This is a genomic window from Pseudomonas oryzihabitans, from assembly GCF_024652905.1.
In the GTDB taxonomy this organism is placed as follows: domain Bacteria; phylum Pseudomonadota; class Gammaproteobacteria; order Pseudomonadales; family Pseudomonadaceae; genus Chryseomonas; species Chryseomonas benzopyrenica.
Map to the genome: position 1 here is coordinate 2,546,838 of NZ_CP102428.1, position 720,663 is coordinate 3,267,500.

At 65.8% G+C, this 720,663-nt stretch carries 632 protein-coding genes, 10 tRNA genes, 8 rRNA genes, 1 other RNA gene, 6 pseudogenes and 1 riboswitch (1 of these 658 cut by a window edge); of the genes and pseudogenes, 282 read left to right on the forward strand and 375 right to left on the reverse strand.

Annotated features, from left to right (window positions below; genetic code table 11):
• The 3 genes from ybeY to lnt all read left to right on the forward strand — a co-directional run.
• Window positions 1-391 carry the 3' portion of an rRNA maturation RNase YbeY gene (ybeY, locus tag NRG74_RS11830; RefSeq protein WP_017642497.1) on the forward strand. 65 nt of this gene lie to the left of the window's left edge, so the window shows 391 of its 456 coding nt (coding positions 66-456); the start codon falls outside the window, past its left edge; the stop codon is at window positions 389-391.
• 7 nt (window positions 392-398) lie between these two features.
• The gene (locus NRG74_RS11835) at window positions 399-1,235 is read left to right on the forward strand and encodes an HlyC/CorC family transporter (RefSeq protein WP_017642498.1); all 837 of its coding nucleotides are present in this window, start codon (window positions 399-401) and stop codon (window positions 1,233-1,235) included.
• Window positions 1,236-1,506: 271 nt separating this feature from the next.
• Window positions 1,507-3,054 carry an apolipoprotein N-acyltransferase gene (lnt, locus tag NRG74_RS11840; RefSeq protein WP_257703990.1) on the forward strand — a complete coding sequence of 516 codons (1,548 nt, stop codon included), beginning with the start codon at window positions 1,507-1,509 and terminating at the stop codon, window positions 3,052-3,054.
• Here the strand turns inward: lnt and NRG74_RS11845 are convergent.
• Both NRG74_RS11845 and NRG74_RS11850 read right to left on the reverse strand, forming a co-directional pair.
• A complete protein-coding gene (locus NRG74_RS11845; protein WP_184291655.1) occupies window positions 3,045-3,806 on the reverse strand; it encodes a YdcF family protein in 762 nt (253 codons plus the stop codon). The two genes, lnt and NRG74_RS11845, sit on opposite strands and share 10 nt — an antisense overlap.
• A 41-nt stretch (window positions 3,807-3,847) precedes the next feature.
• The gene (locus NRG74_RS11850; protein ID WP_257703993.1) at window positions 3,848-4,171 is read right to left on the reverse strand and encodes a hypothetical protein; all 324 of its coding nucleotides are present in this window, start codon (window positions 4,169-4,171) and stop codon (window positions 3,848-3,850) included.
• Between the two features lie 177 nt (window positions 4,172-4,348).
• On the opposite strand from NRG74_RS11850, the gene leuS reads away from it, so the two are divergent.
• The 5 genes from leuS to NRG74_RS11875 all read left to right on the forward strand — a co-directional run bounded on the left by leuS (window position 4,349) and on the right by NRG74_RS11875 (window position 10,396).
• A complete protein-coding gene (gene leuS / locus NRG74_RS11855; protein ID WP_257703995.1) occupies window positions 4,349-7,012 on the forward strand; it encodes a leucine--tRNA ligase in 2,664 nt (887 codons plus the stop codon).
• Window positions 7,013-7,037: 25 nt separating this feature from the next.
• On the forward strand, window positions 7,038-7,652 hold the full coding sequence (lptE, locus tag NRG74_RS11860; RefSeq protein WP_017642503.1) for an LPS-assembly lipoprotein LptE: 615 nt from the start codon (window positions 7,038-7,040) through the stop codon (window positions 7,650-7,652).
• 48 nt (window positions 7,653-7,700) lie between these two features.
• Window positions 7,701-8,738 (forward strand): DNA polymerase III subunit delta, encoded by a 1,038-nt coding sequence (holA, locus tag NRG74_RS11865; protein ID WP_257703998.1) that lies wholly within the window; start codon window positions 7,701-7,703, stop codon window positions 8,736-8,738.
• Between the two features lie 89 nt (window positions 8,739-8,827).
• A complete protein-coding gene (arfA, locus tag NRG74_RS11870) occupies window positions 8,828-8,989 on the forward strand; it encodes an alternative ribosome rescue factor ArfA (RefSeq protein WP_007159657.1) in 162 nt (53 codons plus the stop codon).
• Window positions 8,990-9,073: 84 nt separating this feature from the next.
• Window positions 9,074-10,396 (forward strand): lytic murein transglycosylase, encoded by a 1,323-nt coding sequence (locus tag NRG74_RS11875; protein WP_257704000.1) that lies wholly within the window; start codon window positions 9,074-9,076, stop codon window positions 10,394-10,396.
• 45 nt (window positions 10,397-10,441) lie between these two features.
• Here the strand turns inward: NRG74_RS11875 and NRG74_RS11880 are convergent, their stop codons facing one another.
• Complete coding sequence (locus tag NRG74_RS11880) at window positions 10,442-11,341, reverse strand: LysR family transcriptional regulator (protein WP_257704001.1); 900 nt, start codon at window positions 11,339-11,341, stop codon at window positions 10,442-10,444.
• 103 nt (window positions 11,342-11,444) lie between these two features.
• Here NRG74_RS11880 and NRG74_RS11885 point away from each other — a divergent pair, with 103 nt between their 5' ends.
• Together NRG74_RS11885 and pgm are read left to right on the forward strand one after the other, a co-directional pair.
• Window positions 11,445-12,194, forward strand: coding sequence for a sulfite exporter TauE/SafE family protein (locus tag NRG74_RS11885; protein WP_093250562.1), 750 nt, complete (start codon window positions 11,445-11,447; stop codon window positions 12,192-12,194).
• Between the two features lie 162 nt (window positions 12,195-12,356).
• On the forward strand, window positions 12,357-14,021 hold the full coding sequence (pgm, locus tag NRG74_RS11890) for a phosphoglucomutase (alpha-D-glucose-1,6-bisphosphate-dependent) (RefSeq protein ID WP_257704004.1): 1,665 nt from the start codon (window positions 12,357-12,359) through the stop codon (window positions 14,019-14,021).
• Window positions 14,022-14,144: 123 nt separating this feature from the next.
• On the opposite strand, the gene lipA is transcribed toward pgm, so the two are convergent.
• The 12 genes from lipA to NRG74_RS11950 form a co-directional block, all read right to left on the reverse strand.
• Window positions 14,145-15,143, reverse strand: coding sequence for a lipoyl synthase (lipA, locus tag NRG74_RS11895; protein ID WP_017642509.1), 999 nt, complete (start codon window positions 15,141-15,143; stop codon window positions 14,145-14,147).
• 1 nt (window position 15,144) lies between these two features.
• Window positions 15,145-15,801 (reverse strand): lipoyl(octanoyl) transferase LipB, encoded by a 657-nt coding sequence (gene lipB, locus NRG74_RS11900; RefSeq protein WP_257704007.1) that lies wholly within the window; start codon window positions 15,799-15,801, stop codon window positions 15,145-15,147.
• Window positions 15,801-16,076: a DUF493 domain-containing protein gene (locus tag NRG74_RS11905; RefSeq protein ID WP_017642511.1), complete on the reverse strand. Its 276-nt coding sequence runs from the start codon at window positions 16,074-16,076 to the stop codon at window positions 15,801-15,803. Before NRG74_RS11905 ends, lipB begins: the two co-directional genes overlap by 1 nt.
• A 73-nt stretch (window positions 16,077-16,149) precedes the next feature.
• Window positions 16,150-17,310: a D-alanyl-D-alanine carboxypeptidase family protein gene (locus tag NRG74_RS11910; protein ID WP_026084012.1), complete on the reverse strand. Its 1,161-nt coding sequence runs from the start codon at window positions 17,308-17,310 to the stop codon at window positions 16,150-16,152.
• Window positions 17,311-17,436: 126 nt separating this feature from the next.
• Window positions 17,437-18,426 (reverse strand): septal ring lytic transglycosylase RlpA family protein, encoded by a 990-nt coding sequence (locus NRG74_RS11915; protein WP_064307939.1) that lies wholly within the window; start codon window positions 18,424-18,426, stop codon window positions 17,437-17,439.
• Window positions 18,426-19,430, reverse strand: a complete 1,005-nt coding sequence (mltB, locus tag NRG74_RS11920; RefSeq protein ID WP_093250577.1) for a lytic murein transglycosylase B — start codon at window positions 19,428-19,430, stop codon at window positions 18,426-18,428. Before mltB ends, NRG74_RS11915 begins: the two co-directional genes overlap by 1 nt.
• A gap of 39 nt (window positions 19,431-19,469) precedes the next feature.
• Entirely contained in the window at window positions 19,470-20,573 is a 1,104-nt protein-coding gene (rodA, locus tag NRG74_RS11925; protein WP_085984320.1) for a rod shape-determining protein RodA, read from the reverse strand.
• A 44-nt stretch (window positions 20,574-20,617) separates the two neighbouring features.
• Complete coding sequence (gene mrdA / locus NRG74_RS11930) at window positions 20,618-22,525, reverse strand: penicillin-binding protein 2 (protein ID WP_257704009.1); 1,908 nt, start codon at window positions 22,523-22,525, stop codon at window positions 20,618-20,620.
• A 12-nt stretch (window positions 22,526-22,537) separates the two neighbouring features.
• Window positions 22,538-23,005, reverse strand: coding sequence for a 23S rRNA (pseudouridine(1915)-N(3))-methyltransferase RlmH (gene rlmH / locus NRG74_RS11935; protein ID WP_007159668.1), 468 nt, complete (start codon window positions 23,003-23,005; stop codon window positions 22,538-22,540).
• Window positions 23,006-23,010: 5 nt separating this feature from the next.
• On the reverse strand, window positions 23,011-23,361 hold the full coding sequence (gene rsfS / locus NRG74_RS11940; RefSeq protein ID WP_017642516.1) for a ribosome silencing factor: 351 nt from the start codon (window positions 23,359-23,361) through the stop codon (window positions 23,011-23,013).
• 10 nt (window positions 23,362-23,371) lie between these two features.
• Window positions 23,372-24,034, reverse strand: a complete 663-nt coding sequence (gene nadD, locus NRG74_RS11945) for a nicotinate-nucleotide adenylyltransferase (protein ID WP_017642517.1) — start codon at window positions 24,032-24,034, stop codon at window positions 23,372-23,374.
• Entirely contained in the window at window positions 24,034-25,299 is a 1,266-nt protein-coding gene (locus tag NRG74_RS11950; RefSeq protein WP_257704018.1) for a glutamate-5-semialdehyde dehydrogenase, read from the reverse strand. The genes nadD and NRG74_RS11950 overlap by 1 nt, the downstream gene beginning before the upstream one ends.
• 251 nt (window positions 25,300-25,550) lie before the next feature.
• Between NRG74_RS11950 and NRG74_RS11955 the strand changes: the two genes are divergently transcribed.
• The 11 genes from NRG74_RS11955 to NRG74_RS12005 all read left to right on the forward strand — a co-directional run bounded on the left by NRG74_RS11955 (window position 25,551) and on the right by NRG74_RS12005 (window position 46,169).
• Window positions 25,551-28,568 carry a cellulose biosynthesis protein BcsC gene (locus NRG74_RS11955; RefSeq protein ID WP_257704020.1) on the forward strand — a complete coding sequence of 1,006 codons (3,018 nt, stop codon included), beginning with the start codon at window positions 25,551-25,553 and terminating at the stop codon, window positions 28,566-28,568.
• Window positions 28,569-28,931: 363 nt separating this feature from the next.
• A complete protein-coding gene (locus tag NRG74_RS11960; RefSeq protein WP_257704021.1) occupies window positions 28,932-29,981 on the forward strand; it encodes a cellulose synthase operon protein YhjQ/BcsQ in 1,050 nt (349 codons plus the stop codon).
• 2 nt (window positions 29,982-29,983) lie between these two features.
• The gene (gene bcsA / locus NRG74_RS11965) at window positions 29,984-32,182 is read left to right on the forward strand and encodes a UDP-forming cellulose synthase catalytic subunit (protein WP_257704023.1); all 2,199 of its coding nucleotides are present in this window, start codon (window positions 29,984-29,986) and stop codon (window positions 32,180-32,182) included.
• Window positions 32,179-34,413, forward strand: a complete 2,235-nt coding sequence (gene bcsB / locus NRG74_RS11970; RefSeq protein WP_257704025.1) for a cellulose biosynthesis cyclic di-GMP-binding regulatory protein BcsB — start codon at window positions 32,179-32,181, stop codon at window positions 34,411-34,413. The genes bcsA and bcsB overlap by 4 nt, the downstream gene beginning before the upstream one ends.
• Before the next feature lie 3 nt (window positions 34,414-34,416).
• Window positions 34,417-38,199, forward strand: a complete 3,783-nt coding sequence (locus NRG74_RS11975) for a cellulose biosynthesis protein BcsC (RefSeq protein WP_257704027.1) — start codon at window positions 34,417-34,419, stop codon at window positions 38,197-38,199.
• 14 nt (window positions 38,200-38,213) lie between these two features.
• The gene (locus tag NRG74_RS11980) at window positions 38,214-38,879 is read left to right on the forward strand and encodes a cell division protein FtsQ (RefSeq protein ID WP_017642524.1); all 666 of its coding nucleotides are present in this window, start codon (window positions 38,214-38,216) and stop codon (window positions 38,877-38,879) included.
• 35 nt (window positions 38,880-38,914) lie between these two features.
• Complete coding sequence (locus NRG74_RS11985) at window positions 38,915-39,526, forward strand: alginate O-acetyltransferase AlgF (protein WP_257706589.1); 612 nt, start codon at window positions 38,915-38,917, stop codon at window positions 39,524-39,526.
• 13 nt (window positions 39,527-39,539) lie between these two features.
• Window positions 39,540-40,955, forward strand: a complete 1,416-nt coding sequence (locus tag NRG74_RS11990) for an MBOAT family O-acyltransferase (protein ID WP_184291670.1) — start codon at window positions 39,540-39,542, stop codon at window positions 40,953-40,955.
• 10 nt (window positions 40,956-40,965) lie between these two features.
• The gene (locus NRG74_RS11995) at window positions 40,966-42,111 is read left to right on the forward strand and encodes an alginate O-acetyltransferase AlgX-related protein (RefSeq protein WP_064307947.1); all 1,146 of its coding nucleotides are present in this window, start codon (window positions 40,966-40,968) and stop codon (window positions 42,109-42,111) included.
• Window positions 42,112-42,172: 61 nt separating this feature from the next.
• A complete protein-coding gene (locus NRG74_RS12000; RefSeq protein WP_257704033.1) occupies window positions 42,173-43,501 on the forward strand; it encodes a bifunctional DedA family/phosphatase PAP2 family protein in 1,329 nt (442 codons plus the stop codon).
• A gap of 100 nt (window positions 43,502-43,601) precedes the next feature.
• Window positions 43,602-46,169, forward strand: a complete 2,568-nt coding sequence (locus NRG74_RS12005; protein ID WP_257704035.1) for an ATP-binding protein — start codon at window positions 43,602-43,604, stop codon at window positions 46,167-46,169.
• Window positions 46,170-46,199: 30 nt separating this feature from the next.
• Here the strand turns inward: NRG74_RS12005 and bfr are convergent, their stop codons facing one another.
• The 6 genes from bfr to NRG74_RS12035 form a co-directional block, all read right to left on the reverse strand.
• A complete protein-coding gene (gene bfr, locus NRG74_RS12010) occupies window positions 46,200-46,697 on the reverse strand; it encodes a bacterioferritin (protein WP_007159675.1) in 498 nt (165 codons plus the stop codon).
• A gap of 120 nt (window positions 46,698-46,817) precedes the next feature.
• The gene (locus NRG74_RS12015; RefSeq protein WP_017642530.1) at window positions 46,818-47,708 is read right to left on the reverse strand and encodes a PA4780 family RIO1-like protein kinase; all 891 of its coding nucleotides are present in this window, start codon (window positions 47,706-47,708) and stop codon (window positions 46,818-46,820) included.
• A 149-nt stretch (window positions 47,709-47,857) separates the two neighbouring features.
• The gene (locus NRG74_RS12020; protein ID WP_257704039.1) at window positions 47,858-48,790 is read right to left on the reverse strand and encodes a biotin-dependent carboxyltransferase family protein; all 933 of its coding nucleotides are present in this window, start codon (window positions 48,788-48,790) and stop codon (window positions 47,858-47,860) included.
• Window positions 48,787-49,464, reverse strand: a complete 678-nt coding sequence (gene pxpB, locus NRG74_RS12025; RefSeq protein WP_257704041.1) for a 5-oxoprolinase subunit PxpB — start codon at window positions 49,462-49,464, stop codon at window positions 48,787-48,789. The genes NRG74_RS12020 and pxpB overlap by 4 nt, the downstream gene beginning before the upstream one ends.
• Window positions 49,461-50,207, reverse strand: coding sequence for a 5-oxoprolinase subunit PxpA (locus tag NRG74_RS12030; RefSeq protein ID WP_257704043.1), 747 nt, complete (start codon window positions 50,205-50,207; stop codon window positions 49,461-49,463). The genes pxpB and NRG74_RS12030 overlap by 4 nt, the downstream gene beginning before the upstream one ends.
• A 105-nt stretch (window positions 50,208-50,312) precedes the next feature.
• Window positions 50,313-51,233 (reverse strand): LysR family transcriptional regulator, encoded by a 921-nt coding sequence (locus NRG74_RS12035; protein ID WP_017642534.1) that lies wholly within the window; start codon window positions 51,231-51,233, stop codon window positions 50,313-50,315.
• Window positions 51,234-51,505: 272 nt separating this feature from the next.
• On the opposite strand from NRG74_RS12035, the gene NRG74_RS12040 reads away from it, so the two are divergent.
• The 7 genes from NRG74_RS12040 (at window position 51,506) to NRG74_RS12070 (ending at window position 57,434) form a co-directional block, all read left to right on the forward strand.
• On the forward strand, window positions 51,506-52,213 hold the full coding sequence (locus NRG74_RS12040; protein WP_017642535.1) for a DUF969 domain-containing protein: 708 nt from the start codon (window positions 51,506-51,508) through the stop codon (window positions 52,211-52,213).
• Window positions 52,210-53,160, forward strand: a complete 951-nt coding sequence (locus NRG74_RS12045) for a DUF979 domain-containing protein (RefSeq protein ID WP_257704046.1) — start codon at window positions 52,210-52,212, stop codon at window positions 53,158-53,160. Before NRG74_RS12040 ends, NRG74_RS12045 begins: the two co-directional genes overlap by 4 nt.
• A gap of 8 nt (window positions 53,161-53,168) precedes the next feature.
• Window positions 53,169-53,807 carry a pyroglutamyl-peptidase I gene (gene pcp, locus NRG74_RS12050; protein ID WP_257704047.1) on the forward strand — a complete coding sequence of 213 codons (639 nt, stop codon included), beginning with the start codon at window positions 53,169-53,171 and terminating at the stop codon, window positions 53,805-53,807.
• Window positions 53,808-53,886: 79 nt separating this feature from the next.
• A complete protein-coding gene (locus NRG74_RS12055) occupies window positions 53,887-55,239 on the forward strand; it encodes an MATE family efflux transporter (protein WP_064307955.1) in 1,353 nt (450 codons plus the stop codon).
• Window positions 55,240-55,303: 64 nt separating this feature from the next.
• The gene (locus tag NRG74_RS12060; RefSeq protein WP_007159685.1) at window positions 55,304-55,441 is read left to right on the forward strand and encodes a hypothetical protein; all 138 of its coding nucleotides are present in this window, start codon (window positions 55,304-55,306) and stop codon (window positions 55,439-55,441) included.
• Window positions 55,442-55,561: 120 nt separating this feature from the next.
• On the forward strand, window positions 55,562-56,107 hold the full coding sequence (locus NRG74_RS12065; protein ID WP_184291688.1) for a hypothetical protein: 546 nt from the start codon (window positions 55,562-55,564) through the stop codon (window positions 56,105-56,107).
• A 286-nt stretch (window positions 56,108-56,393) separates the two neighbouring features.
• Window positions 56,394-57,434 carry an acyltransferase family protein gene (locus NRG74_RS12070; protein ID WP_257704051.1) on the forward strand — a complete coding sequence of 347 codons (1,041 nt, stop codon included), beginning with the start codon at window positions 56,394-56,396 and terminating at the stop codon, window positions 57,432-57,434.
• Window positions 57,435-57,586: 152 nt separating this feature from the next.
• Here the strand turns inward: NRG74_RS12070 and NRG74_RS12075 are convergent, their stop codons facing one another.
• From NRG74_RS12075 to queA, 6 genes are all read right to left on the reverse strand, one after another.
• A complete protein-coding gene (locus tag NRG74_RS12075) occupies window positions 57,587-58,114 on the reverse strand; it encodes a glycine zipper 2TM domain-containing protein (RefSeq protein ID WP_017642541.1) in 528 nt (175 codons plus the stop codon).
• 59 nt (window positions 58,115-58,173) lie between these two features.
• A complete protein-coding gene (secF, locus tag NRG74_RS12080; protein WP_017642542.1) occupies window positions 58,174-59,079 on the reverse strand; it encodes a protein translocase subunit SecF in 906 nt (301 codons plus the stop codon).
• 10 nt (window positions 59,080-59,089) lie between these two features.
• Window positions 59,090-60,958, reverse strand: a complete 1,869-nt coding sequence (gene secD, locus NRG74_RS12085; RefSeq protein ID WP_017642543.1) for a protein translocase subunit SecD — start codon at window positions 60,956-60,958, stop codon at window positions 59,090-59,092.
• Window positions 60,959-61,022: 64 nt separating this feature from the next.
• The gene (gene yajC / locus NRG74_RS12090; protein WP_007162951.1) at window positions 61,023-61,367 is read right to left on the reverse strand and encodes a preprotein translocase subunit YajC; all 345 of its coding nucleotides are present in this window, start codon (window positions 61,365-61,367) and stop codon (window positions 61,023-61,025) included.
• Window positions 61,368-61,514: 147 nt separating this feature from the next.
• A complete protein-coding gene (gene tgt / locus NRG74_RS12095) occupies window positions 61,515-62,633 on the reverse strand; it encodes a tRNA guanosine(34) transglycosylase Tgt (protein ID WP_051226203.1) in 1,119 nt (372 codons plus the stop codon).
• 10 nt (window positions 62,634-62,643) lie between these two features.
• Window positions 62,644-63,687: a tRNA preQ1(34) S-adenosylmethionine ribosyltransferase-isomerase QueA gene (gene queA, locus NRG74_RS12100; RefSeq protein ID WP_257704058.1), complete on the reverse strand. Its 1,044-nt coding sequence runs from the start codon at window positions 63,685-63,687 to the stop codon at window positions 62,644-62,646.
• Between the two features lie 106 nt (window positions 63,688-63,793).
• Between queA and NRG74_RS12105 the strand changes: the two genes are divergently transcribed.
• A tRNA-Leu gene (locus NRG74_RS12105) sits at window positions 63,794-63,878 on the forward strand.
• Window positions 63,879-63,987: 109 nt separating this feature from the next.
• Here the strand turns inward: NRG74_RS12105 and NRG74_RS12110 are convergent.
• Window positions 63,988-64,317, reverse strand: coding sequence for a DHCW motif cupin fold protein (locus tag NRG74_RS12110; protein ID WP_017642546.1), 330 nt, complete (start codon window positions 64,315-64,317; stop codon window positions 63,988-63,990).
• A gap of 198 nt (window positions 64,318-64,515) precedes the next feature.
• On the opposite strand from NRG74_RS12110, the gene NRG74_RS12115 reads away from it, so the two are divergent.
• The 3 genes from NRG74_RS12115 (at window position 64,516) to NRG74_RS12125 (ending at window position 65,610) form a co-directional block, all read left to right on the forward strand.
• Window positions 64,516-64,686, forward strand: coding sequence for a hypothetical protein (locus tag NRG74_RS12115; protein ID WP_017642547.1), 171 nt, complete (start codon window positions 64,516-64,518; stop codon window positions 64,684-64,686).
• A gap of 35 nt (window positions 64,687-64,721) precedes the next feature.
• Window positions 64,722-65,189, forward strand: a complete 468-nt coding sequence (locus NRG74_RS12120) for a hypothetical protein (RefSeq protein WP_257704062.1) — start codon at window positions 64,722-64,724, stop codon at window positions 65,187-65,189.
• A 100-nt stretch (window positions 65,190-65,289) separates the two neighbouring features.
• Window positions 65,290-65,610, forward strand: a complete 321-nt coding sequence (locus NRG74_RS12125; protein WP_017642549.1) for a hypothetical protein — start codon at window positions 65,290-65,292, stop codon at window positions 65,608-65,610.
• Window positions 65,611-65,629: 19 nt separating this feature from the next.
• Here NRG74_RS12125 and lptG read toward each other — a convergent pair whose 3' ends face one another.
• Together lptG and lptF are read right to left on the reverse strand one after the other, a co-directional pair.
• A complete protein-coding gene (lptG, locus tag NRG74_RS12130; RefSeq protein WP_017642550.1) occupies window positions 65,630-66,691 on the reverse strand; it encodes an LPS export ABC transporter permease LptG in 1,062 nt (353 codons plus the stop codon).
• Window positions 66,688-67,800, reverse strand: a complete 1,113-nt coding sequence (gene lptF, locus NRG74_RS12135; RefSeq protein WP_257704065.1) for an LPS export ABC transporter permease LptF — start codon at window positions 67,798-67,800, stop codon at window positions 66,688-66,690. Before lptF ends, lptG begins: the two co-directional genes overlap by 4 nt.
• Window positions 67,801-67,971: 171 nt before the next feature.
• Between lptF and NRG74_RS12140 the strand changes: the two genes are divergently transcribed.
• The 5 genes from NRG74_RS12140 to NRG74_RS12160 all read left to right on the forward strand — a co-directional run bounded on the left by NRG74_RS12140 (window position 67,972) and on the right by NRG74_RS12160 (window position 73,605).
• Window positions 67,972-69,471 (forward strand): leucyl aminopeptidase, encoded by a 1,500-nt coding sequence (locus NRG74_RS12140; protein ID WP_257704067.1) that lies wholly within the window; start codon window positions 67,972-67,974, stop codon window positions 69,469-69,471.
• A 70-nt stretch (window positions 69,472-69,541) separates the two neighbouring features.
• A complete protein-coding gene (locus tag NRG74_RS12145; RefSeq protein ID WP_059313854.1) occupies window positions 69,542-69,970 on the forward strand; it encodes a DNA polymerase III subunit chi in 429 nt (142 codons plus the stop codon).
• 5 nt (window positions 69,971-69,975) lie between these two features.
• Window positions 69,976-70,338, forward strand: a complete 363-nt coding sequence (locus NRG74_RS12150; protein WP_059313853.1) for a hypothetical protein — start codon at window positions 69,976-69,978, stop codon at window positions 70,336-70,338.
• An 85-nt stretch (window positions 70,339-70,423) separates the two neighbouring features.
• A complete protein-coding gene (locus NRG74_RS12155; protein WP_257704073.1) occupies window positions 70,424-73,255 on the forward strand; it encodes a valine--tRNA ligase in 2,832 nt (943 codons plus the stop codon).
• 53 nt (window positions 73,256-73,308) lie between these two features.
• Window positions 73,309-73,605: a winged helix-turn-helix domain-containing protein gene (locus tag NRG74_RS12160; protein WP_017642556.1), complete on the forward strand. Its 297-nt coding sequence runs from the start codon at window positions 73,309-73,311 to the stop codon at window positions 73,603-73,605.
• Window positions 73,606-73,608: 3 nt separating this feature from the next.
• On the opposite strand, the gene NRG74_RS12165 is transcribed toward NRG74_RS12160, so the two are convergent.
• Together NRG74_RS12165 and purL are read right to left on the reverse strand one after the other, a co-directional pair.
• Window positions 73,609-73,923, reverse strand: a complete 315-nt coding sequence (locus NRG74_RS12165) for an NIF3 1 (protein WP_017642557.1) — start codon at window positions 73,921-73,923, stop codon at window positions 73,609-73,611.
• Between the two features lie 102 nt (window positions 73,924-74,025).
• Window positions 74,026-77,925 carry a phosphoribosylformylglycinamidine synthase gene (gene purL, locus NRG74_RS12170; RefSeq protein ID WP_257704075.1) on the reverse strand — a complete coding sequence of 1,300 codons (3,900 nt, stop codon included), beginning with the start codon at window positions 77,923-77,925 and terminating at the stop codon, window positions 74,026-74,028.
• Window positions 77,926-78,241: 316 nt separating this feature from the next.
• On the opposite strand from purL, the gene mltF reads away from it, so the two are divergent.
• Window positions 78,242-79,726, forward strand: a complete 1,485-nt coding sequence (mltF, locus tag NRG74_RS12175) for a membrane-bound lytic murein transglycosylase MltF (RefSeq protein ID WP_017642559.1) — start codon at window positions 78,242-78,244, stop codon at window positions 79,724-79,726.
• A gap of 348 nt (window positions 79,727-80,074) precedes the next feature.
• On the opposite strand, the gene tcdA is transcribed toward mltF, so the two are convergent.
• Window positions 80,075-80,860 (reverse strand): tRNA cyclic N6-threonylcarbamoyladenosine(37) synthase TcdA, encoded by a 786-nt coding sequence (tcdA, locus tag NRG74_RS12180; protein WP_257704078.1) that lies wholly within the window; start codon window positions 80,858-80,860, stop codon window positions 80,075-80,077.
• A gap of 138 nt (window positions 80,861-80,998) precedes the next feature.
• On the reverse strand, window positions 80,999-82,738 hold the full coding sequence (gene ltrA, locus NRG74_RS12185) for a group II intron reverse transcriptase/maturase (protein ID WP_145152957.1): 1,740 nt from the start codon (window positions 82,736-82,738) through the stop codon (window positions 80,999-81,001).
• 1,133 nt (window positions 82,739-83,871) lie between these two features.
• Here ltrA and dapE point away from each other — a divergent pair.
• The 3 genes from dapE to NRG74_RS12200 are packed head-to-tail and all read left to right on the forward strand — an operon-like array spanning window position 83,872 to window position 86,212.
• Window positions 83,872-85,014, forward strand: coding sequence for a succinyl-diaminopimelate desuccinylase (gene dapE / locus NRG74_RS12190; RefSeq protein WP_017641148.1), 1,143 nt, complete (start codon window positions 83,872-83,874; stop codon window positions 85,012-85,014).
• Window positions 85,011-85,823 (forward strand): putative RNA methyltransferase, encoded by an 813-nt coding sequence (locus NRG74_RS12195; protein ID WP_257704080.1) that lies wholly within the window; start codon window positions 85,011-85,013, stop codon window positions 85,821-85,823. The genes dapE and NRG74_RS12195 overlap by 4 nt, the downstream gene beginning before the upstream one ends.
• A gap of 5 nt (window positions 85,824-85,828) precedes the next feature.
• Window positions 85,829-86,212: a hypothetical protein gene (locus NRG74_RS12200; protein ID WP_257704082.1), complete on the forward strand. Its 384-nt coding sequence runs from the start codon at window positions 85,829-85,831 to the stop codon at window positions 86,210-86,212.
• Between the two features lie 184 nt (window positions 86,213-86,396).
• Here NRG74_RS12200 and NRG74_RS12205 read toward each other — a convergent pair whose 3' ends face one another.
• Window positions 86,397-86,609 carry a cold-shock protein gene (locus NRG74_RS12205; protein WP_017641736.1) on the reverse strand — a complete coding sequence of 71 codons (213 nt, stop codon included), beginning with the start codon at window positions 86,607-86,609 and terminating at the stop codon, window positions 86,397-86,399.
• A 370-nt stretch (window positions 86,610-86,979) separates the two neighbouring features.
• Here NRG74_RS12205 and plsB point away from each other — a divergent pair, with 370 nt between their 5' ends.
• The 3 genes from plsB to NRG74_RS12220 all read left to right on the forward strand — a co-directional run bounded on the left by plsB (window position 86,980) and on the right by NRG74_RS12220 (window position 90,690).
• Window positions 86,980-89,490, forward strand: a complete 2,511-nt coding sequence (gene plsB / locus NRG74_RS12210) for a glycerol-3-phosphate 1-O-acyltransferase PlsB (protein WP_257704087.1) — start codon at window positions 86,980-86,982, stop codon at window positions 89,488-89,490.
• Window positions 89,491-89,538: 48 nt separating this feature from the next.
• The gene (locus NRG74_RS12215; RefSeq protein ID WP_017641735.1) at window positions 89,539-90,021 is read left to right on the forward strand and encodes a YbaY family lipoprotein; all 483 of its coding nucleotides are present in this window, start codon (window positions 89,539-89,541) and stop codon (window positions 90,019-90,021) included.
• Between the two features lie 108 nt (window positions 90,022-90,129).
• Window positions 90,130-90,690, forward strand: coding sequence for a GNAT family N-acetyltransferase (locus NRG74_RS12220; protein WP_064307969.1), 561 nt, complete (start codon window positions 90,130-90,132; stop codon window positions 90,688-90,690).
• A gap of 54 nt (window positions 90,691-90,744) precedes the next feature.
• Here NRG74_RS12220 and NRG74_RS12225 read toward each other — a convergent pair whose 3' ends face one another.
• Window positions 90,745-91,269 (reverse strand): MarR family winged helix-turn-helix transcriptional regulator, encoded by a 525-nt coding sequence (locus NRG74_RS12225; RefSeq protein ID WP_160923612.1) that lies wholly within the window; start codon window positions 91,267-91,269, stop codon window positions 90,745-90,747.
• A 92-nt stretch (window positions 91,270-91,361) separates the two neighbouring features.
• On the opposite strand from NRG74_RS12225, the gene NRG74_RS12230 reads away from it, so the two are divergent.
• From NRG74_RS12230 to NRG74_RS12240, 3 genes are all read left to right on the forward strand, one after another.
• Window positions 91,362-92,276 (forward strand): DMT family transporter, encoded by a 915-nt coding sequence (locus NRG74_RS12230; RefSeq protein WP_017641732.1) that lies wholly within the window; start codon window positions 91,362-91,364, stop codon window positions 92,274-92,276.
• 70 nt (window positions 92,277-92,346) lie between these two features.
• The gene (locus tag NRG74_RS12235) at window positions 92,347-93,072 is read left to right on the forward strand and encodes an AraC family transcriptional regulator (RefSeq protein WP_257704091.1); all 726 of its coding nucleotides are present in this window, start codon (window positions 92,347-92,349) and stop codon (window positions 93,070-93,072) included.
• 77 nt (window positions 93,073-93,149) lie between these two features.
• Complete coding sequence (locus NRG74_RS12240) at window positions 93,150-94,100, forward strand: DMT family transporter (RefSeq protein WP_257704093.1); 951 nt, start codon at window positions 93,150-93,152, stop codon at window positions 94,098-94,100.
• Between the two features lie 10 nt (window positions 94,101-94,110).
• On the opposite strand, the gene NRG74_RS12245 is transcribed toward NRG74_RS12240, so the two are convergent.
• The 5 genes from NRG74_RS12245 to NRG74_RS12265 form a co-directional block, all read right to left on the reverse strand.
• Complete coding sequence (locus NRG74_RS12245) at window positions 94,111-95,400, reverse strand: Nramp family divalent metal transporter (protein WP_257704094.1); 1,290 nt, start codon at window positions 95,398-95,400, stop codon at window positions 94,111-94,113.
• Window positions 95,401-95,496: 96 nt separating this feature from the next.
• Window positions 95,497-96,192, reverse strand: coding sequence for a uracil-DNA glycosylase (ung, locus tag NRG74_RS12250; RefSeq protein WP_257706590.1), 696 nt, complete (start codon window positions 96,190-96,192; stop codon window positions 95,497-95,499).
• 64 nt (window positions 96,193-96,256) lie between these two features.
• Window positions 96,257-96,556, reverse strand: a complete 300-nt coding sequence (locus NRG74_RS12255) for a hypothetical protein (protein WP_257704096.1) — start codon at window positions 96,554-96,556, stop codon at window positions 96,257-96,259.
• 107 nt (window positions 96,557-96,663) lie between these two features.
• Window positions 96,664-97,092, reverse strand: coding sequence for an NUDIX hydrolase (locus NRG74_RS12260; protein WP_257704098.1), 429 nt, complete (start codon window positions 97,090-97,092; stop codon window positions 96,664-96,666).
• Between the two features lie 50 nt (window positions 97,093-97,142).
• Window positions 97,143-98,264 carry a glycerophosphodiester phosphodiesterase gene (locus tag NRG74_RS12265; protein ID WP_257704100.1) on the reverse strand — a complete coding sequence of 374 codons (1,122 nt, stop codon included), beginning with the start codon at window positions 98,262-98,264 and terminating at the stop codon, window positions 97,143-97,145.
• Window positions 98,265-98,558: 294 nt separating this feature from the next.
• Here NRG74_RS12265 and NRG74_RS12270 point away from each other — a divergent pair, with 294 nt between their 5' ends.
• From NRG74_RS12270 to NRG74_RS12310, 9 genes are all read left to right on the forward strand, one after another.
• Window positions 98,559-98,774 (forward strand): cysteine-rich CWC family protein, encoded by a 216-nt coding sequence (locus NRG74_RS12270; RefSeq protein WP_257704101.1) that lies wholly within the window; start codon window positions 98,559-98,561, stop codon window positions 98,772-98,774.
• Entirely contained in the window at window positions 98,774-99,478 is a 705-nt protein-coding gene (locus tag NRG74_RS12275) for a pseudouridine synthase (RefSeq protein ID WP_257704102.1), read from the forward strand. The genes NRG74_RS12270 and NRG74_RS12275 overlap by 1 nt, the downstream gene beginning before the upstream one ends.
• Window positions 99,479-99,539: 61 nt before the next feature.
• A complete protein-coding gene (locus NRG74_RS12280; protein WP_257704103.1) occupies window positions 99,540-100,511 on the forward strand; it encodes an aldo/keto reductase in 972 nt (323 codons plus the stop codon).
• A gap of 69 nt (window positions 100,512-100,580) precedes the next feature.
• A complete protein-coding gene (gene rlmF / locus NRG74_RS12285; protein ID WP_257704104.1) occupies window positions 100,581-101,507 on the forward strand; it encodes a 23S rRNA (adenine(1618)-N(6))-methyltransferase RlmF in 927 nt (308 codons plus the stop codon).
• Between the two features lie 605 nt (window positions 101,508-102,112).
• Window positions 102,113-103,750, forward strand: coding sequence for a malate dehydrogenase (quinone) (gene mqo / locus NRG74_RS12290; RefSeq protein WP_017641720.1), 1,638 nt, complete (start codon window positions 102,113-102,115; stop codon window positions 103,748-103,750).
• 269 nt (window positions 103,751-104,019) lie between these two features.
• Window positions 104,020-106,659, forward strand: a complete 2,640-nt coding sequence (locus NRG74_RS12295) for an MGH1-like glycoside hydrolase domain-containing protein (protein WP_017641719.1) — start codon at window positions 104,020-104,022, stop codon at window positions 106,657-106,659.
• Window positions 106,660-106,942: 283 nt separating this feature from the next.
• Window positions 106,943-108,358, forward strand: a complete 1,416-nt coding sequence (locus tag NRG74_RS12300) for a GGDEF domain-containing protein (RefSeq protein WP_184291736.1) — start codon at window positions 106,943-106,945, stop codon at window positions 108,356-108,358.
• Between the two features lie 708 nt (window positions 108,359-109,066).
• Entirely contained in the window at window positions 109,067-110,878 is a 1,812-nt protein-coding gene (locus NRG74_RS12305) for an ABC transporter ATP-binding protein (protein WP_257704109.1), read from the forward strand.
• Window positions 110,879-110,942: 64 nt separating this feature from the next.
• Window positions 110,943-111,095: a hypothetical protein gene (locus NRG74_RS12310; protein WP_257704111.1), complete on the forward strand. Its 153-nt coding sequence runs from the start codon at window positions 110,943-110,945 to the stop codon at window positions 111,093-111,095.
• Window positions 111,096-111,410: 315 nt separating this feature from the next.
• Here NRG74_RS12310 and treA read toward each other — a convergent pair whose 3' ends face one another.
• The 3 genes from treA to NRG74_RS12325 form a co-directional block, all read right to left on the reverse strand.
• The gene (gene treA / locus NRG74_RS12315; protein ID WP_257704112.1) at window positions 111,411-113,054 is read right to left on the reverse strand and encodes an alpha,alpha-trehalase TreA; all 1,644 of its coding nucleotides are present in this window, start codon (window positions 113,052-113,054) and stop codon (window positions 111,411-111,413) included.
• A 99-nt stretch (window positions 113,055-113,153) separates the two neighbouring features.
• The gene (locus tag NRG74_RS12320; protein ID WP_017640956.1) at window positions 113,154-115,067 is read right to left on the reverse strand and encodes a hybrid sensor histidine kinase/response regulator; all 1,914 of its coding nucleotides are present in this window, start codon (window positions 115,065-115,067) and stop codon (window positions 113,154-113,156) included.
• A 125-nt stretch (window positions 115,068-115,192) separates the two neighbouring features.
• Window positions 115,193-118,618 carry an AAA family ATPase gene (locus NRG74_RS12325; RefSeq protein WP_257704115.1) on the reverse strand — a complete coding sequence of 1,142 codons (3,426 nt, stop codon included), beginning with the start codon at window positions 118,616-118,618 and terminating at the stop codon, window positions 115,193-115,195.
• 172 nt (window positions 118,619-118,790) lie between these two features.
• On the opposite strand from NRG74_RS12325, the gene NRG74_RS12330 reads away from it, so the two are divergent.
• The gene (locus NRG74_RS12330) at window positions 118,791-118,928 is read left to right on the forward strand and encodes a hypothetical protein (RefSeq protein WP_257704117.1); all 138 of its coding nucleotides are present in this window, start codon (window positions 118,791-118,793) and stop codon (window positions 118,926-118,928) included.
• Window positions 118,929-118,970: 42 nt separating this feature from the next.
• On the opposite strand, the gene NRG74_RS12335 is transcribed toward NRG74_RS12330, so the two are convergent.
• The 5 genes from NRG74_RS12335 to NRG74_RS12355 all read right to left on the reverse strand — a co-directional run bounded on the left by NRG74_RS12335 (window position 118,971) and on the right by NRG74_RS12355 (window position 124,699).
• Window positions 118,971-120,146 (reverse strand): zinc-dependent alcohol dehydrogenase, encoded by a 1,176-nt coding sequence (locus NRG74_RS12335; protein WP_064308622.1) that lies wholly within the window; start codon window positions 120,144-120,146, stop codon window positions 118,971-118,973.
• Window positions 120,146-120,985 carry an SRPBCC family protein gene (locus NRG74_RS12340; protein WP_093250794.1) on the reverse strand — a complete coding sequence of 280 codons (840 nt, stop codon included), beginning with the start codon at window positions 120,983-120,985 and terminating at the stop codon, window positions 120,146-120,148. The genes NRG74_RS12335 and NRG74_RS12340 overlap by 1 nt, the downstream gene beginning before the upstream one ends.
• Before the next feature lie 100 nt (window positions 120,986-121,085).
• Window positions 121,086-122,291 carry an exonuclease subunit SbcD gene (gene sbcD, locus NRG74_RS12345; protein WP_257706591.1) on the reverse strand — a complete coding sequence of 402 codons (1,206 nt, stop codon included), beginning with the start codon at window positions 122,289-122,291 and terminating at the stop codon, window positions 121,086-121,088.
• A 182-nt stretch (window positions 122,292-122,473) separates the two neighbouring features.
• Complete coding sequence (locus NRG74_RS12350) at window positions 122,474-123,664, reverse strand: MFS transporter (RefSeq protein WP_257704122.1); 1,191 nt, start codon at window positions 123,662-123,664, stop codon at window positions 122,474-122,476.
• A gap of 174 nt (window positions 123,665-123,838) precedes the next feature.
• Complete coding sequence (locus NRG74_RS12355; RefSeq protein ID WP_257704124.1) at window positions 123,839-124,699, reverse strand: LysR family transcriptional regulator; 861 nt, start codon at window positions 124,697-124,699, stop codon at window positions 123,839-123,841.
• Window positions 124,700-124,796: 97 nt separating this feature from the next.
• On the opposite strand from NRG74_RS12355, the gene NRG74_RS12360 reads away from it, so the two are divergent.
• On the forward strand, window positions 124,797-125,696 hold the full coding sequence (locus tag NRG74_RS12360) for a DMT family transporter (RefSeq protein ID WP_257704126.1): 900 nt from the start codon (window positions 124,797-124,799) through the stop codon (window positions 125,694-125,696).
• A 73-nt stretch (window positions 125,697-125,769) separates the two neighbouring features.
• On the opposite strand, the gene NRG74_RS12365 is transcribed toward NRG74_RS12360, so the two are convergent.
• From NRG74_RS12365 to NRG74_RS12385, 5 genes are all read right to left on the reverse strand, one after another.
• On the reverse strand, window positions 125,770-125,925 hold the full coding sequence (locus NRG74_RS12365) for a hypothetical protein (RefSeq protein WP_085984310.1): 156 nt from the start codon (window positions 125,923-125,925) through the stop codon (window positions 125,770-125,772).
• 186 nt (window positions 125,926-126,111) lie between these two features.
• Window positions 126,112-127,125, reverse strand: coding sequence for a GlxA family transcriptional regulator (locus NRG74_RS12370; protein ID WP_093250807.1), 1,014 nt, complete (start codon window positions 127,123-127,125; stop codon window positions 126,112-126,114).
• 141 nt (window positions 127,126-127,266) lie between these two features.
• Window positions 127,267-128,502, reverse strand: a complete 1,236-nt coding sequence (locus NRG74_RS12375; protein ID WP_160923593.1) for an aromatic ring-hydroxylating oxygenase subunit alpha — start codon at window positions 128,500-128,502, stop codon at window positions 127,267-127,269.
• A gap of 221 nt (window positions 128,503-128,723) precedes the next feature.
• Window positions 128,724-130,067, reverse strand: a complete 1,344-nt coding sequence (locus tag NRG74_RS12380) for an MmgE/PrpD family protein (protein ID WP_257704129.1) — start codon at window positions 130,065-130,067, stop codon at window positions 128,724-128,726.
• A 108-nt stretch (window positions 130,068-130,175) separates the two neighbouring features.
• Window positions 130,176-131,141 carry a LysR substrate-binding domain-containing protein gene (locus NRG74_RS12385; protein ID WP_257704131.1) on the reverse strand — a complete coding sequence of 322 codons (966 nt, stop codon included), beginning with the start codon at window positions 131,139-131,141 and terminating at the stop codon, window positions 130,176-130,178.
• Between the two features lie 342 nt (window positions 131,142-131,483).
• Between NRG74_RS12385 and NRG74_RS12390 the strand changes: the two genes are divergently transcribed.
• The 10 genes from NRG74_RS12390 to NRG74_RS12435 all read left to right on the forward strand — a co-directional run bounded on the left by NRG74_RS12390 (window position 131,484) and on the right by NRG74_RS12435 (window position 143,023).
• Complete coding sequence (locus NRG74_RS12390; RefSeq protein WP_184291758.1) at window positions 131,484-132,518, forward strand: quaternary amine ABC transporter ATP-binding protein; 1,035 nt, start codon at window positions 131,484-131,486, stop codon at window positions 132,516-132,518.
• 50 nt (window positions 132,519-132,568) lie between these two features.
• Window positions 132,569-133,525 carry a glycine betaine/L-proline ABC transporter permease ProW gene (proW, locus tag NRG74_RS12395; protein ID WP_257704134.1) on the forward strand — a complete coding sequence of 319 codons (957 nt, stop codon included), beginning with the start codon at window positions 132,569-132,571 and terminating at the stop codon, window positions 133,523-133,525.
• 48 nt (window positions 133,526-133,573) lie between these two features.
• Complete coding sequence (gene proX / locus NRG74_RS12400) at window positions 133,574-134,599, forward strand: glycine betaine/L-proline ABC transporter substrate-binding protein ProX (RefSeq protein ID WP_257704136.1); 1,026 nt, start codon at window positions 133,574-133,576, stop codon at window positions 134,597-134,599.
• Window positions 134,600-134,804: 205 nt separating this feature from the next.
• Window positions 134,805-136,121, forward strand: coding sequence for an NAD(P)/FAD-dependent oxidoreductase (locus NRG74_RS12405; protein WP_257704138.1), 1,317 nt, complete (start codon window positions 134,805-134,807; stop codon window positions 136,119-136,121).
• Between the two features lie 49 nt (window positions 136,122-136,170).
• Window positions 136,171-137,073: a dihydrodipicolinate synthase family protein gene (locus NRG74_RS12410; protein ID WP_257704140.1), complete on the forward strand. Its 903-nt coding sequence runs from the start codon at window positions 136,171-136,173 to the stop codon at window positions 137,071-137,073.
• A 2-nt stretch (window positions 137,074-137,075) separates the two neighbouring features.
• Window positions 137,076-138,566: an aldehyde dehydrogenase gene (locus tag NRG74_RS12415; protein WP_257704142.1), complete on the forward strand. Its 1,491-nt coding sequence runs from the start codon at window positions 137,076-137,078 to the stop codon at window positions 138,564-138,566.
• Between the two features lie 348 nt (window positions 138,567-138,914).
• Entirely contained in the window at window positions 138,915-140,369 is a 1,455-nt protein-coding gene (locus tag NRG74_RS12420) for an amino acid permease (RefSeq protein ID WP_208694227.1), read from the forward strand.
• Between the two features lie 86 nt (window positions 140,370-140,455).
• Window positions 140,456-141,334, forward strand: a complete 879-nt coding sequence (locus NRG74_RS12425; protein ID WP_160923584.1) for a GntR family transcriptional regulator — start codon at window positions 140,456-140,458, stop codon at window positions 141,332-141,334.
• A 79-nt stretch (window positions 141,335-141,413) separates the two neighbouring features.
• The gene (yejK, locus tag NRG74_RS12430; protein WP_017640943.1) at window positions 141,414-142,421 is read left to right on the forward strand and encodes a nucleoid-associated protein YejK; all 1,008 of its coding nucleotides are present in this window, start codon (window positions 141,414-141,416) and stop codon (window positions 142,419-142,421) included.
• Between the two features lie 164 nt (window positions 142,422-142,585).
• Entirely contained in the window at window positions 142,586-143,023 is a 438-nt protein-coding gene (locus NRG74_RS12435) for a hypothetical protein (RefSeq protein ID WP_017640942.1), read from the forward strand.
• A 313-nt stretch (window positions 143,024-143,336) separates the two neighbouring features.
• Here NRG74_RS12435 and NRG74_RS12440 read toward each other — a convergent pair whose 3' ends face one another.
• On the reverse strand, window positions 143,337-144,242 hold the full coding sequence (locus tag NRG74_RS12440; protein ID WP_257704148.1) for a hypothetical protein: 906 nt from the start codon (window positions 144,240-144,242) through the stop codon (window positions 143,337-143,339).
• Window positions 144,243-144,364: 122 nt separating this feature from the next.
• Window positions 144,365-144,880 (reverse strand): dihydrofolate reductase, encoded by a 516-nt coding sequence (locus NRG74_RS12445; protein WP_184291777.1) that lies wholly within the window; start codon window positions 144,878-144,880, stop codon window positions 144,365-144,367.
• 81 nt (window positions 144,881-144,961) lie between these two features.
• Here NRG74_RS12445 and NRG74_RS12450 point away from each other — a divergent pair, with 81 nt between their 5' ends.
• Both NRG74_RS12450 and NRG74_RS12455 read left to right on the forward strand, forming a co-directional pair.
• Window positions 144,962-146,350, forward strand: coding sequence for a DUF2868 domain-containing protein (locus tag NRG74_RS12450; protein WP_184291779.1), 1,389 nt, complete (start codon window positions 144,962-144,964; stop codon window positions 146,348-146,350).
• Window positions 146,347-147,723, forward strand: a complete 1,377-nt coding sequence (locus NRG74_RS12455) for a GTPase/DUF3482 domain-containing protein (RefSeq protein ID WP_184291781.1) — start codon at window positions 146,347-146,349, stop codon at window positions 147,721-147,723. The genes NRG74_RS12450 and NRG74_RS12455 overlap by 4 nt, the downstream gene beginning before the upstream one ends.
• Here the strand turns inward: NRG74_RS12455 and NRG74_RS12460 are convergent.
• From NRG74_RS12460 to NRG74_RS12475, 4 genes are all read right to left on the reverse strand, one after another.
• The gene (locus NRG74_RS12460) at window positions 147,720-148,613 is read right to left on the reverse strand and encodes a proline iminopeptidase-family hydrolase (RefSeq protein WP_184291783.1); all 894 of its coding nucleotides are present in this window, start codon (window positions 148,611-148,613) and stop codon (window positions 147,720-147,722) included. The two genes, NRG74_RS12455 and NRG74_RS12460, sit on opposite strands and share 4 nt — an antisense overlap.
• Window positions 148,614-149,322: 709 nt before the next feature.
• Window positions 149,323-149,484 carry a DUF2474 domain-containing protein gene (locus NRG74_RS12465; protein WP_017640936.1) on the reverse strand — a complete coding sequence of 54 codons (162 nt, stop codon included), beginning with the start codon at window positions 149,482-149,484 and terminating at the stop codon, window positions 149,323-149,325.
• Window positions 149,484-150,506 carry a cytochrome d ubiquinol oxidase subunit II gene (gene cydB / locus NRG74_RS12470; RefSeq protein ID WP_017640935.1) on the reverse strand — a complete coding sequence of 341 codons (1,023 nt, stop codon included), beginning with the start codon at window positions 150,504-150,506 and terminating at the stop codon, window positions 149,484-149,486. The genes NRG74_RS12465 and cydB overlap by 1 nt, the downstream gene beginning before the upstream one ends.
• A complete protein-coding gene (locus NRG74_RS12475; RefSeq protein WP_017640934.1) occupies window positions 150,503-151,948 on the reverse strand; it encodes a cytochrome ubiquinol oxidase subunit I in 1,446 nt (481 codons plus the stop codon). The genes cydB and NRG74_RS12475 overlap by 4 nt, the downstream gene beginning before the upstream one ends.
• A gap of 478 nt (window positions 151,949-152,426) precedes the next feature.
• Here NRG74_RS12475 and NRG74_RS12480 point away from each other — a divergent pair, with 478 nt between their 5' ends.
• From NRG74_RS12480 to NRG74_RS12495, 5 genes and pseudogenes are all read left to right on the forward strand, one after another.
• Window positions 152,427-153,656, forward strand: coding sequence for an MFS transporter (locus tag NRG74_RS12480; RefSeq protein WP_184291787.1), 1,230 nt, complete (start codon window positions 152,427-152,429; stop codon window positions 153,654-153,656).
• Between the two features lie 192 nt (window positions 153,657-153,848).
• Window positions 153,849-154,256: pseudogene (locus tag NRG74_RS24645) on the forward strand (methyl-accepting chemotaxis protein); the annotation flags it as partial.
• A gap of 441 nt (window positions 154,257-154,697) precedes the next feature.
• Entirely contained in the window at window positions 154,698-155,432 is a 735-nt protein-coding gene (locus NRG74_RS24650; RefSeq protein ID WP_437181190.1) for a methyl-accepting chemotaxis protein, read from the forward strand.
• An 85-nt stretch (window positions 155,433-155,517) separates the two neighbouring features.
• The gene (locus NRG74_RS12490) at window positions 155,518-156,321 is read left to right on the forward strand and encodes a glucose 1-dehydrogenase (protein ID WP_184291789.1); all 804 of its coding nucleotides are present in this window, start codon (window positions 155,518-155,520) and stop codon (window positions 156,319-156,321) included.
• Window positions 156,314-158,143 (forward strand): glycoside hydrolase family 15 protein, encoded by a 1,830-nt coding sequence (locus NRG74_RS12495; RefSeq protein WP_257704164.1) that lies wholly within the window; start codon window positions 156,314-156,316, stop codon window positions 158,141-158,143. The genes NRG74_RS12490 and NRG74_RS12495 overlap by 8 nt, the downstream gene beginning before the upstream one ends.
• Before the next feature lie 388 nt (window positions 158,144-158,531).
• Here NRG74_RS12495 and NRG74_RS12500 read toward each other — a convergent pair whose 3' ends face one another.
• Entirely contained in the window at window positions 158,532-158,870 is a 339-nt protein-coding gene (locus NRG74_RS12500; protein WP_017640929.1) for a response regulator, read from the reverse strand.
• Between the two features lie 314 nt (window positions 158,871-159,184).
• Between NRG74_RS12500 and betT the strand changes: the two genes are divergently transcribed.
• Together betT and NRG74_RS12510 are read left to right on the forward strand one after the other, a co-directional pair.
• Window positions 159,185-161,149, forward strand: a complete 1,965-nt coding sequence (betT, locus tag NRG74_RS12505; RefSeq protein WP_085984311.1) for a choline BCCT transporter BetT — start codon at window positions 159,185-159,187, stop codon at window positions 161,147-161,149.
• Between the two features lie 128 nt (window positions 161,150-161,277).
• A complete protein-coding gene (locus NRG74_RS12510) occupies window positions 161,278-162,348 on the forward strand; it encodes an AbrB family transcriptional regulator (RefSeq protein WP_017640927.1) in 1,071 nt (356 codons plus the stop codon).
• Between the two features lie 21 nt (window positions 162,349-162,369).
• On the opposite strand, the gene NRG74_RS12515 is transcribed toward NRG74_RS12510, so the two are convergent.
• Window positions 162,370-162,630 (reverse strand): hypothetical protein, encoded by a 261-nt coding sequence (locus NRG74_RS12515; RefSeq protein WP_007162574.1) that lies wholly within the window; start codon window positions 162,628-162,630, stop codon window positions 162,370-162,372.
• 204 nt (window positions 162,631-162,834) lie between these two features.
• On the opposite strand from NRG74_RS12515, the gene NRG74_RS12520 reads away from it, so the two are divergent.
• Window positions 162,835-164,394, forward strand: coding sequence for a GGDEF domain-containing protein (locus NRG74_RS12520; RefSeq protein ID WP_068383709.1), 1,560 nt, complete (start codon window positions 162,835-162,837; stop codon window positions 164,392-164,394).
• On the opposite strand, the gene NRG74_RS12525 is transcribed toward NRG74_RS12520, so the two are convergent.
• Window positions 164,391-165,410: a GGDEF domain-containing protein gene (locus NRG74_RS12525; RefSeq protein WP_064308582.1), complete on the reverse strand. Its 1,020-nt coding sequence runs from the start codon at window positions 165,408-165,410 to the stop codon at window positions 164,391-164,393. The genes NRG74_RS12520 and NRG74_RS12525 overlap by 4 nt on opposite strands.
• A gap of 341 nt (window positions 165,411-165,751) precedes the next feature.
• On the opposite strand from NRG74_RS12525, the gene NRG74_RS12530 reads away from it, so the two are divergent.
• Complete coding sequence (locus tag NRG74_RS12530; protein ID WP_197480265.1) at window positions 165,752-166,564, forward strand: HDOD domain-containing protein; 813 nt, start codon at window positions 165,752-165,754, stop codon at window positions 166,562-166,564.
• Window positions 166,565-166,688: 124 nt separating this feature from the next.
• Window positions 166,689-166,961, forward strand: a complete 273-nt coding sequence (locus NRG74_RS12535) for a hypothetical protein (RefSeq protein WP_007162578.1) — start codon at window positions 166,689-166,691, stop codon at window positions 166,959-166,961.
• 55 nt (window positions 166,962-167,016) lie between these two features.
• Here NRG74_RS12535 and NRG74_RS12540 read toward each other — a convergent pair whose 3' ends face one another.
• Window positions 167,017-167,271: a hypothetical protein gene (locus NRG74_RS12540; RefSeq protein WP_173148316.1), complete on the reverse strand. Its 255-nt coding sequence runs from the start codon at window positions 167,269-167,271 to the stop codon at window positions 167,017-167,019.
• A 152-nt stretch (window positions 167,272-167,423) separates the two neighbouring features.
• Between NRG74_RS12540 and NRG74_RS12545 the strand changes: the two genes are divergently transcribed.
• Complete coding sequence (locus NRG74_RS12545; protein ID WP_064308585.1) at window positions 167,424-168,191, forward strand: hypothetical protein; 768 nt, start codon at window positions 167,424-167,426, stop codon at window positions 168,189-168,191.
• Between the two features lie 4 nt (window positions 168,192-168,195).
• Here the strand turns inward: NRG74_RS12545 and NRG74_RS12550 are convergent, their stop codons facing one another.
• On the reverse strand, window positions 168,196-168,969 hold the full coding sequence (locus tag NRG74_RS12550; RefSeq protein WP_257704179.1) for an SIR2 family NAD-dependent protein deacylase: 774 nt from the start codon (window positions 168,967-168,969) through the stop codon (window positions 168,196-168,198).
• Between the two features lie 196 nt (window positions 168,970-169,165).
• On the opposite strand from NRG74_RS12550, the gene NRG74_RS12555 reads away from it, so the two are divergent.
• Window positions 169,166-171,094 carry an AAA family ATPase gene (locus NRG74_RS12555; RefSeq protein ID WP_017640919.1) on the forward strand — a complete coding sequence of 643 codons (1,929 nt, stop codon included), beginning with the start codon at window positions 169,166-169,168 and terminating at the stop codon, window positions 171,092-171,094.
• A gap of 72 nt (window positions 171,095-171,166) precedes the next feature.
• Here NRG74_RS12555 and NRG74_RS12560 read toward each other — a convergent pair whose 3' ends face one another.
• Complete coding sequence (locus tag NRG74_RS12560) at window positions 171,167-172,465, reverse strand: flavohemoglobin expression-modulating QEGLA motif protein (protein ID WP_064308587.1); 1,299 nt, start codon at window positions 172,463-172,465, stop codon at window positions 171,167-171,169.
• A gap of 90 nt (window positions 172,466-172,555) precedes the next feature.
• Window positions 172,556-172,981: a VOC family protein gene (locus NRG74_RS12565; protein ID WP_017640917.1), complete on the reverse strand. Its 426-nt coding sequence runs from the start codon at window positions 172,979-172,981 to the stop codon at window positions 172,556-172,558.
• A 138-nt stretch (window positions 172,982-173,119) separates the two neighbouring features.
• Here NRG74_RS12565 and NRG74_RS12570 point away from each other — a divergent pair, with 138 nt between their 5' ends.
• Window positions 173,120-174,004 (forward strand): LysR family transcriptional regulator, encoded by an 885-nt coding sequence (locus NRG74_RS12570; RefSeq protein ID WP_257704185.1) that lies wholly within the window; start codon window positions 173,120-173,122, stop codon window positions 174,002-174,004.
• Here NRG74_RS12570 and NRG74_RS12575 read toward each other — a convergent pair.
• Window positions 173,972-175,582, reverse strand: a complete 1,611-nt coding sequence (locus NRG74_RS12575; RefSeq protein WP_257704187.1) for an inorganic phosphate transporter — start codon at window positions 175,580-175,582, stop codon at window positions 173,972-173,974. The genes NRG74_RS12570 and NRG74_RS12575 overlap by 33 nt on opposite strands.
• Window positions 175,583-175,735: 153 nt before the next feature.
• Between NRG74_RS12575 and NRG74_RS12580 the strand changes: the two genes are divergently transcribed.
• The gene (locus tag NRG74_RS12580) at window positions 175,736-176,380 is read left to right on the forward strand and encodes a hypothetical protein (RefSeq protein WP_257704189.1); all 645 of its coding nucleotides are present in this window, start codon (window positions 175,736-175,738) and stop codon (window positions 176,378-176,380) included.
• Here NRG74_RS12580 and zapE read toward each other — a convergent pair.
• The 3 genes from zapE to NRG74_RS12595 all read right to left on the reverse strand — a co-directional run bounded on the left by zapE (window position 176,377) and on the right by NRG74_RS12595 (window position 179,139).
• Complete coding sequence (zapE, locus tag NRG74_RS12585) at window positions 176,377-177,426, reverse strand: cell division protein ZapE (protein WP_257704191.1); 1,050 nt, start codon at window positions 177,424-177,426, stop codon at window positions 176,377-176,379. The genes NRG74_RS12580 and zapE overlap by 4 nt on opposite strands.
• A gap of 85 nt (window positions 177,427-177,511) precedes the next feature.
• A complete protein-coding gene (locus NRG74_RS12590) occupies window positions 177,512-177,898 on the reverse strand; it encodes an MAPEG family protein (protein WP_017638759.1) in 387 nt (128 codons plus the stop codon).
• Between the two features lie 68 nt (window positions 177,899-177,966).
• Window positions 177,967-179,139, reverse strand: coding sequence for a multidrug effflux MFS transporter (locus tag NRG74_RS12595; RefSeq protein WP_257704195.1), 1,173 nt, complete (start codon window positions 179,137-179,139; stop codon window positions 177,967-177,969).
• A 112-nt stretch (window positions 179,140-179,251) separates the two neighbouring features.
• Between NRG74_RS12595 and NRG74_RS12600 the strand changes: the two genes are divergently transcribed.
• On the forward strand, window positions 179,252-179,881 hold the full coding sequence (locus NRG74_RS12600; RefSeq protein ID WP_160923564.1) for a TetR family transcriptional regulator: 630 nt from the start codon (window positions 179,252-179,254) through the stop codon (window positions 179,879-179,881).
• Here the strand turns inward: NRG74_RS12600 and NRG74_RS12605 are convergent.
• The gene (locus tag NRG74_RS12605) at window positions 179,863-180,057 is read right to left on the reverse strand and encodes a cation transporter (protein ID WP_093250889.1); all 195 of its coding nucleotides are present in this window, start codon (window positions 180,055-180,057) and stop codon (window positions 179,863-179,865) included. The two genes, NRG74_RS12600 and NRG74_RS12605, sit on opposite strands and share 19 nt — an antisense overlap.
• Window positions 180,058-180,168: 111 nt before the next feature.
• On the opposite strand from NRG74_RS12605, the gene NRG74_RS12610 reads away from it, so the two are divergent.
• The 4 genes from NRG74_RS12610 to NRG74_RS12625 all read left to right on the forward strand — a co-directional run bounded on the left by NRG74_RS12610 (window position 180,169) and on the right by NRG74_RS12625 (window position 184,684).
• Window positions 180,169-182,553, forward strand: coding sequence for a heavy metal translocating P-type ATPase (locus NRG74_RS12610; RefSeq protein ID WP_257704200.1), 2,385 nt, complete (start codon window positions 180,169-180,171; stop codon window positions 182,551-182,553).
• On the forward strand, window positions 182,550-182,936 hold the full coding sequence (gene cueR, locus NRG74_RS12615; protein ID WP_017638754.1) for a Cu(I)-responsive transcriptional regulator: 387 nt from the start codon (window positions 182,550-182,552) through the stop codon (window positions 182,934-182,936). Before NRG74_RS12610 ends, cueR begins: the two co-directional genes overlap by 4 nt.
• 247 nt (window positions 182,937-183,183) lie before the next feature.
• A complete protein-coding gene (locus NRG74_RS12620; RefSeq protein ID WP_017638753.1) occupies window positions 183,184-183,423 on the forward strand; it encodes a hypothetical protein in 240 nt (79 codons plus the stop codon).
• A gap of 67 nt (window positions 183,424-183,490) precedes the next feature.
• Entirely contained in the window at window positions 183,491-184,684 is a 1,194-nt protein-coding gene (locus NRG74_RS12625; RefSeq protein ID WP_064308918.1) for a class I SAM-dependent rRNA methyltransferase, read from the forward strand.
• 328 nt (window positions 184,685-185,012) lie between these two features.
• Here the strand turns inward: NRG74_RS12625 and NRG74_RS12630 are convergent, their stop codons facing one another.
• The 9 genes from NRG74_RS12630 to NRG74_RS12670 all read right to left on the reverse strand — a co-directional run bounded on the left by NRG74_RS12630 (window position 185,013) and on the right by NRG74_RS12670 (window position 192,220).
• Complete coding sequence (locus NRG74_RS12630; protein ID WP_257704206.1) at window positions 185,013-185,414, reverse strand: Rho termination factor N-terminal domain-containing protein; 402 nt, start codon at window positions 185,412-185,414, stop codon at window positions 185,013-185,015.
• Window positions 185,415-185,570: 156 nt separating this feature from the next.
• On the reverse strand, window positions 185,571-185,792 hold the full coding sequence (locus NRG74_RS12635; protein ID WP_257704208.1) for a YgdI/YgdR family lipoprotein: 222 nt from the start codon (window positions 185,790-185,792) through the stop codon (window positions 185,571-185,573).
• Complete coding sequence (locus NRG74_RS12640) at window positions 185,789-186,025, reverse strand: hypothetical protein (protein ID WP_017638749.1); 237 nt, start codon at window positions 186,023-186,025, stop codon at window positions 185,789-185,791. The genes NRG74_RS12635 and NRG74_RS12640 overlap by 4 nt, the downstream gene beginning before the upstream one ends.
• 138 nt (window positions 186,026-186,163) lie before the next feature.
• On the reverse strand, window positions 186,164-188,212 hold the full coding sequence (locus NRG74_RS12645) for an AsmA family protein (protein WP_257704210.1): 2,049 nt from the start codon (window positions 188,210-188,212) through the stop codon (window positions 186,164-186,166).
• 67 nt (window positions 188,213-188,279) lie between these two features.
• Window positions 188,280-189,413: an MFS transporter gene (locus tag NRG74_RS12650; RefSeq protein ID WP_064308915.1), complete on the reverse strand. Its 1,134-nt coding sequence runs from the start codon at window positions 189,411-189,413 to the stop codon at window positions 188,280-188,282.
• Between the two features lie 20 nt (window positions 189,414-189,433).
• Window positions 189,434-190,216, reverse strand: coding sequence for a DeoR/GlpR family DNA-binding transcription regulator (locus tag NRG74_RS12655; protein ID WP_064308914.1), 783 nt, complete (start codon window positions 190,214-190,216; stop codon window positions 189,434-189,436).
• Window positions 190,217-190,272: 56 nt separating this feature from the next.
• A complete protein-coding gene (locus NRG74_RS12660) occupies window positions 190,273-191,163 on the reverse strand; it encodes an EamA family transporter (RefSeq protein ID WP_257704214.1) in 891 nt (296 codons plus the stop codon).
• A gap of 143 nt (window positions 191,164-191,306) precedes the next feature.
• The gene (locus tag NRG74_RS12665) at window positions 191,307-191,705 is read right to left on the reverse strand and encodes a DUF3140 domain-containing protein (RefSeq protein WP_017638744.1); all 399 of its coding nucleotides are present in this window, start codon (window positions 191,703-191,705) and stop codon (window positions 191,307-191,309) included.
• The gene (locus NRG74_RS12670) at window positions 191,702-192,220 is read right to left on the reverse strand and encodes a hypothetical protein (RefSeq protein ID WP_064308912.1); all 519 of its coding nucleotides are present in this window, start codon (window positions 192,218-192,220) and stop codon (window positions 191,702-191,704) included. Before NRG74_RS12670 ends, NRG74_RS12665 begins: the two co-directional genes overlap by 4 nt.
• Window positions 192,221-192,343: 123 nt before the next feature.
• On the opposite strand from NRG74_RS12670, the gene NRG74_RS12675 reads away from it, so the two are divergent.
• Together NRG74_RS12675 and NRG74_RS12680 are read left to right on the forward strand one after the other, a co-directional pair.
• Window positions 192,344-193,279 (forward strand): alpha/beta hydrolase, encoded by a 936-nt coding sequence (locus tag NRG74_RS12675; RefSeq protein ID WP_064308911.1) that lies wholly within the window; start codon window positions 192,344-192,346, stop codon window positions 193,277-193,279.
• A 120-nt stretch (window positions 193,280-193,399) separates the two neighbouring features.
• Complete coding sequence (locus tag NRG74_RS12680; protein WP_257704217.1) at window positions 193,400-193,867, forward strand: hypothetical protein; 468 nt, start codon at window positions 193,400-193,402, stop codon at window positions 193,865-193,867.
• A gap of 45 nt (window positions 193,868-193,912) precedes the next feature.
• Here NRG74_RS12680 and NRG74_RS12685 read toward each other — a convergent pair whose 3' ends face one another.
• The 20 genes from NRG74_RS12685 to rpoE form a co-directional block, all read right to left on the reverse strand.
• Complete coding sequence (locus tag NRG74_RS12685; RefSeq protein WP_064308909.1) at window positions 193,913-195,202, reverse strand: MFS transporter; 1,290 nt, start codon at window positions 195,200-195,202, stop codon at window positions 193,913-193,915.
• Window positions 195,203-195,301: 99 nt separating this feature from the next.
• A complete protein-coding gene (locus tag NRG74_RS12690; RefSeq protein ID WP_017638740.1) occupies window positions 195,302-195,760 on the reverse strand; it encodes a DUF3301 domain-containing protein in 459 nt (152 codons plus the stop codon).
• A 28-nt stretch (window positions 195,761-195,788) separates the two neighbouring features.
• A complete protein-coding gene (locus NRG74_RS12695) occupies window positions 195,789-195,968 on the reverse strand; it encodes a hypothetical protein (RefSeq protein ID WP_017638739.1) in 180 nt (59 codons plus the stop codon).
• On the reverse strand, window positions 195,965-196,717 hold the full coding sequence (locus NRG74_RS12700; RefSeq protein WP_160923554.1) for a type III pantothenate kinase: 753 nt from the start codon (window positions 196,715-196,717) through the stop codon (window positions 195,965-195,967). The genes NRG74_RS12695 and NRG74_RS12700 overlap by 4 nt, the downstream gene beginning before the upstream one ends.
• On the reverse strand, window positions 196,707-197,654 hold the full coding sequence (gene birA / locus NRG74_RS12705) for a bifunctional biotin--[acetyl-CoA-carboxylase] ligase/biotin operon repressor BirA (protein WP_068383691.1): 948 nt from the start codon (window positions 197,652-197,654) through the stop codon (window positions 196,707-196,709). Before birA ends, NRG74_RS12700 begins: the two co-directional genes overlap by 11 nt.
• Before the next feature lie 83 nt (window positions 197,655-197,737).
• Window positions 197,738-197,853, reverse strand: a 5S ribosomal RNA gene (rrf, locus tag NRG74_RS12710).
• Window positions 197,854-198,011: 158 nt separating this feature from the next.
• A 23S ribosomal RNA gene (locus NRG74_RS12715) occupies window positions 198,012-200,904 on the reverse strand.
• A gap of 292 nt (window positions 200,905-201,196) precedes the next feature.
• Window positions 201,197-201,272: transfer RNA gene (locus NRG74_RS12720), tRNA-Ala, on the reverse strand.
• Window positions 201,273-201,278: 6 nt separating this feature from the next.
• Window positions 201,279-201,355 (reverse strand) — tRNA-Ile (locus tag NRG74_RS12725).
• 96 nt (window positions 201,356-201,451) lie between these two features.
• A 16S ribosomal RNA gene (locus tag NRG74_RS12730) occupies window positions 201,452-202,988 on the reverse strand.
• The 16S, 23S and 5S rRNA genes sit together here with 2 tRNA genes alongside, the layout of an rRNA operon.
• 494 nt (window positions 202,989-203,482) lie before the next feature.
• The gene (gene pdxJ / locus NRG74_RS12735; protein WP_257704225.1) at window positions 203,483-204,223 is read right to left on the reverse strand and encodes a pyridoxine 5'-phosphate synthase; all 741 of its coding nucleotides are present in this window, start codon (window positions 204,221-204,223) and stop codon (window positions 203,483-203,485) included.
• A 3-nt stretch (window positions 204,224-204,226) separates the two neighbouring features.
• Entirely contained in the window at window positions 204,227-204,910 is a 684-nt protein-coding gene (recO, locus tag NRG74_RS12740) for a DNA repair protein RecO (RefSeq protein WP_027603059.1), read from the reverse strand.
• Window positions 204,911-204,912: 2 nt separating this feature from the next.
• Window positions 204,913-205,818, reverse strand: a complete 906-nt coding sequence (era, locus tag NRG74_RS12745; RefSeq protein ID WP_017640152.1) for a GTPase Era — start codon at window positions 205,816-205,818, stop codon at window positions 204,913-204,915.
• On the reverse strand, window positions 205,811-206,500 hold the full coding sequence (gene rnc / locus NRG74_RS12750; protein ID WP_064307342.1) for a ribonuclease III: 690 nt from the start codon (window positions 206,498-206,500) through the stop codon (window positions 205,811-205,813). The genes era and rnc overlap by 8 nt, the downstream gene beginning before the upstream one ends.
• Window positions 206,497-206,892, reverse strand: a complete 396-nt coding sequence (locus NRG74_RS12755) for a DUF4845 domain-containing protein (RefSeq protein WP_017640150.1) — start codon at window positions 206,890-206,892, stop codon at window positions 206,497-206,499. The genes rnc and NRG74_RS12755 overlap by 4 nt, the downstream gene beginning before the upstream one ends.
• Complete coding sequence (lepB, locus tag NRG74_RS12760; protein WP_257704230.1) at window positions 206,889-207,743, reverse strand: signal peptidase I; 855 nt, start codon at window positions 207,741-207,743, stop codon at window positions 206,889-206,891. The genes NRG74_RS12755 and lepB overlap by 4 nt, the downstream gene beginning before the upstream one ends.
• 5 nt (window positions 207,744-207,748) lie before the next feature.
• On the reverse strand, window positions 207,749-209,548 hold the full coding sequence (gene lepA / locus NRG74_RS12765; protein WP_017640148.1) for a translation elongation factor 4: 1,800 nt from the start codon (window positions 209,546-209,548) through the stop codon (window positions 207,749-207,751).
• Between the two features lie 147 nt (window positions 209,549-209,695).
• On the reverse strand, window positions 209,696-211,120 hold the full coding sequence (locus NRG74_RS12770) for a DegQ family serine endoprotease (RefSeq protein ID WP_026083737.1): 1,425 nt from the start codon (window positions 211,118-211,120) through the stop codon (window positions 209,696-209,698).
• 222 nt (window positions 211,121-211,342) lie between these two features.
• Window positions 211,343-211,870 (reverse strand): sigma-E factor negative regulatory protein, encoded by a 528-nt coding sequence (locus tag NRG74_RS12775; RefSeq protein WP_017640146.1) that lies wholly within the window; start codon window positions 211,868-211,870, stop codon window positions 211,343-211,345.
• A 33-nt stretch (window positions 211,871-211,903) separates the two neighbouring features.
• Entirely contained in the window at window positions 211,904-212,485 is a 582-nt protein-coding gene (rpoE, locus tag NRG74_RS12780) for an RNA polymerase sigma factor RpoE (RefSeq protein ID WP_026083736.1), read from the reverse strand.
• Between the two features lie 331 nt (window positions 212,486-212,816).
• Between rpoE and nadB the strand changes: the two genes are divergently transcribed.
• A complete protein-coding gene (gene nadB / locus NRG74_RS12785; protein ID WP_017640143.1) occupies window positions 212,817-214,442 on the forward strand; it encodes an L-aspartate oxidase in 1,626 nt (541 codons plus the stop codon).
• Here the strand turns inward: nadB and NRG74_RS12790 are convergent.
• Window positions 214,399-214,851 carry a protein YgfX gene (locus NRG74_RS12790; RefSeq protein ID WP_257704235.1) on the reverse strand — a complete coding sequence of 151 codons (453 nt, stop codon included), beginning with the start codon at window positions 214,849-214,851 and terminating at the stop codon, window positions 214,399-214,401. The two genes, nadB and NRG74_RS12790, sit on opposite strands and share 44 nt — an antisense overlap.
• On the reverse strand, window positions 214,835-215,092 hold the full coding sequence (locus NRG74_RS12795; RefSeq protein WP_017640141.1) for a succinate dehydrogenase assembly factor 2: 258 nt from the start codon (window positions 215,090-215,092) through the stop codon (window positions 214,835-214,837). Before NRG74_RS12795 ends, NRG74_RS12790 begins: the two co-directional genes overlap by 17 nt.
• Before the next feature lie 122 nt (window positions 215,093-215,214).
• Between NRG74_RS12795 and ygfZ the strand changes: the two genes are divergently transcribed.
• Both ygfZ and NRG74_RS12805 read left to right on the forward strand, forming a co-directional pair.
• Window positions 215,215-216,132 (forward strand): CAF17-like 4Fe-4S cluster assembly/insertion protein YgfZ, encoded by a 918-nt coding sequence (ygfZ, locus tag NRG74_RS12800; RefSeq protein WP_257704240.1) that lies wholly within the window; start codon window positions 215,215-215,217, stop codon window positions 216,130-216,132.
• Window positions 216,133-216,172: 40 nt separating this feature from the next.
• The gene (locus NRG74_RS12805; RefSeq protein WP_184292298.1) at window positions 216,173-217,003 is read left to right on the forward strand and encodes an HDOD domain-containing protein; all 831 of its coding nucleotides are present in this window, start codon (window positions 216,173-216,175) and stop codon (window positions 217,001-217,003) included.
• A 175-nt stretch (window positions 217,004-217,178) separates the two neighbouring features.
• Here the strand turns inward: NRG74_RS12805 and NRG74_RS12810 are convergent, their stop codons facing one another.
• Window positions 217,179-218,582 carry a sensor histidine kinase gene (locus NRG74_RS12810; RefSeq protein ID WP_068383080.1) on the reverse strand — a complete coding sequence of 468 codons (1,404 nt, stop codon included), beginning with the start codon at window positions 218,580-218,582 and terminating at the stop codon, window positions 217,179-217,181.
• The gene (locus NRG74_RS12815; protein ID WP_017640137.1) at window positions 218,575-219,246 is read right to left on the reverse strand and encodes a response regulator; all 672 of its coding nucleotides are present in this window, start codon (window positions 219,244-219,246) and stop codon (window positions 218,575-218,577) included. Before NRG74_RS12815 ends, NRG74_RS12810 begins: the two co-directional genes overlap by 8 nt.
• A gap of 330 nt (window positions 219,247-219,576) precedes the next feature.
• Here NRG74_RS12815 and NRG74_RS12820 point away from each other — a divergent pair, with 330 nt between their 5' ends.
• The 3 genes from NRG74_RS12820 to NRG74_RS12830 are packed head-to-tail and all read left to right on the forward strand — an operon-like array spanning window position 219,577 to window position 222,575.
• The gene (locus NRG74_RS12820) at window positions 219,577-220,557 is read left to right on the forward strand and encodes a Bug family tripartite tricarboxylate transporter substrate binding protein (RefSeq protein WP_257704246.1); all 981 of its coding nucleotides are present in this window, start codon (window positions 219,577-219,579) and stop codon (window positions 220,555-220,557) included.
• A 49-nt stretch (window positions 220,558-220,606) separates the two neighbouring features.
• A complete protein-coding gene (locus NRG74_RS12825) occupies window positions 220,607-221,065 on the forward strand; it encodes a tripartite tricarboxylate transporter TctB family protein (RefSeq protein ID WP_017640135.1) in 459 nt (152 codons plus the stop codon).
• A 1-nt stretch (window position 221,066) separates the two neighbouring features.
• On the forward strand, window positions 221,067-222,575 hold the full coding sequence (locus NRG74_RS12830) for a tripartite tricarboxylate transporter permease (protein WP_257704248.1): 1,509 nt from the start codon (window positions 221,067-221,069) through the stop codon (window positions 222,573-222,575).
• A 55-nt stretch (window positions 222,576-222,630) separates the two neighbouring features.
• Here the strand turns inward: NRG74_RS12830 and NRG74_RS12835 are convergent, their stop codons facing one another.
• The 7 genes from NRG74_RS12835 to ppc all read right to left on the reverse strand — a co-directional run bounded on the left by NRG74_RS12835 (window position 222,631) and on the right by ppc (window position 229,904).
• Window positions 222,631-223,413 (reverse strand): class I SAM-dependent methyltransferase, encoded by a 783-nt coding sequence (locus NRG74_RS12835; protein WP_257704250.1) that lies wholly within the window; start codon window positions 223,411-223,413, stop codon window positions 222,631-222,633.
• A 31-nt stretch (window positions 223,414-223,444) separates the two neighbouring features.
• Window positions 223,445-224,146 (reverse strand): extensin-like domain-containing protein, encoded by a 702-nt coding sequence (locus NRG74_RS12840; protein WP_160924619.1) that lies wholly within the window; start codon window positions 224,144-224,146, stop codon window positions 223,445-223,447.
• 107 nt (window positions 224,147-224,253) lie between these two features.
• Window positions 224,254-225,111 (reverse strand): DUF72 domain-containing protein, encoded by an 858-nt coding sequence (locus NRG74_RS12845; RefSeq protein ID WP_173150130.1) that lies wholly within the window; start codon window positions 225,109-225,111, stop codon window positions 224,254-224,256.
• Window positions 225,111-225,470: a hypothetical protein gene (locus NRG74_RS12850; protein ID WP_064307350.1), complete on the reverse strand. Its 360-nt coding sequence runs from the start codon at window positions 225,468-225,470 to the stop codon at window positions 225,111-225,113. Before NRG74_RS12850 ends, NRG74_RS12845 begins: the two co-directional genes overlap by 1 nt.
• 137 nt (window positions 225,471-225,607) lie before the next feature.
• On the reverse strand, window positions 225,608-226,291 hold the full coding sequence (gene tsaB, locus NRG74_RS12855) for a tRNA (adenosine(37)-N6)-threonylcarbamoyltransferase complex dimerization subunit type 1 TsaB (RefSeq protein ID WP_017640129.1): 684 nt from the start codon (window positions 226,289-226,291) through the stop codon (window positions 225,608-225,610).
• A gap of 138 nt (window positions 226,292-226,429) precedes the next feature.
• Entirely contained in the window at window positions 226,430-227,077 is a 648-nt protein-coding gene (adk, locus tag NRG74_RS12860; RefSeq protein WP_017640128.1) for an adenylate kinase, read from the reverse strand.
• A gap of 190 nt (window positions 227,078-227,267) precedes the next feature.
• Complete coding sequence (gene ppc / locus NRG74_RS12865; RefSeq protein WP_257704259.1) at window positions 227,268-229,904, reverse strand: phosphoenolpyruvate carboxylase; 2,637 nt, start codon at window positions 229,902-229,904, stop codon at window positions 227,268-227,270.
• A 163-nt stretch (window positions 229,905-230,067) separates the two neighbouring features.
• Between ppc and NRG74_RS12870 the strand changes: the two genes are divergently transcribed.
• The 3 genes from NRG74_RS12870 to NRG74_RS12880 all read left to right on the forward strand — a co-directional run bounded on the left by NRG74_RS12870 (window position 230,068) and on the right by NRG74_RS12880 (window position 231,921).
• Window positions 230,068-230,403 carry a hypothetical protein gene (locus NRG74_RS12870; protein WP_017640126.1) on the forward strand — a complete coding sequence of 112 codons (336 nt, stop codon included), beginning with the start codon at window positions 230,068-230,070 and terminating at the stop codon, window positions 230,401-230,403.
• A gap of 267 nt (window positions 230,404-230,670) precedes the next feature.
• On the forward strand, window positions 230,671-231,102 hold the full coding sequence (locus NRG74_RS12875; protein ID WP_017640125.1) for a DUF4398 domain-containing protein: 432 nt from the start codon (window positions 230,671-230,673) through the stop codon (window positions 231,100-231,102).
• Window positions 231,103-231,147: 45 nt separating this feature from the next.
• Entirely contained in the window at window positions 231,148-231,921 is a 774-nt protein-coding gene (locus NRG74_RS12880) for an OmpA family protein (protein ID WP_017640124.1), read from the forward strand.
• A 58-nt stretch (window positions 231,922-231,979) separates the two neighbouring features.
• Here NRG74_RS12880 and NRG74_RS12885 read toward each other — a convergent pair whose 3' ends face one another.
• From NRG74_RS12885 to msbA, 5 genes are all read right to left on the reverse strand, one after another.
• Entirely contained in the window at window positions 231,980-233,470 is a 1,491-nt protein-coding gene (locus NRG74_RS12885; RefSeq protein ID WP_257704263.1) for a DUF853 domain-containing protein, read from the reverse strand.
• A gap of 49 nt (window positions 233,471-233,519) precedes the next feature.
• The gene (hldE, locus tag NRG74_RS12890; RefSeq protein WP_257704265.1) at window positions 233,520-234,947 is read right to left on the reverse strand and encodes a bifunctional D-glycero-beta-D-manno-heptose-7-phosphate kinase/D-glycero-beta-D-manno-heptose 1-phosphate adenylyltransferase HldE; all 1,428 of its coding nucleotides are present in this window, start codon (window positions 234,945-234,947) and stop codon (window positions 233,520-233,522) included.
• 90 nt (window positions 234,948-235,037) lie between these two features.
• Window positions 235,038-236,453, reverse strand: coding sequence for a PIG-L deacetylase family protein (locus NRG74_RS12895; RefSeq protein ID WP_257704267.1), 1,416 nt, complete (start codon window positions 236,451-236,453; stop codon window positions 235,038-235,040).
• A 1-nt stretch (window position 236,454) separates the two neighbouring features.
• Entirely contained in the window at window positions 236,455-237,351 is an 897-nt protein-coding gene (locus NRG74_RS12900) for an antimicrobial resistance protein Mig-14 (protein ID WP_257704269.1), read from the reverse strand.
• Complete coding sequence (gene msbA, locus NRG74_RS12905; RefSeq protein ID WP_064307356.1) at window positions 237,341-239,155, reverse strand: lipid A export permease/ATP-binding protein MsbA; 1,815 nt, start codon at window positions 239,153-239,155, stop codon at window positions 237,341-237,343. The genes NRG74_RS12900 and msbA overlap by 11 nt, the downstream gene beginning before the upstream one ends.
• Before the next feature lie 104 nt (window positions 239,156-239,259).
• Between msbA and NRG74_RS12910 the strand changes: the two genes are divergently transcribed.
• Entirely contained in the window at window positions 239,260-239,856 is a 597-nt protein-coding gene (locus NRG74_RS12910; RefSeq protein ID WP_257704274.1) for a serine acetyltransferase, read from the forward strand.
• On the opposite strand, the gene NRG74_RS12915 is transcribed toward NRG74_RS12910, so the two are convergent.
• On the reverse strand, window positions 239,831-240,670 hold the full coding sequence (locus NRG74_RS12915) for a hypothetical protein (RefSeq protein WP_231357067.1): 840 nt from the start codon (window positions 240,668-240,670) through the stop codon (window positions 239,831-239,833). The two genes, NRG74_RS12910 and NRG74_RS12915, sit on opposite strands and share 26 nt — an antisense overlap.
• 22 nt (window positions 240,671-240,692) lie before the next feature.
• Window positions 240,693-241,742, reverse strand: coding sequence for a hypothetical protein (locus NRG74_RS12920; protein WP_257704278.1), 1,050 nt, complete (start codon window positions 241,740-241,742; stop codon window positions 240,693-240,695).
• A gap of 117 nt (window positions 241,743-241,859) precedes the next feature.
• Between NRG74_RS12920 and NRG74_RS12925 the strand changes: the two genes are divergently transcribed.
• Entirely contained in the window at window positions 241,860-242,501 is a 642-nt protein-coding gene (locus tag NRG74_RS12925) for a lipopolysaccharide kinase InaA family protein (protein WP_184292276.1), read from the forward strand.
• Window position 242,502: 1 nt separating this feature from the next.
• On the opposite strand, the gene NRG74_RS12930 is transcribed toward NRG74_RS12925, so the two are convergent.
• From NRG74_RS12930 to glnE, 13 genes are all read right to left on the reverse strand, one after another.
• Window positions 242,503-243,675, reverse strand: coding sequence for an O-antigen ligase family protein (locus NRG74_RS12930; RefSeq protein ID WP_257704281.1), 1,173 nt, complete (start codon window positions 243,673-243,675; stop codon window positions 242,503-242,505).
• 5 nt (window positions 243,676-243,680) lie between these two features.
• Window positions 243,681-244,442 (reverse strand): glycosyltransferase family 2 protein, encoded by a 762-nt coding sequence (locus tag NRG74_RS12935; protein ID WP_257704283.1) that lies wholly within the window; start codon window positions 244,440-244,442, stop codon window positions 243,681-243,683.
• A 50-nt stretch (window positions 244,443-244,492) separates the two neighbouring features.
• Window positions 244,493-245,452 carry a glycosyltransferase gene (locus NRG74_RS12940; protein WP_064307361.1) on the reverse strand — a complete coding sequence of 320 codons (960 nt, stop codon included), beginning with the start codon at window positions 245,450-245,452 and terminating at the stop codon, window positions 244,493-244,495.
• Window positions 245,449-246,582, reverse strand: coding sequence for a glycosyltransferase (locus NRG74_RS12945; RefSeq protein WP_257704287.1), 1,134 nt, complete (start codon window positions 246,580-246,582; stop codon window positions 245,449-245,451). The genes NRG74_RS12940 and NRG74_RS12945 overlap by 4 nt, the downstream gene beginning before the upstream one ends.
• Complete coding sequence (locus NRG74_RS12950) at window positions 246,579-248,321, reverse strand: carbamoyltransferase family protein (RefSeq protein ID WP_257704289.1); 1,743 nt, start codon at window positions 248,319-248,321, stop codon at window positions 246,579-246,581. The genes NRG74_RS12945 and NRG74_RS12950 overlap by 4 nt, the downstream gene beginning before the upstream one ends.
• 186 nt (window positions 248,322-248,507) lie before the next feature.
• On the reverse strand, window positions 248,508-249,929 hold the full coding sequence (locus tag NRG74_RS12955; protein WP_257704291.1) for a lipopolysaccharide kinase InaA family protein: 1,422 nt from the start codon (window positions 249,927-249,929) through the stop codon (window positions 248,508-248,510).
• Complete coding sequence (locus NRG74_RS12960; protein ID WP_257704293.1) at window positions 249,926-250,681, reverse strand: lipopolysaccharide kinase InaA family protein; 756 nt, start codon at window positions 250,679-250,681, stop codon at window positions 249,926-249,928. The genes NRG74_RS12955 and NRG74_RS12960 overlap by 4 nt, the downstream gene beginning before the upstream one ends.
• Window positions 250,678-251,409 (reverse strand): lipopolysaccharide kinase InaA family protein, encoded by a 732-nt coding sequence (locus NRG74_RS12965; RefSeq protein ID WP_017640107.1) that lies wholly within the window; start codon window positions 251,407-251,409, stop codon window positions 250,678-250,680. Before NRG74_RS12965 ends, NRG74_RS12960 begins: the two co-directional genes overlap by 4 nt.
• The gene (gene rfaP, locus NRG74_RS12970) at window positions 251,409-252,215 is read right to left on the reverse strand and encodes a lipopolysaccharide core heptose(I) kinase RfaP (protein WP_017640106.1); all 807 of its coding nucleotides are present in this window, start codon (window positions 252,213-252,215) and stop codon (window positions 251,409-251,411) included. The genes NRG74_RS12965 and rfaP overlap by 1 nt, the downstream gene beginning before the upstream one ends.
• Entirely contained in the window at window positions 252,212-253,330 is a 1,119-nt protein-coding gene (locus NRG74_RS12975; protein WP_257704296.1) for a glycosyltransferase family 4 protein, read from the reverse strand. The genes rfaP and NRG74_RS12975 overlap by 4 nt, the downstream gene beginning before the upstream one ends.
• Window positions 253,327-254,334 carry a lipopolysaccharide heptosyltransferase I gene (gene waaC, locus NRG74_RS12980; RefSeq protein ID WP_257704298.1) on the reverse strand — a complete coding sequence of 336 codons (1,008 nt, stop codon included), beginning with the start codon at window positions 254,332-254,334 and terminating at the stop codon, window positions 253,327-253,329. Before waaC ends, NRG74_RS12975 begins: the two co-directional genes overlap by 4 nt.
• The gene (gene waaF, locus NRG74_RS12985) at window positions 254,335-255,369 is read right to left on the reverse strand and encodes a lipopolysaccharide heptosyltransferase II (RefSeq protein ID WP_017640103.1); all 1,035 of its coding nucleotides are present in this window, start codon (window positions 255,367-255,369) and stop codon (window positions 254,335-254,337) included.
• Between the two features lie 113 nt (window positions 255,370-255,482).
• Window positions 255,483-258,443: a bifunctional [glutamate--ammonia ligase]-adenylyl-L-tyrosine phosphorylase/[glutamate--ammonia-ligase] adenylyltransferase gene (gene glnE, locus NRG74_RS12990; protein ID WP_257704301.1), complete on the reverse strand. Its 2,961-nt coding sequence runs from the start codon at window positions 258,441-258,443 to the stop codon at window positions 255,483-255,485.
• 329 nt (window positions 258,444-258,772) lie between these two features.
• Here glnE and aceE point away from each other — a divergent pair, with 329 nt between their 5' ends.
• The 4 genes from aceE to msrA all read left to right on the forward strand — a co-directional run bounded on the left by aceE (window position 258,773) and on the right by msrA (window position 267,059).
• Window positions 258,773-261,415, forward strand: coding sequence for a pyruvate dehydrogenase (acetyl-transferring), homodimeric type (gene aceE / locus NRG74_RS12995; RefSeq protein ID WP_257704303.1), 2,643 nt, complete (start codon window positions 258,773-258,775; stop codon window positions 261,413-261,415).
• A gap of 28 nt (window positions 261,416-261,443) precedes the next feature.
• Window positions 261,444-263,432, forward strand: coding sequence for a dihydrolipoyllysine-residue acetyltransferase (gene aceF / locus NRG74_RS13000; protein WP_257704305.1), 1,989 nt, complete (start codon window positions 261,444-261,446; stop codon window positions 263,430-263,432).
• A gap of 279 nt (window positions 263,433-263,711) precedes the next feature.
• On the forward strand, window positions 263,712-266,318 hold the full coding sequence (locus NRG74_RS13005; RefSeq protein ID WP_160924543.1) for a putative bifunctional diguanylate cyclase/phosphodiesterase: 2,607 nt from the start codon (window positions 263,712-263,714) through the stop codon (window positions 266,316-266,318).
• A gap of 81 nt (window positions 266,319-266,399) precedes the next feature.
• Complete coding sequence (msrA, locus tag NRG74_RS13010; RefSeq protein ID WP_064307373.1) at window positions 266,400-267,059, forward strand: peptide-methionine (S)-S-oxide reductase MsrA; 660 nt, start codon at window positions 266,400-266,402, stop codon at window positions 267,057-267,059.
• Between the two features lie 123 nt (window positions 267,060-267,182).
• Here msrA and NRG74_RS13015 read toward each other — a convergent pair whose 3' ends face one another.
• Complete coding sequence (locus NRG74_RS13015) at window positions 267,183-268,019, reverse strand: 23S rRNA (adenine(2030)-N(6))-methyltransferase RlmJ (protein ID WP_257704309.1); 837 nt, start codon at window positions 268,017-268,019, stop codon at window positions 267,183-267,185.
• Between the two features lie 129 nt (window positions 268,020-268,148).
• Between NRG74_RS13015 and NRG74_RS13020 the strand changes: the two genes are divergently transcribed.
• From NRG74_RS13020 to selO, 3 genes are all read left to right on the forward strand, one after another.
• A complete protein-coding gene (locus NRG74_RS13020) occupies window positions 268,149-269,888 on the forward strand; it encodes a potassium/proton antiporter (RefSeq protein ID WP_017640096.1) in 1,740 nt (579 codons plus the stop codon).
• A 98-nt stretch (window positions 269,889-269,986) separates the two neighbouring features.
• Window positions 269,987-273,331, forward strand: a complete 3,345-nt coding sequence (mscK, locus tag NRG74_RS13025; RefSeq protein ID WP_064307374.1) for a mechanosensitive channel MscK — start codon at window positions 269,987-269,989, stop codon at window positions 273,329-273,331.
• 31 nt (window positions 273,332-273,362) lie between these two features.
• Window positions 273,363-274,823 carry a protein adenylyltransferase SelO gene (selO, locus tag NRG74_RS13030; protein WP_257704313.1) on the forward strand — a complete coding sequence of 487 codons (1,461 nt, stop codon included), beginning with the start codon at window positions 273,363-273,365 and terminating at the stop codon, window positions 274,821-274,823.
• A 27-nt stretch (window positions 274,824-274,850) separates the two neighbouring features.
• On the opposite strand, the gene pncB is transcribed toward selO, so the two are convergent.
• From pncB to NRG74_RS13080, 10 genes are all read right to left on the reverse strand, one after another.
• Window positions 274,851-276,053: a nicotinate phosphoribosyltransferase gene (pncB, locus tag NRG74_RS13035; RefSeq protein ID WP_257704315.1), complete on the reverse strand. Its 1,203-nt coding sequence runs from the start codon at window positions 276,051-276,053 to the stop codon at window positions 274,851-274,853.
• An 81-nt stretch (window positions 276,054-276,134) separates the two neighbouring features.
• Window positions 276,135-276,326, reverse strand: coding sequence for a hypothetical protein (locus tag NRG74_RS13040; protein ID WP_257704317.1), 192 nt, complete (start codon window positions 276,324-276,326; stop codon window positions 276,135-276,137).
• A 23-nt stretch (window positions 276,327-276,349) separates the two neighbouring features.
• Entirely contained in the window at window positions 276,350-277,048 is a 699-nt protein-coding gene (locus tag NRG74_RS13045) for a lipopolysaccharide kinase InaA family protein (protein ID WP_017640091.1), read from the reverse strand.
• 27 nt (window positions 277,049-277,075) lie between these two features.
• Window positions 277,076-277,762, reverse strand: a complete 687-nt coding sequence (locus tag NRG74_RS13050; protein WP_093253914.1) for a class I SAM-dependent methyltransferase — start codon at window positions 277,760-277,762, stop codon at window positions 277,076-277,078.
• A gap of 91 nt (window positions 277,763-277,853) precedes the next feature.
• Window positions 277,854-279,143 (reverse strand): sensor histidine kinase, encoded by a 1,290-nt coding sequence (locus tag NRG74_RS13055; protein ID WP_068383039.1) that lies wholly within the window; start codon window positions 279,141-279,143, stop codon window positions 277,854-277,856.
• Window positions 279,144-279,145: 2 nt separating this feature from the next.
• Entirely contained in the window at window positions 279,146-279,820 is a 675-nt protein-coding gene (locus NRG74_RS13060) for a response regulator transcription factor (RefSeq protein WP_017640088.1), read from the reverse strand.
• A gap of 176 nt (window positions 279,821-279,996) precedes the next feature.
• A complete protein-coding gene (gene groL, locus NRG74_RS13065) occupies window positions 279,997-281,637 on the reverse strand; it encodes a chaperonin GroEL (protein WP_017640087.1) in 1,641 nt (546 codons plus the stop codon).
• 39 nt (window positions 281,638-281,676) lie between these two features.
• Window positions 281,677-281,970 (reverse strand): co-chaperone GroES, encoded by a 294-nt coding sequence (locus NRG74_RS13070; RefSeq protein ID WP_007161933.1) that lies wholly within the window; start codon window positions 281,968-281,970, stop codon window positions 281,677-281,679.
• Between the two features lie 189 nt (window positions 281,971-282,159).
• Window positions 282,160-282,618 carry an FxsA family protein gene (locus NRG74_RS13075; RefSeq protein ID WP_017640085.1) on the reverse strand — a complete coding sequence of 153 codons (459 nt, stop codon included), beginning with the start codon at window positions 282,616-282,618 and terminating at the stop codon, window positions 282,160-282,162.
• A 151-nt stretch (window positions 282,619-282,769) separates the two neighbouring features.
• Window positions 282,770-283,777, reverse strand: a complete 1,008-nt coding sequence (locus tag NRG74_RS13080) for a DUF481 domain-containing protein (protein WP_257704328.1) — start codon at window positions 283,775-283,777, stop codon at window positions 282,770-282,772.
• Window positions 283,778-284,013: 236 nt separating this feature from the next.
• Here NRG74_RS13080 and NRG74_RS13085 point away from each other — a divergent pair, with 236 nt between their 5' ends.
• Together NRG74_RS13085 and NRG74_RS13090 are read left to right on the forward strand one after the other, a co-directional pair.
• Window positions 284,014-284,352 carry an MGMT family protein gene (locus NRG74_RS13085; protein ID WP_257704330.1) on the forward strand — a complete coding sequence of 113 codons (339 nt, stop codon included), beginning with the start codon at window positions 284,014-284,016 and terminating at the stop codon, window positions 284,350-284,352.
• Between the two features lie 28 nt (window positions 284,353-284,380).
• Window positions 284,381-286,102 (forward strand): AmpG family muropeptide MFS transporter, encoded by a 1,722-nt coding sequence (locus NRG74_RS13090; protein ID WP_017640082.1) that lies wholly within the window; start codon window positions 284,381-284,383, stop codon window positions 286,100-286,102.
• Window positions 286,103-286,129: 27 nt separating this feature from the next.
• On the opposite strand, the gene NRG74_RS13095 is transcribed toward NRG74_RS13090, so the two are convergent.
• Together NRG74_RS13095 and NRG74_RS13100 are read right to left on the reverse strand one after the other, a co-directional pair.
• A complete protein-coding gene (locus NRG74_RS13095; protein ID WP_017640081.1) occupies window positions 286,130-287,002 on the reverse strand; it encodes a mechanosensitive ion channel family protein in 873 nt (290 codons plus the stop codon).
• Window positions 287,003-287,099: 97 nt separating this feature from the next.
• Complete coding sequence (locus tag NRG74_RS13100; protein WP_017640080.1) at window positions 287,100-287,579, reverse strand: YajQ family cyclic di-GMP-binding protein; 480 nt, start codon at window positions 287,577-287,579, stop codon at window positions 287,100-287,102.
• Between the two features lie 123 nt (window positions 287,580-287,702).
• Between NRG74_RS13100 and NRG74_RS13105 the strand changes: the two genes are divergently transcribed.
• From NRG74_RS13105 to NRG74_RS13120, 4 genes are read left to right on the forward strand one after another with little or no spacing between them, the layout of a single operon-like run.
• Window positions 287,703-288,617 (forward strand): putative 2-dehydropantoate 2-reductase, encoded by a 915-nt coding sequence (locus tag NRG74_RS13105; protein WP_257704332.1) that lies wholly within the window; start codon window positions 287,703-287,705, stop codon window positions 288,615-288,617.
• Between the two features lie 43 nt (window positions 288,618-288,660).
• Window positions 288,661-290,682, forward strand: a complete 2,022-nt coding sequence (locus tag NRG74_RS13110; RefSeq protein WP_257704334.1) for a sensor histidine kinase — start codon at window positions 288,661-288,663, stop codon at window positions 290,680-290,682.
• A gap of 21 nt (window positions 290,683-290,703) precedes the next feature.
• Complete coding sequence (locus NRG74_RS13115; protein ID WP_257704336.1) at window positions 290,704-291,264, forward strand: cob(I)yrinic acid a,c-diamide adenosyltransferase; 561 nt, start codon at window positions 290,704-290,706, stop codon at window positions 291,262-291,264.
• Window positions 291,261-292,325, forward strand: a complete 1,065-nt coding sequence (locus NRG74_RS13120; protein WP_257704338.1) for an ion transporter — start codon at window positions 291,261-291,263, stop codon at window positions 292,323-292,325. The genes NRG74_RS13115 and NRG74_RS13120 overlap by 4 nt, the downstream gene beginning before the upstream one ends.
• Here the strand turns inward: NRG74_RS13120 and NRG74_RS13125 are convergent.
• Entirely contained in the window at window positions 292,306-293,151 is an 846-nt protein-coding gene (locus NRG74_RS13125) for a hypothetical protein (protein WP_017640075.1), read from the reverse strand. The genes NRG74_RS13120 and NRG74_RS13125 overlap by 20 nt on opposite strands.
• Window positions 293,152-293,402: 251 nt before the next feature.
• Here NRG74_RS13125 and NRG74_RS13130 point away from each other — a divergent pair, with 251 nt between their 5' ends.
• Window positions 293,403-293,699, forward strand: a complete 297-nt coding sequence (locus NRG74_RS13130; protein ID WP_064307385.1) for a hypothetical protein — start codon at window positions 293,403-293,405, stop codon at window positions 293,697-293,699.
• Here NRG74_RS13130 and NRG74_RS13135 read toward each other — a convergent pair.
• Together NRG74_RS13135 and NRG74_RS13140 are read right to left on the reverse strand one after the other, a co-directional pair.
• A complete protein-coding gene (locus NRG74_RS13135; protein ID WP_257704341.1) occupies window positions 293,675-294,619 on the reverse strand; it encodes an NAD-dependent epimerase/dehydratase family protein in 945 nt (314 codons plus the stop codon). The genes NRG74_RS13130 and NRG74_RS13135 overlap by 25 nt on opposite strands.
• Window positions 294,620-294,700: 81 nt before the next feature.
• A complete protein-coding gene (locus NRG74_RS13140; protein ID WP_257704342.1) occupies window positions 294,701-295,588 on the reverse strand; it encodes a LysR family transcriptional regulator ArgP in 888 nt (295 codons plus the stop codon).
• 99 nt (window positions 295,589-295,687) lie between these two features.
• Between NRG74_RS13140 and NRG74_RS13145 the strand changes: the two genes are divergently transcribed.
• Both NRG74_RS13145 and NRG74_RS13150 read left to right on the forward strand, forming a co-directional pair.
• Complete coding sequence (locus tag NRG74_RS13145; protein WP_257706592.1) at window positions 295,688-296,287, forward strand: LysE/ArgO family amino acid transporter; 600 nt, start codon at window positions 295,688-295,690, stop codon at window positions 296,285-296,287.
• Between the two features lie 62 nt (window positions 296,288-296,349).
• The gene (locus NRG74_RS13150; RefSeq protein ID WP_257704343.1) at window positions 296,350-297,315 is read left to right on the forward strand and encodes a hypothetical protein; all 966 of its coding nucleotides are present in this window, start codon (window positions 296,350-296,352) and stop codon (window positions 297,313-297,315) included.
• Window positions 297,316-297,324: 9 nt separating this feature from the next.
• Here the strand turns inward: NRG74_RS13150 and NRG74_RS13155 are convergent, their stop codons facing one another.
• Window positions 297,325-297,939: a pseudouridine synthase gene (locus NRG74_RS13155; RefSeq protein ID WP_257704345.1), complete on the reverse strand. Its 615-nt coding sequence runs from the start codon at window positions 297,937-297,939 to the stop codon at window positions 297,325-297,327.
• 57 nt (window positions 297,940-297,996) lie between these two features.
• Between NRG74_RS13155 and NRG74_RS13160 the strand changes: the two genes are divergently transcribed.
• On the forward strand, window positions 297,997-299,028 hold the full coding sequence (locus NRG74_RS13160) for an MBL fold metallo-hydrolase (RefSeq protein WP_257704347.1): 1,032 nt from the start codon (window positions 297,997-297,999) through the stop codon (window positions 299,026-299,028).
• 2 nt (window positions 299,029-299,030) lie between these two features.
• Here the strand turns inward: NRG74_RS13160 and NRG74_RS13165 are convergent, their stop codons facing one another.
• The 4 genes from NRG74_RS13165 to NRG74_RS13180 form a co-directional block, all read right to left on the reverse strand.
• A complete protein-coding gene (locus tag NRG74_RS13165; protein ID WP_257704349.1) occupies window positions 299,031-299,492 on the reverse strand; it encodes a hypothetical protein in 462 nt (153 codons plus the stop codon).
• On the reverse strand, window positions 299,489-300,118 hold the full coding sequence (locus tag NRG74_RS13170) for a SatD family protein (protein WP_257704351.1): 630 nt from the start codon (window positions 300,116-300,118) through the stop codon (window positions 299,489-299,491). Before NRG74_RS13170 ends, NRG74_RS13165 begins: the two co-directional genes overlap by 4 nt.
• Window positions 300,119-300,327: 209 nt before the next feature.
• A complete protein-coding gene (locus tag NRG74_RS13175; RefSeq protein WP_017640065.1) occupies window positions 300,328-300,663 on the reverse strand; it encodes a protealysin inhibitor emfourin in 336 nt (111 codons plus the stop codon).
• A gap of 12 nt (window positions 300,664-300,675) precedes the next feature.
• Window positions 300,676-301,737 carry a M4 family metallopeptidase gene (locus tag NRG74_RS13180; RefSeq protein WP_257704355.1) on the reverse strand — a complete coding sequence of 354 codons (1,062 nt, stop codon included), beginning with the start codon at window positions 301,735-301,737 and terminating at the stop codon, window positions 300,676-300,678.
• A 134-nt stretch (window positions 301,738-301,871) separates the two neighbouring features.
• Between NRG74_RS13180 and NRG74_RS13185 the strand changes: the two genes are divergently transcribed.
• Window positions 301,872-301,945: transfer RNA gene (locus NRG74_RS13185), tRNA-Gly, on the forward strand.
• A gap of 102 nt (window positions 301,946-302,047) precedes the next feature.
• Here the strand turns inward: NRG74_RS13185 and NRG74_RS13190 are convergent.
• Together NRG74_RS13190 and NRG74_RS24430 are read right to left on the reverse strand one after the other, a co-directional pair.
• Window positions 302,048-303,829, reverse strand: a pseudogene (locus NRG74_RS13190) (ATP-binding protein); the annotation flags it as partial.
• 36 nt (window positions 303,830-303,865) lie between these two features.
• Window positions 303,866-304,429 (reverse strand): annotated as a pseudogene (locus tag NRG74_RS24430) (hypothetical protein); the annotation flags it as partial.
• A gap of 46 nt (window positions 304,430-304,475) precedes the next feature.
• Here NRG74_RS24430 and cycA point away from each other — a divergent pair.
• Window positions 304,476-305,855, forward strand: a complete 1,380-nt coding sequence (gene cycA, locus NRG74_RS13200) for a D-serine/D-alanine/glycine transporter (protein ID WP_257704357.1) — start codon at window positions 304,476-304,478, stop codon at window positions 305,853-305,855.
• A 15-nt stretch (window positions 305,856-305,870) separates the two neighbouring features.
• Here the strand turns inward: cycA and NRG74_RS13205 are convergent, their stop codons facing one another.
• The 3 genes from NRG74_RS13205 to NRG74_RS13215 form a co-directional block, all read right to left on the reverse strand.
• Complete coding sequence (locus NRG74_RS13205; RefSeq protein ID WP_257704359.1) at window positions 305,871-307,142, reverse strand: Y-family DNA polymerase; 1,272 nt, start codon at window positions 307,140-307,142, stop codon at window positions 305,871-305,873.
• Window positions 307,135-307,566, reverse strand: coding sequence for a LexA family protein (locus NRG74_RS13210; protein WP_093253961.1), 432 nt, complete (start codon window positions 307,564-307,566; stop codon window positions 307,135-307,137). The genes NRG74_RS13205 and NRG74_RS13210 overlap by 8 nt, the downstream gene beginning before the upstream one ends.
• 96 nt (window positions 307,567-307,662) lie before the next feature.
• Window positions 307,663-309,681, reverse strand: a complete 2,019-nt coding sequence (locus NRG74_RS13215; RefSeq protein WP_257704363.1) for a methyl-accepting chemotaxis protein — start codon at window positions 309,679-309,681, stop codon at window positions 307,663-307,665.
• A 176-nt stretch (window positions 309,682-309,857) separates the two neighbouring features.
• Here NRG74_RS13215 and NRG74_RS13220 point away from each other — a divergent pair, with 176 nt between their 5' ends.
• The 8 genes from NRG74_RS13220 (at window position 309,858) to NRG74_RS13255 (ending at window position 316,931) form a co-directional block, all read left to right on the forward strand.
• The gene (locus NRG74_RS13220) at window positions 309,858-311,318 is read left to right on the forward strand and encodes an N-acyl-D-amino-acid deacylase family protein (RefSeq protein WP_257704365.1); all 1,461 of its coding nucleotides are present in this window, start codon (window positions 309,858-309,860) and stop codon (window positions 311,316-311,318) included.
• A 268-nt stretch (window positions 311,319-311,586) separates the two neighbouring features.
• Window positions 311,587-312,366: a transporter substrate-binding domain-containing protein gene (locus NRG74_RS13225; protein WP_223855486.1), complete on the forward strand. Its 780-nt coding sequence runs from the start codon at window positions 311,587-311,589 to the stop codon at window positions 312,364-312,366.
• Between the two features lie 48 nt (window positions 312,367-312,414).
• A complete protein-coding gene (locus tag NRG74_RS13230; RefSeq protein WP_064307400.1) occupies window positions 312,415-313,077 on the forward strand; it encodes an amino acid ABC transporter permease in 663 nt (220 codons plus the stop codon).
• Window positions 313,078-313,087: 10 nt separating this feature from the next.
• Window positions 313,088-313,750 (forward strand): amino acid ABC transporter permease, encoded by a 663-nt coding sequence (locus NRG74_RS13235; protein ID WP_160924018.1) that lies wholly within the window; start codon window positions 313,088-313,090, stop codon window positions 313,748-313,750.
• Window positions 313,747-314,523: an amino acid ABC transporter ATP-binding protein gene (locus NRG74_RS13240; protein WP_257704369.1), complete on the forward strand. Its 777-nt coding sequence runs from the start codon at window positions 313,747-313,749 to the stop codon at window positions 314,521-314,523. Before NRG74_RS13235 ends, NRG74_RS13240 begins: the two co-directional genes overlap by 4 nt.
• 28 nt (window positions 314,524-314,551) lie before the next feature.
• On the forward strand, window positions 314,552-314,938 hold the full coding sequence (locus tag NRG74_RS13245; RefSeq protein WP_059313667.1) for a RidA family protein: 387 nt from the start codon (window positions 314,552-314,554) through the stop codon (window positions 314,936-314,938).
• 14 nt (window positions 314,939-314,952) lie between these two features.
• The gene (locus NRG74_RS13250) at window positions 314,953-315,726 is read left to right on the forward strand and encodes an IclR family transcriptional regulator (RefSeq protein ID WP_068382996.1); all 774 of its coding nucleotides are present in this window, start codon (window positions 314,953-314,955) and stop codon (window positions 315,724-315,726) included.
• Entirely contained in the window at window positions 315,723-316,931 is a 1,209-nt protein-coding gene (locus NRG74_RS13255) for an amino acid deaminase (RefSeq protein WP_257704372.1), read from the forward strand. Before NRG74_RS13250 ends, NRG74_RS13255 begins: the two co-directional genes overlap by 4 nt.
• Before the next feature lie 4 nt (window positions 316,932-316,935).
• On the opposite strand, the gene NRG74_RS13260 is transcribed toward NRG74_RS13255, so the two are convergent.
• Both NRG74_RS13260 and hrpB read right to left on the reverse strand, forming a co-directional pair.
• Window positions 316,936-317,364, reverse strand: a complete 429-nt coding sequence (locus NRG74_RS13260) for a pyridoxamine 5'-phosphate oxidase family protein (RefSeq protein WP_068382992.1) — start codon at window positions 317,362-317,364, stop codon at window positions 316,936-316,938.
• Window positions 317,365-317,483: 119 nt separating this feature from the next.
• Window positions 317,484-319,988 carry an ATP-dependent helicase HrpB gene (hrpB, locus tag NRG74_RS13265; RefSeq protein ID WP_257704376.1) on the reverse strand — a complete coding sequence of 835 codons (2,505 nt, stop codon included), beginning with the start codon at window positions 319,986-319,988 and terminating at the stop codon, window positions 317,484-317,486.
• Between the two features lie 102 nt (window positions 319,989-320,090).
• Between hrpB and NRG74_RS13270 the strand changes: the two genes are divergently transcribed.
• The 5 genes from NRG74_RS13270 to NRG74_RS13290 all read left to right on the forward strand — a co-directional run bounded on the left by NRG74_RS13270 (window position 320,091) and on the right by NRG74_RS13290 (window position 324,150).
• The gene (locus tag NRG74_RS13270; protein WP_017639149.1) at window positions 320,091-320,516 is read left to right on the forward strand and encodes a hypothetical protein; all 426 of its coding nucleotides are present in this window, start codon (window positions 320,091-320,093) and stop codon (window positions 320,514-320,516) included.
• Window positions 320,516-321,430, forward strand: a complete 915-nt coding sequence (locus NRG74_RS13275; RefSeq protein WP_184292183.1) for a cation diffusion facilitator family transporter — start codon at window positions 320,516-320,518, stop codon at window positions 321,428-321,430. The genes NRG74_RS13270 and NRG74_RS13275 overlap by 1 nt, the downstream gene beginning before the upstream one ends.
• A 79-nt stretch (window positions 321,431-321,509) precedes the next feature.
• Entirely contained in the window at window positions 321,510-323,039 is a 1,530-nt protein-coding gene (locus tag NRG74_RS13280) for an apoptosis inducing factor family protein (RefSeq protein ID WP_257704383.1), read from the forward strand.
• A gap of 9 nt (window positions 323,040-323,048) precedes the next feature.
• Window positions 323,049-323,519: a metallophosphoesterase family protein gene (locus NRG74_RS13285; protein ID WP_257704385.1), complete on the forward strand. Its 471-nt coding sequence runs from the start codon at window positions 323,049-323,051 to the stop codon at window positions 323,517-323,519.
• 10 nt (window positions 323,520-323,529) lie between these two features.
• Entirely contained in the window at window positions 323,530-324,150 is a 621-nt protein-coding gene (locus tag NRG74_RS13290; protein ID WP_257704387.1) for a flavin reductase family protein, read from the forward strand.
• Between the two features lie 59 nt (window positions 324,151-324,209).
• Here the strand turns inward: NRG74_RS13290 and NRG74_RS13295 are convergent, their stop codons facing one another.
• The 7 genes from NRG74_RS13295 to NRG74_RS13325 all read right to left on the reverse strand — a co-directional run bounded on the left by NRG74_RS13295 (window position 324,210) and on the right by NRG74_RS13325 (window position 330,621).
• Complete coding sequence (locus tag NRG74_RS13295) at window positions 324,210-325,148, reverse strand: glutathione S-transferase family protein (protein WP_257704389.1); 939 nt, start codon at window positions 325,146-325,148, stop codon at window positions 324,210-324,212.
• A complete protein-coding gene (locus tag NRG74_RS13300; RefSeq protein WP_184292161.1) occupies window positions 325,136-325,456 on the reverse strand; it encodes a GIY-YIG nuclease family protein in 321 nt (106 codons plus the stop codon). The genes NRG74_RS13295 and NRG74_RS13300 overlap by 13 nt, the downstream gene beginning before the upstream one ends.
• A 2-nt stretch (window positions 325,457-325,458) precedes the next feature.
• Complete coding sequence (pcsA, locus tag NRG74_RS13305; protein WP_085982652.1) at window positions 325,459-326,151, reverse strand: phosphatidylcholine synthase; 693 nt, start codon at window positions 326,149-326,151, stop codon at window positions 325,459-325,461.
• A gap of 265 nt (window positions 326,152-326,416) precedes the next feature.
• A complete protein-coding gene (locus NRG74_RS13310; protein ID WP_017639134.1) occupies window positions 326,417-327,184 on the reverse strand; it encodes an amino acid ABC transporter ATP-binding protein in 768 nt (255 codons plus the stop codon).
• 10 nt (window positions 327,185-327,194) lie between these two features.
• Window positions 327,195-328,295 carry an amino acid ABC transporter permease gene (locus NRG74_RS13315; protein WP_257704393.1) on the reverse strand — a complete coding sequence of 367 codons (1,101 nt, stop codon included), beginning with the start codon at window positions 328,293-328,295 and terminating at the stop codon, window positions 327,195-327,197.
• Between the two features lie 9 nt (window positions 328,296-328,304).
• Complete coding sequence (locus NRG74_RS13320; protein WP_017639132.1) at window positions 328,305-329,492, reverse strand: amino acid ABC transporter permease; 1,188 nt, start codon at window positions 329,490-329,492, stop codon at window positions 328,305-328,307.
• 100 nt (window positions 329,493-329,592) lie between these two features.
• Window positions 329,593-330,621 carry an amino acid ABC transporter substrate-binding protein gene (locus NRG74_RS13325; RefSeq protein WP_017639131.1) on the reverse strand — a complete coding sequence of 343 codons (1,029 nt, stop codon included), beginning with the start codon at window positions 330,619-330,621 and terminating at the stop codon, window positions 329,593-329,595.
• A 383-nt stretch (window positions 330,622-331,004) separates the two neighbouring features.
• Here NRG74_RS13325 and NRG74_RS13330 point away from each other — a divergent pair, with 383 nt between their 5' ends.
• From NRG74_RS13330 to rhlB, 3 genes are all read left to right on the forward strand, one after another.
• On the forward strand, window positions 331,005-331,649 hold the full coding sequence (locus NRG74_RS13330) for an alpha/beta hydrolase (protein ID WP_064309356.1): 645 nt from the start codon (window positions 331,005-331,007) through the stop codon (window positions 331,647-331,649).
• Between the two features lie 199 nt (window positions 331,650-331,848).
• The gene (locus NRG74_RS13335; protein WP_064309355.1) at window positions 331,849-332,799 is read left to right on the forward strand and encodes a GGDEF domain-containing protein; all 951 of its coding nucleotides are present in this window, start codon (window positions 331,849-331,851) and stop codon (window positions 332,797-332,799) included.
• Window positions 332,800-332,894: 95 nt separating this feature from the next.
• Entirely contained in the window at window positions 332,895-334,388 is a 1,494-nt protein-coding gene (gene rhlB, locus NRG74_RS13340) for an ATP-dependent RNA helicase RhlB (RefSeq protein WP_257704401.1), read from the forward strand.
• Window positions 334,389-334,640: 252 nt separating this feature from the next.
• Here the strand turns inward: rhlB and moaE are convergent, their stop codons facing one another.
• The 4 genes from moaE to NRG74_RS13360 form a co-directional block, all read right to left on the reverse strand.
• A complete protein-coding gene (moaE, locus tag NRG74_RS13345; protein ID WP_064309232.1) occupies window positions 334,641-335,093 on the reverse strand; it encodes a molybdopterin synthase catalytic subunit MoaE in 453 nt (150 codons plus the stop codon).
• Between the two features lie 2 nt (window positions 335,094-335,095).
• Window positions 335,096-335,347, reverse strand: coding sequence for a MoaD/ThiS family protein (locus NRG74_RS13350; RefSeq protein WP_017639126.1), 252 nt, complete (start codon window positions 335,345-335,347; stop codon window positions 335,096-335,098).
• A complete protein-coding gene (moaC, locus tag NRG74_RS13355) occupies window positions 335,344-335,823 on the reverse strand; it encodes a cyclic pyranopterin monophosphate synthase MoaC (RefSeq protein WP_184292155.1) in 480 nt (159 codons plus the stop codon). The genes NRG74_RS13350 and moaC overlap by 4 nt, the downstream gene beginning before the upstream one ends.
• 230 nt (window positions 335,824-336,053) lie before the next feature.
• On the reverse strand, window positions 336,054-337,445 hold the full coding sequence (locus NRG74_RS13360; RefSeq protein ID WP_017639124.1) for a PhoH family protein: 1,392 nt from the start codon (window positions 337,443-337,445) through the stop codon (window positions 336,054-336,056).
• Between the two features lie 354 nt (window positions 337,446-337,799).
• On the opposite strand from NRG74_RS13360, the gene yaaA reads away from it, so the two are divergent.
• From yaaA to NRG74_RS13385, 5 genes are all read left to right on the forward strand, one after another.
• Window positions 337,800-338,579, forward strand: coding sequence for a peroxide stress protein YaaA (yaaA, locus tag NRG74_RS13365; RefSeq protein WP_257704408.1), 780 nt, complete (start codon window positions 337,800-337,802; stop codon window positions 338,577-338,579).
• Between the two features lie 398 nt (window positions 338,580-338,977).
• Window positions 338,978-340,438 (forward strand): mannose-1-phosphate guanylyltransferase/mannose-6-phosphate isomerase, encoded by a 1,461-nt coding sequence (locus tag NRG74_RS13370; RefSeq protein WP_187981188.1) that lies wholly within the window; start codon window positions 338,978-338,980, stop codon window positions 340,436-340,438.
• A gap of 117 nt (window positions 340,439-340,555) precedes the next feature.
• A complete protein-coding gene (locus tag NRG74_RS13375; RefSeq protein ID WP_257704411.1) occupies window positions 340,556-341,419 on the forward strand; it encodes a TIGR01459 family HAD-type hydrolase in 864 nt (287 codons plus the stop codon).
• Between the two features lie 25 nt (window positions 341,420-341,444).
• Window positions 341,445-342,419, forward strand: coding sequence for a 2-hydroxyacid dehydrogenase (locus tag NRG74_RS13380; protein WP_257704413.1), 975 nt, complete (start codon window positions 341,445-341,447; stop codon window positions 342,417-342,419).
• A 230-nt stretch (window positions 342,420-342,649) separates the two neighbouring features.
• Window positions 342,650-344,170: a fumarate hydratase gene (locus NRG74_RS13385; RefSeq protein WP_257704414.1), complete on the forward strand. Its 1,521-nt coding sequence runs from the start codon at window positions 342,650-342,652 to the stop codon at window positions 344,168-344,170.
• 46 nt (window positions 344,171-344,216) lie between these two features.
• Here NRG74_RS13385 and NRG74_RS13390 read toward each other — a convergent pair whose 3' ends face one another.
• Window positions 344,217-345,101, reverse strand: coding sequence for a carbon-nitrogen hydrolase family protein (locus NRG74_RS13390; protein WP_257704415.1), 885 nt, complete (start codon window positions 345,099-345,101; stop codon window positions 344,217-344,219).
• Window positions 345,098-345,685, reverse strand: a complete 588-nt coding sequence (locus NRG74_RS13395; RefSeq protein ID WP_257704417.1) for a GNAT family N-acetyltransferase — start codon at window positions 345,683-345,685, stop codon at window positions 345,098-345,100. Before NRG74_RS13395 ends, NRG74_RS13390 begins: the two co-directional genes overlap by 4 nt.
• A gap of 105 nt (window positions 345,686-345,790) precedes the next feature.
• Here NRG74_RS13395 and NRG74_RS13400 point away from each other — a divergent pair, with 105 nt between their 5' ends.
• On the forward strand, window positions 345,791-346,192 hold the full coding sequence (locus NRG74_RS13400; RefSeq protein WP_017639115.1) for a ketosteroid isomerase-related protein: 402 nt from the start codon (window positions 345,791-345,793) through the stop codon (window positions 346,190-346,192).
• Window positions 346,193-346,266: 74 nt separating this feature from the next.
• Window positions 346,267-346,635 (forward strand): putative quinol monooxygenase, encoded by a 369-nt coding sequence (locus NRG74_RS13405; protein WP_257704420.1) that lies wholly within the window; start codon window positions 346,267-346,269, stop codon window positions 346,633-346,635.
• Here the strand turns inward: NRG74_RS13405 and NRG74_RS13410 are convergent.
• From NRG74_RS13410 to NRG74_RS13425, 4 genes and pseudogenes are all read right to left on the reverse strand, one after another.
• Window positions 346,610-347,860, reverse strand: a complete 1,251-nt coding sequence (locus tag NRG74_RS13410; protein WP_017639113.1) for an acyltransferase family protein — start codon at window positions 347,858-347,860, stop codon at window positions 346,610-346,612. The two genes, NRG74_RS13405 and NRG74_RS13410, sit on opposite strands and share 26 nt — an antisense overlap.
• 149 nt (window positions 347,861-348,009) lie before the next feature.
• Entirely contained in the window at window positions 348,010-349,164 is a 1,155-nt protein-coding gene (locus NRG74_RS13415; protein WP_257704423.1) for a phospholipase D-like domain-containing protein, read from the reverse strand.
• Between the two features lie 158 nt (window positions 349,165-349,322).
• On the reverse strand, window positions 349,323-351,461 hold the full coding sequence (locus tag NRG74_RS13420; protein WP_173150037.1) for a putative bifunctional diguanylate cyclase/phosphodiesterase: 2,139 nt from the start codon (window positions 351,459-351,461) through the stop codon (window positions 349,323-349,325).
• Between the two features lie 250 nt (window positions 351,462-351,711).
• Window positions 351,712-352,457: pseudogene (locus NRG74_RS13425) on the reverse strand (OmpA family protein).
• Between the two features lie 167 nt (window positions 352,458-352,624).
• On the opposite strand from NRG74_RS13425, the gene NRG74_RS13430 reads away from it, so the two are divergent.
• Genes NRG74_RS13430 through NRG74_RS13440 form a run of 3 tightly spaced genes read left to right on the forward strand, consistent with a single transcriptional unit; the run spans window position 352,625 to window position 355,160 of the window.
• A complete protein-coding gene (locus tag NRG74_RS13430) occupies window positions 352,625-352,915 on the forward strand; it encodes an ArsR/SmtB family transcription factor (protein WP_068382959.1) in 291 nt (96 codons plus the stop codon).
• A 16-nt stretch (window positions 352,916-352,931) separates the two neighbouring features.
• The gene (locus NRG74_RS13435; RefSeq protein WP_017639108.1) at window positions 352,932-354,095 is read left to right on the forward strand and encodes an MFS transporter; all 1,164 of its coding nucleotides are present in this window, start codon (window positions 352,932-352,934) and stop codon (window positions 354,093-354,095) included.
• Between the two features lie 15 nt (window positions 354,096-354,110).
• Window positions 354,111-355,160, forward strand: a complete 1,050-nt coding sequence (locus NRG74_RS13440) for an alkene reductase (protein ID WP_257704428.1) — start codon at window positions 354,111-354,113, stop codon at window positions 355,158-355,160.
• Window positions 355,161-355,517: 357 nt separating this feature from the next.
• On the opposite strand, the gene NRG74_RS13445 is transcribed toward NRG74_RS13440, so the two are convergent.
• From NRG74_RS13445 to secA, 4 genes are all read right to left on the reverse strand, one after another.
• Window positions 355,518-356,465, reverse strand: coding sequence for a Nudix family hydrolase (locus NRG74_RS13445; protein ID WP_257704430.1), 948 nt, complete (start codon window positions 356,463-356,465; stop codon window positions 355,518-355,520).
• Window positions 356,462-357,100 (reverse strand): glutathione S-transferase family protein, encoded by a 639-nt coding sequence (locus NRG74_RS13450; RefSeq protein WP_257704432.1) that lies wholly within the window; start codon window positions 357,098-357,100, stop codon window positions 356,462-356,464. The genes NRG74_RS13445 and NRG74_RS13450 overlap by 4 nt, the downstream gene beginning before the upstream one ends.
• Window positions 357,101-357,182: 82 nt before the next feature.
• On the reverse strand, window positions 357,183-358,400 hold the full coding sequence (gene argJ / locus NRG74_RS13455; RefSeq protein WP_160924040.1) for a bifunctional glutamate N-acetyltransferase/amino-acid acetyltransferase ArgJ: 1,218 nt from the start codon (window positions 358,398-358,400) through the stop codon (window positions 357,183-357,185).
• 187 nt (window positions 358,401-358,587) lie between these two features.
• Window positions 358,588-361,329: a preprotein translocase subunit SecA gene (gene secA, locus NRG74_RS13460; protein ID WP_231356968.1), complete on the reverse strand. Its 2,742-nt coding sequence runs from the start codon at window positions 361,327-361,329 to the stop codon at window positions 358,588-358,590.
• A gap of 234 nt (window positions 361,330-361,563) precedes the next feature.
• Between secA and NRG74_RS13465 the strand changes: the two genes are divergently transcribed.
• Window positions 361,564-362,022: a DciA family protein gene (locus NRG74_RS13465; RefSeq protein ID WP_017639102.1), complete on the forward strand. Its 459-nt coding sequence runs from the start codon at window positions 361,564-361,566 to the stop codon at window positions 362,020-362,022.
• Window positions 362,023-362,025: 3 nt separating this feature from the next.
• On the opposite strand, the gene yjiA is transcribed toward NRG74_RS13465, so the two are convergent.
• The 3 genes from yjiA to NRG74_RS13480 all read right to left on the reverse strand — a co-directional run bounded on the left by yjiA (window position 362,026) and on the right by NRG74_RS13480 (window position 365,493).
• Window positions 362,026-363,018: a GTPase gene (gene yjiA / locus NRG74_RS13470; RefSeq protein WP_184292134.1), complete on the reverse strand. Its 993-nt coding sequence runs from the start codon at window positions 363,016-363,018 to the stop codon at window positions 362,026-362,028.
• Between the two features lie 201 nt (window positions 363,019-363,219).
• On the reverse strand, window positions 363,220-363,423 hold the full coding sequence (locus NRG74_RS13475) for a YbdD/YjiX family protein (protein WP_007162682.1): 204 nt from the start codon (window positions 363,421-363,423) through the stop codon (window positions 363,220-363,222).
• Between the two features lie 12 nt (window positions 363,424-363,435).
• Window positions 363,436-365,493, reverse strand: a complete 2,058-nt coding sequence (locus NRG74_RS13480; RefSeq protein WP_026083612.1) for a carbon starvation CstA family protein — start codon at window positions 365,491-365,493, stop codon at window positions 363,436-363,438.
• Window positions 365,494-365,658: 165 nt separating this feature from the next.
• Here NRG74_RS13480 and NRG74_RS13485 point away from each other — a divergent pair, with 165 nt between their 5' ends.
• The 3 genes from NRG74_RS13485 to NRG74_RS13495 all read left to right on the forward strand — a co-directional run bounded on the left by NRG74_RS13485 (window position 365,659) and on the right by NRG74_RS13495 (window position 368,179).
• Entirely contained in the window at window positions 365,659-367,032 is a 1,374-nt protein-coding gene (locus NRG74_RS13485) for a cache domain-containing protein (RefSeq protein WP_017639099.1), read from the forward strand.
• On the forward strand, window positions 367,029-367,667 hold the full coding sequence (locus tag NRG74_RS13490; RefSeq protein ID WP_064307514.1) for a response regulator: 639 nt from the start codon (window positions 367,029-367,031) through the stop codon (window positions 367,665-367,667). Before NRG74_RS13485 ends, NRG74_RS13490 begins: the two co-directional genes overlap by 4 nt.
• Before the next feature lie 146 nt (window positions 367,668-367,813).
• The gene (locus NRG74_RS13495) at window positions 367,814-368,179 is read left to right on the forward strand and encodes a PilZ domain-containing protein (RefSeq protein WP_064307513.1); all 366 of its coding nucleotides are present in this window, start codon (window positions 367,814-367,816) and stop codon (window positions 368,177-368,179) included.
• Between the two features lie 266 nt (window positions 368,180-368,445).
• Here NRG74_RS13495 and NRG74_RS13500 read toward each other — a convergent pair whose 3' ends face one another.
• The 5 genes from NRG74_RS13500 to NRG74_RS13520 form a co-directional block, all read right to left on the reverse strand.
• Entirely contained in the window at window positions 368,446-369,156 is a 711-nt protein-coding gene (locus tag NRG74_RS13500) for a copper resistance protein B (protein WP_017639096.1), read from the reverse strand.
• A gap of 86 nt (window positions 369,157-369,242) precedes the next feature.
• On the reverse strand, window positions 369,243-370,604 hold the full coding sequence (gene radA / locus NRG74_RS13505; RefSeq protein WP_017639095.1) for a DNA repair protein RadA: 1,362 nt from the start codon (window positions 370,602-370,604) through the stop codon (window positions 369,243-369,245).
• 115 nt (window positions 370,605-370,719) lie between these two features.
• Window positions 370,720-370,989: a hypothetical protein gene (locus NRG74_RS13510; RefSeq protein ID WP_017639094.1), complete on the reverse strand. Its 270-nt coding sequence runs from the start codon at window positions 370,987-370,989 to the stop codon at window positions 370,720-370,722.
• A gap of 150 nt (window positions 370,990-371,139) precedes the next feature.
• Window positions 371,140-371,349 (reverse strand): hypothetical protein, encoded by a 210-nt coding sequence (locus NRG74_RS13515; RefSeq protein WP_017639093.1) that lies wholly within the window; start codon window positions 371,347-371,349, stop codon window positions 371,140-371,142.
• A 95-nt stretch (window positions 371,350-371,444) separates the two neighbouring features.
• On the reverse strand, window positions 371,445-371,684 hold the full coding sequence (locus NRG74_RS13520; protein WP_007162691.1) for a YdcH family protein: 240 nt from the start codon (window positions 371,682-371,684) through the stop codon (window positions 371,445-371,447).
• Window positions 371,685-371,909: 225 nt separating this feature from the next.
• On the opposite strand from NRG74_RS13520, the gene mscL reads away from it, so the two are divergent.
• Window positions 371,910-372,359 carry a large-conductance mechanosensitive channel protein MscL gene (gene mscL / locus NRG74_RS13525; RefSeq protein ID WP_017639092.1) on the forward strand — a complete coding sequence of 150 codons (450 nt, stop codon included), beginning with the start codon at window positions 371,910-371,912 and terminating at the stop codon, window positions 372,357-372,359.
• Window positions 372,360-372,381: 22 nt separating this feature from the next.
• On the opposite strand, the gene NRG74_RS13530 is transcribed toward mscL, so the two are convergent.
• Together NRG74_RS13530 and NRG74_RS13535 are read right to left on the reverse strand one after the other, a co-directional pair.
• Window positions 372,382-373,935 carry a TerC family protein gene (locus tag NRG74_RS13530; protein WP_017639091.1) on the reverse strand — a complete coding sequence of 518 codons (1,554 nt, stop codon included), beginning with the start codon at window positions 373,933-373,935 and terminating at the stop codon, window positions 372,382-372,384.
• A 233-nt stretch (window positions 373,936-374,168) separates the two neighbouring features.
• Window positions 374,169-374,945 carry a ferredoxin--NADP reductase gene (locus tag NRG74_RS13535; protein WP_257704451.1) on the reverse strand — a complete coding sequence of 259 codons (777 nt, stop codon included), beginning with the start codon at window positions 374,943-374,945 and terminating at the stop codon, window positions 374,169-374,171.
• A gap of 72 nt (window positions 374,946-375,017) precedes the next feature.
• Here NRG74_RS13535 and NRG74_RS13540 point away from each other — a divergent pair, with 72 nt between their 5' ends.
• The 3 genes from NRG74_RS13540 (at window position 375,018) to NRG74_RS13550 (ending at window position 378,587) form a co-directional block, all read left to right on the forward strand.
• Window positions 375,018-376,148, forward strand: a complete 1,131-nt coding sequence (locus NRG74_RS13540; protein WP_257704453.1) for a methyltransferase — start codon at window positions 375,018-375,020, stop codon at window positions 376,146-376,148.
• Between the two features lie 28 nt (window positions 376,149-376,176).
• Window positions 376,177-377,616, forward strand: a complete 1,440-nt coding sequence (gene cls, locus NRG74_RS13545) for a cardiolipin synthase (protein WP_017639088.1) — start codon at window positions 376,177-376,179, stop codon at window positions 377,614-377,616.
• An 86-nt stretch (window positions 377,617-377,702) separates the two neighbouring features.
• On the forward strand, window positions 377,703-378,587 hold the full coding sequence (locus tag NRG74_RS13550) for a hypothetical protein (RefSeq protein ID WP_257704455.1): 885 nt from the start codon (window positions 377,703-377,705) through the stop codon (window positions 378,585-378,587).
• Here NRG74_RS13550 and glsB read toward each other — a convergent pair.
• The 3 genes from glsB to NRG74_RS13565 all read right to left on the reverse strand — a co-directional run bounded on the left by glsB (window position 378,584) and on the right by NRG74_RS13565 (window position 381,587).
• Window positions 378,584-379,498, reverse strand: coding sequence for a glutaminase B (gene glsB, locus NRG74_RS13555; RefSeq protein ID WP_437181191.1), 915 nt, complete (start codon window positions 379,496-379,498; stop codon window positions 378,584-378,586). The genes NRG74_RS13550 and glsB overlap by 4 nt on opposite strands.
• 76 nt (window positions 379,499-379,574) lie before the next feature.
• Window positions 379,575-380,891 (reverse strand): ATP-binding protein, encoded by a 1,317-nt coding sequence (locus tag NRG74_RS13560; protein WP_257704459.1) that lies wholly within the window; start codon window positions 380,889-380,891, stop codon window positions 379,575-379,577.
• Complete coding sequence (locus NRG74_RS13565) at window positions 380,892-381,587, reverse strand: response regulator (RefSeq protein WP_437181151.1); 696 nt, start codon at window positions 381,585-381,587, stop codon at window positions 380,892-380,894.
• Between the two features lie 150 nt (window positions 381,588-381,737).
• Between NRG74_RS13565 and NRG74_RS13570 the strand changes: the two genes are divergently transcribed.
• Window positions 381,738-382,889, forward strand: a complete 1,152-nt coding sequence (locus NRG74_RS13570) for an efflux RND transporter periplasmic adaptor subunit (protein WP_257704461.1) — start codon at window positions 381,738-381,740, stop codon at window positions 382,887-382,889.
• The gene (locus NRG74_RS13575; RefSeq protein ID WP_257704463.1) at window positions 382,889-385,999 is read left to right on the forward strand and encodes a multidrug efflux RND transporter permease subunit; all 3,111 of its coding nucleotides are present in this window, start codon (window positions 382,889-382,891) and stop codon (window positions 385,997-385,999) included. The genes NRG74_RS13570 and NRG74_RS13575 overlap by 1 nt, the downstream gene beginning before the upstream one ends.
• Window positions 386,000-386,092: 93 nt before the next feature.
• Here NRG74_RS13575 and NRG74_RS13580 read toward each other — a convergent pair whose 3' ends face one another.
• From NRG74_RS13580 to NRG74_RS13615, 8 genes are all read right to left on the reverse strand, one after another.
• The gene (locus tag NRG74_RS13580; protein ID WP_257706633.1) at window positions 386,093-387,778 is read right to left on the reverse strand and encodes a J domain-containing protein; all 1,686 of its coding nucleotides are present in this window, start codon (window positions 387,776-387,778) and stop codon (window positions 386,093-386,095) included.
• A gap of 9 nt (window positions 387,779-387,787) precedes the next feature.
• Window positions 387,788-389,479, reverse strand: coding sequence for a molecular chaperone HscC (locus NRG74_RS13585; RefSeq protein WP_257704465.1), 1,692 nt, complete (start codon window positions 389,477-389,479; stop codon window positions 387,788-387,790).
• A gap of 214 nt (window positions 389,480-389,693) precedes the next feature.
• On the reverse strand, window positions 389,694-391,085 hold the full coding sequence (locus tag NRG74_RS13590) for an MFS transporter (RefSeq protein WP_184292107.1): 1,392 nt from the start codon (window positions 391,083-391,085) through the stop codon (window positions 389,694-389,696).
• 77 nt (window positions 391,086-391,162) lie between these two features.
• On the reverse strand, window positions 391,163-392,089 hold the full coding sequence (locus NRG74_RS13595; RefSeq protein ID WP_184292105.1) for a hydroxymethylglutaryl-CoA lyase: 927 nt from the start codon (window positions 392,087-392,089) through the stop codon (window positions 391,163-391,165).
• On the reverse strand, window positions 392,086-393,276 hold the full coding sequence (locus tag NRG74_RS13600) for a CaiB/BaiF CoA transferase family protein (RefSeq protein ID WP_257704468.1): 1,191 nt from the start codon (window positions 393,274-393,276) through the stop codon (window positions 392,086-392,088). The genes NRG74_RS13595 and NRG74_RS13600 overlap by 4 nt, the downstream gene beginning before the upstream one ends.
• A gap of 108 nt (window positions 393,277-393,384) precedes the next feature.
• Window positions 393,385-394,290: a LysR family transcriptional regulator gene (locus tag NRG74_RS13605; RefSeq protein ID WP_184292101.1), complete on the reverse strand. Its 906-nt coding sequence runs from the start codon at window positions 394,288-394,290 to the stop codon at window positions 393,385-393,387.
• 72 nt (window positions 394,291-394,362) lie between these two features.
• Complete coding sequence (locus NRG74_RS13610; protein ID WP_160924054.1) at window positions 394,363-394,833, reverse strand: DUF1348 family protein; 471 nt, start codon at window positions 394,831-394,833, stop codon at window positions 394,363-394,365.
• An 89-nt stretch (window positions 394,834-394,922) separates the two neighbouring features.
• On the reverse strand, window positions 394,923-395,687 hold the full coding sequence (locus NRG74_RS13615) for a LuxR family transcriptional regulator (protein WP_068382936.1): 765 nt from the start codon (window positions 395,685-395,687) through the stop codon (window positions 394,923-394,925).
• 155 nt (window positions 395,688-395,842) lie between these two features.
• On the opposite strand from NRG74_RS13615, the gene NRG74_RS13620 reads away from it, so the two are divergent.
• Window positions 395,843-397,225, forward strand: coding sequence for an APC family permease (locus NRG74_RS13620; protein ID WP_257704472.1), 1,383 nt, complete (start codon window positions 395,843-395,845; stop codon window positions 397,223-397,225).
• 26 nt (window positions 397,226-397,251) lie between these two features.
• A complete protein-coding gene (locus NRG74_RS13625; RefSeq protein WP_257704474.1) occupies window positions 397,252-398,184 on the forward strand; it encodes an acetamidase/formamidase family protein in 933 nt (310 codons plus the stop codon).
• On the opposite strand, the gene NRG74_RS13630 is transcribed toward NRG74_RS13625, so the two are convergent.
• Window positions 398,157-399,053 carry a DMT family transporter gene (locus NRG74_RS13630; RefSeq protein ID WP_257704476.1) on the reverse strand — a complete coding sequence of 299 codons (897 nt, stop codon included), beginning with the start codon at window positions 399,051-399,053 and terminating at the stop codon, window positions 398,157-398,159. The genes NRG74_RS13625 and NRG74_RS13630 overlap by 28 nt on opposite strands.
• A gap of 137 nt (window positions 399,054-399,190) precedes the next feature.
• Here NRG74_RS13630 and NRG74_RS13635 point away from each other — a divergent pair, with 137 nt between their 5' ends.
• Window positions 399,191-400,117, forward strand: coding sequence for a LysR family transcriptional regulator (locus NRG74_RS13635; RefSeq protein ID WP_160924061.1), 927 nt, complete (start codon window positions 399,191-399,193; stop codon window positions 400,115-400,117).
• Here NRG74_RS13635 and modC read toward each other — a convergent pair.
• The 4 genes from modC to ettA all read right to left on the reverse strand — a co-directional run bounded on the left by modC (window position 400,109) and on the right by ettA (window position 404,405).
• Window positions 400,109-401,185, reverse strand: coding sequence for a molybdenum ABC transporter ATP-binding protein (modC, locus tag NRG74_RS13640; RefSeq protein ID WP_160924063.1), 1,077 nt, complete (start codon window positions 401,183-401,185; stop codon window positions 400,109-400,111). The two genes, NRG74_RS13635 and modC, sit on opposite strands and share 9 nt — an antisense overlap.
• Complete coding sequence (gene modB / locus NRG74_RS13645; RefSeq protein WP_160924064.1) at window positions 401,182-401,859, reverse strand: molybdate ABC transporter permease subunit; 678 nt, start codon at window positions 401,857-401,859, stop codon at window positions 401,182-401,184. Before modB ends, modC begins: the two co-directional genes overlap by 4 nt.
• A 4-nt stretch (window positions 401,860-401,863) precedes the next feature.
• A complete protein-coding gene (gene modA / locus NRG74_RS13650) occupies window positions 401,864-402,616 on the reverse strand; it encodes a molybdate ABC transporter substrate-binding protein (RefSeq protein WP_257704481.1) in 753 nt (250 codons plus the stop codon).
• 124 nt (window positions 402,617-402,740) lie between these two features.
• The gene (gene ettA, locus NRG74_RS13655; protein ID WP_017639072.1) at window positions 402,741-404,405 is read right to left on the reverse strand and encodes an energy-dependent translational throttle protein EttA; all 1,665 of its coding nucleotides are present in this window, start codon (window positions 404,403-404,405) and stop codon (window positions 402,741-402,743) included.
• A gap of 211 nt (window positions 404,406-404,616) precedes the next feature.
• Here ettA and NRG74_RS13660 point away from each other — a divergent pair, with 211 nt between their 5' ends.
• Together NRG74_RS13660 and glyA are read left to right on the forward strand one after the other, a co-directional pair.
• A complete protein-coding gene (locus NRG74_RS13660) occupies window positions 404,617-408,810 on the forward strand; it encodes an EAL domain-containing protein (RefSeq protein ID WP_307773949.1) in 4,194 nt (1,397 codons plus the stop codon).
• A gap of 123 nt (window positions 408,811-408,933) precedes the next feature.
• A complete protein-coding gene (gene glyA / locus NRG74_RS13665) occupies window positions 408,934-410,187 on the forward strand; it encodes a serine hydroxymethyltransferase (RefSeq protein ID WP_257704484.1) in 1,254 nt (417 codons plus the stop codon).
• A gap of 208 nt (window positions 410,188-410,395) precedes the next feature.
• Here glyA and trxB read toward each other — a convergent pair whose 3' ends face one another.
• The gene (gene trxB / locus NRG74_RS13670; RefSeq protein ID WP_068382920.1) at window positions 410,396-411,370 is read right to left on the reverse strand and encodes a thioredoxin-disulfide reductase; all 975 of its coding nucleotides are present in this window, start codon (window positions 411,368-411,370) and stop codon (window positions 410,396-410,398) included.
• A 297-nt stretch (window positions 411,371-411,667) separates the two neighbouring features.
• On the opposite strand from trxB, the gene cysZ reads away from it, so the two are divergent.
• Window positions 411,668-412,420 (forward strand): sulfate transporter CysZ, encoded by a 753-nt coding sequence (cysZ, locus tag NRG74_RS13675; protein WP_257704487.1) that lies wholly within the window; start codon window positions 411,668-411,670, stop codon window positions 412,418-412,420.
• A 483-nt stretch (window positions 412,421-412,903) separates the two neighbouring features.
• Here the strand turns inward: cysZ and NRG74_RS13680 are convergent, their stop codons facing one another.
• Window positions 412,904-413,389, reverse strand: a complete 486-nt coding sequence (locus NRG74_RS13680) for an FKBP-type peptidyl-prolyl cis-trans isomerase (protein WP_017639847.1) — start codon at window positions 413,387-413,389, stop codon at window positions 412,904-412,906.
• A 225-nt stretch (window positions 413,390-413,614) separates the two neighbouring features.
• Here NRG74_RS13680 and NRG74_RS13685 point away from each other — a divergent pair, with 225 nt between their 5' ends.
• Window positions 413,615-414,343, forward strand: a complete 729-nt coding sequence (locus tag NRG74_RS13685) for a GNAT family N-acetyltransferase (RefSeq protein ID WP_160924067.1) — start codon at window positions 413,615-413,617, stop codon at window positions 414,341-414,343.
• Complete coding sequence (locus NRG74_RS13690) at window positions 414,340-415,137, forward strand: lysophospholipid acyltransferase family protein (RefSeq protein ID WP_257704492.1); 798 nt, start codon at window positions 414,340-414,342, stop codon at window positions 415,135-415,137. Before NRG74_RS13685 ends, NRG74_RS13690 begins: the two co-directional genes overlap by 4 nt.
• On the opposite strand, the gene NRG74_RS13695 is transcribed toward NRG74_RS13690, so the two are convergent.
• The gene (locus NRG74_RS13695; protein ID WP_257704494.1) at window positions 415,080-415,667 is read right to left on the reverse strand and encodes an ACP phosphodiesterase; all 588 of its coding nucleotides are present in this window, start codon (window positions 415,665-415,667) and stop codon (window positions 415,080-415,082) included. The genes NRG74_RS13690 and NRG74_RS13695 overlap by 58 nt on opposite strands.
• A 94-nt stretch (window positions 415,668-415,761) precedes the next feature.
• Between NRG74_RS13695 and NRG74_RS13700 the strand changes: the two genes are divergently transcribed.
• Both NRG74_RS13700 and NRG74_RS13705 read left to right on the forward strand, forming a co-directional pair.
• On the forward strand, window positions 415,762-416,721 hold the full coding sequence (locus NRG74_RS13700; protein ID WP_257704496.1) for a 2-hydroxyacid dehydrogenase: 960 nt from the start codon (window positions 415,762-415,764) through the stop codon (window positions 416,719-416,721).
• A gap of 29 nt (window positions 416,722-416,750) precedes the next feature.
• The gene (locus NRG74_RS13705) at window positions 416,751-417,752 is read left to right on the forward strand and encodes a class I SAM-dependent methyltransferase (protein WP_257704498.1); all 1,002 of its coding nucleotides are present in this window, start codon (window positions 416,751-416,753) and stop codon (window positions 417,750-417,752) included.
• Window positions 417,753-417,941: 189 nt separating this feature from the next.
• Here NRG74_RS13705 and NRG74_RS13710 read toward each other — a convergent pair whose 3' ends face one another.
• Window positions 417,942-418,763: a M48 family metallopeptidase gene (locus tag NRG74_RS13710; protein ID WP_017639853.1), complete on the reverse strand. Its 822-nt coding sequence runs from the start codon at window positions 418,761-418,763 to the stop codon at window positions 417,942-417,944.
• A gap of 142 nt (window positions 418,764-418,905) precedes the next feature.
• Between NRG74_RS13710 and NRG74_RS13715 the strand changes: the two genes are divergently transcribed.
• The 3 genes and pseudogenes from NRG74_RS13715 (at window position 418,906) to NRG74_RS24660 (ending at window position 423,292) form a co-directional block, all read left to right on the forward strand.
• A complete protein-coding gene (locus tag NRG74_RS13715) occupies window positions 418,906-421,035 on the forward strand; it encodes a methyl-accepting chemotaxis protein (protein ID WP_257704500.1) in 2,130 nt (709 codons plus the stop codon).
• 1,294 nt (window positions 421,036-422,329) lie between these two features.
• Window positions 422,330-422,386, forward strand: a pseudogene (locus tag NRG74_RS24655) (hypothetical protein); the annotation flags it as partial.
• Between the two features lie 201 nt (window positions 422,387-422,587).
• Window positions 422,588-423,292, forward strand: coding sequence for a methyl-accepting chemotaxis protein (locus NRG74_RS24660; protein ID WP_437181192.1), 705 nt, complete (start codon window positions 422,588-422,590; stop codon window positions 423,290-423,292).
• 4 nt (window positions 423,293-423,296) lie between these two features.
• Here NRG74_RS24660 and NRG74_RS13725 read toward each other — a convergent pair whose 3' ends face one another.
• The 3 genes from NRG74_RS13725 to NRG74_RS13735 are packed head-to-tail and all read right to left on the reverse strand — an operon-like array spanning window position 423,297 to window position 424,366.
• Window positions 423,297-423,914: an SOS response-associated peptidase gene (locus NRG74_RS13725; protein WP_068382902.1), complete on the reverse strand. Its 618-nt coding sequence runs from the start codon at window positions 423,912-423,914 to the stop codon at window positions 423,297-423,299.
• A gap of 9 nt (window positions 423,915-423,923) precedes the next feature.
• The gene (locus NRG74_RS13730) at window positions 423,924-424,184 is read right to left on the reverse strand and encodes a putative signal transducing protein (protein WP_017639857.1); all 261 of its coding nucleotides are present in this window, start codon (window positions 424,182-424,184) and stop codon (window positions 423,924-423,926) included.
• Window positions 424,184-424,366, reverse strand: coding sequence for a CPXCG motif-containing cysteine-rich protein (locus NRG74_RS13735; protein ID WP_017639858.1), 183 nt, complete (start codon window positions 424,364-424,366; stop codon window positions 424,184-424,186). Before NRG74_RS13735 ends, NRG74_RS13730 begins: the two co-directional genes overlap by 1 nt.
• A gap of 107 nt (window positions 424,367-424,473) precedes the next feature.
• Here NRG74_RS13735 and NRG74_RS13740 point away from each other — a divergent pair, with 107 nt between their 5' ends.
• Window positions 424,474-425,634 (forward strand): 1-acyl-sn-glycerol-3-phosphate acyltransferase, encoded by a 1,161-nt coding sequence (locus NRG74_RS13740; RefSeq protein WP_064307489.1) that lies wholly within the window; start codon window positions 424,474-424,476, stop codon window positions 425,632-425,634.
• 60 nt (window positions 425,635-425,694) lie between these two features.
• Here the strand turns inward: NRG74_RS13740 and NRG74_RS13745 are convergent, their stop codons facing one another.
• From NRG74_RS13745 to NRG74_RS13775, 7 genes are all read right to left on the reverse strand, one after another.
• Complete coding sequence (locus tag NRG74_RS13745; protein ID WP_007161696.1) at window positions 425,695-426,282, reverse strand: YajG family lipoprotein; 588 nt, start codon at window positions 426,280-426,282, stop codon at window positions 425,695-425,697.
• 117 nt (window positions 426,283-426,399) lie between these two features.
• Window positions 426,400-427,902 carry an AdeC/AdeK/OprM family multidrug efflux complex outer membrane factor gene (adeC, locus tag NRG74_RS13750; RefSeq protein ID WP_257704506.1) on the reverse strand — a complete coding sequence of 501 codons (1,503 nt, stop codon included), beginning with the start codon at window positions 427,900-427,902 and terminating at the stop codon, window positions 426,400-426,402.
• Between the two features lies 1 nt (window position 427,903).
• Window positions 427,904-431,041, reverse strand: a complete 3,138-nt coding sequence (locus NRG74_RS13755) for an efflux RND transporter permease subunit (protein ID WP_257704508.1) — start codon at window positions 431,039-431,041, stop codon at window positions 427,904-427,906.
• A 12-nt stretch (window positions 431,042-431,053) separates the two neighbouring features.
• Window positions 431,054-432,247 (reverse strand): efflux RND transporter periplasmic adaptor subunit, encoded by a 1,194-nt coding sequence (locus NRG74_RS13760; protein ID WP_160924077.1) that lies wholly within the window; start codon window positions 432,245-432,247, stop codon window positions 431,054-431,056.
• A 345-nt stretch (window positions 432,248-432,592) separates the two neighbouring features.
• Entirely contained in the window at window positions 432,593-433,171 is a 579-nt protein-coding gene (locus NRG74_RS13765; RefSeq protein ID WP_017640964.1) for a YceI family protein, read from the reverse strand.
• Between the two features lie 35 nt (window positions 433,172-433,206).
• Window positions 433,207-433,761 (reverse strand): cytochrome b, encoded by a 555-nt coding sequence (locus tag NRG74_RS13770; RefSeq protein WP_064307485.1) that lies wholly within the window; start codon window positions 433,759-433,761, stop codon window positions 433,207-433,209.
• A 172-nt stretch (window positions 433,762-433,933) separates the two neighbouring features.
• Window positions 433,934-435,511 carry an FAD-dependent oxidoreductase gene (locus NRG74_RS13775; RefSeq protein WP_437181152.1) on the reverse strand — a complete coding sequence of 526 codons (1,578 nt, stop codon included), beginning with the start codon at window positions 435,509-435,511 and terminating at the stop codon, window positions 433,934-433,936.
• Between the two features lie 173 nt (window positions 435,512-435,684).
• Between NRG74_RS13775 and NRG74_RS13780 the strand changes: the two genes are divergently transcribed.
• The 3 genes from NRG74_RS13780 (at window position 435,685) to NRG74_RS13790 (ending at window position 438,554) form a co-directional block, all read left to right on the forward strand.
• Entirely contained in the window at window positions 435,685-437,085 is a 1,401-nt protein-coding gene (locus NRG74_RS13780; protein ID WP_257704512.1) for an adenosylmethionine--8-amino-7-oxononanoate transaminase, read from the forward strand.
• A gap of 13 nt (window positions 437,086-437,098) precedes the next feature.
• Window positions 437,099-437,818, forward strand: coding sequence for a 16S rRNA (uracil(1498)-N(3))-methyltransferase (locus NRG74_RS13785; RefSeq protein ID WP_184292050.1), 720 nt, complete (start codon window positions 437,099-437,101; stop codon window positions 437,816-437,818).
• 76 nt (window positions 437,819-437,894) lie between these two features.
• Window positions 437,895-438,554, forward strand: a complete 660-nt coding sequence (locus NRG74_RS13790) for an HAD-IA family hydrolase (protein WP_017640969.1) — start codon at window positions 437,895-437,897, stop codon at window positions 438,552-438,554.
• Here NRG74_RS13790 and NRG74_RS13795 read toward each other — a convergent pair.
• The 8 genes from NRG74_RS13795 to pilG form a co-directional block, all read right to left on the reverse strand.
• Window positions 438,551-439,018 (reverse strand): chemotaxis protein CheW, encoded by a 468-nt coding sequence (locus NRG74_RS13795; RefSeq protein ID WP_017640970.1) that lies wholly within the window; start codon window positions 439,016-439,018, stop codon window positions 438,551-438,553. The genes NRG74_RS13790 and NRG74_RS13795 overlap by 4 nt on opposite strands.
• A gap of 11 nt (window positions 439,019-439,029) precedes the next feature.
• Entirely contained in the window at window positions 439,030-440,049 is a 1,020-nt protein-coding gene (locus NRG74_RS13800) for a chemotaxis protein CheB (RefSeq protein WP_068382885.1), read from the reverse strand.
• Window positions 440,042-447,190, reverse strand: coding sequence for an Hpt domain-containing protein (locus tag NRG74_RS24435; protein ID WP_307773950.1), 7,149 nt, complete (start codon window positions 447,188-447,190; stop codon window positions 440,042-440,044). Before NRG74_RS24435 ends, NRG74_RS13800 begins: the two co-directional genes overlap by 8 nt.
• An 11-nt stretch (window positions 447,191-447,201) precedes the next feature.
• Complete coding sequence (locus NRG74_RS13820; protein WP_017640973.1) at window positions 447,202-448,050, reverse strand: CheR family methyltransferase; 849 nt, start codon at window positions 448,048-448,050, stop codon at window positions 447,202-447,204.
• Between the two features lie 61 nt (window positions 448,051-448,111).
• The gene (locus NRG74_RS13825) at window positions 448,112-450,142 is read right to left on the reverse strand and encodes a methyl-accepting chemotaxis protein (protein WP_017640974.1); all 2,031 of its coding nucleotides are present in this window, start codon (window positions 450,140-450,142) and stop codon (window positions 448,112-448,114) included.
• 161 nt (window positions 450,143-450,303) lie between these two features.
• Complete coding sequence (locus NRG74_RS13830) at window positions 450,304-450,840, reverse strand: chemotaxis protein CheW (RefSeq protein ID WP_017640975.1); 537 nt, start codon at window positions 450,838-450,840, stop codon at window positions 450,304-450,306.
• 49 nt (window positions 450,841-450,889) lie between these two features.
• Window positions 450,890-451,255 (reverse strand): twitching motility response regulator PilH, encoded by a 366-nt coding sequence (gene pilH / locus NRG74_RS13835; RefSeq protein WP_007161680.1) that lies wholly within the window; start codon window positions 451,253-451,255, stop codon window positions 450,890-450,892.
• A 40-nt stretch (window positions 451,256-451,295) separates the two neighbouring features.
• On the reverse strand, window positions 451,296-451,703 hold the full coding sequence (gene pilG, locus NRG74_RS13840) for a twitching motility response regulator PilG (RefSeq protein ID WP_007161679.1): 408 nt from the start codon (window positions 451,701-451,703) through the stop codon (window positions 451,296-451,298).
• A 220-nt stretch (window positions 451,704-451,923) separates the two neighbouring features.
• On the opposite strand from pilG, the gene gshB reads away from it, so the two are divergent.
• From gshB to NRG74_RS13875, 7 genes are all read left to right on the forward strand, one after another.
• Complete coding sequence (gshB, locus tag NRG74_RS13845) at window positions 451,924-452,874, forward strand: glutathione synthase (protein ID WP_064307478.1); 951 nt, start codon at window positions 451,924-451,926, stop codon at window positions 452,872-452,874.
• Between the two features lie 103 nt (window positions 452,875-452,977).
• Window positions 452,978-453,856, forward strand: coding sequence for an energy transducer TonB (locus tag NRG74_RS13850; RefSeq protein WP_026083833.1), 879 nt, complete (start codon window positions 452,978-452,980; stop codon window positions 453,854-453,856).
• A gap of 55 nt (window positions 453,857-453,911) precedes the next feature.
• The gene (locus NRG74_RS13855; protein ID WP_184292044.1) at window positions 453,912-454,481 is read left to right on the forward strand and encodes a YqgE/AlgH family protein; all 570 of its coding nucleotides are present in this window, start codon (window positions 453,912-453,914) and stop codon (window positions 454,479-454,481) included.
• The gene (gene ruvX / locus NRG74_RS13860) at window positions 454,478-454,930 is read left to right on the forward strand and encodes a Holliday junction resolvase RuvX (protein WP_007161675.1); all 453 of its coding nucleotides are present in this window, start codon (window positions 454,478-454,480) and stop codon (window positions 454,928-454,930) included. The genes NRG74_RS13855 and ruvX overlap by 4 nt, the downstream gene beginning before the upstream one ends.
• Before the next feature lie 2 nt (window positions 454,931-454,932).
• A complete protein-coding gene (gene pyrR / locus NRG74_RS13865) occupies window positions 454,933-455,442 on the forward strand; it encodes a bifunctional pyr operon transcriptional regulator/uracil phosphoribosyltransferase PyrR (RefSeq protein WP_184292042.1) in 510 nt (169 codons plus the stop codon).
• A gap of 15 nt (window positions 455,443-455,457) precedes the next feature.
• A complete protein-coding gene (locus NRG74_RS13870) occupies window positions 455,458-456,456 on the forward strand; it encodes an aspartate carbamoyltransferase catalytic subunit (RefSeq protein ID WP_017640980.1) in 999 nt (332 codons plus the stop codon).
• Window positions 456,453-457,730: a dihydroorotase gene (locus NRG74_RS13875; RefSeq protein ID WP_017640981.1), complete on the forward strand. Its 1,278-nt coding sequence runs from the start codon at window positions 456,453-456,455 to the stop codon at window positions 457,728-457,730. Before NRG74_RS13870 ends, NRG74_RS13875 begins: the two co-directional genes overlap by 4 nt.
• 62 nt (window positions 457,731-457,792) lie before the next feature.
• Here the strand turns inward: NRG74_RS13875 and NRG74_RS13880 are convergent, their stop codons facing one another.
• Complete coding sequence (locus tag NRG74_RS13880) at window positions 457,793-458,197, reverse strand: NINE protein (RefSeq protein ID WP_017640982.1); 405 nt, start codon at window positions 458,195-458,197, stop codon at window positions 457,793-457,795.
• Window positions 458,198-458,631: 434 nt separating this feature from the next.
• Between NRG74_RS13880 and NRG74_RS13885 the strand changes: the two genes are divergently transcribed.
• The 3 genes from NRG74_RS13885 (at window position 458,632) to NRG74_RS13895 (ending at window position 461,982) form a co-directional block, all read left to right on the forward strand.
• A complete protein-coding gene (locus NRG74_RS13885; RefSeq protein WP_017640983.1) occupies window positions 458,632-459,189 on the forward strand; it encodes a C40 family peptidase in 558 nt (185 codons plus the stop codon).
• A gap of 132 nt (window positions 459,190-459,321) precedes the next feature.
• The gene (locus tag NRG74_RS13890) at window positions 459,322-460,533 is read left to right on the forward strand and encodes a putative DNA modification/repair radical SAM protein (RefSeq protein WP_017640984.1); all 1,212 of its coding nucleotides are present in this window, start codon (window positions 459,322-459,324) and stop codon (window positions 460,531-460,533) included.
• Window positions 460,534-461,982, forward strand: a complete 1,449-nt coding sequence (locus NRG74_RS13895; protein ID WP_257704532.1) for a UdgX family uracil-DNA binding protein — start codon at window positions 460,534-460,536, stop codon at window positions 461,980-461,982.
• On the opposite strand, the gene NRG74_RS13900 is transcribed toward NRG74_RS13895, so the two are convergent.
• Both NRG74_RS13900 and pilT read right to left on the reverse strand, forming a co-directional pair.
• Window positions 461,979-463,121 (reverse strand): PilT/PilU family type 4a pilus ATPase, encoded by a 1,143-nt coding sequence (locus NRG74_RS13900; RefSeq protein ID WP_017640986.1) that lies wholly within the window; start codon window positions 463,119-463,121, stop codon window positions 461,979-461,981. The two genes, NRG74_RS13895 and NRG74_RS13900, sit on opposite strands and share 4 nt — an antisense overlap.
• Window positions 463,121-464,155 (reverse strand): type IV pilus twitching motility protein PilT, encoded by a 1,035-nt coding sequence (gene pilT / locus NRG74_RS13905; RefSeq protein WP_007161666.1) that lies wholly within the window; start codon window positions 464,153-464,155, stop codon window positions 463,121-463,123. The genes NRG74_RS13900 and pilT overlap by 1 nt, the downstream gene beginning before the upstream one ends.
• Window positions 464,156-464,281: 126 nt before the next feature.
• Here pilT and NRG74_RS13910 point away from each other — a divergent pair, with 126 nt between their 5' ends.
• The 9 genes from NRG74_RS13910 to NRG74_RS13950 all read left to right on the forward strand — a co-directional run bounded on the left by NRG74_RS13910 (window position 464,282) and on the right by NRG74_RS13950 (window position 472,523).
• Window positions 464,282-464,977 carry a YggS family pyridoxal phosphate-dependent enzyme gene (locus tag NRG74_RS13910; RefSeq protein WP_257704535.1) on the forward strand — a complete coding sequence of 232 codons (696 nt, stop codon included), beginning with the start codon at window positions 464,282-464,284 and terminating at the stop codon, window positions 464,975-464,977.
• Between the two features lie 9 nt (window positions 464,978-464,986).
• Window positions 464,987-465,805 carry a pyrroline-5-carboxylate reductase gene (gene proC / locus NRG74_RS13915; RefSeq protein WP_257704537.1) on the forward strand — a complete coding sequence of 273 codons (819 nt, stop codon included), beginning with the start codon at window positions 464,987-464,989 and terminating at the stop codon, window positions 465,803-465,805.
• A gap of 9 nt (window positions 465,806-465,814) precedes the next feature.
• Window positions 465,815-466,408, forward strand: coding sequence for a YggT family protein (locus NRG74_RS13920; RefSeq protein ID WP_064309244.1), 594 nt, complete (start codon window positions 465,815-465,817; stop codon window positions 466,406-466,408).
• 117 nt (window positions 466,409-466,525) lie between these two features.
• On the forward strand, window positions 466,526-468,484 hold the full coding sequence (locus NRG74_RS13925; RefSeq protein ID WP_257704539.1) for a dynamin family protein: 1,959 nt from the start codon (window positions 466,526-466,528) through the stop codon (window positions 468,482-468,484).
• A gap of 107 nt (window positions 468,485-468,591) precedes the next feature.
• Window positions 468,592-469,731 (forward strand): homoserine O-succinyltransferase MetX, encoded by a 1,140-nt coding sequence (gene metX, locus NRG74_RS13930; RefSeq protein ID WP_007161661.1) that lies wholly within the window; start codon window positions 468,592-468,594, stop codon window positions 469,729-469,731.
• Between the two features lie 5 nt (window positions 469,732-469,736).
• A complete protein-coding gene (gene metW, locus NRG74_RS13935) occupies window positions 469,737-470,357 on the forward strand; it encodes a methionine biosynthesis protein MetW (protein WP_133861462.1) in 621 nt (206 codons plus the stop codon).
• An 83-nt stretch (window positions 470,358-470,440) separates the two neighbouring features.
• Window positions 470,441-471,034, forward strand: coding sequence for an RdgB/HAM1 family non-canonical purine NTP pyrophosphatase (gene rdgB / locus NRG74_RS13940; protein ID WP_184292031.1), 594 nt, complete (start codon window positions 470,441-470,443; stop codon window positions 471,032-471,034).
• Window positions 471,031-472,182 carry a radical SAM family heme chaperone HemW gene (gene hemW, locus NRG74_RS13945; RefSeq protein ID WP_257704545.1) on the forward strand — a complete coding sequence of 384 codons (1,152 nt, stop codon included), beginning with the start codon at window positions 471,031-471,033 and terminating at the stop codon, window positions 472,180-472,182. The genes rdgB and hemW overlap by 4 nt, the downstream gene beginning before the upstream one ends.
• 14 nt (window positions 472,183-472,196) lie before the next feature.
• Window positions 472,197-472,523 (forward strand): DUF3392 domain-containing protein, encoded by a 327-nt coding sequence (locus NRG74_RS13950; RefSeq protein ID WP_257704547.1) that lies wholly within the window; start codon window positions 472,197-472,199, stop codon window positions 472,521-472,523.
• Here NRG74_RS13950 and NRG74_RS13955 read toward each other — a convergent pair.
• The 5 genes from NRG74_RS13955 to NRG74_RS13975 all read right to left on the reverse strand — a co-directional run bounded on the left by NRG74_RS13955 (window position 472,520) and on the right by NRG74_RS13975 (window position 476,683).
• Entirely contained in the window at window positions 472,520-474,262 is a 1,743-nt protein-coding gene (locus tag NRG74_RS13955; RefSeq protein ID WP_160924092.1) for a putative bifunctional diguanylate cyclase/phosphodiesterase, read from the reverse strand. The two genes, NRG74_RS13950 and NRG74_RS13955, sit on opposite strands and share 4 nt — an antisense overlap.
• 169 nt (window positions 474,263-474,431) lie before the next feature.
• Window positions 474,432-475,142, reverse strand: a complete 711-nt coding sequence (trmB, locus tag NRG74_RS13960) for a tRNA (guanosine(46)-N7)-methyltransferase TrmB (RefSeq protein ID WP_257704550.1) — start codon at window positions 475,140-475,142, stop codon at window positions 474,432-474,434.
• A gap of 67 nt (window positions 475,143-475,209) precedes the next feature.
• Window positions 475,210-475,992 carry a thiazole synthase gene (locus NRG74_RS13965; protein ID WP_064309250.1) on the reverse strand — a complete coding sequence of 261 codons (783 nt, stop codon included), beginning with the start codon at window positions 475,990-475,992 and terminating at the stop codon, window positions 475,210-475,212.
• Window positions 475,993-476,011: 19 nt separating this feature from the next.
• A complete protein-coding gene (thiS, locus tag NRG74_RS13970; protein WP_017640999.1) occupies window positions 476,012-476,212 on the reverse strand; it encodes a sulfur carrier protein ThiS in 201 nt (66 codons plus the stop codon).
• 93 nt (window positions 476,213-476,305) lie between these two features.
• Complete coding sequence (locus tag NRG74_RS13975; RefSeq protein ID WP_064309251.1) at window positions 476,306-476,683, reverse strand: DUF423 domain-containing protein; 378 nt, start codon at window positions 476,681-476,683, stop codon at window positions 476,306-476,308.
• Window positions 476,684-476,751: 68 nt separating this feature from the next.
• On the opposite strand from NRG74_RS13975, the gene mtgA reads away from it, so the two are divergent.
• Window positions 476,752-477,453, forward strand: a complete 702-nt coding sequence (gene mtgA / locus NRG74_RS13980; protein ID WP_017641001.1) for a monofunctional biosynthetic peptidoglycan transglycosylase — start codon at window positions 476,752-476,754, stop codon at window positions 477,451-477,453.
• 194 nt (window positions 477,454-477,647) lie between these two features.
• Here mtgA and rpoH read toward each other — a convergent pair whose 3' ends face one another.
• From rpoH to ftsY, 4 genes are all read right to left on the reverse strand, one after another.
• Complete coding sequence (gene rpoH, locus NRG74_RS13985; protein ID WP_026083834.1) at window positions 477,648-478,502, reverse strand: RNA polymerase sigma factor RpoH; 855 nt, start codon at window positions 478,500-478,502, stop codon at window positions 477,648-477,650.
• A gap of 161 nt (window positions 478,503-478,663) precedes the next feature.
• Window positions 478,664-479,674, reverse strand: a complete 1,011-nt coding sequence (gene ftsX, locus NRG74_RS13990; RefSeq protein WP_257704557.1) for a permease-like cell division protein FtsX — start codon at window positions 479,672-479,674, stop codon at window positions 478,664-478,666.
• Window positions 479,671-480,345 carry a cell division ATP-binding protein FtsE gene (ftsE, locus tag NRG74_RS13995; protein ID WP_007161647.1) on the reverse strand — a complete coding sequence of 225 codons (675 nt, stop codon included), beginning with the start codon at window positions 480,343-480,345 and terminating at the stop codon, window positions 479,671-479,673. The genes ftsX and ftsE overlap by 4 nt, the downstream gene beginning before the upstream one ends.
• Entirely contained in the window at window positions 480,342-481,820 is a 1,479-nt protein-coding gene (gene ftsY, locus NRG74_RS14000) for a signal recognition particle-docking protein FtsY (protein ID WP_257704560.1), read from the reverse strand. Before ftsY ends, ftsE begins: the two co-directional genes overlap by 4 nt.
• 202 nt (window positions 481,821-482,022) lie before the next feature.
• On the opposite strand from ftsY, the gene NRG74_RS14005 reads away from it, so the two are divergent.
• The 6 genes from NRG74_RS14005 (at window position 482,023) to NRG74_RS14030 (ending at window position 487,328) form a co-directional block, all read left to right on the forward strand.
• Window positions 482,023-483,384 carry a M16 family metallopeptidase gene (locus tag NRG74_RS14005; RefSeq protein WP_257704562.1) on the forward strand — a complete coding sequence of 454 codons (1,362 nt, stop codon included), beginning with the start codon at window positions 482,023-482,025 and terminating at the stop codon, window positions 483,382-483,384.
• Window positions 483,381-484,820: a M16 family metallopeptidase gene (locus tag NRG74_RS14010; RefSeq protein WP_257704564.1), complete on the forward strand. Its 1,440-nt coding sequence runs from the start codon at window positions 483,381-483,383 to the stop codon at window positions 484,818-484,820. Before NRG74_RS14005 ends, NRG74_RS14010 begins: the two co-directional genes overlap by 4 nt.
• 1 nt (window position 484,821) lies before the next feature.
• On the forward strand, window positions 484,822-485,391 hold the full coding sequence (rsmD, locus tag NRG74_RS14015; protein WP_257704566.1) for a 16S rRNA (guanine(966)-N(2))-methyltransferase RsmD: 570 nt from the start codon (window positions 484,822-484,824) through the stop codon (window positions 485,389-485,391).
• Window positions 485,388-486,392, forward strand: coding sequence for a hydrolase (locus NRG74_RS14020; protein ID WP_257704568.1), 1,005 nt, complete (start codon window positions 485,388-485,390; stop codon window positions 486,390-486,392). Before rsmD ends, NRG74_RS14020 begins: the two co-directional genes overlap by 4 nt.
• 99 nt (window positions 486,393-486,491) lie before the next feature.
• Window positions 486,492-486,977 (forward strand): pantetheine-phosphate adenylyltransferase, encoded by a 486-nt coding sequence (gene coaD / locus NRG74_RS14025; RefSeq protein WP_007161641.1) that lies wholly within the window; start codon window positions 486,492-486,494, stop codon window positions 486,975-486,977.
• 99 nt (window positions 486,978-487,076) lie between these two features.
• Window positions 487,077-487,328, forward strand: a complete 252-nt coding sequence (locus tag NRG74_RS14030; RefSeq protein WP_017641009.1) for a YfhL family 4Fe-4S dicluster ferredoxin — start codon at window positions 487,077-487,079, stop codon at window positions 487,326-487,328.
• A 10-nt stretch (window positions 487,329-487,338) separates the two neighbouring features.
• Here the strand turns inward: NRG74_RS14030 and NRG74_RS14035 are convergent, their stop codons facing one another.
• The 19 genes from NRG74_RS14035 to NRG74_RS14125 form a co-directional block, all read right to left on the reverse strand.
• A complete protein-coding gene (locus tag NRG74_RS14035) occupies window positions 487,339-487,695 on the reverse strand; it encodes a hypothetical protein (protein ID WP_017641010.1) in 357 nt (118 codons plus the stop codon).
• 85 nt (window positions 487,696-487,780) lie between these two features.
• Window positions 487,781-488,593: a prolipoprotein diacylglyceryl transferase gene (gene lgt, locus NRG74_RS14040; protein WP_017641011.1), complete on the reverse strand. Its 813-nt coding sequence runs from the start codon at window positions 488,591-488,593 to the stop codon at window positions 487,781-487,783.
• Between the two features lie 19 nt (window positions 488,594-488,612).
• Entirely contained in the window at window positions 488,613-489,395 is a 783-nt protein-coding gene (locus NRG74_RS14045) for a sulfite exporter TauE/SafE family protein (RefSeq protein WP_257706597.1), read from the reverse strand.
• Between the two features lie 76 nt (window positions 489,396-489,471).
• Entirely contained in the window at window positions 489,472-491,751 is a 2,280-nt protein-coding gene (gene ptsP, locus NRG74_RS14050; RefSeq protein WP_160924102.1) for a phosphoenolpyruvate--protein phosphotransferase, read from the reverse strand.
• A 111-nt stretch (window positions 491,752-491,862) separates the two neighbouring features.
• A complete protein-coding gene (locus NRG74_RS14055) occupies window positions 491,863-492,336 on the reverse strand; it encodes an RNA pyrophosphohydrolase (protein ID WP_007161635.1) in 474 nt (157 codons plus the stop codon).
• Window positions 492,337-492,527: 191 nt separating this feature from the next.
• On the reverse strand, window positions 492,528-494,051 hold the full coding sequence (locus NRG74_RS14060; protein ID WP_257704578.1) for an MFS transporter: 1,524 nt from the start codon (window positions 494,049-494,051) through the stop codon (window positions 492,528-492,530).
• 111 nt (window positions 494,052-494,162) lie between these two features.
• Window positions 494,163-495,176 (reverse strand): Ldh family oxidoreductase, encoded by a 1,014-nt coding sequence (locus NRG74_RS14065; protein WP_017641016.1) that lies wholly within the window; start codon window positions 495,174-495,176, stop codon window positions 494,163-494,165.
• A gap of 92 nt (window positions 495,177-495,268) precedes the next feature.
• Entirely contained in the window at window positions 495,269-496,336 is a 1,068-nt protein-coding gene (hemE, locus tag NRG74_RS14070; protein ID WP_184292003.1) for a uroporphyrinogen decarboxylase, read from the reverse strand.
• 96 nt (window positions 496,337-496,432) lie between these two features.
• Window positions 496,433-496,873: a cyanase gene (gene cynS / locus NRG74_RS14075; RefSeq protein ID WP_160924104.1), complete on the reverse strand. Its 441-nt coding sequence runs from the start codon at window positions 496,871-496,873 to the stop codon at window positions 496,433-496,435.
• A gap of 189 nt (window positions 496,874-497,062) precedes the next feature.
• Window positions 497,063-498,481 (reverse strand): FAD-dependent oxidoreductase, encoded by a 1,419-nt coding sequence (locus tag NRG74_RS14080; RefSeq protein ID WP_064309265.1) that lies wholly within the window; start codon window positions 498,479-498,481, stop codon window positions 497,063-497,065.
• 90 nt (window positions 498,482-498,571) lie between these two features.
• Window positions 498,572-503,020, reverse strand: a complete 4,449-nt coding sequence (gene gltB, locus NRG74_RS14085) for a glutamate synthase large subunit (protein ID WP_257704586.1) — start codon at window positions 503,018-503,020, stop codon at window positions 498,572-498,574.
• 216 nt (window positions 503,021-503,236) lie between these two features.
• On the reverse strand, window positions 503,237-504,829 hold the full coding sequence (locus tag NRG74_RS14090) for an AAA family ATPase (RefSeq protein ID WP_257704588.1): 1,593 nt from the start codon (window positions 504,827-504,829) through the stop codon (window positions 503,237-503,239).
• An 18-nt stretch (window positions 504,830-504,847) separates the two neighbouring features.
• Complete coding sequence (gene aroB / locus NRG74_RS14095; RefSeq protein WP_257704590.1) at window positions 504,848-505,942, reverse strand: 3-dehydroquinate synthase; 1,095 nt, start codon at window positions 505,940-505,942, stop codon at window positions 504,848-504,850.
• A 52-nt stretch (window positions 505,943-505,994) separates the two neighbouring features.
• Window positions 505,995-506,513: a shikimate kinase AroK gene (gene aroK / locus NRG74_RS14100; RefSeq protein WP_026083835.1), complete on the reverse strand. Its 519-nt coding sequence runs from the start codon at window positions 506,511-506,513 to the stop codon at window positions 505,995-505,997.
• A gap of 5 nt (window positions 506,514-506,518) precedes the next feature.
• Window positions 506,519-508,768, reverse strand: coding sequence for a type IV pilus secretin PilQ (gene pilQ, locus NRG74_RS14105; protein WP_257704593.1), 2,250 nt, complete (start codon window positions 508,766-508,768; stop codon window positions 506,519-506,521).
• Entirely contained in the window at window positions 508,768-509,286 is a 519-nt protein-coding gene (locus tag NRG74_RS14110; RefSeq protein ID WP_026083837.1) for a pilus assembly protein PilP, read from the reverse strand. Before NRG74_RS14110 ends, pilQ begins: the two co-directional genes overlap by 1 nt.
• Window positions 509,283-509,936, reverse strand: a complete 654-nt coding sequence (pilO, locus tag NRG74_RS14115; RefSeq protein WP_017641025.1) for a type 4a pilus biogenesis protein PilO — start codon at window positions 509,934-509,936, stop codon at window positions 509,283-509,285. The genes NRG74_RS14110 and pilO overlap by 4 nt, the downstream gene beginning before the upstream one ends.
• Window positions 509,933-510,520 (reverse strand): PilN domain-containing protein, encoded by a 588-nt coding sequence (locus tag NRG74_RS14120; protein WP_017641026.1) that lies wholly within the window; start codon window positions 510,518-510,520, stop codon window positions 509,933-509,935. Before NRG74_RS14120 ends, pilO begins: the two co-directional genes overlap by 4 nt.
• Entirely contained in the window at window positions 510,521-511,585 is a 1,065-nt protein-coding gene (locus NRG74_RS14125) for a pilus assembly protein PilM (protein WP_026083838.1), read from the reverse strand.
• 167 nt (window positions 511,586-511,752) lie between these two features.
• On the opposite strand from NRG74_RS14125, the gene NRG74_RS14130 reads away from it, so the two are divergent.
• On the forward strand, window positions 511,753-514,173 hold the full coding sequence (locus NRG74_RS14130) for a penicillin-binding protein 1A (RefSeq protein WP_017641028.1): 2,421 nt from the start codon (window positions 511,753-511,755) through the stop codon (window positions 514,171-514,173).
• 53 nt (window positions 514,174-514,226) lie between these two features.
• On the opposite strand, the gene NRG74_RS14135 is transcribed toward NRG74_RS14130, so the two are convergent.
• The 3 genes from NRG74_RS14135 to rpmE form a co-directional block, all read right to left on the reverse strand.
• Complete coding sequence (locus NRG74_RS14135) at window positions 514,227-515,495, reverse strand: malic enzyme-like NAD(P)-binding protein (protein ID WP_017641029.1); 1,269 nt, start codon at window positions 515,493-515,495, stop codon at window positions 514,227-514,229.
• 112 nt (window positions 515,496-515,607) lie between these two features.
• Window positions 515,608-516,291 carry a thermonuclease family protein gene (locus tag NRG74_RS14140; RefSeq protein WP_257704600.1) on the reverse strand — a complete coding sequence of 228 codons (684 nt, stop codon included), beginning with the start codon at window positions 516,289-516,291 and terminating at the stop codon, window positions 515,608-515,610.
• A gap of 143 nt (window positions 516,292-516,434) precedes the next feature.
• Complete coding sequence (gene rpmE / locus NRG74_RS14145) at window positions 516,435-516,650, reverse strand: 50S ribosomal protein L31 (RefSeq protein ID WP_007161618.1); 216 nt, start codon at window positions 516,648-516,650, stop codon at window positions 516,435-516,437.
• 157 nt (window positions 516,651-516,807) lie between these two features.
• Here rpmE and NRG74_RS14150 point away from each other — a divergent pair, with 157 nt between their 5' ends.
• From NRG74_RS14150 to NRG74_RS14175, 6 genes are all read left to right on the forward strand, one after another.
• Complete coding sequence (locus NRG74_RS14150; protein ID WP_257704603.1) at window positions 516,808-519,021, forward strand: primosomal protein N'; 2,214 nt, start codon at window positions 516,808-516,810, stop codon at window positions 519,019-519,021.
• Between the two features lie 239 nt (window positions 519,022-519,260).
• Window positions 519,261-521,018 carry an arginine--tRNA ligase gene (gene argS, locus NRG74_RS14155; protein WP_068385134.1) on the forward strand — a complete coding sequence of 586 codons (1,758 nt, stop codon included), beginning with the start codon at window positions 519,261-519,263 and terminating at the stop codon, window positions 521,016-521,018.
• A gap of 15 nt (window positions 521,019-521,033) precedes the next feature.
• Entirely contained in the window at window positions 521,034-521,768 is a 735-nt protein-coding gene (locus NRG74_RS14160) for an SPOR domain-containing protein (protein WP_257706598.1), read from the forward strand.
• Between the two features lie 274 nt (window positions 521,769-522,042).
• Window positions 522,043-522,576 (forward strand): ATP-dependent protease subunit HslV, encoded by a 534-nt coding sequence (hslV, locus tag NRG74_RS14165; protein ID WP_017641034.1) that lies wholly within the window; start codon window positions 522,043-522,045, stop codon window positions 522,574-522,576.
• Between the two features lie 19 nt (window positions 522,577-522,595).
• Window positions 522,596-523,945 (forward strand): ATP-dependent protease ATPase subunit HslU, encoded by a 1,350-nt coding sequence (gene hslU / locus NRG74_RS14170; protein ID WP_064309272.1) that lies wholly within the window; start codon window positions 522,596-522,598, stop codon window positions 523,943-523,945.
• A 228-nt stretch (window positions 523,946-524,173) separates the two neighbouring features.
• On the forward strand, window positions 524,174-524,545 hold the full coding sequence (locus NRG74_RS14175; RefSeq protein ID WP_257704608.1) for a DUF971 domain-containing protein: 372 nt from the start codon (window positions 524,174-524,176) through the stop codon (window positions 524,543-524,545).
• Between the two features lie 7 nt (window positions 524,546-524,552).
• On the opposite strand, the gene NRG74_RS14180 is transcribed toward NRG74_RS14175, so the two are convergent.
• Window positions 524,553-524,831 carry a polyhydroxyalkanoic acid system family protein gene (locus NRG74_RS14180; protein WP_017641037.1) on the reverse strand — a complete coding sequence of 93 codons (279 nt, stop codon included), beginning with the start codon at window positions 524,829-524,831 and terminating at the stop codon, window positions 524,553-524,555.
• A 151-nt stretch (window positions 524,832-524,982) separates the two neighbouring features.
• Here NRG74_RS14180 and ubiE point away from each other — a divergent pair, with 151 nt between their 5' ends.
• The 9 genes from ubiE (at window position 524,983) to NRG74_RS14225 (ending at window position 531,148) form a co-directional block, all read left to right on the forward strand.
• Complete coding sequence (gene ubiE / locus NRG74_RS14185; RefSeq protein ID WP_017641038.1) at window positions 524,983-525,753, forward strand: bifunctional demethylmenaquinone methyltransferase/2-methoxy-6-polyprenyl-1,4-benzoquinol methylase UbiE; 771 nt, start codon at window positions 524,983-524,985, stop codon at window positions 525,751-525,753.
• The gene (locus NRG74_RS14190; RefSeq protein WP_093254224.1) at window positions 525,753-526,388 is read left to right on the forward strand and encodes a ubiquinone biosynthesis accessory factor UbiJ; all 636 of its coding nucleotides are present in this window, start codon (window positions 525,753-525,755) and stop codon (window positions 526,386-526,388) included. The genes ubiE and NRG74_RS14190 overlap by 1 nt, the downstream gene beginning before the upstream one ends.
• Window positions 526,385-527,983, forward strand: a complete 1,599-nt coding sequence (ubiB, locus tag NRG74_RS14195) for a ubiquinone biosynthesis regulatory protein kinase UbiB (RefSeq protein WP_017641040.1) — start codon at window positions 526,385-526,387, stop codon at window positions 527,981-527,983. Before NRG74_RS14190 ends, ubiB begins: the two co-directional genes overlap by 4 nt.
• 277 nt (window positions 527,984-528,260) lie before the next feature.
• On the forward strand, window positions 528,261-528,662 hold the full coding sequence (hisI, locus tag NRG74_RS14200) for a phosphoribosyl-AMP cyclohydrolase (protein ID WP_257704615.1): 402 nt from the start codon (window positions 528,261-528,263) through the stop codon (window positions 528,660-528,662).
• Window positions 528,655-528,987 (forward strand): phosphoribosyl-ATP diphosphatase, encoded by a 333-nt coding sequence (locus NRG74_RS14205; RefSeq protein WP_007161606.1) that lies wholly within the window; start codon window positions 528,655-528,657, stop codon window positions 528,985-528,987. The genes hisI and NRG74_RS14205 overlap by 8 nt, the downstream gene beginning before the upstream one ends.
• A gap of 27 nt (window positions 528,988-529,014) precedes the next feature.
• Window positions 529,015-529,281, forward strand: a complete 267-nt coding sequence (locus tag NRG74_RS14210; RefSeq protein ID WP_093254234.1) for a twin-arginine translocase TatA/TatE family subunit — start codon at window positions 529,015-529,017, stop codon at window positions 529,279-529,281.
• A 9-nt stretch (window positions 529,282-529,290) separates the two neighbouring features.
• Window positions 529,291-529,647, forward strand: coding sequence for a Sec-independent protein translocase protein TatB (tatB, locus tag NRG74_RS14215; RefSeq protein ID WP_093254239.1), 357 nt, complete (start codon window positions 529,291-529,293; stop codon window positions 529,645-529,647).
• Entirely contained in the window at window positions 529,644-530,441 is a 798-nt protein-coding gene (gene tatC, locus NRG74_RS14220; protein WP_093254243.1) for a twin-arginine translocase subunit TatC, read from the forward strand. Before tatB ends, tatC begins: the two co-directional genes overlap by 4 nt.
• Window positions 530,438-531,148 (forward strand): 16S rRNA (uracil(1498)-N(3))-methyltransferase, encoded by a 711-nt coding sequence (locus NRG74_RS14225; protein ID WP_064309275.1) that lies wholly within the window; start codon window positions 530,438-530,440, stop codon window positions 531,146-531,148. The genes tatC and NRG74_RS14225 overlap by 4 nt, the downstream gene beginning before the upstream one ends.
• A 70-nt stretch (window positions 531,149-531,218) precedes the next feature.
• Here NRG74_RS14225 and mdoH read toward each other — a convergent pair whose 3' ends face one another.
• The 4 genes from mdoH to pip form a co-directional block, all read right to left on the reverse strand.
• Window positions 531,219-533,816: a glucans biosynthesis glucosyltransferase MdoH gene (mdoH, locus tag NRG74_RS14230; protein ID WP_064309276.1), complete on the reverse strand. Its 2,598-nt coding sequence runs from the start codon at window positions 533,814-533,816 to the stop codon at window positions 531,219-531,221.
• Entirely contained in the window at window positions 533,809-535,329 is a 1,521-nt protein-coding gene (locus tag NRG74_RS14235; RefSeq protein ID WP_437181193.1) for a glucan biosynthesis protein G, read from the reverse strand. Before NRG74_RS14235 ends, mdoH begins: the two co-directional genes overlap by 8 nt.
• Window positions 535,330-535,542: 213 nt before the next feature.
• Window positions 535,543-535,980: a D-aminoacyl-tRNA deacylase gene (gene dtd / locus NRG74_RS14240; protein ID WP_068384956.1), complete on the reverse strand. Its 438-nt coding sequence runs from the start codon at window positions 535,978-535,980 to the stop codon at window positions 535,543-535,545.
• Window positions 535,977-536,942 carry a prolyl aminopeptidase gene (pip, locus tag NRG74_RS14245; protein ID WP_068384959.1) on the reverse strand — a complete coding sequence of 322 codons (966 nt, stop codon included), beginning with the start codon at window positions 536,940-536,942 and terminating at the stop codon, window positions 535,977-535,979. Before pip ends, dtd begins: the two co-directional genes overlap by 4 nt.
• Window positions 536,943-537,073: 131 nt before the next feature.
• On the opposite strand from pip, the gene NRG74_RS14250 reads away from it, so the two are divergent.
• Complete coding sequence (locus NRG74_RS14250; protein ID WP_257704627.1) at window positions 537,074-537,877, forward strand: hypothetical protein; 804 nt, start codon at window positions 537,074-537,076, stop codon at window positions 537,875-537,877.
• A gap of 17 nt (window positions 537,878-537,894) precedes the next feature.
• On the opposite strand, the gene NRG74_RS14255 is transcribed toward NRG74_RS14250, so the two are convergent.
• The 7 genes from NRG74_RS14255 to NRG74_RS14285 all read right to left on the reverse strand — a co-directional run bounded on the left by NRG74_RS14255 (window position 537,895) and on the right by NRG74_RS14285 (window position 543,482).
• On the reverse strand, window positions 537,895-538,389 hold the full coding sequence (locus tag NRG74_RS14255) for a YbhB/YbcL family Raf kinase inhibitor-like protein (protein WP_082731540.1): 495 nt from the start codon (window positions 538,387-538,389) through the stop codon (window positions 537,895-537,897).
• Between the two features lie 16 nt (window positions 538,390-538,405).
• Window positions 538,406-538,969 (reverse strand): lipocalin family protein, encoded by a 564-nt coding sequence (locus NRG74_RS14260; protein ID WP_068384968.1) that lies wholly within the window; start codon window positions 538,967-538,969, stop codon window positions 538,406-538,408.
• Complete coding sequence (locus NRG74_RS14265; protein ID WP_257704631.1) at window positions 538,966-539,220, reverse strand: outer membrane protein assembly factor BamE; 255 nt, start codon at window positions 539,218-539,220, stop codon at window positions 538,966-538,968. Before NRG74_RS14265 ends, NRG74_RS14260 begins: the two co-directional genes overlap by 4 nt.
• A gap of 206 nt (window positions 539,221-539,426) precedes the next feature.
• A complete protein-coding gene (gene speA / locus NRG74_RS14270) occupies window positions 539,427-541,340 on the reverse strand; it encodes an arginine decarboxylase (RefSeq protein ID WP_007161593.1) in 1,914 nt (637 codons plus the stop codon).
• A gap of 86 nt (window positions 541,341-541,426) precedes the next feature.
• Entirely contained in the window at window positions 541,427-541,771 is a 345-nt protein-coding gene (locus NRG74_RS14275; RefSeq protein WP_017641051.1) for a translation initiation factor Sui1, read from the reverse strand.
• Between the two features lie 143 nt (window positions 541,772-541,914).
• Window positions 541,915-542,466, reverse strand: coding sequence for an NUDIX hydrolase (locus tag NRG74_RS14280; RefSeq protein ID WP_017641052.1), 552 nt, complete (start codon window positions 542,464-542,466; stop codon window positions 541,915-541,917).
• Complete coding sequence (locus NRG74_RS14285; protein WP_064309283.1) at window positions 542,466-543,482, reverse strand: DUF2333 family protein; 1,017 nt, start codon at window positions 543,480-543,482, stop codon at window positions 542,466-542,468. The genes NRG74_RS14280 and NRG74_RS14285 overlap by 1 nt, the downstream gene beginning before the upstream one ends.
• Before the next feature lie 268 nt (window positions 543,483-543,750).
• Between NRG74_RS14285 and NRG74_RS14290 the strand changes: the two genes are divergently transcribed.
• From NRG74_RS14290 to NRG74_RS14345, 12 genes are all read left to right on the forward strand, one after another.
• The gene (locus NRG74_RS14290) at window positions 543,751-545,370 is read left to right on the forward strand and encodes a response regulator (protein ID WP_068384974.1); all 1,620 of its coding nucleotides are present in this window, start codon (window positions 543,751-543,753) and stop codon (window positions 545,368-545,370) included.
• 56 nt (window positions 545,371-545,426) lie between these two features.
• Window positions 545,427-547,190, forward strand: a complete 1,764-nt coding sequence (dsbD, locus tag NRG74_RS14295) for a protein-disulfide reductase DsbD (protein ID WP_257704632.1) — start codon at window positions 545,427-545,429, stop codon at window positions 547,188-547,190.
• Between the two features lie 116 nt (window positions 547,191-547,306).
• Window positions 547,307-547,753 (forward strand): type II 3-dehydroquinate dehydratase, encoded by a 447-nt coding sequence (gene aroQ / locus NRG74_RS14300; protein WP_017641056.1) that lies wholly within the window; start codon window positions 547,307-547,309, stop codon window positions 547,751-547,753.
• Window positions 547,754-547,806: 53 nt separating this feature from the next.
• Window positions 547,807-548,268, forward strand: a complete 462-nt coding sequence (gene accB, locus NRG74_RS14305; RefSeq protein ID WP_017641057.1) for an acetyl-CoA carboxylase biotin carboxyl carrier protein — start codon at window positions 547,807-547,809, stop codon at window positions 548,266-548,268.
• A 16-nt stretch (window positions 548,269-548,284) separates the two neighbouring features.
• Window positions 548,285-549,631: an acetyl-CoA carboxylase biotin carboxylase subunit gene (gene accC / locus NRG74_RS14310; RefSeq protein ID WP_064309286.1), complete on the forward strand. Its 1,347-nt coding sequence runs from the start codon at window positions 548,285-548,287 to the stop codon at window positions 549,629-549,631.
• Window positions 549,632-549,841: 210 nt separating this feature from the next.
• Window positions 549,842-550,717 (forward strand): 50S ribosomal protein L11 methyltransferase, encoded by an 876-nt coding sequence (prmA, locus tag NRG74_RS14315; RefSeq protein WP_017641059.1) that lies wholly within the window; start codon window positions 549,842-549,844, stop codon window positions 550,715-550,717.
• 110 nt (window positions 550,718-550,827) lie between these two features.
• Entirely contained in the window at window positions 550,828-552,258 is a 1,431-nt protein-coding gene (locus NRG74_RS14320; RefSeq protein ID WP_257704633.1) for a DUF3426 domain-containing protein, read from the forward strand.
• Between the two features lie 155 nt (window positions 552,259-552,413).
• Window positions 552,414-553,406 (forward strand): tRNA dihydrouridine synthase DusB, encoded by a 993-nt coding sequence (gene dusB / locus NRG74_RS14325; RefSeq protein WP_257704634.1) that lies wholly within the window; start codon window positions 552,414-552,416, stop codon window positions 553,404-553,406.
• Window positions 553,403-553,720, forward strand: a complete 318-nt coding sequence (gene fis, locus NRG74_RS14330) for a DNA-binding transcriptional regulator Fis (protein ID WP_026083845.1) — start codon at window positions 553,403-553,405, stop codon at window positions 553,718-553,720. The genes dusB and fis overlap by 4 nt, the downstream gene beginning before the upstream one ends.
• A 66-nt stretch (window positions 553,721-553,786) precedes the next feature.
• Window positions 553,787-555,379 (forward strand): bifunctional phosphoribosylaminoimidazolecarboxamide formyltransferase/IMP cyclohydrolase, encoded by a 1,593-nt coding sequence (purH, locus tag NRG74_RS14335; protein ID WP_231356879.1) that lies wholly within the window; start codon window positions 553,787-553,789, stop codon window positions 555,377-555,379.
• Window positions 555,380-555,469: 90 nt separating this feature from the next.
• Entirely contained in the window at window positions 555,470-556,753 is a 1,284-nt protein-coding gene (gene purD, locus NRG74_RS14340; protein WP_257704635.1) for a phosphoribosylamine--glycine ligase, read from the forward strand.
• Window positions 556,754-556,847: 94 nt separating this feature from the next.
• Complete coding sequence (locus NRG74_RS14345; RefSeq protein ID WP_257704636.1) at window positions 556,848-559,622, forward strand: hybrid sensor histidine kinase/response regulator; 2,775 nt, start codon at window positions 556,848-556,850, stop codon at window positions 559,620-559,622.
• Here the strand turns inward: NRG74_RS14345 and NRG74_RS14350 are convergent.
• Window positions 559,606-560,001 carry an acyl-CoA thioesterase gene (locus NRG74_RS14350; protein ID WP_017641065.1) on the reverse strand — a complete coding sequence of 132 codons (396 nt, stop codon included), beginning with the start codon at window positions 559,999-560,001 and terminating at the stop codon, window positions 559,606-559,608. The genes NRG74_RS14345 and NRG74_RS14350 overlap by 17 nt on opposite strands.
• Window positions 560,002-560,152: 151 nt before the next feature.
• A riboswitch (S-adenosyl-L-homocysteine riboswitch) is annotated at window positions 560,153-560,294 on the forward strand.
• A gap of 22 nt (window positions 560,295-560,316) precedes the next feature.
• Here NRG74_RS14350 and ahcY point away from each other — a divergent pair.
• The 3 genes from ahcY to NRG74_RS14365 all read left to right on the forward strand — a co-directional run bounded on the left by ahcY (window position 560,317) and on the right by NRG74_RS14365 (window position 564,674).
• Window positions 560,317-561,723: an adenosylhomocysteinase gene (gene ahcY / locus NRG74_RS14355; RefSeq protein WP_017641066.1), complete on the forward strand. Its 1,407-nt coding sequence runs from the start codon at window positions 560,317-560,319 to the stop codon at window positions 561,721-561,723.
• A 52-nt stretch (window positions 561,724-561,775) separates the two neighbouring features.
• Window positions 561,776-562,612: a methylenetetrahydrofolate reductase [NAD(P)H] gene (gene metF / locus NRG74_RS14360; RefSeq protein ID WP_017641067.1), complete on the forward strand. Its 837-nt coding sequence runs from the start codon at window positions 561,776-561,778 to the stop codon at window positions 562,610-562,612.
• A 184-nt stretch (window positions 562,613-562,796) separates the two neighbouring features.
• Window positions 562,797-564,674: a DEAD/DEAH box helicase gene (locus NRG74_RS14365; protein WP_017641068.1), complete on the forward strand. Its 1,878-nt coding sequence runs from the start codon at window positions 562,797-562,799 to the stop codon at window positions 564,672-564,674.
• A gap of 78 nt (window positions 564,675-564,752) precedes the next feature.
• Here NRG74_RS14365 and NRG74_RS14370 read toward each other — a convergent pair whose 3' ends face one another.
• From NRG74_RS14370 to NRG74_RS14380, 3 genes are all read right to left on the reverse strand, one after another.
• Window positions 564,753-565,040 carry a PA4642 family protein gene (locus NRG74_RS14370; RefSeq protein ID WP_017641069.1) on the reverse strand — a complete coding sequence of 96 codons (288 nt, stop codon included), beginning with the start codon at window positions 565,038-565,040 and terminating at the stop codon, window positions 564,753-564,755.
• 116 nt (window positions 565,041-565,156) lie between these two features.
• Entirely contained in the window at window positions 565,157-565,627 is a 471-nt protein-coding gene (locus tag NRG74_RS14375; RefSeq protein WP_173150299.1) for a WbuC family cupin fold metalloprotein, read from the reverse strand.
• Window positions 565,624-566,178, reverse strand: a complete 555-nt coding sequence (locus tag NRG74_RS14380) for a hypoxanthine-guanine phosphoribosyltransferase (protein ID WP_017641071.1) — start codon at window positions 566,176-566,178, stop codon at window positions 565,624-565,626. The genes NRG74_RS14375 and NRG74_RS14380 overlap by 4 nt, the downstream gene beginning before the upstream one ends.
• Before the next feature lie 255 nt (window positions 566,179-566,433).
• On the opposite strand from NRG74_RS14380, the gene upp reads away from it, so the two are divergent.
• Window positions 566,434-567,072, forward strand: coding sequence for a uracil phosphoribosyltransferase (upp, locus tag NRG74_RS14385; RefSeq protein ID WP_017641072.1), 639 nt, complete (start codon window positions 566,434-566,436; stop codon window positions 567,070-567,072).
• Between the two features lie 50 nt (window positions 567,073-567,122).
• Entirely contained in the window at window positions 567,123-568,340 is a 1,218-nt protein-coding gene (locus tag NRG74_RS14390) for a uracil-xanthine permease family protein (RefSeq protein WP_231357085.1), read from the forward strand.
• Between the two features lie 19 nt (window positions 568,341-568,359).
• Here NRG74_RS14390 and NRG74_RS14395 read toward each other — a convergent pair whose 3' ends face one another.
• Both NRG74_RS14395 and NRG74_RS14400 read right to left on the reverse strand, forming a co-directional pair.
• A complete protein-coding gene (locus tag NRG74_RS14395; protein ID WP_257704637.1) occupies window positions 568,360-569,415 on the reverse strand; it encodes a ferrochelatase in 1,056 nt (351 codons plus the stop codon).
• Window positions 569,412-570,320, reverse strand: a complete 909-nt coding sequence (locus tag NRG74_RS14400) for a TIGR01777 family oxidoreductase (protein WP_068385000.1) — start codon at window positions 570,318-570,320, stop codon at window positions 569,412-569,414. Before NRG74_RS14400 ends, NRG74_RS14395 begins: the two co-directional genes overlap by 4 nt.
• Before the next feature lie 176 nt (window positions 570,321-570,496).
• On the opposite strand from NRG74_RS14400, the gene NRG74_RS14405 reads away from it, so the two are divergent.
• From NRG74_RS14405 to NRG74_RS14420, 4 genes are all read left to right on the forward strand, one after another.
• Window positions 570,497-571,483 carry an NAD(P)/FAD-dependent oxidoreductase gene (locus tag NRG74_RS14405; RefSeq protein WP_068385003.1) on the forward strand — a complete coding sequence of 329 codons (987 nt, stop codon included), beginning with the start codon at window positions 570,497-570,499 and terminating at the stop codon, window positions 571,481-571,483.
• A 125-nt stretch (window positions 571,484-571,608) separates the two neighbouring features.
• Window positions 571,609-572,580, forward strand: a complete 972-nt coding sequence (locus NRG74_RS14410) for a YbgA family protein (protein ID WP_257704638.1) — start codon at window positions 571,609-571,611, stop codon at window positions 572,578-572,580.
• A 10-nt stretch (window positions 572,581-572,590) separates the two neighbouring features.
• Window positions 572,591-573,514: a MerR family transcriptional regulator gene (locus NRG74_RS14415; RefSeq protein ID WP_064309298.1), complete on the forward strand. Its 924-nt coding sequence runs from the start codon at window positions 572,591-572,593 to the stop codon at window positions 573,512-573,514.
• Window positions 573,511-574,932 (forward strand): cryptochrome/photolyase family protein, encoded by a 1,422-nt coding sequence (locus NRG74_RS14420; protein ID WP_257704639.1) that lies wholly within the window; start codon window positions 573,511-573,513, stop codon window positions 574,930-574,932. The genes NRG74_RS14415 and NRG74_RS14420 overlap by 4 nt, the downstream gene beginning before the upstream one ends.
• A gap of 28 nt (window positions 574,933-574,960) precedes the next feature.
• Here the strand turns inward: NRG74_RS14420 and NRG74_RS14425 are convergent, their stop codons facing one another.
• From NRG74_RS14425 to hemA, 6 genes are all read right to left on the reverse strand, one after another.
• Window positions 574,961-575,488 carry an acyloxyacyl hydrolase gene (locus NRG74_RS14425; RefSeq protein ID WP_017641080.1) on the reverse strand — a complete coding sequence of 176 codons (528 nt, stop codon included), beginning with the start codon at window positions 575,486-575,488 and terminating at the stop codon, window positions 574,961-574,963.
• Window positions 575,489-575,640: 152 nt separating this feature from the next.
• The gene (murI, locus tag NRG74_RS14430; RefSeq protein WP_017641081.1) at window positions 575,641-576,432 is read right to left on the reverse strand and encodes a glutamate racemase; all 792 of its coding nucleotides are present in this window, start codon (window positions 576,430-576,432) and stop codon (window positions 575,641-575,643) included.
• Window positions 576,425-577,180, reverse strand: coding sequence for a molybdopterin-synthase adenylyltransferase MoeB (locus NRG74_RS14435; protein ID WP_257704640.1), 756 nt, complete (start codon window positions 577,178-577,180; stop codon window positions 576,425-576,427). The genes murI and NRG74_RS14435 overlap by 8 nt, the downstream gene beginning before the upstream one ends.
• Complete coding sequence (prmC, locus tag NRG74_RS14440; protein ID WP_017641083.1) at window positions 577,174-578,004, reverse strand: peptide chain release factor N(5)-glutamine methyltransferase; 831 nt, start codon at window positions 578,002-578,004, stop codon at window positions 577,174-577,176. Before prmC ends, NRG74_RS14435 begins: the two co-directional genes overlap by 7 nt.
• Window positions 578,005-578,007: 3 nt before the next feature.
• Entirely contained in the window at window positions 578,008-579,090 is a 1,083-nt protein-coding gene (prfA, locus tag NRG74_RS14445) for a peptide chain release factor 1 (RefSeq protein WP_017641084.1), read from the reverse strand.
• Entirely contained in the window at window positions 579,087-580,355 is a 1,269-nt protein-coding gene (gene hemA, locus NRG74_RS14450; protein ID WP_017641085.1) for a glutamyl-tRNA reductase, read from the reverse strand. Before hemA ends, prfA begins: the two co-directional genes overlap by 4 nt.
• A gap of 244 nt (window positions 580,356-580,599) precedes the next feature.
• Here hemA and NRG74_RS14455 point away from each other — a divergent pair, with 244 nt between their 5' ends.
• From NRG74_RS14455 to NRG74_RS14495, 9 genes are all read left to right on the forward strand, one after another.
• On the forward strand, window positions 580,600-582,324 hold the full coding sequence (locus tag NRG74_RS14455) for a tetratricopeptide repeat protein (protein ID WP_257704641.1): 1,725 nt from the start codon (window positions 580,600-580,602) through the stop codon (window positions 582,322-582,324).
• Entirely contained in the window at window positions 582,321-582,941 is a 621-nt protein-coding gene (lolB, locus tag NRG74_RS14460) for a lipoprotein insertase outer membrane protein LolB (RefSeq protein ID WP_133861552.1), read from the forward strand. The genes NRG74_RS14455 and lolB overlap by 4 nt, the downstream gene beginning before the upstream one ends.
• Window positions 582,938-583,798 (forward strand): 4-(cytidine 5'-diphospho)-2-C-methyl-D-erythritol kinase, encoded by an 861-nt coding sequence (gene ispE, locus NRG74_RS14465; protein ID WP_081594587.1) that lies wholly within the window; start codon window positions 582,938-582,940, stop codon window positions 583,796-583,798. Before lolB ends, ispE begins: the two co-directional genes overlap by 4 nt.
• A gap of 25 nt (window positions 583,799-583,823) precedes the next feature.
• A tRNA-Gln gene (locus tag NRG74_RS14470) sits at window positions 583,824-583,898 on the forward strand.
• A gap of 41 nt (window positions 583,899-583,939) precedes the next feature.
• A complete protein-coding gene (locus NRG74_RS14475; protein WP_017641089.1) occupies window positions 583,940-584,881 on the forward strand; it encodes a ribose-phosphate pyrophosphokinase in 942 nt (313 codons plus the stop codon).
• 122 nt (window positions 584,882-585,003) lie between these two features.
• Complete coding sequence (locus NRG74_RS14480; RefSeq protein WP_017641090.1) at window positions 585,004-585,627, forward strand: 50S ribosomal protein L25/general stress protein Ctc; 624 nt, start codon at window positions 585,004-585,006, stop codon at window positions 585,625-585,627.
• Window positions 585,628-585,661: 34 nt separating this feature from the next.
• The gene (gene pth / locus NRG74_RS14485) at window positions 585,662-586,246 is read left to right on the forward strand and encodes an aminoacyl-tRNA hydrolase (protein ID WP_017641091.1); all 585 of its coding nucleotides are present in this window, start codon (window positions 585,662-585,664) and stop codon (window positions 586,244-586,246) included.
• Between the two features lie 42 nt (window positions 586,247-586,288).
• A complete protein-coding gene (gene ychF, locus NRG74_RS14490) occupies window positions 586,289-587,389 on the forward strand; it encodes a redox-regulated ATPase YchF (RefSeq protein ID WP_257704642.1) in 1,101 nt (366 codons plus the stop codon).
• A 172-nt stretch (window positions 587,390-587,561) separates the two neighbouring features.
• Window positions 587,562-588,473, forward strand: coding sequence for a LysR family transcriptional regulator (locus NRG74_RS14495; RefSeq protein ID WP_064309314.1), 912 nt, complete (start codon window positions 587,562-587,564; stop codon window positions 588,471-588,473).
• Here the strand turns inward: NRG74_RS14495 and NRG74_RS14500 are convergent.
• Both NRG74_RS14500 and NRG74_RS14505 read right to left on the reverse strand, forming a co-directional pair.
• Complete coding sequence (locus NRG74_RS14500) at window positions 588,446-588,805, reverse strand: hypothetical protein (RefSeq protein WP_017641100.1); 360 nt, start codon at window positions 588,803-588,805, stop codon at window positions 588,446-588,448. The genes NRG74_RS14495 and NRG74_RS14500 overlap by 28 nt on opposite strands.
• A 105-nt stretch (window positions 588,806-588,910) precedes the next feature.
• Window positions 588,911-590,098: an MFS transporter gene (locus tag NRG74_RS14505; protein WP_257704643.1), complete on the reverse strand. Its 1,188-nt coding sequence runs from the start codon at window positions 590,096-590,098 to the stop codon at window positions 588,911-588,913.
• A 102-nt stretch (window positions 590,099-590,200) separates the two neighbouring features.
• On the opposite strand from NRG74_RS14505, the gene NRG74_RS14510 reads away from it, so the two are divergent.
• Window positions 590,201-591,076 (forward strand): LysR family transcriptional regulator, encoded by an 876-nt coding sequence (locus tag NRG74_RS14510; protein WP_257704644.1) that lies wholly within the window; start codon window positions 590,201-590,203, stop codon window positions 591,074-591,076.
• A 497-nt stretch (window positions 591,077-591,573) separates the two neighbouring features.
• Here NRG74_RS14510 and NRG74_RS14515 read toward each other — a convergent pair whose 3' ends face one another.
• From NRG74_RS14515 to NRG74_RS14550, 8 genes are all read right to left on the reverse strand, one after another.
• Window positions 591,574-591,942 carry a hypothetical protein gene (locus NRG74_RS14515; protein WP_068385040.1) on the reverse strand — a complete coding sequence of 123 codons (369 nt, stop codon included), beginning with the start codon at window positions 591,940-591,942 and terminating at the stop codon, window positions 591,574-591,576.
• A 105-nt stretch (window positions 591,943-592,047) separates the two neighbouring features.
• Window positions 592,048-592,956: a LysR family transcriptional regulator gene (locus NRG74_RS14520; protein WP_160924133.1), complete on the reverse strand. Its 909-nt coding sequence runs from the start codon at window positions 592,954-592,956 to the stop codon at window positions 592,048-592,050.
• 68 nt (window positions 592,957-593,024) lie between these two features.
• Window positions 593,025-593,648, reverse strand: coding sequence for an isochorismate family cysteine hydrolase YcaC (ycaC, locus tag NRG74_RS14525; protein WP_017641105.1), 624 nt, complete (start codon window positions 593,646-593,648; stop codon window positions 593,025-593,027).
• A 48-nt stretch (window positions 593,649-593,696) separates the two neighbouring features.
• On the reverse strand, window positions 593,697-595,292 hold the full coding sequence (locus NRG74_RS14530) for an MFS transporter (RefSeq protein ID WP_257704645.1): 1,596 nt from the start codon (window positions 595,290-595,292) through the stop codon (window positions 593,697-593,699).
• Window positions 595,293-595,303: 11 nt separating this feature from the next.
• A complete protein-coding gene (locus NRG74_RS14535; protein ID WP_177323665.1) occupies window positions 595,304-597,145 on the reverse strand; it encodes an amidohydrolase in 1,842 nt (613 codons plus the stop codon).
• 165 nt (window positions 597,146-597,310) lie between these two features.
• On the reverse strand, window positions 597,311-598,129 hold the full coding sequence (locus tag NRG74_RS14540; protein WP_068385046.1) for an alpha/beta fold hydrolase: 819 nt from the start codon (window positions 598,127-598,129) through the stop codon (window positions 597,311-597,313).
• The gene (locus NRG74_RS14545) at window positions 598,126-598,755 is read right to left on the reverse strand and encodes an antibiotic biosynthesis monooxygenase (RefSeq protein WP_064309323.1); all 630 of its coding nucleotides are present in this window, start codon (window positions 598,753-598,755) and stop codon (window positions 598,126-598,128) included. Before NRG74_RS14545 ends, NRG74_RS14540 begins: the two co-directional genes overlap by 4 nt.
• A complete protein-coding gene (locus NRG74_RS14550; RefSeq protein ID WP_017641110.1) occupies window positions 598,752-599,177 on the reverse strand; it encodes a DoxX family protein in 426 nt (141 codons plus the stop codon). Before NRG74_RS14550 ends, NRG74_RS14545 begins: the two co-directional genes overlap by 4 nt.
• A 286-nt stretch (window positions 599,178-599,463) precedes the next feature.
• Between NRG74_RS14550 and NRG74_RS14555 the strand changes: the two genes are divergently transcribed.
• Complete coding sequence (locus NRG74_RS14555; RefSeq protein ID WP_257704646.1) at window positions 599,464-599,871, forward strand: DoxX family protein; 408 nt, start codon at window positions 599,464-599,466, stop codon at window positions 599,869-599,871.
• Window positions 599,872-599,907: 36 nt separating this feature from the next.
• Here the strand turns inward: NRG74_RS14555 and NRG74_RS14560 are convergent, their stop codons facing one another.
• Complete coding sequence (locus tag NRG74_RS14560) at window positions 599,908-600,828, reverse strand: LysR family transcriptional regulator (RefSeq protein WP_068385054.1); 921 nt, start codon at window positions 600,826-600,828, stop codon at window positions 599,908-599,910.
• Window positions 600,829-600,925: 97 nt separating this feature from the next.
• Between NRG74_RS14560 and NRG74_RS14565 the strand changes: the two genes are divergently transcribed.
• The 4 genes from NRG74_RS14565 (at window position 600,926) to NRG74_RS14580 (ending at window position 604,261) form a co-directional block, all read left to right on the forward strand.
• On the forward strand, window positions 600,926-602,149 hold the full coding sequence (locus tag NRG74_RS14565) for an MFS transporter (RefSeq protein ID WP_184291928.1): 1,224 nt from the start codon (window positions 600,926-600,928) through the stop codon (window positions 602,147-602,149).
• Window positions 602,150-602,311: 162 nt separating this feature from the next.
• Window positions 602,312-603,034: a pirin family protein gene (locus NRG74_RS14570; RefSeq protein WP_017641114.1), complete on the forward strand. Its 723-nt coding sequence runs from the start codon at window positions 602,312-602,314 to the stop codon at window positions 603,032-603,034.
• Window positions 603,035-603,114: 80 nt separating this feature from the next.
• Complete coding sequence (locus tag NRG74_RS14575) at window positions 603,115-603,705, forward strand: DedA family protein (protein WP_017641115.1); 591 nt, start codon at window positions 603,115-603,117, stop codon at window positions 603,703-603,705.
• A 115-nt stretch (window positions 603,706-603,820) separates the two neighbouring features.
• Window positions 603,821-604,261, forward strand: coding sequence for a helix-turn-helix domain-containing protein (locus tag NRG74_RS14580; protein WP_026083850.1), 441 nt, complete (start codon window positions 603,821-603,823; stop codon window positions 604,259-604,261).
• Between the two features lie 669 nt (window positions 604,262-604,930).
• On the opposite strand, the pseudogene NRG74_RS24475 reads toward NRG74_RS14580, so the two are convergent.
• The 22 genes and pseudogenes from NRG74_RS24475 to NRG74_RS14690 all read right to left on the reverse strand — a co-directional run.
• Window positions 604,931-605,575, reverse strand: a pseudogene (locus tag NRG74_RS24475) (winged helix-turn-helix domain-containing protein); the annotation flags it as partial.
• A 181-nt stretch (window positions 605,576-605,756) separates the two neighbouring features.
• Complete coding sequence (locus NRG74_RS14590) at window positions 605,757-606,710, reverse strand: GlxA family transcriptional regulator (protein ID WP_257704648.1); 954 nt, start codon at window positions 606,708-606,710, stop codon at window positions 605,757-605,759.
• A gap of 218 nt (window positions 606,711-606,928) precedes the next feature.
• Window positions 606,929-608,047: a metallophosphoesterase gene (locus NRG74_RS14595; protein WP_257704649.1), complete on the reverse strand. Its 1,119-nt coding sequence runs from the start codon at window positions 608,045-608,047 to the stop codon at window positions 606,929-606,931.
• Window positions 608,048-608,145: 98 nt separating this feature from the next.
• Window positions 608,146-609,438 (reverse strand): NTP/NDP exchange transporter, encoded by a 1,293-nt coding sequence (locus NRG74_RS14600; protein ID WP_257704650.1) that lies wholly within the window; start codon window positions 609,436-609,438, stop codon window positions 608,146-608,148.
• Window positions 609,439-610,356 (reverse strand): aldo/keto reductase, encoded by a 918-nt coding sequence (locus tag NRG74_RS14605; RefSeq protein WP_257704651.1) that lies wholly within the window; start codon window positions 610,354-610,356, stop codon window positions 609,439-609,441.
• Between the two features lie 300 nt (window positions 610,357-610,656).
• A complete protein-coding gene (gene uvsE / locus NRG74_RS14610; protein WP_257704652.1) occupies window positions 610,657-611,712 on the reverse strand; it encodes a UV DNA damage repair endonuclease UvsE in 1,056 nt (351 codons plus the stop codon).
• Between the two features lie 292 nt (window positions 611,713-612,004).
• A complete protein-coding gene (locus NRG74_RS14615) occupies window positions 612,005-613,273 on the reverse strand; it encodes a DUF445 domain-containing protein (RefSeq protein WP_257704653.1) in 1,269 nt (422 codons plus the stop codon).
• A 49-nt stretch (window positions 613,274-613,322) separates the two neighbouring features.
• On the reverse strand, window positions 613,323-614,432 hold the full coding sequence (locus tag NRG74_RS14620) for a Gfo/Idh/MocA family protein (RefSeq protein WP_257704654.1): 1,110 nt from the start codon (window positions 614,430-614,432) through the stop codon (window positions 613,323-613,325).
• Between the two features lie 173 nt (window positions 614,433-614,605).
• Window positions 614,606-615,631: an ABC transporter permease gene (locus NRG74_RS14625; RefSeq protein WP_007161522.1), complete on the reverse strand. Its 1,026-nt coding sequence runs from the start codon at window positions 615,629-615,631 to the stop codon at window positions 614,606-614,608.
• A gap of 61 nt (window positions 615,632-615,692) precedes the next feature.
• Window positions 615,693-617,246 (reverse strand): sugar ABC transporter ATP-binding protein, encoded by a 1,554-nt coding sequence (locus NRG74_RS14630; protein ID WP_064309334.1) that lies wholly within the window; start codon window positions 617,244-617,246, stop codon window positions 615,693-615,695.
• Between the two features lie 47 nt (window positions 617,247-617,293).
• Window positions 617,294-618,238: a sugar ABC transporter substrate-binding protein gene (locus NRG74_RS14635; RefSeq protein WP_257704655.1), complete on the reverse strand. Its 945-nt coding sequence runs from the start codon at window positions 618,236-618,238 to the stop codon at window positions 617,294-617,296.
• A gap of 148 nt (window positions 618,239-618,386) precedes the next feature.
• On the reverse strand, window positions 618,387-619,613 hold the full coding sequence (locus tag NRG74_RS14640) for a maltoporin (protein ID WP_437181194.1): 1,227 nt from the start codon (window positions 619,611-619,613) through the stop codon (window positions 618,387-618,389).
• Between the two features lie 190 nt (window positions 619,614-619,803).
• Window positions 619,804-620,739, reverse strand: coding sequence for a sugar ABC transporter substrate-binding protein (locus NRG74_RS14645; protein WP_257704656.1), 936 nt, complete (start codon window positions 620,737-620,739; stop codon window positions 619,804-619,806).
• 133 nt (window positions 620,740-620,872) lie between these two features.
• Window positions 620,873-621,043 carry a hypothetical protein gene (locus NRG74_RS14650; protein WP_156522377.1) on the reverse strand — a complete coding sequence of 57 codons (171 nt, stop codon included), beginning with the start codon at window positions 621,041-621,043 and terminating at the stop codon, window positions 620,873-620,875.
• Window positions 621,044-621,211: 168 nt separating this feature from the next.
• On the reverse strand, window positions 621,212-622,276 hold the full coding sequence (locus tag NRG74_RS14655) for a Gfo/Idh/MocA family protein (RefSeq protein ID WP_257704657.1): 1,065 nt from the start codon (window positions 622,274-622,276) through the stop codon (window positions 621,212-621,214).
• 65 nt (window positions 622,277-622,341) lie between these two features.
• Window positions 622,342-623,352 (reverse strand): Gfo/Idh/MocA family protein, encoded by a 1,011-nt coding sequence (locus tag NRG74_RS14660; protein WP_064309337.1) that lies wholly within the window; start codon window positions 623,350-623,352, stop codon window positions 622,342-622,344.
• Window positions 623,353-623,409: 57 nt separating this feature from the next.
• Window positions 623,410-625,347 (reverse strand): 3D-(3,5/4)-trihydroxycyclohexane-1,2-dione acylhydrolase (decyclizing), encoded by a 1,938-nt coding sequence (gene iolD, locus NRG74_RS14665; RefSeq protein WP_184291906.1) that lies wholly within the window; start codon window positions 625,345-625,347, stop codon window positions 623,410-623,412.
• A gap of 54 nt (window positions 625,348-625,401) precedes the next feature.
• The gene (locus tag NRG74_RS14670) at window positions 625,402-626,241 is read right to left on the reverse strand and encodes a TIM barrel protein (protein WP_184291904.1); all 840 of its coding nucleotides are present in this window, start codon (window positions 626,239-626,241) and stop codon (window positions 625,402-625,404) included.
• Between the two features lie 34 nt (window positions 626,242-626,275).
• The gene (locus tag NRG74_RS14675) at window positions 626,276-627,775 is read right to left on the reverse strand and encodes a CoA-acylating methylmalonate-semialdehyde dehydrogenase (protein ID WP_257704658.1); all 1,500 of its coding nucleotides are present in this window, start codon (window positions 627,773-627,775) and stop codon (window positions 626,276-626,278) included.
• Between the two features lie 48 nt (window positions 627,776-627,823).
• Window positions 627,824-628,639: a 5-deoxy-glucuronate isomerase gene (gene iolB, locus NRG74_RS14680; protein ID WP_093254363.1), complete on the reverse strand. Its 816-nt coding sequence runs from the start codon at window positions 628,637-628,639 to the stop codon at window positions 627,824-627,826.
• Between the two features lie 12 nt (window positions 628,640-628,651).
• On the reverse strand, window positions 628,652-629,554 hold the full coding sequence (gene iolE, locus NRG74_RS14685; RefSeq protein WP_257704659.1) for a myo-inosose-2 dehydratase: 903 nt from the start codon (window positions 629,552-629,554) through the stop codon (window positions 628,652-628,654).
• Between the two features lie 25 nt (window positions 629,555-629,579).
• Complete coding sequence (locus NRG74_RS14690; RefSeq protein WP_257704660.1) at window positions 629,580-631,517, reverse strand: bifunctional 5-dehydro-2-deoxygluconokinase/5-dehydro-2-deoxyphosphogluconate aldolase; 1,938 nt, start codon at window positions 631,515-631,517, stop codon at window positions 629,580-629,582.
• Window positions 631,518-631,749: 232 nt separating this feature from the next.
• Here NRG74_RS14690 and NRG74_RS14695 point away from each other — a divergent pair, with 232 nt between their 5' ends.
• The 4 genes from NRG74_RS14695 to NRG74_RS14710 all read left to right on the forward strand — a co-directional run bounded on the left by NRG74_RS14695 (window position 631,750) and on the right by NRG74_RS14710 (window position 635,506).
• On the forward strand, window positions 631,750-632,664 hold the full coding sequence (locus NRG74_RS14695; RefSeq protein WP_007161507.1) for a MurR/RpiR family transcriptional regulator: 915 nt from the start codon (window positions 631,750-631,752) through the stop codon (window positions 632,662-632,664).
• Between the two features lie 302 nt (window positions 632,665-632,966).
• Window positions 632,967-634,376, forward strand: a complete 1,410-nt coding sequence (locus NRG74_RS14700; RefSeq protein WP_064309344.1) for a sugar porter family MFS transporter — start codon at window positions 632,967-632,969, stop codon at window positions 634,374-634,376.
• 51 nt (window positions 634,377-634,427) lie between these two features.
• Window positions 634,428-635,333: a sugar phosphate isomerase/epimerase family protein gene (locus NRG74_RS14705; protein ID WP_064309345.1), complete on the forward strand. Its 906-nt coding sequence runs from the start codon at window positions 634,428-634,430 to the stop codon at window positions 635,331-635,333.
• Between the two features lie 96 nt (window positions 635,334-635,429).
• Window positions 635,430-635,506 (forward strand) — tRNA-Met (locus NRG74_RS14710).
• A gap of 186 nt (window positions 635,507-635,692) precedes the next feature.
• On the opposite strand, the gene otsA is transcribed toward NRG74_RS14710, so the two are convergent.
• Both otsA and otsB read right to left on the reverse strand, forming a co-directional pair.
• Window positions 635,693-637,141: an alpha,alpha-trehalose-phosphate synthase (UDP-forming) gene (otsA, locus tag NRG74_RS14715; protein ID WP_068385111.1), complete on the reverse strand. Its 1,449-nt coding sequence runs from the start codon at window positions 637,139-637,141 to the stop codon at window positions 635,693-635,695.
• A gap of 1 nt (window position 637,142) precedes the next feature.
• Window positions 637,143-637,901 (reverse strand): trehalose-phosphatase, encoded by a 759-nt coding sequence (gene otsB / locus NRG74_RS14720; RefSeq protein WP_257704661.1) that lies wholly within the window; start codon window positions 637,899-637,901, stop codon window positions 637,143-637,145.
• Between the two features lie 127 nt (window positions 637,902-638,028).
• On the opposite strand from otsB, the gene NRG74_RS14725 reads away from it, so the two are divergent.
• Window positions 638,029-638,562 (forward strand): hypothetical protein, encoded by a 534-nt coding sequence (locus NRG74_RS14725; RefSeq protein ID WP_068385117.1) that lies wholly within the window; start codon window positions 638,029-638,031, stop codon window positions 638,560-638,562.
• A 13-nt stretch (window positions 638,563-638,575) separates the two neighbouring features.
• On the opposite strand, the gene rimI is transcribed toward NRG74_RS14725, so the two are convergent.
• Together rimI and NRG74_RS14735 are read right to left on the reverse strand one after the other, a co-directional pair.
• Entirely contained in the window at window positions 638,576-639,028 is a 453-nt protein-coding gene (gene rimI, locus NRG74_RS14730; RefSeq protein ID WP_017641143.1) for a ribosomal protein S18-alanine N-acetyltransferase, read from the reverse strand.
• Window positions 639,025-639,855, reverse strand: a complete 831-nt coding sequence (locus NRG74_RS14735) for an energy transducer TonB (RefSeq protein WP_257704662.1) — start codon at window positions 639,853-639,855, stop codon at window positions 639,025-639,027. Before NRG74_RS14735 ends, rimI begins: the two co-directional genes overlap by 4 nt.
• A 161-nt stretch (window positions 639,856-640,016) precedes the next feature.
• Here NRG74_RS14735 and mksB point away from each other — a divergent pair, with 161 nt between their 5' ends.
• From mksB to mksF, 3 genes are read left to right on the forward strand one after another with little or no spacing between them, the layout of a single operon-like run.
• The gene (mksB, locus tag NRG74_RS14740) at window positions 640,017-641,279 is read left to right on the forward strand and encodes an Mks condensin complex protein MksB (protein ID WP_257704663.1); all 1,263 of its coding nucleotides are present in this window, start codon (window positions 640,017-640,019) and stop codon (window positions 641,277-641,279) included.
• Window positions 641,269-641,931, forward strand: a complete 663-nt coding sequence (gene mksE, locus NRG74_RS14745; RefSeq protein WP_257704664.1) for an Mks condensin complex protein MksE — start codon at window positions 641,269-641,271, stop codon at window positions 641,929-641,931. The genes mksB and mksE overlap by 11 nt, the downstream gene beginning before the upstream one ends.
• Entirely contained in the window at window positions 641,928-644,729 is a 2,802-nt protein-coding gene (gene mksF / locus NRG74_RS14750; protein ID WP_257704665.1) for an Mks condensin complex protein MksF, read from the forward strand. The genes mksE and mksF overlap by 4 nt, the downstream gene beginning before the upstream one ends.
• 450 nt (window positions 644,730-645,179) lie before the next feature.
• Here mksF and rrf (NRG74_RS14755) read toward each other — a convergent pair.
• The 6 genes from rrf (NRG74_RS14755) to tyrS all read right to left on the reverse strand — a co-directional run bounded on the left by rrf (NRG74_RS14755) (window position 645,180) and on the right by tyrS (window position 652,138).
• Window positions 645,180-645,295: ribosomal RNA gene (rrf, locus tag NRG74_RS14755) — 5S ribosomal RNA — on the reverse strand.
• Window positions 645,296-645,455: 160 nt separating this feature from the next.
• Window positions 645,456-648,348: ribosomal RNA gene (locus NRG74_RS14760) — 23S ribosomal RNA — on the reverse strand.
• Window positions 648,349-648,640: 292 nt separating this feature from the next.
• A tRNA-Ala gene (locus tag NRG74_RS14765) sits at window positions 648,641-648,716 on the reverse strand.
• A 6-nt stretch (window positions 648,717-648,722) separates the two neighbouring features.
• Window positions 648,723-648,799 (reverse strand) — tRNA-Ile (locus NRG74_RS14770).
• A gap of 96 nt (window positions 648,800-648,895) precedes the next feature.
• Window positions 648,896-650,432, reverse strand: a 16S ribosomal RNA gene (locus NRG74_RS14775).
• A 506-nt stretch (window positions 650,433-650,938) separates the two neighbouring features.
• Window positions 650,939-652,138: a tyrosine--tRNA ligase gene (gene tyrS / locus NRG74_RS14780; protein ID WP_257704666.1), complete on the reverse strand. Its 1,200-nt coding sequence runs from the start codon at window positions 652,136-652,138 to the stop codon at window positions 650,939-650,941.
• Between the two features lie 168 nt (window positions 652,139-652,306).
• Here tyrS and NRG74_RS14790 point away from each other — a divergent pair, with 168 nt between their 5' ends.
• Together NRG74_RS14790 and NRG74_RS14795 are read left to right on the forward strand one after the other, a co-directional pair.
• On the forward strand, window positions 652,307-653,746 hold the full coding sequence (locus NRG74_RS14790; protein ID WP_367576067.1) for an OapA family protein: 1,440 nt from the start codon (window positions 652,307-652,309) through the stop codon (window positions 653,744-653,746).
• A gap of 1 nt (window position 653,747) precedes the next feature.
• Window positions 653,748-654,833, forward strand: a complete 1,086-nt coding sequence (locus tag NRG74_RS14795) for an anhydro-N-acetylmuramic acid kinase (RefSeq protein ID WP_257704668.1) — start codon at window positions 653,748-653,750, stop codon at window positions 654,831-654,833.
• Window positions 654,834-654,850: 17 nt separating this feature from the next.
• Here the strand turns inward: NRG74_RS14795 and erpA are convergent, their stop codons facing one another.
• Complete coding sequence (erpA, locus tag NRG74_RS14800) at window positions 654,851-655,201, reverse strand: iron-sulfur cluster insertion protein ErpA (protein WP_007162616.1); 351 nt, start codon at window positions 655,199-655,201, stop codon at window positions 654,851-654,853.
• Between the two features lie 174 nt (window positions 655,202-655,375).
• Here erpA and hemJ point away from each other — a divergent pair, with 174 nt between their 5' ends.
• The 4 genes from hemJ (at window position 655,376) to coq7 (ending at window position 657,748) form a co-directional block, all read left to right on the forward strand.
• Complete coding sequence (gene hemJ / locus NRG74_RS14805; RefSeq protein WP_017642983.1) at window positions 655,376-655,801, forward strand: protoporphyrinogen oxidase HemJ; 426 nt, start codon at window positions 655,376-655,378, stop codon at window positions 655,799-655,801.
• Between the two features lie 47 nt (window positions 655,802-655,848).
• Entirely contained in the window at window positions 655,849-656,637 is a 789-nt protein-coding gene (locus NRG74_RS14810; RefSeq protein WP_017642984.1) for an SDR family NAD(P)-dependent oxidoreductase, read from the forward strand.
• Window positions 656,638-656,718: 81 nt separating this feature from the next.
• Window positions 656,719-657,060, forward strand: coding sequence for a histidine triad nucleotide-binding protein (locus NRG74_RS14815; protein WP_017642985.1), 342 nt, complete (start codon window positions 656,719-656,721; stop codon window positions 657,058-657,060).
• 40 nt (window positions 657,061-657,100) lie between these two features.
• Window positions 657,101-657,748 carry a 2-polyprenyl-3-methyl-6-methoxy-1,4-benzoquinone monooxygenase gene (gene coq7 / locus NRG74_RS14820; RefSeq protein ID WP_257704669.1) on the forward strand — a complete coding sequence of 216 codons (648 nt, stop codon included), beginning with the start codon at window positions 657,101-657,103 and terminating at the stop codon, window positions 657,746-657,748.
• A gap of 59 nt (window positions 657,749-657,807) precedes the next feature.
• Here the strand turns inward: coq7 and pcaG are convergent, their stop codons facing one another.
• From pcaG to pcaQ, 3 genes are all read right to left on the reverse strand, one after another.
• Window positions 657,808-658,419 carry a protocatechuate 3,4-dioxygenase subunit alpha gene (pcaG, locus tag NRG74_RS14825; RefSeq protein WP_257704670.1) on the reverse strand — a complete coding sequence of 204 codons (612 nt, stop codon included), beginning with the start codon at window positions 658,417-658,419 and terminating at the stop codon, window positions 657,808-657,810.
• Window positions 658,420-658,429: 10 nt separating this feature from the next.
• Window positions 658,430-659,155, reverse strand: a complete 726-nt coding sequence (gene pcaH / locus NRG74_RS14830) for a protocatechuate 3,4-dioxygenase subunit beta (protein WP_257704671.1) — start codon at window positions 659,153-659,155, stop codon at window positions 658,430-658,432.
• A 100-nt stretch (window positions 659,156-659,255) separates the two neighbouring features.
• Complete coding sequence (gene pcaQ / locus NRG74_RS14835) at window positions 659,256-660,179, reverse strand: pca operon transcription factor PcaQ (RefSeq protein WP_257704672.1); 924 nt, start codon at window positions 660,177-660,179, stop codon at window positions 659,256-659,258.
• A 116-nt stretch (window positions 660,180-660,295) separates the two neighbouring features.
• On the opposite strand from pcaQ, the gene NRG74_RS14840 reads away from it, so the two are divergent.
• From NRG74_RS14840 to NRG74_RS14860, 5 genes are all read left to right on the forward strand, one after another.
• Window positions 660,296-660,988 (forward strand): TetR family transcriptional regulator, encoded by a 693-nt coding sequence (locus NRG74_RS14840; protein WP_187980450.1) that lies wholly within the window; start codon window positions 660,296-660,298, stop codon window positions 660,986-660,988.
• Window positions 660,989-661,085: 97 nt separating this feature from the next.
• Window positions 661,086-661,586: an urease accessory protein UreE gene (gene ureE, locus NRG74_RS14845; protein ID WP_257704673.1), complete on the forward strand. Its 501-nt coding sequence runs from the start codon at window positions 661,086-661,088 to the stop codon at window positions 661,584-661,586.
• A complete protein-coding gene (locus NRG74_RS14850; protein ID WP_160924612.1) occupies window positions 661,583-662,254 on the forward strand; it encodes an urease accessory protein UreF in 672 nt (223 codons plus the stop codon). Before ureE ends, NRG74_RS14850 begins: the two co-directional genes overlap by 4 nt.
• A gap of 11 nt (window positions 662,255-662,265) precedes the next feature.
• On the forward strand, window positions 662,266-662,880 hold the full coding sequence (gene ureG, locus NRG74_RS14855; protein WP_007162627.1) for an urease accessory protein UreG: 615 nt from the start codon (window positions 662,266-662,268) through the stop codon (window positions 662,878-662,880).
• A 30-nt stretch (window positions 662,881-662,910) separates the two neighbouring features.
• On the forward strand, window positions 662,911-663,483 hold the full coding sequence (locus NRG74_RS14860; protein WP_257704674.1) for a HupE/UreJ family protein: 573 nt from the start codon (window positions 662,911-662,913) through the stop codon (window positions 663,481-663,483).
• A 147-nt stretch (window positions 663,484-663,630) separates the two neighbouring features.
• On the opposite strand, the gene NRG74_RS14865 is transcribed toward NRG74_RS14860, so the two are convergent.
• Both NRG74_RS14865 and NRG74_RS14870 read right to left on the reverse strand, forming a co-directional pair.
• Complete coding sequence (locus tag NRG74_RS14865) at window positions 663,631-664,887, reverse strand: metallophosphoesterase (protein WP_257704675.1); 1,257 nt, start codon at window positions 664,885-664,887, stop codon at window positions 663,631-663,633.
• 10 nt (window positions 664,888-664,897) lie between these two features.
• Window positions 664,898-666,526, reverse strand: a complete 1,629-nt coding sequence (locus NRG74_RS14870) for an ArnT family glycosyltransferase (RefSeq protein WP_257704676.1) — start codon at window positions 666,524-666,526, stop codon at window positions 664,898-664,900.
• Between the two features lie 258 nt (window positions 666,527-666,784).
• Here NRG74_RS14870 and NRG74_RS14875 point away from each other — a divergent pair, with 258 nt between their 5' ends.
• From NRG74_RS14875 to NRG74_RS14885, 3 genes are all read left to right on the forward strand, one after another.
• Window positions 666,785-667,312: a DUF3455 domain-containing protein gene (locus NRG74_RS14875; protein WP_173148552.1), complete on the forward strand. Its 528-nt coding sequence runs from the start codon at window positions 666,785-666,787 to the stop codon at window positions 667,310-667,312.
• An 85-nt stretch (window positions 667,313-667,397) separates the two neighbouring features.
• A complete protein-coding gene (locus NRG74_RS14880) occupies window positions 667,398-667,925 on the forward strand; it encodes a sigma-70 family RNA polymerase sigma factor (protein WP_257704677.1) in 528 nt (175 codons plus the stop codon).
• Entirely contained in the window at window positions 667,922-668,632 is a 711-nt protein-coding gene (locus NRG74_RS14885; protein ID WP_257704678.1) for an anti-sigma factor, read from the forward strand. The genes NRG74_RS14880 and NRG74_RS14885 overlap by 4 nt, the downstream gene beginning before the upstream one ends.
• 56 nt (window positions 668,633-668,688) lie before the next feature.
• Here NRG74_RS14885 and NRG74_RS14890 read toward each other — a convergent pair whose 3' ends face one another.
• From NRG74_RS14890 to amaB, 9 genes are all read right to left on the reverse strand, one after another.
• Complete coding sequence (locus NRG74_RS14890; protein ID WP_184292326.1) at window positions 668,689-669,447, reverse strand: SDR family oxidoreductase; 759 nt, start codon at window positions 669,445-669,447, stop codon at window positions 668,689-668,691.
• Window positions 669,448-669,697: 250 nt separating this feature from the next.
• Window positions 669,698-671,419, reverse strand: a complete 1,722-nt coding sequence (gene lhpI / locus NRG74_RS14895) for a cis-3-hydroxy-L-proline dehydratase (RefSeq protein ID WP_257704679.1) — start codon at window positions 671,417-671,419, stop codon at window positions 669,698-669,700.
• 2 nt (window positions 671,420-671,421) lie between these two features.
• A complete protein-coding gene (locus NRG74_RS14900) occupies window positions 671,422-672,138 on the reverse strand; it encodes an ABC transporter ATP-binding protein (RefSeq protein ID WP_184292328.1) in 717 nt (238 codons plus the stop codon).
• Entirely contained in the window at window positions 672,135-673,010 is an 876-nt protein-coding gene (locus NRG74_RS14905; RefSeq protein WP_017640612.1) for an ABC transporter ATP-binding protein, read from the reverse strand. Before NRG74_RS14905 ends, NRG74_RS14900 begins: the two co-directional genes overlap by 4 nt.
• On the reverse strand, window positions 673,007-674,287 hold the full coding sequence (livM, locus tag NRG74_RS14910; RefSeq protein WP_017640613.1) for a high-affinity branched-chain amino acid ABC transporter permease LivM: 1,281 nt from the start codon (window positions 674,285-674,287) through the stop codon (window positions 673,007-673,009). The genes NRG74_RS14905 and livM overlap by 4 nt, the downstream gene beginning before the upstream one ends.
• 4 nt (window positions 674,288-674,291) lie before the next feature.
• Window positions 674,292-675,206 (reverse strand): ABC transporter permease subunit, encoded by a 915-nt coding sequence (locus NRG74_RS14915; protein ID WP_017640614.1) that lies wholly within the window; start codon window positions 675,204-675,206, stop codon window positions 674,292-674,294.
• A 96-nt stretch (window positions 675,207-675,302) separates the two neighbouring features.
• Window positions 675,303-676,424, reverse strand: a complete 1,122-nt coding sequence (locus tag NRG74_RS14920; RefSeq protein ID WP_017640615.1) for a branched-chain amino acid ABC transporter substrate-binding protein — start codon at window positions 676,422-676,424, stop codon at window positions 675,303-675,305.
• Between the two features lie 483 nt (window positions 676,425-676,907).
• Complete coding sequence (gene amaA / locus NRG74_RS14925) at window positions 676,908-678,185, reverse strand: L-pipecolate oxidase (RefSeq protein WP_257704680.1); 1,278 nt, start codon at window positions 678,183-678,185, stop codon at window positions 676,908-676,910.
• 24 nt (window positions 678,186-678,209) lie between these two features.
• On the reverse strand, window positions 678,210-679,700 hold the full coding sequence (gene amaB / locus NRG74_RS14930) for an L-piperidine-6-carboxylate dehydrogenase (RefSeq protein ID WP_064308129.1): 1,491 nt from the start codon (window positions 679,698-679,700) through the stop codon (window positions 678,210-678,212).
• A 113-nt stretch (window positions 679,701-679,813) separates the two neighbouring features.
• Here amaB and NRG74_RS14935 point away from each other — a divergent pair, with 113 nt between their 5' ends.
• Window positions 679,814-680,698, forward strand: a complete 885-nt coding sequence (locus NRG74_RS14935) for a LysR substrate-binding domain-containing protein (protein WP_007162643.1) — start codon at window positions 679,814-679,816, stop codon at window positions 680,696-680,698.
• Window positions 680,699-680,971: 273 nt separating this feature from the next.
• Here NRG74_RS14935 and pnp read toward each other — a convergent pair whose 3' ends face one another.
• The 14 genes from pnp to ftsH all read right to left on the reverse strand — a co-directional run bounded on the left by pnp (window position 680,972) and on the right by ftsH (window position 695,330).
• The gene (pnp, locus tag NRG74_RS14940; protein WP_017640618.1) at window positions 680,972-683,074 is read right to left on the reverse strand and encodes a polyribonucleotide nucleotidyltransferase; all 2,103 of its coding nucleotides are present in this window, start codon (window positions 683,072-683,074) and stop codon (window positions 680,972-680,974) included.
• A gap of 174 nt (window positions 683,075-683,248) precedes the next feature.
• Window positions 683,249-683,518, reverse strand: coding sequence for a 30S ribosomal protein S15 (rpsO, locus tag NRG74_RS14945; RefSeq protein ID WP_007162645.1), 270 nt, complete (start codon window positions 683,516-683,518; stop codon window positions 683,249-683,251).
• A gap of 93 nt (window positions 683,519-683,611) precedes the next feature.
• The gene (truB, locus tag NRG74_RS14950; RefSeq protein WP_064308128.1) at window positions 683,612-684,526 is read right to left on the reverse strand and encodes a tRNA pseudouridine(55) synthase TruB; all 915 of its coding nucleotides are present in this window, start codon (window positions 684,524-684,526) and stop codon (window positions 683,612-683,614) included.
• A 2-nt stretch (window positions 684,527-684,528) separates the two neighbouring features.
• A complete protein-coding gene (gene rbfA / locus NRG74_RS14955) occupies window positions 684,529-684,912 on the reverse strand; it encodes a 30S ribosome-binding factor RbfA (protein WP_007162647.1) in 384 nt (127 codons plus the stop codon).
• Between the two features lie 132 nt (window positions 684,913-685,044).
• Window positions 685,045-687,600, reverse strand: a complete 2,556-nt coding sequence (gene infB, locus NRG74_RS14960; RefSeq protein WP_017640620.1) for a translation initiation factor IF-2 — start codon at window positions 687,598-687,600, stop codon at window positions 685,045-685,047.
• Between the two features lie 26 nt (window positions 687,601-687,626).
• Window positions 687,627-689,099: a transcription termination factor NusA gene (gene nusA, locus NRG74_RS14965; RefSeq protein ID WP_017640621.1), complete on the reverse strand. Its 1,473-nt coding sequence runs from the start codon at window positions 689,097-689,099 to the stop codon at window positions 687,627-687,629.
• Window positions 689,100-689,148: 49 nt separating this feature from the next.
• Window positions 689,149-689,607, reverse strand: a complete 459-nt coding sequence (rimP, locus tag NRG74_RS14970) for a ribosome maturation factor RimP (protein WP_007162650.1) — start codon at window positions 689,605-689,607, stop codon at window positions 689,149-689,151.
• Between the two features lie 127 nt (window positions 689,608-689,734).
• Window positions 689,735-689,811 (reverse strand) — tRNA-Met (locus NRG74_RS14975).
• Window positions 689,812-689,898: 87 nt separating this feature from the next.
• A tRNA-Leu gene (locus NRG74_RS14980) sits at window positions 689,899-689,984 on the reverse strand.
• Between the two features lie 16 nt (window positions 689,985-690,000).
• Window positions 690,001-690,381 carry a preprotein translocase subunit SecG gene (gene secG / locus NRG74_RS14985; protein WP_017640623.1) on the reverse strand — a complete coding sequence of 127 codons (381 nt, stop codon included), beginning with the start codon at window positions 690,379-690,381 and terminating at the stop codon, window positions 690,001-690,003.
• Window positions 690,381-691,139, reverse strand: coding sequence for a triose-phosphate isomerase (gene tpiA / locus NRG74_RS14990; RefSeq protein ID WP_064308127.1), 759 nt, complete (start codon window positions 691,137-691,139; stop codon window positions 690,381-690,383). Before tpiA ends, secG begins: the two co-directional genes overlap by 1 nt.
• A 66-nt stretch (window positions 691,140-691,205) precedes the next feature.
• Window positions 691,206-692,543, reverse strand: coding sequence for a phosphoglucosamine mutase (gene glmM, locus NRG74_RS14995; RefSeq protein WP_064308126.1), 1,338 nt, complete (start codon window positions 692,541-692,543; stop codon window positions 691,206-691,208).
• Window positions 692,543-693,406 carry a dihydropteroate synthase gene (gene folP / locus NRG74_RS15000; RefSeq protein WP_257704681.1) on the reverse strand — a complete coding sequence of 288 codons (864 nt, stop codon included), beginning with the start codon at window positions 693,404-693,406 and terminating at the stop codon, window positions 692,543-692,545. Before folP ends, glmM begins: the two co-directional genes overlap by 1 nt.
• A 7-nt stretch (window positions 693,407-693,413) precedes the next feature.
• Complete coding sequence (gene ftsH, locus NRG74_RS15005; protein WP_017640627.1) at window positions 693,414-695,330, reverse strand: ATP-dependent zinc metalloprotease FtsH; 1,917 nt, start codon at window positions 695,328-695,330, stop codon at window positions 693,414-693,416.
• A 620-nt stretch (window positions 695,331-695,950) separates the two neighbouring features.
• On the opposite strand from ftsH, the gene yhbY reads away from it, so the two are divergent.
• Complete coding sequence (gene yhbY, locus NRG74_RS15010; protein ID WP_184292338.1) at window positions 695,951-696,262, forward strand: ribosome assembly RNA-binding protein YhbY; 312 nt, start codon at window positions 695,951-695,953, stop codon at window positions 696,260-696,262.
• Here yhbY and NRG74_RS15015 read toward each other — a convergent pair.
• From NRG74_RS15015 to grpE, 9 genes are all read right to left on the reverse strand, one after another.
• A complete protein-coding gene (locus NRG74_RS15015) occupies window positions 696,250-696,651 on the reverse strand; it encodes a hypothetical protein (RefSeq protein WP_231893058.1) in 402 nt (133 codons plus the stop codon). The two genes, yhbY and NRG74_RS15015, sit on opposite strands and share 13 nt — an antisense overlap.
• A 28-nt stretch (window positions 696,652-696,679) precedes the next feature.
• A complete protein-coding gene (gene greA, locus NRG74_RS15020) occupies window positions 696,680-697,156 on the reverse strand; it encodes a transcription elongation factor GreA (protein WP_017640630.1) in 477 nt (158 codons plus the stop codon).
• Window positions 697,153-700,374, reverse strand: a complete 3,222-nt coding sequence (carB, locus tag NRG74_RS15025) for a carbamoyl-phosphate synthase large subunit (protein WP_093257093.1) — start codon at window positions 700,372-700,374, stop codon at window positions 697,153-697,155. Before carB ends, greA begins: the two co-directional genes overlap by 4 nt.
• Window positions 700,375-700,395: 21 nt before the next feature.
• Entirely contained in the window at window positions 700,396-701,052 is a 657-nt protein-coding gene (leuE, locus tag NRG74_RS15030) for a leucine efflux protein LeuE (RefSeq protein WP_007162660.1), read from the reverse strand.
• 21 nt (window positions 701,053-701,073) lie between these two features.
• Window positions 701,074-702,210 carry a glutamine-hydrolyzing carbamoyl-phosphate synthase small subunit gene (carA, locus tag NRG74_RS15035; protein ID WP_017640632.1) on the reverse strand — a complete coding sequence of 379 codons (1,137 nt, stop codon included), beginning with the start codon at window positions 702,208-702,210 and terminating at the stop codon, window positions 701,074-701,076.
• A 176-nt stretch (window positions 702,211-702,386) separates the two neighbouring features.
• Window positions 702,387-703,193 carry a 4-hydroxy-tetrahydrodipicolinate reductase gene (gene dapB / locus NRG74_RS15040; RefSeq protein WP_026083794.1) on the reverse strand — a complete coding sequence of 269 codons (807 nt, stop codon included), beginning with the start codon at window positions 703,191-703,193 and terminating at the stop codon, window positions 702,387-702,389.
• 54 nt (window positions 703,194-703,247) lie between these two features.
• On the reverse strand, window positions 703,248-704,381 hold the full coding sequence (gene dnaJ / locus NRG74_RS15045; RefSeq protein WP_007162663.1) for a molecular chaperone DnaJ: 1,134 nt from the start codon (window positions 704,379-704,381) through the stop codon (window positions 703,248-703,250).
• 113 nt (window positions 704,382-704,494) lie between these two features.
• A complete protein-coding gene (gene dnaK / locus NRG74_RS15050) occupies window positions 704,495-706,423 on the reverse strand; it encodes a molecular chaperone DnaK (protein WP_017640634.1) in 1,929 nt (642 codons plus the stop codon).
• A gap of 93 nt (window positions 706,424-706,516) precedes the next feature.
• The gene (gene grpE, locus NRG74_RS15055) at window positions 706,517-707,083 is read right to left on the reverse strand and encodes a nucleotide exchange factor GrpE (RefSeq protein WP_017640635.1); all 567 of its coding nucleotides are present in this window, start codon (window positions 707,081-707,083) and stop codon (window positions 706,517-706,519) included.
• A gap of 167 nt (window positions 707,084-707,250) precedes the next feature.
• Between grpE and recN the strand changes: the two genes are divergently transcribed.
• Window positions 707,251-708,918 (forward strand): DNA repair protein RecN, encoded by a 1,668-nt coding sequence (gene recN / locus NRG74_RS15060; RefSeq protein WP_017640636.1) that lies wholly within the window; start codon window positions 707,251-707,253, stop codon window positions 708,916-708,918.
• Window positions 708,919-708,981: 63 nt separating this feature from the next.
• Here recN and fur read toward each other — a convergent pair whose 3' ends face one another.
• Window positions 708,982-709,386, reverse strand: coding sequence for a ferric iron uptake transcriptional regulator (gene fur, locus NRG74_RS15065; protein WP_007162667.1), 405 nt, complete (start codon window positions 709,384-709,386; stop codon window positions 708,982-708,984).
• Between the two features lie 94 nt (window positions 709,387-709,480).
• On the opposite strand from fur, the gene NRG74_RS15070 reads away from it, so the two are divergent.
• Window positions 709,481-710,017: an outer membrane protein assembly factor BamE gene (locus NRG74_RS15070; RefSeq protein ID WP_017640637.1), complete on the forward strand. Its 537-nt coding sequence runs from the start codon at window positions 709,481-709,483 to the stop codon at window positions 710,015-710,017.
• A 7-nt stretch (window positions 710,018-710,024) separates the two neighbouring features.
• Here the strand turns inward: NRG74_RS15070 and NRG74_RS15075 are convergent, their stop codons facing one another.
• Both NRG74_RS15075 and NRG74_RS15080 read right to left on the reverse strand, forming a co-directional pair.
• A complete protein-coding gene (locus tag NRG74_RS15075; RefSeq protein WP_257704682.1) occupies window positions 710,025-710,330 on the reverse strand; it encodes an RnfH family protein in 306 nt (101 codons plus the stop codon).
• Window positions 710,323-710,757 (reverse strand): type II toxin-antitoxin system RatA family toxin, encoded by a 435-nt coding sequence (locus NRG74_RS15080; RefSeq protein WP_017640639.1) that lies wholly within the window; start codon window positions 710,755-710,757, stop codon window positions 710,323-710,325. Before NRG74_RS15080 ends, NRG74_RS15075 begins: the two co-directional genes overlap by 8 nt.
• Before the next feature lie 172 nt (window positions 710,758-710,929).
• Here NRG74_RS15080 and smpB point away from each other — a divergent pair, with 172 nt between their 5' ends.
• Both smpB and ssrA read left to right on the forward strand, forming a co-directional pair.
• Entirely contained in the window at window positions 710,930-711,406 is a 477-nt protein-coding gene (smpB, locus tag NRG74_RS15085; protein WP_007162671.1) for an SsrA-binding protein SmpB, read from the forward strand.
• An 81-nt stretch (window positions 711,407-711,487) separates the two neighbouring features.
• Window positions 711,488-711,840, forward strand: a transfer-messenger RNA (tmRNA) gene (gene ssrA / locus NRG74_RS15090).
• A gap of 45 nt (window positions 711,841-711,885) precedes the next feature.
• Here ssrA and ssb read toward each other — a convergent pair.
• Both ssb and NRG74_RS15100 read right to left on the reverse strand, forming a co-directional pair.
• Window positions 711,886-712,455 carry a single-stranded DNA-binding protein gene (gene ssb / locus NRG74_RS15095; RefSeq protein WP_231357456.1) on the reverse strand — a complete coding sequence of 190 codons (570 nt, stop codon included), beginning with the start codon at window positions 712,453-712,455 and terminating at the stop codon, window positions 711,886-711,888.
• A gap of 25 nt (window positions 712,456-712,480) precedes the next feature.
• Window positions 712,481-713,869 (reverse strand): MFS transporter, encoded by a 1,389-nt coding sequence (locus NRG74_RS15100; RefSeq protein WP_173148522.1) that lies wholly within the window; start codon window positions 713,867-713,869, stop codon window positions 712,481-712,483.
• Window positions 713,870-714,138: 269 nt separating this feature from the next.
• On the opposite strand from NRG74_RS15100, the gene uvrA reads away from it, so the two are divergent.
• On the forward strand, window positions 714,139-716,973 hold the full coding sequence (gene uvrA / locus NRG74_RS15105; protein ID WP_026083795.1) for an excinuclease ABC subunit UvrA: 2,835 nt from the start codon (window positions 714,139-714,141) through the stop codon (window positions 716,971-716,973).
• A gap of 496 nt (window positions 716,974-717,469) precedes the next feature.
• Here uvrA and rrf (NRG74_RS15110) read toward each other — a convergent pair.
• Both rrf (NRG74_RS15110) and NRG74_RS15115 read right to left on the reverse strand, forming a co-directional pair.
• Window positions 717,470-717,585: ribosomal RNA gene (gene rrf, locus NRG74_RS15110) — 5S ribosomal RNA — on the reverse strand.
• 159 nt (window positions 717,586-717,744) lie between these two features.
• Window positions 717,745-720,637: ribosomal RNA gene (locus NRG74_RS15115) — 23S ribosomal RNA — on the reverse strand.
• Window positions 720,638-720,663 lie beyond the last annotated feature (26 nt).

A 720,663-nucleotide genomic window follows, 5' to 3' on the forward strand; every position in this document is an offset into this window, starting at 1 on the left:
ACGCCGCTGGTGTGAACTGGCCCTGCGCGCCCGCCAGGGCGACTCGGAACTCACCATCCGCCTGGTGGACGAAGACGAAGGCCGCGAGCTGAATCGCACCTGGCGACACAAGGACTACGCCACCAACGTGCTGTCCTTTCCGGCCGACGTGCCGGACGAATTCCTCGATATCCCCCTGCTCGGCGACCTGGTGATCTGCGCCCCCGTGGTGGCCCGCGAGGCCGCCGAGCAAGGCAAGCCCGCCAAGGCGCACTGGGCGCACCTGGTCATCCACGGCTGCCTGCACCTGCTCGGCTACGATCATCTGGAAGATGACGAAGCCGAGGAGATGGAAGACCTGGAACGCCAATTGCTCGCTGAACTGGGCTACCCCGATCCCTACGGTGAATGACACACACATGAACGAAGATCGATCAGGCACTGGGCATCGTTCCTGGCTGGAACGCATCGTCCAGGCCTTTGCCCATGAACCCAAGAGCCGCCAGGAACTGCTGGAACTGCTGCGCGAAGCGCACGAGAACAAGGTGCTCGACAGCGAGGTGCTGTCCATCGTCGAAGGCGCCATCTCGGTGGCCGACCTGCAGGTGCGCGACATCATGGTGCCGCGCTCGCAGATCATCAGCATTCGCGCCCAGCAGACGCCCGCCGAATTCCTGCCGGCGGTGATCGAGGCGGCCCACTCGCGCTATCCGGTGATCGGCGATGGCCCCGACGACGTGCTCGGCCTGCTGCTGGCCAAGGACCTGCTGCCGCTGCTGCTGGACCCTGCACGGGTCTTCGACTTCAAGACGGCGCTGCGCCCGGCCACCTTCGTACCCGAGTCCAAGCGGCTCAACGTACTCCTGCGCGAATTCCGTTCCACCCACAGCCACATGGCCATCGTGGTGGACGAATACGGCGGCGTCGCCGGCCTGGTGACCATCGAGGACGTGCTAGAGCAGATCGTCGGCGAGATCGAGGACGAGCACGACGTGGAGGAAGAGAGCTTCATCAAGTCGCTGCCCAATGGCGACTTCGTGGTCAAGGCGCTCACCCCCATCGAGACGCTCAACGAGATTCTGGAAACCCGCTTCGCCGACACCGAGGCCGACACGGCCGGCGGCCTGGTGATGAATCGCCTGGGCCACCTGCCCAAGCGCAACGAGGAAACGGTGATCGATGACTTCCGCTTCCGCGTGCTCAACGCCGACGGCCGCCGCATCCACCTGCTGCGCGTGACCCCGGTCAACCGCTAGCACGGCCCAGGCAATGCCCATCGCACGCCCTCCTACGGACCGCCGTAGGTTGGGTTGAGCGCAGCGAAGCCCAACAGGCCTTGCCTCGACTGCACGACTGTTGGGCTTCGACGATAGAGTCGTCCTAGCCCAACCGACGGATCGCCATGGCCGCGATAGCCTTCCATCCCCTCCCCAACTGCGACCTGGCTCGCTCTCCCTCAAGCGCCTTTGGCACTGACTCGCGCTGGCGAGTAAGCTTGCGCAGCCTCGATCGGACCAAGGATTTTCGATGCGCTGGATCTCTCAACCCGGCTGGAAGGGCAACCTTCTGGCGCTCTTCGCCGGTGCCCTCACGCCCCTGGCGCTGGCCCCCTTCAATATCTGGCCGCTGGCGCTGCTGTCCGCCGGTCTCTTCTACCTGGGCCTCAAGGGGCTCGGTGCCTGGCGCGCCCTGCTGCGCGGCTGGTGCTACGGCTTCGGCGCCTTTCTCGCCGGCACCAGCTGGATCTACGTCAGCATCCACACCTACGGGGCCGCGCCGGTGCCCCTGGCGCTCTTTCTCACCGTGGGTTTCTGTGCCGGCATCGCGCTGTTCTTCGCCCTGCCCGCCGGCCTGTGGGCGCTGTGCCTGAGACGCAACCAGGCACCCCTGGGCGACGCCCTCACCTTCGCCGGCCTGTGGTTCGCCCTGGAGCTGTTTCGCAGCTGGGCGCTGACCGGCTTTCCCTGGCTGCTGCTGGGCTACAGCCAGCTCAGCGGTCCCCTGCAGGGTCTGGCGCCCCTGGGCGGCGTCTGGCTGATCTCGGCCGTGCTGGCCTTTACCGCGGCGCTGCTGGTCAACGCCCCGCGGCTGATCCTGCGACCGGTGGCCTTGATCGCGGCCCTGGTGCTGGTGGCCCTGCCCTGGGTGGCCGGCGATGTCTTCCAGGGCCAGGTATGGACGCAACCGGCCGGCGCGCCGCTCAAAGTCGCCGGGGTCCAGGGCAACATCGCCCAGGAACTCAAGTGGAATCCCGACCACGCCCGCGCCACCCTGGCGCTCTATCGCGACCGTACCGCCGAGCAGACCGACGCCGACCTGGTGGTCTGGCCGGAAAACGCCATTCCCGTGCTGCGCGAATACGTCAGTGACTTCCTCGCCGCCGAAGGCGCCCAGGTGGCGGCCCATGGCGGCGCCCTGGTGACCGGCCTGCCCGCCCGGGAACGCGACGCCGACGGCGATTCGCGCTACTTCAACAGCATCACCGCGGTCGGCAACGGCTCGGGTACCTACTACAAGCAGAAGCTGGTGCCCTTCGGCGAATACGTGCCGCTGCAGGAATACCTGCGCGGCCTGATAGGCTTCTTCGACCTGCCCATGTCCGACTTCGTCCGCGGCCCCGAGCAGCAGGAGCCACTACTGGTGAAGGGCTATCGCGTGGCGCCCTACATCTGCTACGAGGTGGTCTATCCGGAATTCGTCGCCAGCATGGCGGCCCAGAGTCAGTTGCTGCTCACCATCAGCAACGACACCTGGTTCGGCAAGTCCATCGGTCCGCAGCAGCACCTGCAGATGGCGCAGATGCGCGCCCTGGAAAGCGGTCGCTGGCTGGTGCGGGTCACCAACGACGGTATCACCGCCCTGGTCGACCCCTTCGGTCGCATCAGCCGGCAGATCCCGGCCTTCGAGGTCGGCGTGCTGCAGGGCACCGTGGTGCCCATGGATGGCCTGACCCCCTATCTGCACTACCGCCTCTGGCCGCTGGGGATCTTTTCCGCCCTGGTGCTGCTCTGGGGCCTGCTGCTGCGTCGGCAGGATCGTCCCGAAGAGGCACCGCTGGTGGTGACTCAGCGATAGGCGAGCGGATAGAGCAGCAGCCCGGCGGCCTCGTTGAGCAACTGGGCGGTCTGCTCGACCGCCTTGGCTTCCGGCAGCCAGCCACCGAAGGGCCGTGCGTTGGGAATACCGATGAAGCCCATGGGCGCGGCCACCACCTGGAAGCCCTGGCGCTCGAAGCACCAGCGCGAACGGGCCATGTGATAGGCCTGGGTCACCAGTACCACCCGCTTCACCCCGGCCTCACGCAGCAGCGGCGCACTGAGGGTGGCGTTCTCCCAGGTGGTGCGGCTGGCACCTTCCTGCCAGCGCACCGGCACCCCCAGGTCACGCTCCATCACCTCGGTCATCAGTGCCGCCTCGCTCAGCGGGCGGTCATTGGGCGAGCCTCCGGTGATCAGCACCGGCAGGCCGCTGGCCTTGGCCAGCCGCGCCGCATAGCGCAATCGCTCCACCGCCAGGTGACTGGCGGCATCGCCGGCCCAGCCCGGATCGTCCACCTCGCGCCCGGCGCCCAGCACCACGATGGCATCGGCCTGCTGCGCAAGCGTCGCCCAGCGCGCTTCGGGCAGGGCGGCGTCGCGCTCCAGCAGGCGACCGCCGGTTTCCACCACCACCGGCAGGGTACTGGCCCAGAGCCCCAGCAGACCGCCCAGGAAGCAGGCCAGGCCCAAACGGGGATAGCGACGACGCAACCACCACCCCAGCAACAGGAGCAACAGCAGGCCGCCCGGTGGCAGCAGCAGTTGCTTGAAAAAATAACGCAGGCCCATGGTCCCTCCGGTCGGTGGCGACCTCCAGGTCGCGGCGACACTCAGTGTAGGGGAGCGCGGACCCGGGCAGAAGGACTCTCGACCAGGACCTGCCGCCCCTGGCAATGACTGCAAAAGGATCCCGCCGGCTGTACCCGCCCGCAGCCCAGGCAGCAGGCCATGGCCGCCTCCGTCGCCTGGTGACGTTCCAGCCAGCGCCTGATCAGAGCGTACTCGGCCGGACTCAGGCCCTGCACCTCGACCTCCCCATCGGTGCTGTCATAGAGACGCTCCTGGGTAGCCGCCTCATCCAGCGCCAGCGCCAGGCGCCGTTGCAGGCGCACGTCGACGGGCAGCTTGTCGGACTCGCGTCGAAACTTTCCCATGATGGCGATCATCCTCCCGGGTAATTGAACGGACGTTTGATCAGCCTAGTACGGCCCTTCCAACCCTGCCTCCCCCGGAGTGCGAAACAAGCGACAGCCCGGGACATTTCCCCGCGCTCGGGGGGTCATGTATGCTTGGCGGCTCGATCAAACGCCTCTGCAGCCCTCGACACGCCCATGCACGAACACTATCAGCCCCGCGAAATAGAAGCCGCCGCCCAGTCCTTCTGGGACCAGAATCTGTCCTTCAAGGCCACCATGCGTCCGGGCCAGGAGAAGTTCTACTGCCTGTCGATGTTCCCCTACCCCAGCGGCAAGCTGCACATGGGGCACGTGCGCAACTACACCATCGGCGACGTCATCGCCCGCTACCAGCGGATGCTGGGCAAGAACGTCCTGCAGCCCATGGGCTGGGACGCCTTCGGCATGCCCGCCGAAAACGCTGCCATGAAGAACGGCGTGGCCCCGGCCAAGTGGACCTACGAGAACATCGCCTACATGAAGTCCCAGCTGCAGAGCCTGGGTCTGGCGATCGACTGGTCCCGTGAGGTCACCACCTGCAAGCCCGACTACTATCGCTGGGAGCAGTGGCTGTTCACCCAGCTGTTCGAGAAGGGCATCATCTACCGCAAGAACGGCACGGTGAACTGGGACCCGGTGGACCAGACCGTACTGGCCAACGAGCAGGTCATCGACGGCCGCGGCTGGCGCAGCGGTGCGCTGATCGAGAAGCGCGAGATCCCCATGTACTACTTCCGCATCACCGACTATGCGGAAGAGCTGCTGACCTCCCTCGACGGCCTGCCCGGCTGGCCCGAGCAGGTCAAGACCATGCAGCGCAACTGGATCGGCAAGTCCCGCGGCATGGAGGTGCAGTTCCCCTATGACCAGGAGAGCATCGGCGCCGAAGGCACCCTGAAGGTCTTCACCACCCGTCCCGACACCCTGCTCGGCGCCACCTATGTCGCCGTGGCCGCCGAACACCCGCTGGCCACCCAGGCCGCCCAGGGCAATGCCCAGCTGCAGGACTTCATCGACGAGTGCAAGCGCGGCGGCGTCGCCGAAGCCGACATCGCCACCCAGGAGAAGAAGGGCCTGGACACCGGCCTGTTCGTCCGCCATCCGCTGACCGACGCCCGCCTGCCGGTGTGGGTCGCCAACTATGTGCTGATGCACTATGGCGACGGCGCGGTCATGGCCGTGCCCGGTCACGACGAGCGTGACTTCGAATTCGCCAACAAGTACCAGTTGCCCATCGTCCAGGTGGTGGATACCGCCGAGGCCACCCGCGTGCTGGCCAATCCGGACGACTACAGCCCCGCGGAATACGAGCGCTACCAGTTCGACCCGGTGCAGTGGAAGGACTGGTACGGCAGCAAGGAAGGCTTCCTGATCAATTCCGGCGCCTACGACAACCTGAGCTACGACGCCGCCTTCGACGCCATCGGCGCCGATCTGCAGGCCAAGGGCCTGGGTCAGCCGCGCACCCAGTTCCGCCTGCGCGACTGGGGCATCAGCCGCCAGCGCTACTGGGGCTGCCCGATCCCGATCATCCACGGCGAAGATGGCATCGACATCCCGGTGCCGGCCGACCTGCTGCCGGTGGTGCTGCCCGAAGACGTGGTGCCGGACGGCGCCGGCTCGCCCCTGGCGCGCATGCCCGAGTTCTATGAGACCGCCGATCCGCGCAACGGCCAGCCGGCCCGGCGTGAAACCGACACCATGGATACCTTCGTCGAAAGCTCCTGGTATTTCGCCCGCTATGCCTCGCCGAACTTCACCGGCGGCATGCTGGACAAGGAAGAAGCCAACTACTGGCTGCCCGTCGACCAGTACATCGGCGGCATCGAGCACGCCATCCTGCACCTGCTTTATTCGCGCTTCTTCCACAAGCTGATGCGCGACCAGGGCCTGATCGATTCCGACGAGCCCTTCGAGAATCTGCTGACCCAGGGCATGGTGGTGGCCGAGACCTACTACCGCACCCTGCCCAACGGCAGCAAGGACTGGTTCAACCCGGCCGATGTCGAGGTGGAGCGCGATGCCAAGGCCAAGGTGATCGGCGCGCGCCTGAAGAGCGACGGCCAGCCGGTGGAAATCGGCGGCGTCGAGAAGATGTCCAAGTCGAAGAACAACGGCGTCGATCCCCAGGCGATGATCGACCAGTACGGTGCCGATACCTGCCGGCTGTTCATGATGTTCGCCTCGCCGCCGGACATGAGTCTGGAATGGTCCGATTCCGGCGTCGAGGGCGCCAGCCGCTTCCTGCGCCGCGTCTGGCGTCTAGCCCAGGCCCACGTCACCCAGGGCCTGCCGAGCGCCGACGCCCTTGGCGAGCTGTCGCCGGCCCAGAAGGAGGTGCGCCGCGCCATCCACCTGGCCATCCGCCAGGCCAGCCAGGATATCGGTCAGCATCACAAGTTCAACACCGCCATCGCCGCGGTCATGACCCTGATGAATGTGCTGGAAAAGGCTGCCCAGGACAGCGACACCGATCGCCGTCTGCTGCAGGAAGGCCTGGAGGCCGTCACCCTGCTGCTGGCCCCCATCACCCCGCACATCGCCCACGGTCTCTGGCAGCAGCTGGGCCACAGCGATGCGGTCATCGACGCCCGCTGGCCGCAGGTGGACGAAAGCGCCCTGGTGCAGGACAGTCTGCAGATCGTCATCCAGGTGAACGGCAAGCTGCGCGGCCAGATCGAAGTACCGGCCGATGCCAGCCGCGAGGCCATCGAGGCCGCCGCCCGCGCCAACGAGAACGTGGCACGCTTCACCGAGGGCCTGACCATCCGCAAGGTCGTCGTGGTCCCGGGTAAACTGGTCAACATCGTCGCCAACTAAGACACGCGAACGGAGCAGACAACAGATGAAGAAACGGATTCTCCCCGGCCTTGCGGTAGTCGGCCTGGCGACCCTGCTGACCGCCTGCGGCTTCCAGCTGCGTGGCACCGGCGAAACCCGCCTGACCGTGAACGAGCTGAACCTGACGGCGCGCGACGCCTATGGCCAGACCGTCAAGGACGTACGCGACATGCTCGAGGACGCCCATGTGCGGATCACCTCGGGCGCGCCCTACACCCTGGATCTGGGTGGCGAAGCCCAGAGCGAGCGCACCGCCAGCTACACCAGCGGCGCCCGCAGTGCCGAGGTCGAGCTGACCACCCGTCAGCCCTACACCATCATCGGCAAGAACCAGGCGGTGCTGGTCAGCGACTATCTGGAAACCCAGCGCTACTACGTGACCGACCAGAACAACATCGTCGGTTCCGAACAGCAGAAGGACCAGCTGCGTCGCGAAATGCGTCGCGAACTGGTGCAGCAGCTGGCCGCCCGCCTGCAGGCCCTGACGCCGGAGCGCCTGGACAAGCTGCAGCGCGACGCCGATGCCCGCGCCGCCGCCAAGGCCGAAGCCGACCGCCGCGCCCGCGAGTCCGCCCCGCCGCAGCAGTCGCCGATCGACATCCCCACCCCCGCGCGCTAAGCGCCGCAGCCGGAGCCGCAAGGCTCCGGTTTGCCCTTCCGGTTCAGCATGAAACTCAACGCCAATCAGCTGGGCAAGCAGCTCCAGGGCTCGCTGGCCGCCGTCTATGCCGTCAGTGGCGATGAGCCCCTGCTCTGCCAGGAAGCCAGCGATGCCATCCGCGGCGCGGCCCGTGCTCAGGGCTTCGACGAGCGCGAGGTCTTCGACGTCGATGCCGGCTTCGACTGGGGTCGTCTCTACGAGGCCGGCGCCAGCCTCTCGCTGTTCGCCCAGAAGCGCATCCTCGAATTGCGCCTGCCCACCGGCAAGCCTGGCGACAAGGGCTCCGCTGCCTTGCTCGACTACCTCGCCCGCCCGGCCGAGGACACCCTGTTGCTGATCAGCCTGCCGCGCCTCGACGCTGCCGCCCAGAAGACCAAGTGGGCCAAGGCCCTGCTGGAGCACCCGCAGGCGCAATTCGTGCAGATCTGGCCGGTGGAACTGGCGCAGTTGCCGCAGTGGATCAACCAGCGCCTGTCGCGCCTGGGGTTGGCCGCCACGCCCGAAGCGGTCGAACTGATCGCCGAACGGGTGGAAGGCAACCTGCTGGCCGCCGCCCAGGAGATCGAAAAGCTCCGCCTGCTCATCGAAGGCTCACAGGTGGGCGCCGAGACCGTACGTGCCTCGGTGGCTGACAGTGCCCGCTACGACGTCTTCGGCCTGCTGGATGCCGCCCTGGCCGGCGATGCGGAGCACGCCCTGCGCATCCTCGAAGGCCTGCGTGGCGAAGGCGTGGAGGCGGCCGTGGTGCTCTGGGCCCTGGCCCGGGAATTGCGACTGCTGGCCAACCTGGCCCATCTTCAAGAAAGCGGTACGCCCCTGGATCGCGCCTTCACCCAGGTCAAGCCGCCGGTGTGGGACAAGCGACGCCCCCTGGTCAGTCGGGCCCTGCAGCGCCAGGGCGCCCGCCGCCTGGAAGCCCTGCTGCGCGAGGCCCAGGTCGCCGACGAACAGATCAAGGGCCAGGCGCCCGGCGAGGTCTGGCTGACGCTGGCCAGCCTCGCCCTGACGCTCGCCGGCAAGCGACTGGCCCTGCCCAGGTCCTAGCGCTGGCCGGCGCTTGTAATGGCCGGCCCTTGCAATAGACTGGCGTGCCCCCATCAAGGGGGAGTCCCCACCCCTCGGAGCACGCACTCATGGCCAAGAAATACAGCCGCGGCCCCAACAAGGCCAAGGTCCTCGTCAGCGATCCCCGTTATCGCGCCCGCCAGGAAAAGCCCGCCAAGGGCAAAGGCAGCTACCGCCGCGAAGCCTTCTCGTTGCAAGACGAGAAGGCTTCGGTCTTTCTGGCCGCCTGAAAGCCGCGCTCAGACGCCTGACAGACGTCAGGACCCGGGCCGTGCTAAGGTGAGCCTTCCTGCCTAGACGTCCGGTGGAGACAGATGCAATTCGGGAAAACCCGCGGATTCAAGACCGGCGGCCTCCTCGCCGGAACCCTGGTCACCCTGCTGACCGCCGCCCTGGCCGCCTGCGCCCAGACCCAGACGACGCCCACCGCGGCGCCCTCTTCACCCGCCTCGTCCAAACCCGCACCCGTGGCCAATGCCCCCGCCTCGGCGGCCGAGGCCCTGCCGCAACCGGATGAGAGCTTCGAGCAATGGCGCAGTCGCTTTCGTACCCTGGCCCTGGGCCGGGGCATCTCGGCCGCTACCTTCGACCAGGCCTTTGCCGGCGTGCAACCCGATCCGGCGGTGATCGCCGCCGATCGCAGCCAGCCGGAATTCACCAAGCCGGTCTGGGAGTACCTGGAATCCGCCGTCTCGCCCCTGCGGGTGCGCAACGGCAAGAGCCTGCTGATCCAGCAGGCCGGGCTGCTGGCCTCCCTGGAAGCCCGCTACGGCATCGAGCCCGCGCGCCTGGTGGCCTTCTGGGGCATGGAAAGCAACTACGGCAACAACATGGGCAACAAGGGCGTCATCCGCTCTCTGGCTACCCTCGCCTATGAAGGTCGCCGCCCGGACTTCGCCCAGGACCAGCTCATCGCCGCCCTCGGCATCCTGCAGCACGGCGACGTCACCGCCGACCGCATGATCGGCTCCTGGGCCGGCGCCATGGGCCAGACCCAGTTCATTCCCACCACCTACGACCAGTACGCGGTGGACTTCGACGGCGACGGTCGCCGCGACATCTGGGGCTCCACCGCCGACGCCCTGGCCTCCACCGCCAACTACCTCAAGGCCTCCGGCTGGCAGGACGGCAAGCCCTGGGGCTACGAGGTCCGGGTCCCGGCCAACTTCGACTACAGCCTGGCCGACATGGGCGTGCGCAAGAGCCTGGCCGAGTGGAACGCCCTAGGCATCCAGGGCCTCGGCCTGCCGCAACCGGCCGCCCAGCCCAGCGACAGCGCCTCGCTGCTGCTGCCCGCCGGCCATCGCGGTCCGGCCTTCCTGGTGTTCAACAACTTCCGCACCATCCTCAGGTACAACAACTCCAGCTCCTATGCCCTGGGTGTGGCGCTGCTCTCGGAGCGCTATCGCGACGCCGGCCAGATCGCCGGCAGCTGGCCCACCGATGACCTGTCGTTGAGCCGCAGCGAGCGGGTCGAACTGCAGCAGCGCCTGGCCGCCCTGGGGCTGGACCCGGGCAGTGCCGACGGCATCATCGGCGCCAACACCCGCAAGGCCATCCGCGCCTACCAGCAATCCCAGGGCTGGCCCGCCGACGGCTATCCCAATCACCAGCTGCTGGAAAAACTGCGCGGCTGAGGCCTTCGACGACCCGTACCTCAGGCAGGGGCGGGTCGTCGAGCGTCAGGCGTAGCGCGCCTCTCCCACCAGCACCGCCAGCAGGGCCGTTGCCGCTGGCGACAGTTCGGCGAAATCCCGACAGCCCACCACCAGCTCCCGACGCGCCCAGGCATCGCTCAGCGGATGGCTGGCCAATACCCATCGTTTTTCCGCCTGGACCAGACTCGCCGCGGGCAGGATGGCCACGCCCAGGCCCCGGGCGACCAGGGCACAGGCCTGGGCCGGACTCGGCACCCGGATACGGATCGCCAGCTCCCGCCCCCACTGCGCCGCCTGGGTTTCCACATGCAGCTGCAAGGCATTGCCACGCGACAGACCGACGAAGGGCTGTTCGAGCAACCGCGCGAACTCGATCGCCTCACCCGCGGCCAGCGGTACGCGTCCCGGTGCTGCGACCAGCACCAGGGGATCCGCCCGGAAGGGCCGGACGTGCAGCCCTTCCACCTCCGGCGCCGCGACGAAGATGCCCAGGTCGGCACGGCCTTCGCGGAGCGCCGGTACGATGCGCGAACTCGGCAATTCCTCGACCTCCACATCCACCCTGGGCTGCGCCTGGAGGAAAACCGCCAGGGGCTCATCGAGGTGCTCCATCAGCGCGGCGCCATTCGCCAACAGTCGCACCCGCGTGCGGCTGTTGGCCACCGCGCCGGCAAGATCCTGGGCCATCTCGTCCAACCGCAGCAGGATCGCCCGGGCATGGCGCTCCAGGGTCAGGCCGGCCGGTGTGGGACGCACGCCACGCGCATGACGAACCAGGAGCGGCGTGCCCAGGCTGTCTTCCAGGGCCTTGATGCGGGCACTGGCCGAGGGCAACGCCAGGTGGCTCCGCTCGGCGCCCAGGGTGATGCTGCGCGCTTCCACGACATGGAGGAACAGCCGCAGATCGAGCAGGTCGTAGCGCATCGCCTCAAAGCCTCTGTATGGACCTTAGGCAGCCTTCGCCAATCCCGGCTTCTCACCCAGGGTCCTGGAGCCCATGGTAACGCCTCCACCCGAGGAGACGACCATGACCCTGCTGCTCTGTACCCTGATCTTCGTGCTGGCGGGACTGACCAAGGGTGTGCTCGGCCTGGGCCTGCCCACCGTCGCCATGAGTCTGCTGGCGCTGCTGATGACCCCGGCCGAAGCCGCTGCCCTGCTGTTGATCCCGTCCCTGCTCACCAATATATGGCAATTCTGCGCCGGCCCCGCGCCCTGGCAGAGCGTCAAACGCCTGTTGCCGCTGCAACTGGCACTGGTGCCGGGCACCCTGCTCAGCATCCCGCTGCTGACCGGGAGCGATAGCGCCGGACTCGCCGCCGCGCTCGGTGCGGTGCTGGTCGCCTATGGCCTGATCGGCTGGACCGGCTGGCGGCTGCCCGTGCCGGGCCGCCACGAGGGCAAGATCGCGCCCCTGGTGGGCTTCGTCACCGGTCTGATCACCGGCATGACCGGGGTCTTCGTGCTGCCGGCGGTGCCCTACCTGCAAAGCCTGGCCCTGGACAAGGAACGGCTGATCGAGGCCTTGGGCCTGACCTTCACCGTGGCCTCCCTGGCGCTGCTGATCGGCCTCTGGTGGCAGGACGCGCTGGCCATAGAACGCCTGGGCGCCTCCAGCCTGCTGCTGCTGCCGGCCCTCCTGGGCATGTGGGTGGGCCAGCGCGTGCGTCAGGGACTCGACGAGCAGTTGTTCCGCCGGCTGTTCTTTGGGGGGTTGCTGCTGTTGGGTGCCTACGCCGTCCTGCATTATCTGCTGCGCCTGGGCTATCTTGGCTGAGCCCGTCATCACAGTGCAGCCTGGCCCAGCCGGTGTAGGCTGCACCTTCGGCGGGCGTCACGGTCTATGGGCGTAGCTGAACGGTCGCCGCACAGCGGTTAGCCTTCAGACCCGGCCCCGTGCCCGACCGTTGCCCTTTTCCGACGTATACAGGACGCTTTCATGACGCTCGCTCCCAATGCAGGACGCCTCCCAGACGAGAACACCCTGACCCATCTGCCGCGCCTGGTGGCACGCTACTACAGCGATCGCCCCGACCCCAGCGATCCGGGTCAGCAGGTGGCCTTCGGCACCTCCGGGCACCGTGGTTCCTCGCTCAAGGGCAGCTTCAACGAGTGGCACATCCTCGCCATCACCCAAGCCATTTGCGAATACCGCCAGGCTCAGGGCGTCGACGGTCCGCTGTTCATGGGCATGGACACCCATGCGCTGTCCGAGCCGGCCTTCATCTCCGCCCTGGAAGTCCTGGCCGCCAACGGCGTGGACGTCCGTATCGACGCCGGCTGCGCCGAGACCAACGGCGAACCGGGTTACACCCCCACCCCGGCGCTATCCAACGCCATCCTCGAATACAACGCCGGCCGCAGCTCGGGCCTGGCCGATGGCATCGTCATCACCCCGTCGCACAACCCGCCGGCCGATGGCGGTTTCAAGTACAACCCCACCAATGGCGGCCCGGCCGATACCAACGTCACCAAATGGATTCAGGACCGTGCCAATGCCCTGCTGGCGAACGGTCTGGAAGGTGTCCAGCGCATGGATTACCGCCAGGCGCTCAAGGCTGCCACTACCCAGAGATTCGACTTCCTCGACCGCTATGTCAGCGGGCTGGGCCAGGTCATCGACCTGGACGCCATCCGTGGCTCCGGCCTGACCTTTGGCGTCGACCCCCTCGGCGGCGCCGGGGTGCACTACTGGCCGCGCATCGCCGAGCGCTATGGCCTGCCGCTGGAAGTGCTGTCGACCCGTGTCGATCAGACCTTCCGCTTCATGCGCCTGGACTGGGACGGCAAGATCCGCATGGACTGCAGCTCGCCCCACGCCATGGCCGGCCTGATCGAGAACAAGGACAGATTCGACGTCTCCTTCGCCTGCGACACCGATCACGACCGCCACGGCATCGTCGCCCGCTCGGTGGGCCTGCTCAATCCCAACCACTACCTGGCGGTGGCCATCGAATACCTCTTCACCCATCGTCCGCAGTGGAGCCAGCAGGCCGGCATCGGCAAGACCCTGGTGTCTTCCTCGATGATCGACCGCGTGGCTCAGGGCATTGGCCGCCAGGTGGTGGAAGTGCCGGTGGGCTTCAAGTGGTTCGTCGATGGCCTGCTGGACGGCAGCCTGGGCTTCGGTGGCGAGGAGTCCGCCGGCGCGTCCTTCCTGCGCAAGGCCGGCGGCGCCTGGTCCACCGACAAGGACGGCCTCATCCTCGGCCTGCTGGCCGCGGAGATCACCGCCGTGACCGGCAAGGACCCGGGCGAGCGCTACCAGGCGCTGACCGAACGCTTCGGCGCCCCGGTCTACCAGCGCATCGACGCCGCCGCCGACCGCGAGCAGAAGGCTCGTCTCGGCAAGCTGTCCGCCGCCCAGGTCACCGCCAAGGAGCTGGCCGGCCAGCCGATCACCGCCATCCTTACCGAGGCGCCCGGCAACGGCGCCGCCATCGGTGGCCTCAAGGTAGTCACCGAGAACGGCTGGTTCGCCGCCCGTCCTTCGGGTACCGAGGACGTCTACAAGATCTACGCGGAAAGCTTCGAGGGCGAAGCCCACCTGGGCCGTATCCAGGAAGAAGCTAAGGCACTGGTGGATGGTGTGCTGCGCGGCTGATAACGCGCGCCCTCACCCCGACCCTCTCCCAAAGGGAGAGGGGGCTAGAAGCGGTGAGGTGTTCATCTCCGCAATAGAAAAAGGGCAGCCACTGGGCTGCCCTTTTCCATGACGACGCCAGGATCAGTTGATCTTGGTGCCGTGGGCCTGCTGGTCGGCGTGGTAGGACGAGCGCACCAGCGGACCGGACGCGACATTCTTGAAGCCCATCTTGGCGCCCTCCTCGGCATACCAGGCGAAGGTATCCGGGTGGACGAAGCGCTGCACCGGCAGGTGGTTGCGCGAGGGCTGCAGGTACTGGCCGAGGGTCAGCATGTCGATCTCGTGCTCGCGCATGCGCTGCATGACCTCGATGACTTCCTCGTCGGTCTCGCCCAGCCCCAGCATCAGGCCGGACTTGGTCGGCACGTGGGGCACGCGCTTCTTGAAGTTCTGCAGCAGGTCCAGCGACCACTCGAAGTCCGAACCCGGACGCGCGGCCTTGTACAGGCGCGGCACGGTCTCCAGGTTGTGGTTGAAGACATCCGGCGGCTCCTGCTCGGTGATCGCCAGGGCAACGTCCATGCGGCCGCGGTAGTCGGGCACCAGGGTCTCCAGCTGAATGCCGGGGGTCAGCTTGCGGATCTCGCGCAGGCAGTCGACGAAGTGCTGGGCACCGCCGTCGCGCAGGTCGTCGCGGTCCACCGAGGTGATCACCACGTACTTGAGGCCCAGGTCAGCGATGGCCACAGCCAGGTTCTTCGGCTCGTCCACGTCCAGCGGCTTCGGCCGGCCGTGGCCGACGTCGCAGAAGGGGCAGCGCCGGGTGCAGATGTCACCCATGATCATGAAGGTGGCGGTGCCGCCGGAGAAGCACTCGCCCAGGTTGGGGCAGGAGGCCTCTTCGCAGACGCTGTGCAGCTTGTGCTTGCGCAGCAGCTGCTTGATGCGCTCGACCTCGGGGGTGACCGGGATGCGTACGCGGATCCAGTCCGGCTTGCGCGGCAGCTCCTCGGTGGGAATGATCTTTACCGGGATGCGTGCGACCTTTTCGGCACCGCGCAGCTTGACGCCGGCTTCCACCTTGTTGGGGCGGGCGGGCGGGGTAAGGGTCTGGACGCTGTCTTGTACTGTAGTGGTCATGTCAATCCGATTCCAGGGTGATCGGTTCGGGGTAGCCCAGGCGCAGACTCAGGTGACGCACCAGAGACTCGCGGACCTCGTCGAAAGCTAGTGGCCCGGTCACCAGATCGCGGAGCTGGGTCATGGCCAGGCCGGCATAACCGCAGGGGTTGATCCGGCGGAAGGGCGCCAGATCCATGTCAACGTTGAGCGCCAGTCCATGGAAGGAACGCCCATTGCGGATGCGCAGCCCCAGGGAGGCGATCTTGGCGCCATCCACATAGACACCCGGCGCATCGGCCCGGGCCGCGGCCTGCACACCCCAATCGGCGAGCAGCGCGATCAGGCTGTCTTCCATGGCGCTGACCAATTCTCGCACGCCCAGGCGCTTGCGGCGAACATCCAGCAGCACATAGGCGATGAGCTGACCGGGTCCATGGTACGTGACCTGGCCGCCGCGATCGACCTGCACCACCGGAATGTCGCCCACGGCGAGCAGGTGCTCGGGCTTGCCGGCCTGCCCCTGGGTGAAGACCGCAGGGTGCTGCAGCAGCCAGAGTTCGTCGGGGGTGGCCGGGCCGCGCTCGTCGGTGAAGCGACGCATGGCGTCCAGGGTCGCCGCGTAGGGCCGCAGGCCCCAGCGGCGCACGCCCAGGCTGGCCGGGGCGGGAGCGTTCATCAGATCACCATGTGCACGCGGCCGGTGGCGCGCAGATCCTGGTGGATGGCCTGCAACTGGTCCACGCCGGTGGCGGTGATGAGCACCTGCACCGAGAGGAAGCGGCCGTTGCGGCTGTCACGGCTCACCAGGGTGCCGCGATCCAGATCCGGCGCATGGCGCTGGACGATGTCGAGCACCAGCTCGGCGAAATCGGCACCGGCATCGCCGATCACCTTGATGGGATAGCGCGGGCAGGGAAATTCGATCTTGGGGGGTTGAACGTCTTCGGTCATGCGGACTTCCAGGCCGACCACTGTCGGCAGGGGGTGAAAGGCCCGCGAGCGCGGGCCTTTCCAGGACAACGGATCAGTTGAACAATCCGTAGAAGAACAGGCGAATGCTATCCCACAGGCGACGGAAGAGGCCACCCTCCTCGACCGGCTGCAAGGCGACCAGGTCGGCGGTGTGCACCACCTTGTCATCCAGCTTCACCTCGACCTTGCCGATCACCTGGCCCTGGGCGATGGGAGCGGTCAGCTGCGGATTAAGCACCATCTCGGCATGCAGCTTCTTGGCCTGGCCACGCGGCAGGGTCATGGTCAGGTCGTTGGCCAGACCGGCCTGGACCTCACGAGCGTCGCCTTTCCAGACCGGCGCCTTGGCCAGCTCGGTGCCCTTCTTGTAGAAGGACTGGGTCTCGAAGAAGCGGAAGCCGTAGGTCAGCAGCTTCTGGGTCTCGGCGGCACGGGCCTGTTCGCTGTTGGTGCCGAACACCACGGCGACCAGGCGCATGCCATCGCGAACGGCCGAGGCCACCAGGCAGTAGCCGGCTTCGTCGGTGTGGCCGGTCTTCAGGCCGTCGACGGTCTTGTCGCGCCACAGCAGCAGGTTGCGGTTGGGCTGCTTGATGTTGTTCCAGAAGAATTCCTTCTGGGAGTAGATGGCGTAGTGCTGGGCATCGGCGTTGATGATGGCGCGCGCCAGGATGGCCATGTCATGGGCCGAGGAATAGTGGTTCGGATCCGGCAGGCCGGTGGCGTCCATGAAGTGGGTGTTCTGCATGCCCAGCTTCTGCGCGGTGGTGTTCATCATGTCGGCGAAGGCGTCTTCGCTGCCGGCGATGTGCTCGGCCAGGGCGACGCTGGCGTCGTTGCCGGACTGGATGATGATGCCGTGCAGCAGGTCACCGACCGACACCTGGGTGCCAACCTTGATGAACATCCGTGAACCGCCGGTACGCCAGGCGTGCTCGCTGACGGTGACCATGTCCGATTCCTTGATGCGACCCCGGTTAATTTCCAGGGTGGCGATGTAGGCGGTCATCAGCTTGGTCAGGCTGGCCGGCGGCAGGCGCTGGTCGGAGTTGGATTCGGTGAGCACGGCGCCGCTGTTGGCGTCCATGAGAATCCAGGCCTTGGCGGCCAGCTGGGGCGCCGCTGGGACCATGGTCTCGGCCGCCCAGACGGCCGGGACACAGGCGATCGTTACTAGGAGGAGCAGGCGTCGAGCGAGTTTTGCGATTGTCATCCGAATCTCTGAAAGGTTGGGGTATGGCAGGAGCAGCGGACCCAGACCGCACGGTCCACGTCGATCCCCGCGAGGGGGATCACGACGGCCGGGGCCGGCGACTGGGCGTCATGAAGCATCCCTGCTTCAATCCGGTTGCACGAGAGACGCCTGACCCAAGCGGGCCACGCGTACGCTGTTCTGGAGCTGGGGGACCTCAGCCGGCTGGACCGGTCCGAGGCGGACCCGATGCAAGGTCTGCTGGTTGCGCACCGTCGAACTGATGAACACCGGGGCACCGGTCAGGTCGCTGAGCTTGTCCTTGAGCAATTCCGCAGCGTCCGGATTGGCGAAGGCCGCCACCTGCAGATAGAGCCCAGCGGCTGGGGCAGAAACGTTTTTTTTTGCGTCGACGGCCGCGGGCGTCACCGGCTCGGCGTGCTGGTTGACCGGTGGCGTATAGGTCTCGATGGCGCCGAAGGTCTGGGTCTCGGTGGTCTTCTGGGCCACCGGCGCCTGGCGCGGCTGGGCCAGCACCATGGGCACCGCCTGACCGCGCTGGGCCCAGTACTGCTGCGGATCGATGCCTTCGACGCTGACCCGGGCGGTGCCGATCTCGGCATAGCCGAGCTTCTTGGCGGCGGCGAAGGACAGGTCGATGACCCGATCGGAATAGAAAGGTCCGCGGTCGTTGACGCGCAGGATGACGCTGCGGCCGTTGTCCAGATTGGTGACCCGCACGTAGCTGGGCAGCGGCAGGGTCTTGTGCGCCGCGGTCATGCCGTAGAGGTCGTAGGTCTCGCCGTTGGCGGTGGCCTGGCCGTGGAACTTGGTGCCGTACCAGGAGGCGGTGCCGGTCACGCGGTAGTTGCGCGAGTCGGTCAGCGGGAAATAGGTCTTGCCCAGCACGGTGTAGGGATTGTTCTTCAGCGGCCCGTTGTAGGGCATGGGCACGGCGTCGGGAATGCGGCTGACGTCCACGTCCCACCAGGGCGCACCGTCACGGTGCGGACGCAGGTAGCCACCCGGCCCGGCCACACCCTTGCTGGTCGGCTTGGGCGCCTGGCTGGAACAGCTCACCAGCAACAGGCCGAGACCCAGGCAGCCGGCCAGGCGCGCCAGGGCAGTCAGACGCATCACGGCTTGACGCCCTCGGCGGCATGGCGCTCGGCGATGGCGTTCGCCAGATCGGTCACCGCCATGGCGTACATGACGCTGCGGTTGTATCGGGTAATGGCGTAGAAATTGGGCAGGCCCATCCAGTACTCCGGTCCCTTGTCTCCGTCGAGGCGGAACGAGGTTACACGCAAATCGTCACGCAGGGCAGGGTCTTGAGCGTTCCAGCCCAGGGCACGCAGCTCGGCGACGCTCTTGACCGGCTCGATCCCGGCCACCACGCCCTCCTCCACCCGCTCGCCGCTGACCTGGGCGCGAATGGCGGTCGGCCCGCGGCCGGACCAGCCGTGGCGCTTGAAGTAGTTGGCCACGCTGCCGATGGCGTCGGTGGGATCGGACCAGATGTTGATGTGGCCGTCGCCATCGAAGTCCACCGCATAGGCGCGGAAGCTGCCCGGCATGAATTGCGGCAGGCCCATGGCCCCGGCATAGGAACCGGTCAGGCTGAGCGGATCGACCTGCTGCTCGCGGGCGAGCAGCAGGAATTCACGCAGCTGGCTGCGGAAGAAGGGCGCGCGCGGCGGATAGTCGAAGGCCAGGGTCGAGAGCGCATCCAGCACCCGGTAGTTGCCGGTATTGCGACCGTAGAAGGTTTCCACGCCGATGATGGCGACGATGAACTGGGCCGGCACGTCGTATTCGCGCTCGGCGCGGGCCAGCGCCTCTTCGTGGGTCTTCCAGAAGTCGACACCCTGGGCGATGCGCCGATCGGTGATGAAGATGGGGCGGTATTCGCTCCAGGGCTTGACCCGCTCGGCCGGTCGCGAGATGGCGTCGAGGATGGCCTGCTTGCGCTCGACTTCGCCGAACAGCGCCTGCAACTGTTCCGGGGCGAAGCCATAGCTCTGACTCATCTCGGCGATGAAGTCGCGCGTCAGCGGTGCCGTGTCGTAGTCACCCGCGACGACACCGGTCGTCACGCCCATCGCCGTGGCGAGCCCGAGGCTCTGCAAGCAGCGACGCATCCATCCCATTGTCGGCATCTAACCCTTCTTTGTTGCGTGTTAAACCTGGGCGATCCACTTGCGGTGCGTGTGGATCGACATCAAAACTCCGAACCCGGTGAGCAAGGTGACCACCGAGGTGCCGCCATAACTGATGAATGGCAGCGGGACACCCACCACGGGCAGGAGGCCGCTGACCATGCCGATGTTGACGAAGACATAGACGAAGAAGGTCATGGTCACGCCGCCGGCGAGCAATTTGCCGAACAACGTCTGGGCCTGCACGGTGATGGTCAGGCCGCGACCGATGAGCAGCAGATAGAGCACCAGCAGCAGGCAGACACCGACCATGCCGAACTCTTCGCCGAGTACGGCAATGATAAAGTCCGTGTGACTTTCCGGCAAAAAATCCAGATGAGACTGGGTACCCAGCAGCCAGCCCTTGCCGAACACCCCGCCCGAGCCGATGGCGGCCTTGGACTGGATGATGTTCCAGCCGGCGCCCAGCGGATCCATTTCCGGATCGAGGAAGGTCAGCACGCGGCGTTTCTGGTAGTCGTGCAGCACGAAGAACCACATGGCCACCGCCAAGGGCACCGCGGCGCTCACCGCGCCGATCAGCCAGCGCCACTGCAGGCCGCCGACGAACAGCACGAAGCCACCCGAGGCCAGCACCAGCATGGCGGTACCGAGGTCGGGCTGATCGAGGATCAGCACGAAGGGCACCACCACCAGCGACAGGCTGATCAGGCTGTGCTTGAAGTTCGGCGGCAGACTGCGCTTGGACAGGTACCAGGCCATCATCATGGGCATCAAGAGCTTCATGAATTCCGACGGCTGGAAGCGGATGACCCCGGGAATGTTGATCCAGCGGGTCGCGCCCATGGCGTTGTGGCCCATGACGTCCACCACCACCAGCAAGGCCACGCCGACCACATAGCCCAGGGGTACCCAGCGCGCCATGAAGCGCGGTTCGAGCTGGGCGACGACGGCCATGGCCACCAGGCCGAGGCCAAAGGAGCTGGCCTGCTTGAACAGCAGGTCGAGATTGCGCCCGCCCGCGGAATAGAGGACGAACAGCCCGGTCGCCCCCAGCATCAGCAGCAGGATCAGCAGCGGCCCGTCGATGTGCAGGCGCTGCAGCAGGGTGGCGCGCCGCTTCATCACGTCCCCTTCGGGAATGGTGCGATCGAAGTTGGGAGCGAGACTCATGGCTGCACCTTGGTCGCGGCGGCGGTGGCTCCGGCGGTGGTCGGCTTGGCGTACTCGGCCTTGAGATGGCCCTGGTCATCGAGCAGCCAGGCGTCGAGCACCTGACGCACCACCGGGGCGGCCACGCCGCTGCCCGACTCGCCGTTCTCGACCATCACCGCCACGGCGATCTGCGGATTGTCGGCCGGGGCGAAGGCGACGAACAGGGCGTGGTCGCGATGCCGCTCCTTGAGCGCCGCCGAGTTGTACTTTTCGTTCTGGCGAATGGCGACCACCTGGGCGGTACCGCTCTTGCCGGCGATGCGGTACTGGGCACCGACGTTGATCTTGTGCGCGGTACCGCGGGCATTCTGCACCACCATTTCCATGCCGTGGATGGCGCGATCCCAATAGCTGGGATCCTTGAGCTCGATGTCGGGCATGGGATTGCTGTCCACCGGCGGCTGGCCGTCGAGGCTCTTGGCCAGGTGTGGGCGGATCCACTTGCCATGGTTGGCGATCAGGGTGGTGACCTGGGCCAGCTGCAGCGGCGTGGTCTGCATGTAGCCCTGACCGATACCGAGGATCAGCGTTTCGCCGGGGAACCAGGCCTGACGGCGGGTGGCACGCTTCCACTGGCGCGAGGGCATCAGGCCCGGTGCCTCTTCGAACATGTCCAGGGCGACCTTTTGCCCGAGGCCGAACTTGCCCATGTACTCGGAAAGCCGATCGATGCCGATCTTGTGCGCAAGATCGTAGAAATAGGTGTCGTTGGATCTCATCAGCGCCATGTCCAGATCCACGTAGCCGTCGCCGCCGTGGTTCCAGTTACGGTACTTGTGATCGTAGTTGGGCAACTCGTAGTAGCCCGGATCGAAGACCCGCGCCTGGGGCGTGGTGGCGCCGCTGTCGAGACCGGCGATGGCCACCGCCGGCTTGATGGTCGAGCCCGGCGGATAGAGCCCGCGCAGCACCCGGTTGTAGAGCGGGCGATCAATGGAGTCGCGTAGCTCGGAATATTCCTTGAAGCTGATCCCGGTGACGAAGGGATTGGGGTCGTAGCTCGGTTGGCTGACCATGGCCAATACCTCGCCGGTCCTGGGCTGGATGGCGACGATGGCGCCACGGCGCCCACCCAGGGCGGCTTCGGCGGCGGCCTGCAGGCGCGAATCGATGGTCAGGACGATGTCCTTGCCCGGCTTGGGGTCGGTGCGATTGAGCACCCGCAGCACCCGGCCGCGGGCGTTGGTCTCCACCTCTTCGTAGCCCACTTCGCCGTGTAGCTCGGGCTCGTAGAAGCGCTCCACGCCGGTCTTGCCGATGTGGTGGGTGCCGCTGTAGTTGACCGGATCCAGGCGCTTGAGCTCCTGTTCGTTGATCCGCCCGACATAACCCACCGAATGGGCGAAATGCTCGCCCATGGGATAGTGACGCACCAGTTGCGCCGTCACCTCGACCCCGGGCAGGCGGAACTGGTTGACGGCGATCTTGGCGATCTGCTCCTCGGTCAGCTCGAACAGTACCGGCACCGGCTCGAAGGGACGGCGGCCCTGTTTCATGCGCTTCTCGAACAGCTCGCGGTCTTCCTCGGTCAGGCCCAGGACCTGCACCAGAGTATCGAGGGTCTGTCGCCAGTTGTCGGCCCGCTCGCGGGTGATGGTCAGGCTGAAGCTGGGACGGTTGTCGGCGACGATGATGCCGTTGCGGTCGTAGATCAGGCCCCGGGTGGGCGGGATCGGCTGGACATGGACCCGGTTGTTTTCCGACAGGGTCGAATGGTAGTCGTGCTGGATGACCTGCAGGTAGTACATGCGCGCCACCAGTACGCAGGCGAGCGCGAGAAAGATGACCGCCCCGATCGTCACGCGGGCGCGGACGAGCTGGGCGTCTTTCTCGTGGTCCTTGAGGCGTATGGGTTGCGACATCGCAGGTACGGACTACTTGTGATACGGATGGCCGGCCAATACGGTCCAGGCGCGATAGAGCTGCTCACCGACGAGGATGCGCACCAGCGGATGCGGCAGGGTCAGCGGCGAGAGCGACCAGCGCTGTTCACTGCGGGCCTGCACCTCGGGCGCGAGGCCCTCGGGGCCGCCGACCATGAGGTTGACGGTCCGGGCCTCCAGGCGCCACTGCTGGAGTGTTTCAGCCAGTTGCTCGGTGCTCCAGGGCTTGCCGGTGACCTCCAGGGTCACCACGCGCTCGCCCGGCTGCACCTTGGCCAGCATGGCCTCACCCTCCTGGCGGATCAGCCGGGCGACGTCGGCGTTCTTGCCGCGGGTCTGCAGTGGGATCTCGACGAGTTCCAGCGGCAGTTCCGGCGGTAGACGCTTGACGTACTCGTGCCAGCCCTCCTCGACCCAGCGCGGCATGCGCGAGCCGACGGCGATGAGACGCAGGCGCACCGGACTTATTCGCCTTGGGCGGCGCGGCTCTGCTCGGCACCGCGCCAGAGGCGCTCGAGGTCATAGAACTCGCGGGTGGTCGGCAGCATCACGTGGACGACCACGTCGCCCAGGTCCAGCAGCGCCCATTCGCCGCCTTCCAGGCCTTCGCTGCCCAGCGGACGCACGCCCTGCTGCTTGACCTTTTCCAGCACGTTGTCGGCCAGCGACTTGACGTGGCGGCTGGAGGTGCCGCTGGCGATGACCATGATGTCGGTCACGCTGGTCTTTTCCCGCACGTCCAGGGAGATGATGTCCTGGGCCTTCATGTCTTCCAGGGCGGCGATGGCCACCTGGACGAGTTGTTCGCTTTGCATGGTGTAGCTCTTACCTCGGTTCGGAGGACGCCGGATAGAGGCCGTGCGTCCGGATATAGTCAAGCACGGCATCGGGCACCAGGAAGCGGATGGACTTCCCGGTAGCCAAGAGGCCGCGGATCTGGGTGGCGGACACCGCGAGCGGGTTCTGCCAGATAAAGGTGATCTGCCCGCCCGGCCCCTTCAGGGCCTGGGGATCGGGCTGACTGCGCGCCGCCAGGAAATCACGCAATTCCTGGCAGGGCTCGCTGTCGGCGTCGGGTCGTTGCAGGACCAGGATGTGGCACAGCTCCAGCAACTCGCGCCAGCGGTGCCAGCCAGGCAGGCCGCAAAAGGCATCCCAGCCCAGCATGAGCAACAGCTGCACCTCATCGCCGAGTTCGGCGCGCAGGCTTTCCAGGGTCTCTATGGTATAGGAGTGGCGCGTCCGGCGCAGTTCCCGGTCATCGACCACCAGGGTCGCGACGTCGGCCACCGCCAGGCGCACCATCGCCAGGCGATCCTCGGCGGAGACGCTGGGCGCCTCGCGATGGGGCGGCCGGGCGCTGGGAATCAGCCGTAGCTCGTCCAGCGCCAGGGCTTCGGCCACCTCCAGCGCCGCGCGCAGGTGGCCGATGTGCACGGGATCGAAGGTACCGCCGAACAAGCCGATGCGGGTGGGCAGGCTGCTCATCAGCTGCGGACGTGACCGTCGCCGAAGACCACGTATTTCTCGCTGGTCAGCCCTTCCAGGCCCACCGGTCCGCGGGCGTGCAGCTTGTCGGTGGAGATGCCGATCTCGGCGCCCAGGCCGTATTCGAAGCCGTCGGCGAAACGCGTGGAGGCATTGACCATCACCGACGCCGAATCGACCTCGGTAAGGAAGCGCCGGGCATCGCTGAAGTTCTCGGTGACGATGGCATCGGTGTGCTGCGAGCCATAGGCATTGATGTGCTCGATGGCTGCGTCGAGGCCATCCACCACGCGGATGGACAGGATCGGGGCGTTGTACTCGGTGCGCCAGTCCTCTTCGCTGGCCAGCAGGACGTCGGTGCCGAGCAGCGCTCGGGTCCGCTCGCAGCCGCGCAGCTCCACCTGCTTGTCGCGATAGAGGGCGGCCAGGGGCGGCAACACCCGCTCGGCGATGGCCGCATGAACCAGCAGCGTCTCCATGGTATTGCAGGGTGCATAGCGCTGGGTCTTGGCGTTGTCGGCGATGCGGATCGCCTTGTCCAGATCGGCGGCGCGGTCGATATAGACGTGGCAGATGCCGTCCAGGTGCTTGATCACCGGTACCCGGGCATCGCGGCTGATGCGTTCAATCAGGCTCTTGCCACCACGCGGCACGATGACGTCCACGTATTCGGGCATGGTGATCAGCGCACCCACGGCGGCGCGGTCGGTGGTCTCCACCACCTGCACCAGTTCGGCCGGCAACTCGGCTTCAGCCAGGCCCGCCTGGATGCAGGCGGCGATGGCCTGGTTGGAATGAATGGCCTCGGAGCCGCCACGCAGGATGGTGGCGTTGCCGGACTTGAGGCAGAGGCTGGCGGCATCGATGGTCACATTGGGGCGCGACTCGTAGATGATGCCGATGACGCCCAGCGGCACGCGCATCTTGCCCAGTTGGATTCCCGAGGGCACGTATCTCATGTCGCGGATTTCGCCGATGGGATCGGGCAGGGTCGCCACCTGACGCAGACCTTCGATCATATCGTCGATGCGCTGGGGCGTCAGCGCCAGGCGATCCAGCATGGCCGGTTCCAGACCATTGTCGCGCGCGGCGGCCAGGTCCTGCTCATTGGCAGCAGTCAGCTCGGCACGGCGAGCGTCCAGCGCGGCGGCTGCCGCGAGCAAGGCGCGGTTCTTCTGGGCGGTGCTCGCCCGGGCGGCGACCCGCGACGCGGCACGGGCAGCCTGGCCAAGACGGGTCATGTAGGCGGAGACGGACTCGGTCATGGTCGGCGGCCTGCGAAAGACGGTGGGAAAGCCGCAGAGTATAGCGTCGCCGGGCCCTGCGCGGCCAGCGCCGAGGGGCTTGGCCATGGCATTCGCCTGCGCGATTTGGTTGACTCGCCACGGCCTGTCGGGAATCATCCGCGGCTGTATTTGCCGTTCAGCTTGCGTTCAGCTATTCCCTAATAGCCGAAATCGTTCCAGCTCTGCGCCAGGTGCTGCAGCGACGCCTACCAGCCTTCATGGAAAGAACCATGCCCAAGCACCTCACCTTGTCCCTTGGTCTGCTCGCCCTGCTGATCCATGCCGACGCGACCTGGGCCGCCACTGCCGACGCCGCGCCGACCGCGGCCGCCGTCCAGGCGCTGGAAGCCCAGCTGAAGAAGACGCCCCAGGATCCGGATGCCCTGGGCAAGCTGGGCAGTGCCCGGCTGGCGCAGCAGCGCTGGACCGATGCCGAGCAGTTGCTGACCCAGGCCGTGCAGAAAGGCGGTAAGACCTGGCAGCCGGCGCTGGACGAGGCGCGCTACCACCACCTGCTGGAACGCGCCCATGCGGCCGAGAACAAGCGCGAGCTGGACCAGGCGCGGGATCTCAGCGTCGAAGCCATCCGGCTGAAGCCCGAAGCGGTCGAGGCGCAGCTGTTCCTCGCCGGCATCCAGAGCCAGAAGCGCCAATGGGAACTGGCCGAGGCCACCTACCGCCAGGTGCTGATGCGCGAGCCGGCCAACGTCGACGCCTACTATGGGCGCATCGCCGCGCTCAACGAGCTGGGCCGCACCGAAGAAGCCCTGCAACTCACCAAGAATCTGCAGCCCAGCGCCAAGAATCAGGTCAAGGGCCTGGATCGCCTGCGCGCCGGCCAGGCCATGCAGGAGGCCGAAGCCGCCGAGGCGCGGGGCGATCTGCAGGGCGCCTCGCGCCTGCTGGAACAGGCCCGCAAGGAAGCCCCGGAAGATCCCTGGCTGCGCCTGGCCCAGGCCCGCCTGGAGGTCCGTCAGGGCCGGCCGCGCGCCGCCCGCGATCTGGTGGACAGCCTGGTCAAGGATGGCGCCCAGCGCCCCGAGGTGCTCTATGCCAGCGCCCTGCTGTCCAACGAGCTGGGTGAATACCCGCGCGCCATGCAGACCCTGATGCGCATTCCCCAGGCGCAGCGTTCGCCGGATATGAACGCCCTGGCCGCGCGCATCACCTTCAACGAACAACTGGCCGAGACCGTGGCCCTGGCCAAGCAGGGTCGCCGCGAGGAAGCGCGCAGCCTGATGCAGCGCCTGGAAGCCCGCGCCGGGCGCAATCCGGATCTGATCGGCGATCTGGCCGAGGCCTTCGCCACCGCTGGCGATCCCGAACACGGTCTGGCCCTGCTCAAGCCGATGATCTCCGGCGATACCCGCCCGGCGCCCGCCATGCAGCTGCACTACGCCAGCATTCAGCTACAGCTGAACCAGGACCAGACCGTGGGCAACGTCCTGCGCGACCTGCAGGGCGTGGTACTCGACAGTGGCGAGAAGCAACAGTACGACGACCTCCTCGCCCGCTATCGCATCCGCCAGGCCGATCGCCTCACCGATCAGGGCAAGCTGGCCGCCGCCTACGACACCCTGGCCCCGGCGCTCAAGGCCCGTCCCGACGACAAGGCCGCCCAGGCCGCCCTGGCGCGCATGTACCTGGCCAGTGGCGACACCCAGAAGGCCCGCCAGCTCTATCGCGACGTGCTCAGCGACCAGCCCAAGGACGCCGAACTCTACCTGGGCGCCGCCGAGATCGCCGCCAAGTCCCAGGACAGCGTCACCGCCCGCCAGTATCTGGATCAGGCGGTCAAGCTCGGCCAGAGCGATCCCCAGGTGCTGCGCCGCGCCGCCCTGCTCTATCGCGACATCGGCATGGCCGGTACCGCGACCGGCCTGCTGGAGCAGGTGGTGCAGGTGGAGCGCAAGGATCGCGAATCCGCGGCCCGCGCCGCCGGTGCCAGCGACAATCCCTTCGCCACCCTGCCCGGGCAGACCCGCAGCGATGACGCCCTGGCCGCCGTTCCGGCCGCCGCGGGTGGCAACGCCGGCGGCGCCGACTACGCCTGGAGCGATCCGCTGCAGGCGCAGAAGGCTGCCAACAACCCCTTCAACGACCTGTCCGTGGTGCCCACCAGCAGCCTGTCGAGCAGCCTGGCCACCGAGCAGATACTCGGCCAGTTGCAGCGCGAGCGCAGCATCCGCATCACCCAGGGTCTGAGCGTACGCAGCTACGATCCCAGCGGCAGTTCGCGTCAGACCACCGTCAGCGCGCCGCTGGAGATCTCCTTCCCCGCCGGCGACCAGCGCCTGGCCGTGCGTGTCACCCCGACGCGAATCAACGACAGCAGCAGCGAGGGCAGCCAGAAGGAAAACGGCGTGGCGGCATCCATCGCCGTGGAAGACGCCGGGCGCGGCCTCAAGGGCGATATCGGCGTCTCGCCGGTGGGCCTGAGATACAGCACCGTGGTCGGCGGCGCGACCCTGGAACGCCCGCTGAGCAGCCTCAGCGAGAACCTGCTCTATGCCCTGAGCGTGTCGCGGCGTTCGGTGACCGACTCCCTGACCTCCTACGGCGGCATCCGCGATCCGCGCACCGGCCAGGAGTGGGGCGGCGTCACCGCCAATGGCGGCTTGGCGCGACTGAGATACGACGACGGGCGCTACGGTTCCTACATCTACGGCGCGGCCCATCGCCTGACCGGCCATGACGTCAAGAACAACGACCGCTTCGAGATCGGCACCGGCGTCTACTACTATCTGCGCAATGGCCCGGACAGCCTGTTCACCGTGGGCCTTTCGGCCACCGCGATCGGCTACGACAACAACCAGAATCACCTGACCTACGGCCATGGCGGCTACTTCAGTCCACAGCGCTACTTCGCCATCGGCGTACCCCTGGTGTGGGCGCAGCGCGGCGATCTCTGGGCCTATCAGGTGCAGGGCATGCTGGGCGTGCAGACCATTCGCCAGGACGCTGCGGATCGCTATCCCGACGACGCCGCCCTGCAGGCGGCCGCGGAAGCCGCCGGTGAAGGCCAATACGGCAGCAAGAGCAAGACCGGCGTGGCCTACAGCCTCTCGGCCAACGGCGAATACCGCCTCAGCGGACAATTCGCCCTGGGCGGTCGTCTGGGCATGGACAATGCCCAGGACGAGCGCGACGTCAACGGCAACCTCTATCTGCGCTACTTCTTCGAGGAGCAGGAAGGTCGACCGCAACTCTCGCGGCCGCAGCCCTACCGTTCGCGCAACGAGGAATAAGCACAAAGGCCCGCACCCGCGGGCCTTTTTCTTACCCTGCGGCATCCTCCCTTCGCCGCCGAAACGACCGCTCATCCCCACATTCGTCGTCGCTTCGACCGCCCCATCCCCAGGCCGCGCCTTTCGTCCGAACCGCACCAGACATGGCGTTGACCAGGCGTCGAGGTCATCCAACCATTGCCGCAAGACAGGGGCGAATAGCGCAACTATCCGTTCGCTCCGCTGCAATGCCCGCATACGCATTTTCAATTGGTGCGTCACGAATCCCGCGTGACAGTATTCGCAAAAATGACGCCTGGTGGCTTTTAGCCATTAATCTGACGTCAAGCATCTGCCCAGCCCCTCAACCTCCCGGAATCAGCCATGGTCCGTTCGCTGGATATTGCCAATCTGTTCCGCTCCTTCGGCGGTGATCCCCAGCGCTACCAGGAATTCGAGGCGCCCGAAGCGGAGTTGCATGAGGCGGTCTCAACGGCTGCGCCGCTGCCGTCCCCACGCGCATCGGTCGAAGCGGTCAGCGCGCTTGCCGAGCCTGCCGTTCAGGTCGAGCCAGGCGAGTTGCCGCCGCTGTCGCGGGAGCTGGCGCAGCTGCACAGCAGCCGCCAGGCCAGCCAGGCGGTCGCTGCGCTGGATGAGGCGCTGAGTCGCTCGCGACCGGCACTGGCCGGTCCGGTGCTGGCACTGACCTCGGCCCGGGGCGGGACCGGCAAGACGGTCATCGCCGCAGGCCTGGCCCAGGCACTGAGCCGCAGCAGCCAGGCGGTGCTGCTGGTGGAGCTGGACAGTCAGAACGTGCTGTCTTCGCTGTTGCTGCAGGAAGCCTCGTCCACCACCGGCTCGATCAGGGCCCCGCTCTCCGCCTGCCTGGCGGTGGACGATCGCCTGCGCCTGGTGCCCTTCGGCGCCCCCGACGACCTGGATCTGCAGGCTTTGGAACGGGCGCTGGCCACCGACACCCAGTGGCTGACGCGGCGCCTGCAGGCACTCGACGTCCCGGCCGACACCCTGGTGATCCTCGATTGCCCCACGGGCTCGACGCCCTTGACTCGCCAGGCGCTGGCCCTGGCCACCCGGGTCCTCGGGGTGACGACCGCGGATGCGACCGGCTATGCCAGTCTGCCGCGCCTCGAACGCCAGTGGCAGCACTGCACTGGCCAGGTCCATCCGCTGCACCTGCTCAATCGGGTCGATCCCGCACGTCCCCTGAGCCAGGACATCGCTGCCATCGTGGCGCACTCCTGGGGCGACCGCCTCCTCGGCGTACTGCCGGAAAGTCCTGACCTGGAGCAGGCACTGGCCTTGGGCCAGGGGTTGGCCAGCGTCCAGGACGCCTGGGCGCACGGCCTCGCCGAGCTGGGCCGGGAATTGCTCGGCGAGCTGCGACCAGCCTTGCGTTACGCGGCGCCTTCCTAGCCATGAGCGTTCTCGACCGCCTGGACCAGATTCGCCAGCGCCGCGCAGCGCGCAGTGCCGACGTCCCACCCGCAGCGCCGGTAGCGCCGGCCTGGCTGCAGCTGCTCGCCTGGACGGCCGCCGCGCTGCTGGGCGCCCTGCTGGTGAGCGTACCCCTGGCGCTGGAAGAGCAGGCGCTGTTCGCCGTCGGCTGCTTCGTCGCGGCCCTGCTGCTGCGCCGGCTGCCCGGGCGGCTGCCGGTGATCGCGCTGATCCTCTTGTCGCTGCTGGCGTCGCTGCGCTACCTCTACTGGCGCCTGACCAGCACCCTGGGCTTCGAGACGCCGCTGGAAATGGTGCTCGGCTACGGGCTGGTGGCCGCCGAGCTCTATGCCCTGGCGGTGCTGGTGTTCGGCTATCTGCAGACCATCTGGCCGCTGCGCCGCACACCGGTGCCGCTGCCGGCCGATCCGGCCGCCTGGCCCACCGTGGACGTCTTCATCCCCACCTACAACGAAGCCCTGAGCATCGTGAAGCTATCGATCCTGGCGGCCCAGGCCATCGACTGGCCGCGCGACAAGCTGCGGGTGCACGTGCTCGACGATGGCCGCCGCGAGGACTTCCGCCACTTCTGCGCGACCGCTGGCGTCTCCTATTTGGTGCGCGAGAACAACGAGCATGCCAAGGCCGGCAATCTCAACGCGGCGCTCAAGGTGACCGATGGCGAGTACATCGCCATCTTCGATGCCGACCACGTGCCGACGCGCTCCTTCCTGCAGGTCTGCCTGGGCTGGTTCCTCAAGGATCCGCAGCTGGCCATGCTGCAGACGCCGCACTTCTTCTTTTCCCCGGATCCCTTCGAGAAGAACCTCAAGACCTTTCGCACCGTGCCCAACGAGGGCGAGCTGTTCTATGGGCTGGTGCAGGACGGCAACGACCTGTGGAACGCCACCTTCTTCTGCGGCTCCTGCGCGGTAATCCGGCGCACCATGCTGGAAGAGGTCGGCGGCGTGGCCACCGAGACGGTGACCGAAGACGCCCACACCGCGCTCAAGCTCAATCGGCTCGGTTACAACACCGCTTACCTGGGCATTCCCCAGGCCGCCGGTCTGGCCACCGAAAGCCTGTCGCGCCATATCGCCCAGCGCATCCGCTGGGCACGCGGCATGGCGCAGATCTTTCGCATGGACAATCCGCTGCTGGGCAAGGGCCTCGCCCTCGGCCAGCGGCTCTGCTACCTCAACGCCATGCTGCACTTCTTCTATGGTCTGCCGCGCCTGGTGTTCCTCACCGCGCCACTGGCCTATCTGCTGTTCAGCGCGCAGATCTTTCACGCCTCGGCACTGCTGATCACCTGCTATGTGCTGCCCCACGTGCTGCATTCCAACCTGACCAACTCGCGCATCCAGGGCGAATTCCGCCACTCCTTCTGGAACGAGGTCTACGAGACGGTGCTGGCCTGGTACATCCTCAGGCCCACGCTGCTGGCGCTGATCAACCCGCGGCTGGGCAAGTTCAACGTCACCGACAAGGGCGGCATCATCGCCCGCGACTACTTCGACTGGGAGCTGGCACGGCCCTACATCGTGCTGCTGGCGCTCAATCTGCTCGGTTTGGGGGTGGGCATCGGCCGGCTGTTCCTCGGCGATCCCGAAGCGGTGACCACGGTGGCCATCAATCTGGTCTGGACCCTCTACAACCTGGTGATCGCCAGTGCCGCGGTGGCCGTGGCGAGCGAGACGCGCCAGGTACGCGCCGAACCGCGGGTGGCCGCCGCCCTGCCGGCCGGACTCGTCCTCGCCGATGGCAGCCGCCTGGCGTGCACTACCCTGGACTTCTCCCAGAGCGGCGTTGGCCTGCAGCTACCCGAGGGTGTGCAGGTGCCCGAGGGCAGCGCGGTCGAGGTGGAACTCAGCCGCGACGGTCGCAGCCGCCGCTTCCCGGCCACCGTGGCCTTCAGCCGCGCCGGCGCGGTGGGCACCCGCTTCGCCGAGCTCAGCGTCACCGAACAGCGTGAGCTGGTGCGCATGACCTTTTCCCGCGCCGATCTCTGGGCCGAGGCCTGGGGCAATCATCGCCCGGATTCCCTGCTGGGCTCGCTGCGCGAGGTCAGTCTGATCGGCCTGCGCGGCATCGCCGATCTCAATCGCAACGTCTGGCGCCTGAGCCGACCTTCCCGGCGCACGGCGCCCTCCTCTTCCGCCTCCCTGGACCGCCCATGACCGTGTCGCTTCGTCTCGCCCCGCTCCTGCTCGCCACCCTGGGTGCCGCACCCGCCATCACCCTGGCCCAGAGCGCACCCCCGGTGGCCGTGGCCATGGCCGGCAGCGGCTACGACAACAGCTTCAAGCAGCTCGGCGCGGTCTATCCCTTCAATCTGCGCGGCATCGACAGTCGCGACGGGGTCAGCTTCGATATCCGTGCCGACGAGATCGTCAGCGCCGCCAAGGTGACGTTGAACTACACCTATTCCCCGGCGCTGCTGCCGGAATTGTCCCAGCTCAATGTACTGGTCAACGACGAGGTCGCCGCCAGCATTCCGCTGCCCAAGGAGACCGCCGGCACGCCCCAGACCCGGGTGGTGGATATCCCGCCGCGGCTGATCACCGAGTTCAACCGGCTGAGCATCCAGCTGATCGGCCACTACACCATGCAGTGCGAAGACCCGCTGCACTCCAGTCTTTGGGCCAAGGTGAGCAACGGCAGCCGCCTGGACATCCAGGTCAACCGCCTGGACCTGGCGCCGGATCTGGCGCGCCTGCCGCAGCCGTTCTTTGATCGCCGCGATGCCCGCCCGCTGGAGCTGCCCTTCGTCATCGCCGGAGCGGCGGACAACGGCACCCTGGAGGCCGCCGGCACCCTGTCGTCCTGGTTCAGCGCTCTGGCCAGCTATCGCGGCGCCCGCTTTCCCAGCAGCCAGAGCGCCTTGCCGGCCAAGGGCAATGCGGTGGTGCTGGTCACCAGCGAAGAGCGCGCCAAGACCCTGGGCCTGAGTCTGCCGGCACCGACGGCGGCGCGGGTCGACATCCTGGTCAACCCCTTCGATCCCCAGGGCCAGCTACTGGTGATCTCCGGGCGCGATGCCAACGAACTCAAGCGCGCCGCGAGCGCCGTGGCCCTGGGTCACCAGACCCTGTCCGGCCAGGGCATGACCATCGAGACCCTGCAGGCGCTGCAACCGCGCAAGCCCTACGATGCGCCCAACTGGCTGCCCAGCGACCGACCGGTGCGTCTGGGCGAGCTGGCGACGCCCAAGGAGCTCGCCGTCTCCGGCTACGCGCCGGGAACGGTGACCGTGCCGCTGCGACTGCCGCCGGACCTGTTCCTCTGGCGCAACCAGGGGTTGCCGCTGCACCTCAGATACCGCTACACCCCGCAGCCGGTGGCGACCAATTCCTCGCTGCTGGTGAGCTTCAACGACCGCTTCGTGCAGTCCATCCCCCTGCCGTCCCAGGAGCACCTGGACCAGGGCTTGCTGGGTCTGATCAAGGACGAGGAATTGCCCCGCGAGGCCGAGGTGCGGCTGCCGCTGGATGGGGAGGCACTGCAGGCCCGCCTGCAATTCCGCTTCATGTACGACTACCTCAAGCAGGGTGAATGCCGCGACGTCATCATCGACAACATGCGCGGCACCCTGGAACCGGACTCGACCCTGGATCTGTCCGGCTATCGGCACTTCATCGCCCTGCCCAACCTGGGCGTGTTCAAGGACAGCGGCTTTCCCTTCACCCGCCTGGCGGATCTGAGCGAAACCGCGGTGATCCTGCCCGATGCGCCCAGCGCGGCGGAGATCGACAGCTACCTGAACGTGCTCGGCCGCTTCGGCAGTTCCACCGGCTATCCCGCCACCGCGGTCACCGTGGCCCGCGCGGGCGAGGTCGAGGGTCTGGCCGACAAGGACCTGCTGCTGATCGCCAGCGGCGCCGACCAGCCGCTGCTGCAACGCTGGGCCGCCCAGTTGCCGGCCGGCTTCGCCGGCAACAGCCAGCGCTTCGAGGTTTCCGACCTGGCGTTCAAGGTGCGCCAGTGGTTCAGCAGTGACAACGCGGCCAGCCTGGCGCGCAGCCGCGCGGCCCTGAGTGCCAGTGGCGGTGCCGGCACGGCCTTCGTCGCCGGCTTCGAATCGCCGCTCAGGAGCGGTCGCAGCGTGGTGGCCCTGGTCGCCGCCCGCCCCGAAGGTCTGGCCGACATCAGCCGCGCCCTCACCACCCGGGAAGACTATGCCCAGGGGCTGCAGGGCAGCCTGGCCATGGTGCGTGGCCAGCAGGTGCAGAGCCTGGTGGCCGACGAGACCTATCACGTCGGTAGCCTGGGGCCGCTGCTCTATGTCCGCTGGCAACTGGCTCGCCACCCGCTGTTGATGCTGGGCTTGAGCGCCCTGGGCGTGGCCTTGCTGGCCGGCCTGCTCTATGCGGCGCTGCGTGCCCGTGCCCGTCAACGGCTGGAGCGCTAGACCATGATCCGCACGCCACTGTTGGCTACCCTGCTGACCGGTCTCCTGCTGCCGCCGCTGGCCCTGGCGGCCGGCACGCCCGAAGCGCTGCTCATCGAGCAGGGGCATTTCTGGCAGGCACGCAAGAACGCGCCCCGCGCCCAGGAGACCTGGAACAAGCTGCTCGAACTGGATGCGCAGCAGCCCGAGGCGCTCTACGGCCTGGGCCTGATCGAGGTACAGGCTGACCGGCTGTCGGCGGCCCAGGCCTATCTGCGCCGCCTGCAGGCGCTCAAGCCCCTGCCCCAGCAGGCCTTGCAACTGGAACAGGACATCGCCCTGGCCAGTGGCGACAATCCGCAGCGCCTGGTGGATGCCCGCCAGTTGGTCAGCGAAGAAAAGCCCGTGCCGGCCCTGGCGCTCTATCGCCAGCTGTTTGGTGGTCGACTGCCCCAGGGCGATCTGGCGCGGGAGTACTACGACATCCTCGCCTATACCCCCAATGGCTGGCAGGAAGCGGGTCCAGGCATCGAGCGCCTGCGCAAGCTGCAACCTGCCGACCCGGCGCTGATGCTGATCCAGGCCAAGCACCTGGCGCGTTTTCCGGCCAGTCGCAGCCGTGGCATCCAGGCCCTGGCCGATCTCAGCACGCGTAAGGACATCGGCGGCGAGGCCGCTGAGTACTGGCGCCAGGCCCTGGTCTGGAGCGGTCCGCCCGGTCCGGCCGAGGTGCCGCTGTTCGAGGCCTATCTACGCCAGCATCCCGACGACGCCGAGTTGCGCGCCCAGCTGGAAAAGGGCCGTGCCCTGAATCGCAGCGGCGGTCTGGATCCGCAACTGGCCCGCGGCATCGAGGCCTTGCGCCGCAATGAGCTGGGCGCTGCCGAAGAGGCCTTCCAGGCACGGCTCAAGACGGCACCTAACGACGCCAACGCCCTGGGCGGACTGGGCATCGTCCGCCAGCGCCAGGAGCGCTTCAGCGACGCCGAGGACCTCTTGAGCCGCGCCAGCCGCCAACCGGGCGGGGCGCGCTGGCAGGCACCCCTCGCCGAGGTGCGCTACTGGGCGCTGCTCGCCCAGGCCCGTCAGGCCCAGCAGAGCAACGACTTCACTACCGCCCGTGCCCGCGTGGAGCAGGCGCTGCGGCTGGACGCCAAGCGTCCGGAAGCGCCGCTAGCCCTGGCTGGGCTGCAGGCCCAGACCGGGCAGCTGGACGCCGCCGAGGCCGGTTATCGGCGGATCCTGCAGCAGGATCCGCGCAATCTCGAAGCCCGCCGCGGCCTGATTGACCTGCTGGCCGAGAGCGACCGTCCGGCCGAGGCCCTGCGCCTGATCGACACCCTGACCCCGGCCGAGCGCGCCAAGCTCGGCAATCTGGATCGGCTCAAGGCCACCCAGGCCCTGCAGGAAGCCAAGCTGGCCGAAGGTCGTGGCGATCTTCAGGGCGCCCGGCGCGCCCTGGAAGACGCTCGCCGCGCCGATCCGGACGACGTCTGGACGCTGCTCGCCCTGGCGCGCCTGCAACTGCGCCAGGGCCAGGCCCAGGCGGCCCGCCAGACCCTGGACAGTGGCCTGGCCAAGGATCCCCAACGCCCCGAGGCGCTCTATGTCCGCGCCCTGTTCGCCCTGGAGCAGCAGGATCCCGCGGCGGCGCGCGAGCTGCTCGGGCGCATCCCGTCGGCCCAGCGCACTCCGGCCATGAACGGCCTGGCCGCCGATCTCGACTTCGATGCCAGGGTAAGCGCCGCTCGCGACCTGGCCCGCCGCGGCCAGCAGCAGGCCGCACGCCGCCAGCTGGCGGCCCTGGAGCCGCAGGCCGGCGAGCGCGCCGCGGCCCTGGGTGGTCTGGCAGCGGCCTATGCCGAGGCTGGCGATCCCGAACGCGGTCTGCGCCTGCTGCGCGATGTCCTGGCCCGCGAACGCACGCCCGATCCCGCCCTGCGCCTGCAATATGGCGAGGTGCTGCTGCGCAGTGGCGCCGACGACGAGGTCAACGCCCTGCTGCACGACCTCCAGGGGCAGCGCCTGAGCGCCGCGCACCGTCAGGGCTATGAAGACCTGCTCTATCGCTATCGGGTGCGCCAGGCCGACCAGCTGCGCGAGCGCGGCGATCTGGTCACCGCCTACGACACCCTCGCGCCGGCCCTGGCCCAGCGCCCGGACGATGACCTGGCCAATGCCGCCCTGGCGCGGCTGTACCTGGCCAATGGCGAGGCCGACAAGGCGCTGCGCCTCTATGAGCCCCTGTTGCACCGCGCGCCCGACAATCCCCGGCTGCAACTGGGCGCGGCCGATGCCGCCGTGCGCGCCCGGGACAGCGCCTATGCCGAACGCGCCCTCGAACGTGCCGTCACCCTGGGCGCCGATGACGTGGCGGTGCTGACCGAGGCCGCGCGTCTCTATCGCGCCCTGGGCCGCGATGGCCGGGCCACCGAACTGCTGCGCCAGGTGGTCGCGGTGGAGCGCCGCGACGCCGAGACCGCGCGGCCCCTGGCCAGCGCGCCGGCCAATCCCTTCGGCACGCGGCGCGGCAGCGCCACCCTGGCCAGCCAGGCCATTCCGCCCACCGCCGAGCAGTTGCTGGCGGCGGCCAAGGCTGCGCCCCTGGCGGACGCGCCCGCCGCCCCGCAGGACAGCGCCGCCGAACGCGCCCTCGACGACCTGCTGCAGACGCGCAGCGCGCGGATCACCCAGGGCCTGACCGTGCGCAGCAACGATAACGAGCGCGGCCTGGGCAAGCTCACCGACGTGGAAGCGCCACTGGAGATCGACTTCCCGCTGGGCGACGTGCGCCTGGCCGTGCGGGTGACCCCGGTCAGCCTGAACGCTGGCAGCGTCGGCCGCGATGCCCGCAGTCGCTTCGGGGGCGGTCCGGCCGCCACCCAGGCCGCGCCGGAGGGTTCACCGGGCAGCCAGAGCGACAGCGGCGTGGGCCTTGCGGTGGCCTACAGCGATCCGCAGCTCGGCCTCAAGGCCGACGCCGGCACCACGCCACTGGGCTTTCGCTATTCGACGCCAGTGGGTGGGGTGAGCCTGGACCGGCCGCTGACCGATAACAGCCGCTATACCCTCTCGGCCTCGCGCCGCGCGGTGATCGACAGCCTGACCTCCTTCGCCGGCAGCGAGGACGCCCGTACCGGCCAGCAATGGGGCGGCGTGACCGCCAATGGCGTACGCGGCCAGCTCGGCTACGACGACCGCCAGTTCGGTGCCTATGCCTATGCCTCCTGGTACCGGCTGCTGGGCAATCATGTCGTCGACAACAGCCGCACCGAATTGGGCACCGGGCTGTACCGCTATCTGATCAACAGCGAAGACAGCCGCCTGACGCTGGGCCTGTCCCTCACCGGCATCGCCTACGACAACAACCAGGCCTTCTTCACCTATGGCCATGGCGGCTACTTCAGTCCGCAGCGCTTCTATGCCCTGGGCGTGCCCCTGACCTGGTCGCAGCGTACCGATCGCTGGACCTGGCAGCTGCGCGGCGCGGTAGGCGTGCAGCGCATCGTGCAGGACGGCGCCGATTTCTATCCGGCCGACGCCCGGCTGCAGGCCGCGGCGAGCCAGGCGCTCGGCGCCCCGGCGGTCTATGGCGGCCAGAGCAAGACCAGTATCGGCTACAGCCTCCTTGGCGCCACCGAGTACCAGCTCGGGCGCCAGCTGTTCGTTGGCGGCAACCTCGGCGTCGACAACGGCCGCGATTTCCAACAGCTCAATGGCGGCCTCTATCTGCGCTATACGCTGGATCCCCAGGACCGCGCACTCACCTTGCCGGTCAGTCCCTATCGTTCCCCCTACGACAACTGATTCACGGAGTTCCCATGGCAGCCAGCCTTCTCACCGGCCTTACCATTCTCATGATCGGCGACAGCCACCTGGCCACCCCCGACTACCTGATCGGCGCCCTGCAGGACAGCCTGGTGCAGCAAGGCGCCAAGGTGCACACCCTGGGTATCTGCGGCACCAACGCCGGCGACTGGCTCAAGGTCACCCCCGGCACCTGCGGCGGCGCCGAGCGGCGCAACGGCGACAAGGCCGTGGTGCTCGGCGGCAAGGCCGCCACCCAGCCGATCAACGAACTCATCGCCGCCGACAAGCCCGACCTGGTGCTGATCGTCATGGGCGACACCATGGCCAGCTACACCAACCCCAGCTTTCCCAAGACCTGGGTCTGGCAGCAGACCACCAGCCTGACCAAGGCCATCGCCGCCACCAAGACCCACTGCGCCTGGGTCGGCCCGACCTGGGGCACCGAGGGCGGCAAATACGGCAAGACCTTCGACCGGGTCAAGCTGATGTCCGGCTTCCTCGCCAGCAACGTCGCACCCTGCAGCTACATCGACTCTCTGAGCTTCGCCAAGCCCGGTCAGTGGGCCACCATCGACGGCCAGCACCTCACCGGCCCGGGCTACAAGTCCTGGAGTTCGGCCATCGTCGACGCCCTGAACAAGCTGCCCGCCGACAAACTTAAGGGAGCCGCCCAGTGAAGGCCCTGCTGCTGCTCGGCCTGCTAGTGAGCGGGATGGCCCAGGCCGAGGTGTCCCTCTATCCCACCGGCCCCAGCGAAGACTCGGCTTTCCTCAGATTCGTCAACGCCGGCAGCGAGCCGCTGGCGCTACAGGCCTCCGGCTCCGCCGCACGGCTGCAACTGGAAGCCGCCAAGCCGGTCTCCGACTACCTGACGGTGCCGGCGACCAAGGCCATCCAGGGCGAACTGGTCCAGGGCGCGGCCAAGGCCCCGCTGGAGCTGACCGTGGCCGCCGGTGAATTCGCCACCCTGGTGGTCCTGCCCGGCAGCCCGCTGGTGCAGCGCCTGGTGCGCGAGCAACCCGACGACTTCAACGCCCTCAAAGCCTCGCTGGCTTTCTACAGCCTGGATCCGCAGTGCGCGAACCCGGGGCTGCAGGCGGCCGGCCGCAATGCCGAGATCTTCAAGAACGTCGCTGACGGCACCCTCCAGCGCCGCAGCCTCAACGCCGTGGCGCTCAAGGTGCAGCTGACCTGCGCCGGCCAGGCCACCGGTGACGCCCTGGACCTGGGCGAACTCAAGGCCGGCGAGCGCTACAGCGTGCTGCTGCTGCCCGGCGCCGCGGGTCCGCGGTTGCTCGCCACCCAGGACGCTATCGCCCACTAAGGACAGCCGCTCGATGGTCTTCGCCTCGCTGGAATTCCTCACCCTCTTCCTGCCGCTGTTCCTGCTGGTCTACGCCCTGGCGCGGCCCGGCGGGCGCAACGGGGTGCTGCTGGTGGGCAGCTGGCTGTTCTATGGCTGGCTGAGTCCGCTGTTCCTGCTGCTGCACATGGCCCTGGCCTTGCTGGCCTGGGTCGGCGGGCTACTGGTGGATCGCGCGCGCGAAGGCTCAAGGACCCGGCTACGGCTGCTCGCCGGGCTGATCGTGCTCAACCTGGCGGTGCTCTGCTGGTACAAGTACGCCAACATCGTCGCTGCCACCTGGAGTCAGGTGCTGGTGAGCGCCGGCGCCCTGCCGCTGGACTGGCAGAAGGTGGCCTTGCCGGCCGGGCTGTCCTTTATCGTGCTGCAGGCCATCTCCTACCTGGTGGATGTCCACCGCCACGTGGTGCCGGTGGAGCGCAGCTTCGTCAACTACGCCACCTACATCTCCATGTTCGGCCACTCCATCGCCGGGCCGATCATCCGCTACGACTGGGTGCGGCGCGAACTCAACCAGCGCTGGTTCACTCGTGAGAATTTCGCCCTCGGCGCGCGCCGTTTCATGATCGGCCTGTGCATGAAGGTGCTGGTGGCCGACACCTTGTCGCCGCTGGTGGATGTGGCCTTCCACCTCGATCAGCCGTCCTTCGTCGACGCCTGGATCGGCTGCCTGGCCTATTCGCTGCAGCTGTTCTTCGACTTCGCCGGCTACAGCGCCATGGCCATCGGCCTGGGCCTGATGCTGGGTTTCCACTTCCCGGAAAACTTCAACCGACCCTATCTCGCCCGCAGCATCCAGGACTTCTGGCGGCGCTGGCACCTGTCGCTGTCCAGCTGGCTGCGCGACTATCTCTACATCTCCCTGGGCGGCAATCGCGGCGGTCGCTGGCGCACCTATCGCAATCTCTTCCTGACCATGGCCATCGCCGGCCTCTGGCACGGCGGCGACAGCTGGAACTACCTGCTCTGGGGCATGCTGCACGGCCTGGCGCTGTGCCTGGATCGCCTCTGGGACGAACTCGGTGGCCGCCCGCTGCCGCGTCCCCTGGCCCACGGCCTGACCCTGCTGTTCGTGGCCCTGGCCTGGACACTGTTCCGCGCGCCGGACTTCGCCACGGCGCTGTCGATGTACGCCGGTCAGTTCGGCCTGCACGGCTTCGCCCTGGGCGATGCCCTGGCCGTGACCCTGAGACCCGTGCACGGCCTGGCTGCCGCCCTGGGTGTGGCCTGCGTCCTCGCCCCGCTGTGGCAGGCGCGCATCGAGGCGCGTCTGCCTGGCAGCGCCCTGCTGCGCGGTGTCGGTGCCTTTTGGCCGATAGCCGGCTTCCTGCTCTGCTTCGCGCTGATCGCCAGCCGCGAAGCCGTGCCCTTCCTCTACTTCCAGTTCTGAGGCCGCCGTCATGAGCGCTCCCGCCCTGCCGCCCTCGCCCGCCCCGCAGCCGCCCAGTGTCACCAGCACACGCCTGGCGCCCCTGGCGGGAATCGTCTTCGCGCTGTTCCTGGCACTTGGCCTGGCGTCCTGCGCCTGGGCGCTGCTGAGCGAGCGCCTGTCGCTCTGGCCGGAGCGGGTGGATCGCCACGCCCTGCTCGAAGGCGAGCTCACCCACCATATCGCCAAGGAGCTGGCCAAGGCGCCGCTGCCGGAAGCGGCTGCCCGCCTGGAACGGGGCGCCAGCTGGCTGCTGCTGGGCGATACCGGTCCGCGGGTACGTCAGGGCTGCCCTGGCTGGCTGTTTCTCGCCGAAGAACTCGACGTCCCGCGCCAGGCGGCCGCCAATGCCCGGGCCCGCGCCCAGACGGTGATCGAGCTGCGTCAGCAACTAGCTGCCCGGCACATCCAGCTGCTGGTCACCGTGGTGCCGGACAAGAGCCGCATCGCCGCCGACCAGCTGTGCAGCCTGCACCGACCGGCCGCCTTCGCCAGCCGCGTCGCCGACTGGACGCGGCTGCTCAGCGCCGCCCAGGTGCCGGTGCTCGACCTCACCGCGGCACTCGCGCCCCTGGGCAGCGCCGCCTTCCTGCGCACCGACACCCACTGGAACGAGACCGGTGCCGAGACCGCGGCCCGCGCCCTGGCCACCCATATCCAGGCGCTGCCCTTCCACGCCACTCCGGCGCGGGCCTTCAGTCGTACGCACCTGGCGCCAGCGCCGCGGCCCGGTGACCTGGTGCGCCTGGCCGGCCTGGACTGGCTACCGCCGCGCCTGCAACCCGCACCCGAGGTCCTGCGGCTGACCCAGGTCGACAGCCGCGCCGCGGCCGGCGCCAGCGATGATCTGTTCGGCGACGGCGACCTGCCCAATGTCGCGGTGATCGGCACCTCCTTCTCGCGCAATTCCAATTTTCTGCCCTTCCTGGAACAGGCCCTGGGGGCCAGCGTCGGGCGCTTCGCCAAGGACGGCGGGCATTTCGCCGGCGCGGCGCGGGACTACTTCGACAGCCCTGCCTTCCGACAAACCCCGCCACAGTTATTGGTCTGGGAAATTCCCGAGCGCGATTTACAATCTCCCCGCCCCGAGGCGTTGCGTCTCGATCCGCGTCCTTGAGGCAACCAAGGCTTTCCCCATGGGTCTGAGGACGCAGCCCTTAGCCCCAGGAAGCCTTTCGATGACGGAACTGTTCGCCGGCCTGACCCAGTGGATCACCCATCACAATGAGTGGCTCGGCGTTGCCATCTTCGTCGTAGCCTTTCTCGAATGCCTGGCCTTGGCCGGTCTGGTGGTGCCCGGCACGGTGGTGCTGTTCGCCATTTCCATCGCCGCCGGCAACGGCGCCATGAGTCTCTTCGACACCCTGCTGCTGGGCTTCCTGGGTGGCATCCTCGGCGATGCCGTATCGTATTTTCTCGGCCGCCATTTCCACGAACGCATTCGCCGCCTGCCGGTCCTGCGTACCCATCCCGAATGGATCAGCCGCGCGGAAGACTTCATCCACAAGTACGGCGTTGCCAGCCTGCTGGTCGGCCGCTTCATCGGCCCCTTGCGGCCCCTGTTGCCGCTGATCGCCGGCATGCTCGACATGCCCGTGGTGAAGTTCGCCGCCGTCAGTCTGGTGGCCGCGACTGGCTGGTCGATCGCGGCTCTGGGCCCAGGCTGGGTGGCCGGGGCGGCCTTGCGCCTGCCGCTGCCCGAGGGCTTCTGGTATCAGGCGGGCCTCGTGACGGGCGGCACTGTGCTGCTGGCGACCGTCATCGCCCACGGCGCCTGGCGCGAGCGGGCCGGCACCACCCTGCTCAGCGGTGCGCTCTGCCTGGTCGGTCTGCTGGCCCTGCTGTTCGGCTGGCATCACCTGCGCGCCTTCGACGAGGGCCTGATGGCGCTGGTCCAGGAGCATCGCGAAGGCTGGCTCAACCTGGTCGCCGTGGTCATTACCCGCATGGGCGATTTCCGCACCCAGCTGATCCTCGCCGCGGTGCTGATTCTGGTGCTGGCCGCCTTCCGCCAGTGGCGGCCGCTGCTGTTCGCCCTGGGCACCACCCTGGGCACCGCCCTGGCCAATGGCCAACTGAAGAACCTGCTGGCCCGTGCCCGACCCGACGTGCTGGCCGAGCCGCTCACCACCTACAGTCTGCCCAGCGGCCACAGTTCGGCCTCCTTTGCCTTCTTCTTGACCCTGGGCATCCTGGTCGGCCGCCGCTACGGGCCACGCGGGCGCCTCGCCTGGCTGGTGATCGCGGCCCTGCCGGCCGCGCTCATCGCCCTCAGTCGCGTTTATCTGGGCGTGCACTGGCCGACCGACATCCTGGCCGGCGCTCTGCTCGCCGGGGGCTTCTGCGGCCTTAGCCTGGCGCTGTTGCAAAAGACCGGCGGCAATCGCCTGGAACCCGTTCCGACCCGGACCTGGTGGGTACTGTTGCCGCTGATCCTGCTGATCCTGGCTTTCGCCGCGGGCTGGGCCTTGCCGGAGGCCATCGAACGTTACGCGCCCCGCCTGTAGCGCCACCCCGAACTAAAAAAACCTGTCGCGGTCATGCAGTTCTGGTGCAATTGTGGTCTGAACGCCTGGAACGGCAGCAGTGGCTGGGGAGAGGTGATCGATGGCAGCGCAGATTGCCGACTGGAACGAATTGGACTTTCTCGCCGGCGGCGGCGAAATGGGTGCCCGGTTGCGTACCCACGACTGGTCGGAATCCCCTCTGGGCACGCCGTCGCAGTGGCCGCAATCACTGCGCTCCGCACTCAGCATCTGCCTGAATTCCAGCTTTCCCACCGCCATCTACTGGGGGCCGGACCTGCTGCTGCTCTACAACGACGCCTGGGCGCCGATCCCCGCCGAGCGGCATCCCTGGGCCCTGGGCCGTCCGGCGCAGGAGGTCTGGCAGGACATCTGGCCGGTGGTGGGGCCGCAATTCGAGCAGGTCCTGAGCACCGGCCAGGGCTTTTCCGTCTTCGACCAGTTGCTGCCGATGGTGCGTCAGGGCGTGGTCACCGAGACCTACTGGAACTACAGCTTCACGCCGATCCGCGGTGAAGGCGGCGAGGTCGCCGGATTGTTCAACCAGGGGCACGAGACCACCCAACGCATCCTCGACGAACGCCGGCGCGCCGCCGATGCCGCGCGCCAGCGGCGGATGTTCGAACAGGCGCCGGGCTTCGTCGCCATCGTCCGCGGCCCGGACCACGTCTTCGACTTCGTCAACGTCGCCTTCAGCCGACTGTTCGATGGTCGGCCCCGCGAAGGTCTCACGGTACGCGAAGTCTTTCCCGAGCTGCAGAATCAGGGTTACTTCGAGTGGCTCGAACAGGTCTATCGCAGCGGTCGCCGCTTCGTCGCCGAACACCAGCCGATGCGACTGGAAACGGCGGGTGAACCGATCCGGACCCTGTACCTGGATTTCATCTATGAACCCCTGACCGACGAAACCGGCCAGGTAATCGGCATCTTCTGCCAGGGGCAGGACGTCACCGAAGCCCATCTGGCACGGGCCGCCCTGGAGGCCAGCGAGCGCCGCTTTCGCACCGCCCTGGAAATCGAGACGGTGGGGGCGCTGTGCTTCGACGCCGAGGGCCGGTTGATCGATGCCAACGACGCCTTCCTGCGCATGAGCGGGCATGACCACGAGGATCTGGTGGCCGGTCGCATCGCCTGGCCCGCGCCGACGTTGCGATGCGCCGACGACCAGCTGCCGCCCGACGAGCGCAGCTATCGGCGACGCGACGGCTCGACTGGCTGGGCCCTGGTGGCGGCCAAGCGCCTGCCCGACGGCAGTGCCTTCGAATTCCTCGTCGACATCAGCGACCGCAAGCAGGCCGAGGCCGAGTTGCGCGAGGAAACCCGTACCCTGGAAGCCCTCAAGCGCATCGACACGGAGGTGGCCAGCCAGCTGGATCTGGCGCACCTGGTGCAGACCGTGACCGATGCCGGCGTGGAGCTGACCGGAGCGGACTTCGGCGCCTATTTCAATCCACAGCCCGAAGCGCGTGGCGGGCGCCTACAGCGCTTCACCCTGTCCGGCGTCGAGCGGGGTGTTTTCGAGCAGTTCGGCGAGTCCGGCGCCACCGCGCTGTTCGCCACCACCCTGGACAGCGCGGGCGTGGTCCGGAGCGACGACCTGGCGAGCGATCCCCGGCTTGGCCAGGCCCTGGCGACTCCCGGCAGAACGGCGGGCCGCTTGCCCCTGCGCAGCTATCTGGCCGTCTCGGTGGTAGCCCGCAGCGGGGCGGTGCTGGGCGGACTGGGCTTCGGCCATCCCGAGCCGAGGCGCTTCAACGCCCGCCACGAACGGCTGATGGTCGCCCTGGCCGCCCGTGCGGCCATTGCCATCGAACAGGCCCAGTTGTTCCAGGCGGTGCGGACCGCCAACGAGACCCTCGAACAGCGGGTGATCGAGCGCACCGCCGAGTTGACCCAGGCCCAGCAGGCCCTACACCAGGCGCAGAAGATGGAAGCCATAGGCCAATTGACTGGCGGCATCGCCCATGACTTCAACAACCTGCTGGCCGGCATCATCGGCAGCCTGGAGCTGATCGAGCGCCGCCTGCAGCAGAATCGTACCGACCAGCTCGACCGGCTGCTCGGTGGCGCCCAGGCCTATGCCGCGCGCGCGGCCTCCCTGACCCAGCGGTTGCTGGCCTTTTCCCGGCGGCAGACGCTGGAACCCAAGCCCACCGACGTCAACGAGCTGATGCTGGCCATGGAGGAGCTGATCCGTCGCAGCGTCGGTCCGGCGATCGAGGTCCAGGCCGAGCCGGCGGAGCCGCTCTGGCCGACGGTGATCGATGCGGTCCAGCTGGAAAGCGCCCTGCTCAATCTGGCAATCAACGCCCGCGATGCCATGCCCCAGGGAGGCCAGTTGCGGTTGTCCACGGCCAATCTGCCCGAGGATGCGCCGGAGCGACCGCACGACCTGCCCGCCGGCGACTATGTGAGGGTCAAGGTGAGCGATACCGGGACCGGCATCGCGTCGGAGATAGTGGAGCGGATCTTCGATCCCTTCTTCACCACCAAGCCGCCAGGCCAGGGCACCGGCCTGGGACTGTCGATGGTGCACGGCTTCGTGCACCAGTCGGGCGGTCAGATCCAGGTGGACACCACACCTGGCGCGGGCACCTGCATCTCGCTCTATCTGCCACGGGCGCCGGAGGGCGACGCCCGCACGTCCTGAGCGACGCTTGGCAGCGCCGCTCCGCCGAGTTTAGAGGCCGGCGCCGTGGGGCGTGGTGCCGCCCTTCATCTGGGATTGCAGGTAGTTCTGCAAGCCGATCTTGTCGATCAGGCCCAGCTGCTGCTCCAGCCAGTAGGCGTGGTCTTCCTCGGTGTCTTCCAGCTGCACGACCAGAATCTCGCGGGTGACGAAATCCTTGTGCTGGTTGCACAGAGCCACGCCCTGGGCCAGGGCTTCGCGCACCTCGTACTCCAGCGCGAGGTCCGCACGCAGCATCTCCGGCACGGTCTGGCCCACGGTGATGGCGTTGGGCCGCATGTCCGGCGTGCCTTCGAGGAACAGGATGCGGCGCAGCAGGGCATCGGCGTGCTGGGTTTCCTCTTCCATCTCGTGGCCAATCCGCTCGTACAGGCGCATCAGGCCCCAGTCCTCGTACATCCGCGAATGGATGAAGTACTGGTCGCGCGCCGCCAGCTCGCCACGCAGCAGCTGGTTGAGGTAGTTGATGACGTCCGGATGGCCTTGCATGAAAAGAGTCCTGTGCTGTTCAGTGCCCAGTTTAGCGCGCCGGCGCCAGGGAAGCGCCGTTCATCGCCCGACCACTGGGGCCGTTCGTCTCATCGCAGCGCTAATCGTTCTGCTTCACGCTCAGCTTAACCACGGTGGTGGCGGCTCCTCGCGCACGCTGGGTTCATCCTGTTCACGGCGCGCCGCCTGGCGGCGTTCCTCGTCACGCCGCGCCGCCTCGATCTCGCGCATCACCGCATGGACGTCGGCCTGGTCTTCACGCTCGGCGAACTCGCCGGTCAGCCGGGTATTGGCGAACAACTCGCCCTTCTCGAACAGGGCCCACATCTCCGGCGCATAGCGGGTGGTGCGCAATTCCGGGGCGAAGCGACCGAAGTACAGCGCCATGTTCTCCACGTCCCGCGCCAGCAGGCGGAAGGCGTGGTTGTTGCCAGCCGCGTCCACCGCCTGGGGCAGATCGATGATCACCGGGCCGTCCTCGGCCAGCAGCACGTTGAATTCGGAAAGGTCGCCGTGGACCAGGCCGGCGCAGAGCATGCGCACGATCTGGCCGATCATCAGCTCGTGATAGCGCAGCGCTTCCTCGGCGGTGAGGGTCACGTCGTTGAGCCGCGGCGCGGCCTCGCCATTGCCGTCGGTGACCAGGTCCATCAGCAGCACGCCATCGAGGAAGTCATGGGGCTTGGGTACCCGCACCCCGGCGTCGGCCAGGCGATAGAGCGCCGTCACCTCGGCGTTCTGCCAGTTGTCCTCGCGCTCGCGACGACCGAACTTGGAGCCCTTGGCCATGGCGCGATTTTCCCGGCTGCCACGCACCTTGCGCCCCTCCTGGTATTCGGCAGCCTGGCGGAAGCTGCGCTTGTCGGCCTCCTTGTAGACCTTGGCGCAGCGTACCTGGCTGCCGCAGCGCACTACGTAGACCGCCGCCTCCTTGCCACTCATCAGGGGCCGTATCACCTCATCGACCAAGCCGTCCTCGATCAGCGGCTCGATGCGTTTGGGAGTTTTCATCGCCGGTTCCAGCTCCTTCTTGTCGGTCGTCACAGGGGACGTGTGAGGCAAGTTTCAAGCCAGACGCCGAGAAAGGGAAGTCGGCATCGCCCCTGAGCGTGCGACTCATCGAAGCGGACAAGATTCCTCGGCCGTGACCGGCTGCGCCTTCAACTGGAGAAAAACGCGAGAAAACGGCGCCATTCGTCCTGGGCGACGGCCAGTTCCACCGGGGCGAAACGCACCTCGTGGTGGGCTGGGCACTGGGCCAGGCGCGCCAGGTCCAGGGGATGGATGAAGCCCAGCAGCGGATAGCCGCCCATGGTCTGGCGATCGGCCATGAGCACGATGGGCTGGCCATCGGGCGGCACCTGGATGGCACCGGTCACCACCCCCAGCGACCACTGGCGGCGTGGTGGCACCAGGGGCACGTCCCCGGCCAGGCGGATGCCCATGCGGTCGGATTGCGGGCTGATGCGCCAGGGCTGGTCGCAGAGCGCCTGCTGCGCCGTCGGACCGAAGGCCTCGGCGTCGCCGCCAAAGATCACCCTCAGGGTTGGCACCTCGCGATAGTCCGGGACGAAACGCGCCGCCGGTCCGCACCTGTGGGCATGCAACACGGTCACCGTCGCGCAGCCCAGCCGCTGTCCGGCCGTCAGGGCAGCGCCCTGGCCCTCCAGCCCGCCCAGACCTTCGCGCCGGTTGCTGGCCACGCTGCCCAGGGTCCCCGGCGCCTGGAAGCCACCGCCGGCCGCAGCCAGGTAGGCACGCTGCCCGGCCTGGGCGAATCCCAGGCGTAGGCGCATGCCGGCTTTTACCGGAAAGCACGACCAGGGCGGCAGGGACTCGCCATCCAGCCGGGCGTCCAGCGGCGCGCCGGTCAGGGCCAGCCAGGTGTCGGTCTTGATCTCGAATTCGGCGCCGCCCAGGGCGATCTCCAGCAGCGGCGCCGTCATCGGGTTAGCCACCAGGCGATTGGCCCAGCGTGCGGCATGGCCGTCCATGGGGCCCGAGGGCGCCACGCCCAGGTGCTGCCAGCCCTGGCGGCCGAGATCCTGCAGCAGGGTCAGGGGACCGGGCTTGCTGACCAGCAGACCGCTCATGGCTGACCTCCCTGGGCACGAAAGGCGGCTTCGTCGACCGGCACGAAGCGCACTCGATCGCCAGGCGCCAGCAGGCACGGCGGCTCGGCCCGGGCATCGAAGACCGTCCACAGGCAGCGGCCGATGAGATTCCAGCCCCCTGGCGAGGCCTGGGGATAGACCGCGGTCTGGCGTTCGGCGATGGCCAGACTGCCGGCGGGGACGCTAGTGCGCGGCGTGCTGCGCCGCGGCAGCGCCAGGCACTCGTCCAGCTCGCCGAGAAAGGCGAAACCGGGCATGAAGCCGATGGCGCCTACCTGATAGTCACGACCACAGTGCCGGGCGATGACCTCGGCCTCGCTCAGGCCACAGCGCTCGGCCACCTCGGCCAGATCGGGTCCGGCATAGAGCGTCGGCACCTCGTGCAGACGCCCGCCCTCGCCCGCCTGCGCGGCACCTGGCCAATCGGCCAGCAGGGGTTCGAGGCCGGCCTGCAGCTCGGCCAGGGTCAGTTGCCGAGGATCGTAGTGCACTAGCAGGCTGGTCCAGCCCGCCACCAGATCGGTCACCGCCGCGCCGAAGCGCTGGCGAATCCGCTCGCCCAGGCGGGCGATGCGCGAAGGCAGTTCGGCATCGGGGTGCTCGGCCAGTTCGAGCAGCAGCGCCGCGACGCCAAAGGGCTTGCAGGCGATCATAGGGCGTCCAGCGCCGCGCGCAGCCGGCGCAGCACTGCCAGGGATTCGGCATTGTCGCCATGCACGCAGAGGCTGTCGGCCTGCAGGCGCATGGGCTGGCCATCGAAGCCGGGAAAGTCTTCGCCCCGGGCGATGGCGACGGCCTGGGCCAGGATGCGCTCGGGGTCATGGTGAACGGCGCCAACCTGGCCACGCGGGGCCAGGGAGCCGTCGGCCAGATAGGCGCGATCGGCGAAGGCTTCCAGCAGCAACGGCACCCCGGCGGCTTCGGCCAGCCGGCGCTCGCGGTCATTGTCGGCCTTGGCCAGCACCATCAGCGGCAGTCCCTGGCGATAGCGGGCGCAGGCGGAGAGCGCGGCGGTCAGCAGGGCATCGTCCTTGACCAGGGCGTTGTAGAGGGCGCCATGGGGCTTCACGTATTCGACGCGCACGCCTGCGGCGCGGCAGAAGGCGTCCAGGGCGCCGATCTGGTAAAGGATCATGGCCTCCACTTCGGCCGGGGTGCAGGCCATGGGCCGCCGACCGAAACCCACCAGGTCGGGATAGGCCGGATGGGCGCCGATCTGCACGTCATTGGCCACCGCCAGGGTCACGGCGCGCTGCATGGTCAGGGGATCGGCGGCGTGGAAGCCGCAGGCCAGATTGGCCTGGTCGACCAGGGGAATGGCATGGGTATCGTCGCCCATGGACCAGGCACCGTAGCTTTCACCGGAATCGCAATTGAGCAGCAGGCGAGCGGGCATGACAGGATCCTCTGAGGAAGTAGCTCGAGTGTCGGAAAGCCGGGGCGCCGCTGTCCAACAAAAGATTCCGGGCGCTGGCGATAAGATACCGTTGAAACACCCGGGCTAGACCAGCACCGGCAGGGCACGCTCCGGGCCCAGGCGCGTACACCAGTCGGCCACCACCGTCTGGCTCAGGGCCACCACCGCCTCGCTCAGCGCCAGGCCGGCACCGCCGTGCCAGCTGGCCTGGACATCGAAGGGCGGCGGTCCGGCCAGCGGCAAGGGCATCAGGCTGCCGCGGGCCAATTCTTCGATCACCAGGGCCGGCGGCAAGGCACCGATGCCGAAGCCCTCGCCCATCAGCTTGATGATGGCCGCCACCGAGTTGATGCAGCAGACCCGCGGTTCGGCGATGCCCTCGCGCTGCAAGAGGCCGAGGATGTCCTGGTGCGGCCGCGAATGGCGGGAAAAGGTGATCAGCCGCTCGCCGGCCAACTCGGCCAGGTTGGCGTAAGGCCGCGCCAGGTGGCTGTCGCTCGCCACTAGCCAGCGCACCGGATAGCTGGCCAGGTGCAGGTTGCGAATGCCTTCGGCGCGCAGCAGATCGGTCTGGAAGATCAGGTCGAGCTGTCCCCGCGCCAGTTGCTCGGCCAGATTCAGCGCGGTGTCGGCGGTCAGCTCCAGCTCGATGGCCGGATAGCTCTGGGTGACCGCGGCGATCAACTGATCCAGCCAACTGTGGATCACGGTATCCATCACGCCGATGCGCAGGCGGCCCTCCAGGGTCTGACCATGACCCAGGGCCTCGTGCAGTTCACGCTGGGTGGCCAGCATCCGCTCGGCGTAGCCCAGCACCCGATGCCCCTCAGCGGTCAGACTCACGCCGCGGGAGTCGCGCAGGAACAGTTGCACACCCAGCTCGCTTTCCAGCACGGCGATGCGGCTGGAGATGGCGGCCTGGGTGGTGGAGAGCTTTTCCGCCGTCAGGCGGAAACTGCCCAGGCGGGCGACCCAGACGAAGGTATCGAGAAAGCGCAGATTCATGGGGACCTCGACAAGTCTATCCCGTCACTTTACCCCCACCAGCAGGCTTGTCTGCCCCGCTTTTCCCTATCGGCGGCGAACAGTTTTATTTGCTGGACGCCAGCTCCACCGACGGCAAAAGATGCCAGCCGGCGCCATACCAAATGACGTCCGACAACAATAACGAGCCGTGCCACGGGCACGGCCTGGATCAGCCGAAGCCGCCTGCGGCTTCCTACCGTCCGCCGCACCGTCTGCCCGGAGCGCGGTGGACCCGCTGGAGACATCCACCCATGCAAACCACCGTCAACCTCTGGCCGCTGCTGGGCGTGCTGGTCATCGTGGTCGGCTTCGTGCTGAGATTCAATCCGCTGCTGGTGGTCGCCCTGGCCGCCGTGGCCACTGGGATCGCCGCCCAGTTCAGCCCCGAGGCGCTACTCGCCGCCATCGGCACCGGCTTCATCAAGGCGCGCGCCCTGCCGCTGATCATCCTGCTGCCGCTGGCGGTGATCGGCCTGCTCGAACGCCACGGCCTGCGCCTGCATGCGCAGAACTGGATCGCCCGCTTTCGCAACGCCACCGTCGGCCGCCTGCTGATCTTCTACTTGTTCGTCCGCGAGACCACCGCGGCCTTGGGGCTGACCAGCCTCGGCGGCCATCCGCAGATGGTCCGGCCGCTGCTGGCGCCCATGGCCGAAGGCACCGCGGAGAAACTCCATGGCCGCCTGCCCGAGGCCCTGCGCCAGCGGTTGCTGGCCTTCTGCGCCGCCACCGATAACGTCGGGCTGTTCTTTGGCGAGGACATCTTCGTCGCCTTTGGCGCCATCGCCCTGATGCACACCTTCCTGCTGGGCGCCGGCCTCGATGTCGAACCCCTGCACATCGCTCTCTGGGGCATTCCCACGGCCCTCTGCGCCTTTTTCATCCATGCCCTGCGCCTGCACCGCTTCGACCGCCAGCTCTATCGCGAGCTGACCGCGCGCAAGGAGGTGCAACCATGATCCTGTCGATCCAGTATCTGTTCTGGCTGGCTGGCGCCATCCTGGCGCTGACCGCGGTCATGACCCTGGCCGATCGTCACCACCCCAAGCGCTGGACCAGCGGCCTATTCTGGGGCCTGTTCAGCCTGGTCTTCCTGACCGGCGATCGCCTGCCGCCGGCCTGGGTCGGCGCCGGAGTGCTGCTGATGGCCGTGCTGGCCGGTTGCGGCGCAGTGGGCAGTGGTCACCACGTGACTCGCCCTGAACGCGAGACCCGCGCCAGCGCCGGCCGCCTGGGCAATCGCCTGTTCATTCCGGCACTGGCGATTCCCGTGGTGACGGTGATCGGCAGCGTGCTGCTCAAGGATGTGCAGATCGCCGGCCTGCCGCTGCTCGATCCCAAGAACGTCACCTTCGTCTCCCTGGGCCTGGGCGCCCTGGTGGCCCTGGCGCTGGCCTGCTGGCTGACCCGGGACACCCCGATCCAGGCCATGCGCGAATCACGCCGCCTGACCGATGCCCTGGGCTGGTCGCTGGTGTTGCCCCAGGCCCTGGCCATGCTCGGCCTGGTCTTCACCGATGCCGGCGTCGGCAAGGCGGTGGCGCACCTGGCCACCGCCTACGTGGCCCTCGACCTGCGCCTGGTGGCGGTGGTGGTCTATGTGGTGGGCATGGCCGCCTTCACCGTCATCATGGGCAACGGCTTCGCCGCCTTCCCGGTAATGACCGGCGGCATCGGCGTGCCGGTGCTGGTGGGTGTCTATCATGCCGATCCGGCGGTGATGGCTGCCATCGGCATGTTCTCCGGCTACTGTGGCACCCTGATGACGCCCATGGCGGCCAACTTCAACATCGTCCCGGCGGCCCTGCTGGAACTGGACGACAAGAACGCCGTGATCAAGGCCCAGGTCCCCACCGCCCTGGCGGTGCTGGCTTGCAACGTGGTGCTGCTCTATCTGCTGATGTGAGGTATCCCATGACCCTGCTGCTCACCGGCTTCGCGCCCTTTGGTGGCGAAGAGCTCAACCCTTCCTGGGAGGCCGTGCGCCGACTCGACGGCGAACGCCTCGGCGATCTACCCGTGGTCACGGCGCAGTTGCCGACCGAATTCGGCGCCGCCCTTCGGGTGCTGGACGAGTTGCTCGACCGCCATCGCCCCACCCTGGTGGTAGCGGTCGGCCAGGCCGGCGGGCGGACCGAGCTGTCGCTGGAACGCATCGCCATCAACGTCGACGATGCCCGCATCCCCGACAATGGCGGACGTCAGCCCATCGACGAGCCGGTGGTGCCCGGCGGCCCCGCGGCCTACTTCAGCACCCTGCCGATCAAGGCCATGGTCCATGCCCTGCGCGCCGCCGGCTTTCCAGCGGCGGTGTCCCAGACCGCCGGTACCTTCGTCTGCAACCACGTCTTCTACGGCCTGCAGCATCGCCTGCAGGGCACCGGGGTACGCGGCGGCTTCATCCATATTCCTTATCTGCCGGCCCAGGCCGCCAACCAGCCCGGGGCGCCGTCCATGGCCCTGGAGACCCTGGTCGCCGGCCTGCGCCTGGCGCTGACCTGCGCGGCGACCACCCAGGCGGACCTGCGCGAAGGCGGCGGCCAACTGGACTGACACCCGCAGGCGCGGCGGCGGAGGACCATCCGGGCTGGCTGGCCTACAATGCCCCCTCCGCCGCCGCTGCGATTAGCCCATGTCCACCCTGCTTGCCGACTGGCGTCATCCCCTGCTGCACCGCCGCGTCTGGGCGCTGGCCGCGCCCATGATCCTGTCCAATCTCAGCGTGCCGCTGGTGACCCTGGTCGATAGCGCCATCGCCGGTCACCTGCCGCAAGCCCGCCAGCTCGCCGCGGTGGCCATGGGCGGCGCCTTCTACACCGCCCTGCTTGGCATCCTCGCCTTCCTGCGCATGGGCACCACCGGCTTCGCCGCCCAGGCAAGTGGGCGCCGTGATGGTGCCGCCCTGCGCCAGATCCTCTTGCAAGCCGGTCTGCTGGGCCTCGGGTTGTCGCTGGTCCTGCTGCTGATGGCCAGCCTGGCGCTGGAGCCGCTGCTCGCCTGGCTCGGCCTGGATCCCGCCTTCGCCGAGCTGGCCGCGCGCTTCCTGCACCTGCGCCTGCTCGGCCTGCCTGCGGCGCTGCTCAGCTACGCGCTGATCGGCTGGCTGCTCGGCACCCAGGATGCACGCACGCCGCTGGTGCTGCTGCTCACCACCAATGCCCTGAACCTGCTGCTGGTGACCGCTTTCGTGCTCGGCCTGGGCGCCGGGGTGCAGGGCATCGCCCTGGCCTCGGTCCTGGCGGAATGGAGCGGCATGCTGCTCGGCCTCGGGCTGGTGTTGCGCCGTCTGCGGTTGTGGCCGGGACGGATCGATCGCCAGGCGCTGCGCCAGCTCGCCAGCTGGCGCCCGCTGCTGGCGGTCAATCGCGACATCTTCATCCGCTCCCTGGCGCTGCAGGCGGTGTTCCTGCTGTTCGCCGCCCAGGGCGCCCAGCTGGGCGAGACCACGGTGGCGGTCAACGCCCTGCTGCTCAATGGCCTGCTGGTCACCGCCTTCGCCCTCGACGGCCTCGCCCATGCGGTGGAGGCCCTGGCCGGTCATGCCCTCGGCGCTCGCGAGGGCGCCACCCTGCGCCGGGTGCTGGTAATCGCCGGCGGCTGGTCGTTGCTGGCCAGCCTGGTGTTCGCCGTCGCCTTCGCCCTGGGCGGCGATCTGTTCGTCGCCCTGCAGAGCGACATCGCCGCGGTGCGCCAGGAGGCCCATGCCTACCTGCCCTATCTTGCGCTGCTGCCCTTGATCGCCATGGTCAGCTACCTGCTGGACGGCCTCTTCATCGGCGCCACCCGCGCCCGCGAGATGCGCAACTCGATGCTCCTCGCCCTGCTGCTGGCACTGCCCCTCGGCGGGTTGCTGCGCGGCCTCGGCAATCACGGCCTGTGGCTGGCCTTTCTGACCTTCATGGCGTTGCGCGGCCTGATCTCCGCCCTGCTCGCCTGGCGCCTGGCCCGGCGCGAAGGCTGGCTCGACGACCACGCCAGCGCCTGATCCTGCGGAACCGCCGGGTCGGCGCTCCCCTCAAAGTCGAACATCCCCTGCCGAGAGCGCTGCCATGAGCGAAGACACCCGCGATCAGGAACCCCTGGACACCCCCGCCGACGGCGACGACGTCCCCGAGCACCAGAAGCCGGAAAACCTGGAGAAGCTCAAGGATTACGGCAAGGATCAGATTCCGCCCGGCATCGCCTGACGCCAACCCTGAACCCCTCGACAAAAGCCGTCGACAGCGGTGGCAAAGCCCCGGCGGAGCTTCTAGCATCCGTCGGGTTGAGTGGGCCCCAGGGCCTTCGTGAAGGGAATCCAGATCACCATGACCGTCAGGTCCTACCTGTCGCCTTTCCTTGCGCCCTTATTGGCGCTGCTGGTGCTGTTCCCGGCGCCGGCCCAAGCCGTGGATGGCTATGCGGGCATCGCCTTCGGCACTGACCAGAAAACCTTTCTGGCGAAAAAGCTCTGCACCTTCCAGCCGCGCAAGATCGACGTGGTCGGCGTCGAGTATTTCGAATGCAACGACCTCGCCTTCGCCGGTGAAAAAGTCGAGGCCGGTGCCTTCTTCATCGATGGTCGCTTCCTGCGGCTGTCCATCGTCACGCCCCTGGCCCAGTCCTTTCTGATCGCCGAAGGCCTCACCCAGAAGTATGGCAAGCCCTCCTCCCAGTCATCGGCCGCCGCCTTCGAACGCCTGAACCAGGATGACGACGCCCAGGCCTATCTGGCCTTCGATCACGACACCGTGGTCTACAAGTTCAGCGCCCAGGCGGCACGTCGGAAACAGGTCCTGCTGATCTACACCTCGCCACGTTACGAACCCCTGCTCAAGGAGCGGCAGTTGCAGTTCGTCAAAGACTCGCTTTAAACATCCGGTTACAGCTCGTCGGACAGTTGTCCCTCAGGCGGCCAAAGTGTCGCCCCGTTCACGCCTGGCCGGAAACAAGCCATGAACAATGGCAGATAGCCATGGTCAGAACGCGGGCAAGGAGCCCCTTCCTGTAACCGGCTACTTACGGACGTCGTTCCTTCGGGAGTCCTACCATGACCGAACCTGTCGCGATGCGCGCTCTGGCGCCGCAGCGTTCCTGCTTTCGTTTGCCCCCAGCGCTTGGCTTCAGCGGCACAGGTTCTCCTTTGAAAAGGATCATTCAATGAACACTCGCAATCTCTGGGTCGACTATGCGAAAGCCATTGGCATCGTGCTGGTCGTCTATGGCCATGTCGTCCGCGGCCTGCTCAACGCCGGCATCCTGCAGGACGCCGAATTCCACGGCCTGGTGGACAGCGTCATCTACAGCTTCCACATGCCGCTGTTCTTCTTTCTTTCCGGCCTGTTCTTCTACAGCTCCTTCGTCAAGCGCGGCACCGGCGGCCTGTTGGTGAACAAGATCGACACCATCGTCTATCCCTTCCTGGTCTGGTCACTGTTGCAGGGCTCGGTGGAGGCGCTGATGTCGCGCTACACCAATGGCGGCGTCAGCTTCAGCGAAGTCCTGACGGTCTGGGAGCCACGCCAGCAGTTCTGGTTCCTCTATGCCCTGTTCCTGGTGTTCTGCCTGGCCATGCTCGCCTATCGCTGGGCCAAGCCGCTGGCCTTCTTTGCCGTGTTCGCCTTTGGCGCCCTGGTCTATCTGTTCCAGAACGCCGGCCCGGAAGACTTCTTCTTCACCTTCACCGCGCAGAACTTCGTGTTCTTCGCCTTCGGCGTCTGGTTCAACAACTTCAAGCAGGCCATCGAGGAACAGGCCGGCCGGGTGATGCTGGGCTCGGGTCTGCTGTTCGTGGTGCTGGAATACTGGTTCCACGGCCTGCTGGGCCTGGTCTATACCGATCGTGGCCTGGCCACCCTGGTCCTGGCGCTGAACGGCATCGTCTTCGTCAGCGCCACCTGCATGGTGCTGGCGCAACGGCCGCTGCAGTGGGTGCTGACCCTGGGGGCGCTGTCCATGCCCATTTATGTGATGCACGTGCTGAGTGGCAGCGGTGCGCGCATCGTCCTGAGCAAGGGCCTGCACATCAACGACGGCCTGCTGCACATCGTCGCCGGTTGCGCCTTCGGCATCCTGGTGCCCGTGGCCATCGCCAAGCTGATGGAAGCCCGTGGCATCAACGGTCTGTTCGAGGCGCCGGCGTGGATCTCCGCCCGGCGGTGGCTTCGGCCCAAAGCTGAAACCCCCCGCCCCGCCGTCTGAGTGACGGCTCCGGCCAGGGCGCCCTGCGCCTCTGGCCAGCGTGGAAGAGCGTTTCGATCAGCACGAAACCCCCATGAAAAACCCGCTACCAGTCACCTGGTAGCGGGTTTTTTCATCGGCTGAAGCCCTGGGGCTTCAGCGGTCAAGGCGGATCATTGGCTGGCCAGCACCTGGCCGTTCTTCACTTCCAGTTGCTTGCCCGGCTCGTGGTCCATGCGGACCTGGCCGATCTTGCCATCCAGCAGATACTTGACGTCATAGCCGACCACCTGGTCCTTGCTGTCGGTAACCGTGTTGCAGCGGGTCTGGGTGGTGGTGTAGGTGTCGCGGTTCTGCATGTATTCCTGACCCTTGTTGCCGGCGTAACCACCGCCCACGGCACCGGCGATGGTCGCCAGGGTCTTGCCGCTGCCGTTGCCGACCTGGTTGCCCAGCAGACCGCCGACGACCGCGCCTACGGCGGTCCCGGCGATCTGGTGTTGGTCCTGAACAGGTCGCCGATGAGTCACCGCGACCTCCTTGCAGACCTCGCGCGGGGTCTTGACCGTTTCCTTGACCGGCTGGACGGCGACGACCTCGGCGTACTGAGGCCCGCGGTCGACGAAACTGTACGCCACGGCGCCACCTGCGGTGGCGACGATGGCTCCCAGAACCGTACCTACGAGCATCGACTTGTTCACTACAACCTCCTGACTACTCTGTCATAGCGGGCACCTGGCCCTTTGCCATGCCTGGGACATCAGGGACGCTCGTCGAGTTCCTTGGCCTGCGGCGGAATCAGGTCCTCGCTCTTCAGATCCAGCCAGATCAGCACAACGTTGGCGATATAGATCGACGAGTAGGTACCGGCCATCACGCCGATGAACAGCGCCAGCGAGAAGCCGAACAGGTTGTCGCCACCAAAGATCAGCAGGGCTCCCACGGCGAGCAGGGTCGAGATCGAGGTCGCCAGGGTCCGTAGCAGGGTCTGGGTGGTCGAGACGTTGATGTTCTCGATCAGGTCGGCCTTGCGCAGCACCCGGAAGTTCTCCCGCACCCGGTCGAACACCACGATGGTGTCGTTGAGCGAGTAACCGATGATCGCCAGGACCGCCGCCAGCACCGTCAGGTCGAAGGTGATCTGGAAGAACGACAGCAGCCCCAGGGTCACCACCACGTCGTGCACCAGCGACAGGATGGCGCCCACGGCGAACTTCCACTGGAAGCGGAAGGCCACGTAGACCAGCACGCTGCCCAGGGCCAGCAACATGCCCAGGCCGCCCTGGTCACGCAGCTCCTCGCCCACCTGCGGGCCGACGAACTCGGTACGGGTCAGGGAGAAGTTCTCGGTGCTCGCCTGCTGCAGCGCGCCGGTCACCTTCTGGCCCAGTTGGGGATCGTCACCGGGCATCCGTACCAGCACGTCGGTGGTGGCGCCGAAGCTCTGCACCACGGCGTCTTCGAAGCCGGCGCCCTGCAATTCCTGACGGATCTTGCCGAGGTCGGCCGGCTGCTCGTAGCGCAGCTCGATCAGGGTGCCGCCGGTGAAGTCCAGGCCGAAGTTCAGCCCCTTATAGAACCAGCTGAACAGCGCCAGTACGGTCAGGAGCGCGGTGATGGCGAACGCGATATTGCGTACGCCCATGAAGTTGATGGTCTTTTTCATGGCCGCGTCCTCAAATCCACAGCTTCTTGACGTTCCGGCCGCCATAAATCAGGTTGACCATGGCACGGGTCACGAAGATGGCGGTGAACAGGGAGGTGAAGATACCCAGCGACATGGTCACGGCGAAGCCCTTGACCGGCCCGGTGCCCATGGCGAACAGGATGGCGCCCACCAGCAGGGTCGTCAGGTTGGAGTCCAGGATCGCCGTGAAGGCCCGATTGAAACCTTCGTGAATGGCGCGCTGGATCGGCATGCCGTTGGCGATCTCTTCACGGATCCGCGAGAAGATCAACACGTTGGCGTCCACCGCCTGACCCATGGTCAGCACGATACCGGCGATACCCGGCAGCGTCAGGGTGGCATGCAGGATGGACATCAGCGCCATCAGCAGCACCATGTTGAACGCCAGGGCGATGGTCGCCAGCACCCCGAAGAAGCGGTAGATGGCGATCAGGAACAGCGAGACGAAGACCATGCCCCACAGCGAGGCATCGATGCCCTTCTCGATGTTGTCGGCGCCCAGGCTCGGGCCGAGGGTGCGTTCTTCGGCGAAGTACATGGGTGCGGCCAGGCCACCGGCACGCAGCAGCAGCGCCAGTTCCGAGGCCTCGCCCGAGCCATTCAGGCCGGTGATGCGGAAGCTGTTGCCCAGGGCCGACTGGATGGTCGCCAGGCTGATGATGCGCCGCTCTTCCTCGAAGCCGGGCACCGCCACTTCCTTCTGCACGCCGTCCACGGTCTGGGTGGTGTAGCGGGTGACCGGGCGCTGCTCGATGAACACCACGGCCATGCTGCGGCCGACGTTGGTGCGGGTGGCACGGTTGATCAGATCGCCACCGTGGCCATCCAGGCGGATGTTGACCTGGGGCCGGCCGTTCTCGTCGAAGCTGGCCGAGGCGTCGGTGACCTGGTCACCGGTGATGATGACGTTACGCTCCAGCGGTACCGCCGGACGCCCGGGCTCGCGGAATTCGAAGCTCTCGGTGGAGGCCCGCGGGGTGTCCGCGGTGGCGGCCAGGCGGAATTCCAGGTTGGCGGTCTTGCCGAGGATGCGCTTGGCTTCGGCGGTGTCCTGCACACCCGGTAGCTCGACCACGATGCGGTCGGCGCCCTGGCGCTGCACCAGCGGCTCGGCCACACCCAGTTCGTTGACCCGGTTGCGTACCGTGGTCAGGTTCTGGGTGACGGCATAGTTGCGGATCTCCCGCAGCTTGGCCTCGGTCAGCTGCAGACGCAGCACCTGCAGGTCGCCACGGGTATCGGTGGTCAGCTCGAAATCGGTGTAGTTCTTGCGGATCAGGCTCTGGGCCTGCTGCAGGTCGGCGGCATCGGTGAAGCCAAGCTGCAGGGCGCCGTTCTGGTCGGGCATGCTGCGATAGCGCACCTTCTCGCGGCGCAGCAGGGTCTTGACCTCGTTGTCATAGACCTTCAGGCGCGCATCCACGGCCTTGTCCATGTCCACCGCCAGCAGGAAGTGCACACCGCCGGAGAGATCCAGACCCAGCTTCATGGGGCTGGCGCCCAGCTTGCGCAGCCACTGCGGGGTGGTGGGCGCCAGGTTCAGGGCCACCACGAAGTCGTCGCCCAGGGTACGGCGGACCACTTCCTGGGCCGGCAGTTGATCATCGGCGCGCATCAGGCGGATCAGCACCCGGCTGCCGTTCTCATTGAGATCGCTGGACTTCACCGCCAGATGAGCCTCGGCCAGGGCCGCGTTGACACGCTGCACCTCGGCGGGGGTCACCGTGCGTTCGGTGCTGGAAGCGCTGATCTGCAGGGCCGGATCGTCGGGGTACAGATTAGGAACCGAATAGATGGCGCCCACGACCAGTACGGCCAGGATCAGCAGGTACTTCCAGAGGGGATATTTGTTGAGCATGACACCGCCCGAGATAAAGGCGGGGCGCCTTGCGCGCCCCGGTGTTAGCTAGATTAAGGAAGGCTCAGAGGGCCTTCAGGGTGCCCTTCGGCAGAGTCGCGGCGATGGCGCCCTTCTGGAACTTGAGTTCGACGTTGTCGGACACTTCCAGCACCACGAACTCGTCGGTGACCTTGTTGATGCGACCGGCGATGCCACCGGTAGTCACCACTTCGTCACCCTTCTGCAGGCCGCCGATCAGGTTCTTGTGGTCCTTGGTGCGCTTGGCCTGGGGACGCCAGATCAGGAAATAGAAGATCACCACGAAGCCGATCAGGAAGATGAACTGAATGTATTCACCTCCCGGTGCGGCGTTGGCGGCCGGCGCGGCAGCTTCCTGGGCCTGGGCCGTGGAAATCAGAAAACTCATTGCACTACTCCTTGCAGAGTTGGATGACGGAAAAAGAAGAGATGCCGGGGGTCGCTCGCCACCGGTTCGACCGCTGCAGAACCCCGGTCACGCACCCGGCGAAGGACGCGCGAGCGCCGTTTCGCCTGGACGATCGGACAGGGGCTTTCAGCGGTCGAGCGGCGGCGTAGGCAGGCCGCGCCGAGCATAGAAGGCGTCCACAAAGTCGGCCAATTTACCCTCTTGGATAGCCTGGCGCAAACCGGCCATCACCCGCTGGTAATACCGCAGGTTGTGGATCGTATTCAGCATACTCCCCAGCATTTCCCCGCATTTATCCAGATGGTGCAGATAGGCCCGGGAGAAATGTTTGCAGGTGTAACAGTCGCAGGTTGGATCCAGCGGCGTCTCGTCGTGACGATGCACGGCGTTGCGCAACTTGAGCACGCCGGTGTCGATGAACAGATGGCCGTTGCGCGCGTTGCGGGTGGGCATCACGCAGTCGAACATGTCGACGCCACGGCGCACGCCTTCCACCAGGTCTTCCGGCTTGCCCACGCCCATCAGGTAGCGCGGCTTGTCCGCCGGCAGGTGCGGCGGCAGGAAATCCAGCACGCGAATCATCTCTTCCTTGGGCTCGCCTACCGACAGGCCGCCGATGGCGTAGCCGTCGAAGCCGATGCCTTCCAGGCCCTCCAGGGACCTCAGGCGCAACTCCTCGTGCATGCCGCCCTGGACGATGCCGAACAGCGCCGAGGGGTTGTCGCCATGGGCTTCCCGGGAGCGCTTGGCCCAGCGCAGCGACAGCTCCATGGAGCGGCGCGCGGTGTCGAAGTCCGCCGGATAGGGGGTGCACTCGTCGAAGATCATCACGATGTCCGAGCCCAGGGCGCGTTGCACCGCCATGGATTCCTCGGGGCCCATGAACACCTTGGCGCCGTCCACCGGCGAGGCGAAGTAGACGCCCTCTTCCTTGATCTTGCGCAGCGCGCCCAGGCTGAACACCTGGAAGCCGCCGGAATCGGTGAGGATCGGCCCCTGCCACTGCATGAAGTCGTGCAGGTCGCCGTGGCGCTGGATCACCTCGGTCCCGGGCCGCAGCCAGAGGTGGAAGGTGTTGCCCAGGATGATCTGGGCGCCGATGTCGGCGACGCTGTCGGGCAGCATGCCCTTGACCGTGCCGTAGGTACCGACCGGCATGAAGGCCGGGGTCTCGACCACGCCGCGGGGAAAGGTCAGGCGGCCGCGACGGGCCTTGCCCTCGGTGGCCAGCAATTCGAAATTCATGAAACTCATATCAGCTCTCCGGGCCTTGGGCCCCGGGATTGCGGGTGATGAACATGGCGTCGCCATAACTGAAGAAGCGATAGCCCTCGGCCACGGCCGTCGCATAGGCGGCCATGGTCTCGCGGTAACCGGCAAAGGCCGACACCAGCATCAGCAGGGTCGATTCGGGCAGGTGGAAGTTGGTCACCAGCGCATCGACGACATGGAAGGGGCGACCGGGATAGAGAAAGATATCCGTCTCGCCGGCGAAGGCCTTGAGCTGGCCATCACGGGCGGCGCTTTCCAGCGAACGCACGCTGGTGGTACCGACGGCGATCACCCGACCGCCACGGGCGCGGCAGGCGGCCACGGCATCCACGACGGCCTGGTCGACCTGCAGCCACTCGCGGTGCATGTGGTGGTCTTCGATGCGCTCGACCCGCACCGGCTGGAAGGTGCCGGCGCCGACGTGCAGGGTGACGAAGGCGGTCGCCACGCCCTTGGCGCGGATGGCCTCCAGCAGCGGCTCGTCGAAGTGCAGTCCGGCGGTGGGCGCGGCCACAGCGCCGGCATTGCGCGCATAGACGGTCTGGTAGCGCTCGCGATCCTCGGCCTCGTCGGGCCGGTCGATATAGGGCGGCAACGGCATATGACCGACCCGCTCCAGCAGCGGCAGCACGGGCTCGGCGAATTTCAGTTCGAACAGCGCCTCGTGGCGCGCCACCATCTCGGCCTCGGCACCGCCGTCAATGAGGATGCGGCTGCCTGGTTTGGGCGATTTGCTGGACCGCACATGGGCCAGCACCCGCTCCTCGTCCAGCACCCGCTCCACCAGGATCTCCAGCTTGCCGCCACTGGCCTTCTGGCCGAACAGCCGCGCGGGTATCACCCGGGTGTCGTTGAACACCATCAGGTCGCCCGGCTGCAGATAGCCCAGCAGATCGGCGAAGTGGCGATGGCTCAGCTCACCGCTGGGGCCGTCGAGCACCAGCAATCGACTGCCGCGGCGCTCGGCCAGCGGATGACGGGCGATGAGGGGTTCGGGAAGGTCGAAATGGAAGTCGGCGACGTGCATGGCAGGTAGATCTCGAAAGGCCGCACAGCTTACCGGAAGCGGCCTTTTTCACCAACGCACTTTGGATTGACCGGACCTGCCTGCATCCCTATACTCCGCCGCCATTGCCCCGGTGGCGGAACCGGTAGACGCGGCGGATTCAAAATCCGTTTCCGAAAGGAGTGGGAGTTCGAGTCTCCCCCGGGGCACCAAGTTGGTACCTTCCAGGCCTCCCCCGTGTTGCCTGGAAGCCGAAGAAACCGCCCCTCGAGGCGGTTTTTTTGTGCCTGGTGCGCCCTGGTCGCGGCGTCGATACGAGCCTCAATCCACGACGAATAACCTAGCCCCAGTCGCGGTCGAGGATCTGTGAGCCTCTGCATTGTCGGCCACCTGGTAACTCATGCCGGCGGTCAAGGTGAAGACGCGACCATCGGCCAGCTCGGTATCCAGCCGACCATCCAGGCAAAGTAGAATATGTCCCTTGCTGCACCAGTGATCGGCAAGATAACCCTCACTGTACTCGACCATGCGGACCCGTATTGCACCAAACTGGCAGGTACGCCAAAGCGCTGAGCCGCTCGCTCCCGCATGGACTACAGGTTCGATTTTCGACCAGTCAGTGGTACCGAATGGAATGTCGCTCAGTTGCATGACGGCCTCTACCTAGGTCAGGAAGGGTATGTTAGCCCGGCAGCAAGACGGTCAAGGGATACAGATTGGATGAATTTTCAAGGTATGCAGCCTTGCGCTAATTGCGGTTTTTGTACCTTTGCGAATACGGCGACCCCCATCCATCAGGCACGTTCTTGATCACCACACTCCCGCTTTCATCGTAGGAAAGGATGCCTTTTGAAATGGATATTGCTTGGCCTCGCGTTACTGCTGACCGGCTGCAACCACTACAGCTCGGCCGACTCCGTCTGCGAACCCAGCCCACTGAGCGGTGAGGACTGCAAGAAGTCGCAACCGGTCGGTAACTACCTGATGGACAAGTATCGGGAATGGCAGCGTTACCAATAGGCTGGTGCCCGCACAAGGCTTGCCGAGACCGGAAGATGCGCCTGAGCCCTTCCCTGCTACTCGTCCTGCTGCTGACCCTGGGTGGCTGCGCCGTGCAGCGACCCACCCAGCCAGCGAGTGCGGGTGTCGACCTGAATCACTCGCCCAGCTGGACGTTGCAGGCCCGGTTGCACAGCGCCCTCTATGGCTGCGAGTTGCTGGTGCTGCATGGCAACAACGCCCGCTTGGCGGGCGAACAAGGGCGGCTGGCGGACTTTCGTCAGCGGCTGAGCAGTTGCCAGACCCAGGCCGCTGCCGAAGAGAAGTCTGCTACGGACCAATTACCCGCCGGCCAGGATTGGCGGCTGCGCAATGCGCAGAAAGCCTACTTGGCCATCTGGCAGGGCTATCTGGCGGGGCTAACCATCGATCATCCAGCCGACTTGCAGCAGAAGCAGTCTTATCTTAAGGCGCGATCAGCGCTGCTCGACGTGGCGACAGGAGCACCCGGACATCCGCGCTGAGCCCCGGAAACGATCGGATAGCCAGCTGACCACCGGCAGCTGAAACGCAAGGGCAAAGCGTGCAATAGTAAGACATCGATACGGACGCGAGATCTTGCACATGGAAACGCTCTCCCCCCTCTCTCAGGTGGCGGTCAAGGACCTGGAAACGGCCCAGACCCCCGCCCGCTTCTCCACCGCTTTCATCGAGCGCCTGCTCTCGCGTTGCGAGACGCGCATGGACGAGATGGACGCCTGCCCCGACATGAGCGCTGATCTACGCCTGATCCACATGCAGAACGTCGATCTGCTGGTGCGTACCGTGGTGGGCGAATGCCGCCATCGGGATCAGATCCGCCGCGTGCAGCGCATCCTGAGCTTCTGCGAAGCCCACGCCGGCTGGCTGCAGCCGCAACCGGTCGTGAGCAAGGGCGCCGCCTAGCGGACGGCGCCGCCGGGCCCTAGCCGGCCCGGCGCAGCAACAGGATCCCAGCCACGGCGCAGAGCAGCGCCGGTGCCAGCACGGCCAGCAGCGGCGAGAAGCCGAACACCAGGCTGGACGGTCCCAGCAGGTCCTGGAAGATGCGCAGGGCGAAGCCGATGATCACCCCGGTGAAGATCCGCTGGCCCAGGGTCACCGAGCGCAGCGGGCCGAAGATGAAGGAGATCGCCATCAGCACCAGAGCGGCGGTCACCAGCGGCTGGAAGATCTTCGACCAGAACGCCAGCCAGTAGCTCTTGTTGCTCAGGCCCTGATCGGCCAGGTAGTGGATGTACCACCACAGCCCGGAGATCGACAGCGCATCCGGCTCCATGATCACGGTATCGAGCACCTGCGGGGTCAGCTCGACGTTCCAGATCACCTTGGGCTCCTGACGCACACTGGTCTGGCGATTGCCGAAGTCGGTGATGCTGACGTTTTCCAGCTCCCAGTGATCTCCACGATAGATACCGCGTTGGGCGAAGCTGGATTGCAGCAGATGGCGATTGTCGTCGAATTCGTAGCGCGTCACGCCCAGCAGCAGGCCATTGGGCTGCACGGCGTTGACGTGGGTGTACTCGTGGCCCTGGCGATGCCAGAGGCCATGACGCGAACTCTGCGCCTTGCCGGCGCTCTGCGCCAGGGCACGACCGCTCTGCGCCAGGTTCTCCGACCAGGGCGCCACGTACTCGCCGACCAGGATGCCGGCGATGAGCAGCACGAACATCGGCTTCATCACCGCCCAGACGATGCGCCCCAAGGAGACCCCAGCGGCACGCATCACGATCAGCTCGCTGCTGCTGGCCAGGGTGCCCAGGCCGATCAGGCAGCCAATCAGCGCCGCCATGGGCAGCATCTCGTAGGCTCGCCGCGGCGAGGTGAGCAGGACGAACTTGAGCGCCTCGGCGACGCCGTAGTTGTCGTCGAAGTCGCCGAGCTGGTCGATGAAGGCGAACAGCAGGGCTAGACCAACGATCACACCCAGCACCGCGAGGATGCTGACGAAGACGGTGCGCCCTATGTACCAATCGAGCTTGTTCATGCCGCTACCTCCGGCTTGCGACCGCGCAGACGCGCCTTGAGCGGTTCCCAGAAGGCCAGCAGCAGCCCCAGCACCAGGAACAGCAGGTGCACGCCCCACAGACCGATGGCCGGCGGCAGGCGGCCTTTATCCAGGGCGCCGCGGGCGGCGATCAGCAGCGACAGGTAGGCCATGTACAGCAGGATCGCCGGCAGCAGCTTGAGGAAGCGGCCCTGACGCGGATTGACCTTGGCCAAGGGCACGGCGATGAGAGTCACGACGAACACCAGGATCGGCAGCGACAGCCGCCATTGCAGCTCGCCGCGATACTGCAGCTCGTTGCTGCGCATGAGTTCACCAGTGGTGACGGCGTCACGCTCGCTGATGTCCTCGCTGACGGCGGGCTTGGGCAGCAAGACGCCATAGGTGTCGTACTGCACGGCGCGATAGTCGGCCTGGCCCGGCACGCCGTCGTAGCGGAAGCCGTTCTGCAGGATCAGGTAGCGACTGCCGTCCGGGTGGATTTCCTGCCGGCCGGTGTCGGCCACCAGCACGCCCACGCCGCGGTCCTTGCCGCCGGCGGTGGAGGTGTTGCGCTCGGAAATGAAGACGCCGCCCAGCTGGCTGCGATCCGCCGACAGGCGCTCGGTGTAGGTGACCCGCGAATTGTCCCGCAGCGACTGGAAGCGGCCCGGTTCGAGGGTGTCGAACTCGGTCATGGCATCCTGCTGATTGAGGATGGTGGTGACCTTCTGCACGCCCAGGGGTGCCAGCGACAGGCTCAGCCAGGCGACCACCAGGGCCACCACCGCGGCCGGCGCCATGCTGTAGGCCAGCAGGCGGCGCGGACTCATGCCGGTGGCGGTGAGCACGGTCATCTCGCTGTCCAGGTACAGCCGACCATAGGCCAGCAGGAAGCCGAGAAAGAGGCCCAGCGGCAGGATCAGCTGCAGGAAGCCGGGGATGCGGTAGGCCATGATGAGCAGGAGCACGCCCGGATCCAGCAGGCCCTGGGCCGCCTGGGCCAGGTACTTGATGAAGCGGCCGCTCATGATGATCACCAGCAGCACGGCACTGACCGCACCGAGGGTGGTGAGAACTTCTCGAGACAGATAGCGGAAGACGATCAAACAGGATTCTCCAGGGTTGTCAGGCTCTGGCGCGAACGCTCACACTAGCTCGGCTGCATGGCTTGCGTTGCAAGGCCCACCCGTTGAAGGCCGATCGCCGGGAAAGGCCCTGGCGAAAGCCCCGCATTATATCCTGCGAACTCATGTGTTTGTCTTGGGGAGCTTCTCCTAATGGAATTCGTCGTCAAAAACGCTCGTCCGGAAACCCTGAAAACCGCCACGCTGGTCGTGGCCGTCGGTGAAGGCGGTGCGCTCGACGCAGCGGCCAGCGCCGTGGACGCTGCCACCTCCGGCGCCCTGAGCGCAGCGGTCAAGCGCGGCGACATCGCCGGCAAGGCCGGCCAGACCCTGCTGCTCACCAATCTGCCCGGCCTCAAGGCCGAACGCGTGCTGCTCGTCGGTAGCGGCGCCAGCGAAGGGCTTTCCGACCGTCAGTACCGCAAGCTGGCCAGCGGCGCCCTGGGCGTGCTCAAGAGCCTGGGTGGCAGCGACGCCGCCATCGCCCTCGGCGATGTGCCGGTCAAGAATCGCGATGGTTATGCCCGCCTGCGCCTGCTGGCCGAGACCCTGGCCGATGGCGACTACGTCTTCGATCGCTTCAAGAGCAAGAAGGCCGAGCCGCGGCCGCTGAAGAAGCTGACCCTGGTCACCACCAAGGCCTCCCAGCCGGAAGCCGAACGCGCCCTGGCCCATGCCCTGGCGATCACCCACGGCACCGCCTATGCCAAGGACTTCGGCAACCTGCCGCCAAACGTCTGCAACCCGGTCTATGTAGCCGATCAGGCCAAGGCCCTGGGCAAGCAGTTCAAGGACGCCGGGCTCTCCGTCGAGGTGCTCGACGAGAAGAAGATGCGCGAACTGGGCATGGGCTCCTTCCTCGCCGTGGCCCAGGGCAGCGCTCAGCCGCCGCGCCTGGTGGTGCTGCAGTACCGGGGCGGCGCCAAGAACGTCCAGCCCTACACCCTGGTCGGCAAGGGCATCACCTTCGACACCGGCGGCATCAGCATCAAGCCGAGCGCCGGCATGGACGAGATGAAGTACGACATGTGCGGCGCCGCCAGCGTTCTGGGCACCTTCCGCGCCCTCATGGAGCTCAAGCCGGCGATCAACGTGGTGGGCCTCCTGGCCCTGGCCGAGAACATGCCGAGCGGCACCGCCACCCGTCCGGGTGACATCGTCACCAGCATGAGCGGCCAGACCATCGAGATCCTCAACACCGACGCCGAAGGCCGCTTGGTGCTGTGCGACACCCTCACCTACGCCGAGCGTTTCCAGCCCAAGGCGGTGATCGACATCGCCACCCTCACCGGCGCCTGCATCACCGCCCTGGGTTCGCTGGTCTCGGGCCTGATGGGCAACGACGATGCCCTGATCGACCAGGTCAAGCAGGCCGGCGATCGCGCCGACGACCGCGTCTGGCAACTGCCGCTGCACGACGAGTACCAGGAGCAGCTGGACAGCCCCTTCGCCGACATGGCCAACATCGGCGGTCCCAAGGCCGGCACCATCACCGCGGGCTGCTTCCTGGCGCGCTATGCCAAGGCCTATCCCTGGGCCCACCTGGACGTGGCCGGTACCGCCTGGATCAGTGGCGGCAAGGACAAGGCCGCCACCGGTCGCCCGGTACCGCTGCTGGTGCAGTATCTGCTCGACCGCACCGCCGAGGCTTAAGCCTCTACCCAAGGCCGCGGCGCTCCTACGTCGCGGCCTTGCCGTTTTCCTCTTCTCCGCGTGATCCTCCATGACCCGTGTCGATTTCTATGTCCTGCCCTCCACCGATCCCGCGGCGCGGCTGGCCTTTGCCTGCAGGCTGGTGGACAAGGCCTGGAAGCAGGGCATGCCGGTCTATGTGCATTGCGCCGACACCGAGCAGCGTCAGCGCCTGGACGAACAGCTATGGGCCTTCCGTCCCGACAGCTTCATTCCCCACGACTTGGCGGAAACCGCCAGTGACAGTCCGGTGGTGCTCGGCCTGACCACGCCCGCCGAGCAGACGGGCGAACTGCTGATCAACCTGACCCTGGCCCCACCGCCCTGCCATGCGGGTTTCGCCCGGATCGCCGAGGTGGTCGTCGAGGCCCCCGACGTGCGCCAGGCGATGCGCGAAGGTTTTCGCTTCTACCGCAAGCTTGGCTATGCTCTACAGGACCATCAGTTGTCGCGTGTCTGATATCCATGACCAGCACCAAGCCTCCCGCGCACGTCCTGCAAGACCTCGAAGCCATCCGCCAGGTGCTCGACAAGAGCCGTAACACGGTCCAGCCGAGCAGCGCCGACGGTATCCCCATCCTGTCCGATGTCATCGCCCCCAGCGCCGAGCGGCTCAAGGCCATTCCGCCGCTGCTCGACCAGATCGTGCCGGAGTCCATCGAAGACGTGACGCCCAGCGCGCCGCGCGAAGACCTGGCCCACGTCCGCCTGCGCCAGGAGGCACCGGCCATCCTGCAGGAACTGCTCGACGAGCAGCTGCCGCGCCTGGAAGCCGAACTGCAGCGCCGCCTGGCACAACGCCTGGAAGAACTCCTGCAACGCTCCTGAGCCGACGGGCAAGGCGCCCTGCCGTCGGCGGGCTGGAGTCGCTATACTCGGAGGCTTTCCTCTTCCAGCGACAAAAGCCCCCTCCATGGACAAGACCTACCAGCCGCACGCCATCGAAACCTCCTGGTACCAGACCTGGGAACGCCAGGGCTACTTCGCGCCCCAGGGGTCGGGCGAGCCCTACACCATCATGATCCCGCCGCCGAACGTGACCGGCAGCCTGCACATGGGCCATGGCTTCAACAACGCCATCATGGATGCCCTGATCCGCTTCCGCCGCATGCAGGGTCGCAACACCCTCTGGCAGCCGGGCACCGACCACGCCGGCATCGCCACCCAGATGCTGGTGGAGCGCCGCATCGGTGCCGAGGGCCTGTCGCGCCATGACCTGGGCCGGGAAAAATTCCTGGAAAAGGTCTGGGAATGGAAGAACGAATCGGGTGGCAACATCAGCCGGCAGATCCGCCGCCTGGGCTCCTCGGTGGACTGGTCGCGCGAGCGCTTCACCATGGACGACGGCCTCTCCGAGGCGGTCAAGGAAGCCTTCGTACGCCTGCACGAGGACGGTCTGATCTATCGCGGCAAGCGCCTGGTCAACTGGGACACCAAGCTGCACACCGCCATTTCCGACCTGGAAGTGGAAAGCCATGACGAGAAGGGCCACCTCTGGCACCTGCGCTATCCCCTGGCGGACGGCGCCCGCACCACCGAGGGCATGGATCACCTGGTGGTCGCTACCACCCGCCCCGAGACCCTGCTGGGCGATGCTGCCGTGGCCGTGCATCCGGAAGATCCGCGCTACAAGGATCTGATCGGCCAGTACGTCGAACTGCCCCTGGTGGGCCGCCGCATCCCCATCGTCGGCGACGACTACTGCGACCCCGAATTCGGCACCGGCTGCGTCAAGATCACCCCGGCCCACGATTTCAACGATTATGAAGTCGGCAAGCGCCACAACCTGCCGCTGATCAACGTCTTCGACGCCGACGCGGCCATCCTGCCCGGCGCTCAGGTTTTCAACTTGGACGGCAGCGTCAACGGCATGTTCGACGCCACCCTGCCCGAGGCCTACGCCGGCCTGGACCGTTTCGAGGCGCGCAAGCGCATCGTCGCCGACCTGGACGCCGCCGGCCGCCTGGAGAAGATCGAGGACCACGCCCTCAAGGTGCCCAAGGGCGACCGTTCCGGCACCGTGATCGAGCCCTGGCTGACCGACCAGTGGTACGTCTCCACCAAGCCCCTGGCCGAGAAAGCCATCGGCGTGGTCGAGAGCGGCGAGGTGCAGTTCGTGCCCAAGCAATACGAGAACATGTACTTCAGCTGGATGCGCGACATCCAGGACTGGTGCATCAGCCGCCAGCTCTGGTGGGGCCACCGCATTCCCGCCTGGTACGACCAGGCCGGCAACGTCTATGTCGGCCGTGACGAAGCCGAGGTACGCGCCAAGCACAACCTCGGTGACATCGCCCTGCGCCAGGACGATGACGTCCTAGATACCTGGTTCAGCTCCGGTCTCTGGACCTTCTCCACCCTGGGCTGGCCCGAGCAGACCGATGCGCTGAAGACCTTCCATCCCACCGACGTGCTGGTCACCGGCTTCGACATCATCTTCTTCTGGGTCGCCCGGATGATCATGCTGTCCACCCACCTGACCGGGCAGATCCCCTTCAAGACCGTCTACGTCCACGGCCTGGTCCGCGATGGCCAGGGCCAGAAGATGTCCAAGTCCAAGGGCAACGTGCTCGATCCGCTGGACATCGTCGACGGCATCGACCTGGAGACCCTGCTGCAGAAGCGCACCAGTGGCCTGATGCAGCCCAAGCTGGCCGAGAAGATCGCCAAGCAGACCCGCGCCGAATTCCCGGATGGCATCGCCAGCTACGGCACCGACGCCCTGAGATTCACCTTCTGCTCCCTGGCCACCACCGGCCGCGACGTCAAGTTCGACATGGGTCGCGTCGAGGGCTATCGCAACTTCTGCAACAAACTGTGGAACGCGGCGAACTTCGTCATGGAGAACGTCGAAGGCCAGGACACCGGCGTCAATGACGAACCCGTGGAGCTCTCCTCGGTGGATCGCTGGATCATCTCCCAGCTGCAGCGCACCGAGGCCGAGGTGACCCGTCAGCTCGACGCCTTCCGCTTCGACCTGGCTACCCAGGCCCTCTACGAATTCGTCTGGGACGAGTACTGCGCCTGGTACCTGGAACTGGTCAAGCCTGTGCTGTGGGACGAGAACGCCTCCATCGAGCGTCAGCGCGGCACCCGCCGCACCTTGGCGCGGGTGCTGGAAGTGGTACTGCGCCTGGCGCATCCCTTCATGCCCTTCATCACCGAGGAAATCTGGCAGCGCCTCAAGGCGCCGGCCGGTGTCCAGGGCGAGACCCTGATGCTGCAACCCTGGCCGGTGGCCAACGAGGCACGCATCGATGCTGCCGCCGAAAGCGACATCGAGTGGGTCAAGGCGCTGATGCTGGGCGTGCGGCAGATCCGCGGCGAGATGAAGATCTCCATGGCCAAGCGCATCGACATCATCGTCGCCAACGCCAGTGCCGAGGACCAGCGCCGCCTGGCCGACTTCGAGCCGCTGCTGAACAAGCTGGCCAAGTTGGAATCGGTCCGCGTGCTGGCCGCCGGCGAGGAAGCGCCGATGTCCGCCACCACCCTGGTGGGCGAGATGGAAGTGCTGGTGCCCATGGCCGGGCTGATCGACAAGGACGCGGAACTGGCGCGCCTGGACAAGGAGATCGGCCGCCTGGAAGGCGAGGTCAAGCGCGTCGGCGGCAAGCTGGGCAACGAAGGCTTCGTCGCCAAGGCGCCTGCCGAAGTGCTGGAGAAGGAGCGTGCCAAACTGGCAGAAGCCGAACAGGCCCTGGCCAAGATGGTGGACCAGCGGCAGCGCATCGCTACCCTCTGATGCCCCTGAAGCCCACCCTCGCGGTGGGCTTTTTATTGCCTAGGACGATTCTCATGGATGTGAGCAAGACCAAGACCAGTTTCTATCGCCGGCTCTATGTGGCCTGGCTGGTGGCCAGCGGCACCGCCACCAGCGTGCCCGCGCTGATGGCCGCCACCGGCATGCCGCGGCGTACGGCCCAGGACACCCTGCTGGCGCTGGCCGATCTGGATATCGACTGTCAGTTCGTGCAGGGCGACGGCGCGCGCAACAACGCGGGCGGCTACGAGGTCCGCGATTGGGGCGCGGTGGATCCGCGCTGGGTCGAGCGTGAGCTTGCACGGATCAAGACCGTTCTCGGCTATCCCTGACGGCTAGAAATCCAGCACCTGCACCACGTCGTAGGCCGGCGTTTCATAGGGATGCGCCTCCTTGAGCGCCGCCACGGCCTGGCGGGCGACCTGCTCATCGGCCAGTACCAGCTCCACTCGCCATTCCGTTAGCTGTTCGAGACTGCCCTGCTCGCCCAGGTGCGGCTGGCTGCCCGCCAGTGGACGGAATTGACCGAGGCCCTGGACCTGCCAGCAGCAACTGTCATAGAGCCCGATGCGGCCACCGCCCACAGCAAAGATCGCCTGCTTGACGGCATCGAGGTGCGAGTCGGGGACGTAGAAACACAGCTTGAACATCGAGGACTCCGGAGACGCTGGACGGTCCCTTTAGCTTAAACCCTTCCCAGAAAGACGAAACCCGCGCCGAGGCGCGGGTTTCGTCAGACGCGAGCCGAGGACTCAGTCCACCCAGACCCGCGCATTGCGGAACAGGCGCATCCAGCCGCCGTCCTCGCCCTGCCAGTCGGCCGGGATCCAGGAGTTCTGTACGGCGCGGAAGCAGCGCTCGGGGTGCGGCATCATCAGCAGCACGCGACCGTCCTGGCTGGACAGACCGGTGATGCCCAGCGGCGAGCCGTTGGGGTTGGCCGGATAGGTCTCGGTGACCTTGCTGTGACCGTCGACATAGCGCAGCGCCACGGTGCCGGAGACGTCAGCGGCGACCAGCGCCTGCTGGTTCGGGTATTCGGCGAAGCCTTCGCCATGGGCGATGGCGATGGGCAGCCGCGACCCGGCCATGCTAGCGAGGAACAGCGAGGGCGAATCCTGCACCTGGACCATGGCCACCCGCGCCTCGAACTGCTCGGAGCGGTTGCGCACGAAGCGCGGCCAGAATTCGCTGCCGGGCACCAGCTCGCGCAGGTTGGCGACCATCTGGCAGCCGTTGCACACGCCGAGGGTAAAGGTATCGGTGCGCTCGAAGAACTGCTGGAAGCCGTCGCGGGCCCGGGCGTTGAACAGGATGGACTTGGCCCAACCACCGCCGGCGCCGAGGACGTCACCATAGGAGAAGCCGCCACAGGCCACCACGCCCTTGAAGTCCGCCAGGTCGATGCGACCGGAGAGGATGTCGCTCATGTGCACGTCGATGGCGGCGAAGCCGGCGCGATCGAAGGCCGCGCCCATCTCCACCTGACCGTTGACGCCCTGCTCGCGCAGGATGGCGACCTGGGGCCGCACGCCCTTCTTGATGTAGGGGGCGCAGATGTCCTCGTTGGGATCATAAGCCAGCTTGGCCGACAGACCCGGATGATCCTCTTCCAGCAGGGCATCGAATTCCTGCTGGGCGCAGTCGGCATTGTCGCGCAGGCGCTGGATCTGGAAGCTGGTCTCGCTCCAGACGCGCTGCAGCATGCGCCGCTCGGCCCGGTAGAGATGCTCGTCGTGGTAGTGGATGTTGATCTCGTAGCCGTTGACCGGGTTGCCGATCACCGCCACGCAGTCTTCCAGACCGGCCGCGCTGAACTGGGCCAGCACCTCGTGGGTGAAGTCCTGGGGCACCTGGATGACGGCGCCCAGCTCTTCGGCGAACAGCGCGCGGGTCAGTTCGTCACGGTCGGCGGCCAGGGCGTCCAGGCGCAAGGCCAGGCCGCAGTGACCGGCGAAGGCCATTTCCACCAGGGTGGTGATGAGGCCGCCGTCGGAACGGTCGTGGTAGGCCAGCAGCAGGCCGTCCTGGTTGAGGCCCTGGATCACCGCGAAGAAGGCCTTGAGGTCTTCGGCTTCGTCGACGTCGGGAGCCTGCTGGCCGAGCTTGCCGTGGGTCTGGGCAAGGATGGAGCCGCCCAGGCGATTCTGGCCGCGGCCGAGATCGATCAGGATCAGGTCGGTCTGGCCCTTGTCCAGGCGCAGCTGGGGGGTCAGGGTGCGGCGGATGTCCTGCACCGGGGCGAAACCGGTGATCACCAGGGACAGCGGCGCGGTGACGCTCTTGTCTTCGCCACCGTCCTGCCAGCGGGTCTTCATGGACATGGAGTCCTTGCCGACCGGGATGGTGATGCCCAGCTGCGGGCACAGCTCCATGCCCACCGCCTTGACGGTTTCATAGAGGCGCGCATCTTCGCCCGGGTGGCCGGCGGCGGCCATCCAGTTGGCGGAGAGCTTGATGTCGCCGAGCTTGTCGATGCGCGCTGCGGCCAGGTTGGTGATGGTCTCGCCGATGGCCATGCGGCCGGAAGCGGGCGCGTCGAGCAGCGCCAGCGGGGTGCGCTCGCCCATGGCCATGGCTTCGCCGGTGTGGACGTCGAAGCTGGTGGCGGTCACGGCGCAGTCGGCCACCGGGACCTGCCAGGGACCGACCATCTGGTCACGGGCGACCAGGCCGGTGATGGTGCGGTCGCCGATGGTGATCAGGAAGCTCTTGCTGGCCACGGCCGGGTGGCGCAGGACGCGCTCCACCGACTCGGTCAGGTCCAGGCCGGCGCCGTCGAAGGCGTCGCCCAGTTCGGCTTCCCGGGTGGCGCTGCGGTGCATGCGCGGCGGCTTGCCGAGCAGGACGTCCAGCGGCATGTCCACGGCGTTGTTGCCGAAGTGGCTGTCGGCCACGGTCAGCTGGCGCTCCTCGGTGGCTTCGCCGACCACGGCGAAGGGGCAGCGCTCGCGTTCGCAGATGGCCTTGAAGGTCTCGAAGTTCTCGGCGTCCACGGAGAGCACGTAGCGCTCCTGGGACTCGTTGCACCAGATCTCCAGCGGACTCATGCCCGGCTCGTCGTTCGGCACGTTGCGCAGTTCGAAGCGGCCGCCGCGACCGGCATCGTTGACCAGTTCGGGGAAGGCGTTGGACAGGCCGCCCGCGCCTACGTCATGGATGAAGGTGATGGGGTTGTTTTCGCCCAGCTGCCAGCAGCGGTCGATGACCTCCTGACAGCGGCGCTCCATTTCCGGGTTCTCGCGCTGCACCGAGGCGAAATCCAGGTCGGCGGAGCTGGCACCGGTGGACATGGACGAGGCGGCGCCGCCGCCCAGACCGATCAGCATGGCCGGACCACCGAGCACGATGAGCTTGCCGCCCACCGAGATGTCGCCCTTCTGCACGTGGTCGGCGCGGATGTTGCCCAGGCCGCCGGCGAGCATGATCGGCTTGTGGTAGCCGCGCACCTCGGGACCACGGGGGGTCTCGACCTGCTGCTCGAAGGTGCGGAAGTAGCCGGCCAGGGCCGGGCGACCGAATTCGTTGTTGAAGGCGGCGCCACCCAGCGGGCCCTCGATCATGATGTCCAGCGGGGTGACGATGCGCTCGGGCTTGCCGTAGGGCTGCTCCCAGGGCTGCGCGAAACCGGGGATGTTCAGGTTGGAGACGGTGAAGCCGGTCAGGCCGGCCTTGGGCTTGGAGCCGCGGCCGGTGGCGCCTTCGTCGCGGATCTCGCCGCCGGAGCCGGTGGAGGCGCCGGGGAAGGGGGCGATGGCCGTCGGGTGGTTGTGGGTCTCCACCTTCATCAGGATGTGCACGGGCTGGCTGTGCGCGCCGTACTCACGGGACTCGGCGTCGGGATAGAAGCGGCCGGCGGTGAAGCCTTCCATGACCGCGGCGTTGTCCTTGTAGGCGGACAGCACGCCAGCGCGGTTCATCTCGTAGGTGTTCTTGATCATGCCGAACAGCGACTTCTCCTGGCTTTCGCCGTCGATGTCCCAGCTGGCATTGAAGATCTTGTGCCGGCAGTGCTCGGAGTTGGCCTGGGCGAACATCATGAGTTCGATGTCATGGGGATTGCGCCCCAGGGCGGTGAAGCTCTTGACCAGGTAGTCGATCTCGTCCTCGGCCAGGGCCAGGCCCAGCTCGAGGTTGGCCTGCTCCAGCGCGGCGTGACCACCGCCGAGCACGTCCACCGCGGTGAGCGGCTTGGGCGCGGCATGGCTGAAGATGTCGGCGGCGGCGTCCAGGGTCGGCAGCACGCGCTGGGTCATGCGGTCATGCAGGGCCGCGGCCAGCTGCGCGTGGGCAACGCCGTCCAGCTCGCCGGCGACGTAGTAGGCCACGCCGCGCTCCAGACGCTCGATCTGCGCCAGGCCACAGTTGTGGGCGATGTCGGTGGCCTTGCTCGACCAGGGCGAGATGGTGCCCAGGCGCGGGACGATGAGGAACAGCGCGCCTTGGGGTTCTTGCTGGGGGACGCTGGGGCCGTATTGCAGCAGTCGGCCGAGGATGCCCTCTTCCTCCGCGCTCAGGGTGCCGGCGACTTCGGCGAAATGAACGAACTCGGCATAGAGCCCGGAGACACCGGGAACCAGGCGAGTCAGCTGGTCGAGAAGTTTGCCGTGACGGAACGAAGAAAGAGCGGGAGCGCCGCGCAGGATCAGCATCGGGGACAGCCTCGGGGCCAAGTCACTTTGGGGCCGTGCATTCTAGCCTAAAGGCGCGCCGGGGACACCTTCCGGCGACGAGGGTTCATGCAGCCTTACAACCATCATTGTATGTATAAAATGGGCGCTGGGCCACTTCTCGCGTATACTGCCCGCCGTTACGGCCTGCCGCGCCCCATGGACGCGGCTCCCCATTGGGCTCAGGATAGAGCCTTTGGCCGGACCGGTGGCGCGGAGCGTCCCGACCATAACGAGTGCCCGGAGGGGCCGACCGATGAGGCGCGTCAGCAAGGCGCCAGTGCCGTTTTGATGCCGTATGGCCGAGCTAGCCCATTTGAATAGAGCCTTCAAGCGATTCGCCTGGCTTACCCTGCCCTTCCTCGCCTTGCTCATGAGCTGCGGGGAGGCCGACGTGCCTGCGCCGCCCAAGCCTACCGCGCTGGAGCAGGTGCAGCAGGCGGGAGTCCTGCGCGTGGTGACGCGCAACAGTCCGGCGACCTATTTCCAGGACCGCAACGGCGAGACCGGCTTCGAATACGAATTGGTCAAGGGCTTCGCCGAATCGCTCAAGGTACGCCTGGAAATCAGCACCGCCGACAACCTCGACGACCTCTTCAATCGCCTGACCGCGCCGGACGGGCCGGTGATCGCCGCGGCCGGCCTCACGCCTTCGATCAATCGCCAGAATCTGAAGTTTTCCCGCAGCTATCTGGACGTGGTGCCCCAGGTCATCTATCGCAACGGCACCGTCCGCCCCAGCACGCCCAAGGACATGGTCGGCAAGCGCATCCTGGTGCTCAAGGGCAGCAGCCAGGCCCAGCAACTAAAGGCGCTGCAGGCCCAGGTGTCGGGGCTGGCCTTCGACGAATCCGATCAGGTGGAGGTCAGCGACCTGCTGCGCATGGTCGACGAGGGCCAGATCGACCTGACCCTGGTGGATTCCAACGAACTGGCCATGAACCAGGTCTATTTCCCCAATGTGCGGGTTGCCTTCGACCTGGGCGATAACCAGGGCCAGGCCTGGGCGCTGCAGCCCGGTGAGGACAACAGCCTGCTCGACGCGGTCAACGCCTACCTGGACAAGGTCCGCCGCGACGGCACCCTGCAGCAGCTCAAGGAGCGCTACTACGGCCACGTCGACGTGCTTGGTTACGTCGGTGCCTACACCTTCGCCCAGCACCTGCAGGAACGCCTGCCCAAGTACGAGAAGCACTTCCGCAAGGTGGCGCAGAAACACCAGTTGGACTGGCGCCTGCTGGCCGCCATGGGCTACCAGGAATCGCTGTGGACGCCGGACGCCACCTCCAAGACCGGTGTACGCGGACTGATGATGCTGACCAACAACACCGCCCAGGCCATGGGGGTATCCAATCGCCTGGATCCCGAGCAGAGCATCACCGGCGGCGCCAAGTACTTCGACCAGATCCGTGACGAGCTGCCCGACAGCATCAACGAACCGGATCGCACCTGGTTCGCCCTGGCCACCTACAACATCGGCATCGCCCACATCCTCGACGCCCGCCGTCTGGCCGAATCCCAGGGCCTGGACCCGGATCGCTGGCTGGACGTGAAGAAGATGTTGCCGCGCCTGGCGCAGAAGCAGTGGTACAGCAAGACCCGCTACGGTTACGCCCGTGGTGGTGAGACGGTGCAGTTCGTGCAGAACGTGCGCCGTTATTACGACATCCTCACCTGGACCACCCAGCCGCAGATGGAAGGCCAGCAACTGGCCAAGACCGGCCTGCACGTCCCCGCCATCGCCGACGACCGTCCCGTCCGGGAAACGCCCCAGGATATGTGAGGCACGGCACCTCAGGACGTAGGTTGGGCTGAGACGGCTCCATCGCCGAAGCCCAACATTGCGGGCTCGACCTGGGCACCGTTGGGCTTCGCTGCGCTCAACCCAGCCTACCGAAGCGTCCCATCATCAGGACGTAGGTTGGGCTGAGACGGCTCCATCGTCGAAGCCCAACATTGCGGACTCGACCTGGGCACCGTTGGGCTTCGCTGCGCTCAACCCAACCTACCAAAGCGCCCCATCACCAGGACGTAGGTTGGGCTGAGACGGCTCCATCGTCGAAGCCCAACATTGCGGGCTCGACCTGGGCAGCGTTGGGCTTCGCTGCGCTCAACTCAACCTACGAGAGTGTTAGCCCTTGGGCTTCTGGATCAACTTGTCCACCGCCCGGGCGGCGGCGACCATGCCGAAGGTGGCGGTGACCATCATCACCGCGCCGAAGCCGCCAGCGCAGTCCAGGCGCACGCCTTCGCCGACGAAACTCTTCTGCTGGCAAACGCTGCCGTCCGGCTTGGGATAGCGCAGCTGCTCGGTGGAAAAGACGCAGGGCACGCTGTAGTGGCGGCTGGGATTGCGCGAGAAGCCGTAGTCGCGGCGCAGCAGCGAACGCACCCGCGAGGCCAGGGGGTCGTTGTAGGTGCGATTGAGGTCCACCACCTGGATCTGGGTGGGGTCGATCTGGCCGCCCGCACCGCCAGTGGTGACGATGGCGATCTTGCGTCTCTTGCACCAGGCGATCAACGCCGCCTTGGAGGCCACGCTGTCGATGCAGTCCAGCACCAGATCGAGCTCCTCGGTGATGTAGTCGGCCATGGTCTCGCGGGTAACGAAGTCCGCCACCGCCTTGACCGTGCAGGCCGGGTTGACGGCCTGGATGCGCTCGGCCATCACCGTGACCTTGGGTCGCCCCACCTGGCCGTCCAGGGCGTGCACCTGGCGATTGGTGTTGCTGACGCAAACGTCGTCCAGATCGAACAGGCTGATGCGACCGACGCCGCTACGGGCCAGGGCCTCGGCGGCCCAGGAACCCACTCCGCCGATGCCGACCACGGCGACGTGACTGGCGGCCAGGCGCTCGACGGCCTCCTGCCCATAGAGCCGGGCGATCCCGCCGAAGCGTTGTTCATCGAACGTCATGAAGGCTTTCCAGTCGGGTAGCCCTGGATCATTATCTGATCCAGAGCCCCCTAAGAACCGTGCGGGCGACTTTCACCGCACACGGCTCAAGCTTACGAAAAACCAGCCAATAGCTGGCCGGCAACTGTGACTACGATCTTAACACTTAAGACCGCTGTATCGCAGGGTTACCTTATGCCGCCGGCTATGAACCAGCGAGTGGCAGCTTGGGTGAAGAAGTGTACGGTTGTTCAAAGTGTCTGGACCGCCGTCCACCCGTCTGATGACATGGTGATCGTCCCATCCAGTCTCTTTAGTGATTGCGTGACCACACAGCGCGCATTTTCCTTGCTGTCGTCGGAAAAGATAAAGTATTTGTCTTCGATAACGCAGCTTGTGCTGCATCCGTTTGACCCTTAACTTCTCCCACTCCTGCTCGCGCTCCACATCATAGGGTTGGTACTCAACCGCTAGGTGCATGTGCCGCACAATCTCCGTATCCGCCAATCTGTAAAGCTGACGGAGCTTCTGCTCTCCTTTACTACTCTTATGAAGGGATGCAAACACCCAGTTCCGCGTGCCGATTGCATGAAAGTATTTGTTTTCACACCATGCGGCCAGTTTTCTTGGATGTCTGCGTTTCGCCCACCGCTTCAATAGCCAGTGAATGTCGCTATCTAGCTTATTGAAGGTCTTCTTTGCCACCACTGGAGAGTGATAGTTAGCCCACCCTTTCAGTACCGGATTTAGGCGTCCGATTAACTCTCCCTGAGTTAGTGCACCACTGCTCCTCACTATCTCTTTCACCTTACGATAGAATGCAGAAACATTCTTTCTTGCCGGTTTTATAAATAGCTTGGCACGCTTATATGGCGACCTCGGCACATACTTCCTAAAGTTCCACCCTAAAAAGTCAAAGCCTTTGTAGATGTGAGTGATATGAGTTTTCTCAGAGGACAGCTTGACCCCTCGTGCTGACAGGAATAGCTCGACCCATGGTTGGACTTCGTCACGCAACAGCTCGTTACTATCCGCTGTGATGACGAAATCATCCGCATACCTAACCACATGCACCTTTAGCTTCTCCGCCCTTTTCTTCCCAAACTTGGAAATCAAGTACGTTCGAAGCTGAGACTCCAACCCATTTAGTGTGGCGTTGGCCAAGCAGGGCGAGATGATCCCACCTTGTGGCGTTCCGGCCTCCGTAGCCTTGAAGTGTCGCCGGTCGATTACCCCGGCCTTCAACCACAGCCGCAGCACCTTCTTGTCCATAGGGACGTTCTGGCACAGCCACTCGTGATTGATGTTGTCGAAGAACCCCTTGATATCTCCTTCCAATATCCACTGGGCACAGGTCCGCTGTGAGAGTAGGTTGAAGAGTTCGGCCATTGCATCAGTCGTTGATCGGTCAGGCCTAAAGCCATAACTTTTCGGATCGCTGCTGCTTTCGATAACCGGCTCAAGGGCGGCTAAGTAGAGCGCTTGCATGGCCCGATCAAACATCGTCGGTATGCCTAGTGGACGCTTTTCCTTCTTTCCTGGCTTCGGTATCCACACCCGCCGAAGCGGTTTGGGCCGATAGCCTCGTTTCTCCGATAGACGCTTCGCGGCGTAGAGCTTGGCTGGGGGCGTCCCCCAGGTTTCTCCATCGACGCCCGGAGTCTTGCGACCCCGGTTTTCAGTCACCCGTCTTACAGCCAAACAGCGACCATAAAACGAATGGGTCAGTAACCGTTGTAGACGTTTAACCCTACGCCAGTCACTAGCCTTTGTTGCCTGCGCAATCTTCAACTGCGTTTTCCGAACGGAGATTTGGATCTTGGCCCAATCGAGATCGTGCCAGCCCTTCACACCGTCAGGAGACGCAGACGAAACCGGTGTTGCTGGTTGCGTATTCATACAGTCCTCCTCAGGTCAGTAACCTTCGGGACGGACTTCTCCCCCTAGGGGTTGAAGTCACCCCTAGGGTCGTTTCGCTGGAAATCAGCACTAGATCATGCGCCCGTAAACCAGGTGCACGTCAGCCAGGGTTGCCCCTGTCGATAATGTTTCAATCGATATGCCGCCCATTACAGACAGCCATTCGCTTTTTGCACCCTCCCATTCCCCACACCCAACAGCTTTCCTTGCGGATTGCCTGCCTTCCGATGTTGCTGGTTAGGCGGGTGGTCGGGATTGCCACGTTCCCCGATGTGCATCGATTCCCCGGTTAGGTTCCGTCTTTCCCCCGGCAGTCATAGTGGTACCGCGTCGCCTCTTTTGACGGCGAGCGCCGAACTGCGGTGCCGTTTTTGGCTAAGGCCTATTAATTGCCGTAGGCCCGTTACTGTTTACGGAGGGTCAAACGACGATTCACTTTCGTTAACCGTACGGGTTAGGTCACTAGCCCCTTGCCCCCGTGCAATTCGGGAGCTGCACGTGGCTGTTACCAGCCATCGCACCCCCATTTGGGGTAGGACGTTGTCGATCGGGCTTCACACCCCAGGGTTGGCCCCCGACGCATGCCGATGTAGTGAACTGGCAGGTACATGCCAGGCTCGGTGCCCCCTATGCCAGCGAGGTTGAGCAATGCACAACGGAGCGGTTGCTCAGTGCTTGGACGAGATACCCTAGCGTCTCACGACGTTGGCATAGGCCAAATGAGACCAAGGCATCCCAGTGATGGATTGACCCCTTGCGGGATCGATCACCCACAGGGAGTCTTGTTACATTTAGATACAATTCCACTAATGGAAATTGCTCTCTGTTACGTCCGATTGATCAATTTATAGCCGGAAACGGCCAAAATTGAGACGTACTAACCCTGACGAGCAGGGATCGTAATGTCCCCACAGGTGGGTCAAAGCAGACGCGGCAGGACCGGCTCTCGTGCTTCTTCAGGCTTTAAACCCTTGTAAAACAAGGGGTTAGGTGCCAAGGCAAGCTACCAACCAAGCACAACACGAGCATTCGTGTCGCACCAAAAGCCACAGTATAGGTTTTCCTTTACCATACCGCTCCCCCTGAACCCTAGCCGCCTCCCGGGACCCGCCATGACCACCGCTCTTACCCCCACTCTGGAACTCGCCTGCGACCTCATCGGCCGGGCCTCGGTCACGCCGTTGGACGAAGGCTGCCAGGCGCTGATGATGCAGCGCCTGGAGCGCCTGGGCTTCGCCCTGGAACCGCTGCGCTTCGAGGAGGTGGACAACTTCTGGGCGCGCCGTGGCGGCGAAGGTCCGGTGCTGTGCTTCGCCGGCCACACCGACGTGGTGCCCACCGGCCCGCTGGAGGCCTGGCAGCAGGCGCCCTTCAATGCCCACGTGGATGCCGATGGCATGCTGCGTGGCCGCGGCGCCGCCGACATGAAGGGCAGTCTGGCGAGCATGATCATCGCCGTGGAGCGCTTCGTCGCCGACCACCCGGACCATCGCGGCGCCATCGCCTTCCTCATCACCAGCGACGAGGAAGGCCCCGCCCTGCATGGCACCCGTGCCGTGGTCGAGCGCCTGCGCGAGCGCGGCGAGCGGCTGGACTGGTGCATCGTCGGTGAACCCTCCAGCACCCGGCTGTTGGGCGATGTGGTCAAGAACGGTCGCCGCGGCTCGCTCAATGGCCGCCTGACCGTGCGCGGCAAGCAGGGCCACGTGGCCTATCCGCACCTGGCGCGCAATCCCATCCACCTGGCGGCCCAGGCCCTGGCGGATCTCGCCGCCGAGCAATGGGACGACGGCAACGCCTTCTTCCCGCCCACCAGCTTCCAGATTTCCAACCTCAATTCCGGCACCGGTGCCGGCAACGTGGTGCCGGGCGAGCTGCAGGCACTGTTCAACTTCCGCTTCTCCACCGAATCCACCGTGGAAGGCCTGCAGGCCCGGGTCGAGGCCATCCTCGATCGCCACGGCCTGGACTGGCACATCGACTGGTCGCTGTCCGGCCTACCCTTCCTCACCGAGCCGGGCGACCTGCTCGACGCCGTCGCGGCCAGCGTGGAGGCGGTCACCGGCTATCGCCCCGAAGCCTCCACCAGCGGCGGTACCTCGGACGGCCGCTTCATCGCCACCCTGGGCGCCCAGGTGGTGGAACTGGGTCCGGTCAACGCCACCATCCACCAGGTGGACGAGCACGTCCTGGCCAGCGACCTGGATCTGCTGACCGAGGTCTACTACGGCACCCTGGTGCGGTTGCTGGCATGAAGCTGATCTGTCCGCTCTGCCAGGCCCCGCTGGCCGAACTCGAGGGTGGCGTCGGTTGCGCCACCGGCCATAGATTCGACCGCGCCCGCCAGGGCTACCTGAACCTCCTGCCGGTGCAGCACAAGAAGAGCCTGGATCCGGGTGACAACGCCGCGATGGTCGAGGCCCGCCGGCGCTTTCTCGATGCCGGTCACTATGCGCCCCTGGCCGAGCGCCTGGCGCAGCTAGCCGCCGAACGCGCACCTCAGCGCTGGATCGACGTGGGCTGTGGCGAAGGCTTCTATACCGCGCGCCTGGCCCAGGCCCTGCCCGCAGCCGACGGCTATGCGCTGGACATCTCCCGTGAGGCGGTGCGCCGCGCCTGCCGACGTACCCCGGCGCTGACCTGGCTGGTGGCGAGCATGGCGCGTCTGCCGCTGCCGGACGCCAGTTGCCAGCTGCTGGCCAGTGTCTTCAGCCCCATCGACTGGGCCGAAGCCCTGCGCGTGCTGGCACCGGGCGGCGGAATCCTGCGCCTGGGTCCGGCCAGCGCCCACCTGCTGGAGTTGCGCCAGCGGCTCTATGACGAGGTGCGCGACTATGCCGAAGACAAGCACTTGCAGGATCTGCCGCCAGGTCTGGAACTGGCCCACAGCGAAGGGCTCGAATTCGTGCTGCCGCTGACCGAGCGCCAGACCCGCGAAGACCTGCTGGCCATGACGCCCCACGGTTGGCGGGTCAACGCCGAGCGTCGCGAGCGGGTTCTCGCCGAGCCCTTCGAGGTGCGGGTGGCAGTACGTTACGATTGGATCGTCAAATCCGGAGCCTAAGCCCCATGCGCCAGCCCGATATCGAAATCTACCTAAAGGACGTCGACCAGGACGCCGTCTCGGCCTGGCTCGAACAGGTGTTCGCCATGCCTTGCGCCTGGCAGGTGCGTGGGCAGACCTTCAAGTGCACCCTGCGCTATGGTGGCGAGCCCATTCCAGTCACCTGGCTGCCGAAGGCGGTGGGCAAGTGGCACAGCCTGCTGCTGGAAAGCGATGTCTCGCCCTGGGTGGACGACCTGGCCTGTGCCCGCGACGCCCAGGCGGCCCTGCAGGTGCAGGTACGCTGCGCCCCGAGTGGCTGGAGCGAGGAAGAAGAGGAAGAAACCGCCGATCGCTGGCTGAAGGTGACGGACGAGGGCGTCGAGGAAATCGTCTGGCGCACCGAGTGAACCGAAGGCGCGAGGAGCTTTGCGCTCCTCGCGAAGCGGGCTCAGAGCCTGTTCAAAGGCTCGCGAGCTAGAGACAAACAAGGCGAAAATGGCTGAGGAAGCAGAGTTTACGAGTGGTAAATGAGCATTCCGAAGCCATTTTCAACGCCGTTTGGCCGACGCGCAGCAGACTTTGAATAGGCTCTTACAGCCGGGCGACGTCTTCGGCCTGCAGACCCTTCTGGCCTTCTATCACCGAGAACTCCACCTGCTGGCCTTCGACTAGGGAGCGGTGGCCTTCACCGCGAATGGCGCGGTAGTGAACGAACACGTCTGCGCCGCCCTCGCGTTGAATGAATCCATATCCCTTGGCGTCATTGAACCACTTGACGGTCCCGGTTTCGCGTTGCTCACCCATCACATTTCTCCGAAGCTTTTCTGGATTTCCTATCCCCGCTCGCCACAGCCTGTGGCGACCGGGTCGCTTTGTTGTATCGGTACAGATCGCGCATCAGACCGGTCGCCAGGCTGGCCCGTATCCGACCATCGGCAACACGTTGCCGAAATCTTATGAAGCAGGGCTTTTCCGGCAAAAGCAACGTTCTTTACGCACAGTGCCATCACGGCTGGAAGCCACGCCAGCGCCGGATTGTCGACGATTTGAATGGCATTTTTTCGACACGCGGGACAAGGCGCCGACTGCCGGGTCGAAGTCAGAACAACACGGGTGGTTTTACGCCCGCCAGGCCATCCGGCACACTGCCGCCCCGTCCACCCGGTAGCCCTCCATGACCCGTTCGCCGCTGCGCCTGCTGGCCTTCTCGCTGCTCAAGCGCCTGCTCTATCTCTGGGTTCGCTCCGAGACCACCCAGGCGGCCAGCCTGCTCAGCCGCATCGATCCCGCCAAACCAGTGCTCTATGTACTGCCCGAGGCCTCGCTGAGCGATCTGGCGGTGCTCGACCGGGAATGCCGCAAGGCCGGCCTGCCACGACCGCTACGCCCGCTGGTGCTGGGGAGCAAGACCGAACCACTGGCCTACTTCAACGCCACCGGCAAGGCGAACTGGCGCGGGCGCCCCGCCCGGCGCTCGGTACCTCCTACTCTGCGCCGGGTGGTGACCGCAGTGACCGAGCAGCAGCTGGAAGACGTCCAGCTGGTACCGGTCAGCGTCTTCTGGGGCCAGTCGCCGGATCGCGAGACCAGTCCCTGGAAGCTGCTCTGGGCGGACAACTGGGTGGTGACCGGACGGCTGCGCAAGCTGGCGCGCATCCTGGTGCTGGGCCGGCTGACCCGGGTGCAGTTCTCCAAGCCGCTGTCGCTGGGCGAACTGGCCAGCCAGCGCCCCGATCCACAGCGCCTGGAACGTCTGGTGATGCGGCGGTTGCGCATCCACTTCCGCAACGTGCGCCAGGCGGTGATCGGCCCGGACCTGTCGCACCGACGCACCCTGCTGCGCGGCCTGCTGCGGGCGCCCCAGGTACGGGCGACCATCGCCCACGAAATCGCCCAGCGCAAGGCCACCCCCGGACGCATCGAAGACGAGGCGGCGCACTATGCGCGGGAGATCGCCTCGGACTTCTCCTATCCGGTGGTGCGCTGCCTGGACGTGGGTCTGCGCTGGTTCTGGAACAGCATCTACGATGGCGTCACGGTCAGCCACATCGAGCGGATCCAGGAGATGGCGCCCGGTCACACCGTGGTCTACGTGCCCTGCCATCGCAGCCACATCGACTACCTGCTGCTGTCCTACCTGCTGTTCCAGAACGGCCTGACGCCGCCGCACATCGCCGCCGGCATCAACCTGGACATGCCGGTGGTGGGCAATATCCTGCGCCGTGGCGGGGCCTTCTTCATGAGGCGCAGCTTCAAGGGCAACGCCCTCTATGCCGCGGTGTTCAACGAATACCTGCACAGTCTGTTCAGCCGCGGCTTCTCCACCGAATACTTCGTCGAGGGCGGCCGTTCGCGTACCGGACGCACCCTGCAGCCGCGCACCGGCATGCTGGCCATGACCCTGCGTAGCTTCCTGCGCGACTCCCGGCGGCCCATCGTCTTCGTGCCGGTGTACATCGGCTACGAGAAGGTCTTCGAGGGCCGCACCTACCTGGGTGAATTGCGCGGCGCGGCGAAAAAGAAGGAATCCATCTTCGACCTGGTCAAGGTGTTTGGCGCCCTGCGCCAGCGCTTCGGCCGGGTCTGGGTCAACTTCGGCGAACCCATTCCGCTGCAGGGCTTTCTCGATGCCCGCCGTCCGGGCTGGCGCGACGAACCCCTCGACGAAGACCTGAAGCCTGCCTGGTTCAATTCGGTCACCCACGAACTGGGCGAGCGGGTGGTACGCCGCATCAATGCCGCGGCGGCCGTCACCCCGGTCAACCTGGTGGCCCTGGCGCTGCTCTCGACCCATCGCCAGGCCCTCGACGAAGGCGCTCTGGTACGCGCCATCGACCTCTATCTGGATCTGCTGAAGCGGGTGCCCTACTCCACCAGCGTCACCCTGCCCGAGGGCGACGGCCAGGCGATCATCGAGGAGGTGCGCGCCCTGGGTTTCCTCTCCGAGCAGCAGGACGCCCTGGGGCGCATCCTCTACCTGGACGAGCAGAACGCGGTGCTGATGACCTACTACCGCAACAACGTCCTGCACCTCTTCGCCATCCCGGCGCTGATCGCCAGCTTCTTCCAGAACACCGGGCGCATGACCCGTGAGCTGATCCATAGATTCGCCCTGGCGCTCTATCCCTATCTGCAGGCCGAGCTGTTCATCCACTGGGAGCGCGAGGAGCTGCCCCTGGTGCTGGACGGCTGGCTAGAGGCCATGGTGGAGCGCGGCCTGCTGCGTATCGAGGACGACGTCTTCGTGCGCGCCGCGCCCAGCTCGCGGCAATTCGTCCGCCTCACCCTGCTGGCGCGGGCCATCCTGCAGACCCTGCAGCGCTACTACATGACCACCGCGCTGATCCTCAACCACGGCCAGAACAGCCTGACCGCGCCGCAGCTGGAAGAACTCTGCACGGTGATGGCCCAGCGGCTGTCGGTGCTGCACGGCCTCAATGCGCCGGAATTCTTCGACAAGTCGCTGTTCCGCCATTTCATCCAGACGCTGCTGGCCGAGGGGGTGCTGCGCAAGGCCGACGACGGCACCCTGGGCCACCATGAATTGCTCGGCGAGTTGGCCGAGGGTGCCGGCAAGCGGGTGTTGCCGGCGGAGATTCGCCTGTCGATCCGCCAGGTGGCCCTGGACCGCCCCGATGCCCCGGACCTGCCGGATCCGGAAACACCCGTTGTCGCCGGCAACTAAGCCGGCGTCCGTGGGTCACAGCAGTCGATTTCAGTCCAGGATCTAGCCATGAAAAGAATCGCCGCCCTGCTCGCCACCTCGCTGCTGCTCAGCGCCTGTAGCGGGCTGCGCCCCGGCCCCGCGACACCACCGCCGCCGAGCGGCCAGCCGTTGCCGCCCACCGAGCAGCCGCAGACCACCACCCCTGGCGTACCCACCCAGCCAAGCATGACCAGTCTCAGCGGTCAGGCCACCTTTACCGCCAACGAGCCAGTGCCGCCTACCGCCAAGCTCACCGTCAGCCTCTACAGCGCCAGCGCCGGCGACACCCCTGCCGGTCGGCTGGCCCAGCGCACCCTGTTCGTCAAGCAGCAGGGCCAGGTGCCCTTCCGCCTCGACTACGCCCCAGCCAAGGTCAAGAACGGCGAGCGCTACCTGCTCAGCGGCCGCATCCTGCTGGGCGGTCGCCCACTGTACCTGACCCAGGAGCCGGTAGTGGTGGACCTGAACAGCGGTGGCGAGGTGGAGTTGCCGTTGCAGCCGGTGCGTTGAGGTCCAGCCACTCTTGATGTCCATTTCGTAACAGCAGCTGTCCGCTGACTGGTTAAGCGATAGCGATAAGGCAAGGTCCGGGTTCCATGATCGCTCAGGAACCCGCTCTTGGACTTTGCCCAACTAACGCTCACGACACCCCGACTTTCGATCAGGCCTTTCCAACCGTCTGACCTTGAGACCTATGCGTCCTACCACAGCAAGCCGGGTGTCTACCGGTATCTTTATAGCGAACCCCCTACCCCAGCGGCGCTCGTCGAGCGTTTCCGCGATCTGCAGCAGCCCCGCTTCGAGACGACGGGCGACGAGTTAAGGTTGGCCGTCGTGAGGAAGGCTGATGGCAGGGTCTTGGGCGAGGTGTTGCTCAAGCTGGCAAGCGTGGACGCACGGCAAGCTGAGGTCGGCTACATCTTCGATCCTGAACAGGCAGGCCAGGGCTACGCCACCGAGGCCGTTGCGCGATTACTCACCTTCGGTTTCGCGGAGCTAGGCCTGCACCGCATTTTCGCTCGCCTGGACGTGCTCAATCAGGGCTCGATAGGCGTGGTGGAACGCCTGGGCTTGCGCCGGGAAGCCCACTTCGTCGAGAACGACCGCTTCGCCGGAATGTGGGGGGACGAGTACGTCTACGCGGTGCTGGCGCAAGAATGGCCGGTAGCGCAGACCTAATAACCCTTGGCTGACGCGCGGCAGCCTTCGAACACGCGCTTGCCGTAACGCCGACTAGGCTTCTCTGGCAGCCAAGTGCTCGACCTCGGCTGCTACCGGACAACTCGAGCCACAGGCAGACTCATCGCAGAAGCGGCAGAGATGATCGGCCTGCTGCGCGCCGGTCGTCAGCGCGGCCAGTATGGCTGCCAAGGCCTGCTGCAAGGCGTCCCGCTGGGTCTGGGGTACGGCATCCAGTGCCCGCGTCAATACCGCCGTTCGCGCCGCGATCAGCCGCTCACGTTGTACCTCGCCCGCCGAAGTCAGGCTGGCCTGGACTTCACGGCGATCCTGCCCAGGTTGGCGACTGACCAGGCCCGCACCGACCAGGGCATCGAGCGTCCGCACCATGACCGAATGGCTGAGACCGGCAATGGCCGCCAGCTCACGGATCGTCAGGCCGGGATACTGAGCCAGGGCATTGAGCACGGTACAGCCGGCGCTGCTGACGCCACTCGCCTGCTGTAAAGCCTGGGTCTGGGCATCGGCCACGGCCAGAGCGCAGGCCCCCAAGAGATTTTCCAGTTGCGCTTCGTTCATGGCTTTAATATATGTGTTCTGCATACATTTAAAACACGTCACTATTCATTAGCTTCATCCCCATGACTTCTCAGAATGCGAGCCTAGCTTAAATGACAGCCACCCAAGCGATCCCCTTCAAACGCGACCGCAGTCTGGCGACGCTAGCCATGATAGGTTCGGCAGCCTGCTGGGGCCTGGCCACCGTCGCCAGCCGCGACCTGCTGGAACAGGTGCCCGCCGCGACCCTGCTGCCGATCCAATTGCTAGCCAGTCTGCTCTTTCTGGCTATTCTCGCATCGCGCGAGAGCCGCCGGCCGGCATCGTGGCCGCTCTTGCTGCGTACCGCCTGGCCAGGCGTGCTCGAACCAGGGCTGGCTTATGGGATAGGGCTCGCCGGTCTCTCCCTGACCAGCGCCGGCCATGCCGCGGTGATAGGTTCGGCCGAACCCATGTTCATCGTCCTGCTGGGCTGGCTACTACTGGGGCAACGTCCTCGGCGACGCCTGCTCGCTTGTCTGCTGAGCACCGTGATCGGTTTGTCGCTGATCGGCCTCTGCGGTAGCGAGACCGGGAATTCGGCAACCTCGCTCCGGGGCGATCTGCTGATCGTGCTGGGGACGCTGTTCGCCGCCGGCTACGTCATCGCTTCGTCGCGCTTGGCAAATCTCTATCCACCCGCCAGCCTGGCCTTGGTGCAACAAGGCGCTGGACTGTTGTTCATCCTGACGCTGCAAGGGGTCATCGTCGCCGCGGGGTTCGCCACCCCCCGCTGGGATGCCCTGGACAAGGCAGTGATCGCCGAGGCGGCGCTGTCCGGGGTTCTACAATACGCCCTGCCCTTTTGGCTCTACCTCCTGGGCTTGCGCCACCTGAGCGCCGCCAGCGCCGGTCTCTATCTCGCCCTCATTCCGGTATTCGGCCTGGTCGCCGCCTTTCTCTGGCTGGACGAACGACCGACGATGGGCATGCTTCTCGGCGCCGCCCTCATCCTGGCGTCCATCGCGGTCGCGAGGCGATATACCTGACTCCCCTGCTACGCCTCGTTCTGGGTTCCGTGCGAAGATCCTGGCTCTTACCCTTCTCCCAAGGTGACTCGTGACGCCACGCCTCGCCATCAAGAGCTATGAGGGCGAACATCGGCCCCATGCCCATGCCTTCGCCCAGTTGGTGCTGCCCATTCAGGGCGGGATGCAGCTGGAGCTGGAAGGTCGAGGCGAGACGCGACTGCATACCGGTCTCGCGGCCCTGGTGGCGCCTGACTGCGGTCATGCGCAGCTGTCCGCGCCGGACAGCCGCTTCCTGGTGATCGACTGCGCCACCGACTGGCTACCGGCCCGGACGCTGGATCAGGCGCTGCGCCAACCCGGCCTGCCGATTCCACCGGCGGCACGGCAGCTGATCACCTTTGCCGAACTGACTCCAGCGGCAGCCCTCACCCAGCACGCCAGCGAACTCACGCGCCTGCTCCTGCACTCCCTTACCGTCACAGTCCCGGCCTCGGCCTTCGAGCTCTTGCTGGCACGGGTAGAGGCCCAGCCTGCGGGTGACTGGACCAATGCGGCCATGGCCAATCTGGCCGGGGTCGGCCTGAGTCGCCTGCACCTGCTTTTCCACGAGCGCTTCGGCCAGACACCCCAGGCCTGGCTGACCGATCTGCGGCTGCGTCAGGCCCAGCGCTGGCTGGAAGACAGCCGCCTGCCCATCGTCGAGATCGCCCTGCGCGTCGGCTTTTCCGATCAGGCCGCCCTCACCAGGGCCATGACCCGTCGCCAGGGCATCAGCCCCGCCGCCTGGCGGCGCAGCCAGCGCACGCCTGGGTAAAAAACGCCGGAGCCTCGCGCAAGACCCACCCCTCAGGCTATCGCCAGACTGCTGCCGAAACAGCGAAGGCGAGTGACATGAGCGAACGACGGGTATCGGCAACGGGAATTGGCTATGGGGTCGCGGCAGGCCTGTGCTGGGGCGTGATCTTTCTCGCCCCGGCGCTGGTGCCCGATCTCGGCGGCGCCCAGTTCGCCGTGCTGCGCTTTCTCTGTTACGGCGGGGTCTCGCTGGTGTTGCTCCTGCCACGCTGGCACAGGCTGCGCGCACAACTCACCCGTAGCGATGGGAGACGGCTGTTCTGGCTGAGCCTGATCGGCAACCTGGGCTACTACGCCCTGGTAGGCGCCGGGGTGCAGCAGGCCGGCATCGCCGCGACCACCCTGATCGTCGGCCTGATTCCGCTGCTGGTAGCCCTGGCCGGGCACGCAGACACCGGGGCCGTGGGTGTCGATCGCCTATGGCCATCAATGGCCTGCGCCCTGCTCGGGGTGGGGCTGATCAGCTACGAGGCGCTGACCGTCACGGCCCTGGGCGCCCAACCGGCCCTGGGTTTGCTCTGCGCCTGCGGCGCCCTGCTGGCCTGGAGTTGGTTCGCGGTAGCCAATACCCGTCACCTGACCGTGACTGCCATCGGCAGCCACGACTGGGCCCTGCTGCTGGGCGGAGTGACCGGCCTCCAGGCGCTGCTGGCCGCGCCCTTCCTGCTGGGGCCGGAACTGCTGGTACGGGCACCCCAGGACTGGGTGCAGCCGCTGGTGGTAGCCGCCGGCGTGGCGCTGCTCGCCTCGGTGGTCGGTGGCTTCTGCTGGAACCAGGCCAGTCGCCGCCTGCCGCTGACCCTGAGCGGCCAGGCCATCGTCATCGAAACGCTGTCTTCGCTGCTCTACGGCTTTCTCTGGCAGTGGCGGTTGCCGACGCTGCTGGAAGCCCTGGCCATCGGCCTGCTGATCGTGGGGGTGGTCTGGTGCCTGAGGTGCCACCAGCAGCCTGTCCCGACCAGCGCGCCAGCCGGGTCGGCCTGCTAGCGGCGCAGCCCTAGAACAATCGGGCTATCTCGTTCAGGCTGAGCACGATGAACAGCGCCGCGGCCAGCCCCAGCAGGCCGTTGGACAGCCAGCCCGAACGCCATTCCTTGGGCACCCGCTTGGAGTTGAGCAGCCAGATCAGCGTCAGGGCCAGGAACGGCATGAAGAAGGCGCCAAAGGCCCCGTAGGCGATGATCAGGCCAAAGGGGCGGCCGAGCAGCAGCAACACCATCGGCGGGAAGGTCAGCCAGAGCACATAGAAACGGAAGGCCGGGGTCTTCTCCAGATCACCCCGGTCGCCGGTGCCACCGGTGGCCTGGCGGACGAAGTCGGCGAACAGCAGGGACACGCCGTGCCACACCCCCAGGATCGAGGAGAAGGTGGTCGCCGCGAAGCCGATCAGGAAGACGGTGGAGACCACCGGGCCGAAGCGCTGCTCCAGCACCTCGTCCAGGTCGAGCAGGCCGCGATCGCCGCTGGAAAGGGTGATCTGCGCGGTATAGAGCAACTCGGCGCCGACGATGAGCATGGCGATGACGAAGATGCCGGTGGCGATGTAGGCCACCTGGTTGTCCAGGCGCATCACGCCCATCCAGGCCGGAGTCCGCCAACCCTTGGCGTTCACCCAGTAGCCATAGGCGGCCATGGTGATGGTGCCACCGACGCCGCCGATGAGGCCCAGGGTGTAGATCGCCGAGCCTTCGGGGATGGTCGGCACCAGGCCGGTGACGGCATGGCCGAGGTTGGGCATGACCAGGATGGCCAGCCCCACCACCACCACGAACATCACGCCGATGAAGAACTTCATCGCCGCCTCGAACACCGCATAGCGATTGAGCAGCACGAAGACCGCGCCGGCGATGCCCGACAGGGCGCCCCAGGCCCAGAACGGCAGCACGTCCGGGAACAGCGCGGCCAGCGGCAAGGCCGTGGCGCTCATGGCGGTGCCGCCATAGACGAAGCCCCAGAGCACGATGTAGATGCCGAAGTACCAGTAGGTCCAGATGCCCAGGGAGCGCCAGCCTTCGAGCATGGTCGAGCCGGTGGCCAGGTGGTAGCGCGCGGAGCCTTCGGCCAGGGCGATCTTGACGATGCAGCCCACCACCGCGGCCCAGAGCAGGGCATAGCCGAAGCGCGAGCCGGCGATGAGGGTGGCGACCAGATCGCCGGCGCCGACCCCGGTCACCGCGACCACGATGCCCGGGCCCACCAGTTTCCAGCGCGCCAGGGTACCGCGGGGCGGTTGCGACAGATCGGCCGCCGAGGGGGTGGGCGCGACCTTGTTGTTGTTTTCGGTCATGGGCTCTCTCCGGTGTGGGACGTGCCTCGACTGTCCCGGATGACCGGTCAGTCAACAAGCGCCGGAGGATTACAAGGTGTAAACGCCTGAACCGCTCTAGGACAGTGGCGGCAGCGCCCAGTCGATGGGGGTGAGGCCGGCGTTGCGCAGGAATTCGTTGGTGCGGCCGAAATGGCCGTTGCCGATGAAGCCGCGGTGGGCCGACAGCGGCGAGGGATGCGCCGACTTGAGGATCAGGTGCTTCTGGGGGTCGATAAGCGTCTGTTTGCTCTGGGCATGGCTGCCCCAGAGCAGGAACACCAGATTCTCGCGCTCGGCGCTGACCACCTCGATGATACGGTCGGTGAAGCGCTGCCAGCCGGCCTTGGCGTGGGAACCGGCGTTGGCCTGCTCCACCGTCAGCGAGGTGTTGAGCAGCAGGACGCCCTGCTCGGCCCAGTGCTGCAGATAGCCGTGGTTGGGAATGGGCAGGTTCAGGTCGCGCTTGAGTTCCTTGAAGATGTTCTGCAACGACGGTGGTGCCGGCACGCCAGGCTGCACCGAAAAGCTCAGGCCGTGGGCCTGGCCCGGCCCGTGATAGGGATCCTGCCCGAGGATGACCACCCGGACCCGATCCAAAGGGGTGGTATTGAGAGCATTGAAGATCAGCGGACCGGGCGGATAGATGACCTTGCCCGCTGCCTTCTCGCGTCGGAGGAATTCGCTCAGCTGGCGCATGTAGGGCTGCTCGAATTCGTCGCGTAGCGCGGCTTTCCATTGGGGGTCGAGCTTGATGCGATCGTCGTCCACGATTCGAGGCTTCCTGGTAAAGACAAGGGCAGCACCCTAGGAAAGCTGGCTGCCCCTGTCAAACCCGCTACCAGCGCGGACCATAGCGCGGGCCCCAGCCGGGCGGACCATAACCCGGACGCGGCCCCCAGCCTGGCGGTCCCCAACCGGGACCCGGCCCCCAGTGAGGCGATGGCGGCGGGGCCGGTCGATAGTAGTAGCCGTAGCCATAGGGCCGCACGATGACCGCGGGCGGCGGATAGGCCGGCGTGCCGTAGAAGACCGCCGCAGGGGGTGCCGGACGGCTGTAATAGCGCGGGGACGTGTCGTAGACGGTGCAGCCGGTGAGGGTCAGGGCACAGAGCGACGCCAAGAGAAGATGGCGCATGAGAGATCTCCAGGACGGCCCGGATGAGCCTGGAGAAAGTCTAAGCTGCGCCTGCTGCTCACGCTTGCTTATCGTGCGTTCATTCAGCCGGGATTAAGAGACGTCGGTCAGCGCTCGTCCTGTTCGCTCAAGTAGTCCCGCAGTCGCTCCTGCAGATGGGGTATACCCTGGGGATGGGCGAGGAAGTCGGCGAGACTCATCAGTTGCCAGTGCTGCCCTTCGTCGCCAAAGCGAATGGCAGCGATCTCGGCCGGGTGCAGTTCTCCGGCGAACAGCCAGCTGGGCAGGTAGCCGGGCTGGCGCGGTGGATAACAGCGACCCCAGGTCAGACGAGCTTCATCCAAGACCAGGCCGAATTCCTCGTCCAGCTCGCGCAAGGCGCAACGCTCCGGGGTCTCGCCGTCTTCGCGACCACCTCCGGGCAGGTCCCAGAGGGCCGGCCAGGGGATGTCGGGCTTGTCGTCGCGCTGATAGACCAGGATCTGGTCAGCGCAGAGCAGCGCCAGCTTGGCGCCGTTGAAGGCATGGCGGGACATGCTGAACTTCCAGTGATGACGGGGAGACCGCCAGGCCTCCCCGCCGGGCCTCAATAACCCAACTGCTTGAGCAGGGCGCCAGGTGCCTGCTTGGCCGGCCGCTCATAGAACTTCAGCAGTTCGACGCTGCGGTTGGTGAAGAAGCCATCCACACCACGCGGCGCCAGGCGAGCGAAGTCCACCGCCGAATCCACGGTATAGGCGTGCACCAGCAGGCCGCGCTCGTGGGCCACGTCGTTCATCCAGGGCTTCACCAGGTCCGCGTAGCTCTGGTCGCCACCCTCCTCCAGTGCCGCCGACGGACCGATGCCGACGGCGCCATGGGCCTTGGCCCATTCGACCCAGGCGGTGAAGTCACCCTCGGAACGTACCTGCTGCTTGGCGTAGTAGGCCGCCTTGCTGGCCTCGCCCGACTCGGCATAGGTCGGCCCGGGCTTGGCCGGGATGTAGTCGTCGCCCAGCCACAGCAGCAGGATCTTCGGCGTATTGGGCATCTCCTTTTGCAGCAGCTCCAGGCTGCCTTTCTCGAAGGTCTGCAGGATCACCCGCCCGGGCATGGCGGCGACACCGGTGGCACCGGCCTTGGGCTGACCGAGCCAGCCGCGCTGGGTCAGCTTGGCCTTGAGATCGCGCTCGATGCCGGGAAACAGTTTGGGCTGCTTGGTCTCGATGTAGAGGCCCGGCTTGTTGCGCCCGCCCTCGGCGATATCGATGACCTCGTCGAGGGTGAGGATCTTGAGTCCGGCGAACTTGGCTCGGGCGCGGTCGGGATGGGCCTGGTTGAACCAGCTGCCGGCATCCAGCGACTTGAGCTCGGCCAGGGTGAACTGGCTGACCGGCGCCTTGGCGCGCTCGGGAAAGCGCTTGGCGACATCGGTGGTGCGTTCCAGGGTGTCGTCGTGCAGGGCGATGAGCTGGCCGTCCTTGGTGCGCTGCAGATCGAGCTCCAGGTAGTCGGCACCCAGCTCTCGTGCCACCAGATAGGCCGGGGCGGTGGATTCCGGCGCATCGAAGGAGGCGCCGCGATGGGCGATCACCGCCGGCCAGGGAATGCCGGCCTGGCGGGCCAGGGTCTGGCCGACGTCGGCTTCGGTGGCCAGGGCCAGCTGGCTGACCAGCAGGGTTCCGGGTATGAGGGTACGGATCAGGGTGCGCAAGGCGTTTATTGTCATGGGGTCCTCGGGTGGTCCGACGGGTAGCGCTGAGACTGCTGGAGATCGCACGCCCCTTGCAGGTTCGGCTGCGGCTCCACGGAAACAGCTGCAGAAGCCTAGCTCAAGGTGAGCGGATAGGTCGGTCGATCAAGGACGACAGCCTGTCGTCGATCCCCTACACCGCCCCCTGAACAGCCTTCAGGTGGCAGACTGCACCCCGGATGTGACATTGGGCAGACACCCGGGGCAGCAGACGTTATCCAGGTCGCAATTTCCGGTACTCTGCCGCCCGCTTCGCCTGACGAGATCACCATGGCTGCATCACCCATCCCCTGCGATCCCACCCGCTGCCCGCTGTGCGGCAAGGCCAATAGCTGCGCCCTCGCCGCCGGTGGCGAGATCCACGATTGCTGGTGCCTGCAGACGCCGGTCGATCCAGCGGCCTTGACGCGCCTGCCCGAGGACGAGCGCAACCAGCGCTGCCTGTGCCCGGCCTGCGCGGCGGGTATTGCGCGCGAATCCCACTGATGCGCCTGGACCGTTGGCTGGGCAACAGACCCGAACTGGGTCGCCAACTGGCCCGCCGTCTGCTCGCCGAAGGCCGGGTGCGGGTCAATGGCGCCACCACCCAGCAGGCCGAGCAGGAGGTGTTCACCTTCGATCGCATCGAGGCCGACGAACGCCTGCTGCAGGACGGTCCCGGCGGTCGCTACCTGATGCTGCACAAGCCACGCGGCTGCGTGAGCGCCACCGTCGACGCCCGCCATGCCACGGTGCTGGACTGCCTGGCAGCGGACCAGCGCGCCGACCTGCACCTGGCCGGCCGGCTGGACTTCAACACCACCGGCCTGCTGCTGCTCACCAACGACGGCCAGTGGTCGCGCGGCCTCAGTCATCCCCGCCACAAGCAGACCAAGCGCTACCGGGTCACCGCCGCCGAGGTCATCCCACTGCAGCTGGTGACCGCCTTCGCCGAAGGACTCTATTTCGCCTACGAAGACCTCACCACCCAGCCCGCCCAGCTGGAGCTGCTGGATGAGCACAGCGCCTACCTGACCCTGGTCGAGGGCCGCTATCACCAAGTCAAGCGCATGTTCGGTCGCTTCGGCATTGAGGTCATCGCCCTGCACCGCGATCGCATCGGCACGCTGCCCCTGGATCCGGCGCTGGCGGAGGGCGCCTATCGCTCGCTCACCGCTGCCGAGGTGGCCGTGCTACGTCCGGCGGATTAGGGGAACAGGACCTCGGGAGTACCGGTCGGGATGCAGACACGCACCCTCCCGGAGACCTTTCATGCGTATCGACATCCCCTCCCTCGGTTTCGGCGGCGCCCCTCTGGGCAACATGTTCCGCGAGGTAGGCGACGCCGACGCCCGGGCGACCCTCGAAGCCGCCTGGGATGCTGGCATCCGCCTCTATGACACCTCGCCGCACTATGGCGCCGGCCTGTCCGAGCGCCGCTTCGCCGAGGTGCTGGCCGACAAACCGCGCGATGACTTCGTCCTCTGCAGCAAGGTCGGTCGCCTGCTGGAACCGGCTGACCAGCCGGAAAACGCCCCGCCGTTCGTCAACGAACTGCCCTTCAAGCGGGTGCTCGACTATTCCGCCGAGGGTGCCCGCCGCTCCATCGAAGCCAGCCTGGAACGCCTCAAGACCGACCGCCTCGACCTGGTCTGGATTCACGATCTCTCGGAAGACCAGCACGGTCCGGCCTGGCGCGACTACTTCGCCCAGGCCATGCAGGGGGCGGCCAAGGCCCTCACCGAGATGCGCGAGGAAGGCCTGATCCTGGGCTGGGGCCTGGGCGTCAACCTGGTGGAACCCTGCCGGCTGGCGCTGGAGCAAAGCGATCCCGACGCCTTCCTGCTGGCCGGTCGCTATTCGCTGCTGGACCACCGCGAAGCCCTGGACACCCTCTTCCCCGAATGCGAACGCCGCGGCGTGGGCATCGTGGTGGGCGGGCCCTTCAACTCCGGCTTGCTGGCCGGCGGCAAGCACTACAACTATGCCGAAGCCGAGCCCGCGTTGCGCCGCAAGGTCGAATTGATCGAAGGCGTCTGCCAGGATCACGGGGTGGATATCCGCGCCGCGGCCCTGCAGTTCTGCCTGGCCCATCCCAACGTGGCCGCCACCATCCCCGGCAGCAGCACCCCGGCGCGGGCCCGGCAGAACGCTGAACTGCTGCGGGCGCCTATCCCCGCTGCCTTCTGGCGCAACCTGCGTGAGATCGGGGTATTGCCGGAAGATGCACCGACGCCAGCGTGAGGCCCTTTGCGTGAGTCAAGGGGGCGGCTGTGCTAGGCTCGCCGCCCCCTTTCGATCCTGTCCACCGCCATGACTTCGCCCCGCCGCCCCCTGCCTGGCCGCCCCGCGCCTCTGCATCCGCGCAATCGCCACCAGGGCAGCTATGACTTTCCGGCCCTGATGCGGACGAGCCCAGCGCTCAGGCCCTTCGTAGCACCGACGCCGCGGGGCAATCTGTCCATCGATTTCACCGATCCCCAGGCGGTTCGGGCGCTCAATCGGGCCTTGCTGGCGCTGTACCATGGCGTGCGGGACTGGGACATCCCCGCCGATTTCCTCTGCCCACCGATTCCCGGTCGGGCGGATTACCTGCATCATCTGGCCGATCTGCTGGCCGAGGGCACGGGTGGCCGGATTCCCCGTGGCGCGACGACGCGGCTGCTGGACGTAGGCACCGGCGCCAATGGCGTCTACCCGCTGATCGGTTTCAAGGAGTATGGCTGGCACTTCGTGGGCAGCGACATCGCCCCAGCGGCCCTGGACGCTTTCGGCCGCACCCTGGCCGCCAATCCGGATTGCGCCGCCGCCATCGAATTGCGCCACCAGCCGGATCCCCAGGCGATCTTCGCCGGCATCCTGCAACCCGGGGAGCGCTACGCCGCCACCCTGTGCAATCCGCCCTTCCACGCCAGCCCCGACGATGCCGTGCGCGGCAGCACGCGCAAATGGAAGAATCTGGGCAAGACCACTGGTAAGCAGGTTCCCCTGCTCAACTTCGGCGGCCAGGCGGCCGAACTCTGGTGCCCCGGCGGCGAGGCAGCCTTTATCGAACGGATGATTCGCGAGAGCCGCGCCTTCGCCAAGCAGGTCGGCTGGTTCACCTGTCTGGTGTCAAAGGTCAGCAACCTGCCGCTGCTACAGGCGGCGCTGCGCCGCGAGCAAGCCAGCGAGATCCGTGTCGTGGCCATGGCCCAGGGCCAGAAGCAGAGTCGCTTTCTCGCCTGGCGTTTCGGCTAGGTGCTGTACGAAAAATGCCCGCGCGGCGATGTTTCGTTGAAAAAGGCGTGGATCGCCAGCCCTACCTAGCCCTCGTCTGACCTTAGCTCGTCGACCTTTCGTACAGCACCTGGTCGATCTTTCCACCCCTTGCTTACCGCTACGGACGACGACCCTTCGGCGGCTTTCTGGCCGGTTTCGTCGGTACCGCCGGCTATTCGCGGAGTGGCCCCGGCACCGCTGCGGTTCGCCCGCCGAGGCATCTGGCGGGACTTTGACCCAGGTCGCAAGAGATTAGACCAAAGGATAATAGGCAAAGCCTATGAATTACGGGCTAGGCATCCCCGACCCTTCTCATTAAAATGTCCAGCAACAAAAACGCATGCGCACGTAGCCGCGCCCGAGACCTCTGTCTCCGGTCAGCCGCTGCCAAGGCCGCGCATTGCGTTTTTGCTCCGACTCCTCCGGTGACGCACAAGAGAGGGGCGGTGGAGGGACAAGAACCTGCCCTTGCGTGTTTCCGGCTGCATTCTGCCTTGCCCACTGCACATCTACCCATGTGCCATGGTGCCGCACCGCACCGAAACTCGATAAGCAGACCCCGCTTCTATCGATTGAGAGACCATATGCTGAAGAAAATGACTGGCGCGCTGCTCGGCGTAGCTATCGCCTCCGCCCTGGGCACCGCACAGGCCGAAGACATCAAGAAGGTCGACGTCCTGCTGATCGGCGGCGGCATCATGAGCTCCACCCTGGGCATCTGGCTGAACGAGCTGGAACCGAACTGGACCATGGAAATGGTCGAGCGCCTGGACAAGGTCGCCGACGAGAGCTCCAACGGCTGGAACAACGCTGGTACCGGCCACTCCGCCCTGGCCGAGCTGAACTACACCCCGGAAGACAAGGACGGCAAGGTCACCATCGCCAAGGCCATCGAGATCAACGAAGCCTTCCAGATCTCCCGTCAATTCTGGTCCTGGCAGGTCAAGAACGGCGTCCTCAAGGATCCGAAGAGCTTCATCAACAGCACCCCGCACATGAGCTTCGTCTGGGGTGACGAGAACATCGCCTTCCTGAAGAAGCGCTACGAAGCGCTCAAGGCCAGCCCGCTGTTCTCCGGTATGCAGTACTCGGAAGATCCCGCGCAGATCAAGCAGTGGGTTCCGCTGATGATGGAAGGCCGCGATCCCAAGCAGAAGATCGCCGCTACCTGGAGTCCGCTGGGCACCGACGTCAACTTCGGCGAGATCACCCGCCAGTTCGCCGCCAACCTGCAGTCCAAGCCGAACTTCAAGCTGAACCTGTCCAGCGAAGTCGAGAACATCACCCGCAATGCCGATGGCAGCTGGCGCGTGGAGTACAAGAACCTCAAGGACGGCAAGAAGACCGAGACCGACGCCAAGTTCGTCTTCATCGGCGCCGGCGGCGGTGCCCTGCACCTGCTGCAGAAGTCGGGCATCCCCGAGGCCAACGACTACGCCGGCTTCCCGGTGGGTGGCTCCTTCCTGGTCACCGACAATCCCGAGATCGCCCAGCAGCACCTGGCCAAGGCCTATGGCAAGGCCTCGGTGGGCGCACCGCCGATGTCGGTTCCGCACCTGGACACCCGCATGCTCGATGGCAAGCGCGTGATCCTGTTCGGGCCCTTCGCCACCTTCTCCACCAAGTTCCTCAAGCAGGGCTCCTACCTGGACCTGCTGACCAGCACCAACACCCACAACGCCTGGCCGATGGTGCGTGTGGGCGTGGCCGAGTACCCGCTGGTGGAATACCTCGCCGGTCAGCTGATGCTGTCGGATGACGACCGCATGGCCGCCCTGCGCGAGTACTTCCCCAACGCCAAGAAGGAAGACTGGCGCCTGTGGCAAGCCGGTCAGCGCGTGCAGATCATCAAGCGCGACGCCGACAAGGGTGGCGTGCTGAAGCTGGGCACCGAGATCGTCGCGGCCAAGGACGGCAGCCTCGCCGGCCTGCTGGGCGCCTCCCCAGGTGCCTCGACCGCCGCGCCCATCATGCTGAGCGTGCTGGAGAAGGTGTTCAAGGACAAGGTCGCGACCCCGGAGTGGCAAGCCAAGCTGCACCAGATCGTGCCCAGCTACGGCACCAAGCTCAACGGCGATCCCGAGCGCGTGCAGCAGGAGTGGAACTACACCGCCGAAGTGCTGCAACTGGCCACCCCGCCGGTCGCCACCGGCAGCCAGAACGCCAAGGCCACCGTCAGCGCTCCGCGCGCCGACAAGGCCGCCAACGACATGGCGCTGTAAATCGCCGTCAGGCCCGCTGTGCAAGCAGCGGGCTCACCGCGATAAGCAAAGGCCCCACCCCGATCCGGCGTGGGGCTTTTTTTCGCCCCTGCATTGACCGTGATAGAGCCCTTGCGCCCAGCCAGGCCCTGTGACAAAAACCGCAATGGCGTGAATTTTTTCCCGCCAGACAGGCACTAAAACAGCAGCGATACGCCGAGGCAGCTCATTGCACGCCACAATGCTGATCTATCCTCGAGCCTTAACCGTTACCTGAATCTGGAGACACGATGACGGCACATCCCGCCCCGGGCATCCTGCATACCCGAGAAGGCCAGCGCCTGGCTGATACCGATGCCGCCGCCTGGCGGCAGTGGGGGCCCTACCTGAGCGAGCGCCAGTGGGCCACGGTCCGTGAAGACTACAGCGCCGATGGCGACGCCTGGCGCTACTTTCCCCATGACCATGCGCGCAGCCGCGCCTATCGCTGGGGCGAAGACGGCCTCGCCGGTTTCTGCGACAAGGCTCAGCAATGGTGCCTGGGCATCGCCCTGTGGAACGAGCGCGATCCCTTCCTCAAGGAACGCCTGTTCGGCCTGACCAACGCCGAGGGCAACCATGGTGAAGACGTCAAGGAGCTGTACTTCTACCTGGACGGGGTGCCGAGTCACGCCTACCAGAAGATGCTCTACAAGTATCCCCACGCCGCCTTTCCCTATGCCCAGCTCACCGAGGAAAACGCCCGGCGTGGCCTGAACGATCGTGAGTACGAGATCCTCGATACTGGCGTCTTCGCCGAAGATCGCTATTTCGACGTCACCGTCGAATACGCCAAGCACACCCCCGACGACATCCTCATGCGGGTCACCGTGGAAAACCGCGGGGCCGAGCGCGCCAGCCTGCGGGTGCTGCCGCAGATCTGGTCGCGCAACACCTGGGCCTGGACCGGCACCCCGCCGCGCTCCATGCTTAGCCTGGAAGGCGACCAGGTCCGCGCCAGCTATTTCGACCGGCCCGACCTGGTGGTGAGCGCCTGGGGCCCCCGCGAAGTCGAGTGGCTGTTCTGCAACAACGAAACCAATCTGCCCCGCCTCACCGGTGAGCCGGCCGAAGGCCCCTTCAAGGACGGCATCAACGACTACGTGGTGCGCGGTGCCCGCGAGGCGATCCGCCGCGACTTCGGCAGCAAGGCGGCCGCCCATTTCGCCGTGGAGCTGGAGGGTGGCGCCAAGACCGTGGTCTATCTGCGCCTGGCGCCCACCAACGCTCTGTCGGTGGATGCCGACGCCGTCTTTGCCGAGCGCATCGCCGAAGCCGATGCCTTCTATGCCGCTCTGCAGGAAAAGATCGCCGAGCCCGATGCGCGCCTGGTGCAGCGCCAGGCCCTGGCCGGCCTGCTCTGGTCCAAGCAACTCTACTACTTCGAGGTCAATCGCTGGCTCGATGGCGACCCGGCCCAGCCGACGCCACCCGCCCAGCGCCAGCGCATCCGCAACGGTCACTGGCGCCACCTGCTCAATTTCGACATCGTCTCCATGCCGGATAAATGGGAGTACCCCTGGTACGCCTCCTGGGACCTGGCCTTCCAAGCGGTCGCCTATGCGCTGATCGATCCCGGTTTCGCCAAGCAGCAGCTGCTGCTCCTGGTGAAAGACAGATTCATGCACCCCAACGGCCAGTTGCCGGCCTACGAGTGGAATTTCGAGGACGCCAATCCGCCGGTGCACGCCTGGGCCACCTGGCACGTCTACCTGCAGGACAAGTCCCTGACCGGCGTGGGCGATCGGGTCTTTCTCGAACGGGTCTTCCACAAGCTGCTGCTGAACTTCTCCTGGTGGATCAACCGCAAGGACACCGAGGGTCGCAACATCTTCCAGGGCGGCTTCCTCGGCCTGGACAACATCGCCCTCTTCGACCGCTCGGCACCCCTGCCGGAGGGCTATCACCTGGATCAGGCCGACGGTACCGCCTGGATGGCCGCCTATGCCCTGGACTTGATGCGCATCGCCCTGGAGCTGGCCAAGGAAAATCCGGTGTACGTGGATCTGGGGGTCAAGTTCTTCGAGCACTTCCTGCACATCGCCGGCGCCATCAACCACAGCGATGATCGCGAAGACGGCCTCTGGGACGAACAGGACGAATTCTTCTACGACGTCCTGCACAAGGCCGATGGCAGCGCCGAGCCGCTGCGCCTGAGGTCCATCGTCGGCCTCATCCCGCTGTTCGCGGTGCAGGTGCTGGAACAGCGCGAGCATGAAGGCCTGCCCGGCCTGGGCGGACGGCTACGCGGCTTCCTGCGCCAGCGTCCGGACCTCGCGCGACTGGTCTCGCGCTGGACCGAACCCGGCCAGGGCAATAGATTCCTGCTCTCGCTGCTGCGTGGCCATCGCACCAAGCTGTTGCTCAAGCGCATGCTGGATGACCAGGAATTCCTCTCCGAATACGGCATCCGCTCGCTGTCCAAGGCCCACGAGCAGCAGCCCTTCGAGATGCGCCAGGCCGACGGCAACCTGCTCAGTGCGCGCTACCAGCCGGCGGAATCGGATTCGCGCCTCTATGGCGGCAACTCCAACTGGCGCGGGCCGCTGTGGATGCCGATCAACTACATGCTCATCGAGTCGCTGCACGAATTCCACCGCTACTACGCCGACAGCTTCTCGGTGGAATACCCCAGCGGTTCCGGTTACCTGGCCAATCTGGAAGAGGTCGCCGACGGCCTCAGCCAGCGCCTGACCCGGCTGTTCCTCAAGGACGCCGACGGCAAGCGCCCGAGCATGGTCGACTATCCGCAATTGCAGAACGATCCGCGCAGTCGCGACCTGGTGCTGTTCCACGAGTACTTCCATGGCGAAAATGGCCGTGGACTCGGGGCCTCGCACCAGACCGGTTGGAGTGCCCTGGTGGCACTGCTGCTGCAACCCCGGCGCTAGCCCGAGCACGCCACGGTGCCGGCCCCGGCCGGCACCGTGGCAGACTGCAACAAGGCGGCAGTTTTCCTCGGCCGCCCTGGATACTATGCTCTAGTGCGGTGTTTAAGAAGTTCGCGCAAGAAAGGGCGAGTGATTTTTGTTCTTGGGCAAGGCGCCGCGACGAGTCATGGCAGGGCTATGGCGAGGCGTGGTAACGCCGTCCAAGGAGCAAAAGCACCGCCAACATTGTGCAGTTAACTTCTGAAACACCACACTAGCCAGAGACCCGCCTTCGCGAGCCCGCATGACTCTCCCCGATGACGTCCAGCGTCTCCACGCCTTGAGCGAATTGCAGATTCTCGATAGCGGAGCCGAAGCCGCCTATGAGGACATCGTCGCGCTGGCCTGCCAGCTGACCCGGGCGCCCGTGGCCTTCATTACCCTGGCCGATCGGCACCGACTCTGGTTCAAGGCCTGCCAGGGCGTGACGATGAGCGAGATGCCGGTCGACGCCTCTCTCTGCCACCTGGCGATCCGCACCCCTCGTCAGCCCTTTCTGGTGGAAGACCTGCAAGAAGATCCACGGGTCGCGCACCTCAGATCGGCCCCCGGCCTGGAACGGATGCGTGCCTACCTGGGCATTCCCCTGCTCGATGGGCGCGGGATCGCCCTCGGCACTCTCTGCGTGATGGACGATCGCGTCCGCCGCTTCGAGGCCGTCCAGGTGGAAAATCTGCAACGCCTGGCCCGGCAGGTCACGAGGCTGCTGCAGCAGCGCGACACCCTGCGCCAGCTGGAAGAGCTGGACATCAACTTTTCCGCCTTCATGAACAACGGGCCCTTCATCGCCTATATCAAGGACCGCGACTGGCGCTATGCCTATGTCAACGAACCCTTCCTGCAGCAACTGGAGCTGACCCGCGACGAGGTCCTCGGCCAGGACGACTTCAGCATCTGGCCAGAGGCGGCGCCACGCTTTCGCCAGGTCGACGAGCAGGTGATGAACGAACTCAAGCCGAGCCGACTCGTCGAGCGCATGACTGTCCACGACGGTAGGCGCATCTTCTGGCAGTCCTACAAGTTTCCCCTGGTCACCCGGCAGGGCATCGCCCTGGCCGGATTGTCGGTGGATGTCACCGAGCACATAGAGCAGCAACACATGCTGGAGGCCTCTCAGCGCCAGCTGCTGGACATGATGCAGGCCGCCGAACAGCGCAGCGTCACCGACGCCCTGACCGGCCTGTACAACAGACGCGCCTTCGACCTGCGGTTGGCGGAGCATCTGCGACGTGCCGAAGACCAGGGCACGCCGCTGTCCATGCTGCTGATCGACGTCGATCACTTCAAGGCCTATAACGACGCCTTTGGCCACCAGGCTGGCGACACCGCCTTGCAGACCGTTGGCCAGTTGCTGCTGCAGAGCTGTCGCGACAATGACGCCTGCTTTCGCTACGGCGGCGAGGAATTCGCCATCCTGCTGTCAGGTGCCGATCTCACCGCGGCCCACCTGGTGGCCGAACGCTGTCGCGCTGCGGTCGCCAACCATGCCTGGTCGCGGCGCCCCATCACCCTGAGCGTAGGTCTGGCTACCCACAGGGCCGGGATGGATGCCTACACCCTCACCGAAGGCGCTGATCGAGCGCTCTATGCGGCCAAGGGCGCTGGCCGCAACCGCATCGCCGCCGAGTCCGGCCCCGTCTCGCCGCCCAGCCAGGAATGACGCCCAACAAAAAACCCGCCGAAGCGGGTTTTTTGTTGCGACCATCCCAACGTCCTGTCAGGCGCCATCCTGGCCTGGTCTTCATCCGTGAACTCAGGGCTGCGCATCCTGCGCGGCTGATGGGTGTAGATTACGCAGCCCCCGCGGATGGCAACATGGCCAGGTGACACCAGGGCGTGTAAGCCTTTTGCCATAGCCCGCCAGGTCCGCCCGCCAACCAGAAATCGCGCCCAACAAAAAACCCGCCGAAGCGGGTTCTTTGTTGCGACCATCCCAACGTCCTGTCAGGCGCCATCCTGGCCTGGTCTTCATCCGTGACCTCAGGGCTGCGCATCCTGCGCGGCTGATGGGTGTAGATTACGCGGCCCACGGCAGTGGCGACATGGCCAGGTGACACCAGGGCGTGTAAGCCTTTTGCCATAGCCCGCCAGGTCCGCCTGCCAACCAGAAATCGCGCCCAACAAAAAACCCGCCGAAGCGGGTTCTTTGTTGCGACCATCCCAACGTCCTGTCAGGCGCCATCCTGGCCTGGTCTTCGTCCGTGACCTCAGGGCTGCGCATCCTGCGCGGCTGATGGGTGTAGATTACGCATCCCACGGTGGTGGCGACATGGCCAGGTGACACCAGGACGTGTAAGCCTTTTGCCATAGCCTGGGGAACACGACGACCGCTGCCCCACCTAATGCTGACCCCTGCCGAAGACCCACCATGGCCCTCTCCACCTCCTTCGCTATCGTGCAACAGCAGATGCGCCGTGCTGCCGGCCTGGTCTGGAGCACCTCTCCCGCACTGATGATCGGCCTGTTCCTGGCGACCCTGGTCGCCGGCCTGCTGCCGGCCCTGGCCGCCTGGCTGGGACAGCGTATCGTCGATGCCGTGGTAGCGGCCATGCGGCTGCATGCCGAGCAGGGCCAGGCACCACTGTGGCCGGTACTGAAATTCGTGCTGGCCGAAGCCGGGGTGCTGGCCGCCCTGGCGGGCGCCCAGCGCCTGCTGTCGGTGCAGCAATCGCTGCTGCGGGTGCGCTTGGGGCAGACCGTGAATCTGCTGATCCTGGAAAAGGCCCAGACCCTGTCGCTGGCGCAATTCGAGGACGCGGATTTCTACGACAAACTGGTGCGGGCCCGGCGCGAGGCCTCCATCCGGCCCCTGGCGCTGGTGACCAAGTCCCTGACCCTGTTGCAGAACCTCATCTCCCTGGTCAGCTTCGCCGTGCTGCTGGTGCATTTCTCGCCTTGGGCCCTGCTGCTCCTGGTGGTGGGCGCCCTGCCGGTGTTTCTGGCCGAGGCGCGCTTTTCCGGCGATGCCTTTCGCCTGTTCAGCCGGCGTGCGCCCGAGACCCGCCGCCAGACCTATCTGGAAACCCTGCTCTCCCACGAGGCCTACATCAAGGAGGTCAAGCTGTTCGGCCTGGCGCCGCTGCTGCTGGAGCGCTATCGCACCACCTTCACCAAGCTCTATGCCGAGGACCGCCGCCTGACCCTGAGGCGTGACGGCTGGGGGTTCGTCTTTGGCCTGCTGGGCACCCTCGCCTTCTATGCCGCCTATGCCTGGGTGGTGCTCGATACCGTGCGCGGTCGCCTGAGCCTGGGCCAGATGACCCTCTATCTCACCCTGTTCCGCCAGGGTCAGGCGGCGGTCAGCGCCAGCCTGACGGCCCTGGGCGGGCTCTACGAAGACAGCCTCTACCTGAGCAATCTCTACGACTATCTGGGCCAGCCGACCAGTGCCGAGGGCGGCAGTCTCACCCTGGGCAGCCAGCCTGGCGATGGCCTGAGATTCGAAGGGGTCGGCTTCACCTATTCGGGTGCGACCGCGCCGACGCTCAAGGACATCAGCTTTCACCTGGCGCCGGGCCAGAGCCTGGCCCTGGTGGGCGCCAACGGCTCGGGCAAGACCACCCTGATCAAGCTGCTGACCCGCCTGCACAGCCCGACGCGTGGCCGTATCCTGCTCGATGGCAGCGATCTGCAGGAGTGGCAGCCGGCGGCGCTGCACAGACGCATCGGCGTCATCTTCCAGGACTTCATCCGCTACCAGCTCACCGCCGGCGAGAACCTGGGGGTCGGCGATACCGCGGCCTTCCACGACGAGACGCGCTGGCGCAAGGCGGCCGAGCAGGGCCTGGCCGACGAGGTCATCGCCGGCTTGCGCGAAGGTTACGCGACCCAGTTGGGGCGGTGGTTCCTGGGCGGTCAGGAGCTGTCCGGTGGGCAGTGGCAAAAGATCGCCCTGTCGCGCGCCTACATGCGCGAAGACGCCGACATCCTGGTGCTGGACGAACCCACCGCCGCCCTGGACGCCGCGGCCGAGGCGGTGATCTTCGAGCGCTTTCGGGCCCAGGCGCAGCAACGCATGACCCTGCTGATCTCGCACCGTTTCTCCAGCGTGCGCAACGCCGATCAGATCCTGGTGCTGGAAGACGGAGAGATCCGCGAGCGTGGCGATCACGAGGAGTTGCTGGCCAGCGGCGGCCGCTATGCCCAGCTGTTCGATCTGCAGGCCCGGGGTTATCGCTGATCGCCGGTGGCGAACTTCGCGCAGGGCGCTCTGCCCAACCTTAACAACCACTCGCGGAGGCCGCATGAACGATCAGATCAAGGAAAACCCCGACGACCTGGACATCGATCCGGACATCGCGCCCGATCCCGAAGAGCCCGTGGGCGAGAATCCGGATGACAAGCCGGTCGAGGAACGCCTGCCGCAGAAGAATCCGCGCGATCCGGAGTACAGCTGATGAACGCCATCCTGCCGCTGCCCGAGGATGAAGACCCGGAAGGGCTGCATCCGGCGGAGCTGCCGGCCGACGAAGACGATGCGCCGCCGGTGGATCCGCTGTGACGGGGCAGGCGTAGGGTTTGCCCTCACCCCAGCCCTCTCCCGGAGGGAAAGGGGGAATGGTGGCCCGTAGGTTGGGTTGAGCGCAGCGAAGCCCAACGCTTTCCGGGCCGGCACAGGTTTGTTGGGCTTCGACGATGGAGCCGTCTCAGCCCAACCTACGGATATTCCGCATCATGAAAAAGGTCCGCCATGGCGGACCTTTTCTTTGGCCTTATTTCGGGCCGGGTTGCGGTTGGTAGAGTTCGAGCAACTTGAGCGTGACGCCGTTGGTCCAGCCGAAGCCGTCCTGCAGCTCGTACTCGCCGCCGCCACCGCCCTGGCCACCAGTGAGGTCGTATTTTTCCACCAGCTTCTGCTCCCGGGCGTAGAGATTCTGCACCTGGGTCAGGAAGCGGGTGCCGATGTCCGCCGCCAGCTTGTCCTGCTGATAGCGGCGCAGGCCATCCACGGCCACCCACTGCAGCGGTGCCCAGCCATTGGGCTCATCCCATTGCTGGCCGGTCTTGACCGTGGTGGTGGCGATGCCGCCCGGACGCAGCAGCTGGTTGGCCACGGTCGCGGCGGTCTGGTCGGCGCTGCTCTGGCTGGCCGCACCCACGAATAGCGGGAACAGCGTCGCCGCGGTGACCTTGTCGGTGCGGCGCTTGGCCTGCCAGTCGAAGTCGGTGTAGTAGCCGGCGGGATTCCACAGGTAGCGATCGATGGCCTGCTGGCGGGTCTTGGCCTTCTGGCTGTAGGCCTGGACGCAACTGGCCTCGCCGGTCTTTTCGCAGGCCTTGGCGATGGTCTGTTCCAGGTGATAGAGCAGGCTGTTCAGATCCACCGGGGCGATGGCGGTGGTGCGGATGGTCGCCAGGGTCTTGCCATCGCCGAGCCAGCGCGAGGAAAAGTCCCAGCCACTTTCGGCGCCCGCGCGCAGGTCTCGATAGACCTCGCCGGCCGGTCGACCCTTGGCCTGGGCGGCGGTGGCCAGATCTTCCATATAGGACTCCTGGCGCGGGGTATCGCGGGCGTCCCAGTAGCGATTGAGCAGGGTGCCGTCGGCCAGCTTGACCACATGGGCGTTGGCCTGGCCTGCCTGCAGCCCTTCGGCGCCGGCCATCCAGTAGGCGTATTCCTTCTGCAGCTGCGGGAGATAGCGACGATAGGCGGAATCGCCTTCCAGGTTGGCCTGCAGGTCGACCATGTAGGCGAAGAACGGCGGCTGCGAGCGACTCAGGTAGTAGCTGCGATTGCCGTTGGGGATGTGGCCGTAGACGTCGATCTCATGGGCGAAGTTGTCCACCATGTCGCGGACCAGGTCGGTGCGCCCATCCTTGGCCAGGCCCAGCATGGTGAAGTAGGAATCCCAGTAGTACACCTCACGGAAGCGACCGCCCGGTACCACATAGGGCTTGGGCAGCGGCAACAGGCTGCTGTAGGCCGGGACCTGTTCGTAATGGCGGGTCAGTACCGGCCAGAGATCCTTGACGTGGGTGGGCAGGTCGGCGCCCGCCTTGGGTGGCTCGGCCTTGATCGGAGCGGATTCTTCGAAGTTGGCGCTGACGAAGGCCTTGAGATCGAAGCCCGGCTTGTCGCGCTGAGCCAGGTAGTCCTGGCGGATGTCGGCCGGATTGCGCTTGGGCAGGGCATCGACGAAATGCTTCTGGTCGGTGAACAGCTTGCCCTGCTGCACCGCGGCGAACAGCTCGGGATAGGCCTGGTCCGGCGGCACGGCGCGGGCGTTGCTGGCGTCACGCCAACTCCAGGTCGGGGTTTCCGGCTTGCTGCCCTCATGGGCGCAGGCGGCGAGAAAGGCGATGGACAGGGACAGGACGAGCATCCGCGCGGGTGGCGCAGGTGGCAGGCGTTTCATGAAGCGCTCCTTTTCTTGTCGACACGACAGCAGCCGCAACAGACGTTGCGACACGAAAGGATCGACCCTGAAGCGCCGCGACAGTTCGCCGCGACGGGCTCAGCTACCCGGGCGCAGACGCCTCACGCTGCGCGCTAGTTCCTCCAGGCCGAAGGGCTTGCCGATGAGTTCGACGCCCTCCTCGGCCAGCTCCGGCAAGGACGCGGGATCGGCCTGGCCGGACAGATAGAGCACCGGCAGTCCGGGGCTGGTGGCCCTGGCCTGCTCGGCCAGTTGCCGGCCATCCAGCCCGGAGAGGCCGAGACTGGTCACCAGCAGATCGATGCGCAGGGTGCCCGAGGCGATGAGGGCAACCGCGGTGGCGCTGTCGGCCACCGCCAGCGGGGTGTAGCCCAGTTCCGCCAGCACCTCGCCGATGATGACGCGGACCTCGCGCTCTTCCTCGACGATCAGCGCGCAGTCACCGGAGACTTCCGGCAGCACCGGGCCTTCGGCTTCGCTGGGGGTAGGCTGCACCTCGGGCTGGGCCAGCAACCGCGGCAGATAGAGACTGATGCAGGTGCCCTCGCCCACCACCGAGTGGATTTCCACCTGGCCACCGGATTGGCGGACGAAACCATAGATCATCGACAGGCCGAGACCGGTGCCGCGACCGCTGGGCTTGGTGGTGAAGAAGGGCTCGCAGGCACGCTTGAGGGTATCGGCGTCCATGCCGGTGCCGGTATCGCAAACCTGGATACGGACGAAATCACCGGCCACCGTCTCGATCGGCAAGCCGATGCTGAGGGGGCCGCTGACGTTTTCTACCCGGATGCTCAGGTTGCCGCCTTCGGGCATAGCATCGCGGGCGTTGATGGCCAGGTTGAGGATGGCGTTTTCCAACTGGTGCGGATCGCAATGCAGCAGCCACAGGTCGGCGTCCAGCTGGACGTCCTTGCGGATCTTCTTACCCAGGCTGTGGCGCAGCAACTCGTGCATGCCCTGCACCAGCTGACCGGCATCCACCGGGCGCGGTTCGAGCACCTGACGGCGGGCGAAGGCCAGCAGGCGCTGGGTCAGGGCAGCGGCGTTCTCGGCCGAGCGGGTAGCGGTGTCCAGATAGCGCTCCAGCTCCTGGATGCGTCCCTGCTGCACCCGCCGACGCATCAGGTCGAGCGAGCCGACGATGCCGGTCAGCAGGTTGTTGAAGTCGTGGGCGATGCCGCCGGTGAGTTGGCCGATGGCTTCCATCTTCTGCGCCTGGCGCAGTTCCTCTTCCAGGGCCACCAGCTCCTGGCTGCGCACCTCGATGCGTTCTTCAAGGTTGCGGTTGAGTTCGTCCAGGGCCTCGCGGGCCCGCACGGTTTCGCTGACGTCGCGAGAGATGGAGAGGAATTTCAGGGGGGTGCCGTCATCGCCCAGGATCGGCGTGACCACCACGTCCCACCAGCGCCGGGTGCCCTTGGCGGTGGGTGCGAGCCCGGTGAAGCGCCCAATGCCGCCGTGGCGCGCTGCCTCGATCGCGGCCAGCACCTCGTGACGCTGCCCCTCGGGCCAGAGTTCGGCCCAGAGGCGCCCCTGGAAGGGAATGAAGTCATCGATCTCCATGACCATCAGGCCGCCCGGATTCATGTATTCCAGGCGCCCTTCCAGATCAATCAGCTTGATGCAGTCGACGCTGCAGACCATGACGCTGCGCTTGAAGGCCTCGCCCTGCCAGAGTTCCGCCTCATGGCGGCGCTGCGCGGTGACGTCCAGCAATACGCCGCCGGCCTCGCGCCGCTGGAACTGCAGGCAGCGCAACTGGCCATCGGCACCCTGGTGCCAGGCCTCCCAGACCTGCCCTGGCGCGGGCAGCAGTCCCTCGGGCGGCGTACTGCGACTCTGCAGGCCGCTCAGCACCTCGGCGGGTGGAAGGCCCCGGGCCAGCGCCTCGGCATCCCGTTCCAGCATGGCCGCACAGGCGGCATCCGCACGCCATTCGGCGCGGCTGGGATCGTATTCGAACAGGCCGACGGCAAGGAACTGGGACATGGTAGGTAGTGGCCGATGAAGGAAAGAGATGTCATTGCGCTAGCAGACACGGAAAACCTGTCTAAGTTAACAGTTTCGGCGTTTCGCTTCGCGCTGGCCTTCGACCACTGCTCCAGAAAAATTACTCACTCGGTCGCGTTTTTCTCCACGGCATAGCGCCGCTCCAGGCCGCTGTGACCCAGACCGACGCCCTTGCGCACCTTGAGCTGCACCGGAATGCGTTCCTTGAGCGCCTCCACGTGGCTGATGATGCCGATGGTCTTGCCGCTGGCATTGAGCTGGTCGAGGGCATCCAGGGCGACCTCCAGGGTTTCGCCATCGAGGGTGCCAAAGCCCTCGTCGAGAAACAGCGAATCGATGCCGGTGCGCTGACTGACCAGATCCGACAGGGCCAGCGCTAGAGCCAGACTCACCAGGAAGCTCTCGCCACCGGACAGGGTACGGATGTCGCGCAGGGCATCGGCCTGCCAGGTGTCGAGGATCTGCAGTTCCAGTTCCGCCGCCTGGCGCCGGATCAGCCGATAGCGGCCGTGCAGACGCATGAGCTGACCATTGGCCAGGTGCACCAGGTGATCCAGGGTCAGGCCCTGGGCGAACTTGCGGAATTTGGCGCCGTCGGCCGAGCCGATCAGGCCGTTGAGGTGCTGCCAGAGATCGTGATCGCGCTCCTGGGCGGCGATCTCGCCGAGCAGGGCCTGCAGGCCGTCCCGGCGCCGTTCGTCTTCGCGCAGGGCGGCGTTGACCTCGCCCTGGCGCTGGCCCAGCGCACGCAATTCGGCACTGGCGGCGGCCAGTTCGGCATCCAGCTCGGCGGCGCTGCGCTCGGTCTGCGGCGCGGCGTTCAAGGTTGCCAGGCGTTCCTGCGCCGCACCGGACAGGGCGCGAGCCTCGGTCAGGGCGGTCTCCAGGCGGCTGCGCTCCGCGGTCAGGGCGCTGTGCTCGCCATCGTCCAGTTGCGCAGCGCGCCAGGCGTCGGCATCGGCGAAGGCACTGGCGGCCAGGGCAACCTGCCAGCGCTCGTCGGCCTCGCGGGCCTGGCGTGTCTCACCCGCCAGCCGCTCGTGCAGCGCCTGGCGGGTCCCCTGCAGCGCCGCCCCCTGCTCGCGGCAGTCTTCCCAGGTCGCGGTGGCCTCAACGAGGACGGCGGCGGCGTCTTGCGGCGCTACCGTGGCAGGCGCGACCTCGCCAGCGCGCTGGCGCCAGGTCGCCACCAGCGGGGCAAGCGTGGCCAGGCGCTGGGCGCTGTCCTTCAAGCGCTGCTGCAACGCCTGCGCTCGTTGGCAATCGGCCTGCCAGACTCGCCATTCCTGGTCGCGCTGGGCCAGCCATTCCGCCGCGCGCCGGGGTACCTCATGGCCCCAGCCGGCCAGCTCCTCGCCCAGTCGACGCTCGGCACTGGTCTGTTGCGCCTGGGCTTCGCGCTGCTCGTCGGCCCCCTCGGCCAGCGCCTGGCGTGCCCGCTCCCAGGCCGCCTCGGCCAGGGCCAGGCGCTGTTCGGCATCGGCCTGCTGGCGCGCCAGGCGCAGGGCCTCCTGGCGACTTTCCTCGCCCTGCTGGCGCAGACCATCCAGGGTGGCGAGCACCTGCTGGATACGCGCCAGTTCCTGATCCTGACGACGGCGCAATTCAGCCACCGCGCCGGGCGCCTCGGGATCGGCGCCCAGGGCCGTGCAACGCTGGCGCCAGAGTTCGCCCAACTGTTCCAGTTGTTGACTGGCCTCGGTCTGCTGCTCGTTGGCCTGATCGAGTTGCGCCTTGAGCGCGGCCAGGGCCTCGCTGAGTTCCTTGCCCTCCTGGGTCAGGCGCTCCAGCTCGGCCTTGGCGTCCTGCAAGGCGGCCTGGGTGGCGGAGACGTCCAGAGCGGCATAGTCGGCCACCGCAGGATGCTCGCGAGAGCCGCACAGCGGACAGGGTTCGTCGGGCTGCAATGCAGCGCGCTGGGCTTCCAGGCTGCGGATGACCCGCTCCTGTTCGAGCAGCTTCTCGCGCTCGCGCACCTGCTGGGCCACTTCGCGGTAGCGTCCGCGCAGGGCATCCAGGCGCACCTGATGATCGCCATGCTGGCGCTGGCGCTCGCCCTGGCTGCGGGCCAGGCGCTCCAGCTGCGTCTGCAGCTGGCGCCGACGCTCGACCAACTGATCCAGCTGGTCCACCTCGTTGACCCGGCCCAGCGCAGCCTGCCAGAGGGCGCGCCAGGCCTTTTCGTCGCGCCCGTCCAGCGCCGCCTGCCAGCGTTCGGTCTGGGCCTGCTCCGCCGCCTGGGCCTGGGCGGCTTGCTCGCGGGCGCGGGTCAGCGCCCCCTGCTGGGCCTCGCGCTCCTCGGCCAGCAACTGCAGCTGGCGGGTCTGCTCCTGCTGGCGGCGGGTCAGGCGGGTCAGGGCCTCGGCTCTTTCGTCGCGTAGCGCCAGTTGGCTGCGCCAATCGCCCAGGCGTTCGCCGAGTTCGGCATGGCGGCTACGTTCGGCCAGGCTCTCGGTCAGGTGTTGCTGCTCCTCAAGCGTACGTGCCTGCTCCGCTTCGGCTTGGCGCAGCTGTTCGCCACTGGCGCCCAGGGCCTGGGCCAGGGCAGCGTCGCGGCGATTGACCAGGGTCTGGATGCGTTGATCGAGCTGTTCCAGCTCTTCCCGGCTGCGCTGTTCGCGGGTCTGGGCCTCGCGCCAGGACTGTTCGATGGGCAGCAATCGCGCCGCCGGTTCGGCCGCCGCCAATCGCTGGCGCTGCGGCTCGGCGGCCTCCCAGGCCCGCTGCGCCGCGGCCAGGCGCGCCTCGGCCTGCTGCCTGCCCGCCAGCGCCTGCTCCAGGGCGGTCAGCCACTGGCGTTGGGCCTGCCAGGTCTTGAGGTCGGCGCCCAGCCGTTCTTCGCGCTGCGTCAGACCGAGACCCTCGGCGGCCAGCGCCTGACGGCGTTCGTCGTCCAGCACCTCGACTCCCGCGACACGCTGGCGCAGGCCGTCCAGCACGCCCTTGGCCTCCCGTGCCCGCTCGTATACCCGCTGGGAGATCTGGCCGTACACGGCGGTCCCGGTCAGCTCTTCCAGCAGTTCGGCGCGCTGGCTGGCACTGGCCTCCAGGAAGGCGGCGAAGCCGCCCTGGGCCAGCAGCATGGAGCGGGTGAAGCGCTCGAAGTCGAGGCCGGTGAGTTCTTCGGTGAGCCTGAGCTTGTCACCGGTCTTTTCGGCGAGGATGGTCCCATCGAGACGGGCCAGCTCCACCTTGGGTGGCTGCAGGGCGCCATCGGCCCGATCCCGCGCGCGCCTCTGACTCCAGAAGGCCCGGTAGCGCTCGCCACGCACGGCGAATTCCACCTCGGCGAGGCAGTCGCCGGTATGGCGGGTCATGAGTTCGTTGCTCTCCCCGCCCACCTTGCTCATGCGTGGGGTGCGGTGATAGAGCGCCAGGCAGATGGCGTCCAGCAGGGTGGTCTTGCCCGCCCCGGTCGGTCCGGTGATGGCGAACAGGCCACTGCTGGCGAAGGGTTCGGCGGTGAAGTCGATCTTCCACTCACCCTTGAGGGAATTGAGGTTCTTCAGACGCAGGGTGAGGATCTTCATCAGGCTTTTCCAGGACGACTCGGCGAACCGCCGATTCTGGCATTGTTGGACGCGCGCGCCCATGCCAACCGACCATTCGACCTATGGTCATGCCCGCTGCTGAACTTGCCTCCCGCTCCGTTCTCAACAGAAAGGTACCGCCTTGCAACAACGTTTCCCGGGAGGATCCGTCGTGCGCTCACCTCTGTCTCCCTTCGATTTTCTTGGCATGCCGCTGCTGATCGGCCTGGGCATCCTGGCACTGGTCAGTTGCGGTGGTGATAACAAGACCGCTGCGCTCTGGCAGCCGCTGACAACCTGGCTGGTCTAGCGGATAAAAAGCCCGACGATCCTGGGATCGCCGGGCGGCCCCTCAAGGCATGAACACCGCCCTCATGCAGTTCTTGTCCTTGGACTTGAACAGCTCGTAGCCATAGGGCGACTCTTCCAGGCTCATCGGATGGGTGAGCAGGTAAGACGGATCCAGCTCGCCCTTCTGGATGTGCTCGAACAGCCGCTCCACATAGCGCTGCCCCGGCTGCTGACCCGATCTCAGGGTCAAGGCCTTGTTGACGATGGCACCCATGGGAAACTTGTCGATCAAGCCGCCATAGACCCCGATCACCGACACCGTACCGCCCTTGCGACAGGCGCGGATGGCCTGGCGCAACGCCGACCCGCGCTCGGTGTGCAGGCGCAGCATCTGCTTGGTCTTGTCGTAGGCGTAATCCAACTGGGTGCCATGGGCCTCCATGCCGACACAATCGATGCAACGATCGGGGCCGCGCCCGCCAGTCAGTTCCAGCAAGGCTTCATGGATGTTGGTGGTCTCGTAGTCGAGGACGATGGCACCGGCCTTCTCGGCCGCCAGCTGCAGGCGATCGCTGAAGCGATCGATGGCGATGACCCGCTCGGCGCCCAGCAGATAAGCGCTGCGAATGGCCATCTGGCCAACGCCACCACAACCCCAGACCGCCACGGTATCACCGGGCTGGATGTCGGCGATGTCGGCGGCGTAGTAGCCGGTGGGCACGGCATCGGACACGAACACCGCCTGGGCATCGCTGACGCCGTCGGGCACCTTGAACAGGTTGACGTCGGCATAGGGCACCCGCACGTAGGTCGCGTGACTGCCGGCATAGCCGCCGAAAGCGTGGCTGTAGCCAAAGATGCCGGAACAGGGCTGCCCGTAGGCCAGTTCGGTCATTTCAGGCTTGGGATTACTGTTGTCGCAGCAGTTGTAATCCTCGCGCTGGCAGTGCTCGCAGTCCCCACAGCCGATGATGGAGACGGTCACCACCCGATCCCCCACGGCCAGGCCCTGGTTGCGCAGGCTGCTGCCCAGCTCGACGATCTCGCCGAGGAATTCGTGGCCGATGATGTCGCCGGGTTTCATCGCCGGGACATAGCCACCCAGCAGGTGCAGGTCCGAGCCACACACCGAGGACATGATGATGCGCACGATGGCATCGCGCGGATTGAGGATCTCCGGATCCGGGACGGTTTCCACCTGTAGACGGTTGGGGGCTTGCCAGGTCAGGGCACGCATCAGTTCGCCCTCCCCGGAGTGCCGAGGCCCGCGTCGATGTCAGCCGAGGGTTCATCGGCCGGGCGAGTCACCGGCGGATGGGGCGGCGCCAGCGGGCGACCGCTACGCGAGACCTCGGGGGTGGCGATCTCGCCGGTCTCCAGTTGCTGCTTGAGGCGGCGCAGGCCGAGGTTGACCGCCTTGCCGGTGAAGCGGCTGATGCCTTCGGTGACGGCATGACCGAGCAGGCCGGCCGGGGCTTCGCAGGCCAGCACGACCTGCACCAGGGTGCCACGGCCCTGGGGGGCGTCACTGAAGGTCAGGCTGGCCTTGTGCGCCATGAAGGTGCCGGGCACGGTGCTCCACAGCAGGAACTCGTTCTCGCGGCGCTCGCTCTGCTCCAGGGTCCAGCTCAGGGTGCGTCCCAGGGGACCGGAGGCATGCCAGTGGCTGTCGCCATCAGCGCCCAGCTCGATGCGATCGACGAACGGCAGCAGTTCGCGCAGGTGCTGCAGATCGGCGCAGTAGGCGAACACCTCTTCACGCGGCTTGGCGATGGTGACGCTGCGCTGGATGGCGGTGGGATTGCGCCAGCCCCAGCGTTCGCCCAAGGCCTGCTCGAAGGGCGACGGCTGCAGTGCGGCCTTGAGCTCGCAGCGCTGGCGTACCCCGCGGCTGAGGGCCATGGCGCCCAGCGCCATCTTCACGCAGCCGGCCAGACCACCGCGGCGCAGGCCGCCAAGGATCAGCAGACCGCCGCCGAGCAGGGAAACCACCCGTTCGGTACCCTGGACGTTGGGGACCTGGTTGTCGGAACGCTCATGGCGCGTGGCGGCGAGGGGTTGGGAAAGGTCGTGCATGGGGTCTCCTCCGGTATGGGCTACATAGAGAGGGTGACCCCAGCGCGTGGGACGTTGTTCCGAAGGCGAAAAGCGGTCCGATGGACGCGTTTCGTTGCGATCAGGCGGGCAACTCGCCGAGAACCTCGCGGTAAAGCCCTTCCAGGCGGGTGCGCAGCTCGTCGTCCAGGGTCTCTTCGGCCAGGCGCTGGCTGAAGACGTCCAGGGGACTGAGTTCTTCCAGCGTTTCGCGCTGGGTGCCCTGCAGGGTGGGCGCCATCGCGCTGCGTGCGCGCCTGACGCGCAGTACCTCCAGCGGCAACTCGGCGACCAGGGCGGAGATGCGTGGCTGCAGATCGGCCAGGTAGTCGTCTCCGGTCACCACCACCTCGGCCCACACCGGGCACTCGGGACGGCCATCGGCAGCGGCCTCGATCAGCGCCGCACCCAGGGTATCGAGGCTGCCCTGCACCACGGCCAGGGGCTGGAAACAGGGCACCGCCACGGGCGTCACCCGCTCCAGGACGGTACCGAACTCCACCAGCAGAACCTGCTTAGCGCGCTCTTCGTCGAAACTCAGGCACAGTGGCGAGCCGCTGTAGCGCACCTGCTCCAGGCCGCCGACGCGCTGGGGTCGATGGATATGGCCGAGGGCGATATAGTCCGCCGGCGGAAAGGCGCTGGTGGGAAAGGCGTCGAGGCTGCCGACGTAGATCTCCCGCACCGACTCGCTAGTGCTGGCGCCCACGGTGGTCAGGTGGCCGGTGGCGATGATCGGCAGGGTCATGCCCAGCTCGGCGCGGCGCGCCTCCGCCAGACCATGCAATTCGGCATAGTGCCCCTGGATGGCCTGTTGCAGCGCCTGGCGCTTTTCAGCGGCGCTTTGCCCGGCCTGGCTCTGCACCACGTCCCGCGGGCGGACGAAGGGAATGCCACAGAGCAGCGCGCCGATCTCGCCATCGCGGCGGCGCAACTCCAGCAACTGATCGGCCGGCGTCTCGCTGACGCAGGGGATCACCCGGGTGTCCAGGCAGGCCAGCAACTCGCGGGACTCGGCCAGCACCGCGGCGGAATCATGGTTGCCGCCCAGCACCACCAGGCTGGCACCGGTACCACGCAGGGCGACGATGAAACCGTTGTACAGCTCGCGGGCATAGCTCGGCGGCGTGGCGGTATCGAAGATATCTCCCGCCACCAGCACCACGTCCACCCCCTGCTCCTCCACCTGGGTGACCAGCCAGGCGAGAAAGGCGCGATGCTCGGCCTCGCGGGTGCGCCCGAGAAAGTGCTGCCCCAGGTGCCAGTCGGAGGTGTGCAGCAGGCGCAGGCCGCCTTGAGCGGTGGCCTTGCGGGCGCGCCTGGGCTTGGATTTTTCCTCGAGGACAGCGGCGGGCAGATCGAACAGCGGGAGGTTTTCCATGGGTATCGGCGGTCAGAGCGGCAAAGAGGCGCAGTATCCTCCTCCTGCTGCACCGAGGGAAATCCGTGCCGGTACGCACGGCCGAGCGGTCACTCCGCGCAGGGCCGTGCCGCGATTGCCGCATCCCTTTGCAAGCCCAGGGGAAGCAGACTCAGCAGCCCCAGCAGCGCCATCCCCAGGCCGACCCACAGCGGCGCGCGCAGGCCCTGACCGGCATCGATGGCCGCGCCACCGGCCCAGGCGCCTACCGCCAGGCCCGCGGTGATCACCGAGGTGTGCAGGGTATTGACCAGGGGGCCTGGCGTGGCCGCGGCCATGACCCGAGCGACCATGGCCGGGTTGAGCGCCACCCCGGTCAGGCCGATCAGGGTCAGGGCCAGGAGGCTGGGCGCGGCGCTGTCAGCGCAGCCGACGAACAGGGCGAAGCCCAGCGCCAGCACCGCCAGGCCGACGCCCTGTACCCTCAGGGTATGGCGATCGGCCAGCCGGCCCACCAGCAGATTGCCCAGCACATTGGCGAGGCCATAGCCCATCAGCAACCAGGGAATGGTGGTGGGCGCGAAACCCGTCACCTGGATGAGGATGGGCGAGAAGTAGCTGAAGCCGGCGAAGGTCGCACCGATGATCAGGCCGCTGGTGAGGTAGGCCGCCCAGAGCCGGGCACTGACCAGGGTATCCAGTTCTCCGCGCAACTGTCCGGCCGCGCGCGCCGGTGAGCGGGGCACGCACAGACCGACCAGCAGGGTGCAGCAGGCCGCCAGCAGGGCGACCGCCCAGAAGCTGGCGCGCCAGCCGGCCTGTTGCTCGATCAATACCGTACCCGGCACGCCAAACACCGGAGCCAGCATGAGGCCGGACAGGATCAGCGAGGCGGCCCGACCGCGACGATCCGGCGTGACCAGGTTGGCGCCCAGGGTCAGGCACAGCCCTATGCTGGCGGAGCTGGCGACGCCCATGAGCACCCTGCCTGCTGCCATCACCAGATAACTGGCCGCCAGCGCGGCCACCACGGCGCCCACCAGATAGAGCGACAGCAGCCATAGCAGCGCCGACTTTTCCGCCAGGCGCAGGGCCAGCAACAGCAGGGTCAGGGGTGGGCCGCCCAAGGCCATGCCCAGGGCATACCAGGAGATCAGATAGCCGATCTGGCCAATGGAGACGCCGAGATCAGCGGCCAATGTCGGCATCATGCCGGCGACCATGAATTCGGCGGTGGTCAGCGCGAAGATGGTGAGGGCCAGCAGATAGATGAGACGGGGGATGGCGGGTGGGGCATTCATGACAGGCGGAGGATTCCAGAAAAGCGGACAGGAGCGGCTGTAGCGGGCCGGACGGGCGGACTGATCCCGCGTGTCTCGGGGGTGGGGCTGGGTGCGATCGGTGCCAGGGTTGGCGCACCAAGGGCGGCACCTTAGTGGCTGCGCCGCCGTCCGGTCAAACATGGGGCCGCCGGGCTAGATCCGGAAATCCTCGGCGATCAGCCCGGCCAGAGAGGCGCAGGCGGGGCTGCGTTCGCCCGGTGGCGAGGCCAACCGCAGTTCGTGCACCGGCAGTTGTACAAAGCCCTCCTCCGGCGCCAATTCGCGCATCGGCGGGGTCATGCGCGCCCGGTCGGTGATGGCCACGGCCTGGCCCAGTTCGACCGCCGCCTCCAGCGCCGACGAGGCGGCGCTGGTCACCACCGCGTGCCAGCGCCGGCCCTGGCGGATCAGCAGATCAATGCCCAACTCGCGATAGCTGCAGCCTTCGCCGTGCAGGGCCAGAGGCACGCTGGCGTCCGGGCTCAGTTGCAGACCGGGACCGGCGACCCACACCGGCTGGGTATGGCCGAACAGCTGGCCATCCGCCCGGTCGGTGCGCGGCGGCCCCACCAGCAGCGCCAGGTCTAGCAGCCCTTGGCCAAGCCAGCGGCGGAGCTGGCCGCTATTGCCGGTAAGCACTTCGAGAACGATGCCAGGATGCTCGCCCTGCAGGCGCGGGAAGACAGCCTTGAGCAGGCGCGCGGCATAGTCCTCGGCCACACCTAGGCGCACCTCGCCCACCACCGGCTGCCCCGTGAGACCGGCGAGGATGCGGTCGTGGGCCTGCAGCAGCTCGGCGGTCTCCAGCAGTACGCGACGTCCGAGCGGGGTCAGGGTCACGGCCTGGTTGTCGCGTTCGAACAACCGGCCGCCGGTCTGCTCTTCCAGCCGGCGGATCTGGCTGCTCACCGCCGAGGGGCTGCGGTTGAGCTGCAGCGAGGCGGCGCGAAACTGCCCCAGCCGGACGATGGTATGGAAGGTGCGCAGGACGTCGATATCGAGGGAAGCAGGCATGATGCACCTTTATCGAAGAATAGCTGCATGTAATGTCGTTTGATTGTATTACCACCCCGGTCCAGGCTCAAGGCATCCCGTCACCTGGAGTCCGGTCATGTCCCTTAAGCTGTCTTCTGCGTTGTTGCGTCAATTCGCCCTGGTGCTGTGCTGGAGCGCCGGTTTCGTCGGTTATCGCTATGCAGCGGACCAGGCCCCTACCCTGCTGGTGACCTTCTGGCGCCTGCTGCTGGCCGCCCTGCTGTTGCTGCCGTTCGCCTGGACCGAGGTGCGGCGATTACCCCTGAAGATCATTGGCCAGCAGGCGAGTATTGGCGTCCTGGCCTTCGCCGGAGTGGTAGGGCCGGCGGCCAAGGCCATCGAATTGGGTGTCTCACCTGGGTTGGCGGCGCTGCTCTCGGATCTGTCGCCGCTGCTGGTGGCCCTGGGCTGCTGCCTGCTGCCGGGCCAGCGTACCAACGGACGTCAGTGGCTCGGCCTGGGACTGGGCCTGACCGGGGTCCTGCTCGCGACCGGCGCCGGACTGGGGCTGGGCGTGGCGCCTGCCTGGGCCTATGCCCTGCCCCTGGGCAGCGCCCTGGCCCTGGCGCTGGCGACCCTGGTGCAGAGTCGCCTGCCGCCCAGTCGCCTGGCCCTGCGGACCCAGCTGTTCATCCAGCTCGCAGCCAGTAGCCTGGTGATGCTGGGAGTGGCCGGAGTGGAAGGCCCGCTGACTCCACCGCTGACCCTTGGCTTCGCCCTGGCGGTTCTGTGGCTGCTGATCCCGACCCTGCTCGGCTTCGGCCTCTACTGGCTGTGCCTGCGCCAGGGCAGCCCCCAGGCGGTGAGTGGCGCCCTCTATCTCAGCCCGCCGGTGGCGCTGCTGTGGGCCTGGGCCTGCTTCGACGAACCTCTGGCCCCGGGCATGCTGCTCGGCCTGCTGTTCGCCCTGGCGGGGCTGCTGTGCCTGAATGCGGCGGAGCGGAGCGGCCGCCTGGAGCCGGCGCTGGGCAGATGAGGGTCTCCAGAACGCGATGCTGACGGCTGTCAGCATCGTCATGCGCCTCGTTCGATACGAGGCGCGCCCATGCTCACTCCTTTTCGTCAGCCTGCTCGTCGTGATCCTTGAGCGCAGGCTTCTTACCTGGTTGCGGCGCGTGCTCGGCATCGGGGGCGATGTCCTCACCATGATGCTTTTTTTCTTGCTGCACTTTCTTGTCGTGAGCGACGTTGCGTGGATCGGTCATGGGATTTCCTTGGCTTGGTAGGTCGTTCGGATCCCCATCGACGCATCATGCGGGCAGTGTTGCACCGGGGGTGATGTTTCGAGCGGGACGGCGCGCAGCCGTTCCAGCGCACCGACGAAACACTCTGAAGTAGGCCATGCAGGCGTTTTCTCGACGGTTGTCATTGCCTGGCGGCGTACCGGCAGGCTAGTACTTCAACCGCCGCTCCTTGGACGGCGGATAGCCGAAGTAGGCCGAGTATCTCTTGCTGAAGTGGGTGACCGAGGTGAAGCCGCAGGCCACCGCCACCTCCAGCACCGACAGGGTGGAATGCTGCAGCAGGCGCCGCCCTTCGGTGATGCGCAACTCCAGGTAGTAGCGCATGGGCGCGGTGTCGAGCTGCTCGCGGAACAGCCGCTCGACCTGGCGCCGCGAGCGGCCGGCGTAGTCGCACAGTTGCTCGATGGTCAGGGGCTCCTCGATGTTGGCCTCCATCAGGGTCACCACCTCGCGCAGCGGCGGGGTCATCTGCACCTTGAGCGTCGGATTGACCTGGCGGAAGCGCGATTCCTCGAAGGCCAGGATATTGACCAGGCCATCGGCCAGAGCGCTGCCGCACTGGGCGCCGATCCATTCGAGAAAGAGGTGGAAGGCGCCGCTGGGGCTGGCGGCGGTAAGGCGGTCACGATCCAGCACATGGCTTTCCGCCGAGGTCTTGCAACCACGCACCCGCTCGCTGAAGGCGCCGCGGTGCTCGGGATGGATGGCGCAGCGATAGCCGTCCAGTACCCCGGCCTGACCCAGTTGCCAGGCGCCATTCCACAGGCCGCACAGGGTGACCTGCTGCTTGGCGGCGCGCAGCAGCAGCGCCTTGAGCCGCGGATCCAGCTCCAGCGGTGTCCGCAGCCCGCCGCAGACCACCAGCAGGTCGAAGCGGGCCTGCTCCACGGCGCGGTAGTCGCCATCCGGACGGATGACGATGCCGAGGTCGCTGAGCACCTCGGCGCCGGTCGGGCTGTAGGTCTGGGTGGCGAAGGTCCCGGCGGCCAGCAGGTTGGCGGTCACCAGGGTATCCAGCGCCTGGGTGAAGGACGGCAGGGAGAAGTGATCGAGCAGGATGAAGCCGACCAGCCGGGAAAACTCCGGTCGCGGCCGCGTCGACTGCAACTGCAGGTAGTTCTTGCCCTGGATACCGCTACCAAAGGTTCTTGAATCGATCACGCTTTGCTGCCTTCTCCGACCTTGGGCTCATGCTAGCCGAAAGCTGCGTTCTCGCCTGGCGAGAGAACCGCCACCAACCTTGTCGCAAGCGACCTGCTCCGTGCGCCCATCGCGTTGTGGACGGGCACCCGACTGGCGCAATCAGCCTACCGATTTCAGCGGGATCGGCCCCCGCAACCGTTCCAGCATGGTCGCGCAGTACCAGTCGTCGAACTGGCAGACGCCGTTCTCGGCGACTTCCGAGTAAGGGCCGGGCTCGTAGGACGGCGAATTCACCCCGGCCTGGGTGCCTTCCACCAGCCGGCGATCCTGGTCGTTGGTGGCGATCCAGACCTTGGTCAGGCGCTCCAGGTCATAGTCCACCCCTTCCACGGCGGACTCGGGCACCAGCCACTTGGTGGTCACCAGGGTTTCGTTGGGGCCGAGTGGCAACACGCGGAAACTCAGGGCGTGGTCGCCGAGGAAGTGGTTCCAGGTGGAGGGGTAGTTGAAGTACAGCAATGCGCCGATGTCCGGCTCGCCACTCTGGTCCAGGCGCCCGGCCACGGCTGGCTTGCCGTCCAGGGTGTAGCTCACCGCACCGGCCGACAGTGGGATGCGGGTCATGCGGAAGCGGCCATGAATGTCCATCACCAGCTTGCTCGGCATCCCGGCGCGCTCGCAGCGGGCCCAATGGGCGGCCAGCTCGGGATCGTCCTCGCTACCGACGCCGGCCACCGAGAGGTTCTCGACGAAGGAGTTCATCAACTCAGGATGAGTGCCGTCGCAGTGGTAGCACTCGCGGTTGTTCTCGAATACCAGCTTCCAGTTGCCGCGCTCGATCAGGTCGGACGTGAAGGCGACCTTGCAGTGGTCGAGGAAGTGCGGCGCGATGAAGGGTTTGACCGCCGCGCGGAAGGATTCGAAGTCCGGCGCCTTGGCCGCGACGCAGACATAAATGAAGCTTTCCACCACCTCGACATGTACCGGCTTGAGGCCGTATTGGGTCTTGTCGAAATCGGCACCCATGTTGCCGGCGAACAGCAGGTTGCCGTCCAGCTCGTAGGTCCACTTGTGATAGGGGCAGACCAGTTTGGCCGCTTTGCCCCGCTCGTGCTCGCAGACCTTGGCGCCGCGATGGCGACAGGCGTTGTGGAAGGCGCGCACCTGGCCGTCCTTGCTGCGCACCACCGCCACTGGATAGTCGCCGATCTGCAGGGTGAAGTACTGGCCGGGCTTGGCAATCTCGAAGGTGTGACCGGCGAAGACCCAATCGCGGTGCCAGAGCTGTTCGAGATCCTGGCGATAGACATCGGGATCGCTGTACAGCTCGCGGGGCAGCGAGTGCCGGGGTTGGCGTTGCGCGATCAGGTCGATGACGGCTTGCGTGGGGGTCATGGTCAGGTGTCCTCAAAAGTCAGGTCGAGAGCGGAGTCGGTTGGGCTGTTGTTGTTCTTGGACGGCGCAGCGACGCTCGAAACGCAAGGGCGGTCGTCGCGGACTGGCAGGCGACGAGGCAGGCCTGAGGTGGCTTCGGGGATACGCTGATGGTCGCAGCCTAGGCCGCGGCCCGCCCCCGTCACAAACGACATTTCGGGCGGGCAAAGCATGCGCTGGGGTTATCGATCCCAGGGGATGAACAGCGGCGCCAAGGCCTCGATGGCCAGGGGCGAATGCTCCAGTTCCAGCACGGCACGCTTCAGCTCGGCACGGGCGCCGGCAGCGAGGTTCTGCCCGGCGAACAGCTCGAACTTGGCCTCGATATCGGCCAGGGTCAGCGGTTGCTGCGGATCGCCCAGGGCCGCGGTGATGGGTGAGGTGAAGACTTCGCCATTGCTCAGGCGCACGGTCACCCGCGAGAGGATCTCCTCCGGGAAGCGCGCCGACAGGTCCGCCGCTTCGACGATCTCGATCCGTGCGCTCACCGCGAGGATGTCCGGCGCGTCGATCGCCGCCCCGGTGACCTCTTGCGGTCCGACCCGACCTCGGGCGATCAGCGCCGCCAGCGGGAAGGCCAGGGCGTACTGGGCCTCGTCAGCGTTAGCCGGGCGCTGCCCCTGCAGGCAACTGGACTCCTGGAAGGTCTCCACCCGCACGCTGGCCACCGACTCAGCGCAGAGCTGCGGATGCTCGGCGCGCAGCCGGGTCATGGCGGTGAGCGCCGGCTGCGCCCAGCGACACACGGGCCAGGGCTTGAAGTACTGGGCATCGATCTCCCAGCGGTGGCCCAGGTCGCGCCAGAAAGGACTGGCGGACTCGGCTTCGAGGGTTTCCGCCGGCGCCCCGGTGACGCCCTCGCGGGCCAGCAGCAGGGCATTGAGGCCGTTATAGGCGCCGGCGCCATGGGCATCGCGCAGCATGGTGGGATGCTCGATCAGCCGCATCATCGGGCAACGAGCCGCGAAGTATTCGGCGATCCCCAGGGCATGGCGAAAGGTGGTCTCGTCCAGCCCCAGCAGGCGGGCTCCGCCACAGACCACGCCAAGGCCGGAGAAGCCACCGGAGGCATGGTAGGTCGGCGAGGTGGCCATCAGGGCGACGCCCGCGCGCAGACCGGTCTCGTAGCCGAGGCACAGGGCTTCGAGCAGCTCGCGGCCACTGATCGTCCGCCCCTGGGCGTGCAGGGCGTCGGCCAGGGCCAGCAGCGCTGGGACCACGGTGGCGCCGGCATGGCCCTTGGAGGTGAAGTGGCCTTCGTGGGCGTCCAGGCTGTCGGCGGTGAAACCGCCCGCCCAGCCCGCGCCCAGCAGATTCACCGGGGTGCCATCGAAGGGCAACCGGGCAAGGAACTCGCCGCCGGGATAGTGCTTGCGCGCATAGCCATAGAGGGTCTGGCTGGTAGCGTTGGAGACCGCCCCGGCCATGGTGCCGAGGATGTCCAGCAGGCTCTTCTGCAGGATCGCCCGGGTAGGGGCGGGTACCTGGTCGAGGGAGAAGGCTTGGCAAAAGGCGTATAGCGACATTCGCGGGCTCCTTGTTGTTGTCTGCCGAAGTCGGCCGTCAACAGACAATGAGTCAGGGTCACGCCGCAGCTCCAACGACCTTTTCGCCGGGAAAAGGATAACCGCAGGTCAGGCAGGCGCTCGCCCGAGGCGACCGAGCAGCCACTGCTGGAAGCGCCGCACCGCCTCGCTGTCTTCCGCGTCCTCACGGATCGACAGGTAGTGGCGGCTGTTGCGCAGCACCACCTGCTCCTGGATCGGTCGCACCAGCTGGCCCTGCTCCAGCAGCGCCGCCACCAGGTGATTCCAGCCCAGGCTGATGCCCTGGTGGGTCAGCACCATGCCGATGATCAGGTTGTAGTCGTTGGCATTGAACAGCGGCGGACTGTCCGCCGGACGCTCGTCCAGATCGACCCCCTGGAAGGCCAGCCACACCCCCCAGTCGACGTGCTCGGCCACCTGGGAGCGACCATAGGGACTGAGGTTGAGCAGGGCCGCGTCACGAACCCCTTCGAGGGTACTGATCTGCGGATGGCGTTCGAGATACAGCTGCGAGCACACGGGATAGATGATGTCGTGGAACAGCGCCGTACTGCGATAGCCATCACGCACCTTGGGCATCTTGGTGATGAAGACGTCCGGCTGCACCCCGGGCTCCATGGCCAGGAAGTTCTGGGTGGTGACCAGATTCAGTTCGATCTCGGGATGGCTGGCGAAGAAGTCCGGCAGATGCTGGGACAGCCACAGCGCCGAGAAGGCCGGCGAGCAGCACAGGGTCAGCATGTGCCTGGCGGTCTGGTTGCTGCGGATGCGCTCGGCGGCTTGGGCGATGTTGACGAAGGATAACTGGGCCGCATCGAAGAACAGCTCGCCCGCCGGAGTCAAGGCCACCGCCCGCCCGACCCGGCTGAACAGCTGGGCACCGAGATAGCCCTCCAGCTCGCGGATCTGCCGGCTGATCGCCGCCTGGGACACGCACAGCGCCTCGGCGGCCCGGGTGAAGCTTGCGTACTTGGCCGCCGCGACAAAAGCCTTCACCGCGCGCAACGACGGCATCTTCAGCAGCAGCGTATCGGGATCGACGGGTTTGGACATCGTGACTCTCGATGAGCGGAAAAAGAGCTGGCAGCCATTATTGGCCGCGACCACCCGACCTTAGAGCCCCTGGAGACAGCCGGCATATCTCACGGCGACACCCCTGACGCGCTCAGCGAAATCATAACGTGACGTTATCAAATCGCGGCTGGAAATGTTGTTGGATTTGCCCGGGGTCAGCTTATAGATTTGCTGAAAAGCCCCGTTCCGAGGGCCACAAGAACAACAAGAAGGGACCGCCGTCGTGAAGACAGACACCCATTACCTCTGCCCAGCATCTCTCATCAATCAGAACTGCACAGCGGTGGTGACTGCCTGTGCTGGGCGCGAAGGAGGCATGGCATGACCCGCTCCGACGAAATCATCTCGGTCCGCAACATCTACAAGGTGTTCGGCTCCCAGGCGGATACCGCCATGGCACTGGTCAGGGCGGGGGCTTCCAAGGCGGAGGTGTTCGAGCAGACCGGTCAGGTCATCGGCGTCTTCGATGCCAGCTTCTCGGTCATGCGCGGCGAGATCTTCGTGATCATGGGCCTCTCCGGCTCGGGCAAGTCCACCATGGTGCGACTGTTCAATCGCCTCATCGAGCCCACCGCCGGCGCCATCTTTCTCAACGGTCGGGAAATCACCGGGCTAAACGACAAGGACCTGCTGCAGGTACGACGCAAGGACATGGGCATGGTGTTCCAGTCCTTCGCCCTGATGCCGCATATGACGGTGCTGGAGAACGTCGGCTTCGGTCTGCAGATCAGCGGCGTCGCCGAGAAGGAGCGCAACAGCCGCTCCATCACCGCGCTGCGCCAGGTGGGCTTGGCCGGCCAGGAATACTGCTATCCGCACCAGCTCTCCGGCGGCATGCAGCAACGCGTGGGCCTGGCCCGGGCGCTGGCCAACGATCCGGCCATCCTGCTGATGGACGAAGCCTTCTCGGCCCTCGATCCGCTGATCCGCCACGAGATGCAGGGCGAGCTGATCAAGCTGCAGCAGCAGCAGGACCGCACTATCATTTTCATCTCCCACGACATCGAGGAAGCGGTCCGTATCGGCCACCGCATCGCCATCATGGAAGGCGGCCGCGTCGTGCAAATCGGCACCCCGCGCGAGTTGCTGTGCAATCCGGCCAACGACTACGTGCGCACCTTCTTCAATGGCTTCGATTCCAGCCGCATCCTCAAGGCGGGCGACATCGCCCAGCGCGATGCGCAGATCGTCTATATGCCCGGTCGCGAAACCCCGATCACGGCGGACACGCCGATCAAGGACATCTTCGGCACCGTGGCCCGGGCCAGCGCGCCGGTACCGGTCGTGGACGCCGCCGGCGCCTATCAGGGCTGCATCTCCCAGGGTCGCCTGCTGAGCTATCTCGGCGGCCACTGATCGCTGTTTTCCTTTGTTGAGGGCGCGCAGGCGCGCCGGAGGCCCCGCTCATGTCCGATTTCAGCATTCTCGATCCCTTCAAGACGATCACCGTTCCGGTGGGCTCCTGGGTGGAAGCCGCGTTGCGCTATCTGGTGCACAACTTCCGCGAGGTGTTCCGCTCCATCCGCTGGCCGGTGGACCAGGTCCTGGACGGCATTCAGGCCGCGCTGATGTCGGTGCCACCGACCGTGTTCATCCTGCTGGCCGCCCTGCTCGGCTGGCAGATCGGTGGTCGCCGCATCGGCATCCTGACCCTGGCCATGCTCACCGCCCTGGGGCTGATCGGCGTGTGGAACGATGCCATGGTCACCCTCGCCCTGGTGCTCACCTCCCTAGTGTTCTGCGCGGTGATCGGCATCCCGCTGGGCATCCTCAGCGCCCGCAGCAATCGCCTGGAAATGTGCATCCGCCCACTGCTGGACGCCATGCAGACGCTGCCGGCCTTCGTCTACCTGGTGCCGGTGGTGATGCTGTTCGGCATCGGCAACGTGCCGGGGGTCATCGTCACCATCATCTTCTCGCTGGCACCGCTGGTGCGCCTGACCAATCTGGGCATCCGCCAGGTGCCGGAAGACAAGATCGAGGCCGCCCGTGCCTTCGGCTGCACGCCCTGGCAGATGCTGGTCAAGGTTCAGCTGCCGCTGGCGGCGCCGACCATCATGGCCGGGGTCAACCAGACCCTGATGCTGGCGCTGTCGATGGTGGTGGTGGCCTCGATGATCTCGGTCGGCGGCCTCGGTCTCATGGTTCTCAGCGGCATCGGTCGCCTGGACATGGGGCTGGCCAGCGTCGGCGGTATCGGCCTGGTGCTGCTGGCGATCTTCCTCGACCGCTTCACCCAGGCCATGGGCGAGCGCAGCGCCCACCAGGCCACCGGCCAACGCTGGTACCACAGCGGCCCGGTCGGTCTGCTGGTGCGCCTGGTCGGCAAGAAGAAAGCGCTGCCGCAGCCGGTTACCCCTTGAACGTGCCTTTCACCTAAAAAAACCAACACTCACAGCGACAGGTGATTCATGAATCTATCCGCATGCAAGAAAGCGCTCCTGACCGGCGTTGCCGCCTCCTTCCTGGGTCTGGCCCTGAGCGGCGCAGTCCATGCCGCTAGCGCCGACCAACCCGGCGCCGGGGTGAAAGTCACGCCGATCTTCCCCACCATCGCCGAAGAACGCTTTCGCGGCGAGATCGCCATCGCCGGCCTCAAGGCGCTGGGCTATGACGTCAAGGCCCCCAAGGAGACCGACTACCCGGCGCTGTTCCTGGCGCTGTCCTACGGCGACGCCGACTTCACCGTGCACATGTGGGAACACATGCACCAGGCCTTCTATGACAAGGCCGGCGGCGACGACACCATGGTCAAGGCCGGTAACGTGATGCCAGGCGTGCTGCAGGGCTTCATGATCGATAAGAAGACGGCCGACCAGTACCACATCAAGGACATCTCGGACTTCAAGAAGCCGGAAATCGCCAAGCTGTTCGACAGCAATGGCGACGGCAAGGCCGACCTTACCGGCTGCAACCCCGGCTGGGGCTGCGAGGTGATCGTCGAGCACCAGCTCAAGGCCTATGGCCTGAACGACACCGTCACCGACAACCGCGGCTCCTATTTCGCGTTGATGGCCGACACCATCCAGCGCTACAAGGACGGCAAGCCGATCTTCTACTACACCTGGGTGCCGCAGTGGATCTCCAGCGTGCTGGTGGAAGGCCGGGACGTTGTCTGGCTACCAGTGCCCTTCACCTCGCTGCCCGACGGCAAGAACGACGTGAACACCACCTTCGAGGGCAAGAACCTGGGCGCTCCCATCGACAACGTCGTGGCGGTGATCAACAAGGACTTCGCCAGGAAGAACCCCGCCGCGGTCAAGTTCCTCTCGGAGCTGAAGATCGCCACCGCCGACGAAAGCGCCCAGAACCTCAAGATGCAGAACGGCGAGAAATCGCTGGACGACATCAAGCGTCAGGCCGCCGAGTGGATCAAGGCGCACCAAGCCGAGTGGGACGGCTGGCTGGCGGACGCCCGCGCCGCTGGGCAGAAGTGATCGCCTAGACGGCGCCAGCGCGCTGTGACCGGGCAGTAGTCGGGCACAGCGCCACCACGACGTACCGGACCGCCGGGCCTGAACGGCCTGAGCCCGCGGCCCGGTTCTGAACGACCTCAAGCGACATCCTGCCTCCTCGGGAGGCGGGCAAGCCCTGTGCGCCTCGCGTTCAGGCCAGACGCTTCACCAGAGACGGTTGCGCACCATGAAAGTCCAAGCCCTGCCCGCCGACGACAACACCTGTGGCTGGTACCACACCAGTGCCCCGCGCACGCCCCGCCCCAGCCATCGCGGTCACAGCGAAGCGCCCTGGGTGGTGGTCGGTGCCGGCTTCACCGGTCTCGCCGCCGCACGGCAACTGGCGTTGAATTTCCCGGATGACGAGGTGATCCTGGTGGAGGCGCAGGAGGTCGGCCTGGGGCCGGCCGGGCGCAATGCCGGCTTCGCCATCGACCTGCCCCATGACATCGGCGCCGAGGACTACATCGGCGACATCGGCATCGCCCGCACCGTGCTCAAGCTGAACCTGAGCGGCCAGGCCTATCTGCGCCAGCAGGTGGAGCGCTACGGCATCGATTGCCAACTCAAGGCCTGCGGCAAGTATCAGGCCGCTGTCGAGGAACGCGGCCTAGCAGTGCTCGACGCCTACCGGCGCGGCCTGGACAAGCTCGACCAGCCCTACCAGATGATCGAACGCGAGACCCTGCCCGAGCACCTGGGCACGGACTTCTATCAGCGGGCGCTCTATACCCCTGGCGCGGTGCTGATCCAGCCCAGCGCCCTGGTCAAGGGTTTGGCCGAGAATCTACCGGCCAACGTCACGCTCGTCGAGCGCACGCCGATCCTGGACGTGGACTACGGTCCGCGCCCCGAGCTGCGGCATGCCGCTGGCCGTATCACCGCCGGCAAACTGGTGCTGGCCAACAATTCCTTCGGCCAGCACTTCGGCTTCCTGCAGGGGCGCATGCTGCCGATCTTCACCTACGGCAGTCTCACGCGGCCGTTGACGCCCGACGAGCAGGCGCTGCTGGGCGGCAGGCCCTACTGGGGCGCCATCCCTGCTGACCCTTTCGGCACCACGGTGCGCCGTACCCCCGATCAGCGCCTGCTGATCCGCAACAGCTTCAGCTTCAACCCCGACGGGCGCAGCAATCCCAAGCATCTGCAGCGAGTGCTGCAGCGGCACCAGGCCTCCTTCGCCCGCCGCTTCCCGATGCTGCCGCAGGTGACCTTCGACTACACCTGGGGCGGCGCCCTGGCCATGACCCGCAACCACAACGGCTTCTTCGGCCAGCTGGCGCCCAACGTCTATGGCGCCCTGGGCTGCAATGGCCTGGGCGTCACCCGCGGCACCGCCACCGGCAAGCTGCTGGCCGACTGGCTGGCCGGCGAACGCGACGAACTCATCGATTTCCTGCTCGCCGCGCCCGGCCCCAACGCCAACCCGCCGCAGCCGTTCCTCTCGGCCGGCGTCAATTTCAACCTCTTGTGGGGACAGTACCGCGCCGGCTGCGAAAGCTGACGGCCACTCCCTCCCCGCTGACATCCGTGCAACCTCTGGAGGCTCCACCATGAACTTCGACGGCATCTACACCCCGGCCATCACCCCGCTCAAGGCGGACGGCGCCATCGACCAGGCCGGCTTCGCCCAGGTCCTGGAATACCTGATCGAAGCCAAGGTGCACGGCATCGTGGTCGGCGGCTCCACCGGCGAGTACTACGCCCACAGCGGCGAAGAGCGCCTGGCGTTGATCGCCCAGGCCTGCGACGTGATCGGCGGGCGCCTGCCGCTGGTGATCGGTACCGGCGCCATCCGTACCGAGGATTCGGTGGTGTTCGCCCAAGCCGCGCGTGAGCACGGCGCCGACGCCATCCTGGTCGGCACCCCGCCCTATGCCCTGCCGACCCAGCAGGAGATCGCCGAACACGTGCTGACGGTGGATCGCGCCGCCGACCTGCCGATCATGCTCTACAACTATCCGGGGCGGATGAACGTGGCCATGGGCGAGGACTTCTTCACCGCCATCGCCGGCTGCCGCAACGTCCAGTCGATCAAGGAAAGCAGCGGCGACATGGCCGCCCTGCACCGCCATGCGGTCAAGCGTCCGGACCTGAAGCTCTCCTGCGGCTGGGACGACCAGGCCCTGGAATTCTTCGCCTGGGGCGCGCGCAGCTGGGTCTGCGCCGGCTCCAACTTCGTGCCGCGCGAGCACGTGGCGCTCTACGAGGCCTGCGTGCTGGAGCAGGACTTCGCCAAGGGGCGCCGGATCATGGCGGCCATGCTGCCGCTGATGGATTACCTCGAAGGCGGCAAGTTCGTGCAGTCGATCAAGTACGGCTGCGAACTGGCCGGCCTGCCCAACGGCGGCGTCCGCGCGCCGCTCAAGGGCATGAGCGAAGCCGAACAGGCCGAACTGGCGCAGGTGATCGCCGCGCTGAAGAACAACGTCGCCCGTATCGTCCAAGGAGCCTGACCATGACCGATCTCTTGAGCAAAGCCGCCTACGCCGACCTCGCCGCCACCGTCGAGCTACGCACCCAGGCCTTCATCGATGGCGCCTTCGTCGCCGCCCAGAGCGGTCAGACCTTCGTCACCAGCAACCCCGCCACCGGGGTCGAGCTGGCGCGGGTGGCGGCCTGTGGCGCCGCCGACGTCGATCTTGCCGTGGCTGCCGCCAAGACCGCCTTCGAGGACGGTCGCTGGAGCGGTCTGCCCCCCTCCGCGCGCAAGGTCGTGCTGCAGAAATTCGCCGCCCTGCTGGAAGAACACGCTCATGAACTGGCGGTGGTGGAGAGTCTCGACAGCGGCAAGCCGGTGCGCGAGTGCCAGACCATCGATGTGCCCGAGACCATCAACACCCTGCGCTGGCACGCCGAGCTGATCGACAAGATCTACGACGCCACCGCCCCCACCGGCGCCGGTGCCCTGGCCATGGTGGTCCGCGAGCCCATCGGCGTGGTGGGTCTGGTACTGCCGTGGAACTTCCCGCTGCTGATGCTGGCCTGGAAGATCGGCCCGTCGCTGGCCGCCGGCTGCTCCATCGTGGTCAAGCCGGCCAAGGAGACCACCCTGAGTGCCCTGCGGGTGGCCGAGCTGGCCCATCAGGCCGGGGTGCCGGCCGGGGTCTTCAACGTGGTGCCCGGCGGTGGCAAGGAAGCCGGCGAGCCCATCGGTCGGCATCCGGACATCGCCGCGGTCAGCTTTACCGGCTCCACCGACACCGGTCGGCTGTTCCTCAAGTACGCCGCCGAATCCAATCTCAAGCGCATCGTCCTGGAACTGGGCGGCAAGAATCCCGCCGTGGTGATGAACGACGTCGAGGATCTCGACCAGGTCGCCCAGCACGTGGTCAACGGCGCCTTCTGGAACATGGGCGAGAACTGCTCGGCCACCTCCCGCCTGATCGTCCATCGCGAGGTCAAGGACGCCCTGCTGGAGCGGATACAGGTGCACCTGCAGGACTGGCAACTCGGCGATCCACTGGATCCGGAGAATCGCCTGGGCTCCCTGGTCAGCAAGGCGCACTTCGACAAGGTGCGTTCCTACCTGGAACACGCCCGCGAGCAGCAGCTCAAGCTGGTGACCGGCGGCGCGACCCGCGACGGCGTCTACGTCGAGCCGACCATCGTCGATGACGTGGACCGTGACAGCCGCCTGTTCCGCGAGGAGATCTTCGGCCCGGTACTGAGCGTGACCCCCTTCGACGACATCGACGAAGCCCTGGAGCTGGCCAACGACACCGCCTACGGGCTGGCCGCCTCGGCCTACACCGGCAACCTGCGCCACGCCATCAAGCTGGCCCGTGGCATCCGTGCCGGCATCGTCACCGTCAACTGCTTCGGCGAGGGCGATGCCTCCACCCCCTTCGGCGGCTACAAGGAGTCGGGCTTCGGCGGGCGCGACAAGTCGCTGTGGGCCCACGACCAGTACACCGAGATCAAGACCATCTGGATCGACGCGTCTTGATCTCGAGCTAAAGACGCTACCCGGTCCGCTGCCGCAGCGTAGCGGACCGTCCTCCCCTGGCTGACCAGGTGGCGGCGGTCCGCCGCTCGCTGCGGCGCTGATCTCGCTGGCTAGCGCTTGCCCTGTGCCGCCTACCCGTAGCCAGACGGACGTGCTGGCTTCCTCGCCCGGCCGCGCACCGACGACCGCCATCCCACCTGGCGCCCTTAGCCTGCTAAGCTTCGCCGCTTTTTTGCCGCCTGCCCGCGCAGGTGGCGGCAGGCGATGCGTGCACCGCCCTGCGATCCATGACCGAGAATGGCCGCCAGAGCCAACGTCCGGCCCCTTCAACTGCCAGCTGGAAATTCCATGTCCACCGCCTCTCCGAGTCTGCAGCGCCGGCTCAAGCCCCGCCACCTCAACATGATCGCCATCGGCGGCTCCATCGGCACCGGCCTGTTCGTCGCCTCCGGCGCCACCGTGGCCACCGCTGGCCCGGGCGGCGCCCTGGCGGCCTATGCGCTGATCGGCCTGATGGTCTACTTCCTCATGACCAGCCTCGGCGAAATGGCCGCCTACCAGCCGGTGTCGGGCTCCTTTTCCATCTACGGCAGTCGCTTCGTCGAGGACGGCTTCGGCTTCGCCCTGGGCTGGAACTACTGGTACAACTGGGCGGTGACCATCGCCGCCGAACTGGTGGCGGCGCAGCTGGTAATGGGCTTCTGGTTTCCCGAGGTACCGGGGCTGATCTGGAGCGCGCTGTTTCTCGCGCTGATGTTCCTGCTCAATGCGGTGTCGGTGCGCGGCTTCGGCGAGAGCGAATTCTGGTTCGCGCTGATCAAGGTGGCCACCGTGGTGGTCTTCATCGGCCTGGGCCTGGCCGCCATTCTCGGCATCTTCAGCGGCATCGAGCCGCCGGGCCTGTCCGTGTTCACCCAGGGCGAGGCGCCCTTCGTCGGCGGCCTGCAGGCCATGGTCGGGGTGGCCATGATCGCCGGCTTTTCCTTCCAGGGCACCGAGCTGATCGGCATCGCCGCCGGTGAATCGGAGAATCCGCGCAAGAATGTACCCATCGCCATCCGCCAGGTGTTCTGGCGCATCCTGATGTTCTATGTGCTGGCGATCTTCGTTATCGGCATGCTGATTCCCTACACCGATCCGCGCCTCTTGCAGAACGATGCCACCGACGTTTCCGTCTCGCCGTTCACCCTGCTGTTCGAGCGCGCCGGCCTGGCCTTCGCCGCCAGCCTGATGAACGCGGTGATCCTCTCGGCGGTGCTCTCCGCCGGCACCTCGGGCATGTACGCCTCGACCCGGATGCTGCACAGCCTGGCCGAACAGGGCAAGGCGCCGCGCCTGTTCGCCCGCGTTTCGCGCAATGGCGTGCCGCGCAATGCCCTGCTGGCCACCACCGCGGTGGGCGCCCTGTGCTTCTTTACCTCGCTGGTGGGCGACAAGGCCCTCTATGGCTGGCTGCTCAACACCTCGGGCATGTGCGGCTTCATCGCCTGGCTGGGCATCGCCGTCTCCCACTATCGCTTCCGCCAGGGCTACCTGGCCCAGGGTCGCCGCCTGGAAGACCTGCCTTACCGCGCCAAGCTGTTCCCCTTCGGGCCGCTGCTGGCCTTCGCCCTCTGCCTGGTGATCACCCTGGGGCAGAACTATGCCGCCCTGTTCGGGCCGCACGGCGTCGACTGGCTGGGCCTGGCCGCCACCTACATCAGCCTGCCGCTGTTTCTCGCCGTCTGGCTGGGCTACCGCTTCAAGCATCGGAGCCGCCTGGTGAAGCTCAAGGACATGGACGTCAGTCCGAGCGGGGACTGAGCGACCGCCAGCGGGACCTGCCGGCTGCGCCCGGTGGGTCCCGTGCTAGCATCCCGGATCTTTCCGATCGACTCGCCAGCGCTGCCATGGGCACCACCCTCGCCTCCCAACTGATTCCCGACATCCTCACCTACATCGCCTCGCACCAGCTGGCGGTCGGCACCCGGCTGCCCGAGCGCGCCCTGGCCGAGCGGCTGCGGGTGTCGCGCTCGCCGGTGCGCAGCGCCCTGCAGCAGATGGCCGACCAGTCCCTGCTGGCGCGCCATCCCGAAGGCGGCTTCGCCGTGGCCGCCGCGGCCCTGGACGCCACGCCCCAGGCGCGCGAAGAGGTGTCCGCCAGCGAACGCCTGTACCTGACCATCGCCCGCGACCGGATCGAGGGCGAATTGCCGCTGAAGGTCACGGAAAACGAGCTGATCCGCCGCTACCAGGTCACCCGTGGGCAACTGGCCGATATCCTCAGGCGCATCGTCCAGGAAGGCTGGGCCGAGCGCCTGCCGGGCTATGGCTGGAGTTTCGTCGAAGGTCTCACCTCGCCCGATGCCTATGCCCAGAGCTATGCCTTCCGCCTGCTGATCGAACCGGCCGGCATCCGCGACGCCGACTTCACCCTGGATGCCGGAGAATTGCGCCGCTGCCGCGACGAGCAGGCGCTGCTGGCCGCAGGCCGGGTGTTCGAGGCCTCGCCCGCGGAAATCTTCGACGCCAACACCCGCCTGCACGAGACCATCGCCCGCTGCTCGGGCAATGCCTTCATCCTTGATGCGCTGCGCCGGCTCAATCGCCTGCGCCGCTTGATCGAGTACCAGAAGTCGGTGGATCGCCAGCAGGCCCAGCGCCGCTGCCAGGAACATCTGCAGCTGATCGATCTGCTGCTGGAGGGCCGCCGCGAAGAGGCCGCGACCTTCATGACCCGCCACCTGGGCAACGCGCTGCAGGAAAAGCAGGCCACGGCGGCGCGCTGAGCCTGCGGCGCCCAGGGCCTGCCCGCCAGGGCGCGGGGGCGTTAGACTGGCGGACTTTTCTCCGTTACCCGAGGCCGTCATGCCGATCCGTCACGCCATCGTCCATCTGATCGACAAGAAGCCCGACGGCCAGCCCGCGACCCTGCACGCGCGGGACGCCGAACTGGCCGACTCCCAGGCCATCGAGAATCTGCTGGCCGATCTCAACGACAGCTACAACGCCAAGCCCAACAAGGCCTGGGGCCTGTTCCACGAGGAATCCGGCGCCTATCCCTTGAGCGGCTGGCTCCATGCCTACCTGGAAGGCGAGCAGGACTTCGTCGCCTTCAGTCGCCAGGCGGTGGAGCATCTCAAGGGCCTGATGGAGAGCAGCAACCTCTCCACCGGCGGCCATGTGCTGTTCGCCCAGTACCAGCAGGGCATGACCGACTACCTGAGCATCGCCCTGCTGCACCACAGCGAGGGGGTGACCGTCACCGAGAGCCTGGAGGTGGCCCCCGCCAAGCACCTGGACCTGGGCCAGCTGCACCTGGCGGCGCGCATCAACCTCTCGGAATGGCGCAACAACAAGCAGTCGCGCCAGTACATCTCCTTCATTCGCGGCAAGGGTGGCAAGAAGGTCTCGGACTACTTCCGCGACTTCATCGGCTGCCAGGAAGGCGTCGACGCCAAAGGCGAGACCCGCACCCTGCTCAAGGCCTTCAGCGACTACGTGGAAAGCGAGGACCTGCCCGAAGAAGCCGCCAAGGAAAAGACCGATACCCTGGTGGACTACGCCAGCAGCCAGGCCAAGCGCGGCGAACCCATGGCCCTGGACGCCCTTTCCGAGCTGATGGACGACCAGGCCCCGCGCGCCTTCTACGACTACATCCGCAACAAGGATTACGGCCTGGCGCCGGAGATCCCGGCGGACAAGCGCACCCTCAATCAATTCCGCCGCTTCACCGGTCGCGCCGAAGGCCTGTCGATCAGCTTCGAAGCGCACCTGCTGGGTTCGCGCATCGAATACGACGAAGGCCAGGATCTGCTGATCATTCGCGAGGTGCCGACCCAGCTCAAGGACCAGCTCAAGCGGCGTAATGACTAGCCTGAGCGCAGCGAGCACGGTCATCCGCGAATGACCGTCGAGCCTCCTGGACACCTGGGGTTGCAAACGCGATCACCGATCGGGCGCCCCCGGCTGGACAGTGGCCGGCCAAAGGGGGCACAAGATGTCCCTTCTTTTCCTTATCTGCCGAAAAAGTCGAAACCATGAGCCAGTACCCCTTCGAACGCCGCATCGTCATCACCCTGCAATCGAACAATGAACTGACGCTCGACGCCGCCCTCGACCAGGCCGTGTCGCGCATCAAGCAGGGTGAGACCCACGGTGGCGACGAAGGCCTGGCCACCGCCTACAGCTTCCATGTGGACACCGTGGCCGAAGGCCCCTCCGGCCCGGTGGACCTCGGCGAATACCTGGGCCGCCCGGCGACCAAGGCCGAGCAGAGCGTGGTGGACGCCGGCGTGGTCCCGCGCTTCCGCCTGGGCCAGACGGTGGCCGTGCAGGTCGGCAATGGCGAACCCAAGCCCAGCAGCATCCAGGAAGTGCGCCTCTTTCCCCAGGTGGAAGGCCCCTGCTGGTTGTACCTGGTGGAAGAGCGCGTCCATCGCGACTACCTGCCGGCGAAGAAACTGCGGGCGATCTGAGGCCAGCTTGGCGTTGGGCTTCGCTGCGCTCAGCGCCAACCTACCGCGCCGTAGGTTGGGTTGAGACGGCTCCATCGTCGAAGTCCAATGGGCAACCCGGATGCCACGATGTTGGGCTTCGCTGCGCTCAGCGCCAACCTACCGACTCGCAGGTTGGGTTGAGACGGTTTCATCGTCGAAGCCCAATGGGCAGACCTGAGCGCCACGATGTTGGGCTTCGCTGCGCTCAGCGCCAACCTACTGCGCCGTAGGTTGGGCTGAGACGGCTTCATCGTCGAAGCCCAACAAGCAGGCCCTAGCCCAACAGCCCCACTCAACCGAACGCGGCGATCTGCCGATAGAGCGACAGCGCCGGAGCAACTGTCGTGCCGGTCATCTGGGTGAGGATACTGCCATCCAGCGCGGTGTTTGCCCCTGCGCCCTGTTCGTCCGCCGGCAGCACCGTCCACTGGGGTGCACCATCGGCACCGGTGCTGACGTTGAAGGTCGGCGCCGACAACTGGGCGGTTTCCTGAGCGGCAGCGGTCGCCACGCCGCCGGGACTCAGGCCGTCGATGAGCTGGCTGCTCAACTGATTGGGTTGCCAATCCGGCATACCGGGATTCAGCGTACCGAGGATACCGGCGTCTTCCGTGGCGGCGGGAGCCCAGTTCCAGGACGCGGCACCCTGCTCCTGCGGGGAGAGCCCGGAGAAGGCCACGTTGGCCGCATCGGTGCCACGCTGCGCGCCTTCGAAATAGGCGAGCTGACGCTCAGCCGAAGTGAAGGTGCCCGAATCGTCGCTGGCGATACGCGTCAGGCTGTCGCTGTCCAGGTTGGCGAAAGGATCCTGGGTGGAGGCGTCGGCATAGCGACTGTCGTCATGGTAATAGCTCACCAACAGGTGATTGACCGCCTGCTTCGCCAACTGGATACGGTCGGGACTGGCCCCCTCGGGCATCTCGCCGAGCACGGCGGCGTCGGTGCCCTGGCTGCGGATCTGCTGCTGGAGGATCTGCATGAAACCGTCGAGATCGCTGTTACCGTTCGACTGGCCCGGCAACAGCCTGGCAATGAGCTGGGCGGCGGGCGACAGGTCCACCGCGACATCGGTGCCGGCTGGGGTTCCCCCCGCGCTGGCGGAGTCGGCGGCGGGTGCACTCTGATTGCCGGTAGCGCTCGGATTGGCAGGCTGAGTCCCTGCCATTGCCGTCGAAGTCTGGCTGTCGATCGCCCTCATGGTCGTGCCCTCCGGCCGCCCAGGCGGCCTGCCTCAGCGTCTTTATGCCACACCCGTCTTAGGTTTTACTTAAGGTCGGAACAATGACCAGAGCTAGGCGGGAAGGCTGCAGGCGACCGCCCCTAGGCCCGGCGCTCCCAGACCTCGCAGGCATAGGCTGGACGATCGTCCTCGGCCGCATGCTCCTGCCGCGAGACAAGCTGCCAGTCGCTCTCCTGCCATGGGGGAAAGAAGACATCGCCTTGCGGCGCCAGGGCAACTCGGGTCAGGTAGAGGCGCTGCGCCTGGGGCAGGGCGTCGGCGAACAGCTGGGCGCCGCCGATCAGCATGATCTCGCCTGCCTGGTGCTCAAGGGCCCAGGCCTCGGCGCGCTCGACCGCAGCGGCCAGCGAAGTCCGCACCTCGGCACCTTCGGCCACCAGATCAGTCTGACGGGAGACCACCAGATTCAGCCGACCCGGCAACGGGCGGCCCAGGGAATCCCAGGTCTTGCGACCCATGACCAGCGGCTTGCCGAGGGTCACGGCCTTGAAATATTTGAGCTCCGCCGGCAGGTGCCAGGGGAGACGATTGTCGATGCCGATGACGCCGTTGTCGGCCACGGCGACGATCAGGCTCAGGGGAAGAGAGGTTTTCATGGTGACAGAGCATAACAGAGGCGTTAACAGCCGGGGCGCCAGGGACTATCCTCGGCGTTTTTGCCGCAAGGGCACCGACGCGTGACCGCAACCCCCTCCCCCGCCTTCGAAGACCTCTGGCTGACCGAAGCCCTGCGCCTGACCGAGGAAGACAGCGGCCCGCTGGAAGACGCCGAAGCCAATCGCCAGGCGCGGGCGGCCGGCGGCGCCTTCGAGACACGCCTGGTGACCCGTGCCCGGCTGCTCGGCCAGCGCGATGGCCTGCTGGCCGCGCGGCGTCGCTGGTGCCAGGGTGCGGTGCTGGCCGCCTGGCTGCTGGGCATCGTGGCGCTGTTCTGCGGCGCTGGCCTCGCCGCTGGCGCCCTGGGTGACGGCAGTCGTCCGGTCAATGTGTTCTGGGCGCTGGGCAGCCTGCTCGGCCTCAATCTGCTCAGCCTGCTGGTCTGGGCCCTTGGTCTGCTGGGCGGTGGACGGCAACTGGCCTCACCGCTGGCGCGACTCTGGTTGTGGCTCTCCGGCCGTCTGGCGCGGGATGCCCGAGCCCTGCACCTGGGGCCGGCACTGGTCGGGCTGCTCGGTCGCGCGCGGCTGCTGCCCTGGGCCCTGGGCGGCCTGGTGCACGGTCTCTGGCTGCTGATCCTCGGCAGTGCCCTGGCGACCCTGCTGGCACTACTCTCCGGGCGCAGCTATCTGTTCGTCTGGGAGACCACCCTGCTTGGCAGCGACACCTTCGTGCTGCTGACCCAGGTGCTGGGCGCCCTGCCCCAGCTGCTGGGTTTTCCCCTGCCCGATCCGGCCAGCATCGCCGCCAGCGGCGATGCGGCCAGCCCCCTGGCCGCCGCACGCCAAGCCTGGGCTGGCTGGCTGCTCGGGGTGGTGCTGGTCTATGGCCTGCTGCCACGCCTGCTGCTGACCCTGCTCTGCCTGTGGCGCTGGCAGCGCGGCCGCCAGCGGCTGCGCCTGGACGTGGAACGCCCTGGCTACCTGCACCTGCGTGAACGCCTGCTGCCCACCAGCGAACGCCTGGGCGTGAACGACGCCGCCCCCGCGCACCTGCCCCAGCAGGACGCCAGTGGCCTCGCCCGCACCGGCGACGAGGCGCTGCTGGTGGGTCTCGAACTCACCGACCACACCTGGCCGCCACCGCTGCCCGAGGGCGTGCGTGACGCCGGCGTCCTCGACGACGGCCAGGGCCGCCGTCATCTGCTCGAACAGCTGACCCGCTATCCGGCGCGCCGCCTGCTGATCGCCTGCGATCCCCGCCGCTCGCCGGATCGCGGTACCCTGACGCTGTTGGCGGAATTGTCGCGCTGCGCCACCGCGACCCGCGTCTGGCTATTGCCCGCGCCCCTGGGTGGCAAGCTCGATCCGGTTCGCCTGGACGACTGGCGCCAGGCACTGGACGCCCTGCGTCTGGCACACTGCGAGGGCGATCTCGAAGAACTGGCCTGGCTGGAGACGAATCCATGAGCGGCCCCCTGCGCCTGGCGCTGGTCGGCCATACCAATGTCGGCAAGACCTCGCTACTGCGCACCTTGACCCGCGACGTCGACTTCGGCGAGGTCTCCCATCGCCCCAGCACCACGCGCCACGTCGAGGGTGCACGCCTGTCGGTGGATGGCGAGGCGCTGCTGGAGCTCTACGACACGCCCGGCCTGGAAGACGCCATCGCCCTGCGCGACTACCTGGAGCAGCTGGAAAGACCCGGCGAACGCCTGGACGCCGCCACCCTGCTCGACCGTTTTCTCGACAGCGTCGAAGCCCGCCAACGCTTCGAGCAGGAAGCCAAGGTGATCCGCCAGCTGCGCGCCTCCGACGCCGGTCTCTATGTCATCGACGCCCGCGAGCCGGTGCTGGCCAAGTACCGCGACGAACTGGCGGTGCTGGCCGGCTGCGGGCGCCCGCTGGTGCCGGTGCTCAACTTCGTCGCCGCCGACGGCCACCGCGCCGACGACTGGCGCGCCACCCTGGCCCGCCTCGGCCTGCACGCCCTGGTGCGCTTCGACAGCGTCGCGCCACCGGCGGATGGCGAGGCGCGTCTCTACGAAAGCCTGGCGACCCTGCTGGAAAGTGGCCGCCCGGCCTTGCAACGGCTGATCGCCGACCATGCCGAACAGGCCCGCCGTCGCCATCAGCAGGGCGTGCGGCTGATCGCCGAATTGCTGGTGGATGCCGCCGCTGCCCGGCGCAGCGTGGCGCCCGGCGAAGCCGAGGTGAGCAACGCGACCGCCGACTTGCGCGACGCCCTGCGTAGCCGCGAACAACGCTGCGTGGAAGAACTCCTGCGGCTGTTCGGCTTTCGCCCGGGCGATGCCCATGCCAGCGACCTGCCGCTGCTGGACGGCCGCTGGGGCGACGATCTGTTCAATCCGGAAACCCTGCGCCTGCTGGGCATCCGCCTGGGCGGCGGGGTGGCGGCCGGGGCGGCGGCCGGGGTCGGCCTCGACCTGCTCGCCGGCGGCCTGACCCTGGGCGCTGCCACGGTACTGGGCGCTCTGGCTGGCGGCCTGGCACAGACCGGCGGCCACTATGGCCGACGGCTGTTCGGCAAGCTGCGTGGCGGGCGGGAGCTGTCCATCGACGATGCCGTGCTGCGGCTGCTGGCGCTACGGCAGCGTCAGCTATTGGCGGCGCTGGAAACCCGCGGCCACGCCGCCCAGGGCGCCATCGAGGTGGCCGCGCCTGACGAGCAGCGCTGGCGCGAGGGCAAGCTGCCCGCCGCCGTGCAGGTAGCCCGGGCCCACCCGGAATGGTCGGCGCTCAATCCGCGTCCGCGCCTGCAGGCCGACGACCGCCAGACCCGCATCGACGAGATCGCCGCGGCCCTCGACGCCGAGGCCTAGCGGCCTTCCACTTCGGCGAGAAAGATCGCCACGGTGGCCATGCAGGCTTCGCGTTCTTCCACGTGGGGCATGTGGCTGGAATTCTCGAAGATGCGCCAGCGCACGTCCGGGATGAGTCGATCGAAGGGCTCCACGCAGGCCGGCGTCGCTTCGTCATGGCGCCCAGAAATCAGCAGCGTCGGCACCTGGATCCGCGCCAGCCGCTCGATCACGCTCCAATCCCGCAGCCTGCCGATCACATGGAACTCGGTGGGGCCGTTCATGGCGTGATAGACGGTGGGATCGGCGTCGATGGCGGCGAAGGTCCGCGCCACCTCGGCCGGCAGCGGCTGCACCCGGCAGACATGGCGGGCATAGAAGACCTGGCTGGCGGCGCGGTACTCCGGCGAGTCGGTCGTGCCGGCGGCCTCGTGTCGCGCCAGGGTGGCCTGCACCTCGAGCGGCAATTCGGCCCGCAGCCCTGTTGCAGCCGCGCGCCAGAGTGCCATCGACGCAGGTGAATTGGCGATGATCAGCCCCCGCAGTCCTTCAGGCTGACGCACCCCGTGCTCGGCAGCCAGCATTCCGCCCCAGGATTGGCCGAGCAGCGCGTACTGGCCGATACCCAGGTGGCGCAGGAGGTTGTTCAGCTCGTCGAGAAACAGCTCCACCGTCCAGAATCCCGGATCGATGCCGCGCAGGTGGGTGGAACGGCCATTGCCCAGCTGGTCGTAATGCACCACCGGCCAGCCGTGCTCGGCCAGGTCCTTGAAGCTGTCGACATAGTCATGGGTGCAACCGGGACCGCCGTGGGCCACCACCAGCGGCAACCGTCCACTGGCCAAGTCGCCGGTGACCCGGTACCAGGTCTGATGGCCTTGGAAATCGGCGTAGCCTTCTTGAACCTGCATGGATGCCTTCCTCGTCTGGATGGGAACGGGGTCAGGCTAGCGGGTAGGTGGGCGGGGGATAACTGGGAAAAGTTGTAGGTTTGGGGAGTTTGGCTGATTCGCGGAACCAGTGGATTCCCTGTGCTGATGGTCCCTGTACGCCGGATGCCTCCTCCACGCTAGAACGCCCCCTCTCCCGCTTGCGGGGGAGGGCTGGGGTGGGGGGCTCTCGCCAAGCTGATTCTCGGTGTATTAGGAAGCTTCTTATTCCGCCCCCGCCGGGCGGGTCACTTTTGCCAGACGCGGCAAAAGTAACCAAAAACGCTTGCCCTGGTCATCCGGCCCGGCGCTACGTGCCGCGTTCCCTCGCTCCGCCGTCCTTCCGGCGGGCCGGGGCCGAGGGCCAGGACGGCCCTTCGGCCCCGGCCCGCTGGAGCGGCGCTGACGTGAGGGCATCCTGCGCAAGGCGCAGGACCGGCCAATCGGGGCAAGCGTTTTTGGTTACTTTTTTGGCGACTGCAAAAAGTAACCCGCCCGGCGAGGGCGGAACAAAAGCCTACCGAGCACACCGCAAATCAGCTTGGCGACCAAGCTAACCGCCCCCACCCCAACCCTCCCCTGCAAGCAGGAGAGGGGGTAATCCGGTGTGCGGGATAGGTTTCCTACGCAAGTACAGGCTCCTGCGTAGGGTGGATGACGGCGCAGCCTCATCCACCAACACACGGAAGGGTCAGTGCGACTTGAGCCCCGCCGCCGTCAGCACTAGGCGCAGCACCCAGGCCACAACGCCCAGCGCCACCAGGCTGCAGGCCCAGATGCCGGCCATCCAGGCCAGCCGCTGCCAGAGCGGCTTGTTGTCCGCCGGATTGGGTTCGCGCGAGCGGCCGACCATCAGTGGTAGCCCTCCCCCGCGCGTACCTTGCCGCGGAACACGTAGTAGCCCCAGAAGGTGTACATCAGGGTGATAGGGATGATGAACAGGGTGCCGATGAGCAGGAACAGCTGGCTCTGCGGCGGCGACGAGGCCTCCCAGATGGAAACGCCCGGCGGGATGATGTTCGGCCAGAGGCTGATGCCCAGGCCGCTGTAGCCGAGGAAGATCAGCGCCAGGGTCAGCAGGAAGGGCGCATGGTGCGAATCCTCGCGCAGGATGGCGCGCAGCAGGGCCAGGGTCACCACGCCCACCAGGATCGGTACCGGCAGGAACCAGACCAGATTGGGCATGCTGAACCAGCGGGCGGAGATGGCCGCCTGGCTCAGCGGGGTCCAGATGCTCACCACCGCGGTGAAGGCCAGCAGCAGGAACAGCAGCGGCTTGGTCAGGCGGCGCATGGTGGCCTGCAGCGGCCCCTCGGTCTTCATGATCAGCCAGGTGCTGCCCAGCAGCGCATAGGCGGCGATGACGCCCAGGCCGCAGAACATCGAGAAGGGCGTCAGCCAGTCCAGCGGACCGCCGACATACTGGCGATTCTCCACCGGGAAGCCTTCGATGAAGGCGCCCAGGGCCACGCCCTGGCAGAAGCTGGCCAGCAGCGAGCCGAAGATGAAGGACTTGTCCCACAGGGCTTCCTTGCCTTCCTGGACCTTGAAGCGGAATTCGAAGGCCACGCCGCGGAAGATCAGGCCGATCAGCATGAAGATCAGCGGCAGGTACAGCGCCGGCAGGATCACCGAGTAGGCCAGCGGGAAGGCGCCATAGAGCCCCGCCCCGCCGAGCACCAGCCAGGTCTCGTTGCCGTCCCAGATGGGCGCCACGGTGTTCATCATGACGTCGCGATCTTCCTTGCCCTTGACGAAGGGGAAGAGGATGCCGATGCCCAGGTCGAAGCCGTCCATGACCACGTACATCATGAGACCGAAGATGATGATGATCGCCCAGATCAGCGGGAGGTCGATGCCAGGGATGCCGTTCATGTGCGGTCTCCGGTCAGCTGGTCATTGGGATTGTCTTCTTCCAGGCCGCCATCGGCGCCGGACAGCGGACGCTTGGGATGACGATCGGTGCCCGGGCCGCCGGAGGTGGGCAGGTCGCCTTCACCGGTGTGCGGACCCTTGCCGATCATGCGCAGGGCATAGAGGGTGCCGATGCCGAACACGGCGAAGTAGACCACCACGAAGGCCACCAGGGTGATGCTCAACTGGGTGACGCTGTGGTTGGATACCCCGTCCTTGGTGCGCAACAGGCCGTAGACGATCCACGGCTGGCGGCCCACCTCGGTGGTGAACCAGCCGGCCAGCAGGGCGATGAGGCCGACCGGGCCCATGCAGGTGACCAGGCGCAGGAAGCCGCGGGTCTCGTACAGCTTGCCGCGCCAGCGCAGCCAGGCGCTCCACAGACCGGCAGCGATCATCAGCATGCCCAGGGCGACCATGATGCGGAACGACCAGAACACCACATAGGCCGGCGGCCGGTCTTCCTTGGGGAAGTCCTTGAGCGCCGGGATCGGCTCGGTGAGGCTGTGCTTGAGGATCAGGCTGCCGAGCACCGGGATCTCCAGCTTGAAGCGGGTTTCCTCGCGCTCCATGTCCGGCCAGCCGAACAGGATCAGCGGAGTCGCTTCGCCCGGAGGATTCTCCCAGTGGCCCTCCATCGCGGCGATCTTGGCCGGCTGGTGCTCCAGGGTGTTGAGGCCATGGGCGTCGCCAACGAACGCCTGGATGGGCGCTACCAGCAGCGCCATCCACATGGCCATGGAGAACATCTTGCGCACCGCCGGGTTGTCGTTGCCGCGCAGCAGGTGCCAAGCCGCCGAGGCGCCGACCAGGAAGGCCACCGACAGGTAGGCGGCGATGGTCATGTGCGCCCAGCGGAAGGGGAACGACGGGTTGAAGATCACCGCCAGCCAGTCCACCGGGACGATGCGACCATCGACGATCTCGTAGCCACTCGGGGTGTGCATCCAGCTGTTGGACGACAGGATCCAGAAGGTTGACATCAGGGTGCCGATGGCGACCATGACCGTCGAGAAGAAGTGCAGGCCGCGGCCCACGCGATTCCAGCCGAACAGCATGACGCCGAGGAAGCCGGCTTCGATGAAGAAGGCGGTGAGCACCTCGTAGGTCAGCAGCGGACCGGTCACGGCGCCGGCATAGTCGGCGAAACCGCTCCAGTTGGTGCCGAACTCATAGGCCATCACCAGACCGGACACCACGCCCATGCCGAAGAAGATCGCGAAGATCTTTAGCCAGAAGTGATACAGATCCTTGTAGACGTGGTTGTCGGTCTTCAGCCAGAGCCCTTCGAGCACGGCGAGAAAGCTCGCGGTACCGATGGACAGCGCCGGGAAGACGATGTGGAAGGACACGGTGAAGGCGAACTGGATCCGGGCGAGATCCAGGGCTTCGAGGCCGAACATAGCTATTCCTCTCAGGCACGCCGGCTGTCGAGGGCAGCCGGTCGAGATGACGCTGACCGAGGTTCGAACCTCCGGCGTCGCCTGGGGTTCTAGCGGGACGCTAAAAAGGCGGCGCCGCTGCTAGCCCAAAGGACCAGGTCGGAAGCTGACGTGGATCAACGTCAGGCTTTAGAATAGTCCTCCTGGATACATTTGCTTACGTGGTTCGATGTCGCATCGGGCAGGCTGTCGCACCCCAAGGACGGTGTTTCGGCAGTCACCTACTCCATTGGACGGCGCTTTTTGCTTCTGGACGTCGTGGCCACGCCTCGCCATACCTCTGCCATGCCGCGTCGTCGCGCCTGGCCCCATGGACGCGCCGAACCGCAAGAATCACTCGCCACCCCTCAAGTGAACTGCTGAACCACCACGGCAAGTTGTCTGACGATTAGCCTTGAGGTGGCCTAAGATGCCGCCTCTGTCCCCGCGAGTCCCTGCCATGTCCGGCGATACCCTGCAGTTGCGTCACCATCGTCCCTTCGTCGCCTTCTGGTTCGCCCGCATCTGCACCGCCGGCAGCTTCCAGATGCTTACCGTGGCCATCGGCTGGCACCTCTATTCCCTGACCGGCAACGTGCTCGACCTCGGCCTGGTGGGGCTGGTGGAGTTCCTGCCGCGGGTGCTGTTCATGCTGCACACCGGCCATGTCGCCGATCGCTACGACCGCCGCCGGGTGGCGGCCCTCTGCCAGACCGGCCAGGGGCTGATCGCCCTGGTGCTGCTGGTGGGCAGCCTGAATCAGGCGGTCACCCGCGAGCTGATCTTCATCCTGGCCTTCTGCCTGGGCACCGCGCGCGCCTTCGAGCAGCCCACCACCCAGGCGCTGCTGCCCAACATCGTGCCGCCTTCGATCTTTCCGCGCGCCATCGCCGCCGCGGCCTCGGCCATGCAGGGCGCCACCATCATCGCCCCGGCGCTGGGCGGCCTGCTCTATGCCCTGGGCGCCGCCTGGGTCTACGGCCCGGCCGTGGTGCTCTATGGCATCGCCATCCTGCTGGTCACGAGTCTGCCGGCGCGGCAGACGCCCAGCCAGAAGGAAAAGCCGACCCTGGAAAACCTGCTGGCCGGCATCCGCTTCATCAGGAGTCGCCCGGACGTGCTCGGCGCCATTTCCCTGGATCTGTTCGCCGTGCTCCTGGGCGGCGCCACCGCTCTGCTGCCGGTGTTCGCCGCCGACATCCTGCTCACCGGACCCTGGGGCCTGGGCCTGCTGCGCTCGGCACCGGCCGTGGGCGCCCTGGGCATGTCCTTTCTGCTCGCCTATGTCAGTCTCAATCGCCACGTGGGTCGCATCATGTTCGGCTCGGTGGCGCTGTTCGGCGTCGCCACCATCGCCTTCGGCCTGTCCACCTCGCTATGGTTCTCGCTGGGTACCCTGGTGGTTCTCGGCGCCGCCGACATGGTCAGCGTGGTGATCCGCAGCTCCTTCGTGCAGCTGGAAACCCCGGATGCCATGCGCGGCCGGGTCAGTGCGGTCAACGGCCTGTTCATCGGTGCCTCCAACCAGCTCGGCGAATTCGAATCGGGGGTCACCGCGCACTTCTTCGGCACGGTGCCGGCGGTGGTGCTGGGTGGCGTCGGCACTCTGGTGATCACCGGGGTCTGGATGAAGCTGTTCCCGGGCCTGGCCAGGCGCGACCGGCTGATGGAGCCGCGCCAGGACGGTTGAATCCAGTCCTGTCACCCGAATTGCCACTCATACCCAGGGGATGACCGCTCGCTCCGGAATAACCTTATCGCGCAAACCTTTGTCGCAAAATGTGATCCATGTCACATCCTTTCAAGCGTTGAGGTCTGCATGCGTACCCCTCTTTCCATGGCCGCCCGCCTGGGCCTGGGCTTCGGCCTGATCCTGGTGCTGATGCTGCTGATCACCCTGGTGGGCGTTCAGCGCGTCGGCGTCATCGACGACACCCTGACCGCTGTCAGCCAGGGCGCCAGCGTCAAGCAGCGCTATGCCATCAACTTCCGCGGCAGCGTGCACGACCGCGCCATCGCCATTCGCGATACGGTGCTGATCCACGACGCCGCGCCCCTGGCCAATCGCCTGGCCGACATCGACCGACTCAAGGCCTTCTATCGCCAGTCCGCCGAGCCCATGGATCAGCTGTTCGTCAGCCAGGGCGCCACCGCCGAGGAACAGCGCCTGCTGGCGGCCATCAAGGACATCGAAGGCACCGCCCTGCCCCTGACCGACCGCCTGCTGCAACTGCGCCAGACCGGTGATCTGGAAGGCGCCCGGGTGTTCCTGCTGGAGCGCGTCTCGCCGGCCTATGTCGAGTGGCTCAAGCGCATCAATGCGCTCATCGATCACGAGGAGGCCATCGCCAGCGGTCATCTGACCGAGGTGCGCGGCATCGCCGGCGGCTTCCGCTGGCTGATGCTGGTGACCTGTGCCCTCGCCTTGCTGCTGAGCGTGGCCGTTTCCGTCCTGATCATCCGTCAGATGGGGGCGACCCTGGGCGGCGAACCCCACGCCGTGGCCGCCGCCATCCGCCGGCTGGCCGAGGGCCGGCTGGACGAGCGCCCTGCCACCCGTCACCCGGACAGCGTCATGGGCACCCTGGGCAGCGCCACCGCACACCTGGGCGAGACCATCGTCCAGGTGCGCCATACCGCCAGCTCGGTCGCCACGGCGGCGGCCCAGCTGCAAGGCACCGCCCAGACCAACCAGCGCCACACCGATGTGCAGTCCAACCAGGCCCAGCACATGGCCGCGGCGGTCACCGAGCTGGCCGCCACCATTGGCGAGGTCGCCGGCTACGCAGCCCAGGCCGCCCAGGCCACCGGCAATGCCAGCGCCCAGGTGGACACCGGCAATCAGTTGGTGACCCGTTCCGGCCAGGCCATCGGCCAGCTGGTGCAGGCGCTGGAGCAGGCCAGCGTCACCGTGCAACAGGTATCCAGCGACAGCGCCAGCATCGAGAACATCGTCGCCGTCATCAACGGCATCGCCGAGCAGACCAATCTGCTGGCGCTGAATGCCGCCATCGAGGCCGCTCGCGCCGGTGAGCAGGGCCGTGGCTTCGCCGTGGTCGCCGACGAGGTGCGCAACCTGGCCACCCGCACCCAGGAATCGACCCGCGAGATCCGCGCCATGATCGCCACCCTGCAGGAAGGCGCCGGGCGGGCTTCGGCGCAGATGGAAGAGAGCCGCAGCCAGGCCCACGAGACCGCCGCGCTGACCCAGCGCGCCGTCGCTGCCCTGGCGGCCATCCAGGCGGACGTCGGCTCGGTGAACGCCATGAATGCGCAGATCGCCACCGCCGCGGCCCAGCAGACCGCCGTGGCCGAAGAGGTCAACGAGAACATCAACCGCATCCATGCCGCCACCCTGGAAACCGCCAGCGGTTCGCAGCAGATCGCCGGCGCCAGTCGCCAGCTGGCGGAACTGGCCGAGGATCTGGAGCGGCGCATGAGCCTGTTCCGCACGGCCTCGGCCTGAACATCCGGCAACGTCTGCGGGCTGAACCTAGACGCGAGCGTGGCGGTCAGCAGTCAGACACCTTTTCCCGCGCAGGAGTCTGGACATGCAGCTTTCCCTCAACGGCCAGGTCGCCCTGGTCACCGGCGGCAGTTCCGGGATCGGTGCCGCCGTCGCCGAAGCCCTGGCCAAGGCCGGTGCCGCCGTCGCCATCAACTACCACTCCAGCGCCGAACCGGCCGAGGAATTGGCCAAGCGCATCCAGGACGCCGGTGGTCGTGCCATCGCCGTGGGCGGTGACGTCGGCGACGAGGCCGCGGTCCAGGCGCTGTTCGACCGCACCCTGGAAGCCTTCGGCCGCCTGGACATCCTGGTCGCCAACTCCGGCCTGCAGAAGGATGCGGCCGTGGCCGACATGTCGCTCAAGGACTGGAACACGGTGATCAACACCAATCTCACCGGGCAGTTCCTTTGCGCCCGGGCGGCGATCCGCCAGTTCCGCCAGCAGGGCCGCGACGAAAGCATCTCCCGCGCCCTGGGCAAGATCATCCACATGAGCTCGGTCCACGAGGTCATCCCCTGGGCCGGCCACGTCAACTACGCCGCCTCCAAGGGCGGGGTCAACCTGCTGATGCGCAGCCTGGCTCAGGAAGTGGCCGCCGAAGGCATCCGCGTCAACAGCATCGCCCCGGGCGCCATCGCCACCGCCATCAACGAAGAGGTGACCGGTGACGAGGCCAAGGCACGCGAACTGCTCAAGCTGATCCCCTACAAGCGCGTCGGCCATGTCGACGATGTGGGCAACGTGGCGGTCTTTCTCGCCAGCGACCTGGCCGACTACATCGTCGGCACCACCCTGTTCGTCGACGGCGGCATGTGCCTCTATCCGGGATTCGAAGACAATGGCTGATTCCTCCTCCGTGCACGCCCGCCGCAGTATCGGCGCCCACGGTGTCATCGGCGACCTGCGCACCTGTGCCCTGGTCGCCACCGACGGCACCATCGACCACTTCTGCTGGCCGAATCTGGACAGCCCCTCGGTATTCGCCGCCCTGCTCGATTCGGAAAAGGCCGGCTACTTCAGCCTGGCCCCGGTCTGGGAAGACGCCCGCGAGCAGCAGCTCTACCTACCCGATACCAACATCCTGCAGACCCGCTGGCTGTCGGCGGACGGCGTCGCCGAGGTCACCGACCTGATGCCGGTGTGCAGCAGCGAGGACACCAAGCCGCGCATCGTCCGCCGCGTGCAGGTGGTGGCCGGACGCTGCCGCTTCCGCCTGGTCTGCGCCCCGGCCCACGACTATGCTCGCGCCGAGACCCGCGCGCGCCTGGTGGAGGGCGGCGCGCTGTTCGAGGCCCAAGGCCAGCCAACCCTGCGCCTGGCCTCGAGCGTCACCCTGCAGGTGGACGGCAACGCCGCCCTGGCCGAATTCGAACTGGAGCAGGGGCAGCAGCTGGATTTCGTCTTTGGCTGCAAGGAAGACGACAAGGTCGTCGCCGGCCAGAGCGATCTCTGCTTCGAGGACACCCTCTCCTACTGGACCTCCTGGGCGGCCAAGAGTCACTACCAGGGCCGCTGGCGCGAGATGGTCACCCGCTCGGCCCTCGCGCTGAAGCTACTGACCTCCTGCAAGCACGGTTCCATCGCCGCGGCCGCCACCTTCAGCCTGCCCGAAGCCCTGGGCGGTGAGCGCAACTGGGACTATCGCGCCTCCTGGATCCGCGACGCCTCCTTTACCGTCTACGCCTTCATGCGCCTGGGCTACACCCAGGAAGCCAAGGATTTCACCCACTGGGTTGGCCAGTGCGTGGAAAACAGCCACAACGCCCCGGAAAAGCTGCAGATCATGTATCGCCTGGACGGCGGCCTGGACCTGCCCGAGGAAACCCTCGACCACCTGGCGGGCTATGCCAATTCGAGTCCGGTGCGCATCGGCAACGAGGCCTACCAGCAGATTCAGCTGGACATCTATGGCGAGCTGATGGACGCCATCTACCTGTCCAACAAGTATGGCGAAGCCATCTCCCACCATGGCTGGAAGGACGTGGTGCGGATGATCGACCACGTCTGCGAGAACTGGAACCAACCCGATGCCGGTATCTGGGAGATGCGCGGCGATCCCGAGCACTTCCTGCATTCACGGCTGATGTGCTGGGTGGCCATCGACCGCGCCATGCGGCTGTCGGTCAAGCGTTCGCTGCCGATGCCCTATGAACGCTGGTACGCCGCGCGCGCCGCCATCCAGGAAGACATCTGGGACAACTTCTGGAACGCCGAACTGGGGCACTTCACCTCGACCCGCCACGGCAGGAGCCTGGACGCCGCCCTGCTGCTGATGCCCCTGGTGCGCTTCGTCAGCGCCACCGATCCCATGTGGCTGTCCACCCTGGACGCCATCAAGACCAACCTGGCCTATGACGGCATGATCCGTCGCTACAACCCGGCCGATACGCCGGCGGACAACCTCAAGGGCGAAGAAGGTGCCTTCGTCGCCTGCTCCTTCTGGTACGTCGAATGCCTGGCCCGCGCCGGTCGTGTCGACGAAGCCCACCTGGAGTTCGAAAAACTGCTGGGCTATGCCAACCCCCTGGGCCTCTACGCCGAGGAACTGGACAAGCGCGGCTACCCGCTGGGCAACCTGCCCCAGGCCCTGTCACACCTGGCCCTGATCAGCACCGCCTTCTTCCTGGATCGCAAGCTGAGCGGCAAGGATCCGCAATGGCAGCCGTAGGGTGAGTCGATGCGGCCGCCCCTGCGGGTGCAGCCCGATAGCTGATCGCGATCCTGCTGGAGCGGATAAAGCCAGAAACCCACTCGGGCAGCCCCCTCTTCCCCTGGGAGAGGGTTGGGGTAAGGGCACAGCGCGGTACGTAGCTACTGTGGAAAAGGCTGCGCCGTTTTCCACGCTACGGTGCCAAACGAAGGTAGCCAAACGCCTGCCCGGGCAGCCCCCTCTCCCCCTGGGAGAGGGTTGGGGTGAGGGGCCGCAGCCGCAAGGTTACCCTTGAGTAATTCAGGGTTTAGACCGAGCCGCCTGCATAGCTGCAATCGCGGCCATGGGCCGCTCCTACCGGTCAACTTCGAGCAGTGATGGTGATGCCGCTGGGAAGCCAGCCTCCTCACGCCACCCGACTCTGCCCCAGCGCCTCGTTGACGCAATTGGCCATGTCATCGATATGCCAGGGTTTGGGCATGAAGCGGGTACGACCGGCGCCGCGGGGTACGGTCAGACGGTCGCCGGAGGTGAGGATCACCGGGATATGCGGCCAACGCTGGGAGACCAACTGGGCCAAGGCCTCGCCGTCCAGCCGTCCCGGCATGCGCACATCGGTAAAGAGGATATCGATGCGGGCACCGGTCTGTTCCAGATAGCTCAAGGCCGCATCGGCGGTCGATACGGCCACCACCTGCAGATCTACCAGGGACTCCAGCGCCTCGGTGGCCAACTCCCGCAGCAACGGCTCGTCCTCTACCAGCAACAGTAGTGGGCGAGAGGAGCCGAGTGGAGAAGATGCTTGAGTCATAACTTACAGACTTTGCCAAGGGGTCACGGTTCTGACCATTCGGCCTGCGCTCGACCAAAGTCGACCACCGGCATAAGCAAGGCTTCTAGACGGCAACTTTCAGCGCTTCGCTGACTCGAAGCGTTCACCTCAGGGGTCTCCTGTGGTATTCTTTTTTAATCGAACGATCAATAAAAAAAGAATTCTTTCCCTTTGGCAGTTCGCAAGGAGTCCCCATGAGTGCGACGCCCTCATCCGGCACCGTAAAGCTGAATCCCCCCGCCTTCTATTGCGCGGCTGCAGTGATCCTGCTGTTTTCCCTGGCCGTCATCGGCCGTCCCGAGCAGGCCGGCGCCTGGCTGTTGCAGGCCCAGACCTGGGCCGCCAACACGGTTGGCTGGTACTACCTGCTGGCCATGTCGCTCTATCTGGTGTTCGTGGTGGTCACCGCCCTGTCCGGCTACGGCAAGATCAAGCTCGGTGCCGACCACGACCAACCCGAGTTCAGCTACCTGTCCTGGGCCGGCATGCTGTTCGCCGCGGGCATCAGCATCACCCTGTTCTTCTTCTGCGTCTCCGAACCCCTGACCCACTTCGCCCAGCCCCCCGCCGGCGAAGGGGGTAATCCGGCGGCGGCACGCCAGGCCATGCAGATCCTCTTCCTGCACTGGGGCCTGCATGGCTGGGGGGTCTTCGCCCTGGTGGCCATGGCGCTGGCCTACTTCGCCTATCGCCACAACCTGCCGCTGGCCCTGCGTTCGGCGCTCTATCCGCTGATCGGCAAGCGCATCAACGGTCCCATCGGCCATGCCGTGGACGCCTTCGGCATCATCGCCACCATCTTCGGCCTCGGCGCCGACCTGGGTTTCGGCGTGCTGCACCTCAATGCCGGACTGGACTACCTGTTCGGCATCAGCCACAGCCACTGGGTGCAACTGATCCTCATCGTGCTGATGATGGGCGCGGCCATCGCCGTGGCTGTGTCCGGCGTCGACAAGGGCGTGCGCATCATGTCCGACATCAACATGGTGCTGGCCGTCGCCCTGTTGCTGTTCGTGCTGTTCGCCGGTCCGACCCAGCACCTGCTCAACACCTTGATCCAGAACATCGGTGACTACCTCTCGGCCTTGCCAGGCAAGAGCTTCGACCTCTACGCCTATGACGAGCCCTCCGACTGGCTCGGTGGCTGGACGGTGTTCTACTGGGCCTGGTGGATCGCCTGGGCGCCCTTCGTCGGGCTGTTCATCGCCCGTATCTCCCGCGGTCGCACCATTCGCGAATTCGTCTTTGGCGTCTTGTTCATCCCCCTGGGCTTCACCCTGGCCTGGCTGTCGATCTTCGGCAACAGCGCCCTGGAACTGGTGCTTGGCCAGGGCATGACCGGTCTGGCACAGACCGCCCTCACCGATCCGGCCATGGCCTTCTACCAGGTGCTGGAAACCTATCCGGCCAGCCGCGCGGTGATCAGCGTCGCCGTGCTGGTGAGTTTCGTCTTCTTCGTCACCTCGGCCGACTCGGGCACCGTGGTGCTGTCCACCCTGTCGTCCAAGGGCGGTGAAGCCAACGAAGACGGTCCCAAGTGGTTGCGGGTGTTCTGGGGCGCGGCCGTGGCCCTGGTCACCGGCGGGCTGCTGTTCGCTGGCAGCATGGATGCGCTGAAATCGGCGGTGGTGCTGACCTCGCTGCCCTTCTCGGTGGTGGTACTGCTGATGATGTGGGGCCTGCACAAGGCGCTGCACCTGGAATCCCAGCGCCAGCGCGCGCGGCTGCACTCCCTGGCGCCGGTGGCGACCAACGGCAAGGCACGGCACGGCGGCTGGCGCCAGCGGCTGTCCCAGGCGGTGTACTTCCCCTCGCGGGACGAGGTCTATCGCTTCATGGACAGCACCGTGCGTCCGGCCATGGAAGAGATGGTCGAGGTCTCGCGGGAGAAAGGTCTGGTGGTGGAGACCCAGTTCGACGCCACCAACGCCAACCTGCAACTCATCATCGGCCACGGCGAAGAGCATCCCTTCATCTACCAGGTGATCATGCAGGGCTATTTCACCCCCTCCTTCGCCCGCGCCGGCATCGGTGGCCTGCACCTGAAGAATCGTCGCTACTACCGCGCCGAGGTGCATCTCACCGAGGGCAGCCAGGACTACGACCTGGTGGGCTACAACCGCGAGCAGATCCTCAACGACATGCTCGACCAGTACGAACGCCACCTGCAGTTCCTGCACCTGGTGCGTTAACCAGTGGTTTTTTCAATGACTGAAAGGCCATTGAAAGCCATAAAGGTCGTATAATCGCCCGAGGGTCGGCCCCGTGCCGGCCCCGGGGTCGGTACGCCTCGCCGGTCCCCCGCCGTTCGGAGACCGCTTTGCCCACCCCACCTGCACCCTCGCCCTATCCTCCCCTGCTGCAATGGCTGGCCCTGATCCTCTGCTCCGCCCTGGTCGGGGGCGGACTCAGCTGGCTGCAGGTGCCCGCGGCCCTCTTTCTCGGCCCCATGCTGGTGGCCATCGCCTTCGGCGTCTGCGGCGCCACCATCCGTCTGCCCCGTCGGCTGTTCCAGACTGGCCAGGGCGTGGTGGGCTGCCTGATCGCCCACGCCATGACCGCGGCGGTCCTGCTCACCGTTGCCGAGCACTGGCCGGTGATGCTGCTGGCCACCGCCCTGACCGTGCTGCTCAGCCTGCTCACTGGCGCCCTGCTGGTGCGCTTCGGCGGCCTGCCTGGCAGCACCGCCGCCTGGGGCACCACGCCCGGCGCGGCCGCCGCCATGGTGGCCATGGCCGAGGAGTACGGCGCCGATCCACGGATCGTCGCCACCATGCAATACGTGCGGGTGGTCTGCGTGGTGCTGATCAGTGCCCTGGTCGGCCGGCTGCTGGGGGCCGAGGGCAGCGGCACTGGTCATCAGGCCGCGGTGGTCAGCCTGGACGGCCATTTCGCCTTCAATCTCATGCTGACCCTGGCAGTGGCCCTGGCCGGCAGCTGGCTGGGCGGCCGCTTGTTTCCCGCCGGCGCCCTGCTGCTGCCCATCGCCCTGGGTACGCTCCTGCAACTCAATGGCTGGCTGGACATCACCCTGCCCCATCTGCTGCTCGCGGTGGCCTATGGCGCCATGGGTTGCTATGTCGGCCTGAGATTCGATCGGGCCACGGTCGCCTATGTCTGGCGCGCCCTGCCCAAGATGATCTTTGCCTCGCTGCTGCTGATCGCCCTCTGCGCCCTGTCGGCGCTGCTGATGGCGAAGCTGATGCACGTGGACTTTCTTACCGCCTACCTGGCGACCAGCCCGGGCGGACTGGATTCCATGGCCATCATCGCCGTGGATGCCCATGCCGATGTCGGCCTGGTACTGGCCATGCAGGCGTTGCGCCTGATCGGAGTGGTGCTGACCGGACCGCTACTGGCCCGGCAACTGGTCAAGCTGGCCCGCACCTGACGGAGGATGCGGGCGGCGCGCTCAGGCCGAGCGGCGGCGCTCGACCTGGGCGGTGATGTTGTAGCCCTCGGCGGCATGGCCGCGGACCACTACCCGTGCATCCGGATAGAAGCCCTTGAGGCGTTGTTCGAAGAGAAAGTAGATCTCCGCACCAACCCGGATCTCCGCGGGATCGGTCAGGGTCAGGGAGAAATTGCGTACGGGATCGGCAGCATGCTGCGACTCGTTCTCCTCGATGCGCTGCATGGCGTCTTCGACGATCTGTTCGGCGATCTGCGACATCTGTGACCTCCTGGTCGGGCATTGACAGGGCGCCGTCCCAGCGACGGCCGTATCGCTAATGACCACGGGCGCGCCACGACGATTCGTTCTCTCTGCAAGATTCCGACGAAACTGTAGACTTGTCTGACTTTTATCCCCGTGTAGTGGCGTGAATCGGCCGGCTAGCGGTCTCCTGCACACCGAGGACGAGGAAGCAGCCCCGCCATGGTCGACGCTGACGATACCCCCCTCCCGCCGCGTAATCCGGCCACCCAGCGCCGGGCGCTGTGGCTGCTCGTCTGCGCGGTCGCGGTGATCCTGGCGCTGGAATCCTGGCAGGTGTGGCGCAATTACCAGAACGCCTTCGCCAGTGCGCGCAGCGATGTCGGCAACATTGCCCTGGCGGCGGCCCAACATGCCGATGACGCCATCAAGGAAGCGGATTCGCTGCTGGTCAGTATCCGTGACCGTCTGGAGGATCAACCCCTCGATCAACTGGACCGTCCCCGGGTGCATCGCCTGCTGGCGCGCCAGGCCGCCCTGTTGCCGCAACTGCACGGGCTGTTCATCTATGATCGCGACGGCGGCTGGCGGGTGACCGACAAGAGCAGCGATCCGCCCCGGGCCAGCAACGCCGATCGCGAGTACTTCCAGTTTCACCGCCAGCACGCCGCCGATGTGCTGCACGTCGGCACGGTGATCGAGAGTCGCAGCACCCAGGAGCTGATCATTCCGGTATCACGCCGCCTGGAGGACCGCGACGGTCGCTTTGCTGGCGTGCTGCTCGCCACCATCCGCCTGCAGTACTTCGTCGACTACTACGAGCGGTTCAAGCTGGATGCCCGGGGTGCCATCACCCTGGCGCAGGATGACGGTACCCTGATGGTCCGCCGTCCCTATGTACCCGCGCACGTCGGTACCCCGCTCGCCAGCAGCGAGCTGTTTCGCCAGTACGTGACCCAGGCGCCCAACGGTACCGCCCTGGTGCGGGCCATGATCGACGGCCGTGAACGCCTCTATGCCTTCCAGCATCTGGAAGGCTATCCCCTGGTGGCCCTGGCCGGTATCTCCAGGAGCGATATCCTCGCCAGCTGGCGCCAGGACATGCTGAGATCGGTGACGGTGGTCGGCCTCATCATCGTCGGCATGCTGATCTTCGGCTTCAGCCTGCTGCGCGAGATCCGCGCCGGCGAACGCAGCGCGGCGGCCCTGCGTCTGGCCCACGACGAGCTGCACCTGCTGACCCTCAAGGACAGCCTGACCGGGCTGGGCAATCGTCGCCAGTTCGACAACCTGCTGCCGGTGGAGCTGGCCCGGGCGCAGCGCAACGCTCAGTCGCTCAGCCTGCTGATGATCGACATCGATCACTTCAAGGCCTACAACGACCACTATGGCCATCCAGCGGGCGATCGCTGCCTGCAGGCCGTGGCCGGCGTGGTGGCCTCGGCGGCGCGACGCCCGGGCGATCTGGCGGCACGCTACGGCGGCGAGGAGATGGTCCTGCTGCTGCCCAATTGCGACGAGATCGGCGCCCAGCGGGTAGCCGCCACGGTCCAGGAACGCCTGCAGGTGCTGGAGGTGGCCCATGCCACCAGTCCTTTCGGCCGCATCACCGTCAGCCTTGGCATCGCCGTCCAGCCGCCTGGTCAATCGCCACCGCCGCAGCCCGCCGACCTGCTGGCCAGCGCCGATGCCGCCCTCTATCGCGCCAAGCACCTGGGCCGCAATCGCACCCATCCACCGCCGGAGACGGACGCCCTCCAGGACCGGTCAGGCCTGCCTTAGCCGCAGATCATGCCGCCGCGATAGTGCACCCGGTCCTTGCCCGCGCGCTTGGCCTGGTAGAGCTCGCTGTCGGCCTGCTTGAGCAGGTCCGAGGGCTGGTAACCCGGCGCGAATCGCGCCACGCCCGCACTGAAGGAAAAGCAGGTGCCGGTGCGGGTGTTGCTGCGGATGTCGTCCAGCAGCGCCTGCAGCCGCTGCGCCAGGTGGCGCTCGTCGTCGGGCTTGAGCAGTACCCCGAATTCCTCGCCGCCCAGGCGTCCGAAATGGCCGTCGGGGAAATGCCGGCCAAGGATCAGCGCGGTTTCCTTGAGCACCTGGTCGCCCACGTCGTGGCCGAATCTGTCGTTGATCCGCTTGAAGTCATCGATGTCGAGCATGACGAAATACCAGGACGGGGAGCCCTCACGGCAGACCTGCTCCGCGTCCAGCATCAGCGCACGGCGGTTGCTGATCCCGGTGAGGGCATCGGTTTCCGCCTGCAGGCGATAGCGCTCCTTGAGCTCTAGGGTGGTGGCGACGATACGCACGAAGGTGGCGTTGAGCAGCAGCCCCAGCGCCAGGCTGGCGCCCAGCATCACCGCGAACAGCGGCAGGGCCGCCGCCGTGACGGTGTCCAGCTCGCCATAGAAGAGCAGCAGCCAGACCGCACCGGCGGCGATGCCGTAATCGAGCACATGGGAAAAGAGAATGGTCGAGCCGAGGATGATGACGATGGCCGTGGGGATCATCCAGGCATGGCCAGCCTCGCCCATGCCGAGGATCTGAAAGCGGAAGGCCAGGGCCTCGAACAGCACGAACACCAGGGCGAACAGGCGCCAGATGGCAAAGCGGCGCGCAGTGGTCATCGCCAGGCAAGAGCCGATCATGCCGGCAAAGGCCAGCCAGCCCCACACCGGCACCCCGGCGGTCAGAAAGGGGTTGATCAGCACGCTGATCAACCAGCCCAGGATGCCGGTGCTCTGCGCCAGCACATTGGGCAACTGCAGCATCTGGCGGATATGAGTCTGATAAGTCATTGCACAACTCGAACGCCAAATTTAGTGGCCAACCGATATCACCGGATGCTATCCCATTCGTGGCCCGTCGTCGGCGGGAAGCGGACTCAAGCAAGACAATAGACGTCTGAACAGCGCACTGCTGGTGACAAGACCGCATAGGACCACGCCTGCGAGCAGACTGACCAAACGGACGGCGGCGAAATGACGCCATCGGTCAGCTCACTCTGCGGACCGGCGCGCCCGTCCCGCTAAGCTCTTCGCTTCGGGAGTTTCGACTAGGCTTGGCAGTGCCCAGGCCGTCGTTCATGCTTCCAAGGCTTTATCAGCTTCCACTACCGGTATAGAACAAACCAGGCGCCATCATGGAAATCGATGCTCTGTTCGATCACCTGCATACCCTTCCCAGCATTCCCAAGGTGGCTCAGGAGCTGATCCAGCAATTCGACGATCCGGACAGCAGTATCGAGGACGTGGCCCGCAATCTGGCCCTGGATCCGGTGCTGTCGGCCAAGGTCCTGCGCCTGGCCAATTCGGTGCGCTTTCGTGGCGTCCGTCCCTCCACCAGCATCGAAGGCGCGGCCATCCGTCTGGGTTTCGACGCTCTGCGCACCCTGGTGCTGGCCTCGGCAGTGACCGCGGCCTTCCGCCACAATCCCAGCTTCGATCCGCGGGATTTCTGGCAGCACAGTTTCGATGTGGCCAGCATCTGCCGCGTTCTCGCCCGCCAGGCCGGCGCCGATCCCGAGACCGCCTTTACCTGCGGCATGCTGCACAGCATCGGCGAGTTGCTGATCAAGACGGCGGCGCCCGACATCGCCGCGCGCATCGACGCCGAGCAACGCGCGCCGGTGCCGGCCGACCAGGCCATCGGCTTCGGCTACCCCGAGGTGGGCGCGGAGCTGGCCCGCCGCTGGCAACTGCCGGTGGTGATCCAGCATGCCATCGCCTACCAGCTGCATCCCCAGGATGCACCCGAGGATTCCACCCAGGCGCGGATGGTCGCTCAGGCCCGGCTGGTGTCCTTTGTCCTGCGCCGCCATGGCGGTATCAATGACCAGGCCAAGGCCGCCCTGGCCAATCCCCTGCTGGAAGGCGTGGATCTGGATCACCTGCTGGGCGAGTTGCCCGAGGTCATAGAGGCGGACAAGGCCTTTGGTACCCTGATCAACTGACCGGCTGTCCCGTGCGCAGGCAAGGCCACCGCCTGCATCACAAATCTGCCAGTCGGTCATGGCGAAAATCGAACGGGCACCGCAAGAATCGGTCGAAGCGTTATAGCTGACAGGAGTGATTGCGATGGCCGAGCCGCTGAAGTTCACGGATGCGAACACCATTATCAAGGGCGCTTTTCAACCGATGCTGTGCGCCATGACCGCTCAGGATCCCGCGACCTTCAACGTCGAGGTCTATGCACCCAACGGCACGGCCCTCTTGCAACGACGCATCGCCCGGGTCGATCTGCTCGACAACTCCCTGCTGGAAGCCTTCATCTGCGACAGCCGCGCCCGTATCGAGCGGGCGACCCATGAGCGACTCGACTGGCAGGTGCGTTACACCCGCGCCTCCTGAGGTCGCATCGAGCGGTCGAACAAAGGCGCCCCGCGAGGCGCCTTTCGTTTGTCCATCAATCGTTGAGCACGCGCTTCTGCTGACTGCCCTGGGCCTTGGTGGCAGGCGTCTTGTCGGCCTTCTTCTGAGTGGAAGGCTTGGCGCTGGACGTGTCGTCGGCGCTGTCTCTGTTGCTGGTGTTGGAGCTGCCTGGCGCGCCGATGCCGTTGCCGGTCACTCCGGCGTCGTTGCTGCTGCTGGCGGCCAGACTGGGACCGGCCACCAGGGCCAGGGTAGCGCTCAGGGCGAGGATCAGCGGGGTCTTGCGCATCTTGGTGTCCTCCGGCCGCGAAAGGAAGGGTGTCGCGGGCTGCACCCTGCCTGATTAGGCCAAAGGCCAGGCCAAGCGTTCCCACCTTCCTATAGACTAACGGCCATCCCGCCGCGCCTCGAAAGGTCCGGCCGTCGTATTCAGGAGTTGCCGTGAAGCACCGTTACCTCATCGTCGATTGCACCGCGCTCGATAGCCCTGCGCTGTTCGACTATCTGGCCGAGGCGCCGCAGCACCGCGTCATCGTCTCCGGCGGCACGGCCGAGCAACTGTTCGCGGCGGAGCTCTGGCCGCGCCTGCGCGAGCGCCTGGCGCCCCATGCCGAACGCTTCTTCTTCGCCGACTCCAGCGGCCCGCTGCTGCAGGCCGAACTGGAGGGCCGCAAGCCCGGTCTGCTGGATCGCGAGTTGACCCTGGCCTTCAAGCAGGCGGTGACCGCCGATGCCGAGGATGATCGCGTCCTGACCCGTATCCGCCGCGAACTGCTCGATACCGATGACGACTACCAGGCCAATCGCCGCATCTTCCTCAACAGCCTGCTGGGCCAGATGCGCCGCGCCCTGCCGGCAGGGGCGGTGACCGCCGGCAACTGGCAGGACGCCGTCCGCCAGGCCATCGCCGCGGCCCAGCAGGGGCTGGCCAAGGGCTTCGCGCCGGGTCTGGCCGATGCGCCCTTCAAGGTCTTCCTCAAGGCCTATCCGCTGGCCGCACGCTATGTCGCCCAGCTCGCCGTGCTGCTGATCACCGCCGGGCGCCAGGACAACGACGTCCTCATCGATCGCTTCGTCGCCCAGGATCCGGCCCTGGTCGCCACTCTGTTCGATGGCCTGCTCACCGAAGACGACGACCAGCGCCAGGCCTACACCGCGCTCAAACGCACCCTGGATGCCCTGGGGACCGGCGGTCAGGCGTTGCACTAGGTCTCTAGAGACGCTCCAACAGCGCCGGCAGGATCACCCCGGCGGCGCCCAGCAGTTGCCAGTCGCCACTGAAATCCGCTGCCGGCTGCGGATCGATGCGCACCACCGTGGCGCCCTGCTGGCGCGCCACTTCCGGCAGACTGGCCGCCGGCTGCACCAGTCCCGAAGTGCCGACCACCAGGCAGAGGTCGCAACGCTCGGCCAGCGCCCAGGCGTTGGCCAGGGCCGCCTCGGGCAGGGACTCGCCAAACCAGACCACCCCAGGCCGGGCCAGACCGCCACAGTAGGCACAACGTGGTGGCGCCACGAGCTGATCCTCGGCTTCCGGTAACGCCGGCGCTGCCAAGGGCCGCGCGCATTCGAAGCAGCGCGGCGCATGCAGGCTGCCGTGCAGATGAATCACGTCGCCACTGCCGGCGCGCTCGTGCAGGTCGTCGACATTCTGGGTGACCAGGCCCAGCCGCCCGTGCCGGCTACCCCAGTCCGCCAGGGCGCGATGCGCGGGATTGGGCTGAGCCCCCAGCACTTGGGCACGGCGCCACTCGTACCAGCTCCAGACCCGGACCGGGTCCTCGACGAAGGCTGCGGCCGTCGCCAGTTGCGCCGGATCGAAGCGCGCCCACAAGCCGGTCAGGGCTTCGCGAAAGGTGGCGATACCGCTTTCCGCCGACACGCCGGCACCGGTCAGCACCAGCACCTCGTCGGCCTGGCGCAGGCGATCGAGCAGTACCGGCGGTAAGGCGGCGAGGCCGTCTCGGCAATCGATGGGATCGGGCATGAAGGCGTTGGCTCCTGACATCTGCGGCAAAACAACAGGGTCTTGCGGACCGCGGAAAAGGGCGAAAGTGTGACGATACTCGACGGATGGTGAGTCCACTCATCGTTTTCCAGGGAACTGAGGTTCAACCCTGGCGCTACAGGCCGATAATCCGGGAGTCCGCGTCCGATGTCGCTCCTACCCCAACGGTATGTGAATGAAGAAGTCCGTCGTTTCCAAGTATCCGCGCCTGCTGATCGCCGGCGTTCTCGCCCTCGTCACCCTGGTCAGCCTGGCCTGCTGGTGGTGGCTCAAGCCTTCCACTCCGGCTCCGACCGCCACGGCCATGCTCGCCAGTGTGCAGCAGGCCCCCGAACACTGGACCCAGGAGCCCCGCGATTTCTCCGTGCTGCTGGCCGATCTGCGCGCCGGCGTCATCAGTGGCGCCGTGATCGGTGACCGTACCCTCTACGTCGACACCACCCGCGGCGAGCACTACGCGGTGACCGATAATGGCGGTCGCCTGACCGACCGGTTGCTGGCCGATTACGCCACCCAGGCCGAGCCGCTGTTTCCGATCGCCACCTGGAGCGAGTCCGGCCAGCGCCACCCCTGGCTGGATGCCCTGCTGTTCAACCTGCCGGGCTATCTGCTCCTGCTGTTGCTGGCCGTGCCCCTGGCGCTGCGCTTCGCCAGCCCCTTCAAGCTGCACCGCAAGGGCACCGGCATCTCCTTCAAGGATGTGGTCGGCGCCGCCGAAGCCAAGCGCGCCCTGGAAGACGTCACCACCTGTCTGCGCAATCCCAAGGCCTTCGCCGCCCTGGGTGCCCGTCCGCCCAAGGGCGTGCTGCTGACCGGCGAACCCGGCACCGGCAAGACCCAGCTGGCCAAGGCCCTGGCCACCGAGTGCAACGCCCACTTCATTCAGGTGACCGGCAGTGATTTCTCCTCGATGTTCTTCGGCGTAGGCATCCAGAAGGTCAAGTCGCTGTTCCGCACCGCGCGCAAGAAGGCGCCCTGCATCATCTTCATCGACGAGATCGACGGCATCGGCCGCCGCGCCGAGCAGTCGCGCTCCAGCGATGCCGAAGCCAACCGCATCATCAACCAGTTCCTTACCGAGCTGGACGGCTTCGATGGCACCAGCGGCGTACTGGTCCTGGGCGCCACCAACTTCGCCGACTCCCTGGATCCGGCGCTGCGCCGCGAAGGCCGCTTCGACCGCACCATCGCCGTGCCGTTGCCGAGCCTGGAAGACCGTCGCGCGCTGTTCGAACTCTATGCCGGCAAGCTGCCCTGCCAGGGCGAACTGGATCTGGCCGCCCTCTCCCGCGGCACCGTGGGCCTGACCCCGGCGGCCATCGCCTACATCAGCAACCACGCCGCCCTGTTGGCCGCCCGCGAGAACGCCAGCGCCGTGACCATGGCCCACTTCGTCGAGGCCATCGAGACCTGCCGCATCGGCGAGCAACCGGTCGGTGTCACCCCGCTGGGTTCGGCCGAGCGTACCCGCATCGCCGTGCACGAAGCCGGTCATGCCTTGGTCGCCGCCGTGCTCAATGTCGGTCGGGTGGAAAAGGTCACCCTGCTGCCCCGTGGCCAGGCCCTGGGCGTGACCTTGATCACCCCCACCGAAGACAAGCGCCTGCACCTGAAATCGGAACTCGAAGGTCGCATTCAGATGCTGCTGGCCGGTCGCTGCGCCGAGCAGCTGTACTTCAACGAGGTCTCCTCGGGTGCCGCCCAGGATCTGCAGGAAGCCTCCAAGCTGGCGCTGTCCATGGTCGCCTCCCTGGGCATGGGCCCGAGCGGCTCGCTGCTCAGCCTGCAGGCCCTGCGCGACGCTGGCATCGACTTCGACGCCGCGCCCAGCATCGCCGCTGCCGACCAGTTGCTGCACAGCCTGGATCATCGCTGCCTGGCGCTGATCACCGAACTCAAGCCGGCGCTGGACGACATCACCGACCAGTTGCTGCGCGACGAGACCATTCCCGGCAGCGCCGTGGCCGAAGCCATCGCCCGCGCCAGCGGCCTGGAAGCCTGCGGCGCCCTCAACCGTGCCCTGGCCTTCGTGCCGGAACGTTCGACTGACCCGCGCGCGGGTGACGGCGAACGCAGCATCGCGGCGGCCTTCAAGGGCGAGTGATACCCGCGACGCCTTGAAACGCAAAAGCCCCGGTCCGCCGGGGCTTTTTCATGTCAGCGCCTGAACAGGCTCCTAGAGGATATTGGCGTAATCCGCCTCGATCCGATCCAGGCTCAGGTGGTTGAGGAAGTTGGAGAAACACATCCAGGCCGCCAGGGCGTTGAGGTCCTGAAATTGCGCCGGCAGGTACTTGGGTGGTACCACCACGCCCTCGTCCACCAGCTGGCGCAGGATGCGCATGTCCTCCAGGGTGGTCTTGCCGCAGAACAGCAGCGGGATCTGTTCCAGCTTGCCCTTGCGCACCGCCAGCTGGATGTAGTTGTAGATCAGGATGAAGCCCTTGAGATAGGACAGGTCCTTGGTGAAGGGCAGCCCGGTCGGCGTCGAGCCGCGAAACACCCGGCTGGCGTTCTGGTAGCCCGACTCCAGGTCGTAGCCCTGCTCCTGGAAGAAGCGGAAGACCTCGAGGAAATCGGCGCCGTCCTCGGCCAGGTGGATGGCGCGGGTGCGATTGGTCAGCTTGCGCAGGCGGGTCGGATAGGAGGCGAAGGCGATCACCTCCATGAGGATCGCCAGGCCTTCCTGGGTCACGGTGGACGACGGCGGGCCCTTGGCCAGGAAGGTGCAGATCGGCTGGTTCTGGCCATTGAGGGTGGTGCCGACGTGCACCAGGCCCTCGTGGACCTCCAGGGCGCGCACGTCACGCTCGTTGAACAGGGCGTCGGCGCGCACCTTGATGTAGTCGGCGCCCGCCGCGGCGTCGGCGACGATACCGTCGGACTCGAACACCCGGATGGTGCCTTCCGTCTCGCCAAAGACCCGATTCAGCCGTTCCTGCAGGATGGGCACGGCGTCCTTGGCGGTCAGGGTCTTGGGCTCGTCTTCCAGGGCGCCGCGATGGGCGATGTTGTCCAGGTAGCTGGACATCATCATGCCCAGGTCGGCCAGGGTCGGATCGCCGGCATGAAAGGCGTCCGAGGCGGCGCCATAGAGCTCCTGGGAAATCAGCCCGAAGTCCGGGGTGCCGCGCGCCTGCAGCATGCGGATCACCATGCGGTACTCGCGGCACATGCGCCTCATGATCTGGCCGACCGGATTGAACTGGCCGAGCTGGCGGGTGACCTCCCGCTCGATGCTCTGGAATTCGCCCTTGAGCGCATCGGCGTCGAAGCCCAACGGGCGCCCTTCGTAGAAGGCGCGATCCACCGCCGGCAGGCGCTTGCCCTTGCCGTCCAGGAAGCCCTGGCGCACCCCGTCGTCCCACTTCACCGCATCGAGGATGCGGATCGGCGCCTGGGCCGCGACGATGCGATCGGACAGCTGGCGGATGGTCTGGTGATAGGGATCGAGAAAGGGCTGGCGGGCATTCATGACGGCGACCGGGCGACGGGCAAGACCTCAAGGATGGCCGTTGCCGTGTCTTTTGCCTAGGTTTCGTGACGGCAGACCGGCCGAGCCGCGCTATTTGGCGAACAGCTGGCTCATGTCCTTGAAGGCCTTGAACTCCAGGGCGTTGCCGCAGGGGTCGAAGAGAAACATGGTGGCCTGCTCGCCGACCTGGCCCTGGAAGCGGATATAGGGCTCGATGACGAATTGGGTCTCGCGGGCGCGCAGACGGTCGGCCAGGGCTTCCCACTCGTCCCAGCCGAGCACGATACCGAAGTGCGGCACCGGCACGTTGTGGCCGTCCACGGCGTTGGTGTGAGCCTCGTCCTGGGACGCGGTCTTGGGGTGCTCGTGGATCACCAGCTGGTGGCCATAGAAGTCGAAGTCGACCCAGTGGTCGCTGGAGCGGCCTTCGGCGAGGCCGAAGACATCCCCGTAGAAGTGCCGGGCGGCGGCCAGGTCGTAGACGGGGATGGCGAGATGGAAGGGCGACAAGGCCATGCTGGGAAATCCTGCTGAGGGGGAATGCAGCCATTCTCACCCCAGGTTTTCCTGTGCATAAAGCGTATTTTACTGCCCCCGAGCGACAAAAATTTTGTGGCTCGCTACAGTGGCCTCTCCTGACTTCAGGCCACCAGCATGCTTCGCGAACTCAAGACCCTGCTCGCCGTAGCCCGCCATGGCAGTTTCGCCGCGGCCGGTCTGCACGTGGGCCTCACGCCCTCGGCGGTGAGCGCCCAGATCCGCACCCTGGAACAGAATCTGGGCGTGGACCTGTTCGACCGCAATGGCCGCAGCGCCCTGCTCAATGCCGCGGGACGCCGCGCCCTGCCGCTGGCCGAAGAGATCCTCGCCACCTATGCGCGCATGGCGGGCGCGGGGGACGAGATCCAGGGCGAGTTGCGCATCGGCGCCATCGCCAGCGTCCAGACCGGCCTGCTGCCCGGCACCCTGGTACAGCTGCGCCAGCAGGCGCCACGCCTGGAACCGCGGCTGGTGCCGGGCGTATCCCTGGCGCTGCTCAGCCAGGTGGACGCCGGCGAGCTGGACCTGGCCATCCTCATCCGCCCGCCCTTCGAGCTGCCCAAGGAGTTGCACGCCACCACCTTGTTGCAGGAACCCTTCGTGCTGATCGTCCCACCAGGGCTGACAGGTGACTATCCCCGGCTGTTGCTGGAGACCCAGCCCTTCATTCGCTACGACCGCCACTCCTTCGGCGGGCGCCGGGTCAGCGCCTTTCTACGCGAGCAGCGCCTGACGGTGCGCCAGGTGCTCGAGCTCGACGAACTCGACGCCATCGTCAAGATGGTGGAGCACGGCCTGGGGGTGGCCCTGGTGCCCTGCGCCGGCCTCTGGCTGGAGCATGCGCGGGTGCGCCGGCTATCGCTCGGCGCCCTCACCTTCCATCGCGAACTGCAGGTCATCACTCGCCACGCCGGACGGGATCTGCCGGCGGTGGCGCTGTTTCGCCAGTGCCTGACCGAGGCCGTGTCAGAACAGCTGCACCAGCAACCAGTAGAGTGAAGCGGACAGCGCCATGGCCACCGGCAGAGTGAGCACCCAGGCCAGCGCCAGGTTGCGCACCGTGGCCCACTGCAATCCGGAACCGTTGGCGGCCATGGTCCCGGCCACGCCCGAAGAGAGCACATGGGTGGTGGAGACCGGCAGGCCGAAGGCGTCCGCCGCGCCGATGGTGCCCATGGCCACCAGCTCGGCCGAGGCGCCCTGGGCATAGGTCAGGTGGGTCTTGCCGATGCGCTCGCCGACGGTGATGACGATGCGCCGCCAGCCGACCAGGGTCCCCAGGCCCAGGGCGATGGCCACCGCCACCTTGACCCACAGCGGGATGAAACGGGTGGCCTGGTCGATCTGCCGCTTGAATTCCTTGAGATCCTCCTGCGCCTTGGGCGCCAGCCCCGGCAGGTGCTCCTTTTCCAGCAGGCGGATGGATTCCGACGCCAGGTACATGGCGTTGCGCACGTTGGGCATGCTCTGCGCCGGCACGTTGTTGAGGGCGCCGTACTGGCGCACCTCGCGGGCGATGTCGTCGGTGATGGCCGCCAGCGCCGGCAGCACCTCCGGATTGCTCTGCCGCTTGCGCACGAATTCCAGCAGCACCCCATGGGGATCGGCCGGTGCGGCCTGGGGCGCCGCCTGGCGCAGGCCGCTGGCGGTGACCTCGGCGACGGCGGCGAAGGCTGGCGTGGCCGTGGCCGGCACGGCTCGGTTGAGCGCATAGGCGGTCGGCAGGGCGCCGACCAGGATCAGCATGATCAGGCCCATGCCCTTCTGGCCATCGTTGGAACCATGGGCGAAGGATACCCCGGTGCAGGTCAGTATCAGCAGGCCGCGGATCCACGGCGGCGGCGGCTCGGCGCTCTTCGGCTCCTGGTAGAGCGTCTGGTCGCGCACGATCCGCTTGAGCAGCACCAGCAGCAGCGCGGCGCAGGCGAAGCCGATCAGCGGCGAGAACAGCAGCGCATAGCCGACCTTGGCCACCTGGCCCCAGTCCACCCCACTGCTGCCATCCATCCCGCCCAGCCAGGCATGCATCAGACCGACCCCGATGATGGAGCCGATCAGGGTATGGGAGGACGACGCCGGCAAGCCCAGCCACCAGGTACCGAGATTCCAGATGATGGCGGCGATCAGCAGGGCGAAGATCATGGCGAAGCCCTTGCCCGCGCCCATTTCCACCACCAGGTCCACCGGCAGCAGGGCGATGACGCTGAAGGCCACCGCACCGCTGGAGAACAGCACCCCGAGGAAGTTGCAGAAGCCGGACCAGAGCACCGCCGCATTGGGCGGCAGCGAATGGGTGTAGATCACCGTGGCCACGGCATTGGCGGTGTCGTGGAAACCATTGACGAATTCGAAACCGAGGGCGATCACCAGCGCCAGCGTCAGCCCGGCGAAGGGCAGCCAGGTGGTGGGCGACGACTGGGCATCGCTGACATCGTTATGGATACCGCCGAGGGTCACGGCCAGACCGGTCAGCAGCAGCACGATGAACAGCACGATCCGCAGCGGACCGGGCTTGCGCGAACTGTGCAGGGGATGGGACAGCGGCGACAGGGAGGCGGCTGGACTGGACGAAGGCATGGGGCGAACTCCGACACGGGATCTGGCTACCCTGCGCCGGCCACATGACGCTTTTACGTCAGCCAAGTAGCCAGACGACGGATGACCGTCACCTGCTTTTTTCCACCTCGACCTCGGCCTGCTAGGCTGGGCCTTTGCCCAAGGATCGCGTCTATGCCTCCCCGCCTGCTGCTCTGCCCTCTCCTGCTGTTGTCCCTGGCCACCGGTGCCCTGGCCGCCACGGAGCGGGCGCCACGCAGCTGCGCCCAGGACATCGGGCAAAAGCCGGCCCAGGCCCTGGCCACCAGCTGCCGGGCGCTCTCCCCCGCCACGCGACCGCCCTGCAACGCCGCCAACAGCTGTGCCCTGATAGAGGACGAGATCGCCCGCAGCTGCGCCCTGTTCGGCGATGGCGAGGCGGCCAAGGAACCCGGCTGCGGTCCACTGCCCAGCAGCGCCGAGGCCGCGGCGGCCGTGGTCCAGCGTTACTACCGGGCGCTGGATGCGCGGGACTACGGCACCGCCTGGCAGCTATGGGGAGATGACGGCCAACCCGGCAACAGTTACGAGAAATTCCGCCAGGGCTATGCCCGGACCCGCAGCGTGCAGGTGACCCTAGGTCAGCCCGGTCCGGTCGAGGGCGCGGCCGGCTCGAGCTATGTCAGTATCCCGGTGACGGTAAAGGCACGTCTCACCGACGGCACCCGCCAGACCTTCAGCGGCAGCTATCAGCTGCGCCGGCTCAACGACGTCGACGGCGCCTCGGCCGAGCAGCGCCGTTGGCATCTGGCCAGTGCGAAGCTACGGCAACAGCACTAACCGGGGCCGATCTGCCGCAGCTGTGACAGCCGACTACGCGTCCGCGACATGTCGGCGATCTCGCTGTCGGCCAGGGTCGCGTCGAGCGGCGCGGCGCTGACCAGGAACAGCGCCAGGCGACGGTCATAGAGCACATCCACCAGGTTGATGAAGCGCTGTCGCGCGGCGGGGCTGGCGTCGCGCAGCGGCGGCACCGCATCGAGTAGCCAGCGCTGCCAGCTTTCGCTCAGGGTCAGGTAGTCGAGGACTGCCGTGGGGCCTTCGCAGAGGTCGGCGAAGCTGAAGTGCAGCAGCCCCCCCGCGGCGCTGATGGCGGGCAGGCTGCGATGGCCTACCGGCACCTCGATCCTGGTCTGCGCCAATGGCGGCAGCGTCAGCCGACTACGCTGCTCCGGGCTACCCGGCCAGAGATAGGCGCCAACGCCGAAGGGATCGGGCTCGGCAGGGCTGGCGCCGCGATAGTCCTGGGGACCGGCCACCGAGAGGATGTCCATGCGCGTCTCGATCAACCGGATCGCCGGCAGGAAGCGCTCGTGGTAGAGCGGATTGGGCAGCAACCCCTCCGGCGGATAGTTGGAGGTGGTAATCAGCACCACACCGCGGCTGAACAAGGCCTTGAACAGCCGGGTGATGAGCATGGCATCGCCGATGTCATGCACATGGAATTCATCGAAACAGAGCAGCCGGCAGCCAGCGAGCAAGTCGTCCAGGCTGGCGGCCAGGGCATCGCCCCCCGGCGGTTGGCGAAACATCCGCTCGTGCAGCTCGCGAAAGAAGGCATGGAAGTGCACCCGTCGCTTCTCGGCGAATGGCAGGGCGGCGAAGAAGCCGTCCAGTAGGAAGCTCTTGCCACGCCCCACCGGCCCCCAGAGATAGAGGCTGCGCGGCGTCTGGCGGCGAAACAGGCGCGGGCGCAGGAGTTCGTCGGCCAAGACAGCGAAGCGCTCGATGGCGGCCTGTTGAGCGCTATCGAGAGTGTACCCACGGGCTTGGGCCAGATCGGCGAAATGCTCCAGCACCTGCTGGGCGGGCGAAGCGGAAGTCATGGCGGCTGGCCAGGAAAGATAGGCCGCTAATGAAGCCGGAGCCGACGCCGCCGGTCAAGACCGATGACGTCGGCTCACCGCAGGTTCAGGCTGCGGCGATGAACAGGCACAGGCAGCAGAAGAAACCACCGGCCCAGGCCAGGGAACGGCGGGTGGCGTGGTCGCGGATATACAGCCAGGTGTAGGCGATGCGGCTGAGCAGGAAGAGGAAGGCCCAGAAGTTGATGGTGCCCTGGTCGGCGCCACCGGTGACGTGGGCGACGATCACTGCCGCGGCGAACAGCGGATTGATCTCGAAGGCGTTCTGCTGAGCGGCATTGGCCCGGGCCCGGGCGCCTTCCAGCTTGCCGAGGAAGCTGCGCGGATCCCGATTGTCCTCGGGCGTGAAGCCGCTGCCCTTGAACTTGGCGTAATAGGCCGCGCCATAGGGCACGAGGTAGACGAGGAAGATGCACCAGTAGGCGAAGGTCATGTCGGCGTCCCTGGAAGTGTGAGGGTTCGCCTATCTGACCTGCCTGGCCGGGAAAAATCCACTCCGCTTCAGGTGGGTGCGGATCTATGGGTCCAACGGGCCATCAGCGCGGTCGCCACCGCACAGAGCGCCAGCACCGCGCACATGGGCACCACGGTGCCGTTGTGCAGCGCGCCCACGCTGCTGGAGGCCAGCGCCGCCAGGACGAACTGCAGACTGCCCATCAGCGCCGAGGCACTGCCGGCATTGGCGCCCTGCCCTGCCAGGGCGCAGGCCGAGGCGTTGGGCACGATGCCACCGAGCAGGGCGATGGCGCAGAACAACGGGATCATCAGCACCGGCAGCGCCTTGGGCTGGAAGGCACCCACCAGCAGCAGGACCAGCCCCGCCGCGGCATAGGCCACCACCGCGCGACGCAACCAGAAGGCCGGTCCCTGGCGGACCACCAGGCGAGCATTGAGCTGCCCCAGCAGGATGAAGCCGGCGGCGTTGAGGCCGAAGACCCAGCCATAGTGCTCAGGCGCGACGCCATAGAGTTCGATCAGCACGAAGGGCGAGCCGGAGATGTAGGCGAACATGCCGGCCATGGCGATACCGCCGGTGAGGGTGTGGCCGATGAAGGTGCGATCACGCAGCAGCCGCAGGTAGTTGCGCAAGGCCCCCCGCAGCGGCGGCCGCGGATGGTGCGCCGGCAAGGACTCGGGCAACCAGAGCGCCACGGCGGTGCCGCAGGCGGCGGCGAACAGCGCCAGGCTGACGAAGATCGCCTGCCAGCCAAAGGTGCTGAGCAGGAGGCTGCCGGCGAAGGGCGCGATGATGGGGGCGATCCCGGTCACCAGCATGATCTGCGAGAAGGCCCGCGCCGCGGCCATGGGCTCGCAGAGATCCCGCACCACGGCTCGCGCGATCACCATGCCGGCGCAACCGCCCAGGGCCTGGACGAAGCGCGCGGCGATCAGCCAGGGCAGACTCGGCGCCAGGGCGCAGCCCAGCGACGCCAGGCAGAACAGGCCGATGCCGATCAGCAGCGGCAGGCGGCGACCGAAGCGGTCCGCCAGGGGGCCATAGAACAGCTGACCGCTGGCCAGACCGGCGAAATACACCGCCAGACTCAGCTGCACGTGTTCGATGTCGGTGGCGAACGACCTGGCCAGCGACGGGAAGCTGGGCAGGTACATGTCGATGGCGAAGGGAGCGAAGGCCGAGAGGGCCCCGAGAATCAACAATAAGCGAAAAGTCATGAAGCCTGATCCGATGGAAGCGGAAGTGTCGCGCAGTTACATACAATCATGTTTGTAAAAGCGCCGAGGCGCGCTAGACTGCGTGGCAGACCCACTGCCAGTCAGATCGCCCATGCGTCGTACGAAAGAAGAAGCCGAACAGACCCGCCAAGCCATTCTCGATGCGGCGGAAGCCCTGTTCCTGACCAATGGCGTGGCGCGTACCAGCTTGGAAATGATCGCCCGCGAATGCGGCGTCACCCGGGGTGCAGTGTACTGGCATTTCCAGAACAAGGCCCACCTGTTCCACGAAATGCTTAGCCAGATAAGGATCCCCGCCGACGAACTGAGCGAGCGCCTGCGCGTCGACGGCGAGGAAGATAGCCTGCAACGGCTGTTCAAACTATGCATCGAAGGCATGGCGAAGTTCACCCAGCCTGGCCGCGAGCAGCGGGTGATGACGATCATGCTGCACCGCTGCGAATTCACCGAAGAGCTGCGCGAGGCCGAAGAACGCGATCTGCAGTTCCTGCGGCAGTTCATTCGCATTACCGACGCCCTCTTCACCGCCCAGGCGCACCGCCTGCAGCCGGGCGTGACGCCGCAACTGGCCAGTCGGATGCTGCACAGCCTGTTTCTCGGCACCCTCTCCGATCTGCTGCGCGACGAACAGACCTTCGCCCCGCTGCTGGCCGCCGATCAGGTGTTCACCACCTTCTTCCGCGCCATCGTGCGCGACTGGACTCAGTCGACGACGGTATAGCCCGCCTGCTCGATGGCCGCGCGGAAGGGCGCAGCCACTGCGGCGCTGTCGATGCGCACCTCGCCCGCCTGCAGATCCACCTCGACCCGCGCCCGGGCATCGACCTTGAGGACCGCCGCCTCGACCGCGCTCACGCAGTGGGCGCAACTCATTCCGACTACCTTGATGACATGCATGGTCTGCTCCTGTCTGTCTTGACCTCTTTCTCCTGACGCCAGCGCCAGGACCGGGTTCCAGTGTTGACCTTGACCCGAGGTCAAGGTCAACACTGAGCTCAGGAGGTGCCCATGCACGAATTCGAACTCTCCATCAGTGGCATGACCTGCGCGGCCTGCGCCGGGCGGGTCGAGCGTGCCCTGCAGAAGGTCCCAGCCGTCAGTGCGGCCGGCGTCAACCTGGCCAGCGAAAAGGCTCGCGTCAGCGCGCCAATCGACGCGGCACCGGCGCTGGCCGAGGCGGTCAGCGCGGCTGGCTACCAGGTGGCCGAGGCCGAGCATGACCTGGCGCTGTCCGGCATGAGCTGCGCCAACTGCGCCGGGCGGATCGAAAAGGTCTTGCGTACGGTGCCCGGGGTGCTGACCGCCGAGGTCAATCTGGCCAGCGAAAGAGCCCGGGTGAAGACCCTGGCCGCGGTCGAGACGCAGGCCCTGATCGTCGCGGTAGAAGCGGCGGGTTACGGCGCCGAGGATCGCCTGGCCGAAGACGACCGCCCTGCCCCGGTACGTCAGGGCCTGCGCTGGGAACGCCTGGAGCTGGCCTTGGCGCTGCTCTTGGCCGCGCCGCTGATCTTGCCCATGCTGCTGACGCCCTTCGGCTGGCACCTGATGCCGCCCGCCTGGCTGCAATTTCTGCTGGCGACACCGGTGCAATTCCTCATCGGCGCGCGCTTCTATCGTGGCGCCTGGCATGCCCTGCGCGCCCGCAGTGGCAACATGGACGTGCTGGTCGCCCTGGGCACCAGTGCCGCCTACTGCTTAAGTCTCTATCTCTGGCTGGTCAAGGGCAGCCCCCATCTCTACTTCGAGACGGCGGCCATGGTCATCGCCCTGGTGCGCTTGGGCAAATATCTGGAGACCCGTGCCAAGCGCCGTACTGGCGCGGCCTTGCGCGCTCTGGAAGCTCTGCGCCCCGAAAGCACCCGCCGCCTGGATGCCGACGGCAACGAAGAGGAGGTCGCCCTCAACCGGCTGCGCCTGGGCGATCGCCTGCAGCTTCGTCCGGGTGAACGCATCCCCGCCGATGGCCGCATCCTGCAAGGCGAAAGCCAGGTGGATGAAGCCCTGCTCACCGGCGAGAGCCGCCCGGTCGCCAAGGGCCCCGGCGACGAGGTGGTGGGTGGCGCCATCAATGGCGAGGGCAATCTGCAGGTCGAGGTCACCGCCCTGGGTGGCGAGACGGTGCTGGCCGGCATCATCCGCCTGGTGGAAGACGCCCAGGCCACCAAGGCGCCCATCCAGCAACTGGTGGATCGCATCAGCCGGGTGTTCGTCCCCGTGGTGGTGACCCTGGCGCTGGTCACCCTGCTCGGCTGGCTGCTGGCCGGTCACGCTCTGGAGCCCAGCCTGCTCGCCGCCGTCGCCGTGTTGGTCATCGCCTGCCCCTGCGCCCTGGGTCTAGCGACGCCAGCCGCGCTGATGGCCGGCACCGGAGTGGCGGCGCGTCACGGCATCCTGATCAAGGACGCCGAAACCCTGGAGCGCGCTCAGGGCATCACCACCGTGGTCTTCGACAAGACCGGCACCCTGACCGCCGGCCAGTTGCGCCTACGCCACCTGGCCACGGCGCCTGGCATCGAGGAAGCCGAGTTGCTGAGTCTGGCCGGCAGCCTGCAACGCGGCAGCGAACACCCCCTGGCCGCAGCGGTGCTTTTAGCCTGTCGTGACCGTGACCTGGACACCCCGCCCGCCCAGGACGTCCGCGCCCTCCCCGGCCGCGGCCTCCAGGGCAGTTGGCAAGGACGGCCGCTGTTGCTGGGCAATGCCCGCCTGCTGGCCGAACGGCAGCTGGACGCCGGCCCCCTGGCCGACGCCGCTCGCGCCTGGGAAGACCAGGGACTGACCCTGTCCTGGCTGCTGGAAACCGGCGCCCAACCGCGGGTGCTGGGCCTGCTGGCCTTTGGCGATGAGATCCGTCCGGGTGCCGCCGCGGCCATCGCCCAGCTGCGCCATGACGGTATCGACAGCTGGCTGCTGACCGGTGACAACCGCGGCAGCGCCCGCCAGGTGGCCGCGGCGCTGGGCATCGCGCAGTGGGAGGCTGAGGTACTGCCCGCCGACAAGGCCACGGTGGTCGCCCGTCTGCAAGCGACCCAGGGCGGCGTCGCCATGGTCGGCGACGGCCTCAATGACGCCCCCGCTCTGGCCGCCGCTGAACTGGGCATCGCCATGGGCTCGGGCACCGCCGCCGCGCGCCATGCCGCCGGCATCACCCTCCTGCAGGAGGATCCACGCCAGGTGGTGGCGGCCTTGGACATCGCCCGGCGTACCCAGCGCAAGATCCGCCAGAATCTGTTCTGGGCCTTCGTCTACAATGTCATCGGCCTGCCGCTCGCGGCCTTTGGCCTGCTCGACCCGGTCTATGCCGGCGCCGCCATGGCCTTTTCCAGCGTCAGTGTCCTGGCCAATGCCCTACTGCTCGGCCGCTGGCGCCCGTCTGGAGATCTCTTGTCATGAACATCGGCCAGGCCGCCAAGGCCAGCGGGCTCACCGCCAAGATGCTGCGCTACTACGAGCGCATCGGTCTCCTGGCGCCTGCCGGGCGTACCGACAGCGGCTATCGCCAGTACGGCGCCGAAGATCTGCGGGTGCTGGCTTTCGTCCGCCGCTCGCGGGAACTGGGCTTCAGCCTGGAGGAGATCCGCCAGTTGCTCAGTCTCTGGCAGGATCGCCAGCGTGCCAGTGCCGACGTCAAGGCGCTGGCCAAGCGGCACATCGCCGAGCTGGACCTCAAGATAGCCGAACTGACCCGCCTGCGCAGCACCCTGGGCGAACTGGTCTCCTGCTGCCATGGCGACGCCAGCCCTGACTGCCCGATCCTCGATACCCTCGGCGGCTGAGGACCTGTTCACGATCTCGCGAGCTAGAACCAAACAAGGCCTAGGCGGCCCCACGAAAATGCCTGAGGAAGCGGATCGGACCCGCGCTCGGGTTTACAAGTGGTAAATGAGCATTCTGACGGGGCTGGCCTTCTAGGGCGTTTTCAACGCCGTTTGGCCGACGCGCAGCAGATCGTGACCAGGTTCTGACGCAACCGCGGCCGCCTGGCGGAGTCCATCGCTTATCCCCTGCTGCCGAGGTACCCCCATGCAGACCCTGCACCGTTACCAGATCCGCTATCGCCTCAATGGCGAGCCCCTCACCCACGAGCTGGAGAGTTTCGAGCCGGTCACCGAGGAGGAAGCCGTGCTGCAGTTGCTGATCAAGCATGTCGAAGAACCCCAGGTGGTGGTCGATGCGCCTTGGGAACGCCATGCCCAGCCGAGCATCGCCCGTCGTGCCCAGGAGGCCGGACTGAGCGATATCGAGGTCAGCCAGCGGGACTGACGGCCGGCCCAGGCAGGTGGCTTTGCGCTATAATTCCGCGCTTTTGCCCCCTTCGTTGGAGTGATTCATGACCCTGCCTCGCCTGCGCCTCAAAGCCAATGCCGACCGCCGTCTGCGCGCCGGGCACCTCTGGGTGTACAGCAACGAGGTGGACGTGGTCGCCACCCCGCTCACTGCCTTCGAACCGGGCGACCAGGCCATCCTGGAAACCACCAGCGGCAAGCCGCTGGGCCTGGTGGCGCTGTCGCCCAACAACCTGATCTGCGCCCGCCTGTTCTCCCGCGATACCGGCTACCCGCTGGACAAGTCGCTGCTGGTGCATCGCTTCAAGGTCGCCCTGAGCCTGCGCGAGCGGTTGTTCGGCAGCCACTGCTATCGCCTGGTCTATGGCGATGCGGATTTCCTGCCCGGCCTGGTGGTGGATCGCTTCAACGATATCCTGGTGGTGCAGATCGCCTCGGCGACCATGGAGCGCCAGCGCGAGGCCATCCTCGCCGCCCTGCTGCAGGTGTTCAAGCCCCAGGGCGTGCTGTGGAAGAACGATGGCAGCGCCCGCACGGCCGAGGGTCTTTCCAGCTACGTGGAAGTGGCCTACGGCGAGGTACCGGACTGGGTAGCGCTGGAAGAGAACGGCGTGCGCTTCGAAGCGCCGGTCCGCGAAGGCCAGAAGACCGGCTGGTTCTATGACCACCGCCTGAACCGTGCGCGCCTGGCGCCCTATGTCGAAGGCAAGCGGGTGCTCGACCTGTTCAGCTACATCGGCGGCTGGGGCGTGCAGGCCGCGGCCTTCGGTGCCAGCGAAGTCATGTGCGTGGACGCCTCGGGCTTTGCCCTCGACGGCGTGGAACGCAACGCCACCCTCAACGGCCTGGCGGAAAAGCTGGTGTGCGTCGAGGGCGATGTCTTCGAAGCGCTCAAGGAACTCAAGGCCGGTGAAGAGAAATTCGACGTCATCGTCGCCGACCCGCCAGCCTTCATCAAGAAGCGCAAGGACCTGAAGAACGGCGAGGCCGCCTACCGTCGCCTCAACGAACAGGCCATGCGCCTGTTGAACAAGGACGGCATCCTGGTCAGCGCCTCCTGCTCCATGCACCTGCCCGAAGACGACCTGCAGAACATCCTGCTCGGCAGCGCCCGCCATCTGGATCGCAACCTGCAGATCCTCGAACGCGGTGCCCAGGGCCCGGATCACCCGGTGCACCCGGCCATCCCGGAAACCCGCTATATCAAGAGCCTCACCTGCCGTCTGCTACCCAGCTAAACGCCAGGCAAAGAAGCAGCCGATCACGGCCGTTCCTACAGTCAGAGCATCGTAGGAGCAACGTCTTATCGCGGCCATGGGCCGCTCCTACGGTGGCGCCCGTGTGACGCTCGTGTTTGTAGGAGCGGCCCATGGCCGCGATAGCAGGTCTAAAGCCAGATCCAAGTGTCACCCGTTACTGCCCTATCCATCACCAAGCGCTTTTCTATCGCGCCGAGCGCCGGGTTCTCATGCCCGCCAGCTAAGAAAAAACGCCTCGTCTCCTTGAAGAGAACGTGGCGTTGTTTGGCTTCCAGCGTGGTATGGCTCTTTTGTGCGCGTCGGAATATCAGCTCAAGGCACGAATCAACTCGTCCTTCTTCATTCGCGACCGACCGCGAATGTTCTGCTCGGCCGCCTTCTTCACCAGTTCATCGCGAGTCAGGTCACTGAGCGAGGTACTGCCAGTGCGCGAACGCCGCGCCGAGGCGCGACCGCTGTTGGGCGACTGGCCTTGCTTGGTCGCCACCGCCCGCCGGGCGGAATCCTTGCGGTCCGCGCTTTTGGCAGTGCCGCTCTTAGCCTTGCCGGAACCCGCCTTCTCGCCACCGCCGGACTGCTTGTTCACCGTCGCCCAGGCCCGCGCTTCGGCTTCATCCTTGGAAACGCCCTTTTTCTCGTAGCTCTCCTCGATGTGCTCGGCCTTACGTTCCTGTTTGTCGCTGTACTTGGATTTGTCGCCGCGGGGCATGGCAGTCTCCTGGGAAGGACCTGTTTGAAAAGTCGCCGAGCGAAGGTCAGGCAAGGCAAAAATCAGCGAGGAAGCGGAGTTTACGAGTGGTAAATGAGCATTCCGAGCTGATTTTTAACACCGCATGACCAAGCGCAGGTACTTTTCAGACAGGGCCTAGTCTTCCGCCTTGATGGTGGCTACATCGGCTGCCTTCACCCGCACGTGACGACCCGCCACATCGGTGAATTCATAGAAACCGTCGGCCGTCTTGGTGTTGGGACGATCTTCGGTGATGTACTGGGTACCGTCCTGCAGGGTCACTACCGTCTCGGTGGAACAGGCCGCCAGCCCCGTCAGGGTCAGGGCCAGCAACCCACCGCTCAGCAGACGCTTCATGGGGCTTCCGGTGCGACGCGATGGATGGACACATCGTGCAGCGCCACCAGCGCCTGACCGGACTCGATGTCGGCCAGGTGGAAGCGCTCGTCGTTGATCGCATCCAGGTGCCGGCAGGCCAGGTCACGGACCACGTCGGTGATGGGCACGTCCAGATTGCTGATACGGTCGGTATAGCTTTCGCCCAGTAGTTTGTAGTGGATTTCGTAGTGGCTATCGGTGTCGTCACGCATGAGGGATCTCCGCGAAAAGGCTGCCCGACTCGGGGTATTTCTATAGAGCCTGGGCAACCAGAGCGGTTCTTTTCCACCCGTCAGACGCCGCCGAACGGTCGTCTGTCAAGTCGCACGAACCAGCTCTAGCGCAGGAGTTCAACGCCCTGTGCGCATCTGTTGCAACAACGCACTGCACTGGGCGCCCTGCTCGTTGCTGGGCGCCACCAGCGCCAGCAGACCGGCCGCCGGCGCCGCGAAGGTGGCGAGCAGCGCCGCTGCCGCACCACGGGCCGCCAGGGGCAGTGCCTTCACCCCCGGCGCGGGATTCTTCAGGGTGCCGCGCACATAGAGCGGTGAGCGCAGCGAGAAGATGCGCAAGCCCTTGCTGTGGGGATCGACGGTCAGATCCAGTCGTTCGCTCGCCAGGTTGATGGTGCCGGTGATGTTGATCAGGGCGTTCTCGGTATCGAGCACGAAGACCTGGGGCTGCACCAGGCCCTTCTTGAAGTCGAGATCGGCGACCGCGCAATTGATCTCCACCTCGTCATCGCCGAACAACCGGTCGACCAGGTAGTTGCCGACATTGAGTCCGGCCAGTTCCATCAGGCTGCGGCTGATGCGGCCATCGTTCATCAATAGCTTGAGTTCGCCGTTGCTGGTGCCGAGCAGCGCCGCCACCGAATTGCCAGTGCCGCTCAGGGTGGCATCGCCATTGAGCTCGCCCATGCTGCGCTTCATGGTCTCCACGGTAGGGAATAGCTGGTTCAGCTTGACCCGGCGCACGTGCAGATCGACCCGCCCTTGCAGCGGCGTCTTGTCGCCTTCCAGGCGCACTGTGGTGTTCAGATCGCCACCGGCCACGCCGAAGCGCAGGGGGTCGAGCAGGAGTACCCCATCGGTCAGGCGGACATGGGTATTCAGATCGGTGATCGGCAGCTGCGCGTTCTGCACGATGCGCTTGCCGGTGAAGCGCACGTCGGCATCCATGGCGCGCCAGCGCTCGGTGCGGAATTCGGAGACCGGCAGTGCCTTGTCCGCCGGCTGCTGGTTGGTCTCGCCCTTGGCCGCCTGTTGCTCCTTGGTATCGGCGCCGATCAGCGGCGCCAGGTCCTCGAACAGCAACTGATCGGAGCGCAGGGTGCCACTGAGCTTGGGACGCGGCTTGCCGCCGGTGAACAGCACCTCGCCGTGCAGATCGCTCTTGCCGACCCGGCCGTTGAAGTCTTCATAGCTGAAGCGCGCGCCCGCCGGATCGTTGAGCTTGACCGTGAGATGACCATCGGTGGCGTAGGGCGCCGTCTCCGGCAGGGTGACCCCGGTCAGCGGATAGAGCTGCGCCAGACTCTTGCCTTCCAGTACCAGGTGCAGATCCAGGGCGCCCAGGCGTCGCGGATCGGTCAGGGTGCCAAAGACCTGGATGCGGGTCTCGCCAGCCCGCGCATCGAGCTGGATGGGGAAAGGTACATCGGCGTCCTGTAGGGCCAGCAGTCCGCCGATCTGGCCCCGGCCACTGACCGGGACCTGCTTGTAGCTGCCGTCCACCGCCAGGGCGAACTGGAAGGGCTGGGTCTGCTTGACGTGGGAGCGCTGGCGCGAAGTGCCCTGCTTGCCGACCAGATCGGCGTAGGCGATGGGGGCATCCAGGGAGGTGATCCGCGCCCTTAGCCGGGTGGCGGTCTGGGCATCGTCGAAGCCGACCTGGCCGGCGTCGAAGCCGATGGTGCCGATATCCACGGTCCAGGCCGAGGGTTCGGCCTTGGGATCCTTCTCGGCGGTCTCGAAGGTCCAGCTGTTGCGGCCATCGGCCAGCCGCTGGGCATTGACCACCGGCCCGCTGAGGTCGATGCGCGGGATATAGATCTGCTTGGCCAGCAGTGCCAGCGGGGAGATCCGCAGTTGCACCCGGTCGAGGTGGACGAAGGTCTTTTCCTTGGCCCAGTCCGGGTTGCCCAGGGTCAGGTCCTCGGCGGCGATGTGCGGCCAGGGAATCCAGGCGCGCCAGCCGCCCTGATCCGGCTCGCGATGCCAGACCACGCCCAGGTTGCCCTCGATGGCGAAGGGCCGATGCAAGGCGCTCGACACCTGCTCGTTGATGGTCGGCTTGAGCCGATTCCAGTCGAAGGTGGCAAGGATCACCACCACCAGCACGAACAGCAGCAGGATGATTCCCAGCAGCCAGGCGAGGATCTTGCGTGGGCGCGTCATGGCCGCCTCCTTGGATTTCCGTTCCCTCTTGGGTCTGCTCAGCGCAGCGGGGTTCCCTGAATAGACGTCATGCCTTGCGCTGGCGTAGCGCCAGCAGCGCCACCGCCACCCCGATCAGGGTCAACAACAGCAGACTGCCACGCAGTCCCACCTGCCCCGCCACGGCACCGATCAGCGGCGGACCGAGCAGGAACCCGAGATAACCGGCGGTGGCGGTCATGGCGATGCCCGCAGCCGGCGTCTCGGCCACCTGGCCGGCGGCGCTGAAGGCCGCGGGCACCACATTGGACAGGCCCAGGCCGACCAGCGCGAAGCCGAGGATCGCCGTCCAGGGCGCCGGCAGGATTACCGCCAGGGCCAGCCCCAGGGTCGCCAGCAGGGCCCCGCCAACGATCACCTGGGGGCCGCCGAAGCGAGCGCGGATGCCGTCGCCGAACAGCCGCCCCACCAGCATGGTCAGCGAAAAGGCCGCATAGCCCAGGGTCGCCACCACCGGACTCGCGCCGCCCACCTGGCCCAGGTAGACGGCGCTCCAGTCGGTCATGGCCCCTTCCAGCATCAGACAGCCCATGGCGATCAACCCCAGCGCCAGTACGCGTCGATTCGGCAGCCGCAGGGCATGGCTCACCGGGCTGCGATCGCCTTCGTCCAGGGCCAGGGCGGCGGGCAAGGCCAGCACCAGCGCCACCAGGGCAGCGGCTAGCAACACCACCAGCGCCGAGGCGCCCAGGTGCAGCACCAGTGCCCCCAGGCCGGCACCGAGAAATCCGCCCAGGCTGAAGGCGGCATGGAAGGACGACATCAGCGGGCCGTTCCAGCGGCTTTCGACATCGCTGGCATGGGCATTCATGGCCACGTCGATCAGGCCATTGCTGGCACCGAGCAGCAGCGCGCAAGGCAGCAGCCAGCCCAGCGACGGCGCCACCCCAGGCCAGATCAGCACCAGCACGAAGGCCAGGATGCTCAGCCGGGTGAGGCGTCCGGTACCGCCCAGGCGCGGCACCAGCACCCCGGCGAAGGGCATGGTCAGCAGGGCGCCCAGGGCGACCGCCAGCAGCACCAGACTCAGCTGGCCGTCGCCCAGCGCCAGATCGCGCTTGAGTTCGGGAATGGCGGCCGCCCAGCCACCGATCCCGCAACCATTGGCGAGAAAGACGGTAAAGGTGGCGCGGCGTTGGCGACGCAGTACGGCAGAGGTCATGGGAATCCTTGGGCGAGAGATCAGCGGTCGCTAGCGAGCGAATGCAGGTGCAGGCCGGCATCGCGATAGGGCTGCAGGCGCTCCTCGCTCAACCCCGGCTCCAACACCAGATGGTTCAGCTGATCGAGCCGGAGCACGTGATAGAAGGCCACGCTGTCGAGCTTTTCGGCGGTCACCGCGACGGCGACCTGGGCGCTCTGTTCGGCCACGGCCGCCTTGAACTCGGCCTCCTCCAGGTCGAAGCCGGTCACCCCGGTTTCCACCGCCAGGGCGCAGGTCCCGAGAAAGGCCAGGTCGGCGCGCACGCCACGCAGGTCACGCAGGGCCCGGGCGCCCAGGCAGGCGCCGGACTGCGGCGCAGCCAGGCCGCCGATCATCAGCACCCGGATGCCCGGGCGCTGCAGCAGCGCCGTGGCGATCACCGGCGCATTGGTGGCCACGGTCAGGTCAAGATCCGTGGGCAGCGCCTGGGCGATGGCCAGGTTGGTCGAGCCGGCATCCAGCAGCAGCAATTGCCCCCGCTGTACCAGCCTGGCCGCGGCGTGGCCCAGCGCCTGCTTGGCCGTCTCGTCCTGGCTGATCCGCGCCGGCAGTGCCTGCGGCGGTGTCAGCAGCGAGAGCGCCCCACCGTACACCCGGCGGCACAGGCCCTGGCGGGCCAGTTCACGCAGGTCGCGACGTACGCTGTCTTCGGAAATGCCCCAGGTGGCGGCCAGTTCGGCCGACAGGACCCGGCCCTGCTCACGCAACAGGGCCAGGATCGCGGCCTGGCGTTCTTCGGGGAGGTGGATGGATGCAGTCATGCTGATACTCCAGGAGGATCAGCAGATCATGCACAATCATTTATAAACGTGCAACATCATGCAGAGGCTGAGGCCTTGTCCCGCGTATCCAGCCAGCGACCGCCAAAGACATTGATCAACAGGCCGAACATGACAGCCAGGCCACCTACCGCTTGTTGGATGGTCATCTGCTCCCCCAGCAGCACCGCGGCGGAAGTCAGCCCCACCACCGGCACCAACAGCGAAAAGGGCGCCACCTGGCCCGCCGGATAGCGCGACAGCAGCCGGCTCCAGATGCCGTAGCCGACCAGGGTAGCGATAAAGGCCAGGTAGACGATGGCAAAGACCGAGCCGCCCGACAGCGACGTCAGCGCCGTGGCGATCTGTTCCGGGCCTTCCAGCAGCAACGACAGGATGAAGAAGGGGATGGGCGGAATCAGGCTGCCCCAGACCACCAGGCCGAGCATGTCCACCTTGCCGATCTTCTTGGTGACGATATTGCCCAGGCCCCACATGGCCGCCGCCGCCAGGGTCAGCAGAAAACCGGCCAGGGTCATGGTGACGCCATGCTCGGTACCGATCAGCAACAGCCCCAAGGCCGCCACCAGCAGCCCGACCAGACTCGCCCGCCGTACCTTCTCACCCAGGAAGGTCGCGGCGAAGGCCAGGGTAAAGAAGGCCTGGGCCTGCAATACCAGCGAGGCCAACCCCGCTGGCATCCCCACGTACATGGCCGAGAACAGGAAGGCGAACTGACCGAGCGAGATGGTCAGGCCGTACGCCAGTAGCAGCTGCCAGGACACCTGGGGCCGCCGTACGAAGAGAATGGCGGGAAAGGCCGCCAGACAGAATCTCAGGGTGCCCAGCAGCATGGGTGGCACGCCATGCAGGCCGAGCTTGATGACGACGAAATTCACCCCCCAGGCCAGGATGACGACCAATGCCAGCAACAGATCCCGGGGTGCCATTCACAACTCCTTGAAGGATTTCAGATAGATAGGCGGCTACCCTACTCCTTTGCGTCCGCGCTGCGGCGTCACAGTTGCCCACAAATTCGGCCAGTCACTCCCTAGCAACGAAAAACCGCAGCCTGGGCTGCGGTTCGTCGGGATCAGGCACTGCGCTTGTCGCGCAAGGGATCATGGCCCCAGTTCATCAGCGACTTGCGCCAGCGCGAGTCTTCGATATCGCCCTCCGGTCGCTGCTTGAGATGGCGATGCACATAGCCGATGACCTTGCGCATGGCCTGGTAGTCATCGTCTTCCAGCTCGGCCTGGCGCTTGCCCTTGAGCTCCAGGATGCGCTCACCCATGGCATGGCCGACCGCCTTGCCATCGTTGGCGGCCGTGACCTTCTTGCCGCCCTTGGTCATGCCCACACCCTTGCTGGTATCACCGCTGAGCCATTTGCGCAGCTGGCTGGGGGTCATGTTGACCACCTGCTTGAATTCGCTGCGAACCTCTTTCCTGTCGTCTTTCTTGTCGTCGTTGGAAGCCTTCTTGGTGCTCATTTTTCACCTGCCTTTTGCAACGCCTTCACCAGTTCGTCTTTCTTCATGCGCGACCGGCCCCGCACCTCGCGACGCGCGGCACGCTTCATCAATTCGTCCTTGGTCAGACCGGCCAGGCCCGACTCACGCGCGGTCGCCGTCTTGCGCGCCACATCCGCCGGCTGTTTGGAATGCTGCTTGCCGCGGCGGGTGTCGCGACGCTTCTTGGCGGTGGTGCGCTGGTACTCTTCCTTGCTCAGGGAATCCCGGGCCTTTTCCGGCAGATAGCGTTCGCCGGTCTCTTCGGATTTCTTGCCGGAGCGGGTGTCCCACTTCTCGTCGGTCCACTGTTGCAGATGATTGTCCTTGCCCTTGCCGCCCTGGTATTCACCACCGCGCTTCTGGTACTCCTGGGACGCCAGTTGCGCCTTGCGCGCCGACCATTGGCCGGGCTTGCCGCCCTTGTCGCCCTCGGTAATCTCTTTCTTCACCTTTTCCCAGAGTTCGGGATCGCTCTTCTTGGCCGTAGCACTCATGGCTCACCTCAGGTGTGGGGTCACTGCAGTCGCTGTCTCTAGGATGACTGTCCAACCGAAACGGGGGTTCGCGCCAGGCGACGAACGCCCCTACCCTGCGTCTTCCGGTATCCAGAGAAACCCATGCCCCTTGCCACCCTGCTCCGCCGTCGCCTGATCCCGCTGCTCTTCGTCACCCTGCTGGTGGGTGTCGGGGTCCCCTATGGCTGCTCGGAACTGGCCTACCGCGAACGTCAATGGGTGTTCAGCATCGAGCCCGGCAATGCCAGCTGGTTCACCGGGGTGCCGGAAGGCGTCCGCCAGTTCAATCTGCCGGTCCCGGACGGTCTGACCGGCACCGACTACCTGCATGCCTGGTGGTGGCCCGCCCGGCGCCCGGACGCCCCCACCCTGCTCTATCTGCACGGCACCCGCTGGAATCTCACCGCCCAGGTCCGGCGCATCGCCACCCTGCGACAACTGGGTTACTCGGTGCTGGCCATCGACTATCGCGGCTTTGGCGAAAGTCCTGGCGACGTTCCCTCCGAACGCAGCGTCTACCAGGACGCCCGGGTCGCCTGGAAGCACCTGCAGAGCCTGCAGCCCGATCCGCGCAAGAGATACCTCTATGGCCATTCCCTGGGTGGCGCCGTGGCGGTGGATCTGGCCTGGCGCATCGCCCGCGACGGGGATCCCACGGGCGACTATCCCGCCGCGGCCGGTCTGATCATCGAATCCACCTTCACCACCCTGGCCGATGCCGCCTCGGCGGTGGTCGACACCCGCTTTCCCCTGCGCTGGCTGATGACGGAGAAATTCGATTCCCTGGACAAGATCCCGGAGATCCATATCCCGGTGCTCATCGTTCACGGCAGCGACGACCGCTATGTGCCGCCCCGCTTCAGCGAGGCCCTCTATGCCGCCGCGCAACCCCCCAAGCGGCTGCTGTTGATCCCGGGCGGCACCCATTCCAACAGCATGGTGATAGGCACACGTGCCTATGCCGCCGCTCTGCGCGAGCTGTTCGGTGGCACGCACCTGAGCGAAGCGGAAAAGCAGGAATCATCGACGGGAGGCTAGAGGTTTTTTGAAAGGCATCGACGGCGCTGATAGTCACTATCTCGCCAGTCTATTTTTTTCGAGCGGTCCTGCTCGGGATACTGAACTCACTCCAGCACAGTTTCCCCAGAGGACACCATCATGAACCTGCGTATCGCCTTCGGTTTCGCCCTGACCGCCCTGGCCCTGAACACCTTCGCCCAGGACTTCTCCTTCACCCCCACCAGCCCTGCCACCCAGATCGCCGAGGAATCCAGCCAGCGTCCGCTAGGCCATCTGATCAAGCAACAGCAGCAACGTCTGCAGGAACGCACCCTGGCCGAAGAATCCAGCCTGCGTCCGCTGGGTGAAGTCATCAAGCAGCAGCAACGCCAACTGCAGGACCGCCGGATCGCCGAAGAGTCCAGTCTGCGTCCCCTGGGCCAGGTGATCGAAGACCAACAACAGCGTCTCGGTGGCGACGAAGTGGCCGAAGAAAGCGGTCAGCGTCCCGTGAGTCGACTGATCGAGCATCAGCAGCATCGTCTGCAGGAGGGCGCCCTGGCCGAAAACGGCTCGGCCCAGACCCTGGACCGCCTGATCAAGCCCGGCCAGACCCGTCAGGCCTAAGCGCTACCCGCTCCTTCCTGCCTGGCCTCGCGCCGGGCTCGCCTATCAGGTCTTCTCGCTACCCGGTCCGATGCTGGCGGGGGCCTCCACCACCATTTCCTGCGGCACCTCGTCGATACGCGGATCCAGCGCCGCTGCCATCGGACTGACGGAATCCGGCATGGCCACATGATGCAGCGGTGCCGCGTCCAGCCGGTGCTCGCCACTGACGAACCGGGGCTGCACGAAGACGATCAGGATCAGCGCATAGGCCGAGGTCAGCACATAGAAGGTGCCCGGGCCGAAATGCTCCATGGCCGCGCCGGCCAGCAGCGGCCCGATGCAGGCACCGACGCCATAGGTGGTCAGCAGCATCGCCGACAGTTCCACCCGCCGCTCGGGCTCGACGTGGTCGTTGGCAAAGGCGGTCGCCAGCGGATAGAGGGTGAACAGCAGCATGCCCGAGACGAAGCCCGCAGCCAGCAACCAGGGATAGGGCAAGGTGATCAGTCCCCACAGCGGTACCGCCGCCAGGCACAGCAGCACCGCATTGGCGCGGATCAGCTTGCAGCGGTCGAGTCGATCCGACAGCCAGCCCAGCGGCCACTGGGCGCAGAAGCCCGCCACGATGCACAGCCCGACATAGAAGCTCGATTGCGCCGTATCCAGGCCACTGCGACTGGCGAACACCGGTGCCAGGCCATAGAAGCCCCCCACCAGCAGGCCTGCGGTAAAGATGGTCACCAATGACTGGGGCACCCGCTGCCAGAAGAAGCGGATCTCCAGCGGCGCCGCCACCAGCTTGGCCGGGTGCACCCGCCGCGTCATCGCCAGAGGAATCAGGCAAGAGGCGAAGCAGATGGCCACCAGCAACAGCGGCTTGTAGTCGAGTTGTGGATGCCAGGCCAGCAGCGCCTGGCCGATCACCAGCCCCAGGTCCACCGCCACCATGTAGCCGGCGAACACCTTGCCGCGCTGGTGATTCTCCGCCTGCTCGTTGAGCCAGCTCTCGATCACCATGTACTGATTCATCATCACCACGCCCATGATGAATCTCAGCGCGATCCAGACGTTCAGGTCGTCGATCAGGGCGTGAATGAGCACGGTAACGGTGGCCGCACCGGCGCAGGCCACATAGGAACGGATATGGCCGACGCTAGCGATCAGCCGATGGCCGAACTTGCCGCCGCACACCAGCCCGAAATAGTAGGCCGCCATCAGGGCGCCGGTCCAGAAATCCCCTGCCCCCTGCTCAGTCAGTCGCAGACCGATATAGGTGGTGAACAGACCGGAGCCGGCCAACATCAGGAGGGTGGCGAAATAGAGCGCAGGAAAGGTAACGAGAGGGCTGAACATCAGGGATCACATGAAAAGAAGCAGAAAGCCAGAACGGATCAGCCGGAACTGATCGTCAGACTACGGAAGGAAAAAAATATCAGGAGATAGTGCCGGGGATCACTCCGGCTCCTGGCGCCTGTTGGTCTCGGTACGCTGGCGCTGTCGCCATTGATCCAGATAGACCACCTGGCCGTGCTCGGGCTTGGCCTGATAGGCAGGGGCCGAAGCCACCACCGAATCCGCCGCCGGGCGTTCGACCTCGGGCACCACGAAAGGCGCGAACTCGACCTTGGCCAGCGTCTTGCCGAACAGGGCCAGAGAGGCGTCGAGTCGCTCCTCTCCCGTCACGGTGAATTCGAAGGAGAACAACCGCGCCAGGCGCTTGCGGCCCTTGGCATCGGCCAGCCAGCGAAAACGGGAAAAGGCCACGGCGCCATCGAGCAGCGTGACCTTGCGGCGACGACACTCCTGCTCGGCTAGCACCAGTGCCTGCTCGCGAATGCCGTGGGCGTGCCAGAACCACAGACCAATGCCGACTGCGCCCAGCAACAGGCAGAGATTACCTAGCGTCAGCATCTTCGCTCCTCATCGAAGGGTACCGCCGTCACTGACGCCGTGCAGCGTCACCAGATGCCGTCTCGTTCAACAGACGAATGTTTTCACGCTCGCCTTTGTACAGCGTCAGAGGGGCGATTTCCTTACCTAGCAAAGGCACCTGCTGTTGATGCCATATGTAGTAGAAAACGTTCAGTACCACCAATAGCAGAAACAACCAACGCATCATTCGTTCTCGAGCGGACACGCCAAAGCCAATCCAGCAAACACCATATCGGGCACGATCCGCGCGCCCGGAACGACATGTTTGACCAGTTCCGCGTCACCCCCGGTCAGAAACACCTCGCAGCCTTCGGCGAACATCTCCTGAGCCAGTTCGTACTGGGTGCGGACAAAGCCCTTGAGCATGTACAGACACCCACGCTCCACGGCCTCGATGGTCGTACGTCCCGGCGCCTCGTAGCGTTCACCACTGGCCCAATGTGGATCGTAGCGGATCCGACGGGTATGGGTCTGCAGTTCCCGACGCATCAACGGAATCCCCGGACAGATGAACCCGCCCTGATGCTCACCCTGGGCGTCGACCAGATCGGCCGTCACCGCAGTGCCCAGATCCAGGACCACGCAGGCCTTGCCCTCGGCCAGTTGCACCGCGGCCAGGATCACCAACCAGCGATCCATGCCCAGACGCTGGTGATCCCGATAGCCATTGCGCACACCATTCCACACCTCTACCGGCACGGCCTGGTGACAGGGGATGGCGAAGGTCGCCGTCAACCGCTCCTTGAGCTGCTGGGTCTCTTCGTCGCTGCGCACGCTGACCAGCCGACAGGCCGCCAGGGTGGGAGTATCCGGCTGGGACAGGGCCGCGATCAGGGCGTCGTCGCTGTCGACGATGCCGGTGTCGACCACTTCGGCTCCCGCGGCGAGCAGTCGCCACTTGATCAGGCTGTTACCGCAATCGAGTTCAAGAATCATGATCTAGGCTCAGGCTCAATTCGCCACCGCTGAATGCCTGTGTCTGCCCGTCTACGCGCATGAGGATAGCCCCATCTTCGGCAACTCCTGCCACTGTGCCCTGAATACAGCGAACCCCCGAAGACAGGGTTACCGCTCGACCTTGCCAGCCATGATAACGCTCCCACTCGCCGCGCAGGGCGGCAAATCCGGATTGGCGGTGAATCTGCCACAGGCTGTCGATCTCCCGCAGCAGCAGACTGGCGACCTGGTTGCGATCCTGCAGACCGCCCAGGACCTCGGCCATGGAAATCCATGGCTGATCGATGTCGTTGGCCATGCGCATGTTGACGTTGATACCGATGCCGATGATGGCCTGGCAGACGTCCTGCGGATCACCCGACAATTCGATGAGGATACCGGCCAGCTTGCGACCACGAACCAGGACGTCGTTGGGCCACTTCAGCCAGGCATCCTCCACTCCCAGCTGTTGCAGGGTACGGATCACCGCCAGGCCCATGGTCAGGCTCAAGGCCTGCAGCTTCTGGATCCCGCCCTGGCTGGAGACCACGGCGGTGAGATAGAGATTCTTGCCATAGGGACTGACCCAGGCGCGGCCACGCCGGCCACGTCCGGCCTGCTGATGCTCGGCCAGCAAGGCGAACGGCGTTTGCTGCTGTTGTTGCAGACGGCGTTGTGCCTCGGCATTGGTGGAGTCGATGGAAGCCAGGACCGCTACCGGCCAACCACCCTCCCCCGCGATCCGTTCGGCATCGAGCAGCGACAGGGGCTCTTCCAGGCGGTAACCCCGCCCCGGAACCTTGAACACCTCGACGCCCAGGTCATCTTCCAGCGTCTTCAGCCGCTTCCAGATGGCACTCCTGGAGACGCCCAGGGCCTCACCAAGCTCGACGCCGGAATGAAATTTTCCATCACTCAGCAATTTCAGCAACGGCATCCTCGAACTCCGTTCGACTTTCTTCCGCCCCAAAGACAACACCCCCGCCAGAGTGAACTGAGCGGGGGTGCTGGGTGTTAGGCGCTTGACGATGACCTACTCTCACATGGGGAAACCCCACACTACCATCGGCGATGCATCGTTTCACTTCTGAGTTCGGGAAGGGATCAGGTGGTTCCAATGCTCTATGTTCGTCAAGCAATTCGGTTGGCTGGCCAGGCGGTGGAGCTTACCTGGCTGGCCCAATTGGGTCGGTGATCGAAGTAGACAACTCGTCTTGGGTCTTGCGAACCCACGCGCCGTTTTCGGCGTCGTCTTCCTCACGCTCTGACTGCGGTCAGATTGTTTGGGTGTTATATGGTCAAGCCTCACGGGCAATTAGTATCGGTTAGCTCAACGCCTCACAGCGCTTACACACCCGACCTATCAACGTCGTAGTCTTCGACGGCCCTTCAGGAAGCTCAAGGCTCCAGTGAGATCTCATCTTGAGGCAAGTTTCCCGCTTAGATGCTTTCAGCGGTTATCTCTTCCGAACATAGCTACCCGGCAATGCCACTGGCGTGACAACCGGAACACCAGAGGTTCGTCCACTCCGGTCCTCTCGTACTAGGAGCAGCCCCTCTCAAATCTCAAACGTCCACGGCAGATAGGGACCGAACTGTCTCACGACGTTCTAAACCCAGCTCGCGTACCACTTTAAATGGCGAACAGCCATACCCTTGGGACCGGCTTCAGCCCCAGGATGTGATGAGCCGACATCGAGGTGCCAAACACCGCCGTCGATATGAACTCTTGGGCGGTATCAGCCTGTTATCCCCGGAGTACCTTTTATCCGTTGAGCGATGGCCCTTCCATACAGAACCACCGGATCACTAAGACCTACTTTCGTACCTGCTCGACGTGTCTGTCTCGCAGTCAAGCGCGCTTTTGCCTTTATACTCTACGACCGATTTCCGACCGGTCTGAGCGCACCTTCGTACTCCTCCGTTACTCTTTAGGAGGAGACCGCCCCAGTCAAACTGCCCACCATACACTGTCCTCGATCCGGATAACGGACCAGAGTTAGAACCTCAAGGTTGCCAGGGTGGTATTTCAAGGATGGCTCCACGCAGACTGGCGTCCACGCTTCAAAGCCTCCCACCTATCCTACACAAGCAAGCTCAAAGTCCAGTGCAAAGCTACAGTAAAGGTTCACGGGGTCTTTCCGTCTAGCCGCGGATACACTGCATCTTCACAGCGATTTCAATTTCACTGAGTCTCGGGTGGAGACAGCGCCGCCATCGTTACGCCATTCGTGCAGGTCGGAACTTACCCGACAAGGAATTTCGCTACCTTAGGACCGTTATAGTTACGGCCGCCGTTTACCGGGGCTTCGATCAAGAGCTTCGCTTGCGCTAACCCCATCAATTAACCTTCCGGCACCGGGCAGGCGTCACACCCTATACGTCCACTTTCGTGTTTGCAGAGTGCTGTGTTTTTAATAAACAGTCGCAGCGGCCTGGTATCTTCGACCGGCATGAGCTTACGGGGTAAACCCTTCACCCTCACCGGCGCACCTTCTCCCGAAGTTACGGTGCCATTTTGCCTAGTTCCTTCACCCGAGTTCTCTCAAGCGCCTTGGTATTCTCTACCCGACCACCTGTGTCGGTTTGGGGTACGGTTCCTAGTTACCTGAAGCTTAGAGGCTTTTCCTGGAAGCATGGCATCAACCACTTCTCCTTCTAAAAGAAGGATCGTCATCAGCTCTCGGCCTTAACTGTCCGGATTTACCTAAACAGTCAGCCTACCACCTTAAACTTGGACAACCAACGCCAAGCTGGCCTAGCCTTCTCCGTCCCCCCATCGCAGTAACTAGAAGTACGGGAATATTAACCCGTTTCCCATCGACTACGCCTTTCAGCCTCGCCTTAGGGACCGACTCACCCTGCGTCGATTAACGTTGCGCAGGAACCCTTGGTCTTTCGGCGTGCGAGTTTTTCACTCGCATTGTCGTTACTCATGTCAGCATTCGCACTTCTGATACCTCCAGCAAGCTTCTCAACTCACCTTCACAGGCTTACAGAACGCTCCTCTACCGCATCACCAAAGGTGATACCCGTAGCTTCGGTGCCTGGTTTGAGCCCCGTTACATCTTCCGCGCAGGCCGACTCGACTAGTGAGCTATTACGCTTTCTTTAAAGGGTGGCTGCTTCTAAGCCAACCTCCTAGCTGTCTAAGCCTTCCCACATCGTTTACCACTTAACCAGGACTTTGGGACCTTAGCTGACGGTCTGGGTTGTTTCCCTTTTCACGACGGACGTTAGCACCCGCCGTGTGTCTCCCATGCTCGGCACTTCTGGGTATTCGGAGTTTGCATCGGTTTGGTAAGTCGGGATGACCCCCTAGCCGAAACAGTGCTCTACCCCCCAGAGTGATACATGAGGCGCTACCTAAATAGCTTTCGAGGAGAACCAGCTATCTCCGAGCTTGATTAGCCTTTCACTCCGATCCACAAGTCATCCCCTGCCTTTTCAACGGAAGTGGGTTCGGTCCTCCAGTCAGTGTTACCTAACCTTCAACCTGCTCATGGATAGATCGCCCGGTTTCGGGTCTATTCCCAGCGACTAAACGCCCTATTAAGACTCGCTTTCGCTACGCCTCCCCTATTCGGTTAAGCTCGCCACTGAAAATAAGTCGCTGACCCATTATACAAAAGGTACGCAGTCACCTAACAAAGTAGGCTCCCACTGCTTGTACGCATACGGTTTCAGGTTCTATTTCACTCCCCTCTCCGGGGTTCTTTTCGCCTTTCCCTCACGGTACTGGTTCACTATCGGTCAGTCAGGAGTATTTAGCCTTGGAGGATGGTCCCCCCATATTCAGACAGGGTTTCTCGTGCCCCGTCCTACTCGATTTCATTGATAAGAGCGTTTCGCGTACAGGGCTATCACCCACTATGGCCGCACTTTCCAGAGCGTTCCGCTACTCTCAAATCAACTTAAGGGCTGGTCCCCGTTCGCTCGCCACTACTAAGGGAATCTCGGTTGATTTCTTTTCCTCAGGGTACTTAGATGTTTCAGTTCCCCTGGTTCGCCTCTTAACCCTATGGATTCAGGTTAAGATACCTAGCTTATGCTAGGTGGGTTCCCCCATTCAGAGATCTCCGGGTCACAGGTCATTTGCCACCTCACCGAAGCTTATCGCAGGCTATCACGTCTTTCATCGCCTCTGACTGCCAAGGCATCCACCGTATGCGCTTCTTCACTTGACCATATAACCCCAAGCAATCTCGCTGACGTCCAAGGACGCTACCGATCTGCAGGGCGCTAGATGAGTGAAGACGACATTTCGCCGAAAACTTGCGCTTGAGTTCGCAAGATTTTACCTTGACGACACTAACTGCCAGTGAAAACAGTTAATGCAGTCTACTTCTATCACTTTCCCAATTTTTTAAAGAACAGTTCTGATCAAAGACCAGACATCAACGTTTCACTTCCCATTATGCAGGGTAGTAAACGCTCATGTCTGAGCTTTCAAGCAATCGCGTTAGCGGTAGGTGGAGATGGTGGAGCCAAGGAGGATCGAACTCCTGACCTCCTGCGTGCAAGGCAGGCGCTCTCCCAGCTGAGCTATGGCCCCATCGATTGGTGGGTCTGGGCAGATTCGAACTGCCGACCTCACCCTTATCAGGGGTGCGCTCTAACCAACTGAGCTACAGACCCAATCGTCTTACCTTGAGTCTAACTAACTCAATTGCTCTTCTATCAGTGAATCAAGCAATTCGTGTGGGTGCTTGCCAGCAAGCTGACATCTTCGATTAAGGAGGTGATCCAGCCGCAGGTTCCCCTACGGCTACCTTGTTACGACTTCACCCCAGTCATGAATCACTCCGTGGTAACCGTCCTCCCGAAGGTTAGACTAGCTACTTCTGGAGCAACCCACTCCCATGGTGTGACGGGCGGTGTGTACAAGGCCCGGGAACGTATTCACCGTGACGTTCTGATTCACGATTACTAGCGATTCCGACTTCACGCAGTCGAGTTGCAGACTGCGATCCGGACTACGATCGGTTTTATGGGATTAGCTCCACCTCGCGGCTTGGCAACCCTTTGTACCGACCATTGTAGCACGTGTGTAGCCCTGGCCGTAAGGGCCATGATGACTTGACGTCATCCCCACCTTCCTCCGGTTTGTCACCGGCAGTCTCCTTAGAGTGCCCACCATAACGTGCTGGTAACTAAGGACAAGGGTTGCGCTCGTTACGGGACTTAACCCAACATCTCACGACACGAGCTGACGACAGCCATGCAGCACCTGTGTCTGAGTTCCCGAAGGCACCAATCCATCTCTGGAAAGTTCTCAGCATGTCAAGGCCAGGTAAGGTTCTTCGCGTTGCTTCGAATTAAACCACATGCTCCACCGCTTGTGCGGGCCCCCGTCAATTCATTTGAGTTTTAACCTTGCGGCCGTACTCCCCAGGCGGTCAACTTAATGCGTTAGCTGCGCCACTAAGATCTCAAGGATCCCAACGGCTAGTTGACATCGTTTACGGCGTGGACTACCAGGGTATCTAATCCTGTTTGCTCCCCACGCTTTCGCACCTCAGTGTCAGTGTCAGTCCAGGTAGTCGCCTTCGCCACTGGTGTTCCTTCCAATATCTACGCATTTCACCGCTACACTGGAAATTCCACTACCCTCTACCGCACTCTAGCCAGACAGTTTTGGATGCAGTTCCCAGGTTGAGCCCGGGGATTTCACATCCAACTTATCAAGCCACCTACGCGCGCTTTACGCCCAGTAATTCCGATTAACGCTTGCACCCTTCGTATTACCGCGGCTGCTGGCACGAAGTTAGCCGGTGCTTATTCTGTCGGTAACGTCAAAACTCACAGGTATTCGCTGTAAGCCCTTCCTCCCAACTTAAAGTGCTTTACGACCCGAGGGCCTTCTTCACACACGCGGCATGGCTGGATCAGGCTTTCGCCCATTGTCCAATATTCCCCACTGCTGCCTCCCGTAGGAGTCTGGACCGTGTCTCAGTTCCAGTGTGACTGATCATCCTCTCAGACCAGTTACGGATCGTCGCCTTGGTAGGCCTTTACCCTACCAACTAGCTAATCCGACCTAGGCTCATCTAATAGCGTGAGGTCCGAAGATCCCCCACTTTCTCCCGTAGGACGTATGCGGTATTAGCGTTCCTTTCGAAACGTTGTCCCCCACTACTAGGCAGATTCCTAGGCATTACTCACCCGTCCGCCGCTGAATCGAAGAGCAAGCTCCTCTCATCCGCTCGACTTGCATGTGTTAGGCCTGCCGCCAGCGTTCAATCTGAGCCATGATCAAACTCTTCAGTTAAGTAGACTGATCGGGTTTTGAGAAAACCCTAAACTTGGCTCAGCAATCGCAAAAAACTCATGAATTCACGAGTTACTTGTGTTGCTGATAATCTTGCGACATCAGACTTATCTCACAAGCACCCACACGAATTGCTTGATTCAACTTGTTAAAGAGCAGTTGGTTGCGACCGTGTCGCTAACCGAGGCGCGCATTCTACGCTAGCCTCACATCCTGTCAAGCGTTGATTTGAACTTTTTCGTTTCAACTCAACCACTTGCGCTTGCCTGACCGGTCTAACCAATCTCGGCAGCGGGAGGCGAATTCTACAGCATCCCAAGACGCCGTCAACCCCCTCCACTTCATTTCGTCATCACCCGGAGGTGAGAGTCAAACGGCGAAGAATCCGTGGACCCCTCGCCCGACTCAGACCTAAGTGCTTGATTTTCAAGCCGCTTCAGCGTCTGCGCCGGAAGTGGGGCGCATTATAGGGGAGTTTCAGAGCAGGTCAACGGTTATTTTACGACTGAGTTGCAGCGGATCAATTCGGCCATGTCCCTGACCGCCTGCTTGAAGCCGACGAAGACCGCCTGGGCGACGATGGCATGGCCAATGTTCAGCTCGTTGATACCTGGCAGCGCCGCGATGGGCTGGACATTGTGATAGTGCAGGCCATGACCGGCATTGACCACCAGCCCGAGGCCGGTGGCAAATTCCACCGCCCTGGTTAGGCGCTGCAGCTCATGGGCCTGCGCTTCCTGGGTCTCGGCTTCGGCATAGCGACCGGTGTGCAACTCGATCACCGGAGCACCGCTGTCCTTGGCCGCCTGGATCTGCTGCAGATCGGGATCTATAAAGAGGGACACTTCCGAAGCGGGCAGTGCGGCGATGGCGTCACGGATGCGCTGGACCTGCCCCACTACATCCAGGCCACCTTCGGTGGTCAGTTCTTCCCGGCGTTCAGGCACCAGGCAGACGTGCTCGGGACGGATCTCGCGAGCGAATGCCAGCATTTCAGCCGTCAGGGCCACTTCGAGATTCATGCGGGTCTGCAGGAGGTCACGCAGCAGGCGGACATCCCGCTCCTGGATATGGCGACGGTCCTCGCGCAGGTGCAGGGTGATGCCATCCGCCCCTGCCTCCTCGGCGTCCAGCGCCGCCTTAACCGGATCGGGATAGCGGGTACCCCGGGCCTGGCGCAGGGTGGCGACATGATCGATGTTGACGCCCAACAGAACACGACTGAACTCTTTCATGGCTTATTCACTTGGCTTGGCGAACAATTCGCGACTCATCAGGGGTTTGCTGCCCAGGTGCGGCGCCAGGGCCTGGCGCATCAGGCGCTTGGCAGCGCGGACTACAGTGGGATCGTCCCACTCGCCACGCTCCAGTGCCAGGATTTCCGCGCCAGCCAGACAGCCCGGGCGAACCTCGTCGACGGCTTCGAAGCCCTGGTCGGGAATGAAGCGATAGAGGCGCTGGGCGTCGATGGCCTGGCCATCCAGTGCCAGCGACAGCGAGAAGCCGTAGCCCAGCAGGTCGAGCAGGCGCCATTCGAAGGTACGCAGCAGGGGCTCGACCGGCCGCCCCTGGGCAAGAGCGGCCAGGGTCAGGCCATAGAGGTCGAAGAGCGCGGGATAGGGATCTTCGGCGGGCAGTAGCCGGACCAGCAGCTCATTCAGATAGAAGCCGCTGAACAGTGCCTGCCCCTGGAGCAGATAAGGCGGCGCCAGGGCCGCCACCTTTTGCAGATTCTTCAACTCCCCTCGCCCACTGAGCTGAGCCTCGAGGGGAATGAAGGGCCTGGCCAGACTTCCGGAGCGGGAGCGGGCCGCGCGCAACACCGTGCGGACCCGGCCGAAGGCGCCGAACACATCCACCAGCGCACTACTTTCCCGATAGGGGCGCGCATGCAGGACGAACAGCGGCTCGGACGCCTGCATCGCTAGAGGTCGGAGTAACCCAGAGAGCGCAGGGCGCGCTCGTCATCGGACCAGCCGCCTTTGACCTTGACCCAGAGATTGAGCATGACCTTGGCGTCGAACAGGGTTTCCATGTCCTGGCGGGCTTCCTGGCCGATGCGCTTGATGCGCTCGCCAGCCTGACCGATGAGGATCTTCTTCTGGCCATCGCGCTCGACCAAGATCAGGCCATGGATGTGCAACACTCCGTTCTCGTACTTGAATTCCTCGATCTCGACGGCGACCTGATAGGGCAATTCCGCCCCCAACTGACGCATGATCTTTTCGCGAATCAACTCGGCCGCCAGGAAGCGACTGGATCTGTCGGTGATCTGGTCTTCGGGGAAGAAGTGGTCGCCTTCCGGCAGGCGCTCGGCCACCAGCTCTTCAAGGGCATCGAGATTGTGGCCGTGCTGGGCGGAAACCGGAATGAGCGTCGCTTCCGGCAGTTGCTCCTGCAGCCATTGCAGGTGCGGCAGCATGTCAGCCTTGTCTTCCAAGCGATCCATCTTGTTGACGGCGAGCAGCACCGGGCACTTCACGAAGCGGACCCGCTCCAGCACCATCTGGTCTTCGTCGGTCCAGCGGGTACGGTCGACCACGAACACCACAACATCCACATCGCGCAGGGCGGTGACGGCCGTCTTGTTCATGAAGCGGTTGAGCGCCTTCTGATTTTCCTTGTGCAGACCAGGGGTATCCACATAGATGGTCTGCACCTCACCCTCGGTCTTGATGCCGAGCATGTTGTGCCGGGTCGTCTGCGGCTTGCGCGAGGTGATGGCCAGCTTCTGCCCGAGGATATGGTTGAGCAGCGTGGACTTGCCGACGTTGGGGCGACCCACGATGGCTACGTAGCCGCAGCGCGATGCCTTCAGCTCATCATTCATGACCATTCTCCACGCCCAGGGCGATCAAGGCCGCCGAGGCAGCTATCTGTTCGGCGATGCGGCGACTGACGCCCTGCCCCGTCGTTTTCTCATTGAGCATGGCGATCTCGCATTCGACGAAGAAGACCCGGCAATGGGGCTCTCCTTCGATGGCGACCACCTCGTAGCGTGGCAGGTCGCAGGCGCGTGCCTGGAGGAACTCCTGCAGCCGGGTCTTGGGATCCTTGTTGGTATCCACCGGCGTCAACTCGCGTAGTTGCGGCCCGAGCCAGGCCATGACCCGATCCTTGGCGGCGTCCATGCCGGCATCCAGATAGATGCCGCCAATCAGAGCTTCCATGGCATCGGCGAGGATGGATTCGCGGCGAAAGCCACCGCTCTTGAGTTCACCGGAGCCCAGGCGTAGGTAATCACCCAGTTCGAAACTGCGAGCCAGCAGCGCCAGGGTCTCGCCCTTCACCAGCTTGGCCCGCAGGCGGGACAGCTGACCTTCGCGGGCCTGGGGGAAGTGATCGTAGAGGGCTTCGCCGATGATGAAGTTGAGGATGGCGTCGCCGAGAAATTCCAGGCGTTCGTTGTTGCGACCGGCAAAGCTGCGGTGCGTGAGGGCGAGCAGCATCAGGTCCGGGTCCTTGAAGGTATAACCCAGCCGACGCTCGAGGCGATCTAGAGATAAAGTCACGGGAGATTTATACGGAAATCACGATTGAAACGAACGACCAGATCGATGTTGCGGATCAGGTGTTCACGTTTTTCATAGTCGAGGTGGATCTGCAGGTGATTGCCTTCGGCTTCGACGCGCATGGCCTTTTGCAGATCGAGATCACGGATGTCGTTTACCTGCATCCCCTTCCCCACATAGCTGTAGACGTCGGACACGCTGCGAATCTGGTTATCGGGATTGTCGCCGATGGATTCGATGACCTTGGTCAGAGCATTGTAGTCCAGGTAATGGGGCGCGAGTTTCATGGCCGTACTGGCCAGGAAAGCGATGATGCAGAGTGCGAGCAGACCACCGAGAAACGACAGCCCCTGCTGACGCGACGGACGACCAGGCACTCTGCGTTCATTCATCTGATGATACCTACGCGAGACAGGGTGGGCATGCTCTGCAGCTTGGGCTCCGGCCAGCTCAGCCAGACGGCGAAGGCCTTGCCGACGATGTTGCGGTCGGGAACCATGCCGAGCAGGTCACGGGGAATGCTGGGATCGTCCCAGTAGCGACTGTCGTTGGAGTTGTCGCGGTTGTCACCCATCATGAAGTAGTGACCGGCAGGCACCTTCCACTCGTGGTCGGGTTCCATGCGGTAGCGGGTCATCTCTTCGCGAATCAGGTGCTCGGCCTTGCCCAGTTGCTCCTTGAACAGCTTGACGCTGCCCAGCGAACCCGGCTCGTCGCCTACCAGCTTCTCGCTGACGCGCTGGCCGTTAACGTACAGCTGCTTGTCGCTGGTGTAGCGGATGGTATCCCCCGGCACCCCGATGACGCGCTTGATGTAGTTGACGCTGGGATCGCTGGGATAGCGGAACACCATGACGTCACCACGCTGGGGATCGCCGATCGGGATGACCTTGAGATCGATCACCGGCAGGCGAATGCCATAGGCGAATTTGTTCACCAGGATGAAATCGCCCACTTCCAGGGTCGGCTTCATGGAGCCCGACGGAATCTGGAAGGGCTCAACCAGGAACGACCTCAGGATCAGCACGATGGCGAGGACGGGAAAGAAGGACTTTCCGTACTCGACCAGCGCCGGCTCCTTGTTCAACTGCTCCAGTACCGCCGGATCGGGCTCGCTGACCTGCTGCCCGTAGGTCTGGATCGCCTTGCGACGACGCGGTGCGAGCACCAGCAGGTCGATGAGGGCCAGGGCGCCGCAGACGGCGACCGCGAGAACCAGCAACAGAGGGAAGTTCAAAGACATGGGCTTCAGCTATCCACCTTGAGCACGGCCAGGAAGGCCTCCTGAGGAATCTCCACGCTACCGACCTGCTTCATGCGCTTCTTGCCCGCCTTCTGCTTTTCCAGCAGCTTGCGCTTACGGGAGACGTCACCGCCGTAGCACTTGGCCAGAACGTTCTTGCGCAGCGCCTTGACGGTGGTACGGGCGACGATCTGACCGCCAATCGCCGCCTGGATCGCCACGTCGAACATCTGCCTGGGAATCAATTCCTTCATCTTCTCGGTCAGGGCGCGACCCTTGTAGTGCGCCTTGTCACGATGGACGATCAGGGCCAGGGCGTCGACCTTCTCGCCGTTGATGAGGACATCGAGCTTGACCAGGCTGGCGGCTTCGAAGCGATCGAAGCTGTAGTCCAGCGAGGCATAGCCACGGCTCACCGACTTGAGGCGGTCGAAGAAGTCCAGCACCACCTCGTTCATCGGCAGGTCGTAGCTGACCTGCACCTGGCTGCTGAGGAACTGCATGTCGCGCTGGACGCCACGCTTCTCGATGCACAGGGTGATGACGTTGCCCAGGTGCTCCTGGGGCACCAGGATATTGGCGCGGACGATGGGCTCGCGCATCTCGGCGACGGAGGCCAGGTCCGGCAGCTTCGACGGGTTGTCGACATAGATGGTGCTGCCATCCTTGAGCACCACCTCGAAGACCACGGTCGGCGCGGTGGTGATGAGGTCGAGATCGTATTCGCGTTCCAGGCGCTCCTGGATGATCTCCATGTGCAGCATGCCGAGGAAGCCGATGCGGAAGCCGAAGCCGAGGGCCTCGGAGCTTTCCGGCTCGTATTGCAGGGCCGCGTCGTTGAGGGTGAGCTTCTGCAGCGCTTCGCGGAAGTCCTCGAAGTCATCGGAGCTGACCGGGAACAGACCGGCGTAGACCTGCGGCTTGACCCGCTGGAAGCCCGGCAGCATGGCCACGTCGGGGGTGGCACTGAGGGTCAGGGTATCGCCGACCGGGGCACCGAGAATTTCCTTGATGCCGGCGATGATGAAGCCCACTTCACCGGCCTTCAGATCGGGCATTTCGGTGTGCTTGGGCGAGAAGACGCCGACGCTGTCGACCTGGTGCACCTTGCCGGTGGACTTGACCAGGATCTTGTCGCCCTTCTTGACCCGCCCGTGCTTGACGCGCACCAGCGAGACGACGCCCAGGTAGTTGTCGAACCAGGAATCGATGATCAGCGCCTGCAGGGGCGCGTCGATTTCCCCTTCGGGCGGCGGGATGACCTTGACCAGTTGCTCCAGCACCTCGGGTACGCCCATGCCGCTCTTGGCGCTGCAGGGCACGGCGTCGGTGGCGTCGATGCCGATGATGTGCTCGATCTCGGCCTTGACCTTGTCCGGCTCGGCCTGGGGCAGGTCCATCTTGTTCAGCACCGGCATGACCTCGAGGCCCTGCTCAATGGCGGTGTAGCAGTTGGCGACCGACTGGGCTTCCACGCCCTGGCCCGCATCCACCACCAGCAGCGCGCCTTCGCAGGCGGCCAGCGAACGGCTGACTTCGTAGGTGAAGTCGACGTGGCCGGGGGTATCGATGAAGTTGAGCTGGTAGGTCTTGCCGTCCTGAGCCTTGTAGTACAGCGTGACGCTGTGGGCCTTGATGGTGATGCCGCGCTCGCGCTCGAGATCCATGGAATCCAGGACCTGGGCCTCCATTTCTCGGTCGCTCAAACCACCACAGATCTGGATGAACCGATCCGCAAGCGTCGACTTGCCGTGATCGATGTGGGCGATGATGGAGAAATTGCGGATATGGCTCAGATCACTCACGAATCAGCACTCGAATAGCCAGCAGCGGAACATCCGCCGGGAAAATAGCGGGGGAGTTTACCTGAATGCGGCAAACAAGGGGACTCGCGCCGTTCGAGCGGACAAAAAGAAGGGGCAGTCACCTGCCCCCACTCCCCTACCCGGTCCTTACTTGCCTGGCAGCTTGAAGGTGATGAAGCTGGCGCGGCCCTCGCGCACCACGCGCATCGAGATGGAGCGACCCGCCGGCAGTGCCGAGGTGATCTTCTCGAAGGCCGTGGCGGATTCGATGGGCTGGTTGTTCAGATGGGTGATGACATCGCCCGGACGCAGACCGATGGCCGCGGCGGGACCGTCGCCACTGAGCTTGTTAATGACCACACCGCTCTGGATATCCATGGTCTTCTTCTGCTCGGCGGTCAGGTTGGCCACGGCGATCCCCAGGCGATTGCTGGCCCGATCGGAACCGCGTTCGCCACCGGACGTGGCCTGGTCGTCCTTGGGCATGTCGCCCACGGTGACGCTGAGGTTCTGCCGCTTGCCTTCGCGGATGACCTCCATGTCGGCCTTGGCGCCCGGCTTGAGGTTGCCGATCAGGTGCGGCAGGTCGGCGGATTCCTCGATCTTCTGGCCGTTGACCGAGAGGATGACGTCGCCGACCTTGATGCCGCTCTTGGCTGCCGGGCCGTCGTCCAGAATCTGGGCGACCAGGGCACCGGCCGGACGATCCAGGCCGAAGGACTCGGCGAGATCCTTGTCCACTTCCTGGATGACCACACCGAGCCAGCCACGGCTGACCTTGCCTTCGGTCTTCAGCTGATTGGCCACGTTCATGGCCACGTCGATCGGGATGGCGAAGGACAGCCCCATGAAGCCACCGGAGCGGGTGAAGATCTGCGAGTTGATCCCGACCACCTCACCCTTGAGGTTGAACAGCGGGCCACCGGAGTTGCCCGGATTGATGGCAACGTCGGTCTGGATGAAGGGCACGTAGCTTTCGTTGGGTAGGCTACGGCCCTTGGCGCTGACGATACCGGCGGTGACCGAATGATCGAAGCCGAAGGGCGAGCCGATGGCCAATACCCATTCGCCGACCTTCAATTGATCGGAGCTGCCCAGCTTGAGGGTGGGCAGATCTTTGGCATCGATCTTCAGCAAGGCCACGTCGGTACGGGGATCCGCGCCGATCAGCTTGGCCGTGTGATCGCTGCGATCGGAGAGACGCACCAGGATCTCGTCGGCATCGGCGACCACGTGGTTATTGGTCAGGATGTAGCCATCGGCAGAGATGATGAAGCCGGAACCCAGCGACTGGGCCTGCTCCTGCTTGCCACGGGGACTGCGCGGCATTTGCGGAATGCTGCGCTCGAAGAATTCACGGATGCCCGGCGGCAGACCTTCCAGGTCCGGCATGGTCATGGCGCCAGCGCCGCGACCTTCGGGAATTTTCTGTCGGGTGCTGATATTGACGACCGCGGGAGACGCTGCCTCGACCAGGCCGGTGAAATCCGGCAGATCGGCCCGAGCCATGGCCGTCAGTCCCATCAGCCAGAGCCCCATCAGGGCCGCCGTGTAATGCTTTAGATTGCGCATGCGCATGCAGCTCCACTCTATCCAATGACTTGAACACATCGCTGGCGACCAGCCCTTCCCGGATGGGAGGCATAGTCAGTGACGACTGGCAGCAGAAATAGCACGCCCTTGCTGAACGATAGCTTTCGAAGCTTTTTTGCGACCTGGTCGAAAATCCTTCAGGCAAAAAAAGGGCACCTGAAGCTTAACTCCAGGCGCCCTTTCTGCGGTGAGACCAGCGAATCAACGCTGGGCAGGAACATCCTGCTTTTCACCAACCGCCGGCTGATCAGCCTTGGCTTCGGCGTTGGCCTTAGTGCTTTCTTCGCTGAAGCTGGCCAGTACGGCCGGGCTACGCGCAGGTTGCGGCACGGTCAGCTGGCTCGGCGCCTGCTGGGCCAGACCCTGGGTAGAGACGTCAGACTGATTGTACATCCGCACACCCGCCAGTACGGCGAAGGTCACGGACGCGGCAACCGCGACACGACCCAGGCTCGACCAGCGACCCTTGCTGACCTGAGCAGCGACGGGCGCTGCCGGGGCTGCGGCGACCTCATCACGCTCCAGCGTGGTGGTAACGCCCTTGGCGATGTCCAGATTCGGCATCATGGGCTCGCCGCGAATCACGGCGCTGACCATGGCATAGCGCGACCAGGTGGCGCGCAATTCCGGGTCCTTGCTGACCTCGGCGATGACACGCCGGGTTTCGAATTCGTCCGCTTCGTTATCCATAACAGCGGACAGGGATTCCAGCAGGGCTTCACGACTCATACGTATTACCTCTCTAAAAGCTGTCGCCGCTGTCTATGCATCACGCAGTAGGGGCTGCAATGCTTTGTCTATCGCTTCCCGAGCTCGGAAAATCCGAGACCGGACCGTTCCAACCGGACACTGCATGACATTCGCAATGTCTTCGTAGCTGAGGCCTTCGAACTCACGAAGGGTCAGCGCGGTACGCAGATCTTCCGGGAGTTGCTGGATGGTACGGTGCACGGTGGCCTCGATCTCATCCCGCAAGAGGGACCGCTCTGGGGACTCGATATCCTTTAGAGCATGGTCGCCTTCATAAAATTCCGCATCTTCGGCACTAACGTCGCTGTCCGGTGGACGACGACCCCGGGCAACCAGATGGTTTTTCGCCGTGTTGATGGCGATGCGATAAAGCCAGGTGTAGAAAGCGCTATCACCGCGGAAGTTCCCGAGCGCGCGATAGGCCTTGATAAAAGCCTCCTGAGCGACGTCCTGGGCTTCCTGGGTATCGTGGACGAAACGCACGATCAGACCGAGGATCTTGTGCTGATACTTGAGCACCAGCAGGTCGAAGGCACGCTTGTCACCACGCTGGACGCGCTCGACAAGTTGTTGATCCTGCTCCTGGGTGGGCAGGGCTTGCTTGCTGTCCTTGGCTTGCAGCTCTTTATCGTCCTTGCTTTCACTATCGACGCGCGCTGCTAGACTGGGCTGTTGCACGAAAGTTCTCCCCTCCACAGCAGTTGATGAGCGAGCACTGAGATGGCTGCTGATCGCTCCTGGGTGTCACTGATTTAGCTTTGGCAGATGGCTCATTCTCGTCTGGGCATTCCCGCCGCACGGATGAGCAATTATCTGTACATAGACCCTACTCCACACCCGCGAGTTCCCTGCTCGATGCCGCGCGATGGCTATGCCGTCAGCCGCCTTGTTCCTATACTCGCCGTCTCGGTGAGAAGGAAACGTTATGGCGCGTCATCTGGAATTCGATGTCCTGGTAATCGGCAGCGGCGCCGCGGGCCTGACGCTCGCGCTCAATCTGCCGGCGACGCTGTCGATCGCGGTCTTGAGCAAAGGCGAATTGGCGCAGGGCTCGACCTATTGGGCCCAGGGTGGCGTCGCCGCCGTGCTGGACGAGGGCGATACCGTCGAGGCGCACGTGCAGGATACCCTAATCGCGGGCGCCGGACTGTGTGACGAAGGGGCCGTGCGCTTCACCGTCGAGCACAGTCGCGAGGCCATGCAGTGGCTGATCGACCAGGGCGTGCCCTTCACTCGCGAACAGGACACCGGCAAGGGCGGCCTGGGCTTTCACCTGACCCGTGAAGGCGGCCACAGCCACCGACGCATCATTCACGCCGCCGATGCTACCGGCATGGCCATCTTCGACACCCTGCTGCGCATCGCCGAAGGCCGCCCCAACATCCAGCTGCTCAGCCAGCGCGTGGCGGTGGATCTGATCACCACGGAAAAGCTCGGCCGGCCGGGCGCCCGTTGTCTGGGCGCCTATGTGCTCGACCGGACCAGCGATCAGGTGGACACCCTGCACGCACGCTTCACGGTGCTGGCCACCGGCGGGGCCAGCAAGGCCTACCTCTATAGCACCAACCAGGACAGCGCCAGCGGCGACGGTATCGCCATGGCCTGGCGCGCCGGCTGCTCGGTGGCCAACCTGGAATTCAACCAGTTCCATCCCACCTGCCTCTATCACCCCCATGCGCGGAGCTTTCTGATCACCGAAGCCCTGCGTGGCGAGGGCGCGGTATTGCGCCTGCCCGATGGCGAACGCTTCATGCCGCGCTTCGATCCCCGCGCCGATCTGGCACCGCGGGACGTGGTGGCCCGCGCCATCGACCACGAGATGAAGCGCCTGGGCGTCGACTGCGTCTTCCTCGATATCAGCCACAAGCCGGCGGACTTCGTGCAGGAGCACTTTCCCACGGTCCATCGGCGCTGCCTGGAGCTGGGCATCGACATTACCCGCGATCCGATCCCGGTGGTACCGGCGGCGCACTACACCTGTGGCGGCGTGCGGGTCGATGCGCATGGGCGCACGGATCTCGCCGGCCTCTACGCCATCGGCGAGACCAGTTGCACCGGTCTGCATGGGGCCAATCGCATGGCCAGCAATTCGTTGCTGGAGTGCTTCGTCTATGCCCGCTCGGCGGCGCTGGACATCCAGGCGCAGGAGGCCGAGATCGTCATGCCGCGCGACCTGCCCGACTGGGATGCCAGCCAGGTGACGGACTCGGACGAGGACGTGGTCATCGCCCACAACTGGGACGAACTGCGGCGCTTCATGTGGGACTACGTCGGCATCGTGCGCACCACCAAGCGCCTGGTGCGCGCCCGCCATCGCATCCGGCTGCTGATGGACGAGATCGACGAGTTCTATAGCAACTATAGAGTCAGTCGCGACCTGATTGAATTGCGCAACCTGGCGCAGGTGGCGGAGCTGATCATCGAGAGCGCCCTTGCCCGCCAGGAAAGTCGCGGCCTGCATTTCACCCTGGACTATCCGCAGCTCGCCAGCGACGCCGCCCGGGACACTATTCTGGTGCCGCGAACCGGCGCGGGGCGAAGCGAAGCCTGACCCGCAGGCGGCGATGGGCGTCCGCGGTCAGGCTGTCACGAGCGATGCAGAGACTGCGAGTGAGTCTTTCGCCAGACAGGCGATAGCGCAGGACCACCAGCAGCGGCAATGCCAGGCTGTCCGGGCATAATTGCACCGCCTGCCAGCCACTGGCCGGCGACCAGAGCTGCCACCCCTCGGCGCCATGCCGTAGCCGCCGCGGAACCTCGGGATAGCGCTGCTGGAGCTGCCGCTGGCGCACACGCTGCCAGGACCAGAGCACCAGCAGCGTCAGGAGAGCCTTGAGCGTCCAGGGAATGGCCGTCAGCCAGGGGCTGATCCCTGCAGCGAACGCCGCTACGGCATGCAGCCGCAGGAGGCCCGCCGAGGCGCTCCAGCGGCATTCGAAGGGCTCAAGCCGGCTGGACACGGTCCAGGATCATGCGCACGATGATCTGCAGGTCGGCGTCTTCCGGTTCGCCGCGCTGCATGAACCAGTGGAACATGTCCTGATCCTCGCACTCGAGCAGCTTGCGATAGCGCGCCTGGTCTTCGCCAGTCAGGGAGGAATAGACCTCCTTGACGAAGGGCACCAACAACACATCCAGCTCCAGCATGCCGCGGCGGCTGTGCCAGTACAATCTATTGAGTTCGGTAGCTTCGGTACTCATGGGGACTCCTGCGACAATCGGCGCAGTATAAGCCTGAAGCGCCCCATCGCGCAGTGCGCCTGACATTCACCCTGGGCGCGCCTATGATGAGCGGCTTCACTCGACACGGAGCTGCAGCCGCAATGGCCAACTCGCCGTATTTCTGCCGCTTGACCCACGAAGGCGTCCTGGCCATCCGCGGGGTCGATGCGACCAAGTTTCTCCAGGGGCAGCTGACCTGCAACCTCAATTATCTCGCTGACGACCAGGCCGGTCTGGGCGGTCGCTGCACGCCCAAGGGCCGTCTGGTCTCCAGCTTCCGCATCGTCAAGCAGGCCGACGGCTATCTGTTGGCGATGGCCGCGGAACTGGTCGAGCCACTGCTGACCGATCTGAAGAAATATGCGGTCTTCTCCAAGTCGACGCTCGCGGATGAAAGCGCCCAATGGCAACGCCTCGGGCTCTCGGCTGCGGGCTTCGCCAGTGCCTATCCCGACATCGCGCTGGGTGACCAGGCCAATGCCGTGGTTACTCTCGAGGGCGGCTTCGCCGTGCGCCTGGAGGACGGCCGCGTCGAAGTCTGGCGGGCGGCGGACGCAGGCGTGCCCGCGCTGCCGGAAGTCGGGCTGGAGGCCTGGCTGCTGGCGCAGGTGCGGGCCGGCGTGGGCCAGCTGTTCGGCGCGACCCGCGAGCTGTTCGTCCCGCAGATGATCAATCTGCAGGCCCTGGATGGCGTGAGCTTTCGCAAGGGCTGCTATACCGGCCAGGAGATCGTCGCGCGCATGCAGTACCTGGGCAAGCTCAAGCGGCGTCTCTATCGCCTGGCCGGCAGCGACCAGCCCCCTGCCGTGGGCACCGAGCTGTTCTCGCCAGTCCATGGCAGCAGCGTGGGCGAGGTGGTACTGGCCGCGCCAAGCGCCGAGGGTTGCGAGTTCCTGGCCGTGCTGCAGGGCGATGCCGTGGCGGATGGGCGCATCGCCCTGGGCAGCTCGGACGGGCCAAACTGCCGTTTACTCGATTTGCCCTACTCTCTCGACAGCGATCGTGAAATAAAGCGCTGAAGGTTGGGATCGCCTTTTCCGCTCCTCACACAGGTATGTCATGACTCCTCTTGCTGAAAAAGTTGTTCAGGATCTTCTCCATGCGATAGACACGGACCGCGTGGTGCTGCCCACCCTTCCCGAGGTGGCCCTGAAGGTCAGAGAAGCGGCCGAAGACCCCAACGTGGGCGTCGCCGAGCTGAGTCGGGTGATCGCCATGGACGCGGCCCTGACGGCGCGCCTGATCAAGGTGGTCAACAGCCCGCTGCTGCGCACCAGCAAGGAGATCACCGACCTGCAGATGGCGGTCGGACGCCTGGGCATCAACTACACGGCGAATCTGGCCACGGGTCTGGCCATGCAGCAGATGTTCCAGGCCACCAGCGACGCCGTGGATCGCAAGATGCGCGAGGTCTGGAGTCAGGGCACCGAGATCGCCGCCATCAGCCATGCGCTGTGCAAGAGGTACACCCGCCTGATGGCCGACCGCGCCCTGCTCGCCGGCCTGGTGCACCAGATCGGCGTGCTGCCGATCCTGACCTATGCCGAAGAGCAGGAAGAACTGCTGGCCAACGCCATCACCCTCGATCAGGTGACCGCGCGCATCCATCCGCAGATCGGCGAACGCATCCTCAAGGTCTGGGATTTCCCGGCCGACATCGCCTGCGTGCCCCGCGAATACCTGGCGCTGGAGCGTCAGCCCGCCGCGGCCGACTATGCCGATATCGTGCAGGTCGCCTCGCAGCTGCACGCGCAGCGTCAGGGTCAGCAGGAGAGCTCGGTCCAGACGCTGCCCGCCGGCATCCGCCTGGGGCTGAACAATCAGCCGGACCCCGCTCAGGATCCGGCCTTCTGGGACGCGGTGGAACAGTCGCGCACCCTGCTCGGCTGAGCCTAGGCCTGTCTGAAAAGTCGCCGAGCGAAGGTCAGGCAAGGCAAAAATCCGTGAGGAAGCGGACCGGGCTCGCGAACGAGTTTACGAGTGGTAAATGAGCATTCCGGCCGGGCTGGCGATCCAGCGAATTTTTAACGCAGCATGGCTAAGCACAGGCACTTTTAGACAAGGCCTAGGCTTCCTCGGCGGGAAATTCGACCCTTACCCGTAGCCCGCCGAGCGCGCCGTCCAGCAACTGGATACGGGCGCGGTGGGCGGCGCAGATCTCACCGACGATGGCCAGCCCCAGGCCGGCACCACCGGACTGGGGATCCAGGCGCTGAAAGCGCTCGAAGACCTTGGCCCGCGCGCTGGCGGGAATGCCGGGACCGTCATCCTCGACCTCCAGCACCGCCGGGGCCAACACCCGCACCACGATGTTGCCACCTGACTGGCTGTGGGCCAGGGCGTTTTCCACCAGATTGCAGAGCAGCTCGTTGAGCAGCGTCGGCTCGCCGATCACCGGCGCCTTGGCGAACGGCTCGAAGGCCAGGGCGACGCCCTTGGCATGGGCCAGCGGGGCCAGCGCCATGGCCAGCTCCCTGGCCAGCTCGCTGAGCTCCAGGCGCTCGGCGCCCCCTTCGGCGATGGCTTGGGCACCACTCTCGATCCGTGCCAGCGACAGCAGCTGATTGGCCAGGCGCGCCAGGCGATCGGTGCTGGTGCGGGTTTCTTCCAGGGTGGCGTACCAGGCCTGGGGTTCGCGTTCGCGCAAGCCCAGTTCGACCCGCGCCTTGATCGCTGCCAGCGGGGTGCGCAACTCATGGGCGGCGTTGGCGATGAAGTCGGCCTGGCGCTCGAACAGTCGGCGCAGACGCAGGGTGAAGCCTTCCAGGGCATGCACCAGCGGCAGCAGTTCCTGGGGCGCGCGCACCTCGGGCAAGGGCCGCAGATCGTCCACCCCGCGTTCTTCCACGGCCTGGCGCAGGCGCTCCAGGGGACGCAGAGCGGCGCCGACCGCCATCCATACCAGCAGGATGGCACCCAGCCCCATCAGCCCCAGGCGGATCAGGGTGTCGGTGAGCAGGCTGCGGGCCACCTCTTCGCGGGCTTCGGCGGTCTCGGCGACACGAATCTCGGCCATGCCGGTGAGATCCGGCTGGCTGACCGGCTGGGCCAGGCTGACCACCCGCACGTCCTTGCCGCGATAGGTGCTGTTGTAGAAGCGCGCCAGGGCCGGATAGTCGCGGGTCAGGGCTGCGTCCGGTGGAGGTGGCGGGATCTCCTCGTAGCCGGAAATCAGTCGGCCACGGGTGTCCAGCACCTGGTAGAAGATGCGTCCGACGTTGTCGTAGGCGAAGTTGTCCAGGGCGATGTAGGGCACATCGGCACGCAGGGTGCCGTTGCTGGCGGACAGGCCCGCGGCGATGGTACGGGCCGAGGCCAGCAGCGTCCGATCATAGGCCACGTCGGCCAGGCGCCGGCCATTGAGATAGGCGGCCAGGCTGCTGACCGCCAGGATCACCGCGAGCAGGATGACCATGCGCAGCAACAGGCGGCCACGCAGGCTGCCAGCGGCCTTCGCCACGTCAGCCATGCTGCTCTTCCAGCAGATAGCCCAGGCCGCGGAAGGTGACGATGCGTACCGCGCCGGCCTCCAGCTTCTTGCGCAGGCGATGCACATAGATCTCGATGGCTTCGGGACTGGCTTCCTCGTCCAGGCCGAAGACTTGCGAGGCGAGCTGCTCCTTGCTCATGACCCGGCCGGGGCGGGCGATGAGTGCAGCCAGTACGGCGTGCTCGCGGGAGGTGAGCGACAGTGCTTCCTCCGCCAAGGTGAAGCGCGAGGTATTGAGGTCGTAGATCAGTGGACCGCAGCGTTGCTGGCGATCCCCGCCCAGCACGCTGCGGCGCAGCAGGGCCTTGACCCGGGCTTCCAATTCGGTGAGCTCGAAGGGCTTGGCCAGGTAGTCGTCGGCACCGAGATTGAGGCCCTGCACCCGATCCTTGACCTCGCCGCGGGCGGTCAGCATCAGCACCGGCAGGCGATCACCGCGCTCGCGCAGGCGCGCCAGGACCTCGAAGCCGTCCATGCGCGGCAGGCCGACATCGAGGATAGCCAGGGCATAGCTCTCACTCTGCAGGGCCAGATCCGCGGCTACGCCATCGTTGAGCAGATCGACGTTGAGCCCGGCATTCTTGAGCGCCTGGGCGACGCTTTCGGCCAGTGGCGGATGATCTTCGACCAATAGGATGCGCACGCTGACAGCTCCCGCTCAAAAGATTCGAGTTTACCGGATACCGGCCAGCTGGCCTGTAGCCGGAACCGCACTATTGCTGCCTTTCACGATTGAAAGGCTGTTGAAAGCTTGGCGGTCTAGAGTGAAAAGTAGCGGTCCCAGAACCGCATGATGCTTGCCCAAGCGCCACCCCTGGTTGGCCAACAACAATAACAAGCGGAACGACATCCATGCTCGCCCTCGCGCAGCTCCACGTGCTCACCCTTCTCTTCTGTGAACGATCGCCGCCCTGGCGAGCCTGAGCCGTGTCCGCCTGTCAGCTTCTGAAATAACAACAAAAGGAAGACGTCGATGAGCACCACCTTGCGCAACCTCACCCTGACCCTGGCCGCCTCCGTGCTGCTGTCCGCCCAGGCCGTGGCCGAACCCAAGCGTCCCGAATGCATCGCCCCGGCCTCCCCGGGTGGTGGCTTCGACCTGACCTGCAAGCTGGCCCAGAGTGGCCTGGTGGAAGCCAAGTTGCTGGACAAGCCCATGCGCGTGACCTACATGCCCGGCGGGGTAGGCGCGGTGGCCTACAACACCGTGGTGGCTCAGCGTCCGGCCGATGGCGACACCATCGTCGCCTTCTCCAGCGGTTCGCTGCTGAACCTGGCCCAGGGCAAGTTCGGTCGTTTCGACGAGAAGGCCGTACGCTGGCTGGCGGCGGTGGGGGCCAGCTATGGCGCCATCGCGGTCAAGGCCGATTCGCCCTACAAGACCCTGGGTGATCTGGTCGAGGCGCTGAAGAAGGACCCGAGCAAGGTGGTGATCGGCTCCGGCGGTACCGTGGGCAGCCAGGACTGGATGCAGACGGCCCTGATCGCCAAGGCCGCCGGTATCAATCCCAAGGAACTGCGCTACGTGGCCCTGGAAGGCGGCGGCGAGATCGCCACCGCGCTGCTGGGCGGCCACATCCAGGTCGGCAGCACCGACATCTCCGACTCCATGCCCCATGTCGAGGCCGGCAACATGCGCCTCCTGGCGGTCTTCGCCGAGCAGCGTTTCGACGAGCCGGCGATGAAGGACATCCCCACCGCGCGTGAGCAGGGCTACGACATCGTCTGGCCCGTGGTCCGCGGCTTCTATGTCGGCCCGAAGGTCACCGACGACCAGTACAACTGGTGGAAAGCCAGCTTCGACAAGCTGCTGGCGTCCGACGACTTCGCCAAGCTGCGTGATCAGCGCGAACTCTTCCCCTTCGCCATGACCGGTGCCGAACTGGATGCCTATGTGCAGAAGGAAGTCGCGCGCTACCGCGGCATGGCCAAGGAATTCGGCCTGATCCAGTAACAGAGCCCCCGCCCCTGGCGCCCCTCCGGGCGCCTTCGAGGATGTCGACATGATCTTCCAACGCGCCTTCATGGCGGTCTGGCTGGTGGCCGGACTCGTCATGCTGTTCATCGCCCGGGATTACCAGGCGCCCTTCTCCTACGAGCCGGTCGGTCCGCGGGCCTATCCGATGCTGATGTTCGGGCTGATGAGCCTGGGCCTGGCCTATCTGATCATTCGTCCCACACCGATCGGCGACGGCGAGGACCAGAAGCCGCTGGATGCTTCCTCGCTGCGCAAGGTGGTGGCCTGCTGCGTCATCCTGCTGGGCTATGCCCTGACCTTCCAGCCGCTGGGCTTCCCCTTGAGCGCCTTCCTGACCGCCACCCTGTGCGGCCTGCTCTATGGTGGCCGCCTGATGCCCTGCGCCCTGGTCAGCCTGCTGCTCTCGGTAAGTCTCTATGTGCTGTTCGACCGGGTGATGGAAGTCCCCCTACCCCTTGGCGTGCTGGAATTCCTGGAAGGCTGACATGGAAACCTTGAATTTTCTGATGCAGGGCTTCGGCGTCGCCATGACGCCGACCAACCTGATCGTGGCGCTGATCGGCACCCTGATCGGCACCGTGGTGGGTCTGTTGCCGGGTCTCGGGCCGATCAACGGCATCGCCCTCCTGATCCCGGTGGCCTTCGCCCTGGGCCTGCCGCCGGAAACCTCGCTGATCCTGCTGGCGGCGGTCTATCTGGGCTGCGAATACGGCGGCCGGATCTCTTCGATCCTGCTGAACATCCCCGGCGAAGCCGCGACCATGATGACCTGTCTGGACGGCTATCCGCTGGCACGCCAGGGCATGGCGGGCGTGGCCCTGTCGCTGTCGGCCTGGAGCTCCTTCATCGGCGCCTTCATCGCCACCTGCGGCATGGTGCTGTTCTCGCCGCTGCTGGCCAAGTGGGCGATCGCCTTCGGTCCCGCGGAATACTTCGCGCTGATGGCCCTGGCCATTCTCAGCCTCTCCGGCATGGCCGCCGAAAAGCCGGTCAAGACCCTGGTCGCCGCGCTGTTCGGCCTGGCCATCGCCTCCGTGGGCATCGACGCCAACAGCGGCGTCTATCGCTTCACCTTCGACAACGTGCACCTGGCCGACGGCATCGACTTCGTGATCCTGGTACTGGGCCTGTTCTCGGTGAGCGAGCTGCTCCTGCTGCTGGAACAGACCCACCACGGGCAGGTGGCAGTCAAGGCTACCGGACGCATGCTGTTCAACGTGCGCGAAGCGCGCAGCGTGCTCATGGTCAACCTGCGCAGCTCGGTGAGCGGCTTCATCATCGGCGTGTTGCCAGGCGCCGGCGCGACCCTGGCCAGTGCCCTGGCCTACACCACCGAGAAGCGCATGGCCGGTGCCGATGGCAAGTTCGGCAAGGGTGACCTGCGTGGCCTGGCCGCACCGGAAACCGCCATCGGCGCGGCGGTGTGCGGCAACATGATTCCCATGCTGACCCTGGGCATCCCCGGCTCGGGTACCACCGCGGTAATGATCGGCGCCCTGACCCTGTACAACATCACCCCCGGCCCGTTGCTGTTCCAGAACGAGCCGAATCTGGTGTGGGGCCTGATCGCCTCGCTGTTCATCGCCAACGTGATGCTGCTGATCCTCAACGTGCCCATGGTGAAAATGTTCACCAAGATCCTCGATGTACCGAACTGGTCGCTGGCCCCGGCCATCGCCATCATCACCGGCATCGGCGTCTACGCGGTGCACGCCACCACCTTCGACCTGGTGTTGATGGTCTGCGTGGGCATCTTCGGCTACATCATGCGCAAGCTGGACTTCCCGCTCTCACCGCTGCTGCTGGGCTTCATCCTCGGCGAGCTGATGGAGACGAGTCTGAGACGCGCACTGTCGATCTCCAACGGCGAAGTGGGCATCCTCTGGCAGAGCGGCATCAGCCAGGCCATCTGGATCGTCTGCATCCTGATGGTGGCCCTGCCCTTCTACCGTGCCTGGCGCAAGCGTCGCGCGCCCAAGGCCGCGACCGTCTGAGGTCGGCGACACCCGCGCCCGCGGCCGGAGTCCTTCCGCCCGCGGGCTTTTTCATTCAGGAAGATTTGAAGCTCTTCTTCGGATAGATGTCATAGCGGCTGGACTTGCCCTCCAGCACATAGCCCGGTTTCACCCCTTCGATGACCGGTGCCTTGCGCGGGCGCTTGACCACCACCCGGTGACTGGCGCGGGCCAGGGCGGCGGCGAGCAAGGCCGGGGCATCCAGGTCGTCGCCCACCAGCGGGCGGAACAGGCGCATTTCCTTCTTCACCAAGGCGCTCTTGTCGCGATGGGGGAACATGGGATCCAGATAGATCACCTCGGGCGCCTCGCCCTCCCCGCCCTGCAGGTAGGTGGTGGAATCGGCCTGTACCAGGGTCATCAGGGCAACGATGCCGGCCGCCTCGGGGTCCCGCGCCGCGCGGGCCAGGCCGTCTTCGAGCAGGGCGGCGATCAGCGGCTGGCGCTCCAGCAGCGTCACCGGGCAACCCAGGGTGGCCAGCACGAAGGCGTCGCGGCCCAGACCCGCGGTGGCATCGAGGATACGCGGGCGCACACCCGGCCCGACCCCGACCGCCTTGGCGATCATCTGGCCGGCGCCGCCGCCGAACTTGCGTCTATGGGCCGCTGCGCCCTCGACGAAATCCACCCGCACCGGACCCGGCGCCTCCGGGCCGCGCTGGACCAGTTGCAGGCCTTGAGCGCCGAACTGCAGGGCGAACTCTTCGGTGGTGGCGGTACCCAGGGGCAGGCCCAGGCGCTCGGCCCAGGCAGCGGCAGCCTCCGTGTAAGCGGGTTCCAGGGCTTCGACGATAAGCGCGGGGCGGGCGGTGGACATGGGCGACTCGCTGGCGAAAAGACCGTGCATTCTACCGGCAGACGCGAAAGCCACCCATGTCGACATGGAAATGATCGCGGTGCGCCGCGTTGTAGTCCGGTCCCAGGGTGGTATTGAAGGAGCGGCAGGCCCCGTCGCGTACCAGCCGCAGAAAGCGCTGGGCCTGGGGATCGCCCTTCCAGTCCCGCGCCACGCTGATGCGCCGACCGTCGGCCAGGCGCAGCCCGGCGATGTCCAGCGCATTGGCGGTGGCGTGCTGACTGCGCCGGCCGCTGGCGCGACCGTAGATGTTGCGGCAGGCGAAGCTGCCATAGTGCTCCACCTCGGCGACCCGCTGGCCATAGACGGCTTCGGCGGCCGGTTGCAGGGCCTGGCGTTCGAACAGCGCGAAACTCACCGCCAGCGGACAGCTGGCGACGAAGCTGCCGTTGAGGCGCACCCCTTCCCCCCGCTGGATGCGTACCGCCCGCTCCAGCGGGCAGTCGGCCGAACCGGGATTGCCGCGCAATTCGCGAAAGCTGAGCGCCGAGGTGGCCAGGGACGCCGCGCAATAGTCGGCATCGGCCTGCAGACGCCAGAGCTTGAGCCGGGTGACGGCATTGGCGGGTGCCTGGATATCCAGTGGCGCCCAGGGGTTATAGGCCGGCGGGATGCGCAGCCAGCCCTGGTCGAAGGCGGTGTGCAGACCGCTGTAGAGCAGGATGACGAGACCGAGCAGGTGTCTGGCTTTCATGCGGCGCGCCGAAGAGGATTCGCAAGGCGAAGTCTTCATCAGACCGGAGCGGCCAGCGGGAATGCCGGCGAAAACGTCGCCAAACGTATCGCGGCGGACGCCAGGGGCTAGAGCAGGCCGAGTTGCTCGGTGTCGGCGGTGCTCAACTCGGGCAACGCCGGCAGGCCGGGCAGGCGTTCGCGCAGCTGGGCATGGAATCTCAGGGCCAGTTCGGGCGCCTGGCGATTGTCCGGGGTGTGCAGGAAGACATAGGGCACCTTGCCCCCTTCGATCCAATCGGCCACCCGGGTCACCCACTTGGCCAGGTAGTAGTCGTTCGCCGCCAGCTCCAGGCGACCGATGAAGCGCACCTGGGGATGCTCGCTGAAAGCCAGGGCACGGGCCGGTACCCGCGGCTTCTTGGCCTGGGCCAGGCGCACGGCCGGCTCACTCGGATCGGCGCTGAACAGGGCCGCGGAATCCAGGCCGACGCGTTCCACACCCAGCTCCATGAGCAGGCGATTGAGCGCGCGCTCGGTTTCGCCCTTGTCGAAAAAGGCCAGGTGCCTGACCTCCACGGCCAGGGCACAACGCGGCGCCATGGCCGAAAGAAAGACCTTCAGCTCATTGAGCCGATCCGGACCGAAGCCCGCAGGCAGTTGCAGCCACAGCGGACTGGCCCGTTCGCCCAGGGGCGCCAGCAATTCCAGAAAGGTGCGGGCGCTGGAGAGTTGCACCCGCAGATCCTCGGCATGACTGATGTCCCGGGGAAACTTGGCGCAGAAGCGAAAGCCGGCCGGCATCAATTCGGCCCAACGGCGAATGGTGTCCGCCGAGGGCCAGGCATAGAAGGTGGTGTTGCCCTCCACGGCGTTGAACACCTGGGCATAACGCGACAGGAAGTCACCCGGGCGCAGGCCGTGGTAGAGGCTTTCGCGCCAGGCGTTGTCGTTCCAGGAGGGACAGCCGAGAAAGTACGGCAGCATCAGGCGTAGAGATCGAGGCCCACGACGCTGGAGGAGCCATCCGGCTCGGCGCCGAGGGCGGCGGTGCTGCCGTAGCTGGCCAGCGCCTGTTGCGCACGCGCGGTGAGCTGACTGGCGAAGCGCCCTTCGCGTTCGCTGAGCACCAGACCATTGCCACCGCCGTTGCCGGTATCGGTCGCCGCGGCCGCCTCGACGCGGCGCACCGGCTCGAGCTTGGGCTGAGCGTTGTTGGCCGCCTCGCGGGCGATGGCGTTTTGACGGGCGGCCTCGTCCTGCGCCACCTCGCGTACGGGCGTGACCGCGCGCGAGGAACGATTCAGGGGGTAAGCAGAGGAGGAATAGCCGCTGTCAATGCGCATGGCAGGTCCCGAACGGATGGCACTACTCTAAGTAGGGTCGAAAGCTATGACAATCAAGGGCCGGACGCCCGTCGCGACCGGCGGACGAGCGGCATATGCAGCTTGGACGTCAGACTATTACGCCGGGTTTCCTGACGTCAGACCGACTGCTTGGGAGTGGCGACCCGATCACGCAGATAGACGGGTTGCGCCGCTTCGGATTCGGCCGACACGGCTTCGCCGCGCTGCCAGGCCGAGGCCGCCAGCACCGCCAGATCCTGCGCATGGGGCAACAGGCTGGCATCGCTCTCGACCAGCGGCACGGCCATGCGGCCGGCATAGCCCCAGCCGGTGCCGGCCCCGAACCAGTCACCGGTGGCAGCCTCCGGCAGGGCGATGGCCTCGGGTGCCAGCACGGCTTCCGCCCCCGCCAGCACCATGGCTGCCCCGTCCAGGCGATAGCAGCCCCAGTAGACCTCATCCATGCGCGCATCGATGGCAGCGGCCACCTGGGTCACACCCCGCTCGCGCCAGGCGCGCTGGGCGATGATGGCCAGATTCGATACCGGCAGCACCGGCCGGTCCAGCCCGAAGGCCAGGCCCTGCACCACGCCGATGGCGATGCGCACGCCGGTAAAGGCGCCAGGGCCACGACCGAAGGCGATGGCGTCCACCTGCGCCAGACTCAGATCGGTCTCGGCCAGCAGCTCCTGCACCATGGGCAGCACCCGCTGGGCATGCAGGCGCGGCGCGATCTCGTAGCGATGGATGATCTCGTCGCCCAGATGCAAGGCGACCGAGCAGGCTTCGGTGGCGGTGTCGAGGGCGAGCAGGATGGACATGGGGTAGATCCGCAACTAGGGAAAAGGGCTGCGCATTCTAGAGGAAGACGGGTCGCGAGGGGACCCGCCCATCGATCGTGACGCCAGGACGGCGCCGCGACCGGACCGCCTGCAGGCACAGGCGGTCGTTACCGGCTTTTAGCTCAGGGCCTGCAGCACCTTGGCGGTGATGGCGTCCACCGAACCCACGCCCTCGATGCGGCTGCACTTCGGCGTGCCCTGGGCGGCGCCCAGCTTCTGGTAGAAGTCCACCAGCGGCTTGGTCTGGGAATGATAGAGGTCCAGACGCTTGCGAATGGTGGCTTCGCGGTCGTCTTCGCGCTGTACCAGCGGCTCGCCGGTCAGGTCGTCGGTGTCGGCGACCTTCGGCGGATTGTGCTCGATGTGATAGACGCGCCCCGAACCCGGGTGCACGCGACGACCGGACAGGCGCTGGACGATTTCTTCGTCATCGACGGCGATTTCCAGCACGTGGTCGATCTTGACGCCGGCGGCTTCGAGGGCTTCGGCCTGGGGAATGGTGCGCGGGAAGCCGTCGAACAAGAAACCCTTGGCGCAGTCGGCGTCGAGGATACGCTCGCTGATCAGGGCGATGATGATCTCGTCGGAGACCAGGCCACCGTTGTCCATGATGTCCTTGACCTGCAGGCCCAGGGGCGTGCCAGCCTTGACCGCGGCCCGCAGCATGTCGCCGGTGGAAACCTGCGGAATGCCGAATTTCTCAGTGATGAACCGGGCCTGAGTACCTTTGCCGGCACCGGGCGCTCCCAGCAGGATTACGCGCATCTGTTGCTCCTTAGAATGGTCTCGGACTGGCAGCCCGCGCAGGGCGCTGTCGCGATGATTGTTGTCGACGACACGAGACGGCCAAAGGGACCAACCATACACAGCGCCCCCTGGCCGCACAAGTTACCAAGCGTCGCAGGTGCCGGGCCTGTCCAGACGACCCCGGGCACCGGCAAAAGCGACAGCCTGCTCAACCGGTATTGCGCAGTCCTGCGGCGATACCGGCCACGCTCACCAGCAGGGCCTGATCGAGCGCCGCCGGCTGGCTTTCGCCCGCCGCCCGCGCCCGGGCCAGCAACTCGATCTGCAAGAGGTGCAGCGGATCGAGATAGGTGTTGCGCACGGCGATGAATACCAGGGTTTCCGGATGGTGTTCGAGCAATTCCCCCTGCCCGGTCAGCCGCAATACCGCCACGCCGGCCTGGCGCAGCCGCTCGCGCAGCTGGCTGCCCAGCACCTGCAGATCGGCCTCCACCAGGCGCTGGTCATAGAGCCGCGCCAGTTCGGCTTCGGCCTTGGCCAGCACCATCTCCAGCATGTCGATGCGGGTCTGGAAGAACGGCCAGCCTTCGCGCATCTCGCGCAGCAACGGCGATTCGCCACGGCGTTCGGCCTCGTCCAGCGCCTTCTCCCAGCCGAGCCAGGCGGGCAGCATCAGCCGGGTCTGGGTCCAGGCGAAGATCCAGGGGATGGCCCTGAGGCTTTCCACGCCGCCTTCGCGGCGCTTGGCCGGGCGACTGCCCAAGGGCAGCCGGCCCAGCTCCTGCTCCGGAGTGGCCTGGCGGAAATAGCTGACGAAATGCGGATCCTCGCGCACCACGCCGCGATAGGCCTGCAGGCTGTCGCGGGCCAGGCGATCCATCTGCTCGCGCCAGGCCGGTTCCGGCGCCGGCGGCGGCAACAGGGTGGCCTCCAGCACGGCGCCCAGGTACAGCGTCAGATTCTGCTCGGCGATGGCCGGCTGGCCGAACTTGAAGCGGATCATCTCGCCCTGTTCGGTGGTACGGAAGCGCCCGGCCACCGAGCCCGGCGGTTGCGAGAGGATGGCCGCATGGGCCGGACCGCCGCCACGCCCCACGGTGCCACCGCGGCCATGGAACAGCAGCAACTCCACGCCACGGCTGGCGCAGATGTCCACCAGGGCTTCCTGGGCGCGGTACTGGGCCCAGGCCGCCGTCAGGGTGCCGGCATCCTTGGCCGAATCGGAATAGCCGATCATGACCTCCTGGGGACCGGCCAGACGCGCCCGGTAGTCGGGCAGATCGAGCAGACTGGCGATGGCGCTACCAGCCTGATCCAGGTCGTCGAGGGTCTCGAACAGCGGCACCACGCGCATCGGCTGGCGCACCCCGCATTCGCGCAGCAGCAGCTGCACGGCGAGGACGTCGGATGCGGCACCGGCCATGGAGATGACATAGGAGCCCAGGGCATCGGCCGGCGAGGCGGCGATGACGCGGCAGGTGGCGAGCACCTCCTGGGTGTCGGCCTCCAGCTCGGCGTCCAGCGGCAGCAAGGGACGCCGGCTGCCGAGTTCGCCACGCAGAAATTCCAGACGCTGCGCCTCGCTCCAGGCGGCATAGTCGCCCAGGTCCAGGTAGCGGCAGATGTCGGCCAGGGCCGCGGCATGGCGGGCGGCGTCCTGGCGGATGTCCAGACGGACCAGATAGAGGCCGAAGGTACGGGCCCGGCGCAGGGTGTCGAGCAGGGAGCCGTCGGCGATGACGCCCAGACCGCAGTGCTGCAGGGAGTCGTAACACAGCTGCAGCGGGGCGATCAGCTCGGCGTTGTCGCTGAGAATATGCCGGGCGCCGGCGTGGGGATCGGTGATGGCATGGGCCGCCCAGCTGCGGGTGATCTGCAGCCGCTCGCGCAGCACCTTGAGCACCTTGCGATAGGGTTCGGGATGATCGCCGGCCTGCTCGCGCAGGGCCGGACTCGCCGCCTGCATGGACAGCTCCGCTGCCAGCCGGTCGACGTCGCGCAGGTAGAGATCGGCGGCCATCCAGCGGGCCAGCAGCAGCACCTCGCGGCTGATGGCGGCGGTGACATTGGGGTTGCCGTCGCGGTCGCCGCCCATCCAGGACGAGAAGCGTACCGGCGCCGCCGTCAGCGGCAAGCGCTGGCCGGTACGCTCCTGCAGGCAGTCGTCCAGCTTGCGCAGCAGGCTGGGGATCGCCTGCCAGAGCGAATTCTCGATCACCGCGAAGCCCCACTTGGCTTCGTCCACCGGCGTCGGGCGCTGGCGGCGGATCTCCTCGGTATGCCAGGCCTCGGCGATCAGCCGGCGCAGCCGGGCCTCGATGGCAGCCACCTCGGCGGAAGTCAGGTCGCGATGATCGAGGGCCGCCAATTGAGCGCTGATCTCGTCGTATTTCTGGATCAGGGTGCGCCGCGAAACCTCGGTGGGGTGGGCGGTCAGCACCAGATCGATGTCCAGCGCCGCGACCCGCTCGGCCAGCTCCTGGCCGGAGTGACCGGCCGCGGCCAGGCGCTCCAGCAACTCCGGCAGCACCTGCTGCTCGAAGGGTGGCGGCTCGTCTTCGGTGCGCCGTCTGACCCGGTGATACTCCTCGGCGATATTGGCCAGGTTGAGGAAATGGCTGAAGGCTCGCGCCACCGGCAGCAGTTCGTCTTCGGCCAGGGTATCCAGGGTGTCGCCCAGCTGGCGGGCACCCTCCGCGGAGCCGCCACGGGCGGCCTTGGCGCCCTTGCGGATCCGCTCGATCTTGTCGAGAAAGGCCGCGCCATGCTGGTCGGCAATGGTCTGCCCCAGGAGCTCACCCAGCAACCGCACCTGCTCGCGCAGGCGAATATCGATTTCCACCATCTCGTGCTCCTCGAAAGTACCGGTTCGGACCTCACGGCAACCGCTGCGGTCTAGCGCAGAGGACAGCACCCTAGTGACGCGGTTGCAAGCTCCGGTCGTTGCAGGGTGCCCAGCCGCGTCCGACCTGAATATCCGACCTTTGCCTAAGCCACGGGAGATACCCATGAAGATTCGCGAACTCGCTCACCAATGGGAGCAGCAGGCCACCACCTCCGGCACCACCCGCAGCTACCGCCTCGACTTGGAAGTCGAGACCGCGGCCCGTCTCGAGGCCCTCTGCGAACTCTATCCCCAGCGCACGCCCGAAGCTTTGCTCAGCGAGTTGCTGGCGGCCGCCTTCGAAGAGCTGGAAGCCAGCTTTCCCTATGTGCAGGGCGAGGAAGTGGTGGCCACCGATGAACTCGGCGACCCCCTCTACGCCGATGCCGGCACGACGCCACGCTTTCTGGAACTGGCGCGCAAGCACCTGCATCGACTGCAGTCCGACACGGCGGATTAACCGCCGACCTGCAGCTTTACCTACGCCGCTACCGCTCTGCCAAGCACCTCCACGCCACGGCAAAATTCGATAGCCAGTGAACATTTTTGTCGGATGAGCGGTCACAGAGTCAGACCGCAGCGCTGGACGAGGGCTGGTTGTCAGCACCCGCCACGGACCTCTCGGGGTCGCGCCGGGCTTGTTTCCACATGCGGCTTTCCATGACCAGGCGCCCGCCCTGCCCGTGCCGGCGGCGCGCTTTTCGGATCAACAACGGAGCTTGAATCCATGAAGAGTGCCACTGCCCAAAAGTCCCTTTCCAAAGCCTGCACCCTGAAACTGGCAGCCCTTGCCCTGGGCAGCTCACTGTTGCTGGCCGGTTGTGCCGGCAATCCGCCGACCGCGCAGATGGCCGTGACCCAGTCCGCCGTCAACGAGGCCGTGAGCTCCGGTGGCAACCAGTTCGCGCCCATCGAGACCAAGTCGGCCCAGGACAAGTGGACCCAGGCCCAGACCGCCCTCTCCAACGAGAAGTACGAAGAAGCCAAGCAACTGGCCGAGCAGGCCGAGTGGGATGCCCGCCTGGCCACCCGCAAGACCCAGGCCGCCAAGGCCGACGCCGCGCTCAAGGATGCCCAGAACAGCATCCAGCAGATCCGTGAGGAAGGTCAGATCAACCTGCAGCTCCAGCAGAACCTGCAGAAGAAGGTCCAGCAGTAAGCGACCGCCCCTTTCCTCCCTTCACGAACTCAAAGGACGACCATCATGCGTAAACACATTCTGATCCCTGCCGTGTCGCTGCTCAGCCTGGCCCTGGCCGCCTGCTCCACGCCGCCCAACCCCAACCTGGAACAGGCCAAATCCGACTATTCCGCACTGGAGTCCCAGCCCCAGGCTGCCCAGCTGGCCGCCCTGGAGACCAAGGATGCCGGTGCCTGGCTGCAGAAGGCCGAAAAGGCCTACAAGGACGGTGAAAACGAGAAGACCGTCGACCAGCTGGCCTACCTGACCAACCAGCGCATCCAGACGGCCATGCAGACCATCAAGCTGCGCATGACCGAAGCCCAGATGCAGAACGTCGACGCCGAGCGCACCCAGGCCCGCCTGGACGCCCGTACCGCCCAGCTCAAGCAACTGCAGGACGCCCTGCAGGCCAAGCAGACCGAGCGTGGCACCGTGGTGACCTTTGGCAACGTGCTGTTCGACTTCAACAAGGCCGAACTCAAGCCCCAGGGCTACGCCAATGCCCAGAAGCTGGCCGATTACCTGAAGCAGAATCCCGAGCGCAAGGTGATCGTCGAGGGTTACACCGACAGCGTCGGCAGCGACTCCTACAACCAGCAGCTGTCCGAGCGTCGCGCCCAGGCCATCCAGACCGCCCTGGTCAGTGCCGGTGTCGAGCCGAGCCGCATCCAGACCCGTGGCTATGGCAAGGCCTTCCCGGTGGCCAGCAACAGCAATGCCTCCGATCGCGCCCTGAACCGTCGCGTGGAAGTGACCATCTCCAACGACGCCAATCCCGTCGCCCCGCGCATGTAATGGCGGCGTGAAAGCAAAAGACCCCGCCAGGCGGGGTCTTTTTTTGCCTGCTAATCGGCTAGCGGCGCTTGCCGCCCAGCAAGGAGCCGAGCAGCCCACGCACCAACTGCCGCCCAAGCTGATTGGCCGCCTGGCGCGCCGCGCTCCTGAGCGCATTTCCCGCGAGTTCGCCCACCAGATCGCTAAGGGCACCGCCCTGCTCGGCCTTGGTCTGTGCCGCTGCCGGCGCCTCCGCCGGTACCCGCTCGGCCTGACGCTCCCGCAGGATCTCGTAGGCCGATTCGCGATCCACGGCCCTGTCATAGCGACCCGCCTGGGGCGACTGGCGGATCAGCGTCTGACGCTCGGCTTCGCTCAAGGGACCGACCCGGGATTGCGGCGGGGCGATGGCCACGCGCTGGACCATCGCCGGCGTCCCCTTGTCTTCCAGGCTGCCTACCAGGGCCTCGCCGATGCCCAGTTCGGTCAGCACCTCCAGGCTGTCGAACGCCGGATTGGGTCGGAAGCCGTCGGCCACCGCGCGCAAGGCCTTCTGCTCCCGCGCCGTGAAGGCGCGTAGGCCATGCTGGATGCGCAAGCCCAGCTGGGCGAGAACGGCATCCGGCAGGTCGCTGGGCGACTGGGTGACGAAATAGACGCCGACGCCCTTGGAACGGATCAGCCGTACCACCTGTTCCAGACGCTCGCGCAGGGCCTTGGGGGTGTCGCCAAACAGCAGATGGGCCTCGTCGAAGAACAGCGCCAGCACCGGCTTATCGGCATCGCCGCGCTCGGGCAGTTGCTCGAACAACTCGGCCAGCAGCCAGATCAGAAAGGTGGCATAGACCTTGGGCGCCTCGTGCACCAGGCGGCTGGCGTCGAGCAGGTGGATGCGGCCACGGCCATCGGGCTCGGGGCGCAGCACCTCTTCCAGCTGCAACGCCGGCTCGCCGAAGAAGGCCTCGGCGCCCTGCTGCTCTAGGGTCGCCAGCCGGCGCAGCAGCGCCTGGGCCGAGGCGCCGGTGAACAGGGCACGGTCTTCGCCAAGGATCTCGGGCTGTTCGCGCAGGTGATTGAGAACCGCCTTGAGGTCCTTGAGGTCGAGCAGCAGCAGGCCTTCGCGATCGGCCACGGTGAAGGCAGCGTGCAAGGCGGCCTGCTGGCTGTCGGTCAGCTCCAGCAGACTGCCCAGCAGCAGCGGCCCCATCTCGCTCAGGGTGGTGCGCAGCGGATGACCGCGCTGGCCGTCGACGTCCCAGAGGGTGACCGGATAGGCGCGGGACAGATGCGGCAGGCCCTGGGTGGCGATACGCTCGGCCAGCTTGCCCTGGGGCGCGCCGGCCGCGCCAAGGCCGCAGAGATCGCCCTTGATGTCGGTGGCGAAGACGGCGACGCCAGCGTCGCTGAAGGCCTCGGCGAGACGCTGCAGGGTCACGGTCTTGCCGGTGCCCGTGGCGCCGGCGATCAGGCCGTGGCGGTTGGCCAGCTTGAGGGGGTGGCCAAGGGGGTGGCCAGCGTTCTGGTCAGCTGAAACGGCGGTACCCAGGATCAGCAGGGGCGTCGAGGACATGGCGCAGCTCCGTAGCGGTTCTACGCCAGCTTAACCCGAGCGTCCGCGCTCAGGTACGGTTGCGAATGCGCTCGACGATGGCGGTGGTGGAGCTATTTTCCACCAGGCCGAGGATGCGTACCTCGCCACCATAGGCCTGCACGATCTGGGCGCCGACCACCTCTTCCACGCTCTTGTAGTCGCCGCCCTTGACCAGCACATCCGGGCGCACCTGTTCCAGCAGGCGCTCCGGGGTGTTCTCGCTGAAGGGAATGACCCAGTCCACCGCGCCGAGTCCGGCCAGCACCGCCATGCGCCGGTCGACGCTGTTGATCGGTCGCCCCGGGCCCTTGAGGCGGGTCACCGAGGCATCGTCGTTGACCGCCACGATCAGCCGATCGCCCTGGGCCCGCGCCTGCTCCAGATAGGTCACATGGCCAGCGTGGAGGATGTCGAAGCAGCCGTTGGTGAAGACGATCTTCTCGCCATGGGCGCGGGCGTCCTCGATGGCCAGTTGCAGCTGTTCCAGGGTCAGGACGCCGCGCTCCGAGCCTTCCGAGCGCTGCACCGCGCGCCGCAGCTCGGGGGCACTGATGGCGGCGGTGCCCAGCTTGCCGACCACGATGCCGGCGGCCAGATTGGCCAGGCCCACGGCCTGGGGCAGGTCCTCGCCAGCGGCCAGGGCGGCGGCCAGGGTGGAGATCACGGTGTCGCCCGCGCCAGTGACATCGAACACCTCGCGGGCCCTAGCCGGCAGGTGCAGGGCCGCCTGGCCGGGACGCAGCAGGGTCATGCCGTGCTCGCCGCGGGTCACCAGCAGGGCGCCCAGGTCCAGGCGCGCCATCAACTCGCTGCCCTTGGCCACCAGTTCGGCATCGTCGGCGCAGACGCCGACGATGGCTTCGAATTCGGAGAGATTCGGCGTGATCAGGCTGGCGCCGCGATAGATGGAGAAGTCCTTGCCCTTGGGATCGGCCAGCACCGGGATGTTGCGCGCCTTGGCCAACTGGATGAGGGCCTGGTGGTTCTTCAGCGCGCCCTTGCCGTAGTCGGACAGCACCAGCACCTTGACCCCGGCCAGCATGGCGGCGGTGTCCGAGGCCAGCGCCTGGGCATCGGTGTCGAAGGGCTCTTCGAAGTCGACGCGGATCAGCTGCTGATGGCGACTCATGATGCGCAGCTTGACGATGGTCGGCTGCTGGGCGATGCGCTGAAAGCGCACCTGCACATGGGCGGCTCTCAGGCTGTCGGTGAGGGCATCGGCGGCTTCGTCCTGGCCGGTGACGCCGACCAGATAGGCCGGTGCGCCCAGGGCGGCGATATTGAGGGCGACGTTGGCCGCGCCACCGGGACGATCCTCGTGCTGGTCGACGCGCACCACGGGCACCGGCGCCTCGGGGGAAATCCGCGAGGTGGTGCCGTGCCAGTAGCGGTCGAGCATCACGTCGCCGACCACCAGGACCGGCGCGAGATCGAAGCGAGGCATGGTCAGCTTCATAGGGACAGGCTCCAAAGCGCGAAAATGGCGGCGATCATAGCATAGGGGCCAAGGCGCCCCGGAAGCGCCTGCCGGCGGGAGACGCCGGGGTCAGGGCTCGTCGCGGCGGCTTATCCAGAACAGCTCGTGACGGCGCACGGCCTTGCGGAAGAACTCGTCTTCGCCGGTGCGCGGCCAGCGGCGTCCGGCCAGCAGCCACTGGATGGCGCGGCGCAGGCGTTTCTTCGCCGGCAGCGGCACCAGCAGGTCGTGCTGCATACCCAGGGCCATGGCCTTGTCCAGCCGCCGCTCGGGCGTCAGCAACGGACTCCAGGGTACCAGGGGCGTGGGCGTTTCGATGGCCGGCGGCAGGGCGATGCCGCCCTCGGCCGGGCCCATGGGCCAGCGGTCGTTGTCGTGCAGGTGGTTGGCGTAGAGCAACTCGAGCTCGGGCTGCCACTGACTGAGGGTCAGGGCCTCGCGCAGGGCCTGGGCGCTGGCCACGTGATCGGCATGGGGATCGATCTGCGGATGCGGCAACAACACCACCTCGGGGCGAAAGTGCTCCAGCAGCGCCACCAGGTCGGCGACCAGATTACGCCAGGTGGGGGCGCCGTCGACATCGCCGGGCAGCTGCAAGAGATTGTGGCGGCGGGCACTGCGCACATCGCTGTCGCCGGACTCGCGTGAGCCGAAGGCCTCCGCCGGCGCCTGGCGCATGGCCGGCAGCTGCAGGCAGTAGTAGCCCAGCTGCACGCAACGCGCCGGCGGTACCCCGCCCCACAGCGGCGTGACCAGACTGTCCCAGGTACGCAGTCGGCCCTTGAGCCGGGCCGCGGCCTGGCGGTCGAGGCCCAGGCGCTGGTAGTGCTCGGCCTCGATCTCGCCCTGAGTCAGGGTGACGATGCTGGCTTCCCGTGCCTGGCTGTAGAGCCCGAAGGCGGCCAGCTCGGCATCGTCGGCATGGGGCGCGATGACCATGACCCTTTTTTCCCGGAAATCCGGCTGGGCGAAGACGTGCAGGCGCAACTCGCCCTGCAGCCGACAGAAGCGTGTCCAGAGGTGCAGCTCGCCACGGCGCAGGGCCTCGGCATAGCCGCTGAGATTGACATAGCGCCGCCCGGCGACGCCGCGCTCGAAGTCCTGGCGATCGCTATCGTCGCCCGCCCGCAGCCGCACCTGGGGATCCAACAGTCGGCCGAGCCAGCCGGCACGCAGGCGGCATTCCAGGAACAGCGTCAGCTCGCCCGGCGGTAATTCCACCGCGGCCAGGCGACCGTGCTGCAGATGCAGGCCCAGCACCAGGGTGTCGGTGGGGAACTGGTAGCTGTAGTTGTCACGCGGCGAATAGAAGAGATGGTCGGCGAACCAGGCCTCGTGGCCGAGCCAGACCAGCAGCGCCAGCAGCGGCGCGCTCCACCAGGGCCCCAGCGCCAGGCAGCCGAGCAGCACGACGGCGATGACCGCCAGGGCCAACCGCTTGTGCCGGCGGTGACGTTTGAGCAGGGCTTGTTTGCGGGCGGTCATCTCAGCTCTCGAAGACGGTGACGCGATGGCACCAGCGGTCCTTGTAGTCGCGATCGGCGCGGCCGAAGGAATAGCGCAAGGCCTTGCCGAGGGCGCGGGCATCCTGCCAGGCGGCCTGGGTGTTCAGATAGGTGAGGACGCTGCCGGGACTCAGGTCGCTGGCAGCGGGATCGACACCGCCATTGACGTATTCGACGCTGATCCATTCGGGCGCCTCCACCCGATAGAGCACCTGGATGGCCACCGGGCGCTCGCCGAGCATCAGTAGCGAACCGGTCATGAACTCCCGCAGCAAGGCGAACACCTCGGCCAGGCGCTCCTTACCCGGGACCTCGAAGCCCCAGCGCGCCTCGAACAGCTCGGCATAGATCCGTGCCTGCTCGGTGCTGTCCAGCTCGGCCATGGGTACAGCACGACCGCCAGCATCTTCGAAGAGCCGCTGCTCGCGACGCTGGTTGTAGCGGAACTTCTTCGACCAGGCTTCCGGCTCGCGGAGCATGGCCAGTTCCTCGCTCTGCCGGCGCAGACCGGCGAAACGCTCGTCGCACAGGGGCGACAGATAGCGGGCGCGCTGGCGCAGGGGTGCGGCGGTACCGGCCGCGGCCGGCAGGATGATCTCGGCATTGCCCAGGTCGAACAGGGCGCGCTGGCGGCGCTTCTTCAGCACGCTGCGCGAGAGCGCCAGTTCACGCCCCCAGCAGGGTACCGCGGCCTGCAGACCGTCCGCGCCGGGCCAGCCCAGGTAGCGCACCGGAATGCCGGCCAGTTCGGCCAGACGCGCGACGATCTCGGGGTGAGTCGCGACGCTGCCGCCATGGCGCTGCCAGGTGGCGGCATAGTCGGCCGCGGAGATCGTCGTCCAGCCGCGTTCGCGCCAGAAACGGAAGCTATTCAGCATGGGACGTGGGCGCCACGGGAGCGACTTCCTCGAATTGCTTGGCGTGCAGGCGCGCATAGTAGCCGTTCAGCGCCAGCAGCTCGCCATGGCTGCCACGCTCGACGATGCGGCCATGGTCCATCACCAGGATCAGGTCGGCCTTCTCGATGGTGGAGAGGCGATGGGCAATCACCAGGGTGGTGCGCCCCTGCATGACCCGGTCCAGTGCCGCCTGGATATGGCGCTCGGATTCGGTGTCCAGCGCCGAGGTGGCTTCGTCGAGGATCAGCAGCGGCGCGTTCTTAAGCAGCGCCCGGGCGATGGCCAGGCGCTGGCGTTGACCGCCGGAGAGCAGCACGCCGTTCTCGCCGACCTGGGTGTCGTACTGCTGCGGCAGGCGCTGGATGAATTCGTCGGCATAGGCCGCTTCGGCCGCCGCCTTGACCTGCTCCATGGGCGCCCCGGCCAGATCGCCATAGGCGATGTTGTTGGTGACGCTGTCGTTGAACAGGGTGACGTGTTGGGTCACCAGGGCGATGTGCCGGCGCAGGTTGTGCAAGCGATAGTCCTGGATCTCCAAGCCGTCGAGGAGGATCTCGCCCTCTTCGTGCTGGTAGAAGCGCGGAATGAGATTGGCCAGGGTCGACTTGCCGCTGCCCGAGCGACCCACCAGGGCCACCATCTGGCCGGGCTCGGCGACGAAGTCGATGCCTTCCAGTACGGGCTTGTCGGTGCCCGGGTAACGGAAGGTCAGGTTGCGTACCTCCAGCCGACCCTGGACGCGCTCGCGTTCTTCACGGCCGTCGTCGCGCTCGGCGGGCTCGTCGAGTTGTTCGAAGATGCTTTCCGCACCGGCCACGCCGCGCTGGATGGTGGAGCTGACTTCGGAAAGCTGGCGGATCGGCTTGGGCAAGAGGCCGGCCATGGTGATGTAGGCCACCAGGTCGCCGGCGGAGGCTTCGCCGCGCAGCCAGAGCACCAGGAACATCAGCACCGCCATGGCCGAATAGATGACCAGCTGCAGCATGGGCGTATAGACCGCGCCGGTCTTGGTCATGGTCAGCTGCTTGTCGGTGTTGGCGGTGCTGGAATCGAGGAAGCGCTGCTGCTCGTAGGTTTCGCCGCCAAAGCTGCGCACCACCCGATAGCCCTGGATGGCCTCGGAGGTGATGTGGGTGACGTCGCCCATGGCCGACTGGATCTTGCTGCTCTGCTTGCGGAACTTGCGACTGGCGCTGGTCACCATCAGGGCGATCAGCGGCAGGATGGCCACCATCACCAGGGTCAGCTTCCAGTTCATCCACAGCAGCGAGGCGAACAGGAAGATCACGGTCATGCCCTCGCGGATCACCACCTTGATCGCCTCGGTGGCGGCGCCGGTCACCATGGTGACGTTGAAGGTGATACGCGAGATCAGGTGGCCCGAATTGTTGGCGTCGAAATAGCGATTGGGCAGGCGCAGCATGTGGTTGAACAGCGCCACGCGCAGGTCGTGCACCAGGCCGAGGGAGACCCGCGCCAGGAAGTAGTTGCCGAGAAAGGAACCGACGCCCTGCCAGGCGGCGATGAGGATGATCATCAGCGGCACCGCCTGCACCAGGTGCAGACCACCGACGATGGGCCAGCCCGGGAACATGGAGGCGTTGGGGTTGTTCAGGCCATCGACGAAGTACTTGAGGATGCCCGCCAGCATCGGCTGGGTGGAGGCGAAGATCAGAAAGCCGACGATACTCAGGGCGAACATGCCGATGTAGGGCCGCACGTAGCCGAGCAGGCGGAAATAGATCTTCAGACTGGAGGTCTGCGCAGGGGAGTCTTGGCTCATGGTCTCGTCGTGACGCAAAAGCGCCATGTTAACACGCACCCGCCGCTGACCCAGCCAGGGGATTTTCCGCTAGGCTGGCCCTCCCCCGCCACGGAACACCTAGCATGCCGCCGCTGATCGCCACCTTCGCCGAACTCAAGGATTACTGGCGCCTGGAGGTGCTGGACGCACCCGGCAAGCCCTTGCGACTCAAGCGTCTGCTCCGGCGCGTCACTGCGGGAGAGAGTCCGAGCTTTCTGTTCTGGTATCGCCTGGCGCAATTCCTCTACTGCCGCCCGCGTGGCCTGCTCAACTATCGCAAGCTGGCCGAGCGGATCAATCGCCGGCTGATCCGCCGGCACAACATCGAGATCCTGCTGGGCGCCCGTATCGGGCCCGGGCTGCGCCTGCCTCATCGCATGGGCATCTGCGTGTCGAATCTGGCGGTGATCGGGCGTAACGTGATGATCCGTCAGCACACCACCATCGGCATCAAGAGCGACGATCCGGCGCAACTCGTCGGTATCTTCATCGGCGACAACGTCAGCCTCGGCGCCCACGTCTGCATCGTCGGCGACCACCTGACCATCGGCGACAACGTGGTGGTCGGGGCCGGCGCCCTGGTGATGCGCGACATCCCCGCCGACAGCCTCTACTACAGCCGCCACGAGGCGGTGATCTGGCCGCTGCCGGGCGCTACGCCCGGGGATGCCGCCCGCTGAGGATGGTCCGCAGCATCCGCGGCAGCACGCCATACAGATAGAGACGATTGCCTAGCAGCTGCCGCCCCAGGTAGCGCAGCACCTTGCCGCGGGAAGCGCCCTTGTAGTGCAGACGCAGCAGCAGGGCGACATAGAATTTCTCGATGTCGCGAAAGCGCCGCTGGGCCGGGGTTTCCGCTTCCAGTTCGGACAGCGAATGGTCGAGGATGCCCGCGCAGAGCAGCTCGACTGACTCTTCCCGGGCCAGCGCCTGGACGCGCAGGAAAAAGGAGACATCGACGCCATAGAGGGCGAAGCGCTCGTCGAAGACATCGCCGTGGCGGGCCGCGATACGCGCGGCCAGGCCCTGCGTCAGGCACAGGCCCGAACTGATGGTCACGGTGGCCTGGGGATCCAGAGGTCCTTCGGTGGTCACCACCGCCTTGTACTGGTGGGGATAGCGGATGGCGCCGGCCCCCAGCACCAGGGGGACCAGCAACTCGGCCTCCTGGCCGAGCGCCTGCAGATAGCGCCCGTCCACCACGGTGTCCTGGTCGAAGATCACCAGGCGCTCCGCGCCCTGCCGCAACGCCAGATTGTAGACCCGACTCAGGGGTGGATTGCCGACGTCCTCCCGGATGAGCACCTCCGCCCAGCCCGGCGCGGCCAGCAGGCGCTGCCGCTCGGCGTCTTCCAAAGGCCGAGGACCGTTGTTCCAGACCAGCAGGGCACTGTCGGCCGGCAGGCTGGCCGGGGGCTGGGCCAGCAGACTGTCGAGGGTGGCCGACTCCCCGGGGCGCAAGCCATAGAGGACGACGAGAAAGAGCGTTCGCATGGGGTTTCCTGAAGAGGGCGGCCTAGCCGCGCACTCGCTTGCGCAGGTAGTCGAGGGCCGCGCTGGCTTCGTCGGCCAGGTGCGGACGCGGTAGGTCGTTAGGCCAGATGCCTTCGGCGAAGGCCTGGCGGTCGCCGCCGCCCAGACGTTCGCTCAGGGCCCGCTCCCACCAGACGTGGCGACAGGCGCGGGCGTAGCTGTCCTGGGTCGCCAGGCAGCCATAGAGCAGCTTGCGTCCCAGGCTCGCGCGCTGTTTGTCCAGTCCGGCCAATTGCCACTTCACCCGCAGCCGCGTCCAGACATCGGGCAGCGGCTTGGTCAAGGGCACCTCTTGCCAGCTGCTCTGCAGCGTTGGGGAATAGTCTTCGCCATAGCGTTCGAAGAAGTGCGCCAGCATGAAGTGCAGAAAGCGCTTTTCCGCATAGTAGTGGCGAATGGATCCCCGGGCCTCGCTGATGGCCAAATCCGCCAGGCTGAACGACAGGGCGATCTGCTCCAGGGTGTGGACCTCCTCGTCGTGGCCATGCCAGTCATCGATCAGGGCAATGGCCCGCTCGACTCGCGGCAGATGCGTCCGGGCCAGACCGCAGACCCCGCTGTTGTAGAGTCGGGTGTCCTCCGCTGGCTCTTGTCCGCGCGCGGCCAGGGCAGCGGCGAAACGGGCGAACTCCGGGCGGCTGCGGGCCTTGCGCCACGGCCACTCCTCGACATCCATGACTCCGCGCTGGTCATTGATTCCGTCGAACAGGGGAGCCAGGGGCGCCTGGACCACGGTGTCGCTGTCCAGAAACAGGGTCTTGCCGGCCCGCGGCAGCGCCCAGGCGATGGCGCAGGCCTTGCTGCGGTGCAGATAGCCGTGCTGCCCCTGCCAGGCCTTGAGTGTCGCCCCCTCGATGGCCAGCACTTCCACCGGCCAGCCGCGATAGTCCTGTGGCCGGTCGGTCAGGATACGGATGGCGATGTCCTGCTGCTGCCGCCAATGCAGCACGCTCAGCAGGCTGAACTTCAGCTCCTGCCGATAGGCCTGAGCACCGCCATAGACGAAGTACAGGAGTTGACGTGTTGGGCGCATGTAAGAGTGCCGGCAAAAAGTCGATTCTAACAACAAGCGGCAGGATAGGGCGTAAGGGTCACTTCACAGCCTGCCACCTTCGGGTAACATGCTCGCCCTGACGTTGACGGGTCCTGCATGAAGCCTCTCGAACATTCGCGCTATCTCGAACTGCGCGACGCCGCCCAGGTAGTGGAAGCCGACCACCACGGCGACAAGGTCCTGCGCCTCACCGATGGCAGCTACCTCAAGCTGTTCCGCCGCAAACGGCTGCTGACCTCGGCCGCTCTGTTTCCCTATGCCCAGCGCTTCGCCGACAACGCCCGCCAACTGGCCGAGCGCGGCATTCCCTGTCCGCGGGTGCTGGAGGTCTATCGCGCCGCCTCGCTGCAGCGCGATCTGGTGCACTACAGCCCGCTGCCGGGCGCCACCCTGCGCCAGCTACGGACCTCGAGCGAGGCCGCGGCGCTGCGCCCCGCCCTGGGTCGCTTCATCGCCGAATTGCACGACAGTGGCGTCTACTTCCGCTCGCTGCACCTGGGCAACGTGGTGCTGACGCCAGAAGGCGAACTGGGCCTGATCGACATCGCCGATCTGCGCTGTCATGCGCGGCGTCTGCCGCTGCGCCTGCGGGTGCGCAACTTCCATCACCTGCTGCGCTACGGCGAAGACCGCGACTGGCTGTTCGAACCCGGTCGCGAACCCTTCCTCAGGGCCTATGCCGAAGCCTGCCGCCAGCCCCTGGACTGGCGCGAACTCGACCGGCAGCTGCAGGACTAGATCAGGACTGGACCGGCACCGCCTGTCCCAGCGCCAGCTTGCGCCGGCGCTGCACCTCGGCGCCGACGATCATCGCCGCGGGCAACAGCACCAGCGGCCACAACTCGTCCGGATTGCCGATCAGCTTGGCGCCGTCGAAATTGAGCATCAGCAGCGCCACGGCCAGATAGAGACCCCAGGGATCTCGCTGGCGCAGAGCCGCGCCCAGGCTGGCCAGCATCAGCACGCCGAAGATCAGCAGCGACACCAGGCCGGTATAGATGCCGAAGGACACGAAGATGTTGTGCGGGTGCTGGATGGCCTCGGTGCCGTGCAGCAGGTCATGGCTCTGATAGCCCAGGCCGCAGCCCAGCCACCAGCCGCAGGACTCCCAGTCCTTGATCATGAAGTGGAACAGCTCGATGCGTCCGGAATCCGCCCGGCCCCAGAAGGCGACGAACCAGGCTTCGGTATGCACCACCTGCACCACTCCGGCGATCAGGGCACTGACCAGGACCACCAGCGCCAGGGTGCGCAGCGGAAAGCGCGGAAAGGCGAAGAGCACGCCGAGGGCGGCCAGGAAGCCGATGCCCACCAGGCCGGTACGGGTCTGCAGGGCGAAGGAGATGCCGACGATGCTGACCACCACCGCCGCCAGCAACTCGATCCAGCGCCGCTCGCGGATCCAGGTGGGCGCGGCCAGGCCGCCCAGGCAGACCATCCAGATGCTCACATAGATGGGATTGGAGATGCGTCCCGGCAAATGGATGACCCGCTGGCCGACCGCATAGTGGCCGGTGAGCCAGAACACCAGGCTGGAGCCCACGGCATAGGCGCAGACGACCCAGAACGCCAGGCGCACGAAGCCGGGGCGGCGGAAGAAATCGCCATCCACCAGGCAGGCCACGGTCAGCACGAACAGCAGCACATAGAGAATATGCTTGAAGAACTGTCCCTCTTCGGCCCGCACTCCCGGCACGATGAACCAGGCGAGAAACACCAGCCAGAGCAGCAGCAGCGGCGAGCGCCAGTCGATCAAGCGCGGCCGCAGGACGAAGAGGATCAGCGCCGGCAGGGCGATCGCCGCATAGTAGTAGCTGTTGATCAGCTTGGCCGTGGGGATGCACAGGTAGGCGGCCATGAACACCAACACCGCCAGGGTGAAATAGCGGCTCTGCTGCAGGCGATCGAGCAAGGGTGTCACCACAACAGGGCTCCCAGGAGTGCACCGACCAGGAAGGCCAGTGCCAGTTTGATGCGTTCCATCCGCCGACGCTTCTGCTTGTCGTTGCGGTCCTTGCCGCTGATCACGTGCTGGCCGAAGCCGGTGTGCAGCACGGCATCGTTTTCCAGGATCAGCGCATGGCGCTGGGCGTCGGCATAGCGTCGGGACAGCTCCTTCTCGCCGCTCAAGTCGCCATAGGGGGCGTGCAGCAGGTAGTCGGCGCGCCGGCGCAGACCGGGATTGAAGGAAAAGCCCTGCCATTCGGGCTTGTGCGAGCCGACTTCATGGAAGGCGATGCCGGCATGCACCTGCCGCGGCTTGAGATAGACGTAGGGGCTGTGGATCGCCAGGTCATGGGCATGGCTGCGCAGCCAGACCTGCAGCGCCTGGGGATCGGCCTCCAGCAGCGCCTGGGAATCCTCGATGAAGCCGGGGCGATAGAAGGCCCAGTCATCCTCGCAGTGGAAGATCCAGCTGGTCTCGACCCGGGCATAGGCGGCGTCGACACTGCGCATCTGGCCAAGCTTGGGATTGTTGACGATGAACTCGGTGTGTTCGCGCCAATGGGCGGGGATGCAGTCCCGTACCGCCTCGTCACCGGAGTCCTCGGTGATGAAGACGCGGCGGATGGGCGCGGTGTTGAATTCGTCGAAGGTCGCCAGCGTCTGCCGCAGCAGGTCGAAGCGCCCGCAACTGGTGACGACCACGGAGATGTCGCTGTCGGCGGAAAACTGCACGTTCTACCCTTTCTGCCAGTTGAGTCGAAAGCCGGACCTCGGGCAGCGCATCAGCGTCCCAGCCTGCCGAGCAGGCGGTGCAGGAACCCCGGAGCGACTGCCGGTCGCAGCGCTGGGGTTATAGCCGAAACGATGCGCTCACCCAAGTGGCCGAAAGCGAAAGAGTGACGCGCCAGGGCCTCTCCAGCCCTGGCGATGGCCGCGGCGTGCGCCGGGTCCCCGCGCAGCCGGGCGAGTTTCTCGCGCAACTCGTCCAGCGAGCGATAGAGCACCACGTTGACGCCATCCGCAAAACCCAGGGCGCGGTTCTCCTCTTCACCCTGATCGAAGGTGAAGAGCACGCAGCCGCAGGCCATGGCCTCGAAGTTCTTGATCATGTATTCGCCCATGCCGACATCGGCGCCGACGAAGTAGCGGATGCGGTTGAGGGTATGCAGGTATTCGTCGCCCGAGCGGGTCTTGGTGATCAGCAGCGGCTCGACCTTGGCCAGGTCTTCCAGCAATTGCTTGCGCCCGCTGTAGGCCACGCTGCCGAGGCTGCCGACGAAGCCCAGTTCGATGTCGCGCTCGACACCCAGGTCGCGCAGGCGGCTGTCGTCATAGCCCTTGGGCACGAAGTGGGCGTCCACCCCCTCCTCCTGCAGCCGCCGCGCCACGCCGGCGCCGGAGACCAGCACCCGGACGTGGGGCATGGCCTGGTAGTAGCGACTGAACTTGCCGGTGTACTTGCAGGGGATGAAATTCTGGTAGGCGTCGTGTTCCAGCTCCACCAGATTGGGCAGGCTGCGGATGAACGAGACCTGCCTGAGCTGCTTCTTGAATCTCAGGAACAGCAGGATGCGGTCGTATTGCTCGGGCTGGGGCACGGCGCGGCGGAAATAGGCGCGCAGATCGGCCTGTTCCTCGTCGCTCAGCCAGCGCAGGTCGCAATCGCAGTGGGCGGCGATGCTGGCATAGAAGTGGTCCAGCAGGATGCGTTGCTCCTTCTGGACCAGGAACAGGACTTTCACGGCGCCGGGGCCTTGAAGGCGGCGACCATCGGCAGGCGCCAGAAGTCACGGCGCACGGCCGCGTCGGAGAAGCGTTCGGCCAGGCGCTCGCGCATGTGCTGCACGCAGGCGCGTCGCTGGCTCGGTGCCAGCCGACCCAGGTGCTGCAGCCCCTGGCCGAGGGCTTCGGCATCGCCCAGGGGAAAGAGGAAGCCGACGCCTTCGACGATCTCCCGGGCGCCGCCGCAGGAGGTGGCGATCAGCGGCACGCCGGCGGCCATGGCTTCCAGCAGGACCATGCCGAAGGGCTCGTGATCGGAACTCAGGGCAAAGACGTCGAAGGCCTTGAAGTAGCGCCGGGCGCCTTCCACCTGGCCGAGGAACAGTACCCGGTCGGCGATGGCCAGTTCGCGGGCCAGGTCCTTGAGGTCGTCTTCCAGGCGGCCCTTGCCGAGAATCGCCAGCAGGGCATTGGCCGGTAGATTCGGCAAGGCGGCGGCGAAGCCGCGCAACAGAGTGGCCTGGTCCTTGTCCGGATGCAGGCGGCCGACGTTGCCGACGATCCAGGCCTCCTGGGGCAGCTTGAGCTCGGCGCGGGCCTGATCGGCCGGCAGCAGCTCGCGCTCCACCGCCTCGACATCCAGGCGGTTGTAGAGGGTCTCGATACGCTCGGCCGGCCAGTCCTTGAGGCGCTGGCGGATCTCGTCGCGCACCGCATCGGAGACTGCCAGGAGCGTCAGGCGCCTGCTCATCAGCTTGGCGAACAGCCGCCGACCGACTCGGTCGTAGTCGCCGAAGGCGTGGTGCACGCCGATCACCGGCAGATTGGTGGCCAGGCAGGCGATCCAGATCGGCTTGAATCTATGGGCGATGACGAAGCGGATGCCCCGCGAGCGGACGATCTCGCGCAGCGCCTGGATGGCGCCGAGCTTGAGGCCGCGCACGTCGCGCGAGGAATACTCCAGGAACAGCACCTCGTCGCTGCCGCAGCCGGCCGCTACCTCGGCATCGGCGGTGCCGGTGAGAAAGACCGTGGTGACGCGATAGCCGCTGCCCGCGAAGAGGCTGGCGGTCTGGCGGGCGCAGTCGAGGAAGGGACCGTCGTAGCCGTGACAGAACTGCAGCACCCGCGGTTCGGCGGAACGCGTCATAGGCCTGCCCCCTCCTTGACCACCAGGATGTCTTCCATGATCAGGTACTGCAGATCCGAGCCGAAGAACATGTTCAGGGCATCGGTGGGCGAGCAGACCATGGGTTCGCCGCGGCGGTTGAGCGAGGTGTTGAGGGAGACGCCGTTGCCGGTGAGCTTTTCCAGCTCGACCATGAGGTCGTACCAGCGCGGATTGTGCCGACGCTCCAGCACCTGGGCGCGGGAGGTACCGTCCTCGTGGACCACCTCGGGCACCCGGTTCTTCCACTCCTCGTTGACCTCGAAGGTAAAGGTCATGAAGGGCGAAGGATGATCGACCTTGAGCATCTGCGGCGCCACGGTATCGAGCATGGACGGGCAGAACGGCCGCCAGCGCTCGCGGAACTTGATCTGGGCGTTGATGCGGTCGGCCACGCCCGGCACGCTGGGGCAGCCGATGATGGAGCGACCGCCCAGGGCGCGCGGACCGAATTCCAGGCGACCCTGGAACCAGGCCACCGGATTGCCGGCCACCATGATCTCGGCGATGCGCTGGGGCATGTTGTCGATTCGCTCCCACTTGGGCGCGTTGGGATGGCGGGCGCAGGCGGCGATGACGTCTTCGTTGCTGTAGCCGGGGCCGAGATAGACGTGTTCCATCTTCTCCACCGGCACGCCACGGGCGTGGGAGACATAGGCGGCGGCGCCAACGGCGGTACCGGCATCGCCCGAGGCGGGCTGGACGAACAGTTCCTTGACCTCGGGTCGAGCGATGATCTTCTGGTTGAGCTTGACGTTGAGCGCGCAGCCGCCGGCAAAGGCGAGCTTGCCGGTCTGGCGGATAATGTCGCCCAGGTAGTAGTCCATCATCTCCAGCGCCAGGCGTTCGAACAGTGCCTGCATGCTGGCGGCGTAGTGGATGTAGGGATCGTCGGCGATGTCGCCTTCCCGCTTGGGTCCCAGCCACTCGATCAGCTTGGGCGAGAAGTAGTAGCCCTTGCCCTTTTCCTTGTAGCGACGGAAGCCGATGACGTTGGCGTAGTCGGTGTTGATGATCAGCTCGCCGTTCTCGAATTTCGCCAGGCGCGAGAAATCGTACTTGCTGGCATCGCCATAGGGCGCCATGCCCATGACCTTGAATTCGCCATCGAGCATCTCGAAGCCGAGGAATTCGGTGAGGGCGCCATAGAGGCCACCCAGGGAATCCGGGTCGTAGAACTCCTTGATCTTGTGGATCTTGCCGTTCTCGCCGTAGCCGAAGAAGGTGGTGGCGTACTCGCCCTTGCCATCGATGCCGAGGATCGCGGTCTTCTCGCTGAAACCCGAGCAGTGATAGGCACTGGAGGCGTGGGCCAGGTGGTGCTCGACGGCTTCGAGCTTGACCCTCTTCAGATCGAAGCCGAGCTGTACCAGGCACCACTCGATGCGCTTCTGGTAGCGGTGGTAGCGGCGATTGCCGAACAGGATGGCGTCCAGGGCGCGATCCGGGGCGTAGGCGTAGCGCTTGGCGTAGTGCCAGCGGGCTTCGCCGAAGAGACTGATGGGCGCATAGGGGATGGCCACCACGTCGACATCGGCGGGGGTGATCCCGGCCTGCTCCAGGCAGAACTTGGCCGACTCGTAGGGCATGCGATTCTTGGCATGCTTGTCGCGCACGAAGCGTTCTTCTTCCACCGCGGCGATCAGCTTGCCGTCGATATAGAGCGCGGCGGAGGGATCGTGGCTGAGGGCGCCGGACAGGCCAAGGACGGTCAGGGACACAGGTAAAGCCTCTGTACAGGGCGAAGCCAGGGGAGTTCGCCGGGGTTTCGCGAGGCCGCTGCAGGCCCGCCTCGCCTCAAAAACGGCGAATTATAGCCGTTCAGGCAGGCCACGGGTAATGGCCGCACGCCGGAGCGGGGCCTAGCGCACGGCGATTCAGCCCCGGTACAGATGGCGGGTCGGCGATCAGGCCGGCGGCAGGCGCTCGTCGAGCAGGCGATGCAGGGCGCTGTCGGCCGGCCAGTTGCGCAATAGCCGGGCGCGGTCGCGGGCATAGGCGCTGGCATAGGCGCGGTCGCTGGCATGGGCCTGGAAGGCGTCGAGGTCGATCACCAGCCAGCGACCTTCATGCCAGATCAGGTTGGTGCCCTTGAAGTCGCCATGGCCGAGGCGCTCGCGACGCAGGGCTTCCACCAGCGCCAGCAGGGCCTCCAGCTCGGCCGCCGGCGGCGCGGCATCCACATAGGGCGCGAAGCGCTCCAGCAGATTGGGCCCGTCGACGAAGGGCGTCACCAGATAGGCCCGCCCGCGCAGGCCGAGAAAGCGGCGCTCACGCACGGCCAGGGGCTCGGGGGTGGGAATACCAAGGAAGCGCAGCCGGTGCCCTTCGCGCCAGCTGTGCCAGGCCCGGCTCGGCCGCCAGAAACGCGTCAGCCAGTGGCCGAAGCCCTTGATGTTGTATCGCTTGAGCACCAGGTCCTGACCCTGCCACTGCAGCCGGGCCACGGTGGCGGCGCCGCCGTCCTTGAAGGTCGGCAGACCGGCCAGGGCCGCATCGGGATCGGCCAGCAGGCCTTCCAGGCGATTCAGCCAGGTGCGCCGCACGGCGATCAGGCCAAAGGCGCTGCGGGTGACGGCGAACAGGGTGCACTCTCGGCCGCTCTTCTTGAGGTAGTCGGCCAGGCGCCAGCGACGAATCTCGGCGGTGCGCGCCAGCAGGGCCTCCAGGCGCAGGGCGTGTTCGGCATTGACCAGCAGGTAGTGGATCAGCAGCTCTTCCAGCTGGGCATCCAGGGTGGCGGGCAGCTGGGCGAAGAACACCGCCAGATTCTCCTGCACCCGGGCCTGGGACAGCGGCTGGCCGACGGTCTCGGCCTGGATGTCCGCCGCGTCTATGACCAGGGCGGCGCCGTCCTTGACCAGCAGGTTGTCCAGGTGCAGATCGGCCTGCCAGAGGCCCTGGGCGTGCAACCGCGCCAGGGTGGCGAGGGCCGCGCCGAGCAGGTCGTTCTGCGCGGGAGACAGGGGCGGCTCGCCAGCGATCCGCTGCCAGAGGTGCTCGACGCTGGGCGCCGCCTCGATGAAGTCGAACAGCAACCAGGCGCCCTGCCCGCTCGCCTCGCCGCTGTCCAGCAGCGCGGGGGTCGCCGCCGCGGCTGCCGCCAGCAGGCGACAGCCCTCACGCTCGCGGGCGAATTGCCGACTCGCGCGCTCGCCGACTAGTAGCTTGGCCAGCACTCGCCGGCCCTGCCAGCGGGCCTCGCCGACATAGCGCTGACCGGGCAGCACCCTGAGCAGCGACAGCAGTTCCAACTCGCCACTGGGCAGTTCGATACGCAACGGCAGGGTCAGCGCACGACCGGCCTTGGTCAGTTGCTCCAGGGTCATGCCTTGCGCTCCTTGTGGCGGCGACGCCCGGCCAGACGCTGGCTCCAGTCACGCACGGCGGCGCTGTCCAGCGGCTGGTCCAGATAGCTCGCCAGCAGGCGGGCGATGTCCTGCTCGCGCCATTGCGGCGCGCGGCGCAGCAGGGGTTCGAGATCGCGCAGGCGATCACGCCGGCCGAACAGCAGCGGCCGGGTCTTTTCCAGATCGATCAGCCGCGCGATCAGGCCTTCGCCCTGACGCTGCAGGAACAGATGCTTGGGATAGAAGCAGCCGTGCACCTGGCCGGCACCGTGCAGCTGGCGCGCCAGTTCGCCGACGGCGACCAGCACCGCCTGGCGCTCCTCGGGGGCCAGGTGCGTCCAGACACGCAGCCAGCTGTCGAGGTCGCGCCAGTCATCCAGCGCCCGGGTCAGCAGGATGGCACGCCAGCCCTGGTCATCGCGGCGCTCGCCGTAATAGGCCAGCTCCAGCGCCGGGATGCCGCGCTCGGCGTAGCAGCGGATATTGCGACTCTCGCGGGCGAAGGTCGGCTCGCCCAGCGGGCGGGCCAGGGTGCGGGTCAGGTAGTCGCGCTGGCGCTTGAGGTAGTAGCCATGACCGTTAACGTCAAGGCGAAACACCTGGCTGAAGCCGCCACGCCCCTGGTTGGGTTCGTCCACCGCGGTCAGCTCCAGCGCCCACAGCGCCGCGAAGCTGTCCAGGCCCTGGCCGGCCAGCACGGCCCGATCCTCGGCCGCCCATACCTCGTTCATTCACGCCCCTTGAAATAGTCCAGCACCTCGCGGATGCGCCCCTTGTCGTTGTCGCTGAGGCGCGCGCGACCGCGGTATTGCAGATAGAACCGGAGGCGTTGGGTGCGTGACAGCTGGTACTTGGCCACCTTGTCCAGGCAGGCCAGATCCTTGACGATGCGCCAGCGCAACCAGTGGCCGACCCAGAAGGCGCCAGCCGGGCAGTCGATGAGATAGAGCACGCCCTGGCCATCCACCAGCAGGTTGCGCCACTTGAGATCGTTGTGGACGAAATGGTGATCGTGCAGGGTACGGGTCGCCGCGGCCAGCTGACGACTGACCTTGTCCACCCACACCCGGTCGCGCAGCCGCGGATCCTCGCGCCTGGCCAGTTCGGCGAGATCCAGGGTATCGGGAATCTCGCGGGTGATCATGGCGCCGCGGGTGAACCCTCGGGGCGAGCGCTCCATCCCCCAGGCCACCACCGGCGCGGTGGCAATGCCCCACTTGGCGAAACGCTTGAGATTCTGCCATTCGGCCTTGACCCGCGGCCGCCCGACATAGCGCCGCAGTCCCTTGCCGGCGCCGTGGTAGCGCTTGACGTAGTAGCGGATGCCGTCGCGCTCGATGCGTACCACTTCCGACAGCGGATCGCTGGTCAGGCGTTCGCCGGTCAGGGCGAACACCGCGTCCAGCGTCGCGAATTCGGGCAGGTGGGCGACGCTGGAATCGATGCGCCAGTCAGCCATCAGAGCCGGTCCCCGTAGCGTTCCTTGCGCTCCAGCAAGGCGGCGGCCTTGCGTTCCAGCCGCGCCAGCAGCGGCGCCTCGTCGCGCAGGATCTCGCGCAGCGGCCGCTGGAAGTAGCCCTGTAGGAAGCGCAGGAAGTCACGTCGCGTCAGGCCGATGCCCAGGGCGGAGAAATACAGCCCGGCCAGGTCCTTGTCGCGCCAGCGCCGGGGCACCTGGGCGCGGCACTGGGCGCGGTGCAGGTCGATCAGCCAGAGCTGCAGATTGGCCACGGTGACCGGCTGGGCGGTGTCGAGCAGGAAATGGCAGATGTAGCAGTCGCGATGGTTGACACCGGCCCGGTGCATGGCCCCGGTCATGCGCGCCACCTCGGCGATCAGCGCCCGCTTGAGCAGGGGCTCGGGGGGCTGGCGGATCCACTCGAGACTGAAGTCTTCGAGGCTGACGGTGGGGGCCAGCTCCTCGGTAATGATGAAGGAATGCTGGGTCGCCGGATTGGCGCCGCGCTCGCCAAAGGCCACCGCGGTCATGGTCGGCACGCCGACCTGGTGCAGGCGCTCGATGGCCTGCCATTCCTGGCGCGCACCTAGCACCGGCTGCTTGGCCTGCAGCAGATTCTTGGCGATCTCGCCCCAGCCGATGCCGCGGTGGATCTTGACGAAATAACCCCGCCCGGCCACCTCGGTGCGCAGGGTACGGCGCCCGTCCAGTTCGCGATAGACCTGGCCCTGCAGGGCCTCCACGGCGACGAAGGGATCCTGGCCGGCCCAGAGGCTGGCGAAGGGCTCACGCAATTCCAGGGTCATGCCACCCCCAGGATGACATCGGCGGCGCGCTCGGGCAGCGAATAGAGATCGGCGCTGTCGGCGAAGGCCAGGCCGTTGCGGCCCTGCACCGCGCGGCGCTCGGGATCGGCCAGCAGCTCGGCCAGCATCCGGTCCAGGGTCTCCTGGACGAAGGGCGACGGCACCACCGCGCCGGCGCGGGCCTCGTCGATGTAGTGGGCATAGCCGCAGACGTCGGTGACCAGCACCGGCAGCCCGGCGACCAGCGCCTCCAGCAGCACGGTACCGGTGTTCTCGTTATAGGCCGGATGGATCAAGAGATCGGCGCCGAGCAGGAAGCGCGGGATGTCGCTGCGGCCCTTGAGGATCTGGACGCGATCGCTCACGCCCAGGGCCTTGGCCTGCAGCAGGAAGGGCTTGGGATCGTCCTGGCCGATGGCGAAGAGTCGAGTGCGGCGGCGCAGTTCCTTGGGCAAGGACGCCAAGGCCCGCAGGCTGCGATCCAGGCCCTTGGTCTTGAAGCCGGAGCCGATCTGCACCAGCAGCAGCTCGCCCTCCTCCAGCCCGAATTCGCGACGGAAGTCGGCGCGGATCTCGGCGGCATTGGCCGGCGCACGGCGATCGGCGGCGATGCCCGGCGGCAAGAGGTGGAAGCGCGGTGCAGGCGTCCCATAGTGCTTGACGAACAACGGCTGCTGCACCTCGGAGATCATCAGGATCTCGGTCGACGACTCGGGGGCGAACACCGCGCGTTCGTATTCGGCGAAATGGCGATAGCGGCCCCACTGGCGATAGAGCGGATTGCGCAGGGTCTGGGCCTTGTCCTCGAAGCAGGGATCGGCGGCGTAATAGACGTCCAGCCCCGGCATCTTGTTGAAGCCGATCACCCGGTCCACCGGATCGCGGGCGAGATCGGCCTGCAGCCAGGCGTGGAATTTCTCGTTGCGGCGGTGATTGAACAGGGCGCTGATCCTGGCCACCCGCACGTCGAAGCCCTCCGGCACCGGGCCTTCCCAGATCAGGGTGTAGACGCGAATGGCATGGCCGCGGCTCTGGCACTCCTGGGTGATGCGCAGGAAGTCCCGCTGCAGGCCGCCAAAGGGAAAGTACTTGTAGAGCACGAAAGCCAGGGTCATGCGGGGAGGTCTTCCAACAGCAGGGTTTCCAGTTCCAGTTCGACCCGCTCCGGGGTCAGGGCGGCCAGACTGGCCGCGGGCTGATCGCGCGGCTCGTCGGTGCCATCCAGGCCCACGGCACTCAGGTGCACCTGGGCGCGGCCATAGGCACCGACCTTCTTCGGACTGGTCGGGCCATAGAGCGAGACGGTGGGCACGTCCAGGGCGGCCGCCAGATGACCCAGCCCGGTATCCACCGCCACGCAGGCGCGGGCGCCGGCCAGCACCTTGGCCACCCCGGCGAGATTCAGGCGCGGCAGCACCTGGACGCCGTCGAGGCCGTCGGCGATGCGCTCGGCACGGGCATGTTCCGCCTCGTTGCCCCACAGCAGTCGCACCGGCCAGTCCAGTTGGCTCATGCGCTCGGCCAATTCGCGCCAGTGCGCTTCGGGCCAGTGCTTGCTGACCCAGGTGGTGCCGTGCAGGAACACCACATAGGGCGTCTCGTTGGGGCCGGCCAGACGTTGCCGATCCAGGCCGTAATCACCCACGCCCGCCGGCAGCGGATAGTCCAGGGCCTGGGCGAACAGCTGGCGGATCCGCTCCAGGGCGTGCTGCCCCTTGGCGACGTGATAGCGCTCTTCATAGAAGCGGCTGGCCAGGGGCTCGCGCGCGGAATTGCGGTCGAGACCGGCGACCGGCGCCTCGGCGTAACGGGTCAGCCAGGCGCTCTTGAGCAGGCCCTGGGCATCGATCACCCGGTCATAGCGCTGCTCGCGCACGCGACTCTTGAATTCGCCCCACTCGCCACTGGCCCAGGCGGAAAAGGGCTGTTTGCGCCAGCGGCGCAGGGCCACCGGAATCACCTGACTCACGGCCGGGTGCCAGGCGGGAATCTCGGCGAAGCCCTCCTCCACCACCCAGTCGAAGCAGATGCCGGGGATGGCCCGGGCCGCATCGGTCAGCGCCGGCAGGGTATGGATGACATCGCCGAGGGAGGAGGTCTTGATCAGCAGCACGCGCATCTAGCCCACCTCGATCGGATCGGCGACCAGGCGGCCGAGCGCCTCCTGCACCAGGCTCGGCTGCAAGAGGCGCAGGCAATCGTAATGGCCGAAGCGGCAGGTTCGGTCGAAGCAGGGACTGCACTCCAGCCCCAGGCGCACCACCTCGACCTGGCTGGCCAGCGGCGGCGTGAAGCCCGGCGAGGTGGAGCCATAGACCGCCACCAGCGGGCGATCCAGGGCAGCGGCCACATGCATCAGGCCGGAATCGTTGCTGATCACTGCACTGGCGCAGGAGAGCAGGTCGATGGCCTCGGCCAGGGAGGTACGCCCGGCGAGGTTGTAGACATCCTCTTCGAAGCCGGGGGTGACCCATTCGCGGATTTCCTCGCCACCCGGAGCATCCTTCTGCGAACCGAACAGCCAGACCTGCCAGCCCTGGCGCAGCCGGGCATCGGCCACGGCGGCATAGTGCTCGGCCGGCCAGCGCTTGGCCTCGCCGAACTCGGCGCCCGGGCAGAGCGCCAGCACCGGCCGGTCCAGACTCAGCCCGAAGCGCTCCAGGGCCGTGTCGCGGCTGGCCGGATCGATGACCAGGCGCGGTTCGGGATAGGGCTTGGGCAACTCGGCGCCTGGTGGGTAAGCCAGCGCCATGAAGCGCTCGATCATCAGCGGATAGCGGGCCTTGTCCAGGGTGCGGATGTCGTTGAGCAGGCCGAATCTCATCTCGCCGCGCCAGCCGGTACGCTTGGGGATGCCGGCGAAATAGGGCACCAGCGCCGACTTCAGCGAGTTGGGCAAGAGGATCGCCTGGTCATAGCGACCGCGCAGCTGCTGGCCGATGCGCCGGCGGGTGGCCAGTTCGAAGGCGCCGTGGCCGAGGGGAAAGCTCAGGGCTTCGCGCACCTCGGGCATGCGCTCGAGCAGCGGGCGACTCCACTCGGGGGCGAGGACGTCGATCTGGCAGTCGGGGTGCTGGCGCTTGAGACAGACGAAGAGGGTCTGCGCCATCACCATGTCGCCGACCCAACTGGGTCCGATGATCAGAATATTCATGCTGGAAGGCGATCGGCACCTAGCGGGTGGCCGACTCCCACTCCCTCAGGCCCGGCCTGATCGAAAGCTCGCGCACGGACATCGACATCTTGCCTCTCCTTACTGATGGCGGCCTAAAAGGTGGCCGGATTGCCGGACGGCGTGTCCAGCCCCAGGCCGTGCCAGATACGGCGCACTTCGTCGCGCTCGGCGAGAAAGCCGTCGGCCGGTACCTTGCCCGGCTGCTTCTGCAGGACCAGGCGGTGCAGCGCGGCGCGGTAGGCCTTATAGGCTTCGCGCAGGGCAATGGCGTCCGTGGCCGGTACCAGACCAGCCGCTTCGAGGGATTCCAGGATGCGGATGTTGTCGGGAAAACGCAGCAATTCGGGATGCTGCCACGACCAGGCCAGAACGGCATATTGGACCATAAATTCGATATCGACGATACCGCCGGCATCCTGCTTGAGGTCGAACAGCTGCTCCGGCCGGCGCGCGTTCGGCCCCAGTCCGCCGGCGGTCACCGCGGTGCCGAGGTTGTCGAGCATCTTGTCGCGCATGCCGGCCACGTCGGCCTGCAGGGTCGCCAGCTCCCGCTGCCGACCGAGGATGCGCGCCCGCACCTCGTCGAAGCGTTCTCCTAGACGTGGACAACCCGCCACCACCCGCGCCCGCACCAGCGCCTGGTGCTCCCAGGTCCAGGCCTCGCTCTGCTGGTAGCGCTCGAAGGCCTCCAGCGAACTCACCAGCAGCCCCGCCGCGCCGGACGGCCGCAGGCGCATGTCCACCTCGTAGAGGGTGCCCACCGGGGTGGTGGTGGTGAGCAGATGGATGATGCGCTGGCCGAGGCGATTGAAGAACTGGGCGCCATCCATGGGCTTGGCGCCATCGGTCTCGGCCAGGGGATCGGCGTCGTGGATGAACACCAGGTCGAGGTCCGAGCCGTGGCCCAGCTCGATGCCGCCGACCTTGCCGTAGCCGACAACGATGAAGTCCGGCTGGCAGGGCGAGCCGTCGCGCCGCTGCGGCGTGCCATGGCGCTGCACCAGCTGGCGCCAGGCCAGGCCGAAGACCTCTTCGAGGATCACCTCGGCCAGCCAGGTCAGGTAGTCGCTGACCTTCATCAGCGGCAGGCTGCCGGCGATCTCCGCCGCCGCCACCCGCAGGCTGTGGGCGCGCTTGAAGTGGCGCAGCACGTCCATCTGCTGCTCCAGGTCCTCTTCGGGCAGGCGCATCAGACGTTCGCGCAATTCGGCAGCCAACTCAGGCTTCTGCGGCGGATGGTAGAGCCGACCCTCGTTGAGCAATTCGTCGAGCAACGCTGGATAGCGGGCGATCTGCTCGGCCACCCAGGCACTGGCCCCGCAGAGTTCCAGCAGCCGCGCCAGGGCCGGCGGATTCTCGCTGAGCAGGACCAGGTAGGCGGAACGTCGCGCCACCGCCTCCACCAGTGGCAGCACCCGCTCCAGGGCGCGATCGGGTTGCTCGTCGGCACTGACCGCATCCAGCAGCCGCGGCATGAAGGCATCCAGGCGTTCGCGACCGGCGCGCTGCATGGCGCGCACCTGGCCACTGGCACGCAGGTTGGCCAGCAGTTCCAGCGCCTGCTCCGGCGCCTGGAAGCCCGCCTCGCGCAGTCGCGCCAGGGACTCCTCGGGGTCGAGCAGGTCTTCCCACAGCGGCAGCCAGCTGTCTTCCAGCTCGGCGCTCTGGGTCTCCTCTTCGGGATCGGCGATGGTCTGCTGGAAATGCCAGTCGATGCGGCTGCGCCAGCCGTCGAGCGCCGCGCTGAATTCATCCCAGTCGGCATAGCCCATGAGGAAGGCCACCCGCGCCCGCCCCTGGGGATCCACCGGCAGGGTCTGGGTCTGCTGGTCGGCGATGGCCTGCAGCCCATGCTCGACATAGCGCAGGAAGCAGTAGCCCTCGCGGAGTTCCGCTTCGGCCGCGGCCGGCAGATAGTCGCGCTCGCGCAGACTGGTCAGCACCTTGAGCAGCGGTCGCTGTTGCAGCGCCGGATCACGCCCGCCGTGGATCAGCTGGTAGGCCTGAGCGATGAACTCCACCTCGCGGATGCCGCCCGCGCCCAGCTTGACGTTGTCGGTCATGCCACGTCGGCGCACCTCCTGGCGGATCAGCTGCTTCATGCTGCGCAGGGCTTCGATGGCGGAGAAATCCAGATAGCGCCGATAGACGAAGGGTCGCAGCAGGGTCAGCAGCTCGGCGCCGCTGGCCTGGTCGCCGCCGACCACCCGTGCCTTGATCATGGCGTAGCGTTCCCAGTCGCGGCCCTGGTCCTGGTAATAGAGCTCCATGGCGGCAAAGCTCAGCACCAGGGCACCGGCGCTGCCATAGGGCCGCAGGCGCATGTCGACGCGAAAGACGAAGCCCTCCACCGTGGTGGCGTCCAGCGCCTTGATCAGGCGTTGTCCGAGGCGGGTGAAGAATTCCTGGTTGTCCTGCTCGCGCCGCGCGCCGCGGGTCTCCCCGGCCTCGCCATAGGCGAAGATCAGGTCGATGTCGGAGGACAGATTGAGCTCCCCCGCGCCCAGCTTGCCCATGCCCAGCACCACCAGCTGCTGCGGCTGACCGCTGTGACGACCGGTCGGCACGCCGAACTGGCTGCACTGCTGGGCGTACAACCAGGCGCAGGCCTGGTCGATGCAGGCATCGGCCAGCTCACTGAGGTCGCGGCAGGTCTCCACCAGATCGGCGCGGCGGGTCAGGTCGCGCCAGACGATGCGCACCTGCTGCAACATGCGGAACCGCCGCAACCGGCGCCCCAGCTCGGCCTCGTCCGGGCAATCGACGAGCGCCTCGCGCAACCGCTGCGCCATCTCGCTCGGTGCCAGTGACAGCTCCAGATCGCCACTGTCGACCAATGCCAGGCAGGGCTCGGGCAGGCGGCAGAACTGCTCGACGACGAAGTCACTGAGAGCGGCCACCCGCCGCCAGTCGGCACGCTGCGCCGCGGACCAGTCTGCCTGGCGGGCGGCGGCCGCGGGCAGCGTGGCCAGGGCGTCGGCAAGGCGCCGGTCGGCGAGCTCGGCACATGCGACAAGAGTCGGAGGCAGATCGGGACGAAGGAGGGGTATCATGGGCAGTCCTGCGCAGGGACGGTCGAACCCCACCACCCTGCCGCGAACCCCATGCCAGGGACATTCCGACGGACCACCTGGTCCGAGCGGGAACCGTTTTCACGTCCGCGGTTCGGAGTTCGCGAGCCCATGAGCAGCGCGTTCGACAAACGTCGAATTGTTTTTTATCGCATTACAGCTCGGAGCTGAAACGGATTTGAATTTGTAGTAAAACTACACGCCGATCGGAACCGTCCGGTCATAAATCCAAGAATTTTCGCTGCCCCCAAGAGGCCGGCGGCGACCCTGAGGCGACCGATTTTGGAAGCCTTTCCGCCCTGGAGCAAGCCATGCAAGATCTCGATCCCGTCGAAACCCAGGAATGGCTGGACGCCCTGGAGTCCGTCCTCGACCACGAAGGCGAGGAGCGCGTTCATTATCTGATGACCCGCATGGGCGAACTGGCTACCCGCAGTGGTACCCAGCTGCCCTACTCCATCAATACCCCCTATCGCAACACCATTCCAGTGACCAAGGAAGCCCATATGCCGGGCGACCTGTTCATGGAGCGGCGTATCCGCTCGCTGGTCCGCTGGAACGCCCTGGCGATGGTCATGCGCGCCAACCTCAAGGATCCGGATCTGGGTGGCCACATCTCCACCTTTGCCTCCAGTGCCACCCTCTATGACATCGGCTTCAACTATTTCTGGAAGGCGCCCAACGAAGAGCACGGCGGCGACCTGATCTACTATCAGGGCCATGCCTCGCCCGGCGTCTACGCCCGTGCCTTCCTGGAAGGCCGCCTCTCCGAAGACCAGATGAACAACTTCCGTCAGGAAGTGGACGGCAAGGGGCTGTCGAGCTACCCGCACCCGCACCTGATGCCCGACTTCTGGCAGTTCCCGACCGTTTCCATGGGTCTGGGTCCGATCACTGCGATCTACCAGGCCCGCTTCATGAAGTACCTGGAGAACCGCGGCTACATCCCCGCCGGCAAGCAGAAGGTCTGGTGCTTCATCGGCGACGGCGAGTGCGACGAGCCGGAAACCCTGGGTGCCATCTCCCTGGCCGGCCGCGAGAACCTCGACAACCTGATCTTCGTCATCAACTGCAACCTGCAGCGCCTCGACGGCCCGGTACGGGGCAACGGCAAGATCGTTCAGGAACTGGAAGGCATCTTCCGCGGCGCCGACTGGAACGTCACCAAGGTCCTCTGGGGCCGCATGTGGGATCCGCTGTTCGCCCGCGACACCGAAGGTCGCATGCAGCAACGCATGGACGCCGTGGTCGATGGTGAATACCAGAACTACAAGGCCAAGGACGGTGCCTATGTGCGCAAGCACTTCTTCGGCGCCAATCCCGAGCTGCTCAAGATGGTCGAGGACCTGTCCGACGACGAGATCTGGAAGCTCAACCGTGGCGGTCACGACCCCTACAAGGTCTATGCGGCCTACCACCAGGCGGTCAACCACAAGGGCCAGCCCACCGTCATCCTGGCCAAGACCATCAAGGGCTACGGCACCGGTGCGGGCGAAGCCAAGAACACCGCGCACAACACCAAGAAGGTCGATGTGGAGTCGCTGAAGAAATTCCGCGATCGCTTCGACATCCCGCTGAACGATTCCCAGCTCAGCGAGCTGCCCTTCTATCGTCCGGCCGACGACAGCGCCGAGATGAAGTACCTGATGGGCCGCCGCGAGTCCCTGGGTGGTCACCTGCCCCAGCGTCGCGCCCGCAGCATCAGCATCCCCACCCCGCCCCTGGAAACCCTGAAGGCGGTGCTGGACGGCTCCGGTGATCGCGAGATCTCCACCACCATGGCCTTCGGCCGCATCCTGTCGCAACTGGTCAAGGACAAGGACCTGGGCAAGCGCATCGTGCCCATCCTCGCCGACGAGGCCCGTACCTTCGGCATGGAAGGCATGTTCCGCCAGTTGGGCATCTACTCGCCCCATGGCCAGCTCTATGAGCCGGTCGATCGCGACCAGGTGATGTACTACCGCGAAGAGAAGGACGGCCAGATCCTCCAGGAAGGCCTCAACGAAGCGGGCGCCATGTCCTCCTTCATCGCCGCCGGCACCGCCTACAGCAACTACAACCAGCCCATGCTGCCGGTCTACATCTTCTATTCGATGTTCGGCTTCCAGCGCATCGGCGACCTGGCCTGGGCGGCGGGCGATGCCCAGACCCGCGGCTTCCTGCTGGGCGGCACCTCCGGCCGTACCACCCTCAACGGCGAAGGCCTGCAGCACGAGGACGGTCACAGCCACATCCTGGCCGGCACCATCCCCAACTGCCGCAGCTACGATCCCACCTATGCCTACGAGCTGGCAGTGATCATGCGCGAAGGCATCCATCAGATGATGGAACTGCAGCAGAGCGTCTTCTACTACATCACCGTGATGAACGAGAACTACCAGCAGCCGGCCATGCCCGCAGGTGTCGAAGACGGCATCATCAAGGGCATGTACCTGCTGGAAGAAGAGCAGGGCGACTTCAAGCACCGCGTCCAGCTGCTGGGCTCGGGCACCATCCTCAACGAGGTCCGCGCTGCCGCTGGCCTGCTGCGCGAGATGGGCGTCGGCGCCGACATCTGGAGCGTCACCAGCTTCAACGAATTGCGCCGTGAAGGCCTGGCCGTGGATCGCTGGAACCGCCTGCACCCGCTGGAAGAGCGCCGCCTGACCTATGTCGAGCAGTGCCTGGGCGAGCGCCAGGGTCCGGTCATCGCCTCCACCGACTACATGAAGCTGTTCGCCGACCAGATCCGCCAGTGGGTCCCCACCGAATTCCAGGTGCTGGGTACCGACGGCTTCGGTCGCAGCGACAGCCGCAAGAAGCTGCGTGATCACTTCGAGGTCGACCGTCGCTGGGTCGCCGTCGCCGCTCTGCAGGCGCTGGCCAACCAAGGCAAGCTGGAACGCAAGGTCGTGGCCGATGCCATCACCAAGTTCGGCATCGACACCGAGAAGCGCAATCCCCTGGATTGCTGATGCGGCACACGGATAAGAGGAAACAACTGTGAGCGAGACCATCCGCGTACCCGACATCGGCAGTGGCGACGGCGAAGTCATCGAGCTGCTGGTGAAGGTCGGCGATACCGTCGAGGCCGAACAGAGCCTGGTGGTGCTGGAGTCCGACAAGGCCAGCATGGAGATTCCGGCCCCCAAGGCCGGCAAGATCGCCGCCCTGCACATCAAGGTCGGCGACACCCTCAAGACCGGTGATCTGCTGATCGACCTGGAAGGCGAGGACGCCGCCACCGGCAGCGAACCCGCCGCCGAACCCAAGGCCGAGTCCAAGCAGACCCAGGTCGAGGAAAGCGAAACCCCGACGCCAGCCGGCGACGAGGACGCTTCGGCGTCCGCCGGCGAAGGCGAGTCCCAGGAAATTCACGTTCCGGACATCGGCTCCAGCGGCAAGGCCAGCATCATCGAGGTGGCGGTCAAGCCCGGCGACACCATCGCCGCCGAGCAGACGCTGATCACCCTGGAATCCGACAAGGCCAGCATGGAAATCCCCTCCCCCGCCGCGGGCGTGGTGGAGAGCGTTTCCGTCAAGGTCGGCGACGAAGTGGGCACCGGCGATCTGATCCTGGTGCTCAAGGGCGCCGCCAATGCCAAGCCGAGCAAGAGCGTCGAATCCAAGGCCGGCGACAAGCCCGCCAAGGAAGCCGCCGAGCCCGAGCTGCACGAAGAAGCCGCTGCCGAGCCGGCCGGTGAGTCGGTCGAGGAGATCAAGGTCCCCGACATCGGCTCCACCGGCAGTGCCAACGTCATCGAGGTGCTTGTCAAGGCCGGTGACCAGGTCAAGGCCGAGCAGTCGCTGATCGTGCTGGAGTCCGACAAGGCCAGCATGGAAATCCCGGCGCCCAAGGCGGGCGTGGTGGAAAGTGTCGCCATCAAGGTCAATGACCAGGCCAAGACCGGCGATCTGATCCTGACCCTGAAGGTGGCCGGTGCCGCGCCCAAGCAGGCGGCCAAGCCGGCTGCCGGCAACACCGCCGCCAGCGCGCCGTCTGCCGAGAAGAAAGCCGAGGCTCCGGCCAAGGCTGCCGCCCCGGCCAGCGCACCCGCCGCCGGCAAGGGCAAGAAGGTCCATGCCGGCCCGGCCGTGCGCATGGTCGCCCGTGAGTTCGGCGTCGACCTGGGCGAGGTCACCCCGACCGGTCCCAAGGGCCGCATCCTCAAGGAAGACGTCCAGGCCTACGTCAAGGATCAGCTGCAGAAGAGCAAGGCGGCTCCGGCCGCGGCTGCAGGGGCCACCGGTGGCGCCGGCATTCCGCCGATCCCCACCGTGGACTTCAGCAAGTTCGGCGAGATCGAAGAGGTGCCGATGACGCGCCTCATGCAGGTCGGCGCCAACAACCTGCATCGCAGCTGGCTGAACGTGCCCCACGTGACCCAGTTCGACCAGTCCGACGTGACCGATCTGGAAGCCTTCCGGGTAGGCCAGAAAGCCGTTGCGGAAAAGGCCGGCGTCAAGTTGACCATCCTGCCGTTCCTGCTCAAGGCCTGCGCCCATGTGCTCAAGGAACTGCCGGACTTCAACGCCTCCCTGGCCCCCAGCGGCAAGGCGGTGATCCGCAAGAAGTACGTGCATATCGGCTTCGCCGTGGACACCCCGGACGGCCTGCTGGTCCCGGTCATCCGCAACGTCGACCAGAAGAGCCTCCTGCAACTCGCCGCCGAAGCCGCCCAGCTGGCGGAAAAGGCGCGGACCAAGAAGCTCAGCGGTGACGACATGCAGGGCGCCTGCTTCACCATTTCCAGCCTGGGTCACATCGGCGGTACCGGCTTCACGCCGATCGTCAATGCCCCGGAAGTGGCGATCCTCGGCGTGTCCAAGGCCAGCATGCAGCCGGTCTGGGACGGCAAGGCCTTCCAGCCGCGCCTGATGCTGCCGCTGTCGCTGTCCTACGATCACCGCGTGATCAACGGGGCGGCTGCCGCGCGCTTCACCAAGCGCCTGGGCGATCTGCTGACGGAAATCCGCAGCCTGCTGCTGTAAACGCCACAGGACGGTAATGGCTTCCCGCTACCGTCTTCTGGTGTAGCAAGAACCCCGCTCATGCGGGGTTTTTGCTGCCAGATCAACCGAAAGATCCAGGAAAAAGGTAGGATGAGCGCCCTGAGCGTCGCCCCTTGCATGCCCTGGGCCCTATCGGGCAACCTTGACAGCTATCCCAGAGCGCTGGCGAGACGGAGAGGAAGAAGGATTAATGATTTGTCTGTCCTTTCCGATAACCCTAGGACATTTTTCCGTCTTCACAAGGACGCGGACCCTCGCATGAGTATTCACTCCGATGCTGCCGATGCCGCGGTAGCCGATCAGGCGGGCGCGCTCAGCGCTCCTGCCCGATTGGGCTTGCTGCGCTTCGAGCGTCTGAATGAAGCCTCCTGGGCGATGCTCTATCTCGACTCCCGTTGTGAGGCCAGCCTCGGCCTGCCCGCCCAGGCGCTGTGTTCGCTCATCGATGCCCCCTATGCCAGCCTGATGGAGCCCAGCGTCCGTCATCGCCTGCACGAGGATATCCAGCTGCAACTCGCCGAGCATGGCAGCTATCAGGTGCGTTACCTGTTCCACTCCACCACGGCCCCCTGCCAGGTCGTCGAGGTGGGCGAGAGCCTGCAGCGTCATGGTCGCCCCCTGCTACGCGGCTATCTGCTGCGGGTGATGAACGACGATGCCCTGGCCGGCGAATGGGAAGCCCACAACCTGGCCCTGCGGTCGACCCTGGCGCTCCTGCAGGAAAGCCAGGACCACAGCCAGCAACGGCTGGGGATGGCCCAGGCGCGGCAGACCCTGCTGCTCGAATTGTCCCGGCTGGCCCTGAGACAGACGCCGGTCGACGACGAACTGGTGCAGCTGCTGCGTGCCCAGGGCCCGGCCGCTTTTGCCGTGGATGAGCTCAGCCTGTGGCGCTACGAAGGCAATGGCCTCGTCACCCTGTGCAAGGAAGAGCGCCTGCCCACGCTGTGCAGCGACCACCGCCGCCGGTTGCGTGAGCAGGGCGTGATCGAAGACGCCAGCCAGGTGCTGCACCCTTCCCATACCGGGGGCGGAACGGCCCTGGACGTGGCGCTGCTGCACGAGAATCAGCTGATCGGCCTGCTCTGCCTGAGACGGGACCGGCCAGCTACCTGGGAGGCCGAGGACGTCGCCTTCGCCCGCAGCCTGGCGGAATGTCTGGCTGCCCTGCTCCAGCAGCCGGAGCGCTTGCCGAAGGTCGCCCACCCCCTCACCCGGGTGATGGAAGCCAGCAACGATGCCTTCCTGCTGCTGGATGCCGGCGGTCGCCTGGAGCACGCCACCGACAGCTTCGCCCGCATCACCGGCTATCCCATCGCCAAGCTGCAGGGCCTGCACGTCGAATCCCTGCCGGCCCTGGAGAACTGGAGCGAGCTGCTCTACGAAGCCTGGCAGCACCTGGCGCACCAGGACAGCTGGCAGGGCGAATTGCGGTGCTATCGCCGCGACGGCGAGACCTACTGGGGCCAGCTGTCACTGTCCAAGATCCAGCAGCCCAACGGCGACCTGCAGGGCTATCTGGGTATCTTCCAGGACACCAGCAAGACCCGCTTCGCCCAGCAGCACAACGACGAGATGGTGTTTCGCGACAGCCTTACCGGGCTGGCCAACCGCAGCCACTTCATCGCCCGCCTGGAAGAGCGCCTGGAGCAGTCCAATCCGAGCAGCGAGCACTCGCTGCTGCTGGTGGACGTCGACAACTTCAAGAGAGTCAACGACAGCCTGGGTCATCGCATCGGCGACCAGCTGCTGGTGGGCCTGGCCCGGCGCCTGCGCAGCGCCCTGGGCAAGGGCGCGCTGATCGCGCGCATCGCCAGCAACGAATTCGCCGTGCTGCTCGACGGCATGGATGCGGTGTCCGCCACCAGCCTGGCTCGCGACACCCTGGTAGCCCTGGATCCGCCGCTCTACGTGGAAGGCCACCCGACCCTGATCAGTTGCTCCATCGGTCTGACCACCGCCAGGCCGCACGAAACCGATCCGCAGACCCTGATCAAGCACGCCGGCCTCGCCCTGCACAGGGCCAAGGCCACCGGCGGCCATCAGGTCCAGGTGTTCACCGAGGCGCTGATCGCCGAGGCCAGCAACAAGCTGTTCGTGCAGAACAACCTGCGCCGCGCCCTGGAGCAGAACGAATTGCTGGTGCATTACCAGCCCAAGGTCTGCCTGAAGCGCGCCAAGCTGCTTGGCCTGGAAGCCCTGATCCGCTGGCAGCATCCGGAAAAGGGCATGATCCGCCCGGACCAGTTCATCAGCATCGCCGAGGAAACCGGGCTCATCGTGCCCATCGGCAAATGGATCATCCGCGAGGTCTGTCGCCAGCTGCACCGTCTCGACGCCGCCGGCTTCGACGACCTGCAGATCGCCATCAACCTGTCGCCCAAGCAGTTCACCGATCCCGACCTGGTGCAGTCCTTCGTCACCATCCTCGACGAGGAAGGCATCGCGCCCAAAAGGCTGGAGCTGGAACTGACCGAAAGCCTGCTGCTGGATGCCACCGACGCTACCCGCAACACCCTCGAAGCCCTCAAGCGGCTGGGCATGAGCCTGGCGATGGACGACTTCGGCACCGGTTATTCGTCGCTCAGCTACTTGAAAAAATTCCCCATCGACATCATCAAGATCGACAGGAGTTTCATCAAGGACATCCCGGACAACCAGGACGACATGGAAATCACCTCCGCGGTGATCGCCATGGCCCACAACCTGCGGCTGCAGGTGGTTGCCGAGGGCATCGAGACGACCGAACAGCTGGCTTTCCTGCGCCATCATCGTTGCGATATCGGCCAGGGCTATCTGTTCGACAAGCCCATCCCGGCCGACCAGCTCGACGCCGCCCTGGCGCGTTACCTGCCGACGCGCTGACCCGCCGAGCGGACTCGACCCCGCTGCAGCGATTTTGCGTACACTGAGCTTTTCGCCTGGCCCTTTCCCACGAGGTATCCCATGGTCCTGCGTTCCGAAATCCTGACCAAGAAGACCCACCTGCCCGCCGCCGAGCAGGCGCTGCCCGGCCGCGAGACGGCCATGGCCGTACCCGCCGCCCACTACGTCAACGGCAATCCGTTGCAAGGCCCCTTCCCCGCCGGGCTGCAGAGTCTGGTGCTGGGCATGGGCTGCTTCTGGGGCGTCGAGCGGCGTTTCTGGCAACAACCGGGTGTCTGGACCACCGCCGCCGGTTACGCGGGCGGCCATACCCCCAACCCGACCTACGAAGAGGTGTGCTCCGGCCTGACCGGTCATACCGAGGTGGTGCTGGTGGTGTTCGATCCGGCCCAGACCTCGCTGGAGGCGCTGCTGAAGATCTTCTGGGAAGCCCACGACCCGACCCAGGGCATGCGCCAGGGCAATGATGTCGGTACCCAGTATCGCTCGGCGCTGTATTACAGCGACGACAGCCAGCGCGAGGCCTTCGAAGCCAGCCAGGCCGCCTTCCAGGCTCAATTGGCCGAGGCCGGTTATGGCGAGATCACCACCGAGATCGCTCCTTTGCCGCCCTTCTACTACGCCGAGGCCTATCACCAGCAGTACCTGGCGAAGAATCCCAACGGCTATTGCGGCCTGGCCGGTACCGGCGTGTGCTTGCCGCCCAGTCTGGCGGTCTGATCGCACTTCGCTCGGCTTACCTGGGGATCGTTGGGCTTCGGCGATAGAACTGCCTCAGCCCAACCTACGCCAAGCTGCTCGTAGGTTGGGTTGAGCGCAGCGAAGCCCAACGTTGCCCCTCCCTTATTCCGCGATCAGCCACTCCAGCCGCCAGCTGCCTTCGCCCTGGGCCAGATGCTCGGCCAGCCAGGGCAGCAATTCGCGTAGTTCTTCCTCCAATCCCCACGGCGGATTGACGATGGCCAGTCCCGAGCCATTGAGCCGGGTGGGGTCGTCCGCCGCGCGGATCAGCAATTCGACGTTGAGCAGCTTGGGCGCGCCGCTGGCCTGCAGACCGGCATGGAAGCGCCTGAGCTGGCGGCGATCCTTGATCGGATACCAGAGGGCGATCACCGTCTGGCGCATCCGGCCGATGGCCTCGGTGACCGCCTTGACGCAACGCTCCAACTCATCAGCCTTTTCGAAGGGCGGATCGATCAGCAGTAGCGCCCGGCGCTCGGGCACCGGCAGCAGCGCCCGCGGCAGCAGCCAGCCGTCCTTCTGGTGCACCGCCACCCGGCGATCACCGGCCATGTTTTCCTTGAGCAGGCGACCATCCTCGGGGTGCAATTCGTTCAGCAGCAGCCGATCCTGGGGCCTCAAGGCCTCGCGCATCAACTCGGGCGAGCCGGGATAGTAGCGCAGCGCGCCATCGGGATTGAGCGCCGCCACCGCCTCGCGATAGCCAACAAAGGCCGTCGGTGCGGCGTCCAGCGCCCACAGCCGACCGATCCCTTCGCGCCATTCGTCGGTACGACTGGCCTGGTCGCCGGCCAGGTCATAGCGACCCACCCCGGAATGGCTGTCCAGATAGGCGAAGGGTGCCTCCTTGCGCGCCAGCAGCGCGGCCAGGCGCAACAGGGTGGCGTGCTTGAAGACATCGGCGTGATTGCCGGCATGGAAGGCGTGTCGGTAATTCATGGGATACTCCAGCGTCAGCCCTACAGTGTACCGCCTTCCTCGGGCGCCAGCGGCGTCGCGCTTTGACACCCTGGCCGTGCAGCGGGTTAAATCCCCAGGTTCTTCATTTCTTTGCCCCAGGAGTCACGCTTGGACGCCGTCACCATCAACAGCTTGTTCTTGATCGGTGCGGTGCTGATCGGCCTGTCGATTCTGGTCAGTTCGATTTCCTCGCGGGTCGGCATCCCGATCCTGGTGATCTTCCTGGTGGTCGGCATGTTCGCCGGCGTCGACGGCCCCGGTCACATCGCCTTCGACAACTATCCGATGGCCTACCTGGTGGGCAACTTGGCGCTGGCGGTGATCCTGCTCGACGGCGGCATGCGCACCCGGGTATCGAGCTTCCGCGTGGCGCTCTGGCCGGCGCTGTCGCTGGCGACGGTGGGGGTGATGATCACCACTGGCCTGACCGGCTTGGCTGCGGCCTGGCTGTTCGATCTCAGCCTGCTGCAGGGCCTGCTGATCGGCGCCATCGTCGGCTCCACCGATGCCGCGGCGGTGTTTTCCCTGCTCGGAGGGCGCGGCCTCAACGAACGGGTCACCGCCAGCCTGGAGATCGAATCCGGCAGCAACGACCCCATGGCGGTGTTTCTCACCGTGACCCTGATCGAGATGCTCGCCAGCGGCGAGAGCGGCTTCAGCTGGAGCCTGCTCGGTCATTTCGTCAGCGAATTCGCCATCGGCGGGGTGATCGGCCTGGGCGGTGGCTGGCTGCTGCTGCAGCTGATCAACCGCATCCACCTCGCCGACGGCCTCTATCCGCTGCTGGCCATCAGCGGTGGTCTGCTGATCTTCGCCCTGACCAACGCCGCCCATGGCAGTGGCATCCTCGCGGTCTACCTGGCCGGTCTGCTGATGGGTAATCTGCCGATCCGCAGCCGCCATGGCATGCTGCACATGCTCGACGGCATGGCCTGGCTGGCGCAGATCGGCATGTTCCTGGTGCTGGGCCTGCTGGTGGAGCCGCACAACCTGCTGCCCATCGCCCTGCCCGCCCTGGGCCTGGCGCTGTGGATGATCCTGGTCGCCCGCCCGCTGTCGGTGGCCATCGGCCTCTTGCCCTTCCGCGCCTTCCATGACCGGGAAAAGGCCTTTATCGCCTGGGTCGGGCTGCGTGGCGCGGTCCCCATCATCCTCGCGGTGTTCCCGATGATGGCCGGACTGCCCCAGGCCCAGCTGTTCTTCAACGTGGCCTTCTTCATCGTGCTGGTGTCGCTGCTGGTGCAGGGCTCCAGCCTGCCGCTGGCCGCCAAGTTGCTCAAGGTGACGGTGCCACCGGAGCCGGCGCCCTTCTCCCGCGCCGGCCTGCAGGTCCATCCGACCAGCGAGTGGGAGTTGTTCATCTATCGCCTGGGCGCCGAGAAATGGTGCATCGGCGCCGCCCTGCGCGAGTTGAAGATGCCCGAGGGCACCCGCATCGCCGCGCTGTTCCGCGGCGAGACCCTGCTGCACCCCTCCGGCAGTACCACCCTGGAAGCCGGTGACATCCTCTGCGTGGTCGGCCATGAGCACGACCTACCCGCCCTGGGCCGCCTGTTCAGCCAGGCGCCGCAGCAGACCCAGAGATTCTTCGGCGACTTCGTCCTGGAAGCCGATGCCGAACTCAGCGCGGTGGCCGCGCTGTACGGCCTGCAACTGGGCGAAGTGGACGGCAACCAGCGTCTCGGCAGCTTCATCACCCACCAGATCGGCGGCGAACCCATCGTCGGCGACCTGGTGGAGTGGAACGGCCTGGTCTGGATCGTCGCGGCCATCGAGAACAAGCGCGTGCGCAAGGTCGGCGTGAAGTTTCCCGAAGGCAGCAGCAGCGGACCTGCGCTCTTTCTTTAACGGTGGATGAACGGGGTTCGCGGCTTGAGGGCCGCCGCCTTGCACCCCAGGCAGCCTGGCTTTAACCTCGCGCCTTTCCACTGCCCGACGCCTGCCGCATGCACCGCCTGTCCGCTCTGCTTCGCGCCGCCGCCCTCTGCGGCTGCCTGTTCACCCTTCCCGCCGTGGCTCAGGATTCCGGGCCGCCCGACGCGCAGCAGGTCCAGCAGAATCTGAGCGCCCTGGCCGATCGCAAGCTGCCCGCCGCCGAGCAGAGCGCCGCCCAGGAGAGCCTGCAGCAGACCCTCAAGCTGCTCGACCAGCGCGACCAGTACGTCAAGCAGCTGGCCGATCTGCGCCAGCAGCTGGCCCAGGCACCGCAGCAGACCAAGGACGCCCAGCGACAACTGGCCCGCCTGCGCGCCGAGCCGATCAAGCCGGCCGAACAGCGCTATGCCGGCGCGACTCCTCAGGCCCTGGAGCAGCGGCTGAGCGAGACCAGTCTGGCGCTGAACAGCGTGCAGGACGATCTGAACGCCGCCAACAGCCTGGTGATCAATGCCCAGACCCGCCCCGAGCGCGCCCAGGTGGACATCGCCAATTTGCAGACGCGCCTGCAGCAGATCGCCGATCTGCTCAAGAGTGGACGCGAGAACGCCAAGGCGTTGACCGCCGAGCGGCGCGGTCAGCTGCTGGCGGAGCAGGCGGCGGCGGGCGCGCAAATCCAGCTGCTGCGCCAGGAGCTGGCGGGCAACAGCGTACTGCAGGATCTCGGCGCCATTCGCCGGGAGCTGTTCACCGAGCAGGTGAAGCGTTACGAGCAGGAGACCCTGGACCTGCAGACGCTGATCAGCGGCAAGCGACGCCAGCAGTCGGAAAAGACCCTGGCCGAAGCCTCGCGGGAGTCCGAAAAGACTGCCGGGGACGATGTGCTGTCCCAGGAGACCGGGCTCAATCTGCAACTGTCCGACTACCTGCTGCGCGCCACCGATCGACTCAACGATCTCAATCGCCGCAATCTGGAGTCCCGCCAGCAGCTGGATCAGCTCAAGCAGACCAGCGAGAACATGGAACAGCAGATCGGCGTGCTCAAGGGCAGCGTGCTGCTGTCCAAGCTGCTCTACCAGCAGCGTGCCGCGCTACCTTCGGTCAAGGTCAACAAGGATCTCACCGACGACATCGCCGATCTGCGCCTCTATCAGTTCGAGCTCAACCAGCAGCGCGCCCAGATCGCCAATCCGGATGCCTACGTCAGCAATCTGCTGGCCCAGCAGCCGCCGGAAAAGACCACGCCGCAGTTACGCCAGCAGTTGCTCGACCTGCTCAAGACCCGCAGCGAATTGCAGGAGCGCCTCAACACCGAGCTCAATGCCCTGCTCAGCGAGTCCATCGACCTGCAACTCAACCAGCGTCAGTTGCAGACCACCATCAGCAGCCTGCGCGGCACCCTCGACGAGCAGATGTTCTGGATTCCCAGCAACAAGCCGCTGGACTGGAACTGGGTCAAGACCGCACCCCGCAAGCTGATGCAGCAACTGCGCGACGTGCCCTGGGGCTCCAGCCTGCATGAACTCTATGTCGGCCTGGCCGAGCGCCCGCTGCTGCTGCTGCCGCTGGTCCTGGCCTTCGCTACCCTGATCTGGCAGCGACCCCGCATCCATGCCCAGGTCAGCAAGCTCAACCAGGATATCGGTCACTACCAGCGCGACAGTCAGCTGCACACGCCGCAGGCCGTACTGCTCACCATTCTCCTCGGCCTGCCGGCGAGTCTGGTGCTCTGGCTGGGCGGCGTGGCCCTCGAAGGGGACGAACGTGGCGTCAACGCCGCCATTGGTGCGGCGCTGCTGGAAATGGCAGCCGGCTGGTTGGTGTTCTACACGGTGTATCGCCTGCTGGCCTCCGGCGGCGTCGCCGAGACCCACTTCCGCTGGGCCCGGCCCCAGGCGCAGTCCCTGCGCCGGCTGGTCAGACGCGTGGGCCTGCTGGCCCTGGCACTGATGGCGGTGGTGGCCATCGCCGAACGTCAGCTGGCCGGTCTGGCCGACGATGTCCTGGGCATTCTCATCGTCCTGATCGCCTATGCCAGCCTGGCCTGGATGCTGGGTCGCTCCCTGCTCAATGCCACCGCCCGCGAGCGCCTGCCGTTCTTCCGCCTGTTGCTCGGCCTGATGATCACCGCCATTCCAGCCGTGCTGTTCTTCGCCGTGCTCTTTGGCTATTACTACACCGCGCTCAAGCTCACCGATCGCCTGGTGGACACCCTCTATGTGCTGATGGCCTGGATCATCCTCGAAGCCACCCTGGCCCGTGGCCTGAGCGTGGCCGCACGGCGCCTGGCCTACCAGCGCGCCATCCAGAAGCGCCAGGCGCAGCAGGAAGACGCCGAGGGCGTGGAGGTGGTGCAGGAGCCGACCCTGGACATGGAGCAGGTCAACCAGCAGTCCTCGCGGCTGTTGCGCCTGACCCTGCTGCTGGCCTTCCTCGGTGTGCTCTATCTGGTCTGGGCCGACGTGGTAGCGGTGTTCTCCTACCTGGACAACGTCACCCTCTACCAATACACCAGCGGCACCGGCGCCGCCGCCACCCAGGTGCCCCTGACGCTGCGGGTGTTCATCATCGCCCTGGTGATCGCCGGTCTCACCGTCGCCCTGGCGCGCAACCTGCCCGGCCTGCTGGAAGTCCTGGTGCTGTCGCGCCTGAATCTGGCCCAGGGCAGCGCCTACGCCACCACCACCCTGCTCTCCTACGTCATCGTCGGCTTCGGCACCGTGACCACCCTGGCGACCCTGGGGGTGAGCTGGGACAAGCTGCAGTGGCTGGCCACCGCCCTCTCGGTCGGTCTGGGTTTCGGTCTGCAGGAGATCTTCGGTAACTTCATCTCCGGTCTGATCATCCTCTTCGAGCGCCCGGTGCGCGTCGGCGATCTCATCACCATCGGCAACGTGACCGGCACGGTAAACAAGATCCGCATCCGCGCCACCCATATCACCGACGCCGACCGCAAGTCGGTGGTGGTGCCGAACAAGACCTTCGTCACCAGCCAGCTGATCAACTGGACGCTGACCGACACCGTCACCCGTATCGTGCTGACCTTCGGCATCAATCGCGGCAGCGATCTGGCCGAGGCCCAGCGGTTGATGATGCAGGCGGTCAAGGAAAATCCGCGGGTGCTGCATGACCCCGAGCCCTCGCTGCACATCACCCACTATGGCGCCAGCACCCTGGACCACGAATTGCGCATCTATGTGCGCGAACTGGGCGATCGCAGCGCCGCCACCGATGAGCTGATCCGCCGGGTCGACCAGTTGCTGCGCGATGCCGGTATCAACCTGCTGTCCACGCCGCAGATGGAGATCACCTTGAAGAATCGCCACGGTGCGGAGAAACAACTGGGCAAAAAGCCTCTCCTACCTGAAGGGGATGCCCAGCAGGAAGCCGAGGATCCCAAGCCATCCAAGGCCTGACGGCCCCCTGCGCGGATATCTCGGGACACCCATGAAACAGCTGCTCGATCTGACGTTCGACAACAGATTCGCCCGCCTGGGCGACGACTTCTCCACCCGCATCGACCCCCGGCCGCTGGACGATCCACGGCTGGTGGTCGCCTCGCCCGCCGCCCTGGCGCTGTTGGACCTGGATCCGGCGGTGGCCGAGACCCCCGAATTCACCCAGGTGTTCGCCGGGGCCCAGCTCTGGGATAGCGCCGAGCCCAGGGCCATGATCTATTCCGGCCACCAGTTCGGCTCCTACAACCCGCGCCTGGGCGATGGCCGCGGCCTGCTGTTGGGCGAGGTGGTCAACGACCGCGGTGAGCACTGGGATCTGCACCTCAAGGGCGCCGGTCTCACGCCCTTCTCGCGCATGGGCGACGGCCGCGCCGTGCTGCGCTCCTCCATCCGTGAATTCCTCGCCTCCGAGGCCTTGCACGCCCTGGGTATCCCGACCACCCGGGCGCTGTGCGTGATCGGCTCCGCCACCCAGGTGGTGCGCGAGCGGTTGGAAACCGGCGCCACCCTGCTGCGCATGGCCCCCAGCCATGTGCGCTTCGGTCACTTCGAGTACTTCTACTACACCCGCCAGCACCAGTTGCTGGAGCAACTGGGCGAGCATGTGTTGGCCGCGCACTTCCCCGAACTGCTAGCCACCCCCGAGCCCTGGGCAGCGCTGTTCCGCGAGGTAGTGGAACGCAACGCCCGGCTGATCGCCCACTGGCAGGCCTATGGTTTCTGCCATGGGGTGATGAACACCGACAACTTCTCGATCCTGGGCCTCACCTTCGACTTCGGCCCCTTCGCCTTCCTCGACGACTTCGACGCCCAGTTCATCTGCAACCATTCCGATCACACCGGGCGCTACTCCTACAGCAACCAGGTGCCCATCGCCCACTGGAACCTGGCGGCCCTGGCCCAGGCGCTGACACCCAAGGTGGCGGTCGAGACGCTGCAGGAGAGCATCGCCCTCTTCCTGCCGCTGTATCAGGCGCACTACCTCGACCTGATGCGCCGCCGCCTGGGCCTGCAGGAGGCGCGAGACGAAGATCAGGAGCTGGTCGAGCGCCTGCTGGCCCTGATGCAGCAGGGCGGCGTGGACTATCACCTGTTCTTCCGCCACCTGGGCGAAGACCAGCCTGCCGCCGCCCTCGCCCGGGTGCGCGAAGACTTCATCGACCTGCGTGGCTTCGACGACTGGAGCCAGGCCTATCGTGCGCGCCTGGAGGCCGAAGGCGGTACGGCAGCCGACCGCACCGCACGCATGAACGCGGTCAATCCGCTGTATGTGCTGCGCAATTACCTGGCCCAGCAGGCCATCGAACAGGCCGAAGCAGGCGACTACAGCGAAGTGCGCCTGCTGCACGAGGTACTGTCACGCCCCTTCGAGGCCCAACCGGGGCGCGAACGCTTCGCCCAGCGGCCGCCGGACTGGGGCAAGCACCTGGAGATCAGCTGCTCGTCTTGAAGTCCGGCTCCGACCAGGCGCCGGACTTCAGGCGCCGTTGACCTGGAAGACGTGCCGCAGATAGTGCAGGAAGTCCGGTTCGCCGCCCTGGGCCTTGCCCGGGGCGTCGGAGATCTTGGCCACCGGCTGGCCATTGCAGCGACTCATCTTGAGCACCATGTTCATCGGCTGCACCCCCGGGATGTCACAGGTGAAATGGGTGCCGATGCCAAAGCTCACGTTGATCCGCTCGCGCAGGGCGCGAAACAGCGCGAGGGCCTTTTCCAGATTGAGCGAATCGGAAAACACCAGGGTCTTGGTCAGGGGGTCGATGCCCAGCTGCTGGTAGTGGGCGATGGCCTTTTCCGCCCACTGCAGGGGATCACCGCTGTCATGGCGCAGGCCGTCGAACAGCTTGGCGAAGTAGAGATCGAAATCGCGCAGAAAGGCGTCCATGGTGATGGTATCGGTCAGGGCGATGCCGAGCTGACCGCGATACTCGCGCACCCAGCAGTCGAGGGCGGCGATCTGGCTGTCGATCAACCGTGGCCCCAGTTGCTGGTGCGCCATCAACCACTCGTGGGCCATGGTGCCCAGGGGCGCCACACCCAGCTTCCACGCCAGGTGGACATTGCTGGTACCGACAAAGCGACCGGGAAAGTCGTCCCTCAGGCTGCGCACCACCATCTCCTGCACACCATAGGAAAAACGCCGCCGGGTACCGAAGTCGGCCATCTTGAATTCGGCCAACTCGTCGGCGCCCGCTTCCCGTGCCAGCCAGTCGAACTTGCGATAGAGCTGATCGCGTGCCAGCTGCAGGGGTAGGTCGGCATGGCGCTGGCGATTGCGCACCTCGCTGATCAGCGCCAGGATCGGTACCTCGAACAGGATCAGGTGCAGCCAGGGACCCTTCAGGGTCAGGGTGAAGCGCCCGTCCTCCTCGCCAAGGAACACATAGGAGGGATTGAAACGAAACAGCCGCAGAAAGCGGATAAAGTCGGGTGTGATGAAGGGAATGCGTTCGAGAAAGTCCAGCTGGCGATCACTGATGGCGACATCGGCCAGGTCATCGATCTCGGCCTGGATGGCCGCGTGATAGGGCCGCAGGTCTTCGTCGTTGCGGCAGCGAAAGGCCCACTCGACTTCCGCATTGGGATAGTTGTGCAGGACGGCCTGCATCATGGTGAGCTTGTAGAAGTCGGTGTCCAGCAGGCTCTGCACGGCCTGCTCGGAAAAACTATCGGCCATCATCGGCGGGGCTCGGCAGCTAGAAGTCAGACGACAGGATGCCGAACTTGCCGGGGAAGCGAAAGGCGCTTGACCGTCCGGGGCCTAACGATTGTGGGTCTGGGTCATGCCGAAGAGGAATAGCAGCAGGTCCTGGCTACCCGTGCTGGAGGTGTTCAGGGTGCGCGCCACGGGGGTCTGGCAGTAGTCCAGGCCTTCGCTACCGACGACCACGGCCGCCGGTCTTAGCCAGCTCGCATAGGCCAGCGTGGTGACCCCGCAAAAAGCCGCGATCAACAAACCTCGAGTAATTTGTGAAGTCATGGCTCCAACCCTCTGATCTTCCGTCCCAACGCCTGTTGGTAAACGTAGAGCAGAGTTCGCCATTGCGCAGCGTTCCACGACGAATGGCGGCGTAATTGCAGCATATCCCGACGGGCGGCCGTGTCTATAGCCATTCGTTGGCGACATTTCTCCAGATCGAGCAAGGCGATGGAGAATTGCTTGCCCTCCGGCCCCATGCGCTCGGCGACGAAGATATGTTTGGGATAGAGGCAGCCATGCTGCCAGCGGTGACGGTGCATGCGCGCCAGCACCTCGCCCAGAGTGGTCAGGAAGCGCTCGTGCTCGGCTTCGCTGAGCGCCTGGCCACCGCCTTCGGCGTACCAGTGATCGAGATCCTGATAGCCTTCCAGGGCGGCGCTCACCAGCAACGCGCGCCAACCACCCTGGGCTTGCTGGGCATCGCAGAAGAGCAACTCGGGAACCTGGATACCCAGGTCGCGAAAGGCGATCAGCGCATCCCGCTCACGCAAGGCGGTGGGCCGCCCCAGGGGATGACGCAAACTACGATAGAGATGACCGACCTGACGCTTGACGTAGGCCAGGGTCCCGTCGGGAAGCTGCAGGCGCTGGACACCGCTCTCGCCGCCCCGACGGACATTGGGCGCTTCCACCCAGTCGCCTGCGGTGTTCCACCAGCGATCGAAACGCTCTTCGCCCTGCGTCACGGCTCCCATCGGCTGCCTCTCTTATTCTAGATAGCTTCAATTGGCCTTGCGCAGGACATAGACCCGCCACATGGCATAGCCCGGCAAAAAATCCAGGGCTCGGTCGACCACGAAGCCGGCCTGAGCGACTTCCGCCTCGAACTGGCTGCGCTCGACGATGAATCGGTTCTGGTAACCGCCGCGGTCGCGGCCTTCGGCCTGGCGCCGACGTTCCAGTGCCTGGCGACGCCAGGCCTTGAAGTTGCCATCCACCCACAGCGACAGGATGACGCTGTCACGGGTCACCCGATGGAACTCCTGCAGCAGCGCCAGACGGTCCGCCGCTTCGCCCACGTGGTGAAACAAACGCATACAGAAAATACAATCTACAGAATTGTCGGACAAGTCGATAGCGAAAGCCGACGTCTGCAGCGTTTTGACCCGGGCCACGACCTCGGCGGGCTGCTGCGCACGGGCGGTGGCCAGCATGTTTTCCGAGTAATCGGCACCGATGATCAGACGATTGCGCTTCTCCGCCAGCAGCGGCCAGAAACGACCGGCACCACTGGGCAGATCCAGCACCAGGTTGGGCTGGCCGGCGATACTCAGGGCCTGCCGCGCCAGTTGCTGGTCGCGCCAGTTGGACAGGCGCCGGGCCAGACCGTCCTGGTGCTTCAGGTAATACTGGCGGGCGTGGTCGGCGTCGTACTTTTGCGAAAAGGGCAGGTCGATGGGCGCTTTCACGGAGGCGGCTCCTGAGGGAGTGGAGAAGTGCCGCTACCCTATCCAGGCCGCTGTCAAACCCCGGTCAAGTCGTTGTGAAAATTCTGTAACGCTAGTCGGCTACCCTCTCGCTGCCAAGAGCGATATCGAAGCGGCACCCCCCTGCCGCGCTGTCGCCCAGGGTCACGCTCCAGCCCTGCAGCTGACAGATCCGCCGGACCAGCGACAGGCCCAGCCCCAGTCCCTCGCCACGGCCCTCGGCGCCACGGACAAAGGGCTGGAACATCGCCTCACGCTGCTCTTCGGGAATGCCAACGCCACTGTCTTCCACCACGAAACCCGCAGCGCCGACCTGCAGGCTGATGTAGCCGCGTTCGGTGTAGTGCAGGGCATTGCGCAACAGATTGCTCATCACCGACCGCAAAAATGGCTCGTGCCAGAGCAAGCGCTCGGCCTCCGGCGCCACGCTCAGGCGCCATTGCAGCCCCTTGGCCTCCACCGCCGCCTGCCATTCCTGCGTCTGGCGCCGAGCCACCTCGGCCAGGGTGGCACGGGGTGCCTGGGTATCGCTGTCGCCCTGGTTGCGCGCCAGGGCCAGAAAGGTCTGCACCAGTTCCTGCATCTCCCGCGCCGCGCGCGTCATGCGCTCCAATGGGCCCTTCGCCCGAGGTGGCAGATCCGGCGTGGCCTCCAGCAATTCGCAGGACGAATTGATCACCATCAGCGGCGTGCGCAATTCATGACTGACGTCGCTGGTGAACAGCCGCTCGCGCGCCAGGGCGGCACGCAGGCGATTCAGGGCATCGTCGAAGGCGCCGGCCAGTTCGCCGACCTCGTCCTTGGCATAGTCCGGCGCCAGGGGCGGGGTCACATCGAGAATCTGGTCACGCCGCCGTACCTGGCGCGCCAGCCGCACCACCGGCGCGATCACCCGCCGTGCCAGGGCCCATCCCAGCAGCCAGGCCAGGGCCACGCTGATCAGGAACCCGATCAGCACCACCTTGTAGAGCAACCGCTCGCGCGCCTCGAAATCGCTCTGGTTCTGCAACAGGACGAAATGGTTGCCCTCCAGCTCGGCGACGTAGGCATAGAAGTACTGCTGGTCCTCCTCCACCTCGCTGAAGCCCGCCGGCAGATCGCGCAGGTGCGCGGGCAACTGCGCCACCTCGGCGAGGGGCACGAAATACAGACGCATGTCGGGATCCAGCACCGGCTGGCCACCGCGTCTCATGTCGCGCTGGACCATGCGCTCCAGTTCGTTGTGCAGATCGGTGGAGATCAAGCGCTCCTCGACGGTGTGCACCACCGCGACGATACCCAGGGAAAAGACGCCACCCACCAGAAAGGTCATCAGCACGAAGGCGATGACGATCCGCCGCGACAGGCTCAGGTGATATTCCATGGCTAATCCTGCTCGACCAACTTGTAGCCCACCCCATGGATGGTGCGCAGCAGCGGCTGCGCGAAGGGCTTATCGATCACCTGGCGCAACTGGTGGACGTGGCTGCGCAGGCTGTCGCTGTCGGGGTAGTCCTCGCCCCACACCGCCTCCTCCAGTACCTCGCGACGCACCACATGGGGCGACTTCTGCATCAGCAGGGCAAGGATCTTGAGACCGATGGGATTGAGCTTGAGCGACTTGCCGGCACGACTCACCTCCAGGGTGTCCAGGTCGTAGCTGAGATCGGCGACCTGCAGCTGGCGACGCCCGCCCCCTTTGGTCCGGCGCATCACCGCCTCGACGCGCGCGGCCAATTCCGACAGGGCGAAGGGTTTGACCAGGTAGTCGTCGGCGCCGGAGCGGAAGCCTTCCAGACGGTCATCGAGCTGATCGCGGGCGGTGAGCATGATCACCGGGGTGTCGCGGCGGGCATCCTGGCGCAGCCGCTGGCAGAGGGTGTAGCCGTCGATGCCGGGCAGCATGATGTCGAGGATGAGCAGATCGTAGTGCTCGGTCGCGGCGAGGTGCAGCCCCGACAGGCCATCCTGGGCGCAATCCACGCTGTAGCCCTTGAGACTAAGGTAGTCCAGCAGGTTGCTGAGGATGTCTTTGTTGTCTTCCACCACCAGGATACGCATGTCGCTGACCTCGTTGGCGAGCCACCCGGGGCCCGCACGCTTGCTGTTCGGCACAGAGCCTAACCGCGTCCGCCGGGCGCGACCAGCACCAGGCGGGTCGGAGACCGGCCATAAAAAAACCCCGGTGTCCGCGAGGAGCACCGGGGTTGGGCTCGGCCCGGGGGCCGGAGCGGTTCTTACATCATGCCGCCCATGCCACCCATGCCGCCCATGTCGGGCATGGCCGGGGCTGCGTCGTCTTTCGGCAGCTCAGCCACGATGGCTTCGGTGGTGATCAGCAGACCGGCGATGGAGGAAGCGGCCTGCAGCGCGCTGCGGGTCACCTTGGCCGGGTCGATGATGCCGAATTCCAGCATGTCGCCGTATTCGCCAGTGGCGGCGTTGTAGCCGTAGTTGCCGCTGCCCTGCTTGACCTTGTCCAGCACGACGGAGGCTTCGTCACCGGCGTTGGTCACGATCTGGCGCAGGGGAGCTTCAACAGCGCGACGCAGGATGTTGATACCGGCGTTCTGCTCTTCGTTGATGCCTTTCAGATCCTTCAGCGCGTCCAGGGCACGGACCAGAGCGACACCGCCGCCAGGCACCACGCCTTCTTCCACGGCAGCGCGGGTAGCGTGCAGGGCGTCTTCGACGCGGGCTTTCTTCTCTTTCATCTCGACTTCGGTGGCAGCGCCAACCTTGATCACTGCAACACCGCCGGCCAGCTTGGCCAGACGCTCTTGCAGCTTCTCTTTGTCGTAGTCGGAAGAGGTTTCTTCGACCTGGGCACGGATCTGCTTGATACGGGCCTGGATGTCGACTTCCACGCCAGCGCCGTCGATGACGGTGGTGTTTTCCTTGTTCAGGACCACACGCTTGGCTTGACCCAGGTGCTCCAGGGTGGTGCTTTCCAGGCTCAGGCCGACTTCTTCGGAGATGACGGTACCGCCGGTCAGGATGGCGATGTCCTGCAGCATGGCCTTGCGACGATCACCGAAGCCCGGAGCCTTGACGGCTGCGACCTTGACGATACCGCGCATGTTGTTGACCACCAGAGTGGCCAGGGCTTCGCCTTCGACGTCTTCGGCGACGATCAGCAGCGGACGACCGGCCTTGGCAACGGATTCCAGCACCGGCAGCAGTTCGCGGATGTTGGAGATCTTCTTGTCGACCAGCAGCAGCAGCGGGCTGTCCAGCTCGGCCGACATGGTGTCGGGCTTGTTGATGAAGTAGGGCGACAGGTAGCCACGGTCGAACTGCATGCCTTCGACGACGGACAGTTCGTTTTCCAGGCCCGAGCCTTCTTCGACGGTGATGACGCCTTCTTTACCAACCTTCTCCATGGCTTCGGCGATGATGTTGCCGATGCTGTCGTCGGAGTTGGCGGAGATGGTGCCTACCTGGGCGATGGCCTTGCTGTCGGCGCAGGGCTTGGACAGGTTCTTCAGCTCGGCGACGACGGCGGCGGTGGCCTTGTCGATGCCGCGCTTCAGGTCCATCGGGTTCAGGCCGGCGGCCACGGACTTGAGGCCTTCGGTGACGATGGCCTGAGCCAGCACGGTGGCGGTGGTGGTGCCGTCACCGGCCGCGTCGTTGGCCTTGGAGGCCACGTCTTTCACCAGCTGGGCGCCGATGTTCTCGATGCGATCCTTGAGCTCGATCTCCTTGGCGACGGACACGCCGTCCTTGGTGATCAGGGGAGCACCGAAGCTGCGCTCCAGCACCACGTTACGGCCTTTCGGGCCCAGGGTAGCCTTGACGGCGTCGGCCAGGGTGTTGACACCGGTCAGCAGCTTCTTGCGCGCGGAGTCACCGAATTTGACGTCTTTTGCAGCCATGTTCTGTTTCCTCTAAGAAATTCGAAAAGTGAGCGGGGATCAGCCTTCGATGACGGCCAGGATTTCGGACTCAGCCATCACCAGCAGTTCTTCGCCATCGACCTTGATGGCGTTGCTGCCGGAATAGGGACCGAAAACCACCTTGTCACCCACTTTCACCGCCGGAGCACGGACGTCGCCGTTGTCCAGTACGCGTCCAGTGCCTACGGCAACCACTTCACCGCGATTCGGCTTTTCGGCAGCCGAGCCCGGCAGCACGATGCCGCCAGCGGATTTGGTCTCTTCTTCGCTGCGACGAATCACAACGCGATCATGCAGAGGACGAAGCGCCATTGTCGTATCTCCCAAAGTTCTAAGTGTTTCCAGCGCCGATGACTGCATCGGCAGTTTGTTTTTACCGGCTGCGCCGGGTGCGCCCCGTGCATGACAGGACGCGAAACCTGCTCGCCTTGCGGCGACAACCTTGCGGTGTCCGCTACATGAGGTTGTCGCCAGGCATTTCAAGGGCGACGGGCAAAATTTTTAGCGCTTTTGCTCGTCGCGGTGCACCACTTCACCCTCGATCACCTCGGGACGATGAGGTGCGCCCTGCCCAGGGCCCGGTTGGTAGCCCTGGGCACCGGGATTGCGCCGGGTCACCCGACCGATCACCGCGCCCAGCAGGGCCTTGCGGGTCACCGGCAAGAGGCAGATGAGCGCCAGGCCGTCACTGATGAAGCCCGGAAAGATCAGCAGGGCGCCGGCGATCGCCAGGGTCAGCCCCTGGATGACTTCCTGCTCGGGCATCTGCCCCTGAGCCAGGCGCATGCGGATGCGCCAGAGGGTGGTGAAGCCGGCGACGCGCAGCAGGGCGACGCCGACCAGAAAGCTCAGCAGCAGCAGGGCGAAGGTGGCGAGCACGCCGATTTCGCTGCCGATCTTGATGAGTACGGCCAGTTCCACAAAGGGGAACAGCAAGAAGAGTAAGGCGGTCACGCGCATCTCAGGTCCTTCACGGTGGAAACCGATTGAAAGACAGGAGATGGAGGCGGCCGAGCCGATTTCAAGGTGGCTGCCCGGCACCGGCTGGAAACGCGAAGGCCGCGAAAATCGCGGCCTTGACGGGTTGGCGGGCGCCTAGGGAAACATCGGGTTACCAGGAAACGCCGACACCGGCGGTGTACTCGGTCTGGTTGACGTTGCCCTCGGCTCCGCTGGTCAGTTCCTTGGACGCCTTGAGGTTCAGCGACGCCCAGTTGGTCACCTTATATCTCAGGCCGACATCGCCATCGAAGGTGAGATTGGCGGTGTTGTCCAGCGGCCGGCCCAGTTCACCCGTGGTGAAGAACTGGATGGTCTGTCCATACAGATAGCGGTTGTAGTCCCACTTCATGCTCGCCGAGAGGAACTGGTCGGAGCCACCGTCCGCGTACTGGTAGCGGTTGTGGTTGAGCAGGCCGGTAAGGGAGAAAGAGCCCAGCTCGTTGTCCCAGAACTGGTAACCGGGGCCGGTACCCAGGGTGCGCTGCTTGGCCAGGTCCTGGATCCAGTCGCGCTTGTATTCGGCGCGGCCCTGCCAGAAGAATTTCTCGTCGAAGAAGCGATCCAGGGCGTACTGCAGGCCGTACTTGCTGGTCGAAACCACGTCGTCGGTCTTGTAGCGGTCGTAGCTGCCGTTGGCGTTGTGCCGCCACATGCCGTGCCGGGCCTGGGTCTTGAAATCGATATCGTATTTTTCGCTGTCCTGGGACGAGCTGATGTAGTCCAGGCCGGCATCGATGTTGCCTTTCCAGGCGAAGTCGCGCAGGAAGGGCCGCGGCGGCACGATCTGGGTGATGCTCGCCAGGGGCACGGTCTGCTGGCCGTCGGTGGTGCTGACCACTACCTGGCCATCCTCGGCCGGCTTGAGGCTTTCCACCGGGAAATCGGGTTCGTACTTGCCGCGCTGGACGATCACGGGCTTGTCACGCTGCAAGGTCTTGATCTTGTCCCACGACAGGGGAATGTTGCCGCCGTATTCGGTCTGCAGGAGCAGCTTCTTGCTGTCGAGCAACTTGATGGTTCCGGTCAGACGATCGCCGTTCTTGAGCCAGACGGTGTCGGCATGGGCGAAGGAGGCGAGTGACAACAGCGCGAGCGAGGAGAGGAGTCGAAAACGCATGGGCACCAGGACACCTTTGGGTGGACTTGGGTGGAAAGGTAACGAAACGAGAGGGCGCGATTATCCGGGTGCCAGAGGCCCGCGCAACCATTCCTGGGTAAAACTTAGGCAAGTTTCCGGAAATACTGCCCAAAGGTCGGACATCTTGGGAGAATGTGACAGCTCAACACGTTTCAGCACCACCGTAACCAAACTTTTCGGCACACTGGCACTCTCTCCCCGAGCAGCAGGGCGTCATGAGCGCATCTCTTCCCCACGAACCCCGTCGCCAGGCCGTGTTTCTGGCGCTGGCCGCCATTCCCGCGGGGCGGGTGGTCAGCTATGGCCAGTTGGCGGAACTCGCCGGTCTGGGCCGCGGGGCACGCTGGGTGGGCTGGGTACTGGGGCGCTTGCCGGAGGGCAGCGCCCTGCCCTGGCATCGGGTGATCGCCGCGGATGGTCGGCCGAGCCTACCCCCTGACAGCCCCTCTGGCCGGGAGCAACGCGAACGATTGCGGGCCGAGGGTGTGCCGCTGCACGAGGACCGGGTGGACATGCGTCGGTACCGGTGGAATCCAGCTGAGAGTGTCGAGTAGAGTGCGCGTTTTTTCCGAGCCCAAGGGCATGTTTGCACGTTTCTGGCGAGAAGCCGTCACCACCTACAAATCCAAGGCCTGCCTGGCCCTGCTGCTGCTGGGTTTCGCTGCGGGGCTGCCGGCCATGCTGGTGTTTTCCACCCTGTCGGTGTGGCTGCGCGAAGCGGGCGTGAGTCGCGAGACCATTGGCTACGCCAGCTGGATCGGCCTGGCCTATGCCTTCAAGTGGGTCTGGTCGCCCATGCTGGACCTCTGGAAGCTGCCCCTGATCGGCAAGCTCGGCCGCCGACGCTCCTGGCTGGTGCTGTCGCAGATCCTGGTGGGCCTGGGCCTGATCGGCATGGCGCTGTGCAATCCGCAGCAGCACCTGGAGCAGTTGATCGCCCTGGCGGTGCTGGTGGCCTTCGCCTCGGCCACCCAGGACATCGCCGTGGACGCCTATCGCCTGGAGATCGCCGACGATGATCGCCAGGCCGCCCTCGCCGCCTGCTACATGACCGGCTATCGCATCGCCGCCCTGCTGGCCAGCGCTGGCGCGCTGTTTCTCGCCGAGGAGCTGGGCTCGTCCAAGCTCGACTACAGCCAGAGCGCCTGGGCCACCACCTACATGCTGTTCGCCCTGCTGGTGCTGCCGGGCCTGGTGACCAGCGTGCTGATTCGCGAACCCGAGCCGGTGGCGCCCATGGCCATGGCGGAATCGCGCTTCGGCTTCAATCACCAGTTGGTGGCGGTCGCCCTGCTGCTGGTGATGCTGATCTCCATCCCCGCCGCCATCAATGCCGCCATCGCCCAGGCCTGGCCGCGCGCCTTGCTCTACAGCCTGTTCATCGTCGGTTGCCTGTCGCCCTGGGGCCGTTATTGCTCCAAGCCGCTGAGCGACCTCATGCGGCGCATGCGCGAACCTCTGCGACTGCGCGACGCGGCCAATGCCGAGGAGCTGCCGCGCTTCGACTTCGTCCACCAGATGGTCTCGGTGATCCTGCTGATCGTGCTGATCGTGGCCGCTACCGGCGGCCTGTCGGCCCTGGCCGGCGGCTACTGGCCGCGCGGTCTGATGTACGGCCTGATCGTCTGGCTGTGCCTGACCGCGCCCGGGCGTCGGCTGATGGCACCGGTGCTCACGCCCATCACCGAATTCATCCAGCGCTACCAGTGGCAGGCGCTGCTGCTGCTCGGCCTGATCTCCACCTATCGGCTCTCCGATACGGTCATGGGGGTGATGGCCAGCGTCTTCTATATCGACGTGGGCTACAGCAAGGAAACCATCGCCGGGGTCAGCAAGATCTTCGGGGTGTTCATGACCCTGTTCGGCGCGGGCCTGGGCGGCGTGCTGATCACCCGGGTGGGGATCCTGCCGATCCTCTTCCTCGGCGGCGCCGCCTCGGCGCTGACCAACCTGCTGTTCGTGGTGATCGCCTCCACCGGCGCCAACGTGCCGCTGCTGATCGCCACCATCTGCGCCGACAACGTCAGTGGCGGCATGGCCACCTCGGCCTTTGTCGCCTATCTGTCGAGCCTGACCAACCTCAGATTCTCGGCCACCCAGTACGCCATGCTCAGCTCGCTGATGCTGCTGTTGCCACGCCTGCTGGGTGGCTATTCGGGCGCCATGGTGGAGCACGTCGGCTACAGCTCGTTCTTCTCGCTGACCGCGCTGATGGGGGTGCCGACGCTGCTGCTGATCGCCGTGCTCTGGCTGCGCCAGCGGCGGACCGCGGTGCCGAGCGGTTCCTCCAGCGGCGGTCACTGAGGCGGCCGGCGGCCGCCCCATCCCGCTTCAGGCTTCGCCGCGCGCCGCGGCCGCGGCGCGTTCGTCGCCCTTGTCGTCGAGCACCTTGACCACCCGGCTGGGCAGCGCGATGTCGATGCCCTCGGCACGCAGCCGATCGCGGATCTGCTCGTTGAAGGTGAACTGGGTGCCCCAGAAGTCACTGTTGGCGGTCCAGCAGCGCAGCGACACGGTGATGAAGGTGTCGCCCAGCCCGGCCACCACGATGGCGGGCGGCGGCGTTTCCAGCACCCGCGGATCCTTGGCCATATCGGCCAGCACCTGCTTGGCCTTCTGCAGATCGGCATCGTAGCCGACCTTGACGTCGAAGACGATCTGCCGGGTCGGCTGGCGCGACTGGTTGGTGATGATGCCGTTGGACAGGTTGCCGTTGGGCACGGTGATGGTGCGGTTGTCGCCGGTACGCAGCACGGTGTGGAAGATCTGGATCGAATCCACGGTGCCCTGCACGCCCTGGGCCTCGATGTAGTCGCCGATCTTGAACGGCCGGAACAGCAGGATCAGCACCCCGCCGGCGAAGTTGGCCAGGCTGCCCTGCAGCGACAGGCCGATGGCCAGGCTGGCCGCGCCGAGAGCGGCGACGAAGGAGGTGGTGGCGATGCCGATCATGGAGGCGACGCTGATCACCAGCATGACCTTCAAACCGATGTTGACCAGGGTCACCACGAAGGTTTCCAGGGCCTGGTCCATGTGCCGTGCGGTGAACAGCGCGGCCAGGCGCCCGGTCAGGCGGTTGATGACCCACCAGCCGATCCACAGGGTGATCAGGGCCAGCACCACGTTGCCGCAATACTGCAGAATGACCGGTAGCCAGGCCATGAAGGCCGTCAGCAGGTGATCGGTCTGGGCACTCAAATCCATCGTCTACCTCTCCACGCACAAGAAAAAGTCGGGCGCGACCTGAATGGCGGCGCCCTATCTGCGACGGACGGTAGACCGAGAGGTTCCGAAGACGGGCTCAGTCGCGGAAGTTGTCGAACTGCAGCGGCATGCCCAGGGATTGGCCGCGCAGCAGGGCGATGACCTCCTGCAATTCGTCGCGCTTCTTGCCGGTGACGCGCACCTGCTCGCCCTGGATGGCGGCCTGGACCTTGATCTTGCTGTCCTTGATCAGGGCGACGATCTTCTTCGCCAGCTCCTTGTCGATGCCCTCGCGCAGGGTGGTTTCCTGTTTCACGGTCTTGCCGGAGGCGTAGGCATCCTTGACCTCCAGGCACTGGACGTCGATCTTGCGCTTGGCCAGGTTGACCTTGAGGATCTCCAGCATCTGTTCGAGCTGGAAATCGGCATCGGCGGTCAGGGTGACGGTAAGGTCCTTGGCCTCGAAGCTGCCCTTGCCGCGTAGGTCGTACCGGCGCTCGAGCTCCTTCATGGCGTTGTCCACGGCGTTGGTGACTTCGTGCTTGTCCAGCTCCGATACGACGTCGAAGGAAGGCATGGATTTTCTCCTCGGTTGCGATGGGGCAGCCTTGACGCTGCAGCCTGACCGACCATTATAACGACTGGCCCTCTTCCTCAGGAATCCGACCATGCGCAAGGAATCGACACTGGAGTCACAGCTGTGAGCTGGCACGTACTGGGCGCCGGCAGTCTCGGCGGACTCTGGGCGGCGCGGTTGTTTCGCGGGGGCGAGCCGGTCCGGCTGATCCTGCGCGATCGCACGCGCCTGGCGCAGTACCGCGCGGGTGGCGGACTGCGCCTCAGCGAAGGCGACACCACCAGCCTCTATCCGCTGCCCGCCGAGACGCCCGAAGCCGGCAATCCGATCCGCCGACTGATCCTGGCCTGCAAGAGCTACGACGCCGAAGAGGCCATCGCCAGCGTCGCCGCGCGCCTGGAGCCGGAAGCCGAGATCCTGCTGCTGCAGAACGGCCTGGGGAGCCAGGACGCGGTGGCCGCCCGGGTACCGCGAGCGCGCTGCCTGAGAGCCAGCACCACCGAGGGCGCCTATCGCGAGACCGACTTCCATGTGGTGGCGGCCGGTGCCGGCCAGATCTGGATCGGCGACCAGCTCGGCAGCCATAACCCGCCGGCCTGGCTGAATACCCTCACCGAGCTGGGCTTTCCGGTGCGCTGGACCGACGACATCGACGCCCGGCTATGGCGCAAGCTGGCGATCAACTGCGCCATCAATCCGTTGACCGTGCTGCATGGCTGCCGCAACGGCGAACTGCGCCGGCATCTGCCGGAGGTGGCGGCGCTCTGCGCCGAACTCACCGCCCTGCTGGAAGCCATGGGACTCGCCCCGGCGGCCCAGGGACTGCAGCAGGAGGTCGAGGCGGTGATCGCCGCCACCGCCCACAACCGCTCCTCGATGCTGCAGGACGTGGAGCGCGGCCAGCGTACCGAGGTGAGTTACCTGCTCGGCCATGCCCTGCCGATCGCCGGACGGCTGCACCTCGCGGTGCCGCACCTGACCGAGCTGCAGCAGCGCCTGCAGACCCGGCTCGCGGAGCGCGGATTGCCCGAGGACTAGCTGCGGGCTACCCTGCCCGCTTCCCTGTTGCCACGGCTGCGCCATGATCCTCGCCAAACGCCTGAAGAATCTCCCGGTCGGCCGCAAGTTGCTGGCCGCCCTGCTGGTGATGATGGTCGCGGTGCTGGTGGTGGCCAATGTGACCTTTATCAGCGCCGCCTACTGGATCTCCCAGGAAAGCGTGGCGCCCCAGGCGCTGCAGACCCTGGGCCGGCTGTTCGCCAGTCCGGTGCTCAGCCGTGAGGTGCTGGCCTCGCCAGCGGCGGCCGAGGTGCAGTTGCGGCAACTGGACGGCTATGCGCCGCTGCGCCTGGCGGCGGTCTACAACAGCCAGGGTCAGCGCCTGGCCGAGTTGCACAACGGCGATCGGCTGCAGGTGCCGGCGCGCTTCGAAGAGCTGCAGACCTGGCGCCTGCGGGAATTCCGCACCAACCTGCTGGTGGAGCTGCCGCGCCCCGAGGGCGCGCCCGGACACCTGCTGCTGGTGGCCAGCAGCGAGCTGCCAGGGGCCTTCTATCGCGGTACCCTGACCGCCAGCCTGGCGATCCTGACCTTCAGCATCCTGCTCTGGCTGGTGGTGGCCCGGCAGATCAAGCGACTCATCACCCTGCCGATCCGCGAATTGGAAGAACTCTCGCGCCAGGTGACCCGCGAGGAAAACTATTCGCTACGCGCCAGCAAGGGTAGCGAGGACGAGCTGGGCCGTCTGGCGGAGTCCCTCAACACCATGCTCGGCCGCATCCAGGGTCGCGAGCAACAGCTCAAGCGCGCTCGCGACGATGCCCAGTACGCAGTGCTGCAGGCCCAGAGTCTGGCCGAGGAAACCCGCCGCTCCAACCGCAAGCTGGAACTGGAGGTACAGGTCCGCGGCAAGATCGAGAAGAAACTCACCGGCTTCCAGAACTACCTCAACAGCATCATCGACTCCATGCCCTCGGCGCTGATCGCGGTGGACGAGCAGTTCTACGTCACCCAGTGGAACCAGGAAGCCACCCACCTCTCCGGCACCCAGCTGGACGAAGCCCTGAACCAGCCGGTGTTTCTCGCCTTTCCCTCGCTCAAGCCCTTCCTGCCGCAACTGAGTCGCACCGCCGAATTGCTGCGGGTGGAAAAGGTGGAGCGGGTGACCTGGGCGCTGACCGACACCCCGCGTCACTACACCCTGACCTTCTACCCGCTGATGGGTGGCGCCGGGCGCGGCGTGGTGATCCGTATCGACGACATCACCCAGCGCCTGAACATGGAAGAGATGATGGTGCAGTCGGAAAAGATGCTCTCGGTGGGTGGCCTGGCGGCCGGCATGGCCCACGAGATCAACAATCCCCTGGGCGCCATCCTGCACAATGTGCAGAACATCCGCCGGCGCCTGTCGCCGGAGTTGCCGAAGAATCTCGAGCAGGCGGCCGAATCCGGCGTCGAGCTCAATGCGGTGAATTGCTACCTGGAGAGTCGGCAGATCCCGCGCCTGCTGGACGGCATCCACCAGGCCGGCAGTCGCGCGGCCAAGATCGTCAGCCACATGCTCGCCTTCAGCCGCCGCAGCAATCGCAAGATGGAAGCCAGCGAGCTGCCGCCGCTGATCGACCAGGCCATCGAGATCGCCGGCAACGACTTCGACCTGGCCGAGGGCTTCGACTTCCGCACCCTGTCGATCCTCCGCGAATTCGACCCGGCGCTGGGACCGGTGCCGGTGATCGCCAACGAGCTGGAACAGGTGCTGCTCAATCTGCTCAAGAACGCCGCCCAGGCCATCCATCTGCGCGACGACGAGGAAGAAGGCGAATACGGTCGCATCACCTTGCGCACCAAGCTACGCGGCGGCTGGGCGGAGATCCAGGTGGAAGACAATGGCATCGGCATCCCCGAAGACATCTGCAAGCGCATCTTCGAGCCCTTCTTCACCACCAAGGAGGTGGGCCAGGGCACCGGCCTGGGCCTGTCGGTGTCGTACTTCATCATCACCAATAACCACAAGGGGCAGATGGAGGTGCACTCCACGCCCGGTGTAGGGACCTGCTTCACCCTGCGCCTGCCCCTCGTCCAGGCCGATTTCGAATCCGTCTAGGACCCAGCCAGGAGCCACGCCATGGGTTTTCGCCTCACCGAGATCTACACCCGCCAGGGCGACGCCGGCGATACCGGGCTCGCCGACGGCAGCCGGGTGCCCAAGGACCATCCGCGCATCGAGGCCATCGGTGCGGTGGACGAACTCAACAGCGCCCTGGGCCTGTTGCTCGCCGAGCTGGCGGAGGACCCTCGCCTGGCCGAGGTGAGCGAGGCCCTGGCGCCCTGCCAGCACCGGTTGTTCGACCTCGGCGGCGAACTGGCCATGCCCAGCTATCGCGCCCTGCAGCCGGTGGAGATCCAACGCCTGGAAGGCGCCATCGATCGCTGGAACGCCGAGCTGGGGCCGCTGGAGAATTTCATCCTGCCCGGCGGTTCCCGCGTCGTGGCCCAGGCCCATGTCTGCCGCACCCTGGCCCGTAGCGCCGAGCGGCGCTGCCGCAGCCTGCATGCGGTGGAACCCCTGGAAGGCCAGAGCCTGCCCTATCTCAATCGCCTGTCCGACCTGCTGTTCGTCGCCGCCCGCATCGTCGCCCGGCGCCAGGGGGTGAGCGAGGTGCTCTGGCAGGCCGCGCGGCCATGAGCGCGCCGGTCGCGCCCGCCGCGCCACCGCCGCGCCGCCACGAGGGCCTGCTGGCGCTCTGGGACGGCCTGATCCTGATCCTGGTCTGCGTGAACCTGGCGCTGATCCTGTTCGACAGCCTCTATGCCCTGGGGCCGCTCAACCAGGCCCTGGCCGCCGTGCTGCCCGGCTTCCACGCCTTCTATGGCGAACGCATCCACGCCCACTTCACCCGCATCGACCTGGTGTTCGTCGCCTTCTTCATCGCCGACGTACTGCTGGGCTGGCTGGTGGCGGTGGTCGAGCGCCGCCATGCGCGCTGGTACCACTATCCCTTCATCCACTGGTACGACGTGCTCGGCTGCATCCCCCTGGGCGGCTTCCGGCTGCTGCGGGCGCTGCGCATCATCTCGCTGCTCCTGCGCCTGCAACGCCTGGGACTGATCGACATGCGCGGCTGGCGGCCCTATCGGCTGTTCAACCACTACTACCAGCTGCTCATGGAGGACCTGTCGGATCGGGTGATGATCAAGATCTGCGGTGAACTGCAGGACGAGCTGAATACCCGCGACGACTTCTCCCAGAGCGTGATCGACCGCGTCATCCGCCCGCGCAAGCAGCGGCTGATCGACGGCATGGCGCTGCGCATCCAGGCGATGGTGGAACAGGGCTACAGCCAGAATCGCGCCACCCTGGAACGGCTGGTCGGCGACGTGGTGCAACGTGCCCTGGACGAGAACCCCGACCTGGCCCGCCTCAAGCGACTGCCCATGGGCGAGCGCCTGGCCGACACCCTGGACGGGGTGCTCACCGATATCGTCAACGGCCTGGTACGGGAGGCGGCGGCCAGTCTGCGCACCCGCGACTTCCGCGCCCTGGCCAGTCGCCTGGCCGATCACGGCTTCGATCAGAGTCTGCCCAGCGGCGCCCAGGACAATGCCCTGGACGAGGTGCTGGTGGAGATCCTCGAAGTGTTCAAGCAGAAGGTCCTGCAGCGCCGGCTCGATCAGCTCGACGGCGAGCTCTGGCCGCAGGAATGGCAGCGCAGCGAGATCGATCCGATCAACGCGCCCCGGCGCTGATCTGCTGCTGCAGATTCTGCACCTGGGTCTGCAGGGTGGTGATGTTGCGGGTGGTCTGCAGGCGGAAGGCGTCGAATTCCTTGCTGTCCGGTCCGACCGGGCGGGCGTCCAGCTCGCTGCGCAGCACCAGCAGGTCCTGCTGCATCTCGCCCAGGGCCTGACTCTGGGCACTGGGTTTCTTCAAGGCGGCGATGTCCGCCTGCAGCGCCTTGTTCTGCGCGGTCAGGCTGGCGACCTGCTCGGCCAGGCTACCGGTCTGCGCCAGGCCATTCTTCAGCGCCGCCTGTTCCTCGGCCAGGGCCTTCAGCCGGGTGTCCACCTCGCCACTGCCGGTCTGCAGCGCGCTGGAAAGATTCTGCAGGCGATTGTCCTGGGCCTGCTGGTTGTCGCTCACCCCCTGCTGCTGACGCGTGAGTTCGGCGACCTTGGTCTGCAGCGTCTTGACCTGCAGCAGCAAGGCCTCGCGGCTGGTGGTGCCGGAGGATTCGCTTTCCACCAGCTTGCCGGAGATGTCACGCAGCCGGCCTTGGGCATCCTCGCTGATGCGCGCGAAGTTCTCCTGGGTGGCCACCACCTGCTCCTGCATCAGCACCAGTTGCTGGTGACTCCACCAGGCGACGCCGGCCAGGGCCAGGGTCAGAGCGGCGATCAGCACCCACAGCGGCGCCGTGGAGGGGCCGCGCCGGACCGGGCGGGCATGAACGGCGGCAGGCTCGTGATAGACCTCGTCGGCCTCGACCGGCCGGCGACCAACGGGGCGACGGTCATCGCGCTCCGGTGTCAGGCTCGGGACGTTGTCCATTTCATCGAGAAGATCGTTGCGCATGGCAGACCTGTGAGCAGAGGCGAAAAGACGGAATGGCGGCCAGTATAACGGTCGTCACGGCCGACGCGGGGCAGTCGGCCGAGGCTTTCGTTGCGGGATCGTGCACCGAAACGCAGTCTGCGTCGACATCACTGCGCCATCACGACGCAGAATCAGCCGCGGTAGCCCTACCAAGCCCGCTGTTCCTGGCGCCAGCGCTCCTGGTACGTGATTTGCGTCACGACCAACCTCAAGCCAAACGGGAGGTGAGCATGGAATACAACAAGGCGTTCTTCGATTGCCTCGGCGCACTGCGTCGTCGACTGCGGCAGGAGCAAGGCATGGTGATTCGCTTCGACGAAGCCGAGGCGGTTCCGCGAATGCTGGCGGCCAGCCAGGCCTCGGACGATCCTGAGACCCGTGAACTCGGCGAGCGCCTGGCGAGGCTGAGCGGCTTGGTGCCGGTGGTGACCCCTCTGCCGTCCATGGCGGAGATGGCAGGCTCGACCTATGTCAGCCAGGAATTTCTCGCGGCCACTCGCCGCTACACCGGCCCGCTGCGCGGCTGACGCCGAGTTGGACGATATTCCTCCAATGCTGTCCAGGAGGCGGCCTGCGGACGAAAGCCGAAGGCCTCCTGGGCGGCGCGGATGTCGAGGGTGAAGGGACTGTCGAGCAAGTCGGGCCAGCGAGCTTCCTGGCGCAGGGTACGCAGCCGCGCATAGAGCGCGCGTGGACTCAGGGTCTTCGCCTCGGTCACCGCAGGCAGCTCGAAGCGCCGCAGCAGGAAGTTGACCGCATCCCAGCACACCAGCGGCTGGCCGTCGCTGAGGTTGAACACCTTGCCACTAGCCGCCGCCGGCTGCTCCAGCAGCAGCGTCACCAGCGCCTGGCGCAGATTGCCGGCACTGGTGAAGTCCCAGCGATTGAGGCCGTTGCCGCGGCGCCCCAGTTGCTTGGCCTTGGCCTGCTCCAGCAGCCCGCGCGCCCAGTCGCGATCGGCCAGGCCGAGCACCTGGGCCGGCCGCAACACCGTGACCTGAGGGCCGAATTCACCGGCGGCCAGGGCCAGGCGCTCCAGTTGCAGACGGCGCTGGGCCTCACGGCCCTTGGGCTTGGCCGGCACCTGGTCTTCCTTGAGCGCCTCGCCACCCCGTTCATAGACACGGGCGGACGACACATAGACGAATTGCGCGACCTGCTGCTGCAGGGCGGCTTCGATCAGCACCTGCCCGTGGTCCAGATCGGCCGCGCTCGGCACGCCGGCCACGTCGGTGCAGTGGGCGATGGCGTCGATGTCGTCGCACAGCGCCAGCACCTGCGCGGGCTGGTCGAGCAAGGCGGGATGATAATCGGCGCCACGCTCGACCAGGGCATCCAGGGTCGCACCGGGACGGCCGTGCACCCGCACCAGTTGGCCGCGGTCGAGCAGATCGCAGGCCAGGCCCGCACCGAGCGCCTCGCTGGCGCCCGTGATCAAGATACGCATGTCGCTGGGATTCCCGAAGCTATCCACGGTCGCCCGCGGCGACCCATCGGCCAGTGTAACCAAAGCTTTCGACAGCCGCCGCTAGTCGCGCACCAGCCACTGACCGGCAACCTGTTCAAGGTGCCGGGTCAGGGCCTGCAAGGCGGCGCCACCGTTGCGCCAGCGGTGCCAGAACAGGGGGACGTCCACCCAGTGACCGGGCGCCAGATCCACCAGCTCGCCGCGCGCCTGGGCGGCCGCGCTCTGGATATCTGGCAGGAGCCCCCAGCCGATACCGCCCAGGGTCATCTGCAGGAAGCCCTCGGCGGAAGGACAGAGGTGGTAGTCGAAGGGCTGGGTGACGCCGAGCTGCTCCAGATAGCGATGCTGTAAGCGGTCATCCGGGCCGAAGACGATGGCGGGCGCCCGCGCCAGGGCCTGGGGATCCGGCAACCCGGCCAGTTGCCGCGTGCGGAATTCCGGGCTGGCCAGGGCCCGGTAGCGCATGGCACCCAGGGCACTGACCCGCGCCCCGGCCAATGGCTGGCCGTTGGCGCAGAGACAGGCGGCCACTTCGCCGGCGCGCATGCGCCTGAGCACCACGTCCTGATCCTGCACCACCAGATCCAGCAGTACGCCCTGCGCCCTGACCCAGGGACCGACCGCCAGCGGCCACCAGTTGGCCAGGCTGTCGGCATTGAGGGCGATGCGCAGTCGCTGTGGCGCCTCCTCGGCCAACCCCGGCACCGCGCTGCCCAGATCGGCCTCCAGCAGCCGCACCTGCTGGATATGGCGCAGCAGGCGCAGACCCGGCGCCGTCGGCTGGGGCGGCGTTTCCCGCACCAGCACCGCCTGGCCGACCCGGGCTTCGAGCAGCTTGATGCGCTGGGACACCGCCGATTGCGACAGGCCCAGCCGGCGCGCCGCCCGCTCGAAGCCGCCCTCTTCCACCACCACCGCCAGGGCTTCCAGCAACTTGTAGTCGATCATCGATTCAGCTAATGCTGCATTAGGAATATTGGTTTTTCTTATACACCCGGACCCGGCAAGGTGGCAGCCATTCCCGGACAACAAGGCGACACCCTTGCAATGAACAGCTACTTCACCGGCCTCTTGACCATGGCCAGTCTCATCATGGCGCTGGGCGCGCAAAACACCTATCTGCTGGCCCAGGGGCTGCGCCGCGAGCACCATCTGGCCATTGCCGCCTTCTGCCTGACCTGCGATGTCATCCTGGTGGCCGCTGGCGTGCTGGGGCTGGCCGCGCTGATCCAGCACAGCCCGCTATTGGTGGTCATCCTGCGCTGGGGCGGCGCGGCCTTTCTGTTCTGGTACGGCGCCCAGGCGCTACGCCGGGCCTGGCGGCCGGCGGCCATCGACAAGCTGGAGACCACGAGTCCGCGCAGCCGGCGCCAGGCGCTGCTCGCCGCGGCCGGCGTCTCCCTGCTCAATCCCCATGTCTATCTGGACACGGTGCTGCTGGTGGGCTCCCTGGGCAGCCAGCAGGCCGCGCCCCTGGCCTATGTGTTCGGCGCCGCCACCGCCTCCATGCTGTGGTTCTTCGGACTCGCCCTGGGCGCGGCCTGGGCCGCGCCCTACCTGGCCCGTCCGGGGGTGTGGCGACTGATCGATCTGCTGGTGGCTGGGGTGATGTTTGCCGTCGCGGTGCAATTGCTGGTCTCGACCTGAGGCTGGCCTTCGCCCGGCGAGCGCCCTAAGCTGCGGCTCTGCGTTTCCTGTCGAGAGTCCCTATGCCCTTCGCCCGCTCGCTCCGTAGTCAGAGCCTGCTCCTGTTTGGCGGCAGTCTACTGCTGATGCTGCTGATCGCCCTGGCCGGCTTCGGCCTGCTCTCCCGCGAGCTGCACCGCTACCAGCACCTGATCGAAGGGCCGCTGGAGCGGCTGGTGGAGATCGACGACACCCACCTGACCTTCAAGATCCAGGTGCAGGAGTGGAAGAACTTTCTCCTGCGCGGTGGCGATGCCGCGACCGCCGAACGCTACTGGCAGGCCTTTCTGACCCGCGAAGCAGAGGTCGACCAGCGCCTGCAACAGCTGGCCACCCGCGTCGACCCCGAACTGCAACCGCGGCTCCAGGCGCTGCGCGCCCAGCACGGGCGTCTGGGCGAGCGCTATCGCGCCGGCCATGCCGCCTATCTGGCTCATGACCGCGATCCGCGCCGCGGCGATGCCGAGGTTCGGGGTATCGACCGGGAGACCGCCGAGGGCTTCGCCACCCTGGTCGACGACCTGCATGGACACACCGCCGCGCAGATCGCCGCCATCCGCGCCGAGGCCCAGCGCGACATCCTGCTCGCCGGCCTGGCCCTGCTGCTCTGTGGCGGCGGCCTGCTGTTCCTCGGGGTACGGCTGGTGGAGCGTCGACTGGTGGATCCACTGGTGGCCTGCGCCCGGCAACTGGGTCTGCTGGCCCGCGGACGTTTCGGCGAACGGCTGCCCAGCGGGCGCGATGACGAACTGGGCCGCCTGACCCTCAGCACCAATCTCCTGCGCGAGGCCGCCGTGCAGCACACCCACGACCTGCGCCACCAGGCCAACGAAGTCGGCGCCCTCAGCGCCCTGCTGGCCAGTCAGTTGCTGACCGAACCAGGTCAGCCAGCGCGCGACATCGATCCGCAGGTACTCAAGGACGTCAGCCGCCGCCTCGCCGACATCGCCGGTGATCTGCAGGAGGCCGCCAGCCAGCGGCAGGATTGAGCGGCGGCGCTAGAGCTGCGCCGGTACCTCGCGCCATTGGCCCGGCGCCAGGTCGTCCAGCGTCCAGGGGCCGATGCGTACGCGCACCAGGCGCAGCGTCGGCAAGCCCACCGCGGCGGTCATGCGCCGCACCTGGCGATTGCGCCCCTCACGGATGGTCAGCTCGATCCAGGCGGTCGGCACGCTCTTGCGAAAGCGCACCGGCGGATCGCGCTCCCAGAGCACCGGCGGCTCGGCCAGCAGGCGCGCTTCGGCCGGCAGCGTGGGGCCGTCATTGAGTTCGACCCCCTGGCGCAGGCACTGCAATTGCGCTTCGCTGGGCGTGCCTTCCACCTGGGCCCAGTAGGTCTTGGGCAGCTTGTGCCGGGGATCGGCGATGCGCGCCTGCAACTGGCCATCGTTGGTCAGCAGGAGCAGGCCTTCGCTGTCGCGATCCAGACGACCGGCGGGATAGACCCCTGGCACCGCGACGAAGGCCTTCAGGGTCGCGCGGCCGTCAGCGTCGGCGAATTGGGTGAGCACATCGAAGGGCTTGTTGAGCAGCAGCAGCCGCGGCGTGACCGGCGGCGCCTTTGCCTGGCGACGGGGACGCTGACCGGGGGTGGAACGGGTATTTCGCGACATGGGGATCGACGGCGGTTAGGGTAATCTGAATGGCCCAGTCTATTCGTCCGAGGTCCCATGCGCATCTTTCGTCCGCTGTGGCTGATCCACCTGCTCACCCTGGCCGGCTGCGCTTCGTCCGCCTACGAGGGTCCGCGCTCCGATCACTTCGACGGCGCGCGCTTCCACAACCTGGCGCCACGCGAGGACAAGAGTCTCTGGACGCTGCTGAAATGGCAGTTCACCCGCACCCGTCCCGAGTGGACCTGGCAGGACGGCCCAGCCGTGCCGACACGGCCGGCGACGCGGGTCGAGGGCGGTGAGTTGCGGGTGACCTTCGTCAACCACGCCACCCTGCTGATCCAGCACCAGGGCCTCAACATCCTCGCCGATCCGGTGTGGTCGGCGCGGGTCAGTCCCTTCAGCTTCATCGGGCCCCGGCGCCATCACGCGCCCGGCGTGGCCCTGGACGACCTGCCGCCGCTGGATCTGATCTTTGTCAGCCACAGTCACTACGATCATATGGATCTGGCGACCCTGAGGCGCCTGGCCGAGCGCGCGCCCCTGACGCCGGTGGTGACGCCCTTGGGCAATGCCGAGCTGATCCGCCGCGAGACCGGCTTCGTCACGGTCAGCGAACTGGACTGGTGGCAGAGTCTGCCGCTCAAGGACGGCATACGCCTGCACCTGGTGCCGGGCCAGCACTGGTCGGCGCGCAGTCGCCTCGACACCAATCGCCGGCTGTGGGGTGGCTTCGTGCTGGAAGCGCCGACCGGGCCGGTCTATTTCGCTGGCGATACCGGCTGGGGCCCGCACTTCGCGCTGATCCGCGAACGCCTCGGCGCACCGCGCTTCGCCGCGCTGCCCATTGGCGCCTATGAACCCCGCTGGTTCATGCAGGACAGCCACCTCAACCCGGACGATGCCGTACGCGCCCATCAGGCGCTGGGCGCTGCCAGCAGTCTGGGCATCCACTTCGGCACCTTTCCACTGAGCGACGAAGGTCAGTTCGCCCCGCCCCGCGATCTGGCTCATGCCCGGACACTGCATGGGCTGGCGGACGAGGCATTCAGGACGCTGGCGCCGGGCGAGGTCTGGTCGGTGCCCTGAGGTCAGCCGCCGACCTTTGCTGTTTCGATCAAAGGCGGTAGAGAGGAAGCGCTGAGCCAATCCATGAGGGTGGCTCTCATACCGATTCCCCAATGCTGGTCATAGAGCATCCAGGGCCCGGTGACCACGATGGCCCAGAGAATGCTGAACAGCGAACCGACCAGAAAGTATTCGGCAAAGTCCCGCTGATCCAGCTCCTTGAAGCGAGCGACGGTCTTGAGCGCTATCACCGCCGCGAGGATTTCCCAGCTGTTGCTCAGCAGTCCCGCAGCCAACACCAGGCGCTCGAGCCAACCGATGAGGCGTCCCGCGGAAAAGGCGCCATCGGCGGATGAGTCTGACACCCCTGGTCGTCGCATGCGGATGAGCATCCTGCGACACAGGGCATTGCCGAGCTCGGTCAACAGGACCAAGGCCAAGAGCGTATAGGCCAGTGCATGCAATCCTTGCAGCAACCCGTTCACTGTTCAGCCTCCCTGCGATCCAGCTCTGTCAGTACCTCCAGCACGGCGTTCCACTGTTGGCTATAGGCGTCAAAGTGACCGGAGGTACGTACCTTGTAGATGCTATGGACCGATACCTGACGCTGCTCTGCTAGCTCCGCTGGCGACTGTCCATTCAAGAGTGCCGCGATATCGCTCAACTGACGTTGCGTCCAACCCTTCTCGATAACCGTCAAGCCAACCCCTAGCGCATCGAGGGCGATCTCCAGCAGTGGCTCCTGTGGCAGCGAGAAACCATAGCGGCAGAGCGCACGCTTTTCATTGAGCTTGTGCCGACTGCGGCTAAGGCCCGGCCCCATCATGTTCCAGGCCTGTTGCGGATTCACCGCCGTTTCTATCCGGGCCAGCCCCAGGACGAAGCGGCAGTCGATATCGCGCTGCAGGAGATCCAGCCTGATGTCACGCAACAGCCGAGCGCCGGCATTCAAGGAGGTCACCAGACCCTGAAATTCGTCTCCAAGGGTGATGGTCAGCGGTGACGCCAGGACGTCGGCATAACGCCTGTTGTGCTGCACTACCGCTTCATTGAAGGCCTTGTATAACTGCGCAATATCGGCGGCGTGCTCGCTGTGCACCAAGTCGCCCATTACCACTGCGAGCGTTCTGGCGGTTTTTACCTGCTTTGGGGTCATTTTCGTGATGTAACTAAAAAAGGGTCAACAAGCGCTTTTTACCCAAAAATGGTATGACTCGCCTAGTGCTAGCTATCACCAGTAGCCAGCAGGCAAGAGACAAAGGCAGCCAGAGCTTTTGAGGACACCCTCAACGCCTCGCCGCTTCCGCCCGTTGATTCTGGTTACTCCACCAGCCCCTTGTCCCAGAGCCGCACCAGTTCGCTGGGCGCCCGGTCCTCGGGGATCAGCAGGGTCAACTCGTCTTCCTGCTCGGCGGGTTGCGGGCGAAAGCGCAGCTCCACCTTGAAATAGCGTTGATCGCCGCGCCCGACCTGGGTCGGTTCGCCGGATTCCGGCAGACAGCGTTCCAACACCGAGCAGATGCGCCCGCGCTGGGCGCTATCGTATTGGCCGAATTCGATCTCCCGCGGTTTGCTCAGCGCATGCAAGGGCGCGAAGCCGCCCTGGCGCGAGAGCCGTACCACGGTGTCCTTGCCCAGCGGGGGAAGTTCGCGCATTGCCCTGTTCCTCTAGCTAAGGGTGACGCCAACGCCGGCCCAGGCTTCCTCGACGGCGCGAACCTCGGCCGACTCGGCACCGAAGCGGCGACCGGCATTGGAGACGGTCAAGCGGGCGAAGGCGGCGAAATCCGCATCGTTGGCCAGGCGGCTGTCGCAGAGGGTGTCGTACCAGATCGGCCCGGCCTTTTCCCAGGCATGACCACCCAGAGCCAGCGCCGCCAGGTAGAAGGCCCGATTGGGAATACCCGAGTTGAGGTGGACGCCGCCGTTGTCTTCGCGGGTCTCGATGTAGTCGTGCATATGCCCGGGCTGGGGATCCTTGCCCAGGGTCGGATCGTCGTAGGCGGTGCCCGGCTCGGCCATGGACCTGAGGCCTTTGCCCTTGATGCGGTCGGTGAGCAGCCCGGCGCCAATTATCCAGTCCGCCTCGGCGGCGGTCTGCTTGAGTTCATACTGCTTGACCAGGATGCCGAAGACATCGGACACCGACTCGTTGAGCGCACCGGACTGGTTGAAGTACACCAGCCCCGCCTCGCTCTCGGTGACGCCATGCACCAATTCATGAGCGATGACGTCCAGGGCGATGGTGAAACGGTTGAAGATCTCGCCGTCACCGTCGCCGAATACCATCTGCTCACCGTTCCAGAAGGCGTTCTGGTACTCCTGGCCATAGTGGACGGTGCCGGCGAGCGGCAGGCCCTGGCCATCGATGGAGTTGCGGCCGAAGACCTCGTTGAAGAATTTGAAGGTGGCGCCCAGGTAATCATAGGCCTCGTCCACCGCTACGTCGCTCAGCGGCGGCTGCCCCTCCTGGCGCACCAGCCGCCCGGGCAGCTGCATGGCATTGCCGGCATCGAAGATGCTGCGCTGCGGACTGGCATCATCGGTGCGCGGCAGAGCCCCAACCGGGGCCTGGCGTACTCCGGGCCGACCCGGATTGTGCAGCAGACTCTGGACATGACTCAGGGTGGTCAGGGCGTAGGAACGCTGGTGTTCGTCGCCATGATCGATGATGCGGCCAAGAATGTAGGGGGGAATCACCCCCTGGATGGTGCCCGGGTTACGAGACATGCGCGCCCTCCTCCTCTGGGGGACAAAGGTCCCCGATCACCGCAGCGTGCGGTCCTGCTGATTGGACCACGAAACGACCAGACGACTCCCGCCTCTTCACCCGGAGGCAGGCTTCTGGTACAAAGGCACCCCACGCGGGCGTCGTATAATGGCATTACCTGAGCTTCCCAAGCTCATGACGAGGGTTCGATTCCCTTCGCCCGCTCCAGATCCAGACGGCCTCCAATCAGTCCTTGCGGACCAGCTGATTGGGGGCCGTTGCGTTTCCGGCTCTCATTTCCGTGCGGTTCAGACTGGACGACATGGGGGCTTACCCTACGTCCACCAACCCCTTCACCCGCTGCGCCAGGGCCTCCACCGCGAAGGGCTTGGTGAGGATCGCCATGCCGGGCTCCAGGTGGCCATCGCTGAGCAGTGAGGTTTCGGCGAAGCCGGTGATGAACAGGACCTTGAGCGCCGGGCGGTGGACGCGGGCGGCGTCGGCCAGTTGGCGGCCGTTCATGCCGCCGGGCAGGCCGACGTCGGTCACCAGCAGGTCGATACGGGCATCGGAGTGCAGCACTTCCAGGCCGCCGGCGCCGTCGGCGGCCTCGATGATGACGTAGCCCAGCTCGCGCAGCAGATCGGTCACCAGCATGCGCACCGTGGGTTCGTCGTCGACCACCAGCACCGTGGCATTGGCGCCTTCCAGCGGACAGGGTCGACCATCCGCCAGAGGCGTCTCGCCTGGCTGCTCTACCGGCCGCAGTGGCAGGTAAAGGCAGACGGTGGTGCCCTCCTCCGGCGTCGAGCGCAGCCGCAGCTGGCCGCCGGACTGGCGGGCGAAGCCATAGATCATCGACAACCCCAGGCCCGTGCCCTGGCCCATGGGCTTGGTGGTGAAGAAAGGCTCGAAGGCCTTGGCGGCGACCTCCGCTGTCATGCCGCTGCCGGTATCGGTCACGCTCAGGTGCAGATAGCGTCCAGGTGGCAGCTCGAAATCGCGGGTATCTCCGTCACCAAGAATGCGATAGCTGGCGGCGATGAGGATGCGCCCACCGTTGGGCATGGCATCGCGGGCGTTGATGCACAGATTGAGCAGGGCATTCTCCAGCTGGGACTGGTCCACCAACAGCGGCTGGTCGTCCGGCAGACTGGTGAACTGCACCTGGATGGCGGGCCCCACGGTGCGCTGCACCAGATCGAGCATGCCGCCTACCAGCTGGTTGACCACCGTGGCCTCCGGGGCCAGGGTCTGGCGGCGGGCGAAGGCCAGCAGGCGATGGGTCAGGGCGGCGGCGCGCTTGGCGCTGCCCTGGGCGGCCAGCAGGTATTTTTCCAGCTCGGTGAAGCGCCCCTGGCCGATGCGCAGGTCCATGAGGTCGAGGCTGCCGGAGATTCCGGCGAGCAGGTTGTTGAAGTCGTGGGCCAGGCCGCCGGTGAGCTGGCCGACCGCTTCCATCTTTTGCGACTGGCGCAGGGCTTCTTCCGAGCGGCGGAGGTCTGCGGTGCGCTCTTCGACGCGCTGCTCCAGGGTGGCGGTCAAGTCGCGCAGCTCCGCCAGGGCACGGTCACGCTCGTCGGCCAGGGCCCGGCGGGCGTCCACGTCCAGCAGCACGCCGGGAAAGCGCAGCGGGGTGCCGTCCGCTGCCAGCTCGACATGGCCGTTGGCCTCCAGCCAGTAGTAGCGACCGTCCCTGCGGCGCACCCGGTACTGGTGGGCATAGCGCCCGCCGCGTCCGAGCACGTCGGCGATGGCCGCGGCCAGGCCCGCCTGGTCGTCCGGATGCACGTTGGCGACCACCTGCGCCAGGCTCAGCCCATCACGGCCCAGCGCCGGGTCCAGGCCGAAGTGGCTGGCGAAGGCTTCGTCGACGGTGAATCTGTCGGTGGGTAGATCCCAGTACCAGGTGCCGATGATGGCACCGGCGGCCAGGGCCAGCTGCACCCGTTCGGCCGCCGCCAGCACGCTGCTCTTCGCAGCGCGGGCGCTGTCGCGTTCGTCGATGCGCGCTGAGAGCTCCTGTTCGAGGGTCAGGTTGTGTCGGCGCAGCGCGGCTTCGGCGATGTCGCGCTGGCGATGGGCCTGGACGCTGGCGGTGGTCTCGGTGGTGATGTTGAGCATGCCGACGATGCGCTCGCCGTCACGCAGCGGACTATAGGAAAAGCTCCAGTAGGTGTCCTCGGGATAGCCGTTGCGGGTCATCACGAAGTGCTTGTCGACGAAGTGCAGCGCCTCGCCGGCGCGTGCCCGGTCGATCAGCGGGGCGATCTCGTCCCACAGCTCCACCCAGACCTCGTGGATCGGCTGCCCCAGTGCCGCGGGATGCCGCGCACCGAGAAAGGGGGCGTAGGCGTGGTTGTAGATCAGCGTCTGCTCGGCGCCCCAGGTGGCGCACATGGCAAAGGGTGAGGCCATCAGCAGATCGTAGGTGGTCCGTAGCGCGACGGGCCAGCCAGCACGGCCACCCAGCGGCGTGGATTCCCAGGCGAAGGTTTCTAGGTAGGACAAGGAACGACTCACTGGCAGAGGCACTGAGGGATCTCGTGGCCGTCCGGACCCTCTGCAAGGCGTCCGGATGCCCATGATAGGCAGGTACGGGAGTCCCTGCCAGAGTTCCAGGTGACCGACGGCGCAGCCCTGCCCATCGATGGTCGGGCCGGCCCTGCGGCATGCTGTCCCGGTGAAACGACTGGCACCGGCGACGTGCATCTCTTACCGTGTGGCCCCCGCTGTCGCTGTCAGGTATCCGCTCGTCATGTCCGCGTCTTCCACCCCGCCCGAGGGGCTGCAACGCAGCCTGTCCAATCGCCATCTGCAACTGATCGCCATCGGCGGCGCCATCGGCACCGGCCTGTTCATGGGCTCGGGCAAGACCATCGCCCTGGCCGGTCCCTCGATCCTGCTGGTCTATCTGATCATCGGCAGCGCGCTGTTCTTTGTCATGCGCGCCCTGGGCGAACTGCTGCTGTCGGATCTGGAGTACAAGTCCTTCATCGACTTCTGCACCGACCTGCTCGGGCCCTGGGCCGGCTTCTTCTGCGGTTGGACCTACTGGTTCTGCTGGATAGTCACCGCCATCGCCGATGTCATCGCCATCGCCGCCTATGCCCAGTTCTGGTTTCCCAGCCTCGCGCCCTGGATCCCGGCGCTGCTCTGCGTGCTGCTCCTGCTGGGCCTCAACCTGGTCACGGTGCGACTCTTCGGCGAAATGGAATTCTGGTTCGCGCTGATCAAGATCGTCGCCATCTGCGCCCTGATCGTCACCGGCTTCGGCCTGGTGCTCTGGGGTTTCCAGTCGCCCTCGGGCAACGTGGCGAGCCTGAGCAATCTGTGGAACGACGGCGGCTTCTTCCCAATGGGCCTGGGCGGCTTCTTCGCCGGTTTCCAGATCGCCGTGTTCGCCTTCGTCGGCATCGAGCTGGTAGGCACCACCGCCGCCGAGACCGCCGATCCCCGGCGCAACCTGCCCCGCGCCATCAACTCCATTCCGGTGCGCATCCTGGTGTTCTATGTGTTGGCGCTGGTGGTGATCATGGCGGTGACGCCCTGGCGCCAGGTGGTGCCGGACAAGAGTCCCTTCGTCGAACTCTTCGTGCTGGCCGGCGTGCCCATGGCCGCCAGCCTGATCAACTTCGTGGTGCTGACCTCGGCCACCTCCTCGGCCAATAGCGGCATCTTCTCCACCAGCCGCATGCTCTATGGCCTGGCCCGCGAAGGCCATGCGCCCCGCGGCCTCACCCAACTTTCGCGGGCGGCGGTACCGGCGCGCGGACTGGTGCTGTCCTGCCTGTGCCTGCTGCTGGGCACGGTGCTGATCTACCTGATCCCCAACCTGGTTACCGCCTTCACCCTGGTCACCACCCTGGCGGCGGTGCTGTTCATGTTCGTCTGGTCGCTGATCCTGCTGTCCTGGTTGGCCTATAGACGCAACCGCCCGGAACGCCATGCCGCCTCGGCCTTTCGCCTGCCCGGCGGGCGCTGGGTGTGCTACGGGGTGCTGGCCTTCTTCGCCGCGGTGCTGGTCTTGCTGACCCTGCAGGACGACACCCGCCAGGCGCTGCTGGCCAGTCCGCTGTGGTTCCTGCTGCTGGGGGTGGGCTACTGGTGGCGCGGGCGGACGCTACGCGGCGGCTAGCCAGGTACTGGTCGCTCAGCCCACCGTCCAGAGTTCATCGAGCCGGGTGGTGTAGCGCGGGCTGAGCAGGTCGCGGCGCATCTGCCAGGCGGGATCCCGGGGAATCCGGGCTGGACGCAGGGTTTCGCGACCGAACTTGCCGTTGATGGCGTCCAGCGTTGCCATCAGCCGGGTAGCGGCCGGATCCGGTGCGGAAGCGAAGAGATCCGCGGCCACCTCGCTACGGCCGTAGAGATCGAGCAGCAACACCTCGGCCTTGGCATAGCCGAAACCGTCGCGAAAGATCTCGCGCAGGCCGGACTGGGCATAATCGTTGAGCACCCGGGTGTCGTCGCTGGGCACCGGCAGATTGAGCAGGGCGGCATTGGCATAGCGGCCCTCGTCCGCGCCATGCATCCCGGTCTGGATGCTGACCCTCAGGGTGCGACAGAGCGACCCCTGGGCGCGCAGCTTTTCCGCGGCGCGGGCGGTGTAGCTGGCCACCGCCTCGGCCAAGGCGCCGAACTGGTACTGGCGACGGCCGAACATGCGGCTGCTGCAAATGGTCTGCCGCGGCGCCTCCAGTTCTTCGAGACCCAGACAGGCCAGCCCGCGCAATTCCCGGGCGGTCTTCTCCAGCACCACGCTGTAGCGCTGGCGCAGTGACCAGGCATCCTGCGCGGCCAGCTCCCAGGCAGTGGTGACGCCCTCGCCCCGCAGGCGCGCGGCCAGGCGCCGGCCGACACCCCAGACGTCTTCGATCGGCGAGTGTTTCAGCACCCAGTCATGCACCACCGGATCGCGCAGATCCAGCACGCCACCGGTGCGCTCCGGCCAGCGCTTGGCGGCGGCATTGGCCAGCTTGGCCAGGGTCTTGGTACCGGCGATGCCGACGCTGACCGGGATGCCCGTCCACTTCTGCACCCTGGCCTGCAGGCGATGACCGAGGGCGTCCAGGGGTTCGGGCAGGCCAGCCAGATCGGCGAATACCTCGTCGATGCTGTAACGCTCCAGGCGCGGCACCAGAGTCCCCAGGGTGCGCATCACCCGGTCGCTGAGGTCGCCATAGAGCGCATAATTGGAACTGAAGGCCGCGACCTCGCCACGCCGGGCCAGCTCGCGCACCTGAAACCAGGGCGCCGCCATGGCGATGCCCAGGCGTTTGGCCTCGGTCGAGCGGGCGATCACGCAGCCGTCGTTGTTCGATAACACCACCACCGGGCGCCCGGCGAGATCGGGGCGGAAGACTCGCTCGCAACTGCAATAGAAGACATTGCAGTCGATCAGCGCCAACACCGACTCAGCCATGGCCAAAGCGCCTCAGGCTGTGGGTGGCCACGCCCCAGACTTCGAAGTCATCGCGCTCGCCGATGACCAGGGGTGCATAGGCAGGGTTTTCCGCCAGCAGGACGAAATGGGCGCCTTGCCGACCGAGGCGCTTGAGGGTGGGCTCGCGGTCGCGCACCGCCACCACGATATCGCCGACCCGCGCCGGACGGGCGCGGTCAACGATCACCAGATCGCCAGGAAAGATGCCCACCCCGGTCATGCTGTCGCCACTGACCTGGATGACGTAGGTATGAGGAGCGCGCAGGTCGACCAGTTCGTCCAGCGAAACCTGGCGCTCCAGATGATCCTGGGCCGGCGAAGGAAAGCCGCACGGCAGGCGAAAATCATAGAGCGGCAGCTGGGTGGCGGACGACGCCAGACAACCCAGGACGGTAACGGACATGACAAGGCGCTCCTGCGGATAACTGTGTATTTATACAGTTATCCGCAGCTGCCGTGTTGTAAAGTCCGACCTAACTCTCGCCGATGAGCGGCGCCCTCAGGCGCTGAGGCGGAAGCGCGAGACGATACCGCGCAGATCCTGGGACAGACCGGCGAGACGCTCGGCGGTACCAGCATCGGACTCGATTCCGCTCAGTACCTGCAGGGTACTGGCACGGATGCCGGTGGTGTTGCGGTTGATGTCCTCAGATACTGCGGCCTGCTGCTCCGCAGCGCTGGCGATCTGCACATTGACGTCGACGATGCGCCCCACGGCGGAGCCGATGCTGGTCAGGCTGACGCTGGCCTGCTCGGCGGCCGCGACACCGGTCAGGGCGTGGCTACGACTGCCCTGCATCTGGCCGACGGCTTCGGCGGTAGCGCCCTGCAATTGCTCGATGATGCGGCGAATCTCCTCGGTGGAGGTCTGGGTACGGGAGGCCAGGGTGCGGACCTCGTCGGCCACCACGGCGAAACCGCGCCCTTGCTCGCCGGCCCGGGCGGCCTCGATGGCAGCGTTGAGGGCCAGCAGATTGGTCTGCTCGGCGATGGTACGGATCACCGCGATGACCCCGCCGATGGCCTGGCTGTGACTCTCCAGGGCGGCGACCTTGGTGGCGCTGAGATCCACCTCGGCGGCCAGGGCTTCGATGGCCTGTTGGGTCTGCTGCATCACCCGGGCGCCGTCGCGGGTGGCCTGATCGGCCTGCTGGGCAGCCGCGACAGCGCCTTCGGTGTTGTTGGCGACGTCCGCCACGCTGGCGGTCATCTCGGTGATGGCCGTGGCCACCTGGTCGGTCTCGCCCTGTTGCGCCTGCATGGTCGAGCGTGCCTGACCGATGGAGCCGGCCAGGGCACCGGATGCCTGGGCGACTGCCTGGGAAGCCTGATCGACCTCGCGCAGCGAGCGACCGAAAGCCTCCAGCATCTCATCCAGGCTACGACCGATGTCGGCGATCTCGTCACGCCCGGACAAGGCGGCCCGGCGGCTCAGATCGCCCCGGGCAGCGGCGGCGGTCACCTCGACCAGCTCGGCGATCCCCAGGCGCAGGGCCTGGTAGATGCCGGCGAAGGTGTAGCTCAGCAGCAGCAAGGCCCCCAGGATCATGCCCAGCATCATATTGCGCAGCGCGGTCTCATGGGCCAGACGCTCGGCCAGCATCTGGGACAGAAGACCCTGGGCCTCTTCCAGAACCTTATAGTAGCGGGCGACCACGGCATTGCCCTGGGCACCCAGAGCGCGCCCGGCAACTACACCCTCCCCGCTCATGGCGGTCAGCATGCCCTGGCGGAAGTTGGCATAGTCGTCCGCCGCGAGCGCCAGAGAGCTCTTGAGGCGTTGCGCCAACTCAGGGGCCTGGCGCGCCAGCAGCCGCAAACCCTGCTCCAGTTCGTCGGCGGTCTGCCGCTCCTGGCGCACCAGGGTACGCGCCACATTGAGGGTGGCCGGATCGAAGTTGTTGGTAGCGCTCAGGCCGCTCGCGAGGCCGCGCAGCTGGCCGATGAGATTGATCTCCCGCGGCAGTCGCAGCGAAGTGATATCGATGAGAAAGAGGCTAGTGTAGTCGGCATCCAGCGCCAGGCCCGAGGTGGCCGAGACGTAATAGAAGAAGTTGAGGGTCTTGGTCAGCTGCTCATTCCAGCCTTCGAACACCTCCAGGGAGTTGCCTGAGGTGCCCTGCAGCAGCCGTTCGGCTCCCAGCCGCAGCTGGCTGACGCGATCGCCAGTTTCCAGCTTACCGCCGAGTTCACGATCCAGCTGCCCCAGGTCGTCATAGGCCTTGAGCAGGTTGTCGCGATTGTTCTGCCAATCCTGCTGCGCCGAGGTGTCGCCATCCTGGACACGCTTGGTCAGGGCACGCTGCAACATGCTCAGTCGGGCGACCGGGGTCAGCTGCGTCAGATAGCGTTGACCGTCGATCTCCTGGGTCAGGCTCACGCGCTGCTCCTGGATATCCTGATAGAGGTAGACGCTGAGAAACAGAAGCGGCACCAGAACGATGGTGGCGAGGCAGGCGAACTTGGCGGGAAACCTCAGGCGATTCATTATCGTTACAGCAGGGGTCAGCAGATTCATGGCTAGCTCGGGCGGCGGCGAAAGGGGTCATTAGGGCTGTACCGCCCCATTTGTGACGTAATAGACAAAAATTCTTGTAACAGTTTCGTCTCTATCGAGTTGTCGCTTCGCTTCCTTGGCTATTTGCCACTCGGCGGTCGAAAGCCGCCCCTCAACGGTCTTCGGATAGCTCTAGCATGCACGACTTATTGATTCGCAATGCCTTGGTGCTGGACGGCCACGACCGTCCGGGCAGGCCGCTCGATGTCGCTATCGCAGCCGGACGTATCCAGAAGCTGGGCGACCTGGCCACTGAACCAGCCCGAGAGGTCCGCGACGGCAGCGGCCTGGTGCTGGCGCCTGGCTTCATCGACGTTCACACCCATGACGACACCATGGTCATCCGCCGCCCCGAGCAGTTGCCCAAGCTCAGCCAGGGAGTCACTACCGTGGTGGTGGGCAACTGCGGCATCAGCGCCGCCCCGGTGCGGCTACGTGGCGAGCCGCCGGACCCGCTGAATCTGCTCGGCCCGGCCATGGCCTTCGTCTATCCCACCTTCGCCGCCTACCGCACCGCCGTGGAACGGGCGCAGCCCGGCGTCAACGTGGCTGCCCTGGTCGGCCACACGGCGTTGCGCAGCAACCACCTGGACGATCTCCAGCGTGCCGCCACTCCGGCCGAAATCGCCGCCATGCGCCTTGAATTGCGTGAAAGCCTGGCGGCTGGCGCCCTGGGGCTCTCCAGCGGGCTGGCCTATGCCTCCGCCGTAGGGGCGCCGACCTCAGAAGTAGCCGAATTGGCCGCGGAGCTGGACGCCGTGGGCGGACTCTATGCCACTCACCTGCGCAGCGAATTCGCCGCGGTGCACGAGGCCTTGGACGAAGCCCTGGACATCGGCCGCCAGGCCCGGGCACCGGTGGTGGTCTCCCACTTCAAGTGCGCCGGGGTGGACAACTGGGGCCGTGCGCCGGAACTGCTGGGCGCCCTGGCCGAGGCCGCGCAGACCCAACGGGTCGGCTGCGACTGCTATCCCTATGCCGCCAGCTCCTCCACCCTGGATCTCAAGCAAGTCACCGACCGGCACCGCATCACCATCACCTGGTCCACCCCGCATCCCGAGTGCGGCGGCCGCGACCTGGCCGCCATCGCCGCCGACTGGGGCCTGGACCTGCAGGAAGCCGCCCGTCGCCTGCAACCAGCGGGTGCCGTCTACTACGGCATGAGCGAGGCCGATGTGCGGCTGATCCTGGCCCATCCGCTGAGCATGATCGGCTCCGACGGCCTGCCCGAGGATCCCTTCCCCCATCCGCGCCTCTGGGGCGCCTTCCCGCGGGTGCTCGGCCATTTCAGCCGTGACCTCGGTCTCTTCCCCCTGCACACCGCCGTGCACAAGATGACCGGCCTGTCCGCCGCGCGCTTCGGCCTCAAGGATCGCGGCCTGATCGAACCAGGCGCCCATGCCGACCTGGTGCTGTTCGATCCTGCCCGTATTCGCGATGTGGCCGATTTCAGCGAGCCACAGCGCCCCGCCGAAGGCATCCACGCCGTCTGGGTGAATGGCCGTCTGGCCTATGCGCCGGGCCAAAGCATCGACGAGCGCCATGGCCGCTTCCTGCCCCGTGCCGGGGACCTGCGGCAAACCTTCCCACGCGGCTGATCGAACGCTACCGGGTAACGTCCCGACCTGGTGCGCCGCCGTTACCTTCCGCCACTTCCCGGTGCCACCCAAGGCACCGGGAGCCGCTTCTTTGCCCGTCGTTCAAGCCAAGCCATTGATTTGCAAAGCCGTCGAAAAAGCTGGCACAGTCGCTGCAATCTATTCCGTTGTTACGAACCTACTTCCGCTATAACGGAAACGGAGAGACGCTATGACAGGCAAGACGAAGGGGTGGAAAGCGCTGGGGCTGCTGATTGGTCTGGTCGCCATGACCGGCGCCCAGGCGGCCAAGCTGGATGACGTGCTCAAGCGCGGCCATCTGGTGGTGGGTACCGGCAGCACCAACGCTCCCTGGCACTTCCAAGGCGCCGACGGCAAGTTGCAGGGCTTCGATATCGATATCTCCAAGGTCATCGCCAAGGGCCTGTTCAACGATCCAGAAAAGGTCGAGTTCGTCGTGCAGGGCTCGGATGCGCGCATCCCCAACCTGCTCACCGACAAGGTCGACATCAGCTGCCAGTTCATCACCGTGACCGCCAGCCGCGCTCAGCAGGTGGCCTTCACCCTGCCCTACTACCGTGAAGGCGTGGCCCTGCTCCTGCCGGCCAACAGCCGCTATCAGCAGATCGACGACCTCAAGGCGGCCAAGGGCGACCTGACCGTGGCCGTGCTGCAGAACGTCTATGCCGAGGAACTGGTGCACCAGGCACTGCCCGGCGCCAAGGTCGACCAGTACGACAGCGTCGACCTGCTCTACCAGGCCCTGGGTACGGGCCGTGCCGACGCCGTGGCCACCGACCAGTCCTCGGTCAAGTACCTGATGACCCAGAATCCCGGTCGCTACCGCTCGCCCGACTATGCCTGGAGCCCCCAGACCTACGCCTGCGCGGTCAAGCGCGGCGACCAGGACTGGCTGAACTTCGTCAACACCGCCCTGCACGAGGCCATGACCGGTGTGGAATTCCCCACCTACCAGGCCTCCTTCAAGAAGTGGTTCGGCGTCGAGTTGCCGTCCCCGGCGATCGGCTTCCCCGTCGAGTTCAAGTGATCCTGGCCCCGGCGCGGCCTGTCCGCGCCCTCTAGGTAGACGTCGAGCATGAACTACACCCTCAACTTCGCCCCCGTGTGGCAGAACCTGGACCACCTGCTGGCCGGGCTCGCCCTTGGCCTGCAGTTGGCCCTGGTCGGCATCGCCATCGGCTGCCTGATCGGCCTGGCCACCGCCTTCGCCCTGCTCTCGCCGGTGCGGGCACTGCGCTGGCTGGCGGCGGGCTACGTCACCCTGGTGCGCAACACCCCAATCCTGGTGCTGATCCTGTTGCTGTACTTCGCCCTGCCCAGCGTCGGTATCCGCCTGGACAAGCTCAGCTCCTTTCTCATCACCCTGGCGCTCTATGCCGGCGCCTACCTGGCCGAGGTGTTTCGCGGCGGCCTCATGGCCATTCCCAAGGGCCAGCGCGAGGCGGGCCTGGCCATCGGCCTGCGCGAATGGCAGATCAAGGCCTACGTCATCATTCCGGTGATGCTGCGCAACGTCCTGCCATCGCTTTCCAACAGCTTCATCTCCTTGTTCAAGGACACCTCCCTGGCGGCGGCCATCGCCGTGCCGGAGCTGACCTACCAGGCACGCAAGATCAACCTGGAAAGCTACCGGGTCATCGAGACCTGGCTGGTGACCAGCCTCCTCTACATCCTCACCTGCTACGTCATCGCCCTGCTGCTGCGCCAGCTGGAACGGCGGCTTAGCCTGACCCGCTAGGAGCCGTATCGTGTACGAAGCCCCCTCCTGGTTCCTGGAATTGTGGAACGCCCGCCAGACCCTGGCCGCCGGTTTCGCCACCACCCTGGCCTGCTCGGTACTGGCGGTGCTCGGCGGCACCCTGCTGGGTACCCTCGGCGGCCTGGCGCTGACCTATGGCCGCTGGCCGCTGCGCCTGCCGTTCCGCCTCTACTCCGACCTGATCCGCGGCACCCCGGTGTTCGTGCTGGTGCTGGCCTGCTACTACATGGCGCCGGCGCTGGGCCTGCGACCCACGCCCTTCCAGGCCGGCACCGCGGCGCTGCTGCTGTTCTGCGGCTCCCACGTGGCGGAGATCGTCCGCGGCGCCCTGCAGGCCATTCCCCGTGGCCAGCACGAGGCGGCCAAAGCCATCGGCCTGACCTTCGCCCAGAGTCTCAAGGAGGTGCTCCTGCCCCAGGCGCTGCGCCAGATCCTGCCGACCTGGGTCAACGCCTCCACCGAAATCGTCAAGGCCTCCACCCTGCTCTCGGTGATCGGCGTGGCCGAGTTGCTGCTGAGCAGCCAGCAGGTCATCGCCCGCACCTTCATGACCCTGCAGTTCTATCTGTTCGCCGGGCTGCTGTTCTTTCTCATCAACTTCGCCATCGAGCGGCTCGGCCGCTACCTGGAAAAACGGGTGACCCTGCCATGACCGACCTCAACGCTCCCCTGCTCAGCATCGACGGCCTGCACAAGAGCTTTGGCACCGTGGAGGTGCTCAAGGGCATCGATCTCAGCCTCTACCGTGGCGACGTGGTGACCCTGATCGGCTCCAGTGGCTCGGGCAAGACTACCCTGCTGCGCTGCGTCAACCTGCTGGAAGACTTCCAGGGTGGCAGCATCCAGCTGGCCGGCGAGGCCATCGGCTACCGCGAAGACGGCGGCCGCCGCCAGCGCCTGCCGGAGCGCGAGGTCGCCCGCCAGCGTTCGCTCACCGGGATGGCCTTCCAGCAGTTCAATCTGTTTCCCCACCTCACCGCCCTGGAAAACGTCACCCTTGGCCTGCGCAAGGTCAAGAAGCTGGGCAAGGACGAAGCCATAGCCATCGGCGAGCAGTGGCTGCGCCGGGTCGGACTGATCGAGCGCCGCGATTACCATCCCGGCCAGCTCTCCGGCGGTCAGCAGCAGCGCGTGGCCATCGCCCGCGCCATCGCCATGAATCCCAGTCTGATGCTGTTCGACGAACCCACCTCGGCGCTGGACCCGGAGCTGGTCGGCGAGGTGCTGGCGGTGATCAAGGACCTGGCCCAGGATGGCATGACCATGCTGCTGGTGACCCACGAGATGAGATTCGCCCACGAGGTGTCGGATCGCATCGTCTTCATGAGCCAGGGTCGCATCGAAGAGCAGGGTCCGCCCCGCGAACTCTTCGAGCGGCCGCGCTCCACCCGTCTCGCCGATTTCCTCGGCCGGACCTCTTTTTGAATCCCATCCCCGCTACAGGAGCACCCTTATGAGCATCATCCGTTACGGCGCCGGCGAACGAGGCGCAGGTGGCCAACCCCTGCCCTTCGCCCGCGCGGTGGAAGCCGATGGCTGGCTGCACGTCTCTGGCCAGGTGGCCATGGAGAATGGCGAGATCATCGACGGCGGCATCGTCGCCCAGACCCACAAGACCATGCAGAATCTGATCGCCATCCTCAATGAAGCCGGCTACGGTCTGGAGCACGTGGTGCGCGCTGGCGTCTGGCTGGACGATCCGCGTGACTTCTGGAGCTTCAACAAGGTGTTCGCCGAATACTTCGCCGGCAACGCGCCGGCGCGCGCCTGCGTGCAGTCCTCCATGATGGTGGACTGCAAGGTCGAGATCGACTGCATCGCCTACAAACCCAAGGCCTGAGACAAATCGCACAGATGACCGAACCTACCCGCCAGAGAGCCCGCGGCCTGGACCGCGCCTTCGACATCCTCGATCACCTCAAGCGGGTGGGTCGGCCGCTGCGCCCCAACGAGATCGCCGCAGGCCTGGGCATTCCCAAGTCCACCGTCTACGACTTGGTCGGCCTCTTGCTGGAGCGGCACATGCTCGATGCCGTGGGCCGCGACGGCCAGGTCTACCTGGGCCGCGAGCTGTACTTTCTCGGTCAGGCGCACCTGCGCCACTTCGACCTGGCCCGCGAGGCCGGGCTGCTGCTGGACGACATCGTCGCCCAGACCCGCGAGACCGCCCAGCTGTGCCAGCTCAACGGCCGCAAGTACACCGTCTCGCTGATGAAGGAAGGCGCTCGCGCCTTTCGCATCTCCTCCAACGTCGGCGAGGACGCGCCCATTCCCTGGACCGCCTCCGGCCGGTTGCTGCTCGGTCACCTGAGCGATGCCGAGATCCTCGCCCTGATCGATCCGGACGACTTCATCCTGCCCGACGGCAGCCGCCTGCCCCCGGCGACCTTTATCGCCGAGATCCGCAGCGCCTGCGCCGAAGGCTTCTTTTCCTTCGACAGCATCGCCGACACCTATACCCATTGTTTCGCCGCTCCGGTGCAGGATGCCAGCGGCCTGAACATCGCCACCCTGTGCATCGTCGCGCCCCGCGCCGATGCACAGGCCCACCATGCCGAGTACCGCCAGGTGCTGGTCGACAGCGCTCGCCGCCTGTCCCAGCGCCTGGGCGGCCAGGAGAATCCATGACCGCTCTACATGCCCCCGAGAAAGGCGCCGCCAGTCCTGGTGCCAGCCTGCTCAGCGACATCGCCCTGCCCGCCCTGGTCATCCACCAGGACGCACTCGACCACAACATCGCCTGGATGCAGGCCTTCGCCAGCGAGCGCGGTGCCGAGCTGGCGCCCCACGGCAAGACCAGCATGGCGCCGGCGCTGTTCCAGCGACAACTGGCCGCGGGCGCCTGGGGCATGACCCTGGCCACCACGGTGCAGACTCGCGCCGCCCAGGCCCACGGCGTGCGTCGGGTACTGATGGCCAATCAGCTGGTGGGAGCGCCGAACATGGCGCTGATCGCCGAACTGCTCACCGCCGATCCAGACTTCGACTTCCATTGCCTGGTGGATCATCCCGACCAGGTCAGCGCTCTGGGTGCATTCTTTGGCGCACGCGGCCTGGCGCTGCAGGTGATGATCGAATACGGCGTGCCTGGTGGGCGTTGCGGTTGCCGCAGCGAAGCCGAGGTGCGTGAACTGGCCCGCGCCATCGCCGGACAACCGGCGCTGCGGCTGACCGGCATCGAAGGTTACGAGGGCGTGATTCACGGCGCCGAGGCAGTGACCGACATCCGCGCCTTCGCCGATTCCCTGGTGCGTTTGGCCGAGGAGTTGCGTGGCCAGGGAGCCTTCGCCCTCGACCGGCCCGTCGTCACCGCTTCGGGCTCGGCCTGGTACGACCTGATCGCCTCTGCCTTCGACCAGTTGGAAGTGCGCGAGCGCTTTCTCGCCGTCATGCGTCCCGGCAGCTATGTGGTCCATGACCACGGGATCTATTGCGATGCCCAGTGTGGCGTCCTGGCCCGCACCGGTCTCGACGAGGGCCTGCAACCGGCGCTGGAAGTCTGGGCCCACGTGCAATCCATGCCCGAACCCGGTTTCGCCATCCTCGCCCTGGGCAAGCGCGACATTGCCCACGATGCCGGCCTGCCACTGCCACTACGCCGCTATCGACCGGGTCAGGCCGCCAGCGAAGCCGTCGATGTCAGCGACTGTACCGTCACCGCCATCATGGACCAGCACGCCTTCATGGTCGTGGCCCCGGGGACCGCGCTGGCCATCGGCGACATCATCGCCCTGGGTACTTCCCATCCCTGCCTGACCTTCGACAAGTGGCGCCAGGGCTGCATCGTCGACGAGGGGCTGCAGGTGGTCGAGACCTTCGCGACCTGCTTCTGAGGCGCTAGGGACGCAGCTCGCCCTCTTCCTCGCCATCCCAGTAGCGGATGCGCTCGGCATGCACCTTGATGAGGATCATGCCGGGCGTGTCGGTACCCTGGGGAAACCAGCGATTCAGATTCTTGGTCCAGTGGGCCTCGAACTGCGCCTTGTCACGGATCAGTTCGGCGCGGCCCTCGATGCCGATGAAGATACCGGGCTTGCCCAGCAGGCTCTTGCCCTCGCTGAAGCTAAGGCCCACCGCCGGATCCTGTTCGATGTCGCGGATCTTGGCCGAGTCGTCATAGGCGTAGAACCAGGAATCGCCGTCGTACTCGACGTCGCCGTTGTTGCTCATCGGCCGGCTGGTCAGGCGTCCGGTGCCGGTGGTCAGCATGCAGAAATCCAGATCGCTCATCGCTTTGGACAGGTCGTGCAGGGTCTTGTCGGCCATGGGTATCGCTCCGGTAGGGGGCAGGCAGTGCCCGTCTGAATTCAGACCCGGAGCTGCTGCCGCTTGGTTCCGACGCGCAGCCGCCGACCCGGCTTTTCAGACAGACTGCGCTGCCGACTTCAGGTCCCCCTGGGCTTGGCCCGCGCCGTCGGTTCGGCGATCAGCGGATCGTCCGGCCAGTAGTGCTTGGGATAGCGACCCTTGAGATCCTTCTTCACCTCGCCATAGGTATTGGCCCAGAAGCTGGCTAAGTCTTGGGTGACTTGCACCGGACGCCGCGCCGGGGAAAGCAGGTGCAGCTTGACCGCCAGGCGCCCACCGGCGACGCGCGGGGTATCGGCCAGGCCGAACAGCTCCTGCAACCGCACCGCCAGCACCGGCGGGTGCTCACTGTAGTCCAGGCGGATGTTGGAGCCGGAGGGTACCGCCAGGGTACGCGGGGCCAGCTCGTCCAGCTGCCGCGGCAGCGGCCAGGGCAGTAGCCCCTGGAGCATGTCTGCCAGATCCAGATTGGCGAAGTGGGCCAGGCGGGTGACGCGGTCCAGGTAGGGCAGCAGCCAGTCTTCCAGGTTGGCCAGCAGGGCCGCGTCGCTGACGTCCGGCCAGTCGCTCGCCTGCTTCTGCTGCAGATCCAGCTGGCGCAGCAAGGTCAGCCGCGCCTGCCACTGGCGTAACTCCGGTGTCCAGGGCAGCAACTCCAGGCCCTTGCGCCGCACCAATCCCAACAGCGCGCGGCTGCGGGCCGCGGCGTCCAGGTTCTTCAGCGGTTCGCGACTCAGCACCAGCTGGCCGACCCGTCGCTGGCGCTCGGCGCGCAGGACGCCTTCGCGCTCGTCCCAGTCCAATTCATCGTGGCTCACGACCTGCTCGGCCAGCGGCCCCTCGAACAATGCCGGATCCAGTTCGGCGGCCAGGTAGATGCGCTCCTCGCGCTGCCCCTGGCGACTGCCCAGGTCGGCCACCACCAGCCAGGGCGATTTCATCAGCCCGTCTGGCTCGCCAAAGCTGGCGGCCCGACCATTGGCCAGGCGATAGTCCTGGCCGCCGGCCTTGCGCTGCTGGGCGATGCGATCCGGATAGGCGCAGGCCAGCAGGGCGCCGGTCCAGCGCGGGTGCTCGGGATCGTCCACTGGCCGCTCGGCCTGGCCACGCAGCAGGCCACGGTACTGACGGACCAGCTGGCGAATGCGCGCCACCCCGCCGCGCGGGCCGCGCCCCTCACCGGCCAGGAGCAGCAGACGGGTATGCAGGTCGGCGCCCTGCCCCGGGGCCAGGTCGCGCTCGCCCAGCAGCGCAGCGATCGCGCAGGCGCGCTCGGCCAGGCCCCAGGCCTGACCACGCAACAGTAGGTGCGCGAGTCGGGGATGGGCCGGTAGGCCGCTCATGGCCTGCCCGTGGCTGGTGAGCACACCCTGAGCGTCCAGGGCACCCAGGCGCATCAGCAGGTCGCGGGCCTGGGCCAGGGCGGCGGCGGGCGGCGCATCGAGCCAGGCCAGCTCCTCGGCGCTCATGCCCCAGCGCGCCAGTTGCAGGGCCAGCCCGGCCAGATCGGCCTGGAGGATCTCGGCGTTGTCGTAGGCCGGCAACTGCTGGTGCAGCTCTTCCGACCAGAGGCGATAGCAGACGCCCGGCTCCAGGCGACCGGCGCGGCCCTGGCGCTGGGTGGCCGAGGCGCGGGAGATACGGCGGGTGGTCAGGCGGGTCATGCCGCTGCCGGGATCGAAGGCCGGCACCCGCGCCAGGCCCGCGTCCACCACCACCCGCACCCCTTCGATGGTCAGGCTGGTCTCGGCGATATTGGTGGCCAGCACCACCTTGCGGCTGCCGGCCGGCGCCGGCTCGATGGCGGCGCGCTGGGCCGCCAGCTCCAGCTCGCCATGCAGCGGACAGAGCAACACCCCGGCAGGCAGCTGCTCCGTCAGGCGCTCGGCGGTGCGCCGGATCTCCGCCTGCCCGGGCAGGAATACCAGCAGGCTGCCAGTTTCCTCGTCCAATGCCTGCAACACTGTGGCGGCCACCCGCGCTTCCAGGCGCTCGTCCTGGCCGAGCGGTCGACTCCAGCGGGTCGTGACCGGAAACATCCGGCCTTCGCTGCGCACCACCGGCGCCTCGCCGAGCAAGGCAGCGAGACGCTCGCCTTCCAGGGTGGCGGACATCACCAGCACCTTGAGCGGCGTATCGCGCAGCAGTTCGCGCCCGCTCAGGGTCAGCGCCAGGGCCAGATCGGCGTCCAGGCTGCGCTCGTGGAATTCATCGAAGATCACCAGGCCGACACCGTCCAGCGCCGGATCGTCCTGCAGCCGGCGGGTAAGGATGCCCTCGGTGACCACCTCGATGCGGGTGCGCGGACCTACCCGGCTCTCCAGGCGGATGCGATAGCCCACCGTCTCGCCGACGCCTTCGCCCAGCTCCGCGGCCAGGCGCTCGGCCGCGGCGCGCGCTGCCAGCCGGCGCGGCTCCAGCAGCAGGATGCGCTGACCGGCCAGCCAGGGTTCGTCCAGCAGCGCCAGGGGCACCCGGGTGGTCTTGCCGGCGCCGGGCGGCGCTTCCAGCACGCAGTCATCGCGGTGGGCGAGGGCCTGGCGCAGCTCGGGCAGGACAACATCGATGGGCAAGGGCGTCATGGGGCTCGGCCGGTGGTCTCAACGGGGCGGGCAGTATAAAGCGTCTCGCCCGCCGTGATTCCGGCCGCTATAGTGGCGTCCTCATCCAACCGGAGGTTGTCTATGTCGATGCGTACCCGCGCGGTGTGTGGCGTCCTCGCCGCCGCCCTGTTCACCCAGCTGACCGCTTGCGGCTCGCTGTTCTATCCCGAGCGCCGCGGCCAGATCACCGGCAGTGGCCGGATCGATCCGGGCATCGTCGCCCTCGATGCCATCGGCCTGCTGTTCTACATCATTCCCGGCCTGATCGCCTTTGGCGTGGACTTCGCCACCGGCGCCATCTACCTGCCCGACAACAAGCGCGCCGAGGTCGATCCGAGCGAGCTGAACAAGGCGGTGAACCCGGACGGCAGCGTTGATCGCGCGCGCCTCAAGGCCATCATCCAGCAGGCTACCGGTCACAACCTGCCGCTGGACGATCCGCGCCTGCTGCAGCGCAGCGGCAGCAACGAGCAGCTCGCCAGCCTGGGTCTCGCGCCGCGCGCCTGATGAGCGACCCACACCGCACCGAGCGGCTCCTGCGTCGCGCCACCGCCGCCTCGGTAGCGGTGGCGACGACGCTGATCCTGGCCAAGGCCGTGGCCTGGTGGTTCAGCGGCTCGGTCAGTCTGCTCGCCGGCCTGACCGATTCGCTGCTCGATGGCCTGGCCTCGGTGTTCAACCTGCTGGCGGTGCACTACGCCCTCAAGCCCGCGGACGACGACCACCGCTACGGTCATGGCAAGGCCGAATCCCTGGCCGGCATCGCCCAGGCGGTGTTCATCGGCGTCAGCGCCGTACTCATCGCCTGGCAGGCCATCGGTCGCCTGCAGCAACCCGAGCCCCTTGGCGCCCATGCCCTGGGTATCGTCGTCACCCTGTTTTCCCTGGTCCTGACCGCCGTGCTGGTGGCCTACCAGCAACACGTCATCCGTCTCACCGATTCCACGGTGGTCCGCGCCGACGCTCTGCACTATCGCTCCGACCTGCTGCTCAACGTCGGCATCCTGATCGCCCTGGCGCTGACCGGCTTCGGCTGGTACTGGCTGGATCCGCTGTTCGGCCTGGCCATCGCCCTCTACATCCTCTGGAGCGCCTATGGCATCGCCCGTGACTCCTTCGGCGTGCTGATGGACCAGGAACTGCCCGCCGACATCAGCGAGCACATGCTGCAGCTGGCCTGCCAGGTACCCGGTGTGATCGGTGCCCATGACTTGCGTACCCGTCTCTCCGGCAATCACTGGTTCGTGCAACTGCACCTGGAGCTGCCGGGGCAGATGAGCCTGTCCCGCGCTCATGTGCTGTGCGACGAAGTGGAAGCGGCCATCCGCGCCGAGTACCCCCAGGCCGAGGTGCTGGTCCACGCCGATCCGCTGGATGCGCCCGACGTGCCCCATCGTCATCCGCTGCCGCCCGCCACCTGAGCGGAACCCGGCACCGTTGCGCTCCCTCGAATCTGCATAGCCTGATTTGAGAGCGTCCCAGACGGCGCCGGAGCCCACCATGAAAACCCTGCACCCGGTCGCGCGCCTCGCCGACCTGCGCGAAGACCGTGGCACCGCGGTCAAGATCGAAGACATCGAAATCCTGCTACTGCGCGTCGGCGACCAGGTGCGGGCCTTCCAGGCCCACTGTCCCCATGCCGGTGCCCCGCTGGCCGAGGGCGCCGTCTGCCAGGGGCGGCTGGTCTGTCCCTGGCACAAGGCGAGCTTTGCCGTCGACGATGGCAGCCTATGCGAACCGCCGGCGCTGGACGCCCTGCAGCGCTATCCGGTGGAGGTGCGCGATGGTGAGGTGCTGGTCGGTACCCAGCCACTGCCCTCACAAGCGGCCGAAACCCAAAGTGACGAGCGCCTGCTCGTCGTCGTTGGCGCCGGCGCCGCAGGCACGGCCGCCGCCGCTGCCCTGCGTGAGTTCGGCTTTGGCGGTCGCCTCTTGCTGGTCGGCCAGGAACCGGGCGAGCCCTATGATCGGACCGCCCTGTCCAAATTCGTCCTCCAGGGCGACAAGGCCCCCGACGAAGCGCCGCCGCTGCGCGAGGCCGACTTCTTCCGTCAGCAGCACATCGAACGCCTGCACGCCGAGGTGACTCGCCTGGATCCCCAGACCCGCCAGCTGGAACTCGCCAACGGCCAGACCCTGACCTACGACGGCTGTGTTCTCGCCACCGGTGGTGAACCCAGGCCGCTTGACGTTCCCGGCGCCGACCTCAAGGGCATCCAACTGTTGCGGACCCGCGCTGACGCGGCCGCCATCCTGGCCGACTTGCCCGCCGAGGGCCGCGCGGTGATCGTCGGTGCCAGCTTCATCGGCCTGGAAGCCGCCTCCGCCTTGCGCAAGCAGGGCCTGGCGGTGGACGTGGTCTCCCCCGCCTCCCTACCCTTCGTCAAGCAGATGGGCGAGACCCTGGGCCAGCACTTCAAGACCCTGCACGAGGCCAATGGCGTCATCTTCCACGCGCCCAGCGAGGTGATCGGCTTCGAAGGCGAGGGTCAGGTCCGCCAGGTCAGGCTCAAGGACGGTACCCGCCTACCCGCCGACCTAGTACTGGTGGGTACCGGTATCGCCCCGGCGACTGCCTTCCTCGTCAACCTGCCCCTGGCCGACGACGGCAGCGTCCCGGTCGACGGCCAGCTCAGGGCCGCCGAGGGTCTCTACGCCGTCGGCGATCTGGCCACCTTCCCCTATGCCGGCCGGCCGACCCGGATCGAGCACTGGCGCCTGGCTCAGCAGCACGGCCGCCTGGCAGCACGTAATCTGCTCGGCGAGGCCGAGGCCTATGCCGACGTCCCCTTCTTCTGGACCCTGCACCACGGCAAGCGTTACGAATACCTCGGCCACCCCCGCCAGTGGGATGACATGCACCTCGACGGCAGCCTGGGTGATCAGACCTTCGTCGCCCTGTTGCTGGCCGAGGATCTGGTAGTGGGTGTAGTCGCCTGCCAACGAGAGCGTGCCACCGCCATCCTGTCCCAGCGTCTGCGCCAGCCGCTGGGACGCGCCGAGGCCCTGGACATCGTCCAGGCCAACTGAGGAGCTGCCATGGCCAATCCCTATCGCATCGGCCTGATCGCCGACACCCATGGTCTGCTTCGGCCGCAGGCTCTGGAGGCCCTGGCCGGCAGCGATTTCATCCTGCACGCTGGCGACATCGGCAAGCCGGAGATCCTCGACGCCCTGCGCGAGCTGGCACCTCTGGCCGTGGTCCGGGGCAACAACGACGACGTGCCCTGGGCCGATGACATCCCCGAGCGCGTCACTCTGACTTTGGCCGGGGTCAACGTCCATATGCTGCACATCCTGCCGGAGCTCGACCTGGAGACCGCCGGCGCCGCAGTGCGCGTGGTGGTCAGCGGGCACTCGCACAAGCCGCTGATCGAAACGCGTGATGGCGTACTCTACGTCAACCCCGGCAGCGCCGGCCCACGGCGCTTTCGGTTGCCAATCAGCGTCGGCCGCCTGACCCTGGACGCCGGCCAGATCCAGGCCGAGATCCTGGAACTCACTTCCTGAAGGAACCCCGATGAGCATCGACTACTACTCCTACGAACCCGCCCAGGGCCATGGCCTGCCCCACGATCCCTTCAACGCCATCGTCGCGCCGCGCCCCATTGGCTGGATCTCTTCGCAAAGCGAAGCCGGCATCCTCAACCTGGCGCCCTACAGCTTCTTCAACGCCTTCAACTACAAGCCGCCGCTGATCGGCTTTTCCAGCCAGGGCTACAAGGACAGCGTGGCCAATATCGAGCGCACCGGTGAATTCGTCTGGAATCTGGCCACCCGCGAACTGGCCGAGGAGATGAACGCCAGCAGCGCCATGGTCGGGCCGGAGGTGGACGAATTCGCCCTGGCCGGCCTCGAGCCCGCACCCTCCACCCTCGTCAAGGTGCCACGGGTCGCTCGGGCCCAGGTGGCCTTCGAATGCAAGTTGAGCCAGATCGTACGGCTCAAGACCGCTGCCGGTGACGACCTGGACCAATGGCTGGTACTGGGCGAGGTGGTCGCCGCCCATATCGACAAGCGCCTGCTCAAGGATGGCATCTACCAGACCGCGGCCGCTCGTCCCATCGTGCGGGGCGGTGGCCCGGCCGACTATTTCGAGATCACCGAGGCCGCGCTGTTCCGCATGCGCCGTCCGGACTGACCGGCTCGCTCCGGAATGCAAAACGGCGCCCTTGGGCGCCGTTGTTGTTCTCGCGAGGGCTAATTCGCCGCACTGACGCGGAAATTCAGGCGCGGGAAATGCACCTGGATGGCCCCCAGCTGCTCATCGTGGCGACGGATCACCAGGGCTTCGCTATCGGCATGGACCAGCTCACCCACCACGGGATCCACGCCATAGTCGGTCGCCGCCACGCTCACTCGCTCGCCCCAGGCAAAGCCCTCCACGGCCAGCGCCTGGTCACGCGGCAAGGCCACCGGCTCCGCCGTCCTGGCGATCTCCAGCGCCTCGGCGGCACCGAGATCCTCGTGGGTACCGTGGCCGAAACCCAGCACTCGGGCGAACCAGGCGGCGATCTCGGGGCGCTCGTCGATCAAGGGCGCCAGCTGCGGCGTGCTCTTGAGGAACCAGAAATTGTGAGCCAGGGCGATGTCGGCCACCGAGGGCGCGCCGAAGAGGAATTCACCGGAGGCACGCTGGAGCTGGATCTCCAACCGGGTCAGCAGGGTCGGCAACTGCTGCCGGGCCTGCTCGGGGCTGAGGCGGTTCAGGCTGCCGCCGCTGAACAGCGCCTTGCGGTCATCCAGAAAGGCCTGGGCCTGCTCCGGCGGCAGGCTGGCCAGGCGCGGCCCCATGATCTCCGGCTGGAACATCAGCGCCACGGCGTGCTGGAACAGCACCGAGTCCGCCCAGCCGGCAAAGGCGGCCACGACCGCCTCCTGGCCTTCCGGGAACAACGCCGGCACGGCCTTTTCCGCCTCCAGGCGGCGAGCGATCAGGGCCGTGTCGCAATAGACGTCCGCGCCCACCTGCAGCACCGGCGTCCTGCGATATCCACCGGTGAGGGTCACCAACTCGGGCTTGGGCAGCATCCGCGGAATGATCACCGAACGCCAGGCCAGCCCCTTGAAGCCCAGCAGCAGGCGCGCCTTCTCGGCGAAGGGCGATTGCCAGTAGTGATGCAGAATCAGCTCGGACATGACAGCACTCCTGAATCAGCCTCGGACAGGGTGCCGGACAGGGCCAGCACCAGGGATTCCTTGGCTCGTTTGGGTAGCTTCTTGATCTGGATTTCGCGGCGCAGGGCGGCCGACTTGTCGCCGCAGGCTTCCACATAGACCAGCGCCTGGGCCGGGCTGGAGGCGAAGAAGCGGGCACCGCGGCCACTGCGGTGCTGGGCAAAACGGCGCTCGGGATCATCGCTGATGCCGCAATAGAGCGCCTGATTCTCGGCACGCACTAGGTAGACATACCAGGTGCGCGCGGGTGGCAGGGGGACGTCGCTCACCGTCAGGCGAACCACTCCCGGGCGGTACGCCAGACGCACACGCCGACGAAGTAGATGCCGCTGGCGAACCAGAGCACCATCAGCCACAGCGGCTTGTCGGGATGCACGAACACCATCATGGCACTGCTGAGCAGCCAGATGGAGGTCACGGTGATGTTCACCGCCATCAGCTGGCGCACGCGGAAGGGATGCAGGAACTTGACCCGGGTCAGAGTCAGAGCGGCCAGTACCAGCACCACCGCCATGCTGAACCAGGGCGCCAGGTCCAGCACGTAGAAATACAGCGCCACCACGTTCCAGGCCGCGGGAAAACCGACGAAATAGTTGTCGGCGCTCTTCATGTTCACATTGCAGAAACAGAACAGCGACGACAATAGGATGATGCCCACCGCCACCAGCTCGAAGTGCGGCGGCAAGGGGACGAAGCGATAGATGAAGATGGCTGGAATGAACACGTAGGTCAGGTAGTCGACCACCAGGTCCAGCGCCGAACCGTCGAAGTGGGGCAGTACCCGCTTGACCTCGAACTTGCGCGCCAGGGTGCCGTCGAGCCCGTCGACGAGCAGGGCGATGCCGAGCCACATCAGGCAACCCTTGGGTTGACCGTCGACCAAAGCGAGCAGCGCCAGAAGCGCGAGGATCACACCACTGGAGGTCACCGCATGGGCGCCCCAGGCCTTGGCTTTTGTCAGCATGAGCGGATGGGAAATGGAGTTCACGGGCGTCTCTCTATGATGACGGCTTCGACTGCCCGGCGCACCGCTCGTTCTAGCGATGCGCTGCGAAATCGACAATGAAGCCGGTGAACGGCAAGGCGGACCTTGACCGCCGACCCCGGAAACCGGGCGCCAAACATCGAGGATACCGCGCCTTGAGGTCCTTTGCCCGCCTTCCCGCCGAACGCCCGTGATTGGGTTCGCAGGTAGACCGGGGCGGATGGGTGTCCACCCCGGTCGCGTCTCAGTGCAGGATCTGCCCGAGGAACAGGCGCGTACGCTCATTCTGCGGGTTGTCGAAGAACTGGTCCGGAGCGGCCTGCTCGACGATTTCACCCTTGTCCATGAAGATCACCCGGTTGGCCACAGTGCGGGCAAAGCCCATCTCGTGAGTCACGCAGAGCATGGTCATGCCGTCCTGGGCCAGACCGATCATGGTGTCCAGCACCTCCTTCACCATCTCCGGGTCGAGCGCCGAGGTCGGCTCATCGAACAGCATGATGCGCGGCTGCATGCACAGCGCCCGGGCGATGGCCACGCGCTGCTGCTGGCCACCGGACAGCTGGCCCGGAAACTTGTGGGCCTGCTCGGGAATGCGCACCCGCTGCAGGTAGTGCATGGCGATCTCTTCGGCCTGCTTCTTCGGCAGCTTGCGCACCCACATGGGCGCCAGGGTGCAGTTCTGCAGCACGGTCAGGTGCGGGAAGAGGTTGAAGTGCTGGAAAACCATGCCGACTTCGCTGCGAATGGTCTCGATCTGCTTGAGATCGTTGGTCAGCTCGGTGCCGTCGACGATGATCTGGCCCTTCTGGTGCTCTTCCAGGCGATTGATGCAGCGGATGGTGGTGGACTTGCCCGAGCCGGACGGTCCGCACAGCACGATGCGCTCGCCCTGGGTGACGGTCAGGTTGATGTCCTTGAGCACGTGGAACTGGCCGTACCACTTGTTCACGTCCTTGAGCTGGATCATGACCTTGCTGCTGTCGACCGGCTGCTTGTTGCTTACGTTCATCTGTTGACTCCTAACGCTTGTGGCCGGTGTTCAGCTTGCGCTCCAGACGGGCGGAGTAGCTGGACATGGCGAAACAGAAAATCCAGAAGACCAGGGCGGCGAACACATAGCCTTCGGTGGACAGACCAGGCCAGGCCGGGTCGGAGGTGGCGCGCTTGATGCTGTTGAGCAGGTCGAACAGGCCGATGATGACCACCAGGCTCGAATCCTTGAACAGCGCGATGAAGGTGTTGACGATGCCTGGGATCACCAGCTTGAGCGCCTGCGGCAGGATCACCAGGCCGGTGGTCCGCCAGTAGCCCAGCCCCATGGCCGCAGCGGCTTCGTACTGGCCCTTGGGAATGGCCTGCATGCCACCCCGCACCACCTCGGCGATATAGGCCGCCTCGAAGATGATCACCATGACGATGGCGCGCAACAGCTTGTCGAGGTTCATGCCATCGGGCAGGAACAGCGGCAGCATCACCGACGACAGGAACAGCACCGTGATCAACGGGATACCCCGCCAGAACTCGATCATGGTCACGCAGATGACCTTGATCGCCGGCAGCTTGGAGCGCCGTCCCAGGGCCAGCAGAATGCCCAGCGGCAAGGCGCCGACGATACCCACGGCGGCGATCACCACGGTCAGCATCAGGCCGCCCCACTCGGTGGTGGGCACCACGCGCAGACCGAAACCGCCATACAGCAGCCAGAAGGCCACCAGCGGATAGATCACCAGCAGGGCCAGACCGTAACGGGCCTTGTGCTTGAAACTGTCGAGGAACAGCGGGATGGCGCCGATCACGGCGATCACCACGGTCAGATCCACACGCCAGCGCTGATCGCCGGGGTAGAAGCCGTACATGAACTGCCCGAAGCGCTCCTTGATGAACACCCAGCAGGCGCCACCCGGGGCGCAATCGGCACGGGTGCTGCCGCTCCAGGTGGCATTGATGAAGGCCCAGTTCACCACCGGCGGCACGATCAGCCAGACGAGGTAGAGACCGAACAGCGTCAGCAGGGTATTGCCGATGCTGGAAAACAGATTGCCTCGAATCCAGGCCAGGGCACCGACGCTGGAAGGCGGCGGCGGCAGGTCCGGTTTGAAGGTATGGGTCTGGTTACTCATACGCGCTCCTTAACGCTCGATCAGCGCGATGCGCTTGTTGTACCAGTTCATCAGGATACTGATGCTGATGCTGATGGCCAGGTAGACGCTCATGGTGATGGCCATGGTCTCGATGGCCTGGCCGGTCTGGTTCAGGACGGTGCCGGCGAACAGCGCCACCATCTCCGGATAGCCCACCGCGGCGCCCAGCGAGGAGTTCTTCATCAGGTTCAGATACTGGTTGGTCAGTGGCGGAATGATCACCCGCAAGGCCTGGGGAATGATCACCAGCCGCAAGGTCAGGCCCGGACGCAGCCCCAGGGAGCTGGCCGCCTCGGTCTGACCGTGGCTGACCGCCTGGATACCACCGCGCACCGTCTCGCCGATGAAGGCCGCGGTATAGACCGACAGGGCCAATGCCAGGGAGACCAGCTCGGGGATGATCACCCAGCCGCCGCGCAGGTTGAAGCCCTGCAATTCCGGTACTTCCCAGTGCAACGGCCTGCCGAAGACCAGGGCCGCCAGCAGAGGGATCCCGATCAGCAGCGCCAGCACGGTCCACAGCACCGGAAAGCGCTGGCCGGTGGCATGCCGCCGTTTGCGCGCCCAGCGCACCACCACCACGCTGGCGACGATGGCGATCAGCAGCGCGATCAGACCGGGCAAAAAGCCGGCATCGGCGATCGGCGCTGGCATGTACAGGCCGCGGTTGTTGACGAAGAAGGCATCGCCCAGGGTCAGGCTCTGGCGCGGACCCGGCAGCGGCGCGAGCACGGCGAAATAGACGAAGAAGATCAGCAGCAGCGGCGGAATGTTGCGGAAGGTCTCGATATAGACCGTGGCGACCTTGCGCAGCAGCCAGTTGTTCGACAACCGCGCCACACCCACGCTGAAGCCGATGATGGTCGCCAGGAAGATGCCGATGACCGACACCAGCAGGGTGTTGAGCAGACCGACCAGGAAGACGCGCCCGTAGGTATCGCCTTCGCTGTACGGAATCAGGTGCTGGGGAATGCCGAAGCCGGCGGTGTTGTTGAGAAAGCCGAAGCCGGAGGTGATGCCCCGGTTGGCGAGGTTGGTCTGGGTGTTGTCGAACAGGAACCAGCCGAAGGCCACCACGGCGACCACGGCCACGATCTGGAACAGCCAGGAGCGTACCTGCGGGTCGGTGAGCAGCGACCCACGGACCGGTGCGGACGGTTTGCTAACGTTTTGCATCTACTTGGAGCCTCATTAAATTCTCGCCCCACAGCGCGGTCAGCGCTGCAGGGCGAGAATCTGCACATCCGGAAGGTGTTCGGCGACTAAGGCGCCGAGATCAACGGACCGGCGGGGCGTACTGCAGACCGCCTGCATTCCACAGGGCGTTGAGGCCACGCTTGATCTTCAGGTCGCTGCCCATGCCGACGTTGCGCTCGAAGACTTCGCCGTAGTTGCCCACCTGCTTGACGATCTTCACCGCCCAGTCCTTCGGCAGCTTCAGATCCTTGCCGAATTCGCCATCGGCGCCGAGCAGACGACGCACGTCAGGGTTCTTGGAGTCCTTGGCCTGGGCTTCGACGTTGGCAGAGGTCAGACCCAGCTCTTCGGCGTTGACCATGGCGAACAGCGACCACTTGACCACGGTCAGCCAGTCTTCGTCGCCACGCCGCACGGCCGGTGCCAGCGGCTCCTTGGAGATCACCTCGGGCAGCACGACGTAGTCGTCGGGCTTGGACAGCTTGTTGCGCTGGGCGTACAGCTGCGACTGGTCGGAGGTCAGGACGTCGCAACGACCGGCTTCCAGCGACTTGGCGCTCTCGTCCGAGGTGCTGTAGGTGATGGGGGTGAACTTCATGCCGTTGGAACGGAAGTAGTCGGCCAGGTTGAGTTCGGTGGTGGTACCGGCCTGGATGCACACGGTGGCGCCGTCCAGTTCCTTAGCGCTCTTCACACCCAGCTTATTGCTCACCAGGAAGCCCTGGCCGTCATAGTAGGTGACGCCGGCGAAGATCAGACCCATGCCGCCATCGCGGGAGCTGGTCCAGGTGGTGTTGCGCGACAGCACGTCGATCTCGCCGGATTGCAGCGCGGTGAAACGCTCCTTGGCGGTCAGGGGAGTGAAGCGAACCTTGGTGGAGTCACCGAAGACCGCAGCGGCCACGGCGCGGCAGACGTCGACGTCGATGCCCTTGTAGTCACCCTTGGAGTCGGTGAAGGAGAAGCCCGGCAGGCCATCGCTGACGCCGCATTGCACGAAACCTTTGTTCTTCACCGCATCCAGGGTAGCGCCTGCGTGAGCCATGCCGGACAGGCCAAGAGCAGCGGCGGTGGTCAGAATTGCCAGGGTAGACTTCACCATCTTCATCGATAAGCTCCACTTTGTTTATGAATTACGTTCCAGTCGCACGGCAGCACGATGTCTCTCGCCTGATTGCCGTGGAACCCGCCCACCCGATCCCTGGGCGTCCTTCATCAAGGGAAGAAGGAGACGCACTGGAAGGCATGACGAAGCAGTGAGTCAGTGTTACCTGTTAGTGCACTACCTGGCCGCAGCCTAGATGAGGCAATTTGCGGACCAGTGAATGCGACAGAAGCTCACTTGGCTCAAACCCGGCAATCGCGAGACTTCGAGCAAAAAGCCGGACAACTAAATTACGAAAATGCGACACGCATTTTGTGCACCATCTGTTACCACACCCATTTTTAGTGGCACCAAACTGGAGCAAAGCCTTGGAAAATTCGCCTCTTGTGCTGGAATCGCCCAGCGGAACCGCCGATAGCTGCGTCATTTGGTTGCATGGCCTGGGAGCCACCCAGCATGACTTCGAACCCGTTGCCGAATTGTTGCAGCGCACCCTGACCACAACCCGCTTCGTCCTGCCTCAGGCACCGACCCAGGCGGTCACCATCAATGGTGGCTGGGCCATGCCCTCCTGGTACGACATCCTGGCCATGAATCCGGCCCGGGCCATCGACCGCGCTCAGCTGGATGCATCGGCCGCCACGGTGCAGGCGCTGATCGAGACCCAGCAGGACCAGGGCATTCCTGCCGAACGCATCGTGCTGGCCGGCTTCTCCCAGGGAGGCGCCGTGGTCTTGCATACCGCCTACAACACCGCCTGCCCTACCCTGGGTGGCGTCATGGCGCTATCGACCTATGCGCCCAGCTTCGAAGACGCCCAGGTCAACCGCGGTGGTGCCACCCCGGTGCTGTGCCTGCATGGCGACCAGGATGACGTGGTACCCCTGGCCCTGGGGCGCGCTGCCTACGAAGCGCTGGTGGCCGCCGGCGTGGAAGCGCTCTGGCACAGCTATCCCATGCGCCACGAGGTCATTCCCGCGGAAATCCAGGATATTCAGGGCTGGCTGCTGGCACGTCTCGGCGGAAAATAAAGACCGAATCGCCGAGCCGTTGCGTTTTTGGAAACCGGTCGACAGTTTGCGGAATCCGGGCACGAATGGAGGCCCGGACAGGGCCAAGCGAACGAACTTTGAGGTACCCATCCGGTCCAGTAGGGGTGCCTGAAGGTCGTGATGTGCATGGAGCAGCTATGGCCCGAGTTTTCCTTTCAGCCCCCGGGGTGATCCTTTGATGGCTGCCCCCTTGTCGGCCTGGCTGGCCGAAGTACCGGTCGCTTCCCTGAAGGACCTGCGCCTGTTCAAGGGCGTGGAGACCTACCTGCTGGAAGCCCTGATCGCCCGCTCGGCCACCCGCAGTCTGGTCGCCGGTGAGTGCCTGCTCTCGCCCGCCATGATCAACCAGTACATGTACCTCATCCTGGAAGGTCGCCTGCGAGTCCACCTGGGCTCGCCGGAAAATCCGCCCATCTATCTGCTCGGCCCAGGCGAATGCTCGGGCGAGATCAGCTTCATGGACAGCGAGCGGCCCAGCGCCCACGTCATCGCCGAAGCCGACACCCAGGTGCTCTGCCTGCATCGCGACCTGGTGCTGGAGCTGATCGAGCGTTCTTCCAAGGCCATGCACAACCTGCTCGGCATCCTCTGTGAGCGGATGCGCCGTGGCAACCAGCTCATCGTCGACACCGAACGCAACGCCAATGTCGATACGCTGACCGGCCTGTTCAATCGGCGGCGCCTCGAGCAGCTGTTCGAGCGCGAGAGCACTCGTTGCGCCTTCAATCGGCAGCCCCTGAGCCTGCTGATGCTGGATGTCGATCACTTCAAGCGCTACAACGACACCCATGGTCATCTGGCGGGCGACTATGCCCTGTGCCTGGTCGCCAATACCCTGCGCGACCAGTTGAGACCCAAGGACAGCATGGCGCGCTATGGGGGCGAGGAGTTCGTCATCCTGTTGCCGGAAATCGATCGCGACGAGGCGATCGCCATTGCCGAGCGCCTGCGCCAGAGCCTGGCGGAGATCAAGGATTTCTATTCACCCTGCGGCAAGCTGCCGGGCGTCACCGTGTCCATTGGACTGGCGCAGATGCGCAAGGCCGATTCCCTGGACGAACTGGTCGGGCGCGCGGACAAGTCGCTCTATCAGGCCAAGGATGCCGGGCGCAATCGGATCAGCGGCTGAGCGGATTGCGCTTGCGTTCGGCAGGTAGTTGTTGCCGGGCACGTAGGTTGCTTTACACTGCGGTCTCATTCCGCTTTCGATGATCGAGACCCTCCGTGCTCAAGGCACTCAAAAAATTTCTGGGCAAGGATCAAGAGGTCGCTCAGCCGACCCCCTCCCCTGCGCCCCAAGCTACCCCCAGCGCCGCTCCTGAAGCCCCCTCCTCTCCTGCCCCGATCGCGCCCGAGCCCCAGGCCGAGCGTGCGCCGCGCAAACCGCGTACCCCAGGCGAAACCCGCAGCCAGGAATCCCGCCCCCAGGAGCCGCGCGCCCAGGTGGAAAAATCCGCCAAGCCACGTCGCGAACGCAGCCCGCGCAAGCCCAAGCCGATCGACACCTGGAAACTGGAAGACTTCGCCGTCGAGCCCCAGGAAGGCAAGACGCGCTTCCACGACTTCAAGCTGGATCCGCGGCTGATGCACGGCATCCACGACCTCGGCTTTCCCTACTGCACGCCGATCCAGGCGCAGGTGCTGGGTTTCACCCTCAAGGGCAAGGACGCCATCGGCCGCGCCCAGACCGGCACGGGCAAGACCGCGGCCTTCCTGATCTCGACGATCACCCAGCTGTTGACCACCCCGCCGCCCAAGGAAAGGTACATGGGCGAGCCGCGAGCGCTGATCATCGCGCCGACCCGCGAGCTGGTGGTGCAGATCGCCAACGACGCTCTGGATCTGGCCAAGTACACCGGCCTGAACGTCATGAGCTTTGTCGGCGGCATGGACTTCGACAAGCAGCTCAAGCAGCTCGAAGCGCGCTATTGCGACATCCTGGTCGCCACCCCGGGCCGTCTGCTGGACTTCAACCAGCGCGGCGAGGTGCATCTGGACATGGTCGAGGTCATGGTGCTGGACGAGGCCGACCGCATGCTGGACATGGGCTTCATTCCCCAGGTTCGCCAGATCATCCGCCAGACGCCGCCCAAGAGCGAACGCCAGACCCTGCTGTTCTCCGCCACCTTCACCGACGACGTGATGAACCTGGCGCGGCAGTGGACCACCGATCCGGCCATCGTCGAGATCGAGCCGGAAAACGTGGCCAGCGACACCGTCGAGCAGCACGTCTATGCCGTGTCCTCCAGCGACAAGTATCGCCTGCTCTACAATCTGGTCGCCCAGAACAACTGGGAGCGGGTGATGGTGTTCGCCAACCGTCGCGACGAGGTGCGCCGCATCGAAGAACGCCTGACCAAGGACGGCATCAGCGCCGCCCAGATGTCCGGCGATGTGCCCCAGCACAAGCGCATCAAGACCCTGGAAGGCTTCCGCGCCGGCAAGATCCGCGTGCTGGTGGCCACCGACGTGGCCGGTCGCGGCATTCACGTCGACGGCATCAGCCACGTGATCAACTTCACCCTACCGGAAGACCCGGACGACTACGTGCACCGCATCGGTCGTACCGGTCGTGCCGGCGCCAGCGGTACCTCCATCAGCTTCGCCGGTGAGGACGACGCCTTCGCCCTGCCGCCCATCGAAACCCTGCTGGGGCGCAAGATCGGTTGCGAGATGCCGCCAGCCGAGTTGCTCAAGCCGGTCCCGCGGCAGCGCTGAGTAGCGCTGCCCCACCACGGCTCCTACGGGCCGCGGTAGGTTGGGCTGAGCGCAGCGAAGCCCAACATTGCCTCGAGGGCCGCCACTGTTGGGCTTCGACGATGGAACCGTCTCAACCCAACCTACGGTCTATCATGGCCATGACTGCGATAAGACAGTCGCTCCTACAAGATAGGTCGTAGAGTGGATGACGGCGCAGCCTCATCCACCAACAGCCGGAGCACTACGTGGAAAACGCTGTGCGGTTTTCCCCTACGTCGTCCAACGCCCCGCGGCGTCTTGGTCGCTGGCACGCCCATCCACCCAGCGCGGGCCCTCGGATGTGTCCTCCTTCTTCCAGAAGGGTGCGCGGGTCTTGAGATAGTCCATCACGAAATTGCAGGCCTCGAAGGCCGCCTGGCGATGGGCGCTGGCGGTACCGACGAAGACGATGGGTTCGCCCGGCTCCAGGCGACCGATGCGATGCAGGATATCGACGTTAAGCAGCGGCCAGCGCTGATTCGCCTCTTCGACGATGCGCGCCAGGGCCTTCTCGGTCATGCCGGGAAAGTGCTCGAGGAACAGCCCGCCGACGTCGCGCCCAGCGTTGAAGTCCCGTACATAACCGACGAAACCCACCACGGCACCGATGCCGGTGTTGGCGGCATGCAGGGCATTGAGCTCCTGGCCAGGATCGAAAGCCGCAGCCTGTACACGAATGGCCATGCCTAGCCTCCGGTCACGGTGGGAAAGAAGGCGACTTCGTCGCCATCGCGCAGCGGCTCGGCCAGCCCGCAGAGTTCTTCATTGCGGGCGCACATGAGACCGCGCTCGCCCAGAGTCTCGGTCCAGATTCCACCGCGCTGGACCAGGTGCTCGCGCAGGTCGCCAACGGTGGCCAGATCAGGCTCCCAGGCCAGACTGTCCTCGGCGAGACCCAACACCTCGCGATAGCGGGCGAAGAATTGCACGCGGATCATGCCGGCTGCTCCTCGGCGCGGAAGTGGCCACTCTTGCCGCCGTTCTTTTCCAGCAGGCGTACCGCCTCGATGGTCATGCCCCGATCGACCGCCTTGCACATGTCGTAAAGGGTCAGGGCCGCGACACTGGCTGCGGTCAGGGCCTCCATCTCCACCCCGGTCTGCCCGGACAGCTTGCAGGTGGCGGTGATCCGCACCGCATCGGGCGCTTCCGCGGCCAGCTGGACCTTGACGCCGGTCAGCATCAGCGGATGGCAGAGCGGGATGAGATCGGCGGTCTTCTTGGCTGCCTGGATGCCGGCGACACGGGCCACGGCGAAGACATCGCCCTTGGGGTGGCCGCCGCTCTGGATCAGGTCGAGGGTTTCCGGACGCATGCGCACCCGGGCTTCGGCGGTGGCTTCACGGAAGGTCACCTGCTTGTCGGTGACATCGACCATGTTGGCACGGCCTTGGGAATCGAGATGGGTCAGCACGGCATGACTCCTGGAAAGGACCTGCCATTGTAGACCTGCGGCTAGGGATTTGATCCCCGCCCGTGACCAGACGGGGATCGTGGGCTGTGTCTAAAAAAGTGCCTGCGCTCGGTCATGCTGCGTTAAAAATCCGTTCGGAATGCTCATTTACCACTCGTAAACTCCGCTTCCTCACGGATTTTTGCCTTGCTTGACCTTCGCTCGGCTACTTTTCAGACAAGCCCTAGCACTTACAGATGGGACTCTGCGTATTCGGCGAGGATGGACCGGGGTACGCCCTGCAGGGTGATGTGCACTCCGTGGTTGAAGCCCTTGAAGCGCTCGGACAGGTAGGTGAGACCCGAGCTGGTGGCGGAAAGGTAAGGCGTATCGATCTGCGCCAGGTTGCCCAGACAGATCACCTTGGAGCCGCTACCGGCGCGGGTGATGATGGTCTTCATCTGGTGTGGCGTGAGGTTCTGGCATTCGTCGATGAGGATCAGACTCTGCTGGAAGCTGCGACCGCGGATGTAGTTCAGCGATTTGAACTGCAACGGCACCTTGCTGAGGATGTAGTCCACGCTGCCGTGGGGGTTGTGGTCGTCCATGTGCAGGGCTTCGAGGTTGTCGGTGATGGCGCCCAACCAGGGCTCCATCTTCTCGGCCTCGGTCCCGGGCAGGAAGCCGATGTCCTCGTCCAGGCCCTGGACGCTGCGGGTGGCGATGATCCGCCGGTATCTCTTGGTGACCATGGTCTGCTCGATGGCCGCGGCCAGCGCCAGGATGGTCTTGCCCGAACCCGCCGCACCGGTCAGGTTGACCAGGTGGATATCCGGCTCCAGCAGGGCGAACAGCGCCAGCGCCTGGTAGATGTCCCGCGGCTTCAGTCCCCAGGCTTCCTGGTGCATCAGGGGCTCCTGGTGCATGTCGAGCAGGATCACCTCGCCGTCACGCACCGCCTTGACCCAGCCGACGAAGCCCTGCTCGTCGAGCACGAAGTCATTGACGTTGAACGGCGGCATTTCGGCCGACAGCTGCACCCGGTGCCAGACCCGGCCCAGCTCCTGCCGGCTTTCCACCTTGCTCACGTTGTCCCAGAAGGACCCCGGCAGGTTGTGATAACCCTGGGACAGCAGGGAGACATCATCGAGCAACTGGTCGGTCTGGTAGTCCTCGGCGGCGATGCCGCAACCACGCGCCTTGAGGCGCATGTTGATGTCCTTGGTGACCAGCACCACCCGCTCCTGGGGATGCTGGGTGCGCAATTCAACGAGCTGGTTGATGATGCGGTTGTCGTTGATGTCGTCGGGCAGGCAGGCCATGGGCCCGGCGCGACGCCCCATGAGAATGGACAGCCGCCCCTTGGCCTCGCCCTTGCCGCGGGGGATGGGCACGCCCCGCTCGACGTCCTCGGGCGAGGATTCGGCCAGGACACTGTCGATCAGGCGGATCGCCTGCCGGCATTCGGCGGCAACGTTGTGCTTGCCGGTCTTGAGCTTGTCGAGTTCCTCCAGGACCGTCATGGGGATGGCGACGTGATGCTCCTCGAAATTGAGCAGCGCGTTGGGATCGTGGATCAGTACGTTGGTGTCGAGCACATAGAGGGTGGGCTGGGTGGGGCGGGAACGTCCGTGATCATCCATACTCGGTCACCTCGTAGAAACGCTTGACTCGCAAGCCTGTCGACGGAGCGCCAGAACGACGCTCCGCGGCGAAAGGTGCCGTCGCTCCAGCAACGGGTTCACGGACCGGCCAACATGAGGGCACGGGACCCGAGAGATGCGACGGACACTTCGGTAATAACGCAAAAGACCTGAGGCACAAAAGCTTTTTTTGGCCGCGTCCAATTTTTTTCACGGACCTGTCGATGTTGCCGCCCGACCCGGCAACCTCGCCCCGAGACCGTGGTCAATACCTATCGACTCCATCGGCAAGGCCCACTGGAGCCGAGCGGCGGAGACTTCTAGAATGGCGCCTCGCCCAGAGGAGCCAAGCCGATGCTGATGGTGATTTCCCCCGCCAAGACGCTGGACTACAGCACACCGCCCAGCACGTCCCGCCATACCCTGCCGCAATACCTGGAGCACTCCCGCGAACTGATCGACGGACTTCGCCAGCTCGCGCCGGCAGAGGTCGCCGCGCTCATGGGGGTGTCCGACAAGATCGCCACCCTCAATGTCGCCCGCTTCGGCAGCTGGACCCCGGACTTCACGCCGGAGAATGCCAAGCAGGCGCTGCTGGCGTTCAAGGGTGATGTCTACACCGGCCTTGCCGCCGAGGACTTCCAGGAAGACGACTTCGATTTCGCCCAGCGGCACCTGCGCATGCTGTCCGGACTCTATGGCCTGCTGCGCCCGCTGGACCTGATGCAGCCCTATCGGCTGGAAATGGGCACCAAGTTCGCCAATGCACGCGGCAAGGACCTCTATGCCTTCTGGGGCGAGCGTATCAGCGACTGGCTCAAGGCGGATCTCGCGGCCCAGGGGGACGACGTCCTGCTTAATCTGGCCTCGAACGAATATTTCAGCGCGGTGCGCCGGGCGCGCCTGCAGGCCCGCGTCGTGGATGTGGAATTTCGCGATCTCAAGAATGGCGACTACAAGATCATCAGCTTCTACGCCAAGAAGGCGCGCGGCCTGATGGCGCGGCACGTGATCAAGCAGCGCGTCTCCACGGTGGACGAGTTGCGCGAGTTCGGTGACCAGGGCTATCGCTACTCGACCGAGTGCTCCTCGGCCGACACGCTGGTGTTCCTGCGCGATACACCGCCGGATTAGCCGGGCGAATCGACGGATGGCACAATTGCCCGCACGCTGGGCCACCGAACTGGCTAGAGGGTCACATTCGACGCCTGCCATCCGTGAAAGACTGTCATCTCCCTCCAATAAAAAAGGTTTCAGCCCCGTAGCGGAGAGGTTTCAGGCGACAAAAGTTGCCGGACATCTCAAAATCGCTGCCTTTCCGGAAAAAGGAAATTTTGCTGAGAACCACTTTCGTTTGATTCTGTCTTTGTCTGGTCCTTGCCCTAGGCCATGATGGCCAATGGCAATCAGTCCGCACGTTCAATTTGTACCGGTCGACGCTTCGGCCGGTTGATCTTTTCGAAGCATGGACGCTTCGTCCCGACCTCAGGGACAGCGGCCACAAATCAGCAGACGCTGAAGGAGTAACGCCCATGATTCCCGTCATCCTGTCCGGTGGTAGCGGCTCGCGACTCTGGCCCCTCTCGCGCAAGCTCTACCCCAAGCAGTTCCTGGCCCTGACCAGCGAACAGACCATGTTCCAGGAGACCATCAATCGCCTGGGCTGCGAGGGCAGCATCGATTGCCCCATCATCGTCTGCAACGCCGAACACCGTTACCTGGTGGAAGAGCAGCTCAAGGCCGTCGAGTGCAAGCCGCAGGCGCTGATCATGGAGCCCTTCGGTCGCAACACCGCGCCGGCCGTGGCCATCGCTGCCATGCAACTGGTCGCTGACGGCAAGGACGACCTGATGCTCGTGCTGCCCGCCGATCACGTGATCGAGGACGAAGCCGAATTCAAGGCCGCCCTGCAACAAGCCGCCGCCGCCGCCGAGCGTGGCGAGATGGTGCTGTTCGGCATTCCGGCCACCGCGCCCGAGACCGGTTACGGCTACATCAAGACCGGCTCCAACGACGGTCTGCCCCAGGGCGTGTCCCGCGTCGAGCGCTTCGTCGAGAAGCCCGATGCCGTCACCGCCACCGAGTACGTGGCCTCCGGCGACTACTGCTGGAACAGCGGCATCTTCCTGTTCCGCGCCAGCCGTTTCCTGGAAGAGCTGAAGAAGCACGACACCGACATCTATGACACCTGCCTGCTGGCGCTGGAGCGCAGCAGCATCGACGGCATCAACATCAGCATCGATGCCGCTACCTTCGCCGTCTGCCCGGACAATTCCATCGACTACGCCGTGATGGAAAAGACCACCCGCGCCTGCGTGGTGCCCATGAGCGCCGGCTGGAACGATGTCGGTTCCTGGTCCGCGCTGTGGGACGTCCATGCCAAGGACAACAACGGCAACGTCATCAAGGGCGACGTCGTGCTGCATGACAGCCGTAACTGCCTGGTGCACGGCAACGGCAAGCTGGTGACCCTGGTCGGTCTGGAAAACGTGGTCGTGGTGGAAACCAAGGACGCGGTCATGATCGCCCACAAGGACAAGGTCCAGGACGTCAAGAAGCTGGTCAATGCCCTCGAGAAGCAGAATCGCAACGAGGTCAAGGCGCACCAGGAAGTCTTCCGTCCCTGGGGTTCCTACGACTCCATCGACATGGGCCAGCGTTTCCAGGTCAAGCGCATCACCGTCAAGCCGGGCGCTCAGCTGTCGCTGCAGATGCACCACCACCGTGCCGAACACTGGATCGTGGTCTCCGGTACCGCCGAGGTCACCTGTGACGACAAGGTCTTCCTGCTGACCGAAAACCAGTCCACCTACCTGCCGATGACCTCCGTGCACCGCCTGGCCAACCCCGGCAAGGTACCGCTGGAGCTGATCGAAGTGCAGTCCGGTGGCTACCTGGGCGAAGACGACATCGTCCGCTTCGAAGACATCTACGGCCGCGTCGACACCCAGGCCCTGGAAGTTGCCAAGGCCGGCAAGGCGCCCACGCGCTAAGCACTGCCAACAGGCACCAAACAGACACCGGCTCAGGCCGGTGTCTGTGTTTTCGGCAGCCGCTCGGCAAAACGGGTTAGGCTTGTCGTTTCCCCTTTTCGCCATCGGATCCGCCGCATGACCGCTCCCACCCTGCTCCGCCTCGCTCAACTGGACGAGGCGCTGGCCGCCTATGACGGCTTCATCCTCGACCTCTGGGGCGTGCTGATCGACGGCTACGAGACCTTTCCCGGTGCTCGCGCCTGGCTGGAGCGTCGCGCCGCCGAGGGCAAGCCGGTGTGGTTCCTCAGCAATGCCTCCCGCGATGCAGACGGCATGGTCGAAGAGCTGGGCAAGCTGGGCGTGTCGCGCGACCTCTTCGCCGGCATCACCACCTCGGGCCAGCTGGCCATCGACGCCTTTCAACAAGACCCTAAATTTCGCACTGGTGGCATCTACCTCTCCGGTCCTGGCACCGGCCAGGTCGGCTGGCCCGCGGAGATCCGCGAGCGCTTCGTCGAGGATATCGACCAGGCCGCCATCATCCTCGGCGTCGGCAGCTTTCCGGAAGACGAGCTGGAGACCCGCTTCGCGCCCTTGGCGACTGCCCTGGACAAGCCTTTTCTCTGCGCCAACCCGGATCGCAACGTGGTGTCCGGGGGTCTACCCTTCTATGCGGCCGGCAAGCTGGCCGATCGTTTCGCCGCCCTGGGTGGCACGGTCACCTGGTATGGCAAGCCCGATCCCTATGCCTTCCATTGCGCGGCAGGGGCGCTGGCCGAACGGGGTGCCAGGCACCTGCTGTTCGTCGGCGACTCCCTGGTGACCGATGTGCCCGGTGCAGTGGCGGCAGGTATCGACTGCCTCTGGCTGGCCACAACTGGCATCCACCGCGAGGCGCTTGGGCTGGGCTTCAACCAGGAGCCGACCCGCGAGGGTCTCGAGCCGCTGCTCAGGCAACATCCCGAGCGCCCGCGCTTCGCCGCGGCCGGTCTGGCCTAATCCTTTTCCGTACGCCGAGGTATCGATGAGCAAGAAGCACGTAATGGTCTTCAACCGCCTGCCCGAAGAACTGGTGGAGCGTCTGCGCCAGCACTTCACGGTCGAGGTGATCCCCTTCAGTGCCAACATCGACCTCTTCGCCGCCTCCGCGGCCAAGGCCCAAGGCCTGATCGGCGCCAGTCGCAAGCTCGGCGAGCAGGAACTGGAGATGGCCACCACCCTGGAAGCCATCGCCAGCGTTTCGGTCGGCTACGACAGCTATGACGTGGACTACCTGACCGAGCGCGGCATCCTGCTCACCAACACCCCTGACGTATTGACCGACACCACCGCCGACCTGGGCTTCACCCTGCTGATGAGCGCCGCCCGGCGGGTGCCGGAGCTGGACGCCTTCGTCAAGGCCGGCCTCTGGCGCAAGGGCATCGGCGAAGAGCATTTCGGCACCGACATCCATGGCCGCACCCTGGGCATCGTCGGGGCCGGTCGCATCGGCGCCGCCATCGCCAAGCGTGGCCACTTCGGCTTCGACATGCCGATCCTCTACACCGCCAACAGTGCCAAGCCCGAGCTGGAAGAGCAGATGGGTGCCCAGCGCCGCGAGCTGGACGAGCTGCTCAGGGAAGCCGACTTCGTCTGCCTGGTGGTGCCCCTGTCGGCCGCTACCGAAGGACTCATAGGGGCACGCGAGTTGGGCCTGATGAAGTCCAGCGCCATCCTGATCAACCTGGCGCGCGGCCCGGTCATCGACGAGGCGGCGCTGATCGAGGCGCTGCGCAGTGGCCAGATCCGTGGCGCGGGCCTGGACGTCTATACCCGCGAACCGCTGGAGGCCTCGCCGCTGTTCGAGCTGCCCAACGTGGTGACCCTGCCGCACATCGGCTCGGCCACCCACGAGACCCGCTACGCCATGGCCGAACGCGCGGTGAACAACCTGATCGCTGCCCTCGAAGGCAAGCAGCCGACCGATCTGGTCAATCCCGCCGCCCTGGACCACCGCTAGGCGCTGATCGCCCACCGCCAGCCCAGGCGGCGTGCCGTCCGGCCGCTTAAAGGCTATACTGCCGCGCCGCTCTCGGGTCGGCCGCCCTGGCCGGGTGGGCCTCTCTCAGTGTGTCAGGCCACCCCTCCGATCGGGCCCCTTCGCGGCCCGGTCCGTGCGACCCGAATTGCGCGCCCGTCTCGCCACCGCCCGTGGTCGAGACGCAAGAAACCGCCAAGAGGAGCGCGTACATGACCGTGATCAAGCAGGATGACCTGATCCAGAGCGTTGCCGACGCCCTGCAGTTCATCTCCTATTACCACCCCGTCGATTTCATCCAGGCCATGCACGAGGCCTATCTGCGCGAAGAATCCGCCGCCGCGCGCGACTCCATCGCCCAGATCCTGATCAACTCGCGGATGTGCGCCACCGGCCATCGGCCGATCTGCCAGGACACCGGCATCGTCACCGTCTTCGCCAAGGTCGGCATGGACGTGCGTTGGGACGGCGCCACCCTGAGCCTGGACGAGATGATCAACGAGGGCGTCCGTCGCGCCTACAACCTGCCGGAAAACGTCCTGCGCGCCTCGATCCTGGCCGACCCGGCCGGTGCCCGCAAGAACACCAAGGACAACACCCCGGCGGTGATCCACTACCAGATCATTTCCGGTAACACCGTGGAGATCGACGTCGCGGCCAAGGGCGGCGGCTCCGAGAACAAGTCGAAGATGGCCATGCTCAACCCGTCCGACTCCATCGTCGACTGGGTGCTCAAGACCGTGCCGACCATGGGCGCCGGCTGGTGCCCGCCGGGCATGCTGGGCATCGGCATCGGCGGCACCGCCGAGAAGGCCGCGGTGCTGGCCAAGGAATCGCTGATGGACGAGATCGACATCCATGAGCTCAAGGCCCGCGGCCCGCAGAATCGCCTGGAAGAGTTGCGCCTGGAGATCTTCGACAAGGTCAACCAGCTGGGCATCGGCGCCCAGGGCCTGGGCGGCCTGACCACGGTGCTGGACGTCAAGATCAAGGATTACCCGACCCACGCCGCCTCCCTGCCGGTGTGCATGATCCCCAACTGCGCCGCCACCCGTCACGCCCACTTCGTGCTCGACGGCTCCGGCCCCGCCAGCCTGGAGGCACCGCCGCTGGACGCCTATCCGGAAATCGTCTGGGAAGCCGGTCCGAGTGCCCGTCGCGTCGACCTCGACACCCTGACCCCGGAAGAGGTGCAGAGCTGGCAGCCCGGCGAGACCGTGCTGCTCAACGGCAAGATGCTCACCGGACGCGATGCCGCCCACAAGCGCATGGTCGACATGCTCAACAAGGGCGAGCCCCTGCCGGTGGACCTCAAGGGCCGCTTCATCTACTACGTCGGTCCAGTCGATCCGGTGGGCGACGAGGTGGTCGGCCCGGCCGGTCCCACCACGGCGACCCGCATGGACAAGTTCACCCGTCAGATCCTCGACCAGACCGGCCTGCTGGGCATGATCGGCAAGTCCGAGCGCGGTCCCATCGCCATCGAGGCGATCAAGGACCACAAGGCGGTCTACCTGATGGCCGTGGGCGGCGCCGCCTACCTGGTGGCCCAGGCCATCAAGGGCGCCCAGGTGCTGGCCTTCCCGGAACTGGGGATGGAAGCCATCTATGAGTTCGAGGTGAAGGACATGCCGGTGACCGTAGCCGTGGACACCCGTGGCGAATCGGTGCACATCACCGGTCCGCAGCTGTGGCAGAAGAAGATCGCCGACAGCCTCGCCGTCGAGATCTAGGTTCCGCCCCACGAAAAAGCCCAGCCCAGTGCTGGGCTTTTCTCGTTCAGCGCCTGGGTTCCAGCACTTGCCACTGCTCCGGCCAGTCGCGACGTATGAACACCTGGCCATGGGTCCGCACCTGCCGCACCTCGTCCAGATCGAGGTCGGCATAGAGCCACTGGCTGACGTCTGGACAGAGTTCTGCGCTCTGGGCGATCACGCCGTCCGCGGGCATGCCACGATCCGGCGGGACGAAGAGGCCGGCCCGACCGACATTTTCGTCCAATGCCGGCGACCAGGGCGCCAAACCTACCGTCGGCGACTGCAAGACGGCGACCTGGCTCTCCAGCGCCCGGGCCTGGGCACCGATCCGTACTCGGTGAAAGCCGGCGACGGTATCGGTGCAACTCGGCACCAGAATCAGGTCCGCGCCCGCTTCGGCTAGGTGGCGGGCCAGCAGCGGGAATTCGCTGTCGTAGCAGATCAGGATGCCAAGACGCCCGAGGGCCGTATCGAATACTCGCAAGCCTTCGCGGCCGCTGGAGATGTTCCACTCTTCCCGCTCGAAGCGGGTCATCATCAGCTTGTCCTGATGGCCCAGGCAGCCCTCGGGACCGAACAGCCAGGCGCGATTGCGGTATTGGCCGTCGCTATCGAGGACGGGAAGCGAACCGGGCAATAGGTACAGCCGCAGCCGGCGCGCCAGGCTTTCACAGAGGTCGCGCCAAGCCGGAATCAGTGGCTGGATGCCGGCAATGGAGCCCTGCAGATCGCTGCGCTCGTCGGGAGGCAGCTGGCCGCTGAGCACCAGGCCGGCGTATTCGGGCAGCAGCAGGAGTTGGCTACCCCTGGCGGCAGCGGCCTCGCAGAGTTCTGTGAGGTGCGCGGCATAGGCGTCCCAGGTCTCCAGCAATTCGATGGCGTATTGGCAGGCGGCCAGGCGGATCATGGCAACTCCTTGAGCCAGAAGGTCATGGGTTTGGGCGATTCGGCCATCTCGTCGAGATCCTGCCAGAAGTAGTGGGTCAGCAATTTCGGATGCTCGACGAAGCCCTCGCCATGCCAGAGGCCGTGCAGAGGTCGATAACCTACTGGACGGCGCGGATGGTCATCCGGGCGCTGCACGGCGCAGAAGGCGCACCAGGTGAAGCGCCCCAATTGCCGGGCCCGCGCCTCGCGCTCGGCAAAGAAGCGCCGGCCGAATCCCTGGCCCCGATAGGCCGGCAGCAAGAGGGATTCACCGAAGTAGTAGATCCGTTCCACCGGCCAGCCCTGGGCGCGGAAGGGCTGCTGGAACTCCGCGGTCTCGTCCGCCAGCGGCAAGGCGGTCGCGGCACCCACCACCCGCCCGGCATCGCGAACCAACATGCAAAGGCTGTCCGGCGCCTCCGCATAGGTCTGCAGATAGCGGGACTCGTAGTCCAGAGTGCCGTCGTAGAGATAGGGAAACTCGCGAAAGACCGCGATGCGCAATTCGGCGAGTTCGGGAATCAGCGGGGTGATGGCAGCGCCGTGGAGGAGTTGGATGTCCATGGACTCTTCTGGTTAAGCAGGAGACGTGAATGGCTATGTCGGCCTCGTAGCGGCACCCTACCATGTGCGGGCAAAGCCATTTTTTCGTCCACGACAGGAACCGCCATGACCACGACCGACCTCATCGACGCCTATTACGCCGCCTTCAATGCCGGCGACATGGACATCTTTCTGGAGTTGCTCACCGAGGATGTGGTCCACGACATCAACCAGGGCGAGCGTCAGGTGGGCAAGGCCGCCTTCGCGGCCTTCATGGCGCACATGAATCGCTGCTATCGCGAACGCCTGACCGACCTGGTCGTCATGGCCGAACCCAGCGGGCGCCGCGCCGCCGCCGAATTCGTCATCCACGGCGAGTACCTGGCTAGCGACGAAGGCCTGCCACCGGCCAGCGGCCAGACCTATCGCCTGCCGGTAGGGGCCTTCTTCGAGATCCGCGACGGCAAGGTGGCGCGGGTGACCAACTACTACAACCTCAACGACTGGATAGCCCAGGTCGGCGGCTGACGTCCGTCAGTTGACGGGAGCGCCGTCCCGTCGGCAGGGGTCGCATGGAAACCACCCCTGACCCAGGAGTTTCCATGCCCACCCTTCCCAGCGATTCCGTCTGCAGCCTGGCCCCCGTCTTCGCCATCCAGCCCGATCAGGTCGAGGCCTTCAAGCGCCTGGGCGAGGCCATGCTGCAGCGCACCCAGAGCGAACCCGGCTGCCTCTACTACGGTTTCTGCTACGACGGCGCCACAGCGCGTTGCCGCGAGGGCTACCGCGATGCCCAGGCGCTGCTGGCCCACCTGGACAACGTCGGCGATCTGCTGGAACAGGCCCAGGCCATCGCCACCCTGGAGCGCTTCGAGGTATTCGGCGCGGCCGATCAGCTGAAGCAGCTACGCGAGCCGCTGGCGGCGCTGAACGCCCGCTTCTTCGTCATGGCCGCAGGCTTCCGCCGCTAGCCTGGGGTGGCTTCTGCGGCGGCGCCAGACGCGGCAGCAGCACCTTGAGAATGCGCTTGCGGGTCGGCACCACCAGCCGCTCCTGGAACAGCACGCAGAGCACCACCACCGCCAGCAGGAACAGCCAATACCATTCGATGGAATTGGTATAGGCCCCGGCGGCGGCGATGCAGACCTCGCGATTACCGCTGAGACAGGCTTTAAGATCGCCGCCGATCAACTGCTCCAGGGTCATGTAGATGCCCGACAGGGGCACGTGCAGGGCGAACATCGACAGCGAGGCCGCGCCCAGCCGCGGTGACCAGTGACGGATGCGCTCACTGGCCGGCTCCTGAGCCAGCGCGGCCAGGTAGACCAGGATCAGTTGCGACGGCAGGAACAGGCCGTTATGGAACAGGAAGTACCAGAACTTGGGCCCATGGGTGAACAGTGCCGTACCCAGGGCGAAGCTCAGGACCAGGTAGCTCGCCAAGAGCACCCGCTGCCGCTCCGACGGTGCCCAGCCTCGCTCGTACTGGCGGCGAAAGATGGCATACAGCAGGATGCCGGCGAGAAACTCCGGCAAACGGAACAAGGGCACCCGCTGCAGGAGGCCGGTGAAAGGCATGCCGTAGTTCTGGTTGGCGATCACCAGCAGCGGCGGGATCAGATAGAGCGCCCAGACCAGCAGCAACAGCTGCCAGGGACGTTCGCTGGTCATCAGCCGCGGTGCCAGCTTGGGAAAGGTCAGATAGAAGAAGAACAGCGCCGAGATCGACCAGAGCGGCGCATTGAAGGTGAGATAGTAGGGATTCCAGGCCTGCAGCATGAACAGTTGCAGCACGGCGTTGAAGGCCAGCTCCACGTTGGTCATGAAGTGCTGGAACAGCTCGGGATTGGTCCGTGCCAGGGGCTCGTTGGTGTCGAACACCACGAAGCGGATGCTGGCCGTGGCCGCACCCGGCGGTATGCCGAGGCTGCCGATCCAGGTCACCACCGCCATCGCCAGCAGCAGCGCGAAGATATGGATCGGATAGAGGTTGGCGAACCTCTTGACCCAGAAGCTGCGCGCCGGCTCGCGCAGGCTGCCACGGCCGCAATAGACATGGGCGAGCAGAAAGCCGGAGAGCACGAAGAAGGTGCTGGTGGCGAAGAAGCCCATACTGGTGATCTCGTCCAGCAGGGGGATGGTCTTGCGCTCGGGATAGAAATGGATGGTGTGGTAGACGACCACATAGAAACCCATCAGGAACCTGAGCCACTCCAGACCGATGAAGCGGTGTTTATCTAAAGTCTGCACTAAGGCGTTACTCGTCTGGCCTCGTCCGCGGGACGATGGGTCCGGCCTACCTGCACCGGATCGGTTATGTTACCCGCACCTGACCACCAGGGCTGCTAACCGCGCCCCAGTACACCGATCACCAAGCGATCCAGCGAACCCCATAGCCACTCGCGCGCCCGTCGCCACCAGGGACGACTGCGCCAGAATTCCAGGGTGATCTCGCGGCTCTGGGCGAAATCCTTGACGAAGCTGGCCGCCACCGCCTGGCTCAGACCGCGATCCACCGCCTCGACATTGGCCTCCAGGTTGAATCTCAGATTCCAGTGATCGAAATTGCAGGAGCCGACGCTGACCCAGTGGTCCACCAGCACCATCTTGGCGTGGATGAACCTGGGCTGGTATTCGTAGATGCGCACGCCCGCGCGCAACAGGCTGCGGTAGTAGCGCTGCCCGGCGAAGCGCACCGGCGGATTGTCGGTATGGCGACCGGTGAGCAACAGGCGCACGTCGACGCCGCGCCGCGCGGCGCGCCGCAAGGCCCAGCGCACGCGCCAGGTCGGCAGAAAGTAGGGTGTAGCGAACCAGATGCGCTCCTGGCCACCCACCAGGGCGCGGATCAAGGCCTGCAGGATGTCGCGGTGCTGACGGGCATCGGCATAGGCGACCCGGCCCTGCCCTTCTTGGGCAACGGGCGGCGGCGGTGGACGCTCGTGTCCCCGCCGCGGTCGCGGCTTCCAGGCGCGGCGGCGACGGACCGCTTCCCATTGCCGCTCGAACAGGGCCAGCCAGTCCGCCACCAGCGGACCCTGGATACGCACCATCACCTCGTGCCAGTTGCAGTCGCTCTTGGCCGGATCCCAGAAGTCATCGGTCGCGCCGCTGCCACCGACAAAGGCCTCTTCGCCGTCGATAACGAAGATCTTGCGATGATCGCGGTGCAGGTTGTGCAAGCCATGGCCGAAGCGCACGGGATTGAAGAGCCGCAGCTCGGCGCCCGCCTCTTCCAGCTGGCGGCGCAAACCGGCGTCCATCCGCAGGGTACCGAAGCCGTCGAACAGGCAGCGCACCACGACGCCCCGACGGGCCGCCTCGGTCAGCGCCACGAGCAGCTGCTCGGAGCAACTGCCGGCTTCCACCAGATAGAGTTCGACATCGATCTGGCGACTGGCGCCAGCGATGGATTCGAGCATGGCCGGAAAGAACCGACCGCCGTCCACCAGCAATTCGAACCTGTTGTTTTCCCGCCATGGAAAGACGGCGCCCCGCATGCTTCCTACTCCGTGCCTGTGGCCATTGCATAAGAAGGCGCGGACGAAGGTTCGTTCAGTGGCGGTCGTGGTTTGGCTGGCGAGTGCCGGCCTGGGAAGTCTCGCCAGCCCTGGCACGCCGCCTGCCCGACGGCCTGCGCCGATGGACGGCGGCGCGCCTAGAGCGTCGGCTCGGGGCGCCGGGAGATCCAGTCCACCTGCTGCGGGAAGCGTCCGGTCAGCTCGGCGCTCAATGGCCGGGAAACCAGGAAGCCCTGCATGATCTCGCAGCCATGCTCAAGCAGCCAATCGCGCTGTTCCAGAGTCTCCACCCCTTCGGCGATGACCTCCAGATCCAGGTTGCGGCCCAGTTCGAGGATGGTGCTGACGATGGCGGCATCGCGCGAGGAATCCAGCATGTTGGCAATGAACAGCTGATCGATCTTGAGGGTATCCAGTTCGAAGTGACGCAGATAGGCCAGCGAAGAATAGCCGGTGCCGAAGTCGTCCACCGCGATACGCACGCCCAGCGCCCGCAGTTGTGACAGCTGCGCCCGGGTGTAGTCGATGTCGTGCATCAGTGCCGATTCGGTCACCTCGATTTCCAGCTGCTCGGGCCGCAGCTGGTGGGTCTCGATGATCTGGCGCAGACTCTCCGTCAGTTGCGGCATGCCGAATTGCACCGGGCTGAGGTTGATGCTCAGCAGCAGTTCGTCGCCATAGATCTCCTGCAGGGACTGCAGCTTGGTCGCGCCTTCGCGGAAGATCCAGTCACCGATGCGGTTGATCAGCCGGGTCTCTTCCAGCAGCGGGATGAAGACACTGGGCGAGACCTTGCCGGCCACCGTGTGCTCCCAGCGCAGCAACGCCTCGAAGCCACGCAGGCGACCGTCGCGCAGATAGACCTGCGGCTGGTAGGCGAGCACGAAATCCTTGTTGTCGATGGCATTGCGCACGCTTTCTTCGAGCATCAGCCGGGAACGGGCACGGCCATTCATTTCCGGCGAGAAGAAACGGTATTGCTGACGACCGCCACGCTTGGCCTCGTACATGGCGATGTCGGCCGAGCGCAACAGGCCGTCCACGGTGTGGCCGCAGTCGGGATAGCTGGCGATGCCGATGCTGGCGCCCAGGCTGACCTCCATGCCGTCGATGCGATGCACCGTGGCCAGCAGCTCCAGCAGCTTTTCGGCGACCCGGGCGGCATCCTCGGGATGCTCCAGGGAATCGAGCAGTGCAGTGAATTCGTCACCGCCCATGCGCGCCAGGATGTCATAGGGCCGCATGCAACTCTTGAGCTGCTCGGCGACGATGCACAGCACCCGGTCACCCGCTTCGTGGCCGAGGGAATCGTTGATGCGCTTGAAGCCATCGAGATCGATGTAGAGCACGGCCATGCGTTTGCCGTTGCGACCGCTGCGCGCCAGCGCCGCTTCCAGCGTCTGGTTGAAGCCGCGGCGATTGAGCAGGCCGGTCAGGGCATCGGTGACGGCCTGGGATTCCAGTTGGTCCTGCAACTCGCGCATGCGCGACATGTCCAGGGCGATGATGACCATGGCCCGTTGCATGCGTGGCAGCGGCGCACAGGACAGCGCCACCGGCAGGCTGTCGCCGCGGTTGGTACGCAGGCGCGCGTCGTGCAAGCGATAGGTCTCGCGGCGGTCGTAGTGCTCCATGAAGGGCGAGGTCTGCCAGTCGTCGAGACCGCTGCCGCCTTCGAGGAAGTCGAGAAAGTTGGCGTGTACCAGGTCGCTGACGCTGCATCTCAACATGCGGGCGATGGCGGCGTTGGCGAAGGTCACCCGACCCTGCTCGTTGACGGTGAGGATGCCCTCGGCGGCGTTGTCGAGCAGCGAGTCGCTGAACGACTTGGCCAGCTCCAGCTGCTGGGTGGCCTGCAGCAACTCGCGGCGATTGCGCTCGTGATCGAGCAACGAGCGCACCTTGTGCCTGAGGATGTTGGGATCGACGGGCTTGAGCAGGTAGTCCACCGCACCGGTGGCATAGCCGCGCAGCACCGATTCGTAGGAGTGGGCTTCAGCGGAGACGAAGATGATCGGCGTGAAGCGGGTGCGCAGGTTGCTGCGCATGATGCGCGCCACCTCGAAGCCGTCCATGATCGGCATCTGGACGTCGAGCAGGACCAGGTCCACGGTTTCGTCCAGCAGGTATTGCAAGGCGCGCTCACCCGAGGCGGCGGTGATCACCCGCCAGTTCCCGACCTCCAGCACGGCCTGCATGGCGAACAGGTTCTCCTGACGATCGTCGACCACCAGCAACACCGGGCCTTGTTCTGTCTGCGGCAACGGGCACTCCATCAAGCCTCTTCTCCCCGCGGCGTCTGCCGCCGTGCAGCAGCCATGCGCGGCTGGCTACCCCTTCCCTTCGTGTCCGTTATGCGATGTGTCGCTCCAACCCTACTAGCGTAGCAGCCGGACAGACACCTGCCGCCTGCAATTTGACAGGAGGGGGCCTTCGCGACGTCTATCAGAGCGCAAAATGAAAAAGCAGTTTCCGCAACCCTTCACCAAGGTGCGGAAACTACGGGTCGCGGGCGACGAGCGGTCACTATTGGGCGGGGGTGCCAGTAGCGCCGGGCAGGGGACGCAGGTTGACCTCGACGCGGCGATTCTGCGCCCGACCATCGGCGGTGGCATTGCTGGCGATGGGCGCATCGGGACCGGCGCCACGGGTGCTCAACCGCGCCGTGGGTACGCCCTGGGCGGTCAGGTAGCCGGCGACATTCTGGGCGCGGCGCTGGGACAGTTCGACGTTGTGGGCGCGGCTGCCGGTGCTGTCGGTATAGCCGACGATCTCGATGCTGTTCTGATCGAACTGCTTGAAGGAATTGGCCAGATCGTTCAGCGGCTTGTAGAAGCTGTTGGCGATATCGGCGGAATCGGTGGCGAAGGTGATGTTGCCCGGCATGATCAGCTTGATGTCATCGCCCTGACGCTGCACCTCGACACCGGTATTTTCCATCTGCCGACGCAATTCGGCTTCCTGGCGATCGGCGTAGTAACCGTAGCCGGCAGCGGCTGCGCCCACGGCAGCGGCGCCGATCAGCGCGCCCTTGCCCCGATGGTTGTGATCGATGGCGGCACCGGCGACGGCACCGGCCAAGGCACCCAGGCCACCGTACTTGGCGGTCTTGGAGGTGCCACCGCTGACCTGACCCTGGTTTTCGTAGGGATTGGGGGATGCGCATCCAGCCAGGGTGGCCAGGGCCAGGCTGGCGAGAAGGATACGGGTGGGCAGCGCCATGTCTTTACTCCTTGAAATCCATCGCGGCGGACAGGGCCGCTCCTGGCAATTCTAGCTATGTGATCTGAATCGCAACTGAACGAGGCGGTAGCCACGGACACTTATCGCGATAGTGAGCCTCTAAGCCCACGATAGCCAGAATTGAAGATAGATAGCTTGCATATCGATTTTTTGCGATCTAAGGTTCGGTAGAACCCAATATGACGATACGACCGCAATGGACGAGATCCTCAAGGCCCTGGCTAATCCCCTGCGTTGTCAGATCCTGGGCTGGCTGCGTGATCCCCAGCAGTATTTTCCGCACCAGGAACACGACCTGGGGACGGGCGTCTGCGCCGGGCAGATCGAGGCACGCGCCGGCCTGTCGCAGTCCACGGTCTCGGCGCATCTGGCCGTATTGACCCGTGCCGGCCTGGTCACCACGCGGCGCATCGGCCAATGGGTGTTCTACCAACGCGACGAGGCCGCCATTCAGGCCTTTCTGCAACGTCTCGCTCGCGAACTCTAGTCTGCAAGGAATCCTGATGCCCGCTTCCCTCATCGTGCTGGCGCTGAGCGCTTTCGCCATCGGCACCACCGAATTCGTCATCATGGGGCTGCTGCCCAATGTCGCCGCCGATCTCGGCGTGTCCATCCCTAGCGCCGGCTGGCTGGTCACCGGCTATGCCCTGGGTGTGGCCGTCGGCGCGCCCTTCATGGCGCTGGCCACGGCCCACTGGCCGCGCAAGCGCGCCCTGCTCGCCCTGATGGGCATCTTCATCGTCGGCAACCTGCTCTGCGCGGTGGCCAGTGGCTACAACATGCTGATGCTGGCCCGGGTGGTCACGGCGCTCTGCCACGGTGCCTTCTTTGGCATTGGCGCCGTGGTGGCCGCGAGCCTGGTGCCGGAGAATCGCCGCGCCTCGGCGGTGGCCCTGATGTTCACCGGTCTGACCCTGGCCAATGTGCTGGGCGTGCCCTTGGGCACCGCCCTCGGCCAGGCCGCCGGCTGGCGTTCGACCTTCTGGGCGGTGGTGGCGATCGGCGTGGTCGCCCTGATCGGTCTCTGGCGGGTCCTACCCACCGATCGCAACCAGCCGCGCGCCGATCTGCGCCGGGAGTTGCTCGCCCTGCGCGGCCTGGGCTTCTGGTTGGCGCTGTCGATGACAGTGTTCTTCGCGGCCTCCATGTTCGCCCTCTTCACCTATGTCGCGCCGCTGCTGCAGGAGGTCACCGGCGTCTCGCCCCGTGGCGTCACCGGCACCCTGCTGTTGATCGGCCTGGGCCTGACCCTGGGCAACTTCATCGGCGGTCGGCTGGCCGACTGGCGCCTGGCCACCAGCCTGGTGGGCATCTTCGTCGCCCTGGCGCTGACCTCCGCCGCCCTGCGCTGGACCGGCCAGGCCTTCCTGCCCGCCGAGATCACCCTCTTCCTCTGGGCCGCGGCCGCCTTCGCCGCCGTACCGGCCCTGCAGATCAACGTGGTCACCTTCGGCAAGGACGCGCCGAATCTGGTCTCGACCCTCAACATCGGCGCCTTCAACGTGGGCAACGCCCTCGGCGCCTGGGTCGGTGGCCTGGTGATCGATCACGGTCTGGGTCTTACCGCGGTACCCCTCGCCGCCAGCGGGCTCGCCCTGCTGGCCCTCATCGCCACCCTGCTGACCGCCAGCCAGGCCCGCAAGAGCGGCCTGGCGACCGCCAGCTAATCAAGAGAGCTAGCCATGACTCAGCTGTTCGAGCCGATCAAGATCGGCGCCCTGGAACTGCCCAACCGCGTCATCATGGCGCCCCTCACCCGCTGTCGCGCCGAACCGGGCCGGGTTCCGGGCGATCTGATGGTCGAGTACTACGTGCAACGCGCATCCGCCGGCCTGATCATCACCGAGGCCACCTCGGTAGATCCCATGGGCGTGGGTTATCCCGACACCCCCGGCATCTGGTCCGACGCCCAGGTGGCCGGCTGGCAACGGGTGACCACTGCCGTGCACAAGGCCGGTGGCCGCATCGTGCTGCAACTCTGGCATGTGGGCCGCATCTCCGACCCCCGCTACCTCGACGGCGAACTGCCGGTGGCGCCGAGCGCCATCGCCGCCCAGGGCCACGTCAGCCTGCTGCGCCCCAAGCGTGACTATGTCACCCCGCGGGCGCTGGAAACCGCCGAGATCCCCGGCATCGTCGCCGCCTATCGCCATGGCGCCGAGAACGCCAAGCGCGCCGGGTTTGATGGCGTCGAGGTCCACGGGGCCAACGGCTATCTGCTCGACCAGTTCCTGCAGAGCGACACCAACCAGCGTACCGACAATTATGGCGGCTCCATCGAGAATCGCGCCCGGCTGCTGCTGGAAGTGACCGATGCCTGCATCAATGTCTGGGGCGCCGATCGCGTCGGCGTGCACCTGTCCACCCGTGGCGACATGCACACCATGGGCGACAGCGACCCCGCCGCCACCTTCGGCCATGTCGCCCGCGAACTGGGCCAGCGCCAGGTCGCCTTCATCTGCATCCGCGAAGCGGCCGGCAGCGACAGCCTGGGCCCGGACCTCAAGGCGGCCTTCGGCGGCGTCTACATCGCCAACGAGAAATTCGACAAAGCCAAGGCCAATGCCTGGCTGGACGAAGGCAAGGCCGATGCCGTGGCTTTCGGCGTGCCCTTCATCGCTAACCCGGACCTGCCGCAACGCCTGGAGCAGGATGCCCCGCTCAATGAGCCGCACCCGGATACCTTCTACAGCAAGGGCCCGGTAGGCTACATCGACTATCCGCGGCTGTAATTTTCCCGCCGACAAGAAAAGCCCGCCGATTGGCGGGCTTTTTCATGGGGATTCAGGTTTATCGCGGCCATGGGCCGCTCCTACGGTAATGTCTGAACCTGTAGGAGCGACTGCATCGGCGGACCGTCATGGCAGTGATGCCCCTAACGTCCCGGCATCAACCGTAGGTTGGGCTGAGACGGTTTTATCGTCGAAGCCCAACAGTCATGGGCACGGCCCACCCATGTTGGGGTTCGCTGCGCTCAGCGCCAACCTACGTCAGGAGCCGTAGGTTGGGTTGAGACGGCTCCATCGTCGAAGCCCAACAGGCACGAGCCCGGTGCATCCCTGTTGGGCTTCGCTGCGCTCAGCGCCAACCTACGCCGGTGTAGGCCAGAACGCGCGGATCGCCGCCACGCCCTGGGCGCCGGCCTGCCAGGCGCCGGTGAGGTCGGCATCGCCCAGCCCTCCCAGCAGATAGGCCGGCAGGTTGCAGTCGGCTAGCAGTTGCTGGGCCTTGACCCAGCCCAGGGTCGGGGCGCCGGGGTGGCTGGCGGTGGGCATCACCGGCGACAGGGTGACGAAGTCCACCCCCATCTGCTGGGCGAGGGCCAGTTCTTCGGCGTCGTGGCAGGAGGCCGCCAGCAGGCGCTGTTCCGGAAAGGGTCGCCCATTGGGCGCATAACGACGCAGTTGCTCGGCGGTCAGGTGCCAGCCAGCCGCGGGGAAATCCCCCAGCCACTCCAGCGGACCTTTGAGCATCAGCTGGGCGCGGCCGGTGCAGAGCCCCTGGACGTCGCCGGCCAGGTCGCGGTACTGGGGATCGAAGTTGTCCGGCGTGCGCAGCTGGACCAGGCGGATGCCGCTGTCCAGCGCTCGATGCAGGCCGTTGAGCAACTCCGCGGTGGTCAGCTCGCCGGGGGTGATGAGATAGCGGTCTGGCAGCCGCGCCGCCTGGACGATGGGTCGGTTGGCTGCGGGAAAGTCATAATCGAGCAGCGCGCGCGGGGCGACCCAGGCCAAGGGCTGGCCCTCGGCGCCGTGGGCGTCGCCGGTGAAGGCGTCCACCTGCCAGACGTCCAGCAGCACCGCCTGGTCGGGATAGTCGTGGCGGACCTGCAACAGCGGGCGGGCCGCAGTCACCCTGATGCCCAGCTCTTCGGCCAGTTCGCGTTCGAGCGCCACGGCCGGGGCCTCACCGGCCTCGACCTTGCCCCCCGGAAATTCCCAGAGTCCGCCCTGGTGCTTGTGCGCGGGGCGTTGGGCGATAAGGATCTGCCCCTGGGAATTGCGAATCACCGCGGCAACCACATGCAGACGAGTCATGCGCTCTGCTCCTCCGTTTCAGCCTCCGCCAACCAGCGCTGGAAGGCCGGCCAGGCGTAGATGGTTTCGACATAGGCGGCCGCCTCGGCCGACAGTTCCACCCCGTAGCTGCGGAAGCGGCTGGCGACCGGGGCATAGAAGGCATCGGCGATGGTCGGCGTACCGAACAGATAAGGGCCCTGCTGGCCATAGCGCTCGCGGCATTCGCGCCACAGGCGCTGGATGCGCTGGATGTCTTCCACCGCCTCGGCGGTGGTCGACTTCAGCCGCTGGCGGCGACGCAGGTCCATGGGCAGCTCGCGGCGCAGGGCGAGGAAACCACTGTGCATCTCGGCGCACAGGGCGCGGGCATGGGCGCGGGCCAGGGTGTCCGCCGGCCACAGCCCAGCGTCGGGATAGGCCTCGGCGAGATACTCGACGATGGCCAGGGAGTCCCAGATGGTGCCCTCTTCCAGCTTGAGCACCGGCACCTTGCCGGTAGGCGACTGGGCCTTGAGCAAGGCGCGGCTGTTGGGGGTATAGAGCGGGATCGATACCTCTTCAAAGGCAGCGCCGCTGAGCTCCATGGCCAGCCAGGCGCGTAGCGACCAGGAGGAGAAATTCTTGTTGCCGATCACGAGTTGCAGCTGGGACATGCGGGGATTCCTCGAAACGATGCGGCCCGCGAGGACCGCCGCAGGTGCCCGCCGGAGCGGACGCCCAGGCGTCGGGTAGCCGTCAGGTACGGTACTCGGCGTTGATCTTCACATAGTCGTGGGAGAGGTCGGTGGTCCAGATGGTCTCGCTGTGGCTGCCGCGACCCAGCTCGATGCGGATCTCGATCTCGGCCTGGGCCATGACCCGCGCGCCCTGCTCTTCGGTGTAGGTGGCCGCGCGACCGCCCTGCTGGCAGATCTGCACGCCACCGAGGAAGACGTCGATCAGGCTGACATCCAGTTGGGGCACGCCGGCCCTGCCGACGGCGGCGAGGATGCGGCCCCAGTTGGGATCGGAGGCGAACAGCGCGGTCTTGATCAGCGGCGAGTGAGCGACGGCGTAGCCGACGTCCAGGCACTCCTGGGCATTGCCGCCGCCATTGACCTGCACGGTGACGAACTTGGTGGCACCCTCGCCGTCCCGCACGATGGCCTGGGCCAGTTCGGCGAACACTGCGAACACCGCCTCGCGCAGCTGCTCGAAGGCCGCACCGCTGGGCTGGGCGATTTCCGCCATGGCCGCCTGGCCGGTGGCCACCAGCATGCAGCAGTCGTTGGTGGAGGTGTCGCCGTCAATGGTGATGCGGTTGAAGGAGCGATTGGCGGCATCGGCCAGCAGGTCCTGCAGCAGGCCCCGGGCGACCTTGGCGTCGGTAGCTACGTAGCCCAGCATGGTCGCCATGTTCGGCTTGATCATGCCCGCGCCCTTACTGATACCGGTCACGGTGACGGTGGTGCCGTCCACCTGGAACTGGCGGCTGGCGCCCTTGGGCAGGGTGTCGGTGGTCATGATGCCGGTGGCGGCGGCGGCCCAGTTGTCTTCGGCCAGGTCGGCCAGGGCAGCCGGCAGCGCAGCTTCGATCTTTTCCACCGGCAACGGCTCGCCGATCACGCCGGTGGAGAACGGCAGCACCGCTTCCTCGCCGACGCTGGCCAGAGTCGCCAGGGTCTTGGTGGTGCGCTCGGCCGCGGCCAGGCCCGGCTGGCCGGTACCGGCGTTGGCATTGCCGGTGTTGGTCAGCAGGTAGCGGACGGGGCCAGCGAAGCGCTGACGGGCGATGATGACCGGCGCCGCGCAGAAGGCGTTCAGGGTAAAGACCCCGGCCACGCTGGAGCCTTCGGCACAGCGCATCACCACCACATCCTTGCGCCCGGGGCGCTTGATGCCGGCAGAGGCGATACCGAGTTCGAAACCGGGAACCGGGTGCAGCGTGGAGAGCGGACCGAGACCGACAGCCATGGGAAAACTCCAGTGAAAGAAAAGGAAACGCCGCGAGCGGAAAACCGGTCGCGGCGTGGAAATCAGCCTTCCAGCGCCCGCCTCGCCCAGCCTGGGCAAAGGGCGCAGACAGCCTAGCGGGTGGAGTTTACAACCTGTCGGCGGCTATGCCGACCGGTTGCCGTCGCCGCGGCTGCCTGGGCAGGTCTCAGTCGAGCTTGCCGTGGCACTGCTTGTACTTCTTGCCGGAACCGCAGGGGCACGGCTCGTTGCGACCGATCTTCTGGTCGTTGCGCTGGGGCTGCAAGGGCACCACGGTGTCCTCGCCCTGCTCGTCCTCGAGCACCTCGGGGTCGACCAGCGAAGGCGCCTCGGCGTGCTGGAACTGCATACGCTCGGCCAGGGCTTCGGCCTCGCGGCGCATGCGCTCCTCTTCCTCGACCGGATCCTCGCGGCGCACCTGGACGTGGGACAGCACGCGGATGGTGTCGCGCTTGATGCTTTCCAGCAGCTCCTGGAACAGGGTGAAGGACTCGCGCTTGTATTCCTGCTTGGGGTTCTTCTGGGCGTAGCCGCGCAGATGGATACCGTGGCGCAGGTGGTCCATGGTGGTGAGGTGGTCCTTCCAGAGGTCGTCGACCACCCGCAGCAGCATCTGCTTCTCGAAGTTGCGCAGGGCTTCGCGACCGGCCATGTCTTCCTTTTCCATGTAGGCCGCTTCGAGCTGCTCGAGGATCTTCACCCGCAGGGTGTCCTCGTACAGTTTGTCATCCTCGTCCAGCCACTGGCCGATGGGCAGCTGCAGGCCAAAGACGCTGTACAGCTCGGCTTCCAGACCAGGGATGTCCCACTGCTCGGGTAGCGATTGCGGCGGGATGTGCTCGTTGATCACCTGGGTCAGGGTTTCCTCGCGGAAGCCCTTGATGGTGTCGCCGACGTCTTCGTTGGCCAGCAGGGTGTCGCGCATGTGATAGATCACCTTGCGCTGCTCGTTGGCCACGTCATCGTATTCCAACAGCTGCTTGCGGATGTCGAAGTTGCGGCCTTCGACCTTGCGCTGCGCCTTTTCGATGGCGTTGGTGACCATGCGGTGCTCGATGGCCTCGCCGCCCTGCATGCCCAGGGCCTTCATGAAGTTCTTCACCCGGTCGGAGGCGAAGATGCGCATCAGGCTGTCTTCCAGCGACAGGTAGAAACGGCTGGAGCCCGGGTCGCCCTGGCGACCGGCACGGCCGCGCAGCTGATTGTCGATCCGGCGGGATTCGTGGCGCTCGGAGGCGATCACATGCAGGCCCCCGGCGTCGATGACCTGTTTATGACGCGCCTGCCAGGCGGCCTTGATCGCGGCGATCTGCTCCTCGGTGGGATTCTCCAGGGCCGCGACTTCTACTTCCCAGTTGCCGCCGAGCAAAATGTCGGTACCGCGACCGGCCATGTTGGTGGCGATGGTCACGGCACCCGGACGACCGGCCTGGGCGATGATCTCGGCCTCCCGTTCGTGGTACTTGGCGTTGAGCACCTTGTGCTCGATGCCGGCCTGGGTCAGCAGCTGGTCGACGTACTCGGAGCTCTCGATGGAGGCGGTACCCACCAGCACCGGACGGCCTTCGGCCTGGCACTGTTTCACGTCCTCGATGATCGCCTGGTACTTCTCGGCCTGGGTCAGGTAGACCAGGTCGTTGAAGTCCTTACGGGCGACCTCGCGGTGGGTCGGGATCACCAGCACGTCGAGGTTGTAGATCTGGCGGAACTCGAAGGCCTCGGTGTCGGCGGTACCGGTCATGCCACCGAGCTTGTTGTAGAGGCGGAAGTAGTTCTGGAAGGTGGTCGAGGCCAGGGTCTGGCTCTCGGGCTGGATCGGCAGTCCTTCCTTGGCCTCGATGGCCTGGTGCAGGCCTTCGGAAAGACGGCGACCCGGCATGGTCCGGCCGGTGTGCTCGTCGATCAGCAGTACCTGGTCCTGCTGGACGATGTACTCGACGTTGCGATGGAACAGGGTATGGGCGCGCAGACCGGCGAACACGTGGGTCAAGAGGCCCAGGTTGTGCGCCGAATAGAGGCTCTCGCCCTCGGCCAGCAGCCCGACTTCGGTGAGCATCTCCTCGATGTACTGGTGACCCAGTTCGGTGATCTCCACCTGGCGGGTCTTTTCATCGATGGTGTAGTGGCCGACCTGGGTCGGATTGCCTTCCTCTTCCTCGATGTGCTGCTGCAGACGCGGGATCAGCAGGTTGATCTTCTGATAGAGCTCGGAGCTGTCTTCGGCCTGGCCGGAGATGATCAGCGGAGTCCGGGCTTCGTCGATGAGGATGGAGTCCACCTCGTCGACCACCGCGAAGTTCAGCTCGCGCTGGTACTTCTCGGCCATGCTGAAAGCCATGTTGTCGCGCAGATAGTCGAAGCCGAATTCGTTGTTGGTGCCGTAGGTGATGTCCGAGGCATAGGCGGCGCGTTTCTCTTCCGGCGGCTGGAACGGCAGGATGATGCCCACCGACAGGCCGAGGAATTCGTACAGCGGCCGCATCCAGTTGGCGTCGCGGCGGGCCAGGTAGTCGTTCACCGTGACCACGTGGACGCCCTTGCCGGACAGCGCATTGAGGTAGACCGGCAGGGTGCCCACCAGGGTCTTGCCCTCGCCGGTACGCATCTCGGCGATCTTGCCTTCGTGCAGCGCGGCGCCACCGATCAGCTGGACGTCGAAGTGGCGCATGCCCATGACGCGCTTGCCCGCCTCGCGGACCACCGCGAAGGCTTCCGGCATCAGGGCATCGAGGGACTCGCCCTTGGCCACACGCTGCTTGAATTCCTCGGTCTTGGCGCGCAGTTGCTCGTCGCTCAGGGAGGCAATCTGGGATTCCAACGCATTGGTGGCCACCACGACCTTGCCTAGGCGTTTGACATCTCGTTCGTTCTTGCTTCCAAAGAATTTCTTCAACAAAGGCGCAAACATATCGACTGGAATTCTTCCGCTGGAATGAGGGGAGCGAAACGGGCGGCAAGGCCTCTGCAGAGCCTGGCCAGACGCCTGGGCGCGGGGGTTGAAACCCGCGGTGTCCCGCAATGGTAATCGGGCATTCTACTCGGAAATGCCGATGAGGAAAGAACGACGGGCCCCTGGCCGCCAGGACGCCAGAGCGATCTGTTACCATCGGCGTCCTCTCTTCGCCCATCGCGAGTCCTGCGCATGGCCTTTCGTCCGCTCAACGCCGTCGCTCCCGCTGCCCTGCTGCGCCAGGCCAAACCGCTCAAGGCGCTGTTTCGCGAGGCCGAGCGACTGGGTCGGCTGCAACAATTGCTGGAAGAGCAGCTGCAACCCGCTGCCCGCCCCCATTGCCGGGTGGCCAGCTGGCGCGAGGGCACGCTGCTGTTGGTGGTCAACGACGCCCACTGGGCGACGCGGCTGCGCTATCAACAGCGCCGTCTGCTCCGGCTGCTGCAACAGGCGCCGGAGTTCGTTGGCCTGACGCGTCTGCAGTTCAAGATGCAGCCGAGTCCCGGCGTCGCCACCCGCGCCCGGCCGGTGCGCCAGGTCAGCCAGGTGGGCGCCGACAGCCTGCGTGAAGTCGCGGCCGGGATCCGCGACCCCAAGCTCAAGGCCGCCCTGGAGCGGCTGGCCAGTCGCACCGGCCAGGTCGCGGACTAGGCCTCAGGCCTTGGCCACCGCCCGCTCGAAGGCGGCGCGGATGCGCTCTTCCGGCAGGTCCATGCCGATCAGCACCACACGACTTTCGCGCTCTTCGCCTGGGAGCCAGTCACGCTCCCAGTCGGCGGCATAGATCTGCTGCACGCCCTGGAACAGCAGGCGGCGGTCCTCGCCGGCGATATTCAGCAGACCCTTGTAGCGCAGCAGGTCACAGCCGAGGGTATCGAGCAGCATCTCCATCACGCTGCTGATCTTGGCCTGGTCGAAGGGCCGGGACTCGCGGATGGCGATGGACTGGATGCGCTCGGTAAGGCTGACCGCTTCCGACACCGGCCGCAGCGGGCGGAACAGCGTCGGTGGCGCCAGGTCTTCGTCGTGCAGGTTGAAGCCGCGGATGTCCAGCAACTCCGCCAGCTCGATGCGGCCGTGGTCGACATGGCGAATCGGCGCGCGACGATTGATGCGTTGCAGGCGATTCTCCAGCGCCTCGACGGTCGCCGGTTCGGCCAGGTCGAGCTTGGTCAGCAGCAGGCGATCGGCGAAACCGATCTGCGCCTGCAGCAGCGGATCGCTCAGCTGCTCGCTGGCGTGGACGGCGTCCACCAGGGTCAGCACTCCATCGAGCAGATAACGCTCGCGCAGGAGGTCGTCGGTAAAGAAGGTCTGGGCCACCGGACCGGGATCGGCCAGGCCCGTGCATTCCACAACCAGGCGCTCGAAGTCCAGCTCGCCGCTGTCCAGCCGCTCCAGCAGCACGGTCAGGGCATAGGCCAGGTCCTTGCTGCCGGTGCAGCAGACGCAGCCGTTGGCCACCTTCATCAGTTGCACGGCACCGGCGTCTTCGAGCAATTCGCCGTCGACGTCCAGGGCGCTGAATTCGTTTTCGATCACGGCGATCTTGAGACCGTGCTCGGCTTGCAGGATGTGCTTGAGCAGGGTGGTCTTGCCGGCGCCGAGAAAGCCGGTCAGGACGGTGACGGGGATGGGTTCACGCATGGGAAACTCCAGACAGAAAGAGGCCGGGCTTGGAGCCCGGCCTTAGAACCTGCTCACGATCTCGCGAGCTAGAGACAAACAAGGCGAAAATGGCTGAGGAAGCGGAGTTTACGAGTGGTAAATGAGCATTCCGAAGGCATTTTCAACGCCGTTTGGCCGACGCGCAGCAGATCGTGAACAGGTTCTTAGGGTGATCCTGGGTCAGCAGCAGCGGATGGCGCCCGACTTGCCGCCACCGTAACGCGCCTCCTGGCGCTCACGGAAGAAGGCTTCGTAGCTCATCACCGGCTGGTCCGGGTGCTTGCCGCGCATGTGCTCGACATAGGTGTCGTAGTCGGGCATGCCCACCAGCATCTTGGCGGCCTGCCCGAGGTATTTGCCCATGCGACCCAGGTCATTGAACATGAAGATTCTCCTTTAGGCGCCCGCTACCGGCTGGAAGGGGGTCTCGCGATCGGTCCGCTCGGGCTTGGCCAGCGCAGCGCGACCGACCTTGATGGAAAAGAACAGGATGCTCATCACCACCACCAGGAACAGCACCGACAGGGTGGCGTTGGTGTAGGCGTTGAAGACGATGTGCTGCATCTGTTCCATGCTCTTGGCCGGGGCGATCACCTGCCCCTGGGCCATGGCGGTGCTGTACTTCTTGGCCAGGGCCAGGAAGCCGACCGCCGGATTCGAATCGAACAGCTTGATCAGGCTGGCGGTGGTGGTGCAGATCAGCAGCCAGACGGCCGGCACCAGGGTGACCCAGACATAGCGCTGGCGCTTCATCTTGATCAGCACCACCGAGCCCAGCATCAGGGCGATACCGGCGAGCATCTGGTTGGAGATACCGAACAGCGGCCAGAGGGTGTTGATGCCACCCAGCGGATCGACCACGCCCTGATACAGCAGCCAGCCCCAGAGGGCGACGCAACCGGCGGTGCCGATGACGTTGGCGGTCCAGGAGTCGGTCTTCTTCAGCGCCGGCACGAAGCTGCCCAGCAGGTCCTGCAGCATGAAGCGTCCGGCGCGGGTACCGGCGTCCACCGCGGTGAGGATGAACAGCGCCTCGAACAGGATGGCGAAGTGGTACCAGAAGGCCATGGTGTTCTCGCCCGGCAGCACGTTGTGCATGATCTGGGCGATGCCCACCGCCAGGGTGGGAGCACCACCGGCACGGGCCAGGATGGTGTGCTCACCGATCTCGGTGGCGGTGGCCTGCAGCATCTCGGGCGTCACCACGAAGCCCCAGGTGCTGATCTTGGCGGCCACCGACACCACGTCGGCGCCGACCACGGCGGCCGGGCTGTTCATGGCGAAGTAGACGCCGGGCTCGATCACCGAGGCGGCGACCATGGCCATGATGGCGACAAAGGACTCCATCAGCATGGCGCCGTAGCCGATGTAGCGGGCATGGGTTTCCTTGGCGATCAGCTTGGGCGTGGTGCCCGAGCTGATCAGCGCATGGAAGCCGGACACCGCGCCACAGGCGATGGTGATGAACAGGAAGGGGAACAGGGTGCCCTTCCACACCGGACCGGTGCCGTCGACGAACTGGGTCAGGGCCGGCATCTTGAGCATCGGCATGGTCACCAGGATGCCGATGGCCAGGGCGATAATGGTGCCGATCTTGAGGAAGGTGGACAGGTAGTCACGCGGAGCCAGCACCAGCCAGACCGGCAGCACGGCGGCGACGAAGCCGTAGCCGATCAGCATCCAGGTGATCTGCACGCCGGTGAAGGTGAAGGCCGGACCCCAGACCGGATCGGCGGCGACCAGGCCGCCCACCCAGATGGACGCCAGCAGCAGCACCACCCCAATCAGCGAGATCTCGCCGATGCGACCGGGGCGGATGTATCTCATGTAGACGCCCATGAACATGGCGATCGGCAGGGTGGCGATCACCGTGAACATGCCCCAGGGGCTCTCGGCCAGGGCCTTGACCACGATCAGCGCCAGCACCGCGAGGATGATGATCATGATCAGGAAGCAGCCGAACAGGGCGATGGTGCCAGGGATGCGTCCCATTTCCTCGCGCACCATGTCGCCCAGGGAGCGACCGTTGCGGCGGGTGGAGAGGAACAGGATCATGAAGTCCTGCACCGCGCCGGCGAAGACCACCCCGGCGATCAGCCAGAGGGTGCCGGGCAGATAGCCCATCTGGGCGGCGAGCACGGGACCGACCAGCGGACCGGCACCGGCGATGGCGGCGAAGTGGTGGCCGAAGAGGATGTGCTTGTTGGTGGGGACGTAGTCCAGACCGTCGTTGTTGAGCACGGCGGGCGTGGCCCGTCTGGCGTCGAGGCCCATCACCTTGGTGGCGATGAACAGGCTGTAGTAGCGGTAGGCAACGAGGTAGATCGCCACGGCGGCGACCACAATCCAGAGGGCGTTGATCGCTTCGCCTCGACTCAGCGCCACGGTACCCAGCGCGAAGGCGCCCAGTACGGCAACGGCGAACCAGGCTAGATGGCTGGCCATTCGGGTCATGCTTGTTCTCCTGCCGCGCATCTGTGACCGCGGCGATACTTGTTATTGTGAGAGCCCACAGCGGAGCCATATTACTATCGGCGGCTCGACGCGACAGCGAAATTCGCAGAACTACCCAAGGCCCGCTACGTAGTTCTACGTAGCGGGCAGTCCGGACAGGTGCCGATGCAACTCAAATACAAGATGGTCGCCCTCGGCCTCCTGCCGCTCCTGCTGGCGGTGGCAGCGGTCTGCCTGGTGGTGTTGGAACAGAGCCAGCGCCTGGGCGAGCAGCAGGCGCGCCTGCTCGAACACAGCATCCTCGGCAGCAAGAAGACCGAGTTGCGCAACTATGTGGAGATGGGCGTCAGTGCCATCCAGCCCCTGTATGGCAGCGGCCGCGACGACGACGAAACCCGGGCCAGGGTACTGGCGCTGCTGGCCAGTCTGAATTTCGGCAGCGACGGCTACTTCTTCGTCTACGACCAGCATGGCCGCAACCTCATGCATCCACGCCAGCCCGAATTGGTCGGGCGCGACCTCTGGCAACTGACCGACGGCAACGGCCTGCTGGTGATCCAGGCGCTGCTCAAGAGCGCCCGCGAAGGCGACGGCTTCCAGCGCTATGGCTGGCAGAAGCCTTCCAGTGGGCAGATGGCGGAAAAGCTGGCCTACGTGACCCAGCTAGAGCGTTGGGGTTGGGTGCTGGGCACCGGCCTCTATCTGGATGACGTGGACGCCGCCCTCGCCCAGGTGCGCCACGACGTGGCCGCCGGCATCCGCACGACCCTGTTGGCCAGCGCCGGGGTGGCCCTGGTGGCGGTGCTGCTGGTATTCGCCGGCGGACTGACCCTCAACGTCAGCGAACATCGCCTGGCCGATCGCAAGCTCAAGCAGCTGACCCAGAGGCTCATCACCTCCCAGGAAGAGGAACGCTCCCGACTGTCACGGGAATTGCACGACGGCATCAGCCAGTTGCTGGTGTCCATCAAATTCCAGTTCGAGCTGGCCAGCCGCGAGCTCGGCGCGAGCAAGCCCAGCGCCGGCGAGACCCTGCGCGAAGGCACCCAGCGCCTGGCGGCGGCCATCGGCGAGATCCGTCGCATCTCCCACGACCTGCACCCTTCGCTGCTGGATACCCTCGGCCTGCCTGCCGCCCTGGGCCAGCTGGTGGAGGAGTTCCGCCAGCGCAGCGGCCTGAACGTGGACTATCGGCAGACCCTCGACGACAGTCCCGCCGGCGGCGACATGGACGTCGCCCTGTTCCGTATCGTCCAGGAGGCCCTGACCAACATCGAACGCCATGCCGCGGCCCAGCGGGTGGTCATCGACCTGCAGCGGCGCGGGCGCTGGATCTGCCTGACCGTGCACGATGATGGCCGCGGCTTCGATACCGGCCAGGTGGAACGCCTCAGCGGCGGCATCGGCCTGCGTAACATCCGTGAGCGGGTGGAGCTGTTCGGCGGTCGTTGCGCCATCCAGTCCGGGCCCGGCGGCACGACCCTGGACGTGGTTCTGCTACGCTCGGACCTCCCGGCCGACGAGGAAAGCCCGACATGACGCCCATCCGCATCCTCCTGGTCGACGACCATGCCCTGGTCCGCGCCGGCGTGCGGGCGTTGCTGGGCACCATCGAGCGCTTCGCGGTGGTCGGCGAGGCCGGTAGCGGCGCGGAAGCCCTCGATCTGCTGGCGCGTCTCGATCCGGACATCCTGCTGGTGGACATCGGCCTCAAGGACATCAACGGCCTGGAGCTGACTGCCCTGATCGCCGAACGCGCACCCCGTGCCCGGGTGTTGATCCTGAGCATGTACGACAATCGCGAATACGTCAGTACCTCGCTGCGGGTGGGCGCGGCCGGCTATGTACTCAAGGATGCCCCCTCGGAGGAAATCATCGCCGCGGTGGAAGCCCTGGCGGTCGGCGGACGCTTCTACAGCAGCGCCATCGCGGCCCGCCTGGGTGAAGGGGGGACCCACGAAGGGGAACTCACCCCCCGGGAACGCCAGGTGCTGTTGCTCATGGCCCAGGGCCTCAACAACAAGACCATGGCGCAGCAGCTGGGGCTCAGCGTGCGGACGGTGGAGACCCATCGCCTGAGCATCCGCCGCAAGCTGGACATCCAGAAGCCGGCCGATCTGGTCCGCCATGCGCGCGAGTACGGCTGGCGCCCCGAAGGTGCGTCCAACGTCTGACCAGCAGGCCGCTGCTCGCGCCCAGGCGACCAATGAGCCCTCTCCTTCTGGCTCCGCCGGTCACCGCCGGCTACCCTTCCAGGAGTAGTCGATACGAGACGGCCCCGGTCGTCTACAGTGATCAGGAAACCTCAGGAAGACCTTCCATGAACGACACCAACGAGCGTCGCCGCTTTACCCGTTTCACCTTCGATGCCCCTGCGCAGTTGCACCAGGGTGAGCGCCAGTGGGCGGCGCCCGTGGACGACATCTCGCTCAAGGGCGTGCTGCTGGCCCGACCTGCCGATTGGTCGAATCAGTCACGCGCGGCCTATGAGTTACGCATCCGGCTCAATGACGAGACCCAGGTGACCATGGGCGTGGAGCTGGTACGGGAAACCCCGGAGCAACTGGCCTTCGCCTGTCGCCAGATCGACCTGGATTCCATCAGCCACCTGCGCCGGCTGGTAGAACTGAACCTCGGCGACGAGACCCTGCTGGAGCGCGAGTTGGCAGCGTTGGGTACACCCTGAGCGAGGCCTTGCCAAGGTGGGTTGAGCGAAAGCGAAGCCTAACGGTGCGCGAGTTCAACCCTGGTTGTTGGGCTTCGACGATGGAGCCGTCTCAGCCCAACCTACGGCATCGATAGCCTCATGGATTGGGTTTAGCGAAAGCGAAGCCCAACGGTGCTTGGGTCTGAATCCGCCTGCTGGGCTTCGACGGTGGAGCCGTCTCAACCCAACCTACTGCATCGATAGCCTCGTAGGTTGGGTTGAGCGAAAGCGAAGCCCAACGGCGCTTAGAACTCCAGATGCAGACCCACCACCAGCCGGGCGTCGTGGGTGTCTTCGCCCTCTTCGCGCGCCATGGCGGCGGTGTTGCCGTGGGTCGCGTTCCAGGATACCCCGACATAGGGCGCCACCTCCGGGGTCACCTGATACCTCAGGCGCAGCCCGGCTTCGCTTTCGGCGAAGCCGGCGCCCTGGCCACGGGCCTCGTCGTTGCGACCGTAGAAATTGAGCTCGGTGTGGGGCTGCAGGATCAGCCGCTGGGTCAGGGCCCAGTCGTATTCGGCCTCCAGACGCAGGGCGGTCTGGTTGTTCTCGCCAAGGAAAGCGGTGATCTCGATGTCGAGATCCTCGGGATCGTGCTCCTGGATCCCCAGGGCGGCCCAGGTCTGCGGCGAGCCGGGTTTGAAATCCTGGCGAATGCCGGCCACGCTGCCCCAGCCCTTGGCCAGCGCGTGCCCCCAGAGGGCCTGCACCTCGGCCTGCTCGGTGTGGCCATTGGTGCGTTCGCCCTGGCTGCGGAAATCCAGCCGATTGGCGCCACCGCCAAGGGCCCAGCCTTCCAGATCCCAGTTGAAGACACTGCCCTCGTCGGCGTGCTGCCATTCCAGCTGATCCACCTCCAGGCTGGCCGGGGCGGAACTGCTGGGATCGGCGGCCTGCACCAGGGTGCTGATAGCAAAGCTGGCAAAGAGTACGGAAAGCGGGAGCAGACGAGACATGGCGGGTATCCAGGGTCATGGAAGCGCCTGATAGACCACCCTGCCCCACCGAGAGTTTTAAAAAATATTACAAAGGCCGCGCCAGGCTATTCGAACAGTGCATCCAGTGCCTGCTCCAATCGAGTCACGGCCACCACCTGCAGACCGGGCGGCGGATCCTTGGGCGCGTTGCCCTTGGGCACGATGGCGCGCTTGAAGCCGTGCTTGGCCGCTTCCTTGAGACGCTCCTGGCCACTGGGTACCGGACGGATTTCGCCGGACAGGCCGATCTCGCCGAACACCAGCAGATCGTGCGGCAGTGCGCGGTCCCTCAGGCTGGAGATCACCGCCGACATCAGCGCCAGGTCCACCGCCGTCTCCAGCACCTTGACCCCGCCGACCACGTTGATGAAGACGTCCTGGTCGTAGGTGGGGATGCTGCCGTGACGGTGCAGCACCGCCAGCAGCATGGCCAGGCGATTCTGGTCCAGGCCCACGGTGACCCGGCGCGGGTTGGCCAGGTGACTGGTGTCCACCAGCGCCTGCACCTCCACCAGCATGGGCCGCGAACCCTCCCAGGTCGCCATGACCACACTGCCCGCCACTGCCTCCTGGGCACGATTGAGAAAGATCGCCGAAGGGTTGGAAACCTCCTTGAGGCCTTTATCGGTCATGCCGAACACGCCCAGCTCGTTGACCGCGCCGAAGCGATTCTTCACCGCTCTGAGCATGCGCAGACGGCCGTCCGATTCGCCCTCGAAATAGAGCACGGTGTCGACCATGTGCTCCAGCACCCGTGGTCCGGCCAGGGCGCCTTCCTTGGTGACGTGGCCAACCAGAAAGATGGCGGTACCGGTCTGCTTGGCGAAACGTACCAGCAGGGCCGCGCTCTCGCGCACCTGGGCCACGCCACCTGGGGCGGATTGCAGTTGCTCGGTGAAGATGGTCTGGATGGAGTCGATCACCATGACCCGCGGCTTTTCCTGGCGGGCGGTGGCGACGATGGTCTCGATGCAGGTCTCGGTCATGACCTTGAGCTTGTCTTCCGGCAGACCCAGGCGCCGGGCGCGCATGGCCACCTGTTGCTGGGATTCCTCGCCGGTGACATAGAGCGCTGGCATGCGCGCGGCCAGATGACAGAGGGTCTGCAGCAGGATGGTGGACTTGCCGATGCCGGGATCACCGCCGATCAGCACCACGGAGCCGTCCACCAGGCCGCCACCCAGCACCCGGTCGAGTTCGGTGGAATCGGTGGTGAAGCGCGGGGTTTCCTCGACGCTGACCTCGGCCAGGGTCTTGATGGTCGCCTGCGCCCCGGCCCAGCCAGCGCGCCCGGAGGGTACGGCGGAGGTCTCGACGACGGTTTCCACCAGGGTGTTCCAGGCACCGCACTCGCCGCACTGACCCGCCCACTTGGGAAAGGTGGCGCCGCATTCGGTGCAGCCGTAGAGACGCTTGGCCTTGGCCATGGCGGAATTCTCCAGTCGAGAAAGGAAGGTTCCCAGCATATCACGACTGGATGCATAGACAGTAAAAAGGCGCGATCCCAGGGGAGCGCGCCTCTCTCAAAAGCGGGCTTGAGCCTTAGTTACCCTCGCCACCCGGCTGACGCAGCATGGTCAGGGCCTGGTTGGCCTGGGCGATGCACTTCTTCTCATCGCCGGCCTTCTGGGCGGCCATGGCGTTCTTGCGGAAGTCGGCGATCTGCTGGGCCTGGGAGCTGCCCGGGCCGATCATGTTGGTCTTCATCTTGCTGGCGTCATCCAGCTTCTGCAACTGCACCGCGCACAGATCCTTGGCGAACACAGGGGCGGTGGCGAACATCATTAGGGCGATCAGGGCGGTACGCTTCATGGGGACATCCTCATTGGGGAGGGCCAGGTAGGCCGGATAAACCTCGCTCACCCCACGAAACTCGTCTGGGGTAACCCATTGACCGTCAGGCATCGTTGGTCGTTCAGCGTGCCATCATCGGCGTTTACCCTCGGGCCAGCTGCTCTGGGACTAGTGCTTGAGCGTCGAAATCATCGCCGCATCGCCACGCATCCAGACCGGCAACGCCTGTTGCCAACGCTCCTGTTCGAGCAGTTGCAGGTCGGCCAAAAGTCGGCTGTATTCGGCGAATTCCTGTTGGACGCGACGGCGTTGCGCGTCCACGGCCGCTTCGGTGATCCACAGGTGCCACTGCTGGTACATCGCCACTTCGTCGGTCATCGGCTCCTCTCCTGGGAGGCCATGATGGCAACGCCGGCGGCCCTTGCCAATCGCACTAAGGTGGGGCTCGACCCTGCAGATCGAGCCCGACACAGCTAGGACGGGTATTTCAGCTGCTGAGCGATTTTGTCCTTGAGCAGGACACGCTCACGACGCAGACGACCCAACTCCTCGTCGCCGCTGGATTCTTCCACTTCTTCCAGATCGAGGATCTGCTGATCGAGCTTCGCGTAGTCTTCCAGCAGCTTGGCGAAGGCCGCATCGGTCTGGGGACGGCTGTCCAGCTGCTCGGCGTATTCGGGAAAGTCTTTGTGCAGGTCGTGTTTGGCAACCATCAGAGGCTCCTTGGGGTGAGAGATAGAGGTCGCGAGGGCCGCAGCTCTCGTCGTACAAGGGTGGACCCAGTCCTTTCGACAAAGTGCGACAGCCACGACCAGCTGCCGATTCGCTGACGATTTGACGCTGGCGGGGAACCTAGAGACCGTCAGCAAGGTTCCAAACCCGAGCGAAGCGAGCACAATCGTCTATCGTCTCTTCGAAACCATCCAAAGGAGTGCAGCATGAGCATCATTGCCGAGTTCAAGAAATTCGCCATGAGAGGCAACGTGGTCGACCTGGCGGTCGGCATCATCCTGGGCGCGGCTTTCGGCAAGATCGTGTCGTCCTTTGTAGCCGACATCATCACACCGCCGCTGGGGTTGCTGTTAGGGGGCGTGGATTTCTCCCAGCTGGCCATCACCCTGAGGGCTGCCATAGGTGACCAACCGGCCGTGGTCATGTCCTACGGCAAATTCCTGCAGACCATCTTCGACTTCGTGATCATCGCCTTTGCCATCTTCATGGCGATCAAGGTGCTCAACCGCCTGCGCCTGCACCAGGATGCCGCGCCCTCTGGCCCGACCAAGGACCAGGTGCTGCTGACGGAGATCCGCGATCTGCTGAAAGAGCAAAACAGCCAGGCGACCGCGGCCCCTGTCGTCAAACAGGAACCGCCGATCACCCCGCAGTAGAAACCTGCTGGATCCCGCCTCGCTAGGAGGCGGGTCGCTCCAGGCGGATCCAGCCGATCCGTCGATCCTTGACCGATTCCACCGTCAGCTGCCAGCCCTGGTATTCCAGGCGATCACCAGCCACCGGCAGGCGGCCCAGCAGGTCCACCACCAGGCCGCCCAGGGTCTGGTAGTCGTCGTTTTCCGTGATCTGGAAACCGGTGCGCTGGGCCAGGGGATGCAGATTCAGACCGCCGCTGGCGCGATAGCCGTTCTCCACCCTTTCCAGCTCCGGCAGGCTCTCCTCGCTGGCATCCGGCAGTTCGCCGGCAATGGCCTCGAGGATGTCGGTCAGGGTCAGCAGGCCTTCGAAGCCACCGAATTCGTTGACCACGAAGGCCACGTGGGTGGAGGCCGCGCGCAGCTGTTCCAAGGCACCTAGCACCGTGGCCTGGGCCGGCAGGTGGATGGGGGTGCGCACCCGGGCGCGCAGGTCCGGTGACTGGCCCTGGAGGATGTCGGCGAACAGCTCTTTCTTGTGGACATAGCCCAGGGGCTCGTCGATGTTGCCATTGACCACCAACGGCAACCGCGAGTGAGCCGAGGCCAGCAGTTGCTCGTGCAGTCGTTCCGGCGGAGCGTCGGCATCGAGGATGTCGACGTCGGCGCGGGCGGTCATCACCGTACGCACCGGGCGTTCGCCCAATTGCAGCACGCCACTGATCATCAGGCGCTCACGGCGATCGAAGACCGGGCCTTCGCCCTTCTCGCCTTCCATCAGTTCGGCGATGTCCTCGTCCACCTCGTCTTCGCGCAAACGACCACCCAGCAGGCGCAACACGGCCTGGGAGGTCCGCGCACGCATGCCGAGCCGCTCGTGCATCTGCCGCTTGCGCTTCCAGCGCACCACCTGGTTGGCCAGCTCGATAAGGATCGAGAAGCCGATGGCGGCGTACAGATAGCCCTTGGGAATGTGGAAGCCCAAGCCTTCGGCGGTCAGGCTCAGACCGATCATCATCAGGAAGCCCAGACACAGCATGATCACCGTGGGGTGGGCGTTGACGAAGGCGGTCAGCGGCTTGCTCGCCACCAGCATCAGACCGATGGAGATGATCACGGCGATCATCATCACGCTCAGGTGCTCGACCATGCCCACGGCGGTGATGACGGCGTCCAGCGAGAACACGGCGTCGAGCACCACGATCTGCGCCACCACCGGCCAGAAGGCGGCGTAGGTCCGGCTGCCACCGGTCTTGTGGGTATGGCCCTCGATGCGTTCGTGCAGCTCGGTGGTGGCCTTGAACAGCAGGAAGATGCCGCCGAACAGCATGATGAGGTCACGACCGGAGAAGGCCTTGCCGAAGACCTCGAACAGCGGTTCGGTGAGGGTGACCATCCAGGAGATGCTGGCCAGCAGGCCCAGACGCATGATCAACGCCAGCGACAGGCCGATGACCCGTGCCTTGTCACGCTGCGCCGGAGGCAGCTTGTCGGCGAGGATGGCGATGAAGACGAGGTTGTCGATGCCCAGGACGATTTCCAGGACGATCAGGGTCAGCAGCCCCAACCAGGCGGTGGGATCGGAGATCCATTCCATTAGCGGTATGCCTCCGCAAGAGAGGGCCGGACGGCCACGGAGGAAAGACAACGGGAGGGGGTGTTGGCCGCGCCTGGCCAGGAGGCCGGGGGCGGCTCGGATCTGTCACTGCTCATCGGAACTCGAAAGGTAGCCTTGGAAATTCCGATCCTAGAGCAAGGCGGGGCCAAAGCTAAAGGTCCAACCTTTTCCAATTGTGAAGAAAACGTAAAGACGCCCGGATAACTTCCCGGTTACCAGTAGTTTTCCACCGCCACCTGGCCGGGTCGGCGACTCAGGGCCAGCTGCAGATCGCGGGTCTTGAGCAGCTGGCGGGTGTCGTCGACCATCTCGGGATTGCCGCAGATGAGGATCCGCGAGTGCTCGGGCGACAGCGTGACGCCGGCGGCGCGTTCCAGCTTGCCGTTCTCGATCAGGGTGGTGATGCGGCCGCGCAGGGCGCCGGGGTGATCCTCGCGGGTGACCACCGGGACATAGACCAGGCGGTCGGTGAGGCCTTCGAGGTGCTCCACCTGGCCGTAGCCGTTGATGACGTCCTGGTAGGCCAGGTCGCGGGCCTCGCGCACGCTGTAGACCAGCACGATGCGTTCGAAGCGCTCCCAGGTGTCGGGTTCCTGCAGCATGGACAGGAAGGGTGCCAGGCCCGTGCCGGTGGCCAGCAGCCAGAGATCCCGACCGCCGCCGAAGCGCTCCAGGGTGAGATAGCCATAGGGCTGCTTTTCCACCAGCAGCTCGTCGCCCTCGCGCAGGCGGCTCAGCTCGCTGGTGAAGGCGCCACCAGGCACCACGATGGAAAAGAATTCGAGGAATTCATCGTGAGGTGCCGAGACCATGGAATAGGCGCGCCAGACGATGTCGCCATCGGCCTTGCGCACGCCCAGGCGGGCGAATTGGCCGGCGCGAAAGCGATAGCGCGGGTCGCGGGTGGTCCTCAGGCTGAAGAGGTTGTCGCTCCAGGGCCAGACGGCGGTGATCGTCTCGCGGGTGAACTTGTCTTCGGTGGCGGTCATACTGGCCTCTTTTTCCCGATTGCTTAGAGCCATTGTCCCGCACTGGGCCGCCGATAAACACCGACAGAAACCATGCCTTCTCTCGTCTCGCCCTTCGCCACCCTCGAACTCGACCGTCAGCCACCGCGTCGCGACGATCCCCTGCAGGCCTTCGACGCCGCCGACGAGTACCTCCTGCAGCAGGTCGCCGAGGGCGGCCTGGCTCCCGCCACCCGGGTGCTGGTGCTCAACGACGCCTTTGGCGCCCTGGCCGTGAGCCTGGCCGGCCATGCCCAGGTGACCTCCAGTGGCGATTCGCACCTGGCGGCCCTGGCCCTGGCGGCGAATCTGGCACGCAATGGCCTCGCCGCCGATGCGGTCACCTTCGTCCCGGCCAGCGAGGCGACGGATGGGCCCTTCGATCTGGTGCTGATACGGGTGCCCAAGACCCTGGCCCTGCTGGAAGAACAGCTGATCAGCCTGCACGGCCAGTTGGCGCCGGACGCTCAGGTGATCGCCGGCGGCATGCTCAAGCATCTGCCCCGCGCCGCTGGCGACCTGCTGGAGCGGCACATCGGCCCGGTACAGGCCTCGCTGGCGGTGAAGAAAGCCCGACTGCTATCTGCCACGCCCGCGTCGCGGCCGGCGGTAGCCTCGCCCTACCCAAGTCGTTATCGCCTGGATGCACCGCCGCTGACCCTGGTCAACCATGCCAATGTCTTCTGCCGCGAGGGTCTGGACATCGGTACCCGCGCCTTCCTGCCGCACCTGCCCCAGGGTCTGGGCCAGGCCCGGGTAGCCGATCTCGGTTGCGGCAACGGCGTGCTGGCCCTGGCCTGTGCCCTGGCCAATCCGGAGGCGCACTTCACCCTGGTGGACGAGTCCTACATGGCGGTGCAGTCGGCGCAAGAGAACTGGACCGCGGCCTTCGGCGATCGACCGGTGGCGATCCGCGCCGCCGACGGCCTGGCCGAGCAGCCGCCGCGGTCGCTGGAGCTGATCCTCTGCAATCCGCCGTTCCACCAGCAACAGGTGGTGGGCGATTTCCTCGCCTGGCGCATGTTCCAGCAGGCCCGTGCGGCCTTGAGCGAACAGGGCGAACTCTGGCTGGTGGGCAATCGCCACCTGGGTTACCACGTCAAGCTCAAGCGACTGTTCAAGCGCGTCGAACAGATCGCGGCCACGCCGAAATTCGTGATACTCAAGGCGGTCCAACCCCTCTGACATAAATCCGGAGAAGAGAGCCGCCCGCGTGCCATCCCTGCCCCTCGATCTCCACTACATCGCCCTGGTGCTCGAACTGATCGGCATCAGCGCAGCGATCCACGCCATCGTTACGGTGCGTACCGCCCAGGGCGCCATGGCCTGGGCCATGGCGCTGGTGTTCATGCCCTTGCTCAGCCTGATTCCCTATCTGGTATTCGGCCGGCGCCGCTTCGACAGCTATGTGAAGGCACGGCGCCAGGCCGACGAGGAGATGGCGCGCCAGGCCGCCGAGCTGGACTGGCGGCCCTGGATCGCCGAGGCCATGGCCGCCCAGCAGTGCAGCGCGGCCAACCGCAAGCTCAAGGCCATGACCGCCCTCACCGGCACCCCCTGCGTCGCCAACAACCAGGTGCGGCTGCTGATCAACGGCGAGGAAACCTTCGCCGCCATCCTCACGGCCATCCGCGGGGCGCAGAAGGTGGTGCTGGTGCAGTTCTTCATCATCCACGACGACGCCCTCGGTCTGGCCTTGCAGAACACCCTGCTCGACCGCGCCCGCGCCGGAGTCCAGGTCTTTCTGCTGTACGACGCCATCGGCAGCCATGCCCTGCCGCGCGCCTATGTGGAAAAGCTGCGCGAGGCCGGGTGCGAGGTGAAGGGCTTCAGCAACCGCCGCGGACTGATCAACCGATTCCAGGTCAACTTCCGCAACCACCGCAAGATCGTGATCGTGGATGGCGAGGTGGGCTTCACCGGCGGGCTCAACGTCGGCGACGAATACATGGGCCTCAAGCCGCCCCTGGCGCCCTGGCGCGATACCCATCTGGAACTGCGCGGCCCGGCCCTGGCCACCCTGCAGGAGACCTTCGCCCAGGACTGGTACTGGGTGACCCGGCGGCTGCCCACCCTGCTGCTGCCGGAACGCTACGAGGACGGCGGGGTGCTCTGTCAGGTGGTGCCCAGCGGCCCGGCGGACGACCAGGAGACCTGCTCGCTGTTCTTCGTCGAGGCTATCCATTCGGCGCGCCACCGGGTCTGGATCACCACGCCCTATTTCATTCCCGACGAAGCCGTCTCGGCGGCCCTGCGCCTGGCCGCCCTGCGCGGGGTCGACGTGCGCATCCTCCTGCCCTCGCGACCGGACCACAAGGTGGTCTATGCCGCCTCCTACCTCTATGCCTTCGAGGCGGTGCACGCCGGGGTGCGGGTGTTCCGCTACGGTCCGGGCTTCCTGCACCAGAAGGTGGTGCTGATCGACGAGGACGTGGCCGCGGTGGGCAGCGCCAACCTGGACAACCGCTCCTTCCGCCTCAACTTCGAGGTCATGGTGATGGTGATGGACGTCCCCTTCGCCTGGGAGGTGCGCAAGATGCTGGAGCAGGACTTCAGTCGCTCCCGCGAACTCACCCCCGAGGACAACGCCGCCCTGCGCCGCTGGCGGCGGGTGGCCATGCGCGTGGCGCGGGTGTTTTCGCCGGTGCTCTAGAACCCCGGAACCCGCTCTGCGACGGCCCGGTCCGATGCCCCATGGCGCCTCACCCGGAGCGCCCCGCGCCCCCGGAGTCGCCCACCATGCCATCCTTTTCGCCGCTGCGTTGCGTCTGCCTGCTGGCGGGCGGTCTGGCCCTGGAGGCCACCGCCGCGCCACGCAGCGTGCCGTCCATCGAGAGCGAAGACGCCGCCCTGGGTAGCGTGGAGGTCAGCGAAACGTCCGGGCGGTTCCATCCGCAACTGGGCGTGGACGTGCGCAACGGTGACTTTTCCCGTGGCAACTACGATGACGATGCGGCCAGCCTCGATCGCATCCCACTGCACGTCCAGGCGGGTTTCGCCCTGGATCTGCATCAGGGGGTCGACGGCAGCGCCGATGCCTGGCTGGTGTTCAGCAGCAGCAATGGCCTGCACAGCCCTTCCAGCGAGGAACGGGTCAGCCCGCGGCGCTGGTACGAGAGCAACAACCTGTTGGGCCTGGTGGTGTCACCAGCCGAGGGTCTGAGGGTCGGCTTCGTCTACACGGTCAAGAGCAGCCCCAACGACGTCGCCGCCACCACGCAAGAGGCCAGCCTGACCCTGGCCTATCAGGCCGATACGGGCCTGGGCGCCTGGCGCCCGGGGCTGGCGGTGACCACCCGCACCCAGGGCGACAGCGGTCTCTATACCCAGGGCAGCCTGGAGCCGGGGTTAGATCTCACCCCAGGCGGTCTGCGCCTGAGTTTCCCCAGTGCCCTAGGGGTGGGCTGGAACGGCTTCTACGGACCGGATTCCGGAGACCGCCTCTATGCCCGCACCGGCCTGGCGCTGGAGCAACCGTTCCGCTGGGGCGACACCCGCTGGAGCGCTCGGGCCGAGGCCCTGGCGCTCTACCGCGACGGTGCCCTGCGCGAGTTGGGCGGTCCGGAGGGCGAGACCGACGGCGTGGTGCCCCAGGTGACCCTCAGCCTGTCCATGGCCTACTAGCCCAACGGCGCCACCCCAAGGCCCTCGACCAGAGTTTCGAGGGCGCGCAGGCCGGCCACCGAGTTGCCATAGCTGTCCAGCCGCGGCGACCAGACACAGATGCTCATCTGCCCCGGGACGATGGCGACGATGCCGCCCCCGACCCCGCTCTTGCCCGGCAGGCCGACGCGCCAGGCGAAGTCGCCCGCGGCATCATAGAGGCCGCAGGTCAGCAGCAAGGCATTGAGCTGACGCGTCTGCTGGGGGGTTACCACCGCCTGACCATCCTGGGGATTAACCCCACCGTTGGCCAGGAAGGCAAAGGCCCTGGCCACGTCGCTGCAGCTCATGGCCAGGGCGCAGCCATGGAAATAGACGTCGAGGACGTCGTTCACCTCGCTGTGGAGATTGCCGTAGGCCTTCATCAGATAGGCCAGGGCGGCGTTGCGCGCCTTATGGTCCATCTCCGAACGGGCTACCCGGTCGTCGAAATTGATGGCTGGATTGCCGGCCAGGCGCCGCGCCTGCTCACGCATCATCCAGTGGATGGACATGATGCGTGACACCAGCAGTTCGCAGACCAGCACGGCGCCGGCATTGATGAAGGGATTGCGCGGCACGCCCTTCTCTTCTTCCAGCTGGGCCATGGAATTGAAGGCATGGCCGGACGGCTCGCGGCCGACGCGGGTCCAGATGTCCGGCTCGTCCAGGCGCTGCATGGCGATCACCAGGTTGAGCACCTTGGAAATCGACTGGATGGAAAACGCCGTATCGGCCGCACCCGCACGCCAGACCTTGCCGTTGATGTCACAGACGGCGATGCCGAACTGATCCGGCGCCACCTCGGCCAGGGCCGGGATGTAGTCGGCCACCTCGCCTTCGCCGAAATGGCGCGGCGCGGCGGTAGCGATACGGTCGAGCAACGGCTGCAGCTGATGGCGATCGAAAAGCTCTGGCATGGCGAATCCAAGGCGGGCGGGGGCGCCAAGTGTAGGGGCCCTGGCGGCCTCAGGCGAGCCCCGCGGGCGCCTGCAGCGGCAGGCGGATCTCGAACCGCGCACCGCCTCGTGTACCGGCGCTCAGGTCCAGGCGGCCAGCCTGGTTTTCCACCGCGCGACGGCTGATGGCCAGGCCCAGGCCGAAACCGCCGGTGGCACGGTCACGGCTGCGATCCAGGCGGTAGAAGGGCTCGAAGACCCGCTCGCGCTCGGCCTCGGGGATGCCTTCGCCATCGTCTTCCACCGCGATCAGCAACGCCTCGCCGTCACGGCGGACCGTTACCCAGACCTCACGCTGGCAATAGCGCAGCGCATTGCCGACGAGATTCTGCAGGGCGCGGGCCGTGAGCCGCGGGGCCAGCTCGACCCGCATGGGCGCCTGCGCCATGTCCAGGTGCACCTCGACGCCGCGACGCTCCTGCTCCTCGGCGAAGTCGGCCAGCACGCTGTCGAGAAAGGCTTGGAGATCCAGGCCCAGGCGTTCGGGCGGCTGCTGACTGCTCTGCAGCCGGGCGAAGGACAGCAGTTCGTCGACCAGGGCATCCAGTTCGCGGACGTGGCGCACCAGTTGCTCCAGCTGCCGCTGGGTCTCGGTCGGCAGCGGATCGGCCTGCAGCAGCGCCAGGCCGAATTCCAGACGCGACAAGGGCGTGCGCAATTCGTGGGAGACGGCGTTGAGCAGGTCGCGCTGCTGGACGATCAGCGCCTCCAGCTCCTGAGCCATGTCATCGAAGGCCCGCGCCAGCTCGCCGACATCCGAGCGCGGCGAGATGGCCGTACGCTCGCCCAGATGGCCCTTGCCCAGTCGTGCCGCGGTGCGCCGCAGCCGTTCCAGGTCGCGCCAGTGCGGACGTAGCCAGACATAGAGACAGATCAGCAGGGCCGCGCCGATCAGGGCGTTCATCGCCCAGTAGGTCAAGGCGATGTCGGTGGGCGCCTCGGGGATGCCGATCCACAGCACCTGATCTGCCGGCAGCGGCACCAGGGCCGCACTGGGTTCGCCATAGTCACCCAGGCGTACCCGTCGCTGGCCGGCAGCGAGGTCTGCGCGCTCCTCCAGACTGAGGGCCTGATCGTCGCGCGGGACCAGGCGCAGGCTGATGGGCGCCAGCTCCGCGGCCAGTTCGTCCTGCAGCGCCGGCCAGCGCTCCGGCGGCGTGGTGGTGAAGGCGCGCTGAACCAGGCTGAGCGGACCGTGCAACTGCTCCAGGGTATAGCGGCTGTAACGCTCGTCGAACACCTTGAGCAGCGCCTCGGGTACCAGGTAGCTGGCGGCGCCGTAGGTCACCAGCAGGATGAGGTAGAGGCGGACGAGGATCTTGAGCATCTATTCCCACTCGGCGCGAGACAGCAGATAACCCTTGCCCCAGACGGTCTTGATCCGTCGCGCTTCGCCAGGATGCTCCTCGAAACGACGGCGCAGCTTGGAGATGGCCACGTCCACCGAGCGGTCGACGCCGTTGAATTCGATGCCGCGCAGTTGCTGGATCAGCTGGTCGCGGCTGAGCACCTCGCCGGCATGGCGCATGAGGACTGCCAGCAGGTTGAATTCAGTGGACGACAGCTCCACCAGCTGGTCGCGCCACCAGACCTGGCGCTCGCCCGGCAGCAACCGCAGCTGGCCGATAACCAGGCGATCATCGGTGGCCACCTCGCCCAGCTGGCAGCGGCGCAGCAGGGTGCGGATGCGCGCCAGCAGCACCCGCGGCTCGCAAGGCTTGCTGACGTAGTCGTCAGCACCGATCTCCAGCCCCAGCACCTGGTCGTGGCTGTCGTCCAAGGCGGTGAGCATCAAGATCGGCAGGCCCGGCTGGGCGGCGCGCAGCTGGCGGCAGACCTGCAGGCCATCCAGCCCCGGCAGCATGACATCGAGCACCACCAGCTGCGGGCACAGTCGCTGCACCGCGGCCAGGGCCTCGTCGCCACGGCCGATCACGGTCACGGCATAGCCCTGACGACCCAGGTAGGTAGCGATGAGGTCAGCCAGGGCGGCGTCGTCTTCGACGATGAGCAAGGGGATCACGGCAGCTCTTCATGGCGGCAAAGCCCGAGCATAGCCGAGCGCAGCACCGGCGGGCGCAGGCCTTAACACTCTTTCACAAGAGACCTACAGACGTTTACAGGGTGGCCTGCGCGAGGCGCCTACCATGACGCTCTTCTGGAGGAAGCCCCGATGTTCCCGATCCGCCCTGCCCTCGGCAGCCTCGTGCTGCTCTGTCTGCTGCTCGCCGCCTGCGACCGTCCGGCCCCGGAAGCCGCCGCCCCGACCGCGCCCAGGGTGCAGGTGGAGACCCTGCACCCCAAGCCCCTGGCCATCGCCAGTGAATTGAGTGGCCGCCTGGTGGCGCCACGGACCGCGGAAGTACGGGCACGGGTCGCCGGCATCGTGCTGCAGCGGGTGTTTCGCGAGGGCAGCGAGGTCAAGGCCGGCGAGGTGCTGTTCCGTATCGATCCGGCGCCGCTGCAAGCCGAGGTGGACAGTGCCGCCGCGGCCCTGCGCAAGGCCGAGGCCAGCGCCTTCCAGGCGCGGCGTCTGGCCGAGCGTTATGCGGCACTGGTCGAGAGCGAGGCGATCAGTCGCCAGGAGCAGGACAACGCGCGTGGCGCCAGCCTGCAGGCGGAGGCCGAGGTGGCGGCGGCCCAGGCGGCGCTCAAGCGGGCGCGGCTGAATCTGGGCTATGCCACGGTCACCGCGCCCATCGCCGGGCGCATCGGCAAGGCGCTGGTCACCGAGGGCGCGCTGGTCGGCCAGGGCGATGCCACGCCCCTGGCGATCATCCAGCAGCTGGACCCCATCCATGCCGACGTCACCCAGTCGACCCGCCAGCTCAAGGCGCTGCGCGATGCCCTGCGGGACGGCCGGCTACAGCAGGTGGCGCCGGATCAGGCACGGGTGACGCTGCTGCAGGAGGATGGCAGCCCCTACCCCGAGAGCGGCCGCCTGCTGTTCGCCGATCTCACGGTGGACGCCAACACCGGGCAGATCACCTTGCGCAGCCAGTTTCCCAATCCACGGCGCGACCTCTTGCCGGGCAGCTTCGTGCGGGTACGCCTGGAGCAGGCGCGCCTCGATCAGGGTTTGAGCGTCGCCCAGCAGGCGGTGCAGCGCAGCGTCGATGGTGGGGCTCAGGTCTGGGTGGTGGATGCCGAAAACCAGGTCGCCCTGCGCGAGGTGCGCCTGGGCCCGGTGGTCGAAGGTCGCTGGGTGGTGGAGTCCGGCCTCGCCGCTGGTGAGCGCGTACTGCTCTCCGGTCTGCAACAGGCGCAGCCGGGCCTGGTGGTGGAACCCCAGGAAGCCCAGGCCGCCACGGCGGAGGTGCGCTGATGGCCAACTTCTTCATCGACCGCCCGGTGTTCGCCTGGGTGGTAGCGCTGTTCATCCTGCTCGCCGGGCTGCTGGCCATCCCGCAGTTGCCGGTGGCCCAGTACCCCAATGTGGCGCCGCCACAGATCGAGCTGTACCTGACCTATCCGGGCGCCTCGCCGCAGACCCTGGACGAGAGCGTGGTCAGCCTCGTCGAACAGGAACTCAATGGCGTCAATCACCTGCTCTATTTCTCCTCCAGCAGCAGCCAGGGCAGCGCCACCCTGACCGTGACCTTCCAACCCGGTACCGATCCGGAACTGGCCAAGGTGGACATCCAGAATCGCCTCAAGGTGGTGGAGCCGCGCCTGCCGCGGGCGGTCACCCAGCAGGGCATCCAGATCGAGGAGACCTCGGCCGGCTACCTCATGTTCGTCACCCTCTCCGCCACCGACGAGCGCCTCGACACCACCGCCCTGAGCGACTACCTGGCGCGCAACGTGGTCAACGAACTGCGCCGCCTGGACGGCGTGGGCAAGGCCCAGCTGTTCGGTGCCGAGCACGCCCTGCGCGTCTGGCTCGATCCCAGTCGCCTGGTGGCGGTCGGCCTGACCCCGGCGGACGTGACCCGGGCCATCGCCGAGCAGAACGTCCAGGTGGCGGCCGGCAGTATTGGCGAGCTACCGGCCCCCGCTGGCCAGGAACTGACCGCGCCGGTGCTGATCAAGGGCCAGCTCAGCGACCCCGCGGAGTTCGCCGGCATCCTGCTGCGCGCCGGAGCCGACGGTTCCAGCGTGACCCTGGGCGACGTGGCCCGGATCGAAGTGGGCAGCCAAAGCTACAACTTCGGCACGCGGCTGGACGGCAAGCCTTCGGTGGCGGTGGGGGTGCAGCTGGCACCCACCGCCAACGCCCTGGCCACCGCCCAGGCCGTGCGCGCCAAGCTGGCCGAGCTGTCCCAGTATTTTCCACCCGGGATGAAATACGACATTCCCTACGACACGGCGCCCTTCGTCGAGATCTCCATCACCCAGGTCATCCATACCCTGCTGGAGGCCATGGCGCTGGTGTTCGCGGTGATGTACCTGTTCCTGCAGAACCTGCGCTACACCCTGATCCCGACCCTGGTGGTGCCGGTGGCGTTGCTGGGCACCTGCGCCGTGCTCCTGGCGCTGGGCTATTCGATCAATGTGCTGACCCTGTTCGGCATGGTGCTGGCCATCGGCATCCTGGTGGACGACGCCATCGTGGTGGTGGAGAACGTCGAGCGACTCATGGCCACGGAGGGCCTCGATCCCCGCGCGGCCACCCGCAAGGCCATGGGCGAGATCTCCGGCGCCATCGTCGGCATCACCCTGGTGCTGACCGCGGTCTTCGTGCCCATGGCCTTCATGAGCGGCTCGGTCGGCGTCATCTATCGCCAATTCTCGGCGTCCATGGCGGTGGCCATCCTTTTCTCCGCCTTTCTCGCCCTGAGCCTGACCCCGGCGCTGTGCGCCACCCTGCTCAAGCCGATTGCCCAGGGTGCCCATGCCCGCAGCGGCTTCTTCGGCGCCTTCAATCGGGGCTTCGAGCGGCTGACCGGCAGCTTCGAAAGCTGGGTGGCCCGTGCCATCCGCCGACTGCTGCCGAACCTCGTGCTGTTCGCCGCCCTGCTGGTGGGGCTGGTGGTGCTCTATGGCCGTCTGCCCGGCGCCTTCCTGCCCACCGAGGATCAGGGCTATCTGATCACCGACATCCAGCTGCCGCCCGGGGCCACCCAGGAGCGCACCCTCAAGGTGATCGAGCGCCTGGAGCGCCATTACGCCGAGGAGCTGGGCGTGGCCAACGACCTCGTCCTGCTCGGCTTCAGCTTTTCCGGCAGCGGCCAGAACGCTGCCCTGGCCTTTACCACCCTCAAGGACTGGTCCGCCCGCGGCCCGGCCGATTCCGCCGCGGCCATCGCCGAGCGCGCCAATGCCGCCCTGGCCGGCGAGAGCGAGGCCCAGGGCTTTGCCGTGCTGCCACCGCCGGTGGAAGGCCTGGGCACCTCCAGCGGTTTCGAGGTGCGCCTGCAGGACCGGTCCAATCGCGGCCAGGCCGCGCTCAAGGCTGCGCGGGATCAACTGCAGGAGAAGCTCGCCGGCAATCCGATCATCGCCTACGTGCGGGAAACGGCCCTGGCCGACAGCGCCCAGGTGCAACTGGTGGTGGATCGCCGCCAGGCCGCCGCCCTGGGAGTGGGTTTCGCCGCCCTCGGCGAGACCCTGGGCACCGCCCTGGGCTCCAGCTACGTCAATGACTTTCCCAATCGCGGACGGATGCAGCAGGTGATCGTGCAGGCCGAGCTGGGCAGCCGCAGCCAGGTGGACGACCTGCTGCGCCTGGAGGTGCGCAATGAGCGCGGGCGCATGGTGCCGCTGTCCGCCTTTGTCAGCGCCGACTGGACCCAGGGCCCGGCGCAACTGTCGCGCTACAACGGCTATCCGGCCATCAGCCTGTCCGGCGAGCCGCTGCCCGGTCACACCACCGGCGAGGCCATGGCCGAACTGGAACGCCTGGCCGCGGAGCTGCCGCGGGGCTTCGCCCTGGAGTGGACGGCGCTGTCGTTGCAGGAACGCCTCTCCGCCGGCCAGGCGCCGGTGCTACTGGGGCTGTCGCTGCTGGTGGTGTTCCTTTGCCTGGCAGCGCTCTACGAGAGCTGGTCGATTCCCACCGCGGTGCTGCTGGTGGTGCCCCTGGGGGTGCTCGGCGCGGTGCTGGCGGTGACTTTGAGGGGCATGCCCAATGATGTCTTCTTCAAGGTCGGCCTGATCACGGTGATCGGGCTGACGGCGAAAAACGCCATCCTGCTCATCGAATTCGCCAAGAGCCTGCACGACGGCGGCATGGACCTGTACCAGGCCACCTGCCGTGCCGCCCGGCTACGCCTGCGGCCCATCGTCATGACCTCGCTGGCCTTCATTCTCGGCGTGGTACCGCTGGCCCTGGCCACCGGCGCCAGCTCGGCCAGCCAGCAGGCGGTGGGCACCGGGGTGATCGGCGGCATGCTCAGCGCCACCCTGGCGCTGGTCTTCGTGCCGGTGTTCTTCGTGCTGGTGCTGCGGGTGGTGGCACGCCTGGGGCGGGGCCGGCGTGCACCGGACCGCTAGCCTCGGCTGACGTAGCGTCGGGCGGCTGGACCCAGGCCAGTTTGCCGCCCGAAGGTCGTTCTGGAAATCGACGAGGCATCGCAGGAACGTCCCCTAGCCGAATATCAGCCTGAGCAAGACCAGAACGACCAGACCAGCGAATACCGCCAGCGCAAGCTTCAACCGGCGCCGATGCTGCAGCAGACGATAAAGACCATGCTCGACCCAGCTGGCCGGGGAATCGCCCCGAGTGACGACGTCGGCGAAATGCACCGCTCCCAGCACGGTTATGAGCGCAAGGGTAATTCCCAGCGGAGGTAACGCCCGAGCCCAGAGATACACCAACCCAGCAGGAACCAGGCTTGGGACGACGTGGCGCAGTAACAGCACGCCGCTACCGTTGCGCGACAAGGACCTGGGCAGCAGCCAGGCGCTCACCGCAACGTCAGCGGCTGTCAGGACCCGCGCCAGGTCGCTCCACAAATACAGCAGCCAGCGGGCGGGAATCAGCAGCAGAGGCACGAGGAGCAAGGGGCCGAGCAACACAATACCCAGGCTTTCTTCCAGAATATCGCGCGGATCGGCAGCCAGCCTGATACAAAGCGCCAGAGACAGTATCGCCCATACATGGAAGTAACCCCATTTCCAGTAGCCGCGCGGTTGCCAGGCGCGCCAGTTCGCCAGGTAGGGGCGCTCCAGCGCCACTGAAAGCTGCGGATGATCGGCCACGTGGTAGGCCAGGTCCGCGCAGGCCTGCCAGTCCTCGGTGGTGAACTCATCCGCCCAGCGGCGCCGCTTACCGTCGCTGAGATCAGCGAAGAGGAACCAGGTCGCGCGCTGGACGGGTGTCTTCGCCGGGGCCGCGAGCTGGTCGCGCAGCGAAGCCTCCAGCGCGAACGCGTGGCAGCGGTGCACGATCGCCGCCCACCGCTCGGGGCTGCAGGGCAGATGGCCACGCTCCTCGCTCCAGCCATTCAGTTCACACAGCCGCTCGAACAAGGCCGGCGTCCAGTGGCCGTTGCGCTCGAGCAATTCGAACACCCACGTCTGGAACTGGCTGCGTCGATCCAGCGGCTGCAACCAGGCGTCGGCCAGGGCAGCGCGCAGCAGGCGATAGGCCTCTATCTCCCGGCCCTGCCCCAGCGCCTGCCGTACCTGCTCCAGCACCCGGGTGGCGAGCTTGCTGGCCAGACAGGCCGCTTCGGCCGGGCCCAGGTAATCCGATTGTCCGGGCGTCAACCAGCCGAGATGGGCCTGGGCCCAGTCGAGTCTATCGAGGCTGGTGTCCGCCAGGCAGAGTCGCAGAAGACCGCGCTGAAAGGCGTGCTCCAGTCCACTCCGGCGAGCCTCCTCCCAGCCCTGGTCGAGATCCCCCTCGAGCAAATCCTCGACACGGTGGGGCTCTTCGACCGTCCCACCGTCCGCCAGGCGCAGAATGGGGGCGATGGGCGTAGCCGGCGCCGCGGGGTCGACGGGTACGACAGGCACCGGGAGGTCGGACGGCGCTGTGGCCACAGCCGGCGCAGCGGGAGCGACCAGCATGCCTTGCGAAGTCGCCGGCGCTGAACGCGCGGTGGGTGGCAGCTCGGTCAGGGCCGAAGCGGGCGCGCGCGTGCTCTCCTCCTCGTCAAGGTCGACCACTTGTTGGAGCTCCATTAAGGTGCGCTCATAGGCCTGGCGCAGCCGCTGGAAGGCCGCGGGATCTTCGTCCGGGCGATGGACCTTCAGGAGGCGGGCGTAGGCCCGCTTGAGTTCTCGCTCCGAGGTAGACTGGGTCAGTTCCAATAGGTCAAGGGACATGGCCAGACCTCAAAGCCGCCGCTCGAGTTGGTCCAGGCGCTCGACCAACCGAGTACGGGCTTCGCGGATGGCACGCTCGTCCTGACGCTCCAGCACCCGCTGAAAGTCCTGGGCCAGGTCGCCGACGTAGGCACGCAGGTCGCCGAGGCATTCCTGGTACAGCCGCTCCAGTCTGGCCACGAGCAGGCTGTTCACCTGCTGATCACGGGGATGCACCTTGAGCGTGCCGAGGGCTTCCAGGCGTTGCGCGATCTCCGCCTGGCTCAACACCCCGGGATTGTTTTCGATCACCAGGGTGTACCTCTGCTGCGCGAGGGGTACGTATGCCTCCGCCTCGAGCAGGCCATTGATGTCATAGGTGAAGCGCACCTCGACGGCGACCCCGCCACCGGGGCGTGGCGGCACAGGCACATCGAGCTCCCCCAGGAAGATGTTGTGCTTCACGAGGCGGCTCTCGCCCTGGAAGATGCGCACCTTCACCACCGTCTGGTCATCTTCGACGGGATAGACCGTCTCGACCCGGCTGACGGGAACCACGCAGTTGCGTTCGATGATGGGTAGGTAGATACCATACTCGCGCCGCAAGGCGTCACCCCTGGTCGTTTCGATACCCAGGGTGTAGGGGCAGACATCGGTCAGCACCACCTCCTCCAGGGAGGCGTGTCGGGCCTTGAGCGCCGCCTGGATGGCCGCGCCCTGGGCCACGACCTCATCCGGATTGAGCTGCATCGCCGGTATCCGTCCGAACAGCCCCGCCACCAGGCGCCGTACCAGAGGCATACGCGTGGTGCCTCCGACCAGCAGGACCTCATCCAGGTCGGCCGCCCTGATCCGGGCATCGCGCAGGGCGCGCTCGATCGGCGCGCGCATCCGCTCCAGGAGTGGCTGATAAAGGTTGGCAACCTCTTCCTGGGTGATCTCCAGCAGCCATTCACGCTCTTGGTCGCGCACGGTGAAGAGGGCTTTCGGCTGCTGGCCGAGTTGATGCCGTACCTGCTGGGCCTCACGCCGCAGGCGCTGCGCTAGGGCACCGCCACTGGCATCCGGCAGGCCCTGGGCGGCAGAGGAGGCGAGGAAATGCGAGACCAGCGCGTCATCGAAGTCCTCGCCACCAAGGAAGTTGTCGCCGGCGCTGGAGCGAACCTCCATCACCCCTTCGAACAACTCAAGCACGGACACGTCGAAGGTACCGCCGCCCAGGTCGAAGACCAGGAAGGTAGCCTCCTGCTTGTGATGCAAGCCGTATGCGAGCGCGGCGGCGGTGGGCTCGTTGATGAGTTTCTCGACCTTGAGTCCAGCCAGTTCGCCAGCGATGCGGGTGGCCTTGCGCTGGGCATCGCTGAAGTAGGCCGGCACGCTGATCACCGCCTCGGTCACCGGCTCGCCCAGGTAGCGTTCGGCGTCCTCCTTGAGGCTGCGCAAGACGAAAGACGACAACTCTTCGGCTCGGTAACGCCGGTGGCCCAGCAGGGTCTCCTGGGCGCTCCCCATGTAGCGCTTGAACAGGGCGGTGGTCAGCTGTGGATGCGTTTGCAACCGCTCCCGGGCAATGTCGCCGACGACCAGCTGACCGCTGTCGTCCAGGCCTACGACACTGGGCGTCAACACCTTGCCGAGGGCGTTCGGAATCAACTGAGAGTTCTCGCCGCTCCAGACGGAGACCAGGCTGTTGGTCGTCCCCAGGTCTATGCCGATGATCATGTTCGCTCCTTGCGCTACGCGGCCCCACACCGGCGCCTGCAAAGCGACGCATTAAAAATGCATCGGAGGAGCGGGTAAACACGCAGCCGATCGTTTAGCCTGACGAGAGGGCAAGCGGTCGACATCACTCCGTGGGCCCGCAGGGCGAGCTCCCTGGCCTAGACGCGGGGAAGAGAGCCGGTGCAACTATGCCCGCCCCTCTCTCCCGTCAACGTCATGGGTTCAGGGACCGCTTGTCACCGAGCAGCGGCACCTGCTCAGGGCCTGTGACGGGCGGCTCAACGGCGCGGGCGCCGACCTTGTCCGAGGTCCGCAGGCTCTGCGGCAGGGCCCAGAACAGCAGGCCGGCGGCCAGCAGGCTGGTGCAGCCGATAAGGTAGAGCGCCGGGGTGGTGCTGCCGGTCAGGTCCTTGAGGTAGCCCACCATCACCGGACTGACGATGCCGCCGAACTGCCCCAGGGTGTTGATCAGCGCGATCCCCCCCGCGGCACCCGCGCCGGCCCCGGCCAGCAGTTTCGGCGGCAGGGCCCAGAAGGCCGGGATAGCGGCGATGATGCCGGCGCCCATCAGGGCCAGGGACAGGATCAGAAAGGTGGTGTGGTCGGCAAAGAGTCCGGCGCTGAAGAACCCCAGGGCGCCGGCGATCACCAGGCCACAGACGAACTTGCGCCGCTCGCCGCTGGCGTCCGACAGCCGTCCTACCACCACCATGGTGATGGCGCCGAAGACGTAGGGCACGGCGGTGAGCAGGCCGATGACGGTCGGGCTTTCGGTACCGGCGCTGCGGATCAGCTGCGGCGCCCAGAAGTTGAGGCCATAGGAGGCGACCTGGATCAGGAAGTAGATCAGCCCGAGCAGCAGGAAGCCCGGCAGCCGGATCGCCGCCAGTAGCGACCCATGGCCGTTGTTTTCATGGCGGGCGATGCGGCTGGCCAGGAAGGTCTTCTCGTCGGCGTTGAGCCAGGGCGCATCACTGATGCGGTCGTGCAGCAGGCGCAGCACCAGCACCCCCAGCAGCACACAGGGGATGCCACCGACCAGGAACAGCCAGTGCCAGCCGCGCATGCCGAGCAGACCGTCCATCTGCCCGAGGATCACCCCCGAGACCGGGGCGCCGATCAGCCCGGCGAAGGCCGAGGCCAGAAACAGCGTCGAGGTGATGCGGCCGCGATAGCTCTGCGGAAACCACAGCGTCAGATAGTAGAGGATGCCCGGCGCGAAGCCGGCTTCCATGGCGCCGATGAGGAAGCGCAGCACATAGAACTGCCATTCGGCGGTGACGAACATCATCAGCGCAGTGGCGATGCCCCAGGAGATCATGATGCGGGCGATCCAGCGCCGGGCGCCGACCTTGTACAGCATCATGTTGCTGGGTACCTCGAACAACACATAGCCCACCACGAAGAGTCCCGCGCCCAGGCCATAGGCGGTGTTGCTCAGCGACAGGTCGGCCTGCAGCTGGAACTTGGCGAAGCTGATGTTGATGCGATCGAAGAAGGCGAACAGGTAGCAGACCATGATCAGCGGCATGAGCCGCCAGGCGACCTTGCGGACGATGGCCTGTTCGGTGGCCGCTAGGGCGGCGGAGGTTGCGGATGAGGACATAGCGGTCTCCCGGGAGCGGCCAGGCTGGCGCTCCTTTGTTGTTGTAGTCAGGGCGAACGAATGAAAACGGGTGCGGCTCAGCCAGTGGCCGCGGGCGGCGGATGCAGATCGCTGTTGCGACCGGCCTTGGCCAGCTGACCGGGAGTGTCGTGGCCGAGCAGCGCCGGCAGGGTGCGCGACAACGCGATCAGCCGCTCTAGGTCGATCCCAGTCTCCACCCCGGTTTCCACGCAGAGATTCACCAGGTCCTCGGTGCAGATGTTGCCGGACGCACCGGGCGCGAAGGGGCAGCCGCCGAGTCCGCCGAGGGCGGCGTCGAAGCGGCGCGCGCCGGCCTCATAGGCCGCCAGCACGTTGCACAGGCCGAGGCCGCGGGTGTTGTGGAAGTGCAGGGTCAGGGCGGACGCCGGGATCAGTTCCAGCACCTGGCGGACGATCCGCGCGACCTGTCGCGGATTGGCCATGCCGGTGGTGTCGGCGAGGGTGATGCCGGTCATGCCCAGCGCCAGGTAGCGCTGCACCAGTTCGAACACCCAGCCTTCGTCGATGCGCCCTTCGAACGGGCAACCAAAGGTGGTAGCCACCGTGCCGTTGAGCGAGACCGCCTGCCCCTGGGCCAGCTGCACCACCTCGGCGAAGCTGGCGAGAGATTGCTCGCAACTCATGCGCATGTTGGCCTGGTTGTGGGTCTGGCTGGCGGAGAGCACCAGATTCAATTCATCGGCATCCGCTGCCAGGGCGCGTTGGGCACCCTTGAGATTGGGCACCAGGGCGACATAGGTGACCCCGGGCCGGCGGACAATGCCTTGGAACACCGACTCGCCATCGCGCAGCATGGGCACCGCCTTGGGCGAGACGAAGGAACCGGCTTCGATCCGCGAGAAACCCAGCGCCGAGAGCTTGTCGATCAGGGCGATCTTGTCGGCGGTTTCCACCCAGCTCGGCTCGATCTGCAAGCCATCGCGGGGCGCGACTTCCTGCACGATCAGGCGTTCGGTACTCATTGCACCACCCCGCCCTTCCTGAGTCGCTGGATGTCCGCTTCGCTCAGCCCCAGTTCGGCCAGCAGACCATCGGTGTGCTGACCTAGGGTCGGACCCTGCCAGTTGACCTGGCCCGGCGTGGCCGACAGCTTGGGCACGATGCCCGGCATCTTCAGGGTGGCGCCGTCGGGCAGGGTAGTGTCCAGCAGCATCTCCCGCGCCTGGTAATGGGGATCGGCGACGATGTCGGCGGCCGAATAGATGCGGCCGGCCGGGACCTCGGCGCCTTTGAGAATCTCCAGTACCTCGTCGATGCCGCGACTGCCGGTCCAGGCGGAGATGGCCTCGTCGATCAGTTCGCAGTGGCGGGCGCGCCCGTCGTTCTGCGCAAGGTCGGGGCGCTCGGCCAGATCCGATCGGCCGATGGCCTGCATCAGCCGGACATAGATCGGATCGCTGTTGCCAGCGATCACCACAAAACCGCCATCGCCGGTGGGATAGGTGTTGGACGGCGCGATGCCCGGCAACGCACCGCCGGTGCGCTCGCGGACATGGCCGAGCATGGAGTACTCGGGCACCAGGCTTTCCATGACGTTGAACACGCTTTCGACCAGGGAGACATCGACCACCTGGCCGTCGCCCTGGCCGGTCTTGACCCGCAGCACCGACATCAGCGCGCCGATCACCGCGTGCATGGAGGCCAGGGAATCGCCCAGGCTGACCCCGACCCGCGCCGGCGGCACGCCCGGGGTACCGGTGGTGTAGCGGATACCGCCCATGGCCTCGCCGATGGCGCCGAAGCCGGGTCGATCACGATAGGGGCCGGTCTGGCCGTAGCCGGAGATGCGCACCAGGGTGAGCTTGGGATTGAGGGCGTGCAGGACGTCCCAGCCGAGGCCGAGCTTTTCCAGGGCGCCCGGGCGCAAATTCTCGATGAGCACGTCGGCGCCCTCGACCAGCTGCTTGACCAGGGCCACGCCTTCGGCGGATCGTAGATTCAGGGCGAGGGACTTCTTGTTGCGCGACTGCAGGTACCACCAGAGCGAGGTACCTTCGTGCAGCTTGCGCCACTTGCGCAGGGGATCGCCCTTGTCTAGGGCTTCGATCTTGATCACCTCGGCGCCGAATTCCGCCAGCAGGCGCGCGGCGAAGGGAGCGGCGATGAGCGTGCCGATCTCGATTACACGCAGTCCGGTAAGAGCTGTCATGGCAGGCGAGCCTCATTGTTATTGGAATGAGGCCGATGCTAGGACAATAGTGCAGTCGGTGGTTAACGTCTTTCGGCAAGGGGCCTTCGCGAAACGCGAAGGCCTGGATCAGACCGCCAGCAGGTGGTCGTAGAGCAGCCGGCTGACCGGCGACAGCGACTCGACGTCGCGCACCACCAGCGCCAGGCTACGCTGGGACCAGCCGTCATCCAGCGCCGCGGCGATCAGTCCGAGCGGTCGCCCGATGAGCTCGAAGGCCTGCAGCGGCAGCACGCTCAGGCCGAAGCCCGCCTGCACCATGCGGCACACGGCATCGAAGCCGGGTACATGGATGCGCAGGCGTAGGGCCTTGCCGTGACTGCGCGCGGCCGCCTTGGTGCGCAGGTTGATGAAGCTATCAGCGTGCAGGCCGACGTGGTCGTCGTCCAGGGTCTCGGCAAAGGCCAGCCGCGCGCGTCCGGCCAGGCGATGATCCGGGCGCATCACCACCACCAGGGTGTCCTGTCGGTAGGGCACGGCCAGCAGGCCACGCGTATCGGTGTCCGAGGAGCAGATGCCCAGGTCGGCTGCGCCTTCCAGCACGCCCTTCACCACCCCGGCGCTGGGTCGTTCGTCCAGGCTGACCTTGACCTGGGGATGGCCGACGGTGAAGGCCTGCAGGTCTTCGGGGAGGAATTCGATGATGGCGGAGATATTGGCCATCATTCGCACGTAGCCACGTACGCCCTGCAGGTGTTCGCCGACATCGATGCTGATGCGCTCGACGTCGGCGAGGATGCGCTTGGCGTAATGCAGCAGCGTCTCGCCGACCGGGGTGAGGGTCATACCCTTGGCGTTGCGCTCGAAGAGTTCGCTGTCGAGCGAGCGCTCCAGGTCATGCAGGCGCTTGCTGGCGGCGGACAGGGCGATCATCTCGCGCTCGGCGGCGCGGGTCAGGGTGCCCTCCTCGTGCACCGCCAGCAGCAACTGCAGCGAGACCAGGTCAAGGCGGCGGAGCAGGTTGCGGTAGTGCATCGTGTTGGGGTCCTGGCGGCCAGAGGTCCTTGTACAGGACCGGGTCCGCTCGGGATAGCCGCTCGCTTCAGGTCAAAGCCCCAGCTCGCTCAACCCCGGATGATCGTCCGGCCGCCGCCCCTGGGGCCAGTGAAACAGCCGTTCGGCCTCGCTGATCGGCAGGTCGTTGATGCTCGCGTGACGTTCGGCCATCAGGCCCTGGTCGTCGAAGTGCCAGTTCTCGTTGCCATAGGCGCGGTACCACTGGCCGTCTTCATCCCGCCATTCGTAGGCGAAGCGCACGGCGATGCGCGCGCCGTCATGGGCCCACAGCTCCTTGATCAGCCGGTACTCGTGCTCGCGCTGCCACTTGCGGGTGAGAAAGGCCTCGATGGCGGCGCGGCCCTGGAGGAAATCCGAGCGATTACGCCAGCGGCTGTCGGCGGTATAGGCCAGGGCCACCTTGGCCGGATCGCGGCTGTTCCAGCCGTCTTCGGCGGCGCGGACCTTTTGCTGGGCGGACTCCAGGGTAAAGGGAGGAACGGGGGGACGGGCAGCGCTCATGGGGACTCTCCTTGGCAGATGAGGCCCCAGTGTCAGGCCGCAGCGGGAGTGTCACAAGGTCGAACGGCCCACGAATCTGGCCAAGTCGCTCAGACTTCTACCAGGCGATAGTGCAATCCCCGCACCACCGCCTCGACCCGGTTGCGCGCGCCCAGTTTGCGGGCGGCGGAGTTGAGGTGCAGGTTGACCGTGGCGGTGGAGCGGTTGAGGGTCGCGGCGATGCGCTTGGCGGTCAGCCCCTTGGCGGAATACTGCAGGCATTCACGCTCGCGCGGTGTCAGGCGGATCTGGCCGCAGCGCCGCTCGGCGGGCGCGAGCAATTCGTCGGCGCGGGCCTGGAAGGCATGGGCGAGGACCAGAAAGGCGCCTAGACAGGCTTCGCCGGCGGCCTCGGCGTCCGGGGCATCGGCGTCGAGGATGCCGGTCAGGGTGGCGAAGGCCCCGCCGGGCAGGTGCAGCGGTACCGTCACCCCGGTGGCGAGGCCGCTGTCCCGCACATAGCAGGTGACCGGCCGATGACTGTCACCCAGGTACTCGCGCAGGGCGCTACGGGTTTCGCTGCGAAACGACCAGACGAAGGGTGCCGCGCGCCGGCTGGCGCACTGCTGCACCGGATCGATCTGGTAATAGCCGCGCTCGCACCAGAAGGCCTGCATGTCCGCCGGGGCGTTGCGCACCTTGAACACCGAGGGCGTGATGAGCACCCCCTCGTGGCTCAGCGGCACCGGGGCGTAGTCGTAGATCAGCGCCTTGCAGCCGAGGCGATCAGCGCTGGCCTGCACCGCATCCAGACAGGCGTCGAGCGTGGGCAATCCGACGAGGCGGCGGCTGATGGTGAGCAGATCGGCATGCATCTTGGAGCTCCTCCCCTGGATCACGATGGGGAACGCGAAGCAAAGGTTCTGCCAGTCACGCCAGCGCTGCTGCAAACCTAGCACTTTTATGGATGGGGCCAGCGTCCACCCTGGCCTAGAGTCGAGTCTACCCCGCCCCTTCGAGGAAGCCCCCCATGACTCAGCACGCTCCGTCCGGCGACAGCGCCGACCTCGCCCGCTTCGGCTACACCCAGGAACTCAAGCGCCAGCTCGGGCTGAAGGACCTGCTGATCTACGGTCTGGTGTTCATGGTGCCCATCGCCCCCTTCTCCATCTTTGGCGGGGTGTTCGATGCCAGTCATGGCATGGTGCCCCTCACCTACCTCATCGGCTTCGTCGCCATGCTGTTCACCGCGGTCAGCTACCAGCAGATGTCGCGCGCCTTTCCGGTGGCCGGCTCGGTCTATGCCTACGTCGGTCGCGGCCTGCATCCGGCGCTGGGCTTTCTCGCCGGCTGGGCCATCCTGCTCGACTACCTGCTGGTACCCACCCTGCTCTATGTGATCGGCGCCAACGCCATGGCAAACGTCATCCCAGCCATTCCCCAGCCGCTGTGGATCGTTTTCTTCGTCGGCCTCAACACCCTGGTCAACCTGCGTGGCATCGAGACCACCGCCCGCGCCAACCGGCTGTTCCTCTATGGCCAGCTGGCGGTGCTGCTGGTGTTCGTGGTGCTGGCGTCCCTGGCCATCAGCCGCGGGGTCAACGGCGCAGAATGGACCTTGAAGCCGCTGTACAACTCCCAGGAATTCTCCCTGCCGCTGATCTTCAGCGCCCTGTCGGTGGCGGTGCTGTCCTTTCTCGGCTTCGACGCCATCTCCACCCTCTCCGAAGAAACCCGCGGCGGCAGCCGCGTGGTGGGTCGCGCCACCCTACTGGCCCTGACCCTGGTGGCCGCGCTGTTCATGGTGCAGACCTGGCTGGCCGCCCTGCTGCAACCCAACCTGATCCAGTACCCCGACGCCGATGCCTCGAACAACGCCTTCTACGAGATCGGCCGACTGATCGCCGGCCCCTGGCTGCAGGTGGTGATCGCCCTGGCGGTGGCCATCGGTGCCGCCATCGCCAATGCCCTGGTGGCCCAGGCCGCCACCTCCCGGCTGCTGTTCGCCATGGCCCGCGACCGCCAGCTGCCGCAGTTCCTGCGCCAGATCCATCCCAAGACCCGGGTGCCGCAGCGCGCCATCCTGCTGGTGGCGGCTCTGAGTCTGGTGCTGGGACTGTTCTTTGTCGGCCAGATCAACCTGCTCGCCTCCATGTGCAACTTCGGTGCGCTGACCGCCTTCCTGCTCCTGCATGTAGCAGTGGCCTGGCATCACCGCGGCGCCGGTCGCCCGCTGCTGTACGCCCTGGTCCCGCTGGTCGGCTTCATCATCCTCGCCTATGTGCTGTTCAACGCCGACATCTACGCCAAGGTCGGCGGCAGCTGCTGGATGGTGCTGGGTCTGGCCGTGCTGGCCTTTCTCAAACTCAGCGGTCGGACCACGGAATTCAAGGCCAATGACGCCGTCCACTAGGCATTGCCCGCCCGCGGAGGCTTCCGATGATCAAGACCCTGCACAGCCAGCACTGCCATTGCGGCTGGGATCACAGCCTCGCCCCGGCGCTGGCGGTCGCGCCGGGCGAGACGGTGAGCTTTGCCTGCCGTGACGCGGCGGACGGCCACTTCCACGCCCACTCCAGTGCCGCCGACGTCGCCACCCTGCCCTTCGAGCGGGTCAACCCGGTCTGCGGCCCGCTGTGGATCGAGGGTGCCGAGCCCGGTGATGTACTCAAGGTGACGCTGGACAGCTTCACCCCCAGCGGCTTTGGCTGGACCGCCAACATACCCGGCTTCGGCCTGCTCGCCGACCAGTTTCCGGACCCGGTGCTGCAGCTCTGGCATTACGACCGCAGCGGGCAGACACCGGCCGCCTTCGGCGAGCTGGCGCGGGTCCCGCTCAAACCCTTCGCCGGCACCCTGGGGGTGGCTCCTGCTGCGCCAGGTCTGCACTCGGTAGTGCCACCGCGGCGGGTGGGCGGCAACCTGGATATCCGCGACCTGGCCGCCGGCACCAGCCTTTACCTGCCGGTGGAGGTAGCCGGGGCGCTGTTTTCCATCGGCGATACCCATGCTGCCCAGGGCGATGGTGAGGTCTGCGGCACCGCCATCGAGACCGCCATGGCGGTCACCGCGACCTTCGAGCTGATCAAGCAGCAACCGCTGGCCATGCCGCGCTTCAGCACCCCGGGGCCGGTCACCCGCCACCTCGACGGCGCGGGTTACGAGGTCTTCACCGGCGTCGGGCCGGACCTGCTGGCTGCGGCGCGCATGGCCGTCAGCGGCGCCATCGACTGGCTCGGGCAGACCCGCAACCTGCCGGCGGAACAGGCCTATCTGCTCTGTTCGGTCTGTGGCGACCTGCGCATCAGCGAGATCGTCGACGTGCCCAACTGGGTGGTTGGCTTCTATTTCCCGCGGATCGTGTTCGAATAGTCTGGCGCCCGCCGCGGCAACGTCCCCCACAGCGAGGCGATGACGATCAGCAGGCCGCCCAGCCAGCCCCAGAGGCCCAGGCGTTCGTCCAGCCAGAAGCTGGCGAACAGCGCGCCGAACAGCGGCTCGGCGCCCATCAGCAGGGCGACGCGGGTGGCGCTGGTGCGGCCCAGGGCATAGTTCTGGGCGAGAAAGGCGCCCAGGGTGCAGAACAGCACCAGGTAGCCGGTGGCGAGCCAGAAGCCTGGCTGTATGGGCAGCGGCGCCAGACCCGGGCCCAGGACGAACAGCAGCAGACAGGCCAGGCCCACCACGCCGGTCTGCACCGCGGTCAGCGCCAGGGCCGGCACCGGGGCACTGGCCTGCTGCAGGCGCCGGCGCACCACGCAGACGTTGACCGCGCGCAATACGGCCGCCAGCAGGATCAGGCCGTCCCCCAGGTTGAAGCTCAGGGTCACCCCACGGGTCAGCAGCCCGGCGCCCGCCACCGCCAGCGTCGCGGCGCCCAGGGCACGGGCCTCGGGGCGCTGGCCGAGCAGCCACCATTCGGCGAAGGGGGTCAGGGCCACGCAGAGGCTGATGAGAAAGGCGGCGTTGCTGGCGCTGGTCAGGGCCACGCCATAGGTCTCGGCGAGAAAGATCGCCAATAGCAACAGACCGGTCGGTATTCCTGGTCGCCAGGCCCGTCGGCCCTCGCCCCTCAGAGTGGGCAGCAACAGCGCCGCGGTGAGGCAGAAACGCAGCGCCAGGTAGCCCAGCACCGGATAGAGCACCACGGCGTCCTTGACCACGGCGTAGCTGGTCCCCCAGACCAGGGCGGTGGCGAGCAGCAGGCCTTCGGCGAGGCCGAAGGTGGGGCGTTGCGACATGACGGTTTCTCCTTGGACAGGCCGCCAGTGTGCCCGCCCTAGGTAGGCACCATAAGCCCGTTCGCGTGCATAGCTCTTGTTCCGCTGGGGAAGCAATGACAGTCTTCCCGGCCCCATTGCTTCCCATGGATTCCGGCATGGACCTTCTGCGCGCCCTTCCCCTGTTGCCCTGCATGGTCGCCTTCGCCAAGGTGGTGGAGACCGGCAGCTTCACCGCCGCCGCCCGGCTGCTGGACGCCACGCCTTCGGCGGTGAGTCGCCAGGTGGCGCGGCTGGAGCGGGAGCTGGGCGTGCGCCTGTTGCAGCGCACCACCCGCCAGCTGCGCCTGAGCGAGGCCGGCCGCGAGGTGCTTGGCCACTGCCGCCAACTGCTAACCGCCGCCGGCGCGGCACTGGACAGTGGCCTGCAGCACCGCGAAGAACCTCGCGGCCAGGTGCGGCTGGCGGTGCCCAAGGCGGTCGGCTACCGGCTGATAGCGCCGCTGCTGCCGGACTTCTTCCAGCGCTATCCCGAAGTGGATCTGCAACTGCGCCTGGACGACCGCCCGCTGGACCCCATCGCCGACGACCAGGATCTGCTGGTGCGCATCACCGAGCAGCCGCCTGCCGGCTTCGTCGCCCGACCGCTGCGGGAGATGGACTTCGTGCTCTGCGCCAGCCCGGCCTATCTAAAAGGGCGCGGCACGCCGCAGCAGCCCCAGGCACTGGCCGAACACGATTGCCTGTACCTGGGCGAAACTCCGGGCGACCAGCGCTGGCAACTGCGCCGCGGCGACCGGGTGGAAAGCGTGACGGTGCGCGGCCGCCTGGCCTGCAATCACAGCGGCGTGCGCCTGGAAGCCACCCTCGCCGACCTCGGCATCGCCTGCCTGCCGGCCTTTGCCGCCGAAGCCGGTCTGGCCGACGGCAGCCTGCTGCGGGTACTGCCCGACTGGCAATACCTCGGTCCCTACCAGGGCACCGCCTGGCTGCTCTATCCACCGGATCGCCAGCTGCCGGCAGCGGTCAGGGTGCTGGTGGATTTTCTGCTGGAGCGACTCCGGCCTGCGGCAGCTTCAGGCTAATACGGCCACCGACTTGAGCTGCGCCCAGACCCGACTGCCCGGCTGCAGCGTCAGGCGCTCCAGCGAATAACGGGTGATCCGCGCCAGCAGCGCCGTACCGCCCAGGTCCAGGCGCAAGAGCACCTGGGCGGGCGAGCGGGTCGGGGCGATCTCGGCGACGGTAGCGGGCAGCACATTGAGGATGCTGCTGTGCTGGCGTTCCAGGCTCAGGCTGACATCTCGCGCCAGTACCTTGATGCGTAGCGCCTGCCCGGACGGCAGCGGCGCATGGGCGAGCAATACGCGCTGCTCGCCCGGCAGGCCCAGACTGAGCAGGCCGTAGTCCGGGTCATGGCCGAGCACCCGCCCTTCCAGCACCACTCCGGCGTCTTCGGCCAGGGCGATGGACAGGTCGAGGCGCGCCAATACCTCGGTGGTCGGCCCACTGGCCAGCACCCGGCCCCGCTCCAGCAGCACCAGGTGATCGGCCAGCCGCGCCACCTCGTCGGGGGCGTGGCTGACATAGAGGATCGGCAGCGCCAGCTCTCGGGTCAGGCGTTCCAGGTAGGGCAGGATCTCGGCCTTGCGCTCGGCGTCCAGCGCCGCCAGGGGCTCGTCCATGAGCAGGAGGCGCGGACTGGTCAGCAACGCTCGGGCGATGCCGACCCGCTGGCGTTCGCCGCCAGACAGGCGCGCCGGCATGCGCGAAAGCAGTCCTTCGATGCCTAGCAGCTCGACGATCTGTTCCAGCGCCAGCCGCCGGTCGCCCGGTGCCACCCGCCTCCAGCCGAACAGTAGATTGCGACGCACGTCCAGGTGCTCGAACAGATTGGCGTCCTGGAAGACGTAGCCCAGGGCGCGCCGGTGCGGCGGCAGGAACAGCCCGCGTTCGCTGTCTTGCCAGGTCTCGCCGGCCACCACCAGGCTACCGCGGGCCGCGGTTTCGAGGCCGGCCACGCACCTCAGGCAGCTGGTCTTGCCCGAGCCCGAGGGGCCGAACAGCGCGGTGACGCCGCTGCCGGGCAACGCCAGGTCCACGTCCAGCGTGAACCCCGGGTGCGCGAGTTGGAATCTCGCCGCGAGACTCATGTCCAGGCCGACCGCCCGCGGCGACCATAGAGCAGCAGCAGGATCACGAAGGAGAAGACCAGCATGCCGCCGGCGAGGAGGTGCGCCTGGGGATATTCCATGGCTTCCACGTGATTGAAGATCTGGGTGGAGACGACCTGGGTCCGTCCCGGGATGTTGCCGCCGATCATCAGCACCACGCCGAATTCGCCCACGGTATGGGCGAAGCCGAGGATGGCGGCGGTGACGAAGCCCGGTCGCGCCAGCGGCAGCACCACATGGAAGAAGGTATCCAGGGGGCCGGCCCTGAGGGTAGCCGCCGCTTCCAGGGGACGTGGACCGATGGCCTCGAAGGCGTTCTGCAGCGGCTGCACCACGAAGGGCAGCGAATAGAACAGCGAACCCACCACCAGCCCGGCGAAGGTGAAGGGCAACCGACCCAGGCCCAGCGCTTCGGTCAACTGCCCCACCCAGCCTTCCGGCCCCATGGCCAGCAGCAGGTAGAAGCCGATCACCGTGGGCGGTAAGACCAGCGGCAGGGCCACCAGGGCGCCGACGGGCCCCTTGAGCCGGGAGCGGGTGCGTGCCAGCCACCAGGCGAGGGGCGTCCCCAGCACCAGCAGCAGCAGCGTGGTCACGCTGGCCAGTTCCAGGGTCAGGCGGATCGCCGCCCAGTCCGCCGCGCTCAGGGTCATGGGATCACTGCCGGTAGCCGTAGGCCTTGAGCACCGCGGCCGCCTGGGGTCCCTTGAGATAGGCCAGTAGCGCCTTGGCCGCCGGCTGCTCTTGGCCCTTGTCCAGCAATACGGCGTCTTGGCGGATCGGCTCATAGAGCGCGGCCGGCACGATCCAGGCCGAGCCTTCCTTGATCTTGCCGTCCTGGTAGATCTGCGACAGGGCGACGAAGCCCAGCTCGGCATTGCCGGTGGCGACGAACTGGTAGGTCTGGGTGATGTTCTGGCCTTCGACCCGCTTGGCCGCCACCGCCTCGGTCAGGCCCAGCTTGGCCAGCACCTGAGTGGCGGCCAGGCCATAGGGCGCGGTCTTGGGATTGGCCACGGCCAGGTGGGTGAAGGCGTTCTGCTTGAGTACCGCGCCCTCGCCGTCCACATAGCCAGACTTGGGCGACCAGAGCGCCAGGGTGCCGATGGCATAGGTGAAGCGCGAGCCCTTGACCGCCGCGCCTTCGCTTTCCAGCTTGGCCGGAGTGGTGTCATCGGCAGAGAGAAAGACCGCGAAGGGCGCGCCGTTCCTGATCTGGGTATAGAGCTGGCCGGTGGCGCCGCTGGAAATCACCAGCTGATGACCGGTGTCCCGGGTGAACTGCTCGCCGATGGCCTTGAGCGGCGCGCTGAAATTGGCGGCCACGGCCACCTGGACCTCGTCGGCCAGGGCGGGGGTGGCCAGGGCCGCGGAGAGCAGCAGCGACAGGCGGGAACGGCTAGACAGCATCGGGTTTTCTCCATCAGGGGTTGGGCGTGAGGCTGACGGCACTGAAAACAACGTTCAGGCCTCCCGCAGCAACGAGACAAAAGAAAACGCCGCTGGGTTTCCCCAGCGGCGTTTCGGCGGACGCTTACGCCAGCTTCTTGTACTTGACCCGCTTGGGCTGGGCCGCGGCCTCACCCAGGCGCTTCTTGCGATCGGCTTCGTACTCGGTGTAGTTGCCTTCGAAGAACACCACGTTGGAATCATCCTCGTAGGAGAGGATATGGGTGGCGATACGGTCAAGGAACCAGCGATCGTGGGAGATCACGATGGCCGCGCCAGGGAAGTCCAGCAGCGCATCTTCCAGAGCGCGCAGGGTTTCCACGTCCAGGTCGTTGGAGGGTTCGTCCAGCAGCAGCACGTTGCCGCCCTGCTTGAGGGTCAGCGCCAGGTGCAAACGCCCGCGCTCACCGCCGGAGAGGTCCTTGACGAACTTCTGCTGGTCGGCGCCCTTGAAGTTGAAGCGCCCCACGTAACTGCGCGAGGGCACCTCGTAGTTGCCGATCTTGATCACGTCGGAGCCGTCGGAAACCTGCTCCCAGACGGTCTTGGTGTCGGACAGGTTCTCGCGGCTCTGGTCGACGCTGGCCAGTTGCACGGTGTCGCCGATCTCGATGCTGCCCGCGTCCGGCTGTTCCTTGCCCATGATCATGCGGAACAGGGTCGACTTGCCGGCGCCGTTGCCACCGATGACGCCGACGATGGCGCCCTTGGGCACCACGAAGCTCAGGTCGTCGATCAGCAAGCGGTCGCCATAGCCCTTGCTGACGTTCTTGAACTCGATGACCTTGTCGCCCAGCCGCTGACCGGCGGGGATGTAGATCTCGTTGGTCTCGCTGCGCTTCTGGAATTCCTGGGACTGCATTTCCTCGAAGCGCTGCAGACGGGCCTTGGACTTGGACTGGCGGGCCTTGGCGCCGGAGCGTACCCATTCCAGTTCGGCCTTCATGGCCTTGGCGTGGGCGGCTTCCTGCTTGGCTTCCTGGGTCAGGCGCGCGGCCTTGGATTCCAGCCAGCCGGAGTAGTTGCCCTCGAAGGGGATGCCCTGGCCGCGGTCCAGTTCCAGGATCCAGCCGGCGACGTTGTCGAGGAAGTAGCGGTCGTGGGTGATGGCCACCACGGTGCCGGGGAAGTCGTGGAGGAAATGCTCCAGCCAGGCCACCGAGTCGGCGTCCAGGTGGTTGGTGGGTTCGTCCAGCAGCAGCATGTCGGGGGCCGACAGCAGCAGGCGGCACAGCGCCACGCGGCGCTTCTCGCCACCGGAGAGCACACCGACCTTGGCGTCCCAGGCCGGCAGGCGCAGGGCGTCGGCGGCGACTTCCAGCTGGCGCTCCAGGTTGTGGCCGTCGGCGGCCTGGAGGATGGCTTCCAGCTTGGCCTGCTCGGCGGCCAGGGCGTCGAAGTCGGCATCCGGCTCGGCGTAGGCGGCATAGACCTCGTCCAGGCGGGCCTGGGCCTGCTTGATCTGACCGACCGCTTCCTCGACCACCTCACGAACCGTCTGCTCGGGATCAAGTTTCGGTTCCTGCGGCAGATAACCCACATTGATACCGGGCATCGGCCGCGCTTCACCTTCGATCTCGGTATCGACGCCGGCCATGATGCGCAGCAGCGTCGACTTGCCCGCGCCGTTCAGACCGAGCACGCCGATCTTGGCGCCGGGAAAGAACGACAGGGAGATGTTCTTGAGGATTTCACGCTTGGGCGGCACGACCTTGCCGACCCGGTGCATGGTGTAGACGTATTGAGCCATGGGAGAACCTTGGGACCGGAATGAAAAACAGGGGACACAGTATGGCGTCAGCAGCGAACGCTGTCGAAACCCCGCGCGACGAAAGCGCCGACGCTGATCACGCGGAAAAAACCGGCGGAGACACCGTCCGGTCCCTTATCATAGGCCATCCCTGCCCCGCGGAACCGGGCGCAGCCGAACGGCCATCGCCTCTGCAGGAACGCAGTCCGTCGTGAATAGCCCGTCCTCCTCGCTGCCGGAAGAGCCGCTCGCCCCCTCCTCGCGACGCCTGACCCGCGGTCTGCTGATCCTTTCGCTGCTGGCCATGCTGGCCCTGATGTTCTGGCAGGCCTTCGCCAGCGTGGCCGAGCGCGAGGCCCTGCGTCGCGAACAGCTGGAAGGCCTGACCCGGCAACTGGCCAACACCGTCGAATTCGGGCTGGCGCTCAAGGCCCAGGCCGTGCGCAGCACCCTGCGCTGGTCGCTGGATCCGACCCTGCCGCTGGCGCCCAATCTGCTGCTCAGTCTCAAGGACTTCTTTCCCGGCCTGCAACAGGTGCGCTGGCTGCCGGCCAATGCCAACCTGCGCGCCGCGCGCCTGGGTGATACGCCAGACGCCGCCTTCATCCAGCAACTGATCGCCCGCAGCGGTCAGGCCGACTTCCGCTACGGCTACAATGCCGAGGCCAGCGCCGCGCCTCTCTATGTGCTGCTGGCCGGCGATCCTCAACTGCAGGACGGCTGGTGGGTGCTGACCAGCGCGCCCCTGCTCGAATCCCTGTGGCGGCCGAGCCGGGTGCCATCGGGCCTCGACTGGCGCCTGGAGGATCGCACCCAGGGCACCCTGCTGTTCCACGTCGGCGCGACCCCGGCGGCGAGCGGCATCGACGAGGTCCGCCAGGAGCTGGCCTACAGCAACTGGCAGGTGGTGGGTACCCACCCCGACGAAGACGTGGGCGCCACGTTGCTGGGCGCCTCCTTCGGCCGCCTGGCGCTGTTCAGCCTGTCCGGCCTGGTGGCCGCCATCCTGCTCTACCTGCTGCTGCGCGAAGAACAGGGCCTACGTGCCCTCACCCTCGCCTCGCGGCGTGGCTTGCGCCTGGCGGGCACCGCCCTGAACGGCATCGAGGAAGCCGTCTGCATGACCCAGGCCGATGGCCGCCTGGTCCATGTCAACGCCACGGCCGGCCGTCTGCTGGGCATCGCCCCCGACGACGCCCAGCAGTATTTCCTCGCCAGTCTGTTGCCCCCGTTGGTTGCCCTGACGCCCGCCGAGCGGGACAGTGGTGCCCTGATCAGCCTGACGGTGGAGGGGCAGCCACGCCGTTTCACGGTCAGTTGCCATGCCCTGGCGGACAGCCAGCCCAGCGCCCGGGTCCTGCGTGACCGTACCCAGACCCAGGACGGTTTCGTCTGGGTGCTGCGCGACGTCACCGACCAGCAGCGCAACCTGGACACCATCCAGACCACCCGCCAGCGCTATGAGAACATCTTCAACGGGGTGCACACCGGCATCTGCGTGGTCGATCTGAGCGCCATCTGGCCCCGCATGCGCGACCTGGGGCTGGAGCGCCCCGAGCAACTGGCGGAGTTGTTCGCCCGCCAGCCCGATGTGCTGGATACCCTGGGTCGCCAGGTACGCATCACCGAGATCAACCAGCGCGCCCTGGAAATGCTCGGCATCGAGCACCTCGACCAGGCCTGGGCGCGGCTGGTAGGTGACTCCCGCGTCCAGCTCGGCGGCAAGCGCTACCGCCTGCTGGCCGGCCTGCTCTCCGGTCAGCAGGTACTGGAACTCGAGACCTGCATCGGCACCGCCGAGGGCGAACGGCACCTCTGGCTGACCATGCACCTGCCAGCCGACCCCCGGCACCTCGACGCCACTCTGCTCAGCCTCAACGACATCACCCAGCGCAAGCTGGGCGAATTGCGCCTGCTCGAGCGCGACAGTTTCTGGTCGAATCTGATCAGCGCCATCCCCGACACCCTCTACACCTATGACGTGGCCAGCGGCGAACTGACCTACGAGAGTCGTTCACTGGCACTCAAGCTCGGCTATCCGCCGGAGGCCTTCGCCAGCCTCGGTCGCGCGCGCCTGCACCCGGATGACCTCGAACTGCACGAGCGGGTGGTGAGCATGCGGCCGACGCTCTCCGACCAGCCCAGCAGCAGTCTCTTGCGCTGGCAGCACCGCAACGGCGGTTGGCGCTGGTTCGACGTGCGCGAGCAGCGCCTTGCCCGTGCGGCGGACGGCACCGCGGCGAGCGTGGTCGGGCTGGCCCTGGATGTCACCGACATGGTGCGGGCCAGCGAGCGCCTGCGCGAAAGCGAGAATCGCTACCGGCAGCTGGCGGAAAGCATCAGCGACGTCATCTTCACCACCGACGCCCAGCTGGTGCTCAACTACATCAGTCCCTCGGTGGAGGAATTGCTCGGCTATCCCGTCGGTGAGCTGCAACAGCGCACCCTGGCCGAACTGGTGGTGCACTCGCGCCAGTGGCAGGAGGTCCGGCGCACCCTGCAACGGCTGCTGCGCAGCCTCGACAATCCACGCGCCCTGGCCGAGTTGCGCCGCGAGCACTTCGCGCCCCTGGTGCTGGACTGCCTGCACGCCCAGGGGCATACCCTGCAGATCGAGCTGCGCCTCAAGCCGCTGTGGGACGACCATGAGCGCTTCGCCGGCCTGCTCGGCATCTGCCGCGACATCTCCGCCCAGCGCCGCACGGACAAGGACATGCGCATGGCGGCCACGGTGTTCGACCACTCGGCCGGCGCCATCCTGGTCACCGATCCGGCGGGCTACATCGTGCGGGTCAACCGCACCTTCACCCGCATCACCGGCTTCAGCCCCGAAGAGGTGTTCGACCAGCAACCGATGATGCTCTGCGCCGACAAGCAGGAAGCCAACCAGCTGCAGCACGTGATGCAGCAGCTGCGCACCGAGGAGAGCTGGGAAGGCGAACTCTGGCAGCGCCGGCACGACAACGAGCCCTACCCCTCCTGGGTCGGCATCACTGCCATCCGCGACGACGACGGCGACCTGATGAGCTATGTCTGCTTCTTCGTCGACATCAGCGAGCGCAAGGCCAGCGAAAGACGCATCCACCGCCTGGCCTACTATGACGCCCTGACCCTGCTGCCCAACCGCACCCTGTTCCAGGATCGCCTGCACAACGCCCTGCAGCAGAGCCGCCACAACGGCAGCTGGGTGGTGCTGATGTTCCTCGACCTCGACCGCTTCAAGCCGATCAACGACAGCCTCGGCCACGCCGCCGGCGACCGTCTGCTCAAGGAGGTGGCCATGCGCCTGACTGCCTGCGTCGGCACCGAAGACAGCGTGGCGCGCATGGGGGGCGACGAATTCACCCTGCTGCTTTCCGGCCTGGAAACCCGCGAGGCCGCCCTGGCCCAGGCGATCCGCGTCGGCGAGCTGATCCTTACCCAGCTGGCCGAAGCCTTCATCCTCGAAGGCCGCGAATTCTTCGTCTCCGCCAGCATCGGGATCGCCCTGTCGCCCCAGGACGGTAGCGAGCTCAGCCAGCTGATGAAGAACGCCGACACGGCCATGTACCATGCCAAGGAGATGGGCAAGAACAACTTCCAGTTCTACCAGGCCGAGATGAACGCCCGCGCCCTGGAACGCCTGGAACTGGAAGCCGATCTGCGCCATGCCCTCCTGCAGGGGGAGTTCCGCCTGCACTACCAGCCGCAGTATCGCTGCGACACCCGCCGCCTGACCGGGGTCGAGGCCCTGCTGCGCTGGGAGCACCCGGTGCGCGGCCACGTCTCGCCGGCGGAGTTCATCCCGGTGCTGGAGGAGATCGGCCTGGTGGTCCAGGTGGGCGACTGGGTGATCCGCGAGGCCTGCCGGCAGATGCGCGAATGGCACGCCGCCAAGGTGCGCATCCCCAAGGTCTCGGTGAACCTCTCCGCCCGCCAGTTCAGCGATGGCCAGCTCGGCCAGCGCATCGCCGCCATCCTCGCCGAGACCGGTCTGGCACCGGCCTGCCTGGAAGTGGAACTGACCGAGAGCATCCTGATGCGCGACGTCGGCGAAGCCCTGCAACTGCTGGGCGAACTCAAGGGCCTGGGGCTGTGCATCGCGGTGGACGACTTCGGTACCGGCTACTCGTCGCTCAACTACCTCAAGCAGTTCCCCATCGACATCCTCAAGATCGACCGCAGCTTCGTCGACGGCCTGCCCCACGGCGAGCAGGATGCCCAGATCGCCCGGGCCATCATCGCCATGGCCCACAGCCTCAACCTCTCGGTGATCGCCGAAGGGGTGGAAGAGCAGGAGCAGCTGGACTTCCTCTGCACCCATGGCTGCGACGAGGTGCAGGGTTTCCTCTTCGATCGCCCCTTGCCGCCGGACCTGCTGCGCCAGCGCCTGGAACGTCAGGGTCTGTTTCCCGTGCTGACATGAGACCGGTGGCGCCACCGCATGACTGGCGCTCATACCTCAGAGTTCCCGCGATGGGGTAGAATGTTGCCCCTCACGAGCCCGACCGGGCTCGCTCTTCGCCATGCCTCAGGGGACCCTGCCGCCATGTTCAGCCGTGAAACCACCCTCGCCCGCTTCGACGCCGACCTGTATGCCGCCATGCAGCAGGAAGCCCAGCGTCAGGAAGATCACATCGAGCTGATCGCTTCGGAAAACTACACCAGCCCGGCGGTCATGGAAGCCCAGGGTAGCGTGCTGACCAACAAGTACGCCGAAGGCTATCCCCACAAGCGCTACTATGGCGGTTGCGAATACGTCGACGTGGTCGAGCAACTGGCCATCGACCGCGCCAAGCAGCTGTTCGGCGCCGACTACGCCAACGTCCAGCCGCACTCCGGTTCCCAGGCCAACTCGGCCGTGTACCTGGCGCTGATCGAAGCCGGTGACACCATCCTCGGCATGAGCCTGGCTCACGGCGGCCACCTGACCCACGGCGCCACCGTGTCCTCCTCCGGCAAGCTGTACAACGCCGTCCAGTACGGCATCGACGAGCAAGGCCTGATCGACTATGCCGAGGTCGAGCGCCTGGCCCAGGAGCACAAGCCCAAGGTCATCGTCGCCGGCTACTCCGCCTACTCCCAGGTGCTGGACTTCGCCCGCTTCCGCGCCATCGCCGATACCGTGGGTGCCTACCTGTTCGTCGATATGGCCCACTTCGCCGGCCTGGTCGCCGCCGGCGTCTACCCCAATCCGGTGCCCTTCGCCGACGTGGTCACCAGTACCACCCACAAGACCCTGCGCGGCCCGCGCGGCGGCCTGATCCTGGCCAAGGCCAACGAAGCCATCGAGAAGAAGCTCAACTCGGCGGTCTTCCCCGGCGCCCAGGGCGGTCCGCTGATGCACGTCATCGCCGGCAAGGCGGTGTGCTTCAAGGAAGCCCTGCAGCCCGAGTTCAAGACCTATCAGCAGCAGGTGATCAAGAACGCCCAGGCCATGGCCGGCGTGTTCATCGAGCGCGGCTTCGACGTGGTCTCCGGTGGCACCGACAACCACCTGTTCCTGCTCAGCCTGATCAAGCAGGAAATCACCGGCAAGGACGCGGACGCGGCCCTGGGTCGTGCCTTCATCACCGTGAACAAGAACTCGGTACCGAACGATCCGCGCTCGCCCTTCGTCACCTCCGGTCTGCGCATCGGCACCCCGGCCGTCACCACCCGTGGCTTCCAGGAAGCCGAGTGCCGCGAGCTGGCCGGCTGGATCTGCGACATCCTCGGCAACATGGGCGACGAGTCGGTGATCGATGCCGTGCGCGAGAAGGTCAAGGCCGTCTGCGCCCGCCTGCCGGTGTACGGCAAGTAAGAGGCACGCCTCCCCTCTCCCCCCAGGGAGAGGGCCGGGGTGAGGGAAACCCCAAAGAACGAGCCCCGACCAATCGGCCGGGGCTCGTTGCATTTCCAGAAAGATCGTCAAGGCAGCCAAGCCAGTCTTGCCGCAGGCCGGAAGACACCGGAAACGAAAAACCCCGGCCAGTGCCGGGGTTTTTCGTTGTCAGGCGACAATCAGGCGCTTACAGGACCTGCAGATCGCCCAAGCCATCCAGGTAGCGCTCGGCGTCCAGGGCAGCCATGCAACCGGCACCGGCCGAGGTGATCGCCTGGCGGTAGGTGTGGTCGGCCACGTCACCGGCGGCGAACACGCCCGGGACGTTGGTGGCGGTGGCATTGGCCTCGCGACCACCCTTCACCACCAGGTAGCCGTCGTGGCTGTCCAGCTGGCCTTCGAACAGCGCGGTGTTGGGCGTGTGGCCGATGGCGACGAACAGACCGGCCACCTGCAACTCCTCGGTGCTGCCGTCGTTGTTCTTCAGGCGCACCCCAGTGACGCCCATGTTGTCACCTAGCACCTCGTCGACGCTGGCATTGAGCTTGAGCACCATCTTGCCTTCGGCGACCCGGGCGCGCAGCTTGTCCTGCAGGATCTTCTCGGCGCGGAAGGTCTCGCGGCGGTGGATCAGGGTCACCTTGCTGGCGATGTTGGCCAGATACAGAGCTTCCTCGACCGCGGTATTGCCGCCGCCGACCACCGCCACCTCGCGATTGCGATAGAAGAAGCCGTCGCAGGTGGCGCAGGCGGACACGCCCTTGCCCATGAAGGCCTCTTCGCTGGCCAGACCCAGGTAGCGGGCGCTGGCACCGGTGGCGATGATCAGGGCGTCGCAGGTGTAGGTGGCGCTGTCACCCTTGAGGGTGTAGGGCTTGCCACCGAAGTCCACGGCATTGATGTGGTCGAAGACGATCTCGGTCTCGAAGCGCTCGGCGTGCTCGCGCATCCGCTCCATCAGTGCCGGACCGGTCAGGTCATGGGGATCGCCAGGCCAGTTGTCGACCTCGGTGGTGGTGGTCAGCTGGCCGCCCATCTGCATGCCGGTGATCAGCAGCGGCTTGAGGTTGGCCCGGGCGGCATAGACCGCGGCCGTGTAACCGGCCGGACCGGAACCAAGGATGATGAGACGCGAATGACGCGTGGTGCTGGCTTCAGACATGACATTCTCCCTGCCGGGGTCTCCGGCAGACCAAAGAGTAAAGTGGCCCGCGCGCCGCTAGGCGTACCGGCCGGTGTTCGTGCGGAGCCGTTCCGCAGCGCTCATCGCTCCTGGCGAGGGCGCGACCGGTGTCGACGGGCGGACACCGGGTCCAAGGATGGGCTCAGCCTAACGGGCATGGCCCTTCCATAGAAGCGAGCATTCTAAATCCAGACCATAGGGCGCGCCTATGTCGACCGCTTCGCCAATGGCGCCCTGAGGTAAGCTGTGCCTTCCCGCCACCTGTCAGGAATGTTCATGGCTGTCGCTCCCCTGTCCGGCTCCGCCTACTTCGCCGAAGGCCTGCGCCTGGTGACCCGCCCCGGCATGCGCCGCTTCGTGGTCATCCCGCTCACCATCAACCTGCTGCTCTACGCCGCCATCCTCACCTTCGCCGTACGGGGCTTCGAGGGCTGGCTGGAGCAGCTGATGCCAAGCCTGCCGGCCTGGGCGGGCTTCGTCGAATGGCTGCTCTGGCCGCTGTTCGTGCTCTTGTTGCTGGCGATCATCTTCTTCACCTTCACGATGCTGGCCAACCTGGTGGCGGCGCCCTTCAACGGCTTTCTCGCGGAAAAGGTCGAGGTACTGGTGCGCGGGCAGGATGATTTCCCACCCTTCAATCTCACCGAGCTGGTCACCATGGTGCCGCGCACCCTGCAGCGTGAACTGCGCAAGCTGGGCTACTACCTGCCACGCGCCCTGGGCCTGCTGGTGCTGACCTTCATCCCCGGTCTCAACCTGATCGCCGCACCGCTGTGGATCCTGTTCGGCGTCTGGATGATGGCGGTGCAGTACATCGACTTTCCCGCCGACAACCACAAACTGGATTTCCGCAGCATGCTCGCCTGGCTGCGCACCCGCCGCCTGCGCTGCCTGGGCTTTGGCGGGGTGACCTACCTGGCGCTGCTGGTGCCCGGCCTGAACGCCCTGTTCATGCCTGCCGCCGTGGCCGGGGCGACGCTGTTCTGGGTACGTGAGGAAGGCAACAAGGCGCTGGTGGTGCGCTCCTGAGCCCTGCTTGCCGGACGTCCCAACACACCCTATCCCGACAGCGACTCCTGATTGTTAGGCTTCGGCGATAAAGCCGCCTCAACCCAACCTACGGCTATCTTCCGCGTAGGTTGGGTTGAGCGCAGCGAAGCCCAACAACTCCGGACCATCACGCCGGATACCATGGTTTCCAGCTGTTGGGCTTCGGCGATAAGGCCGCCTCAACCCAACCTACGGCTATCCTGCGCGTAGGTTGGGTTGAGCGCAGCGAAGCCCAACAACTCCGGACCACCACGCCGGATACCATGGTTTCTGGCTGTTGGGCTTCGGCGATGGAGCCGCCTCAACCCAACCTACGGCGCGCTCCGCCCACACCGCCAAACAAGCCCCCTCTCCCCCTGGGAGAGGGTTGGGGTGAGGGCGCTCCCCTGCACGGACTCCACAAACGACGACGCCCGCGCCGGCAAGGCCGGACACGGGCGTCGTGGAAAGCTGTCGCCAGGCTTAGTGCTGGTGACCGCCTTCGCCATGGATATGACCATGGGCGATTTCTTCGTCGCTGGCGGCACGCACGTTGACCACCTTCACATCGAAGTTCAGGCGCTGGCCGGCCAGGGGATGGTTGCCGTCGACGGTGACCTGGTCGCCGTCGATGTCACGCACGGTGACGATCTGCATGGCGCCGTCCGGGCCGGACGCGTGGAACTGCATGCCCACTTCCAGCTCGTCCACGCCTTCGAACATTTCCTTGCCCAGGGTGGCAACCAGTTCGGGCGTGTATTCGCCATAGGCGTCTTCCGGCTCGATGGCCACTTTCAGCTCGTCACCGGCCTGCTTGCCGGACAGAGCACGCTCCAGACCCGGAATGATGTTGCCTGCGCCTTGCAGGTACACCAGCGGAGCACCACCAGCGGAGCTGTCGATGACTTCGCCGGCGTCGTTGGTCAGGGTGTAGTCGATGGATACTGCCGTGTTCGCCGCGATCTGCATGGCCAGAACCTTCATGCTGGGAAAAATTTAGGATGACGCATCAGTCTACGCGTCCAACTTAGCAATTGCGAATGCGTTCGGTCAGTCCCCTGGCGCCCGGAGGCATCTGGAGGGCGCCCCTGCAACGGTGCGCGACCGCCCGTCACGCAATCGCCACGGCCGCTTCACGGGGCTGTCATCCCGGCTACCTAGGGTTTGCTGCATACCCACTGCCGGAGCCCTGCCATGCCGATTCCAGTGTCCGCACCGCCCGCGCTGCGCGCCGAACGCCTGTCGACCGCTGCAGATATCCGCGCCGCCCAGCGCCTGCGAGCCGCGGTCTTCGGCAGTACCTACGGCGTGCATTTCGCCGATAACCTCGACCAGGACCCCTACGACGCTCACTGCTTGCACCTGGGCGTGCGCGACCTGCGCAGCGGCGAGCTGATCGCTACCACCCGGCTGCTCGACGGCCGTCGGCGCGAGCGGCTGGGCAGTCTCTACAGCGAGAGCGAATTCCAGCTGGAGGGTCTGGACACGCTGCAGGGCCCGCTGCTGGAAATCGGCCGCACCTGCGTGGCGCCCGGGCATCGCACCGGCGCGGCCATCGCCCTGTTGTGGGCGGAACTGGCCGAGATCATGGCCTGCGGCGACTACCGCTACCTCATGGGCTGCGCCAGCGTGCCCATGGCCGACGGCGGCCTGCAGGCGGCCGCCCTGCTGCGCCAGGCGGCGCGGGACGAACGCATCCCAGCGATCCGCGCCACGCCGCGGCGGCCGCTGCCCTTCGTCGCCGTGCCAGACAACCTGGTGGTGCAGCTGCCACCCCTGCTCAAGGCCTATCTACGCCTAGGTGCCCAGGTCTGCGGCGCGCCCTGCTGGGATCCGGAATTCGGCGTGGCCGACGTCTTCATCCTGCTCAAGCGCGAAGACCTCTGCCCACGCTATGCCCGCCACTTCAAGGCCGCGGTATGAGGCGACTGCGTCGCGTCTGGCGACTGCTGCCAGTGCTGGCCGCGCTGCTGCTCGGGGCACTGTTCGCCCTGACGGTGACGTTGGCGGTGGCGCTGAGTCGCCGGCCCTGCCTGGTGCTGCGGCAACGGCTGACGCGGCGCTTCTTCCAGGTGCTAACCTGGGCGCTGCGGTTGCGGCTGGAGGTCAGCGGCGAGGTGCCGCGCGGCACCCACCTCTGGCTGGTCAATCACGTGTCCTGGCTGGATATCGTCGCCCTGGGCAGCTTGCGGCCGCTGAGCTTTCTGTCCAAGGCGGAGGTGGCCCACTGGCCCTTCGCCGGCTGGCTGACGCGCCAGGCCGGCACCCTGTTCATCCGCCGCGGGGCCGAGCGCGGCGATGCCCTGGGCGAGGCCCTGACCACGCGCCTGACCCAGGGCCTGTCGCTGGCGCTCTTTCCCGAGGGCACCACCACCGACGGCAGCGGGCTGCGCACCTTTCACGGTCGGCTGCTGAGTCCGGCCATCGCCACCGGCACCCCGCTGCAACCCGTGGCGCTGAGCTACTGGCGCCACGGCGAGCCTGACCGGGCCGCGGCCTTCATCGGTGACGACGACCTGGTGAGCCATCTGCTGCGCCTGCTGGACAACGGCGGCACCACCCTGAGGATCGAACTGCTGCCACCCATCCTGCCCCAGGGCCGGCCGCGCCAGGTGCTGGCGGGTGAATGCCAGGCGGCCATCGCTGCCCGCCTCGGGATTCAGCTGGAACCGCGCGCGGCCCGTTCGGCGGCGGCAAAGGCCTGCAGCTGCGGATAGAAGTCGCGGAAATCCTCGACCAGGCCGTCATAGGCGGCGTCCAGCTCGGCGAAGGCGCCGGCCAGCAGTTCCGGGCGCGACAACCGTCGCGCCATGCCCTCCACCACTCGCTCCAGCACGGCGAAGTCCGTGTAGCTGCCCAGCCAGTCCTGGCGTGCCATCAGGGGTGCGATGCGGGCCAGCCGCGGCGGCAGTTCCGGTTCGTCCAACAGGGTCTGGTAGCAGTCCGCGACGAAGCCCGGCAGTGGCTGCTCGGCGTAGTCGTGCCAGAGGCGCGCCAGGCAGTGATCGAAGAAGACATCCACCAGCAGCCCGGCCACTCGCCGCCGCGCCGCGGGCAGCCGCGTCTTGGCCCTGATCACCAGGGGGTGGTCGTCGGTATAGACATCAATACGCCGGTGCAGCCGGATGCCGGCGGCGATCCCGGCCGGCCAGGCGTCCGCCGATCCCTTGACGAAATCGCCATAGAGGCTGCCGAGACGGTCTTCGCGGCTGGGGCCGCCCAGGTGCAGATGAGCGAGATAATTCATCCCCCCAGCATACTCCAGCCACAACCGGGCGGTTTTCCTGGACGACCCGCGGCTGCTAGGCTCGGGCCTCCTTCCCTTCTCCGCTGGAGTCGTCATGCCCGCTCGCGCCGTGTTCCTCGACTATGCCTCTCTCGACCTGGGCGATCTGGACCCGGTGCCCTTGCGCGCGGTGTTCGACGAACTGGAGCTGCATCCGGCGAGCGCTCCGGACGAGGTCGCCGCGCGCCTGACCGGCGCCCAGGTCGCCATCGTCAACAAGGTGGTGCTGGACGCCCAGACCCTGGCCGCCTGCCCGGAATTGAAACTGGTGCTGGTCAGCGCCACCGGGACCAACAACATCGACCTGGACGCCGCCCGCGCCCAGGGCGTACGGGTCTGCAACTGCCAGGGCTATGGGACCGCCTCGGTCGCCCAGCACACCCTGACCCTGCTGCTGGCCCTGGCCACGCGGCTACCGGATTACCAGGCGGATATCCGCGCCGGGCGCTGGCAGACCGCCAGCCAGTTCTGTCTGCTCGATCACCCCATCGTCGAGCTGGAGGGCAAGACCCTTGGCCTGCTCGGCCTGGGCGAATTGGGCAGCGCGGTCAGGCGGCTGGCCGAAGCCTTCGGCATGCAGACCCTGGTAGGCCAGTTGCCCGGCCGTCCGGCGCGTCCCGGCAGCCTGCCGCTGGCCGAACTGCTGCCCCAGGTAGATGCCCTGACCCTGCACTGTCCGCTCACCGACCTGACCCGCGGCATGCTGGGCGCCGCCGAACTGGCCGCGATGAAGCCCACGGCCTTCCTGGTCAACACCGCCCGCGGCGGCATCGTCGACGAACAGGCCCTGGCCGACTGCCTGAGACGCGGCCACCTGGCCGGCGCCGCCACCGACGTGCTCAGCGTGGAACCCCCGCGCGACGGCAATCCGCTGCTGGCCGGCGACATTCCGCGACTGATCGTTACCCCGCACAACGCCTGGGGTAGTCGTGAAGCGCGCCAGCGGATCATCGGCCAGCTCGCCGCCAATGCCCAAGGCCATTTCGCCGGCACACCGCAGCGAGTGGTCTGCTAAAGTTCGCGCTTTTTTCGCCAGGTAGCCCCATGGATCCGCGCAGCGAAGTCCTCCTCCGCCACCCCGAGCGCTTCGGCGGTCCCCTGCTGCTGGCAGGGCTACCGGCTGACGACCTGCTCGGCGCCCTGCCCGCGGCCAGTGGCTGGGGTTGGCATGCGGGCGAGGCCGAGCAACTGGCCCGGCGCTATCCGGGCCGCTCTCTTCTAGGCATCGAACCGCCCCCGGACGACTTCGCCAATGCCGTGCTGTTCCTGCCCAAGTCCCGCGAGGCCACTGACTTCCTGCTCACCGCCCTGGCCGGCCGCCTGCCCGCCGCGGGCAGCCTCTATCTGGTCGGTGAAAAGAAGGCCGGCATCGAACGCGCCGCGCGCCAGCTGGGTGCCTTCGGCAAGGCCAGCAAGCTCGACAGCGCCCGTCATTGCCAACTGTGGGTGGTGCAGGGACCGCACACCGAAGCCGATCCGCGCCCCGACGCCTGGCTGCAACGCCAGCGGCTGGAGCGGGCTGGGGTGAACCTGGACATTCTCAGCCTGCCGGGCGTCTTCAGCCATGGCCGGCTGGACGTGGGCACGGCGCTCTTGCTGGACCAGCTCGACGGCCTGCCCGAGGGCGCGGTGCTGGACTTCGGTTGCGGCGCCGGCGTGGTCGGCGCCGCCCTGGCTCGCCGCTATCCCGCCAGCACCCTGCATCTGCTGGACGTGGACGCCTTCGCCGTGGCCAGCAGTCGCCAGACCCTGGCGGCCAACGGTCTGAGCGGAACGGTGATCGCCGGCGACGGCATCGCCGCAGCGCCCACGGGCCTCGCCGCCATCGTCAGCAATCCGCCCTTCCACAGCGGTGTGAAGACCGACTATCGCACCACCGAAACCCTGCTGGCCGAGGCGGTGCGCCATCTCAGGCCCGGTGGCGAACTGCGCCTGGTGGCCAACAGCTTCCTGCGCTATCCGCCGCTGATCGAGGCAGCCTTCGGCAACTGCCGCACCCTGGCCGAGCGGGACGGCTTCAAGGTCTATAGCGCCCGGCGGCGGTAACGCTGTTGGGCTTCGCTGCGCTCAACCCAACCTACGCGGCATCCGTAGGTTGGGTTGAGACGGCTTCATCGTCGAAGCCCAACAGGCGCGGCCGAACCGCGGCAATGTTACCCCCGTAGTACCCAACCAGCACCCTCTCCCCTTGGGAGAGGGTTGGGGTGAGGGAAAACGCCACCCCTAGTCAAAACCTCACCCCTTCTTCGCCGCCTCATACAACGGCATCACCTTGGGAATCGCCGCCTGCAGGGCCTTGGTACGGTTGGCGTCGGACGGGTGGGTACTGAGGAATTCCGCCGGCTGCTTGCCCTGGCTGGCCTGGGCCATCTTCTGCCAGAGGGTGATGGCGGCATTGGGGTTGTAGCCGGCACGGGCCGAGAGCTCCAGGCCGATGAGGTCGGCTTCGTTCTCGTTGCCGCGGCTGAACGGCAGGGTCAGGGCCACCTGGGACACCTGGTCGGCCAGTTGCATGCCGCCCTGGCCAACACCCAGCAGGGCCCCGCCGAGGTTCTCGCCCATCTGGATGGCATAGGCCCGCGACATCTGCTCGCGGCTGTGCTCGCGCAAGGCGTGGGCGATCTCGTGGCCCATCACCGCGGCCAGCTCGTCGTCGGTCAGCTTGAGCTGATCGATCAGGCCGCTGTAGACGAAGATCTTGCCGCCCGGACCGCAATTGGCGTTGAGCTCGTCGCTCTGCACCAGGTTGACCTGCCAGTCCCAGTTCACCGCGTCCGGGCGGAAGGCCGCGGTCTGCGGGATCAGGCGCTTGGCGATGGCGGCGACGCGCTTGCCGTCGGCGCTGTCATTGGCCAGCTTGCCGGCGGCCTTGGCTTCGCTGACCGTCTTGGCATAGGACTGGGCGTACATCTGGTTGACCTGCTGCTCGGACAGCATGCTGAACATGTACTGCTTGCGCTGCACCCCGACCGCGCCACCCGAGGTGGTGTTGACGGTCTGGCAGGCGACCAGTAGCAGGCTCAAGGACAGGCCTGCGAGGGGAAGGATACGGCGCATGGGAATCTCCAGGTATCGAGGCGGATACAGCATAGAGAGGGGCGTCGCGCCCGGCAACGTTCGTGCGCAGGCGACCGGAGGCCTCAATGGATCGTCAGCGCCGCCGATAGTCCACGGCATTGAACGCCCTCCGGAGTCCCCCATGAGTTCCCGCTCCATCCGCACCGCCATCACCCTGCTGGCCGGCGCTTGCATCCTGGTGGTGGTGATCGCCCTGATCGCCTACACCCTGTTTGCCGCTCAGCGCACCCGCACGCTGGTCGATACCCATACCGAGGCCCTGGCCGCCACTGCCGCAGAGGCCCAGCTGACCGCGGAAGCCGAAGCCGTGGGCAACCAGCTGCAGCGCCAACTGGACGTTCCCCTGCAACTCGCCAACCAGCTGGCGCAGCTCAACGTGGCCATGGGCAGCGGTGGCGACCAGCAGGTCGACCTGGATCGCCAGAGTCTGGTCCGGCTCTTGGGCCAGACCCTGAAACGCCAGCCCGGCCTGCTCAGCCTCTATACCGTCTGGGAGCCAGATGCCATCGATGGCCAGGACGAGCGCCATCGCGGTGACGCCGCGGCCGGCTACGATGAGCAGGGCCGCTTCACCCCCTGGTGGCACAAGACCCTTGATGGCGACGTGACGGTGGAGCCGATTGGCGAGACCGTGGAAAGCCAGACCCGCCTGCCGTCGGGTGTGCGCGAAGGCGAGTACTACCTCTGTCCACGGGAAGCTCGCACCACCTGCGTGCTCGACCCCATGCCCGACACGGTCAACGAACAGCAGGTGCTGATCGCCTCCTTCAACGTGCCCATCCTGGTCGGTGGCGCCTTCAAGGGCGTGGTCGGCGCCGACGTACCGCTGGACTTCATCCAGCGCCAGCTGGTCAAGGCCAATGGCCGTCTCTATGGCGGCGTGGGCCGCATGGCCCTGGTCGCCGGGCGGGGCACCCTGGTCGCCTACACCGCCGACGCCAGCCAACTGGGCAAGCCGGCCGAGCCGGTGCTGGGCACGACCCTGGCCGGGCTCAAGGACCTCGGCGAAGGCGTCACCCGCCGTTTCGACGCCCAAAGCCAGCGCTACCAGGTCTATCTGCCGCTGCGTTTCGCCGGCGACAACCGCCAGGTCTGGACGCTGATCGTCGAATTACCCCGCGAAGCCGTGCTGGCCGATCTCTATAGCCTCAAGGACACCCTGGGCAGCCAACGCCACCAGGATGTGGTCGGCATGCTGCTGGTGGGCCTGGCGGTCGCCGGTGCCGGCCTGCTGGTGCTCTGGCTGATCAGCCTGCGCATCGCCCGGCCGCTGCGGCAGATGGTCGCCATGCTCGACGCCATCGGCCAGGGCGACGGCGACCTGACCCAGCGCCTCGCCACCGAGCGCCGCGACGAGGTCGGCGCCATGGCCGGCGGCTTCAACCGCTTCCTGGCCTCGCTGCAGGGCCTCATCGGCCAGTTGATCCGCTCGGTGGGCGAGGTGGCCACAGCGGCCGAGCACACCTCCCATATCGCCCAGCGCACCCGCGATGGCGTGGAGCGCCAGCTGCAGGAGATCGACCAGCTGGCCACCGCCATGCAGGAGATGACCGCCACCGCCCAGGACGTGGCCGGCAATGCCGGTCGCGCGGCACGCGCCGCCACCGAGGCGGACGGCGCGGTCAACGAAGGTCAGCGCCTGGTGCAGCAGAACGTCGCCAGCAGCGCCGCCCTCGCCGAGGAGATCGAGCGTGCGGTGGAGCAGGTGCGCCGGGTCGCCGAGGACAGCGAGAACATCGGCTCCATCCTCACCACCATCAACGGCATCGCCGAGCAGACCAACCTGCTGGCGCTCAACGCCGCCATCGAGGCGGCCCGCGCCGGCGAACAGGGCCGTGGCTTCGCCGTGGTGGCCGACGAGGTGCGCAACCTGGCGCAAAAGACCCAGGTCGCCACCGGCGAGATCCAGAGCATGATTCAGCGCCTGCAGCAGGGCACCCGCGAGGCGGTGACGGTGATGCAGGCCAGCGGCGCCCAGACCAGCACCCAGGTCGCCCAGACCGAGGCCACCCGGCGCGCTCTGGACACCATCCTGGCGGCGGTGAGCGAAATCACCAGCATGAATCTGCAGATCGCCAGCGCCGCCGAGGAGCAGAGCGCGGTGGCCGAGGACATCAATCGCAACGTGGTCAATATCGGCCAGAGCGCCCAGGCGGTCCACGGCGAAGCCGACAGCGCCTCCCGCGCCGGCCAGCAACTGCGCGAACTGGCCGAGCAGCAACGCCAGCTGGCGGGACGCTTCCGCGTCTAGCAAGGCTAGCTGCGTGCCCCTCCTCTCTGCTTGGGGAGGGATTCGTCGGCACCGATGCGCCGCTAAAACCTAAAGGTAGCGCGGTGCACTGCCGATAACCTCGCGCCACCCAAGCACTGGAGTGTTGTCGATGTCTTTTCGCTCAGTCCGTACGACCATCACGCTGCTCTCGGGGAGCTGCATCCTGGCCGTGGTCATGGCGCTCGTCGGTTATGTGCTCTTTGCCGGCATGCGCACCCAAAGCCTGGTCGACACCCATACCGCCCAGCTTGCCGAGCGTGCTGCCCAGGCCCGGTTGGATGCCCAGGCCCAGGCGATTGCCGGCAGCCTGATGCAGAAGCTGGATCTGCCGCTCACGGTCGCCCGCGGTATCGCTCAACTCAATGCCCAGGCCGACAGCAGCGCCGAACGGCCCCTGCGGATCGACCGTGAAGGCCTCAACAACCTGCTCCAGCAGACCCTGCTCGACAATCCCGAACTGCTCGACGTCTACGTGGGCTGGGAGCCCAATGCCTTCGACGGCGCGGATGCCCAGTACGCCGGACGCAGCGAAGCCGGCTACGACGCCACGGGTCGCTTCATGCCCTGGTGGTATCGCACACCCGAGGGCGGCCTGAAGGTGGAACCCCTGGGGCCGACCATGGAAAGCCAGACGGTGCTGCCCACCGGGGTCCGCGAGGGTGAGTACTACCTTTGCCCGCGGCAGAGCCTCAAGCCCTGCATCGTCGATCCGGCACCCTACGAGATGAATGGACAGAAGATCCTGATGTCCTCCTTCAACGTGCCCATCCTGGTCAAGGGTGCCTTCAAGGGCGTGGTCGGCGCCGACCTGTCCCTGGCCTTCATCCAGGAGCAGCTCAAGCAGGCCAACGCCGGTCTCTACGAGGGCGCGGGCAGCATGGCGCTGGTCGCCAACCGCGGCACCCTGGTGGCCTATACCCGGGATCCCAAGGCGCTCGGTCAGCCGGCCGCGCAGATACTCGGCGACGCGGCCCAGGGCCTGGCGCAACTCGGCGATGGGGTGACCCGCCGTTTCGATAGCCAACACGACCTCTATCAGGTGTATCTACCGCTGCGCCTGGGCAACAATGCCACCACCTGGACGTTGATCCTGCAGCTGCCCCGCGCGGCGGTGCTCAGCGATCTGCATCTCCTGCAACAGGCCCTCGGCGAGCAACGCCGTACTGATATGGCCGGCATGCTGCTGGTGGGCCTGCTGGTGGCTGGCGGCGGCCTGCTGCTGCTCTGGCTGGTCAGCCTGCGCATCGCCCGCCCGCTGCGGCAGATGGTGGCCATGCTCGACGACATCGCCAAGGGCGATGGGGACCTGACCCAGCGGCTGACGGTCAATCGCCGCGACGAACTCGGTGCCATCGCCAGCGGTTTCAATGCCTTCCTCGGTTCGCTGCAGCACCTCATCGGTCAGCTGGTACATTCGGTCAGCGACGTGAACACGGCCGCCACCCAGACCTCCAACATCGCCCAGCGCACCCGCGACGGCGTGCAGCGCCAGCTGCAGGAGATCGACCAGGTGGCCACCGCCATGCAGGAGATGACCGCCACCGCCCAGGATGTCGCCAGCAATGCCGGACGCGCCGCCCAGGCGGCCACCCAGGCCGATAGCGCCGTGAGCGAAGGCCAGCGTGTGGTGCGGCAGAATGTCAGCGACTGCGCCACCCTCGCCGCGGAAATCGAGCGCGCCGTGACCCAGGTACGCCGGGTGGCCGATGACAGCGAGAACATCGGTTCCATCCTCACCACCATCAACGGCATCGCCGAGCAGACCAATCTGCTGGCGCTCAACGCGGCCATCGAGGCGGCCCGGGCCGGCGAGCAGGGCCGTGGCTTCGCCGTAGTGGCCGATGAGGTGCGCACCCTGGCGCAAAAGACCCAGGTCGCCACCGGCGAGATCCAGAGCATGATCCAGCGCCTGCAGAGCGGCACCCGGGAGACCGTGGCGCTGATGCAGAACAGCCATGCCCAGACCAGCAATCAGGTGGAACAGACCCAGGCGGCCAGCCGGGCCCTAGAGGTCATCCTCACCGCCGTGGGCGAGATCACCGAAATGAATCTGCAGATCGCCAGCGCCGCCGAGGAGCAGAGCGCGGTGGCCGAGGACATCAATCGCAACGTCGTCAACATCGGCCAGGCGGCCAATGGCGTACACGACCAGGCTGATCAGGCCACCCGCGCCGGTAGCCACCTGAGCGAACTGGCCGAACGACAGCGCCAGTTGGCGGCGCGCTTCAAGGTCTAGCGGGTTACAAGGGAGTCAAACACTCCGGCCCGTCTACCTCGGGCCGGTTGACGATGTTGGCCAAGACCCGCTCGCGCAGCGGCATGCCGCCCGCGGCCAACAGCTCCTGCAGGGCTTCGGGCGTGCTGTCTGGATCCTGCCAGAGGGCACGACCCGCTGCATCGAGCAGGATCGGTCGGCGCAGCGGACCGGCCGCCTGGGTGACCATGGCCACCGACAGCCAGAGCTGATCCCCGGCCGGGTAGGCCTCCCAGAGCGCGGCGAACCAGGCCAGGGGTTCGCCATTGAGCATCCAGTAGGGCCGCTTGCGGTGGCCACCGCGCCATTCGTAGAAGCCGTTGGCCGGCAGCAGACAGCGCCGCAGGCGAAAGGGCTCGCGAAACATCGGCTGGGTGGCCAGGCTTTCGGCGCGGGCATGGGTGGGGGTGCGGGACAGATCGGTGAGCCAGGGCGGCGTCAGCCCCCAGCGACCGCTGTCGACCCGCTCGCCCTCGGCGGTCCGCCGCTGCAGCAGCACCTGCTGGTGGGGCGAGATGTTCCAGCGCGGGGGATGCTTGTCGGGAAAACCCGGCAAGCCGGCGAATTCAGCGGGCCAGCGGAACAGGGCGTAGCGTCCGGACATGAAAACCTTTCAACAAATGAGGATGCCCTGCTCGGGAGAAGGATCCTCTCCCGGCAGGGGCGTGGCGGCATTGTACGCGGCGATCAGCGCCTGCGCGCGCTGCGCCTCTTCGTCCTCGACCAGCAGGCCAAGCAAGCCCACCGCGGGCAGATCGCCGATGCCACCGAGCAGATGGCGCCCGGCGAGAAAGCCGCTGATGCCCTCGCTGGCCAGCACCGCCAGGAGCAATTCGCCTTCGTGCAGCGAACCCGGCTCATAGATGCGGCGCATCAGTCGTCCTCCCGCCGAACCTCGAGATTCCAGTCCTCGCCATCGGTGTGCAGGCCGAAGCGGATCGGTCGGCAGCAGACTTCACAGTCCTCGTAGTAGTCCTGGTCACCGCCGCTGAGGTCGAGCACCACCTCGCCCGGTTCGCCGCAATAAGGGCAATCGTATTCCTGGCTTTCCAGCATCTGCCTGCACTCCTTGACTGCCAACCTGCCGCCCATCCGGCCCCTGACGCTTGCATCTGGCGCCACGCCCACTACTATGGCCGCCGGAATTTCTACAAGAGAACACCATGGGCGAGTTCGAAGCCATTCGACCCTATAACGACGCGGAAGTCCCCGGGGTTCTGGCCCGCCTGATCGACGACGACCACTTCATCGGCATCCTTGCCGGCTACCGGTTCCCGCGCCTGTCCAAGGGACTCGGCTGGGTAGTGCGCCCCCTGCTGCGCACCCGCCTGCGCCAGGAACTGAGTGGTATCCAGAGCGTCGCGGCGCTGCAGGACAAGCTCGAACCCTATGTGGATCGCGCCATCGAGAAGGCCTCGGACGGCGTCACCTACTCGGGCATCGACCAGCTGCGCAGTGGTCGCGCCTATCTGTTCCTGGCCAACCACCGCGACATCGTGATGGACCCGGCCTTCGTCAACTATGCCGTCTACCACGCCGGTCTGCCAACGCCGCGCATCGCCATCGGCGACAACTTGCTGCAGAAGCCCTTCGTCAGCGACCTGATGCGGCTGAACAAGAGCTTCATCGTGCACCGCTCCATCAGCGGTCGCCGCGAAAAGCTGGCGGCGTACCAGAACCTGTCCGCCTACATCAATCACTCGATCCGCCAGGACGGCCAGTCCATCTGGATCGCCCAGGCCGAGGGCCGGGCCAAGGACGGCGATGACCGCACCGATTCGGCCATCCTCAAGATGTTCCACATGAGCTGCAAGGACGAGCCCTTCGCCGAGCTGGTCAAGGCGCTGAACATCGTGCCGGTGTCCATCAGCTACGAATTCGATCCCTGCGACCAGGCCAAGGCCCGCGAATTGCACATCCGCGCCACCACCGGCAGCTACACCAAGGCGCCGGGCGAGGACGACGTCAGCATCGCCCTGGGTATCACCGGCTACAAGGGCCGGGTGCACGTGGCCTTTGGCGAGCCGGTGAGCGGCGAATTCGAGGACGCCAAGGCGCTGGCCCAGGAAATGGACCGGCAGATCCTCGGCAACTACCGGCTGTTTCCGGCCAGCTACCTGGCCTATGCCGCCTGGGATGGCCGCGATGCGGAGCTGGCCGTGCCCGCCGTGGACGCCCTGTTTCCGGCCGAGGAGATCGAGGTCGCCCGTGCCGAATGGGAAAGACGCCTGGCCGAATGCCCGGCGGAGTACCGGGCACAACTGGTGCGCCAGTACGCCCAGCCGGTGCTGAACAAGTACCGCGTGCTGGCCGGCCTGGAATAGTCGCCAGCCACCCACGAAAAAGCCCGGTCGGTGCCGGGCTTTTTTGTGGGCGTCAGGTTTTCAGCGACCGCTGAGCACCTGCACCACGGTCGGATCCTTGAACACCCGGGTCAGGGCATCGCTCAGCACATCGCTGACCAGCTTGGTGTTGGCCTCGGCGTTGGGTGCCATGCCGAAACGCTGGTTGAGGCTGGCGCCATAGCGCCCCCGGTAGCCGCGTTGGCTGTTGCGCACGTCCACCTGGAAGGCCGCGGCGACGTCGGAGGCGGTGACGTACAGTTCCTTGGGCGACTGGTAGTTCAGCTCGGCCAGGGTCAGGGTCAGCTGGGGCGCACCCGGGCCGGCATTGGGCGACGGGGTGAAGCCCATCTGGCGTACGGCCTTCTCGGCTTCCGCCTGCAGCTTGGGAATCACGTCCTGGGTCTGCACCACCACCACGCTGGTGTCGGGATAGAGCCCGCCACGGGTGCCCAGGGTGAAGGAGGAGCGACCGTCGACCACGCGGACCGAGACCGGCTGGCCCTGGCCGACCGGCGCGATGGGCGCGGTGATCTGGGGTTGCGGACTCAATTGCTGAGGGCTGCTGGCACAGCCGGCCAGGGTCAGACCAGTGGCGGCGAGCAGGCCGAGCAACAGGCGATAGCGCATGCAGAAACTCCAGAGAAAGGGACAGGGGGCAGTATACCCAGCCCCCCAGCGGCGTCGATAGACGGGGATGGCGGACAAGGAAACGCCGGCTCGGGCCGGCGTCTCTTCAAACCAGGGTCAGGGCTTGGCCGCCAGGGGCGGTCGCGTCTGGCTGCGCTCCAGCCAGCCACCGCCGAGCGCCTTGTACAGGGTGACCTCGCTGTTGAGCTGGTTGAGTCTGTCGGTGATCAACTGCTGCTGGGCGCTATACAGCGAACGCTGGGCGTCGAGTACCGTGAGGTAGTTGTCGATGCCCTGGCGATAGCGCAGGTTGGCCAGGTCGTAGTATTCCTGGCTGGCCTGCACCAGGTCCTGCTGGGCCTGCAACTGGTCGTCGTAGGTGCCCTTCGCCGCCAGGGCATCGGCCACCTCGCGGAAGGCGGTCTGGATCGACTTCTCGTAGGTGGTGACGTTGATGTCCTTCTGGATCTTGGCCGCATCCAGGCTGGCCTTGAGGCTACCGGCCGTGAAGATCGGGATGTTGATGCTCGGCGAGAAGGTCCAGTAGCCGGAACCGGCGTCGAACAGGCCATTGAGATCCCGGCTGGCCGTGCCGCCCTGGGCGGTCAGGCTGATGCGCGGGAAGAAGGCCGCCCGGGCCGCGCCGATGTTGGCGTTGGCGGCGCGCAGCTGCAGCTCGGACTGGAGGATGTCCGGACGCTTCTGCAAGAGATCCGACGGCAGGTTGGCCGGCAGGTCGGCGAGCAGGTCCTTGCCATCCAGGCCCTTGCCTTGCGGCAGGTCCGCCGGGATCGAGGTGCCCAGCAGCAGGGTCAGGGCATTGCGATCCTGGGCAACCTGGCGGGTGTACTGGGCCAGATTCGCCCGCGCCCCTTCCAGGGCGGTGCGCGACTGGCGCAGGTCCAGCCCGCTGGCCACGCCGTTCTCCACGGTCTGGCGGGTCAGATCGTAGGAGCGCTGGTAGGCGGCGAGGGTCTCGCGAGTCAGTTGCAGCATGCGCTGATCGGTGAGCCAGGCGTAGTAGGCGTTGGCTACTTCCGAGACCAGCGAGATCTGGGTGCTGCGGCGTCCTTCGCTGGTGGCGAAGTAGTTGAGCAGCGCCTGCTCGCTGAGGCTGCGCAGGCGCCCGAACAGGTCCAGCTCATAGGAGGTGAAGCCCAGGGTCACGCTGTACTGGCTGCTGATGCTGCCACCGCCGCCGCCCCCCGCGCCATCGGCGCTGTTGCCGGCGAGCAGTTCGCGGATGGCGGAGACCTGGCTCAAGTCCTCCGGCGACCGGGTACGGGTCCCGGTACCGCTGACGCCGATGTCGGGAAACAGCTCGGCGCGCTGCACGCGGTATTGCGCCTGATACAGCCGCACGTTCAGGGCGGCCTGGCGCAGGTCGCGGTTGTTGTCCAGCGACAGCTGGATCAACTGCTGCAGCGCCGGGTCGCGATAGAAATCGCGCCAGCCGATGTCGGCCGCCTGCTGGTCGCGATTGACCGTCAGGGCATCATAGGCCTGGCCGTGGGGCCAGGCGTTCTCCACCGGCGCATTGGGCCGCTGGTAATCGGGGATCAGGCTGCAGCCGGAGACGGCCAGCATGCCCACGACCACCGCCAAGACAGACTTCTTCATATCAGTGTCCTTCCTTGCCATGGGCTTCCTGGTCCTTGGTGGCCTTGTCCTTGAACAGGCTGCTGACCACCACGTAGAACATGGGAATCCAGAAGATCGCCAGTACCGTGGCGGTGAGCATGCCACCGATCACGCCGGTACCCACGGCGTGCTGGCTGCCGGAGCTGGCACCCGAGGAGATCGCCAGGGGTACCACGCCCAGGATGAAGGCCATGGAGGTCATGATGATGGGCCGCAGACGCATACGCGAGGCTTCCACCGCCGCGTCGACGATGTTCTTGCCGCCTTCGTGCAGTTCCTTGGCGAATTCCACGATCAGGATGGCGTTCTTCGCCGCGAGGCCGATGGTGGTCAACAGACCCACCTGGAAGAAGACATCGTTGGCCAGGCCGCGGAAATAGGTGGCCAGCAAGGCCCCCACCACCCCCAGCGGCACCACCAGGATGACCGCGATCGGGATCGACCAGCTCTCGTACAACGCCGCCAGACAGAGGAACACCACCAGCAGCGACAGGGCATAGAGCGCCGGCGCCTGGGAGCCCGACAGCCGCTCCTCGTAGGACAGCCCGGTCCAGGCGATGCCCACGCCCTGCGGCAGGTCCTTGGCCATGCGCTCGATCTCGGCCATGGCGTCACCGGTGCTGTAGCCAGGCGCCGCGGAACCGAGGATCTCCAGCGAGGAGATGCCGTTGTAGCGCTCCAGCTTGGGCGAGCCGTAGATCCACTCGCCGCGGGCGAAGGCCGATACCGGCACCATCTCGCCCGAGCCGTTGCGCACGTACCACTTGTTGAAGTCCTCGGGATTCATCCGTGCGCTAGCTTCGCCCTGCAGGTACACCTTTTTCACCCGACCGCGGTCGATGAAGTCGTTGACGTAGCTGGAGGCCCAGCCGATGGACAGCGTCTGGTTCACGTCGCTCTGCGACAGGCCCAGCGCCCGTACCTTCTCGTCGTCGACGATGAGCTTGAATTGCGGCTCGTCGTTGAGGCCGTTGGGACGGGTCTGCATCAGCTTGGAATTCTGCGCGGCCATGCCGAGCAGCTGGTTACGGGCGGCCATGAGCGCCTCGTGGCCGATGCCGCCCTGGTCCTGCAGATAGAAGTCGAAGCCGGTGGCGTTACCCAGCTCCAGCACCGCCGGCGGGACGATGGCGTAGACGATGGCGTCCTTGATGCCCGACAGGTAGCCCATGGCCCGACCGGCCACGGCGCTGGCGCCGTCCTTGGCATCGGGGCGCTCTTCCCAGGGCTTGAGCTGGATGAAGGCCAGGCCCGAACTCTGGCCGCGACCGGCGAAGTTGAAGCCGTTGACGGTGAACATCGAGCTGACCGCGCTCGCGTCGTTGGTCATCATCATCTCGCGCATGGTGTCGAGCACCTTCTGCGTCCGCTCGGCACTGGAACCCGGCGGCGTGGTGACCTGGGCGAAGATCACGCCCTGGTCCTCTTCCGGCAGGAAGGACGACTGGATGCGGGTGAAGAGGAACACCATGACGCCGACGATCAGCACATAGAGCAGCAGGAAGGGCACCTTGTGGCGGATCACCGCGGCCACGCTGCGCTCGTAGCGGTGCTGACCGTTCTCGAAGGTGCGGTTGAACCAGCCGAAGAAGCCGCGCTTCTCGTGATGACCCTGCTTGACCGGCTTGAGCATGGTGGCGCACAGCGCCGGGGTCAGGATCAGCGCCACCAGCACCGACAGCACCATGGAGGAGACGATGGTGATGGAGAACTGGCGATAGATCACCCCGGTGGAGCCGCCAAAGAAGGCCATGGGCACGAACACCGCCGACAGCACCAAGGCGATACCGACCAGGGCACCCTGGATCTGGCCCATGGACTTGCGTGTCGCCTCCTTGGGCGAGAGCCCCTCCTCGGCCATCACCCGCTCGACGTTTTCCACCACCACGATGGCGTCGTCCACCAGCAGGCCGATGGCCAGCACCATGCCGAACATGGTCAGGATGTTGATGGTGAAACCGGCGGCCAGGAGCACCGCGAAGGTACCCAGGAGCACCACGGGTACGGCGATGGTGGGAATCAGGGTGGCCCGGAAGTTCTGCAGGAACAGGAACATCACCAGGAACACCAGCAGGATCGCCTCGCCCAGGGTCTTGACCACCTCGTGGATCGAGGCGGTCACCACCGGGGTGGTGTCATAGGGATAGACCACTTCCATGCCCGGAGGCATGAAGGGCTTGAGGCGATCGATGGTAGCGCGGACCGCCTTGGCGGTGTCCAGGGCATTGGCGCCGGTGGCCAGACGCAGGGCCATGCCGGAGGCCGGCTTGCCGTTGAACTGGGCATCGATGGAGTAGTTTTCGCCGCCCAGCTCGACCCGCGCCACGTCGCGCAGGCGCACCTGGGCGCCGCTCTGGTCCACCTTGAGGAAGATCTTGCCGAATTCCTCGACGCTGGTCAGGCGGGTCTTGCCGATGATGGTGGCGTTGAGCTGCTGTCCCGGCACCGCCGGCAGGCCGCCGAGCTGACCGGAGGCGATCTGCACGTTCTGGCTCTGGATGGCGGCGCTGACGTCGACCGGGGTCAGCTGATACTTCACCAGCTTCTGCGGATCCAGCCAGATGCGCATGGCGTACTGGGCGCCGAACACCTGGAAGTCACCGACCCCCGTGGTCCGCGCGATGGGGTCGCGCATGTTGGAGACGATGTAGTTGGACAGGTCTTCCTTGGTCAGGGAGCCGTCCATGGACACCAGGCCCACCACCATCATGAAGTTGCGCTGGTACTTGGCGACGCGCATGCCCTGCTGCTGAACTTCCTGGGGCAGCAGCGGCGTCGCCAGCTGCAGCTTGTTCTGCACCTGGACCTGGGCGATGTCAGGGTTGGTACCCTGGTTGAAGGTCACGATGATGGTCATGCTGCCGTCGGAGTTGGACTCCGAGGAGATGTACCTGAGGTTGTCGATCCCGTTCATCTGCTGTTCGATGACCTGGACCACGGTGTCCTGCACCGTCTGCGCCGAGGCGCCCGGGTAGCTCACCTGGATCGAGACCGCCGGTGCGGCGATGTTCGGGTACTGGTTGATCGGCAGATTGAGGATCGACAGGATGCCGGCGAGCATGATCACCAGGGCGATCACCCAGGCGAAGATGGGCCGGTCGATGAAGAACTTGGACATCGGGCGCTCCCCTTACTGACCCTGACCCGCCGGCTTCTGCTCGGCGGAGGCGATGTTGCTCGCCGGCTTGGTGGTGACGGTGGCACCCGGCTTGATCTTTTGCAGACCCTCGGTGATGACCTTGTCACCGGCCTTGAGGCCATCGGTGACCAGCCAATCGGAGCCCACGGTGCGCTCGGTCTTGAGGATCCGCTGCTCGACCTTGCCTTCGCCGTTGACCACCATGGCGGTGGGCTGGCCCTTGAGGTCGCGGGTCACGCCCTGTTGCGGCACCAGCAGGGCATTCTGGCGAACGCCGGACTGCAGCTGGGCCCGCACGAACATGCCAGGCAGCAGCAGTTTGTCGGGGTTGGGGAATTCAGCGCGGATGGTCACCGAGCCGGTGCCCTGGTCCACCGACACCTCGGCGAACTTGAGCTTGCCGGAACGGCTGTAGGCGCTGCCGTCTTCCAGCATCAGCTTGACCTCGGCGGCGTTCTCGCCCTGCACGCGCTGCAGCTGACCGCTGTCCAGTTCGCGGCGCAGGCGCAGCAGATCGGTGGCGGACTGGGTCACGTCGACATAGATGGGGTCCAGCTGGGTGATGCTGGTCAGGGCGGTGGTCTGGTCGGCGGTGACCAGGGCGCCTTCGGTCATCATCGAACGCCCGATACGGCCAGAGATGGGCGCGGCGACCTTGGTGTAGGCCAGATTGATCTCGGCGTTGCGCAGGGCGGCCCTGGCCGATTCCACCTGGGCTTCGTTCTGCCGCTGCATGGACAGGGCATCGTCGGCTTCCTGCTTGCTGATCGCCTGCTCCTTGACCAGGGCGCCATAGCGCTGGGCCTTGAGCCGGTTGGAGGCCAGGGTCGCCTGGGCCTGGGCCAGGGAGGCCTTGGCCGAATTGACGTTGGCTTCGTAGGTGCGCGGATCGATCTGATAGAGCTGGGTACCGGCCTTCACGTCGGCGCCTTCGGTGAAGTAGCGCTTGAGCAGAATGCCGCTCACCTGCGGTCGCACCTCGGCGATGCGGAAGGCCGCGGTGCGCCCGGGCAATTCGTCGGTCAGGGTCACGGTGCGCGGTTCCATCGTCACCACCCCGACTTCCGCGGGCTTCTGCTGCTGTTGCTGCTGGTCCTTGTTGTCCTGCTTGCCGCAGGCGCCCAAGGCCAGGGCTACGGCCAGCAAGGCGGGGGCGAAAAAGGCATGCGCCGGCTTGATCTGCATATCAAAAGTCCTTGAAAGCTGGGAAATGAGCATGCGCAGCGCGCCTTGTGGATCCGCACCGGCTCGAGCATAGGAATTATTATCAGACAAATATACTTACGTTCACGACTGTTTGTAAATAACCCAAGTGCCATGCTCGGGTATTTCGCCGGATGCTTCGACGCTTCGTGAACACGGCGATGGCGACAAAGCCAGACGCTGCGACCGACCTGGGTAGCAGACCATGAGGCCGGAGGCTAGTTCTGCCAGGGGATCGCGCTGCCGCCCGCCTCGTCACCAAAAACGACCGCCCACAAAAATGCCGGACGAATCCGGCATTTTTGGTTACAACCTGGGGGCGTCCCGTTACTGGCGCACGCCTTCGAAGGACAGCATGAATTCCACTTCCTGGGATTTCGGACCGAGGTCCTTCTGGATATTGAAATCCTTGAGCTTGAGGGTGGTGGTGCCCTCGAAGCCGGCGCGGTAGCCGCCCCACGGATCCTTGCCCTCGCCCATGAAGTGGGCCTTGATGGTGACCGGCTTGGTCACGCCGTTCAGGGTCAGGTTGCCGGTGACATCGGCAGTGCCGTCGCCGGTGGGGGTGACCTTGGTCGATTCGAAGCTGGCCTGGGGATGGGCGGCGACGTTGAGGAAGTCGGCGCTGCGCAGGTGCTTGTCGCGCTCGGCGTGGTTGGTGTCGACGCTGTCGGTGTTGATGGTCACCTTGACCTTGTCGGCGGACGGATCCTTGGCATCGAAGCTGAAGGTGCCGTCGAAGTCCTTGAAGGTGCCGTACAGCCAGCTGTAGCCCAGGTGCTGGATGCGGAATTGGATGAAGGCGTGCTGGCCCTGCTTGTCGATCTTGTAATCGGCGGCCATGGCCTGGCCAGCGCCCAGCAGAGCGGTACCCAGGGCCAGGGCGGCAACGGTTTTCTTCAGCATTGGATGGAGCTCCATGTGGTGGTGGGAAGCGAATATCAGGAAGGAGTGTGGACTCGACCGAGCATCCGGACCAGGGTGCCGTCGCGGTCGACGAAATGGTGCTTGAGCGCGGCCACCACGTGCAGACCGGCCAGGACGATCAGCGTCCAGGCGAACCAGAGGTGGATCTTGCCGGCGGTATCGGCCTGATCCGGCAGGCCGCTCAGGGTCGCCGGGACCTTGAACCAGCCGAAGACATCGATGGCCACGCCATCGGCGGTGGAGATCAGGTAGCCGGCCACCATGACGCTAAGCATCAGCCCATAGAGCAGGAAGTGCCCGGCACCCGCCGCGCGACGTACCAGCGGGCTGCCCTCCACCGGCGGCGGCGGACTGACCAGGCGCCAGAGCAGGCGCAGCACCAGGGCGATCAGCAAGAGAATGCCGGCGCTCTTATGCAGTTCGGGGGCGGTGTGGTACCAGGTGTCGTAGTAGTCCAGGGTGCGCATCCACAGGCCGGAGGCGAACATGGCGACGATCGCCAGGGCCATGACCCAATGCAGAACCAGACTTACCAGACCGTAGCGAAGGCCGTCGTTGCGCCAGTGCATCGCTTTTCTCTCCTGAAAAAGCTTTGCCTAAGCCTAGCCGCAAACGTATCGATGGAAAGCGGAAAAAGTGTCGAATCAATATCGAAGGAATCGATGGATCGGACGACGCGCGAGCGCCCCGTCCGCTCCGGCCCAGAGGCTGCGCAGGGCAGCGTCCGGGTTCGAGTCACGCTCAGAACGACCAGTGGAACAGCTTCCAGAAGAAGCCGTGCTCGCCACTGTCCTTGGCCGGCGCGGCCTCGGTGGCCTTGGGCGCAGCAGCCGGCTGGGCGGTGGTCTTGGCACTGGCCGCGACCGGCACCACGGCCTTGCCGGCCTTGAGGTCGCGGACCTGGCCGGCGGCGCGCTGACCGCTGGCCAGGGCGCCTTCCAGGGTGCCCGGGTGCAGCGGATCGGTGTGCTCGCCAGCGAAGATCACCCGGCCGGTGGGCTTTTCCCACAACCGCCAGTAGCGGGTGATCTGGCCCGGACCATAGGCCAGGTAGGCGCCGCCCAGGCCCGGATCGCGGCTGTAGCGGCGGACTTCGTAGCCGGAGAAGGCGCCGCGCGCCTTGGGATAGAAGGCATGGAAGCGGATCAGCACCTGGTCGACCATCTGCTTGTCGCCAAAGGCCTGCACCAGGCGCGCGCTATCACCGGCCAGGTTGACCAGCACATTGGCGCCGCCCTTCACGTCCGGCTCCACCCACAGCATGCCCAGGCCCTGGTCGCTGTAGATCTCGCCGCTCATGCGCGACTTGCTGTCCCACACCGGGGTCTTGAACTTGAGCAGGATCTGGTCACGCCAGCCATAGGTGGTGCCCTTGATCGCCGCCTGCTGGGTGGCATCCAGCGCCGGGGTCATCTGCACCTGGCCGAGGGCGCGCAGCGGCACCGCCATCACCACGTAGTCGGCCTTGTAGCCAGTGGCACCGGCCTTGACCACGACGCCGTCCTTGTCCTGGACGATGCTCGCTACCTTGCTGTCGGTCTTGATCGTCTTGATCTGCTTGACGAAGGCCTGGGCCAGCACCTCGCTACCGCCGGGCAGGCGCGACGCGCGCAGGTCCTTGTCCTCGACGCCGCGATAGACGCGGGTCTGCTGGGCCAGATAGAGCAGCGACAGCCGTGAGGGCTCGTCGTAGCGGACGCGGATGCGCTGGTTGATCAGCTGGCGGGCCACCGGCGGCAGATTCTGCTTGTCCAGCCAGGTGGCGGCGTTGATCTGGTCGAGGGCGTGCAGGGTCGGGGTGGCGGTCGGCTGCAGCGGATCGCTGATGGCGGCGGCCAGGTCGTCCAGGGACTTGTCGACGCGCTTCAAGGCATCGGCCACGGCCGGCAGCTTCTGCGCCAGGTCGTCCTGGGAATAGTACTGGCCCTCGATCAGATAGCCCGGGGTGCGCACGAAGGACGGCGCGTCCACGGTCTTGAGCTTGAAGGTGTCCAGATAGTGATTGAGCACCGGCTGGGCCTTGGTATCGCCGATCCATTCGCTGGAGGCGAGGCCGGAGCGACCGCCGACGCGCGCGCCGGCTTCCAGCAGGGTCACGTTCCAGCCGGCTTGCTGCAGTTCATAGGCCGAGGCCAGACCGGCCATGCCGGCGCCGACCACGATCACCGAGGGACCACTGGGCGCGGCGGGCGCCGCGGCGGCCTTTTCCGGCACCTTGTGCATCTCTTTATGGGCCTTCTCGGCAGCGCCTGCGCTCAGGCTGGTAGCGAATACGCCGGCTGCCAAGCAGACGGTAAAACCTGTCCAACGCGACGACATCTTTTCTAGACTCCTGGGACCGGGAAACGGCGGTGGCGCAGCATACGCCAGCGGCTCCGGAGCCACTAGCTGCCGCCACGACCGGCAATCGGCCCGCGCCTTGCTCCCGTCGCGCGCCCTGGCTTAGGCTTGCGCCCCCTTTTATCGCCGGGCCCGCCGCCAGGAGACCGCCAATGACCAATCACGACTGGATGCGCCGTGACCTGGAGGTGCTCTGGCACCCCTGCACCCAGATGAAGGATCACGAGCAGCTGCCGGTGATCCCGATCCGCCGCGGCGAAGGCGTCTGGCTGGAGGACTTCGATGGCAACCGCTACCTGGACGCGGTCAGCTCCTGGTGGGTCAATGTCTTCGGCCACGCCAATCCGCGCATCAACGAACGCATCAAGGCCCAGGTCGACCAGCTGGAGCACGTCATCCTCGCCGGCTTCAGCCACCAGCCGGTGATCGAGTTGTCCGAGCGCCTGGTCGCCCTGACCCCGGCCGGCCTCGACCGGGTGTTCTATGCCGACAACGGCTCCTCGTGCATCGAGGTGGCGCTGAAGATGAGCTATCACTACTGGCGCAACGTGGGCCAGCCGGAAAAGCGTCGCTTCGTCACCCTGACCAACAGCTACCACGGCGAGACGGTGGCGGCCATGTCGGTGGGTGACGTGGCGCTGTTCACCGAGACCTACCAGGGCCTGTTGCTCGATACCCTCAAGGTGCCGAGCCCCGATTGCTATCTGCGCCCCGAGGGCCTGGGTTGGGAAGAGCACTCGCGGCAGATGTTCGCCCACATGGAGCGCACCCTGGCCGAGCATCACGCCAGCGTCGCCGCGGTCATCGTCGAGCCACTGATCCAGGGTGCCACCGGCATGCGCATGTATCACCCGGTCTATCTGCGCCTCTTGCGCGAGGCCTGCGACCGCTATGGCGTGCACCTGATCCATGACGAGATCGCCGTGGGCTTCGGTCGCACCGGGACGATGTTCGCCTGCGAACAGGCCGGCATCCGTCCGGATTTCCTCTGCCTGTCCAAGGCCCTCACCGGCGGCTACCTGCCGCTGGCCGCCTGCCTCACCACCGATGCCGTCTACCAGGCTTTCTACGACGACTACCAAACCCTGCGCGCCTTCCTGCATTCCCACAGCTACACCGGCAATCCGCTGGCCTGCGCCGCCGCCCTGGCGACCCTGGACATCTTCGCCGAGGACGACGTCATCGCGGCCAACAAGCCCCTGGCCCGGCGCATGGCCGAGGCCACCGCCCACCTGGTCGATCATCCCCACGTTGGCGAGGTACGCCAGACCGGCATGGCCCTGGCCATCGAGATGACCGCCGACAAGGCCCGCCGCACCCCCTACCCCTGGCAGGAGCGCCGCGGCCTGGCCGTCTACCAGCACGCCCTCTCCCGCGGCGCCCTGTTGCGACCCCTGGGCAACGTGGTCTACTTCCTGCCGCCCTATGTCATCACCCCCGAGCAGATCGACTTCCTCGCCGAGGTGGCGAGCGAAGGCATCGACCTCGCCACCCGCACCTCGGTCAGCGTCGCCCTGAGCGACCTGCACCCCAACCACCGCGATCCCGGCTGATCTGGAGTCCGCCATGCGTCTCACCCGCTGCCACCTCGACCTGCCCCTGGCTCTCGGCCGCCTCGACCTCCCCGAGGCCCAGGCTCACTACCTGGGCCGCGTGCTGCGCCTGGCGCCGGGGGATGCCGTGCAGCTGTTCGACGGCAGCGGCCGGGAGTACCTCGGCCAGGTCGCCGCGGTGGGCAAGAAAACCCTCAGCGTCGACCTGACCGAGGAACTACCCGGCCAGCCCGATTCGCCGCTGCGGATCCACCTCGGCCAGGGCCTGTCCCGCGGCGAGCGCATGGACTGGGCGATCCAGAAGGCCACCGAACTGGGGGTGGCCGAGATCACCCCGCTGGTCAGCGAACGCTGCGAGGTGCGCCTCAAGGACGAACGCGCCGACAAGCGTCTGCAGCACTGGCGTCAGGTCGCCATCAGCGCCTGCGAGCAGTGCGGGCGCTCCACGGTGCCGCTGATCCATCCGCCACAGTTGCTGGCCGACTGGCAGACCGGGCTGGATGCAGACCTCAAGCTGGTCTTGCACCCGGTGGCCGAGCCGCTGGAAAGCCATGCCCGCCCTACCCGTCTGGTGCTGCTGATCGGTCCCGAAGGCGGCCTCAGCGAGGCCGAAGTCACGGCCGCCCGCGCCGTCGGTTTCCAGCCGGCCCGCCTTGGGCCGCGGGTGCTGCGTACCGAGACCGCGCCGGTGGTGGCCCTGAGCGTGGCCCAGCAACTCTGGGGTGATTTCTAGACCCCCTGATCTGCCCCTCGGGCCGCTGCCCCGCGGCGGTCCGCCCCTTTCCCCACGGATAGTTTTGGAGCCCTGGATGACCCTGCCCTCTCGCCCCTACGCCGCCTTCCTGTTCGACATGGACGGTACCCTGCTCACCAGCGTGGCCTCCGCCGAACGCGCCTGGAGCACCTGGGCCCTCGGCCATGGCCTCGACCCGGCGGACGTCCTGGCGGTGATGCACGGCGTGCGCGCGGTGGAGACGGTCAAGCGCTTCGCGCCCGCCGGCGCCGATATCGAAGCCGAGACCCGCGCCATCACCGAACTGGAGATCGCCGATGTCGCGGACATCCAGGAAATCCCCGGGGCCGCGGCCTTTCTCGCCAGCCTGCCGGCCGGCAGTTGGGCGCTGGTTACCTCGGCGTCACGCCGCCTGGCCGAAGTCCGCCTGGCCGCCGCGGGCATGGCTCTGCCGCCGGTGATGATCTGCGCCGAGGACGTCACCCAGGGCAAACCCGCGCCGGACTGCTTCCTGGCCGGGGCGCGCAAGCTGGGCGTGGAGATCGGTGATTGCCTGGTGTTCGAGGATGCCCATGCCGGCTTTGCCGCGGCCAAGGCGGCCGGCGCCGATGCCGTGGCCATCACCGCCACCCATCGCCAGCCGTTGGACCTGGGGTTGCCGACCCTGGCCGACTATCGCGGCGTCGGCATCAGCCGTGAAGAAAACGGCGCGATGCGCCTGACCCGACAGGACTAGAACACACCCGCGGCGGCGAGGCGCTCTTCCACCCCGATCAGATCGGGGATGCGCGCCGTGCCGCCTTCGTAGGCCACCGCGCCCAGCTCCAGGGCGGCCAGGGGTACCTCGGCCGCAGCCAGCTCCGGGGTGATGCGCAGCGAACGCGGAATGCTGCGGATCAGCAGGGCCAGGAACCGGACCCGCTCACGCCCACCCAGGGCATTGAGAATGGCCACTCGCGCATGGCGATCGCCGTCGAATTGTGCGGCATGGCCGCTGGAGAGCGCCTCGAAGCTGATCAGCGGCAGGCGCAGATCGCGCCAGGCGACCTGTCCCAGACACCAGTCGGGCTGCACCGGCAGCGGCCGGATCTCGCGGCAGGGCACCAGTTCGGCCACCGCCGCATTGGGCAGCAGCAGGGTGCGATCGGCCAGGGTCAGCAGCAGACCGGTCAGGTGTTCGGCGGGAGCGGCGGTCGACATCGGAGATTCCTTTAGCTTCGCTGCTCGGCCAGGCGCGCCACCAGGGCTTCGGCCAGGCCGCGGGGATCGGCGGTAAGGGTCGCGAGACCCGATTCGCGCAGGCTTTCCGGCATGCTCGGGGCGATGCAGGTGCTCGCCGACTGGGTCCAGAGCGTGCCACCGCGGCGCCGCACATAGGGCGCCGAGGCGGTACCATCGTTGCCCATGCCACTGAAGACGATGACCCCGCAACGGGTGCCGAAGTGCTGCGCCAGGTTGAGCATCATCTGGCTGATCGACGGCGTATAGGGCTCGGGCCAGGCGCGCTCGACGATGTCCAGGGCGCTGTTGGCACGGAAGGTGAGTTCCTGCTGGGTGGGTACCACCACCACCTCGCCGCAGCGCACCGGCTCACCCGGGCGCACGCCCTGGATGTGCCACTGGCTGTGCCGGCCCACCGCGCGCAGCAGGCTGGCGGCAAAGCCGTCGCCGATGTGCTGGGCATAGAGGAAGCCGACCGGCAGCCCGCCCGGCAGGGCATCGAGAAAGGCCTTCACCGCCGCCGGACCACCCAGGGACGCCGCCAGCAACCAGACCTCGGGGGCCGGATCGCCCGCCGGCAACGGCAGATTGGCCAGGGGTTCGGGCAGGGTCAGGCGCGGGGGGCGCGGCTGGTCCTGCAGCAGGGTCTCCAGCGCCGGGCCGACCGCCGCCACCGGATCGCCGATCAGCCGCTTGAGCTTGCCGATCAGGCGCTTCTCCCACTGAGTGAAGGGATCGGTGAAGCGCTCGGGCGCCTGGCCTTCGCCGAACAGGATGGGCACCTCGGCCCCTTCCAGCAGCGCGTCGACCAGCGACGACTCTTCCGTCTGGCTCAAATCGATCAGCCACAGGTCGGTCGCGACCGTGGGCCAGGCCGCTTCGTCGAAACGCTCCGGATCGCTGTTGAGGACGACGTGATAGCCATTGTCGGCCAGCACCTGCTGCAGCACGTGGCGCTGCAGCGGACTGTCGGCCAGGATGGCGACGCGGGCATTGTGCATCTCAGTCATGATCCCTGACCAACCGATGGATGTGGGCCAGGAGTTCGCTCTCCTGGTAGGGCTTGCCCAGGTACTCGTTCACGCCCAGGCTCAGCGCCCGCTCGCGGTGTTTTTCCCCGGTCCGGGAGGTGATCATCACGATCGGCAGGTCCTTGAGGCGCGCGTCGTGGCGCACCAGGGTCGCCACCTCGAAGCCGTCCATGCGCGGCATCTCGATGTCCAGCAGCAGGATGTCCGGTTGCCGTTCCTGCAACTGGGCGATGGCGTCCACCCCGTCCTTGGCGGTAAAGACCTCCATGCCATGGCGTTCCAGCAGGCGACTGGTGACCTTGCGCACCGTGACCGAGTCGTCCACCACCATGACCAGCGCCGGCCGGATGACTTCGGCCACCGTGGCCGAGCCCTGCGCCAGCCGTGCCAACTCGTCGCGGGTACCGCGCTGGCTGCGGATCATGGCCAAGAGGTCGAGAATCACCACCACGCGCCCGTCCCCCAGCAGGGTGGCACCGGACAGGCCCGGTACCCCGGCGAATTGCGGACCGAGGCTCTTCACCACGATCTCCCGCGAACCGGCCACCGCATCCACCTGCACGGCTACCGCGTATTCGGCGGAGCGCACCAGCACCACCGGCAGCGGCAAGCTCTGGCCGCTCAGCTTGGGCTGCTGGCCGTTGCCGAGCAGGTGGCCCAGATAGCGCAGATCATAGTGCTGGCCGCCGTATTCGAAGGTACTGGCGCCCGGGCGGTAATAGCGTTCGAGGTCGGCGGCGGTCACCCGCACGATGCCCTCGATGGTGTTGAGCGGCACGGCATAGAGATCGTCGCCGGCATGCACCATGAGCGCGCGGTTCACCGACACGGTGAACGGCAGGCGGATGGTGAAGCGCGTCCCCTCGCCCGCCACGCTGTGGATGTCCATGTTGCCGCCGAGCTGTTTCACCTCCTGGTGCACCACGTCCATGCCCACGCCACGTCCGGAAATCTGGGTGACGGTTGGCGCCGTGGAAAAGCCGGATTCGAGGATGAATTGCAGCAGTTCCTGATCGGTGAGCTGCGCGTCTTCCGCCATCAGGCCGCGCTCGATGGCCTTGCGGCGCACCGCGGCCAGATCGATGCCACGACCGTCGTCGGCCAGGGTCAGGATGATGTCGCCGCCCTCGCGGCGCAGATCCAGGCTGATCACGCCCTCGGCCGGCTTGCCGGCGCGCTGGCGCCCGGTGGCGTCCTCGACCCCGTGGTCGATGGCGTTGCGCAGCATGTGCTCCAGCGGCGGAATGATCCGCTCCAGCACCGTGCGGTCCAGCTCGCCCTCGGCGTTGCCGACCTGCAGCTCGACCGGCTTGTCCAGTTCGGCGCTGACCTGACGTACCACCCGGTGCAGCCGCGGCACCATGCGCTCGAAAGGCACCATGCGCGTCTGCATGAGGCTTTCCTGCAACTCGGTGTTGACCCGTGCCTGCTGCAGCAGCAGGGTCTCGGCATCGCGATTGCGCTGGCCCAGGGTGTTCTTCAGATCCAGGAGGTCGGAAGCCGATTCGAACAGCGCCCGGGACAGCTGCTGCAGCTGGGAATAGCGATCCAGCTCCAGGGGATCGAAATCCTCGTAGCCGGCGCGATCCACGTCTTCGTGGTGACGACTGATGATCTGCGCCTGGGTTTCGGTATCCAGCCTGCGCAGCTGATCGCGGACCCGCTCGATGGTGGCTTCCATCTCGCCGAGGGTGGTGCCGATGTCGCTGACCTGCTGTTCGACGCGACCGCGGAAGATCGAGGTCTCGCCGGCCAGGTTGACCAGCTGTTCCAGCAACGCGGCCGGCACCCGCACCAATTCCTGGGAAGAGCGCCGCTGCGCCGCCTGCTGGCGGACCTGCTGCAGGCGCTGCACGAAGGGCAGCGGCGCAATGGGCGCCGCGGGCGTCTCGGCCGCCACCATGAGCGGCGCCACGGCAACGCCTACCACCGGCAATTCGGTCGGTGCGTGTTCCGCACCGGCTGCGCCGTCCACGCCTGGAGAGTCTGCAACGTCAGCATCCGCGTCCGTCGCGGCCAGCGGCAGGTCGGCTTCGAAGGACTGCTGCTCAAGGTCGGCGGGCGCGTCCGACGCCTGGGGTGCGACCGTCAGGGGCGTGGCAGGCAGCGACAACTGGGCCACGGCCAGTTGCAGCCCGTCGACTCCCTGGGTCGCCAGGTCGCGAACGCGGTCGCCTGCGCCCAGCCCTACGGCCTGCGAACGCAACTCGACCAGTTGCTGTTCCAGTCCATGGGCCTGCTCGCCCAGAGTATGAAGGCCAGCCAGGCGAGCGCCGCCCTTGAGGGTATGCAGACAGCGCAGCAGCTCGTCCACTGCCACCTCGGGCGCGGCCGGCCAGCCGGCCAGGGCCTCGTCCATGCTGACCAGCAGGTCCTGGGCCTCCTCGATGAAGATCTCGAGGATTTCCGCGTCGGTGTCTGCGTCGAAGACCGGCGTGGCAACGGCCACCGCGGTGGCGGTCACGCTCGCTGCCAGCGGCGCTCCGCGATAATCGCGCAGGGCCTCGATGAGGTCAGTGGCAGGTGCCGGAGCCTGCCCCTGGGCCAGGGCTTCGAGTTGTTCGTGCAGGCGGTCATGGCAACGCTGCAGCAGGCCGCCCAGTTCTGCGCCGGGCTTGATCCGTCCCCGCGCCAGGCCTTCGTAGAAGGCCTCCAGAGCATGGGCCAGATCGCCGATGGCATCCACCTCGGCCAGGCGTGCACCGCCCTTGAGGGTATGCAGGTCGCGCAGCAGGGATTCCAGCGCGAGACTGTTGTGCGGCTCGGCTTCCCAGGCGCGCAGCGAGGTCGCCATGCTGTCGAGCAGGTCGCGACTCTCTTCGATGTAGATGGCCAGCAGCTCAGCGTCAGGACCTTCGTCCGCCTCCGGCACAGCGGCCATGGGCAGCGGTTCCGGGTGCTGGGACTCGGTCTCGGGCGCACTGTCCGCTACCGGGTCATCAATGTCGTTGGCGGCATCCACCTGGCCTGGAGCTGGCTCGGATTCACCTGCGGCCAGGTCATCGAGGTGACCGGTACGGATGCGCTGCAGGCGTTCGACCTGCTCGGCATGCTCGCTGACCGGCGTACCCGCCGCCAGCTCGTCCAACTGCGCCGCCAGGCAGCCATGGGCGTCTTGCAGAGGCTGGGCCAGTTCGCCACCACCGGCGAGGCGGCCGTCGAGCAGGCCTTCGTAGATGGCGTCCAGCTCGGTGGCCAGGCGCGCCACTGGCACCACCCCGGCGAGATGGGCACCGCCCTTGAGGGTATGCAGATCGCGCTGCAAGGTGCCGAGGTGGAAGCTCTGCTGGGGCTCCACCAGCCAACGTTTCAGTGCCCGGTCGGCGCTGTCCAGCAGATCTTGGGCCTCTTCGAGGAAGATCAGCTGCATCTCCGGATCGACGGTGGCGGTAGCCTCCGACTCGACCGCCGCGGCGTCCGGCGACTCGGTGTCCGCGGCCTGCGGCAGCGGCTCCTGCGACGCTTCCGGCAGCTCGCGGTCAGGCTCGGCTTCGGCTTCGGCTTCGGCTTCGGCTTCGGCTTCGGCTTCGGCTTCGGCTTCGGCTTCGGCTTCGGCTTCGGCTTCGGCTTCGGCGGGCAGTTCGACGTCGAGCGCCAGCTCGGGTGCCACCGGCGTGGCCGTTTCCGGATCGAAGAGGTCTTCGGGTTCGGGCTCGGCCAGCAGGGTGGTGGCCGCCATGGGCAGCCCGGCGAGAATGCCCGCCAGCAGGGCGCGCAGACCCTGGATCCGCTCCTCGTTGGGGGTGGCCCGCATGCCGCCCGCCAATTGATTGAGCATGCTGATCAGGGCTTCCTGGGCTTCCTCCGCCTCGCGGAAAAAGGCTTCATCGGCCGGCAGCGAACCGCTCGCCGCGGCGGCATAGACCACCTGCAGCGCCTCGGCCAGTTGCTCGACGTCGGCCAGGCCGACCCGGGCCGCCCCGTCGGCAAAGGTATTCAGTCGTTCGGCCAGCAGATCCGGGCAGGCCGCCAGGTCACCATCGGTGCGCCAGGCATTCAGGCGTTCGTCGGCTTCCAGCAGCAGCTCCATCGCCGGCATCAGGAAATCGGTCAGGCGCAGGACGTCACGCTGCTCCGGCAGCGGTGCTGCGGGGATCGGCAGCTGCGGATTCAGCTCTTCCAGCAGTGCCTCGCAGTGCTCGATCACGGCCGCCGCGCCCGTCAGCGGGGTCGCCAACGACCCCTCATCGAGGGTAGCCAGCCGCTGCTCCAGCAACTCGGCCCCCTGGGCCAGCAGGGCGCACTCGGGTTCGGCGAAGGCGACATGGGCGAGCTTGTATTCCTTGGCCAGCCGCTCCAGCGCCGACGCCAGCTCGGCCATTGGCGAACTGCCCGCCATATGGGCACTGCCCTTGAGGGTGTGCAGGGCGCGCAGGAGATTGTCGGAGACCGGCTGGACGCTACCGGCGTCGGCCTGTTCGAGGAAGCGACGCACGGTTTCCAGGTGCGCCTGGGCCTCGGTACGGAAGATGTCCAGCAGCTGGGTATCGGCTTCGCCGGCGGCGAGTGCCGCTGCCGCGGGCTCGACGCTCTCCACCTCAGGCAGCGCCGCCGCCACGGAGGGAACTGCGTCGCTCGCCGAAGCCCGCTCGGGCAGGGCTTCGTTGCGCGCCAGCGCATGAGCGGCATGGGCCAGCCAGTCGACGTCATCGCGCTGCCGTTGGCGATCCTCGGCGTATTCCTCGACCAGCTCCGGCAGCAGGGCAAAGGTCTGCTCGACCACCGTCTGCAGGGCAGGACTGTGAGCGACGCTATGGTCCAGCCGGCGATTGAACAGATTCTCCAGGGCCCAGGCCAGCTCGCCGATGACCAGCGCCTGGACCATGCGACCACTGCCCTTGAGGGTATGGAAATTGCGCCGCAATTCACTCAGCGCGGAACGCTGCTCGGGGTCTGCCTGCCAGGTCGGCAACCAGCGTTCCAGTTCCACCTGGACCTCGCCGGCCTCTTCGATAAAGACCTCGCGCAGCTCGTCCTCGACCGGTTCGGCATCGGCCGCCGGTGGCAGCAGCGCCTGCGGCACTTGCGCCGCCGGGGGATTGATGGGATTGACCGGCGCGGCCAGCACCTCGGCGACCGCATCGGCATCGGCGGTCGCCGGCGGCAGGCTGTCCAGCTCGATACCGGCAGGCAGCTCCTCGGCCTCTGCGCCCGCGGGCTCGGCCTCGCCATGCGCCGCGTCAGCCACCACATCGGCCGCTGCCTGCGCGTCCGCTTGGTGATCGGCGGTCAGAGGCTCGTCAGGTTCGGACTGGAATTCGGCGTGGGATTCTGCTTCAGCGTCCGCAGGCTCCTCGATCGGCAGGGCGGTGAGTTCCAGCGTCTCTTCGAGCACCGGCTCCGCTTCCGGCGCCGGCTCTTCCGGTCGATCCAGAGGCAGCGTCTCGACCGCGCTGGAGACCAGGGGCGCCTCCGCCTCCGCACCTTCGCCGACCGCCTTGGGCGGATAGCCGAGGGCGATGAGACTCTCGTCGGCGATGTCGAGAATCATGTCGTGGGGCGTGGACGGATCTTCCGCCAGGCGCTCCAGGTAATACTCGACGCTGGTGATGGCGTCGGCCAGGGTATCCAGGCTCTGCCAGTCCGGCACCGCCTGCTTGCCCAGCAGTTGCTGGCAGATGTAGTCGTTGGCCGCCTGCACCTGGGCCGCGGCCCGCTCCAGCGGGATCATCGCCAGGCCGCCACGCACCTGGGTCAGCAGCAGAGGCACCGGCTCCAGGTGGACATGGTTCCACTGGGAGGCGATGAACTCGATGATGGCGTCCTTGGATTGCTCCAGGCCATTGCGCGCCTCGCGCACCACCACCCGGTGCAACTGATCGATGTCGGTGGTGGGCAGGCGGCTCTCTTCGGCATCGCCGACCTCGTTGCCGCTGACCATGCCGGCCAGGGTGGCTTCGACATAGAGCAGCGCCCCAGCGATGTCCATCAGGGCGGCATCGCTGGCGTCGTGCACGCCAGCGGCCAGGTCGGCGACGGCTTCGTGCTGCTCCAGCACCACCTTGCGCGGCTGACCGAAGCCCAGCACCGCCAGGGTATCGGCGATCTGCTTGAGCGGTGCCAACAGGCCCCGCAGGCTGGCGGGCTGCTGGCGATCGCTGCGCACGAACAGGTCCAGGCTGTCCTTGATCTGCACCAGCTCTTCGCAGAGCGCAGTCACCACCGAACGCATGGCCTCGCGATCCGGACCGACGATGCGCGAGCGCTCGAAACCCACCAGCTCGGCATCCGGCAGGGCTTCGTCGAGACGGTAGTGGGCCTTGAGCGCGGCGATGCGCGGACTCTGCACCGGCGCCTTGGCCAGATAGAACAGCAGATTCTTCAGCAGATCGGCCGGCGCCGGCTGGTTGAGGGTGGTCACGCCATCGCTGATGAGCCGCTTGAGTTCACGATCCAATTGTCGCAGCAGACCGCGGATCGAGCTGCTGTTGTCCAGCTCGCCGGCCTGCAGCAATTCGGTCAGTCCCGCCGCCACCGGCCAGAGGGCGCCAAAGGGCGAACCGGCGCAGAGCTGGTCCAGGCGCTCGAAGACCCGCAGCAGGTAATCCAGGTGCAACTGGACATCGCGGTCGCGGAACAGCCCGACCTGGGCACCTTGCAGCGCCTGGCGCAGCTTGCGCAGGCGTGGCAGCCAGTCCGGCGCGGCGCGGTCGGCCAGTTCGGCATCGCTCAGCGACAGCGGCGTGGCGGACAGATCCGGCGAGAACAGGCTGGTTTCCGAGAGCAGCTTTTCACCACGCGCCGAGCGCAGGTCGTTGAGCAGCGGCAGGATGGCCAGTGGCAGATCGCGGCGGGCCTCGAGGACCCGATCCAGATAGGGCGGTACCTGCAGGATGGCCTGCATCAGCACCTCCAGCGCCTCGTCCGAGCTGTTCACCCGCTCTTCGTGGAGGGCCTGCAGCAGCAGTTCCATTTCCTCGGCGAGCAGCGCGGCGCCATAGAACTCCACCATCTGCAGGGTGCCGTAGACCTGGTGCACATAGGTCCGACAGAAACCCAGGCGGCTACGGTCGTGAGGGTTGTCGACGAACGCCTCGAGCGCCTTGCGGGCCTGCTGCAAGGTTTCGGCGATCTCTCCCTTGACCCACTCGAGGGCTACGTAGTCGTGTCGATCGATCATCTCGGCTCCTGTCATGCCGGGTGGTCTGGCTGGCGGGTGAACGCCAGGACTTCGGGATGATCGACGGGTACCAGTTGCGGGTGGCTCCAATTGCTCACCTCACCGACACCCAGGACCAAGAGCCCACCCGGTGCAAGCCGCTGGACCAGCTGATTGAGCAGGTCTCGACGCAGCCAGCGGCGGAAATAAATCAGCAAGTTCTGACAAAAAATGACATTGAGCCCCTGCAAGGGGGCCTGGCCCAGTTCCAGCACATTGAGCCGGGCAAAGCACAGTCGCTCCGCCAAGCCGGCGGCGACCTCGAAACTGCCGTCCGCCTGGGCACGGAAATAGCGCTCGCGCAGGCTGGCCGACACGCCGGCCAGCCGCTGCAGGCTGTAGCTACCCTGCCGCGCCTGGCGCAGGGCTTCGCTGCTGATGTCGGTGCCGGTCAGGGCGAACGTCAGGGGTCGCGCCTGCCGTGCCAGGACTTCGGCGGTACTGATGGCCATCGAAAACGCTTCCTCTCCACTGGCGCACCCCAGACTCCACAGGGTCAGCCCCTGGCCCTCGGTGGTCCGGGCGAATTCACTCACATAGGCTTCCAGCAGCGCGAAGGAAGGGGGATGGCGAAAGAAGCGGGTGGCCTGGATGGTCAGCCGATCGAGCAGTCGGACCCATTCGATGCGCCCGCTGATGCCCGCGCAGACGACCTGGTAGTAGCTGTCGTAGTCCGCGATCGCCAGTTCGCGCATGCGCGCGGCCAACTGGATCTGCAGAAAGCTGCGCTGGCGATCGTCCAGCACCATGCCGGCGCGGGATTCCAGCAGCTGTCGCCAACGCTCGAAGTCCGCATCCGGCAGCTCGGGAGCACGGCGCAACGCCCAACTCGACTCCCCCACCCCGTCTCCCCCTCGCCACACCACGATGTGGCCGCTGCATTCAGCCCAGCGGCTGCTCGTTCGGCAGATTGAAGCCCGACACCGAACGCCGCATCTCGCTGGCCAGCTTGGCCAGCTCGCCGATGCTGCGCGCGGTGGCGGTGGTACCGGCCGAGGTCTGCGAGGTGATCTCCTGAATCACGTTCATGGTGCTGGAGATGTGGCTGGCGGACGAGGACTGCTGACGCGCGGCGTTGGAGATGTTCTGGATCAGTCCGGCCAGGCTCTGGGAAACCTTCTCGATCTCTTCCAACGCCACACCGGCGTCCTGGGCCAGGGCGGCCCCGCGCACCACTTCCGAGGTGGTCTGTTCCATGGAGATGACCGCCTCGTTGGTGTCGGTCTGGATCGCCTTGACCAGAGCCTCGATCTGCTTGGTGGCGCCGGAGGAGCGCTCGGCGAGGCGCTGGACCTCGTCGGCGACCACGGCGAAGCCGCGACCGGCGTCACCGGCCATGGAGGCCTGGATGGCGGCGTTCAGGGCCAGGATGTTGGTCTGGTCGGCGATGTCGTTGATCAGGCCGACGATGTCACCGATCTCCTGGGACGATTCGCCCAGGCGCTTGATTCGCTTGGCGGTGTCCTGGATCTGCTCGCGGATGCTGTCCATGCCGATGATGGTGTTGTGCACCACCTGGTTGCCCTTGTTGGCGATGGCCACGGAGCGCTCCGCCACCGCGGTGGACTCCGAGGCGTTGGTGGATACCTGATCGATGGACACGGCCATCTCGTTGATCGCCGCGGAGGCCCCGGCGATTTCCTGGGCCTGGTGCTCCGAGGCCTCGGCCAGCACCGTCGCGGTGTCCTGGGATTCCTGGGCGGCGGCGGCCACCTGCACGGCGGTCTGGTTGATGGTCTCCACCAGTTCGCGCAACTGGTCGATGGAGTAGTTGATGGAGTCGGCGATGGCGCCGGTGAAGTCCTCAGTCACCGTGGCCTGCACCGTCAGGTCACCATCGGCCAGGTCGGCGATCTCGTCCAGCAGACGCAGAATGGCGGTCTGGTTGCGCTGGTTCTTCTCGTCGGTCTCGGCCAGGCGGCGGCGGGTATCGCGCACCAGGATGTAGCCGATGCACAGGATGGCGCCGAGGGCGATGAATACCAGCAGATAGCTGCCCACGGTGTTGATCTTGCGGCTCTGGGCCAGCGAAGCGTAACCGGCGCTCAGCTCCGAGGCGGAACCGAGCAGTGCCTGGGAGCCCTGGTAGATCAGGCCCACGGCGGAGCGGATCTGCAGCAGTTCGGGCGAGGTGGCGAGAATCTCGTCGACGTTGCCGGAGACGAATTCGAACAGCTTGTTGGCTTCGTTGAGTCGGCTGACCGCCTCGGGGTCGGTGATCTTGGCGATGCCCATGGAGGCATTGCCTTCGCGCATGGCCTTGAGTACCCGGCCGAACAGGCTGGCGTCGCGACCAAAGCTGTCGGCAGCCTGGACGGCGGCTTCGTCGCCGGTAAGGATCTTGTTGATGGCGCCGAGGATCCGCTCGGCCAGCAGTGCCTGACGCTGGGCCACCACCACCTGGCCGGCGGGCGCGCCGCGCTCGATCAGGATGTCGACGACCTCTTCGTTCTCGACCTGCAACTGGGGAATGGTGTCGGCCAGGGCGCCGGACAGCTGGTGCAGGGACAGTACGGTCTGCTCGCTGCCGAGCATGGTGTCGACCTGCTTGCGCTGGGTCTCCCACTGGGATTGCAGGGTATCCAGACGCGGGCCGAGGATCGCCGGCGAGGGCGGCAGACCGGTCTGCGGATCGCCGCTGCGCAGGATGGTCAGGCGCCGCTCGAATTCGGCGCGCGCCTGGCGCAGGTCCTTGAAGGCCTCGGCCTTGCCAGTGGCGGCCTCACTGGCACTCTTGGCCAGCTGCTGCGAGAGAATCCGCAGCTCGGTGGCCTGACCCTGATACTGGTTGTCGTAGTTGGTCTGGGTGCCCAGGTACGCGAAGTTGGCGAACAGCAGCACGATCGCGACGATCAGCACCACGAACATGCCCGCGACCCACGCGTTGATTTTCCCGGTATTGAGTTTGTTCATCAGCGGCCCCCGCCTGGACCTTGGTTCCTTTAGTTCTATCCTTGTCGGACGCCGGACCGGTTCGCTTGAAGCCGATGCTCGTCGCCCTACCCCCACCCGTCGGCGACGGCTCCTGCCATCCCGACCCCGATCCGCCTCGCAGCGCCCGGACGCCTGGCGACCTAGGCCGCGACGTCCATGAATTCGGGATGCTCGACCAAGGCGCGTGGGCTGCAGACCAGCCAGGGCACGTCGCGTTGGAAGACACCTTCCAGAAAGAAGTGCAGGCCCGACGGCACGTTGTCGGCGTGCTCGCGATAGGCCTCGATGTCGAAATGCTGCATACCCAGGACTTCGTCAACCGCCAATCCGACGAAGAGGTCGCCATGGTCGACGATCAGGATGCGCCGCTGTTTGCGCAGGGCCTGGATCTTCACGCCGAGGAATTGCCCCAGGTCGGCGATCGGCAACAGGCGACCGCGTACGTTGGCCACGCCCTTGAGCCAGGGTTTGACGCCGGGCAGCGCGGTGAAGCGCGGCTCCGGCAGGATCTCGCTGACCTCGCCCATGGGAATCACGAAGCGCAATTCACCGAGACGAAAGCCGATACCGCTCCAGCTGCGCTGGTTTTCCTGTTGCGCCGGCAGACCGGCCGCCCGCTCGCGGCAGCGCAGATCGATCAGGCGCAAGAGTTCATAGGGCGTGGTGGCGTCGCTCATAGGATTCCCTGCCCTGTAGGGCGCTGCCGCGAGAAACGGACGTCGGACGTTAGCCTTGCAGGACACCCGCCAGGGTGCGCAGTAGGGTGTCTTCGTCGATGGGCTTGGTGAGATAGTCCTTGGCGCCCTGGCGCTTGCCCCAGACCTTGTCGGTTTCCTGGTCCTTGGTGGTGACGATGACCACCGGAATGTGGCTGGTCTCGGCATCCTTGGTCAGCTGCCGGGTGGCCTGGAAACCGTTGAGGCCGGGCATGACGATGTCCATCAGGACCGCATCCGGCTTCTCCTGACGGGCCAGGGCGACGCCATCGGCACCGTTCTCGGCCTTGAGCACCTGATGCCCATGCTTTTCCAGCATGGCGGTGAGCTTGTACATCTCGGTGGGAGAGTCGTCGACGATCAGAATTCGAGCCATGAAAATTTCCTACTAGATAGAATCGCCCGCCTCAGGACACTCAGGACGCTTGTTCGAGCGGAGTGAAACTGGGGACGTGGGTCTTGATCGCACCGATCAGCTCTTCTTTGCTGAAGGGTTTGGTGAGGTACTGGTCAGAGCCGACGATGCGGCCCTTGGCCTTGTCGAAGAGGCCATCACGCGAAGACAGCATGATGACGGGCGTCGCGCGGAAGGCGCTGTTGTTCTTGATCAGCGCGCAGGTCTGATAGCCATCCAGTCGCGGCATCATGATGTCCACGAAGATGATGTGGGGATGACTATCGGCGATCTTGGCGAGCGCATCGAATCCATCGATGGCGGTGATGACCTCGCAGCCAACTTTCTTGAGCAGAGTCTCGGCGGTCCGACGAATCGTCTTCGAGTCGTCGATCACCATGACCTTCAGCCCTTCCGAATACTGTTCCATGTTCAAGCTACCAGCTCATCGTCGATGAAACGTGAATGATGTCGATCCGGGCACTTTGGCGGCGCCTCTTTGTAGCACACAATACCGTGACGTACCACGCAGATCCCCTGGTGGCGGACCACCGGCCCGCCCACCACGACGATCGCGCAAGCATTGGCACTGAAGGGGATCGAAGGGCTATTCTGACGCCTTGCCCACGTAGAACCGAGGTCTAGCGTCAATGAGTATCCGCCTGGGGATCGTCATGGATCCCATCGAACGCATCTCCTATAAGAAGGATAGCTCCATGGCCATGCTGTGGGCGGCCAAGGCGCGCGGCTGGACCCTGCACTATTTCGAGATGCAGGACCTGTACCAGGTCGATGGCGAGGCCCGCGGCCGTGGCCGGCAGCTGGACGTTTTCCAGGATCCGGAGCGCTGGTTCGCCTTTGGCGAAGACGTCGACCTGCCCCTGCGCGAGCTGGACGTGATCCTGATGCGCAAGGACCCGCCCTTCGACAACGAATTCGTCTATGCCACCTACCTGCTGGAGCAGGCCGAGCGTGGCGGCACCCTGGTGGTCAACCGCCCGGCCAGCCTGCGCGACTGCAACGAGAAGTTCTTCGCCACCCTGTTTCCCGAGCTGGCGCCGCCGACCCTGGTCAGTCGTCGCGCCGACATCATCCGCGAGTTCGCCCGCAGCCACGGTGACGTCATCCTCAAGCCGCTGGACGGCATGGGCGGCAGCTCGGTGTTCCGGCATCGGGAAGGCGATCCCAACCTCTCGGTGATCCTGGAGACCCTCACCGCCCACGGTACCCAGCAGATCATCGCCCAGCGCTACCTGCCGGGCATCAAGGATGGCGACAAGCGCATCCTGATGATCGACGGCGAACCCGTGGACTACTGCCTGGCGCGCATTCCGGCCCAGGGCGAGACCCGTGGCAACCTGGCCGCCGGTGGCCGCGGCGTCGCCCAGCCGCTGTCGGCGCGGGATCGCGAGATCGCTGCGACGGTGGGCCCGGAATTGCGCAAGCGCGGCCTGCTCTTCGTCGGCCTGGACGTGATCGGCGAGCACCTCACCGAGATCAATGTCACCAGCCCGACCTGCATCCGCGAGATAGATGCGGCCTACGACACCCGCATCGCCGAGCGCCTCATGGATGTGATCGCGCAGAAGCGCGCGCGCTGAGGCGAGGGTCCATGCCGCCCCCAGCGGCATGGACAAGCGCGGACACAATCCGCAGACTGGCGCCAGCCCTGCCGCGCGTCCTCTGCCCTTGCCGACCCAGTCAATGCCCAGCACCGCCTCCTCCCCCGCCGCCCAGGTCCGTCCCGCCGACCGCCTGGGCTTCACGCTGCTCATCGCGACCCTGCTGCACGTCGTGCTGATCCTCGGCGTCGGTTTCTCGCTGCCCGAGCCCAGCCAGATCAGTCGCACCCTGGAGGTGACGCTGGCCAGCTTCAAGAGCGACGAGGCGCCCAAGCAGGCTGATTTCCTCGCCCAGGAAAACCAGCAGGGCAGTGGCACCCTGGACAAGGCGGCAGCGCCGAGCACCCCGGTGCAGGCGCCGTTCCACGACAGCGAGATCCGCCAGGCCGCGCCTCCGGCTCGCCCGCCGGCGGCGGATCGCGCCCAGGCGCCCAAGGCGGCGGTGACCACCCGCGCCCCGCGGCCGACCAAGGCCGAGCCCAGTCGCGAGACGCCCGAACGGGAACAGCGTGACGCTCCGAGCCCCGAATCAGACAGCCAGGCCGCCGAACTCGCCAGTCTGGAAGCCCAGCTCGCCGAGGAGCGCCAGCAATACGCCAAGCGGCCAAAGATCTGGCGGATCAACGCCGCCTCGACGCAAAAGGACAAGGGCGCCCGCTACAAGGAAGAATGGCGGCGCAAGATCGAGCGCATCGGCAATCTCAACTACCCCGAGCAGGCCAAGCGTGACCGCCTCTATGGCAGCCTGCGCCTGCTGGTGGCCATCAACAAGGACGGCTCGCTCTACGAGGTCCAGGTGCTGGAATCCTCGGGCCGCCCGGTGCTGGACCAGGCGGCGCTGCGCATCGTCCGGTTAGCGGCGCCCTTCGCTCCCTTCAGCGGCGATCTGGCCGACATCGACCGGCTGGAGATCATCCGCACCTGGCGCTTCGAGCGTGGCGACCGCCTGTCCAGTCAATAGCCCTGGACGCCGTTGGACTTGAAGCCGGACCGCGCAACCGGGAAACTTGCCGGTCATGAAGCCGACCTCCAGCACCACCCTACAGCACCAGCTCCTGATCGCCATGCCACAGATGGACGATCCCCATTTCGCCGAGACGGTGATTTACCTCGTCGACCACGGCCCGGATGGCGCCATGGGCCTGGTGATCAACCGACCCAATGGCCTGCATCTGGACGACCTGCTCGAACAGCTGCGGCCCGAGGTCCCGGCCACCCTGGAAGATACCCGGGTCGTCCTCTATGCCGGCGGCCCGGTGCAGACCGATCGTGGCTTCGTCCTGCATGACGCCGGCCCGGTGTTCCAGAACACCCTGGAACTGGACGAACTCAGCCTCACCACCTCGCCGGACGTGCTGTTCGCCCTTTCCGATGGTACCGGCCCGACCCGCCACCTGATCACTCTGGGCTACAGCGGCTGGGGTCCCGGCCAGCTGGAAGAGGAATTGGCGGCCAATCTCTGGCTCACCACCCCGGCCACCAGTGCCCTGCTGTTCGAGACGCCCAGCGAGCAGCGCCTCGGCGCCGCCGCCGCCCTGCTGGGGGTCGACCTGCGCCTGCTCTCGCGCCAGGCGGGCCACGCATGAGCGCACCCAGCGGCCTCTACCTGGGCTTCGACTACGGCACCCGGCAGATCGGCGTCGCCGTCGGCCAGGCCGTGACCGGTCAGGCCCGCGAACTGCTCACCCTCAAGGCGCAGAACGGCGTGCCCGATTGGCAGCAGATCCAGCGCCTGCTGGACGAGTGGCGCCCCACCGCCCTGGTGGTCGGCCTGCCACTGAACATGGACGGCACCCCCAGCGAGATGAGCGAGCGCGCCGAACGCTTCGCCCGCCGCCTGCAGGGTCGCTACGGCTTGCCCGTGCATACCCATGACGAACGCCTCACCACCTATGCCGCCAAGGGCGAGCGCCTGCAGGGCGGTCAGCGCGACGGCTATCGCGAGCGCCCGGTGGACGCCCTTGCCGCCGCCCTCCTCCTGGAAGGCTGGCTGACCCAACAACTGGAACGGGCCGCGCGCCCGCAATCGGAGTAGCCATGCACCTGCCCTCTCCCGCCGAGCTCCTGCCGCGGCTGGCCGCCGACCTGCGCCTGTCGCTGGATCGTCGTGGCATCACCGATCCTAGTTTCGTCGGCATCCATACCGGCGGCCTGTGGGTCGCCGAGGCCCTGCTGGCCGAACTCGGCCTGGACACCCCGCTGGGCAGTCTGGACGTCTCCTTCTATCGCGACGACTTCACCCAGAAGGGCCTGCACCCCCAGGTGCGTCCCTCGGCCCTGCCGTTCGAGATCGACGGCCGCCATCTGGTGCTGGTGGACGACGTGCTCATGAGCGGCCGCACCGTGCGCGCGGCGCTCAACGAACTCTTCGACTATGGTCGTCCCGCCAGTGTGACCCTGGTCTGCCTGCTGGACGTCAATGCCCGCGAATTGCCGATCCAGCCCGACGTGGTGGGCGCCACCCTGAGCCTGGCCCCCACCCAGCGCGTCAAGCTGACCGGCCCCACGCCGCTCGCCCTCGAATACCGCGACGCCCCCGCCGCCTGACCTGGATCCGCTGCCATGACCGACGCTACGCGCTCGCTGCAACTCAACGCCCAGGGCCAATTGCGCCACTTCCTGTCGCTCGACGACCTGCCCGCCGAACTCCTCACCGAATTGCTCGATACCGCCGACTCCTTTCTGGAAGTCGGCGCCCGGGCGGTGAAGAAGGTGCCGCTGCTGCGCGGCAAGACCGTGTGCAACGTCTTCTTCGAGAATTCGACCCGCACCCGCACCACCTTCGAACTGGCGGCCAAGCGGCTGTCGGCGGACGTCATCACCCTCAACGTCTCCACCTCTTCCACCAGCAAGGGCGAGACGCTGTTCGACACCCTGCGCAACCTGGAGGCCATGGCCGCCGACATGTTCGTGGTGCGCCACGCCGACTCCGGCGCCGCCCATTTCATCGCCGAGCACGTCTGCCCCGATGTGGCCATCATCAACGGCGGCGACGGCCGCCATGCCCACCCCACCCAGGGCATGCTCGACATGCTGACCATCCGCCGCCACAAGGGCGACTTCGCCAACCTCTCGGTGGCCATCGTCGGCGACATCCTGCATTCGCGGGTCGCCCGCTCCGACATGCTGGCGCTGCGTACCCTGGGCTGCCGCGACATCCGCGTGGTCGCGCCGCGCACCCTGCTGCCGGTCGGCCTCGAAGAACTCTATGGCGTGCGCACCTTTACCGACCTGGCCGAGGGCCTGGACGGCGTGGACGTGGTGATCATGCTGCGCCTGCAACGCGAGCGCATGCAGGGTGGCCTCTTGCCCAGCGAAGGCGAGTACTACCGGCTGTTCGGCCTGACCCGCCAGCGCCTGGCCCGCGCCAAGCCCGACGCCATCGTCATGCACCCGGGGCCGATCAACCGCGGCGTGGAGATCGAATCGGCGGTCGCCGATGGCGAGCAGTCGGTCATCCTCAACCAGGTCACCTACGGCATCGCGGTCCGCATGGCGGTGCTGTCGATGACCATGAGCGGGCAGACCGCCCAGCGTCAGCTACAGGAGAATGCGCAGTGAGCCTGAGCATCCGCAATGCCCGGGTGATCGACCCGGCCACCGGCCTCGACCAGGTCAGCGACGTCCATGTCGACCAGGGTCGCATCCTGGCCCTGGGCGAAGCGCCCCAGGGCTTCCAGGCCGACGAGCAGCTGGACGCCAGCGGCCTGACCCTGGCGCCTGGTCTGGTCGACCTGGATGTCGCCCTGTGCGAACCGGGCCTGACCCGCAAGGGTAATGTCGACAGCGAGACCCGCGCCGCCGCGGCCGGGGGCGTCACCAGCCTGTGCTGCCCGCCCACCACCCGCCCGGTGCTGGACACCACCGCGGTGGCCGAACTCATCCTCGACCGGGCGCGCACCGCCGATCACGCCCGCGTCCATCCCATCGGCGCCCTGACCAAGGGCCTGGGCGGCGAGCAGCTGGCCGAACTGATGGCCTTGCGCGACGCCGGTTGCGTGGCTTTCACCAACGGCCTGCAGCCCTTCGAGAATCTGCGGGTGCAGCGGCGAGCGCTGGAATATGCCGCCACCTTCGACCTCACCGTGGTCTTTACCGCTCTGGACGCCGACCTAGCCCATGGCGGCCTCGCCCATGAAGGCCCCACCGCCAGCTTCCTGGGTCTCACCGGCATCCCGGAGACCGCGGAGACCATCGCCCTGTCTCGCGACCTGCTGCTGGTGGAACAGAGCGGCGTGCGTGCCCATTTCGGCCAGCTGACCAGCGCCCGCGCGGTGGAGATGATCGCCGCCGCCCAGGCCCGCGGCCTGCCGGTGACCGCCGATGTGGCGCTCTACCAGCTGCTGCTCACCGACGAGGCCCTGCAGGGCTTTTCCAGTCTCTATCACGTCAAGCCGCCGCTGCGCACCGCGCGGGACCGCGACGCCCTGAGAGCCGGGGTACGTGATGGGGTGATCGGCGCCATCTCCAGCCATCACCAGCCCCACGAGGCGGACGCCAAGCTGGCGCCCTTCGCCGCCACCGAGCCGGGCATCAGCAGTGTCGAATTGCTGCTGCCGCTGGCCCTGACCCTGGTGGAAGACGGCCTGCTGGATCTGCCGACCCTGCTGGCACGCCTGACCAGCGGTCCAGCCCAGGCGCTGCGCCTCGCGGCGGGCCGCCTGGCCAAGGGCCTGCCGGCGGACCTGGTGCTGTTCGCCCAGCAGCCGACCGCCCAGGCCGCCACGCCCTGGCTGTCGCGTGGCCGCAACTGCCCCTTCCAAGGCCTCACCCTGCCCGGCCGCATCGAACGCACCCTGGTAGGGGGACGCGCGACCTACCAGCGCGGCGCCTGAATAGAGGCGCCTGAATAGAAAAGGGGCTCCGCGGAGCCCCTTTTCTCTGTCTCTTAGCTGGATTAGCGCACCAGCCGCCGGCGATTCTCTTCGGAGATCTGCGAGTTGAGCGTCCAGAAGTCGTAGAGCACGCCCAGCAGGAAGAAACCCGCGGTAAAGAAATAGAGGATGGCGGTGATCCACTTGCCCAGATAGAGGCGATGGACGCCAAAGATGCCGAGAAAGGTCAGCAGGATCCAGCCCAGACTGTAGTTGATCGAACCGGACTGGAAACGCAGATCCGCCTCGCGATCCATGGCCGGGATCAGGAACAGATCGATCAGCCAGCCGATGCCCAGCAGACCCAGGGTGCAGAACCAGAGGGTGCCGGTGACCGGTTTGCCATAGTAGAAGCGATGAGCGCCGAGAAAACCGAAGATCCACAGCAGATAGCCCATGACCTTGCTGTGGGTGTCCTGATACTGCATGCCTACGACCTCGCGACTGAAGGAAAAGACCCACCTTACCGACACCCTTACATTCACCGTGACTTTATGTCGAAAACTGGATGAATGCCCAGGGAGTCTCACTGGTTGGCGCTCTAGGGACCCCACTTTCCGCTAAAAATTACATAATTTCTTGATGAGAGGTGCACAAAATATCCACAGGGTTGGTATAGAATCCCTCGCTTCGATCTTCAGACACCCCTACGACAATGCGTTTATTTCTTCTGACATGGCTCTCCGCCTGTCTTGTGCTGCCCGCGGCAGTACAAGCGAAAGAGAACTCTGCAGCGCGCACTGCCGCTCCGGTCCACAAGGTCGCAGCCCGGCATGTCACCGCCGCTTCAGCTCCCAAGACCGCCGCCCGGCACGCCTCCGCTGCTCCCGCGCCCAAGGCCGCCGCTCGCCGCGTCGCGAAGGTGGACCCTACCCAGGCAGCCTCCGCCGCCCGCGCCAAGCACGCCGCCCGCGCCACCAGCGCCCTGCACCGTAAGCAGGCCACCGCCCAGGCTGCCACCCGCAACGTCGGCGCCCAGGTCGCGACCCGCGCCATGGACCTGGTCGGTACGCCCTATCGCTACGGCGGGACCAATCCGCAGAACGGCCTGGATTGCAGCGGCCTGGTGAACTACGTCTATCGCGACGTACACAACGTCAAGCTGCCGCGTACCTCCCGTGAGCTGTCCCAGCTCAAGGGCCCCAAGGTCGCCCGTGGCGATCTCAAGGCCGGTGACCTGGTGTTCTTCAAGACCGGTCAGCGCAGCGGCATCGATCACGTCGCCATCTATCTGGGCAACGATCGTTTCGTCCATGCCCCGCGTAGCGGCGAAAGCGTTCGCGTCGATCACCTGAGCAAGCCCTACTGGACCAAGAGGTTCGCCTCGGCCAAGCGAGTGCTGCAACAGCCCACCACCCTGGCGGCGGAAACCACGTCCGTCGCGGACAAGCCGCGTACCAAGCGTACCCGCAAGTCCTGATCCCTCCCCCTCGCTTCGCCGGGCACTACCGCCCGGCGGAGTGTCGCTCCACTCGGCGCCGCCCGGCGCAAAGCCATTGAACGACGCTCCGCTTCCTGGATACTGTATGCAATCACAGTCCAGGAGATCTCGATGGAGCTCGCCGACAAGCTGATCATTCTCGCCGATGCCGCCAAGTACGACGTATCCTGCGCCAGCAGCGGTGCGCCCAAACGCAGCTCGAAGGGCAAGGACGGCCTGGGCTCGACCGATGGCATGGGCATCTGTCACAGCTTCACCCCGGATGGGCGCTGCGTGGCGCTGCTCAAGGTGCTGCTGACCAATTTCTGCCAGTACGACTGCCAGTATTGCGTCAATCGCCGCAGCAGCAATGTGCCGCGGGCGCGCTTCACGCCCGAGGAAGTGGTGCAGCTGACCCTCGACTTCTACCGGCGCAACGTCATCAGCGGGCTGTTTCTCAGCTCCGGCATCATCCGCTCCTCCAACTACACCATGGAGCAGATGACCCGGGTGGCCCAGCTGCTGCGCGAACAGCACCAGTTCCGCGGCTATATCCACCTCAAGACCATTCCCGACGCCGATCCCGAGATCATCGCCCAGGCCGGTCTCTATGCCGATCGCCTGTCGGTGAACATCGAACTGCCCACCGAGAGCAGCCTGATCAAGCTGGCGCCGGAAAAGAACGGCAGCAGCATCCGCAAGACCATGGGCAACATTCGCCTGGGGCTGGAGGAAGCCGAGGCCGAAGCCAAGGCGCCGCGTTTCGCGCCAGCTGGCCAGAGCACCCAGATGATCGTGGGCGCCGATGCCACCGACGACCGCACCATCCTCGATACCGCCCAGACCCTGTATGGCGCCTATCGCCTCAAGCGCGTCTACTATTCGGCCTTCAGCCCCATCCCGGAAAGCCCGGGTACGGTGCCGCTGCAACCGCCGCCGCTGCTGCGCGAGCACCGGCTGTACCAGGCCGACTTCCTCATGCGCGGCTACGGCTTCCAGGCGGAAGAGCTGCCCACCGAAGATGGCCAGTTGCCGCTGGACGTAGATCCCAAGCTGGCCTGGGCGCTGCACAATCGCGCCATTTTTCCGCTGGATCTCAACCGCGCCGACCAGGCACTCATCGCCCGGGTGCCCGGCATCGGTGTGCTCTCGGCCAAGCGGCTGGTGGAGCTCAGGCGCGAGCGGCGCATCCGCTACGCCGACCTGATCCGCCTGAAATGCAGCGTCGAGAAGGCACGGCCCTTCATCATCACCCAGGACTACCGACCGCAGCCGCGCCTGGCGGAATCCCTCGACCTGCGCCGGCAACTCGCCGAACCGCCCGCCCAGCTCGCCCTGCTCTAGATGCAGAGAGTCGACTTCGACGGCACCTTCGCCGGCTGGCGCAAGGAGGCGCGCCGGTTGCTCCAGGCGGGTATCGCCCCGGCCCAGGTGAGCTGGCAGGAGAGTCGCGGCCTGGGCGATCTGTTCGACGAACCGGCCGAGGCCACGCCGCCGCCGCCCAGCGGCGCCATACGTATCCCGCCGCAACTGGCCGAAGCCCTGACCTATGCCGCCTGCTTTCGCAGCGATGATCGCTGGGCGCTGCTCTACCAGGTGCTCTGGCGGGTCGCCCGGGGCGAACGTGCGGCGATGCTGGCCGGTGACGAAGACGGCAGCGAATTGCAGCGTCGGGTCAAGGCGATTCGCCGCGAGATCCACCATGTGCACGCCTTCCTGCGCTTTCGACCGCGTGCGGAGAGCGCGGGGCCGCCGGCCTGGGTGGCCTGGCACCAGCCGGCCCATGACGTCCTGGCCCTGGCGGCGCCGCATTTCTGCGACCGCATGGGCAACAGCAGCTGGCTGATCGCGACCCCCGAGGCCGCCGCGCTCTGGGATGGCCAGGCGCTGCAACTGGTGGAGCCCTGCCCCGCCGAGCTGCAGCAAATGGCGCGGCAGACGCCGGAAGACGATGACCGCAACGCCGGCGACGAACTCTGGCGCGCCTATTACCGCAGCACCTTCAATCCGGCGCGGGCCAATCCACGCACCCTGAGGGGTAACATGCCGGCGCGCTTCTGGAAGGACCTGCCGGAAGGGCCGCTGATCCCGGCGCTGCTCAGCGAGGCGCGAGCCGGTGCCCAGCGCCTAGCCCAGGCCGAGGCGGTGGGTCGCCAGGGCGGTCGCGAGGTATTGATCGCCGCCGAACGCGCCCAGCCGGAACGCCCGCTGCCCACCACCCTCGACGAGTGCCGCCGCTGCGAGTTGTGGGAAAAGGCTACCCAGCCGGTGGCCGGCGAAGGCCCGCGCACCGCCCGCATTCTGCTCTTGGGCGAGCAGCCCGGCGATCAGGAAGACCTGGCGGGTCGCCCCTTCGTCGGACCGGCCGGGCAGGTGCTGATGGCGGCGCTGGCCGAGGCGGGCCTCGCGCGCAGCGAGGTGTTCCTGACCAATGCGGTCAAGCACTTCAAATGGATTCCCCAGGGCAGGCGACGCAAGCACGTCACCCCGGGACCGGAGATCGCGCCCTGCCGCTACTGGCTAGAGCAGGAACTGCGCGACATCCAGCCGACCGTGGTGGTGGCCCTGGGCTCGACCGCCCTGGAAGCCTTGCTCAAACGCAAGCCACGGGGCCTGGCGCAATTCATGGGCCGACCACTGCGGCTGGACGAGCGCTGGATCATTGCCACCTATCACCCCTCTTACATCCTGCGCACCCCGGACGCCGAGCAGCAGGAGCAGGCACGCCAGGCGCTGGTCGCCGCTCTGCGCGAGGCCAGGACCCTGGCCGCCGAGAACGAAGACGAAGGCTAGCGGAAGCGCTTGGGCGGATCGTCGCCCATGTCCACCGAGAGGTTGCGGGTGAGCTGATTGAGGTGATCGGCGTCCGTTTCCGACCCCAGCTTGATCATCAGCCGCAGGTCGTTGGCGGAATCGGCGTGGGCCAAGGCCGCTTCGTAGCTGATCTCGCCGTCGCGATAGAGACCATAGAGCGACTGGTCGAAGGTCTGCATGCCCAGTTCGCCGGATTTCTTCATCAGCGCCTTGAGTTCGTGCACCTCGCCCTTGCGGATCAGGTCGGCGGCCAGCGGGGTGTTGAGCAGCACCTCGATCACGGCACGACGGCCCTGGCCATCGGTGGTGGGCACCAGTTGCTGGGCGACGATGCCCTTGAGATTGAGCGACAGGTCCATCCAGGTCTGGCTGTGCCGATCGGCCGGAAAGAAATGGATGATGCGATCCAGCGCCTGGTTGGCGTTGTTGGCGTGCAGGGTGGCCAGGCACAGGTGACCGGTCTCGGCGAAGGCCAGGGCGTGCTCCATGGTGTCCCGGCTGCGGATCTCGCCGATCATGATGACGTCCGGCGCCTGGCGCAGGGTGTTCTTCAGGGCCACCTCGAAGGATTCGGTGTCGATGCCCACCTCGCGCTGGGTGACGATGCACCCCTGGTGCTGGTGGATGTACTCGATGGGATCCTCGATGGAGATGATGTGCCCCGCCGAGTTCCTGTTGCGATGGCCGATCATGGCCGCCAGCGAGGTGGACTTGCCGGTGCCGGTGGCGCCGACGAAGATCACCAGCCCGCGCTTGGTCATGGCCAGCTTCTTGATGATCTCCGGCAGGCGCAGCTGCTCGACCGTGGGAATGTTGACCTCGATGCGGCGCAGCACCATGCCCACCAGGTTGCGCTGGTAGAAGGCGCTGACCCGGAAGCGACCGATGCCGCGGGCGCTGATGGCGAAGTTGCACTCGCGCTTCTGCTGGAATTCCTGCCGCTGCTCGTCGTTCATCACCCCCAGCACGATGGCTCGGCACTGATCCGGCGTGAGCGAATCCTTGGTGACCGGCGTCATGCGCCCGTTGATCTTCATCGAAGGGGGCACGCCGGTGGTGATGAAGAGGTCGGACGCCCCCTTGTCCACCATCAGCTGCAGGAACCTGTCGAAATCCATCAGAAGTTCTCCGGCGTCTTGGCCTTCTCGCGGGCCGCGTCGCGGCTGATCAGCCCCTTGGCCAGCAGCGCCTTGAGGCACATGTCCAGGGTCTGCATGCCCAGGCCGCCACCGGTCTGGATCGAGGAATACATCTGCGCCACCTTGTCCTCGCGGATCAGGTTACGGATGGCCGGGGTACCGATCATGATTTCGTGGGCCGCCACCCGGCCGCCACCGACCTTCTTGAGCAGGGTCTGGGAGACCACCGCCTGCAGGGATTCGGACAGCATGGAACGCACCATGGACTTCTCTTCCGCCGGAAAGACGTCCACCACCCGATCGATGGTCTTGGCCGCCGAGGTGGTGTGCAGGGTGCCGAAAACCAGGTGCCCGGTCTCGGCCGCGGTCAGCGCCAGGCGGATGGTCTCCAGGTCGCGCAGCTCGCCGACCAGGATGATGTCCGGGTCCTCGCGCAGCGCCGAGCGCAGGGCCTCGGAAAAGCCCAGGGTGTCGCGGTGCACCTCACGCTGGTTGACCAGGCACTTCTTGGATTCGTGGACGAATTCGATGGGATCCTCGATGGTGAGGATGTGGTGGTACTTGGTGTTGTTGAGGTAGTCGAGCATGGCCGCGAGGGTGGTGGACTTGCCCGAACCGGTCGGCCCGGTCACCAGCACCAGGCCGCGCGGGACGTCGGTGATCTTCTTGAACACCTCGCCCATGCCCAGCTCTTCCATGCTCAGCACCTTGGACGGAATGGTCCGGAACACCGCGCCGGCGCCGCGATTCTGGTTGAAGGCGTTGACCCGGAAGCGCGCCACGCCCGGCACCTCGAAGGAGAAGTCGGTCTCCAGGAATTCCTCGAAGTCCTTGCGCTGCTTGTCGTTCATGATGTCGTAGATCAGCGCGTGCACCTGCTTGTGCTCGAAGGCCGGCAGGTTGATGCGGCGCACGTCGCCGTCGACGCGGATCATCGGCGGCAGGCCGGCGGACAGGTGCAGGTCGGAGGCGCCTTGCCGCGCGGAAAAGGCCAGCAATTCGGTGATATCCATGGGACTCCCAGATGTCGAGCAAGCAGGTAGAATGCCGCGCAGCACTGGCGGTCTGACCTGGTCACCGCCACTCACTCATCCGGTACGCCGAGGCCTGCCGGATGCGCCGACGCAAGCAGGGGCTGAATGTCCACGATAGCCGAGAATAGCGCAACCGTACTCGAACGCATCGCCGCCGCCAGCCGGACGGCAGGCCGCGATCCCGCGACTGTCGGCCTCCTGGCGGTGAGCAAGACCAAGCCCGCCGCCGCCTTGCGCGAGGCCGCCGCCGCCGGCTTGCGCGACTTTGGCGAGAACTACCTGCAGGAGGCGCTGGACAAGCAGCCGGCGCTGGCCGACCTGCCACTGGTGTGGCATTTCATCGGTCCCATCCAGTCCAACAAGACCCGCGCCATCGCCAGCCACTTCGACTGGGTGCATTCGGTGGATCGCCTGAAGATCGCCCAGCGCCTGGCCAAACAGCGCCCGCCCGAGCGCGGGCCGCTGAACATCTGCCTGCAGGTCAACGTCAGTGGCGAAGCCAGCAAGTCCGGCTGCCACCCCGACGAGCTGCCGGCCTTGGCCGCGGCGGTAGGCCAGTTGCCCAACCTGCGCCTGCGTGGCCTGATGGCCATCCCCGAAGCCACCGACGACCCGGCCAGCCAGCGCGCCGTCTTTGCCCGGCTGCGCACCATGAGCGAGACGCTGAACCTAGGCCTGGACACCCTGTCCATGGGCATGAGCCAGGATCTGGAAGCCGCCATCGCCGAGGGCGCCACCTGGGTCCGCGTCGGTACCGCCCTCTTCGGCGCCCGCGACTACGGCGTCGCCTCTTCAACCTAGGAAGTCTCGATGAACGACACCCGCATCGCCTTCATCGGCGCCGGCAACATGGCCGGCGCCATCATCGGCGGCCTGCTCGCCCAGGGCGTGCCGGCCCGGCAGCTCAGCGCCAGCAATCGCAACCCGACCAAGCGCGAGGCGCTGGCCCGGGAGCACGGCATCCGCGTCGAGGCCAGCAACAGCGCCGTGCTCGCCGACGCCGACGTGGTGGTCCTGGGGGTCAAGCCCCAGGTGATGGGCGAGGTCTGCCAGGAGTTGGCTCCCCACCTGCGCCCGGACCAGCTGATCGTCTCGGTCGCCGCCGGCATCACCTGCGCCAGCCTGACACGCTGGCTGGGCCAGCGCGCGCTGGTGCGCTGCATGCCCAACGTGCCTTCGCAGCTGCGCCTGGGTGCCAGCGGCCTGTTCGCCAACGACCAGGTCAGCGCCGAACAGCGCGCCCGCGCCCAGGAGATCCTGGCTGCGGTCGGCCTGGCCCTCTGGGTCGAGGAAGAACAGCAGCTGGACGCGGTCACCGCCGTCTCCGGCAGTGGCCCGGCTTATTTCTTCCTGCTGATGGAAGCCATGACCCAGGCCGGCACCAAGCTCGGCCTGCCGGCCGCGGTGGCCGAACAGCTTACCCTGCACACCGCCCGCGGCGCCGCCGCCATGGCCTGTCAGGGCGACCGCAGCCCCGAACAATTGCGTCGTTCGGTGATGTCCCCCAAGGGCACCACCGAACGCGCCATCGAAACCTTCCAAGCCGGGGCCTTCGCGGACCTGGTGGAAGAAGCCCTCACCGCCGCGGCCGACCGGGCTGCGGAACTGGCCCAGTTGCCGGATCGATAAGGAGTATCCATGTCCGCTTTCGCGCAAGCCCTCGTCTACGTCATCCAGACCCTCGGCAGTCTCTATCTGCTGATCATCCTGCTGCGCTTCATCCTGCAGCTGGTGCGGGCCGACTTCTACAATCCGCTGTCGCAATTCACCGTGCGCGCCACCCAGCCGCTACTCAAGCCCGTGCGGCGCATCATTCCTGGGTTCGGCGGCGTCGATCTGGCGGCCCTGGTGCTGGCGATCCTGGTCCAGCTGGCGCTGATGATGGTCGTGGTGGTGCTGCTCGGCGCCAGCATCGGCGGTCTGTTCCCTGCCTTGCTGATCTGGGCCCTGCTAGGCGTGGCTTCGCTGTTCCTCAAGGTGTTCTTCTTCGCCCTGATCGTCAGCGTCATCCTCTCCTGGGTCGCGCCCCAGACCCACAACCCCGCCGCCGAGTTGGTCAATCAGATCTGCGAGCCGCTGCTGGCCCCCTTCCGCCGCATCCTGCCGAATCTGGGTGGCCTGGATCTGTCGCCGATCTTCGCCTTCATCGTGATCAATCTGCTGGATCGCTTCGTCATCGGCCAGTTGGCCGCCGCCACCGGCATGCCGCAGATTCTCGCCCCCTTCCTCTGACGCACCACTCGCGCACCCGCCACGACCGCCCGCCGCGTCGTGGCGGAGGCGGCATTGACGTCCTCTGGACGCTGGGGCACCGTCCAGCCTTTGCTGTCCAGGTCAAGGAAGTCCCCTATGGAACGCCTGTTCCGCCACGTCGATGCCTATGCCACGTGGAAAGCCGAACTCGACACCCAATTGGGCCGCTACCGCGACTGGTTGCAGCGTAACCGCCTGGCCTCCCCGGCCCTGGACGCCGCCCTGGCCAGCTGCCAGAGCGAATTGCAGGCCGACGGCATCACCCTGGCCTTCGCCGGCGAGTTCTCCCGCGGCAAGACCGAGCTGATCAACGCCCTTTTCTTCGCCGACTACGGCCAGCGCATGCTGCCGTCCCAGGCCGGGCGCACCACCATGTGCCCCACCGAGATCTTCCATGACGCCGGGGCCGACGGGCCCTATCTGCAGCTGCTGCCCATCGACAGCCGCCTGGACGAACGCAGCCTGGCCGCCTGGCGCAAGACGCCCGAGGCCTGGCAGCGCTTCGCCCTGGACGACCGCCACCCGGACGCCATGGCCGCCTTGCTGGCCAAGGTCACCGAGACCCGCGAGGTGGAAACCGCCGCTGCCGTGCAACTGGGCTTCGACCCCGAGCAGTTGGAACAGCTCGACAGCGCCGGTCTGGTCAGCATCCCGGCCTGGCGCCACGCGCTGATCAGCATCGACCACCCGCTGCTGCGCCAGGGCCTGCGCATCCTCGACACCCCCGGCCTCAACGCCCTGGGCGCCGAACCCGAACTGACCCTGTCGCTGCTGCCCCACGCCCAGGCCGTACTCTTTCTCATCGGTGCCGACACCGGCGTGACCGCTTCGGACCTGGCGCTCTGGGAACAGTGCGTCAAGCCCTCCCTGGGCGATGCCCCGGAGCGGCTGTTCGCGGTGATGAACAAGATCGACAGCCTCTGGGACGACCTCGGCGGGGTCGCCCATGTCGCCCAGTCGCTGGAAAACGTCCGCCAGGCCAGCGCCCGGCAACTGGCGCTGCCGGCCGAGCACATCCTGCCGCTGTCGGCCAAGCAGGCGCTGCTGGGCAAGGTCCGCGGCGATCTGGAACTGCTCGCGCGCAGCCAGCTGGACAGCCTCGAACAGCTGCTCGCCGAACGCATCGTCGGCGCTCGCGAGCGTCTGTTGCAGCAGCGCATCGTGCAGCAGGCCAGTGGTCTGCTGGGCGCCAGCCGTACCCTCATCGAGCAGCGCCTGGAAGCCATTCGCGCCCAGTACGCGCAACTGGCCGACGAGGAATTGCCCGGTGCCGGCCTGGAATTGCAGACCGCCCGCACGCGCCAGGAATACGACCTCTACCACCGTCGCCTGCTGGATCTGCGTACCACCCAGAACATGCTGGCCGGCCAGCGCAAGCTGCTGACCGACCTGGTCGCGTCGGAGCGCCTGGACGCCCATCTGGACACCGCCCGCCGGGAATTCCACAGCAGCCTGACCACCGTCGGCATCAACCAGTCCATCGCCCGCTTCTTTCGCGTGGTCGAGCATGACCTGCTGGCCCTGGACAACGAGGCGGACCGGGCCAACAAGGTGCTCGGCGCGGTCTACCAGCGGCACAATGTCGAGAATCCGCTGCATCCCCTGGAAGCGCCGCGACTGCGCATCCGCCCCTATGTCCGCGAGCTGCGCCAGCTGCAACTCAAGACCGAGGAGGTGCAGCGTCAGGTCAAGACCCTGCTCACCGAGCAGAGCGCCCTGGCCCGCCGCTTCTTCGCCACCGTGGCCCAGGAGGTCCAGGCGCTGCAGGAAGGCGCCCATGCCCAGGTGCTGCGCTGGAACGACGGCGCCCTGACCCCGCTGGTGCAGCACACCCGCGAGCAGAAGCAGCTGCTGGAAACCAGCATGCTGGCACTCAAGCAGCTCACCCAGCAAAACCTCAACAGCCAGGAGCAGGTGCGCCGGCTGCAGGTGCACGAGGACGTCCTGCACGGGCAGCTCAGCGAGGTCAGCGACATGCTCAAGCAGATCAGCCGGCCGGCGCCGTCCCAGCGCCACGACAACGTGGTCGCCCTGCCGCTGGCGCGGGTCGGCTAGCGCTACCCGCTACCGTGGCGCGGCCCTTTACCGCCGCGCCACGCCTGCCCTTGCCGCTCCCGGCGGTGCTCTTTAGACTGGCGAGCCCCGCCCCGGACGAGCCGTCAATGCCCAGCGTCATTCCCGAAGATTCCGTCGGCCTGGTCACCCCCGAGCTGCTTCACTTCAACGAGCCCCTGGCCCTGGCCTGTGGTCGCACCCTGCCGGCCTATGACCTGATGGTCGAGACCTATGGCGAACTCAACGCCAGTCGCAGCAACGCCGTGCTGATCTGCCACGCGCTCTCCGGCCATCACCACGCGGCCGGCTATCACAGCCTGGACGACCGCAAGCCCGGCTGGTGGGACAGCTGCATCGGTCCCGGCAAGCCCATCGACACGCGCAAGTTCTTCGTGGTCGCCCTCAACAACCTGGGCGGCTGCAACGGCTCCACCGGTCCCAGCAGTCCCAATCCCGACACCGGTCGGGCCTATGGCGCGGACTTCCCGGTGCTGACCGTGGAAGACTGGGTCAACAGCCAGGCACGCCTGGCCGATCGCCTGGGCATCGCGCAGTGGGCGGCGGTGATCGGCGGCAGCCTGGGCGGCATGCAGGCGCTGCAGTGGACCATCAGCTATCCCGAGCGCATCCGCCACTGCCTGGCCATCGCCTCGGCGCCCAAGCTGTCGGCGGAAAACATCGCCTTCAACGAGGTGGCGCGCCAGGCCATCCTCTCGGATCCGGACTTCCACGCCGGCCACTTCCAAGAAAAGGGTGTGATCCCCAAGCGCGGCCTGATGCTGGCGCGCATGGTCGGCCACATCACCTACCTGTCCGACGAGGCCATGGGCGAAAAATTCGGTCGCGAACTCAAGACCGACCAGCTCAACTACGACTTCCACAGCGTCGAATTCCAGGTCGAGAGCTACCTGCGCTATCAGGGCGAGGAATTCTCCGGACGTTTCGACGCCAACACCTACCTGCTGATGACCAAGGCGCTGGACTACTTCGATCCGGCCCATGCCCATGGCGGCGACCTGGCCAAGACCCTGGCCGGGGTGCAGGCGCGCTTCCTGATCGTCTCCTTCACCACCGACTGGCGCTTCTCGCCGGCGCGTTCCAAGGAGATCGTCAACGCCCTGATGGCCGCGCGCAAGGACGTCAGCTACCTGGAGGTCGACGCGCCCCAGGGCCATGACGCCTTCCTCATTCCCATCCCGCGCTATCTGCAGGCCTTCTCCCACTACATGACCCGCATCGAGGTATAGCTGCCGTGCGCGCCGATCTGGACATCATTCAGGAATGGATCCCCGCCGGCAGCCGGGTCCTCGACCTCGGTTGCGGCACCGGCGAACTGCTCGCCTGGCTGCGCGATCACAAGCAGGTCACCGGCTACGGCCTGGAGATCGACCCGGACAAGATCGCCGAATGCCTGCTCAAGGACGTCAACGTCATCGAGCAGGATCTCGACGGCGGCCTGGCCAACTTCGCCAGCGACAGCTTCGACGTGGTGGTCATGACCCAGTCGCTGCAGGCCATGCAGTACCCGGACCGCATTCTCCAGGAGATGCTCAGGGTCGGTCGCCAGTGCATCATCACCTTTCCCAACTTCGGTCACTGGCGCTGCCGGCTGTACCTGGGCGGCCGGGGGCGGATGCCGGTCTCGGACTTCCTGCCCTACACCTGGTACAACACGCCGAACATCCACTTCTGCACCTTCGAGGACTTCGAGCGCCTCTGCCGTGAACAGCGCGCCCAGGTACTGGATCGTCTTGCCGTGGATCGCCTGCACCGCCACGGCTGGGCCAGCAAGTTGTGGCCCAACCTGCTCGGCGAGATCGGCATCTATCGGGTCAGCGCGCCGCATCTGCACGACCTGCGCGTCGCCATATGACGTAAGGCCTGGTCGGCGCGGCCAGCCCGGGCCTGGCTTCGCGTACAATACGCCGCCCTTCCCAATGCGACACGGTGCCCCTCATGTCCGACCTAACCGAACTGGTGCTGGCCAGCCACAACGCCGGCAAGCTCAAGGAACTCCAGGCCATGCTCGGCGACCAGGTGCGGGTGCGCTCGGTGGGCGAATTCAGCCAGGTGGAACCCGAGGAAACCGGGCTGTCCTTTGTCGAGAACGCCATCCTCAAGGCGCGCAACGCCGCGCGGCTGTCCGGTCTGCCGGCCCTGGCGGATGATTCGGGCCTGGCGGTGGACGCCCTCGGCGGCGCCCCTGGTATCTATTCCGCGCGCTACGCCGATGGTCAGGGCGATGCCGCCAACAACGCCAAGCTGCTCGACACCCTGCGTGATGTGCCAGACGCCGAGCGCACCGCCCAGTTCGTCTGCGTGCTCGCCCTGGTGCGCCACGCCGACGATCCGCTGCCAATCCTCTGCGAAGGCCTCTGGCCCGGGCGCATCCTGCATGCCGCCCAGGGCGAGCATGGCTTCGGCTACGATCCGCTGTTCCAGCCCGACGGCGAAGCGGTCTCCGCGGCCGAACTGGCGCCGGCGGAAAAGAACCAGCGCAGCCATCGCGCCCGCGCCATGGCCCAGCTCAAGCAACGGCTCCAGCTGTGACCGACACCTTCGCCTTGCCGCCACTGGCGCTCTACGTCCATATCCCCTGGTGCGTGCGCAAGTGCCCCTATTGCGACTTCAACTCCCATGCCGCTGGCCCGACGCTACCGGAAACGGAGTACGTCGACGCCCTGCTGGCGGATCTGGACCAGGACCTGATCCACGTCCATGGCCGGCCGCTGACCTCGATCTTCTTTGGCGGCGGCACACCCAGTCTGTTTTCCGCCGAGGCCCTGGGCCGCCTGCTGGACGGCGTGGCCCGGCGGCTGAGCTTCGCGCCGGACATCGAGATCACCCTGGAAGCCAACCCCGGTACCTTCGAGCAGGCCAAGTTCGTTGCCTACCGCGGTCTGGGCATCAATCGGCTGTCGATCGGTATCCAGAGTTTCCAGGACGCCAAGCTCAAGGCCCTGGGGCGCATCCACGGCCGCGAGGAAGCCATCCGCGCCGCCGACCGGGCGCGCGCCGCCGGCTTCGATAATTTCAATCTGGATCTCATGCACGGCCTGCCCGAGCAGAGCGTCGCCGATGCCCTCGGCGACCTCGACCAGGCCATCGCCCTGGCGCCCACGCACCTGTCCTGGTACCAGCTGACGATGGAGCCCAACACGGTGTTCTGGAGCCAGCCGCCGGAGCTGCCCGAGGACGACACCCTCTGGGACATCCAGGAAGCCGGCCAGGCGCGCCTGGCGGCCGCCGGCTACCAGCAGTACGAGACCTCTGCCTATGCCCAGCCCGGGCGCCAGGCGCGGCACAATCTCAACTACTGGAGCTTCGGGGATTTCCTGGGCATCGGCGCCGGCGCCCATGCCAAGCTGAGCGCCCCGGACGGTACCCTGCTGCGTACCTGGAAGACTCGCCTGCCCAAGGACTACCTGGATCCGGCCAAGGCCTTCCAGGCCGGCGCGAAAGCTCTGGCGCCGGCCGACCTGCCCTTCGATTTCATGATGAACGCCCTGCGCCTGGTGGACGGGGTACCCGCCGCCTGGTATCCGCAGCGCACCGGCCAGTCGCTGGACAGTCTGGCACCCGCGCTGACCGCGGCGCGCCAGGCCGGCCTGCTGGCCGAGGATGCACAGCGCCTGCGCCCCACCGCTCGCGGCCAGCTGTTCCTGAACGACCTCTTGCAATCCTTTCTGCCTGACTGACGAGGAGCTCTGCCTTGGACTTCGTGCTCGACCATATCGCCGACCTCTCCCGCTGGAGCCGCAGCCACCTGGACGAGGTGGCCCTGGCGGTCACCGCCACCCTGCTGGTGCTGTTCGGCAGCCAGGTCAATGGCTTCATCCAGGCGCGCCTGGGCAGCCTGCCGACCGCCATCCGCGTCCCGGCCTTCGCCCTGGCGTGCCTGGCGATCTACGGCGCCGCCATGGCCTTCCTGACCCCCTGGGTGGTCAAGGGTCTGGCGCAGTTCAACAACTATGCCCTGGCCCCGGTGCTGCTGATCGGCGTCTGCCTGCTGGGCGTGCTGGCCGAGCGGCGCGGCTAGGGCTGGCCCCGCCGGCAGACGCGGATACTGTCCAGCAGGCACTCCAGTGATTGCGGGCGCCCCAGCAGGAAGCCCTGGAAGGTGTCCACGCCCAGGTCCTTGAGCAATTCGAACTGGGCCTGGGTTTCCACCCCCTCGGCGACGATCTGCATGTCCAGCGCGCGGCACAGGCTGACGATGCCGGCCAGCAGTTGCCGGGATCTGTCGTCAGCGTCCACCGCCAGCAGAAAGCTGCGGTCGATCTTGATGGTGTCGAAGGGCAAGCGGTGCAGATAGCCCAGCGACGAATAGCCGGTGCCGAAGTCATCCATCGCCACCCGAAAGCCCTGCTCGCGCAAGGCGGCCAGGCGCCGCTCCGGCGTGCCCTTCTGCAGGAAGACCGACTCGGTCACCTCCAGCTCCAGTGCCCTGGGCGCGATACCGAATTCGGCGCAGGCCGCCGCCAGGACCTCGGCCAATTCATCATCGGCCACCTGCAGCGGCGAGATGTTGACCGCCACCGGGATCTGCAGGCCGGCGTCCTGCAGGGCGCGGGCGCAACCGGCCGCGCGGCGGATGGCCAGGCGCCCGAGGGCCGAGGCCATGCCGTTCTGCTCGGCCAGGGCGACGAAGACATTGGGCGGCACGGCCCCGACGCCCGGGCAATTCCAGCGCGCCAGCAACTCGGCGCTGATCATGCGCTGACGGGCATCGAACTTGGGCTGCAGCACGAAGGTGATGAGCTCCGCCTCGATGGCGCCATGCAGATGAGCCAACAGGGTCACCTTGCTGCGCGCCTCGCTGGTCAACTGCGGATCGTAGCAGCGCACCCGGCTCTTGCCGGCCGCCTTGGCTGCGTACATGGCGGCATCGGCATTGCGCAGCAGGGTTTCCACATCCAGCCCTTCTTCGGGGGCCAGACTCAGGCCGATGCTGGCCGATACGCGGATATCGTGGCCGGCGATGCACTGCTGCCGACCCACCGCCTGCACCAGTTGCTCGGCCACCTGGCGGGCCTGCTCGCGATCGCTCACGTCCAGCAAGGCGACGAATTCATCGCCGCCCCAGCGTGCCAGCACCTCGTCGGCGCCCAGCACCTGGCGCAACTCCCGCACCAGGGCGCAGAGCAGCTCGTCACCGGCGGCATGGCCCAGGGAGTCGTTGACCTCCTTGAAGCCATCGACATCGATGAACAGCACCGCGAGGTTGCCGGTCTCCTCCAGGTTCTGCAGGCGCGTCTCGAAATCCTGGTAGAAGGAGGTCCGGTTGGGCAGCTGGGTCAGGGCATCGCTCAGGGCCATGCGCTCCAGGGCCTGCTCGGCGCGCTTGCGCTCGGTGATGTCCCTCAGGCTGGCGACCACATAGCCTTCGCGATCCGCCTCGCCGGCAAAGCGACTCAGGCTGATCTCCACCGGCGTGACGCGTTTGGCGGAGACGTGGAACTGGGCTTCGCACAGGGCATAGCCGTCGCGCTCGAACGTGCGGATGGCCGTCTCGGGCAACTTGATGTAGTGGGACAGGTACTGACCGCTGACACTGCGCTCCGCACTGAGCATCAGGGCGCGCAGGGCATCATTGGCTTCGATGATCTGACCGCTCTCGGTCAGCACGGCCATGGCGTCGCGACAGAGGGCGAAGGCCGAGGCGATGAGGTGCAACGAGCGTTCGGTACGCTGCCGGGCGCTGCGTTCGACTTCGAGCCAGCGCCGTACGGCGTGCAACTCGGCCGCTGGCGAGTCGGGGCGTACCAGGTCCGTCATCGGATCCGCTCTGCACGAAGGGCGGCGCGGAGCCGGTTGGCATTCTTGAGGAAGGCTGACATCCAGGTGTCTCTGTGAATTCGAATGCAACCGCCATCACAGCAGGGCAATTGGCCATCATGCCAATTGTCCCTCACCAGCTCAAGCTCGATTCGTCAGAGATACACGGTCAGCTCTGGCGTTCGAACTTGAGATCCCAGACGCCATGCCCCAGGCGCTCGCCACGGCGTTCGAACTTGGTGATGGGTCTTTCCTCGGGACGCGGTACATAGCCCGAGGCGTCGCCGAGGTTATGGTAACCGGGGGCGGCGTTCATGATCTCGAGCATGTGTTCGGCATAGGCCTGCCAGTCGGTGGCCATGTGCAGCACCCCGCCGACCTTGAGCTTTTGCCGAACCAGCTCGGCGAAGGCCGGCTGGACGATCCGCCGCTTGTGGTGGCGGCTCTTGTGCCAGGGATCGGGAAAGAACAGCAGTACCCGGTCCAGACTGGCATCGGCCACGCACTGGCGCAGGACCTCCAGGGCATCGCAGCTGTAGACCCGCAGATTGGTCAGCTCCTGGGTCATGGCGCCATTGAGCAACGCACCCACGCCCGGACGATGCACCTCGACGCCGATGAAATCCTGCTCCGGCGCGGCGGCAGCCATTTCCAGGGTGGAATGGCCCATGCCGAAGCCGATCTCGAAGGTACGCGGCGCCTGGCGCCCGAATACCTGGTCGAAATCCTGGGGGCCGTCGGTCAGCTCCAGACCGAAACGCGGCCACCCCTGGTCGAGACCGCGTTGCTGGCCTTCGGTCATGCGGCCGGCGCGCATCACGAAGCTCTTGATGGTGCGCCGGGGGCGGTCGGGGGTCTGGTCGTCTTGATGATCGGTCATGGCGTTATCGATAGTGGGAAAAAGAGACGCCCGGCACAGGCCGGGCGCGTGATGGAGGGCGCCAGGTCTAGTTGACCAGGCCGTCCAGCGGCGAGGACGCGGTCGCATAGAGCTTGCGCGGCATGCGCCCGGCCAGATAGGCCAGGCGACCGGCGACGATGGCGTGCTTCATGGCTTCGGCCATCAGCACCGGCTCGCGGGCATGGGCGATGGCGCTGTTCATCAGCACCGCTTCGCAACCCAGCTCCATGGCGATGGTGGCGTCGGAGGCGGTACCCACCCCGGCATCCACCAGCACCGGCACCTTGGCCTCTTCGAGGATGATGCGCAGGTTGTAGGGATTGCAGATGCCCAGGCCCGAGCCGATCAGACCGGCCAGCGGCATGACGGCGATGCAGCCGATGGCCTCCAGCTGGCGCGCGACGATGGGGTCGTCGCTGGTATAGACCATGACGTCGAAGCCGTCGGCAACCAGGGTCTCGGCGGCCTTGAGCGTCTCGATGACATTGGGGAACAGGGTCTTCTGGTCGGCCAGGACTTCCAGCTTGACCAGGTTGTGGCCGTCGAGCAGCTCGCGCGCCAGGCGGCAGGTGCGCACCGCTTCCACCGCGTCATAGCAGCCGGCGGTGTTGGGCAGGATGGTGTAGCGCTCGGGCGAGATCACGTCGAGCAGATTGGGCTCGCCGGGATTCTGGCCGATGTTGGTGCGGCGCACCGCCACGGTGACGATCTCGGCGCCCGAGGCTTCGATGGCCAGGCGGGTCTCTTCGAGATCGCGGTACTTGCCGGTGCCGACCAGCAGACGCGATTCATAGGTGCGCCCGGCCAGGGTAAAGGGAGTGTCTTTCATCTGGATTCCTCTTGCGCGGCTAGCCGCCGCCGATGGCGTGGACCACTTCCAGCCGGTCGCCGTCCACCAGGGCGGTGGTGGCGTGCTGGCTGCGCGGCACGATGTCGAGGTTGCGTTCCACCGCCACTCGCCGCCCGGTCAGGTCGAGACGCACGAGCAGGTCGGCGACGGTGGCGCCGTCCGGCAATTCAAGGGATTCGCCGTTCAACAGAATCTGCATGGCAAAGGCATCGTCACGGGGTGAGCCGGCATTCTACGCCGGTCGGGCGTGCATTGCAGCGACGCCAGACCGGGAACGACGGCCAGTGCTCGGTCAGAGGCTGCCGAGGCGCCAGGCGAGGATGGCCAGGCACGCCCAGCCGGCGAGAAAGCACAGTCCGCCGAAGGGAGTGATGATGCCCAGCCGCGAGATGCCGGTCAGCGTCAGCAGATAGAGGCTGCCGGAAAACAGCAGGATGCCGGCGATGAAGAAGCCACCGGCCCAGGCCACCAGGCGTCCCTGGAAGTGCAGCGACAGGAGCGCGACGCCGAGCAGCGCCAGGGCGTGGATAAGCTGATAGAGCACGCCGGTCTGGAATACGGCCAGGTAGTCGGCGGTCAGCCGGCCCTTGAGTCCATGGGCGGCGAAGGCGCCGAATCCGACACCGGTGAAGCCGGCCAGAGCGGCGAACAGCAGGAAGAGACGCAACATGGGTTTTACCGGGCGATGGAAGAGAAGCGCTGGTTATAATGGCCCGCTAACCGCCAAAGACCAAGCCGATGCTGCTCACCCTCCTCCGCCGTCTCCTGCGTATCGCCCTCTGGTTCGCCGTCCTCAGCGCCGCCCTGGTGCTGATCCTGCGCTGGGTGCCGCCGCCGGGCAGCATGCTGATGGTGGAGCGCAAGGTCGAGTCCTGGATCGACGGCAAACCCATCGACCTGCAGCGCGACTGGCGACCCTGGAAGGAGCTGCCGGACGATCTCAAGATGGCGGTGATCGCCGGCGAGGACCAGCACTTCGCCGAACACTGGGGCTTCGACATGACGGCGATCCGTCAGGCCTTCAGCCACAACGAAGCCGGCGGCTCCCTGCGCGGCGCCAGCACCATCAGCCAGCAGACCGCCAAGAATCTCTTTCTCTGGAGCGGCCGCAGCTACCTGCGCAAGGCCTTCGAGGCCTGGTTCACCGTGCTGCTGGAAACCTTCTGGTCCAAGCAGCGCATCCTCGAGGTCTATCTCAACAGCGTGGAATGGGACGACGGCGTGTTCGGCGCCGAGGCCGCGGCTCGTCACCATTTCGGCATAGGTGCTCCCTACCTGTCCGACCGCCAGGCCAGCCTGCTGGCCGCCGTGCTGCCCAATCCCCGCGAATGGAGCCCGAGCCGCCCGAGCGCCTATGTCGCCGAACGCGCCGCCTGGATCCGCCAGCAGGAGCGCCAGCTGGGCGGTAGCGACTACCTGCGACGGATGACCGGGCAGTAGCAAGGCGACTTCGCACGCGGTTTTCAGCCTACAGACGCTCTATCGCGGCCATGGACCGCTCCTACGGACTTCCCGGTACTTGTATGGCCGCGATGGCCAGAGCCTGATCCAAGCCAGCCTACTGGCTGGGCGATAAGATTTGCAGACATAAAAAAACCGCACCCTAAGGTGCGGTTTTTCAATCAACGAGCGGATCAAGCGGCGATATTGCCCTTGAGCTTGTTCATCGCGTTCTTTTCCAGCTGACGGATACGCTCTGCCGAGACGTTGTACTTGGCCGCCAGCTCGTGCAGGGTCGCCTTTTCCTCGGCCAGCCAGCGCTGGTAGAGGATGTCGCGACTGCGATCATCCAGGCGTTCCAGGGCCTCGTGCAGATTGGCCGTGGAGCTGTCGGTCCAGTCAGCCTCTTCCAGCTGGCGTGCCGGATCGTAACGGCTGTCTTCCAAATACTGGGCCGGTGACTGGTAGGCGGCATCGTCATCGGCATCGCTGGCCGGATCGAAGGCCATGTCCTGACCGGTCAGGCGGCTCTCCATCTCGCGCACTTCCCGAGGCTCCACGCCCAGGGTTTCGGCCACGCGATGGACCTCGTCGTTGTTCAGCCAAGCCAGCCGCTTCTTCTGGCTGCGCAGGTTGAAGAACAGCTTGCGCTGTGCCTTGGTGGTGGCGACCTTGACGATGCGCCAGTTGCGCAGGATGAATTCGTGGATTTCCGCCTTGATCCAATGCACGGCAAAGGACACCAGGCGTACGCCCATTTCGGGGTTGAAGCGCTTCACGGCCTTCATCAGGCCGACATTGCCTTCCTGGATCAGGTCGGCCTGGGCCAGACCATAGCCGGAATAGCTCTTGGCGATATGTACCACGAAGCGCAGATGCGCGAGCACCAACTGCCGGGCGGCCTCGACGTCTTCCTTGTAGAAGAGGCGCTCGGCCAGTTCACGCTCCCGCTCCGGAGTGAGCAGCGGAATGCTGTTCACCGAATGCACATAGGCTTCCAGGCTGGCGCCAGGAACCAATGTAGGAACAGGTTGCAACGAAGTGGTCATGCGAATCCTCCGATTCACTAAGCACTGGGCAGTCTAACACTGATTTTTTGGACAGCGCCAGACTAGTCCAGGTTCCCTTAACCCCAGCTGAAAACCGCCTTGAAATGCTTGTGTCATCAGGGGGTTAGACCGTTTCCAAAGGTGTCGGAAACGGTCGTTGGTCAGCGCGGCGCGAGTTCGCGCAGGTGACGGGCGACGGCCAGCCAGGCGCCGATGTAGCCCAGCAGCACGGCGCCGATCAGTAGTTGCAGCCCGTCTTCGATGGCGACGCTGCCCAGGGCGAAATCGCTGCCGTAGAGGCCGGTCAGATCCAGCACCGCGCCGTTCAGCCAGTTGAGGCCGAACACCAGCAGCGCCCAGGCGGCGATGCCGGCGCCCAGGCCGAACAGCGCGCCCATGTAGAGGAAGGGCCGGCGCACGTAGCCGTCGGTACCCCCCACCAGCTTGACCACCTCGATCTCGGTGCGGCGATTCTCGATGGCCAGGCGGATGGTGTTGCCGATCACCAGCAGCAGGGCGATCACCAGCACCACGGTCAGGCCGAAGACGAAGCGCTCGCCGAGCTTGAGGATGGCGGTGAGGCGCTCGACCCACTGCATGTCCAGCTGCACCTGCTGCACGCCGTTCATCTCGGCCAGCTGGCTGCGCAGCATGTCGAGACGACTCTTGTCGATTTCCTTGGGCGTCACGGCGATGACGCCGGGCAGCGGATTCTGCGGCAATTCGCGCAACGCCTCGCCGAGGCCGGCGTCCTGCTGCAATTCCTTCAGGGCATCGTCCGGGCTGATCCAGCGCGCCTCGGCCACATCGGGCAGGACCTTGATCTGGCTCATCAGCACCTCGGCCTGGTCCTGGCCGGTGCGCAGGTCGAGGAACACCGAGATCTGCGCCGCGCGCTGCCAGGAGCCGCCCAGGCGCTCGACGTTCTTCAGCAGCAAGGACACCCCCATGGGCAGCGCCAGGGCGATGCCCATCACCAGGCAGGTGAGAAAGGTGCCTATGGGCTGCTGCACCATGCGCCTGAGGCTGTCCCTCAGGCCGGTGCGGTGGGCTTCGAGGTAGGCGTGCAGCGGGCTGCGCCAGTCGCTCTTGGGTTTCTTCGGGGCCTGGCGCTGCGGACGCTGGGGCTTGCCGCCCTGTTCCTGGCCACGGGGCAGTTCGGTGGCGCTCATGGCTGGCTCTCCTCTTCGTCGCCGATCAGGCGGCCGCGCTGCAGAGTCAGCATGCGATGGTGCAGCCGGGCGATGAGGGCATGGTCGTGGCTGGCGATCAGCACCGTGGTGCCGAGGCTGTTGATGTCCTCGAAGACGCCCATGATCTCCGAAGCCAGGCGCGGATCGAGGTTGCCGGTGGGTTCATCGGCGAGCAGCAGGGCCGGGCGATGCACCACGGCACGGGCGATGCCGACCCGTTGCTGCTGGCCGGTGGACAGCTCGGCCGGATAGTCGTCGAGCTTGTCCTTGAGGCTGACCCGCTCCAGGGCGGCGGCCACACGCTTGGCGATCTCGGGCTTGGACAGCCCAAGGATCTGCAGCGGCAGAGCGACGTTGTCGAACACGGTGCGGTCGTAAAGCAGCTGGTGATTCTGGAAGACCACGCCGATCTGCCGGCGCAGGAAGGGAATCTGCGCATTGGTGATGCGCGAGATATCCTGGCCGGCCAGGGTCAGCTTGCCACCGGTGGGGCGCTCCATGGCCAGGATCAACCGCATCAGGGTGCTCTTGCCGGCACCGGAATGACCGGTGACGAAGAGAATCTCGCCGCGTTCGGCACGGAAGCTCAGTTCCTGCAGGCCGACGTGACCGTTGGGATAGCGCTTGGAGACGCGGTCGAACTGGATCATGAGACGCCCCGCTCCGCGAACAGAGCCTGGACAAAGGGCCGCGCCTCGAAGGGCCGCAGGTCGTCGATGCCTTCGCCGACGCCGACATAGCGGATCGGCAGGGCGCTCTGCTTGGCCAGGGCGAAGATCACCCCACCCTTGGCGGTGCCGTCGAGCTTGGTCAGCGCCAGGCCGGTCAGGGGCACCGCATTGTGGAACTGCTTGGCCTGGTTGAGGGCGTTCTGGCCGGTACCGGCGTCGAGCACCAGCAGGGTCTCGTGGGGCGCCGCCTCGTCCAGCTTGCCGATCACCCGGCGTACCTTGCGCAGCTCCTCCATGAGATTGTCCTTGGTGTGCAGCCGGCCGGCGGTGTCGGCGATCAGCACATCGATGCCACGGGCCTTGGCGGCTTGCACCGCGTCGAAGATCACCGAGGCGGAGTCGGCGCCGGTGTGCTGGGCGATCACCGGGATGCGGTTGCGCTCGCCCCAGACCTGCAGCTGCTCCACGGCGGCGGCGCGGAAGGTGTCGCCAGCGGCCAGCATGACCTTCTTGCCGTCGTTCTGCAGGCGCTTGGCCAGCTTGCCGATGGTGGTGGTCTTGCCGGCGCCGTTCACACCGACCACCAGGATGACGTAGGGCTTGTGCGAGGTGTCGATCACCAGCGGCTGTTCCACCGGCAGCAGCATCTCGGTGAGCTCCTGCTGCAGGGCCTGATAGAGCGCCTCGCTGTCGGCCAGCTGCTTGCGCGCCACCTTCTGGGTCAGGTTGCGCATGATGACGCCGGTGGCCTCGACGCCGACGTCGGCGGTCAGCAGGCGGGTCTCCAGCTCTTCGAGCAGGTCATCGTCGATGGCCTTCTTGCCGAGGAACAGACTGGCCATGCCTTCGCCGAGGCTAGCGCTGGTCTTGGACAGCCCCTGACGCAGGCGGGCGAAGAAACCCAGCTTGGCCGGTTCGGCCGGGGTGGCGGCAACGGCGGGTGGAGCGGGTTCGGGTTCAGGTTCGGGCGCCACCACAGGCTCAGGACGGACCGGGGCGACGGGCGCGACGGGCGCGACGGGTACGACCAGGGCTGGAGCAGGCTCGGGCTCGGGCTCTACGACAGGCGCAGGAACTACCGGTGCCAGTGGCGTGACCGGCGCCGATACCGGCTCGGGCTCTGCCTCGGGCACAACTACCGGCTCGACCTCGACCGGCGGCAGGATGGGATCGGCCACCAGCGGCTCGACCAGCGCCGTCAGGGCCACCGGCGACGGGGCCTCCTCTTCGGCGACCGGGGTCAGCGAGGGGATCGCATCCGGCGGCTCGGGTACCGGCTCCTTATGCTGCACCGGTTCGCTGGTCAGCAGCTCGGGCAAGCGCTCTTCGGCTTCGGGCGCGGCGGCGGGGGCTTCGGCCGGCGTCGCTACGGGTTCGGCAGTCTTCTTGCGGAACCAGCCGAACAGGCCTTTCTTCTCCGCGGGGGGAGACTTCTTGTCGTCGGATCCAAACATGCAGGGCTCTGTATCGAACGGACGAGCCAGCTGCGGGAGCTCCGCCAGGCGGGGCTCGACCGTCAGGCATGGCCGTCGGGAAAAGGGATGCGTATCCTAGCAGCCTGCCGGGCGGAAGACCTCCCCGTCGGCGAAAAACGCGCGACCGTCCCCAGGACGCAGCCGCTTCGTCCCCTACCGCGCTACAAGGCCTGCTCTCGCGATGCCCGCCTCCCGCTTCCGTCGGACCGCCCTGGTCGTCCTGCTCAGCCTGCTCCCCACCCTCGCCCTGGCCACCGCCAGCCGGCAGAACACCGAGGAATTCACCCTCGACAACGGCCTCAAGCTGGTGGTCCGCGAAGATCACCGGGCGCCGGTCGCCGTGGTGCAACTCTGGTATCGCGTGGGGTCGAGCCTGGAGGCGCCCAGCGCGACCGGCTTGTCCCATGCCCTGGAACACCTGATGTTCAAGGGCAGCCGCAAGCTCGGTGCCGGCGAGGCCTCGCACCTGCTGCGCGATCTGGGCGCCGAGGAGAATGCCTTCACCACCGATGACTACACCGTCTACTACCAGCTGCTCGCCCGCGATCGCCTGCCGGTGGCCCTGGAGCTGGAAGCCGATCGCATGCAGCACCTGCGCCTGGCGCCCGACGAGGTCAGCCGCGAGCTGGAGGTGATCAAGGAGGAACGCCGGCTGCGCACCGACGACCGGCCCGAGGCGCTGTCCTTCGAACGTTTCAAGGCCGCGGCCTACCCGGCCAGCGGCTATCGCAACCCCACCATCGGCTGGCCCCAGGACCTGCAGCGCCTCGGCGTCGACGACCTGCGCCGCTGGTACCAGACCTGGTACGCACCCAATAACGCCACCCTGGTGGTGGTGGGCGACGTCGAGCCCCAGGCAATCCGCGCCGAGGTGCAGCGCTGGTTCGGCAGCATCCCCCGCAGCGACCTGGCCGCGCCGCGACGCCCGCTGGAACTGCCCGCGCCGGGCGAGCGTCGTCTGGCCCTGCAGGCCCGTGAACTGCCCAGCCTGCTGATGAGCTTCAACGTGCCCAGCCTGGCCACCGCCGCCCAGCCGCGCGATGCCTATGCGCTGCAACTGCTGGCCGCCCTGCTCAGCGGCGGCTCGGGGGCACGCCTGCCCAGTCGTCTCGAACGCGGCGCGGAAGTGGCCAGCAGCGTGCGCGCCGCCTATGGCGCCTATACCCGCGGCGACAGCCTCTTCCTGCTCAGCGGCACCCCCAATACCCAGCGTGGCAAGACCCTCGACCAGCTGGAAGCGGCCTTCTGGGCGCAACTGGACCTGCTCAAGCGCGAGCCGCCCAGCGCCGAGGAACTGGCCCGGGTCCGCGCCCTGCTGGTGGCCGGATTGGTCTATGGCCGCGACTCCATCACCGCCCAGGCCAGCAGCATCGGCCAGTTGGAAAGCGTCGGCCTCGGCTGGCGCCAGGGCGATCGGCTGCTCGACGAGCTGGGCCAGGTCACTCCCGACGACCTGCGCCGCGTGGCCCGTACCTACTTCACCCGCGAGCGCCTGACCCTGGGCCAGTTGCGCCCCGAACCCACCGCGGAGGCCCGTCGATGAAGCGTCTGCTGTGCCTTGCGCTGTGCCTGCTCGCGGGCTGTCAGTCCCCCACCCCGGTCGGCGACCTGGCGCCCGCCTATCCCGCCGTAGACAGCCTCAAGACCCTCAAGGAGGCACCGCCCCTGGGGCGCCAGCTGGACATCCAGCGCTGGCGCACCGCCGAGGGCGCCCAGGTGCTGTTCGTGCCGGCGCCGGAATTGCCGATGTTTGACGTGCGCCTGATCTTCGCCGCCGGCAGCAGCCAGGACGGCGCCACGCCGGGCCTGGCCATGCTGACCAACGGCCTGCTCAACGAAGGCACCCCGGGACGCGATGCCGGCGCCATCGCCGACGGCTTCGAGCGCCTGGGCGCCGATTTCAGCAACGGCGCCTACCGTGACCAGGCGGTGGCCGGGCTGCGCACCCTCGCCGATCCGGCCCACAGCGAACCGGCCCTGGCACTGCTGGCCGACGTGGTCGGTCGCCCGACCTTTCCCGCCGAGGCCATCCAACGCATCCGCGACCAGTTGCTGACGCTGATCGCCGCCAGCCGTCGCGAGCCGGCCAGCCTGGCCGGCGAAGCGCTGCAGGAACGTCTCTATGGCAGCCATCCCTATGCCCATTCGCCACGGGGCACGGCAGCCGGACTGGCACGCCTCGACGCGGCCAGCCTTACGGCCTTCCATGCCCGTGCCTATGCCGCCGGCAATGCCGTGATCGCCCTCACCGGCGACCTGGATCGCGCCCGCGCCGAGCAGATCGCCGCCCAGCTGTCGCGCGCCCTGCCCCGCGGCCCGGCCCTGCCGCCACTGCCGGTGCCAGCGCCTGCCGCACCGGCCCGGGTGCAGCTGGAGATCCCGGCGCAGCAGACGCGCCTGCTGCTCGGCCAACTCGGCATCACCCGCCGCGATCCCGACTATGCCGCCCTCTTCGTCGGCAACCAGATCCTTGGCGGTGGCGGTTTCGGCAGTCGCCTGATGACCGAATTGCGCGAACGCCGCGGTCTCACCTACGGCGTCAGCTCGGGCTTCACCCCCATGCGTCAGCCTGGCCCCTTCACCCTCGGCCTGCAGACCCGCGCCGAACTGGGCGATGCCACCCTGGCCCTGGTCCGTGACCTGCTGCGCGACTACCTGGCCCAGGGCCCTACCCAGGCCGAACTGGACCGCGCCAAGCGGCAGATCGAAGGCAGCTTCCCACTGGCCAACGCCAGCAACGGCGCCATCGTCGCGCAACTGGGCAACATCGGCTTCTATGACCTGCCCAGCAGCTACCTCGATGACTTCCTCCAGCAGGTCCGCCGGCTGACGGTGGAACAGGTGCATGCCGCCCTACAGCGCCACCTGGATCCGGCCAACTTCGTCGTGGTCAGCGCCGGCCCACGGGTCGCCCAGCAGCCGCTGCCGCCACCCCGCCCTCTTCCCAACCTGCCGCCCAGCGGCGTTCCGGAGCACTAGCATGGCCCAGAAGACCGCCAACCAACTGCGCATCATCGGTGGCGACTGGCGCAGCCGGCGCTTCGTCTTTCCCGATGCCCTGGGCCTGAGACCCACCCCGGATCGGGTCCGCGAGACCCTGTTCAACTGGCTGGCCGCCGTCACCCCGGGCGCGCGGGTGCTGGACCCCTTCGCCGGCAGTGGCGCCCTACTGCTGGAAGCCCTCTCCCGCGGCGCCGGCCCGGCGCTGGCCTTCGACCTCAATGCCCAGGCCGCCAATGCCCTGCGCGGCCATCTGCAGGCCCTCGGCTGCGCCCAGGCCGAGGTACGCCAAACCGACGCCCTGCAGGCGCTGGCCAAGCCGGCGGCGACGCCCTTCGACCTGGTGTTTCTCGATCCGCCCTTTGGCCAGGACCTGCTGGAGCCGGCCTGCGCGACCCTGGAAGCCCAGGGCTGGCTCGCCGCGGACGCCTGGATCTACACCGAGAGCGAGACCCAGCCCTCGCGCCTGAGCCTGCCCGCGACCTGGCAACTGCACCGCGAGAAGAAGACCGGCAACGTCCACTACGCCCTCTGGCACCGCCAGGCGTGAACAGCGCCCCCTTTCGCCCGGCGCGCTGGCTGCCCGGTCCGCACCTGCAGACCCTCTGGGGCTCGCTGTGGCGCCGCCTGCCGCCCATCACTCGCCCGCGCGAACGGCTATGGCTGGAGGATGGCGACTTCCTCGATCTGGACTGGTATCACGCCGAGGACCCACAGGCGCCCCTGGTGCTGATCGCCCACGGCCTGACCGGCAGCTCCGGCTCCCACTACGTACTTGGCCTGCAATTCGCCCTCGCCGCCCGCGGCTGGGCCAGCGTCGGCCTCAACTGGCGCGGCTGCTCCGGCGAACCCAACCGCCTGCCGCGCGGCTATCACTCCGGCGTCAGCGAAGACCTGGCGGCAGTGGTGCGCCATCTGCAGGCCAGTCGTCCGGAGGCTCCGCTGTATGCGGTGGGCTTTTCCCTTGGTGGCAATGTGCTGCTCAAGTACCTCGGTGAGCGCGGCGCGGAAAGCGGACTACGAGCCGCGGTGGCGGTGTCGGTGCCCTTTCGTCTGGACCTCTGCGCCGATCGCATCGGCATCGGCTTCTCGCGTATCTATCAGCGACACTTCATCCGCGAACTGGCGCGCTATGTGCGCGACAAGCAGGCACTGTTCGATCGCGAGCGCCATCCCGAGCAGCACGAGATCCTCGCCCGCCTGGGCCCGCCCGAGGGGCTCAAGACCTTCTGGGACTTCGACGACAGATACACCGCGCCCCTGCATGGCTTTCGCGATGCCCGGGACTACTATCGCCAGGCCTCCAGCCGCTATTACCTGGGGGGTATGCGCATCCCCACCCTGCTGATCCAGGCCGAGGACGATCCCTTCATCGGCACCGACGCCCTGCCCGCCCGCGCCGAACTGGCGCCCGACACCCTGTTCGAGCGCCTGCCCCACGGCGGCCACGTGGGTTTCGTCGGCGGCTCCTTTCGCGACCCGGACTACTATCTGGAACGGCGCATCCCCGACTGGCTGGTCAGCCAACGGGCAGCGCCATCCGGCCGATAAACGCCCCCGGGTCGGCGATCCTGGCGGCTGTCGCCTTGGCCTCACCCCGCCCCTGAGCTACCATCCAAGCCCCAACAGCTTCGCCCCCAGGACAGCGTCATGAACCGAGTGCTATACCCCGGCACCTTCGACCCCATCACCAAGGGCCATGGCGATCTGGTGGAGCGCGCCTCGCGGCTGTTCGACGAAGTCGTGGTGGCGGTGGCGGCCAGCCCCAAGAAGAACCCGCTGTTTCCGCTGGAACGTCGGGTCGAGCTGGCCAAGGCGGTGACCGCGCACCTGCCCAACGTCGAGGTGATCGGCTTCAGCTGCCTGCTGGCCACCCTGGTGGAACAGCAGAAGGCGACCATCATCCTGCGCGGCCTGCGCGCCGTGTCGGATTTCGAGTTCGAATTCCAGCTGGCCAACATGAACCGGGTGCTGGCGCCCCAGGCGGAAAGCATGTTCCTGACCCCGTCGGAACACTATTCCTACCTGTCCTCCACCCTGGTGCGCGAGATCGCGGCCCTCGGTGGCGACGTGACCAAGTTCGTCCATCCCACCGTGCATCAGGCGCTGCTGGAGCGTTTTGCCCCGGCCAGCTGATTAACCCCAAGGACTGTCGGGTGCAGCCGGCGCGCGGATGGGGCAAAATGCGCGCCTGACTTTTGGATCGCTGCGCGTTCGCGTGGCGAGGAGCCGACGATGTCCCTCATCATTACCGACGATTGCATCAACTGCGACGTGTGCGAGCCTGAGTGCCCGAACGGCGCCATCTCTCAGGGCGCGGAGATCTACGTGATCGATCCGAACCTGTGCACCGAGTGCGTGGGCCATTACGACGAACCCCAGTGCCAGCAGGTCTGTCCGGTGGACTGCATCCCTCTCGACGAAAACCATGTCGAGACCAAGGAGCAGCTGCACGACAAATACCTGAAGATCAGCGGCCAGGGCTAGCGCCAGGGCCTTACTCGGTACGCCCGTAGCCGCTCTGGGTGCAGCCCAGGCAGCGCACGAAGGCCGCCTTGCCCGGCTCGACCACCAGGGCCTTGCCGGCCTTGCCGATGTTACCGCCCGCAGCGGTGAATGGCAGACTGACCACGAAGACGCCCGCGCCGATCACGGTGGCGGCGATCAGCAGCGGCCGCGCGATCAAGAGATCGCCGATCATGGAAAAGGCGGCGGGAGCCTGGGCTTCACCGAACGCCTGGTCGGCGGTCTGATACTCGGTGACGTCACCCTGAGCCTGTTGCGCCTGCGCCGGCAGGACCTGCATCGTCAGGGCCAGCGCCAGCACGGCAGCCAGGCTACGGAACGGATTCATACGGCTGATCCCTTGCGCGGTTGTGATGGTGGTCCCTGAACTATAACAGGCCGCCCGCACTTGTCATGCGGGCGGTCCCCAGACGTCATTCGGCGCGGACGACCGGCTGCGGCGCGCGGCGATGGGCATAGACCATGAGCGCGATACCGCCCAACACCATGGGCACGCAGAGCACCTGCCCCATGGTCAGCCAGCCCCAGGCCAGATAGCCGAGCTGGGCATCGGGCACCCGCACGAATTCGACGATGAAGCGGAAGATGCCATAGCAGAGCACGAACAGGCCGGACACGGCCATGGTCGGCCGCGGCTTGCGCGAATACAGCCAGAGGATCACGAACAGCGCCACGCCTTCCAGGGCGAACTGATAGAGCTGCGAAGGATGCCGCGGCAGCTGGGCCGGATCGCTGTAGGGCGGGAAGATCATCGCCCAAGGGACATCGGTGGGCTTGCCCCAGAGCTCGGCGTTGATGAAGTTGCCGATGCGGCCGGCACCGAGGCCGATGGGTACCAGCGGGGCGATGAAGTCCATCAGCTCGAAGAAGCCCTTGTTGTGGCGCTTGCCGAACCACCAGACCGCCAGGATCACGCCGAGCAGGCCGCCGTGGAAGGACATGCCGCCCTTCCAGACCTCGAAGATCAGCGTCGGATTGGCGATGTACTCCGCCAGGTTGTAGAACAGCACGTAGCCGAGTCGCCCCCCGGCGATGACCCCCAGCGCCACCCAGAACACCAGATCCGACAGCGTCTCGCTGGTCCAGCGCGGATCGAAGCGATTGAGCCGACGCTTGGCCAACCACCAGGCGCCACCGATCCCCACCAGGTACATGAGCCCGTACCAGTGGATCTTCAGCGGCCCCAGCGACAGGGCCACCGGGTCTATTTGCGGATACGGCAGCATGGTGCCTCCTTGAAGGGGATCAGAGTAAGAAGTTGAGACCGACGCCGAACAGCAACAGGGCGAACAGGCGCTTGAGCAGTCGGGGCGACAGGCGATGGGCCAGTCGCGCACCGAAACGGGCCGAGAACATGCTGGTCAGGGCGATACCCAGCAAGGCCGGCAGATAGACATAGCCCAGGCTCCAGGCGGGCAGGCCCGGCTGCTGCCAGCCGACCAGGATGAAGGACAGCGCCCCGGACAGGGCAATGGGCAGGCCGCAGGCCGCCGAGGTGGCCACCGCCTGCGGCATGCTCAGGCTGCGCCAGATCAGGAAGGGGACGGTAAGCGAGCCGCCGCCGATGCCGAAGATGGCCGAGGCCCAGCCGATCACCACCCCGGCCACCGTCAGCGCCGGCTTGCCCGGCTCACCGGCCTGGGCCTTGGGGCGCAGGTCCAGCGCCAACTGCAGGGCGATGAGGATGGCGAAGGTACCGATGATCTTCTGCAGCAGCGGGCCGTGGATGGCGGCGGCGGTCAACCCACCCAGGGCGCTGCCGAAGACGATGCCCAGGGCCATCCAGGCGAACAGGCGCCAGCGCACGGCGCCAAGCCGGTGATGGGCCCAGACGGAATTGAGCGAGGTGAAGACGATGGTGGCCAGCGAGGTACCCACCGCCAGGTGGGTGAGGATATCCGGATCGAGGCCCTGGGCGGTAAAGCTGTAGACCAGCACCGGCACGATGATCAGGCCGCCGCCGACCCCGAACAGACCGGCCAGCAGCCCGGCGCAGACGCCGAGCACCAGGAAGAGCAAGAGATCCATCATCACCTCGGGCGCAGGAGGCGGCATGGTACGCCGCTGCCTGCCCGGCGGGAAGCGGCCTTCCCGCCGGACACGCTCAGCTCTGGACGCTGGCCGCCGGGTTGATCACCCGACCCAGTCCGAGGTTGCGCAAGGCGAGATGCAGGGCGCTGTGGATGACCTGGGGGTTGTCGATCTGGCGCATCTGCTGCACCAGTTCCCGGGCCTTTTCCAGGGTGACCTGGCGCAGCAGCCATTTCACCTTGGGCAGGTTGGTGGCGTTCATCGACAGGGTATCGAAGCCCATACCCATGAGCAGCACCGCCGCCGCCGGATCGCCGGCCATCTCGCCGCAGATGCTGACCGGCACCCCTTCGGCATGGGCGCCATCGACCACCTGTTGCAGCGCCTGCAGCACCGCCGGGTGGAAGTAGTCGTAGAGATCGGCCACCCGCGGATTGTTGCGATCCACCGCCAGCAGGTACTGGGTCAGGTCGTTGGAGCCTACCGAGATGAAGTCTACCTGGCGCGCCAGATCACGGGCCTGGTAGACCGCCGAGGGTACCTCGACCATGACGCCCACCGGCGGCATGGGAATGTCGACACCTTCGTCACGCACCTCGCACCAGGCACGATGCAACAGATGCTGGGATTCCTCCACCTCGTGCACGCCGGAGATCATCGGCAGCATGATGCGCAGGTTGTTCAGGCCTTCGCTGGCCTTGAGCATGGCGCGGGTCTGCACCAGGAAGATTTCCGGATGATCCAGGGTGACGCGGATGCCGCGCCAGCCCAGGAAGGGGTTGTCTTCCTTGATCGGGAAATAGGACAGCGCCTTGTCGCCGCCAACGTCCAGGGTGCGCATGGTCACCGGCGCCGGATGGAAGGCCGCCAGCTGCTCGCGATAGATGGAGAGCTGCTCCTTCTCGCTGGGAAAGCGCTCATTGACCATGAAGGGGACTTCGGTGCGATACAGCCCGACCCCTTCGGCGCCCCGCTGCTGGGCGCGGGCCACGTCGGCCATCAGGCCGGTGTTGACCCACAGCGGCATGCGGTGGCCGTCGAGGGTCTCGCAGGGCAGGCTGCGCAGGGCGTCGAGGCCCTGGGTCAGCTGGCGTTCCTCTTCCACCACGTCGCCGTACTGCTTGATCAGCGTCGGCGAAGGGTTGGTGAATATCTCGCCGTGGTAGCCGTCGACGATGAGGTCGATGCCGTCCACCTTGGAATATGGCAGGTCCACCGCGCCCATGACGGTGGGCACGCCCATGGCACGCGCCAGGATGGCGACGTGGGAGTTGCCCGAACCTAGTACCGAGATCAGGCCGACCAGGCGCCCCTCGGGCACCTCGCCGAGCATGGCCGGCGAGAGCTCCTCGCTGACCAGGATGGTGTTTTCCGGGTAGATCAGGCAGGCCTGGTGGGCCTGCTGCAGATAGGCCAGCAACCGGCGCCCGAGGTCACGCACATCGGCGGCGCGTTCGCGCAGATAGGCGTCGTCCATCAGCTCGAAGCGCTGGACGTGCTCCATCACCACCTGGCGCAGGGCGCCCTGGGCCCACTGGCCGCTCTTGATGATGGTGGTCACCTCGTTACCGAGGGCGGCGTCGTCGAGCATCATCAGATAGACGTCGAACAGCGCCTGCTCTTCCTTGCGCAACTGGGTGGACAGCCGCTTGGACAGCGCCTTCATGTCCGCCCGCACGCCTTCCAGCGCCGAGCGGAACAACTGCAGCTCGGCGTCGATGTCGGTCACGGTCTTGTCCGGGACGACTTCCAGGTCGGCCGGTGGCAGGACCACCACCGCCTTGCCGACGCCGACCCCGGGCGAGCCGGGGATGCCGACGAAGCGGGCTTCCTGGATGCCCCTGCCCTGCCGATCCAGACCACGGATGGTCCCGGTGGCCTCGGCATGGGCGATCACCCCGGCGAGCTGGGCGCTCATGGTGACCAGGAAGGCTTCCTCGCCCTCGTCGAACTGACGGCGTTCCTTCTGCTGCACCACCAGCACGCCCATGACCCGACGGTGGTGGATGATGGGTGCACCGAGGAAAGACGCATAGCGTTCCTCACCGGTCTCGGCGAAATAGCGAAAGCGCGGGTGGCTGGCGGCGTCTTCGAGATTGAGCGGCTCTTCGCGGGTGCCGACCAGACCGACCAGGCCCTCGTTGGGGGCCATGCTGACCCGGCCGATGGACTTCTTGTTTAGGCCCTCGGTGGCCATCAGCACGAAACGGTTGGTGTCCGGATCCAGCAGATAGACGGAGCAGACCTGCGACTGCATAGCCGCGCGGACGCGCTGCACGATGATGGACAGTGCCGACCCCAGATCCTTGGCGGCATTGACCTCCTGGACGATCTTGCGCAGAACTGCAAGCATCTAGCGCCTCCGCAGCCGACGCCCGGCGGATCCGCCGGCGTGCATCACGTGTCGTTCATCCTGCATGACCACAGCTTCTCCTCACCTCTTTCGCACCGGCCGTACCGGCAATCAGGCCAGCAAGCGGGGTGCCAACTCCTTGAGCGCCCGCCGATAGACCTCTCGCTTGAAGGTCACCACCTGGCCCAGAGGGTACCAGTAGCTTACCCAGCGCCAGCCATCGAATTCCGGCTTGCCCGTCACATCCATCCGCACCCGCTGCTCTTCCGCGGTCAGCCGCAGCAGAAACCACTTCTGCTTCTGGCCGATGCACAGCGGACGGCTGTGGGTGCGCACCATGCGCTGCGGCAGACGATACCTCAGCCAGCCCCGCGTACAGGCCAGGATACGGACATCATCGGGGCTCAGCCCCACCTCTTCGTTGAGCTCCCGGTACAGCGCCTCTTCGGGCGTTTCCCGGTCATCGATCCCACCCTGGGGAAACTGCCAGGCATCCTGGTTGATGCGGCGAGCCCACAGTACTTGGCCGGCATCGTTGGCGAGAATGATGCCGACATTGGGGCGAAAACCATCAGCGTCGATCACGGCTGCCACCCTTGAAAAATATCGTTGCCCGCATTGTTCCACAAAGCCCGACAGCCCAGCAATGCAAGCTCCGGACCGACCGGGGCGCGGCCGACCGGCGCAGGCTCCCGGCAACCGCCGCGACCTGCAAAGGCCCGCATTATGGTGGTCGCCAGCTGAACGTCGGCTTAAGGGCGGGCAATCGTCGTGCGCTAGCGGAAATGCCGCTGTACGGCCATGTAGACCGCCAGCGCCAGACCGATCCAGCCGACCAGCCAGAAATAGTCGAGATAGCCCAGCACCTGACTCTGGCGGGTGACCAGACTGGAGATCTGCGCCAGGGCGCTGTCGGCGCCGGTAGCCTGCCGATAGCGTTCGCCGTAGGCCTGGTAGTTCGGGGCATAGGGGTTGACCGCAGCGCTGAGCACCGTGGCATGGAAGGCGTCGCGCCACTGCAGGAAGACGTTGGACAGCACGATACCCATGGGCATGACCAGTTGCTGGGTCATGTTCTTGATCTGGTAGGCCTGGCTGAAATAGGCCGGCTCGACGCGCATGAAGGTGTACATGATGATCACCGCGAAGGTGCCGATCAGGTAGGTGCCATGCATCATCAGGCCCGGCACCAGCTGCTGATAGAGGGGCACGTCGCCGTGCTGGTGCACCATCCAGAAGCCGTAGCCGGCCAGCAGCAGATAGCCCGCCACCAGGTACTTGCGAAAGCCGCCCCAGGGAAAGCGCTCGCGCAGCCGCACCGAGGTGATCATCAGCAAGGGTGCCAGGCCGCACAGCCAGCCCAGCGCCATGACGCCCCCGGCGGTATAGACCGGCAGCTGCAGACCGTTGACCACATACTGGGGAATGATGAAGTTGTAGGCCCCGAGCAGGAAGTAATTGAGCATCATGAACAGCATGCCGGCGAGAAAGCCGGGGGTGATGGCGTGCTTGAAGTCCAGGGTAGGCCGTGCCAGGCCGCGCTCGTAATAGACGTAGAGCCCGAGGATCGCCGTGCCCAGCAGCAGCTCCAGGGCCAGCCACGGACCATCGCTGAAGAAATCGAAGGCCAGCCGCTGGGTGGTGGTGGTCAACAGCAGACTGCCACCCGCCAGCAGCACCATGGACAGCAGCGACGGCGCCCCGGAATTCTCCAGCGGGTGGGAACGCCGCGGCAGCGACAGCCAGACGCAAATGGCCACCAACGCGCAGGCCAGCGCCGGCACCATGAAGATGGCGCGCCACTGATGGCCTTCCAGCAATTCCGCGGTGGTGAAGGACGCCAGCGCACCCCCCAGGGGCACGCCCGAGGCGAAGGCGCGGATCCCGGTCGGCAGCTGCGGACCGGAGAAATACATCTGCACCAGCACCCGCGCCCCGGCAAAGAAGGTGGCGGCGCCGGCGCCCATCAGGACGCGTCCGGCGATGAAAATCGGCAGATCGGTGGCCACCAGGCAGCACACCTGGCCGACCAGATGGATGCCGACGGCGGTAAAGATCAGGTTGCGATAGCCCAGGCGCTGGGCGAACCACTGGTGCGGCGCGCTGGTGACGATGACGGCGACGCTGTAGCAGGCGGTCGCCAGGCTGTAGCTGCGCGGGTCGATGCCGAGGCCGCCATAGACATAGCGGTTGGCCAGGGCGATGGACAGGTTGTCGAGAAAGTACACCAGCACCATCAGGGTGATGCTCAGCAGCAGCAGGCCGCGGTGATGGGGGCGATCGGTGTCGTCGGCGTACATGAAGACCCAGGGCTGGCACTAAGGGGGCCAGTCGTGGACCCTGCGTCTGGCACGGGGTTCAGAGGCCGCGTTGTCGCAGCCTCCTTCAGGTGATGCGCATCGCGTCCCGGCTCAGCCAGGTAGCAGGGCCCGGACGTCGGCTAGGAGTTCGTCCGGCACCTCCACCCAGCCACGGGTGGTATTGCGAGCCCGCGCCTGGTAGCGGCGCTGCGACGGCAGGCGGGCGCCCTGGGCCTCGATGCCGGCGAACAACTGCTCGGCGCGCTGCTGGTAGTCGCCTACCGCGGCGCCGAGAAAGCGCTGGGGATCGAAGGCCAGGATGAGTTCGCCGTGATAGGGCAAGCCACCCGCGCCGGCGTCGACCGCGGAAGATTCCGGGCTGGTGAGATCGCCGATCAGGGGTCCGGCGAGCAATTCGATCATGGCCGACAGCGCCGAGCCCTTGTGACCACCAAAGGTGAGCATGGCGCCCTCCTCCAGCACGGTGCGGGCATCGCTGCTGGGAGCGCCCTCGGCATCCACTCCCCAGCCTTCGGGCAGGGCCTTGCCGGCACGGCGGTGCAATTCGATTTCGCCGCGGGCCACGGCGCTGGTGGCGAAATCGAAGACGAAGGGTTGCCCTTCCGGTCGCGGCCAGCCAAAGGCGATGGGATTGGTACCGAACAGCGGGCGACGACCGCCGGCCGGGGCGACATAGGCCTGGGTCGGATTGCAGGCCAGGGCCACCAGGCCCCTGGCGGTGAGGGCTTCCATCTCCACCCAGAGCGCCGAGAAGTGCACGCAGTTGTTGATCGCCAGGGCCGCCAGGCCACAGGCGCGCGCCTTGGCTTCCAGCAGCGGCAGACCGGCGTGGAAGGCCAGCGGCGAGAAGCCACCCCCGGCATCGACCCGGACGATGGCCGGCGCCACGTCCTCGATGCGGGGTTCGGCATCCGGCACCACCTTGCCGGCCTTGAGCGTCTTGACGATGCCCAGCAGCCGATAGATGCCGTGGGAGGCACAGTCATCACGCTGGCCGGCCACCATCATGGCGGCGATGGCTGTACTCTGCGGTTGACTGAAACCCTGGGCCGCAAGCACCTCTTCGGCCAGGTGCTGCAGCTCTTCCGGGGTCATCTGGGCCATGGCGGCGCTCCATCGGGAAAACCCCGACTATGCCGCAACCAGCCACGGCCCGCTCGCTCGACTTGGGACCGGTCATGCCGATCCCGGCACAGTCAGCCCTGGTGGTAGCGCCCCGACAACTCGTGCACGGCTTCGATGAAGGCGCCGGCGTGAGCCGGGTCCACCTCGGGAGTGATGCCGTGACCCAGGTTGAAGACGTGGCCGCTGCCCTGGCCATAGCTTTCCAGGATACGCCCCACCTCGGCGCGAATGGCCGCCGGCTTGGCGTAGAGCACGCTGGGATCCATGTTGCCCTGCAGGGCAACCTTGGCACCCACGCGGCGGCGCGCTTCGCCAATGTCGCAGGTCCAGTCCAGGCCCAGGGCCTCGGCGCCGCTGTCGGCCAGGCTTTCCAGCCAGAGACCGCCGTTCTTGGTGAAGAGGATCACCGGTACCTGTCGTCCTTCATGCTCGCGGATCAGCCCGGCGACGATCTTGCGCATATAGGCCAGGGAGAACTCCTGGTAGGCCGCGGCGGACAGGTTGCCGCCCCAGGTATCGAAGATCTGCACCGCCTGGGCGCCAGCACGAATCTGGCCGTTGAGGTAGGAGGTGACCGCCTGGGCCAGCTTATCCAGCAGCAGGTGCAGGGCCTCGGGGGTGTCGTAGAGCATGGCCTTGGCCTTGCGGAAATCCTTGCTGGAGCCGCCTTCGATCATGTAGGTAGCCAGGGTCCAGGGGCTGCCGGAAAAGCCGATCAGGGGTACCCGGCCGTCCAGCGCCGTGCGGATGGTGCGCACGGCGTCCATCACGTAGCCCAGGTCGGATTCGGCATCGGGGATCGGCAGCGCCTCGATGTCGGCCGGGGTATCGATCACCTTGCGAAAGCGCGGACCCTCGCCAGTCTCGAAATAGAGGCCCTGGCCCATGGCATCGGGGATGGTGAGGATGTCGGAGAAGAGGATGGCCGCATCCAGGGGATAGCGCTCCAGCGGCTGCAAGGTCACCTCGCAGGCGAATTGCGGGTTCTTGCACAGACTCATGAAGTCACCGGCGCGGGCCCGGCTGGCGCGGTACTCGGGCAGATAGCGCCCGGCCTGGCGCATCATCCACACCGGGGTGACGTCCACCGGCTGCTTGAGCAGGGCACGCAGGAAACGGTCGTTCTTCAGGGCAGTCATGGCGACATCCGGCAGCAAAAGTGCCGGCATTGTCGCAAAGCGGCTGGCAAAAGGCACTGCACCGGGGCGTGCCTTTTATCTATCGCACCGATCGGCTTACCAGCTCTTGTAGGGCAGGAACTTGCCGTTGAGCACGATCTGCACCCGGTCGCCCTTGGGATCGGCCACCCGCGAGATGTCCATGCTGAAGTCGATGGCACTCATGATGCCGTCACCGAACTCTTCATGGATCAGGGTTTTGATGGTATCGCCGTAGACATGGATCATCTCGTAGAAGCGATAGATCAGCGGATCGGTCGGCACGGCCTTGTCCCACTGCTTGTGCGGGAAGGCTTGCAGCGCCAGGGAAACCTCGCTCGGTAATTCCAGCACTTGGCACAGGCGTTCCGCCACCGCCGGCGCCATGCTGTTCATGCCCAGGCAGGCGGAGGTGGTCCAGACCGAGGACATTTCCAGGCTGGCGGCGATCGCCGACCAGCTCAGGCCCAGGCGCTGCTTGGCGGCGAGAATGGCGGCGGTCATTTCGGGCTTGTTCATGGCAGTACCTCGCAGGAGAGAACCAGAACCTTTGCAGACCCTGTGCCAGACGCAGAAAGCGCTCTGGCACGGCCTCCACAGCGCCCTGCCCGCCTTTCGCTGCACCAGAAAGCAGCCCTATCCCCGCATGGCGCCCAAGAAAAAAGCCGACCGGCTTGCACCGGTCGGCTCTTGTCCAGCGGCCTGGCCTCAGACGCCCAGGTAGTCGAGGATGCCCTCGGCGGCGTTGCGGCCTTCGAAGATGGCGGTCACCACCAGGTCGGAGCCGCGCACCATGTCGCCACCGGCAAAGATCTTCGGGTTGCTGGTCTGGTGCTTGAACTCGTGCAGCCCCGGCGCGACGACCCGGCCCTGGCTGTCGATGTCGATGTTGAACTGCTCGAACCAGGGCGCGGGACTCGGGCGGAAACCGAAGGCGATGACCACCGCATCGGCCGGCAGGATCTCCTCGGAACCGGGGATCGGCTCGGGACTGCGGCGGCCACGGGCATCGGGCTCGCCCAGACGGGTTTCCACCACCTTGACGCCTTCCACCTTGTCTTCGCCGATGATGGCGATGGGCTGGCGGTTGAAGAGGAACTTCACGCCCTCTTCCTTGGCGTTCTTCACTTCCTTGCGCGAGCCCGGCATGTTGGCGGCGTCGCGGCGATAGGCGCAGGTCACGCTCTTGGCGCCCTGGCGGATGGAGGTGCGGTTGCAGTCCATGGCGGTGTCACCTCCGCCCAGAACCACCACGCGCTTGCCCTTCATGTCGACGAAGTCGGCCGCATCTTTTTCGAAGCCCAGGTTGCGGTTGACGTTGGCCACCAGGAAATCCAGGGCGTCGTGGACGCCAGGCAGGTCTTCGCCGGGGAAGCCGCCCTTCATGTAGGTGTAGGTGCCCATACCCAGGAAAACCGCATCGAATTCCTCGAGCAGCTGATCCATGGTCACGTCCTTGCCCACCTCGGTGTTCAGACGGAATTCCACGCCCATGCCGCCGAAGACCTCGCGACGGCGACTGAGCACGGTCTTTTCCAGCTTGAATTCGGGGATGCCGAAGGTCAGCAGGCCACCGATCTCGGGATGCTTGTCGAACACCACCGGGGTCACGCCATTGCGTACCAGGATGTCGGCGCAACCCAGGCCGGCCGGACCGGCACCGATCACGGCGACCCGCTTGCCGGTGGGCTTGACCTTGGACATGTCCGGGCGCCAACCCATGGCGAAGGCGGTGTCGGTGATGTACTTCTCCACCGAGCCGATGGTCACCGCGCCGAAACCGTCGTTGAGGGTACAGGCGCCCTCGCAGAGCCGATCCTGCGGGCAGACGCGACCACAGACCTCGGGCAGGGTGTTGGTCTGGTGCGACAGTTCCGCCGCCGCCAGGATGTTGCCTTCGGACACCAGCTTGAGCCAGTTGGGAATGAAGTTGTGCACCGGGCACTTCCATTCGCAATAGGGGTTGCCGCAACCCAGACAGCGATGCGCCTGCTCGGCAGCCTGCTGCGGCTTGAAGGGATCGTGGATCTCGACGAATTCCTTCTTGCGCTGGCGCAGCAGCTTCTTCTTTGGATCCTTGCGACCGACCTCGATGAACTGGAAGTCGTTGTTCAGACGTTCAGCCATTTCCAAACCTCTTGAAGCGACGCCCCTTCAGCAGGGCGCCACGAGCTATCACGGTGAAACCGGCGCCTTGAGGCGCCGGCATCGAAGTCGTTATTCCGGACGGGCGCGGGTGCTGACCAGCAGCGACGCCAGGCTGGCGGCCTTGGGCTTCACCAGCCAGAACTTGCGCAGGTAGTCGTCCAGGTTCTCATGGAGATGGCTGCCCCAGGCGCTGCCGGTCTCGCGCACGTATTCAGCCAGCACCCCTTCCAGGTGGCTGCGGTAGGCCTCCATGGCCTCGCTGTTGATGCGCTGGATCTCTACCAGTTCGTGGTTGACCCGGTCATAGAAGCCGTTGTCCAGGTCCAGCACATAGGCGAAGCCGCCGGTCATGCCCGAGCCGAAGTTGTAGCCGGTCTTGCCCAGGACGCAGACGAAGCCGCCGGTCATGTACTCGCAGCAGTGGTCGCCGGTGCCTTCCACCACGGTGTGGGCCCCGGAGTTACGCACCCCGAAGCGTTCACCGGCGGTGCCAGCGGCGAACAGCTTGCCACCGGTGGCGCCATAGAGGCAGGTATTGCCGATGATGGCCGATTCCTGGCTCTTGAAGCCCGCGCCCTGGGGCGGGGTGATGACCAGCTTGCCGCCGGTCATGCCCTTGCCCACGTAGTCGTTGGCATCGCCTTCCAGATACAGGTGCAGGCCGCCGGCATTCCAGACGCCGAAGCTCTGGCCAGCGGTGCCCTTGAAGCGGAAGGTCAGCGGCGCCTTGACCATGCCCTGGTTGCCGTGACGCCGGGCGATTTCGCCGGAGACACGGGCACCGATGGAGCGGTCGCAGTTGCCGATACTGAGGCTGAAGTCACCGCCTTCGAGCTTTTCGATCCCGGGCAGCGACAGGCGCACCATTTCTTCGGCCAGCAGGCCCTGGTCGAACGGCGGGTTCTTTTCCACCTGGCAGTATTGCGGCTTCTCGGCCGGAATGTGATCGCTACCCAGCAGCGGGGTGAGGTCCAGGTGCTGCTGCTTGGCGGTCTCGCCCGGCAGGATTTCCAGCAGATCGGTACGGCCGATCAGCTCACCCAGGCTGCGTACGCCCAGCCTGGCCAGCCACTCACGGGTTTCCTCGGCGATGAAGGTGAAGAAATTCATCACCATCTCCACCGTGCCGATGAAGTGTTCCTTGCGCAGCCGGTCGTTCTGGGTGGCGACGCCAGTGGCGCAGTTATTCAGGTGGCAGATGCGCAGGTACTTGCAGCCCAGGGCGATCATCGGCGCGGTGCCGAAGCCAAAGCTCTCGGCGCCGAGGATGGCCGCCTTGATCACGTCCAGGCCGGTCTTCAGGCCGCCGTCGGTCTGCACCCGGACCTTGCCGCGCAGATCGTTACCGCGCAGGGTCTGGTGCGCCTCGGCCAGGCCCAGTTCCCAGGGCGAGCCGGCGTACTTGATGGAGGTCACCGGCGAAGCACCGGTACCGCCGTCGTAGCCGGAGATGGTGATGAGGTCGGCATAGGCCTTGGCCACACCGGCGGCCACGGTGCCTACGCCAGGCTCGGACACCAGCTTGACCGATACCAGCGCCTTGGGATTGACCTGCTTGAGGTCGAAGATCAGCTGCGACAGGTCTTCGATGGAATAAATGTCGTGGTGCGGCGGCGGCGAGATCAGGGTCACGCCGGGTACCGCATAGCGCAGCTTGGCGATCAGGCCGTTGACCTTGCCGCCGGGCAGCTGACCGCCCTCGCCCGGCTTGGCGCCCTGGGCCACCTTGATCTGCAAGACCTCGGCATTGACCAGATACTCGGGAGTGACGCCGAAGCGGCCGGTGGCCACCTGCTTGATCTTGGAGCTCTTGATGGTGCCGTAGCGCGCCGGATCCTCACCGCCCTCACCGGAGTTGGAGCGGCCGCCCAGGCGGTTCATGGCCTCGGCCAGGGCCTCGTGGGCTTCCGGCGACAGGGCGCCCAGGGAGATCCCGGCAGCATCGAAGCGGGTGAAGATGTTGGCCAGCGGCTCGACCTCTTCCAGCGCCAGGGGCTGGTCGCTGGTCTTGACCTTGAGCAGGTCGCGGATCATCGCCACCGGGCGCTGGTCCACCAGCGCGGTGTATTCGCGGAACTTGGCGTAGTCGCCCTGCTGCACGGCGGCCTGCAGCAGATTGACCACGTCCGGGTTGTACGCATGGTATTCGCCGCCATAGACGAACTTGAGCAGGCCACCCGGCTGGATCGGCTTGCGGTTGTTCCAGGCTTCGCCGGCCAGCAGCTTCTGCTCGGCTTCCAGGTCGACGAAGCGCGCGCCCTTGATGCGGCTGGTGACGCCGGGGAAGCACAGATCGGTGACCTCGTCCGCCAGGCCCACGGCCTCGAACAGCTGGGCGCCGCGATAGGAGGCGACGGTGGAGATGCCCATCTTGGAGATCACCTTGAGCAGGCCCTTGGTGATGCCCTTGCGGTAGTACTTGAACACCTCGTAGAGGTCGCCCAGCACCTCGCCGGTGCGGATCAGATCGCCCAGCACCTCATAGGCCAGGAACGGATAGACCGCAGTGGCGCCAAAGCCCAGCAGCACGGCGAAGTGGTGCGGATCACGGGCGGTGGCGGTCTCCACCAGGATGTTGCTGCTGGTACGCAGCCCCAGGTTGACCAGGTGGTGATGCACGGCGCCGGTGGCCAGCACCGCATGCACCGGCAGCTTGCCCGGTTCGATGTGGCGGTCGGTCAGCACTAACAGCACCTTGCCGGCGCGCACCGCTTCCTCGGCCTGCTCGACGATGTTGCGCAGCGCCGCCTCGAGACCCATGGACTCGGGGTAATTGAGGTCGATCGTGACATGCTCGAAGCCGGGCTTGGGCATGTTGAGGATGGTCCGCCACTTGGCCGGCGAGATCACCGGGCTGCTCAGGATGGCGCGATAGGCGTGCTCGGCGGTTTCCTCGAAGACGTTGCGCTCGGCACCCAGGCAGGTCTCCAGGGACATGACGATGGACTCGCGCAGCGGGTCGATCGGCGGGTTGGTGACCTGGGCGAATTGCTGGCGGAAGTAGTCGTAGGGCGAACGGATGCGCCGCGACAGCACCGCCATGGGTGTGTCGTCGCCCATGGAGCCCACGGCTTCCTGGCCCTGCTCGCCCAGCGGACGCAGCACCTGGTCACGCTCCTCGAAGGTGACCTGGAACATCTTCATGTACTGGCGCAGCTGATCCTGGTCGTAGAAGGCCGAACCGTGATCATGGTCGTCAAGGGTCGCCTGGATGCGCATGGCGTTCTTGCGCAGCCACTGCTTGTAGGGATGGCGCGCCTTGAGACGATTGTCGATGTCATCGGTCTGCAGCACCTCGCCGGTCTCGGTGTCCACGGCCAGGATCTGGCCCGGGCCGACCCGGCCCTTGGCAATGACGTCGTCGGGCTGGTAGTTCCAGACGCCTACTTCCGAAGCCAGGGTGATGTAGCCGTTCTTGGTGGTCACCCAGCGCGCCGGGCGCAGGCCGTTGCGGTCGAGCAGGCAGACCGCGTAGCGGCCTTCGGTCAGCACCACGCCGGCCGGACCGTCCCAGGGCTCCATGTGCATGGAGTTGAATTCATAGAAGGCGCGCAGATCGGCGTCCATGGTCTCGACGTTCTGCCAGGCCGGCGGAATGATCATGCGCACGGCGCGGAACAGGTCCATGCCGCCGGTCACCAGCAGCTCCAGCATGTTGTCCATGCTGGAGGAGTCGGAACCGACGCGGTTGACCAGCGGACCGAGCTGGTCGAGATCCGGGATCAGTTCGTTGACGAACTTGGTCCGCCGCGCCTGGGCCCAGTTGCGGTTGCCGGTGATGGTGTTGATCTCGCCGTTGTGGGCGAGATAGCGGAAGGGCTGCGCCAGCGGCCACTTCGGCAGGGTGTTGGTGGAGAAGCGCTGGTGGAACACGCAGATGGCGGTAGCCAGGCGCGGATCGCCGAGATCCGGATAGAAGGCGGCGAGATCCGCCGGCATCATCAGGCCCTTGTAGACGATGACGCGGGACGACAGGCTGCAGATGTAGTGCTCGGCGTCTTCGGCGTTGCGCACCGAGGAGCGGCGGCGGGCGGAGAACAGCTTGACCCCGAACTGCTGGTCGTCGAGACCCGGACCGGCGACGAACACCTGCTCGATGCGCGGCAGTCGCGCCAGGGCCAGCTCGCCCAGTACCGAGGTGTCGATGGGCACCTTGCGCCAGCCGACCAGGGTCAGACCAGCGGCCTCGATCTCCAGGTTCATGTTGGCGCGGGCCTGTTCGGCGCGGGCCTCGTCCTGGTTGAAGAACACCACGCCCGCGGCGTACTGCTCGGGCAACTCGGCGCCGAACTGCTCCTGGGCGATGGCGCGCAGGAAGGCATCCGGCTTCTGCATGAGCAGACCGCAACCGTCACCGGTCTTGCCGTCCGCGTTGATACCGCCCCGGTGGGTCATGCAGGTCAGGGCTTCGATGGCCGTTTCCAGCAGGTCATGGCTGGGCTCGCCCTGCATATGGGCGATCAGGCCGAAGCCGCAGTTGTCCTTGAAGCTATCGGGATTGAACAGGCCTGCTTTCATAGCGCTCTCACCGGCAATCAGGTTATTGCGAAGGCATCACAAAACGGTCCGCTTATTTGAACTTTTTTCGGACAGTCAAAGGCTGACCAGTGTAGCGAAAAAATCGCTTACGACAAACACTGATGACACCTGATGAAAATTCGATGACGCAAAAAAGAAAGCCCCGGCATCACGCTCGTGATAGCACCGGGGCTTTCTTTACGTAGCAGGCAAGAATCAGCGACTGGTGGCGATGTCCTGCTGGATGCTGGCGAAGGTCCGCGGCCAGGGTTTGCTGGCCTGCACCTTGGCTGGCAACTGCTTGACGGCCGCTTCGGCCGCTGCCCGATTGGCGAAGTTGCCGTAGGTCACCACATAGAGCGCCTTGCCCTGGTAGCTCTTCTTGAAATAGCGGAAGTTGCCACTGTCGGCCTGGGCGGCGATGAAGTCCTGCGCCGCCTTCTCGGTGCTGGTACCCACCACCTGCAAGGCGTACTTGCTGCCCGCCTGACTACCGTACCAACCCGCCGCTGCGCTGCCAGCATGAGCGGTCGCTGCAGCCGGAGCCGGCTTGGTCGGTGCAGGGATAGGCGCAGGTGCGGTGTGACGGGGCGCCGGAGCCGCCACTGCCGGAGCGCTGGCCGCCGGAGTACGCGCCGGCGTGCGGCTGGGCAGTTCGTCCTCGTCACTGATGGGTGGGGCATCGGTGGTCACGGTCGGCGGCACGCCGCCCGCACCCATGTCGTTACCCGCGGCGGTACCCGCCTGCCGACCGCCCGCCGCTTCCGCGAGGGGTTCACGGATGACCGGCTGCGACTCGCCCACCAGCGGCAGGGGCAGCGGTTTGGAAGAGCCGTCGAACTGGATGGGCGCCCCCTGGGCGTCCTTACCGGCAGAGGCGGTGTTCTGGCCACCCATGGGCAGGTCCTGTCCGGCCGTGCCGGTGGCCGGGGCCTCGCTCTTGCCGCCCTTGAGCGACAGCGCCGCGGCACCCACCGCCAGCACCACCACCCCGAGAATGACCAGGTGCTTGCGCGGCAGGGCCGCCAGCAGATTGCGCGAGCCTTTCGCCGGTGCCGCGGCCTTCTTGCGCCGGGCGCTCATGCCGGCCACCAGCACATCCCGGGCTTCTTCGTTGAGCCGACCGGGCCAGCCGCCGGAGCGCTCGTGGATGGTCGTGAGCTGCTCGTCGGTAAAGATCTCCAGGCCCTGGCCGGCACCTTCCAGGCGCTGGGCCAGGTACTCCTCGGCCTCGCTCTCGCTGTAGGGCAACAACTCGATGGCGTGATAGCGCTCTTCGCCCTGGGCAATGTCCTCCAGGCGCATCACCACTTCCGCTTCGCCGAACAGGAAGACGTGCAGGCGCTCCTTTTCGCTGCCCCCGGCCAGCTCCAGCAGAGCTTCCAGCGCGGGCGTGGCCAGGGCCTCGGCGTCATCCACCAGGATGTAGACCTCCTGCCCCGCCAGGCGCACTTCCGCCGCCTGTTCGAGAATGGCTGCAGGCGTCTGGCTGTCGGCACCCACGCCCTTGGCGACCTGGGCCAACACCGTGCGGGCGTCACCGCCGTTCTGCGCGGAAATCACCACGCAGTGCACGGCTTCCTTCTTGGTGCTGGCCGCCAGCGCCTGGCGCAACAGCGTCTTGCCACTGCCCTCGGGACCACTGACCACCAGCAGCAGCTGGCTGTAGCGGGCCAGGTGATGCAACTGGCCCAGCACCGGCTTGCGCTGGGCCGGAAAGAATTTGAAACCGGGAACGCGGGCGGCGAACGGGTCGTGAGTGAACTGATAGTGACCGAGGAAGGCTTCGTCGGCGTGCAGATTGGACATGGGACTCTCTTGTTCTCCTTACTGGGCGGTCAGCGCTTGGTAATCGGTACGCAGCGTCTGCTCGAGAATGTCGCGGGCGAAGTCGGCGGTCACCACGGCCTGGCCCAAATCACTGAGCAGCACCAGCCGGAGTTGTCCATCCAGGACCTTCTTGTCCACCGCCATGAGGCGTTCGAAATCGGCCGGCTGCATGTCCGCCGGCGGTACCACGGGCAGCTTGGCCTTAACCAGCAGGCGAATGGCGCGGTCGCGCTGCGCGGCACTGAGCCAGCCCAGCAGCAGGGACATCTGCAGCGCCATGACCATGCCGGCGGCAACCGCCTCGCCGTGCAGCCAGACGCCATAGCCCTGGTGGGTCTCGATGGCGTGACCGAAGGTATGGCCGAGGTTGAGGATCGCCCGCAGACCCGACTCGCGCTCGTCGCTGCCCACCACTTGGGCCTTGGCCGCACAGGAGCGCTCGATGGCTTCGGTGAGCGCGCTTTGGTCCAGTGCCAGCAGCGCCTCGACATGCTCTTCGAGCCAGCCGAGAAAGGGTTCGTCGCAGATCAGGCCGTACTTGATGACCTCGGCCAGACCCGCCGACAGTTCGCGAGCCGGCAGGGTCGCCAGGCTGTCGGTATCGATGACCACGGCCTTGGGCTGGTAGAAGGCGCCGATCATGTTCTTGCCCAGCGGGTGGTTGATGCCGGTCTTGCCGCCCACCGAGGAATCGACCTGGGACAGCAGCGTGGTCGGCACCTGGATGAAGTCCACCCCGCGCTGATAGCAGGCCGCGGCGAAACCGCCCATGTCGCCGATCACCCCGCCGCCCAGGGCGATGAGGGTGGTCTTGCGATCATGGCGATCCTGCAGCAGGCCGTCGAAGATCAGCTGCAGGGTTTCCCAGTTCTTGTGCGCCTCGCCATCGGGCAGCACGATCGAGCTGATCGGGCGATCGCCCAGGGTGCGCAACAGACGCTCCAGATAGAGCGGCGCGATGGTTTCGTTGGTGACGATCGCCACCTTGCGCCCGGCGAGATGGGGCAGGACGCATTCCGGTCGATCCAGAAGGCCCTGGCCGATGTAGATCGGGTAGCTGCGCTCACCGAGCTCGACGTGAAGAGTCCGCATGCCGTCACCTTGATTCAAAGGGCGCCTAGCATAGCGCAGAACGCTCGCGGCTTTAATGCGGTGCCAGGGCTTTCAGACGGTCGAGTATCTGCAGCACGACCATCCGGGGGGGCCGCTCGTCGGTCTCGATGATGATGTCGGCGATCTCCCGATACAGCGGATCGCGCATGGCCATGAGATTGCGCAGCACCGCCGCGGGATCGGCGGTCTGCAGCAGCGGTCGATTGCGATCCCGGGAGGTGCGCTCGATCTGTTGCTCGATGGAAGCATGCAGGTAGATGACCCGCCCGCCGCGCTTGAGCGCCTGGCGATTGTCCTCGCGCAGCACGGCGCCCCCACCGGTGGCCATCACCAGGCCGTTCTCCGCGCACAGCTCGGCGATCGCGGCGCGTTCGCGCTCGCGAAAGCCCTGCTCGCCTTCCACATCGAAGATCCAGGGGATGTCGGCACCGGTGCGTTCTTCGATTACCTTGTCGGAATCCTTGAACGGCAGCCGCAATTCCTTCGCCAGGAGCCGGCCGATGGTGCTCTTGCCCGAGCCCATCGGTCCTACGAGAAACAGATTACGCACTTATGTCATCGACCAACCGCTATCGCCTGGTTGTTCATGATACGCGGCGTGAGGAAGATCAGCAGCTCGACTTTGCTGTCGGTGACCGAATCCCGGCGGAACAGCCGACCGACATAGGGAATATCCCCCAGCATCGGCACCTTGGTGGTGGACTTGGTCTGGGTGTTGGAGAACACCCCGCCCAGCACGATGGTCTCGCCATCGCTCACCAGGACCTTGGCATTGACCTCGTTCTTGCTGATCGGCGGCACGCCATTGAGCGCGTTCTGGTAGTCAGGTGCATCCTTGTTGACCTTGACCTCCATGATGATGCGGTTGTCCGGAGTGATCTGCGGCGTGACCTCCAGCGACAGAGCGGCCTGCTTGAAGCTGGTGCTGGTGGCACCGCTGGAGCTGGCTTCCTGGTAGGGGATTTCGGTACCGCGCAGGATCTTGGCGGTCTCCTTGTCCGAGGTCACCACCTTGGGCTGGGAGATGATCTCGCCATTGCCGCTAGATTGCAGAGCGGACAGCTGCAGGTCGAGCATCTGACCACCAGCCATGAAACCGATGCCGATGCCCGAAGTGCTGCCGGAGACGCCCATGTCCACGAAGGGCGTGGGCGCGAGGCCAGTGGCAGAGGTGACGTTACCGATGGTACTGGTTCCAGGCAGGAAAGCCTGGTTAGTGGTGCTATCAACGGTCGTCGCGCCATCCTTGCCATAGACCGCGAAATTGCCCTGGCGAGTATTGCCGCCCCAGCGAACGCCCAGCTGCTTGCTGTAGTCGACGTTGGCTTCCACCAGCCGCGCCTCGATCATCACCTGACGTACCGGGATGTCCAGCTGCGAGACGATGCGCCGCAGTTCGTCCAGGCGATTCTGGGTCTGGTAGGCGATGATGCTGTTGGTACGCTCGTCCACCGAGATGGAGCCACGCTCGTCGGCGGTCTTGTCGGCACTGGTCACCGACTGGAACAACTTGGCGATGTCGGCGGCCTTGGCATAGTTGACCTGGATCAGGTCGCGCCGCAGGGGAGCGAGCTGCTGGATCTGTTTCTGGGATTCCAGCTCCTGGCGCTCACGCGCGGCGATCTCGTCGGCCGGCGCGACCAGCAGCACGTTGCCGATCTGGCGCTTGTCCAGGCCCTTGGTCTTGAGGATCAAGTCCAGCGCCTGATCCCAGGGTACGTTCTGCAGGCGCAGGGTGATGTTGCCCTGCACGGTGTCGCTCGCCACCAGGTTGAGGTTGGTGAAGTCGGCGATCAGCTGCAGCACCGAGCGGACGTCGATGTCCTGGAAGTTCAGCGACAGCTTTTCGCCGGTGTAGGTGAAGCGATCGGCTGCGCGCTTTTCCTTTTCCTCGGTGGTGAGCGGCTTGACGCTCAGGGTCAGGCGATTGTTGGTCTGGTAGGCCAGGTAGTCGTAGGTTCCGGTCGGCTCGATGACGATGGACGCCCCGCTGCTGTCGGCGGAGGCGTTGACGAACTGCACCGGGGTGGCGAAGTCCTTGACGTCCAGCCGTACCCGCAACTCCTCGGGCAACTGAGTGCCGGCGAAGGTCAGGCGGATCTTGCCGCCCTGCTCCTGGATGTCCGGGTTGATGCCGGTCTCGCTCAGGTCGATGACCACGTTGCCCTCGCCCTGGGGACCCCGCTGGAAGTCGAGATGACGGATCGCCTTGCCGCGCAGTTGCGGCCGCGGCGCGGTCATGGCCGCCACGGTGGAAGTGGCCTGAGTCGGCGGCAGTGGCGTGCGGGTGACGGCGCTGGGCAGCGGGGCGGACGACGGCGCGGTCACGGTGGCCGGCGCCGCGGCACGCGGCAGGTTCGGCGTCAGGTTGGCCTGGGCGCCGGCCGCCTGGCGACCCGCGGTACCGCCGATGGTGACGAACAGGTTGCGACCGTCGGCACGGGTGTCGTAGCTGGCCAGATTGGTGAGGTTGATGATCAGCCGGGTCCGGTTGCCCGCCTCGACCACCGTCACGCTGCGGGCATTGCCATTGCCCAGCTCGCGGCTCTTGGTACCCAGCTTGTTGGCCACGCCGGGCAGGTCCAGAGCGATCCGCGCCGGCTGCTCGATGGTGTAGCCCTTGGGGATCGGCACCGGCTGATCGAAGGTCAGCTTGAGTTCGATGCGATCCCCGGGCAGGGAGGCGACGTTCAAGGCCTGCAGATCGGCGGCCAGGACCTGGCCGGCCAGGCTACCCAGCAACAAGGCCAATCCCAGTCCCAGCCGTCTTGCGCTATTCGTCTTCACTGTACTTGCCCCGCCCATTAAGTCTTTTCCTTCAAGGTGATGGTGCGCGGCCGTTCCAGCCAGCCACCCTCGCCATCCGGGACGATTTCGATCACGTCGATCTCACCGTCGGTGATCTTGGTGATGCGCCCGTCGTTGCGGCCCAGGTAGTCCCCCACCTTGACGCGATGTACGCCCCCGGCGCCGTTGACCAGCGCATAGCGGCCACTGGCGTTGGCCAGGATGCCCACCATGCTGAAGGTCTCGATGTTGAAGCCTTCGAGAAACTGCTTCGGCCGATTCACGTCCGGCTTGATGTTGCCGGTCCCGCGCTGGCGCACCGTGGGGTCGATGCGTACCGGCGCCTGGAAGGGGCTGCGCAGCGCCGCAGCGGCATAGGTGAAGGGTTCGTAGGCGCGGAACTGCGGCAGCGGCTCGATGGAACCGCGCGGCTTGGCGCGGGTTTCGTCCATGAAGGCCTGCAGATCGCTGGTATCGCTGGAACCGCAGCCGACCAGCACGCCGGTCAGCAGGCAGAGCAACAGAGGCGTCCTCATTTGCCGAGCCCCTTGTCGTTGTAGCGATAGGTCTTGGCCAGGACGTTCATGCGCAACTTGCCACCGGTCCCGGATACCGTGCCGCCGCCATTGGCGTTTCGGTCATCCACCGGCTTGAGGTCGAAGTCGTGCAGGGTGACGATGCGCGGCAGGCTGGAGACGCTGCTGACGAAGGTCGCCAGGTCATGATAGTTGCCCACCACGGTGATCTGGATCGGCAACTCCACATAGAACTGCTGGGTCACCTCGGGCAGGAGCTTGATCTGCTCGAATTCCAGGCCACTGCCCAGGCCGGTCCGGGTGATGTCCTCCAGCAGCGCCGGCACCTCGGTATCGCCGGGCAGCTGACGCAGCAGCGCGCCGAAGGACTCTTCCATCTCGACCATCTGCTGCTTGTAGGCATCCAGATTGGCGGCCTGGAAGGCCTTGCTGGCGTATTGCTGCTTGAGGGTCTCTTCCTGGGTGCGCTGGCTGTCCAGCTGCGCCTGCATGTCGCTGAGGTGGAACTGATAGCCGAGCAGGAGCACCACCAGCACGATCAGCAAGCAGGCGATGACCTTGACCGGCTTGGGCCAGGAACCGAGGTTCTCCAGGCTGAGTTCGTTGATGTCGACCTTGCGCAGGCTGGCCAGGGAATCGGCGAGACTCATGGTTTGCCTCCCTTGGCGAGCGGGGCCGGCGCAGGAGCGCCGGGCTGGGTCTGCTTGACGGTGAGCTGGAAGGTGTTGGCCTGATCCACCGCCCCGGCAGTGGTCGCCTTCACCTCGATCAGCGTAGGCGAAGCGAACCAGTCGGAGGCGTCCAGATTACGCATCAGGTTGGAGACCCGGTTGTTGGATTCCGCCTCGCCGCTGATGGACAGGGTGTCGCCCTGCATCTTCAGCTCGCGGAAGTACACGCCGTCCGGCAGGGTGCGCACCAGTTGATCGAAGACGTGGCCGATGACCGGGCGGTTGCCCTGCAGGTCCTGGATGATCTTCATCCGTGCCAGCAGTTGCTGGCGCCGGGTCTTGAGCTCGCTGATCTCCTTGATGCGCACGTCCAGCTGGGCGATGTTCTGCTGGATGAAGGCATTGCGCGCCTCCTGACGGGCGATCTCGCCGGACAGGTACTGATCCCCGAGAAACACGGCGCCGCACGAGAGCACGAAGATGCCGCCCAGGATCACCAGGAACTGCTTGCGCCTTTCTTCGCGCAGCTGCTCCCGCCAGGGCAAGAGGTTGATGCGGGCCATCTAGTCGAAACTCCTCATGGCCAGGCCGCAGGCGATCATCAGCGCCGGGGCGTCACCCGCCAGGGCCGCCGCATTGACCTTGTTGCTGACGGTCATGTCGGCGAAGGGATTGGCCAGGACCGTGGGGGTGCCGATTTTCTGCTGGATCAAGCGGTCGAGTCCGGAAATTGACGCGGTTCCTCCAGCAAGCAAGATGTAGTCCACATCATTGTATTGCCCGGCGGCGAAAAAGAACTGCAGCGAACGCGCCACCTGTTGCACCACCGCCTCGCGGAAGGGCGTCAGTACCTCGCTCTGGTAGTCGTCGGGCAGGCCACCCTGCTTCTTGGCCAGACCGGCCTCCTCCACCGACAGCCCATAGCGACGCTGGATCTCTTCGGTGAGCTGGCGGCCGCCAAACAGCTGCTCGCGGGTGTAGATGGTCTTGCCGTTGTGCAGCACGCTCAGGGTGGTCATGGTGGCGCCGATGTCGACCACCGCCACGGTCAGGTCGTCGACGTGGCCGCCGAGCTGGTTGGCCAGCAACTGGTAGGCGCGCTCCAAGGCATAGGCCTCGACGTCGACCACCTTGGCCGAGACGCCGGCCAGCGCCAGGGCCGCTTCGCGGACCTCGACGTTTTCCTTCCGGCAAGCGGCCAGCAGCACCTCGACGCGCTCGGCGTTGCGTGGCGACGGCCCCTGCACCTCGAAGTCGATGGCGACCTCGTCCAGCGGATAGGGAATGTACTGGTCAGCTTCCAGCTTGATCTGGTTTTCCAGCTCGTCGTCGGTGAGGCCGGCATCCATCTCGATGGTCTTGGCGATCACCGCCGAGCCGGAGACGGCCACGGCGGCGCTGCGCGCGGAACTGCGCGCCTTGACCAGCACCCTGCCGATGGCGAGGCCCACGCCCTCCAGCTCGGCGATGTTCTTTTCCACCACGGCATTAGCCGGCAGGGGTTCGACCGCATAGGCTTCCACCCGGTAGCGCCCGCCTGCACGGCTCAACTCGATGAGTTTCACGGATGTCGAACTGACGTCGATACCCAGCAGCGTATTCGCCTTCTTTCTGAATAGCCCTAGCACATCAGTTCCCTATGAGCGACGGTGGTCTTCCGCGGACGGGCATTAGATAACAGACTTGACACCCGAGCAAATAGCGGCCAACCGCCAAACGCGCCTATAATGGCGACGCCGTGTAGGCTGACCGTCACCTGTCGCCCTTTCCTTCTTTCCATTCGAAAAGTCTCTTGATGCGTGTTCTGAAATTTTTCTGGTGGTCGTTGGTCGCCCTGGTCTGCAGCCTGTTGCTGGGTCTCAGCGGTGCCTTCCTCTACCTCAGCCCCAGCCTGCCCTCCATCGATGCCCTGCGTAACGTGCAACTGCAGATCCCTCTGCGGGTGTTCAGCGCGGACGGCAAACTCATCGCCGAATTCGGCGAAATGCGCCGCTCGCCGCTGCGTTTCAACGAGATACCGCCCGATTTCATCCATGCCCTGCTCTCCGCCGAGGATGACAACTTCGCCAATCACTATGGCGTGGATGTGAAAAGCCTGGCACGGGCAGTGAGCCAGCTGGTCAAGACCGGACACATCCAGACCGGTGGCAGCACCATTACCATGCAGGTCGCCAAGAACTACTTCCTGACCAGCGAGCGCAGCTTCTCGCGCAAATTCACCGAGATCCTCCTGGCGCTGCAAATCGAGCGCCAACTGACCAAGGACGAGATCCTCGAGCTCTATGTCAACAAGATCTACCTGGGCAACCGCGCCTACGGCATCGAGGCCGCCGCCCAGGTCTACTACGGCAAGTCCATCAAGGACCTGACCGTCGCCCAGATGGCGATGATCGCCGGTCTGCCCAAGGCGCCGTCGCGTTACAACCCGGTCGCTAATCCTGAGCGTAGCCTGGAAAGACGCAATTGGATTCTCGAACGCATGTTCAAGCTCGGTTATATCGATCAGGCGGCCTACCAGGCCGGCATCGCCGAGCCGCTCGAGGCCTATCATCACGTCGCCGTGCCTGAGCTCAACGCCCCCTACATCGCCGAGATGGCACGGGCGGAAATGGTTGGTCGCTATGGTGGCGATGCCTACACCGATGGCTACCAGGTCTACACCACCATCGACAGCCGGCTGCAGACGGATGCGTTCGAAGCCGTACGTGACGGCCTGACCGACTACGACCGCCGCCACGGCTATCGCGGCCCCGAGGCCCAGTGGCCCAATCGCAGCCGCGCCGAATGGACCGCGCTGATCCAGAAGCAGCGCATCGTCGGCGGTCAGGATCCGGCCCTGGTCACCCAGGTGGAAAAGAGCGGCATCCTGGTCCTGACCCGCGAGGGCAAGGAAGAGGCGGTCTCCTGGGACTCGATGAAATGGGCACGCCCCTACCTCAGCGCCAACAGCCTGGGGCCACGCCCGAACGGTCCGGCCGACGTGGTCAAGGTCGGCGACCTGATCCGGGTGCAGCGCCAGGACGATGGCAGCCTGAAGTTCTCGCAGATTCCCAAGGCGCAGAGCGCCCTGGTCTCCCTCGACCCCCAGGATGGCGCCATTCGCGCCCTGATCGGCGGCTTCTCCTTCGAGCAGAGCAACTACAACCGCGCCACCCAGGCCAGGCGCCAGCCCGGTTCCAGCTTCAAGCCGTTCATCTACAGCGCGGCGCTGGAGAAGGGCTTTACCGCCGCCAGCCTGGTCAACGATGCGCCCATCGTCTTCATGGACGAGAATCCCGACGAAGCCTGGCGGCCAAAGAACGACAACAACACCTTCCTCGGCCCGATCCGCCTGCGCGAGGCCCTCTATCGCTCGCGCAACCTGGTGTCCATCCGGGTGCTGCAGGCCATCGGCATCGACTATGCGCTGGATTACGTCAGTCGTTTCGGCTTCGAGCGCGACCAGTTGCCGCGCAACCTGTCGCTCGCCCTCGGCACCCCGGGCCTGACGCCGCTGGAAGTGGCCACCGGCTGGTCGGTGTTCGCCAACGAGGGCTACAAGGTGACGCCCTACGTGGTCGATCACGTGACCGACCGCGACGGCAAGGTGGTCTATCGCATGGCCGCGCCACGGGTGCCCCAGCAGGCGCAGGCCACGACCGCGCCGGGCGTCGAGGTCACGCCGGCGGCCGACACCGCCGCCGCCGACCCGGCCAATCCGGCGCCGGTGTTCGCCCCCCAGGTCATCGATCCGCGCAACGCCTTCATCATGAACAGCATGCTGCAGGACGTGATCAAGCGCGGCACCGGCCGCAAGGCGCTGGAACTGGGTCGCAACGACCTGGCCGGCAAGACCGGCACCACCAACGAATCCAAGGACACCTGGTTCTCCGGCTACAACGGCGACTACGTGACCACGGTGTGGGCCGGCTTCGATCAGCCCGAAACCCTGGGTCGCCAGGAATTCGGTGGCACCGTGGCCCTGCCGATCTGGATGAGCTACATGGGCGCGGCGCTCAAGGACAAGCCGCCGCATCAGCTCAAGGAACCGGACGGCATCGTCTCCATCCGTGTCGATCCCACCACGGGTCGCGCCGCGCCGCCCGGCACGCCTAACGCCTATTTCGAGCTGTTCAAGAGCGAAGACACCCCGCCGAGCCTGGACGAACTGCCGCCTGGCGTCGCGCCCGGCACGCCGCTGCCCTCCAGCGAAAACGTGCCCATGGACATCTTCTGATCTCCAGCCAATAAAAAACCCCGCCGTGGCGGGGTTTTTTATTGCTTCGGGCCTTACTTGGCGAAGACGTCATCCACCGACTTCAGCGGATAGTTCGCCGGATAGGGCAGCGTGGCCACGCCGGTTTCGATGGCGGCCTTGGCCACGGCATCGGATACCAGGGTGATCAGACGGGCATCCATTGGCTTGGGAATGATGTACTCACGACCGAAGCTCAGGCTGTCGACGTTGTAGGCGGCGCAGACTTCCTTGGGCACCGGCAGCTTGGCCAGGTCGCGCAGGGCCAGGGCGGCGGCGATCTTCATCTCTTCGTTGATGACCCGGGCGCGGACGTCCAGGGCACCACGGAAGATGAAGGGGAAGCCCAGGACGTTGTTGACCTGGTTCGGATAGTCGGAACGACCGGTGGCCATGATCACGTCGTCGCGAGTGGCGTGGGCCAGCTCGGGGGTAATTTCCGGATCCGGGTTGGAGCAGGCGAAGACGATAGGGTTGGCCGCCATGCGCTTGAGGCCTTCGGCCGACAGCAGGTTGGGGCCGGACAGACCGACGAAGACGTCAGCGCCTTCGAGGGCGTCGTCCAGGGTGCGCTTGCTGGTCTCGGTGGCGAAGGCCGCCTTGTACTGGTTCAGGTCGTTGCGGCCGCTGTGAACCACGCCCTGACGGTCGATCATGTAGATGTTCTCGACCTTGGCGCCCATGCTCGCCAGCAGGCGCATGCAGGAGATGGCGGCGGCACCGGCACCCAGGCAGACGATCTTGGCGTCTTCCAGGCGCTTGCCGGCGATTTCCAGGGCGTTGAGCATGCCGGCGGCGGTGACGATGGCGGTGCCGTGCTGGTCATCGTGGAAGACCGGGATGTCGCACTGCTCGATCAGGGCGCGTTCGATCTCGAAGCACTCGGGCGCCTTGATGTCTTCCAGGTTGATGCCACCAAAGGTGATGGAGATGCGCTTGACGGTGTCGATGAAGGCCTGGGGGCTCTCGGCGTCGACCTCGATGTCGAAGACGTCCACACCGGCGAAGCGCTTGAACAGCACGCCCTTGCCTTCCATCACCGGCTTGGAGGCCAGCGGGCCGAGGTTGCCCAGGCCGAGGATGGCGGTACCGTCGGAGATCACGGCGACCAGGTTGCCTTTGCCGGTGTAGCGGTAGGCCAGTTCGGGATCGCGGCCGATCTCGCGGACCGGTTCGGCGACGCCGGGGCTGTAGGCCAGGGACAGGTCACGAGCGGTCGCGGTGGGCTTGGTCAGCTCGACGCTGAGTTTGCCGGGACGCGGCTGAGCATGGTATTCGAGGGCGGCGGTTTTGAGATCAGACATTATTGGTATATCCGCGTGGTGTGGGTCTTGGGTCGGGCGAGAATACGCAAAGACTCAAGGTGCCACAAGCAATCGGCCACATGCCTGAAATCAATCGCAATACGACTTTCGGCTAAAACGATTCAACCCGCAAACCCAGCATGTGCGGATCGCTCAGGGTCAGCTGCCAGCGTGCCCGCCCCGCTTCCTGGCGACGGCTGCGATCGACGATCCAGCCCCGTGCCTCGAGCTGGCGCCCGATCCATTGCTGCAGTGGCAGCTCAGCGAAGGCATCCACAAAGCGATTCGGCACATTGACCACCAGATCGCCGTCGAACTGCAGCCAGAGTCCGCCCCGGTTGCGTTCGATCCCCTGCAGGCGCCCCTGCACCACGGCGAAACCACTCTCCTGGATATGCGTGGCGGAAAGGGTGGGGTCCTTTTTCCAAACACCGAGTCGAGCCTTGCGCGCCGTGCCTTCCGCCGCGACCTGACAGCCGGCCAGTCGGGTATTGGGCGCGATGGCCACCGCGTAGCCGAGACCCTCGGCGATCAACTGGGCTTCGAGATTGCGGCCCTGTCGGTCATAGAGATGGGCCAGGGTGCGACCGTAGTGGTCGGTCGCCTCACGACCCGGGACCAGGCGCAGGCGGTCGTCACTGGCGTCCACCAGCGCCTGCAGGCGTCGACGTGCATCCTCGGCATAGGGCTGCGCCGTGCCGCCGGACCTGCCCAGCTCCGGTGCGTTGATGCCGATCAGGCGCACGGAGCGACCATCGACCAGGCGCAGGGTATCGCCGTCCACCACCTGCCGCACCTCGACCTCCTAGCCGCCCGGCAGCAAGGGGCACGCCGCGGCCAGGGCCAGCGGCGCAATTGCCAGGGTAGAAACGAAAAAGGCGCCCCAGAGGGACGCCTTTTTCAGTGTCGAACCATGCGGAGATGGTCGACGGCAGCGCATTACTTGCTGCTGCCGAACACGCCGAAGCGCTGCTTGAAGCGATCGATACGGCCGCCAGCGTCCAGGACCTTCTGCTTGCCGGTGTAGAACGGGTGGCATTCGGAGCAGACGTCCAGGTGAATGTTCTTGCTCAGGGTCGAGCGGGTCTTGATGACGTTGCCACAGCTGCAGGTGGCTTCGATGGCATCGTACTGCGGATGGATATCAGCTTTCATGGAACTATCCTCGGGGTCTAGCTGTGCCGCCACCCGGCGCCATTGCCGGATACCGCACAGATTTGGGCTGCAAATCATACCAGAGCGGATAGGAGGCGCAAGCAGCCCCCTCACCGCCTGTCTGCTACCATCGGGCTTTACGTCTGCGAGCCCTGCCGTGCCCCTGATCCTGCGCCTGGCGCTGCCTTCCCCCCTGCGCCGCCTGTTCGACTATCTGCCGCCCAAGGGCGCGGTGGAGGAGCAGTTGCGCCCCGGCGTGCGACTGCGGGTGCCCTTCGGTCGCCGTGAGGTGGTCGGGGTGCTGATCGAGGTGGCCCAGGAAACCGAGGTGCCGCCGGACAAGCTGCGCAAGGCCCTGCAACTGCTCGACGAGCGCCCGCCGCTGCCCAGCGCCCTGTTCGAACTCTGCCAGTGGTCCGCCCAGTACTATCAGCACAGCCTCGGCGACACCCTGAGCTGGGCACTTCCTGCCCTTTTGCGTCAGGGGGAGCCGGCCGAGCGCCGGCTGCAGCGTTTCTGGATCGCCCAGCCCGATGCCCGCCCGGAAGATCCACGCCTGGCCCGGGCGCCGCGCCAGCGCGAGGCGCTCAAGACCCTGCGCCAGCATCCCCATGGCGTGCTGCACGAATTGCTCGGCCAGCTCGGCCTGGTCAAGGACAGTCTCGACCTCCTCCAGGCCAAGGGCCTGGTCAAGGTGGAGACCCGCTATCACCAGCCGACCCGGCACCAGGGCTCCTGGCTCGCCCAGGCCGAATTGCCGCTCAACGGCGAGCAGCGCCTGGCCTACGAAGCGGTCCGCGCCGGCAGCGGCTTCCACTGCTATCTGCTGGAAGGTGTGACCGGCAGCGGCAAGACCGAGGTCTATCTGCAGCTGATCCGCGCCACCCTGGAAGCGGGACGCCAAGCGCTGCTCTTGATTCCCGAGATCAACCTGGGCCCCCAGACCCTGGGCCGCTTCGAGCAACGCTTCAATGCGCGCATCGCCCTGCTGCACTCGGCGCTGACCGATCGCGAGCGGATGGACATCTGGCTGGCCGCTCGCGATGGCGAACTGGATATCGTGGTGGGCACCCGCTCGGCGCTGTTCACCCCGCTCAAGCACCCCGGGCTGATCATCGTCGACGAAGAACACGACGCCTCCTATAAACAGCAGGAAGGCCTCAGGTACCACGCCCGTGACCTGGCCGTGGTCCGCGCACGCTTCGAGAATCTGCCGGTGGTGCTGGGCTCGGCCACCCCTTCGCTGGAGAGCCTGCACAACGCCGATCAGGGGCGCTATGCCCACCTGCGCCTGTCACTGCGCGCCGGCGGTGCCCAGCCGCCACGCTTCGAGCGCCTGGACGTGCGCAGTCGCCCGCTCGACAGCGGTCTGTCCCAGCCACTGCTCAAGGCCATGGGCGCGACCCTGGAGCGCGGCCAGCAGGTGCTGGTGTTCCTCAATCGGCGTGGTTTCGCCCCTACCCTGCTCTGCCACGACTGCGGTTGGCTGGCCCAGTGCCCGCGCTGCGATGCGCGCATGACCTACCACCGCGGCTCCGGTGAGCTGCGCTGCCATCATTGTGATCACCGCCAGGCGCCGCCGCGTCATTGCCCTTCCTGCGGCAAGCTCGACCTGCGACCGGTGGGCGCCGGCACCGAGCGCGCCGAGGAACGCCTGCAGCTCCTCTTCCCGGACATCCCGGTGCTGCGCATCGACCGCGACACCACCGCGCGCAAGGACGCCCTGGGCAAGCTCTTGCGCACCATTCATAGCGGGGTGCCCTGCATCCTGGTGGGCACCCAGATGCTCGCCAAGGGGCACCACTTTCCCAAGGTGACCCTGGTGGCCGTGCTGGACGCTGACAGTGGGCTGTTTTCCGCCGACTTCCGCGCCAGCGAGCGCATGGCGCAGCAGATCGTCCAGGTCGCCGGGCGCGCCGGGCGCGCCGAGGAACCGGGCCAGGTGCTGATCCAGACCCACCTGGCCGATCATCCGCTGATGGTGCAGCTGGCCGAGGAAGGCTATCCGGCCTTTGCCCGCCAGGCGCTGCAGGAGCGCCGCGCCGCCGGTCTGCCGCCCTTCGCCTATCTGGCGCTGCTGCGCGCCGATGCCCATCGCCAGGATCAGGTGGAGAATTTTCTCGAAGCGGCCTATCACGTCGCCGAAGGCCTGGCGGTCAATCTCGCCCTGCCCCAGGTGGAGTTGCTCGGCCCGGTACCGGCGCCCATGGAGCGGCGCGCCGGTCGCCATCGCGCCCAGCTGCTGCTGCAGAGCAGCAGCCGTGCGCCTCTGCACCGGCTGCTGGGCATCTGGGTCGTCCAGCTGGAAAGCCTGCCCGAAGCCCGCCAGGTGCGCTGGTCGCTGGATGTGGATCCCATCGATCTCTTCTAGCGGCATTGGCTTAGAGCTTGTTCAGCGTCTGCTGCGCGTCGGCCAAGCGGCGTTAGAAATGCCTTCGGAATGCTCATTTACCACTCGTAAACTCCGCTTCCTCAGGCATTTCCGCCTTGTTTGGCTCTAGCTCGCGAGACGTTGAACAGGCTCTTACCATTGGCAAGGCCGGGCTCGCCACGGATAATGCCGGGTTTTCATCGCAGTGCGCGCCCGGCGCACGCCGAAGGCCAATGACCATGAAAGACAGCATCCGCCAGCTCATCCAGCACGCCCTCGACCGCCTGATCGCCGACGGCACCCTGCCGGCCGACGTGGCGCCGGCCATCCAGGTCGAGAACACCAAGGACAAGAGCCACGGCGACTTCGCCAGCAACGTCGCCCTGCTGCTGGCCAAGCCGGCCCGCGCCAAGCCCCGTGACCTGGCCGAGAAGCTGCTGGCCGCCCTGCCCGCCGATCCGGCGGTGAGCAAGGTGGAGATCGCCGGCCCCGGCTTTCTCAACTTCTTCCAAAATCACGCGCAACTGGCCGCGCGGCTGGATGCGGCCTTCGCCGATCCGCAACTGGGCGTGCCCACGCACGACCCACGCCAGCGCGTGGTGGTGGACCTCTCCTCGCCGAACCTGGCCAAGGAGATGCACGTCGGCCACCTGAGATCCACCATCATCGGCGACGCCGTGGCGCGGGTGCTGGAATTCCTCGGCGACGAGGTGATCCGCCAGAACCACGTCGGCGACTGGGGTACCCAGTTCGGCATGCTGCTGGCCTACATGGAAGAACAGCCCCAGGCCGCCGAAGGCGAGCTGGCCGACCTGGAGGTCTTCTACCGCGCGGCCAAGGGCCGCTTCGACGCCTCGCCGGAGTTCGCCGCGCGGGCCCGCGAGCTGGTAGTGGCGCTGCAGGCGGGCGATGCCCACTGCCTGCGCCTCTGGGAGCGCTTCAACGCCGTCTCCCTGTCCCACTGCCAGGAGGTCTATGACCGCCTCAACGTCAAGCTGACCCCAGCTGACGTCAAGGGCGAGAGCGCCTACAACGACGACCTGGCCCAGGTGGTCGCCGATCTGGAGGCCGCCGGACTGCTAACCGAAAGCGACGGCGCCCGTTGCGTCTTCCTCGACGAATTCAAGAACGCCGAGGGCAATCCGCTGCCGGTGATCGTACAGAAGGCCGGCGGTGGCTATCTCTATTCCACCACCGACCTGGCCGCCATGCGCTATCGCAGCCGCCAGCTGCAGGCCGATCGCGCGCTCTACTTCGTCGACCAGCGCCAGGCCCTGCACTTCCAGATGGCCTTCGAGGTCGCGCGCCGCGCCGGCTTCGTCGATCCGGCCATGCAACTCGAACACATGGGCTTCGGCACCATGAACGGCGCCGATGGCCGCCCCTTCAAGACCCGTGATGGCGGCACCGTCAAGCTGGTCGACCTGCTCGACGAAGCCGAAGAGCGTGCCTACCAACTGGTCAAGGAGCGCAATGCCGGACGCGCCGAGCGTGGCGAGACACCCTTCAGCGAAGACGAACTGCGCCACATCGGCCGCGTGGTGGGTATCGCCTCGGTCAAGTACGCCGACCTGTCCAAGCACCGCACCAGCGACTACAGCTTCAACTTCGAGCAGATGCTCAGCTTCGAGGGCAACACCGCGCCCTACCTGCTGTACGCCTACACCCGGGTCGCCAGCGTGCTGCGCAAGGCCGGGCAGAGCGAGCCCACCGGCCGCATCCGCCTGGACGCCCCGCAGGAGCAGGACCTGGGCGGCCGCCTGGCGCAATTCGGCGAGATCCTCGCCAGCGTCGCCGACAAGGGCACCCCGCACCTGCTGTGCAGCTACCTCTATGACCTGGCCGGGCTGTTCTCCAGCTTCTACGAGAACTGCCCGATCCTGACCGCCGAGGACCCCGAATTGCGCCAGAGCCGCCTGCGGCTGGCCGCGCTCACCGGACGCACCCTCAAGCAGGGCCTGGAACTGCTCGGTCTGCATACCCTGGAACGCATGTAAGAGACGGATCACCGCCTGATGGCCAAGAAAGCCCCACCCAAGCGCGGCGCCAGTCGCAACACCTCGGCTCCCAAGAAACAGCCCCTGCCCGGCTGGGTCTGGCTCGCGTCGGGTCTGGCCATCGGCGCCTTCGTCGTATTCCTGATGAAGCTCGAACCGGGTAACAAGTCGGTGCAGCGCGCCAAGCCGGAGGAAGGTCGCCCGGCCGCCACGGCGGGCAATGGCAAGTCGACCGCTGCCGGCAAGACCGAAGGCACGCCGCCTACGCCGATCAAGCCCAAGTACGATTTCTATACCCTGCTACCCGAATCCGAGGTGATCGTGCCGCCGGACGCCGTGCCACGCACGCCGGCCGCCAAGCCGACCACCCCGGCCAAGCCGGATGCCGCGGCGACGCCGGCGCAGCCCGGCCAGCCGACCACCGCGACCCCGACCACGCCAGGTACCGCTCCGGGCCAGCCCGCTGCGACGCCACCCAAGGAAGCGACCACCAAGGCCCAGCCGCCAGTGACCCTGTTCTTCCTCCAGGCCGGTTCCTTCCGCACCCAGGCCGATGCCGACCGCGTCCGCGCCCAGATCATCATGCTCGGCCAGGACGTGCGCGTGGAATCGGGCAAGGTCAAGGACGACACCTGGTATCGGGTGCTGGTCGGTCCCTATAGCGATCGTGACCAACTGACCCAGGCACAGAAGCAGCTCGCCGGCAGCGGCTTCAAGAATCTGTTGCTGCAGCAACGCCGCGGTCACTAGGAGTCTGCCCACGGCGTGCTGCGTGCCGGCCAAACGGCGTTGAAAACCCTCTGGATCGCCAGCCCCACCTAGGCGGTCCAGCCGGAATGCTCATTTACCACGCGCAAACTGCGCTTCCTCGAGCGTTTTCGCCTTGTTTGGTTCTAGCTCGCGAGGCCGTGAACAGACGCTCACCTGCCGAATCCCCTCGCCGTGATGCTTGAAGGGCGCCGCGGCCATCCCCATATCTCCGCGTAACCGGGGCCGATGCCCCAAGCAACGCGGAGAGATTCCCTTGACCACCATCGTTTCTGTACGCCGCAACGGCAAGGTCGTGATCGGCGGCGACGGCCAGGTTTCCCTGGGCAACACCGTCATGAAAGGCAATGCCAAGAAAGTCCGGCGGCTGTACCGGGGCGAGGTGCTGGCCGGTTTCGCTGGCGGTACCGCCGACGCCTTTACCCTCTTCGAGCGCTTCGAGGCGCAACTCGAAAAGCACCAGGGTCATCTGGTCCGCGCCGCCGTCGAGCTGGCCAAGGACTGGCGCACCGACCGTGCCCTGCGCCGCCTGGAAGCCATGCTGGCAGTCGCCAACAAGGACGCCTCCCTGATCATCACCGGCAACGGCGACGTGGTGGAACCCGAAGAAGGCCTGATCGCCATGGGCTCCGGTGGCGCCTATGCCCAGGCCGCCGCCCGCGCCCTGCTCATGCATACCGACCTCAGTGCCCGCGAGATCGCCGAGACCTCCCTGAATATCGCCGGTGACATCTGCGTGTTCACCAACCGCAACCTGACCATCGAGGAGCTGGACGCGCCCCAGGCGTGATCCGGTTTAGAGACTGCCCATGTCCATGACCCCCCGCGAGATCGTCCACGAACTCAACCGCCACATCATCGGCCAGGACGACGCCAAGCGCGCCGTGGCCATCGCCCTGCGCAACCGCTGGCGGCGCATGCAGCTGCCCGTCGAGCTGCGCCCCGAGGTCACGCCCAAGAACATCCTGATGATAGGCCCCACGGGTGTGGGCAAGACCGAGATCGCCCGGCGTCTGGCCAAGCTGGCCAACGCCCCCTTCCTCAAGGTGGAAGCCACCAAGTTCACCGAGGTCGGCTATGTCGGCCGCGACGTCGAGTCCATCATCCGTGACCTGGCCGATGCCGCGGTGAAGATGCTGCGTGAACAGGAAATGGTGCGTAACCGCCATCGCGCCGAAGATGCCGCCGAAGAGCGCATCCTCGATGCCCTGCTGCCGCCGGCGCGGCCTTCGGTGGGCTTCAGCAACGAACCCCAGCCGACCGCCACCGATAGCAACACCCGCCAGCTGTTCCGCAAGCGCCTGCGCGAAGGCCAGCTGGACGACAAGGAAATCGACATCGAGGTGGCCGACACCCCGGCCGGCGTCGAGATCATGACCCCGCCCGGCATGGAGGAGATGACCAGCCAGCTGCAGAATCTCTTCGCCGGCATGCACAAGGGCAAGACCAAGCAGCGCAAGCTCAAGGTCAAGGAAGCGCTCAAGCTGGTGCGCGATGAAGAAGCCGCGCGCCTGGTCAACGAGGAAGAACTCAAGGGCCGCGCCCTGGAAGCCGTCGAGCAGCACGGCATCGTCTTCATCGACGAGATCGACAAGGTCGCCAAGCGCGGCAACACCAGCGGTGCCGATGTCTCCCGCGAGGGCGTGCAGCGCGACCTGCTGCCGCTGATCGAAGGCTGCACCGTCAACACCAAGCTGGGCATGGTCAAGACCGACCACATCCTGTTCATCGCCTCGGGTGCCTTCCACCTGTCCAAGCCCAGCGATCTGGTACCGGAGCTGCAGGGTCGTCTGCCGATTCGCGTCGAACTCAAGGCGCTGACCCCGCAGGACTTCGAGCGCATCCTCACCGAGCCCCATGCCTCCCTCACCGAGCAGTATCGCGAACTGCTCAAGACCGAGGGACTGCTCGTGGAATTCGCCGCCGACGGCATCACCCGCATCGCCGAGATCGCCTGGCAGGTCAACGAGAAGACCGAGAACATCGGGGCCCGCCGCCTGCACACCCTGCTGGAGCGCCTGCTGGAAGAGGTGTCCTTCAGCGCCGCCGACCTCGCCGGTCAGCAGAATGGCGAGCCCATCGTCATCGACGCGGCCTATGTGAACGGCCATCTGGGTGAACTGGCCCAGGACGAAGACCTGTCGCGCTATATACTATGACGGCAAGCCTGATGCCTGGTTGATCGCGGCCATGGCTGCAACAGACCGTAGGTTGGGTTGAGACAGCTCTATCGTCGAAGCCCAACGTTGCCTGCGCCCTGAACCCATGGTGGGCTTCGCTGCGCTCAACCCAACCTACAGCGGTTGGTAGGAGCGGCCACATCGGCGGACTGTCATGGCCGCGCTGGCCTCAAGCAAAGACTGAATCGCCGCCCAGAGAACCTCAGCATGCGTACCCCTACCGCCATCCAGCTCCACAAGGCCTCCAAGACCCTCAGCGTCAGCTATGGCGCGGAAACCTTCGAGCTGCCCGCCGAATTCCTGCGGGTACATTCGCCCTCGGCCGAGGTCCAGGGACACGGCAACCCGGTATTGCAGTGGGGCAAGCAGCAGGTCGGCATCAGCGCCGTCGAACCAGCGGGGCGCTACGCCATCAAGCTGACCTTCGATGACGGCCACGACAGTGGTCTGTTCAGCTGGGACTATCTTTATGAACTGGGCAGTCGCCGCGACCAGCTCTGGGCCGACTACCTGGAACAGCTGGCCCGCGCCGGCAAGACGCGGGATCCGCACGTCAGCGCGGTCAAGCTGATACTCTAGCGCTGGCTCAGGCCGCCAGGGCCTTGTCCAGCTTGCGCTCGATTTCCTTTTCGATCTGGCCACTGAGCATCGAGAACATCATGCCCAGGGTCGCCAGTACCCGCACCCGGTCTTCACCGACCTCGATCCGCCCGTCTACGCCGCTGCGCGTGAATGTCAGGGTATCGCCTTCCCAGGCGCAGGCCACCCCATAGTCGCGCGTGAGTTTTTCCGCCAGCTGGTCGGCTTTCTGGCGAGCGCCTTCCAGGCCGAGCGAATGGCTGCGTTCGATGGTGATCTGGGACATCGGGGAACTCCGGATAAGGGGCCCTGACTATAGCGAGGGCCCGCCACGTCGCCAATCGCGAGAACCGAGCGGTCAGCCCCCGTTTTAGCCGGACATCCCGGGCGATCGGCCTGCTAGAATGCCCTCTTGTCCCTGTCCCAGGTGTAGCCCCATGAGCGATCCGCGCAAAGGCCCCGAGGCCGAATCCCAGACCCACTTCGGCTACCAGAGCGTCCCGGAGAGCCAGAAGGCTTACAAGGTCGCGGAGGTCTTCCATTCGGTGGCGGCCAAGTACGATGTGATGAACGACCTGATGTCGGCGGGCATCCACCGGCTGTGGAAGAGATTCACCATCGAACTGTCCGGCGTGCGCCGCGGCAACCGCGTACTGGACATCGCCGGCGGCACCGGCGACCTGACCAAGCAGTTCGCCCGTCTGGTCGGCCCCACCGGCGAGGTGGTCCTGGCCGACATCAATGACTCCATGCTACGGGTCGGCCGCGATCGCCTGCTCGACGAAGGCGTCGCCAGCAATGTGCGCTTCGTCCAGGCGGATGCCGAGAAGCTACCCTTCCCCGACAACCATTTCGACTGCATCACCATCGCCTTCGGCCTGCGCAACGTCACCCACAAGGACCAGGCCCTGGCCTCAATGCTGCGCGTGCTCAAGCCGGGTGGCCGGCTGCTGGTGCTGGAATTCTCCAAGCCCACCAACCCGCTGGTGTCCAAGGCCTATGACGCCTACTCCTTCGGCTTCCTGCCGCTGATGGGCAAACTGGTGGCCGGTGACGCCGAAAGCTATCGCTACCTGGCGGAATCGATCCGCATGCACCCCGATCAGCAGACCCTCAAGGCCATGATGGAAGAGACCGGCTTCGCCCGGGTCACCTTCCACAACATGACCGGCGGCGTGGTCGCCCTGCATCGCGGCATCAAGCCCTGATGGCCCTCGTCACCCAGGCGTTGCTGGCCGCACTGGAGCGTGGCCTGAATCCGCTGCTGGCGCTCGACCCGGTGGCCTTGCCGCGCCTGGCCGGCCTGACCGGACGGGTGATCGCGGTCCAGCCCCGGCAACCGGCGCTGCGCCTGTACATCCTGCCCGCGGGTGACGGCCTGCACTTCGCCGCCCATCACGAGGGCGACATCGACTGCACCCTCAGCGCCCCGGCGACGCGCCTCGCTGAACTGGCTCTGGCCCGCGACAAGCAGCGCGTGCTGCACCAGCCGGACGTGCGCCTGGAGGGCGACAGCGCCCTGCTGATCGAACTGTCCGACATCCTGCAGAAGCTGGAGCTGGACTGGCAGCACGAAGTCAGTCGCTGGCTCGGCCCGCTGCCAGCCGCACTCCTGGGTGATCTGGCCCGACGCAGCCAGGCACTCGGCGAACAGACGCGTGACAGTCTGCAGCTGACGCTGTCCAACTGGCTGAACGAGGAGAGTCGTCAGCTGGTCGGCCGCCTGGAAGGCGAGGCCCGCTTCGCCGAGATCGATGCCCTGCGCCTGGACGTGGATCGTCTCGACGCTCGCCTCGCCCGCCTGGGCACCGCCCGCAACGCCAGGGATAACCCCGACGAATGAAGCTGTTCGCTGCCCTCAACCGCCTGTTGCGGATCTTCTTCGTGGTGATCCGCTATCGGCTGGACGACATCGTCTACGCCCTGCCGCTGCCCTGGTACCTGCGCGCCACCCGCTACGTGCTGCCCTGGCGCTGGCTGCCGCGGCCGAGCAAGACCCTGCCGCGCGGTGCCCGCCTGCGCCTGGCGCTGGAAGGTCTGGGACCGGTGTTCGTCAAGTTCGGCCAGATCCTCTCCACCCGGCGCGACCTCATGCCCGAGGATATCGCCGACGAACTGATGTTCCTGCAGGACAAGGTCCCGCCCTTTCCGCCGGAAAAGGCCGTGGCGCTCATCGAGTCCCAGCTTGGCGTACCCATCAAGCAGGCCTTCGCCCGCTTCGATCACCAGCCGCTGGCCTCGGCCTCGGTGGCCCAGGTCCATGCCGCCCAGTTGCGCACCGGCGAGGAAGTGGTGGTCAAGGTGGTGCGGCCCGGGTTGAAGAACATCATCAGCCAGGACATCGCCTGGCTGTTCCTGCTGGCGCGCACCGCTGAAAAGCTCTCCGCCGAAGCCCGCCGCCTGCATCCGATGGACGTGGTCAGCGACTACGAGAAGACCATCTACGACGAACTGGACCTCCTGCGCGAGGCGGCCAACTCCAGCCAGCTCAGACGCAATTTCGAGGGTTCCGAGCGCCTCTACGTGCCCCAGGTGTACTGGGACTGGTGCCGCGAGCGGGTGCTGGTCATGGAGCGCATCTACGGCATCCCGGTGACCGATCTGGCCGCCCTGCGCGACCAGGGCACGGACTTCAAGCTGCTGGCCGAGCGCGGCGTGGAGATCTTCTTCACCCAGGTGTTCCGCGACAGCTTCTTTCACGCCGACATGCACCCGGGCAACATCTTCGTCAGCACCGCCAAGCCCTGGGATCCGCTCTACATCGCCGTGGACTGCGGCATCATCGGCAGCCTGACCCCCGAGGACCAGGACTACCTGGCGCGCAACCTCTGGGCCTTCTTCCAGCGCGACTACCGCAAGGTCGCCCAGCTGCACATCGACTCCGGCTGGGTACCGGCCAACACCCAGGTCAACGAACTGGAAGCGGCCATCCGCACCGTTTGCGAGCCGATCTTCGAGAAGCCGCTCAAGGACATCTCCTTCGGCCAGCTGCTGCTGCGGCTGTTCCAGGTGGCGCGCCGTTTCAACATGGAGATCCAGCCGCAACTGGTGCTGCTGCAGAAGACCCTGCTCAACATCGAAGGGCTGGGTCGCCAGCTCTATCCGGACCTGGACCTCTGGTCCACCGCCAAGCCCTATCTGGAAAAGTGGATGCGCAAGCGGCTGAGTCCGCCGCAGGTCGCCCGCAACATCCAGCAGCAACTGGAACAGATCCCGCATCTGGCGCAGATGGCCCGCGATACCCTGGAACGCATCACCCAGCCGCATCGCAAGGATCCACCCAACCCTTGGGGCAGACGCAACGACGACTGGATCGTGCGGGTCATCGGCGCGGTCCTGCTGGTCGGTGCCGCCCAATTGGGCCTCGAACCCCAGCCCCATGCCTGGCCCGCCTGGGCCATGCTGGTCGGTGGCCTGGTTCTGGTGATCAGGCGCTGAACTCCTTAAGCTGTAACCGTCCTGTCATTTTTATCGGGCGAAATACACGCCCTCAGCCACTGGTGCCCTGCCGCTGTATTCGAGTTGCGTCTTATGCGAGGCTAGGGCCTGTTTGAAAAGTCGCCGAGCGAAGGTCAGGCAAGGCAAAAATCCGTGAGGAAGCGGAGTTTACGAACGGTAAATGAGCATTCCGAACGGATTTTTAACGCCGCATGACCGAGCGCAAGCATTTTTCGGACAGAGCCAAGTACCCTAATTCGTAGTATTGAACAGACTCATGAGCGACTGGTTAGACGAGATCCACTGGAACAGCGACGGCCTGGTACCGGCCATTGCCCAGGACCCCACCTCGGGGCGCATCCTGATGATGGCCTGGATGAACCGCGAATCCCTGGCCCTGACCGCCGCCGAAGGCCGTGCGGCCTACTGGTCGCGCTCGCGCAATCGCCTCTGGCGCAAGGGCGAGGAATCCGGTCACGTGCAGCGCGTCATCGAATTGCGCCTGGACTGCGACGCCGATGTGGTGGTACTGCAGGTGGAGCAACTGGGTGGCATCGCCTGCCACACCGGCCGGGAAAGCTGTTTCTATCGCGTGTTGCGCGATGGCCAGTGGGCAACCGTCGACCCGGTGATCAAGGATCCCCAAGCCATCTATGCCGGAGGGCACGGCCATGACTGACACCCTTGCGCGCCTGGCGCAGGTGCTGGAAGAACGCAAGCAGGCCGCTCCGGACTCCTCCTATGTGGCCAGCCTCTATCACAAGGGCCTGAACAAGATCCTGGAAAAAGTCGGCGAAGAAAGCGTCGAGACCATTCTCGCCGCCAAGGACGCCGCCATCAGTCAGCAGTACGACGACGTCATCTACGAGACCGCCGATCTCTGGTTCCACAGCCTGATCATGCTCTCGGCCCTTGGCCAGCATCCCCAGGCCGTGCTGGACGAACTGGATCGTCGTTTCGGCCTCTCCGGGCACGCCGAAAAGGCCGCCCGCACTCAATCCTGACCCCAAGCTTCGCAACGAGGAAAGACCATGGGTATCTTCGACTGGAAACACTGGCTCGTCATCCTGCTCGTCGTGGTGATCGTCTTTGGCACCAAACGCCTGAAGCATCTGGGCTCCGACGTGGGCGAGGCCATCAAGGGCTTTCGCAAGGCCATGCACACCGACGAGGACGACAAGACCGAACAGCCGGCGCCCACCGCCAGCACGGCCAACCCCAACGCCCCGCTGAATCGCCCCCAGACCTTCGATGCCGAGCACCGCAAGGTCGAAGAGCCGGTGGTGCGCAAGGACTAAGGCCCACCCATGTTCGGAATCAGCTTTCCCGAAATGATGCTGGTGGGGTTCGTCGCCTTGCTGGTGCTGGGTCCGGAACGCCTGCCAGGCGCGGCGCGCACCGCAGGCTTGTGGATCGGTCGCCTGCGGCGCAGCTTCAACAGCATCCGCCAGGAAGTGGAGCGCGAGATCGGCGCTGACGAAATTCGCCAGCAGCTGCGCAACGAGCATATCCTGTCCATGGAACAGCGCGACAACCGGCCCAAGCCTGCCGCTTCCACCCCGGAAGCCCAGACGCCGCCCGCTGCCGCTGCTCCGCCCATGCCCCAGGACGTGGTTGCCGAACGCCCGCAGGATCCGCCCCAGACGCCGCCAAGAGCACCATGAGCGACAAGCCTTCCGATCACGATGACCAGGAAATGCCCCTGGTCTCGCACCTCACCGAATTGCGCACCCGCATCCTCAGATGCGTGCTGGCGACCTTTCTGATCTTCCTCGGCCTGTTCTACTTCGCCCAGAAGATCTATGCCTTCGCCTCCGAGCCGATCCGCCGCGTCCTCCCCGAAGGCGCGACCATGATCTCCACGGACGTCACCTCCCCCTTCCTGGCGCCCTTCAAGCTGACCCTGGTGGTGTCGCTGTTCATCGCCATGCCGGTGATCCTGCACCAGGTCTGGGGCTTCGTCGCGCCCGGGCTCTATCGCCATGAGAAGAAAGTCGCCATCCCGCTGCTGATCTCCAGCATCGTGCTGTTCTACGCCGGTATGGCCTTCGCCTACTTCCTGGTGTTCCCGATCATCTTCCACTTCTTCAGCAGCATCACGCCGGAAGGCGCCATGATGATGCCGGACCTGAACGCCTATCTGGATTTCATCCTGACGCTGTTCTTCGCCTTCGGCGTGGCCTTCGAGATTCCCGTGGCCACCGTGCTGCTGATCTGGATCGGCGTGGTCGATGTGGCCTACCTGAAGAAGATCCGTCCCTACGTCATCATTGGCTGTTTCGTGGTCGGCATGATCCTGACGCCGCCGGACGTCTTCTCCCAGACCATGCTGGCCGTGCCCATGTGGCTGCTGTTCGAGATCGGCCTGCTGTTCGGTCGCTTCGTGCAGAAGCGCGAGCGCCCACTGGCCGACGAAGACGCCAGCCCTGAAGCCCAGCCGCCCGCCGAACGCCCGTGAATCTGATCCTGCTCGAAGCGGCCGACTTCACGGCCGCTGACCGGGTCGTGCTGCGCGATCCGCGCCGTCTCGCCCATCTGCGCGAGGTCCATCAGGCGGCCGCGGGTGACCGGATGCGCGTCGGCCTGCTGGATGGGCTGATGGGTATCGGCCAGATCGAGTCCCTCGACACCGGCCAGGCCTGCCTGACCGTCACCCTCGACCAGCCACCGCCGGCCAAGCTGCCGCTCACCCTGCTGCTCGCTCTGCCCCGCCCCAAGATGCTGCGCCGGGTGCTGCAGACCGTGTCCGCCATGGGGGTCGCACGCCTGGTGCTGCTCAACAGCTACCGGGTGGAAAAGAGCTTCTGGCAGACCCCCTTTCTCGAACCTGCGGCTATCGAGGAGCAACTGCGTCTGGGGCTGGAGCAGGCGCGGGACACGGTGCTGCCGGAGGTGCTGATCGAAAAGAGATTCAAGCCCTTCGTCGAGGACCGCCTGCCCGCACTGGCAGCCGGCACCCGCGGCCTGGTCGGCCATCCGGGCAGTTATCCCGCCTGCCCACGCGCCCTCAGCGAGCCCGTGACGCTGGCGATCGGTCCCGAGGGTGGCTGGATACCCTATGAGGTCGAGAAGCTACAGGAAGCCGGCCTGGCGCCCGTGCAGCTCGGTGAGCGCATCCTGCGCGTCGAGAACGCCGTACCCGCCCTCCTCGCCCGCCTGTTCTAGCTCGATTCACGGACAAAAAAAGCCCCGGTGTCTCGCGACACCGGGGCTTTTTTATGCGCGAAGCGCCTCCTCAGGAGGCGGGCCGCGGGGTCAGGCTGGCTGGACTGGCCGCGGCATCCGCCGCCGAGTCGCTGTGAGAGCGCGGTCGCAGGGTCGCATAGGCCTCGCGCCAGTTGCGATGCTCCTCGGCTTTCCAGACCTGCAGGTGCAGTTGCGCCATGCCGTCTGGATCGCTCAGTAGGCGCCATTGGTCGTCGCCCTTGGTCTTCTCCGGACCAGCGGCCAGGACCCGCGCCACCCGCTCTTCGCGCAGCCGGCGGGCCGGCTCCACCACCTTGCCGTGGCGACCGCGGGCCATGCCGATGGCCAGGGCATTGAGCACCGGATCGACAGTCGCGCGCAGGAAGCCCTTGGTCAGGGCGTTGCGGTTGTTCAGGTGCAGGTACTCGTCGGTCGCCACCAGCTCGCGCGGCGGAGCGTACTCTTCCGGGATCAGGAACAGGTGATGCCGGCGACTGCCCAGCCCCAGGTTGGTACGGCTGGAAATCACCGACACCGGCGCCGACAGGATCAGCGACACCACGATGGGCGACAGCCACCAGAGGAAACGCGGATCCAGCCAGGCCACGCCGGCGGTCCAGATCAGACCAAGCAGCATCTGCGAACCATGGCGGCGGAACGCTTCGCTCCAGGGCGTGTCGTTGTCGTCCCGCTGGGGCGAATTCCACTGCACCGACCAGCCCAGGAAGGCGGCGGTCACGAACACCGTGTGGAACAGCATCCGCACCGGTGCCAGCAGCACCGAGAAGAGCATCTCCAGCATCATGGAAAGGAACAGCCGCAGACCGCCACCGAATTCCTTGGCACCCTTGGCGATGATCAGCACCACGCTGAGCAGCTTGGGCAGGAACAGCAGGATCAGGGTGGTGGAGAACAGCGCGATGGCCTGCTCCGGATGCCACTGGGGCCAGACCGGGAACAGCTGGCGGGGCTGGAAGAAGTACTGGGGCTCCAGCAACTTGTGGATCGCCAAGAGCGCCGTGGACAGCACCAGGAAAAGGAACCACAGCGGCGCCGACAGGTAGGACATCACCCCGGTGAGGAACACCGCGCGGTGTACCGGGTGCATCCCCTTGACCAGGAACAGCCGGAAGTTCATCAGGTTGCCATGGCACCAGCGACGGTCACGCTTGAGTTCGTCCAGCAGGTTGGGCGGCAGTTCTTCGTAGCTGCCCGGCAGATCGTAGGCGATCCACACGCCCCAGCCGGAACGGCGCATCAGCGCGGCTTCGACGAAGTCGTGGGAGAGAATCGCGCCGGCGAAGGAGCCCGTGCCTGGCAACGGAGCCAGAGCACAATGGTCGATGAACGGCTTGACCCGGATGATCGCGTTGTGACCCCAGTAGTGAGATTCACCCAGCTGCCAGAAATGCAGGCCGGCGGTGAACAGCGGTCCGTACACCCGGGTGGCGAACTGCTGCAGGCGCGCGTACAGGGTATCCATGCCGGACGCCTTGGGCGCGGTCTGGATGATGCCGGCACGGGGATTGGCTTCCATCAGCCGGACCAGACTGGCCAGGCACTCGCCGCTCATCACGCTGTCGGCGTCGAGCACCACCATGTACTTGTATTGGCTGCCCCAGCGACGGCAGAAGTCGTCGATGTTGCCGCTCTTGCGCTTCACCCGACGCCGACGGCGGCGATAGAAGATGTGGCCGAAGCCACCGACCTCGCGGCACAGCTCCAGCCAGGCCTTCTCTTCGGCCACGCACTTGTCCGGATCGTTGCTGTCGCTGAGGATGAAGAAGTCGAAGTGCTCCAGCTCGCCACTGGCACGGACCGACTCGTAGGTGGCTCTCAGACCGGCGAATACCCGCGGAACGTCTTCGTTGGCGATGGGCATCACCAGGGCGGTACGCGACTGGGGATCGATCGGCTCGGTACCGGTGGAGCTGGCCGAGATGCTGTACTTGTCGCGCCCGCTGAGCAGTTGCCAGAAGCCCATCAAGGCGGTCCAGAAACCGGCGGACACCCAGCAGAACAGCAAGGCGAAGAGCAGCAGGATGCTGGTCTGCACCACATAGGGCAGCACCTGGCGAATGGATTCGCCCCAGCCCTGACTGTAGATCTCGCTGAGATCGACCAGCGCCCAGCCCTGATAGGGCAGCACGGCCTTCATGTACCAGGTGGCGATGCCGGTCTGTACCAGCATCAGGATCAACAGGATGAAGCGGCGGAAGGACCCTACCTTGCGCCAGTGCGCATGGGCATCGGCTTCCGGATCGGGTTGCCAGCGACTGTGGTCCTTGCGGCCGAGCAGGCGCTTCCAGCTCCGCGCCACGGGATTGGTGCGCCAGGGATCGGGCACCATCATGGAGCGGGTCATGGGCGGGGTGGCCTTGATGAACACCCGACCCTGGGCATCGCTGCCCAGCAGCTCGCCATCGTCCAGGGTATCGTCCCAACCGGCGGCCAGGCGTGCCTCGGTGGAAGCGATCACCGCGTCGGCGCCCTGGGCACCTTCGCCGCGGGCACCGGCCAGTTGCCGGTGCAGCGACTCGACGTCGGCGGTCTGGTCCAGCACCTGCCGTTGCCCGGCGGGCAACGGCAGGTGTTCGAGGTAGTCGCCAGCAGCGGCGACCGAGGTATCGCGGGTGGTGTTATTCATTGGCAGGTAGCTGGTAAGTCCAGGTTTCGCTGAGCGGTTTATCACCCTGGGCGAGATTGGCGCGCATTTCCACCGGCTTGGTCTGATCCTTGACCTTGAGTCTCAGGGTCAGGCGATAGCCCTTGGTAACCGGGTTATAGCGCACAGAGTTCTCGACCAGTTCACCGTTGGCGTCCAGGCTGACCTGGGAGCCGACCTGCGAATCCTCGGGCAGATCGTCGAGATTCGGCCCTTCGAAGTCGATGATGTAGGCCAGGCTGCCATCGGTCTGGCGCACCAGGTTGGATTGACGCACGTCGCCGGTGGACAGGCGGGTCTGGGCGACCCAGGCCAGGTCCTTGGTGTGCAGGTTGGGTTCGTCGGTGGTGAAGTGCAGACGATAGCTGACATCGATCGGCTGGCCCTTCTCCGGCAGGGTGTCCGGCGTCCAGAAGGCCACGATGTTGTCGTTGGTCTCGTCCGGGGTGGGGATTTCCACCAGTTCGACGTGCCCCTTGCCCCAGTCGCCCTTGGGCTCTACCCAGCCGCTGGGACGCTTGTCATAACGCTCGTCCAGGTCCTGGTACTTGTAGAACTCGTGACCACGTTGCAGCAGACCGAAACCGCGCGGATTCTCGATGGTGTAGGTGCTGACCGACAGGCGGCGCGGGTTGTTCAGCGGACGCCACAGCCACTCGCCGTTGCCGGCATGGATCGCCAGGCCGTTGGAGTCGTGCAGCGCCGGCCGGTAGTTGACCTGGGCGCTCGGCTGGTTGGGGCCGAACAGGTACATGCTGGTCAGCGGCGCGATGCCGAGCTTGTTGACGTTGTCGCGCAGGAACACCTTGGCTTCGACGTCGACGGTGCTGTCCTTGCCAGGCGTCAGCACGAAGCGATAGGCACCGGTGGCCCGCGGCGAATCGAGCATTGCATAGATCACCAGGTTGCGACGATCCGACTGGGGCTGTTCGACCCAGAATTCGGTGAAGCGCGGGAATTCCTCGCCGGACGGCAGGGCGGTGTCGATGGCCAGGCCACGGGCGGACAGGCCATAGACCTGGTTCTTGCCGATCACCCGGAAATAGCTGGCGCCGAGCATGGTCATCAGCTCGTCATGCTTGTCCGCCTTGTTCAACGGATAGAGCACCTTGAAACCGGCGAAGCCGAGATCCTTGAGCTGGGCCTGGTCGATCTGCAGGTTGCCGAAGTTGAACATCGAGGGATCGTATTTGATCTCCTCGACACTGCTGGCAGTGACCTCGTTGATCTTCACCGGCACGCTGTAGTGCATGCCCTCGTGATAGAAATTCAGCCGGAAGGGCGTCTTGGCATCCTTCCAGTAGGCCTTGTCCTGATTGAAGGTGATCTGCTGATAATCGGCATACTTCATGCCGCTGAAGGATGCGGGCAGGTTGCTCTTGGGCGCGACGAATTTCTGGCCGGAGAGTTCTTTGGCTTTGGCGGCCACGTCGTCCAGGCTGAAGGCCAGGGCCTGGGCACTGAAGAGACCCAGTGCAACGGAGAGCCCGATCAGGGCGAAGCCCTGCTTGCCCGGCTTAACTTTGGAATGAGATAACACGCAGCCTCCTAAATCAGCGTACGAATACGTTCGGCGACCGGTGGTCGCGAAACGGATAGGCAGAGGTCCGACTCCCGCAAGGGTCAATGATTCCCCAGTTGGACGACCGTTCAAACTCGAACTGCGCAATCATAGACACTTGGCAGGGCGCTGTAAGGGGCGCCCTCACTAAATCGACAATAAAAATGTCACCGGTCCGTCGTTGACCAGGGAAACCTGCATGTCGGCGCCGAAACGACCGGTCTGGACCTCGGGATGCAGGTCACGGGCGAGGCTCACCAGGTGATCGAACAACCGTTCGCCCTGAGCCGGCGGTGCGGCGGTGGAAAAGCTCGGCCGCCGCCCGCTGCGGGTATCGGCGGCCAGGGTGAACTGCGAGACCAGCAGCAGCCCGCCGCCGACGTCCTGCAGCGACAGATTCATGCGCTGCTCGCCGTCGGCGAACACCCGGTACTCCAGCAGGCGCTTGAGCATCCGGGCGCAGGCGGCCTCGTCATCCGCCGGCTCGATGCCGACCAGGACCAGCAGGCCCGGGCCGATGGCGCCGACCGTATCCCCCGCCACCTCGACGCTGGCGCGAGCGACCCGTTGCAGCAACGCCTTCACTCGGCCTCCTGGGGCAGATCGAGCAGCTGGCGGGCGATCTGGTCGGTCGCCCGCACCAGGGCGTCACAGATACCGGGTTCGCTGGCCGCATGGCCGGCATCGCGGATGATCTGCAATTCGCTGCCGGGCCAGGCATGGTGCAGGGCCCAGGCATTGTCCAGGGGACAGACCATGTCATAGCGGCCGTGCACGATCACCGCCGGGATATGGGCGATCCTGGGCATGTCGCGCAGGAGCTGGTCGGGTTCGAGAAAAGCGTCGTTGACGAAGTAGTGGCACTCGATACGGGCGATGGCCAGGGCGTGCTCGCTGAATTTCTCCAGCACGTCGGGATTGGGCCTCAGGGTCACGGTGCGGCCTTCCCAGCACGACCAGGCGCGCGCCGCGGACATCTGCGCCAGCTCGTCCGGACCGGTCAGCCGCCGGTAGTAGGCCTGAATGAGATTGCCGCGCTCTTCCTCGGCGATGGGGTGCAGATAGTCCTGCCAGAAATCCGGAAAGAGCCGGCTCGCGCCGTCCTGGTAGAACCAGTGCAGATCCACCGGGCGACAGAGAAAGATGCCGCGCAGGATCATGGCGCGGACCCGCTCGGGATGGCGCTGGGCATAGGCCAGCGCCAGGGTCGATCCCCAGGAGCCGCCGAACAGCACCCATTGCTCGATACCCAGGTGCTCGCGCAGGCGCTCGATGTCCTCGACCAGGTGCCAGGTGCTGTTGTTTTCCAGACTGGCATAGGGCGTGGAGCGACCGCAGCCACGCTGATCGAAGGTGACGATGCGGTAGAGATTGGGATCGAAGAAACGCCGACTCAGGCGATCGCATCCGGAGCCGGGTCCGCCGTGGATGAACAGCACCGGCAGACCGTCGGGCGAGCCACTCTCATCGACATAGAGCACATGGGGGGCTTCGACGGCCAGCTCGTGGCGGGCGTAAGGCTTGATTTCCGGGTACAGATTCAGCATGTCGCGCTCCGCGGGGCAGGGTCGGCCCCTTCATCATAGACCTGCACCTTACCGGGTTTCCACGCTGCCCGGGCTTGCCTCGCGTCCAGCGGCACCCGCACCATCGACGGCCAGTCGCCAAGGAGATCGCCATGTCCCACGCCAAGCTGCAGTTGCTGCTGATCGATCCGCAAAACGATTTCTGCGACCTGCCGGGTGCGGCCCTGCCGGTACCGGGCGCGGTAGCCGGCCTGCAGCGCGTCGCCGCTCTGATCGAGCGCCTCGGGCCTCGGCTCACCGCGGTGCATGTCACCCTGGATTCCCACCAGCCGCTGCACATCGCCCATCCGCACGGCTGGCAGGACGCCGCCGGGCAGCCACCGGCGCCCTTTACCCAGATCAGCGCGGACGAGGTGGCCGATGGTCGCTGGCAGACCCGCGAGCCGAGCGAGCGCGCCCGGGCGCTGGCCTATGTGCAGGCGCTGGAGGCTGGCGGTCGCTATCGCCTGGTGATCTGGCCGGAACACTGCCTGGTAGGCGGCTGGGGCCATGGGGTGCAGGAGGATGTCCACCAGGCGCTCAATGCCTGGGGCCGAGAGCAGGGGCGCCTGGTGGAGTTCATCGCCAAGGGCGGCAATCCCCATACCGAACACTATTCGGCCCTGCGCGCCGAGGTGCTGGATCCGGCGGACCCGGGCACCGCGGTGGACGCCGGGCTGATCGCCCGGCTACAGGCGGCTGACACTCTGTTAGTGGCGGGCGAGGCGCTGTCCCATTGCGTGGCCAGCACCCTACGCGACCTGCTGGAATTCTGGCCGGTGGAGCGGCGCCAGGACCTGGTGCTGTTGACCGACTGCAGTCATTCGGTGCCAGGCTTCGAAGCCCAGGGTGAAGCCTTCCTGGCCGAGATGCGCGCCGCCGGCATCCGCCTGGCGGCCTCGACGGACGAGTTCTAGCCCGTCCGTGCTTTGTCCTACTTGATCTCGTAGAGACCGGTGTAGGTCGCCGCAGCCAGCTGGTTGAGGTGGATCATGAAGCGGCCGACCGCATTGGTCGCCTCGGCCGGCACCGGCAGCTGCTCGACCTTGAGCGCATGCAGCTGGAAGATGTAGCGGTGCGGCTTGTCACCCTTGGGCGGCGCCGCGCCACCGAAGCCGCGGGTGCCGTAGTCGTTGATCAGTTGCAGGGCGCCTGCCGGCAGGCCCGAGCCATCGGCGCGGCCGGCGTCTTCCGCCAGGCCCTGGGTGCCGACCGGGATGTTGACCACCACCCAATGCCAGAATCCGCTGCCGGTGGGGGCATCCGGATCGTAGACGGTCAGCGCCAGACTCTTGGTATCAGCCGGCGGGTCGGACCACTGCAGCGCAGGCGAGATGTTGTCGCCGTGGGCGCCGAAGTCGGCCACGTCGAACTCGTGGCGCTTGGGCATGAAGCCGTTGTCGGTGAAGGCATCGGTCCAGAGTTTCACGGAGAGCTCCTGTGGCCTAGGGCATATGGGCGTCGGTCTCGCGCCAGACCAGACGATTGAGGTTGTAACCCTTCTCGCGGGCGATGCGCAGCAGCTTCTCGCTCTGCGCCGCGGAGATCTCGGGCTTGCGCGCCAGCAACCAGAGGTACTTGCGATCCGGACTGCCGACCAGGGCGGTCTTGTAGTCGTCGTCGACATAGAGGATCCAATAGGGTCCCTTGGCCACGTTGGGCAGGACGCCGCTGAACCAGGTGTCGAAGCGCACTTCGAGACGATCGGTCACGCCCGGCTTGATCGGGGTGGCGGTGCCCGTGGCTTCCTGCACCTTGCCGTCCAGGGTGCGGCAGCGGTTGAACACGGCGACCGAGCCATCGGCCATGACGTGATAGTTGGCTTCGGACTGGGCGCACTTGCGCTGGAAGAACATCGGCAGCCGCGCCACTTCGTACCAGTGCCCCTGGTAGCGCTGCAGATCGACATTGCCCGCGGTGAGCGGCGGGACCTCGCGCGGGCCACTGGCACAGGCCGCGAGCAGCCCGGCAGCACCCGCCAGCAGTAGAATCTTGGTAGAGGTTTTCATCGCAGACCCTGCCCGGCGAACATCGCCACCTTGTCGTTGAGATACTGCACGCTGATGAAGGAGCCGCGATCGCCCCAGGTACAGGTGGTGACGCCCAGGGCGCCCGCGCATTCCGTGGGCGCACCCAGGATCTGCTCCACCTCGACCTTGGTCTGGCCAGCCTTGAGCCGGGAATAGTTTTCCTGATTGACCTTGCCGCAGCCGGCCAATACCAGGCTGCCCACCAGCAACAGCGCCAAGCGCCACTTCATACCTGCCTCCTCCATCCTGACGGCAAGGCTATAGAGCCCGCCTGGCCGCCAGGGTTCGCTTCGTCAGAAGCCGTTCACGATCTCGCGAGCTAGAGCCAAGCAAGACGACAATGCCTGAGAAAGCGGAATTTACAGATAGTAAATGAGCATTTCGAAGGCATTTTCAACGCCGCTTGGCCGACGCGCAGCAGATCGTGAGCGGCTTCTTAGCCGGCGAGGTAGGAGGAACGGGTCAGGCCCAGGCGCATGGCGTCGAGGAACTGGGTGCGCTCGCGCGCGGTGAGACGGGCGCTGGCGACCTTGTCGCGGTAGTAGGTCATCAGCTCCTCGGGCGAGAGGTGCACGTACCTGAGCATGTCCTCGATGGTGTCGTGGGTCTCGATGCCGCCATGGCGCACGCTGCCGTCGGCGTCTTGGTAGACGTTCACCGAATCGGTGTCGCCGAACAGGTTGTGCATGTCGCCAAGGATCTCCTGGTAGGCGCCCACCAGGAACACCGCCAGCAGATAGTCCTCGCCCTCGCGCACCTCGTGCACCGGCAGGCTGGTCTCGATGCTCTGCTCGTCGACGTACTGCTTGATCTTGCCATCGGAATCACAGGTCAGGTCCTGCAGCACGGCGCGACGCACCGGCTCCTCGTCCAGGCGGGTCAGGGGCACGATCGGCAGGATCTGGTCGATGGCCCAGGTATCGGGCAGGCTCTGGAACACCGAGAAGTTGCAGATGTACTTGTCGGCCAGCTTGTCGTTGAGCTCGTCGAGCACCTGGCGGTGGGAGCGCTGGCGCGCCTTGAGCTGGTTGTACAGGCGGCGGCAGATGGCGAAGTAGCACTGCTCGGCCAGGGCCTTGTCGCTCAGGCTCAGGGTGCCGGCGGCATACTGGGCGGCGGCCTCGCTGACGTACTGGGTGGCGCGCCAATAGGTCTCGGTGACCATCTCCGGATCGGTGTCGCCGAGCAGCTCGGCCAGCCACTGCACCACCTCGGCCTTGCCTTCGAAGCGCTCGCTGGCCGGCACGCTGTCGTTGTGGCGCTCGACGTCGGTGACCTGCATCACCAGCATGGCGTGGTGGGCAGTCATGGCACGGCCGCTTTCCGAGAAGATGTTGGGATGCGGCAATTCCTGCTGGTCGCAGAACTCCTTGAGCATGCCGACCACGGTACCGGCGTAGTCGTCCATGTCGTAGTTGATCGAGCTGGCGTTGCGCGAGTGGGTACCGTCGTAGTCCACGCCCAGGCCGCCGCCCACGTCGATGTGATCCAGCGGCAGGCCCAGGGCGCGCAACTCGGCGTAGTAGCGGATGGCTTCGCGGAAACCCTGGCGATAGTCGGCCAGGTTGGCGATCTGCGAGCCCATGTGGAAGTGCAGCAGGCGCACGCCCTGCTCCAGGCCGGCGGCGCGGAAGCGTTCGATCACCGACAACAGCTGGGCGGCGGAGAGGCCGAACTTGGACTTCTCGCCACCGGTATCGGCCCATTTGCTCGACGCCAGGGACGACAGCCGCACCCGCAGGCCGACCTGGGGCGTGACCTTGAGCTCGGCCGCCTCCTCGATCACCAGCGGGACCTCGGATTCCTTCTCGATGACGATGAAGACGCTGTGACCGAGCTTCTGGCCCATCAGCGCCAGACGGATGAATTCGCGATCCTTGTAGCCATTGCAGACGATGGTACCGCCCTTGGGCGCCAGCGCCAGCACCGCCATCAGCTCCGGCTTGGAGCCGGCCTCCAGGCCGATGGAGACGTCGCGGGTGGCGATGATGTTTTCCACCACCGCTTCCTGCTGGTTGACCTTGATCGGATAGAGGGCGGTGTAGCGGCCCTGGTAGTCGAGGCGTTCGATGTTGCGATCGAAAGCGCCGGTCAGGTGCCGCACCTGGCCCTGGAGAATGTCGGGGAAACGGACTAGCAGCGGCAGCGACAGCCCCGCTTCGCGCAGCTGGCCGACCAGCACATGGAGGTCGATCGGCTGGCCGTCCGGGCCGTGGGGGCGGACTTCGACGTTGCCGGCATCGCTGATGGCGAAGTAGCCGGCACCCCAGTGGCGAATACCATAGACGCTGCGGCTGTCCGCCACGGTCCACTGGCTGCCGTCATCTTTGCGCGTGCGTCGTGGGGACATTCGCGGGAATCTCCTGTAGGGAATCTTGCTTTGGATGGACCGCCGCCAGGGGCGGTAAGTTGTACGCGGGGGCTGGAAGGCCTGGCCTAGCCGCCCGACCGCTTGGTCTTGAAGCCGCGCTTTTCGAGTTCGCCGAGCAGCAGGTCGACATGATCGCCCTGGATCTCGATGACGCCATCCTTGAGCGCCCCACCGGTCCCGCAGCGACGCTTGAGCGCGCTGGCCAGGTCCTTGAGCTCTTCCTCGCCCAGGGGGACGCCGCTGACCGTGGTCACCGTCTTGCCGCCGCGGCCCTTGGTCTCGCGCCGCACGCGGGCGATGCCGTCACCGGCCGGGGTCGGTGCCTGGGGTTCTTCCGGACGAATGCGGCCGACGTCGGTGGAATACACCAGCCGGCTGAGATCCGACAGCGAGGAGGTTTTCTTGCTCAAGGGACGGTTCTCCCAGTTCGATTCAGACGCCGGGCGCCTGGAGGAAACCTTGGATGCAGCGCCGGCCGGCACGGGCCGCGCTAGTCCGGGGCCGCGCAATGTAGCAGCATCGCCCGCGGATGCTAAGGCGCGAATGCGAGAAATTAAGGCAGGGATGCGACATCCGACCGACTGACGGCCAGGCGCAGGGCCTCCAGCGAATCCGGGCAATAGGGTCGCTGGCGAGCCTCATCGAGAATGGCGGCCGGCGCCAGGAAGCGTGCCTCCAGTACCTCTTCCGGCTGCAGCCGCAGCGGGCCGTTCCAGCGCGCGCTGAACACGCCGCCCCAGAGGCGATTGCCGGGCTCTTCGAAATAGAAGGTGCCATGCTCGCGCAAGGCCACGCCGCTGACGCCCAGCTCCTCGGCCAGCTCGCGGGCCGCCGATTGCGCATAGCTCTCGCCGGGCGCCACCATGCCGCCGGCAGCGACGTCCCAGTAGCCGGGATAGAGCGCCTTGCTCAGGGTGCGCCGATGTACGCAGAGTTCGCCGGCGTCATTGAACAGCAGGATGAAGGTGCAGCGGCCGATCAGGCCACGGGCACGCAGTTCTGCCCGCGGCAATTCGCCCTGGATGCAGTCCTGGTGATCGACCCAGACCACCAGTTCCCGGTCAGAGGCGGCGCGATGCGCCGCCTCGCGTGCGTCCGGCGTCATCAGCCCTGTTCCAGCAACTGGCGCAGGTCGATGATGGCGGCGTTGGCGCGGGAGATGTAGTTGGCGATCACCAGCGAATGGTTGGCCAGGATGCCGAAGCCGCTGCCGTTGAGGATCATCGGACTCCAGACCGGCTGCTGCGCCGCTTCCAGTTCGCGGATGATCTCGCGCACGTTGACCGTAGCGTTCTTCTTGGCCAGGGTGTCGGCGAAGTCCACCTCGATGGCGCGCAGGATGTGCGACAGCGCCCAGGCCTGACCGCGGGCCTCGTAGAAGACGTTGTCGATCTGCAGCCAGGGCGTCTCGACGCGCTGCTCATGCACCTCGGGCACCTGGCCGGCAGGGATGTCCTGGTTCGGCCGCACCTCGGCATCGAGGCGTACGCGACCGACGCTGGCGGAGAGTCGCTGGGACAGCGAGCCCAGCCGGGTCTCGACATCGCCCAGCCAGTTGCGCAGGTTGTCCGAGCGCGAATAGAAGTAGGCGGCGGGCTGACCCTGGGCGTTCTGGCCACCCAGGCGCGCCAGGTAGCGATCCAGGGAGGCGATGCCGGCGCGGTACTCGGATTCCGACGAGGGCATCGCCCAGCTGTGGTTGTCGAAGTTGAAGCGCGGCTCGGCCTGGGCCAAATCGACGTCTTCGGTGGACTGCGACTGGGAACGGGCGAAGTCCTTGCGCAGGGCGCGTGCCAGGTCACGGGTCTGCACCAGCACGCCATATTCCCAGGACGGCATGTCGTCGAGCCAGAGGCCCGGCGGGAAGATGTCGTTGGAGAGATAGCCGCCCGGCTTGTCCAGCAGGGTGCCGGCCACCTGCTTGAGGGTCTCGACCGTGGTGTAGCCAAGTACCAGCTTGCGACCACTGGCCGTGGCCGCCTCCTGGGCATGCTGCTGCACCGGGAAGAAATCCGGCTCACGACTCCAGTACCAGCCTATCGCCAGGCTGACCAGCAGGTAGAGCGCGACGAGCGCTGCTACCAGCCGGAGCCATCCCGATCTCAAGTTCCACTCCCGCATGGGCAATTCCTTGCAATGATTTCAAAGGTGTCGGCGCTTGGACCCCTGCCCGCGGCGCCGGTTGCGCAGCCCTCGCAGGCCGCTCGGGCGCAATGCACCTGGGCAGCCGCCTCCGAGCCTAGGGTAACAGGCGACAAACGCTACTCCAGAAGCGACCGACAGTGTCCATGCGAGCGGCATCGCCGCCGCTAACCAGGGTACCGCCTCTCCCCTGCCAGCCAGCAATTGGTAGCATAGGGCCACCACCTCAAGAATGACGGAACAATTCGTGAGCGAACCAGATGATCCGAGCCGGGACCGCCTCAAGCTGCACTTCGCGCAACGGGTCATCCACCAGTCGCGCCAGGTGCTGGAGATCTGGCAGCGGCTGCAACGAGACGAATGGACGGCCGGCAGCCTGGCCGAACTGACCGACGCCAATGCGCGCCTGCTGCAATACGCGAAGCGCTTCGAGCAGCAGGGCCATGCCGAGCTCGCCGAGACCATCGGCGCTTCCCTGGCCCAGGTCGCCGCCAATCGCGGCCGCCTCAACAGCCAGGCCATCACCGAACTTAGCCAGGCCATGCAGAGCCTGTCGCGCACCGGGCTGCGCCAGGGCGACCAGCTGGAAACCACCAGCCTGCCGCCGCTGCGCAAGCCGATCTACATCGCCCTGCTCGACAGCGAGCGCGCCGAGCGCCTGGCGCAGCAGATGGAGTACTTCGGCGTCACCATCCAGATCGTCCACCATGCCGACGACTTCCGCGCGATGATGGACAGTCGCCATCCGGCGGTCATCGTCATGGACGTGGACTTCGGCGGCGCAGGCGCTGGCATCCAGCTGGCGCTGGAGGCCCAGACCGGTCTCGAACGTAAGTTGCCGGTGCTGTTCTACAGCCACCAGGAGGCCGATACGCCCTTTCGCCTGGCGGCGGTGCGCGCCGGTGGCCAGGAGTTCTATACCGGCACCCTGGATTCGGCGCGGCTGCTGGAAAAGATCGAGACCCTCACCCGCACCGTCTACTACGATCCAATCCGCGCCCTGGTGGTGGACGATTCCCGCGCCCAGGCCATGGCCACGGAAATGGCGCTCAACAGCGCCGGCATCGTCACCCGCACCCTGATGCAACCCGGGGCGGTGATGGCGCACCTGGCGGAATTCGCCCCCGATCTGATCATCCTCGACATGTACATGCCCGAGTGCATTGGCACCGAGCTGGCCAAGGTCATCCGCCAGCACGAGCGCTATGTCAGCGTGCCCATCATCTATCTGTCGGCCGAGGACGATCTCGACAAGCAGCTGGATGCCATGAGCGAAGGCGGTGACGACTTCCTCACCAAGCCGATCAAGCCGCGCCACCTGATCGCCACGGTGCGCACCCGCGCCGCCCGGGCGCGCAGCCTGCAGGCACGCATCGTCCAGGACAGCCTCACCGGGCTGTACAACCACACCCATACCCTGCAATTGCTGGAAGACGCCTGCTTCCGCGCGCGGCGCAGCCAGCGACCGATCACCTTCGCCATGCTGGACATCGACCATTTCAAACAGGTCAACGACCACTACGGCCACCCCATGGGCGATCGGGTGATCAAGAGCCTGGCGCTGTTTCTCAAGCAGCGCCTGCGCAAGTCCGACCATATCGGCCGTTATGGCGGCGAGGAATTCGCCGTCGTACTGCCCGACACCGACCTGGCCACCGCCACCCGCCTGATCGACGAGATCCGCCAGCGCTTCGCCGAGATCCACTATCCGGCACCGCCCAAGGAACTCAGCTGCACCTTCAGCGCCGGCGTGGCGCAGCTGCAGCCCGGCCAGGAGATGCCCGCGCTGGCCAAGCAGGCGGACGAAGCCCTCTATGCCGCCAAGCATGCGGGACGCAATTGCGTGCGTCAGTACGGCCAGGACTGATCTGGCGAGCCGGGTGCCTCTGCTATGATCGGCCGCTGCCGATCATCGAGAAGCCCATGCGTGTCCTGCTGTTCCTGCTCACCCTGCTGCTGACCCTGCCCGCCGCCGCCGGCCTGTTCGATGCACCGCGCCCGACCGCCACGCTGGGCCTGGACGGTCAGCGCGGGGGCCAGCAATTCCTGCCGGTGGATCAGGCCTTTCGCCTGGAGCAGCGCCGTGATGCCGAGGGCCGCCCCCTGGTGCGCTTCACCATCGCCGAGGGCTACTACCTCTATCGGCAGCGCTTCGCCTTCGACGCCGATCCCGGCCTGCTGAGCGCACCGGTGGTCCTGCCGCCCGGCGAGCCCAAGCACGATGAATGGTTCGGCGATGTCCAGGTCTATCACGCCGGCGTCGACATCCCCCTGCCCCTCGCGCCCGGCCGCGGCGGTCGGATCACGGTCACCTACCAGGGTTGCGCCGACCGAGGTCTCTGCTATCCACCGGAAACCCGCATCCTGGATATCGCCAGCTCCGCGGCCTTGCCCACGGCGAGCCCGGCGACCAGCGCCCCTGCCCCCGATCAGGTCGGCTGGAACAGACTCCTGCTGGCCTTCCTCGCGGGGCTGGGACTGACCTTCACCCCCTGCGTCCTGCCGATGCTGCCCATCGTCTCGGCGGTGGTGCTGGCCGGCAAGGCGCGTCCGGGCCGTGGCCTGCTGCTGGCGCTGGCCTACGTGGTACCCATGGCCCTGAGCTTCGCGGCCCTGGGCGCGCTCATGGGCGTCTTTGGCGCCAGTCTCAATCTGCAGGCGCAACTGCAGTCGGCCTGGGTGCTGATTCCCTTCGCCGCGCTGTTCCTGCTGTTCGCCCTGGCCATGTTCGGCCTTTTCGAACTGCGCCTGCCGGCGGCCCTGCGCGAGCGCCTGGAACAGCTGGCCAGTGGCACCCGCGGCGGCTCCCTCGGCGGCGCGGCCACCCTGGGCGTGCTCTCCAGCCTGATCGTCTCGCCCTGCGTCTCGGCGCCCCTGGCGGGCCTGCTGCTCTACATCAGCAGCACCGCCGACTGGCTTGGCGGCGGACTCGCCCTGTTCGCCCTGGGCCTGGGCATGGGTACCCCGCTGGTCCTCATCGCCGCCGGTGGCGGCGCCCTGCTGCCACGCAGCGGCGCCTGGCTGGTGGGCATGCGCAACGCCTTTGGCGTGCTGCTGCTGGCGGTGGCCCTGTGGCTGCTCGAACGGCTGTTGCCGGGACCACTGGCCTTGGCCGCCTGGGGCCTGCTGGCGGCCGGCGTCGGGTTGTTTCTAGGGGCCCTGGAATTGGTGCCCAAGCCGCCCCGTCAGCGCCTGCTGCAACTCGCCGGGCTGGCCCTGGTGGTCTATGGCGTGGCGGCGGGTATCGGTGCCCTGCACGGCGCCAGCGATCCGCTGCGGCCCCTGGGTGACTCGACGGCGCCTGGAGTGGCTGCGCACCCCGACGGCATGCGCAGCCTCAGCGATCCGGCTGCTTTAACCAGCAGTCTCGGCGGCGGTCGACCGGTGCTGGTGGACGTCTACGCCGACTGGTGCATCAGCTGCAAGATCATCGAGCGCGAGGTATTCGGCAACCCCGAAGTCCAGGCACAACTCAGGGACTTCGAGCTGATCCGCTTCGATATGACGCAAAGCACCCGGGAGCAGCGGCAGTGGCTGCAGCAGCACGGCCTGTTCGGCCCGCCGGCGATCCTGTTCTATGCGGCCAACGGCCAGGAACAGGCAAAGGGACGCATCGTCGGCGAAATCGACGCCGCGGGCTTTCTCGCCCGACTGGACGAAGCAAAAAGGCTTATCGCCAGCGATTAAAAGAATTTCGCCCAACGTGCGGCTATTTCCGGCAAACGTCTAGCGACTGGACAGTCACCTCTGGTTGCGGCATAGTCCGCGGCCAATCTGGTTGCGAAATCGCGAGGCAAGTGGCTATGGCGCATCTGCTGGTACTGCACGGGCCCAACCTGAATCTGCTGGGTACCCGCGAGCCGGGCGTCTACGGTGCCACCACCCTGGCCCAGATCAATGCCGATCTCGAAGCCCGCGCCACCGCGGCGGGGCATCGCCTGCAGTCTCTGCAAAGCAACGCCGAGCACCTGCTGATCGAACGCATCCACGCCGCGCGCGACGAAGGAGTGGATTTCATCCTGATCAATCCGGCCGCCTTCACCCATACCAGCGTCGCGCTACGTGACGCCTTGCTCGCGGTGAGCATCCCATTCATCGAAGTGCACCTGTCGAACGTGCACAAGCGCGAAGCCTTCCGCCACCACTCCTATTTTTCCGACGTGGCGGTCGGTGTCATCTGCGGGCTCGGTGCCAGTGGCTATCGCCTGGCCCTGGAAGCCGCCTGCGAACAGCTCGCCGCCCGCGGCTGAGCGCGACTCAATATCCAGAACATCACCTGAACCCGAGGGGAGAGCCAACGCCAATGGACATCCGTAAAGTCAAGAAACTGATCGAGTTGCTGGAAGAGTCCGGTATCGACGAGCTGGAAATCCGCGAAGGCGAAGAGTCCGTCCGCATCAGCCGCAACACCGGCCGCAACCAAGGCATGCAGACCGTCTACGCCGCTGCTCCCGCGCCGGTCGCCGCTCCGGCTCCGGCCGCTGCGCCGGCCGCCGCCGCTCCTGCCGAAGCCGCCGCTCCGCAACTGACCGGTAACGTGGCTCGCTCGCCCATGGTCGGCACCTTCTACCGCGCGTCCTCGCCCACCACCCCGGCCTTCGTCGAAGTCGGCCAGCAGGTGAAGAAAGGCGACATCCTGTGCATCGTCGAAGCCATGAAGATGATGAACCACATCGAAGCCGAAGCCAGCGGTACCATCGGCCAGGTGCTGGTCGAGAACGGTCAGCCCGTCGAATTCGACCAGCCGCTGTTCACCATTGTCTAAGCCCGTGGAGCCCACGATGCTGGAAAAAGTCCTGATCGCCAACCGTGGGGAAATCGCCCTGCGCGTGGTGCGTGCCTGCAAGGAGCTGGGCATCAAGACGGTGGCGGTTCATTCCACCGCCGACCGCGAACTGATGCATCTGTCCCTCGCCGACGAATCGGTGTGCATCGGCCCGGCCCCCTCGCCCCTGTCCTACCTGAACATCCCGGCCATCATCAGCGCCGCGGAAGTCACCGGTGCCACCGCCATCCATCCCGGCTACGGCTTTCTCGCCGAGAACGCCGACTTCGCCGAGCAGGTGGAGCAGTCCGGTTTCGCCTTCGTCGGCCCCACCGCCAGCGTGATTCGCCTGATGGGCGACAAGGTCTCCGCCAAGAACGCCATGAAGCAGGCCGGCGTACCCACCGTACCGGGCTCCGATGGCGCCCTGCCGGATGACGAGGCCGAGTGCCTGCGCATCGGCCGCGAAGTCGGCTATCCGGTGATCATCAAGGCCGCCGGTGGCGGTGGTGGTCGTGGCATGCGCGTGGTGGAGGACGAGGCCGAGCTGATCAAATCGATCAAGCTGACCCAGACCGAAGCCGGCGCCGCCTTTGGCAACTCCATGGTCTACATGGAGAAGTTCCTCGGCAATCCGCGTCACGTGGAAGTCCAGGTGCTCTCCGATGGCCAGGGCAATGCCGTGCACCTCTACGATCGCGACTGCTCGCTGCAGCGCCGCCATCAGAAGGTCATCGAAGAGGCGCCTGCGCCCCAGATCGACGAAAAGGCCCGTGAAGAAGTCCTGGCGCGCTGCGTCAAGGCCTGCATCGACATCGGCTACCGGGGCGCCGGCACCTTCGAATTCCTCTACGAAGACGGCCGCTTCTACTTCATCGAGATGAATACCCGCGTGCAGGTGGAGCATCCGGTGACCGAGATGATCACTGGTGTCGACATCGTCAAGGAGATGCTCAGCATCGCCGCTGGCAACAAACTGTCGATCAAGCAGGAAGACATCAAGATCACTGGTCACGCCATCGAGTGCCGGATCAACGCCGAAGACCCCAAGACCTTCATGCCCTCCCCGGGCCTGGTCAAGCATTTCCATGCCCCGGGCGGCAACGGCGTGCGGGTCGATTCGCACCTGTACAGCGGCTACAAGGTTCCGCCGAACTACGATTCGCTGATCGCCAAGCTGATCACCTGGGGCAAGACCCGCGACGAGGCCATGGCCCGGATGCGCAACGCCCTGGACGAGCTGATCGTCGACGGCATCAAGACCAACGCCGATCTGCACCGGATGCTGACCCGCGACCAGGCCTTCGGCCAGGGCGCGGTGAACATCCACTATCTGGAGAAGAAGCTCGGCATGCGCCACTAACTAGCGTGACGGCTGCGCGTCGGCCAGGCTGCGTTGGAAACCGCCTCGGAATGCTCATTTACTCTATGTAAACTGCGCTTCCTCAGCGATTTCCGCCTTGCCTGACCTAGCTCGCTCGCCCCGTCGGCTTCTTACCTAGTAAACGGGCTGCCTTCGGGCAGCCCGTTTTCATTTACCCTCCCCGCTTTGACCCGATTCAGGTAGCCCACCATGTCCTGGCTGCAAGTCCGCCTCGCCCTCACCCCCGCTCAGGCGGAAACCTACGAAGACCTCATGCTCGAATTGGGCGCCGTCTCGGTGACCTTCATGGACGCCGAGGACCAGCCGATCTTCGAGCCGGATCTGGGCACCACCCCGCTGTGGTCCCAGACCCACCTGCTGGCGCTGTTCGAAGGCGACACCGACGCCGCGGCCCTGGAACAGCGCGTGCAGCTGCTGGCCAACGGCCTGACCTACGAGGTGGAGCGCCTGGAAGACCAGGAGTGGGAGCGCAGCTGGATGGACAACTTCCAGCCCATGCGCTTCGGCCAGCGGCTGTGGATCGTGCCCAGCTGGCACGAGGCCCCGGAACCCGAGGCGGTCAATCTGCTGCTGGATCCGGGCCTGGCCTTCGGTACCGGCACCCATCCCACCACCTCGCTGTGCCTGCAATGGCTGGACGGCGAACCGGTCGCAGGTCGGCAAGTGCTGGATTTCGGCTGCGGCTCGGGCATCCTCGCCATCGCCGCCCTGCTGCTGGGCGCCGAGCGCGCCGTGGGCACCGACATCGACGTCCAGGCCCTGGAAGCCTCGCGGGAGAACGCCAATCGCAACGGCATCGACCCGGCACGCTTTCCGCTCTATCTGCCCGCCGATCTGCCAGACGAGCCGGCCGACGTGGTGGTGGCCAACATCCTTGCCGGTCCGCTGGTCGGCCTGGCCGAGCAAATCACCCGCCTGACCCGCATCGGTGGGCGCCTGGCGCTTTCCGGCATTCTCGCCGAGCAGGCCGAGGACGTGCGTGCCGCCTACGCCGGCTGCTTCGACCTGGAGCCCACCGCCACCCTGGACGGCTGGGTGCGCATCAGCGGGACCCGCCGCCGCTGATCGGCCAAGGCTCCACCAGGCCGCTTACCCGGCGGCCCGGTGGAGCCCCTTCTTTCGCCTGGGCCTTCGGGTACACTAGCGCGCTTAAATTCCCTGGCTGTCGCCTCGCCATGACCGAATCCCTCGTCGCCCAGTGTCCGCATTGCCATACCCGCTTCCGCGTCACCCAGGAACACCTGGCCGCCGCGGATGGCGACGTACGCTGTGGCGTCTGCCTGGAAGTGTTCAACGCCAGCAATCAGGCCGCGCCTTTGACGGCACCGGAACCCGTGCCCGCGCCGCCCATGCCGGCGCCGACGCCCAGTGAAGCGGCCTGGCCCCATGACGAACTGGACCTGAGCCATCTGGAATTGGACGCCGAGGTTGCTCGCCTGGGCGCCCTGGAAGAACAGCGCCGCGCGCCGACTGCGCCTTCCGCCATCGCCGCGCCGCCTGCCGTCACCACGCCCCGGGAAGAACCGGCACCGGCCCAAGGCCTGGCTGCCCGCCGCCTCCAGGAAGACGAGGAGGCCTTCGCGCTGCCTTCGCTTGGCGCCCTATCCGCCGCACGCGAACCCGAGCCGGAATCCCTACGCCTGCCGACCGAGCCCGAAGTGGCGTTCGAGCCCGAACCGCTGTCTGTGCCCCTCACCGCCGCCGAACTGGAACCAGCGCTCGCGCCGGAACCCGCATTCGCATCGGAACCCGAGCCCGAGCCGGCCATCAGCCCCTTGCCTGCCGTCGCGCCGGCGGCCCCGCTCACGGCCCTGCGCGCCCCACTGAAACCGGCCCCGGCCACGCCGCCCGCGCCCCTCACCGCCGCCCCGACCGAGCGCCAGGAGCCGGCACTCGGCCGGGTCGAAGCCGACGAAGACGAACGCGCCGAACCCGGCCTGGGCCGCCTCGACGATTGGCAGGAGCCCGCAGCCGAACCTCTCAGCGCCGACCGCGACCGCGACGACGAGGCGCCGGCGGCCAAGTCCGCGGGCGTCCTGCGCAGCGAGCCGGAATGGCAGGACGATCCGCTGCTGGACCTGCACGACGAACCGCTGCAACTGGACAGTCACCAGCAGCGCCCACACTGGGGGCGCCGCCTGCTGTGGCTACTGCTCTGCCTGCTGGCACTGCTCGGCCTGGCCGGCCAGTACGTCTATTACCACTTCGACGAACTGGCACGGCAGGACAGCTATCGCCCGCTGTTCGTCCAGGCCTGTGCCAGCCTGGGCTGCAAGGTGCCGTCCAAGGTCGATGTCCAGCAGATCCGCAGCAGCAACCTGGTGGTGCGCAGCCATCCGCAATTCTCCGGCGCCCTGCGCGTCGATGCCATCCTCTACAACCGGGCGCCCTTCTCGCAGCCCTTTCCGATGCTGGAATTGCGCTTCGCCGACCTCAACGGCCAGCTGCTCGCCAGCCGCCGTTTCAAGCCGGGCGAATACCTGAATGGCGAACTGAAAGGCCAGGACGAGATGCCGCCGCAGACGCCGATCCACATCGCGCTGGACATTCTCGACCCCGGCCCGCGGGCGGTGAACTACAGTCTGAGCTTCTTCTCGCCGGAGTAGCCCCAGGGTGAATTGCTCATAAACTAGCCAACTCGCGCTTTATCCCGAGGCGGCGAGCGGGTATCATTCCCAACCCTTTTCAAGCACAGCAGCCCCTGTCCGCGGCCGGTTTCCGGCGCAGGCGGAACAGGCGCCTATTCGCCAGGGAAAAAGATATGTCGATGGTACGCATCGGCCCTTATACCTTGCCCAATCCGCTGATTCTCGCGCCCATGGCCGGGGTCACCGACCTGCCCTTCCGGCGCCTGTGCCTGGCACTCGGCGCCGGCATGGCCGTGTCGGAAATGGTGACCAGTGACGTGCGGCTCTATGACAGCCGCAAGTCGCGGCTGCGCCTGATCCACGCCAGCGAGCAGGAACCGCGTTCGGTGCAGATCGCCGGCGGCGATCCGGCGATGCTGGCCGAAGCGGCCCAGCGCAATGTCGAACTGGGTGCCCAGATCATCGACATCAACATGGGCTGCCCGGCGAAAAAGGTCTGCAACAAGGCCGCCGGCTCCGCGCTGATGAAGGACGAGGCCTTGGTGGCCGAGATCCTCGCCGCCGTGGTGGCGGCAGTGGACGTGCCCGTGACCCTGAAGATCCGCACCGGCTGGAATCCCGACAATCGCAACGGCCTGCGCATCGCGCAGCTGGCCGAGGCGGCCGGCATCCAGGCCCTGGCCGTGCATGGCCGCACCCGTGACGACCGGTTTCTCGGCGCCGCCGAGTACGACACCATCGCCGCCATCAAGCAGGCGGTCGGCATCCCGGTGTTCGCCAATGGCGACATCGACAGCCCGGAAAAGGCCCGCAAGGTGCTCGAACACACCGGCTGCGACGGCCTGTTGATCGGCCGCGCCGCCCAGGGTCGGCCCTGGATCTTCCGCGAGATCGCCCACTACCTGGCGACCGGTGAACACCTGGCGGCGCCCAGCGCTGCCGAGGTGGAGGCCATCCTGCTGGAGCACCTCGACGCCCTGCACGCCTTCTACGGCCCGGAAATGGGCGTGCGCATCGCCCGCAAGCACGTCGGCTGGTACCTGGCCGACCGGCCGGGCGCCGCGGAATCGCGCGCCCAGTTCAACCGACTGCAAGACACCCAAGCCCAGCACGCCAGCATTCGCGCGTTCTTCGCGCAGCCCCCGACCGGGAAGCAGGTGGCATGAATTCGATGACCGAGACTTTGACTGGAACAGCGCCCGTGAGTGACAACGGCGACCTCAAGCAGCACCTGACCGCTCCCCTGCAGGAAGGCCAGACGCTGCGCGACAGCGTGGAAAAGGCGCTGCGCAATTACTTCGCCCACCTCGATGGGCAGCCGGTGACCGACGTCTACAACATGGTGCTCTGCGAAGTGGAAGCACCCCTGCTCGAAAGCGTGATGAATTACGTCAAGGGCAACCAGACCAAGGCGTCGGAGATGCTCGGGCTTAATCGCGGCACCCTGCGCAAGAAGCTCAAGCAGTACGACCTGCTCTGATCTGCCTCCTCGCCGGCGGCCCAGGGGGCTTGACCGGCGGTCTTCTTCCTCCTGATGGACATGACCATGACCGACCAGACCTCTCGCCTCCCCGTCCGCCGTGCGCTGATCAGCGTGTCCGACAAGACGGGCGTCGTCGACTTCGCCCGTGAACTCGCGGCCATCGGCGTGGAAATCCTGTCCACCGGCGGCACTTACAAGCTGCTGCGCGATGAAGGCATCCCAGCGGTGGAAGTCGCCGACTACACCGGCTTCCCGGAGATGATGGACGGTCGCGTCAAGACCCTGCATCCCAAGATCCACGGCGGCATCCTCGGTCGTCGTGGCGTCGACCACGAAGTGATGAGCGAACACGGCATCCGTCCGATCGACCTGGTCGCGGTCAATCTCTACCCCTTCGCCGCCACCGTGGCCAAGCCCGGCTGCAGCCTGGCCGACGCCATCGAGAACATCGACATCGGCGGGCCGACCATGGTCCGCAGCGCGGCCAAGAACCACAAGGACGTCGCCATCGTGGTCAATGCCAGCGACTACGCGGCCATCCTCGACGACCTCAAGGCCGGCGGCCTGACCTATGCCCAGCGCTTCGACCTGGCGCTCAAGGCCTTCGAGCACACCGCCGCCTACGACGGCATGATCGCCAACTACCTGGGCAGCATCGACCAGCAGGCCGAGACCCTGTCCACCGCAGGCCGCGCCGCCTTCCCGCGCACCTTCAGCGCCCAGTTCATCAAGGCGCAGGACATGAGATACGGCGAGAACCCGCACCAGCAGGCCGCCTTCTATGTCGAGCACGCCAGCGAAGCCTGCGTGGCCACCGCCACCCAGTTGCAGGGCAAGGAACTGTCCTTCAACAACGTCGCCGACACCGACGCCGCCCTGGAAACCGTGAAGAGCTACGACGCGCCGGCCTGCGTCATCGTCAAGCACGCCAACCCCTGCGGCGTGGCCGTGGCCGGCGACATCCGCCAGGCCTATGAACTGGCCTATGCCACTGACAGCGAGTCGGCCTTTGGCGGCATCATCGCCTTCAACCGCGAGCTGGACGCCGAGACCGCCCGCGCCATCGTCGAACGCCAGTTCGTCGAGGTGATCATCGCCCCGCGCGTCAGCGCCGAGGCCCGCGAGGTGGTGGCGGCCAAGGCCAACGTCCGCCTGCTGGAGTGCGGCGAATGGCCCGCCGAGCGCAAGCCCGGCCTGGACCTCAAGCGCGTCAACGGTGGTCTGCTGGTGCAGAGCCGCGACATCGCCATGATCACCGCCGACGACCTCAAGGTGGTGACCCAGCGCGCGCCCAGCGAGCAGGAGCTGCAGGACCTGATCTTCGCCTGGAAGGTGGCCAAATTCGTCAAATCCAATGCCATCGTCTACGCCAAGGGCCAGCAGACCGTGGGTATCGGTGCCGGCCAGATGAGCCGCGTCAACTCGGCACGCATCGCCGCCATCAAGGCCGAACACGCCGGTCTGGCCGTGGCCGGGGCGGTCATGGCCTCGGACGCCTTCTTCCCCTTCCGTGACGGCATCGACAACGCCGCGGCCAATGGCATCACCGCGGTGATCCAGCCGGGCGGCTCCATGCGCGACGCCGAAGTCATCGCCGCCGCCGACGAAGCCGGTATCGCCATGGTCTTCACCGGCATGCGCCACTTCCGTCACTAAGGCCCGCTCCGCCGAAGGCATCGGGCCTTCGGCGTCGACTCCATCGTCAACGGCGGATGGCCACATGCAGTCCGCCCAGAGGAAAGCTTCATGAACGTACTCATCATCGGCAGCGGCGGTCGCGAACACGCCTTGGCCTGGAAGGTCGCCCAGGACACGCGGGTCACCAAGGTCTACGTCGCCCCCGGCAACGCCGGCACCGCCACCGAGGCCAAGTGCGAGAACGTCGCCCTCGACGTCCTGGCCCTGGACCAGTTGGCCGACTTCGCCGCCGCTAACGTCGAGCTGACCATCGTCGGTCCCGAGGCGCCGCTGGTGGCCGGGGTGGTCGATCTGTTCCGCCGCCGCGGCCTGCCCTGCTTCGGCCCCACCGCCGGCGCGGCCCAGCTGGAAGGCTCCAAGGCCTTCACCAAGGACTTCCTGGCCCGGCACCAGATCCCCACCGCCGCCTATGCCAACTTCACCGAGGTGGAGCCGGCCCTGGCCTATCTGCGCGAGCAGGGTGCGCCCATCGTGATCAAGGCCGATGGCCTGGCCGCCGGCAAGGGCGTGATCGTCGCCATGACCCTGGCCGAAGCCGAGGACGCCGTGCGTGACATGCTTTCCGGCAACGCCTTCGGCGATGCCGGGGCGCGGGTGGTGATCGAGGAATTCCTCGACGGCGAGGAAGCCAGCTTCATCGTCATGGTCGACGGCAAGAACGTGCTGCCCATGGCCACCAGCCAGGACCACAAGCGCGTCGGCGACGGCGACAGCGGCCCCAACACTGGCGGCATGGGCGCCTACTCCCCGGCGCCGGTGGTGACCCCCGAGGTCCACGCCCGGGTCATGCGCGAAATCATCGAACCCACCGTGGCCGGCATGGCCCGCGAAGGCAATGTCTACACCGGCTTTCTCTACGCCGGTCTGATGATCGACCAGAGCGGTGCGCCCAAGGTCATCGAATTCAACTGCCGTTTCGGCGATCCCGAGACCCAACCGGTGATGCTGCGCCTGCAGTCCAGCTTGGTGCTGCTGGTGGAAGCCGCCCTGGCCGAGGCCCTCGACAAGATCGAAGCCTGCTGGGATCCGCGCCCGAGCCTGGGCATCGTCCTGGCCGCTGGCGGCTACCCAGGCGACTACGCCAAGGGTGATGCCATCGCCGGTCTCGAAGCTGCCGCGGCCCTGCCGGGCAAGGTGTTCCACGCCGGCACCAGCCTGCGCGACGGTCAGGTCGTGACGGCCGGCGGTCGGGTGCTGTGCGCCACGGCCCTGGGCGAAACGGTCTCCGCCGCCCAGCAGAACGCTTCTGTGCTAGCCCGGGAAATCTCCTGGAAGGGCTGCTTCTACCGCAGCGACATCGGCTACCGCGCCATCGCTCGCGAGCGACAGTGAAGCTCGCCCAAGGGATCAGCCTGTTACACTGTTACGTCAACAGACGTGACTAGCTGATCTATACTCGACGTCCGCATTCGCGAAGGGAACTCTCGTGCACCGGCTCTGGATCGCCATAGGCTTTGTGATCAGCTGGCTGCTGTTGCTGCTGGTGGCCAATTCCGTACAGGCCGAGAACACGCCGGATGCGGGCTGGGCGCAGTATGAGGACGTCACCGGCGAATTCTCGCTCGACGACGTCCGCGACCGCCTGTCCGCCTTCAAGCCACTGACCGCCGCCAAGGCCCACCGCCCCGCCGGCACCGGCGCGCTCTGGCTGCACACCCGTATCCAGCCCGATACCCAACAGCGTCTGCTGCGCATCATTTCCCCCAATGTGGGCTATCTCGACTTCTTCGCCTACCGCGACGATCAACTGCTCAGCGAGATCCGCGATGGCCTGTCGCGACCGCTGCTCAATCCGCAACAGCTCAGTCGCGACTTCGTCTTTCCGATTCCGCACAGCGATGAGCCGCTCGACCTCTTCCTGAGATTCGAATCGCCCCAGCCGCTGCGGATCGCCCTGACCCTGAGCAGCAGTGCCGAAGCCGAGGTCACCCACCGCCTGGTGATGTTCGGCGTACTGCTGGGTTGCCTGGCCATGCTGGCGCTGTACAACGGCGTCCAGCTGCTCTATCACCGCAGTCGTGCCACCAGCGCCCTGACCCTGCTGCTGGTGATGCTGGTGGGCGTGGCGCTGAACCTGTTCGGCTTGAGCAAGTTCCTACTCGGCAGCTTCAAGGGCCAGGCGCCCTTGCTGACCGATCTGTCGGTGCTGGCCTGCAGCGCCGCCGGGCTGAATCTGATCGGCGCCTTCTTTGGCTGGCGGCGCCTGCCACCCTGGATGCGTCAGCTGGTCAGAGTCCTGCTGGCCGTGGTCGGCCTGGCCGCGGTGGGTCGCATCGCCGCCGGCGATATCTACGTCGGCGACTGGTTGATGGCCGTCAACGGCCTGGCCCTGCTCGCCTGCCTGGGCATCGCCGTGGAGCGCTGGCACCAGGGCGCCCGCTATGCCCGCCTGCTGGTGGTGAGCTGCGCCCTGCTGGCCCTGGCCGGGCTGATCGCGCTGCCGATCCTGGCCGGCTATGCCAACCCCCCGGTGTGGATGGGCCGCGGCCTGATCGCCAGCTGCATGTTCAGCGGCATCCTGCTCACCCTGGCCCTGGAGGAGCGCCGTCGCTACCTGCGCGAAGAGCACTTCACCCGTACCCGTGATCGCGTGGCCAACCATGCGGAGCTCAAGGGCAAGGCCGAATTCCTCTCGCGCATCAGCCACGAGATCCGCACCCCCATGAACGGCGTGCTGGGCATGACCGAATTGCTGCAGGGCACCGCCCTGTCGGCCAAGCAGCGCGACTATGTGCAGACCATTCACAGCGCCGGCGCCGAGCTGCTCAACTTGATCAACGAGATCATCGACATCACCCGCCTGGAAAGCGGCCAGATCGAACTGGAAGAGGTCACCTTCGACCTCAATGCCCTGCTCGACGACTGCCTGGACATCTTCCGGCCCCGCGCCGAGGAACACCGCGTCGAATTGCTCAGCTTCATCCAGCCCCAGGTACCCCGGCGCTTCATCGGCGATCCCACCCGCCTGCGCCAGATCCTGCTCAACCTGCTGGAAAACGCCTTCCAGCGCACCGAAGAAGGCGAGATCCTGCTGGTGATCTCTCTGGAAGAGGCCACCGGCCAGGCGCCGCGCCTGCGCATCTCGGTGCAGGACAGCGGCACCCCGCTGGACGCGGCGCTGAGTCGCCAGCTGCTGTCCACCCACCTCAACAGCCGCGACTTCCTCACCGGCGATACCGACAGCCTGGATTTCGGCCTGATCATCGCTCGCCAGCTGGTGCTGTTGATGCAGGGCGACTTCGGCATCCAGAACAACGCCGAGGGGGGGTCGAGCTTCTGGATCAGCCTGCCCATCCCGGCCCAGGCCCTGGTGCTGTCGCGCGGCGACAGCGACTATCCGCTGCAGGACGTGCGGGTGCTGGTGGTCGATGACAACGAACTGTGCCGCAAGGTCCTGCAGCAGCAGTGCAGCGCCTGGGGCATGCAGGCGGTCACCGCCGCCTCTGGGCGCGAGGCCCTGGCCCTGCTGCGCACCCAGTCGCACCTGCGGGAATACTTCGACGTGGTGCTGCTCGATCAGCAGATGCCGGGCATGACCGGCATGCAGCTCGCCGCGCGCATCAACGAAGACGAGAATCTCAACCACGACCTGCTGCTGATCATGCTCACCGGCCTGAGCAATGCGCCGAGCAAGGTCATCGCCCGCAACGCCGGCATCAAGCGGGTGCTGGCCAAGCCGGTGGCCGGCTATACCCTCAGGGCCACTCTGGCCGACGAGCTGTCGCGCCGCGGCCAGCGGGTCAGCGAACCCGAGCCCCAGGAACAGCCCAGCGGCATTCCCAGCGACTTCCGCGTGCTGGTGGCCGAGGACAACAGCATCTCGGTCAAGGTGATCCGCGGCATGCTCAAGAAACTCGGGGTCGAACCTGACACCGTGAGCAACGGCCTGGAGGCCTTCGAAAAGCTCCAGCAGAACACCTATGACCTCATCCTGATGGACTGCGAGATGCCCTTGCTGGACGGCTTCGGCGCCACCCGCCGGCTACGCGCCTGGGAACAGCAGAATCACCGCTCGCGCACCCCGGTGGTGGCCCTGACCGCCCATATCCTCGCCGAGCACAAGGATCGCGCCCAGGAGGCCGGCATGGACGGCCACATGGGCAAACCGATCGAACTCTCCCAGCTGCGCGAACTGCTGCTCTACTGGGCCGAGCGGCGCCGACTGGACGTGACCCGTGGGGGGCTCAGGGCGAGTCCTTGAACCTGTCCTCGACATAGGTGATCCGGGTTTTGCCGTGGGGCACCGGATTGCCTTCCTCGTCCAGGTTGACGAAGACGATCTTGTCGATGGTGAGGATGCTCTTGCGGGTGATCTTGTTGCGCACCTCGCATCTCAGGGTGATTGAGGTCCGGCCGAACTCGGTGGCGGTGATGCCCAGTTCGATGATGTCGCCCTGACGCGAGGCGCTGATGAAATTGATCTCCGAGATGTACTTGGTCACCACCTTGGGATTTTCCAGCTGCACGATGGCGTAGATCGCCGCCTCCTCGTCGATCCACTTGAGCAGGCTGCCGCCGAACAGGGTGCCATTGGCGTTGAGGTCTTCGGGTTTCACCCACTTGCGGGTATGGAAGTTCATCAGGGCTCCTTGAATTTCCGGGGGGTTTGAGCATCAGATCGGGGTGCGCGCGGTAGATTCCGCCGGACCTGAGGCAGAGCGCCACCCTTTGGGTTTATCGCGATCCTCGTTATACTGCCCGCGCATCGCGGCCACCAGGCCGCTCCGCCTTCCGTTCGAGGGGCGCTGCAGCACGCTGCGTTATCCCATCCTAGCCGACCCGCCGCTGGCGCGGACCCTCGGCGGGCATGACGCCAGACGTTGTCAGGCTCGAGCGGAGCGTTATCAGAACGCATCAACGGCGCCCATTCGCACCTAACGAATGGAGACTCTTCAATGAGCGCTGTCCTCACGCCTGCCGCTTTCAACGATTTCAAGGTCGCCGACATCTCCCTGGCCGACTGGGGTCGTCGCGAAGTCATCATCGCCGAATCGGAAATGCCCGCCCTGATGGGTCTGCGGCGCAAGTACGCCGGTGAACAACCCCTGGCCGGCGCCAAGATCCTCGGCTGCATCCACATGACCATCCAGACCGCCGTGCTCATCGAGACCCTGGTGGCCCTGGGCGCCGAAGTGCGCTGGTCCAGCTGCAACATCTTCTCCACCCAGGACCAGGCCGCCGCCGCCATCGCCGCCGCCGGCATCCCGGTGTTCGCCTGGAAGGGCGAGACCGAAGCCGAATACGAGTGGTGCATCGAGCAGACCATCCTCAAGGATGGCCAGCCCTGGGACGCCAACATGGTGCTGGACGACGGCGGTGACCTGACCCAGATCCTGCACGACAAGTACCCCCAGGTGCTGGAACGCGTGCACGGCATCACCGAAGAGACCACCACCGGCGTGCACCGCCTGCTGGACATGCTCAAGGACGGCTCCCTCAAGGTCCCGGCGATCAACGTCAACGACTCGGTCACCAAGAGCAAGAACGACAACAAGTACGGCTGCCGCCACAGCCTCAACGACGCCATCAAGCGTGCCACCGACCACCTGCTGTCCGGCAAGCAGGCGCTGGTGATCGGCTACGGCGACGTGGGCAAGGGTTCGGCTGCCTCGCTGCGTCAGGAAGGCATGATCGTCAAGGTCTCGGAAGTTGACCCGATCTGCGCCATGCAGGCCTGCATGGACGGCTACGAGCTGGTCTCGCCCTATGTCGACGGCCTGAACGACGGCACCGAAGCCTCCGTGGATCGCGCCCTGCTGGGCAAGATCGACCTGATCGTCACCACCACCGGCAACGTCAACGTCTGTGACGCCAACATGCTCAAGGCACTGAAGAAGCGTGCCCTGGTGTGCAACATCGGTCACTTCGACAACGAGATCGACACCGCCTTCATGCGCCAGCACTGGGGCTGGGAAGAGGTGAAGCCGCAGGTGCACAAGATCCACCGCACCGGCCTGACCGTCGATCCGACCAACGACGACTACCTGATCCTGCTGGCCGAAGGCCGTCTGGTGAACCTGGGCAATGCCACCGGCCATCCCAGCCGCATCATGGACGGTTCCTTCGCCAACCAGGTGCTGGCGCAGATCCACCTGTACCAGGAGAAGTTCGCCGACCTGCCGGTCGCCGAGAAGACCGCCAACGTCACCGTCATGGTCCTGCCCAAGAAGCTCGACGAAGAGGTGGCGCTGGAAATGGTCAAGGGCTTCGGTGGCGTGGTGACCCGCCTGACCGAGGCTCAGGCCAAGTACATCGGCGTGACCCAGGAAGGCCCCTTCAAGCCCGACAGCTACCGTTACTGATGGCCAAGCCTCCCGCTCCCCGGAGCGGGAGGCTGCTCACGAGAGAGACGCCGTGAAACCCAGTCTGAGTTTCGAATTCTTTCCCTGCAAGACCGAAGCGGGCCACGAGAAGCTGATCGCCACGGCGCGGCAGCTGGCTGGCCACGGGCCGGAGTTCTTTTCCTGCACCTACGGCGCCGGCGGTTCCACCCGCGACGGCACCTATCGCACCGTGCGCCAGCTCAACGACGAGGTCGGGGTACCGACCGCGCCGCACCTGTCCTGCGTCGGCGACAGCAAGGCCAAGCTGCGCGAGTTGCTGCAGCAGTACCAGGAAGCCGGCATCAACCGCATCGTCGCCCTGCGCGGCGACCTGCCGTCCGGCATGGGCCTGTCTGGCGGTGGCGAATTGCGCTATGCCAGCGATCTGGTCGCCTTCATCCGCGAGGAGACCGGCGATCACTTCCATATCGAAGTCGCCGCCTATCCGGAAACCCATCCGCAGGCGCGCAGCTTTACGGACGACGTGCGCAATTTCGTGTACAAGATGGAGGCCGGTGCTGACCGCGCGGTCACCCAGTACTTCTTCAACGCCGACTGCTACTTCCATTTTGTGGAACGTGTCCGCAAACTGGGAGTCGAAGCCCCGGTGATCCCTGGCATCATGCCGATCACCAACTACAGCAAGTTGGCACGCTTCTCCGATGCCTGTGGCGCTGAACTGCCACGCTGGCTGCGGAAGCAACTGGAAGCCTACGGTGACGATACCCAGAGCATCCAGGCCTTTGGCGAAGAAGTCATGACCGCCCTCTGCGAGCGACTGCTCGAAGGCGGGGCACCTGGTGTGCACTTCTACACCCTGAACCAAGCGGAGCCGTGTATCGCCATCTGGCGAAACCTCGGTTTTTGAAGTCGGCCAGGCGAACTGGCGGCGACTTCGCCCAATCGTGATTACCGCTACCGGTCATCGCCCGACTCTTCATCCAGCGCAGGATGATGAGGGTGGGCGAGACGTCCGAAACCTTTCGGACATCAACCGGCAGCGCAACCGCGCCCCCACGTCGGCGGGACGCCGACAGAGACAGGAACCCCGCATGTCCTTCATTTCCCTCGGTCTCTCCGAGGCCCTTGCCCGCGCCGTGGAAGACGCTGGCTACACAAATCCCACGCCTGTTCAGCAACGCGCCATTCCGGCCGTCCTGCAGGGTCGCGATCTGATGGTGGCTGCCCAGACCGGCACCGGCAAGACCGGCGGCTTCGCGCTGCCGGTGCTCGAGCGCCTGTTCCCCAACGGTCATCCCGATGGTCACCACTATGTGGCCAAGCAGCCCCGCGTGCTGGTACTGACGCCGACCCGCGAACTGGCGGCTCAGGTGCACGACAGCTTCAAGGTCTATGCCCGCGACCTGCCCATGCGCAGCGCCTGCGTCTTCGGTGGCGTCGGCCTCAAGCCGCAGGTCACCGCCCTGGCCAAGGGTGTCGATGTCCTCGTCGCCTGCCCGGGTCGGCTGCTGGACCTCGCCGGCCAGCAAAGCGTCGATCTGTCCGCCGTCGAGGTGTTGGTGCTGGACGAAGCCGACCGCATGCTCGACATGGGCTTCATCCATGACGTGAAGAAGGTCCTGGCCCGCCTGCCGGCGCAGCGCCAGAATCTGCTGTTCTCGGCCACCTTCTCCAAGGACATCACCGACCTCGCCGGCAAGTTGCTGCAGGATCCCGAGCGGATCGAGGTCACCCCGCCGAACACCACCGTCGAGCGCATCGAACAGCGGCTGTTCCGCATTCCGGCCAACCAGAAGCGCGCCCTGCTCGCCCACCTGATCACCCTGGGTGCCTGGGAACAGGTGCTGGTGTTCACCCGCACCAAGCACGGCGCCAACCGTCTCGCCGAATACCTGAACAAGCATGGCCTGCCGGCCGCGCCGATCCATGGCAACAAGAGCCAGAATGCCCGCACCAAGGCCCTGGCCGACTTCAAGAGCAACGAGGTTCGCGTCCTCGTCGCCACCGACATCGCCGCCCGCGGCCTGGACATCGACCAGTTGCCCCACGTGGTCAACTTCGAGCTGCCCAATGTCGAGGAAGACTATGTGCACCGCATCGGCCGTACCGGCCGGGCCGGTCGCAGTGGCGAAGCCATCTCGCTGGTGGCGCCGGACGAAGAGAAGCTGCTCAAGGCCATCGAGCGCCTGACCAAGCAGAGCATTCCGGATGGCGACATGCAGGGCTTCGATCCGCAGTCCGTGCCGCCCGAGCAGCCGGAAGTGCGCGCCCCGCGCGAACCCCGTGGCAAGCCGCAGCAGAATCGTCAGAAGAAGGCCGACAAGCCGGCGCGCAGCGAAGGCAAAGGCCAGAATCAGGGCCAGAACCAGGGCAAGGCCGCCGGTAGCGAGCAGTCCGGCGCCCAGCCCCAGGGCGAGCGTAAGGGTCGTTCCCGCAATCGTCGCGACCGCCGCGATCGCGATGACGCCGGTCAGGCCAATGCGCAACCCGGCCAGGCCGTTGTGCAGCAGCCGCGCAATCGTGATCCGGAAGAATTTCTGGATGACGCCTACGACAACTTCGGCAACAGCGTCGACTACGTGAGCCCCTACCAGGGCAAGGGCCGCAAGGGTCCGCGCAGTGGCAACGGCGGCAACGCGCCGCGCGCCGCCACGACCGGCGGCCAGGGTCAGCCCCGTCAGGGTCAGGGCCAGGGCGCTGCCCGCGGTCCGCGCAGCCAGCAACAGCAGCAGCCCGGCAAGCGTCGTGGTCAGAACGGCCAGCCCCGTGCCGCCCGGCCCTATGAAGCCGCGCCCAGCGAGCCACGCGCCTATGCCACGGAAGAGCGGGCGTCGAACAAGCCGCAGCCGAAGATCGTGCACAAGCCGTCGCGTGCCGATCGCCTGCCGACCCTGGAGCAGCTGGAAGAGATGCCAAGCCGGCCGCGCAGCGAGAAGCCCGCGCTGCTGACCCGCAACCGCGACGCCTGATGGCCGACGGGCCGCTCAGGCGGCCCGTTCACCAGGCAAAAAAAACGCCGCCATGGCGGGGTTTTTTTATGCGGCCATTTAGGCGTGGGCGGCGCGCAGGGCGTCAATGTAGGGCTCGGCCTGACGATGGCTGCGGATCAGTTCGATGAAGTCCTCGCCCTGGTCGTTGCGGGCATCCAGGTCGTAGCCGGCCTCGACGAAGAAGCCGACGAAGCGCTCGAAATCGTCCGGACGCAGGCCGCGATAGGCCTTGACCAGCTTGTGCAGAGACGCGGGGGTATCGTCCGCCGGTTCGACATCGAGGAACAGCCTGATCTGCTCGTCGCTGATCGCTTCACCGATGACCTGCTTTTTATCCTTGCGCATCCTTTGGCTACCTGTGCTGGGGGATTCTTTGGAGAAAAGGAGGACCGATTCTAACCCTGCCCCTCGCCTGCCCGCCAGTGACAAACCGTGGTGATACCGCGACCCTGGTCGAAAGTTCAATCGAATTGAGCGCGCATCCAGCTGCGATAGCGCTTGGCGTCGGGTGCACCCTCCAGCGGGGCCCAGGCCGGTCGTTCACCCTCGCCCAGCGGCACGAAGGGCCCGGCCTTGCATTCGAAGAACAGGCAGTCGCCGTCCAGGGCCACCAGCGCATGGTAGTGCCCGGGGGCGAGATCGACGCCCGGGCAACCGGCGCGCTGGGACAATTCGCGGCGCACCAGCACCTGCCCCTCGTCGCTGAAGGTCAGCAGCCCCAGCCGGCCCTGCAGCACCAGCAGACTCTCGGCCTTACGCGGATCCAGATGGCGGTGGGGCGGTATGTAGCTGTCTTCGCACATCCCCACCACCAGGCGATGGCAGGGCTCATCCATGCTGTGCAGGTTGTGATGGGCGCGCCGTCGCGGGCTGGCCGCCGCCTGCCGGAGCAGGTCGGCGAACAGCGCCTGATCGAACAGCCGCGCGGTCACAGCCCCTTCACGGCATAGATGCCGGGTGCGTTGCGCCAGTAGCCCTTGTAGTCCATGCCGTAGCCGAAGATGTAGCGATCGATGCAGGGCAGGCCGACGTAGGTGGCCTCCAGGCCCTTGACCTTGCGGTCGTGGGTCTTGTCGATCAACACGGCGGTATGGACCTCGCGAGCACCGGCGTGGCGGCAGAAGTCGATGATGGCCTTGAGGGTGTGGCCCTCGTCGAAGATGTCGTCGACGATCAGCACGTCGCGATCGATGAAGGACACCTCGGGCTTGGCCTTCCAGAACAGCTCGCCGCCGGTGGTCTCGTTGCGATAGCGGGTAGCGTGCAGATAGGACATCTCCAGCGGAAAATTCAGCCGGGTGGCCAGCTTGCCGGTCAGGATCAAGCCGCCGTTCATGACGCAGAAGACCACCGGATTACGCTCGGCGAGATCGGCGGTGATGGATGCGGCGAGCCGGTCGATGGCCGCTTCGACCTGGGCTTCGTCATACAGGCAGTCGGCTTCCTGCATGACCTGGCGGATGTGGGCGAGATCGGCGGACATGGGGCTTCTCCGGGGGACGGGGCGCCGGCCTGATGGTTGGCGCGGATAAAAGGCGGCAAAGGTACAGACACCGCGGACCGATCTCAAGCGCCGCCAGGCGGCTACTATTGTCGCAGGGTACTGCCCACCTCGAGTCGGATGCTTTAATGTACCGCGGTTTTTTTGTGCGCCTGCCCTTCCTGCGGCAGGCCTTCGGGCCGCCGGTCGTACCGAAACCGTCCTCGATCCGCTGCCCTACCGTCTCTGGAGAATCCCATGCCCGTTCACGAAATCCGCCATCCGCTCATCCGTCACAAGCTCGGCCTGATGCGGCGCGCCGACATCAGCACCAAGAACTTTCGCGAACTGGCCCAGGAAGTCGGCGCCCTGCTCACCTACGAGGCGACCAAAGACCTGCCGGTGGAAGAGGTGGACATCGAGGGCTGGTGCGGCACCGTCAAGGTGGAAAAGATCTCCGGCAAGAAGGTCACCGTGGTGCCCATCCTGCGCGCCGGCATCGGCATGCTCGACGGCGTGCTCAGCCTGATCCCCAGCGCCCGGGTCAGCGTGGTCGGCCTCGCCCGCAACGAATCCACCCTGCAGGCCCACACCTACCTGGAAAAGCTGGTGGGTGAACTGGACCAGCGGATGGCCATGATCATCGATCCCATGCTGGCCACCGGCGGCTCCATGATCGCCACCATCGACCTGCTGAAGAAGGCCGGGGCCAAGGAAATCCGCGCCTTGGTGCTGGTGGCGGCGCCCGAAGGCATCGCCGCGGTCGAGGAAGCCCATCCGGACGTGCGCCTCTACACCGCCTCCATCGACGAGCGCCTCAACGAGCACGGCTACATCCTGCCGGGGCTGGGCGATGCCGGTGACAAGATCTTCGGCACCAAGCAGAAGGACGCCTGAGCGTGACCGCGCGGGAACCGCTCTGGCGGGAGATCGTGGTGGGCGCCCAGATGCTCTTCGTGGCCTTTGGCGCCCTGGTGCTGATGCCGCTGATCACCGGCATGGACCCCAATGTGGCCCTCTTCACCGCAGGCTTCGGCACCCTGCTGTTCCATCTGGTCACCGGCCGCCAGGTACCGGTGTTCCTGGCATCGAGCTTCGCCTTCATCGCCCCGATCATCGCCGCCAAGGCGGAATTCGGCCTGCCGGCGGTACTGGGCGGGGTAGTGGCGGCCGGCTTTGTCTACACCTTCCTCGGCCTGGCGGTGAAGGTGCGCGGCGTGGGCTTCATCGACCGCCTGCTGCCGCCGGTGGTGATCGCCCCGGTGATCATCTCCATCGGCCTGGGTCTGTCGCCGGTGGCGGCCAACATGGCCATGGGCAAGGCTGGTGACGGCAGCGCCCAGCTGGTGCCCTATGCCACGGCGATGCTGATCTCCATGCCGGCGCTGGTCACCACCCTGCTGGTGGCCATCTACGGCAAGGGCATGTTCCGCCTGGTGCCCATTCTGGCGGGCGTCTTCGTCGGCTACGCGCTGGCCTTCGTCTTCGGCATCGTCCATACCGAGGGGATAGCCGCCGCGCCCTGGCTGGCGATCCCGGCCTTCGTCGCGCCGGAATTCCACTGGGGCGCCATCCTGTTCATGGTGCCGGTGGCCCTGGCGCCGGCCATCGAGCATGTCGGCGGGGTGATCGCGGTGGGCGGAGTGACCGGCAAGAACTACCTCAAGCAGCCCGGTCTGCACCGCACCCTGCTGGGCGATGGCCTGGCCACCTCCTCCGCCGGGCTGTTCGGCGGGCCGCCCAACACCACCTACGCCGAGGTGACCGGCGCGGTGATGCTGACCAAGAACCACAATCCGCGGGTCATGCTGTGGGCGGCGGGCTTCGCCATGGTGCTGGCGTTCGTCGGCAAGTTCGGCGCGGCGCTGCAGACCATCCCGGTGCCGGTCATGGGCGGCATCCTCTGCCTGCTGTTCGGCTCCATCGCGGTGGTGGGCCTGAACATCTTGATCCGCCATCAGGTGGACCTGTCCGAGGCGCGCAACCTGGTGATCGTCTCGGTGACCCTGGTGTTCGGCATCGGCGGCATCGTCTTCGGCAACGGCGAGATCGGCCTCAAGGGCATCTCCCTCTGCGGCCTGATCGCCATCGGCCTCAACCTGGTCCTGCCCGGGCACAACGCCTGGAAGAAGGATGCCGAACCGCCAGAGCGTCCGCTGCTCTGACGGCCAGCCCAGGATGCCGTTACGCCGGCATCCTGGGTTGTTCGATGGGCTGCGGCGGCAGTTCCGCCACCTCTTCGCACAGTTCCACCAGCGCCCGGGCCCAGGCCGGGTCGTCGTTGACGCAGGGAATCAGCACCAGCTCCCGGCCACCGGCTTCGATGAACTGCTCGCGCCCACGATCACCGATCTCTTCCAGCGTCTCGATGCAGTCGGCGACAAAGGCCGGGCACATCACCAGCAGGCGCTTGACCCCGGCCTTGGCCAGCTCGTCCAGCCGTGCCTCGGTATAGGGCTCGATCCACTTGTCCTTGCCCAGCCGCGACTGGAAGGACACCGACCACTTGCCAGTGGGAATGCCCAGGCGCTTGGCCACCAGCTCGGCGGTACGCTGGCACTGGCTGCGGTAGCAGACGGCCAGCGTCTTGGCGGTGACCTTGCTGCTGTCGGGTGCGCGCAGGTCGTGGCTGCGATCCTTGACCAGCTTGCGGATGTGCCGCTCGGGCAGGCCATGGAAGGACAGCAGCAGGTGGTCGTAGGGCTCCTCGAGATAGGGCTCGACGCTGGCCGCCAGCGCCGCCTGGTACTCCGGGCGATCGTAGAACGGCGGCAGGATCTTCAGCGTCAGTGGCAGCTGGTGGGCCTCGATCACCCGCCGCGCCTCGACGATGGCGGTGGTGGTGGTGCTGTCGGCGAATTGCGGATAGAGCGGCGCATAGGTCACCTCGCGGATGCCCTGGCTGGCCAGGCGCTTGAGCACCGACTCCACCGAGGGCTCGCCGTATCTCATGCACAACTCCACCGGACCATGGCGCCAGAGGGGCCGCACGGCCTCCTGCAGCCGGCGGCTGAGCACGATCAGCGGTGAGCCATCGTCCCACCAGATCGACTCATAGGCCTCGGCCGAAGCCGCTGGCCGCTTGATCAGCACCAGGGACACCAGCAGCCGACGCAGTGGCCAGGGCAGATCGACCACATAGGGGTCCATCAGGAACTGGTTCAGATAGCGCTTCACGTCGGGGACGTGGGGCGAATCGGGCGAACCCAGGTTGGCGAGCAGCAGAGCGTTGGTAGTCATCGTGAATCCTTGGCGGCGAGCAGGTCGGCCAGGGCCGCATCCAGCTCGGGATAGCGAAAGACATAGCCGGCAGCGAGCAGACGCTCGGGCCGGGCGCGCTGACCACCCAGCAAGAGGATGGACAGCTCTCCCATCAGGCGCAGGGCGAAGGCGGGAATCAGCAATCGCGCCGGGCGCCGCAAGGCCCGTCCTAGCGCCTCGGTGAAGTCCCGGTTGCGCACTGGCTCGGGGGCACAGAGATTATAAGGACCCTGGGCGTCGCTGCGGTTGAGAAGAAAATCGATGGCCCCGATTTGATCCTGTAAATGAATCCAGGGCATCCATTGGCGTCCGTTGCCCAGGCGCGCGCCCAGGCCGAAGCGGAACGGCGGCAACAGGCGCAACAGGAAGCCATCGTCGGCGGCCAGCACCAGGCCGGTGCGCAGGTTGACCACGCGGATACCCAGTTGCTCGGCCTCGTTGGCGATCTGCTCCCAGGCCAGGCACAGCTCGCCGGCGAAGTCGGCGCCGGCCAGGCTGTCCGCTTCGCTCACCGGCTTCTCGCCGCTGTCGCCATAGAAGCCGGTGGCCGAGCCCGACAGCAGCACCGCGGGCTTCTGGCTGCGCCCACGCAGCCATTCGATCAGCCGCTCGGTGGTGCCGATGCGGCTTTGCCAGAGTTCGGCCTTGCGACTGCGGGTCCAGGGCTTGTCGGCGATGGGCGCGCCGGCCAGATTGACCACCGCATCCAGGTGCTCGTCGCCCAGCGCCTCCAATTGAGCGATGCCGCGCACGTCGGGTCCGCACTCACGCGCCACCCGTGCCGGGTCGCGGCTGAGCACGGTGAGTTGGTGCCCGGCGGCCGCCCATTGGCGGCACAGCGCACGGCCGATCAATCCGGTGCCACCTGTCAGCAGGATATGCATGTCGTCACTTCCTTCTCGTATTGCCCTGCCGCCCGGATGCATCTGAACGAAGGGAAGAGGATTGTTTGGTATGGTCGTGGGTCGAAAGATCCAGAACGGTTGCCAGTCGTAGCCGTAGAGCCCTTGCACGCGCAAACGTTCGACAAGGGCGAATCGTCAGACAAGCGAGGTCCATCATGACTGCCCCCATCGCCATCGTTGGCGCAGGAATAGCCGGACTTGCCGCAGCCCAGACGCTGATTCGCGCCGGGCAGCAGGTCCAGATCTTCGACAAGAGCCGCGGCAGCGGCGGCCGCATGGCCAGCAAGAGAAGCGAAGCTGGGGCCCTGGACCTGGGCGCCCAGTATTTCACCGCTCGCGATCGCCGCTTCATCGACGCCCTCAACGAATGGCGGCGGGCCGGTTGCGCGGCCGAATGGAATCCAGTGCTCTACCAGTATCGCGACGGGCGCCTGAGCCCGTCCCAGGACGAGCAGCCACGCTGGGTCGGGGTACCGCGCATGAGCGCCATCACCCGCCATCTGCTGGGCGACCTGCCGGTCACCTTCGACTGCCGTATCACCGAGGTCTTTCGTGGGGCCCAGCACTGGCACCTGCTGGACGCCAGCGGCGAGACCCACGGCCCTTTCGCCCAGGTCGTCATCGCCATGCCGGCGCCTCAGGCCACGGCGCTGCTCTCCAGCGTGCCCAAGCTGGCGGCCACCGTGGCCGGCGTCAGCATGGAGCCGACCTGGTCGGTGGCCCTGGCCTTCGCCACGCCCCTGCAAACCCCGGTGGAAGGCTGCTTCGTGCAGGACAGCGAACTGGACTGGCTGGCGCGCAATCGCTGCAAGCCCGAACGCGACACCACCCTGGACACCTGGGTACTGCACGCCACCAGCGCCTGGAGCAAGGCGCATCTCGACGCCTCCAAGGAAGAGGTGATCGAACGCCTGCATGGCGCCTTCGCCGAGTTGATCGGCTGCCCGCTGCCGGCGCCGAGCTTTACCCTGGCCCATCGCTGGCTCTATGCGCGACCCGCGCAACCCCACCAATGGGGCGCCCTGGCCGATCCCGACATGGGCGTCTTCGTCTGTGGCGACTGGTGCTCCAGCGGACGCGTGGAAGGTGCCTGGTTGAGTGGTCATGAGGCCGCGCAGCAGCTCCTGGGTAGTCTGGACTAAGCGACGAAGCGCATACCGTCTGTAACCTGAGACGAATCTTTTGCCGAAGCCCCCTGTCGAAAGTTGCACCAAACTTGTACAAAATATAAATCCTTGTACAAGAAAATACACGACAGGGGATCTCCATGCTTGCCAACGCCTCTTCCAGCCTGCCCCGTCCACGCCTCGGCATCAGTGCCTGCCTGCTGGGTGACGAAGTCCGCTACAACGGTGGACACAAGGAATCCCGGCTCTGCAGCCAGACCTTCGCCGAGCATTTCGATATCGTCCGGGTCTGCCCGGAGATGGCCATCGGCCTCGGTACGCCGCGCGAACCCATCCGCCTAGTGGGCGATTCCCAGGCGCCGCGTGCCGTCGGCACCTTGAATCCCAGCCTGGACGTGACCGCCGCCCTGACCGCCTACGGGGAAAAGATGGCGGGCGAGCTCGCCGACCTGTCCGGCTTCATCTTCATGCAGAAGTCGCCCTCTTGCGGCATGGAAAGAGTCAAGGTCTATCACGCCAATGGCCAAGGCAGTGAAACCGACGGCCGCGGTCTGTTCGCCGCCGCCATCATGCGTCTACGCCCGGACCTGCCGGTCGAAGAGGCCGGTCGGCTGAACGATGCGGTACTGCGGGAAAACTTCGTCACCCGGGTTTTCGCCCATGCCCATTGGCAGCAACTGCTGCAACAGGGTCTGACGGCGCGGGCGCTGCTGTCCTATCATTCGCGCTACAAGTACCAGCTCATGGCCCACGATGCCCATCGTGCACGGGCCCTTGGGCAGTTGGTCGGCAGCATCGGTCAGCGCAATCTGGACGAGCTGGGTCAGGAGTATTTCAGCGGCCTGATGGCTGCACTGAAAAAGTGCGCTACCCGTGGTACTCACTGCAATGTGCTCTATCATCTCTTCGGTTATCTGCGCCGGGTCCTGAGCGACAGCGAGAAGCAGGAAATGCAGCAGCTGATCGAGCAGTACCACGAGGGCATCGTCCCCCTGGTCGTGCCCCTGACGCTGCTCAAGCACCACTTCCGCCAGCATCCGGATCGTTATGTGAACGAGCAGGCCTATCTCCAACCGCACCCTGAACGTCTGAGTCTGCGAAATGCCATCTAGCGTCATTCCCTTGCCCTCACCGTCGAATGGCGAGGAGCAGGATTATCAGTCCGCCTTGCACGAAGGCTGGCTGCCCATCCGGGAAATCGCCCGGCGTACCGGCGTCAACGCCGTGACCCTGAGGGCCTGGGAGCGGCGTTACGGCCTGCTGGTCCCCAAGCGCACCCCCAAGGGACACCGGCTGTACAGCGAGGCCCATGTGGTTCGGGTGCAGCAGATCCTCGCCTGGATCGCCCGCGGTGTGGCGGTCAGCCAGGTCAAGGGCCTGCTCGACGACCAACGACCGGCAGCGGTGCCTAGCGATACGCCCTGGCAGGGCATTCACCAGGAGATGATGGACGCCATTGGCCGGCTCGCCTCGCGCATCCTGGACGAGGCCTACAACCGCGCCGCCTCCCTCTATCCGCCGCGGGTGCTGCTGGATCAGTTGCTGTGGCCGTTGCTGCGGGAACTGGAGCGACTCAGCCAGGCCACCGACGACGGTCGCCTGCAACAGGTGTTTTTCCAGTCCTGGCTGCGCAGCAAGCTGGGCGCGCGGATCTACCACAGTCAGCACAGCCTGCGCGGTGCGCCGCTGGTACTGCTCAATCTCGACGAGACGCCGATGAATGTCTCGCTGTGGCTCTGCGCCTGGCTGATCAGCGCCACGGACTGTCCCGTCGAAGTGGTGGAATGGTCGATTCCCGCGGCTAATCTCGATCGCCTGGTCGAGCAGCTCGACCCGCGGGCGCTGATCCTCTGCCGTGACAGCCGTCCCGACAGCGAATTGCGTCGCCAGCTGCAGACCTTTGCCAATCGCCATGCCCGCCCCTGCCTGACCCTGGGTGCCCTGGGCGAATCCCTCACCGCCGACGCCGCCCCGGCGCGCAGTCCGGGCGAGGCTTTCGATCGCCTGCAGAGTGCTGGGCTGCTGCGTCAGGATCGGCATGCATGAGTCAGCTCGTCTGGTTTCGTACCGACCTGCGCACCCTCGATCACCCCGCTCTCCACGCCGCCGCCGAGCAGGGGCCGGTGGTGGCCGTGTTCCTGCTGAGTCCAGCCCAGTGGCAGGCGCACGACGAGGCCGCGGTCAAAGTCGACTTCTGGCTGCGCAATCTCGCCGCCCTGGGCAAGACGCTCAGGTCCCTCGGCATTCCCTTGCTGATCCGCAACGCCGAGCGCTGGGCGCAGGCACCCCAGGTGTTGCTCGAGCTGGCCAGGGAACTGGGCATCGAACACCTGCACTTCAACGACGAATACGGCGTCAACGAAGCTGCCCGCGATGACGCCGTGGCAGAGGCCTTCGATGCGGCAGGGCTGGCTGCCCATCGCTATCTGGACCAGACGCTGTTCGCGCCGGGCACGGTACTGACCAAGAGCGGGGGTTATTTCAAGGTCTTCGGCCAATTCAAGAAGACCTGCCTGGCGCGCCTGGAAACCGGTCTGCCAGCGCCCCTGCCTGCCCCCGGCAAGCAGCGGGAGGGCCCGCTCCAGGCCGACGAGTCGCCCAGCTCGGTCGAGGGCTTCGTCACCCCCTCGCCCGAAGTGCAACGGCTGTGGCCGGCCGGCGAAGAGGCGGCGCTGCAGCGCCTGGAAGCCTTCATCCAGGAGGATCTGGGCGATTATCACCAGGCGCGGGACATCCCCTCAGAACCCGGTACCAGCCAGTTGTCGGCCTATCTCAATGCGGGAGTGCTGACGCCACGGCAGTGCCTGCAGGCAGCGGTTCGGGCCAACGACGGCTTGCTCAGCGGCGGTATGCAGGGCGCGGCCACCTGGATCACCGAGTTGCTCTGGCGCGAATTCTATCGCCACGTGCTGGTGGGCTATCCCTGGGTTTCGCGGCATCAGCCGTTCAACCGGGCGCTGACCGCCCTGCCCTGGCGCGACGACCCCGAGGGCCTGGCGGCCTGGCAACAGGGGCGCACCGGCATCCCCCTCATCGATGCCGCCATGCGCCAGCTCTTGCAGACCGGCTGGATGCACAACCGCATGCGCATGCTGACCGCCATGTTCCTCTGCAAGAACCTGCTGATCGACTGGCGCGAAGGCGAGCGCTGGTTCATGCAGCATCTCATCGATGGCGACCTGGCTTCCAACAACGGTGGCTGGCAGTGGAGCGCCTCCACCGGTACCGACTCGGTGCCCTATTTCCGGGTGTTCAATCCCCACACCCAGGCGCTCAAGATCGATGCCCGCGGCGACTATGTGCGCACCTGGGTACCGGAACTGGCCGAGCTCAAGGGCAAGGCCGTGCACACCCCGGGGGGCCGTTACCTCCCCCCCCTGGTGGACCTTGGCGAAAGTCGCCAGCGGGCGCTGGCCACCTACCGCGGCATGGCGCGCAAGACGGACACGAAAAAGCCGGACTAGGTCCGGCTTTTTTCATATCAGCCCTGGATCAGAGGGTGTGGCTGTAGAACAGCGCATAGGACTCGATGCCATCGTTGGGCTGCTTGATGCCCGCGTTGGAATAATGGGTCGCGCGAATGCCGACGCGCTGGGTGTCGCCAATCTTCAGGCCCAGGCCGATGCGGTCTTCGAAGTTGAACGCCGAACCCAGGTCCTGCTCGCCGACCTTGGTGCTGGAGAAGACCGCGACGCCGATACCGGCTTCGACGAAGGGCTTCACATGACCCTGGCCGAATTCGTAGACGAATACCGGGGCGAAGGACAACGAATGTTGATCGGAAGAGCGCCCGTTGTCGCCTTCCCAATAGGTGTAGCCCGCATCCCAGTAACCGGTCAGGCGGCCGGTAGAGCTCTGCCACCAGCTCTTGTCCCAATTCCAACCGGCACCGATGCGATAGGTCATGCCGCTCTGGCTGGTGGCTCCGACTGCCCCGGTGATTTCCACAGCCTGTGCCGACGCCATGCCACCCAGCGAAAGCGCGGCGGCCACTGCAAGGGAAAGCAATTTGTTGTTCATGAAAGTGCCCTTATGGATGTTTCTAGTTTTTACGAACTGCCAGCATTGACCATCAAGACGTGAAGGTGTTCACAGCCTTGGACATTTTTACCTACAGGGTCGGATGCTAGTCGCTGGACGACCGTTTGGCGAGCGAAACCCGGGCAGAAAAGTCAGACGAACGCCTTTACCTCGGCCCCTGCCGGCCAGAGCTGCGGCAGCACCGCGCCTAGCTCGGTGGGTGGGCCAGACGTCCAGATGCGCGTCGGGCCGGCCGGCCCGCTGGCCAGGCGTCCAGCCACCGCCAGCAGACTTTGCAAGCGCCGCGCCACGGCAGCGCCGGTATCCACCAGGATGACTTCCGGCGGCACCAGCTCGGCCAGCAGGGGCCGCAGGAAGGGATAATGGGTGCAACCCAGGATCAGGGTGTCGCACTCCGCCGCCAACAGCGGTTCGAGAAAGCCCTGCAGCAGACGCCGGGTCTCGGGGCCTTGCAGGTCGCCGCGCTCGACCTGCTCCACCAGCCCCGGGCAGGGCTGGGTCAGCACCTGGACGCCCAGGGCGAAGCGGTCCAGCAGGGCGGCGAACTTGGCGCTCTGCAGGGTACCGGTGGTGGCCAGCACCCCGACCCGGCCATTGCGGGTAGCCGCGGCCGCCGGCTTAACCGCAGGCTCCATGCCGACGATAGGCCACTGGGGATAGCGTTCGCGCAGATCGGCCACCGCCGCCACGGTGGCGGTGTTGCAGGCCACCACCAGCGCCTTTGCGCCCTGGGCGTGCAGCCGCGCCGCGATCAGCTGGCAGCGCTCGCGGATGAAGGCAGGGGTTTTTTCGCCATAGGGGATATGGCCGCAGTCGGCGACGTAATGCAGGGTTTCCGCCGGCAACAGCTGCCGTATCTCGGCCAGCACCGACAAGCCGCCGACGCCTGAGTCGAAGACCCCGATCGGCGCCTCGTCAGCCATGGCGGGCGCCGCACACCGGGCAACCCGGATCGCGCTTGACCCGCAATTCACGGAAGCGGCTGCCTGCCGCATCCATCAGCAGCAGCCGACCCACCAGCGGCTCGCCGAAACCGGCCAGGAGCTTGAGCGCTTCCAGCGCCTGCAGACTGCCCACCAGGCCCACCACCGGACCCAGCACCCCGGCTTCGCTGCAACTGAGTTCGGCCTCGCTGCCCTCGCCATAGAGGCAGTGGTAGCAGGGACTGTCGGCGCGGCGCGGATCGAAGACGCTGAGCTGGCCCTCCAGGCGAATGGCGGCGCCACTCACCAGCGGCCGCCCCTGGGCCACGCAGGCGGCATTCACCGCCGCCCGGGTGGTGAAATTGTCCGAGCAATCCAGCACCAGATCCACCGCGGCGACGCGCGCCGCCAGACTGTCGGCGTCCAGCGCCTCGCGCCACGGCACCAGGCGTACCTCGGGATTGAGCGTCGCCAGCCGTTGCAGGGCGGAATCCACCTTGCCCTGGCCGATGCGACTCTCGTCGTGCAGCACCTGGCGCTGCAGATTGCTCAGGTCGACCCGGTCGAAATCGGCCAGGTGCAATTCACCGACGCCGGCCGCGGCCAGATAGAGCGCCACCGGCGAACCCAGCCCACCGAGGCCGACGATGAGCACCTTGGCGTCCTTCAGCCGCAGCTGGCCGGCGATATCCACCTGGGCCAGCAGGATCTGCCGGCTGTAGCGCAGCAGTTCGCCGTCGCTCAGCATGGCCAGCGGCCTCCACTGATACGCGCGTGACCGCCCAGGTCCTGGCGACTCTCGACCTCGGCGAAACCCTGGCGGACCAGCAGTTCGCGCACCGCGGCAGCCTGGTCGAAGCCGTGTTCCAGCCACAGCCAGCCCCCCGGCTGCAGGTGCGCGGGCGCCGCCCCGATCAGCTCGCGGATGTCGTCCAGGCCATCGGCACCGGCCACCAGGGCGCTACGGGGCTCGAAACGCACATCGCCTTCGTCGAGATGGCGATCGCTGCCGGCGATATAGGGAGGATTGCTGACGATCAGCTCGAAGCGCTGCCCGGCGAGGGCGGCGAACCAGTGACTGGGCTGAAAGGTGACGTTGCCCAAACGCAGGCGCTGGGCATTGCGCTGGGCCAGCGCCACCGCCGCCGGGATGCGATCCACGCCGCTGACCTGCCAGCGTGGCCGTTCATGGGCCAGGGCCAGGGCGATGGCGCCGGTACCCGTGCCCAGATCCAGTACCCGCACCTCGTCGGCCAGCGGCAGCGCCAGGGCGGTTTCCACCAGCACCTCGGTGTCGGGCCGCGGGATCAGGGTGTCGGCGCTCACTTCCAGGTCCAGCGACCAGAAGCCTTGCTGCCCAAGAATGTAGGCCACCGGCTCGCCCTGCCGGCGCCGCTCGAGATCGGCCTGGAAACGTGCCAGGGCCTCGCGTGGCACCAGTTTTTCCGGCCAGGTGCGCAGATAGCTGCGCGGCTTGTCCAGAGCGGCGGCCAGCAGCAGTTCCACGTCGAGACGAGCGCTGGGCGAATCCGGCAACTGGCTTTCGCGCAACAGGGCGCCGATGGTGGCCATGGCTCAGTCTCCCAGCGCCGCCAGCTGGTCAGCCTGGTATTCCTGCAGCAGCGGGTCGATGATCTGCTGGACGTCACCGTTGACCACCTCGCCCAGGGAATAGAGGGTCAGGTTGATGCGGTGATCGGTCACCCGGCCCTGGGGAAAGTTGTAGGTGCGGATGCGCTCGGAGCGATCACCCGAACCCACCAACAGCCGGCGGGTGTCGGACATTTCCTTGTGCGCCGCCGCGTCCTGCTGGTCGTTGAGCTTGGCCGACAGCCAGGCCATGGCCTTGGCGCGGTTCTTGTGCTGGGAGCGCTCTTCCTGGCACTCCACCACGATGCCGGTGGGCAGGTGGGTGATGCGCACCGCGGAGTCGGTCTTGTTGACGTGCTGACCGCCCGCGCCCGAGGAGCGATAGGTGTCGACGCGCAGATCGGCCGGATTGATCTCGATGGCCTGCTGCTCGTCAGGCTCGGGCAGCACCGCCACGGTGCAGGCCGAGGTATGGATGCGGCCCTGGGACTCGGTCTCCGGGACCCGCTGCACCCGGTGCGCACCGGATTCGAACTTGAGCTTGGCATAGACGTTGTCGCCCTCGACCCGGGCGATGACTTCCTTGAAGCCGCCGTGCTCGCCCTCGTTCTCCGAGAGCACCTCGAGGCGCCAGCCCTGGCGTTCGGCATAGCGCGAATACATGCGGAACAGGTCGCCGGCGAAGATCGCCGCCTCGTCGCCACCGGTACCGGCGCGAATTTCCAGGAAGACGTTGCGACCGTCGTTGGGATCGCGCGGCAGCATCATGCGCTGCAGCTCGTCTTCCAGCTCCTGCAACCGCGCCTTGGCGCTGGCGACCTCTTCCTCGGCCATCTCGCGCAGGTCGGGATCGCTATCCTTGAGCAGCGCCTGGGCACCCTCCAGATCGGCCTGCACCTTGCGGTACTCGGTGAATGCCTGGCTGACCGGCTCGAGCTCGGCGTATTCCTTGGAATAGGCGCGGAACTGGGTCTGGTCGCTGATGACTTCGGCGTCGCCCAACAGCGCGGTCAGCTCCTCGAAGCGGTCCTGCAGACCGTCGAGCTTGTGCAACAGAGAGGTCTTCATGTCTTGTCCAAACCCTCGTCGAGGGCGAAGAGTTCCTGAGCCAGGGTCAGCGCATCGATGCGCCCCTCGGCGGATAGTTTCTTGAGCTGTACGCTCGGTGCGTGCATCAGCTTGTTGGTGAGGCTGCGCGCCAGGGCCGCCAGGGCTTCCTGGGGATCGGCGCCGTTGGCCAGCTGGCGCTGGGCGCGAGCCAGTTCGTCGTCGCGGATCTGCTCGCCCTGCTGGCGATAGGCGCGGACCACGTCCACCGCAGCGCGCTCGCGCAGCCGCTGCATGAAGTCCTCGACCCCGGCCAGCACCAGCTTCTCGGCGGCCTGGGCGGCGCCCTGGCGACTCTTGAGGTTTTCCGCCACCACCTCGTGCAGGTCGTCCACCGTATAGAGGTAGACGTCCTCCAGCTCGCTCACCTCCGGTTCGATGTCGCGCGGCACGGCGATATCGACCATGAAGATGGGCTTGTGCCGGCGCTGCTTGAGCGCCCGCTCCACCGCGCCCTTGCCGAGGATGGGCAACTGGCTAGCGGTGGAACTGATGACGATGTCGCTGTTGACCAGTTCGTCGGGAATGTCGGCCAGCAGCACGGTATGGGCGCCGAATTCTTCCGCCAGGTGACTGGCGCGCTCCAGGGTGCGGTTGGCGACGACGATGCGCCGCACGCCCTGCTCATGGAGATGGCGGGCGACCAGGGTGATGGTCTCGCCGGCGCCGATCAGCAGCGCCTGGCTGCGGCTGAGATCGCTGAAGATCTGCTTGGCCAGGCTGACCGCGGCGAAGGCCACGGATACCGGATTTTCGCCGATCGCCGTGTCGGTGCGCACCGCCTTGGCGGTATTGAAGGTGGCCTGGAACAGCCGGCCCAGCAGCGGACCAACGGTGCCGGCCTCACGCGCCACGGCATAGGCCGACTTGAGCTGACCGAGGATCTGCGGCTCGCCCAGCACCATGGAATCCAGCCCCGCGGCCACCCGCATCATGTGGCGGACCGCGGCCTCGTCCTGGTGCAGATAGATGCTGGCGCGCAGGTCTTCCAGGGGTACCCGGTGGTACTGGGCGAGCCAGGCCAGCACGGCTTCCGCCAAGCTGGGCTCCAGTTCCAGGTAGAGTTCGCTGCGATTGCAGGTGGACAGAATCGCCGCTTCGCGACTGTGGGTGGCCTGCTCCAGCTGGCGCAGGGCCTCGACCGTCTGCTCCGGAGTGAAAGCCACGCGTTCGCGCACCTCAACCGAGGCGGTCTTGTGATTGATGCCGAGCGCGAGAAAGGCCATGGACGCAAGCAGTCGAACGGATTGGGAAAGCCGAACATTGTCCTACGCGCGGGCGGTGGCGACAACCAGCAGCGACGAGACGTCGGACAATCGCCGTCATAGCCTGAGCGAATGAATCTTGCCGGGCAAAAGGCGTCAACAGCCTCGACCACCGCACTTTCGGCCGGCCGCTGCGCATGCGCAACGCGGCCACGGCGACTCTTGTGGCATGATGGACCGACTGTAAAAAGGCCGCCCCGACCCTATGACCAGATACCTTGCGCTGCTGACGACCGCCCTTCTGCTCGCCGGCTGCCAGAACCTCGGCCGCCAGCCGACGCCCGCTGCCGCCATCCCGCCGCCCACCGCCAAGACCAGCACGCCGCAACCGGCCGGTTCCTTTCGCGAAGACACCCTCTATGACCTGCTGGTCGGCGAGTTGGCCGGCCAGCGCAACCGATTCGACATCGCCCTGACCAACTATGTCGAACAGGCCAAGTCGACCCAGGATCCGGGCATCGCCGAACGCGCCTTCCGCATCGCCGAATACCTGGGCGCCGATACCCCGGCGCTGGAAACCGCACAGATCTGGGCGCGCAACGCCCCCGACAACCTGGATGCCCAGCGCGCCGCCGCCATCATGCTGGCCCGCGCCGGTCGCTATGACGAGTCCATGGCCTATATGGAGCGGGTGCTCCAGGGCCAGGGCGACACCCATTTCGACTTCCTCGCCCTGTCCGCGGCGGAAACCGACGAGACCACCCGCGCCGGGCTGCTCAAGAGCTTCGATCGGCTGCTGGCCAAGTATCCGCACAACGGTCAGTTGCTGTTCGGCAAGGCCCTGCTGCTGCAACAGGACGGCCGCGCCGACGAGGCGCTGAAATTGCTGGAGCGCAATCCGGCGGCCAAGCGCGAAGTCGCGCCCCTGCTCCTGCGCGCGCGCCTGCTGCAGAGCCAGGACCGCAGCGCCGAGGCCTTGCCACTGCTCGAAGCCGGCATCCGTCAGCATCCCGAAGACCGCCGCCTGCGCCTGGCCCATGCCCGGCTGCTAGTGGAGCTGGATCGCCTGGACCAGGCCAAGCGTGAATTCGCCGAACTGGTCACTCAGTTCCCGGACGACGATGACCTGAGATTCTCCCTGGCGCTGGTCTGCCTGGAAGCCCAGGCCTGGCGCGAAGCCCAGATCTATCTGAAAGAACTGATCGACCGCGGCAGCCACGTGGACGCCGCGCATCTCAACCTGGGCCGCAGCTACGAAGAACTCGATCAGCCCGAACAGGCGCTGGCCGAATACGCCCAGGTCGGCCCGGGCACCGACTACCTGGCCGCCCAACAGCGTCAGGCGGAAATCCTGCTCGGCGTCGGCCGCATCGCCGAGGCCCGTCAACGCCTGGCCGAGGCGCGCAAGCGCCAGAGCGAATACGCCGTGCCGCTCTATCTGCTGGAAGTCGAAGGCCTGGCCAGTGCCGACCAGACCGCCCTCGCCGACCAGACCGTGCAGCAGGCCCTGCAGCAGTATCCCAACGACCTCAACCTGCTCTATGTCCGCTCCATGCTGGCGGAAAAGCGCGGCGACCTCGGGCAGCTGGAAAGCGATCTGCGCTACATCATCGCCCACGACCCCGACAACGCCATGGCGCTCAACGCCCTCGGCTACACCCTGGCCGATCGCACGCCGCGGCTGGCCGAGGCGCGCCAGCTGATCGACAAGGCCCACCAGTTGAGCCCGGACGATCCGGCCATCCTCGACAGCATGGGCTGGATCCGCTATCGCCAGGGCCAGCTGGCCGACGCCGAGCGCTATCTGCGCCAGGCCTACGAGCGCTTCCCCGATGCCGAAGTGGCGGCCCACCTGGGCGAGGTGCTCTGGGCCCAGGGCAAGCGCAGCGAAGCGCGCAAGGTCTGGCGCGTGGGCCTCGACGCCGACGCCGATGACGCCATCCTGCGCAGTACCCTCAAACGCCTGACTGGAAGCGAAACCCTCCGATGATCCGCGTCCGTACCTTCGTCACCCTGTTGCTGCTCGCCCTGCTGGCCGGTTGCGCCAGCACCTCTCGCCAGGAGGCCGTGGAAGGCCAGGGCAACGCCGCCCAATGGCAGGCTCACAAGAAACGTATCGCTGCCCTCGACGGCTGGCAGATCGACGGCAAAGTCGGCATCCGCGCCCCGCGCGATTCCGGCAGCGGCACCCTGTTCTGGCTGCAGCGCCAGGACTACTACGATATCCGCCTGGCCGGCCCCCTGGGCCGCGGCGCCACTCGCCTCACCGGGCGTCCGGGCGCCGTCACCCTCGACGTCTCCGGCCAGGGCAGCTATCAGGCCGATTCCCCGGAAGCCTTGTTGGAGCAGCAACTCGGCTGGCGCCTGCCGGTCTCGCACCTGCTCTGGTGGGTGCGCGGCCTGCCGGCGCCGGACAGTCGCAGCCAGCTGACCCTGGACGCCGACAGCCACCTGGCGCGCCTGGTGCAGGACGGCTGGACCGTCGAATACACCCGCTACACCGAGCAGAACGGCTACACCCTGCCCGAGCGCCTCAAGCTCACCGGCAAGGACCTGGAAGTCATCCTGGTGGTGAAGACCTGGCAGCCGCGCGAGCTGGGCAAATGACCCCGGCGCCCGCCTTCACCCTGCCGGCGCCGGCCAAGCTCAATCTGTTCCTGCACATCCTTGGTCGCCGCCCGGACGGCTATCACGAACTGCAGACGCTGTTTCAGTTTCTCGACTGGGGCGATGACCTGGGCTTCGCCGGGCGCGATGACGGCGAACTACACCTGCACGACGGCCTGCCGGGCGTCGCCCCCGAACAGAATCTCATCCTGCGCGCCGCTCGCCTGCTGCAGGAAGCAAGCGGTACCCGCCAGGGCGCTGACCTCTGGCTGACCAAGCGCCTGCCCATGGGTGGCGGCATCGGTGGCGGCAGCTCGGATGCCGCCACCACCCTGCTCGGTCTGAATCATCTCTGGGGCCTGGGCGCCAGCCTCGACGACCTGGCGGCGCTGGGGCTGCGCCTGGGCGCTGACGTGCCGGTATTCGTCCGCGGCCAGGCCGCCTTTGCCGAGGGCGTGGGGGAAAAGCTCACCCCCGTCGCGCCGCCGGAACCCTGGTATCTCGTGGCGGTGCCGCAAGTCTCTGTAAGTACAGCAGAAATTTTTTCAGATCCGCTGTTGACACGGGACACTCCCGCCATTAAAGTTTGCGCCGTTCTCAAGTGGTCAGGTCGAAACGACTGCCAGAGTACGGTCGAAAGGCGTTACCCAGAAATTCGTAACGCTTTGATCTTGCTAAACAAATTTGTTTCAGCTAGATTAACCGGCACTGGAGGTTGCATATTTGGAAGCTTTCCAAATAAGACCGAAGCTGATACAGTAGCTAGCCAGCTACCAGCATCACTTCCAGGCTTCGTAGCCAAAGGCAGCAACACTTCCATGTTGCACCGGGCGCTGGCAAGCCTGACCAGAGAATGAGTACAGCTAGTACTCTGCAAGATACAGGGGCGTCGCCAAGCGGTAAGGCAGCAGGTTTTGATCCTGCCATGCGTTGGTTCGAATCCAGCCGCCCCTGCCATTTTCCTTCCAAGACCCACCTCAAGCCGCAGGAACTGCAGCGTGTCCAAGATGATGGTCTTCACGGGGAACGCCAACCCCGATCTGGCACGGCGCATCGTGCGCCAGCTGCACATCCCTCTCGGTGACGTCTCCGTCGGAAAATTCTCCGATGGCGAGATCAGCGTCGAAATCAACGAGAACGTACGGGGCAAGGATGTCTTCATCATCCAGCCTACCTGCGAGCCGACCAACGACAACCTGATGGAACTGGTGGTGATGGCCGATGCCTTCCGCCGCTCCTCGGCGACTCGTATCACCGCAGTCATCCCCTATTTCGGCTATGCGCGCCAGGATCGCCGTCCGCGTTCCGCGCGGGTCGCCATCAGCGCCAAGGTCGTGGCCGACATGCTGACCGTGGTGGGCATCAATCGCGTGCTCACCGTCGACCTGCACGCCGACCAGATCCAAGGCTTCTTCGATATTCCCGTGGACAACATCTACGGCTCCCCCGCCCTGGTGGATGACATCGAAGACCAGCGTTTCGAAAATCTGATGATCGTCTCTCCGGACATCGGCGGCGTGGTGCGTGCGCGTGCCGTGGCCAAGAGCCTGGGTGTGGACCTGGCGATCATCGACAAGCGCCGGCCCAAGGCCAACCAGTCGGAAGTGATGCACATCATCGGTGACATCCAGGACCGCACCTGCGTGCTGGTTGACGACATGGTCGATACGGCCGGCACCCTGTGCCACGCGGCCAAGGCGCTGAAGGAACACGGCGCCGCCAAGGTCCTGGCCTACTGCACCCACCCGGTGCTGTCGGGTCGCGCCATCGAGAACATCGACAACTCCGTGCTGGACGAGCTGGTGGTGACCAACACCATTCCGTTGTCCGCCGCGGCTCAGGCCTGCAGCCGTATCCGCCAACTGGACATCGCGCCCGTGGTGGCCGAGGCGGTACGCCGGATCAGTAACGAAGAATCCATCAGCGCGATGTTCCGTTAAGGAACAGCCGCTCTGGAAGCGCCCCGGAAGGCCGTGACGGTCTACCGGGGCTTTTTAGTCGGTAGGGCCGTAGAACTGGTCGCAAGTCCCGGTCTGCCGATTCCTTATCCTGGAGATTCACAATGTCTGATTTCACTCTGAATGCCGAAGTGCGTTCCGACCTGGGGAAAGGTGCGAGCCGCCGCCTGCGTCGTAATGCCGGTAACGTTCCCGCCGTGATCTACGGTGGCGACAAGGCTCCGACGTCCATCACCCTGGTCGGCAAAGACCTGGCCAAGATGCTGGAAAGCGAAGCCGCCTTCGCCAGCGTCATCACCCTGAAGGTTGATGGCAGCAACGAAAGCGTGCTGGTCAAAGCCCTGCAGCGTCACCCCTCCAAGGGCTACGTCATGCACGCCGACTTCCTGCGCGTCATCGCCGGTCAGAAGCTGACCGCTCACGTGCCCCTGCACTTCATGAACCAGGAAACCTCCGTGGGCGTGAAGCAACAGGGTGGCGAGATCCTGCACACCATCAACGAAGTCGAAGTCTCCTGCCTGCCGAAAGACCTGCCGGAATTCATCGAAGTCGACATGGCCAAGGTCGAGCTGGACCAGATCGTGCACCTGAGCGACCTGAACGTCCCGGCTGGCGTCGAGCTGGTGTCCCTGGCCCACGGCAGCGATCTGCCGGTTGCCAGCATCCACCTGCCGCGCATCCGTGAAGAAGCTGCAGACGGCGCTGCCGAAGAAGGCACTGCCGAGTAAGTTCGCGCACGCCTGAAAGAGAAGGGCTCCTGACATGACTGCCGTTCAACTGATCGTCGGCCTGGGCAATCCAGGCCCCGAATACGACCAGACCCGGCATAATGCAGGGGCCCTTTTCGTTGAGCGGCTGGCAGCTGCCCAAGGTGCGAGCCTGGCTGTCGAGCGCAAGTATCATGGCCTCGTGGGGCGCTTTCGCCACGCGGGCAACGAGGTTCGTCTACTCATCCCCACCACCTATATGAACCGCAGCGGCCAGGCCGTGGCGGCACTCGCCGGCTTTTTTCGCATCCCGCCGGCGGCCATTTTGGTGGCCCATGACGAACTCGACCTGCCACCCGGCACCGCCCGCCTCAAGACCGGCGGCGGCCATGGGGGGCACAACGGACTGCGCGACATCATCGCCCAGCTCGGCAATCAGAACGGTTTCCAGCGTCTACGTCTGGGCATCGGCCATCCGGGGCATGCCAGCCTGGTCTCCAACTTCGTGCTGGGTCGCGCCCCGCGCAGCGAGCAGGAGCTGCTCGACACCAGCATCGACGCCGCCCTGGAAGTGGTACCGGAGCTGCTCTCCGGCGACCTGACCCGGGCCATGCAACGCCTGCACAGCCGCAAAGCCTGACCTACCCTACCCTCTTCCTTTTCTTCCGCGAGGACACACACCATGGGATTCAATTGCGGCATCGTCGGCCTGCCCAACGTCGGCAAGTCCACCCTGTTCAATGCCCTGACCCAATCCGGTATCGCGGCGGAAAACTTCCCCTTCTGCACCATCGAGCCCAACAGCGGCATCGTGCCCATGCCCGATGCGCGGCTGAACGCCCTGGCGGAGATCGTCAAGCCCGAGCGGGTGATCCCCACCACCATGGAGTTCGTCGACATCGCCGGCCTGGTGGCCGGTGCCTCCAAGGGTGAAGGCCTGGGCAACAAGTTTCTCGCCAACATCCGCGAGACCGATGCCATCGCCCACGTGGTGCGCTGCTTCGAAGACGAGAACGTCATCCACGTGGCCAACTCGGTGGACCCCAAGCGGGACATCGAGGTGATCGACCTGGAGCTGATCTTCGCCGACCTCGACAGCTGCGAGAAGCAGCTGCAGCGCGTCACCCGCAACGCCAAGGGCGGCGACAAGGAAGCCCTGGCGCAAAAGGCCTTGTTGGAACAGCTGATTCCCCACTTCGAGGCCGGCAAGCCTGCCCGCAGCCTGATGAAGGGGCTGGACGAGGAGCAGAAGCGCCTGGTGCGCAGCTTCCACCTGCTGACCAGCAAGCCGGTGATGTACATCGCCAACGTCGCCGAAGACGGCTTCGAGAACAACCCGCACCTGGACGTGGTCCGCGCCATCGCCGAGGAAGAAGGCGCCGTGGTGGTGCCGGTGTGCAACAAGATCGAGGCGGAAATCGCCGAACTGGACGACGACGAGGAAAAGCAGATGTTCCTCGAGTCCATGGGCATGGAAGAGCCGGGCCTGAACCGGGTGATCCGCGCCGGCTACGAATTGCTCAACCTGCAGACCTACTTCACTGCCGGGGTAAAGGAAGTGCGCGCCTGGACCGTCCGCGTCGGCGCCACCGCCCCCCAGTCGGCCGCGGCCATCCACACCGATTTCGAGAAGGGCTTCATCCGCGCCGAAGTGGTGGCCTATGACGACTTCATCGCCTTCAAGGGCGAGAACGGCGCCAAGGAAGCCGGCAAGTGGCGCCTGGAAGGCAAGGAGTACATCGTCAAGGACGGTGATGTCATGCATTTCCGCTTCAACGTCTAAGCGACAGCGAACGCCAGAGCCCCCTCCTCACCGCAAGGTGGCGAGGGGGTTTTCTTTTGCGCGGAGATTAATTGTCGCAGCGCAAAGGCACGGCTCATAGATCGTCGATTTGGCACAATGACGGTCGCTCGCGGCAACCCGCGAAAGCTTCTTCCGCTGCCTGGATGCCACCATGAATTTCGATGACCTGCGCCTGTTCGTCACCACCCTGAACGAGGGCAGCTTCACCGCCGCCGCCGACAAGCTGGGGCTGTCCAAGCAGTTCGTCAGCCGGCGGACCATGGCACTGGAGGAAAGTCTGGGGGTGCGGCTGCTCAATCGCACCACGCGACGCCTGCAGGCGACCGAACTGGGGATGCTGCTCTATGAGCGGGCGGTGAAGATCCTCGAGGACGTCAACGACACCGAGGAATTGCTCTCCAGCCGGCGGACGGTGCCCCAGGGGGTGCTGCGCGTGAGTGCGCCCATGACCTTCGGCACCCTGCACCTGAGTCCCCTGCTGCCGGATTTTCTCTCGGCCTATCCGCAGATCCGCCTGGAGCTGGATCTCAATGACCGGGCGGTGGATCTGCTCGCCGAGGGCTACGACATGTCGATCCGCATCGGCACCCTGGCCGACTCCAGCCTGATCGCCAAGCGACTGACCGAGATGCAACTGGTGACCTGCGCCAGTCCGGATTATCTACAGAAGGCGCCGCCGCTGCTGCAGCCGGAGGATCTGGCCGAGCACAGCTGTCTGCTCTATGGCCATGGTCGCCAGGTGGAATGGCGCTTTCAGCGCGGAGGCAAGCCGCTGGTGCTGCCCATGCAGGGTCAGCTCCGGGCCAACAACGGTGAGGTGGTGCGGGATGCGGCCATTGCCGGTCAGGGCATCGCGGTGCTGCCGACCTTCATCATCGGCGCGGCGCTGGCCTCAGGGGCGCTGGTGCAGGTGCTGGAAGACTTCGCCCTGCCCAGCGCGGCGGTCTATGCGGTCTATCCCCAGCATCGTCAGTCGGCGCGCATCGTCCAGCTGTTCTCGGACTATCTGCGCGACCGCCTGACGGTTCAGCCGACTCACGCCACGGCGCCGCGGGTCGGTTGACGCTGGGGCCACTGCTGCAGGGTCCGCTCGGCACCGTCGGCGGCCAGGCGTTGGCCATCCAGACGCTGCTGCTGACGCTGGATCGCCGGCTGCAGACTGCGCTCGGCGCCGTTTTCAGCCAGGGCACGACGCGGGTCGAGACGCTGCTGCTGGCGCTGGATCGACGGCTGCAGGCTGCGATCAGTGCCGTTCTCGGCCAGGGTGCGATCCTGCTGCTGGTGCTTTTCGATCAGCGACCCCAGGGGGCGCAGGGCGCTTTCCTCGGCCTGGGCGGATTGGGCGATGGCGGTAGTGAGCAGGGTGGCGGCGAAAAGAGCTGTGAGGGCTTTCATGACGAGTACCTTGTCGGGTGGGTGTGGACTCATTGTCGCCAGCCCACCCCGCGCCTAGAAATCGTCCCTCGGGATAGCGATCATCGACCGCGCTGATGATGGCGTTCAGGCCCGCGCCTGACGTTGGCGCAGCAGGAACAGGCACCAGACGGCCAGCGCCGTGGCGGCCAGCAGGCAGCCGGCCAGGCTGACGCCGGTCCAGCCGAAGTGCTCGTACAGCCGCGCCGACAGCAGCGAACCCAGGGAGCCGCCGAGGAAGTAGCCGGTCATGTAGCCGGCGTTGAGGCGGCTGCGGGCTTCCGGGCGGAGGCGGTAGACCACGTTCTGGTTGCTGACGTGGCTGAGCTGCACGGCGAGATCCAGCACCAGGATGCCGACCAGCAGCGCCGCCAGCGATTGCTGGGCGAAGGCCAATGGCAGCCAGGCGAGGGTCAGGGAGGCCAGGCCGATGCTGGTGGCGAGACTGCCCTTGCCCTGGTCGGCCATGCGCCCGGCCAGGTTGGCGGCCAGCGCCCCCACTGCCCCGGCGAGACCGAACAGGCCGATGGTGCCATCGCTGAAGCCATAGGGCTCGGCGGCCAGCAGAAAGGCCAGGGGCGTCCAGAACACCGCGAAGACGGCGAAGCCCAGGCAGCCCAGCAGGGTGCGTAGCCGGTGCAGAGGTTCGTCGCGCAAGAGCACGAACACCGAACCCAGCAGCCGTGGGTAGCTCAGGCCCGCCGACTGCTGATAGCGCGGCAGCGCCAGGCGCAGGGCCAGGGCGGTGGCCAGCATCAGACCGGCCGCCACGGCATAGACGGTGCGCCAGTCGCCCAGGGACGAGAGCGCCCCGGCCACGGTGCGGGCCAGCAGGATACCGAGGATAAGTCCGCTCATGACAGTGCCCACCGCCCTGCCCCGCTGCTCCGGCGCGGCCAGGGTCGCGGCGAAGGGCACCAGCACCTGGGCCACCACCGAGAAGAGTCCGGTCATGGCGGTGCCCACTAGCAGCCAGGTCAGGCTGGTGGCGGTGGCACTCAGGGCCAGGCCGGCGGCGGCGATCACGCTCATGGTGACGATCAGCCGGCGGCGCTCCAGGAGATCCCCCAGGGGCACCAGCAGCAGGAGACCGGCGGCGTAGCTGAGCTGGGCGGTGGTGACGATGCTGCCGGCCTGGGTATAACTGAGGTCGAAGCGCTGGGCGATGGTGTGCAGCAGCGGCTGGTTGTAGTAGTTGCTGGCCACAGCGATACCGGTGGCGACGGCCATGAGCAGGGTCAGCCAGCGGCTGAGAGGAGGCGTGGGAGTCGACATCCGCAGGTTCCGGCAAGAGAGAGGCTGATCAGTATCGGACAACGGCAGCCATCGGTTAAATGAATCGTTAAGATGGTGTCGATCTCATTTCAAGATAGCGCCATGAACCTCAAGCAGCTGGAATTCGCCGTCGCCCTGGCCGAGGAGCGCCACTTCACCCGCGCCGCCGAGCGTTGTCATGTGGTGCAGTCGGCGCTCAGTCACCAGATCGCCCGCCTGGAAGCCGAACTGGGCGCTACCCTGTTCGAACGCCTGCCGCGGCAGGTGCGCCTCACCCCCGCCGGCGAAGCGCTGCTGGTCCAGGCGCGGCAGGCGCTGGCCGCGGTGGAAAGAGCGCGGCAGGACGTGGCTGCGGCGGTCGGTGCCATTCGCGGCAGCCTGACAGTGGGCCTGATCTCCTCGGTGCCGCGGCTGGACATCGTCGAGCTACTAGCCGCCTTCCATGCCCGCCATCCCCAGGTGGACATCGAGCTGCGCCAGGACAAGAGCCAGACGCTGCTGGCGGCGGTGCGCGAGCGGCAGCTGGATTTCGCCCTGATCGGGGTGTCGCGCCAAGTGCGGCTTGAGGGGGTCGACAGCCGCCTGCTGCTCAGCGAAGAGCTGGTGGCGGTGCTGCCGGCAGGGCACGTCCTGGCCAGACGCGAGCGACTTTCTCTGCATGAGCTGATGGATCTGCCGCTGGTGGACCTGCCCGCCGGCAGCGGGGCGCGGCGGCAGACCGATGAGGCCTTCGCCGCCCTGGGTCTGCCCCACCGGGTGCGTTTCGAGACGGGCAACATGCAGTTGCTGGAACGCTTCGTCCGGCGCGGGCTGGCGATCGGTCTGGTGCCTGACAGTATCGCCAGTACCTTTGCCGGCCTCGCCCGGGTGCCGGTCAGCGATGCGCCCCAGCGTAACGTCCATGCCATCTGGTCGCCGCTGCCGACACCGGCGACGCGGGAATTCCTCAAGGTGCTGGGAGAGGCCCTGGCGGAGTAGCCTTCGCCGCTGCGGCCGCACCTACGGCGCCCTCGTAGGTTGGGTTGAGCGCATCGACGCCCAACATTGCCCAAGGCTGAGCATCCCTGTTGGGCTTCGACGATGGAGCCGTCTCAACCCAACCTACGGTCTGACGGCCGTCCGCGCGCATGGTGGTCCGCCGATGCGGCCACGGCTAATAGCCCGCGCAGGTGGGGTTGAGCGCAGCGAAGCCCAACATCGCCCAAGGCTGAACATCCCTGTTGGGCTTCGACGCTGGAGCCATCTCAATCCAACCTACGGTCTGACCGCCGTCCGCGCGCTTTATAGCGGCGCTGGTGGTCCGCCGATGCGCCGCGCCTACGGACACTCGTAGGTTGGGTTGAGCGCAGCGAAGCCCAACATTGCCCAAGGCCGAGCATCCCTGTTGGGCTTCGACGATGGAGCCGTCTCAACCCAACCTACGGTCTGACTGCAGCGCCACAGCCTGGAAAACGCGGCAGTCCGCTGAGCTACCCTCACCCCTCGCTCACCGGCAGCCGGCGCACGAAGTTGCCCACTCGCCAGGCCAGTTGTTCGCCCTGACACTGCACCAGCAGGTTGCGCACCGGATAGGACTGGCCAGCGACGCTGGCCTCTGCCTGGGCTTCGCTGGCGCCGTCCAGGTGGTTGCGGGCAAGGACCTGGTAGCTGCCGGTGGGGCAGCGTGCGGCCGCCTCGCCGGCGCAGCCGGACCAGCGGCCGAAGACTCCGTTGCACTGCACCAGGTAGGCCGTGCTGCCATCCTTGAGGTAGGCGTTGTGGGAGTTGGCGCAGCCGCCCAGCAGGGCGAGGAAACCGGCGCAGGCCAGCAGGCGGAGGGCGTTGCGGAAGGTGGCGAGGTTCATGGGCGTGGCTCCGGAAGACATGCAGCCATCCTAGAAAGCCAACCCCCTCGCCAATAAATCGTACCGGCGGATAGCGCTTATCGACGTGGCTGATAGCCCAGTTCGCTAGGAGGTCTCGCCCATGAATCTGACGATCTCGCCGCGCAACCAGCGCTCGCCGGGATCCTGGTCCTGGGCGGCGCGCCAGACCAGCGACAGCTTGGCCGGGACGATGGGAAACGGCGGCTCCTCGATGCGCAGGACGCCACTGGCGGCCAGGGCTTGGGCGGCGTAGTCGGGCACCGTGGCGAGCAGGTCGCTGCCGGCCAGCAAGGCGCCGAGGCCATTGAAGTGGGGCACGCCCAGGGCCACCTTGCGGCTACGCCCGAGGCGCGCCAGGTCGTCGTCGATGTTGCCGCAGAGATCGCCGGACATGGACACCAGCACATGGGGCCGCGCGCAATAGTCGTCCAGGGTCAGGGGCGCCGGATCGGCGTCGGCGCGAACCACCAGGGCGCGGATGTGCCTCAGGGTGCGGCACTTGGCGTTGGCCGGCAGCTGGGTGGTGTAGCTGATGCCCAGGGAGACCTCGCCACTGGCCAGCAGGCCGGGCAAGAGCAGGAAGTTGGCGTTGCGCACCACCAGCACGCAGTGCGGCGCCACCTCGCGCAGATGGGCCAGCAGCGGCGGCAGCAGACCGCATTCGACATCGTCGGACATGCCCAGGCGAAAGACCGCACGGCTGGCACCGGGATCGAAGTCGTCGACCTCGCTGAGGGCATTGGACAGACCGTCCAGGGCCGGTTGCAGGCGTGCGAGGATGGCCAGGGCGCGCGGCGTGGGTTCCATGGTGCGGCCACTGCGCACCAGCAGCGGATCGTCGAAGAATTGCCGCAGGCGCACCAGGGCGGCGCTGATGGCCGGCTGGCCGAGAAAGAGTTTTTCCGCGGTGCGGGTGAGATTGCGCTCGTGCATCAGGCTTTCGAACACCACCAAGAGGTGCAGGTCGATGCGGCGCAGGTCGTTGCGGTTCACGGCGTCCCTCCGCGAAGGTCTGGCAGGGATGGTCCGGCGCCGAGGGAGGCGCCGGACCATCGTTCCCCTTACTTGGCGGACAGCTTGGCGTAGCTGGTCATCAGGTTGCGGTAGTTGGGGATGTGGTTGGACAGCAGGGCACCCAGGCCCTCGATGTCGTTGCGCCAGTCGCGGTGCAGTTCGCAGGCCACGCTGAACCAGTTCATCAGCTGCACGCCGGCGGCGCTCATGCGCGCCCAGGCGGCCTGCTGCACGGTCTTGTCGAAGGTGCCGGAGGCATCGGTCACCACGAAGACGTCGAAGCCTTCGGCGATGGCCGCCAGGGCCGGGAAGGTCACGCAGACGTCGGTCACCACGCCGGCGATGATCAGCTGCTTGCGGCCGGTGGCCTTGATGGCGGCGACGAAGTCTTCGTTGTCCCAGGCGTTGATCTGGCCGGGCCGGGCGATGTACGGCGCCTCGGGGAACAGCTCGACCAGCTCGGGCACCAGCGGGCCGTTGGGGCCCTGCTCGAAGCTGGTGGTGAGGATGGTGGGCAGGCCAAAGAACTTGGCGCTGTTGGCCAGGGCCAGGACGTTGTTCTTGAAATCGCTGGGGGTGAAATCCTGGACCAGCGAGATCAGACCGGCCTGGTGGTCGATCAGCAGGACGACGGCATCGTTCTTGTCGAGACGGTTGTAGGGCTTGCTCATGGTGGAGTCCTCAGGGAGTGGTTTGGGGGTTGCGGGTGAAGGGCGGCATCAGGCGCCGCCCAGGAGATGGCGAATGGCGATGGGTACGCCGGGGGTCTGGTACTGGCGCGCCGCCGCTTCCAGGCGCTGTTCGCCCTGGGTGACGCGGTGGTGGTGGCGCAGGTGTTCCAGCCAGGATTCGTCGCAGAAGAATTCCTGCCAGCGGCGCGGCTCGGCGCTGTCCTGCAGCAGGGCCCAGGAGAAGGCGCCATTGCGTCGGCGCATGGCACCGACCGCCTGCATGGCCTGGCGAAAGGCCGGACCGTGTTCGGGAGCGATGTCGTATTCCAGGGTGACCATCACCGGGCCGCGCTCGCGATCCAGGGAGTCGTCGAGGATCGGTGTCGGCCAGTGCAGTGCGGGGGCGATATCGGCCGCCGGGGTGACCGGCAGGCGCAGGCACCAGGTCAGCCCGATGCCGGCCAGCAGCACCCCGGCCGCCGCGCTCAGGGCCACGCTCAGGGAGAAGTGGCTGGCCAGGGCGCCCCAGAGGAAGCCGCCCAGGGCGCTGGTGCCAAAGAACACCAGGATGTAGACGGCCAGGGCACGGGCGCGCACCCAGCCGGGCACGGCGGTCTGGGCCGCCACCTGCAGACTGGAGAGCACGGCGATCCAGGCCAGGCCGCTGGCCAGCATCACCGGCAGCAGCCAGGCGAAGTCACGAATCCAGGCCAGGCCGAGCAGGACCAGGGCATAGAGCGCACTGGCACCCGCCACCAGCAGGTCGCTGGACAGCCGTTCGCGCAGCCGCGGCAGGAGCATGGCGCCGGCGATGGCACCCAGGCCGACGCACCCGAGCAGGATGCCGAAATCCAGGGCGGTGCCCTGCAGGGCCTGGCGCACCAGCAGCGGCAGCAGGGCCATACCGGCGCTGGCGCCGAGGAAAAACGCGGCGGTCCGGGCCAGCACCACCTGCAGCTGGAGCGAGCTGCGGGCATAGCGGAAACCGACCCGGACGGCGCCCAAGAGGCGCTCCGCGGGCAGCACGGCGGCTGCAGGTTGGCGCCGCCAGGTCAGGAGCGCGACGATGACGGCAAGGAAGGAAACGGCGTTAAGGGCGAAGGTCAGCCAGGGACCGGCCAGGCTGACCAGCACCCCGGCCAGGGCCGGCCCCAGGGCACGGGCCACGTTCATGCCCAGGCTGGACAGGGCGATGGCCGCCGGCAGCTCGCTCTTGTCCACCAGCTCGGGGGTGAGCGCCGACCAGGCCGGCAGCATCAGCGCCGTGCCCACGCCCATGGCCAGGGTCAGCCCCAGGAGCAGCGGTACGGTCATCCAGCCGGCCAGGGTCAGCCCGGCCAGAGCCAGGGCCACCGTGGCCATCCATAGCTGTACGCCGAGCAGGTAGCGGCGGCGGTCGACGATGTCGGCCAGGGCGCCGGCTGGCAGCGCCAGCAGGAACATCGGCAACGCCCCCGCCACCTGGACCAGGGCCACCGCCAGGGGACTGGCCGACAGCGAGGTCATCAGCCAGCCGGCGCCCACCTCGTGCATCCAGGTACCGATGTTGGACGCGATGCTGGCCAGCCACAGCCAGCGGAAGGTGCGCTGACGCAGGGGCTGCCAGGGCGAGGCGGCGTTGGGGTTCAAGGCGGCGGCGGTCATGGTGGCGGTCCTCAGAAGCTGAAGCAGGAGCAGCCGAAGGCGCCCCAGAAGCCACTGAAGTCGCTGACCGGTACCTGGCTCTGGCGCGCCCGCTCATGGCCGTGGCCATGCACGGAACAGGCGCCGGCGCACTGGTGCACGGCAGCCTGCAAGGGCGCGCCGGGCTTCCAGTGGCCGGGTACCTTGACCACGGGCGACCAGTCCGGCGTGACCGGCAAGGGCGCCGGGCCGAGGCGATCGAATTCCTCGGCGCCATGGACGATGCGCCCGCCGACCACGGTCAGCACCGACTCCAGGTGCTTGATGGCCTCCTCCTCGACGGTGAAGAAGTCCGCCGAGAGCACTGCCACGTCGGCCAACTGGCCCACCCGCAACTGGCCCTTCTTGCCCTGTTCCGAGGAGAACCAGGCACTGCCCTGGGTGAACAGCTGCAGGGCGGTGGCCCGCGGCAGGCCCTCCTGATAGAGCGCCAGGCCGCCGACGGTACGGCCGCTGACCATCCAGTACAGTGAGGTCCAGGGGTTGTAGCTGGAGACGCGGGTGGCATCGGTCCCCGCCCCTACCGGTACGCCTTCGGCGAGCATCCGCTGGATCGGCGGGGTCTGCTCGGCGGCCTTGGCACCATAGCGGTCGACGAAGTATTCGCCCTGGAAGGCCATGCGGTCCTGGATGGCGATGCCGCCGCCGAGGGCCTTGACCCGCTCGATGTTGCGCGGACTGATGGTCTCGGCGTGGTCGAAGAACCAGGGCAGCCCGTTGAAGGGCACGTCGCGATTGACCCGCTCGAAGACGTCGAGCATGCGTGAGATGGATTCATCGTAGGTGGCGTGCAGGCGGAACGGCCAGCGCTGCTCCACCAGGTGGCGCACCACGGGCTCCAGATCGGCTTCCATGCTGGACGGCAGGTCCGGGCGCGGTTCGAGGAAGTCCTCGAAGTCGGCCGCCGAGAAGGCCAGCATCTCGCCGGCGCCGTTGTGGCGGAGGAAGTCGGTGCCCTGGTGCAGGGTGACGCTGCTGGTCCAGTTCTTGAAGTCGGCCAGCTCTTCCTTGGGCCGCTGGGTGAAGAGGTTGTAGGCGATGCGTACGGTGAGCTGGTCGGCATCGGCCAGCTCCTGGATGACCTGGTAGTCGTCCGGATAGTTCTGGAAACCGCCGCCGGCGTCGATGGCGCTGGTCAGGCCCAGGCGATTGAGTTCACGCATGAACTGGCGCGTGGAGTTGACCTGGTATTCCAGCGGCAGCTTGGGCCCCTTGGCCAGGGTGGCGTAGAGGATCATGGCGTTGGGCCGGGCGATGAGCATGCCGGTGGGCTCGCCCCGGGCGTCGCGCTGGATCTCGCCGCCTGGCGGATTGGGCGTGTCCTTGGTGTAACCCACGACACGCAGGGCGGCGCGGTTGAGCAGGGCCCGGTCATAAAGGTGGAGGATGAACACCGGGGTGTCCGGCGCGGCCTGGTTGAGCTCCTCCAGGGTCGGCAGCCGGCGCTCGGCGAACTGGAATTCGTTCCAGCCGCCCACTACCCGCACCCACTGGGGCGCCGGGGTACGCTCGGCCTGGTCCTTGAGCATGCGCAGGGCATCGGCCAGCGAGGGCACGCCCTCCCAGCGCAGTTCCAGGTTGTAGTTCAGGCCACCGCGGATCAGGTGCAGGTGGGAGTCGTTGAGGCCCGGGATGGCGCGGCGACCGCGCAGGTCGACCACCTGGGTGCCCGGGCCGCGATGGGCCATGACGTCGCTATCGCTACCCACGGCAAGAAAGACGCCGTCCTTGATGGCGACCGCGGTCGCCGCGGGGCGCTCGGGATCGACGGTGTGGAGCTTGCCGTTGTGCAGGATCAGATCGGCGTGTTGCATGGTGCCTCCAGAGGCAGTGTCGGCGCGTCCGGCCAGGGGCAGGACGGACCAGAGCGCGCCGGCGGCGCCCAACAGGAGGGCGCGGCGGCGTTGAGGGTCCAGGGGTTCTTGGCTCATAACCGTACTCGCGACCCGGGCAGCGTCTGCTGCTGACCGGGCGGGTGGTCAGCGGGCGACGAAGGCCAGCAGGTCCTGGTTCAACTGCGCGGCGTGGGTCACCGCGAAGCCGTGGGGGGCGCCGGCGTACACCTTGAGCTCGGCGCCACGTATCAGCTCGGCCGCCAGCTTGCCGGTGGTCGCGAAGGGCACCACCTGGTCGGCGTCGCCGTGGATCACCAGGGTCGGCACGTCGATCTTGGCCATGTCCGGACGGAAGTCGGTTTCCGAGAAGGCGGTGACGCAGTCGACCGTGCCTTTGAGCGAAGCCAGCAGGGCGATGTTGAGGGTCTGGGTGAAGACGCCTTCGGAGACCTGCTGGCCCTGGTTGGTGCCATAGAACACTGGCGCGAAGTCGGCGAGGAACTGGGCGCGGTCCTTCAGCAGACCGCCGCGGATGCCGTCGAAGACGCCCTGGTCGACGCCCTGGGGGAAGTCCGGCTTCTGCCCGAACAGCGGGGTGACGGCGCCGAGCAGCGCCAGCTTGGCGACCCGCGCCGAGCCGTGGCGCGCCAGGTAGCGGCTGACGTCGCCACCGCCCATGGAGAAGCCCACCAGGGTGACGTCGCGCAGATCCAGGTGCTCGATCAGCTCCTTGATGTCGTCGGCGAAGGTGTCGTAGTCATAGCCATTCCACGGCTGGCCGGAGCGCCCGAAGCCGCGGCGGTCGAAGGCGATGGCGCGATAGCCGTGGCTGGCCAGATGATGCATCTGGTAATCCCACATGTCGGCGTCCAACGGCCAGCCGTGGCTGAACAGCACGGGCTTGCCGCTGCCCCAGTCCTTGAAATAGATCTCGACGCCATCGCGGGTGGTGAAGGTGCTCATGGTTGTTCGCCTCTAAGGGTGGAAGGAGTGGAAAAGGCGCCCGAGCGGGCGTTGAGCCAGGGCGCGCACAGGCGGCTCACCCTCGGCATGATCAGGAACACCACCAGCGGCACGATGCACAGGGTGATCAGCAGGTTGCTCGGCACCGGGCCGGCCAGCAGCGGATAGCGCGCGAACAGCGGCTGCCACAGTGGTGGGATCAGCATGGTCAGGGGCGCGATCACCAGGTAGGTCAGCACCGCCTGCTTCCAGGCCGGTGGCTGGCGCACGCCGGGGCGCGGCGGGTTGAACCAGAACTCGGCGTCGGCATGCACCTCGGGCGCATCGGCCTCGCGCAGCAGCGGTGCCACCTCGGCGATCAGCGCCTGGCGTTCCGGCGAAGCCAGCCAGGCCTGCAGCCGCTCGACGTCGGCGAAACGCACCAGGGTGGTGAAGGCGGTGCCTGCCTCGGCCGGCGGGATGACATCCACACCGAGATGGCCACAGGCTTCACGGGCAGCGGTGACCGCGCGCTGCAGCCAGCGCTGATAGGCGTCCTGCTGGCCGGCCAGGGGCTGGTGGCGGATCACCAGGGTGACGATGCGACTGTGCGCCTGATGTAGGTCCTGCCCGCGTGTGGCGCTCATGACAGGGCCCTCGCGAAACCACCCTGGGCGGCGTGACGCCTGACCAGCCGGGCTTCCAGTGAATAGCGACCGGGCCCGGTGAGCGCCAGGGTGCCGAACAGCACCAGCAGCAGCCAGCCGAACTGCCCCTGCTCCAGAGACCATTCGGGGTGCACCACCAGCAGGGCGATCAGCAGCAACCCGAGGATCGGCAGGCAGGCCAGGCGCGTCGCCCAGCCCAGGGCGATCAGCAACGGACAGAGCACCTCGGCGAAGACGGCGAAGCCCAGCGTCGGCCAGGCGCCCAGGTGCAGCGGGTCTTCGATCAGGCCAAGCTGCTGGCGAAAGTGCAGCGCCTTGGGCAGACCATGCACCGCCAGGAGCAGCCCGGCGCCGCCCAGGCGTAGGAACAGGAGTCCCAGATCCAGCCTCACGCTTCCCATGACCCATCCCCCTGATGAAAGAGTCGGCTGCGAGAGAGACCTCGCGCCGTCGATGGAGCGAACTTTCGCTCGGACGACGGCGGACGGCCTTGGACGTCTGTGCTGGTTTTTGTACGCCTGTGCTGTGGCGTGTAGCTGAAAGGATTCAGGTTGCAGCAACGGGAAGATAGTCAACCTGAGGGTGACTGTTTAACGCGCCATCACTACTTATTCGGGAATCGAGTGGACAGTAAGCTTGCCCATCGCATCCAAGCCGGATGCCAGACCTGGAAAAGGACAGTCAACGATGAACACCCAAGCCCTCACCGCCACCACCGGCCGCCTGCTGCTGGCCAGCCTCTTCCTGTTCAGTGGCGTAGGCAAACTGCTCGCCCCGGCCGCCACCAAGGGCTATATCGCCGCCATGGGCCTGCCCTTCCCGGACCTCGCCTACCTGGGCGCCCTGGTGGTGGAGCTGGGACTCGCCAGCCTCCTGCTGATCGGCTACCGCACCCGCCCGGTCGCCCTGGCCATGGCCGCCTTCACCCTGGCGACCGCCCTGGTATTCCACAGCCAGTTCGCCGATCAGAACCAACTGATCCACTTCCTCAAGAACATCGCCATCGCCGGGGGCCTGTTGCAGGTGGCTGCCTTCGGCGCCGGGGCGCTGAGCGTGGACGGGCGGCGGCCGGTGCGGGCGGCCCGACTCGCCTGATCGCCCTCGCTCGTGGCGCCCGCCTGATCCTTGAGGTCAGGCGGGCGCCGTCACATCCAGCATCCTGGCGCAGGCCTCGCGCACCAGTTCGAGGAACAGGCGCAGCCGCGCCGGGTAGACCCGGGCGTAGGGATAGATGAGATAGATTGGCAGGGGCGCGGCCTGCCATTCCGGCAGCAGGTGCACCAGGCGTCCCGCGGCGACGTCCTCGCGCACCATCCAGTGCGACAGCGCCGCGCAGCCCAGACCACGCACCGCGGCATGACGGGCGACGAAGAGACTCTCGGTGGCCAGCCGCGGGCGCAAGGGGATCAGCCGGCTTTCGCCAGTTGCGCCCAGCTGCAGGCGCAGTTCGGTCTGGTAGAACTGCGTCATGGCGATCCAGGGCAGTGCCGCCAGCTCCTCGGGTGCTTGCAGCGTGCTCGCCAGCTCCGGCGCCGCCACCAGGATGCGCTGCACATCACCCAGGCGCACCGCCACGGTATCCGGATCCTCCACCACCCCCACCCGGATGGCGCAGTCGACGCCATCGGCGACGAAATTGGGCGCCCGGTCGCTGAGCACCCAATCCACCTGCATACCGGGATAGCGCCGCAGATAGGTCTCCAGCGGATCGAGCAACTGCTCCTGGCCGAAGGCATGGGGCATCACCACCCGCAGCCGTCCCTCGGGCTCGGCATGGGCACCATGCAAGGCGGCGGCGAAAGCCTGCCAGTCGCCGAGCAGTTGCTGGGCCTGGCGATAGCAGCGCTGGCCGTCCTCGGTCAGGCGCAGGGCGTGGGTCGAGCGCTGCACCAGGCGCACCTGCAGCGCCCCCTCCAACGCTTGCAGACGTCGGCTGACGGTAGGCTGGGTGGTGCCAAGCTGGCGCGCGGCCGCCGACAGGCTGCCGGCTTCGACGATACGCACGAAGGTTTCCAGCAGGTCGAGACGGTCATGGGTAAAGGTGGTGTTCATACGGCCTACGTATACCCCCTGTACCCCGCGTTCGGCTACAGGCAGCGACCACTCTGGCGAAGAATGCGCTCATCGTCTTCCCACCCGGAGAATCGCCATGACCGACATTCCACTCTCGCATAGCCAGACCTCGCCTCACAGCGGCAGTCTATCCCCTGCCCTGCTTGGCCTGCTGGCCACCGGCGCCGGCCTCAGCGTAGCCAACCTCTATTACAGCCAGCCCCTGCTGGGCACCCTGGCCAGTGCCCTGCCCGCGCCCGCTGCCGACGTGGGGCTGATCCCCACCCTCACCCAACTCGGCTATGCCCTGGGGCTGCTGCTGCTCGCACCCCTGGGTGATCGCTTCGATCGCCGCCGCATCATCCTGGCCAAGCTGGCCGTGCTACTGCTGGCGCTGCTCGGCGCCAGTCTGGCGCCGGGGTTGCACGGGCTGCTGGTGGCCAGTCTGGTCACCGGCTTGGCCGCCACCGTGGCCCAGGACCTGGTGCCCGCCGCCGCGACCCTGGCGCCGCCGGCCGAGCGCGGGCGCATCGTCGGCACGGTGATGACGGGGCTGCTGCTGGGCATCCTGCTGTCGCGGGTGGTGAGCGGCCTGGTGGGCGAGTGGCTGGGCTGGCGCGCGGTCTATCTGTTCGCCGCCCTCAGCATCGCCGCCATCGCCGTGGCGGTCTGGCGTGGTCTGCCGGCCTTCGCCGCCACCACCCGGCTCAGCTATCCGGCCCTGCTCGGCTCCCTGGGTGCCCTCTGGCGCCAGCATGCCGCCCTGCGCCGGGCGACCCTGGCGCAAGGGCTGCTGTCCGTGGGCTTCAGTGCCTTCTGGTCGACCCTCGCCCTCTATCTGCATGCCGGGCCCTTCCAGTTGGGTAGCGCCGCCGCCGGCGCCTTCGGCCTGGCCGGTGCCGCCGGTGCCCTGGCCGCGCCCTGGGCCGGGCGCCTAGCGGATCGCCATGGCTCGGAATGGGTGACGCGCCTGGGCATCGGCCTGGCGGCCACGGCCTTTGCCAGCCTGCTGCTGCTGCCTTGGCTGCCGGGCGTGGCCGGTCTGGTGCTGCTGGCGCTGGCGACGGTGGTCTTCGATCTCGGCGTCCAGGCCACCCTGATCGCCCACCAGGCCCAGGTCTACGGCCTGGAACCCGAGGCGCGCAGCCGCCTCAACGCGGTGCTCTTCACTGGCATGTTCATCGGCATGGCCAGCGGCGCGGCGCTGGGCAGTCTGCTGCTGGCCCACCTGGGCTGGAATGGCGTTGCCGGCCTGGCGCTGGCGACAGCCCTGCTGGCTCTGGCGGTACGGCTCTGGCCTGCCCGTCCGCACCTGGAGTAACGATCACGGTAAACAGCACGGCGCCCTTTGGCTGAAGGCATCGTCAACCAGAACAGGACGACCATTCTCCTTCCAGCTCGTTAATCAAACCGGGGCGCCACAGTAGGATGACTTCCATGGCGTCGGAACAGACCGCGCCCCACTCAGACAAGGAGCCTCATCATGCTGGCCATTCGTAAAGCTTCCGATCGCGGCGCCGCCAACCACGGCTGGCTCAAGTCCTTTCACACCTTTTCCTTCGCCAGCTACCGCAATCCGGCGGAACAGGGCTTCTCCGACCTGCTGGTGATCAACGACGACACCGTGACCGGGGGCCAGGGCTTCGGCGAGCACCCGCACCGCGACATGGAGATCTTCTCCTATGTGCTCGAAGGCGCCCTGGAGCACCAGGACAGCCTGGGCACCGGTTCGGTGATCCGCCCGGGCGACGTCCAGCTGATGAGCGCCGGCAGTGGCGTCAGCCACAGCGAGTTCAACCACTCCGAGCGCGAGAGTGTGCATTTCCTGCAGATCTGGATCGTGCCCAACGTGCGCCGCGCCGAACCGCGCTACCAGCAGCAGCACTTCAGCGCCGAGGCCAAGCGTGGTCGTCTGGCCCTGATCATCTCGCCGGACGGCGCCGAGGGCTCGCTGGAAGTACGCCAGGACGCCCGGGTCTACGCCGGTCTGTTCGACGGCAGCGAAAGCGCCGCGCTGCAACTGGCCCCCGAGCGCCATGCCTATGTGCACGTCGCCCGCGGCAGCCTGGAGCTGAATGGCGTCCTGCTGCAGGCCGGTGACGGCGCAAGGCTGCGCGGCGAGCGCGAGCTGCAGCTGGCCCACGGGACCGATGCCGAGGTGCTGGTATTCGATCTGCGGCCCAACGAACTGCCGCAAATGCCCTGACTACGATTTGCTCGCTAAATCGTAGGCTTAGTTTGCGCTAGGAGGCCGCTCCCACCGCCTCCCCTTGCCGAGAACGCGCCATGAGCACCCAAGCCCTGACTTCCCTGGTGGCCGGTAACGCCACCCTCTGGCTGACGCTGAACGTCTTTGGCGAACAGCTGGGCCTGCCGGTACCGGCCTATCCGTCTTTGCTGGTGATGGGCGCCGCGGCCGATGAAGCCGAGTTGCTCCTGGCGCTGCTGGCCAGCGTGGCGGTCACCGGCGTGGCCGATCTGCTCTGGTACTGGGCCGGTCGGCGCCATGGCGCCTGGCTGCTGCGCCATCTGCCTGGCCAGCATGTCCCGGCCGCCACCCGCCTGCCCAGCTTGCTGCTGGTGGCCAAGTTCATCCCCGGCGCCGCGGCCCTGGCCACCCTGAGCGCGGGCGCCAGCGCCATGCCCCTGCGGCGCTTCCTGGCCTATGACCTGGGCGGCGCCACCCTGTGGATCGGCTCCGGCCTGGCCCTGGGGCGGTTGTTCGAGGCGCACATCCTGGCCCTGCTCGACGCACTCCAGGCCTATGGCCCGGCGCCCCTGCTGCTCGCCGGACTGCTCGGCCTCGCCCTGCTGGGCTGGCACCTGCTGGCTCGCCGCCACGGTCGGCCAAGCCCGGCGCGACAGTATTGCGCCTAAGCCGTTGCCGGCTTAACGCTAATTAACGATAGACAACTCGCACGTCAGACAACTGCAGGGAATCATTCTCAGCCAGGCCAGCGCGCCACACGGCTGGTTTGACAGGGAGAGCGCCATGTCCATGACCGTCGATAGCACCCTGGCTCTATCCAATACCCGACTGGTCGGCTTGGCCGCCTGGCAGGAACGTCTGGCCAAGGAAGTCCTGCTGCAGCATCTGGAGCGCGGCATCAGCGTCAGCCAGGTCGCCTCCGTCTGCGGCCTGTCGCGCAGTCACTTCACCCGCCAGTTCAAGCTCAGCGCCGGACTCGCCCCACTGGAATGGCTGCGCCAGCAGCGCATCGACCGTGCCCGGCAATTGCTCGCCGAGCGCCGGCTACCCCTGGCGGCGATCGCCCTGGAATGCGGCTTCTTCGACCAGGCGCATCTGAGCCGGGTATTCACCCGCGCCGTGGGGATTCCGCCGCTGGCCTGGCAGCAGCAGGCCTTGGAGCGGCGGTTGCTGGCGGAACTGGCGCAGGTGCAGGCGCAACATGGCCAGCAGGCGGTAGCCTAGGGTCGCCCCGCTGCCTTCCACCAGGATCAGCGACTTGTCCACCAATTGTCCCAGGAGGGGGATGAACAGCGCCTCCTCCAGCCCGCGCTGCGCCGCCAGTCGCAGGGCCTCCTGCCGACTGAAATGCTCCCCGGCCTCGGCCAGGGTCGCCAGCACGGCGAATTCCGACTCGCTCAGGCTGTGCAGACTCCAGTCGAGCATGGCGCGGAGGCTGCGCTGGCGTTGCGCCGCCGTGCGCCGCCCGGCCACGCTCAGGTAATAGCCGCCATCGAGTTGCGCCAAGACCCCCGCCAGCCCCAGTGCCGCCACCTGCTCGGCCAGGATCTCCAGCGCCAGGGGCACGCCTTCGCTGCGGCGGCAGATCTCGCCCACCAGCTGCACGTCGGCTGGCCGCAACTGCAGCCCCGGCAGGCGCGCCCGGGCACGCCGGACGAACAGCCGAAAGGCCGGCTGGCGCATGGCCTCGCGCAGCCGCCGTGTGGATGGATTCACGACCGGCAGCGGCGCCAGGCGCAACACGGCCTCCCCTTCCACCCGCAGGGCCTCGCGACTGGTGACCAGCACCCTGAGCTGCGGACAGCCTTGCAGCAGGTTTTCCACCAGCCAGGCCGCGGGTTCGATCAGCCGCTCGGCATTGTCCAGCACCAGCAGCAGGCGCCGTGTGGCCAAGGCTTCCTGCAGCGCCGGTAAACCACTGCCACTGGCGAGTCCCAGGTCGCTGGCGAGCCGATCCACCAGCGCCATCATGTGGCCCAGTGCCGCGAGATCGAGACTCTGTATCCCGTCGGCAACGTCTTCCGCCAGCGCGGGCAGCAGATGCTGGACCAGCAGCGACTTGCCGACACCGCCGGTACCCACCACCGACACCAGACGGCGTTGCGCGAGCAAGCGGCGTAGTTCGACCAGGCTGGTCTCGCGCCCCTCCAGGGGCGTCAGGGGCAGTGGCGTCTCGGCCAGCGGCGTGAGGTCTTCCTCGCTCAGGCGCTCCACCGCCAGGGCGAAGCCGTAGCCGCGATGCCGGGCGCTGAGGATGGGATCCCGATCGCTGTAGGGGCGCAGTACCCGGCGCAGGGCCGAGATGTGCACCCGCAGGTTGATGTCCTCGACGACCGCGCCAGGCCAGACCCGGGCCATCAGGGTCTGCTTGCCGACCAGTTCGCCGGGGTGTTGCAGCAGCACCCGCAGGATGTCCAGGGCCCGTCCGCCGAGGGGCAGCACACGCTCGCCATCCAGCAGCAGGCGCCGACGTGCATCCAGGACCAGGCCGCAGAAGCGGAAGGCACTGGCGTCTTCCAGGGACTTGAGCTCTTGCATGACCGTGTCGCGCCACCTTGCCTCGGGTTCTGCGGGCACCAGACTCCGCAGTCCCTCGACGGTGTGCGCCTCTCCTTGCCGATAGGTACGACCATTCTGGCTGCTACCCAGGCAAGCCGTATGACGATATACGGCCAGAAGCTGCCATCGATGGGCGTGATACCGCCATCAGAGGCCGATTTCAGCTGAATTGGTAACGGTATTGCGCCGGAGTCAGCCCCAGATGGCTCTGGAAGGCGGCGCGCATGCAGCGGTCGCTGGCGAAGCCGCTGCGAAAGGCCACCGTCTTCAGCGGCAGCTCACTGGTCTCCAGCAATTCGCGTGCATGATCAATGCGCGCCCTGAGCACGAACTCCTGGGGTGTCATGCCGGTGTCGCGCTTGAACACCCGGGCGAAGTTGCGGGTACCCATGGTCGCCAGCTCGGCGAGCCGGCTGATCGAATAGGCCTGGTCGATATTGGCCAGCACATGGTGCTGCACCCGGTTGATGGCGGTGGTGGCTTCCGGCTCGTCGAGCAGCGGGCTGAACTGCGCCTGCTTGCCCTGCCGCTGGGTCACCACCACCAGCACCTTGGCCACCTCCCGGGCGATGAGCTTGCCGTGATCCTCGGCCACCAGGGCCAGCGCCAGGTCGATGCCGGCAGTGACCCCAGCCGAGCTCAGCAGCGGGCCATCGCTCAGGTAGATGTCATCGGCGGTCACCTGGGCGCGGGGAAAGCGTCGCGCCAGTCGCTCGCGATAATTCCAATGAGTGGTGACCCGTCGGCCGTCGAGCAGACCGGCGCTGCCGAGCAGGAAGGTGCCGGTGCAGACCGCGCCGTAGCGGGTGCACTGCGCGGGCACCTGCCGCAGCCAGGCCGCGACGTCCGGATGAGGCTCCAGGTAGGCCCCCGGCCCACCGGGCACCAGCAGCAGGTCATAGCTCCCCGGCGGCTGTTGGGTGGTGAGCTCCGTGCGTATCGTCATGCCATTGGAACAACGCAGGGTCCGCCGCCGCCCCGCGGCGATGGTCACGATGCGATAGTGGTCGGCCGTGGGCAGATAGCGATTGGCGATGGAAAACACCTCCACCGGCCCGGCGAAATCCAGCATCAGCACCTCGGGGACCAGCAAGAAAGCCACTGTCCTCGTCATGGCGATACATCCTTATCCGTGTTGCAGTTTGTCCTTGGATGCCGGGGCGTCCGGGTCAAGGTAGGGACGAGGATAGAGAACTGTCTCGAAGGGACAAGCACTGGCAAAAGGCCATCTATCCGTCTTCTTATGGTTTCCACTGAGGCTTGGCCGAACGCAGGGCCTCTGGTGCGGGATTCTTGGCGAACTCAATGCCGTTGCTGACGTTTCTCCTGCCGCTACCCCTTTCGCAACCTGATCAGGGTGATCTCGCTCGGCGCGCCGAAGCGCAGCGGCGGACCCCAGTAGCCGGTGCCGCGGCTGATGTAGACGGTCAGCCGACCCAGGCGGTGAATGCCGGCCACCCAGGGTTGCTGCAGGCGCACGAAGTGCATCCAGGGCCAGAACTGGCCGCCGTGGGTGTGGCCGGAGAGCTGCACATCGGCACCGGCCGCTTCGGCCTTGGGCGCCGAGCGCGGCTGGTGGGCCAGCAGCAGGCGGAATAGTCCTTCCGGGGCACCGGCGAAGGCAGCCGCGGCGTCGCTGCGGTGGCTGGGCACATAGAGCGGCGCCGAGTAGTCGGTGATGCCGGCCAGCACGAAGGGCGTGCCCTGGTGCTGCAGCACCCGGTGTTCGTCGAGCAGCAGGGTCAGGCCCTGCTCGCGCCAGGCGCGTACCCAGGCCTCGGCGCCGGAGTAGTACTCGTGGTTGCCGGTGATGGCGTAGGTGCCCAGGCGCGCCTTGAGTTGTTGCAGCGGCAGGAATTCGTGCTGCAACTCGGCCACGCTGCCATCCACCAGGTCGCCGGTGATGGCCACCAGATCGGCGTCCAGGCCGTTGACCCGGTCGACGATGCGCTGCAGGTAGCCGGCCTTGATGGTGGGGCCGATGTGCAGGTCACTGAGCTGGACGATACGCAGCCCGTCCAGGCCGGCAGGCAGCGTCGGCAGGGCCAGCTCCACGTCCTTGACCCTGGCCGTGCGGCGGGCGTTGTAGACGCTGCGCAGGGCCACCAGCAGCACCAGACCCAGCACCGCCCAGGCACTGCCGGCACGCCAGGCGGCGTCCAGCGGTTGCCCGACGAGGCTGGCGAGCGCCACCACCAGCCCGCGCAGCAGACTGAACACCGCCAGGCTGGAGAACACGCCCATGGCGATCAGCGCGGCCCAGGCCAGCAAGCGCGAGTTCATGTCCCGTGAGCGAAAGCCCAGGGGTACCAGGACGAAGGACAGCAGCAGCAAGATCCAGAACGGCAGCTGCGCAGCGGGCGACAGCCCGAGATCGCCGATGACGCTGAGGCCGATGAACAGATGCAGGGCGAAGAGAACCAGATACATCATGGCGCGGGAGCGGAACATGGAGGGCCCAGAGGCAAGGAGAAGGGCCTACCTTAGCACCCCGTCGGTCGCCCCTCGGAGCCCCGGGTTGTTTCCGGCTACAACGATTCAGCCGGCATTCAGCGCCGCTCCGCTTCGTTCGCCAGGGCTGCCTGATCTGCGCGGCGGCCCAGATAGAAACCCAGGCAGGCCCAGAGCGCCGCGCAACCGGCACCCACCAGGGCCGGCAGCCAGGCGCCGTGGCCGAGCAGATCCAGCAGACTCTTGGCCCAGCCGCTGGCGGCGTCACCGGCGCGATAGACCACGGTATCGATGAAGTTCTTGGCCTTGTACTGGGTCTCGGCGTCCAGCGGCGCGAAGAGCATCTCGCGCCCCGGGCGGATGAAGGCGTATTCACCGATCCGCCTGACGATCATCAGCCCGGCCAGCATGGCGAAGGTGGGCAGCAGCGCCAGTCCGAGGAAGCCGATACACATCAGCAGCGGCACCCCGGCCAACAGCACCCGTACCCCGAGCCGCTGGGCCAGGCGACCGGTGATCAGCACCTGGCTGACCAGGGCGCCGGCCTGGACCACGAAATCCAGCAGGCCGAACACCTGCACCTGGCGGGCGCGATCGGGAAACAGCTCGGCCACCAGCCGTGCCTGCTCGAAGTAGAGAAAGGTGCTGACCGTGGCCAGCAGGATGACGAAGGCGCTCACCGCCAGCAGATAGGGTGACGCCAGCACCCGGGTCAGGCCGCTGAAGGGATTGCCGGCCACCGGGCGCCGCGGGCTTTCGGTCGGTGGCGCCCCCGGGCGTCCGGCGCCTCGGGTCTCGCGCCAGCCCATCAGATAGGCCTTGAGCGTCAGCGCCAAGAGCAGCAACGCCGCGGCCAGCAGCGCCAGGCCCGCCTCGCCGATCAGCGGGGCCAGGACGGCGGCCAATACCGGGCCGAGCAGCCCGCCCACACTGGCCCCAGCGGCGATGAAGGCGAACAGCCGCCGCGCCTGAGCGCCGTCGAAGACATCGGCCATCAGACTCCAGGCCACCGAGACCACGAAGAGGTTGTAGACCGAGATCCAGACATAGAAGGTACGCGCCAGCCAGACGCTATCACCTAAGCTGGCGAAGCAGGCGGCGAAAGCCAGCAGGTTGAGGGCGAAGAAGCCGTAGACCCAGTCGACGAAGCGAATCCGCGCCACCCGCGAATTGAGCCAGGCGAACAGTGGCACGGCGAGCAGCATCACCACGAAGGTGGCGGTGAACAGCCACTGCAGATTCTCCACGCCACCGGCGATGCCCATGGCCTCGCGGATCGGCCGCAGCATGAAGTAGCCGGCGAACAGGCAGAGAAACAGCGCGAAGCCCGCCAGGGCCGCGGACGACTCGCCAGCGCGGGCGTCGAGGACGCGACCGAGCCAGTCCTTCATCTAGGCGAACAGCCTGGCAATGGCCTCACGCTGGCGTGTATCCGGCAGGCGACCGCGGCCGGCCTGCAGGTTGTCGATCATGTAGCGCGGATTGCTGGTGGCCGGGATCACGGCCGTCACGGCGGGGTCGGCGAGGATGAACTTGAGCAGCAGCTGCGCCCAGCTGCTGGCACCCAGCTCAGTGGCCAGCGGCGGCAGCGGCTTGCCTCGGGTGCCGGAGAGCAGATTGCCGCGTTGGAAGGGCCGATTGATCAGCACGGCGATGCCCTGGTCGCGGCAATAGGGCAGCAGGCGCTTTTCAGCCTCGCGCTCCCCCACCGAATAGTTGAACTGCACGAAGTCGACCTTTTCCTGCTTCAACGTGGCCAGCAGATCGTCCAGCGCCGCCTCGCGATAGTGGGTGACGCCGACATAGCGCACCCTGCCGGCCTGCTGCTGTTCGCGCAGCAGGGCCAGTTGGTTGGCGGTGTCCTGCAGGTTGTGCACCTGGACCAGGTCCAGGCGATCGGTCTGCAGGGCCTTGAAGCTGGCGGCCAGTTGCGCCGCGCCGCGCTCGCGGCCGGTAGCCGATACTTTGGTGGCGAGAAAGACCCGCTCCCGGGCCTGGGCCCGCTTCACCAGCTCGCCGGCCACCCGTTCGGAGTTGCCATAGCTGGGCGCGGTGTCGATGAGGGTGCCGCCGCCGTCGAGCAGCGCCTTGAGCACCTCCTGCAGCGGCACCAGAGCGGCGTCGTTCAAGTCGACATCGAGATTGCCCGAGGTACCGAGACCGATGACGGGCAGGGCCTCGCCACTGCGGGGGATCTTGCGGGTCAGCAGCGGCTCGGCGGCCTGGACGCTCTGCCATAGCCAGGGTGCGGCAGTCACGGCGGCGGCCAGGGCGGTGGTGGTCTGCAGGAAATGGCGACGGGTCGGCATGGCGGGCCTCGCGACGATCGTTTCGAAAGGATGACCCTTGAGTTAAGCGGCTCTTCCAGCCTGTCGCCCGCCAGGCTCATTGCGGCATGTTGCAGTGAGAGCCGTTTTCGTAGATTGGGTTGAGCGCAGCGAAGCCCAACAGTGCCAAGGTCGAACACCCCCGTTGGCCTTCGACGATAGAGCCGTCCCAACCCAACCTACGTGACGAGACAGTAGGTTGGGTTGAGCGCAGCGAAGCCCAGCAGTGCCAAGGTCGAGCACCCCCGTTGGGCTTCGACGATGGAGCCGTCTCAGCCCAACCTACGAAAGAATGCCGTGATCCGCCGGCGGCAGACTGCCGTCGCCGCCCAGATAGCGGTCGTAGAAATCCCGCACCGTGACGTTCTTGTGCTTGGCTTCGAACATGATGTCGAAGCGGTCGAGGAACTGGCAGGCGTAGCGGTTGCACCAGTCGTTCCACATCATGTCGCTGTGGGCATAGAGCACCCGCTTGCTGATCTGCTGCAGCAAAAACTTGATGTCGATCCGCTCGCTGGGCGAGACGCCCATTTCCATCAAGGCCTCCGGCGGCTGGGAGTAGTGCATGGCCGGACGCACCCCGCGCCAGCTGTCGAGGATACGCTCCACGCGCGGCTCCCAGGGGTCGATGTAGGCTTCCTCGTGGATCCAGCAGTGGTGGATGTCCAGTACCACCGGAGCTAGATCGGCCAGCTGCAGGCAGTCGTCGACGCCGTAGGTCTTTTCATCGTTCTCGAAGGTGATGCAGTTGCGTGCCTCGGTGGAGAGACGCGGCCAGATCGCGCGGATGCCAGGCACGCCCAGGCGGCCGGCGATGTGCACGTTGCACTTGAAGTCCTGGAATTTCTGGCCGTAGCCCATCAGCCGGATCATGTCGGCGTGGTATTCGAACTCCTTCAGGCTGTTTTCCACGACCTCGGGGCGGTCCGAGCCCAACACGCAGAATTGCCCGGGATGCAGCGACAGCCGCACATCGCGGCGGCGGGCCAGTTCGCCCAGCCGACCGAAGCGATCGGCCAGCAACGCCTGGAGCTCCTGGGAACGATAGAAGTAGGCGAATTCGGCGTGGCTGTAGAAGGGCAGCAGATCGCTGCTCAGGCGCAGCATGCGCAGATTATCCGGCAGGTCGGCGACGTGCTCGACGAATCTCAGCTGGGCATCCAGGTTGTGAGTGACCACGTCCAGCAACTTGGCCTCGGCGGCCGCGCGCTCGACGCTGCCCAGCCAGCGCAGGGTGGTGGTACGGGTGTTGAAGGCCCGCTCGACCTGCTCCAGTGCCTTGAGCGACAGACTGCGCTCGGGATGACGGTACATGCAGGCAAAGCCGATTCGATACATGGGACGCTCGGGACAGGGACTATGGGCTTTAGTCCGCGCGGCGCCGCCTGGGTGCGAGTGGAGTGATGGGTGGAAGGGGCTTGGGGTTTTGGCGTCCGGGTTTGCCCTCCCCCCGGTCCTCTCCCAGGGAGAGGGGGTGGTATGGCAGCAGGCTTAGCTAATGGGTGCTCAGGGCTATCGCGGCCATGGCGGTCCGCCGATGCGGTCGATTGGGTTTGGTTTATCGCGGCCATGGGCCGCTCCTACAGGCTCGGGTTTAGTGTAGGAGCGGCCCATGGCCGCGATCGAGCCCCTACCCCGGCCCTAGCCAAACCGTTAGAGCATGCAGCACCAGCCCCACCAGGCCGCCCACCAGGGTGCCGTTGATGCGGATGAACTGCAGGTCCTTGCCGACGCTCTGTTCCAGTTGCTGGACCAGCTCGTCGGTGTCCCAGGCAGCCACGCGGGCGGCGATGTAGTCGCCGATGCGCTGGCGGTTGCGGTCGATGAAGGGCGGTGCCACTGCCATCAGCTGCTCGTTGATCCAGCGTCGCATGGCTTCGTCGCGACTCAGGGTCTCGCCCAGCTCGGCCAGCAGCCGGCCCAGGCGGCGGCGGATGCGCGAATCCGGAGCGGCGAGATCGGCCTGCAGCCAGTTCACCAGTTCGTCCCACAGCTCCTGCAGATAGCCAGCCAGCGCCGGATGCGCAAGCAGTCGATCACGTAGTTGCTCGCCGCGCAGGCGAAAGGCCGGGTCCTCTTTGAGGCGCTCGATGAAGCCGACCAGATAGCCATCGAAGTGCCGGCGTAACTCGTGTTCGCGGTCGTGGCTGATCTCGCCGATCAGGCGCGACACCGCCTGCACCACCTTGATCGCCGACCAGCGCCCGATCCGCTCGTCCAGCCCCAGGTACTTGAGGGTGCGCAACTCGCCGCCGATGGTGCGGGCGATCAGCGCCTGGGTGTCCTCGTCCTGCAACAGGCGATCGATCTCCTGCAGCACCTCGTCGAGCACCGCCTGGTGACGGTCGTCGGCGGTCAGCATGTCGAGCAGTTCGCCGGACAGCGCCGCCACGTCCAGGCGTTGCAGCCGCTCCACCGCCACCCGCCGGATGAAGGCCTGCACCCGCACCTCGCGCAGGGCTTCCAGGGAGTAGCGGGCGACACCAGTGGCCTGGCTGGCCACCGCGGCGGCGTTGTCCGGCTGGCGCAACCAGCCGGCCAGGCGTCCGGCCGCGTCCAGTTCTTCCAGCTTGGCCAGCACCTGGGGCGTGGCGAGGAAGTGCAGGCAGATGAAGTCCGACAGCTTGCGCCCGACCCCGGCCTTGTTGCGCGGGATGATGGCGGTATGGGGAATCGGCAGGCCCAGCGGATGGCGGAACAGCGCGGTCACCGCGAACCAGTCGGCGATGGCCCCGACCATGGCCGCCTCGGCGAAGGCGGCGGCGTAGCCCCAGGCCGGGTGGCGGGCCTCCAGGGCGGTGGCCAGGCAGTAGAGCGCCGCCGCCAGGAACAGCAGCAGCAGGGCGATGAGCTTCATGCGCCGGACCGGGGTGAGGCCGTCGCCGGAGAGTGTGGTCATGGAAAAGGGACAATCCTCACGCGGGATGAGCCCAGCATCCTACCCCAGACTAGAGTCTGACCCAGCGCTCCTCCTGGGCCGATTGCCGCGCGGCCTGGGCCAGGCGCTCCACTTCCCAGGCCTCCTGGAAGTCGACACCGGTATGCCCGGGGTTGCCGCCCAGGGCCTCCAGCAGCGAGCGGACCTCCAGGGTCTTGAGTTCGTTGTAGCCGAGCTGGTGGCCGGGCGCCGGGCAGAAGGCGGCGTAGTCCGGCAGGTGCGGACCGGCCAGCAGGGTACGGAAACCGGCCAGGCCCGGACGGTCTCCGACCTGGTAGAGGCGCAGTTCGTTGAGGCGCTCCTGGTCGAAGCTGAGGGTGCCGCGGGTGCCGCAGACCTCGAAGGCCAGGCGATTCTTGCGCCCGTGCTTGAGCCAACTAGTGGTCAGGGTGCCGCGGGCGCCATTGGCGAAACGCAGCAGCAGATGGGCCTGGTCGTCGATCTCCACCGCCCGGGGGCCACCCTGATGGGGCCGCTGGCCATGGGCGGTGTGCAGATCGGCGCAGAGCGCCGCCACCGGGCCGAGCAGGAAGCGCGCCAGCGACAGGATATGGCTGCCCAGATCGGCCAGGGCGCCGCCGGCCTGACGGGTCTCGCAGCGCCAGGTGAAGGGCCCCTGGGGATCGCCCATGAAGTCTTCGCTGAATTCGCCGCTGAAGCTGACGATCTCACCCAGTTCGCCGCTTTCGATCAGCTCGCGCACCTGCTTGAGCATGGGATTCTGCAGGTAGTTGTAGCCGACCCGATTGACCACCCCGGCCTGGCGCGCGGCGTCACGCATCTGCGTCGCCTCCTCCAGGCTCACCGCCAGGGGCTTTTCGCAGTAGACCGCCTTGCCGGCCGCCAGGGCGGCAAGGGTCATGGGCGCGTGCAGCAGATTGGGGGTGGTGATGGCCACCAGCTCGACCTGGGGATCGGCGATCAGGCGCTCCCAGTCGCAGCTGCGGACGAAACCCCAGGCGTCGGCGCAGCGGGCGGCGCGCTCCGGATCGGCGTCGGCCAGGGCCACCAGCCGCGGACGGACCGGCAGGCTGAAACTGCTCGCCGCGTGATGGAAGGCCTGGGCATGGGCATGCCCCATGAAGCCGGTGCCGATCAGACCGATGCCGATGTCGCGCATGTCGTTCTCCGTGAGGGTTGTAGAAAGACCCGGCCGGCCAAGCCAGTAGCCGGCCGGGTAAAAGGAAGGGTGGGTGCAGGCTCGCCCTCACCCCGGCCCTCTCCCGGAGGGAGAGGGGAAGAGCTGTCGGGTGCAGGCTCGGCCCTCTCCCAGGGAAAGGGGAAAATGCCAGCCTAGCGCTTGGCCTTGCGCTTGTTGCGGTACTGGTCGATGACCACGGCGACCACGATGATCAGCCCCTTGATGATGTCCTGGACGTAGGCGTCCACCCCGAGGAAGGTGAAGCCGCTGGCCATGGTGCCGAGGATCAGGGCGCCGATCACGGTGCCGGTGATGCGCCCTACCCCGCCCGCCAGGCTGGTGCCGCCGATCACCGCCGCGGCGATGGCGTCCAGTTCGTAGGACATGCCCATGCCGGCCTGGCCGGTGGCGGCGCGGGCCGAGGCCACCACGCCGGCCAGACCCGCCAGCAGGCCGGCGATGCTGTAGACGATGATCAGGTGCTTCTTGACGTTGATGCCGGAGATGCGCGCGGCCTGCATGTTGCCGCCGATGGCATAGGTGTACTTGCCGTACTTGGTGTAGCGCAGGGCGATGTGGAAGATCACCGCCACCACCAGGAAGATGATCACCGGCATGGCCCCGGCGCCGATGGCGGTGTAGTTGTCGGAGAGCATGCTGATCGGCTGGCCTTCGGTGTAGTAGCGCGCCAGACCGCGGGCCGAGACCATCATGCCGAGGGTGGCGATGAAGGGCGGGATGCCGGTGACGGCGATGATGCTGCCGTTGATGGCGCCGGCCAGCAGCCCCACCCCGAGGCCGGCCATGACCGGCACCCAGACCGGCAGGTCGGTCAGCGAGGGAAACACCGCGCGGCCGAAGTCCGAGGTCTGGGCCAGACTCGCCGCCACCATGGCCGACAGCGCCAGCACCGAGCCGGAGGAGAGGTCGATGCCGGTGGTGATGATCACCTGAGTCACGGCGATGGCCAGCAGGCCGATGATCGAGACCTGCAGGATCATCAGCACCAGGCGCTGGGAATTCATCAGGAAGCTCTGGTCGCGCAGGACCCAGCCGAAGGCCTCGAAGGCCAGGCCGATGCCCAGCAGCACCAGCAGGATGCCCAGCTCGGTGGGGATGCGGCGCCGCGGGCGCGCGGTGGGTAGCTCGGCGGTTTTCTTGTCCAGGAGGGCACTCATCTTGTTCTACCTCGTTGTAGGCCGGAGGCGGCGGGTAGGCACCCGCCGCGCATGACGCGCGCTAGTGCAGTACGGGATTACCCGAGGCCAGGTGCATGACCCGCTCCTGGGTGGCTTCGCCGCGATCGAGAAAGCCGGTGACGGTGCCTTCGTGCATCACCATCACCCGATCGCTCATACCCAGGACCTCGGGCAGTTCGGAAGAAATCATGATCACCGCCAGGCCCTCGGCCGCCAGCTTGGCGATCAGCCGGTAGATCTCGGCCTTGGCGCCGACGTCGATGCCGCGGGTGGGCTCGTCGAGGATGAGGATGCGCGGGCGGGTCATCAGCCAGCGGGCGATCAGCGCCTTCTGCTGGTTGCCGCCGGAGAGATTGGCGATGCACTGGTCCAGCGAGGGCGTCTTCACCCGCAGCTGCTGGCGCATCTCCTCGCAGAGCTGGTCGAGGCGCTGCTGCTGCACGAAGCCGCCGCTGGCGAAACCCTTCAGCACCGCCACCTCCATGTTTTCCCCCACCGACAGGCAGGGAAAGATGCCGGTGTCCTTACGGTCTTCGGTCAGCAGCGCCAGCCCTTTCTGGATGGCGAGACAGGGATCGTTCATACGCACCGACTGGCCGTCGATGCGGATCTCGCCAGCGGTGGCCGGGGTCACGCCGAACAGCGTCTCGGCGACGTTGGTGCGCCCCGAGCCCATCAGCCCGGCGATGCCCAGCACCTCGCCGGCGCGCAGGTCGAATGAGACGCCGGAGAACACCCCATCCAGCGCCAGGTCGCGCACCGACAGCAGCACCTCGGCGCGCGGCGCGGTGCGCTCCGGGAACAGCTGGGTCAGTTCGCGCCCCACCATCATGGCGATCAGGCCGTCGCCGTTCATGCTGTCGGCGCGCTGCAGGCCGATGTATTGGCCATCGCGGAACACCGCGACCTCGTCGGCGATCTGGAACACCTCGTCCATCTTGTGGGTGATGTAGACGATGCCCTTACCCTGGGCCTTGAGGTCGGCGATGATGGAAAACAGGTGCGCCACTTCGGTCTCGGTGATGGCCGAGGTGGGTTCGTCCATGATCAGCACATCGCTGTCGTAGGACACCGCCTTGGCGATCTCCACCATCTGCCGTCCGGCGATGGACAGGCTGCCCACGCTGTCTTCCGGATCCAGGGCGATGCGCAGCCGGTCCAGCAATGCCTGGGTCTGGTGACGCATCTTGCCGTGGTCCACCAGGTGCAGGGCATTGAGTGGTTCGCGACCCAGCCAGATGTTCTCGGCAACGGTCATGAAGGGCATCAGGTTGAGTTCCTGGTGGATCATGGCGATCCCCGACTGCAGCGCCTGCAACGGTGTCTCGAAGCGCACCGGCACGCCGCGCAACCGCACTTCGCCGGCATCGGGCTGGTAGATGCCAGCGATGATCTTCATCAGCGTCGACTTGCCCGCGCCGTTCTCGCCCATCAGCGCCAGTACGGTGCCGGGACGCACCCGCAGCTGCACGTGGGACAGCGCCTTGACGCCGGGAAACTCCTTGGTGACATCGACGATTTCCAGCAGGTATTCGCTGGGCGCGGCCGTGGCCGATAGCGGAATTACAGCCGCAGGGGTGGCAGGACTGAGCATGATCACGATCTCCTCGCCGGCCGTGCTGAGCCGGCCGGCGGTTTAGGTCATTGACGCTGGAACTGCTGATAGTTGTCCGGGGTGACGAGATGCACCGGGATCCAGAGATCACCCTGCAGCGCCTGGTGCTGGGCCAGCTTGACGGCAGCGTCCACGGCGCCGTTGCCCATGGCCACCGGATCACGCAGCACCGTCACGGCCAGCTGCTTGCGCGCGATAGCGGCGAGGCCATCGGGAGTGCCGTCGATACCGCCCACGGGAATGTCCCGGCGACCGGCGCGCTGCAGGGCCATGGCCGCGCCGATGCCCATCTCGTCGTTGTTGGCTGCCACGGCATCGATCTCGCGTCCGCCCAGCAGCCAGTTGTTCATCAGGTCCAGCCCCTTCTCGCGCTGCCAGTCGCCGGACTGCTCCTCCACCACCTTGATATCCGGGTACTTGGCCAGTACGTCCTTGACGCCGGCCGTACGCTTGCGGGTGTCGTCATGGGCCAGGCGGCCGAGAAGGATGGCGAGGTGGCCCTTGCCGCCCATCTGCTTGGCCAGATACTCCATCTGCAGCTGGCCGATGGCGCGCTCGTCGGTGCCCACGAACACCACCCCGGCCGGGAAGCTCTCCACTTCCGGGCGGCTGTTGAGGTAGACCAAAGGGATGCCGGCGGCAGTGGCACGCTGGGTGATCTTGCGGGTAGCCGCGGTATCGGCTGGATTGACGATGAGCACATCGACCTTCTGGGCGATGAAGTTCTCGACATGGCCAAGTTGACGGACCACATCACTGGCGGAGTCTTCCACCTGCAGGGTGGCACCGCCCTCTACCTGTTTGGCACGGTCCTGCATGGCGCGGACCAGGTAGGCGATGTAATTGTCGAGATTGCCGACGGTAACGCCGATGCGCAGCTCCGCCAGGGATAGACATGGCAGCGAGGCCAGGACTAAGGCGAGTAGCAGACGACGGAAAATGGACGGACGGGCAGCGGGGCTCTGAAACATCGACATCACCTACTTATTGTTGGAGCGGCGGTACACGGCGACCCGTGCCCGCCTTGGCGGTCAATGACTCGCAATCTATTAGAAAAAAAATTCCATATCAATAGAGTTTGGAATTTTAATAGCTGGCATCGACCGGTCGTACCCTGGTCTACCAGGAATGCTCGAGTTGTACGCCGAGATTGGCGCCATCCAGCGAAGAACCGAAGCTGCCGGTATCGGAAAGCGCCGATCCCGCCGCCAGCAGGTTGGCCGCGTCCTGGGCTGCGCGATTCCACTTGGCATAGGTCACGTAGAAGCGAACCTCGGGATGGGCGTTCTTGAAGGTCAACCCGCGCGGCGACCAGGTCGGCGCGAGGGTCAGCTTGGTCAGCTTGCGGGTACCACCGGGTGCCTGGACCTGGTCGTAGCCAAGCTCGGTCGCCAGCTTCCACTGCTCGGCGAAGCCATAGACGGTCCGGCCGCCGGTGGACAACCAGTGCTGGTCACCCGTATCGCGCTTGTCGGTCTGGTAGACGAGTTGCAACTGACCACCCCAACGCGGACCGATCTGCCAGTCGAAGAACTCCACCAGGCGATAGCTGGCTGAGTCGCGTCGGGTGCCGATGTCACCGGTGGAACCCAGCGCTACCCCGGGCCCCTCGCCGTATTGCAGGGCCAGCGTATTCACCCCACCCCAATTCAGGAAATTCTGCTGCTTGTGCTGGGCCGTCACCGACCAGCCACTGTGCGCGTCCTGCATGTTCGATGGCTTGTCGATGTAGCTGGCGCCCAGTTCCAGCAGGCCGTTGGGGTTGGTCTGGAAACCGGCCACGTTGAAATCGTAGCGGCTGATGTAACGTGTCTGGTCGAAGTTGTCCTTGCGGGAGAAGGCCAGGCTGTATTTGAGATCCCCAATGGGGATGTCTTCCAGGCCGCCACCGGTAGCACTCTGATTCCAGTAGAAGAAGTCGGAGATATCGATGGAGTTGCGCTTGTAGTAACGGCGCCCCGCCCAGACCGCGCCGCCGTTGAGGGCCTGTACGCCGTTCCAGTAGGCATAGCCCTGGACCAGACGGGTCCTGCCGAAGTCGCCGTCGAAGCGCGGCGTATGGTCATAGGCGTTGTATAGCTGGACCATGCCATAGAGCCCAAGACGCGAGCCGTCGTCGAGCCTGAGCAGATCGTGGGACAAGGCGAGTTCGGCCAACTGCTCGCATTCGTTGCCCAGACGAAACTTGGAAGACGCTCCTGGCAGTTGAAAACACTGCTGGGACTGCGACCCCGTGGACGTCCCCAGACCGCCCCTCAGGTAGCCGGAAAAATCCAGGCCGTGCGCCAGCGGCAGGGTGCCACCCAACAAGCCCGTCAACATGACCCTGGTGATAGCTCTGTTCATCATGCTCTCTCTATTTTTTATTTATGAGGCGAAACGTACCGGCGCACTGCAGGGCGCCTGTCTTGAGCGAGCCATTGCCGGCCCGGAAGCCAAACGCCGCCCAGCCGCTCGCGGAGCACGGGTCCAGGACTCGTGCTCGCGGCGGTGGCTAAGGCGTAAGGGTTTGGAGCGACTGGAGCGAGGCGGACTATCAGTCCTTCAGACGTTGCTGAAAACTGTCGACGTTCTCAGGGGTGATCAGCTGGTAAGGCACCCAGACGTTCTGCTCGACCTTCTCCTTTTTCGCCAGCTTGATCGCTGCCTCGACCGCGCCATTGGCCTGGCCCTTGGCATCCTGGAACACCGAGACCGCGAGCAGGCCACGCTTGATCGCCGAGAGGCCATCCGGGGTGCCGTCGACGCCGCCGATCAGTACCGAGCCCTTGGCCTTGCCGGCCTGCTGCAAGGCCATGGCCGCGCCGATCGCCATCTCGTCGTTGTTGGCGGCCACGGCATTGAATTCCTTGCCGCCCAGCAGCCAGTTGCTCATCAGGTCCATGGCCTTGTCGCGCAGGTAGACCGCGGACTGCTCTTCCACCACCTTGATGTCCGGATACTTGGCCAGGACCTCTTTCACGCCCTTGGTGCGGTTGTGCGTGGAGTTGTTGGCCAGATCCCCCAGCATGACGACGACACTGCCCTTGCCGCCCATTTTCTCCGCCAGGTACTGCATCTGCAGGGTGCCGGCCTCCAGATCGTTGGAGGCTACGGTGACCACACCTTCAGGCAGCTTGAGTTCATCCGGTCGACGGTTGACGTAGACCAGCGGGATGCCCGCCTTGACCGCGGCCTCGGTGATGTTGCGAGTAGCAGCGGTGTCGACCGGATTGACGATGATGGCGTCCACCTTCTGGCTGATGAAGCTCTGCACCTGGTTCAACTGCTTGACGACATCGGCGCGGGCGTCCTCGAACTGTAATTGGACGTGCTCGCTCTTGGCTTTCTTGGCCATGGACTCACGCAAGTAGGTCAGCCAATTGTCGTCGAATTGCGACATGCTCACGCCGACCTTGAGATCGGCCAAGGCGGACGTGCTGGCTACGAGCAGGGAAAGCGCCAGGGTGGCAAAACGGATTTTCATGCGCATCGAGATAGCTCCAGTCGTTATTGTTTTATTGCGGTGGTAAGGCTTTTTGCTGGCGATCGGATGCCCACGCGCCTGTAGCCAGGCGCGCGGCTATCGAGATAAGGCATTGGGAGGCGGCCACAGGCCGCCCAGGTCAGCTCGATCGGAAGAGCACGGCTGCTCCAGGCGAGGCGCAAAGCACCACGCCCTGGCGCTCGTGGCAGAACAGCCGACCCAGCAAGGCGAGCAGCCGTGAATCCCGCCGAATGCGCAGGCGGTGAACGGCGAAGAGCGGAAGATGGGTGGAGTGTGCGGAGGAGTTCATGTCGCGGCACCTGTCATTATTGTTGTCGGGACGCACCTGACGTGCGCAGTACCCTGGTGACTCGTTACAGCAACTGCATCTGACTTTATTGGAAATTTAATTCCATAACAAGATAAAAATAGAATTCAAAATCTACGCGAGACAACTATCCAGGTCTTGCTTCGAGCTTCACGACGCCCGCTCGAATGCCTGAGCGTCAGGCCGCGAAGGGACGGACGCTACCTTCACTGCCTGCCCATCCAGGGCGCTCTGGCGCGCGGCATCCAGCACGACCTGACAGGCCAGCGCCTCGCGGGTGGAGACCGGCGGGGCACTGCCTTGGGTCAGCGTCGCCAGCCATTGGGCATAGAAAAGGTCCCAGCGACCGCGTTCGCTGGGTATCCGTTCACGCTCTTCGCCCCGACTGAGCCAACCCCAGCGCTGATGCTCTTCAGCCCCCCAGTTGCCTTTCTCGCTACGCGGCGAAAGGCCCTGCAACAGCGCCTGAGTCTGTCCATCCAGCCCCTCCACCGTGTAGACGCCCTCCTCGCCCACTACCCGCAGACGCCAGGGGCAGCCCTGCAGACAACTGCCGGAAAGATGCGAGATCACGCCGCTCTGGTGCTGCAGGGAGATGAAGAACTCATCGTCCCGCTCGGGATCACCCTGATGGAAAAGTACCTCGGCATACACCTGAGTGACCGGCCCGAACAGCGTCAGCGCCTGGTCCACCAGATGACTGCCAAGATCGCGCAGCAGCCCACCACCGCTGGTGGCGCCGGCCTTGTGCGGCTCATCCACCTGGATGCGCGACTCGAAGATCCGCACCGGGCCCAGAGTACCTTCGCGTAGCAATTTAGCGACGGTGAGTACATCCGAGTCCCAACGACGATTCTGGTAGACGGTCAGAGCTACCCCGGCACACTCGGCCGCCTGCACCATGTCCTGGGCATCCTGAAAATTGAGCGCGAACGGCTTGTCGCTTACCACGGGAATGCCGTGCTGGATCGCCTCCAGAACCAGGGCCTTGCGCTCGGCGACCGGCGCTGAGATCACCAGGGCATCTATCCCGGCGGCGATCAGGCTGGCCAGGTCATCGTGGCAGGCCACCCCGGGATGATCCTGAGCCACCTCGGCACGCCGCTGCGGGGAACGGGTGACGACGCCGACCAGCCGCGCGCCTGCGGTACTGGCGATCAGGGGGGCATGAAAGAAACGGCCACCCAGGCCATAGCCGACCAATCCGATACGCATGGTTCGATTCTCCTCGTGTAGCAAAGAAAAACCCCCGCAGGCAGCGCGCCAGCGGGGGTCGGGACTCAGCCGTAGAAGGCTGGCCGAGTCGGCAGGGTGATGGGCACGATGGTGCCGCTGCGCTGGGCATTGACGCAGGCATCGCCGGTCACCGCAGCGATGTAGCCGTCCCAGGAGGACGGCCCGGTCAGTTGGCCGGCCTTGAGATCGTCGATGAAGGCCTGCAGCTCCACGTCATAGGCCAGCAGGAAGCGCTGCTTCCAGTCCACCAGAATCTCGTTGGACAGCTTGGCGTCGCTGCGCAGCTGCACCGAGGAGGGCTCCGGCAGGCGGGCAATGCCATGCTCGCCAACCACCTCGCACTGGATGTCGTAACCGTACTGGCAGTTGACGAAGATCTCGACGTCGATACGTACCCCCTTGGCCGTCTCCAGCAGGACCACCTGGGGATCCTTGAGGTGCGCCAGAGCCTGTGAGGTCTTGCGTGGGAAGACCACCTGGGCCGACACATACTGATCGTCCAGCAGCCAGGCCAGCACGTTTATCTCGTGGATCAGGGTATCGGTGATGGCCATGTCGGTGGTATAGCCTTCGCCCACGCTGGGATTGCGGTGTGCGGCATGGATCATCAACGGCTCGCCGATCCGCTGGCCATCGATCACCGCCTTGAGCTGGCGATAACCGGCGTCGTAGGGACGCATGAAGCCCACCTGGACCAGACGCTTGCCATGGGCCTGCTCGGCTTCGACGATGCGCTTGCAACCTTCCGCGGTCACCGCCAATGGCTTTTCGCAGAACACCGGCTTGCCGGCGGCGATGGCGGCCAGCACGTACTCTTCATGGGTCGGGCCCCAGGAGGTGACCACTACCGCCTGGACGTCCGCTGCGCCGACCAGGGCGTGGCCATCTGGATAGACCTCGGCGGTAATGCCTTCCTCCTGGACAACCCGGGCGGCCTGTTCGAGGTTGATGTCGGTTACCGCCACCACACGGCTGCCCAGCAGCTTGTGGCTGAGACGACGGATGTGTTCGCGGCCGATGGCGCCCGTACCGATAACACCGATGTTCAAGGTCATGACTTCTGTTCTCCGATTGAAATTGTTGTTACGTGAGAAAGCCGGGGACGAAAGCGATCAGTACTGGCGAGCCTGGGCGGTCTTCTCCTTGAGCATCTGCGAGACGGCAGCGATCTTCTCGCTGGTGGAAACCTCGGCGCCGCCGACGCGCCACCAGGACAGGTACTTGTGGATCATGGTCTTGGGCAGCACCTTGATGTCGATCAGGGTAGAGACCTGTTGCTGGCGGGCATCGGCCAGGGCGGCATCAAGCTCTTCCAGCGTCTTCACGCGATAGGTCTTGCAGCCGTAGGCGGCGGCGCTCATGGCGAAGTCCACCGGCACGAAGTCACCGTCGAGCTTGCCGGTCTCCGGATTGCGGAAGCGGAACTCGGTGCCGAAGCTGCCCATGCCGTGTTCCATCTGCAGGTTGTTGATGCAGCCGAAGGTCATGTTGTCGAGCAGCACCACATTGATCTTGCGGCGCTCCTGGATGGAGGTGGCCAGTTCCGAGTGCAGCATCTGGTAGGAGCCGTCACCGACCAAGGCGTAGACCTCACGCTCGGGTTCAGCCAGCTTCACGCCCAGGGCGGCGTTGATCTCGTAGCCCATGCAGGAGTAGCCGTATTCCAGGTGATAGGTATTGACCCCCTTGCTGCGCCAGGCGCGCTGCAGGTCACCGGGCAGGCTACCGGCGGCGGCGACGATGACGGCGTCGTCGTCCAGCCGTTCGTTGAGACGGCCGAGCACCTGACTCTGGGTGAGCGAAGAACCTGTCAGCTGGACGAAATCCTCCAGCACCGCTCGCGGCAAGTCGTCGTCGATCTCCGGTACGAAGTCGGGCGCGTCGTAGCGTGCGGCGTAGACCCGATCGATTTCCTGCCGGTATTGCTCACGGGCCTCGCCCACTTGAGCCCCCCAGTCGGCGCGATAACCGACAGCGTCCAGGGCCTCGGTCAGGGCGCTGAGGGCTTCGCGGGCATCGGCCACCACGGCCAGGCCGTCGAGCTTGCCAGCATCGAAGGCGGCCACGTTGAGGTTGAGGAACTCCACCTCGGGATGCTGGTAGAGCCACTTCGAGGAGGTGGTGAAATCGGTGTAGCGCGTACCCACGCCGATGATCAGATCCGCGTCCTTGGCCAGCAGGTTGGCGGCCAGGCAGCCGGTCTCGCCGATGCCGCCGACATTGAGTTCGTGGCTGGAGACGATGGCGCTCTTGCCGGCCTGGGTCTCGGCGAAGGGAATCTCGAAGCGCTCGGCGAAACGCTGCAGGGCCTCGGCGGCGCCGGAATACTTCACCCCACCGCCGCAGATCAGCAGCGGCTTGCGCTTGCGCTTGAGCAGCTGCACCGCCTCCTCGATGGCGGCGGCCACCGGCGGCCGCCGATCCAGACGGTGCACCCGCTTGGCGAAGAAGTAGTCGGGATAGTCGTAGGCCTCGCCCTGGACATCCTGGGGCAGCGCCAGGGTCACGGCACCGGTCTCGGCCGGATCGGTCAGCACGCGCATGGCGTTGATCGCCGCGCTCATCAGCTGCTCGGGCCGGTTGATGCGATCCCAGTACTTGCTCACCGCGCGGAAGGCATCGTTGGTGCTGATCGACAGGTCGTGGAATTGCTCGATCTGCTGCAGCACCGGATCGGGCTGGCGACTGGCATAGACGTCACCGGGCAACAGCAGCAGCGGAATGCGGTTGGCAGTAGCGGTGGCCGCGGCGGTCAGCATGTTGGCCGCGCCCGGACCCACCGAGGAGCTGCAGGCATAGATCTGCCGACGCAGCTTCTGCTTGGCGAAACCGGTGGCGGCATGGGCCATGCCCTGCTCGTTGCGCCCCTGGTGCACCACCAGGTCACCGGCATCCTGCTCCAGCGCCTGGCCCAGGCCCAGTACGTTGCCGTGACCGAAGATGGTGAAGACGCCGGCGACGAACTTGGTTTCCACGCCGTCGACGCTGAGGTACTGGTTATCGAGGAACTTCACCAGGGCCTGGGCCATGGTCAAACGTTGGGTGCTCATGGATTCACCTCTTCGATCTAGAGACTCCCGGGAGTTATCCACCCGGGAGGCGCGTCACCCGGCGACAGCTTCGCCAGCCACCTGTTTTTCCAACAGGGCTACGCTCTGCGCTAGGGCTGATTGCGGATCAGCGAGTGCATGGACGCTGGCAGCGAAGGGCTCGAACGAGAGATAGCCGCGGTAACCGTCGTCGAGGAGGTGCTTGATCTGCTCTGCGTTGCCGAGAATATCCGCCTCACCTACCAGTACCCGGTGCGCATCGCGAATCTGATTAAGAGGCAAGTCCGCATCTTCAACGCCGGAGATGTGCACCAGACCAGTCAGCTCGGCGAAGAACTCGGTCTCGCCCGCCAGATGATGGTGGAAGGTGTCGTGCACCAGACGGAACACGTCCAGTCCGCCAACCGCCTTGATGGCCTCCACCGCCTGCCGCTTGAGGCGCAACGAGCACTCTTCGAAACCCAACGGTTCGACGAAGCCGAGGATGCCGTGGTCGCGCAGAATGGGGGCCAACTCGCTCAGGGCCGTGCGCAGGTCACGGGCACGCTGAGCGGCGTCGCGGCTGTCGGTACGGTCATTGAGCGGGCACATCACCAGCCCCTCGGCGCCACAGGCCTTGGCATAGGCAGCCAGTTTCAGCGTCTGGGCGCGGCGTTCGTCGTTCCAGACGTCGAAGGGATAGAGGGCGTTGATGGACAGAAGGCGAATACCCTCGCCTTGGCAAAGGTCACGAACCCGCTCTGGTGGAGTGCCATCATCTATTTCCACATCATTGAGATCGTTACGGATTTCAATGGCGTCACTGCCCATGGCCTTGGTCAAGCGAATGAACGCCGAAAGGTCCAGAGAGGGGGCAACGATTCGATTGAAGGCAAAACGCAGCGGCTGACTCATTTGTTCTTGTACTCCAGGGGCGTTGAGGTTGGGGTCACTTGGCGGTGGGCATGCTGAATTCGGCGCCCTTGGCGATGCTGTCGGGCCAGCGCTGCATCACGCTCTTGTAGCGGGTGTAGAAGCGCAAGCCTTCCTCGCCATAGGCGTGGTGATCGCCGAACAGCGATCTCTTCCAGCCACCGAAGGAATGCCAGGCCATGGGCACCGGGATGGGTACGTTGATGCCGACCATGCCCACCTTGATGGTGCGGGCGAAGGCGCGGGCGATGCCGCCGTCGCGGGTGAAGCAGGAGACGCCGTTGCCGAATTCGTGGGCGTTGATCAGGGCCACCGCGCTGGCGAAATCCGGCACCCGCACGATGCCCAGTACCGGACCGAAGATCTCTTCCTTGTAAATGGTCATTTCCGGAGTCACGCCATCGAACAGGGTGGCGCCAACGAAGAAGCCGTTTTCGGCGCCGGGCACCTTGAAGTTGCGGCCATCGACCAGCAGCTTGGCACCCTCCTCCACACCTTTCGTGATATAGCCCTCCACCTTGGCCTTGTGCTGCCCAGTTACCAGCGGCCCCATGTCGGCATCGGCTTCCACGCCGTTGCGCACCCGCAGGGCATCGATGCGCGGCAGCAGTTTCTCGATCAGGGCATCGCCCACCTCACCCACCGCCACGGCGATGGAGATGGCCATGCAGCGCTCGCCGGCCGAGCCGAAACCGGCGCCGATCAGGGCGTCGGCGGCCTGGTCCAGGTCGGCGTCGGGCATCACGATCATGTGATTCTTGGCACCGCCCAAAGCCTGGACGCGCTTGCCGCGGCGGGTGCCTTCCTGGTGGATGTATTCGGCGATGGGAGTGGAGCCGACAAAGGAGATAGCCTCCACGTCCGGATGCTGCAGGAGGGCGTCGACCGCCACCTTGTCACCCTGGACCACGTTGAACACGCCATCGGGTAGGCCGGCCTGCTTGAGCAGCTCGGCCAGCAGCAGGCTGGCGGACGGATCGCGCTCGGAGGGCTTCAGGATGAAGGTATTGCCGGTGGCCAGCGCCATGGGAATCATCCACAGCGGCACCATCACCGGGAAGTTGAAGGGGGTGATGCCGGCGCACACGCCCAGCGGCTGGCGCAGGTTCCAGTTGTCGATGCCGCCACCGATGTTGTCGCTGTAGCTGGTCTTGGCCAGGTGCGGCGCGCCGCAGGCAAATTCCACCACCTCGATGCCGCGGGTCACCTCGCCCATGGCGTCGGACAGCACCTTGCCGTGCTCGCGGGTGATCAGCGCCGCCAGTTCCTCGTGGTGCTGGTCGAGCAGCTCCTTGAAGCGGAACAGGATGCGCGAACGGCGCAAGGCTGATTGCTCGGACCAGGCACGAAAGGCCGCCTTGGCCGCCGCGACGGCCTGCTCCACGGTCTGCGCCGTAGCCTGGGCGACGCAGGCCTGGACCACGCCTTCGGCCGGATTGAAGACGTCGCTGAAACGCTCGGCCTGGGCCACGATCTCGCCGTTGATGTAATGCCCGATGACGGGGGTTTCGCTCATGTGCTGCATCCTTGTGTCTGAGCCGCCGTGCGGCTGATGAAGGGGGACTTACCGCTCCAGCAGCCACTCGTGCTGCGGATCGTTGTGGAATTTCCAGACGCGCTTGGGGCCGGCCATCACGTTGAGGTAATAGGACTCATAGCCATAGGGCACGCTGACCGGGTGATAGCCGCGCGGTACCAGCACCACGTCGTGGTCTTCCACCGCCATGGCCTGATCCAGGTCGCGCTCGTCGGTGTAGACGCGCTGGAAGATGAACCCCTGCCCCGGATCGATACGGTGGTAGTAGGACTCCTCCAGCAGACTTTCCGAAGGCAGGTTGTCGCGGTCATGGCGATGGGGCGGATAGCTGGAGGAATGCCCGGATGGAGTGCGCACCTCCACCACCAGCAGCGAATGGGCCGCCGCCGTATCCGGCAGGATGTCGCAGACATAACGGGTATTGGCGCCCTTGCCACGGGTGGATCTCTGCATGCTCGCCGGCTCGATCAGCCGCGGTGGCAGCCGGTCTGCCACCACCGGATTGCCGGGCGAGGTGCAGACGGCCACTTCAGCGGCGCTGTCGGCGGTCACCCGCGCCTCGCTGCCGGGCGGCAGGTAGGCGGCATAGGGCGAGACGTCCTCGAAGACGCTCTGGCGACCGGCCAGTCCGCGCCAGGCGAAGTCGCCCAGTTGCGGATGCCCGCCTTCGATACTGGCGCCGCCGCTGAGCAGCACGATGCAGACTTCCAGGTCACCCGCCACCACCGGCAGGGATTCCCCCGGTTGCAGGCGGTGAGCGGCGAAGCCGACGTAGTCAAGAGCACCGTCCGGGACATTGACGATGTCGCGGGCGCTACGGTCGGCTTTGACGAGCAGATTCATCGCAGTTCCTCCTCAGGCAGTGGCCTGCGCCACCAGCTGGCGCAGATGGTCGTAACCTTTCTTGGCGTATTCGTAGGCCGGCGCCACGGCCGGGTCCTGCTCGGCTTCCACCACCAGCCAGCCTGAATAGCCGGCGGCCACCAACACCTTGAGCAGCGCCGAGAAGTCGATGTCGCCATCCCCCGGCACGGTGAAGGTGCCGTTGAGGATGCAGTCCGGAAAGCTCCACTGGTTGTTGCGCGCCAGCTGTACCACGTCCTTGCGCACGTCCTTGAAGTGCACGTGACAGACCCGGTCGATGTGTTGCTGCAGCACGCTCAAGGGATCGCCACCGCCCATGTAGCAATGACCGGCATCGAACAGCAGGCCGACGTCCGGGGAGGTCAGTGCCAGCAACCGGGCGATGTCCTCAGGCGATTCCACGTAGGCGCCCATGTGGTGGTGATAGGCCAGGCGCACACCCTGGCTCAGGGTGAAGGCGGCCAGCCGATCGAGCTTCTCGGTATAGGCCTGCCAGGCGGCGTCGTTGTGGAAGCGCGGCCGTTCGATCAGCGGCACCCGCTGACTCTGAATCGACCCGGCCACCTCGCCATAGACCAGCACCCTGGCGCCGTTCTCGGCCAACAGCCGGCAGTGTGGGCGGATCGCCTCGATCTCGGCCTCGACATCACGGTGCGCCAGGCCGCTGGAATACCAGCCGGACACCAGCTCCAATCCGTGCTGACCCAGCACCTCGCCCAGGGCCTTGGGCTCGCTGGGAAACTTGCCGCCCAGCTCGAAGCCCTGGAAGCCAATTTCCTTGCCCTCGCGCAGGATGGTCTCCAGCGGGGTGTCACCGCCCAGGGCCGGCAGGTCGTCGTTGGCCCAGGAGATGGGATTGATGCCGATCTTGAGTTGTTGTTGTTGTGCAGTCATGTCAGCCCTACTTATTGGATAGCGATCAGGCGCGAGCGGCGCGCCAGGCCTGGATCAGGAATTCGAAGGTGGCGCGCACCTGGGCGATCAGCCCGGCATCGTCGATCTCACCGGCGAGCCAAGCCCGACTCGGTTGGCCGAAGATGGTCCGGCCCACGGCAAAGCCGCGGCAGCGGGTACTGGCACTGGCCTGACGAAAGCCTTCGGCCAGTTCCTCGGCCGGGGCGTTGAGGCCCAGCAGCACTACGCCTTGGCAATGGGGATCGCGTTCGGCGATCAGGGCGTCGAGTTGCTGCCAGACACCGGCCGGCTGGGCCTCGATCTTCCACCAGTCGGGGTAGATGCCCAGGTTGTACAGCCGCTTGATGGCGCGGTAGAGCACGTCGGGCCGCGTGGACGCATGGTTCTTCGGCGGGATGACCTCCAGCAGGAGTTCGTGACCGCTGGCCTGGGCCGCCTGGTACAACCCCCTGAGCTGGGCCTCCTGCTCCAGCCGCAACAGTGGCTCGTCATCGGGGTGGAATTGCACCAGGCACTTGATGATCTGCTCGTCCGGCCAGCTCAGCAGGGTGCTGCCCACCGAGCGGCCATGCTCGAAGGCCAGCGGCCGCGAATTCTGCAATTCCACCGGGCGGGCCACCCACCAGCCACGGCCGGTGGCGGCATTCAGCGCATCCTGACCGAAGCGCTCGTCGGCCAGCAGCCCGACATCCGCCGCCACGCCCTGGCACGCCAGCGCCTGCTCGACCTCGGCAATGGCCTGAACGAACAACTGCTTGAGTTGCGGAATGCGCGCCGGATCGGCCCCCACCTGCTGGGCGCTTTCCACCAGCTGGTAGCGGTGATCGAAGGCGAAGATGAACAGCGGCTGCCAAACGCGGCGGCGGACGCCGACCCGGTGCAGGCGAGTGAGCACGGGATCGAGGTCCGGCCGGGTGATGGGCACCGGGCTGTGGTGGAGGTAGTCCAGTTCGGCCAGAGTCGGCATGGCCGGGGCGCAGCCATGGCGCGATACCACCAGTCCACCGCAGGCATTGGCCAGCCGGCAGCATTCGGCATCATCGCCACCGGTCAGCCAGCCACGCAGGAAGCCGGACATGAAGGCATCGCCCGCCCCCAGCACATTGAGCACCTCGACGCGGATGCCGCGATGGATCTCGCCCTCCTCGAGACGCGCCGGGATGGCGCCGTGGAGCACCGTGCAGCCCTGGGCGCCGAGCTTGACCACCAGGGTCGCCGCGGTCACCTCGCGCACCCGGCGCAGGGCGGTGAGCAGGTCTTCGCTGCCCCCGGCGATCTGGAATTCCTCTTCGGTGCCCACCACCAGGTCGAAGCGCGGCAGGATGCGCTGCACATGGGCGCTGACCTCGGCGCTGGCGATGAAGCGGGTCTCGCCATCGGCCTTGCCGGTCAGCCCCCAGAGCACGGGGCGGTAATCGATGTCCAGCACCCGCTTCACGCCATTGCGCTCGGCGTAGTCCAAGGCTCGGCTGCTGGCCTGGAACACGCCCTCGGTGGAGAAGTGGGTACCGGTGATCAACAGCGCTTTGGCGCTGGCGATGAAGGCCTCGTCGATGTCGTCCACGCCCAGCGCCATGTCGGCGCAATTTTCGCGGTAGAACACCAAGGGAAAGGTTTCGCGGTCCTTGATGCCCAGCAGCACCATGGCGGTGAGGCGCTCCCGATCCACCTGGATGCCGCGGGTATCGCAGCCTTCCTGCGCCAGCGTCTGGGTCAGGAAGCGCCCCATGTGGTCGTCGCCGACCCGGGTCAGCATCGCCGACTTCAGCCCCAGACGCGCGGTGCCGAAAGCGATGTTGGCGGAGGATCCCCCCAGGTACTTGGCGAAGCTGCTGACGTCTTCCAGCGGCGCGCCGATCTGCTGCGCATAGAGGTCGACGCCCAGCCGCCCGAGGCAGATCACGTCGAACTGGCGTCCACTGGCGAAGAAATTGTCACCCATTGGTGGCTCCTGCTTATTGTTATCGGCCGACCGTTCGTACCCGAGGGCCGAATACGTTTTGAAGTGAGCTCAGGCTAGAACGCCGCCACCAACAAATCAACAAAAATTCCACATGAGTATTTATGGAATTTAATTTCCATATCCGGAAGACGCCTGGACCGGTACCTGACTTCGACGCCACCCGCCGAATGGGTTAAGTTGCCGACATAAGAATCCCACCGTGAGATTGCCCATGCCCTCTGATTCCCTGGCCGACGACGTTACCAGCAGCGCTCCGCTGGCCGATCCGCCTGGCAATGTCGAGCAACTGCTGGCCTGTATCACCCGCGATTACGACGCCCTGCCACGCCAGCTCAAGCGCGTTGCGGCCTATGTCAGCCAGCAGAGCGACAGGGTCATGGTCGATCGCATCAGTGACATTGCCAGCCAGTGCGAAGTCCATCCTTCAGCCATCGTGCGCTTCTCCCAGCGCTTCGGTTTCAAGGGCTTCAGCGAAATGCAGGCACTGTTTCGCGAGGCCTACACCCACAAGACCACGCCGGTGCAGAACTACCAGCAGCGCATCCGCAACATGATCGCCAACAAGAGCCAGCGGGCCAGCAGCGGCGATCTGGCTCGCGAGTGCATCAACGCCACCCGCTCAGGCCTGGATCGACTGGCCGAAGAACTGGACGACGCCGCCTTCGCCAAGGCCGTCGACCTGCTGGTGAACGCCGAGAACATCTATGTGGTGGGGGTGCGGCGCTCCTTCGCTGTAGCCGATTACCTGGTCTACAACCTGCAGCACACCAACAAGCGCATCCACCTCATCACCGGGCTGGGCGGCGGCTATCGCGAGCAGATGCGCAGCATCGCCCAGGGCGACCTGCTGATCGCCATCAGCTTCAGCCCCTATGGCAAGGAAAGTCAGCAATGCGTGCGCATTGCCCAGCACCACAAGGCCAAGACGCTGATCATCACCGACAGCAACCTCTCGCCCCTGGCCAAGCGCGCCAGCGCGCTGCTACTGGTCAATGAAGGCAGTGCCTTCGCCTTCCGATCGTTGAGTGCCACCCTGTGCCTCTGTCAGGCGCTGTTCCTGGCCCTTGGCTATCGCCTGGAATTGAAGATGGATGAGATTCAGCTGACTCAGGAAGAAGACGACTAGCTTGATAAGGGCGGGCCAGAGCAGACCTTCCGCTCTCAAAGAAGCCTCGTCCATTTTTTAGAAAATATTTTCTAAAAGGATATAAACGATATTTTAATTGCATGAGCGAAGACCTGTGCCTAGGATGAGGCCAAGCCTTTCGATGGCCGATCACTCCCGCGCCTCGGTCGACAAGAACAACAAGGAGTCCTCATGCCCATGCCCCCTCACCGCACGCTGTCAGTCCAAGCCCTTCCGCTCGGTCGGCCGCCCTCAGCTCTCGCCTAGTCCCCCTCTTTTCACGACTCGTCGAGGCTCTTTCCATGGAAACCAGCAAGATCGCTCTGGCCGGCACCGCATCGCCCGCCGGTGCTACCCCCAGTAGTCGCAAACTCCAGGTCATCACCACCATAGCCACCTTTGGCGGCCTGCTGTTCGGCTACGATACCGGCGTCATCAACGGCGCCCTGCCTTTCATCAAGAACGACCTGCAACTGACCCCGCTCACCGAAAGCCTAGTGGTCTCCTCACTGGTATTCGGCGCAGCCCTGGGCTCGATCGTCAGCGGACGTTTTTCCGACGCCCATGGCCGCCGGCGCATCATTCTGCTGCTCTCGTTCATCTTCATGCTGGGCACCCTGGGCTGCACCTTCGCGCCCAATACCGCCACGATGGTGCTCGCCCGCTTCGTGCTTGGTCTTGCCGTGGGCGGCGCCTCGGTCACCGTGCCGGTCTACCTGGCCGAGATGGCTCCCAAGCATTTACGCGGGCAGCTGGTTACCCGTCAGGAGCTGATGATCGTCACCGGTCAGTTGCTGGCCTTCACCAACAACGCCCTGATCGCCAATTTCTACGACGGCGACCACACCTGGCGCTGGATGCTGGTGATCGCCACCCTTCCCGCCATCGTGTTGTGGATCGGCATGCTCAGCGTGCCGGAGAGCCCACGCTGGCTGGCCTCCAAGGGACGCTTCGGCGAGATGTTGCGCACCCTGCGCCAGATTCGCGAGGAGCACCACGCTCAAGCTGAAGCTCGTGAAGTTCGCCAGCAGGCCGAAGACGACGCCCGCCAGGGTGAAGGTGGCTGGGCCGACCTCAAGACCCCCTGGATCCGCCGCGTCTTTCTCATCGGCCTGGGCATCGCCGTCACCCAGCAGATCACCGGGGTCAACTCCATCATGTACTACGGCACCCAGATCCTCACCGATTCCGGATTCGCAACGAAGGGCGCTCTGATCGCCAACGTCGCCAATGGCGCCATCTCGGTGGTGGCCACCTTCGTTGGCATCTGGTTATTAGGCCGGGTCAACCGCCGCCCCATGCTGCTGATCGGTCTGCTCGGTACCACCTCCTCGCTGCTGCTGATCGGGGTGCTGTCCCTGATCCTCGAGCCGGGCCTTACCCGCGGCTTCGCCATTCTCTCCCTGACCGTGGCTTTTCTGGCTTTCCAGCAAGGCGCCATCTCGCCAGTGACCTGGCTGATGCTGGCGGAGATCTTCCCCATGCGCATCCGCGGCTTCGCCTTGGGCATGTCCGGCTTCGTACTGTGGCTGGTCAACTTCCTGGTGGGTTTCTTCTTCCTGCAACTGGTGGCCTGGTTCAGCATCTCCACCACCTTCTTCCTGTTCTTCGCGCTAGGACTGGTGGCCTTGACCTTCGTGTTCCGCTACCTGCCAGAGACCCGCGGCCACTCGTTGGAATCCCTCGAACGCTACTTCCGCAAGCTGGGCTGATGCCACTGCTCGCCATTCACCTTCAAGATCATCGTATCCAGGAGTCATGCCATGAAGATCGCCATTGATCCCTACATGTATCGCAACCTGAGCCTCGCGGAGACCTGTCGGCGGGTAGCGGAATCCGGCTTCGAATATCTGGAGCTCTCGCCGAGGGAAGACTTCCTACCCTGGTGGAAGCGTCCGCGAGCACATTCGGAGCGCATCGCCGAACTCAAAAAAGCGCTCAAGGACCATGGTCTGCAGGTCGCCTCGCTACTACCCATGTACCGCTGGGCCAGTCCCCACGAGGACGAACGCCAGGCCGCAGTCAATTACTGGAAGGAAGCCATCCAGGTAGCGGTGGAGCTAGGCTGCGACACCATGAATTCCGAATTCGGTCGTGGTCCCTCGCCCGAGCGCGGTCACAAGATCAGTTGCTGTGGCGGCAGCCATAGTCATGAGTCCAGTGAAGCGGCCTGGTGGCGCTCGATGGAAGAGCTGGTCCCGATCTTCGAGCGCGAAGGCATCACCCTGAACATGGAGCCGCATCCGGAAGACTGGTGCGAGACGTTGCATCCGGCCATCGACATGCTCAAAAGCATCGGGTCCGCCAACGTCAAATTTCTTTATTGCGCGCCCCACACCTTCTACTTCGGCGACGACATGGCCCAGATGATCGCGGATGCCGGCTCGCTGATCGGCCACGTGCACATTGCCGATACCTGGAACCACAAGGCTTCCTCAGGCCTGCGCTATATCGTCAATCCGCCAGGTGCCCAGGTAAGCGTGCATCAGCATATGAACATGTACCAGGGCGAGATCGACTGGGACCTGTTCTTTTCCTCGCTGGCCAAGGTGGGTTTCGACGGCATCGTCACGTCCTGTGTGTTCGGCTGGGAAGAACGCGCCGATGAGTCGGGGCGCTTCATGCGTCAGGAGATTCAGAAGTACGTAGACAAGCATTGGTTACGCTGAGACAGCGCCGCGCAAACGCTTGATCGACAAACAGAAATTTCTTGAGCAGAAGGCTTGACAGCCACCGGCGCCTTGCCAATAATGCGCGCCTCGGATGGCTACGTAGCTCAGCTGGTTAGAGCATAGCATTCATAATGCTGGGGTCCGGGGTTCAAGTCCCTGCGTAGCCACCACCTATTTCCAAGGGTCAGCGTAAGCTGGCCCTTTTTTATTGCCCACGAAAAAGTCCACCGTGGCACCGCTTTTAGTCCCCTCTCCCTCCGGGAGAGGGCCAGGGTGAGGGGCCTTTCACTCCGGACCTCAGCCTCGCCCCATGAAAAAGCCCGACCTAAGCCGGGCTCAATCGCACCGCGAAAAGCTTACAGGGCGACCTTCTGCTTGCTGTCGACCTCTTCGCTAGCCGCGTCCTTGGTCTCGATGGACTGCACCAGCGCCTTGGAGCTGAAGGCGCGGAGGTCGCGCAGGAAGTTGTCGCGCCAGGAGGCCAGATCCGCCTTGCGAATCACCCGCATCATGTCTTCGTAGCGCGACTTGCGCTCTTCCAGCGGCATGCGCAGCGCCCGGTCCAGTGCCTCGGCCATGCCGACATGGTCATAGGGGTTCACGATGAGCGCGGAATTGAGCTCGCGCGCCGCGCCAGCGAAGCGCGACAGTACCAGCACGCCGGGATTCTCCGGATCCTGGGCCGCCACGTACTCCTTGGCCACCAGGTTCATGCCATCTCGCAGCGGGGTCACCAGACCCACGTCGGAAGAACGGAACAACCCCATCACCGTGCGCCGGTCATAACTCTTGTTCAGGTAGCGGATCGGTGTCCAGTCCAGCTCGGAGAAGTGGCCGTTGATATGGCCGGCATGGCTTTCCAGTTGGCGGCGGATGTTCTGGTAGGAGACCACGTCCGCCCGCGACGAGGGCGCGATCTGCACGAACTGCACCGCCCGATGATGCTCGGGGAAATGCTCCAGCAGCTTTTCGAACGCCTGGAAGCGCTCCACAAGCCCCTTGGAATAGTCGAGCCGGTCGACGCTGACGATGGTCTTGTAGGGCACGCCCTCGATGCTGCGCGAGATGAACTGGCGCCGCGTACGATAGGACTCGGCCTGCTTCTGGATGACGTCCGGCATCACGCCAATGGGATAGACGCCCACGCGGAAGTTGTGGCCATAGGCGGTCAGACTGCCATCCTTTTCCAGCACGCCGCGTACTTCGCGGGTGATGTAGTCCTGGAAGGCCAGCTGGTCGGTATCGGTCTGGAAGCCGATCAGGTCATAGAAGCACAGGGTCTTGAGCAATTCGTTGTGCGGCGGAATCGCGGTGAGGATTTCCGGCGCCGGGAAAGGAATGTGCAGGAAGAACCCGATACGGTTGCGAATGCCCAGCATGCGGCAGGCTTCGGCGAAGGGAATCAGGTGGTAATCGTGCACCCAGATGATGTCATCGGGCTTGAGCAGGGGCTTGAGGCGCTCGGCCATGGCCATGTTGACGCGTCGATAGCCGTCGTACTCTTCGCGGTTGTAGCGCGCCAGATCGATCCGGTAATGGAAGATCGGCCAGAGTGTGGCGTTGGAAAAGCCGCGGTAGTAGTGGTCGTAGTCGCGCTTGGTCAGGCCGAAGGTTACGTAGTCGATGTTGTCCTTGGTCTGGGTCTTGGCCGGCCCGTTTTCCTTGACCGTCTCGCCGTTCCAGCCGAACCAGATGCCACCCGACTTGCGCAGGGCGTCCAGCACGCCCACCGCCAGACCACCCGCGGTCGCCTTGCCTTCTTCGATCGGGGCTACCCGATTCGATACCACCACTAAACGGCTCATCCTAATCTCCTTGCTTATAATGTGGCGCGAGGTCGCGGCTCAGCTGTTGCAGCCAGAGGGCTACCGCTTGGACCGAAGGCAGGCGGGTCTTGGCGACCGTCTCCCCCTCCCCCACCTTGACGGTCAGACCGCCTCGCGCATTGACGACAGCGAACCCCTCTTCATCGGTGCGATCATCACCGAGAAACACCGGCAGGCAGCCGGCAAAGGGTTCCAGTTCGAGAAAACGGGCGATGGCTTCGCCCTTGCTCGCCGCAGCGGGCTTGAGTTCGAAGACGCACTTGCCCGGCTGCAACTTGAATTCGGGATGGTCGGCCGCGATGCCTTCGGCCAGTTCGCGTACCAGGGCTTCCTTGTCCGGCGCCTGGCGATAGTGCAGGGCGAAGGCCACGCTCTTGCGTTCGAGCAGCAGGTCCGGATGTTCGGCCAGGGCCGCTTCTAGACGGGCACCGACTTGCGCCAGCATCTTAGCGTCCAGGGTCACGCGATGAATCTCGCCCTGGGGATCACGCCACTCGGCGCCATGCACGCCGGCCGCCGGCAATTGCAGCGGCTGGGTGAAGCCATCGATTTCGGCTAGCGGGCGCCCGGAAACCACGGCGACGCCATGGTGGCGCGCCAGCTGTTCGAGGGCGGCGAGGGTTTCGGCGGGAATGAAAACCTGTTCCGGACGTGGCTGCAATTCTGCCAGGGTGCCATCCAGATCGAAGAAGAAGGCCAGCGGTTGGCCCGATGAGGTGAGGCTGTCGAGGTCGATCATGGAAGGTACGACTGCCGGGTCACCGTATGGTTCGTTCACACCTTCCGGCGGTGCCGAGGAATTCCCCTTGCCGACGCGTAGTCGGATTCAGGGAGATGCTCTAGCAGCCCTGCCTTTGGAGACCACCATGAACAAGCCCGACATCACCAAGACCCCCGAAGAAATCGATGACATCCAGGACCGCATGGGCGACATGCGCGAACTCGACTTCAGCGAGCGTAAGGACGAGCGCGGTGGTCGCATCGGCGACGAAATGGACGAGCGCGACTATGAAGGCCAATTCCCCGAGGAGCGCGTGCGCCAGGCCGGCATGACCGGTGGCGAAACCCTGGATCATCAACCGACCATGGACGACGCCAGTCCGGAAACCCTGCTGGACGAGACCGGCGCCCGCTCGCCGACCGACTACGGCGATGCCTGGCCCAATGACAAGGAGCTGAGCGTGGTCGAAGACACGGACATCGGCGGCGGCTCGGGTCAGGACGAAGCCGAACTTGGTCGCAGCCATCCCCTGGACGGCCAGGCGTGGGACGGCGAGGCCGACGAGCCCAACGAAGCCGAAACCCAACGGGACGCCCGCTACGCCGATCTGGACGCCAACGACGAAGACCTCGCCGGTGACACCAGCCTGGATCTGGACGAAAAACGCGCCGATCACTGAAACCGCTGACGGCCTAGTCGAGCAGCGTACAGGCCATCACCAGCGCATCTTCCCGGCCGCCGACCGCGGGATAATAGTCCCGCCGGCGGCCGATCTCGTTGAAGCCATAGCGCTCATACAGCCGATAGGCCGACTGATTGCTGGCGCGCACCTCCAGAAAGCACTCGTTAGCCTTGGCCTTGCGCGCTTCCTGCAGCAAATGCTCCAGCAGGCGCAGACCGAGACCGCGCCCCTGGCTTTCCGGCTTGATGGTGATATTGAGCAGATGGGCTTCGTCGAGAATGACGTTGATCACTCCATGCCCCACCTGCTGCTCGCCGGCCGTCATCACCCAGCAGTCGTAGGACTTGAGCGCATCCAGGAAGATGCCGCGGGTCCAGGGGTGGCTGAAGGCCTGATATTCGATCTTCAATACCGTGTTCAGATCGGCTTCGGTCATCCGCCGAAAGCTCACCGCATCGTTCATTGCTGTTCCATCCAGCGGCGCCGCTGCGGGCGCATGGCTTGCCAGAGCCTGGCCTTGGCAGCCGGCTCTTCCATCAAGATATCCAGCCCTGGCACCAGCCAGGCCGGTCCCAGGGCGGTGTCCTGTTCCACACCGGTGAGCTGCGCATCCTCGACGCCACCGCAGCGCCGCGCCGCGCCGCCGAGCAGCCAGAGCCCCAGGCCTTCGCCCAGGCGCTCCTGGTGCCCCGAGACGAAGCTCTGCACGAATTCGCAGGCCGCGGCCGGCCCCTGGTCGAGTTGACCGCTGTTGAGCAGTGGCCAGCGAATGGGTTCTTCACTGACGATCCGCGGCGTATCCGGCAGGCCAGCAGCGCGCAGCAGATCCCGCAGCAACAGATAGGCAGGATCGCGCGAACCCAGAGTATCGCCAGTGGGCAATTCCAGCAGCAACAGGCAACGCCCGGCCTGCAACAGCTGCAAGGCGAAGCGCGGCGCCGGCTCGCGCGGTGGTGGAGACGCGCGCTCCGGCTCCGCCTCGACCACCGTGGCCGCAGCCGGTTTTACTGCGCTGGGTCGCGGGATCTCGATGCGCGGACGATTCGCCGTCGGTGCCTCGACTACTGCTGCGGCTGGCGCAGCCTTGGCTACCGGCTCCGGGCGTACCACCCGGGCGGCGACGGGCGCCTGCTCCGGTTCCTCGACCCACAGGGCTTCCGGCCGCGAAGGCGCCGCGAAGGGCAATACCGTACGCGGCACCCAGACATCCAGCTGCAGCGCCTGCAGATAGGCGCGACGACGCGCCTCGGCGGCAAGCGAGGGGCTGGTGGAAGGGGCGGGGTCGGACATGGGCGGATCCTTCGGACACGCGGCGGGATTATGCGGGGCGGCATTGTCGCTCGGATCGTCCCGGATCGAAAGGCCGCCCTGCCCATCGGTCCCACCGCGGTCACATCGAAGGCTCTGGCGTCTGGAGTACAATGGCGCTTTTGTCTGGTGCGGTCCCCGCCATGATCGACCCCAAACGCGTCCTGCGTACCCTCGCCGAACACTGGCACCTCATCGACCCGCTGTGCGCCCACTTCGACAGCGGCACCCTGGGCCTGGCCGAACTGCGCGCCCGCCTCGCCGAGCAGTTGCCCGAACGCACGCCGGCCGACCTGACGGCCCTGCTGGACACCTGGATCCGCCTCGACATCCTGGTGCCGGTGGCCAAGAGCCCCAACCGCTTCGAACTCAATGGCCAGATCCACGACTTCCTCGGCTACCTCAGGCGCGAACACCGCTTGGGCCTGTGCCTGGAAATCGAGGCCTACCTGCGCCACCTGGAACGCCTCGCCGGCCACATCCGCGAAGCCTTCGACAACCGCGACGGCCCCGACCTCGTCCGCCAGCTGCGCCTGCTGGACATGCGCGTGCGCGATGTCCTCAAGAAGCTGGCCAACGACGGCCATGCCCTGGAGGGCGTCGCCGAGCGCGCCAAGACCAGCGATCGCCAGATCCCCCTGCGCCAGCGCTATGCCGAGGTGCTGGCCACCTGGGACGAATACGTCGAGCCGATGATCCAGCTGGTGGCCGCCGACGGCGCCTTCGAGCGCGGCGTGCACCGCGTCGAACAGGTCCTCCTGCACCTGCTGGGCGAACAGCAGCGCCTCGGCCAGCTGGTCGACGACGACCTGCTACTGCGCACCCAGGCGCGCATCCTGGAGATGCACAACGCCGCCCAGCTGGCGCTCAGACGCGCCCGCGAATTGCTGCTGCCGCTGCGCGAGGAAGCGCGTCGGCACAACGCCGTGACCCGCGGCGCCGCCCTGGCCCTGGCCACCATTCGCCGCAAGGGTCTCGACGCCGTGCCCCAGGCCGCCTTGCCGCTGTTCAGCCGGCCACAGAGCGTCTTCCTCGGCACCACCGCCCAGGTGGAAAGCTATGTCTACGCACTGGCCCGCTTCGAGCCCAAGCCGGCGCGCTTCCCCAGCCAGACCAGTCGCCCGCGTGACAGCGAACGCCCGGCGGCGCCCCGTACCGCGCGCGAGATGCTCGATCTCTGCCAGGACGCCCTGCCGCTGCCCGACCTCATGGCCTGGCTGCTGGAACAGGAGCCGGCCGGCGACACCGACGAGCTGCTCTACTGGTTTTCGCGCCTGTCCCGGGATACGCGCTTCCAGCGCCAGCGCCTGGACCGCCGCCACTACGACACCCTCGAACACCGCGTCAGCCTGTGCTCCTACGCCCTGACCGCCCGATCTCTCGCGAGCGACGCCCATGCAACTTGATCTCAATGAAATGACCCAGCTCGCGCCCATCTTCCGCGAGTTGTTCAAAGGCTATCACCTGTCCCGCAGCGAGCCCGAAAGCTACGCCCAGCTCAGCCAGCAACAGGACCAGTACCGCGCCCTGTTCCGCGCCCTCGGCTTCGAACTGGTCTGCGATCCGCGCGGCTTTTACTACTTCGTCCCCGAGCAGATGGGTGCCCAGGTCAACAAGACCGCCCAACGTTTGGCGCTATTCACCTTCATCCTGGTCGAGCACCTGGCCGACCAGGGCCGCGACCCCCTGGCCGTGCTCGACGGCGGCACCCTGGGTCGGCACGAGTTGCCGGCGCTGCTGGACAAGTACCGTGACCTCTTCCTGCAGGCCGAGGTGACCACCCAGGAAGAACTGGAGGAAAAGATCCTGCGCCGCCTGACCCAGCTCGGCTTCGCCCTGGACAGCAACGGCACCTACCGCTTCCTGCCGCCCATGCACCGTTTCCTGGATGTCTGCCTGACCGTACAGCAGGACCGCGACCTGGCCGCCGGCCTGCATGCCAGCGACCTGCCGCTGCCGGCTCCGACCCTGGCCAGCGACGAGGAGAGCGCCGACGAGGATGACGAAGAGGGCGCCCTGGCCCGCGCCATCGCCGCAGAACGGGAGTTCGACCTATGATCCGCTACGGCATCAGCCGCTTCGCCCTGCTCAACACCGCCGGCTACAGCCTTGGCCTCTTCCCGCTGGAACAGCCGCTGTCGGTCTATGGCGCCAACAACCTAGGCAAGAGCGCCTCGATCAACGCCCTGCAATTTCCCATCCTGGCGCGGCTCTCCGACATGAGCTTCGGCAAGTACAGCAACGAGCAGTCGCGCAAGTTCTACTTCGCCACCGACACCAGCTACATCCTCATCGAGCTGCGCCTGGCCCATGGCCCCCACGTCATCGGCGTGGCCGGTCGCGGTCCGGGCGGAGGCTTCGGCCACCAGTTCTTCGCCTATGCCGGCGAGCTGGACCTGGCCCACTATCAACGTGACGGTGCCTGCCTGCGCCAGCGCGAGCTCTTCGCCAGCCTGGAGCGTGCCGGCCTCAAGGCCTACGAGGTCAAACCCGAGGAGTTGCGCCGCCTGCTGGTCGGCGGCCACACCAGCATTCCGCTGGACCTGACGCTGATTCCGCTCCGATCCACCAGCGAACAGAGCCTCAAGACCTTCCGCGCCCTGTTCATCAATCTGCTGCACATGCGCGAGATCACCGCCGCCAAGCTCAAGCAGCTGTTTCTCGACGCCTTCGAGCACAGCCTGAGATCCGGCAGCGTCGACTACATCGCCGCCTGCGAGGAAGCCTTCCGCGACGTGCGCCGCATGGAGCAGGACTATCAGTCCCTGGTGGCCGCCGGCCCCCTGGTGGAAGCCCTGGCCAAGGGCGTCGAACAGCGCGATCACCTGAGAGGCAAGCTGCATCGCCTTTCGCCCCTGCTCGACAGCCTACTCGGCACCTGGCAGCACTACGCGATCGATCGTCGCGACGAGCTGCTGGCCCAGACCGAGCACTACCGCCAGGAACAAGACGGCCTGCAGCAGAGCCAGCGTGACGGCACCAGTGAGCTGATGCGCCGCGAGCGCGAGATCAGCAGCCTGCAGCGCTGGCTCGCCGACCTGGCCCAGCTCAAGCACCGCTTCGCCCTGGTGGACTCCACCGCGCCCCTGGAAGCTCAGCTGCTGGCGGCCAAGGACGCCCATGACGAGCTGGCCGGCGCCCTCTCCCAGGCGCGTCAGTTCAGCAGCGAAGACCTCGACCAGCGCGTCCGCGAACTGGAACAGCGCCTCAAGGGTATTCGCCAGCAACTCGATCACGCCGACAACAACAGCTACGCCCGGTTGCGTGAGGAATTCAGCCAGGCCGACGTCGACCGCCTGATGCGACTGTTCAACGGTCAGCTGTTCAGTCTGCCACTCGGCCCCAAGGGCGTCGAACTGGCCGAAGACGGCAGTTGGGTAAAGACCTTCGAAGGCATCCTGGCACGTTTTCAGGGCGATCACCTCGAACTGCCGGGCCTGTCCGTCGACCTTTCGGGGATCGAGCCGCCCACCCTGCAGGCCCTGGCCGACCGTGCCGCCTTGCGCGACCAGAAAGATCGCCTAGAGCGCGAACTCAAGCAACTCAAGGCCCAGCAGGGCGTCAGCCTTGACCGCCAGGCCAGCAAGGCCCAGGCCGAAGCCCTCTACCAGCAGGTCCTGGATGCCCAGAAGGCCCTGGAAGATTTCCGCCGCTGCCAGACCCTCGGCGCCGAAGAAAACGAAAAACTCGAACAGCTGGCCCAGCTGGAAGCCGCCCAGGACGAACTGAGGCGCGCTGGTGACGCCTTCACCGAACGCGTCCAGCAACTCTCTGCCAAGCTGCAGCTGATCGGCCGCCAGCTGGCCGACCTGGAAGCCAAGGACCGCACCCTGGCCGACGCCCTGCGCCGCCGGCAGCTGCTGCCCACCGACCTGCCCCAGGGCAGGCCCTTCATGGAAGCGGTGGACGATTCCCTGGAGAACCTGCTGCCGCTGCTCAACGACTACCAGGACACCTGGCAGGCCCTGCAGCGCGCGGACACCCAGATCGAGGCGCTCTATGCCCAGGTCCGCCTCAAGGGTGTCGCCAAGTTCGATAACGAGGAAGACCCCGAGCGTCGCCTGCAGCTGCTGGTCAATGCCTATGCCCATCGCCAGGACGAAGCCCTGACCCTGGCCAAGGCCCGCCGCGCCGCCGTCACCGATATCGCCCGCACCCTGAGAAACATCCGCAGCGACTACGACAACCTGGAACACCAGCTGCAGCTGTTCAACCGCGAGATCAACCGCAAGCAGGTCTCCAACCTGGAAAGCTTCCGCATTGTCCTGGCGCCCAATAAGGAAGCGCTCAAGCACATCGACCAGATCATCCACAGCGCGGGTCAGTACGAGGAAGGCGAGACCCTCTCGGTGTTCGATCTCACCCAGGACAGCAGCCAGGACCAGAAGAACGAGGACGCCAAGGAATACCTGGCACGCCTGGTGGCCGCCAACGGCAACCAGCTCGGCCTCAAGGACCTCTTCGAGTTGGCCTTCGAGATCACCAAGCAGGGCGGCCAGCCGATCCTGCACACCGACATCGACGGCGCCGCGTCCAATGGCACCACCATGACCATCAAGGCGCTGACCAACATGTACCTGTTGCTGCACCTGATGGACCGGGAGCAGGCCGCCAAGATCCGCTTGCCCTACTACCTGGACGAAGCCGCCGACATCGACGAACGCAACCAGCAGGCCCTGATCGAGACCAGCCAGCAACTGGGCTTCGTGCCCATCCTGGCCAGCGTCAAACCCCAGGTCAGCGCCCAGGTTGCCATCGACCTCGAAGGTGGCAGCGGCCCCGGCGGTATCTACATCGACGAAGCCGACTGGAAGTACATTGTCAAACGCGACCTGGCCTTGCCCGACCCCGCCTGAGTCCTTCCAGAACGCAAAAAGCCCGGCACACGCCGGGCTTTTTCTTGCTCGCGTAACGCTGTCGTAGGTTGGGCTGAGCCTAGCGAAGCCCAATATCCGGAAGCCAACCTCGCCCCCTCAACGCCCCGCCGCAGCTCGCTTGATCCCTGCAGCAGACCTGATCGTTGGGCTTCGCTGCACTCAGCACCAACCTACGCCGGTCCCTTGCCGCGCTTTAAACACGACAGCCCGGCACAGCCGGGCTGTCGGTGCTCTTACAGACCTCAAGCCGCACCTTGGCGGTCAGGTAGCCCTCAAGCGCCCAGCCGCACCGCTCCTGGTCCCCTCTCCCCCCGGGAGAGGGCTAGGGTGAGGGCAACCCCAAGCACCCTGGCGTCCGGCCAAACTTTTCCCGCCCCAAAGACAACACCCCCGCCAGAGTGATCTGAGCGGGGGTGCTGGGTGTTAGGCGCTTGACGATGACCTACTCTCACATGGGGAAACCCCACACTACCATCGGCGATGCATCGTTTCACTTCTGAGTTCGGGAAGGGATCAGGTGGTTCCAATGCTCTATGTTCGTCAAGCAATTCGGTTGGCTGGCCAGGCGTTGAAGCTTACCTGGCTGGCCCAATTGGGTCGGTGATCGAAGTAGACAACTCGTCTTGGGTCTTGCGAACCCACGCGCCCGTTTTCGGCGTCGTCTTCCTCACGCTCTGACCTGCGGTCAGATTGTTTGGGTGTTATATGGTCAAGCCTCACGGGCAATTAGTATCGGTTAGCTCAACGCCTCACAGCGCTTACACACCCGACCTATCAACGTCGTAGTCTTCGACGGCCCTTTAGGAAGCTCAAGGCTCCAGTGAGATCTCATCTTGAGGCAAGTTTCCCGCTTAGATGCTTTCAGCGGTTATCTCTTCCGAACATAGCTACCCGGCAATGCCACTGGCGTGACAACCGGAACACCAGAGGTTCGTCCACTCCGGTCCTCTCGTACTAGGAGCAGCCCCTCTCAAATCTCAAACGTCCACGGCAGATAGGGACCGAACTGTCTCACGACGTTCTAAACCCAGCTCGCGTACCACTTTAAATGGCGAACAGCCATACCCTTGGGACCGGCTTCAGCCCCAGGATGTGATGAGCCGACATCGAGGTGCCAAACACCGCCGTCGATATGAACTCTTGGGCGGTATCAGCCTGTTATCCCCGGAGTACCTTTTATCCGTTGAGCGATGGCCCTTCCATACAGAACCACCGGATCACTAAGACCTACTTTCGTACCTGCTCGACGTGTCTGTCTCGCAGTCAAGCGCGCTTTTGCCTTTATACTCTACGACCGATTTCCGACCGGTCTGAGCGCACCTTCGTACTCCTCCGTTACTCTTTAGGAGGAGACCGCCCCAGTCAAACTGCCCACCATACACTGTCCTCGATCCGGATAACGGACCAGAGTTAGAACCTCAAGGTTGCCAGGGTGGTATTTCAAGGATGGCTCCACGCAGACTGGCGTCCACGCTTCAAAGCCTCCCACCTATCCTACACAAGCAAGCTCAAAGTCCAGTGCAAAGCTACAGTAAAGGTTCACGGGGTCTTTCCGTCTAGCCGCGGATACACTGCATCTTCACAGCGATTTCAATTTCACTGAGTCTCGGGTGGAGACAGCGCCGCCATCGTTACGCCATTCGTGCAGGTCGGAACTTACCCGACAAGGAATTTCGCTACCTTAGGACCGTTATAGTTACGGCCGCCGTTTACCGGGGCTTCGATCAAGAGCTTCGCTTGCGCTAACCCCATCAATTAACCTTCCGGCACCGGGCAGGCGTCACACCCTATACGTCCACTTTCGTGTTTGCAGAGTGCTGTGTTTTTAATAAACAGTCGCAGCGGCCTGGTATCTTCGACCGGCATGAGCTTACGGGGTAAACCCTTCACCCTCACCGGCGCACCTTCTCCCGAAGTTACGGTGCCATTTTGCCTAGTTCCTTCACCCGAGTTCTCTCAAGCGCCTTGGTATTCTCTACCCGACCACCTGTGTCGGTTTGGGGTACGGTTCCTAGTTACCTGAAGCTTAGAGGCTTTTCCTGGAAGCATGGCATCAACCACTTCTCCTTCTAAAAGAAGGATCGTCATCAGCTCTCGGCCTTAACTGTCCGGATTTACCTAAACAGTCAGCCTACCACCTTAAACTTGGACAACCAACGCCAAGCTGGCCTAGCCTTCTCCGTCCCCCCATCGCAGTAACTAGAAGTACGGGAATATTAACCCGTTTCCCATCGACTACGCCTTTCAGCCTCGCCTTAGGGACCGACTCACCCTGCGTCGATTAACGTTGCGCAGGAACCCTTGGTCTTTCGGCGTGCAAGTTTTTCACTCGCATTGTCGTTACTCATGTCAGCATTCGCACTTCTGATACCTCCAGCAAGCTTCTCAACTCACCTTCACAGGCTTACAGAACGCTCCTCTACCGCATCACCAAAGGTGATACCCGTAGCTTCGGTGCCTGGTTTGAGCCCCGTTACATCTTCCGCGCAGGCCGACTCGACTAGTGAGCTATTACGCTTTCTTTAAAGGGTGGCTGCTTCTAAGCCAACCTCCTAGCTGTCTAAGCCTTCCCACATCGTTTACCACTTAACCAGGACTTTGGGACCTTAGCTGACGGTCTGGGTTGTTTCCCTTTTCACGACGGACGTTAGCACCCGCCGTGTGTCTCCCATGCTCGGCACTTCTGGGTATTCGGAGTTTGCATCGGTTTGGTAAGTCGGGATGACCCCCTAGCCGAAACAGTGCTCTACCCCCCAGAGTGATACATGAGGCGCTACCTAAATAGCTTTCGAGGAGAACCAGCTATCTCCGAGCTTGATTAGCCTTTCACTCCGATCCACAAGTCATCCCCTGCCTTTTCAACGGAAGTGGGTTCGGTCCTCCAGTCAGTGTTACCTAACCTTCAACCTGCTCATGGATAGATCGCCCGGTTTCGGGTCTATTCCCAGCGACTAAACGCCCTATTAAGACTCGCTTTCGCTACGCCTCCCCTATTCGGTTAAGCTCGCCACTGAAAATAAGTCGCTGACCCATTATACAAAAGGTACGCAGTCACCTAACAAAGTAGGCTCCCACTGCTTGTACGCATACGGTTTCAGGTTCTATTTCACTCCCCTCTCCGGGGTTCTTTTCGCCTTTCCCTCACGGTACTGGTTCACTATCGGTCAGTCAGGAGTATTTAGCCTTGGAGGATGGTCCCCCCATATTCAGACAGGGTTTCTCGTGCCCCGTCCTACTCGATTTCATTGATAAGAGCGTTTCGCGTACAGGGCTATCACCCACTATGGCCGCACTTTCCAGAGCGTTCCGCTACTCTCAAATCAACTTAAGGGCTGGTCCCCGTTCGCTCGCCACTACTAAGGGAATCTCGGTTGATTTCTTTTCCTCAGGGTACTTAGATGTTTCAGTTCCCCTGGTTCGCCTCTTAACCCTATGGATTCAGGTTAAGATACCTAGCTTATGCTAGGTGGGTTCCCCCATTCAGAGATCTCCGGGTCACAGGTCATTTGCCACCTCACCGAAGCTTATCGCAGGCTATCACGTCTTTCATCGCCTCTGACTGCCAAGGCATCCACCGTATGCGCTTCTTCACTTGACCATATAACCCCAAGCAATCTCGCTGACGTCCAAGGACGCTACCGATCTGCAGGGCGCTAGATGAGTGAAGACGACATTTCGCCGAAAACTTGCGCTTGAGTTCGCAAGATTTTACCTTGACGACACTAACTGCCAGTGAAAACAGTTAATGCAGTCTACTTCTATCACTTTCCCAATTTTTTAAAGAACAGTTCTGATCAAAGACCAGACATCAACGTTTCACTTCCCATTATGCAGGGTAGTAAACGCTCATGTCTGAGCTTTCAAGCAATCGCGTTAGCGGTAGGTGGAGATGGTGGAGCCAAGGAGGATCGAACTCCTGACCTCCTGCGTGCAAGGCAGGCGCTCTCCCAGCTGAGCTATGGCCCCATCGATTGGTGGGTCTGGGCAGATTCGAACTGCCGACCTCACCCTTATCAGGGGTGCGCTCTAACCAACTGAGCTACAGACCCAATCGTCTTACCTTGAGTCTAACTAACTCAATTGCTCTTCTATCAGTGAATCAAGCAATTCGTGTGGGTGCTTGCCAGCAAGCTGACATCTTCGATTAAGGAGGTGATCCAGCCGCAGGTTCCCCTACGGCTACCTTGTTACGACTTCACCCCAGTCATGAATCACTCCGTGGTAACCGTCCTCCCGAAGGTTAGACTAGCTACTTCTGGAGCAACCCACTCCCATGGTGTGACGGGCGGTGTGTACAAGGCCCGGGAACGTATTCACCGTGACGTTCTGATTCACGATTACTAGCGATTCCGACTTCACGCAGTCGAGTTGCAGACTGCGATCCGGACTACGATCGGTTTTATGGGATTAGCTCCACCTCGCGGCTTGGCAACCCTTTGTACCGACCATTGTAGCACGTGTGTAGCCCTAGCCGTAAGGGCCATGATGACTTGACGTCATCCCCACCTTCCTCCGGTTTGTCACCGGCAGTCTCCTTAGAGTGCCCACCATAACGTGCTGGTAACTAAGGACAAGGGTTGCGCTCGTTACGGGACTTAACCCAACATCTCACGACACGAGCTGACGACAGCCATGCAGCACCTGTGTCTGAGTTCCCGAAGGCACCAATCCATCTCTGGAAAGTTCTCAGCATGTCAAGGCCAGGTAAGGTTCTTCGCGTTGCTTCGAATTAAACCACATGCTCCACCGCTTGTGCGGGCCCCCGTCAATTCATTTGAGTTTTAACCTTGCGGCCGTACTCCCCAGGCGGTCAACTTAATGCGTTAGCTGCGCCACTAAGATCTCAAGGATCCCAACGGCTAGTTGACATCGTTTACGGCGTGGACTACCAGGGTATCTAATCCTGTTTGCTCCCCACGCTTTCGCACCTCAGTGTCAGTGTCAGTCCAGGTAGTCGCCTTCGCCACTGGTGTTCCTTCCAATATCTACGCATTTCACCGCTACACTGGAAATTCCACTACCCTCTACCGCACTCTAGCCAGACAGTTTTGGATGCAGTTCCCAGGTTGAGCCCGGGGATTTCACATCCAACTTATCAAGCCACCTACGCGCGCTTTACGCCCAGTAATTCCGATTAACGCTTGCACCCTTCGTATTACCGCGGCTGCTGGCACGAAGTTAGCCGGTGCTTATTCTGTCGGTAACGTCAAAACTCACAGGTATTCGCTGTAAGCCCTTCCTCCCAACTTAAAGTGCTTTACGACCCGAAGGCCTTCTTCACACACGCGGCATGGCTGGATCAGGCTTTCGCCCATTGTCCAATATTCCCCACTGCTGCCTCCCGTAGGAGTCTGGACCGTGTCTCAGTTCCAGTGTGACTGATCATCCTCTCAGACCAGTTACGGATCGTCGCCTTGGTAGGCCTTTACCCTACCAACTAGCTAATCCGACCTAGGCTCATCTAATAGCGTGAGGTCCTAAGATCCCCCACTTTCTCCCGTAGGACGTATGCGGTATTAGCGTTCCTTTCGAAACGTTGTCCCCCACTACTAGGCAGATTCCTAGGCATTACTCACCCGTCCGCCGCTGAATTGAGGAGCAAGCTCCTCTCATCCGCTCGACTTGCATGTGTTAGGCCTGCCGCCAGCGTTCAATCTGAGCCATGATCAAACTCTTCAGTTAAGTAGACTGATCGGGTTTTGAGAAAACCCTAAACTTGGCTCAGCAATCGCAAAAAACTCATGAATTCACGAGTTACTTGTGTTGCTGATAATCTTGCGACATCAGACTTATCTCACAAGCACCCACACGAATTGCTTGATTCAACTTGTTAAAGAGCAGCTGGTTGCGACCGTGTCGCTAACCGAGGCGCGCATTCTACGCTAGCCTCACATCCTGTCAAGCGTTGATTTGAACTTTTTCGTTTCAACTCAACCACTTGCGCTTGCCTGACCGGTCTAACCAATCTCGGCAGCGGGAGGCGAATTCTACAGCATCCCAAGACGCTGTCAACCCCCTCCGCTTCATTTCGTCATCACCCGGAGGTGAAGACCAAACAGCGAAGAATCCGTGGACCCCTCGCCCGGCTCAGACTTAAGTGCTTGATTTTCAAGCCGCTTCAGCGTCTGCGCCGGAAGTGGGGCGCATTATAGGGGACTTCTGGAGGGCGTCAACAGGTTATTTCAATTTTATTGCTGACGGACGCTGATGCGGGCAAAAGCCTTCTTGCCGGCCTGACATATATAGGTACGGCCAATTTCGAACAGGAAGCCGCGATCGACCACCTCGCCATCCACCTTGACGCTACCTGCGGCCAGCAGGTCGCGGGCAGCCGCTGCGTTCTTCACCAGCCCGGCCTTGTTGAGGACGGCCGCGACTGGCAAGGCGGCATCGGTTTCCAGCTCGACGTCCGGCAGGTCTTCCGGCAGCTCGCCATCCTTCATGCGGTTACCTGCGGAGCGATGGGCCGTCTGGGCGGCTTCTTCCCCATGGAAGCGGGCCACGATCTCTTCGGCCAGCTTGATCTTGATGTCGCGGGGATTGGCGCCCTGCTCCACATCGCTGCAGAACTGGGCGATTTCCTCCAGGCTGCGGAAGCTGAGCAGTTCGAAGTAGCGCCACATGAGGGTGTCGGGAATGGACACCAGCTTGTTGTACATGACCCCCGGCGCTTCCTGGATACCTACATAGTTGCCCAGGGACTTGGACATCTTCTTGACGCCATCCAGGCCTTCGAGCAGCGGCATGGTCAGGATGCACTGGGCTTCCTGGCCGTAGGCGCGCTGCAGTTCGCGCCCCATGAGCAGGTTGAACTTCTGGTCGGTACCGCCCAGTTCGACATCGGCGCGCAGGGCGACGGAGTCATAGCCTTGGACCAGGGGATAGAGGAACTCGTGGATGGCGATGGGCTGATTGCCGGCGTAACGCTTGCTGAAGTCGTCGCGCTCGAGCATGCGCGCCACGGTGTACTGGGAAGAGAGGCGAATGAAGTCGGCCGGCGACAGCTGATCCATCCAGGTGGCGTTGAAGGCCACTTCGGTACGAGCCGGGTCGAGGATCTTGAATACCTGGGCCTTGTAGGTCTCGGCATTCTCCAGCACCTGTTCACGGGTCAGCGGCGGGCGGGTGGCGCTCTTGCCACTGGGATCGCCGATCATGCCGGTGAAGTCACCGATCAGGAAGATGACCTGATGGCCCAACTCCTGAAACTGGCGCAGCTTGTTGATCAGCACGGTGTGGCCAAGGTGCAGATCCGGAGCGGTCGGATCGAAGCCTGCCTTGATGCGCAGCGGGGTGCCGCGCTCCAGTTTTGTTACAAGCTCTGACTCGACGAGCAGCTCATCTGCTCCACGCTTGATGACCGCCAGCTGCTCCTGGACCGTTTTCATGGGGGCTTCGCCTCTGAATTTCGAAAGCGTGAACCTTATCAAGATGCCCCTAGCAGCCGCCAGCCAACACGTCGGATCGACCACCCCAAAGGGTTGTGACAGCCAGCTTTTGATTATATTTTAGGCAGTTATTCACTTCTTTTAACGTCAGATCATCACTTTAGCTAAATGACGAAGCCAATTACCAAAAGCCCGTTCTACCCCAAAAGCCACCTCGTGGCCGCCAGCGGGGTGGCCGCGCTCTTGAGTCTGGCCTTGCTCGTGTTTCCCTCTCAGCAGGTCGAGGCGAAACGTACTTCCATCAGCTTGGATGTTGAACAGGACGCCCAGCGCGTCGTGCAGGGTCAGGATGACCTGAAGGAGCAAGTGCTCGCAGATACTCAGGTCGCGGACACCCAGACCACCTCCCCCTTCGCCCAGGTCTCTGCGGATCAGGCGGAGGCGCAGACCGCCGAGGAAGCCCCTGCCGAAGAAGAAGAGGTCGCCGCCACCGAAAGCGTCGAGCCGCAGTGGAAGACCGAAACCGTACGCAAGGGCGATACCCTTTCGACGCTGTTCGAGCGGGCCGGCCTGGCTGCCGCCGTGGTGCACGAGGTACTGGCCAGCAGCAAGGAAGCCAAGAAGCTGACCCGCCTGCGGGTGGGTCAGAAGATCGAATTCCAGCGTGATCACGCCGGCGAACTGCTGGCGGTACGCACCAAGCTCACCGCGCTGCAGACCCTGTCGCTGGTCAAGTCCGACCAGGGCTACGAGGTCGAGCACAAGACCGTCACCCCGGACATCCGCCGGGCCTATGCCCAGGGCCGGATCAGCAGCTCGCTGTTCGCTTCGGCGCAGAAGGCCGGGCTGTCCCACGACATGACCATGGCGCTGGCGACCATCTTCGGCTACGACATCGACTTCGCGCTGGACATCCAGGAAGGCGACGAATTCGAGGTGGTGTACGAGGACAAGGTGGTCAACGGCAAGCACGTCGGCTACGGCAACATCCTGGCCGCGCGCTTCGTCAACAAGGGCAAGGCCTTTACGGCTGTGCGCTACACCGCCAAGAACGGCACCACCAATTACTACACGGCGGAAGGCGGCAGCATGCGCAAGGCCTTCATCCGTACCCCGGTGGAGTTCTCGCGGATCAGCTCGCGCTTCACTATGGGCCGCTTCCACCCGGTGCTGAACAAGATGCGCGCGCACAAGGGCGTCGACTATGCCGCGCCCACGGGCACGCCGATCCATGCCACCGGCGATGGCAAGATCGCCAAGGCCGGTCGCGAGAACGGCTACGGCAACGTGGTGATGATCCAGCACGGCAAGACCTACACCACCGTCTATGGGCACATGAGCCGGATCGCCAAGGGCATGCAGGCCGGTGCCTCGGTCAAGCAGGGCCAGGTGATCGGCTACGTGGGAATGACGGGGCTGGCGACCGGTCCGCACCTGCACTATGAATTCCGCATCAACGGCAACCACGTCGATCCGCTCGGGGTGAAGCTGCCCATGGCCGATCCCATCGCCAAGAACGAGATCTCGCGCTTCCTGGCGCAGAGCCAGCCGCTCATGGCCCGCATGGACCAGGAACGTGCCTCTCTGCTCGCGATGAACAAGCGCTGAGATGGAGCGCTACCTGGGGGTGATGTCCGGCACCAGTCTGGATGGACTGGATATTGCCCTGATTGAACAAGACGAGCGGACCCGTTTCGTCGCCGCCCTGGGCGTGCCCATGCCGGACGCGCTACGCCGCGAGCTGCTGGCGCTGTGCGCGCCCGGCGACAACGAGATCGAGCGCATCGCCCGGGCCGAACAGGCCTGGGTCAGGCTGGCCGCCCAGGGTATCGCCGAGCTGCTGGCCCAGCAGGGACTGACCTCCGCGGATATCCGCGCCGTGGGCAGCCACGGCCAGACCATCCGCCATCTGCCGGCCCAGGGCTACACCCTGCAGATCGGCGATGCCGCCCTGCTGGCCGAGTTGAGCGGTATCGATGTGGTCGCCGACTTCCGCCGCCGCGACCTGGCCGCCGGTGGTCAGGGCGCGCCGCTGGTCCCGGCCTTTCATGCCGACCTCTTCGGCCTGGATCGCCCACGCGCGGTGCTCAACATCGGTGGCTTCAGCAACGTGACCCTGTTGGCGCCGGGGCTGCCGGTACGGGGCTTCGATTGCGGACCGGGCAACGTGCTGCTGGATGCCTGGATCCACCATAGCCAGGGGCAGCTCTTCGATGCTGATGGCACCTGGGCGGCGCAGGGAAAGGTCGTGCCGGCGCTGCTGCAACGGCTGCTGAGCGATCCCTTCTTCATGAAGAGCGGACCGAAGAGCACCGGACGCGAGCACTTCAATCTGCCCTGGCTACAGGGACAGCTCGCCGAGCATGAGGCGCTGGATCCGGCGGATGTCCAGGCCACCTTGGCCGAGCTGAGCGCTCGCAGCATCGCCGAGAGCATCCTGGCCGCCCAGGCGGTGGACGAGGTGCTGGTCTGTGGCGGCGGGGCGCACAATCAGGATCTGATGGCGCGTCTGGCGCGGCAACTGGCGCCAGCCAGGGTGCAGAGCACTGCGGCCTATGACGTCTCGCCGGACTGGATGGAAGCCATGGCTTTCGCCTGGCTGGCCCAGCGTTTCTGCGAACGGCTACCCGGCAATTGCCCCGCGGTCACCGGAGCCAGCGGGCTCCGGGTCCTGGGTGCACTCTACCCACACTAGGCCGGGCGCGGTTCAGGTCAGATGGAGAAGGACTGACCGCAGCCACAGGTGGTGGCGGCGTTGGGGTTCTTGATGACGAAGCGCGAGCCTTCCAGGCCTTCCTGGTAGTCCACCTCGGCACCGGCCAGGTACTGGAAGCTCATGGGATCCACCACCAGGTGCACGCCATCGCGCTCGATGACGGTGTCGTCGTCGGCGGAATCTTCATCGAAGGTGAAGCCGTACTGGAAGCCCGAGCAGCCGCCACCCGTGACGAAGACGCGCAGCTTCAGGCGGGGATTGCCCTCTTCCTCGATCAGGTTCTTCACCTTGCTGGCCGCGCCCAGGGTGAACTGCAGGGGGGTCGGGGTGAAGGTTTCAATGGTCATTGCCGTAGTCTCCCGGCTTGCGCCGAACACAATTCAGTCAGGAAATTATCCGCTTGCCCGAGCAAAAGGGTCAACTATTGGGCGACCACGGGAGGCTGGCCGAGATGACTGGAGTGAATGACTTGCCGTCGGCGCCACTCTAATATCGCGCCGCCTGATAAGGAGAACGCCCCGATGCTCTATCTTTGGTTGAAAGCCTTCCACCTGATTGCCCTGGTCTGCTGGTTCGCCGGCCTGTTCTATCTACCGCGCCTGTTCGTCTATCACGCCCAGAGCAGCGACGCCGTGAGCCACGAGCGCTTCTGCCTGATGGAGCGCAAGCTGTACCGCGGCATCATGCTGCCGGCGATGATCCTCACGCTGGTGTTCGGCATCGGCCTGCTGCTGATCAATCCGAGCTGGATGACACAGGGCTGGATGCACACCAAGCTGGCGTTGGTGGTGGTGCTGATCGGCTATCACCATGTCTGCGGCGCCATGCGCAAGCGTTTCGAGCGCGGCGAGAACAAGCGCAGCCATGTGTTCTATCGCTGGTTCAACGAGGTGCCGGTACTGGTGCTCATCGCCATCGTCATCCTGGTGGTGGTCAAACCCTACTAGGTCCACGGCAGATCCGCCGGCGACCGGCGTTTCCTGGAGAAAGCAGTATGCAGCGTTATGCCCTGGTAACCGGTGCCTCGTGCGGGATCGGTCTGGCCCTGGCCGAGGCCCTGGCGCGGCGGGGCCAGCCGCTGATCCTGCTGGCGCGGCGCAAGGACAAGCTGGAGAGCATCGCCGCCGAACTGGCCCAGCGCTTCGACGTGGAAGTGCTGTACCGGGTCTGCGACCTGGCGGAGCCGCTGCACCTGACCGGTCTGCTGCACGAACTGGAGCAGAGCGAGAGAGCCATCGGCCTGCTGGTCAACTGCGCCGGGATCGGCAGCGGCGGTGACTTTCTCGCCGCCGACTGGCCGCGGGTGCAGGAGCAGCTGGAGCTGAACATCCTGGCGCTCACCCGGCTGTGCCATGCCCTGGGCCAGCACATGGCGATCCAGGGCGGCGGCCAGATCCTCAACGTCGCCTCGACCGCGGCTTTCCAGCCGATTCCCTACATGAGCAGCTATGCGGCGACCAAGGCCTATGTCCTGCATTTCTCCGAGGGCCTGCGCGAAGAGCTCAAGAAGCGCGGGGTGTCGGTGTCGGTGCTCTGCCCCGGGCCGACCCGTACCGCCTTCTTCAAGAATGCCGGGCTGCACACCGGGCGCATGGAGCAGGGCAAGCTGCTGATGTCCGCCGAGGAGGTGGCCCTGGCCGCGGTGCGTGGACTGGAGCGGCGCCAGGCGGTGATTGTGCCGGGCTGGCGCAATCGCCTGGGCAGCCTGTTGCCGCGCCTCTTGCCCCGCGCCCTGGTGCGTGCGGCCGCGGTGCGGATCGGCAAACTCTTTCAACCCGCGTAAGGGTGATCCCGCCGGCGGCACCTGACCCCAGGGCACAGCCGCTGGTACACTTGGACGCTATTCAGCCAGCAGGAGATCGACGTGGATTGTCTGTTCTGCAAGATCGTCGCCGGAGACATTCCGGCCAAGGTGCTCTACGAGGACGATCAGGTCATGGCCTTCCATGACATCGCTCCGCAAGCGCCCGTGCACTTTCTGGTCATCCCCAAGAAGCACATCGCGACCCTGCACGACCTCAGCGAGGCCGACGACAAGCAGCTCGCCGGCCATATCCTCTTCACCGCCCAGCGCCTGGCGCAGGAGCAGGGCTGCGAGGAAGGCTTCCGCGTGGCGATGAATTGCAACGCCCTGGGTGGCCAGACGGTCTATCACATCCATATGCATGTGCTGGGCAAGCGGCAGATGACCTGGCCGCCGGGCTGAGTATCGCCCTGCCCTTCCCTCGCCCGCCAAGGAGATCACCATGCGCTCCAAGCGCCTCTACTCCCCGCTCGATCGGCTGCTGATCCAGGCCGATACCGCCCTGCGTACCCTGACGCCCTTCAGCGGCGCTCCCACGCGCAGCTCGCCGGCCATTCCGCTCAAGGATGCCGAGCTCAGCGACGAGGAACGCCGTCATGCGGCCGGTCTCATGCGCATCAACCACACCGGCGAGGTCTGCGCCCAGGCGCTGTACCAGGGCCAGGCGCTGACCGCCAAGTTGCCGGAAGTCCGGGAGGAAATGGAGCGTTCGGCGGACGAAGAGATCGACCACCTGGCCTGGTGCGAGCAGCGCATCCGCGCCCTGGGTGAGCGCCCTAGTCTGCTCAATCCGCTGTTCTATGGTCTGTCCTTCGGGATCGGCGCAGGTGCCGGATTGATCAGCGATCGCCTGAGCCTGGGCTTCGTCGCCGCCACCGAGGATCAGGTCTGCCGCCATCTGGATGAGCACCTGGAAAAGCTGCCGGCAGCCGACGCCAAGTCGCGGGCGGTGCTTGAGCAGATGCGCATCGACGAGGAACAGCATGCCGAGCACGCCCTGGCGGCTGGTGGCTGGCGCTTTCCAACGCCGGTCAAATACGGCATGAGTCTGGTGTCCAAGGTCATGACCAAGACCACCTACCGCATCTGACCTGCGGATCGCGCCCATGAAAAAGCCCTGCCTTGGCAGGGCTTTTTGCTGTCTGCACGCTAGATATCGAAGAAGACGGTTTCCTGCGGACCCTGCAGGTGGATGTCGAAGCGATAGGCCAAGCGGCCATCGATCTCGCAACGGCGCGCCAGCAGGGTAGCCCGGCGCTCCGGCTCCGGCAGGTTGTAGACCGGGCAGCGGGCATTGGCCTCGGCTTCATCGTCGAAGTAGAGGCGTGTCTGCAGGTGGATGTTGATGCCGCGGGCGAACAGGGTGACGTTGATGTGCGGTGCCATGGGCTGGCCGCGCTGGTCGGCGACCTGGCCGGGCTTGATGGTGTGCAGCGTCCAGTCACCGGCGTCGAAGGTGGTGGCGGTGCGACCGAAGCCGTTGAAGGCCTTTTCCACGTCGTAGACCGGGTCGTACTGACCCTCATGGTCGGCCTGCCAGAACTCCAGGAAGGAATCGCGCACCAGGTTGCCGTTGCCGTCGAACACCTGGCCGGTGAGCAGGATGTGCTCACCGGGAGCATCGGGCCTGGCCAGCTCGTTCCAGATCTCGACCGCCCGGGTGGGATTGCCGGCGGCGGCCAGGGCCAGGCCGATGTGCACATAGGGGCCGGCGGTCTGGGAGGGGGTTTCCGGTAGCAGGTCGTGGCGGTTGGGGGTCATGTCGGCGTCCTCAATGATGTTCGAAGAACGTCTGCCGCGCGCCGCGGGTGACGATGTCGAAGCGATAGGCCAGGCAGTCCATGGGATTGGCCATGCTCATGTCCAGGCGGGCGATGAGGGTCTGCACCGCGGCGGGATCGGCAATGGACTTGACGATGGGGCACAGCGGGATCAGCGGATCGCCCTCGAAATAGAGCTGGGTGATCAGCCGGGTGGCGATGGCCGGGCCCATGACCGAGACGTGGATGTGCGCCGGGCGCCAGTCGTTGCTGCCGTTGCGCCAGGGATAGGGACCCGGGCGGACGGTGCGGAAGACATAGTTGCCCTGGCTGTCGGTACGGGTGCGGCCGACGCCACCGAAGTTGGGGTCGAGCGGCGCCAGGTAGACATCGTTCTTGTGCCGGTAGCGACCACCGGCATTGGCCTGCCAGATCTCCACCAGGGAATTGGGCACCGGCTTGCCGAACTGGTCACGCAGGGTGCCGAACAGGATGATGCGTTCACCCTGAGGCAACTGGCCGGTGCCGAAGTTGAGCAGCAGGTCGTTGTCGTGGGGCCCCAGGGGCAGCCGCGAGAAGTCCGGGCCGCTGCGCTCGGACACAGTCTGGTGCTGCAGGCTAACCAGCGCCTGGCGCGGCGAGCGGGGAATCGAGGATTTGTAGGCTGGCGTATAGGCCTGGGGATGCCAGGTGCGATCACGGGCGACGTAGCGAACGTCGTGGGGCTTGTTATGCATTGGAATGCTCCACGGAAGGATCGGGGCCAAGGGCTGGCCGATCCCAGTGTGGCCCAGGACGCAGCCTGGCTGAATTGAAAGGTGCGCCCTGACCCATAACCTAATGGTTAAGTGTCAGCTCGCTGGCTACCTCGCGCAAGACGTCACAGAACCTCTGGGTGGCCAGCGACAGGGCCACGCTGCCATTGCGGCAGATGCCGACCGAGCCGCCGGCTTCGCGGACGCCAAGCTCCACCTCGATCAGCTCGCCGCTGGCCAGGTCGCGGCGTACCGCATCCAGCGGAGCGATCCACAGGGCTTCGCTCTGACGGACATACTGGCGGCTGAGGGTCGGCGACAGGGTTTCCAGCCGCTGGGGACTGAGGGGAATGCCACACTGAACGAAGAGACTCTCGGCGTGGCGGCGGATGGTGGTACCGGGCAAGGGCAGCACCAGGGGATAGCGCGCCAGGGTCGCCAGGTCCGCCGGCAGCGCCTGGCTCAGCGGATGTCCCGGGCGCACCACCAGGGTCAGGGCCTCGGTATAGAGGTGTTCGAAGTCGAGGCCATGGATGTCCGGGCTGTCGGTCATGCGGCCGACCACCAGATCCAGGTCGCCGACGCGCAATTGCCCGAGCAGGTAGGCGCTGGGACCGGTAGCGACGTTGACGATCAGTTGGCGATGACGCTCATGCAGGCGCGCCAGTACCTCGGGCAGCACCTGGCTTTCCACCGTCGACAGCACCCCGACCCGCACCAGGCCGCCGGCCTCGCCACCGCGCACCAGTTGCATGCCCTCGCGCAGGGCCTGGACGCAGGGACCGGCGTGGCGCAGGAACAGCAGGCCCGCCTCGGTCAGGGTCACCTCGCCCTTGCCACGCTCGAACAGGCGCACCTCGAGGATCTCCTCGAGTTCGCGGATGGTCTTGGAGATGGCCGGCTGGGACACGGCGATGGCATCGGCGGCCTTGGCGAAGCTGCGCTGCTGGGCGATCTCCAGAAAGCACAGCAAGTGGCGAAACTTGATACGGTTGTCGAGATTCATGACGCTCTCAAGGCAAGGCTCGCGCCAGAGACTACCACCCGGCGGTCGTGGAAAACCCTTGGAGTCAGCAGGGGCATCCTTTGCTACAGTGCCGCCTTCTCTTCCGGAATCTCTCCATGTCGATCCGTGCCCAGCAGAAGCTGCAAACGCGCCAGGCGCTGCTGGAATCGGCGCGCCTGCTGATGAACAGCGGCCGCGGCTTCGGCAGTCTCAGCCTGCGCGAGGTGAGTCGCCAGGCCGGCATCGTCCCGGCGGGCTTCTATCGCCACTTCAGCGACATGGAAACCTTCGGCCTGGCCCTGGTGGCCGAGGTGGGCGACACCTTTCGCGACGCCCTGCGCCAGGTGCGTCATCACGAATTGCAGCAGCGCGGCATGATCGAGGCTTCGGTGGAGATCTTTCTCGGCGCCGTGAGCGACAACCGCGATCAGTTCCTCTTTCTCGCCCGTGAGCAATACGGCGGCTCCCAGGCCGTGCGCCAGGCCATCGCCGAGTTGCGCCAGCGCATCACCCAGGACCTGGCCCGGGACCTGCTCGCTCTGGGTCGGCTGCCCCATCTGAGTCCGTCGCAGATCGATGTCCTGGCCGACCTGGTGGTGAAGACGGTGTTCGCCACCCTGCCGGAGCTGATCGATCCGCCGCCGCTGACCACACCGCCGCCGCTGTGGCCGGCGGCAAAGATGGTGCAGCAACTCAAGCTGATCCTGATCGGTAGCAAGCACTGGCGGCGCGGCGAGCGCACCAATGCCCCAAAGGAGGGCGTCGCCCTACTAGCCGATGCAATGGCGCACCAAATAAGAGCAACCTGAACGCCAGGCCAACTTCCGGCGCCCCAGAACCAGGCGACTTGCACACCTTGGCAGGCCCCTTGCTGTAGAGCTGGGCAAAACTGCCAAGAGTCCTGCCATGCTGGTCGTCCAAAGCCGCTGCGCACCCCGGGATACCTGGGACGCCGAACTCCACCTCACCTACGACGCCCGCAGCAAGAGTCGCCTGAGAGCCACCACCAGCGCTGGCGAAGACGTCGGCCTGTTTCTCGAACGCGGGCAACCGCCGCTGGCCGATGGCGACTGCCTCGAAGCCCGCGACGGCCGCATCGTGCGGGTCGTAGCCCGGCCGGAAAAACTGCTACACGTGACCTGCGCCAGTGCCTTCGAGCTGACCCGCGCCGCCTACCACCTGGGCAATCGCCACGTCGCCCTGCAGATCGGTGATGGCTGGCTGCGGCTGCTGGACGACTATGTGCTCAAGGCCATGCTGGAGCAGCTCGGCGCCCAGGTCAGCGAGATCGAAGCCGGCTTCCAGCCCGAGCACGGCGCCTACGGCGGCGGTCACCACCACTCGCACCATGGCGAGGAAGGCTTCAACTACGCGCCCAAGCTGCACCACTTCGGCGTGCGCACGTGAATGCGCCGTTCGCGCTGCTGCGCCTGGCCAGTCCCCAGTTGCCCATTGGCGGCTACAGCTATTCCCAGGGACTGGAACTGGCCATCGACAGCGGCCTGATCCGCAGCGCGGCGGAGGCCGAGGTCTGGCTGCGCGACAATCTCGAACTCAATCTGGCGCGCTTCGAGGCGCCGCTGCTGCTGGCCCACTGCAAGGCTGCGGCGGCCAGTGACTGGACGCACCTGGGCGAACTGGCCGAGCGTCACCGCGCCAGTCGCGAGACCGCGGAATTCCAGCTGGAAAGTCGCCAGACCGGCTATTCCCTGGCGCAGCTGCTGCTCGGTCTGCCGGAGCTGGATGACGCCAGCCGCCGCCTGCTCGCCGAGCTGACCCCGACCTTCGCCCTGGGTTGGGCGCTGGCCGCCCGGGCCTGGGCGATCGCCCCCCGGGCCGCCCTGGACGCCTGGCTGTGGACCTGGCTGGAGAATCAGCTGGCGGTACTGATGAAAACCCTGCCGCTGGGCCAGCAAGCCGCCCAGCGCCTCACCTCCCTTCTGCTGCCGACCCTGGCCGCCACGGCCGAGCAGGCCGCCGAGCTGCCCGAAGCGACCTGGGGCGGCGCCCCCTTCGGCCTGGCCCTCAGCAGCATGGCCCACGAGCGGCAGTACAGCCGCCTGTTCCGTTCCTAGGAGATCCCCTGATGACTACCCAACCCCTGCGCGTCGGTATCGGCGGTCCGGTCGGCTCCGGCAAGACCGCCCTCACCCTGGCCCTCTGCCGCGCCCTGCGCGAGCGCTATAACCTGGCGGTGGTGACCAACGACATCTACACCCGCGAGGACGCCGATTTCCTGGTGCGCAACGAAGCCCTGGCGCCCGAACGCATCCTCGGCGTGGAGACCGGCGGCTGTCCGCACACCGCCATCCGCGAAGACGCCTCCATCAATCTGGAGGCAGTTGACCAGCTCAATCGCCGCTTCCCCGGTCTGGACCTGATCCTGGTGGAATCTGGGGGCGACAACCTCTCTGCCACCTTCAGCCCCGAGCTGTCCGACCTGACCCTCTACGTCATCGACGTCTCGGCCGGCGACAAGCTGCCGCGCAAGGGCGGCCCTGGCATCTGCAAGTCGGATCTGCTGGTGATCAACAAGATCGATCTGGCCGAGCAGGTCGGCGCCTCCCTGGAGGTGATGGACCGCGACACCCGCAAGATGCGTGGCGACAAGCCCTTCGTCTTCAGCAACCAGAAGACCGGTCTGGGCCTGGAAGAGATCATCGCCTTCATCGAGAAGCAGGGTCTGCTGACCGCTGCCTGAACCCAGGATTTCACCCCCCAAGGAGCTCCCATGAGACACGCCAAGATCCTCGCCACCGCCGCCCTGCTGCTCGCCCCGGCCCTGGCTTTCGCCCATCCGGGTCACGCCGAGAACGGCCTGGCCGCCGGGGTGCTACACCCCCTGACCGGTCTCGACCACCTGCTGGCCATGCTGGCCGTGGGCCTCTGGGCCGCCCAGCAGCAGGGCAAGGCGCGCCTGGCGCTGCCCTGCGCCTTTGTCGGCACCATGCTGATCGGCGGTCTGCTGGGCTCTGCCGGGTTGGAGCTGCCCTTGCTGGAGACCGGCATCGCCGCCTCGGTGCTGGCCCTGGGCCTGCTGGTGGCTCTGGCCGCCCGTCCGCCGGTGGCCGCAGCCGTCGGCCTGACCGCCGCCTTCGCCCTGTTCCACGGCGTGGCCCATGGTTTGGAATTGCCGGAAATGGGTAATCCCTGGGCCTATGCCTTGGGCTTCGTCGCCGCCACCGCCACCCTGCATGGCCTGGGCTATGCCGTGGTGCGCTACCTGCCCCAGGCGGCCACGCCGCTGGTGCGACTCGCCGGCGTCGCCACTGCCGTGGCCGGTGGCTGGCTGTTAGCCGCCTGACCTTTCAGAGCCTGCTCAAAGGCTCGCGAGCTAGAGACAAACAAGGCGAAAATGGCTGAGGAAGCGGAATTTACAAATAGTAAATGAGCATCCCGAAGCCATTTTCAACGCCGTTTGGCCGACGCGCAGCAGCCTTTGAGCAGGCTCCTAGGTGATCCCCAACTGCTGGCGCAGCCGCGCCAGCACGCCCTCTTCCGCCACCGCCGGCAACTGCGCGGTATAGCCGCCAAAGCCGGCGAAGCGCGTGGCGAAGTCCACCTCGAGCACGAATCTGTTATCGAACTGCGGCGAGGCCAGGGGCGCCAGCACCTCGGCGGAATAGGTGTCGCGTGGATCGCTACCCAGGCGCACGGGCAGGTCGCCGCTCTGCTGGCGATAGGCAACCCAGGGCGAATAGGTGAAGGCCTCCAGCCTGCCCTGCGCCAGATCGAGTTCCAGCAGGCGCAGCAGGCCGTTGCCGCCGGCGTATTCGGTCTGGTAGTTGATCAGCAGCAGATCCACCGGATGGCCCAGGTCGTTGGTCAGCCGCAGATGACCGCTGCCGTGGTTGTGGCCGTTAAGGGTCAGAAAGATCTGATCGTTGCGGCGGATCAGCCGATGCCATAGCCGCACCCCAGTGTCGTTGCGGCGGGTGGAAAGCACGGCCTGGCCATTCATCAGGTCGACGATGTTGTGCGAGGCCAGGATGGTCGGCAGGTGCGGATAGCGATCCAGCATGCCCTGGGCCCAGTCCAGACTCTGGTCCGAGGGGCACCAGTCCAGGGTCAGCAGCAGGAAGCCCTGCCCCAGGGCCGAGAAACGATGGGCCTCGTTGAGGCCGGTGACGTCGCGTTCGATGAAGGTGGCCTGGCGCGCCGCTCGCTCGCGGCCGAAGTACTGGGTGAAAAGCTCGCGACCGTCGCGCAGGCGATCCTCGGTGTAGAGCTCGACGACATCATGGTCGCCGGTCATGACGCTGTAGGGCACCCCCGCTTGCTCCAGCCGTGCCATGGCGTGACTGGCCAAGGCCCATTCGCCACGCTGCTCGGCGTTTTCCACCAGATCGCCCAGATGCACCACGAAGGGCAGGTTCAACGCCGCGGCATTGTGCGCCAGCCAATGGGTCTGAGCATGAAAGGCCAACGCCGGCGAATAGCCCAGGTGACCATAGCGCTTCACCCGCCGGCCATTGGGCAGCATCTCGTGATTGTTCTCGCTGTAGTACTGGGTATCGGGCAGCACGCCGAGCAGGAAGCTGCTGCGCGACGGCAGCGGCGCCAACGGAGCGAAGGCATGCCGTTCGAACCAGAGTGCGCGGTGTTCCGGCAGGCCGTAGCGCTGGGTCGGCTTGCAGGCGGCCAGCAACGGCAAACCGGCTAGCGCCAGGCACAGCCGGCGACGTTTGAAATCGGGCAAATCGGTCATCACAGCGGCCTCAGGGCAGGTAGTAGGCCTGCCAGCGGTTGTCGTTGAAGCGCCCTTCCAGCACCGGTCGGCGACTGGCCAACGGGGTGCCGGCCAGAGCGGACTGGCTGTCGGCGTCGAGCAGCACATAGGCGGGTCGGGTGACCTGGGCGAGCTGCGCCGCCTGGCCGATATCGAGGAAGGTCGGCAGGGGCACGTCGTAGTCGAGATTCATCAGGTAGCGAAAGGCCTTGGTGTCCTGGCCCAGACCAAGGAACACCAGTTGCCCGGGCTCCCCCTGGCGCAGGCTTTCCAGGCGGGTGACGAAGGCCCGGGTGTCGTAGCGCAGCGCCTGCATCGGATCCAGCGCCAGCACCACCAGCAGCCATTGCGCCAAGGCTGCCGCGGCCAGGGGCATGCCCAGGCGGAAGGCGCCGCGCTCGCGCCAGGCGGCCACCAGGGCGAACAGCGTCAGGATGGCGAAGGCGCCCAGCAGGAAGCGCAGATCCAGTTCAGGCCACCAGCCCGCGGCCTGCAGCCGGGGCTGCTGCAGCTTGACCAGCACCCCGAGCACCAGCGGGAAGATCACCAGCAGCGTCAGGAACAGCCGCCGTACCCAGGCCAGGGCACCCTGCCCCTGCAGCAGCACCCAGGCGCCGAGGGCGGCGCAGGCCGGGATGGCCGGCAGGATGTAATAGGGCTTCTTGAAGGTGGGTATCGACAGGGCCACCACGATCAGCGTGGCGAAGCCGGCCAGCTGGAGCAGCAGGCGGCTGTCCGCCTGCTCATGGCGCAGCCGCCAGTGGTGTCTCAGCGTCGGCAAGGCCAGCAGTGCCAGGGGAAAGGCCGGCGCATAGCGATAGAGCCCCAGTTGCAGGAAGTACCACCAGGGATAGCCGGCACCGTCGGTGTCGTCCAGCCGCCCGGAGACCTGCATGCGCAGCACGTCTTCGACAAAGACCGGGCCGCCGGTACGCCAGGCCAGGCCGAACAACAGGGCGCAGCACAGCGCCAGCACCACGGCGCCCACCAGCCCGTAGCCGAAGCTGCGCCGCCAGTCGCCCTGCAGCAGCCAGTAGACGCAGACCACACCACAGGGCTCGATCAACCCCAGCGGTCCGCGCACGGCGAAGCCGGCGGCCAGGCACAGGAACACCAGGGCGCGCCGCCGGGGCAGGCCGCGCTGGTCGGCGCTCCACAGCAGATAGAAGCAGCCCAGCGCCGCCAAGGTAACGAACTGATCGAGGCAGATGGAGCGGGCCTTGGCCAGAAAGCCGTTGGTGAGCAGCAGCACCAGTACCGCCAGCAGGCCCCAGGCGCGGGACCGCTCGGCCAGCAGGCGATAAAGCAGACCGACGATGGCCGCCGAGGCCAGCGCGGTGGGAATCACCGTGGCCAGGCGATTGACCTCGCCGAATAGCTGGGCGAAGACGTCGATCAGCAGCGTCGAGGTGGCGGGATAGTCCGGATAGGGCTGTCCGTAACTGGTCGGGAAGGCACTGGCCCCGTGGCGAAACATCTCCTGGGCGAACAGCGCGAAGCGGCCGTCGAAGCCGATGAAAGGCTGCTCCCACAGTCCGAGGGTGAACAGCAGCACCGCCAGCAGGCACAGCGCCAGACTTTCGAGGCGCAGGCGCGCCGGACTCGGGATGGACGACACGCGGCAGGACTCCGGCAGGCTGGGAAAGACGGGCTCGCGACCCGCCGCCACTATCGCCAAACAACCTTAGGGATCCCTGAAACCAGGCTGACGGCAGGCTGACAGAAGCCGCGGGACAGAGCGGTTCGGCCGCGAGGCGGTGGCGACTATGCCGCTGAATTGAAAATTTTTTATGACAGCTGCATCCAAGGCCCCGGCTGCCGGGTATAGCCCCTACAGTCCAGCCGACTGTGCCCCCTCTCAATCCGGAGCAAGCGCATGAACAATATCTCCAGCCGTTGCAGCATCCTGGCCCTGACCGCCCTGTTGAGCACCCCGCTGCTGGCCCAGGGTGAGTTGCCCGAGGCCGTCCGTGTCCCCGCCGGCAACAGCCTGATGCTGGAAACCGTGGGCAAGGGCACCATCGTCTACGAGTGCCGTGACAAGAAGGACATGCCCGGCCAGACCGAGTGGTTCTTCGTGGGCCCCAAGGCCGACTTGCATGATCGCCAGGGCAAGCAGGTGGGGCGCTACTACGGTCCGCCGGCGACCTGGGAAGCCAGCGACGGCTCCAAGGTGGTCGGCAAGCAACTGGCCGTCGCCCCCGCCGGCGCCGGCAACCTGCCCTATCAACTGGTGGAGGCCGCGCCTGCCGAGGGCAAGGGCGCCTTCCAGGGCACCACCTACATCCAGCGCACCGCGCTCAAGGGTGGCGTCGCGCCGGCCAAGGCCTGTACTGCGGCCAACAAGGGCGAACAGCAGATCGTGAACTACCAGGCGGACTATCTGTTCTGGAAGAAGGGCTGAGGTCCAGGGGGACAGCCACGACCGGATCGGCTAGGCTCGGCTGATCCGGTCGCCACCCTGGCGCCCCCGAGCCTGGCGTGACCTAGTGACCGACCGTCCCCATGACCCTGAGGCCCTGCTCGCCGCCTGCGCTCGGGGCGAGCGCGTCGCCCTGCAGCGGCTCTACCAGACCGAGGCGCCGCTGCTGCTGGGCGTCGTCCTGCGCCTGGTGCGTGATCGCGGGCTGGCCGAGGACATTCTCCACGACGCCTTTCTGCGCATCTGGCGCGGCGCCGCCGGGTTCGCCCCGGAGCGTGGTTCGGCGCGTGGCTGGATGTGCAGCGTAGCGCGCAACCTCGCGCTCAACGCCCTGCGCGATCGCCAGCGGCTGGTGCCCCTGGCGGACGGCTGGGAACCCCTGGCCGAGTCTGCCGATCCGGTGCGAGAGGCCGACGGCCGCCGCCTGGAGGGCTGCCTGCAGAACCTGGAGGCGCCGCGGCGGGAGGCCATCCTGGCCGCCTACCTGGACGGCTGCTCCCATGGCGAGATCGCCCAGCGCCTGCAGGCGCCGCTGGGCACGGTGAAGAGCTGGATCACGCGCGGCCTCAAGGCGCTCAGGGAGTGCATGACATGAACGGCGACACCACCCTGCCCCCGGACGAGGAGCGCGAACGCCTGGCCGGCGAATACGTGCTCGGCACCCTGGACGCGGAGCAGCGTCGTCGGGTGGAAGGTGCGCTGGCGACGGACGCCCTGCTGGCCGCCGCCGTGGCGCGCTGGGAGGCGCGTCTGCAGCCACTGGCCGAGCGGGTGCCACCCGTCCAGCCCGGCGCGAATCTGTGGCCGCGCATCGAGCGCAGTCTGGGCGAGGCCGACGCCAAGGTCCCCTTCCGGCGCGAGTCGCTGTGGCAGCGTCTGGCGCTCTGGCAGGGCCTGAGTGCGGCAGGGCTGGCCGCCAGTCTGGTGCTCGCGGTGCTGCTACTGCTGCGACCGGTACCCACGCCAAGTTACCTGGTGGTGCTGGCGGCACCTGACGACCGTACGCCCGGTTGGGTGATCCAGACCGCCAGTGCCCGTGACCTGCAGCTGATTCCCCTGGGGCGCGACGCCGTGCCGACCGGCAAGGCGCTGCAATTCTGGACCAAGGCCGATGCCTGGCAAGGCCCGGTGTCGCTGGGCTTGGTCGAGCCGGGGCGTACCCTGCAGGTGCCGCTGGACCAGCTGCCGCCGCTGGAAGCCAATCAGCTGTTCGAACTCACCCTGGAAGACCAGGGCGGGTCGCCCACCGGCCGACCCACCGGACCGATCCAGTTCATCGGCCGGGCGGTCAAGGTGCTCTAGTCCACTACGAATAGTGCGGTGCTCGGCGATGTTTGATCAGAACCGAGCGAGCGGCCTCAGCTGTTGCGATGGATGTTGAAGTTGCTGAACGCCTGGCAGGTCGCCATCAGCTGGATGCGGTTGATGTTGACGTGCTTGGGCTGGTTCAGCGTCCAGTGGATGGATTCGGCGATGTCGTCCGGGGTCAGGGGTTCGGTACCGGCATAGACCGCATCGGCCTTGGCCTGGTCGCCACCGAAGCGCACCACCGAGAACTCGCTTTCTGACAGGCCCGGCTCGATGTTGGTCACCCGTACCCCAGTGCCCAGCAGGTCCGATCTCAGGCTCAGGCTGAACTGCTTGAGGAAGGCCTTGGTGGCGCCATAGACGTGGCTGCCCGGATAGGGATAGTCGCCCGCGACCGAGCCCAGGTTGACGATGCCGGCGCCGGCGCCATGGGCGATCAGTCGCGGCAACAGCAGGCGGGTGCAATAGAGCATGCCCTTGATGTTGGTATCGACCATGGTGTCCCAGTCGTCCAGGTCGCAGCTCTGGGCGGGGGTGTTGCCCAGCGCCAGACCGGCGTTGTTGACCAGGGCGCGCAGCTGGTTGAATTCCTCCGGCAGGCCGGCGACCGCGGCTTCCACAGCGGCGCGATCCTGGACGTCCAGCACCAGCGGCAGCACCTTGGCCTGCCCGGACAATTCCTCGGCCAAGGCGTGCAGGCGATCCTCGCGGCGGCCGGTGATGACGATCGACCAGCCGTCCTTGGCGAAGCGGCGAGCGGTGGCGGCACCGAACCCGGAGGTAGCGCCGGTGATGAAGATCGAAGACATGAAAGATTCCTTCTGCGAGGGAGTTTGGCCGAGGCCAACGATAGCTCAGGGACGTTGGTCAGGCGAATACTCAGATCGCTGGGAATCCAGCGGATCAGTTATAACGCCTTGGTATCTTGAGGTTTTTCGTGCACTGGCGATTTTTTGAACAGTTCCCGCCAGACCAGGCGCCCTGGGCTTCGCGTCCGGCTATGCCAAGCTTATCCACAGGACGATCCACGGAATTCCTGTACAGAACCCGAGCCCACTATCAGCGGGATAAGTCTGCCGATGCGAGCCAGGCGGGCGGTCCGGCCGGCGCCAGTCCGGTGCAGGCCGCTTCCACGCAGGCGGCCAGACCGGCGAAGCGCAGCTCGCGACCGGTGAGGCCCGGGCCATAGTGGGCGAACTTGCCGGAGTTGGTCAGCAGGGTAAGGGCCTGGGGCGGCACCAGGGGTTCGCCGAGCATGCACCAGCAGGTATCGCCCACCAGCTGGGCACCGAAGGCTTCCAGTTCGGCCAGGCTACCGTTCCGCCCGACCGCTTCGCGCACGTCCCGCCCGAGGGTAATCACCAGGGCTACACCGGGATGCTTGTACCGGCCCCGGCATAGTTCGGCCAACCGCTGGCATTCCTCGGCAGAGAAATGCGGATTACCCAAGGCTACCAGCTGGACCTCGCGGGAAGTGGCGCTGTCCAGTTCGGCCCAGGCCCGACGCAGATCGGCCAGCTCTATGTCCTCGACCTCCAGCTCAGGCGCGGCGACCGCAGCCAGGGTCGGCGCCTCGGGCGTTACCCCGACCAGATGAAACAGCGGCGCCGCCGAGGTGGTAGCGAAGGCGGCGCCAAAGGCCTTGAGATCGTCGCGGCTGGGCTGGGCGTGTTCCAGCCCCAGCACCGCGGGAATCCGGGTGGGCGAGCGCAGGCCGATCCAGTAGCCGAGCAGCGGATAGAAGGCGTCGTCATGGCCCGCGGGCATGCTGACCCGGAACACCTTGGCCGCGCGGCGGCCGCTGTCCAGGTGGCAGCCGGCCCGGGGTGCCCGTCCGGTCAGGGCGGTGCAGATATCGAGAAAGTCGGCGTACTTCTGGGTGCGCGCGCCCAGCACGCTGTTGGCGAAGACCACGGCATTGGATTCGGCCCAGACCACCTGCTCGCCCAGAGTCGGGGCGCTGTCCAGCAGATAGGGCGCGCAGGTGAAGGTGGGGCGACAGCCTAGGGCCACATAGGCCTCGGCCAGGGCACTGGCCGGCTCGCCCAGCGCCGGGTCAATGCCCTGCTCGCGCCAGCGACGCTGATCCACCGACACCGCATTGAGACTGGTGGGTACCCGTACCCGACCGCCCCACGCCACCAGCCGCTGGGCAAAGGCCAGACTGGCCGGGCCGGTGTAGATACAGCCGTCGATATGGGCCTGGGTGATGTCGAGCAATTCGCGAGCGCCCTGCAGCTGCGCCATGCGTACCAGGATCTTCATCGCTGCCTGGACGGCCTGGCCCTCGGCGCCTGCCAGCTTGGCCCGATCGGTCGCGCTCAGCTGCAACTCTTGTGGGGTATCGACCGGAGTAGCGGGGAAAGGGTCTTCAGGAGCGCCGACCCAACCGTCGGCTACCGCGATCTCGTCGCGCTCGGCCAGGGCCGCGAAGGCTTCGGCACCCAGGCTGACCACCGGCAGGGAACAGCCGAACAATTCCTCCGCGACGATGGCGCCGAGGCTGAGGATCTCGTCCGGCTCGGCCAGTACCAGCGCTGCCGGTCCGTGTCCCGCCAGCAACAGCTCCAGGAGCACCGCGCTGCCGGTACAGGAGCCGCGTCCGCTGGGGATGGCCAGGATGCGACCGGCCAGTTCCAGGCCGTGCAGGGGATGGTGGCGATCGATCACCCGGCCGCTGGCCGGATCGACGCCACCCCAGAAACTCAGGCCCAGGGGCGCCCAGGCCAGGCGTCCTCGGGCATGGCCCGCGACCAGACAGCGACCGCGGACCGCCGCCACCGCTAGTGACCGCCCAGGTAGGCTTCGCGCACCTGGGGATTGGCCAGCAATTCCTGGCCACTGCCGGTCATGCGGATCTCGCCGGTGACCATCACATAGGCACGGTCGGACAGGCGCAGGGCATGGTTGGCGTTCTGCTCCACCAGGAAGATGGTCATGCCGCTCTGCGCCAGTTCGCGCAGGATCTGGAAGATCTGCTTCACCACGATGGGCGCCAGACCCAGGCTAGGTTCGTCGAGCAAAAGCAGCTTGGGTCGCGCCATCAGCGCCCGGGCGATGGCCAGCATCTGTTGTTCGCCACCGGACATGGTCATGGCGCGCTGGTTGCGACGCTCCTTGAGCCGTGGGAAGAGCTCGAACATGCGCTGCATGTCCTCGTCCACCCAGCGGGTGCCGATGGGAATGGTGCCCATCAACAGATTCTCCTCGACCGTCATGTCGGGGAACACGTGGCGCCCCTCCGGTGACTGGGCGATGCCGTTGGAGGCCACGTAGTGGGCGTTCTTGCGAGTGATGTCCTCGCCGCGGTAGAGGATCTGCCCGTTGCGCGCCTGGGGCTGGCTGAAGATGGACATCAGCAGGGTGGACTTGCCGGCACCGTTGGCGCCGATCAGGCTCACCGTCTCGCCTTCGTTGATGGATAGGGAGACGCCTTTCAGGGCCTGGATCGGCCCGTAGAAGACGTCGACGTTGCGAAACTCCAGGATCGGCGTGGTCATGCCACCTCCTCTTCTTCGGCGCCGAGGTAGGCGGCGATGACCTTGGGATCGTTGCGAATGTCGGCCGGCAGGCCGCGGGCGATGACTTGGCCGTGGTCCAGCACCACGATGTGGTCGGAGATGTTCATCACCATGCCCATGTCGTGCTCGATCAGCACCACGGTGATGCGGTGCTGGTCGCGCAGGAGCCGGATCATGCCAGCCAGGGCCTCGGTCTCGGCCGGGTTGAGGCCGGCGGCCGGTTCGTCCAGGCAGACGATCTCCGGGCGGGTGCACATGGCCCGGGCGATTTCCAGGCGGCGCTGCTGGCCGTAGGAGAGTTCGCCGGCCAGGCGGTTGGCGTGGTCCACCAGGTCCACCACCTCCAGCCAGTAGAAGGCCGTGTCCAGCGCCTTTTCCTCGGCGCGGCGATAGCCGGGGGTGTTGAGGATGCCGGTGATGAGGTTGCGGTTGCACTGCATGTGCTGCGCCACCAGCAGGTTCTCCACCACCGACATCTCCTTGAACAGGCGGATGTTCTGGAAGGTGCGGGCGAGACCGGCGCGATTCACCAGGTGGGTGCCGCCGAACATCTTGTACCAGAGCCGACTGCCGAACTGCACCGGATTGACGAAGTCGGTGGCCTGGAAGCGCTCGCCCATGATCTTGCCGACGCGGGTCGAGCGACCATCGGCGGTGTCCAGGCGGATCTCGCCATCGGTGGCCTTGTAGAAGCCGGTCAGGCAGTTGAACACCGTGGTCTTGCCGGCACCGTTGGGGCCGATCAGCGCGGTGATGGACTGGCGCTGGATCTCGAAGCTCACGTCCGAGAGGGCCTTGATGCCCCCGAATCTCATGCCGAGACCCTTTACGGTCAGAATGTTGTCGCTCACGGCGCCACTCCCTTGCGAATCGCGAAGCCACTGCGGGCGATACGGATCAGGCCTCGCGGCCGCCACATCATCATCACCACCATGAGCACGCCGAACACCAGCATGCGGATGTCGCCGAATTCGCGCAGCAGTTCGAACAGCAGGGTCATGACGAAAGCCGAGACCACCACCCCGACGGTGGAGCCCAGACCGCCCAGTACCACGATGGCCAGCACCAGCACCGACTCGAAGAAGTTGAACGAGGCCGGGTTGATGAAGCCCTGGTAGGTGGCGAAGAACACCCCGGCGAGGCCCGCGGTGGAGGCACCGATCATGAAGGCCGAGAGCTTGACCAGCACGTGGTTCAGACCCATGGCGCGGCAGGCGATCTCGTCTTCGCGCAGGGCTTCCCAGGCCCGGCCGACCGGCATGCGGGTCAGGCGGTGCTTGATGTAGAGCACCAGCAGCACCACCAGGAACAGCACGGTGTAGATGAAGATCATGGTCGCGTTGGGGTTGTAGCTGATGCCCAGCAGCTCATGGATGGGTACCCCGCCCTCCTTCGCGCGCCGACCGAATTCGATGCCGAAGAAGGTCGGCGACGGCGCGGCGATGCCGTTGGGGCCCTTGGTCACCTCCAGCCAGTTGTTGAGCACCAGGCGGATGATCTCGCCGAAGCCAAGGGTGACGATGGCCAGGTAGTCGCCGTGCATGCGCAAGACCGGGAACCCCAGTATCGCCCCCGCCACCGCGGCCAGGATCGCGGCGAGCGGCAGCATGGTCCAGAAGCCCAGCCCCAGATACTGGTAACCCAGCGCCAGGCCATAGGCGCCGATGGCATAGAAGCCGACGTAGCCGAGGTCGAGCAGACCGGCCAGGCCCACCACGATGTTCAACCCCAGGCCCAGCAGCACATAGATCAGGCAGAGGATGATCACCGTCAGCCAGTACTTGGTGGCCAGGAAGGGAAAGGCGATGGCGACCAGGATGATGATGGGCAGGATGAATCTGAGGTTGGACTTGTGCCCGGGCGGCAGCACATGGACGCCACCGTCGTTGCGCTTGAAGGACTCGATCCAGTCGCGCCCCTTGGCGGTCTGGCCGAACAGGCTGAGCAGGAAGCGGCCGGCCATGACCACCGCGACCATGATGCCGACGCGGCCGGGCTCGACGTTGTAGCCATAGCCGTCGAGCACGATGCCGACGATGGGGCCGAACAGGATCAGCGAGACCAGGCCGACCATGAGGGTGTCGCGCAGCACGACCTTGAGATCGAAGGAGGAAGACGTCTGACTCATGGATTCACACCTTCGTGACCTGGGGTTTGCCGAGCAGCCCCTGGGGCCTAAAGATCAGGATCGCCACCAGCAGCGAGAAGCTGAAGACGTCCTTGTAGTCCGAGTTCACCAGGCTGGCGAACTGGGCTTCTGAGATGCCGAGGATGATGCCGCCGAGCATCGCGCCGGGCAGCGAGCCGATGCCGCCGAGCACCGCCGCGGTAAAGGCCTTGATGCCGATGATGAAGCCGGCATAGAAGTCGAAGGTGCCGTAGTTGAGGGTGATGAGCACCCCGGCCAGTGCCGCCATGGCCGCGCCGATGATGAAGACATAGGAGATCACCCGGTCGGTGTTGATGCCGAGGATCTGCGCCATCTTGCGATCCTGCTGGGTGGCCCGGCACATACGGCCGAGGGTGGTCTTCTGGATCACGTAGGTGAGCAGGCCCATGCCGATGATGGACGCCACGATGATGAAGATCTTGGTGTAGGTGATGATCACGAAGCCTTCGCCGATGTGCAGGCGCAGGGCGCCGTCGAGCAGCGTCGGTACGCCCTGCTGGCGCGCGCCCTGGGCGAGCTGCACGTAGTTCTGCAGGATCAGCGACATGCCGATGGCCGAGATCAGCGGGGCCAGGCGCGTGGAGTTGCGCAGTGGCTTGTAGGCGATGCGTTCGATGGCCCAGCCGTACACGGAGGTGACCACCACGGTGAAGATCAGGGTGCCGAGGATCAGCACGGGAAAGGAGTGCAGGCCGAACACGCTCAACAAGGCGATGCCGATGGCGGCGAGATAGGCCGACACCATGTACACGTCGCCGTGGGCGAAGTTGATCATGCCGATGATGCCGTAGACCATGGTGTAGCCGATGGCGATGAGTCCGTAGACCGAACCGAGGGTCAGGCCGTTGACCAGTTGTTGCAGGAAGATACCGTCCACGTTTGCAGTCTCGCGCTGGATGGATGACGAGGGCCGCCGGCCGCCCTCTCGTCCTGGGGCGGAGACGAGAAGGCGGCCAGCGGATTCACGCGAGGATCAGGGCAGCTGGTTGTACTTGCCCTTGTCGTCCCATTCGTACATCACGTAGTCGGAGACCTTGAGGTCGCCCTTGCTGTCCCAGCTCTTCTCACCCAGCACGGTGTTGACGCTGTGGGACTTCAGCCACTCGGCGGCCTTGGCGCCGTCGGTGCCCTTGATGCCGTTGAAGGCAGCGGCCACGGCCTGCAGCGAGGCATAGGAGTAGAGGGTGTAGCCCTCGGGCTCGTAGCCGGACTTGCGCAGGGCTTCCACCACGGTCTTGCCGGCCGGGTTCAGCAGCGGATCGGCGCCAAAGGTCATCAGCACGCCCTTGGTGTACTGGGGACCACCGGCGGTGGTGACCAGGTCGGCGGAAACGATGCCGTCGCCGGAGACGAACTTGGCGGTCACGCCCTGTTCGCGCATCTGGCGGACCAGCGGACCGGCTTCGGGGTGCAGGCCGCCGAAGTACACCACGTCGGCACCGGAGGCGCGGATTTTGGTGACCAGGGAGTTGAAGTCCTTCTCGCCGCGGGTCAGGCCCTCGTAGAGCACCTCTTTCACGCCGCGCTTGTTGAGCTGCGCCTTGGTGGCGTCGGCCAGGCCCTGACCGTAGGTGTCCTTGTCGTGGATGATGGCGACCTTCTTGGCCTTGAGGGTATCGACGATGTAGTCGCCGGCCACGATGCCCTGCTGGTCGTCACGTCCGCACATGCGGAACACCCCGGTCAGGCCACGCTCGGTGATCTTGGGGTTGGTGGACGCCGGGGTGATGGAGATGATGCCGGCTTCGTCGTAGATCTCCGAGGCGGGCATGGTGTTGGAGGAGCAGAAGTGGCCGATGACGGCCTTGACCTTCTCGGAGTCCACCAGGCGGTTGGCCACGGCCACGGCCTGCTTGGGCTCGCAGGCGTCGTCGCCCTGCACCAGCTTGATCTTCTCGCCATTGATACCACCGGCGGCGTTGATGTCCGCCGCGGCCTGGGTAGCCCCCTTCCAGAACTGCTCGCCGTAGGCGGCACTGGCCCCGGTATAGGGACCGGCGACACCGATCACGATGTCGGCATGCGCCAGGGAGGAGAGAGTGAACGCAGAACCGATAGCGAGAGCCAGAATGCCTTTTCTGTAAATCTTCGACATGGGAGGTTTGCTCCAGAGGGTGGTTGGCCTGTTCGCCGGAGCAAAGCCTGTGCCATCACCCAGTTGTGTACCGGGCGCAAAGGCCATTTGCCGCCACCGCGACAAGCCAAAACCACCGCTTGCCTACGGCGAGGGCCGCAGTCAGTGGCACGGACCGCCCTTTAGACTTTTGTCTTAACTGGCTCATTAGTCTGAATAATTCCGCATGGCGGTAGCAGCGAAAGTGGCAAAACGCAGCGGTTTGTTACCAGATAGCAACCCGGTTGCACCTGTTTCGCACCAAAACGTAACACCGTCCCCACACTGTGCCACCAAAGTAACCATGGTCGCGCCTATCCAAGGTCGCGGGAGCCATCTGTTTCTCGACGTATGCCTGAGCAAGGCAAAACGGCCGGTTTGCACAGAGTAGGATGCGCAAATCGGCCGCTTGGGAAAGCCATCGCCAGGCCAAGAAGCCAGGCATAGCCAGAGATTGGTGGGTCGCTAGAGGACGACGCGCAGGCATTGCCCCGCGTGATAGAGGGTAAAACCGGCTTCGTACATCAGGCTGCGCCATTGCCCGACCGGATTGGCATCCAACGACGCCAGCGGCATTGGCAGCGCGTGGCGATCGCCACTGCACAGATAACGGGCAAAGGCCTGCCCCACCACTGTGCCCGTGGTAACCCCGCGACCGTTGTAACCGGTCACCGCCAGCAAGCCCGGCGCCGGCTCGAACAGGCGCATTAGGTGATCGGGGGTAAAGCCGATGCGGCCCGTCCAGGTGCACTCCCACTCCACCCGCCCGAGCGCGGGGAAATAGTGCCGCTGGATGCGATCGGCCCAGGCGCGGATGAAACCGGCCGGCCGACCCGCCATGTTGCCGAGGCTACCCAGCAGCAGGCGGCCATCGGCATCGCGCCGGATGCTGCTGAGGACCGTGCGGGTATCCCAGGAGCCACGCCCCTGAGGCAGGATGAAGTCCGCTTCCGCCCCGAGAGGTTGGGACGCCACCTGATAGTAGTAGCCAGGAAAGAACTGCTTGCGCAGACGGGTCCATTCGCCTTCGGTGTAGGCGTTGGAAGCGATCACCACCTGGTCGGCGGTCACCCGCCCCCGGGGGGTTTCCACCTGCCAGCGATCACCGACCCGCTGCAGGCGCTGTACCGTGCTCCGCTCGAACAGCTCGCCACCTTCCTGGCGCAGGGCTTTGGCCAGACCCAGGGCATAACCCATGGGCACCAGGGTGCCGGCGCGATGATCGAGCAGCGCGCCACTGATGTCGCGCGTGCCGCAGGCGCTGTAGCAGGCCTCGCCTTCCAGCAACTCGACCCGGGCGCCACGCCGCTGCCACTGCTCGGCACGTTGCCCCAGATCGGCCAGGCCCTTGGCGCTGTGCGCCATGTGCAGGGTGCCGGCGCGGCGTGGCTGGCAGTCGATGCCATAGCGCTCGATGAGACCGAACACCTGACTCGGCGCATCGCCCATCACCCCCAGCAAGCGTTCACCCACCTCCGGCCCCAGGGTGGCCACCGCCTCGTCCGGCGGGATCCACATGCCGGCATTCACCAGCCCGACATTGCGCCCGGAACCGCCATGGCCGACGCCATGGGCCTCCAGTACCACCACCCGCCGCCCGGCCTGGGCCAGGTGCAGGGCAGTGGAGAGTCCGGTGAAGCCACCGCCGATGACGCAGACCTCGGTGTCACGCTCGCCCTGCAACGGGGCGCCCGGCACCGCCGGATACAGCCGCTCCCACAGGCACTCCTCACGCAACTGCATTCTCGGCGCTCCTGGCGGATCCACTCAGTCGAAGACGATGCCCTGGGCCAGCGGCAATTCGCGGGAATAGTTGACGGTGTTGGTCTGGCGGCGCATGTAGGCCTTCCAGGCATCGGAGCCGGATTCGCGACCGCCACCGGTTTCCTTCTCGCCACCGAAGGCGCCACCGATCTCGGCACCGCTCGGCCCGATGTTGACGTTGGCGATGCCGCAGTCGCTGCCGGTCGCCGACATGAAGGCCTCGGCCTCGCGTACGTCGGTGGTGAAGATGCAGGACGACAGTCCCTGGGGCACAGCGTTGTTCAGGGCTACCGCCTCGTCGAAATCGTCGTAGGTCAGCACATAGAGAATGGGGGCGAAGGTCTCGTGGCGTACCGCCTCGCTCTGCTCGGGCATCTCGACGATGGCCGGGGCCACGTAGTAGGCCTCGGGATACCGCTCCGCCAGCTGCCGCTCGCCGCCGTAGACCACCCCGCCCTCGCCCCGCGCCTGCTCCAGCGCACCCTGCATGGCCTGGAAGCTGGCGGCATCGATCAGCGGACCGATCAGGTTGCCTTCCAGCGGATGGCCGATGCGGACTTTGGCATAGGCGGTCTTGAGCCGGGCGACGATCTCGTCCTTGACCGAACGATGGGCGATCAGCCGGCGCAGGGTGGTGCAGCGCTGGCCGGCGGTACCCACGGCGCTGAACAGGATGGCGCGCACCGCCATGTCCAGATCGGCGCTCGGGGCGAGGATCATGGCATTGTTGCCGCCCAGTTCGAGGATGCTGCGGCCGAAGCGCGCCGCAACCCGCGGTCCTACCTCGCGCCCCATGCGGGTGCTACCCGTGGCGCTCACCAGCGCCACCCGCGGATCGTCCACCAGGGCCTCACCGGCGGCGCGGTCGCCGACGATGACCTGGCTGAGATCGGCCGGGGCATCGCCAAAGCGCGCCAGGGCCTTCTCGAACAGCGCCTGGCAGGCCAGGGCGGTCAACGGGGTCTTTTCCGAAGGCTTCCAGATCACCGGATTGCCGCAGACCAGGGCCAGGGCGGCGTTCCAGGACCAGACCGCCACCGGGAAGTTGAAGGCACTGATGATGCCGACCACACCCAGCGGCTGCCAGCTTTCGCGCATGTGGTGACCGGGACGCTCGGAGGCGATGGTCAGACCATAGAGCTGGCGCGACAGACCAACGGCGAAGTCGCAGATGTCGATCATCTCCTGGACTTCGCCCAGGCCTTCCTGGGTGATCTTGCCGGCTTCCCAGGACACCAGCTCGCCGAGATCGGCCTTGTGGGCACGCAGCTCTTCACCCAGCAGCCGCACCAGTTCGCCACGGCGCGGCGCCGGCACCGCACGCCAGGCCTGGAAGGCGCGCTCGGCCCGGGAGATCTTCTGCTCCACCTCGGCGGCGCTTTCCAGGGCGACGCTGCCCAGTTGGCTGCCGTCGATGGGGGAATTCACCCGGTGCTCGCCTTGGGTGTAGTGCTGGGCAGAAACGCCGAGGCGTTCCAACAGGGCCTTGCTCATGCTGAGGTCTCCGCAGAAAGGAAATCGTCCCTGAGTATGGTCAGGCCAGCGGCGCCGGACAACCGACCTTTGCTCGGCATATCATTCCCTTTTTTCATGCCGCGAGTCCGCTCATGCAACGTCGCCACCTGCCGTCCATCACCGCCATGCAGTGCTTCGAGGCAGTCGCGCGTCATCTGAGCTTTACCCGCGCGGCCGACGAGTTGGCCCTGACCCAGAGCGCCGTCAGCAAACAGGTCGCCCAATTGGAGGATCTGCTGCAGCACAGCCTGTTTCGCCGGGTCCGGCGCCGCCTGCAACTGACCCCGGCCGGCGCCCTCTACCTGGCCGAGGTGGACAAGATCCTCAACCAGCTGGAGATGTCGGCACGCTACCTGAGATCCTATGGCGGCGAGACCGAGGTACTGCGCGTGGCCACCCCGCCGACCTTTGGCGAGCGCTGGCTGGTACCGCGACTGAAGGGTTGGCGCCTGCGCTTTCCCAACATCCACCTGGATGTCTCCAGCGCCCTGGAACCGGTGGACTTCCGCGATCCTCGCCATGACGTGGCGTTGTTCTATGGCCATGGCAGCTGGCCGGGTGCCGAGTGCGAACTGCTGCTGCACGAACACATGGTCGCGGTCTGCGCGCCGGACCTGCTGCCCGCCGAGGGCATCGCCGGACCGGAGCAACTGGTGGACTTCGTCCTGCTGCAGAACACCACCCGCCCGGAATCCTGGCACGACTGGTACGCCAGCCTCGGACGCGAGGAGGTCCATAGCCATCATGGGCCGCGCTTCGATACCTTCACCCTCTGCGCCCGCGCGGCCCAGGAAGGTTGCGGGGTGGCCCTGCTGCCGGAATTCCTGGTCGCCGAAGAGCTGGCCTCCGGCCGCCTGGTGCTCGCCTGGCCCCACCGTCTGGCCAGCCCCCACGCCTATTGGCTGGCCTATCCGGAACAGATGGCCGAGGTGCCCAAGGTGCGCAGCTTCATCGAATGGATTCGCGAGAAGGCCTAGCACGGGGCCAATCGCGGCCATGGGCCGCTCCTACCGGTAGTTCTGTCGTAGGAGCAACTGTCTTATCGCGGCCTCGGCGGCGATATAAGGTAGGTTGGGTTGAGACGGCTCTATCGTCGAAGCCCAACATTGCAGGCACTTGGGTCATGTGGGGCTCCGATGGACGGTAGGAGCGGAACGCCAGGACCTCGATGAAATATCCGGCGAGCCCCTCCCTCCATCAGAAATGAAAAAACCCGGCCTAGGCCGGGTTTTTCGTTAAGCGAGGTCGTCTCAGACGCCGGAGGCTTCCGCCGCCGCCACGTCCTTGATCGACAGCTTGATGCGACCGCGGTTGTCCACGTCCAGCACCAGCACCTTCACTTCCTGACCTTCTTTCAGCACGTCGGTGACCTTCTCGATGCGCTGATCGCTCAGCTGCGAGATGTGCACCAGGCCGTCCTTGCCGGGCAGGATGTTGACGAAGGCGCCGAAGTCGACGATGCGCTCCACCTTACCGACGTAGATCTTGCCGATCTCGGCCTCGGCGGTGATGCCAAGGACGCGCTGCTTGGCTGCTTCAGCGGCTTCGCGGGTCTCGCCGTAGATCTTGATGGTGCCGTCGTCTTCGATGTCGATCGAGGCCTTGGTCTCTTCGCAGATACCACGGATGGTGGCGCCACCCTTGCCGATCACGTCGCGGATCTTGTCCTGGTCGATCTTCATCGCCAGCATGGTCGGGGCGTTCTCGGACAGCTCGGCACGGGACTCGGAGATCACCTGGTTCATCTGACCCAGGATGTTCAGACGCGCTTCCAGCGCCTGCTCCAGAGCGATTTCCATGATCTCTTCGGTGATGCCGTTGATCTTGATGTCCATCTGCAGGGCGGTGACGCCCTTGGCAGTACCGGCCACCTTGAAGTCCATGTCGCCCAGGTGGTCTTCGTCACCCAGGATGTCGGTCAGGACGGCGAACTTCTCGCCTTCCTTGACCAGACCCATGGCGATACCAGCGACCGGGGCCTTGACCGGCACACCGGCATCCATCAGCGCCAGAGAGGCACCGCAGACCGAGGCCATGGAGCTGGAGCCGTTGGACTCGGTGATCTCGGAGACCACGCGGATGCTGTAGGGGAAGGCGTCCTGGGTCGGCAGCATGGCCTGGATGCCACGACGGGCCAGACGGCCGTGACCGATCTCGCGACGGCCCGGGCTGCCCATGCGGCCGCACTCGCCGACCGAGAAGGGCGGGAAGTTGTAGTGCAGCATGAAGCTGTCACGACGCTCGCCTTCCAGGGTGTCCAGCAGCTGCGAGTCACGGGCGGTGCCCAGGGTCGCGGTGACCAGGGCCTGGGTTTCGCCACGGGTGAACAGGGCCGAACCGTGGGTCTTCTTCAGCGGGCCGACTTCGATCTGCAGCGGGCGAACGGTGCGGGTGTCGCGACCGTCGATACGCGGCTTGCCGTCGACGATGTTCTGGCGCACGGTGCGGTACTCCAGCAGACCGAAGGTCTCCTTGACCTCGGCTTCGCTGTACTGACCGTTTTCACCGGCCAGCTTGGCGATGGCCTGGTCACGCAGGGCGCCCAGGGCCGCATAGCGATCCTGCTTGATGGTGATGGTATAGGCACGGGACACGGCCTCGCCGACCTCGGCCTTGACGGCTTCGATCAGGGCGGTGTTCTCGGCAGGCGCCTGCCAGTTCCAGGTCGGCTTGCCGGCTTCGGCAGCGAACTGGCTGATGGCCTCGATGGCCACCTGGAATTCTTCGTGAGCGAACAGCACGCCGCCCAGCATCTGGTCTTCGGTCAGCTCGTCGGCTTCGGATTCCACCATCAGCACGGCGTCACGGGTACCGGCCACGACCATGTCCAGGCTGGAGCTCTGCAGCTGCTCGTAGCTGGGGTTCAGCAGGTAGCCCAGCTCGCTGTGGTAGCCCACGCGCGCAGCGGCGATCGGACCAGCGAAGGGGATGCCGGAAATGGCCAGGGCGGCGGAGGTGCCGATCATGGCGGCGATGTCCGGATCGGACTTCTTGTTGGTGCTGACCACGGTGCAGACCACCTGGACTTCGTTGAGGAAGCCCTCGGGGAACAGCGGACGGATCGGACGATCGATCAGGCGCGAGGTCAGGGTTTCCTTCTCGGAAGGACGGCCTTCGCGCTTGAAGTAACCACCGGGGATGCGGCCAGCGGCGTAGGTCTTCTCCTGGTAGTGCACGGACAGCGGGAAGAAGTCCTTGCCAACGGCAGGCTGCTTGGCACCGACCACGGTGACCAGCACGCTGACGTCTTCGGTGGAGACCAGCACGGCACCGGTCGCCTGGCGCGCGATGCGGCCGGTTTCCAGGGTGAAGGTCTGCTCACCGAACTTGAATTGCTTGATTACTGGATTCACAGTCTTTCCTTCTCTTTATTGCCTTGGGGGAAATCGGGGCGACCAGAGGGATTCGGACCCTCGCTGATCTCCAGGTGACGCAGGCCGATTCTGGCGGCCTTTCAAGCAAAAAAGCCGGAGGCCGGCGCGAGCCGACCTCCAGCTTCAGACTGCTTGCAGCAGGTCTGCATCGTGTTAACGACGCAGGCCCAGGCGAGCGATCAGTGCGCTGTAACGAGAGGTGTCCTTGGACTTCAGGTAGTCCAGCAGCTTACGGCGCTGGTTGACCATGCGGATCAGACCACGACGACTGTGGTGATCTTTGCCGTTGGCCTTGAAGTGACCTTGCAGCTTGTCGATGTTGGCGGACAGCAGGGCAACCTGCACTTCCGGCGAACCGGTGTCGCCTTCGCTCTGCTTGAACTCGTTTACGATCTGGGCTTTGTCTTCAACGCTCAGTGCCATGATAGGGCTCCTCTGAGGAACAGGCCGGGATGGATCCCGTGCTTAAGGAAAGAGGTGTGACCGTGCCTGCTGACAGCCACCCTCGGTATCGGTCTAGGACCGAATCAGTCTACGGGGAGCAACCTGCCCCTCGTCATCAATCTCGCCGATGCCGATGAAACGACCCTGGTCGTCCTGCACCCGCATCAAGCCGAATTTCGGTGCATTGGCCGCCCGGACGGGCTGACCATGCAACCAGTAGTAGGCGCTGTGCTGCGTCAGCTGCACCAGCGGCCAGTGCTCCAGGCCACTGTCGACCGGCAGCAGGAAGCGATCCAGCGCCTCGGAACCCCCTTCGGCGTGCGCCGCCTCCAGCTCGTCCAGGCTGATGGCCTGTGCCAGGCCAAAGGGGCCGGCCTGGGTACGGCGCAACTCGGCCACATGGGCTCCGCAGCCAAGACGGGCGCCGAGGTCTTCGACCAGGGTGCGCACATAAGTGCCCTTGCTGCAGGCCACTTCCAGCGTCGCACGATCTTCCTGCAACGCCAGCAGTTCCAGACGGGCAATAGTAACAGAACGCGCCTCGCGCTCCACTACTTCCCCGGCACGCGCCAGCTTGTACAGCGGCTGGCCGTCGCGCTTGAGCGCCGAATACATCGGCGGGATCTGCTCTATCTGGCCGCGGAAGGCCGGCAGCGCCGCCTGGATGGCCGCTTCATCGACCGCGACCGCCCGTCGCTCCAGCACTTCACCCTCGGCATCGCCGGTGGTGGTGGTGACGCCCAGTTGCGCCACGGTGCTGTAGCCCTTGTCGGCATCCAGCAGGTACTGGGAAAACTTGGTCGCCTCGCCGAAGCACAGCGGCAGTACGCCGGTGGCCAGAGGATCCAGGCTACCGGTGTGCCCGGCCTTCTCGGCGTTGAGCAACCAGCGGACCTTTTGCAGGGCGGCGTTGGAGGAGAAGCCGCGCGGCTTGTCCAGCACCAGCACGCCATGTACCTGGCGGCGAATACGCTTGACCTGGGCCACCCCTACTCCTCCCCTTCGTGGCGACGGTCTTCGGCGACCGCCCGCTCGATCAGGGCCGACAGCTGGGCGCCGCGACGAATGCTCTCGTCGTACTGGAAGCTCAGTTGCGGAACGGTGCGCAATTTCATCGCCCGACCCAGCTGCTGACGCAGGAAGCCGGCAGCGTCCTTGAGGATGCCGATGTTCTGCTTGATGGCGTCGGCATCGTCATCCTTGCCCAGGACGGTGATGTGCACCTTGGCATGGGACAGGTCGCGCGCGACGTCCACGCCGGTGATGGTCACCATGCCCAGTCGCGGATCCTTGATCTCACGCTGGATCAGCAGTGCCAGTTCACGCTGCATCTGATCACCGATGCGCTGGGTACGGCTGAATTCTTTGGCCATGTCGAAACTCTCGTACGAAAGGCCGCAGACACCAGGCCTGCCAGCCATGAACCTTGGAAACGCGAACGGCAAGTCCGGACCTGGCAGGGGTCTGCCAGGTCCGCGACCTGCCGTCCTGGTGCAGAGTCGTCGTTACAGCGAACGGGCGACCTGAACCTTCTCGAACACCTCGATCTTGTCGCCGACGCGGACGTCGTTGTAGCTCTTCACGCCGATACCGCATTCCATGCCGGCACGCACTTCGGCCACGTCATCCTTGAAGCGACGCAGGGATTCCAGCTCGCCTTCGAAGATGACCACGTCTTCGCGCAGGACGCGGATCGGACGGTTGCGGTGCACCATGCCCTCGGTGACCATGCAGCCGGCGACGGCGCCGAACTTGGGCGAACGGAAGACGTCGCGCACTTCGGCGATACCCAGGATGTTCTCCCGGACGTCACTGCCCAGCATGCCGGTCAGCGCCTTCTTCACATCTTCGATGATGTCGTAGATGACGTTGTAGTAGCGCATGTCGAGGCCTTCCTGCTCGACGATCTTCCGCGCCCCGGCATCGGCCCGGACGTTGAAGCCGAACAGCACGGCATTGGAAGCCAGCGCCAGGTTGGCATCGCTCTCGGTGATACCACCTACGCCTCCGCCGACCACGCGCACCTGGACTTCGTCGTTGCCCAGACCGGACAGCGAGCCCTGCAGCGCTTCGAGGGAGCCACGCACATCGGACTTGAGCACGATGTTGAGGGTCTTCTTCTCGTCCTGGCCCATGTTCTCGAAGATGTTCTCGAGCTTGCCGGCGTGAGCGCGGGCAAGCTTGATCTCGCGGAACTTGCCCTGACGGAACAGCGCCACTTCGCGGGCCTTCTTCTCGTCGGTCAGCACGGTGAGTTCGTCACCGGCGTCCGGGGTGCCGTCCAGGCCGAGGATCTCGACCGGGATGGAGGGACCCGCTTCCTTGATCGGCTTACCATTCTCGTCGAGCATGGCGCGGATACGACCGAAGTTGACGCCGACCAGGGCCATGTCGCCCTGACGCAGGGTGCCGTTCTGTACCAGTACGGTAGCGACCGGACCGCGACCCTTGTCCAGGCGCGATTCGATGACCACACCGCGACCGGGTGCTTCCGGCGTAGCGGTCAGCTCCAGGACTTCGGCCTGCAGCAGGATGGCTTCGAGCAGCTCGTCCACGCCGGTACCGGCCTTGGCCGAGACGTGCACGAACTGGGTGTCGCCGCCCCACTCTTCCGGGATGACCTGACGACCAGCCAGATCGTGCTTGACGCGATCCGGATCGGCGTCGGGCTTGTCGATCTTGTTGACCGCCACGACGATGGGGACACCCGCCGCCTTGGCGTGCTGGATGGCTTCCTCGGTCTGCGGCATGACGCCGTCATCGGCCGCGACAACCAGGATGACGATGTCGGTGGCCTTGGCACCACGGGCACGCATGGCGGTAAACGCGGCGTGGCCAGGGGTATCCAGGAAGGTCACCATGCCACGCTCGGTTTCCACGTGGTAGGCACCGATGTGCTGGGTGATGCCACCGGCTTCGCCCGACGCGACCTTGGCGCGACGGATGTAGTCCAGCAGCGAGGTCTTGCCGTGGTCGACGTGACCCATGACGGTCACCACCGGCGCGCGGTGCAGGGCCTTGCCACCCTCGAACTTGAGAGATTCGGCCAACTGGTCTTCCAGGGCGTTCTCGTTGACCAGCTTGACCTTGTGGCCCAGCTCTTCGGCCACCAGCTGCGCCGTCTCGCGGTCGAGCACCTGGTTGATGGTGGCGGGGGACCCCATCTTGAACATGAACTTGATGACTTCGGCGGCCTTCACCGACATCTGCTGAGCAAGCTCAGAGACGGTGATGGTCTCACCTAGATTGACTTCGCGCACTACAGGTCCTGTCGGGCTCTGGAACCCGTGTTGGTTTCGCTTCTTGAGTCGCGACTTGCCACCGCGACCGCCACGCCGGCCAAAGCCCTCTTCCTCGTCGTCGCCACTGCGCACGGTACGGGGAGCTGCGACCTTGTCCTTGATCGACGGGCGATGCTGGGCGTTCTTGCGCTCACGGCGCTCATCTTCTTCGCGCTTGCTGCTCGGGGCAGGATGCACGGGACGACGCGGCTCTTCGCGCTTGCGCTCACTGGCCGGATCCGCCTTCTTGACCTCGACGGCAGGCTCGGCAGCGGGTTGCTGCTCGGCTACCACGGCCGGGGCTTCCGGCGCGGCAGGGGCTGCAGCCTCGGCGGAGACCGCCTGCTGCGCGGCCTGAGCAGCGGCTTCGGCCTGCTGCTGGGCAGCCGCTTCGGCAGCGCGCTGAGCTTCTTCCGCGGCACGTGCCTGAGCGGCGGCCTCTTCGGCGGCGCGCAGGGCTTCCTGTTCGCGGCGCTGTTCGGCTTCCAGCTCGGCGGGGCTGCGCTTGACGAAGGTCTTCTTCTTGCGCACTTCGACACTGACTGTCTTGCTGCCGGCCACTTTCAGCGTGGTCTGGGTCTTGCGCTGCAGGGTGATCTTGCTGGGCTCGTCGAGCTGCGCAGTCCCCTTCAGATGTGTCAGTAGCGCCTGCTTTTCCGCATCGCTCACCGTTTGCTCGGCGCTGCTATGCGTCAGACCTGCCTCGCGCATCTGCTGTAGCAGACGTTCCACCGGCGTATTGACCGTTTGGGCCAGTTCTTTCACCGTGACTTGCGTCATGCACTTCTCTCCTCAGACTGCGCCGCTTACTCGAACCAATGGGCACGGGCAGCCATGATCAGCTTGCCGGCACGCTCTTCGGTCATGCCGTTGATGTCGAGCAGGTCGTCGATCGACTGCTCGGCGAGCTCTTCGCGATTGACCACGCCACGCTGGGCCAGCGCGCTGGCGAGCTGGGGATCCATACCGTCGAGGGTCAGCAGATCTTCGCTGGGGCTCTTCTGTTCTTCGGTCGCGATGGCCCGGGTCAGCAGGCGATCCTTGGCCCGGGTACGCAGCTCGTTGACGATGTCTTCGTCGAAGCCATCGATATTGAGCATCTCTTCCATGGGCACGTAGGCCACTTCCTCGAGGGAAGTGAAGCCCTCTTCCACCAGCACCTGCGCCAGTTCCTCGTCGACATCCAGCTCGTCGATGAAGCGCTGGATGATGTCGCCGGTCTCGGCCTGCTGCTTGGCGTTGATGTCCGCTTCGGTCATCACGTTGAGCGTCCAGCCGGTCAGCTGACTGGCCAGGCGCACGTTCTGACCGCCACGGCCAATGGCCTGGGCCAGGTTGTCCTCGGCGACGGCGATGTCCATGGTGCGGCTGTCTTCGTCGACGATGATCGAAGCGACTTCGGCCGGGGCCATGGCGTTGATGACGAATTGCGCCGGGTTGTCGTCCCACAGCACGATGTCGACCCGCTCGCCACCCAGCTCACCGGATACCGCCTGGACACGCGAACCGCGCATGCCGATGCAGGCACCCTGGGGATCGATGCGCTTGTCCTTGGAACGGACGGCGATCTTGGCCCGCGAACCCGGATCCCGGGCAGCCGCCATGACATCGATCAGCTGCTCGGAAATCTCCGGTACTTCGATGCGGAACAGCTCGATCAGCATCTGCGGATCGGTGCGCGACAGCATCAGCTGCGGACCGCGGTTCTCGGTGCGGATTTCCTTGAGCAGGGCACGCAGACGCACGCCCATGCGGAAGGTCTCACGCGGAATGATGTGCTCGCGCGGCAGCAGGGCCTCGGCATTGTTGCCCAGGTCGACGATCACGCTGTCACGGGTGACCTTCTTGACGGTACCCGAGATGATCTCGCCGACCTTCTCGCGATAGGCATCCACTACCTGAGCCCGCTCGGCCTCGCGCACCTTCTGCACGATCACCTGCTTGGCGGTCTGGGCAGCGATCCGACCGAATTCGATGGACTCGATCTTCTCTTCGATCACTTCACCGGCCTTGACGCCGGGATGCTCTTCCTGGGCGTCTTCCACCGTCAGATGCGAATCGGGCAACTGATAGTCTTGGTCTTCCACCACGGTCCAGCGGCGGAAGGTTTCGTAGCTGCCGTTGTGTCTGTTGATCGACACCCGCAGATCCACATCTTCTTCGTAGCGTTTCTTGGTAGCCGTGGCGAGAGCCAACTCCAGTGCCTCGAAGATGACGCCGGGTGGAACACCCTTCTCGTTCGAAACAGATTCCACTACCAGCAGAACTTCTTTGCTCATCTTACGCCTCGTATTCGCAATCCTTGGGATCCGCGGTCTCGCGCTCAAATCACTCGAAACGGGGAACGACGTTGGCCTTGTCGATCATCTCGATGGGCAGCAGATACTCATGCTCGTCCACCTGCACCACGACGTCCTGGTCTTCCACACCGCGCAGCAAACCCTGGAAATTACGTCGCCCTTCGAAGGGCGACCGAAGTTTGACCTTGACCTGTTCACCCGCATGGGCAGCAAATTGCTCCAGCGTAAACAGCGGTCTATCCATACCGGGGGAAGACACCTCGAGGGTGTATTCATTGGTGATCGGATCTTCCACATCGAGTACGCCACTTACCTGGCGACTGACAGCCTCGCAGTCTTCAACGAGAATGCCATTGGGATGATCGATGTAGACACGCAGTAGCGAATGCCGCCCTTGGGAGATGTACTCGACACCCCAGCAGACATAGCCAAGCGCCTCGACGACGGGGGCCAGCAAGGCCTGCAACTGTTCTAGCTTGCTCGACACCTGGTTGCCTCGCGTTTTTTGAGAATAAAAAATGGGCATTACGCCCATCCCTAAGAGGTCTGCGCAAGAAAGCGCGACCCGAACTGTCCAGCCAACAAAAAGCCCCTATAAAGGGGCTTTAAATAACTGGTTGCGGGGGCTGGATTTGAACCAACGACCTTCGGGTTATGAGCCCGACGAGCTACCAGACTGCTCCACCCCGCGTCAAAGCTGGAGCGAGATTATATTCAACTGAACTCTAGGAGTCAACCTACTCTCTCTCGCCGCGTCCTGCAGGACGTCTTTGCTATTTGGTGCCGAAGATGGGACTCGAACCCATACAGCCTGTGGCCACTACCCCCTCAAGATAGCGTGTCTACCAATTCCACCACTTCGGCATGAAACCTTTGAAACCTACTTGGACTCCTGGGGTACGTCCCCGGAAGTACCACCCTGGGCAGCGCGGGGCTGACTCAGGGGAACATCGTTACCATCCTGCTTCGGCTGAGGAGCCTGCTGGACCGGCTGAGTGGGTAAACCCACCTCACGCAGACCTAGCGCACGGTCTTTGGCGAAATACGCCAGACCCAGGCTAGTCGCGAAAAAAACCGCGGCTAGTATAGCAGTAAAGCGACTCAGAAAGGTAGCAGAACCTTGACTACCAAACACGGTACCCGAGGCGCCCGCACCAAAGGATGCACCGGCTTCGGCACCCTTGCCCTGCTGCATCAATACCAGCACGATCAGGCCAAGCGCCATCAGCAAGTGGATCACGACAACTGCAGTTTCCAACATTATCCACGTCCTGCAGCGCGGCAAATCGCACTGAACTCTTCAGCATTCAGGGAGGCCCCACCCACTAGCCCCCCATCGATATCCGGCATGCCGAACAACTCGGCAGCATTGGCAGCCTTGACACTGCCGCCATACAACAGCTGAAGGCCTTCAGCGACCCCAGCATCGGCTTCGCGCACCAGGGCGCGAATCGCCGCATGAATCTCTTGCGCCTGCTCCGGCGTCGCCGTCAGCCCGGTACCTATCGCCCAAACCGGCTCGTAGGCCACTACAGCCTTGGCGAAAGCCGCGACCCCGACTGCGTCGATGACCGCCTTCAGCTGGCCACCCACCACATCCAGAGTACGCTCGGCCTCCCGCTCTTCACGGGTTTCGCCGACACAGAGCACGGGAATCATCCCGCCCTCCTGGATGGCCGCGAATTTCTTCGCCACCACCACATCATCCTCGCCCAGCAGAGCACGCCGCTCGGAGTGCCCCACCAGTACGTAACGGCAACCGAATTCTGCCAACTGGGTCGAGGATACCTCGCCAGTCAGAGCCTTCTCGCCCGCGACGGGAGCACAGGTCTGGGCCCCCACCATCAGCGACGTTGCCGCCAGCGCTTCAGCCACCCCCGGCAGATGCACCAATGTCGGAATCACCACGACATCGACACCCGCTGCGCCATCCAACCCTTTCAAGCCTGCGACCAGCGCCGACACGCCTTGCAGCGAGCCATGCATTTTCCAGTTACCGGCAACCAGGGAACGACGCATGCGTTTTACCTCAGGGAGCGAAGTGGGCGCAGATGTTACTCAATCGAAAACCGGCATGCAAGCAAATCAAGCACATACCTCGGTTATCAACTGAGCGAGCGCCTCGGCATGGGCCCGCACCTCACGCTCGTTCTCGCCTTCGACCATGACCCGCAGCAACGGCTCGGTACCGGATTTGCGCAGGAGCACCCGCCCCTTGCCGGCCATCTTCTCGGTGACCTCGGCACTGGCCTGCTTGACCCGCGGATTCTCCAAGGGATCCTGGCCGCCGCCGAACCTCACGTTGATCAGCACCTGCGGGCACTTGCGTAGCGCCATGCGCGCCTGGGCCAGGGTCTGACCGGCATTGCGCAGGGCGATCAGCACCTGCAGGGCGGCGATGGTGGCGTCACCGGTGGTGGTGTACTGGCAGCAGACCACGTGCCCGGAATTCTCGCCACCCAGCACCCAGTTGCGTTCCAAGAGCTCGGCCATCACATAGCGATCGCCTACCTTGGCGCGCACGAAGGGAATCTCCAGCTCCGCCAGTCCCAGCTCGAGACCGAGATTGCTCATCAGGGTACCGACCACCCCACCCTCGAGGCGACCACGACGCTTGAGGTCGCGAGCGATCAGGTAGAGCAGCTCATCGCCATCCACTGCCGCTCCGGTGTGATCCACCATCAGCACCCGGTCGCCGTCGCCGTCGAAGGCGATACCGAGGTCGGCGTGCTGGTCGAGCACTGCCTGCTGCAGCCCCTCAAGGTGAGTGGAGCCACAGTCCTTGTTGATATTGAGCCCGTCCGGCTGCACCCCCAGCACGCTGACATCGGCACCGAGTTCGCGGAAGACACTGGGCGCGATCTTGTAGGTGGCGCCATTGGCGCAATCGAGCACGATCTTCAGGCCGGCGAAACTGGTCCCGGTCGGCACGCTGCTCTTGCAGAACTCGATGTAGCGACCGGCCGCATCATTGATGCGCGAGACCTTGCCGATACGCGCCGAATCCACCACGGTCATGGGCGTATCGAGCAGTTCCTCGATCATGGTTTCGAGCTCATCGGGCAGCTTGGTGCCGGCGCCGGAAAAGAACTTGATGCCATTGTCGTAGTAGGGATTGTGTGACGCACTGATGACGATGCCGGCACTGGCCTGGAAGGTCCGCGTCAGGTAGGCGATCCCAGGGGTTGGCATGGGACCGAGCAACATGACGTCGGCACCGGCAGCGGACAGCCCGGCTTCCAGAGCCGACTCGAACATGTAGCCCGAGTTGCGGGTGTCCTTGCCGACCAGCACCCGACAACCGCCGCGACTGCGAAAGGCAATGCCCGCCGCCCAGCCCAGCTTGAGCATGAAATCCGGGGTGATGGGATAGGTGCCGACCTTGCCGCGAATGCCATCGGTTCCAAAATACTTTCTTGCCATCAGTTTTGTTCCTGCCTGAAGCCTTCGACCGCGGTGATCATCTTCACCACGTCCACCGTTTCCGCCACATCATGGACCCTGAGGATCTGCGCGCCCTTGACCAGCGCCAGGGCCGCCAGGGCCAGACCGCCCGCCAGGCGCCCCTCCACAGGCCGCCCGGTGACCGCGCCGATCATGCTCTTGCGCGAGACGCCCACCAGCAAGGGTAGCCCAAAGGCGAGCAACTCGGCTTGTCGCTTGAACAGTTCGAGATTGTGCTCGAGGGTCTTGGCGAAGCCGTACCCCGGATCAAGCACCAGCCGCTCGCGTGCGATACCAGCCGCTTCGCAGCGCCTGACCTGCTCGGCCAGAAAGGCACCTACCTCGCCTGCGACATCGGTATAGACGGGCGCCTGCTGCATGGTGCTGGGCTCCCCCTGCATGTGCATCAGGCAGATCGCCAGATCGCTCGCGGCGGCAGCTTCGAGGGCGCCAGACCGGCGCAGCGAGCGGACGTCATTGATCAGGCCGGCGCCGGCCCTGGCACCTTCGCGCATCACCGCAGGCGTGGAAGTATCCAGGGAAATGACGACATCCAGCTCTCGGGCGATCGCCTCGACCACCGGGATGACCCGATCGAGCTCCTCCGCCTCGGACACCGCTGGCGCCCCTGGACGAGTGGACTCTCCACCGACATCGATGATGGCCGCACCAGCGTTCACCATCCCTTCGGCATGGCGCAGAGCGCTTTCCACCGCCGTATAGCGACCGCCATCGGAAAAGGAGTCGGGGGTGACGTTGAGGATGCCCATGACCTTAGGCGCGTCAAAAACAAGAACCCGATTGCCGCAAGGCAATCGGGTCGAAGGAAACGGATTGAACATGGGTGTTTCAGTGTTCTCCGGCTGGACCACCGATGGGGGTTTCCGGACGATCGCTACCACTCTGGGGCGCTGGGGCATCACCGGTAGGACCACCACGGTCATGCCAGTCACGCGGCTCGCGCGGGACCTTGCCGGCCATGATGTCGTCGATCTGATCGGAGTCGATGGTCTCGTACTTCATCAAGGCATCGGCCATGAGTTCGAGCTTGTCGCGGTTCTCGTCCAGCAGCCGCTTGGCGGTGCCATAGCAGTCATCGATGATCCGACGAATTTCCAGGTCGATCTGCTTGGCGGTTTCGCCCGACATGTTGCCGGCGCCACCACCACCCGAGCGACCCAGGTAGCCTTCGTTCTCTTCCTCGCCATACAGCAACGGACCGAGCTTCTCGGACAGACCCCACTTGGTCACCATGTTCCGCGCCAGCGAAGTCGCTCGCATGATGTCATTGGAGGCACCGGTGGTAACGCCTTCGAAACCCAGGGTCATCTCCTCGGCGATACGGCCACCGAACAGTGAGCAGATCTGGCTTTCCAGTGCCCGCTTGGACAGGCTGTAGCGATCTTCCTCGGGAAGGAACATGGTCACGCCCAGGGCTCGACCACGGGGAATGATGGAAACCTTGTAGACCGGATCGTGCTCGGGCACCAGGCGACCGACGATGGCGTGACCCGCCTCGTGGTAGGCCGTGTTGCGCTTCTCCTTCTCGGACATGACCATGGTCTTGCGCTCGGCGCCCATCATGATCTTGTCCTTGGCCAGCTCGAACTCGCGCATGTCGACAGTGCGCTTGTTGGCACGCGCGGCGAACAGCGATGCTTCGTTGACCAGGTTGGCGAGGTCAGCACCGGAGAAACCCGGGGTACCACGCGCGATGACACCGGCATCGACGCGCTCGCCGACCGGCACCTTGCGCATGTGCACCTTGAGGATCTGCTCGCGACCACGGATGTCCGGCAAGCCGACCACCACCTGGCGGTCGAAACGACCAGGGCGCAGCAGCGCCGGGTCCAGGACATCGGGACGGTTGGTGGCGGCGATGACGATGATGCCATCGTTCATCTCGAAGCCGTCCATCTCGACCAGCAACTGGTTCAGGGTCTGCTCACGCTCGTCGTGCCCACCGCCCATACCGTTGCCGCGATGACGACCGACCGCATCGATCTCGTCGATGAAGATGATGCAGGGAGCGTGCTTCTTGGCCTGGTCGAACATGTCGCGGACACGGCTGGCGCCGACACCCACGAACATCTCGACGAAGTCCGAACCGGAGATGGTGAAAAACGGCACCTTGGCCTCACCCGCCACGGCCTTGGCCAGCAGCGTCTTGCCGGTACCCGGCGAACCGACCATCAGCACACCACGGGGAATGCGGCCACCTAGGCGCTGGAACTTGCCCGGATCACGGAGGAACTCGACCAGCTCGGTGACCTCTTCCTTGGCTTCGTCGCAACCGGCGACGTCGGCGAAGGTGGTCTTGACCTGGTCTTCCGACAGCAGGCGTGCCTTGCTCTTGCCAAAGCTCATGGGGCCGCCGCGACCGCCGGCACCTCCCTGCATCTGGCGCATGAAGAACATGAAGACGGCGATGATCACCAGGATCGGGAAGCTGGCCACCAGCAGCTGAGTCCAGATGCTCTGCTGCTCGGGCTGCTTGCCAGTGATGGTGACGCTGTTGTTGACCAGATCGCCGATCAGGCCATTGTCCTGGATCGCCGGACGGATGGTCTTGAAGGGATCGCCATCACGATGCTTGCCGGTGATGACATAGCCATCCACGGTCACGCTCTCGATCTGCCCGTCCTTCACCTGCTGGATGAAGTCGGAGTAGTTGAGCGTTTGGGGTTCGTTGGGGCTGGAGAAGTTGTTCATCACGGTGACGAGCACCGCGGCGATGATCAGCCACAGGATCAGATTCTTTGCCATGTCGTTCAATTGACTACCCTCTGCGCCGGTTTCGTGGGTAAACCGTTCGAAGCGAAACCGGCAGTGACCGGTAAGTTACTACACAAAGCCTGGCCCACGGCAGACATCGTCTGTAACGCTATATGAGTCTTCTGCCTTTGACTCTAGGGCAAGGCAGACGTTGCGGCCATCAATTCTCTCAATTGCCCCTAAAACCGCGACCCAATAGATATTGCTGGCGCGATCTGGTCCCGCGACGCGGAAGGCGGCGCCTGAGCCTCTGCCCGTAGGACTCAACCGCCCTGAAACAGGCGGCAGTTTCCTAGCAGCAGAGCGCTCTGGAGCAGCCCAACGCACTCAGCTCGCTCATATGGGGGGCCAAGTCGGAAATAACAAGGTCTCTTGGCGAGCACTTGATAGCTTGCCAAGCGGAGGGTCAACGTCGGCATCCTGCCGGCGTTCTCTCGGCCTTCGGAATCTTCAGCATCGCCATCCTTTCAGGCTGACTCGACGCTGCGCCTGTCGAGGTGCTCCTTGAGCGGACAAGGCAGGTTCCACCGGGCTAATGGCAAGTTGTCGCGTATCGCTGGGCGGCACCGGGCAGCTGGGATAAACTGCTCGGCTTTTATCTGGGGTGAATTATGGCGCTCAACAACGAGCTTAAAAAGCGGTTCAAGGCGATCGGGCATCAACTCAAGCCGGTGGTAACCATCAGCGAGAACGGCCTGAGCGAAGGTGTGCTGGGCGAGCTCGACCGCGCACTGAACGATCATGAATTGATCAAGATCAAGCTGGCCATCACCGAGCGCGAAGACCGTCGCGCCCTGATCGATGAGCTGTGCGCGTCGAGCAAGGCCGAGCTGGTGCAGGTGATCGGCAAGATGGCGCTGATCTATCGCAAGGCTCGCGAGCAGAACCGCAACCTGTCCAATGTGGTGCGCTATACCGTCTGATTGCCCGGCGCGCGCCCGGGAACGGGCTGCAGCACCAGGATCAGACCGCAGAGCAGCAGGACCAGGTAGCCGGCCAGAGCGGTCGGCCCGGCCCAGAAGCGCGCCAGTTCGTTTTGCAGCAGCACGGCGAGTGCGCTGGCCAGCAGCAGCTGGCCACGCAGGTCACGCCACAAGGCACTCACACCCGCCCACCACACCAGCACCACGATCTGGGTAAAGACCCCACCGCCTGCGGCGCTGAGCATCATGCGCAGCAATTCTTCGCGCCCGGACTGGATCAGCAGGGGCGCCCAGCCCGCCTGGGCGAGCGCCACGGGGATGCACAGGTGCAGGGCGACCAGCGGGCCGACCCAGAACACCTGGGCCAGCTGCCAGGCTGCGGCGAGCAACCTGGCGAGCCAGCCGCCGGTGCGAGGATCAGAGGTGACGGACGGCGACAATTTCGTATTCGACATTGCCGCCCGGGGTCTTCACCAGCACCACGTCGCCTTCTTCCTTGCCGATCAGGGCACGGGCGATGGGCGAACCCACCGACAGCTTGCTCTGCTTGATGTCCGCCTCGTCGTCACCGACGATCTGGTAGGTCACCGTCTCGTCGGTTTCGGTGTTGGCGATCTCCACCGTGGTGCCGAAGATCACCTTGCCGGTGTGCGGCAGGGCGGCCACGTCGATCACCTGAGCATTCTGCAGGCGGCCTTCGATGTCGCGGATACGGGCCTCGACCATGCCCTGCTGTTCGCGAGCAGCGTGGTATTCGGCGTTCTCCTTGAGATCGCCCAGCTCGCGCGCCTCGGCGATGGCCTGGGTGATCTGCGGGCGCAGTTCGGTCTTGAGGTGCTTGAGCTCCTCTTCCAGGGCGCGAGCGCCCTGGACGGTCATCGGGTACTTGGTCATGCCTTCACTCCTGCATGCAGATCTTGCAGCCGGCGCACGGTCTTTTCGGCGCCGAATTTCAAAGCTTCGCAAATGGCCTGGCCGCCGGCAATGGTGGTGGTGCAGCAGAGCTTGTGCTGCAGGGCGTTGCGGCGGATCGAATAGGAATCGGCGATGGACTGCCGGCCTTCGGTGGTGTTGATGATCAGGGTGACTTCGTCGTTCTTGATCATGTCGACCACATGGGGGCGACCCTCGGTGACCTTGTTCACGCGACGCACCGGCAGACCGGCCGCCTCGATCACCCGCGCGGTACCGGCGGTGGCCACGACCTCGAAGCCGAGGCTGACCAGATCGCGAGCGACCTGCACGGCTTCGGGCTTGTCGTCGTCACGCACGCTGATGAAGGCGCAACCGGAGTTCGGCAGGATCTCGTTGGCACCCAACTGAGCCTTGGCGAAGGCTTCGCCGAAGCTGTCGCCGACCCCCATCACCTCGCCAGTGGACTTCATCTCCGGGCCGAGGATGGGGTCGACACCGGGGAACTTGTTGAAGGGGAACACCGCTTCCTTGACGCTGAAGAAGGGCGGGATGATCTCCTGGGTGAAGCCCACCTCGGCCAGGGTCTTGCCGGCCATGACCCGGGCGGCCACCTTGGCCAGGGATTCGCCGATGCACTTGGAGACGAAGGGCACGGTACGGGAGGCGCGCGGGTTGACCTCGATGACGTAGATGTCTTCGCCCTGCACGGCCATCTGCACGTTCATCAGACCGACCACGCCGAGTTCCAGGGCCATCTTCTTGACCTGCTCGCGGATCTCGTCCTGGATGTGCTTGGGCAGCGAATAGGGCGGCAGCGAGCAGGCGGAGTCGCCGGAGTGTACGCCGGCCTGTTCGATGTGCTGCATGATGGCGCCGATCACCACGGTCTTGCCGTCGCACACCGCATCTACGTCCACCTCGATGGCGCAGTTGAGGAAGTGGTCGAGCAGCACGGGGCTGTCGTTGGACACCTTCACCGCTTCGCGCATGTAGCGCTTGAGTTCTTCTTCCTGGTAGACGATCTCCATCGCCCGGCCGCCCAGCACGTAGGAGGGGCGCACCACCATCGGGTAGCCGATGTTCTTGGACAGGGCCAGGGCCTCGTCTTCGCTGCGCGCGGTGGCGTTGGCCGGCTGCCGCAGATTCAGGCGCTGGACCATCTGCTGGAAGCGCTCACGGTCTTCGGCGCGATCGATGGCGTCGGGGCTGGTGCCGATGATGGGCACGCCGGCCTCTTCCAGGGCCCGGCAGAGCTTGAGCGGGGTCTGGCCGCCGTACTGGACGATGACGCCCTTGGGCTGCTCGACGCGAACGATCTCCAGCACGTCCTCCAGGGTCACCGGTTCGAAGAACAGGCGGTCGGAGGTGTCGTAGTCGGTGGAGACGGTTTCCGGGTTGCAGTTGACCATGATGGTCTCGTAGCCGTCTTCACGCATGGCCAGGGCCGCGTGCACGCAGCAGTAGTCGAACTCGATGCCCTGGCCGATGCGGTTGGGACCGCCACCAAGGATCATGATCTTGTCGCGACCGCTGGGCTTGGCCTCGCACTCTTCCTCGTAGGTGGAGTAGAGGTAGGCGGTGTCGGTGGCGAATTCGGCGGCACAGGTGTCCACCCGCTTGTACACCGGCAGCACCTTGAGCTTGTGGCGATGGGCCCGCAGGTTCTTTTCGGTGACGCCGAGCAGCTTGGCCAGGCGCGCATCGGAGAAGCCCTTGCGCTTGAGCTTGCGCATCAGGTCGTAGTCGAGATCGGCCAGACCCAGGGTCTTGATGCGCTCTTCGTCCTTGATCAGGTCTTCGATCTGCACCAGGAACCAGGGATCGATACGGGTCAGTTCGAAGACCTTGTCCAGACTATAGCCCTGACGGAAGGCATCGCCGATGTACCAGATGCGATCGGCGCCGGGCACGGTCAGCTCGCGCTTGAGGGTGCTGTCGGCCTCGGGATCGGTCGGATCCAGCTTGGGATCGAAGCCGACCACGCCGACTTCCAGACCGCGCAGGGCTTTCTGCAGGGATTCCTGGAAGGTACGGCCGATGGACATGACCTCGCCCACGGATTTCATCTGGGTGGTCAGACGGGCATCGGCTTTGGGGAATTTCTCGAAGGCGAAGCGCGGGATCTTGGTGACCACGTAGTCGATGGCCGGCTCGAAGGACGCCGGGGTACGCCCGCCGGTGATGTCGTTCTGCAGCTCGTCCAGGGTGTAGCCGACCGCCAGCTTGGCAGCGATCTTGGCGATGGGGAAGCCGGTGGCCTTGGAGGCCAGCGCCGAGGAGCGCGACACCCGCGGATTCATCTCGATCACCACCATGCGCCCGGTGTCGGGGCAGATGCCGAACTGGACGTTGGAGCCGCCGGTCTCGACGCCGATCTCGCGCAGCACCGCCAGGGAGGCGTTGCGCAGGATCTGGTATTCCTTGTCGGTCAGGGTCTGGGCCGGGGCCACGGTGATGGAGTCACCGGTGTGCACGCCCATGGGATCGAAGTTCTCGATGGAGCAGACGATGATGCAGTTGTCCTTCTTGTCGCGGACCACCTCCATCTCGTATTCCTTCCAGCCGATCAGGGATTCGTCGATCAGCAGCTCGTTGGTCGGCGACAGGTCCAGACCGCGGTTGCAGATCTCCTCGAACTCTTCGCGGTTGTAGGCGATGCCGCCGCCGGTGCCGCCCATGGTGAAGCTTGGCCGGATGATGCAGGGGAAGCCGACCTTCTCCAGGACGCCGTAGGCTTCTTCCATGCTGTGGGCGATGCCGGAGACCGGGCAGGCCAGGCCGATGTCCTTCATGGCCTTGTCGAAGCGCGAGCGATCCTCGGCCTTGTCGATGGTGTCGGCGTTGGCACCGATCATCTCGACGCCGAATTTCTCCAGCACGCCATGACGCTCCAGGTCCAGGGCGCAGTTCAGCGCGGTCTGGCCACCCATGGTCGGCAGCAGAGCGTCGGGACGCTCTTTCTCGATGATCTTGGCCACCGTCGCCCACTTGATCGGCTCGATGTAGGTGGCATCGGCCATGGAGGGGTCGGTCATGATGGTGGCCGGATTGGAGTTCACCAGGATGACGCGGAAGCCTTCCTCGCGCAGGGCCTTGCAGGCCTGGGCGCCGGAATAGTCGAACTCGCAGGCCTGGCCGATGACGATGGGGCCGGCTCCGAGGATCAGGATGCTCTTGATGTCTGTACGCTTAGGCATGGGCTTCTCGAATGCAGGTAATCAGGTCAGGGTCGCGGTGGCCAACTTCACACCGAACCCTACGAACAGGGCGCCGACGCCACCGGTGGCGCCCGCGCTGAGGCGACGCCGCTGACGGAACCAGGCCGCCAGGCGAACGCCGCAGAAAATCAGGAACGACAGGTAGCAGAAGCTGATCGCTTCCAGTACCGCGCCCAGCACCAGGAAGGACAGCGCCGGATGGGCGTAACCGGGGTCCACGAACTGGATGAAGAAGGAGACGAAGAACAGGATCGCCTTCGGATTCGACAGACTCAGCAGCAGCGCCTTGCGGAACGGCTGGTGGACGTCTTCGCGCAGCGTCGCCTCGGCCTGGCCCTGGGCCGGGCTGCGCCAGGACTTGAGTCCGCCGCGCAACATGCCCCAGCCAAGGTAGAACAGGTAGGCCGCGCCCAGGTACTTGAGGATCTGGAAGAACAGCGGCTCGGCCTTGAGCAGCGAGGCGACGCCCAGGGCCGAGAGCAGCATCAGCACGGCGTCACCCAGGAACACGGCCGAGGCCGCCTGGTAACCGCTGCGGATGCCGCGCTGGGCGCTGGTAGCAAGCACGAAGAAGGAATTGGGGCCAGGCAACAGGATGACGAACAGGGTCCCGACCACATAGGTCCAGAAGTCGATGACACCCAGATTCGCCAGCATGAGCCTTACCCTCCTCTCGTCTTAGCGGCGCGCGGCCATGGCCTGGATGAACTTGTCGAACAGCGGTGCCACGTCGTGCGGACCAGGGCTCGCCTCGGGGTGCCCCTGGAAGCTGAAGGCGACCTTGTCGGTACGCTCGATGCCCTGCAGGGTGCCGTCGAACAGCGACTTGTGGGTGGCCCGCACATTGGCCGGCAGACTGGCCTCGTCCACAGCGAAGCCGTGGTTCTGGCTGGTGATCATCACCACGCCGCTGTCGAGATCCTGAACCGGATGGTTGGCGCCGTGGTGACCGTTGGGCATCTTCACCGTCTTGGCGCCGGAAGCCAGGGCCAGCAGCTGGTGGCCCAGACAGATGCCGAACACCGGGATCTCGGTTTCCAGAACGTCCTGGATCGCCTTGATGGCGTAGTCGCAGGGCTCGGGATCGCCCGGGCCGTTGGCCAGGAAGATGCCGTCGGGTTGCAGCGCCAGGGCTTCGCTGGCCGGGGTCTGGGCCGGCAGCACGGTGATGCGGCAGCCGCGAGCCACCAGCATGCGCAGGATGTTCAGCTTGACGCCGTAGTCGAAGGCCACCACGTGGTAGGGCAGTTGCTCGGCCGGGATCTCGGCGTGACTGTCGGTTTCCAGCGACCAGACGCTGGAGCGCCACTCGTAGCGCTCCTTGACGCTGACTTCCTTGGCCAGGTCCATGCCCTTGAGGCCGGGGAAGGCGCGGGCCAGTTCCAGGGCGCGCTCTTCGGTGGCGTCTTCGCCAGTGAGGATGCAGCCGTCCTGAGCGCCCTTCTCGCGGAGGATGCGGGTCAGGCGACGAGTGTCGATGCCGGCAATGGCAATGGTGCCGTTTTCCTTGAGATAGTCCGGCAGCGATTGCTTGTTGCGCCAGTTGCTGGCCAGCAGCGGCAGATCACGGATGATCAGCCCGGCGGCCCAGACCTGGGCGGCCTCGCCATCCTGCGGCGTGGTGCCGGTGTTGCCGATGTGCGGATAGGTCAGGGTGACGATCTGCTTCGCATAGGAAGGATCGGTCAGGATTTCCTGGTAGCCGGTCATGGCGGTGTTGAACACCACTTCGCCGACCGTGTGGCCGTCGGCACCGATGGATTCACCGCGAAAGATGCTGCCATCGGCAAGTGCGAGTATGGCTGGCTTAGTCAAGAAGACCTCCGAAAATCAAGCCTTGGCGGGCAAACGCAGGGTGCAAAAAAACGGGATGACATCTCGAAGAGTCATCCCGTTTTAATGTTGTGATTTCATTCTGCGCTAGCTTTTAGTGGATACACTAAAGCTGCATTGTACACGAAATGATCACGCCTTGCACCCCCACGAGTGGGTCAGCGCAACTCCAGCACATCCTGCATGTCATATAGCGCCGGCTGTTTGTCCTTGAGCCAGAGCGCCGCGCGCACGGCGCCCTTGGCGAAGGTCATGCGGCTGGAGGCCTTGTGAGTGATCTCGACCCGCTCGCCTTCGCTGGCGAACAGCACCGTGTGATCGCCCACCACGTCGCCAGCACGGACGGTGGCGAAGCCGATGGTCTGGCGATCACGGGCGCCGGTCTGGCCTTCGCGGCCATAGACGGCCACTTCTTCCAGATCGCGACCCAGTGCCTGGGCGACGACCTCGCCCATGCGCAGCGCGGTACCCGAGGGTGCATCGACCTTGTGTCTGTGGTGCGCCTCGATGATCTCGATATCGACCTCGTCACCCAGCACGCGGGCAGCGGTATCCAGCAGCTTGAGGCAGAGATTGACGCCGACGCTGAAGTTGGCGGCGAAGACGATGGGGATTTCCTTGCTGGCTTCCAGCAGCGTCAGCTTCTGCTCGGCGGTGAAGCCGGTGGTGCCGATCACCATGGCCTTCTTCGCCTTGCGGCAGAGCGCCAGATTCTGCAGGGTCACGTTGGGGTGGGTGAAGTCGATGAGGACATCGAAATCATCCAGCACCCGCGCCAGGTCACCGGACAGCATCACCCCGTTACGGCCGATGCCGGCGAGTTCGCCCGCGTCGGCACCCACCAGGCTGCTCTCGGGACGATCCACCGCCGCAGTCAGGCCGGCAGCGCCCTGGGTCTGCTGGACCGCTTCGATCAGGGTCTTACCCATGCGCCCCGCGGCGCCCATTACAGCTATACGTCGCATCATCAGCTCCAGGCTGCTGGCCGGGCGCCGCCTCGCGACGACGCCCCTGCCGGTTTAGAGGTCGTCGAAGAAGCGCTTCATTCCGTCGAACCAGCCACTGGCCCGGGGCGAATGGGAGCTGTCGCTCTGCAGGGTGTTGCGGAATTCCTCAAGCAGCTCGCGCTGGCGCCGGCTCAGGTTGACCGGGGTTTCCACCACCACCTTGCACATCAGGTCGCCGGCGCCACCGCCACGCACGGGCGTCACGCCCTTGCCACGCAGGCGGAACATCTTGCCGGTCTGGGTGCCCTCGGGGATCTTCAGCTTGACGCGGCCATCCAGGGTCGGCACTTCCAGCTCGCCACCCAGGGCGGCATCGGTGAAGTTGATCGGCACCTCGCAATAGAGATGCTTGCCGTCGCGCTGGAAGATCGAGTGCTCGCGCACATTGACCACCACGTAGAGGTCGCCGCTGGGGCCACCCAGGGTCCCGGCCTCGCCTTCGCCGGTCAGGCGGATGCGGTCGCCGGTGTCGACGCCCGCCGGCACCTTGACCGACAGGGTCTTCTGCTCTTCCACGCGTCCCTGGCCATGACAAGCGTTGCAGGGCTCGGGAATGATCTTGCCGCTGCCGTGGCAGCGCGGGCAGGTCTGCTGCACCGAGAAGAAGCCCTGCTGCATGCGCACCTGGCCGATACCGCCGCAGGTGGGGCAGGTGGAAGCCGAGGTACCTGGCTTGGCGCCATTGCCGTCGCAGACCTTGCACTCGACCAGGGTGGGCACGCGAATGGTGACCGTGGTCCCGCGCACCGCCTCTTCCAGATCCAGGTCCAGGGTGTAGCGCAGGTCGGCGCCGCGCTGCGGACCGCCACGACCACCGGCGCCACCGCGGCCGCCGAAGAAGTCACTGAAGACGTCGCCGAAGATGTCGGAGAAGCTCGCGCCACCGGCCGCACCACCGAAACCACCGCCGCCCATGCTCGGATCGACGCCAGCATGGCCGTACTGGTCGTAGGCCGAGCGCTTGCCCGCATCGGACAGCACTTCGTAGGCCTCGGCGGCCTCCTTGAACTGCTCCTCGGCAGCCGCGTCCCCCGGATTGCGATCCGGGTGGTATTTCATCGCCAGGCGTCGGTAGGCCTTCTTGAGCTCGGCTTCGCTAGCGCCGCGCTCGACCCCGAGCACCTCATAGTAATCACGTTTGGCCATAGACTTTCTGCACCTTAAATTTTCTCACCCTCCAGACACGCCAACGCGGGAGCAGGCTCCCGCGTAGCGGATCCGACGGGCACGAAGCCCGTCAGGTGCGGTAAGCACGGGGCTTACTTGTTGTCCTTCACTTCCTCGAACTCGGCATCGACCACGTCGTCGCCGGGCTTCTTGGCCTCACCGTCCGCCTTGGCCGAGGCGCCTTCGGCACCAGCGGCAGCGCCCTGCTCGGAGTAGAGCTTCTGGGCCAGCGGCGCGGAGGCTTGGGACAGGGCATTCATCTTGGCTTCGATGGCGTCCTTGTCGTCACCGCGCACGGCGACTTCCAGCTCGCCAATGGCCTTCTCGATGGTGCTCTTCTCTTCGGCCGTGGCCTTGTCGCCTGCCTCGGTCAGCATCTTGCGGGTGCCGTGCACCAGGGCATCACCCTGGTTGCGGGCCGCGGCCAGCTCTTCGAACTTGCGATCCTCGTCGGCATTGGCCTCGGCGTCACGCACCATCTGCTGAATCTCGTCCTCGGACAGACCGGAGGACGCCTTGATGACGATGGACTGCTGCTTGCCGGTGGCCTTGTCCTTGGCGGACACGTTGAGGATACCGTTGGCGTCGATGTCGAAGGTCACCTCGATCTGCGGCACGCCACGGGGCGCCGGCGGGATCTCGGCCAGGTCGAACTTGCCCAGCGACTTGTTCTGCGCGGCCTGCTTGCGCTCGCCCTGCAGCACGTGGATGGTCACGGCGCCCTGGTTGTCGTCGGCGGTGGAGAACACCTGCGACTTCTTGGTCGGGATGGTGGTGTTCTTCTCGATCAGCGCGGTCATCACGCCACCCATGGTCTCGATGCCCAGGGTCAGCGGAGTCACGTCCAGCAGCAGCACGTCCTTGACGTCACCGGCCAGCACGGCGCCCTGGATGGCCGCACCAATGGCGACGGCCTCGTCCGGGTTGACGTCCTTGCGCGCTTCCTTGCCGAAGAAGTCGGCCACACGCTTCTGCACCAGCGGCATGCGGGTCTGACCACCCACCAGGATGACCTCGTGGATGTCGGAGACGTCCAGACCAGAGTCCTTCAGGGCAGTACGGCACGGCTCGATGGTGCGCTCGACCAGCTCTTCCACCAGGGACTCCAGCTTGGCGCGGGAGACCTTGACGTTCAGGTGCTTGGGACCGCTGGCATCGGCGGTGATGTACGGCAGGTTGACGTCGGTCTGGGTAGCCGAGGACAACTCGATCTTGGCCTTCTCGGCAGCTTCCTTAAGGCGCTGCATGGCCAGCGGGTCACCCTTGAGGTTCATGCCGCTTTCTTTCTTGAATTCCTCGACGAGGTAGTCGATCAGACGGATGTCGAAGTCTTCACCGCCCAGGAAGGTGTCGCCATTGGTGGCCAGCACCTCGAACTGATGCTCACCATCGACCTCGGCGATCTCGATGACCGACACGTCGAAGGTACCGCCGCCCAGGTCATAGACGATCACGGTGTGGTCGCCCTTAGCCTTGTCCAGGCCATAGGCCAGAGCCGCCGCGGTGGGCTCGTTGATGATGCGCTTGACGTCCAGACCAGCGATGCGACCGGCATCCTTGGTGGCCTGGCGCTGGCTGTCGTTGAAGTAGGCCGGTACGGTGATGACCGCTTCGGTCACGGCCTCGCCCAGGTAGTCCTCGGCGGTCTTCTTCATCTTCTTCAGGACTTCGGCAGACACCTGCGGCGGCGCCATCTTCTGGCCCTTGGCCTCGACCCAGGCGTCACCGTTGTCGGCCTTGACGATCTTGTAGGGGACCATCTCGATGTCTTTCTGCACGACGTTTTCTTCATAGCGCCGACCGATCAGGCGCTTGACCGCGTACAGGGTGTTCTGCGGATTGGTCACCGCCTGGCGCTTGGCCGGCTGGCCAACCAGGGTCTCGCCATCGTTGGTGTAGGCGATGATGGACGGCGTGGTGCGGGTGCCCTCGGCGTTTTCCAATACCTTGACGTTGCCGTTTTCGAGGATCGCGACGCAGGAGTTGGTCGTCCCCAGGTCGATACCGATGATCTTGCCCATGTAGTCTTCTCCAGAAATCTCAGATTCCGCGCGGCCCGCTCAGGGGGCCTTTGATGTTCGCTTGCCTACCAGATGGGGCCGAGCGAAAGAATTTCAAGCCTTTTCGTCAATGCTCGGCTGCTGCGCTGCAGGGGCCTTGCTGACTACCACCATCGCCGGCCGCAGCAGGCGACCATTGAGCAGATAGCCCTTTTGAAACACCTTGAGCACGCTGCCCGGCTCGGCGGTGGCGCTCTCCTCCATGGCCATGGCCTGGTGGTGTTCGGGATTGAAGGGCGCGCCGTGGGGATCGACGGCCTCGACCTGATAGCGCTTGAGGGTGTCCTGCAGCATCTTCAGGGTCAGCTCCATGCCTTCACGCATGGGCTTCAAGGTCTCGTCGGTGGCGTTGGACAGCTCAAGGCCACGCTCCAGGCTGTCGAGCACGGGCAACAGATCGCCAGCGAATTTCTCCAGCGCGAATTTGTGCGCCTTCTCCACGTCCTGCTCAGCGCGACGACGCACGTTCTGCAGCTCAGCGACGCTGCGCAGCGACTGATCCTGGGCCGCGGCGAGCTGCTCTTCGAGCGTGGCGATGCGGGCGGCGACGTCCTCGTGCTGGACGTCGCCCTGGGCCGCGGCCTCGTGCTCGGGGTTCTGGGAGTTCTGTTCGTCGGCCATGGGAGTCCTCCTGTGATATTGCCGGTGGGCGCGCCCTCTAATGGACGACGCCTTGATCGATGGCGCCTATATGGGGCCGCCGGCCGGCGCTTCAAGAGCTGTATGGATTGCCAGTGCCCAAGAGGCACTGTATAAACAACCAGAAAACCGCTTTCGGAGATCGTCGCATGCTGGTGCATCTGTCCGTCCGCAACTACGCCATCGTCGAACACCTTGACCTCGACCTCGAGCGCGGCATGACCGTGATTACCGGCGAAACCGGCGCCGGCAAGTCCATCATGCTCGACGCCCTCGGCCTCACCCTGGGCGATCGCGCCGACAGCGACGCGGTAAGACCCGGCGCCGACAAGGCCGATGTGCTGGCCAGCTTCGATACCACCGATATCCCCGAGGCGCGTCAATGGCTTGCCGAGCGCGACCTGGAACAGGACGGTCCCTGCCTGCTGCGCCGCGTCATCACCCGCGAGGGACGCTCGCGTGGCTATATCAATGGCTCGCCATGCCCGCTGGCTGATCTCAAGACCCTCGGCGGCCTGCTGATCGACATTCACAACCAGCATGAGCACCAGTCGCTGCTCGGCCTCGACACCCATCGCCGCCTGCTGGACGAGTACGCCGGCGCAGGCGAACTGGTCCGTCAGGTGCAGCTCGCCGCCCAACGCTGGCGCCAGGTGCGCCAGACCCTGGAGCGTCTTACCCGCAATGGCGACGAGCAACGCGCCCGTCATCAGTTGCTCAGCTATCAACTCGAAGAACTCGACAACCTCGCCCTGGCCGAAGGCGAGTTGCAGGCGCTCGAACAGGAGCAGAGCGATCTGGCGAGTGCCGAGCACATCCTGCTGGCCTGCCGCCAGGCCATGGACCTCTGTACCGAAAACGAGCAGGGCAACGCCCTGTCGGCACTCAATGCCAGCGTGGCACGCCTGACCGCCTTCGACCGCCCGCCGGCGCAGATCCAGGAAGCCAGCAACCTGCTCGCCTCGGCCCAGATCCAGATCGAGGAGGCGATGAACGAACTCAATCGCTTCGTCGATCACTTCGAAGCCGACCCGGAGCGCCAGCAGGCCGTTCAAGAGCGCCTCGACAGCGTCTACAGCCTGGCCCGCAAGCATCGGGTCCAGCCCGAAGCCCTGCTGGAGCTGCACGAACAACTGCGCAACGAACTGCAATCCTTGGACGCCGACGACGTCGCCCTGGAGCGTCTGCAGGAAGAACTGGCGGCCTTCGAGCGCCACTACCAAGAGAAGGCCGGCGAACTGAGTCGTTTGCGCGAGCAGCGGGCGCCGGAGCTCGCTGCCGCGGTCGAGACTGAGATGCAGCGCCTGGGGATGCCGGGGGGCCGCTTCAGCATTACCCTCACCCCAGGCAGCACCGGTGAGCCCCAACCGCTGGGCAACGAAGGCGTCGAATTCCGCGTCAGCGCCAACCCGGGCCAACCCCTACGCCCGCTGGCCAAAGTTGCCTCCGGTGGCGAGCTGTCACGGATCAGCCTGGCCATCCAGGTCATCACCGCCCAGACCTCACGCACGCCCACGCTGGTATTCGACGAGGTAGACGTAGGTATCGGTGGTCCGACCGCCGAGGTGGTCGGCCAACTGCTGCGGCAGCTGGGCGAGCGCGGCCAGGTGCTGACGGTGACCCACCTGCCCCAGGTGGCGGCCCAGGGCCATCAGCACCTGTTCGTGCACAAGGAGCGCGGCACCGACGAGACGCGCACGGCGGTGGCCAAGCTGGACCGCGCACGGCGCGTGGAAGAGGTGGCGCGCATGCTGGGCGGAGTCGACCTGACCCGCGAATCCCTCGCCCATGCTCGCAAACTGGTGGTCAGCCGTTAGACGCAGGCTACCAACGGACAAGAAAAAGGCGACCTCTGAGTCGCCTTTTTCATATCTGGATCTTCACTTGCGCTGACGGATGTACAGCACCAGATTGTGATCGACGAGCTCGAAACCATGTTCTTCGACGATCTCGCGTTGACGCTTTTCGATCGAGGCATCGGTGAACTCGATGACTTCGCCGGTATCCACATCCACCATGTGATCGTGATGGCCGGTGTCGGCCAGCTCGAATACGGCATGACCGCCATCGAAATTGTGGCGCACCACCAGACCGGCCGCTTCGAACTGGGTGAGGACCCGGTAGACCGTTGCCAGCCCCACGTCCTCGCCCGCTTCCATCAGCGCCTTGTAAACGTCTTCAGCGCTCATGTGGCGCTGCTCGGTGGTGTCCAGCATCTGCAATATCTTGACGCGCGGCAGGGTCACTTTCAGACCCGCTTTGCGGAGTTCGTTGTTCTCTACCATGCTCTTTCTCGGTGCCGAGTGCTTTCGCAGCCCTCGGGAATACGGGTATGATCGGTGCTTCGTTGCCCAGCAAGATAGTGGAAGTCTCCCACCGATGCAAAACCTCAAGCAAACGCTGACCGGGCTCTCTCTGATGGGCCTAGCCATGCTCGCCGGCTGCTCTCTGCCGGGGGTTTACAAGATCGACATCCAGCAGGGCAACGTCGTCACCCAGGACATGATAGACCAGTTGCGCCCCGGAATGACCCGACAACAAGTCCGGTTTATCATGGGTTCGCCGTTGATCCAGGACACCTTCCATCCCAATCGCTGGGACTATCTGTACAGCCTGCAGGCCGCCGGCGGTCAGCGGAAACAGGAGCGTGTCAGCCTGGTGTTCAATGGTGAAAACCAGCTGAGTGGTCTGGCTGGCGATTTCATGCCCGGCACCAGCCGTGAACAGCAGATCATGGGTACCGATAGCGGCACTACCGTGGATCCCACTGCGCCAGCGCAACCCACCGCCCCTGCAGCAGCGCCGGAAACGCCAGCCGTGCCCGGTTCGACCGAAGACAGCATCCAGAAGGAAATCGACAGCGCGCGGCCAGCCGCCGTACCGACTCCCGAGCGCATTCGTACCGACGGCCAGTGATCCCTAGTTAGAGGCCGGCCTTCAACCTGGCCTCTTCCGCACGTCGTTTGCGACTTTCCTTTGGATCCGCGAGCAACGGGCGATAGATCTCCACGCGGTCCCCCTCTCCCAGCCTTCGCTCATCCGGCTTGACGATCAGCTTGCCAAAGATACCGACCCGATAGCCCTCGCGCTGCTCGGGTGGCAGCTGTTCCAGCAACCCCGACGCCAGCACCGCCTGCTCGACAGTGGCACCCTCCTCCACCTGCAGACTCAGCAGCCATTGCCGTTGTGGTAATGCCAGCGCTACTTCGATGGCGAAGCACTCAGCCATAGAGGGCTCGAGCACGCTGGCAGAAGGCATCCACCATGGTATTGGCCGCCTGATTGAACAGCGGCCCCAGGGTCGCGCGCACGATAGCGCTGTCGTATTCGAAGGACAGATCCAGCGAGATCTTGCAGGCCTTGTCCCCCAGCGCCTTGAAGGACCAGACGCCATGCAGCTGCTTGAAGGGACCTTTTTCCAGATCCATGGTGATGGATTCGTCCGGCACCAGGGTATTGCGGGTCGTGAACTGCTGGCTCAGGCCACCCTTGGCTACGGTGAGACCGGCGCGCATCAGGCCTTCGTCCTGCTCCAGGATCTGGGCGGACGAGCACCAGGGTAGGAACTCCGGATAACGGTCCACGTCATTGACCAGCGCATAGAGCGCCGAAGCAGGATAGGGCAGCAACGCCGAACGTTGGATGTGCGTGCTCATCGGAACCTCGTAGAATAGCGAATTCGGTGTCGGACCTTGAATTTGAGGGCGGCGCACGCAATTTACTCCCGCATCAGCCTGCCGCAGTCCAGAACCGCGGTATTGTCCGTGTTTGCTCATACCCGCTCAAGCGCGTGGCGACATTTCCCCCGACTCGCTGTACCCTGGAATCATGGCCAAGCAAAAGAAAGTTTCCCCCGGCAGCATCGCGCAGAACAAAAAGGCGCTACACGAATACTTCGTCGACACCCGCTTTGAAGCAGGTGTTTCCCTGGCAGGTTGGGAGGTCAAGAGCCTGAGAGCCGGCAAGGCACAGCTGACCGACAGCTATGTGCTGCTCAAGGACGGTGAAGCCTGGCTGCTGGGCAGCCACATCACCCCGCTGCAGACCGCCAGTACGCACGTCATCGCTGATCCGACCCGGACCCGCAAGTTGCTGCTCAACAAGCGCGAGCTGGGCAAGCTGTTTGGCGCGGTGCAGCAGAAGGGCTACGCCTGCGTCGCCCTGTCGCTCTACTGGAAGAAGCACCTGGTCAAGTGCGAGATCGCACTGGCCAAGGGCAAGAAGGAGTTCGACAAGCGCGCCACCGAGCGCGAGCGCGATTCCGACCGCGAGATCCAAAGGGCCATCCGCAAGGACGCCAAATAGCCAAGCGGCCGAAAAACGTTTCGTCAGCAATGACTTGCGTCGGACGGCCGGAATTCCTATAGTGAACGACCAGCAAGTTTTGGGGGCGATTAGGATTCGACGCCGGTAACGAAACTTGAGGGGCATGCCGAGCTGGTAGCAGAACTCGTAAATTCGCTGCTGCAAACTTATAGTTGCCAACGACGACAACTACGCTCTAGCTGCTTAACGCGGCTAGCAGTCGCTAGGGGATGCCTGTAAACCCGAAACGACTGTCAGATAGAACAGGATCGCCGCCAAGTTCGCTGTAGACGTAACGGCTAAAACTTATACAGCTCGCCCAAAGCACCCTGCCCGTCGGGCCGCAATGGGTTAACTCAGTAGACAGGGCTAAGCATGTAGAACCGATAGCGGAGAGCTGGCGGACGGGGGTTCAAATCCCCCCGCCTCCACCAAAAAGAAAGGGCAGCCACTGGCTGCCCTTTTTCTTTGTCCGTCGTTTAGAACGGGATGTCGTCGTCGAAGCTGTCGTAGTCCTGCTGAGCCGGTTGCTGCTGCGGACGAGACTGCGGCTGCTGCTGGGGCCGGCTGTTGCCGCTGCCGCCATTACCACCGTTGCCACCGTTGTCATACTGCGGGGCCGACTGCTGCGGACGGGGAGCACGCTGTTGCTGGGGCGCCGGCGCGCTCTGGTTGTATTCATCGTTGCCACCGGCATTGCCACCGCGGCCACCCAGCAACTGCATGTTGCCATTGATATCGACCACGATTTCGGTGGTGTAGCGATCCTGACCGTCCTGCCCCTGCCACTTGCGCGTACGCAGAGTGCCCTCGACATAGACCTGGGAGCCCTTGCGGATGTACTCGCCGGCGATCTCGGCGAGGCGACCGAAGAACACCACCCGGTGCCACTCGGTACGATCCTGCTGCTGGCCGGTCTGCTTGTCCTTCCAGCTCTCGCTGGTGGCCAGGGTGACATTGGTCACCGCATTGCCATTGGGCATGTAACGGGTTTCGGGATCGGCGCCGGCGTTGCCGACGAGGATGACTTTATTGACGCCACGGGCCATATGAATCTCCTGATAGGGCTGTCGATCAAGCGGCGACTGGCGTTTGGCTAACCAGTCGCTCCAATTGCGCCCGATCGACGATTTTAGTATCGATCTTGATGTAGACGGCCTGTTCCTCCGCCACCACTACCGCATCGGTCACTCCGGCCAGGGCCAACAGGCGTCCGACCAATCCCTGGTCGTTGACTAGCGCGGGCGTAACCGGCAAACGCAGACTGGTGACATAGGGCGGTTCCCGCATCGTACCAGCTACCACCGCCCATCCCAGGCAAAGCGCCGCACAACCCAGGAAGACGGTGGAGAGGCCACCATGCTGGAACAGCCAACCACCGAGGATACCGCCCAAAGCGGAACCAAGGAACTGACTGGTGGAATAGATCCCCATGGCGGTGCCCTTGCCACCGGCCGGGGCCACCTTGCTCACCAGCGACGGTAGCGAGGCTTCCAGCAGGTTGAAGGCGGTAAAGAACACCACGATGCCGATGACCAGGGCCACCAGGCTGTTGCTGAAGAAAAAGAAGTACAGCTCGCACAGCACCAGCACACTGATGGCGCCTACCAGCACACGCTTCATGCGCCGCTTCTTTTCACCATAGATGATGAAGGGAACCATGGCGAAAAAGCCGACCACCAGCGCCGTAAGGTACACCCACCAGTGTTCTTCCTTGGGCAGGCCGGCATGGTCGGCCAGGGCCAGCGGCAGGACGACGAAACTGGCCATCAGCACCGCATGTAGCGCGAGGATGCCGAAGTCCAGCCGCAATAGATCGCGATTGCGCAAGGTCGCGCCCAGCGCCTGACGCGCCAGGTTCGACTCCCGGTGAGCGAAGGGCGAGGCCTGGTGCGGGACCAGGAACAGCACGATCAGCAAACCGACCAGCGCCAGTCCGCAGGTGGCCCAGAACAGCCCTGCAAGACCATAGGCACGGGTCAGCAGGGGGCCGGCCACCATTGCCACGGCAAAGGACACCCCGATACTCATGCCGATGGTGGCCATGGCCTTGGTACGGTGCTGCTCGCGGGTTTGGTCCGACAGCAGCGCCATGATGGCGGCCGAAATGGCGCCGCCACCCTGCACGATACGTCCGGCGATGACGCCCCAGATGGAATGGGCATTGGCAGCGATGGCGGCACCAAGGGCGAACACCAGCAGTCCACCAATGATGATGGGGCGCCGGCCGATGCGATCGGACAGCGTCCCCAGGGGAATTTGCAGGACCGCCTGGGTCAAACCATAGGCACCTATGGCCAGGCCAATCAGCGCCGGGGTGGCATCCGCCAACTCCTGACCATAGGTCGCCAGGACCGGGAGCACCATGAACATACCGAGCATACGAAAGGCGAAGACCAGAGCCAGCCCAAAGGCGGCACGGCGTTCGACGCCGTTCATGGCTTCACTGCGCTTGTCGAGCATTGATAATCCTCTCGTCGGCGACAGGCTTTTACGTCGCCACACAGCTTTAAAACAGTCGTGACAATGACCATTTAGGGAGGAAGCGGTGAAGATAGCCGAGCGCTCGTCCGAACGTTCCCGACCGCCAGGATCACGAACGCCCGATCACCGCTGTCGGGCCACTAATTTTACCAGCCTTACCCCCTCTCTCACAGGCGCGGCAGATAGCCGCAGCCTGGGAAGAGACCTCTTTTCTATTGAAGCGTCGCCAAAACGAGGCAGAAGTCTACGTGGATAAAATCCTCATCCGTGGGGCCCGCACCCATAATCTGAAGAACATCGACCTTACCCTTCCCCGGGACAAGCTCATCGTCATCACTGGGCTGTCCGGCTCCGGCAAATCCTCGCTGGCCTTCGACACCCTCTATGCCGAAGGCCAGCGCCGCTACGTGGAATCCCTGTCGGCCTATGCCCGGCAATTCCTGTCGATGATGGAAAAGCCCGATGTGGACACCATCGAAGGCCTGTCGCCGGCGATCTCCATCGAGCAGAAGTCCACCTCGCACAATCCACGCTCCACCGTGGGCACCATCACCGAGATCTACGATTATCTGCGCCTGCTCTATGCCCGCGTCGGTACGCCCCGCTGCCCGGAGCATGACGTGCCCCTGGAAGCCCAGACCGTCAGTCAGATGGTCGATCAGGTCCTGGCCATGCCGGAAGGTGAGCGACTGATGCTGCTCGCCCCCATCGTGCGCGAGCGCAAGGGCGAACATCTCTCGGTGTTCGAGGAATTGCGCGCTCAGGGCTTCGTCCGCGTCCGCGTCAATGGCCGCCTGCACGAGATGGACGAACTACCCAAGCTCGACAAGCAGAAGAAGCACACCATTGAGGTGGTGGTGGATAGATTCAAGGTGCGCGAAGACCTCCAGCAGCGCCTGGCAGAGTCCTTCGAAACGGCCCTGAAGCTGGCCGACGACATCGCCATCATCGCGCCCATGGAAGGTGAAAAGGGCGAGGAGATCGTCTTTTCCGCGCGCTTCGCCTGTCCGATCTGCGGCTTTTCCATCGGTGAGCTGGAACCCAAGCTGTTTTCCTTCAACAACCCCGCCGGGGCCTGCCCAACCTGCGACGGCCTGGGCGTGAAGCAATTCTTCGACGCCCGCCGGGTGGTCAACGAGGAGCTTAGTCTCAGTGAGGGCGCCATCCGCGGCTGGGACCGGCGCAATGTCTATTACTTCCAGATGCTCGGTTCGCTGGCGAGTCACTATGGCTTCAGCCTGGACGCCCCCTTCAAGAGTCTCGAAGACAAGCATCGCAAGGCGGTCCTCAGCGGCTCCGGCCGCGAGAGCGTCAACTTCCGCTACCTCAATGATCGCGGCGACATCGTCAAGCGTGCCCATCCGTTCGAAGGCATCCTGCCGAATCTGGAGCGGCGTTATCGCGAGACCGAATCCCAGAGCGTGCGCGAAGAGCTGGCCAAGTACCTCAGTACCCAGCATTGCCCCGACTGCAATGGCACCCGCCTGCGGCGCGAAGCTCGGCATGTCTGGGTCGGCGACAAGACCCTGCCGGCGGTCACCCGCCTGCCAGTGGGCGATGCCACCCAGTACTTCCAGGATCTAGCCCTCAAGGGCCAGCGGCAACAGATCGCCGACAAGATCCTCAAGGAAATCCGCGAGCGTCTGCAGTTCCTGGTCAACGTCGGGCTGGACTACCTGACCCTGGATCGCAGTGCCGATACCCTGTCCGGCGGTGAAGCCCAGCGTATCCGCCTGGCCAGCCAGATCGGCGCGGGCCTGGTGGGCGTGATGTACATTCTCGACGAGCCCTCCATCGGCCTGCACCAGCGCGACAACGAGCGCCTACTAGGCACCCTGACTCACCTGCGCGACCTGGGCAACACGGTCATCGTCGTCGAGCACGACGAGGACGCCATCCGCCTGGCGGACTATGTCATCGACATAGGTCCGGGCGCTGGCATCCATGGTGGTCAGATCATCGCAGAAGGAACCCCGGACCAGGTCATGCAGCACCCCGACTCGGTGACCGGTCAGTACCTGTCGGGCCGCAAGAAGATCGTGGTGCCTGCCAAGCGTACCCCGCGAGACAAGAAGAAGTTGCTGAAGCTCAAAGGCGCCCGAGGCAACAACCTGCAGAACGTCAACCTGGAGATTCCTGTTGGCCTGCTGACCTGCGTGACCGGGGTATCGGGCTCCGGCAAGTCGACGCTGATCAACAACACCCTGTTCCCCCTGACCGCCACGGCGCTCAATGGCGCAACGACCCTGGAGGTCGCGGCCCACGACAGCTTCGATGGCATGCAGCACCTGGACAAGGTGGTCGACATCGACCAGAGCCCCATCGGCCGGACCCCACGCTCCAACCCGGCGACCTACACAGGTCTTTTCACCCCGATTCGCGAATTGTTCTCCGGCGTCCCGGAGTCCCGCTCCCGCGGCTACACCCCAGGGCGCTTCTCCTTTAACGTCAAAGGCGGCCGTTGTGAGGCATGCCAGGGTGACGGCGTGATCAAGGTGGAGATGCACTTCCTGCCGGACGTCTACGTCGCCTGCGATGTCTGCAAGGGCAAGAGATACAACCGTGAGACCCTGGAGGTGAAGTACAAAGGCAAGACCATCACCGAGGTCTTGGACATGACCATCGAAGAGGCCCATGCCTTCTTCGAATCCATCCCCGCCCTGGCGCGCAAGCTGCAGACACTGATGGATGTGGGTCTGTCCTATATCCGTCTGGGGCAGAGCGCCACGACCCTGTCAGGCGGCGAGGCCCAGCGTGTGAAGCTGGCGCGGGAGTTGTCCAAGCGTGATACCGGCAAGACACTCTATATTCTTGACGAGCCCACTACCGGTCTGCACTTCGCCGATATCCAGCAGCTGTTGGACGTATTGCATCGCCTGCGGGATCACGGCAATACCGTGGTGGTGATCGAGCACAACCTGGATGTCATCAAGACCGCCGACTGGCTGGTGGACCTGGGCCCGGAAGGCGGTTCCAAAGGCGGCCAGATCATCGCAACGGGTACACCCGAGGAGGTTGCGGCCAACAAGAAGTCCTATACCGGCCACTTCCTCAAGCCCTTGCTGGAACGTGATCGGGAGTAGTCCCGAGTATCGACCAGAACGCAAAAAGCCCGGCACACGCCGGGCTTTTTGTTGCCCTCGTAACGCTGTCGTAGGTTGGGCTGAGCCTAGCGAAGCCCAACATCCGGAAGCCAACCTTGCCTCCTCAACGCCCCGTCGCAGCTCGCTTGATACCTGCAGCAGACCTGATCGTTGGGCTTCGCTGCGCTCAGCGCCAACCTACGCCGGTCCCTTGCCGCTTCAAACACGACAGCCCGGCGTAGCCGGGCTGTTATGGCTCTTAGGCTCCAAGCAGCACCTTGGCGGTCAGGTAGCCCTCAAGCGCCCAGCCGCACCGCTCCTGGTCCCCTCTCCCCCCGGGAGAGGGCTAGGGTGAGGGCAACCTCAGCCGCGTGACTGCCCGGCTTCCGCTGGCAGGGCTATCGGCACAAACGCCTTGGCGTCCGGCCAAACTTTTCCCGCCCCAAAGACAACACCCCCGCCAGAGTGATCTGAGCGGGGGTGCTGGGTGTTAGGCGCTTGACGATGACCTACTCTCACATGGGGAAACCCCACACTACCATCGGCGATGCATCGTTTCACTTCTGAGTTCGGGAAGGGATCAGGTGGTTCCAATGCTCTATGTTCGTCAAGCAATTCGGTTGGCTGGCCAGGCGATGGTGCTGCCTGACTGGCCCAATTGGGTCGGTGATCGAAGTAGACAATTCGTCTTGGGTCTTGCGAACCCACGCGCCCGTTTTCGGCGTCGTCTTCCTCACGCTCTGACCTGCGGTCAGATTGTTTGGGTGTTATATGGTCAAGCCTCACGGGCAATTAGTATCGGTTAGCTCAACGCCTCACAGCGCTTACACACCCGACCTATCAACGTCGTAGTCTTCGACGGCCCTTCAGGAAGCTCAAGGCTCCAGTGAGATCTCATCTTGAGGCAAGTTTCCCGCTTAGATGCTTTCAGCGGTTATCTCTTCCGAACATAGCTACCCGGCAATGCCACTGGCGTGACAACCGGAACACCAGAGGTTCGTCCACTCCGGTCCTCTCGTACTAGGAGCAGCCCCTCTCAAATCTCAAACGTCCACGGCAGATAGGGACCGAACTGTCTCACGACGTTCTAAACCCAGCTCGCGTACCACTTTAAATGGCGAACAGCCATACCCTTGGGACCGGCTTCAGCCCCAGGATGTGATGAGCCGACATCGAGGTGCCAAACACCGCCGTCGATATGAACTCTTGGGCGGTATCAGCCTGTTATCCCCGGAGTACCTTTTATCCGTTGAGCGATGGCCCTTCCATACAGAACCACCGGATCACTAAGACCTACTTTCGTACCTGCTCGACGTGTCTGTCTCGCAGTCAAGCGCGCTTTTGCCTTTATACTCTACGACCGATTTCCGACCGGTCTGAGCGCACCTTCGTACTCCTCCGTTACTCTTTAGGAGGAGACCGCCCCAGTCAAACTGCCCACCATACACTGTCCTCGATCCGGATGACGGACCAGAGTTAGAACCTCAAGGTTGCCAGGGTGGTATTTCAAGGATGGCTCCACGCAGACTGGCGTCCACGCTTCAAAGCCTCCCACCTATCCTACACAAGCAAGCTCAAAGTCCAGTGCAAAGCTACAGTAAAGGTTCACGGGGTCTTTCCGTCTAGCCGCGGATACACTGCATCTTCACAGCGATTTCAATTTCACTGAGTCTCGGGTGGAGACAGCGCCGCCATCGTTACGCCATTCGTGCAGGTCGGAACTTACCCGACAAGGAATTTCGCTACCTTAGGACCGTTATAGTTACGGCCGCCGTTTACCGGGGCTTCGATCAAGAGCTTCGCTTGCGCTAACCCCATCAATTAACCTTCCGGCACCGGGCAGGCGTCACACCCTATACGTCCACTTTCGTGTTTGCAGAGTGCTGTGTTTTTAATAAACAGTCGCAGCGGCCTGGTATCTTCGACCGGCATGAGCTTACGGGGTAAACCCTTCACCCTCACCGGCGCACCTTCTCCCGAAGTTACGGTGCCATTTTGCCTAGTTCCTTCACCCGAGTTCTCTCAAGCGCCTTGGTATTCTCTACCCGACCACCTGTGTCGGTTTGGGGTACGGTTCCTAGTTACCTGAAGCTTAGAGGCTTTTCCTGGAAGCATGGCATTAACCACTTCTCCTTCTAAAAGAAGGATCGTCATCAGCTCTCGGCCTTAACTGTCCGGATTTACCTAAACAGTCAGCCTACCACCTTAAACTTGGACAACCAACGCCAAGCTGGCCTAGCCTTCTCCGTCCCCCCATCGCAGTAACTAGAAGTACGGGAATATTAACCCGTTTCCCATCGACTACGCCTTTCAGCCTCGCCTTAGGGACCGACTCACCCTGCGTCGATTAACGTTGCGCAGGAACCCTTGGTCTTTCGGCGTGCGAGTTTTTCACTCGCATTGTCGTTACTCATGTCAGCATTCGCACTTCTGATACCTCCAGCAAGCTTCTCAACTCACCTTCACAGGCTTACAGAACGCTCCTCTACCGCATCACCAAAGGTGATACCCGTAGCTTCGGTGCCTGGTTTGAGCCCCGTTACATCTTCCGCGCAGGCCGACTCGACTAGTGAGCTATTACGCTTTCTTTAAAGGGTGGCTGCTTCTAAGCCAACCTCCTAGCTGTCTAAGCCTTCCCACATCGTTTACCACTTAACCAGGACTTTGGGACCTTAGCTGACGGTCTGGGTTGTTTCCCTTTTCACGACGGACGTTAGCACCCGCCGTGTGTCTCCCATGCTCGGCACTTCTGGGTATTCGGAGTTTGCATCGGTTTGGTAAGTCGGGATGACCCCCTAGCCGAAACAGTGCTCTACCCCCCAGAGTGATACATGAGGCGCTACCTAAATAGCTTTCGAGGAGAACCAGCTATCTCCGAGCTTGATTAGCCTTTCACTCCGATCCACAAGTCATCCCCTGCCTTTTCAACGGAAGTGGGTTCGGTCCTCCAGTCAGTGTTACCTAACCTTCAACCTGCTCATGGATAGATCGCCCGGTTTCGGGTCTATTCCCAGCGACTAAACGCCCTATTAAGACTCGCTTTCGCTACGCCTCCCCTATTCGGTTAAGCTCGCCACTGAAAATAAGTCGCTGACCCATTATACAAAAGGTACGCAGTCACCTAACAAAGTAGGCTCCCACTGCTTGTACGCATACGGTTTCAGGTTCTATTTCACTCCCCTCTCCGGGGTTCTTTTCGCCTTTCCCTCACGGTACTGGTTCACTATCGGTCAGTCAGGAGTATTTAGCCTTGGAGGATGGTCCCCCCATATTCAGACAGGGTTTCTCGTGCCCCGTCCTACTCGATTTCATTGATAAGAGCGTTTCGCGTACAGGGCTATCACCCACTATGGCCGCACTTTCCAGAGCGTTCCGCTACTCTCAAATCAACTTAAGGGCTGGTCCCCGTTCGCTCGCCACTACTAAGGGAATCTCGGTTGATTTCTTTTCCTCAGGGTACTTAGATGTTTCAGTTCCCCTGGTTCGCCTCTTAACCCTATGGATTCAGGTTAAGATACCTAGCTTATGCTAGGTGGGTTCCCCCATTCAGAGATCTCCGGGTCACAGGTCATTTGCCACCTCACCGAAGCTTATCGCAGGCTATCACGTCTTTCATCGCCTCTGACTGCCAAGGCATCCACCGTATGCGCTTCTTCACTTGACCATATAACCCCAAGCAATCTCGCTGGC

Coding starts and splice junctions, on each gene's coding strand:
- NRG74_RS12870 (WP_017640126.1), top strand. CDS start 230,068: ATGAAGATTCGCGAACTCGCTCACCAATGGGAGCAGCAGGCCACCACC.
- NRG74_RS12640 (WP_017638749.1), bottom strand. CDS start 186,025: ATGCGTGACGACACCGATAGCCACTACGAAATCCACTACAAACTACTG.
- NRG74_RS14410 (WP_257704638.1), top strand. CDS start 571,609: ATGCTTGCCAACGCCTCTTCCAGCCTGCCCCGTCCACGCCTCGGCATC.
- NRG74_RS13290 (WP_257704387.1), top strand. CDS start 323,530: ATGAGCATCGACTACTACTCCTACGAACCCGCCCAGGGCCATGGCCTG.
- mltF (WP_017642559.1), top strand. CDS start 78,242: ATGGCCGAGCTAGCCCATTTGAATAGAGCCTTCAAGCGATTCGCCTGG.
- NRG74_RS12695 (WP_017638739.1), bottom strand. CDS start 195,968: ATGATGCGTTGGTTGTTTCTGCTATTGGTGGTACTGAACGTTTTCTAC.
- NRG74_RS13870 (WP_017640980.1), top strand. CDS start 455,458: ATGACCGACGCTACGCGCTCGCTGCAACTCAACGCCCAGGGCCAATTG.
- NRG74_RS13325 (WP_017639131.1), bottom strand. CDS start 330,621: ATGAAGATGGTGAAGTCTACCCTGGCAATTCTGACCACCGCCGCTGCT.
- NRG74_RS14545 (WP_064309323.1), bottom strand. CDS start 598,755: ATGAGCGCCACACGCGGGCAGGACCTACATCAGGCGCACAGTCGCATC.
- NRG74_RS14810 (WP_017642984.1), top strand. CDS start 655,849: ATGCAGCGTTATGCCCTGGTAACCGGTGCCTCGTGCGGGATCGGTCTG.
- NRG74_RS14580 (WP_026083850.1), top strand. CDS start 603,821: ATGTCCATGACCGTCGATAGCACCCTGGCTCTATCCAATACCCGACTG.
- NRG74_RS13160 (WP_257704347.1), top strand. CDS start 297,997: ATGCGCATCTTTCGTCCGCTGTGGCTGATCCACCTGCTCACCCTGGCC.
- grpE (WP_017640635.1), bottom strand. CDS start 707,083: ATGGCCGACGAACAGAACTCCCAGAACCCCGAGCACGAGGCCGCGGCC.
- NRG74_RS13755 (WP_257704508.1), bottom strand. CDS start 431,041: ATGTCCAAGTTCTTCATCGACCGGCCCATCTTCGCCTGGGTGATCGCC.
- NRG74_RS13125 (WP_017640075.1), bottom strand. CDS start 293,151: ATGCGCAACGATCTTCTCGATGAAATGGACAACGTCCCGAGCCTGACA.
- rpmE (WP_007161618.1), bottom strand. CDS start 516,650: ATGAAAGCTGATATCCATCCGCAGTACGATGCCATCGAAGCCACCTGC.
- NRG74_RS13215 (WP_257704363.1), bottom strand. CDS start 309,681: ATGAATCTGCTGACCCCTGCTGTAACGATAATGAATCGCCTGAGGTTT.
- NRG74_RS13850 (WP_026083833.1), top strand. CDS start 452,978: ATGCCCAGCACCGCCTCCTCCCCCGCCGCCCAGGTCCGTCCCGCCGAC.
- NRG74_RS12665 (WP_017638744.1), bottom strand. CDS start 191,705: ATGAGCACCAAGAAGGCTTCCAACGACGACAAGAAAGACGACAGGAAA.
- NRG74_RS12230 (WP_017641732.1), top strand. CDS start 91,362: ATGACAGCCACCCAAGCGATCCCCTTCAAACGCGACCGCAGTCTGGCG.
- NRG74_RS12850 (WP_064307350.1), bottom strand. CDS start 225,470: ATGCGCATTGACAGCGGCTATTCCTCCTCTGCTTACCCCCTGAATCGT.
- NRG74_RS14605 (WP_257704651.1), bottom strand. CDS start 610,356: ATGCCGACCCGTCGCCATTTCCTGCAGACCACCACCGCCCTGGCCGCC.
- adk (WP_017640128.1), bottom strand. CDS start 227,077: ATGCGCGTAATCCTGCTGGGAGCGCCCGGTGCCGGCAAAGGTACTCAG.
- moaE (WP_064309232.1), bottom strand. CDS start 335,093: ATGGCCATTCGTGTACAGGCTGCGGCTTTCGATCCTGGCCAGGAGCTC.
- NRG74_RS12390 (WP_184291758.1), top strand. CDS start 131,484: ATGACCCGCTCCGACGAAATCATCTCGGTCCGCAACATCTACAAGGTG.
- recO (WP_027603059.1), bottom strand. CDS start 204,910: ATGCAGGCGTCCGAGCCGCTGTTCGTCCTGCATGCGCGCCCCTATCGG.
- NRG74_RS12440 (WP_257704148.1), bottom strand. CDS start 144,242: ATGAGGGCGATCGACAGCCAGACTTCGACGGCAATGGCAGGGACTCAG.
- lipB (WP_257704007.1), bottom strand. CDS start 15,801: ATGAACGCTCCCGCCCCGGCCAGCCTGGGCGTGCGCCGCTGGGGCCTG.
- NRG74_RS13830 (WP_017640975.1), bottom strand. CDS start 450,840: ATGAGCGACGCCACCACGCCCTATGAACTCTTGCGCCTGATCGATCTG.
- NRG74_RS13530 (WP_017639091.1), bottom strand. CDS start 373,935: ATGGAATGGATCTCCGATCCCACCGCCTGGTTGGGGCTGCTGACCCTG.
- NRG74_RS13520 (WP_007162691.1), bottom strand. CDS start 371,684: ATGGTTGCCAAACACGACCTGCACAAAGACTTTCCCGAATACGCCGAG.
- NRG74_RS12610 (WP_257704200.1), top strand. CDS start 180,169: ATGCACGAATTCGAACTCTCCATCAGTGGCATGACCTGCGCGGCCTGC.
- NRG74_RS14425 (WP_017641080.1), bottom strand. CDS start 575,488: ATGAACAACAAATTGCTTTCCCTTGCAGTGGCCGCCGCGCTTTCGCTG.
- NRG74_RS12385 (WP_257704131.1), bottom strand. CDS start 131,141: ATGTCCAAACCCGTCGATCCCGATACGCTGCTGCTGAAGATGCCGTCG.
- NRG74_RS13620 (WP_257704472.1), top strand. CDS start 395,843: ATGACTCAGCACGCTCCGTCCGGCGACAGCGCCGACCTCGCCCGCTTC.
- NRG74_RS13180 (WP_257704355.1), bottom strand. CDS start 301,737: ATGTCTCGTAACCCGGGCACCATCCAGGGGGTGATTCCCCCCTACATT.
- hrpB (WP_257704376.1), bottom strand. CDS start 319,988: ATGACGCCCTTGCCCATCGATGTTGTCCTGCCCGAGCTGCGCCAGGCC.
- NRG74_RS12205 (WP_017641736.1), bottom strand. CDS start 86,609: ATGGGTGAGCAACGCGAAACCGGGACCGTCAAGTGGTTCAATGACGCC.
- NRG74_RS12885 (WP_257704263.1), bottom strand. CDS start 233,470: ATGTCCTCGACGCCCCTGCTGATCCTGGGTACCGCCGTTTCAGCTGAC.
- NRG74_RS14735 (WP_257704662.1), bottom strand. CDS start 639,855: ATGTCCGACCCCGCCCCTTCCACCAGCCCCTCGCTTGCCGCCGAGGCG.
- lepB (WP_257704230.1), bottom strand. CDS start 207,743: ATGTCTTTGAACTTCCCTCTGTTGCTGGTTCTCGCGGTCGCCGTCTGC.
- metX (WP_007161661.1), top strand. CDS start 468,592: ATGCCCAGCGTCATTCCCGAAGATTCCGTCGGCCTGGTCACCCCCGAG.
- dapB (WP_026083794.1), bottom strand. CDS start 703,193: ATGCGACGTATAGCTGTAATGGGCGCCGCGGGGCGCATGGGTAAGACC.
- plsB (WP_257704087.1), top strand. CDS start 86,980: ATGACCCGTTCGCCGCTGCGCCTGCTGGCCTTCTCGCTGCTCAAGCGC.
- NRG74_RS12835 (WP_257704250.1), bottom strand. CDS start 223,413: ATGTCCACCGCCCGCCCCGCGCTTATCGTCGAAGCCCTGGAACCCGCT.
- NRG74_RS14175 (WP_257704608.1), top strand. CDS start 524,174: ATGCGTACCCCTACCGCCATCCAGCTCCACAAGGCCTCCAAGACCCTC.
- NRG74_RS12820 (WP_257704246.1), top strand. CDS start 219,577: ATGAGCACCACCTTGCGCAACCTCACCCTGACCCTGGCCGCCTCCGTG.
- NRG74_RS11910 (WP_026084012.1), bottom strand. CDS start 17,310: ATGACAATCGCAAAACTCGCTCGACGCCTGCTCCTCCTAGTAACGATC.
- NRG74_RS12580 (WP_257704189.1), top strand. CDS start 175,736: ATGCCTCCCCGCCTGCTGCTCTGCCCTCTCCTGCTGTTGTCCCTGGCC.
- NRG74_RS11835 (WP_017642498.1), top strand. CDS start 399: ATGAACGAAGATCGATCAGGCACTGGGCATCGTTCCTGGCTGGAACGC.
- NRG74_RS14365 (WP_017641068.1), top strand. CDS start 562,797: ATGTCCTTCATTTCCCTCGGTCTCTCCGAGGCCCTTGCCCGCGCCGTG.
- NRG74_RS11915 (WP_064307939.1), bottom strand. CDS start 18,426: ATGCGTCTGACTGCCCTGGCGCGCCTGGCCGGCTGCCTGGGTCTCGGC.
- infB (WP_017640620.1), bottom strand. CDS start 687,600: ATGACGCAAGTCACGGTGAAAGAACTGGCCCAAACGGTCAATACGCCG.
- NRG74_RS11850 (WP_257703993.1), bottom strand. CDS start 4,171: ATGGGAAAGTTTCGACGCGAGTCCGACAAGCTGCCCGTCGACGTGCGC.
- NRG74_RS13925 (WP_257704539.1), top strand. CDS start 466,526: ATGGAACGCCTGTTCCGCCACGTCGATGCCTATGCCACGTGGAAAGCC.
- ruvX (WP_007161675.1), top strand. CDS start 454,478: ATGAGCGCACCCAGCGGCCTCTACCTGGGCTTCGACTACGGCACCCGG.
- yaaA (WP_257704408.1), top strand. CDS start 337,800: ATGCTGATGGTGATTTCCCCCGCCAAGACGCTGGACTACAGCACACCG.
- NRG74_RS12225 (WP_160923612.1), bottom strand. CDS start 91,269: ATGAACGAAGCGCAACTGGAAAATCTCTTGGGGGCCTGCGCTCTGGCC.
- NRG74_RS13745 (WP_007161696.1), bottom strand. CDS start 426,282: ATGCGCTATCGCCTGTTGCTCGGCCTGCTCGCCGCCACTGGTCTGACC.
- hisI (WP_257704615.1), top strand. CDS start 528,261: ATGAGCGACTGGTTAGACGAGATCCACTGGAACAGCGACGGCCTGGTA.
- modA (WP_257704481.1), bottom strand. CDS start 402,616: ATGCTGTCTAGCCGTTCCCGCCTGTCGCTGCTGCTCTCCGCGGCCCTG.
- NRG74_RS13405 (WP_257704420.1), top strand. CDS start 346,267: ATGCCCACCCTTCCCAGCGATTCCGTCTGCAGCCTGGCCCCCGTCTTC.
- iolB (WP_093254363.1), bottom strand. CDS start 628,639: ATGAATCTGCTCGTCAAAGCCGACCGTAGCGCCCGCGACATCGTCAAT.
- NRG74_RS14640 (WP_437181194.1), bottom strand. CDS start 619,613: ATGAACAGAGCTATCACCAGGGTCATGTTGACGGGCTTGTTGGGTGGC.
- NRG74_RS13880 (WP_017640982.1), bottom strand. CDS start 458,197: ATGCAGTATCAGGACACCCACAGCAAGGTCATGGGCTATCTGCTGTGG.
- ftsE (WP_007161647.1), bottom strand. CDS start 480,345: ATGATCCAGTTCGACCGCGTCTCCAAGCGCTATCCCAACGGTCACGTC.
- NRG74_RS15100 (WP_173148522.1), bottom strand. CDS start 713,869: ATGCTCGACAAGCGCAGTGAAGCCATGAACGGCGTCGAACGCCGTGCC.
- NRG74_RS12325 (WP_257704115.1), bottom strand. CDS start 118,618: ATGAAGATCCTCACCCTGCGTCTGAAGAACCTCAATTCCCTCAAGGGT.
- NRG74_RS14080 (WP_064309265.1), bottom strand. CDS start 498,481: ATGGCTGAACGTCTGAACAACGACTTCCAGTTCATCGAGGTCGGTCGC.
- NRG74_RS14180 (WP_017641037.1), bottom strand. CDS start 524,831: ATGTCCCAGATCACCATCGAACGCAGCCATTCGCTCGGCCTGGAAGGC.
- NRG74_RS11975 (WP_257704027.1), top strand. CDS start 34,417: ATGATCCGCACGCCACTGTTGGCTACCCTGCTGACCGGTCTCCTGCTG.
- NRG74_RS15075 (WP_257704682.1), bottom strand. CDS start 710,330: ATGGCTGAGTGCTTCGCCATCGAAGTAGCGCTGGCATTACCACAACGG.
- NRG74_RS14500 (WP_017641100.1), bottom strand. CDS start 588,805: ATGAAAGCCCTCACAGCTCTTTTCGCCGCCACCCTGCTCACTACCGCC.
- NRG74_RS13400 (WP_017639115.1), top strand. CDS start 345,791: ATGACCACGACCGACCTCATCGACGCCTATTACGCCGCCTTCAATGCC.
- NRG74_RS14045 (WP_257706597.1), bottom strand. CDS start 489,395: ATGGATCTCTTGCTCTTCCTGGTGCTCGGCGTCTGCGCCGGGCTGCTG.
- NRG74_RS12960 (WP_257704293.1), bottom strand. CDS start 250,681: ATGAACGAGGTATGGGCGGCCGAGGATCGGGCCGTGCTGGCCGGCCAG.
- NRG74_RS13540 (WP_257704453.1), top strand. CDS start 375,018: ATGCCTTCTCTCGTCTCGCCCTTCGCCACCCTCGAACTCGACCGTCAG.
- lnt (WP_257703990.1), top strand. CDS start 1,507: ATGCGCTGGATCTCTCAACCCGGCTGGAAGGGCAACCTTCTGGCGCTC.
- pcsA (WP_085982652.1), bottom strand. CDS start 326,151: ATGCTGACAAAAGCCAAGGCCTGGGGCGCCCATGCGGTGACCTCCAGT.
- tatB (WP_093254239.1), top strand. CDS start 529,291: ATGTTCGGAATCAGCTTTCCCGAAATGATGCTGGTGGGGTTCGTCGCC.
- gltB (WP_257704586.1), bottom strand. CDS start 503,020: ATGAAAGCAGGCCTGTTCAATCCCGATAGCTTCAAGGACAACTGCGGC.
- NRG74_RS12540 (WP_173148316.1), bottom strand. CDS start 167,271: ATGCGCAAGACCCCGCTGATCCTCGCCCTGAGCGCTACCCTGGCCCTG.
- NRG74_RS14065 (WP_017641016.1), bottom strand. CDS start 495,176: ATGGCCCAGATGACCCCGGAAGAGCTGCAGCACCTGGCCGAAGAGGTG.
- NRG74_RS12625 (WP_064308918.1), top strand. CDS start 183,491: ATGACCCTGCCTCGCCTGCGCCTCAAAGCCAATGCCGACCGCCGTCTG.
- NRG74_RS13135 (WP_257704341.1), bottom strand. CDS start 294,619: ATGCGTATCTTGATCACGGGCGCCAGCGAGGCGCTCGGTGCGGGCCTG.
- NRG74_RS12675 (WP_064308911.1), top strand. CDS start 192,344: ATGCCCCTTGCCACCCTGCTCCGCCGTCGCCTGATCCCGCTGCTCTTC.
- NRG74_RS14205 (WP_007161606.1), top strand. CDS start 528,655: ATGACTGACACCCTTGCGCGCCTGGCGCAGGTGCTGGAAGAACGCAAG.
- NRG74_RS14645 (WP_257704656.1), bottom strand. CDS start 620,739: ATGCGCATGAAAATCCGTTTTGCCACCCTGGCGCTTTCCCTGCTCGTA.
- NRG74_RS12900 (WP_257704269.1), bottom strand. CDS start 237,351: ATGCTGAATAGCTTCCGTTTCTGGCGCGAACGCGGCTGGACGACGATC.
- ureG (WP_007162627.1), top strand. CDS start 662,266: ATGACTACCCAACCCCTGCGCGTCGGTATCGGCGGTCCGGTCGGCTCC.
- NRG74_RS11995 (WP_064307947.1), top strand. CDS start 40,966: ATGAGCGCTCCCGCCCTGCCGCCCTCGCCCGCCCCGCAGCCGCCCAGT.
- NRG74_RS14790 (WP_367576067.1), top strand. CDS start 652,307: ATGACGAAGCCAATTACCAAAAGCCCGTTCTACCCCAAAAGCCACCTC.
- NRG74_RS11955 (WP_257704020.1), top strand. CDS start 25,551: ATGCCCAAGCACCTCACCTTGTCCCTTGGTCTGCTCGCCCTGCTGATC.
- NRG74_RS12525 (WP_064308582.1), bottom strand. CDS start 165,410: ATGACTTATCAGACTCATATCCGCCAGATGCTGCAGTTGCCCAATGTG.
- NRG74_RS13120 (WP_257704338.1), top strand. CDS start 291,261: ATGAGCGCGCCGGTCGCGCCCGCCGCGCCACCGCCGCGCCGCCACGAG.
- NRG74_RS13100 (WP_017640080.1), bottom strand. CDS start 287,579: ATGCCTTCCTTCGACGTCGTATCGGAGCTGGACAAGCACGAAGTCACC.
- NRG74_RS14530 (WP_257704645.1), bottom strand. CDS start 595,292: ATGACCGCCGCCGCCTTGAACCCCAACGCCGCCTCGCCCTGGCAGCCC.
- NRG74_RS12460 (WP_184291783.1), bottom strand. CDS start 148,613: ATGCAGGTTCAAGAAGGCTACGCCGATTTCCAAGGCCATCAGACCTGG.
- NRG74_RS13680 (WP_017639847.1), bottom strand. CDS start 413,389: ATGCAGATCGCGGCGAACACGGCAGTATCCATCGACTACACCCTGACC.
- NRG74_RS12560 (WP_064308587.1), bottom strand. CDS start 172,465: ATGAATGCCCGCCAGCCCTTTCTCGATCCCTATCACCAGACCATCCGC.
- NRG74_RS12680 (WP_257704217.1), top strand. CDS start 193,400: ATGAACCTGCGTATCGCCTTCGGTTTCGCCCTGACCGCCCTGGCCCTG.
- NRG74_RS12670 (WP_064308912.1), bottom strand. CDS start 192,220: ATGAGTGCTACGGCCAAGAAGAGCGATCCCGAACTCTGGGAAAAGGTG.
- NRG74_RS14210 (WP_093254234.1), top strand. CDS start 529,015: ATGGGTATCTTCGACTGGAAACACTGGCTCGTCATCCTGCTCGTCGTG.
- NRG74_RS13900 (WP_017640986.1), bottom strand. CDS start 463,121: ATGGATTTCGACAGGTTCCTGCAGCTGATGGTGGACAAGGGGGCGTCC.
- NRG74_RS13230 (WP_064307400.1), top strand. CDS start 312,415: ATGAACTACACCCTCAACTTCGCCCCCGTGTGGCAGAACCTGGACCAC.
- NRG74_RS14565 (WP_184291928.1), top strand. CDS start 600,926: ATGACCGACATTCCACTCTCGCATAGCCAGACCTCGCCTCACAGCGGC.
- NRG74_RS13225 (WP_223855486.1), top strand. CDS start 311,587: ATGACCGGCGCCCAGGCGGCCAAGCTGGATGACGTGCTCAAGCGCGGC.
- NRG74_RS13955 (WP_160924092.1), bottom strand. CDS start 474,262: ATGACGGACCTGGTACGCCCCGACTCGCCAGCGGCCGAGTTGCACGCC.
- NRG74_RS14495 (WP_064309314.1), top strand. CDS start 587,562: ATGAATTTCGATGACCTGCGCCTGTTCGTCACCACCCTGAACGAGGGC.
- NRG74_RS12195 (WP_257704080.1), top strand. CDS start 85,011: ATGAAGCTGATCTGTCCGCTCTGCCAGGCCCCGCTGGCCGAACTCGAG.
- livM (WP_017640613.1), bottom strand. CDS start 674,287: ATGAGTCAGACGTCTTCCTCCTTCGATCTCAAGGTCGTGCTGCGCGAC.
- NRG74_RS12110 (WP_017642546.1), bottom strand. CDS start 64,317: ATGCAACTGAGCGACATTCCATTCGGTACCACTGACTGGTCGAAAATC.
- NRG74_RS14515 (WP_068385040.1), bottom strand. CDS start 591,942: ATGAACCTCGCCACCTTCCGCAACGCCCTCCGCCTGCTGGCCTGCGCC.
- NRG74_RS14935 (WP_007162643.1), top strand. CDS start 679,814: ATGCAACGTCGCCACCTGCCGTCCATCACCGCCATGCAGTGCTTCGAG.
- mrdA (WP_257704009.1), bottom strand. CDS start 22,525: ATGTCGCAACCCATACGCCTCAAGGACCACGAGAAAGACGCCCAGCTC.
- NRG74_RS13760 (WP_160924077.1), bottom strand. CDS start 432,247: ATGCAGATCAAGCCGGCGCATGCCTTTTTCGCCCCCGCCTTGCTGGCC.
- NRG74_RS13350 (WP_017639126.1), bottom strand. CDS start 335,347: ATGATCCGCGTGCAATTCTTCGCCCGCTATCGCGAGGTGTTGGGTCTC.
- NRG74_RS12255 (WP_257704096.1), bottom strand. CDS start 96,556: ATGCGCCATCTTCTCTTGGCGTCGCTCTGTGCCCTGACCCTCACCGGC.
- tgt (WP_051226203.1), bottom strand. CDS start 62,633: ATGAATTTCGAATTGCTGGCCACCGAGGGCAAGGCCCGTCGCGGCCGC.
- NRG74_RS12770 (WP_026083737.1), bottom strand. CDS start 211,120: ATGCGCAATCTAAAGCATTACACGGCGGCCCTGATGGGGCTCTGGCTG.
- NRG74_RS12365 (WP_085984310.1), bottom strand. CDS start 125,925: ATGACCGATCCACGCAACGTCGCTCACGACAAGAAAGTGCAGCAAGAA.
- NRG74_RS13595 (WP_184292105.1), bottom strand. CDS start 392,089: ATGAGTACCGAACGCCTGATCGTGCAGGAAGTCGCGCCCCGCGATGGC.
- secG (WP_017640623.1), bottom strand. CDS start 690,381: ATGTTGGAAACTGCAGTTGTCGTGATCCACTTGCTGATGGCGCTTGGC.
- NRG74_RS14670 (WP_184291904.1), bottom strand. CDS start 626,241: ATGAGTCAGCCGCTGCGTTTTGCCTTCAATCGAATCGTTGCCCCCTCT.
- NRG74_RS14590 (WP_257704648.1), bottom strand. CDS start 606,710: ATGACGAGGACAGTGGCTTTCTTGCTGGTCCCCGAGGTGCTGATGCTG.
- proC (WP_257704537.1), top strand. CDS start 464,987: ATGAACGACACCCGCATCGCCTTCATCGGCGCCGGCAACATGGCCGGC.
- pilH (WP_007161680.1), bottom strand. CDS start 451,255: ATGGCTCGAATTCTGATCGTCGACGACTCTCCCACCGAGATGTACAAG.
- NRG74_RS13280 (WP_257704383.1), top strand. CDS start 321,510: ATGAAAACCCTGCACCCGGTCGCGCGCCTCGCCGACCTGCGCGAAGAC.
- NRG74_RS14405 (WP_068385003.1), top strand. CDS start 570,497: ATGACTGCCCCCATCGCCATCGTTGGCGCAGGAATAGCCGGACTTGCC.
- dsbD (WP_257704632.1), top strand. CDS start 545,427: ATGCGTGTCCTGCTGTTCCTGCTCACCCTGCTGCTGACCCTGCCCGCC.
- NRG74_RS13390 (WP_257704415.1), bottom strand. CDS start 345,101: ATGATCCGCCTGGCCGCCTGCCAATACGCCATCGAATTGCTGGAGACC.
- NRG74_RS12920 (WP_257704278.1), bottom strand. CDS start 241,742: ATGCGCCCAACACGTCAACTCCTGTACTTCGTCTATGGCGGTGCTCAG.
- secF (WP_017642542.1), bottom strand. CDS start 59,079: ATGAAAAAGACCATCAACTTCATGGGCGTACGCAATATCGCGTTCGCC.
- NRG74_RS13480 (WP_026083612.1), bottom strand. CDS start 365,493: ATGACCCGAATGGCCAGCCATCTAGCCTGGTTCGCCGTTGCCGTACTG.
- NRG74_RS13975 (WP_064309251.1), bottom strand. CDS start 476,683: ATGTTGCGTCTCTTCCTGCTGTTCGCCGCTCTGGCCGGCTTCACCGGT.
- ettA (WP_017639072.1), bottom strand. CDS start 404,405: ATGGCTCAATACGTCTACACCATGCACCGGGTCGGCAAGGTCGTGCCG.
- ureE (WP_257704673.1), top strand. CDS start 661,086: ATGCTGGTCGTCCAAAGCCGCTGCGCACCCCGGGATACCTGGGACGCC.
- pxpB (WP_257704041.1), bottom strand. CDS start 49,464: ATGATCGCCTGCAAGCCCTTTGGCGTCGCGGCGCTGCTGCTCGAACTG.
- NRG74_RS14795 (WP_257704668.1), top strand. CDS start 653,748: ATGGAGCGCTACCTGGGGGTGATGTCCGGCACCAGTCTGGATGGACTG.
- NRG74_RS14675 (WP_257704658.1), bottom strand. CDS start 627,775: ATGAGCGAAACCCCCGTCATCGGGCATTACATCAACGGCGAGATCGTG.
- NRG74_RS12590 (WP_017638759.1), bottom strand. CDS start 177,898: ATGACCTTCGCCTACTGGTGCATCTTCCTCGTCTACCTCGTGCCCTAT.
- NRG74_RS13700 (WP_257704496.1), top strand. CDS start 415,762: ATGCCCGCTCGCGCCGTGTTCCTCGACTATGCCTCTCTCGACCTGGGC.
- NRG74_RS12830 (WP_257704248.1), top strand. CDS start 221,067: ATGGAAACCTTGAATTTTCTGATGCAGGGCTTCGGCGTCGCCATGACG.
- iolD (WP_184291906.1), bottom strand. CDS start 625,347: ATGAGCACCCAACGTTTGACCATGGCCCAGGCCCTGGTGAAGTTCCTC.
- NRG74_RS13690 (WP_257704492.1), top strand. CDS start 414,340: ATGAGGCGACTGCGTCGCGTCTGGCGACTGCTGCCAGTGCTGGCCGCG.
- NRG74_RS12650 (WP_064308915.1), bottom strand. CDS start 189,413: ATGACCTCTGCCGTACTGCGTCGCCAACGCCGCGCCACCTTTACCGTC.
- murI (WP_017641081.1), bottom strand. CDS start 576,432: ATGGCTGACGAGGCGCCGATCGGGGTCTTCGACTCAGGCGTCGGCGGC.
- bcsB (WP_257704025.1), top strand. CDS start 32,179: ATGACCGTGTCGCTTCGTCTCGCCCCGCTCCTGCTCGCCACCCTGGGT.
- trmB (WP_257704550.1), bottom strand. CDS start 475,142: ATGACCGATCATCAAGACGACCAGACCCCCGACCGCCCCCGGCGCACC.
- yejK (WP_017640943.1), top strand. CDS start 141,414: ATGCCGATCCGTCACGCCATCGTCCATCTGATCGACAAGAAGCCCGAC.
- pilT (WP_007161666.1), bottom strand. CDS start 464,155: ATGGATATCACCGAATTGCTGGCCTTTTCCGCGCGGCAAGGCGCCTCC.
- NRG74_RS12295 (WP_017641719.1), top strand. CDS start 104,020: ATGACGGCACATCCCGCCCCGGGCATCCTGCATACCCGAGAAGGCCAG.
- glyA (WP_257704484.1), top strand. CDS start 408,934: ATGTTCAGCCGTGAAACCACCCTCGCCCGCTTCGACGCCGACCTGTAT.
- NRG74_RS11950 (WP_257704018.1), bottom strand. CDS start 25,299: ATGACCGAGTCCGTCTCCGCCTACATGACCCGTCTTGGCCAGGCTGCC.
- ptsP (WP_160924102.1), bottom strand. CDS start 491,751: ATGCTTGCAGTTCTGCGCAAGATCGTCCAGGAGGTCAATGCCGCCAAG.
- mqo (WP_017641720.1), top strand. CDS start 102,113: ATGCTGAAGAAAATGACTGGCGCGCTGCTCGGCGTAGCTATCGCCTCC.
- NRG74_RS12875 (WP_017640125.1), top strand. CDS start 230,671: ATGAAGAGTGCCACTGCCCAAAAGTCCCTTTCCAAAGCCTGCACCCTG.
- rodA (WP_085984320.1), bottom strand. CDS start 20,573: ATGAAGCGGCGCGCCACCCTGCTGCAGCGCCTGCACATCGACGGGCCG.
- cysZ (WP_257704487.1), top strand. CDS start 411,668: ATGGCTGTCGCTCCCCTGTCCGGCTCCGCCTACTTCGCCGAAGGCCTG.
- NRG74_RS12270 (WP_257704101.1), top strand. CDS start 98,559: ATGGCTGCATCACCCATCCCCTGCGATCCCACCCGCTGCCCGCTGTGC.
- glnE (WP_257704301.1), bottom strand. CDS start 258,443: ATGATACCCCTCCTTCGTCCCGATCTGCCTCCGACTCTTGTCGCATGT.
- NRG74_RS12455 (WP_184291781.1), top strand. CDS start 146,347: ATGAGCGGCCCCCTGCGCCTGGCGCTGGTCGGCCATACCAATGTCGGC.
- NRG74_RS13495 (WP_064307513.1), top strand. CDS start 367,814: ATGAACGACACCAACGAGCGTCGCCGCTTTACCCGTTTCACCTTCGAT.
- NRG74_RS12405 (WP_257704138.1), top strand. CDS start 134,805: ATGAAAGTCCAAGCCCTGCCCGCCGACGACAACACCTGTGGCTGGTAC.
- NRG74_RS13145 (WP_257706592.1), top strand. CDS start 295,688: ATGAACAGCTACTTCACCGGCCTCTTGACCATGGCCAGTCTCATCATG.
- NRG74_RS14190 (WP_093254224.1), top strand. CDS start 525,753: ATGGCCCTCGTCACCCAGGCGTTGCTGGCCGCACTGGAGCGTGGCCTG.
- NRG74_RS13615 (WP_068382936.1), bottom strand. CDS start 395,687: ATGCATGCCGATCTGCTCACCATCAGCCGCCGCCTCGTCGGATTGCCC.
- ycaC (WP_017641105.1), bottom strand. CDS start 593,648: ATGAGCAAGCCCTACAACCGTCTCGACAAGAACGATGCCGTCGTCCTG.
- NRG74_RS12160 (WP_017642556.1), top strand. CDS start 73,309: ATGGATGTGAGCAAGACCAAGACCAGTTTCTATCGCCGGCTCTATGTG.
- ubiE (WP_017641038.1), top strand. CDS start 524,983: ATGAGCGATCCGCGCAAAGGCCCCGAGGCCGAATCCCAGACCCACTTC.
- thiS (WP_017640999.1), bottom strand. CDS start 476,212: ATGCAGATTCTGTTGAACGGCGAATCCCTTGAATTGCCGGACGGCGCC.
- NRG74_RS12215 (WP_017641735.1), top strand. CDS start 89,539: ATGAAAAGAATCGCCGCCCTGCTCGCCACCTCGCTGCTGCTCAGCGCC.
- iolE (WP_257704659.1), bottom strand. CDS start 629,554: ATGACTGCACAACAACAACAACTCAAGATCGGCATCAATCCCATCTCC.
- pilG (WP_007161679.1), bottom strand. CDS start 451,703: ATGGAACAGTATTCGGAAGGGCTGAAGGTCATGGTGATCGACGACTCG.
- hldE (WP_257704265.1), bottom strand. CDS start 234,947: ATGAAGCTGACCATGCCTCGCTTCGATCTCGCGCCGGTCCTGGTGGTC.
- NRG74_RS13415 (WP_257704423.1), bottom strand. CDS start 349,164: ATGCGGGGCGCCGTCTTTCCATGGCGGGAAAACAACAGGTTCGAATTG.
- NRG74_RS12335 (WP_064308622.1), bottom strand. CDS start 120,146: ATGCGTGCCCTGACCTGGCAAGCCCCCAACCGTCTACAGGTGGAAACC.
- secD (WP_017642543.1), bottom strand. CDS start 60,958: ATGCTCAACAAATATCCCCTCTGGAAGTACCTGCTGATCCTGGCCGTA.
- NRG74_RS14130 (WP_017641028.1), top strand. CDS start 511,753: ATGCGTGTTCTGAAATTTTTCTGGTGGTCGTTGGTCGCCCTGGTCTGC.
- rbfA (WP_007162647.1), bottom strand. CDS start 684,912: ATGGCCAAAGAATTCAGCCGTACCCAGCGCATCGGTGATCAGATGCAG.
- NRG74_RS13605 (WP_184292101.1), bottom strand. CDS start 394,290: ATGCACTACCGCAACCTGCTCCGCCGCCTTGACCTGGTCTCGCTGCAG.
- NRG74_RS12020 (WP_257704039.1), bottom strand. CDS start 48,790: ATGAGCGGTCTGCTGGTCAGCAAGCCCGGTCCCCTGACCCTGCTGCAG.
- rdgB (WP_184292031.1), top strand. CDS start 470,441: ATGTCCGACCTAACCGAACTGGTGCTGGCCAGCCACAACGCCGGCAAG.
- cynS (WP_160924104.1), bottom strand. CDS start 496,873: ATGAACAAGCCCGAAATGACCGCCGCCATTCTCGCCGCCAAGCAGCGC.
- mscL (WP_017639092.1), top strand. CDS start 371,910: ATGAGCATCATTGCCGAGTTCAAGAAATTCGCCATGAGAGGCAACGTG.
- NRG74_RS12840 (WP_160924619.1), bottom strand. CDS start 224,146: ATGAAAGCCAGACACCTGCTCGGTCTCGTCATCCTGCTCTACAGCGGT.
- upp (WP_017641072.1), top strand. CDS start 566,434: ATGCCCGTTCACGAAATCCGCCATCCGCTCATCCGTCACAAGCTCGGC.
- NRG74_RS13770 (WP_064307485.1), bottom strand. CDS start 433,761: ATGCACTGGCGCAACGACGGCCTTCGCTACGGTCTGGTAAGTCTGGTT.
- lptG (WP_017642550.1), bottom strand. CDS start 66,691: ATGAACAAGCTCGATTGGTACATAGGGCGCACCGTCTTCGTCAGCATC.
- mdoH (WP_064309276.1), bottom strand. CDS start 533,816: ATGAATAACACCACCCGCGATACCTCGGTCGCCGCTGCTGGCGACTAC.
- dusB (WP_257704634.1), top strand. CDS start 552,414: ATGTCGATGGTACGCATCGGCCCTTATACCTTGCCCAATCCGCTGATT.
- NRG74_RS13635 (WP_160924061.1), top strand. CDS start 399,191: ATGGACCTTCTGCGCGCCCTTCCCCTGTTGCCCTGCATGGTCGCCTTC.
- NRG74_RS12605 (WP_093250889.1), bottom strand. CDS start 180,057: ATGCATGTCATCAAGGTAGTCGGAATGAGTTGCGCCCACTGCGTGAGC.
- NRG74_RS13380 (WP_257704413.1), top strand. CDS start 341,445: ATGAGCAAGAAGCACGTAATGGTCTTCAACCGCCTGCCCGAAGAACTG.
- NRG74_RS13090 (WP_017640082.1), top strand. CDS start 284,381: ATGTTTGCACGTTTCTGGCGAGAAGCCGTCACCACCTACAAATCCAAG.
- NRG74_RS12310 (WP_257704111.1), top strand. CDS start 110,943: ATGAACGATCAGATCAAGGAAAACCCCGACGACCTGGACATCGATCCG.
- ubiB (WP_017641040.1), top strand. CDS start 526,385: ATGAAGCTGTTCGCTGCCCTCAACCGCCTGTTGCGGATCTTCTTCGTG.
- NRG74_RS12125 (WP_017642549.1), top strand. CDS start 65,290: ATGGAAACGCTCTCCCCCCTCTCTCAGGTGGCGGTCAAGGACCTGGAA.
- NRG74_RS12685 (WP_064308909.1), bottom strand. CDS start 195,202: ATGTTCAGCCCTCTCGTTACCTTTCCTGCGCTCTATTTCGCCACCCTC.
- fis (WP_026083845.1), top strand. CDS start 553,403: ATGAATTCGATGACCGAGACTTTGACTGGAACAGCGCCCGTGAGTGAC.
- lptE (WP_017642503.1), top strand. CDS start 7,038: ATGAAGAAACGGATTCTCCCCGGCCTTGCGGTAGTCGGCCTGGCGACC.
- birA (WP_068383691.1), bottom strand. CDS start 197,654: ATGCCGTTGCTGAAATTGCTGAGTGATGGAAAATTTCATTCCGGCGTC.
- NRG74_RS13205 (WP_257704359.1), bottom strand. CDS start 307,142: ATGGCTGAGTCGGTGTTGGCGCTGATCGACTGCAATGTCTTCTATTGC.
- NRG74_RS12000 (WP_257704033.1), top strand. CDS start 42,173: ATGACGGAACTGTTCGCCGGCCTGACCCAGTGGATCACCCATCACAAT.
- NRG74_RS13295 (WP_257704389.1), bottom strand. CDS start 325,148: ATGTCCGAGCTGATTCTGCATCACTACTGGCAATCGCCCTTCGCCGAG.
- NRG74_RS12575 (WP_257704187.1), bottom strand. CDS start 175,582: ATGCCTTCGTCCAGTCCAGCCGCCTCCCTGTCGCCGCTGTCCCATCCC.
- speA (WP_007161593.1), bottom strand. CDS start 541,340: ATGTCCCCACGACGCACGCGCAAAGATGACGGCAGCCAGTGGACCGTG.
- NRG74_RS13095 (WP_017640081.1), bottom strand. CDS start 287,002: ATGGATTTGAGTGCCCAGACCGATCACCTGCTGACGGCCTTCATGGCC.
- NRG74_RS12165 (WP_017642557.1), bottom strand. CDS start 73,923: ATGTTCAAGCTGTGTTTCTACGTCCCCGACTCGCACCTCGATGCCGTC.
- NRG74_RS14260 (WP_068384968.1), bottom strand. CDS start 538,969: ATGAAAACCTCTACCAAGATTCTACTGCTGGCGGGTGCTGCCGGGCTG.
- NRG74_RS12565 (WP_017640917.1), bottom strand. CDS start 172,981: ATGGCCTTGTCGCCCTTCCATCTCGCCATCCCCGTCTACGACCTGGCC.
- NRG74_RS13785 (WP_184292050.1), top strand. CDS start 437,099: ATGCGTCTCACCCGCTGCCACCTCGACCTGCCCCTGGCTCTCGGCCGC.
- NRG74_RS14725 (WP_068385117.1), top strand. CDS start 638,029: ATGAACAAGCCCGACATCACCAAGACCCCCGAAGAAATCGATGACATC.
- NRG74_RS14660 (WP_064309337.1), bottom strand. CDS start 623,352: ATGACCTTGAACATCGGTGTTATCGGTACGGGCGCCATCGGCCGCGAA.
- NRG74_RS12015 (WP_017642530.1), bottom strand. CDS start 47,708: ATGAAAACTCCCAAACGCATCGAGCCGCTGATCGAGGACGGCTTGGTC.
- pyrR (WP_184292042.1), top strand. CDS start 454,933: ATGCACCTGCCCTCTCCCGCCGAGCTCCTGCCGCGGCTGGCCGCCGAC.
- NRG74_RS13630 (WP_257704476.1), bottom strand. CDS start 399,053: ATGTCGCAACGCCCCACCTTCGGCCTCGCCGAAGGCCTGCTGCTCGCC.
- NRG74_RS14035 (WP_017641010.1), bottom strand. CDS start 487,695: ATGAATCCGTTCCGTAGCCTGGCTGCCGTGCTGGCGCTGGCCCTGACG.
- NRG74_RS12480 (WP_184291787.1), top strand. CDS start 152,427: ATGTCCGGCGATACCCTGCAGTTGCGTCACCATCGTCCCTTCGTCGCC.
- NRG74_RS12320 (WP_017640956.1), bottom strand. CDS start 115,067: ATGTCCCAGTTCCTTGCCGTCGGCCTGTTCGAATACGATCCCAGCCGC.
- NRG74_RS13560 (WP_257704459.1), bottom strand. CDS start 380,891: ATGCTCAAGATCCTCGTCCGCCTCTACCTCATCCTGCTGGTGACCTAC.
- NRG74_RS12040 (WP_017642535.1), top strand. CDS start 51,506: ATGCAAACCACCGTCAACCTCTGGCCGCTGCTGGGCGTGCTGGTCATC.
- NRG74_RS11960 (WP_257704021.1), top strand. CDS start 28,932: ATGGTCCGTTCGCTGGATATTGCCAATCTGTTCCGCTCCTTCGGCGGT.
- pilO (WP_017641025.1), bottom strand. CDS start 509,936: ATGAGTCTCGCCGATTCCCTGGCCAGCCTGCGCAAGGTCGACATCAAC.
- NRG74_RS12895 (WP_257704267.1), bottom strand. CDS start 236,453: ATGACCGCCCGCAAACAAGCCCTGCTCAAACGTCACCGCCGGCACAAG.
- NRG74_RS13485 (WP_017639099.1), top strand. CDS start 365,659: ATGCAACTCAAATACAAGATGGTCGCCCTCGGCCTCCTGCCGCTCCTG.
- NRG74_RS13385 (WP_257704414.1), top strand. CDS start 342,650: ATGACCGTGATCAAGCAGGATGACCTGATCCAGAGCGTTGCCGACGCC.
- NRG74_RS14540 (WP_068385046.1), bottom strand. CDS start 598,129: ATGAGCACCTTCACCACCCGCGATGGCGTCGAGATCTATTTCAAGGAC.
- NRG74_RS13080 (WP_257704328.1), bottom strand. CDS start 283,777: ATGCGTTTTCGACTCCTCTCCTCGCTCGCGCTGTTGTCACTCGCCTCC.
- NRG74_RS14700 (WP_064309344.1), top strand. CDS start 632,967: ATGGAAACCAGCAAGATCGCTCTGGCCGGCACCGCATCGCCCGCCGGT.
- NRG74_RS13450 (WP_257704432.1), bottom strand. CDS start 357,100: ATGTCCCAGCTGCAACTCGTGATCGGCAACAAGAATTTCTCCTCCTGG.
- NRG74_RS13965 (WP_064309250.1), bottom strand. CDS start 475,992: ATGAAAGACACTCCCTTTACCCTGGCCGGGCGCACCTATGAATCGCGT.
- NRG74_RS12775 (WP_017640146.1), bottom strand. CDS start 211,870: ATGAGTCGTGAAGCCCTGCTGGAATCCCTGTCCGCTGTTATGGATAAC.
- NRG74_RS13435 (WP_017639108.1), top strand. CDS start 352,932: ATGCCCGCTTCCCTCATCGTGCTGGCGCTGAGCGCTTTCGCCATCGGC.
- queA (WP_257704058.1), bottom strand. CDS start 63,687: ATGCACGTCGCCGACTTCCATTTCGACCTTCCCGAACCCCTCATCGCC.
- yjiA (WP_184292134.1), bottom strand. CDS start 363,018: ATGCGTGAACCCATCCCCGTCACCGTCCTGACCGGCTTTCTCGGCGCC.
- NRG74_RS12475 (WP_017640934.1), bottom strand. CDS start 151,948: ATGTTCGGCCTCGAAGCCCTGGATCTCGCCCGGATCCAGTTCGCCTTC.
- NRG74_RS12660 (WP_257704214.1), bottom strand. CDS start 191,163: ATGGCACCCCGGGATCTGTTGCTGGCATTGGTCGTCATCCTGGCCTGG.
- NRG74_RS13445 (WP_257704430.1), bottom strand. CDS start 356,465: ATGACTCGTCTGCATGTGGTTGCCGCGGTGATTCGCAATTCCCAGGGG.
- NRG74_RS12825 (WP_017640135.1), top strand. CDS start 220,607: ATGATCTTCCAACGCGCCTTCATGGCGGTCTGGCTGGTGGCCGGACTC.
- accC (WP_064309286.1), top strand. CDS start 548,285: ATGCTGGAAAAAGTCCTGATCGCCAACCGTGGGGAAATCGCCCTGCGC.
- NRG74_RS13260 (WP_068382992.1), bottom strand. CDS start 317,364: ATGGCCGACAAGACCCTGCACGACCTGTCCAAAGCGATGAGCGATCTG.
- NRG74_RS24660 (WP_437181192.1), top strand. CDS start 422,588: ATGACCGCCACCGCCCAGGATGTCGCCAGCAATGCCGGACGCGCCGCC.
- NRG74_RS12630 (WP_257704206.1), bottom strand. CDS start 185,414: ATGCCCCGCGGCGACAAATCCAAGTACAGCGACAAACAGGAACGTAAG.
- NRG74_RS14575 (WP_017641115.1), top strand. CDS start 603,115: ATGAGCACCCAAGCCCTGACTTCCCTGGTGGCCGGTAACGCCACCCTC.
- NRG74_RS14370 (WP_017641069.1), bottom strand. CDS start 565,040: ATGCGCAAGGATAAAAAGCAGGTCATCGGTGAAGCGATCAGCGACGAG.
- trxB (WP_068382920.1), bottom strand. CDS start 411,370: ATGTCTGAAGCCAGCACCACGCGTCATTCGCGTCTCATCATCCTTGGT.
- lolB (WP_133861552.1), top strand. CDS start 582,321: ATGATCCGCGTCCGTACCTTCGTCACCCTGTTGCTGCTCGCCCTGCTG.
- NRG74_RS13585 (WP_257704465.1), bottom strand. CDS start 389,479: ATGATCATCGGCATAGACCTGGGGACGACCAACAGCCTGGTCTCCGTC.
- NRG74_RS12150 (WP_059313853.1), top strand. CDS start 69,976: ATGACCAGCACCAAGCCTCCCGCGCACGTCCTGCAAGACCTCGAAGCC.
- NRG74_RS14620 (WP_257704654.1), bottom strand. CDS start 614,432: ATGCGCGACATCGGCATCGGTCTGATCGGCACCGGCTTCATGGGGCAT.
- otsA (WP_068385111.1), bottom strand. CDS start 637,141: ATGAGCCGTTTAGTGGTGGTATCGAATCGGGTAGCCCCGATCGAAGAA.
- NRG74_RS12260 (WP_257704098.1), bottom strand. CDS start 97,092: ATGTCCCGCCATGCCTTCAACGGCGCCAAGCTGGCGCTGCTCTGCGCT.
- recN (WP_017640636.1), top strand. CDS start 707,251: ATGCTGGTGCATCTGTCCGTCCGCAACTACGCCATCGTCGAACACCTT.
- NRG74_RS12240 (WP_257704093.1), top strand. CDS start 93,150: ATGAGCGAACGACGGGTATCGGCAACGGGAATTGGCTATGGGGTCGCG.
- NRG74_RS12275 (WP_257704102.1), top strand. CDS start 98,774: ATGCGCCTGGACCGTTGGCTGGGCAACAGACCCGAACTGGGTCGCCAA.
- NRG74_RS13115 (WP_257704336.1), top strand. CDS start 290,704: ATGGGTTTTCGCCTCACCGAGATCTACACCCGCCAGGGCGACGCCGGC.
- NRG74_RS13550 (WP_257704455.1), top strand. CDS start 377,703: ATGCCATCCTTTTCGCCGCTGCGTTGCGTCTGCCTGCTGGCGGGCGGT.
- NRG74_RS11875 (WP_257704000.1), top strand. CDS start 9,074: ATGCAATTCGGGAAAACCCGCGGATTCAAGACCGGCGGCCTCCTCGCC.
- pdxJ (WP_257704225.1), bottom strand. CDS start 204,223: ATGAAAGAGTTCAGTCGTGTTCTGTTGGGCGTCAACATCGATCATGTC.
- NRG74_RS12200 (WP_257704082.1), top strand. CDS start 85,829: ATGCGCCAGCCCGATATCGAAATCTACCTAAAGGACGTCGACCAGGAC.
- zapE (WP_257704191.1), bottom strand. CDS start 177,426: ATGACTTCCGCTTCGCCCGCCCAGCAGGTGCTGGAGCATTTCGCCGAT.
- NRG74_RS12415 (WP_257704142.1), top strand. CDS start 137,076: ATGACCGATCTCTTGAGCAAAGCCGCCTACGCCGACCTCGCCGCCACC.
- modC (WP_160924063.1), bottom strand. CDS start 401,185: ATGAGTCTCGCGGCGAGATTCCAACTCGCGCACCCGGGGTTCACGCTG.
- NRG74_RS14030 (WP_017641009.1), top strand. CDS start 487,077: ATGTCCCTCATCATTACCGACGATTGCATCAACTGCGACGTGTGCGAG.
- prfA (WP_017641084.1), bottom strand. CDS start 579,090: ATGAAGACCTCTCTGTTGCACAAGCTCGACGGTCTGCAGGACCGCTTC.
- rsfS (WP_017642516.1), bottom strand. CDS start 23,361: ATGCAAAGCGAACAACTCGTCCAGGTGGCCATCGCCGCCCTGGAAGAC.
- NRG74_RS12360 (WP_257704126.1), top strand. CDS start 124,797: ATGTCCCTTAAGCTGTCTTCTGCGTTGTTGCGTCAATTCGCCCTGGTG.
- erpA (WP_007162616.1), bottom strand. CDS start 655,201: ATGACCATTGAAACCTTCACCCCGACCCCCCTGCAGTTCACCCTGGGC.
- proX (WP_257704136.1), top strand. CDS start 133,574: ATGAATCTATCCGCATGCAAGAAAGCGCTCCTGACCGGCGTTGCCGCC.
- NRG74_RS14010 (WP_257704564.1), top strand. CDS start 483,381: ATGAAGCGTCTGCTGTGCCTTGCGCTGTGCCTGCTCGCGGGCTGTCAG.
- NRG74_RS12280 (WP_257704103.1), top strand. CDS start 99,540: ATGCGTATCGACATCCCCTCCCTCGGTTTCGGCGGCGCCCCTCTGGGC.
- NRG74_RS14885 (WP_257704678.1), top strand. CDS start 667,922: ATGAACGGCGACACCACCCTGCCCCCGGACGAGGAGCGCGAACGCCTG.
- pcaH (WP_257704671.1), bottom strand. CDS start 659,155: ATGCATAACAAGCCCCACGACGTTCGCTACGTCGCCCGTGATCGCACC.
- NRG74_RS13005 (WP_160924543.1), top strand. CDS start 263,712: ATGAGTATTCACTCCGATGCTGCCGATGCCGCGGTAGCCGATCAGGCG.
- aroQ (WP_017641056.1), top strand. CDS start 547,307: ATGGCGCATCTGCTGGTACTGCACGGGCCCAACCTGAATCTGCTGGGT.
- NRG74_RS12915 (WP_231357067.1), bottom strand. CDS start 240,670: ATGCGAACGCTCTTTCTCGTCGTCCTCTATGGCTTGCGCCCCGGGGAG.
- NRG74_RS14570 (WP_017641114.1), top strand. CDS start 602,312: ATGCTGGCCATTCGTAAAGCTTCCGATCGCGGCGCCGCCAACCACGGC.
- NRG74_RS14400 (WP_068385000.1), bottom strand. CDS start 570,320: ATGCATATCCTGCTGACAGGTGGCACCGGATTGATCGGCCGTGCGCTG.
- NRG74_RS12975 (WP_257704296.1), bottom strand. CDS start 253,330: ATGACCCTGGCTTTCGTGCTCTACAAGTACTTTCCCTTTGGCGGCCTG.
- lgt (WP_017641011.1), bottom strand. CDS start 488,593: ATGCTGCCGTATCCGCAAATAGACCCGGTGGCCCTGTCGCTGGGGCCG.
- NRG74_RS14630 (WP_064309334.1), bottom strand. CDS start 617,246: ATGCTCAGTCCTGCCACCCCTGCGGCTGTAATTCCGCTATCGGCCACG.
- pcp (WP_257704047.1), top strand. CDS start 53,169: ATGACCCTGCTGCTCACCGGCTTCGCGCCCTTTGGTGGCGAAGAGCTC.
- purL (WP_257704075.1), bottom strand. CDS start 77,925: ATGCTGATCCTGCGCGGCGCTCCCGCTCTTTCTTCGTTCCGTCACGGC.
- NRG74_RS14600 (WP_257704650.1), bottom strand. CDS start 609,438: ATGAAGGACTGGCTCGGTCGCGTCCTCGACGCCCGCGCTGGCGAGTCG.
- purD (WP_257704635.1), top strand. CDS start 555,470: ATGAACGTACTCATCATCGGCAGCGGCGGTCGCGAACACGCCTTGGCC.
- tyrS (WP_257704666.1), bottom strand. CDS start 652,138: ATGAAAACGGTCCAGGAGCAGCTGGCGGTCATCAAGCGTGGAGCAGAT.
- NRG74_RS13730 (WP_017639857.1), bottom strand. CDS start 424,184: ATGCGCCGCATCTATGAGCCGGGTTCGCTGCACGAAGGCGAATTGCTC.
- NRG74_RS13510 (WP_017639094.1), bottom strand. CDS start 370,989: ATGAAGCGTACCGCCCTGATCGCCCTAATGATGTTCGCCACCGCCCCT.
- pip (WP_068384959.1), bottom strand. CDS start 536,942: ATGCTGAATCTGTACCCGGAAATCAAGCCTTACGCCCGCCACGAGCTG.
- NRG74_RS12155 (WP_257704073.1), top strand. CDS start 70,424: ATGGACAAGACCTACCAGCCGCACGCCATCGAAACCTCCTGGTACCAG.
- NRG74_RS14690 (WP_257704660.1), bottom strand. CDS start 631,517: ATGGGTGACAATTTCTTCGCCAGTGGACGCCAGTTCGACGTGATCTGC.
- NRG74_RS12375 (WP_160923593.1), bottom strand. CDS start 128,502: ATGACCCCCACGCAAGCCGTCATCGACCTGATCGCGCAACGCCAACCC.
- modB (WP_160924064.1), bottom strand. CDS start 401,859: ATGACCCTGAGCGCGGCGGACTGGGCGGCGATCCGCCTGACCCTGGAA.
- NRG74_RS13015 (WP_257704309.1), bottom strand. CDS start 268,019: ATGAATTACCGACACGCCTTCCATGCCGGCAATCACGCCGATGTCTTC.
- NRG74_RS12655 (WP_064308914.1), bottom strand. CDS start 190,216: ATGACTGCATCCATCCACCTCCCCGAAGAACGCCAGGCCGCGATCCTG.
- ftsX (WP_257704557.1), bottom strand. CDS start 479,674: ATGAGCGCCACCGAACTGCCCCGTGGCCAGGAACAGGGCGGCAAGCCC.
- NRG74_RS24650 (WP_437181190.1), top strand. CDS start 154,698: ATGGCCGCGGCGGTCACCGAGCTGGCCGCCACCATTGGCGAGGTCGCC.
- groL (WP_017640087.1), bottom strand. CDS start 281,637: ATGGCTGCAAAAGACGTCAAATTCGGTGACTCCGCGCGCAAGAAGCTG.
- NRG74_RS12465 (WP_017640936.1), bottom strand. CDS start 149,484: ATGGTCGGCCGCTCGCGCGAACCCAATCCGGCGGACAACAAGCCGCTC.
- hslU (WP_064309272.1), top strand. CDS start 522,596: ATGTCCATGACCCCCCGCGAGATCGTCCACGAACTCAACCGCCACATC.
- NRG74_RS14380 (WP_017641071.1), bottom strand. CDS start 566,178: ATGTCCGCCGATCTCGCCCACATCCGCCAGGTCATGCAGGAAGCCGAC.
- NRG74_RS13500 (WP_017639096.1), bottom strand. CDS start 369,156: ATGTCTCGTCTGCTCCCGCTTTCCGTACTCTTTGCCAGCTTTGCTATC.
- NRG74_RS13075 (WP_017640085.1), bottom strand. CDS start 282,618: ATGCGCGTGACCGCCTTACTCTTCTTGCTGTTCCCCTTTGTGGAACTG.
- NRG74_RS13715 (WP_257704500.1), top strand. CDS start 418,906: ATGAGTTCCCGCTCCATCCGCACCGCCATCACCCTGCTGGCCGGCGCT.
- pcaG (WP_257704670.1), bottom strand. CDS start 658,419: ATGACCCCCAACCGCCACGACCTGCTACCGGAAACCCCCTCCCAGACC.
- NRG74_RS13625 (WP_257704474.1), top strand. CDS start 397,252: ATGATCAAGACCCTGCACAGCCAGCACTGCCATTGCGGCTGGGATCAC.
- NRG74_RS13465 (WP_017639102.1), top strand. CDS start 361,564: ATGGCCTTTCGTCCGCTCAACGCCGTCGCTCCCGCTGCCCTGCTGCGC.
- tcdA (WP_257704078.1), bottom strand. CDS start 80,860: ATGACGTTCGATGAACAACGCTTCGGCGGGATCGCCCGGCTCTATGGG.
- NRG74_RS12805 (WP_184292298.1), top strand. CDS start 216,173: ATGACTCCTCTTGCTGAAAAAGTTGTTCAGGATCTTCTCCATGCGATA.
- selO (WP_257704313.1), top strand. CDS start 273,363: ATGAAACAGCTGCTCGATCTGACGTTCGACAACAGATTCGCCCGCCTG.
- NRG74_RS13535 (WP_257704451.1), bottom strand. CDS start 374,945: ATGACCGCCACCGAAGACAAGTTCACCCGCGAGACGATCACCGCCGTC.
- NRG74_RS14595 (WP_257704649.1), bottom strand. CDS start 608,047: ATGTTCCGCTCCCGCGCCATGATGTATCTGGTTCTCTTCGCCCTGCAT.
- gshB (WP_064307478.1), top strand. CDS start 451,924: ATGAGTATCCGCCTGGGGATCGTCATGGATCCCATCGAACGCATCTCC.
- NRG74_RS11885 (WP_093250562.1), top strand. CDS start 11,445: ATGACCCTGCTGCTCTGTACCCTGATCTTCGTGCTGGCGGGACTGACC.
- NRG74_RS13800 (WP_068382885.1), bottom strand. CDS start 440,049: ATGACTGAGATGCACAATGCCCGCGTCGCCATCCTGGCCGACAGTCCG.
- NRG74_RS13370 (WP_187981188.1), top strand. CDS start 338,978: ATGATTCCCGTCATCCTGTCCGGTGGTAGCGGCTCGCGACTCTGGCCC.
- NRG74_RS13430 (WP_068382959.1), top strand. CDS start 352,625: ATGGACGAGATCCTCAAGGCCCTGGCTAATCCCCTGCGTTGTCAGATC.
- pth (WP_017641091.1), top strand. CDS start 585,662: ATGACTGCCGTTCAACTGATCGTCGGCCTGGGCAATCCAGGCCCCGAA.
- argS (WP_068385134.1), top strand. CDS start 519,261: ATGAAAGACAGCATCCGCCAGCTCATCCAGCACGCCCTCGACCGCCTG.
- NRG74_RS13220 (WP_257704365.1), top strand. CDS start 309,858: ATGCACGACTTATTGATTCGCAATGCCTTGGTGCTGGACGGCCACGAC.
- NRG74_RS14890 (WP_184292326.1), bottom strand. CDS start 669,447: ATGTCTTCGATCTTCATCACCGGCGCTACCTCCGGGTTCGGTGCCGCC.
- NRG74_RS12645 (WP_257704210.1), bottom strand. CDS start 188,212: ATGACGCGCCCACGCAAGATCCTCGCCTGGCTGCTGGGAATCATCCTG.
- rpsO (WP_007162645.1), bottom strand. CDS start 683,518: ATGGCACTGAGCGTTGAAGACAAAGCCCAGATCGTAAACGAGTTCAAG.
- NRG74_RS13245 (WP_059313667.1), top strand. CDS start 314,552: ATGAGCATCATCCGTTACGGCGCCGGCGAACGAGGCGCAGGTGGCCAA.
- adeC (WP_257704506.1), bottom strand. CDS start 427,902: ATGAAGAAGTCTGTCTTGGCGGTGGTCGTGGGCATGCTGGCCGTCTCC.
- NRG74_RS14320 (WP_257704633.1), top strand. CDS start 550,828: ATGACCGAATCCCTCGTCGCCCAGTGTCCGCATTGCCATACCCGCTTC.
- NRG74_RS13600 (WP_257704468.1), bottom strand. CDS start 393,276: ATGACAGCTCTTACCGGACTGCGTGTAATCGAGATCGGCACGCTCATC.
- aceE (WP_257704303.1), top strand. CDS start 258,773: ATGCAAGATCTCGATCCCGTCGAAACCCAGGAATGGCTGGACGCCCTG.
- NRG74_RS14350 (WP_017641065.1), bottom strand. CDS start 560,001: ATGAACTTCCATACCCGCAAGTGGGTGAAACCCGAAGACCTCAACGCC.
- NRG74_RS12265 (WP_257704100.1), bottom strand. CDS start 98,264: ATGACAATAAACGCCTTGCGCACCCTGATCCGTACCCTCATACCCGGA.
- ispE (WP_081594587.1), top strand. CDS start 582,938: ATGACCCCGGCGCCCGCCTTCACCCTGCCGGCGCCGGCCAAGCTCAAT.
- cycA (WP_257704357.1), top strand. CDS start 304,476: ATGTCCGCGTCTTCCACCCCGCCCGAGGGGCTGCAACGCAGCCTGTCC.
- NRG74_RS12145 (WP_059313854.1), top strand. CDS start 69,542: ATGACCCGTGTCGATTTCTATGTCCTGCCCTCCACCGATCCCGCGGCG.
- msbA (WP_064307356.1), bottom strand. CDS start 239,155: ATGAGCCAAGACTCCCCTGCGCAGACCTCCAGTCTGAAGATCTATTTC.
- amaB (WP_064308129.1), bottom strand. CDS start 679,700: ATGAGCAAGGCCCTGTTGGAACGCCTCGGCGTTTCTGCCCAGCACTAC.
- NRG74_RS13735 (WP_017639858.1), bottom strand. CDS start 424,366: ATGCTGGAAAGCCAGGAATACGATTGCCCTTATTGCGGCGAACCGGGC.
- lipA (WP_017642509.1), bottom strand. CDS start 15,143: ATGACCACTACAGTACAAGACAGCGTCCAGACCCTTACCCCGCCCGCC.
- NRG74_RS12435 (WP_017640942.1), top strand. CDS start 142,586: ATGAGCCAGTACCCCTTCGAACGCCGCATCGTCATCACCCTGCAATCG.
- NRG74_RS14250 (WP_257704627.1), top strand. CDS start 537,074: ATGTCCCACGCCAAGCTGCAGTTGCTGCTGATCGATCCGCAAAACGAT.
- NRG74_RS13250 (WP_068382996.1), top strand. CDS start 314,953: ATGACCGAACCTACCCGCCAGAGAGCCCGCGGCCTGGACCGCGCCTTC.
- pcaQ (WP_257704672.1), bottom strand. CDS start 660,179: ATGAATCTCGACAACCGTATCAAGTTTCGCCACTTGCTGTGCTTTCTG.
- msrA (WP_064307373.1), top strand. CDS start 266,400: ATGGTCCTGCGTTCCGAAATCCTGACCAAGAAGACCCACCTGCCCGCC.
- rlmF (WP_257704104.1), top strand. CDS start 100,581: ATGACTTCGCCCCGCCGCCCCCTGCCTGGCCGCCCCGCGCCTCTGCAT.
- NRG74_RS12055 (WP_064307955.1), top strand. CDS start 53,887: ATGTCCACCCTGCTTGCCGACTGGCGTCATCCCCTGCTGCACCGCCGC.
- NRG74_RS12700 (WP_160923554.1), bottom strand. CDS start 196,717: ATGATTCTTGAACTCGATTGCGGTAACAGCCTGATCAAGTGGCGACTG.
- fur (WP_007162667.1), bottom strand. CDS start 709,386: ATGGTAGAGAACAACGAACTCCGCAAAGCGGGTCTGAAAGTGACCCTG.
- NRG74_RS14265 (WP_257704631.1), bottom strand. CDS start 539,220: ATGAAGTGGCGCTTGGCGCTGTTGCTGGTGGGCAGCCTGGTATTGGCC.
- NRG74_RS12535 (WP_007162578.1), top strand. CDS start 166,689: ATGGCCGAGCCGCTGAAGTTCACGGATGCGAACACCATTATCAAGGGC.
- NRG74_RS14875 (WP_173148552.1), top strand. CDS start 666,785: ATGAACAATATCTCCAGCCGTTGCAGCATCCTGGCCCTGACCGCCCTG.
- NRG74_RS14510 (WP_257704644.1), top strand. CDS start 590,201: ATGAACCTCAAGCAGCTGGAATTCGCCGTCGCCCTGGCCGAGGAGCGC.
- NRG74_RS11880 (WP_257704001.1), bottom strand. CDS start 11,341: ATGCGCTACGACCTGCTCGATCTGCGGCTGTTCCTCCATGTCGTGGAA.
- NRG74_RS11845 (WP_184291655.1), bottom strand. CDS start 3,806: ATGGGCCTGCGTTATTTTTTCAAGCAACTGCTGCTGCCACCGGGCGGC.
- ftsH (WP_017640627.1), bottom strand. CDS start 695,330: ATGGCAAAGAATCTGATCCTGTGGCTGATCATCGCCGCGGTGCTCGTC.
- NRG74_RS12955 (WP_257704291.1), bottom strand. CDS start 249,929: ATGACCCTGGAGCAACTGACCAAGGCCGGTCGTGCGCTGACCCTGCCG.
- pgm (WP_257704004.1), top strand. CDS start 12,357: ATGACGCTCGCTCCCAATGCAGGACGCCTCCCAGACGAGAACACCCTG.
- mtgA (WP_017641001.1), top strand. CDS start 476,752: ATGCTGCTCACCCTCCTCCGCCGTCTCCTGCGTATCGCCCTCTGGTTC.
- NRG74_RS12635 (WP_257704208.1), bottom strand. CDS start 185,792: ATGAAGCGTCTGCTGAGCGGTGGGTTGCTGGCCCTGACCCTGACGGGG.
- NRG74_RS13045 (WP_017640091.1), bottom strand. CDS start 277,048: ATGGGAGCCGTGACGCAGGGCGAAGAGCGTTTCGATCGCTGGTGGAAC.
- NRG74_RS13420 (WP_173150037.1), bottom strand. CDS start 351,461: ATGGAGTGCCCGTTGCCGCAGACAGAACAAGGCCCGGTGTTGCTGGTG.
- NRG74_RS13775 (WP_437181152.1), bottom strand. CDS start 435,511: ATGTCGTCGCGTTGGACAGGTTTTACCGTCTGCTTGGCAGCCGGCGTA.
- NRG74_RS12030 (WP_257704043.1), bottom strand. CDS start 50,207: ATGCCCGCTCGCCTGCTGCTCAATTGCGATTCCGGTGAAAGCTACGGT.
- prmC (WP_017641083.1), bottom strand. CDS start 578,004: ATGGCCACCATCGGCGCCCTGTTGCGCGAAAGCCAGTTGCCGGATTCG.
- cueR (WP_017638754.1), top strand. CDS start 182,550: ATGAACATCGGCCAGGCCGCCAAGGCCAGCGGGCTCACCGCCAAGATG.
- NRG74_RS14695 (WP_007161507.1), top strand. CDS start 631,750: ATGCCCTCTGATTCCCTGGCCGACGACGTTACCAGCAGCGCTCCGCTG.
- NRG74_RS13285 (WP_257704385.1), top strand. CDS start 323,049: ATGGCCAATCCCTATCGCATCGGCCTGATCGCCGACACCCATGGTCTG.
- waaF (WP_017640103.1), bottom strand. CDS start 255,369: ATGAATATTCTGATCATCGGACCCAGTTGGGTCGGCGACATGGTGATG.
- NRG74_RS12755 (WP_017640150.1), bottom strand. CDS start 206,892: ATGAATGAACGCAGAGTGCCTGGTCGTCCGTCGCGTCAGCAGGGGCTG.
- NRG74_RS12550 (WP_257704179.1), bottom strand. CDS start 168,969: ATGCCCGATCCCATCGATTGCCGAGACGGCCTCGCCGCCTTACCGCCG.
- NRG74_RS14390 (WP_231357085.1), top strand. CDS start 567,123: ATGCTCTTCGTGGCCTTTGGCGCCCTGGTGCTGATGCCGCTGATCACC.
- carB (WP_093257093.1), bottom strand. CDS start 700,374: ATGCCTAAGCGTACAGACATCAAGAGCATCCTGATCCTCGGAGCCGGC.
- hemJ (WP_017642983.1), top strand. CDS start 655,376: ATGCTCTATCTTTGGTTGAAAGCCTTCCACCTGATTGCCCTGGTCTGC.
- NRG74_RS11905 (WP_017642511.1), bottom strand. CDS start 16,076: ATGACCGAAGACGTTCAACCCCCCAAGATCGAATTTCCCTGCCCGCGC.
- hemA (WP_017641085.1), bottom strand. CDS start 580,355: ATGGCCTTTCTCGCGCTCGGCATCAATCACAAGACCGCCTCGGTTGAG.
- NRG74_RS14920 (WP_017640615.1), bottom strand. CDS start 676,424: ATGTCGAAGATTTACAGAAAAGGCATTCTGGCTCTCGCTATCGGTTCT.
- coaD (WP_007161641.1), top strand. CDS start 486,492: ATGAACCGAGTGCTATACCCCGGCACCTTCGACCCCATCACCAAGGGC.
- ygfZ (WP_257704240.1), top strand. CDS start 215,215: ATGGCCAACTCGCCGTATTTCTGCCGCTTGACCCACGAAGGCGTCCTG.
- NRG74_RS13610 (WP_160924054.1), bottom strand. CDS start 394,833: ATGAGCGCTGCCCGTCCCCCCGTTCCTCCCTTTACCCTGGAGTCCGCC.
- NRG74_RS12595 (WP_257704195.1), bottom strand. CDS start 179,139: ATGACTTTTCGCTTATTGTTGATTCTCGGGGCCCTCTCGGCCTTCGCT.
- NRG74_RS14135 (WP_017641029.1), bottom strand. CDS start 515,495: ATGTCTGATCTCAAAACCGCCGCCCTCGAATACCATGCTCAGCCGCGT.
- NRG74_RS14535 (WP_177323665.1), bottom strand. CDS start 597,145: ATGCAACACGCCGATCTGATCCTGCACAACGGCAAGCTCCACACCGTC.
- NRG74_RS12880 (WP_017640124.1), top strand. CDS start 231,148: ATGCGTAAACACATTCTGATCCCTGCCGTGTCGCTGCTCAGCCTGGCC.
- NRG74_RS12925 (WP_184292276.1), top strand. CDS start 241,860: ATGAAGCCTCTCGAACATTCGCGCTATCTCGAACTGCGCGACGCCGCC.
- NRG74_RS12350 (WP_257704122.1), bottom strand. CDS start 123,664: ATGAATGCCCCACCCGCCATCCCCCGTCTCATCTATCTGCTGGCCCTC.
- NRG74_RS14650 (WP_156522377.1), bottom strand. CDS start 621,043: ATGAACTCCTCCGCACACTCCACCCATCTTCCGCTCTTCGCCGTTCAC.
- NRG74_RS14420 (WP_257704639.1), top strand. CDS start 573,511: ATGAGTCAGCTCGTCTGGTTTCGTACCGACCTGCGCACCCTCGATCAC.
- NRG74_RS13255 (WP_257704372.1), top strand. CDS start 315,723: ATGACCGCTCTACATGCCCCCGAGAAAGGCGCCGCCAGTCCTGGTGCC.
- amaA (WP_257704680.1), bottom strand. CDS start 678,185: ATGCAGTTGCGTGAGGAGTGCCTGTGGGAGCGGCTGTATCCGGCGGTG.
- NRG74_RS13315 (WP_257704393.1), bottom strand. CDS start 328,295: ATGAGTAACCAGACCCATACCTTCAAACCGGACCTGCCGCCGCCGCCT.
- NRG74_RS12340 (WP_093250794.1), bottom strand. CDS start 120,985: ATGCACGACCTTTCCCAACCCCTCGCCGCCACGCGCCATGAGCGTTCC.
- NRG74_RS14110 (WP_026083837.1), bottom strand. CDS start 509,286: ATGAGGACGCCTCTGTTGCTCTGCCTGCTGACCGGCGTGCTGGTCGGC.
- NRG74_RS12965 (WP_017640107.1), bottom strand. CDS start 251,409: ATGGCTGACTGGCGCATCGATTCCAGCGTCGCCCACCTGCCCGAATTC.
- bfr (WP_007159675.1), bottom strand. CDS start 46,697: ATGCAAGGCCATCCGGACGTCATCAACTACCTCAACCAGCTGCTGCGT.
- NRG74_RS24435 (WP_307773950.1), bottom strand. CDS start 447,190: ATGATCGATCGACACGACTACGTAGCCCTCGAGTGGGTCAAGGGAGAG.
- NRG74_RS13710 (WP_017639853.1), bottom strand. CDS start 418,763: ATGCGCCGTATCCTTCCCCTCGCAGGCCTGTCCTTGAGCCTGCTACTG.
- NRG74_RS13575 (WP_257704463.1), top strand. CDS start 382,889: ATGGCCAACTTCTTCATCGACCGCCCGGTGTTCGCCTGGGTGGTAGCG.
- NRG74_RS13740 (WP_064307489.1), top strand. CDS start 424,474: ATGGGCGAGTTCGAAGCCATTCGACCCTATAACGACGCGGAAGTCCCC.
- hemE (WP_184292003.1), bottom strand. CDS start 496,336: ATGACTGCCCTGAAGAACGACCGTTTCCTGCGTGCCCTGCTCAAGCAG.
- dnaK (WP_017640634.1), bottom strand. CDS start 706,423: ATGGGCAAGATCATCGGTATCGACCTGGGGACGACCAACTCCTGCGTC.
- mksB (WP_257704663.1), top strand. CDS start 640,017: ATGATCGACCCCAAACGCGTCCTGCGTACCCTCGCCGAACACTGGCAC.
- arfA (WP_007159657.1), top strand. CDS start 8,828: ATGGCCAAGAAATACAGCCGCGGCCCCAACAAGGCCAAGGTCCTCGTC.
- NRG74_RS13920 (WP_064309244.1), top strand. CDS start 465,815: ATGTCCGCTTTCGCGCAAGCCCTCGTCTACGTCATCCAGACCCTCGGC.
- NRG74_RS13895 (WP_257704532.1), top strand. CDS start 460,534: ATGCAGAGAGTCGACTTCGACGGCACCTTCGCCGGCTGGCGCAAGGAG.
- otsB (WP_257704661.1), bottom strand. CDS start 637,901: ATGATCGACCTCGACAGCCTCACCTCATCGGGCCAACCGCTGGCCTTC.
- tatC (WP_093254243.1), top strand. CDS start 529,644: ATGAGCGACAAGCCTTCCGATCACGATGACCAGGAAATGCCCCTGGTC.
- NRG74_RS12690 (WP_017638740.1), bottom strand. CDS start 195,760: ATGCTGACGCTAGGTAATCTCTGCCTGTTGCTGGGCGCAGTCGGCATT.
- NRG74_RS12910 (WP_257704274.1), top strand. CDS start 239,260: ATGCCGCCGCTGATCGCCACCTTCGCCGAACTCAAGGATTACTGGCGC.
- rpoH (WP_026083834.1), bottom strand. CDS start 478,502: ATGACCACTTCGTTGCAACCTGTTCCTACATTGGTTCCTGGCGCCAGC.
- NRG74_RS14280 (WP_017641052.1), bottom strand. CDS start 542,466: ATGACGCCGGACGCACGCGAGGCGGCGCATCGCGCCGCCTCTGACCGG.
- NRG74_RS13055 (WP_068383039.1), bottom strand. CDS start 279,143: ATGGAATATCACCTGAGCCTGTCGCGGCGGATCGTCATCGCCTTCGTG.
- NRG74_RS12245 (WP_257704094.1), bottom strand. CDS start 95,400: ATGACCGAAAACAACAACAAGGTCGCGCCCACCCCCTCGGCGGCCGAT.
- NRG74_RS12410 (WP_257704140.1), top strand. CDS start 136,171: ATGAACTTCGACGGCATCTACACCCCGGCCATCACCCCGCTCAAGGCG.
- NRG74_RS14615 (WP_257704653.1), bottom strand. CDS start 613,273: ATGACCACACTCTCCGGCGACGGCCTCACCCCGGTCCGGCGCATGAAG.
- era (WP_017640152.1), bottom strand. CDS start 205,818: ATGAATGATGAGCTGAAGGCATCGCGCTGCGGCTACGTAGCCATCGTG.
- glmM (WP_064308126.1), bottom strand. CDS start 692,543: ATGGCAAGAAAGTATTTTGGAACCGATGGCATTCGCGGCAAGGTCGGC.
- pilQ (WP_257704593.1), bottom strand. CDS start 508,768: ATGGGCGGGGCAAGTACAGTGAAGACGAATAGCGCAAGACGGCTGGGA.
- NRG74_RS13790 (WP_017640969.1), top strand. CDS start 437,895: ATGACCCTGCCCTCTCGCCCCTACGCCGCCTTCCTGTTCGACATGGAC.
- NRG74_RS13150 (WP_257704343.1), top strand. CDS start 296,350: ATGCCCTTCGCCCGCTCGCTCCGTAGTCAGAGCCTGCTCCTGTTTGGC.
- NRG74_RS12490 (WP_184291789.1), top strand. CDS start 155,518: ATGCAGCTTTCCCTCAACGGCCAGGTCGCCCTGGTCACCGGCGGCAGT.
- aroB (WP_257704590.1), bottom strand. CDS start 505,942: ATGCGGACTCTTCACGTCGAGCTCGGTGAGCGCAGCTACCCGATCTAC.
- nadB (WP_017640143.1), top strand. CDS start 212,817: ATGGCGCGTCATCTGGAATTCGATGTCCTGGTAATCGGCAGCGGCGCC.
- NRG74_RS13765 (WP_017640964.1), bottom strand. CDS start 433,171: ATGCTGAAGAAAACCGTTGCCGCCCTGGCCCTGGGTACCGCTCTGCTG.
- waaC (WP_257704298.1), bottom strand. CDS start 254,334: ATGCGCGTGCTGCTGATCAAGACCTCCTCCCTCGGCGATGTCATCCAT.
- tpiA (WP_064308127.1), bottom strand. CDS start 691,139: ATGCGTCGTTCCCTGGTTGCCGGTAACTGGAAAATGCATGGCTCGCTG.
- rimI (WP_017641143.1), bottom strand. CDS start 639,028: ATGAACGATGCGGTGAGCTTTCGGCGGATGACCGAAGCCGATCTGAAC.
- argJ (WP_160924040.1), bottom strand. CDS start 358,400: ATGGCTGTCGGTCTCGGTCCGCTCTCCACGCTGCACCCGGTTCCCGGT.
- greA (WP_017640630.1), bottom strand. CDS start 697,156: ATGACCAAGTACCCGATGACCGTCCAGGGCGCTCGCGCCCTGGAAGAG.
- yhbY (WP_184292338.1), top strand. CDS start 695,951: ATGGCGCTCAACAACGAGCTTAAAAAGCGGTTCAAGGCGATCGGGCAT.
- NRG74_RS12520 (WP_068383709.1), top strand. CDS start 162,835: ATGGTCGACGCTGACGATACCCCCCTCCCGCCGCGTAATCCGGCCACC.
- tsaB (WP_017640129.1), bottom strand. CDS start 226,291: ATGTCCATCCTGCTCGCCCTCGACACCGCCACCGAAGCCTGCTCGGTC.
- NRG74_RS12620 (WP_017638753.1), top strand. CDS start 183,184: ATGCAGACCCTGCACCGTTACCAGATCCGCTATCGCCTCAATGGCGAG.
- NRG74_RS14655 (WP_257704657.1), bottom strand. CDS start 622,276: ATGCGTATCGGATTGGTCGGCTATGGCCTGGGTGGCCGTTTCTTTCAT.
- ftsY (WP_257704560.1), bottom strand. CDS start 481,820: ATGTTTGGATCCGACGACAAGAAGTCTCCCCCCGCGGAGAAGAAAGGC.
- NRG74_RS13310 (WP_017639134.1), bottom strand. CDS start 327,184: ATGAACGTAAGCAACAAGCAGCCGGTCGACAGCAGCAAGGTCATGATC.
- NRG74_RS13890 (WP_017640984.1), top strand. CDS start 459,322: ATGGAGCTCGCCGACAAGCTGATCATTCTCGCCGATGCCGCCAAGTAC.
- NRG74_RS12810 (WP_068383080.1), bottom strand. CDS start 218,582: ATGGCTGACGTGGCGAAGGCCGCTGGCAGCCTGCGTGGCCGCCTGTTG.
- NRG74_RS13335 (WP_064309355.1), top strand. CDS start 331,849: ATGGCTGCCCCCTTGTCGGCCTGGCTGGCCGAAGTACCGGTCGCTTCC.
- purH (WP_231356879.1), top strand. CDS start 553,787: ATGACCGACCAGACCTCTCGCCTCCCCGTCCGCCGTGCGCTGATCAGC.
- NRG74_RS14120 (WP_017641026.1), bottom strand. CDS start 510,520: ATGGCCCGCATCAACCTCTTGCCCTGGCGGGAGCAGCTGCGCGAAGAA.
- NRG74_RS14865 (WP_257704675.1), bottom strand. CDS start 664,887: ATGACCGATTTGCCCGATTTCAAACGTCGCCGGCTGTGCCTGGCGCTA.
- secA (WP_231356968.1), bottom strand. CDS start 361,329: ATGTTTGCGCCTTTGTTGAAGAAATTCTTTGGAAGCAAGAACGAACGA.
- ychF (WP_257704642.1), top strand. CDS start 586,289: ATGGGATTCAATTGCGGCATCGTCGGCCTGCCCAACGTCGGCAAGTCC.
- NRG74_RS14560 (WP_068385054.1), bottom strand. CDS start 600,828: ATGAACACCACCTTTACCCATGACCGTCTCGACCTGCTGGAAACCTTC.
- yajC (WP_007162951.1), bottom strand. CDS start 61,367: ATGAGTTTTCTGATTTCCACGGCCCAGGCCCAGGAAGCTGCCGCGCCG.
- NRG74_RS13320 (WP_017639132.1), bottom strand. CDS start 329,492: ATGCAAAACGTTAGCAAACCGTCCGCACCGGTCCGTGGGTCGCTGCTC.
- NRG74_RS13590 (WP_184292107.1), bottom strand. CDS start 391,085: ATGTCCTCATCCGCAACCTCCGCCGCCCTAGCGGCCACCGAACAGGCC.
- NRG74_RS14635 (WP_257704655.1), bottom strand. CDS start 618,238: ATGTTTCAGAGCCCCGCTGCCCGTCCGTCCATTTTCCGTCGTCTGCTA.
- NRG74_RS13170 (WP_257704351.1), bottom strand. CDS start 300,118: ATGGGCGACTTGGTGCACAGCGAGCACGCCGCCGATATTGCGCAGTTA.
- NRG74_RS14435 (WP_257704640.1), bottom strand. CDS start 577,180: ATGCTGAGCGACGGCGAACTGCTGCGCTACAGCCGGCAGATCCTGCTG.
- NRG74_RS13705 (WP_257704498.1), top strand. CDS start 416,751: ATGGATCCGCGCAGCGAAGTCCTCCTCCGCCACCCCGAGCGCTTCGGC.
- NRG74_RS14395 (WP_257704637.1), bottom strand. CDS start 569,415: ATGACTACCAACGCTCTGCTGCTCGCCAACCTGGGTTCGCCCGATTCG.
- leuE (WP_007162660.1), bottom strand. CDS start 701,052: ATGCTGGCGAATCTGGGTGTCATCGACTTCTGGACCTATGTGGTCGGG.
- leuS (WP_257703995.1), top strand. CDS start 4,349: ATGCACGAACACTATCAGCCCCGCGAAATAGAAGCCGCCGCCCAGTCC.
- NRG74_RS13375 (WP_257704411.1), top strand. CDS start 340,556: ATGACCGCTCCCACCCTGCTCCGCCTCGCTCAACTGGACGAGGCGCTG.
- NRG74_RS14625 (WP_007161522.1), bottom strand. CDS start 615,631: ATGAGTGCCCTCCTGGACAAGAAAACCGCCGAGCTACCCACCGCGCGC.
- NRG74_RS13275 (WP_184292183.1), top strand. CDS start 320,516: ATGAGCGACCCACACCGCACCGAGCGGCTCCTGCGTCGCGCCACCGCC.
- nadD (WP_017642517.1), bottom strand. CDS start 24,034: ATGAGCAGCCTGCCCACCCGCATCGGCTTGTTCGGCGGTACCTTCGAT.
- mksE (WP_257704664.1), top strand. CDS start 641,269: ATGCAACTTGATCTCAATGAAATGACCCAGCTCGCGCCCATCTTCCGC.
- NRG74_RS12600 (WP_160923564.1), top strand. CDS start 179,252: ATGCGTCGTACGAAAGAAGAAGCCGAACAGACCCGCCAAGCCATTCTC.
- NRG74_RS12035 (WP_017642534.1), bottom strand. CDS start 51,233: ATGAATCTGCGCTTTCTCGATACCTTCGTCTGGGTCGCCCGCCTGGGC.
- NRG74_RS12005 (WP_257704035.1), top strand. CDS start 43,602: ATGGCAGCGCAGATTGCCGACTGGAACGAATTGGACTTTCTCGCCGGC.
- folP (WP_257704681.1), bottom strand. CDS start 693,406: ATGTTCAATCCGTTTCCTTCGACCCGATTGCCTTGCGGCAATCGGGTT.
- radA (WP_017639095.1), bottom strand. CDS start 370,604: ATGGCCAAGGCCAAGCGTCTCTACGGCTGCACCGAATGCGGCGCCACC.
- NRG74_RS14555 (WP_257704646.1), top strand. CDS start 599,464: ATGAACACCCAAGCCCTCACCGCCACCACCGGCCGCCTGCTGCTGGCC.
- NRG74_RS13070 (WP_007161933.1), bottom strand. CDS start 281,970: ATGGCGCTTCGTCCTCTGCATGATCGCGTTGTGATTCGTCGCAGCGAA.
- NRG74_RS12070 (WP_257704051.1), top strand. CDS start 56,394: ATGAACACTCGCAATCTCTGGGTCGACTATGCGAAAGCCATTGGCATC.
- smpB (WP_007162671.1), top strand. CDS start 710,930: ATGGCCAAGCAAAAGAAAGTTTCCCCCGGCAGCATCGCGCAGAACAAA.
- NRG74_RS13795 (WP_017640970.1), bottom strand. CDS start 439,018: ATGTCGACCGCCGCTCCCGCCGAACACCTGACCGGTCTGCTGCTGACC.
- NRG74_RS14060 (WP_257704578.1), bottom strand. CDS start 494,051: ATGTACGCCGACGACACCGATCGCCCCCATCACCGCGGCCTGCTGCTG.
- NRG74_RS15080 (WP_017640639.1), bottom strand. CDS start 710,757: ATGAGCACGCACATCCAACGTTCGGCGTTGCTGCCCTATCCTGCTTCG.
- NRG74_RS13155 (WP_257704345.1), bottom strand. CDS start 297,939: ATGTCGCGAAATACCCGTTCCACCCCCGGTCAGCGTCCCCGTCGCCAG.
- prmA (WP_017641059.1), top strand. CDS start 549,842: ATGTCCTGGCTGCAAGTCCGCCTCGCCCTCACCCCCGCTCAGGCGGAA.
- NRG74_RS13060 (WP_017640088.1), bottom strand. CDS start 279,820: ATGCGTATCCTGGTGGTGGAAGACAACAAAGACATCCTCAGCAACCTG.
- ppc (WP_257704259.1), bottom strand. CDS start 229,904: ATGGTGGAAATCGATATTCGCCTGCGCGAGCAGGTGCGGTTGCTGGGT.
- NRG74_RS12495 (WP_257704164.1), top strand. CDS start 156,314: ATGGCTGATTCCTCCTCCGTGCACGCCCGCCGCAGTATCGGCGCCCAC.
- dapE (WP_017641148.1), top strand. CDS start 83,872: ATGACCACCGCTCTTACCCCCACTCTGGAACTCGCCTGCGACCTCATC.
- dnaJ (WP_007162663.1), bottom strand. CDS start 704,381: ATGGCCAAACGTGATTACTATGAGGTGCTCGGGGTCGAGCGCGGCGCT.
- ltrA (WP_145152957.1), bottom strand. CDS start 82,738: ATGAATACGCAACCAGCAACACCGGTTTCGTCTGCGTCTCCTGACGGT.
- NRG74_RS14285 (WP_064309283.1), bottom strand. CDS start 543,482: ATGCGGGAGTGGAACTTGAGATCGGGATGGCTCCGGCTGGTAGCAGCG.
- NRG74_RS13695 (WP_257704494.1), bottom strand. CDS start 415,667: ATGAATTATCTCGCTCATCTGCACCTGGGCGGCCCCAGCCGCGAAGAC.
- NRG74_RS13395 (WP_257704417.1), bottom strand. CDS start 345,685: ATGGACATCCAACTCCTCCACGGCGCTGCCATCACCCCGCTGATTCCC.
- NRG74_RS13515 (WP_017639093.1), bottom strand. CDS start 371,349: ATGACCGACGAAGTGGCGATGTACCAGCAGTGGCACCTGTGGATCACC.
- NRG74_RS12570 (WP_257704185.1), top strand. CDS start 173,120: ATGCTTCGCGAACTCAAGACCCTGCTCGCCGTAGCCCGCCATGGCAGT.
- NRG74_RS13580 (WP_257706633.1), bottom strand. CDS start 387,778: ATGTCCCTTGACCTATTGGAACTGACCCAGTCTACCTCGGAGCGAGAA.
- NRG74_RS13910 (WP_257704535.1), top strand. CDS start 464,282: ATGTCCACGATAGCCGAGAATAGCGCAACCGTACTCGAACGCATCGCC.
- NRG74_RS13440 (WP_257704428.1), top strand. CDS start 354,111: ATGACTCAGCTGTTCGAGCCGATCAAGATCGGCGCCCTGGAACTGCCC.
- NRG74_RS12300 (WP_184291736.1), top strand. CDS start 106,943: ATGACTCTCCCCGATGACGTCCAGCGTCTCCACGCCTTGAGCGAATTG.
- NRG74_RS14705 (WP_064309345.1), top strand. CDS start 634,428: ATGAAGATCGCCATTGATCCCTACATGTATCGCAACCTGAGCCTCGCG.
- NRG74_RS13085 (WP_257704330.1), top strand. CDS start 284,014: ATGAGCGCATCTCTTCCCCACGAACCCCGTCGCCAGGCCGTGTTTCTG.
- NRG74_RS12065 (WP_184291688.1), top strand. CDS start 55,562: ATGACCGTCAGGTCCTACCTGTCGCCTTTCCTTGCGCCCTTATTGGCG.
- NRG74_RS11980 (WP_017642524.1), top strand. CDS start 38,214: ATGGCAGCCAGCCTTCTCACCGGCCTTACCATTCTCATGATCGGCGAC.
- NRG74_RS14505 (WP_257704643.1), bottom strand. CDS start 590,098: ATGTCGACTCCCACGCCTCCTCTCAGCCGCTGGCTGACCCTGCTCATG.
- mltB (WP_093250577.1), bottom strand. CDS start 19,430: ATGCGTCGCTGCTTGCAGAGCCTCGGGCTCGCCACGGCGATGGGCGTG.
- NRG74_RS12420 (WP_208694227.1), top strand. CDS start 138,915: ATGTCCACCGCCTCTCCGAGTCTGCAGCGCCGGCTCAAGCCCCGCCAC.
- NRG74_RS13130 (WP_064307385.1), top strand. CDS start 293,403: ATGGAATACAACAAGGCGTTCTTCGATTGCCTCGGCGCACTGCGTCGT.
- uvsE (WP_257704652.1), bottom strand. CDS start 611,712: ATGTATCGAATCGGCTTTGCCTGCATGTACCGTCATCCCGAGCGCAGT.
- NRG74_RS12045 (WP_257704046.1), top strand. CDS start 52,210: ATGATCCTGTCGATCCAGTATCTGTTCTGGCTGGCTGGCGCCATCCTG.
- holA (WP_257703998.1), top strand. CDS start 7,701: ATGAAACTCAACGCCAATCAGCTGGGCAAGCAGCTCCAGGGCTCGCTG.
- mscK (WP_064307374.1), top strand. CDS start 269,987: ATGCACCGCCTGTCCGCTCTGCTTCGCGCCGCCGCCCTCTGCGGCTGC.
- NRG74_RS13725 (WP_068382902.1), bottom strand. CDS start 423,914: ATGTCCGGACGCTACGCCCTGTTCCGCTGGCCCGCTGAATTCGCCGGC.
- NRG74_RS12945 (WP_257704287.1), bottom strand. CDS start 246,582: ATGACGCGTTCCGCCGAACCGCGGGTGCTGCAGTTCTGTCACGGCTAC.
- NRG74_RS12305 (WP_257704109.1), top strand. CDS start 109,067: ATGGCCCTCTCCACCTCCTTCGCTATCGTGCAACAGCAGATGCGCCGT.
- NRG74_RS13270 (WP_017639149.1), top strand. CDS start 320,091: ATGTCGATGCGTACCCGCGCGGTGTGTGGCGTCCTCGCCGCCGCCCTG.
- NRG74_RS13825 (WP_017640974.1), bottom strand. CDS start 450,142: ATGAACAAACTCAATACCGGGAAAATCAACGCGTGGGTCGCGGGCATG.
- NRG74_RS13475 (WP_007162682.1), bottom strand. CDS start 363,423: ATGTTCAATGACCTGGGTCGCATGGGCAAATACCTCGGGCAGGCCGCC.
- accB (WP_017641057.1), top strand. CDS start 547,807: ATGGACATCCGTAAAGTCAAGAAACTGATCGAGTTGCTGGAAGAGTCC.
- NRG74_RS12425 (WP_160923584.1), top strand. CDS start 140,456: ATGGGCACCACCCTCGCCTCCCAACTGATTCCCGACATCCTCACCTAC.
- NRG74_RS13110 (WP_257704334.1), top strand. CDS start 288,661: ATGATCCTCGCCAAACGCCTGAAGAATCTCCCGGTCGGCCGCAAGTTG.
- mksF (WP_257704665.1), top strand. CDS start 641,928: ATGATCCGCTACGGCATCAGCCGCTTCGCCCTGCTCAACACCGCCGGC.
- NRG74_RS12140 (WP_257704067.1), top strand. CDS start 67,972: ATGGAATTCGTCGTCAAAAACGCTCGTCCGGAAACCCTGAAAACCGCC.
- NRG74_RS12380 (WP_257704129.1), bottom strand. CDS start 130,067: ATGTCGCTATACGCCTTTTGCCAAGCCTTCTCCCTCGACCAGGTACCC.
- NRG74_RS14005 (WP_257704562.1), top strand. CDS start 482,023: ATGCCCGCCTCCCGCTTCCGTCGGACCGCCCTGGTCGTCCTGCTCAGC.
- NRG74_RS12120 (WP_257704062.1), top strand. CDS start 64,722: ATGCGCCTGAGCCCTTCCCTGCTACTCGTCCTGCTGCTGACCCTGGGT.
- NRG74_RS13570 (WP_257704461.1), top strand. CDS start 381,738: ATGTTCCCGATCCGCCCTGCCCTCGGCAGCCTCGTGCTGCTCTGTCTG.
- NRG74_RS12515 (WP_007162574.1), bottom strand. CDS start 162,630: ATGTCGCAGATCGCCGAACAGATCGTCGAAGACGCCATGCAGCGCATC.
- pncB (WP_257704315.1), bottom strand. CDS start 276,053: ATGATGGCCGATAGTTTTTCCGAGCAGGCCGTGCAGAGCCTGCTGGAC.
- NRG74_RS13780 (WP_257704512.1), top strand. CDS start 435,685: ATGACCAATCACGACTGGATGCGCCGTGACCTGGAGGTGCTCTGGCAC.
- cydB (WP_017640935.1), bottom strand. CDS start 150,506: ATGAACGGCATCCCTGGCATCGACCTCCCGCTGATCTGGGCGATCATC.
- bcsA (WP_257704023.1), top strand. CDS start 29,984: ATGAGCGTTCTCGACCGCCTGGACCAGATTCGCCAGCGCCGCGCAGCG.
- NRG74_RS14550 (WP_017641110.1), bottom strand. CDS start 599,177: ATGGGAAGCGTGAGGCTGGATCTGGGACTCCTGTTCCTACGCCTGGGC.
- ssb (WP_231357456.1), bottom strand. CDS start 712,455: ATGGCCCGTGGCGTCAATAAAGTCATCCTCGTCGGCAACGCCGGCGCC.
- NRG74_RS14840 (WP_187980450.1), top strand. CDS start 660,296: ATGTCGATCCGTGCCCAGCAGAAGCTGCAAACGCGCCAGGCGCTGCTG.
- NRG74_RS12445 (WP_184291777.1), bottom strand. CDS start 144,880: ATGAAAACCTCTCTTCCCCTGAGCCTGATCGTCGCCGTGGCCGACAAC.
- rfaP (WP_017640106.1), bottom strand. CDS start 252,215: ATGACCCTGGAATTGCGTGAGCCCTTCGCCAGCCTCTGGGCCGGCCAG.
- NRG74_RS13210 (WP_093253961.1), bottom strand. CDS start 307,566: ATGTCCGTTACCGTCCTGGGTTGTCTGGCGTCGTCCGCCACCCAGCTG.
- coq7 (WP_257704669.1), top strand. CDS start 657,101: ATGCGCTCCAAGCGCCTCTACTCCCCGCTCGATCGGCTGCTGATCCAG.
- NRG74_RS12555 (WP_017640919.1), top strand. CDS start 169,166: ATGAAGAAGTCCGTCGTTTCCAAGTATCCGCGCCTGCTGATCGCCGGC.
- NRG74_RS13410 (WP_017639113.1), bottom strand. CDS start 347,860: ATGGGTTTCTATGTGGTCGTCTACCACACCATCCATTTCTATCCCGAG.
- NRG74_RS12355 (WP_257704124.1), bottom strand. CDS start 124,699: ATGCCTGCTTCCCTCGATATCGACGTCCTGCGCACCTTCCATACCATC.
- NRG74_RS15070 (WP_017640637.1), top strand. CDS start 709,481: ATGCAAAACCTCAAGCAAACGCTGACCGGGCTCTCTCTGATGGGCCTA.
- NRG74_RS13360 (WP_017639124.1), bottom strand. CDS start 337,445: ATGGATGATCACGGACGTTCCCGCCCCACCCAGCCCACCCTCTATGTG.
- NRG74_RS13490 (WP_064307514.1), top strand. CDS start 367,029: ATGACGCCCATCCGCATCCTCCTGGTCGACGACCATGCCCTGGTCCGC.
- treA (WP_257704112.1), bottom strand. CDS start 113,054: ATGAAACGCCTGCCACCTGCGCCACCCGCGCGGATGCTCGTCCTGTCC.
- NRG74_RS13685 (WP_160924067.1), top strand. CDS start 413,615: ATGCCGATTCCAGTGTCCGCACCGCCCGCGCTGCGCGCCGAACGCCTG.
- proW (WP_257704134.1), top strand. CDS start 132,569: ATGTCCGATTTCAGCATTCTCGATCCCTTCAAGACGATCACCGTTCCG.
- NRG74_RS13140 (WP_257704342.1), bottom strand. CDS start 295,588: ATGATCGACTACAAGTTGCTGGAAGCCCTGGCGGTGGTGGTGGAAGAG.
- NRG74_RS14455 (WP_257704641.1), top strand. CDS start 580,600: ATGACCAGATACCTTGCGCTGCTGACGACCGCCCTTCTGCTCGCCGGC.
- NRG74_RS14090 (WP_257704588.1), bottom strand. CDS start 504,829: ATGTCCAATCTGCACGCCGACGAAGCCTTCCTCGGTCACTATCAGTTC.
- NRG74_RS13175 (WP_017640065.1), bottom strand. CDS start 300,663: ATGCGCGAACTTCCCCCGCTGGGCAAGGACACCGTGGTACGGCTCTCG.
- NRG74_RS14860 (WP_257704674.1), top strand. CDS start 662,911: ATGAGACACGCCAAGATCCTCGCCACCGCCGCCCTGCTGCTCGCCCCG.
- NRG74_RS11990 (WP_184291670.1), top strand. CDS start 39,540: ATGGTCTTCGCCTCGCTGGAATTCCTCACCCTCTTCCTGCCGCTGTTC.
- NRG74_RS14480 (WP_017641090.1), top strand. CDS start 585,004: ATGTCTGATTTCACTCTGAATGCCGAAGTGCGTTCCGACCTGGGGAAA.
- NRG74_RS12845 (WP_173150130.1), bottom strand. CDS start 225,111: ATGCTGCCGTACTTTCTCGGCTGTCCCTCCTGGAACGACAACGCCTGG.
- NRG74_RS13240 (WP_257704369.1), top strand. CDS start 313,747: ATGACCGACCTCAACGCTCCCCTGCTCAGCATCGACGGCCTGCACAAG.
- NRG74_RS13855 (WP_184292044.1), top strand. CDS start 453,912: ATGAAGCCGACCTCCAGCACCACCCTACAGCACCAGCTCCTGATCGCC.
- rsmD (WP_257704566.1), top strand. CDS start 484,822: ATGGCCCAGAAGACCGCCAACCAACTGCGCATCATCGGTGGCGACTGG.
- NRG74_RS11985 (WP_257706589.1), top strand. CDS start 38,915: ATGGCCCAGGCCGAGGTGTCCCTCTATCCCACCGGCCCCAGCGAAGAC.
- NRG74_RS12795 (WP_017640141.1), bottom strand. CDS start 215,092: ATGAGTACCGAAGCTACCGAACTCAATAGATTGTACTGGCACAGCCGC.
- ahcY (WP_017641066.1), top strand. CDS start 560,317: ATGAGCGCTGTCCTCACGCCTGCCGCTTTCAACGATTTCAAGGTCGCC.
- NRG74_RS12060 (WP_007159685.1), top strand. CDS start 55,304: ATGAGCGAAGACACCCGCGATCAGGAACCCCTGGACACCCCCGCCGAC.
- NRG74_RS14900 (WP_184292328.1), bottom strand. CDS start 672,138: ATGACCACGCCGATCCTGGAGTTTCGCAACGTCGACGTCTTCTACGGG.
- nusA (WP_017640621.1), bottom strand. CDS start 689,099: ATGAGCAAAGAAGTTCTGCTGGTAGTGGAATCTGTTTCGAACGAGAAG.